Source organism: Lysinibacillus sp. G01H (assembly GCF_028872195.1).
Lineage (GTDB): Bacteria > Bacillota > Bacilli > Bacillales_A > Planococcaceae > Lysinibacillus > Lysinibacillus capsici.
This window is the reverse complement of sequence record NZ_CP118397.1, coordinates 749,730-1,672,475: the sequence shown is the minus strand read 5'-3', so window position 1 is coordinate 1,672,475 and position 922,746 is coordinate 749,730. Positions and strand designations below refer to the sequence as shown.

At 37.4% G+C, this 922,746-nt stretch carries 899 protein-coding genes, 1 other RNA gene, 5 pseudogenes, 6 riboswitches and 2 other annotated features (2 of these 913 running past the window's edge); of the genes and pseudogenes, 210 read left to right on the top strand and 695 right to left on the bottom strand.

The features are described 5' to 3' along the window. A protein-coding gene (locus PSR12_RS08100; RefSeq protein WP_048390089.1) for a LysR family transcriptional regulator crosses the window boundary here: on the bottom strand, nt 1–682 show its 5' portion. 200 nt of this gene lie to the left of the window's left edge; the window shows 682 of its 882 coding nt (coding positions 1–682); the start codon lies at nt 680–682; its stop codon lies off the left edge, out of view. A 133-nt stretch (nt 683–815) separates the two neighbouring features. On the opposite strand from PSR12_RS08100, the gene PSR12_RS08095 reads away from it, so the two are divergent. Together PSR12_RS08095 and PSR12_RS08090 are read left to right on the top strand one after the other, a co-directional pair. Further along, the gene (locus PSR12_RS08095; RefSeq protein ID WP_274772531.1) at nt 816–1,715 is read left to right on the top strand and encodes a DMT family transporter; all 900 of its coding nucleotides are present in this window, start codon (nt 816–818) and stop codon (nt 1,713–1,715) included. A 133-nt stretch (nt 1,716–1,848) separates the two neighbouring features. Further along, a complete protein-coding gene (locus PSR12_RS08090; RefSeq protein WP_257521789.1) occupies nt 1,849–2,205 on the top strand; it encodes a hypothetical protein in 357 nt (118 codons plus the stop codon). A gap of 115 nt (nt 2,206–2,320) precedes the next feature. On the opposite strand, the gene PSR12_RS08085 is transcribed toward PSR12_RS08090, so the two are convergent. From PSR12_RS08085 to PSR12_RS08075, 3 genes are all read right to left on the bottom strand, one after another. Continuing rightward, nucleotides 2,321–2,758 carry a general stress protein gene (locus tag PSR12_RS08085; RefSeq protein WP_048390084.1) on the bottom strand — a complete coding sequence of 146 codons (438 nt, stop codon included), beginning with the start codon at nt 2,756–2,758 and terminating at the stop codon, nt 2,321–2,323. A 195-nt stretch (nt 2,759–2,953) separates the two neighbouring features. Continuing rightward, nucleotides 2,954–4,095, bottom strand: a protein-coding gene (locus PSR12_RS08080) for an IS3 family transposase (protein ID WP_257521392.1) whose coding sequence is annotated in 2 segments (ribosomal slippage) — nt 2,954–3,822 and nt 3,822–4,095 — 1,143 coding nt in all. Because the reading frame shifts where the segments join, the coding sequence is not laid out codon by codon here. Nucleotides 4,096–4,223: 128 nt separating this feature from the next. After that, nucleotides 4,224–4,664 (bottom strand): Dps family protein, encoded by a 441-nt coding sequence (locus tag PSR12_RS08075; protein WP_004269386.1) that lies wholly within the window; start codon nt 4,662–4,664, stop codon nt 4,224–4,226. A gap of 217 nt (nt 4,665–4,881) precedes the next feature. Between PSR12_RS08075 and pepF (PSR12_RS08070) the strand changes: the two genes are divergently transcribed. Next, the gene (pepF, locus tag PSR12_RS08070) at nt 4,882–6,696 is read left to right on the top strand and encodes an oligoendopeptidase F (protein ID WP_274772526.1); all 1,815 of its coding nucleotides are present in this window, start codon (nt 4,882–4,884) and stop codon (nt 6,694–6,696) included. A gap of 227 nt (nt 6,697–6,923) precedes the next feature. Continuing rightward, nucleotides 6,924–7,907: an SEC-C domain-containing protein gene (locus PSR12_RS08065; protein WP_221680734.1), complete on the top strand. Its 984-nt coding sequence runs from the start codon at nt 6,924–6,926 to the stop codon at nt 7,905–7,907. Between the two features lie 59 nt (nt 7,908–7,966). On the opposite strand, the gene PSR12_RS08060 is transcribed toward PSR12_RS08065, so the two are convergent. Beyond that, entirely contained in the window at nt 7,967–8,158 is a 192-nt protein-coding gene (locus tag PSR12_RS08060; protein WP_004269383.1) for a zinc-finger domain-containing protein, read from the bottom strand. A gap of 186 nt (nt 8,159–8,344) precedes the next feature. Here PSR12_RS08060 and PSR12_RS08055 point away from each other — a divergent pair, with 186 nt between their 5' ends. The 4 genes from PSR12_RS08055 (at nt 8,345) to PSR12_RS08040 (ending at nt 11,249) form a co-directional block, all read left to right on the top strand. Then, the gene (locus PSR12_RS08055) at nt 8,345–8,737 is read left to right on the top strand and encodes a ribonuclease HI family protein (RefSeq protein WP_274772523.1); all 393 of its coding nucleotides are present in this window, start codon (nt 8,345–8,347) and stop codon (nt 8,735–8,737) included. A gap of 232 nt (nt 8,738–8,969) precedes the next feature. Beyond that, nucleotides 8,970–9,767: an amino acid ABC transporter substrate-binding protein gene (locus tag PSR12_RS08050; RefSeq protein WP_257521788.1), complete on the top strand. Its 798-nt coding sequence runs from the start codon at nt 8,970–8,972 to the stop codon at nt 9,765–9,767. 67 nt (nt 9,768–9,834) lie between these two features. Next, entirely contained in the window at nt 9,835–10,491 is a 657-nt protein-coding gene (locus PSR12_RS08045; RefSeq protein ID WP_004269380.1) for an amino acid ABC transporter permease, read from the top strand. A gap of 11 nt (nt 10,492–10,502) precedes the next feature. Then, entirely contained in the window at nt 10,503–11,249 is a 747-nt protein-coding gene (locus tag PSR12_RS08040; RefSeq protein ID WP_274772520.1) for an amino acid ABC transporter ATP-binding protein, read from the top strand. Nucleotides 11,250–11,895: 646 nt separating this feature from the next. On the opposite strand, the gene PSR12_RS08035 is transcribed toward PSR12_RS08040, so the two are convergent. From PSR12_RS08035 to PSR12_RS08015, 5 genes and pseudogenes are all read right to left on the bottom strand, one after another. Next, nucleotides 11,896–13,956: a sensor histidine kinase gene (locus tag PSR12_RS08035; protein WP_274772518.1), complete on the bottom strand. Its 2,061-nt coding sequence runs from the start codon at nt 13,954–13,956 to the stop codon at nt 11,896–11,898. After that, on the bottom strand, nt 13,934–14,629 hold the full coding sequence (locus tag PSR12_RS08030; RefSeq protein WP_004269376.1) for a response regulator transcription factor: 696 nt from the start codon (nt 14,627–14,629) through the stop codon (nt 13,934–13,936). Before PSR12_RS08030 ends, PSR12_RS08035 begins: the two co-directional genes overlap by 23 nt. A 244-nt stretch (nt 14,630–14,873) precedes the next feature. Next, nucleotides 14,874–15,486 (bottom strand): annotated as a pseudogene (locus tag PSR12_RS08025) (NUDIX hydrolase). Between the two features lie 499 nt (nt 15,487–15,985). Then, complete coding sequence (locus PSR12_RS08020; RefSeq protein ID WP_370635370.1) at nt 15,986–17,176, bottom strand: MFS transporter; 1,191 nt, start codon at nt 17,174–17,176, stop codon at nt 15,986–15,988. A 5-nt stretch (nt 17,177–17,181) separates the two neighbouring features. Next, a complete protein-coding gene (locus PSR12_RS08015) occupies nt 17,182–17,580 on the bottom strand; it encodes a MarR family winged helix-turn-helix transcriptional regulator (RefSeq protein WP_004269373.1) in 399 nt (132 codons plus the stop codon). 167 nt (nt 17,581–17,747) lie between these two features. Between PSR12_RS08015 and PSR12_RS08010 the strand changes: the two genes are divergently transcribed. Next, on the top strand, nt 17,748–18,302 hold the full coding sequence (locus PSR12_RS08010; RefSeq protein ID WP_221680728.1) for a DJ-1/PfpI family protein: 555 nt from the start codon (nt 17,748–17,750) through the stop codon (nt 18,300–18,302). Nucleotides 18,303–18,337: 35 nt separating this feature from the next. Here the strand turns inward: PSR12_RS08010 and PSR12_RS08005 are convergent, their stop codons facing one another. The 5 genes from PSR12_RS08005 to PSR12_RS07985 form a co-directional block, all read right to left on the bottom strand. Then, entirely contained in the window at nt 18,338–18,664 is a 327-nt protein-coding gene (locus PSR12_RS08005) for a DUF3889 domain-containing protein (RefSeq protein WP_274772514.1), read from the bottom strand. Nucleotides 18,665–18,720: 56 nt separating this feature from the next. After that, the gene (locus PSR12_RS08000; protein WP_004269370.1) at nt 18,721–18,852 is read right to left on the bottom strand and encodes a hypothetical protein; all 132 of its coding nucleotides are present in this window, start codon (nt 18,850–18,852) and stop codon (nt 18,721–18,723) included. Between the two features lie 14 nt (nt 18,853–18,866). Next, complete coding sequence (locus tag PSR12_RS07995; protein WP_004269369.1) at nt 18,867–19,091, bottom strand: hypothetical protein; 225 nt, start codon at nt 19,089–19,091, stop codon at nt 18,867–18,869. Between the two features lie 126 nt (nt 19,092–19,217). After that, nucleotides 19,218–20,054, bottom strand: coding sequence for a type II pantothenate kinase (gene coaW, locus PSR12_RS07990; RefSeq protein WP_131519759.1), 837 nt, complete (start codon nt 20,052–20,054; stop codon nt 19,218–19,220). 628 nt (nt 20,055–20,682) lie between these two features. After that, the gene (locus PSR12_RS07985) at nt 20,683–21,417 is read right to left on the bottom strand and encodes an SDR family NAD(P)-dependent oxidoreductase (protein WP_004269367.1); all 735 of its coding nucleotides are present in this window, start codon (nt 21,415–21,417) and stop codon (nt 20,683–20,685) included. Nucleotides 21,418–21,631: 214 nt separating this feature from the next. On the opposite strand from PSR12_RS07985, the gene PSR12_RS07980 reads away from it, so the two are divergent. Continuing rightward, nucleotides 21,632–22,453: a squalene/phytoene synthase family protein gene (locus PSR12_RS07980; protein ID WP_221680726.1), complete on the top strand. Its 822-nt coding sequence runs from the start codon at nt 21,632–21,634 to the stop codon at nt 22,451–22,453. 41 nt (nt 22,454–22,494) lie between these two features. On the opposite strand, the gene PSR12_RS07975 is transcribed toward PSR12_RS07980, so the two are convergent. Then, entirely contained in the window at nt 22,495–22,983 is a 489-nt protein-coding gene (locus PSR12_RS07975; protein WP_004269365.1) for a metal-dependent hydrolase, read from the bottom strand. A 156-nt stretch (nt 22,984–23,139) separates the two neighbouring features. Here PSR12_RS07975 and PSR12_RS07970 point away from each other — a divergent pair, with 156 nt between their 5' ends. Continuing rightward, nucleotides 23,140–24,372, top strand: coding sequence for a ferredoxin reductase family protein (locus tag PSR12_RS07970; RefSeq protein ID WP_274772509.1), 1,233 nt, complete (start codon nt 23,140–23,142; stop codon nt 24,370–24,372). A gap of 37 nt (nt 24,373–24,409) precedes the next feature. Here PSR12_RS07970 and PSR12_RS07965 read toward each other — a convergent pair whose 3' ends face one another. Further along, entirely contained in the window at nt 24,410–26,440 is a 2,031-nt protein-coding gene (locus PSR12_RS07965) for a methyl-accepting chemotaxis protein (protein WP_274772507.1), read from the bottom strand. Between the two features lie 194 nt (nt 26,441–26,634). Between PSR12_RS07965 and PSR12_RS07960 the strand changes: the two genes are divergently transcribed. Together PSR12_RS07960 and PSR12_RS07955 are read left to right on the top strand one after the other, a co-directional pair. Next, nucleotides 26,635–27,261 (top strand): nitroreductase family protein, encoded by a 627-nt coding sequence (locus tag PSR12_RS07960; RefSeq protein WP_221680723.1) that lies wholly within the window; start codon nt 26,635–26,637, stop codon nt 27,259–27,261. A 350-nt stretch (nt 27,262–27,611) separates the two neighbouring features. Beyond that, nucleotides 27,612–28,109, top strand: coding sequence for a hypothetical protein (locus PSR12_RS07955; protein WP_221680722.1), 498 nt, complete (start codon nt 27,612–27,614; stop codon nt 28,107–28,109). Between the two features lie 28 nt (nt 28,110–28,137). Here the strand turns inward: PSR12_RS07955 and PSR12_RS07950 are convergent, their stop codons facing one another. Further along, the gene (locus PSR12_RS07950; RefSeq protein ID WP_274772505.1) at nt 28,138–29,187 is read right to left on the bottom strand and encodes a DUF1835 domain-containing protein; all 1,050 of its coding nucleotides are present in this window, start codon (nt 29,185–29,187) and stop codon (nt 28,138–28,140) included. 141 nt (nt 29,188–29,328) lie between these two features. On the opposite strand from PSR12_RS07950, the gene PSR12_RS07945 reads away from it, so the two are divergent. Continuing rightward, complete coding sequence (locus PSR12_RS07945; protein ID WP_274772503.1) at nt 29,329–30,498, top strand: pyridoxal-phosphate-dependent aminotransferase family protein; 1,170 nt, start codon at nt 29,329–29,331, stop codon at nt 30,496–30,498. A gap of 454 nt (nt 30,499–30,952) precedes the next feature. Here the strand turns inward: PSR12_RS07945 and PSR12_RS07940 are convergent, their stop codons facing one another. Both PSR12_RS07940 and PSR12_RS07935 read right to left on the bottom strand, forming a co-directional pair. After that, entirely contained in the window at nt 30,953–32,281 is a 1,329-nt protein-coding gene (locus PSR12_RS07940; RefSeq protein ID WP_274772501.1) for a D-serine ammonia-lyase, read from the bottom strand. Continuing rightward, nucleotides 32,271–32,744, bottom strand: coding sequence for a YaiI/YqxD family protein (locus PSR12_RS07935; RefSeq protein WP_221680718.1), 474 nt, complete (start codon nt 32,742–32,744; stop codon nt 32,271–32,273). The genes PSR12_RS07940 and PSR12_RS07935 overlap by 11 nt, the downstream gene beginning before the upstream one ends. Nucleotides 32,745–32,919: 175 nt before the next feature. On the opposite strand from PSR12_RS07935, the gene gdhA reads away from it, so the two are divergent. The 3 genes from gdhA to PSR12_RS07920 all read left to right on the top strand — a co-directional run bounded on the left by gdhA (nt 32,920) and on the right by PSR12_RS07920 (nt 35,997). Further along, nucleotides 32,920–34,293: an NADP-specific glutamate dehydrogenase gene (gene gdhA, locus PSR12_RS07930; RefSeq protein WP_004269356.1), complete on the top strand. Its 1,374-nt coding sequence runs from the start codon at nt 32,920–32,922 to the stop codon at nt 34,291–34,293. 217 nt (nt 34,294–34,510) lie between these two features. Next, nucleotides 34,511–35,197 carry a phosphoribosylaminoimidazolesuccinocarboxamide synthase gene (locus tag PSR12_RS07925; RefSeq protein ID WP_257521777.1) on the top strand — a complete coding sequence of 229 codons (687 nt, stop codon included), beginning with the start codon at nt 34,511–34,513 and terminating at the stop codon, nt 35,195–35,197. Between the two features lie 146 nt (nt 35,198–35,343). Continuing rightward, nucleotides 35,344–35,997, top strand: coding sequence for a Yip1 family protein (locus PSR12_RS07920; protein ID WP_221680717.1), 654 nt, complete (start codon nt 35,344–35,346; stop codon nt 35,995–35,997). A gap of 99 nt (nt 35,998–36,096) precedes the next feature. Here PSR12_RS07920 and PSR12_RS07915 read toward each other — a convergent pair whose 3' ends face one another. From PSR12_RS07915 to PSR12_RS07890, 6 genes are all read right to left on the bottom strand, one after another. Continuing rightward, nucleotides 36,097–37,299 carry an NAD(P)-dependent malic enzyme gene (locus PSR12_RS07915; RefSeq protein ID WP_004269353.1) on the bottom strand — a complete coding sequence of 401 codons (1,203 nt, stop codon included), beginning with the start codon at nt 37,297–37,299 and terminating at the stop codon, nt 36,097–36,099. Between the two features lie 407 nt (nt 37,300–37,706). Beyond that, nucleotides 37,707–38,537 carry an MBL fold metallo-hydrolase gene (locus tag PSR12_RS07910; RefSeq protein ID WP_263082398.1) on the bottom strand — a complete coding sequence of 277 codons (831 nt, stop codon included), beginning with the start codon at nt 38,535–38,537 and terminating at the stop codon, nt 37,707–37,709. Nucleotides 38,538–38,591: 54 nt separating this feature from the next. Next, nucleotides 38,592–39,146: a hypothetical protein gene (locus PSR12_RS07905; RefSeq protein ID WP_274772495.1), complete on the bottom strand. Its 555-nt coding sequence runs from the start codon at nt 39,144–39,146 to the stop codon at nt 38,592–38,594. Further along, nucleotides 39,139–40,236 carry a hypothetical protein gene (locus PSR12_RS07900; protein WP_274772493.1) on the bottom strand — a complete coding sequence of 366 codons (1,098 nt, stop codon included), beginning with the start codon at nt 40,234–40,236 and terminating at the stop codon, nt 39,139–39,141. Before PSR12_RS07900 ends, PSR12_RS07905 begins: the two co-directional genes overlap by 8 nt. A 520-nt stretch (nt 40,237–40,756) precedes the next feature. Next, nucleotides 40,757–41,566, bottom strand: a complete 810-nt coding sequence (locus PSR12_RS07895) for a sulfurtransferase (protein ID WP_274772491.1) — start codon at nt 41,564–41,566, stop codon at nt 40,757–40,759. 10 nt (nt 41,567–41,576) lie between these two features. After that, a complete protein-coding gene (locus PSR12_RS07890) occupies nt 41,577–45,188 on the bottom strand; it encodes a dynamin family protein (protein ID WP_274772490.1) in 3,612 nt (1,203 codons plus the stop codon). A gap of 243 nt (nt 45,189–45,431) precedes the next feature. Between PSR12_RS07890 and PSR12_RS07885 the strand changes: the two genes are divergently transcribed. Then, entirely contained in the window at nt 45,432–45,854 is a 423-nt protein-coding gene (locus PSR12_RS07885; RefSeq protein WP_274772488.1) for a DUF4183 domain-containing protein, read from the top strand. 24 nt (nt 45,855–45,878) lie between these two features. Further along, on the top strand, nt 45,879–46,199 hold the full coding sequence (locus tag PSR12_RS07880) for a DUF4183 domain-containing protein (protein WP_221680711.1): 321 nt from the start codon (nt 45,879–45,881) through the stop codon (nt 46,197–46,199). A 40-nt stretch (nt 46,200–46,239) separates the two neighbouring features. Here PSR12_RS07880 and PSR12_RS07875 read toward each other — a convergent pair whose 3' ends face one another. Genes PSR12_RS07875 through pcp form a run of 4 tightly spaced genes read right to left on the bottom strand, consistent with a single transcriptional unit; the run spans nt 46,240 to nt 49,134 of the window. Then, nucleotides 46,240–46,977 (bottom strand): 5-oxoprolinase subunit PxpA, encoded by a 738-nt coding sequence (locus tag PSR12_RS07875; RefSeq protein WP_274772486.1) that lies wholly within the window; start codon nt 46,975–46,977, stop codon nt 46,240–46,242. After that, nucleotides 46,974–47,837, bottom strand: coding sequence for a 5-oxoprolinase subunit C family protein (locus PSR12_RS07870; RefSeq protein ID WP_274772484.1), 864 nt, complete (start codon nt 47,835–47,837; stop codon nt 46,974–46,976). Before PSR12_RS07870 ends, PSR12_RS07875 begins: the two co-directional genes overlap by 4 nt. Nucleotides 47,838–47,840: 3 nt before the next feature. After that, complete coding sequence (gene pxpB, locus PSR12_RS07865; RefSeq protein ID WP_221680709.1) at nt 47,841–48,536, bottom strand: 5-oxoprolinase subunit PxpB; 696 nt, start codon at nt 48,534–48,536, stop codon at nt 47,841–47,843. Next, a complete protein-coding gene (gene pcp / locus PSR12_RS07860; protein ID WP_257521772.1) occupies nt 48,520–49,134 on the bottom strand; it encodes a pyroglutamyl-peptidase I in 615 nt (204 codons plus the stop codon). The genes pxpB and pcp overlap by 17 nt, the downstream gene beginning before the upstream one ends. A 593-nt stretch (nt 49,135–49,727) precedes the next feature. Here pcp and PSR12_RS07855 point away from each other — a divergent pair. From PSR12_RS07855 to PSR12_RS07840, 4 genes are all read left to right on the top strand, one after another. Then, on the top strand, nt 49,728–50,189 hold the full coding sequence (locus PSR12_RS07855; protein WP_004269332.1) for a chemotaxis protein CheX: 462 nt from the start codon (nt 49,728–49,730) through the stop codon (nt 50,187–50,189). Between the two features lie 332 nt (nt 50,190–50,521). Further along, nucleotides 50,522–50,644, top strand: a complete 123-nt coding sequence (locus tag PSR12_RS07850) for a hypothetical protein (protein ID WP_009370491.1) — start codon at nt 50,522–50,524, stop codon at nt 50,642–50,644. 24 nt (nt 50,645–50,668) lie between these two features. Beyond that, on the top strand, nt 50,669–51,160 hold the full coding sequence (locus PSR12_RS07845) for a cupredoxin domain-containing protein (protein WP_004269330.1): 492 nt from the start codon (nt 50,669–50,671) through the stop codon (nt 51,158–51,160). Beyond that, entirely contained in the window at nt 51,147–52,808 is a 1,662-nt protein-coding gene (locus tag PSR12_RS07840; RefSeq protein ID WP_274772478.1) for a b(o/a)3-type cytochrome-c oxidase subunit 1, read from the top strand. Before PSR12_RS07845 ends, PSR12_RS07840 begins: the two co-directional genes overlap by 14 nt. Nucleotides 52,809–52,872: 64 nt before the next feature. Here the strand turns inward: PSR12_RS07840 and PSR12_RS07835 are convergent, their stop codons facing one another. From PSR12_RS07835 to PSR12_RS07695, 29 genes and pseudogenes are all read right to left on the bottom strand, one after another. After that, on the bottom strand, nt 52,873–53,211 hold the full coding sequence (locus PSR12_RS07835; RefSeq protein ID WP_446720656.1) for a hypothetical protein: 339 nt from the start codon (nt 53,209–53,211) through the stop codon (nt 52,873–52,875). A gap of 495 nt (nt 53,212–53,706) precedes the next feature. Continuing rightward, nucleotides 53,707–53,973 carry a hypothetical protein gene (locus tag PSR12_RS07830; RefSeq protein WP_054550783.1) on the bottom strand — a complete coding sequence of 89 codons (267 nt, stop codon included), beginning with the start codon at nt 53,971–53,973 and terminating at the stop codon, nt 53,707–53,709. Between the two features lie 354 nt (nt 53,974–54,327). After that, nucleotides 54,328–55,824: a carboxypeptidase M32 gene (locus PSR12_RS07825; RefSeq protein ID WP_274772475.1), complete on the bottom strand. Its 1,497-nt coding sequence runs from the start codon at nt 55,822–55,824 to the stop codon at nt 54,328–54,330. A gap of 76 nt (nt 55,825–55,900) precedes the next feature. Beyond that, nucleotides 55,901–56,988 (bottom strand): annotated as a pseudogene (locus tag PSR12_RS07820) (helix-turn-helix domain-containing protein). A 268-nt stretch (nt 56,989–57,256) separates the two neighbouring features. After that, entirely contained in the window at nt 57,257–58,204 is a 948-nt protein-coding gene (gene mdh / locus PSR12_RS07815) for a malate dehydrogenase (RefSeq protein ID WP_016991928.1), read from the bottom strand. Then, complete coding sequence (locus tag PSR12_RS07810; protein WP_274772473.1) at nt 58,204–58,572, bottom strand: BMC domain-containing protein; 369 nt, start codon at nt 58,570–58,572, stop codon at nt 58,204–58,206. The genes mdh and PSR12_RS07810 overlap by 1 nt, the downstream gene beginning before the upstream one ends. Next, nucleotides 58,565–58,849 (bottom strand): EutN/CcmL family microcompartment protein, encoded by a 285-nt coding sequence (locus PSR12_RS07805; RefSeq protein WP_004269324.1) that lies wholly within the window; start codon nt 58,847–58,849, stop codon nt 58,565–58,567. The genes PSR12_RS07810 and PSR12_RS07805 overlap by 8 nt, the downstream gene beginning before the upstream one ends. Nucleotides 58,850–58,885: 36 nt before the next feature. Beyond that, entirely contained in the window at nt 58,886–59,755 is an 870-nt protein-coding gene (locus PSR12_RS07800; protein ID WP_274772470.1) for a phosphate propanoyltransferase, read from the bottom strand. Nucleotides 59,756–59,767: 12 nt separating this feature from the next. Next, nucleotides 59,768–60,358: a phosphate propanoyltransferase gene (locus tag PSR12_RS07795; RefSeq protein WP_016991932.1), complete on the bottom strand. Its 591-nt coding sequence runs from the start codon at nt 60,356–60,358 to the stop codon at nt 59,768–59,770. A gap of 142 nt (nt 60,359–60,500) precedes the next feature. Beyond that, nucleotides 60,501–60,779 carry a BMC domain-containing protein gene (locus PSR12_RS07790; RefSeq protein WP_274772468.1) on the bottom strand — a complete coding sequence of 93 codons (279 nt, stop codon included), beginning with the start codon at nt 60,777–60,779 and terminating at the stop codon, nt 60,501–60,503. 20 nt (nt 60,780–60,799) lie between these two features. Further along, nucleotides 60,800–62,290 (bottom strand): aldehyde dehydrogenase family protein, encoded by a 1,491-nt coding sequence (locus tag PSR12_RS07785; RefSeq protein ID WP_274772465.1) that lies wholly within the window; start codon nt 62,288–62,290, stop codon nt 60,800–60,802. Between the two features lie 15 nt (nt 62,291–62,305). Continuing rightward, nucleotides 62,306–62,956 (bottom strand): ethanolamine utilization microcompartment protein EutL, encoded by a 651-nt coding sequence (gene eutL / locus PSR12_RS07780; protein ID WP_036077522.1) that lies wholly within the window; start codon nt 62,954–62,956, stop codon nt 62,306–62,308. Between the two features lie 11 nt (nt 62,957–62,967). Further along, nucleotides 62,968–63,978 carry an ethanolamine ammonia-lyase subunit EutC gene (eutC, locus tag PSR12_RS07775; protein ID WP_274772462.1) on the bottom strand — a complete coding sequence of 337 codons (1,011 nt, stop codon included), beginning with the start codon at nt 63,976–63,978 and terminating at the stop codon, nt 62,968–62,970. 9 nt (nt 63,979–63,987) lie between these two features. Beyond that, nucleotides 63,988–65,358 carry an ethanolamine ammonia-lyase subunit EutB gene (locus PSR12_RS07770; protein ID WP_128568210.1) on the bottom strand — a complete coding sequence of 457 codons (1,371 nt, stop codon included), beginning with the start codon at nt 65,356–65,358 and terminating at the stop codon, nt 63,988–63,990. A 5-nt stretch (nt 65,359–65,363) separates the two neighbouring features. Further along, nucleotides 65,364–66,785 (bottom strand): ethanolamine ammonia-lyase reactivating factor EutA, encoded by a 1,422-nt coding sequence (locus PSR12_RS07765; RefSeq protein WP_274772459.1) that lies wholly within the window; start codon nt 66,783–66,785, stop codon nt 65,364–65,366. 17 nt (nt 66,786–66,802) lie between these two features. Then, nucleotides 66,803–67,303 (bottom strand): EutP/PduV family microcompartment system protein, encoded by a 501-nt coding sequence (locus PSR12_RS07760; RefSeq protein WP_016991937.1) that lies wholly within the window; start codon nt 67,301–67,303, stop codon nt 66,803–66,805. A gap of 10 nt (nt 67,304–67,313) precedes the next feature. Continuing rightward, nucleotides 67,314–67,655 (bottom strand): ethanolamine utilization microcompartment protein EutS, encoded by a 342-nt coding sequence (eutS, locus tag PSR12_RS07755; protein ID WP_004269314.1) that lies wholly within the window; start codon nt 67,653–67,655, stop codon nt 67,314–67,316. 26 nt (nt 67,656–67,681) lie between these two features. Then, entirely contained in the window at nt 67,682–68,926 is a 1,245-nt protein-coding gene (gene eutH / locus PSR12_RS07750; protein ID WP_036077540.1) for an ethanolamine utilization protein EutH, read from the bottom strand. A gap of 83 nt (nt 68,927–69,009) precedes the next feature. Further along, entirely contained in the window at nt 69,010–69,588 is a 579-nt protein-coding gene (locus tag PSR12_RS07745; protein ID WP_036077542.1) for an ANTAR domain-containing response regulator, read from the bottom strand. Beyond that, nucleotides 69,581–71,041: a sensor histidine kinase gene (locus tag PSR12_RS07740; protein ID WP_274772453.1), complete on the bottom strand. Its 1,461-nt coding sequence runs from the start codon at nt 71,039–71,041 to the stop codon at nt 69,581–69,583. The genes PSR12_RS07745 and PSR12_RS07740 overlap by 8 nt, the downstream gene beginning before the upstream one ends. Before the next feature lie 226 nt (nt 71,042–71,267). Continuing rightward, nucleotides 71,268–73,175, bottom strand: a complete 1,908-nt coding sequence (locus PSR12_RS07735; RefSeq protein WP_221680697.1) for an ATP-dependent DNA helicase — start codon at nt 73,173–73,175, stop codon at nt 71,268–71,270. Between the two features lie 85 nt (nt 73,176–73,260). Next, nucleotides 73,261–74,397 (bottom strand): THUMP domain-containing class I SAM-dependent RNA methyltransferase, encoded by a 1,137-nt coding sequence (locus PSR12_RS07730; protein WP_274772451.1) that lies wholly within the window; start codon nt 74,395–74,397, stop codon nt 73,261–73,263. Between the two features lie 3 nt (nt 74,398–74,400). Continuing rightward, nucleotides 74,401–76,146, bottom strand: a complete 1,746-nt coding sequence (locus PSR12_RS07725) for a GGDEF domain-containing phosphodiesterase (protein WP_274772449.1) — start codon at nt 76,144–76,146, stop codon at nt 74,401–74,403. Between the two features lie 484 nt (nt 76,147–76,630). Next, nucleotides 76,631–77,011: RNase P RNA component class B (gene rnpB, locus PSR12_RS07720), an RNA gene on the bottom strand. 60 nt (nt 77,012–77,071) lie between these two features. Continuing rightward, nucleotides 77,072–77,368 (bottom strand): cell division regulator GpsB, encoded by a 297-nt coding sequence (gpsB, locus tag PSR12_RS07715; RefSeq protein ID WP_004269307.1) that lies wholly within the window; start codon nt 77,366–77,368, stop codon nt 77,072–77,074. 121 nt (nt 77,369–77,489) lie between these two features. Beyond that, nucleotides 77,490–78,740: a ribonuclease H-like domain-containing protein gene (locus PSR12_RS07710; protein WP_274772446.1), complete on the bottom strand. Its 1,251-nt coding sequence runs from the start codon at nt 78,738–78,740 to the stop codon at nt 77,490–77,492. Nucleotides 78,741–78,898: 158 nt separating this feature from the next. Beyond that, nucleotides 78,899–81,166, bottom strand: a complete 2,268-nt coding sequence (locus PSR12_RS07705; protein ID WP_274772444.1) for a DEAD/DEAH box helicase — start codon at nt 81,164–81,166, stop codon at nt 78,899–78,901. Next, complete coding sequence (locus PSR12_RS07700; protein ID WP_274772442.1) at nt 81,141–81,524, bottom strand: YppE family protein; 384 nt, start codon at nt 81,522–81,524, stop codon at nt 81,141–81,143. The genes PSR12_RS07705 and PSR12_RS07700 overlap by 26 nt, the downstream gene beginning before the upstream one ends. Before the next feature lie 207 nt (nt 81,525–81,731). Further along, nucleotides 81,732–81,929, bottom strand: a complete 198-nt coding sequence (locus PSR12_RS07695; protein ID WP_004225568.1) for a hypothetical protein — start codon at nt 81,927–81,929, stop codon at nt 81,732–81,734. A gap of 381 nt (nt 81,930–82,310) precedes the next feature. Here PSR12_RS07695 and recU point away from each other — a divergent pair, with 381 nt between their 5' ends. Further along, the gene (recU, locus tag PSR12_RS07690; protein WP_004225567.1) at nt 82,311–82,955 is read left to right on the top strand and encodes a Holliday junction resolvase RecU; all 645 of its coding nucleotides are present in this window, start codon (nt 82,311–82,313) and stop codon (nt 82,953–82,955) included. Nucleotides 82,956–82,957: 2 nt separating this feature from the next. Next, nucleotides 82,958–85,630, top strand: a complete 2,673-nt coding sequence (locus PSR12_RS07685) for a penicillin-binding protein 1A (RefSeq protein WP_274772439.1) — start codon at nt 82,958–82,960, stop codon at nt 85,628–85,630. 149 nt (nt 85,631–85,779) lie between these two features. Here the strand turns inward: PSR12_RS07685 and PSR12_RS07680 are convergent, their stop codons facing one another. From PSR12_RS07680 to PSR12_RS07650, 7 genes are all read right to left on the bottom strand, one after another. Further along, on the bottom strand, nt 85,780–86,091 hold the full coding sequence (locus PSR12_RS07680; protein WP_274772437.1) for a YpoC family protein: 312 nt from the start codon (nt 86,089–86,091) through the stop codon (nt 85,780–85,782). Then, nucleotides 86,088–86,750 carry an endonuclease III gene (gene nth / locus PSR12_RS07675; RefSeq protein ID WP_274772435.1) on the bottom strand — a complete coding sequence of 221 codons (663 nt, stop codon included), beginning with the start codon at nt 86,748–86,750 and terminating at the stop codon, nt 86,088–86,090. The genes PSR12_RS07680 and nth overlap by 4 nt, the downstream gene beginning before the upstream one ends. Before the next feature lie 13 nt (nt 86,751–86,763). Further along, a complete protein-coding gene (locus PSR12_RS07670) occupies nt 86,764–87,492 on the bottom strand; it encodes a DnaD domain-containing protein (protein WP_004232835.1) in 729 nt (242 codons plus the stop codon). Nucleotides 87,493–87,569: 77 nt separating this feature from the next. Continuing rightward, a complete protein-coding gene (gene asnS, locus PSR12_RS07665) occupies nt 87,570–88,865 on the bottom strand; it encodes an asparagine--tRNA ligase (RefSeq protein ID WP_004232833.1) in 1,296 nt (431 codons plus the stop codon). Between the two features lie 28 nt (nt 88,866–88,893). Next, complete coding sequence (locus PSR12_RS07660; protein WP_004232831.1) at nt 88,894–90,087, bottom strand: pyridoxal phosphate-dependent aminotransferase; 1,194 nt, start codon at nt 90,085–90,087, stop codon at nt 88,894–88,896. Nucleotides 90,088–90,103: 16 nt separating this feature from the next. Then, the gene (locus PSR12_RS07655; protein ID WP_016994292.1) at nt 90,104–90,586 is read right to left on the bottom strand and encodes a cell wall elongation regulator TseB-like domain-containing protein; all 483 of its coding nucleotides are present in this window, start codon (nt 90,584–90,586) and stop codon (nt 90,104–90,106) included. A gap of 318 nt (nt 90,587–90,904) precedes the next feature. Continuing rightward, complete coding sequence (locus PSR12_RS07650) at nt 90,905–92,329, bottom strand: tetratricopeptide repeat-containing diguanylate cyclase (RefSeq protein WP_221680671.1); 1,425 nt, start codon at nt 92,327–92,329, stop codon at nt 90,905–90,907. A 320-nt stretch (nt 92,330–92,649) separates the two neighbouring features. Between PSR12_RS07650 and PSR12_RS07645 the strand changes: the two genes are divergently transcribed. Continuing rightward, on the top strand, nt 92,650–94,488 hold the full coding sequence (locus PSR12_RS07645) for a multicopper oxidase family protein (RefSeq protein WP_274773444.1): 1,839 nt from the start codon (nt 92,650–92,652) through the stop codon (nt 94,486–94,488). Between the two features lie 61 nt (nt 94,489–94,549). On the opposite strand, the gene PSR12_RS07640 is transcribed toward PSR12_RS07645, so the two are convergent. Beyond that, nucleotides 94,550–95,800 carry an MFS transporter gene (locus tag PSR12_RS07640; protein WP_274772431.1) on the bottom strand — a complete coding sequence of 417 codons (1,251 nt, stop codon included), beginning with the start codon at nt 95,798–95,800 and terminating at the stop codon, nt 94,550–94,552. A 366-nt stretch (nt 95,801–96,166) separates the two neighbouring features. Next, nucleotides 96,167–96,775 (bottom strand): ankyrin repeat domain-containing protein, encoded by a 609-nt coding sequence (locus tag PSR12_RS07635; RefSeq protein WP_221680669.1) that lies wholly within the window; start codon nt 96,773–96,775, stop codon nt 96,167–96,169. A 214-nt stretch (nt 96,776–96,989) separates the two neighbouring features. On the opposite strand from PSR12_RS07635, the gene PSR12_RS07630 reads away from it, so the two are divergent. The 4 genes from PSR12_RS07630 (at nt 96,990) to PSR12_RS07615 (ending at nt 102,359) form a co-directional block, all read left to right on the top strand. Then, nucleotides 96,990–98,708, top strand: a complete 1,719-nt coding sequence (locus tag PSR12_RS07630; RefSeq protein ID WP_274772428.1) for a PucR family transcriptional regulator — start codon at nt 96,990–96,992, stop codon at nt 98,706–98,708. A 131-nt stretch (nt 98,709–98,839) separates the two neighbouring features. Beyond that, entirely contained in the window at nt 98,840–100,597 is a 1,758-nt protein-coding gene (locus PSR12_RS07625) for an ABC transporter ATP-binding protein (protein ID WP_257521750.1), read from the top strand. A 14-nt stretch (nt 100,598–100,611) separates the two neighbouring features. Beyond that, on the top strand, nt 100,612–101,289 hold the full coding sequence (locus tag PSR12_RS07620; protein WP_257521749.1) for a response regulator transcription factor: 678 nt from the start codon (nt 100,612–100,614) through the stop codon (nt 101,287–101,289). Continuing rightward, nucleotides 101,286–102,359, top strand: a complete 1,074-nt coding sequence (locus tag PSR12_RS07615; RefSeq protein WP_274772425.1) for a sensor histidine kinase — start codon at nt 101,286–101,288, stop codon at nt 102,357–102,359. Before PSR12_RS07620 ends, PSR12_RS07615 begins: the two co-directional genes overlap by 4 nt. A 24-nt stretch (nt 102,360–102,383) precedes the next feature. Here the strand turns inward: PSR12_RS07615 and PSR12_RS07610 are convergent, their stop codons facing one another. Further along, nucleotides 102,384–102,971, bottom strand: coding sequence for an NAD(P)H-dependent oxidoreductase (locus PSR12_RS07610; protein ID WP_004232802.1), 588 nt, complete (start codon nt 102,969–102,971; stop codon nt 102,384–102,386). A 121-nt stretch (nt 102,972–103,092) separates the two neighbouring features. Between PSR12_RS07610 and PSR12_RS07605 the strand changes: the two genes are divergently transcribed. Continuing rightward, nucleotides 103,093–103,530: a MarR family winged helix-turn-helix transcriptional regulator gene (locus tag PSR12_RS07605; protein ID WP_221680665.1), complete on the top strand. Its 438-nt coding sequence runs from the start codon at nt 103,093–103,095 to the stop codon at nt 103,528–103,530. Nucleotides 103,531–103,955: 425 nt separating this feature from the next. Then, nucleotides 103,956–104,762: a YqcI/YcgG family protein gene (locus PSR12_RS07600; protein ID WP_257521748.1), complete on the top strand. Its 807-nt coding sequence runs from the start codon at nt 103,956–103,958 to the stop codon at nt 104,760–104,762. Here the strand turns inward: PSR12_RS07600 and PSR12_RS07595 are convergent. The 4 genes from PSR12_RS07595 to PSR12_RS07580 all read right to left on the bottom strand — a co-directional run bounded on the left by PSR12_RS07595 (nt 104,709) and on the right by PSR12_RS07580 (nt 108,712). Beyond that, on the bottom strand, nt 104,709–106,022 hold the full coding sequence (locus PSR12_RS07595) for an amino acid permease (RefSeq protein ID WP_274772421.1): 1,314 nt from the start codon (nt 106,020–106,022) through the stop codon (nt 104,709–104,711). The two genes, PSR12_RS07600 and PSR12_RS07595, sit on opposite strands and share 54 nt — an antisense overlap. A gap of 16 nt (nt 106,023–106,038) precedes the next feature. Continuing rightward, nucleotides 106,039–106,974: an arginine deiminase family protein gene (locus tag PSR12_RS07590; RefSeq protein WP_274772419.1), complete on the bottom strand. Its 936-nt coding sequence runs from the start codon at nt 106,972–106,974 to the stop codon at nt 106,039–106,041. 472 nt (nt 106,975–107,446) lie between these two features. Then, a complete protein-coding gene (gene splB / locus PSR12_RS07585; RefSeq protein WP_274772417.1) occupies nt 107,447–108,475 on the bottom strand; it encodes a spore photoproduct lyase in 1,029 nt (342 codons plus the stop codon). Between the two features lie 12 nt (nt 108,476–108,487). Beyond that, entirely contained in the window at nt 108,488–108,712 is a 225-nt protein-coding gene (locus tag PSR12_RS07580; protein ID WP_274772415.1) for a transcriptional regulator SplA domain-containing protein, read from the bottom strand. Nucleotides 108,713–109,131: 419 nt separating this feature from the next. Between PSR12_RS07580 and PSR12_RS07575 the strand changes: the two genes are divergently transcribed. Further along, entirely contained in the window at nt 109,132–112,233 is a 3,102-nt protein-coding gene (locus PSR12_RS07575; protein ID WP_274772413.1) for a copper amine oxidase N-terminal domain-containing protein, read from the top strand. A 119-nt stretch (nt 112,234–112,352) separates the two neighbouring features. Here PSR12_RS07575 and PSR12_RS07570 read toward each other — a convergent pair whose 3' ends face one another. The 7 genes from PSR12_RS07570 to ribE all read right to left on the bottom strand — a co-directional run bounded on the left by PSR12_RS07570 (nt 112,353) and on the right by ribE (nt 118,844). Continuing rightward, a complete protein-coding gene (locus tag PSR12_RS07570; RefSeq protein WP_257521744.1) occupies nt 112,353–113,198 on the bottom strand; it encodes a GNAT family N-acetyltransferase in 846 nt (281 codons plus the stop codon). Between the two features lie 13 nt (nt 113,199–113,211). Beyond that, nucleotides 113,212–113,760: a histidine phosphatase family protein gene (locus PSR12_RS07565; protein ID WP_257521743.1), complete on the bottom strand. Its 549-nt coding sequence runs from the start codon at nt 113,758–113,760 to the stop codon at nt 113,212–113,214. 99 nt (nt 113,761–113,859) lie between these two features. Continuing rightward, on the bottom strand, nt 113,860–115,167 hold the full coding sequence (locus PSR12_RS07560; protein ID WP_274772410.1) for an ATP-binding protein: 1,308 nt from the start codon (nt 115,165–115,167) through the stop codon (nt 113,860–113,862). Between the two features lie 302 nt (nt 115,168–115,469). Then, nucleotides 115,470–116,915: a spore germination protein gene (locus PSR12_RS07555; RefSeq protein ID WP_274772409.1), complete on the bottom strand. Its 1,446-nt coding sequence runs from the start codon at nt 116,913–116,915 to the stop codon at nt 115,470–115,472. Nucleotides 116,916–117,053: 138 nt separating this feature from the next. Then, nucleotides 117,054–117,536 carry a 6,7-dimethyl-8-ribityllumazine synthase gene (gene ribH / locus PSR12_RS07550; protein ID WP_274772407.1) on the bottom strand — a complete coding sequence of 161 codons (483 nt, stop codon included), beginning with the start codon at nt 117,534–117,536 and terminating at the stop codon, nt 117,054–117,056. Nucleotides 117,537–117,551: 15 nt separating this feature from the next. After that, nucleotides 117,552–118,181, bottom strand: coding sequence for a 3,4-dihydroxy-2-butanone-4-phosphate synthase (gene ribB / locus PSR12_RS07545; protein ID WP_004232780.1), 630 nt, complete (start codon nt 118,179–118,181; stop codon nt 117,552–117,554). Between the two features lie 24 nt (nt 118,182–118,205). Further along, nucleotides 118,206–118,844: a riboflavin synthase gene (ribE, locus tag PSR12_RS07540; RefSeq protein ID WP_004232779.1), complete on the bottom strand. Its 639-nt coding sequence runs from the start codon at nt 118,842–118,844 to the stop codon at nt 118,206–118,208. A gap of 206 nt (nt 118,845–119,050) precedes the next feature. Further along, nucleotides 119,051–119,176, bottom strand: a riboswitch (FMN riboswitch). Nucleotides 119,177–119,292: 116 nt separating this feature from the next. Further along, nucleotides 119,293–119,418: riboswitch (FMN riboswitch) on the bottom strand. A 220-nt stretch (nt 119,419–119,638) separates the two neighbouring features. On the opposite strand from ribE, the gene PSR12_RS07535 reads away from it, so the two are divergent. From PSR12_RS07535 to PSR12_RS07525, 3 genes are all read left to right on the top strand, one after another. After that, a complete protein-coding gene (locus PSR12_RS07535; protein WP_257521739.1) occupies nt 119,639–120,763 on the top strand; it encodes a YibE/F family protein in 1,125 nt (374 codons plus the stop codon). After that, entirely contained in the window at nt 120,760–121,536 is a 777-nt protein-coding gene (locus tag PSR12_RS07530) for a YibE/F family protein (RefSeq protein ID WP_221680652.1), read from the top strand. The genes PSR12_RS07535 and PSR12_RS07530 overlap by 4 nt, the downstream gene beginning before the upstream one ends. 241 nt (nt 121,537–121,777) lie before the next feature. Then, nucleotides 121,778–122,395 carry an HAD-IA family hydrolase gene (locus PSR12_RS07525; protein ID WP_257521737.1) on the top strand — a complete coding sequence of 206 codons (618 nt, stop codon included), beginning with the start codon at nt 121,778–121,780 and terminating at the stop codon, nt 122,393–122,395. Between the two features lie 46 nt (nt 122,396–122,441). Here the strand turns inward: PSR12_RS07525 and PSR12_RS07520 are convergent, their stop codons facing one another. The 4 genes from PSR12_RS07520 to PSR12_RS07505 all read right to left on the bottom strand — a co-directional run bounded on the left by PSR12_RS07520 (nt 122,442) and on the right by PSR12_RS07505 (nt 126,149). Then, a complete protein-coding gene (locus PSR12_RS07520) occupies nt 122,442–123,266 on the bottom strand; it encodes a methyl-accepting chemotaxis protein (protein ID WP_274772403.1) in 825 nt (274 codons plus the stop codon). 98 nt (nt 123,267–123,364) lie between these two features. After that, nucleotides 123,365–124,339 (bottom strand): VanW family protein, encoded by a 975-nt coding sequence (locus PSR12_RS07515; RefSeq protein ID WP_274772401.1) that lies wholly within the window; start codon nt 124,337–124,339, stop codon nt 123,365–123,367. Between the two features lie 340 nt (nt 124,340–124,679). Beyond that, nucleotides 124,680–125,288 (bottom strand): CAP domain-containing protein, encoded by a 609-nt coding sequence (locus PSR12_RS07510; RefSeq protein ID WP_257521734.1) that lies wholly within the window; start codon nt 125,286–125,288, stop codon nt 124,680–124,682. Between the two features lie 231 nt (nt 125,289–125,519). Further along, a complete protein-coding gene (locus PSR12_RS07505; RefSeq protein ID WP_274772398.1) occupies nt 125,520–126,149 on the bottom strand; it encodes a transmembrane-type terpene cyclase in 630 nt (209 codons plus the stop codon). 158 nt (nt 126,150–126,307) lie between these two features. On the opposite strand from PSR12_RS07505, the gene pgeF reads away from it, so the two are divergent. Next, nucleotides 126,308–127,072 carry a peptidoglycan editing factor PgeF gene (pgeF, locus tag PSR12_RS07500; protein WP_274772396.1) on the top strand — a complete coding sequence of 255 codons (765 nt, stop codon included), beginning with the start codon at nt 126,308–126,310 and terminating at the stop codon, nt 127,070–127,072. Nucleotides 127,073–127,109: 37 nt separating this feature from the next. Here the strand turns inward: pgeF and PSR12_RS07495 are convergent, their stop codons facing one another. From PSR12_RS07495 to PSR12_RS07450, 10 genes are all read right to left on the bottom strand, one after another. Next, nucleotides 127,110–128,222 (bottom strand): Ger(x)C family spore germination protein, encoded by a 1,113-nt coding sequence (locus PSR12_RS07495; protein WP_257521732.1) that lies wholly within the window; start codon nt 128,220–128,222, stop codon nt 127,110–127,112. Next, the gene (locus PSR12_RS07490) at nt 128,219–129,301 is read right to left on the bottom strand and encodes a GerAB/ArcD/ProY family transporter (RefSeq protein WP_257521731.1); all 1,083 of its coding nucleotides are present in this window, start codon (nt 129,299–129,301) and stop codon (nt 128,219–128,221) included. Before PSR12_RS07490 ends, PSR12_RS07495 begins: the two co-directional genes overlap by 4 nt. Before the next feature lie 27 nt (nt 129,302–129,328). Then, nucleotides 129,329–130,723: a spore germination protein gene (locus PSR12_RS07485; protein WP_257521730.1), complete on the bottom strand. Its 1,395-nt coding sequence runs from the start codon at nt 130,721–130,723 to the stop codon at nt 129,329–129,331. Between the two features lie 153 nt (nt 130,724–130,876). Further along, complete coding sequence (locus tag PSR12_RS07480) at nt 130,877–132,250, bottom strand: amino acid permease (protein ID WP_221680643.1); 1,374 nt, start codon at nt 132,248–132,250, stop codon at nt 130,877–130,879. A gap of 256 nt (nt 132,251–132,506) precedes the next feature. After that, entirely contained in the window at nt 132,507–132,716 is a 210-nt protein-coding gene (locus PSR12_RS07475; protein ID WP_004232753.1) for a hypothetical protein, read from the bottom strand. 45 nt (nt 132,717–132,761) lie between these two features. Further along, nucleotides 132,762–134,276: an NCS1 family transporter gene (locus PSR12_RS07470; protein WP_274772390.1), complete on the bottom strand. Its 1,515-nt coding sequence runs from the start codon at nt 134,274–134,276 to the stop codon at nt 132,762–132,764. Nucleotides 134,277–134,400: 124 nt separating this feature from the next. Next, on the bottom strand, nt 134,401–135,663 hold the full coding sequence (preA, locus tag PSR12_RS07465) for an NAD-dependent dihydropyrimidine dehydrogenase subunit PreA (protein ID WP_274772388.1): 1,263 nt from the start codon (nt 135,661–135,663) through the stop codon (nt 134,401–134,403). A 491-nt stretch (nt 135,664–136,154) separates the two neighbouring features. Beyond that, nucleotides 136,155–137,522, bottom strand: coding sequence for an NAD(P)-dependent oxidoreductase (locus PSR12_RS07460; protein WP_221680640.1), 1,368 nt, complete (start codon nt 137,520–137,522; stop codon nt 136,155–136,157). Nucleotides 137,523–137,622: 100 nt separating this feature from the next. Continuing rightward, a complete protein-coding gene (gene hydA / locus PSR12_RS07455; RefSeq protein WP_274772386.1) occupies nt 137,623–139,026 on the bottom strand; it encodes a dihydropyrimidinase in 1,404 nt (467 codons plus the stop codon). Nucleotides 139,027–139,070: 44 nt separating this feature from the next. Further along, nucleotides 139,071–140,315, bottom strand: coding sequence for a Zn-dependent hydrolase (locus tag PSR12_RS07450; RefSeq protein ID WP_274772384.1), 1,245 nt, complete (start codon nt 140,313–140,315; stop codon nt 139,071–139,073). Nucleotides 140,316–140,455: 140 nt separating this feature from the next. On the opposite strand from PSR12_RS07450, the gene PSR12_RS07445 reads away from it, so the two are divergent. The 3 genes from PSR12_RS07445 to PSR12_RS07435 all read left to right on the top strand — a co-directional run bounded on the left by PSR12_RS07445 (nt 140,456) and on the right by PSR12_RS07435 (nt 144,693). Further along, nucleotides 140,456–141,625, top strand: a complete 1,170-nt coding sequence (locus PSR12_RS07445) for a PucR family transcriptional regulator (protein WP_221680637.1) — start codon at nt 140,456–140,458, stop codon at nt 141,623–141,625. A 172-nt stretch (nt 141,626–141,797) separates the two neighbouring features. Continuing rightward, nucleotides 141,798–143,159: an aspartate aminotransferase family protein gene (locus PSR12_RS07440; protein ID WP_274772381.1), complete on the top strand. Its 1,362-nt coding sequence runs from the start codon at nt 141,798–141,800 to the stop codon at nt 143,157–143,159. A gap of 13 nt (nt 143,160–143,172) precedes the next feature. Beyond that, the gene (locus PSR12_RS07435) at nt 143,173–144,693 is read left to right on the top strand and encodes a CoA-acylating methylmalonate-semialdehyde dehydrogenase (protein WP_274772379.1); all 1,521 of its coding nucleotides are present in this window, start codon (nt 143,173–143,175) and stop codon (nt 144,691–144,693) included. Nucleotides 144,694–144,785: 92 nt separating this feature from the next. Here PSR12_RS07435 and PSR12_RS07430 read toward each other — a convergent pair whose 3' ends face one another. The 5 genes from PSR12_RS07430 to PSR12_RS07410 all read right to left on the bottom strand — a co-directional run bounded on the left by PSR12_RS07430 (nt 144,786) and on the right by PSR12_RS07410 (nt 148,037). Further along, entirely contained in the window at nt 144,786–145,103 is a 318-nt protein-coding gene (locus PSR12_RS07430) for a DUF378 domain-containing protein (RefSeq protein ID WP_274772377.1), read from the bottom strand. Between the two features lie 182 nt (nt 145,104–145,285). Next, the gene (locus tag PSR12_RS07425; protein ID WP_274772375.1) at nt 145,286–145,771 is read right to left on the bottom strand and encodes a methylated-DNA--[protein]-cysteine S-methyltransferase; all 486 of its coding nucleotides are present in this window, start codon (nt 145,769–145,771) and stop codon (nt 145,286–145,288) included. Beyond that, nucleotides 145,758–146,672: a DNA-3-methyladenine glycosylase family protein gene (locus tag PSR12_RS07420; protein ID WP_274772373.1), complete on the bottom strand. Its 915-nt coding sequence runs from the start codon at nt 146,670–146,672 to the stop codon at nt 145,758–145,760. Before PSR12_RS07420 ends, PSR12_RS07425 begins: the two co-directional genes overlap by 14 nt. A gap of 14 nt (nt 146,673–146,686) precedes the next feature. After that, on the bottom strand, nt 146,687–147,244 hold the full coding sequence (locus PSR12_RS07415; RefSeq protein WP_274772371.1) for a bifunctional transcriptional activator/DNA repair enzyme AdaA: 558 nt from the start codon (nt 147,242–147,244) through the stop codon (nt 146,687–146,689). A gap of 25 nt (nt 147,245–147,269) precedes the next feature. Further along, nucleotides 147,270–148,037 carry an isocitrate lyase/PEP mutase family protein gene (locus tag PSR12_RS07410; RefSeq protein ID WP_274772369.1) on the bottom strand — a complete coding sequence of 256 codons (768 nt, stop codon included), beginning with the start codon at nt 148,035–148,037 and terminating at the stop codon, nt 147,270–147,272. 175 nt (nt 148,038–148,212) lie between these two features. On the opposite strand from PSR12_RS07410, the gene PSR12_RS07405 reads away from it, so the two are divergent. Beyond that, entirely contained in the window at nt 148,213–150,033 is a 1,821-nt protein-coding gene (locus tag PSR12_RS07405) for a sensor domain-containing diguanylate cyclase (RefSeq protein ID WP_274772367.1), read from the top strand. A 164-nt stretch (nt 150,034–150,197) separates the two neighbouring features. On the opposite strand, the gene dinG is transcribed toward PSR12_RS07405, so the two are convergent. The 5 genes from dinG to panB all read right to left on the bottom strand — a co-directional run bounded on the left by dinG (nt 150,198) and on the right by panB (nt 157,596). Then, a complete protein-coding gene (gene dinG / locus PSR12_RS07400) occupies nt 150,198–152,969 on the bottom strand; it encodes an ATP-dependent DNA helicase DinG (RefSeq protein ID WP_274772365.1) in 2,772 nt (923 codons plus the stop codon). Nucleotides 152,970–153,151: 182 nt separating this feature from the next. Then, on the bottom strand, nt 153,152–155,293 hold the full coding sequence (locus PSR12_RS07395) for a 5'-nucleotidase C-terminal domain-containing protein (protein WP_274772363.1): 2,142 nt from the start codon (nt 155,291–155,293) through the stop codon (nt 153,152–153,154). Between the two features lie 227 nt (nt 155,294–155,520). After that, a complete protein-coding gene (gene panD / locus PSR12_RS07390; RefSeq protein ID WP_009370842.1) occupies nt 155,521–155,904 on the bottom strand; it encodes an aspartate 1-decarboxylase in 384 nt (127 codons plus the stop codon). A gap of 1 nt (nt 155,905) precedes the next feature. Next, nucleotides 155,906–156,760 carry a pantoate--beta-alanine ligase gene (gene panC / locus PSR12_RS07385; RefSeq protein WP_221680878.1) on the bottom strand — a complete coding sequence of 285 codons (855 nt, stop codon included), beginning with the start codon at nt 156,758–156,760 and terminating at the stop codon, nt 155,906–155,908. After that, entirely contained in the window at nt 156,760–157,596 is an 837-nt protein-coding gene (gene panB, locus PSR12_RS07380) for a 3-methyl-2-oxobutanoate hydroxymethyltransferase (protein WP_274772361.1), read from the bottom strand. The genes panC and panB overlap by 1 nt, the downstream gene beginning before the upstream one ends. A 426-nt stretch (nt 157,597–158,022) precedes the next feature. On the opposite strand from panB, the gene PSR12_RS07375 reads away from it, so the two are divergent. From PSR12_RS07375 to PSR12_RS07365, 3 genes are read left to right on the top strand one after another with little or no spacing between them, the layout of a single operon-like run. Then, nucleotides 158,023–158,343 carry a PadR family transcriptional regulator gene (locus PSR12_RS07375; RefSeq protein ID WP_004232706.1) on the top strand — a complete coding sequence of 107 codons (321 nt, stop codon included), beginning with the start codon at nt 158,023–158,025 and terminating at the stop codon, nt 158,341–158,343. Continuing rightward, nucleotides 158,336–158,941 (top strand): DUF1700 domain-containing protein, encoded by a 606-nt coding sequence (locus PSR12_RS07370; RefSeq protein ID WP_066037628.1) that lies wholly within the window; start codon nt 158,336–158,338, stop codon nt 158,939–158,941. Before PSR12_RS07375 ends, PSR12_RS07370 begins: the two co-directional genes overlap by 8 nt. Next, entirely contained in the window at nt 158,942–159,778 is an 837-nt protein-coding gene (locus PSR12_RS07365) for a DUF4097 family beta strand repeat-containing protein (RefSeq protein WP_274772358.1), read from the top strand. A gap of 655 nt (nt 159,779–160,433) precedes the next feature. Here PSR12_RS07365 and PSR12_RS07360 read toward each other — a convergent pair. The 6 genes from PSR12_RS07360 to PSR12_RS07335 form a co-directional block, all read right to left on the bottom strand. Continuing rightward, the gene (locus PSR12_RS07360) at nt 160,434–161,417 is read right to left on the bottom strand and encodes a biotin--[acetyl-CoA-carboxylase] ligase (protein WP_263082381.1); all 984 of its coding nucleotides are present in this window, start codon (nt 161,415–161,417) and stop codon (nt 160,434–160,436) included. A gap of 155 nt (nt 161,418–161,572) precedes the next feature. Beyond that, complete coding sequence (locus PSR12_RS07355; protein WP_274772354.1) at nt 161,573–162,745, bottom strand: CCA tRNA nucleotidyltransferase; 1,173 nt, start codon at nt 162,743–162,745, stop codon at nt 161,573–161,575. Then, complete coding sequence (bshA, locus tag PSR12_RS07350) at nt 162,732–163,877, bottom strand: N-acetyl-alpha-D-glucosaminyl L-malate synthase BshA (RefSeq protein WP_221680623.1); 1,146 nt, start codon at nt 163,875–163,877, stop codon at nt 162,732–162,734. The genes PSR12_RS07355 and bshA overlap by 14 nt, the downstream gene beginning before the upstream one ends. 33 nt (nt 163,878–163,910) lie before the next feature. Continuing rightward, on the bottom strand, nt 163,911–164,315 hold the full coding sequence (mgsA, locus tag PSR12_RS07345) for a methylglyoxal synthase (protein WP_004232690.1): 405 nt from the start codon (nt 164,313–164,315) through the stop codon (nt 163,911–163,913). A 19-nt stretch (nt 164,316–164,334) separates the two neighbouring features. Further along, nucleotides 164,335–165,132: a 4-hydroxy-tetrahydrodipicolinate reductase gene (gene dapB, locus PSR12_RS07340; protein ID WP_274772351.1), complete on the bottom strand. Its 798-nt coding sequence runs from the start codon at nt 165,130–165,132 to the stop codon at nt 164,335–164,337. Then, nucleotides 165,132–165,467 carry a nucleotide pyrophosphohydrolase gene (locus PSR12_RS07335; RefSeq protein WP_274772349.1) on the bottom strand — a complete coding sequence of 112 codons (336 nt, stop codon included), beginning with the start codon at nt 165,465–165,467 and terminating at the stop codon, nt 165,132–165,134. Before PSR12_RS07335 ends, dapB begins: the two co-directional genes overlap by 1 nt. A 115-nt stretch (nt 165,468–165,582) precedes the next feature. Here PSR12_RS07335 and PSR12_RS07330 point away from each other — a divergent pair, with 115 nt between their 5' ends. Next, complete coding sequence (locus PSR12_RS07330; RefSeq protein WP_004232676.1) at nt 165,583–166,452, top strand: YitT family protein; 870 nt, start codon at nt 165,583–165,585, stop codon at nt 166,450–166,452. A gap of 56 nt (nt 166,453–166,508) precedes the next feature. Here the strand turns inward: PSR12_RS07330 and PSR12_RS07325 are convergent, their stop codons facing one another. The 54 genes and pseudogenes from PSR12_RS07325 to prsW all read right to left on the bottom strand — a co-directional run bounded on the left by PSR12_RS07325 (nt 166,509) and on the right by prsW (nt 216,190). Continuing rightward, nucleotides 166,509–167,189 carry a zinc metallopeptidase gene (locus tag PSR12_RS07325; protein ID WP_274773443.1) on the bottom strand — a complete coding sequence of 227 codons (681 nt, stop codon included), beginning with the start codon at nt 167,187–167,189 and terminating at the stop codon, nt 166,509–166,511. A 54-nt stretch (nt 167,190–167,243) separates the two neighbouring features. Continuing rightward, nucleotides 167,244–167,840 (bottom strand): lipoprotein heptaprenylglyceryl N-acetyltransferase LhaT, encoded by a 597-nt coding sequence (locus tag PSR12_RS07320; RefSeq protein ID WP_274772346.1) that lies wholly within the window; start codon nt 167,838–167,840, stop codon nt 167,244–167,246. A 263-nt stretch (nt 167,841–168,103) separates the two neighbouring features. Continuing rightward, nucleotides 168,104–168,871: a menaquinol-cytochrome c reductase cytochrome b/c subunit gene (locus PSR12_RS07315; protein ID WP_004232669.1), complete on the bottom strand. Its 768-nt coding sequence runs from the start codon at nt 168,869–168,871 to the stop codon at nt 168,104–168,106. Between the two features lie 41 nt (nt 168,872–168,912). Then, nucleotides 168,913–169,587 carry a menaquinol-cytochrome c reductase cytochrome b subunit gene (gene qcrB, locus PSR12_RS07310; RefSeq protein WP_004232663.1) on the bottom strand — a complete coding sequence of 225 codons (675 nt, stop codon included), beginning with the start codon at nt 169,585–169,587 and terminating at the stop codon, nt 168,913–168,915. Between the two features lie 19 nt (nt 169,588–169,606). Continuing rightward, a complete protein-coding gene (locus PSR12_RS07305) occupies nt 169,607–170,113 on the bottom strand; it encodes a QcrA and Rieske domain-containing protein (RefSeq protein ID WP_004232660.1) in 507 nt (168 codons plus the stop codon). Nucleotides 170,114–170,267: 154 nt separating this feature from the next. Beyond that, on the bottom strand, nt 170,268–170,717 hold the full coding sequence (locus tag PSR12_RS07300; RefSeq protein ID WP_048389840.1) for a DUF2487 family protein: 450 nt from the start codon (nt 170,715–170,717) through the stop codon (nt 170,268–170,270). A 141-nt stretch (nt 170,718–170,858) separates the two neighbouring features. Continuing rightward, nucleotides 170,859–171,416: a ReoY family proteolytic degradation factor gene (locus tag PSR12_RS07295; RefSeq protein WP_048389838.1), complete on the bottom strand. Its 558-nt coding sequence runs from the start codon at nt 171,414–171,416 to the stop codon at nt 170,859–170,861. Between the two features lie 14 nt (nt 171,417–171,430). Then, a complete protein-coding gene (locus PSR12_RS07290) occupies nt 171,431–172,699 on the bottom strand; it encodes a tetratricopeptide repeat protein (protein ID WP_274772341.1) in 1,269 nt (422 codons plus the stop codon). A gap of 95 nt (nt 172,700–172,794) precedes the next feature. Continuing rightward, nucleotides 172,795–174,081, bottom strand: a complete 1,287-nt coding sequence (gene aroA, locus PSR12_RS07285) for a 3-phosphoshikimate 1-carboxyvinyltransferase (RefSeq protein ID WP_112117664.1) — start codon at nt 174,079–174,081, stop codon at nt 172,795–172,797. A gap of 59 nt (nt 174,082–174,140) precedes the next feature. After that, nucleotides 174,141–175,238, bottom strand: a complete 1,098-nt coding sequence (locus tag PSR12_RS07280; RefSeq protein WP_274772340.1) for a prephenate dehydrogenase — start codon at nt 175,236–175,238, stop codon at nt 174,141–174,143. After that, a complete protein-coding gene (gene hisC, locus PSR12_RS07275; RefSeq protein WP_274772339.1) occupies nt 175,235–176,335 on the bottom strand; it encodes a histidinol-phosphate transaminase in 1,101 nt (366 codons plus the stop codon). Before hisC ends, PSR12_RS07280 begins: the two co-directional genes overlap by 4 nt. A gap of 18 nt (nt 176,336–176,353) precedes the next feature. Next, nucleotides 176,354–176,722: a chorismate mutase gene (aroH, locus tag PSR12_RS07270; protein ID WP_202341471.1), complete on the bottom strand. Its 369-nt coding sequence runs from the start codon at nt 176,720–176,722 to the stop codon at nt 176,354–176,356. Then, the gene (aroB, locus tag PSR12_RS07265) at nt 176,719–177,810 is read right to left on the bottom strand and encodes a 3-dehydroquinate synthase (RefSeq protein WP_274772337.1); all 1,092 of its coding nucleotides are present in this window, start codon (nt 177,808–177,810) and stop codon (nt 176,719–176,721) included. The genes aroH and aroB overlap by 4 nt, the downstream gene beginning before the upstream one ends. A 3-nt stretch (nt 177,811–177,813) precedes the next feature. After that, nucleotides 177,814–178,995: a chorismate synthase gene (aroC, locus tag PSR12_RS07260; protein ID WP_274772335.1), complete on the bottom strand. Its 1,182-nt coding sequence runs from the start codon at nt 178,993–178,995 to the stop codon at nt 177,814–177,816. A 281-nt stretch (nt 178,996–179,276) separates the two neighbouring features. Further along, on the bottom strand, nt 179,277–180,050 hold the full coding sequence (locus PSR12_RS07255) for a CheR family methyltransferase (protein WP_004232643.1): 774 nt from the start codon (nt 180,048–180,050) through the stop codon (nt 179,277–179,279). 84 nt (nt 180,051–180,134) lie between these two features. Then, nucleotides 180,135–180,365 carry a hypothetical protein gene (locus PSR12_RS07250; RefSeq protein ID WP_004232641.1) on the bottom strand — a complete coding sequence of 77 codons (231 nt, stop codon included), beginning with the start codon at nt 180,363–180,365 and terminating at the stop codon, nt 180,135–180,137. Nucleotides 180,366–180,490: 125 nt separating this feature from the next. Further along, nucleotides 180,491–182,116, bottom strand: a complete 1,626-nt coding sequence (locus PSR12_RS07245; RefSeq protein WP_274772332.1) for a long-chain fatty acid--CoA ligase — start codon at nt 182,114–182,116, stop codon at nt 180,491–180,493. Nucleotides 182,117–182,186: 70 nt separating this feature from the next. Further along, nucleotides 182,187–182,954, bottom strand: coding sequence for a 3-hydroxyacyl-CoA dehydrogenase (locus PSR12_RS07240; protein ID WP_274772330.1), 768 nt, complete (start codon nt 182,952–182,954; stop codon nt 182,187–182,189). A gap of 15 nt (nt 182,955–182,969) precedes the next feature. After that, a complete protein-coding gene (locus PSR12_RS07235; RefSeq protein WP_274772328.1) occupies nt 182,970–184,118 on the bottom strand; it encodes a thiolase family protein in 1,149 nt (382 codons plus the stop codon). A gap of 225 nt (nt 184,119–184,343) precedes the next feature. Continuing rightward, nucleotides 184,344–184,469: pseudogene (locus tag PSR12_RS07230) on the bottom strand (nucleoside-diphosphate kinase); the annotation flags it as partial. A gap of 206 nt (nt 184,470–184,675) precedes the next feature. Beyond that, nucleotides 184,676–185,431 (bottom strand): hypothetical protein, encoded by a 756-nt coding sequence (locus tag PSR12_RS07225; RefSeq protein WP_274772326.1) that lies wholly within the window; start codon nt 185,429–185,431, stop codon nt 184,676–184,678. Nucleotides 185,432–185,782: 351 nt separating this feature from the next. Further along, on the bottom strand, nt 185,783–187,705 hold the full coding sequence (locus tag PSR12_RS07220; RefSeq protein WP_274772325.1) for an AAA family ATPase: 1,923 nt from the start codon (nt 187,703–187,705) through the stop codon (nt 185,783–185,785). Further along, nucleotides 187,693–188,223: a hypothetical protein gene (locus PSR12_RS07215; RefSeq protein WP_274772323.1), complete on the bottom strand. Its 531-nt coding sequence runs from the start codon at nt 188,221–188,223 to the stop codon at nt 187,693–187,695. The genes PSR12_RS07220 and PSR12_RS07215 overlap by 13 nt, the downstream gene beginning before the upstream one ends. A gap of 2 nt (nt 188,224–188,225) precedes the next feature. Continuing rightward, nucleotides 188,226–189,467, bottom strand: a complete 1,242-nt coding sequence (locus tag PSR12_RS07210) for a hypothetical protein (RefSeq protein ID WP_274772321.1) — start codon at nt 189,465–189,467, stop codon at nt 188,226–188,228. A 508-nt stretch (nt 189,468–189,975) separates the two neighbouring features. Further along, entirely contained in the window at nt 189,976–190,548 is a 573-nt protein-coding gene (locus tag PSR12_RS07205) for a hypothetical protein (protein ID WP_274772319.1), read from the bottom strand. Nucleotides 190,549–190,613: 65 nt separating this feature from the next. After that, nucleotides 190,614–191,195, bottom strand: a complete 582-nt coding sequence (locus PSR12_RS07200; protein WP_274772317.1) for a tyrosine-type recombinase/integrase — start codon at nt 191,193–191,195, stop codon at nt 190,614–190,616. Between the two features lie 272 nt (nt 191,196–191,467). Beyond that, entirely contained in the window at nt 191,468–192,211 is a 744-nt protein-coding gene (locus PSR12_RS07195; protein WP_274772315.1) for a hypothetical protein, read from the bottom strand. A 194-nt stretch (nt 192,212–192,405) separates the two neighbouring features. Continuing rightward, nucleotides 192,406–193,671: a hypothetical protein gene (locus PSR12_RS07190; protein WP_274772314.1), complete on the bottom strand. Its 1,266-nt coding sequence runs from the start codon at nt 193,669–193,671 to the stop codon at nt 192,406–192,408. Between the two features lie 100 nt (nt 193,672–193,771). Further along, a complete protein-coding gene (locus PSR12_RS07185) occupies nt 193,772–194,587 on the bottom strand; it encodes a DUF5677 domain-containing protein (protein WP_274772312.1) in 816 nt (271 codons plus the stop codon). Between the two features lie 466 nt (nt 194,588–195,053). Further along, nucleotides 195,054–197,129: a hypothetical protein gene (locus PSR12_RS07180; protein ID WP_274772311.1), complete on the bottom strand. Its 2,076-nt coding sequence runs from the start codon at nt 197,127–197,129 to the stop codon at nt 195,054–195,056. Between the two features lie 84 nt (nt 197,130–197,213). Continuing rightward, complete coding sequence (locus PSR12_RS07175; protein ID WP_274772310.1) at nt 197,214–197,381, bottom strand: hypothetical protein; 168 nt, start codon at nt 197,379–197,381, stop codon at nt 197,214–197,216. Beyond that, nucleotides 197,371–197,775 (bottom strand): hypothetical protein, encoded by a 405-nt coding sequence (locus PSR12_RS07170; RefSeq protein WP_274772309.1) that lies wholly within the window; start codon nt 197,773–197,775, stop codon nt 197,371–197,373. The genes PSR12_RS07175 and PSR12_RS07170 overlap by 11 nt, the downstream gene beginning before the upstream one ends. A 317-nt stretch (nt 197,776–198,092) precedes the next feature. Further along, nucleotides 198,093–198,590: a hypothetical protein gene (locus PSR12_RS07165; protein WP_274772307.1), complete on the bottom strand. Its 498-nt coding sequence runs from the start codon at nt 198,588–198,590 to the stop codon at nt 198,093–198,095. Between the two features lie 93 nt (nt 198,591–198,683). Further along, the gene (locus PSR12_RS07160) at nt 198,684–198,833 is read right to left on the bottom strand and encodes a hypothetical protein (RefSeq protein ID WP_274772305.1); all 150 of its coding nucleotides are present in this window, start codon (nt 198,831–198,833) and stop codon (nt 198,684–198,686) included. A 10-nt stretch (nt 198,834–198,843) separates the two neighbouring features. After that, nucleotides 198,844–199,233 (bottom strand): tyrosine-type recombinase/integrase, encoded by a 390-nt coding sequence (locus PSR12_RS07155; protein WP_274772303.1) that lies wholly within the window; start codon nt 199,231–199,233, stop codon nt 198,844–198,846. A gap of 15 nt (nt 199,234–199,248) precedes the next feature. Further along, a complete protein-coding gene (locus PSR12_RS07150; RefSeq protein WP_274772301.1) occupies nt 199,249–199,881 on the bottom strand; it encodes a site-specific integrase in 633 nt (210 codons plus the stop codon). A gap of 115 nt (nt 199,882–199,996) precedes the next feature. After that, nucleotides 199,997–200,413, bottom strand: a complete 417-nt coding sequence (gene ndk, locus PSR12_RS07145) for a nucleoside-diphosphate kinase (protein ID WP_004232627.1) — start codon at nt 200,411–200,413, stop codon at nt 199,997–199,999. 86 nt (nt 200,414–200,499) lie between these two features. Beyond that, nucleotides 200,500–201,474 carry a heptaprenyl diphosphate synthase component II gene (gene hepT, locus PSR12_RS07140; RefSeq protein WP_221680600.1) on the bottom strand — a complete coding sequence of 325 codons (975 nt, stop codon included), beginning with the start codon at nt 201,472–201,474 and terminating at the stop codon, nt 200,500–200,502. Between the two features lie 19 nt (nt 201,475–201,493). Beyond that, nucleotides 201,494–202,198 carry a demethylmenaquinone methyltransferase gene (locus tag PSR12_RS07135; protein WP_004232623.1) on the bottom strand — a complete coding sequence of 235 codons (705 nt, stop codon included), beginning with the start codon at nt 202,196–202,198 and terminating at the stop codon, nt 201,494–201,496. A gap of 15 nt (nt 202,199–202,213) precedes the next feature. Continuing rightward, nucleotides 202,214–202,981, bottom strand: a complete 768-nt coding sequence (locus tag PSR12_RS07130) for a heptaprenyl diphosphate synthase component 1 (protein WP_221680599.1) — start codon at nt 202,979–202,981, stop codon at nt 202,214–202,216. 263 nt (nt 202,982–203,244) lie between these two features. Beyond that, on the bottom strand, nt 203,245–203,463 hold the full coding sequence (mtrB, locus tag PSR12_RS07125) for a trp RNA-binding attenuation protein MtrB (protein ID WP_004232621.1): 219 nt from the start codon (nt 203,461–203,463) through the stop codon (nt 203,245–203,247). Nucleotides 203,464–203,525: 62 nt separating this feature from the next. Continuing rightward, on the bottom strand, nt 203,526–204,095 hold the full coding sequence (folE, locus tag PSR12_RS07120) for a GTP cyclohydrolase I FolE (protein ID WP_274772298.1): 570 nt from the start codon (nt 204,093–204,095) through the stop codon (nt 203,526–203,528). A gap of 220 nt (nt 204,096–204,315) precedes the next feature. Next, nucleotides 204,316–204,588, bottom strand: coding sequence for an HU family DNA-binding protein (locus PSR12_RS07115; protein ID WP_004232618.1), 273 nt, complete (start codon nt 204,586–204,588; stop codon nt 204,316–204,318). 198 nt (nt 204,589–204,786) lie between these two features. Next, a complete protein-coding gene (gene spoIVA / locus PSR12_RS07110) occupies nt 204,787–206,265 on the bottom strand; it encodes a stage IV sporulation protein A (protein WP_004232609.1) in 1,479 nt (492 codons plus the stop codon). A 92-nt stretch (nt 206,266–206,357) separates the two neighbouring features. Beyond that, a complete protein-coding gene (locus tag PSR12_RS07105) occupies nt 206,358–207,140 on the bottom strand; it encodes a hypothetical protein (RefSeq protein WP_009370806.1) in 783 nt (260 codons plus the stop codon). A gap of 22 nt (nt 207,141–207,162) precedes the next feature. Then, on the bottom strand, nt 207,163–207,375 hold the full coding sequence (locus PSR12_RS07100) for a DUF2768 domain-containing protein (RefSeq protein WP_004232605.1): 213 nt from the start codon (nt 207,373–207,375) through the stop codon (nt 207,163–207,165). Between the two features lie 223 nt (nt 207,376–207,598). Next, complete coding sequence (locus tag PSR12_RS07095) at nt 207,599–208,615, bottom strand: NAD(P)H-dependent glycerol-3-phosphate dehydrogenase (RefSeq protein ID WP_009370805.1); 1,017 nt, start codon at nt 208,613–208,615, stop codon at nt 207,599–207,601. Between the two features lie 110 nt (nt 208,616–208,725). Beyond that, nucleotides 208,726–210,036 (bottom strand): ribosome biogenesis GTPase Der, encoded by a 1,311-nt coding sequence (der, locus tag PSR12_RS07090; RefSeq protein ID WP_004232601.1) that lies wholly within the window; start codon nt 210,034–210,036, stop codon nt 208,726–208,728. Nucleotides 210,037–210,519: 483 nt separating this feature from the next. Next, nucleotides 210,520–211,656, bottom strand: a complete 1,137-nt coding sequence (gene rpsA / locus PSR12_RS07085) for a 30S ribosomal protein S1 (RefSeq protein WP_048389803.1) — start codon at nt 211,654–211,656, stop codon at nt 210,520–210,522. A 102-nt stretch (nt 211,657–211,758) separates the two neighbouring features. After that, nucleotides 211,759–212,433, bottom strand: a complete 675-nt coding sequence (cmk, locus tag PSR12_RS07080) for a (d)CMP kinase (protein WP_004232599.1) — start codon at nt 212,431–212,433, stop codon at nt 211,759–211,761. 95 nt (nt 212,434–212,528) lie between these two features. Beyond that, a complete protein-coding gene (locus tag PSR12_RS07075; RefSeq protein ID WP_066037612.1) occupies nt 212,529–213,188 on the bottom strand; it encodes a flagellar brake protein in 660 nt (219 codons plus the stop codon). A 114-nt stretch (nt 213,189–213,302) separates the two neighbouring features. Beyond that, on the bottom strand, nt 213,303–214,586 hold the full coding sequence (locus PSR12_RS07070) for a PepSY1/2 domain-containing protein (protein WP_004232596.1): 1,284 nt from the start codon (nt 214,584–214,586) through the stop codon (nt 213,303–213,305). A gap of 15 nt (nt 214,587–214,601) precedes the next feature. Then, nucleotides 214,602–215,417, bottom strand: a complete 816-nt coding sequence (gene sleB, locus PSR12_RS07065) for a spore cortex-lytic enzyme (RefSeq protein WP_004232594.1) — start codon at nt 215,415–215,417, stop codon at nt 214,602–214,604. A gap of 98 nt (nt 215,418–215,515) precedes the next feature. Then, nucleotides 215,516–216,190: a glutamic-type intramembrane protease PrsW gene (gene prsW, locus PSR12_RS07060; RefSeq protein WP_004232588.1), complete on the bottom strand. Its 675-nt coding sequence runs from the start codon at nt 216,188–216,190 to the stop codon at nt 215,516–215,518. Between the two features lie 83 nt (nt 216,191–216,273). Between prsW and PSR12_RS07055 the strand changes: the two genes are divergently transcribed. Next, nucleotides 216,274–217,242, top strand: a complete 969-nt coding sequence (locus PSR12_RS07055) for an asparaginase (RefSeq protein ID WP_274772283.1) — start codon at nt 216,274–216,276, stop codon at nt 217,240–217,242. A gap of 9 nt (nt 217,243–217,251) precedes the next feature. Here PSR12_RS07055 and PSR12_RS07050 read toward each other — a convergent pair whose 3' ends face one another. From PSR12_RS07050 to PSR12_RS07020, 7 genes are all read right to left on the bottom strand, one after another. Next, nucleotides 217,252–218,793 carry an aminotransferase class V-fold PLP-dependent enzyme gene (locus PSR12_RS07050; protein WP_274772281.1) on the bottom strand — a complete coding sequence of 514 codons (1,542 nt, stop codon included), beginning with the start codon at nt 218,791–218,793 and terminating at the stop codon, nt 217,252–217,254. Between the two features lie 5 nt (nt 218,794–218,798). Beyond that, nucleotides 218,799–219,359, bottom strand: a complete 561-nt coding sequence (locus tag PSR12_RS07045) for a glycerol-3-phosphate acyltransferase (protein WP_274772279.1) — start codon at nt 219,357–219,359, stop codon at nt 218,799–218,801. Nucleotides 219,360–219,417: 58 nt separating this feature from the next. After that, nucleotides 219,418–220,383: a YpdA family putative bacillithiol disulfide reductase gene (locus PSR12_RS07040; RefSeq protein WP_257521448.1), complete on the bottom strand. Its 966-nt coding sequence runs from the start codon at nt 220,381–220,383 to the stop codon at nt 219,418–219,420. 113 nt (nt 220,384–220,496) lie between these two features. Then, entirely contained in the window at nt 220,497–221,255 is a 759-nt protein-coding gene (locus PSR12_RS07035) for a metallophosphoesterase (RefSeq protein WP_221680593.1), read from the bottom strand. A 144-nt stretch (nt 221,256–221,399) separates the two neighbouring features. Next, nucleotides 221,400–222,137, bottom strand: a complete 738-nt coding sequence (locus PSR12_RS07030; protein ID WP_221680592.1) for a LysM peptidoglycan-binding domain-containing protein — start codon at nt 222,135–222,137, stop codon at nt 221,400–221,402. Between the two features lie 86 nt (nt 222,138–222,223). Beyond that, nucleotides 222,224–223,666: a RecQ family ATP-dependent DNA helicase gene (locus PSR12_RS07025; protein ID WP_221680591.1), complete on the bottom strand. Its 1,443-nt coding sequence runs from the start codon at nt 223,664–223,666 to the stop codon at nt 222,224–222,226. Continuing rightward, nucleotides 223,667–224,698, bottom strand: a complete 1,032-nt coding sequence (locus PSR12_RS07020; RefSeq protein WP_257521444.1) for a YpbB family protein — start codon at nt 224,696–224,698, stop codon at nt 223,667–223,669. Nucleotides 224,699–224,804: 106 nt separating this feature from the next. Here PSR12_RS07020 and PSR12_RS07015 point away from each other — a divergent pair, with 106 nt between their 5' ends. The 3 genes from PSR12_RS07015 to PSR12_RS07005 all read left to right on the top strand — a co-directional run bounded on the left by PSR12_RS07015 (nt 224,805) and on the right by PSR12_RS07005 (nt 226,730). Next, nucleotides 224,805–225,053 carry a ferredoxin gene (locus PSR12_RS07015; RefSeq protein WP_004232564.1) on the top strand — a complete coding sequence of 83 codons (249 nt, stop codon included), beginning with the start codon at nt 224,805–224,807 and terminating at the stop codon, nt 225,051–225,053. 136 nt (nt 225,054–225,189) lie between these two features. Next, entirely contained in the window at nt 225,190–225,783 is a 594-nt protein-coding gene (locus PSR12_RS07010; RefSeq protein WP_221680589.1) for a hypothetical protein, read from the top strand. Between the two features lie 164 nt (nt 225,784–225,947). Then, nucleotides 225,948–226,730: an enoyl-ACP reductase FabI gene (locus PSR12_RS07005; protein ID WP_004232559.1), complete on the top strand. Its 783-nt coding sequence runs from the start codon at nt 225,948–225,950 to the stop codon at nt 226,728–226,730. A 52-nt stretch (nt 226,731–226,782) separates the two neighbouring features. Here the strand turns inward: PSR12_RS07005 and PSR12_RS07000 are convergent, their stop codons facing one another. Together PSR12_RS07000 and PSR12_RS06995 are read right to left on the bottom strand one after the other, a co-directional pair. Beyond that, nucleotides 226,783–227,511 carry a sulfite exporter TauE/SafE family protein gene (locus tag PSR12_RS07000; RefSeq protein ID WP_221680588.1) on the bottom strand — a complete coding sequence of 243 codons (729 nt, stop codon included), beginning with the start codon at nt 227,509–227,511 and terminating at the stop codon, nt 226,783–226,785. 14 nt (nt 227,512–227,525) lie between these two features. Next, nucleotides 227,526–228,725, bottom strand: a complete 1,200-nt coding sequence (locus PSR12_RS06995; RefSeq protein WP_221680587.1) for an MFS transporter — start codon at nt 228,723–228,725, stop codon at nt 227,526–227,528. A gap of 299 nt (nt 228,726–229,024) precedes the next feature. Between PSR12_RS06995 and PSR12_RS06990 the strand changes: the two genes are divergently transcribed. Next, entirely contained in the window at nt 229,025–229,849 is an 825-nt protein-coding gene (locus PSR12_RS06990; protein WP_004232551.1) for a methyl-accepting chemotaxis protein, read from the top strand. 17 nt (nt 229,850–229,866) lie between these two features. After that, a complete protein-coding gene (locus PSR12_RS06985; RefSeq protein ID WP_221680586.1) occupies nt 229,867–230,412 on the top strand; it encodes a GNAT family N-acetyltransferase in 546 nt (181 codons plus the stop codon). 163 nt (nt 230,413–230,575) lie between these two features. Here PSR12_RS06985 and PSR12_RS06980 read toward each other — a convergent pair whose 3' ends face one another. Beyond that, nucleotides 230,576–232,120 carry a flotillin lipid rafts scaffold protein FloT gene (locus PSR12_RS06980; RefSeq protein WP_004232547.1) on the bottom strand — a complete coding sequence of 515 codons (1,545 nt, stop codon included), beginning with the start codon at nt 232,118–232,120 and terminating at the stop codon, nt 230,576–230,578. 15 nt (nt 232,121–232,135) lie between these two features. Further along, on the bottom strand, nt 232,136–232,666 hold the full coding sequence (locus PSR12_RS06975) for an NfeD family membrane protein (protein WP_274772251.1): 531 nt from the start codon (nt 232,664–232,666) through the stop codon (nt 232,136–232,138). Nucleotides 232,667–232,820: 154 nt separating this feature from the next. Here PSR12_RS06975 and PSR12_RS06970 point away from each other — a divergent pair, with 154 nt between their 5' ends. Next, nucleotides 232,821–233,198, top strand: coding sequence for a hypothetical protein (locus PSR12_RS06970; RefSeq protein ID WP_221680585.1), 378 nt, complete (start codon nt 232,821–232,823; stop codon nt 233,196–233,198). Nucleotides 233,199–233,345: 147 nt separating this feature from the next. Here PSR12_RS06970 and PSR12_RS06965 read toward each other — a convergent pair whose 3' ends face one another. The 5 genes from PSR12_RS06965 to PSR12_RS06945 form a co-directional block, all read right to left on the bottom strand. After that, nucleotides 233,346–234,080, bottom strand: coding sequence for a hypothetical protein (locus PSR12_RS06965; protein WP_221680584.1), 735 nt, complete (start codon nt 234,078–234,080; stop codon nt 233,346–233,348). A gap of 317 nt (nt 234,081–234,397) precedes the next feature. After that, nucleotides 234,398–235,189, bottom strand: a complete 792-nt coding sequence (locus PSR12_RS06960; RefSeq protein WP_274772248.1) for a GNAT family N-acetyltransferase — start codon at nt 235,187–235,189, stop codon at nt 234,398–234,400. Beyond that, nucleotides 235,182–236,981, bottom strand: a complete 1,800-nt coding sequence (gene abc-f, locus PSR12_RS06955) for a ribosomal protection-like ABC-F family protein (RefSeq protein ID WP_274772246.1) — start codon at nt 236,979–236,981, stop codon at nt 235,182–235,184. Before abc-f ends, PSR12_RS06960 begins: the two co-directional genes overlap by 8 nt. A 104-nt stretch (nt 236,982–237,085) precedes the next feature. Then, nucleotides 237,086–237,226 (bottom strand): RAxF-45 family protein, encoded by a 141-nt coding sequence (locus PSR12_RS06950; protein ID WP_004232534.1) that lies wholly within the window; start codon nt 237,224–237,226, stop codon nt 237,086–237,088. Between the two features lie 156 nt (nt 237,227–237,382). Further along, on the bottom strand, nt 237,383–238,411 hold the full coding sequence (locus tag PSR12_RS06945) for an AbrB family transcriptional regulator (RefSeq protein WP_274772242.1): 1,029 nt from the start codon (nt 238,409–238,411) through the stop codon (nt 237,383–237,385). 204 nt (nt 238,412–238,615) lie between these two features. Here PSR12_RS06945 and PSR12_RS06940 point away from each other — a divergent pair, with 204 nt between their 5' ends. The 6 genes from PSR12_RS06940 to PSR12_RS06915 all read left to right on the top strand — a co-directional run bounded on the left by PSR12_RS06940 (nt 238,616) and on the right by PSR12_RS06915 (nt 242,521). Beyond that, the gene (locus PSR12_RS06940; protein WP_221680580.1) at nt 238,616–239,065 is read left to right on the top strand and encodes a LytTR family DNA-binding domain-containing protein; all 450 of its coding nucleotides are present in this window, start codon (nt 238,616–238,618) and stop codon (nt 239,063–239,065) included. Nucleotide 239,066: 1 nt separating this feature from the next. Next, a complete protein-coding gene (locus PSR12_RS06935; RefSeq protein WP_221680579.1) occupies nt 239,067–239,468 on the top strand; it encodes a DUF3021 domain-containing protein in 402 nt (133 codons plus the stop codon). A gap of 6 nt (nt 239,469–239,474) precedes the next feature. Continuing rightward, nucleotides 239,475–240,395 carry an ABC transporter ATP-binding protein gene (locus PSR12_RS06930; RefSeq protein ID WP_274772240.1) on the top strand — a complete coding sequence of 307 codons (921 nt, stop codon included), beginning with the start codon at nt 239,475–239,477 and terminating at the stop codon, nt 240,393–240,395. Then, on the top strand, nt 240,395–241,270 hold the full coding sequence (locus tag PSR12_RS06925) for an ABC transporter permease (RefSeq protein ID WP_274772237.1): 876 nt from the start codon (nt 240,395–240,397) through the stop codon (nt 241,268–241,270). The genes PSR12_RS06930 and PSR12_RS06925 overlap by 1 nt, the downstream gene beginning before the upstream one ends. Nucleotides 241,271–241,405: 135 nt before the next feature. Continuing rightward, nucleotides 241,406–242,161 carry a DUF2087 domain-containing protein gene (locus PSR12_RS06920; RefSeq protein ID WP_221680576.1) on the top strand — a complete coding sequence of 252 codons (756 nt, stop codon included), beginning with the start codon at nt 241,406–241,408 and terminating at the stop codon, nt 242,159–242,161. A gap of 18 nt (nt 242,162–242,179) precedes the next feature. Continuing rightward, entirely contained in the window at nt 242,180–242,521 is a 342-nt protein-coding gene (locus tag PSR12_RS06915; protein ID WP_221680575.1) for a GIY-YIG nuclease family protein, read from the top strand. A gap of 39 nt (nt 242,522–242,560) precedes the next feature. On the opposite strand, the gene PSR12_RS06910 is transcribed toward PSR12_RS06915, so the two are convergent. The 8 genes from PSR12_RS06910 to PSR12_RS06875 form a co-directional block, all read right to left on the bottom strand. After that, entirely contained in the window at nt 242,561–242,941 is a 381-nt protein-coding gene (locus tag PSR12_RS06910) for an MmcQ/YjbR family DNA-binding protein (RefSeq protein WP_221680574.1), read from the bottom strand. A 79-nt stretch (nt 242,942–243,020) separates the two neighbouring features. Then, a complete protein-coding gene (locus PSR12_RS06905) occupies nt 243,021–243,839 on the bottom strand; it encodes a YitT family protein (protein ID WP_257521437.1) in 819 nt (272 codons plus the stop codon). A gap of 87 nt (nt 243,840–243,926) precedes the next feature. Further along, the gene (locus PSR12_RS06900) at nt 243,927–245,225 is read right to left on the bottom strand and encodes a M48 family metallopeptidase (RefSeq protein ID WP_306832325.1); all 1,299 of its coding nucleotides are present in this window, start codon (nt 245,223–245,225) and stop codon (nt 243,927–243,929) included. Nucleotides 245,226–245,382: 157 nt separating this feature from the next. Then, nucleotides 245,383–246,189, bottom strand: coding sequence for a hypothetical protein (locus PSR12_RS06895; protein ID WP_257521435.1), 807 nt, complete (start codon nt 246,187–246,189; stop codon nt 245,383–245,385). Continuing rightward, the gene (locus PSR12_RS06890; RefSeq protein WP_257521434.1) at nt 246,182–247,252 is read right to left on the bottom strand and encodes an MBL fold metallo-hydrolase; all 1,071 of its coding nucleotides are present in this window, start codon (nt 247,250–247,252) and stop codon (nt 246,182–246,184) included. Before PSR12_RS06890 ends, PSR12_RS06895 begins: the two co-directional genes overlap by 8 nt. Then, nucleotides 247,245–248,906, bottom strand: coding sequence for an ABC transporter permease (locus PSR12_RS06885; RefSeq protein ID WP_221680569.1), 1,662 nt, complete (start codon nt 248,904–248,906; stop codon nt 247,245–247,247). Before PSR12_RS06885 ends, PSR12_RS06890 begins: the two co-directional genes overlap by 8 nt. Before the next feature lie 57 nt (nt 248,907–248,963). Then, nucleotides 248,964–249,992, bottom strand: a complete 1,029-nt coding sequence (locus PSR12_RS06880; RefSeq protein WP_221680568.1) for an ABC transporter substrate-binding protein — start codon at nt 249,990–249,992, stop codon at nt 248,964–248,966. Then, complete coding sequence (locus PSR12_RS06875; RefSeq protein WP_274772231.1) at nt 249,989–250,954, bottom strand: ABC transporter ATP-binding protein; 966 nt, start codon at nt 250,952–250,954, stop codon at nt 249,989–249,991. Before PSR12_RS06875 ends, PSR12_RS06880 begins: the two co-directional genes overlap by 4 nt. Before the next feature lie 138 nt (nt 250,955–251,092). Here PSR12_RS06875 and PSR12_RS06870 point away from each other — a divergent pair, with 138 nt between their 5' ends. The 9 genes from PSR12_RS06870 (at nt 251,093) to PSR12_RS06830 (ending at nt 259,439) form a co-directional block, all read left to right on the top strand. Beyond that, on the top strand, nt 251,093–252,004 hold the full coding sequence (locus tag PSR12_RS06870) for a LysR family transcriptional regulator (protein ID WP_221680566.1): 912 nt from the start codon (nt 251,093–251,095) through the stop codon (nt 252,002–252,004). A gap of 61 nt (nt 252,005–252,065) precedes the next feature. Next, nucleotides 252,066–252,524 (top strand): PTS sugar transporter subunit IIA, encoded by a 459-nt coding sequence (locus PSR12_RS06865; protein WP_274772229.1) that lies wholly within the window; start codon nt 252,066–252,068, stop codon nt 252,522–252,524. Then, complete coding sequence (locus PSR12_RS06860; RefSeq protein WP_257521431.1) at nt 252,521–252,784, top strand: PTS sugar transporter subunit IIB; 264 nt, start codon at nt 252,521–252,523, stop codon at nt 252,782–252,784. Before PSR12_RS06865 ends, PSR12_RS06860 begins: the two co-directional genes overlap by 4 nt. Nucleotides 252,785–252,816: 32 nt before the next feature. Further along, complete coding sequence (locus tag PSR12_RS06855; RefSeq protein WP_263082363.1) at nt 252,817–254,085, top strand: PTS ascorbate transporter subunit IIC; 1,269 nt, start codon at nt 252,817–252,819, stop codon at nt 254,083–254,085. A 242-nt stretch (nt 254,086–254,327) separates the two neighbouring features. Next, nucleotides 254,328–255,314 carry a BMP family lipoprotein gene (locus tag PSR12_RS06850; protein WP_257521430.1) on the top strand — a complete coding sequence of 329 codons (987 nt, stop codon included), beginning with the start codon at nt 254,328–254,330 and terminating at the stop codon, nt 255,312–255,314. Beyond that, a complete protein-coding gene (locus tag PSR12_RS06845; protein ID WP_274772225.1) occupies nt 255,311–255,625 on the top strand; it encodes a hypothetical protein in 315 nt (104 codons plus the stop codon). The genes PSR12_RS06850 and PSR12_RS06845 overlap by 4 nt, the downstream gene beginning before the upstream one ends. Before the next feature lie 107 nt (nt 255,626–255,732). After that, nucleotides 255,733–256,971, top strand: a complete 1,239-nt coding sequence (locus PSR12_RS06840; protein WP_274772223.1) for a methyl-accepting chemotaxis protein — start codon at nt 255,733–255,735, stop codon at nt 256,969–256,971. Nucleotides 256,972–257,502: 531 nt separating this feature from the next. After that, nucleotides 257,503–258,501 (top strand): permease, encoded by a 999-nt coding sequence (locus PSR12_RS06835; protein ID WP_257521428.1) that lies wholly within the window; start codon nt 257,503–257,505, stop codon nt 258,499–258,501. Between the two features lie 11 nt (nt 258,502–258,512). Then, nucleotides 258,513–259,439 (top strand): TIGR03943 family putative permease subunit, encoded by a 927-nt coding sequence (locus PSR12_RS06830; RefSeq protein ID WP_257521427.1) that lies wholly within the window; start codon nt 258,513–258,515, stop codon nt 259,437–259,439. 34 nt (nt 259,440–259,473) lie between these two features. On the opposite strand, the gene PSR12_RS06825 is transcribed toward PSR12_RS06830, so the two are convergent. Next, on the bottom strand, nt 259,474–260,736 hold the full coding sequence (locus PSR12_RS06825) for an NtaA/DmoA family FMN-dependent monooxygenase (protein ID WP_257522494.1): 1,263 nt from the start codon (nt 260,734–260,736) through the stop codon (nt 259,474–259,476). Between the two features lie 219 nt (nt 260,737–260,955). Between PSR12_RS06825 and PSR12_RS06820 the strand changes: the two genes are divergently transcribed. Continuing rightward, entirely contained in the window at nt 260,956–261,423 is a 468-nt protein-coding gene (locus PSR12_RS06820; protein WP_274772221.1) for a hypothetical protein, read from the top strand. 5 nt (nt 261,424–261,428) lie between these two features. Here the strand turns inward: PSR12_RS06820 and PSR12_RS06815 are convergent, their stop codons facing one another. From PSR12_RS06815 to PSR12_RS06770, 10 genes are all read right to left on the bottom strand, one after another. Then, nucleotides 261,429–262,559: a CamS family sex pheromone protein gene (locus PSR12_RS06815; RefSeq protein ID WP_274772219.1), complete on the bottom strand. Its 1,131-nt coding sequence runs from the start codon at nt 262,557–262,559 to the stop codon at nt 261,429–261,431. Nucleotides 262,560–262,936: 377 nt separating this feature from the next. Next, the gene (locus PSR12_RS06810; protein ID WP_004232464.1) at nt 262,937–263,332 is read right to left on the bottom strand and encodes a VOC family protein; all 396 of its coding nucleotides are present in this window, start codon (nt 263,330–263,332) and stop codon (nt 262,937–262,939) included. 288 nt (nt 263,333–263,620) lie between these two features. After that, nucleotides 263,621–264,538: a D-alanyl-D-alanine carboxypeptidase family protein gene (locus tag PSR12_RS06805; RefSeq protein WP_274772216.1), complete on the bottom strand. Its 918-nt coding sequence runs from the start codon at nt 264,536–264,538 to the stop codon at nt 263,621–263,623. Nucleotides 264,539–264,626: 88 nt separating this feature from the next. Next, entirely contained in the window at nt 264,627–265,808 is a 1,182-nt protein-coding gene (locus PSR12_RS06800; protein ID WP_257521424.1) for a sensor histidine kinase, read from the bottom strand. Beyond that, a complete protein-coding gene (gene vanR / locus PSR12_RS06795; protein ID WP_221680877.1) occupies nt 265,744–266,436 on the bottom strand; it encodes a VanR-ABDEGLN family response regulator transcription factor in 693 nt (230 codons plus the stop codon). The genes PSR12_RS06800 and vanR overlap by 65 nt, the downstream gene beginning before the upstream one ends. Before the next feature lie 221 nt (nt 266,437–266,657). Further along, nucleotides 266,658–267,245: a pyridoxamine 5'-phosphate oxidase family protein gene (locus PSR12_RS06790; RefSeq protein ID WP_257521423.1), complete on the bottom strand. Its 588-nt coding sequence runs from the start codon at nt 267,243–267,245 to the stop codon at nt 266,658–266,660. 188 nt (nt 267,246–267,433) lie between these two features. Further along, nucleotides 267,434–268,216, bottom strand: a complete 783-nt coding sequence (locus tag PSR12_RS06785) for a DUF817 domain-containing protein (protein WP_257521422.1) — start codon at nt 268,214–268,216, stop codon at nt 267,434–267,436. 204 nt (nt 268,217–268,420) lie between these two features. Then, nucleotides 268,421–269,848 (bottom strand): amino acid permease, encoded by a 1,428-nt coding sequence (locus tag PSR12_RS06780; RefSeq protein WP_257521421.1) that lies wholly within the window; start codon nt 269,846–269,848, stop codon nt 268,421–268,423. A gap of 268 nt (nt 269,849–270,116) precedes the next feature. After that, nucleotides 270,117–271,022, bottom strand: coding sequence for an arginase (gene rocF, locus PSR12_RS06775; RefSeq protein ID WP_221680551.1), 906 nt, complete (start codon nt 271,020–271,022; stop codon nt 270,117–270,119). Nucleotides 271,023–271,397: 375 nt separating this feature from the next. Further along, a complete protein-coding gene (locus tag PSR12_RS06770; protein ID WP_274772213.1) occupies nt 271,398–271,985 on the bottom strand; it encodes a TetR/AcrR family transcriptional regulator in 588 nt (195 codons plus the stop codon). A 129-nt stretch (nt 271,986–272,114) separates the two neighbouring features. Here PSR12_RS06770 and PSR12_RS06765 point away from each other — a divergent pair, with 129 nt between their 5' ends. Together PSR12_RS06765 and PSR12_RS06760 are read left to right on the top strand one after the other, a co-directional pair. Beyond that, complete coding sequence (locus PSR12_RS06765) at nt 272,115–273,104, top strand: NADPH:quinone oxidoreductase family protein (protein ID WP_274773441.1); 990 nt, start codon at nt 272,115–272,117, stop codon at nt 273,102–273,104. A 288-nt stretch (nt 273,105–273,392) separates the two neighbouring features. Beyond that, entirely contained in the window at nt 273,393–274,520 is a 1,128-nt protein-coding gene (locus PSR12_RS06760; protein WP_274772211.1) for an acyltransferase, read from the top strand. Nucleotides 274,521–275,269: 749 nt separating this feature from the next. Here PSR12_RS06760 and PSR12_RS06755 read toward each other — a convergent pair. Further along, nucleotides 275,270–277,741 (bottom strand): S-layer homology domain-containing protein, encoded by a 2,472-nt coding sequence (locus PSR12_RS06755; RefSeq protein ID WP_274772210.1) that lies wholly within the window; start codon nt 277,739–277,741, stop codon nt 275,270–275,272. A 666-nt stretch (nt 277,742–278,407) separates the two neighbouring features. After that, nucleotides 278,408–278,944, bottom strand: a complete 537-nt coding sequence (locus PSR12_RS06750; RefSeq protein WP_257521417.1) for a TetR/AcrR family transcriptional regulator — start codon at nt 278,942–278,944, stop codon at nt 278,408–278,410. Nucleotides 278,945–279,077: 133 nt separating this feature from the next. Here PSR12_RS06750 and PSR12_RS06745 point away from each other — a divergent pair, with 133 nt between their 5' ends. Continuing rightward, nucleotides 279,078–279,818 (top strand): SDR family oxidoreductase, encoded by a 741-nt coding sequence (locus tag PSR12_RS06745; RefSeq protein ID WP_257521416.1) that lies wholly within the window; start codon nt 279,078–279,080, stop codon nt 279,816–279,818. Between the two features lie 95 nt (nt 279,819–279,913). Here PSR12_RS06745 and PSR12_RS06740 read toward each other — a convergent pair whose 3' ends face one another. The 3 genes from PSR12_RS06740 to PSR12_RS06730 all read right to left on the bottom strand — a co-directional run bounded on the left by PSR12_RS06740 (nt 279,914) and on the right by PSR12_RS06730 (nt 282,163). After that, the gene (locus PSR12_RS06740) at nt 279,914–280,225 is read right to left on the bottom strand and encodes a cupin domain-containing protein (RefSeq protein WP_257521415.1); all 312 of its coding nucleotides are present in this window, start codon (nt 280,223–280,225) and stop codon (nt 279,914–279,916) included. A 41-nt stretch (nt 280,226–280,266) separates the two neighbouring features. Beyond that, nucleotides 280,267–281,253 (bottom strand): ABC transporter substrate-binding protein, encoded by a 987-nt coding sequence (locus PSR12_RS06735; RefSeq protein ID WP_274772209.1) that lies wholly within the window; start codon nt 281,251–281,253, stop codon nt 280,267–280,269. 82 nt (nt 281,254–281,335) lie between these two features. Beyond that, the gene (locus tag PSR12_RS06730; protein ID WP_221680545.1) at nt 281,336–282,163 is read right to left on the bottom strand and encodes a helix-turn-helix transcriptional regulator; all 828 of its coding nucleotides are present in this window, start codon (nt 282,161–282,163) and stop codon (nt 281,336–281,338) included. 596 nt (nt 282,164–282,759) lie between these two features. Between PSR12_RS06730 and PSR12_RS06725 the strand changes: the two genes are divergently transcribed. Next, nucleotides 282,760–283,380, top strand: a complete 621-nt coding sequence (locus PSR12_RS06725) for a flavin reductase family protein (protein ID WP_221680544.1) — start codon at nt 282,760–282,762, stop codon at nt 283,378–283,380. A 176-nt stretch (nt 283,381–283,556) separates the two neighbouring features. On the opposite strand, the gene PSR12_RS06720 is transcribed toward PSR12_RS06725, so the two are convergent. The 5 genes from PSR12_RS06720 to PSR12_RS06700 all read right to left on the bottom strand — a co-directional run bounded on the left by PSR12_RS06720 (nt 283,557) and on the right by PSR12_RS06700 (nt 288,144). Further along, entirely contained in the window at nt 283,557–284,498 is a 942-nt protein-coding gene (locus PSR12_RS06720) for an alpha/beta fold hydrolase (RefSeq protein ID WP_274772207.1), read from the bottom strand. 273 nt (nt 284,499–284,771) lie between these two features. Further along, nucleotides 284,772–285,704, bottom strand: a complete 933-nt coding sequence (locus PSR12_RS06715) for an EamA family transporter (RefSeq protein WP_221680543.1) — start codon at nt 285,702–285,704, stop codon at nt 284,772–284,774. A gap of 386 nt (nt 285,705–286,090) precedes the next feature. After that, a complete protein-coding gene (locus PSR12_RS06710) occupies nt 286,091–286,300 on the bottom strand; it encodes a hypothetical protein (protein WP_257521411.1) in 210 nt (69 codons plus the stop codon). Between the two features lie 237 nt (nt 286,301–286,537). Then, on the bottom strand, nt 286,538–287,191 hold the full coding sequence (locus PSR12_RS06705) for an MBL fold metallo-hydrolase (RefSeq protein WP_274772204.1): 654 nt from the start codon (nt 287,189–287,191) through the stop codon (nt 286,538–286,540). 29 nt (nt 287,192–287,220) lie between these two features. Beyond that, on the bottom strand, nt 287,221–288,144 hold the full coding sequence (locus PSR12_RS06700) for a DMT family transporter (protein WP_274772202.1): 924 nt from the start codon (nt 288,142–288,144) through the stop codon (nt 287,221–287,223). A gap of 113 nt (nt 288,145–288,257) precedes the next feature. On the opposite strand from PSR12_RS06700, the gene PSR12_RS06695 reads away from it, so the two are divergent. Then, a complete protein-coding gene (locus PSR12_RS06695; RefSeq protein ID WP_274772200.1) occupies nt 288,258–289,676 on the top strand; it encodes an aminotransferase-like domain-containing protein in 1,419 nt (472 codons plus the stop codon). Nucleotides 289,677–290,115: 439 nt separating this feature from the next. Next, nucleotides 290,116–290,586 carry an inner membrane protein YiaA gene (gene yiaA / locus PSR12_RS06690; protein WP_221680538.1) on the top strand — a complete coding sequence of 157 codons (471 nt, stop codon included), beginning with the start codon at nt 290,116–290,118 and terminating at the stop codon, nt 290,584–290,586. A gap of 121 nt (nt 290,587–290,707) precedes the next feature. Here the strand turns inward: yiaA and PSR12_RS06685 are convergent, their stop codons facing one another. Together PSR12_RS06685 and PSR12_RS06680 are read right to left on the bottom strand one after the other, a co-directional pair. Continuing rightward, nucleotides 290,708–291,757: a 2,3-butanediol dehydrogenase gene (locus PSR12_RS06685; RefSeq protein ID WP_221680537.1), complete on the bottom strand. Its 1,050-nt coding sequence runs from the start codon at nt 291,755–291,757 to the stop codon at nt 290,708–290,710. A gap of 19 nt (nt 291,758–291,776) precedes the next feature. Continuing rightward, nucleotides 291,777–292,415: a GntR family transcriptional regulator gene (locus tag PSR12_RS06680; protein WP_048391171.1), complete on the bottom strand. Its 639-nt coding sequence runs from the start codon at nt 292,413–292,415 to the stop codon at nt 291,777–291,779. Between the two features lie 279 nt (nt 292,416–292,694). Here PSR12_RS06680 and PSR12_RS06675 point away from each other — a divergent pair, with 279 nt between their 5' ends. Beyond that, nucleotides 292,695–294,092: a hypothetical protein gene (locus PSR12_RS06675; protein WP_221680536.1), complete on the top strand. Its 1,398-nt coding sequence runs from the start codon at nt 292,695–292,697 to the stop codon at nt 294,090–294,092. 36 nt (nt 294,093–294,128) lie between these two features. On the opposite strand, the gene PSR12_RS06670 is transcribed toward PSR12_RS06675, so the two are convergent. The 4 genes from PSR12_RS06670 to PSR12_RS06655 are packed head-to-tail and all read right to left on the bottom strand — an operon-like array spanning nt 294,129 to nt 296,472. Beyond that, nucleotides 294,129–294,527: a GntR family transcriptional regulator gene (locus PSR12_RS06670; RefSeq protein ID WP_257521408.1), complete on the bottom strand. Its 399-nt coding sequence runs from the start codon at nt 294,525–294,527 to the stop codon at nt 294,129–294,131. A 21-nt stretch (nt 294,528–294,548) separates the two neighbouring features. After that, nucleotides 294,549–295,328: an ABC transporter permease gene (locus PSR12_RS06665; protein ID WP_274772195.1), complete on the bottom strand. Its 780-nt coding sequence runs from the start codon at nt 295,326–295,328 to the stop codon at nt 294,549–294,551. 6 nt (nt 295,329–295,334) lie between these two features. Next, nucleotides 295,335–296,237, bottom strand: coding sequence for an ABC transporter ATP-binding protein (locus PSR12_RS06660; RefSeq protein ID WP_274772193.1), 903 nt, complete (start codon nt 296,235–296,237; stop codon nt 295,335–295,337). After that, on the bottom strand, nt 296,221–296,472 hold the full coding sequence (locus tag PSR12_RS06655) for a PLD nuclease N-terminal domain-containing protein (protein WP_004232404.1): 252 nt from the start codon (nt 296,470–296,472) through the stop codon (nt 296,221–296,223). Before PSR12_RS06655 ends, PSR12_RS06660 begins: the two co-directional genes overlap by 17 nt. A 183-nt stretch (nt 296,473–296,655) precedes the next feature. Between PSR12_RS06655 and PSR12_RS06650 the strand changes: the two genes are divergently transcribed. Further along, a complete protein-coding gene (locus tag PSR12_RS06650) occupies nt 296,656–297,195 on the top strand; it encodes a transcriptional regulator (protein ID WP_221680532.1) in 540 nt (179 codons plus the stop codon). Nucleotides 297,196–297,227: 32 nt separating this feature from the next. Continuing rightward, on the top strand, nt 297,228–298,088 hold the full coding sequence (locus tag PSR12_RS06645) for a YitT family protein (protein ID WP_004232402.1): 861 nt from the start codon (nt 297,228–297,230) through the stop codon (nt 298,086–298,088). A 41-nt stretch (nt 298,089–298,129) separates the two neighbouring features. On the opposite strand, the gene PSR12_RS06640 is transcribed toward PSR12_RS06645, so the two are convergent. Beyond that, on the bottom strand, nt 298,130–299,293 hold the full coding sequence (locus tag PSR12_RS06640; protein ID WP_274772190.1) for a YbfB/YjiJ family MFS transporter: 1,164 nt from the start codon (nt 299,291–299,293) through the stop codon (nt 298,130–298,132). 100 nt (nt 299,294–299,393) lie between these two features. Between PSR12_RS06640 and PSR12_RS06635 the strand changes: the two genes are divergently transcribed. Next, a complete protein-coding gene (locus PSR12_RS06635) occupies nt 299,394–300,272 on the top strand; it encodes a LysR family transcriptional regulator (protein ID WP_274772188.1) in 879 nt (292 codons plus the stop codon). A 106-nt stretch (nt 300,273–300,378) separates the two neighbouring features. On the opposite strand, the gene PSR12_RS06630 is transcribed toward PSR12_RS06635, so the two are convergent. Next, nucleotides 300,379–301,980 carry a Na/Pi cotransporter family protein gene (locus PSR12_RS06630; RefSeq protein ID WP_274773439.1) on the bottom strand — a complete coding sequence of 534 codons (1,602 nt, stop codon included), beginning with the start codon at nt 301,978–301,980 and terminating at the stop codon, nt 300,379–300,381. Nucleotides 301,981–302,823: 843 nt separating this feature from the next. Here PSR12_RS06630 and PSR12_RS06625 point away from each other — a divergent pair. After that, nucleotides 302,824–303,129 carry a hypothetical protein gene (locus PSR12_RS06625; protein WP_221680528.1) on the top strand — a complete coding sequence of 102 codons (306 nt, stop codon included), beginning with the start codon at nt 302,824–302,826 and terminating at the stop codon, nt 303,127–303,129. A 4-nt stretch (nt 303,130–303,133) separates the two neighbouring features. Here PSR12_RS06625 and PSR12_RS06620 read toward each other — a convergent pair whose 3' ends face one another. The 5 genes from PSR12_RS06620 to PSR12_RS06600 all read right to left on the bottom strand — a co-directional run bounded on the left by PSR12_RS06620 (nt 303,134) and on the right by PSR12_RS06600 (nt 307,431). Beyond that, nucleotides 303,134–304,645: a HAMP domain-containing sensor histidine kinase gene (locus PSR12_RS06620; protein ID WP_274772185.1), complete on the bottom strand. Its 1,512-nt coding sequence runs from the start codon at nt 304,643–304,645 to the stop codon at nt 303,134–303,136. Continuing rightward, nucleotides 304,629–305,330 (bottom strand): response regulator transcription factor, encoded by a 702-nt coding sequence (locus PSR12_RS06615; protein ID WP_274772183.1) that lies wholly within the window; start codon nt 305,328–305,330, stop codon nt 304,629–304,631. Before PSR12_RS06615 ends, PSR12_RS06620 begins: the two co-directional genes overlap by 17 nt. 53 nt (nt 305,331–305,383) lie before the next feature. After that, complete coding sequence (locus PSR12_RS06610) at nt 305,384–305,971, bottom strand: DedA family protein (protein WP_274772181.1); 588 nt, start codon at nt 305,969–305,971, stop codon at nt 305,384–305,386. Further along, entirely contained in the window at nt 305,971–306,543 is a 573-nt protein-coding gene (locus PSR12_RS06605) for a class I SAM-dependent methyltransferase (protein WP_221680524.1), read from the bottom strand. Before PSR12_RS06605 ends, PSR12_RS06610 begins: the two co-directional genes overlap by 1 nt. Nucleotides 306,544–307,053: 510 nt before the next feature. Next, entirely contained in the window at nt 307,054–307,431 is a 378-nt protein-coding gene (locus tag PSR12_RS06600; RefSeq protein ID WP_274772179.1) for a hypothetical protein, read from the bottom strand. 284 nt (nt 307,432–307,715) lie between these two features. Between PSR12_RS06600 and PSR12_RS06595 the strand changes: the two genes are divergently transcribed. The 4 genes from PSR12_RS06595 to PSR12_RS06580 all read left to right on the top strand — a co-directional run bounded on the left by PSR12_RS06595 (nt 307,716) and on the right by PSR12_RS06580 (nt 311,091). Continuing rightward, a complete protein-coding gene (locus PSR12_RS06595) occupies nt 307,716–308,615 on the top strand; it encodes a hypothetical protein (protein ID WP_257521399.1) in 900 nt (299 codons plus the stop codon). Nucleotides 308,616–308,752: 137 nt separating this feature from the next. Beyond that, the gene (locus PSR12_RS06590) at nt 308,753–309,388 is read left to right on the top strand and encodes a TetR/AcrR family transcriptional regulator (RefSeq protein WP_274772177.1); all 636 of its coding nucleotides are present in this window, start codon (nt 308,753–308,755) and stop codon (nt 309,386–309,388) included. Nucleotides 309,389–309,409: 21 nt separating this feature from the next. Next, entirely contained in the window at nt 309,410–310,297 is an 888-nt protein-coding gene (locus PSR12_RS06585) for an ABC transporter ATP-binding protein (RefSeq protein ID WP_274773437.1), read from the top strand. Then, complete coding sequence (locus PSR12_RS06580) at nt 310,294–311,091, top strand: ABC transporter permease subunit (RefSeq protein WP_274772176.1); 798 nt, start codon at nt 310,294–310,296, stop codon at nt 311,089–311,091. Before PSR12_RS06585 ends, PSR12_RS06580 begins: the two co-directional genes overlap by 4 nt. A gap of 40 nt (nt 311,092–311,131) precedes the next feature. Here PSR12_RS06580 and PSR12_RS06575 read toward each other — a convergent pair whose 3' ends face one another. Beyond that, nucleotides 311,132–311,728: a TetR/AcrR family transcriptional regulator gene (locus PSR12_RS06575; protein ID WP_221680519.1), complete on the bottom strand. Its 597-nt coding sequence runs from the start codon at nt 311,726–311,728 to the stop codon at nt 311,132–311,134. A gap of 116 nt (nt 311,729–311,844) precedes the next feature. Between PSR12_RS06575 and PSR12_RS06570 the strand changes: the two genes are divergently transcribed. From PSR12_RS06570 to PSR12_RS06545, 6 genes are all read left to right on the top strand, one after another. Further along, nucleotides 311,845–312,573, top strand: coding sequence for an ABC transporter ATP-binding protein (locus PSR12_RS06570; protein ID WP_221680518.1), 729 nt, complete (start codon nt 311,845–311,847; stop codon nt 312,571–312,573). Next, nucleotides 312,570–313,586 carry an ABC transporter permease gene (locus tag PSR12_RS06565; RefSeq protein ID WP_221680517.1) on the top strand — a complete coding sequence of 339 codons (1,017 nt, stop codon included), beginning with the start codon at nt 312,570–312,572 and terminating at the stop codon, nt 313,584–313,586. The genes PSR12_RS06570 and PSR12_RS06565 overlap by 4 nt, the downstream gene beginning before the upstream one ends. A 159-nt stretch (nt 313,587–313,745) precedes the next feature. Further along, nucleotides 313,746–314,618, top strand: coding sequence for an ABC transporter ATP-binding protein (locus tag PSR12_RS06560; RefSeq protein WP_257521397.1), 873 nt, complete (start codon nt 313,746–313,748; stop codon nt 314,616–314,618). 18 nt (nt 314,619–314,636) lie between these two features. Next, nucleotides 314,637–315,335, top strand: a complete 699-nt coding sequence (locus PSR12_RS06555) for an ABC transporter permease (protein ID WP_221680515.1) — start codon at nt 314,637–314,639, stop codon at nt 315,333–315,335. Between the two features lie 32 nt (nt 315,336–315,367). Further along, nucleotides 315,368–316,087 (top strand): response regulator transcription factor, encoded by a 720-nt coding sequence (locus tag PSR12_RS06550; protein ID WP_257521396.1) that lies wholly within the window; start codon nt 315,368–315,370, stop codon nt 316,085–316,087. 9 nt (nt 316,088–316,096) lie between these two features. Then, a complete protein-coding gene (locus tag PSR12_RS06545; protein ID WP_274772174.1) occupies nt 316,097–317,536 on the top strand; it encodes a sensor histidine kinase in 1,440 nt (479 codons plus the stop codon). 13 nt (nt 317,537–317,549) lie between these two features. On the opposite strand, the gene PSR12_RS06540 is transcribed toward PSR12_RS06545, so the two are convergent. Continuing rightward, nucleotides 317,550–318,308 carry a DUF4184 family protein gene (locus PSR12_RS06540; protein ID WP_274772172.1) on the bottom strand — a complete coding sequence of 253 codons (759 nt, stop codon included), beginning with the start codon at nt 318,306–318,308 and terminating at the stop codon, nt 317,550–317,552. 158 nt (nt 318,309–318,466) lie between these two features. On the opposite strand from PSR12_RS06540, the gene PSR12_RS06535 reads away from it, so the two are divergent. Continuing rightward, entirely contained in the window at nt 318,467–319,225 is a 759-nt protein-coding gene (locus tag PSR12_RS06535; protein ID WP_221680511.1) for an ABC transporter ATP-binding protein, read from the top strand. A gap of 3 nt (nt 319,226–319,228) precedes the next feature. Beyond that, on the top strand, nt 319,229–321,613 hold the full coding sequence (locus PSR12_RS06530) for an ABC transporter permease (protein WP_274772170.1): 2,385 nt from the start codon (nt 319,229–319,231) through the stop codon (nt 321,611–321,613). A 39-nt stretch (nt 321,614–321,652) separates the two neighbouring features. Here PSR12_RS06530 and PSR12_RS06525 read toward each other — a convergent pair whose 3' ends face one another. After that, the gene (locus PSR12_RS06525; protein WP_274772169.1) at nt 321,653–322,102 is read right to left on the bottom strand and encodes a 2-thiouracil desulfurase family protein; all 450 of its coding nucleotides are present in this window, start codon (nt 322,100–322,102) and stop codon (nt 321,653–321,655) included. Nucleotides 322,103–322,186: 84 nt separating this feature from the next. On the opposite strand from PSR12_RS06525, the gene PSR12_RS06520 reads away from it, so the two are divergent. Further along, nucleotides 322,187–322,732: a GrpB family protein gene (locus PSR12_RS06520; RefSeq protein ID WP_221680508.1), complete on the top strand. Its 546-nt coding sequence runs from the start codon at nt 322,187–322,189 to the stop codon at nt 322,730–322,732. Between the two features lie 16 nt (nt 322,733–322,748). Further along, nucleotides 322,749–323,234, top strand: coding sequence for an NUDIX hydrolase (locus PSR12_RS06515; protein ID WP_221680507.1), 486 nt, complete (start codon nt 322,749–322,751; stop codon nt 323,232–323,234). 48 nt (nt 323,235–323,282) lie between these two features. Here the strand turns inward: PSR12_RS06515 and PSR12_RS06510 are convergent, their stop codons facing one another. The 3 genes from PSR12_RS06510 to PSR12_RS06500 all read right to left on the bottom strand — a co-directional run bounded on the left by PSR12_RS06510 (nt 323,283) and on the right by PSR12_RS06500 (nt 325,922). Then, nucleotides 323,283–323,798: a DUF6886 family protein gene (locus PSR12_RS06510; RefSeq protein WP_221680506.1), complete on the bottom strand. Its 516-nt coding sequence runs from the start codon at nt 323,796–323,798 to the stop codon at nt 323,283–323,285. Nucleotides 323,799–323,811: 13 nt separating this feature from the next. Continuing rightward, nucleotides 323,812–324,552 (bottom strand): class I SAM-dependent methyltransferase, encoded by a 741-nt coding sequence (locus tag PSR12_RS06505; RefSeq protein WP_221680505.1) that lies wholly within the window; start codon nt 324,550–324,552, stop codon nt 323,812–323,814. Nucleotides 324,553–324,737: 185 nt separating this feature from the next. Beyond that, nucleotides 324,738–325,922 carry a YbfB/YjiJ family MFS transporter gene (locus PSR12_RS06500; RefSeq protein ID WP_274772164.1) on the bottom strand — a complete coding sequence of 395 codons (1,185 nt, stop codon included), beginning with the start codon at nt 325,920–325,922 and terminating at the stop codon, nt 324,738–324,740. A gap of 117 nt (nt 325,923–326,039) precedes the next feature. Here PSR12_RS06500 and PSR12_RS06495 point away from each other — a divergent pair, with 117 nt between their 5' ends. The 4 genes from PSR12_RS06495 (at nt 326,040) to solA (ending at nt 331,135) form a co-directional block, all read left to right on the top strand. After that, nucleotides 326,040–326,930 carry a LysR family transcriptional regulator gene (locus PSR12_RS06495; RefSeq protein ID WP_274772162.1) on the top strand — a complete coding sequence of 297 codons (891 nt, stop codon included), beginning with the start codon at nt 326,040–326,042 and terminating at the stop codon, nt 326,928–326,930. 193 nt (nt 326,931–327,123) lie between these two features. Continuing rightward, entirely contained in the window at nt 327,124–328,491 is a 1,368-nt protein-coding gene (gene guaD / locus PSR12_RS06490; RefSeq protein ID WP_274772160.1) for a guanine deaminase, read from the top strand. A gap of 51 nt (nt 328,492–328,542) precedes the next feature. Then, on the top strand, nt 328,543–329,892 hold the full coding sequence (locus PSR12_RS06485) for a uracil-xanthine permease family protein (RefSeq protein WP_221680501.1): 1,350 nt from the start codon (nt 328,543–328,545) through the stop codon (nt 329,890–329,892). Between the two features lie 127 nt (nt 329,893–330,019). Then, on the top strand, nt 330,020–331,135 hold the full coding sequence (gene solA / locus PSR12_RS06480) for an N-methyl-L-tryptophan oxidase (RefSeq protein ID WP_274772158.1): 1,116 nt from the start codon (nt 330,020–330,022) through the stop codon (nt 331,133–331,135). 42 nt (nt 331,136–331,177) lie between these two features. On the opposite strand, the gene PSR12_RS06475 is transcribed toward solA, so the two are convergent. The 4 genes from PSR12_RS06475 to PSR12_RS06460 are packed head-to-tail and all read right to left on the bottom strand — an operon-like array spanning nt 331,178 to nt 334,699. Beyond that, nucleotides 331,178–331,741 (bottom strand): 5' nucleotidase, NT5C type, encoded by a 564-nt coding sequence (locus PSR12_RS06475; RefSeq protein ID WP_221680499.1) that lies wholly within the window; start codon nt 331,739–331,741, stop codon nt 331,178–331,180. Nucleotides 331,742–331,757: 16 nt separating this feature from the next. Continuing rightward, on the bottom strand, nt 331,758–332,843 hold the full coding sequence (locus PSR12_RS06470) for an FAD-dependent monooxygenase (protein WP_221680498.1): 1,086 nt from the start codon (nt 332,841–332,843) through the stop codon (nt 331,758–331,760). Continuing rightward, nucleotides 332,840–333,952, bottom strand: coding sequence for a bifunctional diaminohydroxyphosphoribosylaminopyrimidine deaminase/5-amino-6-(5-phosphoribosylamino)uracil reductase RibD (gene ribD / locus PSR12_RS06465; protein WP_274773435.1), 1,113 nt, complete (start codon nt 333,950–333,952; stop codon nt 332,840–332,842). The genes PSR12_RS06470 and ribD overlap by 4 nt, the downstream gene beginning before the upstream one ends. A 15-nt stretch (nt 333,953–333,967) precedes the next feature. Further along, the gene (locus PSR12_RS06460) at nt 333,968–334,699 is read right to left on the bottom strand and encodes a GTP cyclohydrolase II (protein ID WP_004232304.1); all 732 of its coding nucleotides are present in this window, start codon (nt 334,697–334,699) and stop codon (nt 333,968–333,970) included. Nucleotides 334,700–334,968: 269 nt separating this feature from the next. On the opposite strand from PSR12_RS06460, the gene PSR12_RS06455 reads away from it, so the two are divergent. From PSR12_RS06455 to PSR12_RS06440, 4 genes are all read left to right on the top strand, one after another. Further along, nucleotides 334,969–335,604, top strand: coding sequence for a GntR family transcriptional regulator (locus PSR12_RS06455; protein WP_004232302.1), 636 nt, complete (start codon nt 334,969–334,971; stop codon nt 335,602–335,604). 158 nt (nt 335,605–335,762) lie between these two features. Further along, a complete protein-coding gene (locus PSR12_RS06450) occupies nt 335,763–336,962 on the top strand; it encodes a quaternary amine ABC transporter ATP-binding protein (protein ID WP_004232299.1) in 1,200 nt (399 codons plus the stop codon). Next, a complete protein-coding gene (locus PSR12_RS06445) occupies nt 336,955–337,809 on the top strand; it encodes an ABC transporter permease (protein ID WP_016991840.1) in 855 nt (284 codons plus the stop codon). Before PSR12_RS06450 ends, PSR12_RS06445 begins: the two co-directional genes overlap by 8 nt. 83 nt (nt 337,810–337,892) lie before the next feature. After that, nucleotides 337,893–338,777 (top strand): glycine betaine ABC transporter substrate-binding protein, encoded by an 885-nt coding sequence (locus tag PSR12_RS06440; protein ID WP_221680495.1) that lies wholly within the window; start codon nt 337,893–337,895, stop codon nt 338,775–338,777. Nucleotides 338,778–338,819: 42 nt separating this feature from the next. On the opposite strand, the gene PSR12_RS06435 is transcribed toward PSR12_RS06440, so the two are convergent. The 3 genes from PSR12_RS06435 to PSR12_RS06425 all read right to left on the bottom strand — a co-directional run bounded on the left by PSR12_RS06435 (nt 338,820) and on the right by PSR12_RS06425 (nt 340,871). Next, entirely contained in the window at nt 338,820–339,134 is a 315-nt protein-coding gene (locus PSR12_RS06435) for a DMT family transporter (RefSeq protein WP_221680494.1), read from the bottom strand. Continuing rightward, on the bottom strand, nt 339,134–339,475 hold the full coding sequence (locus PSR12_RS06430; protein WP_221680493.1) for a DMT family transporter: 342 nt from the start codon (nt 339,473–339,475) through the stop codon (nt 339,134–339,136). Before PSR12_RS06430 ends, PSR12_RS06435 begins: the two co-directional genes overlap by 1 nt. 126 nt (nt 339,476–339,601) lie before the next feature. Then, a riboswitch (guanidine-I (ykkC/yxkD leader) is annotated at nt 339,602–339,698 on the bottom strand. 30 nt (nt 339,699–339,728) lie between these two features. Continuing rightward, nucleotides 339,729–340,871 (bottom strand): PstS family phosphate ABC transporter substrate-binding protein, encoded by a 1,143-nt coding sequence (locus PSR12_RS06425; RefSeq protein ID WP_221680492.1) that lies wholly within the window; start codon nt 340,869–340,871, stop codon nt 339,729–339,731. Nucleotides 340,872–341,122: 251 nt separating this feature from the next. Here PSR12_RS06425 and PSR12_RS06420 point away from each other — a divergent pair, with 251 nt between their 5' ends. After that, nucleotides 341,123–341,596 (top strand): YbaK/EbsC family protein, encoded by a 474-nt coding sequence (locus PSR12_RS06420; RefSeq protein ID WP_221680491.1) that lies wholly within the window; start codon nt 341,123–341,125, stop codon nt 341,594–341,596. A 593-nt stretch (nt 341,597–342,189) separates the two neighbouring features. Here the strand turns inward: PSR12_RS06420 and PSR12_RS06415 are convergent. The 3 genes from PSR12_RS06415 to PSR12_RS06405 all read right to left on the bottom strand — a co-directional run bounded on the left by PSR12_RS06415 (nt 342,190) and on the right by PSR12_RS06405 (nt 345,294). Beyond that, nucleotides 342,190–343,443 carry a glutathionylspermidine synthase family protein gene (locus PSR12_RS06415; RefSeq protein ID WP_221680490.1) on the bottom strand — a complete coding sequence of 418 codons (1,254 nt, stop codon included), beginning with the start codon at nt 343,441–343,443 and terminating at the stop codon, nt 342,190–342,192. A 23-nt stretch (nt 343,444–343,466) separates the two neighbouring features. Continuing rightward, entirely contained in the window at nt 343,467–344,108 is a 642-nt protein-coding gene (locus PSR12_RS06410; protein WP_274772149.1) for a hypothetical protein, read from the bottom strand. 136 nt (nt 344,109–344,244) lie between these two features. Then, nucleotides 344,245–345,294, bottom strand: coding sequence for a DUF418 domain-containing protein (locus tag PSR12_RS06405; RefSeq protein WP_274772147.1), 1,050 nt, complete (start codon nt 345,292–345,294; stop codon nt 344,245–344,247). Nucleotides 345,295–345,476: 182 nt separating this feature from the next. On the opposite strand from PSR12_RS06405, the gene PSR12_RS06400 reads away from it, so the two are divergent. After that, entirely contained in the window at nt 345,477–345,740 is a 264-nt protein-coding gene (locus PSR12_RS06400) for a Parvovirus coat protein VP1-like protein (RefSeq protein ID WP_128568202.1), read from the top strand. A 40-nt stretch (nt 345,741–345,780) separates the two neighbouring features. Here PSR12_RS06400 and PSR12_RS06395 read toward each other — a convergent pair whose 3' ends face one another. Continuing rightward, nucleotides 345,781–346,551: a GNAT family N-acetyltransferase gene (locus PSR12_RS06395; protein ID WP_274772144.1), complete on the bottom strand. Its 771-nt coding sequence runs from the start codon at nt 346,549–346,551 to the stop codon at nt 345,781–345,783. A gap of 133 nt (nt 346,552–346,684) precedes the next feature. Here PSR12_RS06395 and PSR12_RS06390 point away from each other — a divergent pair, with 133 nt between their 5' ends. Next, nucleotides 346,685–347,191 (top strand): GNAT family N-acetyltransferase, encoded by a 507-nt coding sequence (locus tag PSR12_RS06390; protein ID WP_274772142.1) that lies wholly within the window; start codon nt 346,685–346,687, stop codon nt 347,189–347,191. 50 nt (nt 347,192–347,241) lie between these two features. Here the strand turns inward: PSR12_RS06390 and PSR12_RS06385 are convergent, their stop codons facing one another. Both PSR12_RS06385 and PSR12_RS06380 read right to left on the bottom strand, forming a co-directional pair. After that, on the bottom strand, nt 347,242–347,745 hold the full coding sequence (locus PSR12_RS06385; protein WP_244905009.1) for a pyridoxamine 5'-phosphate oxidase family protein: 504 nt from the start codon (nt 347,743–347,745) through the stop codon (nt 347,242–347,244). A 168-nt stretch (nt 347,746–347,913) separates the two neighbouring features. Further along, nucleotides 347,914–348,777: an AraC family transcriptional regulator gene (locus PSR12_RS06380; protein WP_036080121.1), complete on the bottom strand. Its 864-nt coding sequence runs from the start codon at nt 348,775–348,777 to the stop codon at nt 347,914–347,916. Between the two features lie 300 nt (nt 348,778–349,077). Between PSR12_RS06380 and PSR12_RS06375 the strand changes: the two genes are divergently transcribed. Then, nucleotides 349,078–349,368: a hypothetical protein gene (locus PSR12_RS06375; RefSeq protein WP_274772141.1), complete on the top strand. Its 291-nt coding sequence runs from the start codon at nt 349,078–349,080 to the stop codon at nt 349,366–349,368. Nucleotides 349,369–349,435: 67 nt separating this feature from the next. Here PSR12_RS06375 and PSR12_RS06370 read toward each other — a convergent pair whose 3' ends face one another. Continuing rightward, nucleotides 349,436–349,630, bottom strand: a complete 195-nt coding sequence (locus tag PSR12_RS06370; RefSeq protein ID WP_016991830.1) for a hypothetical protein — start codon at nt 349,628–349,630, stop codon at nt 349,436–349,438. 83 nt (nt 349,631–349,713) lie between these two features. Continuing rightward, complete coding sequence (glnA, locus tag PSR12_RS06365; RefSeq protein ID WP_036080124.1) at nt 349,714–351,048, bottom strand: type I glutamate--ammonia ligase; 1,335 nt, start codon at nt 351,046–351,048, stop codon at nt 349,714–349,716. A gap of 585 nt (nt 351,049–351,633) precedes the next feature. Here glnA (PSR12_RS06365) and PSR12_RS06360 point away from each other — a divergent pair. The 4 genes from PSR12_RS06360 to PSR12_RS06345 are packed head-to-tail and all read left to right on the top strand — an operon-like array spanning nt 351,634 to nt 355,343. Beyond that, nucleotides 351,634–352,767, top strand: a complete 1,134-nt coding sequence (locus PSR12_RS06360; protein WP_274772138.1) for a response regulator — start codon at nt 351,634–351,636, stop codon at nt 352,765–352,767. A gap of 6 nt (nt 352,768–352,773) precedes the next feature. Continuing rightward, nucleotides 352,774–353,193: an ATP-binding protein gene (locus PSR12_RS06355; RefSeq protein ID WP_048391279.1), complete on the top strand. Its 420-nt coding sequence runs from the start codon at nt 352,774–352,776 to the stop codon at nt 353,191–353,193. A 27-nt stretch (nt 353,194–353,220) separates the two neighbouring features. After that, nucleotides 353,221–354,918, top strand: a complete 1,698-nt coding sequence (locus PSR12_RS06350) for a methyl-accepting chemotaxis protein (protein WP_048391281.1) — start codon at nt 353,221–353,223, stop codon at nt 354,916–354,918. A gap of 38 nt (nt 354,919–354,956) precedes the next feature. Then, entirely contained in the window at nt 354,957–355,343 is a 387-nt protein-coding gene (locus PSR12_RS06345) for an STAS domain-containing protein (RefSeq protein ID WP_274772137.1), read from the top strand. 572 nt (nt 355,344–355,915) lie between these two features. On the opposite strand, the gene PSR12_RS06340 is transcribed toward PSR12_RS06345, so the two are convergent. From PSR12_RS06340 to PSR12_RS06275, 14 genes are all read right to left on the bottom strand, one after another. Next, nucleotides 355,916–357,262: a sodium-dependent transporter gene (locus tag PSR12_RS06340; RefSeq protein WP_274772136.1), complete on the bottom strand. Its 1,347-nt coding sequence runs from the start codon at nt 357,260–357,262 to the stop codon at nt 355,916–355,918. A gap of 219 nt (nt 357,263–357,481) precedes the next feature. Next, entirely contained in the window at nt 357,482–358,069 is a 588-nt protein-coding gene (locus tag PSR12_RS06335; RefSeq protein ID WP_103117644.1) for an ECF transporter S component, read from the bottom strand. 216 nt (nt 358,070–358,285) lie between these two features. After that, a riboswitch (FMN riboswitch) is annotated at nt 358,286–358,471 on the bottom strand. A 143-nt stretch (nt 358,472–358,614) separates the two neighbouring features. After that, nucleotides 358,615–359,901, bottom strand: coding sequence for an RNA polymerase subunit sigma (locus PSR12_RS06330; RefSeq protein WP_274772133.1), 1,287 nt, complete (start codon nt 359,899–359,901; stop codon nt 358,615–358,617). Then, complete coding sequence (gene sigX, locus PSR12_RS06325; protein WP_009370717.1) at nt 359,898–360,431, bottom strand: RNA polymerase sigma factor SigX; 534 nt, start codon at nt 360,429–360,431, stop codon at nt 359,898–359,900. The genes PSR12_RS06330 and sigX overlap by 4 nt, the downstream gene beginning before the upstream one ends. A gap of 78 nt (nt 360,432–360,509) precedes the next feature. Next, on the bottom strand, nt 360,510–362,285 hold the full coding sequence (locus PSR12_RS06320; protein ID WP_048391287.1) for an ATP-binding protein: 1,776 nt from the start codon (nt 362,283–362,285) through the stop codon (nt 360,510–360,512). Continuing rightward, a complete protein-coding gene (locus PSR12_RS06315) occupies nt 362,278–362,994 on the bottom strand; it encodes a response regulator transcription factor (protein ID WP_004232215.1) in 717 nt (238 codons plus the stop codon). The genes PSR12_RS06320 and PSR12_RS06315 overlap by 8 nt, the downstream gene beginning before the upstream one ends. Before the next feature lie 114 nt (nt 362,995–363,108). Beyond that, nucleotides 363,109–364,290, bottom strand: coding sequence for a c-type cytochrome biogenesis protein CcsB (ccsB, locus tag PSR12_RS06310; protein WP_274772130.1), 1,182 nt, complete (start codon nt 364,288–364,290; stop codon nt 363,109–363,111). Continuing rightward, nucleotides 364,287–365,963, bottom strand: a complete 1,677-nt coding sequence (resB, locus tag PSR12_RS06305; protein ID WP_016995171.1) for a cytochrome c biogenesis protein ResB — start codon at nt 365,961–365,963, stop codon at nt 364,287–364,289. The genes ccsB and resB overlap by 4 nt, the downstream gene beginning before the upstream one ends. A gap of 6 nt (nt 365,964–365,969) precedes the next feature. Next, a complete protein-coding gene (gene resA, locus PSR12_RS06300) occupies nt 365,970–366,509 on the bottom strand; it encodes a thiol-disulfide oxidoreductase ResA (RefSeq protein WP_004232210.1) in 540 nt (179 codons plus the stop codon). A gap of 317 nt (nt 366,510–366,826) precedes the next feature. Further along, a complete protein-coding gene (locus tag PSR12_RS06295) occupies nt 366,827–367,558 on the bottom strand; it encodes a pseudouridine synthase (protein WP_004232209.1) in 732 nt (243 codons plus the stop codon). A 300-nt stretch (nt 367,559–367,858) separates the two neighbouring features. Continuing rightward, nucleotides 367,859–368,446, bottom strand: a complete 588-nt coding sequence (locus PSR12_RS06290) for a hypothetical protein (RefSeq protein ID WP_274772126.1) — start codon at nt 368,444–368,446, stop codon at nt 367,859–367,861. Nucleotides 368,447–368,550: 104 nt separating this feature from the next. After that, nucleotides 368,551–369,621 carry a D-alanyl-D-alanine carboxypeptidase family protein gene (locus PSR12_RS06285; RefSeq protein WP_036080147.1) on the bottom strand — a complete coding sequence of 357 codons (1,071 nt, stop codon included), beginning with the start codon at nt 369,619–369,621 and terminating at the stop codon, nt 368,551–368,553. Nucleotides 369,622–369,698: 77 nt separating this feature from the next. Continuing rightward, nucleotides 369,699–370,292 carry an SMC-Scp complex subunit ScpB gene (gene scpB, locus PSR12_RS06280; protein ID WP_016992995.1) on the bottom strand — a complete coding sequence of 198 codons (594 nt, stop codon included), beginning with the start codon at nt 370,290–370,292 and terminating at the stop codon, nt 369,699–369,701. Continuing rightward, nucleotides 370,264–371,043, bottom strand: a complete 780-nt coding sequence (locus PSR12_RS06275; RefSeq protein WP_274772121.1) for a segregation/condensation protein A — start codon at nt 371,041–371,043, stop codon at nt 370,264–370,266. The genes scpB and PSR12_RS06275 overlap by 29 nt, the downstream gene beginning before the upstream one ends. A 55-nt stretch (nt 371,044–371,098) precedes the next feature. Between PSR12_RS06275 and PSR12_RS06270 the strand changes: the two genes are divergently transcribed. After that, nucleotides 371,099–371,605 carry a DUF309 domain-containing protein gene (locus tag PSR12_RS06270; protein ID WP_258860299.1) on the top strand — a complete coding sequence of 169 codons (507 nt, stop codon included), beginning with the start codon at nt 371,099–371,101 and terminating at the stop codon, nt 371,603–371,605. On the opposite strand, the gene PSR12_RS06265 is transcribed toward PSR12_RS06270, so the two are convergent. The 12 genes from PSR12_RS06265 to PSR12_RS06210 form a co-directional block, all read right to left on the bottom strand. Next, complete coding sequence (locus PSR12_RS06265) at nt 371,602–371,973, bottom strand: GNAT family N-acetyltransferase (protein ID WP_016992990.1); 372 nt, start codon at nt 371,971–371,973, stop codon at nt 371,602–371,604. The genes PSR12_RS06270 and PSR12_RS06265 overlap by 4 nt on opposite strands. 199 nt (nt 371,974–372,172) lie before the next feature. Beyond that, nucleotides 372,173–373,492, bottom strand: coding sequence for a diaminopimelate decarboxylase (lysA, locus tag PSR12_RS06260; protein WP_036080153.1), 1,320 nt, complete (start codon nt 373,490–373,492; stop codon nt 372,173–372,175). A gap of 223 nt (nt 373,493–373,715) precedes the next feature. Beyond that, the gene (locus tag PSR12_RS06255) at nt 373,716–375,164 is read right to left on the bottom strand and encodes a spore germination protein (protein WP_036080156.1); all 1,449 of its coding nucleotides are present in this window, start codon (nt 375,162–375,164) and stop codon (nt 373,716–373,718) included. Between the two features lie 15 nt (nt 375,165–375,179). After that, nucleotides 375,180–375,971 carry an RNA polymerase sporulation sigma factor SigF gene (sigF, locus tag PSR12_RS06250; protein WP_009370709.1) on the bottom strand — a complete coding sequence of 264 codons (792 nt, stop codon included), beginning with the start codon at nt 375,969–375,971 and terminating at the stop codon, nt 375,180–375,182. 10 nt (nt 375,972–375,981) lie between these two features. Beyond that, complete coding sequence (gene spoIIAB, locus PSR12_RS06245) at nt 375,982–376,422, bottom strand: anti-sigma F factor (protein ID WP_016992986.1); 441 nt, start codon at nt 376,420–376,422, stop codon at nt 375,982–375,984. Further along, on the bottom strand, nt 376,415–376,768 hold the full coding sequence (spoIIAA, locus tag PSR12_RS06240; protein ID WP_004232181.1) for an anti-sigma F factor antagonist: 354 nt from the start codon (nt 376,766–376,768) through the stop codon (nt 376,415–376,417). The genes spoIIAB and spoIIAA overlap by 8 nt, the downstream gene beginning before the upstream one ends. 238 nt (nt 376,769–377,006) lie before the next feature. Next, nucleotides 377,007–378,257, bottom strand: coding sequence for a thymidine phosphorylase (locus PSR12_RS06235; RefSeq protein WP_036080159.1), 1,251 nt, complete (start codon nt 378,255–378,257; stop codon nt 377,007–377,009). Between the two features lie 14 nt (nt 378,258–378,271). Further along, nucleotides 378,272–379,453 carry a phosphopentomutase gene (deoB, locus tag PSR12_RS06230; RefSeq protein ID WP_016992981.1) on the bottom strand — a complete coding sequence of 394 codons (1,182 nt, stop codon included), beginning with the start codon at nt 379,451–379,453 and terminating at the stop codon, nt 378,272–378,274. A 98-nt stretch (nt 379,454–379,551) separates the two neighbouring features. After that, a complete protein-coding gene (gene xerD, locus PSR12_RS06225; RefSeq protein ID WP_016992979.1) occupies nt 379,552–380,454 on the bottom strand; it encodes a site-specific tyrosine recombinase XerD in 903 nt (300 codons plus the stop codon). 175 nt (nt 380,455–380,629) lie between these two features. Then, on the bottom strand, nt 380,630–381,094 hold the full coding sequence (gene fur / locus PSR12_RS06220; protein ID WP_008174639.1) for a ferric iron uptake transcriptional regulator: 465 nt from the start codon (nt 381,092–381,094) through the stop codon (nt 380,630–380,632). Nucleotides 381,095–381,216: 122 nt separating this feature from the next. Next, complete coding sequence (locus tag PSR12_RS06215) at nt 381,217–381,729, bottom strand: hypothetical protein (protein ID WP_036080164.1); 513 nt, start codon at nt 381,727–381,729, stop codon at nt 381,217–381,219. Nucleotides 381,730–381,782: 53 nt separating this feature from the next. Further along, a complete protein-coding gene (locus PSR12_RS06210; RefSeq protein WP_036080167.1) occupies nt 381,783–382,340 on the bottom strand; it encodes an NUDIX domain-containing protein in 558 nt (185 codons plus the stop codon). Nucleotides 382,341–382,416: 76 nt separating this feature from the next. On the opposite strand from PSR12_RS06210, the gene PSR12_RS06205 reads away from it, so the two are divergent. Further along, entirely contained in the window at nt 382,417–383,316 is a 900-nt protein-coding gene (locus PSR12_RS06205) for an aldo/keto reductase (RefSeq protein ID WP_016992970.1), read from the top strand. Continuing rightward, nucleotides 383,313–383,792, top strand: a complete 480-nt coding sequence (locus PSR12_RS06200) for a VanZ family protein (RefSeq protein ID WP_016992968.1) — start codon at nt 383,313–383,315, stop codon at nt 383,790–383,792. The genes PSR12_RS06205 and PSR12_RS06200 overlap by 4 nt, the downstream gene beginning before the upstream one ends. A 16-nt stretch (nt 383,793–383,808) precedes the next feature. On the opposite strand, the gene PSR12_RS06195 is transcribed toward PSR12_RS06200, so the two are convergent. The 3 genes from PSR12_RS06195 to PSR12_RS06185 all read right to left on the bottom strand — a co-directional run bounded on the left by PSR12_RS06195 (nt 383,809) and on the right by PSR12_RS06185 (nt 385,968). Continuing rightward, a complete protein-coding gene (locus tag PSR12_RS06195; protein WP_036080170.1) occupies nt 383,809–384,315 on the bottom strand; it encodes a GNAT family N-acetyltransferase in 507 nt (168 codons plus the stop codon). A gap of 178 nt (nt 384,316–384,493) precedes the next feature. After that, nucleotides 384,494–384,760 (bottom strand): YqkE family protein, encoded by a 267-nt coding sequence (locus tag PSR12_RS06190; protein ID WP_036080173.1) that lies wholly within the window; start codon nt 384,758–384,760, stop codon nt 384,494–384,496. 23 nt (nt 384,761–384,783) lie between these two features. After that, nucleotides 384,784–385,968: an acetyl-CoA C-acetyltransferase gene (locus PSR12_RS06185; protein ID WP_274772106.1), complete on the bottom strand. Its 1,185-nt coding sequence runs from the start codon at nt 385,966–385,968 to the stop codon at nt 384,784–384,786. Nucleotides 385,969–386,175: 207 nt separating this feature from the next. On the opposite strand from PSR12_RS06185, the gene PSR12_RS06180 reads away from it, so the two are divergent. After that, complete coding sequence (locus PSR12_RS06180; RefSeq protein WP_036080551.1) at nt 386,176–387,147, top strand: alpha/beta hydrolase; 972 nt, start codon at nt 386,176–386,178, stop codon at nt 387,145–387,147. 48 nt (nt 387,148–387,195) lie between these two features. On the opposite strand, the gene PSR12_RS06175 is transcribed toward PSR12_RS06180, so the two are convergent. The 3 genes from PSR12_RS06175 to sirA form a co-directional block, all read right to left on the bottom strand. After that, a complete protein-coding gene (locus PSR12_RS06175) occupies nt 387,196–387,699 on the bottom strand; it encodes an S-ribosylhomocysteine lyase (RefSeq protein ID WP_052125412.1) in 504 nt (167 codons plus the stop codon). A 110-nt stretch (nt 387,700–387,809) separates the two neighbouring features. Next, a complete protein-coding gene (locus tag PSR12_RS06170) occupies nt 387,810–388,028 on the bottom strand; it encodes a YneF family protein (protein WP_004232154.1) in 219 nt (72 codons plus the stop codon). 99 nt (nt 388,029–388,127) lie between these two features. Further along, entirely contained in the window at nt 388,128–388,553 is a 426-nt protein-coding gene (gene sirA, locus PSR12_RS06165) for a sporulation inhibitor of replication protein SirA (protein ID WP_004232148.1), read from the bottom strand. 338 nt (nt 388,554–388,891) lie between these two features. Between sirA and PSR12_RS06160 the strand changes: the two genes are divergently transcribed. From PSR12_RS06160 to PSR12_RS06140, 5 genes are all read left to right on the top strand, one after another. Next, nucleotides 388,892–389,248, top strand: coding sequence for a lmo0954 family membrane protein (locus tag PSR12_RS06160; RefSeq protein ID WP_036080176.1), 357 nt, complete (start codon nt 388,892–388,894; stop codon nt 389,246–389,248). 15 nt (nt 389,249–389,263) lie between these two features. After that, nucleotides 389,264–389,902, top strand: a complete 639-nt coding sequence (locus tag PSR12_RS06155; protein WP_036080180.1) for a PspA/IM30 family protein — start codon at nt 389,264–389,266, stop codon at nt 389,900–389,902. Between the two features lie 112 nt (nt 389,903–390,014). Beyond that, nucleotides 390,015–390,698, top strand: a complete 684-nt coding sequence (gene liaF, locus PSR12_RS06150) for a cell wall-active antibiotics response protein LiaF (RefSeq protein ID WP_258859475.1) — start codon at nt 390,015–390,017, stop codon at nt 390,696–390,698. Further along, nucleotides 390,695–391,735 carry a sensor histidine kinase gene (locus tag PSR12_RS06145; RefSeq protein ID WP_016992954.1) on the top strand — a complete coding sequence of 347 codons (1,041 nt, stop codon included), beginning with the start codon at nt 390,695–390,697 and terminating at the stop codon, nt 391,733–391,735. Before liaF ends, PSR12_RS06145 begins: the two co-directional genes overlap by 4 nt. Continuing rightward, nucleotides 391,710–392,342, top strand: a complete 633-nt coding sequence (locus PSR12_RS06140; RefSeq protein ID WP_009370700.1) for a response regulator transcription factor — start codon at nt 391,710–391,712, stop codon at nt 392,340–392,342. Before PSR12_RS06145 ends, PSR12_RS06140 begins: the two co-directional genes overlap by 26 nt. 45 nt (nt 392,343–392,387) lie before the next feature. On the opposite strand, the gene PSR12_RS06135 is transcribed toward PSR12_RS06140, so the two are convergent. The 3 genes from PSR12_RS06135 to PSR12_RS06125 all read right to left on the bottom strand — a co-directional run bounded on the left by PSR12_RS06135 (nt 392,388) and on the right by PSR12_RS06125 (nt 395,500). Continuing rightward, entirely contained in the window at nt 392,388–393,035 is a 648-nt protein-coding gene (locus PSR12_RS06135; RefSeq protein ID WP_036080188.1) for an HAD family hydrolase, read from the bottom strand. 110 nt (nt 393,036–393,145) lie between these two features. Next, complete coding sequence (gene tkt, locus PSR12_RS06130) at nt 393,146–395,140, bottom strand: transketolase (RefSeq protein WP_274772096.1); 1,995 nt, start codon at nt 395,138–395,140, stop codon at nt 393,146–393,148. A gap of 126 nt (nt 395,141–395,266) precedes the next feature. Next, complete coding sequence (locus PSR12_RS06125) at nt 395,267–395,500, bottom strand: DUF896 domain-containing protein (RefSeq protein WP_004232132.1); 234 nt, start codon at nt 395,498–395,500, stop codon at nt 395,267–395,269. A gap of 187 nt (nt 395,501–395,687) precedes the next feature. Between PSR12_RS06125 and PSR12_RS06120 the strand changes: the two genes are divergently transcribed. The 4 genes from PSR12_RS06120 (at nt 395,688) to def (PSR12_RS06105) (ending at nt 397,794) form a co-directional block, all read left to right on the top strand. Then, nucleotides 395,688–396,221 carry a GNAT family N-acetyltransferase gene (locus PSR12_RS06120; protein ID WP_274772093.1) on the top strand — a complete coding sequence of 178 codons (534 nt, stop codon included), beginning with the start codon at nt 395,688–395,690 and terminating at the stop codon, nt 396,219–396,221. 1 nt (nt 396,222) lies between these two features. Then, the gene (locus PSR12_RS06115; protein ID WP_016992950.1) at nt 396,223–396,756 is read left to right on the top strand and encodes a DJ-1/PfpI family protein; all 534 of its coding nucleotides are present in this window, start codon (nt 396,223–396,225) and stop codon (nt 396,754–396,756) included. A gap of 278 nt (nt 396,757–397,034) precedes the next feature. Continuing rightward, nucleotides 397,035–397,226 (top strand): helix-turn-helix transcriptional regulator, encoded by a 192-nt coding sequence (locus PSR12_RS06110; protein ID WP_036080196.1) that lies wholly within the window; start codon nt 397,035–397,037, stop codon nt 397,224–397,226. Further along, entirely contained in the window at nt 397,219–397,794 is a 576-nt protein-coding gene (gene def, locus PSR12_RS06105) for a peptide deformylase (protein WP_274772088.1), read from the top strand. Before PSR12_RS06110 ends, def (PSR12_RS06105) begins: the two co-directional genes overlap by 8 nt. Nucleotides 397,795–397,822: 28 nt before the next feature. Here the strand turns inward: def (PSR12_RS06105) and PSR12_RS06100 are convergent, their stop codons facing one another. Then, entirely contained in the window at nt 397,823–398,488 is a 666-nt protein-coding gene (locus PSR12_RS06100; protein WP_016992002.1) for a YneB family resolvase-like protein, read from the bottom strand. Further along, complete coding sequence (gene yneA / locus PSR12_RS06095) at nt 398,485–398,799, bottom strand: cell division suppressor protein YneA (protein ID WP_016992001.1); 315 nt, start codon at nt 398,797–398,799, stop codon at nt 398,485–398,487. Before yneA ends, PSR12_RS06100 begins: the two co-directional genes overlap by 4 nt. 166 nt (nt 398,800–398,965) lie before the next feature. Here yneA and lexA point away from each other — a divergent pair, with 166 nt between their 5' ends. After that, nucleotides 398,966–399,583 (top strand): transcriptional repressor LexA, encoded by a 618-nt coding sequence (gene lexA, locus PSR12_RS06090; RefSeq protein WP_004232118.1) that lies wholly within the window; start codon nt 398,966–398,968, stop codon nt 399,581–399,583. A 105-nt stretch (nt 399,584–399,688) separates the two neighbouring features. Here the strand turns inward: lexA and PSR12_RS06085 are convergent, their stop codons facing one another. The 11 genes from PSR12_RS06085 to PSR12_RS06035 all read right to left on the bottom strand — a co-directional run bounded on the left by PSR12_RS06085 (nt 399,689) and on the right by PSR12_RS06035 (nt 410,016). Continuing rightward, a complete protein-coding gene (locus PSR12_RS06085) occupies nt 399,689–400,411 on the bottom strand; it encodes a gamma-glutamyl-gamma-aminobutyrate hydrolase family protein (RefSeq protein WP_274772082.1) in 723 nt (240 codons plus the stop codon). Nucleotides 400,412–400,444: 33 nt separating this feature from the next. Further along, the gene (locus PSR12_RS06080) at nt 400,445–401,197 is read right to left on the bottom strand and encodes a prepilin peptidase (RefSeq protein WP_274772080.1); all 753 of its coding nucleotides are present in this window, start codon (nt 401,195–401,197) and stop codon (nt 400,445–400,447) included. A 65-nt stretch (nt 401,198–401,262) separates the two neighbouring features. Then, nucleotides 401,263–401,955: a hypothetical protein gene (locus tag PSR12_RS06075; RefSeq protein ID WP_274772078.1), complete on the bottom strand. Its 693-nt coding sequence runs from the start codon at nt 401,953–401,955 to the stop codon at nt 401,263–401,265. Beyond that, the gene (locus tag PSR12_RS06070; protein WP_258859482.1) at nt 401,952–402,545 is read right to left on the bottom strand and encodes a PilN domain-containing protein; all 594 of its coding nucleotides are present in this window, start codon (nt 402,543–402,545) and stop codon (nt 401,952–401,954) included. The genes PSR12_RS06075 and PSR12_RS06070 overlap by 4 nt, the downstream gene beginning before the upstream one ends. Beyond that, nucleotides 402,545–403,519 carry a type IV pilus biogenesis protein PilM gene (gene pilM / locus PSR12_RS06065; RefSeq protein ID WP_274772074.1) on the bottom strand — a complete coding sequence of 325 codons (975 nt, stop codon included), beginning with the start codon at nt 403,517–403,519 and terminating at the stop codon, nt 402,545–402,547. The genes PSR12_RS06070 and pilM overlap by 1 nt, the downstream gene beginning before the upstream one ends. Nucleotides 403,520–403,631: 112 nt before the next feature. Continuing rightward, a complete protein-coding gene (locus PSR12_RS06060; RefSeq protein WP_274772072.1) occupies nt 403,632–404,078 on the bottom strand; it encodes a prepilin-type N-terminal cleavage/methylation domain-containing protein in 447 nt (148 codons plus the stop codon). 170 nt (nt 404,079–404,248) lie between these two features. Beyond that, entirely contained in the window at nt 404,249–404,611 is a 363-nt protein-coding gene (locus tag PSR12_RS06055) for a type II secretion system protein (RefSeq protein ID WP_274772070.1), read from the bottom strand. 125 nt (nt 404,612–404,736) lie between these two features. After that, nucleotides 404,737–405,942 carry a type II secretion system F family protein gene (locus PSR12_RS06050; RefSeq protein ID WP_274772068.1) on the bottom strand — a complete coding sequence of 402 codons (1,206 nt, stop codon included), beginning with the start codon at nt 405,940–405,942 and terminating at the stop codon, nt 404,737–404,739. Next, a complete protein-coding gene (locus tag PSR12_RS06045) occupies nt 405,939–406,985 on the bottom strand; it encodes a type IV pilus twitching motility protein PilT (RefSeq protein WP_257521355.1) in 1,047 nt (348 codons plus the stop codon). The genes PSR12_RS06050 and PSR12_RS06045 overlap by 4 nt, the downstream gene beginning before the upstream one ends. A gap of 11 nt (nt 406,986–406,996) precedes the next feature. Continuing rightward, on the bottom strand, nt 406,997–408,667 hold the full coding sequence (locus tag PSR12_RS06040; RefSeq protein WP_373880536.1) for a GspE/PulE family protein: 1,671 nt from the start codon (nt 408,665–408,667) through the stop codon (nt 406,997–406,999). Nucleotides 408,668–408,684: 17 nt separating this feature from the next. Beyond that, a complete protein-coding gene (locus tag PSR12_RS06035; protein ID WP_274772065.1) occupies nt 408,685–410,016 on the bottom strand; it encodes a G5 domain-containing protein in 1,332 nt (443 codons plus the stop codon). Between the two features lie 366 nt (nt 410,017–410,382). Between PSR12_RS06035 and PSR12_RS06030 the strand changes: the two genes are divergently transcribed. From PSR12_RS06030 to PSR12_RS06020, 3 genes are read left to right on the top strand one after another with little or no spacing between them, the layout of a single operon-like run. Further along, a complete protein-coding gene (locus tag PSR12_RS06030; protein ID WP_274772063.1) occupies nt 410,383–410,808 on the top strand; it encodes a type IV pilus modification PilV family protein in 426 nt (141 codons plus the stop codon). A 5-nt stretch (nt 410,809–410,813) separates the two neighbouring features. Then, nucleotides 410,814–411,254 carry a PulJ/GspJ family protein gene (locus PSR12_RS06025; RefSeq protein WP_274772061.1) on the top strand — a complete coding sequence of 147 codons (441 nt, stop codon included), beginning with the start codon at nt 410,814–410,816 and terminating at the stop codon, nt 411,252–411,254. 30 nt (nt 411,255–411,284) lie between these two features. Further along, nucleotides 411,285–412,931, top strand: a complete 1,647-nt coding sequence (locus PSR12_RS06020) for a polymer-forming cytoskeletal protein (protein WP_274772059.1) — start codon at nt 411,285–411,287, stop codon at nt 412,929–412,931. Between the two features lie 46 nt (nt 412,932–412,977). Here PSR12_RS06020 and PSR12_RS06015 read toward each other — a convergent pair whose 3' ends face one another. Together PSR12_RS06015 and PSR12_RS06010 are read right to left on the bottom strand one after the other, a co-directional pair. Beyond that, entirely contained in the window at nt 412,978–415,065 is a 2,088-nt protein-coding gene (locus PSR12_RS06015) for a DUF2339 domain-containing protein (RefSeq protein WP_274772057.1), read from the bottom strand. Between the two features lie 81 nt (nt 415,066–415,146). Further along, a complete protein-coding gene (locus PSR12_RS06010) occupies nt 415,147–415,398 on the bottom strand; it encodes a phage holin (protein ID WP_274772055.1) in 252 nt (83 codons plus the stop codon). A gap of 324 nt (nt 415,399–415,722) precedes the next feature. On the opposite strand from PSR12_RS06010, the gene PSR12_RS06005 reads away from it, so the two are divergent. The 4 genes from PSR12_RS06005 to PSR12_RS05990 are packed head-to-tail and all read left to right on the top strand — an operon-like array spanning nt 415,723 to nt 418,397. Then, a complete protein-coding gene (locus PSR12_RS06005) occupies nt 415,723–416,085 on the top strand; it encodes a GntR family transcriptional regulator (RefSeq protein ID WP_274772053.1) in 363 nt (120 codons plus the stop codon). Then, entirely contained in the window at nt 416,086–416,949 is an 864-nt protein-coding gene (locus PSR12_RS06000; RefSeq protein ID WP_274772051.1) for an ABC transporter ATP-binding protein, read from the top strand. After that, on the top strand, nt 416,946–417,641 hold the full coding sequence (locus PSR12_RS05995; protein WP_274772049.1) for a hypothetical protein: 696 nt from the start codon (nt 416,946–416,948) through the stop codon (nt 417,639–417,641). Before PSR12_RS06000 ends, PSR12_RS05995 begins: the two co-directional genes overlap by 4 nt. A 24-nt stretch (nt 417,642–417,665) precedes the next feature. Further along, complete coding sequence (locus tag PSR12_RS05990; protein ID WP_274772047.1) at nt 417,666–418,397, top strand: CPBP family intramembrane glutamic endopeptidase; 732 nt, start codon at nt 417,666–417,668, stop codon at nt 418,395–418,397. Nucleotides 418,398–418,412: 15 nt separating this feature from the next. Here PSR12_RS05990 and PSR12_RS05985 read toward each other — a convergent pair whose 3' ends face one another. The 3 genes from PSR12_RS05985 to PSR12_RS05975 all read right to left on the bottom strand — a co-directional run bounded on the left by PSR12_RS05985 (nt 418,413) and on the right by PSR12_RS05975 (nt 421,414). Then, complete coding sequence (locus PSR12_RS05985) at nt 418,413–419,768, bottom strand: YjiH family protein (RefSeq protein ID WP_274772045.1); 1,356 nt, start codon at nt 419,766–419,768, stop codon at nt 418,413–418,415. A gap of 381 nt (nt 419,769–420,149) precedes the next feature. Then, nucleotides 420,150–420,476, bottom strand: coding sequence for a monooxygenase (locus tag PSR12_RS05980; RefSeq protein WP_274772043.1), 327 nt, complete (start codon nt 420,474–420,476; stop codon nt 420,150–420,152). 14 nt (nt 420,477–420,490) lie between these two features. Beyond that, entirely contained in the window at nt 420,491–421,414 is a 924-nt protein-coding gene (locus PSR12_RS05975) for a DsbA family protein (protein ID WP_274772041.1), read from the bottom strand. Between the two features lie 166 nt (nt 421,415–421,580). Here PSR12_RS05975 and PSR12_RS05970 point away from each other — a divergent pair, with 166 nt between their 5' ends. Then, nucleotides 421,581–422,153 (top strand): TetR/AcrR family transcriptional regulator, encoded by a 573-nt coding sequence (locus tag PSR12_RS05970; RefSeq protein WP_257521348.1) that lies wholly within the window; start codon nt 421,581–421,583, stop codon nt 422,151–422,153. A gap of 61 nt (nt 422,154–422,214) precedes the next feature. Here the strand turns inward: PSR12_RS05970 and PSR12_RS05965 are convergent, their stop codons facing one another. The 5 genes from PSR12_RS05965 to PSR12_RS05945 all read right to left on the bottom strand — a co-directional run bounded on the left by PSR12_RS05965 (nt 422,215) and on the right by PSR12_RS05945 (nt 427,031). Beyond that, nucleotides 422,215–422,976: an IucA/IucC family C-terminal-domain containing protein gene (locus PSR12_RS05965; RefSeq protein ID WP_221680441.1), complete on the bottom strand. Its 762-nt coding sequence runs from the start codon at nt 422,974–422,976 to the stop codon at nt 422,215–422,217. Then, nucleotides 422,973–423,800: an ABC transporter ATP-binding protein gene (locus PSR12_RS05960; RefSeq protein WP_274772040.1), complete on the bottom strand. Its 828-nt coding sequence runs from the start codon at nt 423,798–423,800 to the stop codon at nt 422,973–422,975. Before PSR12_RS05960 ends, PSR12_RS05965 begins: the two co-directional genes overlap by 4 nt. A gap of 47 nt (nt 423,801–423,847) precedes the next feature. Then, entirely contained in the window at nt 423,848–424,888 is a 1,041-nt protein-coding gene (locus PSR12_RS05955; protein WP_274772039.1) for a FecCD family ABC transporter permease, read from the bottom strand. Further along, nucleotides 424,881–425,897, bottom strand: coding sequence for a FecCD family ABC transporter permease (locus PSR12_RS05950; protein WP_274772038.1), 1,017 nt, complete (start codon nt 425,895–425,897; stop codon nt 424,881–424,883). Before PSR12_RS05950 ends, PSR12_RS05955 begins: the two co-directional genes overlap by 8 nt. Nucleotides 425,898–426,020: 123 nt before the next feature. Continuing rightward, nucleotides 426,021–427,031 (bottom strand): ABC transporter substrate-binding protein, encoded by a 1,011-nt coding sequence (locus tag PSR12_RS05945; RefSeq protein WP_274772037.1) that lies wholly within the window; start codon nt 427,029–427,031, stop codon nt 426,021–426,023. 558 nt (nt 427,032–427,589) lie between these two features. Here PSR12_RS05945 and PSR12_RS05940 point away from each other — a divergent pair. Further along, nucleotides 427,590–427,901 carry a CotD family spore coat protein gene (locus PSR12_RS05940; protein WP_274772036.1) on the top strand — a complete coding sequence of 104 codons (312 nt, stop codon included), beginning with the start codon at nt 427,590–427,592 and terminating at the stop codon, nt 427,899–427,901. 100 nt (nt 427,902–428,001) lie between these two features. Here the strand turns inward: PSR12_RS05940 and glnA (PSR12_RS05935) are convergent, their stop codons facing one another. The 3 genes from glnA (PSR12_RS05935) to PSR12_RS05925 all read right to left on the bottom strand — a co-directional run bounded on the left by glnA (PSR12_RS05935) (nt 428,002) and on the right by PSR12_RS05925 (nt 431,177). Beyond that, nucleotides 428,002–429,336 (bottom strand): type I glutamate--ammonia ligase, encoded by a 1,335-nt coding sequence (gene glnA, locus PSR12_RS05935; RefSeq protein ID WP_004225810.1) that lies wholly within the window; start codon nt 429,334–429,336, stop codon nt 428,002–428,004. Nucleotides 429,337–429,391: 55 nt separating this feature from the next. After that, entirely contained in the window at nt 429,392–429,769 is a 378-nt protein-coding gene (locus tag PSR12_RS05930) for a MerR family transcriptional regulator (RefSeq protein ID WP_004225812.1), read from the bottom strand. A 154-nt stretch (nt 429,770–429,923) separates the two neighbouring features. After that, nucleotides 429,924–431,177, bottom strand: coding sequence for a methionine gamma-lyase family protein (locus PSR12_RS05925; RefSeq protein WP_257521345.1), 1,254 nt, complete (start codon nt 431,175–431,177; stop codon nt 429,924–429,926). 341 nt (nt 431,178–431,518) lie between these two features. Between PSR12_RS05925 and PSR12_RS05920 the strand changes: the two genes are divergently transcribed. Continuing rightward, nucleotides 431,519–432,124: a trimeric intracellular cation channel family protein gene (locus PSR12_RS05920; RefSeq protein WP_257521344.1), complete on the top strand. Its 606-nt coding sequence runs from the start codon at nt 431,519–431,521 to the stop codon at nt 432,122–432,124. A gap of 97 nt (nt 432,125–432,221) precedes the next feature. Here PSR12_RS05920 and cobT read toward each other — a convergent pair whose 3' ends face one another. The 6 genes from cobT to papA all read right to left on the bottom strand — a co-directional run bounded on the left by cobT (nt 432,222) and on the right by papA (nt 439,815). Beyond that, nucleotides 432,222–433,277: a nicotinate-nucleotide--dimethylbenzimidazole phosphoribosyltransferase gene (cobT, locus tag PSR12_RS05915; protein ID WP_274772035.1), complete on the bottom strand. Its 1,056-nt coding sequence runs from the start codon at nt 433,275–433,277 to the stop codon at nt 432,222–432,224. A gap of 92 nt (nt 433,278–433,369) precedes the next feature. Beyond that, a riboswitch (cobalamin riboswitch) is annotated at nt 433,370–433,545 on the bottom strand. Nucleotides 433,546–433,641: 96 nt separating this feature from the next. After that, on the bottom strand, nt 433,642–435,336 hold the full coding sequence (locus tag PSR12_RS05910; RefSeq protein ID WP_274772034.1) for an ABC transporter ATP-binding protein: 1,695 nt from the start codon (nt 435,334–435,336) through the stop codon (nt 433,642–433,644). Between the two features lie 39 nt (nt 435,337–435,375). Further along, entirely contained in the window at nt 435,376–436,638 is a 1,263-nt protein-coding gene (locus PSR12_RS05905) for an ABC transporter A family member (protein WP_274772033.1), read from the bottom strand. A 676-nt stretch (nt 436,639–437,314) separates the two neighbouring features. Next, a complete protein-coding gene (locus PSR12_RS05900) occupies nt 437,315–438,178 on the bottom strand; it encodes an ATP-binding cassette domain-containing protein (protein ID WP_221680431.1) in 864 nt (287 codons plus the stop codon). Then, nucleotides 438,162–439,574: a PapB family radical SAM/SPASM ranthipeptide maturase gene (papB, locus tag PSR12_RS05895; protein WP_257521340.1), complete on the bottom strand. Its 1,413-nt coding sequence runs from the start codon at nt 439,572–439,574 to the stop codon at nt 438,162–438,164. The genes PSR12_RS05900 and papB overlap by 17 nt, the downstream gene beginning before the upstream one ends. 82 nt (nt 439,575–439,656) lie before the next feature. After that, nucleotides 439,657–439,815: a freyrasin family ranthipeptide gene (gene papA / locus PSR12_RS05890; protein WP_156113266.1), complete on the bottom strand. Its 159-nt coding sequence runs from the start codon at nt 439,813–439,815 to the stop codon at nt 439,657–439,659. A 283-nt stretch (nt 439,816–440,098) separates the two neighbouring features. Here papA and PSR12_RS05885 point away from each other — a divergent pair. Next, a pseudogene (locus tag PSR12_RS05885) lies at nt 440,099–440,293 on the top strand (response regulator transcription factor); the annotation flags it as partial. A 158-nt stretch (nt 440,294–440,451) separates the two neighbouring features. Here PSR12_RS05885 and PSR12_RS05880 read toward each other — a convergent pair. The 74 genes and pseudogenes from PSR12_RS05880 to PSR12_RS05520 all read right to left on the bottom strand — a co-directional run bounded on the left by PSR12_RS05880 (nt 440,452) and on the right by PSR12_RS05520 (nt 521,219). After that, a pseudogene (locus tag PSR12_RS05880) lies at nt 440,452–442,026 on the bottom strand (IS3 family transposase). Between the two features lie 146 nt (nt 442,027–442,172). Then, complete coding sequence (locus PSR12_RS05875; RefSeq protein WP_009371183.1) at nt 442,173–442,475, bottom strand: rhodanese-like domain-containing protein; 303 nt, start codon at nt 442,473–442,475, stop codon at nt 442,173–442,175. A 95-nt stretch (nt 442,476–442,570) separates the two neighbouring features. Next, complete coding sequence (gene hfq / locus PSR12_RS05870) at nt 442,571–442,801, bottom strand: RNA chaperone Hfq (protein ID WP_004225825.1); 231 nt, start codon at nt 442,799–442,801, stop codon at nt 442,571–442,573. Between the two features lie 97 nt (nt 442,802–442,898). Beyond that, nucleotides 442,899–443,801 carry a tRNA (adenosine(37)-N6)-dimethylallyltransferase MiaA gene (gene miaA / locus PSR12_RS05865; RefSeq protein ID WP_255601689.1) on the bottom strand — a complete coding sequence of 301 codons (903 nt, stop codon included), beginning with the start codon at nt 443,799–443,801 and terminating at the stop codon, nt 442,899–442,901. After that, the gene (locus tag PSR12_RS05860; RefSeq protein ID WP_257521338.1) at nt 443,788–444,705 is read right to left on the bottom strand and encodes an alpha/beta fold hydrolase; all 918 of its coding nucleotides are present in this window, start codon (nt 444,703–444,705) and stop codon (nt 443,788–443,790) included. Before PSR12_RS05860 ends, miaA begins: the two co-directional genes overlap by 14 nt. A gap of 3 nt (nt 444,706–444,708) precedes the next feature. After that, entirely contained in the window at nt 444,709–446,355 is a 1,647-nt protein-coding gene (locus PSR12_RS05855; protein ID WP_274772032.1) for a glycerol-3-phosphate dehydrogenase/oxidase, read from the bottom strand. An 18-nt stretch (nt 446,356–446,373) separates the two neighbouring features. Continuing rightward, complete coding sequence (glpK, locus tag PSR12_RS05850; RefSeq protein ID WP_274772031.1) at nt 446,374–447,867, bottom strand: glycerol kinase GlpK; 1,494 nt, start codon at nt 447,865–447,867, stop codon at nt 446,374–446,376. A gap of 18 nt (nt 447,868–447,885) precedes the next feature. Beyond that, a complete protein-coding gene (mutL, locus tag PSR12_RS05845; protein ID WP_274772029.1) occupies nt 447,886–449,748 on the bottom strand; it encodes a DNA mismatch repair endonuclease MutL in 1,863 nt (620 codons plus the stop codon). 15 nt (nt 449,749–449,763) lie between these two features. Then, on the bottom strand, nt 449,764–452,334 hold the full coding sequence (gene mutS / locus PSR12_RS05840; RefSeq protein ID WP_221682703.1) for a DNA mismatch repair protein MutS: 2,571 nt from the start codon (nt 452,332–452,334) through the stop codon (nt 449,764–449,766). 128 nt (nt 452,335–452,462) lie between these two features. Continuing rightward, nucleotides 452,463–453,116, bottom strand: a complete 654-nt coding sequence (gene cotE, locus PSR12_RS05835; protein WP_221682704.1) for an outer spore coat protein CotE — start codon at nt 453,114–453,116, stop codon at nt 452,463–452,465. A gap of 134 nt (nt 453,117–453,250) precedes the next feature. Next, on the bottom strand, nt 453,251–453,688 hold the full coding sequence (locus tag PSR12_RS05830) for a YlbF/YmcA family competence regulator (protein WP_004225842.1): 438 nt from the start codon (nt 453,686–453,688) through the stop codon (nt 453,251–453,253). Beyond that, nucleotides 453,689–455,233, bottom strand: coding sequence for a tRNA (N6-isopentenyl adenosine(37)-C2)-methylthiotransferase MiaB (gene miaB / locus PSR12_RS05825; protein ID WP_221682705.1), 1,545 nt, complete (start codon nt 455,231–455,233; stop codon nt 453,689–453,691). It lies immediately after the preceding gene. A gap of 204 nt (nt 455,234–455,437) precedes the next feature. After that, the gene (locus PSR12_RS05820; protein WP_274772023.1) at nt 455,438–456,706 is read right to left on the bottom strand and encodes a carboxylate--amine ligase; all 1,269 of its coding nucleotides are present in this window, start codon (nt 456,704–456,706) and stop codon (nt 455,438–455,440) included. A gap of 115 nt (nt 456,707–456,821) precedes the next feature. Further along, nucleotides 456,822–457,832, bottom strand: coding sequence for a histidinol phosphate phosphatase domain-containing protein (locus tag PSR12_RS05815; protein ID WP_221682707.1), 1,011 nt, complete (start codon nt 457,830–457,832; stop codon nt 456,822–456,824). Beyond that, the gene (locus PSR12_RS05810; protein ID WP_221682708.1) at nt 457,832–458,614 is read right to left on the bottom strand and encodes a DeoR/GlpR family DNA-binding transcription regulator; all 783 of its coding nucleotides are present in this window, start codon (nt 458,612–458,614) and stop codon (nt 457,832–457,834) included. Before PSR12_RS05810 ends, PSR12_RS05815 begins: the two co-directional genes overlap by 1 nt. Continuing rightward, nucleotides 458,611–459,612 carry an ABC transporter ATP-binding protein gene (locus PSR12_RS05805; protein ID WP_274772021.1) on the bottom strand — a complete coding sequence of 334 codons (1,002 nt, stop codon included), beginning with the start codon at nt 459,610–459,612 and terminating at the stop codon, nt 458,611–458,613. Before PSR12_RS05805 ends, PSR12_RS05810 begins: the two co-directional genes overlap by 4 nt. After that, nucleotides 459,609–460,394 carry an ABC transporter permease gene (locus tag PSR12_RS05800; protein WP_048391486.1) on the bottom strand — a complete coding sequence of 262 codons (786 nt, stop codon included), beginning with the start codon at nt 460,392–460,394 and terminating at the stop codon, nt 459,609–459,611. The genes PSR12_RS05805 and PSR12_RS05800 overlap by 4 nt, the downstream gene beginning before the upstream one ends. Next, nucleotides 460,391–461,236: an ABC transporter permease gene (locus PSR12_RS05795; protein WP_221682711.1), complete on the bottom strand. Its 846-nt coding sequence runs from the start codon at nt 461,234–461,236 to the stop codon at nt 460,391–460,393. Before PSR12_RS05795 ends, PSR12_RS05800 begins: the two co-directional genes overlap by 4 nt. Nucleotides 461,237–461,308: 72 nt before the next feature. After that, the gene (locus PSR12_RS05790; RefSeq protein WP_274772017.1) at nt 461,309–462,145 is read right to left on the bottom strand and encodes an alkaline phosphatase family protein; all 837 of its coding nucleotides are present in this window, start codon (nt 462,143–462,145) and stop codon (nt 461,309–461,311) included. Then, complete coding sequence (locus tag PSR12_RS05785) at nt 462,135–463,223, bottom strand: ABC transporter substrate-binding protein (RefSeq protein ID WP_257521333.1); 1,089 nt, start codon at nt 463,221–463,223, stop codon at nt 462,135–462,137. Before PSR12_RS05785 ends, PSR12_RS05790 begins: the two co-directional genes overlap by 11 nt. Before the next feature lie 235 nt (nt 463,224–463,458). Further along, nucleotides 463,459–463,836, bottom strand: coding sequence for an ELKS/Rab6-interacting/CAST family protein (locus PSR12_RS05780; protein ID WP_255601691.1), 378 nt, complete (start codon nt 463,834–463,836; stop codon nt 463,459–463,461). 72 nt (nt 463,837–463,908) lie between these two features. Beyond that, entirely contained in the window at nt 463,909–464,427 is a 519-nt protein-coding gene (locus PSR12_RS05775; RefSeq protein WP_004225870.1) for a hypothetical protein, read from the bottom strand. 12 nt (nt 464,428–464,439) lie between these two features. After that, nucleotides 464,440–465,657, bottom strand: a complete 1,218-nt coding sequence (locus PSR12_RS05770; RefSeq protein WP_221682714.1) for an aminopeptidase — start codon at nt 465,655–465,657, stop codon at nt 464,440–464,442. A gap of 28 nt (nt 465,658–465,685) precedes the next feature. Continuing rightward, nucleotides 465,686–466,438 (bottom strand): ABC transporter permease, encoded by a 753-nt coding sequence (locus PSR12_RS05765; protein WP_004225875.1) that lies wholly within the window; start codon nt 466,436–466,438, stop codon nt 465,686–465,688. Between the two features lie 3 nt (nt 466,439–466,441). Further along, nucleotides 466,442–467,380 carry an ABC transporter ATP-binding protein gene (locus tag PSR12_RS05760; protein WP_221682715.1) on the bottom strand — a complete coding sequence of 313 codons (939 nt, stop codon included), beginning with the start codon at nt 467,378–467,380 and terminating at the stop codon, nt 466,442–466,444. Between the two features lie 507 nt (nt 467,381–467,887). Next, nucleotides 467,888–467,983, bottom strand: a complete 96-nt coding sequence (locus tag PSR12_RS23820) for a hypothetical protein (protein ID WP_342456129.1) — start codon at nt 467,981–467,983, stop codon at nt 467,888–467,890. A gap of 8 nt (nt 467,984–467,991) precedes the next feature. Continuing rightward, entirely contained in the window at nt 467,992–468,141 is a 150-nt protein-coding gene (locus tag PSR12_RS05755; protein ID WP_257521330.1) for an S-layer homology domain-containing protein, read from the bottom strand. A 96-nt stretch (nt 468,142–468,237) separates the two neighbouring features. Further along, a complete protein-coding gene (locus PSR12_RS05750) occupies nt 468,238–468,474 on the bottom strand; it encodes an S-layer homology domain-containing protein (RefSeq protein ID WP_274772013.1) in 237 nt (78 codons plus the stop codon). Then, nucleotides 468,383–468,688, bottom strand: coding sequence for an InlB B-repeat-containing protein (locus tag PSR12_RS05745; RefSeq protein WP_274772012.1), 306 nt, complete (start codon nt 468,686–468,688; stop codon nt 468,383–468,385). Before PSR12_RS05745 ends, PSR12_RS05750 begins: the two co-directional genes overlap by 92 nt. Continuing rightward, nucleotides 468,642–468,785, bottom strand: a complete 144-nt coding sequence (locus PSR12_RS05740) for a hypothetical protein (RefSeq protein ID WP_221682770.1) — start codon at nt 468,783–468,785, stop codon at nt 468,642–468,644. Before PSR12_RS05740 ends, PSR12_RS05745 begins: the two co-directional genes overlap by 47 nt. A gap of 75 nt (nt 468,786–468,860) precedes the next feature. After that, nucleotides 468,861–471,794: a cadherin-like beta sandwich domain-containing protein gene (locus PSR12_RS05735; protein WP_274772010.1), complete on the bottom strand. Its 2,934-nt coding sequence runs from the start codon at nt 471,792–471,794 to the stop codon at nt 468,861–468,863. Between the two features lie 160 nt (nt 471,795–471,954). Continuing rightward, nucleotides 471,955–475,677 (bottom strand): InlB B-repeat-containing protein, encoded by a 3,723-nt coding sequence (locus tag PSR12_RS05730; protein ID WP_274772008.1) that lies wholly within the window; start codon nt 475,675–475,677, stop codon nt 471,955–471,957. Nucleotides 475,678–476,276: 599 nt separating this feature from the next. Next, on the bottom strand, nt 476,277–476,414 hold the full coding sequence (locus PSR12_RS05725) for a hypothetical protein (protein WP_274772006.1): 138 nt from the start codon (nt 476,412–476,414) through the stop codon (nt 476,277–476,279). A gap of 287 nt (nt 476,415–476,701) precedes the next feature. After that, nucleotides 476,702–477,307, bottom strand: coding sequence for a TetR/AcrR family transcriptional regulator (locus PSR12_RS05720; protein ID WP_274772004.1), 606 nt, complete (start codon nt 477,305–477,307; stop codon nt 476,702–476,704). A gap of 188 nt (nt 477,308–477,495) precedes the next feature. Further along, the gene (locus PSR12_RS05715) at nt 477,496–478,878 is read right to left on the bottom strand and encodes a sensor histidine kinase (protein ID WP_274772002.1); all 1,383 of its coding nucleotides are present in this window, start codon (nt 478,876–478,878) and stop codon (nt 477,496–477,498) included. Next, nucleotides 478,866–479,528: a response regulator transcription factor gene (locus PSR12_RS05710; RefSeq protein WP_221682718.1), complete on the bottom strand. Its 663-nt coding sequence runs from the start codon at nt 479,526–479,528 to the stop codon at nt 478,866–478,868. Before PSR12_RS05710 ends, PSR12_RS05715 begins: the two co-directional genes overlap by 13 nt. A 26-nt stretch (nt 479,529–479,554) precedes the next feature. Then, nucleotides 479,555–480,307, bottom strand: a complete 753-nt coding sequence (locus PSR12_RS05705) for a lantibiotic immunity ABC transporter MutG family permease subunit (RefSeq protein WP_257521326.1) — start codon at nt 480,305–480,307, stop codon at nt 479,555–479,557. A 3-nt stretch (nt 480,308–480,310) separates the two neighbouring features. Next, nucleotides 480,311–481,039, bottom strand: coding sequence for a lantibiotic immunity ABC transporter MutE/EpiE family permease subunit (locus PSR12_RS05700; protein ID WP_274771999.1), 729 nt, complete (start codon nt 481,037–481,039; stop codon nt 480,311–480,313). A gap of 1 nt (nt 481,040) precedes the next feature. Beyond that, nucleotides 481,041–481,748 (bottom strand): lantibiotic protection ABC transporter ATP-binding protein, encoded by a 708-nt coding sequence (locus tag PSR12_RS05695; protein WP_221682721.1) that lies wholly within the window; start codon nt 481,746–481,748, stop codon nt 481,041–481,043. A 154-nt stretch (nt 481,749–481,902) separates the two neighbouring features. Continuing rightward, nucleotides 481,903–482,769, bottom strand: a complete 867-nt coding sequence (locus PSR12_RS05690; protein ID WP_004224896.1) for a 2-oxoacid:ferredoxin oxidoreductase subunit beta — start codon at nt 482,767–482,769, stop codon at nt 481,903–481,905. Next, nucleotides 482,769–484,508 (bottom strand): 2-oxoacid:acceptor oxidoreductase subunit alpha, encoded by a 1,740-nt coding sequence (locus PSR12_RS05685; protein ID WP_221682722.1) that lies wholly within the window; start codon nt 484,506–484,508, stop codon nt 482,769–482,771. The genes PSR12_RS05690 and PSR12_RS05685 overlap by 1 nt, the downstream gene beginning before the upstream one ends. Nucleotides 484,509–484,771: 263 nt before the next feature. After that, a complete protein-coding gene (locus tag PSR12_RS05680; protein WP_004224903.1) occupies nt 484,772–485,038 on the bottom strand; it encodes a stage V sporulation protein S in 267 nt (88 codons plus the stop codon). A gap of 177 nt (nt 485,039–485,215) precedes the next feature. Continuing rightward, on the bottom strand, nt 485,216–486,013 hold the full coding sequence (locus PSR12_RS05675; protein ID WP_257521325.1) for a TIGR00282 family metallophosphoesterase: 798 nt from the start codon (nt 486,011–486,013) through the stop codon (nt 485,216–485,218). 136 nt (nt 486,014–486,149) lie between these two features. After that, nucleotides 486,150–487,259 (bottom strand): acyltransferase family protein, encoded by a 1,110-nt coding sequence (locus tag PSR12_RS05670; RefSeq protein WP_274771994.1) that lies wholly within the window; start codon nt 487,257–487,259, stop codon nt 486,150–486,152. Nucleotides 487,260–487,336: 77 nt separating this feature from the next. After that, complete coding sequence (locus tag PSR12_RS05665; RefSeq protein WP_221682725.1) at nt 487,337–488,848, bottom strand: lipopolysaccharide biosynthesis protein; 1,512 nt, start codon at nt 488,846–488,848, stop codon at nt 487,337–487,339. Continuing rightward, nucleotides 488,838–489,929, bottom strand: coding sequence for a glycosyltransferase (locus PSR12_RS05660; RefSeq protein ID WP_274771991.1), 1,092 nt, complete (start codon nt 489,927–489,929; stop codon nt 488,838–488,840). The genes PSR12_RS05665 and PSR12_RS05660 overlap by 11 nt, the downstream gene beginning before the upstream one ends. A 5-nt stretch (nt 489,930–489,934) precedes the next feature. Beyond that, nucleotides 489,935–491,281, bottom strand: coding sequence for a hypothetical protein (locus tag PSR12_RS05655; RefSeq protein WP_274771990.1), 1,347 nt, complete (start codon nt 491,279–491,281; stop codon nt 489,935–489,937). After that, complete coding sequence (locus tag PSR12_RS05650) at nt 491,278–492,459, bottom strand: glycosyltransferase (RefSeq protein WP_274771988.1); 1,182 nt, start codon at nt 492,457–492,459, stop codon at nt 491,278–491,280. The genes PSR12_RS05655 and PSR12_RS05650 overlap by 4 nt, the downstream gene beginning before the upstream one ends. A 118-nt stretch (nt 492,460–492,577) precedes the next feature. Beyond that, the gene (locus PSR12_RS05645) at nt 492,578–493,696 is read right to left on the bottom strand and encodes a glycosyltransferase family 4 protein (RefSeq protein ID WP_274771986.1); all 1,119 of its coding nucleotides are present in this window, start codon (nt 493,694–493,696) and stop codon (nt 492,578–492,580) included. Nucleotides 493,697–493,790: 94 nt separating this feature from the next. Beyond that, a complete protein-coding gene (locus tag PSR12_RS05640) occupies nt 493,791–494,546 on the bottom strand; it encodes a tyrosine-protein phosphatase (RefSeq protein ID WP_306832313.1) in 756 nt (251 codons plus the stop codon). 40 nt (nt 494,547–494,586) lie between these two features. After that, a complete protein-coding gene (locus PSR12_RS05635; RefSeq protein WP_237497167.1) occupies nt 494,587–495,288 on the bottom strand; it encodes a CpsD/CapB family tyrosine-protein kinase in 702 nt (233 codons plus the stop codon). Further along, entirely contained in the window at nt 495,288–496,016 is a 729-nt protein-coding gene (locus tag PSR12_RS05630; RefSeq protein WP_221682731.1) for a YveK family protein, read from the bottom strand. The genes PSR12_RS05635 and PSR12_RS05630 overlap by 1 nt, the downstream gene beginning before the upstream one ends. 228 nt (nt 496,017–496,244) lie before the next feature. Further along, on the bottom strand, nt 496,245–497,804 hold the full coding sequence (gene rny, locus PSR12_RS05625; RefSeq protein ID WP_274771984.1) for a ribonuclease Y: 1,560 nt from the start codon (nt 497,802–497,804) through the stop codon (nt 496,245–496,247). Between the two features lie 515 nt (nt 497,805–498,319). After that, on the bottom strand, nt 498,320–499,381 hold the full coding sequence (gene recA, locus PSR12_RS05620; RefSeq protein ID WP_274771982.1) for a recombinase RecA: 1,062 nt from the start codon (nt 499,379–499,381) through the stop codon (nt 498,320–498,322). Nucleotides 499,382–499,542: 161 nt separating this feature from the next. Then, nucleotides 499,543–500,802 (bottom strand): competence/damage-inducible protein A, encoded by a 1,260-nt coding sequence (locus PSR12_RS05615; protein ID WP_054550950.1) that lies wholly within the window; start codon nt 500,800–500,802, stop codon nt 499,543–499,545. Between the two features lie 16 nt (nt 500,803–500,818). Then, nucleotides 500,819–501,397 (bottom strand): CDP-diacylglycerol--glycerol-3-phosphate 3-phosphatidyltransferase, encoded by a 579-nt coding sequence (pgsA, locus tag PSR12_RS05610; RefSeq protein ID WP_004224936.1) that lies wholly within the window; start codon nt 501,395–501,397, stop codon nt 500,819–500,821. Between the two features lie 47 nt (nt 501,398–501,444). Next, a complete protein-coding gene (locus PSR12_RS05605) occupies nt 501,445–502,374 on the bottom strand; it encodes a helix-turn-helix domain-containing protein (protein ID WP_274771977.1) in 930 nt (309 codons plus the stop codon). 16 nt (nt 502,375–502,390) lie between these two features. Then, nucleotides 502,391–503,176 (bottom strand): DUF3388 domain-containing protein, encoded by a 786-nt coding sequence (locus PSR12_RS05600; protein ID WP_026023397.1) that lies wholly within the window; start codon nt 503,174–503,176, stop codon nt 502,391–502,393. Between the two features lie 216 nt (nt 503,177–503,392). After that, nucleotides 503,393–503,650: a DUF3243 domain-containing protein gene (locus PSR12_RS05595; RefSeq protein WP_004224939.1), complete on the bottom strand. Its 258-nt coding sequence runs from the start codon at nt 503,648–503,650 to the stop codon at nt 503,393–503,395. A 45-nt stretch (nt 503,651–503,695) separates the two neighbouring features. After that, entirely contained in the window at nt 503,696–504,424 is a 729-nt protein-coding gene (ymfI, locus tag PSR12_RS05590) for an elongation factor P 5-aminopentanone reductase (RefSeq protein WP_274771975.1), read from the bottom strand. Further along, nucleotides 504,421–505,722, bottom strand: a complete 1,302-nt coding sequence (yfmH, locus tag PSR12_RS05585) for an EF-P 5-aminopentanol modification-associated protein YfmH (protein ID WP_257521315.1) — start codon at nt 505,720–505,722, stop codon at nt 504,421–504,423. The genes ymfI and yfmH overlap by 4 nt, the downstream gene beginning before the upstream one ends. Then, a complete protein-coding gene (yfmF, locus tag PSR12_RS05580) occupies nt 505,719–506,990 on the bottom strand; it encodes an EF-P 5-aminopentanol modification-associated protein YfmF (RefSeq protein ID WP_274771972.1) in 1,272 nt (423 codons plus the stop codon). The genes yfmH and yfmF overlap by 4 nt, the downstream gene beginning before the upstream one ends. 170 nt (nt 506,991–507,160) lie before the next feature. Next, nucleotides 507,161–508,120, bottom strand: a complete 960-nt coding sequence (locus tag PSR12_RS05575; protein WP_048391533.1) for an ABC transporter permease — start codon at nt 508,118–508,120, stop codon at nt 507,161–507,163. Nucleotide 508,121: 1 nt separating this feature from the next. After that, a complete protein-coding gene (locus tag PSR12_RS05570) occupies nt 508,122–509,168 on the bottom strand; it encodes an ABC transporter permease (protein ID WP_004224945.1) in 1,047 nt (348 codons plus the stop codon). After that, nucleotides 509,168–510,715, bottom strand: coding sequence for an ABC transporter ATP-binding protein (locus PSR12_RS05565; RefSeq protein ID WP_257521312.1), 1,548 nt, complete (start codon nt 510,713–510,715; stop codon nt 509,168–509,170). The genes PSR12_RS05570 and PSR12_RS05565 overlap by 1 nt, the downstream gene beginning before the upstream one ends. A gap of 376 nt (nt 510,716–511,091) precedes the next feature. Beyond that, a complete protein-coding gene (locus PSR12_RS05560) occupies nt 511,092–512,177 on the bottom strand; it encodes a BMP family lipoprotein (RefSeq protein ID WP_221682736.1) in 1,086 nt (361 codons plus the stop codon). A 53-nt stretch (nt 512,178–512,230) separates the two neighbouring features. After that, nucleotides 512,231–512,959 carry a GntR family transcriptional regulator gene (locus PSR12_RS05555; protein ID WP_036080379.1) on the bottom strand — a complete coding sequence of 243 codons (729 nt, stop codon included), beginning with the start codon at nt 512,957–512,959 and terminating at the stop codon, nt 512,231–512,233. Between the two features lie 199 nt (nt 512,960–513,158). Then, on the bottom strand, nt 513,159–515,450 hold the full coding sequence (locus PSR12_RS05550) for an FtsK/SpoIIIE family DNA translocase (RefSeq protein WP_221682737.1): 2,292 nt from the start codon (nt 515,448–515,450) through the stop codon (nt 513,159–513,161). A gap of 154 nt (nt 515,451–515,604) precedes the next feature. Next, nucleotides 515,605–517,272: a ribonuclease J gene (locus PSR12_RS05545; protein WP_004224952.1), complete on the bottom strand. Its 1,668-nt coding sequence runs from the start codon at nt 517,270–517,272 to the stop codon at nt 515,605–515,607. Between the two features lie 277 nt (nt 517,273–517,549). After that, nucleotides 517,550–518,449 carry a 4-hydroxy-tetrahydrodipicolinate synthase gene (gene dapA, locus PSR12_RS05540; protein WP_048391545.1) on the bottom strand — a complete coding sequence of 300 codons (900 nt, stop codon included), beginning with the start codon at nt 518,447–518,449 and terminating at the stop codon, nt 517,550–517,552. 13 nt (nt 518,450–518,462) lie between these two features. Continuing rightward, nucleotides 518,463–519,500, bottom strand: a complete 1,038-nt coding sequence (locus tag PSR12_RS05535) for an aspartate-semialdehyde dehydrogenase (protein WP_048391546.1) — start codon at nt 519,498–519,500, stop codon at nt 518,463–518,465. 82 nt (nt 519,501–519,582) lie between these two features. Beyond that, a complete protein-coding gene (locus PSR12_RS05530; RefSeq protein ID WP_004224962.1) occupies nt 519,583–520,173 on the bottom strand; it encodes a dipicolinate synthase subunit B in 591 nt (196 codons plus the stop codon). Continuing rightward, nucleotides 520,167–520,946 (bottom strand): NAD(P)-dependent oxidoreductase, encoded by a 780-nt coding sequence (locus PSR12_RS05525; RefSeq protein ID WP_004224963.1) that lies wholly within the window; start codon nt 520,944–520,946, stop codon nt 520,167–520,169. Before PSR12_RS05525 ends, PSR12_RS05530 begins: the two co-directional genes overlap by 7 nt. A gap of 9 nt (nt 520,947–520,955) precedes the next feature. Continuing rightward, on the bottom strand, nt 520,956–521,219 hold the full coding sequence (locus PSR12_RS05520; protein ID WP_004224966.1) for a YlmC/YmxH family sporulation protein: 264 nt from the start codon (nt 521,217–521,219) through the stop codon (nt 520,956–520,958). 142 nt (nt 521,220–521,361) lie between these two features. On the opposite strand from PSR12_RS05520, the gene PSR12_RS05515 reads away from it, so the two are divergent. From PSR12_RS05515 to PSR12_RS05500, 4 genes are read left to right on the top strand one after another with little or no spacing between them, the layout of a single operon-like run. Then, nucleotides 521,362–521,739, top strand: a complete 378-nt coding sequence (locus PSR12_RS05515; protein ID WP_004224968.1) for a GntR family transcriptional regulator — start codon at nt 521,362–521,364, stop codon at nt 521,737–521,739. A gap of 1 nt (nt 521,740) precedes the next feature. After that, nucleotides 521,741–522,583 (top strand): ABC transporter ATP-binding protein, encoded by an 843-nt coding sequence (locus PSR12_RS05510; protein ID WP_274771962.1) that lies wholly within the window; start codon nt 521,741–521,743, stop codon nt 522,581–522,583. 2 nt (nt 522,584–522,585) lie between these two features. After that, nucleotides 522,586–523,212, top strand: a complete 627-nt coding sequence (locus PSR12_RS05505) for an ABC-2 transporter permease (protein ID WP_274771960.1) — start codon at nt 522,586–522,588, stop codon at nt 523,210–523,212. A 10-nt stretch (nt 523,213–523,222) separates the two neighbouring features. Continuing rightward, nucleotides 523,223–523,486 (top strand): ABC-2 transporter permease, encoded by a 264-nt coding sequence (locus PSR12_RS05500; RefSeq protein ID WP_274771958.1) that lies wholly within the window; start codon nt 523,223–523,225, stop codon nt 523,484–523,486. 600 nt (nt 523,487–524,086) lie between these two features. Here PSR12_RS05500 and PSR12_RS05495 read toward each other — a convergent pair. From PSR12_RS05495 to flgB, 59 genes are all read right to left on the bottom strand, one after another. Then, on the bottom strand, nt 524,087–525,310 hold the full coding sequence (locus PSR12_RS05495) for a M16 family metallopeptidase (protein WP_221682741.1): 1,224 nt from the start codon (nt 525,308–525,310) through the stop codon (nt 524,087–524,089). A gap of 89 nt (nt 525,311–525,399) precedes the next feature. After that, nucleotides 525,400–527,514, bottom strand: a complete 2,115-nt coding sequence (pnp, locus tag PSR12_RS05490; RefSeq protein ID WP_004224987.1) for a polyribonucleotide nucleotidyltransferase — start codon at nt 527,512–527,514, stop codon at nt 525,400–525,402. Nucleotides 527,515–528,130: 616 nt separating this feature from the next. Then, nucleotides 528,131–528,652: a DoxX family protein gene (locus PSR12_RS05485; RefSeq protein ID WP_202341651.1), complete on the bottom strand. Its 522-nt coding sequence runs from the start codon at nt 528,650–528,652 to the stop codon at nt 528,131–528,133. 436 nt (nt 528,653–529,088) lie between these two features. Continuing rightward, on the bottom strand, nt 529,089–529,358 hold the full coding sequence (gene rpsO, locus PSR12_RS05480) for a 30S ribosomal protein S15 (RefSeq protein WP_008178982.1): 270 nt from the start codon (nt 529,356–529,358) through the stop codon (nt 529,089–529,091). Between the two features lie 174 nt (nt 529,359–529,532). After that, nucleotides 529,533–530,480 (bottom strand): riboflavin biosynthesis protein RibF, encoded by a 948-nt coding sequence (gene ribF / locus PSR12_RS05475; RefSeq protein ID WP_274771952.1) that lies wholly within the window; start codon nt 530,478–530,480, stop codon nt 529,533–529,535. A 12-nt stretch (nt 530,481–530,492) separates the two neighbouring features. After that, a complete protein-coding gene (truB, locus tag PSR12_RS05470; RefSeq protein ID WP_221682743.1) occupies nt 530,493–531,404 on the bottom strand; it encodes a tRNA pseudouridine(55) synthase TruB in 912 nt (303 codons plus the stop codon). Nucleotides 531,405–531,519: 115 nt separating this feature from the next. Then, the gene (gene rbfA / locus PSR12_RS05465) at nt 531,520–531,861 is read right to left on the bottom strand and encodes a 30S ribosome-binding factor RbfA (protein ID WP_004225003.1); all 342 of its coding nucleotides are present in this window, start codon (nt 531,859–531,861) and stop codon (nt 531,520–531,522) included. 77 nt (nt 531,862–531,938) lie between these two features. Continuing rightward, the gene (locus PSR12_RS05460; RefSeq protein WP_004225006.1) at nt 531,939–532,217 is read right to left on the bottom strand and encodes a DUF503 domain-containing protein; all 279 of its coding nucleotides are present in this window, start codon (nt 532,215–532,217) and stop codon (nt 531,939–531,941) included. After that, a complete protein-coding gene (infB, locus tag PSR12_RS05455) occupies nt 532,217–534,499 on the bottom strand; it encodes a translation initiation factor IF-2 (RefSeq protein ID WP_221682744.1) in 2,283 nt (760 codons plus the stop codon). Before infB ends, PSR12_RS05460 begins: the two co-directional genes overlap by 1 nt. A 14-nt stretch (nt 534,500–534,513) precedes the next feature. Beyond that, the gene (locus PSR12_RS05450) at nt 534,514–534,822 is read right to left on the bottom strand and encodes a YlxQ family RNA-binding protein (RefSeq protein ID WP_016994544.1); all 309 of its coding nucleotides are present in this window, start codon (nt 534,820–534,822) and stop codon (nt 534,514–534,516) included. Next, on the bottom strand, nt 534,819–535,097 hold the full coding sequence (gene rnpM / locus PSR12_RS05445) for an RNase P modulator RnpM (protein ID WP_004269250.1): 279 nt from the start codon (nt 535,095–535,097) through the stop codon (nt 534,819–534,821). The genes PSR12_RS05450 and rnpM overlap by 4 nt, the downstream gene beginning before the upstream one ends. Nucleotides 535,098–535,233: 136 nt before the next feature. After that, nucleotides 535,234–536,373 (bottom strand): transcription termination factor NusA, encoded by a 1,140-nt coding sequence (gene nusA / locus PSR12_RS05440; protein ID WP_257521305.1) that lies wholly within the window; start codon nt 536,371–536,373, stop codon nt 535,234–535,236. A 24-nt stretch (nt 536,374–536,397) separates the two neighbouring features. Continuing rightward, nucleotides 536,398–536,874, bottom strand: a complete 477-nt coding sequence (gene rimP / locus PSR12_RS05435; RefSeq protein ID WP_004269252.1) for a ribosome maturation factor RimP — start codon at nt 536,872–536,874, stop codon at nt 536,398–536,400. Between the two features lie 335 nt (nt 536,875–537,209). After that, nucleotides 537,210–541,541 carry a PolC-type DNA polymerase III gene (locus PSR12_RS05430; RefSeq protein WP_221682746.1) on the bottom strand — a complete coding sequence of 1,444 codons (4,332 nt, stop codon included), beginning with the start codon at nt 541,539–541,541 and terminating at the stop codon, nt 537,210–537,212. Between the two features lie 270 nt (nt 541,542–541,811). Continuing rightward, on the bottom strand, nt 541,812–543,518 hold the full coding sequence (locus tag PSR12_RS05425) for a proline--tRNA ligase (RefSeq protein WP_221682747.1): 1,707 nt from the start codon (nt 543,516–543,518) through the stop codon (nt 541,812–541,814). Nucleotides 543,519–543,649: 131 nt separating this feature from the next. Further along, nucleotides 543,650–544,912 carry an RIP metalloprotease RseP gene (gene rseP, locus PSR12_RS05420; RefSeq protein ID WP_221682748.1) on the bottom strand — a complete coding sequence of 421 codons (1,263 nt, stop codon included), beginning with the start codon at nt 544,910–544,912 and terminating at the stop codon, nt 543,650–543,652. Nucleotides 544,913–544,958: 46 nt separating this feature from the next. Beyond that, the gene (gene dxr, locus PSR12_RS05415; RefSeq protein ID WP_221682749.1) at nt 544,959–546,104 is read right to left on the bottom strand and encodes a 1-deoxy-D-xylulose-5-phosphate reductoisomerase; all 1,146 of its coding nucleotides are present in this window, start codon (nt 546,102–546,104) and stop codon (nt 544,959–544,961) included. Nucleotides 546,105–546,166: 62 nt separating this feature from the next. Further along, entirely contained in the window at nt 546,167–546,967 is an 801-nt protein-coding gene (locus PSR12_RS05410; protein WP_221682750.1) for a phosphatidate cytidylyltransferase, read from the bottom strand. Next, nucleotides 546,964–547,758, bottom strand: coding sequence for an undecaprenyl pyrophosphate synthase (locus PSR12_RS05405; protein WP_004269258.1), 795 nt, complete (start codon nt 547,756–547,758; stop codon nt 546,964–546,966). Before PSR12_RS05405 ends, PSR12_RS05410 begins: the two co-directional genes overlap by 4 nt. 310 nt (nt 547,759–548,068) lie before the next feature. After that, nucleotides 548,069–548,626, bottom strand: a complete 558-nt coding sequence (gene frr / locus PSR12_RS05400; RefSeq protein ID WP_004269259.1) for a ribosome recycling factor — start codon at nt 548,624–548,626, stop codon at nt 548,069–548,071. Further along, nucleotides 548,626–549,351: a UMP kinase gene (gene pyrH / locus PSR12_RS05395; RefSeq protein ID WP_004269260.1), complete on the bottom strand. Its 726-nt coding sequence runs from the start codon at nt 549,349–549,351 to the stop codon at nt 548,626–548,628. Before pyrH ends, frr begins: the two co-directional genes overlap by 1 nt. A gap of 216 nt (nt 549,352–549,567) precedes the next feature. Then, the gene (gene tsf, locus PSR12_RS05390; protein WP_274771945.1) at nt 549,568–550,455 is read right to left on the bottom strand and encodes a translation elongation factor Ts; all 888 of its coding nucleotides are present in this window, start codon (nt 550,453–550,455) and stop codon (nt 549,568–549,570) included. Between the two features lie 101 nt (nt 550,456–550,556). Then, nucleotides 550,557–551,276, bottom strand: coding sequence for a 30S ribosomal protein S2 (rpsB, locus tag PSR12_RS05385; protein WP_004269262.1), 720 nt, complete (start codon nt 551,274–551,276; stop codon nt 550,557–550,559). Between the two features lie 155 nt (nt 551,277–551,431). Beyond that, a complete protein-coding gene (locus tag PSR12_RS05380; RefSeq protein ID WP_221682751.1) occupies nt 551,432–552,010 on the bottom strand; it encodes a hypothetical protein in 579 nt (192 codons plus the stop codon). A gap of 9 nt (nt 552,011–552,019) precedes the next feature. Further along, nucleotides 552,020–552,322, bottom strand: coding sequence for a hypothetical protein (locus PSR12_RS05375; protein ID WP_004269264.1), 303 nt, complete (start codon nt 552,320–552,322; stop codon nt 552,020–552,022). A 23-nt stretch (nt 552,323–552,345) separates the two neighbouring features. Continuing rightward, on the bottom strand, nt 552,346–553,116 hold the full coding sequence (locus PSR12_RS05370) for a FliA/WhiG family RNA polymerase sigma factor (protein ID WP_036080567.1): 771 nt from the start codon (nt 553,114–553,116) through the stop codon (nt 552,346–552,348). Nucleotides 553,117–553,529: 413 nt separating this feature from the next. Continuing rightward, nucleotides 553,530–553,760, bottom strand: a complete 231-nt coding sequence (locus PSR12_RS23865) for a hypothetical protein (protein ID WP_446720648.1) — start codon at nt 553,758–553,760, stop codon at nt 553,530–553,532. A gap of 320 nt (nt 553,761–554,080) precedes the next feature. Further along, nucleotides 554,081–554,452 (bottom strand): hypothetical protein, encoded by a 372-nt coding sequence (locus tag PSR12_RS05360; protein ID WP_221682752.1) that lies wholly within the window; start codon nt 554,450–554,452, stop codon nt 554,081–554,083. Next, on the bottom strand, nt 554,452–554,955 hold the full coding sequence (locus PSR12_RS05355) for a chemotaxis protein CheD (RefSeq protein ID WP_004269269.1): 504 nt from the start codon (nt 554,953–554,955) through the stop codon (nt 554,452–554,454). Before PSR12_RS05355 ends, PSR12_RS05360 begins: the two co-directional genes overlap by 1 nt. A 1-nt stretch (nt 554,956) precedes the next feature. Next, nucleotides 554,957–555,589, bottom strand: a complete 633-nt coding sequence (locus tag PSR12_RS05350; RefSeq protein ID WP_004269270.1) for a chemotaxis protein CheC — start codon at nt 555,587–555,589, stop codon at nt 554,957–554,959. Nucleotides 555,590–555,598: 9 nt separating this feature from the next. Next, on the bottom strand, nt 555,599–556,045 hold the full coding sequence (locus tag PSR12_RS05345; RefSeq protein WP_004269272.1) for a chemotaxis protein CheW: 447 nt from the start codon (nt 556,043–556,045) through the stop codon (nt 555,599–555,601). 27 nt (nt 556,046–556,072) lie between these two features. Then, a complete protein-coding gene (locus tag PSR12_RS05340) occupies nt 556,073–558,145 on the bottom strand; it encodes a chemotaxis protein CheA (protein WP_274771936.1) in 2,073 nt (690 codons plus the stop codon). Between the two features lie 15 nt (nt 558,146–558,160). Beyond that, nucleotides 558,161–559,315 carry a protein-glutamate methylesterase/protein-glutamine glutaminase gene (locus PSR12_RS05335; RefSeq protein WP_221682754.1) on the bottom strand — a complete coding sequence of 385 codons (1,155 nt, stop codon included), beginning with the start codon at nt 559,313–559,315 and terminating at the stop codon, nt 558,161–558,163. Then, a complete protein-coding gene (locus tag PSR12_RS05330) occupies nt 559,316–560,191 on the bottom strand; it encodes a MinD/ParA family protein (RefSeq protein WP_221682755.1) in 876 nt (291 codons plus the stop codon). Further along, a complete protein-coding gene (flhF, locus tag PSR12_RS05325) occupies nt 560,188–561,384 on the bottom strand; it encodes a flagellar biosynthesis GTPase FlhF (RefSeq protein WP_221682756.1) in 1,197 nt (398 codons plus the stop codon). The genes PSR12_RS05330 and flhF overlap by 4 nt, the downstream gene beginning before the upstream one ends. Continuing rightward, complete coding sequence (flhA, locus tag PSR12_RS05320) at nt 561,381–563,414, bottom strand: flagellar biosynthesis protein FlhA (protein WP_221682757.1); 2,034 nt, start codon at nt 563,412–563,414, stop codon at nt 561,381–561,383. The genes flhF and flhA overlap by 4 nt, the downstream gene beginning before the upstream one ends. Before the next feature lie 23 nt (nt 563,415–563,437). Then, a complete protein-coding gene (flhB, locus tag PSR12_RS05315) occupies nt 563,438–564,526 on the bottom strand; it encodes a flagellar biosynthesis protein FlhB (RefSeq protein WP_048391594.1) in 1,089 nt (362 codons plus the stop codon). A 1-nt stretch (nt 564,527) separates the two neighbouring features. Beyond that, nucleotides 564,528–565,301 (bottom strand): flagellar biosynthetic protein FliR, encoded by a 774-nt coding sequence (gene fliR, locus PSR12_RS05310; RefSeq protein WP_221682758.1) that lies wholly within the window; start codon nt 565,299–565,301, stop codon nt 564,528–564,530. A gap of 4 nt (nt 565,302–565,305) precedes the next feature. After that, nucleotides 565,306–565,575, bottom strand: coding sequence for a flagellar biosynthesis protein FliQ (fliQ, locus tag PSR12_RS05305; protein ID WP_004269285.1), 270 nt, complete (start codon nt 565,573–565,575; stop codon nt 565,306–565,308). Nucleotides 565,576–565,588: 13 nt separating this feature from the next. Further along, nucleotides 565,589–566,254 (bottom strand): flagellar type III secretion system pore protein FliP, encoded by a 666-nt coding sequence (fliP, locus tag PSR12_RS05300; RefSeq protein ID WP_004269286.1) that lies wholly within the window; start codon nt 566,252–566,254, stop codon nt 565,589–565,591. Next, a complete protein-coding gene (locus tag PSR12_RS05295; RefSeq protein ID WP_009371154.1) occupies nt 566,251–566,934 on the bottom strand; it encodes a flagellar biosynthetic protein FliO in 684 nt (227 codons plus the stop codon). Before PSR12_RS05295 ends, fliP begins: the two co-directional genes overlap by 4 nt. A gap of 4 nt (nt 566,935–566,938) precedes the next feature. Next, the gene (locus PSR12_RS05290) at nt 566,939–567,301 is read right to left on the bottom strand and encodes a response regulator (RefSeq protein ID WP_004269288.1); all 363 of its coding nucleotides are present in this window, start codon (nt 567,299–567,301) and stop codon (nt 566,939–566,941) included. Between the two features lie 21 nt (nt 567,302–567,322). Further along, nucleotides 567,323–568,546 (bottom strand): flagellar motor switch phosphatase FliY, encoded by a 1,224-nt coding sequence (fliY, locus tag PSR12_RS05285; protein ID WP_257521299.1) that lies wholly within the window; start codon nt 568,544–568,546, stop codon nt 567,323–567,325. After that, entirely contained in the window at nt 568,539–569,534 is a 996-nt protein-coding gene (gene fliM / locus PSR12_RS05280; RefSeq protein ID WP_004269290.1) for a flagellar motor switch protein FliM, read from the bottom strand. The genes fliY and fliM overlap by 8 nt, the downstream gene beginning before the upstream one ends. Nucleotides 569,535–569,565: 31 nt before the next feature. Next, on the bottom strand, nt 569,566–569,994 hold the full coding sequence (gene fliL, locus PSR12_RS05275) for a flagellar basal body-associated protein FliL (RefSeq protein WP_004269291.1): 429 nt from the start codon (nt 569,992–569,994) through the stop codon (nt 569,566–569,568). Further along, entirely contained in the window at nt 569,984–570,205 is a 222-nt protein-coding gene (locus tag PSR12_RS05270) for a flagellar FlbD family protein (protein ID WP_048391601.1), read from the bottom strand. The genes fliL and PSR12_RS05270 overlap by 11 nt, the downstream gene beginning before the upstream one ends. A gap of 93 nt (nt 570,206–570,298) precedes the next feature. Further along, complete coding sequence (flgG, locus tag PSR12_RS05265) at nt 570,299–571,267, bottom strand: flagellar basal body rod protein FlgG (protein WP_274771924.1); 969 nt, start codon at nt 571,265–571,267, stop codon at nt 570,299–570,301. 86 nt (nt 571,268–571,353) lie between these two features. Then, nucleotides 571,354–571,722, bottom strand: a complete 369-nt coding sequence (locus PSR12_RS05260; RefSeq protein ID WP_221682761.1) for a TIGR02530 family flagellar biosynthesis protein — start codon at nt 571,720–571,722, stop codon at nt 571,354–571,356. 15 nt (nt 571,723–571,737) lie between these two features. After that, nucleotides 571,738–572,430 carry a flagellar hook assembly protein FlgD gene (gene flgD / locus PSR12_RS05255; RefSeq protein ID WP_221682762.1) on the bottom strand — a complete coding sequence of 231 codons (693 nt, stop codon included), beginning with the start codon at nt 572,428–572,430 and terminating at the stop codon, nt 571,738–571,740. A gap of 2 nt (nt 572,431–572,432) precedes the next feature. Then, complete coding sequence (locus PSR12_RS05250; RefSeq protein WP_274771921.1) at nt 572,433–573,707, bottom strand: flagellar hook-length control protein FliK; 1,275 nt, start codon at nt 573,705–573,707, stop codon at nt 572,433–572,435. 25 nt (nt 573,708–573,732) lie between these two features. Beyond that, the gene (locus tag PSR12_RS05245) at nt 573,733–574,341 is read right to left on the bottom strand and encodes a MotE family protein (protein ID WP_274771920.1); all 609 of its coding nucleotides are present in this window, start codon (nt 574,339–574,341) and stop codon (nt 573,733–573,735) included. 4 nt (nt 574,342–574,345) lie between these two features. Further along, on the bottom strand, nt 574,346–574,795 hold the full coding sequence (gene fliJ, locus PSR12_RS05240; RefSeq protein WP_004269298.1) for a flagellar export protein FliJ: 450 nt from the start codon (nt 574,793–574,795) through the stop codon (nt 574,346–574,348). Then, on the bottom strand, nt 574,796–576,121 hold the full coding sequence (fliI, locus tag PSR12_RS05235; RefSeq protein WP_066037836.1) for a flagellar protein export ATPase FliI: 1,326 nt from the start codon (nt 576,119–576,121) through the stop codon (nt 574,796–574,798). A gap of 5 nt (nt 576,122–576,126) precedes the next feature. Then, nucleotides 576,127–576,915 carry a flagellar assembly protein FliH gene (gene fliH / locus PSR12_RS05230; protein WP_221682764.1) on the bottom strand — a complete coding sequence of 263 codons (789 nt, stop codon included), beginning with the start codon at nt 576,913–576,915 and terminating at the stop codon, nt 576,127–576,129. Beyond that, on the bottom strand, nt 576,908–577,921 hold the full coding sequence (gene fliG / locus PSR12_RS05225; RefSeq protein WP_193831172.1) for a flagellar motor switch protein FliG: 1,014 nt from the start codon (nt 577,919–577,921) through the stop codon (nt 576,908–576,910). The genes fliH and fliG overlap by 8 nt, the downstream gene beginning before the upstream one ends. Before the next feature lie 15 nt (nt 577,922–577,936). Next, a complete protein-coding gene (fliF, locus tag PSR12_RS05220) occupies nt 577,937–579,532 on the bottom strand; it encodes a flagellar basal-body MS-ring/collar protein FliF (protein WP_048391617.1) in 1,596 nt (531 codons plus the stop codon). A 120-nt stretch (nt 579,533–579,652) separates the two neighbouring features. Next, nucleotides 579,653–579,958 carry a flagellar hook-basal body complex protein FliE gene (gene fliE, locus PSR12_RS05215; protein WP_221682765.1) on the bottom strand — a complete coding sequence of 102 codons (306 nt, stop codon included), beginning with the start codon at nt 579,956–579,958 and terminating at the stop codon, nt 579,653–579,655. Between the two features lie 26 nt (nt 579,959–579,984). Further along, nucleotides 579,985–580,446 (bottom strand): flagellar basal body rod protein FlgC, encoded by a 462-nt coding sequence (gene flgC, locus PSR12_RS05210; protein ID WP_054550512.1) that lies wholly within the window; start codon nt 580,444–580,446, stop codon nt 579,985–579,987. Nucleotides 580,447–580,449: 3 nt separating this feature from the next. After that, nucleotides 580,450–580,842: a flagellar basal body rod protein FlgB gene (flgB, locus tag PSR12_RS05205; RefSeq protein ID WP_004269305.1), complete on the bottom strand. Its 393-nt coding sequence runs from the start codon at nt 580,840–580,842 to the stop codon at nt 580,450–580,452. Between the two features lie 1,192 nt (nt 580,843–582,034). On the opposite strand from flgB, the gene PSR12_RS05200 reads away from it, so the two are divergent. Continuing rightward, nucleotides 582,035–583,384: an IS1182 family transposase gene (locus PSR12_RS05200; protein WP_274771915.1), complete on the top strand. Its 1,350-nt coding sequence runs from the start codon at nt 582,035–582,037 to the stop codon at nt 583,382–583,384. A 178-nt stretch (nt 583,385–583,562) separates the two neighbouring features. Here the strand turns inward: PSR12_RS05200 and codY are convergent, their stop codons facing one another. From codY to PSR12_RS04985, 43 genes are all read right to left on the bottom strand, one after another. Beyond that, on the bottom strand, nt 583,563–584,342 hold the full coding sequence (codY, locus tag PSR12_RS05195; RefSeq protein ID WP_004229266.1) for a GTP-sensing pleiotropic transcriptional regulator CodY: 780 nt from the start codon (nt 584,340–584,342) through the stop codon (nt 583,563–583,565). Nucleotides 584,343–584,429: 87 nt separating this feature from the next. Continuing rightward, entirely contained in the window at nt 584,430–585,830 is a 1,401-nt protein-coding gene (hslU, locus tag PSR12_RS05190) for an ATP-dependent protease ATPase subunit HslU (RefSeq protein WP_221683447.1), read from the bottom strand. After that, the gene (gene hslV, locus PSR12_RS05185) at nt 585,830–586,375 is read right to left on the bottom strand and encodes an ATP-dependent protease subunit HslV (protein WP_004229270.1); all 546 of its coding nucleotides are present in this window, start codon (nt 586,373–586,375) and stop codon (nt 585,830–585,832) included. The genes hslU and hslV overlap by 1 nt, the downstream gene beginning before the upstream one ends. A gap of 21 nt (nt 586,376–586,396) precedes the next feature. Further along, nucleotides 586,397–587,296, bottom strand: coding sequence for a tyrosine recombinase XerC (xerC, locus tag PSR12_RS05180; protein ID WP_004229272.1), 900 nt, complete (start codon nt 587,294–587,296; stop codon nt 586,397–586,399). 287 nt (nt 587,297–587,583) lie between these two features. Then, the gene (gene trmFO, locus PSR12_RS05175; protein ID WP_221683444.1) at nt 587,584–588,897 is read right to left on the bottom strand and encodes an FADH(2)-oxidizing methylenetetrahydrofolate--tRNA-(uracil(54)-C(5))-methyltransferase TrmFO; all 1,314 of its coding nucleotides are present in this window, start codon (nt 588,895–588,897) and stop codon (nt 587,584–587,586) included. Between the two features lie 19 nt (nt 588,898–588,916). Next, the gene (gene topA, locus PSR12_RS05170) at nt 588,917–590,995 is read right to left on the bottom strand and encodes a type I DNA topoisomerase (protein WP_221683442.1); all 2,079 of its coding nucleotides are present in this window, start codon (nt 590,993–590,995) and stop codon (nt 588,917–588,919) included. Nucleotides 590,996–591,086: 91 nt separating this feature from the next. Further along, on the bottom strand, nt 591,087–591,983 hold the full coding sequence (dprA, locus tag PSR12_RS05165; protein WP_221683441.1) for a DNA-processing protein DprA: 897 nt from the start codon (nt 591,981–591,983) through the stop codon (nt 591,087–591,089). A 198-nt stretch (nt 591,984–592,181) separates the two neighbouring features. Beyond that, the gene (sucD, locus tag PSR12_RS05160) at nt 592,182–593,084 is read right to left on the bottom strand and encodes a succinate--CoA ligase subunit alpha (protein ID WP_004229280.1); all 903 of its coding nucleotides are present in this window, start codon (nt 593,082–593,084) and stop codon (nt 592,182–592,184) included. 17 nt (nt 593,085–593,101) lie between these two features. Beyond that, a complete protein-coding gene (gene sucC / locus PSR12_RS05155; RefSeq protein ID WP_221683440.1) occupies nt 593,102–594,262 on the bottom strand; it encodes an ADP-forming succinate--CoA ligase subunit beta in 1,161 nt (386 codons plus the stop codon). 162 nt (nt 594,263–594,424) lie between these two features. Further along, nucleotides 594,425–594,727, bottom strand: a complete 303-nt coding sequence (locus PSR12_RS05150; RefSeq protein WP_048391628.1) for an EscU/YscU/HrcU family type III secretion system export apparatus switch protein — start codon at nt 594,725–594,727, stop codon at nt 594,425–594,427. Next, entirely contained in the window at nt 594,724–596,610 is a 1,887-nt protein-coding gene (locus PSR12_RS05145) for a hypothetical protein (RefSeq protein ID WP_221683439.1), read from the bottom strand. The genes PSR12_RS05150 and PSR12_RS05145 overlap by 4 nt, the downstream gene beginning before the upstream one ends. A 56-nt stretch (nt 596,611–596,666) precedes the next feature. Continuing rightward, nucleotides 596,667–597,428 (bottom strand): ribonuclease HII, encoded by a 762-nt coding sequence (locus tag PSR12_RS05140; protein WP_221683438.1) that lies wholly within the window; start codon nt 597,426–597,428, stop codon nt 596,667–596,669. 164 nt (nt 597,429–597,592) lie between these two features. Then, nucleotides 597,593–598,468, bottom strand: a complete 876-nt coding sequence (gene ylqF, locus PSR12_RS05135; protein ID WP_004269405.1) for a ribosome biogenesis GTPase YlqF — start codon at nt 598,466–598,468, stop codon at nt 597,593–597,595. Nucleotides 598,469–598,523: 55 nt separating this feature from the next. Then, a complete protein-coding gene (gene lepB, locus PSR12_RS05130; protein WP_221683437.1) occupies nt 598,524–599,093 on the bottom strand; it encodes a signal peptidase I in 570 nt (189 codons plus the stop codon). A gap of 105 nt (nt 599,094–599,198) precedes the next feature. Next, nucleotides 599,199–599,543, bottom strand: coding sequence for a 50S ribosomal protein L19 (rplS, locus tag PSR12_RS05125; RefSeq protein WP_004269407.1), 345 nt, complete (start codon nt 599,541–599,543; stop codon nt 599,199–599,201). A gap of 116 nt (nt 599,544–599,659) precedes the next feature. Further along, nucleotides 599,660–600,397: a tRNA (guanosine(37)-N1)-methyltransferase TrmD gene (gene trmD, locus PSR12_RS05120; RefSeq protein WP_221683449.1), complete on the bottom strand. Its 738-nt coding sequence runs from the start codon at nt 600,395–600,397 to the stop codon at nt 599,660–599,662. Next, entirely contained in the window at nt 600,397–600,912 is a 516-nt protein-coding gene (gene rimM / locus PSR12_RS05115) for a ribosome maturation factor RimM (RefSeq protein ID WP_221683436.1), read from the bottom strand. Before rimM ends, trmD begins: the two co-directional genes overlap by 1 nt. A gap of 371 nt (nt 600,913–601,283) precedes the next feature. After that, nucleotides 601,284–601,517, bottom strand: a complete 234-nt coding sequence (locus PSR12_RS05110) for a KH domain-containing protein (RefSeq protein ID WP_134018983.1) — start codon at nt 601,515–601,517, stop codon at nt 601,284–601,286. 15 nt (nt 601,518–601,532) lie between these two features. After that, nucleotides 601,533–601,805: a 30S ribosomal protein S16 gene (gene rpsP / locus PSR12_RS05105; protein WP_004269411.1), complete on the bottom strand. Its 273-nt coding sequence runs from the start codon at nt 601,803–601,805 to the stop codon at nt 601,533–601,535. A 94-nt stretch (nt 601,806–601,899) separates the two neighbouring features. Beyond that, nucleotides 601,900–603,258: a signal recognition particle protein gene (gene ffh, locus PSR12_RS05100; RefSeq protein WP_048391641.1), complete on the bottom strand. Its 1,359-nt coding sequence runs from the start codon at nt 603,256–603,258 to the stop codon at nt 601,900–601,902. A gap of 12 nt (nt 603,259–603,270) precedes the next feature. Continuing rightward, nucleotides 603,271–603,606 (bottom strand): putative DNA-binding protein, encoded by a 336-nt coding sequence (locus PSR12_RS05095; protein ID WP_054550507.1) that lies wholly within the window; start codon nt 603,604–603,606, stop codon nt 603,271–603,273. 295 nt (nt 603,607–603,901) lie between these two features. After that, complete coding sequence (ftsY, locus tag PSR12_RS05090) at nt 603,902–605,179, bottom strand: signal recognition particle-docking protein FtsY (protein ID WP_274771903.1); 1,278 nt, start codon at nt 605,177–605,179, stop codon at nt 603,902–603,904. Then, a complete protein-coding gene (smc, locus tag PSR12_RS05085) occupies nt 605,176–608,757 on the bottom strand; it encodes a chromosome segregation protein SMC (protein WP_274771901.1) in 3,582 nt (1,193 codons plus the stop codon). The genes ftsY and smc overlap by 4 nt, the downstream gene beginning before the upstream one ends. Nucleotides 608,758–608,760: 3 nt before the next feature. Continuing rightward, complete coding sequence (gene rnc, locus PSR12_RS05080) at nt 608,761–609,525, bottom strand: ribonuclease III (RefSeq protein WP_012293239.1); 765 nt, start codon at nt 609,523–609,525, stop codon at nt 608,761–608,763. A gap of 388 nt (nt 609,526–609,913) precedes the next feature. Continuing rightward, entirely contained in the window at nt 609,914–610,150 is a 237-nt protein-coding gene (gene acpP, locus PSR12_RS05075; protein ID WP_009371143.1) for an acyl carrier protein, read from the bottom strand. Between the two features lie 58 nt (nt 610,151–610,208). Beyond that, nucleotides 610,209–610,955: a 3-oxoacyl-[acyl-carrier-protein] reductase gene (gene fabG, locus PSR12_RS05070; RefSeq protein ID WP_274771898.1), complete on the bottom strand. Its 747-nt coding sequence runs from the start codon at nt 610,953–610,955 to the stop codon at nt 610,209–610,211. Further along, nucleotides 610,948–611,901 carry an ACP S-malonyltransferase gene (fabD, locus tag PSR12_RS05065; protein WP_274771897.1) on the bottom strand — a complete coding sequence of 318 codons (954 nt, stop codon included), beginning with the start codon at nt 611,899–611,901 and terminating at the stop codon, nt 610,948–610,950. Before fabD ends, fabG begins: the two co-directional genes overlap by 8 nt. Before the next feature lie 18 nt (nt 611,902–611,919). Continuing rightward, a complete protein-coding gene (gene plsX, locus PSR12_RS05060; RefSeq protein ID WP_274771896.1) occupies nt 611,920–612,912 on the bottom strand; it encodes a phosphate acyltransferase PlsX in 993 nt (330 codons plus the stop codon). Nucleotides 612,913–612,914: 2 nt separating this feature from the next. Further along, nucleotides 612,915–613,487, bottom strand: coding sequence for a transcription factor FapR (gene fapR / locus PSR12_RS05055; protein ID WP_202341667.1), 573 nt, complete (start codon nt 613,485–613,487; stop codon nt 612,915–612,917). A gap of 132 nt (nt 613,488–613,619) precedes the next feature. Beyond that, nucleotides 613,620–615,665, bottom strand: a complete 2,046-nt coding sequence (gene recG / locus PSR12_RS05050) for an ATP-dependent DNA helicase RecG (protein ID WP_274771895.1) — start codon at nt 615,663–615,665, stop codon at nt 613,620–613,622. 133 nt (nt 615,666–615,798) lie between these two features. Continuing rightward, nucleotides 615,799–616,902, bottom strand: a complete 1,104-nt coding sequence (locus tag PSR12_RS05045; protein WP_257521294.1) for a mandelate racemase/muconate lactonizing enzyme family protein — start codon at nt 616,900–616,902, stop codon at nt 615,799–615,801. A gap of 33 nt (nt 616,903–616,935) precedes the next feature. Further along, entirely contained in the window at nt 616,936–618,087 is a 1,152-nt protein-coding gene (locus PSR12_RS05040) for a M20 metallopeptidase family protein (protein ID WP_221683427.1), read from the bottom strand. A 12-nt stretch (nt 618,088–618,099) separates the two neighbouring features. Next, nucleotides 618,100–619,503 carry a YfcC family protein gene (locus tag PSR12_RS05035; RefSeq protein WP_274771894.1) on the bottom strand — a complete coding sequence of 468 codons (1,404 nt, stop codon included), beginning with the start codon at nt 619,501–619,503 and terminating at the stop codon, nt 618,100–618,102. Nucleotides 619,504–619,790: 287 nt separating this feature from the next. After that, complete coding sequence (locus PSR12_RS05030) at nt 619,791–620,651, bottom strand: LysR family transcriptional regulator (protein ID WP_221683425.1); 861 nt, start codon at nt 620,649–620,651, stop codon at nt 619,791–619,793. 162 nt (nt 620,652–620,813) lie between these two features. After that, on the bottom strand, nt 620,814–621,722 hold the full coding sequence (sdaAA, locus tag PSR12_RS05025; protein ID WP_202341671.1) for an L-serine ammonia-lyase, iron-sulfur-dependent, subunit alpha: 909 nt from the start codon (nt 621,720–621,722) through the stop codon (nt 620,814–620,816). A 14-nt stretch (nt 621,723–621,736) separates the two neighbouring features. After that, nucleotides 621,737–622,399: an L-serine ammonia-lyase, iron-sulfur-dependent subunit beta gene (gene sdaAB / locus PSR12_RS05020; protein WP_004269429.1), complete on the bottom strand. Its 663-nt coding sequence runs from the start codon at nt 622,397–622,399 to the stop codon at nt 621,737–621,739. Between the two features lie 351 nt (nt 622,400–622,750). Then, entirely contained in the window at nt 622,751–624,400 is a 1,650-nt protein-coding gene (locus PSR12_RS05015; RefSeq protein WP_221683424.1) for a DAK2 domain-containing protein, read from the bottom strand. A gap of 18 nt (nt 624,401–624,418) precedes the next feature. Next, nucleotides 624,419–624,778, bottom strand: coding sequence for an Asp23/Gls24 family envelope stress response protein (locus tag PSR12_RS05010; protein ID WP_004269431.1), 360 nt, complete (start codon nt 624,776–624,778; stop codon nt 624,419–624,421). 108 nt (nt 624,779–624,886) lie between these two features. Beyond that, on the bottom strand, nt 624,887–626,092 hold the full coding sequence (locus PSR12_RS05005; protein ID WP_221683423.1) for a GGDEF domain-containing protein: 1,206 nt from the start codon (nt 626,090–626,092) through the stop codon (nt 624,887–624,889). A gap of 171 nt (nt 626,093–626,263) precedes the next feature. Beyond that, on the bottom strand, nt 626,264–627,868 hold the full coding sequence (locus tag PSR12_RS05000; RefSeq protein ID WP_274771893.1) for a M20/M25/M40 family metallo-hydrolase: 1,605 nt from the start codon (nt 627,866–627,868) through the stop codon (nt 626,264–626,266). A 37-nt stretch (nt 627,869–627,905) separates the two neighbouring features. Further along, on the bottom strand, nt 627,906–629,333 hold the full coding sequence (locus tag PSR12_RS04995; protein WP_221679802.1) for an amino acid permease: 1,428 nt from the start codon (nt 629,331–629,333) through the stop codon (nt 627,906–627,908). 110 nt (nt 629,334–629,443) lie between these two features. Further along, complete coding sequence (locus PSR12_RS04990; protein ID WP_257521288.1) at nt 629,444–630,205, bottom strand: dimethylarginine dimethylaminohydrolase family protein; 762 nt, start codon at nt 630,203–630,205, stop codon at nt 629,444–629,446. A gap of 14 nt (nt 630,206–630,219) precedes the next feature. Further along, on the bottom strand, nt 630,220–631,092 hold the full coding sequence (locus PSR12_RS04985) for a dimethylarginine dimethylaminohydrolase family protein (RefSeq protein WP_274771892.1): 873 nt from the start codon (nt 631,090–631,092) through the stop codon (nt 630,220–630,222). Between the two features lie 308 nt (nt 631,093–631,400). Between PSR12_RS04985 and PSR12_RS04980 the strand changes: the two genes are divergently transcribed. After that, nucleotides 631,401–632,144 (top strand): IclR family transcriptional regulator, encoded by a 744-nt coding sequence (locus tag PSR12_RS04980; protein WP_221679796.1) that lies wholly within the window; start codon nt 631,401–631,403, stop codon nt 632,142–632,144. A gap of 186 nt (nt 632,145–632,330) precedes the next feature. After that, complete coding sequence (rpmB, locus tag PSR12_RS04975; protein WP_004227417.1) at nt 632,331–632,519, top strand: 50S ribosomal protein L28; 189 nt, start codon at nt 632,331–632,333, stop codon at nt 632,517–632,519. Between the two features lie 91 nt (nt 632,520–632,610). On the opposite strand, the gene spoVM is transcribed toward rpmB, so the two are convergent. From spoVM to PSR12_RS04900, 15 genes are all read right to left on the bottom strand, one after another. After that, complete coding sequence (gene spoVM, locus PSR12_RS04970; RefSeq protein ID WP_099805045.1) at nt 632,611–632,712, bottom strand: stage V sporulation protein SpoVM; 102 nt, start codon at nt 632,710–632,712, stop codon at nt 632,611–632,613. Between the two features lie 18 nt (nt 632,713–632,730). After that, a complete protein-coding gene (locus PSR12_RS04965) occupies nt 632,731–633,384 on the bottom strand; it encodes a thiamine diphosphokinase (protein ID WP_221679794.1) in 654 nt (217 codons plus the stop codon). After that, nucleotides 633,381–634,049, bottom strand: coding sequence for a ribulose-phosphate 3-epimerase (rpe, locus tag PSR12_RS04960; RefSeq protein WP_274773426.1), 669 nt, complete (start codon nt 634,047–634,049; stop codon nt 633,381–633,383). The genes PSR12_RS04965 and rpe overlap by 4 nt, the downstream gene beginning before the upstream one ends. 2 nt (nt 634,050–634,051) lie before the next feature. Further along, nucleotides 634,052–634,936 carry a ribosome small subunit-dependent GTPase A gene (gene rsgA / locus PSR12_RS04955; protein ID WP_016993571.1) on the bottom strand — a complete coding sequence of 295 codons (885 nt, stop codon included), beginning with the start codon at nt 634,934–634,936 and terminating at the stop codon, nt 634,052–634,054. An 11-nt stretch (nt 634,937–634,947) separates the two neighbouring features. Next, nucleotides 634,948–636,936 (bottom strand): Stk1 family PASTA domain-containing Ser/Thr kinase, encoded by a 1,989-nt coding sequence (gene pknB, locus PSR12_RS04950; RefSeq protein WP_258859576.1) that lies wholly within the window; start codon nt 636,934–636,936, stop codon nt 634,948–634,950. Nucleotides 636,937–636,938: 2 nt separating this feature from the next. Beyond that, entirely contained in the window at nt 636,939–637,688 is a 750-nt protein-coding gene (locus PSR12_RS04945) for a Stp1/IreP family PP2C-type Ser/Thr phosphatase (RefSeq protein WP_274771886.1), read from the bottom strand. A gap of 6 nt (nt 637,689–637,694) precedes the next feature. Beyond that, entirely contained in the window at nt 637,695–638,837 is a 1,143-nt protein-coding gene (gene rlmN / locus PSR12_RS04940) for a dual-specificity RNA methyltransferase RlmN (RefSeq protein WP_016993573.1), read from the bottom strand. Then, nucleotides 638,837–640,198 carry a 16S rRNA (cytosine(967)-C(5))-methyltransferase RsmB gene (gene rsmB, locus PSR12_RS04935; RefSeq protein ID WP_036077179.1) on the bottom strand — a complete coding sequence of 454 codons (1,362 nt, stop codon included), beginning with the start codon at nt 640,196–640,198 and terminating at the stop codon, nt 638,837–638,839. Before rsmB ends, rlmN begins: the two co-directional genes overlap by 1 nt. Beyond that, nucleotides 640,195–641,136 (bottom strand): methionyl-tRNA formyltransferase, encoded by a 942-nt coding sequence (fmt, locus tag PSR12_RS04930; protein ID WP_258859578.1) that lies wholly within the window; start codon nt 641,134–641,136, stop codon nt 640,195–640,197. Before fmt ends, rsmB begins: the two co-directional genes overlap by 4 nt. A 1-nt stretch (nt 641,137) precedes the next feature. Further along, nucleotides 641,138–641,632 carry a peptide deformylase gene (gene def, locus PSR12_RS04925; RefSeq protein WP_004227388.1) on the bottom strand — a complete coding sequence of 165 codons (495 nt, stop codon included), beginning with the start codon at nt 641,630–641,632 and terminating at the stop codon, nt 641,138–641,140. An 84-nt stretch (nt 641,633–641,716) separates the two neighbouring features. After that, nucleotides 641,717–644,128 (bottom strand): primosomal protein N', encoded by a 2,412-nt coding sequence (priA, locus tag PSR12_RS04920; protein WP_274771881.1) that lies wholly within the window; start codon nt 644,126–644,128, stop codon nt 641,717–641,719. After that, nucleotides 644,125–645,129, bottom strand: a complete 1,005-nt coding sequence (gene coaBC, locus PSR12_RS04915) for a bifunctional phosphopantothenoylcysteine decarboxylase/phosphopantothenate--cysteine ligase CoaBC (protein WP_221679788.1) — start codon at nt 645,127–645,129, stop codon at nt 644,125–644,127. Before coaBC ends, priA begins: the two co-directional genes overlap by 4 nt. A gap of 134 nt (nt 645,130–645,263) precedes the next feature. Next, the gene (gene rpoZ, locus PSR12_RS04910) at nt 645,264–645,491 is read right to left on the bottom strand and encodes a DNA-directed RNA polymerase subunit omega (RefSeq protein WP_004227380.1); all 228 of its coding nucleotides are present in this window, start codon (nt 645,489–645,491) and stop codon (nt 645,264–645,266) included. Nucleotides 645,492–645,495: 4 nt separating this feature from the next. Continuing rightward, on the bottom strand, nt 645,496–646,113 hold the full coding sequence (gene gmk / locus PSR12_RS04905; RefSeq protein WP_004227379.1) for a guanylate kinase: 618 nt from the start codon (nt 646,111–646,113) through the stop codon (nt 645,496–645,498). A 43-nt stretch (nt 646,114–646,156) separates the two neighbouring features. Beyond that, the gene (locus PSR12_RS04900) at nt 646,157–647,032 is read right to left on the bottom strand and encodes a YicC/YloC family endoribonuclease (RefSeq protein ID WP_004227378.1); all 876 of its coding nucleotides are present in this window, start codon (nt 647,030–647,032) and stop codon (nt 646,157–646,159) included. A gap of 261 nt (nt 647,033–647,293) precedes the next feature. On the opposite strand from PSR12_RS04900, the gene PSR12_RS04895 reads away from it, so the two are divergent. From PSR12_RS04895 to PSR12_RS04865, 7 genes are all read left to right on the top strand, one after another. Continuing rightward, entirely contained in the window at nt 647,294–648,991 is a 1,698-nt protein-coding gene (locus PSR12_RS04895) for an Rqc2 family fibronectin-binding protein (protein ID WP_257521283.1), read from the top strand. Between the two features lie 253 nt (nt 648,992–649,244). Continuing rightward, nucleotides 649,245–650,930 carry a methyl-accepting chemotaxis protein gene (locus tag PSR12_RS04890; protein ID WP_274771877.1) on the top strand — a complete coding sequence of 562 codons (1,686 nt, stop codon included), beginning with the start codon at nt 649,245–649,247 and terminating at the stop codon, nt 650,928–650,930. Between the two features lie 909 nt (nt 650,931–651,839). After that, nucleotides 651,840–653,504 carry a peptide ABC transporter substrate-binding protein gene (locus tag PSR12_RS04885; protein ID WP_004227373.1) on the top strand — a complete coding sequence of 555 codons (1,665 nt, stop codon included), beginning with the start codon at nt 651,840–651,842 and terminating at the stop codon, nt 653,502–653,504. Between the two features lie 132 nt (nt 653,505–653,636). Further along, nucleotides 653,637–654,566 carry an ABC transporter permease gene (locus tag PSR12_RS04880; protein WP_004227372.1) on the top strand — a complete coding sequence of 310 codons (930 nt, stop codon included), beginning with the start codon at nt 653,637–653,639 and terminating at the stop codon, nt 654,564–654,566. After that, nucleotides 654,566–655,486 (top strand): ABC transporter permease, encoded by a 921-nt coding sequence (locus PSR12_RS04875; RefSeq protein WP_004227369.1) that lies wholly within the window; start codon nt 654,566–654,568, stop codon nt 655,484–655,486. The genes PSR12_RS04880 and PSR12_RS04875 overlap by 1 nt, the downstream gene beginning before the upstream one ends. A 13-nt stretch (nt 655,487–655,499) precedes the next feature. Then, entirely contained in the window at nt 655,500–656,555 is a 1,056-nt protein-coding gene (locus PSR12_RS04870) for an ABC transporter ATP-binding protein (protein WP_221679782.1), read from the top strand. Next, entirely contained in the window at nt 656,548–657,474 is a 927-nt protein-coding gene (locus PSR12_RS04865; RefSeq protein ID WP_221679779.1) for an ABC transporter ATP-binding protein, read from the top strand. Before PSR12_RS04870 ends, PSR12_RS04865 begins: the two co-directional genes overlap by 8 nt. Before the next feature lie 253 nt (nt 657,475–657,727). Here PSR12_RS04865 and PSR12_RS04860 read toward each other — a convergent pair whose 3' ends face one another. From PSR12_RS04860 to PSR12_RS04840, 5 genes are read right to left on the bottom strand one after another with little or no spacing between them, the layout of a single operon-like run. After that, nucleotides 657,728–659,551, bottom strand: a complete 1,824-nt coding sequence (locus PSR12_RS04860) for an oligopeptide ABC transporter substrate-binding protein (RefSeq protein ID WP_103117559.1) — start codon at nt 659,549–659,551, stop codon at nt 657,728–657,730. Nucleotides 659,552–659,567: 16 nt separating this feature from the next. Beyond that, nucleotides 659,568–660,467, bottom strand: a complete 900-nt coding sequence (locus PSR12_RS04855) for an ABC transporter permease (RefSeq protein ID WP_274771871.1) — start codon at nt 660,465–660,467, stop codon at nt 659,568–659,570. Between the two features lie 35 nt (nt 660,468–660,502). After that, nucleotides 660,503–661,465 (bottom strand): oligopeptide ABC transporter permease, encoded by a 963-nt coding sequence (gene opp4B / locus PSR12_RS04850; RefSeq protein ID WP_004227362.1) that lies wholly within the window; start codon nt 661,463–661,465, stop codon nt 660,503–660,505. Between the two features lies 1 nt (nt 661,466). Further along, the gene (locus PSR12_RS04845; RefSeq protein WP_274771868.1) at nt 661,467–662,402 is read right to left on the bottom strand and encodes an ATP-binding cassette domain-containing protein; all 936 of its coding nucleotides are present in this window, start codon (nt 662,400–662,402) and stop codon (nt 661,467–661,469) included. Further along, complete coding sequence (locus tag PSR12_RS04840) at nt 662,399–663,412, bottom strand: ABC transporter ATP-binding protein (RefSeq protein ID WP_274771866.1); 1,014 nt, start codon at nt 663,410–663,412, stop codon at nt 662,399–662,401. Before PSR12_RS04840 ends, PSR12_RS04845 begins: the two co-directional genes overlap by 4 nt. A gap of 748 nt (nt 663,413–664,160) precedes the next feature. Here PSR12_RS04840 and PSR12_RS04835 point away from each other — a divergent pair. Beyond that, nucleotides 664,161–664,949, top strand: coding sequence for an MBL fold metallo-hydrolase (locus tag PSR12_RS04835; protein ID WP_009373531.1), 789 nt, complete (start codon nt 664,161–664,163; stop codon nt 664,947–664,949). A 77-nt stretch (nt 664,950–665,026) separates the two neighbouring features. Here PSR12_RS04835 and pyrE read toward each other — a convergent pair whose 3' ends face one another. From pyrE to PSR12_RS04765, 14 genes are all read right to left on the bottom strand, one after another. Then, complete coding sequence (pyrE, locus tag PSR12_RS04830) at nt 665,027–665,656, bottom strand: orotate phosphoribosyltransferase (protein ID WP_048394623.1); 630 nt, start codon at nt 665,654–665,656, stop codon at nt 665,027–665,029. A 3-nt stretch (nt 665,657–665,659) separates the two neighbouring features. Then, nucleotides 665,660–666,364: an orotidine-5'-phosphate decarboxylase gene (gene pyrF, locus PSR12_RS04825; protein WP_274771861.1), complete on the bottom strand. Its 705-nt coding sequence runs from the start codon at nt 666,362–666,364 to the stop codon at nt 665,660–665,662. Beyond that, entirely contained in the window at nt 666,364–667,275 is a 912-nt protein-coding gene (locus PSR12_RS04820; RefSeq protein ID WP_274771859.1) for a dihydroorotate dehydrogenase, read from the bottom strand. Before PSR12_RS04820 ends, pyrF begins: the two co-directional genes overlap by 1 nt. Next, nucleotides 667,272–668,045, bottom strand: coding sequence for a dihydroorotate dehydrogenase electron transfer subunit (locus PSR12_RS04815; RefSeq protein ID WP_004227355.1), 774 nt, complete (start codon nt 668,043–668,045; stop codon nt 667,272–667,274). The genes PSR12_RS04820 and PSR12_RS04815 overlap by 4 nt, the downstream gene beginning before the upstream one ends. Before the next feature lies 1 nt (nt 668,046). Continuing rightward, complete coding sequence (gene carB, locus PSR12_RS04810; protein WP_221679773.1) at nt 668,047–671,244, bottom strand: carbamoyl-phosphate synthase large subunit; 3,198 nt, start codon at nt 671,242–671,244, stop codon at nt 668,047–668,049. Beyond that, a complete protein-coding gene (carA, locus tag PSR12_RS04805) occupies nt 671,237–672,337 on the bottom strand; it encodes a glutamine-hydrolyzing carbamoyl-phosphate synthase small subunit (RefSeq protein ID WP_274771856.1) in 1,101 nt (366 codons plus the stop codon). The genes carB and carA overlap by 8 nt, the downstream gene beginning before the upstream one ends. Next, on the bottom strand, nt 672,337–673,614 hold the full coding sequence (locus PSR12_RS04800) for a dihydroorotase (RefSeq protein WP_131521613.1): 1,278 nt from the start codon (nt 673,612–673,614) through the stop codon (nt 672,337–672,339). Before PSR12_RS04800 ends, carA begins: the two co-directional genes overlap by 1 nt. 1 nt (nt 673,615) lies before the next feature. Beyond that, nucleotides 673,616–674,494, bottom strand: coding sequence for an aspartate carbamoyltransferase catalytic subunit (locus tag PSR12_RS04795; protein ID WP_274771853.1), 879 nt, complete (start codon nt 674,492–674,494; stop codon nt 673,616–673,618). A gap of 194 nt (nt 674,495–674,688) precedes the next feature. Then, on the bottom strand, nt 674,689–675,999 hold the full coding sequence (locus tag PSR12_RS04790; protein ID WP_221679768.1) for a uracil-xanthine permease family protein: 1,311 nt from the start codon (nt 675,997–675,999) through the stop codon (nt 674,689–674,691). 14 nt (nt 676,000–676,013) lie between these two features. Then, nucleotides 676,014–676,562 (bottom strand): bifunctional pyr operon transcriptional regulator/uracil phosphoribosyltransferase PyrR, encoded by a 549-nt coding sequence (gene pyrR / locus PSR12_RS04785; RefSeq protein ID WP_004227349.1) that lies wholly within the window; start codon nt 676,560–676,562, stop codon nt 676,014–676,016. 240 nt (nt 676,563–676,802) lie between these two features. Further along, entirely contained in the window at nt 676,803–677,714 is a 912-nt protein-coding gene (locus tag PSR12_RS04780; protein ID WP_004227348.1) for an RluA family pseudouridine synthase, read from the bottom strand. Further along, complete coding sequence (gene lspA / locus PSR12_RS04775) at nt 677,711–678,190, bottom strand: signal peptidase II (protein WP_004227346.1); 480 nt, start codon at nt 678,188–678,190, stop codon at nt 677,711–677,713. Before lspA ends, PSR12_RS04780 begins: the two co-directional genes overlap by 4 nt. Before the next feature lie 164 nt (nt 678,191–678,354). Further along, the gene (locus PSR12_RS04770; protein ID WP_004227344.1) at nt 678,355–679,923 is read right to left on the bottom strand and encodes a sodium/solute symporter; all 1,569 of its coding nucleotides are present in this window, start codon (nt 679,921–679,923) and stop codon (nt 678,355–678,357) included. 24 nt (nt 679,924–679,947) lie between these two features. After that, complete coding sequence (locus PSR12_RS04765) at nt 679,948–680,283, bottom strand: DUF485 domain-containing protein (protein ID WP_004227342.1); 336 nt, start codon at nt 680,281–680,283, stop codon at nt 679,948–679,950. Between the two features lie 202 nt (nt 680,284–680,485). On the opposite strand from PSR12_RS04765, the gene PSR12_RS04760 reads away from it, so the two are divergent. Then, nucleotides 680,486–681,691, top strand: a complete 1,206-nt coding sequence (locus PSR12_RS04760; RefSeq protein WP_274771849.1) for an AraC family transcriptional regulator — start codon at nt 680,486–680,488, stop codon at nt 681,689–681,691. A gap of 99 nt (nt 681,692–681,790) precedes the next feature. Here PSR12_RS04760 and ileS read toward each other — a convergent pair whose 3' ends face one another. The 32 genes from ileS to PSR12_RS04600 form a co-directional block, all read right to left on the bottom strand. Beyond that, nucleotides 681,791–684,559: an isoleucine--tRNA ligase gene (ileS, locus tag PSR12_RS04755; protein WP_274771847.1), complete on the bottom strand. Its 2,769-nt coding sequence runs from the start codon at nt 684,557–684,559 to the stop codon at nt 681,791–681,793. 112 nt (nt 684,560–684,671) lie between these two features. After that, nucleotides 684,672–684,895, bottom strand: a binding site (T-box leader). A gap of 96 nt (nt 684,896–684,991) precedes the next feature. Next, a complete protein-coding gene (locus PSR12_RS04750; RefSeq protein WP_221679760.1) occupies nt 684,992–685,516 on the bottom strand; it encodes a DivIVA domain-containing protein in 525 nt (174 codons plus the stop codon). A 95-nt stretch (nt 685,517–685,611) separates the two neighbouring features. Further along, nucleotides 685,612–686,400: a YlmH family RNA-binding protein gene (locus PSR12_RS04745; protein ID WP_221679758.1), complete on the bottom strand. Its 789-nt coding sequence runs from the start codon at nt 686,398–686,400 to the stop codon at nt 685,612–685,614. A 170-nt stretch (nt 686,401–686,570) separates the two neighbouring features. After that, complete coding sequence (locus PSR12_RS04740; RefSeq protein WP_221679756.1) at nt 686,571–686,852, bottom strand: YggT family protein; 282 nt, start codon at nt 686,850–686,852, stop codon at nt 686,571–686,573. 20 nt (nt 686,853–686,872) lie between these two features. Further along, nucleotides 686,873–687,370: a cell division protein SepF gene (locus PSR12_RS04735; protein WP_004227319.1), complete on the bottom strand. Its 498-nt coding sequence runs from the start codon at nt 687,368–687,370 to the stop codon at nt 686,873–686,875. After that, nucleotides 687,354–688,058, bottom strand: a complete 705-nt coding sequence (locus tag PSR12_RS04730; protein WP_306829647.1) for a YggS family pyridoxal phosphate-dependent enzyme — start codon at nt 688,056–688,058, stop codon at nt 687,354–687,356. The genes PSR12_RS04735 and PSR12_RS04730 overlap by 17 nt, the downstream gene beginning before the upstream one ends. 118 nt (nt 688,059–688,176) lie before the next feature. After that, a complete protein-coding gene (locus PSR12_RS04725) occupies nt 688,177–688,419 on the bottom strand; it encodes a PRC-barrel domain-containing protein (RefSeq protein ID WP_225340754.1) in 243 nt (80 codons plus the stop codon). 131 nt (nt 688,420–688,550) lie between these two features. After that, nucleotides 688,551–689,324 (bottom strand): RNA polymerase sporulation sigma factor SigG, encoded by a 774-nt coding sequence (sigG, locus tag PSR12_RS04720; protein WP_004227313.1) that lies wholly within the window; start codon nt 689,322–689,324, stop codon nt 688,551–688,553. A gap of 114 nt (nt 689,325–689,438) precedes the next feature. Continuing rightward, on the bottom strand, nt 689,439–690,146 hold the full coding sequence (gene sigE / locus PSR12_RS04715) for an RNA polymerase sporulation sigma factor SigE (RefSeq protein ID WP_009373518.1): 708 nt from the start codon (nt 690,144–690,146) through the stop codon (nt 689,439–689,441). 13 nt (nt 690,147–690,159) lie between these two features. Further along, a complete protein-coding gene (locus PSR12_RS04710; protein WP_221679751.1) occupies nt 690,160–690,993 on the bottom strand; it encodes a sigma-E processing peptidase SpoIIGA in 834 nt (277 codons plus the stop codon). 182 nt (nt 690,994–691,175) lie between these two features. Continuing rightward, a complete protein-coding gene (gene ftsZ, locus PSR12_RS04705; RefSeq protein WP_221679749.1) occupies nt 691,176–692,333 on the bottom strand; it encodes a cell division protein FtsZ in 1,158 nt (385 codons plus the stop codon). Between the two features lie 53 nt (nt 692,334–692,386). Continuing rightward, a complete protein-coding gene (ftsA, locus tag PSR12_RS04700) occupies nt 692,387–693,670 on the bottom strand; it encodes a cell division protein FtsA (protein WP_221679748.1) in 1,284 nt (427 codons plus the stop codon). A gap of 95 nt (nt 693,671–693,765) precedes the next feature. Then, the gene (locus PSR12_RS04695) at nt 693,766–694,137 is read right to left on the bottom strand and encodes a small basic family protein (protein WP_004224852.1); all 372 of its coding nucleotides are present in this window, start codon (nt 694,135–694,137) and stop codon (nt 693,766–693,768) included. A 3-nt stretch (nt 694,138–694,140) separates the two neighbouring features. Further along, the gene (locus tag PSR12_RS04690; protein ID WP_004224851.1) at nt 694,141–694,860 is read right to left on the bottom strand and encodes a DUF881 domain-containing protein; all 720 of its coding nucleotides are present in this window, start codon (nt 694,858–694,860) and stop codon (nt 694,141–694,143) included. Between the two features lie 123 nt (nt 694,861–694,983). Further along, nucleotides 694,984–695,712 (bottom strand): DUF881 domain-containing protein, encoded by a 729-nt coding sequence (locus tag PSR12_RS04685; RefSeq protein ID WP_221679746.1) that lies wholly within the window; start codon nt 695,710–695,712, stop codon nt 694,984–694,986. Further along, entirely contained in the window at nt 695,690–696,523 is an 834-nt protein-coding gene (locus PSR12_RS04680) for a cell division protein FtsQ/DivIB (RefSeq protein WP_274771836.1), read from the bottom strand. Before PSR12_RS04680 ends, PSR12_RS04685 begins: the two co-directional genes overlap by 23 nt. 21 nt (nt 696,524–696,544) lie before the next feature. Further along, on the bottom strand, nt 696,545–697,624 hold the full coding sequence (gene ftsW, locus PSR12_RS04675; RefSeq protein ID WP_221679742.1) for a putative lipid II flippase FtsW: 1,080 nt from the start codon (nt 697,622–697,624) through the stop codon (nt 696,545–696,547). 40 nt (nt 697,625–697,664) lie between these two features. Then, a complete protein-coding gene (murD, locus tag PSR12_RS04670; RefSeq protein ID WP_274771834.1) occupies nt 697,665–699,014 on the bottom strand; it encodes a UDP-N-acetylmuramoyl-L-alanine--D-glutamate ligase in 1,350 nt (449 codons plus the stop codon). Beyond that, nucleotides 699,014–699,985 carry a phospho-N-acetylmuramoyl-pentapeptide-transferase gene (gene mraY, locus PSR12_RS04665; RefSeq protein ID WP_221679737.1) on the bottom strand — a complete coding sequence of 324 codons (972 nt, stop codon included), beginning with the start codon at nt 699,983–699,985 and terminating at the stop codon, nt 699,014–699,016. Before mraY ends, murD begins: the two co-directional genes overlap by 1 nt. 125 nt (nt 699,986–700,110) lie before the next feature. Beyond that, a complete protein-coding gene (locus PSR12_RS04660) occupies nt 700,111–702,027 on the bottom strand; it encodes a stage V sporulation protein D (protein WP_221679735.1) in 1,917 nt (638 codons plus the stop codon). Nucleotides 702,028–702,084: 57 nt separating this feature from the next. Then, nucleotides 702,085–704,307 (bottom strand): penicillin-binding protein, encoded by a 2,223-nt coding sequence (locus PSR12_RS04655; RefSeq protein WP_274771831.1) that lies wholly within the window; start codon nt 704,305–704,307, stop codon nt 702,085–702,087. Then, nucleotides 704,304–704,675 (bottom strand): cell division protein FtsL, encoded by a 372-nt coding sequence (gene ftsL, locus PSR12_RS04650; RefSeq protein WP_004224836.1) that lies wholly within the window; start codon nt 704,673–704,675, stop codon nt 704,304–704,306. Before ftsL ends, PSR12_RS04655 begins: the two co-directional genes overlap by 4 nt. Further along, nucleotides 704,676–705,626, bottom strand: coding sequence for a 16S rRNA (cytosine(1402)-N(4))-methyltransferase RsmH (gene rsmH / locus PSR12_RS04645; RefSeq protein ID WP_274771828.1), 951 nt, complete (start codon nt 705,624–705,626; stop codon nt 704,676–704,678). A 62-nt stretch (nt 705,627–705,688) separates the two neighbouring features. Next, nucleotides 705,689–706,120, bottom strand: coding sequence for a division/cell wall cluster transcriptional repressor MraZ (mraZ, locus tag PSR12_RS04640; RefSeq protein WP_048394670.1), 432 nt, complete (start codon nt 706,118–706,120; stop codon nt 705,689–705,691). 254 nt (nt 706,121–706,374) lie between these two features. Then, on the bottom strand, nt 706,375–707,991 hold the full coding sequence (gene bshC, locus PSR12_RS04635; RefSeq protein ID WP_274771826.1) for a bacillithiol biosynthesis cysteine-adding enzyme BshC: 1,617 nt from the start codon (nt 707,989–707,991) through the stop codon (nt 706,375–706,377). A 395-nt stretch (nt 707,992–708,386) separates the two neighbouring features. Further along, the gene (locus PSR12_RS04630) at nt 708,387–708,782 is read right to left on the bottom strand and encodes a DUF3397 domain-containing protein (RefSeq protein ID WP_221679721.1); all 396 of its coding nucleotides are present in this window, start codon (nt 708,780–708,782) and stop codon (nt 708,387–708,389) included. Next, nucleotides 708,779–709,681, bottom strand: coding sequence for a ketopantoate reductase family protein (locus PSR12_RS04625; RefSeq protein WP_221679719.1), 903 nt, complete (start codon nt 709,679–709,681; stop codon nt 708,779–708,781). Before PSR12_RS04625 ends, PSR12_RS04630 begins: the two co-directional genes overlap by 4 nt. A 120-nt stretch (nt 709,682–709,801) precedes the next feature. Beyond that, nucleotides 709,802–709,927: a hypothetical protein gene (locus tag PSR12_RS04620; protein WP_255600467.1), complete on the bottom strand. Its 126-nt coding sequence runs from the start codon at nt 709,925–709,927 to the stop codon at nt 709,802–709,804. A 131-nt stretch (nt 709,928–710,058) separates the two neighbouring features. Then, nucleotides 710,059–710,436, bottom strand: coding sequence for a transcriptional regulator (locus PSR12_RS04615; RefSeq protein ID WP_004224822.1), 378 nt, complete (start codon nt 710,434–710,436; stop codon nt 710,059–710,061). A 111-nt stretch (nt 710,437–710,547) separates the two neighbouring features. Further along, nucleotides 710,548–711,315, bottom strand: coding sequence for an enoyl-CoA hydratase/isomerase family protein (locus PSR12_RS04610; RefSeq protein WP_221679716.1), 768 nt, complete (start codon nt 711,313–711,315; stop codon nt 710,548–710,550). A gap of 162 nt (nt 711,316–711,477) precedes the next feature. Beyond that, nucleotides 711,478–711,651, bottom strand: coding sequence for a 50S ribosomal protein L32 (rpmF, locus tag PSR12_RS04605; RefSeq protein WP_004224819.1), 174 nt, complete (start codon nt 711,649–711,651; stop codon nt 711,478–711,480). Between the two features lie 24 nt (nt 711,652–711,675). After that, nucleotides 711,676–712,209, bottom strand: coding sequence for a YceD family protein (locus tag PSR12_RS04600; RefSeq protein WP_274771821.1), 534 nt, complete (start codon nt 712,207–712,209; stop codon nt 711,676–711,678). Nucleotides 712,210–712,375: 166 nt separating this feature from the next. Between PSR12_RS04600 and PSR12_RS04595 the strand changes: the two genes are divergently transcribed. Beyond that, the gene (locus PSR12_RS04595; RefSeq protein WP_221679714.1) at nt 712,376–713,587 is read left to right on the top strand and encodes a nucleotidyltransferase; all 1,212 of its coding nucleotides are present in this window, start codon (nt 712,376–712,378) and stop codon (nt 713,585–713,587) included. A 44-nt stretch (nt 713,588–713,631) separates the two neighbouring features. Here PSR12_RS04595 and PSR12_RS04590 read toward each other — a convergent pair whose 3' ends face one another. Next, nucleotides 713,632–714,678, bottom strand: a complete 1,047-nt coding sequence (locus PSR12_RS04590) for a SepM family pheromone-processing serine protease (protein WP_274771819.1) — start codon at nt 714,676–714,678, stop codon at nt 713,632–713,634. A 118-nt stretch (nt 714,679–714,796) separates the two neighbouring features. Here PSR12_RS04590 and PSR12_RS04585 point away from each other — a divergent pair, with 118 nt between their 5' ends. Then, nucleotides 714,797–715,696 (top strand): hypothetical protein, encoded by a 900-nt coding sequence (locus PSR12_RS04585; protein ID WP_258859592.1) that lies wholly within the window; start codon nt 714,797–714,799, stop codon nt 715,694–715,696. 58 nt (nt 715,697–715,754) lie between these two features. Here PSR12_RS04585 and coaD read toward each other — a convergent pair whose 3' ends face one another. From coaD to PSR12_RS04570, 3 genes are all read right to left on the bottom strand, one after another. After that, complete coding sequence (gene coaD, locus PSR12_RS04580) at nt 715,755–716,246, bottom strand: pantetheine-phosphate adenylyltransferase (RefSeq protein WP_274771817.1); 492 nt, start codon at nt 716,244–716,246, stop codon at nt 715,755–715,757. A gap of 1 nt (nt 716,247) precedes the next feature. Further along, nucleotides 716,248–716,814 (bottom strand): 16S rRNA (guanine(966)-N(2))-methyltransferase RsmD, encoded by a 567-nt coding sequence (rsmD, locus tag PSR12_RS04575; protein ID WP_036077105.1) that lies wholly within the window; start codon nt 716,812–716,814, stop codon nt 716,248–716,250. A 71-nt stretch (nt 716,815–716,885) separates the two neighbouring features. Beyond that, nucleotides 716,886–718,307 (bottom strand): hypothetical protein, encoded by a 1,422-nt coding sequence (locus PSR12_RS04570; RefSeq protein WP_036077102.1) that lies wholly within the window; start codon nt 718,305–718,307, stop codon nt 716,886–716,888. A 56-nt stretch (nt 718,308–718,363) separates the two neighbouring features. On the opposite strand from PSR12_RS04570, the gene PSR12_RS04565 reads away from it, so the two are divergent. Continuing rightward, nucleotides 718,364–718,753 (top strand): DUF7147 family protein, encoded by a 390-nt coding sequence (locus tag PSR12_RS04565; RefSeq protein WP_036077099.1) that lies wholly within the window; start codon nt 718,364–718,366, stop codon nt 718,751–718,753. A 2-nt stretch (nt 718,754–718,755) separates the two neighbouring features. Here PSR12_RS04565 and PSR12_RS04560 read toward each other — a convergent pair whose 3' ends face one another. Continuing rightward, entirely contained in the window at nt 718,756–719,028 is a 273-nt protein-coding gene (locus tag PSR12_RS04560) for a YlbG family protein (RefSeq protein WP_004224806.1), read from the bottom strand. A 404-nt stretch (nt 719,029–719,432) separates the two neighbouring features. On the opposite strand from PSR12_RS04560, the gene PSR12_RS04555 reads away from it, so the two are divergent. Continuing rightward, nucleotides 719,433–720,344 (top strand): glycerophosphodiester phosphodiesterase family protein, encoded by a 912-nt coding sequence (locus PSR12_RS04555; protein WP_036077092.1) that lies wholly within the window; start codon nt 719,433–719,435, stop codon nt 720,342–720,344. A gap of 90 nt (nt 720,345–720,434) precedes the next feature. Here PSR12_RS04555 and PSR12_RS04550 read toward each other — a convergent pair whose 3' ends face one another. From PSR12_RS04550 to PSR12_RS04540, 3 genes are all read right to left on the bottom strand, one after another. Then, nucleotides 720,435–721,487, bottom strand: coding sequence for a tartrate dehydrogenase (locus PSR12_RS04550; RefSeq protein ID WP_274771814.1), 1,053 nt, complete (start codon nt 721,485–721,487; stop codon nt 720,435–720,437). 108 nt (nt 721,488–721,595) lie between these two features. After that, the gene (locus PSR12_RS04545) at nt 721,596–722,042 is read right to left on the bottom strand and encodes a YlbF/YmcA family competence regulator (RefSeq protein ID WP_016992780.1); all 447 of its coding nucleotides are present in this window, start codon (nt 722,040–722,042) and stop codon (nt 721,596–721,598) included. Between the two features lie 238 nt (nt 722,043–722,280). Next, on the bottom strand, nt 722,281–723,516 hold the full coding sequence (locus PSR12_RS04540) for an IS110 family RNA-guided transposase (RefSeq protein WP_274771811.1): 1,236 nt from the start codon (nt 723,514–723,516) through the stop codon (nt 722,281–722,283). A gap of 393 nt (nt 723,517–723,909) precedes the next feature. On the opposite strand from PSR12_RS04540, the gene PSR12_RS04535 reads away from it, so the two are divergent. Then, nucleotides 723,910–724,254 carry a PaaI family thioesterase gene (locus tag PSR12_RS04535; RefSeq protein ID WP_274771809.1) on the top strand — a complete coding sequence of 115 codons (345 nt, stop codon included), beginning with the start codon at nt 723,910–723,912 and terminating at the stop codon, nt 724,252–724,254. Here the strand turns inward: PSR12_RS04535 and PSR12_RS04530 are convergent. Both PSR12_RS04530 and PSR12_RS04525 read right to left on the bottom strand, forming a co-directional pair. Further along, the gene (locus PSR12_RS04530) at nt 724,235–725,707 is read right to left on the bottom strand and encodes a UDP-N-acetylmuramoyl-L-alanyl-D-glutamate--2,6-diaminopimelate ligase (protein ID WP_016992778.1); all 1,473 of its coding nucleotides are present in this window, start codon (nt 725,705–725,707) and stop codon (nt 724,235–724,237) included. The two genes, PSR12_RS04535 and PSR12_RS04530, sit on opposite strands and share 20 nt — an antisense overlap. A 150-nt stretch (nt 725,708–725,857) precedes the next feature. Beyond that, entirely contained in the window at nt 725,858–727,015 is a 1,158-nt protein-coding gene (locus tag PSR12_RS04525; protein ID WP_274771806.1) for a CAP domain-containing protein, read from the bottom strand. A 147-nt stretch (nt 727,016–727,162) separates the two neighbouring features. On the opposite strand from PSR12_RS04525, the gene PSR12_RS04520 reads away from it, so the two are divergent. Further along, a complete protein-coding gene (locus tag PSR12_RS04520) occupies nt 727,163–727,564 on the top strand; it encodes a YugN family protein (protein WP_004224795.1) in 402 nt (133 codons plus the stop codon). A gap of 145 nt (nt 727,565–727,709) precedes the next feature. Next, nucleotides 727,710–728,771, top strand: a complete 1,062-nt coding sequence (gene ytvI / locus PSR12_RS04515) for a sporulation integral membrane protein YtvI (RefSeq protein WP_274771805.1) — start codon at nt 727,710–727,712, stop codon at nt 728,769–728,771. Between the two features lie 15 nt (nt 728,772–728,786). Here ytvI and PSR12_RS04510 read toward each other — a convergent pair whose 3' ends face one another. From PSR12_RS04510 to cyoE, 7 genes are all read right to left on the bottom strand, one after another. After that, the gene (locus PSR12_RS04510; RefSeq protein WP_016992774.1) at nt 728,787–729,248 is read right to left on the bottom strand and encodes a DUF420 domain-containing protein; all 462 of its coding nucleotides are present in this window, start codon (nt 729,246–729,248) and stop codon (nt 728,787–728,789) included. A gap of 39 nt (nt 729,249–729,287) precedes the next feature. Then, nucleotides 729,288–730,211: a cytochrome c oxidase assembly factor CtaG gene (gene ctaG / locus PSR12_RS04505; RefSeq protein ID WP_016992773.1), complete on the bottom strand. Its 924-nt coding sequence runs from the start codon at nt 730,209–730,211 to the stop codon at nt 729,288–729,290. Between the two features lie 180 nt (nt 730,212–730,391). After that, nucleotides 730,392–730,736 (bottom strand): cytochrome C oxidase subunit IV family protein, encoded by a 345-nt coding sequence (locus tag PSR12_RS04500; RefSeq protein WP_004224789.1) that lies wholly within the window; start codon nt 730,734–730,736, stop codon nt 730,392–730,394. Then, a complete protein-coding gene (locus PSR12_RS04495; RefSeq protein WP_004224788.1) occupies nt 730,736–731,362 on the bottom strand; it encodes a cytochrome c oxidase subunit 3 in 627 nt (208 codons plus the stop codon). Before PSR12_RS04495 ends, PSR12_RS04500 begins: the two co-directional genes overlap by 1 nt. Further along, nucleotides 731,362–733,245 carry a cytochrome c oxidase subunit I gene (gene ctaD / locus PSR12_RS04490; RefSeq protein WP_004224787.1) on the bottom strand — a complete coding sequence of 628 codons (1,884 nt, stop codon included), beginning with the start codon at nt 733,243–733,245 and terminating at the stop codon, nt 731,362–731,364. The genes PSR12_RS04495 and ctaD overlap by 1 nt, the downstream gene beginning before the upstream one ends. Before the next feature lie 40 nt (nt 733,246–733,285). After that, on the bottom strand, nt 733,286–734,374 hold the full coding sequence (gene coxB / locus PSR12_RS04485) for a cytochrome c oxidase subunit II (protein WP_036077087.1): 1,089 nt from the start codon (nt 734,372–734,374) through the stop codon (nt 733,286–733,288). Nucleotides 734,375–734,473: 99 nt separating this feature from the next. Further along, nucleotides 734,474–735,391, bottom strand: a complete 918-nt coding sequence (gene cyoE / locus PSR12_RS04480; protein ID WP_274771802.1) for a heme o synthase — start codon at nt 735,389–735,391, stop codon at nt 734,474–734,476. A gap of 336 nt (nt 735,392–735,727) precedes the next feature. Between cyoE and PSR12_RS04475 the strand changes: the two genes are divergently transcribed. Next, nucleotides 735,728–736,651, top strand: a complete 924-nt coding sequence (locus tag PSR12_RS04475; RefSeq protein ID WP_016992770.1) for a COX15/CtaA family protein — start codon at nt 735,728–735,730, stop codon at nt 736,649–736,651. A gap of 51 nt (nt 736,652–736,702) precedes the next feature. On the opposite strand, the gene PSR12_RS04470 is transcribed toward PSR12_RS04475, so the two are convergent. The 7 genes from PSR12_RS04470 to PSR12_RS04440 form a co-directional block, all read right to left on the bottom strand. Next, nucleotides 736,703–736,891 (bottom strand): hypothetical protein, encoded by a 189-nt coding sequence (locus tag PSR12_RS04470; protein WP_258859599.1) that lies wholly within the window; start codon nt 736,889–736,891, stop codon nt 736,703–736,705. Beyond that, nucleotides 736,884–737,504 (bottom strand): TetR/AcrR family transcriptional regulator, encoded by a 621-nt coding sequence (locus PSR12_RS04465; RefSeq protein ID WP_258859600.1) that lies wholly within the window; start codon nt 737,502–737,504, stop codon nt 736,884–736,886. Before PSR12_RS04465 ends, PSR12_RS04470 begins: the two co-directional genes overlap by 8 nt. Before the next feature lie 132 nt (nt 737,505–737,636). After that, nucleotides 737,637–738,599 carry an IS3 family transposase gene (locus PSR12_RS04460; protein WP_231745103.1) on the bottom strand — a complete coding sequence of 321 codons (963 nt, stop codon included), beginning with the start codon at nt 738,597–738,599 and terminating at the stop codon, nt 737,637–737,639. Further along, nucleotides 738,542–738,967 carry an HTH domain-containing protein gene (locus tag PSR12_RS04455; RefSeq protein ID WP_058844812.1) on the bottom strand — a complete coding sequence of 142 codons (426 nt, stop codon included), beginning with the start codon at nt 738,965–738,967 and terminating at the stop codon, nt 738,542–738,544. The genes PSR12_RS04460 and PSR12_RS04455 overlap by 58 nt, the downstream gene beginning before the upstream one ends. Before the next feature lie 132 nt (nt 738,968–739,099). After that, on the bottom strand, nt 739,100–742,534 hold the full coding sequence (gene pyc, locus PSR12_RS04450; RefSeq protein WP_274771798.1) for a pyruvate carboxylase: 3,435 nt from the start codon (nt 742,532–742,534) through the stop codon (nt 739,100–739,102). Nucleotides 742,535–742,546: 12 nt separating this feature from the next. Next, nucleotides 742,547–743,728: an FtsW/RodA/SpoVE family cell cycle protein gene (locus tag PSR12_RS04445; RefSeq protein ID WP_016992768.1), complete on the bottom strand. Its 1,182-nt coding sequence runs from the start codon at nt 743,726–743,728 to the stop codon at nt 742,547–742,549. A gap of 60 nt (nt 743,729–743,788) precedes the next feature. After that, the gene (locus PSR12_RS04440; RefSeq protein ID WP_004224778.1) at nt 743,789–744,070 is read right to left on the bottom strand and encodes an Fpa/YlaN family protein; all 282 of its coding nucleotides are present in this window, start codon (nt 744,068–744,070) and stop codon (nt 743,789–743,791) included. A 182-nt stretch (nt 744,071–744,252) separates the two neighbouring features. Here PSR12_RS04440 and PSR12_RS04435 point away from each other — a divergent pair, with 182 nt between their 5' ends. Together PSR12_RS04435 and PSR12_RS04430 are read left to right on the top strand one after the other, a co-directional pair. After that, nucleotides 744,253–744,753, top strand: a complete 501-nt coding sequence (locus tag PSR12_RS04435; protein WP_016992767.1) for a molybdopterin-binding protein — start codon at nt 744,253–744,255, stop codon at nt 744,751–744,753. A gap of 11 nt (nt 744,754–744,764) precedes the next feature. Next, nucleotides 744,765–744,968 (top strand): YlaI family protein, encoded by a 204-nt coding sequence (locus PSR12_RS04430; protein WP_048394712.1) that lies wholly within the window; start codon nt 744,765–744,767, stop codon nt 744,966–744,968. A gap of 54 nt (nt 744,969–745,022) precedes the next feature. Here the strand turns inward: PSR12_RS04430 and PSR12_RS04425 are convergent, their stop codons facing one another. From PSR12_RS04425 to typA, 5 genes are all read right to left on the bottom strand, one after another. Then, nucleotides 745,023–745,817 carry an ABC transporter permease gene (locus PSR12_RS04425; RefSeq protein WP_274771792.1) on the bottom strand — a complete coding sequence of 265 codons (795 nt, stop codon included), beginning with the start codon at nt 745,815–745,817 and terminating at the stop codon, nt 745,023–745,025. Beyond that, nucleotides 745,810–746,577, bottom strand: a complete 768-nt coding sequence (locus PSR12_RS04420) for an ABC transporter ATP-binding protein (protein ID WP_274771791.1) — start codon at nt 746,575–746,577, stop codon at nt 745,810–745,812. The genes PSR12_RS04425 and PSR12_RS04420 overlap by 8 nt, the downstream gene beginning before the upstream one ends. A gap of 1 nt (nt 746,578) precedes the next feature. Continuing rightward, nucleotides 746,579–747,571: an ABC transporter substrate-binding protein gene (locus tag PSR12_RS04415; protein ID WP_004224773.1), complete on the bottom strand. Its 993-nt coding sequence runs from the start codon at nt 747,569–747,571 to the stop codon at nt 746,579–746,581. Nucleotides 747,572–747,787: 216 nt separating this feature from the next. Next, the gene (locus tag PSR12_RS04410; RefSeq protein ID WP_004224772.1) at nt 747,788–748,186 is read right to left on the bottom strand and encodes a YlaH-like family protein; all 399 of its coding nucleotides are present in this window, start codon (nt 748,184–748,186) and stop codon (nt 747,788–747,790) included. Between the two features lie 30 nt (nt 748,187–748,216). Beyond that, nucleotides 748,217–750,061 carry a translational GTPase TypA gene (gene typA / locus PSR12_RS04405; protein ID WP_221679680.1) on the bottom strand — a complete coding sequence of 615 codons (1,845 nt, stop codon included), beginning with the start codon at nt 750,059–750,061 and terminating at the stop codon, nt 748,217–748,219. 138 nt (nt 750,062–750,199) lie between these two features. Between typA and PSR12_RS04400 the strand changes: the two genes are divergently transcribed. After that, entirely contained in the window at nt 750,200–750,385 is a 186-nt protein-coding gene (locus tag PSR12_RS04400) for a DUF5325 family protein (RefSeq protein ID WP_004224770.1), read from the top strand. Nucleotides 750,386–750,427: 42 nt separating this feature from the next. On the opposite strand, the gene PSR12_RS04395 is transcribed toward PSR12_RS04400, so the two are convergent. Together PSR12_RS04395 and PSR12_RS04390 are read right to left on the bottom strand one after the other, a co-directional pair. Next, nucleotides 750,428–751,222 carry an inositol monophosphatase family protein gene (locus PSR12_RS04395; protein ID WP_221679679.1) on the bottom strand — a complete coding sequence of 265 codons (795 nt, stop codon included), beginning with the start codon at nt 751,220–751,222 and terminating at the stop codon, nt 750,428–750,430. 212 nt (nt 751,223–751,434) lie between these two features. Next, complete coding sequence (locus PSR12_RS04390) at nt 751,435–751,632, bottom strand: hypothetical protein (RefSeq protein WP_026023402.1); 198 nt, start codon at nt 751,630–751,632, stop codon at nt 751,435–751,437. 126 nt (nt 751,633–751,758) lie between these two features. Between PSR12_RS04390 and PSR12_RS04385 the strand changes: the two genes are divergently transcribed. Continuing rightward, on the top strand, nt 751,759–752,385 hold the full coding sequence (locus PSR12_RS04385; protein ID WP_221679677.1) for a YktB family protein: 627 nt from the start codon (nt 751,759–751,761) through the stop codon (nt 752,383–752,385). A gap of 102 nt (nt 752,386–752,487) precedes the next feature. Here the strand turns inward: PSR12_RS04385 and PSR12_RS04380 are convergent, their stop codons facing one another. Beyond that, nucleotides 752,488–752,775: a UPF0223 family protein gene (locus PSR12_RS04380; RefSeq protein ID WP_221679675.1), complete on the bottom strand. Its 288-nt coding sequence runs from the start codon at nt 752,773–752,775 to the stop codon at nt 752,488–752,490. 20 nt (nt 752,776–752,795) lie between these two features. Then, nucleotides 752,796–753,755, bottom strand: coding sequence for an NAD(P)H-dependent flavin oxidoreductase (locus PSR12_RS04375; protein WP_221679673.1), 960 nt, complete (start codon nt 753,753–753,755; stop codon nt 752,796–752,798). A gap of 145 nt (nt 753,756–753,900) precedes the next feature. Here PSR12_RS04375 and PSR12_RS04370 point away from each other — a divergent pair, with 145 nt between their 5' ends. Further along, a complete protein-coding gene (locus tag PSR12_RS04370) occupies nt 753,901–755,370 on the top strand; it encodes an aminotransferase class I/II-fold pyridoxal phosphate-dependent enzyme (RefSeq protein WP_004224764.1) in 1,470 nt (489 codons plus the stop codon). A 245-nt stretch (nt 755,371–755,615) separates the two neighbouring features. Here PSR12_RS04370 and PSR12_RS04365 read toward each other — a convergent pair whose 3' ends face one another. Next, a complete protein-coding gene (locus PSR12_RS04365; protein ID WP_004224753.1) occupies nt 755,616–756,293 on the bottom strand; it encodes an LrgB family protein in 678 nt (225 codons plus the stop codon). Next, on the bottom strand, nt 756,286–756,732 hold the full coding sequence (locus PSR12_RS04360) for a CidA/LrgA family protein (protein WP_255600439.1): 447 nt from the start codon (nt 756,730–756,732) through the stop codon (nt 756,286–756,288). The genes PSR12_RS04365 and PSR12_RS04360 overlap by 8 nt, the downstream gene beginning before the upstream one ends. Nucleotides 756,733–757,022: 290 nt before the next feature. Between PSR12_RS04360 and PSR12_RS04355 the strand changes: the two genes are divergently transcribed. The 5 genes from PSR12_RS04355 (at nt 757,023) to PSR12_RS04335 (ending at nt 762,612) form a co-directional block, all read left to right on the top strand. After that, nucleotides 757,023–758,681 (top strand): ATP-binding protein, encoded by a 1,659-nt coding sequence (locus PSR12_RS04355; RefSeq protein ID WP_274771786.1) that lies wholly within the window; start codon nt 757,023–757,025, stop codon nt 758,679–758,681. Further along, the gene (locus tag PSR12_RS04350) at nt 758,668–759,357 is read left to right on the top strand and encodes a response regulator (protein ID WP_221679669.1); all 690 of its coding nucleotides are present in this window, start codon (nt 758,668–758,670) and stop codon (nt 759,355–759,357) included. The genes PSR12_RS04355 and PSR12_RS04350 overlap by 14 nt, the downstream gene beginning before the upstream one ends. Before the next feature lie 125 nt (nt 759,358–759,482). Further along, the gene (locus PSR12_RS04345) at nt 759,483–760,502 is read left to right on the top strand and encodes a Bug family tripartite tricarboxylate transporter substrate binding protein (protein WP_257521257.1); all 1,020 of its coding nucleotides are present in this window, start codon (nt 759,483–759,485) and stop codon (nt 760,500–760,502) included. A gap of 91 nt (nt 760,503–760,593) precedes the next feature. Further along, complete coding sequence (locus tag PSR12_RS04340; RefSeq protein ID WP_257521256.1) at nt 760,594–761,070, top strand: tripartite tricarboxylate transporter TctB family protein; 477 nt, start codon at nt 760,594–760,596, stop codon at nt 761,068–761,070. A gap of 15 nt (nt 761,071–761,085) precedes the next feature. After that, nucleotides 761,086–762,612, top strand: a complete 1,527-nt coding sequence (locus PSR12_RS04335) for a tripartite tricarboxylate transporter permease (protein ID WP_221679665.1) — start codon at nt 761,086–761,088, stop codon at nt 762,610–762,612. A 52-nt stretch (nt 762,613–762,664) separates the two neighbouring features. Here the strand turns inward: PSR12_RS04335 and PSR12_RS04330 are convergent, their stop codons facing one another. From PSR12_RS04330 to pdhA, 5 genes are all read right to left on the bottom strand, one after another. After that, nucleotides 762,665–763,447, bottom strand: a complete 783-nt coding sequence (locus tag PSR12_RS04330; protein WP_274771783.1) for an SDR family NAD(P)-dependent oxidoreductase — start codon at nt 763,445–763,447, stop codon at nt 762,665–762,667. A gap of 272 nt (nt 763,448–763,719) precedes the next feature. Then, a complete protein-coding gene (gene lpdA / locus PSR12_RS04325) occupies nt 763,720–765,135 on the bottom strand; it encodes a dihydrolipoyl dehydrogenase (RefSeq protein ID WP_221679661.1) in 1,416 nt (471 codons plus the stop codon). Between the two features lie 5 nt (nt 765,136–765,140). Beyond that, the gene (locus PSR12_RS04320; RefSeq protein WP_274771780.1) at nt 765,141–766,490 is read right to left on the bottom strand and encodes a dihydrolipoamide acetyltransferase family protein; all 1,350 of its coding nucleotides are present in this window, start codon (nt 766,488–766,490) and stop codon (nt 765,141–765,143) included. A gap of 47 nt (nt 766,491–766,537) precedes the next feature. Continuing rightward, a complete protein-coding gene (locus PSR12_RS04315) occupies nt 766,538–767,515 on the bottom strand; it encodes an alpha-ketoacid dehydrogenase subunit beta (protein ID WP_004224734.1) in 978 nt (325 codons plus the stop codon). Nucleotides 767,516–767,518: 3 nt separating this feature from the next. Then, complete coding sequence (pdhA, locus tag PSR12_RS04310; RefSeq protein WP_004224731.1) at nt 767,519–768,634, bottom strand: pyruvate dehydrogenase (acetyl-transferring) E1 component subunit alpha; 1,116 nt, start codon at nt 768,632–768,634, stop codon at nt 767,519–767,521. 394 nt (nt 768,635–769,028) lie between these two features. Between pdhA and def (PSR12_RS04305) the strand changes: the two genes are divergently transcribed. Next, the gene (gene def, locus PSR12_RS04305) at nt 769,029–769,586 is read left to right on the top strand and encodes a peptide deformylase (RefSeq protein WP_221679657.1); all 558 of its coding nucleotides are present in this window, start codon (nt 769,029–769,031) and stop codon (nt 769,584–769,586) included. A gap of 41 nt (nt 769,587–769,627) precedes the next feature. Here def (PSR12_RS04305) and phnX read toward each other — a convergent pair whose 3' ends face one another. The 5 genes from phnX to PSR12_RS04280 are packed head-to-tail and all read right to left on the bottom strand — an operon-like array spanning nt 769,628 to nt 774,903. Further along, on the bottom strand, nt 769,628–770,440 hold the full coding sequence (phnX, locus tag PSR12_RS04300; protein ID WP_221679655.1) for a phosphonoacetaldehyde hydrolase: 813 nt from the start codon (nt 770,438–770,440) through the stop codon (nt 769,628–769,630). Then, a complete protein-coding gene (gene phnW, locus PSR12_RS04295) occupies nt 770,430–771,530 on the bottom strand; it encodes a 2-aminoethylphosphonate--pyruvate transaminase (protein WP_221679654.1) in 1,101 nt (366 codons plus the stop codon). The genes phnX and phnW overlap by 11 nt, the downstream gene beginning before the upstream one ends. Nucleotides 771,531–771,543: 13 nt before the next feature. After that, nucleotides 771,544–772,530: an extracellular solute-binding protein gene (locus PSR12_RS04290; RefSeq protein WP_274771775.1), complete on the bottom strand. Its 987-nt coding sequence runs from the start codon at nt 772,528–772,530 to the stop codon at nt 771,544–771,546. Then, nucleotides 772,527–774,158: an ABC transporter permease subunit gene (locus tag PSR12_RS04285; protein ID WP_274771773.1), complete on the bottom strand. Its 1,632-nt coding sequence runs from the start codon at nt 774,156–774,158 to the stop codon at nt 772,527–772,529. Before PSR12_RS04285 ends, PSR12_RS04290 begins: the two co-directional genes overlap by 4 nt. Beyond that, nucleotides 774,151–774,903: an ABC transporter ATP-binding protein gene (locus tag PSR12_RS04280; protein ID WP_221679646.1), complete on the bottom strand. Its 753-nt coding sequence runs from the start codon at nt 774,901–774,903 to the stop codon at nt 774,151–774,153. Before PSR12_RS04280 ends, PSR12_RS04285 begins: the two co-directional genes overlap by 8 nt. 145 nt (nt 774,904–775,048) lie before the next feature. Here PSR12_RS04280 and PSR12_RS04275 point away from each other — a divergent pair, with 145 nt between their 5' ends. After that, nucleotides 775,049–775,810, top strand: coding sequence for a DeoR/GlpR family DNA-binding transcription regulator (locus PSR12_RS04275; protein WP_257521252.1), 762 nt, complete (start codon nt 775,049–775,051; stop codon nt 775,808–775,810). A 54-nt stretch (nt 775,811–775,864) separates the two neighbouring features. Here the strand turns inward: PSR12_RS04275 and PSR12_RS04270 are convergent, their stop codons facing one another. Next, nucleotides 775,865–776,635: a Cof-type HAD-IIB family hydrolase gene (locus tag PSR12_RS04270; protein ID WP_274771770.1), complete on the bottom strand. Its 771-nt coding sequence runs from the start codon at nt 776,633–776,635 to the stop codon at nt 775,865–775,867. A gap of 436 nt (nt 776,636–777,071) precedes the next feature. On the opposite strand from PSR12_RS04270, the gene PSR12_RS04265 reads away from it, so the two are divergent. The 3 genes from PSR12_RS04265 (at nt 777,072) to PSR12_RS04255 (ending at nt 780,037) form a co-directional block, all read left to right on the top strand. Continuing rightward, nucleotides 777,072–777,281 carry a DNA-dependent RNA polymerase subunit epsilon gene (locus PSR12_RS04265; RefSeq protein WP_004224712.1) on the top strand — a complete coding sequence of 70 codons (210 nt, stop codon included), beginning with the start codon at nt 777,072–777,074 and terminating at the stop codon, nt 777,279–777,281. Between the two features lie 5 nt (nt 777,282–777,286). After that, nucleotides 777,287–778,954, top strand: a complete 1,668-nt coding sequence (rnjA, locus tag PSR12_RS04260) for a ribonuclease J1 (RefSeq protein WP_036077035.1) — start codon at nt 777,287–777,289, stop codon at nt 778,952–778,954. A 288-nt stretch (nt 778,955–779,242) separates the two neighbouring features. Beyond that, nucleotides 779,243–780,037: a protein kinase domain-containing protein gene (locus tag PSR12_RS04255; RefSeq protein ID WP_257521250.1), complete on the top strand. Its 795-nt coding sequence runs from the start codon at nt 779,243–779,245 to the stop codon at nt 780,035–780,037. A 40-nt stretch (nt 780,038–780,077) separates the two neighbouring features. Here PSR12_RS04255 and PSR12_RS04250 read toward each other — a convergent pair whose 3' ends face one another. Then, nucleotides 780,078–780,911, bottom strand: a complete 834-nt coding sequence (locus PSR12_RS04250; RefSeq protein WP_257521249.1) for a TetR/AcrR family transcriptional regulator — start codon at nt 780,909–780,911, stop codon at nt 780,078–780,080. A gap of 99 nt (nt 780,912–781,010) precedes the next feature. On the opposite strand from PSR12_RS04250, the gene PSR12_RS04245 reads away from it, so the two are divergent. Continuing rightward, complete coding sequence (locus PSR12_RS04245) at nt 781,011–784,100, top strand: efflux RND transporter permease subunit (RefSeq protein WP_221679636.1); 3,090 nt, start codon at nt 781,011–781,013, stop codon at nt 784,098–784,100. Nucleotides 784,101–784,159: 59 nt separating this feature from the next. Here the strand turns inward: PSR12_RS04245 and PSR12_RS04240 are convergent, their stop codons facing one another. Further along, nucleotides 784,160–785,728, bottom strand: a complete 1,569-nt coding sequence (locus PSR12_RS04240) for a glycoside hydrolase family 10-like protein (protein WP_257521248.1) — start codon at nt 785,726–785,728, stop codon at nt 784,160–784,162. A gap of 508 nt (nt 785,729–786,236) precedes the next feature. Here PSR12_RS04240 and PSR12_RS04235 point away from each other — a divergent pair. Then, nucleotides 786,237–787,490: an MFS transporter gene (locus tag PSR12_RS04235; RefSeq protein ID WP_221679633.1), complete on the top strand. Its 1,254-nt coding sequence runs from the start codon at nt 786,237–786,239 to the stop codon at nt 787,488–787,490. A 187-nt stretch (nt 787,491–787,677) separates the two neighbouring features. Here the strand turns inward: PSR12_RS04235 and mprF are convergent, their stop codons facing one another. The 3 genes from mprF to PSR12_RS04220 form a co-directional block, all read right to left on the bottom strand. Then, the gene (gene mprF / locus PSR12_RS04230) at nt 787,678–790,203 is read right to left on the bottom strand and encodes a bifunctional lysylphosphatidylglycerol flippase/synthetase MprF (RefSeq protein WP_221679632.1); all 2,526 of its coding nucleotides are present in this window, start codon (nt 790,201–790,203) and stop codon (nt 787,678–787,680) included. A 432-nt stretch (nt 790,204–790,635) separates the two neighbouring features. After that, the gene (locus PSR12_RS04225; RefSeq protein ID WP_048391959.1) at nt 790,636–791,343 is read right to left on the bottom strand and encodes a response regulator; all 708 of its coding nucleotides are present in this window, start codon (nt 791,341–791,343) and stop codon (nt 790,636–790,638) included. Then, nucleotides 791,344–792,945 (bottom strand): ATP-binding protein, encoded by a 1,602-nt coding sequence (locus PSR12_RS04220; protein ID WP_221679631.1) that lies wholly within the window; start codon nt 792,943–792,945, stop codon nt 791,344–791,346. Nucleotides 792,946–793,340: 395 nt separating this feature from the next. Here PSR12_RS04220 and PSR12_RS04215 point away from each other — a divergent pair, with 395 nt between their 5' ends. The 3 genes from PSR12_RS04215 (at nt 793,341) to PSR12_RS04205 (ending at nt 795,640) form a co-directional block, all read left to right on the top strand. Next, entirely contained in the window at nt 793,341–794,603 is a 1,263-nt protein-coding gene (locus tag PSR12_RS04215) for a dicarboxylate/amino acid:cation symporter (protein ID WP_009371221.1), read from the top strand. Nucleotides 794,604–794,779: 176 nt separating this feature from the next. Further along, a complete protein-coding gene (locus PSR12_RS04210; RefSeq protein WP_274771763.1) occupies nt 794,780–794,983 on the top strand; it encodes a hypothetical protein in 204 nt (67 codons plus the stop codon). Between the two features lie 114 nt (nt 794,984–795,097). Further along, nucleotides 795,098–795,640 carry a GNAT family N-acetyltransferase gene (locus PSR12_RS04205; RefSeq protein ID WP_274771761.1) on the top strand — a complete coding sequence of 181 codons (543 nt, stop codon included), beginning with the start codon at nt 795,098–795,100 and terminating at the stop codon, nt 795,638–795,640. 37 nt (nt 795,641–795,677) lie between these two features. On the opposite strand, the gene PSR12_RS04200 is transcribed toward PSR12_RS04205, so the two are convergent. The 8 genes from PSR12_RS04200 to PSR12_RS04165 all read right to left on the bottom strand — a co-directional run bounded on the left by PSR12_RS04200 (nt 795,678) and on the right by PSR12_RS04165 (nt 801,842). Next, complete coding sequence (locus PSR12_RS04200; protein ID WP_274771759.1) at nt 795,678–796,658, bottom strand: S66 family peptidase; 981 nt, start codon at nt 796,656–796,658, stop codon at nt 795,678–795,680. After that, complete coding sequence (locus tag PSR12_RS04195) at nt 796,655–797,170, bottom strand: GNAT family N-acetyltransferase (RefSeq protein WP_221679626.1); 516 nt, start codon at nt 797,168–797,170, stop codon at nt 796,655–796,657. Before PSR12_RS04195 ends, PSR12_RS04200 begins: the two co-directional genes overlap by 4 nt. Before the next feature lie 18 nt (nt 797,171–797,188). Continuing rightward, on the bottom strand, nt 797,189–798,154 hold the full coding sequence (locus tag PSR12_RS04190) for a S66 family peptidase (RefSeq protein ID WP_274771756.1): 966 nt from the start codon (nt 798,152–798,154) through the stop codon (nt 797,189–797,191). 16 nt (nt 798,155–798,170) lie between these two features. Beyond that, nucleotides 798,171–799,274: a GNAT family N-acetyltransferase gene (locus tag PSR12_RS04185; protein ID WP_274771754.1), complete on the bottom strand. Its 1,104-nt coding sequence runs from the start codon at nt 799,272–799,274 to the stop codon at nt 798,171–798,173. 132 nt (nt 799,275–799,406) lie between these two features. Further along, nucleotides 799,407–799,886, bottom strand: a complete 480-nt coding sequence (locus PSR12_RS04180; protein WP_257521240.1) for a hypothetical protein — start codon at nt 799,884–799,886, stop codon at nt 799,407–799,409. 6 nt (nt 799,887–799,892) lie between these two features. Beyond that, nucleotides 799,893–800,555: a potassium channel family protein gene (locus PSR12_RS04175; RefSeq protein ID WP_004224679.1), complete on the bottom strand. Its 663-nt coding sequence runs from the start codon at nt 800,553–800,555 to the stop codon at nt 799,893–799,895. Between the two features lie 141 nt (nt 800,556–800,696). Continuing rightward, nucleotides 800,697–801,152 carry a TlpA family protein disulfide reductase gene (locus tag PSR12_RS04170; RefSeq protein WP_004224678.1) on the bottom strand — a complete coding sequence of 152 codons (456 nt, stop codon included), beginning with the start codon at nt 801,150–801,152 and terminating at the stop codon, nt 800,697–800,699. Nucleotides 801,153–801,299: 147 nt separating this feature from the next. Beyond that, nucleotides 801,300–801,842 (bottom strand): peroxiredoxin, encoded by a 543-nt coding sequence (locus PSR12_RS04165; RefSeq protein ID WP_004224676.1) that lies wholly within the window; start codon nt 801,840–801,842, stop codon nt 801,300–801,302. A 406-nt stretch (nt 801,843–802,248) separates the two neighbouring features. Here PSR12_RS04165 and PSR12_RS04160 point away from each other — a divergent pair, with 406 nt between their 5' ends. From PSR12_RS04160 to thiW, 7 genes are all read left to right on the top strand, one after another. Beyond that, on the top strand, nt 802,249–802,791 hold the full coding sequence (locus tag PSR12_RS04160) for a helix-turn-helix domain-containing protein (RefSeq protein ID WP_004224674.1): 543 nt from the start codon (nt 802,249–802,251) through the stop codon (nt 802,789–802,791). Nucleotides 802,792–802,808: 17 nt separating this feature from the next. Next, nucleotides 802,809–803,915, top strand: coding sequence for an ABC transporter ATP-binding protein (locus tag PSR12_RS04155; RefSeq protein ID WP_004224673.1), 1,107 nt, complete (start codon nt 802,809–802,811; stop codon nt 803,913–803,915). Then, nucleotides 803,905–804,714, top strand: a complete 810-nt coding sequence (locus PSR12_RS04150; RefSeq protein WP_257521239.1) for an ABC transporter permease — start codon at nt 803,905–803,907, stop codon at nt 804,712–804,714. The genes PSR12_RS04155 and PSR12_RS04150 overlap by 11 nt, the downstream gene beginning before the upstream one ends. Further along, nucleotides 804,711–805,508, top strand: a complete 798-nt coding sequence (locus PSR12_RS04145; RefSeq protein ID WP_257521238.1) for an ABC transporter permease — start codon at nt 804,711–804,713, stop codon at nt 805,506–805,508. Before PSR12_RS04150 ends, PSR12_RS04145 begins: the two co-directional genes overlap by 4 nt. Then, a complete protein-coding gene (locus tag PSR12_RS04140) occupies nt 805,505–806,578 on the top strand; it encodes an ABC transporter substrate-binding protein (RefSeq protein WP_221679615.1) in 1,074 nt (357 codons plus the stop codon). The genes PSR12_RS04145 and PSR12_RS04140 overlap by 4 nt, the downstream gene beginning before the upstream one ends. 547 nt (nt 806,579–807,125) lie before the next feature. Continuing rightward, nucleotides 807,126–808,322 (top strand): MFS transporter, encoded by a 1,197-nt coding sequence (locus PSR12_RS04135; RefSeq protein WP_274771748.1) that lies wholly within the window; start codon nt 807,126–807,128, stop codon nt 808,320–808,322. Between the two features lie 66 nt (nt 808,323–808,388). Beyond that, nucleotides 808,389–808,496, top strand: a riboswitch (TPP riboswitch). Between the two features lie 94 nt (nt 808,497–808,590). Further along, the gene (gene thiW, locus PSR12_RS04130; protein ID WP_257521237.1) at nt 808,591–809,091 is read left to right on the top strand and encodes an energy coupling factor transporter S component ThiW; all 501 of its coding nucleotides are present in this window, start codon (nt 808,591–808,593) and stop codon (nt 809,089–809,091) included. 317 nt (nt 809,092–809,408) lie between these two features. On the opposite strand, the gene PSR12_RS04125 is transcribed toward thiW, so the two are convergent. The 17 genes from PSR12_RS04125 to PSR12_RS04045 all read right to left on the bottom strand — a co-directional run bounded on the left by PSR12_RS04125 (nt 809,409) and on the right by PSR12_RS04045 (nt 830,017). Continuing rightward, entirely contained in the window at nt 809,409–812,006 is a 2,598-nt protein-coding gene (locus PSR12_RS04125; protein ID WP_274771747.1) for a VWA domain-containing protein, read from the bottom strand. Further along, nucleotides 811,990–813,735 (bottom strand): vWA domain-containing protein, encoded by a 1,746-nt coding sequence (locus PSR12_RS04120; protein ID WP_257521235.1) that lies wholly within the window; start codon nt 813,733–813,735, stop codon nt 811,990–811,992. The genes PSR12_RS04125 and PSR12_RS04120 overlap by 17 nt, the downstream gene beginning before the upstream one ends. A gap of 11 nt (nt 813,736–813,746) precedes the next feature. Continuing rightward, the gene (locus tag PSR12_RS04115) at nt 813,747–814,622 is read right to left on the bottom strand and encodes a DUF58 domain-containing protein (RefSeq protein ID WP_221679601.1); all 876 of its coding nucleotides are present in this window, start codon (nt 814,620–814,622) and stop codon (nt 813,747–813,749) included. Continuing rightward, nucleotides 814,619–815,614, bottom strand: a complete 996-nt coding sequence (locus PSR12_RS04110; protein ID WP_048391973.1) for an AAA family ATPase — start codon at nt 815,612–815,614, stop codon at nt 814,619–814,621. The genes PSR12_RS04115 and PSR12_RS04110 overlap by 4 nt, the downstream gene beginning before the upstream one ends. A gap of 11 nt (nt 815,615–815,625) precedes the next feature. After that, nucleotides 815,626–817,071, bottom strand: coding sequence for a hypothetical protein (locus tag PSR12_RS04105; protein ID WP_257521234.1), 1,446 nt, complete (start codon nt 817,069–817,071; stop codon nt 815,626–815,628). Between the two features lie 12 nt (nt 817,072–817,083). After that, nucleotides 817,084–817,929 (bottom strand): ABC transporter permease, encoded by an 846-nt coding sequence (locus tag PSR12_RS04100; protein WP_221679598.1) that lies wholly within the window; start codon nt 817,927–817,929, stop codon nt 817,084–817,086. Further along, complete coding sequence (locus PSR12_RS04095; RefSeq protein WP_221679597.1) at nt 817,926–818,861, bottom strand: ABC transporter ATP-binding protein; 936 nt, start codon at nt 818,859–818,861, stop codon at nt 817,926–817,928. The genes PSR12_RS04100 and PSR12_RS04095 overlap by 4 nt, the downstream gene beginning before the upstream one ends. Next, nucleotides 818,861–821,254 (bottom strand): DUF7408 domain-containing protein, encoded by a 2,394-nt coding sequence (locus PSR12_RS04090; protein ID WP_257521233.1) that lies wholly within the window; start codon nt 821,252–821,254, stop codon nt 818,861–818,863. Before PSR12_RS04090 ends, PSR12_RS04095 begins: the two co-directional genes overlap by 1 nt. A gap of 161 nt (nt 821,255–821,415) precedes the next feature. After that, on the bottom strand, nt 821,416–822,303 hold the full coding sequence (locus PSR12_RS04085; RefSeq protein ID WP_221679822.1) for a transcriptional regulator CcpC: 888 nt from the start codon (nt 822,301–822,303) through the stop codon (nt 821,416–821,418). Between the two features lie 68 nt (nt 822,304–822,371). Continuing rightward, the gene (gene cbpB / locus PSR12_RS04080; RefSeq protein ID WP_004224640.1) at nt 822,372–822,812 is read right to left on the bottom strand and encodes a cyclic-di-AMP-binding protein CbpB; all 441 of its coding nucleotides are present in this window, start codon (nt 822,810–822,812) and stop codon (nt 822,372–822,374) included. A gap of 197 nt (nt 822,813–823,009) precedes the next feature. Next, nucleotides 823,010–823,249 carry a short-chain dehydrogenase gene (locus tag PSR12_RS04075; protein ID WP_257521232.1) on the bottom strand — a complete coding sequence of 80 codons (240 nt, stop codon included), beginning with the start codon at nt 823,247–823,249 and terminating at the stop codon, nt 823,010–823,012. Nucleotides 823,250–823,312: 63 nt separating this feature from the next. Beyond that, the gene (gene fadH, locus PSR12_RS04070) at nt 823,313–824,080 is read right to left on the bottom strand and encodes a 2,4-dienoyl-CoA reductase (protein ID WP_221679592.1); all 768 of its coding nucleotides are present in this window, start codon (nt 824,078–824,080) and stop codon (nt 823,313–823,315) included. A gap of 152 nt (nt 824,081–824,232) precedes the next feature. Then, on the bottom strand, nt 824,233–825,417 hold the full coding sequence (locus tag PSR12_RS04065; RefSeq protein ID WP_221679591.1) for an iron-containing alcohol dehydrogenase: 1,185 nt from the start codon (nt 825,415–825,417) through the stop codon (nt 824,233–824,235). Between the two features lie 15 nt (nt 825,418–825,432). Further along, entirely contained in the window at nt 825,433–826,194 is a 762-nt protein-coding gene (locus PSR12_RS04060) for a 3-hydroxybutyrate dehydrogenase (RefSeq protein ID WP_221679590.1), read from the bottom strand. A gap of 12 nt (nt 826,195–826,206) precedes the next feature. Next, nucleotides 826,207–827,523 carry a GntP family permease gene (locus tag PSR12_RS04055; RefSeq protein WP_221679589.1) on the bottom strand — a complete coding sequence of 439 codons (1,317 nt, stop codon included), beginning with the start codon at nt 827,521–827,523 and terminating at the stop codon, nt 826,207–826,209. A 64-nt stretch (nt 827,524–827,587) separates the two neighbouring features. Further along, entirely contained in the window at nt 827,588–829,108 is a 1,521-nt protein-coding gene (locus PSR12_RS04050; RefSeq protein WP_221679587.1) for a CoA-acylating methylmalonate-semialdehyde dehydrogenase, read from the bottom strand. Between the two features lie 15 nt (nt 829,109–829,123). Further along, complete coding sequence (locus tag PSR12_RS04045; protein ID WP_274771741.1) at nt 829,124–830,017, bottom strand: NAD(P)-dependent oxidoreductase; 894 nt, start codon at nt 830,015–830,017, stop codon at nt 829,124–829,126. Between the two features lie 235 nt (nt 830,018–830,252). Here PSR12_RS04045 and PSR12_RS04040 point away from each other — a divergent pair, with 235 nt between their 5' ends. Beyond that, complete coding sequence (locus PSR12_RS04040; protein WP_221679583.1) at nt 830,253–830,864, top strand: TetR/AcrR family transcriptional regulator; 612 nt, start codon at nt 830,253–830,255, stop codon at nt 830,862–830,864. Nucleotides 830,865–830,910: 46 nt separating this feature from the next. On the opposite strand, the gene PSR12_RS04035 is transcribed toward PSR12_RS04040, so the two are convergent. The 6 genes from PSR12_RS04035 to PSR12_RS04010 form a co-directional block, all read right to left on the bottom strand. Further along, the gene (locus PSR12_RS04035; RefSeq protein WP_257521225.1) at nt 830,911–832,917 is read right to left on the bottom strand and encodes a GGDEF and EAL domain-containing protein; all 2,007 of its coding nucleotides are present in this window, start codon (nt 832,915–832,917) and stop codon (nt 830,911–830,913) included. A 29-nt stretch (nt 832,918–832,946) separates the two neighbouring features. Then, nucleotides 832,947–835,103, bottom strand: a complete 2,157-nt coding sequence (locus PSR12_RS04030) for an RNA degradosome polyphosphate kinase (protein ID WP_221679578.1) — start codon at nt 835,101–835,103, stop codon at nt 832,947–832,949. Continuing rightward, a complete protein-coding gene (locus PSR12_RS04025) occupies nt 835,100–836,647 on the bottom strand; it encodes a Ppx/GppA phosphatase family protein (RefSeq protein ID WP_257521224.1) in 1,548 nt (515 codons plus the stop codon). Before PSR12_RS04025 ends, PSR12_RS04030 begins: the two co-directional genes overlap by 4 nt. A gap of 165 nt (nt 836,648–836,812) precedes the next feature. Further along, nucleotides 836,813–837,715 carry a chemotaxis protein gene (locus tag PSR12_RS04020; protein WP_004224606.1) on the bottom strand — a complete coding sequence of 301 codons (903 nt, stop codon included), beginning with the start codon at nt 837,713–837,715 and terminating at the stop codon, nt 836,813–836,815. 65 nt (nt 837,716–837,780) lie between these two features. Continuing rightward, on the bottom strand, nt 837,781–839,103 hold the full coding sequence (locus PSR12_RS04015) for an MFS transporter (protein WP_274771738.1): 1,323 nt from the start codon (nt 839,101–839,103) through the stop codon (nt 837,781–837,783). A gap of 204 nt (nt 839,104–839,307) precedes the next feature. Beyond that, nucleotides 839,308–839,628, bottom strand: coding sequence for a winged helix-turn-helix transcriptional regulator (locus PSR12_RS04010; RefSeq protein WP_221679573.1), 321 nt, complete (start codon nt 839,626–839,628; stop codon nt 839,308–839,310). Between the two features lie 156 nt (nt 839,629–839,784). On the opposite strand from PSR12_RS04010, the gene PSR12_RS04005 reads away from it, so the two are divergent. After that, nucleotides 839,785–840,177, top strand: coding sequence for a DoxX family protein (locus tag PSR12_RS04005; protein ID WP_221679571.1), 393 nt, complete (start codon nt 839,785–839,787; stop codon nt 840,175–840,177). Between the two features lie 67 nt (nt 840,178–840,244). Here the strand turns inward: PSR12_RS04005 and PSR12_RS04000 are convergent, their stop codons facing one another. From PSR12_RS04000 to PSR12_RS03990, 3 genes are all read right to left on the bottom strand, one after another. Then, nucleotides 840,245–841,111 carry an NAD(P)-dependent oxidoreductase gene (locus PSR12_RS04000; RefSeq protein WP_221679569.1) on the bottom strand — a complete coding sequence of 289 codons (867 nt, stop codon included), beginning with the start codon at nt 841,109–841,111 and terminating at the stop codon, nt 840,245–840,247. A 304-nt stretch (nt 841,112–841,415) separates the two neighbouring features. Beyond that, nucleotides 841,416–841,592 (bottom strand): aspartyl-phosphate phosphatase Spo0E family protein, encoded by a 177-nt coding sequence (locus PSR12_RS03995; RefSeq protein WP_004224595.1) that lies wholly within the window; start codon nt 841,590–841,592, stop codon nt 841,416–841,418. A 92-nt stretch (nt 841,593–841,684) separates the two neighbouring features. Beyond that, entirely contained in the window at nt 841,685–841,873 is a 189-nt protein-coding gene (locus PSR12_RS03990; RefSeq protein ID WP_016992451.1) for a hypothetical protein, read from the bottom strand. 123 nt (nt 841,874–841,996) lie between these two features. Between PSR12_RS03990 and PSR12_RS03985 the strand changes: the two genes are divergently transcribed. The 3 genes from PSR12_RS03985 (at nt 841,997) to PSR12_RS03975 (ending at nt 843,636) form a co-directional block, all read left to right on the top strand. After that, nucleotides 841,997–842,185 (top strand): YkvS family protein, encoded by a 189-nt coding sequence (locus PSR12_RS03985; protein ID WP_004224583.1) that lies wholly within the window; start codon nt 841,997–841,999, stop codon nt 842,183–842,185. 79 nt (nt 842,186–842,264) lie between these two features. Further along, the gene (locus PSR12_RS03980) at nt 842,265–842,882 is read left to right on the top strand and encodes a CPBP family intramembrane glutamic endopeptidase (RefSeq protein ID WP_221679565.1); all 618 of its coding nucleotides are present in this window, start codon (nt 842,265–842,267) and stop codon (nt 842,880–842,882) included. A 61-nt stretch (nt 842,883–842,943) separates the two neighbouring features. Continuing rightward, on the top strand, nt 842,944–843,636 hold the full coding sequence (locus tag PSR12_RS03975; RefSeq protein WP_048391996.1) for a hypothetical protein: 693 nt from the start codon (nt 842,944–842,946) through the stop codon (nt 843,634–843,636). 84 nt (nt 843,637–843,720) lie between these two features. On the opposite strand, the gene PSR12_RS03970 is transcribed toward PSR12_RS03975, so the two are convergent. Both PSR12_RS03970 and PSR12_RS03965 read right to left on the bottom strand, forming a co-directional pair. After that, complete coding sequence (locus PSR12_RS03970) at nt 843,721–844,167, bottom strand: MarR family winged helix-turn-helix transcriptional regulator (protein WP_004224579.1); 447 nt, start codon at nt 844,165–844,167, stop codon at nt 843,721–843,723. A gap of 122 nt (nt 844,168–844,289) precedes the next feature. Beyond that, on the bottom strand, nt 844,290–845,657 hold the full coding sequence (locus PSR12_RS03965; RefSeq protein ID WP_255600428.1) for an ATP-binding protein: 1,368 nt from the start codon (nt 845,655–845,657) through the stop codon (nt 844,290–844,292). Between the two features lie 311 nt (nt 845,658–845,968). Between PSR12_RS03965 and PSR12_RS03960 the strand changes: the two genes are divergently transcribed. Then, complete coding sequence (locus PSR12_RS03960) at nt 845,969–847,708, top strand: B12-binding domain-containing radical SAM protein (RefSeq protein ID WP_274771727.1); 1,740 nt, start codon at nt 845,969–845,971, stop codon at nt 847,706–847,708. 341 nt (nt 847,709–848,049) lie between these two features. Here the strand turns inward: PSR12_RS03960 and PSR12_RS03955 are convergent, their stop codons facing one another. From PSR12_RS03955 to PSR12_RS03925, 7 genes are all read right to left on the bottom strand, one after another. Further along, the gene (locus PSR12_RS03955) at nt 848,050–849,405 is read right to left on the bottom strand and encodes a TrkH family potassium uptake protein (protein WP_054549806.1); all 1,356 of its coding nucleotides are present in this window, start codon (nt 849,403–849,405) and stop codon (nt 848,050–848,052) included. 111 nt (nt 849,406–849,516) lie between these two features. Then, nucleotides 849,517–850,269, bottom strand: a complete 753-nt coding sequence (locus tag PSR12_RS03950; RefSeq protein WP_004224572.1) for a TerC family protein — start codon at nt 850,267–850,269, stop codon at nt 849,517–849,519. 324 nt (nt 850,270–850,593) lie between these two features. Then, nucleotides 850,594–851,679: an SDR family oxidoreductase gene (locus PSR12_RS03945; protein WP_221679558.1), complete on the bottom strand. Its 1,086-nt coding sequence runs from the start codon at nt 851,677–851,679 to the stop codon at nt 850,594–850,596. A gap of 19 nt (nt 851,680–851,698) precedes the next feature. Continuing rightward, a complete protein-coding gene (locus PSR12_RS03940; RefSeq protein ID WP_274771726.1) occupies nt 851,699–854,752 on the bottom strand; it encodes an efflux RND transporter permease subunit in 3,054 nt (1,017 codons plus the stop codon). Between the two features lie 195 nt (nt 854,753–854,947). Continuing rightward, nucleotides 854,948–856,525, bottom strand: a complete 1,578-nt coding sequence (locus PSR12_RS03935; RefSeq protein ID WP_004224564.1) for a peptide chain release factor 3 — start codon at nt 856,523–856,525, stop codon at nt 854,948–854,950. A gap of 135 nt (nt 856,526–856,660) precedes the next feature. Further along, complete coding sequence (locus PSR12_RS03930) at nt 856,661–858,127, bottom strand: UDP-N-acetylmuramoyl-L-alanyl-D-glutamate--2,6-diaminopimelate ligase (protein WP_274771725.1); 1,467 nt, start codon at nt 858,125–858,127, stop codon at nt 856,661–856,663. Between the two features lie 317 nt (nt 858,128–858,444). After that, a complete protein-coding gene (locus tag PSR12_RS03925) occupies nt 858,445–859,833 on the bottom strand; it encodes an aldehyde dehydrogenase (RefSeq protein WP_221679555.1) in 1,389 nt (462 codons plus the stop codon). A gap of 210 nt (nt 859,834–860,043) precedes the next feature. On the opposite strand from PSR12_RS03925, the gene PSR12_RS03920 reads away from it, so the two are divergent. Then, the gene (locus tag PSR12_RS03920) at nt 860,044–860,199 is read left to right on the top strand and encodes a hypothetical protein (protein ID WP_004224556.1); all 156 of its coding nucleotides are present in this window, start codon (nt 860,044–860,046) and stop codon (nt 860,197–860,199) included. Nucleotides 860,200–860,245: 46 nt separating this feature from the next. On the opposite strand, the gene ssuE is transcribed toward PSR12_RS03920, so the two are convergent. The 9 genes from ssuE to PSR12_RS03875 form a co-directional block, all read right to left on the bottom strand. Then, the gene (gene ssuE, locus PSR12_RS03915; protein WP_274771723.1) at nt 860,246–860,779 is read right to left on the bottom strand and encodes an NADPH-dependent FMN reductase; all 534 of its coding nucleotides are present in this window, start codon (nt 860,777–860,779) and stop codon (nt 860,246–860,248) included. 162 nt (nt 860,780–860,941) lie between these two features. Continuing rightward, the gene (gene lpdA / locus PSR12_RS03910; RefSeq protein ID WP_274771721.1) at nt 860,942–862,279 is read right to left on the bottom strand and encodes a dihydrolipoyl dehydrogenase; all 1,338 of its coding nucleotides are present in this window, start codon (nt 862,277–862,279) and stop codon (nt 860,942–860,944) included. 157 nt (nt 862,280–862,436) lie between these two features. Further along, nucleotides 862,437–864,518: a catalase gene (locus PSR12_RS03905; RefSeq protein ID WP_051145739.1), complete on the bottom strand. Its 2,082-nt coding sequence runs from the start codon at nt 864,516–864,518 to the stop codon at nt 862,437–862,439. Nucleotides 864,519–864,642: 124 nt separating this feature from the next. Next, nucleotides 864,643–865,218 (bottom strand): RloB family protein, encoded by a 576-nt coding sequence (locus PSR12_RS03900; protein ID WP_016993453.1) that lies wholly within the window; start codon nt 865,216–865,218, stop codon nt 864,643–864,645. Further along, the gene (locus PSR12_RS03895; RefSeq protein WP_255600426.1) at nt 865,215–866,492 is read right to left on the bottom strand and encodes an AAA family ATPase; all 1,278 of its coding nucleotides are present in this window, start codon (nt 866,490–866,492) and stop codon (nt 865,215–865,217) included. The genes PSR12_RS03900 and PSR12_RS03895 overlap by 4 nt, the downstream gene beginning before the upstream one ends. A gap of 367 nt (nt 866,493–866,859) precedes the next feature. Then, nucleotides 866,860–867,270, bottom strand: coding sequence for a type II toxin-antitoxin system death-on-curing family toxin (locus PSR12_RS03890; RefSeq protein ID WP_274771718.1), 411 nt, complete (start codon nt 867,268–867,270; stop codon nt 866,860–866,862). After that, on the bottom strand, nt 867,267–867,506 hold the full coding sequence (locus PSR12_RS03885; protein ID WP_274771717.1) for a hypothetical protein: 240 nt from the start codon (nt 867,504–867,506) through the stop codon (nt 867,267–867,269). Before PSR12_RS03885 ends, PSR12_RS03890 begins: the two co-directional genes overlap by 4 nt. A gap of 259 nt (nt 867,507–867,765) precedes the next feature. After that, nucleotides 867,766–867,915: a hypothetical protein gene (locus PSR12_RS03880; protein ID WP_274771716.1), complete on the bottom strand. Its 150-nt coding sequence runs from the start codon at nt 867,913–867,915 to the stop codon at nt 867,766–867,768. A gap of 284 nt (nt 867,916–868,199) precedes the next feature. Further along, nucleotides 868,200–868,754, bottom strand: coding sequence for a hypothetical protein (locus tag PSR12_RS03875; RefSeq protein ID WP_274771714.1), 555 nt, complete (start codon nt 868,752–868,754; stop codon nt 868,200–868,202). Between the two features lie 299 nt (nt 868,755–869,053). Here PSR12_RS03875 and PSR12_RS03870 point away from each other — a divergent pair, with 299 nt between their 5' ends. Then, nucleotides 869,054–869,275, top strand: a complete 222-nt coding sequence (locus PSR12_RS03870) for a helix-turn-helix domain-containing protein (RefSeq protein ID WP_274771713.1) — start codon at nt 869,054–869,056, stop codon at nt 869,273–869,275. A 21-nt stretch (nt 869,276–869,296) separates the two neighbouring features. Here the strand turns inward: PSR12_RS03870 and PSR12_RS23815 are convergent, their stop codons facing one another. From PSR12_RS23815 to PSR12_RS03800, 14 genes are all read right to left on the bottom strand, one after another. Next, nucleotides 869,297–869,569, bottom strand: coding sequence for a helix-turn-helix domain-containing protein (locus PSR12_RS23815; protein ID WP_341275678.1), 273 nt, complete (start codon nt 869,567–869,569; stop codon nt 869,297–869,299). A 399-nt stretch (nt 869,570–869,968) separates the two neighbouring features. Further along, the gene (locus tag PSR12_RS03860) at nt 869,969–870,538 is read right to left on the bottom strand and encodes an Ntn hydrolase family protein (RefSeq protein WP_274771711.1); all 570 of its coding nucleotides are present in this window, start codon (nt 870,536–870,538) and stop codon (nt 869,969–869,971) included. A 180-nt stretch (nt 870,539–870,718) separates the two neighbouring features. Next, complete coding sequence (locus tag PSR12_RS03855; protein WP_274771710.1) at nt 870,719–871,165, bottom strand: hypothetical protein; 447 nt, start codon at nt 871,163–871,165, stop codon at nt 870,719–870,721. 314 nt (nt 871,166–871,479) lie between these two features. Then, nucleotides 871,480–872,139: a hypothetical protein gene (locus tag PSR12_RS03850; protein WP_274771708.1), complete on the bottom strand. Its 660-nt coding sequence runs from the start codon at nt 872,137–872,139 to the stop codon at nt 871,480–871,482. Beyond that, nucleotides 872,136–875,027, bottom strand: a complete 2,892-nt coding sequence (locus PSR12_RS03845) for a DUF2207 domain-containing protein (protein WP_274771706.1) — start codon at nt 875,025–875,027, stop codon at nt 872,136–872,138. The genes PSR12_RS03850 and PSR12_RS03845 overlap by 4 nt, the downstream gene beginning before the upstream one ends. Continuing rightward, a complete protein-coding gene (locus tag PSR12_RS03840) occupies nt 875,017–875,325 on the bottom strand; it encodes a hypothetical protein (RefSeq protein ID WP_274771704.1) in 309 nt (102 codons plus the stop codon). Before PSR12_RS03840 ends, PSR12_RS03845 begins: the two co-directional genes overlap by 11 nt. Before the next feature lie 119 nt (nt 875,326–875,444). Next, nucleotides 875,445–875,915, bottom strand: coding sequence for a hypothetical protein (locus PSR12_RS03835; protein ID WP_274771703.1), 471 nt, complete (start codon nt 875,913–875,915; stop codon nt 875,445–875,447). After that, nucleotides 875,915–876,544 (bottom strand): hypothetical protein, encoded by a 630-nt coding sequence (locus PSR12_RS03830; protein ID WP_274771701.1) that lies wholly within the window; start codon nt 876,542–876,544, stop codon nt 875,915–875,917. Before PSR12_RS03830 ends, PSR12_RS03835 begins: the two co-directional genes overlap by 1 nt. 388 nt (nt 876,545–876,932) lie before the next feature. Further along, on the bottom strand, nt 876,933–877,472 hold the full coding sequence (locus PSR12_RS03825) for a hypothetical protein (protein ID WP_274771699.1): 540 nt from the start codon (nt 877,470–877,472) through the stop codon (nt 876,933–876,935). A gap of 4 nt (nt 877,473–877,476) precedes the next feature. Beyond that, complete coding sequence (locus PSR12_RS03820) at nt 877,477–878,118, bottom strand: hypothetical protein (protein ID WP_274771697.1); 642 nt, start codon at nt 878,116–878,118, stop codon at nt 877,477–877,479. Between the two features lie 20 nt (nt 878,119–878,138). After that, a complete protein-coding gene (locus PSR12_RS03815; RefSeq protein ID WP_274771695.1) occupies nt 878,139–878,489 on the bottom strand; it encodes a hypothetical protein in 351 nt (116 codons plus the stop codon). An 18-nt stretch (nt 878,490–878,507) separates the two neighbouring features. Next, a complete protein-coding gene (locus PSR12_RS03810) occupies nt 878,508–878,747 on the bottom strand; it encodes a hypothetical protein (RefSeq protein ID WP_221682357.1) in 240 nt (79 codons plus the stop codon). A 358-nt stretch (nt 878,748–879,105) separates the two neighbouring features. After that, nucleotides 879,106–881,670, bottom strand: a complete 2,565-nt coding sequence (locus PSR12_RS03805; protein ID WP_274771694.1) for a phage NrS-1 polymerase family protein — start codon at nt 881,668–881,670, stop codon at nt 879,106–879,108. A gap of 69 nt (nt 881,671–881,739) precedes the next feature. Beyond that, nucleotides 881,740–882,009 carry a hypothetical protein gene (locus tag PSR12_RS03800; RefSeq protein ID WP_274771692.1) on the bottom strand — a complete coding sequence of 90 codons (270 nt, stop codon included), beginning with the start codon at nt 882,007–882,009 and terminating at the stop codon, nt 881,740–881,742. A 157-nt stretch (nt 882,010–882,166) separates the two neighbouring features. Between PSR12_RS03800 and PSR12_RS03795 the strand changes: the two genes are divergently transcribed. Then, nucleotides 882,167–882,784, top strand: coding sequence for a helix-turn-helix domain-containing protein (locus PSR12_RS03795; RefSeq protein ID WP_274771690.1), 618 nt, complete (start codon nt 882,167–882,169; stop codon nt 882,782–882,784). A gap of 66 nt (nt 882,785–882,850) precedes the next feature. Further along, on the top strand, nt 882,851–884,038 hold the full coding sequence (locus PSR12_RS03790; protein WP_274771688.1) for a tyrosine-type recombinase/integrase: 1,188 nt from the start codon (nt 882,851–882,853) through the stop codon (nt 884,036–884,038). A gap of 91 nt (nt 884,039–884,129) precedes the next feature. Here PSR12_RS03790 and PSR12_RS03785 read toward each other — a convergent pair whose 3' ends face one another. The 3 genes from PSR12_RS03785 to PSR12_RS03775 all read right to left on the bottom strand — a co-directional run bounded on the left by PSR12_RS03785 (nt 884,130) and on the right by PSR12_RS03775 (nt 886,673). Beyond that, the gene (locus tag PSR12_RS03785; protein WP_048392010.1) at nt 884,130–885,071 is read right to left on the bottom strand and encodes an NAD-dependent epimerase/dehydratase family protein; all 942 of its coding nucleotides are present in this window, start codon (nt 885,069–885,071) and stop codon (nt 884,130–884,132) included. Nucleotides 885,072–885,257: 186 nt separating this feature from the next. After that, on the bottom strand, nt 885,258–885,785 hold the full coding sequence (locus tag PSR12_RS03780) for a YceI family protein (RefSeq protein WP_221679550.1): 528 nt from the start codon (nt 885,783–885,785) through the stop codon (nt 885,258–885,260). Between the two features lie 315 nt (nt 885,786–886,100). Beyond that, nucleotides 886,101–886,673, bottom strand: a complete 573-nt coding sequence (locus tag PSR12_RS03775) for a manganese efflux pump (protein ID WP_221679548.1) — start codon at nt 886,671–886,673, stop codon at nt 886,101–886,103. Nucleotides 886,674–886,892: 219 nt separating this feature from the next. On the opposite strand from PSR12_RS03775, the gene PSR12_RS03770 reads away from it, so the two are divergent. Further along, entirely contained in the window at nt 886,893–887,768 is an 876-nt protein-coding gene (locus PSR12_RS03770; RefSeq protein ID WP_274771686.1) for a glycine betaine ABC transporter substrate-binding protein, read from the top strand. 555 nt (nt 887,769–888,323) lie between these two features. On the opposite strand, the gene PSR12_RS03765 is transcribed toward PSR12_RS03770, so the two are convergent. Then, nucleotides 888,324–888,944, bottom strand: a complete 621-nt coding sequence (locus tag PSR12_RS03765) for a thermonuclease family protein (protein ID WP_221679543.1) — start codon at nt 888,942–888,944, stop codon at nt 888,324–888,326. 133 nt (nt 888,945–889,077) lie between these two features. After that, nucleotides 889,078–890,817 carry an ABC transporter ATP-binding protein gene (locus tag PSR12_RS03760; protein WP_221679542.1) on the bottom strand — a complete coding sequence of 580 codons (1,740 nt, stop codon included), beginning with the start codon at nt 890,815–890,817 and terminating at the stop codon, nt 889,078–889,080. 121 nt (nt 890,818–890,938) lie between these two features. Here PSR12_RS03760 and PSR12_RS03755 point away from each other — a divergent pair, with 121 nt between their 5' ends. From PSR12_RS03755 to PSR12_RS03745, 3 genes are read left to right on the top strand one after another with little or no spacing between them, the layout of a single operon-like run. Continuing rightward, complete coding sequence (locus PSR12_RS03755) at nt 890,939–892,369, top strand: ABC transporter permease (RefSeq protein ID WP_274771684.1); 1,431 nt, start codon at nt 890,939–890,941, stop codon at nt 892,367–892,369. A 13-nt stretch (nt 892,370–892,382) separates the two neighbouring features. Beyond that, nucleotides 892,383–893,879: an ABC transporter permease gene (locus PSR12_RS03750; protein WP_221679539.1), complete on the top strand. Its 1,497-nt coding sequence runs from the start codon at nt 892,383–892,385 to the stop codon at nt 893,877–893,879. Nucleotides 893,880–893,891: 12 nt separating this feature from the next. After that, the gene (locus tag PSR12_RS03745) at nt 893,892–895,703 is read left to right on the top strand and encodes an ABC transporter substrate-binding protein (RefSeq protein WP_257521212.1); all 1,812 of its coding nucleotides are present in this window, start codon (nt 893,892–893,894) and stop codon (nt 895,701–895,703) included. Nucleotides 895,704–895,762: 59 nt separating this feature from the next. Here the strand turns inward: PSR12_RS03745 and PSR12_RS03740 are convergent, their stop codons facing one another. Further along, nucleotides 895,763–896,344 carry a phosphatidylglycerophosphatase A family protein gene (locus tag PSR12_RS03740; protein WP_131522061.1) on the bottom strand — a complete coding sequence of 194 codons (582 nt, stop codon included), beginning with the start codon at nt 896,342–896,344 and terminating at the stop codon, nt 895,763–895,765. A gap of 113 nt (nt 896,345–896,457) precedes the next feature. Here PSR12_RS03740 and PSR12_RS03735 point away from each other — a divergent pair, with 113 nt between their 5' ends. The 3 genes from PSR12_RS03735 (at nt 896,458) to PSR12_RS03725 (ending at nt 898,208) form a co-directional block, all read left to right on the top strand. Then, entirely contained in the window at nt 896,458–897,177 is a 720-nt protein-coding gene (locus PSR12_RS03735) for an alpha/beta hydrolase (RefSeq protein WP_131522062.1), read from the top strand. Nucleotides 897,178–897,260: 83 nt separating this feature from the next. Continuing rightward, nucleotides 897,261–897,776 carry a YjcG family protein gene (locus PSR12_RS03730; RefSeq protein ID WP_131522063.1) on the top strand — a complete coding sequence of 172 codons (516 nt, stop codon included), beginning with the start codon at nt 897,261–897,263 and terminating at the stop codon, nt 897,774–897,776. 3 nt (nt 897,777–897,779) lie between these two features. Next, nucleotides 897,780–898,208: a GNAT family N-acetyltransferase gene (locus tag PSR12_RS03725; protein ID WP_259420251.1), complete on the top strand. Its 429-nt coding sequence runs from the start codon at nt 897,780–897,782 to the stop codon at nt 898,206–898,208. A gap of 120 nt (nt 898,209–898,328) precedes the next feature. Here the strand turns inward: PSR12_RS03725 and PSR12_RS03720 are convergent, their stop codons facing one another. The 6 genes from PSR12_RS03720 to PSR12_RS03695 all read right to left on the bottom strand — a co-directional run bounded on the left by PSR12_RS03720 (nt 898,329) and on the right by PSR12_RS03695 (nt 901,172). Continuing rightward, nucleotides 898,329–898,577, bottom strand: coding sequence for a stage VI sporulation protein F (locus PSR12_RS03720; protein ID WP_004230969.1), 249 nt, complete (start codon nt 898,575–898,577; stop codon nt 898,329–898,331). Nucleotides 898,578–898,707: 130 nt separating this feature from the next. Further along, nucleotides 898,708–898,881: a YjcZ family sporulation protein gene (locus tag PSR12_RS03715; RefSeq protein WP_004230967.1), complete on the bottom strand. Its 174-nt coding sequence runs from the start codon at nt 898,879–898,881 to the stop codon at nt 898,708–898,710. Between the two features lie 65 nt (nt 898,882–898,946). Next, nucleotides 898,947–899,306 carry a stage V sporulation protein AE gene (gene spoVAE / locus PSR12_RS03710; protein ID WP_369700615.1) on the bottom strand — a complete coding sequence of 120 codons (360 nt, stop codon included), beginning with the start codon at nt 899,304–899,306 and terminating at the stop codon, nt 898,947–898,949. Nucleotides 899,307–899,322: 16 nt separating this feature from the next. After that, nucleotides 899,323–900,318 (bottom strand): stage V sporulation protein AD, encoded by a 996-nt coding sequence (locus tag PSR12_RS03705; RefSeq protein WP_274771681.1) that lies wholly within the window; start codon nt 900,316–900,318, stop codon nt 899,323–899,325. Then, nucleotides 900,312–900,767 carry a stage V sporulation protein AC gene (spoVAC, locus tag PSR12_RS03700; protein WP_004230957.1) on the bottom strand — a complete coding sequence of 152 codons (456 nt, stop codon included), beginning with the start codon at nt 900,765–900,767 and terminating at the stop codon, nt 900,312–900,314. Before spoVAC ends, PSR12_RS03705 begins: the two co-directional genes overlap by 7 nt. After that, nucleotides 900,768–901,172 carry a YhcN/YlaJ family sporulation lipoprotein gene (locus PSR12_RS03695; protein WP_227744986.1) on the bottom strand — a complete coding sequence of 135 codons (405 nt, stop codon included), beginning with the start codon at nt 901,170–901,172 and terminating at the stop codon, nt 900,768–900,770. Nucleotides 901,173–901,305: 133 nt separating this feature from the next. On the opposite strand from PSR12_RS03695, the gene PSR12_RS03690 reads away from it, so the two are divergent. Further along, nucleotides 901,306–901,830 carry a CotY/CotZ family spore coat protein gene (locus PSR12_RS03690; protein ID WP_004230953.1) on the top strand — a complete coding sequence of 175 codons (525 nt, stop codon included), beginning with the start codon at nt 901,306–901,308 and terminating at the stop codon, nt 901,828–901,830. A gap of 62 nt (nt 901,831–901,892) precedes the next feature. Here PSR12_RS03690 and PSR12_RS03685 read toward each other — a convergent pair whose 3' ends face one another. The 6 genes from PSR12_RS03685 to PSR12_RS03660 all read right to left on the bottom strand — a co-directional run bounded on the left by PSR12_RS03685 (nt 901,893) and on the right by PSR12_RS03660 (nt 906,854). Further along, on the bottom strand, nt 901,893–902,294 hold the full coding sequence (locus PSR12_RS03685) for a hypothetical protein (RefSeq protein ID WP_227744987.1): 402 nt from the start codon (nt 902,292–902,294) through the stop codon (nt 901,893–901,895). A 53-nt stretch (nt 902,295–902,347) separates the two neighbouring features. Continuing rightward, complete coding sequence (gene mgtE, locus PSR12_RS03680; RefSeq protein ID WP_048392024.1) at nt 902,348–903,724, bottom strand: magnesium transporter; 1,377 nt, start codon at nt 903,722–903,724, stop codon at nt 902,348–902,350. Nucleotides 903,725–904,041: 317 nt separating this feature from the next. Then, nucleotides 904,042–904,977 carry an RluA family pseudouridine synthase gene (locus tag PSR12_RS03675; RefSeq protein ID WP_257521208.1) on the bottom strand — a complete coding sequence of 312 codons (936 nt, stop codon included), beginning with the start codon at nt 904,975–904,977 and terminating at the stop codon, nt 904,042–904,044. Continuing rightward, complete coding sequence (locus tag PSR12_RS03670) at nt 904,952–905,746, bottom strand: NAD kinase (RefSeq protein ID WP_004227435.1); 795 nt, start codon at nt 905,744–905,746, stop codon at nt 904,952–904,954. The genes PSR12_RS03675 and PSR12_RS03670 overlap by 26 nt, the downstream gene beginning before the upstream one ends. Then, the gene (locus PSR12_RS03665; protein WP_004227437.1) at nt 905,743–906,414 is read right to left on the bottom strand and encodes a GTP diphosphokinase; all 672 of its coding nucleotides are present in this window, start codon (nt 906,412–906,414) and stop codon (nt 905,743–905,745) included. Before PSR12_RS03665 ends, PSR12_RS03670 begins: the two co-directional genes overlap by 4 nt. Nucleotides 906,415–906,470: 56 nt before the next feature. Next, nucleotides 906,471–906,854, bottom strand: coding sequence for a UPF0738 family protein (locus PSR12_RS03660; protein WP_004227440.1), 384 nt, complete (start codon nt 906,852–906,854; stop codon nt 906,471–906,473). 126 nt (nt 906,855–906,980) lie between these two features. Between PSR12_RS03660 and PSR12_RS03655 the strand changes: the two genes are divergently transcribed. The 4 genes from PSR12_RS03655 to PSR12_RS03640 all read left to right on the top strand — a co-directional run bounded on the left by PSR12_RS03655 (nt 906,981) and on the right by PSR12_RS03640 (nt 909,785). Continuing rightward, a complete protein-coding gene (locus PSR12_RS03655; protein WP_274771673.1) occupies nt 906,981–907,568 on the top strand; it encodes a CYTH domain-containing protein in 588 nt (195 codons plus the stop codon). A 28-nt stretch (nt 907,569–907,596) separates the two neighbouring features. Further along, nucleotides 907,597–908,355: a lytic transglycosylase domain-containing protein gene (locus tag PSR12_RS03650; RefSeq protein ID WP_274771672.1), complete on the top strand. Its 759-nt coding sequence runs from the start codon at nt 907,597–907,599 to the stop codon at nt 908,353–908,355. Nucleotides 908,356–908,575: 220 nt separating this feature from the next. Further along, a complete protein-coding gene (locus PSR12_RS03645; protein WP_004227447.1) occupies nt 908,576–908,983 on the top strand; it encodes a globin domain-containing protein in 408 nt (135 codons plus the stop codon). Next, entirely contained in the window at nt 908,976–909,785 is an 810-nt protein-coding gene (locus PSR12_RS03640; RefSeq protein WP_221679521.1) for a DsbA family protein, read from the top strand. Before PSR12_RS03645 ends, PSR12_RS03640 begins: the two co-directional genes overlap by 8 nt. A gap of 387 nt (nt 909,786–910,172) precedes the next feature. On the opposite strand, the gene pepF (PSR12_RS03635) is transcribed toward PSR12_RS03640, so the two are convergent. From pepF (PSR12_RS03635) to spxA, 4 genes are all read right to left on the bottom strand, one after another. After that, nucleotides 910,173–911,990, bottom strand: coding sequence for an oligoendopeptidase F (gene pepF, locus PSR12_RS03635; protein ID WP_221679518.1), 1,818 nt, complete (start codon nt 911,988–911,990; stop codon nt 910,173–910,175). A gap of 51 nt (nt 911,991–912,041) precedes the next feature. Then, the gene (locus tag PSR12_RS03630) at nt 912,042–913,160 is read right to left on the bottom strand and encodes a competence protein CoiA (RefSeq protein WP_274771671.1); all 1,119 of its coding nucleotides are present in this window, start codon (nt 913,158–913,160) and stop codon (nt 912,042–912,044) included. A 194-nt stretch (nt 913,161–913,354) separates the two neighbouring features. Beyond that, nucleotides 913,355–914,023 (bottom strand): adaptor protein MecA, encoded by a 669-nt coding sequence (gene mecA, locus PSR12_RS03625; protein ID WP_004227456.1) that lies wholly within the window; start codon nt 914,021–914,023, stop codon nt 913,355–913,357. Nucleotides 914,024–914,456: 433 nt separating this feature from the next. Then, nucleotides 914,457–914,852 carry a transcriptional regulator SpxA gene (gene spxA / locus PSR12_RS03620; RefSeq protein WP_025116803.1) on the bottom strand — a complete coding sequence of 132 codons (396 nt, stop codon included), beginning with the start codon at nt 914,850–914,852 and terminating at the stop codon, nt 914,457–914,459. 491 nt (nt 914,853–915,343) lie between these two features. Next, nucleotides 915,344–915,565: a binding site (T-box leader), on the top strand. Nucleotides 915,566–915,680: 115 nt separating this feature from the next. On the opposite strand from spxA, the gene trpS reads away from it, so the two are divergent. Beyond that, a complete protein-coding gene (gene trpS, locus PSR12_RS03615) occupies nt 915,681–916,670 on the top strand; it encodes a tryptophan--tRNA ligase (protein WP_274771669.1) in 990 nt (329 codons plus the stop codon). Nucleotides 916,671–916,672: 2 nt separating this feature from the next. Here the strand turns inward: trpS and PSR12_RS03610 are convergent, their stop codons facing one another. The 3 genes from PSR12_RS03610 to PSR12_RS03600 all read right to left on the bottom strand — a co-directional run bounded on the left by PSR12_RS03610 (nt 916,673) and on the right by PSR12_RS03600 (nt 919,211). After that, nucleotides 916,673–916,894 carry a YuzI family membrane protein gene (locus PSR12_RS03610; RefSeq protein ID WP_004227464.1) on the bottom strand — a complete coding sequence of 74 codons (222 nt, stop codon included), beginning with the start codon at nt 916,892–916,894 and terminating at the stop codon, nt 916,673–916,675. A 106-nt stretch (nt 916,895–917,000) separates the two neighbouring features. Then, complete coding sequence (gene fabF, locus PSR12_RS03605) at nt 917,001–918,242, bottom strand: beta-ketoacyl-ACP synthase II (RefSeq protein WP_274771668.1); 1,242 nt, start codon at nt 918,240–918,242, stop codon at nt 917,001–917,003. A 30-nt stretch (nt 918,243–918,272) separates the two neighbouring features. Beyond that, entirely contained in the window at nt 918,273–919,211 is a 939-nt protein-coding gene (locus tag PSR12_RS03600) for a beta-ketoacyl-ACP synthase III (RefSeq protein WP_221679511.1), read from the bottom strand. Between the two features lie 452 nt (nt 919,212–919,663). On the opposite strand from PSR12_RS03600, the gene PSR12_RS03595 reads away from it, so the two are divergent. Further along, a complete protein-coding gene (locus tag PSR12_RS03595) occupies nt 919,664–919,858 on the top strand; it encodes a YjzD family protein (protein ID WP_004227469.1) in 195 nt (64 codons plus the stop codon). A 49-nt stretch (nt 919,859–919,907) separates the two neighbouring features. On the opposite strand, the gene PSR12_RS03590 is transcribed toward PSR12_RS03595, so the two are convergent. Then, the gene (locus PSR12_RS03590; protein ID WP_274771667.1) at nt 919,908–922,034 is read right to left on the bottom strand and encodes an ATP-dependent Clp protease ATP-binding subunit; all 2,127 of its coding nucleotides are present in this window, start codon (nt 922,032–922,034) and stop codon (nt 919,908–919,910) included. A 269-nt stretch (nt 922,035–922,303) separates the two neighbouring features. On the opposite strand from PSR12_RS03590, the gene PSR12_RS03585 reads away from it, so the two are divergent. Continuing rightward, nucleotides 922,304–922,746 carry the 5' portion of a Crp/Fnr family transcriptional regulator gene (locus tag PSR12_RS03585; RefSeq protein WP_004227475.1) on the top strand. 244 nt of this gene lie beyond the right edge of the window, so the window shows 443 of its 687 coding nt (coding positions 1–443); its start codon is at nt 922,304–922,306; its stop codon lies off the right edge, out of view.

Sequence of the window (922,746 nt, the reverse complement as noted above, 5' to 3'; positions counted from 1 at the left end):
TCATGGAAAGAATCCCTACCTCCTCAGAAAGCTCAAAGCGGATATTCGGCTTGACATGATATTGCTCTAATAGCACCTTGACATCATTTGTCCCTTTATAGGAAGTCATGATAAATGGCATATCCTCTAAATCTACGATATCAATTTCTGTCTTATCAAACAATGGACTTTTATCCGAAACAATACATAATAATGGGTCTTGTTGGAGCTCAGTGAACTGATATTGCTCTGACTTTTGACCATTCAAAAACCCTGCTTCTACTTCACCACTTAAGAGCCATTGTTCAATTTCATAGTAATCTCCCTCTCGTAACTCCACCTGTATCCCTGGAAATTGATTATCCATAATCCGAACAATTTCTGGCATCCAATTGGAAGAAATACTCGATATCACACCAATTCGAACCTTACCTCTTGTCACGCCATGAATGTGAGCTGCTTCCTGTTGCAATAATTCCTGAGCATCCAAAACCTGACGCATTGCCCTTAGCATTGTTTGTCCCTCACTCGTTAATGTCACACCCACACGACTTCGATGAATGAGCGCAAAGCCAAACTCTTTTTCTAAACTCGACACGGCATGACTCACAGCAGATTGTGTTAACCCTAGCGCATCAGCTGCTTTTGTAAAGCTTGCCACCTCTGCCACCTTTGTTAAAATCTCATATTTAACTAAGCTCATCCGCAATCCCTCTATATACATGAATTTTTTTAATCCTATTCATTATAAACATTCGTTTTACTAATCACAACACAAGATATATAGTAATTTTTAGTATAAAACTGTTTTAGTACACAGATGGTAGGTGAACATAATGAGTATCCAAGGAAAAGCAAATGTATTGATGGTTATTGTCACAATGTTTTGGGGGCTCTCTTATACCTTTATGGTCATGGGGCTAGAAACGTTGGCAGTTTATAATGTGGTGGCATTACGTTGTATCATCGCATTTTTCGTAGCAGGACTTATTTTTTACAAACGGATGATCAAAGTAAATGGTAAAACATTAAAATATGCGGCTATTCAAGGATTTTTATTATTCATTGTGTTCGCGTTAAGTTTATTTGGTTTACAATCTACTTCTGTTTCAAATGCTGGCTTCATCTTGAGCCTAACGGTCGTGTTAGTGCCGATTTTCAGCAGCTTTATTGAAAAAAAATTACCTTCTCGAGCAGTTAGCTTTGCGATCATTTGTACCATGATTGGTATTACCGTCTTAACAGCACACGGCTCATTCACTTTCCATAAAGGTGATTTATTAGTAGCGATTGCTGCATTATGTTATTCAATTTATTTACTTTTAAATAGCTCATTTACACGAAATGTAGAGTCCATTTCATACGGAATTTATCAGCTTGGCTTTGCTGGTATTTATGCACTTGTGTTAACGTTTCTATTCGAAACACCAACATTGCCAAATTCAGCAATATCCTGGATTGCTATTTTAGGGCTTGGCATCATCTGTAGTGCGTTTTGCTTTGTTGGTCAAACTGTTGCACAACAGTATACTTCTGCTACACATACAGGTCTTATATTCTCCTTAGAACCAATTTTTGCCGCTATGTTTGCCATGATGTTTATCGGAGAAGGCATAACAATGAAATTAATAATTGGTGGCAGCTTCATTCTTATAGGGAATTTAGTAGCACAATTAGAGCATTTCCATGTACTACGTTTTATGAAAAAGGATGCACAGGAAAAAGTCATACAATAAGATAGTGTATTTGAATAAAAAAGGAAGCTTAGAGTTATTTCTCAAGCTTCCTTTTACTATGTATTGAATTTATAGCACGATTACTTGTAAAATAGTATAATTTTTACAGAACGAAAATAAAGGAGATTCATACATGCAAATTCAAACCTTACATACAACACATTATTTACCAACCAAGGACAATCAACCGATTCAAACACAAAACTTACTGGATTTAATGAGACATGTGGATGACCGTGAAGTGGAAGACGAAAAAAAGAGCAAATCGAAAATTGAGGTCAGACACGAAAATGGCTATGTACGTCAATACCTTGTCAAACCAACAGGACAAAGGGTTCTCCTCATGGAAACTAAACAAAGTCCTGACATTGGGGAATCTACTAAATTACAAGACCTGTTTTCGCAACCTTTTAAAAAGAAAACAAGTGATCCTATTCTTTCAATACTAAATGCGAAGAATAACATTTCTAAATATAAAGATGGCATTTAAAAAACTGCCCTTCTTTTCAAGAAACGCTAGAAAAAATAATAGACAAAGTCGAAAGAATCGACTTTGTCTATATTCAAACGATTGAGAAATAGTCATATCTCGCTAGTTTGACTCATTATAAAAATCTTCTATATTGCTCTGCCTCTGCCATACGCTGTTGATTTCTTAAACGCTCCTCTTGCTCTTCAGCAGTCTCTGGATATGTTTGGAGTGTATCAACATCATCCTCATGTTCTGCGTATAAGACAATACTTCCTTGTTCTACAAGATGCGCATAGTAAGCGATTTGTCCCTCAGACAGATTAAATCGTTTTAAACCCTCTGTAACGGCTGAGTCGCCTGTAAACCAAGATTTAAATTGGTCTACCCAATTTCCAGCCTCATGCGTTTGCACATCGGCATCCCATTTTACATCCTCAAACTGTTGGGGATCTCTCGCAATAATATGAATATCGTCTTGGTGATAACCTTCCATTCGCATATTCTCTAAAATGTGAAGCATTTCATCCCTTGTATGGGCCACCTCAATTTTTGGATTTTGTTCATTCATCATGTTCAATTCCTCCTATGTTGTATGGCTTACTAGGTAATTACCCGCTCTACACACAAACAAACCCTTTTTACTAAACTGTAATAATTGTTAAATTGCCTTAAACTATGTTGCTGATTTGACATAACGCGTTGGGCAGAAAAAAAGCATGCTGGAGAGGCACTGACTGTCGTTTTTGAGACAGTAAGAAAACACCTTTTAAACAGCCAGTTGCCGGTATTTAACGGGCGACTGGTTGTTTAGTTTCGTTTGAATACGGATATTGTTATAATAAGTAATATAATCTTCGACGATTTGTTTTACACATGCATTCGTTGTGCTGTGTATGCCGTCAAGGTAGAACGTTTCTGACTTTAGCGAGGAGTGAAACGTTTCGATTGGGGAATTATCTGCGGGCGTGCCTTTACGAGACATGCTCATGGTAATTCCTTTTTCTTTTACTGCTTTTTGATAGTCATACGATGTATATACAGAGCCTTGATCACTATGCAAGGTAACCCTTTCTGGAAGATGGTGGAGTTGATGAAGCGTATCTAAGACAAAGTTCGTATCTTGAACAGGACCAATTGTATACGCAATAATTTCACCGTTAAACAAATCCATAATGCTTGAAAGATACAACACAGATTGTCCAAAAGGCAAGTAAGTAATATCTGTTACGAGCTTCTGTAAGGGCTGGTCTGCGTGAAAATCTCGAGCCAATTTATTATCAGCTATTTGTGCGGGCTGCCCTGTACGTTTTCGTTTCTTCACTTTTACACGACATGACCAATTATATTTTTGCATCACACGTTGGATTGTCTTTTCGCTAATACCTGAGAAAAACGTAGCGATTTTGCGATAACCATAACGAAATTGATGGGCTGCACAAACTTTTCCGATTGCTTGATCACGCAACTCTTTTTTAGAGATTTTCCCCAGTTCTTTTTTCCAACGATAATAGGTAGCGCGTGAAACCCCTAGGAATTCACAAATTGTCTGAATAGGCATCTGTCCCTTCAATTCTTCAACAGCCTCTACAAGTACTTGTCCAACCACTTCCTTTCCAATTCTTCGTACTTTTTTAGCACTTCAATTTGTTGTTTTAAATAACGATTTTCAGCTTGTAAACGAGCTTCTTCTGATGCATGTTCAGGCCCTTTTCCATAAGCGTACTGTTTCCCCACAGGTTGGTGTAATCGATGTATTTCTCCCTTGCGATACCACCACATCCATGTTTTCAATTGTGTTTTATTTTTAATCTTTAATTCTTCTAATACCTGTTTGACCGGGATTCCTGCTAATCTCATTTCAATTGCTTTCATTTTTATTTCTATTGGATAGCTTACTCTTGTTCCCATAGAAAAAACACCTCCGTTGATTGTTTGGTATGCTTATACCCGTTTTTCAACGAAAGGTGTTTTTATTTGTCTCACTTTTCTAGGTCAGTTCGAGAGAATGTCTTCTCCAGCATGCAAATTGTCAATGTTTACTTGTCAAGAAAGGCTTTTAACATCCATGTATGCTTTTCAAGAGACTGATACATGGCATTGAGTAAATCCTCTGTACGGTCGTCTCCTTCTTCTGCGGCTAGCTCCATTGTAGAATTTAATGCTTTCATCAGCTTTTGGAAATCTGAGATTGTCGTTGCAACCATGTCCTCTGTCGTTTCTTCACCTGTTGCTTCCTCTACATAGGATAGCTCTAGATGCTCTTTTAATGTTGCCACTGGCTTGCCATCCTTTGATAAAATACGCTCTGCTATTTCATCTAAATTCAATGTTGTTTCATTATATAGCTCTTCAAATTTTGCATGCAGTGTAAAGAAGGCTGGACCTGTGACATACCAATGATAATTGTGTAGCTTTGTATAAAGCACAGACCATGTCGCCACTAACTTATTTAATTGTTTGTTTAAGTTTTGTGCCATAATCAATTTCTCCTCCAATATGTCTTGTTCTAGCCATTAGTATGAGTCATAAAAGATGTTGGCTATACACTCATTGTTCCCGACCGACAATATTTCAAACATCCTTCATGAGAAACGATTTAGAGTAAGAATATTTAAACTATTCTATGAAATTATTTCACTTTCCGAAATAGTTTCGTTATAATGAAATCACTTATATGTAAAGGGGTGTCCATAAATGAAAGTTTTACCATTACGAAAAGATGTTGCAGTAGAGGAAACTTGGGATTTAACAGATTTATTGTGCAATGAGGCTGATTTTGAACCTACCTTAGCCCAATTAGTGGAAGATGCACTTAGCTTTGAGCAGCAATACAAAGGTACGATTACACATGCACAAAAAGTAATCGACGTGTTAACAGCCTTTGAAGAGCTACAAATAAAGTTTGTTCCGATTGGCACATATGCAAGCTTAAATCTTGAGACAGATCGCACAAATGATGTAGCACAAATGCGTGCTGCAAAGTTTGGTACAGCTATCGGAAAAGTCAGCAGTGCACTATCCTTCGTGCGCAGCGAGTTACTGGCATTGGATGAAGCTGTTTTACAAGAAGCAGCGACATTAAGCCCTCTTTACAAACGATATCTAGAGGAATTATTAAAACGAAAACCACACCAGCTCCATCCTGAAGTCGAAAAAGCGCTGGCAGCCTTCAGTGCCACATTTGACGCGCCATATAAAACGTACAATACGACGAAATTAGTGGACATGGATTTTGGCGAATTTGAAGCCAATGGTGAAAAGCATCCCCTTAGCTTCGTGCTTTACGAAAATGACTGGGAGTTTGAAGTAAATACAGATGTACGCCGTGCTGCCTTTCAAGCTTTTTCAAGCAAGCTACGCGATTACCAGCATACAACGGCACAAGTATATAACACACATATTCAACAAGAAAAAACAATGGCTGACCTAAGAGGCTTTAATTCTATCATTGACTATTTACTATTTGATCAGGATGTCGATCGTTCACTTTATAATCGTCAAATTGATTTAATTACAAAAGAGCTTGCCCCACATATGCGTCGCTATGCAACGTTAATCCAAAAAGCCAACGGAATCGACCAAATGACATTTGCAGATTTAAAAATTGCACTTGACCCGGATTATGATCCAAGATTATCGATGGCTGAGGCAAAAGAATATGTTGAAAAGGCATTAGCCGTTATGGGTAAAGACTATAATCAATTAATGGAGAGAGCCTTTAATGAACGTTGGATTGACTATGCTCCAAACAAGGGAAAATCTACAGGAGCATTTTGTTCAAGTCCGTATGGTAGCCATCCTTATATTTTAATGTCATGGAATGAACAAATGAATGAAGTCTTTACACTTATTCATGAGCTTGGTCATGCTGGGCATTTTGCAAATACTTATGAACATCAATCTTATCTTAATAGTCGACCATCTTTGTACTTTATTGAAGCGCCATCAACAATGAATGAAATGCTGTTAGCGAATTATTTACTAACACATAATGAAGATCTACGCTTTAAACGTTGGGTAATTTCCAATATTGTAGCGAAAACATATTATCATAACTTTGTGACACATTTACTAGAAGCTGCCTATCAACGCAAAGTATATGAATTAATTGATGCTGGAGAAGCAGTTAATGCAACCATCCTCAATCAATTAAAACGTTCCGTGCTGGAAGATTTCTGGGGAGATACAGTCGTTATTTCTGAAGGCGCTGAACTCACATGGATGCGTCAGCCGCACTATTATATGGGCCTTTATCCATACACATATAGTGCAGGGTTAACCATCTCCACACAAGTGTCTCAACGTATTTTAAAAGAGGGCGCTCCAGCTGTTGAAGATTGGCTAGCCGTTCTTCAGGCTGGCGGTACAAAATCACCAGTGGAGTTAGCGCAAATGGCTGGTGTTGATATTACGACCGACCAACCACTTCGTGATACAATTGCCTACATTGGCCATTTAATTGATGAGCTTGAACGCCTGACAGTTGAAATCGAAGCGGTTCAACAATAATTTAACTAGAAAACGGTCCTGCCTATTCAAGGTATAGATCGTTTTCTTTTTTTAGTTCTAAGTAGAAAAATACGTACATATACTAGAATCAGGGCGTCCCTCTATATTTTTTAGATATTTCAAAATAGACAATCATTTTTCTTCATACAAAAGTACCGTTATTATTAAGAGTACGCAAATTATTTAGCAATATACGATTAACAATGATTAAAGGAAGTGTTCTAATTATGGTAAAACGTAATGATCCATGCCCATGCGGTAGCGGCAAAAAATATAAAAAATGTTGTGAAGGCAAACAACAAGTAACAGTGGAAACAGTACAAATCGAAGAATTAGAGCGTGTGCTACAAACATTTTACTTAGAATATCCAGAACGTAAAGATGTTCGTGCCTATATTGAGCATGTGGGCACATGGCAGCCTAAATTAGAGAGCGTTTTACAGCGAGAGCTAATTGAAGCCATCGCTTTAGACGACTTTTTCTTCCACCAAGAGCCATCTATTTGGAAAAATTATTTGAAGAAAACGAAGAAAAAGGCGGTAAGACCTTCTACAGTCAAAGTACTTGAAGATTGGTCTCAGCCTACTTTATTTATTGGTACGGTGTCTGTTGTTGAGGAAAAATATTTCAAGGCTAATCATATACTTACAAATGATGAGCTTTATATTCGACGTGAAAATAACAAACCGATTCCTGAAGGTATGCATGTATTTGCCTTCATTTTACCAGATGGAACGAAGAAATCGGCTCATTATTTAGCTGTGTCTACACTGATTTTCTTCCCAGAGGATCATGCGAAGGTCTTTGAAGAATTCAAGAAGCGCTTTGAGGCTTCAGAGAAGAAGGCTGGCTCCTTCTTAAAAGAAGAGCACCTAGCATTTTGGGAGTTATTAGTATCAAATGGCTATAAAGGTGAGGAATTTTCAAACTTTGAGAGCAATGTCCTGACACAAGTAAAAGACTTCCTAGAGCAAAATGAGCGTGAAACAGCACCGATGCTTGAGCTTTTAGAGGACTATTTAATTGAAGGTCAACCGACTGCCCGTAAGGAAGCGGCCATTGCAGCTGGTGCAATTCGTTATGGCCAGGAAAAGGAGCTGTTTGAGTCCCTTTCTATGACCGTAAAAGAAATCGCTGCGACATTTGATATTTCGGCTTCCTCTCTTACAAAGTATTACCAAGATCTAAGCAGCTATGCTGAAACGAAATAATCATGACAATTAAAGAAGCTACATGTATTTGCTAATACATGTAGCTTTTTCTCATATGTTTATTTACTATAAACTTTTAAAAGTTCTTCCCCTAGGAACTGTAGCTTTTCTCCAACTGAACAGGCTTCAATGCAGAAACGATGAGCCCCTGGTTTACCACGTTCTTTACGTAATTGCTTAATCACTAAGCAATCCGAACAATACGTATCATGCAGTTCATCAATATCCTTCATAACCGTCACTTTATCCATGTAGAACTCTCGCTCCTTTCACGTCCAAAATTCACTTCCTACTATTATGAAGCGTTCAATTTCAACAAGCAACTATTTTGTTTACTTCCTACGTATTTTTTTCAACACGAATTGCTCACAAGGATGCTTTAAACCATAGCCTTGTTGTACAATTATAATGAAGTCAAAACGCAAAGTAGGGATAATATGTTAGAAGTTTATATAGATGCTGCCAGTGCAGGAAATCCTGGGCCAAGTGGGATAGGAGTATTTATTAAAGGTGAAGGTCACCATATCCAAATCAGCGAGTATATTGGTGAGACAAACAACCATATTGCTGAATTTTCGGCATTGGTTCGTGGTCTTGAAGAAGCACAAAAGCTAGGCTCCCCTCTTGTCTCGGTGCGTTCCGATTCCAAAATCGTTGTGGCTTCTATGGAAAAAGAATATGTGAAAAATGAGGAATTTAAACCTTATTTAGAAAAAGCTTTAGCGCTTGTCACTAGCTTTGATTTATTCTTTATCAAATGGGTGCCCGACTCACAAAACAAAGCGGCTGATGCCTTGGCACGAAAAGCAATCCAAAGCAAAAATGCCTAGCCTCATTTCCCAGGACTGTTCTATTGGAGCAGTCCCTTTTTCTTGTCCCTATTCTTCAGTTATTTACTATCCCCCAATTTCATTATTTTATGATATTCAAAAAAATGCTAGAAAACGCCACTCATTTTCTGATTAATCCAAAACGATATTGACATTGTTTGAGGACGATGTTATCCTTTAACACATTAGTAGTTTAGCAAGTGAAAGTGATAGATTATAGGGGGAAACAAAAATGAAACGTGTAGTGACTTTATTTATGATGCTGACAGCTGTCATCGTTTTAGCAGCGTGCGGCTCTTCAAAAGAAAAGACAGCAGAAAAAGACGAAACAGCAGCAGATCAAGAAAAAATTATTATTGGAATCGACGATAAATTTGCACCAATGGGCTTCCGCGATGATAAAAATGACATCGTTGGATTCGATATTGATTTAGCTCGAGCTGCAGCAGAGCATATGGGCGTTGAAGCAGAATTCCAGCCAATCGATTGGAAAACAAAAGAGGCTGAATTATTAAGTGGACGTATTGATTTAATATGGAACGGTTATACCATTACAGATGAACGTAAGGAAAAAGTTTTATTTACAAAGCCTTATCTTGAAAACTCTCAAGTTGTGATAACAAAGGCAGATTCAAAGATTACGAAGCTAAGTGATTTAGCTGGACAAGAAGTAGGTATTCAATCCCTTTCTTCTGCGGCCGATGCATTAAACGGTAACCCAATTCACAAAGAAGTGAAAAAAATTACAGAATTTGCGGATAATGTTTTAGCATTATCAGACTTAAAAACAGGCCGTGTTGATGCTGTGGTAATTGATGCTGTAGTTGCAGAATATTACATGACGCAAGAGCCTGACACATTCAAATTATTAGAGGAATCACTCGCACCTGAGCAATACGGTATTGGTGTGAAACCAGGAAATGAAGCCTTATTAGAAAAACTACAAGCCGCGTTAGACAAAATGAATGAAGACGGTACTGCGGCTGACATTTCAACAAAATGGTTTGGTGAAGATAAAGTATTAAAATAATGACAGGATACATCAACTGTAAGAGTTTCCTTAGCGGAACTCTTACTCTTTTTGGAGGGACATCGTTATGGCGGATTACTGGCAAACTATGATATTACCGATGCTAGAAGGGGCAAAAATGACAGTTTTACTGTTTTTCATCGCCATTCTGGTATCGATTCCATTCGGCTTTTTACTAACACTCGCCGTAAAAAGTCGGATAAAACCACTCGCTTGGCTTGCACATACGTATATTTATATCATGCGTGGTACACCACTATTACTACAATTATTATTGATTTGCTTCGGTTTACCTATGCTGCCAGTAATCGGTGAATATTTAGTACTCGATCGTTTTGTGGCCGCTTGTCTTGGCTTTATTTTAAATTATGCTGCCTACTTTGCAGAAATATTCCGTGGTGGTCTTCTTGCCATCGATAAAGGACAATATGAGGCAGCCCAGGTACTCGGCTTATCCAAATGGCAAACGACGACACGTGTTATTTTGCCACAAATGTTTCGCGTCGCCTTACCCGCATTATCAAATGAATCCGTTACACTAATTAAGGATACAGCCCTACTTTATGCAGTTGCTGTTCCAGAATTACTACATTTTGCGCAAACAGCTGTCAATCGTGACTTCACAATTACACCGTTCTTTATTGCTGGTGCAATTTACTTAGTCATGACCCTTGTATTGACCGTATTCTTTAAATGGCTAGAAAAACGCTTTAAATTCGAATAGAGGTGACACATATGGCATTAATGGAAGTAACAAATTTGAAGAAATCTTTCGATCAGGTGGAGGTTCTGAAACAAATTACATTTTCGGTAGAAAAGAATGATGTCATTGCAGTTATCGGTCCCTCTGGATCTGGGAAAAGTACAATGCTTCGAAGCTTAATACATTTAGAAGAAATCGATGGTGGCAGTATTGTAGTAGATGGCGATTATTTAGTGCAAGATGGACAATATACAAAGCCACAGGACATCAAAGCAATTACAGCTAAAATGGGAATGGTCTTTCAACACTTTAACCTGTTCCCCCACTTAACCGTTCAGCAAAACCTTGAAATGGCACCAAGCTTATTAAAAACAGAATCGACAGAGGCCATTACAAAACGCTGTCAAGATTTACTACAAAAAATTGGTCTTGCCGACAAGGCCAAGGCTTATCCAGCCAATCTTTCTGGTGGCCAAAAACAACGTGTAGCAATTGCACGTGCCCTAATGATGAATCCTCAAATTTTATTATTTGATGAACCTACCTCTGCCTTAGATCCTGAGCTGACAGGCGAAGTATTAAAGGTTATGAAAAGCCTAGCAGAGGATCAGATGACGATGATTGTGGTAACACACGAAATGGGCTTTGCACGAGAGGTAGCAAATAAGGTCGTCTTTATGGATGGTGGTCAAATTATCGAATCCGATCATCCAGACAACTTCTTTACAAACCCTCAAAACGACCGTACAAAAGCGTTTTTACAAAACAATTTTAACTAAGTTGGCTCTCTTTTTGTACAGGTCTTTACGTACAGAAAAGGAATAGGACATGCATGGATCCTATTCCTTTTATAGTGTTGAAAAACAAAACAATCAATAGAATTTTTGTGAAAGGTGAAAATGGATTTCCGTTGCAGGCTACTTGCTTTCCTATGGGCGAGCGCCGAGCCGCTTCCTCCGCTCCCTCTTCGTTTAGAGGCTATCCTACGGGAGTCAAGCCTTCCACGCAAACCTACAAAAGTGTTACCTTTTTAGAAAAGGTTTTCAAATAAAGTGAAGTTATTCACTACTCTTTATGAAGAGGTGTTGTCACGCATAACTTCTCCACATTGAAAATAAGAGCTTATCCTCTCTAAGAATACAAATAATGGGCTATTTGATCGCTATGATGGAAAAAGTAAAGACATTTTGCAGAATGGTTGATTGGAGTGGAGCCAGCGTCACTCCTAGGGGATTTAGCGTCACAGAGGAGAACCTGGAGCGAACGGAAGTGAGTGAAGCGGCTCATCGGATGCCCCCTGGCAAGGACGCTGGCGAAACGGAAATCAACCCCTCACCTTGCTAAAAGGTCTTTTTCTAGTAACATGATCTTTTTTCAACAACAGAAAAGGAATAGGATACGCGTGGATCCTATTCCTTTATTAAACTATTCATTTGGAAATTTCGGTAGATAAATCATGACCTTAAATAAATCACCATCTACTTGAACTAAGAATTTGCCATTCTGGATGTGAATAAGGCTTTCAGCAATCGACAACCCTAATCCGCTACCTTGACTTGACCTTGATTCGTCGCCTCGTTTAAAGCGTTCCATTAACTCATCAACTGAAATATTTAATTCATAAGCTGAAATATTTTTAAATGTCACAAGTATTTCATTCCCTAAATCTTCCACACCAATATATACCCTTGATGTAGGCAGTGCGTATTTAAAAATATTCGAGAATAAGTTTTCGATGGAACGCCATAGGAGCTTACCATCAGCCTTCACATACACTTTTTCTGTTGGATGGGCTAACTTAAAATCTAAGGATGAGGCTTCAATTTTTTCATCCATTTCTCCAATTCCTTGCGTTAGCAATGATACGATATCAATCCGTTCTAACTGAACAGGTATACTACCACTTGATGCTTTAGCCGCTTCAAATAAATCATCCGTTAAAAGCTTGAGTCTTTTCGATTTTTGATCTAACACATCTACATATTCTGCAATCATTTTAGGATCGTTTTCTAATTTCAATAAATCAACATACGTAATAATTGACGTTAAAGGCGTTCTAATATCATGCGAAACATTCGTAATAAGTTCTGTTTTTAAACGCTCACTCTTGATTTCACTATCCACTGCCTTTTTTAACCCATCTGTAATACGATTAATATTTTCTGCAAGTTGATGAAACTCCCCATTTCCATCAACTTCAATTCGATGATGAAGATCTCCATTTTTAATTTGCTCTACGCCCTCTTTAATGCGGTTAAACGACTTCACCTTTCTCATTGCCAACCAGGCAGCTATCCCCATCGTAATAGGAAACATGAAAAACGTAGCCGCTACTACTAATGGATAGCCAATTACTAGTAGCACAATTTTCACGCCTGTACTGCCACTGTCAAAAACATGTTTCACTAAAATAAATAGCTTTTTGAAAAGTTGATAGAGGAGTGTATGCTGAAAGAACGTTCTATTTTTAATATGCTTTACGAGTGATAAAATCAATAGTAAGCCAATGATAAAAATAGGCACGGTGAAGAACATGTACATATCACGGAAGACTTCAACAATCATGGCGATCCACATCGCTGTTAAGCAACCGATAAGCACAATATTAAGGTCATTATAAAGTTTATCTATGACATGGAAATGAATTTCTTCTTTATCAAATGGCGTTCTTCCAATAACTATAATTAAATATACAAAACAAAAAATAAATCCTGCTAGAAATACCATCCATTCATTCAGAAAACCTTGGGCAGCCGCTTTATCTTTTTCCCATTCCGATATTTTTTGCTGTAGGTAAGAGTCTTTAAAAGCCACATAAATAACATCTGTCTGTGGGTTCAACATGTTAACTTCGTGTGTAAAATAATCTAAGTATTGACTTTCTTTCACTTCATTTGGGTAAAGCTTTTGTTGATAATCTTCAAATAACATATATGCATCAAAGGATTCAAATTGCTCTTTCTTAGTGAGATCACTATTGGAGAACTCATGTTCACCGTCACTTGCATAAAACACAATTCCTTCATAGGCTTCGAGCGTACTGCGTAATTGATAAAAATTTCTTACCTGTTCTTTCATACTTTCATCTTTTGTTCTAGCAATGTCTTTTGCATAGTTTTCTTGATAGATGTGCTTATTTTCCTCTTCACTCACATTAGGATTATATCTGTAAGAATTACGGAAATCATAATATAATTCCTCTTCGATTCTTCTATTATCCTCTCCTGTTAGTGTCTTTCCACTTAAAATATATTCTTCACTTTTATATTTTCCGATTAATTGCGCTAAAGGAGCAATAATGCTGTAACTTTCATCTGCGAATGCTCGGCTTTCAAAATAGGTATCTTGATTTATACTACTAAGATGAATCTCATTAAATTCCATGTTAATCATTACTCTCGCTATACCAGTTAAACAAGCGACAGCAATTAGAAACACAACTACTTTCGTAATAAGTGCATGACTAATACTTCTCAACTTTCTCAACCTTATACCCAACTCCCCATACAACTTTTAAATACTTCGGCTCTTTTGGATTAATTTCAATTTTTTCTCGAATCTTTCGAATATGAACCGAAACCGTATTTTCAGGATTAATAGCCCTGACATTCCATACCTTTTCATAAATTTCTTCAATCGTGAATACTCTTCCAGCATTGGCTGTCAGAAGCTTTAAGATTTTATATTGCACTGGTGTCAAATGAACCTCTTGTTTATCAACAGTAATGACTTTTTGTTCATCATCAATCACAAGACCACCCGTTTGAAATACAGCACTACTTCTCTCGAGACTTCCAAAGGTCGTATACCTTCTGAGCTGCGATTTCACTCTAGCCACAAGTTCTAATGGATTAAACGGCTTAGCCATATAATCATCTGCTCCGATATTTAAACCCAGTATTTTGTCATAATCCTCCGATTTAGCAGAAAGCATAATTAACGGAATCATATTATCTTGCCGAATCTTCATCGTCGCCGTAATCCCATCCATTTTTGGCATCATAATATCCATAATAATGAGATGAATAACGTGATCCCGAATAAGATCGATTGCCTCTATCCCATTGTAAGCTTTGAATACTTGATAGCCCTCATTTTCTAAATAAATGCTAATCGCCCTAACAATTTCTTTATCATCATCACAAATCAAAATGTTCAACTACATTCACTCCTCCACCGCTTTAGGTTCATGTCAATCACCCCTATAGGATTCGTATAAGGATATAATACTAATTAAATCTTAACAAACTCAGACATCAATTCTTAAGATTTTCTTAGTGTTTTCCTTTATGCACACTTGATGTCAAATACAAATTCAAGGAAAACAATAAAAAAGGAAAGCAGGTTTGAGCGGCTCTCCTTTAATCGTCAAATATACAATTCATATTATTCAGCTTGAGATATCAATCAAAATAGGTAGGTAAATGTAGATTATTTAAATGACGAAAAGCTAACTTTAGTTGTGACTTTGTATTTCTAGCCATTGATAGAGAGGGCAGTTCATTTTCTGCAAAGAACGCAACAGCGTTAGTTTCCATACCTTCTTCTGCACGTCCTCCAATGATTTCACATTGGATAAACATTTTATAGGCATGGTAGAGAGATGGTGGATGAGGGGGGCACTTCTTATCAAATACACTTATGAGTTTGATTGCTTTTACATTAAATCCCGATTCTGCTTTTGTTTCTTTGATGGTTACTTCACTAGGCGTAAGGTCGATGTCGCCCCAGCCACCTGGTAATGACCAATCACCATCCATCTTTTCTTTAACCATTCATATTTTATTGTCACTAAAAACCACTACCCGAATATCTAATTTTGGGCATAACCCGTCTCATGAGCAAATAAATCGCGTATAACTGTCTTATCAATCTCTGTATGGTGTGCTATACTGTCAACGCTTATTTCTCTAATGATTCAAACCTTTCCAAGTCATAAATATCCTTCGAATAAGTTAGTCCTGCCTGTGCAATTGATTGTATTTGTTTTGCCCACTCAAGCCATTTAGGTTCCACGCTACCAACTGAATCCTCAAAAATCATTGTAGTCAATGACAATTAAATTTACATTATTTGAAAAAAACTGTTTATCCATGTTATAATTCTTAGTGAAGATGTATATAAGTAAATAAGACCATTGGTGCTGGAACACCAATGGTCCTAGTAACAAGACGAATCGCTTCAAAGGCGATTTGCAAAGTGATGAAAGTAAACCATCTCACATGCTGGCGAGGCAGGGGCGGTTTACTTTTTTTGTGTAAAAGTAAATGACAATGCAAGTACAGAAACAATAAGTGTAGAAAGACTTATTGCAACCATTATTGCTTCAAAAATAGTCAAAGGCATCAACTCCTTTCTCTTCAATAAGTTGAATGAGATAGGTTAAAATTGTGCCAACCGCCCATGAAACCTCTATCTAGTTACTCTCTTATTATACCATATTTTGGTCAAAAACGGAGACGCTACATGATTGCCTATAATCATAAAAACAGTTGGGACAGGCTCAACTGTTTTACTATATATTCACTACCTTTTTCGGTTTCATCTTTGCAAGTCGTAATAGATAAATAATAAAGACAACCCCTAGTAAGCCTGCACCTGACAAGTAGACTGAAGCATAGCCTGCCTGCACGGCTACCATTCCTAAAATATAGGAACCTAGTGCGATCCCAAGGTCAAACATCGTAAAATAGGTTGCTGTAGCATAGCCACTTCGCTGTATGGCTGTGGATTGAACGGCTAATGCTTGCAAGCTTGTCGTCACAGCACCATAGCCGAAGCCTACAAAAATAGCAGCACTCAAAAATAATACGGGCCCTTCTACAAAAGCGAGCATAACGAGCCCGATGGCGAAGGAGATAATGCCAGGAATAATAACAAATTGTGGCCCCTTCGTATCATAAAGTTTACCTGTGTACGGACGCGTAATTAACATGGATGCAGCAAACACGGCATAAAAAAGACTGGCCACAGCCATTAAACCCTTTTGCTGTGCATAGACCGATAAAAAGGATAAAACACTGGCATACGAAAAGGCTACTAAACTAGCAATTGCAGCAACAGGTAACGCCTTTCGCTCAAACAAATCATCAAATTTAAAGGTTAGTTTTCCTTCATGTGCAGGTTTCGGTAAATCATCGGTATTGACCGTTAACGCTAGAATTCCTCCTGCTAGAATACAGATACTCATAACGATGAACAATACGTTAAAGGTACTATATTGTATTAATAATAGTCCGATAAATGGACCAATAACGACAGCTAGATTTGTAGACATCGTGAAATAGCCAAGGCCTGCCCCTTTTCGTTTAGCTGGAACGATATCAGCCGCTAAAGATCCTGCAGCTGTTGTAATAATACTAAAGAAAATCCCTTGTATAAAACGTAGACCAAGTAAAAGTCCGAATGGATGAATAAATAAATATAAGACGGTACATATAAAATAGCCCACGATTGAGAGGACCAACAGTTTTTTCTTACCGAATACATCCAACAGTTTTCCTGAAAACGGGCGTACAATGATTGCTGACAATAAAAAACCAGACAATAGAAGCCCTGCCTCCTTATCTGTCTGATGTAGCTCCCCTATTGCGTAAAGCGGCAAAGTCGTTACAAGTCCATAAAATACAAAAAAAACTGAGATATTCGTTAAAAATAGACTAATGAAACGCTTCGTCCATATTTGTGTATTCTCTTCTTGCTGCATGTCCATCAACCTTTCATTTTTTCCAATAGCTTTAGAAATTGCTCTTGTTCCTCAGCAGTTAAAGATCCTACCATTTCCTCCTCAAACGCTCGAATAGTTGCTGTAATGGCTGGTAGGCGCTCCTCTGCTTGTGTGGATAAAGTCACTATCTTTTCTCGTTTATCCTCACCATCTAATCGTTGTACCCAGCCCAATGCCTCAAGCCTTGTAATCGCTCTTGTGATACTTGGCGCTTCCACATTTAAATATTTCCAAATTTGCGTCAATGTCATCGGTCCATTTTTATGTAAGCAATATAAAATGGTCCACTGAGAACTATATAAATGATGCTGCTTCAGCACTTCATTTAAGCAATTAGTTAAATAGCGATTTTTTTGGAATAAAGCATGGAAAATTGGATTCATCACTATCTACCTCCTAAAATTATTTACCTAGCTAAATAAATACTATACGCTTCATTTTTTTCTTTGTAAAGGAAGTAATTTGGAAAGATGGCTCGATCAGCAGCAGGAAATTTTTTGCATGTGTCGAATAAAAGTTAATAAACTTTCAATGTAAAGGAGATGGAATCATGGGGAAAAAGGTTTTAATACTTGCAGGAGATGCCGTAGAGGCTTTAGAGATTTTTTATCCTTATTATCGTTGTCTTGAGGCAGGCTATGATGTCACAATTGCAGCACCATCCGCTAAGAAATTACAAACTGTACTACACGATTTTGTAGATGGCGTCGATACATACATCGAGCGACCTGCCTATGGCTTAGAGGCACATGCTTCTTTTGCTGATGTTGATCCAACCCATTTTGATGGATTGATTATTCCTGGTGGTCGTGCGCCAGAATATATTCGTTTAAATGAGCATGTGCCACCACTCGTGTCCCATTTTTTCGAAATGAATAAACCGATTGCAGCCGTTTGCCACGCAGCACAAATTTTCGCAACGATTCCTGAAGTGCTAAAAGGACGTGAGCTGACAGCCTATATTGCTTGCAAGCCAGAGGTGCAAGTGGCTGGCGCTACTTATATTGATGCCAATCTTCATACAGATGGCAATTTAGTAAGTGGACATGCATGGCCTGATTTACCAGGCTTGATGCGTGCGTTTATTCAAAAGCTTGAAGGTTAAATGAATGAGGATGCCTTTTCTGGGCATCCTTTTTTTCATGATGTGCTTTCTTGTAATTCAATTTTTTCTACCTTTTGTGTTGCACTTTGATAACTAATTCTTACATAGACACCAAATTCCTTATCAGGTTGCTTGAGCCAAAGCTTAAACTTTTCAATTGTTGACGCCCCGTGTACTTCTTTACCCTCATGCAAATAATCGATAATTTTGGCTGATGGATATTTTGCCTTTACCTCTTTGATGGCCAGTTGTCCCCATTTGGCATAGGCTGGTGTTTCTTGTTGTGCATTTGCGACCATTGCTGTTTGTATGAACACAGTAAGACAAGCAAAAACAATCCCAAGTAAATATAACTTCCTCACTTGAATCACTCCTTTAAAAAAATAAGCGCTCCAAAAAATTTTGGAGCAGCTTGTCTTTATTGCTTTGGCTGTTGAGGGTTATTATGAATGACTTGGTTAAACTCGGCTGAGTACTCCTCACGATCATTCTTTTTATGAGTATCTTCCTTCTTTTTCTTTTTAAAGCTTGTTTTTCTCTTTTTTGCCATGATTTGTACCTCCGTTATTTCGTTTTATTGGACTGCTGGTTTTTATCATGATTCGTTTTATTGTTTTTATTTTTAGCTTTCGCATCAAATTCTGCTGCGAATTCTTCGTTTAGGTTGTCATTCGGATTGTTATTATTGCTATTACTTCGATCAAGATCTTTGCTTTTGTAGGTACCAAAAGGATTATGCGTTCGCATATTCATGGTTTTACTGTTATTTCGATTATTACGTTTGCCCACGTAACATCACCTCCTGCACATAATTTGTTCAAATAGAGGCGTTACTATGTAGATCAGTTTCTTCGCTAATTGTAAAAAAATGAACATGACTAATGTGCATTAGTCATGTTCATTCTTATTTCGTCCCTAGACAATTGTATATTCTGTAATGTTTAGCAATGCTCCAACAGCACCTGAAAAACCATGATCGTTAATAAAAACAGGTGTATGCTTCTTAGTGCGTGTATAATTTGCAATCACACGGGCAAGATGAGCATTATTGCTGAGAGTTGATCCAATATAGACAATATGTTGAGCCTTTTTTTCTTCCGCATATTGAATGCTAAGTGTTGTAATAACTTCGCCTACTAGACCCTGAACCGTCGCTATAATATCCTCTGCTGGATGTTTCATGGACCGTGTAATGCCTACTTTTCCAAAATTACTTGCAGTTAAATGACCATCAATAGGTGTATCCATTCCCTGATAAATGTCCTTAACTAATAAATCAATACTCTCACGATGGCCATTGTCAGCCATTTCTCGTATTTCATTGTAATCTGTAATCCCTGTTGTAAGCGCTGACAATCCAATTAATGTACCACCACCAACGCCTGTCCCGCCAACGCGAATATGGGTATTGCCCTCCATGTAATGAATGGAAGTACCTGTCCCAATATTGGTAATCATGCTGCGCTCAAAAAAGTAGCCTTCTTTATTTAATAAAAATCGGACACCCTTTAATGTTGCTTCAAATTCCACTATATAATGAATCGATTTCATTGTTTTAATGACATCAAGTAATTGCTCTGTACGTCCCCCCGTAACACCAATATCCTCAATATCTGGATGATCAATAATCCATTTTTTTACAGACTGTAAATCATTAGACGGAAAGGTTGTTAAAACAAGTTCATTGTGTTGATCTAAATAAGCAACCTTTGTCAATGTGCCGCCTGCATCAATACCTATAGCCTTTGGCATACAATTCTCCTTTGTTTTTATTACGCAACTTTGTCATGTAATGATTGCAGTTTACGCGATGATTAAGGCAACTATTAAAGTACATGCCCTCTTTGGTACGAAGGATTTTGCAAGGAGTTTTTTGTGTGCCAAAATCCTGACCAATTAATTTGTTCGTACAAAAGCAAACGCTTAGTACAATCCCCCAAATTGTGTAATGACATTTTCGCCCTTTCTAAACTTTAACGCTGTTGAAATGATTGTGCAATAACTTCGTAAACTTTCATGAAAAAATCATGGAAAATATCAAATTTTTTCTAATGGATAGCTGAATTTTATATTGCATTTCGAAAGCTTTATCATTATTCTACTAAAAAAATAAAGCTTTGTTAAAGCATAATGTTGTTTTTGAAATTTAACGAATATTTAAAAGCGGAACACGAACATTTATATAGACAGATTCCAGAAGAACGCTCATTAGTGCTTAAATGAGGAGTTTAACCATGCAAGGCGTTTAGGTAGAAAAACGTGGCTTTTAAAAAATGGAAGCATCCGAATCTCAGGTTCCACTATTTTAGCCTTGAAAAATGCAAAAAAAAGTGAAAATGCACTGCTTGAACAGGCACTTTCACTTTCCTAAAACGATTAATTAGCGTGCTGAATAGCCACCATCAATGACAAGCTCAGCACCTGTAATGTAAGAAGCTTCATCAGATGCTAAAAATAAAATAGCATTAGCTACTTCTTCTGGTTGACCAAGGCGTCCCATTGGTGTCGCTCTTACTAACATATCCATTGCTTCTTTTGCTTCTGATAATTTAGCAGTCATTGGTGTTTCAATGACACCAGGGAATACTGTATTAACACGAACATTGAAAGCACCAAGCTCTGATGCCGCTGCACGAGCAATCGCTCGTAATGATCCTTTAGAAGCTGTATAGGCATTAAAGCCCGCACCAATAATCGCTGTGTAAGAGGATGTATTAACGATAGAGCCTTTTCCAGCTTCTTTCATATAGTTAGAGGCATGTTTAATGCCCAAGAAAGGTCCAAAAGCATTGATATTATGCATGATTGACCAATCCGCTTGTGTAATTTGATCTGGTCCCTTTTCTGATGAAATACCAGCATTGTTAATTAAAATATCAATGCGACCATATTTCTCCACAATGGCTTTCGTCACTTCTGCCCAGTTTTCGTCAGATGAAACATCTAATTTCATCCCCTCTACATGGTCAAGCTCAGAAATTTTTGCTAGGTTATCTTCATTAATATCAGCTGCAATTACCGTAGCACCCTCTTGGGCAAACAATTTCGCCATTGCTGCACCCATACCAGATGCGCCACCAGTAATCATCGCAATTTTGTTATCTAAACGTCCCATTTTTCTAAACTTCCTCTCTTTTGTAATGTGGTTTAACTTATACTTTCGTCCACAACGAAAGTATAGGTTTAAATAGTTTACTATTAAACTATATCACTTTTAGGAAACGTTTTCAAAGAATATCTCTCTAAATATGAACAATCTGTTTTATCTTTCCCTATTTTTACGATACGATATACTATAGATGTGGAACCATTTGAACGGAGGAATACAAGTGAACGAGCAAAAAAGACTTTACAAAGAAGCGATGCAGGTTTTGAAAGATACAAGCCGCACGTTTTATATACCTATTACATTTTTAAAAAATGATTTAAAGATATCAGTGGCTGCAGCCTATTTAGCAATGCGTGCCATTGATGAAATTGAAGACCATGAAGAACTTTCTAATGATGTCAAATTTGATTTACTGTCAGCAATGAGTGAATTACTTAAGGACAATTTCAATAACGAAGCCTATCAGTCATTACTCGCACCTTATGCAGAGCAATTACCTGAAGTATCCCTTCGTTTAGCAGATTGGCTGACATTTTGTCCTGAGGAATCCAGAAAAATTGTACAGGCTTCCACAAGTGAAATGGCTTTTGGGATGGCAAAATGGGCAAAGGCGAATTGGCAGGTCCGCACACGTGAGGATTTAGACGATTATACATACTACGTGGCTGGGCTTGTAGGGACGATGCTGTCTGAGCTTTGGGCATGGGGTGCAGGCGTTCAAACAGATCGCGAGCTAGCAATAGGCTACGGCCGTGGATTGCAGGCTGTCAACATCTTACGTAATCAGCATGAGGATTTAGATGAACGTGGTGTAAGTTTCGTACCAGAGGGATGGACACGTGAGGATTTATTTGCGTATGCAGAGGAAAATTTAACCAAAGCAGATTTATATATGAAGGATATCAATAAACGTACTATTCTGCTGTTCTGTCGCCTACCACTTGCCTTAGCTCACAAAACACTAAAGGCAATGCAAGAAGGACGAGAAAAAATGACTCGTGCCGAGGTAGAGCAAACTGTTGAAGAGGTACAGGCAGACTAACATGAAAAGCCCCAGTAAACGATTACTGGGGCTTTTCTTATTTATATCGCATCAATAAATCTTACAATTAATTCATAGCTGAAATAGATAGATAGCATCGATAACAACATCAGTACGACACCTTCTACCTTGCTACCCGTTTTCGTTGTAAGGGGAAAACGAATTGAGACAGTCGCAGGGAAAAATAGTTTAACCCCTTTTTTTGTACACATATCAAGTATGATATGACTAGCCATTCCGATAATTATTCCAATAGATATCGCTCGATAAGGAATCAACATATGTAATAACACCATCATGCTTATTAAAAATAACAAACTATGTGTAAAGGAACGATGTCCAAATACTGTATTCACTAGCTTCGCGATGAGGGGAAATGTCCGACCTATTTTACTACCTCTATGACAAATATCTGGAAGTAACGCACCAATAACCCCCGCACCAACTAAGACAAGTGGGTTATCATTTGAAAACTGTGCAAAGGCAAGACTTGCTGTAATGCCCCCAACGATATGGGTATTCCCTTGCATAAATTACTTCCACTCCTTTTCTCTTATTTTTCCTTCTTAATGTAACATAATCCGACACAAAAGGGAACATACATTCCGAACGTACGCTCGAAATTTTTTCCTCTCTGATTGTATAGCTAGTTAAATTATGGATAAACATAGTGATGGAGGTTAAATATGAGAGCATATAAAGGGATACTTTTTATTTTCAGTATTTTGTGTGGTAGTGCTTTGCTTTGGTATTTTAGCAAACCTATGGCACCTATCCATCCGTTGAACACACTAAGTCATGTCATTGGAGGCTTAGCCATAACGTGTTTATTTCTTGTATTCTTATTAGCTACAAGAATAAAAATGTTGGAGCGTTGGTTTAGTGGTCTTGAGCATGTCTATTTTTATCATAAATTACTAGCAATCCTTTCACTTGTATTGATTCTTATTCACGGGCAATTACAAAAAATGATTCCTGATGAAGAGCTAACACAACAAACGCCACTCAACGAATTCGCAAAAGATCTTGGCGAGCTGGCTCAATACGGCTTTATCTTTCTAATCATTCTTGCCTTTATTGCAAAATTTCTGAAGTACGAGCATTGGCGCTGGCTTCATCGATTATTACTTGTGCCCTATACATTGGGTATTTACCATGCTTATTTTTCTAGCCACTATGATTTATTACAGCCCTCAGCTTTAGGGGTTTTTACAGCATTAACAACTACGATTGGATTTATGTCAGCTCTTTATATGCTGACAATGTATCAGGATATGTTCTTTCACTATAAAGGTCAGATTTCATCCATTCAAAGGCTGACCCCTGAGATATTGGAAATTAAGTTGAAGCTTACAAAACAGCTGGATTATCGACCAGGACAATTTCTTTTTCTGAAAGTCTTTCAAGAGGGTATTGAAAAAGCACCACATCCCTTCTCTATTTCTGGGGGGTGTGGACAACAAATCAATCTTACGATGAAAGCTATTGGAGACTATACTAAAGAGGTCTACAACCTTATTCAAGTCCATACAGAGGTTGCTGTAGATGGCCCCTATGGTCATTTTGACTTCGGCAACGGGAATGCACAGCAGCTATGGATTGCAGGTGGTATGGGCATCACCCCATTTCTTGCCTATTTACACACGAAGCCTGATAAGAAAATTGACTTATATTATTCTTTTCACGGGCAAGACAATGTCATCTACAAAGATTTTTTAGAGGATTATGCACAAGCAAACGACCATTTTACTGTCACGTTTATAGATACAACACAGCGAAATAGACTCTCTGTTGATGAGTTATCCATCTCTCCACAAACTAGTATTTATATATGTGGACCAGAAAAAATGATCAAGCATTTCAAATCGGCTGCACCTAAGAAAAATGTACAGTGGGAAGCTTTTTCATTTAGATCTTAAAAAGGTGTACACCTAAATCTAGATGTACACCTTACCATTAAATCGTGAATTTAGTTGCTTCTTCTTGCAAATTTTGAGCAAGTTGTGCTAACTGCTCAGAGGCTATGGACATCTCATTCATCGTTGATGCCTGCTCCTCCGTGATGGCTGATACATTTAATGTATGATCATTTGTTGCAAGTGCCTGTTTGCTAATTGCCTGTACTTTTTTGGTTACTGCCTGCAACTTTTCAAAAGCATCAGATGTCGTTTTGCTTGTCTTTTGCATGGTGTTTTGGAGACCTTCAATTGCACTGGCAATTGTATCGAAGGTCATGCCTGCTTGTTGAACAGAACCAATGCCTTGATGGGCTATTTTTCGACTTTGCTCCATCATCTCTACCGCGTCATTCATTTGTTCCTGAATCGTCTGCACAACCTTTGCAATATCTAACGAAGCACGGCTAGTTTGTTCGGCAAGTGCTTTGACCTCTCCTGCAACTACCGCAAAGCCTTTCCCTGCTTCCCCTGCTCGTGCTGCCTCAATGGCAGCATTAAGTGATAGTAAATTGGTTTGGTCGGTAATAGCTGAAATGAGCTGACTCATCTGCTCTATTTGAAGCGAATGCTCCTTCAAGCCATTCACCAGATTGGCACTACTGTCAACCTGTGCATGTAGGTGGACAATATCATTCACGAAACCATGTATTTTTTGTGATCCGCCAGTAGCGAGTTCAGAGGTTTTTTGTGATTGTTGGACAGCTTCATGTAAATCGTCCATGGCGGTCTTCATATCCCCACCTAGTTGTGTTGTTACACCCTCTAACTCCCCACTCACCTGTTGTTGTGAACTCGTATTTTCTGCCACCTCTTGCATAGAAATCGCAACTTCTGTAACAGTTTTATTGACCTCCTGCACACTTGCCGTTAATTCCTCTGCAGTAGAAGCAACTGTCTCGGTTTCAGCTACAATGCGCTGCATCATCGAACCTAATGCTTCCACAGAGTCATTATAATACTGCGCCATTTCACCAAATTCATCCTTTGTATGAACGGCCATTTGTTGCGTTAAATCACCCGTAGCAAGATAGCCTAAATGCGTATTCATCGTTTTCACTTCCCCACGGATGTAACGAGCAAGGAAATAAATACTAATTGCGATAAGTAAAATTAGAACGACACTGATCACGATTTGCTGTTGGAGCATGGCCTGTATTTCGCCGTAAAGCTCAGTTGTCGGAACCAGTAAAACTAATTTCCACGGCATATCTTGTATTTGCATAAATTGTAAGGTAAAATCACTACCCTCACTGCTTGTATGTATTAACTTTTTTTGATCAGAAATCTGCTCCACAGGCATGTTCAACAACTGCTGGATCGTTTCTTTATTCACTTTATTTACATCAGGGTGCGTTAAAATTTTTCCACTATCATCAATTAAAAATGCATAACCACTCTCACGAATTTTCACGTCAGAAACAATGGATTGAATTGAATCTAATACATAATCTCCTGTAATAACGCCAATGGGCGTAGAATCTTTGACAATTTGTGTACCAAATGAGATAAACATTTCCCCCAGAGCTTCATCAAAATAAGGTGCTGTATGAACTACCTTATTAGATTGGATACTATTGCGATACCATTCTTGCTCGTGAAAATGATAGGCAGGATCTTCATAAGCATCCGTGGAGACAATTTTTTCTTCTTCCTTATAGACATACGGCCCAAAAATTTGTCCATTTGCCATATCCTTCTCTAGCCATAATCCCATACCATACGTTTCCTTATTGAAAGGCAATAGCTGCTGTACGTAGCGAATAAATTGCTCTCTGGTCATCATACTGTCAGCCGATTCTATTGTTGTCTTTGCACTATTTATGAGCTGAATGTGTGCATGCAGTTTGCCCTCAACGGAACCTGCAACGTCATCCGCTAGTATAGACATTTCATTTTCAATAGAGCTTTCAAGTTCATTGGATACGTCCATATAGTTAAGGAAGGTCATACCACCTAAAAAAACAGTAATGACAGGAATAAGCATTGCGATTTTTGCCATAATATTTAAATTTCCTAATAGCTTTTTCATTCACCTTCACTCCATATCTATTATTATTGCTCTATTCAATCTCTAGTATAAATGGATTATACCAACAAAAATATGTTTTTTTTGTAACTTTTAAATCCTAGATTCAAGACTCTTTAATTCGAGCAATTTACTTGGAAAATGAATTCATTTATCGTATAGTAAAAAACGCATCATACCATGAAGGAGACAAAATAATGACAGTGACAAAAAGTTCTTTAACTAAAGTTATGCATGAGCGTAAATCCGTTCGTAAATACGATGAAAACTTTAAAATCCCGCAGCAACAATTAGAAGAATTACTTGTAGAAGCAACGTCTGCTCCATCGTCTAGTAACCTACAGCCTTGGCGCTTCTTAGTAATTCAGGATGAAGCGGTCAAAAAAGAGCTACGTGCTATTGCCAATAACCAAGAACAAGTAGAAACTTCCTCAGCAATTATTGCCGTTTTAGGTGATACAAAAATGTACGAAAATGCCGAGGCTGTCTATACAAAGAACTTCGATCTTGGCTATATCAATGAGGCAACAAAAGAGTTAATGATTAACAACTCGATCAATCTATATTCTCAACTTCCCCAAGAAGTGTTAAAAAATATCGTTACATTTGATGCTGGTCTAATTTCCATGCAAATCATGCTACTAGCTAAAGACATGGGCTATGATACAGTGCCAATGGGTGGATTTAATAAAGAAGCCTTTGCTCAACGCTTTGAATTAGCTGACCATATCGTCCCAGTTATTTTAATTGCGATTGGTAAGGCAGCCGCACCTGCTTACAATTCTTCCCGCATTGAACTTGAGCACATCGCCAAATTCATTTAATACACGTGAAAATAGTCATCTTACAATGTAGTTAAGATGGCTATTTTTATTTTTTGTGGCATTTCTTGTGCATCTACCATCATAGGATAGTAATGTTTTTCTATGTACTTTTTGAAATGAATAAAACGGAAAATGATTCTCAAAAACTAGCATAATAATGTTTCCAAGGATATTTTTTGCATTTTTATCATAAGGCACTCAAAAAATCATCATTAAAGTCTTAAATAACCAACTACATTCTAGTACATTTGTGCGATTTCTACTAAATATTACATCTAAATTGTTGTAGCTTAAACACTTGAGGATTGTTATGATTAGGAGGTATTTTCATATGAAGGGAGGTTTTTCTGATGAATTATGACTATAATGATTCTTATTATTACTCAGATTTAGATGCAGCCATGGGTGGTTTATTTTTTATCTTTATACTAGCCGGCCTTGCTATTGGTTTAATTGCCTACATTATTAGTGCACTTATTTATTTTATGACATCTAAAACAAATGGTTTTGGAGATGTAGCCTATATTGCTTGGATTCCCATTATTAATGTATATAGTCTCTTCCTGCTGACAGCTGGTGGGGATACTCGAGAAACAATACGTGCAACAGCTTTAAAAAATACGCTTATTTATGCGGGCTTGATCATTGTTTCGTTTATTCCATTTATCGGTATTCTGACTTCTTTAGGAGCGGCAGGCTTTACACTCTATTTCACGTATCGCCTATTCTACCGCTGGTGTGGTGAAACAGGTAAGGCTGTATTATACACAATCTTAATGGTAATAACAGGTGGATTGTTCTTTGCCATCTACGGCTTAATGCGCATGAACAGACCTTTCGTTGCTTAATTGTTTTAAAACCTCTTTATGCCACAGGCTAAAGAGGTTTTTTACGTAATTTCACAGAGTAATGGTGCATTGATTTAGGAATTCCCTTTAACTCAAAGACCCCACTATATACTAAATAGCGAATTCTATATTCTAAAAAGAAGATATTTGGGGGAGCATCCATGCTTGTTAATAGCTCAGAGATAAATACACCTGTTTGTATAAAATCAGTATCCCCCTGCTCCTTATGACGTTGTCCAATCGTTGACATAATCAAATTATCATAATAACTCTCTTGGACTGCTTGAATTTGTTGATGTAGCCATAGACGACAAACATCCTTTGTCTGTGCTAAACTTTCCCACTGCTGCTGAAAAAATAGACGCTCCTTCGCGGACAATCGCTTTACATCATACATTTCCATGTTCCATTGGTGGTTTATAGCCCGTTGTTCACCTGTGTTGATAAGAACAACTTCATTGGTTTTATCACGTAATAAATAAAGAAGAAATCTAAGGCCACACTGTTCTTCTCCATTGGACCCACACCAAATGTAAATCGGCAGGTTGCTTGGAATATCCTGTATCTCTCTGATTGTGTTCATCAATTTATTCTGATTTACAAAATCATCCATTCCATCATTAATATTTTCTCTTAGCCACTTATCACGGAATGCCTGTCCTCTTTTTTCATCGAGTTTCCACAATGGTCCAATCGACAAATCCTCTGGAAACCCGATCACATATTTCGGTGGAACAAGTGCCGCTCGTAATGAGCCTGCTGCAGATTCCGAGCAAACAATATGTACCACTTGTGCTGAAGTAGTAGTTATGACCTGTTGAATATAATCATTAATAATTTCTACCAAATGATAGAGCTCTTCCTGCCCCATAAAGAGAGACCACCCCTGCTGAGGTATGCTTTGTTCATGATGAAATGCTGTAACAGATTCAGATGGCTCAAGCTCATACCCCTGCCATTCCCCCTTCTTCATCACATCTGCTACTGTGATATACTCTAAAGCTTGAATTCTATATACTAGCACCTGGTTTGTGTCGTAGAAGAAATAGATAAATGGATAATGCATGGATGTTTCCATTCGCACTGCCTCCTTTTTAAAAATTGTACCACAATGACAATCTCTTCCATCATTTTTCAAAAAAGTAGTTAGCTAGCACCATAAATATGCTATTATTATAGTTAGAAAATTTTGAATTTCTAGCAAAGGGGATTGATGAATATGCATGAAAATATTTTAAGACATCCGGGGCCAACACCGATTCCAAAAAAGGTACAGCTTGCGATGAATCAGAATATTTTTAGTCATCGTAGTCAGGAATTTGTAGAATTATACCGAGAAACAATTGAATTAGTAAAGCCTGTTTTCGGTACGACACAGGACATCTTACTATTACCTTCAGGTGGGACAGCTGCGCTTGAGGCTGCGGCTGTTAATACGGTATCTGCTGGTGAAGAGGTTGTTGTCATCACAGTTGGAGCTTTTGGCGACTATTTCGTTTCGATCTGTGAGCAATATGGCTTCCATGTACATAAGCTTGAAAAAGAATGGGGACAAGCTTGCACAGCCGAAGAACTACGAGCATTTTTACAGCCATTACAAAGTATTAAAGCCGTTTTTGTTACGTACAATGAAACATCCACAGGTATTTTAAACCCAGTTGCCGAACTAGCACAAGTCATCCATGAAGAAACAAATGCCCTTGTGATCGTTGATGGTGTAAGCTGTATTGGTGGCGCTCCTGCTGAAATGGATGCTTGGGGCATTGATATTCTCGTGACAGGCTCTCAAAAAGCGATGATGCTCCCACCTGGACTCTCTCTTGTTAGCGTAAGCGAAAGAGCTTGGGGAGTCATTGAAGAAAATCAAACACCTGCTTATTATTTAAATCTTCAAAGCTATCGTAGCTGGGCGGAAAAGGGCATGACACCTAATACCCCTGCTATCACACTGATTTACGGACTGCATGAGGTGTGTAAGTTAATTGAACAGGAAGGTGGCTTTACGCAAACAGTTGCCCGCCATAACCTTATGAAAAACATGGTGCGAAATGCAATGCAAGCATTACACATTGAGCTATTAACTGAAGATCAATACGCTTCTCCAACTATTACAGCAATTAAAACACCTCTAGGAATTGATCTTGGTGAATTTTTGGCGCACCTTAAGCAACACTATCATTTAGATTTCGCAGGCGGACTAGGTCATCTGCAGGGTAAAATTTTTAGATTCGGCCATATGGGCTATTGTTTCCCAAGTGACATTTTACAAGCCGTTTCCCTACTTGAGGCTGCCTTACAAGACTTCTCCTATGATTTCGATCCAGGAGCAGGCGTACTTGCAGCACAAGAAGTATACTTAGCCGCACAACGTAAAGCACTACAACGTTAAACAGCAAAAACAGGTGGAGAAAAATGCCCCCACCTGTTTTTTAATTTGATTTTGTTTCTACTAAACTTGAAGTTGCGTTGTGCGTTTGTGGACGCTAATCTGAGCGGGATGCCTCACTTTTTGAGCGCTTCAGACTCCTATTGGAGCGGGTCCTTACATTTTGTGAGCGCTTTAGACTCCTCTTGGAGCGGGTCTACATATTTTGCGAGCGCTTTGGTCTCCTACTTGAGCGGGTCTACACATTTTGTGAGCACTTCGGACTCCTACTTGAGCAGGTCTACACATTTTGCGAGCGCTTTGGACCCCTACTTGAGCGGGTCCATACATGTTGTGAGCGTTTTGGTCCTACATGAGAGTGGCATCTCACTCACTATTCGAATGCTTTACTCCATGCTCAAGTGGGATATAACTAATAGAGGTCAAGCTTCCATCCAAACATAGCTTCACACCGTCTTTAATTAAATTCCTTGGCCTTTGCTAAATAAGCAGCTCGCATTGTAGGTGGGACCATGCTACCGCCAGTTGCCCATACGAGATGTGTGGCTTGTGGTAGATGGTTTACTAATGCGTGCTTTTCTAGATAGGATTGACCTTGTTGCAATAAACGAATGGCTCCATACATTCCTGCGTGTGCAGATGGCTCTAAAAATAAACCTTCACTTTCCATCGCTAATCCTAGAGATGTAAACAGCTCTTCATCTGATACTGTATAGCAACCACTTATATACGTCTCCATCACTTTTCCTACAAATTTGGAGGCGCGACCAACGGCTAACCCATCCGCTTCTGTTCGATTGTCAAGGCCAATATCTTCTACACTAATTGCGTCATGTAAGCCTGTCATCAGTCCGATCGTCATACAAGGAGAAGCGACAGGTTCTGCAAAGAAAATATGCACATGCTCTCCGTAAATTTCTTTTAATCCATAGGCAACACCACCTGGTCCTCCACCTACGCCACATGGTAAATAGACGAACAATGGATGTGCTTCATCTACTGTAATATTCGTCCTTTCGAGCTGTTCCTTTAAACGCTTGGCAGCTACGGCATAGCCAGCAAATAAATCCTTTGAATTTTCATCATCAATAAAATGACACTTTGGATCTTGCTCAGCTTCCTGTCGCCCCTGCTCAACAGCTACACTGTAATCAGCTTCATATTCAATGACTGTAGCACCCTTTTCCCGCAGTAAGGCTTTTTTCCATTCCTTGGCATCACTCGACATATGTACAACGACATTAAAGCCGAGCTTCTTGCCCATAATGCCGATACTTAATCCTAAATTCCCCGTAGAGCCTACTGCAATCGTATATTGTTGGAAGAACGACTGAAATTCCTCTGTTGCTAAAATCGCATAATCATCCACTTCTTTAAGTCTTCCACTTGCCAAAGCTAGCCTTTCCGCATGTTTTAATACCTCATAAATTCCTCCACGTGCTTTGATCGAGCCAGAGATCGGTAATGCATGATCACATTTTAAAAGCAATTGGCCGGGAATCGCCACACCATATGCTTGTTCAATAGCACTTTTCATTGAAGGAATTTCCTTGATCGTTGATTCAATTAAACCATCACTTTCTAGAAGCTCTGGAAATGCTACTTTTAAATAAGAAGAAAAACGTTGTAATGTTGCTTCCGCATCATCCACTTCAGCCATAGTAAAGAGCATTGTTCCAGGATTTGTCATCCAATTTGTATTTTCCCACAATACAGTAGCCTTTTTTGCTAGTTCGTTTAACTGCGGATATTGTTCGAATAGTTCGTGTTTATGTTCATTTTTCACCTGTAGATTCCTCCAGTTTATAGGCTAAAATTGCTCGTTCACAAATTTGTCGAAATTTCATTTCAAACGAAATATTGTTTTCTTGTGTTCTTTTTTTAGGTCCCTTTGTTCGTCCACCTGCCCTTCTAATTTTTTGACCAACATGACGCATATCGAGCAAACGTTCGATGTTTTCATTAGACATTTCTCGTCCATTTTGATCAATCGGATACCCCCCTCGTGCTAAAACCATGGCTGCTAATCCGTAATCCTGTGTAATAACAATATCGTGTTTTGAAAGCGCGTTCACTAGCGTAAAATCAACCGAATCTGGACCTTTGGGTACAATAATTGTTATTACATTATCACGTTCAACACGATGTGATGTATCGCAAAACAAGATAGTTTCTATCTCAAACTCAGATGATATAGATAGCGCCAAATCCACTACTGGACAGGCATCAGCGTCTATAAGAACCTTCACAATAAGGCATCATTCCTTTCTCATAATCAGATGAATCACTTAGAACTAAATTATTTAAATATAATTTTAAAACAACCTCTCTTGCTCAATTTTTCACAAACTTTAAAAGTATTTTATTGAATAGTTTGAAAAATAGATATACGATACACCTATCAACTAAATGGGGGTTTTATTTATGACAATTACAACTGTTAGCAATGAACAATTAGCAAAAGAATACGTAGATGGCGTATTTGAGCAACTTAAACAACAGAATAGTCATCAAGCGGAATTTTTACAAGCAGCTGAAGAAATTTTCATCTCATTAGTACCTGTATTCGCGCAACATCCTGAATATATTAAGGCCAATATTTTATCTCGTATTGTGGAGCCAGATCGTATTATTTCTTTCCGTGTAGCATGGCAAGATGATAACAATCAAGTACAAGTGAATCGTGGCTATCGTGTACAATACAGCAATGTCATGGGCCCATATAAAGGCGGTCTTCGCTTCCACCCTTCTGTCAACGAATCCATCATTAAGTTCCTAGGCTTTGAGCAAATCTTTAAAAATGCTTTAACAGGGCAACCTATTGGTGGTGGTAAAGGTGGTTCAAACTTTGATCCGAAAGGAAAATCAGATTCAGAAATTATGCGTTTCTGCCAAGCATTCATGACTGAATTATACCGTCATATTGGTCCAGATGTCGATGTTCCTGCTGGTGATATTGGCGTAGGTGCTCGTGAAGTAGGTTATTTATGGGGCCAATATAAGCGTTTAACAAAAGCAAATGAATCAGGTGTATTAACTGGTAAGACTCCTGGCTACGGTGGCTCTTTAGCACGTAAGGAAGCAACTGGTTACGGTACTGTTTACTTTGTGAACGAAATGCTAAAGGATGCAAATGACTCATTCGAAGGAAAAACAGTGGTTGTTTCTGGATCTGGTAATGTATCTACGTATGCCATTGAAAAAGCGCAACAGTATGGTGCCAAAGTGGTTGCTTGCTCAGACTCTTCAGGCTATATCTATGACCCAGAGGGCTTAGATTTAGATGCCATCAAAGAAATTAAAGAAGTAAAAGGTGACCGTATCTCAACTTACGTTAATTACCGACCAAATGCTACTTTTACAGAAGGTTGTACAGGAATTTGGACGATTCCTTGTGATATTGCCCTACCGTGTGCTACGCAAAATGAAATTAACGGTGAATCAGCTCGTACATTAATTTCGAATGGCGTGAAAGCAATCGGTGAAGGTGCTAATATGCCATCAGACCTTGAAGCAATCAATGAATTCCTAGAGGCAGGCGTATTATTTGGTCCAGCAAAAGCAGCGAATGCTGGGGGAGTTGCGGTATCTGCTCTTGAAATGGCACAAGATTCTAGCCGCGTATTTTGGTCATTTGAAGAAGTAGATGCGAAACTTCATCAAATTATGAAAAATATTTATACAGACAGCAAAGCAGCAGCAGAAAAATATGGCTTCCCAGGTAACCTAGTAGTTGGTGCAAACATTGCTGGCTTTATCAAAGTAGCAGATGGAATGCTTACTGAAGGTGTCTATTAATAACATTCTATTTTCAATGTTTCCTAGGATTTGATTTCGGAATATTCTTAATTTCAACCAAGGTGATAACGAACATTCGTTATCACCTTATTTTTTATTTATAATCCAGTTATAAAACATTAAAATAAACGTTTTAAACGAACATTTTTATCATTAAACATTTAAAACATTCGTGTTATAATTTTAGAGTACTATGAAAAATATTGGAGGGTTTTTTGTGGAATTATTGTATACAGGTAAAACAAAAAATGTGTTTAAATTAGAAGATGGTCATTATTTATTAAAATTTAAAGACGATGTTACAGGAGAAAACGGTGTGTTTGATCCAGGTGCAAATACTGTCGGTTTAACCATTGATGGGGCTGGCTTGGCTGGTTTACGTTTAACTTCTTATTTTTATTCAAAATTAAACGAACAAGGTGTTCCTACGCATTTCGTTGATGCAAACTTTGAAGATGCAACAATGACTGTAAAACCGGCGACTGTTTTCGGTAATGGCTTAGAAGTGATTTGCCGCTTCAAGGCAGTTGGTTCATTCCTACGCCGTTATGGTGCCTATGTAAAAGAAGGACAAGATTTAGACTCCTTTGTAGAAGTAACAATCAAAGATGATGATCGTTTAGATCCTCCAATTTCTGAAGATGCTTTAGCGATGTTAAACCTGTTAACTCATGAAGAATACGCCATTTTAAAACAACGTACAATTGAAATTTCCAAATTTGTAGCGGCAGAGCTTGCTAAAAAAGGCTTAACGCTTTATGACATTAAATTAGAATTCGGCCGCGATGCGAAAACGAATGAAATTTTATTAATCGATGAAATTTCAGGCGGTAATATGCGTGCTTACAAAGGTGAGCAATATATTGAGCCGTTAGAACTTGAGAAAATTATGTTAGCTGAATAATAGAAACAACCTTTAAAAGAGTCGACAATTACGACTCTTTTTTTATGTGTGGGCTAATTTTTATTTTCCATGAAACTTTTCTTTACTTCTCTCGTATATTAACTATATGTAACAAGCAATTATTCTATTATTTTGGAGGTAGTTTGATGGAAAACTTGAATGAGACATCGAAAGAAGAAAGGTCAAAACTAAATCCATTTTTATCAGTTTGGATGCATCCAAAGCAAACGACTCGTTATATGATTAATGAAAAATCTATCGGCTTTGCAATTTTGGTTTTGTCTATTGGTTATATTGGCTCTCTTATGTCTGGATTAATTGATTCAGAATTTCTCCCTGATTTTTCGCCATGGCTTTTAGTCCTATTATGTGTCATTTTTGCTCCAATCGCAGGTGTGATTGGCACAGCTATTTCTGCACTCATCTCTTGGCTATTCGGGAAATTATTTAAAGGTACTGGGACTTACTCGGACTTATTTAAGGGGTTAAGCTTAACAGCAATCCCATATATCGTACTGATTCCACTTTATATTATTTGGTTAATGACTTCACCCGATTCATTATTGGATCCTAATTTTATGGGTTCATTACCGTGGATTTTTTGGCCAACTATTTTAGTAAGCATCATTGTGACGATTTGGTCATTTGTTATTTCTGTAGGTGTAGTCGCTGAAGCACACCAAATTTCGAACTGGATGGCTTTCTTCACCATCTTTATTCCAGCCATTATTATCTTCATCGTATTATTTGTTCTTTTCTTTGTCATACTCATCGGAATTATTGGTGTTGGCATGGTCTAAAAACTTGAGATAAGGCCTTTGTTAACTTGATACAGCATAATAATAAAAGCAGATAGAGAAAAAGCCTGAAACTTTTCTCTATCTGCTTTTTTAATTTTATTAGACAGAAAGTGCTGTACTTTGCTGGAATAGCTCAGATACGCCAGATTCAACAGCTGCCCCACTTACTGCGCGTGAGACGATAGCCACTACGCGTTCGTCCAAAGACTTAGGAACAATATATTCTTCCTTTAGTTCCTTATCACTCACAAGGGAGGCAATCGCTTCTACAGCAGCTAGCTTCATTGACTCATTAATATCCGTAGCACGCACATCTAAAGCTCCACGGAAAATACCAGGGAATGCGAGAACATTATTAATCTGATTTGGATAATCAGAACGTCCCGTTCCCATCACACGTACCCCCCATGCTTTGGCATTTTCATACGTAATTTCAGGATTTGGATTAGCTAAGGCAAAGACAACTGGATTTTCATTCATGGACGCAATATGTGCCTCCGTTAATAGATTGGCTACAGAAACTCCAATAAAGACATCTGCACCTGTTAGTGCATCCTCTAGTGTACCATGTTGCTTCTCTGGATTCGTCAAATGAGCAACCGCTTCTTTAATCGGGTTCATCCCCTCTGTACGACCCTCATAAATAATACCTTTTGTATCGCACATATAAATATTCTTATAGCCCATTTGCACAAGTATACGTAAGATTGCAATGCCTGCAGCACCAGCACCATTAATCACAACCTTCATCGTTGCTACATCCTTTTTCACAATACGATTGGCATTAATCATCGCTGCTCCTACAACAATCGCTGTTCCATGCTGATCATCATGAAAAACTGGAATATCACATTCTTGACGTAGGCGATCCTCAATTTCAAAGCATCTTGGTGCTGAAATATCCTCTAAGTTTACCGCACCAAATGTCGGGGCAAGCGCCTTCACAATGCTGACGATTTCATCCGTATTTTTTGTATCTAAGCATATTGGAAAAGCATCAACATTGGCAAAACGCTTTAGTAAAATCGCCTTCCCTTCCATTACAGGTAAGGCAGCTTTCGGGCCGATATCTCCTAACCCTAAAACTGCTGTCCCATCAGATACAACAGCTACCATATTCCCCTTCATTGTATAGTCGTACACAAGCGAAGGATTTTTCTCAATTTCCACACATGGCGCTGCTACCCCTGGTGAATAAGCTAAGCTAAGATCATAGGAATCTTGTACAGGTACTTTTGAGCTCACCTCTAATTTCCCACTATAGTGTGCATGCATTTCTAATGCCTTTTTCATTACGTCCATTCTATCCCATCCTTTTCCCTTTGGTTTTTTATTATATTTCAGAATCATAATACTTTGTGAAAATATAGTCAACGAATTTTCTGTCAATTTATTTTTAACTTCAATAGTTCAATGTTTAATGACTTTCATTACATTTTTCTGTCAAATTAAACGTTTCACAATCAATTATTTTAAGATAATTAATGCAATTGTTAACACATTATAAAGTGTACACATAGAGCCGTTTAGCCTGTTCAACTTTTCACATAGTATTTTTCTTATGTAAATGAGAATTTTTTCACAAACTTTTGTAAGCGCATCCATTGCCCTGATTGACTTCGTCACAATTTATTCACATTTTTTCACAAAGTTTTTTATTATACAGATCAAAGTATTTGTGAAATTCTTAACAAGCCAAAAAAAGAGCCCTATATATAGGACTCTTCGGTAAAATGATTAATAAAGGCCGTAATGATATGCTTGGAAGACCATTGCTCTCCCGAAACTTTTGTAATCGGATAATCACGAGGAAAAATTGTTTTGGTGATTTCTTCAACAGAATAACCTTGCATAAATAATTGTTTCACTTTTCCTTGCATGTCTTCCAAATAAGTAATTTTTTCTTGTATTTTCGTTCGACCATCCTCTATAAAGCCTGCATGACAGCAATAGACGACATTGAAATCATAGTTTACTATTTTCCTCAAAGACGCCAGGGTATGGACAATATTTTCTTCATCAAGCACAACCTTCGTCTTTGGCTGGATAAACAAATCTCCTGTAAACATAGCGCCTGTTTCTCGATTGTAAAAAGAAAGATGATCCGCTGTATGTCCAGGTGTTTCAATGACATCCCATGTTGCTGCGTTCGTTTGTAATGTTTGACCAAATGGTTGGGCAACAAACGCTGGTCGTTCCCCCCACAATGCCTGACGATAGAGTGGATATTCTCCATCCTCAGCACAAAGATTGACTGAATCACGATGAATATAAATAGGTACATTCTTATGATGTTGAATCCACGCTGCATTTCCAGCATGATCCTCATGTGAATGTGTTAATGCCAATTGCTCTATCGGTATATCCTTAAAAAAGGTTTGAAATTCCTGCGACAGTGAGTAGGAACCTGTATCAATCAGTAACCCATCCACAAAAAAGCTGTACACACTCATACCAACCCCCTGAACCGCAACTTTCCCATGCGCACATTGTACACCGCGATGCTGCTGAATCTCGATACTTTTCTCCCGTTTAAACATCCTGCTCCCCCTTTGCCCCTTGTACAAAAAGTGTAGCATAAAATGAATGGTGAGTCATTTTTGTAAGTAGGTAACAACAAAGGATTTGCTTTTTACATGTTTACGAAGTGCTAACACATGAAGAAATAACCGTAAATTTACAGCCAATAAAAGCAATGCGCCCAGGAACAATAATCCCATCTGCCAATCACTTATAACATTCATCAATAGTGTCCAACTAATAATGACGGCAAAGGATATCGCTATATATTTTTTCATCACTCTTGTAGTTGTACCCTGTACATCGTGTTTTTGTTCAATGCATAATAAAATTTTTCCAAATTCCATTATAATCAGCAATTCAATTCCTTGAATTAAAACCGTACTCCAATAAAAGAGAAGATGGAAAGAAAAGATGGTACTCATCAAGGTTATCATCAGAGCGCAGGCCATATATGTTTTGATAGGTGCCTTTTCTTTATAGAACGAAAGACTTTTTAAATAGGCCCCATAAACAAGGATATCTTGTACAAGATTAGCGTATTTAAAAACATTTAAATAGATCAATTGAAAAAAGAGCGCCACTGCTAACCATTGTAAAAGTTTTACCTGTTGTGTAGATTCACTCATTGTTTTCACGCACCTTTTTCACCAAATTTGTCGTAAAATACGCTTGTGAATATAATCTTTTAGTTAAATAACCATCCGGGCCACTAAAACCTATGGATGTATTGATATCTAAGGGGGCTTCCTTCAATTGAATAGTCATCTCCAAGCGTTGACCTTTCGTCACTGAAAAAGGAAAATCACTTGCTGTGTAACGCTGATCATTTAATCTCCATTCTTTCAATAGTATCTTACCCTCTAATGCAGCGGGAACATAAAATGCATCAAAAATAGCATCCTGTTGAAGGATAAATGAAATGATTTGTTCCGAATCATGTTGTGACTGACTATAGCTATTATTCATGATCTGTTTTTCATCAATGAAGACTTCCCTCGTAAAATGAATTGGGGCAGGCAATTTCATCCCGTCATTTAGTAAAAGATAAACAGTCTCACTTGCCATCACTTTTTTCATCGTGTTTAAATCAAGCTGAAAAAAAGCTAATCGAACATTTTGATAGAGTAAATCTTGCGAAGTATCGAATGGATAATAAAAACCATTTACTAAATTCTCTTGCTCCATTTGATCGTATACTATTGGTAATTGCACATCTTCTGCCTGCAAATATTTAACATATCGATGGTCATACTTGTTTGTAATATAGCGTATCTCTAAAGCATTCTGTGAGCTATCCGTAACTTCAATTACAGTAGGCACCACAACTGGTTTTCTTAATTGATGTTGTAAAAAAATCGTACTGTTACCGATCAGTAGAATCGAAACTATGGCAACACCAATTGTCTTTTTCTGATTAAGCTTTTTTCTAGAGATGAATAGTATGATGAATAGGCATAAAATAGCCAAAATCCAATACATCGGCGGAGGTAAATTATCTAATTGTGACATTAACGCACTAGCCCGAGCATTATCTAAGTGCTGTTCCCCCTTCATTAATGCCACAAATCCACCCGCCGCAAGTGTTACAGCAATCTTGGGCACCCAGCTCTTAGTTTTGTACTGCTCTTTTTTTGCTTGTTCAATGCCTTGTTGACTACGCTGATGTAACGATTCTGGAATGTCTATTAGATCCATCTGCTTTTTTAGATCGTTCACCCTTCCCCCTCCTGTTCCAGTGCCTGCTTTAATTTATAAAATGGTTTTGGTCGTCCCTAATTTCCGCTGCAATACTTAAGCCACCTGAGGCAATGTATAATCATGATAGAATCTCAATAAAGCTTCATTATCATATCCTCCAACACCCACCTCTCAGGAAGTTCTTCATGCGATTCCTGCACTCCCTCATCCCCCTTTATCTATTAGACTCTTAAACTATGCATTTTAGCTTTGCAACCTTGCATGCTCTCTCCACTTTGATGGATTTTTTGATCAGGTATTAAATTCTATCCACTACTTTCAAAGGGCTATCCTTCATTTTTTCATTCTTTTCCACCACTTTGAGCAGGTTATCCGCTACATTAAATTCTATCCGTCACTTTGAACGTTCTATCCTCCATTTTTTCTTCCGTATCCGCCAATCTGAAGAGGTTATCCGCTACATTAAATTCTAACCTCTACTTTACGCTATATCCACCGCACTATATAAAAAAACGCCCACCGAAGTGAGCGTTTCTTTTTATTCGTTTGTGCCTTTTTCCACGTCATATTCTGTAATCCAATCACTGAAGCTACCTACATATAATTGGATGTTGTCATAGCCTTCATCTGCTAACACAGCATAAAGAGGAGAGGCGGTTACGCCGCTGCCACAGTAAACAACAACCTGCTCATCAGGTGAAACTTTTTGACGTAATGCATCATTTGCCTTTAGTTGACCATTTGACTTCAATTGCTCCCAGTCAAAGTTTTTCGCAGTTGGGATATGACCTGCTACTTTATCCAATGGCTCTACTTCTCCTCGGTACCTTGCAGCAGCACGCGCATCGAGTAAAGTGGCTTTCACCTCTCCATCCACAATGGCTTTTACGGCTTGGCGTGGTGCATAAAGCTCATCTTTCCAATCAAACTCAATGATGGTTGGGGGATATTTAATAATATCCTTGGTAAAAGGAATTTTCGCCTCTAGTGCTGGGGCACCTCCGTTGACAATCACTACATTTGGGAAACCAGCATAGGTTAGCATCCACCAGGCGCGTGGGGCAAATGGAGCTGCTCCTTGGTCATAAACTACAATCTGATCTTCATAGCGTAATCCTAGTTCTTGAAAAACGGATGCCAATTTTTCTTTGCTTGGCATCGGATGACGACCGTCTTTACTATCCATATCCGATAACTGCTGTTCTAAATCAATATAGATAGCACCAGTAGCATGACCGTCCTCGAATGCCTTTTTGCCGGCCTCTTTGTCCTGAAGATCGTAACGAGCATCGATAAAACGGACACCATCAAATTGAATTTCATCCACTGATTTGAATACTTTTCCCATTGGAATCACCTCATGCGTATTGTAATTGTGCGTAAATCGCTTTCCAAGAAGCTAAACGACTCTCTTCTTGTAAGGCTAATCTTTCTGTGTCAATTTGTTCAAGCGCTTGATGATAAATATAGTAACGTAATTTTTCGGCTTCCTCTGCAATAAACGTAATCGCCCATGTCATGAGGGAAACTTTCTGTGCATCTAAATAATCTTGTGCATCGGGTTTTGTTACAGCTTCTAGTGCCTCACTTAGCTTCACTTTTTCGTTCTTTTCAAAGAAAGCTTTTTGATTGCGGAAATGAGATTTTACGCTAGCATATTTGGAAATATCCGCAAACGGTCCTTCAAAATCCAATAAATTTGGCTCAGAAGATTCAAAGGCTAGGAATGAGAAGCTTCGATTTAACTCTTTCAATTCGCGTACTTCATCTTTAAAACGTTGTTGTATCTTTTTGCTAATGAACTGCGATAAACGGAAGTTTGTTACACGCATTTCTTGAGTAAAATCAAAACGCAAGCTTTGCATCACTTCTTTTAATGCATGCTCCAATGCTTGTTGTGCTGGCATTGCAGCAAAGGTAGAAGGATTGTAGCCTTCCTTAAAGAACTCAGGGTAACGATAATAAACACGTTGAAGAACATAATAAAGTAGCTCATCAAGCTCCTGTTTTGTTTCACTCTCTAACATGCTCGTATTCAGTACACTGTACTTCGATTGAATATGTTGTTCAAGTGTTGTTAATTCCTCTAGTCGCTCATCTTTACGTTTTAAGTTTTCCTCTGTTTGGGCAATTAAATCCGCCAAACGTTGCTCCGTTTTATCAACTTCCTCTGCAAGAGCTTGAACGGCTAATGCACTCAACTCATCATTTAAGAATGTATGGAAGTCTTTTTCAAATGGTGGCATACCTGATGTTAAATCGGCACCTTCTACCTTTTCTTCCAACGCTAAAAGACTAGATACCCCATATAGTCTCGGGAAGCGAATGCCAAAGCGTTGTAACTCTGAGCGTACATAGCCTTTTACATCTTCCTGTTCTTCATCTGTTGTTGCCAAATCAATTGCATTGACAATAAAGAACATTTTATCTAGCTCAAATGCATCCTTCACACGACCAAGTTGTATTAAAAACTCTCGGTCAGCTTTGGCAAAGGCATGATTATAGTACGTAATAAATAGGATGGCATCAGCATTACGAATATATTCAAATGCTACGCCTGTATGGCGGGCATTAATAGAGTCCGCTCCTGGCGTGTCAACAAGTGTCACGCCCATACGTGTTAATGGGCTATCATAATAGAAGTCAATATTGTCAACAAAGCAAGATTTATTTTCTTGTGCTACAAATTTTTCAAACTCTTCACGGTCTACGCGAAGGATAGAACCAAACTCAGACTTAAAGGTTGGATAGCCTTCTTTATAGGCACGAATAAATGATTTATGAACATTTAAACGTTCGTCCGTTAACTGAACTGCAAGCCCTTCATCAGCACGATTATAGGCTTCCTCCAATGTCGATACAGACAAACCAATCGCCGCATAGGAGCCTTGAATATCCTCTAGCATTTGTTCAGCAGTTTTAAGCTGTACATCCGCTGTTTCATGTGGATGTTCAGGTGTAACTGGACGAATTTTATTGATGGCCGCAGTTGTTGGGTTTGGTGATACAGGTAACACCTTGGCTCCCATTAAAGCGTTCGAGAAGGAAGATTTCCCAGCACTGAATGCGCCAAACAATGCAATGGTAAAATCTTTTTTCTGTAGTCGTTCTACTTTATTTTCAAGGTATTGGGCTACTTCGGCAAAGCCTTGCACCTCTTTGACTGCATTAGCAGTATGAAGTGCACGGTTAATCACACCATCGATTGGTAGAGTCGTTGCACTAGTAGCTTGCTGAGCTTCCTCTTGTTGGATGATTTGCTCTTTTGGCTGCAACATAGACTCGTCAAATAAACGAATTTCTGCTAAATCTTGTTTAAATGATTGTTCCCAATTAGTAAGCTGTTGATTGGCAACTGTACGAATTTCATTGCTCGCTTGATGCATAGTACTTGCACTATATTGCTGATAGCCTTCAATTTCAAGGACCGCATTAATGGCATCTACTTTGTCCTGCATACCCGCCATTTTTAATTTTGATGGTGCGGCAGTTTCTGTTGCAACAGCTTCAAGAGTTGTCGCTTGCGCATTTTTCCAGCTATCTGTCTCCTGAATGAAGTAGCGCTTTGTTGCTTCTGCGATACGGTTAGCGAAGTTTAACACAGCATCACCTGTTAAAATAGCGCCTGTTTGAACTTGCTGCTCAATCAATGAAAAAGGTAAGTCAAATACATAGGCATCAATGGCTGCGGCACGTTCCTCATTTAATGCACCAACGTCCTTCAATGCCTTTTTCATAAGACCTTTTAAATGCCCCGTGATTTGTGCATGGACCACATTTTGATAGGCACTATACGCTTCTTCTTTGCGTCGGTTTCGCTCTTCCTCTGTTTTTTTCTTTGCAGTAAAGAGCCCCCCAACTTTAAAACCTTCCTGCATGCTTTCTAAATAAAGGCGTAAGCGATCGCGTAAATCAGCTGGCATAATTGCAGCATTAGCGAGCAGCTCCTTACGTTGCTCCTCAAACGTTTCGTTCCAAGCTTCTACTGAGAATAATTCAACCTGACGATTTAATTTATTGTATTGCTCTAAAATATCCTGATGGTGTGCCCAGTCATCCGCACTTAAAATTTCTTCATCAATTGCCAAACGATCCTGTCTTTCTTCCATTAAATAATTGTCATGCTCGCTTTGCAATAAACGCAATGTATTCGTAGCTGTTTGTACAAGCTGCTCCTGCCAATCATTCATACTGTCCATCACAATTTTCTTAACTGCCTCAAAATCATTATGTGGATGCTCAGGCTCTCTTAATGAAGTAAAGAAAACACCTTTCGGTACAACACCCCATGCTGCAAAGGATTGATGAACAGTTGCTTTAAATTCTTCGAAGCTCAATTCATTATCTTTATGCTTATCAATCATGTTGACAATTAAATAAACATTTGGATTATATTTCATTAATTGCTTTGTGAATTGGAAATTTAATTCCGACTGCACATGGTTGTAGTCCATTGTATAAAATACGATATCGGCAATATGTAATGCTGATTCCGTTGACATGCGGTGCGCATCATCTGTGGAGTCTACCCCTGGCGTATCCATTACAGTGACACCTAGTGGTAGTGTAGAGGCACTGTGTCCAATCTCAATTTGTGACACTAAATCCCCATTTTTACTTAGCTCTTTTACTGTTTTAAAATCATAGCCAGCCTCAAATTTTACAGGCTTTTCATTGTGCATATAAACAATCGCATAGTCTTCCTCTGATTTATGAACTTTTACGATGTTTGCACTTGTTGGAATAGGACTAGATGCCAGCAGATTTTCACCAGACAGCGCATTAATCATACTGGACTTCCCTGCAGAGAAATGGCCTGCAAAGCCAATCACATACTCTTTTTGCTGAATTTTTCGAGCAAAAAGTGATGTTTTATCCATGCGCTCTGTATCACCATTATGCTGATAAATTATGTATTGCAAAGAGGCTTGCTTTAATAGCCCCTCCAATTGTTGTTCAAAATCTTTCATGAAACCAGTAACCCCTTTTTCATTAATTATTCATAATTAGTATTCTACCTTATTCAACTAGCAAAGTATAACACTAATTTAAAGCATATATGCCAACGTTTCCATCCTTAGAAAAACATGTTTATACAAAAAATCTATGCCAAATGATAGATGGTCAACTAGTTCTTTTTATTTTTTCTTCATATTTTATAGTAAGCATATTCGGGGCAAAGTTATTTTTTTATGAAGGGAGTGTGATGCCATATGATAAATCCTAAGTCTCATCAAATCATTGAAAAATATTGTTCATGTAACTGTGAGGAGCGATTTATCTGGCCCCGTATAAAAGCAACAAACGGAATACCCATTAATCCTCCTGAAATAGTCCCTGAAGGTATGATTATCCCAACAATCCACCGATATTTTTATATCGTTACAGCTGATCTTGATCTATCGAATGGGGCAACTCTTCCAGCCGATCTCTTTTGGAATGATGAAGCAAATTCCGTTACTGAGTTTACAATTTTTTCACCCAATGGTTACGTTAACCTTTATATTAATGCAGTGATGCAGGAAGGCGGCATTTATACGGTAACCCCAGCCTCCCTGACAATCGTACCCTATAATGCCACATTGTATAGAGGAACACCCATCATTATTGAATCGCTAGGCTTTACAACAAAATAAAGGAAATGAAAGGAGGTGAATCAGGTGGCACTTTCCATTATTAATATTCACGTCAATGTAACAGGTACTTCTACAAGATTTTTTAACGTCTTAGCTGCACCCCTTGCCATTGCAGATGGCACAACAGTCGCTGCAACAACGTTTTTAAATGATAGCGGTACAGCAGCAACAGCATTCCCGGAAGTCGCAAATGGTTACTATAACTTATATATCAATGGTGTTCTACAGGAGGGTGGTGCCTATACAGTTTCTACAACTGAAATAACGTTCAATACTGTCACAGGTACTCTTTCTGCTGGTACGCCAATTGTGCTAGAAGCAGTGGAGCTAGTGACAACAATCTAAATAAAATGGATGCCTTGTTTAGGGCATCCATTTTTACATTTTATTGTAATCGCTTTTTGAGACCTGCAATTTTTTTCGCATAGTCTAGTGCATGTGAACCATCTCCATGTATACATAAGGTTTGGACTGCAACTTTAATTTTTTTGAACTGGACTGACAACACTTCATTAGCAGTCAAAATACCTTTTACATGCACTAGCATTTCTTCTTCCGATTGTATTAAGGCATTTGGTTCCTGTCTGTTCACTAAAGTGCCGTCATTGTTATAGCGTCGATCCGAAAAAACCTCCTCATATACTTGAAGCCCTTTGTCTCTAGCAATCTCTACGATGAGGCTACCAGATAAGGCATATAAAATAAGCTGTGGATTAAGATCATACACTGCATTGACTACAGCCAACGCTTTTTCATGGTCATTCGCGCATTGATTATAAAGTGCGCCATGTGGTTTAACATGATGAAGCGTACCATTTTCAATCTCCACAAATGCTTGTAAGGCACCAATTTGATAAACCATCATATCGTAAATTTCACCTGAGCTACATTCCATGTTACGGCGACCAAACCCCTCTCGATCTGGATAGCCTGGATGCGCACCAATGTGAACGTTTTTACGAATGGCGCTACGTACGATTTGATGCATGATTGTATGATGTCCCGCATGATAGCCGCATGCAATGTTGATGGACGTTACATAGTCTAATAGTTCTTCATCCTTACCCGTTATAAAAGCATCGTGGCTTTCACCTAGATCACAATTGATATCAATTGACATCATGTTTCCTCCAGTACAAAGTGAATTGTGTTAAACATACGCATTTGCGCTACTTTATGTAAATCTTCTTCATGAACTGTTGCAATAATAGGATAGCCTCCTACTGTTTGAGCATCAGCCATTAGGATAATGGGATCACCACTTTGAGGCACTTGGATTGTTCCGAACTGTGTAGCTTCTGACAGAATATCCTTCATTTCCTGAAGTTCTAAGGCAGGTCCTTTGATGTAGTAGCCCATACGATTGCCGCCAATAAATTGAAAAGGATTTTGTAAAAATTGTTGCTGACTTTTTTCTGTAAATAAATGAAAATGAGGTCCTTTAAACAGTCGAGCCGTTATGGAACTGTCAAAACGCGGACGATAGGGTGCATATAGCCCTCTATTATTTTTTAGAGATGGTGATACTTGCCCATATAAAATACTTCCTTTTGTAATGCATGTTCCCAAATTCCCAAGCGGAAGATAGGATTGGCTACCAAGCTCATCGTTTGTACGAAAACCTCCTAATGGAGTTAAGTAAACAATAGAGCCTTGATGGACACTCTTGATAGATAATCTATCTCCCCTCGTTAAATGGAATGTTTTCCACATTTCGATTGGTACTTGATTAACCAAGCATGTACCATGTCCTCCTGTTAATACATAAACACAATCAGCCAGCGCCTCAAATTCAAAACCACCTATAAACATTTCAAAAGACGTTTCATCATGATGGTGATGTAAGATTCTTTGAGCCGCATTAAACGATCGGTGATCCATTGGTCCAGATAACGGAATACCAAATGCCCGATAGCCGAACCTTCCTTTATCTTGTAAGCTTCCAAAAACCCCTTGTTTTGTTACAAGCAGAAGTGGCTTCAATTGCTACACTCCTTTGCTTTTCATTTCCCAAAATTGCTGTTGGGTTATTTCATAAAACTGAACTTCATCACCAAGTTCAAATAAAAATGGCTCTTTGCCATGAACATCAAATAAATCAAACGGTGTTTTCCCTATAATATTCCAGCCTCCAGGTGAATCAACAGGATAGATTCCCGTTTGTCCACCCCCAATCCCAACTGAACTCGCTGATACAGATGCCCTTGGTTTCTGTAAGCGTGGCACAAATAATTTAGAATCAAGCTCACCTAAGTATGGAAACCCTGGTAAAAAGCCGATTAAATACACATAATAGCTTTTGGACATATGCAATGTTTTAATGTCCTCAAAAGGTAATCCTGTGAAATTCATTACGCGCTTGCGATCTAAGGCAAATTCCTCATCATAGCAGACGGGTATTTTTAAAAGTCGATTCGTTCCTTCGTCAATGGTTGTGGAGGCTTGCATCTCAAGCCACTGCATCCTTAAACGTTCAACATCTATTTTTTGTTTAATATAAGCTGTCACAGTGTGGTAGCTTGCAACACTTTCGACTAGGTTATGCTGTAGCTGCTGTTTCAGAAATCGATTGAACGCTTGGACCGCGTGAAAGTTTGAGTGGGAAATTACCTCTTTGAATGCAAAACGAATAGTATGTTGACTAATCCACATGGAATGCGGAAAATCAATGATTGGTTGCACGTGCCGTCTCCTCAATACAAAGCTGTACCGCAGCTATCAAATCTCCGATACTCCAGCCTGGAATTTTGCCATGTTGGATTGCCAGCTCAAATGATGCTGGAATATGAATAAAGCCAGCACGAACCCCTTCATGTTGCTGCGCATAAGCAAGCCCCTCATACATAATGTTATTACATAAGTATGTACCCGCTGTATTGGAGATTTCCGCTGGATATCCTTCTGCCTGCAAACGATTTACCATACTGCGAATCGGTAAGTTTGTTAGATAAGCATCTGCCCCCTCCTCATGGATGCGCTCATCAACTGGTGTATAGCCATTATTATCAGGCTCTCCGTCTTTCACATTAATAGCAATGCGCTCGGGTGTCACTTTAAAACGTCCTCCAGCTAATCCTAATGAAATAATGATTTGTGGTTTCACTTCTTCTATATGTTGTTTTAATTGCTCCGCTGATTGCTGAAAATCTACAGATAGAATTCGTCCGACGATATCATAGCTATCTATCTTCTTTCCATTTAATGCTTTCACAATTTGCATCGTTGGATTTATTTTATAATCAAGAAATGGCTCAAACCCTGTTACTAATATTTTTGTCATATTTGTCACCTAATTTCTTTAAATAACCTTAAAGGTTTGCTTCATTTTACAATAGATTTCTGAAAAAACAAATATTTCCCTTGAACAAAAACATGTAAAAAAAGAGCCGATTCTTTTCCCTCCTATATTACTATGGAGAAACTTTTGTAACTTGGTTGATTGCAGAGGAGACCGTGTCACTCATAGGCGATGAGTGTTACAGATAAGATCCTGGAGGGTAAGTGAAAATGGACACTTGCTAAAGCCCTTTTCTGCACATCTATTTTCTTTCTTAACATCATGAAAAAGAGTATGAAGCACAGCAGCTTCATACTCTTTTGTTTAGCTCTTATTTCAAATGTGCAGTTGCCTGGTTCATGACGTATTTTCCAACTCCAATATAGATCACGACAGCTGCTCCAATCAATACGAATGTCATTGCGAACCGCTCCTTCTTCGTTATTTTTCGTTAAGTTTTCAGACGTTTACATTGAATTTGAAAATCATTCTCATTAATATATTATAAATTTCACGTGAATTCGTCAAGACATACTTTCATCTTACCCTTTTTACATGGTAAGATGTAGAAAAGTCGGAAAAAGGATGCGGTAATGATGAGTAATTCGAAGTACTTTCAAACTATTTTAAACGGGACAATTCACGCTTTAAAAACCATTCTTCCTATGGATATAGAAGTAAAGTCGCCTAGTATTATTTCTGAACCCTTTCAACAACAACAAATGGGCGTATTAATTGGCTTAATCGGAGATTTAAAGGGACGCGTCATCATTGACTCCTCTCCCGAAGTGTTCAGCGGGATCGGTAGTACCATGTTCGGTATGCCGCTTGAAGGAGAAATGCTAGAATCCTTTACAGGGGAATTTGGTAACATGATTGCAGGAAATTTATGTACAGCTGTTGGACAAGAAAGCTTAGAAATTGATATCACTCCGCCAACGGTGATGGTGGGCAATACAAAATTATATGGCTTTGAAAAGGCCTTTGCACTCCCAGTTTCGGTCCCAAGCGTCGGTGCCCTAACAGTTCTATTAACAATTGAAGAAGAAGCGGAATAGAGCATAATAGGTTTTAAGTCTGTTCCAAATAAGACATTGTATGCAAGACATTCAGCATTTATTTGTAAGACTTGCCGTTTGCCCAAAAGAAATAAGAAGGACAGTTCTCCTTCCTTAAAATCTATTATTTTTATTAAAAAAAGTTAATTATAATCATTAAACAAGCCATCTCAATGACTTTTGAGATGGCTTGTTTTTTTTCTCTCTTAAATTCTTCACACTTTTTTCACATAATTCCCCTAGAAGTGTGATTTTTTTCACATCAAAATGTAGGGGATTTTTATATGATGACAGTAAGAAACACAACAATAAAAAGCGTAGGAGGAGCAAAAATGGCAAACAAAAAGAAGTCAGATGAAAATTTAAAAGGTTCACTCTATGCAGTTTTTGGAGTAGGTATTATCATCATTTTACTTTGGGTGTACTGCTTCGATTTGTTCATTGGACGGTTTTAATCTACGAAGAAGGGACAGAAACATATGCACATACATAAGTATGAGAAATACTGGCTTGTTTTTGGAGTTACCACTTTAGTGGCATTCCTGATCATTCTCGGTATCGGAGCATTTCATCAAGGCTCTCATCCAAACAATGGTAAAAAAACACTAGATTACGAGAAAGTGAAAGAGACAGCACCTTTTGATAATCCAGGTGTCCATAAGGTAGAAGGTAAGGATTGGGATTACGAAGTGGTGGTAGTTGCTTCTGCATTCAATTATAATCCTCCACAAATTGAGGTTCCACTTGGTGCAAAAGTGAAATTTATCGCAACAAGCGAGGATGTTATGCATGGTTTTGAGGTTGCAGGTACGAATATCAATATGATGCTTGAGCCTGGCTATATTTCGGAATATGTGACAGAAGTCAATAAGGTTGGCGAGTTTTTAATCGTATGTAATGAGTATTGTGGTACTGGACATACGATGATGCACTCTATGCTAAAGGTGGTGGATTCAAATGAGTCACACTAATTCAATGACAAAAGTGGATCGTCGAGATGCAAAGCTAGCAATGGCACATATTTACGTGGCATTTATCGCATTGTTATTAGGTGGTCTTGCAGGTTTATTACAGGTTTTTGTACGTTCTGGTCAATTTACTTTACCAGCAGGCATTGGTTATTATCAAGTATTAACAGTTCATGGTGTATTACTCGGTCTTATATTAACTACATTCTTTATTTACGGCTTCCAAATTGCAAGTGTAAGTCGAACATCTGGTACATTCACTGATACTCAGAGAAGACTTGGCTGGATTGGTTTCTGGTTAATGACTATCGGGACAGCTGCTGCCGCAACGATGGTGTTATTGAATAAAGCAACTGTTCTTTATACCTTCTATGCACCATTAAAGGCACATTGGATTTTCTATTTAGGTCTTACATTAGTCGTTGTTGGTTCTTGGGTTGGCGGCGCAGGTCAAATTTTACGTTATGTCCAGTGGCGCAAAGAAAATAAAGCGAGTGGACAACGTAGCCCGTTACTATCATTTATGGTAGTTGTTAATAATTTAATGTGGTTCGTGGCAACGCTTGGTGTGGCAGCCTCTGTTTTAATTCAATTATTACCATGGTCCTTAGGTTTAATTGAACGTGTCGATGTGGCATTATCACGTACACTTTTCTGGTATTTTGGCCATGCACTCGTATACTTCTGGTTATTACCTGCCTATATGGTTTGGTACGTGATTATTCCAAAAGTAATTGGCGGAAAAATTTTCTCCGATTCTTTAGCAAGACTTTCGTTTATGCTGTTCTTACTCTTCTCTATTCCTGTTGGGATTCACCATCAGTTAACAGAGCCTGGTATTGATGGTACATGGAAGTTCATTCAAGTTGTTTTAACATTTGCTGTAATCGTGCCTTCTCTAATGACAGCCTTCTCGATGTTTGCCATGTTCGAGTTACGTGGACGTGAATTAGGTGGCAAAGGACTATTTGGTTGGTTTAAAAAATTACCTTGGAAGGATGCTCGTTTCTTCGTACCATTTATCGGTATGGTGTCATTTATTCCAGGGGGTGCAGGCGGTATTGTCAATGCCTCTTATCAAATGAATCAATTAATTCATAATACCATTTGGGTTACAGGGCATTTCCATTTAACGATTGCAACAGCTGTTGTTTTAACTTACTTCGGTGCGGCATTCTGGTTAATTCCACATTTAACAGGTCGTACACTTTCGAAGTCTTTAAATAATCTTAGTAATTTCGCTGGTATCTTATGGGGTACTGGTATGACGATTATGTCTTCAGCAATGCATATTGCTGGTCTGTTTGGCGCACCTCGTCGCTCAGATTACTCAGAATATGGTGGCGCTCAGCAGGCTTACGATTGGATTCCTTATCAAATCGCGCAAGCTGTGGGTGGAACAATCCTCTTTATCGCCATCCTAGTGATCATTTATATCGTCGTGAAATTAGCTTGGTTCGCACCTAAAGGCGAAGAGGAATTCCCAGTAGGTGATGTACATGAGCTTAGCGGTCCGACACCAGCTATTTTAGAAAACTTTAAAATATGGCTTGTTATTTTAGTAGCCTTAATTTTATTCGCTTACACAGTACCAATTATCGATATTATTTCAAACTCACCAGCCGGCTCTAAAGGCTATCAATTGTGGTAAGCATCCAAACGCATCTTCCTATAAAAAAGCGATTTCTCTGTAACGAGAAATCGCTTTTTTCACTTTATAATTGATAGAGTTTCGTATATTTTTCTTGTAAATAATCTGCTAGGTACTTCGCATTTAAGCCTTCCCCTGTCGCTTCTTGTAATAGCTCGAATGGCTTTTTCAGCGCACCATATTGATGAACTTTATCAGTTAACCACTCACGAATAGGTAGTAGCTCTCCCTTTTCTAATAGCTCATCAAAATTAGGAATATCCTTGTCCATTGCATGCTTCCACTGTGCGGCATAAATCATCCCTAAAGCATAGGATGGGAAATAGCCAAACATGCCGCCTGACCAATGCATATCTTGTAGTATACCTGAATTTACCAATTTATAGATTAATTCTAATAAAATTCAAATAGAAAATTAATGTGATACTAGACTAAAGAACAATTAATAAGAGTTCCTTCAATTAAGAATTTTAAACATCATTCAACTAGATTTTCCCACTCACAACAGATATTCACCCATGTTTTCATTAAGTCTAAACCTAATAATCCTTCAGCAAATTTAATCATCCCTAGTCTCAATTTGCTGATATATTTCTTATAATATCATGAAATTTTTGTATTAAACTACCCTGCGAGTTTAAGTCCATTACTTCACAAACTTAATCGTATTCTAACGTAAATACCCAAATGCTTCTTGATGTAGATTTGATTTGTAATAAAGTTTGATTAAATTAACGATATCAACCTTGGTATGAGAACAAAACTAAAGAGCAAATTTTGAAAAAATGATTGTTCAAAGCTTGCTCTTATTTAATGGGATAGATTAAATTTTTTAAAGTTCGATAATTTTTGAAACTCTTGTTGTACAAAGCACTACGTTAACTCAATTAGTAATTCATTATTTAACCAACGTTTGAAGACTTATTAACACGGGGGCATACACAATTAGTGGAATAAGCAAAATTACTGCACCAATTTTTTTATTCCCCTTTTGTAATAATAAAAGAGTAGTCAAGAAAAATAATGGATAAATAATAAATGTAATTATTAATACACCATCAACTACTTGATACAATTTTCCTGTAAATGCACTTATAAATGGGATTGAAATCCATTCTAGTACGCAAAATGCAATAACCAATATCCACAACCATTTAAGTGTCACCACTAATCACCCCTAAATTTTTAATTGGTCAAAAAAGTAAAAACTATATACGGTTCATCATACATAAGTAAATATTTACTCAACAATCTGGCCAGATTGTTTAACACAATAGTTCAATTTAAAAATGACTCTTTATAATGTTGAACATTATATAAAAAATATTGATGTAACATGAAATGTAGCTTACTTTAAATCTTGACTTGTAATTTTAGTAGCCTTATTTATATTAGCTTACACCATTCCAATCTTCGAAATTATTTCAAATTCACCATCAGGCTCAAAGGCTTTAAGCTTTGGTAAGAATATTTTCAAAGCAACAAGCGATTTCTCATTTTAGAGAAATCGCTTGTTTTTCTATAGCTGATATAGCTTTGTATATTTTTCTTGTAAATAGTCTGCTAGGTACTTCGCATTTAAGCCTTCCCCTGTCGCTTCTTTCAGCAATTCAAATGGCTTTTTCAATGCTCCATATTGATGAACTTTATCAGTTAGCCACTCTCGAATAGGCAGTAGCTCTCCCTTTTCTAGTAGCTCATCAAAGTTTGGAATATCCTTGTCCATCGCATGCTTCCATTGCGCGGCATAAATCATTCCTAATGCATAGGATGGGAAGTAACCAAACATGCCACCTGACCAGTGCATGTCTTGTAATACTCCCTGTGCATCTGTCTCAGGACGAATACCTAAATATTCCTCATATTTATCATTCCATACCTGTGGGAGATCCTTCGCCTGTAAATCCCCATTGAACAAGTCACGTTCAATTTCATAGCGAATCATAATATGTAGTGGATACGTTAGCTCGTCCGCTTCGATACGAATGAAAGATGGTTCGACCATATTAATGGCACGTAAAAATTCGTCTAATGCAACATCGCCAAATTGAGCTGGTGAGAAGTGTTGAAGACGCTCGTAGTTATGCTCCCAGAACTTTTCATTTCTGCCGACAAAGTTTTCATAAAATAATGATTGTGATTCATGAATCCCCATCGATGTACCAGTAGCTAATGGCAAACCTGCAAGTTTTTCATCAATGTTTTGCTCATACATGGCGTGACCGCACTCATGAATCGTGCCAAAAATAGCTGAACGGAAATCATTTTCATCATATTTAGTGGTAATACGCGCGTCACCATAATTTAAGCCGATCATAAATGGATGGACACTTTCATCCAAGCGACCAGCATCAAAGTCATAGCCGAGCTGAGTAAGCAATTCTAACGATAATTCACGCTGTGCCTCTCGCGGGAAATGCTTAAATAGCATGCTAGTATCAGGCTTATTCGATGAATGAGCAATTTTTTGAACAAGCGTCACAATAGACTCTCGTAATTCACCAAACACTTGATCTACGACATCTGTTGTCATATCTGGCTCATATAAATCTAGTAATGTATTGTATGGAGATCCATTTTTAATGCCCCAATATTGAATGAATTTTTTCTGCCATTGAATGATTTCTTCTAGGTATGGTAGGAATAGAGCAAAATTATTCGTTGCCTTCGCTTCTTCCCAAGCCGTTTCTGCCTTCGATTGAAGAATGACAAATTCTTTGTATTCATTCGCAGGAATTTTTTTATTTTGATCGTAATTCTTTCTTACTTCTTCTACAAGACGCAGTGTTACATAGTCAAGATCTGCTTTTTGTGCCTCTAATGCTGCTAAAAGCTCTCCTAGTTCTTCACTCGTCTGCATATCAAATAAGGAGGCTGATAATGTACCAATTACCTCAGAACGTTGTGCTAACCCCTTTTTCGGTGCACCCGTCCGCATATCCCAATAAATCACATTGAGCGCTTCCTCATAATGCTGCATTTTCTTCACATAGTCTGTAAATTGTTGAACAGTCATGCATTCATCCTCCTTTTCACGTTATTATTTTATCATATTTTCGAAAATTTTGTATATTGCGGACTTTCCAGGGTAATTATTCAGAATATTCCTTTTTTATCTTCTCTATTATTTTAATATATTGTCTATCCCCCAATCCATAGTGTGGAAATAGAGAAAATAATTGCTTTAACAGGTCATTTTGAGATAGATGGAGGTGTTTTTTTATATACGTAGTGATCTCATTCTCTTCATTTAAATAGCTGAAAAATAATTGAATGCCCTGATACATAACAGGTATAAGCGTTGTCTTGGGTAGACGATGGTGCATCAATACCTCCTGATAGACCTCCCCATATGGTCCAAGTTCTATCTCAGTTTCTTCCACTTCATAGGTCATTTCCTTGACCATATAATAATAGACTTTGCCTTGATAGCTTTGTTGCTCTAGGAAAGCGAGGACTGTCAATAAATTCATCTGACAAAACATATCATCTCCAAACCATAAAACAATACATTCATAGTCATTTGTTAACAATGGCTTTAACGGATTCAATGTCACCTGCTCATATTGTTGTAAAGACACCTCATGCCCTATAGCGCGCAGTTTATTAAATTCTTCACTGAAAATCGGACTAATCGTTGGATTCGCACACATCGCTTCATTGAAAGGAACGTAATCACTGTTGCCCATTAATTGTTGTTTTGCGAACTCCTCATACATCATTTGACCATTTAATACATTCAATAGCTTCTGATCGTATTGCGCATTAATCTTCTCTTGTAATACTTCAATTTTTAATTTCTGAGAAATATCCATCGTCAACCATCCTCCTGTAATCTCAACTTTACAAAGGTTTGTAAAGGTTGAGGGGACTTTCTGTAATCATTCGGACTTATACCAAAGTACCTTTTAAAAGCTCTAGAAAAGGATTCCTGCGATGAAAAGCCGTAGTGAAAGGCGATGTCGATTATTTTCTTTTGGGGATCTTTTAATGCAGTAGTAGAAAGATAGATTTTACGTAGTGATCGATATTTTTTAATCGTCATCCCTGTCGCCTGATGGAATTTAAAAGAACAGTAATAAGGAGAATAACCCATATCCTTTCCTAATTGCTCCAATGAAAATCCTTCTGATAGGTGACGCTCAATCCAATCAATCATCTCCTGTACAATGTTGTTCATCCACATCCCTCCTAATTTCATTATAGTAGAAGCGATAATGATTTTTATGATATAAGTTGTGAATGAAAAAAACTGCAGCAAACTTTAAAGTCTGCTACAGTTTCTGCTCCCATAATTAGAGGAGAGCTTTCTATGATAATTGGGGATTTATACTAGCCTTCAAGTCATGTTCGGTTTCCAATCAAACATTTTTTGAGCTATCATGAAGCTTTATTGGAAAGAAAGTTGGGGATCCTTTCGATCCATTGAAAAATAGAGTCTGTTTACTCTATTCAATGTTTTGGCAAATAGCAATTACCTGTTTCACAGCCTCTGCAGAGTGCTGAAGGGCTGTTTGTTCTTCATTTGTTAGGTGCAATTCAATGACAGATTCGATGCCATTGCCACCTAAAATAGTTGGTACCCCTAAAAAGAGATCGTGGTACCCATATTCTCCTTCTAATAGGGCAATAGAAGGGATAATTTTTCGTTGATCTTTGATAATAATTTCAACCATTTGGGCACACGCTGCTGCTGGTGCATAGTAGGCACTACCATTACCTAGTAAGCCGACAATTTCACCGCCGCCTTTACGCGTACGCTCCACGATTTGCTGTAGTCGTTCCTGAGGAATTAGTTTCTCTAATGGAATGCCGCCTGCATAGGAATAACGGATTAATGGTACCATTTCATCGCCATGTCCTCCTAGGACGAAGCCTGATACATCCTCTGGGGCGATGTGAAGCTCCTGCGCCACAAACGTGTTGAAGCGAGCTGTATCTAATACACCAGATTGACCAATGATACGATTTTTGGCAAAGCCTGTTTCCTTATGACACACATACGTCATGGCATCAACAGGATTACTCAACACAACAACAATACTATTTGGAGCATAGTGTTTAATTTGTCTTGAAACCTGTTGAATGATTTTAGCATTTGTTGTGACTAAGTCATCACGACTCATCCCTGGTTTACGTGGAATACCTGCTGTAATGACAACAATATCCGCACCAGCGATATCTTCATATTGACTCGTGCCTTTAATGGACACATTGAATTTTTCGATGGGGCCTGTTTGTAGCAAATCCAAAGCTTTCCCTTTTGTCGGGTTCTCGGCCTCTGGAATATCAACAAGCACTACATCGCCTAATTCTTTCTGTGCTAAAAATAAACTCAGTGTGGAACCAGTGTGGCCTGCTCCAATAACAGCGATTTTATTTTTACGAAATGCCATTATGCCTCACCTCGATTATCTGTCGCTGCTGTTGTTTCTGTTGTTTTTTTAGCACGCGTTGCTGCTGGTGCAGAGACAGCCCTTTTCTTTGGTGCCTCTGGTCCTTTAATCATTTTAAAGACATCTTCATCAGGTCTCGGAATGACGTGAGCGCCTAATAATTCACCAACACGCATAGCTGCTGCTTTTCCAGCCTCTACTGCGGCTTGTACAGAACCTACGTCACCCTTCACGACAATCGTCACGATGCCACCATCCACAAACTCTTGTTTGACGATTGTGACGTCTGACGCTTTAATCATCGCATCAGCAGCTTCATAAGAGCCTACTAATCCTTTTGTTTCGATCATTCCAATTGCGCTACTCATTGTCCTCACCTCTCATTACTTCCGTAGAATCAATAATACCAATGACAACTGCATCAATCGGTAACGGATTATCTTTCATGATATAGCGAGATGACCCACCACTTGTAATCAGGACATCATCACCAATACCCGCTCCTATACGATCAGCTGCAACCATTTCTGTGCGAATCGGCTGTTGATTGGAATCAATAGGTTGAATGATTAGTAGCTTTAAACCATTCAGTCCCTCTTCCTTGCGTGTTGCCCATACACTGCCTATCACTCTTCCCATTTGCATGAACTTCACCCTCTTTATGCGACACACATTGTCTAATTACTCTGAACGAATCGTTAATGTTTTATTTAACTCTCGCAGCTTATCATAAGCCAATGCTGTCACAATGGTTTTCTTTGGAACGACAATTTCTTGTGCATCGATATCGAGCACTTCTATTTGTGAAAGTAGCTTTTTGTCATAATGATAGACGGACGGTTGCTCTACTTTCTGTACGACTGGCGACTGCTCTTTCACAGTGATCATAGGTTCACTTACTTGATGATGCACGATTTCTGCTAGCGTTCCTTGTTGAATTAACCCTGCATTTGCTTCATCTGTATCAATATGCATTTCTAAGCGATAGCGCTCTGAAACACGGATAACCACATTCGATAAAATAATTGGGCGAATACCTTCTACCTTAATTTGGACAGATTGCCCATCTGCGACTTGGAATCTCGCACTATCCGCTGGGGACATATGAATATGTGCCTGTGCAATAATGAGGCCTTCATTTAACACAACACTTCCCTTTGGACCAATTAATGTAACAGGACTGGAACCTTGAATATCACCAGAAATTCTTAATGGTGGCTTCAGACCTAATTTCATAGCATCTGTCCAGCTTACTTCCACTTGGGATAAGGAACGAGCGGGACCAAGAATACGCACTCGCTCAATTGACCCTTTTGGACCTGCAATTACTACAGTTTCCTCCGCAGCAAATTGCCCTGGCTGTGAAAGCTCGAATTTCGGTGTGAGCTGATAATTTTCACCAAAGAGCTGTTCCACTTCTGCTTGTGCAAGATGGACATGGCGGGCAGAAACACCAATCGGAATTTTACCGTCATGTGGAGGGGAAGATTGATTTTTTAAGACCTGTTGCAGAACTTCTTCCACAATTTTTTGCACTAAATTTTCTTGCATCTTGCCTCCTCCTTACGATGATACTTTTATTAATTTACCCTGTGCCTGCTGTTCGATAAAACCAGCATTTGCTTCATCTGTATCAATGTGCATTTCCAGACTAAAATCATTGGAAACACGTACAACGACACCTCGGAAAGTGACAGGTCGATCACTTACAACTTCCACTGAAACTATTTCATTATTGCGTACTTCCAATGCTTTGGCATCTTCCTCAGTCATATGAATATGCGCTTGCGCAATGATGACTCCCTGCTGGATCTCTATTTCTTTGTCTTGAGAAAGTATTTTAATGCCCGCAGAATTGTCTATATCACCTGATTGGCGTAAAGGTGGTGTCACTCCTAGCTTCATGGCATCAGTGCGGCTTACCTCTACTTGGGTTGCTGGTCTTACAGGTCCAAGGACACGGACATTATGAATAACGCCTTTAGGTCCCTCAATAGAGACGCGCTCTTTTGCAGCAAATTGCCCTGGCTGTGATAAGTCAAAATCTTTCGTTAGAGTCGCATTTGGGCCAAAAAGTGCTTGTAAATCCGCTTCACTTAGATGGATATGACGAGCCGAAATGGCCACTGGAAAAGTTTTTATTGCTGTTGTCATGTTAGCCACCTCTTTATTTTATGGATTGATATTATCAGAACAAGTTGAGAGCTGTTCTAAAGTTAGATCCAGCTCTCCTCTATAAATGGTAGTTATTTTTCCATCTATAGCGTTGGGAATTTTCTATCCAAAGAATATGAAATTATGCTTCTGCTTTTGGTAGAATCATTTCTAATTCGTGGTGTGGACGTGGAATTACATGGACAGATAATAGCTCTCCTATACGTTGTGCTGCTGCTGCCCCTGCATCTGTTGCTGCTTTTACTGCACCTACATCACCACGTACAAGAACTGTTACGATCCCGCCACCAACATGAACTTTTCCTACTAAATTAACGCTTGCTGCCTTTACCATTGCGTCTGCTGCTTCAATTGCTCCTACTAAACCTTTTGTTTCTACCATTCCTAATGCTGTACTCATTTGTCATTCCTCCAAATAATTTATTTATTTTGTAATGTGATTTGTTTTAATACTTGATCGACAATTTGCTGAACCATTGTTGTATCTAGAGCAGGCTCTTGTGAAACTACCGACTCAACAACGGACTGTACTTCGAATTCCGGTTTTGGCACTTCGACATCTTTAATGCCATACGCCATACGTTTGATATTTAATAAATGTCTTGCTGTAATGTTGTCTGACGTAATATTGCCGCCAAATGTCCCACAGCCTAATGTAAAGGATGGCGCTAAGCCCGTTGTGCCACCTACTGCACCAATTGAGGATAATGTATTAACCACAATCCGTGATACTGGTAATTCAACAGAAAATTGCTCTGCTAATGCTGCATTTTCAGTGTGAATTGAGCATGTATGTCCGCGTCCTCCAATATTTAGTAGGTCAATCATCACCTGCTTGGCTTCTGTACTGTTTTCCACAATATAAAGCGCAAAGATTGGTGATAGTTTTTCAAGAGAAAACGGAATATTTTTACCAATCATTGTTTCTAAGCCCACAAGAACTTTTGTATCGTCTGGTACTGTAATACCAACAGAATCTGCTAGGCAAGTAGCTGATTTACCAACAATCTGGGGATTAACTTTCCCAGGAACTGGCGAGATCAATTTTTCCATTTTAGCTTTTTCTTCGGCATTTAATAGATAGGCACCATTTTTCTTTAATTCTGTTTGCACTTGCTCTGCAATCACCTTATCCACAATAATGGCTTGCTCTGTTGCACAGATTGTGCCATTATCGAATGATTTACTTTGCACCAATTGACGTACAGATTTTTGAATATTAGCCGATTTTTCAATGTAAGCTGGTACATTTCCTGGCCCAACCCCATAGGCAGGTTTGCCAGAGCTATAGGCCGCCTTTACCAATGCACCACCACCCGTAGCTAAAATTAAATGAATGTTTGGGTGCTTCATTAGCTGCTGTGTTGCCTCCATGGAGGACATTGTTAAACATTGTAGTAATCCTTCTGGCGCACCTGCTTTTTCAGCAGCTACTCGACAAATATCCAAAGCCTCTTTTGTACATTTCACTGCATATGGGTGTGGACTAAGCACTAACCCATTTCTCGTTTTTAAAGAAATAAGTGTCTTAAAGATCGCTGTAGAGGTTGGATTTGTTGTTGGTACGATACCAGCAATGACACCGAAAGGACTTGCAATTTCAGCTACTTTTTTCATCCGATCATAGCCCACAATACCAACTGTTTTTAATTCTTTAATATCTTCATAGACATCTCGTGAAGCAACTTCATTTTTCATCTTTTTATGGTTAGGAATACCCATTCCTGTTTCTTGCACAGCCATTTTTGCTAAACGCTCTGCTTCCTTAAAGGCAGCATCCGCGACAGCCTTTACAATGTTGTCTACTTGTTGCTGAGAAAATTGCATATAGGCAGCCTGTGCTGTATTAGCATGTTTAACGGCATCTCTCATTTCCTGAATCGCTAATAAGTCTTTGTCTAATGTGGCCATAAAGCCGCCTCCCTTCTAGATCACTGGGTTTCTAGCTATATTTTCAATAGCTTCTCTGAATGCATGTGCCGCAGCCTCGCATGAAGATTGACTGCCAGTTAATAAGCCGCCCCCAAAATTGGTTTCAGATGGAGGACCAAAGAAAACCTTTAGCTCAACATCTGCAGCCTTTAATGCTGCATCTAATCCAACAACCGCTTCAAGCGGCGGAGCAATTAAATAAGCAAGTGGGGTGCCAACCTTTACATCTGCAAGCTCTGCAAGATACGTCCCACAGCTTGCCACGGTATGGGCAAACAAGGCATGATTGTCATTATTATTAATGGCTTCAAAATACGTATCAAATTCAATTTTTTGTTGAATGGCATCAAGACCACTACGAATTTCATCAGGTGAGCTTCCAGCAATAATGCCAATCACTTCACCTGACAATGGACCAGACGCATGTGCCGCTCCCGCATAAAAGCTTTTTGCATAGACAACATCGACATCTGCCTTTTTCGTCGCCTCGTCTAAGGCTACGTAGCCAACATCGTCGATTGTCAGTGTGACAAGTCCAATGCTATGATGATGTGGCTTTAAATCTAACTGCTCTGCTAGTTCACTGTTGACTCTTGGAATGGTTTGCATCGCCAAGATTTGCGCCATAATTTTTTGAGGATACATATTTCAGCCTCCTAACCTTCTTTTGCGACAAGCTCTACGCCACTTGCCTGATAATGCAGGATTTTTTCTACGACTGTGCCAAGATAAGCGCCCGCTTCTAATGGTGGGATACCACCCTTATGGATATTTGAAATTACCATACGTTCCGCTTCCACTGTCCCAATTCTTGGCTTGTAGCATAAATATGCACTCATTGATTCTGCCGATACGAGCCCTGGACGCTCACCAATTAGGTAAACAATAACCTCTGCCTGTAGCAGCTCACCAATCTCATCCATTAAAGCAACACGCCCTTTATCGATATAGAACGTAGTACCGATGTCAATATTTAAATTGCTAAGGCTTTGCTGAAGGGCTAAGTAAACATCTTGAACATTCTCTTCAATCGCACTTGCACTCAAGCCATTCGAGATAATAATCTGAACCTTTGGCTGTGGTTTACATTTTTCCTGAATCAATGCCTTTGATTCCTCTGATAAACGACGCCCTAAGTCAGGTCTTGTAATGTATTCCTCTTTATCTGTGACTTTCGTAGTGACCTGAAAGACATCAAGCTTTTGTAAAAGATCTTCTGACACTTCGCCATACACAGCATCTACCGCAGCAGCATGATCGAGTCGGAATTTTAACCAGGTTTTCGTTTTCGGTCTTGTCCCCGCTCTCCCTACACCAATACGAGCAGGTGTATGTTTCTTAGCAGCCTGTACACTTTCAGTTAACGATTCTTCCTCAAACTGAAAGGGCTTGATGGGCACAGCGTCATTTACTGGTTGGTTGAAAGTAGTAGAAGCAAACGTTGTTACTTCCTGGGGAGCTCCATGCTGATACAGCTGAATTAATGGCTCCTGTGATGTTGCTGTAGCTTCTGTTGTTCCTGAAGAACGATTTTCCACTGTATCATAAAATTTAATAAGTGGTTGTTCTGTTGAAGTAGCAGCTATTTCAGGTGCTTGACTACCAGTACTTTTCTCCATCTTCTCCATGACAAGCTGTGTAATCATTGAAACTAATTGATCATTCACTTGACTCACCTACCTTTCAAAAATGGATAAATCGCCAGCTCTTGCTGACAGTCGACCATTTTCATAAATGCCCATTTTCTCTAACCATGCTAAATACTCTGGTGCTGGTTTTTTACCAAATGTTTGGAGTAATGTAGCCACATCATGGAAGCTCATCGATTGATAGTTGAGCATCACATCATCGCCCATTGGCGCAGCAATAATAAAGTTAACGCCAGCTGCTGTCAGCAATACACTTAAATCTTCCACATCATTTTGGTCTGCCTTAATATGGTTGGTATAGCAAATATCTACCCCCATAGGAATACCATGCATTTTGCCCATGAAATGATCTTCAAGACCTGCTCGAATTACTTGTTTATTGTTGTATAAATACTCTGGGCCAATAAAACCAACTACTGTGTTCACAATATAAGGATTAAAATGTCTAGCAAATCCATAATTGCGCGATTCCAGTGTTACTTGGTCAATGCCCATATGTGCCTCTGCCGATAGTTCTGAGCCTTGACCTGTTTCAAAGTAGAATAAATTTGGGCCAGTACCTGTTCCTTGTTTTTTAATGAGCTCCTCTGCTTCTCTTATTAAATCAGCAGATATACCGAACGAACGGTTAGCAATTTCTGTCCCTGCGATACTTTGGAAAATCATATCTGCTGGGGCGCCTTGTTTAATTGCCTTCATCTGTGTTGTAATATGAGCCAATACACAGTTTTGCGTAGGAATAGACCAATCATTGATGAATTCCTTTGTAGCCGTAAGCACTTTTTTGACACTTTCAACTGAATCATCTACAGGATTAATGCCGATAACAGCATCCCCAATACCATAGGACAGTCCTTCTTTTAGAGAGGCGATGATGCCATCAATATTATCTGTCGGATGATTTGGCTGTAGACGAGATGACAGCGTCCCTTTTTGACCAATCGTAATATTACACGTTGAAAGTATTTCAACTTTATTGGCTGCGTGCACAAGATCTAAATTGGACATTAGTTTTGTAACAGCAGCAATAATCTCGGAATTCATCCCTTTACTTAAACGCTTTAATTCACGATCACCCGTGTCATTTGATAAAATGTATTCACGTAGCTGCTCGATGCTCCAGTTTTTGATTTCTCCATATATTTGCTCATTAATATCGCCCTCAATAATGCGTGAAACCTCATCATTTTCTTGTGGCACTAATGGATTTTCGCGGATATCTTTAACTAAAAGCTCACTTAATACTGCCTTTGCTGCGATTCGTTGTTGAACCGTCTCAGCGGCAATACCTGCTAGCTGATCGCCTGATTTTTCTTCATTGGCCTTAGCCATAACATCTTTTAATGATTTAAAATTATATTTTTCTCCACCAAATATCATCGATAAGTTCACATTCATCCTCCTTACTTTGAATGGAAGGCAAGGGTCTTTACCACAACAGGAACAACGCCAGATGGCAGAACCTCTCCAATGTCGATGTAATCGCCCGTTTCCACTTTAATTTGATCGATGCAAATAATTGGTACTGTCGCATTTATGGCTTGTATGGTCTGTCCAATAATCTTTGCATAATCTGATTGAATGACTATGATAATTGGTATGTCCTTAGAGCATCTTGTCGCCAAATGTAGCAAAATGGCCTGACACAATGCATGTACATCCTGAAAGCTTAAATACGGCAATTCACTAAAATAAAGTGCAAATGGCGAACGATTGTCCTGTATAGAAAATAAATCATTTGCTCTCTCTACTGCTGTCTTCACTGTCGGGTTAAAGTCTGTTAAAGGATCTATATGACAATTGAAGACAGGTACATTTTTTAGTGGTAACACTTGTGCATCCACCTGAATGGTTGCCCCACTGATTTCAGTGGTTTGTGTACCAGCACCCGTCACTGTTGCACGTGCTGTTTCCTCTGGTTGTAACCATAAAAATGATTGTAGCTGTTCATGCTGTTGTAGCATTTTCGCTAATTTTTCACCAATATCATCATATTGACGCTGTGTACATTCATTTTCATAAATACAAGAGGCCACACCACCCGTAAAAACGATGGCATCCACAGGTTTATGCCAGTTTGGTAAATGCCCTAGTAATAATGGATGCTTTTCATCTCTGCATTGCCCATGAAGAATCATGGCAAGTGTTTGCACCATTTCTTCAATACAATGTGTCACTCGAATATCTTCGGCCGCATCACCGACCGCTAACGGATTAGCCCATCGTTCCATCAATCGCATGAGTGGCGGAGAAATTGATTGAATCTTGCCATCCTTAAACTCAATCAATCTACCACCAACATGTAAGGTACATGTACCAATGATCTCTCCAAATTGCATAACAGCAATATTCGCTGTCCCTCCACCAATGTCGATATTGGCGATGACTTTGGATGTATTCTTTGATTGCTGTAAAGTACCTGCCCCTTTGGCAGCAATGATGCCCTCTAAATCAGGACCTGCGGTAGCAACTAAAAAATGACCTGCGCCATCAGCAATGGTATGGACAACCTCACTTGCATTTTCCTTCGTGGCTGATTCACCTGTAATGATGATGGCCCCTGTTGCAATATCAGATGGAGCAATTTGTGCCAATTGATACTGTTGAGAAATAAATTCCTCTATCTTTTTCATATCAATGATGTCTTTATTGATAAAAGGTGTTCTAATAATTGGACTTTGATGCAACACCGTTTTCTCAATAATTTCAATCCTTGGCACATGTGTTATGCCAGCCACATTCTTTAACAGAAAACTACTGACAACCATTTTTGTGGTACTTGTCCCAATATCAATGCCTGCACTAAATATTTTTTCTGTTTTCACCCTACACCTCCCTCTCGCTACTGTGAGCAATACATGAGATACGGACTATCGCTTTCCTTAACAAATTGTCGAATTTCTTCATTTGTCTTGAGTTGAATCAATGGTTCAATCAATTCAATGCCAAGCTTTTGCCAGGAAGAGGTTTGCACGATAGGGCCCTGCGTCATAACATTTTTTAATAAGGTGGTAGCCCTTTCTACATCTGCATCAAGGGCATCAATCTTGGTAATCACACCTATTTGTATTTTGGGAATCCCTAAGCTGAATTGCGGAGGGAATACACTCCTTGCTGATGTGGCATCCTGCAAGTAAATCACATGGGTTACTTCCAAAGATGTTGCCATAATATTTCTGTAATACATTGGATTTTCAACATATTCACCTGGTGTATCAACAATCCAGTCATCATAAACGAGTGCTTGTGTTTTGTTGGCACTGCTTTCTTTGCCCAACAATGTATTCATCAATGTTGACTTTCCTGCTTGCACACCGCCTATTATCATTACTCGATTTTTCATATGACACATCCTAAGATTTTGTTATTTTTGATGGTGTATAGCCTAATACCTCGGATAAAAAACGATTGATTTCCAACATCGCCATTTCTACCTCTGACACACTACCAACAATAACGAGACTACCTGTAAAACGATCTAAAAACCCAAGTTTGACATTGGCAGCCTTTGTTGCTAAGTCCCCTGCAATAATTACCGTTTCACTTGGTGTACAAGTCATAATGCCAAGTGCACCTGCTTCTTGGATACCTAGCTTTTGAAACATTTCTGGATCAGGATTGGCAATAAGGTGACTCAATGTTAGCTGTTTACCCGGCACAAACTCCTGAATAAATCGTTTTTTCTCTTCACTCACACGTCATCACCTCACTTTTTAATCAATTAAGATTTTTGATCTGTTAAATACTCGCCTTCTTTGATAATGCCAGCCTTGCGATCTTCAATTTCCAACCTTAATGCAGTTGGTACTGAAAGCTTATAGGCTAAAATAATCGCAATAACACCCGCTAAAAATTTCCCTGCAATAACAGGTAAAATAATAGTTGGCTGGAAGTTAGCCGTGAATGATAAGTGATCACCTAATAAGAAGGCCGAACATACACCAAATGCAATGTTAATCACTTTGTCTTTTGGTGGCATATGGCGAATGAGTGTAAACATCGCTAAAATATTTGCAATCGTTGCTAAAATCCCAGCACTTCCTACAGAGGATAAGCCTAATTTTTTACCAGCTGCTTCAAGTGGCTTGGAAGCATACTTTCGAATTAGATACACCATTGGGAAGGCACCCGCTAGCATAATCCCGATATAGCCGGCTGTTTCTAATGCTCGGAACTGGTCGATTTCATCAGCCATGATTGGATCGAAGCCCCACGCACCAAAAATCTTTGTAAAAATACCTGTAAAAATTTCAACAATAGAGAACACTAACACCAGTTTAATTCCCGCATCCATTACACGACCGAAGACCATGAAGCCAGTAATCATGCCGTTTGGAATCAGCTTTAAGCCTAGTGCGATTAAGATAACGAAAATGAATAAAGGTAGTAAGTTAATTAATATTTGTAAAACAGAAATGGCAAATACATATGTAGGCGCCTCTGTTGTACTAATGACTTCACGTACTTCTGTGTTGAATAGCACAATCATGATGGAAGAAATAAATGCACCAATCGGGATTGTTAATACGCCAGCCATAATTCCTAGCGCCATATATTTATGATCACGCTTATCCAACATCGCAAGACCCATTGGAATCGAGAATACGATAGTAGCACCTGACATAAAACCAACAACAAGAGCCATTACCCATCCCTCATAAGACTCCTTTAACGCATTGGCTAATTGGTAACCACCCATGTCCGAGGCTAAAATCGTCGTCGCTGCGATCGCAGGATCTGCACCAATTAACTCAAAAATCGGACTAATAAAATGACTAATAAACCATGTTAAGTAAGGTATAGCTGCCATGATCCCTGCTGCTGGAACAAAAATATGACCAACCGTATGAATCCCATTCATAAATTCTTTCCCAATTCCATACTCAGCATCTCGGATAGCTCCGATTGCCCCTAAAACAGCACAAATCATAATAATATAAACGATAATCGTTCCTATCATTGCCATCTTACTCATCACCCCTTTTTTATTTATAAATTTATATAAAAAAAGGCACTTTAAAGAAGAAATCTCTTTAAAGCGCCTTTGCTTCAACTATTGACTTGTAAGTTGTTAATAATTTGCTGTGCAATCTGCACCATTTCCTGTTGTGTTTGCATACTTTCATTGCGAATCTTACGGTAAGCCTCGTCCTCGCTTATATTTTCAGCCTGCATCAGCAAGCCCTTCGCTCGTTCAATGACTTTTCGCTTATCTAATTGTGTTTGCTTATGTAAGATCTCCCCATTGAGACGGTTGAATTTATCAATTTGATGAAAAGCAACCTCAAGCACAGGCAACACATTTTTTTCAGAAAACGGTTTCATTACATATCCTAATATATTATCCTGCTTCATGTATAGCAACAATTCTTTTTCACTATAGGCCGAGATGAAAAGAACGGGTATACCAAGCTGTTGTTCAATAATTTTACTTGCCTTTAAACCGTCAAGTTTAGGCATTTTAATGTCCATTAAGATTAACTGTGGTTTATGTAAAAAGGCTAATTCAATGGCTGTTTCCCCATTGTTCGCTTGAGCTACAACTTCGTAGCCGTTATCTTCTAACATAAACTTCAAATCAATCGCAATCAGTGATTCATCTTCGACAATCATAACTTTCCTAGTCATTTACGATAAATACCTCCTCACTTACAGGGAACTGAATTTGAGTATGTGTACCTTCATTACTAGGGATAATTGAAAATGAGCCAGCTAAATCATATTCTACAAGCCTTGTGATAATCTCCATACCAAAAGATGCCTTCACCTCTTGCATTCCAACGCCGTTGTCAGAAATATGAAGCGAAATTGTAGAATCTTCCTGAATGAATTGAATATCGATGATTCCTTCATCACGTCCGATAAACGCATACTTTAATGCATTTTGCAGTAGCTCACAAATAATGAGTGCTAAAGAGACTGCCTTTTTTGAATGGCAGAACAGCTGCAAATTTTCATGATGAAAGGCTAGTTGAATAGTTGCTGTATTAGACGTACCAATCATTTTATGACCAATTTTTTTAGCTAATGCGATAACGTCTACTCTTTCTTCAGCGTTATCTTCATTTTCTAAAATCAGCTCATACACCGATGAAATACTATAGATTCGATTTAATGCCTCTTGAAACGCACTTGCATTTGAAGCAGACAGATCATTTCGCATTTGTAAACGTAATAGACTTGTCACTGTCTGAAGATTGTTTTTCACGCGGTGGTGAATTTCTCTTATCGCAAATGTTTTCATCATTAGCTCATTTTCTTTCAGCTTAAGCTCTGTTAGATCATGAATAATGAGTAGTGTGACTTTCTCGTTATGACTGCGAATTGGAATTTTCTTTACAATAAAGGATTTACGATCAATCGTAATTTCAAGGAAAAAGACATCGTCGCCTTTATCATAGACCTCCTGTAAAAAAGGTAAGATTTTATCCAATGCTACATTGTCAAAATTTTCTAATCCAGATAGCTCTGAAATAAAATGATAGCCAGCAGGATTACTATAAATCACTTTATTTTCGTGATTTGTGAGAATAATCGACTCTACGAGTAAATCAGAAACAACTGGAATCGGTTGAGAATTTGGTTCAACAATATGCTCAATTAATGCAAAAGGCATATTCTGAAAATCATCCTTCGGTGTCGTTTGCATCTTCACCATTTTTTCCTGAATCAATACAGCAATTACTTGCTGCTGCTCATTAAAAATGGGAATGACATTTTGCTCCACCGTAATGCCTTCCTGCGTAATTGCTCTGGAAATGGATGATTTTTCTTTATGTTTAAACGCAGCAAATACGGCTGGTTCAAAACTTTCAAATACGAATTTTCCGATAACTGATTTTTCGTATAAACCAATCTCTTTCTTTGGGAATGCCTCTGCCACAACAATTGCATGCGGTAAATTCTCCAACAGGCAATCTATGAACATGTAACAATCAGTCAACTCAGCATAATACGTTAGCGTAGCCTCTATTTCTATTAACTTGTCAATATCCGTTGCCGATAGATTTGTATATTTTCTACACAATGATTGAATGTTCGACAGGTTTAAGCCCCCTATCAATGAATAGTCAGCAAGCAATTTGACTATTCTTAAAAATCTTTGTCATTATTATAAACCTTTTGTGAAATTATTTTCAATATAAAAAATATATTCTTTCACAAGATTTCGTTGCATTACAAAGAACTATATAGCTTAAAAGAGAAATATTCAACAGTTTTTTAAAGATCCATAATTTAACTACACACATAATGTTATTTCAATATAATAAAAAAAGAGCTTACCTTTTGGGTAAACTCGCTTCTTTCTATTTTATTTCTGGTACAACTGCTACTATATTTTCAAAGGCTGCACGCTGTTTTTGTTCATCTTCATTTAATAAAATGTGAATATCACCATGGTCATTCGATGTACGAATTAAGCGCCCCATCCCTTGCTGCAAGCGTAATTGCATGAAAGGTAATTCCACTTCCTCAAATGGGTTTTCTGCAAATGTACGTTTCGCATCAAATAATGGGTCCTGTGGAGGAAACGGTAAATCATAAATAATCACACGCGTTAATGCTTCCTCAGGCAAATCTAACCCTTCCCATAAATGATATGAACATAATGTTTTAACTGTTCCTTGCTGGAAGTCTCGAACAATGGCTGATAGCTCTCGATCTCCCTCAAATGCTACATACATACGTTCCATTATTGGTAATTCTGCCTTGAAGTTTAGCATGGCTTGCTTCGATTTAAATAAAATCAACGTTTGCTCGCCATCACGCAACAACTGCTGAACACGCGCTGTTTTGTCTCGTTGTGTAAGCTCATGTAAATAGATTTTCATAACCTCTTCATAGTCGAATGGGGATGGCACAGAAAATGATTGGTAATCTCGAATTCCTAAACTATAGGCAATATAAGAAAAGTCTTTATTGACCGATAGCGTGGCAGAAGAAAAGACGATTGGAAGCTTTTTAGAGAATAATTTTTCTGCTAAAACTTCTGTGATTAAACGAGGCATAATGACGAGCGTTTCTTCACCATCTGTTTCCTCTAACCAATCTACTGCATCTCCCTGTGCGATGAAAATACGCAACGAAGCCTCATATTGTTCTAAATATTCTTCTGCCATATTTAGCTCATATTCAGGAATCATGTACATTTCTGATTCAAAAACGAATTCTTCCATCAATGTTTCTACATCATCTATTAACTGCTTCCCGTAAGTAAGCAATGTTTTTGATTTGTTTATGCGTTTTCGATCTTCATTAGAAGCGACGATATCATCGCGAAGTTGATCAAAAAATAGTTCATGATCATCCTGTAATTTCTCCATTGCATACAGTGTGCGCTCGCGTACACCATCTACCATCAAGCGCTCCAGTAATTGCACAATAGTCGTCGCCTGTACTTTATAGGTCATCGCTTTTTGCGCAGCATACTCCAATAAATGTCCTTCATCCAGCACCATCATTGATACCTCAGGCAACAATGCTAGCTGACCTTCACGCTCACGAGATTCCTTTGTAGCCAAATGCTCCATTAGAAAATCTTGAGAACAAATAACAAGATCGGTTGATTTTCGATAATGAGAGCGATGCAACGTTTGCCCACAGCGATTCCGAAGATCACAAACCGAACATTGCATAATCGAATTGTAATTAACCTTTTGCCAATCCTCATCACTGACTGTTGGATAATCACTGCGTTCCCCATATGGATGAACAGCAATCATCGAACCTTGTGCATAAACACCATCAGGGATAGAAAAGGAAATATCATCAATCCATTCATCCGACTCCACTTTTTCTGCTTCCTCAAAGCGTTTTAAGCATAAATACTGATCTCTCGATTTTGCTAGACGAACATCAATATCAAGTCCTAACGTTTTTTGGAGTTTATAAATATCGCCCCCCTCTTTTACAAGTTGGTCGATTAATGTTTCATCTGCACAAGCAATCAAGGCCGGTTTCCCTGTGTAACGTGCATAGGAAATAGCTGGAAGCAAATAAGCGATCGTTTTGCCAGTTCCCACTCCCGCCTCCGCAAAGAGAACATTTTTTTCTTTTAGTGCTTGTTCTATTTGATAAGCCATAAAGATTTGCTCATCACGGCATTCAAAGCCCTTTTCTGGTAATTCATCATAAAGAACATCGCCCATCCAGTCACCTAATGAATCGAAAAATGAACGGTCCTTTGATAATGCAAATGGTAAAGATTTACGCAATTAATGTTCCCCCTCTTACTATCTGTTGCTATTATACGCGACGAAACGGAAGATAAGAAAAAATCTTATCTTCCGTTACTATTCGTTAATCTCTTTTAGACTTTTGACCCCAGAACTGATAATAATTTGTTTCAATAAAACCATTAAATAATTTACGTTTTTTCGTCGCTTGGCGTCCATATAATTCTTCAAAATTCTTCATGGAGGATAGCATATAAACAGACCAAGTTGGATAGTTTTTCATGACCTTCCCAACATCACGGATCACCTGTTCCACGACTTCCACATCACCAATACGCTCTCCGTACGGCGGGTTCCCAATCATGACACCATCCATTAACTGTGTTGTAAAATCACGTGCTTGCATTTGCTTAAACGTGATTAACTCTCCAAAGCCTGCTTCTATTGCGTTTTCTTGCGCAATGCTGACCATGCGGTGATCAATATCGGAACCAATAATTTCTAACGGCTGATCATAGTTCGCTAAACTATCTGCTTCATCACGAACCGTATCCCAGATTGCCGCTTTCATCCATGGCCATTCCTCAGAAATGAATTCACGGTTATAGCCTGGAGCTATATTTTGTCCAAACATCGCCGCTTCCAATGCAATAGTACCAGAGCCACAGAATGGGTCAACAAACGGACGATTTGGATTCCATTTTGAAATTTGTACAAGTGCAGCTGCTAATGTTTCTTTTAATGGTGCCTCACCTTGTGCCTGACGATAGCCACGCTTATGTAGGCCAGCACCAGATGTATCAATTGTTAGTGTCGCCACATCTTTTAAAATCGAAACCTCAACTTTGTAAGTCGCTCCAGATTCATCCAAAAAGCCAAGTCGCTTATAATGCTGTTTCATTCGCTCAACGATTGCCTTTTTGGTAATGGCTTGACAATCAGGTACACTAAATAATTTCGATTTTACGGACTTTCCTGAAACAGGAAAAGCAGCGTCCACTGGTAAATACTTCTCCCAAGGGAGTGCCTTCACACTTTCAAATAATTGTTCAAACGATTTTGCTGGGAATTGCCCAACGACAATCTTTACACGATCCGCTACACGTAGCCATAAATTGGTACGCGCAATCGCCGTTTCATCGCCTTCAAAATATACTTTGCCATTGTCAACGGTTGTTTCATAGCCAAGTGCTTTTACTTCTTGTGCCACAATAGCTTCTAAGCCCATTGCTGACGTAGCTACTAATTGATAGTTTGCCATAGATTATTTCCTTCCTTGATGCTCAATTTCCCAATACTCCATAAACTCCATCAATTCGTTTAATGGGAGTGGTTTGCTGTAATAATAGCCTTGGATTATATCACAGTTCATTTTACGTAGTATATCCACTTGTTGTGCTTGTTCTACACCTTCAGCAACAACTTTCATTTTTAAGCGATGGGACATTTGAATAATCGCATCTACAACTGCCTGTTTTTCATCGAGTGATCCAATATGCTGGATAAAGCTACGATCAATTTTTAAACAATCTAATGGGAAGCGAACTAAATAACTTAAGGATGAATAGCCAGTCCCAAAGTCATCGATTGAGATTTTAAAGCCTAATTGTTTTAAACGAACCAATTTACTAACTGTCTCATTGGCACTGTTCATCACCGTTCGCTCTGTCACTTCTATTTCAAAATTGTTAGCTGGCATATTATAGCGCTCTAATATTGTTTGGATCGACTCCAAAAAATTCTGCTGTTTAAAGTGAATGCTCGAGATATTAATGGCGACAGGTGTTTTCCAACCATATTGTCGCATTTGAATGACTGCCTCACATGCTTTTTCGATAATGAGCTCACTTAATGGAATGATTAGACCTGTATCCTCCGCATAAGTGATAAACTCAGCAGGTGAAACAAAGCCTAGCCTCTCGCTATTCCAGCGGACTAGTGCTTCTAAACCTTGAATTTGCTCATTTTCCATAGAAATCTTTGGCTGAAAATGTAGCTCAAATTCACGATTTTCTATTGCTCTTCTTAACTCAGAATCTAGCAATAGCACTCGTTGTGCGTCTGTTTGCAGCTCATCAAAATAGAAGGAATAGCCGTTTAATTCATTCTTTTTTGAATAAGTCATCGCTCTATCTGCACAATTGATCAGTTCTTCTGTGTTTTTACTATCAACTGGATAAACGCTAATACCAATACTCGTTGAAATAAAAACTTCCTGATCATTTATCATCATTGGCTGTTCAATACTACTAATAATTTGTTCAGCGAATTTTGCAGCCTCTTTAACATTTTTCACATTCGTTAATGTAATGACGAATTCATCTCCGCCATATCTTGCAATAATATCTTTATTTTTCAGTAATTTTTTTAGTCGATTTGCTACTTCTATTAAAATTGAATCTCCAACAGCATGGCCTAATGTATCATTAATTTGCTTAAATCGATCCAAATCTAAGAAATAGATCGCATGCTGCACTGAATGAGAAATAGCAGAAGTCGATTCCAAGAGATTATCCATTCTTTCGATATAGGCAAAACGATTGGATACATCTGTTAATGAATCCGTGAGCAAACGCTTTTCTAATTCATTTTCTACTATTTTTCTTTCAGACAAATCTGTGAAAATACCACAGTAATTTGTAACCTCACCCTCATCGTTGGTTACACAAACAATTGTTAACCATTCAGGATATACGTCTCCAGTTTTACGACGATTCCATATCTCACCTTGCCAAATGCCTTCTTGTCGTATCTGCTCCCACATCTCTAAATAGAACGGCAATTCATGTACACCAGATTGTAAAACGGCTGGCGTTTTTCCAACCACATCGTCACATGTATAGCCTGTCACAAATTCAAAGGCAGGATTAACCATTACTATTTTTTTGTATTCATCAGTAATCATGATACCTTCAGATACATTTTCGAAGATTTTAAGTATTAAGGTAGTCGGATATTTAGATATCAGTTTCAGTTTATCCGTACTTTCCCAATTGTTTACTCCGTTCATGTTTCCGCTCCATCCTATCTCTCTATACTCCCTCTCAGAAGGGCATTTACGTCAGGCCAACCACTATGTAATCTATTACGCTCGGTGTAATTGTCACTGACGCTTCTCTTTCGTGCAATGAATGCGTCCAGATTTTTCGAACTTGCTCGAAAAGCGCCTCAAGTAAATCTATGACAATCGCCAAGGCATTCTCTTGATAAACAGGTAACCATACACCTTCAACTGATAAACCATTTAAAGAGGTGGTTGTTATTCCTGGCGTTTGCTTACATTACAAAATATGTGAGCAGTCAAGATCAATACATCACATTGATGCGATAACCGTTTTCAGATGTTGTGACTTAGAAGCGGTAGCGATACTTCTCAAACGTATAGCGCATACCAAGACTTGATTAACAAGGTTACTTTTTCCTCATGAATTCAAAATAAAAGCTCTCCACCGAATTGGAGAGCGCTTGTTATTTCGTAGATAAGCATCAAAAAATTCCATAAGCCATGTTTTGTTCCTGAGTACTCAAACAGCTTGCGCCTCGTACGATCAGGTGGTAATCATCTATCTACAGAGCAAACTCTGTCCCTCTATCCGTTCAATTCCTTCTAGAGAGTGCCCCTACCATAATTTGGGTTTCTCACTCGTGGGGTTTACCTCGTTCCACCTTGCAAGTTTCCAAGCAAGCTTCGTCACTGTGGCACTTTCAGGAAGTGTCAACCATATCCAGAGGACTTAGGTCTTCCTTCCGCCGTCAGCCTTAATAGCTGCCTTACCTTATTTTTTCAGTAAGCACGAACACTACGGTCATCTCAGAACCGTGCGAGCATGGACTTTCCTCTACGACGTCTAGCGCCGCAGCGATTACCAGAATTTCGTGATGATACGAAAGATTATACTAGAGTTTTATGTTAAATACAATATAATTAACTAAATTTATTCGTACAGCTTGCTACCAAATACATGTTTTTCTAAATTAGAAAGACGTTTTAAAATATCAAAATTCGTTGTACCAGCTGCCGCTGAAGCAACCGGTTGTCTCTTAGGTGTGCTTTCAATTTCTTCTTTTAACTGTCTATTTTCTTCACGTAGTTGGGCCACCACTTTTTCAAACGTTTCATAGTCTTGAATAATTTCATCAAGAAAAGAATCTACTTCTTCTACATTGTAGCCTTTAAAGTTCTTTTTAAATTCCTTTTCAAGGATCATTTTTGACGTTAATTTAATGTCCATTCACATCGCCCTTCCTCACACTACATACACGAATACATTATAGCATACTTCATCACATTATATCGTCTGAAAATACTAATTGTAAGGCTAAACTTGTCGTTTCACGCGCTTACCCAAGAATTTATTTCTTATTTCCTAATCTGTGTAGTCTCTTTTCCCAAGAAATTTCCCATTTTTGTTTTTGTTCTACTCTCCATTGCCCATTATTTTGAATGAGACGTATGCCTTCTTGCGTATAATAAAGGGCATGCTCATAATCCTTCATTTGGTGCTCATAAAGTATGGCTAGCTGCTCTAGGGCATGTAACTTTGTTCTTGCTTCAACAAAATGAAGGGAGGCCACGAATGAGTCAATAGCTTCACTATAGCGTTTATTTTTCTTGTGCTGCAAAGCTAAATAATATTGAGCATGACCCGCTTCTAGTGCATCAAATGTCGATGTCACCTTTTCTAAAATCCTCACACTTTGTGTGCTTTCTCTTAAATCACCATACCATTTCCCAATGTTGGTGAAAGTTTTTGCCGATTCTTCATGGTCCTGCTCGAACAATAAATACGTAGAATGACTATACAGTGTGATAAGTGATAGTAAATCCCACTCATTATGGTGCAAAACCTTTATAAGAGCATCTGAAATGCCACTTTTCACTGCATCCAAATAAATAATAGGTGCGAGATGGCCTGGAATATCCCCTTTACGCGAAAAACCAAGCTTTTCTTCCTCAACAGATTTTAATTTTAAGCGCTCCATATCATTTTTCCATAAACGCTTCGAACTATGCAACAAATCGATCTGTCGCTGAGAGCGTAATTTTGGTAAGGTTTTTTGATGCAATGTCCATCGTGTTTCAAGCTGTGGCCAATCAAAGCTTTTCCCATTATAGGTAATCACAGTAGCTGACTTTTGCCAAAGCTTGGATTCAAATAAGAAGGCTGCTTCATGTGCAGGATCTGCCATAATATATTGTGTGAGGATAAAGGATTCTTCAGCTACCTCTAAAAATCCAAGCAAAAAAATATGGGTACCAACACCCTTTAAACCTGTTGTTTCCGTGTCAAAAAATAAGACGGACTCTTCCATATCGAGCGCATAAGGATGCTCAAACTCAGCATCTTGCCATTTTTTCAGGGCTTCAAAGAATGATTGCAGTTGATAATGTCCATGCTGATAGCTAAACGGATAGCTTACCTGACGCTTAAATACGATGCCGAAATCATTTTCAACAACCGTTAATCCCGCCTGTTTCCATTGCTCTGTATAGCTTGGCCTAGCAGGTTTTTGGAACGCTGGTTCTTCAACTTTTTGTTTAGCGGACATCGTTTTTTTTCCCAGCATTTTTTTCATTTGTAATATTTTATTTTCGTAAGACATGAATTTCACTCATTTTCTGCTTATTGTATAAGACATCTCTCTTGCAAGAGTATCATGATTGTTAACCTCATTCAAAATATTCTTCATTGAAAATCGATTTACCATGAATACAAACAAGAGGGTGAAAGAACATATTGGTGTTCCTCACCCTCAGTTTACTATGCCATTAATTGTTGCAGTAATTTAGCTACCTTTCCTTTTGTTTGAAGCAATGATTCTTGTGCCCCAATACAGGAAGGACAGCCTGATTCGCATGCACAATTTGTGACATGCTCATATGTTTTCATGATTAGCTCTTCCCATAGTTCATATACCTTTTCACTTAAGCCGATGCCACCTGGGTACTTATCATAGACAAAAAACGTTGGCCGCTCATTATGTGTGGCCTTCACCTGCGGTACAACGGCTACATCACTACTATCACACTGAATAAACAAAGGAATGAAGGCATTCATCGCGTAGGCTACCCCAGTCATAGCATCTGTTAGCTCTTCCTCTGTCCATTTATCTGGTGCAGTAAACGATAGCCACGAAGCACTTGTATGCATTTCATCTGGTGGCAAATGTATAGGTCCTGAGCCAATATTGTCATGTGTGCCAAAGCGTATTTTCTTGAAAATCGTTGCTTGTGCAACTAAGCCAACATCGCCAAAGCAAATTGTACCACCTGCATATGAACGGCTACGATCTTCCTCTAAAACTTTCATTTCAACTGCTAGATTGGCATCTGTATAATAATCAACATCTACTTCACGTACATAGGCTTTCTTTTCTTCCCAGTCAAGCTTCTCTACTTGGAACTGAATACCTTGGTGCAAGTAAATGGCTTCTTCATGCAAGAGTGTCATGGCACTATGTCGATCCATTTCACCAATAACCTTTGTCTGTGCAGGAATGGTAAGATCAATAATGACTACATTTTCTTGTGACGCTGAACGTAGGCTAATATCATGCGCCGGGAAACGATCACTCATCCAATGCCATTTATCACTCGTCTTAAAAACTACCCCTTCCTCTGCTAAATACTCCAACAATTCCTGTATGTCATATTCTCCATACATATCGCCTGTTGAAAAAGGTAGCTCGAAGGCAGCACATTTCAAATGATCCATTAAAATCAGCATATTTTCTGGATAAATACGTGCTTCCTCTGGTGTACTGCCTAGTAAAAATAGTGGATGATTGACCACATACTGGTCCAACGCGGAAGATTGCGCAACATAAATAATCAATGCCTCATCCTGACGTCTCCCTGCACGTCCTGCTTGCTGCCAAGCACTCGCAATATTTCCTGGGTAACCTGTCATAATACATGCTTGTAATTGACCGATATCGACACCTAATTCTAATGCATTGGTGCTAACTACTGTTTGGATTGTCCCATCACGCAAGCCTTTTTCGATGACACGTCGCTCAGATGGCAGATACCCACCTCGATAGCCACGTACAGATTCATCGAGCAGCTTATTACGTGTAAGTTCCTTTAAATAGGTTACAATCATTTCTACGCGTACCCGGCTTTTGGCAAAAATAATGGATTGAATGCCAGCCGTGTACAACCTCTTAGCTAAATCACTTACCTCTAATACAGCACTTCTACGCACGCCAAATGTTTTATGAATAATCGGCGGATTGTAAAAAAGAAAGGTTTTCTTACCAACTGGAGCACCCGAATCAGCAATGAGCATGTGTGATTCATTCGTTAGCAGCTCAGCAAGCTCTTTAGGATTTTTAATGGTAGCGGATGTACAAATAAACACAGGTTTACTCCCATAAAACTCACAAATTCTTTTTAATCTCCGAATAACATGCGCCACATGGGAACCAAACACACCTTTGTATGTATGCAATTCATCAATCACAATATATTGTAGATTTTCAAAAAGTGAAACCCATTTTGTATGATGCGGCAAAATCCCCGAATGAAGCATATCAGGATTCGTCATCACGATATGCCCTGCCTTACGAACCTTTTGGCGAATGCCTGGAGCCGTATCTCCATCATAGGTATAGCTTAAAATCTCCTCACCGCTTTGCTCAATAAGTTCATTCAAATCATTTTTCTGGTCCTGTGCCAGTGCCTTTGTTGGAAATAAATAAATGGCACGTGCATTTTTATCCTCCATTATTTTTTGTAGCACTGGCAGATGATAGCAATAGGATTTACCTGAAGCAGTTGGTGTAACCGCAGTAAAAGACGTACCACTCTGTGCCAAATCAAATGCCTCTCGCTGATGGGTATAAAGCTGCTCAATACCCCTTGCCTGTAGGGCTTTCACTAAAGAGGGATGTAAATCCCTAGGAAATGGTGCATAGTTAGCTGGACGCCCTTCTAATGTTTGCCAATGCAGGATACGCTCTTTAAGTTCTTCATCATATCTCCACTCATGTAAAAGCTCACTAATCGTTCGTTTCTTCGATAGCATCCGTCTCTCCCTCCTTAACTAATCGTTCAAATATTTTCAAAGTATAGGAAGTTGAATGAATGGCATCTAAAAAACGTTTTTTACTTGTTTCTTTATAAAAAGATTGCACAACAAATTGCTCCATCGATTCAACGACTGAAGCAATTTGTTGCGTATGCATGTATTTTGGTCGATTTTTTTGAATCCATTTATTGGCTTCTTGCTGCCATTCCTTCAAAAGTTGATGGATTTCATCTGCATGTGGCTTTACCTCTTGAAAAAAAACAGGTGTCCGATCTTCCTCACGCATTTGCCAAAAACGTGAAACACACTGATCACATTCATCTATTAATTTGGATGTTTGCTGGATAACTAACAATTTTGCACCTCATCTCTCAACAATTACACATAGCAAATATATTTCATAGTGACGGCATATACATGGTGAGTATGTTTTGTTTTGCACGTCAGCAATGGAAATATCACTGTTTATGACACCTATTTACCACACCCTTATGGAAAATAATGTATCAATCTTCATGCTATTGCGTTAGTTCAATTGCTTATGAGATAAGTGTACCAAAGTCTATGATTTTTCACTACTAATAGGCGAACAAGCATTCTTTACTTGCCAGTTCTTTTCTGCTAAGCTTACTTTCTGGCTAACCGCTTTAAGTTGCATAAAAAAATGCAAACTATGAGCATTGTTTTCCAGCGACACTCTCGTGAAAAGTAATTGATTGACCAGATCTAACTGCGCAACTAATTGTTCTAACTTGTTCAAAATAACGCCTCCTTTGCTTTAACTTTAGTATTCCTCGTATGTATAGAATTACCTTCATGCGTGACAAAATAAGCGTAAGTTAGCTGAAAGAAGAAGATTTTCGATAAAATTTTAATAGTGAACCTCTGACAAAAAAAATCGTCATGAATGAAAGGTCACTGTGTGAGTATATTTTCATCCCAATGACCTACTTAAATTTATCAGTTATTTTGGCGATTCTAGTAAGAATAAAGCTGGCGATTTTTCGACGCAAATTATTCCTACTTACCATTTGTTTTCTATTATTCTAGTAACAATTTCATGAATGATTGAGGTAGAGAACAGCTATTAAAACATGGTAAACTAGTGGATAGAAAAGCAGTAAGGTAAAGGGTGAGCTTAATGACAATTCGTTATCCAAACGGGAAATTGTATACCCCAAATGCTTCTGTACAGAAAACAGAAAAAAAGAGTAAAAACAAAGATTTATCTTTTAGTAATCGTGGGAAGACGCTAGAAGATGAAATTAATGAAGCAAACGACTATTATATAAAAAGGCGACTTGCTATCATTCATAAGAAACCTGTTCCTGTGCAAATCGTCAAAGTAGAGTACCCTTCACGAAGTGCTGCAGTCATTCGTGAAGCTTATTTTCGAACACCCTCTACAACCGACTACAATGGTGTTTGGAAAGGGCATTATATAGATTTTGATGCAAAGGAAACTGCTTCCAAAACAAGTTTCCCCTTAAAAAATATTCATGAGCATCAAATGACACATATGCAGCAAGTGACGGAACAAAATGGTGTGGCTTTTATTATCGTTCGTTTTTCTGCTTTTGAACGATATTTTATTGTGCCATACAAAGTTTTACAAAAGGCCTGGCAAGCAATGGAAAATGGCAATCGTAAATCGATACCCTTTTCGATTATCGAAGAAGAGGCATATGAAATTCCTACGAGCTATTATCCGCGTATCGATTATTTACCCATTATCCAACAATTGATTGATGCAAAATGCTACGGGTCTGAAAGTGAGGAGAAATAAGAATGACTGAACGTCGTCGAACACGTGGAGAGCATCAAAAAGCTCTCGCTGAAAAAAATAAAAATAAAAAAACGAAACCAGCCTCATCCGCAAAGTCTTGGTTTAAACGCATTTTTTTAACAGTCTTAGCAATCGGTGTAGCAGGCTTAATTGGAGGAGCTGCATTATTTGCCTTCTATGCAAGCACGGCTCCAGAGCTCGATGAAGAATTACTGAAAGATCCTGTTTCTTCAGAGTTCTACGATAAAAACGGTGAATTATTTGCAACAATCGGTGCTGAAAACCGTAAATATATAAAATATGAAGATATACCTGAAGATATGATCAATGCGATTCTGGCTACAGAAGATGTACGCTTTTTTGAGCATCATGGGATGGATTTTTATCGTCTAGGCGGTGCAATCCTTGCAAACTTCCGTGATGGCTTTGGTGCGCAAGGTGCATCAACTTTAACACAGCAAGTAGTTAAAAACTCATTTTTACAAAACGAGAAGAAATTAAAGCGTAAAGCACAGGAAGCATGGCTTGCCTTCCAATTAGAGCGTAAGTATACAAAAGAAGAAATTTTTGAAATGTACTTCAACAAAATGCTTATGTCAGGTCGTATCTATGGCTTCGGCACAGCCGCACAATACTTCTATGGTAAAGAATTAAAAGATTTAACATTAGATGAAGAAGCATTATTAGCAGGGTTAGTGCAACGACCAAATGCGTATAATCCATTAAAAAACCCTGAGCTTGCAAAAAAACGACGTAATACCGTTTTAGGATTAATGTATCAACACGGAAAAATTTCTAAAGCCGAAATGGAAGAAGCAAAAAAAGCAGAAGTTCAATCAGGTTTAGCGGATGATGCAACACGTCAATCATTTGCAGGTTCCAAATATGATGCCTTCCTGGATATTGTTATTAATGAATTAGAAAATAATGGTGACGGTTCGGCAATGGCAGAAGGAATCAAAGTCTATACGACACTTGATCCAAATGCTCAACAAGTTGTAGAAAATGTCATGAATGATGATAGTAATTTCCCAACTGAAGAAATTCAGTCAGGTGTGGCGGTCGTTGATACAAAAACTGGTGCCATTCAAGCCGTTGGTGGCGGTCGTAAATATGGTGCAGAACGTGGCTGGAATTATGCCGAGGACTTAACAAATAATCAACCAGGTTCCACAATGAAACCGTTAGTCGACTATGGGCCAGCAATTGAATATTTAAAATGGTCTACAGGTCAAACACTTGTCGACGAACCAATGAACTATACAGGCACAAAGCAAACAATCACAAACTGGGATGGCAGATATATGGGTGCTATGACTGCACGTAAAGCATTATATGCTTCACGAAACGTTCCAGCTGTTAAAGCATTACAGGAGGTTGGTACTGAAAAAGCCAAGGAATTTGTTGGACGTTTAGGGATAGAAACAGAAAACCTCTATGAGTCCGATGCAATTGGTGGTGGTGCTATTACTATCTCTCCTATTCAAATGGCAGCTTCCTATGCTGCTTTCGGTAATAACGGGGTCTATACAGATCCGCATTCGATTACAAAAATTGTTTATCGTGATGGTAAAACGTCTAAAAACTATACACCTGAGTCTAAAGTGGCTATGAATGATTATACGGCTTACATGGTAACAGACATGCTACGTGATGTAGTCGGCAATAAGCCTGATGCCTCAGGAACTGCAGCCAATGTGCCTGGCTTAGATATCGCAGGTAAAACAGGTACAACTAACTATTCAGCAGAAGACTTTAACAAATATAATTTACCGAATACAAGTGTGCCAGATTCATGGTTTGCTGGTTACACAACTAACTATTCCATCGCTATATGGAGTGGCTATGAAAAACACTTTGATCCAATTACAACCTGGGAAGAACGTCGATTACCACAAAACCTATTTAAGACAATTATGCAAGAGATTTCAGCAAATGTTGAGACAGCTAGCTTCAAAAAGCCAAGTACTGTTGTAGAAGCAACGGTGGAAGTAGGCTCTAATCCTTTAAGATTGGCAAGTGACTATACACCTAGCGAACTACGTCAAACAGAGTTATTCGTTCGCGGAACTGAACCAACAGAGGTTTCTGAGGTCTATGAGGCGCCAGAGCTATCTACACCTTATAATGTTTCAGCAAGCTTAGATTTAGGAGCAAAGTCGATCAATATTTCTTGGGAACATGATGCCATCCTAAATCCAGAAACCGATGAACCATTACCAACTTCATTTGAAGTTTCTGCCACACGTGAAGGTGGAGAAACGGTTATCCTTGGCACAGCAGACACGAAAGGCTTAACTGTTGCTAACACGCTTGAAGATGGTAACTATACAATCTCTGTCGTAGCCATTGTAGACGGCACACGCAGTGAGCCTGGGACAACTACCTTCCAGATCACAAGTACCCCTGAGGAAGATTTGGAAACGGAAGATCCAGATGAACCAGATATTGATTTACCGATTGATCCTGATCAAGAGGACAATGATCAAGGTAATAACAATAATGGCAATGGCGACAACGGCAATAACAACAATAATAATGGTAATAACGGGAATGGCAATGGGCATGGAAATAACGGCAACGGTGGAAACAATGGCAATAATGATGGAAATCAGCAGCCAACACCTCCTACCGAGCCTACCAACCCAAATGAAGAAGACCAAAGCTCAGAATAAAGAAAAAAACCGAGAAGCAGTGAATGAACTGCTTCTCGGTTTTTTTATTGATGAAGGCTCTGAGGCTATCCGTCAGTTTTGACGATCTATCCACCACTCTACACGGTCTATCCGCCACTTTTCGCGTCCTATCCTTCACTTTACCTGTTCTATCCATTAGCTTGAATTCGCAGTCGTGCTGTGCGCTTTTTCGTTTCTTTAAATAGCTCATCTAGTTGACGATAGCATGCATATTGTCCTGGCTTAGCTTTAATAAAGGCTAGTCGCTCAACACCATTAATCGGTAGCACTTCATCGCCTGCAGCTTGCACAAGTTGTTCAAATAGCTCGATGGCATCTTCCATTAGCCCTTTTGCCAGTCCATTTCTTGCATCATGTGCTTTATGGATAGCGGCTTGTAGAGAAGTCCATTGGGCAAACCATGCATCAACCTTTTCTTTTGCTATGGCTTCACTATTCACGCTTCCTTCACCAGGCCTTTCTTTAAACGCTTTTGCCCTTCACGACAATCGTCCAGTAAAGGGCAAGTACGGCATCCAGGATTTTGGGCCTTACAATGATAACGTCCAAAGAAAATTAATTGGTGATGCGTTTTTGACCATTTCTCCATTGGCGTTTTCTTCATAATCGTTTCTTCCACTTCAAGCACCGAATCTTTCCATCGACAGAGCCCTAGGCGTTTGGATACTCGCTCCACATGGGTATCCACTGCAAGTGCTGGAATATCGAAGGCTACTGAAAGCACAACATTGGCCGTTTTTCGTCCTACACCTGGTAATGTCACCAAGGCTTCACGTGTTGCAGGGATTTCACCATCGTACTCATCTAGTAAACGTTGACATAGAGCCTGAATGTTCTTCGCCTTATTGCGATAAAGGCCAATAGAGCGAATATCCTGTTGCAATTCCTCTATAGAAACAGCTAAATAATCTTCTGGTGTTTTATATTTTTGAAATAAGGTTTTCGTTACTTTATTGACAAGTACATCTGTACATTGCGCAGATAATAATGTGGCAATTGTTAGCTCAAAAGCATTATCATGAACGAGCTCACAATGTGCGTCGGGAAACATTCGATCCATTTCTTCTAGACAATGCTCCCACTGTTTTTTCGTTAACAAACTGGATGCCCCCCTATTCTCTTTCTTCCAACCAATTATAAAATGGAACTCTCCCCGTTGATTGCGTTTCTTGTTGAACTGTTCGAGCTGGTGCTCTGTTAAATGTCTGTTTCTCACGGAACTGTTCACTTTGCTTTTGTGCGGCTTGTGGTGTCGTAATATTTTTCTTTTTCCATTCTAATAAAATACGATCAATATAACGAATACTCAGTTTCCCAGCAAAGACAGCCTCCTTTAGCGCCTCTTTGATGAGTGCGGGACTATGCTTGTCCTCATCAAGCCAGCATCCAATTTTTTCAAGTTCTAAAGGAGATAAAAGACGCCCCATTTCCTCTTCAAAAAGACGGAATATCTCCCCTTCTTCTTGTTGAAGTGTCACTGCCGTTTGTTGCTGCTCTTTCATATCGATCATTTGTAAAATGCGCTCCCATAGCGGGTATACGGAATACTTTTCATATAGTTTGCCGCCCGCGTCGACATCTCGTGTAATTTCAAGAAAACCCTTTTGCATTAATCGCTGTAAACGTGATGTGATGTCATTATCAGACATTGTGAGACGATTCTTTAGATCGTTAGGTGTTGGGAAGTCATTCTCCTCCATCTGAAAGGCCAATAAGTGCATGACAATCAGTGCCTCTTCATCCTCCATATTTAACTCCTTATAAAACTGAAAAAAAAGCTGAGGAATGGGAATCATTCTCTGCTCAGTCCATGTACGGAGTCGATGATTATTTACATTCATTATTCTCCAGACTCCTTCTTTAAGTAAGTAGAAAAGCCGCGTAGATAGTTCACTACGCGACTTTTGAATTGATTAGCTTATGGATATAAGCGGTTTAGTAAACGTGGGAATGGAATTGTTTCACGGATATGCTCTGTGCCTGAAATCCATGCTACAGTTCTCTCTAACCCTAGACCAAAACCTGAATGTGGGACAGAGCCATGCTTGCGAAGCTCTAAATACCAAGCATAGGCATCTAAAGATAGGTTATGCTCTTCCAGACGTGATTTTAATAAATCGTAGTCATGGATTCGCTCAGAACCACCAATAATTTCTCCGTAACCCTCAGGTGCAATTAAATCAGCACATAATACAACATCATCACGATCTGGATGTGGTTGCATATAGAACGGTTTAATGCCTACTGGGTAACAAGTAATAAATACTGGTTTGTCAAATGAATTCGCAATCGCTGTTTCATGTGGCGCACCAAAATCATCGCCCCACTCAATATCGTCGAAGCCTTGTTCGTGTAAAAGCTTAATCGCATCATCATAAGAAATTCGAGGGAATGGCGCTTTGATGTTCTCAAGTGTTGATGTGTCACGGCCAAGTCGCTCTAAATCTAATTTGCAGTTTGCAAGTACAGATTGTACGATGTGCGCTACATATTGCTCTTGTACTTCTAAATTTTCTTCAAATTCTACGAATGCCATTTCAGGCTCAATCATCCAAAACTCGATTAAATGACGACGAGTCTTAGATTTTTCAGCACGGAAAGTTGGACCGAATGAGAATACTTTTCCTAAAGCCATTGCAGCAGCTTCCATGTAAAGCTGACCAGATTGAGATAGATACGCATCTTCATCAAAATATTTTGTATGGAACAGCTCTGAAGTACCTTCAGGCGCAGAACCTGTTAAAATTGGTGGGTCCATTTTTGTAAAACCGTTGTTATTGAAAAATTCGTATGTAGCGCGAATAATTTCATTACGAATTTTCATAATGGCATGTTGTTTACGAGAGCGCAGCCATAAATGACGGTTATCCATTAAAAATTCTGGACCATGTTCTTTTGGTGTGATTGGGAAATCTGTTGCTGCATGTAGTACCTCGATACCAGTTATAGCAAGTTCACAGCCAAAGCTTGAACGTTCGTCAGCTTTCACCTCACCAATCACATACATAGAAGTTTCTTGCGTCATCCCTTTTGCTGTAGCAAAGATTTCTTCGCCTACTTCTTCTTTCACTACAACGCCCTGTACAAAGCCAGAGCCATCACGTAGCTGTAGGAACGCAATTTTTCCGCTTGAACGCTTATTGGCTAACCAAGCGCCAATTTTGACTGTTTCACCGATATGCTGTGGCATATCTTTAATCATAATTTTTTTCATAGAAATCCTCCAAAGTTGACTAGAAGGATTAGTCTTGCCATTTTGATTTCACGAATGTATCAATACGACGGACTGCCTCTTCTAATAAGTCTAAAGATGTAGCATAAGATAATCGCATAGTAGTTGGTGTACCGAAGCCAGAGCCTGGAATCACTGCTACGTTTGCTTCTGTTAAAATATCCGCAGCAAATGCATCTACTGAATCATAGCCAGTGTGAGCCATAGCTTCTGCTACATCTGGTAATAGGTAGAATGCACCCTGTGGCTTTAATACATGGAAGCCAGGAATAGCACTTAACTGTGGGTAAATTTTTTCAAGACGAGATTCAAATGCCTGACGCATTTCCTCTACCGCATCCTGAGAGCCATTATACGCCTCCACAGTTGCATATTGTGCTGTTGTTGTCGCATTAGATGTTGAGTGTGATGCAAGGTCAGTCATTGCTTTAATAATGTCTGCATCACCTGCAGCATATCCAATACGCCAGCCTGTCATAGAGTGAGATTTTGCCACACCATTAACAACGATTGTACGTGCTTTCACTGCATCAGAAAGTTGTGCAATCGAAAAATGCTCAATACCATTGTATACAAGCTTCTCATAAATTTCATCTGACACGATTAAAATATCTTTTTCTTCTGCAACAGCAGCAAGTTCTGCAAGTTCTTCACGAGAATAAATCATGCCTGATGGGTTACTAGGAGAATTAATAATCACTGCTTTTGTCTTGTCTGTCACAGCTGCTCTCAGTTGATCCGCTGTAATTTTATAGCTTTGTTCACGTGTACCTTCAACATAAACTGGTACGCCGCCAGCTAATTTCACTTGTTCTGGATAAGACACCCAATAAGGAATTGGAATAATAACCTCGTCGCCTTCATTTAAAATCACTTGGAATAGCGTGTATAAAATATGCTTTGCCCCTACACCAACAATGATTTCATTTGGCTGATAAGTAAGGTTATTGTCGCGTTGAAGCTTATCAATAATAGCTTTTTTCAGAACTGGAAGTCCGCCAGCAGGTGTATATTTTGTATAACCTTTTTCCATTGAATCAATGGCAGCATTTAAAATATTTTGAGGTGTATTAAAGTCTGGTTCACCAGCTCCAAGACCAATAACATCAATACCTTGCTCTTTCAATGCTTTTGCTTTTGCAGTAATCGCTAATGTTGAAGATGGTGTTAAAGTTTTTACACGTGTTGCTAATAAATTTTTCATTCGGGATCTACTCCTCTTATAAATTCGTAATGCGCTTCCACCAGTCGCCATCCTTAAACAGAATATAGACATAGTTGAGCTGGTCGTGGTCGTTCAGATACGTAATTTCCCAAACTGCGCCAGGCTCCTCATAGCCTAATTTCATGTGGAGGACTTTTTGTACATTTCCTTCATTTTTAAAAACCGATAATGCTTGCTTTTCCGTAATACCATCTTCTAATAACACTTCCTGAATGGAATCCTCGTCTAGATTCGTCGGAACAAAGACAGCTTTTTTATCACCGTATTCGTCTACCCCGAACACAGTAACATACGAATGTTTGCCATTATATGTGTAGGACTCCGATACAATTGCGAGGGCTTTGGCATCTAGTGCCAACTGTTCAGCCTGCTCTTCAATTGAACGGAACGGAGCCTCGGCTTTCCAGAGTACTAAAATACTAATGACAAGTGACAACGAAACAATAAAGACAGAAATGAAAATTAACCAGTTTTTCATCTATTCACCTTATGTTTCACATCGAGCTGTTTTGGCATAACACATAGCTGATGCATGTGTGTGTCTATAACTGTGTAACCATTCATTTTGCTTTCCATTTTGTCAACCTGCTTTCTTTCCTCATACCACAACATTATACAACAATTTTGTGCTGTCGTGTTTCTTAATTTCATATATTGTACGTTGCTAGAACAACGTTTTCAAATGATGACTACAGTAAATTTCATTCCACCTCATAGAAGCCTCGTTTTGGGCATAAAAAACATGGTCCAATCACAAGAAAAATTCCTATTTAACTATGTAAATAGGAACCTGTCATTATGATAATTCGTATAGCACACAGCTAGCACGGCCATTCGCTTTTGCTTGGTATAAACAGCTATCTGCTTGCTCAAATAGCTCCTTGTATTGATAGTCTTTCTGATTATTCACACAAGCACCCATACTAACCCTTAAAGGATAACTTTGCTGTTCTTGTTCGAGCTTTAATGAGAGCAAATAGGCATGTGTGTTATGGACCAATGTTTTGATATAGTCCTTTTGCGAATGCCTGAAACAAAGGATAAATTCATCTCCGCCATAGCGAATAATTTTCACATCTTCATCCTGTAAAAAATCCTTCAAGCTGTTAGCTAAAAGCTGTAAAATCATATCTCCAAATAAATGACCATGCGTGTCGTTAAATAGTTTAAAATAATCGACATCCAAAACCGTAATACATACATAGGATTGCGCTATTTCGGCTGCATTGAGCCATTCCTGTAGCTCATAGTCTAAAAAATGACGATTTAAAACACCTGTTAATGGATCATAATGTGCTTTTATCTCAAGCTTTTCCTTTTGACGCTTAAATTCCAAGTTCATTACTTGTTGTAATAAATTTGCAACACTCATTTTTTCTGATAGATCAATATATTCACGCTGTACATCAAAAATTTCATCTCGCCAATCCAATTGATACAATACGTTTAACAGTAAGCGCATCACTTTTTTTGTTATCGGCTTATCTCCATAAGATTGGGCAAGATCTATGGCTTGTTTATAATAGAATACGGCTTCTTCAAGCTTTTCCTGTTTTTCAAATAAAAAACCGTAGCCAAACAATGCCGCTACTTTTTCTCGTTTATGATGATGAATAATTGCAGAGGATAAAGTACTGTCCAGCAATGCCTTCCCCTTTTTAAAATCCCCTTCTAAAATATACACATCTGCTAAATTATTATTAATACGAATATCATGTAATTTTGCTAGCTCAGGCATTGTTCTAGCAAGAGATTTGTTATATTCTCTAGCTAATAGCCCTGCTTGAAGTGCTTCCTTTGTACAGCCCTTCTCTACCTCTAAATAGCACAGATTATTATGACAGCGAACAAGCATGACAGGATCTTGTAGCTCCTGTGCATAGGCGATAGATTTCTTCGTCATTTCCACCGTTTTTTCACGGATGCCCACTAAATCATAGATTAATGACATCACTAAATGATAATGCATTAAATCTTTTGTCGTACCATAATTTTGACAAATGGCCTCATAATCATGAATAAGATTAACCATGCTTAATGTGTCACCTAAAGAATGATGAACTAATATTTTTTGATAGTACAAATCCATGACATATGCATAGTTATTGCTCTCTAATGCGACTAAAAGACCTTGATCAGCAAGCTTTAGTGCTTTCGTTAAATACCCCTTTGTGCGCATCTCCATTATCGTTTTATTTAATTCTTCTAATGTTAATTCCACCGTTTCATCACTTCTCCATGCCCCATATCATCCAGTTTACTTTGTGCTTTCTCAATTATAAGACATATTTATTCACTTCGTCCCCTTTTTCGTAAGATACCAACTATTACCTACAACGCAAAAATCTCTTGTGACGATTGTTTTAAAATCTTCCATCTGTTTGCTTTAAAATGAATCATTTTATTCCTATAATATGTAATTAATTTTTTTATGTTCTTTACACATTTTTCTCCATTTTTGTCCTCGTTACCTGTTGTTTTTACCCATATGATGAGTTTATTAGCTATTTTAGTATCGAAAAGGGATGTGATGTTGTGAGTATGCAAATTAACCCTTCTGATCCAGCAACGATTCCAAAATTTGTAGATGAACTTCCAAAACCAATGATCGCCAAACCAAAATACAGCAGAGGGCAACAGAAGAATGATTATTACGAATTGGTCATGATGGAAGGCCAGCATCGTTTTCATAAGCATTTTCCAAACTCATTAATTTGGGGCTATAATGGACTTTACCCAGGGCCAACCATAGAAGCTTCAAAAGATAAAACTATCTATGTGAAATACAAAAATCAGCTGCCCTTACAGCACTTTTTGCCAGTAGATTTTACGCTTCATGCTGCAAACGATTCACAAGAAGTAAGAACAGTTACTCACCTACATGGTGCCAATGTGGATTGGCAGAGTGATGGTCATCCTGAAGCATGGTACACAAAAGACTATCGGCATACTGGTCCAAAATTTAATAAGGAAATACATGAATATACGAATCATCAGCCTGGCACTACCATGTGGTATCATGACCATGCCATGGCTTTAACACGTTTAAATGTTTATGCAGGATTAGCAGGCTTTTATTTACTAAGGGATGCCCTTGAGGAACGCTCTAATTTACCATGTGGAGACTATGAATATCCGATTTTGATACAAGATAAATCGTTTAATGAGGATGGCTCATTGTTTTATCCTGACGAACCACCATTTCCCGTGCCTGTTCACCCCTCTATCACACCAGGCTTTGTTGGCAATACGATAGTGGTTAATGGAAAACTATGGCCTTATTTAGATGTAGAGCCACGTAAATATAGATTTCGTTTCCTAAATGGATCTAATCGACGAGGCTATGTCATTAGTCTTTCCAATGGTCAACCAATGTTTCAAATTGGTACAGATGGCGGTTTACTACCAGCCCCACAGCTTATCCAATCTGTCGAGTTGCTGCCAGCTGAACGCACGGATGTCATTATCGATTTTTCAAGCTGTGCTGGACAGGAGATTACCTTACTTAATACTGATACCGATTTCAGTGATGAACATACAAACGTGATTATGCAGTTTCGAGTAATTTTACCTTTGAAATGTGAAGATACAAGTGAAATTCCAGAAAGACTTGCCGTTTCTATGGATCTACATCCACACCATGCACATATAGAAAGACAACTGCCATTGACGGCGACTACCGATGAATTTGGGCGACCTATGTTGCTATTAAATGATCGTATGTACCATGATCCAGCAACGGAAAAACCTTCTTTAGATAGTGTTGAAATCTGGAACTTTATTAATGCTACACCCTTTATCCACCCTATTCACCTACATCTCATTCAATTTAAAATTTTGGAACGAAGGCCGTTTGATTTAGATATCTATCAAAATGAAGGCATCGTACAATTTACAGGGCCGCCTGAAGAACCAAGAGACTATGAGCGAGGTTGGAAGGACACGGTGAAGGCTGACGCTGGAAAGGTTACAAAAATTATTATGCATTGGAAAGATCATGTCGGGAATTATATGTGGCATTGTCATTTCCTTGAGCATGAGGATCATGATATGATGCGACCCATTCTCGTTATGAAAGACGTCCATGCTGTTCAGCAGCCTCATGCAGCAGTAGAACATCCCGTAACACATCAAGAATCAACAGCTCCGACAAGTACTACAAGTACTACTCATCATAGCGAATTTTCAGCACCACTATTAAATGAGGTAGAACACTCAGTACTTGAGGAAGAAAAGGTAGCCTTACCTAATGAAGAGGAATCCATTACTATTCATATAGGAGATAATACACGACATATGCCAACGCTACTGTTACCAACCCTTCCTACCAATACTCCTACCAACAGGCATAGTCCTCGTCGTAGAACCAGAAGATTTTAGCTAGGTATCGCTTTACAAAGAAAACTACCAATGAAAAGGTGGTTTTCTTTGTTCTAGCAATTTACTTGGCCTCCAATCGCCATATTCTTTTCGTTACGAAAGCTAATAATAATACACACACAGAGATCATAAGGACTGGTATATAGATATTGGCTTGAAAGTACTCAAATAGCAACCCATACCCCATCTGCCCAAGTGGTGCCATACACTGTGATACTGCCATCATAATCGCCATGACCTTCCCCAATTGTTCATTTGGTGTTTCTTTTTGGACAAGGGTCATTACGTAAATGGAGATGATCGTCATCATCATCGCAATGATAAGCGCACACCCAATAAATAAGCTATACGAGGGATAATAGCCAATTTGAAGGGCGTGAGGGAGTACAGACATAGCCATAGGAATCACCAAAAAGGCTGACACCAATACCCAAATATAGAGGGTGTGCATACGCAGCTTTTTTGCAAAGTAACCCATCGTTAACGCGCCTAAAATCGTCGCAAAATCAATAATCCCCATTCCTATTCCATACAATGTATCACTACTGTTCATCGTGACACGAAGAATAATAGGCACACCAACGATAAAAAGTGGGGTCAATAGTAAATTCAATAAAGCAGCAAGTAGCGTACATTTTAAAATAAATGTTTGCTTCACCACATAAGTAAAACCTTCTTTCATGTCTTTGATTAATGTCGGTACCAAATGACCATCATAGCTACGTTTCACAAATGGGATCGTCATAAACATTTCTACAATAGCCGTAAAGAAAAATAATAAACCACTTACTATGACGAGAAGTTTGAGGCCGAGCATTCCATATAAAATCCCACCTAGCACAGGTGCTGTCACCCCCGCTAATGCCTGGACCCCATTGACGATCCCATTAGCCTGCTCAAGCTTTTGCTCACTAACCAATAGCGGAATACTAGCCATTACAGCTGGCGTGTACATCGCACTAATGAATGAAAGAAGCACCATAACCGACCCAATCCATAGCACAGAATGATTGTCTGTTAGTAATACAATAAAAAAAATCAATACAATGCCACTACTGACAAAATCAAATAGGACCATTAAATTTCGCCGATTAAAACGATCTGCTATTGCGCCACCAAATGGTGTAAGTAAAACAGGTAGGCTTGAAATAGCAAAAAGCACAGCAAAAAGATCTGCCCGTCCTGTTATATCTAAAACAAAAAGTGAAAGAGCAAACCTTAAAAGTGCAGAGCCTAAAATAGAAATAATTTGCCCAACTACCATAATGATAAAATCTTTCGAAAAGCCTTTTTCTTTGACTAGCATTTCCATATGAAAAACACCCCTTATTATTTTTAGACCGACAGTCGGTCATTTAATATGTTAAAAAATTGTAGGCACAAGTTGAGGCTTTACAGCTTCTTGAACTTGCCCTACAAATTAGACTGACTGTCGGTTTATAAATAGTATATGTGAACTCTCCAAAAAAAGGAACATATTTTTATATCTTCCTTTTTGTTCATCCTATTTGCTTTTAAAGTAATGTTTAATTTGCTCAATCATAGCCGTTGTTGCCTGACTAACATAGCGATCTACACTGAAAATAATGGATAGGCTTCAGCTTTGAGCATCATTTGAAAATCATCACCCGATTTGGCATGTATCATATGTACACCCTCTTTATGTGTAGGAGTACTACTATTTCGCTCCTGCTTCTAGTAGAATTTTTTCAATTTCAGTAAATCCTTTTTCTTTAGCCATTGTTAATGGTGTCACACCATATTGATCCACTAATTGTGTATCTGCTCCATGTTCAACTAATAGACGAACTATTTCTTGTTGCTCTTCTCCACCATCATTGAGGAGAATGGCTTCAATCAATGGTGTCCAGCCACAAATATTTGTATGGTTGACATTGATGTCTGTAGTCGTTACAAGTTCACGAACTACCTCTACAAAGCCCTTCTCACTTGCTGGATGAATCCCTACACCGCCAAAGCGTGTTAAACGCTCTAAATCTGTGTTTGCTTGTAGCATTATTTTCACAAGCTCTAACTTTCCATTTATACATCCATACAAAAATGGGTTCAAACAAATTTGATCTTGAAGGTCAATATCTGCCCCTTCCTGAATCAAAAATTTTACTGTTTCTAATTGATCATTCATTGCAGCAAGTAAAATTGCTGTACGTTTGCGCTTATTTTGAGAATTAATATCCACACCTTGTTGTAAATAACCTTTCAGAGCGTTAATATCACCTGCTTCAGCTGCAGTTAAAAATTCTGAGACCACATTTATATCTACCAATTTCATTCCTCCATTTCTCTGACCTATTGTTCATTTCGACTAAAAAGAAATAAACCGCGAGAATGTTATTACTTTCACATTTCCGTCTTACAAGCTTTATTTTATTCTCTTATCCTGTAGATATCATTGTTTAGCAAAACCAAAAAGAATGTAGATCATTTAGGCAATATGTACAATGTTTTGTGATAAGATTATGGCGAAGGAGTGAAATCATTTGCTAACAATTAAAGATATATTAGAGATAAAGGCACTGGAAGGAATTAAAATTGTTGCTGGAGAGCAAGGAATTCACAATGAAATTGCACTTGTGAATATTATCGAAAATCCCGATGCATTTGATTGGCTGACGCCGAATGAATTATTGTTAACGACTGGTTACATCTTCCAAGATAATGAAGCCTTACAAAATAAAATCATCCAAGAAATCTCTAAAATCAATTGTGCAGGCCTTGTTATTAAAATGAGACGCTATTTACAAAAGACGCCTCAAAACATGATCGATATTGCCAATCAGCATGGATTGCCGTTATTAGAGTTACCTTATAATTACACCCTTTCCAAGGTCATCTCGATTATCAATGAAAAGGCATCTGGACGTTATGATCTATTAAATAGAAAATCTTTGGACATGCACAATACGCTATTTAAGGTGGCACTTGAAGGAGGAGGCATTGAATCCATTTCCTCTAAATTAGCTGAAACAATTAATAACCCGATAATCTTTTTAGATAATGACTGGAATTTACTGCATTATACAGATCTTGATACGAATCCTGTACCACTTGCCTATGGGATCAACCTACAGAAGAATCGTCCAACATTTTCAAAGGATTTTATTGATACCATTCCAAACGATCTCAACGAAATGCAAAAATCCATTACACGAATCTATCAATTAGAAGATCTAGCAGTAACCTGTAGAATTCTCCCTGTCGCAGTGGCCAACTATATTTATGGCTATATTGTCATTTGGCAAACTGTACGGGATCTGAATGAGTTTGATTTCATCGTTTTAGAGCAAGCCTCCACGATTGTGGCACTAGAAAGGATAAAACAGAAGGAAATTGAGGGTGTACGTTTAAAGATTAAACAAGAGTTTTTTGATGATTTATTGACTGGAAAAATCACTTCGCTTGAAACGCTACAAACACTATGTGATCTCCACGGCTTAAAGATCAACCATAAATATTATTGCATCGTCATCTCTATTAGCCATGAAAATTTGCAAAACCAGCATGATTTAATCTCTAGAAAATACGAAACCGATAATATTGCAAAAAAATGTATGAACTTAATTTATGAGCACTCTAGCACAATTAATGGGGAAATTACATGCCTTTATCGCAATAACCAAATCATTATATTAGTTGGACAGCAAGACGACAAACAAGATTTCACGATCAATGAAACAAAGCAATACGCAGAAAACATTCTCCAATTATTAGTACAACAACATACGCAAACCTCCTTCTTAATTGGCATTGGCAAAGAATATAAACATATACGTTTTGTCCATAAAAGCTTTGCAGAGGCACATGAAGCTCTCCGTCTTATGCACCGCTTCGAAGAGCGTGGAGCAGTGGCTCATTATGCAGATCACTCCATTTATCATTTTTTAGATTCAAATATTAATGAAGTGCAGCTAAAGGACTTTTTCTTAGAAAGCTTGGGTTCTGTCTTTGAGCACGATCTATTACACGGGACAAGCTATCTACTTACATTAGAAAATTACTTTATCAATCATATGAATATAAGTGAAACAGCCAAGGAAATGTTTATCCATCGCAACACGTTAATTTATCGAATTGAAAAGATTAAAGAAATTTTAAAAACCGATCTAAAAAGCTATGAGGAGCTGTTACAAATCCAGCTAGCTTTGAGAATCTATCGCTTGCTTGGTAAGTCTTTATACCACGATGAATTCGCAGACTAGTATCAAAAGGTGGTGATCGCATCACCTTTTTTGATGACCATTCATTTCATATTCAGTTCATAAACGCATGCTATAGTAAAGCCATAGAAACGAAATACATTGTTTTCAGACAATGAAGGAGGCTTATTTCTTTGCAAGAAACATCAAATGATATGTCTAAACAAAAAGATTGGCGCCGTTTTATACAATTAGTAAAACGTGCCGAACCACCGATTTGGCTACTTGTCATCGCTTTAGTGATGAGTTTAGCAACGACAGGTGTAGGGTTTATTGTTCCATTATTTACAAAACAATTAGTGGATGGCTTTTCGTTAGAATCGCTTAATTATTGGCAAATCATTATACTGGGTATTGCCTTTATTGCACAGGCTATTGCCAGTGGATTATCCATCTACTATTTAAATCGAGTTGGACATCATGTTGTGGCAAAATTACGCGACCAGCTATGGAGAAAGCTGTTGCATTTACCAATCCCCTATTATGATGAACATGATACCGGTGAAACATTGAGCCGTGTTACGAATGACACAGCGGTTGTGAAAGAGCTTATAACAGAGCATTTAGCCAACTGTTTATCTGGCGTTATCTCCATAATAGGTTCTATTATCATTCTTCTATTTTTAGATTGGAAAATGACTTTAGTCATGCTGATTGCCGTGCCATTGGCTATGGTGATCTTAATGCTGCTAGGGCGACGCATGTTTGTGATTTCAAAAGGGATGCAAGATGAAACAGCGAAATTTACGTCTGTATTAAATCAAGTATTACCTGAAACGCGCCTAGTCAAGGCTTCAAATGCTGAGCAAATTGAATATGAGCGTGGAAAAAAGGGCATTACTAATCTCTTTACATTCGGCTTAAAAGAAGCAAAAATCCACGCACTGATTTCCCCGCTGATTTCATTCGTTCTGATGTCCGTGCTTGTAGCTATTATTGGCTATGGTGGTGTTCGTGTTTCCTCTGGAGAGCTGACGGCTGGCGATATGGTGGCATTTATTTTATATTTAATCCAAATCATTATGCCAATGACGCAATTAACGATGTTCTTTACCCAGCTCCAAAAAGCCATGGGTGCTACAGAACGAATTAGTGCATTACTTGAATACGAGGAAGAACATATTGAAGAAGGCTTAACTGTAGAAAAAGTAGATCAACCCATTTATGTTAAAAATGTTGATTTTTCTTATGGTGAGGAACCCATTTTATCCGATATTAATTTCACAATTGAGCCAGGCAAAGTAACAGCCATTGTGGGTCCAAGTGGTGGCGGTAAAACAACTACATTTTCTCTGCTCGAACGATATTATCAGCCAACAAACGGTAGTATCATGCTAGGAGATACACCTATCGAAACATTCTCACTCCACTCTTGGCGCAGTCAAATCGGCTATGTAGCGCAGGAAAGTGCCCTGCTATCAGGAACGATTCGAGAAAATATTTGCTATGGTATTGACCGTGAAGTGCAAGATGATGAGCTAGAAAAAGTGGCTAAAATGGCCTATGCGGATCAATTTATTAACGAACTTCCAGACAAGTTTGACACTGAAGTTGGAGAACGAGGCATCAAGCTTTCAGGAGGACAACGTCAGCGTATCTCTATCGCAAGAGCGCTATTACGTAATCCGCAAATATTAATGCTGGATGAAGCAACATCAAGCTTAGATAGTAAATCAGAAATTTATGTACAAAAAGCATTAGACAACTTAATGCAAGGACGCACAACACTAGTCATTGCGCATCGTTTATCGACAGTGGTAGATGCCGATCAAATATTGTTTATTGAGAAAGGGCATATTACTGGCTGTGGTACACACGAAACACTCTTTGAAACACATGCTATGTATCGTGAGTTTGCCATGCAGCAATTACGCATTAAAGACGTTGAATAGAGGGGTTTGTTGAGATGACAAAACTATTAGTCGTGGATGATGATGCACATATTCGAGAATTGGTAAAAGTGTTTCTGCAAAATGAGGGCTTAGAAGTGATAGAGGCTATCGATGGTGTCGATGCACTGTCTAAATTAGACACTGAGAAAATCGATATGGTCGTGATGGATATTATGATGCCCAATATGGATGGCTGGGCATTATGCGAGGAAATACGTTCATTTAATACAGATCTACCAATCCTTATGCTAACAGCTAAAGGAGAAACCTCTCAAAAAATCAAGGGCTTTCATTTAGGGACAGATGATTACCTTGTAAAGCCATTCGAGCCTGCCGAGCTAATCGTACGTGTTAAGTCTATTTTAAAAAGATATCGTATCTCCCTTTCTCAAGTTTTAGAGGCTGGTAATGTCAAATTAAATCGCCATACATATGAAGTGGAAATGAACGGCGAGACGATTCTACTTCGTCTGAAGGAGTTCGAGCTATTATTTACACTTGCAAGCTATGTTGGCAAAACCTTTTCCCGTGAACAATTAATCGAAGAAATATGGGGCTACGACTATGAGGGAGATGAACGAACAGTTGATGTCCATATCAAAAGAATACGAGAACGCTTTCCACAGGAGACGAGCGGTATTACCATTCGCACCATTCGTGGTCTTGGTTACCGCCTGGAACTAGGCACATGAGAAAACGAAGATTCTTGTTAAGATTAGTGATGGTCTTTTGCCTGTTTCTTGTAGCAAACACCGTTTTCGCTTTTCTTTCCTATCATGTAACTACGTGGCTATATGGTCGGTTAGGGGTAGAGCCTCAGGGATTTTGGCTACAACTAGCAACAGTGATTGGTGTATTTGCACTCTTTGCCTGTTCAGCAGCCATTATCTTTTTCATCGGACTAAATCGACAACGCAACTATTGGGACACGATTGTAGATGCATTAAGCCGTATGGCAAAAGGTGATTTTGATGTTCAACTGGATTTAAGAGCAGATGAGGAGGATCAATTTGGGCAATTGATTCATGGTATTAATCATATGGCCGTTGAGTTAGGTGAACTGGAAAGAATGCGTCAGGAGTTCATTTCCAACGTCTCCCATGAGATTCAATCACCTTTAACGTCTATTAATGGCTTTGCAAAGGCGCTGAAAAATATTAACCTACCTGAAGAAAAACGTCAGCATTATTTAGCTATAATCGAATTAGAAAGTAATCGTTTATCAAAAATTAGCGACAATTTGCTCAAGCTAACTTCCTTAGAATCGCAGCATCATCCATTTGAACCTATAACTTATCGACTCGATAAACAATTACGTAATGTAGTGTTGGCACTGGAACCGAATTGGTTAGCCAAACAGATTGACTTTGATCTCGATCTTGATAACCTGAGCATCACTGCAGATGAGGATTTGATGAATCAAGTCTGGATGAATTTGCTGACAAACAGTATTAAGTTTACACCTACCAATGGAACCATCACATTATCTATGAAAAAGCAATTCCACACGATAATGGTGATGGTTCAAGACACTGGTATTGGCTTAACAGAAGAACAACAAAAGCATATTTTCGAAAGATTTTATAAGGCCGATCACTCGCGAACTGCTGGAAATGGCGGTAGCGGATTAGGGCTAGCCATTGTCAAAAAAATAATTGAGATGCATCATGGAACCATTGCTGTAGAAAGCAAAATAGCAGAATATACAAGATTTTTGATTACTGTCCCCATCAACAGTACGCCAACTCGTGCAAACGACTAACACCGTCTGCATGAGTTATTTTTTCTAATAAGCTACTTTGCTAAAGTATCGATATACTTTATTTAGTTTTTGCTGTTGCTTCCCCTTTTTACTTTCCATATTACCAAACTCAAAAAACTTCACTTTTTTCATTCCAACAAACTTAAACAACGCCCTTTTCATTAAAATTTTATGTGCATTGTTCAACCATAAAAATGGATAATTGGTTGGCCCCTTCATCGTGGACACACAAACTACAGACTTCCCTTTTAAAAGACCCTCTGGAAATAACCCCTTTGTATCTCGATAAGCAAAATTTGCTGCAAATAATTGGTCGATATACCCTAACAGCATGGCTGGCGGTCTCCCCCACCAGATCGGATAAACAAATACAATTTGATCTGCCCAAGAGAGCTGTTGGCGGTATTTCTCCATTTTCGGATCCCGATACATATCACGACGTCGTTTATGTTCATGGAAAATTAAGCGTGGATCAAACTCTTCTTCATATAAATCGAGTATCTGAATCTCCTCAATGGCAGGGTTCTCACGACACCCCTTTATCACTTCTTGTAAAAAAGCATAATTTAAACTTTTATGGTTGGGGTATGTATAAACAATTAACGTTTTCATTGTGTGCCTCCTCATTACTTATCATTTGATAACAAAATAATAGTTCATTTCATTTTAGTTGTCAAATGATAATTGTTTTAGGACAAGTTATTTGTTATCTTGACAGTAAGAGGTGATCCCATTGAATAAAAGCGCTTTATTTCATCAGTTTGTAGCATTTACAGCAACAGTCCATCAAGTGACACATGATCTCACACAAAATGTTACCGCTGCGAATATCACACCGCTACACTATAAAATTCTTGAATATATTAAAGTAAGCCAACCTGTCACACCAACCGAAATCAGTGAGTGTCAGCATATGTCCTTACCCAACACTAGCCGTGAACTTCGGAAATTGCAGGAACGGCAGCTAATCGAAAAATTTAGTGACACAGCCGATCGTAGAAAACAGTATGTCCGTTTGTCCAAAGAAGGTGAAAAATTGATGGAGGAGGCATTTGTCTGTATAGAAGAACGCTTTTTACAGCTTATTCACCACGCAACACAGGATGATCTAAAGGACATCCAGCATGCTCTAACCATTTTAGAGGAAAAGGTTTTTCATCAAAACGACTAAGACTATACTTCTTTGATCACTATTGGCGTAGCAAGGGACGAGATCTTTTTTTGACTGAATTGCTTTTTTCTTTGGTTTGAAGTGATCATTTTTATTCAAAACCGCTCTTTCTCTGGCTCGGAGTGCTCACTTTTGAACCGCTACCGCTCTTTCTTTGGTTTAAAGTGCTCACTTCTTATTCACAGCCGCTCTTTCCTTGGCTTGTAGCTCTCTCTTTTAAATTGCTCATCTCCTTGCTCGAAGTGATCACTTCTAAACCAAAAACTGCTCATTCTTCTTCATGGAATCATTTTTCTTTTCACGCAAAAAGGTTAGCCATAATTTGACTTGAATCATTAAAAATCTTTAGTGTCACGCACCACAGATTCGTAACCACTTTGTCTTTTCTTTAATAGTATAAAGGTGAGTAGAAGGAGGAGTCTCAAGTGGAAGTAGTAGTATTTGATCGGGAGTGGATTGAAGAACAGTTTGAAACACTTCCATTATGGCAACAGTCGGCCTATACAGATTTTGCTGCCACGATTGCGGATGAAGCGAATACGTTTCCATGTATACCAGCAAGAATGGGCTTTTTATCAAACCATTTGCGCTATAGTTTTATCGGGGATCCACGGGAAGAGCAATCGATTAAAATGTTAGCACAATGCTTAAAGGACTATACGAAAGCATCACGAACTTTCGGGAAGTATACAACTCTTACTGTGTTCTTTCATACCCCTCACGATATGCAAGATAGCTTTGAGGTGGCAGATTATCAGCAGTTATTTTGGTCCATATTAAATAATTTAACCAATTTGGATGAGATGAATTGGCCTGAGGGAATACCAATGGAGCCTACTCACCATGAATGGGAGTTTTGCTTTCATGGTGAACCCTATTTTATCTCTTGTGCAACACCAGCTCATAAATTACGAAAGAGTCGTCATTTTTCCACTTTATTAATGGCCATTCAACCACGTTGGATATTCGATGATATAAACGACACCACAGCCTTTGGGCGAAAAATCAAAAAGCTCATTCGTCAGCGGATTGCAGACTACGACACAGTCCCAGGACATCCAGATTTAAAATGGTATGGGCAAGAAGATAGTTATGAATGGAAACAATACTTCTTAAGTGATGATAACCATAGTCCATCCAAATGTCCTTTTTTAAGGATGTCTCAGGCAAATGGTTCATTACGTAATGTTTTTTTGCCTTTTCACAACAATCCAGGTCGCCACACTGATTAAGACTATAAAGAGCAGGCTCACGTAAAAACCGAGTCTGCTTGTTTTTTCACCTAAAGTTCCAGATACCGTCACAGCAATGAGCAACATCCCCATACCATTCTTTACATGCCCCCACTTTGTTAACTCCATGAGCTTCCAGTAGGTCACTAAAATAAAAAGCCAATTATAGATCAACATTAAACCCGCCGCTGTAATCAAATATTCAAAGATTTTTTCTGGCATCAAAAAACCAATCACAATTGTGATTACTAGTCCACTCGTTAAAAATAAAAGGGCTGGAAAAGGAACTTTCATTTTTCCTTTCTTTGCAAGTACTGCCGGTGCATCATGATCCTCTGCAAGTGTAGTGAGAATGGTGATCACCGCATAAAGCGAGGCCACCATTGTTGAAAAACCAGCAATGATTAGCACACCATTAAATATATCTGCCACATAAGGGATATGGTATCCTTGAAGCGCTGTAATAAAAGGACTTTCATCGATCGAAAAGTCTTTCCACGTAACGAGTGCTAATGCAAGGGCGATGGCCATGATGAAAATAACGGTAATCACGATCAGCATAATTCTCCCCGCTTTTGGCGCCTCTTTTGGATTTTTCAAATCGATGACCATTAAACCCATCACTTCAATTCCTCCGTAGGCATAAAAGGCATAAAGTAATCCGAGCCAAATACCTTTTAGTCCTTGTGAAAAAAATGCTTCATAATTAGCCTGAAGTGAAGCCATTGTAGTAGATGGTGTACCTCTCATGATGATGAACACTGCTACAATAATGAACATAATGATGGCAGCTGCCTTTAAGGCACCGAAGATATTTTGGAAATTTTCAAAGCCCTTCATGCCTGTGAGAATAACAACTAAACCAATAGCAGCATAAATCGAGGCAGCAACCCACAGGGGCAGCGCCGGAAACCAAAATTTCGTAAAAATGCCGAGCGCCATCAGCTGGCTTCCCATGATTAATAGCTCAGAAATTAAGTACACCCAGCCATTGCTAAATCCTGCCCAGCGTCCAAAGGCTTGCTTGGCATAGGTACGAAATGAGCCTTTATCTGGGTTTTCCACAGACATTTTAACAAGTGCATCATACACGATATACGTACAAATGGCTGCTAATAAAAAAGGAATTAATACGGCAGGCCCACTTTTATGAATGGCCATACTTGTCCCAAGAAAAAAGCCAGTGCCCAAAGTACAACCAATACCTAGAAGCGAAAGCTGCCACCAGGCCATACTTCCTTTAGCTGATTTTGAAGTCATTGTTCTCAACCCTTCGTTACGTTCTTACCAATGGCAATGTCATACATCGAATGCCACCACCGCCTTTTTCAAGCTCAGTGACATCAACTTCAAGCAAGTTTTTATTCTTCAGTAGTGGATGCGCCAATAATTGTTGTGGCTTTGCCTGCTTACTTATTATGATTGTTTCTGGATTCAGGTTAATAAAGTTGATGTCTGGAATGGTCTTATACGAGTCAAGCCAGTAAACATCCAAACCATGACGCTTTAAAAATGACTCTACCATATCAAAACGACTGCTTTGAACTGTTAATACCTGAACAGGATAATGGCATACAAAGCTTTTAGCAACAACCAGATTCGCGATTACAACATTACAATTCATATCTAAATGCAGCGTATCATTGCTTTTCGGTAAATCAATTACGGCAATTTCAGAAAACCCCTCCTGAAAAATGCTTTCCTTTAAGCTTTCGATAGCTTCTATCGATGTTCTCATTCCAAGATTAATAAGCACAGCATCTTTATTTAAAATTAACAAATCTCCGCATTCGAAGGAATGAAGCGGTTGCAAATTAGCTTTCCATTGTTGTGGAAACCATTTTTCTAATAGTGAATGTGCAAGAGGGTACTCTGGTTTTCTAAGTGAGCTTCCAGCATTTCCAAGTAAAAGTCGATTCCCAATGACACAGGCTAGGTCACGCACAAAATAACGATTAAGCAGCTGTTCACTTAATAGCTGCTGATCATGGGCTAGTTCCCTTGCATAATCAAGTACATGTACCCCTGCGTTTTCGAATGTTGTCTTGAATGCCATGAAATTATCCATTGCCTTCTGATGGTTGACTGCATCACTCCAACCAACCTGCTCTGCTATTGTTAAATCCGTTACATCTACGACGGAAGGTGCACAAAGCATCACCACTTTCAGTTCTCCATGTTCTGACCAACAATTTAGTTGAAATGAATCCATTCAAGTATTCTCTCCTTCTTCACAACAATCTCTGTTAGCGTTACCATTGACTTTAAGATTATACAAGGACCATAATCAAGAAAATTTCCCCAATTAAATGTAGGTATTAAACAATCGTTTTACCTGGTTTGGTGGTCTATTACTGTAAAAAAGATAGAAGGGAGGATGGGGACTTCCTGGTAGTTTGCTGAAATTAGGCAAGGGCTTAAAGAATACTGTTAAAAGGACTAGCCATTACGAATTTACAGTTACTAGGTGGTTTTTCACGTACTAATTGTTACCTTAAAGTCAATTGTACGCCGTTACCGCATTCTTCTATACAAGAGATGGACTCGGTCATTTAGTGATTGATTACAATGAATCAGAGATACAGCAATATTTATCTCTTCTCCATTTACCAAACGATTTAAAAGACCATCGATATATCGCATAATTAATTTAGAGAGAAAACAAGCCGTTCTCTCTCTAATTGTCATGTAAAATATTCTAATTTTGCTTGAGGGAAAAACTTCTGCATGTAACCATACAGATGCTCTTTTATATCTTCCTCTTCCTCTTTTTGATAGATATATTTACCAATGCCGTATTTACCCCATTTATATCGTCTTACCGTCTCGTCGAGCTCTAGCTTTGACATTGGATAATTTTTTTCAATCACTCGTTTTGCAGGTTTTGTAAAGCGATGTTGAATAAATTCAAAGGTGATGTCATCGCGCACATCCTTTGGCAATTCAGCATCCAATCGCTCAAACATATGATAATAGCCCTCCTGCCAGCCATCATGAAGATAGATTGGGGCAACAATAAATCCGAGTGGGTATCCAGCTCTTGCCACTTTCCCCGCTGCCTCAATGCGCTTTTCCAATGGTGATGTACCTGGCTCAAAGTGCTTAATCACATAATCAGCATTGACACTAAAACGAAACCTTGTACGACCATTATGCTTGGCATCTAATAAATGATCCACATGATGGAATTTCGTTACAAATCGTAACTGACCTAGCTCACTTTGTCCAAAATGCTCAATGGCTCGCTTTAAGGTATGTGTAAGATGATCAATTCCTACAATATCAGACGTACAGGATGCCTCAAAGCGAGTGATGTCAGGTGCTCGTTCAGCCATATAGTGATCGGCCTGTTCTAGGATTTCATCGACATTGACATACGTCCGAATATAAGGTTTGCTGCCCATAGTTGTTTGTAAATAGCAATAATGACAATGTCCCATACAGCCAGTCGCAAATGGGATGGCATATTCCGCTGAGGGCTTAGATGTATCAAACTTTAATGTTTTTCGAATACCCACTACTAAGGTCGATTTTGCTACCCGATACTTTTGAAAATCATTGTCTCCAGGAAGGTTTCTCACTTGATTATGCGAAGTGGTATAGCGTATTTCAATTCCCATCTGCTCAAACTTCTCTTTTAGCTCCTGACCTAATGGATACTGGAGGGCATCTGGCTCAAAATAAACAAGCTGAGGGGTAAATGGCTTCATCATGTGAGTCCTCCCTTAATGAAAATACTGGTGATAGGCCTGTTCAGCTGCCATCTCGCTTGCAAAAATTACCATATCATTTGTGATTGGATAATAGGTTTCAAATAAAAATAGAGCTAGCTCCTCTGTTTTTTCTGGATGATAAACGACTGCCGCTTCCTGTATATTCGTTACATCTTGAATATGTGGATTGCGGTAAAAAATATAAACAATATCACCTACATCAAATGGTTGTTGCATCTCTTCACCTTCCTCTGCCTTTCCATTAGTTTGGTGAAAGTGTACAAAAAATATGTCATAAAAAATTTAGTTGGTAAAATCCAATATATTTTGGGTTATTTTTTAATAAAACAGCAAGCTAGTGATGGTATAAACAATTATGAGCAAGAAAATTGCCACTGCCTAAGCATTGTAACGTCGTCCTTCAATTTAACCTGCTTTATTCAACTCTCCTGCGTTGAATAGTGGGACGATATCCACTCAAAATCCCCTAACTCTTTTCAGTCCAGTTATAAGGAAAATAAGCCAGAAAAAGTATCAATACTGTGTGATGGTTAAATTTTCTTCAAAAGGTAAAAGGGTGAAACTTTTATGCTGCTCATACGTTAAATTAGGTGTCATGCTAAGTCAATCAAATGGCATGCAGAAGGGTGGAATTTATGAAAAAAATATGGACTTTACTTTTTGCTGCGATACTTATTGTACCGTTATTATTGCAGCCGGCAACCGCACAAGCGGCAAAAGCCATCACAATTAATGTGGATGGGGTTCAATTAAAAACCGATCAGCCACCAGCGATGATTCAAGGACGTGTTATGTTGCCACTTAGAGCGATCTTTGAAGCATTGAATGCAAGCGTAAATTGGGACCAAAAGACTCAAACAGTCACAGGGATAAAAGGTGATACAACGGTAGTTCTCAAGATTAAATCAAAGACAGCTACTATTAATAACCAGACAGTAACGCTTGATGTACCAGCACAGGTATTAAAAGGTAGAACAATGGTGCCAGTACGCTTCGTCAGTGAAGCACTTGGTCAGGATGTTGATTGGAACTCGGAAAAGCAGCAAGTATCTATTAAAACTGACAAAGACATTCCAAGTAATAATAGTATTGCTCCAGTGAGCAATGTGTCAGTTCGAGATGTCAATGATCAGGGAGATGGGCGTGATCTTGAGGTTAACTTCACTAAATCGTCTACAGAATCATACGTAGATCATTATCGGGTTATGGTTGTGAAGGCTTCTAAAAGTTTTAATGTTTCATCAGCTCTGAAAGTCTCCTCTTCTAATTATTCGGTGGTATCGACTTCAAATTCGAATCGTGCCGTAACTTTATCGCAAAGCTCACGAGATGTGGACGGAGACTACATAAAAAATGATCAGTCTTATGTGGTTTATATACTTGCCATTGGCAAAGGTTCTTATTCTAGCGTATTATCAACTTCTTCACCGAAGATTACACTAACAAACATGTCTACTGTTACCGCGGTAACAAATGTGAAGATTAGCGATATTAATGATTTTGGCGATGGACGTGATGTCTCAGTTAGCTTTACTCGTCCACAAAATGATAGCAATACTTCCAATTACCGTGTGTTTATAGTAAAGACCAAGGATGCTAACAATTTTAGTCTTACCACTGCAAATAATTTATCCAGCAATTATTATACAACAGTGGACAAATCGGGAAGCAACGGCAGTACGTTGATAGCAACACTGTCCTCCTCAACACGAGATACTTCAGGTGACTTTATAAAGCATAACGAATCCTACACAGCGTTCGTTATGTCTGTAAGTAATACGAATTCGGGCATGAATAAACTCTCGCCTGCTTCATTATCAGTAACGCTTACTGTATCTACTCCGACTATTACACAAGTAGATGATGTTAATGATTTTGGTGATGGACGCGATTTGAGAGTTAGCTTCAACAAAGTGTCTGATGAATCTAATGTTAACTCTTACCGAATTTTTGTTGTAAGAGCTAACAACTATACGAACTTCACATTGACTAAAGCCAACAGTTTATCTAACACTTATTACACACAAGTGAACAAAACAGGCAACAATATTACTCAGGTACTCTCTGCAGGGGCAAAAGATACTGACGGTTATGCCATTCAAAATGGCGTTAGCTATCGTGTATTTATTATGGCAGTAACTAATAACTCTGCAAATAATGTGCTATCTTCATCCTCCAATATGATTTCGCTGCTTAGCAACAATGTGGGTGCAGTGTCGAATATTATTGCCAGCGATGTGAGCGATTATGGTAACGGTCGCGACCTCTTTGTGTCATTCAATAAAGCTGTTGATGAGACACCTATTAATCACTATCGAATTATGGTGGTACCAACAGCAAATTACAATAGTTTTAGTCTGACGGATGCTAATAGCATATCCAGCAGCAATTACACGACTATTAACAAAACTGGGAAATCCACATATGAGCAAGCGTTATCTGAAAATACTCGGGATGTACGCGGAAATTCTATTAAAGAAGGTACGAACTACCGTATCTATGTATTGACGGTTGCCAATGGAAATACCATAGGAAACAATGCGCTAACTGCCGCAACATCTACGATTACACTAACTAAAAACTTCACTGTGCAAGCTGTAACTAATCTAAATGTTGCAGATATAGATGATAAAGGGGATGGCCGTGATGTGCAAGTAACATTCACGAAGCCTACGGATGAATCGAATGTTAATCATTATCGGATTCTAATGGTACCAACTGCATATTACAGTAGCTTTAATCTTTCACAAGCCAATAGTAGCTCTTATTACATCACAGAAGGCAAAGGTGGAAATTTAGTAGCAAATAGAACCTTGGATGGGATTAGGGATGTACGAGGTAATTTTATTACAGAAGGAACTAGCTATCGCGTCTATGTACTGACTGTTGCAAATGGTAATTCTTCAAATGCCTATGCACTGTCCTCTCCTTCATCTGTGATTACAATTAGTAAAAGCAAAGCTGTTCAGGCAGTAAGCAATATTAATGTAAGCGATGTTGGTGATTATGGAGATGGTCGAGATCTACAGATATCGTTTACAAAACCTTCTGATGAATCAAATATAGATAGCTACCGTATTCTAGTTGTACCCGCATCAAAGGCAAATGACTTTGATCTGAACACAGCTATTAGAGCAACTAATTATACAGGTTGGGGTAAAGGCCAGTATAGTATGAAATTGGGAGCTACTAGTAAAGATACAGACGGTAGACTTATAACGAATGGCGAAGAATATCGCGTATATATATTGTCTGTAGGCAGTGGGAATTCTAAGGAAATGTATAGCTTATCCTACCCATCTTCCTACATTGCTTTGGAAGACCTTTCAGCCTCTGGATCAGTGGAGAAAGTGACACTTAGTATTTTGAATAAGGGATATAAATATAACGATATAAACATTAGCTTTGATGTCAAAAATAGTCAAAGCGTAACGGAGTATAGAGTGTTTATGTTACCTAAGGATAAAGCAGATAGTTTCAAATTGGAGGATGCTATTAAAAGTACACATAGTACTAGAATTTTTCCGAATAGCCTTCCCAACGTTAGCCAAGCGCTAAGCACACCTTTAGATGCATTTGGTAATCAACTTGATTCATCTACAGAATATGTTGCTAAGGTTCTGATTTTGGCGAAAGGAACTTATTCGCTATCAAACACATCCAATAATTCAGTGCAACTCCAGAAATCTCCTGATAATATCAATAATGAGGCGGCCCAAGACCCTCAAATTAATTAATTGGTCCATTATTTTTTATAGCAGGTACTCCCTATGGCGTATACATCACCATAGGGAGTACTTTCTTGTTTTGTAATAATGGATTACTTTTTATGGCTCGTATACTGAACGACAACTTCCTATAGTTCCTTTGTCATCTGTACCTGCTCTGTTGTCACCTTTAATCCTTGCTTCAATAAATAGCTCGTTGCTGGATTGCTCGCTAAGAAATTCACTGTCGTCAAATGGACTTTATCTGTTGTAATACTTGCTAAAAACTGCGGGAGTAAATCTACATTACTATCTTCTAGTATTACCAATTGGTAAAGTAGAATACGTTCCACCTCACCACATTCATTCCACAAGGTTTTGTATAGCATATAGCCCAGTGGTTCATTGCTATCATTATAAAACACCCTTGCTTCTCCCTGCTTTACGCTCTGCCAGCTACACTGCCATGGAACATTTTCCTGATAGAAAGATCGATGTGCTAGCTGCTCTGGGCGAATGGCCTCTATTTGAAGGGCTACTGTAGGTATCGCCTTCGCTTCATACTCGCCGCTTAAAAATAGTAATTGATTGGCAACCACATAGCCATATTTTTTATACAAAGCAATGGCTACTTGATTTTCCTTAATCGCTTCTAACGTGCCCAATTCAACATTTTCTCTCTTATAGATAGCTAGGGTTTCCTCCATTAGTAGGCGCGAGACTCCCTTACCACGATACGCTGGAGAAATACCAGTCCCCCCATTCCAAGCTGTTTTTTGGCCATCGATGGTACGAAAGCCATTCACCACAATGGCAATTGGTTCCTCTTGATCAAAAACGACGATAGAATGCTCAGGAGATAGCCCCTCCCCCACTAGTCGCTGTAAAAACATTTCTGCTGTCATATTAATTTCAATAAAATAACCTTCAAAGCCTTTGTTCCATGCTTTCAATACTTCATCTAATGTGCATTGTGCAACTGTTTTAATCTTCATACTCTCCCTCTTTTCAAATGGAATCTAATGCTGCTAAATTTTCTAAGGTTAGTTTTTTCACAATCTCATAACCTTGTCCTTGACCTTTAGGCTTTATGACAACCGTCCCCATATTCGAAATGATACCCAGCCCCACATCTCTTGGAAAGCTATGACCAATAATTATGTTGTTTATGCCCTCGGGTGGGATGATTTCCAGCATTGTTGTAGAAATCGTTAATATACTGCTTTGCACTACTGTAGGAAGACTGCCACCTAGCATAAAGATTTCAAACAAGAAGGGGTCAATTTGGATATTGCTGTTTGGAAATGCCAAACGTGCTGTTTCAATGGTCCGACAAAAAGGACTGGTAGTGATGGTGGAAAGGATGGGAATTTGCCAATAGCGTAGCATTTGACCATAATAAATTGCCTCCCTACGACCTTGATCTGATAAATTCCGTTGATTTTGACAACTTTGAAATGTACTATATGCTTGATCTACACCAATAGTTGCTGTCCCGTGTCTTGCATATAAAGTGAGCCCACCCCTTCTCAATAACGCTAGGAGACCCTTTTCCATTTTCTTCATCTCCTTCATCATATCACTTTCTACTTTGTAATGTATGTGCTATACATAGAAAAAACTCCCCACAACTTTTTGTAGGAAGCTTTTTTTCTGTTATTTTATTGGAATTCTGACAATAGCAGTCGTTTCTAAATGTTTTGATGAATCAATTGAAATATGACCATTATATTTAGTGATAATTTCTTTGACAATAAATAAGCCTTGTCCTCTTAGTCTACCATTCTCATGTTTTTTCGTTGAAAATCCTTGTTTAAATATTTGATCAGGATTCGCAATATTTGGCCCTGTATTGGTAATTTTAAATTCATACTGTGATTCATCTGCAGTACAGCAAATCTTAATTTTACGTTGTTCCTCAGGTAATTCAACAGCAGCATCAATCGCATTATCAATTAAATTGGATAGAATCTTGATTAAATCTGTCGTTTTAATCCTATTAAAGTCATTTTGAGAAATCGTAAAATCCATATCAATATGATGATTTTGAGCCGTTAATTTCTTCGTTTGCAATAAGATGGACAAACCTGGATGATCAATATTTAATTTTAATGACTTAATCGCTTGAACTTCTTTCGATAGTGAGGATAAATATTGTTTCGCCTGATCTGTTTTTTCTAATTGTAATAAACCATGTAACACTTGAATATGGTTTGTAAAATCATGACGTAGGGACGACACCGAAGTAATCAATGTTTTGATTTCTGCTAGATACGTGTCTTCTGTAGCGCCAACTTCCTTCGCCACCTCTTTTTGATACCATCTTTGTAAAAATAAAAAAGAACCGATGACAATTAAAATAAGTACACCATTAAAAATAAAATTAAATAGGTTGTCTTCAATGACTTTACCCTTAATACCATTTAGCGTATCTGCACTAATGTCAATGCCTAAATACCCGATAATTGTTCCATTATCATCTTTGATGGGTGCACCAACAGATAAATAAGACCCATGTTCAGAATCATGAATTACCTCTGTAACATAGGTTTCACCATTATAGGCCTTTTCTACATGCTTTGCAGGAACAGTACAAACTACTCCAATACCGAAGCCCTCTTTCATTTCTTTTGGCATGCCTGTAATCATGGCTATAGATACTTCAGGATTATCCACCTTTAAAGTGTAAACAAATAGTGCACCTAATTTTATCCTAGCATCGTTTAAATAATTTCTTACTTTCCAATAATAATCATTTTCCTGTGGATTATTTAAAAATCGCTGATAGGCATCCGTATCAATGGATGCAGCAATAGAATGGGCTGCCTCTAAACTTTGATTGGCAATCGACTCTTCAACGGTCTTTTTTATTTTTACATAGGATGTAAAGACGTTTAAACTTGTAAACAAACATAATAAAATCGTTGATAGAATTAATATTAGTTTTATTTTTCTATTTTTCATAAAAAACGGTACTTCCTCATCTATAAATATTCTAGAATATTATTATATTATAATTAACTCTATTTTTTTGTTTGTAAAGCAAACATTGCTTGTATATCCTACATAAATTAAAACACAAAATCAATTTTTATTTTATTCATACCCAAAATTACACACTGTAACAAATAGTTTAATAATCCCTGACAAGAAAGTAAACTAAAAAGGTAAGCAATAATGTTTTATGTCTCATTTCCTAATTTAAATGGAAAATTAAAAGACTAACAAAAAGATCAGGTATCCACTATACCTGATCTTTAATAAAATTACTTATTTTTTTTTTCTGAAGTACGTGTTCGACCCTGGGGCTTTAAAAAGGCAGGCCGTTTACTATAGCCCTTGGGAGAGAGTCGTAATAATGACTTACCAACATCCCCTTTTTCAAAATCTGCACTAAAGTTTACATACGGTACTCCTAAGACTTTCATATTTGTAGTATACAAAAGGATGAAAAACACGGCTATAAAAAAACCAAATAAACCAAAAAACGCCGAAGCCATAATAATGATTAATCGAAAAATACTCATAGCCGTTACAAACGATTGATTGACCAATGTAAATGCAGCGATACTGGAAATGGCAATTACAACAATCATTGAGGGGCTTGTAACACCTGCTTTAATAGCAGCATCTCCAATAATTAGCCCCCCTACCACACTAACTGAGCCACTGACTGCACTTGGAAGACGTAAGTTGGCTTCACGAAACAATTCAAACATAAATAGCATCATTAAAATTTCTAGAATAGTTGGAAAAGGCAATCCCGTTCTCGATTCGACAACTGTTGCAAGTAGTAGAAATGGAAGCTGTTCTTGATGATAAGTTGTCAATGCAAGCCAAAAACCTGGCAGCAGCATACTTATTAATATCCCGACAATTCTGAGTAATCGTTCCATCGAGCTAACAATGATTGGGTACTCATTATCCTCTGCCGATTTAAAGAGCAACATAATATTCGTAGGTGTAATTATAGCATAGGACACACCATCAATCATTAAGAGTATTCTTCCTCTAATTAACGCCTGCATTGCAAAATCAGGTCTACCTGTATAATCATGTCTTGGAAGAATTGTCGCTGTCTTTTCAACTGTTTCCATTAATAAGTCACCATTGATAACAATATCCGTATCAATTTTTTGTAATTGAAGTCGAATTTGTTCCAGCATATCTAAATTTACGATGTCTTCCATATATAAAATGGCTACGGTTGTTTTAGAACGCTTGCCAATTTCTAATGTCTCTACACTAAAAGAATTAGTGGGTAATCGTTTTCTTAATAAAGCAATATTAATAAAAACGTCTTCAATAAAGTCATCTCTAGGTCCCTTTACTACTAGTTCTAATGTTGTTTCCCCTGGCTCTCGATTGGGTCTTTTTGAAATATCACTAGAATAAAGTAATTGATTTTCTTCAAAATACAATAAGACATGTCCTTTATAGACCCTAGTTACCGCATCCTCTTTCGATAAAATCTTTTGTAAATAGGGAATGTGTAAATGCTGTTCGATTTCTTCCTCTAGCATGTCCTCAGTGACATTGCTTAACAAAGATTGAACACGTTGAACAACCACAGTTTGAAGAATTTGCTCATTGACCATTGCATCACAAGTTATCAAATGTACTGTATATTGCTGAAAATTATATTGTTGGAAAATCACATCAGCAGAGCGTTGAAATAGTGATTTCAACATTTTCAAATTAATTTGTTCCATTGATGAAATACTTCTCATCTCCTACTGAGCCAGCTCAAGATTAGTACATTTATGAAAACAATCACATTCAATAAATACACTTAAGCATATTTTTCCCATGGTTGTTCAAAATATTCAAAGAAACAAATGTTGTGACGACTATTTAAATTGTCCTGAACTAATCATTTTCTTTAGATTTGCCATCTCAATTGCAGACATTGCCGCATCATAGCCTTTATTACCAGATTTCGTTCCTGCACGTTCAATTGCCTGTTCAATATTTTCGGTAGTAACAATTCCAAAAATAACAGGTACATTCGTTGACAATGACACATTGGCAATGCCTTTTGCAGATTCATTACAAACATAGTCATAGTGTGTTGTAGAGCCACGAATAACAGTACCTAAACCAATAATGGCATCATATTTCTTTGTTTCTGCCAGTTGTTTTGCCATAAAAGGAACTTCAAAAGCCCCTGGTACCCATGCAACATCAATAAATGCAGGATCAACCCCATGACGAGTTAAACCATCCATTGCCCCATCCAATAATTTGCTAGTAATGAACTCATTAAAACGACCCACTACTACTGCAATTTTCAAATCCGTTCCAATTAATTGTGCTTCAAATGTTTGACCCATTGTTTTTTCTCCTTTTTACATAGAAATTTTAGATTTATTAGTGGATAATTGTTTACGATATGCAACCAATGCTTCTATCGATATCATTTTTAAGCCATGATGTGCAGCGAACTTTGTCAGTTCTTCAAACCGAAGCATGTGCCCATCATCCCCCATAATTTCGCAAATAACACCTGCTGGTACACTATCACAAAGCTTCGCTAGATCAATCGTCGCCTCTGTGTGCCCTCTCCGTTGCAGCACTCCTTGCTCTTTCGCAATCAACGGAAAAATATGGCCTGGTCGACGAAAATCAGTCGGCTTAGCTTGCTTTTCTATCATCCTTTGTATCGTTAGCGCACGCTCAAAGGCGCTAATCCCTGTCGTTGTTTCTACATGGTCGATGCTTATCGTAAATGCGGTTTGATGGTTATCCGTATTGTGCTGAACCATTGGATATAAATCTAGCTTTTGTGCAAGCTGCTGCGAAATCGGCGTACAAATTAAACCTCTACCATTGGTTGCCATAAAGTTGATTGTTGCTGGTGTGATGAATTCAGCGAGTGCCAGAAGATCTCCTTCATTTTCTCGATCCTCATCATCAACCACCACAATCATATTGCCGTGCCTTAAATCCTCTATGGCTTCTTCAATTGAATGTAGCACGATGATCAACTCCTATTCTATGATTTAAAAACCATGTTGTGCTAAATAATCTCTTGTAATAGCTGGCGTTGTTTGCCCTTTTTTTAATTGCCCTATAATGTATTTTCCGACTAAATCGGTTTCGATATTAACGATTGCTCCAACCCTCTTCAAACCTAAAACGGTTTCTTTGTAAGTATGAGGAATGAGCGAAATCGTGACACTATTGGCTTCAACATGAAAAAGGGTTAAGCTTGTGCCATCAATTGTTATGGAACCCTTTGGAATACAAAAGTTGGTTAGTTCCTCAGACATTTCGATATCAATATAAACGGCGTTTGCCACTGGACGTTTTCGCAAAATTTTGCCGACTCCATCAACATGACCAGCAACAAAATGACCTCCAAATCGTCCATTAGCAGGCATGGCCCGCTCCAAATTAACAGAATCACCTATTGCCAGCTGCTGTAAATTTGTTGCTTTGACTGTTTCAGGCATAACATCCATCGTAAGCTGCTGTTGTGTGAAATGTGTCACCGTTAAACAAACTCCATTGACCGCTATACTGTCACCAAGCTTGACATCCTCCGTTATCTTGGCTGATTGAATCGTAATTTTCATACTGTTCCGATCGCTTTGCACGGCTTTTATGATACCAATATCCTCTACAAGTCCAGTAAACATTCCATCACCTACTCTACTTTATTAGCACTTCTATTCTTTACTTTTAAAGTTGATCCACCTGTTTTTGTGCCTTATCCTTATCCTTCTCCCTTCTCTCGTTAACAATATAAAAATAAAAACCCCTTTACATCAAAGGGGTTTTGGGAGTATAAGACATCAACAAATAAGCCTATTTGAAAACAATTTTTTCATAGACTGTTATCTCATTCGTTCTTCTCCCATCCAGACTATCACTGTCGGTTTTGGATTTGCACCAAATCAGCTTGCGCTCACGGACTTTGAATTGCTTCATCACCGCCGATTGGGAATTTCACCCTACCCCGAAGAACATCTTCTATTCGATTGTAGCTAAATAAAAAAACTTCCCACAAGGTGATTGGGAAGTTTTGTAATAAATGCATAGTCAAATAAACCTTCTAAATTAGAATCAATTTAAAAAGTTCGCATTTTTACCCTTCTCCCATCCAGACTGTAACTGTCGGTTTTGGATTTGCACCAAATCAGCTTGCGCTCACGGACTTTGAATTGCTTCATCACCGCCGATCGGGAATTTCACCCTACCCCGAAGAATATTTTTATTTAGCTAGTCTTACGATAACACTATTTTATTATATTATCCATCCTTCTTTTTAAATTTTTTTGGAAGCATAAATTTTAAACAGCTCTGACGAGACTTAAAAAATGTAAAAGATGTTATTAAAATGATGACATTTAACCTGTTAATGGAACTTCTTAATCAAAAAAACGTTCCTTTACAAGTGACTATTCAGTCTAGCCGTTTGGAGGTCATTTACTTGACATTTTTAAAAAATATACCTTTTAAACAAGCTATTTGCTATGCCCTATTAGCATTCTGTTGTGGGGTTTCGATTGTTTTCGTACATCATAATGAACAATTTTATGATCGACCGATAGCGAAAATAACGCAAGTGGATGTAACAAAATCAGAACCAATGACAGACATGTATGAAAATAGGGATTTTTTATTTACACAGGAAATTATGGCCATTATCAAAAATGGTCAGCATAAGGGGCAATCCATTCATTTGACGAATGACTATTCTTCGTCTGGTGCTTTTGATCAAGAATACCATGTAGGCAATGAAATCTTTGTCACGCTAGATGATCGCACAGCACAATCAGTTTTAACAGGAACCATTGTCGATTTAAAACGTGATCAAACCATGGTAATGATTGCATGGATTTTTATTTTTGCCCTACTTATTATAGGTAAAAGACAAGGCTTATTTTCTATCATTAGCCTGGTGGTCAATGCTGTGATTTTATCATTCGCATTAGATCTTTATGTGAAGCATGGGGGCGTAAGCCTATTAGTAGTCAGCGGCATTTGTGCGGTGCTATTTACAATTATCTCGCTACTACTTATTAGTGGATTAAATACAAAAACATATGTAGCCATCGTGTCCACACTTTTAGGCACTATTCTAGCGCTTATCATAAGCTCTATTGTAATGTGGTTGACAGGTGAAAATGGTCTTCGTTATGAAGAAATGCAATTTTTAACGCGTCCCTATCGTACCGTCTTTATGGCAGGTTTATTTATTGGCTCACTCGGGGCAGTAATGGATGTTTCTATTACAATGGCTTCCTCGATTTTTGCTTTATACGAGCAAGATCCTACGATCCCTGTCAAAGCACTTAAATCTTCGGGACATGAAATCGGTAAAGATATCATGGGTACTATTACAAGTATTTTATTCTTTGCCTACCTTTGCGGCTCCATACCTATGATTATTCTCTATTTAAAAAATTCTTCCACATTAGGGCTTACATTGTCCTTAAATCTTTCTTTAGAATTAGCCCGTGCCTTAGCAGGGGGTATTGGTGTTGTCCTTACGATTCCTATTAGTCTGTATACCGCTATATTTTTCATTAATCGAAAGAGGGTTCGAGAATGAATGTTGTCGTCTTATTAGCAGTTATATTGTGCGTGTTAATGGTTCTAGTCGGCGGTAGACAGGGGATACGCTCATTTCTTTCTTTATTCCTAAACTTTGGTGTACTCTTTGTCACCATTTTTTTAATGACAAACCCTAAAAATAGCCCTATCATCTTGACGTTTATTGCCTGTACGATCATTAGCTGTATTAGCCTTTTCTATATCAATAAAACAAATAGTAAAACCATTACAGCCTTTATCTCGACGATGGTGACGATAGTTGTGTTACTACTCTTTATTACCTTTGTAACGGAAAAGTCGATGATCCAAGGGTTTGGCGAAGAATCAACTGAAGAAATCAGCATCTTTTCTCTCTACATTGGTGTTAATTTTGTGCAGATTGGTGCATCAGTCATCATTATGAGTACGATAGGTGCCATTATGGATGTAGCTATTTCTATCGCTACCTCCATGCATGAGATTTTTTATCGTAATCCTTCGATTAGTAGAAAAAAACTATTTGCAGCTGGCTTAAGTATAGGAAGAGATATATTAGGAACCGATACCAATACGTTATTTTTTGCTTTCTTTGGTGGCTATTTAAGCTTGTTAATCTGGTTCAAGGACCTCTCCTATTCGATTGGAGAAATTGTTAACTCCAAAGTTTTTAGTGCAGAAATGACAACCATTTTTTGTGCAGGTATCGGCATTGCACTGATTATTCCGATTGCCTCCTGCATCAATGCCTATTATTTAATTCGTACACGCGAAAAAGCAGAAAAACTTTTATAAAAATTACCAGCACCTATCATAAAACAAAATAATGCCGAGGTGTCTCAATGGACTTTTGAGACACCTCTTTTTGTTGTAGCATTTCCATTGCAATCGCCTCATTTTCTGATAATATTTACCATAAGATGTTTACGTACGCTCAAAATGGTTGTTATTTCAGGATTACTAGATCGCCCATTCCATGTAACATTTTTTAGCATAGAACGTCAATACAACGAGATGAAAAAGGAGAAAGTTTGCAATGAAGCATATTATCTTTGATTTTGATGGGACGCTGGCAGATTCTACTGCTGTGTTTGCATCAGCATGGAATACTTTAGCCCAAAAATATAAATTTAAAGGCATTGAATTGAAGGAAATTGATACATTAAAAAAATTATCAATTTCAGAACGCAGTAAATTATTCGACTTTCCAATGTATAAGTTGCCTATGATTTTACCGCAATTTTATAAATTGTATCGCCAATCATTAAATGATGTTCATCTGTTCGAGGGAATGAAGGAAGTATTAATAGAGATTGATAAAAGAGGCTATAAAATCCTGATTATTTCCTCAAACTCTAAAGAGAATATTTTAGAATTTCTTAAAATGAACGGTATTCATTGTGTAGCAGATGTACTTTGCTCCAACCGCATTTTTGGTAAGGACAAAGTAATGAAAAAGTTTTTAAAGGAAGCGAATGTTGACTCATCTGACGTCGTATATATTGGAGACGAGCAAAGGGATATTGTTGCGTGTAAGAAAGCCGGAGTACCAATTATTTGGGTGGAATGGGGCTATGATGCCAAAGAGGTTGTGCAAAATGAAGAACCTGAATACAGTGTCACAACACCACAGGAAATTTTAGAGATCATTTAATCATGAAAAAGGATAATAGCACTTGTCTATTATCCTTTTTATATGACTATCCTTTGATGTCACTAATTTGCATAAGCTTTTCTGCTGTACTATTAACCCCTTTGTAGGCATCTGTTAATTCATGCATACTCGCAGCAAACTGCTGTGTAAATGCAGCAATTTGATTCGATGATGCATTGACCTGATCGATGGATTGTTTAATGTTTTCTAGTTGCACAGTTATGCTATCAGCACTTTCTGTACTACTCTGAGACATTTTTTGAATTTCAGAAGCGACCACCGCAAAGCCACGCCCATGCTCACCTGAACGTGCCGCTTCTATGGATGCGTTTAGACCAAGAATTCTCGATTTCATAGCTAAATCTTTTACTAAATGGACAATCACATTAATTTGCTCTATATCGCCTGTCATCGATTCTGAGAAATTAGACAACTCTTCCAAACGATTGGATACATCCTTACTGGCAGTGGCTAATCCTTCATTTGTAGCTGTCATTTCTTCTACAGCACTTGAAAGCTCGGTTGCCAGTAGGCGCATACTATCCATTTTTTCATTGGAAATAATGGCACTTACTACGCCAATAACACGTACTCCTTCAAAAATAGGCTGGGCAGAAGCAATATAGGCCATACCAAAACCTTCTGCACCACGCTCCTCTTTTACAAATTTCCCTGAACTTAACGCTATTTCTGTTGCTGTACCTCGATATTTATGTACTGGATCACCAACCCCAACTTTTAAGTCAACCTTTTTTCCTGGTTTGTAGGCAAGCACTCTTTCCGTATCTGCTACGATGACACAAGCATCCTCTGGGTAAGTTGCTTGGTATAAATCAATCGAATCGATAGTTGCTTGTAGTTTAGGATGCATTGTCTTTTCCTCCCTAAAATTTTCTGAACTGTATCAATTTAACTATATCATGCGATCCGAAAAAAGACACCAACGTCCAGTGGTGTCTCATTACAAGATTATGATTTTTTCAATAATTCTACATATTTTTCTGCCGTTCGAATTTCAATTGTTAGAGAATTCGCTCCATAGCTTGCCTTAATTAAAAATGGTACATCATTTGAGTTTTGAAACCTAAAATCTAACGTATCATAAGATACCGTAGCATCTCTTCCTTTTGGGACATATCCTACATCTAACGAATGATGATGTCGCTCAACATATTTGATGGGAATTTGGTCTACTGCATTAAACAAGGTTGAAGAAGTTTGACAGATTCCACCGCCAATTCCCATGACTACCTTCTTATTAATAATTTCAGGTGCGGGTTGATAGCCATTTGCCTCATCTCTTGGACCTACAATTGTATTAAAAGAAAAATAATCGCCACTGCCTACAATCACATTATGAATGGCTCTGGCAGACAGCTCTATATTTTTATTTCTTCCTAAATCAGCACGATTGAAATAAGTAGTATAAGATGCAACAACCACTTCCTCTAATAAAGGAAGATCCTCAAAATAATAGCCACTTTCTGTTATATAGAGCGGCATTTCTACCTGACCACCAGTCGCAGAAGCTTCGATAATACGCTCCACTAGCTCACTTTCCTTTAAAATAATTTGCGGCTTCCCCTTAATCACTTGCCCGTTTTCATCCAATCGATCAAGCAGCATACGCTGATCATAGCCATTTGATGTGTCCGTTCCTCTCGCCCATTCTCTTGCTAATTGTTCTAGATGTTTTTGATAGGCTTGTGGGTCAGTATCGAAGCCAAATTCCTTTGGAGATATTGTTTTAAGTACCTTACTCGTAGTTGGATCAACAACCTCTACAATAGGATCAATCATTTGTTCATATGTAACAGGTTGCTGAACTTCCTCACGTTGTTGAATTTCTTGTTCTAGCTTGTTATGATGGACTGCTTCTTTTTCACAACCTACTAGACCTATCATACAGATAACGCAGCATGTAGCTAACCACTTCTTTTTCAACCATAACACCACCTCTATCTTCATACTACAGAGACATCTTATTCGTCTATTGCTAATAGTGTGTTGTTTTTTGGTTATTTTTATTTGTCAAGACAGCAAAAACACGCTACATTATCCTTATACCTGACATATCTCCAGTTTGATGTTTCAAAAGATGAGTATCAACCTGTAAAGTTGTTTTTACTGCTCAGTAAATCGCCATTTTTGCCTTGATTAACCTTTTAGTGATTTAGGAGAATTTAAAAAGTAATATACGCTTCCAATACGGTATACTTTAGAATTTAACGCGAAAAAGAGCATCTACTAGCTATCCCAAAAGCCAATAGATACTCTTTCTTTTTTATTTTTGAATAAACATTTGTGTCCAGTAGTTACCGTCCTGTACATAGCCTACACCAATATGTGTGTAGCTTTTATTAAGGATATTGGCACGGTGTCCTTCACTGTTCATCCAGGCCGTTACAACTTCCTGTGCGGAACGTTGGCCCTTCGCGATATTTTCGCCAGCAGATTTATACGCAATACCGAAGTTTTTCATCATTGTAAAAGGTGTACCATACGTTGGACTTGTGTGGTCAAAGTAATTTTTATCGTGCATATCTTGCGACTTATATTTAGCTACCCTTGATAGCTCCCAATCTTCTTGCAATGCTGATAGACCTGCTTTTGCCCGTTCTGCATTGACAAGTTTAACAACCTCTCGTTCAACTGTTGCCTGTTCTTTTACAGGGACGTTAATTTTTTGTCCTGGAGAAATTTGATTTGGGTTGGCAAGTTGTGGGTTGGCATCAATTAATTCCTGTACACCCGTTTCTGTTTTTAATGCTATTTTCCATAGAGTATCACCAGATGTCACTGTATAGGATTCGGCGGCCATTGCCGCAACTGGCACTAATAATAAAGTTGCTACTACTGAAGCTAGTGCTGCTTTTTTTAATTTTTTAAACATGTTAATCACCCTTCCTAATTGCTCTACCATTATCGTAAATAGTTTTTGAGCCATAATCATCACAAAATATTTGGAAGGATTTTTACAATTGTATGACAAGCTCGCCATATGTTTGGTTAAAGCCCTTTATCTCGCTATAATTTACCATTTGAATTGTCATCAAGTTGCAATATGTTTGTAATTGGCATACATTACTAATAGATTCAGTGATCAATAGCTGCACAATATATCCTACTTTGCTAATTGTTTACGCTGTAATCGATAAATTAAGAGAATATAAAGCCAATCATAAAAGAGCGTTGCTACAGAAATAATGGTAATTAATGGTGTGCGGAAGTATAGATAAAAGCCAACCGCTGCAAATAATGTACCTACCATCTTACAAACTGCTATCCCCATTGATTGACCAGCTAAATTCCCTCTTTGCAATAATAAAGCAATAAATAGTCCTGACATCATAAGATTTTGGAAGAATGCTACGTACTTACCTTCGAAATCTTGAAAGTCATAGACTAGACCTAAAATAATCAGCATGCTAAAAATTAATGTGATCAAAAAGGAGAAATACAATAGCTTTTTTGATAGCATCTTTCGATATTCATTTGGAGCATACCGTAAAAATTGCATCAAGATAAAGACATCCAATACAAACCAAATCAGCGTAATATAGCGTTGCAGGTCATTTTGTGGATAGAAAAAGGCAAAGATAAATTCCCATGAAATATTGGCACAAATAGCGACCATAGGCATGCCATAGGTTTTATCTTGCCATCCTTTGTAAATAACAAGTATATATGTAAAAATCCAAAAAAGTCCCATTCCTACTTGGCAAATTAATAATATGTCTTGTTCACTCAACATTCACGCTCTCCCCCTCTCTAGCATTCCTTCTACTATATGAGGGAATCGATTCTTTATGTCTAAAAGTTTGATAGACGGGTAAAGGAGTAGCTAAATAGTAAAAAACGGCAACCTATACATTCCATAAGCAATCCTATATAGTAAAATGAGGTGATTAAATGAAAATAAAAATGTATATAGATAATGAGCAATTTATCGCGGGAACGACCTTAAAAGATGAGATGGAAGTAGAACACAATAATATGGCTTTGCATAGTTGCCATGATATTCAAGCTATCATTAACAATCGTCAGCATTTAGCTGTGACATTGAACTGTGATTTACAAAATTTTATTTGTACAGAGCAAACACATAGTGCGAACTTTCATAAAGTCACATTAGCCGATCAAGGACGAGGAGCTGCGCAAATGGATACAGCGGTGAAGAATACAGACGCGCTTTATACCGTAGAGCCTAACTTACTATTATGTAGTTTTACGGCAGATTGCGTGCCCGTTATTTTTTATAATGCTGTGAATGGACTTGTCGGTGTGATTCATTCGGGATGGCAAGGAACAGTCAAAGAAATAACACCCAAACTGTTTCAGCATCTTATGAATGAAGAACAGTGTCGACCTGAGGACTTTCATGTTCAAATCGGTATGGCACTGAGTCAGCAGAAATTTGAGGTAGACGCAGATGTTTATGAAAAATTTCACAGTCTTGGTTATGCCGAAGAATTTATGTATTACAATGCAGAAACGAAAAAATACCATATTGATAATCAGCAAACAGTCAAAAAGCAATGTGAGCTTGCGGGTATTCCAGCGAATCAAATACAAATTGATGAAACCTGTACATTCCTTAGTCCTGATGGCTTTTCTTATCGTCAAGACAAACAAGCTGGAAGACATTTAAGCTTTATTATGCGAAAAACACACTAACAGCAAAGACCTATTCTTATCGAATGGGTCTTTGCTGTTATTTTAAAGTACCTGTACTAATAATGGATGTTTCTACATGGACATTCACGTCTAATTTTCTAATAAGCTCTCTTGTTTTTTTCGATGTCCATTTTCCATGATGATACATTCTAAATTCTTCACTTAAGCCAGCTGGATCTACCTCTGTTTTATTTAATCGCGCTAAAAATTCACTAATATCCTGTTCCAGCTGTTTATTCACATCTTTTTCAAGATCACTAATCCTTTCAACTGTAAATAAATGTGATTCTCTTTCTCCCTTATATTCGCTTAATGTACCCTTTATTTTTAAGAAAATCGTTAATTTGGGTGATTCCATATTTTTATTACTCTCTTTTTTCACACTGCTCTCGATTAAATCAATCATTACCTTTTCCTCTCCATGTCCTGCATTTAAATCAAGGTGCAAAGGAGCAAGGTTTTTCTGTCCACTTAAAGCTTGAATAACTAGTGCTTCCTCAGGTTTAATTAATTCGTGCATATGATTCCCTTTAAATATGGCAACACCTTTAATCTCTAATTTCTCCCCTCGTTTTTCTACATAGGGTAATACTGTATCCACTACAGGATTTGTAATCGAGTACATAAAATCATGAATATTGGTATTGGGGTTAAAAGCAGTATTAATACTCGGCTCTAATAGATTGTTCAAATAAAAATTAATACTTGGCTTATCAGGATAATCCCCTTTTAAAATCGCTTCCGCATTATCCTTCACAACAGCTATTAATACTTTATTACCTACTTCCGCATTGCGATACAAGTGCTGAACAATTTTTCGAACATTCCCTTTCCGCGCAAAATCTTCGTTTACTAAGACAACGCGCAATTGATTAAAGACTATTTTCTTATCGGATTGCTTTTCTATTTCCACGATGCCGCTTGATACTAAATCTGTTGTGATAGAAAAAGTTTGTGTGTCTTTTTCTGCTTCAGGAGAATATTGGGGGATCGCTACTGTGAGTCTCATCTGGTTTTCATCGATATAATCAAAGGCCATCGAATCTACCATCCCAACATCCTCGAGAGGAACTTTTAATTCTTTTTTAGAACAGCCTGCAAGTAAAATTAAAATCAAAAAAGAAATGATGCATAGACGTTTATTTTTCATACCTGCACCTGCTTTTTGCGAATAACATATATCAGGATTAAAAGCACTGGCCAAATCAGCAGTACATAGCCCACATAGTTACTTGCCATAAATAATTTTTCTTGGAATTCACGCGAAAAGGGCATTTTTACAATAAAGAAAATGATACAGGCGATGATATACAGCTGATAACTTTGTTTTTTCTTTTTAAGGAAGGTATCCATACCCCTTTTTGCACACCATACATAGGCTGTAATCGAGGATAAGATTAGAAAAACCCAAAGCGTAATGCCAATAATATCGATTCGCTCGATAAAGGTAAATTCTCCTGCCTTAAATAGGTTTAATACTGAAAACTCTACATTTTTTAATTGCCACTCTGAATAATACATGACGCTAATAGCTGTTGTGATAAAACATAAAAATATACTAATCCAAATACCGATTAAGGAATGACGAAATGCCTTTTTTTGATCGATGATATATGGAAAATAAAATAGAATTAATTCGTAACCTAGTATAGAAAAATAACCTTGCTTTAACGCTTCATAAAATTCCCGAGGCGTAAAATTAAATAGAGGTAAAAAATGACTTGGATCACCTTTTTCAATGGCCCAGCGCGTAAAATAGAATAATCCAATGGTAATAAAAAATGTCATTATACAAAACCGTGCAATAGATTTAATACCCCCACTTACAATGTAAATTAGTAACACTAAAAAGCAAAGGACAGGCATGGTAATGGTTTGTTCTTGCAAAGCTGTACTTTGAATTAAGTGCATATAATTACTAATAATCCCTGCACTAAAAACAATAAATTGAATAATGACGAGTAGATTTATAAACTTTCCGAACCATTTCCCCAATAATAGTTCATTCATTCGAAATAAATCATCATTGGGAAACTTCGAACAAAGCCATACCATTGCAAATAGCGTCAGACTGGCAATCACGCCGAAGAGAAGTGGCATAAATGATTGTGTATAGCCCATGGAGCTTAATTTTTGAGGTAGTGAAAGGATACCAGTACCAATCATAATACTTTGTGCTAAGAAGATGACATGATAACGATTTAACACCTTTCCTTTTGTTGTATTCAAAGTTGACCACCTCATTCTCTTTTGGCGCTATTTTTTCTGTGCTTTTGAAATACCCGTCTTACTTCTTATATATTTAGTTGGAAATCGGATGACACTATCTAATAAATCGGTTGGCTTTCTTGGAATGGCAGGTGTCATATAATGCGTTCCTAAAGATTTGAGACTTAATAGATGGTGAATCAACCACGCAAAGGCGAGCATCTGTCCAAATAAGCCAAACAGCCCTGCTGATAAGATAAAAATATACCTTACAAAACGACTTGTATTACTCATTAAGAAAATTGGCGGTAAGAAGGAAAGTAGCGCTGAGGTAGCGACTAATACAATGAGTATATTACTAAGTAATCCAGCTTCTACAGCCGCTGTACCAATTACAATACCTCCTACGATACCAATTGTTTGTCCGACTTTGGCAGGCATTCGGGAGCCCGCTTCTCGCAACACTTCAATAATAAGCTCGATAAATAATACTTCAATCAGTGGAGGAAAAGGTACCTTACTTCTTGATTCCTGAAGATTTAGTAATAATTCGTATGGCAAAATTTCTGGATGGAAGGTTAAGGCTGATATATACATTGGTGTAATCATGATCGTTAAGAAAAAACCAAAAAAGCGCAGCATCCTTAATAAAGATGCTGTTGTCCAACGGTTGTAGTAATCCTCAATCGACACGAACATTTCAAAAAAAGATGTGGGACAGACAATGGCTAGTTGACTATTATCCATAAAAATGACGATTCTCCCATCCAGAAGATAACGGCAAATACTATCTGGACGGACTGTCATGTAGTATTGTGGAAAGGGCGATAATGGATTATCCTCAATTAATTGCTTCAACACGGATATATCCGTAAATAACGGATAATCTACCTGGTCAATACGGTTTCTTAAATCATCTAAATTTTCATGGCTCACGATATTATCCATATACATAATCGATATTTTAATATTGGCTTCTGACCCAACAATTCGATTTTCATTTTTTAGCATGGAGCTTTGAATACGTCTTCTCACTAACGATATATTCGTTTCTAATGATTCTGTAAATGCATCCTGTGGACCAATTACAGTCGACTCTGTTTCCGTATCCGTAATGGCCCTTGTAGGTGCGCTATACGTATCGACGCTTAATAGGGCGTTGGTTTCGTGAAAAAAAAGAAGGGTTTGCCCAGCATTCAATTTTTTAACGACACCTTTCACATCCTTCGGGTCCACATATTGAGCCATTTGATGAATTTGTTTCAAATTATTAGCTAGTGGAATCGTCACCATGGTTTGTAAGGTCATTTTTTCGATGAGTGAGGAGAAATAAATGACCGTCACATCCCCTTCTTCTGTAGCAATCATTTTCAGTTTTACGTCATCGACTTCGTTAATCTCCTGCTTTAATTTAGCGACAATCTGCTCGGGTATCTCGTTCATTTTCGCTCCACCCCTTTTGTTCCGATAAATACCAGTCCATATCATTCAATTTTTAGTAGTTTGTCTTTTTTTCATTTAATTATGTAAAAATTGTGCTAGCAAAAATAGCCATACAAAAAGGATGCATCCCATTTAGAGATGCATCCTTTTACGCTATTCTATAGAATCTTTGCTGTATCGGTTTTTACCAATACCAAATACGTAGTAGCTAATGGTTACAAGAACTAAGAAAATAATACCCACTATTAATGACACGCGTGTATCATCATTGAACCACATGCCGACTAGTACCATGATTAAAAAGATGATTGTTACATAGTTTGTAATCGGTGCGAACGGCATTTTGAAAGGATGCTTAGCTAGCTGCGCTCCCTTTTCTTTTCTAAAACGAATTTGACTTATTAAAATGATAAACCATGGAATCATCCCTGGTAAAACACTTGCACTATACACATAAACAAATAAGTTTTTAGGGGCAATATAGCTTAGTATAACACCAATAACTAACCCCACTAATACACCCGCTGTTCCAAATAAAGGCACGCCATTACTAGAAAGCTTTGCGAAAAATTTTGGTGCTTGTCCATTCATAGCAAGTGTATATAACATACGTCCAGCACTATAGATTCCACTGTTACACCCTGACATTGCAGCAGTGATGACGACGAAATTAATAATGCCTGCAGCAGCTGTGATACCTACCTTAGCAAATGTCGCAACGAAAGGACTACCAATTGTGCCAAGCTCGTCCCAAGGATACACTGTAACAATGACAAAGATTGCACCGATATAGAAAATTAAAATACGCCAAATGATACTTTGAATCGCATTGGTAATTGTTTTCTGCGGATTTTTTGCTTCTCCCGCCGTAATTCCAATGAGCTCCACCCCTTGATAGGCCGCAACAACTAAAGATAAGGCAAAGAAAAATCCTGTCCAGCCACCTGTAAAGAAGCCACCGTGACTCCACAGATTGGATAAGCCGATTGCTATCCCATCATTGCCAAAGCCAAAGAAGATAAGTCCGACCCCTGCAATAATCATTAAAATAATCGTAACAATTTTAATCATCGCAAACCAGAATTCAAATTCTCCAAATGATTTGACAGAAATGAAGTTCGCCACACCTAAAATCACCATTGCAATTAGACCAGGTATCCAAGCCGGTAATTCTGGATACCAATATTGCATATACGTTCCTACTGCTATAATTTCAGACATCCCAACAATAACCCATTGGAACCAGTTACTCCAAGCTGTTAAATACCCTGCTAAAGGATGAATATATTTATAGCCAAATGTGGCAAAAGAGCCTGTACTTGGCTCCATATAAAGCATCTCACCCATTGCCCTCATAATGAAAAAAATAAAAATACCTGCAATACCATAGGCAAGGAGTACAGAAGGTCCCGTCCATTGAATAGCACTTGCTGAGCCCATAAATAGCCCAACACCAATCGTACCGCCAAGTGCAATCATTTGAATATGACGTGCTTCTAATCCTCTTTTCAATTCCTTATTGGCCACTCCATAACGCCTCTTTTCCTGTTGTTCTTTCTACGATGTTTTTACTTTAAAATAATAATCAATTTTTCTAAAAAAGACAAATGTATTTTTAGGAAAAACAAAAAATATTGCTATTTTAATAGAATAACGAAAAATAGGTAATAACGACGATTTAATTGATGTTTGTACGAAATATCATGTTATTTCAACATTATTTAAATCAGAAAATTCAAAAAACTCTATTCCGTTCAAGTCGAAAGGAATAGAGTTTGCTTCGTTATTGTAATAAAGTTTGTTCGTGTAATTTAGCAGAGAAGTATTTACGTGCATCTGCTGTTAGAATTTGTAGCAAAGTCACTTCTTCTTGACGTGCAAATTCTACAAACATCCCACTTAAATTTTCGTAGACATATTTGATTTTAAAGCCACTATCTAAATAATGATCTACTTTTTGAATTTCCTCTGTGCTTTGTTGGAATTCAGACATGCCATCACCTCACCTTCTTTTGAAAATGTCTTGATGTTGTCTCACTTACTCGGCACCCTTCATCTCTAACAGAGGATCTGGTTGCTCCACCAGTTCATCTTCATTTGGGACCGCCGTTGGAGCTGCTGGTTGGCCAAATATTTCATCTAAATTATATCCGACTGTAATACCTAAATATTTGGCATCACTTGGATCATCTAGCTCAGCTTGTGGATACTTTTTAAACCACCAACACTTCGCTAATACATAATATACAATCGCGCCTACAGCGAACCCTACTAAAGAAGAGTAAGTTGAAAATATATTGGCAACTGCACCACCGATTACCCAGGCGATTAACCCAGCCATATTAAAGCCCTTATAATATTTAAATTGCCCATCTAATTCATAAAGCTCTTTTACATGTACACGCCGTTTACGAATCAGGTAGTAATCAGCAAATAAAATACCTACAATCGCTGTTAAAATACCGCCAATGATTAATAGGACATTGACCATGACATCAAATAGACTCCAAGGCTGTGCAAGAATACCAATAATCCCTGCAATAACTACCCCTACCCAGAATGGCACTTTTGGCCCCCCGATATTAGAGAAAATAGTAGCTGCTGGTACAACGTTGGCAGAGGTATTTGTCGACCATTGTGCTAATACAATCATCAGCAATAGAATCCCAAGAATAAAGCCGCTTGCACTTTGCTGTAAGGCATTAATTGGGTCTGCCGAGGCAACTGCCATATAGCAAACTGCACCAATCGTAACAATGAATGTGTTTGTAATGGGCATAACAATTAAAGAGCCTACAAGCTGTGTTTTATTACGCTTAAACCAATTACGCTCATTTTTAGGTGCCTTAAAGAATCGGGACAAGGATGGCATATCAGCTGCTAATGTTGCCCAAAAGCCCATATTTGCCATCACTACTACCATAAAGGCGGTAAAAGCAGCGAAGCCTGTTGTTGGGGTTTCCACCCACGTCCAAATATTTTTCCCCTGAGATGTTGCATTATCTGCCAATGTGTAATACATCCAACAAGAAATTAAAATAATGACAGGGGCTGCTAAATCGGCAAATCGCTCAATGGATTTAATACCAAGTGATGTATTAAAGAGTTGAAGCGCTGCAAACACAAGGAAGCAGATAAACCAATTATCAAAGTCAAACAATAAATTTAAAATTCCGTTTATCGCTAAGGCACCAAAGTACGTATTCAAACCAAACCAACAGGCAGCTGTAATACCACGTACAAGGGAAGGTATATGAGTACCGAATGTGCCAAATGGTGCACGCATATAAACAGGGAAAGATAATCCATGCTCTATTCCTATATCACCAATTAACGTCATAAAGACGCCAATTAAACAAGAACCTACCAATGTTGCCACAATCACCATGGGTAAGGATAAACTCATAATAGCCGAACCACCAATGGCAAAAGCCGCTAATACAATTGCCATTCCTATCCAAATTACCGCAAAACCAAATGTTCCAATATTTCTTTGTTGATGTGTCACTGGAAGTAAATCTGGGGATTTTAAATAATTCCCTTCACGTTCCATAATGTTTCTCTCCTTTTTTCCTAATTTCCGTGACAACCTACTTGAAGTGCCTTCCTTCACCCAAAATGCTGAAGGAAGGTGGAATTTCGATTTTAATCTTTCTTCAAAATTGAACAACGGTCCTTTATTTTGATAGACTGCTAAGAAGTGATTGGCGTTCATTCCATGTCATTGGCGGAATTGTGGATGGACGTTCAACCATTGAAATGGCACCATCAACAGGACAAACAATTGAGCATAAATTACAGCCTACGCAGTCTTCCTGACGAACCTTTAGCATTGGGCGACCATCCTCCGTATAAAGGTCAATACATTGATGGGATGTATCTTCGCAAGCAATATGACACTTATTGCAATTAATACAAACATCATTATTAATTTCTGCGACAATTTTATAATTTAAATCTAAATCACCCCAGTTTGAATACCTTTGCACAGAGCGACCAACTAATTCCATGACGGAAGCTAGACCTTTATCATCTAAATAATTATTTAGACCATCAATCATATCCTCTACAATACTAAAGCCATGGTGCATCGCTGCTGTACATACCTGCACGCCTGTCGCACCCATTAAAATAAATTCTGCTGCATCCTGCCAATTCGAGATGCCACCAATACCTGATATCGGTACATTGACTAATGGATTACGAGCACATTCTGCAACCATGTTTAGTGCAATTGGTTTAACTGCTGGACCACAATAGCCCCCATGAGCTCCTTTTCCAGCCACATGTGGTACGGTATTCCAAGAATCTAAATCAACACCGGCTAAACTGTTAATCGTATTAATCATACTCACAGCATCTGCTCCACCTCGTGTTGCCGCTTCCGCCGTCACGGTAATATCCGTAATGTTGGGCGTTAGTTTAACAATGACAGGTGTACGCGCCGCTTCCTTTACCCAGTACGTTTGTTTTTCCACCAATTCAGGGACTTGACCAGAGGCAGAACCCATGCCTCGTTCTGCCATCCCATGTGGACAACCAAAGTTAAGCTCAAGACCATCAACCCCCACATCTTCTACTCGTTTCACAATTTCATGCCATTTTTCTTGCTTTGGTTCCACCATTAACGAGGCAATAATTGCGTGGTTAGGAAACTTCTTTTTCGTTTCATAGATTTCTTGTAAATTCACTTCTAATGGTCGATCCGTAATTAATTCAATATTGTTAAAGCCTGCTACACGTTGGCCATTATAGCTAACTGCTGCAAAACGGGAAGACACATTTAAAATAGGTTCTCCTAACGTTTTCCAAACTGCGCCACCCCAGCCCGCTTCAAATGCACGTTGTACTTGATAGCCTGAATTCGTTGGTGGAGCAGATGCTAGCCAAAATGGATTCGGCGATTTGATGCCCGCTAAATTAATGCGTAAGTCTGCCATATAAGTTCCCCCTCTAACCGTACTAACAATCTTTTGTCAACTGAAAGCATAGTGCCAGATACAGGCTGTATGACCACCATTTCAGAACATAGGATACTGTATAATCATTCTGAAGAGGGTTAACAGCCTGTAAAAACCCGATTGGTGAATCTAACAATCAGTGGAGCAAGAGCCTCCACTGATTGAAGGTTCACTTTATCCCGTATTAACAGGCTGTATGACCACCATTTCAGAACATAGGATACTGTATAATCATTCTGAAGAGGGTTAACAGCCTGTAAAAACCCGATTGGTGAATCTAACAATCAGTGGAGGAAGAACCTCCACTGATTGAAGGTTCACTTTATCCCGTATTAACAGGCTGTATGACCACCATTTCAGAACATAAGATACTGTATAATCATTCTGAAGAGGGTTAACAGCCTGTAAAAACCCGATTGGTGAATCTAACAATCAGTGGAGGAAGAACCTCCACTGATTGAAGGTTCACTTTATGCAATCTCACTTGGTTTTCTTAGACGTTCATGAATCTTATATGCTGCATCTTTTCCTTGCTGTACAGCGGTCACTACCATCGCTTCACCCTGTCCATTACCAAAGACAACATCTCCACATGCAAATACTTTGTCATTGGACGTTTGCATTGTTGTCTCATCAATGTCTACGACACCATTTGTATGAGCTAAACCAAAGGCTTCAATTAACGATACAAAACGAGTTTGCCCGATGGCTTTAATAACAGCATCCACTTCAATGATAAAATTGGAGCCCTTTACTTCTTCAGGGCGTTGTCGACCATCAGGACCTGCCTCACCGAGCTTCATTTTCACACATTCAATGCCTGTCACCTTTCCTGCTTCGTTGCCAATAATTTTTTTAGGTGCAGTTAGCCATTTAAATTCCACACCATCCTGCTTGGCAAATTCATATTCAAATTTGTATGCTGTCATTTCTTTTTCTGTTCTGCGATAGAGAATTTGTACATTGTCTGCACCTAAACGTACCGCACTTGTAGCACCATCTATCGCCGTGTTTCCAGCACCGATTACTGCTACTCGTTTCCCTACAATATCATTTGTAAGCGGTCCCATTTTTGTTTTTCGAATAAACTCAATTGCATCATGTACCCCTTCTAAATCTTCTCCATCAATGCCCAAGTTTGGGACAGCACCCATACCAACAGCTAAAATCACACTGTCATAGTGCGCCAAAATTTCATCTGCAGAAATATCCACACCTACAGCTGTATTCGTTTGAATGTCCACACCGAGCTGTTCAATCTGCTCTACTTCCCAATCTACGACATCATTTGGTAATCGGAATGCTACAATTCCATAGCTTCCTAAGCCCCCAGCCTTCGCTTCAGCTTCATAAATAGTTACTTGATAGCCTAAGCGACTGAGCTCACGAGCTGCAGACAAACCAGCAGGACCTGCCCCTACAATGGCTATTTTCTGTCCATTATGTGGACCTGCCTTAAATAGCTGAGCATTGGTTTCCATTGCCCAATCCGTTGCATAACGTTGTAACTCACCAATTTTAATTGGCTTTGTTGAAGAATTTAAGACACACGCCCCTTCACACAGTTCTTCCGTTGGACAAACTCTTGCACAGCTTGCACCAATTGGGTTTGCTTCTAATATAGTCGTAGCAGAACCCTTCATATTACCAGATGCAATTTTTTTTATAAAATTGGGTATTTGAATACTTGTTGGACATGCTTTAATACATGGTGCGTCATAGCAATACAGACAACGATTGGCTTCCTCAATAGCCTCATTCTTTGTCATCTTACCTTTTAATTCTACAAAATTACGTCTAAGCTGAACGGTCATTGCATTTTCTTGAATCGGAACCATTTCCACATCCCCCTCATGTGTTCATTTTTTCCGTACCCTAATTACGTAGACCGATTGCTTTGCTCTCCAGTCAAAACAATCGGTCCTATCCTGCAGGAAGCTAAATGTTTAGTGCTTCCGCAGCTACTGTTTTTAATGGACGTTTAATGTATCGTCCACTGCCAAGTACACCTACAAATTCTTTATTTTTAATGACATATTCCCCACGTACGAGTACACTAACAGGCTCACCTGTTACCTCCCAGCCTTCATATGGGTTATAGTCCACATTCATATGATGTGTTTTAGCTGAAATTTGGCGCTGTGCCTCTGGGTCAAAAATGACGATATCCGCATCTGAACCAATTGCAATCGTTCCTTTTTGCGGGAATAAGCCAAATATTTTTGCGGCACTAGTAGAGATCATATCTACAAATTCATTGATGGAAATTCTGCCTTTTGCCACGCCCTCTGAGTATAAAATACTGAAGCGGTCTTCAATGAATGGTCCGCCATTTGGAATTTTCGAGAAATCATTTAAGCCTAACTGCTTTTTACCTTTAAAGCTAAAGGAGCATTGGTCTGAGCCAATCGTCTGTAGCTGTTTTGCCTTTAAGGCATTCCATAAATGTTCTTGATGATATTTAGGACGAAGTGGCGGTGACCAAACATATTTGGCTCCTTCAAAGCCTAGTTGCGCTAATGCGGATTGATCAAGCGTTAAATACGGTGGACAAGTTTCACCATAAACATCATAGCCCTTTTCACGAGCAGCAATAATTTCATCTACAGCTTCTTTACATGTCACATGCACCACATAGAGCTTCGCACCAGCTATATGCGCTAATTCGATAGCACGTTTTGTTGCCTCTCCCTCCAATTCCGCTGGACGAGTTAGTGCATGATAGATCGGTTCCTTATGTCCAGCACGTCTTGCCTCCTCTACTAACTCATCTATAACAGAGCCATTTTCACAATGAACCATCACTATCGCACCAAGATCCTTAGCGATTTTAAAGGCTTTAAATAGTGTACGATCTGTTGCTTGGAATTCTTTTGCATAAGCCATGAAGACCTTGACAGAAGTAATGCCCTCTTGCTCCAATAATTGTGGTAATTCAGCTTCGGTTTCAGGTGTTAGATCACCAATCATCAAGTGGAAGCCATAGTCAATAGCAGACTTTCCTTTTGCCTTGTCGTGCCATTTCTCTACGGCTGTCGATAATTTTTCTTCTCCTGCTGTTAAACAGAAATCTAAAATCGTAGTTGTCCCACCAAAAGCCGCTGCAATGGTGCCTGATTTCCAATCATCATCCGTCACCGTGTTATTGAATGGCATGTCTAAATGCGTATGGGGATCAATGCCACCAGGCAATACGTACTTGCCTGTAGCATCAATAATTTCAGCGCCAGCATCCGTTAAATTTTGTCCAATCTGAACAATTTTACCGTTCTCAATTAAAATATCTGCCTCAAATACATCAGCAGCTGTTGCTACTCGTCCACCTTTAATGATTTTTTTCACTATGCCTCTCACCCTTCATCACAAAATTAGAGAATGCTTGATAGTTAATGCAGTGTATATGTTTCGCCCATACTAAACTTCGTTTGTAGCGTTAACACCGTTTCCAATAAAATATCTGCGCCCTTTGCACAATCTTCAAAGGCCGTTTCCTCTTCTTCACAATGACTCTTCCCTTGAATACTTGGAACAAAAATCATCGCGGAAGGAACCATACTTGCCATATACTGTGCATCATGTCCTGCGCCACTAAACATACGATGAGATGAATAGCCAAAGCTTTGACAAGCTCTTTCTACTTCATTGCAAATCGCACTATCAAAATATACGGTATCTCTTCCCCATAATTTTACAGGCTGAATATGGCATCCGCCTGCTGTCTCAGGAAGCGCGTTGAGAATATCCTCAACCTGTTGCATGACCATTGGTTTTTGATGACGTGAATCAATTGTAAATGTCACCTTATTTGGGATGACGGTATGAATATTTGGGGAAACATTCATACGACCAAAAGTAAAAACAAGTTGTTCGTCAACTTTTCCTAATTGTTCATATAGCTCTTTAATGATGGTTGATGCCACAATCATTGGGTCTTTACGCATTGACATTGGGGTTGTACCTGCATGGTTTGATTGCCCTCTAATTGTAATTTCATAGCAGACCATACCTAGCACACCCTCAACCACACCAATTTCCTGCTGTTTTGCTTCTAATACTGGCCCTTGTTCAATATGCAATTCGATATACGCAAGTGCTTCCTTCAGACGATTGGCTTGCTCTCCCTCATAGCCACTTGCTTGTAAAGCTTGTTGAAAACGAATGCCGTTTTTATCCGTAGATTGGAGCATTTTTTCTTTGTCAAATTTCGAGGTGATGACGCCTGAACTCATCATGGCTGGATCAAAACGTGCCCCTTCTTCATTCGTGAAATTGACAATCGTAAGAGGAATGTCCACTTCGATATCATTTTCCTTTATTGTTCGAATGGCCTCGATCGCTGTTAGTACACCTAACACACCATCAAATTTTCCACCTTTTTCTACTGAATCTAGATGGGAACCCATGACAATGGGTGGCACATTCTTTTTACCAGGAAGAGTGGCGTAAATGTTGCCCATATCGTCCACCTGAATATCCATTCCTAACGTTTTGCAACACTCACAAAAATAGTTTCTTGCTAATACATCCTCATTCGAAAGAGACAAACGTGTGACGCCACCATTTTCGGTGGCCCCAAATTGACTAAATTGTTCAATTAACTCTTGCAATCGTCTACTATTACATTTATACATATGCAAGTCCTCTCTTTCACAGTAGTTAATAAACATTCTAAAATAGATAAAATTTGTGAGATATGGATAGTAAACTAAAAAAATATGTGCAACTGCACATCATATATGGTAAGTTATGTTCATAATTAAGGGGGGAACGTATGGGGACGATTCGTAAAATTGTAGAGGGAGTTCATTTCCCAATGCTCACATTAGTCGCTGGACATAGTGGTACGTATCGCAGAGTTACTGGTATTAATGTTGTGGAAAGCAGTGATTTAATCATGTTTTGTAGACCCAATGAATTGGTTGTCACAACAGGCATTCATTTAGATGCGCAGCAAGACTCCTTGGAACATCTTGTCAAACAGGCATACACGAAAAAAGTAGCTGGCTTTATCATTAATACAGGACCATTCATTCCTAGCATTCCAGAAGCCGTCATCTCTTTTGCCAATCAACATGATTTCCCTATTTTTCAAATGCCATGGAATTATCGCATTGCTGATCTATTAAAAACTACCTTTCAATTTATTGCCAATCACCATCAAGAGCTTTCTATCGAAGAAAAGGTTCTTTTCAATCTACTATTTCATTACAAACAAAACACTAACACAATGAAAGATCAACTAGCACAGCTAGGATTTCCTCAAGGAAGAGAATTAGCGATCATAACTTGTACAACCATCGGCTCTCAAACAGCTATTGACCGTTATGAGGTCATGATCCAATTCGCTTTTCAAAATCGCTATCAACGCTTCTTAAAATTAAAGCATAAAAATCACCTCATCTTTTTAATTGATAAAGCACAAATCAATACACCTAATATCCCCTTCTCAAAAGTTGTGGAAGAAATCTATGAAAAAATCACACTAAAAAATGGTTACTTGGATATTATTATCGGCAAAGGTAACTTTCATAAAGAGCTAGAAAATGTTCGCCAAAGCTATGATGAGTCCTTAACCGTCATCCATTTAGCACAGCTTCATAACAACCGTTATTTGTATAAGTATAAAGAAATCGGTGCCTATAAAATATTGATGGCTGTGAAAAATCAGCCCCTAATGAAATCGTTCAGTCAGGATATTTTAGGACAGCTTTATCGCTACGATGAATTACATGGGACAGACTATGTACCTTTTTTACGGATTTTCGTTGAGGAAAATGGCAGTACAAGCAGGATTAGTGAACGTCAATTTATACATCGAAACACGGTCCTCTATAAAATTAAGAAAATTGAAATGCTATTAGATATGGACTTAGGCAATCCCTTTACGAAGACTAATTTGTATATTGCCTTTTTAATTGAGGATGTCTTAATGCATCAATAGCCTGTCACAATTTTAAATTAACTGAATTGTCTTTCTCGTTAAATACTCCTTCTAAAATTCTGGAAGCATACATATAAAGTACAAATGGGGGCGACTGTGCATTTTTGTTGTCCACATCTGAGGAAAACATATGCATGCTAATCAACTACCTGTTTAGAAGGAGTGAAGCTTCGTGACAAATGTAACAAGTCCCAATTGGCAAGTAAAAGATGAACAATTTGTATGGCATTCTATGAAGCCCTACAATCCAAATGCAACAATGATCGTCCAATCCTCTAAAGGAGCATGGATTACTGACATTGAAGGTAAGCGCTATTTAGATGCAATGGCAGGTTTATGGTGTGTGAACGTTGGCTATGGACGTGAGGAGATTGCCAAAGTTGCCTATGAGCAACTGCTAGAAAATACGTATACCCCATTATCTATTGGGCACATCCCTGCTATTCAATTAAGTGAAAAAATTAATGAGCTTTTAGGGGATGATTATGTCATCTTTTTCTCTAATAGTGGCTCTGAGGCAAATGAGGCAGCCTTCAAAATTGCTAGACAATATCATCAACAAAAAGGTCACGTCAATCGAACGAAAATTATTTCTCGTTACCGTGCCTATCATGGTAGCTCGATGGGTGCTCTTGCAGCAACTGGACAAGCTCAACGAAAATATAAATATGAGCCACTGGCACCAGGTTTTTTACATGTCACACCACCTGACACTTATCGTGCTAATGAGGACCATATTCAAAGTAAGGACCCTTGTGCATTACCATCCGTCCAAGCAATCGATCATGTTATGACTTGGGAAATGTCAGATTCCATAGCAGCAGTCATTATGGAGCCTATTATTACTGGCGGTGGGGTAATTATGCCCCACGACCGTTACTTACAAGGAGTTAAAGCTGTTTGTGAGAAGCATGGCGCACTACTCATTGTCGATGAAGTCATTTGTGGTTTTGGTCGTACAGGCAAAGCTTTTGGATTCCAAAACTACGGCATCCAGCCTGATATTGTGACTATGGCGAAAGGCTTAACAAGCGCTTATATGCCACTGTCTGCTACAGCTGTTCGTCGTGAAATTTATGAGGCGTTTGCTGGAACTGAGGAATATGACTTTTTCCGTCATGTCAACACATTCGGTGGATCACCAGCAGCATGTGCCGTCGCATTAAAAAATATTGAAATAATGGAAAAGGAAAATTTATTTGCCCACTCGGCTGCTCTAGGTGCTACATTACTCACTACATTACAGGAGCAATTAAAGGAGCACCCGAATGTTGGGGATGTTCGTGGGAAAGGCTTATTAATTGGCGTAGAGCTAGTACAAGATAAAGACAGCAAAACACCGCTCGACATTACGCTTGTGAACAAAGTAATCACACAATGCAAGGAACAAGGGTTAATCATTGGGAAAAACGGGGTAACCGTGGCAGGTTTCAATAATGTGTTAACCTTATCTCCTCCTCTGAATATTTCCTCAGATGAGAAGAATTTCATTGTTGAAAAATTTGTACAAGCTTTACATTCTATTAAACTGTAGGAGGAATAACTAGATGGTAACGAATACAGACATACAGGATTTAGGTCATTTTATCAATGGACAAACAGTTCTAGGGAAAAGCGGCCAGTTTTCAGATGTATTCAACCCAAGCACTGGTACCGTCATTGCTCGCGTACCTTTGGCAACAGAACAAGAGGTACAGGAGGCGATTGCTGCTGCCCAAGCGGCTTTTCCTGCTTGGCGTGCCTTATCAGTTGGTAAACGAGCTGAAATTATCCTTAAATTCCGCCAACTCATAACAGAAAATATCGATGAACTAATTGATATGATTTGTACAGAGAGTGGCAAAACGATTGAGGATGCCAAGGGCGAAATTACTCGCGGGTTAGAATCTGTTGATTTAGCTATCAATGCTCCACATTTACTTAAAGGAGAGTATTCGGTGAATGTTGGTGGTCATATCAATGCCTATTCTCTGAAAGAACCATTAGGCATTGTAGCGGCTATTTCACCATTTAATTTCCCTGTCATGGTACCGCTAGCAATTACAAGCATGGCGGTGGCTGTAGGAAACTGTGTGATTCTGAAGCCGTCAGAGCGGGTTCCTTGCTCCGCATTATTTTTATCAGAGCTGTGGAAAGAGGCAGGCTTACCAGATGGGGTTTGGACTGTTATTAATGGGGACAAAGATGCTGTGAATGAGCTGTTATGCCATCCAGCCATTGAAGCGATTTCCTTTGTAGGCTCTACGCCAGTTGCAGAAGCCATTTATGCTACAGCCTCTAAACATGGGAAGCGTGTCACAGCACTAGGGGGAGGTAAAAATAATATGGTGGTTATGCCAGATGCTGACTTAGAGCATGTAGCAAATGCCTTTTTAGGGGCTGCCTATGGAGCGGCCTCCCAGCGTTGTATGGCACTGTCTACCATTATTCCTGTTGGTGAGGATACAGCCAATAAATTAGTGGGTATTCTTGCCGATAAAATTGCCAAATTAAAAGTGGGTCCCTATACAGATGCCGAAGTTGATTTTGGACCAGTCATTACTCAGCAATCTAAGGATGCCATCATTGGCTATATCGATCGTAGCCTAGAAGAAGGCGCAACACTGGTCTGCGATGGGCGAAATCCGGAAATTGCCAAACAATCGAACGGTTTCTATCTTGGACCTACATTACTCGATCATGTAAAGCCTGGGATGGAAATTTATGAACAAGAGGTTTTTGGACCTGCACGGAATGTCGTCCGCGTGGCAACATTAGAGGAAGCTATAGCCCTTATTAATGCCCATGAATTAGGAAATGGTGTAACCATCTTTACAAACAATGGTGCAGCAGCTCGAAAGTTTACCACTGAAATTGAAGTAGGTATGGTAGGTGTCAATGTACCGATTCCTATTCCAGTAGGCTATCATAACTTTGGTGGCTGGAAACGTTCAAGATTTGGTGAGGGGCATATGTTTGGACCTGACCAAGTACGTTTCTTCACAAAAGCGAAAACCATCTCAGAAAAATGGATAGAACAAGGGAATGACGTTACCTCTTCCTTTGCATTTCCAAGTAATCAGGACTAATCCTAAAAAATAAATATTCGCGTAGTCAATAACTACGCGAATATTTCGAAAAAACTGACACACCAACATGGTCACCAGTTTTTACAGTTTAACTACTTGTTCTCTTTTTTCTCTTCCGTTTTTCTTACTTCTGAGAAATCTGTTTCTTCCCCAGCCTCCATGCCATAGCTAGGATTTCTATCCATACGAGTGAATGTATCCACATTATCCTCGTCTTCAAATCGCTTTACAAGAATTGGAATCGAAACTAGCCCAGCAAGACCAACGAGTGCATAAATCCAACGAGATAAGACCGCCGTTTGTCCACCAAATAAATAAGCCACTAAATCAAATCTAAAGAATCCAATGAGTCCCCAGTTGATTGCACCTATAATAACTAGTACTAAGGCGATTCTATAAAGCACGCTCATGTGTACACCTCCTTTATTTTCAATACTCCAAGCTATATTTCTTAGCAGGGAGGTGTCATAAGAAGCGATAAAATGACAAAGACTAGTCATTACAACCGCCGTTTTGACGGTCTTATTTTTTGCAATAACCTCTTTTTTATACTGTGTACAAATGGCGAAATAACGTACGCTGATGAATGGCGTTACTTGGATGGATTTTTATGTGTCTGCTCATGCTGAAGCAGCCATTCTTTGCGCCACATCCCGCCTCCATAACCTGTCAGCGTTCCATTGGAGCCGATAATTCGATGACATGGCACAACAATGCTGATATTATTTTTACCATTCGCACTACCAACAGCCCTTACAGCTTTTTCATTGTTAATAGCAATGGCGATATCCTTATATGAAGCCGTTTCACCAAATCCTACACTCGGTAAAACATGCCAAACAGCTTGTTGAAAATCTGTACCTTGAAAAACATAAGGAAATGAGAACTCCTGACGATCACCTAGAAAATATTCATGCAATTGCTTAACACATTCTAGTAAAACTTCAGGTGTGTCTTGCTGAGGAGCATTAACGACTTGCTCTCGCTCTGCAAAGTTAATGGCATCAATTGCTGTATCACTTCCCTCAACTTCTATAATCCCAATTGGTGATGGATAATCTAATTTATACCGTTTCATACAGTGACCTCCATAAATAAAAGGTGGCATAAGCTTGCCAGCCTTGCCAATGTTCCGCATAGTTCTTTAATTCTTCAATTGTTGGTTTTCGTTCTAAGCCTAGTTGTTTTTTTAAAGCATTATGCAGACCAACATCTGCTATAGGAAATGCTGTCGGTTGTTGCAGACACTTCATAAGCACATAATCTGCTGTCCATGCTCCAATTCCTCGAATGTCCATTAATCTTTTTTTCATGGCTTCGTAGTCCTCTTGTTGACACAGCAAATCTTTTGTCAATTGACCGCTTGCGATCATTTTGGCAATATCAATAATGTATTCTGATTTCCGCCGTGTAAATTGGAGGTTGATCAAATTATCTACCTCAATAACAGCTATTCTCTCTGGCGTTGGAAACAGCCAATAGCTTTGCCCTTCAAAGTAAATATATTCTCCAAATTGCTCGACAAATCTCTTTTTTAACGTATAGGCAAAAGATAAATTTATTTGTTGACCAATAATTGCCCAAACTAATGCCTCAAATAAATCAGGAATCCCGATTAACCGTAATCCGCTATATTTTTTCACAAGTGAACTTAAGATTTGATCGTTTTCAGCCATCTGGTAATACCCCTGCAAATCCTTTGTTAAATCAAACCACTCTGCGACATATTTTGCGATGATTGCCTGTTCATGGCTAGCTGGCTGTTTCATTGGAAATGTTACTATTATTTTATGGGCTTGATCAGTTATTTCACATAAAATAAACTGTTCATCAATCTTCAATAATTTGTAGAGCACATTATCCTTTATATGGTGAAGAATTTCGTGATGTGAGCGCTTTAAGAAATGCAAACACTCTCTATAATTAAATGCTTGTGGTAACTCGATCACTAAATAACCAACATCGTTTGTCCATTTCATATCATGTCCCCCTGTTACGATAAGTTACGGTATTCTGTAGGTGAACAATTTTTGATCCGTCGAAAAACTTTATAAAAATTAGATGGACTTTGAAAGCCAGCTTCATAACATATCTCTAAATTTGTAAAGTCGGTATGTTTTAATAGATGGGCAGCCTTATCAATTCTGATTTTCTCTAAATACGTTCGGGGTGTCTCAGCAGTCTCTTGTTTAAATAGTCGTTCAAGGTGAAAGGGACTGAGGCCAACATGCTCCGCCATATCCTGTAAAGTCACTCTTTGTTTATATTCGTTCATCATAAAAGTCGTGACATTTTTAATCAATTGCGTGTGTGGGGAATGTTCGATTTCAGGCTGACATCGTTTACATGCCCGATAGCCAGCCGCCTCTACCTTTTGGATATCTTCATAAAATTCAACATTCATCTTTTTCGGTTTTCTGGATTTACAGGAAGGACGACAATAAATCTTAGTAGTTTTAACCGCTGTATAAAAAAGCCCATCATAGGTTTGATCACACATTATGATCTTTTCCCATTTTTCCTCAAATGATAAATTGACTGCATCGTCCATGATTATTTCACCTCATTCCCATCGACTAAATATATAACACAGAAGTATCTTGGTCTTTTAATAATTTTGCAGCATGCTTTGTTAAATGCGCAATTATTTTATCTGAAAGTGCATTACCAAAGCTAAAACGTTTCACCCCTAATTCTTTTAACAGCTTGACATTCGTTAAATTAGGTAAAGAAAGAAGATTAATGGGCGCATTTATATTACAAGTCACCGTGCTTATTTCATTGGCATCTGTTAAGCCTGGGATAAATATACCACTTGCTCCGCTCTCAATATAAGCTTTTGCTCTTGTTATTGTTTCCTCAAATGGTTGCTCCAATTGAAAGTACGTATCCGTTCGAGCATTTATAAAGAAATCTTTATAGCCATGATTATCTAATTCTTTCCTCATGTTTGTTAATAAATAACAGTGTTCAATTATGCTTCTTAAGCCTGTTTGATGTTTAAGGGAATCTTCAATGTTAATCCCTGCTACTCCCACATCTGCCGTTCTCAAAACATTGTCGATAATACTTTGTTCATCATGGCCATACCCTGCTTCAATATCTGCTGATACGGGTATGTTGACTTGCTCTGTAATGGATTGAATAATTGTTAGATGTCGTTGAAAATCGATTTGTTCACCGTCCGCATAGCCAAGTGTGTTCGCTATGCCCCAGCTTGTTGTGCCGATTGCTTGAAAGCCTGCCTTTTCTAATGATAATGCTGATAAAACATCCCAAGCATTCCCAATAAATAATAGCTCTTGTGAAAAATGTAAATCATAGAATTGCTGAATTTTTGACATAATATAAGCCTCCATGCTGTTTGTTAGACCTTATATTATCAGGAACTATCCTTTTATTTCGTCCTCAATCTTGCTGTTATGGTCTATAATAATGTTGTGGCAAATATCTTGTAATAGGCTATTCAATTGTTTACATATAATCTAGTAACTGTAGAATAGGAGCTATGACCCTTACATGGAAAATAAAATAGTCAGAAGAATAAATTTATTCACACTTATTATCCTAGTTATGTTCGCTCTCATCCCCCCTGTTAGTGCAATCAGCCCAACAGATAAGCTGCTAGATCCTATTGTGTTAGGACAGCATTATGAAATTTTTCGAGACACTTCCAAAAAGGCCTCTATCGAAGATTTATTGAGTGGTGTTCATGACCATTCTTTTGTTGCTAGTAATCAATCGTATCCATTCTTCTGGCATACGAGAGATACTATTTGGTTACGTTTATCCTTGGATGATATTTTAATAGATAAAAATAAATCCTATTGGCTAGAGGTAACTGATAAACTAGATAGCATTGATATGTATGTCATTAAAGCAGATGGGACCTACGAGGTACAAAAAAGAGGAATCGCCAATCTAGGGGAGCAATCGATACCTTCACGATCTAATTTATTTCAAATCAATGATCCTGCTATTCGTGAAATTTATTTCAAGTTAGACGGAGCATTACCATTCAGTATAACATCCTATCTTTATAGTGAAATCAGTTTCATCAACAAGATCAGCGAATATAAATTTTTAACAGGTATCTTTTATGGTTTTTTATCCGCCCTCTTAATTTATAATTTATTTTTATATTTTTCATTAAAAGACAAAGCATATTTCTTCTATGTTTTATATATGCTGAGCTTTATTTTCTATCAAGCTACGTTAAATTCACTAGACATTGAATTATTAGGATCATGGTTGCCTAAAGCGTTCTTTATCAAATCTTTAACAGTCAGTGGAAATCTTTTGCTTGTATTTATGCTTTTATTTTGCATTCAATTTTTAGAGTTAAAAAAATTTCTACCGCTATTCCACAAAATAGGGAAATTGCTTTTATGGATTACGATCTGTTCTTTAATGGCCTCCTTTATCATTCCGGATGTGTCCATCACCAACAATTTTACAACTAGCTTTGCTGTTGTTGTCTTTATTTTTTTATGGTTGTCAGGCATTTTTGTATTAGTAAAGGGCCAAAAAATGGCTCGATTTTATCTAATTGGTTGGACGGTTTTACTTGGCTCCATTATCGTTCAAGCACTAGCCTTTTTAAGTGTGATCCCGTTCCATCCACGTATATTTGAGGAGGTTCCGGCTATTGGAGCTATTTTTGAATCAATCTTTTTATCTTTAGCATTAGGAGATAAAATCAATATTATCAAAAAAGAACATCAAATCATGCAAGAAACGTTAAATGAGCAACTTGAAGAGAAAGTACACGCTCGCACCCAAGAGCTTGAATTAGCGAAGCTGAAGCTTGAAGTATTAGCTAACACAGATCATCTAACACAGATTCCAAATCGTGTACGCCTAGATGATGTATTAGAAAAAGAATTAGAACAAGCTCAAAGAAATGGAACACCTCTTTCTACGATTCTGTTAGATATTGATCACTTCAAAGCCGTTAATGATGAACATGGTCATCAGGTAGGCGATATTGTATTACAAACTGTAGCAGAGCTATTGAAAAATAATGTACGAGCTGAGGACATCGTTGGTAGATGGGGTGGTGAAGAGTTTTTAGTCATTTGCCCATGTTCCCATTTAAAGGATGCTGTGCAGCTATCTGAAAATCTAAGACAGCAGCTTGAACAGCATTCATTTCCAGTTGTTGGTCACAAAACAGGAAGCTTTGGTGTGACATGCTTTGTGATGGGCGATACAATTCATTCCTTAATATCTAGATGTGACAAGGCTTTATATCAGGCCAAACACCATGGTAGAAATCGTGTGGAATTTTTACTAGATTATACAAAACCGGAGACGAAAACAGAGGCGTCATTACCTTGACGCCTCTTTGTCCTTGTTTACACATTGACTTTTGAATAATAAAACGCTAATCTTTTTGATGAGCAAAATAAAAACAAGCAACGAGAATCATAAACATCGCCACTCTTTTATGGCTTCAACAATATGTAAAAAACCCCTTCTAGCAATGCTAAAAGGGGTTTCTATTATTTTTGCCAATGATTTAGTTCCTTTAACAATTCGGGTAGCTGCAATTTCTTGACATCGATAGGTGGCAATGCCTTAATAAACTCTTTCCCATATGACTTACTAGTAATTCGTCGGTCTAGGACAATAAAAGCTCCTTTATCCTGCGAAGAACGTATTAATCGACCAAAGCCTTGCTTAAACCTCATGATCGCTTCTGGTAGGGAAAGCTCAGTAAAGGAATTGCGGCCTTGAGTAGTTAGGTGCTTTGCCCTCGCCTTAAAAACAGGCTCTTCTGGTGAAGAAAATGGTAATCGTACGACAATGACAGAGGCCAGTGCATCTCCTGGAACATCTACACCCTCCCAAAAACTGTTTGTACCAAATAGAACGGCATGACTAAATTTTTGGAATGATTTTAGAATGCGCATACGGCTACCACCTGTTACACCTTGTGCAAATAGCATGTAATCATCTAATAGTTCACTATCTTGGATAAGCTCGACTGTTTTTCGTAGCATATCCTGTGCTGTAAAGAGTACAAAGCAACGCCCTTCTGTCATTCGAACAGTCCTCGTAATTGCATGGGCAACAGCCTCAATGTATTCTTCTTGGCTGACATGCTGAATATCTGGCATATCGGTGACGATAAATGCCTTAGCTCCAGCATAATAGGCTGGCGGAGCTTGTAGTTTCAAGACTTCAACATCATCAGAAATGCCCAACTGGCGTGTAACAAAGCGCTCATTGCCTGGTACCGTTAATGTGCCTGATGTCCAAACAATACTTGCTTGCTGACGTAATGGTGCTAATACTTGTTCAATTATCGGCGTTACATTGACAGGCTTCTTAAAGACATGGAGACTGCCTGGGACACTTCGTACATCAAATTCTAACCAAATAGAATTGCCTTCCTGTGGTGACAGAAAAATATCGTCCCATTCTGCAATTTTTATCTTCACTTCGCGAATCCAATATTGCCATTCAGATAATACATATTGATCGTTTTTATCTAGCTGCTCAATCGCATTTTCGAAAGACTGTGTAATGGTAGTAGCGAGATCCAGCCATTGCTGGGTTAGTTTGCTTACTTGTGCAAACGATTCTTTCGCAAGTGAAACATCCTCTAAAAACAAGGTACATTTGCTACCTGCTTGTTTCCCTTTCATTTGCTGTTGCAATTTTTGAATTGTTCTCTGGATTGTATCATCAAATGTCCGCTGCAAACGTATAAATTGTGCATCAAGATGCTGTAAATTTCGCATGGCTACTCGCTGTTTTTTCTTCGCTGCCTGGCAAAACTGCTGAAATAAAGCCGTATCCTCCATCGTACCAATTTGTCCAAAAATATACTTCCATTGTGTGTAGGAGAAGACTACTTCATCCTGCTGCATAGCAGCCTGAATAAATTGATGCGCCTCGTCAATAATCCAGCCATCTATTTCTGTAAAGAGTGGTGTTTGACGCACTAAATCACTTAAAACCATGGCGTGATTCGTTACAATACAGTCAGCAACTGCACTGTTCTTTAAAGCTTGCTCATAGAAATCAAAGCCCTTTGAAGGCTTGTCATTCGGTATTTTTCGGATTTTTTCTAAAAACAGTTGTCCGCCACCAGAAACATTGAGCTCGCTCAACACACCTGTCTCTGTTTTGGTCAACCACACAAGTATTTGTAAAATAGTAAATGTATCATCATAGGATTCATCAGCATATGCCATACATTGCTCAAAGCGATCGAGATCAATATAATGCTGCATTCCCTTCAGCACACACAAATTCACTTTTGTCCCAAGGATTTTTTCGATCTTTGGTAGCTCTTCTTCTACAAGCTGTTCTTGTAAATAGGAAGTATACGTACTGATGGCAATCTTTTTATTGACAGCACGGGCAAATAAGATGGCTGGAAGTAAATAGCCAGCAGTTTTACCAATACCTGTAGAAGCTTCAATCACGCACTCCTGTTGTTCATGTAATGCCCGCCAAATCGTGTCCATCATGTCAAATTGTGCAGGACGTTCCTCAAAATTTGGCAGTGCCTTTGACATTAAAGTTATTTTCTCATCTACTGATTGAGGGTAGGCAATCGTTTCTGTCACATGCTCATGCTTATTTCGGCCATTGCCAATCGCAAAATTACGGTAATAATGTACATTTTCGCGGCCCGTCGTATGCTGGCGCTTAATTTGCAACGCCTCAAAAAAAAGCTGAGAAATATTTGATTTCAAGCGAAAGGAACGCTTATGCATCTGTTCAAGTGTAAGCTGCGGTAAACTTAGTAGCTCCTTCCAGCAATGCTTGAATAGCTCCGCTGTCGCGCGAGCATCGTCATCCGCTCGATGTGCATTTGCTAACTCAATATTTAAATCGGCCGCTAAATCTCCTAGCTTAAAACCAAGGGACATAGGGAACAAAATTTTAGCTAGCTCCACCGTATCCATTTTTTTACCTTGCCATTTCGGTAGTCCAGCACGTTTAAACTCTGCTTGTAAAAAGGATAAGTCAAAATCTGCATTATGTGCAACAAATACACAGTCAGCAAGTAGCTCATATATGTAATCCGCATGCGCTTCAAATGGGAAGGCATCCTTTACATCCTCATTCGTTATATGCGTTAAATCTTGAATGAAAGTTGGAATAGCTTTCCCTGGATTAATGAACTTCGTATAGGTACGCTCAATTTCCCAATCCTTCATAATAACAATGGCAATTTGAATCATCCGGTCCCCATTGGCTGGTGAATGACCAGTTGTCTCCAAATCTACAATTGCATATTTTTGACTTTCCATCATACATCTCAACTCACAGTTCACATTAGATAAGTTGAATTTTATCATATTATTGGCTCTGCGGCATCCTTTCTCCTCTTTGTTGAATCACCGCATCCATACAAAAAACGCAACCTTGGAGAAATCAATCCCCTAAGGTTGCGTTGTGGAATCGTTATGGAGTGCTTACTCAAACAACGTTACGCTTATTGTTTTTTTGCTACATCAACAATACGACCTTCTGTTGTTGTTTTCACTTCTTTAAGTGATAGTAATTGCTCTTGAAGGTTTTCCCAATCAGATAAGCCTAAATCTGTAACACGACCTTCTTCATATGCTTTAGCAAACATATCTAGGCCATCTCCACCTTTAGCAGTATAGGCATTTGTAGCAACTGTGTAAGTTTTACCATCTTCAATAGCAACATATTTACCTGTTGCTTTATCTAAATATTCGATAGATACAACACGTGAGCCTACTTCTTTTGACGAATCATATTGTAATTTCGCTCCAGCAATGTGTAAGAAGCCACCATTTTCTTTAGGTGCATTTTTCAAGGACACTTCAAATGCTGCTTTTAGCTCAGCACCTGTTGCATCCATTAATGCTAATGTATTACCGAATGGTAATACTGTAATTACTTGACCAACTGTAATATTCCCAGCTGGAATTGCTTCTCGAATACCACCGCCATTTTGTAATGCCATTACAACCGTTTTATCAGTATATTTTTGTGCCTTTGCTAGCATACCATCTGTAATGATATTACCTAGGGCTGTTTCATTACTACGCACACTTTCAAGACTTGTTTCACTTGCACGTGGGTTAGCTAAAGCTTCTTTTAGTGTTACACCGATTTCTTTGTTGTTCACTTCATCTACTTTTGCTTTATAAGGTGCTAGTAATTTTACTAATGATTCGTCTTCAGCTACCTTACCAAGGTCGATTAATTCGCCACCATATTCAGTAACTATGCCATCTCCATCAAATGTTACATCAAGCGTACCTAAGTATTTTACATACTCATTGGCCTGTACAATTAATGTAGCATCCTTCGCTTCACCTACTGTATTTGTATCAACAACGAATGGCTCGTCTAATTTTGTATGATCATGTGCGCCAACAATTACATCAATGCCTGGTACATTTTTAGCTAGTAAAATATCATTATCAACATTCGGATTATCATTGTAGCCAATATGTGTTAAAGCGATAATTTTGTTGACACCCATTCCTTCAAAGGCTGCCACAGCTTTTTTCGCTTCCTCTATATAATTTGTAAATGTTACTTTATCAGGAGAAGCAATATCAACCGTTTCCTCAGTCGTTAAGCCGAAAATACCAACTTTTTCTCCATCAATTTCTTTTACAATACCAGAATAAATTTTACCATTTTCAGGTTCACTTGAAATTAAGTCTGTAAATAAACCAGTGAATTTATCATCTGCTGAGAAATCAGCATTAGCATCTACAAATGGGAATTTAGCCCCTTTAACAAAATCCGCTAATGCTTGATGACCTTCTGGAGAGGCACCTAAATCAAATTCATGGTTACCAAATACCATTGCATCAAAGCCAATTTCATTTAATAGCGCTAGATCTGCTTGTCCATGGAATTCATTGAAATATAATGTACCATTAAATGCATCGCCAGCATGTAATGTTAAAACATTTTTCTTTGCTTCCCTTTGTTCTTTTACAGCTGTCGCCAATTTAGGTAATTCATTTGCACGAGCATGTGTATCATTCACATGTAAAATCGATAATGAGAATGCATCTGCTGGTGTTTCAGGAGTCTCTGGTGTTTCTGGTGTTTCTGGGTTTGACTTTGTTAGAGCCTCTGCAATGAATGTCGCCAGTTGTCCACGTGTAACTTTTTCACTAGCCTCATGATTTTTTGCACTTTCTAGCTCCGGTAATGTTGGAATAGATGCTAAGATTTTTGCTAAATCGCCATGTGTAATTGTTTGGTTTGGACGGAAAGTATTATCTCCATAGCCTGTAATGACATTTAATCCTACTAGAGCTGCAATCGAGCCATAATAAGGATTTGATGCACTAATATCCGTAAATTTTGGATCCTCTACTTCTTTTGTATCCAATTTTAATGCGCCTGCAATCATTTTTGCCGCTTGTCCACGTGTGACATTAGTATCTGGTTTGAATGTACCATCTGGGTAACCACTAATAATCCCTGCTGCATAAAGTGTAGAAATGCCTTCAAAATCTGCATGACTTTCCTTTACATCCGAAAAAGGGCTTGCTGCTGATGCTGGTACTACCGCTACCGCTGTTACAGCCAATGCTGCTGCAGTTGCTGTTAAAAATTTGTTACGTTTATTTTCCATGACAAATGATACCTCCACTAGTAAAATGATGTACTAACAACTAAATTCTACATAAATATGACGCAAAATACTAGAACATTTGTAAAATTATAATTTTATAAACTAGTTTAATAGTAATAAAAGCAAAATTTTACCAGTTACTTTTATAACAAATTCAATCATAAAAAAGGAGGATTGGCTATGCTTTGCCATCCTCCTCTCTAGTATTAAGTTATACTATTGCTGAATTACATCACAGTTGCTTCTGGCTCGTGTGCAATCATTTCCTTAATTGTATTGCCCTCTCCCATGATGGCTACAGTTGGTTGATGGTCTTTAGCCTCATGATTATCCACATACACATAGGAAATAATGATGACAATATCACCACGCTGCACAAGTCTTGCTGCTGCGCCATTAACACAAATGACACCTGATCCTCGTTCACCAGCTATAATATATGTTTCAAAACGAGCGCCATTATTGTTATTCACAACATGTACTTTTTCGTTTGCCAGCATACCTACTGCATCTAAAATATCTTCATCTATTGTTATAGAGCCTACATAGTTTAAATCTGCCTGTGTCACTGTTGCACGGTGAATTTTACTATTCATCATCATACGTAACATACTATATTCCCTCTTTCACGGTAAAAATACAATTATCTATTAAACGTGTCTTACCTATATAAACAGCTGCTGCCAACAGTACTTGCTGAGTTGTAGCTGTCACTGGTGTTAAATCTGGATATGCTAATAATTCAATATAATCAATGCGGCCATGTGTTCTTGCATGAATATGAGCTTTTGCTTTAGCAAGTGCGCTATCAGCATCACCATTCACTAAAAAGCTATCGCGAGCCAACTGTAATGCTTCATTGATCGCTGGAGCCTCTTGTCGCTCTGACTTGCTTAAATAGACATTACGAGAAGATTTCGCCAAACCGTCCTCCTCGCGTACAATTGGGACAACACGCATTTCTAAAGGGAAATTAAAATCACGTACCATTGTCGCAATAATCGCAACCTGCTGTGCATCTTTTTGACCGAAATAAGCTCTTGTTGGCAGTGTTAAATGAAATAATTTAGAGACGACCTGTAAAACACCATCAAAATGACCAGGACGACTCGCACCACAAAGAATGGTAGCCTGCTCGCCTGCATGTAGACGAATGCCTCCATCTTGAGGATACATTTCCTCCACACTTGGTGCGAACACAATATCAACGCCCACAGATTCAGCTAATGCAGTATCTCTAGGCAAATCACGAGGATAACTTTCAAAATCCTCATTTGGCCCAAATTGTGTTGGGTTGACAAATATACTCATCACAACGACATCATTTTCTACACGAGCTGTTTGTGCTAATGTTAAATGACCTTCATGTAAATAGCCCATTGTCGGAACAAGTCCAATCGTTTTTTGAGCATGCTTAGCTGCTTGAATTTCTGTGGCTAATGCCTGTATGGTCGTGATGACTTTCATCATTTAACGCCTCCATATAGCTGATCTAATGCTTCCTCTTTCATTGTGAAGAAATGCTTTGGAGCTGGGAAAGTACCCGCTTTCACTGCTTCTACGTAACCCATCATCCCCGCGCTTGCTTCTTTGCCCATATCAGCAAATTGTTGAACAAATTTCGGTACATGGTGCGAACCGTAGCTTAGCATGTCATGATACACCAGCACTTGTCCATCAGCCTCAATACCAGCGCCTATGCCAATCGTTGGAATAACAAGACTAGCTGAAACAAGCTCTGTCAGCTGATGAGGGATACATTCCAACACGACTGCACATGCTCCAGCCGCTTCACACTGTTTTGCTTCTTCAAGCAGTGTAGCAGCCTGTTCAGCTGTTTTTCCTTGTACCTTATAACCACCAAGCACTCCAGCTGATTGAGGCAACAAGCCTAAGTGAGCTACTACTGGAATACCAGCTGACGTTAATCTACGAATGACAGGTATAACTTCACCTGCCCCTTCAACTTTTAAAGCATCTGCTCCTGTTTGTTGCATCATCGCAATGGCTGTTTTGAGTGTCTCATTGACATCGCCATGATAAGAACCAAAGGGCATATCAACAACAATAAACGTATCCTTTGCCCCTCGTCTTACTGCTTTTGCATGATGAACCATATCCGTTACAGTTACAGGCATTGTAGAATCATAGCCAAGCACGACCATTCCAAGTGAATCCCCGACTAGTATCATCTCAACACCAGCTTCTTCCGCGAATTTAGCAGCTGGATAATCATAGGCCGTCACCATCACGATTTTTTCGCCTGCCGCTTTCATCTTTAAAAAATCTGTTGTCGTTTTCATTTTGTAGTCCTCCTTTTTTAAAGGAAGAAAACAGAAAAACCCTTCTGGCCGAAAATAGACAGAAGGGTAGTGTGTCGTTCAATGATAAAAAGACCCCTTAAAGAGGCAATAGCTTGCAAAATGAAAGCTATATTTGAACGTATCGTTTTCTTCCGTCCCTGTCTAAAAGATCAAGGCAGATATTTGGTAGTATAGTCTATTGCGTTTTGAAGGTGCCGTTCACAATGGATACTGCCCTTCGCACATACTATAACAGATTTCCCTATTAATCTTCAAATATTATTTTCTTACAATATCTTCGTCTAACAACATTGGAAAAAATTTTCTTTTAGAATTGACAATCAATGTTATACGTCATATACTATCCACATACTATATGCCATATAATATAAAATGAAGTATAGGTATTACATGTGAGGTGAAAAGATGACATTTCAGCTTGGTTCAGCTTTACTTGATGCTTGTGTACTGGCTATTGTCGAGAAAGAGGACGCCTACGGTTATTCTTTAACACAGCAGGTACAATCAGTCATGGAGATTTCAGAGTCTACACTGTATCCTGTATTACGCCGCTTACAAAAAGCGCATTACTTAACAACGTACGATCAGCCTTATCAAGGTAGAAATAGACGCTATTATCAAATTACAGAGCAAGGACGTATACGATTATTAGAGCTATTAAAAGAATGGCAAATGTATAAGGAAAAGGTTGATTGTGTACTTTTAGGAGGGAATTTAGATGGATAGAGCAAGCTATTTGAAACAGCTACGAGGAAAATTACGTCGGCTTCCTGCGCATGAGTTAGACGCTGCGCTTGCCTATTATGAAGAATACTTTGAGGAAGCTGGAGAGGAAAATGAACATCAGGTTATTTCACAACTTGGCTCTCCTTCACATGTCGCCTCACAAATATTAGCTGATTTCGCATTAAAGGATTTAGAAACCTCCTCGGCAAAATCAACAAAAAAGAATATGTCTGCTATTTGGCTCATTATTCTAGCTATACTGTCTGCGCCCCTTTCATTGCCATTACTTGCAACAGCCATTGCACTCATTTTTTCATTTGGCGCAGTCATTATCAGCTTAATCTTTGCTATTGTCGCAACTGTAATTAGTATTTTTGCCGGTGGCGTTGTGGCAATCATATCAGGTTTCTTAATTTTAACAGAGCATTGGCCGACTGCCCTGCTCTTTATGGGTGTCGGGTTAATCGTAACAGGCTTGGGAGTCCTACTGTTCCCAGTTGTTGCTCGTGTTATCAAGAAAACCGTTGTTGTCTCTGTTGAAACATTAGGCAGACTATTCCACAAAATGACAAAGAAGCAAAAAAAGGGGGACTTCTAAATGACGTCAAAAAATACCCTTATTGCCATGACAATGATTGCATTAGGCATTCTACTCGCATTGATTGGCTATTTTTCAGGGGGGCGCTGGCTGATTCTAAAAGATTCAGAGGGTCTTTATGTCCCAAGTAATACTAAATTAGTAAGTCAGTCTTATGCTTTAGATGCATTCACAAGTATTAATATCGTAAATGATTATGGAGATGTGGAGATTGTTGCAAGTGGTCGTGACTTTAAATTAGACACAAAGGTCCTTGAGCAAGCAGATGTAACATATCATATTGATAACGGAACTTTAACCATCGAAACAATGGCAAAGAAAAAGGATGGTTTTCAATTTGGCTTCGGGAACCTCTCTTCCCCTTCAATCAAACTCTATGTCCCAAATGATACAAAAATAGAGGCGATTGTGATAGACAGTAATTTTGGCGATACAGCCATTCATGGGCTACAGTATCAGCAGCTTAATCTCATCCAGGATTATGGAGATATTACTTTCAACAACACGACTGGTGACAGAACAGAGATTAGGCAGTCCTTTGGTGATTTAACGCTTCAGCATCTTACTAGTAACGGCTTCACTATTGAGAGCGAGCATGGAGATATCGATATAGATGGCACATTAAATGGCCAATCAACCATTACCTCTAGTTTTGGCGATACAACGCTCCACTTACAAAACAAACAAAGTGATGTAGGTTATGATCTCAAAACAGACTTCGGTGATGTAACCATTAATGATGAAGAACAAAGTGGCACCGTGACACAAGTAACTAAGGGTGAGCACCAACTGAATGTTTCCTTATCACATGGTGATATAGATGTGTCATTAAAATAAAGAATAGACAATAAAAGAAGCTGCAAGTACAGGACGTTACTTGCAGCTTCTCATATTGTTGAAAAACAAAACCATTAATAGAATTTTTGTGAAAGGTGAAAATGGTTTCCGTTGCAGACTACTTTCTTTCCTGTAGGCGAGCGCCGAATCGCTTCCTCTGCTACCGCTCCGTTTAGAGTTTTGGCTGTCTCGTGATCCCACGGGAGTCAAGTACCCTTCCACTTCAACCTACAAAAGTGTTACCTTTTAGCAAAGGTTTTCAAATAAAGTGAAGGTGTTCACGACTCTTTATGAAGAGGTGCTGTTACGCATGACTTCCCCACATTGAAAATAAGAGTCTATCGATTCTCTAATAATACTAATAATGGATTATTTTGTTCGCTACGGCCAGTATGAAAGATAAAGCAAAGACACTTTTGCAGAATGGTTGATTGGAGTGGAGCCAGCGTCACTCCTAGGGGATTTAGCGTCACAGATGAGACCCTGGAGCGAACGTAAGTGAGTGAAGCGGCTCATCGGACGCCCCCTGGAAAGGACGCTGGCGGAACGGAAATCAACCCCTCACCTTGCAAAGTTGCTTTTTCTGCCGTTGACATCATCTTTTTGCAACAACATGAGAAGCCGCAAGTATAGGACATTACTTGCAGCTTCTTGTTTATAATATTTTGATGTCTCCCGCATAGATCGTGCGAATCGTTCCATCATCCTGTGTCAGTTGCAGAACACCATCGTCTGTAATGCCACTGGCAACCCCTTCAAAACGTTCACGTATCGTCGTTACCTCTATACGTTGACCAATTGTACAGGACAATTGCTGCCATAGTGTCTTTAGACTCGCAAAACCCTCTTTGACGTATAGTTCTGTAAATTGTTCTAAATAGTGTAAGATAGAGGCAACAAGTGCTGCACGATTGATTTCTTCCCCTGCTTCTAATCGTAATGAAGTGGCAATATCCGCAATATCAGGTGAAAAGTCAGCTGTTGCTTGGTTCGCATTTATGCCAATTCCAACAAGTAAAGCTTGCACAAGATCCGCCTCTGCCTGCATTTCCGTTAAAATCCCTGTACATTTTTTGCCATTAATCAATAAATCATTGGGCCATTTAATGGCTGGCTCTACATGTTTATATAATGTTTTAATGGCCATTGTGACAGCTACTGCCACCACAAGTGTATAGGATGAGGCCTGCTGGGGCGTAACATCTGGCCGAACGATAACGGTCATCCAAATACCTGTCCCATGGGCAGACTCCCAAGGACGAGCCATACGACCTCGCCCCGCTGTTTGCTCCTCACCAATAATAATTGTACCGTGTGGAGCTCCTTCCTGTGCAAGCTTATGCGCAATCGTTTGTGTTGAATCAACTACATCGTAATAATGGATCTCACGTCCAAAATGCTCTGTCTTTAAAAAAAGCTCAATCTGTGTGGGGCTCAAGCTATTTGGTACACCTGTCAATACATACCCCTTTTTCTTAATAGTTTCGAATGTATATCCTTCCTCTTGTAATGTTTGCATATGCTTCCAAACAGCGGTTCTTGAGACACCAAGAGAATTTGCTAATTCCTGACCTGAAACCGCTTCTCCATCAGCAGCCAATATTCTTTTTAAAATTTCGTCCTTCATGGAAATTGTCATCTTCACATCCATCCTTTAGTTAACTGTACTCTTGTTATGTAACTTATTTTGTCTTAATCATACTGTAAATTAACGTAAATGACCACCAACGATAGGAATTTAATAAAACCGCCTCCCGAAATGGGAGACGGCTTTTGACTATCATGTATTGGGCTTTAAGTAAGATCCTGCTGCTCAACCCAGCTTTTAATCTGTTGTCGATCATTTTGAAGTTCATGATGAAGAATGGCTGTCAGCAGATCCTCCAATGCGGCTTTTACCCACGGCCCACCCTTTTTGCCAGACCATTTCAGTAAATCAGCCCCATTCACCACTAATTCTTGCTTATGTTGAATCGGTAATTTTGCCTGTAATTCTCGAATAGATTGTTGAGGTATCGAAGCGTCTAATTGGCGAAGTTGGGCAAAATATTGTGCAGCCACTAGTTCTTGCTCTGTGTAGTTAAAATAATGGCGATTTGTCCAACCATCTTTTAAATCGTCATAAGCTGTTAAAACGGATTTAATAAACGCCATTTCCTTATTAGATAATCGATAATCGCGCACTACCTCACGCCATGCTGTTCCTTGCAGTAAGGCAAAGTATGCCCAGCCAAGAAGGGCATCCTTTGTTTGAAAATTACGCCATTGTGAAGCTTGAAAATCACCCGTTAAATAGGCCGTTAACCCACAGTCCTCTAGTTTTTGTATACCCCCAAAAACTGTTTGTCCTATCCAAAGCTTATCAAGCTCTGCTTTAATGCGTTCTTTTGCAATAAATCTCAGATCAGCAGCCCTTTGCTGGATGGCTGTTATTGTATTCGCCTCGATTGTAAAATCAAGCTGTGCGGAGAAGCGAATTGCTCGCAGCATTCTTAGAGCATCTTCTGCAAACCGTTTTTCTGCCTCTCCTACCGCTCGTATAACGCGCTTTTCAATATCTTGTCGTCCACCATAATAATCTACAAAAGAGCCATCATGACGCATGGCAATGGCGTTCATCGTAAAATCTCGGCGTTGTAAATCCTCTTTTAGAGATCGAACAAAATGGACATTCTGTGGTCTTCGATGATCTGTATATTCCCCATCTGTCCGATAGGTAGTCACTTCCACAGGTCCAGCGGGTACGATAACAAGTACCGTCCCATGCTGAATCCCAATATCTACAGTCTTTTGAAACACAGTTTTTACTTCTTCAGGCAAGGCATTTGTAGCCACATCTACATCATGGGCAGGACGATTGAGTAAAGCATCTCTTACAGCTCCACCAACAATAACTGCTTCAAATCCCGCCTGTTCTAATTGTTCAATGACTGAATAGGCTGCTTGCCATTCTTTATTGTTTTGCATGATTTCTTTCCGCAACCTTCTCGTACAGATTTTCATATTGTTCCACAATTTTGGATGAGTGGAATTTTTCACTTACTGCACGGATGGCCGCTTCTCGGAAGCGCAGTAATTGTTCCTCATCTTGCAATAAATGGGTTGCATACGCCGCAACTGCCTCTGTATCACCTAATTCCACGATATAACCGTCTACACCGTGCTCAATGACTTCTGGAATACCACCTACATTTGTTCCAATACAAGGTACACCACAAGCCATTGCCTCTAGTAACACCAGTCCAAACGATTCTTGCTGTGATAATAATAGCTTTAGGTCACTAATCGCATACAGTTCAGCTAAGTTTTCTTGTTTCCCTAAAAATAAAACATCCTTCATATAAGGACTTCCTTTTACTTGATCCATGACACGATGCTTTTCTGGGCCATCACCTACTAATAAGAGCTTTGCTTTCATGTTGGCACGGATTTTCATAAAGGCGTCTACAATGTGTGGAAGGTTCTTTATTTTACGGAAGTTTGATACATGAATGAGGACTTTTTCATCTTCTTGAATACCAAATTGCTCTTTTAAGTTTCCTAAATTTCGTGGGAAGTATTCGCGTTCGTCCACAAAGTTATAAATCGTTTCAATTGGTTTTACTGTATCAATCAGTTCATAGGTTTGTTCTTTTAATGCCTGTGACACGGTTGTCACAATATCAGATTTATCAATCCCATACTTAATGGCCTGTGAGAGCGTAGAATCTTGCCCAAGCACCGATATATCTGTGCCATGAAGGGTCGTAACGATGCCAATGTCTCGGCCGCTCATTTCACGTGCTAGCACCGCACATACTGCATGTGGGATGGCATAATGCACATGTAGCACATCCAACTCTTCATCCTTGATGACGTCTGCCATTTTACTCGCTAATGCAATATCGTAGGGAGAATATTGAAATACTGAATAATTATTAACTTCGACTTCATGGAAAAAGACGGTTGGATAAATTTTATTCAATCGAAATGGTACGCTTGAGGTGATGAAGTGAATTTCATGTCCTCTTTCTGCAAGCATTTTGCCTAATTCTGTTGCAATGACACCAGAGCCACCAACTGTAGGATAACAGGTAATGCCTATTTTTAGCTTTTTCATTCGATGATCATCCTTTCTGAATCACGTCTTTTGTTAATTGCGTCTTTCTTGTATCAGTCTCCAATCCACAAAGCCTTCCTGGAGGCCTTTTAGTAATATTTCTGCAGTTCCCATATTGGTTGCCAGTGGCACTTGGTAAACATCACAAAGACGGATTAGTGCAGAAACATCTGGCTCATGTGGCTGTGCTGTTAAAGGATCACGGAAAAATATCACCATGTCCATATCATTATTGGCAATCATTGCGCCAATTTGTTGATCGCCACCAAGTGGCCCTGAACGAAAACGTGTAACTTCCAAACCAGTAGCTTCGATGACACGTTGTCCTGTTGTGCCGGTAGCATATAGTGTGTGTTCTTGTAAAATATTTTGGTAAGCAATAGCAAACTGTACTAAATTATCTTTTTTACGATCATGTGCAATCAATGCGATTTTCATATAGCTTCCATCCCAATCTTTAGATGATGTTTTCTAAACCATAAACAAGCTGATCCATTTTCATAACCTCTTCTATGCAAAATGCAACACCCGACATAAAAGAATTACGGTTTAATGAATCATGGCGAATCGTTAGTAGCTGCCCATCCCCTCCAAATAATACTTGCTGGTGTGCCACTAAACCAGGTAAACGTACGGAATGAATGCGCATACCGTCAAAGTCTCCACCTCTTGCACCTTTAATGGTTTCTTTCTCTTCTAGATGTCCTTGTGCCTTAGGCGTACGGACCTCTTGTATTAACTGAGCCGTTTTCACCGCTGTCCCAGATGGTGCATCAAGCTTCTGATCATGGTGCATTTCTATAATCTCTACATCTGGTAAGTATTTGGCTGCTTCTTTTGCAAACTTCATCATTAGGATAGCACCAATCGCAAAGTTTGGTGCAATAATGCAACCTAACTCTTTTTCTTTGGCCATGGCTGATAATTCCTCTAGTTGTGCATCTGTAAATCCTGTTGTACCAATTACAGGTCGTACATTTAAATTCAGTGCTTCCTTTGTATGTTTGTAGACTGCATGTGGATTAGATAAATCCACTAGTACATCTGGTGCAGTTGCTTCTACAAGATCATGCATTTCTGTAAATATAGGCACTGTATAGCTTGCTGGAAACATATCTAAATCAGCTAAAGTTTTTCCTACTTCCTTATAATCTAGTACAGCTACTAATTCCATTTTGTCATGTTTCATGACCGTATGTACAGCCTCAGCTCCCATTTTTCCTCTTGCTCCTGCAATAGCTACACGAATCGACATCATTCTTCATCCTTTCTAGTCCAACGATCCTTATCTCTAGTTTCAAATTTATGTATGACGCGTAAAAGTGCTTCATCTAGTTTAATACCTTGAGCATTTGCAAAACAGACTAGTACAAAGAAAAAGTCTCCTAGTTCCTCTTCAATACTATTTATATCCTCAGTACTCTTTTTCTTTTTCTGTCCATAGACATCCTGAACTTCGCGTGATAGTTCACCTAATTCTTCTGTTAGACGTGCAAGTAATTCAAATGGTGGAAAATAGCCTTCTTTAAATTGTCCTATATAGTCATCGACACGCTGTTGTAAAGCTTGCATTGTTAGTTGATCTGTCATAAAAATCACACTCCTATTTACCATCGTATAAAATTTACACCATTGTTGTCAAAACCAATAAAATGTCAGATAATAGATAACACTACTTCATTTGTTTGGAACTACAGGAGGTCAAATGCTAAAACAGATTAAAATTCGTAATATTATCGCAATTATGCTCGGAGCAGCAGTTTTCAGCTTCGGCTTTGTTCACTTCAACATCCAAAATCAACTGGGTGAAGGTGGACTAAGTGGGATTACCCTCATACTATATTTTACATTAGGATGGGACCCCGCCTTAATGAACCTGTTATTAAATATTCCCATGTTTATCATAGGTTATCGATTACTTGGAAAAAAATCATTTGTCTATACGCTTGTCGGCACTTTATCTGTATCTCTTTTTCTAAAAATTTTTCAAAAATATCAATTTACCATCCATTTAGAGGATGACATGTTGCTTGTGGCACTTTTTGCTGGTGTCTTTGTTGGATTGGGACTTGGGATTGTCTTTCGTTTCGGTGGCACTACAGGTGGTGTCGATATTTTGGCCCGACTCGGACATAAATATTTTGGCTGGAGTATGGGGAAAACCATGTTTGTCTTCGATGCCATCGTCATCATCCTTTCTTGGCTGACGTTCTTGGATGCTCGTTCGATGATGTATACATTAGTAGCCGTATTTGTTGGAGCCCGTGTTATTGACTTTGTACAAGAAGGTGCTTATGCGGCTCGTGGTGCGCTTATCATATCGGAAAAGTCGGGAGCCATTGCTGAAACAATTGCTCTTCGAATGGAGCGTGGTATCACCATTTTAGAAGGACATGGTCATTTTACGAAACAACCTAAAGAGGTGATTTATTGTGTGATTGGCCGCAATGAAGTTGTACGGTTAAAATCTATTGTGCATGAAGTTGATCCGCACGCATTTGTTTCCATCATTGAAGTACGAGATGTGGCAGGAGAAGGCTTCACACTAGACGATCAAAAGCAACCCCTTCATTAAAGCATACGAAGATAAAAAACTTGCTATAGTGGTGTACCACTATAACAAGTTTTTTCTTAGTCGTCGCTACGCATATTAGTAAAAATTAAAATTAAACGTAATAACTCAAGTACAGCTACCGCTGCCGCTGCTACATATGTTAAGGCTGCAGCACTTAATACTTTTCGTGCTGGTCGTTCTTCTTCATTTGTAATAATGCCAAGTGAATTCATTTGAACTAATGCTCGCTTTGAGGCATCAAACTCCACCGGAAGTGTCACTAATTGGAAAACAACACCTGCTGCTAATAATATGATACCTAACAGCAATAAATTCGACATACTTGTAAAAATACCAATCATTACAAAAAGCCAAGACATATTGGAAGAAATGTTTGCTACTGGAACGAGCTTACTACGTAATGTAAGCATAGAATAAGCTTCTTTATGTTGGATGGCGTGACCTACCTCATGGGCAGCTACTGCAGCACCTGCAACACTCGCTTCATAAAAGTTACTTTCTGACAAAGCCACTGTTTTGGTTGCCGGATTATAATGATCAGACAACACACCTTGCGTTGGCACAACTCGTACATCATATAAGCCGTTCGCGTCTAAAATCGCACGCGCTACCTCAGCACCAGTCTGCCCCTTCATTGTACGTTGCTTTGCAAATTTTTTATACGTACCCTTTACCTTCAGTTGAGCATAAAGTGGAAGCAGCATAATAATCGCAAAATAAACAATATACATGCTCATTGACAATTTTCTAACCCCTTTCTACCTCGATACTATAATTCTATAATTTATACCCTAATTCGGCAAATATTTGCGCCACCTAATTGAGAAAATGGCAAGTAAAATACATGCAATTGATAACCAGAATGTAAAGTAGCCAATATAGCTTGTGTAATTGGCTAAATCTCGATACATAGGCATTTGCCCAAATACATAGTCAATGACATCATTATGCAGTGTCCAAACAGCTGCTATCACTACATGCCAATAAGTGAAGACATATTTCTTCATATATAGTACAGCTTGTACAGCCATGGCAAAATGTGAACCAACTAACATCCACCCCTGCCAGCCAATAGAACCTGTTTCAATTAATGTCCAAATATTCATCACATCTGCCCATAAGCCATATTTCACCAACGTAACAAGGGCAAGTACTTCCATCAGTGGCCAGCTTTTCCCTATAATCCAAGCAATCAACACAAAACAAAAGAATAAACTAGCTGTCGGACTATCTGGAACAAAAATATAAAAAATAGGCTCTGTGATTGCAAGCTGCCACCCATACCAATAATAGCCATAAAATGTACCTAGTAGATTAACAATTAGCAGCGCAATCAAGAATGATTTATGTGTCAGAAGGTACCAAATATTTGCTCTTGTTAGTTGCATGATGTTAACTCCTTCCGATATAAACAATCCATTATTTATGTATAGTTCTGAAATTCTAGAGCTTCACTCTACCTTTCAATTGTATCTCACCATCAATATGTGTTATTTTATTGTTTTAATTCGCTAACTTGTTTCAGGAATAAATGTTTTTTCGACATCTTTCGCTAAAACCCTTTATACAAGGGAACCTTTTTGTATGGCTTCCAGTCCCAATAGTATAACAAGGTAGAAAAAAAAGAGCCAGTTTCCTGACTCTTTTACTATTACTCTGCTTTTAAGCTTTCGATGAATTCAGCAAGTTTTTGAAGATCTTCATCTGAACCTGTCCATAATCCTGGTGGCATGTTACCGCGACCATTATGAGCAATGTCCTTAATCTCATCAGCTGTTAATCCAGTGTTCATTAGAGATGGTGCACCAGCTCCACCTTCTAAGCCTTCACCGTGACATGTAATACAAGCTGAGCCAGCGTATAGTTTATAACCTTCTGATTCTTTATCGAATTCAACTGTTTCTACGATTGCACCCATAGCTTTTTGAGCTTCCCAGTCGTGGTTAACAACTGACTCCCAAGTTAGGTAGAACATAGCAGCTAAAGTTAATAACATAAACGCTGTTGGCAATGGACGTTTAGATGGACGACGTTCTGGACCCTTGTCTAAAAATGGCATTAATAATAGCGCTCCAAATGCAAGACCTGGAATTACAATAGCTCCGATTACATTGTATGGACCAGAAGCAAATGAGTATTTTAAAAGTTGATACATAAATAAGAAGTACCAGTCCGGTAGTGGTGTATATGCTCTAGTTGGATCTGCCGGCCCTTCAAGTGGTGACGGGTGAGCGACAGTTAATAATAAGTATCCAATTAAAAATACAGCACCTACCATCCATTCCTTCAGTAAGAAGTTCGGCCAGAAAGCTTCCGTCTTACCTGGATATTCGGAATAATCCTTTGGAACGTTCGGCATTCTGTGATTCGCTTTAATACGAGAATCGCCGACAAATTTCATTCCTTTTCCGCGATGCATAGTGTCCCCTCCTTTTAAAGATCATCGAACCGTCAAGACAATCACAACGGTCCTGAAATTCCTTGACGACGAATCATGATAAAGTGCGCTGCAAGTAACCCAAACAATACTGCAGGTAAGAAGAATACATGAATCGCAAAGAATCGAGTTAACGTTTGAGCACCGAGAATCGTTGTGTCACCCGCTAATAATACTTTAATCATCCCACCGATAAACGGTACAGATGCTGCAATTTCGATACCTACTTTAGTAGCGAATAATGCTTTCATATCCCATGGTAATAAGTATCCTGTAAATCCAAGACCCATCATTACACCAAAAATACCTACACCAACCATCCAGTTTAATTCACGAGGTTTTTTATAAGAACCTGTGAAGAATACACGAAGTGTATGTAAGAACATCATTACGATAACTAATGAAGCTCCCCAGTGGTGCATACCGCGTACGATTTCACCAAATGCTACTTCGTTTTGTAAATAATAAACTGATTTCCAGGCATTCACAACGTCTGGTACATAGTACATTGTTAGGAACATACCAGATAAAATTTGAATTACTGTGATGAAGAATGTTAATCCACCAAAGCAGTAAACGAATGCTGAAAAATGATGTGCAGGGTTAACGTGCTCTGGCACTTCGTGGTCGGCAATATCACGCCAAATCGGTGTAATATCTAGGCGTTCATCGACCCAATCATAAATTTTATTTAGCACTGTTGTCGTACCCCCTTACTTATTTAACTAGAGAATTTGCTTTAGCTGGACCAATCATTAAATAGCCATCTTGTTCTTGTACTTCAAATTCATCCAACGGACCTAGAGGCGGTGTACCTGCAATGTTTTTCCCGTTTTTCTCATAACGTCCTGCGTGGCATGGACAGAAGAATTGACCTGGGTGTGCAGAATCTCCATTCCAGTCAACCATACATCCTAAATGCTTACAAACAGGTGAAAGGGCAATGATTTGATCGCCACTTTTATAAACCCAAGCTACATCTGTAACCTGTGATTTATACCATGCATCCACTTGTTCATATGAAAAGTCCACTTTTACAGGCTCTTCAGTCAAGTCAGCGATTTTATGCTCTGTTTTTACAAAATCCCCACCCTCATGCTTTTGTAGCACAGGATCAATTGCAAAGCGAAGCATTGGCATTAGCATACCTGCCGCCATAAATCCACCTACACCAGTAAGAGTATAACTTAGAAATTGACGACGTGAAACTCGATTATTACTCATTATTTTCCCCCCTCTAACTTAAAGGTCAGTCCAACGGACATACTTTTACAAATAGTAATACTAGGACATATATATGATATATCAAGTCCATAGCTTGGTCAATATAGCATTCTGTGGAAAGCTGGAGAATGTGAACATTTATTGAAACTAATTGTTAAATCTGTGCCCATTTAGTCGAAAGCATTGGAATCACTTGTCGCAATTGATCTTCTAGAATGGATTTTTTCACACTGGCATCCATACTTTCTAAAGGAATCGCTGGTAACCAAATCATATTGACTATCTCTCCACTCTTTGTCCAATAATGGTCACAAGTAATGAAGAACACATGCTTAAATCCAGCATTATGTAATTGTGCTTCTAATTGCTGTGGTAAATCATCGTTTTTTAAAGTTGTCATATAAGAAAATGGTGGCATGACTAGTAGTCGACCTTTAAACTGCTGCTCTATAAAAGAAGTTAAAGACATGACAAAATCTACCTCGGCACCACTTTGTTTCATTTTTTCAGAAGAGAGATCAATGGATACAAGTGGAACAACCGCGGTATCAATAAAATCTTTTTGTGCCATAAACGATGTTACATCGTTTGCATTAAAATACATTCAACAAACCTCCTTTTATCGCAAAATAAAAATGTCCTTTTCCACTCTTCAATAGGATACCCAATTAAAAGTGAAAACAATCATTCACTAGTAATGTTACCATATTGAAATGGATAAAGGACATTCAATTTTTACCTATAATTAACGTAAATTAGCCGTTTCCTTCAATGCTTGTAACAAATTAGACAATTCATAAAATCGCACTTCATCTCCCTGGTCGAGGGCTTCATCAATTTGTGCAAGTAATTTCTCTTCTTGGAATACGAGTAAGCTATTGGAAAGCAGCTCTTCTGCCAGTACACGATCTTTTTCACTGACGAGCAGTGTTTCTGGCATATAAGGGTTTTCTTCAAGAACTGCTAAGTATTGTGCACTTGGTGGTATATTAGGAAAATTCAATTGTATATACATATCTTCTTGTTCATGTAAGCGTAAATCATGGAAAGACTTCTCAGCATCTGCTGTCATCACATTGCCTTTATAGAAACGAAAAGGCACACCTGTTGAGTCTACTGTCGACATCACCATTGCCCTAGGACAATAGTGAGCTTCTTCCACAAACCGGATTCTTTTTAACAAGTCATCATTACTTAATAGGTAATTTAAAATCCATACACACTCACGACGTTTCAATTGATAATTTTTTAAAAACCATCGAACAAATGCTTTTTTATCAACAACTGATACAGAAGCAGTCATACCCACTCCCTCCTTTACTCAAATTCTAAGGTTTCTAACTTCTCCTGCCACTCTGGTTCACCCGGTTGAATGTTGATTAATTGTCCAAGAACCTCTTTTGCCTCTGAACGCTTTCCTTCTTCTAATAAGAAGTAAACATATTTTTCTAAAAATGTTGCGTCTTCCTTAAAATCATTATATGCCAAACGGTAAAATTCGTATGCACGGTCGTACAATTCTAAATTTTCATATGCCTCTGCCGCAAAAGGATATAAAGTGCTCCATTCAAAATCATTTTGCTGTAATGTCTCAAATAACTCGATCACATCCTCATGGCGCTCCTGTTGTCCAAACACTGAAATAAGTGCCAGTACCGCTTCCATATATTCAGGATCGAGCGCTATAGCTTCTCTCAGATGTTGCTCAGCTTCTTCTGGCAAACCATTTTTCAATGCCATTTTACCAGCGAATAAATAAAGCGATTTATCATATTCATCACGCTTTAACCCCTCTTGAATGGCAGCATATGCTTTTTGATTATCCTCTGTCATTGCATAGCTTTCCGCAAGCAATAAATAGGCTGAGAAGTAATCAGGATCTAATTCTTTCAATTCCTCTAGTTGTTTAATAGCCATCTCGTATTTTTGTGACTGGAAGGCTGAATAAGCAGCTCCAAATAAAATATCGGGCTTTACTTCATCTTCAAGGGCTTTGACATAATAATCAAATGCCGTCTCATAGGCTGCACCTGCACGATAAACCTCCGCTAGTCGTTCGACAAGTTGAATACCAGCAAATTCATTTTGCTGCTCATATAAGTCCTCGTACAGTCTTGCTGCCTCTAAAAAACGACCTGTTTCAAATAAAAGTTCTGCTTTCGCAAAATGTAATAATGGCTCGTCTGGTAAAATTGCTAATGCTTCATTTATACGCTTTTCTGCAACCTCAAATAACCCTTGCATTTGATAATAATCAGCTAAAACCAATAACGCTTGTGGATATTCTGGGGAGGTTTCTTCAATTTCTAATAATAAATCTAATGCTTCATCTTCATTACCAAGCTCCATTAGGACATTGGCACGATCTATTTTTAACTGTGCTTCTTCTGGGAATAAAAATTGTAAATGCTCCAGCACACGGTCAGCTTCCTTCATGTACCCATAGTGCATAAAAATCTCAGCAAGTGCATAGATCTCCTCGGGTAGCTCCTTCATTAAAAATGATTCTAGTAGCTGATCTATTAATGCTAAATCCCCTTGTTCAAGTGCTTGCATCATTTCAGTCATCGCATTGTTCACAGTCATTCACCTATTCTTTCGTTGATACCTTTATGCTACAAAACATTTACCTCTGAAACAAGAAAAAACTCCCCAAAAGCTTGGAGAGCCTCTCTTAATTGTTACTTCACTGCCTCAATATGCTCAAAGAACGATGGGTAGGATACAGCAATACATTGTGCATCATCTAGTGTAACAGCTCCGTCTGTTATTAAAGCTGCAACTGCACCCATCATGCCGATTCGATGATCGCCATAGGTTTGAAGGTTTGCTCCTTTTAAAGACGTTGGTCCCTCAATAATCATACCATCTTCTGTTGCTTCGATTTGGGCACCAAGTTTCTTCAATTCAGTCACAACAGCCGTGATACGGTCAGTCTCCTTCACTTTTAGCTCCTCGGCATCTTTAATGATCGTTTGACCATGTGCTTGCGTAGCGAGTAATGCAAGAATTGGAATTTCGTCAATTAAACGAGGAATAATGTCTCCCTCAATTATTGTACCAGTTAAAGAAGATGTCGCGATTTGGATTGTTGCTGTCGGTTCAGCTTGATTATCATCATTCGGCGTTACCGTCATCGTGGCGCCCATTTTTTGCAGCACCTCTATAATGCCATCACGTGTTGGATTAATGCCCACATTATTTAGTGTTAGCTGACTATTTTTGCAAATGGCTCCTGCCACTAAGAAAAAGGCAGCCGATGATATATCTCCTGGCACAGAAACATGCGTACCATTGAGAGCTTGTCCTCCTTCAATCGATACTACGCCATTATCTACTTCTACATGTGCACCAAATTGACGCAGCATTCGCTCTGTATGATCTCTCGAAACATCCATTTCTCTAACAATAGTTGTTCCTTCAGCACGCAAGCCCGCTAGTAAAATAGCAGATTTCACCTGTGCACTTGCTACAGGCATCTTGTAATCAATGGCTTGTAATTTTGTACCTTGAATGGCTAGTGGTGTATATTGCCCGTCTGCACGCCCTGTAATTTGTGCACCCATCTGACGCAGTGGATCTATAACACGGCGCATTGGTCGTTTTCCAATGGATGCATCTCCTGTCATGACAGAGTGAACAGTAGAACCAGCTAAAATGCCTAGCATTAAGCGTGTTGTTGTACCAGAGTTACCCGTATATAACACTTCTGTCGGCTCCTGCCAGCCATCCATCCCTGGACTATGAATGGTTACATTTGTCCCTTCCACCTCAATCTGAACGCCAAGTTTCTGGAAGCAATCAATTGTACTTAAACAATCTTCACCTAGTAAAAAGCCCTCTACTGTCGTTGTTCCACTAGCAATGGCGCCAAACATCACAGAGCGATGAGATACAGACTTATCGCCTGGAACAGTTAAAGAGCCCTGTAAAGAAGGCTTGTTGTATTGCAATACTTTTTCACTCATGAACTTTATTCCCTCCAATATGAAGATAGAAAGCGCCGAAATGCCGACGCTTTCTTATGCTAAGAAATATACGTTTCGAAATTTGCTCGTTTTTGAATACAGGCTGCAGCACGTTCGCGATCATTTTCACTTTGGAAGCTAATGACTAGAATACCGAAAACATCTTCTCGTGATTCAACGATGCGAAGATTCGTAATACTAATTGCTTCATCTGCTAAAAAGCCCGTCACTTCAGAAATAACACCTGGATAGTCAGGAACATCAACATATAGATCGAATGGTGTATACATAGCCCCTGCACTAATCGGTAATTCATCTCTCAGTTCTTTGGCAACTGCAAAATAGTTTTCAATAGCCTGTGAAGAACCCTCCATCAGCAGTTCCTTAATGCGCGTCATTTCTTTTTCCCAACCATCTAATTGCGTGAGGAGCTCCTCGCGATTTTGCAGCGTAATATCTCGCCATAAGATGGGATTCGAAGAGGCGATTCGTGTCACATCACGAAACCCTCCTGCTGCAAGAGAACGTGTCATTGGGTATTCCCCATTTTCGCCACCTAATTGATGGACAAGTGAGGCCGCAATAACATGTGGAAAATGACTCACCACCGCTGTCATATGATCATGCTCACTGGCAGATACACTGACTACTTTTGCATGGGTAAATTTCAGCAAACTTTCAAGCTGTGCCATATGAACAATTTCTTCCCCAGCAAGTGGCGTAAGCATGTAATATGCGTTTTCAAAAAGATGGGCCTTAGCAGCCAGCACACCACTTTTATGAGACCCCGCCATTGGATGTCCACCAATAAACGTTATGCCAAGTTCCCGTAATTCGCTGGCTTTTTGCATAATTAATTTCTTTGTACTCCCTGTATCTGTTACGATAACTTTATTTTTCAATGGCCATGATTTTAATTGCTCCATCCAATCCAGTGTTGCATTAACGGGCGTACCGAAGATAATAACATCAACCTCAGCCGCAACAGCCTGTGGATCTGGAACAATATCATGCACAATATTTAATGTTTTCGCATGCTCACGTGTTTGTGCGTCCATGTCATAGCCAATAATTTTTGTTTCAGGTGCTTTTTGCAAAGCAAGGGCAATAGAACCACCGATCAATCCCAGCCCTATAACGAGTACTTTGCGTGTCATGCAAATACCCCTTGTTGTTTTAACACTTCATCAAGTTGGCTAAGCAAAGCTGCATTTTGAGCCTCTGTTCCAATTGTCACACGGATAAATCCTGGTAATCCTAATGCATTACCACTGCGCACAATAAAGCCTCTTTTCATCAGCTCTTGGAAAACAACATCACTATCAGCATGGGTATCAAAGAAAATAAAGTTTGTATCAGATGGGAAGTATTTTAAATTATGCTTTTCACAAAATTCTACATATTGTTTTTTGCCTTTTTCATTGGCTTCACGGCATGCTTCAATATAATCTTGGTCACTAAGCGCAATGACAGCAACAGCTTGACTTAAGATTGTATTATTGAATGGTGCACGCACAGGATCGAGCTTAGCAATAACATCAGGTTGGCCAATTGCATAGCCAACGCGGAACGAGGCTAAGCCATATGCTTTAGAGAATGTACGCAGTAAAAGAACATTCGGATATTCGTCAATGATTGGTAACGTATCCTTGTGGTCTGGATGTGTAACATATTCAATGTATGCCTCATCAAGTACGACAAGGACATCGCTTGGAACCTTTGCAAGAAAGGCACGCAATGCAGCATCAGGAATGACAACTCCTGTAGGATTATTTGGACTACATACCCAAACAATAGAAGTTTGGTCATCAATTGCAGCCAACATCGCCTCTAAATCATGTGCTCCCTCTTGACAAGGAACTTTACGTACTTCAGCACCTTCAATTTCTGCATTGTGCCAGTATTGAGAGAAGGAAGGGTCGGCCATAACCGTGTTTACCCCTGGATACAACAGAGCACGAGTAATAATCGCAATGATGTCATCAGAGCCGTTACCAAAAAGAAGCTGTGTCTCTTTCACACCTAGATGATTTGCCACAGCAGTACGTAGGTTTTGTGCATAGCCATCTGGATAAAGTGCATGATTCACTGCATTATTTTGTAAATAAGCTGTTACCTTAGGTGAGCACCCGAATGGATTTTCATTCGATGCCAATTTAATAACTTCCTTTAAGCCATATTCACGTTGTACTTCTTCAATTGGTTTACCTGGCTTATATGCTTGCATACCGTCCAATTGTTGTTTCCACTTCATCTAAAACATCTCCTCTACTTATTTAGCCTGAGCCAAATCTGGTCTTAATTTCACTGCATCATTGAGATACAAGTGCTTTACATCTTTTTGTGCTACCTCTATGTTTGCATGTATTAATACACGAATGCATAACGGTAGCGCTTCTGGCACATCCATTTCATGTGTACACATTACAGGGACATATTGCCAGCCATCCATCAAGCGTACTGCACGAGCAGGAAATGCTGAGGTAATATCTGGCGTTGTTGAAATGAGGATCGATGCGATATCATCAATGTCCACATTATTTGCTGCCACAACCTCACGCACTAATCTTGCTGTCTCATCCCATACAAGCTCTGGCTTGTCAGATTCAATTGTTATTGCTCCTCTAAGTCCACGAATCATACAAGCACCTCCGCTAATAACTGTCTATATTCAGCATCTATTTCTTGACATTCTTCTATATCAATAGCTTTGACAAAAGGATTTCCAATTTTCTCCAAAAGAACAAACTGTAAAATGCCATATTCCGCTTTTTTATCTTTCATTAGGTAGCTAGATAATTGTTCAAATGAATAATCACCCACAGCCTCAAAAGGATAGCCGTTTTTTATCGCAAACTGTAAAAAGGATTGGGTGAACGTTCGATCAAGTTCTCCATATCGTTCACTCAATAGAAGACAATAGACGAGTCCAATCATAACCGCCTCACCATGAGCCACTTTGCCATAACCCGCAGCTGCTTCAATGGCATGTCCGTATGTATGGCCTAGGTTTAAAAATTTTCGAACGGATTGCTCTGTTTCGTCCTCAGCAACAATTTGTGCTTTCACTTCAATTCCTTTTTTTAGTTGCTTTGCTAGTTCATTTTGATTAAAATGGATCACCGAATCTCCTGTCATTAATTCCTCCAGCCAGTTCGGGTCAGAAATCATGGCATGCTTAATTAACTCTGCTGTTCCTGAACGTACCTCACGCTCTGATAAACTTTCTAAAAGAGCTGTATCATATATCACGCCTTCTGGCTGATAAAATGCGCCAATCATATTTTTTCCTAGTGGATGATTAATGGCAGTTTTTCCACCAACTGCGGAATCATGCGCTAGAATAGTCGTTGGAATTTGAATAAACGGAATCCCTCGCATATAGGTTGCCGCAACAAAACCTGTTAAATCGCCAACTGCTCCTCCTCCAAAAGCAAAAATGAAGGATTTTCGGGAGCATTTTTGCTCTAATAAAAATGTTTGAGCAGCGTTGTATTGATCAAAGGTTTTGCATGCTTCTCCACCTGGCAAAATAAAGGCCTCAAAATGGTACGGGAAATTTGCTTTGAAATACTCTCCCTGTGCTGCCCAAACATTGACATCTGTAAACACAAAGAGCTTATCCGCTTTTTGAAGTTTATCAGCAAATGCCTCCACAGCTTCAGTTAGAAAATGATGCCCAAGAACAACTTCATATTGATGCGATTTTGTTGCTACTGGTACACGCATAACTTAGAACCCCTTTGTATATTGACGATGCTCGTCAATTTGAGCTTGTAATTGTGGTAGTTGATCACTATGGAATTGCTCTAAAATTGCATTCGCTATTTCCCAGGCAATAACATGTTCTGCAACTACAGACGCTGCTGGTACTGCACAGCTATCAGAGCGCTCAACACTCGCTTTAAACGGCTCTTTTGTTTCAATATCTACACTTTGTAATGGTTTATATAAAGTAGGAATTGGCTTCATCACACCACGTACAACAATTGGCATACCTGTTGACATACCGCCTTCTAAGCCGCCAAGTCGATTGGTTGCACGAGTATAACCTTCTTCTTCAGACCAGATGATTTCATCGTGTACTTCAGAACCTTTTCGACGTGCCATTTCAAAGCCAAGTCCAAATTCTACTCCTTTAAATGCATTAATGGATAGCATAGCAGCAGCAAGTTTCGCATCCAACTTGCGATCATAATGTACATAAGACCCTACACCTGCTGGCATGCCTTCTACAATGACTTCTACAACACCACCGATCGAATCGCCGGCTTTTTTCGCCTCATCAATTGCCTCAACCATTTTCGCAGAGGCGATTGGATCTACACAGTAGCAAGGATCCACTTCGACAATTGCACGAATTTCTTCCGTTGTTTTTCCTTCTATTAAAGATGTATCGGCTTTAATTCCCACTATCTCTGTAACATGCGCAACAATGGAAATGCCTAGTTCATTAAGTAACGCCTTTGCTACAGACCCAACTGCTACACGAACAGTTGTTTCACGCGCAGAGGAGCGCTCTAATACATTCCTTAAATCTCGGTGACCATATTTCATGCCTCCGACTAAATCTGCATGACCTGGTCGAGGACGTGAGATTTGACGCTTGATATCTTCAGGATTGATATCATCAGCTAGTGGCTCTGCTCCCATAATTTTAGTCCAGTGCTTCCAGTCATCATTTGTGACAACGAGTGCAACAGGAGATCCAAGTGTCTGACCATGACGAACACCAGCTACAATCTCCACTGTATCTGTTTCGATTTGCATGCGGCGCCCACGTCCATGACCTCCTTGGCGACGTTTTAAATCGTGATTAATTTTTTCTGCTGTAATGGGTAAGAGTGACGGTAAACCCTCAATAATTGTCGTTAATTGAGGTCCGTGTGACTCACCTGCTGTTAAGTAACGCATAAACACTTTCTCCCTTCAACTCGCTAAAGTATGTATTTTTCACTATAACATATATTCTTTAAAAAAACAGTCCTTTTACGAATGTCTTTTAAGTAGTTACCATTTTCATAGATCTAAATGTGAATATTCTGAATGAAAGTTATAAAAAACACCTAGCTAAATTTTATAAAAAATACGCCTTTGCTTATGATAAGCGAAAAGCGTATGAATTATCTATGTTTAATGCTTGGTCAACTTTATGTACAATTGTGTCATTTGTACAAGGCTTTTCATCCATATTATTAATTATTTTTACGATAGAAGAATGTGTCTTCTACATCAAATTCATAACGTGCTGGATTAAAAATTTGCTCTGTCGATCCAACAAATAAAACGCCATCCTTACGCAGTGCTTTACTAAAATTATTATAAATTTGATCTTTCGCTTCTTCTGTAAAATAAATCATGACATTGCGACAAACAATTAAATCATAATTGCTGTCATAAGAGTCATTCAATAAATTATGTTTCTTAAAGGTTACACAACGCTTAATCTCATCCTTCACGCGATAGAAGGAGCCTTCTTGTTCAAAATACTTTGCTTTAATATCACTTGGCACCTCTGCTAAAGAGCGTTCAGGGTAGACACCTAACTTCGCCTTTTGTATTACATTCTCATCTAAATCAGTGGCAATAATTTGAATTTGAGATAAAGGCACCAATTGAGATAATACCATTACTAATGAATATGGTTCTTCTCCTGTCGAACAAGCAGCACTCCAAATTTTTAAACGCTTATTAGTTTGTAAAAGTTTCGGAAATATTTTCTTTTGTAATACTTCCCAGCGCTTTCCGTTGCGATAAAATTCAGAAACATTGATCGTCATACGATCTAAGAATTCATTCATTAAATCTCGATCTTGTTCGAGTGCCTTTAGAAAGTCTACAAAATTACGATAGCCCTTTTTCTCATAAAGAGAGGTTAATCGTCTTTTCATTTGCGCTTCTTTATATAACGCTAAATCTATTCCTGTTTTGCGCTTAATACCTTCTATAAACTGTTCATAATCAGACATATGGTCATCTTCCCCTCTAGCGTCGTATTACCATTATAGCGGAAAAGTCCCAATCCTGAAATAGTCTTTCTCATGCATGCAAATCTACTTGCTTGCGTTTTGTTTTTCCTCTAAAAGTAATACTTTCGACTGTTCTAATTCAAGTCTCATTTTTTCTGTTTCAATCGTATAAGTTTCTAACCTAAGCTTTTCTAATTCTACTTCTTTTTCAACAGCTTTCAGTTTTATTTTTTGTTGTCTAGTATGAGCGTCTGTAAAAATTCCAGCTAGAGAAATAATAACGCCTCCAATTATCGCTACAATGGCAATTGACAATCCGTTCACTTCCTTTCGTTATTACGATTATACGGCAAAACGGAAAAAATAGTTTCATTTTTCAGGAATTTATTCCAATAAAAAATGAAGGTAGATTTTCACCACCCTCATTCTATCCATTATCGTTAGACTTGTATGCGATACTCTTTTAAATCTTCTCGTAATTTAGCCTTTAAGAATTTACCTACAGACGTTTTTGGTACTTCGTCAATGAAGATAATATCATCAGGAACCCATGTTTTATGGAATTGGTGCTGTAGACTCTCTAGTAACTCTTCTTTAGTAATCGAATCCTTAAACTCTGGCTTTGCTACGACACAAGCTAATGGTCGCTCCAACCACTTTTCATGTGGAATGGCAATAACAGCCGCCTCAAAGACCTTTGGATGGGACATTAATGCATTTTCAAGCTCTACTGAAGAAATCCATTCGCCACCACTCTTAATTAAATCCTTTGTACGGTCGGTGATTTTTATATAGCCATCTGTTGTCATCACAGCAATATCGCCTGTATAGAGCCAGCCGTCTTTAAAGGCCTCTTCCGTTCGTTCATCCTGATAATACTCGTTGGCAATCCATGGACCTCTAATCGTAAGCTCTCCCATCGTTTTGCCATCCCAAGGCACTTCACCATTTTCATTGACAATCCTTGTATCAATAAGAGGCATTGTCATACCTTGTGTAATCCGAACATTCATTTTTTCATCAGCCGTATAGTCCTGCATATGTGTTAAATACGTGGATAGGCTTACAAGAGGTGAGGTTTCCGTCATACCGTAACCTGTCATGTACGGGATATTAAGTTCTTGCTCAAAGCCTCGAACAAGACCAATTGGTGAAGCAGAACCTCCACAAACAATTAATCGCATAGACGATAGGTCACGAGGATTTTGACGCTGCTCCTGTAGAACGCCTAGCCATATAGTCGGTACCCCTGCTGTCAATGTAACTTTATATACATCAAATAATTCAAGCAATAGCTGTGGTGTAAACATAGGTCCCGGTAAGACCTGTGTAGAACCAAATGCGACACTGGCAAATGGTAATCCCCATGCATTCGCATGGAACATTGGTACAACAGGTAACACCACATCCGACTCACAAATCGCAATACTGTCAGCGAGACCAGCTGTTAAACTATGAAGTACAATACTGCGATGTGTATAGACTACTCCCTTTGGCATGCCCGTCGTTGCACTTGTATAGCACATGCCTGCGGGTGTATTTTCATCTAGATCTTCTGGGAATGTGAAATGTTCATCTGCCTCCGTAAGTAGCGATTCATAGGAAAGAGCATTTGGAATCGGTAAAGTTTCTACTGCAACAGCATCACCCATAATGATAAAATGCTTTACCGTTTTCAGCTGAGATACGATCGGTGCAATTAATGGCACCAGATTATCATCTATTAATAATATTTCATCCTCGGCATGATTGATGACATAGGCAATATGCTCGGGGGATAATCGAATATTAATCATATGCAATACTGCTCCTGCACATGGTACAGCAAAATAGGCTTCCAAATGGCGATGGTGGTTCCAAGCAAATGTGCCAACCTTCATTCCTCGCTCCATTCCTAGTTTCGTCAAAGCATCAGCTAATCGGCGAGTCCGTTTCACATATTCTTTATACGTAAATTCGTGAATAGTAGTGGCACTTGTTCGAGAATAGATTTTCTTTGAGTGAAAAAATCGTTCTGCGCGATTCAAAAAACTTGTTAATAATAAAGGTGTATCCATCATATGCATGATACCGCTTCCCTTCATCTACGATTTTAGAAACAATCAAAACAAAAACTATTTGAACTAGATTTTGACGCTACCTCGGTTGCATTCGAACGGCACCATCTAGTCGAATGACCTCTCCATTTAATAAGCCATTGTGGATAATACTTTCAACCAAAAGAGCATATTCCGAAGGTTTACCAAGTCGTTTAGGGAATGGTGTCATTTGAGCAAGAGCTGTTCGTGCAGGCTCAGGTAACGAAGCAAACATTGGTGTTTCAATTAATCCTGGCGCTATGGTCATCACTCGGACACCGATTGCCGCAAGCTCTCTTGCAATGGGCAACGTCATTGCTGCTACCCCACCTTTTGACGCGCTATAAGCAGCTTGTCCGATTTGCCCATCAAATGCAGCCACAGACGCGGTATTAATAATGACACCACGCTGTCCATCTTCATTTGGCTCATTATGTTGCATTTTTTCTGCCACTAGACGGATGACATTAAACGTGCCAACTAAATTAACAGCAATCACTTTTTCAAATAACCCAAGGGCATGTATACCACGCTTCGAAATAACTTTACTCGCATCTGCTATACCAGCACAGTTCACTGCGACATTGATCTTGCCAAAAGCTGAAATAGCCTGCTCAAGGCCCGTCGCCACGTCCTCTTCCTTTGTGACGTCCACTCGTGCATAAAGGACATTTTGACCTAATTCCTCCACTAGAGCTTGTCCACGCTCATCATTGACATCAAAAATAATTGCTTTGCCACCCTGTCCTACCAATTTCCGAACGGTTGCCTCTCCTAAACCAGAGGCACCCCCTGTTACGACTGCCACCACTTCATGTTCTTTCATCAGACATATCCCCTTTTACATTTTTTCAATGATCGTGGCATTGGCCATTCCCATTCCCTCACAAATCGCCAACAAGCCGTAACGATAATTCTCTCGCTCCATGCGATATAGCATAGTCGTTAACAATTTCGTACCTGTTGCCCCTAATGGATGTCCCAGCGCAATTGCTCCACCATCAGGATTGAGCTTCTGTGGGTCCCCTCCTATTTCATGCAGCCATACGAGCGGCACAGGTGCAAAGGCCTCATTTACCTCATATGTGTCGATATCCTCTATGTTGAGACCTGACCGTTCTAATGCTTTTCTAGTAGCTTCGATTGGCCCTGTCAGCATTAATGTCGGATCAGAACCCACGACCACTCTTGTCACAATTTTAGCGAGTGGTTGAATGCCTAGTTCTCTTGCTTTATCCAATGCCATCACGACTACAGCTGAGGCTCCATCGCTCATTTGGCTCGCATTGCCCGCAGTAATCGCTCCATTCTCTTGAAAGACGGTTTTTAATCCATTTAAAATATCAACAGTAGTTTCTGCACGAGGACCCTCATCAACCGCAAATGTTGTCACTGAGCCATCCTCTTGTGGAACTTGAATAGGTAGTATTTCAGCTTGGAAATGACCCGCTCTAATGGCGGAAATTGCTCGTTGATGGCTTTGATAAGCATAGCTATTTAGCTGTTCTTTCGATAAAGACCATTGGGAAGCGATTTTCTCTGCTGATAATCCTTGATGGATAATATCATAATTTTCCTGTAAGCGGTTACTAGCATGTGCATGTTGCATGTTTGAGCCCATTGGTACTCTTGACATGCTTTCTACCCCACCAGCAATGACAATGTCCATATCCCCCGCTAAAATTGCCTGTGCTGCGAAGTGCACGGCTTGTTGGCTTGAACCACACTGACGATCAATGGTTACTCCTGGCACACTCTCTGGGAAACCAGCCATTAATAATGAGGTCCTCGCAATATTTGCCCCTTGTTCAGCTGTTTGGGTCACACACCCCAAAATGACATCGTCTACTTGTTCCTTACCAACGCCTGCACGCTTTACAACCTCCTGTAATACATCAGCTGCTAAATCATCTGCTCGAACTTGACTTAATGCGCCCTTACTTCTACCTACAGCAGTTCTCACAGCTGCTACAATCACCACTTCTCTCATGTCCATAACCCCTTTTCCTCGTCATCCTCATAGTTTATTGACGAGTCTACTAAACTATTCCTAATTTAATTATCAGAATATTACATTATTTATTGTACATGAGTAAGAAGTTTTTAACAATTCTATATGTATCTAGTAAGAAATTATTCGTCAGAATGATCCCTCCCCTTTTTTGCGCAATAAAAAAGCAATCTCAAAAATTGAGATTGCTTGATCTATTCGACATTAAACTAAATCTTCACCGAAGAATAAGCCGATTTCGCGCTCTGCAGAAGCAAGAGAGTCAGAACCGTGGATGATGTTGTGAGAAACAGTTGTTGCGTAGTCACCACGGATTGTACCTGGGTTACTACCAAGAAAATAGACTTTAACTATTGTCTACAAAATCACTAATATCATGGGTTCTCTGAAATAAACGAAAAAAACTAAAATATAACCAAACTTTTACCTTCTATAAATAGTAAATATACATTACTTATAGCTAAGTTAGCAAGTTTTAAATTAGAAGATAGCCCTCAGCCCTACTTACATTCGTTCACTTAAAATAATGATTTTATTCAATACGAAAATACAAATTTATTTATAATCCCTATCTTATCAAAATCACTGAGTATTATTTCTCCATGAATCGAACTATGTGGAAGTTCAATTACTTTTCCTTCATATGCCATTGAAAGCCTTATATCCTTAATTCCTTCGATTTCGCCCAATACTACTTCAATAGTATCGGGTGTAAATTCATCATATATTAATTTTTCAGGTATATTACCATTAATTATAAATATATCCTGTTCATGCCTTACATATTCTAAGACAAAATAATACGGTTTATCATCATTCACCTCAAGCTCAAATGCTAAATCATTTACAGCAAATTGCACCATTAAATCAGTTGATTTTAAAAAGTACCATACAACATCTAATAACTCTATACATCGCTCATATGAAGGTGGTTTTTCGTCATTATGTTCTATACCATTTCTAATTGTTAACAAACGCTTCATTAAAAACGGTCTAACAACGACAAAAATTTCTAGTATCTCCATATAGCCCTTAGGTTTATTATTTATTTCTACAAACTTAAAACCATAAATTTCTTCAATTAACTTTAATCGATGATTCAAAGCTCTTTTCAAATTGGTTATCCCATCAGCTAAGTGAAATTCCGATTCATTGTTCACAATAAGGTTCTTTGCATGCCCCCAAATTTGAAATGCTCTTTCACCCTTCTCTTTTTCAAGGACTGTACTACTATCACTATAGCTTTCCCAATTAAGTATTTCTTTACTAATCCATTTACGCTGTTTGAACACTAATTCACCCACCTCAAAAATTTTTCTTATTATCTATGTACGCCTTCTTTGAGATACACACTACACTAATTTGCCCATAGCATGGTCACGCCTACATGAGCAACCTATGATAAAAATGACTTGAGCGTATTCTTACTAGACTATGTAAATGAATGATTTTACATTCTTAGTGCAACAAAAAAGAGAGCTAATATAGCCCTCCTTTCATGTAACATCATGCAGTTATTTTACGTTTTTCTCCGCTAGGGAGTATTACATATATACGAACTAAGTTCAAAGACCTTATGTATTCATAATAAACATGTCAATATACATATTCAACTATCAAATCTTCAAACTCTTTTAACTTCCTTAACTTTTTCTTTTTAGAAGTTTGTTTTCTGATGACAGGTACTCAATTAAATAACCTTTTTGTAACTCAGCCTCATATTCATCATATCCACTTGTAATTATTATTTGACAATCTTTATCTTTAAATTCTTCTATATAAGTGAAGAGTTTTTTCAAATGCGGAACTTCAATACCTTCAGCTTTTAAAGTGTCTATTATTAAAAATCTGGGAAATGCAATTTGATAATCTGGGTTTAAAGATAGTTTAAGCATAGATAAATAAAAGAATAGTCTTCTCGGTACATTAAAACTTTGCTCTTTATACTCCCCGATAATTGGATAATAATTTCTATCCAGTTTAACTATATATTCATTTTCATTTGCATCAAAGAAATCTCTAAGATATTCACTATAGATTTCTTCAAATTTTTCTATATTTTTTTGAAACAGATTATCTTTTTCCTCTTCTAACTGATTTAAACGCTCTCTAGTTTTTCGAACTCCATCTTCTAGCCCACTAATTATACTTTTAGAACTATTTATATCTTTTGCCTTCTCTTTTAATATTTCCAATTCAGAAGCAGTTTCTTTTAGTGGAATTATTTTATTAGTGATTTCTTCAATTGCAAAAGTATTTGAATTAACTTTCATATCACCTGTAATTAATTTAACTTCATTAACTAGGGTATTTATTTGCTTTTTTGTATTTACAATAATTTCATTTAAATGTTTATAATCTTTTTTATACCCTTCAATGACCTCATTTATAGTTTCTAAAGATTTCACTTTTGATTTTAATAATTTGATATATTCTTTATCGGAATAAATAAATCTTGAAAAATCCAAATGATTATTCGAACCACAAATACACTTATCATCTTCTAAATCAATTTTTTCTAAACAGAATGGACATTCTTCATCATTAATTAAATCTATATACTGTGAAGTAAATAAAACTTTATCAATATGCTCAATTTCATTATTTAAATCGTCTTTAACTCTTATGGATTTTGATAGTCCTTCAGAAACTAAACTTAGTCGATACTCATAATTTTTTAACTTATGAGTCTCAATAACAATATTCTTTTGAATTTCTTCAATTCTGGAAGTAACTTCTTCCCCAAAATGCTGCTCCTTCTTAATATCTTCTCTTATATTATGTAATCTTTTCAATTCTTTTTGCGTATCTATCAATTCATTATTTATATTTTCCATACTATGTTTTCTTAATTGTTTAAGTATTTCCTCTTGAATTATTTCAATAGATTTCAATTTTTGTTTTTCTACTTGTAATTTTTTAGTTAATGATTTTAATTCAGCATATTTTTTATAATATTCTTCATTATAACCAGACATTAATACTTCAAAAATACTTCTCTTCATAATGTTACTATTTTTAAAGTAATCATAGGATTGTAATCCAAATTCACTTATTATCTTTTTATTTTCAGTTAATTGGTCATGGTAAATGTATCTGAATAAATCATCAATGTTTAAACGATGCGTAGTATTATTTTGAGCTACTTCTATAAATTCAATACCTAATTTCTCCATTAACCAATCCGATATTGTCATTTCTTCTTTTTGATAAATGTATCCATTTCGATAAACACTGTATGTTGTATATTCTTTTTTTGTCACATCATAAACACTTACAACATTTTCTCCAATTTGTCTTCTTAAAGTAAAGTTTTCGTTATTAATGCTAATTTTCAATTCAATATGTTTATTAGTATCATTTAAAATAACCTTTATTGGTTCTTTACTAGTATCTTTGACAAATTCAACATTAATGCCTAAACAATATACAATTAAATAAGTAAAAGTGGACTTGCCGTTCCCATTATCTCCTACTATTAAATTTATTCCTTTTGTAAATTTTTCGTTTTTATAAAAGTATTTATCTGCACTATATTTCAAAGAATTGATTACTAATGTTCCCATATTGCCACCCCATTTTCTTTAAAAAATTTATCTACAAAGGTCATATAGTTCAATCTTCTTAACCCTTTAATTTTCCCCTTAATTTCAGTTATTCTTCTTTTTTCATTTTCAAATTTAGAGTTTTGAATAAATTTTTCAATAGTTTCATTTTCTACCAAATAGATATTGACTTTATTATCTTCAGTAATAATCTTAATAAGATTTCTTTTTTCTAAAATCAATAATAAATATCTTACAAGAGTTACAGTTTCAATTGCATCATAATATATCCTATTCAGTTCTTTGATAATATTTTCATTCGGCTTTATATCATTTTTGTAATAGTTCAATAAAAGCTGGACATTTTTTTCATTTGATATGATTGGAATTAAAAATATTAACTTTCTATAATCTTTAAAGCTACTTTTCTCGTTTTTACAATCTAATACCGATAAAATTAAAATCAAATTATATGTAATAAAATACAAATCTTCGCTATTATTATATAAAAGTCTTTTTTCCTTAAAATTTCCGCTCATTCTCACACCTCATCAAATGAATAAAAACATTCATTTATTAATAACATCGCTACTTTTTGAACCGTAATATCATTCTTCACTCCATAGTTATAATCTTTCTTCAATTGGTTAAGGTCTGTTACCACAGACTCTTTTAACGCTAAGATAACATCATTCAAATCTTTATGTGTGAAACTCTCATGGGATTTAAATTTTTCATCAAAAAACTTCCCCATACTTTCATAAACTCTATATTTTAAAGAATTAATCTGCCTCTTATCAAATTTCTTGATTTCATCTTTAACAGTTATAGCTTCTCTTTCATATCTTTTAATTGTCTTATCTTTAAAATCTGGACAAACTGAAAGAATTTTTTCTTTTAAATTTCTTAATACCTCCCCTTCTAACTCCCCTTCAACATCTTCCCAATATGAGTGAATTCCATCAATCACTGACTCACTATTCATACTTTCAGCTTCTTTATAAATAAGCTTTACTGAATCTATATTAATTATTTTTTGCGTCACATGTTTTTGAGTCATACGTTCATCTATAACATCTAATAAATTTCTTTTTATAAGATTTTCTTTACCAAAATGCTCGATAGAAAAGAACTCACACTCTTTAATTTCTCTATCTAACTCTAATGATAAAGTTTCTAAATCACTTTCATCAAAATGAAACGATATTTTCTTTAAAAATTCAACCCATTCATCAAATCTCATCTTTTTAATTGTTAAATAATTAATATGATAAGTCTCCGGCTCATCCTCTTTGATACTATATGTTTCCATATATGTATGAATTAAATATTTAGAAATAAAATTTACAACGTCATCATGAAAATCCTTTTCTAATAAGTACTCAAGTATTGGTTTAGTTAAAACACTTACCCCTATTTGTGTTAGCTTCTTCGTTTGCTTTTCACTAACATAACTAGTATTAGTAAAGAAAATAAAATTTATGTACGGGTCTCTTTTCAATTCAATATAATTGTCCAAAAAATTAATCATAGTTTTTTGAATTTCAGAAGAATTGAATGAAAAACCCTTCGCATATAATTTATCTTGTTCGAGATGTTCGTGACCCTCCTCATCAATAAAATGTCCATCTTCTCTAGACTCTGGTAGTGCAATTATATTGTTTTTGCTATTTAATTTTATTAATTGCAACATTTTTATAGCAACTCGAAATTTTTGATACCTAAATCCTTTATATTTATCACTTGCATCTCTATTTACGATTTCATTATTAAACTCTTGCATACATTTCACCTTTCAAAAAAAAACATATATACATATTTCACTACATGTTCCTTTTATTTATTAGCCCTTCCTATCTATTCGATATAATTGTTTTAAAGATGGCTATTACGATAGCTTTGGTCGATGTATTTTGCTGTAATCCGATTTAAACAGAAATTTATTAAATATGTTTTTCCTATGTTTCTAATAAAGTTATGCAAATTAAATTTCCATTTAACAAATACTTTAATACCACCACCAAGGAATATTTGTAAATTAACTATACCATTTTCCATAAAAAAAGTGATATAAACAAGTAGTTTATATCACTTAATTATCGAAGGTTACACTCAAAACAATGCAATCTAACTTGCAACTCTACCCATTTTACTTGATTTCATCATCAGTGATTTCAATATACTTCAACTTCATAAGATTGTTATCATATTGCTTCATTTTCCCTTTTGTGTGAGTGTAGTAGGTAACTTGTATTCTTCATTCATCATCATAAAAATATCGGAGAATACCCTTACTTTTTATTTTTTTTATAATTAACTAACGCTTTCCCTATAACGAAATAGAATATTACAGTTTGTATCAAAGAACAAAGCTTCGCTAAAAAAGACATTGGTTCCAATGTTCCTCCGCCAAAAGTTAGTCCTCTATTAAATGAGTAATAAATAAAATCAAAAGCGATTTCATACCATTCTTTATTTTTAACATACATAAATGCTTTTTCGTTATAATTGTATATAATGAAATAAATAAATGAAAATATTAATACTATGTAACTAAGCATCCAAATTAGATAAGTCACACGATTTTCTTCTATTAATTCCTTTCCAAATTTCCAAATCATAATAACTAGCATAAAAGCTAACAACACTAATAAAAAGAATGAAAGATAATTTACAAAATCGCTGTTTTTCAACATGTATTCGCTGGGTTCTTTAACTTCAAGAACTGCAAAAAAATATACATCAATAAGGAATATTGTAAATATAATATTACTAAAATTCTCTTTCAGCTTATATTTTTTATTTAAGACAAGATAGAGGCATACAGCTCCTATTCCAAGTAATATAATTTTTTCAATCCCCACTTAATCCCAACCTTATATTCATATATTGGTAAAATATAGTTAATCAATACTTTATATATTAACCATTAAAAGAACGAAATACTTTTTATACTATTTTCAATTGATTCCTCTGTAATTCCTATATAACGCAATGTAGTCTTTTGTGATGAGTGATTGAAGATTTCCATAAGCGTAGCTACATCCTTAGTTGCTTGATAGTACGTGTAACCGAATGTTTTACGCATTGTATGTGTTCCTATTGAGTGGTTGCCTATCATATCACCAGCTTTAGCAATAATGCGATATGCTTGTGTCGTTGTGATGTGGCTAACACCTTTGCGACTAGGGAACAAATAAATAGCATCGGCTGGCAGTGTTTCAATATAATCTGCAATATTAGCCATTAAGTTGTTTAAATAAACAGTTCTTTCCTTCTTCGTTTTACCTTCACGAATCTTGAATGAAGATTTGCCTTTCACTTGTTCCACTTTCAAAGCCACTAAGTCGCCACAGCGCAACCCTGTTGAAACACCTAATTTAAATAATAGCTGGTCACGTAATCCATTTTGTGACATTCCTAACGCTTCGATTAATTCATTAATTTCTCGTTTATTTTTTATGGGTTGTACATCAATTAACATGCCTTTCTTTTCATTCAAATTAGCCATTATTTTACCACCTCTATTATGTATGCTATTTTAAATATTTCGATATTACCATACATTCAATAGAGTATCAATATAAGAACGGCTTCATATCAACATTTCATATGTATGCTAATTACTAAAAGCATACATTAGATAACAATTCCTACTATTATAAATAAAATATTAAACAAACAAAAATCTCTATGACATTCACAGAGATTTGTAATATTTTTTAATTAGTTACTTCTTTTAGTAAAATAACACTCTGGATTTTCTATATCTCATTACAAATATTAAGCCCGTTTACTGTTAATGACTAAAAATAGGTAGTTCAAAATTATACCAATTACAAACAAGTTAATTATTTTATTTATAATAACCTGTAGTATTTGAAATAAATATATATATGTATGCTCACCAATAATCGAGATATATTCTGTATATTTTGGACCAATCGGTAAAGTATTTGAGATAATTATACTTAAATAAAAACTCTCTAAGATACTCAAATCATCAACATTTTCAATTGGAGCAAAAAACAAACTATATATAAATGAAAAGACTAAATCAGGTGCAATGGAAATAAAAATAATACCAAAACAAATAAATGCAACAGCCTTTAAATTTAAAGCATTCGCTTCTGTTGCAAGTTGTTTAATTTTTAAAACTAAAGACAATATATTCCTACATATACCGTAAAGCATTATTAAGGCTATTAACCAACAAATGAATATTATTAAAGCAACTGACTGATTATACTTTGTATCAGCAATCAAATATGTAATAATTAAAATCACAAGGAAGAAAAATACTATTTGTAACCAAGGGATAGTAAGCTTATATGCTCCCCAATCACTTATGTTATTAAATTCAACTTTAAAATTAACGATATCACAATATATCAAAGATACTAATATCACCAAACTACTTAATATGAAAAACGATGGTTCACTAATTGAGTACAATGGGTTTGAAATAGCTACTAATGCCAACATAACCGATATAAAAAAATTACTTTTAAGAAAAGATAGATTCATCACTTCCTCCTTATAATCGTTACTTCTTAGAGAATTTCACATCTATTATGTAAAATATCCCAATTCAAAACTAAAAGGAATTAAATAATTCCTTTCATTTCAGCCTAACGAAAATCTCCACTAAGAATATTAGATATTTCGTGAACATTTAAACAATGTTATGCGTCAATCACTCAAAATAAACAAAGAAGTCATTATGAATTAAGAATCTTTGCTAACTTGTCAAACTCTACATTTATTATCTCAAAATGGGTATTTATATTATACTCTCTTACTTCTTTTCTTCTTAGCTCAGTATCTTGATTTTGAATATCCTCAATTTCTTTTATTAATCCCTCTTCTTCAAAAAATCTAGTATTATTTATTTCGGGGATTGGATAAAATTCAAAAGTTTCTCTATGGAATATAAAACCCCTAATCTTAAACAAAGCTATGAGTTCTTTTAGCTTTTTATCATGTGATAAAAACAATGGTATAAAATAAGAATTCTTTTTATTAGCCGCAATAGAAAATTCCATGACCCTCGGAACCAAAAAATCCCATACTATATTTTCAATTTTTCGTATCAAATCCGTCTGTTTCCCACCTTTGTTAATTTTATTAAGCATCCCTACAGATTTGGGATTTTTGAAATATTTGTAAGCAAGAATCATCTCTCTTTCGTAGTAGATACCTACTTTCTCTACCATGTAATTAATAAGTTTTTTCATTTTGTTTTTAGGGCTTGCTTTACTTTCAAATTGAATTTGCCATATCCCAATTAAGAGCAGTTTAATATTTTTATGAGCTTCTATAAATATTTTCAAACCATTACTTTCTTTATAAACACTCTTAATTAGATGGTCTGTTTTTAATTGAGCCTCATTAGGAGTAATTTGAAACTCAATTTTTCTTTCATTTAAATATATTTGTGAGTCAATACTTTTAAAAAGTTCTAAATGGTATAAATTTTTATATAAAGCTAAATGACTTTTATTGGTAACCGAAAATTCTTGTTCACCAGCTAGAAATAGATTCTGGTAATTCTCAATTAAGTAAAATGTATAATCATAATTGAAATTATTTTTTAGCATGATATCTATAGTTCTATAAATACTTTCTTGCGGGAAATTAGGCTTGTTTTGTTGATTTAAAAAGTCTTCAATGTAGCTTGTATAATTTGTATCTAGCATTATTGAATAATCATATTTAATGTGCGTTTCCGGTAATTCCAACATATCATTCATAATATTATCATCTAAAAAAAATATTTTTTCTGAGTGAAAATAGGGAACAAAATCAGTATTTTCTTGATTCAAAATATTAGTAAGCCCTTCAGGATAAATATCTTTTTCATAATTCTCCATTGTCATGATTAATCTAAAGTCTTTTGTTAGGTCCCCATAAATCTTCCAAGCCGCCATAGCCTCTAAAGGATTTTCCGTATCAATCAACTCATATAATAATTCTCCCATTGCCATTAAGCTATTCCTCCCTAAGATAAGTAATGTTTAAATCGTCATCAAAATTAATTCGGGCTAAATAACCATTATTTCATTTCTCCATTCTCTCAATATTACGTTAATAATTCCCTTTAAGTTTAATCCCTCCTTTAAATTTGTATTTAAATTCTATTTTTTGATTGAATAATTTTCTCTCTCTATCCAAACCGTAGTATTTGTATAATTTTCTAGTCAATTCAATTAAGGTTAAAGAGCAATAAGTAATCACATGTTCAATATTTTTTTCTATTATATAAATAGATGAAATTCCTTCGTCCGCTTCTTCAAATACAAATTGTTTACCACCATCTTTAGCATGTGTTTCTGTGGAGAACAACTTAAACAGAAGATAATGCTCTTCACCTAATCCTAATGATTCACACAACTCTCTGAAGTTATTATTCCCCTTCTCACTTTGATACCAGTTTTTCTTTTTTATACCTATATGTTTGATGATTTTTTCATGCATTTCATTTGCTTTATCCTCAAATTCTTCTATAAATTTCTCTTTAGAAATATTTAAAAACCTTCTTAATTCTATGCCTTCTACATCTTCTGCAATTATTCCATTATATATATCTAATTCTTTTTTCTTAACAGAATAAAAATAAGCTTTAGACCTTTTAACAGTATCTTTTTCTAAAATATAGATTAAATACGCATGTGCCTCTAAAATTCCTCTTGCAATTGCCTCTATTCCAAAAAATTTATCCGCTTCTGCTAAATATAAAATAGAATCAAATCTTGATACAATGCCATCAAATAATCCTAAGATTACGTAATCTTCTATATCAAAATCTTTTGGATATTTTGGATTAGTAAATTTTTTATCAAGAACTTTCTTTACTACAACATCAACCTCTTTTAATAGTTCCTTACCAAACTTGATATCCATTTTTCCCTCCAAGAATAATCACCTCAATAATAGAATAAATATAAAAATATTGTTTATAGTATCTATTTAAAATAGGCTATTTTACACAAGTGAATCAATAAGACTATTATCTCATTGAAGAAAAGTATACGGTACTATTTGGAAGTATTTCAACTAATTTATCAAATCAATTACAATATTATTTTGATATACCTCCCTCTATTTTAATTTTTCCGCAATTTTCAAAGCTTTGAAATCTCAAAGTATATAGAAACAAAAAAATCCCTGCAACCTACAGAGATTTTTACAATTCGTATTTAGTTAATTTTCAGGAAATCAATTTCGTCAACATAGCAATAGCTCAAATTAGAACAACTAAGGATTAGAGTTTTTAACATCTCTCGAATAGAGTGAACCACATATTACAAACTATGTTCGAATACCTTGCTAGTTCTATAATATATCTATCAATTGGTATCATTTTATGTTAAGGTTTCAAATTCTTAATTAAAAAATACTCTGTATAACAATCTCCAGTTCCTGATGTTGTATATTTTCCTGCCAAGTAATCATTTTCAAATTCATCATTATTTGATACATTTTGTAATCTATACATGAGCATTTGTAAACTCATGAAAGAAGAATTAAAATACTTTTTCCTCAAATCTATATCATTTTCTAATAATTTATGTTCATCATACTGTTTCAACAGATGCTTTGCTTTTATTCTAATTTCATCTAATTCATCATCCCGAGAATTATCTAAAGCTTTCAACTCTGCTCCTGTTAAAAATCCTAGTATCTTTTGAATCATCATTTTATCACTTAATATTCCGAATTCATTTAAATTCACACTTATTCTTTCTATCGTTTTATTTTTATATTCAATAGATTTTATTGGTATAGTACCTTTCTTTATCTTCCCTCTTTTACTATATAAATCTATTTTTTTATCTTTAATCAAATTCAGTTCATGTTTTCCAAGTTGAGATTGGGAAACCAAAATACTTTTGGAAATATCAGAAAATAATTTAACACCATCACCTGTTAAAGACTTTTTTGTCAACGGCTTCTTTTTAATTTCTAAAAAGAATATAAACTTATTGGTTTCTATAACAATATCACATTCTTCATTTTCTTTATAATATCCACTAGAAAACTCAATATTACTTTTCTCTAATAGTTCTTTAATAAATTCTTCTAAAGAAACCCCTAAGTCATCATCAAAACGATTTCCATATTCTTTCCTTAAAATATCACAAAAACAATCAAAAAATGAAAATGCATTTAATGTTCTATCAATTAAAACGTACTCATGATTGATTTTTAAAAGAGGGAACTTATCGTAATCACTTAGATTATTATTTGGATAAACAAAATCCTTATTAGGAGTATCTTGGTGAGAAAATAAGTCTAAAAATTTCCTTATATCTTCCGTTTGTATTTTACTAAATACCTCATGTAAACCGTCTATTGTAAAACTTCTAAACGATTGCTGCTGTGATGGGTGATTTAAAATATAATTGATTAATGTTAAAATGTCATCAAATTTTAAATTCCCAAATACCTTTTTATAATTAATAGCTTTATAATAACTAGGTAGTATTCCCTTAACCATTCTGGATATAAATATAGGATTATATTGTTTATATAGAAAAATACTATCATACAATACATTGTTATATATATGTTCAAGAATATTCTCATTTGTTATAAAAAAGTCTCTCATGTTGCTATAAGTCTGTAATTGTAATAAAGCTATATAATGTCTCACCATTTCTATTAAATCATTTATTTTTTCTATCTTTACTTCTTTGTCCAGTTTCCTATGATAATGTTTTACTGAGAGATTTAATAAATAACCAAACGGAATACCTGAAGAAATTTTAAGTTCTAAATTATTCTTCTGTCTATATAAATTATATCTAAGGTTTTCTTTATCTAATGGATTTAGCTTTAATAATACCTCTATTAAATGTTTTCCGCCTATTTTTTCTATACATCTATCAATACATCTCCCCATTCTTGCGTAATCTTCATCCTCAATTTTGACCTTACCATTTTTAATTCTAATTCTGTATCCTCTATCAACCCAATATTTTATTGCTTCCCCTTCATTTCTTTCTTTCATATTCATTCCAGGATATTCAAGTATAAAGTTTCTGTTAGATACATTTAAGTAATCCATAATAATTAGAAGTAACTTTCTCCACCAAATATCATTTGTAATACATGGAAATTCAGTGCTTGTACGATATGTGGCTATGCATTCCAAGTATTGGATATAATGATTGAAATCTAAATTCAAACCATATTGTTTCAATAAAAGATGAGATTTTAATTCTCTCAACTTTTCAATCTCCAACTCCCCTTGTATAGCATCTAATATGTCCTTTATTTTTTCTTCTAATAAATATGCAATTTCATATTTATTTTCACTTTTATCATGATTAATCGAGTGTCTTTCACATATAAGCTTTAAATTATCCCTAGAATTCCTAATTATTTTTTCATTTGCAATAATATATTCACTAAACAAAATTTCAATATCATCTAAATTCATTTTTACCTCCTAATAATCAGAAATAAATCATTAATTTAAAATACAAAAAAAGTGAATGAAATTAATTCATTCCATCCACTCTCCTTATTCCTCTATATCTCCAAAAACGCTTCTTAAATATTTTTGCCGCTCTTCACTTAAACTATTAAAAATTGCTTTATTAAAATATTCCTTATTTTCTTCTACTGTACAAATACCTTCTACCTCATCAGTAAAAATCCCCTCATCAATTTCACATTCTTTAAATACCAAGACAATAAAGGCCTTCTATCTCTACGGCTCTTTCAAGTGCAATTTGTGCAAATAAAAAAGTATCATTGATTTTCTCTTTAATCGTATAAAAATCACTTACTTTTAGCAAGCCATTGGCATTATTAATATAATGCCAAACTACACCTGCTTCTCTTTCAATAATTTTTTCTAACGCTGCTTTTTCTTCCGCTACATTTTGATAATACGCTTCTAAAGATACTTGAAAATCACGCTCTATAAATGCCTCATAGTCACATGAAAAGCCTTCTAAATCAATCTCATTGCTGCTCATCCCAAGCCACTCATTCAATTCCTCAATAAAAATCCCCTCATCCTGTTCTTGACCTTTATTCGCAAAATCCACTTGAATCACTTTACTTTTATCGCTTTTCATAAAATAGCTCCTTCATATTTAATTATACTTATCCCATTAAATCCTTTAAATTAACCACATTGCCGTTCGTATGACCTTGCTCAACTTTATTGGTTAAGATATACATTTATTTTTTTTATGTAGAGAAGAAAAAAATCCTAATAAACCTTTTAGTCAAAAAAGCTGTAACTGGTGTAACCGATGTAACCGCAACAAATGGAATCCATAAACGCAAAAAAGCCATGCGTTTATACTCGCATGGCTACTTCTATGACCTATGATATTTTGGTTTATTTACTTATGTGTGGTTATTGCTAAAACAGCCTTAGAAAGCTAGATTATGCATTCTCCTTTGTAGGAAGAAAAACCTCAAATAAATGTGCTTCTTTATCTACGCCTAATTTCTCTTTATCGGCTTCGGAAACAGCTTCTATTTTCAAGCGTTCAAGTGGTAAGTCAATACCATCCACTTTTAAATCATCTACAATTCGATTAATACTAACAGTTGCTTTATGACCGCCCTCTGCATTTCTAAGACCATAAAAAGTATCTTCCTCGTTGCTGAATAAAATAAATAACTTCGTTTTATTGCCTTTTTTATCAACACCGAATTTAAAAAATCCTAATTGATGCTCATCTAAATATTCTTTTAGAATTTTTGATGTAGTCAACTTTGTAAACTCTCTACCTGTATCATTATATACTTGTTTTCCAATTTTTAAGAACATATATTTATTCCAAGTACCGTAATATCTGCTTTTATAGTTAATTATATTATAAATTAAACAATCAATAATTCCAACTATAAAACGAAAAGATGCTGGTTTTGCAACCAAAACCTTAACATGCATTTAATTTATAAATATTTAAAATCTATCTATACAATCATTCTATAAAGCGCATCTATCCTTTGCATCATAGAAATACTTTCACATAATGAATATCTCTTGTTTCGTTAATGTGACCTCGCCTATCTTAATCAACTTACCAACGGGTAAATCAATGAATGTTTCAAATGTAACTGTATTAGCTGTTTCATTATAGGCGGCTCTTATCTCTGTACTAATGATGGTTATCATATGTTAGCACTTATAAAAAATCACGTAAATTCTTTGCTACTGTATCAACATCTAACCCCAAATATCTCGTAGTTGTCGATAAGTCAGAATGAGCTAGTGCATGAGATACTAAATTTATATCGGCTCCACGTTTCACCAAATTCTGGGCATACAATCTTCTAATAGAGTGAGGATTAACGTTCTTCAAATTCCACTTTTTACTGTACACCCATAAATTCTTTGCAATTAAATTGGACGGTGAAACTGTATTTGAAATTGGTACGCCTATGTTTGAAAGAAAAATATAATCATTCTTTTCTCTTTGTTCTTTCCTAATATCATCATTTATTGAAATTAACTCTCTTAATAAAGTACACATTTCATCATCTAAAGGGAGAATCAATGGTCTATGCGATTTCATTATCTCTCCTTGTAACTACAAAAGCATATTTTCAAAATCAATATTCTGTTCTCTCAACGCACCTAATGTTTTAATTCGAATACCTGTTTTGTATAAAAGTAAAATCGCTATGCTATCACGTAATCCCGAATACGTTGATTTATCTAAAAGTGATAACAAAAGTGCCAGTTCTCTTTCTGTAGTAGCTTCCTTAACGCTTGTATTTACTTTTATTTTGATGTTTGTCCAAAACTTTGAGTTATACCAACCATTATCGTGACACTTGCTTAAAACGGCTTTAATTTGCTTTAAACGACCATGTAGAGATGTGTCCTTTGCATTTTTGAAACTTGATAAATATTGATAAATTTTTTCATTGTTGATTTCGTGGAGATATTCAACTTTAGTAACTTCAACAAATCGCTTAAAATTATAGTTGTAACTATCAATTGTCCTTGTTCTTAATCCATTTAGTCGCCATTGTTGATTTAAAATTTGTATCGCGTGTTTAACGGTTATATTTCTGTTGTCCAATTCATCAAACGTATCCATTTTAACTATTGAGTTATTGATTTTTGTCACCATTTCTCTCTTTGATTCTTTTTCAGTTTTGATAGTCAATAAGCTTAAATCAATGTTTGTGTTAACTTTATTAAATGATTTTGACAAATAAAAAACCCCCTAACATTTTTTGTTAGAAGGTAAAAGTTACATCGGAAAAATAGATGATTTTTTTATTGAGTTCTATTCGTAGTTATTTTCGCTACGCTTCTTAGATTCGAAATTAAACTAAATCTTCACCGAAGAATAAGCCGATTTCGCGCTCTGCAGAAGCAAGAGAGTCAGAACCGTGGATGATGTTGTGAGAAACAGTTGTTGCGTAGTCACCACGGATTGTACCTGGGTTAGATTCTTCAGGTTTTGTTGCACCCATCATTGTACGAGCAAGCTTGATTACGTTCTCGCCTTCCCATACCATAGCGAATACAGGACCAGAAGTGATGAAATCAACTAATTCACCGAAGAATGGACGCTCAGCATGCTCAGCATAGTGCTTTTCTGCTAATTCTTTAGGAATTACCATTAATTTAGCACCTTTCATTACAAAACCGCGACGTTCGAAACGATCAACGATGTCTCCAATTACTTGACGTTCAACGCCGTCAGGCTTAACCATTAAAAAAGTTTGTTCAATTGCCATGTTTAAAACACTCCTTAAATTCGTCTAACAGGTTTTACACCTACCGATAAATATTAACAAAAAATGAGCTTTTGTACAACAAAAAGCTAGAATTTGCGCTTACCCATGAACAATGCTACATCACGTAATTTTTTCTTAACAGGATGTTTTGGTAAAGCATCAATTTCCTGTAAGGCTTTTTTCAAATATTTATCACTCATACGATTAGCTTGCTCAATTGCATGAGATTTACGCACATATTGCAACATATTTTGACGTTCCGATTCTGTTAAAGTGCCTGCAAACACTTTAACTAAGTATGGTTGCATCTCGGGATCATCTTTCAATAATAAAATCGGTAAAGTAATATTCCCCTGTAGTAAGTCACTACCTGCTGGCTTCCCTAGTTCTTTATCGGTTGCCATAATATCTAAAACATCATCGATAATTTGGAAGCTCATGCCTACAAAGTAGCCGAAGCGCTTTAAATGCCGAACTGTTTTACTATCAACCCCCGCTGCCACAGCTCCTAGCTCACAGCTTGAGGAAATAAGTAATGCTGTTTTGCGTTTGATTCTTCTAAAATAATCTTTTAAACCTTGATCTAATCTAAATTTATCTTCAATTTGAATGACTTCACCGTTACAAATCTCCACCATCGTACGGGCTAAAATTTGATGTACAAGTGGGTCTTCTAACTTTGTTATATATTCCAGCGCACGTGCGAAAATAAAATCGCCTGTGTACATTGCTACCCTGTTATTCCACTGTGATTTGACAGTCGGGCGCCCTCTTCGCATATTGGAGTCGTCAATGACATCATCATGTACAAGCGATGCCATATGAATGAGTTCTAAAGGTACTGCTACATCCTTCATCTTCTCAATGTCATAATCACCAAATTTTGCGCCTAGTAACACAAAAATTGGTCTTATCCGTTTGCCACCAGCTTGTAATAAATGGAGAGAAGCATCGTTGATCAAATATGAAGACGAGTCCACCGCTTTTTCTAACTCTTGTTCAATGATTTCGATATCTGATTTCAAATCGGAATAGAGTAGTTTTAACTTCATCTTTTCCACGTGTGAAAACCTTCCCCCATTAACGTATCTTTTTAAAGCCCATATGCATTGCCGCAGCCCCGCCACTGTATGCTTTGTACGTTACTTTTTCTAATCCTGCCTGCTCAAACAATGCCGCTAACCTTTTCATACCTGGGAAATCATTCGCAGATTCCTGAAGCCAAGAATACTCCTTATAGCTTTTCGCAAATATTTTACCAAATATCGGCATTATATATTTAAAATAAAAACGGAACAACTGACGATAACCAGGAATTTCAGATTGAGATGTTTCTAAACAAACCACCATTCCACCTGGTTTAACAACACGATGCATTTCCTTCAAAACTTGTAAATAATCAGGTACATTGCGAAGACCAAAGCCGATTGTCACATAATCAAACGTATCATCTGGAAAAGGCAACTCCATCGCATTTCCATGAACTAGTTCAATTTGTGGGTATGGCTCTACCTTTTTTTCGCCAACTTTCAGCATGTTTTGACTAAAGTCTAGCCCTTTTACTTCTCCACTTTCACCAACAGCCTCTGCCAATGCGATTGTCCAGTCTGCGGTGCCACAGCATACATCAAGTGCTTTTGATCCAGGTTTTACAGCCATGTGCTTCATCGTATCGTTACGCCAGCCAACATGCATCTGGAAACTAATTACACCATTCATTTTATCGTAGTTTTCCGAAATACTTTCAAATACTTCGTGAACGTGTTCTTCTTTCGTTTTAGCCATTTTGAAAAACCTCTCTTATCCGTTAGTAGAAGCAATGGATGCCTCTACATGTGCATGTAAAGCTTGTTTGATATCACTTTGTAAAAAGGATGCCTGATTAATGATCTGTGATAGCTCTGTTTTTAAATGCACAATTTTCCCTTGGATGACGCTATTAAAGGTTGCGCCATTACGTCTGACACTTTCTTCTAGTGCCTTACCCATTAAAGACATTTGCCCACGTTGATAAGCTGTCCATTCTTTTTCTAAACGCAAGATTAATAAGCTTTTTTCTATAAGTGGTATATATTCACCGAAAGAATAAAGATCAAAAAATTGAGCAATTAACCCTGATTCTATCGTACTCATCGACGTATACCACTGTTCCATTGTTCGTTGTTTATTTTCATAAACTTTAATTTGGTTTTCACATCGTGCCACAATACCTTGTGACAAGTTTCGAATCAATGCGACATTCCCTGACATTGCTAATATTTCATAATAACGACCACTATAAAAATCCCCAGCTAAAACGGTAAGCTGCTGTTCTTTTGATGTTGCGTCTAATTCTTTTATATGATCGTGAGCCGCTAATGCTGCGTACACTATGCCAACAGTAATTGCAGCCTCTTGTTGCTCTTGTTGCCACTCTTCACCATTCAAAAACGGGATTAACAAATAAAACAGTTGATTTTCATCTAGCACAGGTACACCTGTGTATTTTTGCAAAGTTCTATGACGAACATCCATGAAAATCTCTGTTTTTAACTGTGCAATTGAATTTTGAATGTATGTTGCATTCATAGACCTTACTCCATTTCACTTTCAGATACGTTAGCCCTGTACAAGGCTAAACGCTTGCTTACTGAGTCATTATAGCATACGCAACGATGCGGAATAAAAAAAATTTGCTTTCTTCATAGCACAGGCAGTAAAGCTCTCCCAAAATTGAATGTTGGAATGCTAACTGCCCATAGACCTTATACTCAGTTTTTCACATCTAGTGTTTTTATATGTGCTGTAGAACGTTGAACAGCATTAAAACCTATCGTCAGAAACAAAGTCTCTTATTTTTTCGCTTCGCTATTGATCACGCCATGTGCTGTATGAATTTGCGCTTTACCGCGTATTTTCATGGCAGATGTGTGTTCTGTAAATTGAGCAATCATTACTTCGCCGGCATCTAATTTCTCTGAATGATGGAATTTCGTATCTGTTCCACGTGTTAATCCAATGACATGTACACCATCTTCTTCTGCTTGAATAACAATATAATCTTGTGACATCTTTGTACACTCCTTAAATCCGACAAATTCTTAGTTCATCATAACATAATTAGACACGCAATTTAAGACATTTGAATAAATGACAGCACTTCTCTACGTTTCACTTCATCTTCCTCATAAATACCACGTGCAACAGATGTCACCGTTTTGGAACCAGGTTTTTTCAATCCACGCATTGTCATACACATATGCTCTGCCTCGATCACAACATAAACACCTTTTGGCGAAAGCATCTCCATAATTGTGTCCGCTACTGAAGAGGTAATACGCTCTTGTAGTTGTGGTCTGCGGGCAATCGTCTCCACTGCACGTCCTAACTTACTCAGTCCTGCAACAACGCCGTCATTTGGTATGTATGCAACATGTGCTTTGCCATAGAAAGGTACTAGATGATGCTCACACATCGAATAAAAAGGTATATCTTTGACAAGCACTAGTTCTTCATGATCTTCATGAAACACCGTTTTAAAGTACTCTTTAGCATCCTCATGCAAGCCGCTGAACATTTCTGCATACATTTTTGCTACACGCTTCGGCGTATCCAATAAACCTTCACGATTAACATCTTCACCTACCGCTTCTAAAATCATTTTTACCGCTTCCTCTATTTTCAATAAATCAATATTCGACATCAAAAAAACCTCCTGCATATCAAAACATTACACATTTCCCTATGCATCGTAGCACATCCAAAAGGTAAGCGCAAAATGACTTACCTGATTCATCAGAAATTCGCTTCTAGATAAGCAAATCACTGTATATTATTATGTAAAATACAAATTTTGAAGCTAAAAAGAGCAGCCTTCATGTTCGTTAACATGAAGACTGCTCTATGTAACTACTAGACGTGTATTATTTTACCGCGTCTTTAAGCGCTTTACCTGGTTTGAAAGCAGGCACCTTGCTAGCAGCGATTTCGATTTCTTTACCAGTTTGTGGGTTACGACCTTTACGAGCCGCACGTTCACGTACTTCAAAGTTACCAAAACCAATTAATTGTACTTTGTCACCCTTTGCAAGAGCATCTTGAATTGTATCAAATACAGCTTCAACTGCTTTAGAAGCGTCTTTCTTAGAAAGACCTGCAGCTTCAGCAACAGAGTTTACTAATTCTGTTTTATTCACACCATTCACCTCCTCTCAAAGGGTCATGAACCAATTCTGTAAAAAGAGTAACACATAGAAAACCGCTACGCAACTGTATTCATACATGATTATAACCAAAAAATCAGTTTTTCACCCAAAAAACAAAAATAAAAGGACTTTTCGCATAAAAACGAAAAGCCCTGCGTATATTTTTTGCATTTTTTCTGAATTTTATCACTATAAAATAAATGTTACTAAACCACGATCCCCTTCATTAACCATACGTTCAATCGTCTGACGCATACGTTTTTTAGCAGTATGTGGAACTGCATCCATTTTATAGCGAATCCCCTCTTTTAATACTTCGTGCAATGGTGTGCCAAATAATTGTGTATTCCATAAGGCATCACGATCATGTAAATAAGCATGATTTAAATCTTTTAAAAGTTGCTGACTATGGAACTCTGAGCCAATTAACGGTGCAAATTCTGACTCCATATCAACCCGGATAATATGATAGGATGGTGCTTTTGCCTTCATTCGTACACCAAAGAAATTATTCTGTTTAATGAGCTCTGGGGCTGTTGGCTCAAATTCCTGCATCATTGGCAATGTCACCCCATATCCTGTCGTATCAGCATCGTGAATAGCACTTTTAAAGCGTTTTTGGGCCTCTTTTGCCTCTGCCGCCTCTTTGATAAAGAGTAACCAATCTTTTTTCGTTTCAATTGGTTCTTCTAGCCATTCATTACAAACTGATTTATACAATTCACCCTGTAGGGATACCCGAATTACAGCTGTTCCTACACCTGCATCTACATGAACAACTTCACTTTGGTCAATAAAGTCAATGGCTTTAAAGGCATCTGACGCCTGTTGCACATCTCGAATTTTCATCACAGAAGAAAGGACTTCCTCCATCGAATCAATTAATGCAACGTTTAATGGATGTGTAGCATCTAATACATCCAGCCAGTCTGGTTTTTCCACTTCAATGGTACGAATTGGGAATTCAAATAACGCCTCTTGTAAAATATATTGAATATCCGCTTCTCTCATTTGATCAATGGACATCGCAATAACAGGTACATTGTAACGTTCAAACAATTCATTGCGAAGCTGTACCGTTTCTTCTCTCGCAGGCATTTGGCAATTGAGTAAGATGACAAATGGTTTGCCGATTTCTTTTAATTGCTCTACAATTTCCTCTTCTGCCTTCTCTGCTGCTCTTCGACTGATTCCGTTCACTGTACCATCAGTCGTTACGACAATACCAATATTCGCATGATCGCGAATCACCTTATCTGTGCCAATTTTAGCGGCTTCCTGAAACGGAATTGGCTCCGTATGCCAAGGAGTATGAACAAATTTAGGTCCATTTTCATCTTCATAGCCTTTTGTCCCATCAATAATATAACCCACACAATCTGCTAATCGAATTTGAAATGGCATTTCATCGTCACCGACCACAATACGGGTTGCTTGGGCAGGCACAAACTTCGGCTCAGCAGTCATAATGACTGGCCCCGGAGAACTTTGTGGCAACTCATCTTGTGCTCGCATTCTTTCCGTTTCATCCACAATGTTTGGTAACACGACTGATTCCATTACCTTTTTTACAAATGTTGATTTACCTACACGTACTGGACCGACAACACCAATATAAACATCGCCATTTGTGCGCTCTGCAATTTCTCTAAATACTGCTTCACTCAAGGTTTCTGCCTCCTTTATCTACGCTTTTTCACTATATGCGAGCCTGTAGACAAATATGAAAAAGCCCCTCACAAATGTAAGGAGCTTGTTTGCTAGTTTTCTTTTTTCTCGGCGGCTTCTGCCTCTTGTTTTTGTTGTTCTTTCGCCTTTTTAACATCCGCATTATATGTTTTCATATCATAGATAGGCTCTCCATTCTCGTCCACTGTATAGGGAATAGAATAGGCAGGGACCACTGGAAATTTGTCGACAAGCAGTTGGCGAATATCATCGCCTGGCTTTACATTTGGCTTATCTTCTTTTAATAGTTGTCCTAAATCCACAGCATAGTCTACATGTAATTCACCATCACCAGTCATGAAAAGCGGTAACTCGACGCCAGAATAGGGACTTTTTACAGTTACCTCTGTTTTATAACCCAAATCTTTATAGTTGATCTGATAAACATTATCTGAAATTGACCCTTTTATTGGTAAATACTGTGTAGATAGTTTACGAATACCTATTTCACGTATACGCTCTGCCGCATTTAAATCTACTAATTTGACGGATGCCTCATTTTCAGGGTCCCAAATGATATATTGATATATACCACCTTTTTCATAGGCATTTCCAGGGATTGTCGCCAAATACTTCGGCATAAGTTTTTCAAAATCGATTAAATATTTGATATAGATATCCGTATCTAGCTCGCTATTTTTAATTGGTACTAGTCCACCTGTTGCTTCACGATATTCATCCACGGCACGTTGAACTGCAGCTAGTTGATCGACATCAGGCGTAACCTTAGCCCTTTTTTCGTCTTCTGGGTACGCACATCCTACTAACAGTATGGCGGTTGCAAATACCAACAGCAAAGCACTTAGTTTTTTCATGTTACTGACACCTCATTATTTTTTATGCTGGCCAAGTGGCAACTACAAGTACCATTAAAAATGTGCCAAGTCCAAACAGTATGTATGCACATAAATTTACGACTGTTCGTAAAAATACATTTGAAATCTTATTTCGCGCTAAATAAATTAAGCCGACTGATATAATCATAAATGCGATGCAATAAAACGACACCCACATTACATCAAGCGCAGGCATATGAGCTAACGGGCCCATTTCAAAAAACCACCTTTCTTTGAATGTCAAGACACAACCAAAGTATATTATACTATGTGCTTTTGCTAAAAAGAAATAGTTGTCCTATAACTATCAAGAAATGGACAACTCTTTTAGCATGTATTTCTATTCAACTAGTGGCACACAATAAGGCGTCTCAACAGATTCGTTGAGACACCTTATTTATGTCCATTTTATGACAAGTCTAATCAAAAAATTAATATTAATGCTTCATATCGTCTATTTCTCGTTTTTTCATACGCATCATTAAGGCATCTACTGCTACTTTCGGTTCAACATCATTAAATAGCACACTATAGAGCTCTGTGGAAATCGGCATGGCGACACCATATTTCTCTGCTAATTGATAGGCTGCCTTCGTGGTACGGACACCTTCAACGACCATGCCCATTTGATCCAGCACTTCTTGTAGCTTCATACCTTGCCCTAACATATTTCCTGCACGCCAGTTCCGCGAGTGAACACTTGTACAGGTTACAATTAAATCCCCCATACCTGTAAGCCCTGAGAACGTAAATGGATTACCGCCCATTTTTACACCTAACCGTGAAATTTCTGCAAGACCTCGCGTGATAAGTGCCGCTTTCGCATTGTCTCCATAATTTAAGCCATCAGTAATACCTGCTGCTAAAGCGATAACGTTTTTCAACGCTCCTCCTATTTCTACACCAATGATATCTTCATTTGTATAGACGCGGAAGAACTGATTCATAAATAAATCCTGTACCTTTTCAGCAGCATCAATATTGGCACAAGCTGCAGTAACCGTTGTAGGATGATGCAGCACCACTTCTTCTGCATGACTTGGCCCAGAAAGAACAACAATTTCTTCCACATACATAGCTGGTAAGCTCTCTGCTAAAATTTCAGATATTCGTTTTAATGAGTCAGGCTCAATTCCTTTCGAAACATGGACAAACAACACTTTTTTTGTTAATTCAGCCGTTAGTTTCTCGCATACTTCACGAATCGCTTTGGTTGGAACAGCCACAACAATGGTTTCTGCATGAGTAGCTACCTTCGCCATATCACTCGTCGCATGTAAATTTACAGGTAGAATGGTTTCTGGTAAATATTTTTTATTCGTATGCAGTTGATTGATTTCTTCTGCCTGCTCAGCTCTATGTGTCCATACAAGCGTATCATGTCCATTTTCCGCTAGTACCATTGCCAGTGCAGTACCCCATGAGCCTGCCCCTAACACACAAACTTTTTCCATAACAAAATCCTCCCTTTGCTGGGTTGTCTATTAAGTAAGTTCTTTCTTGTAAAAAGACGCCACCCAACAATAATGTCGGGTTGGCGTATTGTATGTGTATAGCTATTGCCTTAAGCACGCGCACGTGTAATTAAACGAATTGGCGTCCCTTCAAAGTCAAATGTTTCGCGAATACGATTTTCTAAGAAGCGTTCGTATGAGAAATGCATAAGCTCAGGTTCATTCACAAAAATAACGAATGTTGGTGGCTTAATCGCTACCTGAGTAGCATAGTAAATACGTAAACGACGACCTTTATCTGTCGGTGCAGGATTACGAGCCACTGAGTCCTCAATCACTTCATTTAAAATAGAGGACTGAATACGCATCGCATGATTCTCGCTGACACGTTGGATAATCGGTAAAATTTGATGCACACGCTGTTTTGTATTCGCCGATACAAAAATAATTGGGGCATAATCTAAAAATAGGAAATGCTCACGAATTTGCTGTGTAAAGACATTCATTGTTTTTTCATCTTTTTCAATGGCATCCCATTTATTCACAACAATGATCACAGCTTTTCCAGCCTCATGTGCATAGCCAGCGATTTTTTTATCTTGCTCCTGAATACCTTCTTCTGCATTCAGCACTACTAAAACAACGTCTGAGCGTTCAATAGCACGTAGCGCACGTAACACAGAATATTTCTCGGTTGTTTCATAGATCTTTCCTTTTTTACGCATACCCGCCGTATCAATAATGACATATTCCTGTCCATCATATGCATAAGGCGTATCAATCGCATCACGTGTTGTCCCTGCAATATTACTAACTATAACACGTTCTTGCCCTAGGAAAGCATTCACTAAAGAGGATTTTCCAACATTCGGACGACCAATTAAAGAGAATTTAATGACATCATCACCATATTGCTCTTCATCTTCTTTCGGGAAATGTTTTGCACATTCGTCCAATAAATCCCCTAAACCTAAACCGTGGGAACCTGAGATTGGCCAAGGTTCACCGAAGCCAAGTGCATAAAAATCATAAATCATTTCACGCATATCAGGATTATCAATTTTATTAACCGCTAATACGACTGGTTTTTTTGTTTTGTATAGAATTTTAGCAACTTGCTCATCTGCTGCCGTTACCCCTTCACGACCATTTGTCATGAAAATAATAACGTCAGCTTCATCAATGGCAATTTCAGCTTGTTGACGAATCTGTTCTAAAAACGGCTCGTCCCCTATTTCAATGCCACCTGTATCAATAATATTAAAATCGTGTGTTAACCACTCTGCCGAACTATAAATACGGTCCCGTGTTACGCCTGGGATATCCTCCACAATCGAAACGCGTTCTCCAACGATACGATTAAAAATCGTCGACTTACCTACGTTCGGACGACCTACGATGGCTACTACTGGTTTCGTCATCTGTACTTCATCCTTCCAACTTCTTGTCTTTCGCTATTATACACGAAAAATGCCATTATATCATATCATATCCATAATGTAGAATGCTATGTATGGTGATAAACGGTGTTACCTCATTTTTTAAGCGTGCTATCAGATGTCATAAAGGTTTTATCGCCTTTTTAATTAACTATCCTTTATTTTGAGAATCTTACCCGCTGCTGCTAAAACCTTATCCTTTAATTCAAAGATTTTACATTTCTTAGTCGCTATCCTTCACTTTAGGATTCTTATCCGCTACTTTTAGAGTTGTATCCTTCATTTCAAAGATTTTATCCATTTCTTAATTGCTATCCTTCACTTTAAGATTCTTATCCGCTACTTTTAAAGTTGTATCCTTTAATTCAAAGATTTTATCCTCTTCTTAAATGCTATCCTTCACTTTCATAATCCTATCAACCACAAAAATAGCGAGGATACATTTATGCATCCTCGCTGTATACATTATTTAAAGTTTTTTAGTTTATCGCCAATGACATCACCGAATGAGAAGCCTGTATTCTCTTCAGGTAATTCATAGTCGATTACTTCTTCTGCTTCTGGATTTTCTAGTAATTCTTTAATACTTAGGGCTAGACGGCCTTCGTCAGCATTGACATCAAGGACCTTCACCTGTACTTCTTGTCCCTCTTTCAATGCTTCATGAGGCGTGTTAATGTGCTTATGCGCAATTTGCGATATATGCACTAAACCCTCCACGCCTGGGAATACTTCCACAAATGCGCCAAATGAAGTAAGTCGCTTCACTCTACCGTCTAAAATAGTGCCTTTTGCGGCACGTTCTTCAATATTGGACCATGGTCCAGGAATAGTTTCCTTAATAGATAAAGAAATTCGTTCATTTTCTGGGTCCACTGATAGAACTTTTACTTTTACATCTTGTCCTTCAGCTAAAACCTCACTCACATCACTCACATGCTCATGTGATACTTGCGAGATGTGTACAAGACCGTCAATACCACCTAGGTCGATAAATGCACCAAATGACGCGAGACGCTGTACTTTACCATCCAATACATCGCCAGCTTTTATTTGATTAATCACATTTTTCTTTTGTGAAGCTTTCTCTGCTTCAACCACTGCTCGATGAGATAAAATAAGGCGATTCTTATCCTTATCAAGCTCAACAATTTTAAAGCTTAATGTTTGCCCTTTATAGCCTTCAAAATCATCAACGAAATAGTCCTCTACAAGCGATGCTGGTACAAAGCCACGTACACCTAAATCTACGACAAGACCACCTTTAACAATATCCTTTACTTCCGCTTCAAAAATTTCCTCAGCGGCAAATTGCTGCTCCAGTGTATCCCATGCTTTTAAAGCATCCACTTTACGTTTTGATAGGACAAAGTTTTCTTCTTCAACCTTTGTAATCATCAACTCTAATTCATCTCCAACTGAGATGACATCAGACGCTTTCTCAATGTGTAAGCTTGATAATTCACTAATCGGTACAATACCATCAAACGGTGCACCTGGAATTGATACAGATACTGCCTTTTCATCAACTTGCGCGGCAATGCCTTTGACGATATCACCCTCGTTAAACGTTTGTTCTGCATAGTTCATTTCTTCAGACATATGTAACCCTCCTTCGCATCTTCCCTTACTATTTTATTCGATATTGAAGACAAAGACAAAAATAAATCCTTTAAATTCAAAAAATGTCTGAAATTTTAGGATTTATAGCATTTTTTCTTCTGCTAATTTTAAAATAGCTTGTGCTGCATCATCAATGGACAATGCTGTTGTATCTAAAAAGATCGCATCTTCAGCTTGAATCAGTGGCGATGCTTCACGCTCGCTATCCTTTTTATCACGTAGTGCAATTTCTTCCTGAAGTTTTTCAAGAGAGGAGTCAATTCCTCTTTTTTGATTATCAATCAAGCGTCGTCTAGCACGCTCCTCTACTGTTGCAGACATGAAAATCTTTAGTTCTGCATCCTTTAAGACATGTGTAGCAATATCGCGGCCATCCATGACAACACCACCATTAGCTGCAAGTTTTTGCTGTTGGGCAACTAATAGTTCACGAACCTTCGCATGGGCAGCTACTTGTGAGACTGATGAAGTGACCTCGTTAGAGCGTATTTCCGCTGACACATTGTGACCATCTAAAAAAACAAGCTGTCCCTGAGGTGACGGTTTTAATTCAATTGTGCTTACTTCAAGCATCTCTGCTAATTTTGCTTCATCATCTAAATGTATGTTTTGTTGCATCGCTTTATACGTAACTGCTCGATACATTGCGCCTGTGTCAATGTATGTAAAGCCAAGTGCTTCAGCAACAATTTTCGCGATTGTACTTTTGCCAGCACCAGCAGGCCCATCTATCGCAATTTGAATGTTTTTCTTCATATTCTTCCCTACTTTCTGCACCTCTTATTGTATCATATAACCTCAAAAAAGCCCTCTACTAGGAGAGGGCTTCATCAAAATATTCATAAAGGAAATTAAACATTAAAAGGGTTCATTTCTTTACGACGATTGACTAATTGACGTTCAAAGCAAAAACGGACGATATGCTGTTGATCGACGTCATCTGTATCTGTTAGTTGGATTGTTGCAATGCGTTTATCCTCTTTTTCAAAAATACGTACGATCAGCGCTTCTGTAATGACATACTTGACATCTCCATTGGCAAATGGCAATACAATGGTTAGTTTTACTTCATCACCCTCAGTGAAAGCTACTTGACCTTTCAACATGACAGCTAGGCCTCCTGCACTAATATCCACAGTCACAAGTTGATATTTATAGTCTTTCAACTGAATAGCAACGTCTACTTGTGTCTCTACACGAACATATTCTCGTCGCTGAATTTTTATAAACTCCTCTGGTGTTGGACAATGCAACATAATCATTGGTATATTACCTGCTTTACGGCCAACTACCTCTGTATTAAAGGCAAAGGATTGCTTATCCTCAGTACGAAAAGTTGCTCTAAATTCTGAGCCATCTATTAAAAATGCCGTTTTCTTTGTTACCATATTAACCGGATAATCAATATAAAGAATATTATCTTTTTGCTCTACAACTTTACAGCGGAATTTCTCCAACCGTTCTGTATAAGTTGGTTCAAGTTGTAATTGTGTACCAATTTTTATTTCCATGAGCATCTCCCCGTGCGAAAAATATAGTTTAATTATCTCATGAGAAGCTTATTTTGGCTATAAAAATTGGTAGTATTTTCATGTCAAGTTCATACAGAGCGGAGGCATCATTGATTAAGTTAGATATTCCACTTTTAATACATTATGGTTTTCCGCATCAATTACAATTCTAAATGTTTCCTGCGTATTACCATCACGCAATGCAATGACCTCATAGCAAAGACGTTGCTCAAATTGTCCATTATCTGTGTAGATATTTTTCACCTCTTGTACTTGAATATCGTCTTGGAAGAACGTTTTCCAATCAATCGGCTTAGCTGTTTGCTTTTTAATATTTTCTTCTTGAATATATTCCATTGCATTTGCACCTAACAGCTCACCTGTATCTTTCGCTACTTTCAATTGAACACCATCAGCGTAGATTAACGCATTATCTCCAGGATGGACACGAGCAAATGTCACATGCCAAGCTTGATGATTTTCGCGTGATTCCACATAGGCTACATCTTTCATGCCTAATTTCTTCACATATTCCTGCGCTTTTTTCATAACTTCCTCTTGTGATAACTTGGCTTCATCCACAGGACGTTCTACTAAATAGGATAATAAATGTCCACCCTTTTCTGTTAGATCAACATACCCTAATCGAATCCCTTGGTGGAATTGGATATGATAAAAAGGATATGGTGCTGTATCACTACTTTTTGTAACTGTAAATGTAGCATCTTTAATGACTGGGAATAAGTATTTCACTTTTTCTAGTGCTTCTTTTTCGGTAATAACCGCATCCTGTAATGCCTTTAACTCAATTTTTTTCTGCCAATCAGATTCAGATAAAGTTAACGGGAAATCCTTTTCGCCGTAGCCCTTTAATGTATCTTTTACAGTATCAAATTGGCTATTTGGATTTTTATTGTCCACTTGCTGTAGCCAAACATCCATTTTTCCATCATGCTTATAGAAATCGACGGTTGCAGCTGTCCATTCATCGGAAAGAGATTGTAAATTTGTTGAAACCTGGGGCATTTTTTCACGCCAAGCTTCATAATCCCCTGTTTTCGCTGTCCTTTTTGCTTCATCGCCAAGTCGACCTAGATAGTTCATCCATTCGCTTGATAGCTCTTGTCCTATTGGAATATTCGCAATAGAAGAACGAACTTCTGAGCTTAAACGCCAAACCGAATCTAGTTCATTGTGAATCGCCTGCTCATCTTGAAACAACAGGGATTGTGATACCGAGCGTTGAAGATGGGAAAGTTTTTCAGATGCATCCGTTAACTTATCTGTATATTGTGCTAGCACGGTACGTTGTAAATCTTCTTTATCTCCATGCAAATCAATGCTGTAAGCCCCTAACCCAATAACGGCAATCGTTAAGACCACGAGCCAAGTTTTCATCTAGGTTCCTCCTTTCTATGAACAGAAAATATGCTCTCCAATTTGTTTGATTTGTGGACGTGACCAAATCCATTTGCTCGTTGCAGTTTTTGGATTGAAATAATACAATGCATTTTCTGAAGGGTCCCAGCCGTTCATGGCATCAATAACCGCTTCTTTTGCTCGCTCATTTGGCTCAAGCCAAATTTGTCCATCTGCAACGGCCGTAAATGCTAACGGTTGGAAAATGATCCCTGAAATAGTATTCGGGAAATCTGGGCTTTCCAAACGATTCAAAATAACTGCAGCAACTGCTACTTGTCCTTCATATGGTTCTCCCCTTGCCTCTCCATATACCGCATTCGCCATTAGTTGTAAATCACGCTCTGTATATTTGGGAGGAACTTGTGTCTGTGTTCCATTATTATTACTACTTCCACTACTATTGCTAGTGCCACCACTAGTATTCTTTTTCACTTGCTGATCAAGTGGCTTCCCACCATAATAAGTAAATTGATTCCCTGCATTTAATTGAGCTTTCACCCATTTTTCATCATAATCTGAATTGCCCGTTAATGCTTTCTTTGTCTTAGCGCCTGCAATTCCGTCTACTGGTAACCCATAATTTTCTTGGAAATTACGTAAAGCCCAGTATGTGTTGTAGCCAAATTTTCCATCAATTTTACTCTTATAAAAACCTAAGTATTGTAGCCTCGCTTGCAATTCAACGACATCATCTCCATAGGCACCCCGAGTAATTTGCTGATCGCTAAATGCATTGGCATCATTTTGAGGAATCGCAATTATACTAATTCCTAATATCAAAGCAAAAAGTATGCTTACTAAACGCACTTTTATCACTCCTTTTTTTTATAGCTTGAAACAAAAGGAGTAATTTATACATGATAAAAATGAAATAAAGCGTAGAAATCTTTGACGATTTCTACGCTTTATATTTTCTTTTGCATATGCAAATGCTGCACCAGATGATAATGTGCAAGCTTCACTTTGCGCAAGCCAAACCACCATAAAAACAACATAAAAGGAATCATTAAATAAACCCAGTGACCTTTGAATGATAATATTGTATTGTATAGAATGTGAAGTACGACTGGTGCACAAAGCGCCATAGCAATCATTTCTTTTGTCTTAACAAGTTTCGAAAACTTAGCTCGTCCATAATAATAGCCCATTACGACACCGAACAAAGCATGACTTGATACTGGTAATAAGGCTCGCATAAATGCCGTGTCTAAGCCAAATGAAAGTAGATAAAGAACATTTTCAATCGTAGCAAAGCCGAGCGAAATGCTTGCCCCATACAATATACCATCGTAAGGGTCATCAAATTCTATATGATTATAGATGGCAATTAATAGCACAAACCATTTAAAAAATTCTTCAATGACACTTGAAAATAGTACGTCTTGAAGATAAAGATATCGAAAAACCCCTTCCTCTGTTAATACATACTGTAAAAACATGATTGGGAACGTTAAAAATGCGCCGTATAAAAACGTTTGTAGTAAAGTTCTTCTTGGCTCCGTAGCCATCTGATTGCGCAAATAGAAATAACTAAAAAGCGCTAGACCGGGAGCAATGGCAGCAGATAATAAAATGATCATGATGCCGGCTCCTTTCAACAATAGACTGCTATTATTATACCATGTAATGACAAAAAAACTTTTTAAAAGGAGATTTATTTTTTATGAAAAAAACAATTTTATTAATTCATACTGGCGGCACAATCTCCATGGCAATGAGTGCTGAAGGAGCGGTCATGCCAAATAAGGAAAATCCTCTAATGATGGAAAGTAATAAACTCGCTTCACTAGCAAGCATTATAGAAATAGAAGCTTTTAACCTTCCTTCTCCACATATTACGCCGAAAGAGATGCTTTTATTGCGTAACTTGATTTTGGAACAAATTGACGCACAGCCAATTGACGGCGTGGTCATCACACATGGTACAGATACATTGGAAGAAACCGCCTATTTCTTAGAGCTAACAACGAATTTAGCCATTCCTATTGTGCTAACAGGAGCTATGCGTTCATCTAACGAACTTGGAGCAGATGGGATTTATAATTTAGTGGAGGCAGTCCGAGTAGCTGTTGATGAAGAAGCACGTGATAAAGGTGTTCTTGTTGTGATGAATGATGAGGTTCATCTTGCTGTAAATACAACAAAAACAAGCACAAGTTCAGTGAATACTTTCCAATCTCCACAATATGGACCGATTGGACTTATTACTAAATCCCGAATCTTATTCCATCACGCACCAATTCGTCGACAATATGTAGATGTTAACAATTTATCCAAGCGTGTCGCCATGCTAAAAGTGTATGCTGGTATGGAAGAAGATTTATTGGATGTCGTGCTTGCATGTAAATATGATGGTGTTGTGCTAGAAGGACTAGGTCAAGGGAATGTCCCACCATATGTTGTAAAGGGAATTGAAAGCCTTATACAGCGAGACATCCCAGTTGTACTTGTTTCCCGCTGCTTTAATGGAATTGCAGAAGGTGTTTATGGCTATGTGGGTGGTGGTAAAATGCTAGAAGACTTAGGCGCCATATTCGCCACAGGTATTAATGGCCAAAAGGCACGTTTAAAATTATTAATAGGCCTTAACACAACTGGCTCGCCTTTAAATTTAAAGGACTTTTTCCTGTAATAGTTTTCCTCACACCTCGATCACCTGTTCATAATAGCTCAGTATCTCGCTAAGTCGAGCAAAAGCTTCATCAAAATCTGGTTGTATCACAGAAAATTGAATGAAATTCTTTTGACGTAAATACTGGCTTTCACCATGAACGAATAGTCCATTTAATGCTAAATCCATAAGTAGGTTAGCATAAGTATTAGGCAATTGAACCGTTATCAGCATCGGATATTGAATTGTTGGATATTGAAATTGCATGATTGGTAGCTGCAGTAGCGATTGAAAGCGTTGCTGTAGCTGCTCATAACGTGCTGGATAGGCTTGCAATGCCGTCTCCACATTGCTCAGTAATACAGCAGGTAATGTAAATGGTATGGCATCTTGCTGATAATTTGCTAAATCAAGATAAGCGGGTAGATCGGCAGATGAGGGTACAAGTGATTGCGAAAATACAAATGCTAGCCCACTTAATGCACCAATGGCCTTACCACTCACAGCCGTAGCTAAATAGCAGTCCTGTAAAGAAAACGGCATGGCACCGAACGAACTAATACAATCTATACATAACTTTACATTGTATTGTTTAGCAAGCTTTTTAAGAATATCTAAGTTATTACAAGTTCCCGTGGAAGTCTCCCCATGCACTGCCAACATCCACTGATAAGACCCCGTCTCAAGCTTTGAAGCCAGTTCTTTGTCATCAAATACCGTTCCCCACTCTTTTTCTACCACCTCAAACTGTAATGACCAACGAGCGGCTTGCTTCCGTAAACGCTCACCGAATTCTCCATTTGTTAGAATAAGCCCTTTTCCTAATTGCTGTGCCTTTAGTTGTGCAAGCATCACTTCATTTGCTAGCGTTCCCGTCCCTACAATTACACCAACATGATTGGCCTTCGATAATTGCAGCAACTTCTTCTGCACGCGTTCATAAAGCGCATAAAAAGCTAATGAACGATGTGATAAATCTGAATAAGCAATTGTCTCTAATTGCTTCACTGGTCCAGGATAAAATGTAGAGGGTTCCGCCGTTAGTCTATGTTGTAATGATTGTTCAAATTCATGCCTAGTGAGCACCATCGGTAAAAACATCGCACCCTCTTCCCCGACAGCTGGCGCAAACTGCTTAAAACCCATCTGCTTATATAGTTTTTCCTCTCTCGTTGTACCTGAAATCACTGCCGCAGAATAGCCTTTTTCGTAGGCGAATGTAGTTAAGGCCTGAGTAAGCTTCAATAGAACTCGACCCGTTCGATAACCTTTCTTCACGGAAAGCAAACGAATTTCACAAAGCTTCTCACAATTTTCCTTCGATAAATACTGCTCGACCTTACCAATCTTTTCATCAATAGAAAATGGTCGTTGATCTCTAAACGCCACCATGCCAATTAATTCTGTTTGCTTATAAACAACGACATAGGTATTCTCCTGATGAAATCGGTCAACTTTTTTTCGCGAAGCATTTACCTCATGCTGAGGAATTTCTTCTACAAATGTTTCATAATTCAATCGAGCAATCGCCTCAAATTCCTCATTTGTCTTGGCAATTTTACACCAATACATTTCCTTCACTTCCCTCTTTTCAATGATTCCTGAATATTAGACATATGCTTAATAAGCATACACACGATGGCCATAATTAAAAGTACATATGGCTCTAATTTCCCTGCTTGTATAATTGCGGCTATATAAAAAACAAAGCCACCAACCATGCCAAGTGTCAGACTTCTAGTAAATGCAGATATAAGTGCTGTACCAATGACCATCCATAAAAAAAGACTTGGTGATAAGGCGAGACCCACACCAATAAAAGTAGCTACACCTTTCCCTCCATTCCATTTCAGCCAGATCGGAAATAGATGCCCTATGATCACCCATGCAGCTCCGCCAATAACGACCCATTCATCCAGTTGCCACATGCGTCCTAATCCGACAACAAGTACACCTTTTAATGAATCGCCAAGAAGCGTCAAAATAAACGCTGTTTTCCCAATCACACTTCCTGCATTACGTGCGCCTAAATTTTTGCTCCGCTCTTCCTGCAAATTGACACCGTATATCTTACCAACGAAATAAGCCGTCAAGATGTTTCCTATTAAATAACTCAAGAGCCAATACAAGCCCATCATTGAGTTGCCTCCTTGCTAAAAAGGCTGTATAAGCTACATGCCTATACAGCCTCGATCATTATTTTTTTCTCTGCTCAATAATTCGGGCGATACATTCGCCATGGAAACGACCATTTTCAATAAAAATTTCATTGGCATTATTTCCTGCAGCAATAACACCTGCAATGAATAGTCCTTCAACATTGGTTTCCATTGTTTCAGGCGTAACATAAGGGCGACCCGTTTCTTCCTCTATCTCCACTCCCATCGCTTTGATAAAGGAGTGGTCAGGATGATAGCCAGTCATAGCAAAAACGAAATCATTTTTTACTACTTTCTCTTGGCCCTCTACTTCTAAAACAACTTCATGCTCTCGTATTTCCAATACATTTGTATTAAAAAGCATGTCAACTTCTCCAGTTTTGACTACCCCTTCAAATTCGGGCAATACCCATGGCTTGATGCTTGAAGAGTATTCGCTACCACGATAGGCTACGGTTACACGAGCACCCGCTTTATTTAATTCTAACGCGGCATCAATCGCTGAATTTTTGCCACCTATAACTAGAACATCCGTATCAAAAAATTCATGGCCCTCTTTAAAGTAATGGAAAACTTTAGGCAACTGCTCACCATGGATATTTAAATAATTTGGATGATCATAATAACCTGTTGCAATGACAACATAGGGCGTTTCATACGTTTCCTTCTCGGAGGTAACAGTGAACAAATCATTATTTTTTACAACACTTTGTACTTTTTCGAAGCGATTAACTTGTATATTTTTTAAACGGACGACCTCTCGATAGTAGACAAGGGCTTGATTGCGTTTCGGCTTACGTCCTTCAATAATAAATGGTACATCACCAATGGCTAACCGTTCACTCGTACTAAAAAATGTTTGATGTGTAGGGTAATGATAGATGGCATTGACGATATTTCCTTTTTCAATCACAATAGGTTGTAAACCAATATTTTGCAAAGCTATTGCTGCTGCTAAGCCACATGGGCCTCCTCCAACAATAATTGCATCTGCTTGCTGCATTTCTTGACACTCCAATCGAATTTGAACAGCAACAATTGCTGCTCCATGCTTTCACATTATCATAGAATAGACGATACCTTTTTATTATACGCCTTCTCACACGTTTTGGTTGTTTATTTACTCGAAATATCAATATCAATTATATGACATTGGGGCTTTGCACCAAATCGAAAAGGTACTAATGTCGTCCCATAGCCATTGCTTACTAATGTCATGACACCATCACGCTGACGATAGGAACCATTTGGATGGACACCATATGGGCCGAATCGGATTTGCCCTCCGTGTAAATGTCCCCCCATCATTAGATCCGCACGGAACTTAGCCCGAACTTTCGCAAAAACCTCTGGATTATGAGCGATGAAAACAACGAAATCCTGATCTCCTATCTTTGCAAAAGCTTTTTCAAAACTATATTCTTTTACGGTTGTATCCTCAATGGCACTTAACCAAAAGCTATTTTTAAGCGGCAGTTGTACGGCATCATTGACAATAATTTGAACATGGTATGCCTGTAAAATGTCCTTCAGTCTTTCTTCCCCAATTTCTCTGTCATTATTGCCCCAAATAAAATAGGTTGGTCCAAGGGACGTTAATAATGTTAAATTTCCATGAATGCGATCAATCGGTGTACGGCTATCCGCAAAATCACCGCCAATAATTACTGCATCAAAATGATGTCCCTGTAACTGTGCAATCATTTTCTTACTTATTTTACGTAAATGAACATCTGAAATAAAAAATAATCGTACCTTCTCCTGTTCACCCTGTAATGAAAGCTGGTGAGACAATACATTATTTTCATGTGCCACCTTCCACATATAAAGTAGAAGGGCGATGACTACCAAAAGAAATAGCCCTAAATATAGCATTTTCTCACTTCTCCTTACGACAGCAAAAAGGCGATTCTTCTTAAAAAACGAATCGCCTTTTTGCTAAATCAGACTTACGTTTTGGTGTGAACGTTTGTCTGTAATTTTATACTAGAAAAACTATATAACGAAAGAAAAATTCTATTAAGGTAACTTAATGACTTGCCCCACCATTACAGTATTAGAGGACATCCCATTAGCAGCACGAATTTTAGCTAAAGTCGCTTCACTGCCATCGCCATAGTGATTTAATGCAATTCGGTATAAGTTCTCATTTGCTTTTACAGTATGTGTCGTTGCTTTAGCATTTTGTTTTGCTTCTTCCGCTTTTCTAGCCTCTTCTGCTTTTCTTGCTGCCTCTGCTTGTTGTTGAGCTATTCTTGCTTCTTCAGCTTTTCGAGCTTCTTCGGCTTTTTTTGCTTCCTCTGCCTTTTTCGCCTCTTGAGCCTTTTTCGCTTCTTCAGCAGCTTTTTGCTCCGCTGCTAATTTATCAGCATCTTTTTGAGATTGCTCTTGAGCCTTCTTATCCCCCTGAGCGTCTTGACCCTTATCATCTTTATCCTTATCTTTATCTGACGCAGATGCTTCTGAAGGATCTAATTCGACAACCTGTTCAGCTGTATCCTTTTCGGCTTGTTCAATTGTTTTTCCAGGTTCATAAAATTTCCAAAAATAAATAAGAATTGTTAATGGTATCAAGATAAAAATAACAAAAAGAATCGTCATTAACGGTGTCTTACGTTTCGAATTTTTGGGCTTTTTGTCTTTATTACCGTTTTTATTCATTCTGGAAACTCTTGATAAGGATTGCTGTTCTTTTTGCTCATCTTCAAATGATTGACGATGCTCTTCTATTTTATCGCGATAATCTTCTTTATTCATTCGCCTTTCCCCCAACCTTACTACGCTTTCTATCATCTCTATTATGACGAATTTTAAGAAAAAAGTAAATGACCGTCAGTTTTAGTCTAATTACCCATTAATAGTTGTTGCAATCGACTTTCCCACGTTGCCATTTCTACTTTTTTTTTCTCTTTTAAGCGTACTTTCTTGATTACATCATAATGGATTCCACAATTTTCACAACAGTTTTCCGGCTTTTTCTGCAATTTTTGCCCAAAATACCCGACTAAATGTTCACGAATACAGTCTTTTGTCTGTATGATTTGAAGCATTTCATTCACTGCATTGTATTTCTCTAGTGCTAAATGATTTAATCGGACCTTCACTTGTTCCGAAGACTCTCGCTGCAGCCAATAGTCTAACACACGGAAGGCTGTCTCACTTAACTCCCCATTTTTCAGCATTTGGATTGGCTGTATTTGCTGAGATAGCAGCTCCTGATAGCGGTCAACATGATGTAAAGTTGGTAAATCGCCTGTCACAACAAATTTAGCCAGCTCCTCATCACCTTCAGCATACAGTAAAATAGCAAGTGCAGAATGACCATCCCGTCCTGCACGTCCAATTTCCTGCATATAATTCGCTATATTGGCAGGCATTGATTCATGAATGACCTGCCGTATATCAAGCTTATTAATGCCCATGCCAAAAGCATTTGTTGCAACAATCCAATCAAGTTCACCAGCTATAAATTGCTGTTGAATAAATTGACGGTCCTCCACCCCATAGCCAGCATGATACGCAGCAACACGAACGCCCGCTTGTAATAAGGCTTCGCTATATTGTTGCGCCCGTTTACGTGAGGAAACATATAAAATACCAGGTCCTGCCGTTTCCGTAACATGGCGCATGAGCCATCTAGCTTTATCAGCCTTATCCTCCACTACTACACGACCAAGATGAATATTCGGGCGGTCAACATTATACATAAACTCGAATGGAGCTTTGAGAGATAGAGTTTCCCATATATCTCGAACAACCTTCTTTGTTGCTGTAGCAGATAATGCCAAAATTGGCGGACGATTTTCTCTCGATAGCCAGTCACCTATTCGTAAATAATCTGGTCGAAAATCAAAGCCCCATTGTGAGATACAATGTGCCTCATCTACTACGATTAAACCTAGCTTCATCTGCGTCAGTTTCTCTTGTACCTGTTGCTGGAGCAGCATCTCTGGGGAAGTAAAAATAAAACGATATTGCTCTAAATAATGTAATACATAACGTTTCTCTGTTAGCGATAAAAAGGAATTTAAAGCTACCACCCTTTTTTCCCCAAAACGCTTCAGCTCTTCTACTTGATCCTGCATTAATGAGAGTAATGGTGAAACAATTAGTACAGGCTTATCTAGTGTATAGGCTGGTAGCTGGTAGCAGAGTGATTTTCCCATTCCCGTTGGCAATAACGCAATAACATCTTGTTCTTGCAGTAAGGCCTCAATGACTTCTTTCTGTCCTGGTCGAAATGATGAATAACCAAAATGCTTATACAATAATTGTTCAAGTTCCATTTATACTTCTCCTTTCGCAAGGACAAGCCTTAATTGAAAATAGCTCATATCGTTTAAAGCTTCATGTAATATTTTCAATTTTTTTGTTTGATACTGCTTCGATGCCTGCCACACTTTTTGAGCTTCATCATAGGAGACGAATGGGCCAATAGAAAAGTTCGGTTCATACATAGCTAATTCCACAAAATGATCCTCAATTGTACTTTGCTTTAGTTTTCTCACATGAACAATTTGCTCCATCGAATAACCTTGTTCATATAATTGTGCGGTTTGTTGTGCAGAATCTGTTAGCAATATTTTAACTTTTAATCCTTCTGCCACATGCCCTAGTAATGGGTAATCATCGATTTTTGGATGCACTTCATTTAATAATATATGTAGGGTTTCAATAAAAGCTAATTGACTATCCATTACAGTTTCCTTCCGTTCATCTGCAAGTTGTTGCCATGTCCATCCTGGTAATTGATAACCACTTAAACGATACAGAACAAGCTGTTTGCTTGCATCTGACACAGGGAGAATAGTTAGCAAATGATTACATTCTGTCAATAATTGCTGCTGTAAATGACCTTCCTTATAGTGATGTGCCTGTAAAAAAGTTCGCACCCACGCTTGAATCATTGTATCTCTACTAATCGGTGAAAAGGTACGAACAGCTGCAGCTTGATGTGACAAACTTTGTACAATGAGAGAGAGCCTCGAAAAAAACACATGCTCATTTCCCCGATAGTGCCAACCATCAAAGAAAAAGGGTGGCGTTTGTTGTGCATGTTGTAATCCTAGCGTTTCCATGTAAAAATGACCAGATTCCTGCACATTTAACCAACTATTCTGCACAAATAAGTTTACAGCTTCATCAAATGTAGTACGAGATAGTTTTGGCAATAGGCCAAAATATTGATGCAGTTGAAAAAGGCCAATATCTTGAATCGTCTGGCCTGAACGCTTCCCTCTTAGGACATGATAGGCAGCCGAAATCGTCCGCTCTTTATTGAGTTTTTGAAAGATTTGCAATAAAATTTGATGAAACATTGACGCAAATTCCTCCAATTTAATAGTATTTAAGTTGAAATGTAAGATAAACATCTTTAAAATGAGTATGAAGCTTTATAGGAACATCGTTAAAGGAGAGAATAAAATGGCTAAATACACAATAGTTGATAAAGATACATGCATCGCTTGTGGCGCATGTGGAGCCGCAGCGCCAGACATTTATGATTATGATGATGAAGGCATTGCCTTCGTTATTTTAGATGATAACATGGGAACTGCTGAAGTTCCAGAGGATCTATTGGAAGATATGCAAGACGCTTTTGAAGGTTGTCCAACAGACTCTATCAAAGTAGCAGATGAAACATTCGATGGTGACTCATTAAAATTTGAATAGTCTTCAATTGATGTATATCTTAAAAGGCATCCTTTAGGGGATGCCTTCTTATTGATTAAAAAATTGCTATCTTTTGCATCAAGATAATAGGTATATGGTCCATTGCTATACATACCAATCTATTGGAGGAATGTGAATGTTTGAGCAGTTACAAGTTGAGCATAGTTTATTTTATATTGATCAAGACCATATGAATAGATTTAAAAATCTTGCTGCAAAGTGGCAATCAATATTTCCCGATGTTTGTGCGAAATGTTTGAATACTGTGGACGCATGGGCAAACGTGTTAAATAACTGGGTTTTCTTAAAATCGCAGCAGACCGATGAGCTCATTCTCAATCCCTCTAAAGCCATCTATTATTCCATCAATACATTCTTATTAGATGAGCTTCAAAAAATTCAGATAATTCAAAAAATAAAAGAGTGTGAGAATGATGATTTTCAGTATTTTGCGGCCTTCCACTTAGGAAATGCCATCGATTTATGGGTGTACAAAACACTTGAAAAAAGTGCAGAATCTGATTTGTTAAAACCACAAAACCGAATACCTTATTATCTTGCCTTTTTAGACGATGATTTTCAAACTGACAATGCTTTATTCCATAAAAATCAAACAAGAGCAATCAAAATATTGGCACAGGTCATTCGGTCACAAAATTGCTTTCGAATCACTGTCAGTAGTGCTGTTAATCGAGCAGTAGATTTGTATGATCATTGTGTAACAAAATAAAATAGCATACTTTTCAATTCGTCTCTACTGCAAAGAGATGAATTTTTTTTGCTCCCTAAACTACTTCTCTTTTCATCTTGTTATTGCAACGATATTTTATGTATGATAAGATTTTAGTAGTTGGTACTAATAACAGATATTATCTCACAAAGGAGTTCTTCATAATGATGGATAATTTATTACAATTAAAAGATAAGAACATTGTTGTCATGGGCGTAGCAAATGATCGCAGTATTGCTTGGGGCATTGCAAAACGTTTATTTGACGTTGGTGCAAATGTCATCTTTACGTATCGTCAAGAACGCTCATTAAAAAAATTACAAAAACAATTAGAAAATATCGGACAATCCGATTCTCTTGTTGTTCAATGTGATGTGAATAGTGACGACAGCACAAAAGCAGCCTTTGAAGAAATCGGCTCAAAGGTTGGCGTTATTCATGGGATTGTCCATTCAGTGGCTTTTGCGCATGCAGAAGATTTACACAACCGCTTCCTTGAAACAACTCGAGAAGGCTATGCATTCGCACAAGATACAAGCGCCTATTCACTTATTTCCACAGCAAAAGCAGCTCATCCATACATGACAGAGGGTGGCTCTATCGTTACGATGAGTTACTTAGGTGCAGAACGAGTACTTGATGGCTACAATGTGATGGGCGTTGCAAAAGCTGCATTAGAGGCTTCTATGCGCTACCTTGCTGCTGATATTGGCCAAGATAATATTCGCGTCAATGCTATCTCAGCTGGTGCTATTCGTACACTTGCTGCAAAAGGTGTTCCTTCCTTTAACACAATTTTACACAAAATTGAAGAAACAGCTCCTTTAAAACGTAATGTTCAACAAGATGAAGTAGCAGATATGACGATTGTTATGCTATCTCACCTATCACGTGGTGTGACTGGTGAGACGATCTACATCGACGCTGGCTACAATATTATGGGTTAACAATAAAGAAGTATGGGAGGATGTATCATCCTTCCATACTTCTTTTTGTTGTTTATAGCATTGACCATAAACTTTGGATCAACAAAATTAAGCCTGCTGCTACTAATAGAAAATAAATTAAGATTTTAAACAATTTTTGATTTAATCGAGTAAATAGCATTTGTCCAAAAATAAGTCCTAAGAAAACTATTGGCAAAGCATACATACTATATACCCAAACCATTTTACTTGTACCCTCAAAAATGACTTGAGAAAGTAAGCTAATAAGATAGATAAATATATAGTAGGCTAGTGAAACAGCTCTAATGGTTTCTTTATTTCTATGTGTGCTCGCAAAATAGAGCAACAGTGGTGGTCCAGCCATCCCAATACTTGTTGTGAACATTCCTGATATAAAACCAACGCCATAATCTCTACTCCTTGTTTGTTGAATAGAGAGATTTTTAATCAACAGAATCGTAAGCCCTATAAGAAGGATGGCGATGAGCAGCTTAAATGTCGTCACATCGACTAAGGCAAAGAGTATACTACCAAAAGGAGCACCTACAACACTACCGATCATCACCTTTTTAAGCAACGCTACATCAATATCATGTCTCACCTTCCATATGAGAGAAAACGAAATAACAAGGGACAGTATTATATTTATTTGCATCGCCTCTTGTGGTGTAAAAAGCAACAGTAAAAAAGGCGTAGCCATAACGGAAAAGCCAAAACCTGTACTGGTTTGTAAAATAGAAGCTGCTAGGATAATGAAAAAGTATAAAAATAATTCCTGCAAAATGACACCTCACATCATGTTGTGATACGTTGTCTAACAATGAATCTTTTTAATAAAAATGATAGGACACAAGCAATGAATAAAAACAGAGCAATCATCACGATAACACCCATCCACCCATATTTCATCCAAAAAACGCCTCCTACCGTTCCTCCAACACTTGAACCAAAATAATAGAAAAATAAATAGAGAGAAGATGCTTGAGCTTTATCGTGTGATGCTCGTTTGCTCACCCAGCCACTTGCGATTGAATGAGCTGCAAAAAAGCCAAAGGTAAAAACTGTTATCCCTATAACCTTTAAAGTAAGGAGCCCATTGAGCGTTACTATAGCTCCAGCTAACATAATGGCAATGGCCAGTAAAAGCATTCGTTGGCGACCAAAACGATCGGCTAAACTGCCAAACCATGCTGAGCTAAATGTCCCAACTAAATAAATGACAAATATCCAACCTACAATTGTGGCACTTAAATTATAGGGAGGCGCCATTAGTTTAAAGCCAATATAATTATAGAGTGTGACAAAGCTTCCCATTAAAAGAAACCCCATCCCATAAAGACACAGCATAGAAGGATCTCTTAAATGTTGCAGTAGGGTTTTGGTTAATGCTTTTAATTGTAAAGGTCGCGCGCTGAAATGTTTGGAGCTTGGTAACATCCAGACAAACAACAAACTAACTAGCAGGCTGATTCCTCCTAGTACTATCATGCCTGTATGCCAGTTATAATGGTCCGTTAAGGTACCAATAATAACGCGGCCACTAAGTCCCCCTACTGAATTACCGCTAATATATAAGCCCATAGCAACCCCTAAGCTTGCTGGTTCCATTTCTTCTCCCAAATAAGCCATAGCGATTGCAGGTAAACCAGCAAAAACGATGCCTTGTACAACACGCAAAACTAAAATTGTTTCAAAGTTAGGTGAAAATGCAAGAGCTAGGGTCAGGACAGAAGCGGCAAAAATAGAAATCGTCATCAATGATTTTCTTCCCCATGCTTCTGATAACGAACTGACAATGATTAAACTCACCGCTAATGCAAAGGTAGTTACCGAAAGAGATAAACTTGCTACAGCTGGTGAGACGTCAAATGCTTCTGAAAACGTTGGTAGTAATGGCTGCGTTACATATAGGTTAGCAAACGTAATAAAGCCTGCTAAAAATAAGGCCCAATTCGCTTTATGAAACGCCCTCGTACCCTTTTGTATATAGTCCATGAAACTCTCTCCTTAGCTTCTTCCACATGCTACTATTATTCTAATACAATATTTCGCAAAACACACGTCTCCTTGTCAAATTTCAGACAAAAAGACCCACATTTCCACCTATGAATCACAAAAAATAATTGACAAATAAAAGCATATCAAATTTGTATAAACGTCTTTTAATAAAAAAATAAATAGTTATTTTGACTTGGCAAATATTGTGCTACAGTAAAAGTAATCATCTAGAACCATTGTCACAATGAAGATAGATGACACAACCATTTTCATTGACGAGACTTGGAGGAATTTTTATGAAAATTATTGAAGCTTTAGCCCTCGCAACACCTTATATTCATCTAGCATTAAAGCAAGAAGCCATTGTAGCTGTTGTTGAAAAGGAAAGTGAAACAGTCGTTAAATATTTAGCAGGTAAACGTGTGGATTCCGGCTACCATGATGGACAAAAAGTTAACGCCAATGACCAAAATGTTTTCATCGCCTTTAATGGACAAAATGCAGATGTGGTGATACCAGAGGATGTTTATGGTGTAGCAATCAATGCTTTTTCATTCCCCATTCGTGAAAATGGTCAAGTAGTAGGCGCATTAGCTTTTGGCTTACCAATAGATAATGAGCTCAAACTTGAAGATTATATGGCTACGATGGATAAGATCGTCAACAGTCTACAGGATAAAGTACATACAATCGCTTCCCATTCTGAGGAATTAGCGGCCACTAGTGAGGAAATTAATAAGCAAGCACAGCATGCCCTAGAAGACTCTGAAAAAACAAATGCCGTGACAGATTTAATTAAAAGTATATCTCGCCAAACTAATTTACTAGGTTTAAATGCATCCATCGAGGCTGCACGTGCTGGACAGCATGGCGCTGGCTTTAATATTGTGGCACAAGAAGTTCGAAAACTGTCCTTTGAGACATCTAGTGCTACCGAAAATATAGAATCATCATTACGAAATATCAATAGAAATCTTGATAATCTCAAGCAAAATATGGGACAAATCAATGATGCAACAAATGAGCAAGCACAGCTCGTACAGGATTTCAGCGAAATTATAGAAGAATTAACTTTACTTAGCCGAGAAATGAAAGGCTTTATGCACAATGCATTAAAATAAAAATGAGGTGAACAATAATGCAGATTACCATGAACCAAGATTTAGTTTTACGGATGATCACACCTGAGGATGCAGAGAAGGTTTTTGCATTAACGGATGCCTCGAGGGAATATCTGAAAGAATGGCTACCATGGCTGGATTTCACGAAAGAACTGGCGGATACAAAAGCCTATATTGATGGCTGTATTAAGGGGCATGAAGCGAACAGTAGCCTCTCCCTGGTCATTCTCTTTAAAAATGAAATTGTTGGCATTGCAGGCTTTAACGCGATTAACCCGAGCAATAAAATAGGCACTATTGGCTATTGGTTGAGCGAAGGAGCACAAGGGCATGGCATCATGACGAAAACAGTAAAAGCTTTATTACAATATGCCTTTGAAACATTGAAGCTTCATAAGGTTGAAATTCGTGTTGCTGAAGCCAACCACAAAAGTCGCGCAATCCCAGAACGTCTTGGTTTCATGCAAGAAGGAACCATTCGAGCTGCAGAATGGCTCTACGATCATTATGTAAATCACGTTATTTATGGCATGCTTGTAAGTGAATGGCAGCAACAACAATAAAAAAAGAGGCTGGGACATAACTCGATTATATTGAAAAACAATAAAAATGAATATTAACTTTTCCACTTCAAGCAGTTAAATATGCCTTCCTAAATCAAAAAAATGTTAGACCAATTATATCTTGGTCTAACATTTTTTCTTTTTGTCCCAGCCTCGTTTTTTGTTAGGATTGTTCCACCGCTTCTTTCGTTTCTTCAGGTGCCTGCTTTTTTTCAAGGCCTAAAGCAATCTGCTCTAATTCTGGACGCAATGTGTGCTTCCCAGCATAGCTCTCGATCAGCTCTTTTACATCAAGACCAGAAGTTTCCTTTAATGTTTCTTGAAGTGTAGACATTAAATTGGTTGCATAAGACGTCACCTTATTTGCTCCGCTACCTTCTCCACCACCAGTATCGACCACTGTAATCTTATCGATATTGCCAAGTGGGCTTGCAAGCTCTTTTGCATACTCTGGCATCATGCGCACAACCATATCCAGCACAGCTGCTTGACCATAGTATTCAAAGGCTTCGGCAATCTTACGTTTAGCTTCAGCTTCCGCCAGACCGCGTAAACGAATGATATCAGCCTCCGTTTCCCCTTGTGCTCGCTCTGCATCTGCTTTGGCAAGACCATCCAAACGAATCTTCTCTGCCTCTGCTTTTGCTAATGATTCAATACGATATTTTTCCGCATCAGCCTGTGCAAGCTCACGCATTTTTTCGGCTGCGGCATTTTGCTCCACTGCATAGCGATCTGCATCTGCTTTCTTTTTAACCTCAGAGTCATATTGCTTTTCTCTACGTAAAATCTCTTTTTCTTCTAATTCAATTTGCTTTTGACGCTCGATAATGCGAATTTGCATTTCTTGCTCCGTTACTTCCTGCTTAGCACGAGCAGTTTCAAGCTCATATGCTTGGTCAGCACGCGCTTTAGCAATATCCTGCTCACGTCGGAACTCAGCTACTTTTAATTGATTTTCTTTTTCTGCTTCTGCAATTTCCGTCGCACGCTCTAGTTCTGCCTTTTGTGCTTCCTTAGACGCTTCTGCACGTTTAATACGTGTTTCTTTCTCTGCATCTGCTGTCGCAATATCAGCATCTCGCTTTACCTGTGCGATTCTCGGTTTCCCTAGTGAGTCTAAGTAGCCATTTTTATCTCGTACATCCTTGATCGTGAAGGATACAATGACAAGACCCATCTTTGCTAAATCTTGTGAAGCAACACGTTGAACTTCCTGTGAGAATTTATCGCGATTTTTGTAGATTTCTTCAACCGTCATAGACCCTAAAATGGAACGTAAATGACCTTCTAATACTTCACGTGCTTCCCCTTCGCGCTCCGCTTTTTGCTTTCCTAAAAACTGCTCTGCTGCTGTCGCAATTTCTGAAATGGAACCGCCAATTTTAATAATGGCTGTACCGTCTGCCATAACAGGAACACCTTGCTCTGTATATACCTCAGGCGTTGTCACTTCTAGTTTACTAGAAAGTAAGCTTAACGGCTGTGCTTGTTGGAAAATAGGGAATACAAATGTACCGCCCCCACGTATGATTTTAATGCGATTTCCCGACTCATCCTTATGTACATTTTTAGAGCCGAGATAGCTACCTGTCACAATCAGTGCTTCATCAGGACCCGCCGTACGATACTTTGTCACATATAAGCCGACTAGGGCAATTAATACAAATGCTACAATTCCTAAAACAATTAAGATATCGGTTGACATAGACATATCTCTCCTTTAAACAAATTTTTTCTCGTACGTTCTAACAAAAAGTGTTCCGTCCTTCACATCCACAACAAGAACCGTTTCATCATAGTCAATGGCTTCATTATCATAGCCCGTTGCCCGTTTTGAAATCATGCCACTTGTCGTTTCGATAACAACCTCGCCAAAACCATCTACTGGAATTGGCACAATAACTCTTCCTAATTGCCCGCCTAGCGATTCCTCTGTGTAAGCTAAAGAAACATCAGCGGAACGTAGTGGAACGAGAACAAATAAATAAAAGATAGAACTTAAAATAGCACCGATGATACATGCAGCAATAATGTTCCAAACGCTAGAGAACAAGGCTAGTTTTTCTAAAATAAAACCTGCTGCTGACATCAACGTAATGAAAGATAGAATGACACTCGGATTAAAAATGGGTAGTCCTTCCCCAATACCTTCGACTGCATCACCAAAAAACATAACCAATACTGTGGCAAGGCCAGCGAAAATCAAAACCACCAAAAAGATCTGCTCGAGTGAATAGCCAAATAGCGTCAAGTTGCTCACCCCTTTTCATCATATTACCTACTATACGGATGTACCTCAGGAAAAGTTTCAAAATTTTTCAAACTCTTCTTTAAAGTATTATTTTTTGCTTTCATTAGAACCATGTTACAATAGAAAAGTATTCTGACAACTAAGGAGAAACGGCATGAAGCTTTCGACAATCTTAAATTTTGTAATTCTAGTATTTTTCACGTTATTATTCGTTAATGATTTCTTCCCTGATACAGCTATTGCTGCGATGCTGACTAAAAAAATAATATTGCTTATATTAGTTGTGCTTGTCATCATTCAGCTAGCCTTCGACAAGGGTAGATATAAAAAATTATCAAAAAAGGCTTATATCGGATTAACATTGTATACAGTTGGATTATGGATTGTTTTAACATTACTTGGCGGTCAATCACAAATTGGCCTATCGTTCACAAGTCCTCTATTCTATATTATTGTTGTGCTGCTTGGATTGGATTTAATCCGCCTTTCACGCCAAACTAAGCGGGATCAAACAGAGGAGAAAGCGAAGTAAAGCATAGCTATCCGTCAATCTTACGAAGCTATCCACCACTTTCGCACTGCTAACCGCTACATTCACAGCACTAACCGTCACTTTTGTCCTTCTATCCGACAACAACATAAAAAGCATGTCTCTGATTTTGACAGAGACATGCTTTTCTTATGATTCTAATACATTTAAAATGGCATCCAGTTCATGGACAGCTAGATCTAAGCGTTCCTTCGCTTCGATATTTTGCTGTTTTAAGTGACTAAACTCTAGTAAATTTTTCTCATGCTTTAACTTAATAGAAGATAAACGTTCGATTCGTGCTTCTACTTTTTCTATTGCTTGCTCACAGACTGTTGTCCATAGCTTTTCTGATTGTTGCATTTCCGTAGTAGATGGGTTGTGCTGACGCATAATTCGTGCGTAAACCATTTCTATTTGTTCAATTAGCTCCGAATAAAAATGGCGCTCGACGCGTGTTGTTTGGAATGTTGGATGCTCTACCTCTTTGGCATATGGCGTTATTTGACGAAGTAGCTTGCCAGCATTTTCTCCAAAAGCATGGGATAAATTCAAGACATTCATTAATTGCAATAATAAGCGTATTTCTTCTAGATTAATAAGTTGAGAATCGATGCTTTCCTTTAACTTTAATGACTCCATGTAGCGTCGATCAAAATGTTCAATTTCACCGTTGCGCTGCTCTACTAAATGGACACTTGCATTGTCTTTCAAGCTTTTAATATAGCGAATGGCATGGTTTTTTAGCTCCTCTTTTGACAGCAAGTTATCATTGTCTTGTTGTGGTTTTCCTCGTTGAACATACGCAAATGCATCCATTTTTTTGGGCCATTGTGCTGCTGGGGTTTCATCTGAGACATTATAGCGTATATAAATTCCGTGCATTTCATATCCTCCAAGTCCATTAAACAAGTATCTCTAAAGACAATAAATCGAATACGGCATTTTTTCAAGTAAAAAACTTTTAATAATTGAAAATCCTTCTTTTTAACAATAAAACAAAAATCCCGAATAGTCGATACTATTCAGGATTTTACTAGTTTTCATTTATTCCTACTTATCCTTTAACACCTATCCACCTGCTCCAACTAAGCCATGTATAGTTGCATCTCGCAAATTCATATCAAAGCGATAGATGACAATGGATAAACAATGCTGTTAACTGAGACCTGAGGAATTTGGCGAGCTTTATGTGTAGCTATTTAAGCCTGTTGGCGGATGTCTTGAATGCTCTTCCCTTCTGTAAACGCATGAATCGATGCTATGGAGCCAACTGATTTAAAATTTGCCTTTTCATAGACTTTGGCAACCTGTTCACTAATCGGTAATATCCAAAGATCGTCCAATCCCAGCTTGACTGATTGCTGTTGGATATACTGCAGCATATAGCCAATTAAACCACGACCACGATAGCTTTCAGTGGTTGCTACACTTTCAATCCTTCCTTGATTTCCTGACACAAAAATAGTTGCTGAGCAGCACGCCACCCCATCTAGTCTTAGTAGATAATACGTAAAATGTGACGAATGATAGGTTTGCTCAAATGCCTTTTTTATTAATGAAGGCTCCCCAAATGCAGAAATACTCATTTCTACTGCTAATGCTTCCTCCATATTTGCATCCGTTACACGCTCAATTTGAATGGCAGGGTTAGGTGGAAGTATCGCATATTCACCGTCCCAATATTGAATTTCATTGACAAAATGCTCATATTGAAAGCCATGCATCTCTAATGCCTCTATACATAGCTGATTTTCTTCCAGATTATATAAATAAATCCGCGGAATCAGAGACTTTGATTGGTAGAAATCTTTGATGTCTTGTAAAAATAAATCAGGTTGTTCAATCTTTCTCCAAATCTGTGCATGATTTGCATCATAATAGGATGGGATAGCCTGATTATAAAATAAGATCCCCTCCCTACAAACCTCCACTTTACTGAAACTCTTCACATACTCTATATCAAGCTGCATAATGCGTTCTAAATTAAACATGCTCTGTGCCTCCTTCTAACCATCTTTCATATAAATTTTCTAATTGAAGTTCAAGCTTCTGCCGCTGTTCTTTAGCAAGCGATGGTTGTTGTAGTTTTGTCTCTAATTTTTCAATTTGCTGTTCAATCGGTAATTCTTTTTTAGGTGGCTGCGTTTTATGGGCTGGTTGTTTTTCAATCGTTTTCATTGCAAGTTCCTGTCGTTTTTCTCTAGCCCACTCATAATCTCCCTCAAAAACCTGAATAGCCTGGTTTTCAATCCACGCTGTTTTCGTAAAAATTTTCTGTAAGAAATAGCGGTCATGTGAAACTCCAATAATCGTGCCTTCAAAGGATTCTAGTGTCTCTTCCAATACTTCTCTTGCTTCAATATCTAAATGGTTCGTTGGCTCATCTAAGATTAAGACATTGATATCCTCATGCATTAATTGTGCTAAACGAAGACGCATTTTTTCTCCACCACTTAAGTCCTTCACTTTTTTAAAAACATCATAGCCATAGAACAAAAATCGTGCGAGTATATGGCGAGCTTCCGCCTCAGACACGGCGACACTTTCACGAAAGGCATCGATTAATCGAATAGCAGGATTTGGATGTTCAAATTGCTGGGAAAGGTAGCCAAATTTCACATTGCTTCCAATCTGACACATTCCCTGATTAGGAATGATTTCCCCTAACATCATTTTTAATAATGTAGATTTTCCACTACCATTGCCCCCAACAATTGCTAATCTTTCGCCAAAATAAATAGCTAGATTGCTGTCCTTCAATAAAGGCTTATCAAAGCCATGATCAATGGCTTGCAATAGCACAACCTCTTTACCACTGCGTTCAGCCATCGTTAACGCTAAATTCATTTTCTTTTTAGTGAGGGGCTTCTTTACTCGCTCGATACGTGCTAATGCTTTTTCCATACTCTTAGCACGTCGATGCATCGATGCGTTTGGTGGATTCGCCTCATTTGCCCACTGCTTTAATCGTTTAATTGTTTCTTGCATCTTTTTAATTTTCTTTTGCTGCTCTTCATAATTTGCAAACTGTTGCTCAATTTTTGCTTCTTTTTGTGCTATAAAAGCATCATAATGGCCGTTATACGTAAAAGCCTCCCCATCCTCAATTTCAATAATCTTATGGGCTACTTGATTCATGAATTGACGATCATGGGATACGACAATGACAATCCCCTCAAAGTTTCGCACATAATGTTCAAGCCACTCAATGGCTTGCATATCCAGATGGTTAGTTGGTTCATCCAATAACAAAATAGAGGGCTTTTTCAATAAAATTTGTCCAAGCATAACCTTTGTTTTTTCCCCACCACTTAAACTACTAAATGGCTGCGCTAGCATATCTGAAATACCCAGTCCATTTGCAATCATTGCCAGCTGCGCATCTACTTCATAGCCCCCTAATAGCATAAATTGCTCCTGCAATTGTCCATATTGCAGTAATATTTTATCCGTGACCGTCGACTGCATCTCTTGCTCAAGTGCCGTCATTTTTGCCTTTATTGCATAAATATCCGCAAATGCTTCCTCCAGCACTTCTTTCACAGCATGTAGTGGATAATGTGGAATCTGATGTAAATAGCCAATCGTCGCTTCTTTACTTTTAATTATTCGTCCCTTGTCAGGTATCTCTACCCCTGCAAGCAGTTGTAATAAAGTCGTTTTACCACTGCCATTTACACCAACAATCGCCACGTGTTCGCCACTATTTACCTCTAGCTGTAAGTTCTCGAATAATATATTTCCACCCATAATTTTTTGGATTTGTTCAGCTTTCATTTGCATCGTTTTTTCCTCCAATGAAACGTGCGAAAACATCTTTAGAACACAAAAAAGACTGCTCATTAACAAGCAGTCCTCTTCTCAATTAAATGTGTGAAAAAGAATGGTTAATTCGCTACGTTTGTTATTTGATTTTGCTTAAAAATGGACAGACCTATCCCGTTGTTCGCAAAATCGAAAGTAATCACACGTGCAAAATACATAGCCGTATCCACTTTTACACATGTTTTCGTAGCGTTTTTATTCATTCCTTCTCACCTCCGTTCATAGTAGTTATGGCTATCATAACATTATTCGGATTATTTGGAAAGGGAAATTTTAACGTTCGTTTATCATTATTCAAAAGTTCTATTTGATCGAAATTCGCACAAAGAAAAACATAAGAGATTGATTCGTAGCCCCCCTCATGTTTTCACTTTTTTCACAAACATTTTTACCACAGGCACCAGGAAAATCGAGACAACTAGTACACGAAAAAGCTGAAAGGCCGTGACAATCGTGACATTTGCATGGACCGAAGCGGCAATAATCCCCATTTGATCAAGACCACCAGGAACAATACTTAAAAAGCTTGTCCTAAAATCAAGGCTGTACAACGCTGCCATCACAAATGTTAAACCATAGGCTGCCCCTATAAAAATGCCCGCTGAAACAAACGCATAAAAGATATGCTTCTTCGATAAATGTAAATCCTCTTTTTTCAATAATAATCCGATATAAATTCCTAGCATGAGTTGAGCAATATGCAGAAGTGATAATGGTATTTTTGGTACTTCTATCCCTGCCATATTAACGCCCATTAGTAAAAACACTGGGCCTAGCATATAGCCTGTTGGAATTTTTAGCTTTTGTGCTAGCCACCCTGCGCAACCACATACCACAAGTATGCCAACAAGGTTCCATGTGTATGTTCCATCAATCATAGAACTGTTGCCACCTGCTCCTGCCACCATTAAAGGAACAAAGCCAACGATTAAAAGAACGCGGAGGATTTGAAAGAAAGTGATGACCACCATATCCATCTCTTGTTGCTCTTCCGCAAATGCCACAACCTGTGACATCCCCCCAGGAACACAGCACGTTAAGGCAGTCGCAAAATCCAAATCTGTACGCTTGGCAACAAGGAAACTTACCGCAAAAAATAATAAAATAAATATGATATTTAACACGACCATGCTTCCTAAGAAAAGCTTGATGTCCTGTACAGCTTCTGGTGTAAAGGCATAGCCGATAGAATAACCCGCTACGACTAAACCAAAATTGCGGAAAGAATGATGCCATTTTAATTGGACATTGGTGGATAGCTGCACGATGAGCACCGCTGTAATCGCTCCTAACAGCCAAGGCATCGGTATATGGAAAAATTGAAAAACTACAGCACCTATTAAACCAATGCATAATGTGATGAACATATGCTTATCAAAAATAAACATGGTAGCAACCCCTTCAACTCGATAAGCCTATTATGACCTTTATAAACCGCTTTTTCTACTGGACCGACTTTTGAGCTGTTTGCTATCGTTGAAAAAGAACCTGTTATCCAACAAATAAAACCTCTTATCGAACAATTTATCCTTGCTAAAATTTTCTATGCTACATTAGTAATACCTGATTCAGCGTTTTTAAGGAGGCCTCCTATGAAAATTCATTTAACCATCAATCATGAGCTCGAGGAAACTGAGGTTCATATTCATGTCAAGGAATATAATGAGCAAATTGAAAGATTGATGAGACAGCTTCAAACATCCCAAACTACGATGCTAGATGGGTATGACCAACAAGAAATTCATCTCTTAAAAATTTCCGATATTTATTCCATTTACGCAGAGGATGCCAAAGTATTTTTACAGACAGATGAGCAAGAGTTTGAGTCCAAGCGAAAATTATATGAGCTTGAGGCTCAGCTAGCCAAAGATTTTGTGCGCGTGAGTAAGTCTACACTCGTCAATATCCATAAAATATCCTCTATTCAAATGGGCAAAATCGGCACTACACAGCTATTACTTGAAAATGACGTAGCCATTCATGTCAGCCGAAAATATTTAAAAGAATTAAAGAGACACTTAGGTATTGGGAGGGATTCATAGCATGAAGTATTTACGTATGATGATTATCGGTCTACTCATTTCCCTTAGCTCTTCTTATGTCTTAGTGACGTTTAGCCTCCTATCAAATAATGCGGTGGCGTCAGGAACAGAATTATTGGAGCAAATTGTTATCGCGGCCATTCTTGGTATTGCCATTGGTTTGCTATCCGTCATTTTTGATATGGAGCAATTGCCTTTTACAGTTCAGATTCTTCTACACTTAGTAGCGGTGACAGCATGTGTATTAACAGCAGGCTATTTTGGTAGTTGGTTTGATTCAGGTGTATGGTATGTACTTATTGCGGAAGCCATTATTTACTTGATTGTTTGGTGTATTCTATATGTTTTTCAATTAAATGATATTGAAAAAATCAATAAAGAAATTCAAAAGAGAAGGGATTAAACACTTATGACGTTTGCGATAAAAGTTGAAAATTTATGTAAACAATATGGAAAACAGCAAGCTGTCAAAGGCATTTCTTTTACAGTCGAACAAGGCACCTTATTCGCTTTTTTAGGTGAAAACGGTGCAGGTAAATCTACAACGATTGAAATACTTTGTACTTTACTAAAAAAATCGAGTGGTCAAGTAACTATTAATGGTTTCACACTCGACGCAAGCAATGATAACGCGGATATCCGTAAATCTATTGGTGTCGTTTTCCAGCAAAGTCTATTAGATGAGCGCTTAACTGTACGTGAAAATATCCTCCATCGAGGGAAAACATATGGTTTATCGAAAACACAGCTTACCGATAACTATCAATTTGTTTCCACCTATTTGCATTTAGAGGATATTGAAAAGAAAAAATATGGAACATTATCAGGTGGACAAAAAAGGCGAGCAGATATTGCTCGGGCACTGATTCATCGTCCAAGTATTTTATTTCTGGATGAACCTACAACGGGTTTAGATCCACAAACACGTCAATTTGTTTGGCAGGCAATTAAGCAGCTTCAACTGGAAACCAATATGACTGTTTTTTTAACGACCCATTATATGGAGGAAGCGGCAGTCGCTCACCAAGTCACTGTCATAAAGAAAGGAAAAATTGTCGCACAGGGAACGCCCGATGCACTAAAAACAAAATATGCCTATGATTCAATGGCTCTCGTTTTTCAAAATGCACAGGAGGGTGTAAAGTTTCTTGAGGAAAATGCAATCTCCTACACAGAGAATCAAGGGATATACACCATCCGTTTATCTTCTACCTTACAAGCACTTCCCCTTTTAAAAAAAGCTGAGCCACTTATCGCCTCCTTTGAAGTCATTAAAGGATCAATGGACGATGTCTTTCTTCATATTATGGCAGAGGAGGAGGTTGCATAGTGGAAGCATTATTTAGTTTAGTTCTGCGTAATAACAAAATTTTTAGACGGGATAAAACACAGGTGTTCTTCTCCCTACTGTCAGTCATTATTGTCATTGTGCTGTACGCTGTTTTTCTCCAAAAAATGCAGGTAGATGCCATTGAACAACTAACAGAAGCTACACCTGGATTGATCACCATGGTCAATGAATGGCTAGTAGCAGGCTTACTCTCCATGATTGCTGTTTCGACTACTCTTGGTGCCTATGGTATCGCTGTTAAAGACCAAGAATCCAAGGTACAAGCCGACTTTTTAACAGCTCCCCTTTCTCGTGCAACCATTCAGTTGAGCTATGTGTTCAATGCATTTATTATCGGCTGTATTTTTTCCTTTATCGCGCTCATCGGCTGTGAAATCTTTATTGTCACAACGGGAGGTAAGCTACTAAGTTTCGGAGATTTTGTTCAGGTAATGAGCATATTGTTTTTATCTGTCTTGCTTGCGAGTGTTTTTAATTTATTTCTTTCGTTATTTGTGTCGACCCAAAATGCTTTCTCAACACTCGGCACAATTGTTGGTACATTACTTGGATTTTTATGTGGTGTTTATGTACCTCTTGGAGCTCTACCAAGCTTTGCACAACATGTAATCATGTACTTCCCAATTAGCCATACAACACTATTATTACGCAATGCATTTATGGAGAGCTCTATTGCAAATGTTTTTGATGGTGTGCCCGTTTCTTATGTGGAGGATTATAAAATGAATTATGGCATTGTTTATGAACTAAATGGACATATACTTAGCTCCACAACAAGTCTAATTGTGATTGCCTGCACAATTGTAGTTCTTTCTCTAGCATCTATGATCTTATTTAAGAGAAAATATAACTAAATATGAGCCAACAATTTTACACATCGTTTAGTATACGATGTGTTTTTTATTGCATTATAACAAACAATTTGTTATTTTAAATATTAAATAACAAACAAATTTAAAATTCGTTTGTTTTACCAAGGAGGGGTTGCAATGGATGTAAATGAATTATTTTGGCAAGCTCCTATCGATGATCTTAAAAAGGGATATATCGATCAAGCGACACACTTCACCTGCCTACTATGCGGTGAAAAAGTAGAAAAAGGCATTATTTATCCTCAAGAGGGCTTATTATATGAAGCAGAGAAAATGATGCAACACCATATTACATTGGCTCACCATTCTGTTTTTCATTATTTAAACGGTCTCAATAAAAAAATGACAGGCTTAACAGAACATCAAAGTCATATTTTACGCTTATTTTATGAGGGAAAATCAGATCAAGAGATAAAAGAAGAATTAGAGATTGGCAGCGCCACAACGATTCGCCATCACCGTTTTGCTTTAAAGGAAAAGGAACGCCAAGCTAAAACATTGATGGTGATGATGGAGTTACTAAAAGAACAAGATCAGAAGGAGGAACCATTTGTGCCTATTCATAAAACAGCTACTATGGTTGACGATCGCTATAACGTAACCCTCACGGAAGAACAGCAATTATTAGAGAAGCTATTTCCAAACGGTGTTGGCAAGGAACTGGTACGCTTTCCAAAGCGCGAAAAACAGAAAATTGTAGTACTGCGTGCAATTGCAAATCTTTTTGACGAGGAAAAGCATTATACTGAAAAAGAATTAAATGAAGTGATTAAACCGATGTATGAAGACTATGTTCATATACGTCGTTACTTAATTGAATACGGTTTTCTTGACCGGAAAGCAGATGGCAGTGCCTATTGGGTAAAAAAATAAGAAAGTAGGTTAATAATAATGGATCATAAAAAAGAGTTAAAAGAAATGTATAAAGAGATGAAAATTGAAGCTGGCGTCTTTACAATGACCAATACACAAACAGGCAAAGTTTTTGTGGGGAGCTTTAATAATTTAAAGCGTTTAAATGGCTTTCAATTTATGCTAAAAACCAATACACATACGAACAAGGAGCTTCAGGCAGATTACAATTTATATGGTCAAGAAGCTTTTGAGGTGGAAATCGTTGAATATTTAAAGAAAAAAGAAGAAGGCTATTTCGATGAAAAAAAAGAACTCGAAAAGCTGGAGCAAAAATGGCTTGAGACACTAAAGCCTTATGGTGAGCGTGGTTATAATTAGTCATTAGCGCATTTGCCAAAAAGGTAAATGCGCTATTCATTACTTGTTTGATGCATTGCCAATCAATTGAATTTCCTGCTGTGCTTTCTTCGTTAGTTTATTGAAAACAAGCTCATAGGAATGTTGGATAAGATTCTCTACCAAATCCATCGGGACATCCTCAGCATCCATATAAATGGAATTCCAATGGGTTTTATTCATATAGTAACCAGGTATAATGCTTGCATAGGCTTCTCGTAATTCCTCCGCTCGAGAAGGCTCACATTTCAATGTAAGAACAGGTTTACCTGTTCTATTTCCTCCAAGCATGGCATACATTTTTCCACCGATATGATAGCGATCTGCTTGCCACTCCTCTTGGTAGTCATACGTTGTTCCATGAAGCTGTATACAGTAAGCATGAATTATTTCTTTTTCCATCTTTACGTTCCCCTTCCCCAAATAAAAACACACGTTCGATTATGGTAAGTATAACCTAAAACGTGTGTAGAGAATAGCATTATTTAGTTGTACCACGATCAAACATCCCGATTACTTCCGTCGTCTGTAAAATATTCACAAACGACTTTGGATCAGTTTCCTTAATCGTGCTTTTCACATCAGCTAGTTGGTAACGCGTAATAACAGTAATTAATACTTTCCTACCCTCGCCTGAATACGCTCCCTTTGCATCGATAATCGTTACCCCTCGATGTAGCTTTTCTAATAGCTGCTGTTTGACCTCGTCTCCTTTACTCGTAATAATCATCAGGGTTAATTTAATATGGCTCGTATGAATTGTATCCACTACTTTTCCAGTTGCATAAATGGACACAAGGGTTAACAACGCCGCATCCCAGCTAAAGACAAAGCCAGAAGCAGCCACTACGATTCCATTCATAGCGGCAATTAACGTACCGAGCGGAAAATCACGTTTCCGGCTAAGTAGCATAGCAATAATATCAAAGCCCCCTGAGGAGCCAGCTGCTCGGAAAATCATGCCCATTGCAAACCCTACAATAACACCGCCAAATAAGGACGCTAGGATCGGCTCTTGTGTCGTTTTGTGTATTGGAATAATATATAAACTCACTGACAACACAGCCACAGAAAGAATGGTGTAGCTAATAAATCGCTTGCCGAGCTTCATCACACCTAAAATCAGTAAAGGCAGGTTAAGCAGTAAATTTAACACGCCTGTATTCAAAGGGGTAATAATCCCAAGCATGATGGCAATACCACTCAACCCACCACTCAAAATTTCATGGGGAATCAATAAATAATTATAGGCAAAGGCCACTAAAATGGAAGAAAGTGTAATTATAATCACATTTCGCATATTGCTATCCCCTATCAATCAACGACCAAATTTTGATACATCTTTGTCATAGACTACCCAATTTACTCTCCTGAAAAACCTATCCTCTTACTTTTTCTTCTGTTCTTCCTTTAAAGGCATATTTTGTTTAAGTTCCCCGGTATCCGCAACTTTATAGATTCGCTCAAGCATCGGTGGATGTGTATAACGGAACCACTTCACTAAAAGTGGTGGGTTCACTTCACTTAAGCCTGAAATCGTTAGCTTTTGAAATGCTGTTACAGCCGCTTCTCGATCATTCATAAGGTTAATCGCATATTGATCGGCTCTCGTTTCCTGATATCTCGATATAAAATTGGATACTGGATTGGAAGCAAATAGTAAAATAGAAGTAATGAGTAAAAATAATGGATAGGAACGAATGCTACTGATTTTATTAATTTTTAAAACCTGTCCATATCGTGAAATCAAGCGACGCATAATTTTCGCTGTTAGCCATAGCCCTATTAACATTAAGAATAAATAGCCTGCAATGCCAAAATAAATATGCTTCTCTACATAATGTCCCATTTCATGTGCCATGATAAATAAAATTTCATTGTCCGTTAGTCTATTTAATGTAGTATCCCATAGCACAATTCTCGAATTGCTCCCAATTCCTGTCACATAAGCATTTAAGGCATTGGTCTTTTCTGCCATGTTGACCTCATAAACATGCTCTGCCGGAATATTGGCCTGTGTAGCAAGTGTAAGTATCTTTGTTTCCAGCTCTTTATTTTTTAGTGGATAAAAATCATTGTACAAAGGATCAATGACAACAGGCTGAATGAACATCACAAAGATTGTAAAAGGGATAGTTAAAAGCCAAGCATAGAGCCACCATCTTTTTTCGCTCTTTTTAATGAGCCAATAAATCACTGTAACAATAATCAAGCTAGTGCCAAAATTCACCCAAAAATCAATGACACCATCTTTCATCCAAGATGCAAATGCTTGTGTACTAATGCCATAGCTTTTGCTAAGATGATAGCGATAATAATCAAGCGGGAATAGCACAATATAGAGCAATAAAGATAATAAGAATAAGTAACCTGCATTTTGCAACAGCTTCCACTTCGTTTGGGAGGTCGTCACTTTTTCAAAATAACGAGATACGCCCAATAGTAAAATCAAGAAGTAGATAAGCCATTCTAAAGGTGTGGCTACAAAGAATACAAAGTTCCGTATTTTTGAATATTCACCACTTAAAAAAAGCTCCTTGCCAGACATAAACATCACGGGATCTGCCGCCGTTCCTTGTAAGGCACTTGGTATTTTACCACCACCGCTGTGGAATATATACCAGTACATACAAAGCACGTAAACACCGAAAAGTAGTAGTGTAACAATGCCCATTTTTTTCGCTATGTTATTTCCCCCTCATATCACCCAAAGTTCGTCCTATAGTAAGTGTAAGCGAAATTATCAAAGTTAGAACAAACATGGACCTACTTTTTTAATCTCTCTGTTGCCAAAGAAAAATTTCGCCTCATTTCTATATGAGGCGAAATCATTATTGTCCTATTCATTTATCCATAACAAATGCCGTTTTACCTCGTTGATCCGCGCTTAAATAGCCAGTGGATAATAGTTGCTCATACCATTGCTTTTCTATAGTAGCTGCTTGAGCCACATCATCTACCTTCGTAGAAAGTTCAACCATAATGTCTCCTTTGTACTGCCACATCTCTATATCCGCTTCATGTCCTAAAAAGCTTCCTTTATAGGTCATAGCATTAGCAGGCCCATATACGACAACTTGAGACAACGTATTTTTATACCATGCTTCAGAATTCCAATTTACAATTTTCTTTGGCGCATTTTCAAGAATGAGTTTTTTCGCAACATTTGTAGGAACTGAATCATAAGAGACCTCAGCTGATGTCTTCAAGGATTCCTTCCGGCTAATCGTAAATGTACGATGGTCTCCCTTAATATCTAGCTCAAACTTATAATTTGATTCAGAACCAGTAAAACCATGATTCATTGTTTCTGCTATTGCTTCACTTAAGGGTGTGTTTAAAAAACGCTTTTTGTAGGTTATATCCATTTTATTACTGCCCTTATAGACACGTAAGCGATGTATATAATCATTAAGAAGAAACGATTGGTCAAGCGTATCATAAAAATAAACTTTTACATCATCCTTTTTAGTTGCTTGAAAAACCTGGACAATAGTTGATTCCTTAAAAATCTCAGGTTTAATATTGAATTTAATTTCATGGCCTGGCACAATGGCTGCTTGCGCTTGTGTTGTATTCACACTCATCATACTAATCAACATCAAGCCCAAGACACACAGATAAAATGCCCATTTTTTTAGTTTAGTCACGCTTTAATTCCTCCTTCGGAAATGTGGTTGTTAAATTTGTATGTGTACTGTGAAAATAGATCGTTTGTCGTGCACGAAGTCTCTGCGACAGTGCCACTATATCCCAATAGTCTGGATGTGTTTTATAAAAGAACTCCTCAGAGAAATGCTTTAAACTAGCTGAATTGTATGCATGACGAGAATAGCCTGTATGAACAAAAATTGCTGTAGGATACTCCTTTGCAAGCGCCTCCACTTGAGCCTCATCCTGCTCTGAGACAAAATACAGTACATGATCACTGTCCTGTTTTTGCTTGAGTCGTTCTAAAAGCATCACTTTATTCGGCCAAATATTTTCATGTTCTTCATCATAATACGCCAATAAAGGTTGTAGCTTGGCATCTACCCTAATTGCTCGAGTTGTATGTTCGGAAAGATACGTCATAATATCGACTGTTTTGCCCGAAAAAGAGGAGGGGAATATAAATGAATGATTGGGATGAGCCTTTACATACATAGCCATTTGCTGTAACACCTCAAGATTTCGAATGCATTTTTCCGCATGTCCACTATCAATAAGCGCTACATCATAAACCGTTCCATCCCCCTCTGGCAAGGTCGCCTTTAATAAATACGAATCGACTACATAATCACCAGAGAAAAAAATCATTTCCTCAAAGAAACGAATTTTGTACCACACGCTTCCAATTAAATGCCCACTATATCCCCATTGAAAGGCAAGATATTCATTGACCTCTATCCATTTTCCAATCGTATCTGGATAGAAAGTTCGGATTTGTGGAATAGGCAGTGGAAGCTGCTGAGCAGTTGTATGACTCATTAGTATCGGTCCGGTATAGCCCATGTTCTTTAGTAATGGCAATGCCCCCACATGATCAATATGTGAATGAGAAATAAAGACAGCAGCTAGCTTTTCAATATGATTAGATGTAATATTTGGTGGCGTTTTTTGTGTATTTTTCATAATGCCACAATCCAATAAAATGGCCTGTCTCTGATTTTCAATATAAAAACAATTGCGCCCATATTCGCCTACACCACCTAAAATTTCAACACTAAGCATTTGCCTGCCCTCCTCGTTTTTGCAGCCAACCCAATAGCAACATAAAAATGACAGTCATAAGGACGGTTATAACAGCTACTGCCATTCCAACTCCTACATTACCTTGCTCAAATTGGCTATAGATAAAGGTTGCCCCAGTCTCTACGGATGGTGGCAAAATTAAAAGGCCAGCTACAAGCTCTCGCATTGATATAATAAAAGTCATCATCATTCCTGTTAAAATACCCTGCATCAAAAGTGGTAGGATGATACGACGGTAAACCGCAATGTTACTACGCCCAAAAATAGCAGCTGATTGAAAAATAGAGGCATCTAATTGTGAAAAAGAAGATTTTATATACTGCACCGAATAAGGTAAAAACAGTACACAGTATGTGACTACTACCATTGCCTTTGTGTTATAAATTGTTGCGGGAAGCCAAGGAGCATTCCAAAACATAATTAAACCTACAACAAAGACAATCCCCGGAATAATATTAGGCATTAAACTAAAGAAGTCTAATATTTGCTGCTTTCTAGTTTCTCCTTTTTTAATATAAAGAGCGATGAATAAACCTATTATGGCGGTTATCAAGGCTGTCATGATAGAAAAAACGATGCTATTTAAAAATGCTGTCAATCCTGCACTTCCACTGGTGAAAACCTCTTGATAAGAAGCCAAACTGAAATTCCCTGCCTGTAAACCATCTCCCCGAACCTTTTGCAAAGAGGTCACGATAATAGAGAAATAAGGAATGCCGATCGATAATAATAGGACAAGCCCTACAAAAGTCCACGAAGCTGTTTTTATATACCATTTATCTTTGATCTCACGTCTAGCAGGCGTTTTTCCTGATAGCACACCATATGTATACTTGCGTCCAATGAGATTCTGGAAATACCAAATGACTAAGCAAACAGACAATAAGAATAAGGATAGCGAGGTTGCCATGCGAATATCGACTGGCCATCTTGATAAATAGGAATGAATTTCGGTTGTAAACACTTGAAACCCAATCCGACTGCCGAATGTAGCTGGCGTTCCAAATTCAGCAAGCGTCTTAATAAAAATAAGCAGACTTCCCAAAACATAGCTTGAAAGTAAAAGGGGTAACACAACCTTTAGCCAATTTTGCCAAGAGCTTCGCCCAAAAATCAGCGTTGCATCTAGAAATGAACCATTTATGCGAAGCAATGTATTTTTCAGCATTAAATACAAAAACGGAAACAGGTGTAGACTCATGATCACTACCATGCCAAATAAGGAAAAGAAGGAATCTGTCATCCAAGCAGCACTTGGAATAAGCTGCTGTAAAAAACCATTGTGCTGCATAAACAAAATCCAGCCCATTGAACCAATATAGGGAGGTGTCATAAATGGAATCGTTAACACAATATCAAGCCATTCATATTGATATAAACTTGTTTTCGTGCGAATGAAAGCCATAGGTAATGCGATAATTGTTGTCCCAATTATCACGAAAACCCCTAAAACCATCGAATTTCCAAGCGTTTTCCATAGTCTATCATGTGCAAACAATCGACTAAACTGTGATATATCAACATGTCCCTCTTTTATAAAGGTATAAAATAAAATGGCCATCAACGGAGCGATAGCAAATATGATGACAATTGTCAGTAAAAATCCAAAAGCTCGTCTTCCTTCCATTATCATGACGATTTCAACCCTTCTCTCTGAAAACTAGAAGGAGGTATATCAACCTCCCTTTATTTAACGAAATAAATCCGTAAACTTTGTTAGTACTTCCAGCTGTTTCGCTTCCGCACCCATCCAATCAACTGTTAACTGTGGAATCTCATCTAATGCTGCACGATTTTTCACAGCAATATCTTTATTCCCTGGTAATAAGTAAGCATCTGCTACTAGCTTTTGCCCTTCATCTGACAATAAAAAATCAACATAGGCTTGCGCAGATTCTACATGTTGCGCATCCTTTAAAATACCTACTGCTCTTGGACTAACCACTGTCCCACTCGTCGGATAGATAATTTCCACTGGCTCACCGTCTGCTTTTGCTTTATAAGCCATATAATCTACACCTGCAATCGTGGCATTTTTCTCGCCTGTAATAACCGCATCCAAGGCTTCTTTATTCGCACCATTGACTTGTAAGCCATTTTTCTTCCAACTATCAATCGTGCTCCAAGCTGTTTTTTCTGCTGCTGTGTAACCAAATAAGAAATCAACAGCAGAGCCTGACAGACTTGGATCGGGAATATTAATTTTATTATGCCAATCAGCTTTTGCTAAATCAGACCAATCCGTAGGCGCCTGTGTCGTATTTTTCGTATTATAGGCAATCCCTAAAGCAGAGGCACTGTAGCCATAAAAATATCCATCTTGATCCGACCAATCACTGTTGATTTTGTCCTTGTTTTTAGCCTCTTCGTAGCTTTGCAATTGATCTGTTGCTTTTAACCCATCCATTGAGGCAACAGAGGCAAGTACAACAATGTCAGCTACAGGATTATTTTTTTCCGCTTCTAAACGAGAGAGAATTTTACCCGTAGTTCCTTGAAACATTTCCACTTTAATCCCTGTTTTTTCTTCAAATGCTTGCTGAATATTTGCAGCTAAACCATCTGGCCCAGCAGAATACACTGTCAGTACTTTCTCCTCCTCCTGTGTCTTTGCACTTGCTTCATTCGTCTCTTTTGCCTCTTTATTACCACAGCCAGCTAATGCTAAGGTCAATAAAATGCCAGCAGTTGCCCATAATTTAAAATGTCGTTTCTTCAATGTAAACCCTCCAATTGATAGATTTGTTTTTCATCAATAAAAACTTGCAATCTTTTTCCATGCTCTAATGGCTGCTTCTCATAAAAGCTCCAAGACTGTCCTTCTACCTGTGCTTGTACTAAATAACGATCGCCAACAAATGTACTTTTCACAATCTGCGCTTGTTTGGCAATCGTCCCAGGACGCGATACTCTCGAAACACCTTCAGGTCGCACAATTGATTGTCGATTGTGAAGCCAATTCACTTTGCCAATAAAATCTGCCACATAGGGCGTTGCCGGAGCACGATAAATTTCCTCAGGCGAGCCAATTTGAGCAATTCTTCCTGCCTCCATAACGATAATTTGATCAGACATTGTCATAGCCTCTGTTTGATCATGTGTTACGAAAATGGCTTGGCAATTAAGCTCATGAATGAGGTGCATAATTTCATCTTGCATTTGCTCTCTTAGAACAGCATCAAGAGCAGATAAAGGCTCATCAAATAAAATCAATTGCGGTTTGGTTGCTAAAGCTCTTGCTAATGCCACTCGTTGCTGTTGTCCACCCGATAATTCACCTGGCTTTCGTTGCTCATAGCCTTGCATTTTTACCAATCGCATCACATGCTCGACTCGTTCAGGAATAGCTGATTTTGGAATAATGCCCTTTAAGCCAAAGGAAATATTTTGGAAGATGGTCATATGTGGCCATAGAGCAAAATCTTGAAAAACCATGGCAATATTACGCTTATTTGGTTTGACATTTTTACGAGACGCCGAAGAATAAATGACGGTGTCATCAAATCGAATTTCTCCTTTTGTTGGTTGTTCAAGACCAGCCATCAACTTTAATAAGGTTGTTTTTCCACAGCCTGATTGTCCAAGGATCGTAATAAATTGCTGATCTAACTCCACATCAATCGGCCATAATGCTTGAAACTGCCCATATTTTTTCTCGATATTTTTTAATGAGATTTTCATAAGTATCCTCCTCGTTACTTACAACTATAAATTCCAGATATTTAGAAAATATTAATCTACTATTAATAACACGTTAAAAAAAATCTAATAAACTAAAGCAAATACAAGATTTTTTCTAATTTCCTTTAGGAGGATAAAATGAACAATAGTAAATTACAGGCATTTTGCTTACTTGTAGAATTAAAAAAATTAGCCCCTGTCGCCAAAGCACTTGGCATTACAGCCCCCACCGTATCCTTTCATATTCGCTCTATAGAGGAGGAATACGGTATTCGTTTATTTCGAACAAATGCAGGAGGATATCGTTTAACAGAAGCGGGCGAAGGTGTGTATCATTACGCTCGTCAAATGGTTCAACTTCAAAAGGATATGGATCGTTTTATTGAAAATCTTTTAGCAGGCCATATCGGTTCATTACGACTTGGGGCGAGTGGCTTACCTGCCCATATTTTTATGCCAGATTTAATTCATCAAGTTTCAACGACCTATCCTGAGATTCGCATTTCACTAGAAGTAAAAACAGCACCCGAAATTGAAAGAAAGGTAGCACTACAAGAATTAGATTTCGGGCTCATCATGGAGACTAAGCAGGAAAATCCTTTACTTCAGTACGAAACTATCGGTGAAGATGCACTTGTATTGGCATTTAGCCCATCTCACGAGCTAGCAGCACAAAACGACATCACCAAAGAAGATATTCTTAAGTACAAGCTATTGTTGCATACATCCTCTAGCTCCACGAATCACTTCATTGAAAAGTGGATGGACCCATTTCAGCCTTCTATTTACACAATTGAGCTAGATTCTGTGAGCACGATTAAAAAGATGCTGACCTTTGGCAAAAACTTGGCGTTTCTATCTGTTTCCTTAATAGAAGAAGAATTAAAATCAGGTGTACTGATGAAGAAAGATCTACATGATGTAACACTGAATAGAAAAATTCAATTGATTTATCCGAAAACGCGCTTAGACCATAAAATGGATGAATTTGTCAAAGTGTCGGTTTATGAAATAGCAAAGCAATTAAAAATGTCTTCTACGATGACATAATTCCACATACAGTCGTAATAACATGGAATGGGAAGATATTTTTATGAAAGGAGGGTTGTCCTTGCTAACCAAGCTGTTGACAAAAGATTGTATACAGCTTGCAAACTTTGTCCGATCATGGCAAGAAGCAATTCATTTAGCGGCTAGCCCATTAGTACAACAACACAAAATTGAACAGCGCTATGTCGAAGCCATGATTCGATCTATTGAACATTATGGTCCTTACGTTGTCATCACACCCAAAGTAGCCATTCCTCATGCACGGCCATCTGATGGGGTTCTTGAACTAGCCATAAGCTTGCTACGATTACAAAAGCCTGTTTTTTTTAGCCCTAATCAGCCTGTCTACCTACTGATTGTGCTAGCTGCCATTGACAATGCTTCACATCTACAGGTGTTGGCTGATTTGGCATTAGTCTTACAAGAACCCGATCAGATTAATGACCTAATCGCCTGTCAACATGCGGACATGATATGGGAGAAAATCAAACAATATACGACGAAGGAGTCAACAGAATGAAAATTTTAGTCGTGTGTGGAAGCGGTTTAGGAAGTAGCTTTATTTTAGAATTGAATGTTAAAAAAGCATTAGAAGTATTGGGGAAAGATGCAGAGGTAACGCATACAGATTTAGCGTCTGCCAAGGCGGAGAAAGCAGATATTTATTTAGGGGCAGCAGATATCGTGAATGAATTAGCGAAAGACAAAGGAATCATTGTGAGCATCATTAATATGATGAGTATTTCAGAAATAAAAGAAAAGCTTGAACCGTTGCTTTAAGCATAAAAATTTGGATAGGATGAGGTGTTGGTATGTTAGATGTTATCATGCATGACATTTTAGGAACACCAGCTATATTAGTCGGCCTATTCGCTTTTATTGGTTTACTCATTCAAAAAAAATCAAGTTCCACTGTTCTGTCAGGTACATTAAAAACGATAATGGGCTTTGTCATCCTCGGAGCTGGTGCCACTGTCTTAATTGGCTCTTTAGATCATTTTAGTAAAATGTTCGATCATGCCTTTCAAGTACAGGGAGTCATTCCCAACAATGAAGCCATCGTGGCAGCTGCTCAGACTAATTTTGGTACAGCTACTGCATTAATCATGGTATTTGGTATGATTATGAATCTACTATTTGCGCGATTTACGCCATTAAAATATATCTTTTTAACTGGACATCATACATTATTTATGGCTTGTTTAATCGCTGCTTCATTGTCAGTTGGAGGGATGAGTGGTACACCTCTTATTCTTGTCGGGTCTATTATTCTTGGGCTTTGTATGGTCGTGTTCCCTGCCATTTTACAGCCGACAGTTCGGCAAATAACAGGTAGTGACGACTTTGCTGTTGGTCACTTTGGCAGTGTTGGCTATTATGTTTCAGCAAAGATTGGTAAGCTCTTTGGTAATAAAATGAAATCCACAGAGGATATACAGGTTCCGAAATCATTAGGCTTTTTACGAGATACCTCCGTTGCTATTTCTTTAACAATGAGTGTGTTCTTTGTGATTGTTGCCCTTTTCGCTGGCCCTTCCTATATTGAGACTCAATTATCTGCAGGCTCTAATTTTATTATTTTCGCTATTATGCAAGCGATTACATTTGCAGCAGGTGTTTATATTATTTTAGCAGGTGTACGGATGTTAATTGCTGAAATTATTCCAGCCTTCAAAGGCATTGCAGATAAACTTGTACCAAACACAAAACCAGCACTTGATTGTCCAACCATCTTCCCTTTTGCACCAAATGCCGTTATTATTGGTTTCATTTTTAGTTTTATAGCAGGACTGGTTTCCATGTTTATTCTCCCCTTCATCGGACTAAAAGTCATCGTGCCAGGTCTTGTTCCACATTTCTTCACAGGTGCTGCGGCGGGTGTCTTTGGAAATGCTACTGGTGGTAGAATTGGTGCGATGTCCGGAGCCTTTGCCAATGGTTTATTAATTAGCTTTATTCCAGCCATACTCCTTATCTTTATGGGAGACATTGGTTATGAGGGCACAACCTTCGGCGATTCAGACTTTGGGGTAATTGGCATTATTATTATAAATTTATTAAAATTATTCGGCGCTGTTTAGAACATGTAGTAAAGCCTAACGCTATTTTCGTTAGGCTTTTATAGTACTGTACATAGAAGAAGTGCTACGGAAACCTTTTATTAGTAATCTTGCTTTATATTATTAACTTATTATGTATATAGAAATGAATCATTATTCTTAGACATGCTAAAAAATTTATTTTTACGGATGTCTGACATCAGACTAAAAATATTAAGTTTTTGCCGATATATATTTTATACACAACAGGAGGTACACATAATTTGAAGAAATTAATCACTAGCTTTCTTTTGATCACACTGTTGATAGCAGGCTGTTCCTCAGCACCGACAGAAACATCAACGAAAGGATATAAGATAGGGATTTTACTATCAGATGCAGGACTAGGAGATGAATCATTTAATGATTCTGCTTTTAAAGGCTTAGAAAAGGCGCGCGATGAGCTAGGTATTTTGTTTGATTACAAAGAGGCTCCTGATGGTAAATACGAGGAAAAGCTGAATGAGCTTGTAGCAGAAAAATATGATATCATCATTGGTCTCGGGTTCTCTGTGCAAGAAGCACTAGAAAAGACAGCGAAACAAAATCCCTCTCAGCAATTTATACTGATTGACGGACAATCTGAAATTGACAACATCATATCAATTACTTTTAAAGAACAAGAAGGTAGTTTTTTAGTTGGGATGATTGCCGCTATGACAAGCAAAACAGGAAAAGTTGGCTTCATTGGTGGAGCAGATGCTCCTGTTATCCACCATTTTGAAAATGGTTTTATCGAAGGAGCTCGTTATGTAGAGCCATCGATTGAAATTATGAGTGATTATGCTGGTACCTTTGACGATACCCAGGCTGGTGCAGCAATAGCAGAAAGGTATATCAAAAATAACGTTGATTTTATCTACCATGCAGCAGGCTTTACTGGCTTTGGGGCGATAAAAAAGGCCGAGGAAATGGGGATCTATGCAGCGGGTGTTGATATCGATCAGTTTTTTGTTGCAGAAAAAACAGTTGTCACATCCATGCTTAAAAATGTTGACCTTGCCGTCTATCAACTTGCAAAGACATTAGTCGAAAATGGAAAAATTACGGAAAAGTCCTTTGCATTAGGTTTAGCGGATCAAGGTGTGGGACTAGCAGATATTCGTGTAATTCAACTGACAGCTGAGCAACAGACAGCCATCGAAAAAGCCAAAGAAGCCATTATTTCAGGTACGATAAAAGTTACTGCGGAAAAGGGGAATGACCAGTGACACTACGTAAGAAATTATTTATGAACACATTGATTCCAATCGTACTGGCTATGGCTATGATTGGCTTTATTATCCTACAAACATTTACGATCCAAACAACAGCACAGGATGATACGAAACTTTTACTTGCAGTAAAAGAACTAGAGCAAAGCTTAGTTGTTGCCAGTCAATCTTTAAATAATTTTACCTACTTAGATAGTGAGGCCAATAAAAATGAAGCGCTCGCTATTTTACAAGAAACAAAAAGTAATTTAGAGGCATTAGCCTCTCTAACGAATTACCTGAACATCAGAAAATCGTCGAAAAAATAGCTAGTAAATTTGAAAATCTAGAAAAGGCGACTGAAAGCGGGTTTCAAGAAAACAATCGCTCTGAAATTAAAAAGCAGTCCATCCGAATTAAAGGAATTTTAAACGATATGCATTTGCTCAAAAAAGAAACAAACGAATGGTATCAAGAAATGATCCAAGTAACGAAGCAAAAAATAGGTTTCATTACAACCACTACCATCATAGGTAGTGTGCTATTAATTATTGCTACGATACTTTATTCCTATGTGGCTGCGAAAAGAATTACCAAACCCATTAATCAGATTGTAGATTGCGCACAGGCCGCAGCAACAGGAAACTTAACTATTGATACCTCCACCCTTTCCTATCAAGCTAACAGTCGATATGAGATTGATCAATTAACAAAAAGCTTTGCAGACATGATGAATAATTTAAAAAGTACCGTACAATCCATCGATTATATTGGAAAGGATGTTAATTTGTTTACACAAGAAGTAACGAGCCATATGAACAATATTCATGAAAGTAGTAATCAAGTCGCTACCTCAACCGACGAATTAGCAAAAGGCAGCTATACGATGTCAGAAGACATTCAATCAGTGGCACTCCAAATGAATACTATGGCAGATCAATTTAAGGATGTAATGCGTACAAGTGAGCAATCGGCTGACACTGGCAAACAAGCTCTGGAGGCTGTTCAAAATGGTCAATATTCATTAGAAAAACAATCTTCCATTGCAAAGGATATTTCAACGACATCACTTGATATTAAGGAAGCTGTAACTCAATTCTCTCAATTTACTTCGGAAATTGAAGGCGCAGCCAATGCTGTCCATACGATTGCCAGCCAAACAAATTTATTAGCCCTAAATGCTGCCATCGAGGCTGCACGAGCTGGAGAAGCAGGCAAAGGGTTTGCCATTGTTGCCGAGGAGGTTAAAAAGCTCTCTACTGAAACGGAGAATGCTACGAATTTAATCACCTCAATGGTCTCGCATATTCAAGATGGCATTACGCACATCCTTACTACGGTTGAACGAGGTTATCTGCTATCAAATGAGCAATCTCAATCCATGGTAGAAACAGAACAATCATTCTCAGTTATTACCATGCACATAACAAATATCTATCGCGATTTACAAAATCTCACAAAAGAAATGGCACAAACGAATGAAATGAGCCAACAAGTAAATAGTACTATTGAAAATATTTCTGCTATTACAGAAGAAACGGCTGCTGGCACAGAAGAAATATCGGCATCAACGCAAGAGCAGCTACTATCCTTACAAAAAATTAGTACTAAAATAGACGAGCTTCAAGCTATGACGGATACATTGATGAATGAGCTCAAAAAGTTCACCCTATAGCATATTAATTCATTACCTAAAGAAATCCAGTGAAAATGTTTCACTGGACTTCTTCATGTTGTTAAAAAAGCTCATGTCTCTAACAGAAAAAACCTTTTAGCAAGGTGAGGGGTTGATTTCCGTTCCGCCAGCGTCCTTTCCAGGGGGCGTCCGTTGAGCCGCTTTACTCCAATCAACATTTCTGCAAAAGTATCTTTTCTTATCTTTCGCACTAGCTGTAGAAAACAAAATAGCCATGATTTGTATAATCAGAGTAAGAATAGGCTCTTATTTCAATTTGGAGAAGTGATGAATGACACCACCCTTCATAAAAAGAACAAGGAAAATCTTTGCTAAAAAGATACATTTTTCTAGGATTACCCCTAAACAATATAGAACTAAGTATTCTCATAAATAATTCGATATAGAGGGAAAGTAAAAAGATGGTAGGTATCAATTTTTACTTTCTCTTTCCTTTTTTGAAGTACTAACAATATCATCTATGTCATATCTTAAATTAAAACGTAACCATTACACTTTAAGGAGGTCTATGTGGAACGTCTCCATTTTTCCAAATATGTATTGAATTTTTGGTTGCTCTTCATTCTATTCATAGGCATGCTACCACTACTGTTATTCAATGTTTCAGCACTAAACGACCTTAGTTCCTCTCTACTCAATTTAAATACGATATTTTTAAGTATTTTAATTGAAGCATTACCATTTGTCTTAATTGGAATACTGATTGCTGGCTTTATTCAGATTTTTATAACAGAGGAACATATCCAAAGGTGGATTCCTCGAAACCCTGTGATGGCCGTTATCATGAGTTGTCTTGTAGGTGCATTATTTCCAGCCTGTGAATGTGGGATTGTTCCGATTGTTAGAAGATTGATTGTCAAAGGTGTACCTATACATGCAGCTATAGGCTTTATGTTAACTGGTCCACTTATTAATCCCGTTGTTATTCTTTCTACTTATATGGCATTTGGAAATGATTTAAGAATAGCGAGCCTTCGAATGCTTGTTGGCTTTGTCATCGCTATTGTAGTAGCATTACTTATCAGTTTATTTTTTAAAGGCTCCCAATTTAAGAGCTCTTTACAGCCCTACTCATTAACAACCTCTAGTCAACAGATATCCTTCTTCACCAAATTATTAAATATGGTCAAACATGCCATCGATGAATTTTTTGATATGGGTAAATACTTAATTATCGGGGCATTTTTAGCTGCCTTTGTACAAACCTATGTATCTACCAAAACACTTGTAGCCATTGGAGAAGGTGAACCCTCCTCCATTCTAGTTATGATGGGCTTAGCCTTCATTCTGTCACTTTGCTCTGAGGCAGATGCCTTTATTGGTGCATCCTTTAGTGCCATTTTCTCCACCCCATCCATTCTGGCCTTTCTTATTTTTGGCCCTATGATCGATTTGAAAAATACCATTATGTTGATGAGCGTATTTCGTTTAAAATTTGTTTTTTGGTTAATCGCCTTAGTGGCTATAGTTGTCTACATTAGTATATGGATTCTTTCAGCGTATCTCTAAGGGGGAAAACCATGAAATTTCACGTTCAACAAGCGCTAAGAGCCTTAATGTTACTCGCCTTTTCGGCTATGATTGCCAACCTGCATTGGACCGGAGAACTAGCAAAATTTATCAACCCTAAATATGAAGGGCTGAGTAAAACAGCCGCCATTTTATTTTTTATACTATTTCTTGTTCAAGTGACAAGAGTTATATCTTTTTCAAAGGTTCCCCATTCATGTGATCAAACGGGACAAGCATGCTGCTCCCATCACGATCATGGTCACACAGCCTTTACCCGAAAAAAAATAATAGCCTACCTCATTATTATGACACCAATAATGACAGGCTTCTTCGTGCCAGCAAAAATTTTAGATGCATCCATCGCTGATAAAAAGGGTGGTGCATTTATTCTCACTCAGCAAAACCGATCAACTAAAATTGAGGATTACCTCACTTCAAATGAAACGATTGATGAAAACATCTATGATGAGCATGATGCTGATCCCAGACTGATGGAAGAAAAACAGGAAATGACAAAAAAGCAATATGACAAATTAAAGCAACAGTTATCCCAACAATCTATGCTGAAAATGACTGATGAGGACTATACGATCTATTACGAGGAAATTAATCAACATTTGGCTAACTATTTAGGGAAGAAAATACAGTTGAAGGGCTTTGTTTTAAAAGAAGAAAGTTTTACAGAAAAGCAACTAGTGATTTCAAGGTTTCTTATTACGCATTGTGTCGCCGATGCCAGTATCGTTGGCTTTCTGACAGAGTTTTCGGACGCTCCTACACTCACAGAAGATACATGGATTGAAGCGGTCGGTACAATTAGTCAAACAACATATGAGGGTGCAAGCTTACCTGTTATCCATATTGATGATTGGGTAACAATCGAACAACCCGAATCACCTTATCTTTATCCTATTAATATTCGAATGAGTTTCTAGCAACAAAAGGGCAAAGCTTATGGCTTGCCCTTTCTCAGCTATTAATGGGAGAGCGCACATCTAAGCCTAAATGGGAACGTAATGTGCTACCTTTATATTCAGCTCTGAATAACCCCCGCTCTACTAACATGGGAATAACGTTGCTAAAGAACAAATCCAAAGATTTTGCAGGTCCACCTGGTATGGCAATAAAGCCATCCAATGCACCCTCTTCATAAAAAGTAACGATTTGATCGACAATATCCTGTGGTGTACCGATTGCTACAAGGTGGGCTGAGCCAATTACCTCTGGACGTGCTAACAATACTGCGACAGTTGGTTCATTGTTTATAATATAACGACGTACCAATTCTGCATGTGTTTTACTACGTACTTGTTGATCTTTTGATGGCAGCATATCAACCGTTACCTGATCTTCAAGTGCCAAATGACGAACATCCATACCAATCACAGATTCTAAAGCTCTGTAGCGTCGCTCAAGTGTTAAATGTGCATATGCTTGTCGGTGCATTTCGAGTGCTTCTTCATATGTATCCCCTATAAAGAAATAGAGTCCAGGTAATAAGCGAATATCGTCGGCTGAACGACCTACTTCTATAGCCTGCTGACGTAAATCATTACGCATCTCAATACCCACCTCCATGGCTGGTGTAGCCGCAAAAATCGCATTGGAAACCGTAGCCGCAAATCGCCGCCCAACATCCGACGCACCTGCTTGGAAGAGCGGAATCTCTCCTGCTGGATGCATAGGTAGATTTAGGGGACCCTTTATATGGAAAAATTCGCCCTCATGCTCAATTGGCTTAACAAGCTCTATTATTTTCTCTAATTTTCCATCCATTTCTAATGTTTCATAGGGATGACTATGCCATAGCTGCTTGACCACCGCTGTACATTCTGCAGCTTTAGCATAACGCTCCTCGGAAGAAGGCATGGGCTCATTGCTGAAATTATGGGCGCCATCTATAGAGGTGACGATATTCCATCCAACTCGTCCTTCGCTAATCCAATTTAAGGATTGCAATTGACGCGCAATCAGATAAGGTGGCGTAAAGGATGTGGAAATCGTTGTTACTAAGCCAATCTGTTTCGTTTCTCTTGCCACCATCGCCATTAAAAAGCTAGGATCTAAGCCAACTGTTCCTTTCATTTTAGCCATTAATTCTGGATGAGCTATTAAATAATCCGCTTTAAATACAAAATCTAATTTCGCTGCCTCAGCACGCTGCGCAAATGCAATATGTTCGTCTATCAAGGCGCCCTGTTTGCCATGATTCCCGTAAACAGCTAAATGCATTCCAATAATAAGGTGTCTTTTCACTGCTACTCTCCTCCTCTATAATTGAAAATGATTATCATTTTCATAATAATTATTCGTGGCAGAGATTGCAATGAAATACTATTAAGTTTTTGAAGGTCCTTTACAAATGAAAAATGCATATACAAAATAATATTTACTACAAAGTTAAATAAAGGTATTATTGAGATAATTTAATAATATTTAAGCGGAGGAATCATGAGAAAATTTGCCTCTTTATTTATAGTTACTCTTTTAATATTTCCAATTGGTGGAGCATCTTTTATAGAAGATCCTATACACAAATCATCTATTCCGCCAAACCTTGGTGCTTCTGCTGAGGAATCTCATTCTACCCTCACAGCTGAAAAAAGTGATTCTCTTCTTACAACGTCTTCTACCTTTCCAACTGGTCAGGGTTCGATGAGCTTTAATTTTAAAGCGCCTAGTAATGGCACTGCTACAATTCAAATTTATGTGAAAAATAACAGCTCACAATCTATTAGGTTTATATTAACTGCACCTAATGGAACGGTTTGGATAGACGGAGAGATCATTAAATCTGGACAATCATTGACTTCAACTTACGAGTTGGATGCAAGCCAATCTGGTCAATGGTTCATGAAATTTGATAATAATGATGGTTCTTCAATTACAGTCGATATAAATACAAGTTACGAAATTTAAAATATTCAAATAGGTGATGCAAAAATTTGTTTTTCCGTTGGGTCCCAGAGAACAATTCCAACATCCTGCTTCTGATCGATTACCCGAATGGTAATGGGGATATAGTCAAATAAAATTGTATTTATTTTTGTACTAGTGAGCTGTAACAAGCCAATTAATTCAATATCGTTAACCAGTGGTACATGTATTTCTAGATTAATATCTGTTAATTTACCATCTTCATAACGAAGTTTTCCCATGATTTTAGGATTTAAATGTTTAAATCCACCTTGAATATCCTCTTTAAAAATTAATAATTTATTATACATATTTTGGTCCAAACTATATAAAGCATCTGATGGGAATACATAATGCTTTTTATCTATATCAAGCCATTTTGTTATGGTATCTGCATCTTTAGGTATAAAGGTTTCAGCTAAAAATATGCCCGGAATAATATCGTTTATATTAGATTCTTGATATAAAGTTAAATAAATAGGAACTCTCGGATATTTTTCATTTTTTCTAATATCCTCAAGAATCCTTTTAGCTACTTCCTTACCGTAATTTTTAACGTCGTTGATATCATCATCATTTTGGTCTACTTTCACTTGGCCTGTGTAAATTAAACCATTGGCATCGGAAACTCGTATATCATAAAACTCATTTAATGAGATGGCGATTGACAGCCCCTCTACTTTGTTATTTTCCTTATTAATAAAATTTTGTTCTAACACATGTGAGAGAATCAAAGGATACTTTTTTTCATCCTCTAGTACATTGTCACTTCTAGTTTCAATGGCTGGATTTAACCCAATACCTTCCTCTGTCTTTCTACTTAACCATTGGTTGATCGTTTTCTCTTCTAAATATTGGCCTTGCTGCATATAAAACTTGTCTGTTGAGAAATGATTCACCGATAAATTCATGAGTCCTCTTTCAATTTCATTAATATTTAAAGCATTATTCATATTTTTGATAATTGAACCTCTAGCAATATTGACTTTTGCAGGCTGTTGAATCTCATAGACTTCCTTTTTCTGAATCGATGAAATATACTTTTTCTCATTAGCAGTAACACTTTCGTCCTCACTACTACAAGATGCTAAAATCAATATTGGTGCGAATAAAAATAACATACGCCTTCTTTTTTTCATTGCTATTTCTCCTTGCATATTATGTATCATTTGATAACTTACCTCATTTAACGATACCAAATTTACCAAAATAAAACATTACATATTTACAAATCTCCACATTTACCTATCGGATGATCAAAAAAGACCTATGCTCGTTTTCTCGGAACATAGGTCTTTCTGCTTTATAGTTTTTCAACTGCTTATGAGTGGGTTTTTCACTACTTTGGAGCGGCTCTCAACTCTTTTAGAGCGAGTTCCCGCTTCTTTGGAGCGACTCTCACACTTTTAGGAGCGGGTTCTCGCTTCTTTGGAGCGGCTCTCACACTTTTAGGAGCGGATTCCCACTTCTTTGGAGCGGCTCTCAACTCTTTTAGAGCGGATTTCCCCCCTCAATACTATTTGGCATTTTTATCGGGCTGGTGAATACCAAATACATTGCCTTCCGTATCAATATAATAGCCTTGCCATGCCATTCCTGGTAATGCGTACTTTGGCATGGCTACTTTGCCCCCATTTTCAAGAATTTTTGCTTCCGTTACATCATAACTTTCAACACCCATTGTACAAGCAAAGCCATTCAACGCTTGGTTTGTTTCTGGTGAAGGACCTTGACGTTGCATTAAAGCACCGTTAATCCCAAGTTCATCATCCTCACCTGTCACAGCACCGAAGTAAGGCATTCCTGCATATTCACTCCAGTCCTGAAATGACCATCCAAAAACTTCCCCATAAAAATCCTTTGCCCGCTCCATATCACTTACATGAATTTCAAAATGAACTAATCTCCCCATAGTATCCTCCTTAAAGATGAATGTATTTGATCATATTTACTATATATCATTTTTCTGAAAATTAAAATTTATAAATTATCTATCTATTAATGTACCTTCCGATTCGAATGATTCCACAATAAATCAGATACTACTCCTTTAAACGACTGTCAGAGGCATCTTTATTTCTGCAATACCAACAACAAGTTGGTTTATAGAGAATTATTATAACTACAAAAAAATGTGTGATTAGAAAATGAAATATTCTCCAATCACACTCTATTAGGGGCTAGCAATTTAGTAATGAAGTTATAATTGACTAAAAACCGAAATGGCATCGGAAATATTATATTGCTCCGTTCTAGGGCTACCGTCCGCTCCTACTGTCACTAGCACATATTCTTGTCCATTTATAAGTGCTAAGCTTGCTAAACATAAGCCTGCATCTTCTGTATAGCCAGTTTTTCCACCTAAAAATTCCCCTCCTGGCAATGCACTTGATGTCATATGTTGAAACATGCGACTGGTAAAAGTAATGCCTTCAGGATGAAGGTTTGTTGATTTTATAGAATATCTTTCTGCTGTATAAACATTTCGAAAATCATCGTTTGTTAAGGCGTATTGTAAAAGTAAAGACATATCCTTTACAGTTGTATAATGATCTGAATGGTGCAGTCCAGTTGTATTCACAAAGTGCGTATTTTTCATGCCTAGTTGCTGCGCCTTTTCGTTCATCAGTTTCACGAATCCACGTTCTGACCCGGCAACATATTCAGCTAAACCTAGTGATGCCTCTGCACCTGATGGCAACATAGAGCCATACAACAAATCTTCTACTGTCAGCTTTTCATTTGGGAGAAAGCCCGCCACTGACGCATTTTCCTCTAATAAATCCCGAAAGATATGTTTAGGTAAAATGATTTCTTCTTGTAAATTGGATATCTGCTCAATCGCGACTAGAACCGTCATCATTTTTGTCAAAGAAGCAGGATAAATCTTTTCCTCACTTTTTTTATCTAAGAGAATTTGATTTTCATCCAAATTCACTAAAATTGCATTCGAACTGTATAAATCAAAATCGAGCATATGCTGACTGGCTGTTTGAACTACTTTTGATGCTTGATCTGTTTCCTGACGTAAAGTCATTGGCGATTCTTTCAATTGAAAATAAATAAATATCATCATGAATAAGAACAATAAACTCAAAATACCTTTTCTCTTGAACATAAAAACAACTCCTTCTCTTTATGCTTTTATTCAACCATAAAAAAAGGAGCTTATTTTTAATTTACTATTAGTGAATTCTTAAGGTTTCTTAAGAATTGGTTGGAATCATCACGGTGAATACGGTTGTATCATTACTAGAAGTTGCGGTAATCGTTCCGCCATGGGCCTGTACAATTTCATTAGAAATGGCTAAACCAAGCCCAGCACCTCCTGTTTGGGTAGACCTTGCACTATCTAAGCGGTAAAACTTTTCAAATATCATTTTTAATTTTTCAGGAGGGATCGTCTTCCCTGTATTCGTAAACGAAATAAATGTCTGATTATTTTCGCTTTGCGCACTAATTTCAATTGTACTATTTGGATCACTGTAGGCAATTGCATTTTTTAAAATATTATTAAATACCCTTGCTAATTTATTACCGTCTGCATAGATAGTAATAGCTTCATCTAATTTGACGATGGCTTTTTGACCCTTTGGTGCGAGCAATGGATAAAACTCGTCGGCCACTTGCATTAACATATGATGTAAAGGAATAGAATCTTTCTCTAAAATGATGGATTGTAAATTAAATCTGGTTATTTCAAAAAATTCATTGATTAGTTGTTCCAGTCTATAAGCTTTTTCTAATGTAATCGTCACATATTTTTCCTTCTGCTCTACAGGCATATCCCTCGCTTCATCTAAAAGACTTAAGTAGCCAATAATGGATGTTAAGGGTGTTTTAATATCATGCGCTAAATAGACAACTAAATCATTTTTTCGTTGCTCAGCTTCTTGCGCATCCCTTGCACGCTTTTCTAATTTATATTTCACGTTATTTAATTTTTTCTCCAAAAAATCGAGTTCGGCTGGGAGCTCAATTTCCTTTCCTGACTCATCTGCAAGCATGGTAATACTTGAACTAATTTGATGAAAATATCGGGTAAATCGAGACAAGGCGATATAGAAAATAATCAATAATAATAAAATAAATCCTATCGCTAGCCAAAGCGATTTATTTTGTCGAAATAACACATGATAGGCATTGCTTGCAGCATAATAATCAAGTTGCAAGACATTTTCACAAAAAGCAATAAAAGCATCTGCAAAGGGAGCTTGTAAGACCCCATCAATAAATGCAAAATTGATAAAAAGGCCTATGATGCTAGCTATGACAAGTATCGAAATAATTTGTAAAACCATTTTCCTTTTCAGTTTGCCAAACTCATTTTTCAATGGTATACCCCACTCCCCAAACCGTTTTAATATACTTTGGGTTCTCCGCAGCATCCTTCATTTTTTCCCGTAAATGTCGAATGTGAACCATTACCGTGTTATTGCTGCTAAAGTACTTTTCCCCCCAAATTTCTTGGAATAATTGCTCTGAGCTAATAACTGTCCCTCGATTTGCGCATAAATACCAAAGAATAGCGAATTCCGTAGGTGTAAGGGATATGGGCCTTTCATTTAAAAAGACTTGTCGTGTGTTTTTATTAATCACCAAGCCAGCAAAATCAATGATATCTTCTTGCTGCTTCGAACCTTGGTTGTAGAAAGTAAATCTTCGTATTTGTGCCTTTACACGAGCAACCAACTCTAATGGACGAAATGGCTTTGTTATATAATCATCTGCTCCCAGAGAAAAGCCATTTATTTTATCGATTTCTTCTTCCTTTGCCGTAAGCATTATCACTGGAAAATTCAATGTTTCTCGGATTTTTCGTAAAATAGTAAAACCATCTATATCAGGCATCATAATATCCAGAACAGCTAAATCTACTTTCTCATGCTCAATACATGCCAAAGCCTCTTGAGCTGTATAAAACTTAAATACATGATAGTTTTCATTTTTTAAGTAAAGTTCTATTAAATCTGCAATTTCCTTTTCATCGTCAACAACTAAAATATTCAACCGTATTGCCCTCTCCTTCTTCCCACTTGTTTTCCAATGATTTTTCACTGGGATTATAGCACTTACGCATGACTATATCTATTATTAAGGTAGTTAGATGAAAACATCTTTCCAACTCTACTTTTGATAGGTTTATGTTAGCAAACTCATAGATAGTTTCATAATGAACTATAACTACATCAAAAATAGGCTTAGGTAAAATCCCAAGCCTTACATTTTTCCGATAATTAATTTGTTGGATTGTTTGCTGTAGCAGTAGATTTTTGACTCATATCCTGTGTCACCACTCTGCCTGCGTAATATAGCATTTGTTTATTTAATTTATTCTCCTTTGCAGTTATACTGCTCGGTTTCACTTTCAGAATAAGGGTCGCACTCCCTAAAGATGATTGATATTTTTCGATATGCTTTTTTGATAAAGGTGCTTGGTAATAATTTGGCACATATTTATCAAGCATTGCCTGCATAGCAGCAGTAGCTTCATTTAAATCTGTAACAATTTCCACTAAACCATTTGCAACTACACTCATATAAGCAGTATCAGTCTTAGCAGGAATAGGGTCTACCGTAGTTCCATAATTTTCACTTATTGTAATACATGCATTTTGATTGGTTGTTAAAATGTCTATTTTTCTTCCCTCGTTGGCACCATGGAAATAAAAGCTTCCATCTTTGTAGACATAATTTAGCGGAATAACATATGGCATATGTTGATCCACTAAACCAAGAAATGCAGTTTGTGCACCTTCTAAAAATTGCTTAATTTGCATTTCATCTGTACAAGCTCGTTTTTTCATTCGAATATCTGTTACCATCCTATTTCCCCCTATCCTCTTCTAAAAAGGAGTCTACAGCAGTGTTGCACGCTAAAAAAGGGACAGTTTGATGAAAGGACATGGGTACAAGGTAAAAAAATACTAGTTTATCAGAAGCCCATACTATCTTTCTTAGACGCTTTGCAATTCTCTAGTTCTACAAATGAATCTCATATATTGAATGATTTCTACTCCAAATTTCCCTCTACATCACGATAGAATAATTTAAGTTGTGCAACAATCATAATGCTAATGACTACAAGTAAAAACCATGAACTGATTTTACCAAAATGAACAATCGACCAAGACGCCTCTTGATTCGGATATGACCAAGCTCCAAAGAACGTCGCAATATTTTCAGCAATCCAAATGAAAAAGCCAATCAAAAAGAACGATGCAACGATGGGCATTTTAAAGATTTTGTTCCGTACTGTAAATTTTACAATAGTACGATAAAACACAATAAATAGTAGTGCCATTAACAGCCATCTAAAATCATAAATAAAATGGTGTGTGAAAAAATTCAAGTAGATTACGGCTCCAAGTGGAATAGCTACATAACTTTTTGGCCAACTTACAATTTTTAAATCAAACCTACGCCAGGCTTGGCAAATATAACTTGCCACACTCGCATACATAAATCCACTATATAAAGGCACACCCCCTATTTTTGTCCACGCCTCTTCAGGATATGACCATGAATTGAAATTCACTTTATATAATTCGAGCACGAGCCCAATAATGTGAAACAAGCAAATGACTTTTATTTCATCCTTTGTTTCTAAACCAAATTTATACATCAAGTACTGAGTCAATAGACAGATTGCCAGAATAAAGTCATATCTTCCTACCCCAGGTATTTGAATGGCTTTAGATAGTGCAAGTGTAGCAAATATCACAACAGGAAAAATACACGATAATGATTGATGATACGTAAAGACTCCTAAGTTTTTAATAAAATTCTTCAACATGAATCCACCTCAAATAAACTTGTTCAATTATTTAATTGCTTCTTGTATGAAGAATAAACGATAAATTATCTAATTTCAATATTTTTTTATCGAAAAACAATAAATTTTTTCTCTTAACACTGGAACAATTCCTTGTTAAATACGTCTTTGCTGTTGCTTATCTATAAAGAAAAGAGTAGCCATATAAGTGGCTACTCTTGGATATTAAAGATATATTTTTTGATTTAATTTTAATTGGACTTCTTGTTGGTTTATTTCTAGGTTTGTCACTTTTTTCACTTTTAAATAATAAACGATATAACAACCAATGAAGAATGCTCCACCACAGTAGAGTGCTAAACGTTGAGCTGGATCAAAAGCCAAGCTTGCCATAACAATACAGTTCGCTAATAAACCTAAAATAGGGATTACTGGATACAATGGCGCTTTGAATTTTAAATCCTCTACTTTTCCTCCTTGGCGTATATAGGAGCGTCTAAATGCAATTTGAGATGCTGTAATCGCAATCCAACCAATTTGTGCACCTAAGCCTGCTAGAGATAATAACCACACAAAGACTGTATTAGCAGCAAATACACTTGACAGTAATGACAGACCTGCTACAGCGAGTGTGATTAATAACGCATTCATTGGAATACCTCTTTTATTAACTTTCCCTAAAACGGGACTTGCCATCTTTTCGACAGATAGTGAGAACAGCATACGTGTTGCAGCATAAAGACCAGAGTTTGCGACAGATAATAAGGCTGTTAGGATAACAAAATTCATAATATCTGCTGCATATGGAATACCAATGCTATCTAATACGACTACAAATGGACTTTCCACCACCCCTGCTTTATCCATTGGTATCATTGCTGCAAGTACAAATACGGATAACACAAAGAAGAACAACGTACGCCAAACAGTTTGCTTAATAGATTTAGGGATAGTCTTTTCAGGATTTTCACTCTCCCCAGCAGCAATACCAATCAATTCTGTACCCTGAAATGAAAAATTCACGGTAATCATTGTAATAAGCAGTGCTGTTACACCATTAGGAAATAATCCTCCCTCATAAAAATGTGTAAGGAATGGGGCATTTGTTCCATCTTTCATATCGATTAGCCCAAACATAGCTGCTCCACCAACCGCTAGGAACATAATAATTGCCAATATCTTAATGCTGGAGAAAACAAATTCTGCTTCACCAAATGCTTTTGCTGATAAACCATTCAATACAAAGAGTAGTGCAGCAAATACTAGGCACCACATCCATACCGGTGAATCAGGAAACCATCTTTGCATAAGTTGTCCAGCCCCTAAAAACTCAAGAGCAACAGTTACTGCCCAACCTAGCCAGTATAGCCATCCAACGGCAAAACCAGTAGCAGGACCGATAAACTTTGTTGTATACGTTTGGAATGAGCCTGATACTGGCATAGCAACAGACAATTCACCCAAACATAGCATTGTTAAATACATAACTGCTCCGCCTACTAAGTAAGCTAGGATGGCACCAGTTGGCCCAGCTTGGTTAATCGTGTAGCCTGATCCAAGAAAGAAACCAGTTCCAATACATCCGCCAAGTGAAATCATAAATAAGTGTCTTGCTTTCATACTTCTTTTTAATTCATATTGTTCTGCTGCCATAAAAAACTCCTTACATTCATTATCTGTGTAAGCACTTTCTTTTTTTCGTGCAAAAAAGATAACAATCAAAATTTGAATGATTAATAGATAAACTGTTTTATATATTTTATGAACTGTCAATTTTCTGACAAAATAAAGGCTATTGATTAGCTAAATTATATTGTAAACTTAATATAGGGAGAGCTACTTTCTTATAGTTGGTTGTCGCGACCTAATTTTCTAAGAAAAGTTCTTCCTTTTGAGATACCAAATGACTTCTATTCATGGCTTAAAGTAATGTATCGCCAAATAGTGAGCTGATTAAAGCTACCGCAGCAATAGCCGTTTTATTGTATTGATCTAATACTGGGTTTGTCTCAACAAATTCTGCTGAAGTAATAATATTTGCTTCTGATAGCATTTCCATAGCCAAATGACTTTCACGATAGCTAATACCACCTGCTACTGGCGTGCCTACGCCTGGTGCATCATTTGGATCAAGTCCATCTAAATCTAATGATAGGTGAACACCGTCTGTGCGCTCCTTTAAATAGTCAATCGTTTCGGACATCACTTTCGTCATTCCTAAACGATCAATTTCATGCATCGTGTATACTTTAATACCAATTTCCTTAATAAGCTTTTTTTCTCCTGGATCTAAATCACGAGCACCAATAATAACAACGTTTTCAGGCTTTACTTTTGGAGCATAGCCTCCGATATTTGTAAGTGCTGGATGACCAAGACCCAAGCTTACAGCTAAAGACATGCCATGGATATTTCCTGAAGGAGATGTTTCACCAGTATTTAAATCGCCATGGGCATCATACCAAATGACACCTAGATTCTCATAATGCTTGGAAACTCCTGCTAATGTTCCAATAGCAATACTATGATCTCCACCTAATACTAAAGGAAAACGATTTAAAGAAATTTCATGGTCTACTTTTTGGCCTAGCTTCTCGTTACTTTCTGTGACAGTTTTTAAATTTTTTAAGTTTGTCTTTCCTTCTGCGTCTTTATCTTCGTGTACAAAGTCAATAGTTAAATCCCCTTCGTCATAAATCGAATAACCAAGGCTCTCAAGTCGTTCAGTTACCCCCGCATATCTGATAGCACTTGGTCCCATGTCTACGCCTCTTCTTGTTTGACCTAAATCCATGGGCACCCCAATAATTGTCACTTCTTTATTCATGATGTTTTCTCCTCTCCAATAATTACTTTCACAGTATAAAGAAATTGCAACATTGACTCAACTCGACATTATTTTAAATTTTTATACAGTTTTAATTATTAAAAACATAGATTTATTCTTGTATAAACGAATGCATAAACGCTATTTCAATGCATAACAAAACATTTTTTCCCTATTAAATACGTTTTTTTGTAAGAAATTACTAAACAAAATATTAAAACTGTTCTTTTTTTATAGTTTTTTCCGAAAATTTTGACGGTAATTTTATCTATAAATGCAATATGTTCATAATTATTTTCCAAAATCACTCAATTATTCTTCTTTTTAACGGCAAAAAAAAGCCTTACTACAATAGTAATAAGGCTTTTCAATTACCTATTTTAATAATCGCACAATACTATTCAAACAGGTTTCTTTATAAAATTTATGTTGTTCTTCTAAATCGCAGGTTAACCACTGAATTAATGAACCATCAATCATTGCCCGCATCATTTTTGCATAGGTTAAGGAATCAATGTCTGAACTAAAGACCCTTTCTTTTTTTCCTAATTCAATAATTTCTTCTCCAATTCCCCAGCAATTCTCATAAAATTTTAAGTTAATTCTTTTGTACTCTTCATTGCTATTTGCCTGAGCTAAAAAATCTAAATAAACTCTGTAAAATTTTTTATTTTCTATAGGGGATACAAATACAGCACTTAAGTAAGCATGAAGCTTGTCTATAGCTGTTTGATGCTTGCCTATTTCTTGTATTTCATAGCTGTAGATTTTGTTCGTAGTGGATTCAAGTAATTCTAATAAAATGTTTTGTTTGCTTGTAAAGTAGTAGTGAACTACTCCTTTTGAGACACTGGCATAATTGGCTATGTCTTGTAGTGTAACCTTATCATAACCTAATTGTGAAACAGCGTTAAAGGCTGCTTTCATAATCTGTTTTTTACGTTCTTCCTCTTTCTTTTTCATAGGAGCCTCCGATGACTTGATAGAAGTTATTATACATGAAGAGTAGCAACAATCCAATTTTATGTTGACCGGTCAGAATAACTTTGATACTGTTTAATGGAATAAAATTGTAGGGGGACGTTTACGATGATGGCAGAAAATTTTAGTGCACTAGTAGTCAATAAAGATGATGCATTTACAGTGAAAGTGAACAAATTAACTTTAGAAGATCTACCAAAGGGTGAGGTATTAATTAAAGTTAGTTATTCAGGTATTAATTATAAAGATAGTCTTGCCTCTATTCCTGATGGTAAAATCGTTGCGTCTTATCCTTTTGTCCCTGGCATTGATTTAGCTGGGACTGTTGTTTCTTCTGAGGATCCACGCTTTAAAATTGGTGACGAGGTCATTGCGACTAGCTATGAAATAGGTGTTTCCCATTTTGGTGGCTTTAGTGAATATGCCCGCATCCCAGCACAATGGATTGTACCGCTTCCAAAAGGACTTTCCCTTAAAGAGGCTATGGTAATTGGTACTGCAGGATTTACAGCTGCATTATCTGTTCAAAAGTTAGAGGAAAATGGTATTCATCCTGAAAAGGGGAAAATTCTTGTGACAGGGGCTACAGGTGGTGTAGGTAGCTTTGCCGTCTCTATTCTTTCAACACTGGGTTATCAAGTTGAAGCGAGCACAGCAAAAGAATCTGAACATGAATATTTACAATTACTCGGAGCTACTACAATCGTAAATCGTGAAGAGGTTTATGATGGAAAAATTAGAGCATTGGGAAAACAAAAATGGGCTGCTGCTGTTGATTCTGTTGGTGGAGAGCCACTTGCCTCATTATTAAGCCAAATTCAATATGGTGGGGCTGTTGCAAGTAGTGGTTTAACAGCAGGTACACAGCTTCCTACAAGTGTATTTCCCTTTATTTTAAGAGGCGTAAATTTACTTGGAGTTGATTCTGTTTATTGCCCAATGGACATTCGATTGAACATTTGGCATCGTTTAGCGACTGATTTCAAACCAGCCAACCTTAATGATTTCATTCAGCAAGAAGTAACACTACAACAGCTTCCTGATGTTTTACCTATTTTACTGAAGGGTCAAGCAAGAGGTAGAATCCTTGTTGCATTATAAGGAGTTTCATCAAGCTCCCTTCTCCATTCTATTTCCCAGAAAATAATTCTAGTTGTCAAATAACAACATAAAGCTTCTACGCATAGCGAGCGTGGTAGCTTTTTTTATTGTTGACATCTCCCTGACATATAAGCACTTTATAGTAACTCATGAACGCCCAGCCTGTTTCCTTTAGACAAATTTAGGCAACAAAACTTGTCTAAATTTGTACTAACAAGCATACCAATAGAGTATGTAGGCAGTATTATGGGAATTCAATACTATAATTAATAATTTGGAGATGATCGTATGAAGCGAGCACATATTAATGAATTAGCTATTACACGGGCTTTAGCCATTCTAGCTGTTCTTCTTATTCATTCTACTAGTACACCTGTAACGGCTTTATCTAGTGACTCAAAATTATATCCATTTTATGTATTTTTCAATATCGCCCCAAAATTCGCTGTCCCTGCTTTTATTTTTTTAAGTGGCTTTGTATTATTTTACAATTATATACAAAAGGATTTAACAAAGGAGCTTATCATTCATTTTTATAAAAAAAGAGTGACCCAAATACTCATTCCTTATCTCGTTTTTTCTATTTTTTATTATGCAGCTATGCAATTTTATGGAACACATGATTTAGCAGACACTTGGCGCTCCCTATTTAGTGTCGAATTTCTTGAAAAACTATTGCTAGGCAAAGCATATACCCATCTATACTATATATTTATAATCGTCCAATTCTATCTTATGTTTCCATTATTCCTATATATTTTAAAGAAAAAACCAGCCCTATCTCCTTATTTAATTTGGATTGGGTTTGTTCTTCAATGGGTCTTTATTCTATTAAACGCAGAGTTTTGGCAGTATCCCTATAGAGGGAGTATCGCTTTCTCTTATCTCTTATATTTCTTAGCAGGGGCATTTTTAGGAATTTATTTTGAAAAATACAAAGGATGGCTTCAAGTAAAAAAAGAAAATTTTCCAATCACGATACTTTTTCTTTGGTGTATATGGCTAATTTCTACTATGTATAATGTTTATTTATATTACTTTGTTTATTCATCCCAATCCTATTTAGTGAACAGCAACGTATTTGAATTAGTTTTTCAGCTACAATCTTTTACAGCCTGTATTGTCTTCTTACAGCTTTCTTTCTGGATCTATGATAAATGGAACCAAGCTGTTGTAAATGGCTTAATCAATCTGGGAACAGTATCATTTGGCATCTATCTACTACATCCATTTTTCCTTTTCCTTTATAGACAATTAAATACTGGTGGTAATAGTATTATGTATCATCTTTGGAGCATGTGGGGCTTTATTTTTGCCCTTTTCGTTCCATGGATGGTCGTGCTATTGATGGGCAGATTCTTTAAGTACCATTGGATTGCCTTTGGTCCTATCCCGAGCAAATTCCCTTACAAATAGCTGTTCAATATGCACAGCCAGTCGTCGATTAGTTTCCGTCAACTGGCTGTGTATTTAGTTGAGAACCTGTTATTTTGTGCTTACCGTTACTGAAATACTAGTGTTTCTTCTGTGGTACATTATTAAACTAAGAAGAAACTAATTAAAAAGGCCCTGTGGAAATCTCCCAAGGGGTTTCATAGTGTTAAAAAAACAATCAATAAAATTTTTGTATAAAGTGAAAATGAATTTCCGTTGCAGGCTACTTACTTTCCTGTGGGCGAGCGCCGAATTGCTTCCTCCGCTACCACTCCGTTTAGAGTTTTGCCTGTCTTGCTATCCCAAGAGAGTCAAGTAGCCCTCCCCTCACCCACAAAAGTGTTACCTTTTTAGCAAAGGTTTTCAAATAAAGTGAAGGTTTATGAAGAGGTGTTGTCACGCATCACTTCTCTACATTGAAAATAAAAACCTATCCTTTCTCTAATCATGCAAATCATGGGCTATTTTGATCGCTACCGCTAGTATGAAAAATAAGGAAAAAACACTTTTGCAGAATGGTTGATTGGAGTGGAGCCAGCGTCACTCTTAGGGGGTTTAGCGTCACAGTGAAGCGGGCTGCTCATCGGACGCCCCCTGGAAAGGACGCTGGCGGAACGGAAATCAACCTCTCGCCTTGCCTAAAGGTCTTTCTCTCCTATTAGCATGATCTTATTTAAACACTAAAAAAACCCTGTGGAAATCTCCACAGGGCTTTTCAATGAACGCTTTAATTATTTTGCAATTGAACCGTCTTTTACTTTGTTGTTATTAGCATCAACTAAGTTTGTTGCTTTGAATTCAACTACAATGCTGTCTGTTAATGCATAGTCAGCTTTAGTTGTTGCAGTAAGTTTACCACCAGCTACTGTAATAGAAGTAAGTTCTACAGTTGATCCTGCAATTTTAACAGTAACACCTGTTGGTGCAGCTTGATCAGCAATATTTTCAGAGAAATCTACTGTAAATGTTTTGCTATCTACTGCAGTTACTTTAGTAGCAACAGGAACAATATTTTCTTTAAGTGCTACTTGAGTTGTCACTTTTCCACCTTTAAGAGTGTTACCTTTTGTATCTACTACATTGCTAGCTTCAAGTACATAATTACCATTAGCTGTGATAGAACCTTCTGGTAAAGTGAATCTTACTTTCTTAGTACCATCTACAAACTGAAGTTGCGTACCTGCAGGAAGTTCTTTTCCTCCAAGTGTATAGTTAGCAGCATTTGTTGCTGTTGCAGTCACATCTTTAGCATACTCAACTGTGAATACGTTATTGTCAGTTACAACAACTGGAGTAGCTCCGAATACTAATGAATCTGTTGGTGTTTCAGGTGTAGCTTCAAATACGCCTGTTGTTACATTGAAAGTAACAGTATCAGCAGTTACATTGCCAGCTAAATCTGTTACTGCTTTAGCAGATAACTCGAAAGTGTATGTTGAATTGCTATCTAGATCAATGTCAACTTTTACAGTGTTTTTCTCTGTACCCTCGATTTTACCGTTACCATCTACATCGAAACCAGCATCTGCTTTTACTGCTGTTTCTTTTCCAGTAGTGTAAGCAATACCATTTTGTGTTTTAACTGTTAATTTTCCGTCTACTTTTACTGGCTCACTAAAAGTAAGGTATAGTGCATCAACGTCTGTAGTAGCATTCACATCATCAGCTACTAACATTTTAGTAGCAGTAGCTACAAGTGTAGCAGGCGTTAAATCTTTTGAAAGAATAGCATTGAACTCAAATGCATCGCCTGCATTACCAGCTAAATCTTTTTGTCCTTCAACTTTAATGTTTGTATTAATGAATGTAGCTGTACCTAAAGCAGATTTAGCATCAATCGTGAATACAGTTTTATCCTCAGTATCTTTAATATCAGCATCTGTTAAATAGAATACAGTTGATCCTACTGTTACTTTTGCATATTCTTTAGTCTCTGCATCTGCATTAAGATTTTGTTTCATTAATTCTTCAGAGAAATCAAACGTAATTTCTGTACCATTCACTGCTGTAGAAACAGTTGGTTTTGAATTATCAACGTCTGCTTTCAAAACTGTGAAGTTAACTGCGATAGGATTTGCGATATTATTAGCGAAGTCAGTTGCACCAACAATGTCTACTTTATAAGATTGTTCTGCTGTTAATCCAGTAATTGTTAATTTCTTACCAGATAAAGTATAGCGATCTTTTGATAGTTCTGTACCATTTAAGCTGATTGTTCCTTCACTTTGTACAGGCTCGTCGAAAGTGATAACAGCTGTAGTGCCTTTCGCTTCTACAGAATTAACGCTTACAGGAGTCGTATCTGCAAATGTGATTAATTTGTTAAACTCTTCAGTTAGAACTTTAGCATCCGCTTTTGTTTTAATTGGTTTTACAGTTACTTTACCATTTGTTAATTTTACTTCTTTATCTGTTGTTAAAATAACAGTCATACCGTCTTCAGATACTACTGCGTTAGTGATTGCTACACCTTCAACAGCATATTTCGTTGTGATTGCTGCATCTTTTGCATCAACAGCTGTGTTGAATTTCACTTCAAGTTCTTTTGCATTAAGCCCTTTTACAGCTTCTACAGCTGGTGTTACTTCTTGAACTGCATCAATCGTACGTTTTACCATTGTAGCGAATTCTTCGCGGCTAATTTTATCTTGTGGTGCTAATAAAGAGCCTTTCCCATTGATTACACCATTTTCTACAGCTGTTTCTAAGTAAGATACAGCCCATTTAGAAGCTTTAGAAGCATCTGCAAATTGGCTAAGATCTGCTTTACCTGTTAATTGGTAGCCTTGAACGATAACTTTAGCAGCTTGTTCTCTTGTTAATTGAGCTTTAGGCTCAAATTTACCATTGCCCATACCATCAAATAATTCTGGTGAAGTTGCAAGTACTGCATTATAGAACCAATCATTTTCACTAACATCAGAAAAATCTTCAGTGCCAGTAGCTTTTAAATCTAATGCTTTTGATAAAATTTCAGCTGCTTCTGCACGTGTAAGTGTACCAGCTGGGTTGAAGTTTCCTTTTTCATCGCCTTGGATGTAGCCTTTATCAGTTAAAAATTGTACAGCTTCTTTTGCCCAAGATGAAATGCTAGCTGCATCTTGAAATTCAGCAGCTGATGCTACTGGTACGATTGCTGATGCTACAAGTGCTGCTGTAGCTGTAGTTGCGAAAAATTTACGACCTTTGTTTTGTTTTGTCATAGTATATTCCTCCAGAATTTTAATAAATTATATTATTCTGTGAGAACAATATTATCGCGCTATTTAATTATAAGATTATAAAAATATGTATAAATCGTTCCCACAAATAATAATTCAACCAATTATATGTAAAGCAATCTTCTAAATTTTTCATGATTAAATATCCCAATCAAACTGTAATTTGCTTTACAAGACAATAATATAACTTCATTACCAATAAATAAACGCTAAAAATAAGGTAATTTTAATACTGCATTGGTTATATAGGGAATCTTTTCATAAAAAATTTCTATAATTTAGAAATGTTATATCCTTTAACGACAAAAGTATCTGTTTCAATCAAATTTACAAATAACTCCTTTTTCAGTCTAATCCGATTTCGTTATTATTTTGATATAACGATGTACCGTATCATAAATTACTATCCTCCTGAAGTTACATCTACGATTTTAAGCTTCTATTCAATTGAGTATCTGAAAATAAACTATTTGCTTTGATTGCAAATTCTTCATTTAACACATTATCCTATCTTCCATAAAGAATAGATTGCCTTAGCTGAATCTATTAATAAAAAGAAACGGATTGGGAAAATGCTATTTCCCAATCCGTTTTATAATTTTGAGCATAAAAGCGCAACAAGCAGTACTTACTTTGAAAGATCCAGTCTTAATGAGATCTACTAACAACAGACCAAACTTGTTCAAACAAATGTAGATGGTCCCCCTGATTCCACCGCTCAGCAAAATACGGATTATGGAAGTAAGTAAAAGCGATAATAACTGCCATCCCCTTATTTTCCCAACCACTAATTTCTTCAACTTTTTTGGCAAGATGCTGGAGGTGATCTTTAATTAAATCTTTATTTGTTTCTATATAATTTGTATACAGCAGAAACATTTTTTGATGATTTTCATACAGATTTCTTTTAGTTACGTGAAGAAGCCATAGCCAATCATGTAAAGCGATTTCCGCATCAACGCCTTTTTTAGGACTCCATTCAAACAAATCTTTAGAAGTATTATCCAACCACTTAAGGGCAAGCTTTTGGAGCAAATCTTCTTTATTCTTATAGTGTTTATAAAGCGCAGCATGTGTAACGCCTAGCATCTTTGCAATATCTGATAATGTTGTTTTATTTATACCTTTGCTTAAAATTATTGCTTCAGCCGTAGAAAAAATCTTCTCTTCTGAAAGAATAGCCATTAAATATACTCCTTTCACTTCTCGTAGTTACATTTTGTTGACAATGTAACTATAACATGTGTAATATACAATAACAAAGTTACAAAAAATAAGAATTGTAACTTTCAATACTGGATTGTGGAGGATGAATTTTATGGTGAAAGAAATGTATAAACGTGTTGCTTTGGTATTAGGCGGATCTGGAGGAATAGGACGTACTGTTGTAACAAAATTAGCAGAAGAAGGTTATGCAGTTGGCGTTCACTTTTCTTCAAGTGAATCAAAGGCTAATGAATTAGTGGAAGAAATATTAGCTGATAAAGGACATGCTATAAGTGTGGGAGGTGATGTGGCAAATGAAATAGAAATGAGTATGGCTTTTGACCAAGTGGAAAACGCTTTTGGTGGTATAGATGTCGTGATAAATACAGCGGGAATCATGTTACTTAGTCCAATAGCAGATTTGAATTTAAGTGATTTAGATAAAATGCATCGCACAAACATCCGAGGTACATTTGTTATCTCACAATTAGCAGCACAACGAGTAAGGAGAGGTGGCTCCATAATTAATTTCTCTACCTCTGTTACTCGTAGCCAATTTCCAAACTATGGTGCTTATGTAGCAAGTAAAGCAGCTGTTGAATCTATTTCAATGATTCTAGCTCGTGAATTAAGAGGAAAAGATATAACTGTTAATGCAATAGCTCCGGGACCAACGGCAACACCTTTGTTCTTCCATGGAAAAGATGAAAAACAAATTCATCATTTAGCAAATGCTGTACCATTAGAAAGACTAGGAGAACCTAGGGATATTTCAGAAGTTGTTTCTTTTTTAGCTGGTCCAGCACGTTGGGTAAATGGACAAGTAATCTTCGTAAATGGTGGTTTAGCTTAATAACGAACTAAATTCCCAAGGTAAATACCCCTTTAGATTAATCGAAAGGGGTATGATAAAAAATTATCTATCTCTTTTTGTTAGTCTGGTAATGCCTACTTGACCTTAGGCTCCACAAGCATAATATGGCATTCCTTTTCAGCAAAAGGCATTTGTTCCGCTCCTCCAGGAACAATAAACATCTCACCTTTGGATATTTTCACCTGACCATCCCGAAAAGCAATGAACATCTCCCCTTCGAGCACAATAAATACCTTATCAGCTCCTTGATGTTCATGCCATATAAAATCCCCAGCAATCTTCACCACTTTGAATTGAAAATCGTGTATTTCGCCAATAATTTTCGGTGACCAAAGCTCCTTTAATTCCGATAATTTCTCATTTATATTGATAACTTGATGTTGCATATTCATCTCTCCTTATTTACTTTTGGAAAAGGTTTTTCCTATTATTCGTCCTTTTGTAAGGCTTCTGTTATATTTTGCAAAGCATATTCGATAGCTAATGGACCTCCAGTAATAGCGGAAGTATCCATTAAATGAATATTCCCTTTTTTTACGGCATTCATATTATTCCAGACATTGCTTTGATTTAACTCATTCATTAATGCTTCCTTTTTTGTAATATCACCAATAAGGAAAATATGGTCTGCTTGAATAGTTGAGATTCCTTCAAATGCAGCGAATTGGTTATTCTTCCCCTTAAATGTCTGATCTGGTGTTAGACCCAAGCCCTTTTCTTTATCAAAAGCAAGTGTATAAACAGGGTTATCTTCACCAAGAACATTAAACGTTTTTCCATCCCAAGACAAAATAAGTGCTACTGACTCTCCTTGAATTGACTTTAATGCTTCACGTCCTGTTGAGATAGCTTTCATCATTTTATCAATTACTTTTTCCGCCTCATCGTCTTTTCCGATAATCTCGGCTACTGTACGAAGTCCATATTGCCAGTCTTCGTAGATGTCCTGAGATTGCAACGTAATGACTGGGGCAATTTTTTCTAGTGATTCATACAATTTTTCATGATGTTCTGTTGCTAATATATAATCAGGACCAATCGATAGCGTTTTTTCAATACTAGGAGACAATTTATCACCTAATTCCTCTGTTGAATCTAGCTTACCGTTTAAATAAGACAAAGTGGATAAATATTCTTTATCAGTAGAAGCTGTAGGTGGCTCACCTAATGCAACTAAAATTTCAGGGTAAAAATACCATAATGAAACAATTTTTTCTGGTTTTTTCTCGATGACAAATTCTTTACCTAGGGCATCTTTAATTGTTCTAGGCCAATCAGTTGCTTCTACATCCACTGCTGATGAAGATATGTCTTCTGTAGTTAACGCCTTATTTTCTGCAGGTGATTTATGGCAACCTCCCAATATACCTGCTAGTAATAGCAATAAAAATAACAGTCCTTTAATCTTTTGCATTGAAATTCCTCCAACATAAAATCTCTGATATACACTTAGTATAGTAAAGTCATGTTTGGCGGAGAATGGATGCTTGCTGAACTTAGCATGGATTATTGATGAACTTATCTCGATATTCAGTAGGAGAGATACCAAATTGCTTCTTGAATACTCTACTAAAATAAAAGGGGTCAGTAATTCCCACCGTTTCCGCAATTTGTTGTACAGGCACATCACTTGTAAATAGCATTTTTTGAGCCATGTTTATACGATAGTTTAATAAATATTCTGCTGGACCCATCCCTGCATGCTTTCTAAATATATAAGTTAGTCGATTTCGATTGACGTTATATTGTTCGGCAAGAGAGGTAATGGAAAGGCTTTGATAATAGTTTGCATGAATATATGTAGTTATTCGTTCGAATAGAGTGTATGATTCACAGCTATTTTGTCGATTAGCTACACATAATAATGCTTCATTCAGTACATCACGAAATAGCATTTCGGTCTGAAACATTGATATACCGCCTCGCTGATTATATACATGCCATAGACGCATAATTAACTCCATTAGTCGAGGAGATTGTCCTATCGGTAATTCAAAATGCTGATGTGAAAAGCTTGTCTCTGCCAATTTCTCCGTACATATCCTGTATAAAACCAGAATATATTCCCAATTTGTATCATCAAAATTTTTTTGATTGAGTTTCATCTTCGCTCCCCCGTGCACAACTTTTCCTGGCGAAAAGATATAAGGGGTGCCATTAAAGTGAAATTCGATTTTTCCAGAAAGAGGGAAAACAAATCCTGGAAAAGAATCTGTATAATCAGCGTAAGGTACACCTGTATTTCTAGAATATCGATAGATTCCTTTTACTTGGAAAGGTGTGTTTGCTAAATGCTCGGCAAGCTGATTTACGTCGATTTCCATACTTATATACCTCATTTCAATAATAGTTTGCTTGGAAAACCATGATTTGTCATACGGCAAACAGCAAATAACATAATAAGTTACTGCTTTTTCAAGGTGTAGTCCTCTGTAGTTGGGTTCAATTATAGTTTTCAACATATTCATTACTAAAAATATGAAAAGGTAAGAATGACGACTCTCACCTATCCCCACCTTATCGATAACGATTATCATTGTCAATTAAATTAGAGCCTCCCTTTTATACCTGAACGATCCATCAATCTCACTCATGTCATTTCTCTATCTTTTGTCCTCTTCCTAAAAGTAATTCCTTGCAAATCATCTCTATTTCTTGTGAAAAAGATTTTATGTGGAAGGCTTCTGTAAACCTTTGATTCCCAGATAAAGCTACTATTTATAACAATTTTACTTCATAAGTTTGTACAAAATGATCAAGCGTCGGACTCAGGACTTTTGCAATATGGAGACTTTAAATTTCTTTGCTCAATATTATTAGTTTGAAGTATCAATTTTGTAATCAACACTTCGATGAACGTCGAAATGTTTATATTTTACAATAAGTCTGACAGTGAAAACATTTATGGGAGGAACTAAAAATGAAAATAATGAAACAAATGCCAAATACAAAAATAATAAATCCTAAAATTTTATATTATGGATTTCCTGTAATTTTACTAAGTACGTTAAATGAGGATGGAACAGTAAATATTAGCCCTTTATCTTCTTCTTGGGTATTAGGAGACTGTATTATCTTAGGGATTGGTCTTGGAGGAAAGGCAATTGAAAACTTAGAACATCATCCTGAATGTGTCATAAATATCCCAGACCCCTCTCTATGGGAAAACGTGGAACAGTTAGCTCCTTACACAGGAAAAAATCCAGTTCCAGATTTTAAGAAACAGATCGGTTTTACATTTAGAAAAGAGAAATGTGATATTAGTTGCTTAACACCTATTGGGTCCACAACGGTTATTCCTACTCGAATTATGGAGTGTCCTATTCAAATCGAAGCAAAGATAAAACATATACGTATTCCAGATTATTCTCCTAATTTTGCTATCGTCGAGACCCAAATGACACAAGTACATGCCCACGAAGAAATAATTATGGATGAAAATCATATTGATCCAAATAAATGGAGTCCACTCATTTATAATTTTCGTCATTACTTTGGTTTGGGTAGCAACCTTGGTAATAACTTCCGTTCTGAGAGCTAAACATGGGGCTTAAAACATATGGTTCACAAACAGTAAAAAAGACCAGGTTCTCATTTGAGCGCCTGGTTATTTGTTAAAACTTCCTATAATTAGGTGCAGAATAATATGCTTGCTGCACATACAATAGTTAAATCTGTTTTTTTTCATTTATAAATGTAAAATCTTTCTTAGAACAGTCACTTTATCTCTTTCATAAATTCTCTAAAGTTTTCAACGATGTCTTTTGCTTTTGTACGATATAAGTAATGATCCCCTTCAAATGTCATCACTTTCCCATGGATAGAATTGACTATTTGTTTTTTATGCTCTGGTGTCCATCTGTCCGTTACTGGATGCTTCTCTTGTATAAAGAAAATAACTGGGAGATTTTTAGGGAATGTTAAACCTTGAGCCGCTTTAAAGTTAGCATACATCATTTCAGCTTCATTTAACTGGCTGAGATTATACATATTTTTGTGCTTAAGAATTTTCATTTGTTCTTTTGTTTTCCCATCATAGGGTAGTTCGGCATATGGGTTATCACTAAGCTTCACCTGCAATCTAGCTAAACCTGATTTTTTTAGTAGTTTTAAAGTAGTTATTACTGAAGGTTCAATCTTTCTTTCACTTATCGTTGGAACACTACTATCAAGCCCGACAAATGCACTTACTTCGTTTGGATATTTGTTCACATAATCCAATCCGTAAAGGCCTGAAATGGAATGACCCATTAGAATATAACGCTCAATATGTAGGCGCTGTAATGCTTCATGGATTTCACTAACAATATTCTCAGTGCTTCTTTCTTTTTCGGTAAGAGCACTTAATCCATAACCAAAAGGCTCAATGACCACAACTTTGTAAAATGGAGATAATTCATCTACTAGTAGTTGAAAATCAAGTGCTGGTGCTGCTGTTCCATAGCCAGGTAAGAGTACGACGGTTTCTTCTCCTTTTCCCTGAATGAAGACATTCATTTTTTTCCCATCTACGGTTACAGACTGACCATAAGTTTCTAATTTTCCTTGCTCCATTTTGCTACAAACAATATGAACAAGGAAAACAACCGCTAAAAGAAGTAATATGGCTATAATTAAACCTACTACTATTTTACTTATAAAGGTTATCGTTTTTTTCATTATATTGGCACGAGAGTGTAGAACGGCAAGCGATAACCGTGTTTTCCTTTCTTCTCGTACCGCACCTCCCTTTCATACTCTCTTCTCTCTATCAATCTATCTCGGCTACTTTCATAAACCGTTAAGGATAGCTTATACAATGAAGGTGTACTGCCTATGACAACAATATGAACAGGGTATGAACAAAAAAATAGTATGTCATTAAATAAATAAAGAAAGGACCCAATGATTCTTTTGCTATGACATTGCTTAATTGACATGAAAAAAGGATCTTCAAATCGAAGATCCTTTTGCTACTTTGTCGGATTTTTTATATTTAGTTTTAACGTTTCTTAACAATCCATCTTTATCAAGCAAAGTTGGTAAACTGATACCGATAACGATTGTGACAATACCTGCTATCTGCAAAGTTGTAACCGTTTCGCTTAAGAGGATAACTGATACCATCACCGCGATTGGCAATTCAACAGCACTCAATATGGATGACATACCTAATCCCACTTTAGGCACTGCAATTGTGAATAAGAAAACCGGTATAATCATGCCAAATAACCCTAATGCTAAACCATAAATCCACAGTCCTTCGTTAAACAAAGTGCCATTCCAAATAATTTCTGGAGACTGAAAAGCCGCAGTCGTCATGAAAGCAAAGAAAGAAACCAATACTAAGCGATTAGAGGTTGTCATACTTGCTGTTGTCTTTCCGTTTACATATAAAAATAAGGAGTAACAAAGAGCAGCTGCTAAACCCCATAACCACCCTTGAAAAGGTATTTGAGACAAATCAACATCAATTATGCCTGCAGCTGGTATCGTTCCAGCTACTAATATAATTAAAGAGATGAATTCAATTCTACTTGGAACTTGCCGTTTTATAATACAAGAAATCAGCATACCAATCCATGTAAATTGGAACAGTAATACTACTGCCAAGGAAGCAGACAAAAAGTTTAAAGAATGACCATATAAAATATTTGTTAACCCTGTTAACATACCTGCAAATAGAAGGATTTTAACACCTTTAAAGCTAAAATTTGATCGATTTGTAACTAAGGAAATACATACTGCTATACAAAAGCCGATAAAAAACTGACTTGTAACTGCCTCAGATACAGAAAAGCCACTACGCATAGCCAGTTTTATAATAGTTGAAACGATACCAAAACTACTAGCTGCAATCACTACTAATAGGGGATAAAGATACATCTTGATTATTCACTTCCCTCTCAAAACTTGTCTTGATGAAATTTTGTTTATGATTTTGAGATGTCGAAAAAAATCATAATCTCCAATATATATCACTGATTGTTATTTTACAATCTTTTTTTCGTTAATAATGAATCCTCCCGTAGAGGAAAGTCTAATTTTAAAAATGATAAAAAAGCCAAAACCCGCATGTATCAAGGGCTTGGCTTTTATCTTTATATTTCATTAATAAAGAATGTTAAATTGAATATTTTTTCTCAATTTTCTTCAGCATGATCAATCTTATTCTGATAATCCAATCAAAAAAACATCCCCCTCTATAAAGATTATAGAAGTGAGATATTTTTAATGTTCACTAATATTATTATTGAACGGCCGCAAAGCGTTTAGCGTGACTCTTTTGGCGGTTGGCATACATCACATTTTCGTTGGTTTTTATTTTTAAATTTCGTAAATGTTTTTTCAAAGTTATTACCACATGCACATTTAAATAGTAGCTTTTGAGAAAAACCATGGTATTCAGTCGTTAGCAACTTACTTTCTGAATTGTTCGCAACAAATTTCTGAATTTCACCAATCGTCCAACGTTTATTCATTTCCTTACACCTCCATATTTGATCGTTCTGCGGAGGCTTTTCTTGGCATCCGTTATAAAAAAGTGCTTAAGTATCTTAAGTGCCTAATTATAACATGACCTGACTCACATTAAAATAGATGTTTGACAAGCCTTTTACTAGTACTGGGGGTGATACTCTTGCATGGTACGATTCGAGCTAGCCTCCTAGCACTTGGCATTCTATGGAACCTTCATCTTTAATCAATATTTTTAAGATTCAAAGCTTTTGAATCTGCTCTTTAATATCCATCTTGCATATTCCTCCGTGATAACAAATCACAGATTCAATGTCTAGGTCTGCATATTTCTTTAAAGATTGTTGAGCAACCTCTATATCCAAAGTGGTTGGAACATGAATCCCTCCCAATACACCATTTACACTATACATCGAATCGCCTGCAACAAGCGTTTTACTTTGCTTCAAATATAAACTAATATGGCCAGGCGTATGTCCTGGCGTATGGATAACTTGTATTCCCCCACAATATGGTAGTTCTTGACCGTCTTTCAAGGTCTCATCCACTTTCCCCTTGGGTGGATTCTCTATGTGCCCGTCTTTCAAAAGTGGTAAATCCCCCTGAATATAAGGCTTATCTAGCTCGTGTGCATAAACTTTTATATGACTACCGCAATTTTGCAATATTTCAGGAAGACTGCCTATATGATCGATATCCTGATGTGTCAAAATCACAACTTTGAGTTGGTTGAACGACACGACTACCTTTTCCATTGCTATACGTAAATCTTCCATTTGACCTGAACATCCAGTATCAATTAAAACAGCCATCTCCTGATCCCATAAAAGCGTTGGATAAATGAAAGCTCCATTAAATTCAAGCTCCAGAATCTCTACTCCTCTAGAAATTTTCATCATTTCATCCCCTTTATCATTAGATTTTATTATTCTTTTACATTCTGAAGAACAGTCCTCTTCCGCCAAAGCAACTCTCTCAATGTTTCAAAATTGACTAGAATCGTTCCAACAATAATCGTCAGAGTACCTATTCCTGTTAGCCACGAAAGATATTCATGATAGAAGGTAACACCTAATATAACGGCAATTACTGGTGAAATATACAGCCATGTGGACGGAAAAACAGGATTTGTTCGTGACACAAGCCAATAATAAATGCTGTGACCGATCATTGAGCCAAAAATAATCAAATAAAAAAGAGAACCAATTGAAGCTGGACTTAAAAGATGCTGAAGCTGAATGTTCTCAGTTAAAAGTGACAAAATGATTAATAAAATCCCTCCATACATCATTTGTGCCGCATTTAAAGCAATTGGAGATGTTGTTCCAAATTTTTGGATGACATGCTTCGTATAAATTGTTCCAGATGCGTAAAAAACTTCACCTAAAATAATAGCGAAACAACCAACCATCCAGAAGGGACTAATCTCTATTGCAAAACTTGGTAAGATTAAGAACATAACACCAATGACTCCGACAACACATCCAATAAATGATTTTCGGTCTCCTTTTTGCTTCAATATAAATGTCTGAATAACAATTATCATCATTGGACCTGTAGCAGATAAGACAGCTGCGATTCCAGATGTTACATACTGTTCAGCCCAGTATAATGTGGCAAATGTTCCAAAGGTTAAGCCCATTCCTGTAAAAAACATTTCTTTCCGAAATAATAACCGAATTGTCGTTTTTTTGCGCCAAACCATAAAACTAAATAGTAGTAAACCGGCAATGAGAAAACGAAGACCAGCTGATAAAAACGGAGGAACTCCTGCATCAACACCAACTTTAATTGCTAAAAATGTTGTCCCAAAAATCAAACACATAAAGAAATAATTAATCATTACCATATCAAACTCCCCCTCTTTTTCTATCATAAAAGAAGTTGGATAGAACAGATTAAAAAGGATAGAACAGATCAGTTTGGTTCGTGGTACAATCGGTGTGAATAGGAGGAATCGATGTGGGCAAAGCAATTCAAAATGAAGATTATCCTTTTAAGAAAGTCTATGATGATGTACTGCACCGAATAGAGCGAAAAGAATGGAAAGAACATGAAAAGCTTCCCTCCGTCCGGCAATTAGCATCTGAAATGAATGTCCATCGGCTAACGGTATTAAAAGCTTATCAATTATTAAAACAGCATGACAAAGTTTATGTAAAAGATAAATCAGGCTATTTCGTCCAATCAACAGTAACAAAATATATTGAATATCTAGATCAGGACAATCCCATTGTTTCAGCATATGTAAAAAAAAATCATTTATCCGAAATCCATCAACCATCTGTTTCCTATCATTTTTCTCAGGCATTGATTGACCCCAATCTTTTGCCTAATCACTATTTTTCAAATTACGTGAAGGAAGTGTTTGACCTATATCCGAAAGTACTGGCAACCTACTCAACGGTGCAAGGTGATTTAGAGCTACGTAAGACACTGACCCAATATTTTATCAACCACTATAAAACACATTTGAATCCAGAAGAACTGTTAATAACAACTGGCTCACAGCAAGCCATTCACTTAATTGCTCAAGCTTTTATTAAGCCACGAGACGTCGTTTTATTTGAACGCCCAAGCTATAGTGCTGCGATTGATATCTTTAAAGCACAAGGCGCACAGATTGTTACGGTTGATATCCATCCTGAGGGCTACGATTTAGAACAGGTCGAATACTATATTAAAAAATACAAGCCCCGCCTATTTTATCTTAACCCCACTTTCCATAATCCAACTGGTTATACGGTTTCTGTCGAGCAGCGTAAAAGATTAGTGGAATTAGCTGAGCACTATCGCTTTCTATTAATAGAAGATGATGCCTATCACGACATTTATTTTGACCAAGCCCCACCACCTCCAATTTACACATTTGATAGTGCTGGGACGGTCATTTACATCCGAAGCTTTTGCAAATACATCTCTCCTGGTTTGAGAATTGCAACTGTTATTTGTCCATCATCATTAATGAAATCACTATTAACAGAAAAATCGCTAGCTGATAATGGCTCACCACTTCTCAATCAAAAAATTTTTCTCCATTACTTCTCCTCACTAAGATTGCAACAACATTTGGAGAAAATTCGGATTGCCCTACAGATTCGAAAGGAAATTATGGAAGAGGAGCTAGCTGTAACAGGCTGGCGATGGAACAGTCCAAAAGGCGGTCTAAATTTATGGGTACAGCTCCCAGATGATCTTCCAACTGAATTATTATTATCTAAATGTATCGAACAATCGATATCCTTTGTGCCTGGTCAAGTATGTGATCCATTAAAACAACTATCCTCCTGGATACGTTTAAGCTATTCCTATGCAAATGAAAAACAACTAAGAGAAGGAGTAAAAAAGTTGGTTACAGTGGCGCAATCGCTTTCTATGTGAGCGGACTAGCGATTTATTTTCATCTAAAAACGGTGGTATTCACAGCTTTATCAACCATTTCAATTATTTTGTTCATCAGTGGCACAAATCGTAATAAGCGGTGGACACAGCAACAACAGGCAGACATATACATCTAACATATTTAGCTGTCTATTTGAATAATATAAAAAAAGTTAGACACGTAGCTCTTATTTGTACAAAATAATTGCAGCAAAAAGGTTCTCCGTGTAGGACACAATTTTACCAAGGAATGATAAGAGAGCCTTCAGATTTGATGAAGCCATATTGACTCTTTATTCCAGCAAAATAAAAGCCAAATTAAAGCAGCCTCCTTTAAGGAGAATATTGAAGAACGAGAATTAGAGAAATTTCTATTCTCATAACCTCCCTGTAGAATGATAGAATGTTTTTATACAGTGATAGAAGGAGGAGAAAGATATTGTCTAATCAAAATGATTCTTCATTAGATAAGGAAAAACAGCCTGATCCGAAAATTAAAGTAGAAAGAAAAGAGGGAGAACCAACTGCTGCTTTCAAGGGGGCTTCCTGGGCAGCATTGTTAGTAGGTGTTACGGCATATTTTATAGGCTTGTTTAATGCAACGATGCAACTAAACGAAAAAGGATATTACATAGCTGTTTTAGTATTTGGACTCTATTCAGCAATATCCTTACAAAAAGCAGTAAGAGATAAAGAAGAGGGAATACCCGTTACTAATATTTATTATGGTATTAGTTGGGTTGCACTTATTGTATCTATATCATTAATGGGCATTGGATTATATAATGCTGGGAGTATTGTTTTAAGCGAAAAAGGGTTCTATGGTATGTCATTTGTTCTAAGTTTATTTGCATCCATCACGGTTCAAAAGAATATTAGAGACACACAGAGAGCAAGAGAAAGAGATTAAGTTACTGAAAGAGTCGAGAAGTTCATTCTCGATTCCTTTTGTTATTTTTTCTTAAGCTCCATGCTCCTCCAAACTATAAAAAAGAGCATGGCTGTCATCAGCCATACTCCTCTCAATTTTATTAATTTTCTCCGCTAATTTCGACTAAAATTTTAGATTGTGTTTTGTCATTCGTTAACGTTTTGAATCCTTTTTCAACAATCTCATCTAGTTCAATTTGACTTGTGATGATCCCTTGTGGATTAAGTTGACCAGCGCTCATTGCATCAATTGTTCTTTGGAAAATTGATGGTGTATAAACAATGGAAGATAATACATTAACACCTGTGTTTGTAAGTTGCATTGGATTCCATTCGATTGGTCTTGCAAAAATCGACACAATCATCATGTTACCTCGGGGTTTTGTTACATCAATTGCTTGTTTAAAGGTAGGAGCAACTCCTGCCACCTCAAAGGATACATCCACCCCATCTGCAACAATCGCACGAACTGCTTGTACAGGATTTTCTTTACCTGAATTAATAGCATGTGTTGCACCCAATTCTTTTGCCTTTTCTAATCGATCATCGGATAAATCTAATACGATAACTTTGCTAGCACCTGATGCTTTTGCAGCGATTACTGTTAATAATCCAATTGGTCCAGCCCCAAATACAGCAACAGAATCACCTAATGTAACCCCAGCATCCTTGACAGCTTGTACTGCAACAGCCATTGGTTCTACCAATGCACCATCTTGTAATGTTAAGTTATCTGCTAAACGATGTATATTCGTTACAGGGACATTAACATATTCTGCAAATCCACCATTTCCATGTAAACCGATGAAGTTAAATCCATCATAACGATCGACTTCTTCATGTTTATTTCTATATGTTAATGTAGGATTGATGACAACTCGGTCCCCAGCCTTAAAGTCAGTAACCTTAGAGCCAACTTCTTCGATGATACCAGCAAATTCATGTCCCATTGTAAGTGGGGCAACTTCACCTGTTAATTCAGCTTTTTCATCAACTGGTACGAAAACCGGACCTTCTTCGTATTCATGTAAATCACTTCCACAAATACCAGCCCACGCTACTTTTACTTTCACTTCTTCTTCTCTTAAAGCGCGTAATTCAACCTCTTCAACTCTAATATCTTTCACACCATGCCAAACTGCAGCTTTCATTTATGTTACCCCCATAAAATTATTTAAATTGGTACCATAAAATAACATCCTTAATAGCTACTCGTGCATGATCAAAATCCGACACTTCTATACACTTGATAAAAGTATTGATGGACATATGATAGGATTCAACTAGATTCATCTTCCATTTTGTTTGTGCAGCTACATTTGTAACAAATATTGTTTCTTTAAAGAATCGTAGCATAGCAATATTTCCTGTAACATCAAAAAACAATTGTAACAAGTGGGCAAACGAAACAACATATTCATAAATATTTTCAGCGGACTTTCTTTGTTTCATAGCTTCAAATCGAAATAATAGTTCATTTTGCAAATCAGCAGTCCATTTAGATTCACATTTGGTTAGTGCTATATCCAATAGATGATAAAGCGCTTCCAAATAATCCTTTAATTCCTGATCCGTTATAATCTTCACTCTTACACCTTTATGTTGTACTTTTTCAACTACACCATCTTTTTGTAAAAGATAAAGGGCCTCACGGACAGGTGCATGACTTACTTGTAACTCCTTTGCAATTTCTGCCTCTATTAAGCGCTGACCTTGTTCATAGTAACCAGAAAATATGCGGAATAATAATCGTTCAGCTATTTGCTCAGAAATTGTTTTTTTTGAAATTGAATTTTCATCAAACCCCATTAAACCACTCCAATAAATTTATATCTTTTTATTTTAACATAGTTCAGTGTATAGGGTGATTAGCTAAAAGCGTTATATATTATGGATTATAGATTATCGATAATCTATAAAAGTATTTTAATCTATAACTTCATTTCTTTCAAATATCTTGTTTTGGGTGTAACTTAAAATACCTTTTTGGTTGTTGTTTCGCTTTCGCCCAAGTTAAATTTTTTAAAATCATCACCATCTTTTTTTATCTTCATATTCTATAGAATCAGAATATTGAGGGGGAAACGTATGGGGATTGAATTCACAGCTCTCCATTGGATTTACGTGGTCTTTATTGTGCTCATCATCGGATTTATGGTTAAACGTCGTGATACCACCCTCATTTGTGTAGTAGGCATCTTTATGCTAGCGATTGTTGCGACTGGTGATTTTACCTCGTCCATAAGTGGTGTGTTTAACAGCTTTATTTATGCCATAACTGAGCTGCTATCAACGATTCTTATTATTTCGATTATTGTGGCGATGAGCCGGGTCATGATGTCTTCAGGTATTAATGAGGTTATGGTGGCCCCTTTCACAAAGATCATTAAAACACCCGCACTTGCTTATTGGACGATTGGACTATTAATGATGTTTATTTCTTGGTTTTTCTGGCCATCACCTGCCGTAGCGCTATTAGGAGCAGTGCTCTTGCCTGTTGCCATTCGGGCGGGTCTCCCAGCACTGGGGGTTGCCATGGCGATGAACTTATTTGGTCATGGTATTGCGTTATCGAGTGATTTTGTCATTCAAGGGGCTCCAAAATTAACGGCTGATGCTGCTGGTATCCCTGTTGGAGATGTTGTTTCAGCCAGTATTCCGCTTGTGATCACAATGGGCGTTGTAACGACAATTGTTGCTTATATTTTTTTACGACGTGATATGAAACGAGGAACGCTACTTTTAAATACTGGCAACAATGAAGAGGAGAATGGTGAACAAGAGACTGCGGAAAACTTACTGTCAATTGGGCAAAAGCGATTCTTCGCCGTCCTTATTCCTATTGCTTTTATCTTAGACGTTATCGCTATGTCAGTATTCAATTTAACGGGCGGAGATGCAACGGCTTTAATCGGGGGAACCTCTGTTTTTATTTTATTGTTGCTTAGTATGGTTGCTCATAAATCAGCGGGATTAGAAAAGACAACAAGTTATTTGATTCAAGGATTTCAATTCGGCTTTAAAGTCTTCGGACCCGTAATACCAATTGCTGCTTTCTTCTATCTTGGAGATGCTGGCTTTACACAAATTCTCGGCGACCACCTCCCCGCAACTTCACACGGTATTGTCAATGATCTTGGTGTCGGTCTTGCAGCAATAGTTCCGTTAACAAAGGAAATTGCTGTTGTCACGCTAGCAGTTGTTGGCGCTATTACTGGATTAGATGGTTCTGGCTTTTCAGGAATTTCTTTAGCAGGTTCGGTTGGTAGTCTATTCGGGAATGCCATTGGTGGGGGAACAGCCACTTTAACTGCTTTAGGACAAATCACAGCTATATGGGTAGGCGGCGGTGCATTGATTCCTTGGGCATTAATCCCAGCAGCTGCTATTTGTAATGTCAGCCCATTTGAGCTAGCAAGACGAAATTTAATTCCTGTAGTCATTGGTCTGATTGTGACAACGATAGTTGCTGTGTTTTTGATTTAATTTGATAAAATTGTAAAAGAGATGGTCACTAGATTATCAGTAGCCATCTCTTTCACTCTCCGTATAATACTTTTGTAAAATGTCATAAAACATTTCTTTTAGTTGAGATTTTTTCATGCCTAAAATATAAGCCTCTAACAATAATTGCTCCACATTCGTAGCTATTTGGTGAAATGAAACAGTCGTTGCTTTATTAGGATCTACGATAACAAATGCTCTAGAATGAGCTTTAATGGTGATGATTCCCTTTTTTTGAAGCTCTTTGTAGCTTTTATGAACTGTATGCAGATTGAGGTTTGTTTGTGCCGCTAGCTGGCGTATAGAAGGCAAATGGTCCCCCTTTTTTAAATTTCCAGTCGCTATGGATAAAAGCAGCTGCTGTGCGAGTTGTTGATAATATGGAATTTTGCTTCTTCGATTTACTTTTACATTCATTTGTCGAGGATTTCCTCCATATTAAAATTTCTTTTTGGCAATAAAATGATGCATGATAGCCATCATGAATAGTACAAGTAACAGTGTGACAACAATATGAAAGCTATACCATGTTTCTATGTCACCTGTCATTATTATCGTTGTAGCATACAAACTATTACTAGCTGGATTTATGACATCTAAGAATGGATGTAAGCCAGCACAAAAACGACAAATAAATAAGACACCAATACTGATTAAAGCGATAAATGGTGTACTATTAAAAAATGTACTCATCATGGCAACAAATGTAATGACAAACAACAGCCAAATACAATAAAATGCTAAAGCTATCAATGCGCGCGTTATCGGTACAGAGGTAAATAAATAAGATGTATAGCCAAGGGACATTGCATAGCCAAGCGTAATACATAGAACAGCTAAAACATAATGAGTAAGCAGTTTACTGTTTAAGTAGGATGTGATAGATACTGGCCTTGTTAAAATGAATGCCATCATCCCATTGGCTTTTTCTCCTTGAATAATTCCCATCGTTGCAATAACAAGTATGATTATACCTAATTGATCAAATTGCGAATTAAGGGTTGAAGCAAGCACTTCTTCTCCCCCTGGCTTTGCCATTGATGGATCAATTATAATCCCTTCTATACCACCCATTGATTGTAAAATAGCAGGCAAGAAATACATCATGATCGGCTGAGTTAAACCTAGGAGAATATAAACGATTGGTAGCCAAACGACTTTATATTCCTTTGTCATTTGATTCATTTCTTTTTTACTTAGTGCGATAAACGTATTCACTTTAAATTACACCACCAATTCTAAAAATATTTCTTCTAAGCTTTCTTGAAGATCAAGATCAAACTTTGTAAATAGTACATTTGAATCCAATCCGTACTGTAGCAATCGATGGGCGTCTGCTTCCAAGTGATTGACATATACTTTAAAACCATCCCCACAATTTTCGAGTTTCTTTACATAAGGTAAATTTTCAATCGTTGTTAGCCATTTTACATCTTTATTTTGAACCGCTAAAAAGATAGCTAAATCTTGATAGCGATTAAGTAACTCCAATTTTGTTGCATCTTCTATTTTGTAACCATTTTTAATGACCACAAAGCGCTCACAAACTTCTTCCGCATCGCCTAAAATATGTGTAGAAAGTAGTATGGTCGTTTCTTTTTTTATATCTTTTAATAGATTCAGCACTTCACGTCTACCGATTGGATCTAGGGCTGATACGGGTTCATCCATAATGATGAAAGCTGGCTTGTGTAATAAAGCTTGTGCGATACCAAGACGCTGTTTCATACCTCCTGAAAATGTTCCAACATGAGCATGTGCTTCTTTCCCTAAGCCTACCTTTTCCAGAAGAATTGGGATATCTTTTTGTAATTGATTTTTCGAAATACCCGAAAGTGTCCCCATAAAGGCTAAAGTTTCTGATGCTGTCATCCACGAGAAGAAATTAGGATACTGTGGTAAATAACCAATATGATTTTTCATCTTTGAAATTTTTTGTCCATCAAGTACAATGTCCCCTTCATCTGCATAAAGAATATCAGCAATGATCTGAATTAATGTGGATTTCCCTGCCCCGTTTGGTCCAATAAGCCCTACACATTCATTCGAATCAATAACCATTGAAAAACTACTTACTGCCGTTTTCTGTTTAAATTTTTTCGTTATATTATTAATTTCTAAGCGCACGTTTATTGACATCCTTTCTACCTATCACGAAATATAGAACAGAACCAATTGTATTAAAGAACAAAATAATAATTGCCCACATAAGTATGTTTTCTCTGCTATCTCTATGTTTATATAAATCTATGAGTGCAACAGTGATAAGTAAAAAACCTACGAGTACAAATGGTAAAAGGATTGGTAGTATGCTTGCCCAATCAATTTGATTTAAGTCTTCAAAACCATAGTGTAATTTCATTTTTATAACCCCTTTCATTATCATTATCAATAATGATAACAAAAGAATGAAAAAATTTCATTACCTTTTTACTGTACATCTTTAAAAAAACGCTATAGTATATTTTTTGATAATGTTCTCAAATTGATAACATTTGAATGCTTCCCTTGATACTATCTCATTTTCTGGTAGGAGGATCGGTTTATGCGAAATAAAGCAGAGGTATTAATGCACCCTGTGAGAATGAAAATTTTACAAACTCTGATGCACAATAAAGAAGAGGGTTTAAGCACATTGGAGATGATTTCTGTCATTAAAGATGTACCACAAGCCACTCTATATCGTCACATCCAAATTTTAGTCGATGAAAATATTATAAAAATTGTGAAAGAGCGAAAAGTTCGTTCTGTTACAGAGAAGTTTTATGCATTAAATGAAGGAGCAGCAAAACTTAGTAAGGAGGATTGGACGCAACTCACAACCAAGCAAAAATTAAATTATATTTCCTACTATCAATTGGCTTTACTATCTCAATATCAAAATTATTTACATTCACTTGATGAAAAAGAAAGCACAACAGATTTAGCAACTTTTTCTTTAATCGACCTAACGTTAACGGACGATCAATTCAAAAACTTTGAAATTGAATTAAACGATTTATTAACTAAATACTATAATATGACCGACTCAAATAAAGGTTTTGAAACTAAAACAATTGCTTTAAATATTATTCCAAAACCTTAGGTACTATTGACGTAAAGAAATGGAGAAGATTTATGAAAAAAGGAAAGTCACTAGAAAATATACGAAAATTAATTATGATCATTATTGGGGCAGTTATAGCCGCTTACGGACTAGAGGCCGTGTTAATTCCGAATGCTGTCATTGATGGCGGTGTAACAGGTCTTAGTATTATGGGCGCGCACCTCTTTGGTATCCCATTAGGCGTACTGCTCTTTGTCTTAAATATTCCGTTCATTTATATTGGCTACAAGCAAGTCGGAAAAACCTTTGCCTTAATGAGTAGTGCTGGTATTGCAGCTTTATCGATTTCTACAGTGCTTTTACATGACGTCAAAACCATTTTAGGCCCAAATGATCCCCTCCTAATTGTTTTATCTGGTGGTATGCTTCTTGGTGTGGGGATTGGGATTGTCCTACGAAATGGTGGCGCTTTAGATGGCTCAGAGGTTTTAGCTGTACTATTGTCACGTAAGATTCCATTTTCAGTCGGCGATATTATATTATTTATCAATGCCTTTATTTTCATAGGGGCAAGCTTTATCTTTGGCTTAGAGAGTGCTCTTTACTCAGCGTTAACTTACTATATTGCCAAAAATGTTATCGATATAATCCAAGTTGGTTTAGAAAAATCAAAAGAAGTTCGTGTGGTTAGTGGAAAATCCGAGGAGATTGGAGACGCTATTCAAGCCCGCTTAGGCCGTGGTGTTACCTATACACATGGACGTGGTGGTTTCTCCAATGAACCAACAGAAATCTTAAACTGTGTCATTAACCGTATGGAAGAAAATAAATTAGTTTCGATTATTAAAGACATCGACGAAGGCGCTTTTGTTGTCATTTCTGATGTATCAGAAGTTCGTGGTGGTAACTTTAAGAAACGAGATATCCATTAATTTCAAAGTAAGTAAGGCGCAACATACCTTACTTACTTTTTTTAGGTGCTTCTATCATATTTTATGCCACCTATTAAACATAATCCTCCCAGCATTACAACTAAGGAAGCCCCAACTAAGGCGTACTGATAGCTATTTGTGTAGCTTGCAAGTGTTCCTGCAATGGATGGACCAATCATTTGTCCGAGCGCATAGCCAGCGGTTAAATAGCCTATCATTTGATGACTATTAACTGGTGCAAGTTTCCTCGCTAATGTTGTACAAACAGTTGTAATTCCCATAAAGGTTGCCCCGAAAATAAAGGCACTAGCATAAAGGGTCATCGAATTTGTAGCTAACGCAGGTAAAATAATACCTATCGCTTGCAGTAGCATAGAGATGAGCAAAATTTTCACATAGCCATAACGCTGTGCTAGCTTAGACCAGACGATACATGAGGGAATTGCTGCAACACCCACAACAAACCATACAAAGGCTGCATCTCCATGAAAGCTTGTCGACTCCTGTGCAATTGATACAATAAATGTACCTGTGACAATATAGCCAAGTCCCTCTAAGCTATAAGCGATGATTAACCATTTCATCCAAGACTGAGGAGGCGTTTTCTGTGAAATTATCTGGCTTTCCACTAGTTGTTTACTTGGTGTAATAGGCTTGATGAATAGCACAATCAAGACAAACAATACAATACTAAATAAAGCTAATACGATCCAAGTTCCATTCCAATGGAAAACTGCTTGGATTGGTGAAACAATCACCGCACTTAATGCAATCCCTACTCCCACCCCACTATAGAACAGCCCCGATAGATGCATATGACTACTGCTAGCTAACTGGTCTAGTATTAGGCTTGTTATAACAACAAAAATAAAAGCACTCACAACCCCCGAGATAAATCGTAATAAATACCAAATGATGATTGCATTTGTAAAGCCCATGAAGGCTGTTGTTAAAACGCTGATAACAAGGGTAATTTGCAAAAAGAGGATTCGTTTATTCCCTATTGGTAAACGGCCTGCCACCCAGGCTCCAACCAAATAGCCTAAGTAATTACTCGTTGCTAAGTAACCTGCTGTTGCTCGGCTAAATTCAAAAGCTTCTTGCATATAAGGTAAAATAACCGTATACGAAAAACGGCCGATCCCCATAGCGATTACTAAAGCAAAAATGCCCCCGATTAAATATCGTACTGTTTGCTTGTGCATATCATCACTCCTTCTATTTCACTATATCGAATATCTAGGTATCAAAAATAGATCCAATTCTTTATAATAAGTATCAATAAAATTGATAGCTGGAGGGCATATGAATATTAATGATTTAACGATTTTTCGAACAGTCGTCCAAACAGGTAGCTTTTCTAAAGCTGCCACGGCACTTAATTACACGCAATCCAACATCTCTATGAAAATACAAAGTCTTGAGGCACTCTACGAAACAACCTTTTTTTATCGTGGACATCGAGGGATACGGCTAACACCAAAAGGAGAACAATTCTACGAGTTAGTCCTAAAAATGCTTCATCTCTATGAAAAAACCTTTGAGATCATACATGATACGGAGGAACAACGAGGCGTTTTACGAATTGGTTCGATGGAAACAACTGCTGCATTACATTTACCAACTCTGTTAAGCACATTTCATCAAGCACATGAACAAGTGGATATCACCATATTAACAAGCCCTTCTCAGCACAATATTGAACGGGTTGAAAACTATGAACTAGATGGCGCATTTGTTACCGGGCCTGTTTATAAAGAAAATATAATGATGAAAGAGTTTGTCTGTGAAGAGCTTGTTATTCTCACTTCTAACAAGCATAAGCTTATTAAACATCTACAGGATTTAGAGGGAAGCTCCGTGATTACATTCCGCCATGGCTGTTCCTATCGAGCCATCTTGGAACATTGGTTACATGAAGAAGGAGTTCGACCACAAAATCGAATGGAGCTTGGTACGCTTGACGGTATTATTGGCTGTGTTACTGCTGGGTTAGGTATTACCTTACTACCACGTGCCATTGCAGAAAAACACATGGCAACACAAGCATTAACTTTGCACAAGATAAAGAACAAGCAAGCACATATTCCTACATGGTTTATTTATCGTAAAGACGAAGTACAATCCCCCATCCTAATGTATTTTTTAGAAGCCATAGAAGCTTATAACTATCCGACAGTTTGAGGGTTCTATCCGTTAGTTTTGAAATTCTATCCGTCAGTTTAATAATTCTATCCTTCCCCGAAAAAAAAAGCTGTTCAGCAGATTATCTCCTCTGAACAGCTTTATATTAAGCAATAACGGTTTCCGCTATGTTAGAAGCATGATCACCGATTCTTTCTAAATTACTCACAATATCCGCAAATACAATACCTGCTGAACCTGAGCAAACTCCTTCATTTAATCGCTTAATATGCAATTTACGTAAACGTCTCTCCATATTATCAATTTCATTTTCTTTTTCTATCACTTGCTGTGCTAAGGAAAGATCACGCTTATCAAGTGATTCGATAGACATTTTCACAGTTTCTAATGTAAAAACAAACATATCCTCTAACTCCTGCATCGCTTGTTCACTTAAACGAACGCGATTACTATCCTTGTATTGTAGAAGCTCAATTATATTTTCTACATGATCACCAATTCGTTCGATATCACGAATATTTTCAAATAATGCATGGTGCACTTGGGAATCATGGGTTGATAAAGATTGTTTTGATAACTCCACTAAATATTCCGTTGATTTGCGATCTAAATTATTAATGGCTTCCTCCAATTGGTTGACCTTACCTATTAACTTAGCATCATCCGTTTTCAAAATCTTTAATGTTTCTTCTAAACCTTGAATACTATACTCGCCCATGCGTACTACTTCCATTTTTGCTTGACCTAATGCCACTGACGGTGATTTGATAATTAAATTTTTATCCAAAAATTTTGGTTTGTATTCAATGATTGAATCTTCGCCCGGAATTAGTTTCGTTACGACATAAGCCCAAACACCTATGAATGGTAATTGAATGATTGTATTGAGGACATTAAACGTTCCATGTGCAAAGGCTATTTGCATTTTCGGCTCTAAATTGAGCACCCCTGCAATCCATTCCACATAGTTCGTAAATAATCCTAATATGAGCATAAAGATAACTGTACCCACTACATTAAATAATAAATGTGTGGCAGCTGCTCGTTTTGCTGCAATGGAAGCACCTAAAGCTGCTAGGATGGCTGTGATCGTTGTGCCAATATTATCTCCAAACAAGACAGGTAATGCCCCATGTAATGTTATCAAATCTTCAGCATAAAGCCCTTGTAAAATCCCTACTGTAGCCGAGGAAGATTGAACAACCAGAGTGAATATCGTTCCTACTAATACGCCTAAAATCGGCACATCAGACATTTGTACAGTTAAATCTAAAAATGGTTGCCAATCTCTAAGCGGCTTCATTCCACCACTCATCAGCTCTAAACCAATAAATAAACCTGCAAAGCCAAATAATACTTGCCCCATATTTTGAATGAAACTTTTCTTAAAGAAAAATAAACATATTGCGCCCACTGCCATAATTGGATATGCGTAAGCACCTACATCTATTCCTATAATAAATGCAGTAATGGTTGTCCCAATATTAGCACCCATAATCACGCCAATTGCTTGGCGCAGTTTCATAAGTCCTGCGCTCACTAGTCCAACGGTAATAACAGTCGTACCTGAACTTGATTGTATGAGAACTGTAACTACAATACCAACTAGTACACCCATTAATGGGTTTGTTGTAAATTTATCTAAAATATCTCTTAGTCGATCACCTGCAGCCTTCTGCAAGCCATCTCCCATAAATTTAATAGCGAAAAGAAATAAGCCTAACCCTCCAAGAAATTGGAAAATCATCTCCTGTACATTGATAGCCAATCTATTCAACCCTTTCCTTGTTGTCAGACTTTATTATTAATAGTTTTAAGCTAGCTGTACATATCATTTACAATGGATTAAATTAATATTTACACGCCCTTTACAATTAGTCCAAAAAACGGACATATTCAAATCAAATACAACAAAAAAACAAACAAAAAAACATGAGAATAAGATTTTCACATGTCATGTTGTTGAAAAAAGATGATGTCAACAGCAGAAAAAGCAACTTTGCAAGGTGAGAGGTTGATTTCCGTTCCGCCACCGTCCTTTCCAGGGGGCGTCCGATGAGCCGCTTCACTCACTTCCGTTCGCTCCAGGGTCTCCTCAGTGACGCTAAATCCCCTAGGAGTGACGCTGGCTCCACTCCAATCAACCATTCTGCAAAATGTCTTTACTTTTTTTCATAGTAGTGGAGCGATCAAATCGCCCATTATCTATATTCTTAGAGGGTTATTTTCAATGTGGAGATGTGATGCTTGACAACACCACTTCATAAAGAGTAGTGAACACCTTCAATTTATTAAAAAAATTTCGCTAAAAAGGTAACACTTTTGTAGGTTGGAGTGGAAGGCTACTTGACTCCCGTGGGATAGAGAGACAGCGAGCCACTAAACGGAGCGGTAGCGGAGGAAGCGGCTTGGCGGTCGCCCACAGGAAAGCAAGTAGCCTGCAACGGAAATCCATTTCTACCTTTCAATTGACTGTTTTATTTTTCAACACTAAGACATGAGAAAATCTTCCATAAGATTTTCTCATGTTTTTTTTGACGGCTGAATACATTTCCTTTAGGCTGTAATTAGACATTGAAAGGAGTTTTCTATGGATATTTTTATCGCTAGTAACCGCCAATTACCTATCCGCTACTATGTGCAGGAAGCAATTTGGATTCGACGTGGCGGTAGTATTAAGCTACCAGATTTAACACTGCCATTTTTCGTCGAGGTAGAGATTAAAAATCAATATAATTTACATATTATTGCAGATTATATTCTGGACTTTCAACGACAATACAAGCAGACAGAAATCCAATTATTAATCAGAAACACAGCTACCCTAGCAACCCTACAAGATATGCTTTCACAACATAAACAAATACAACATGCCATTACTATTCTTCCATTGTAGTCAGTTATGAAGCTGCTAATGGCAATGTGATAATAAAGTACAGTGTCTCGTTTTTGTATTTTGCGTGAATCGTTCCTCCGTGAAGCTCCACTATGCTCTTCGCAATCGCTAGTCCAAGCCCTGAGCCCTCGGTTACATTTGTTCTCGATTGATCTTTTTTATAAAATCTCTCAAATAAACTAGCAAGCTCCACAGATGTAAAGGCATCACTTTGGTTCGCTACACAAATACGCACATGGTTTGCTTGTCCATCAAGGGAAACCATAATTTTTCCTTCAGCTGTACTATAATTGATGGCATTGATGAGTAGATTATCAAATACTCGTACAATTTTTTCCGAATCCAGGGCAGCAAAAATTCGTTTCTCTGGAAAATGTTTTATAAAAATACGTTGTTTCTCCTCTGCTAATGGTACTAATTCCTCCATTAGTTGTTCGAGTAGCTCATTTATACAAACCTGTTGTCGCATTAAAGTATTTTTATCATTCGTGAGCTTAGTATACTCAAATAAATCGTCTATTAAATTTTTTAATTGCTCGGATTTAGAAAAGGCTATTTTCAAATATTCGTCATATTGCTCTTTCGTCTCATACTTCTCCTCTCTTAATAAACGCAAATAACCCATGATTGAGGTAAGAGGTGTTCTAAGGTCATGTGAAACATTTGTAATGAGCTCGTTTTTTTGTTGTTCAATTTTCCTCTCCATCTCGATACTTGTCATAATTTCTTCTGCCATTTGATTAACATTATCCGTGAGTAAAGCAATTTCATCCTGGCCTTTTTTCTCAATACGAAAGGCTAAATTTCCTTTTGCGATTTCCATAACCCCCTCCGCTAATGCCTCAATTTGATTCATTTTGCGTTTTGTTATAGAGAAAAATGATACGATAAACAACATAACACCAATGAAAAAAGGTATGGGGCCTTCATTCGTACTTGTGATGGCTTCGCCTTGTGGAAGCCCACTAACAAAGAAATAATAATTTTTATCTTGTAAAGTTAGTGGCACTAATGTTGTAAACTCCTCACGAGACGTTTCGATCACATGATAGGCATTTTCAAAAGGTTGATTCATTGTAAAGTCCATGACATGCCTTATCTCTTCGTGCAAATCGATTTGTTGCTCCTTCACCTGCTTTGTTTTATATAAGATCTTCCCTGTCTCATCTGTGACGACTATTTTTAATGCATTATCCTCATTTTCTATTTTTCCATTTTCTTGATCGATCAATTCTCTTAATGCTTTAACACTATTTTCTTGAGTTGCCATCGCTGCTGTATCCTGCGCATGATAATACATCAACTTCATACTACCACTATAATCCACAATCACTGTCTCATTGATATTCTCAAAAAATGGCACTATTGCACGTGCCACTAAAAAACTGCCGAGTGCACATAATAAAAACGTTGTAAATAGTTGAATACGAATGCTACGTTGAATATTATTTTTTATTTTCGCACCAATATGCTTCAGAAACCTTGGGATCTTTAAAAGCCTAAAGAACTTTTTCAACTTTATACCCTACTCCCCATACGGTTTTAATATATTGTGGATTCCTTGGATTTGTCTCAATTCGCTCTCGAATTTTTCGAATATGTACCATTACAGTATTTTCCGATTGAAATGCTTCCTCTTTCCAAACTTTTTCATAGATTTGCTCTGCACTCATGACAATGCCAGGATTACTAACAAGCAATTCCAAAATAGCAAATTCCCTAGGTGTCAGCTTTACTCTTTCATTGTTAACAAAAACTTCATGTGTCGCCGTATTGATACGTAAATCACCAACTTCCAGCTCCTCTTTATTGCTGCTATGTAAGCCACTCATTTTCAGATAGCGACGAAGCTGTGATTTAATGCGGGCAATCAGCTCTAACGGATTAAAGGGCTTCGTCACATAATCATCAGCACCTATTGTTAAACCACCAATCTTATCCATATCTTGAGATTTGGCAGTTAGCATAATAATAGGCATTTCTGCTACTTCTCTTACCTTCATACACATTTTAATGCCATCTACTTTAGGCATCATTAAATCCAATACAATTAAATGTACTTTATGCTTCTTTACTAACTGTAAACCCTCTTCTCCATCACATGCCTCTAACACCTGAAACCCCTCATTTTTCAAATAAATTGAAATCAGATTTCTTATCTCTTTTTCATCATCTACAATTAAAATTGTTTCATTACTCATCTAATCCCACCATTAATCAAATATTTTCCATTCATAATGTTCCTCCATTTTAGCTATTTTTTAAATTTCCGTATATAAAAATAATAAATACAGCTAACAGTCACGATGAATAACCCAAAGTAAATACCATATTTCGTAGCAATAACAGAAATATATTCAATTTGACTGCCGAACAATAAACCTAGTGTAAAATAAATCAATGTCCAAATAAAGCCTGTTGTATAGGAAAATAAGGCATATGTTTTAAAAGGCATATTATTCATTCCCACCAAGTAAGGGAGAATATGTCGAACAATTGGAATAAAGTAACTCAGGACTAATGCAAAACGTCCATATTGATCTAACAATTCTTTTGATTTAGATAAGTACTTTGCCTTTTTCTTTTTCACAAGTTTATCGAGTACACGATGACCAAACAGTTTTCCAAGTATAAATCCTAGAGAAAGCCCTGAAACAACGCCTAAATAAGTAAGTAAAAAAGATTTCCATATGACCAATTTTCCTAGCGAAGATAGAAAACCACCACTCATGACAATCATTTCATCTGGTAGCGGCATGCCTATGATCCCTAGCCATAAACTAAAAAACAAAGCAAAATAGCCATATTGTTCTATAAATAATAAAAGATCCTGTAGCTCCATTAGCTGACCCTCGTATTTCCTAACCTACAGCTCAATACATACGCTGGTGGCATATTGATCCATACTTTCTCATGTGAAATATCCTGAAAATAGGTTTGAAAAAATGATTTTTTCACAAGTGAATATTGGAAAGTAATGAATTTTCCATTATACAAACAATCCCTCACATTTCTTAAAATGCAACACGATACTTCCGCCTTTAACGATGTAAATGGCAGTCCAGAAATAACATAATCTATATTTTCGATATTTAAGTCCGTCAAATATTGCTTCAAATTTTCTGCTGAACCATGGATCACTACAACATTAGCTACATGAGCAAATTGCCTACGCAGTTTCTCACAAAAAATCGCATTATGTTCAATGAGAACAAGCCATGTAGCTGGCTTTTTTCTTTTCACAAGCTCCTTTGTAAAGGCCCCCATCCCTGGGCCAAGCTCTATAATGCATTGAGCCGTTTCAAAGCAAATAGGTTGCACCATTTTATGCGCTAATTTCTTAGAACTAGGTGATATGGCGCCTATTGTTTTTGGATGCTTTATAAATTCAGTAAGGAAGGTGATAAGCTGCATTTCGTTGTCTCCTCGCTTTGCGTTCTTTATTGATGGTTTTAACTATAAAGAGACTTTCTTAAAGATTTGCAAGGAGAATTCTTAACTTTTTCTTAATAATTGACATTATTTAGTTAGTAGATTAACACGATACCCTATGGTGAAAACAAAAAAAGTCGCTCACTTTTATTCATGAGTGACTTAATTGCTTAATTTCTATATTCATCTTCATTTTTCGCTCATAAAATTCCATTTCATTAGTATTGAACTCACATCAAAATCATGAATATACGCATATTGACGCTCTATTAAAGAATGGAATGAAGGTGCACATTCAATACCAACGACAGCAAAGCCTATAATGAAACCTCTGGATCACAGATTCAACATTTTTAAAAACTGTTGGCCCTTTCATAGCTTGTTCTTCGTGCTCTTCTGCTCACAAGATGATTAAACACAATATAATCTTCATTTTTAGGTGTATCCTCTTTTCTTAACAGCAGTATAAAGACATGATCCTTTCTTATATAACTAATTGTTATTTTCATCATTTACTTTATTTCCCATGATTCCGTTATTAATCCCTCTTATAATTAATTGCCCTAAAACATAAAAGAATGAAACAAAGATAATGGCTACATCTCTTCCAAAAGGCTTAAACCAACTTCCATCATCATCTATAAAAAAATGGCCTAACATTAAAGACAAAGCAGTCATTAAAAAATTTAGGACAATGAACAAAGGTAGATGATCATTTCTAGATACTATGCCAACTCCAATGATGAAAAAAAGAAATAATGGAAATAAGAAGCTAGCCTCTTGATTAGAGAGGTGGCTATTATACTCACAAAAATGAAATAAAAACGGAAATGGAAATAGCGACAAAATACGTTGAATAAATCTTTTCATTTCAGCTACACCTCGATAAAAATATAATATGATTATTAAAGTGTAATTTTACACTAAAAATAATCTTTTATCTATAAAAAATAAAATGTATAGGACGGTAATTCTTCTGTATTAACTTCCTCCTGAACATCAGTACAATTTCCCTTAAGGTTCATAAAAGATTAAAAGGTACTTCGTTCTAATGACAATTTCCTACATAAAATAGGCATACAATTGCTGACAATCGAATAGAAACCTATATAGAGACCATTAGTCATGGGAAAAATAAAGTGGGGTGTGTAAGGATGCTTAAGGTAAATGATGCAAAAGAAATGGTACTTGAAATTGTGCAAGATGACCCATTGTATGTTGCACTGCAACATACACCTTTAGAGGAAAACCTCTATAATGATGGGTATTTAGCAGAGATCGATGAATCGAAACACTATACAATTGCAGAAGTCGCGGGCTGGTTTGATATTACAGACGCCATGCTTCGCTACTATTTAAAGCCGTTTGAACAGTATATTTTTGACAATGCTTCGCCCAATACAAATAGCAATATTCGTTTAAACCTACCTGCTATATTGAGATTGCGCATGATTTTATTATTGAAGGATGAGTATCGTGTCAGGGGGATTAAATTATTGCTAGGTATTGATGATAACGGACAGCTGCTGAAACACCAAATTACCGCAACGACCATGGATTCTGAGGATTTATCACATAAAATTGATTTGCTTGGAAACGTGCTACAGCAGATGATTCAAACAGGTCTTTTTCAGATTTTGCCGAATGAAGAGCAAGGGACGTTACAAGTTAACATTAATCAGGACTTTCTTGACAAAAACATTCAACGTTTTTCGACCGATTCTGCCCTTCAAGTGGAAGAAATTCAAAAAGAAACGTTGGAACTAAAGCAGGAAAATGAACATCTTCAAAAGCAAATTACCGAGCTGCAAGAAAATAGCGTGAAAGACATTGTACAAAAGATTAGAGAGCGTCATATAGAAAATGAAATCGTTTCTACATTACGAACAGAAGCATTACAGCAATATTCCCAAAATAATAAAGTCGGTTTTTTCACCAAATTTTTTAAGTCCGCACAAATTGAAATGGACAAAGAGCAATTCGTTCTAAGCTATATTTCAAAGCATTTAGAAGAACGTTTAGAAATTGCATTGAACGATTATTATGATAAGTAAACTAGAGCAATGGAGAGCATGAGTGAGACTATTGGAAATGGTCACAATCATGTTCTTTTTTATTTTTCCAAATCACGTTGACCACAGTAGTCAATTTCTATATAATGGCATAAAATAGCATGGAAAGGAGTAAAAAATTGTATCAAGCTTTTATGAATTTAACCGAAGAAAAGCGCAAAGCAATTATTAATGCTGCCTTAAGGGAATTTTCACTCAATAACTATGCTACCGCTTCAACAAACAAAATTGTGAGCAATGCTAATATTTCAAAGGGCATTTTATATCACTATTTTGGTAGTAAAAAAAATTTATATCTTTTCTTATATGACTATACAACTACTATATTCTCCGAGGCACTTAATCGCCAAATTGATTTAGCAGAGCCTGATATTTTTAAGCGTTATGAACAGATCATGAAAATTAAAATTGATCTTATGAAGCAATATCATGCGCTGTTTGATTTTTTGAAAAAGGCCTATGCTGAAACAAGCTCTGAGGTACGAGATGAACTAAATCATTACAATGCCGCTTTTCAAAAAAATGCTTATGCAACTGCATTTGAAGGAATTGATACGAGTTTATTCCGAGAAAATTTGGAAATAAAAAAGGCAATTGATACCATTCAATGGGTAACAGATGGCATCAGTCATCGTTATGAGGAAAGATTAAAAGCGCATGCAGATAATCAAGAGCTCTTTAACGAATTAATTGAGCAATGCATGGAGGAGGCTAGTGAATATTTTCTATTTTTGAAAACATTATTGTATCAATAAAATGGGGTGTGTGTCGTGTCCATGATTGAAGTAAACCATTTAACTAAAAAGTTTGGCGATTTTTATAGTATACAAAATGTTCATCTACAAATCCCAAAGGGTGAAGTATTCGGTTTTTTAGGACCAAATGGGGCAGGAAAATCCACAACCATTCGCCATTTAATGGGTTTTTTACAGCCAACTGAGGGCTCTTGTTTCATTAACGGTTTAAATTGTCGGGAAGCATCTGCAACCATTAAACAATTTGTTGGCTATTTACCTGGAGAAATTGCGTTTATTGATAAAATGACGGGTAAGCAATTTATTCACTTTATTGCTAAGTTAAGAGGTATGAATGATTACACGCATGCCGAGGAATTAATGCATTTCTTTGAATTAGATGCTTCTGGGCTCATAAAAAAAATGTCGAAAGGTATGAAGCAGAAGGTTGGCTTAGTTTGTGCCTTCATGCATCATCCCGAAATTGTCATTCTAGATGAACCTACTAGTGGTTTAGACCCGCTCATGCAAACAAAATTTATTGAATTCATTTTAGCTGAAAAGAACAAAGGAACAACCATTTTTATGTCCTCCCATATGATTGAAGAAGTAGAGAAAACTTGTGATCGTGTAGCGATTATTAATGCAGGTAAAATCGTAGCGACTGAAACCATTACAGATTTAAAGAAACGTAAATCTAAAAAATACATGCTTGAGTTTCAAGATGAGCAAGAGCTGACTCGCTTCCTTGATGAGGAATATGTACTTGAACGAATCTCTTCTACAAAAGTGATGATTACTATAATGGGAGACCTTCAAGCATTTCTCCATACGCTATCTAATTATAAAATTATAGACTTAGACGTTATTTCCCAATCACTTGAAGATATTTTTATGCATTATTACGAAAGTGGAGGTGCTCAATCATGAATTTTACCTTATTCAAGCATGAGTTATTAGCCTCTCTTAAACTATTCACCATTATTATAGGTGTACTAATGCTATATATTGTCAGTGTGATTTATATGTATAACCCAGAAATGACGGATACGCTAAAAAAATTAACAGAAACAATGCCTGAGATGATGGCAGCCTTTGGTATGACCAGCATTGGCGATACCTTGATAGAATTTCTCTCCACCTATTTATATGGATTTTTATTAATGATTCTTCCTATGGTATTTTCTATCATGTTAGCCAATAAGCTCATCATGGGCTATATTGATAATGGTTCGATGGCATATTTAATCGCTACACCGAATACACGTTTTAAAATTGTCTTTACACAAGCACTATTTTTGATCATTAGTCTTTTTACACTTCTTGCTGTTACTACGTTGGTCATGATTGTCTTTACGGAAATGTTATTCCCTAATGAGCTGGACATAACGGCTCTACTGCTGTTAAATTTCGGGCTATTTTTATTGCACTTTGCCATTAGTGGATTCTGCTTTCTTATGTCTTGCAGCAGCAAAGATTTAAGAACATCTTATGCCTATAGTGCTGGCATTCCCATTGTCTTTTATCTGATTGAGGCACTGAGCAATATGGGTGGTTCACTAGACAAATTACAATACATTACAATCTATTCATTGTTCGATTCCGTTCAATTAATCCAACAAAATAGCTCTTGCTGGTGGATGCTAGGTACACTTTTACTTATTGGTTTGCTTTGCTATAGTCTAGCCATTCGTTTTTTTGTAAAGCGAGATTTACATCTCTAATTTCTAATCGCTACAGTTCCAGTACTGTAGCGGTTTTCTATTAAATAGTACCTACTACATTTCCTAAAAAACGTATTAATCGAAAATGTAGAGCGACCATTTCTTCTACCGTTAAGTTCTCGTTCCCCTTGTCCAACCACTGCTGAATGACCCCTAAAATGGCGGATGCTATAAAGGCTTGTATATATTGCTGAAACTCGGGATCTTGTGCTTCCTTGCGTATAAGCGATAATCTGTCCAAAATATGACTCCCAAAGATCATTTTCACCTTTTGTGTAAAGCTAGGACTCCCCTGCTCTCCTAATAACATACGAAAAGCTGGTGCATGCTCTTTTATACACGTTATCACCTTGATAAATGGCTGATAGAGTTGCCCCATTTTTAGCGTTTGAAAAGCATCTAACGGCTGAACATGTTTGACATAGCGCTCCAACTCCATTAATAGCTCTTGCTGCAAGTCCTCCATCACATCATATTTATCTGAATAATGTAAGTAAAACGTGCCACGATTAATTTCAGCTACTAACGCTAAATTCTTTACAGTCACACGCTCAAAGCCTACCTCCTCTACTTGTTGTATAAAAGCATTTTTAATGGCTTGCTTCGTTTCAAAATTCATTTTTTCATGTACAGACACATAATTCCCTCCATTTACTTAACACTTGCTGGCAAACTGTTGATTGTATTTGCTCACATGCTACCGTAAAATTTTTATCAAATCAACATTGTGTTCAGTGAAGGAGTGAGGACCATATGGGCAACCAGGCAATCTCTATTCAATCTCTCGAAAAACGATTTCAACATAAGCAAGTTATTGCTCCCCTATCTTTGGATGTTCCTAGAGGACAGTTAATGGGCTTACTCGGTCCGTCAGGCTGTGGGAAAACAACACTAATCAAAATGATTATGGGAATGCTGAAACCTGATGGTGGTACTATTCAAGTGTTAGATTTGAATGTTCCTCATAGACAATTATTAAATGACATTGGCTATATGGCACAATCAGATGCACTTTATACAGATTTAACTGGGGAAGAAAATCTACATTTTTTTGCAAAGCTTTATTCCTTAGCAAAGGCGGAACGAATAGAAAGAGTAGCCTATGCGGCAAGCCTCGTTCGTTTAACAGATGACTTACGACTAAAAGTGGAAAATTATTCGGGAGGAATGAAACGTCGATTATCTCTTGCTATTGCCCTTATTCAAAATCCTAAATTACTCATTTTGGATGAACCAACGGTGGGGATAGATCCTGTCTTAAAAAAGGAAATTTGGCAAGAACTTATTCGTTTAAAAGATCAAGAACAAAAAACCATTTTAGTGACGACACATGCGATGGATGAAGCGGAAAGATGTGATCAATTGGCCATGCTGAGAAGTGGGCATATTATTGCACAGGGTACCCCACAAGAGTTAAAAGATCATTATCAAGCAAAAGACTTTGATGAGGTGTTTGTAAAAGCTGGAGGTGACGTTCAATGAGAATAGGTGCTATCATCACAAGAATCATCCAACAAATGAAAAGAGATAGACGGACACTTGCTCTATTATTTTTAGCTCCACTTCTTGTCTTGTCCTTAATGTATTTTATTTTTAATAGTAACGAGGTTTCCGTCACACTTGTTGTCTCTAATGCGCCCGCCCCATTAATCGACAAATTAAAAGAGGCTGATCTTACCATTATCGTGGACAATGGTTTTTCAAAAAAACAGCTACAAGATAAAGAGTATAGTGGTTGGCTAGCTGTAGAGCAAAATACTAGTAAGTTAACTTTATTAAATGATGATCCTTCTCGTGCAAAGGCTTTAACGATGCAACTTGCTCAAATCTTACAGCCTACACAAGCCTCTATAGGTAGTATGAAAACGGACTATGTTTATGGAGATCAGGATACGGCTATTTTTGATATATTTAGTCCTATGCTCATTGGCTTCTTTGTTTTTTTCTTTGTTTTTTTAATTACTGGCATTGCCTTATTAAAGGAGCGTACTTCTGGAACATTGGAGCGTTTACTAGCGACACCGATTAAACGCTCAGAAATTGTAGCAGGCTATATGGTTGGCTATGGTTTATTTGCGTTCCTGCAAACAATTATTATCGTCCTGTTTGGTATTTATGTGCTCGATATTGTTCATGTAGGCTCCATCTGGCTTGTCCTACTCATCAATATGATGGTCGCTCTTGTATCGTTATCCTTAGGTGCGTTGCTATCTAGCTTTGCCGCTTCAGAATTTCAAATGATGCAATTTATTCCGCTTGTTATTGTTCCTCAAGTGTTCTTTTCGGGTATTTTCCCGCTGGATAGTATGGCGGAATGGCTTCAAAATATTGGGCGTATCATGCCTCTATACTATGCTGCGGACGCATTGAATGGTGTAATGTATAAAGGTTATTCACTTCCTGATATTATAGTGAATCTCAGCATTCTTACTTGTTTTGCCATTGTTTTCATTACATTAAATATTATCAGTTTAAAAAAATATCGTTCGTTGTAATCAATCCTTAAAAGTTCTGCTATTTGAAAGGCAGAGCTTTTTTATGTAATTGAAATAACTAAAAACAGGAAATATAACCAATTTAATTGAAGTGAATGGTCGATTTTCATTATAATTATTTTATGGAGAAGAATTATCCAAAAATAAAGGTGTGTGAAGATGACTACTATTTTGGAAGTACAAAACATCTGTAAACAATACAATGGGAAAAAAATTTTAGAGAATGTATCGTTTTCAATTGCGTCCAATCAAATCATTGCTCTAGTAGGGAAAAATGGTTCTGGAAAAAGCACTTTACTCAAAATTATTGCAGCATTCATTAAACCAGACAGTGGTTCTATTGTGAAGCTTAAAACATCATTAAAAGTTGGCTATGTACCAGAAATAACTCCTACTCATATTTTATTTACGCCTCAAGAATATCTTTATCACATGGGCTGTATACGAGGTATGGCTAAAAAGCAGCTTTTGCAGAAGATAGAAGAATTACTTGAGATGTTTCAACTAAAAGAGGAAAAAGATACAAGGATTGTCCATTTCTCTAAAGGGATGAAGCAAAAGGTGATGATTATGCAGGCGATGCTAGAAGAAACTGATCTACTGATAATGGATGAACCATTGTCAGGACTTGATGCCAAGGCACAAAATGATTTCGAACAAATCTTAGCTAGAGTAAGAAGCAAAGGACTCAGTATCCTCTTAACCTGTCATGAAACCAAATTACTCGAAAACCTTGTAGACTCCGTTTTACTTATTCAAGAGAATACGATCTTTCAGATAGAGGATTTCGATCGCAATCCAACGCATCGATTAATTTTTGAGATTGCTAGCCTATCATTACTCGATGAAATCATACCTTCGATAGAGATTCAACAACAACAACTTTTAGTGAATGGACATTATGAAATAGTGACGATTGTTCCAGCAAAGGATTCAGATCAAATTTTACTGAAATTATTACAACAAAATGCTTCAATTAAATATTTAGCTACTGTCCACTACAAAAAAGAACAATTCTCTTCTCATTTTTGAAAGGAGGAATCGAAAAAGATGAGCAGTTTAGTACGTTATCAATTGATAAATTATTTAAGAACCTATCAATACGTTCCACCTTTTACAATCTTCATTCTATGTCTTATCGTTAATTATACTTTTGTCCCTAATCCAATATTAGATAGTTATTCATTTACATCTCTTGTGCTCTTTTTTTTAATGGGCTGGTTTACTGTTACATTATTTCATGCTGAAGATGAAGGACAAAAAATGATTACTACCCTTCATACGAAAAAAACATTAGACTACAATTTAGGGATATTCATAATTTGTGGGCTGCTTGCCTTTAGCCTAAGCTGTGTTTCTGTCATCTATCCAATCCTAATAGAGGCATTTTTTGAGAAGCCTAAACTATTACATATTTTACTTGGTTTCTTGTCTCATTTTAGTTTATCGTTACTTGCCATTGCACTCACTGCTTTATTTACTAGGGAACTCGTGAAAAATAGAAGAAATACATGGTGGGGTGTAATAGGCATCCTTATTATTTCTGTCGTTATCGCTACTTTAAAAGATTCTATTCTAACTGGACTTCTTTGGTTACTGCCTCCTCTTCATTTTTCATTAGAAATGATGAGTGTGGGCGATCAAATTGAAGTGATACCCAATGTTTTTTATTGGCAATACACATGGATTATAATTTATGCATTCCTTATCATTGTTTTGTTTTTTTTCCTAGTCAACCGAAGAAAATGATTTAGACATCTTACTAAGGAGAGATAGTATGTATGAGCAACAGGAACATCACAGTACTAATTGTTGAAGACGAAAATGATATAGCTAATATTATAAGGGACTACTTAAGTGTTCATCAGTTCGATTCTCATATTGTTCGAACAGGTCATGAAGCAATCCATTATTTGCAAGAATCTAAACCTGATTTCATTATCCTTGATCTTTCTCTACCAGATTGTGATGGCATTGAAATATGTCGTAAAATCCGTGAAAATAGCAATGTTGCCATTCTTATTTTAAGTGCTAGAGGAAGTGAGACAGATAAAGTACTGGGTTTAGGTTTTGGAGCAGATGATTATATGACAAAACCATTCTCTTTAAGTGAACTTGTCGCGAGAATAAACGCTCATTTACGAAGACAGGATAGATGGCTTCAGCATAATGGTGGTCAAATGGGAGTAGATGTCATTCACATAGATAATATGGTCATAAATAAACAGGAATATATTTTTTTACGTGATAGCAAGCCAATACCACTGTCAGCAAAAGAGTTTGAACTGCTATTTTTCCTAGCTAAAAATAGAAATCAAGTTTTCTCTAAAGGTCAGTTACTTGATGCCGTTTGGGGTTATGAGACCTATGGAGATGAAAATACAATTACGGTTTATATTAGAAGGCTTAGAGAAAAAATTGAAGTCAGCCCTTCTCATCCTGTTTATCTTCAAACAGTTTGGGGAGTCGGATATAAATTCAGTACAGCCAATCACTCATAGGAGAATCAAATGTACCTAAAAAATTGGATGAGTAAGTGGATATGGGCCCTATTAATCTGTGTTGTACTATTGTTTATCGTTGTCCTTTCACTATTCTTTGCAACAGAGCCTTCTCAAAAAGAATCACAAGATAGATATGTTATTAATCAAATTCGTTTATCAGTAAATCCATTATTATTGTACATAGAAGATCATTTTCCAAATTTAGCATTAGATTCGGCTATACGTAGCACGCTACAACAAATGAGTGATGACAAGAATATTGATATTACAGTAGTTCAACTAGATGGAACAGTAAGTTACACTTCAATTAAAAATGATGTTTCAACTATTCATATTAAACATGATATACATTATGATTTATTTACCTCACAACAAGAGCTTGGAAAGATTAATATAGCCTTTCCGATTATGAATGGAGAAAACAATGAACAAATAGGTAATGCTATTTTTTCCCTGAACAAAGACATTCTCTTTCCTTTAAAACAGACGAATTCCAGCTCAATTCTTTTATTAGTCTTTATTAGCTTCTTGAGTCTTTTGATTATTTGCCTTGCCCTATTCATAGTAAGGAAAGTTCATCAAGATATTTTAAAGCCTTTACATGAGCTGAAGGACAACACAGAGGAAATTGTAAAAGGAAATTACGAACAAATTACCATCCACTCGAAAATTGATGAGATTGGTGAATTGTATGCAGTATTTGATCAAATGCGATTAGAGATTAAACAGTTAGCCATCCAGCACAATGAACAAGAGCAAACTCAAAAGAAACTCATATCTAATATATCTCATGAAGTGAGAACTCCCTTAACCACCATCAAAGCATATTTAGACGCTATTTCAGAGGGGATTTGTCGAGATGAAGATTCGCTTATGGCCTATATTCAAATCATGCAGTCTAATACGGATAAGATGTCGAGGCTAGTTGATGATTTATTTATTCATACCTTAAAGGAGCTTGGTCATATCCCGATCCATTTAAAAGAACAATATAGCCAAGACGTTCTTACAAACATTTTGAAACCAATTCAATATTATGTCCAAACAACCAATATTCATTTTATAAGACCTACTAGGATTCCTAATGTCCTTATTCTAGTAGATGCGGATCGACTAGAGCAGGTGATCTCCAATCTTATTACCAATGCGTTAAAGCATTCTTCTCATGAAGATACCATCACCATTACTACCTATATCAAAAATCAATCACTCTATATCCAAGTAATAGATACTGGAAATGGGATGCTTCCCGAAGATATGCCTTTTATTTTTGAACGTTACTTTAGAGGTCGGCAACCTGGAAGTGAATCAGTCATTAAAAATGAAGGAGCAGGACTTGGCCTATCCATTTGTCAGCATATTATGGAAGCGCACCATGGGTCCATTTCATTTCATAGTAAACCTGATGAAGGCACTACCTTTACACTTATACTTCCAATCTCGTAAAAAGACTCCCGTTTTAGGAAGTCTTTTTTTCTTTCAACGTTCTTTTCTTATATGCTAAAAAGAAAGAAAGGGTAAGTATACTACCAAAGAATGAATCGATAATACGGACAACCCATACTCCATAATTTCTTAAAGAAATGCCGTTAATAAGCTGCCATAGACATACATATCCGAGCGTTAAAACAGCTAGTAAACTCCAAAAGATGATTTTTTTCCGTGAAGATATAGCTGGTGTTTTTTTATCTTTGCTTAAAGTTGCTCTGTAATATACATATCCAAAGATTAGCACAATTCCTAGCAATGTACTCCCGTGTTGTAGAAATTTATAAATCGGTATTTGATAGCCAAAGAAAGTATATGTTTGAGTAAGAACTCGGAGTTTTGTCACCATAAGCCCATTTTGATGTGTAAATGAATCCCATATGACATGTGTTAACATGCCCAGCAATGCAGAATAGCCAAAAACAAAGATTTTCCATATGTTATTTCCTGCAATTTGATGGCTTTCTGTATCTTGTAAAAACTGTGGTAAATGGCTCATGATTGGCTGTTGGATAAACCTTTGATAAATCAAGTAGATTAAAAGAACGAGCGGAAGATTGAATAAAAAGAACCCTGCAAAGGTATGACCAATCTCCCCTATCGGCCGACCTCTTAAAAAATATTCAAAATCTGGAGCCATACTTCCTAAAACCAATGCAGAAAAACGGATATATTTACTTTTTCGAGAAAAAGGTAAGACTGCCGCTGGATGAGCAAATGTTAAGGGCATATCTCTAACCTCCTTATTTATTACATCTATTAAATCGCATATTATAACGTTTACTATTAAGAAAGGTTACTCTTCTGTAAGAATTTATTAATAATTTCATAAGGGCTTACTAATAATTACATATTACACTAAAGAAAATGAGTCAAGGAGGCCTTATCTTGGAAAAAGAGATACTGATTCGAGCCCAAAATTTATGTAAAACCTATTCAACAGGCAGCGAACAATTCCATGCTATTAAGAATATGAATGTGGACATTTATAAAGGGGATTTCACCGTTATTATGGGGAATTCTGGTTCTGGTAAATCAACGCTTCTTTATCTTTTAAGTGGGCTTGATGCCCTTACAGCAGGTGAAGTTTATTTTCAAGGAGAAAAACTTGATACCTTTTCTGAACGAAAGTTAGCTACCTTTCGTTCACAGAAGGTTGGCTATATCTATCAAAGTAGCAATCTCATTCCAGATATGACGCTACTAGAAAATATTGCTCTTCCTGGATACATCGCGAAAAAAAATAAAAAGGAAGTCATACAAAAAGCGGAGCAACTACTAAGTTTAATGGGACTTGAAAAGCAAAGAAATCGATTACCCTCTCAAACATCAGGTGGACAGCAACAAAGAGCTGCCATTGCTAGAGCATTGGTCAACAATCCTGAAGTGTTATTTGCAGATGAACCTACTGGCAGTTTAAATTTTGATCAAGGTGTAGCAGTATTAGATACCTTAACGAATTTAAATAGAAATGGGCAATCCATTGTCATGATTACACATGATATGAAGGCAGCTTGTCGTGCGAATCGCCTAATCATCATTCAGGATGGAAAGATAGATGGGATCTTAAACTTTGAAAAATATGATCATACCAACATACAAGAACGGGAACACATTATCTTTTCTTATGTTGCCGGGAAGGAGTAAAAAATGTACGCGATTATTACCCTTTGCTCTTCCTATATAAGAAAACGGAAAATACAAAATGGACTAATGGTTGTCCTTATTTTTCTATCAACACTTTTACTGGCGACTTCTGTCACTATACTGACCAATACAAACAATATTTTTGAAAAGGCTCATCATGATTCAAATGGTGCCCATCAAATTTTAACAATGGGTAACAATATTCATAACCCGATCGCTGTAAACGATTGGTGGCAGGGGCAACCAGGCGTGACTACCTCCAGTCTCATACCCTATAGAAATTTATCTAGATTTACCCTCAATGGGAAAGAAATATCCAATATCTATTTATTTATGATGAATACGCCAAATACACCGTTTATAATTGATCAATTACTATTTTCTGAGGGTGAAAAGCAACTCTCTCCTCCTGAGGGTACGATTTGGATTCCCACATCATTGGCATCAAGCGCTACCATTTCGCTCGGTGATGCAATTGAATTTCATACAGGTGAGAGCACGTTTAATTTAACAGTGTCAGGTATTGTGGTTGATATGCCATATGGAGGCCCTTTTACAACAAATGCCCGTATCTGGATGAACAATACTGACTATCAACAGCATTTAGCAACCATAACAGGTTCTGATCAGTACATGATGGCATTACGCTTTAATGACTATCAGCAAAACACCAATTATTGGGCTGATTTTGAAAAATATCTGCAGGGACCTTATCTTGAATCTAAAATGGAATATGAAGAAATGGCTTCTTTTTATTTGATTATTAATAAATTCATTGGCTTTATTATGATCGCCTTTGGTATAGCTATGCTTTTGGTTTCCTTGTTTGTTATTGGCTTTAGCATTTCCGATGCCATTTTAACGAATTACAGAACAATAGGTATTATAAAATCTTTGGGTCTTTCTTCTCGAGAGATAAGTATCACTTATGTATTGCAATTCGGATTGTTATCTGCTGTCGCGATTATTCCTGGCATCATCATTAGTAAATTCCTTTCCAGAATAATTATAGAAAGCTCCTTATCCTATATGAAGGCAGGAAATCATTTAACCATACATCAAGATACTCTACTCAATATGGTGATTGCTCTCATCTTATTTGGCATTGTGCTACTCACTGCCTATTTCTACTCACACAAGGCTCGAAATGTAGAGCCTGTTCAAGCCATCAAATATGGGATGTCAGAAAGTGCAAATAGTAAAATGAATCGGCGCAGAAACAGCTCGAATAGATTATTTCGATTAAGTAGTCTACCGATTCAACTTCAAATTGGTCTTAAAAGTATCACAAAAAACATAAAAAGTTCTATCCTTGTCATTGCACTTACTTCCATTACATCTGCCATACTAGTCTTTAGTGTAGTCATATTAAATAGTTTTATTTCCATCAAGGAAACATCTCCTTCATGGGGATATGATGACTCACATGTAGTAGTAACAGTATCTAATAAAGAAACCTTCTCAAAACGACATTTTGAAGATTTTTTAAAGGCTGATGAACTGGTTAAGGATCATGCATGGCTTGATCAATTCACAGGCGTACTTCCTAATGACAGCCATCCTCCATTAAATATTAATGTCAATGTAATCGAGGGTAGTTTTGATGCTGCTGGCTATAAAACAATGTCTGGCCGTAATCCAATCAGTAAGAACGAAATCGCGATTGGACTCAATGTCGCTCGCGCTTTAAATAAAAATATAGGCGATATTGTAGAAGTTTATCTTGAGGGGAAACCGCATTTTCTTATTGTGACCGGAATCTATCAATCTATAGCGAACATGTCGAATTCAGCAAGAATTACAGCAGAGGTTATTAAAGTTTATAACACTACCTATACTACTTCAGAGGTAAGTATGATTAATCTTTTAGATGAAACAGTCGCTACGCCATTCGTTGAGGATTTAAATACGCACTTTAAAAGTTCTGTATCAGCTGTCACACAACAGCTATTATTAGATGCCGTCTTTAAAGAAGTCGTGGCCGTTTTAGTCATTCCCCTTTCAATCGTTGGTATTTTATTTATCATCGTAACCTGCATTATTATTTTTAGTGTATCGCGAATTAATGTTAGAAAAGAAAGTAGCACGTATGGCATTTATAAATCCATTGGAATGAGCTCTACAAATATTAGATGGTCGATTACAATAGGTATTTTAATTCTATCCATAATAGGTGCATTAGTAGGAATCTTTATCGGGATAAAATTAATTCCTCTTGCACTTCAGTCGATTATTTTAGATTATGGCTTACTCGAACTACCGCTTGTTATCAACTGGCCAACAAGTATCGGTATAAGCTTTGTAAGTGTGATAGCTGCCATTTTGGGCGGCTGGATTTCGACCAAAGTAATTGCTAAAACGTCGCCTCGCATATTAATTGTTGAATAAATATTTTGGCCCCTACTAGTTTAGGGGCCTCATCTTTAATCATTCCAAAAAATTCTCTTCAGATAGCACGATAATATTGTTTCTTCGCAGCAAAGCCGTAGTTACTCCTTCACCAGCTCGTTTTGTTCCATTAAACTTACCATTATAAATCTTTGCACTGCCACAGGATGGGCTATATTCCTTTAAAATGACATGAGTTGCTCCCACCTCAAGCGCTTTTTGTAAGGTTGCATAGGCTCCCTTCAGATATAAATCTGTGACATCTTGTCCAGAACTTTCAACCACTGTTGCGTTGCCATCAAGTACATCTTGTCCATTGCCTCCCACAATTTCAGCGGGCTCACGTGGCGTTGAAAAACCTCCCATCAGCTCTGGACAAACCGTGACAGCTTTATTTTCTAACACAAGCTTTTGTATTTTTTCATCTAGACTGTTTGTGCCATTATAACGAACATTTAAACCTGCTAAGCAAGCACTTATTAAAATCATCGTTTTCTCACTCCCTCTACTATCTTTATTCCACTATAACACGCGTGCTACAATAATTTTATGAGGACTAAGGGAGGAGATAAAATGCCTGATCCTATTTTGATTTTACCTTATACAGATGAATGGGCTAAGGAATTTCAGAGCATAGGCTGTCAATTGCGGGAGGCCTTAGGAAACATAGCGCTGAGAATTGATCATATTGGCTCAACCGCTGTAACCGGCTTAGCAGCAAAACCTGTAATTGATATACAAATATCCGTCGCATCGTTTACACCATTGGCAGCATTTAAAGCTCCATTAGAATCTCTAGGTTTTAGCTATCGAGTAGAAAATCCAGACAAGTCTAAACGCTATTTTCGAGAGGCTTCAGGAGATAAACGAGTACATATTCATGTTCGACAAGCTGGGAGTTGGGCAGAGCAGCTAGCCTTATTATTTCGAGATTTTTTGCGCTGTCATCCAGATTACTGTCATCGCTATGAGCAGGTAAAATATGAATTGGCTAAGAAATACAAACTTAATCGTCAACACTATACAAAATCTAAAGAATCGATTATATGGGAAATTTTAAAACAAGCAAATCATTGGAGTCAGCAGACTGGCTGGTCTCCTGCCAATTCAGATAACTAAAAAAGGAGGAACAAACTTGGCTGAATTTACAATTTGTTTTCTGAAAAAGGGTGATGATATCCTTTTACTAAATAGAGACAAGCCACAATGGATGGGAGCATGGAATGGTGTAGGTGGCAAAATTGAACAGAATGAAACACCATTAGCTGGTGCCTTACGAGAAATTAAAGAAGAAACAGGCATTACGGTTGAGGATATTACCTATAAGGGTAAAATAACCTGGACAGATGGCGTTGTTAATTATGGCTGTATGTATGCATTTATAGCGGAACTACCTGAATCTTTTACATATGTAACACCGATAAAGGTTGCTGAGGGCATTCTTGATTGGAAGGAGCTTACTTGGATTTTCCACCCTGAAAATGTAGGGATTGCGGACTTAAAATATTATTTACCTACGATGCTCAATGAAACAACTAACTATGACTATATTTTTACCTATCAAGACAAGAAATTAGTCAATATCTCTTCAGCACCAATTGAACAAACATCTACTGTCTAATAAAAAATAAGCCTCGTCCATGCAATAGGTGCATAACGAGGCTTGATTTTAGAATCTCGGTTGTGCAAAGCGCATTCTGCACATCGACCAATTTAAGCTTGTATTTTGGATTTCATCATGTATTTCCCATAAGCTATCTACGATTCGCAATTCAACATTCCGTTCTCTTAATGCTTTCGTTATATCGTTGATCTCAGAGACATTGAAGGGCATTTGTGTTATTTCACTCGTATAATAGCCTGCAATATCATCCTGTAAAGTGAATCCATTACTATCAAACTCATATAGGTAAAGACTTGTAGTCTTCAATACTTCCAACCACTTGTTTTCTATAACTACTACATGTGAAGCTTGAGGTAGATAGTGCTGCCTGTCCTGCTCTGTTGTTTGGTCTCCTGCATGAAAGCAGACACGCGGACAATCTCTTGGCGTTAAATAGTTTGGCAAGCATCTTTCGTTGATTGCCCATACTAGCCATTTTGTGGCATCTAAATCTGGTCGTTCAGGCAGTCGAGGATGAAAAATCATAATAGTAGGGTCTTCACTGACATGAAATAAACGCATGGCTATTTCTCCTTTATTTCCTTAATTTAAAAACAATAAAATCTGCACAATGCAAATCTTCCACAAATTGAGGATACTTCTCTAGCATGTCTTGTGATGGCTTGGGCTCTACAATAGCCTCAATAGTAAATCCAGCTTGCCTAATTGCTTGCACATAGCTTGTTAATGTTCGATGGTATAGAACGATCGGTGGGTCAGCATCTAGCTGGTGATACTCCCCTTCATAAAAATAACGTTGGACTTTCCAATACTGTTGATCTAGCTGCTCATGTCTTATCCATCCACTATTTGGTGTCACAAAGCATGGGTGTAAAATTGAAAAAATAAAAGTGCAATTAGGTTTTAATAATCGATACATCTCACATAGAGCACCCTGATAATCCTCTAAATCTTGGAGAACCATATTTGAAACAATACCATCAAATTGTTCATCTGCTAAAAATGATAGATTTTCACAATTCCCGTGTAAAAATTGAATAGCTTCCTGCTGTGGTGTTCTTTGCATAGCAATATCTAGCATTTTTTGTGAAAAATCAACAGCTGTTACTCTTGCACCCTTCTTTCCCAGCAATCTGCTTAAATAGCCTTCTCCACATCCTGCATCTAATAGATGCTTTCCATCTACCTCTCCTAGCAAAGAAAAGATAGTGGGATTTAACAGTACGACACGATGTATGTCACCCTGCTCATCGTAGTTAGCTGTATACCTTTCCGCATATCGATTCCAGCGTTGAATGGCTTGTTCTGTGTTCATATAAAGTCCCCATTTCAAAGTAAAATCGTAACGTTACGTTCTTTGTGCACTTGTCTATTTTTCCATATAAAGAAAAAAATATATAGACTTTTATTTTATTTTTTAATATCATGTAGATAGAGGCACGGCTTCTTTAAGTAAATGATAAAGCCAGAAATCCAAATAGGATTTCTGGCTTTTATGCGTTATATAGAAATTGTATGTTCAGCAACAGCTTCTTTTTTTACAGTTAGCCATCTACCAATTACCATAACGAGCAATGCAAGAAACACAATGACACCAGCAAATACAAGTGCTGCTTTATAGCTACTATAAACTTCAACCAGTTTTCCTGCGATGATCGGTCCAATAATTTGTCCAAAAGCATAAAAGGTTGTTAATAAGGAAACAACCAATCCGCTCTTTGTCGGGAAAAGCTGTCTTGCATAGGAAGTAGTTAGCGTGACAATTCCTACAAAGGTTAGACCGAATAAAAACGATGCTAGTAAAACGCTCCATACCGTTTGCGCAAAAACAGGTAGCAGGATACCAACCACCTGCAGTATGTACGCCACAAACAAAATTTTTATAGCTGAAAACTTCTCTAATAAGACCGTCCAAACAGGAGCAGATGGAATAGCCGCTAGCCCCACAATGACCCAGCTATAGGAAGAGTAAGCTTGAAGAGAAGGAATATTATGAATAATATCGACTAAAAAAGTACCTGTAATAATATAGCCTAACCCCTCTAAGCCATAGGATAAAATCAGCCATGGCATAAAACCCTTTGTCATTTTTGTATCAAGAGATTTCGTAACTTTTGTGCTGTCCTGCACCACTAAACTTCTCCATAAATAAGAGGTGATAAATAAAAAAATCGCTGATAAAATTCCTAAGCCCAACCATGCACCCTGCCAAGCAAATTTTGCTTCTATAGCAGGTACACATAAACCTGAAATAGCAATCCCTAAGCCTATGCCACTAAATACATAGCCAGACCATCGTGATAATGAATGCTTCGCCAAGTAATCCATAATAATACTCGATGTTAACACAAAAATAAGGCCCCCTGTAATGCCAGCAATTAAACGCAGAACTAGCCAGACACTATACACTTCTATTAAGCCCATTAATATAACAGATAGGACATTGGTAACAACACTTGCCATTAAAACATTTTTACGTTGACGATAAATGAACCCTGCCCATAATGCGCCAATGAAATAACCAATATAATTGCTTGAAGCTAAAAACCCAGCCACTTCCAATGAAAATCCTACATCATGACGCATAAAGGGTAGAATCGGTGTGAAGGCAAATCGACTAATCCCCATTGCAACAACCAATAATAAAATTCCTCCAAAGACAATCCCTATATGTTGTCGATTCATGATGAACCCCCTCCCATATTATTCTACTGTAATTAAAAGGATACAGAGCGCAAATTAATAAATCTAATATATAATGTATATAAAAGCATAAAAAAAATTTATGAAAGGTGTAACGACATGAATTTACATGCTCTACGTTTATTTACAAAGGTGGCTGAACACAATAGTGTTTCCAAAGCGGCACAGACACTTATGATTAGTCAGCCTGCTGTAACCATTCAAATTCGAAATTTAGAGAAAGAACTAGGTTTGACATTGTTAGAAGCCAAAGGTAGGGGCATTTCGCTAACACAAAATGGTACTTTTTTATACAAACAAGCACAGCGCTTATTTGATCTAGAAACTGATATTGAAAATAAAGTTGAACAGCTTAAAAATACAGGCAATGAAGAATTGCAAATTGCCTCGACACATGTTCCCTCCCATTTTTTACTACCTAAGTGGTTAGCTCAATTTAAACAAGTTTATCCAGCCACACATATTCATTTAAAGACCGCCAATTCCCAGCAAGTGATTGAGGATTTACTTCATTATAAAGCTGATTTAGCTTTTATCGTCAAAGAAGATGGACATCATGCTGATATTAATTATCAATTTCTAATGAATTTGGATTATTGGTTTATTGTGCCGTACAATCATCATCTGGCAGGTCAAACAGTATCCCTTGCAGAACTTATGCAGCAGCCCTTCGTCACAAGGGAGGATGGTAGTTCCACAAAAGAATACTTAAATGCCCTATGTAAAGTGCATAAAATTCCTCCACCGAAAGTAGGTTTACAGCTAGACGGGATTAATGAATCCATACATGCCATTGCAGCAGGTTTTGGTACGATGCTAGCACCATCCATAGCAGCTTCTAGCTTTATTCTACAGCAGCAAGTTGCCCGCGTTTTTATTAATGACATTGATATCCAACGACCGATCTACCTTTGTACAAGAAAAAATGAATTGCATCACTCCACATCCTTTAATAACTTTCTTCACATCATCAATGAATCCATCATGTAGTAAGAAGGCACTCTCAAAAAGGTGCCTTCTTTTGTTATCTATCAACGCTTGTCAAAGCTGTAAAAATGTAGTTAAAAAGGTGCATGTATTTCTTTAGTCACCATACTAATATTCGTTTTTTGTAGACTTAATAGTTTTTATAGCCTATAATAATCCGTGTTATTATCAATAAACGAACATTAAGGTGGTTTTTATGTCTGAATATACGCATATTTTCAAAGGAACAGCTTTTACTAGTAAATCTGCTACTGACGTTCACATTTTAAAGGATTATTTATTTTTCATTAATGCTGACGGCATGATTGTTAAAACTGTCGCTCCTGAACAAGCTGATTACCAACAACTATTAATTACATATCAAGATCAAAATAACTTCCACGCATTAGCTGAAGGGCAATATTTCCTACCAGGATTTGTCGATTTGCATGTACATGCACCTCAATGGGCACAATCTGGGACAGCTTTAGACATTCCCCTTTACGATTGGTTAAACACATATACTTTCCCTATCGAATCAAAATTCTCCGATTTAGCATTTGCTCAAGAAGTTTATGAGGATTTAGTAAGCACACTACTTGCCAATGGTACAACTACATCATTATATTTCGCGACAGTTCATAAGGAGGCCAGTGTACTTTTAGCGAAAATCTGTGCTGAAAAGGGTCAGCGAGGATTAGTCGGAAAAGTAGTCATGGACGATCCTGAACAGAATCCAGATTTTTATCGAGATGAAAACACAAAAACCGCATTAGAGGATACGGAGGAATTTATTTTAGCTGTAAAAAATTTAGCCAAAACGACTAAACAGGGTGTTTATCCTGTTGTCACTCCTCGCTTTATTCCAAGCTGTACAGACGGTGCCTTAAAGGGTTTGGGTGAATTAGCTGCGAAATACGATACACATATTCAATCACACTGTAGTGAAAGTGACTGGGAGCACAGCTACGTCAAAGAACGATTCAACAAAAATGATGCCGTTGCCTTACATGACTTTGGTTTGTTAGGTGATAAATCTGTCATGGCTCATTGTAATTTCTTAAGCGATGAGGATGCCAGATTATTTGCTGAAACTGGCACTGCCATAGGCCATTGTCCAATCTCTAATGCCTATTTTGCTAACAGCGTGATTCCAATCGCCCGCTTTCATGCAATGGGCGTTGATATTGGACTAGGTTCAGATGTTTCAGGCGGATTTTCACCAAGTCTTTTTGATAATGCAAGACAAGCTGTTATGTCATCGAGAATGCTAGAGGATGGTGTAGATACATCCATTTCCGCCGAAAAGCGTGGTGTCCCAAATTCACGCATTACAATAAATGAGGCCTTCTATCTTGCGACAGCTGGTGGTGGAGAAAGCTTAAGTCTTCCAATTGGCCGTTTACAGGAAAACTATACATGGGATGTACAAATTATCGATACAAAAATTCCTACTGCTAGGCTTCCGATTTTTGATCAAAATGAAGATTTACACGATATATTCCAAAAAATCATGTATCTTGTACGCCCAGAAAATATCCGCGAGGTATGGGTGCAAGGAAATAAAGTTCATACGAGAGGCTAATCATTCTCTTAATCTATAATAAAAATCTATCATTTTGAGGTGTACAACATCGTGGAAACACAACATAGAAAACTAACTAATCAAACAAAACAAACACAATTAACCGTATTACCAGATGAAAAAATTTCGCTCGGTCAGTCTGCTCTTCTCGGTTTACAGCATGTTATGGCGATGGATGTTTATGTGGTGCCTTTTTTAATTGCCATGCTAATCGGTCTACAAACTGGTCAGGCAAGCGCATTGATTCAATCAACCTTTATTGCTGCTGGGATCGCGACAATTGTGCAAACACATTTTTGTATGAAATTACCGATGGCACAAGGTCCATCTTATGTTCCACTTGGAGCCATTGTTGGGATCTATGCAGCAAGTGGTAGTGGTGATTTAGGCTGGAGTACTGTGCTAGGTGCTAGTTTAATTGGAGCCATTTTGGTTATTATTTTAGGTTATACAGGAATCTTCAATAAAATTGTCCAAACATTTATTCCACCAATTGTTGGTGGAACGATTATCTTTGTAGTAGGACTGTCCTTAATGCCTGTTGGTTTAAGTGATAATATTTTTAATGGAGCAGGTGCATCCATAAATCAAAACATTTATTTAGCGCTGATCACAGCATTCGTGTTAATTATTTGTGTCATGTTAGGCACAGTCTTCCATCAAAAAGGACGTCTATTCCGAATTGCTTCTGTCATCATTGCCTTAATTGCTGGTAGTATTGCAGCAAATATCATGGGTGTTTTAGATTTATCTCCTGTATCGCAAGCCAAATGGTTTAGCATGCCACAAATTCCATTTGCAGATTTTAGTTTTAGCTTTAATTTTTCTGCTATTATCACAATGGTCATTATATATATTGTCTTAATGGCAGAAACAACAGGAACATGGTTTGCTATTAGCAATGTCATCGACCAACCTTTGACAAATAAACAAATTAATCGTGGTGTTATTGGTGAAGGAATTGGCTGCTTTATTGCTTCTTTATTTGGTTCCACTCCTGTTACTGGTTACTCAACAAATGCGGGTGTTATCTCTATTACTGGGATTGCAAGCCGTCGTGTCTTTATAGCTGCAGGTATTTGGTTTATCGTTTTCGGCTTCTCTGGTAAACTAGCAGCACTCATCTCAGCAATTCCTTCAGCTGTTATCGGTGGTGTATTTGTGATCGTCTGCGGCATCATTGCCATTAGTGGTTTACAGGTCATGAAAAATGAACATATTGGTGAAAAGGAAATGTATGTCATCGCGATTCCTGTTATTTTAACGTTAGCATTGACATTATTGCCTGATGATTTCCTGTATTCCTTACCTACAACTGTGCAGTATTTATTTGGTTCGCCTATTGCAACCGCTGCGCTCGTAGCGATTTTCCTTAATAAAATTTTACCAAGCTCAAAATAGTAGCTATCTACAACACACAGCGTCTTTAGTCCATTCGGATTGCAGGTGCTGTGTCTATTTATTTTCTAAAATTTCTGTTTCCTTTTCTAAAAATCTGTTATACTAGAGCAAAAAAGTAGGGATTAGAATGGACTATGATGTCATAATAGTTGGTGCTGGCTCCATGGGGATGGCGGCTGGTTACTATTTAGCAAAGGAAGGGAAAAATGTACTTATGCTAGATGCCTTTACTCCACCACATGAAGAAGGTAGTCATCATGGGGATACAAGAATCATTCGCTTTGCTTATGGTGAAGGAGCTAGCTATGTACCTTTTGTAAAAAGAGCTGGCGAGCTTTGGCAAGAGCTAGAGTCATTAGCAAATGAAAGCTTATTTTTACAAACTGGTGTAGTTAATATTGGAGCGCCAACATGTGCCTTTATTCAAAATGTGAAGGCTAGTGCTGCGCTCTATAATTTAGCACTTGAACACTATTCACCTGCTGAGGCGATGAACAAATGGCCAGGGTTATTCTTACCAAAAAATTTAGTTGCTTGCTTTGAACCAACTGCTGGTGTCCTTCGTGTTGAAGCATGTATCCTAGCCTATAAAAAATTAGCCTTAGAGGCGGGTGCAAGCCTCCGAACAAATGAAAAAGTATTGGCTATCCAAGCTAGTGATATTGTACAGGTACAAACAGTACATAATAGCTATAAAGCAAAGCAATTAATAGTAACGGCGGGTGCATGGGCAACAGAGCTACTACAAACAGTGGACGTGAGCATACCCGTTACACCAACGCGGAAAACCTTTGCATGGTTTGAGGCAGATGAGCAGCTGTATCGTGATGAAGTTTTTCCAGCCTATTGCTTTGAATTTGCCGATTCAACCTACTACGGTTTTCCAAGTATTGAAGGAGCGGGGTTAAAACTTGGACGACACGATGGTGGTGATGTGGTTAATCCAAACGACCCTCTATGTCCGTTTGATGCGTCTGATGCTGTTGACTTACAAAACTTCATTGATCAGTTTATGCCTCAGCATGGAACGCTTAAATACGGAAAAACATGTAAGTATTCGATGACACCAGATGAAGATTTCATTATCGACTTTTTACCTGAACATCAGAATATTGTGATTGCTGCAGGTTTTTCTGGTCATGGTTTTAAATTTAGTAGTGCCGTTGGGGAAGCTCTTGCAGATTTAATTGTAGAAGGCAAAAGTAAACAAGATTTATCTCCCTTTAAACTTAGTCGATTTTAGCAAAAAAGGATTGGTACAACGGTTAGACGTTGCACCAATCCTTTATTTTGTTAACATTGTTTGAAACTGTTGCCAATCATATAAACGTGGAAGATTTACATGCTGGTTGTAAGATTGATTCTTTAAGATTACCTTAGTTGTCACATCATGAAGTGTCTCAAGTACTGCTGGTTTATCATCTACATAAATATCTAAAGCAAGCTCTTTTATAATGGCTACTTTTTCTGCATCTTGCATGCCACAGAAAAAATGACCGTCTGTTATTGGAAAGCCCTGTGCTTCCATCCAAGCTTTTGTTTGCGCACAATATTGTTGTGGACGAGATGTAATATAGTAAATGTCATGTCCCTGCTCTGCTAAAGCTTGGAGGGTTTTTAATGCACCATCAAAAGATGGACAGTCCGTAAAATAGATTTCTTCCAATGCGCTATTCCACATGGCTGAACCTTCCTCATCCGTTAATCCAAATGGTTCATGAATTTCTACTCGTTGTATCGCTTGAAAGGTTTCAAAGGAAACATTTTTGCCAAGCTTTTTATTATAAAGCGAAAAGGCATGTGCTCGTAAATCAATTAATGTGTCATCTATATCAAAGCCAAACTTCATCTAGTTGTTCGTCCTTTCACGAAGCCTTGTTTATAAAGTTAGAAGCAAATGTCTGCTCTTTTTCAATTTGTTTTGCTAATACTTCCTCAATGGCTTGCTCACGCATTTGTTGAAAATATTGTACGTTAAATTGTGCTAGTGTGTCTTTATTTAGCAAAGATGCAAGACAATCTGCATCTTTTAGTGCACTATTCAGCCCAAAAGCGCCTGTTGGTGTCATTGTGTGAACGGCGTCCCCTAGCAAAACAAGGCCCTTTGTCCCCCAACTATTACAATGGCTACTAAAGACATCAAGCAAAACAAAATCCTGCCAGGAAGTTATCTGTTCCTGTACTGTCTTCGTTAATGCTGGAAATGCCTCCACAAGCTGCTGGATAAAGGGTGTAAATGCAAGTTTTCGAAGCTGAGGGAAACTACCTTGCTCAATATTCCAGCCTATTTGAAGATAACCACCAACTTGTGTAAACAATGACAGCTGCTTATCATCGATGAGTGCCATTTTTATAGATGGTTCCCAATCAGCTGGTGCAGGGATTTTAGCCCACAGTAAATCAAAGCCATGCTTCTGTTTCTGAACATCAATATGTGCTTGCTTACGAATAGTAGAATAACGACCATCCGCACCGATAATTAACTGACTATCGATTTTTATAGGGTCTCCGCTTTTTATCGCCATAACGCCTCTATAATGACCTGTAGCATCCGCAATCAGCTTTGTAACCTTTGTATGTAGCAGGCATGTAAAGTTAGGGAACAGCTGAGCTTTTTGTAAAATACCTTTTAATAAATTTGCCTGTGGTACATGAATGCCTAAATGTCCTATTGCTTCATCTGGAAGAATTGTTTTAAATGCTCTGCCACCAGCATAATACTCAAGCTTCTCCATTCGTAATATACCGAGTGCCTCGACTGCTTCGAAAAGATGGTGGCTTTTTAAAACAGCCTCCCCTTCCTCATTTAAATGCTCGCCACGGAATGCCTGACCAAGTGCTACATTTTGCTCTAATAAAATCACTGAAAGCCCTTTTTTAGCAAGTAGGTAGGATAACAATGCACCAGCAGGACCTGCCCCTACTATACAGACATCTGCTTGATAGTTCACTTTTCTTCACCCTGCTTTGGATAGGCAATAATACGCAAATCCTCGCCTATTTTATCAAATGAAGCAAAGTCAACATTCCATGCCTCATACATGAGAGAGGGATTATAGCCAGCAAACGGCGTTAACGATAGATTTCCACCCAAAACTTTAGGTGCTATATATACTACATATTTATCGATTGCACCTTGCTGTAAAAAGGAAGCATTCATTTTACTTCCACCTTCTAGCAAAATATCTGTTATGCCGTGTATATAAAGCTTTTCAAGCATCTCATCAATCTGTAATCCATATTCATTTTTTTGTACGGGTAAAACTGTAACACCTTTTTCTGTAAATAAATGAATTTTTTCTTGGCTTACGTCGTCACTACAAACAAGAATCGTTGGTGCATCCTCTGTATTCAAGACATTTGCATTGTCAGGTGTACGTAGAGAACTATCCATAATAATACGTGTTGGATTTTTTCCATATCCTTCTTTTAGTCTTGTTGTTAAAGAAGGATTATCAGCAATGACTGTACCCACGCCAACTAAAATTCCATCTACTTCATGACGAATATGGTGAACATCCTCACGTGCACCCTCTCCAGTTACCCATTTTGAATGTCCTGTATGCGTAGCAATTTTCCCATCTAAAGTCATAGCAAATTTTGAAATAACAAAAGGACGATGCGTAAGCATATTGTGAATAAAACGCTCATTTAAACGGCGCGCTTGTTGCTCTAAAACCCCTACTTCCACCATTATTCCAGCATCTTGTAGCAATTGGATGCCACGACCTGCTACTGCTGGATTTGGATCTTGCATAGCAATTACCACTCGACTGACACCAGATTCCTTCACTAAATTGGCACAAGGAGGTGTCTTACCATAATGTGAACAAGGCTCTAACGTTACATATAACGTAGCACCCAGTGCATGCTCTCCAGCCATTCGAAAAGCATGCACTTCAGCATGTGGTTCCCCTGCTTTTCTGTGTAAACCTGTACCTACAATCACACCGTTCTTCACGATTACAGCTCCAACAAGTGGATTAGGGTTCGTATTTCCTTTAGCACTAGCTGCTAAATCCAAAGCCAGTTGCATATACTTTTCATCTACATTCATCATCATCGCAACCTCCACCTATTGCTTTTCACGTATATGTCCAGATTTTTCAACTTTCGTTTCTAAATAAAAACGATTCGTCTCTGTCAAACCGCCCCATAAAGGAACATGCCCTTCCGCAGCCATGCCACGAGCCTGTAATGCAGCCAATTTCTTCGGATTATTTGTAATGAGTGTTACTGGTTTGGTACGCAGTGTAGCTAATACCGCAAGTGCTTCGTCATAGGATCGTGTATCATCTGGAAAGCCAAGTGCATGGTTTGCTTCAACTGTATCGAGCCCTTCCTCTTGCAATAAATAAGCAAGAGATTTAGAGAATAGTCCAATACCACGACCTTCATGATCAGCTAAATAAAATATAGCTCCACAGCCATGCTCAACTATCATTTTCATAGATTCATGCAACTGGTATCCACAATCACAACGCTGGCTGCCAAATATGTCGCCTGTGTGACAAATACTATGCATTCGGATTAAAGCACCTTCTGAATGGGTAAAATCACCATATACAAGCACAGAGGATTGTTGTAAAAATGCTAAATTGGCAGCGGCTAATCCATCAATGATTTCTTCTTTAGTTAAATCCGCATCAATTTTAAGCCAGTTATACCATTGAAAAGTTGCAGAAAAATCACCTTGTTTTACAGGTAATTTCACTGGCCCAACTAGGCAAATATTCTCTGTATTTGTATGCTTTACTAATGTCATTTTATCTTTCACTAAGTCCATCACTTTAGTCGTAATTGTCATATTAATCTCCAACCTTCTATAGAAACAGTTGGCTAAATTCACCAACTGAGCACATATATTTTCACATCACTTACATAACGTAACTTAGTTTATAATAATAACTAAAAAGTGTCAATCAACAGCTATTACTCTTTCATTATAATTATTAGAGATGAGAATTTTATTATTACTTTTTCATCATATACTACTAGCTTATGGAGATGCTATTTTTTCTGTGCAGGCTAGTCTATAATAAGCTGTGGTACTGTAATGACGAAAGGAAGTTTAACATGAACTTAGAAAAAAATGTTCAACTAAAGCAACCAAAATATCAACAAATAGCCATTGATCTCGCCTCCAAGATTGTTGAAAGAAAATACAGCATTGGCGATAAAATATATGCAAGATCCTCTCTTGCCAGTCAATATAATGTTTCCGCTGAGACTGCAAGAAGAGCTATTGCCGTTTTGCAAGACTTAGAAATTGTTGAAGCTTCAAAAGGTAGCGGTGTAATTATAAAATCGTATGAAAAAGCGGCTCATTTCGTCAGACAGTTTCATGATGTACAATCGATTCATGAAATACAAAATGAGCTTTTGACAAGTATTCAAAAGCAACATCATGAATTGATTAATTTACAAGACAAGGCAAAGCAACTAATTAGCCGCACAGAGCATTACCGATCAGTCAATCCGTTCATTCCTTATCAATTAGAAATGACAGCTGATAGTCCATGCATTCATCAAACTGTACAAGCTTTAAATTTTTGGCAAAATACTTCTAGTACGATTGTAGGTATTCGACGTGGCAATGAATTATTACTATCCCCCGGTCCTTATGTCTCATTTGAAGAAGGGGACATTATTTATTTTGTTGGAAATGATGAAAGTTTCGCTAGAGTTCAAAGCTTTTTATACCCAAATTAAAATCCGTTTAAGCGCTGATATAACAGCGTTTAAGCGGATTTTTTCTTATTTGTCGATTTGACAAAAGTAACAACTCTTTGCTACAGTAAGGTTGTTACTTGTTTATTTTTGGGTATCATTATCCTCACATAGTAATAATCTACGAAAGGAGTGCTTCTATGGAAAAAATTAAAATAGAACACGTATCAAAAGTGTTTGGCAAACATATTCCCCAAGCACTAGAACTCGTTAAGCAACAAAAAAGTAAGACTGATATCTTAAAAGAAACAGGTGCAACTGTTGGTGTATACGATGCAAGCTTTACTGTCAACGAAGGAGAAATCTTCGTTATTATGGGATTGTCAGGAAGTGGCAAATCCACGCTTATACGGCTTTTAAACCGCCTAATTGAACCAACGAGCGGAAATATATATATCGATGGAGAAAATATTTCTACCATGGGAAAAGAAAGTCTACGGTCTGTAAGAAGAAACAAAATGAGCATGGTTTTCCAAAACTTCGGTTTATTCCCCCATCGTACATTACTTCAAAATACCGAATATGGCCTTGAAATTCGAGGTATTTCAAAAGAAGAACGGCAAGCAAAAGCTGAACAAGCTTTAGAAAATGCCGGATTACTCGCTTATAAAGACCAGTATCCAAATCAGTTATCAGGTGGTATGCAACAGCGTGTTGGTTTAGCACGAGCCCTTGCTAATGATCCTGAAATATTACTAATGGATGAAGCATTTTCAGCCCTTGATCCATTGATTCGCAAGGAAATGCAAGATGAGCTACTCGATCTACAACAAACATTGAAAAAAACAATTTTATTTATCACACATGATTTAAATGAAGCATTACGCATCGGGGATCGCATTGCCATTATGAAGGATGGCTCTATCATTCAGATTGGGACGGGAGAAGAAATATTAACCAACCCAGCAAATGATTATGTTAAAACATTCGTGGAAGATGTGGATCGTTCTAAAGTATTGACAGCTGAAAATGTCATGGTACGGCCCGTTTATGTCAATACAGACCTAGATGGCCCTAAAGTGGCACTAAAGCGGATGCGTCAAGAGGCTGTTAGTTTATTAATGGCTGTTGATAAAAATAGACATTTAAAAGGCTATATTACTGCTGACGATGCACTGGCTGCAGCAAAGAAACAAGAGCAAACCGTCCATTCTATTGTGCAATCAGAAGTGTTAACCGTTCCACCAGATATGCTACTACAGGATATTTTAGGGATGATTTATAATTCTCCTACTCCTATTGCCGTTGTGAAAGATGGTCGCTTGCTTGGTGTACTAATTAGGGGCGTTGTCATCCAAGCACTGTCAACTAGCGATGAGGAGGCCGAAGCACATGAATAACTTTTTAGATAATATTCCAACATTACCACTAGCTCCGTGGGTAGAATCAGCTATGGACTGGTTGACGAGTAATTTTTCAGCGTTCTTTAACTCTATTCAGCAATTCGGAAAACTACTCATGAATCAGGTCACTGATTTATTAATTAGTATCCCAGCCATTATTCTTATACTTCTTGTCGTGATATTTGCCTTCTTCGTTTCAGGCAAAAAGTTAGGGCTTGCTGCATTCTCATTAATAGGCTTGTTGTTTATTTATAACCAAGGATTATGGACTCATCTTATGGAAACAACCACGCTTGTGATCTTTTCCAGTATTATATCCATCATCATCGGTATTCCACTAGGTATCTTAATGTCAAAATCAACGGTAGCTGAAAACATTATTAAACCAATACTAGATTTCATGCAAACAATGCCTGGCTTTGTCTATTTAATTCCGGCTGTCGCCTTTTTTGGCATTGGTATCGTACCTGGAGTCTTTGCATCCGTTATCTTTGCTTTACCCCCTACTGTACGTATGACAAACCTCGGTATTCGTCAAGTACCAAAAGAATTAGTGGAAGCTGCAGACTCCTATGGTAGTACAGCTAGCCAAAAATTATTTAAAGTAGAAATTCCCCTTGCTAAATCAACCATTATGGCAGGGATTAACCAAACCGTTATGCTGTCACTTTCTATGGTAGTTATTGCCTCTATGATCGGAGCTCCTGGTCTAGGACGTGAAGTATTAACAGCCCTACAACGTACCCAAGTTGGGAATGGCTTCGTTGCAGGTTTAGGTTTAGTTATTTTTGCGATCATTATTGACCGTTTAACACAAAGCTTCAATAAAAAGAAAGCATTATAGAAATGTCATCTTTCTTGCTACCATCCATCCTCCGATGGATGTCGGCAGTTTGATACAAAATGATGAAGAGAAAGGGAGATTCGATGAAACTGAAAACACTATCAAAGTTAGGAATGGCTCTAGGTCTAGGCTTCATGCTTGCTGCATGTAGTGGAGGCGACTCAGGCTCAAGTTCTGGAAAAAACAGTGATTCTAAGGAGGTAAACCTTGCCTATGTTGAGTGGGATACAGAAATTGCCTCAACGAATGTTGTTGGGCAGGTACTCGAAGATTTAGGTTATGATGTAACATTAACTCCTTTGGATAATGCGATCATGTGGGAGGCTGTCTCCAAAGGAGAGGCTGATGGAATGGTTGCTGCTTGGCTACCACATACACATGCTTCACAATATGAAAAATATAAAGCTGATTTAGATGAGCTAGGTGAAAACCTTGCTGGTGCAAAAATCGGTTTAGTTGTACCAAGCTATATGAATGTCAATTCAATTGAAGATTTATCTAATGAAGCAGATCATACAATCACTGGTATTGAGCCAGGTGCGGGCATTACTGCTGCTACCGAAAAAGCATTAGAAGAATATGATAATTTAGCAGACTGGAACTTTATTACTTCTTCTTCTGGTGCGATGACAACTGCATTATCCAAAGCGCTGAAAGATAAGGAAGAGATTATTGTCACAGGCTGGTCACCACACTGGAAATTTGCCAAATATGATCTTAAATACTTAGAAGATCCAAAAGGTGTTTATGGTGGAGAAGAAACGATAAATACATTCGTACGTAAAGGCTTAAAAGAAGATTTACCAGATGTATATTCGGTACTCGATAACTTCCACTGGACAGCAGAAGATTTAGAAAGTGTTATGTTAGAAGTAATGGGTGGTAAAGATCCAAAAGACGCTGCAAAAGAATGGGTTGATGCTAATCCAGATAAAGTGGCCGAATGGACAAAAGATGTAAAAAAATAATATAAAAACAGGCACTCCTTTTATGCAGGAGTGCCTGTTTAATTATGATAGCAATTTCAACATTATTGCTGCTCCTAATACAAGGACAATACAAACGATGCGTCGCCAATCCTTAGATTCATTAAAAAACAGCATACCTAGCAGTGCTCCTCCAGCTGCACCAATCCCTGTCCAGATCGCATAGGCAGTACCCATTGGTAATGTTCCCATCGCATAGGCAAGGCCTGCAAAACTTAAGGTGAATGCACCAATCAACAGTCCTAAATTTTTCATACTCTTCGTCTTATTATATTTACTAATCATATATACGCCCAACATCTCACATAACCCTGCAACAACTAATGCCATCCATGCCATTATTCACTCACCTCTTGTTCCTTAGGCTCTCCTGTTACTAGCTTTAAGCCTACAACTCCTGCAAGTAACACAACAATACATAGGATTTTTGCTAATTTCCACGGCTCTCCAAATAGCAAGCTATCCGCACATACAGTACCAGCTGTCCCTAATCCGACAAAGATTGCATAGACGGTCCCAACTGGTAGATGCTCACCTGCTTTAATGAGCAAATAAAAACTAATAAAAATGGCAATTGCTGTACCAATCCATTCTAGTACACTTGTTGCATGCTTTAACCCAATGACCCAGCCAACTTCAAAGCAAGCCGCTATAATGACGCTGATCCATTGTTTATTCATCATAAATCCCTCCATTTTATAAGACACGGCCGACTAATTGGATGGTCCAACTACTTTTTCAGCATTCGCCAAATGACTTGATTTTAGCCAAACAAAAAAAGCCTGAAGAAACTGTCTTTAAACAGTATCTCCCAGGCTTTTATCCTTCCGTGTCACAAAATCAATTTGTGGTTTTCTCTCGGACCAGACTAGCAAGCGCTACGGAACCCTAGAAAACTTTTATTCGATTATTACTCTTAGTATAGCAAACTATTCAATGATTTTCCACTGGTACATAGCCGACCTTTTCTACCATTGCCTGCCCTTCCTCAGAAAGTATCCAATCAATCAGTTTCTGTACATTTTGATTTTCTGTTCCTGCTGTGATGGCATAAAATTCAGACATTAAAGGATATGTACCATTTTGAATATTTTCTTTTGTTGGTGCTACTCCATCAATAGATAGTAATTTGATCTTTTTGTTACCAACCATCTCTGTAGAATAATATCGAAACGTAAAGCCCAAGGCATTTTTATAATTTCGATATTGCGACACTTCACGAATGATTCCGCCCATTCCTGATGCAACATCTTCAGTGGGTGCCTCCATGATAGGCGTATTGCCCATCAGTTTTTCTAGTGTCGTTTGGCTTCCACTATCCGCTGGGCGTTGGAAAGCACGAATGGACTCATCCTCCCCACCTACTTCACGCCAATTAGTTATTTCTCCAGCATATATTTTTTTGACCTGCTCAAGTGTTAAATTATCGATTTTATTTTTACGATGCACAAAAAAGACAAATGCCTCTCGACCAATTGGCGTCATATCAAATGTAAGTCCTTCCTTTTCTGCTTGCCATTCTTGTGAGGTGGACGGGGCTGCCACAAAGATCAAATCAACATCTCCAGCTATTAAATTTTGATAGGCCTCTGGTGTACGACTTACTTGAACTCTACTATTATATGGAGGATATTCACCTTTGGGATAAGTAGCCTCCACAAAAGCCGCATATAAAGGGTACATGGCTGTTGCACCATCTAGTCGTGGTAATGACTCTGTCAATTGTAAGGAAGCTTTATTTTTCACTATTTCATTGCCAGGGACAAATGGCTGATAGACTGTTACATCAATTTCCGCATCAACAGTGGGAATACTCATTTTATAATAATGTTGAATCGGTTTAATGGCTGCAATCAACAGGGCGATTCCCATGACACCAAATAGCAAGCCCCTTCGTTTTTTTGTGTTGGTCCATTTAAACATGCTACAAACAATCCAGACAAATAAACAAACGGGTATAGTAAAGACCAAATTAATTAAATGTAGCCCACCACTTAATGTGATAATGAATGCAACCATTAATGTCACAACGGATAAACCAAATAGTATCGATACTATTTGTATAAACTTAAGCATACAAAACCTCCCTAGTGTAATTTTACACTCCTTACACCAATGGTACCCGAAAGCTAAAGCATTCACAACTATATATTCTGAAAATTATGGTAAAATTAATTTTGTCTTGATTTTAATGAATGCTTTTTGTACGAATGTGGTATATCAAATATAGAAAACGCTCTTTATAGAAAAGGAAGCTTTTCGAATAATCTCAAAAAATCTCGACAACTATGCTAAGGCATAATTGATATAAGTAGGAGGATGTACATATGGCAATTGAAAAAGTACGTCGCCATTTAGCACAATGGCATGTAGAACACAAAATACAAGAATTAGAAGAAAGCTCCGCAACAGTTGAATTAGCAGCACAGGCGCTTGGCTGCGAGCCAGAGCGCATAGCAAAATCTTTATCTTTTCTTGTAAACGATGGAGCGATCTTAATTGTGGCTGCTGGTGATGCTAAGATCGATAATGCAAAATATAAAGCCGTATTTGGTACGAAGGCAAAGATGTTATCCAAAGATGATGTAGAGACGATGATTGGTCATGATGTCGGAGGTGTATGTCCTTTTGGTGTGAACGAGGGCGTAGCCATTTATTTAGATGAATCTTTAAAACGTTTTACTACAGTATTTCCAGCGTGCGGTAGTAGTAATTCAGCCATTGAGGTAACCATTTCAGAACTTGAAACATATGCTCCCTATAAAGAATGGATTAATGTCTGTAAAGGCTGGAATGAATAAGGACCAAACGATTGGCGAGACTTTTAAAAGTCTCGCCAATTCATGTTGTTGAAAAAAGATAATATCGCTAGGAGAAATAATACCTTTTGGCAAGGTAAGGGTTGATTTCCGTTCCGCCAGCGTCCTTTCCAGGGGGCGTTCCAATGAGCCGCTTCTCTCACTTACGTTTGCTCCAGGGACTCATCAGTGACGCTAAATCTCCTAGGAGTGACGCTGGCTCCTCTCCAATCAACCATTCTGCAAAGTGTCTTTACTTTTTTAATAGTAGCATAGTAATAAAATCGCCCATTATCTGTATTCATAGAGAGGGGATAAGCTCTTATTTTCAATGTGGAGAAGTGATGAGTGACAAGAAGTGAACACCTTCACTTTATTTGAAAACCTTTGCTAAAAAGATAACATTTTTGTAGGTTGGAGTGGAAGGCTACTTGACTCCCATGGGATAGCGAGTCAGGCGAAACCCTGCACGGAGCGGAGCGAAGGAAGCGGTTCGGCGCTCGCCCACAGGAAAGCAAGTAGCCTGCAACGGCAATCCATTTTCACCTTCTAAAAAAATTTTATGGGTGGTTTTGTTTTTCAGCACGATAGATTTGCTATTCCTTGTAACCAACGGCTAACCAATGTGAATCCCATTCTGTAATTTGATTGCCTACCCGACAACTTAAACCACATGCTCGATTATCAGCAACAAATGAGCCAATTAGCCACTTCTTAGCGTGATATCCTTCTTTTAACTGCACTGTTATGCTAGGCATCTCCACATATTGTTGATAAATAAACAAATTATCAACATAGTGCTTGGATGTGGAAGCATTTACTCTCCGCCCACTTCCTGCGTAAATTTCTACTGTATTTCCCTCACGTGAATAAACAGGCTTCTTGACATAAGGTACATCATCTCGAATAAATGGTTCTGCTGTAAGGTATGTAGGAAGCATATATTGCAAAATAGCTGCTCGTTCCTCGGAAGTAAAGAGCAATGGATCATTTCTCCGCTCCCATATTAACCATAATAAGATTTTCGATTGTAATACATAGGCAGCAGGTGGATTAATAATTGCCAGCTGTCGTTTTTTGACAAGCTCTAAAAGATGCAATCCAATGCGATCACCATCCGCTGCCACATCATCTATTAAAAACTCTACAGGGTGTGCGGGTCTAAATAAAATATCAATTTTCTCCATTGTAGGTGTATAAAGACCTTGTGCTACCTCAGACGTGTCACTAGAAAAGATGATAAGTTCTTGAATGGGCACATACTCAATGGCAAAAGGAATACAGGACTTGATAAACTGTACCTGGCAATACTCTTCGTAGTCCTCTTTCGCTGTTTTTCCTGTGATGACAATCTTTGGCTTTTTGACATTATGTAAGTATTGGATGGCAGCAAAAAGGGCGCCCGACAATGCTTTTTGTAAGGCTGTTACATCATTAGGATTTTTATAGCCAAAATGCTGACATAATGCGTCATTCATCTTGAAGGTTTCTTGTACAAGAAAAGGTGTTTCTCCATTTAGCTCTAAACATTTAATGTAGCCCTCCTCTGTACAAATAAAATCAAAGCGTGCCAGAATTGATTGCTGCTGTAAATAATCTAACTGAATATATGGGATCATTTCCGGTCGAATACCTAAGGCTAAGAGCTGATCGACCGATAAATGTTTAAATTGTTTCCCGACTTTTAAAAAGATGCGCCAAAGTATTTGTGTTGCATAATGAAGTTGATCAATTTGTTGCTTTGGCAATTCTAAAACATCATATAATGCATACTCTAAATCCTCAAAGTCAGGAAAGAAGTCAGGGAATTTTGAGTAAAATGCTTGTCGTTGCTGTGTGTGATTCATCATGTTCTTCACTCCCTATCCAAACCTTACGAGGAGGACGAGCCGCCACGAGATGCCCCACCAGAACCAAAGCCCGATTTCCCTGTGCTTGAGGAAGAGCTATTGGAGTAGGAATTGGAACTCTTTGATGAACTATCCGTCGAATAGGAGCGTTGTCCACTCGAATAAGAATTTGATCCACTTGAAGTTGAGCTAGCCTTATTTTGCGTACTGTTTGTTATACCATTTGTTGGTTTACTTTCATCCTTAGCGCTTGATGACGATCGTGGCACTGCTGAGCCGCCACCATTGCTTTGCTCATCTAGATCTGTACCATTTTTTAAATTGCGACTTTTATAAATCGCACTTCCTATCATGGCTCCAGCCGTTGCATACATCAAACCATTAAAGAAATGCTGTGCATAGTAAGGTGAATTTTCATCGATACATTCAAAGGAACCATCATCACCCTCTTGCCATTCATCACAGGCATCAGCCATTTCACTCTTGTAAACACTTTCTATTTCATCACCTGTAATTGCTTGGTTTTGATCTTCAGTTACCTGATTAGAAGTAGTTAAAGGGTATTCTTCTGCTGTCTGAGTTTCACTATTTCCACATGCTGCTAGCTGTACAGCCATCAAAGATGCCGTTGTCACAGCCATATATTTTTTTATTTGCTTTGCCATATTATAAACGCTCCTTTATTTCTTGTACCTAGTTTACGAATATCTACCATTTTAGGTTTCATTTTTTACAAAAACATACAATTTATTTTAGCAGAAAAAATCCCAAACAGTAGGATTGTTTGGGATTTACAGTGTTTTATGATTGTTTTGACACGACTTTTTTTCCATAAGTCATATATCGCCATAATTTTTCAAATGGCCCTATTGTAAAGAACTTAAACCAAATCACGCTAAAAATTATTTGAATGATAAACGTAATACTCGCTATCACTACAATTTCTGATGGTGAAACTACTTCTAGCCCCATTAATGAAATGATGGCTGTTCCAATAAAGCTTTGCGCCAAATAATTTGTAAAGGCCATTTGCCCCACACGTCCAATTGGCTGAAGTAGCTTCGCTATTGTTTTATGTTCTAATAGAATAAACAAACCACTTAAGTAAAAATAGGTTGTTGGAACAACCCCTAAGCCAATGATAGATTGGAGCTGTTGGTCATCTGCTTGTGAGGCAAACCAAATCCATAATGAGAATCCAATAAAGAATGGGAAAGTACTATAAAGCAACCATTTTATTTTTTGACTATGCGCTCCAATATGCCCAATCCAATCAGCTTTTGCTACTAAAAATCCACTTAAAAACATAATAAAGATAGCTACTGCATCATTGCCTAAAAAGCCAAAAATAGCTGACGAAACGGCATTAGACGGCATATACATTTGTCCTAATAGTGCCAGAATATGCAGTGTGATAATGGTAAATAACCATTTAGAAATGGTTGAAACCTTCGCAGAGTAAAATGGTAGCAATAAAAAACCAATTACTGCGTAAATGGATAGGATAGAGCCCCAAAAAATAAAAATATGAATAATACCAATAACGAATAAAGCAAATAAGCGTCTTGCAAAGCGCCATCTCGGTCTATCCCCACGCGCTTCTGCACGTGAAGCAAAAATATAAAAACCAACTCCAAATAGGAATGAAAAGATAGAGAAAAATTTCTTTTCTATAAAAATATCAATAAGTGAATCAATCACCCCATTGATTCCACTCATATCAGGCATTGGTGCACCCTCCATTAAGAGCTGATAGGCACCTACATTAATAAATAAAATACCAAATAACGCTAATCCTCGTATAATATCTAAGGAAATGATTCGTTCTTTTTGTGTAACGGATGGATTCATGTTGAAAAACTCCTTATCTTTTATGCTATAGCTAGCATAACGCACCATCCTTACAACTAATTATTTTTAAGCTTACAGGAACCTTACAAATCAAAAAGAATAGTCTTATAGTTTTTTATCCTCTTCTATGATGAAATATTACATATTTTATAGAAAAGACATCGAAAAGAGAGGTTAAGGAGATGAATAGAAATCGCAAGCTCGGTTTTTGTTATCCTGGCTACCGATACTGTGGCCCTGGCTGCTCAGGACCAGGTATGCCTACAAATGCAGTGGACGCTTGCTGTAAACTGCATGATGAATGCTATGAACGACACGGTAGCACAAAATACTGTGATGAATTGTTTCAACAATGCCTCCGTCCCCATATGAACGCACCAAATAAAATGGCTAGAGACGCTAGACTATTCTATCGAGTTTTTGAATTACGCAATCGTTTCTTTTAACAGCGCATAAAGCTCACGATGTTTATAATAACCTCGTGGGCTACTTTTTTGTATAGATAGCATATTTTTGCGGAGTCGTAAAACCAAGCTTTGTGCCTAGGTGAATGGAGCCTGTATTTGAAATATCACAATCCCAACAAGGCTTTAGCTGGTTGACTAGACAATGATCTATAAAGGCTTCTGCAATGCTACTTGCTAATCCTTGTCCTCTATAGTTTGGATCTGTCATAATATCAATTTCTGCATAGTCATTTGACTTAAATATAGAGACGGCTTCACTAATGATTTGTTCATTATGTACGAAACAAAAGCCAAAGCCATTTTTGAGAAAATTAGAGGTAGAATCCCAATATTCCTCATAATAAGTCTGATCAAATTCCAGTGAATTTTTAATCAGGGGTTCAGTAATAAATTTGACTTCGTAATCACCTTCCCCATGCTTCTCTCTATGATTATAAATATTTTCATCAAATGTAAATGTATAGCGTTCTAGCTTTCTTAGCTGATTATTTAACAATTGTTCGATTTTAGTATTCCACTGTTCAGAATAAGAAAATAAGGTAAACCGTTTCTGTTGTTCTATAGCCTGTTGAAAACAATAAGCAAGCTGATAATCAATCGAAGTCTTATTTTCATCGCCATATACATAGTATATCCCTGATTTCGTGTGAAATAATAATGTTTGAAAAGCAGCTGTATCGGAATAGACAGCTCCTTCTATCATTCGATCTAGTATACTATAAACAAATGTCGGGGCTCTTGAAATAAATTGTTTAATGATAGGATATTGCTCTTCCGAGACTTTTATCATGCGATTTCCTCCAGTATTTTGCAGTATGTATCCTTTCTATTATAATAAACTTATATCCATATGAAGGGACTGAATTATGCGCAGATAGCAATATTTTTCATCCAACATCATTATAATTTTGGAGGCAAAAGTATTGATTGAAAATATCGACACGGAAAGATTACGGTTACGAAAAATGGGGAAAGCTGATGCTAAAAGTTTATTAGCTATTTGGTCTGATCCTGATGTAACCAAGTATATGAATATTACTCAGTTTACACAAGAAGAGCAGGCCCTGGAAATGATTGAACTTCTAGAACAATTAGCTAAGCAACACAAGGCAATCCGCTTCTCTATTTTTGAAAAGGCATCTAATCATATCATTGGCTCATGCGGCTTTAATATGCTTGATTATGACAATGCTCTAACAGAGATTGGCTATGATTTGGGCAAGGAATATTGGGGAAAAGGCTACGCAACAGAAGCTATAACTGCTTTAATTGATTATGCCTTTAAGCACTTAAAAATGGAAACAATTGTGGCAGAAGTTGACGCTGCCAATATCAATTCAATCAAGCTTTTAAAAAAATTGAATTTCATTTACCAAGAGAAGCACAACACTGAAGATACTCTACAACTTTACACTTTAACAAAATCATAAGAAGAAAAGGCTAAGCATGGTAGAATTCAACCAATACTTAGCCTTTTTGATTAATGATACATGCCGTGATTTATTTTCCCTGTCAGCTTTTCTATTTTCACTTCAAATAGTTCGATTTTCGGCATAATCGGATAACCCTCTCTTTCAAATGTCCATTCAGGATTTCCATACTTATCCAGTAGCGCATCAAAGAACCATACTTTTTTTGATTCCTCTTCAATTCTTTCGATATGTCCAAACAGAACCACACTTTGATAAACTAGTGCGGATTGACAGGCATATTTTTTGCCTGGATGTAAATCACCCATATCGCAAACTTCTATACAAATTTTAGGATTTTGTTTGATATTTGACCAAAAGTGACTTTCTCGAAGATTACCAATATGCAAGTATAGTTTGTCCTCCCCTTCATATACATAGACAAACGGAATAACATAAGGAAAACCTTCCTCATCAACTGTTGCGACATGTGCCACTTTTCCCAACTTTAAGTATTGCTGTGCGTCCTCTTGTGAAATTTCCACACGTTTGTTTTGAATCGTACCTCTCATCATTTATTAGCCCCCTTATGAAATTATGTAACGATTAATAAACGCCGTTAAATCGTTTATTTTAAACATACATATATTTTACATCTTTAACAAAGCTAAAAAAAGGGTGAATTTTTTCAGTAGAATAATAAAAGCCAAGGATGCACTAGTATTGCACCCTTGGCTTTCTTGTTACTTAATTGGAATCCAAATTTCTGAATACGAATCAGGGCTATAAGCATCCTCTTCAGGATAAACCTCCAACTCCGCTGTTCCTGCTGGTTCATATGGGTTGGATGGGAACCACTCTGAATAAATTTGTTTCCATGTATTTTGCATTGCATCAGGCATAGGTCCATGTACTTCAAAGATAACCCATTTAGATGCAGGTACTTCCATTGTTAAGAGATCTTCACCTACTTCTCCTACATGATCAGTAGCAATCCAATAATCAATGAAGCCCTTTTGTCCCTGTTCTGTATTTGGTACACAAACACCTAGTACGCCATTGACCGTGCCATTATTTAATTGGTATAGCTGATGATCAAAGCCACTTTGGTTGACCTCTTGCCAAAATAGAGGTATTTCCGTTGTGTTCTCCCCATTTTGACAGTTGTATGTTCTTTTTACACCGACAATTTGAAACTTGTCTTTTTCAATAATTTTATACTTCATTGGTTCTGCTCCCTTCAAGCTTACCTGTATGACCAGGCGATTATATGATTGTAATGGTCCTTGCTTCTTTCTTGCTTCACTAGGCGTTACATGGTGTTGTTTACGAAACGCTTTAGTAAAGGCTTCAGGAGTTTCATAGCCGTATTTGTAGGCGAGATCGATTATTTTTTGTTCAGTACCCAGCAATTCTTGTGCAGCTAATGTTAATCTTCTTCGCCGTAGATAATCTGCAATAGACATATCTGTCAAAATGGCAAATGTTCGCTGAAAATGAAAGACAGATGAATTAACCTCCTGTGCAATCTGTTCAATCGTAATATCCTCTAATAAATGATCCTCCATATAATTAATGGCCTTTTGAATCGACTCAATCCAACTCATTGCTCTCACTCCTTGATTCCATCATAAAATAGATATGGCTGCTTAACCTGTCTTTTTATGCTAACTTTGGACAGGCTAAATAGAAAGAATTTTCTTTAAATTTTCTATTGAAATACATTAAACTCTGACCAATTTTTCAGGACAGATTTAACAAAATCAATTAAATTAAGAATTAGGAAGACCTAACCGTATTTTATTATCCCTCCTTTGCTTAACCAACATTAAAAAAAGATAAGTTTATTATATACAGAAATGAAATGGAGGTTTTTTCTTGGTCAAACGGCAAGATGTTGCTGCTTTTTGATTAAACGAAAGATAATCTTATTAATGGTTTTGCAAGGAAATATAGATGAAGCAAAAATACGGGCTGATCCATCAGGTGGTAAAGAGGCAGCAGAAGACTTTGAGGCACGCTACCTTCGGAGGGTTTATGAAGAAACAGGCTATCTCATTAAGATTATTAAAGAAATTATTATAGACATAATGAAGTTGTGGAGGTTCATTACTTTGAAACGGCCCTGGTTAAGCCAGATGAATTCATTTATGACATTGCATGAAAATCAAAGGAGGAAGTTACCCGAATACCATTAACCTTCCCCAACACTCGAGTTTATCTTTTATTAAAAAAAGTCACGTCTCATCGACATGACCCCTCTTGTTAAATGGTGTAATCGCTTTGCTGATAAATAATTAAAGCAGAATGGATGACCGTCTGCTCTCCAATAAAGAGCGTATTGTATTTGATATCAAGTATGAAAAAGCCTTTTAAATCTACTAAAGCTCGGTTAATATCAAGTTCAAATTGCACAATATCATTGTTTTGAATTGTCACAACTTGAGTTATCTGTGTCATTGTCCACACTCCTTTAATCTTATGATAGAGCAAAAAGAAGTACATGTCACATAAAAAAGTTGGAGCTAAAACAGCCCCAACCTTTAGTACATCGTTAAATACTCCTCACGCTCCCAGTTATGGACACGTGTGCGATATTTATTCCATTCAATCTCTTTCGCAGCTGTGAATTTATCGTAAATATGGTCACCCAGTGCATCACGAACAATGGCATCCATCTCTAATTCGATTAACGCAAATTCTAATGAGGATGGTAAACTATCAATCCCATTCAACTCCCGATCCGCTGCTGTCATTTTATAAATGTTACGGTCTACTGCAGCTGGTGGCGTTAAATCTTTTCGTATACCATCCAGCCCAGATGCTAGAATAACAGTCATTGCTAAATAAGGGTTTGCTGCTGGATCCACTGAACGCAATTCAATTCGTGTAGATAGTCCACGAGCTGCTGGAATACGAATTAATGGTGAGCGGTTTTGAGCAGACCAAGCTACATAGCAAGGGGCTTCATAGCCAGGTACTAAACGTTTATAGGAATTGACAAGTGGATTTGTGATAGCCGTAAAGCCATGCACATGCTTCATGATTCCTGCCATAAAGCTACGTGCGGTTGCACTTAATTGCAAGTCTGCATGTTCATCGTAGAAGGCATTTTTATCACCTTCAAATAACGAGAGATTAAAATGCATTCCTGACCCATTGACCCCAAATAGTGGCTTTGGCATAAATGTTGCGTGGAGGCCATGCTGTGCAGCAATGGTTTTTACAACTAGTTTAAATGTTTGGATATTGTCACATGCCTCAATAGCACTCGCATACTTAAAGTCGATTTCATGCTGGCCTGGTGCTACTTCATGATGAGACGCTTCAATTTCGAAGCCCATTCCCTCTAGCTCTAAAACAATATCACGACGACAGTTCTCTCCCAAATCAGTTGGCGCTAAATCAAAATAGCCCCCACTATCATTTAATTCCAGTGTCGGACGCCCCTTTTCATCCAACTTGAATAGGAAAAATTCAGGCTCTGGCCCTAAATTAAACGAAGTAAAGCCTAGCTCCTCCATTTCCTTCAATACTCGTTTTAAATTGGAGCGTGGATCTCCTTCAAACGGTGTACCATCTGGTCTTGCAATATCACAGATAAAGCGAGCCACTTTCCCCTTTTCAGCAGTCCAAGGAAAAATCACGAAGGTATTGAAATCAGGCTTTAAATACATATCCGATTCTTCAATACGCACAAAACCTTCGATTGAAGAGCCGTCAAACATAACTTTATTATCTAGCGCTTTTTCTAATTGACTGACAGGCACTTCCACATTTTTGATTGTCCCTAATATATCTGTAAACTGTAGGCGAATAAATTTCACATTTTCTTCCTTCACTCGACGTATAATATCTTCTTTGGTATAATGTTTCATTCTTCACCACTCCAATGTAAATTTAATTAACATATTTTTTTATGACTGATCTAAAAATACATTAAAATTAAATAACAAGCAATATGTATGTAATGTTTTATAACATGCATTTTATCGAATATATTAATCCCTTTTTTAGATTAATTTTTCTTACCACATTTCCATCTCCAATAGCGATCTTTCACCTTAAAAGAAGGGCAAAATTAATACTTTCTACAAAAGGCCTTTAGTCTTACAAAATCCTTCGTCACTCTAAAAATGTATAGTCAAGTATCATGACTAGAGACGAAGCATTCTCTACTTCCTCATGCATCAAATGCAGATATATCAAGAGCATCGTTAAAAAGTTAACCCGTGAACCCTATCCAAGAACCTAGATGTCAAAAATCCTATTGATTAAGTTTTACTTTATATCACAAAAGCCTTGTATAATGCCATATTTATTGGTAAATTTATAGCAAATTAGAATTTTCATTTATTCATATTATAAGTAAATACGGAGTATATAATTATGGTTAGAAATCATTATGTTGGCTTCCAGGAAATATTTAGTTATAGATACATAAGGCGGTGAATTTAGTAGGCATGTCAGTATTAATTATTGGCAGCGTAAGTAATGATGTGCTACGTCTGCAGAAATATTTTCATCGTATCAGCATCCCAAATATTCATTGCTTTTCAACAACGGAAGCAGCAATGAATTATTTAGTAGATTCATCTTTGAAAGATGAGCTGGAATTAATCGTACTCGACACTAAAATGACACTCAGCAATTGCGAGGAAATTTGTCAGCACATTCATGTACTTAAAAATTGGATAGATGTCCCTATCCTTCTATCCACTACCTACGAAAAAAACATAACAATCGATAGGGTGTTTGAAGCAGGTATTTTCGACTTTATTTTAAAGCCGTTTGATTTTACTCATTTTAAAACTCGAATTCAAGTAGCCTTAAAATATCAGAAGGAAGCCACGCTTCGAAAGCAGCAAGAAAGTATGATTCAAAAAGATTTATTTGTTGCAAAAAAATTCCAAAAGAACGCACTATCTCCTCCATTAAATCTTGAGCAAATACAGGTTGATGGTCTTTACGTAACATCCAATACACTAGGAGGTGACATGTACTGCTGGTTTAAGATTAATGACCATTTAACCGCCATTCTTCTGTACGATGCAATGGGGCATGGCATAGCTGCATCACTCGTTACTATGTCCATCAGATCATTATTAAAAGGAATGATTACTAAGTTAATTGATCCAGTAGCCGTAATCCAAGAACTTAACCGCCAAATTTACGAGCTATTTTCTGATGAGGATATGGACCGTTTTTTAATGACAGCAATCTACATACTTCTAGATACAAAAAACGGAACTTTGCACTATGTGAATGCGGCTCACCCTTCTGGTTTTTTATTTGGAAAATTTGGAGAAACAGTCTTCCTCCCAGCGAATACGCCTATCCTCGGACTATTCCCTACTATTCAAATAAATAAAAAAACAATACCTTTATCAGGCTGGCATCGTATTATTCTTTATACGGATGGATTATTAACATTGAACGAGCAAAATTCAATTGATATGGACTTTTTCTACGCCTATGCTTCACAGGATAACAGCTATGCACTACAAAAGTTTTCTCAAAAGTACAATTTATTTGATAATGATTACAGCGATGACATCACAGTCGTTTCAATAACAATTACATTAAAGGGTAGGTGATTGAAGATGGAATTCACACTCAATGTAAATCCTGATACACAAGCTATAGCCTTTATTGATCAAGTAATGGAGAATTATACAGAGTTATATAATCTACCTTATAAACGAGAGTTAAGATTTGTTGTTCATGAACTAGTCATCAATGCCGTAGAGGCTATGGGAAAAATTAATACACCCGCTCAAAAGAAGATTCAAATACAAGTAACTCAATCAAACGAAGAGATAAAAATAACAGTCACTGACGAAGCAAAAGGCATTGACGAAAAGGACTGGGGCAAAGTTCTTCAATTCGATTTAGACAAATTTGATTATGCTGATCGTGGACGCGGTTTATTTTTTGTCAAAAATATGGTCGACCATATTTGGTTCGAAAATATTTCTGAAACAAAATTTTTAGTTGGTATTTCCAAAAAGATTCATCTATAAAGTAAACGTAAAATTGGGGGCGTTTTAATGAAGTTATCTATACGAAAGAAAATGAATCTGCTTATATTTGGTTGTATTATTTTACTTACTTCCCTTTTAGCAGGAGTCAATTTTTTTGTTGCCAAGAACAATCTATTAGAAAGTGCTGATACAAAGCTTTTATCAGATATACAGTTGAGCTATGAATATTTAGACGCTAAATATCCTGGTGAATGGTCCATTAAAAACAACCAACTCTATAAGGGCGATATCAATATGGTAGAAAACTTTGAGGTAGCTGATAAAGTTGGAGAACTCACAAACGGGAATGCTGTATCCATCTTTCAAAACGATACGCGTATAAGTACCAATATAGTGGATAATGGTGAACGCGCTTTAAATACAAAGGTTTCTGACGAGGTTGCTACTGTTGTACTAGGAGAAAAAAAGCGCTTTATCGGTTCTGCCAATGTCTTAGGAAGTTTGCATCAAGCAGCCTATGATCCGATTGTAAATAGTCAAGGCGAGGTTATCGGTGTATGGGCAACCGCTGTCCCTACCGCTCCTTATATAAGCATTGCCACAAAATCAGCACTGGAGAATGTAGCGATTTCCTTAGTGATCGCCATTGTAATGATTGGAGGAATTAGTTGGTTCTTACAAAAGCAAATTGTTAATCCTATTAACATTCTAAGTACCAATGCCAAGGAACTAGCAGAACTAAATTTAAATGTTAAACTGTTAAACCCTAAAGGCAAAGATGAAATCGCTGAATTAGCACGCGCATTTAGTAGTATGAAAAATCATTTAACAGAGACGATAAAAATTGTGGCTGGTAGTGCACATCAAATTGCAAAGTCATCACACACTTTGGCAGAATCATCACATCAAACAAGTGAAGCATCTAATCAGATCGCACTAACAATGAATGAAATCGCCGTTGGTACTACCACTCAATCTGATCAGGCTGAACGAATAGTTTCAATGATGCAAAAAACGCTTGAGGAAGTATCAAAGAGCTTACAAAAGGCTGAAATCACTTTAAATAGCGCTATCGAATCCACTCATATCGCACGTAAAGGAGAAGAAGCCATCAATGAAGCGATTATGCATCTAAGTGATGTTACGAAAACAGTGTCTTATGCAACAGATTCTATCCAAAAATTAGGCAAGCGCTCTGAAGAAATTGGTGGTATTATTACCGTTATCACTGGCATCGCAGAACAAACGAATCTGTTAGCACTCAATGCGGCCATCGAGGCAGCACGAGCAGGTGATCAAGGGAAAGGTTTTGCTGTCGTTGCATCAGAGGTTCGTCAATTAGCTGAACAGTCAAGTTTAGCAGCTGGACAAATTACTAATCTTATTAATGATATCCAAGCGGAAACATCTGTGACCGTACGAACAATGGAAAGTAATTTACTAGCTGTCGAGGAGCAAGTAACGATCATCAATAAAGGCGGAAGTGCCTTAAAAGAAATCGTGGAGAAAGTTGTCGAAACTGAAGAAGGTGTCGAACAAATGAAAGTGGCATTTACACATGTTAACGACAACTCCCTAGATGTGCAACAAGCCATTCAAGATATTTCTCGCATCATCGAGGACGCTGCAGCAGCTACAGAAGAGATTGCCGCAACCTCAGAAGAGCAATATGCGACTGTTGCCGAAATTACACAAAGCTCAGATGAGTTATCATCAATTGCTGATAAATTACAAAATGAAGTGAATAAATTTAAGTTTGAATAAATCCCCAAACAAGAAAAGAAAAATGGAGGCGCTATAGGATGAATCAGAAGAAAATTGCAATGAATATTGACACAAAGGCTGATTATATTGTGATTGCGTTTACAGGCGATTTAGAATACGGGATGATTGAAGAAATAAAGTCAGAGCTGCAAACACTTAGCTTAGACACAAAACACGGATACATTATCGATATGCAAAGGGTAACAAATATTGATAGTACTGGATTCGGTATGATCGTTAATTTTGCTAAGAAGGTGTCTGTAAAAGATAAGAAAATCGCCATTATTGTCGTCGATAATTTCATTCGCAACTTATTCGCTATTTCACAGGTTGATAAAGTATTCCCTATTGCCGAAAGTGAAGAACAAGCAAGGAAGATTATTAAAGAAGATTGGCTAGGTGAGCTATCACTTAACGATTATTAATCTCTATAATCATAATAAAAGGTGTATTCCTATTAGACGGAATACACCTTTTTATGTTGTTAAAAAAAGAAGATATCAACGGTAGAAATAGTAACTTTGCAAGGCGAGAGGTTGATTTTCGTTCCGCCAGCGTCCTTTCCAGGGGGGGCGTCCGATGAGCCGCTAAATCCCATAGGAGTGACGCTATCAACCATTCTACAAAGTGTCTTTACCTCATAGTAGCATAGCGATCAAATCTACCCATTATTTGTATTCTTAGAGGGGATAGGCTCTTATTTTCAATGTGGAGAAGTGATGAGTGACAACACCTCTTCATAAAGGGTAATGAACTCCTTTACTTTATTTGAAAACCTTTGCTAAAAAGATTGAGATTTTTTGGGTTGATGCGGAAGGCTTCTTGACTCCCGTGGATTAACGAGACAGGTGAGCCCCTACACGGAGGAAGCTGCTGGCACTCGCCCACAGGAAAGCAAGTAGCCTTGCAATAGAAATCCACTTCTACCTTTCTATTGACTGTTATGTTTTTAACACTAAGAGAAGGTATTTTTCCTATGGCGGAATATACCTTTTCTTTAATACTGCAGTAGCATATTAACAAACACAACTAGAATGATAATCGGTACAACAACTAGCATTAACATACGATATGTCGAATAATACCCTTGTCCCATTTGACTTCCCGTTAGCAATTCTCTCTTCACAAATTCTTTATCCACTACATAGGCAATAAAAATAGCAATGAATAAATTCCCTAGCGGAAGCATGATATTCGACACTAAAAAATCGGTTGCATCAAAGATACTTTTCTCAAAAATCATTATATCCGATAAAACACTCGAAGAAAGCGCTGCTGGAATGGCTGCAATAAACACGACTATACCAAGTAAAAGTGTCCACATTGGACGCGATTTCTGACTATGCTCCATAAATGCCGCGACGATAATCTCATATAAACTAAATGATGACGTTAATGTAGCAAATAAAAATAGCAATAAAAACATGGCTAAAAACACTTCACCAAATGGCATTTGACTAAATGCTGTTGGTAGCACCATAAATAGCAAACCTGGACCCACTGCTGGCTCTAAATCAAAGGCGAACACAACAGGGAAAATCGCTAAACCTGCTAAAAATGAAACAAGCACGGTTAACAGCACTACAGAACCCGCTGAATTCGGAAGACTGACATCTTTTTTTAGATAAGAGCTATATGTAACTAGACAAGAAAAACCTACTGCTAACCCAAAGAACGATTGCCCTAAGGCTTCTAATAATGCCTTACCCGTAATATTCGAGAAATCAGGCCATAAGAAGAATTTTACCCCTTCCATTGCCCCATCTAATGTAACTGCACGCACAACAAGGACAATAAACATTATGAAAAGTAACGGCATCATCCATTTATTGGCCTTTTCAATCCCATTTTGTACACCTAATGAAATCACAAGTACGTTGGCTAATGTAAAAAACACTAGACCAACTAGCGTAATCCAAGGCGTGCCTATAATTTTTCCAAATAATTCAGCAGGATCTACTGCTGGATCAATTACCGCGCCAGCTACACCTAGCCCGCTATAAATAAAGATCCAACCTCCAACAACGCTATAAAAAGTTAATAATAAAAAACAGCCTAGCACGCCCATTCGACCAATCCAGGCCCATCCTGGCTTAGTTGGAGCAATTTTTTTATACGCTGTTACAGCCTCGGATTGTGTACCACGTCCTAAAACATACTCGGACAATAACATCGGTAGTCCTATTAACAAGGTAAATAACACAAAGATAAGGAAAAATGCTCCTCCACCACTTTGTCCTGTTACATAGGGAAGTTTCCAAATTGCCCCTAGTCCGATCGCCGCACCAGCTGACGCTAAAATAAAACCTAATTTACTAGACCATTGTCCTTTTTTTCCACTCATCTCTTCAAACTCCTCAAACATTCTAAACTCTTCTCTATTTTACATGAAAATATAGCTTTCGACTAGGTTGTAATTATAAAGTACTAGTTAGCTATTTTACTCCATTACTTTTTTCTATATTTATCCGTTAGTTTTGCCTTTCTTTTCTTCACACCTTTCCCTATCCATCATTCCTTCCAAAAAAAAACCTCAGGTATGTTCACCCGAGGTTAGTAAAAATTATTTTGTTATATAGATAGAACGCTGGCGGTCGATCCACTTGCGCATAGTTGTAAATAAAAACGCCATAATAGCCGTTAATAAAACACCTTTCACAATGTTAAATGGTAAAATCCCAGCGATAATCATTTTATAAAGTGAGTCACCTACAACCGGTTCCATTCCTAAGAAGTATGTGTACATCGGTAAAAATACTGCGTAGTTTAAAATACTCATCCCTACTGCCATTACGACTGTTCCTGTCGCTAAACCTCCAACAAGACCAGCAATTGTTTTAAAGCGATTAAAAATAAGGCTTACAGGCAAAATAAATAAAATACCTGTTGCAAAGTTGGCAATATGACCTACTGGCACACCTGTTGGCGTTCCAGAGAAAATCCAATCCAATACATTTTTAAATAATTCTACTAAAATACCAGCTACAGGCCCCATTGTGATGGCTGCTATTAATGCAGGCATATCACTAAAGTCGACTTCCAAGAATGCTGGGAATGGTGGAATTGGGAAATTAAAAAGCATTAATAAAAACGAAATACTGCTCAGCATGCCAATCGTAATAAACGATTGAAGTTTAACATTTTTCTTCATAGAAAACTCTCTCCTCTTTGCTGATTCAATCTCGCAAGAAGAAAGGTGACGATCTTTCAATTGTTAGCACGAAAAAACCCTTATGCATAAAGAGCACAAGGGAGAAAGGCATGACGAATAAGCGTCAATTTAAACTATTTTTGAGCACTGTTTAAAAAGCCATACAAAAAAGCGCTCGGTCATAGTTTATTTCATAACAATGAATGACGATCGTACCTCCATCTTCTCCCATCCAGACTTTAACTGTCGGCCTCGGAATCACACCAAGTCAGCCATGCAAATAAATTTGCACAGGTCGCGGGCTGAAGAGCGAAGCATAAACCATTCGAGTTAATGGAAACATTAACGGTTCACCACTCTATTACCGCCGGTCGGGATTTTCACCCTGCCCCGAAGATGAATCATATTATTTTATACTACAACCTTACTATAATTAATTATTAAGAAAAAGTAAATAGTTCTGCTTAAAAAATTCCGATTAGATTTGTAAGTATTGTAAAAATGGAGCATTCCATGTTACAGGAATGCTCCATTTTTGATTTTGACTAAGGCATATATTGTTTATTTGGCCCCACAGGCTTGGGTAAATACGTTTTTAAATCGAATCCTTCCCAGCTTTCTTGGACCACATTATCCAAGCGTAATTGTTGGTCAAAGCTAGCAGCAGTTAACATCATAGCTTCAATCAATTGGGTAGCGCGAATTGGCTCCATCGATGCTAAATCTAAGGGAATATCGAATGTTACGACTACACCTTCTGCTTCCTCTTTCACGGTATATGTTACATTTTCAGGAACCACTGTTACATAAACATCATCATTTTTGTTTTTCATTAGTGTAAGTGCCTCTGTAACATTAGCAAATGTTTGACGGAAATCTGGTGATAGATATTCTGCCCCATTACCATCTTGGTATAAATAATAATTAAAATGCTTGGCGTTTGTTAATGACATGGCTTGACTTGGCTCACCCTCCTGAGAAAACTCATAAGGTGTGCCATCTTCATTTTGAATCTCAACTTCCGTATATTCAGAATCCGAGAAGGTATCCTCTAAAGTCCCTTTGTACTCATTAACGGTAGCTGATGCAACATCATAGTCATTGTCCTTTGGTAATACGTGGACAAGCTTGTCTTCCTTCTCCTTCAGTTCACCTTTAAAAGGATGATAATCCGTAAACCCTTTGGCTTCTTCATCTATTTGAGGAGCATATTTTTCATACATCTGTAGGGTAGAAGGCTTTTCAGTTCCAAAATCAGTTGCTACACGCTCATTTGGTATCACATATGTCATTGGAACACTTTCTGCATCGCGTCCTGCCAAACCAATACGGAAAACGACAGCATCTTTCACATCTTCCTCATAGACAGACGACCGTAAAGATAACATACGCTCATGCTCCGATACAATACTGGATTGAAGTGCCTCATCCTGGGTAGCTGCCTCTTTAGCAGAACGATCTTCCTGTAACGTAGAGTAATTAGCCGTTTCTGGCGTACTAGCTAGATCTTTTTGGCTAGCGTCATTATTCATGAACATGAAGCCAACGAGTACCGTTATCGCGAAAACTGCTGCTACACTCGTAAAAATCGGCATTTTTCGGAACTTAAATCGTGATGGTCGTTCATCTTGTATTAAAGATTTACTTTCTTGTTGTGCTTCTTCATTCTCTATAGGTTGTTGTATCGCTTCTTGTAGGTGACTATTATCCTGCAAGCGAGCATCTGCCATTAACCGATTTAATATTTCTTCTTTTGAACGGCGGTCAGAAAGCTTAGGGGCATTGTTCAAGACATGTTCAAGCTGTTCATCATCAAATGGCTTATGCGTCATTGCCGTTTCGCCTCCTGTTCTCTAATCGGCTGTAGCTGTTGCCTTAAAAATTTAATGGCTCGATGCTGGGTCGTTTTTACCTTAGCTTCTGTCCAATCTAGTATTTGCGCTGTTTCTGCAATCGATAAATCTTGAAAATAGCGCATAATAATGACCATTTTTTGGTCTCCTGTACAGTTTTCAAGTGCTGATTCTACCTGCATAAATTCATCACTGGCCTGTAGCATATCTTCCGGTGATGGCGTGGTTGAATGGAGCTGTTCCGTTTCCCAGTCAAAGAAATCATGTGAATGCTTTTGACGTACAGCTTGCTTTCTAAAATGATCAATTGCTACATTTTTAGCAATAGCAAATAGCCAAGTTTTCTCACTACTATTGCCTGCAAATTGATCGTATGAGCGCAACACTCGTACATAAACTTCATGTGCTAAATCTTCGGCAAGTGTACGATTTTTTACTAAATATATTAAAAACTGAAACACGTCTTGGTGATATGCATCGTATAGTCGATGGAACACGGAGTCATTCAAAGCACTCCACCCCCGTTCTATAATATTTGTCGTCTTACATTCATAGAAGTTACAGCCAATTAATAGCAATACTTGTTATTAATCGAACGGTAAATAAAACGTGAAGGTCGTACCCTCTTTCAACACACTGTCTACCATAATATTACCTGAGTGTGCCTTCACAATATTTCTAGCAATGGCTAAGCCGAGACCAGTTCCACCCTTGGAACGAGTACGTGCCTTATCTGCTTTATAAAAACGTTCAAAGACATAGGGTAAGTCCTCTTGAGGAATGCCATGTCCTGTATCTTGAACAGATATTTTAGCAAATGTCGGCTCCTGCTCTACTTTTACAGTCACAGACCCTTCATCTGTATGTCTCAGGGCATTGTCAACTAAATTTGTAAGCACTTGTTCAATGCGATCCTCATCTATATTAATCATGGCCTCGTCATTAAATTCACTCTCAAACAGCAGACGAACGTGCTTTTCTTTTGCTACCTGTGCAAATTTTTGTGTAATACGTTCAAAAGTAGAATTAATTGGTAATTCATCTTTATAAAGCGTCATATGCCCTGATTCCATACGTGCCAAATCTAATAAATCTGTCACAAGGCGACCCATTCGCTTCGATTCATCATAAATAATTTTGGTAATCTCATTTCGCTCTTCCTGATCCTGAATAAAATCGTCATCCATTAATGCTTCTGAGTAACCTTGAAGCATGGCAATCGGTGTCCGAAGCTCATGAGAGACATTCGCAATAAAATCCGATCTTAGTTTTTCTAAGCGATGCTGTTCAGTCATATCACGAATAACAGCGACAGCACCACGTATCATTTCCCCACTATAAAGAGGACTAATGGTAAATGTATAATAGCTGCCATCCATTTCAATTTCCTCTTCTAGTTTATCCTCAAACATCAGCACATGATCAAGCATATGATACAGCTCTGGCGGAATAGGTTTTGCACTTTGTGAGCCTTTGTTGACAAACCACTTTTGCATCAGACGTTCGGCTGGTGGATTACTTAATAATATTGTACGATCCCGATTAAACGTAATCACTGCATCTGTCATAGATGTCAAAATATTAGAAAGCTGTTCGTTTTCTTGGTTGATAACCTCTAAATTATGCTTTAATTGACGGCCCATTTGGTTGAAGGCAACGGCAAGCTGACCAATTTCGTCATTTTGGGTAGTAGGCATTTTCGCTTCAAAATTCCCTTTTGCAATTTCAAAAGCTAATTCACGCATTTTTCTTAATGGCGAAGTTATACGTGAAGAAAGGAAGAATGCGAAGAATGTCGTCAGCACAAATGCTATGAAGGCTGCTAAAAAGACAATTTTCGTAGTTTCCTTAGACGTTTTATGTAGCGCATCTGGGCTTTGGTAGATGAAGACAGCTCCATGTACTGCATTTTCAACATTTAGGGGAAAACCAAGTACGACATAAGATTCCATCTTTTCTTGATCAGTTGAAGAAGGCATCATCATTTCTTTAATAATCGGCTCATCTGATTGAAACACTTCATGAAAAGATTTATTGGCTAATATAGTATCTTGTATTTCTTTTTTGTTGACACCCTCTTGCATCGCAAAGGACACTTCAACATGACTGATAGCGATCAATGCATTGGTCCCTGTAGGTAAAATATCTTTTAATAATTCCGAGGTAGATTCGGCTGTTTCATTGTCATCCACTATACTAGCTACCGTTGCTGCTGTTTGTCGCAATGAAATTTCTGCTTGCTGCATATGGTAATTTTGAAGAAATTCAAGCATTAATACCGTGAAAACAAATAATACAAATGAAACGAGAAGCAATATGGTTACCCATAGCTTCCCGACAACACTATTCCATATTCTATTCATTGACAACCTCAAATTTGTATCCAACGCCCCAAACCGTCACAATCATTTTAGCAGCGTTTTCAGAAACTCGGTTGAGCTTTTCACGTAAACGTTTTACATGTGTGTCTACTGTGCGTAAATCACCAAAGAAGTCATAATGCCATACCTCTTTTAGTAGTTGTTCACGGTCAAATACTTTGTCTGGCGATTTCGCTAAAAAGTACAGCAATTCATACTCTTTCGGTGTTAAATTAACCTCAATGCCTTCTGCAGTCACACGATGTGCATCATGGTCAATCATTAAGTGTTGGAACACCACTAAATCTTTTGAAGAAGATGCATTAGTCGTTGGTGAGAAAGCCTGTGAACGACGTAAAATAGCCTTCACACGTAACACAACCTCACGAGGACTAAATGGTTTTACGATATAGTCATCTGCACCAAGCTCAAAGCCTTGTACACGGTTCGCTTCTTCGCCTTTGGCAGTTAATAAAATAATTGGTGTTGCTGCGCGCTCTCGAATTTCTGCACACACTTCTAGCCCATCTTTTTCAGGCATCATAATATCAAGTAAAATACAGTGATACTCTTTTTCTAAAGATTTCTCGATCGCTTGTTCTCCATTTTCGGCCTCGTCAACAAGGTATCCTTCTCGCTCAAGATACATTTTTAATAAGCGGCGAATACGATCCTCGTCATCTACTACTAATACTGAAATATTTTCTGACACTTTCACGATCCCTCTCTTCCATCTTTCTCTAACTTCTATTGTACATGGTGTGACACATATTGAAAAGAAAAGAAAGCCTCTTCGCTACAGCGAAAAGGCTTGTTGCTTCACAGGTTACGCGTAGGAGTGTAAACCTGCAAGAATTAAGTTAACAGCAATTAGGTTGAATAAAATAATCCCAAAACCAATTAGTGCTAACCAAGCAGATTTTCGACCTTCCCAGCCTTTTGATAGACGTAAATGCAGAAATGCTGCATAGAATAACCATGTAATAAGAGCCCATACTTCTTTTGGATCCCAACCCCAGAAACGACTCCAAGCAATTTGTGCCCAAATCATCGCAAAGATTAAAGCACCAAGGGAGAATACAGGGAAACCAATCAGCACTGAACGATAACCAATTTCATCAAGTAATTGTAAATTGACACGTTTAACAAGTGGTTGGAAAATGGCACTAATTCGACGACGAGCTATTAAACGAATTAATAAATACAACACAGATCCTACCAATAATGACCAAACAACGGTTGTTAATTTTTTAGCATTAATTAACGCTGGCATTTCTACTAATGGCGACATGCCATGTTCTTCTATCACTTCATATTCATTCATACCGAATACTGGAGGTAAATTGTAAATAATTTTACGAGTAGTTCCTTCTTTATCCACATAATTATAGCTAGACTCATAATCCATAGCACTAAATGTAGATGTTACCGCGACAAATCCAACAACTACTACAAGACAGTACATGACAGCTTCTAACCAAAAACGTTGTTTAGAGGGCTTTGTTAAATCTACTACTTTTAATAAGTAAATAAGTCCTGCCACAGCACTAATGGCTAAAATAGATTGCCCTAATGCTGCTGTAATAACGTGAATTGTTAACCAATGACTTTGTAATGAAGGCACTAATGGACTTACTTCTTTCGGGAACATTGCTGCATAAGCAATAATCAAAAGCGCAACAGGCAGTGCCACTAATCCAAGTGCAGTCAAACGATAAATAAAATAAATTAGGATAAACGCGCCGACAATGAACATACCAAAGGCAGTTGTAAATTCGAACATATTACTTACTGGCGCATGTCCTGTATAAATCCAACGCGTAATAAAATAGCCAAGCTGTGATAGGAAACCAATAATAGTAACCACAATGGCAAGCTTGCCCCATTTGCCAGTATTTTTACCCGTAGCATTACCTTGCTTAATTGAACCACCAAATAATAATGTCGCAACTAGATAAGCAATAAACGCTACAAATAGTAAGTTTCCACTTATGTCAATCAAACTCATAAGGTGTTGTCACCTTCCTTTTCTTTAATGCCACCATTTGTGGACTCTTCGCTAGCCTCATCTTTCTCTAACTGATCTATATATGGAGGCAATGCAGCAAATGTTGTAACAGCATCTAAATCCTTTTTCATGCTGAACATATTTTTGTTGACATGGGCAGCCATTAACACACGGCCGTCTGGTTCCACTTGAAGCCATAAACGACGATGATTCCAGTAAGAGCCAATGGCAACACCGATCATAAAGATGACCCCACCAACAAACAGAATAGGGATGGTACTATCTTTTCGCACCGTAATACCTGACATATCACGCATCTCTGCACTAGCAAATTTCATTCTGTATTTATTTTCACCCAGTGGTTCTAAAGGAGGCTGCATAATTTCAACAAAGCTTACTTCTCCTTCAGGAGTTTCTGGTGTAGTCATTTTAAATAAAAATGCAGGATTATTTGGAATAGACGTTTTAGTCTGAGGTTCTCCATTTTCAAATCCATCAAAATCAGGTGTATAGACAAGAATTTGAACGGATGAACCATTCCCTAAATCATATTCTTTTTTAGGATTTGTTAAATCAATCTCTACCTTACCTAAAGATTTCTCTGTCGTCTTATTAATTAATTCAAAGTTCATCTGTTTTAATTCATTTAGACGATAATCCATCTGGTAAAGAGCAAAGCCATCTTCTTTTAAAGGATGGTTTACACGAATTGAATAGTCTTTTACTTTTTCTAGATTTTCCGTATCCCCAGGCAATGCGTCTTCAGGTTGCTTGTAGAGTGTAATATCGGTCTGGAAGTTTTTAGCCACTACATTCACACCCTGTTTAACTTGCTCACCTTGAGGTGTATTATCATGTGTTTCTAAAATAAAGTCACGGTTTTCAATGAAATAGCCTTCCATTCCAGTGATAGCTCGTGTTTCACCTTCACGCACCCATATCGATTCATCAACATAGAAGCCTGGAACTAGACGTAGCATGACCCCACCTAAAAAAATGATGAGACCTACATGGTTTATGTACGGACCGTAACGAGAAAAGCGTCCTTTTTCAGCTAAGAGAGCGCTACCATCTCGACGAACAGAATACTTCATCTCAGTCATTTTTTGAGCCACTTTATCAAGCGTTTCCTCCGCACTCGCTGACACTTGTCCTTCTGCAACAATGCGCTGACGCTTCATAAAGCTTTCATGTCTTTTAACACGTTGATTCTTTAATGATTTATAAAGTGGAATGCCTCGGTCAAGACTTGCCACTATAATTGAAACTGCTAGCATACCAACTAAAATCTGGAACCACCATGAGCTATATAAATCCGAAAGCCCCAACGTATAATAAATTTTACCGAATGTACCATATACGTCTGCGTAATAAGCCCCCTTCTCCATATCAGAAGCTTTTACGTAAAACTCTTGCGGTAGTAATGTTCCGACTGAAGCAGCAATTAATGTGATAATAATTAAGGATATACCAACTTTAACACTTGAGAAGAAATTCCATATTTTATCAACAAATGATTTGTTATATGTTTTGGAGCGAATGGCCATACCATCATAGCGCATATCAACAACTTTATTTTGTTTTTCTTCTTCGGTTAAAGGACGACCACATTTCTCACAAAGCTTCGTGCCGTATGGATTACTATGACCACAAGCACAAATGATTTTTTCCATCGTCATTTACTCCTTATTTGGCTTCACTAATTCCATGTACGAAGCAATATCTTTCTCCGTCATTTCACCTGTAATAATTTTGGCCACTTTGCCTTCTGGATCAATTAACACTGTTGCAGGTAATTGTCCTACATTATAAGCAGTCATAACACTTTTTGTTTTGTCGATAACTACTGGAAATGACAACCCATATCGATCGACAAAATTCTGTACTTCAAAATCTGTTTGAGCAATATTGACAGCTAATGTTTGTACACCGTGATCTTTAAATTCTTGATACTGATTGTCCATTGCAGGCATTTCCTTCTCACAAGGCTTACACCAAGTTCCCCAGAAATTTAAAAATACCCCTTGCCCTTTATAATCCGACAATTTATGTTTTTCACCGTTTAAATCTACTAACGTGAAGTCAGGTGCCTCAGAGCCTACTGCTACTAACTCTACTTTTTCCTTTGTTGCTGTTCCATATACTGTGTACCCGATTGCCAACGCTAACACAGCTAAAATGACAGTTCGCAGTACAAGACGTTTTTTCTTTTTCTCCAAGTTAATAAACCCCCTATCAATTACGGCTTGCGTTGCTTTTACATATTGAAGAAACAAATAGAACTTTTTCATGCTCTATACGTCTATAAATATGTAAAAGCTTCTTTCACATTGACGTCAACAATACCGGATTAAATGTGTTACAGCTTTTTTGAACAAACTGCTACTAGGTGTACTATTCTCACCTATTATAGCAAAATGATACAAAAACACTTAGCTATTAATTATGAATGATTTATGAACGATTTCACCACAAAGAAAGTGTAAACATCCAAATACCTCTATTGGTATCCACACTTTCTTCTGGCAAAATTGCATTAATCAAGCTTTCCTGTTTCTGCTAACACACGTAGTTGCTTTACTTCATGCTTTGATAATTCACGGTATTCTCCTGGAGCAAGACCAAATAAATCTAAAAAAGCAAAGCGTTCGCGTTTTAATTTAACAACGGGTGTTCCAATCGCTTCAAACATACGACGAACTTGGCGATTGCGCCCTTCATGAATCGTGATTTCACAAATAGCTTTGCCCGCTTTTTCATCGAAAGATGTCATACTTACCTTAGCAGGTGCTGTCTTTCCATCCTCTAATTTGATCCCTCGTTGAAGCTTTTTAAGCCCTTCAATTGTTGGCACACCTTTGACACGAGCGATATATGTTTTGTCAATTTTAAATTTCGGATGTGTCAACATATAGGAAAATTCTCCATCATTTGTCAATAGCAATAATCCAGATGTATCATAATCAAGACGACCAACTGGGAAAATACGTTGCGGAATATGATGAAATAAATCTGTGACAGTTTTGCGTCCTTTATCATCTGTTACTGCAGAAATTGTTCCACGTGGTTTGTAAAGTAAGAAATATACCTTATCTTCTTTTTCTAGTTTTACACCTTCTACTTCAATTGTATCGGAATTAGATACCTTTGTTCCTAACTCACGAACCACTACACCATTTACTTTAACTTTACCTTCTAAAATCAATTGCTCTGCCTTGCGCCTTGACGCAACGCCTGCATAGGCAATGACCTTTTGTAATCTTTCCATTTTTTCACCTCTAGTTTTCTTTCACATTGACACGTTCGTCATCATTCGATTTCGATCCAATGAATAGGGTTATTTTTCCCGCTAATCTGTGAAAATTATGTCATACTTTTAGACATTATTAAAGAAAAACAAATTTCACAATTTTTATTTGAGTATTCCAAATAATTTCTCATTCGCTAATTTCTTAACATTTGGACCGAGATTTTGTTTTGTTTACTAGCAGTATACTCATTTGGTAATCATGCGAATCGATTGTATAATGTTTATTTTGACAGAAAAAAAGCTACCATTCGGCAGCTTTTATTTGTATACATTTTCAATTGTTAGGCCACGTTGCTTTAACTCATTGGCTATATAGTTTTTAGCCAGCATCATGTTGCCTGCCAAAGGTTCCTCAATTGTTGAACCGTCTTGAAATGTAAAAACCAGATGATCAGGCTTTGTCACTCCACTTTTTTCTAGATTTACCTGCTCAACTTTCACTATTTCTTCCCACTCGACAAAATTTACTTTTAAACTAAAAAATGGATTCATATGAATACCTCTCGAATCTATCCATTTATAAGTATTAAAGCTTAATGCGATGAAACCTAAGGCAATTAATAAGGAAGCAGACACTAGACCACGTTGAATATTCTTTCTTTTTTTCGTTTTAGGTATGATCAAATAATTGATTAGTAGTACGAGGGCCATAACAAATAAAGAGACCATAAAGATAATATAAGCATTAAAATAAGGTGCAAAATAATAAAATTCTTTTGGTCGATATAGCATCTCTTGAATTGGATATAGTAGAATGACAGGGACAATTAAACTTGATAAGAATAAGACAATTATTAGCCCAAATTGAATTTGTCTACCTTTACTTTCCATAGAAGCATTCCTCAATTTCCTCACCCCTTTTTTCGAAAATTAAGAATTCTATCTTCATTATCATTCTACCAAATTTAACACTAATTAATCAAATAATGTAAAAAATCAGCAAATCGTTTTTAACGATCCGCTGATTCAACTTTTACTGGCGTTGCATAAATACGTTCTTCCCCTAAAAAGATCGACAGGACTGCTTCTTGACGTTTCCTTGAAACATGTAATACTTGCCTCACTTGTTCTTTTTCCTCTTTATTTAATTGTAGTCGAATAGGCTCTTGTAAACGAATAGCCAACTTTTTATTGACATTGTATTTACCCTTCTTCACTACTGTTTCAAGACTATAATCTTGCCATACTTTATTGGATAAGCCTCGATGTACATTCCAATCATCTGATTCATTTAATGTGACGACAATGCAGGTTTGCCCATCCTTTTGAAAGGCCGTTGCAAGTGTTCGTCCAGCAACTTTAGTAAAGCCTGTTTTTCCAGCAAATGCAGTACCAGTGGCGGACTTTAAGGAACTAACAGGCTGCTCTGTCTCATCATCTATATCTGCTGCTATTCCTGAACCTTCTCTTAATAGACGGTGTTTATTTTCCCATAGCATTCCGTTTACTGTATTTGCCCGATAAAGTACCGTTGAAGCAATTTTCTCAAATGTTTTATTTTGCAAAGCAAGTCTTAACATCTCAGCAGTATCTCTTGCAGACGATAAATGCTCATCATGATGAAGACCAGAAGGATTCATAAAGACGGTATTAGTAAGACCTGCAATAACGGCTCTTTCATTCATTAATTTGACAAAGCCCTCGACAGATCCCCCTACATGTTCGGCTAAAGCTGTTGCAGCATCATTGCCTGAACGTAGCATTAAGCCATACAATAACGTTTCAACTGTCACCGTTTCACCAGCCTGTAAGTAAATAGAACTCCCCTCAGCCATAGCAGCCTTCGGAGATATGACGACTTCTTCCTGCAAGTCACTATTTTCAATTGCCACAAGTGCTGTCCAAATTTTCGTTAGACTAGCAATAGGTAATCGTTCATCGCTATTGGACCCTATTAAAATCCGTCCTGTATCGCCATCTAAGACAGCATAGCCGCTTCCTCCTCTTGCTAAACTAGTTTGAGGAAGCATGGCCATTAACACAATAATCATGATCAGTGTTAAACGAAATAACCGAAGCAACGAGCCACTCCTTATTCAATGTGATAGGAATTTATAGATTTATATTTATGTTGAAGGCAACGCATTATACCTAACCATTATTTTGCCCCGCTAAATGTCTCTTGGAATTTTGTCATAAATAAATCTGTTTCTTGTTCTGTTTCAGCAAGGTCCTCTTCAGGTAGAGGAGGCATTTCTTCTATACTATTTAAGCCAAAATAATGTAAAAATTCTTTTGTTGTTCCATATAAGATGGCACGTCCAGTCCCTTCTGACCGACCTACCTCTTTAATTAATCCACGTGAAACTAACGTCTGGATTGGGCGTTCACACTTGACACCGCGCAAATCTTCTATCGCTACACGTGTAATGGGCTGTTTGTATGCCACTATTGCCAACACTTCGAGGGAGGCTTGAGATAAGGATTGTGCCGTTGGATTTTCTACTAATCTTTGAATCGTATCGGCAAACTCAGATTTTGTAATGAGCTGATAGACGCCTGCAATTTCTTTCACCGTAATTCCTCTTGCTAAATCTTCTTCATAGGCTTCTCTCAATGTATTCATTGTTTGAAGGATCAGCTCTTCCTGTTCTCCTAAAAGTTGTGAGAGTTGTTTAATCGTTAAGCCATCATCTCCCACAACAAACAATAAGGCTTCAATTTTACTCTGTAACATCAATGTTTTCGTCATCTTCCCATTCCTCCTTCTGTAAGGTAACCATTAATTCTTCAAAGTTACCATCTTGCTCTACGATGACGACCTGACGCTTCATCAGTTCAAGAAGGGATACAAACGTTAGAATAAGTGTTGGCTTATCTTCATAGGGAAAAAGCTCGAAAAACGATGCACGTCCACCTGTTAATCGTAAAGAATCCACAACAGAACGCATTTGATCTTTTACTGATCGTTCCTGCCTTGCTACAGTTGTTTTTAATGGTTTCTTTAATTTTTTGCGACGCATCAATTTTTGAAATGCTCCAAGCATATCATAGATATTCACATTCAAATCAAATAAAGCCATCTGTTCTTCTGAGGCTAATCCTGTTAAATCAGCAGGTGGCCTCGTAAATACCTGAGCTCGGTCTGTTTCAAGCTCTTGCAAGTTACCTGCTGCTTCCTTGTACTTTTTATATTCGATTAAGCGTTGCACCAATTCTTCACGAGGGTCAGGGCCGTCCACTTCTAATTCTGCGTCCTCCATCTCTCCTTCGTGAATTGGCAATAACATGCGGCTTTTAATTGCCAGCAACGTTGCTGCCATTACTAAATATTCACTTGCTTCATTTAACTCCAGTACTTGCATTGCATGTATATGGTCGATATATTGTTGTGTAATTTCAGCCATTGGGATATCATAGATATCAATTTCCAATCTGTGAATTAAATGCAATAATAAATCAAGAGGCCCTGAAAAGGCTTCTAATTTTACTTCATAAGACATTATTTTACCACCCTGAGATTCTATGTTCTTTTAGTATAGTGGAAAGGAGTCCAAAATGCATCCACAGCATCATACTTTATTTATAGATTACTGTGCTTATTTTAATGGCAATCAAGATTTTTTTGAATGCCATGAAGTGCTAGAGGAATATTGGAAGGAAATTGCTCCTGGTGATAAAACGCATCCGCTTGTCGGCTATGTACAGCTGGCAACAGGCTTCTATCATTGGCGACGTGGTAACAATACTGGTGCTAAACGAATTTTAGAAAAAGCACTTCATAATTTTCAAGTAAATGAAGGGCATGTTTTTTTCCAAGAAATTGATTATCCTGAACTCCTAACACAAATAGCAAAAGCTATCACTTTGATTAAAACGGGCAAGTCCTTTCAAACTTTCCAGCTCCCTCTCTCACCTCACTTGCTGGATTTAGCGCTAGCACGTATAAAGCTTTTGCCATCAAATAGCTCAAATTATCTTCTTCATAAACATATGCTTCGAGATCGCTCACATATTCTTGCAGAGCGACAAGAAAGCAAACAAAGAAAAAGCAGACGTTGTTAATCGTCTGCTTTTTCATCGATACAATGAATACATTTTTGAACAAAACTGCGTGTTTCATCTGTAGCACGCACACTTTCATATTGGCCAATTTCTGCCACTTCTTGAAGCATCTCAGTTGCTACTCCCTCTCCCCTATAGGAAGGGATCACCGACACGTGCTGGATTGTGGCTATATTATGCTCATCAACAACAAGCCCTACAATGCCAACATATTCATCATTCTTTTTCCATAAGTATAAAACCCAATTATCGTCATTTTCATAGGAGTGGATGGTTTCTGTAAGCTTTTTTACGTCTTTTTCGTTAGGCATAAATGAAAGTAGCCCCATTGCTATTTTCTCTAAAGCTTTTTTATATCGAATTAACATATTTGTCTATTCCCTCTTTTTCTAGCTGTACATAATCTTTGACTATCCTACACGATTTGTACTTTTACCGCAAGCCAATTTCTGTCTTACGAACCAGGTCCGAGAATACCTTTCGACGCCAACACCCAATAGACTACGCCCCATAATAAAATAAATGTTGTAATGGACGCTAGTAATACCCACTTATTTTTCCTCAAATTTACTCACCCTTTTTTAAAGTTAGCGGGAGATCGTTTTGCACAATATCTTCATAACTTTCGCGGCGAATAGCTAGTTGATGCTGTCCATCCTCTACAAAAACAACTGCAGGTCTTGGCACACGATTATAGTTACTAGCCATCGAATACCCATACGCACCTGTACAGAAGATGGCTAACACATCACCTGAAGCAGCATCTTGTAGTTTCGCATCAATAATTAATTTATCGCCAGATTCACATAATTTACCAGCAACTGTATAGAGTTCATCTTTCGGCTCGTTCGCCTTACTTGCGATGATTGCCTCATATTTAGCGTCGTATAATGCGGGACGGATATTATCACTCATACCGCCATCAACAGCAATATATTTTCGCACATCTGGCACTGTTTTTTGTGAACCGATTGTATAAAGAGATGTTCCTGCATCACCTACAAGTGATCGACCTGGTTCAATCCAAATTTCCGGCATCTTCAGTCCAAGAACAGTTGCTTTATTTTTGACAACTGTAATCATATCCTCTACATATACTTGTGGTTCAAGCGGTGCATCTTCTTCAGTATAACGAATACCAAAGCCCCCACCTAAGTTTAACACAGTACATGTAAATCCGTGAGTCTTGTTCCAATCAGAAATTTTGTCAATCAATTTTTCTCCAGCCAAGCCAAAACCAGCAGTATCAAAAATTTGTGAGCCAATATGGCAATGTAAGCCAAGTAGCTCTAGGAATTCATGGTTAAATGTCTGTTGGAATGCTTCATCTGCTTGACCATTGTTTAAGTCAAAGCCGAATTTTGAATCTGCTTGACCTGTCGTGATGAAATCATGCGTATGTGCTTCAACACCTGGTGTAACACGTAATAATATACGCATTTTTTGCTGACGGCGCTCCGAAATATCTTTCAAAAGCTGTATTTCATAGAAATTATCTACAACAATACATCCAATCTTGGAGTCAAAAGCTAGCTCTATTTCTGCATTGCTTTTATTGTTACCATGAAAATGAATGCGCTCTGCAGGGAAACCTGCCTTTAATGCAGTAAATAATTCTCCACCAGATACAACATCCAATGATAAATTTTCTTCTGCTGCTAATTGATACACCGCTACACATGCAAATGCTTTTGAAGCATAAGCTACTTCTGCTTTTACGCCTAGTTTTTTAAACGTATCGATAAAGCTACGCGCACGCTTACGAATAAGTGCAGTATCATACACGAAAAGTGGTGTACCATACTCTTTTGCTAGCTCTAGTGTGTCTACCTGTCCAATTGTTAAATGACCATTTTCAGAAATCGCTTGTGTTCCATATAAATGCATGTGCATCTCTCCCTTTTCACATCGTTCCATCTTGTTATTTTTACGGCTTGATAGGGGATTGTTCTTTACTGTTTAGAGCCATCCCATCTAGAAATTATTTCCATCAAATATAAAAAAACAAATGTATAGTACTTGCTTTTTCTTGAATGAAAATAATTTTTGCAAAAATCACAAAATACTATATGTGAACTTTATCACATGAAAAAAACGAGTGCAACGGCTCCTATGATCTTTTTCGCTGTTTGGAAGCGACTACATAAGGTCTTAGTGCGTCCGAAGTCATTGGGAAACGAATGATGACACGAAGCATCGCTGTTGGAAAGAATGGAACAAGCGGCCATAAATAAGGTGCCTGCATTGGTCGCAATGAACATAAATACGTAAACAATAAAAATAAACCAATAAATAACCCATTCACACCCCAGAGACCCGTCATTAGAAGTAACAGTAACCTAAAAATTTTAATGGAGATACTGAGCTCATAGGATGGAATAATGAAAATAAGAATGGCTGCAACTGCTGTATAGAGGACCACCTCTGATGAGAATAATCCAACATCAATTGCAATTTGACCAATGATTACCCCCGCAACCAATCCCATCGCTGTGGATAATGGTGACGGAGTATGAATGGCGGCCATCCTCAAAAATTCAATGCCAATATCTGCAATCAAAATTTGTAGTAATAAAGGTACATGCGATTTCTCCTCCGTACCTAAAAAGGAGAGGGCATCTGGAAGTAGGGATTCATTCGTTGCAAATACATACCACAACGGCAATAAAAGTAAACCCATAACTGAGCCAAAATATCGCATAAAACGTACAAACGTCCCTACGGTCGGTGCCTGACGATATTCCTCTGCATGCTGTAATAAATGAAACACCGTAACAGGCACTAAAATAACGGATGGAGAAGTGTCGACTAATATAGCTATATGCCCTTCAAGTAGATGAGCTGCAGCAATATCGGGCCTCTCCGTATAACGTACAAATGGCACTGGGTGGAACTTTTGTTTAAAAAGCCATTCTTCTAATGATTTATCAGCCATCGTCAAGCCATCATGATTGATTTGTCCAAGACGCTGTCGTAAACTTTCGAGCATATCTTCATTGGCAACATCCTTCATAAACGCGATCGCCACGTCGGTTTGACCGATTTTGGATATTTTATGTAGCTCGAAACGTAAATTACTATTGCGAATTCGTCTACGTATTAAAGCCGTATTTTGAGAAATTCCTTCTGTAAAGCCATCCCTTGAGCCACGAATAACTTTTTCATTATCTGGCTCTTCAGGAGAACGTCCTGGATAGTTTCTAAGCTCTGCAACATAGCAATAGCCACTTTTAGTAATAAAGGTGACTTGTCCACTCAAAATGGATAGTAAATAGGCCTTACGCTCTGTTTCCTCTGAACGTCCATGGAAATTAAAATAGGACTCAAAATATTCCTTCTCATCCTCTACATCAATCTCAATGTCCTCATCTGGAAGCATGCTAGACAGTAATTGTGTTAAAGCTTCTCCATCTACAAGCCCACTAATATATGCACAAAGGACCGGCAAATCCTTGACAAATAAGTGTTTAATACCAACGTCAAACGATTCGCCGTCACCAAATTGTTCTATAAGAAAATCTTCGGCTTCTTCTAAGCTGTTAAATAATTTATTTGTCATGCTGTCACCATTTTCTTAGATGTCTTTTTTTATTACTTCCTGCTCCACTGTTGCGCTTGTTGCCATCCAACTTTTCAGCTGGGCAAGGATTTTTTTCTCTAATCGGGATACTTGTACCTGCGATATACCTAACCTATTTGCAATTTCAGTTTGCGTGCAATCTGAAAAATAGCGAAGATATATGATAGACTGTTCTCTTGGCTCAAGTCTCGTTAGTACTTCTTTCAACGGGATATAGTCAAAGGGTTGCTCCGATTTTTCATCCTTCATTTGATCCATTAGTGTAATGGAATCCCCCTCACTCTCATACAATTGCTCATGAAGAGAGGCTGGGTCTCTCAATGCATCGGATGCGGTAACAATTTCCTCTGTTGTCACACCAAGCACCTGAGCAAGCTCTTGAATGGTTGGTGGATGTTCGTTCTTTTTAATAAATTCATCTGTAGCATGGCGGATTTTAAAATTGAGCTCACGAATAGAGCGGCTCACCTTCACCATGCCATCATCCCTTAAAAAGCGTTGAATTTCTCCAATGATCATCGGTACGGCATAGGTTGAAAATTTCACATCATAGGTTAAATCGAATTTATCCACAGATTTCATGAGCCCAATGCAGCCAATCTGGAATAAATCCTCAAGCTCAACACCTCTCGTTGTAAAACGTTGAACAATGGACCACACAAGTCTCGTATTGCCTTCTACCATTCGTTTACGAGCCTCATGATCGCCCTGCTGTGCACGTGCAATTAAATCACGCATTTCCTCCTGAGACAATAGCTTATCGGACGACTGTTCTAACGGCTTCACGGGCTTAACCTCACATTACCGCTGTGCGAACTGTGTAGAATTTCTTCGTGAATGTTACAGTTGTTCCTTCTTGCCATTTTGATATAACTGTTAGCTGATCTGAAAAGCTATCCATAATCGTGAAGCCCATACCTGAACGCTCCATCATACCTTTTGTTGTAAATAATGGCTCCATTGCTCGACTAACATCTTCAATTCCAATCCCTTTATCCATGACAGATACTGTCACAATATCATCCTCACGTTTAGCATGAACTGTCACAATACCCTTACCATCTTCTTCATAGCCATGAATAATAGCATTGGAAACCGCTTCTGAGACAACTGTTTTAAATTCTGATAGCTCATCAATAGTTGGGTCTAATTGTGCAATAAAGCCTGTAACAGCAACACGCGCTAAAGCTTCATTTTCACTAAGTGCCAAAAAAGTTAATGTCATTTCGTTATCCATTTACAATCCCCCTAACGCGATCAATCGCTTGTTCCTCTGTTGCATCCATCATCCACGGTCCTAACCCTGAAAATTGAAATACTTTTCGCATTGTTGGCGATGGATTCAATAATATAGTTCGCCCAGCAACTGCCTCTAGCTCACGCATACGACCAAGCACTAAACCAACTCCTGAACTATCCATAAAAGATAGTCCTTCCAAGTTCCAAATGATGGTCGTCACAGTTCCTTGAAAAATTGCTGCAGAAATTTTCGCTCGAATTTGTTCCACTGCATGATGATCGAGCTCCCCAAACAAACGTATAACGACTGTCTCTCTTGTGACCATTTCTAATTGATAATGCATGAACATCGCCTCCTCCTCGTGCAATTCCACATTCATTAGGGTGAATCCTTGCGGCTGACAGAACTAGTGCAAAGTCTTCCGAAATAGTGTCTAATCGACATACTTATAGCTTTTTAGGTTAAGTGCAGTATGGGATAAATCAACAATTTCTAAACGCCATATTTCTCTAAATTTTGGTGATTGATGGAACACAAAAAAGCGAGAGCCCTCTTGAAGTGAGGGCTCTCGCTAATAATCTTTAGGCAATTGTATAAGCTTGCTGAATTTTATTAATTGTCTCTTCGTCAATCGGCTGATTTGAATACAAATAAGCAATCGTATCGCCATTAGTGACATGATCACCTTTTTTGGCGATTAGCTGAATACCTGCATCATAATCTAGCTTTGATTCTTTCGTTAAACGTCCAGCGCCTAGACTAACACTTGCTTCACCAACCAATAAAGCATTTATAGTTTCCACAGTGCCTTCTGAAACCGCTGTCACTGCTACTTTATGAGCTGTGTCATTTTGAACAATATCAGAGACTACTCCGCCTTGCGCCACAATAAACTCCTCGAATTTTGCAGCGGCAGAGCCATCTGCTAGCACTCCCTTAACAGCAGCTGTCGCTTCCGCTTCATTCACACCAGCCGCAATTTGGTACATCAAGGAAGCGATGACAACACATTCATCAACCAAATCTTCATGCGTTTCTTCCAAGCGTCCACTTAATAGGGCATAAGCCTCTACTACCTCAAGCTTATTACCAATCATTTTCCCTAATGGATTATCCATATCACTAATATGTGCGATGACTTTACGGCCAAGTTTTTCACCAATGGCCGTCATTGTATCTGCTAAACGCTGTGCTTCTTCCTGCGTCTTCATAAACGCACCAGAGCCACATTTTACATCCAGTACAATACCATCGGCACCACTAGCAATTTTTTTACTCATAATCGATGCGGCGATTAGTGGAATAGAATCGACAGTACCTGTCACATCACGCAATGCATATAATTTTTTGTCGGCGGGTACAAGATTACCTGTTTGTCCAGCAACTGCAATTTTATGCTGATTGACATTATCAATGAATTCCTGGGATGAAAGCTCTGTTTTAAAGCCCTGAATGGATTCAAGTTTATCAATTGTTCCCCCAGTAATCCCTAAGCCTTTACCACTAAATTTCGCAACAGGAATTCCGAGAGCAGCAATAATTGGCGTAACAACAAGTGTGACCTTGTCACCAACTCCCCCTGTTGAGTGTTTATCAATTTTAAAGCCTTCAATAGATGTTAAATCAATAACATCGCCTGATTCGATCATTGCCTTTGTTAAATAAAATGTCTCATCATCTGACATACCTAGTAAACGTATCGCCATTAATAAAGAGCTTGCTTGATAATCTGGGATTGAGCCTGTCGTATAGCCTTCAACAAAATACTGAATTTCAGCTTGAGAAAGCTCTAATCCTTGTTTTTTCTTTTCAAACAATTGAACCATATTCATACAAAAAAACCCCCTTATTTCAAATCATGTAAGAAACTTTTACCGAATGGTGGTGCTTCTACATGAAAGTTTTCTGCAACCGTTGCTGCAATATCAGCAAAAGTTTCACGTAGCGGAAGTTCCGCCCCACCTTTGAAACGTGGTGAATAGACAATTAGTGGTACATATTCACGTGTATGATCTGTCCCTGGGAAGGTTGGATCATTGCCATGATCTGCTGTAATAATTAATAAATCGTCCTCTGACATTGCCTCTAGAATTTCTGGTAGACGTGCATCAAATTCCTGTAATGCCTGTCCATAGCCTAGTGGATCACGACGATGGCCGAAATTGGCGTCAAAGTCCACTAAATTTAAGAAGCTCAGACCGTGGAAGTCACGACGTACAACTTCTGCAAATTGATCCATACCATCTCTATTATTTTTTGTACGTACAGAATCTGTCACACCTTCACCATTGAAAATATCCGAGATTTTTCCAATAGCAATGACATCTAATCCCGCATCCTTCAAAACATTCATCGTTGTTCGACCAAATGGCTTTAACGCATAATCATGACGATTGGATGTACGAGTAAAGTTTCCAGGTGTCCCCACAAATGGTCGAGCGATGACGCGACCTACTAAATATTCAGGCTGTAATGTTAATTCACGAGCAATTTCGCAAATTTTATATAGCTCTTCTAGTGGGATGATTTCCTCATGAGCAGCAATTTGTAAAACAGGATCGGCTGATGTATAGACAATAATCGCACCTGTTTCCATATGCTCCTTCCCGAAGTCTTCAATTACTTGGGTACCACTTGCTGGTTGATTGCATAGCACTTTACGACCTGTACGTTTCTCTAGCTCATCAATTAGCTCCGCTGGAAACCCATCTGGATACACTTTAAATGGTTTATCAATATTTAGTCCCATGATTTCCCAATGGCCTGTCATCGTATCTTTACCAACTGATGCTTCTTGCATTTTACCGTAGTATGCTTTTGGGTCAGTAGTTGCATGCATCCCATGCAATGGTTCAATATTCGCTAAACCAAATGACTCCATTACTGGCATTGTAAGCCCATTCATTTTTTCAGCGATATGTCCTAGTGTATGTGCGCCAACATCCCCAAAATTTGCAGCGTCTGGCGCTTCACCAATACCTACGGAATCCATGACAACAACATGGATTTTGTTAAATGGTTTATTCATAATGGTTGCCTCCTAATCTCATGACTCTATTTTACCAAAAAAATGCGAAAAATAAAGGTCAGACATCCGACTGAAATATAATTTTTTCCTATTAACTTTTAAGCACGTGGATGGAATTGCTTATAAACCTCAGATAATCTTGTTTTGCTAATATGTGTATAAATCTGCGTAGTAGATATATCTGCATGACCAAGCATCTCCTGTACCGCTCGTAAATCAGCTCCATTTTCAACCAAATGAGTGGCAAAGGAATGACGCAATGTATGTGGTGTTAATTCATGTTGGATGCCTGCCTTTAAGGCATGCTCCTTCATTAATTTCCAACAACCCTGCCTTGTTAAACGTTTCCCTCTTTGATTAATAAAAAACGCATCTGTTTTGGGGTACTTTCCCTGTAATTGACCCCGAGCACCATTTAAATAGGCATTTATTGCCGAAAGTGCGCTTTTGCCGAGTGGTATGATTCGCTCCTTGCCACCCTTCCCAAATACACGTACAAAGCCCATAGTTAAATGAATATCAGCTAAATCCAGTGCAATAAGTTCACTGATGCGCATACCAGATCCATATAATAACTCTAGCATAGCAAGATCACGTATACCTTGTGGCTTACTTCGATTCGGAGCTGTTAGTAAAGCTTCAATCTCTTCGATCGATAAGATATTAGGCAACTTTTGCTCAATTGTCGGCATTTCCAAATGGACTGTCGGATCGGTTTCTGCCCGCTTTTCTCGTAATAAAAATTGGTGGAAACTCCGAATAGATGAAATATGACGGGCAACGGTACGACTTGTCTTCCCCTGTGCCCGCAATTGCTCTAAATGGCGTAATATAGTTGTCCGTTCCACCACACTAAAATCAGACATACCTTCTACTTCCTTTAAAAAATGCACATAGCTTTCTAAATCTCGGCGATAGGATGCTAATGTATTAACAGATAACTGCCTTTCCACTTGAATAAAATGGATATAGTCCTCTACTGCATATTGAAATTCATTCATCACAACGCCCCCTCACTGTCAATTATTCTCTATTTTAGCATGGCCTTAAGAAATGTGCTAAAAGCCCCTCCATTCGACATAAACCACCAACTATTATGGCGTTCTATACTCCAATAAAAAAACAAAAAACTGTCCGATTCAATCTATACCAAAGATTAAAACAGACAGCTTTTTGTTAATTTTCTTCATTCGATTCGTCGTTTTTATCATGACAGCGCCAGCATATGCCGTGGAAAGTTAGTCGGTGATCTTTTATGATAAAGTTCCAACGTTTTTCAACAACGGCTTCCACATCTTCAAGCAAATCTTCTTGAATTTCATCAACAGCACCACATTCGATACAAACAAGATGATGGTGGAAATGGGCAGCTCCCTCTTGGCGTAAATCATAGCGCGATACGCCATCGCCAAAGTTGATTTTGTCGACAATTTTGAGCTCAGTTAATAATTCTAACGTTCTATAAACAGTCGCTAGACCAATCTCAGGTGCTTTTTCTTTTACTAAAAGATAAACATCTTCAGCACTTAAGTGATCCTCTTCGTGCTCAAGCAAAACAGCAACTGTTGCTTCTCGCTGCGGCGTCAGCTTGTAACTAGCACTATGCAACTGTTTTTTTATACGATCAATTCGGCTCTCCATGTGACGCCCCCCTAAACTCTTTCCATTATACCAAAGGAGTAAATCCTATTACAAGATAGTGAATAGATTTCTAACATGCTTCTACTTTTTTATCTGATCACAATTTTGGTCCATTCAATCCATCATTTTAACACATAAGAAATAACAATAAACTCAGCAACTATTATGATGAAAAATGAGATAAAATTCAACAAAATTGTCCGACCAGATACTTGTTTCCCGATTTTTCGCTTTGACCAAGCAGGTACAAGTAAATTGCATAGGACTAGCAACAATATACAATAGATAAGCTGAAATGGAAACCACCAAATCGTATAAAGCCAAAAAGCTTCAAGTTTTTGTAATAAAAAAACCGAACTAAAGCCAAAAAAAGTGGCACGCATGGCTACAGTCACACGCACTAACACCTTTAAGACGCTATGAGTTGCTAGTAATAATATAAGACCTATGGAAATAGCAACAGGCAGTACTAAACGAAAAATGGATTGCCTGTCCCCATCTGCTAAACGAGGCTCTATAAATAATATAAAGGGTTCCGCTTTCGGTCCACCAATAATATGAAAGAAAATAACGCCACAAACAAAACTTACTGCAATGATGGAAGCGTGATAAAAAATAGACACCGTACGAGACATAAACATGCTCCTTTTCTATCAAGGTTTGTACAGCTTATGCTCGTCCGTCTCTATTATGCTAAAAGATTATTTTCTAAATTTGCAGCTAGCCATAGTACTGCAAATGCTGTTTTAGCATCATATATACGTTGGTCAGCCACCATTACTTGTGCTTCTTCCAACGAAACTTCTAATAGTTCGACAAATTCATCCTCATCTAAATCTGCTTTATTATCTATTGTATATAATCCCTTCGCCACAAACAAATGAATAACTTCATCCGCAAAGCCTGGTGATGTTGCAAATGTTTGTAAAAAAGTAAGTTGATGCGCGCCATAGCCTGTCTCTTCTTCTAATTCTCGGCGTGCTGTCACTACTGGCTCCTCACCTGGCTCAAGCTTTCCAGCCGGTATTTCAATAATAGAACGCTCCAGCGCTTTGCGATATTGTTCTACTAACACTAGTTTACCCTCGTCCGTAACAGCAATCACTGCTACGGCACCTGGATGCTTAATTATTTCACGTTTTGCAACCTGTCCATTTGGTAAAGTGACATCATCAATTTGTAATTTTATTATTCTTCCGTCATAGATCGGTGTCGTTTTCGTTGTTTTTTCCTCGAACTTTTTCATTGACGATAACCTCGCTTGTTCTTCAGATATGTTCATTGTACCATTACAAGTAGAGAAATCGAAGGAGGTCATTCGTATGAAAAAAAGACAGCTTGGTACAAGTGAATTGTTTATTTCAGAGATTAGTTTAGGAGGCATGTCTCTTTCGACAGATAAAACACAAGCAGCTACCATTGTCGATATGGCATTAGATGCTGGCATTAACTATATAGATACAGCTGATTTATATGATTATGGTGCAAATGAAGAGATTATTGGCGCAACGTTAGGTAAGCGTCGTCATGATATCATCCTAGCAACAAAGGTAGGTAATCGGTGGGCAAAAGGGGTAGATGGCTGGCATTGGGATGCATCACCATCCTATATAAAAGAAGCTGTCCATGCTAGCTTACGACGTTTAGGAACGGACTATATTGATGTATACCAATTACACGGTGGCACAATCGAAGATAATTGGGATGGGATAATTGACACATTTGAAGGGCTTAAAAAAGAAGGGCTCATTCGTGAATACGGTATATCCTCAATTCGCCCTAATGTATTGCAGCAATTTTTACCTGCAAGCTCAGCTAAAAGCGTTATGATGCAATACAGTGCTCTCGATCGCCGCCCTGAAGAATGGTTTGATTTTATTGCGAATCAAGGTGCATCTGTTGTAACACGTGGCACAGTGGCAAAGGGCTTATTAACGAATAGCTGGCAACAACGTCTACAACATGTTAATGGTTTTAACACCTATACTGCTGAGGAGTTAACAACAACGTTAACAGACCTAGCCTCACACTATGATGATTTGCATGCTTTGGCTATCGCTTTTAATCTGAAAGAGCCGACAATCGCTTCTACGGTCATTGGCGCAAGCTCACAACAACAACTAGCACAAACGCTTGCTTCCTACGAGAAAATTAATTCAATAACAGATTTCAAGGTAGCTAATGAGCTAACAAAAAATGAGAACTATCAAGAACATCGATGAAAAAATGGCTAATTTTTATCATTTGTCTAGTTGTACTAGTAATTTCCTCTAGTATGACCTATGAACAACAGAGTATTCTACCAGAATTAGAAGATTTGCTTGCCAATAAACCTTTGGAAAAACAACTTTCTATTTTAAAAATTCCCTATTGGGGAACCATCGTTTCAGTGGAAGAACGAGGTTATTTTCCATTTGTAGAGTTTTTAATTCGTAAATTGACACACTTCATGGGATTTGGATGCATCGCACTTGGCCTTTACTTCGCCTGGGGAAAAAGACGTTTTGCAGCAGGTATTGCTATCGGTGGAACGGCTACAATCGCGGTGCTTGATGAATTTCGTCAAAGCTTTACGCCAGGTCGTACAATGAGTGCCCAAGATGTGCTTGTCGACACAGCTGGAGCCATTGTTTTTGTTAGTCTCGTTGTTGCAGTAAGAAAAATACTCAAAAATAAAAGACAAAAGGCACAATTATAGCCTTTTGTCTTTTATTTTAAAGTTGAAACCGCCAAAAATAGAGGGACTTCGTTACTTTATACAAGTCAGCCCCTGCTTTTTCTAAAACTCGATGGGAAGCCATATTATCTGTTTCGGTATCTGCAATAACGTATTTTACATTTGGCTGATGAAGTAACCAGTTTTTAAGAGCTATGATTGATTCTGTCATATAGCCCTGCCCCATATAAGGAGGCAAAGTATAATACCCGATCACAACTTCCTCTTGCTCACTTGGTATTCCTTTTAGCATTATGCCACCAATAGCACAATTTTTTTCTTTTAATACAAGTAACCAATTTGTATGCCATAAATAGTTTTGCTCATCTTCCAATACTTTGGAAAGTCTAAAATACAATGCTTGTTTAAGCTCGTTATCTAAACTCCCTTCACCTTTTCTTAAGAGCAACTCCTCCGCCATTTGTTCCTCATGCTCTATTAGTAAATTTAGATACTTAGCGTTTAAAGGAATTAATCTTATTCTTTCTGTCTGTAATTCTACCATGTTGTTCTCCTAACATAATTTAATCGATACTAAACTACAATTAGGTATATGTTATTGGCAGCGTCTCCTGTTCGTTTAAATTCAAAAACCTCTCCCTCTATATCGACCACAGCCATATAAATTTTATGCTGTAAAATACAAAACAGTGAACCCACTTATGTGAATTCACTGTTCTCTCTTAATATTTAGTACCTTTATCGCCGTATTCGTTTAAAAGTTCTTCAAACGATTTGTTTTTTTCTCGTTGTTTACGTTCAAAAGCTAGTTTAGCCTGACGCTCTTCTTCTGCCGCCTGCTCTTTAGCAGTTAAATCTTGCTTCGCTGCTTTTAATTTTGCTAGCACATCGCCACCTAGCTGATCTGCTAATGTGACGGCCTCTTGCTTAGGTAGACTAGCTGTTACGCTATTGTCAGTATGCTGTTGCTGTTTTCGTTTCTTTCCCATTTCTATTCACCTTCTTATTGACATCAAGGGCGCTTCACAACTGTTGCTACGCCTTGTCCACCACCGATACATAATGTGGCTAAGCCCGTTTTCACATCACGCTTTTCCATCTCATGTAATAGCGTTACCAAAATCCGAGCACCACTTGCACCGATTGGATGACCAAGAGCAATAGCACCCCCGTTAACATTTAGTTTATCATGATTAAAGCTTAATTCACGATCTACAGCAATTGATTGTGCTGCAAATGCTTCATTTGCTTCAATTAAATCGATATCGTTTAAAGTAATATCAGCCTTTGTCAGCGCTTTTTGTACTGCTTTTACAGGACCTGTCCCCATAATTGCAGGATCTACACCAGCACTAGCATTCGCTGTAATGATCGCCATTGGTTGAATGCCTAGCTCTTGTGCTTTTTCCTTAGACATCACCACTACCGCTGCCGCACCATCATTTATACCAGACGCGTTCGCTGCTGTGACAGAGCCATCCTTTTTAAATGCTGGTCGTAGCTTACCTAAGGATTCCGCTGTCACACCTGCTCGTGGAAATTCATCTTTATTGAAAAGAAGTGGCTCTCCCTTACGCTGTGGAATCTCGACAGCAACGATTTCATTTTCAAACTTGCCAGCTGCAATCGCTTCCTCTGCGCGTTGCTGAGAACGAGCTGCAAAAGCATCCTGCTCTTCTCGAGAAATTTGATACATATCACATAAATTTTCAGCTGTAATGCCCATATGATAATCGTTAAAAGCACACCATAGGCCATCATGAATCATTGTATCTACTACCTTTTGGTCGCCCATTCGGAAGCCTTCACGAGCATTTTTTAATACGTATGGAGCCTGGCTCATATTTTCAAATCCACCTGCAACAACAATCTCTGCATCTCCCGCTAAAATCGCCTGTGTTGCTAAATGAACAGCCTTTAAACCTGATCCACATACTTTATTAATTGTTAAAGCTGATACCTCTTGAGGTAACCCCGCTTTAATTGCCGCTTGACGCGCTGGATTTTGTCCAAGCCCAGCCGATAAAACATTCCCCATAATGACCTCATCGACCTGTTCTCCTGCTACGCCAGCACGCACTAATGCCTCTTTAATGACAATGCTACCTAACGTTGTCGCTGGTACGTCTTTTAATGTCCCCTGAAATGAGCCGATTGCTGTACGCACCGCACTCACGATTACTACCTCGTTTGTCATAATCATTCTCCCCTTTTCCCCGTTCAAGAATCAACACTGCATGCATATGCTACTAGCAGATATGTATATTTTAACAAATATTTTGACGATTTTCGATAATAGAAATAATCGCAGTTTTGCCAAAGATATTGTAAAATGTTGACGTGTTTTAAACAATCTTAGTTGGGAACATTACAAATAAGAAACAGCATGTGGAGGTGTTTTATGATGAAAAAGAAGATGCTTTTATTCTCTGGTATTACAACAACGCTAGCCGCCGCTGCAACAGGTCTGTTCGGCTTCGCGCTTTCCAATAAATTAATGTATATCCAACAAAAAGACCCTGAATTTATACGGGAACGAGAAACGACCGCAAAGCGCTTTGATGAGGCTTGGTACAATAAAAACTTGAAATGTGAACTAAATATTGATTCTCCAAATGGCTATACAATTCGAGGCATTATGTTTCAGCCATTGCAAACAAATAACACGATCATCATTTGCCACGGTGTTACCGAAAATAAAATAAATTCCGTGAAATATGCTCGCCTTTTTGAAAGACTTGGCTATAATTCCGTTATATTTGACCACCGCCGCCATGGTGAATCTGGAGGCAAGACAACAAGCTATGGCTACTATGAGAAAAACGATCTTGATGCTGTGGTGAAAACAGTAAAAGCCATGATTGGAGAGGATGCTATACTTGGCATTCACGGTGAATCGATGGGTGCAGCAACCATGCTCCTCTATGCAGGAACAGTCGAGGATGGCGCTGATTTTTATATCTCAGATTGTGCGTTCTCTGACTTTTCTATGTTGCTCAAACAAATTGCAAAAACTGAATTTAAATATGGCTCCATTATTCCTATTCGTTTTGCTGACTTTTTTGTTCGCCTCAGAGATGGTTACTCATTTAAAAGTGTAACACCTGCCGAAGCCGTCACACATATTGAAAAACCTGTGCTCTTTATCCATAGTATTCCTGATACGTTTATTCCAGCTTCCATGTCACTCGATCTCTACAATAAAAAAACCGGTCCAAAAAAATTAAAACTCTTTGATACGGGGGCACATGCACAATCCTTTAATGAAAATATGGATGAATATGAGGATTTAATTCATGATTTTCTAGACAATTTTATTTATCAAAAAATCAATCGGGATTCTTCTTCTTCGAATGTCATTCCATTCCATTTTTAGGGCAATGAAAAACCTTGCGTCATTTGACTCGCAAGGTTTTTATTTTATTTAATCTTCAAAAATAATATGCCATTCATCACGTTTCGCTAAAAACTCTTTCGCTAATGCTTGAGCCCCTTCTAAACTATGGCTAGCAGCCCAGCCACATTGCACTTCATTGCAGGCAGGCACTGCGGTTGCCTTTGTCACATCTGTAAATGTGTTCTCTAAAATAGTTAATAAATCCTCATAATCATTATGATTGATCAATGATACATAGAAGCCTGTTTGACAACCCATTGGACTGAAATCAACAATATGATCAGAGTAATTACGGATAATGTCAGCAGATAAATGCTCTAAAGAATGTAATGCAGGCATTTCCATATGCTCCTTATTTGGCTGTTTAAAGCGAATATCGTATTTATATACTTCATCGCCATTTTTGCCCGTTTTCACACCTGCTAAACGAACATAAGGTGCCTTCACTTTTGTATGATCTAGATCAAAACTTTCTACATTTGTTTTTTCTTTTTGCAAAATACACAACTCCCTTCCGTATAGTAACTCCATTATACATAGTTTCCCGATAGAGTTGTATGATTTTTAAGAATTATTTAAATACTATCAAAAATAAAAAAACAACTAGTTAAGCTTGAACTAGTTGCTCTGAACATTCCAAATTACTTCTGGAATTTATTCATTTGCGCCATCATTTGACGTACTTGCTTTTCAGACGGCGTACGACCCATTTGCGCCATCATCATACGAATCATTTGCTCATTAATAGGTGGGTTTTCTTTCAAATATTTCATCATAGCTTGACGAGCGAAATAGAAACCAAGTGCTGCGCCCGCTGCTAATGCGATAATTACGATAATAATCCAGCCCCATGTAGGCATACAACCAACCTCCTCCACTACAATATACCGAGAAAAAACTCTCCACGCTCCATTATACACCAAATAATAGCGTGTTACTATATATTGTAGTGAATTTTCCTAGTGCATTGTATACTTCATCGGCTTTAACCACCCACACTCATTATCCTGTTTATTAAAAGCAATAAAACGTTCACTCATTTTAGCAAGCATTTGAAATAAATCTAAATCTAGCATTCGCGAACCTTCACAATAAACACAAATTTTACGATCTACTAAATAAATAGCCATTTTACCTTTTATCGGATGTTCTAAAAACAAAGCATTACGAGCTCTTTCTAGGTGTGCATATTTGGAATCAAGTTGATGCTCTAACATGGCTGCAATCTCCTCAAAACGAACGGATTCACATATATATGCAAGCTCTTTTAAGGATTTCTCATTGGCATCTTCACAACCTTGCATCATCTCTAACAACTTACGCTCTCTGCCAAAAATAAACGTTAAATGCTCTTCTTTTATCTTATATATAGAATAGGTTCTCACCAGAAATCCTCCTTCGCTCAGTTTCTTTTTCATAAGTATAGCTCATTCAATCTTGTTTATTTGTCAAACGAGGGAGGGATCTCTCTTCTATTTTTGTCGAAAAAATTCTAGTTTCGGGTCTATAAATGACTTTATGACAAATGGTATTTCCAACCAAAAATAATTAACATTTTTCCAAAAACAAGAAAATGTCTTATTAAACACGGCCAAAAACCTTCTATTTTGGCTGCTTAGATGGATCTCAGCCTCAAGACCTAGTTCAAAATCAATTTCGAGTCCGTTTTAGACAATCTTGTAAATAGGTAACATAAAGGTACAAACGAAAGGAGCTAAAACAAATGAAAAAATTTCTTTTATTAACTGGAGGCGTCATTGCTGCATGTGTTGCACTAGCGTTAATTGGACCACTGGCAGGGTTATTATTCTCTGGACTATTTGTAGCACTGGGCATGCACTTCTACATTGCTAGTAAGTCAACATTCGGTAAAATCTTCTGGTTTACAGTTGGTCTAATCGGTGTCCTATCAGCAATATCTAACATTCCAGCAATGGTTGGTCTTGCAGCAATCGCCATTATCTATGTTATCTATAAAAAATGGAATGGCGAAGATGTAAAAATCCCAACAATCGAAGGGAAAAAAGAAGAAGATCCGTTTACAAACTTTGAAAAAGAATGGTCAAACTTAACAAAATAAAAGGAGCGAATTTAAATGAACTTATTTCAACGTTTTAGATATACAGTAGAGGCAGACTTACACCACTTATTTGATAAGAAGGAACAAAAAAATCCGATTGCGATGTTAAATCAATACATTCGTGAAGCAGAAAAGCAAACGGAACAAACAGGCAAATTATTAGAGCGACAAGGGCAATTAAAAGAAAAGCTAGAGCAAGAATATAAAGAGAACGCAGATTTACTAGCGAAACGTGAATCTCAATTGGCATTAGCAAAATCTAGCGGAGAGCAGGACTTAATTGATTTCGCTACGGATGAAGTAACAGCTTATTCAGCTCGTAACCTTACATTACAAGCGAGCATTGAAGCAAGTACTCGTGAATACTTCGAGCTTGAGCGTAAATTTGAAACAATGAAGCATAAAATTAAAGATATGAAAGTGCGTCAATTACAGCTGATGGGAAAAGAAAATGTAACTCGTGCCCATCATCAAATGGATGGAATGATTGCCAAAAATAATAAAACAAACTTTGAAGATTTAGAAGCATATATCGATAAATTAGCTTATCAAATCGATAAAGACCATGAGCTTACAACTTTTGAGGCAAGACTGGCAGAATTAGAAAAAAAAGCAGTAGAAGAAAGCTCACCACTGCTAATTGAAAATAAATAACATGGTATAATGAAAGCAATGCGCCAACATTAAAGGGCGCATTCTTTCACGTTTAAGAATAGAGGGTCCCATTCCCTCTCTTATACTATTAGTAGAAGGAAGGGTGACCCTCTTGCAAAATTTCACAACAAATAAGCTCACATTTTGGGTACTTTGCTTCTTTTTACTCGTCTTTGTGGAGCTAACTATTTTTAATAATGGTGGCGCCTTCTGTTTATTGATTGGGGCTGTACTTCTTTATTTAAGTTTTTCTAAAAAAGTTCGATTTTTTAAATGGACAGGAATTTTCTTTATTGCCATTGCTTTGTTCACGATGTGGAGCTTACGTTTATTTATCGTCATCATGCTCTTATATATGCTCTATCAATACTTGCAAAGAGAAAACGAGCCAAAAGTAGTTGGGGCAGAGCTTTTTGAAAAGCTTCCTGCAATTAAAAATGACCTAATTGGCACAATGCCAGCGCCTACAGAAGCATATAAATGGCAAGATGTACAAATTCAGCGCCTTGCAGGAGATATTACCATCGATACAACGCAAACGATTTTACCAGCTGGTACTAGTCTTATTACAATTCGACAAGGTATCGGTAAAGTTCAAATTTATATTCCTTATGAAATTCCATTCCGTTTACAGTATACGACGTTATTTGGTGAGCTCTCCTGCTTACACGTAGGGCCACAACGTATATTAAATGAAAGTATTACTTTCTCCGACGGCAACCCTGAGGATGCTAAACGTGTACTGATTATTCATGTCGCAACCTGGCTTGGAGATTTGGAGGTGCTACGAAAATGATTGCCTTTATCTCAAGATTATTTACATTATTTTTTATTTTAATGAGTGCTGTTTTCGGTCTTCTTGTTGCACTATGGGGCAATCCTGATGAAAAAACATGGGAGCCCTTATGGCAGCAGAATTACGATAATATCCCTCTAGGTGGCATCATCATAGTTAGCCTGTTTATACTTAGCTTCCTGTTTGCTAGCTGGATCAGTATGACTGCAAGGGCACGAGAAGCGCAGGCAACACGAATAGTGAAACAACTGATCGAGCCTGATTTTGTTTTTCCTAAAAAACAAGCTCTTCCGAAATCGTTAAAAAAGGCACTTGTCCAAACGAGTGAATTAATTGATACGCAACGTAAAAGTTTACAGCGTTTGTCCAATGAACGGGCTGAGGCCAATGATAAAATTATTCAGGAGCGTATTATTGCTGAACGCCAACGACTAGCTAGAGAACTCCATGATTCTGTGTCACAGCAACTATTTGCTGCCTCTATGTTACTCTCCGCATTAACTGAAAATGACGAACATGCTACTAGCTTAAAACAGGTAGAGAAAATCGTTCAACAGGCACAGCTAGAAATGCGTGCATTACTGCTACACTTACGACCTGTAGCTTTACACAATAAAACATTGGCACAAGGCTTAGAGGAATTGATTATTGAGCTTCAGCAAAAAGTTTATTTCCATATAGAATATGAATTAGAAGAAATGGCCTTAACTAAAGCAGAGGAAGATCATTTATTTCGTATTGCACAGGAGGCACTCTCCAATACACTGCGTCATGCCAAAGCAAGTGAGGTGGAATTACTTCTTGTGGCACGAGACGACTTAGCTATTTTACGAATTCAAGATAATGGTTTAGGCTTTGATGTAGAGGAAGATAAATCCACATCGTATGGTTTACAAAATATAGCTGAACGAGCAGTTGAAATTGGCTGCACCTATAAAATTGTATCAGTGCCTGGTGAAGGAACAATTGTAGAGGTTAAAATTCCTTTACAAAAGGAGGAGGTCAATGTCGATGATACAAGTGCTCATAGTGGATGATCATGAAATGGTACGGATTGGTGTGTCAGCCTATCTTTCAGCACAGCCAGATATTACGGTTGTAGGTGAGGCTGAGAACGGTAAAGAGGCTGTGGAACGTGCCCTAGCGCTAAGGCCAGATATTATTTTAATGGATAATGTGATGCCTGTTATGACAGGGGCAGAGGCAACAGTGGAAATATTAGCAGCATGGCCTGAGGCAAAAATCATGATGGTGACTAGTTTTTTAGATGATGATAAAGTCTACCCTGCCTTAGAGGCTGGCGCGGTAAGCTATATTTTGAAAACATCTAATGCGAAACAGATTGCAGATGCTATTCGTAAAACGATGGGTGGCGAAACGGTATTAGAGCCAGAGGTCACTTCCAAAATGATGCACCGCATGCGCCACGGCAATAGTACACCACTATACGAACAATTGACTGAACGTGAAATGGAAGTATTATTGCTAATGGCCCAGGGTAAAGCCAATCAGGAAATTGCTGATGAGCTATATATTGCCCTAAAAACTGTGAAAACACATGTTAGTAATATTTTAGCAAAGCTAGAAGTTCAAGATCGTACACAAGCCGTCGTCTACGCATTCCAAAACGGACTTGCTAAATAATCCTACATAAAAAAACTGCATGCTGACATGCAGTTTTTCGTGTTTTTAAAGGTGTTTTAGGAGATCATTTACATGGTCCACAATATATGTAGGCTCTTCATTTTTTAATTCTTCTAGTGACCCAAAACCATATGTCACACCGATAGCATCGATTTGATTTTCACGAGCGCCAATCAAATCATATTTTCGATCCCCAATCATAATAAATTGCTCTTTTGGATAGCAATCAAACTGTTGAAGTACCTCTGCAATAATCTCACCTTTGGCAGAACGCGAACCATCTAAGTGACTTCCTACGACAAGATCGAAATAGGACTCTAGCTGAAAATACTTTACGATTTGTTCCGCAAAGACAGTTGGTTTTGAAGTTGCAATAGTCAGTATGTACCCTTGTTGCTTTAAATGAGCTAACAAAGCTGGAATATCTTCATATAGTTTATTTTCAAACATTCCCCTTTCCGTAAATCGTTCTCGGTAATCACTAATTGCTTGCGTTATTTGTGCATCATTGAATCCATAGATTTCTTGAAAAGATACTTGTAATGGTGGTCCGATGAATGGTTCCAGTTCATCCAAATCATTCACCATGACGCCTGCCTTCTGTAAAGCATGTTGTACTGATTTAGTGATTCCTATTTTGGGATCAGATAACGTTCCATCTAAGTCAAATAACACAACGCTATAGTTTTTCATTCGCTCACCCTTTTTATTGAGTTTTTACATGACTATGTTTGCCGCTAAAAAAAGTACCACAACACATAGCTGATGTTTATTCCGCTGAGTGTTGTGGTATTTGTTGTAAATTATAGTGCTTTCACTTTTGCTACTACGTTTTCAACAGTGAAGCCGTATTTTTCCATTACTAATTCACCTGGAGCAGATGCACCGAACTTATCAATTGCTAGAACATCGCCTTCAAAGCCAGTATATTTATGCCAGCCGAATGATGCACCCATTTCAATTGCAAGACGTTTTGTAACAGCTTTTGGTAGAACAGATTCTTTATAAGCTGCGTCTTGTTTTTCGAAGCGATCCATAGATGGCATAGAAACAACTGCTACATCTATACCGTCTGCTTTTAATGCTTTTTGTGCTTCGACAGCAAGCGAAACCTCAGAGCCTGTTGCAATTAAAATAGCATCTGCCACTTCTTTTGTAGCTGGAGACACTGTGTAAGCACCCTTTGCTACGCCCTCACGTACTGTTTCAATAGAAGCGTCAAGAACAGGTAAGTTTTGACGAGATAATACAAGAACAGTTGGTGTTTTTTCTGCTGCTACTGCAAGCTCCCATGCAACTGCTGATTCATTTGCATCCGCAGGACGAATAACAGATAGGTTTGGCATTGCACGTAATGATGCAAGGTGTTCGATTGGTTCATGTGTTGGACCATCTTCCCCTACTGCAATCGAATCATGTGTGAATACATATGTTACAGGAAGACCCATTAATGCAGATAGACGAATTGCTGGACGAACGTAATCAGAGAATACGAAGAATGTACCACCGAATACATTTAAACCACCGTGAAGAGCCATTCCGTTCATAGCAGCACCCATTGCAAATTCACGAACACCGAACCAGATGTTACGTCCAGCATAGTCGTCTGCTGAGAAATCTCCTGCACCCTTCATCGTTGTTTTATTGGAGCCAGCAAGGTCAGCTGAACCCCCAAAGAATGAAGGTGTTTTCTTCGCAATAGCATTAATTGCATCGCCTGAAGAAGAACGAGTTGCTACAGATTTACCTGCTTCATATACTGGTAACTCAGAAGCAAAGTCTTCTGGTAATTCACCATTCATCGCTTTCTCGAATTGAGCTGCTAACACTGGGAATTCTTCTTTGTATGCAGCAAATTTTGCATTCCAAGCTTCCTCTGGTTGTGCGCCTTGCACTTCAGCAGCCGCATTAAATGTATCGTAAACTTCTGCAGGAATTTGGAATGGTTCATGTGCCCACTCATAGGCAGCTTTCGTTAAGACAACTTCATCTGTACCAAGTGGTGCACCGTGAGAATCTGCTTTACCAGATTTATTTGGAGAACCAAAACCAATCACTGTTTTCACTTCAATTAATGTTGGCTTGCCAGTAGATTTTTTGGCTTCTTCAATGGCTGCATTAATAGCATCTACATCTGTACCATCTGCCACTTTTAAATAATTCCAACCATAAGATTCAAAGCGTTTTTGAACGTTTTCTGAAAATGACTTTTCTAAGTCACCATCTAAAGAAATATCATTAGAATCGTAAAGCACGATTAATTTTTCAAGTTTTAAGTGACCAGCTAATGAAATCGCCTCTGCTGCTACGCCTTCCATTAAGTCACCATCGCCACATAACGCAAATGTGTAGTGGTCAACGATATCATGACCTGGTTTATTGTAAGTAGCAGCTAAATGACGCTCAGCCATTGCCATACCAACAGTCATAGCGATTCCTTGTCCAAGAGGACCAGTTGTTGCCTCTACCCCTACTGTATGACCATATTCAGGATGTCCTGGTGTTAATGAATCCCATTGGCGGAAGTTTTGAATTTCTTCCATTGGTAAACCATAGCCTCCAAGGTGAAGTAAGCTGTATAAAAGCATTGAACCATGACCTGCTGATAGTACAAAACGATCACGGTTAAACCATTTTGGATTTGCTGGATTATGGCGTAATTGTTTTGTCCATAGCGTATAAGCCATTGGCGCTGCTCCCATTGGTAAACCTGGGTGACCAGAATTTGCTTTTTCAATAGCATCGATTGACAAAGTTCGGATAGCATTAATTGCTAAAAGATCCGCGTGTTGAGTCATTATATTGTGACATCCTTTCTCGTCCTATATATTGTTCTTTTACAGTTTAGTCAACATTGCTTTAGAAAACAATGCTTTTGTTATACTATTTGCGTTTTCATACATACTTTATTGAATTGTGTCACATTAATTTAGAAATTTATTTTTTTGTGCTTGTTTTACCTTCTCAGGAGTTACATCATTTCCTTCTGCATCGACCACTTTAACGTTTTCAATCGTATCTCGCATAGTTGCTCTAAACGTATCTAAATACTCCTTGCGAAGCGCTGTTCGCTCCTTTGCTTCTTCCTCTGTTAATTGTCCGCTTTTTGCTTTAGCAGATAATTCATTAATTCGGTTAATTTTTTCCTTTGATAACATGGTTACACACCTTTCAGTACCTAGCTTAATGACCTCAGTATGCAAAGTATAGCATGGTTTCCCTTAAAATGCAGTTATACCAACCCTTAAAAACACTTCTTAGCCATTATTTACATGACTTCCAGAAGTTAGAGGTGTATAACTAATAATAAAAGGAAAAATTTGATAGATAATAGGAGGAGCTATCATGAACATCACAACACCTAGACTACTTATTCGAACATTTGAAGCCCAAGATTGGCAGGCTGTTTATAGCTATATGTCCGACAAAACGGTCATGCACTATATGCCAGAGGGTGTGTTGAATGAAGATCAGGTTCAAAATTTCGTAACAGAGAATAGCAACGAGCAAGCAAAACATTTCGCCATTGTTTTACGTGAACAACAGCGAGTCATTGGTCATCTTGTTTTCCACAAATACTTTGGCGACCATACGTATGAAATTGGATGGGTTATGAATCCTGCCTATCATAAACATGGCTATGCTTCTGAAGCTGCTCAGGCCCTATTAGACTATGGCTTTAATAAAATGAAACTTCATCGAATTATTGCCACATGCCAGCCAGAAAATATCGCTTCTTACCGAGTCATGGAAAAAATCGGTATGCGCCAAGAAGGATTTTTCAAAAAATGCATTCCTCATGGAGAGACTTGGTGGGATGAATACTATTACGCTATTTTAGAGGAAGAATGGAACAATCTAAAGGTAAGAGGTGTATGAAATGAAGAAAACTGCGGTGTTATTATACCCACAATTTAGTGAATATGAATTGAGTGTTGCTTTGTCCATATTAATGCAAGGAGGGAAACCCATCGTCACACTAGGATCGAATACCGAACCTATCAGAGGAGAATCTGGTTTAAATTGCATAGCTGATTTACCCGTGAATGAAGTAGAGCTTGACGATATTGATAGTCTACTATTACCAGGCTGTATGGATATTTCAACATTACAACTTGAAGAGAGCTTACTAGATTTCATTCGTCATCTATCTGCAAAAGGAGGATTGCTTGCAAGTATTTCTAGCTCCCCTTACCTATTGGCAAAAGCAGGTGTCTTACAAAACAAAAAATATACAGTAGGGCTACCTTTAGATGGCATGAAGCAGCTAGGGTGCTTTGAGCTTCATAACTATTCAGATGAACTAGTGGTACAAGATGGCAATATCATTACAGCAAAAGGAAGAGGCTTTATTCCTTTCGGTATTTGTTTTGGTCATGCGTTAAAGCTAAAATTTGATGAAAATTGGTATTAAGTGATGATTTAAAACCCAAATGTCCAATTAATCGGGCATTTCATGTTGTTGAAAAAGATGATGTCATTAGTAGAATGAGAACTTTTAACAAGGCTGTAGGGTGATTTCCGTTCCGTCAGTGTGCTACAAGAAAGCAAGCAGCCTGCAACGGAAATCCATCTCTACCCTTCAATTGACTGTTTTGTTTTTCAACACTCATAAATGTCTAATTAGTTGGACATTTCTTGATTCTTATTTTACGATATATCTAATACTTTAGACAAAATGGAGGGATAATTCTGAAGAACATTATCAAAATTTTGAGAAAAAAATTAGGTATAACACAAGCTGCACTTGCAAAAGAATGTGGGGTTGTGAGGCAGACCATTAATAGTATTGAAAATGATAAATATGATCCGACCCTTGAATTAGCTTTTAAGATTGCTAAGGTTCTCAATAGCCGTGTTGATGAGGTGTTTATCTATGACTAAATTTCACCCAGATTATATGATTACAATGAAGGATTTCGTGAAAGAACACTCGGCAATTTTAAGAAAACAAACTCAAGAAGTGGCGATACCAGTGACCAATGAGGACCGAAATACCCTCCTAGCCATGCTACAATATCTGAAAAATAGCCAAAATCCAACTCTAGTAAAAAAATATAAGCTTCGCCCTGGAAGTGGACTCTCTGCTAATCAAATTGGTGTAGATAAACGAATGTTTGCTGTACTCTTTGATGACCAAGAAATGATGCTGATAAACCCTAAAATAATGAGTCATTCCATCAATATGATTTATCTACCCGAGGGAGAAGGCTGTCTCTCTGTAAATCGACCTGTTCCTGGTTTTGTGCCGAGATATGAGAGGATTAAAGTCAAAGCTTACGACATTGATGGACATGAAATCATTGTACAGTTACAGGGCTATGGGGCCATCGTTGTACAACATGAAATCGATCATTTAAATGGCATCATGTTTTATGACCGAATAAATAAAGAGCACCCTTTCCAACTGCCTAAAAATGTTATTATCGAGAGCTTTTCTTCCTCTCAGTAGTTTTTTACAAAAAAAATTAGCAGGAATATTATTTTCCTGCTAATCTTTCTTGGTGCTCTTGGAAACGACGATGGACAGTCGCCTTACTTACCTCAAAGCCTAACCCTCTAAGCGTTATAGAAATTTCTTCAAAGGTAAATCCACGTTTGCGTAGCTTTACAATTTCATCTACAGGTAGATCTTTACGCTCCTGCCCCTGCGGATTACCTCTGTTCGATAAATTATTTTCAGGACGATAGCCGTTTTCTACAGCACGTCGCATACCTCGTCGTATTTTAGCATTATGAATTCTACGCTGATATTCCTCTACAATCGCTAAAATTTCTAGCAGCATCGTGTCCATTTCATTTAATTGAACTGGGCCAGCATCACGCATAGAAAAAACATCCGTTGCTGATTTTTGTAATAAATGCAATACAGCCATTCTTGCATTGCCTCGTCCTAAACGAGTTTCATCTTGTACAAAAAGGGCATTAATGTTTTTATCTTTTATGAAATCAAGCATTTCTAGTAAGCCTGCACGTTCTACATCATAACCACTATGCTGATCTTTAAACACGCCCTTCACCGCATAGCCTTGCTCCTTAGCATAGCGCAGCAACTCTTCCTGTTGACGCTCTAATGAGGAGCTTTGTGTTTCTTTTTCAGTACTTACGCGACAATAGACAACAGCCGACAGTTGATTATTTATCATTGTTCATTTCTCGCAATTTCGATAGTATTGATGGGACTGGCTTGATCACTCACTACAGGAATAACTAGAGATTTTCCCGCTACAATTTTAATATCTGCTAGTTCATTTTCCGTTTTTACAAGCTTTATCCAATCATCAGTACTCATTTTACCACGATATTGCTCCGCTAACGACCACAAGCTATCCCCATGTTCGATTTGGATTTCTGCGTAACTAACTTTTCCTGGATCAGTAATGTAAAGGTATGCTGCAAATAGTAGGCAAGCTCCTAATAAAATTGAGATATGTGTGTTTTTCTTAAACCATGTCATAATCATTACCCCTTTTTGAGAATGTTTGTTCGGAATGTATGTTCTCATAATAAAGCGAACAAACGTTTTTGTCAAACACTTTTCGAACCTATGTTTGCATACATGTTCGCATTCTGTTATACTATCAAATAAGAAGATTGATTTTAGAAAAAAGAGGTGAGCACTCATGAAAAAAGTTTCGAAAAGACAAGAGGACATTTTAGCTTTCATTAAGGAAGAGGTACGAGCTAAGGGATATCCGCCATCAGTACGTGAAATTGGCGAAGCAGTTGGACTTGCTTCCAGTTCAACTGTTCATGGACATTTAGCTCGATTAGAACAAAAAGGCTTTATTCGTCGAGATCCAACAAAGCCACGCGCAATTGAAATTTTAGAGCCTGAAGAATCCATCCAAAAGCAACAGGTGATCCATGTCCCACTTGTCGGGAAGGTTACAGCTGGTTCTCCAATTACAGCAATTGAAAACATTGAAGAATACTTCCCATTACCCGATACGTACGGCACAAGTGAAGATCAATTGTTCATGCTAGAAATTATGGGGGAATCAATGATTGAAGCCGGAATTTTAGATGGAGATTTAGTCATTGTAAAACAAAAGGCAACAGCTAATAACGGGGATATTGTTGTAGCTATGACAGCTGAAGATGAAGCAACTGTAAAACGCTTCTTTAAAGAGAAAAATCATTTCCGTTTACAGCCTGAAAATTCTTCTATGGAACCTATTATTGTCGATCAAGTTTCTATTTTAGGACAAGTTGTAGGTCTTTACAGACGGGTACATTAACTATTAAAACAGGTTTTGAGGATTATGTTCCTTCTAAGAGCATGTATCCTCTTTTTTACGCAAAAAAAGAATCCACAGACGATTGGATTCTTTGTACAATGCCCTCTAAGCTTCCTTCTTAAATTTTAAGCTAACTTCAACAAAGGCTGAAAATAGCTTTTGAGCACTCTCATCTCCTGCTATGGCTAGTTCCTCAGGATGCCACTGAACAGCCAAGCAAAATGGCATTTCCTCATGAACTACAGCTTCGATAATACCGTCATTTGATTTTGCCGCTACTTTTAATTTTTCTGCTAATACATTCACCGCTTGATGATGAAATGAATTCACTGCTATCTTCTCTTGTTCAACGATAGTCGCTAATAAATTGTCAGCAATAATCTGTACAGTGTGGGTAGCTACAGCTCTACCTGATTGCTGCATATGCTGGAGTAATTTAGTGCTAAAATGATCACTATCAATATCCTGATATAAGGTACCACCTAATGCAACATTTAGTATTTGAATCCCTCGACAAATCCCGAAAATAGGCATCTTTCGTTGGAATGCGGCTTCAATTATTGCTAACTCCACTGTATCACGCGCGGGATGAATTTTTCCAAGTTTTAATGAAGGCTCAGCCCCGAACAGAAATGGGTGCACGTCATGACCCCCGGATAATAATAAACCATCTGTAAGGGCTAAAATCTGGGCTGCCTCTTCTTCTACTCCAATTGGAATAATCAGTGGAATTCCACCAGCATCAATAATACTTTTGCTGTAAGCAGCATTTAATCGAGAGGATAAATCATCCTCCACAAAGGCTGTAATACCAATAATCGGTTTCACTTGCTTCCCTCCACATTCTTGAAGATTGAACAATTACCAAAAGCCTAAATACCAATTGATTAATAGATCGCCATAGAAATAAACAATGACTGCGGCCAATGCAATAGATGGCCCAAATGGAATGGGTGTTTTTCTCCCTTGTTTGTTCTTCGATAAAACGGTAATCCCGACAATCATACCAATCACTGCAGCTAAAAAAAGCGTTAATAGTGTATCAATCGTACCCAGAACGAGACCAATTAAAAAGAATAATTTAATATCGCCTCCACCCATGCCACCGTTTGATAGCACAGCAATGATATATAATATGCCAAAACCGACGACAGCACCCACAAGAGAGTCCCACCAAGGTGTTAATGGTGACAGAACTCGTCCAATAGCTAGCAAAGGTAAAAAGAATATTAATACCTTATCAGGAATTAGCATATAGGCCAAATCTGACACAACGATAATAACTAATAAGGAGATAAAAAAGAACGCTACTATCAATTCTATGCCCCAGCCTAGCTGCCAATAAGCAAAGGCAAATAATACACCTGTCATTAATTCTATGAATGGGTAAACCCAAGAAATTTTATTGCCACAACTCCGACATTTTCCTCCTAAAAATACATAGGATAAAACGGGTACTAAATCAAGCACCGTTAGTCGTCTCTGGCATTTCGGACAATGTGAAGGAGGATGTACAATCGATTCCTTCTGTGGTATACGTAAGCCAACTACATTATAAAAAGAGCCAAAGACAAGTCCAAATAAAAAAATAAAGATCGTATAAGCCATTTCCAATTTCATGTCCTCCTAAACCAATAGGCGCCCATACAAATGAAGTATGGGGCGCCTATCAAAAAAGTTTATTGTTGTTCTTCGTAATAGAACGTCGTCACTTGCACTGTTGCCTTTAACGTAAGATCTGCATCTTTCTCAAGCTGTGCCTGCTCTCCTGGCAATTTAAATTCAATCTTATCGGTTTTCATGACACGCTCTAATTGTTCAACCTCCTGTAAAAAGCTTTCAAGAGAATTAAAATCAAGCGCACCCACCTCTAATATAAAAGTAATAAGCTTTAGATTAGTTGGTAAAGAGTCCTCCGAAAGAGATGCAATCGGTGTAGTACTCTCCTTGTTCTGCTGATCACCATTGACCTCTGCTTCAGCCTGCTCCAACATATTGAGATCATTCGATACATCAGAAGGTGTCACAGTGCCGTCCTCACCTTGAACAGTTAAAGACTGTATACGAGTTCCTGTCACCTCTTCAATCTCAGCTAAATCAAGAATAATCTTTTCAACGGCTCTTGTTGCAGGTAGCTTTTGTCTTAAGGCTAATATATTGATTGTAGGCTGTCCCTGCTCCTTGTCTAATTGAGCTAGTTGTTCTTTGACACTAGCTAATTCTTGCTGCACCTGCAACACATTACTCTCTTTTTCATTCACTTCATTCAATTTTGGTGAAAGCAAATAATAATACAGCGCAAATAAAATAGCAGCTATTAGCGCAAGTAACAAGATCATAGATGAATTTTTACTACTCGTTAATTTATTCATGAGCGTCGTCCTCCAGCTAAATACATAAAATCGATTGTCGCTGTAATGGACACTGAATAGCGCGGTACTTCTTTAAATTTTTGTTGGGGTGTTAACTCCCTTTGTTCACCTAGCTCTATATCAAAGTTTGAGACCGTGTTAATTTGAGCGTCTGTAAAATAGCTACTCATTAAAAGCCGCTCCACATATTTCGATATATCTGTCATCGTTTCAAAATCCACTTCAATATTCACCGTATTCTCTCCGAAAACGTAGCTACGTAAATAGGAATGGGTTGGTAATAAAGTTTTCGTTTCATCAATCAACGGTGTTACAGGATATGAAACACCTTGAATAAATGTCACAGACTCTTCCAATGAACCCTGATCGACACTTTGTCGTGCATCTAACTCTTGCTGCAATTGATCAAGCTGTGTAGTTAATGCCTGTTCCTCTGCAGTCAATCGTGACAATTCACTTTTGGATGTAAAAAATAAAAAAAGTAAATAAGCTACAATAAGTCCCACAATGACAATCACCAAGCTGTAAAAAAGCTTGGGGGAGGTTGTTCTTTTTTCAAGTTGTGGTAAGAGGTTTATATCTGGAACCATTAACGAACCTCCTTCAAAGCTAAGCCAAGCAACGTTGAAAATTCTCGCTTAAAGCGAGGAAATGATTTCTCAATCTTTTTCCCATCGACGACTCTTAGCGGTGGTTCTAAATTAGAAGCAAGTAAGTTTCCAATTGATTTCAATAATGGGTTATCGCCAAGCATAATAATTTCATCCACTGCTTTTTCACCTTTATGTAAAGAAAACTTAAAGAAATTCATCATCCGATCAATCTCTAGAACCTGATCCATTACAACCATTTGATAATTCTCTGCTTCGCCATTATAGATAAATTGATAGTTAAACTCATTCTCTTTCTTCCCCTGCCATTGCGTCATATCTACTTCAATAGATTGATAGCGCAAAAACTCCACTTGGCCATTGGAAAAAATACTGATTGAGAGTTCATTAATCGACCATTCTGCAATTAAATATGTTTTATTAGGCACTAATAATGACATATGCTCTAATAAGCGTATATTACAAAGCGCACGAATATCAGCAGCTTCGGGTTCTAATGAAACATCTAACAGCATCCCTACAAGTTTCGTAATCTCTTCAGAAGGTGCAGCAAATAAGATAGCCTTGCCATCCTCGGCATCTGCATCATACACATCAATTAAAGGGTCTTGAAATGGTAAATGAATGGAATGTCCCAATTCCATTTCAGCATATCCTCGTAATTCCTGAGGCTTTACATCTTTAGGGTGCTCAAAGTTTTTTAATAGAACCGTCGTATCAGGGACAAACATGCGAACAGCCTGTTTTTTCCCTGTCCATTTCATTACTTGCTCTTTAATCACCTCAAAAAGAGCTACCTCATCGATAATAGTTCCATTTTCAACGATTCCAGCTGCTAAAGGGTATTCATAGCCCTGCCACTGATTAGGCTCTGGTCCTTTCGCCACAATCGCACGCAGCACATAATCCTTCAGTTCAATCGAAACATGCGACTTTCTTTTTCTCTTAAACATGTGAAAAGACCTCCTTATCCTATTCAGTATAAATGATTTTTTCAATTAGTCATCCATTTCCCAGCCAGAAACGCAAATTTTCTTGCGCTTCTGAGTGGGTTGGGAGGACTGATTATGGCGTTGTAGTAACGCCCGCCTTTGTCAAGTTAGTATTTAAATTAGTTTCAGTTATAGCATTTCCATTAAGATTTGTTTTATATTCAGATAATTTTATACTTCCTAATCTTGAGTAGGTGATTGTCCATACTTTACTTGTTTCATTATATTCTACTTGATCACCAGACTTTAGCTCTATGCCATCCACAAAAGGTTTTAACTCAGTATTACTACATGTATTATCCACACAAGCACCATCTATATAAGCGATTTTTGCACCTGCTAGAATATTAGAAGCTTCTGCTAAAATTGCACGGTCCTTTGATTTATTAACTATATTACCAATTGCAGGTACAGCGATTGCTGCGATAATTGCTAGGATAACAATTACAGCTAATAGTTCAACTAATGTTAAACCTTTCTCATTTTTCAATAGTTTTTTATTTTTCCATTTTTTTAACATAATGAAATCCTCCTTAATGGTTTTATATGAAGTGTGTGTACACGCGCTTCTGAACATTATGGCGAAGCTGCACAATCTCGCCCAATACATTTGCCACCGGTTCCCTTGCTGCCCTTGCGAATATCGTCAGCAATATGCTGTAAGGTGGCATTATCAAAATTAATATATTTTCAACTGCTATAATAAATTGCATGAGCACTAAAGTAATAGACCCCATTCATAAATTGGACATTAGCATATTGATTTTCTTTATCTGCCTCTAATATTTTACCTGCACTATCTAAATAACCCTCGGATACTAATTTTCTCACTTTGACCTCTTGCCATGGATCGGCACTTGGATGCTCCATAAAATAAAACTGTGCGGCATGAATGACATTGATAGCATCTGCCTTTAATGCCTTATAACGTGAATTATCAATGACATTACCTATAGCAGGAACTGCAATGGCCGCAACGATAGCTAGAATAACAATGACTGCCAAAAGCTCGACTAAGGTCAAGCCCCTTTCATTCTTTAGCCTATTTCCCATGTCCAGTCTCTCCTTTAATACTTAAACGTGAAGATACCTACTTTCCGCTTTCTTTTGTTAGCAAATCTAAGTAGATATTTTCCATTAAGCGGAACAAACGGGCATCCATATAAACATTGTAAATATTACATATTTTCATATAGTTGGAACATTGGTAAGAATATAGCCGCTACAATTACTCCTACAACTAGGGCCAATACCACAATCATTAAAGGCTCGATAAGTGACTTCATTGTATCGACGGCACGGTTTACTTCTTCTTCATAAAAATCAGCAATCTTTTCAAGCATGTAATCCAAGGACCCTGTTTTCTCACCAATTGATGTCATTTGTGTAACAAGCGGTGGAAATAGCCAGCTTTTTTCAAGTGGCTCTGATAATGTGCCACCCTTTTCTAAATTATCGCGGGCTTCCAGTACTACTTTACCCATTACTGGATTACCACCAACCTTTTCTACAATTGTTAAGGCTTGTAGAATTGGCACGGAGCTGCTAAAGAGTGTTGACAAGGTTCTTGTCATTCTCGCGATAATATCCTTTTGCAACAGCTGTCCAAAGATTGGCATACGCAGTAAAAATACATTGACGGCATAATGAAACTCTTTATTATTTTTATAGAAATAGTGTAAACCCACTACTAACACCAATAGTCCCAAAATCAAAAGGTACCAAAATTGAATGAGCCAATCACTAATACCTACTACAATGACCGTTATTAACGGCATTTCCAAATTCATTTCTTTAAATGCATCCATAAAGGTTGGCACAATGAACACCATTAAAAACATACCAACCACCAGTGTTAAAAGTGATAAAATCGCTGGATAGGTCATGGCAGATTGAATTTTTTTCTTGATGTTATATTGCTTCTCTAGTGTGCTTGCAAGACGATCTAATGTATCATCGACGTTTCCTGTAGCCTCACCAGCACGCATCATATTGACAAATAGCAATGGAAACACTTTTGGATGTTTACCTGCTGCATCTGAAAATGCCATCCCATTTCGAATATCCTCTTCAACCTGCATCAATGCTCGTTTCAGTGGTTTACTCCGCGTTTGCTCACCCAAAATATGGGTTGCTTCAACGACAGGAACGCCAGCACGAATTAATGTCGCATATTGCCGACAATAAATAACAAATTCCTGGTGCTTTACTTTTGTCCCAAAAGCAATATCTTTATGTAAAATGCTATTTGATTCTTGAAGTTCTCGTGCATTAATTCCTTGTGCTCGAAGCTTTTCCATGGCTACCTTTTTATTTGGTGCCTCGATAATGCCCTTTTTAGGTGCTCCTGTTTTGGTACGACCACTATAACGAAATATCGTCAACTATAATCACCAGCGTTCATATATGGTCGTGCATCCTCAAGTGAAATCTTACCTGTCGTAATTAAGTGTTGCATCGAATATTCCAATGTGTGCATACCTAATGCTTTACTTGTCTGCATCACACTTGGAATTTGATGGATTTTTTCATTACGAATTAAATTCGAGATGGCAGGTGCCTGTACTAAAATTTCTGTCGCCGCAATACGCCCTTTTACATCCTTACGTACAAATAAACGCTGAGAAACAATACCTTGCAGTACATTCGCAAGCTGCACACGAATTTGACTTTGCTGATGTGGTGGAAATACGTCTATAATACGGTCGATCGTTGTTGGTGCACTACTTGTATGAAGTGTAGCCATGACTAAATGTCCTGTTTCAGCAGCTGTAATAGCCGTTGAAATGGTTTCGTAATCTCGCATCTCCCCGACTAAAATAATATCTGGGTCCTGACGTAGTGATGCACGTAAACCATTTGCAAAGCTCATCGTATCGACACCAATCTCACGCTGATTGATGACAGATTTCTTATGTGAATGCAAGTATTCGATTGGATCCTCTAATGTAATAATATGTTTTGATCTCGTTTCATTAATATGATCAATCATTGCTGCCAAGGTAGTTGATTTTCCTGAGCCTGTTGGGCCAGTCACTAAAATTAAGCCTTGTGGTTTTTCCGCAAGCTTATATAACACTTGTGGCATATTGAGCGCTTCAATAGAAGGAATTTTAGCCTCAATTAAACGAGCCGCAATCGTTACTTCATTTCGCTGATGGTAAGCATTGACACGGAATCGACATTTCCCAGGCAATGAAAAGTTAAAGTCCGTTTCTCCTTTGTCCTCAAATTCCTGTTGTTTATGTACAGGGAGAATGACCTTTACCATTTCCTTCAAATCCTCTGTTTCAAGTGGGACTGTGCCATAATGCTCCAGCTGCCCATGAATACGATACACTGGTGGAATATCTTTTGTTAGATGTAGATCCGATGCTTTCTCTTCAAATGCACGTGTTAATAATTCAACGATTGAATATGCTGTCATTTCTTTCACCCCTAGTCTGCACTTGCAACACGTAATATTTCTGATGTTGTTGTTTTGCCAGCTACAACCTTTAGTAATCCATCTACTAATAAGGTATGGAAACCTTTCTCATTCATATAATCACGTAGAACGCTATCACCAACACGATTTAAAATCATATCCTTCATTTGACGATCAACAGGGAGGATTTCATGAATCGCCATACGTCCTCGGTAGCCTGTATGATTGCAGGCAGGACATCCACGACCTTTTTTACCGTGCGTTACGCCCTCCACTCCATTTTCCTCAAGTATTTCAAGTTCACGTGAAGTGAATACATATGGCTCAGCACAATCACGACAAACTTTACGTACAAGACGTTGTGCCATGATTCCTACAAGGGAAGAGGATAGTAGAAATGGCTCAATCCCCATATCATGTAGTCTTGAAATAGATTCTATGGCACTATTAGTGTGCAGCGTACTTAACACTAGATGGCCTGTTAGTGAAGCACGAATAGCAATTTGAGCTGTTTCAAGGTCACGAATTTCCCCCACCATCACAATGTCAGGATCCTGTCGTAAAATCGATCGTAAACCTACCGCAAATGTTAAGCCGACTTCCTCTTTTACTTGTATCTGGTTGATACCATCTAATTGATATTCCACTGGGTCCTCAACTGTAATAATATTGACGCCTTCTTCATTTAAATGAGAAAGTGCTGCATATAACGTAGAGGACTTCCCTGAGCCTGTTGGACCAGTAATCAACATCATACCGTTTGGATGGGCTATCATTTTCCTAAAAAGTGCCTCATTACTTGCACTAAAGCCTAATTTATCAATATCATTGGCTGAATTAGTTAAATCTAAAATACGCATCACTACCTTTTCACCATAAACTGTTGGTAGTGTCGCTAAACGGATATCGACAGGTCTAAAATTAACATTGGTTTTAATACGTCCATCCTGCGGAATACGATTTTCTGTAATATTTAAATTCCCCATAATTTTAATACGAGCCAATACGACATTTTGCATGTGCTTTGGCAAGGATCGCTCAGTACGTAGCACACCATCTACCCGATAGCGGACACGAAGCTCTGTTTCTTGTGGATCAAAATGGATATCACTAGCGCGCTGTGCGACACCATTCGCAATAATTTGATTCACTAAACGAACAATAGGAGAATCCTCATTCTCTATTTCCTCTTGTGTTTCTGTACTAGTGGCAGCCAAATCCAACATGGCCGCATCCATTGATTCCTGTAAATCATAGTATTTTGTTATCGTCCGATATAAATCATCTTTAGCCGCAATACTTGTCTCGATTTGACAGCCTGTTGTCATACGAACTTCCTCAATGGCAAAATAATCCATCGGGTCTTCCATTGCAATAAATAATTTATTTTTTTCTTTGCGAATCGGCATAATATTTGTCCGCTTTGCAAGCTCCGCAGGAATGAGCTGTAATAATTCGGGACTAATTGAAAACTGATTCAGGCTGATATGAGGGATACCCAGCTGGAATTCTAAGACTTCAATAAGCTGCTGCTCTGTTAGGAAATTTTCTTTAATAAGGAAATCTCCAAGCTTCTCATTTTTCATCTTAGTAGTTAATGCATACTCTAGCTGGTCAGCAGTGATAACACCTGATTCCACCAGTAAATCCCCTAAACGTTTACGCCCTGGCTTCATTGCCATAAACATACCTCCCATCGTTATGGACTTGTTTGTACAAAATTACCACCCTTATCATAATAGCCATAGACAATTTCTGGTCCATCTTCTTGCTTTGTTACCTCTGGCTTTGAAGGTTTCACATCAGGCAAGCCATTGCCATCTAAATCCACTTCTAAATCCGGATCTGATGCACCCGCCCCTACGTTCTGAGTAGGCGTTGTGATGATAACAGGCTCCTGCGAAGAACGCGTAACAATTCGATTTTGAGGTGCATAATAATCTCTACTAATGAATTGTTCTTCTGTTGCTCCATTCTCTACAATGGAACGATAAACTTCGACTCTTGAACCCTCTTTACCCTCTTGTTCTACTCTTTCCTGTCCAGCCTTTAAATCCTCCGAATAGCGGTAAATAATGCGTGGCTTTACAATTTTATCCTTGCTAACACGTACTGTTATGTCCTTGTCTTTCGCGGCTGCAAAAACTTCTATCTTTAATTGATTACCCTCTATAGATGCTTTCAGTTTACCGAGCTGTTCAGACCGATTAATAAATTGTAAGTCCTTTGCTAATGCTGCATTGATATCTGCTTCAATTCCCTGCTGCAAATAGCTTGGATTTATTTCCTGAGAATGTCTTTCTAAAATTTCGTAGTCCGTTTGAAGAATTACACTATATAGCATTGATGCCACAAAATCTAAACCTGCATCATTGACAACCCCAGCCTGTTCACCTAAAAGTGTAAGCAATGAGATGGATTGATTTGGAACTAGATTTACATCATTTAATAACGGAATGATTTTCGCTACTCCTTGACTATTTACTGGTAGCTCGGCAATCTGAAAGGCAATCCTTTCCCCGGTTTGCATGGAATCTTGATTGATAACAGCTTCAACCTTATGCTCCTTCAAATAGCTGGCTTGTAAGATTAGTTTTTGTAGTGTTTTATCTGTATCCCAAACACCTGCTTCATCTATTTGCTGCGTAATTGCTTCATTGACGGTAACAGGAATGGGAATATGAACTACTTTTTCTTTATGCCAAAAAGCATACCAAGGCTTTTTTGTTAGCATTTCAAACTGAGAAATCGCTGTGGCTATATCAAAATTAAATTGTTTCGGGTCAATGGTTTTTGAAATTCCATCACTAACAATTTCTACTTCCGAGCCTTGCCATTCTGAGATTGCATTTTGTAGCGTAGTTGCTAAATCTGCTGTTTTCACATCAGTGATCTCCATCCCTCCAATGGTTGAAGATTTGGGATCTTCTTTAGCAAAAACTGTGTCTTTTAGCACAAATGATGGAACAAAAAATCCCACAATTAGAACAATTACCAAAAACAAGCTAATTATTTTTATGTATGTTTTCATCCACATCATCCTTTATTTAACTTAGTGGTTTTTCTATTTATATACAAATGATACTACAACTATGGTATTCTGACACTACTAAAAATGCAACTTTCTTCCGGTTTTTCTTTTGACATTTACACAAAAATTCAAAAATTCTTCAATACTTAGTTAAAAAGAACTATCAATGAATCTAAATATTAATTAGATGTAAGTTTAGAATTTGTTATAATATCTTTGATAGTTATTTTTATCTAGTTTTAAATAATACGTTTACCTTAAAACACCCATAGAATAAGAAGAAGCATAAAAATTAAAAAATTCGATGTAGTCTGCTGAAAAAAACTAAGTTAAACAATCAAAATTACAGCTAATTAGGAGGGAATCATGAAAAAAACTAGTCTTATAAACCGAGAGCATGGTCTAACCTTAATCGAAGTTATTGCCTCAATCGTTTTAATCTCTATTATCCTTTTAAGTTTTATGGGGATTTTTTTACAAACTAGCAAAACCACAGCAACCTCTGATGATATTGTAAATGCTACATATATTGCACAAAAGGAAATGGAAAGTATTTATGAATATCGGAATGACCCTATAGAAACAGTGTTAGAAACGCAGCTAGATTATAATAAAGAATCTACTAGTGAGAATAGCATTACTTGGGTAAAAACAGTCGATGCTGTACATATTTATGTAACATTAAAACAACAAGACAATTTAGGACTAACCCCTATTATTATAGAAGTCAAAGAAGATATGAACATCAAGTGCAAAATAGAAAATAGATATAAATTGAATTTAGGAGGCTGATATAAATGCAAAGAAAACATCAGCAAGGATTTACCTTAGTTGAAACATTAGCCGTAGTGGTAATAATCAGTATTATCTCTGTTCTTCTATTTAGCATATTAAGTTCCAGCACATCAACACACCAAAAACAAGCTAAAAATAACAAAAATTTACAGGATACTTCTTACGCCCTAAAATTAATTACCAAGGATTTTCGGAAAGCAACGCAATTTGATGATGCTACTGATACATTTACAACCAGAGACGGACAAAAAACATATATCCTTTCTAACAATACAATTACCCGCAATGGTGAGATTATTGCAACAAATATTAAAGAATTTGAACTAAAAAATAAAAATCATGATAATCAAAATAAGCCTATCATTCTAACTATACGTATAAAAAATACATCAGATAAAGAAATAAGTTCAGAATTAACTTCACGGGGCATGAAAACACCATAAGAGTAAAATCTTTAAACGAGGAGGAGTTCTATGAAAAAAAATAAAATATTATTGAAGAATGAGCATGGTTATGCTTTTTTACTTGTTTTTTTCACTATTATTTTAATAACAGTGTTGGGATTAAGTATTTTAAAGGTTTCGAATAATACTTTAAAAACCGCTGATCATGAACGAGACGATCAATCAGTTTACTATATTGCAGAGGCCGGATTAAACTATGGGCGTGAGTATTCTCGAAAAATATTTGAATCTGCCAAAAGTTCAGCAACTAAGGAATATCAACATCAAAAAATTGCTTATGAGCAAAATCCATTACTTGATCCTCCAGATTTTGAAAAAATTTTAAAAAGAAAATTAGAACAATTAGGTTATCCTACTAAAACCGATGAAGAAGGAAAACCAATAAAATTAGAGGAAAGGTTTAGAGATTTTAATACACCTACATTCGAAGACCAATTTAAGCATACCCCTAAAGCAAATGTACTTCTTACACTAAAAAGTGCAGCTAGCCTTCAATATATAATTGAGGCAAAAGGTGAGTTTGAGGGAACATCTATAAACCGGACATTACAACAAAGTATAGCAGTGGAATTAAACTATTCAGATGGTAATGACGACATAGAAGACGGTAGTTCTCCTAATGGAGGATCAAATAACGGGTCAAATAGCGGTGGACATTTTGTTCCAAAAGAATATACTGTCCAAACAAAAGGTGACATTATTCTAAATGGTGGGGGTAAAATTATTGGTAATGTAGCAAGTGCTGGAGGAAAAGTTAAATTAACCGGAGGCACAGAAATTACAGGTAACATAGGTGTTTCTCCCGAAAATCTTGATGTCCCTGAATATCTTAATAAATTCAAAGATCAAACCACTCAGGCTCAAGATTTTCCTGCTGGGAATGCACTTGCACCGTTTCCAGAAGATCGAATGAATGATTTAGCTCAACTAAATTATCCTCCAAATGAGGAACTTATAAAAAGTTCATCAAATAAAACCAATATTATTTATAATGGGAATTTCCAAGCAGATAACTGGATGGCATCGGATTACACACTTAATTTAAGTGGCAATACGCATTTTAAAGAATTTAAAGTCGGTCAAAATAATACCATTACCATCAATATTGGTGATTCGGATAAAGATCTTTATATTGAAGATCTAAATATTTTACAGGGACATATTAAAATCATTGGTACAGGAAAGCTAAATATTTATGTAAAAGACTCGCTCCACATTAAAGGCTCCTTTAACAACGGCGGTGATGTTAGTCAAATTAACTTTTTATATAGTGGCTCTAAACCGTTGACACTTTCAAATGAAACTCAGCTCAACGGCTCTCTTTATGCAAAGGAAGCAGATTTAACATTTTCAGGAGGCGTAGGTGTAAAGGGGAATATTTATTCAGGAGGAAATAATATTACATTTAATGGGGGCTTTAATTCAGAAGGACAACATATTATCGCACCAAATGCTGATGTGAAAGTAGTAGCAGGTGCACGTATTAAAGGAGCAATTGTTGCCGATACAATTCTTGTAGATGGTGGCGCTTCCATCACCTTTAGTGAAAGTAATGCTTCAAATGAAAATGGCGGTAACGACAACAACAATAAACCAAACACTCCTCCATCCCCTCCTAAGGTAGATATCACAGAAGATATTATACTAGAAATATAAATTAGCACATGGATAATAAAATTTTATTGTCCATGTGCTTTTCCATTTACTCCTTTTTCCTCAACAACCTACCCGACAACAGCATCCCAATACCACCAATGGTAATAAATAGAACAGCTCTAATTAATAAATCAAGGGCAGATAAGTCAAAGAAAATTAGCTTAATAAATGCGATAACTAAAATAATAAAGCCTGTTGTGCGCAATGTTTTTAAATGTTGTGTGGAACTAATCCATAGTGAAACACTAGCTGTTAAGAATAATGTAATAGTTGTAAGGGCGATACTTAGCTTCCAATCAAGGGCGTTGTTAAACGTGAACTGATGGATCAGCCCCCATATCGAAATCATCGTGAGCACGATACCCGTACTTACAATGGCGTCCACATATTTCCCCAGACGGTCCTCGTACAATCGATAAATAATTCCTTTTACAAGCACATCAGCGACAACCGCTACAATCACTGCTATATAAATTAATCTAGTGATACTGTTTAAGCTTTCCAACATTGTCACTCTAGTGCTAATCATCAAGGAGACTAGTAGGAAAAATGCGCCAAGTACTGGCGTTAAAGCACGTCCTTTGTAAGTTTCCTCTACAAATAAAGAACCAGTAAATAAGGCAGCTAATACGATACACACCATATATGGAATGCCATTTGTGGCTGTAAAGTATACGGCATCTAGCTTGCTAATATAGGCTAAGAAATAGCCAGCTGTGACCACTGCTAAAATATCGATTACGTACAAATCCTTCATGACCTTTTCAAAAGGTGAGAGTGTCTCTTTTGGACGTCTTGCATATAAATAAATAATGATGAAATAGATGATTGGCATAAATAAGCTTAAATGATCGATGCTGAAAAATGGACTTGGTTCATGGAAAACATAGTTTAGTGTAAATGTCATCACAAGGGAAAGTGAAGTAACAACCTTCATCATACTTGCACGTATTCGTAAGCTCATCATCACGCCTGCAAATGCAATCAAAGGATACAATAAATCATCCACTTTATTCGGAATATTCAATAGAAGTATCATATTACAGAAGGCGATAAACATGAGTGTCACAGCACTATCCAATACCTCCTGCCATTTTTGACGATAGCTATAAAAGGCTACAGCGCCAAATAAAGCCATTAAAATGAGGAGTAGCATTTCTCCATTTTCAAGAGAACGAATGATCAGGTTCAGCAGTAATAAACTAAATGAGCCTAAAGAAAATTGGAGTCCGATGTGAAGTGGCTTCCATTTGGATTGTGCGTTATACAGTAAACACCATATTGCGTAAAAGATTGCTAGAATCACAAGTAAGCCAAGTGCAAAAACTACTTGCTGATCACTATTCATAAATGCTACAACACTCACTGCTAGCACTGAAAAGAATGTGGCGATATAAAGGGCTATTTTTTGCTTGTGCTGGTAAATAACTAATTGCAATGCAGCAAACAATACGACCACAAATAATAAGATAATGACAGCACTAAAATCCATATATTCTAGTAAGTAAGGTAGTAATAATGATGTAAAGGCAACAAAAACAGTTAGTGCTTCATTTTTCTTCAAATAGCTAATGGCAATGCCATAACCAATATAAAGCAGCGTAATGCCTAGTGCTGGGATAAGACCAATGATTTCATATAATATGGCACTCGCTGCGGTTGTTAAAATACCGACAATAAATGCCCCACCATATAAAGAAATCGTTATAGCCGATGAGCCTACTTTCCTACGCTCTAGTACATAGGCAATAACCGCCAATCCCACCGATAGTACATAGGCAAGGATGATTTTCACGCCATCCGATAAATAGCCATAGTCACTGACAAGTTTTAGACCCCAAAGTACACCCATTACTAAAATAACCATGAATACTTTTGGAAGTGCCCACATAACACGTTCCTCCATCGATGGCTGTGGTTGCACTTCTTTTTCCGCTACTTTAGTCGGGATAGGCTTCGACTCCAGTACTGGTTTTGGTTTAATTGGTTCTGATTGCTTGATCATCGACTGTCTGGCATCAAGAGTATTAATTTTTTCAGTGCTTTGCGAACCTTTTAATACTGACAACTCCTGACGTAAATCTGCCATTTCCTCCTCGAGCTTCACAATTCTGCGCTCCAATTCAAGGGACATTCAATCATCCTCCCCACTTTATCAATTTTCTAACATTATAACATATTTATTCTTGTTGTAAAATTACACTTTTTGTTCATTTTATCTCGGTCTCCGATACATTAAGGCACGTTCACTATCACTAGTGCCCCGTGTGGTTGGATCGACAATGACCCCCATTAACACAAAAATGGATAAGATTGTATTTAAAATAGATGCTATTTGTTCACTCATCACACCTGTAAAATCATAGCCAAAAATTGCAGCCACTTGTTGTGCAAGTAAGAGCAACAATGAAAATAGCCCTAGTAGAAATGGAATATGTTGAAGACGAACCTTCCAGTTAATTCTCATAAAAGCTCACCTCCCCCCCTCTTGCCACAGTATATGCATAGTGGTTATGTGACACATATGCAAAAATGGAACTCTAGCCAAGTTACTAGTATTTTTTGATAATATTTTGTGATGCAAGCTATTTTCAAACATAGAAAGTGAAGGAAGTTTTTTCATGAATAACATGTTCATCTATTTAGTTTACTTAGAGCCCTCTCAAGAATAAGAAGGTTTTCTACATGTAAAAATTTTTGTACATTTTTTTACCAAATCATTGACAATGAATACCACAAGTTATATGGTTAGTTACATAAGTGATTAACCAACTAACAAGTGAGGTGGATTGTGATTCATTCTTTAAATAACGAAAAGCCCATTTTCCAACAAATACGTGAAAGAATAGAAGATGCCATTCTAGATGGACAGCTACAGCCTGAAGATCGCATTCCATCTACAAATGAGTTTGCAAAAGAATACCAGATTAATCCTGCAACTGCTGGGAAAGGCATGAATGAATTAGTGGATAAGGGCGTCATTTATAAAAAGAGAGGTGTCGGTATGTTTGTACATGAAGACGCCAAAAATATTTTAATTACTGAGCGTAAAGAAAACTTTTTCCAGCAACATATTGAACCATTGAAAAAGGAAGCAAGACGTCTAGGCATTTCAGATGAAGAGTTACAAAAATTGATGCAAGGGGGATCATGAATGAAAATTAATGTGAGCAATGTCACGAAATCCTATAAACATAAAACAGCTTTGAAAAATATCTCTTTCACCATGGAGGGGCCAAAGAATATTGGCTTTTTAGGACACAATGGAGCTGGCAAAACGACTTTTTTAAATTTATTATCAGGTCTCATCTCTACGACAAGCGGAGAAATTTTAGTTAACGGAGAAGATGTCTTCAACTCCCCTTCCACATTACGTGATATTTGCTTTATCGCTGAAAGTGGCAACTTTCAAGAAGAAATGACCATTGCCCAAACATTAAAGGCCAATCGCTTCTTTTATCCAAAATGGGATGAGGAGCTAGCTCAAGAACTGCTACAAGTATTTGCCCTGAATCCAAAAGATAAAGTGCGAAATCTTTCAAAAGGGATGGTATCTGCACTTGGAATTATTACAGGCTTTGCGAGTTGTGCTTCCATTACTATCTTTGATGAACCGTATATCGGTTTAGATGTAGCCGCACGTAATATGTTTTATGATTTGTTAATTGAGCAGCAAACAGAAAATCCGCGATTATTTATTCTATCTACACATTTAATCGATGAGGCGAGCGAGCTATTTGAGGAAATTTTCATTCTACATGAGGGCGAACTTTTGCTCCAAAAGACCACTGTTGAATGGCGAGAGCATATTGTGGCTGTAAAAGGCAATGCCTCAGATGTTGAGAGAGCAATTGGGGATTTACAAGTAATCTATCAACATACATTTATGCAAGAGATGACAGCTATTGTCTTCGCAAATGGTCAATCCATTGAAGATCAGAACATTAAGCTTGAATCTGTTTCTCTTCAAGATATGCTCGTCTATTTAAGTAAACAGAAAGTGAGGCCGGGGCGATGAACACGATGAAAGGCAGTTTTTATATCTTATTTCAAAGCTATAAGAAGCAAAATATTATTTTTTGGAGCATTTTATTTTCTATCGTGCTTTTGTCATTTTTCTTAGATGCATTTTTCGGTCAATATGTATCATTTGCTATGACTATTTCAATTCCTGTTTATATTTTTTACAGTACGATGGCAACAAAGCTTCTCAATAAAACCTTACCCTATTTTTTAAAGCTAGGATTAAGTCGTCAGCAATATATGTTGTATGTCGGGCTATTTTTTATCAGCTGGAGTCTGGTCGGTGCCTTGATGATTGCATGTGCTCATCAAATCATTTCTTATGTTTCTACTCTATTCAAGATCAAAGATATTATTATCATCCACCCTATCTTATTTTTTGATATTACCCATTCATTTTTACAAACAGTAGTATTGGATACAATCTTGCTTTTATTTTGTCTAAGTTCTGGCCTTCTCCTTAACGTTGTTTTTTATCGTTTAGGCATACTAGGAGGCTATAGCTTAATTGGTTTCCTTGCATTAATACCTATATTAATGGTGATCTTTGAATGGTATTCTCCGTTGTATAAACTATTAGCCAATTCATCTATATTAGCGATTTTAGGGAGCATGTTTGTTGTTAGTATTTTCCTCTATCTAGTTATTTCAGCTAGTATGCGAAAGGTTTCTGTAAATCCTGTATAAATAGAATAGGAGGAAGATAATAACATGACCCCAAAAATGTTGATGAAAATAATTGGTTTAGAGTCACTACTCATATTTTTCTATGTTTTAAATGGTGCCTTTGTTTCTATTAAACAACCTTCAAGCCCTTTTCTACAGTTTGCGCTGTTAATCCCATTTGCATTAGGACTCTTCATGTATATAGCGACGAAAAAGAAATGGAGAGAATATTTCTTTTATCCTATTAAAAAGAATCATTTCTTCATCACCTTACCACTTCTTCTTATTTTAGGCATCATCTTAGTAAGCACAAAAGGATTGAATATGACATCTATTAGTGATTTAATTGTCATGTTTATCATGCAAATTTTCATAGTAGCGTTTATTGAGGAGTCTGTATTTAGAGGCATTATGCTACGCATGCTAGTAGCAAAAGGGGCTTTTTCTGCTGTCTGGATTTCTAGTATATTGTTTGGCGTCACACATGCGTTACAATTACTAGGTGGCCAATCTCTAGAAGATACGATTCTTCAAATCATCTATGCTCTTTTAGTTGGCCTTGTTCTAGCTTTACTTGTATTGGAAGGTCAATCAATTATCGTAACAATTATTTTCCATGGACTGAATAATTTCTTCAACATTATGGGAAATACGGAAGGCTCCATGTTAAGTGTCTATCTTATCATTTTAGTACTCTTTATCTACACGCTTACGTTATGGAGACGTCTAAAGAAAATCGATCACAATCTGTTTATAAAAAATGCCAAGTCCATTTAAGACTTGGCATTTTAGTTAGAAGAGTAGATGACCAACCAATGCTGCAATTGGAAGAGAAATAAGCGTACGTAGTATAAATAAGACGACTAAATCCAAAAATTTCAATGGAATTTTTGTACCTAAAATAAGTCCACCTACCTCAGACATGTAGATCAGCTGTGACACAGAAACAACTGCAATAACAAATCTAGTAACATCCGATTCAATCCCTGCACCTAAAATAGAAGGTAGAAACATATCGGCAAAGCCTACGACCATAGTTTGCGCTGCTTCAGCCGCTTCAGGCAAGCCAAGGACAGTTAAAATTGGCTCGAACGGTTTTCCTAAAATCACAAAAATACTTGTAAATTCAGCAAGCATTAAGGCAATTGTCCCAAAAGCCATAACGATAGGGGCAACACCCACCCATAAATCAATTACATTTCTAGAGCCATCTTTGAAAAATTGTCGAGGATCACGATTTGCATGCGCAATAGCAAGTGCATTCTCTAAGCCATGTGAGACAGAATTATAGCCCTCTGGTAATTTCTCACGTGAATAATCTACTGGTGTCCCATCTATATACGTATCTTCTTTTTTCGCAAGTGGATAGATTCGAGGCATAATAATGGCTAATACAATTCCACAAAGGACTACTGTCAAATAATAAGGAATAAAATAGCGTGCCAAATGTACAGTATCCAATACAACGATACAGAATGTGATGGACACTACTGAGAAACTTGTGGCAATAATCGCAGCTTCTTTTTTTGTGTAGTTCCCCATCTCATATTGTTTACTGGTCATTAACACACCTATTGTGCCATCTCCAACCCATGACGTAAGAGCATCAATTGAAGAACGTCCTGGACTTTTAAACAGTGGCCGCATAATTTTCACCATCATTGTCCCGAAAAATTCAAGTAAACCGAAGTTTGTTAAAAATGGTAAAAGGAAACCTGCAAACAAAAAAATGGTAAATAAAAACGTCACAAGCCCCTCATTTGGATCCATTAGGAGTCCACCCGTATTTTCATTATTGATGGCAGAAGGTCCAAAATTGAAGACCACCATTGAAGCAAAGGCTAAACCGATAATACGAGTAATTGTCCAAAACCAATTAACATAAAACAATGTATCTAAAATACTAGGTTCTTTAGCATTTTTACGTGGTATAAATTTCGCTATGAGTGCACCAATTGCAGAAATGGCAAACATTCCAATTGTAAAATAGCTAATGATTGGAGCCACTATCCCCGCTAAAACATTAGCTAATATGGCAATGGGTACTTTCCATCCCTCTTCCGTTAAAATGGGGGTCATAAATAGAAAGATACCAATTAAAGAAGGAATAATGAAGGAAAAATATGTAGCAACAGAATACTTTTTCATTTTTTTCTAAAACCTCATCTCTTTTAATCTCAATAATTTATGTATTTTGCATTACAACAATTAAAATAGTGTTTATAAGAAACATTTATTTATCAATTGTTGTACTACTATACAAGCAAAAAAATGTTGTTTTCATTCAACATCTCATCCCTCCTTCTGTTATAGGACTATTATAAAAGCTTTGAAGTATTGAGCATTAAATAGAATAACACTCACATTATTCATGTTTTTATACCATAAACGTGTTATAAAACTATTGTAAACGCTACAACATATTTGGTTCAACCTCACAATATTCTGAATATTTATTCATCCTTAAATATAGAAAAGTCTAACTTCTTAATTAGAAATTAGACTCCTTTGATTTAGCTAGCAATTCTACTATGCATCAGCTTTTTTTAATTGTTTTACTGGACCCTTCGTGACTTCAGTCAGTTTTGAATTGATAGCAAAGATTTTTGCGTTGATAGTAGTGATTCCAAATTCAACTAGCCTTTTGGAATGCATTTCTATATATTGTTCAGCTGTGCGTTTAGATTCGAATAGGTAGATGCCGCCTGCTTCGTTTGTTTCAGGGCTCTCTGTCCAAATTTTCCACAAAAGTCCTTCCTCTTCATAAATACTTTTTGCTAAATCAGAAAACGCTTCTGCCATCTCATCACCAAATGGTCCATCCAATTTAAAATCTACCTGTAATACGTATGTCATTGCCATTCTCCTCATTATTTAGTAGTAATATAACATTCACCGAGCATTTCCTTCATTTCATATTGATCTGATGAAAGCTCTTTTTTCACATAAGCTATAGCCTCTGACTTTTCCAAATCATACATGACTTCAATTTCTTTGGAAAATAGAAGTTTTTCTTTTTCAAGTAAGCTTAAAAGAGATGGCTGTTGTTTTGGTTGCAGCTCTTCAAAATTGAGAACTTGTTTTAGTCCTTCCACATAGTTTACAAATGGACGTCCACCAACAATTTTTAAGCCTTTATTATCCTCATTCATCATAATAATAGTTGGAAATCCTCTTACGCCTAGATTTCTTACAAGATCAAAATCTTCATTTAATAACTGTTGCCCGCTTGTTTGTTCTGATTCATGTACAATAGCCCCTCCGTCAAGCCCCAGCTTATTTACAATGTCAATCATAACGGATTCCTCTGCAATATTTTGATTAAATATGAATAACGCTTCTCTTGCTCTGCGCAAATATTCAAATGCTGTAGCATCATGCTGATTTTTTTGAATCACTTTAAAAACACGAGATGGCGGATAGGATGATTGCACTGGATTATTCATCATCACTGTTCCATCTATTGGCATGCGATAATATTCTCCAACTTCTCTCCAGTGTCCTACCACATCCGCAGGTCCTGATATTCCATTTGCAGGGTCTACTGGACCATCACCCCATTTTTCTAGTAATCCTCCCATAATCGTATGAAAGTTAAAATAGTGTCCGTACTGCTCTATAAAGCGTCGAAGAACGGGTTCGAGTGCCCAACAATGAGAACATATTGGATCAGTTACATAGTATACTTCAACGGATTTCTTTGGTTGATTAAAATCAATCATCCCCAATTCATCCTCGCTAGCTACTCCACATACACCTGTCTCTAAATCACAAACCATTGGATGATTCTTCAATTGACTATCCCCTTTTCTTACTTTCGTTAAGAATAAATATATAACTCTCTTATTTGCCTTACAGTTGTATTTTATTCATAATAAAACCATCATTAAACCAATAATTTATTTGAATTGTTGTTTATACAACACTTTTTAGAAATTGTTTAAAAAGGAGTGCTAAGTAATGACCTCATCTAAGACAGATCTTCGTGTTATACGGACTCGTAAATTAATCATGGATTCTTTCATTGCACTTTCTAGTAAAAAAGAGTTCAAGGATATAACGGTTAAGGATATTACGACAGAGGCCATGATTAATCGTGCGACTTTTTATTATCACTTTGAAGATATATATGATTTGTTAGAGAAGGTACTGTCAGAAGTATTATTAATTAATTTGAATGATGACTTTCTACAGTATAACGAACTTAATGAAGGCGCTTTCATTATTCTCTTTAAAGCGATAACTAATTTTCAAAAGTCATTGTCTAATCGTTGTCATAGAGGCTATGAAGAGACAATTGCTCGAATTATTAGAGAGCAGCTTGAAATTATCTTTTACAAAATGTTATTGAAACAAAATGCAGCGACAGAGAACGAAGCGCTAAAAATGACTGCTGTAATATTAAGCTGGGGAATCTATGGGGCTTCTATAGAATGGAGAACTAGCAATCAGGAGATACAACCCGAAGAATTTATCAAACCTGTAATTCCTTATTTATTGGCAGGTATTGATGATCAACATAAAAGTGAATAAACACTTATGAAATGATATAAGTGTTTACTCACTTTTGGTGGTTAGAGATTTTGTGTTATGATCATCTTTTTATTTTTGGACAGGAGATACAAAAATCATTTGCTTCATCAGAGGTATGATAATAGAAACAACATGTTTTTCTCAAGCGTACAGGTTGCTCCGATTCCATAATTTTCACTTTAGGACCACAGTAGTTCGTCAAAGGATTTTTCCTTTCTCCAAAAATGGAGCCTGGTGCTAGGTTTACAATATAGTGATAATCCTCTTGTATACGAGCCTTTTCTTGCTCGCTGGCCCCTTCCCCTATTTTTGTTTCATAGAGCCAATTCACATAAATAGCTGTGTTTTCCCATAAGATTGTTTTTGGGATTTTACTTATTTTCGCTAATGACCGCCAAACCTTCGCTAAATTATTCGCAAAGATTTCTCTAAGAACCTCATCACGCCATTTTTCACGGTCTTCAGTAGGTATTGACACTGTGCGATCAATTAGCCGAATAGTAGGAAGCCAAGGTTTTGCATATTCCGCTTCTACCCACATATTTTCAATTCTGCAATGTAGTCCTTTATCGTATCTGGACATAGCATAGAATGCTGAAGCTATCGTTAAGACACTATAGCGCTTCGCAAATAACGATGCCGTAACTAGGATAGAGGGCGATTGAAAGAAATGGGCAATTTTTTGTAAATAATCTAGAGCTTGTTCATTGTCCAATAAATTTTTGGCATATAAAGAGTATGTAGCATCTACTGCAGGCTCTATCGCCAATCGATAGTCTCTTAGTAACACTGATGTTTCTTCAGCTGACAGTGTGAGGCTCAACAGATCCCTACCTCCTCTAATTCCACTGATTGAACTGTTCGCCCCTTGCCATGTGGCACACATAAAGGTGTACCAAAGAGCGGGTCTTTAATAATGGTACAATCCATACGAAAAACAGTCTGGACCATCTCTGTTGTTACCACTTCCTCTGGCTTCCCTTGGGCATAAACCTGTTTATTACGCACCGCCACAATATGATGGGCATAGCGACAGGCTAAGTTTAAATCATGTAATACCATAACGATGGTACGCCCTTCATTTTCATTTAAATCAAATAGTAAATCTAAAATTTCTACTTGATGAGCCATATCTAAATAAGTTGTAGGTTCATCTAGTAAAATAAGATCTGTTTTTTGAGCCAATGTCATAGCAATCCATACACGCTGCCGCTGACCACCTGATAATGCATCTACTGGACGATCGGCAAATTCAGTCATCTGCGTTACTGCAAGCGCATTTTTTACAATATTTTCATCCTCTGTAGACCATTGCTTTAACCAGCTCTGGTGTGGATAACGACCTTGCTTAATCAATTGCTGAACAGTTAATCCTTCTGGTGCAACAGGGCCCTGCGGCAGAATAGCTAAACGTTTCGCCACCTCTTTCGTTGAAATGGCCTCTAGTTTATTCTCATCTAAAAAAATTTCACCCGACTTCGCTTTTTGTAGTCGTGCAAATGTCCGAAGTAGTGTAGATTTTCCACAACCGTTGGCCCCAACTAGTACTGTAATTTTTCCTTTTGGTATTTGAAGATTCAAATCCTCTAAAATAAGATTTTCTCCATAGCTTACATGTAAATTTTGTGCTTCTAAGACATTTTTCAAAATCCTGTCACCTTCTTCTCCCGCTTTTAACTTTTTAACATGGAGCTTTATTGATTGCGCGTTCTAAATAATAAATAAATAAAGAATGGTGCGCCAATTGCAGCAGTAAAGACTCCTGTAGGTAAATCCTTTGGTAAAAAGGCTGTGCGTGCCACAATATCAGCTACAATGACAATGATTCCACCTATAATAGCTGCCACAGGAATTAATCCTGCAAAGGAACGCCCTACAAGCATTCTGCTCATATGAGGAGCCACTAATCCAACAAAGGCAATGCCACCAGCAAAAGCTACTGCAGAACCAGCTAGCATTACACTAATGAGTAGAAAAAGTACACGATACACTTGTACTTTTACGCCTAGCCCTATCGCTATTTCATCGCCTAATTCCTTCACATTCACCGTTCTTGCTAAAATAAATGTTAGTGGCACTAAAATGACTAGCCATGGTAATAGCAAATAGACATCCTGCATATTAGCCCCATACAAACTACCTGTCAGCCATAAATAAGCCTTCGTTGTAGCGGCTACATTACTGATCACAAGCAGCATCGTCACAACTGCCTTTGCTAAGGCTGAGATACCAATTCCAATTAATACCATACGAATGGGTGTGACTCCTTTTCTCCATGACAGTAGATAAATGATGAAGGAGACAATACCAGCACCTAATATAGCAGCTAACGGTAAAAATTGAATGCTGACTGATCCCATAAAGTACACGATAAAAATAATTGCACCCATCGATGCTCCGCTCGTTACACCAATAATATCTGGGGCAGCAAGAGGATTACGAATAATTCCTTGTAAAATTAAACCGGCAACTCCCAGCGCAGCACCAACTAATAAGGCCATTAAGACACGCGGGAGCCTTAATGTATGTAAGACAAAATCATAATCTCCATTCCCATAGCCCAACAATTCTTTCACCACTGTCACTGGATGAATAAACTCACTACCAGCAGATAAACCCAGAACCGTTATGATGACTAATAACAAGCTTAATAGTAATAGTATCCAAGCCGTTCTTTTAACAATTTGAAAGGATATACGATTAGATTTCGTTCGTACTGTCACATAATTAGGCATTTTTTGCTAACCCCTTTCGTGCAATATAAATGAAGAAAGGAGCTCCGATTAAGGCAGTCATGACACCAATCGGCATTTCCAATGGCATAATCACATATCTTGCCGCAATATCAGCCAACAGTAGCAATATTGCTCCCAACACGGCACTGTAGGGAATAATCCAGCGATAATCCGTGCCAACAAGATGGATCGCCATATGAGGGACAATCAAGCCGATAAAGCCTATTGAACCTGCAACAGCTACTGAACTACCTGCAAGTATGATAATAATTATGCCTAGCGTGATTTTCGTGATCATTGTTCGTTGTCCTAATCCTTTGGCAATATCATCTCCTGATTGTAAAATATTGATTGAACGCCCCATAAATATTGCCACAACTGTCACTCCTAAAACAAACGGTAGGACAGGCACAAGCATTTCAATACTACGCCCCGATACAGAACCTGCTAACCAAAACAGGACACTTTGTAAACCTTGTTCATCGATGACTAAAAGCCCCTGCGTAAACGAGACAAATAGAGCTGTAATCGCTGCACCAGCTAATACTATTTTTATCGGTGTTAACCCATCTCTTCCTAATGAGCCTAGGAAAAAAACCATTGCTCCCGCTGCACCTGCCCCTAAAAAGGCAATCCACATATAGCTCATTAAAGACTGAACGGAAAAAAGAGTAATAGCACTGACAATAAAAAATATGGCCCCTGCATTAATACCTAAAATATCAGGAGCTGCTAAAGGATTTCTTGTTAATGCTCGCATTAATGCACCCGCAATGGCAAGGCTTGCGCCAACTACTGTAGCGATCACAGCTCTTGTAAATCTAGATGTTCGAATAATGACATGCTCCTTATTAGCAGCATCAAAATGAAAAATAGCATCATAGATTGACGAAAAAGGTATGGACGTTTGACCAATAGCTATGCTGATTATAAATGCCAGCAAAAGAATCAAACAGCTGATGAGTAAACCTATTTGTTTCATCGGTCTACTGGAAAGAATAATTCTCATGTTATGCCAACTTTCTTGATCCACAATTTATCTTATGTAGGTTTCAATTATGCTCAAACACTACAATGAGAGGGCTGTTATTCAAGTATTCTCTAACACTTTTAACAGCCCATCCTTCATTCACTATTTTTCTAATTCAAACTTGTCATAAATATCATCTAACATTAAATTAGCACTAGTAATACCACCTGCTAGATTCCAATTGATTTCATCTACCTGATAAACTTGATTCGCTTTCACTGCGTCAAGCTCTTTCCAAAGTGGATGGTTTGTCCAATCTTCATAAGTTTTTTTCACTGTCTCATCATTTTCCATAAACATATAAATAACATCAGCATTCATTTGGGTAATACTTTCCTTGTCCGTTAGCTTCACAATTTCTAAAGAATCATCTGTTAAATTTTTAGGACCTTGGAATCCAAGCTCAGATAAAATAGAACCCGCATAACCTGTCACATAAATACGAGCATGGTCTGCTCTGAAGTTGACAACAGAAACATGGAATGGCCATTTATCGCCAAGCTTCTCTTTGATTTTTGTTTGGAAATCAGCTACTCGCGTATCCCAATCGCTAAGTAATTCTTTCACCTTATCTTCTTGATTCATTGCTTGACCCATCATTTCAGCTGTTCCTTTGAAATCGAAAACTGTTTCATGAGCAACTGTTGGAGCAATCTGCGATAACTGATCATAAATTTCTTCATGACGTACTTTAGAAGCAATAATTAAATCTGGTTTAAGCTTTGCAATTTCTTCAAGGTTTGGTTGTGTTTCTTGTCCTACAATTGCAACGCCATCAAGCTCATTCTTCATATAATTATAAACAGGCGCTTCAGCCCAAGATTCTACTACCCCAACTGGCTTAATGCCCATAGCTACTGCAACATCTGTTGCGCCTTGATATAGTGTAACGATTTTTGTAGGTGTGCCTTCAATCGTTGTAGTACCCATTGCATGTGTAATCTCACGACTAGAAGATTTTGATTCTGTGTTACTTTCTTCTGCTTTGTCGTTCTCTTGTGAACTACTGGAGTTCGATGTTTTCTCCCCACACCCAACTAATAATAACGCGAAGGTTAATAGTAGTGTGAACAGTACAAAAAAGTTCTTTTTCTGCAGTGATAATTTTGGCATACATTTCCTCCTAAGAAATAATCGACAACGATAATCATTATCAATTAAAGAGTATACTGTACGATTGTTTTATTGACAATATCTATTTTTTCAAAAAACATACTTTTTCAATAAAAATTTATTTTACATTATCCCGCTAGGAAGAACGTTATTTAAAAAACCTATTCATCGCGTTGAAAAAAAAGCAAGTGGATGGTTGTTAGAGGCTTTTACTTTTCACTTCGAAAATATGTGCTATTTTGTTCACTACTGTTAGTATGAAAGAAGTTTTGCAGCATGATTGAGGGGAGGATCATCGCCCTTTGGAAAGGACAATGATGGAACGGAAAACGCCTCGCCTGCAAAATTGCTTTTCCTGCCGTTGACATCATCTTTTTTCAACAATATGTCATGCTTTCATTTCACTCAAAGACGTAGGCAAATTGATTATAGATTTTCTACTATTTTAGTTACTTGTTAGATTTACCTATGCATTAATAGGCAAATAAATAGACCCTATCGACGTATATCTCATATCTTAATAATGAACTACAACTTATCAAAACAGGAGGTAATAACATGTTTCAACGAAGACGCCATCCGGCAAAAGGTCCACACTGCTGTCCGCCACAAATGATGCCAATGCAATATGATCCACCACAATTTTTACCACCAGAGCAATATGTACGCACAAATTATATCCATACGGTTGTTCCACACGTACAACCTGCACATGTTACAACAGTCAACAAACATATGATTGATCATCAGTACTATTTCCCATGCACAGAATCTGTCGTGAATGAATGCTGTGAAACACATACAATGTGCGGTATGCCACCTAACCCTTGCCATATGCATATGCCACACCATCATAAACATATGCGCTAATACTAAAATAACGATGGGGCTGTCATATGACCCCATCGTTCCTAATATATGTTCAGAAAAAAACCGAGTCACCTTTATCAGGGACTCGGTATCTTTATGATTAATACATTTTTAAATATTGATCGCGTTCCCACTGATGAACAGTTGTACGGTACATATCGAACTCGATTTCTTTTGCTTCTTTAAAGTTTGCATAAATATGCTCACCTAGTGCTTCCTGTGCTACTTGATCTTTAGCAAGTAATGTTAGTGCATCATCAAGTGCTGCAGGTAGGTTTTCAATACCATTTGCTTGACGCTCTTCTTCCGACATCACATAGATGTTGCGGTTAATAGCAGCAGGTGGAGTTAGGCTTTGACGAATACCTTCAAGACCTGCTTCTAAAATAACAGCCATCGCTAAATATGGGTTTGCAGAAGGGTCTACAGAACGTACTTCAACACGAGTTGAAAGGCCACGCGCAGATGGAATACGAATTAATGGTGAACGGTTTTGTGCAGACCATGCTACATAACATGGTGCTTCATAACCTGGTACTAGACGTTTATAAGAGTTAACTGTTGGGTTTGTTACAGCTGTGAAACCTTGTACGTGTGCAAGAACACCCGCCATGAATTGCATAGCTGTTTCAGAAAGACCTAATTCTGTAGATTCATCATAAAATGCATTTTCTTTACCTTTAAATAGCGACACGTTAAAGTGCATACCAGAGCCTGCTTCACCAAATAGTGGTTTTGGCATAAATGTAGCGTGTAAGCCATGTTTACGAGCGATTGTTTTAACCACTAATTTGAATGTTTGGATGTTATCACACGCAGTAACAGCATCCGCATATTTAAAGTCGATTTCGTGTTGTCCTGGAGCTACCTCATGGTGTGATGCTTCAATTTCAAAGCCCATTTCTTCTAGCTCTAACACGATATCACGACGGCAATTTTCACCAAGATCTGTTGGCGCTAAATCGAAATAACCACCATGGTCATTTACTTCTAAGGTTGGTTCGCCTTTTGCATCTAATTTGAATAAGAAGAATTCTGGCTCAGGCCCTAAATTGAAGCTTGAGAAGCCCATTTCTTCCATTTTTTTAAGAATTCGTTTTAGGTTGTTACGTGGGTCACCAGCAAACGGTTCGCCTTTCGCAGTGTATACATCACAGATAAAACGTGCTACTTTCCCTTTTTCAGAAGTCCAAGGGAATACTACGAAAGTATCAAGATCAGGATATAAATACATATCAGATTCTTCGATTCGAACGAAACCTTCAATAGATGAGCCATCAAACATCATTTTATTTTCAAGTGCTTTGTCTAATTGACTTACAGGAATCTCAACATTTTTGATAGTGCCAAGAATATCTGTAAATTGTAAACGAATAAAGCTTACGTTTTTTTCTTCGATGAGACGTTTAATGTCCTCTTTTGTGTATTTACCCACAGTTTTCCACACTCCTATAATTTGTCTAGCTTTTATGTTTACCCTACCCTATTTATTAATAGAATCGAGATAAATCCCCTCTTCGGATGGACGATTTTTGCATGCGCTGTGCTTGACGCATTTCTTCGCGCATAATTTGTCGTAATTCTGAATCACTTAAGTCTTGCTCATCAGTTGTTGCAACAGGATTTTTCTTTTTAGCAAATATTTTTTTAATCTTCGCCATATTCATACCCTGTTCTAAGTAGTCTTTAACCTCAAGCAATGTATCGACGTCATTTAGTGAAAACATACGTCGATTGCCTTCTGTTCGGTGCGGCTCAATTAAATGGTGTTCTTCATAATAACGAATTTGTCTTGCCGAAAGCTCTGTTAATTGCATCACGATACTCATCGATAATAACGGCATAGTTCGTCTAATTTCACGACTCATTTAAGTCCTCCTCCAATACCCGCTTATCATATAACGAAATTTTTTTACTGTCAACCAACCATGTAAGGTTATCTAACATGGTTGGCACTATTTTTTTCAATCAGATTAAAAATTGTAAAAAACTATTCATATTTAGGCTTTATCTATTGTCTTGTTATGCTTTTTGAATGGCTTGAACCGCACTGCAAATTGCAAATTTAACGTGTTCATATGTTAGTCCGCCCTGGATAAATGCTGTATATGGCGGTCGTATTGGGCCATCCGCTGTTAGCTCAATGCTAGACCCTTGAATAAATGTCCCCGCCGCCATAATGACATCATCTTCATAGCCTGGCATATAGGCTGGTTCAGGAGCATAATGGGCATTTATCGGTGAGTTCGCTTGTATTTCCCGACAAAAGTCAATCATTTGCTGTGCTGTTTGGAATGATACTGATTGAATTAAATCTGTACGCTTCGCATCATAGCTCGGAGAAGTGCTCATGCCGATTTCCTCGAGCATTGCAGCTGTAAATATCGCCCCTTTTAGTGCTTGCGATACAACATGTGGTGCCAGGAAAAATCCTTGATAAAAATCACCTAGTGTATTTAATGTGGCCCCCGCTTCTGCGCCAATACCTGGAGATGTCATACGATAGGCACATTTCTCCACTAAATCTGCGCGGCCAGCAATATAGCCACCAATTTTAGCCAAGCCTCCACCTGGATTTTTAATGAGCGAGCCTGCCATTAAGTCAGCACCGACCTCTGTAGGTTCCTGCGCCTCTACAAACTCGCCATAGCAGTTATCTACAAAAATAACAGCTTTCGGGGCTATTTTACGTACCTTTACACACATATCTGCAATTTCTTCAATTGTAAAGGATGGACGTGTTGCATAGCCTTTTGAACGTTGAATCGCGATCATTTTGGTTTGTGCTGTAATGGCCGCTTCTACACCTACCCAATCAATGGCCTGGTTATCTAGTAAATCCACATGTCGATAACCGATTTTATAATCTTTTAGTGAACCTGTATCTTTATCACCACCATCGACAATGGATTGCAATGTATCATATGGCTGACCAGAAATATAAAGCAGCTCATCACCAGGACGTAAAACACCAAATAGACTAAGCGTGATTGCATGTGTGCCTGAAATAATTTGTGGTCGGACTATGGCTGCCTCTGCACCAAATACTTCCGCATAAACACGCTCTAGATTATCCCGTCCCTCATCATCATAGCCATAGCCGTTTGATGGATGTAAATGATAATCACTTACTTGATGCTTTCTGAAAGCTGCTAGCACCTTCTGCTGATTGTAGAATGCCATTTCTTCTACCTTGGCATGATAAGGCCGAACTTGCTCCTCTACTTTTGCCGCTAACGATAGCGTTTCTATTGATAAATTTGATGTAAACGTCATTCTTTCTTCTCCATTTCACAATGTCTCGCATTTCAATCAGTAAGATTTATTAACTATCTAAATTGACTTCAATCACTCTAGAATTTCCTAACCAACTACTGGTATATGAACGCTTTTGACGAATGTTTTTCTTTATTTTAATCACATTTTATCAATTTGTATGTGCACCTGTAAAACTTGCCTATTGTTTCTAAGAGGATTTTACGCTAAGCTAATGTGCGGACTCATTTCAAGAAGCGTATTTAATGACCGATTTTGGCTATTAAATTCATAAATTCTGTTACGTAAAACGTCTTTTAACTTTTAAAAAAGTTTATTTATTGATAGAAGGGGTGAAAGGGATGGCTTGGGAGGTTTTTAGTATCATAGGAACAATTGCCTTTGCTATTTCTGGGGCAATTATTGCCATGGAAGAAGAATACGATTTATTCGGTGTATATATACTTGGTATTGTGACTGCTTTTGGTGGAGGAGCTATTCGAAATTTACTCATTGGACTACCTGTCACAACACTTTGGGGACAGGATATGATGTTTCAAATAGCGCTTGCTGCGATTACGATATTCTTTATTTTTCCGCATCATCTGATTCAACATTGGCATCGTTGGGGTAACTTCACAGATGCGATTGGCTTATCAGCATTCGCTATTCAAGGCGCACTCTATGCTGTCAAGCTTGATATGCCAGTGAGCGCAGTCATTGTAGCTGCTGTTTTGACAGGTTCAGGTGGTGGTATTGTACGAGATTTATTAGCTAGAAGAAAACCATTAGTTCTCCGTGATGAAGTTTATGGAGTTTGGGCAGCTCTTGCTGGACTGTTAATCGGCTTCGAGGTTTTTACAGGGGACATTTTCCTTTATATTTTATTCGCAGTGATTACAGCTTTACGTATTCTTTCCTATATGATGAAGTGGCGCTTGCCATTACGTAAATTAAATCAAGCATAAACACCATTCAGCCAATGACCAAAAATTAAGTCATTGGCTGTTTTATTGTTTTAGCTAATGTTTCATTCCTTATATGATTAAAAAAGAGACATTTAACTTACCTTTTTAACAACTGCATTGATTCTTCTAAAGTCACCATGTTTTTCATCATCGAGCAAGCTGCATCTAAAATAGGAAAGGCTAAGGCTGCTCCAGAACCTTCACCTAAACGCATATTCATGTACAACATTGGTTCAATGCCAAGTAATGCAGCGGCAATTTTAGCCCCTGGTTCCTCTGAGGCATGGGAAGGAATAATATAATCTTTTACTTTTGGTTCTAGCTTATAAGCAATGAGCGCGGCAATAGTTGAAATAAATCCATCAATGACAACAGGTTTACGATGGACAGCAGCGCCAAGTATAATGCCTGTCATCGCCCCTATCTCTAATCCTCCAACCTTAGCCAGAACATCAATAACATCATTTGGATTAGGCTTATTTAAGGTAATTGCTTTTTCAATAACTGCTGCTTTATAGGCAATGCCTCCTTGGCCTACTCCTGCACCAAACCCCGTTACTTCGATAGGCTTGCATCCCGTCAAAACAGCTAATATCGCAGCACTTGGTGTTGTATTGCCGATGCCCATTTCTCCAGTCCCAAGTACATCAGCACCTTTTATGATTTCCTCAGTGGCCACCTGGATTCCTACTTCTATCGATTGAATGGCTTCTTGTTTGGCCATAGCTGGACCTTGTGCCATGTTATCGGTACCGTATTTAATTTTATGAATAAGGACTCCTGCATCAAGTGGAATATCTTCTTTTACCCCAACATCTACTGTGACAACCTTTGCATTGGTAATGCCCGCAATCGCACAAACGCCTGTACCTCCCTTAGGAAAATTTAATGTTTGAAAGACCGTCACATCTTGTGGATTCGTGGTTACACCTTCCTCGCAAACACCATGATCTGCAGCACAAACAATCATCACCTTTTTGTCGACCATTGGATATAAGTGTCCTGTTATCCCAGAGAGCTGTACAGCAAGTGATTCTAGTTTACCCAAGCTACCTGGGGGCTTACAAAGCCCATCAATCCGTTTTCTAGCCTGCTCCATACTTTTCATATCAACCCCTTGAATATTTTGAATCGTATCTTGTAATAATTGCATGATTATTTCTCCTCTCGTTCTCATTGAGACAAAATAAAAAATCTGTAGTTTATTGTCATGACAAATAAACTACAGACTTTTCCATCATCTATCTCTTCTAAAGCATGTAGGCAGGTCTCCTGGCTCAAGTTCAACATCTCATAGCACCTTCCCAGCAATTCGCTAGTGGCATACACTATGAAACTCCCTTATACAGTGGCGGGTCCGCTAAAGCTTTTCACTTTATTCCCTATTCTCCCAAGTGGGCACCTATTGCTTTTATGTAATTATGTTAAATCTACTTTACAACTTTTTTAGTGTCAAGAGGAAAAATTTTTTTGAGTGTTAACTTAGTACAACCAGCTATTCAAACAATTTAGGCTTATTAAGAGCTTGTAACAACAAATGAATCCCTCTCGTTCACCTGATTGTTATTAACTTCAAATATTTTATCTGCTTCACTTATTAAAACAGGGTGATGAGTAACCAATATAACAGTCTTTTGTTTTTCTTTATTTAAATATAAAAGTAATGTTTCTATATTTATTTGGTTGTCTTTATCAAGCGCAGAAGTAATCTCGTCAAACAAATAGATATCCGCATCTCTTAGAAGCGATCTTGCTATTGAAAGTCTTTGCTGTTGCCCAGTAGATAATTCAAGCCCATTATGCCCAATAAGAGTTTCAAATTTATAGTCCAACGTTTCTATATATGAATAAATGTTAACCATTTTACAAATTTGAATTAATTCTTCATCCGTTGCATTCGGCTTTGCTAATAACAAATTTTCCCTTATTGTCCCTGTCATTATAAAATGCTCTTGCGTTACCAAACATACCCTTTTTCTATAAACATCATTAGGAATATATCTAATATTTTGATTGGATAGAAATATTTCACCCTGATAATTAATGTATAAACCTGATAATATATTCAATAATGTCGATTTACCTGATCCGCTTTCTCCCTTAATCAATACAATTTTCTTCAAAGGTATTTGGAAATTTATATTTTCTAAAACTGGAGATAATGCATTAGTATAGGTAAAGCTTACATTCCGCAACACTATTTTGTCTTTTCTAAAATGATGCGATGAATTTACATAGCCTGATACTATCAATTTCCTTATATTGTATTTATTGTCTCCCATTAAGTTTTTTACTCTATTTACAGACACAATTGCTTCTTGTAAAAAGGAATTTAGTTGAGAAAATCTTAAAAATGACTGACTAAAGTTATTGGCATAGGTTGTGAATGCTATTAATACTCCTAAGGTGAGGCTGCCTTTATAAATAAAGTAGGCACCTATAATAAGGATAATTAAATAACTTGTAAAGTTTAATAATTCTATTATTGATCCTGATTTTATACTTAAACGCATTTTATCAAGAGTATTTTTGTATAATAAGGTAATTCTCTTTTGATAGTTATCTATGGCGTTTATCTCATTATTAAATATCTTAAATAATTTAAATGATGACAGTATTTCTCCCAGATAGGTTAAATAAGAATCTAAATCTTTTTTGATGGCAGTATCCGTCATCCTTATTTTTTTTCCATAATATTTAAAAATGATAAGTGCTAAAGGACAAGCAATGAATAAAATACTAGCTAAAATAAAATTAAGATTTATCAATATTACGAACACAATTATTATACTGATAAAATCTACAACAATATTTAAAAACTCTGATACTACTTCAGAAAATGCCTTTGTATCATTTTCTATTTTATTCATCAGTTCACCTTTTGCTTTTAATTGATACTCATCCATGTCCATAGCCATGATTCTTTTTATTATCTTTAACTTAATATCCATTTGTAGATAGCAGGCAAATTTCGTTAAATAATATTTTTGGATTACTTTAAAAAATAAATTAAAAAGAAACAAAAAAGCCATAAACACTATAATTATGAATGCGGAATTGAGGTCTTTTACTGTTATAGAATCAATAAATTTACCAAATAAAAGGGGGTGTACTATACTTAAAATCATTGAAATGCCCATCAAAATATTTACTTGAAATAATTTTGCTTTGTATGGCTTTGTATATTTAAATACCTCACCTAATATTTTCATGAAATAATACTCTGTCTCCCTGATTTAGTTAAGGTTTTCTTATAACCTTTTGATATACAGATAAGCATTTTTCGGTTCTTCTTGTAATATTTGTAGAAACTTTTCCATATACGGATCTTTTTCATTACTTATGAACAAGTTTTCTACTGACTTCTTTTTCGCCTCACTAAAGAGCATGCTTTTGTTGGTGTATATAACCTTTTGCTCAATTGTTCTTTTTAAAACCTCATAGCAATTAGTTTGTTCCTTGGTTTCCCACTGTTCATCCATTAATGTATTTATCATGTCTTCTGTAATATTATAGCCATAATTAAATTCAAAAAATTTATTAGAATACGGGCGTATTTCAATGATGTTGCCAGAACTAATAATAATATTTTCTAAACTATTGTTATCTGGAAGGCTAAAAACCCTCGTTATTTTCAGCGTGTGATACGGAATGTTGTTGACACCGAAGCTCTCCATTATTTGAATAATGTCTTTATAAACATTCGCATAATTCTTCACTTTTTCTATACTCACACCTTTGTATTGGACAGTAAGCCCGTTATATTGATAATTTTGATAAGGTTTATTTAACAGTTCCTCTTCTTTATATCCATTATAAAAATGTAAGCTTAATAGAACGAAAAGCATCATACTGGTGATAATTCCAGCAATCCACTTTTCCGTTTTATTTGTGGCCCTCCTGCTGAATAAAATCGCGAACAATATAGAGCACAAACAAACGGATAAAACACCTATAACATTTAAGTAATGAATGAAATCTGGATACATAAAGTTAAGAGTAGGAGCTATATATTGAATCGTTTCTAGTCTATAACCATGCATTAACATTAATAAAAAATAAATGATGACAATTAAAATTATAGACACTGCTTGATTTTTAAAAATTGTTGCCATCAAAAATGGAATGGATATAGTAAATAGCTGAAAAACAAAAACAATAAGGAGAATTTTATATATCGGTGTCTCTACATATACAAACTTTACAAAACCAACTAATAACATAATTGCAGGGGTGGTCAAAATAAAGCTGAAAACCCATTGCCATAATAAAAGCTTTCCATTCGATATTGGGGAAATCATTAAAATTTTCTCTACATGATACCTTTGATGCAAAGTTATAATTTGAATCGTTAAAACACTTGAGAAAATCCCATATAAAGGAATCAATGCTTGAGCATCACTGACTGTAAAGAAATACTGAGAGATACATAATAGAATGACGATAGCATAATAAGTCAACAAATAATCACTTCGTAAGACCACTTTCGACCAAAATAAAAAGATATCTCTCATTTGTCATTCACCCTTCTTTTAAATAGCAACACATTTCCAAACATAAATAGTATGCCAATACTTAGAAAAATACCTCTCTTTACATTAAATAGCAGGTCAGTCATTTGATGTTGTATAAAATCAGGATTAAACCATATAGAAAAATAAGGAGAATTTAAATAAATGCTGAATACCAAATATATTATTAGTAAAATGTGTAGATATACAGTACGTTTCAAATAAAAGGAAATGAAAAAGCTAAAGGTAATGCTGTAGAAAATAGAAAGGAAGACTTGAAACAATGTAATTAATAGAATGCTAATAGGAACTTTATTTACATAAAAGATAAAAAAAACTACGTAGAAGAAAAATAGATACACTGAAACAAAAAGAATAACTGCTACGATTTTTCCAACTATATACATCGATCTATTTGTCAATTTTAGTAGGATGACTGCTCTTTCAAAAGATTGAAGATACCCCTTCCAAACATAAGAAACCATACTCGGTATTAAAATAAGTAAAAATACCATTTGTAACTGAAGTGTTCCATACCATTTTTCAATCAAAGTTTCCTGAGTGTCTAAGTTATTCATTATAATTGGAAGAACCAACATTATTAGTATAAGAATGACGGAAATAGCTCTACTTTTTATGAGTCTTTTTAATTCAAAGTTTATTAAAAAAGGTAATTCTCTCATATGGATAACTCTTTTCTATTTATATAAATATATGCATCCTCTAGAGTAGGCTCTGTCGATATACTTCCTTGTAACGGACTATCTGCAATGTAACGAATCTCAATACTGCTGCCTTTATCTTGTAAAGATACAAATAAATCCACATGAGGTATTTCATCATCTAAAACATTATAAAGCCATACCTTCCCTTGAACTTTATTAATAAGGTCTATTGTACTACCTAAGTAATTCACTTTTCCTTTTTGTAGCACCATCAAATTTTTACATGTAGAAGCAATATCTTGTACAATATGGGTTGAAAGCAGAATAATTTTATCTCGACTAATCCGAGTAATTAAATTTCTAAAGGAAATGCGCTCATGAGGATCTAAACCTACTGTTGGTTCATCAATAAGTATTATTTTGGGATTACCAATTAAAGCTTGAGCAATGCCAAATCTTTGTTTCATACCACCCGAAAGTTCTTGAATATATTTTTTTTGTTCGCTTAATAGCCCCACCTCTTGAAGTCTTAAGTTTATTTCCTGTTTTCGGCTTGCGCTATTATTCATTCCTTTTAATTTACATAAATAATCAAATGACTCTTCTAAAGTAACCTTAGGGAAAAAATCGAACTTCTGTGGAAGATAACCTAATATTTCACAAACCTTAAGTGGTTCTTTTTTTACGTTTAGCCCTGCAACTTCAATTTCTCCGTCATCAAATGGAAGTAATGTAGAGATTATTTCCATCAATGTTGTTTTTCCTGCTCCATTTTCCCCTAATAAACCAAATACACCATTATGAATTTCTAAGGAGACATTATCTAGTACCTTTTTATTTTTATAAATTTTTGTTAAATTCTTAATTTTGATTTCCATTTTTAACAAACTCTCTTGTATTTTTCTTTTCTAATAATAGTTCTCTTTGTTCATCTGATAAACGTAAATATAAATGCAAGGTAGCTTCTAATTGCTTTTGAGTTAAAATGCAATAATGTAAAGGTGGTGTCGTTACTTTACCTGTTGATTCTAAATTTTCATGGTGACACCCACCCCCACATAAATTTTTTGCCCAGCATTTATTACAATTTAATCTATTTGAAACATGTGCTTCTTCTAAAAATTTTGACTTAGCAATGGAATATGTTCCTTCAAAAATATTTCCTTGTTTATACTCTTTATTATTGACAAAACGATGACAAGGATATAAATCACCATTAATATCAACTGCTAAAAAATTAACCTCTGCACCACAAAAATATGTTGATTCGTGTCCAATATGAATACGTTCTAAATTCTTCATTATATTATTGAGTTTGACTGCTTTATAATATTCTTTTTTATTTACCAAATATTCGAAATAACAAATTAATTCATCATAACTTTTAGACAATTCAATGAATTGATCTTCTGTAAACATCTGCATAGCTGGGGCAGTATAGATACTCCTAAAATTCAAGTCGAATAGATGCTCATATATATTTACCAAATCAACATTATTCGGAGTAATGGTTGCCCTAACTCCTAGTTGTTTTTGCTCCCTTAATTCTTTTGTTCTGTTTAAAATAACATCATAACTTCCCTTTTTATTTCCGTAAAAACGATTTATGTCATGCTCGCTTTTAGTCCCATCAACACTTACTTGAACAGCGATGTTATTGTCTAAAATAAATTTTGTGATTTCTTTATTTATTAGCGTTCCATTACATGTCATACTAAAGCCAATTTTTTTATTATGTAATTTTACTTTGTGATTTGCATATTCTACTACTTGCTTAATTACTGGAAAATTTAATAAAGGTTCACCCCCAAAAAATACAATGGATAGATCATCACGATCACCTGACTGTTCTAGCAAATAGTCTATTGCTGATTTTGCTGTAATTATAGACATTCTGCCTTTTTCGTTATATTCTCCGTCACCAGCGTAACAATATTTACATCGTAAATTACATTCTTGGACCATCATTAATGTGAGTGCACTTATGTTTTTAACATTTTCTTCGTTAACAGCATTTCTATCAGTAGTATCATTGATAATCCTATTTTCTATTAGTGATTCAATAATATTATTAAATTCATTTTCAGCTATTTTATCTTTTAATTGATTAAAAACTTCCACTATGCTTTTATTGTCACTTGATAAAATAGAATAAATAATATCATCTATTTCAAATAAACCATTAGTATTCGGTACATAAATATATTTTTTATGATTAACTTCTAACTCTTTAAAATTTGATACTTTAATTTTTTTCTCCATAGATTCAATCATAAATACCCCCCATTTCTTGATACAATGTAGAGTAAATAATGATTTTACTCTACATTGCCAAATAAAAAATTAAGCACTTGTTTTAACCGTCTGTATCTTTTCTAAAACAAGTTTCCCAGCCTCCAGCACATCCCCAATCCATAGCATCACACTTATTGCAATAATCTTTTGCATCACAAAAAACACACCATTTAGATCTAGAGCTAGCACTATTAAAACCATGATTAATTCTCTTGAGCATTTTTTCACCTCCTCAAATCCCTTATAACTCCAACAAAACAATTAATTATTAGGTATTAATATGTAAATATTAATTTGTTTTGTAGTTCAAATTTAACAAAATTTCTCAAATAAGGTATCCGTAATTTCCGCAACCTTAGTGAAATTTAATTATTTTTTTGAAAAATTGTCACTATTTACATTTGATTAAACGATATTTTTTATCCATAATATAGAATAAAATGGAATTTATTGATACGATATCTTCTGAAAATAAATGGGGGGGATTATTACATATGATAAAGTTAACACCTAAAGAATATGAGATTTTAGAACGTATTGCTGAGGACAAAACCAATAATGAGATTAGTTTAGAATTAGGTATGAGTAGGAGAACAGTGGAATATCATATATCTTCTATTATTCGCAAATTAAATGCAGAAACTCGTTTAGGTGCTGTTGTAACAGCTATTAAACTAGGCTTACTAAGTATTAAATAAATTTTTCCTCTCATAAAAGATTTAATTTTGGAGAAATCCCTGTATATGACACTCCATTAAACTGCTCTGTTAGTTAGAACGAACAAAACAAAAAAATAGACCAAACATATTTTGAACTGCACCCCGTCAAGTAGACAGTGGAAATAATAAAAAATGTATTAAGCGGCTTGAGTCCTGAATTCTAACGGACTCAAGCCGCTTAACTTTTTCTGATAACGATCGTAATTATAAAAATGAATATAATCATCAATCGCTAGTTTTAACTCTTCATATGAATCGTACTTATGTAAATAATATTTCTCACACTTCAATGTGCCCCAAAATGATTCAATTGGTCCGTTATCAATACATCGACCAATACGGGACATACTCTGTGTCATATTGGCAGTTTCCACAATTCGCTTAAATTCCTTTGATGTATATTGAAAACCTCGATCACTATGTATTAAGGGCTGTTCGCCTGATTGTAATGATTGAATAGCTAATTTTATTGTTTTGAAAACAAGGGAATTATTATTCGAATGACCTAACACATAACTCACAATTGAACCATCATATAAATCGATAATTGCACTTAAATAAGCTTTTTTCCCATTTCCATACTTAAACTCTGTGACATCTGTACACCATTTTTCATTTGGCTTTTTCGATGTAAATGCTCTATTTAATAAATTCTCCGCCACATGATGTGCTGGGGATTTACGATAAGGCTTGCGCTTTCTACGAATAACAGACTTCAATCCACTAATCTGCATTAAACGATAAATACGCTTTTCGTTAACCATCGTTTGATTATTTTCTTTTTCGCTGACGATTGATTGTCAACGTTGTACGACGATAGCCGTAAATACCATCTACTTGTTGGTAAAGGAGATGAATGTCCTTTAAAATGGCTTCATTTTCAACTTCTCTGTTAGAAGGCTTGCGACTTAACCACTTATAGTAAGCTGCACGCGAAACATCAGCTATTTCACATAGTAAAAGAATCGAAAGTTCTTCCTCTCGATGTAAATCTTGAATCGCTAAATAGCGTTGCTGTAGACGTATTTGGCTTAACGATGCCTCCTTTCGATTTCCTCTAACTTTTTTAAAAATAAATTTTCTGCACGTAAACGTTCATTTTCACGTTCAATACGTTGAATCTCTAATTTCAATTTCTCCTCAACGGTTAATTCGACTTCATCTTTTGTGCGACCACGACGATCACGTAATCCCTCTTCACCATTCGTTTCAAATTTCTTCGTCCATTGATATACCTGTTGATACGAAACACCATAGGTATGCGCTGCCAACTGATAATTTTTCTGGTGCTTCAAACAGTACTCGACAATCTCAATACGTTCTTCAAAAGTTGTCTTTCTTCCTTCGGTCATAGCTTGACTCATTCCTTTACCTGAATCTTTTATTTCACTATGACTAGTATACTTTTTTACCCAGCTTTTTAAAACGGAGGTACTGCTAATCTCGTATTTCGCCAACACTTCCATCTGTGAATAATTTCGTTGAATGTAGTCCTCCACAGCCGCTAATTTTAACTCTTTTGAATAGAACTTACATGAAGTAGCTTCTTGTAATCCTTCACGTCCACCTGCCTCAAATTTCATTTTCCATCTATGAAAAGTTTGATGATCTATTGAAAACCTTTCACACAATTCATTGATAGAATAGTGACCTTCTTCGAACAATTGAAAGATATATAGTTTCAACTCGAGTGGATGTTTGCTTCGCCCCATAAAAAATACTCCCCTTAGATAAACAGATTTTATTTTTTCATCTGTCTACCTAATAGGGAGCATATCATAATATGTCTGGTCTATTAATTTTAATAGGGGGTTGAAAGTTGTCATTCCAAGATAAGGAACTCTTTTTTACTCACACTTTATTTAAATTCTAATTCTCCATCATAAGCCAGCATGCCGCCTTCAAGGTTTGTTACATCAAATCCTTGTGCCTCTAAGTAAGCACATGCATTGGCAGAACGAGCCCCAGCCTTACATACAATAATATATGGCTTTTCTACATCTAATTCCTCTAAACGTTCAGGGATAGTTCCGAGTGCAATATGTTGAGCACCTGGGATCATGCCATGTGCTACTTCATCCTCTTCACGAACATCGATAATATATAGGTCCTCATTTGCATCTAACAGATCTAATAATTGTGTTGTTTCCATTGTTTTCATAAACTTTGTCCTCCAAAATATAAAATTCCACTATCATTATAGCTTGTAGCAAAAAAAACAGCCAGTGTGAGTACACTAACTGTTTAACAAACTTATTATACTTCTGTCTCTAAAAACTCAATTTGTTTTGCTGGTACGAATGTAGAAATGGCGTGCTTGTAGATTAGGTGCTGCTTATTTTCAGCATCAAGTAGTAATACTGTAAAATTATCATATGATTTCACAGTCCCTTTTAACTGAAATCCGTTTAACAGAAATACAGTTACAAAAACACTGTTTTTACGTAGTTGGTTCAAGAACGTATCTTGCAAATTGATTGATTTCATCAAATAGCCTCCCTACTAACTTTCTACCTCTTCATTCCTATAGTAGCATGTTCTACCAATTTATCAATTAGTAATTTTTAGAAATTTTTCTTATTTCTTATAATCGATCATCAGGCGTAATAAAATGGACATCCATTTTATTACGGAAATAAGTAAGCTGTCTTTTTGCATAGCGACGGGAATTTTGTTTTAAGCTATCAATGGCTTCCTCTAGGGTACATTTACCATCTAAATAATCATATAATTCTTTATACCCGATGGCTTGTATAGACTGCACACCACGGATATTTTGCTGCCATAATCCCTTCACCTCTTGCAGAAGACCATTTTCCATCATTAAATCAACACGACGATTAATACGGTCATATAGCACGTCACGAGACATGTTTTGACCTAGCCCTAAAATAACATGTTGGTAAAGGGGTACTTCCCCTCGATTTTGCGCTTCAGCTGCTTTTGATACCCCGCTTAATTCCAGCATTTCTAATGCACGAATAACACGACGTGTATTGTTTGGATGGATTGTCTCCGCTGTTTGAGGGTCTAGTTGCTTTAATTTGTCATGCATTGCCTCAGGGCCAAGCTTTGCTAATTCCTCATAGTAGGCTTTTCGTGCTTCTTCATCTACTTTTTCATCAGTAAATTGGAAATCATAGAGGACAGCTTGTACATATAAGCCAGAGCCCCCTACTATTATAGGTAATTTTTGACGAGATTGAATTTCCGCGATCTTCGCACGTACTAATTTTTGATAATCTGCTACCGAAAAAGATTCTGTAGGCTCTAAAAAGCTTAGTAAATGATGAGGAACGCCCTCCATCTCTTCTTCGGTAATTTTAGCTGTCCCAATATCGAGCCCTTTATAAACTTGCATGGAATCACCATTAATGACTTCACCGTTATATTTTTTTGCTAGTTCAATGCTTAATGCCGTTTTACCAGAGGCAGTCGGCCCCACTATTGCTACGACCTCTGCCTGCTGCAGTTTAGTTTCTATCATATTTTTCTAACCACCGTAATAAAACTTGAAAGACCGCTTCTTGATTGTCTTCATTTAAAATTTCATGTCGTTTATCCTCGAATAAATAAACCGTTACATCCTCTACACCCACTGCTGCTAACTGTTCAGCAACTTTGTAAACGCCTAGCCCCTGTTCACCAACTGGATCTTTACTGCCACTAATCAAGAGAATAGGGAGGCCTTTTCTTACTTTTGCTAATTCTTTTTTACGATTTAGTGTGGCAAAGCCAGTTGTCAAATCCACGAAAAATTGATTCGTTGGAATAAAGCCACAATAGGGATCATCGATATACCTTTGCACCTCTTGTTGTACTGAACATAACCAATCATAGGCAGTCTTCGGATTGGGAAATTGCTTATTAAAGCTACCAAAGCTCAATTGATTTAACAGCTTACTTTCAGTTTCTTTTCCTAGTCCCTTAGCTAAAGCCTTAGCTACTAGATTTCCTACAGCATGCAAGGCTGTCACATTTCCAGTGCCACAGAGAATAACATTGTCTACTTGCTCTCCATATAATTGAATATAGCGTCTAGTAATGAAGGAACCCATACTATGGCCAAAGAGAATAAATGGTACATTAGCGTATGGTACGTGAAGTTGTGTAATCACTTCATGAGCATCTTTTACAACACGCTCAAAGCCGTTTTCTTCAGCAAAAAAGCCCAATGTCCCATTATATGCTGCCGTTTCACCATGCCCACGGTGATCGTGCATCGTCACAACATAGCCTGCTGCGTTAAGTGTTTTTGCAAAGGTTAAATAGCGACCGCTGTGCTCTGCCATGCCATGCAAAATGTGAATATGTCCAATACATGGCGTTGAAGGCTCCAATGTTCGAGTGAAGACAAATTGTTCATCCGACATTTGAATATAACGCTCCATCCCTTACTCCCCTTCTTTCACAAAATTTGTTGCATCGTTAATGGCTTGCTCTAATTCAGCAATATACCTATTTTTTTGTTCCTCCGTATAATTTAAACGTTGTTGCATCACTTGAATCACTTGCTGTTTATAAAGCTTTACTGCTTCAATATCGAAGTATAATAAACCAGTCCGACGAATAAAGAAGTCGCTTGGTGTATAGACCATTTCGGCTTCAATGCCATACAGTAGCATCGCATGTAAGGCAAGAGGCATTGTACTGCCATGTTCATGTAAAAATTTCACGCGATCGAATAAGGCATCTACATTCGTGCCATACTTTTGTACGAGATGCTTGGCTTCGTCATAATTTAAGCCATACTGTACGCCTTCTCGTGCTTTATAGGCAATATAGTCAGGGAAATTAATAGCGTTGATTCCCTTTGCACCAGAAAGTGCTAGCTCACGTGTTAAACAGGCACTTGCATGCTTGTAGCGACGGGCCTTCACAATTTTATCCACAATCGTTTCAGCCATTTGGCGATAGCCCGTTAGCTTTCCACCCGCAATCGTCATTAAACCACTTGGCGCTGTCCAAATTTCATCTTTCCTTGAAATTTCTGATGGATCCTTGCCTTTTTCATAAATCAGAGGTCGGACCCCTGCCCAAGAGGATTCAATTGTGTCTCTTGTGATAGTAGCAGTTGGAAAGATCTTTTTTGCAGCCTCCATTAGATAATCCACATCTTGCTGTGTTGCCACTGGATGTACAGGATTACCTTCATAGACAGTATCCGTAGTCCCTACATAGGTTTTGCCATCTCGTGGAATGGCAAAGGCCATACGACCATCAGCAATATCAAAATAAACAGCTTGCTTTAGCGGAAAATCCTTTTGTTTGAGGACAATATGAACGCCCTTTGTTAGACGTAATTGCTTGTTATCTGCTACTTTATCTTTTTGTCGTACGTCATCAACCCAAGGACCTGTTGCATTCACAATTTGGGCGGCATGGACATTGAGCATTTTCCCTGTCACATGATCCCTCACTTTAATGCCAACAAGCTTTTTCTTTTCGTAGATAAATTCCGTCATTTCAGCATAATTGAGGCAAAGTGCTCCATATTCTACAGCCTTTTTTAATACTTCAATTGTTAGGCGGGCATCATCTGTACGGTATTCTACATAATAGCCACCGCCGACTAAGCCCTCTTGATTGAGTAAAGGCTCTAATGCCAAGGTTTCCTGAGCATTTAACATCGTTCTACGTTCATGTTTTTTGACACCTGCCAAGCGGTCATAGACCTTTAATGCCATAGATGTTGTGAAGGGACCGAGTGAACCCTTTTTATATAATGGTAATAGCATTTTTTCAGGCGTTGTGACATGTACAGCATTATCATAAACAATTTCACGCTCTCGCCCTACTTCGGCTACAACTCCTACATCAAATTGCTTTAAATAACGTAAACCACCGTGAATCAATTTGGTTGAACGGCTCGACGTACCAGCTGAAAAATCCTGCATATCAATTAATGCAACAGAAAGGCCTCTTGATGCGGCATCTAATGCAATTCCTGCACCTGTAATACCGCCACCAATGACTAATACGTCAAAGCTATAGTGCTCTAGATAATATAAAATTTTTGGTCGCTGCTCAAATGAAAACATACCTTTCTCCCCCAATAGCTATGATTTAAAAATTCGTGTTGCCTCTACAGCCTTCTGCCATCCTGTGTACAGAGCTGTGGCTTGTTCTTCATCCATGTGAGGTTGATAGGTTTCCCCACTCACCCATAATGCCGATAAAGCCTCTTGGTTTGGCCAGAAGCTTGTCGCCAGCCCCGCTAAATAGGCTGCACCGAGTGCTGTTGACTCATTCAATTTTGCTAGCTCTACTTGTAGCTGTAAAACATCACTTTGGAACTGCATTAAAAATTGATTTTTGACAGCTCCACCATCTACACGCAGTACTTCAATCGGAGTACCTGCTGCTTCTTCCATTGCATCTAGTACATCTTTCGTTTGATAAGCTAATGATTCTAGTGTTGCTCGAATAAAATGTTCTTTTGATGTTCCACGTGTTAACCCAAAAATTGCGCCACGTGCATCTGTATCCCAGTAAGGCGTACCTAGCCCAACAAAGGCAGGGACAACATAAACCCCATCGGTATGATCTACTTTTCTAGCATAGGTTTCAGAATCCTCTGCTGTACGGATCATCCTTAGTCCATCGCGTAGCCATTGAATAGCTGATCCTGCTACGAAAACGCTACCTTCCAATGCATAGGTCACTTTCCCATCTATTCCCCACGCAATGGTTGTCAATAAACCATTTTCTGATGTCACTGCCTGCTTTCCTGTATTTAATAGCATAAAGCAGCCAGTGCCATACGTGTTTTTAGCCATTCCTTTGCTAAAACAAGTTTGTCCAAAAAGTGCGGCTTGCTGATCACCCGCAATCCCAGCTATCGGAATTTTTTCTCCAAAAAATATACTTGGAGCCGTTTCTGTATATATTTCTGATGAATTTCTCACTTCTGGAAGCATGGACATTGGGATAGCTAAAAGCTCACAAAGTTCCTCATCCCACTTCAATTCATGAATATTGTAGAGCATTGTTCGAGCTGCATTTGAGTAATCGGTCACATGAGCCTTTCCCTTTGATAATCGCCAAACAATCCATGAATCAATCGTCCCAAATAATAAATCGCCATTGTCTGCCTTTTCACGAGCACCTTTAACATTATCTAAGATCCATTTAATTTTTGTCGCTGAAAAATAAGCATCTAAGCGAAGCCCTGTCTTTTGCTGAAAATGTTCTTCATGTCCTTGTTCTTTTAAGGCATTCACAATGTCCTGTGTTTGGCGTGATTGCCAGACAATCGCATTGTAAATCGGCTGACCTGTGTGTTTATCCCACACCACTGTTGTTTCGCGCTGATTGGTAATACCAATCGCATGAACCTCACTTGCTTCATGGCCACTTTCGGTTAATACTGCCGCAATAACGGACAAGATAGAACCCCATATTTCATTGGCATTATGCTCTACCCAGCCAGCCTTTGGAAAAATTTGTTGAAATTCTTTTTGTGCTACATGAACAATTTGACCTTTTTTATCAAATAAAATGGCTCTTGAACTTGTCGTTCCTTGATCAATCGCTAAAATAAATTCGCCCATCCATTTTCCCCCTCTTCCTTACATAACCCGTTTGAACATTTTTTCCACTTCATATGATGTAAAGTGAATAAGCACTGGACGTCCGTGTGGGCATGTAAATGGATTATCTGCATTGCGTAAATCACGCAGCAATGTTTCCATTTGCTCTTTTGTTAAATAATGATTGGCTTTGATTGACTTTTTACAGCTCATCATAATCGCGGCTGCCTCACGTAGTTTTTTGATATCAGCCTTTTTAGTTGTCAGCACCTGTTCAATTAAATCCTCAATGATTTCCTGTTCCTCCCCTTGTGGGAACCAACTCGGATGCTCACGTACAACAAAAGATGACTGTCCAAATTCCTCTAAAAATACGCCTACAGCTTCTAATTCATGCCTGTGTTCTCGTAAGATCAGTGCTTCATCGGCTGCATAATGGAATGTTAGTGGTAACAATAATGCCTGACGTTCATGAGGATTAACTTGACCGACTTTTTCACGGAAGAATTCGTATTTAATGCGTTCCTGAGCAGCATGCTGATCAATTAAATAAAAACCATCCTCCATTTGCGCGACAATGTATGTGCCATGTATTTGCCCCACTACTTCGAGTTCAGGAAAGGGTTCCTTTGTAGGCATTTCTTCCAATATTTCCGACTGTGCAGCTATTGTTACTTCATCAATTGTTTCAGCCTCTATTTGTGGTGTAAGCTGCCAACTTTCCTCTCGAACCGTAGAAATAGGCTTAGGCTCAACTATCTGTTCAAGATTGTTTTCTTGAATGGTTTGGACATCATATAATTTTTCTACGATGGCATTCATTTTCTCCACATCAATCTTTGGAGCAGGCTTCCATATGTTTAATTGTTCAGTAGCTGGTTTAACTATTTTTTCTTTCTTTTCCATTTGTGGAACTCGAATAATGTAGCGTATTGTTTCACGAATGGTTTCCTCTATTAACTTCAAAAGCTCAGCCTCTTTACTTAAACGAATTTGATGTTTTGCAGGATGCACATTCACGTCTGTTAAGTAAGGATCACCCTCTATATATAGAACAACTATTGGGAAGCGCTCGATAGGTAAATACGTATGGTAAGCATCTACAATAGCCTTTTGTACTAAATAATGCTTGACCCAACGACCATTGACAAATAGAGTCATATAATTTTTAGAAGCACGTGTTACCTCTGGTAAGGATACAAAGCCAGAAATTCGATAATCATGTGACTCGCCTTGGAATGGCACCATTTTCTTGGCATTATGTATTCCATAAATAGCTGCAAGCACTTGTTGTACATCTCCTCGGCCATTTGTTTGCAGTAATTGTTGACCATTATGCAATAATCTGAATGCTATTTGTGGGTTACCAAGTGCGAGGCGATTCATCAGGTCTATTGTATGCCCAAGTTCGGTTTGAATGGTTTTCATATATTTTAAACGGGCGGGTGTATTAAAGAATAGCTGGGAGACTGTTAAATCAGTCCCTTTACGCAACGGACCAGGTTTATGAGTGAGGATATGTCCACCTTCAAGGTCTAAATGTGTTCCGGATTCACCATTTGATGTAATCAATGTCATTTTAGAAACAGAGGCAATGGATGCTAGAGCCTCACCACGGAAGCCAAGTGTTCGAATACGAAATAAATCATGTTCCTGATGAATTTTACTAGTAGCATGACGAGAGAATGACATTAGTGCATCCTCTTCATCCATACCGCTACCATTATCTATTACTTGAATGGAAGTGAGACCTGCTTCTAGTAAAAAAACATCAATGGACGTACTCCCAGCATCAATAGCATTTTCCACTAGCTCTTTGACAACAGAGGCTGGCCTTTCTACTACCTCTCCTGCTGCGATTTTATTGGATAGCCATTCGTCCATAATTTGTATGTTTCCCACTAACGTATCACTCCTTTATTTTTTAGCGTTCACTAGTTCTTGCTGTAGCTCATATAAAATATTCATTGCCTGCATCGGTGAAGTACCTAGAATATTTACCTTTTCCAATTTCTTTAGCACCATTGTCTCGGCTGGGGAAATCGGTTCCTCCTCTGCAAATAAAGACATCTGTACTGGTTGTTCAGCTATCACCTGTGTTTCGGCAACTACTTCTTTCCCTGCCTCAAAGTTCTCAAGTAATACACGTGCTCTAGCTAAAATTTCCTCAGGTAATTGAGCAAGCTGTGCCACATGTATACCATAGGATTTATCAGCCGCTCCTTTTTTCACCTTATGCAGGAAAACGACCGTACCATTTTTTTCAGTGGCTGAAACATGCACATTTTGTAAGCGTGGCAAATCCTTTTCAAGTGCTGTCAATTCATGATAGTGCGTAGAAAATAACGTATTGGCCCCAATTTTATCATGAATATATTCCATCATCGATTGTGCCAAACTCATTCCATCATATGTCGATGTTCCACGTCCAATTTCATCAAATAGCATCAAGCTATTTTTTGTTGCATGCGTAATTGCATGTTGCGATTCAAGCATCTCCACCATAAATGTAGATTGCCCTGCCGCTAAATCATCAGCCGCTCCAATCCTAGTAAAAATTTGATCAGTAATCGGCAGCTTCGCTTTTTCAGCGGGTACATAGCAGCCCATTTGTGCCATAACAACAATTAATGCAACTTGGCGCATATAAGTACTTTTACCTGACATATTCGGCCCTGTAATAAGCATCATATTGTTCTGCTCTTCTAGCACACAATCGTTTGGTACATACATTTGCTTATTCAGCATTTTTTCAACGACAGGATGGCGTCCTTCTATAATTTCTAGGGCACGTCCACCATGAAATTGCGGTTTCGTAAAGCGATATTTTTCTGAGACACTTGCAAAGCTTAGTAAAACATCCAATTCACTAATGTTTGCTGCCAGTGCTTGGACACGCGGAATATAAGCTTTTAATACATCACGAATTTCTACAAACAGGTTGTACTCCAATGTTAAGCTTTCTTCTTCAGCATTTAAAATCAATGCTTCTTTTTCTTTTAGTTCCTGTGTAATATAGCGTTCCGCATTCGCCAGTGTTTGTTTGCGCTCATAGCGTGTTAAATCTGCTAAATGAATATTTGATTTTGTAATTTCTATATAGTAACCAAAAATGCGATTATAGCCAATTTTTAAATTTTTAATACCCGTTTTCACACGCTCTTCTTGTTCAAGTTGGGCAATCCAATCCTTACCATTACGAGCGGCATAGCGAAGTTCGTCTAAGCGTTCATTATAGCCGTCACGGATAACATCCCCTTCTTTAATGGTAATAGGGGGATTATCTGTAATCGCTTTTGCTAATAATGCCTCGACATCTGAGCATGTATCAAGCTCCGCACCTAATTGCTGTAATGTTTCTTTATTTGACCCCATCAACTGTTGCTGAATAGTCGGCACTTGGCGTAAAGAATCACGCAATTGGGCTAAATCTCGTCCACCCACATTGCCAAAAGCAACACGACCAGCCAAACGCTCTAAATCATATACTTGTTTTAAGGATGCTTGAAGCTCTGTTCGTACAAAATATTCTTCCAACAAATCCGTAACAATCGCTAGTCTAGCCTCTATTGCTGAACGTGTGGCAAGCGGTTGGTGTAGCCATTGCTTTAATTTTCGTCCACCCATCGCTGTCACGGTGTCATCTAATAGCCATAAGAGGGTACCTTTTTGATCGCCACCACGAATCGATTGAATCAGCTCTAAATTGCGCTTTGAGCTAGAATCAATGCGTAAATAATTTTTAATTTCATTAAATGTGAATGCCTGAATATGTGATAAAGATCTCATTTGCGTTTGGTCGATATAAGCTAACAATCGAAGACATGCAATTTGTAACGGTTTTGGTACAGCTTCTAGATAACTTGCTGCTTTGTCCATGGGCATTTCATTCACTTCAATTGAAAGTACGATACCAGCATTGACGGCATGCTCTGCTAATAATAGCTGCAAACTATCCGTTACAATCAGCTCTCGAATTCCGTAAGCCTGCATTTGCATTAATAAGGCTTTGCCATCGCCTTCAATAGAAGATGCTACTGCCTCACCTGTGGATAAATCTAAATAAGCATAGCCAAATGTTGTGTCATCTAATTGCTCTGCCGCTCCAATAAAATGATTAGATTTACCATCAAGAGCCTTTCCTTCCATAATTGTTCCTGGTGTGATAAGCTGAACCACTTCACGTTTGACCACACCTTTTGCTTGCTTTGGATCTTCTGTTTGTTCACAAATAGCCACTTTATAGCCTTTTTGCACAAGTGTTTCAATATAATTTTTAGCCGAATGATGCGGCACACCGCACATTGGTATTCGTTCTTTTGCGCCTGCATCTCGGCTTGTTAATGTAATTTCTAAAATTTGTGAGGCATTGATTGCGTCCTCAAAAAACATTTCATAAAAGTCACCTAATCTAAAAAATAAAAAGGCATCTTTGTAATCTTCCTTTACCTGTAGATACTGTTGCATCATTGGTGTATATGTTGTCATATCACTATTTACCTCGCTCTTGCCTTATAGATATATTTATTATAACAAAAGATACATGCGAAACGCTTCATTCACCTTTTTTAAGATGCTAGCATTTCGCATGTATCAAAAAATGATGTTTTTTAGACTTATCTTGGTCGTTCATCAGGAAACGATGAAGACTCTAACACATACCTGCCTTCTCCTTCAGAACTTGAAGAGGAGCTAGAACTAGAGCTTGATGAGGATGAAGATGAACTTTCATCATTAAGGCTCCAATCTTCTTCATAGTCTAGTGGATGGACACTAATACAAATTGTTGTTTCACCCATTACCTCAACAACTACTTCACGTTCCACTACAATTTCAAACTTTGTACCACATGGAGAGATAATCGCTTCAATACAATTTGGTTCTTGTATCACACGTACACGAACATCATCACCAACGCTAATTTCACCGTCTCGATAGTGAAGCTTCACTTTGTCTTTATAGTGAATCGTTTCAGAAAACACAGCTGTTTTCGAATGATTACTATAGGCATACCAAACATTGACATCAAATTTCCCTGTTACTTCTACAAATTTCCCGACTCTTTTTGCAGAGCAAGTGTGATTGATTACCCAGCACCCTAAAATACTTGTCGGTTTATTTGTTGGTGATAATGTTACACGTTCTTCCGTTCTCTTCTTCCCTTTGGCAACTACTGCTTTCGTCACGATTTGTCGTAAACGTTTCAGCGCAATTCCTCCTTCGACTCTTTTCACTCCATCATATGCAGGTAGCGCCCATTGGGTGAACATATATTTTTAGAGAATGAAATGGATCATTTAAAACTTTTCGATGAGAGGTCTATTATAGCAGCTGAATGCTTCAATAGAAGAAGACGTAAAAAAAGCTCGAATGACAGCATTCGAGCTTTGATTTCTATAATCTTTTAAGAGCAGCTACCTGGTTGAGTATTTTCTACGTATGAACCCGTTTCACCACGAAGCACATCGCCACCAGTTGAGCGAATAATTTCATTTGTAACATTATTTGCAATTGTATTTGAAACAAGTTGCAATAAATCATTTACATCGCCTTGTGATTCTTTAAATTGTTGCACAACAGGGATGGCATTAATTTCTTCCTCGATTTTAGCAATTTTATCTTCTATCATTTTTAGAGCTTTTTCTTTTCCTAAGTGTTGGAAATTAACCGCTTGTTTTTGTAAGCTTTTTAAGCTTGCAATACGTTCACGTACTTGTTGATTTTCGTTAATTTGCGCTTCTGCCTTTTTGAAAAATTCAACCTCTGGCGTATTTGCAATCATATGTGCAATTTCATGTGATTTTTTAATTAAATCTTCTTTTGTATATAAGACTTGTGTCATTTATGCTTCCACCTTTTCATTTTTTACGACTTCCAAAAATTCACCAGTAAGTGAATAGGATGTAGTCTCTGTTATTTTTACTTTCACTAATTGACCAATTACTTCTGCTGGTGCTTTGAAGTTAACTAAACGATTCTTCCTCGTATAGCCCGCTAACACATCGTCGCGTCGTTTACTTGTGCCTTCAACTAATACTTCGACAACCTGACCATTTAAACGCTCTAATGCTTTGCGAGAGTATTCACCCACCACTTCATTTAAACGTTGAAGACGCTCTTTTTTCACCTCTTCAGGTACATTGTCAATCATTTTTGCAGCTGGTGTACCTTCACGTGGCGAATAAATATACGTAAACGCTGCGTCAAAGCCCACTTCACGGTACAAGGACAATGTTTCCTCAAACTGCTCCTCTGTTTCATTTGGATAGCCAACGATAATATCTGTTGTTAAGGTTACTTCAGGTATTGCCGCTTTAATTCTATCCACTAAACCAAGGAAATGCTCGCGTGTATATTTACGCGCCATAATTTTTAGCACGTCATTCGAGCCAGATTGTACTGGTAAGTGAATATGCTCCACTAAGTTGCCACGCTTTGCAAGAACTTCGATTAAATGATCATCAAAGTCACGTGGATGACTCGTTGTAAATCGAATACGCGGAATATCGATCTTTCTTAATTCATCCATTAAATCGCCAAGACGATAATCAATATCCTCAAAATCTTTGCCGTAAGCGTTGACATTTTGTCCTAATAACATAATTTCTTTGTAGCCCGCTGCTGCTAGCTCACGAACTTCAGCAATGATTTCCTCTGGTCGGCGACTGCGCTCTTTACCACGTGTATAGGGAACGATACAATACGTACAGAATTTATCGCAGCCATACATAATATTAACCCAAGCTTTAATGGAGCCAAGACGTTTCTTCGGCAGATTTTCAATGACATCGCCTTCTTTAGACCAAACCTCTATGACCATTTCTTTAGACATGTAGGCTTCTTTTAAAATGTTTGGCAGACGATGAATATTGTGTGTACCAAACACCATATCGACGTGTGGATAGCTTCTTAAAATTTTATTAACCACAGATTCCTCTTGCGACATACAGCCACAAACCCCTATTAGCATCTCAGGGTTTTTTCGTTTATATTTCAGCAGGAAACCAAGTTCTCCAAATACTTTGTTTTCTGCATTTTCACGAATAGCACATGTATTTAGCAAGACAACGTCAGCCTCTTCAATCACCTCTGTTGGTGTGTAGCCTAGCTGCATAAAAATTCCGGCCATTACTTCTGTGTCATGCTCATTCATTTGGCAGCCATAAGTACGAATATAGAAGGTGCGACCTTTGCCCATTCCTGCGAACTCTTCTGCAATGCTAAAATCCTTATGATACTTCACATCTTCTTTCCCACGTTTTTTAGCATCTTTTAAGGATGGAGCTGTAAAGACCCTCTCAAAATATTTACTATAATCCTTTTCAGGCTTGTCTTCTTTTTTTGGTTGATTGACTTGTTGATTAGCTAAGCGTTGTTCCTCATTCATCGCAATCAGGTAACTCCTTTCAAACGAAATCCATGCACTTGAATTCCCATTTTATTATTATACTGAATAGTTGATACTTCCTACAAGGTTTGCGCCTCAAATGTCGAGGTTTCGACTTAATTATATGAAGCTAGGCGTAATTATCCATCAGCTCTGGCGTTCTATCCTGAAAGTTTTAATGACCTATCCATCAGTTCACATTTGCTATCTATTGCTCTTGTTAAAATACTTGCTGTATTTTACCTGTAAATATGAATGATACAATTTCAGCTTTATCCAGCGCTTTATATTCATATCTTCTTTATATAGTAATGCATCCGTGTATTGCCCTTCTTTCATTAATCGCTTTGCTTCTATTTTTAATTTTTCATTCTTCATGTATTTAAATAGCGTTTTTGAAGGAAGTAGTGACCATACATGCTTCGTCTGGACATATGTTCGTTCATGATTAATCTGGAATAAATAATCATCCACCACATATTGCATTAAATTATACCCGCTTGCGGTCACATAGTAGCTTGAAGCCCCTGCTCGCAAATTCATTTCAAATAGCTTATATTTCCCGTCCCTGGCATCGTATTTCATATCAAAATTAGCAAAGCCCGTATAGCCGATGTCCTCTAAAAAATGCCGAATGGATTCCATTAGCTGTTCATCATAATCGGTCATAACAGCTAAAGAAATACCTTTGTTTTGTGGAGATGGATCTTCGAGTAGTTTATTGCTTACACACATTAATTTTACTTTTCGATCCCTTCCTACATATACATCTAGAACACGGATATAGGAATCGTCGCCTGGAATAAATTCTTGAACGATTAAGGTGTCTTGATAGCTAGAACGATAAATACAGCGAATGATGTGCTGCATCTCATCTGCATCATATACTATATATATTTTTTTCTTTTCAGGAAAGGAACAGTTCGTATAGGTCACGGTATTGGAGGGTTTAATAATAATGGGATACTGGATTGGAATTTCTCTATTTAGATGATGTTCCTTTTTTATAATAATGGTTTTGGGGTATTCTAACTGATATTTATCACAAAGCTGGTAGAACTTCTCCTTTGTTTGGACAATTTTTAGTAAAGCCTGATCAATGTAAGGTAAAATAAAGTACTTTTCAAGCTGCTCTTTATTTTCAATGATAAGCTCTGCATAATAGCAGTCACAAACTAATAAAATCAATTTCTTTTGTTGGCACTGCATAGCTAATCCCACTAGAGCTTGTACAAAACGGGTAGGATCATCTAAATGTTCAACATATTGAAAATCCAGAATACTGCTATTCTGTGTGGCAATTCCTTGAGAGCCTCCCAAAAGGAGTGAGCGCATCGTTCTCCCTTTTTTTGCTGGCTCAATGACAAGACTTTTCATGCGGTAGGCTGCATAAAATGAGCGGGCTACCCCATATGCATGCTGACCCGATTGTATAATAATGGGTAAAAAGGGTTGTTCTTTAATGAATGTCAATTTGACTCGCCTCACATTATAAATATGAATTTAATCATTTGTATGCGAGTTAAATTGTACTTATGTAATACGAATAAAAGGCACTACATTGAAGCTTTAGTGCCCTTTTCTCAACCTATAACGTCATCATTTTTTTTACTCGCTGTTCAAAGGAGACAATGGCTTCAACGCCATAACCCTTTAGTAGCTCTAAATTAGCAAATGTATATTTACCTAAATCATCTGGGAAATGTGCATCCGAGGATACAGTAAATGCAACTCCATGCTCAAGTAAGGTTTGTAAAAAACGGGGACCCGGGCACATTTCCTGTACTGGGTAACGATAATACAGGCCGGCATTGATTTCAGTGGCGGTTTCAGTAGACGTTAGTGCCTTTGCAATACGTTTATACCAAACTTCAAGAAACGCACGATTCTCCACCTGATAATTAAATACTTTAAAATTATCTAAATGGGCAACAAAATCAAACATATTGGAAAGAATCATTTTCTCTACTACTTTAAAAAAACGCTCATAATTTTGTTGTAAAGAAGGTTGATCCATTTGCTCAAAAAGATATTGTGTTTGCGGATTATCAAAGCCCCATCCATCAACAAAATGAACAGAACCAATTACATAATCCCAAGGATAACCTGCTAGTAAAGCCGTTAATTCCTCCTCTCCACCAACAAAATAATCCGCCTCTATACCAAGTCTCAGTGTAATGCCATGTTGACGCCATTTTTCCTTTGCCTGCTGAATGGTTGTTACAAAAGCATCCATATTTTCTGTCATCACACGATCTAGCCAATAGCGCTGGATTTTTCCAATTTCACTATCATCCAGCCTCATAAAGCGCTCAAAATAAGCACGCGTTTCTTGAAAACGATATAAGTGATCGACAATCCCTACCTCACGTAAGCCAAGCTGCTTTGCCTGTTCGAGATATAAATCCAACCATTCCTCACTATAACAGCCATTTTTCACGCGCTGTGCCAGCCGCTGTAGATGACAAGTTATTTGTTGTTTGGAGCCTTTTTCCGTTTCATCTTCCGAATGAAAAAACTCCAGTGCTTGCGATGTACGCTCTAGCCAGCGAAATGAATAAGGTCCCTCTTCTAAATGTACATGATAATCAATTGTCATCAGCTCTTCCCTCCATTACATATCGTCCATTTTTCCTCATAAGCCTGCCATTCTAATGGACAAGTGCTTTCGCAAAGAATTTCTGTACATTCATCAAGATGACAGATTTGAAAAAATGATTTGCCATTGATTTTGGATGCATCGGCTAATAAATAACTCACTTTGCTATGCTTGAGCATTTTCTTTGAAATAAGAGATTCATCCAAATCGTAATCATAAACAATGCCCTCACTCATACCACCGCACGATAAAAAGGCCTTATCAAAATTCATATTATCTAGCATTTCTAACGTCATAGCACCTGCCACAGAAGATTGTTTTGGATTCGCCGTGCCCCCTAGTAATATGACCTTGCCTGTCATGCGTCGTTCCTCTATGGCTAAATTAAATTGAATAGCTGCTGCAATTGAATTCGTTACAACCGTTATATCTTCCACAGCTAGTAAAAAATCGGCTATATGTACTGTTGTAGTACCTGTATCTACTGCAATAGTATCGCCATCGCAAATGCGTTTTGCTGCAATACGAGCAATTTGTCTCTTTGCGTCCTTGTGCATTTGTAGCTTGCGTAAAAATACCGGTTCATTACGTACATTCGTATATTTAATAGCCCCACCATGAACTCTTGATAATAAATGCTGTTGCTCTAATTCATCAAAATCTCGGCGAATTGTTTCTGGTGCTACCTGAAGGGCATCAGCAATATTGGCAACAATAATTTTCCCTTCAGAATCTAATTGTTTTAAAATAAAATCAAATCTTTCCAGTTTAGCGTAAGTCATGATAGCGCAATCACATCTTCTTGTGCGACATAACATTTATAGGATTTTCCCATTTCAATCGAATACCCTTGTTGATGCAGTTGTTCCATTGCAAACGCCATTTCTCCTTCAAATGTAGTACGAATAATATTGCCGCTCATTAATGATTGTTTGGCAACCCCAGAGAGACATAAGTCTCCATCTCGTTGATCGAGATGTAATGCCTCAGGGCGTATTGCAAATTTCATGGATTGCTCTATTAAAGATGCTCCAAGCATTTTTTCTAAAGTTTGGCGTGGAAAAACATTATAATGACCGATAAAATTAGCAATAAATTCATTATTTGGTCTCATATAGATTTCCGTTGGCGTACCGTTTTGGGCAATGCTTCCATTATTCATGACAAATATTCTATCCGAAACAGCCATTGCCTCCTCCTGATCATGCGTAACTAGAATCATTGTCATATTTAATTTTCGTTGAATTGCTCGTAAATCTGCTTGAAGTTTTTTGCGAATTTGAGCATCAAGCGCACTAAGTGGTTCATCTAATAGCAGTACTTTAGGACGGACAATTAATGCACGAGCTAGAGCAACACGCTGCTGTTGACCTCCAGATAATTCTTTTGGGTAAGCATTGGCTTTCTCACTTAAATGAACTAGCGCTAACATTTCATGTACGCGCTGCTCTATATCTGCCTTATTAACTTTTTGCATACGCAAACCAAAAGCAACATTTTCGAGCACCGTCATATTAGGAAAAAGTGCATAGGATTGAAAGACCATACCCACTTGACGATCCTTCGGTTGTACGCCACTCATATTTTTTCCTTCAATCAAAATCTTACCTGCCGATGCATCTGTTAAGCCTGCAACAATACGCAAAATCGTACTCTTTCCACAGCCACTAGGACCTAATAGTGTGATAAATTCTCCTTTTTGAATTTCCATATGAATATTGGTTAAAACAGATACTTGTCCATATTTTTTATGAAGCCCTTCAATAACAAGATAACTCATAGATTTGTAGCACCTTTCGATCGTTTCGTTACGATAGCAATGACGAATGTTAAAAGACCCATTAGTACGAGATAGATGAAAACAACAGCACTAGCAATATGTCCACTTGTGCTAAGCTTTTTCATTAAATAAATTTGTACGGTTTCAAAACGAGAACCTACAACAAGATTAATTAGGACAAACTCACCAAATAAGACAGAGAAGGATAACAATGCCCCCGCAAATAAGCCTGGATAAACAGTAGGCAGTAAAATTTTTGTGAATGCCTGCCTTTTTGATGCGCCTAGCAATTGAGCCGCGTCAAGTAGCTGCCTCGCATCTATATTTCTTAAACTATTTCGTGTACCTTGATAGATATAAGGAAGAATCCCCACAACATAGGCACCTAACACAACAAATATCATCGGTATACCTATTTGGCTATAAACGCGTATAAGCCCTACAGCTAAAATGATGCCTGGAAAAGAATACACCATCACCACTGCCATCTGTATCCATTTTTCGTATCTTGGAAAGTATAGGACGATGACGAAAATGGCTGGCACAATGACAAGGAGTGCGATACTAACTGCCCCCCCTGCTAAAAATACTGAACGGCCAAATGCCTGAATAAAATCGGTATCCTGAAACAAAGTGGAAAGCCATTTTAGTGTGAGTCCTTCTGGCAATATCGTTTTATTCCATTTTGTTGCAAATGCATAGAGCATTGTTGCTAACACTGGTAATAGTAAATATCCCACGAGCAGAAGGAAAAAGAAATCAGCCAAACCACGCTTTTTCATTTTACTTTCCTCCTTGTTTTAGAGATGCTCCACTCACTGATCAGCATGGCCGTCACCATTGTCACTGCTAATATAACTGCAATGGCGCTGGCTAGCTCTGGCTGAGCAAAAATATCACCTTTTATTAAGGAGCCGATACGAATCGCCACTAAATTATAATTACTGCTTGTTAATGCATAAGCAGAGGCATACGCGCCCATTGCATTGGCAAACAATACACTAAAGGTTCCCACAATCCCCGGGAGCATAACAGGGAGACCAATTTTCATCCAAAACTGCCAGCCAGATGCCCCAAGAAGGGCTGCCGCCTCCTTCCACTGTTGCTGAATTCCATCATAAATGGGATATAGCAGCATTAGAGATAATGGCAGCTGAAAGTAAATGTAAATAAGTAACAAACCGCTCCAACTGTATAATGAAAAGGATGTCAACACATCAATATCCCATTTGTCAAATAACAGTGTAAATAAACCACTATTGCCAAGTAAAACAATAAAAGCAAATGCTAGCGGAATACCTGAAAAATTGGAGGTTAAGTTCGTAAGTATTAAAATCTTCTCTCGTACTGGCTCTGAAAAGTTCATCATGGCATAAACTGCAAACATGGTGATAAGTAACGCAATCATAGCTGAGATAACAGATAATGTAATACTATTTTTAAAACCTTGAAGAATGTAGTCGTTCGTAAAAATTGATTCATACTGCTTCAGTGTAAAGCCCTCACTATTTTGAAAGCTGGTAATGAGCATATATAGGAGCGGTACTAAGAAAAACAATAATAGTAATACAAGAAAAGGCGAAAGCCAAGCAATGGATTGCCGCTTCGATATCAACACACTCACTTCTTTCTATAAATGACTTGCGGCTTATGGGGATAATAGCCGCTCCTTAGAATAAGAGCGACTACTATTTATTTAAACCTCTTTTGCTGTAAACACACCTTCTAACAGGATTGGCACCATATCTTCAGCAGGCTTGATATTTAATAAATGACAGCACAGTGGTGCAACTTGTAATTGAGAAATAATGCCTTCTTTTATACCTGCCTTTACAGCATCTGAAATGACAAATAGTGGGACATGACGATCCTCATGCGTTGTGCCGCCATGATTACCATCTCTTGTCATGCCATGATCAGCCGTAACGATAACCTCATAGCCCAGCGCCATACACTTTGGAATAAACAATGACAGTAAAGCATCCATCGCTAAAACTCGATTGCGATATTGAGCAGAATCTGCCGTAAATTTGTGACCATCATCATCAACATTCATTGGATGAATATACAGGAAATCAGGCTGCTTTTGAGCCATTAACCATGCTGCATCAGCAAATACATGACTATCTGGATAATGATCCTCAAAATAGAACATACCGTTGTCAATTGGTAATTGTGTATCGAGTTGTAGCCTGTCCTCCATATGATTAAATGGCGCTCTATTATAAAGTTCACTCACCCAATAATAAGCGGAGGCTGCTGTAGTTAAACCATGCTCCTTTGCGATATGAAAGACACTTTGCCCTTTCGATAAACGCACTGTCATATTGCTGGTAACACCATGTACAATAGGGGGTGTACCTGTTAAAATCGTCTCATACAATGGTCTTGATAAAGACGGCACCTCTGAGCAAACCTTATAGCGAGCAGCTACCTGACGCTCGACTAAATGATGCAAGAACCCCATATGTGTGCAGGCTGTGTCAAAGCGCAATGCATCGATAACAATGAGAACCACTTTGTTATTTTGCATGGATTAACACCTGCTCTTGATAGAGTTGAGGGATTTGCTTTGTTGTATCTTCCCATGTCTTTTGATCTTTTACAGGTTGTGCATTCGTATACATATCAGCGGGTAATAGTAAATCTTTTACATCCTGTGGTAATTTTACTCCGTCTCGAATTGGACGCGCATAGCCTTTTGCTAAATTTTCTTGACCTGCATCAGATAAAATATATTCACGTGCGAGCATGGCAGCATGTGGGTTTTTGGCATATTTATTAATTACCGTTGCATAACCAGAAGTGACAGATCCCTCTTTAGGTATCACTACATCAAAGCGGTCCTCATCAATTTGATGACGATAACCTAATGCATTAAAGTCCCATAAGATCGCTACATCTATTTCACCTTTTTCTAGGTTCGCTACTGATGGATCTCCCTGTAGACGTCCTTGCTTCGCTAATTCTGCAAAGAAATCTATACCTGGTTGGATGTTTGACTCATCTCCACCAAATGCCATAGCCGCTGCTAAGATGGCAAACTGTGCTTGGTTAGCTGTTAATGCATCTCCAATACTGACTGTGTAATCTCCATTTTTTAGATCTTCCCATGATGTTGGAGCATTCTTCACATTATTTTTATCTGTCAAGAAAGAAATGGTTCCTGTATAGCCAACAATCCAGTGTCCTTCATCATCTTTAGCCCATTCAGGTATTTCATCCCAATAAGACGTTTTGTATGGTAATGTTAAGCCCTTGTCCTTAGCGATTGGTCCAAAAGCAATCCCGACATCTCCAATATCTGCGGTAGCATCATCCTTCTCTGCTTCAAACTTCGCTAACTCCTCGGCACTCGACATGTCCGTATCCTTGTGTTTGATACTATATTCGGTCCCAAGTTCCTCCCAGGTTTCCACCCAGTTCGCCCATGTATCTGGCATACCGACAGAATTAACAGTGCCCTCTTCCTTTGCTTTTTCTGTAATGTCCTCAAGCGATAAGTCCTTTTTTACCTCATTTGCACTAGATGAACTGTCAGAACAAGCTGCCAACATGGAAATAGCTAATGCACCAATTAGACCTTTTTTCCACAGTTTTTGAATTGCCATGTGTTGGACCCTCCATTTGTTTTGCTTTATTTTTATTTGCTTACAAACGTTATGTTACAAAACAAACATTAAGCAAGTATGGAGTTGTTAAGAATATTTAGTAAAAATTATTGAGGAATTATAAAAATCTATGAATTTAATGAATAAATATAGTAGGCTTGTAAAGCTAGCGAGGGTAGATACGGAAAAACCTAAGTATGTGTACATTTGCTTTACAGACGTACACATACTTAGGTTATTTGGAGAGACCTAAAAAATCAGCATAGGTATGCGGCTCATTTTCCTTGAGAATTGTTAAAAATGTAAATGCCAATTGCACAACTGACCACCATCTCATATTGTAGGACATTTCAAAACGAGGGGGCTCTAATGAAAAGACATCTTGAAAAATATCTAACGGTTCTATTTGCTCATCCTTTAAAATGGATAGAAAGCCAAGAAATAACGTATGATCTTTAACCTCAATCAATTTGTCCTCTACAAGAGCATCAATATTTTCAGGGTGTTGAAAATTACATTGTGTAGCTACATAACGTTCTAAATCCTGAGCACGCTTTCGGTCTTCACGTTCCTTTTTTTTTGCAATAAAATCAATGACGTTATTCACGTACATCGCCTCTTTTTTTCTTTTATTGTAGCATTTTTTATAGAAACATTGCCCGAAATAGCCCTTTATCCATTCCATTTAAATGGTTTGTTTTTTATTAAATTCCTCTAAAAAAGTAGTCAATTTGTGAAATTCCACAGAGAAGACATCTTGCATTCCAAAATATCCTTCTTTTTCATCTATAATAGTGGCAAACTTTTTATAAAGACGGTGAATATAGCCATGATGGCGATAAGCATAAAATTGGACTTCTTTCACTTCTGGGTGTTCTTCTAATATATGTTTTAGCATTTGTAGAAAACCCTTAACAAAGGATCGACTATTTTGATATTCTTTCTTTAGTAGTGCGCAATCAATAAAAACGATATGTTTATTTTTAAATTGATCTTCTCTTACACCCAATGTATAGCTTGCTGCAGCAAATACTTCCTGCTGTGTATTTTGAAAGAGGAGCAGATTTGTTTCCTCTATCATGACATATAAACTACCAAGTGTATCTAAAATCGGATACATATCGTCAAATATATTTCTATTTTGCAAAAAGAAAACAGCGAATTTTTCATAATCCTTATCAGTCTTACACTGCACTATTTCCATTCATCTTCCCCCTTATTTAATTACCCACTCACCATTCACTAAAATCGCTTCGGCAGTACCGTCCTCTCGTATTCCATTCACCTGTAAGTTTTGTGAGCCTATCATAAAATCAATATGGATCATACTATTATTTATGTTTTCTAGGTTTGCACCATCTTCTTTCAAGCCTGAAGTATAGGCTTGCCCAATGGCTAAATGACTGGATGCATTCTCATCAAATAAATTATGATAAAATAGTAGATTGCTCGCAGAGATTGCAGAATCATGAGGAACCAATGCAACCTCACCTATATATCTAGCACCCTCGTCTTTTTGAAGAATATTTTGTAATGCATCCATCCCTTTTTCTGCAAAGAAATCAATAATTTCACCATCTTTAAATGTAAGTGTAAATTGATCAATGATCTGCCCTTCATAAACTAATGGCTTTGTATTTTTGACTATTCCATTTACTCCTTTTTTGAGTGGTGTCGTATAAATTTCTTCAGTCGGCATATTACAAATAAATGAGCTTCCCTTGTCATTCATTTCTAAGCCATTAACCCAACGATGATTTTGTGGTAGCTCTATTTTTAAATTTGTCTCTTCGCTAATGAAATGTAAATAACGGAAATACTTTACATTCAATAATGCGGCCCTTTTATTTAATATATTAATATGCTCTTCCCAGGCTTGTAGTGGGCTCTCTTCATTTAATTTAAGTATTTCAAAAAACTTTTCCCATAATTCCTCAAGAGCATTTTTGGGCTCTAAGTCAGGGAAAATAGATGCTGCCCATTGCTCCGTCGGATAAACAATAACAGTCCAACTAACTTGCATTTTAATCAATTTTTCGGTAAAAGAACGAAAAGCAAGTGCAGAAGCATACTCTGCTTTTTCTACCTTAACAGGGTCTATTCCCTCCATATTTTGCAGGTGGGGTGAAATAATATAAAGAAAAGCGGCACCACTACTCGCCATTTCTTCATACCCCTTCACAAGCCAATCTGGTGTATAGGTTAAGCCTTGCTCTGTCATATATTCATATTCAATACGAGCAAGCTCTTCATCAATCCACTTTATATAAACATAATGTGCACCATTGAGATAGGCATGTCGGCAAACCCTTCGAACAAAATCGGCAGCAGCCATTGAGGCAGAAATCACTAAAGTCTGTCCTTGTTGAATATTAATCCCTACTTTTATGACCAATTCCGCGTACTGCTCTAACTTAGTTTCAAAAGTTTTCATTTTAAATTTAACTCCCTATTCAAATAATTTATTGAACACGCCAATGTATTTTTTTACTGATTAATAGATAAGAAAAACAGGAAAAAATGAGTAAGATTAGAACATCTATGAATGTAGAATTGGTCCATCCAACAGTTAGCATACCGTGTAATACATTCGCTACATATGTTGTTGGTAACACGTAGGAAATCCACTGCAGAACGATGGGAAGGTCTTTCAGTTCAATCATAACAGGTGTTAAGAAAGTAACAAACATCAACAAAAATTGCGCTACAATATTTGTAAATTGAGGATTTGGAGATAAAAACCCCATTAATACACCAATGCCTACTACACTAAAAATCGCCAATAAAGCGACTGGTAGTAGAAGCCACTCAAAATGAAGATTGACCCCATAAATTTGCTGACCAAACGTAAATACAATAATAAACGAAGGTAAGGAAGTTAAAATACCATAAAACAACAAAGATAAAATAAAATTAACCTTTCGAATGGGAAGGGATGAGTAATATGTAAAATAGCCCCCAAATTTTTGATACGAGATATCCTGCCCTAGAATATTCATCCCCATTAATAGAATACTAAAAATCATATTACCGATAATTAATCGTGCCAATTGTTCAGAGCTAGATTCACCCAGTAAAAATTCGAGAAACACTAAAGTAACTATTGGAAAAATGGAAGACATTGCAATAATCCATAATAATTGATGCCTTACGATGGCTATTTGTATACGAAATAAAATAAGTAATTCAACAAAGAATTGACTAAAGGCATTCATTAACTATTCACTCCTTTGCTGTTCTTGAAGTAGTGAATAGACATCTTCTAGACTTGGTGGAAACAGAGAGTATTGGTTAATGTTCAATGTCTCATCCTGTATTATTTCAACAATAGTACGAACCATATTTTTCTCGATTAACATCGTGAGTTTTGTATCCTCTACTAATTCTGCTTGTCCAAAATCTTTCAGTCTGTCTTTGATATTGTGAATAGAGGCCTCCTGTGCATAAATTTCTAAACGCATTCTTTGGTCTACTTTTCTCTTCAGCTTTTCGACATGGTCAATGGCTAAAAGCTTTCCGTTATCTATAACAGCTACACGATGAACAACTTTTTCAGCTTCCAGAATATTGTGAGTGACTAAAATAATCGTTGTACCCTTTTGGTTAAGCTCACGAATGATGTCCCATACTAATTTCCGTTTTAATGGATCCAGCTCATTTGTAGGCTCATCCAATATCATAACGGATGCCTGACCAATCAAAGTTGCTCCTAAACTAATGAGTCTTCTTTGACCACCTGAAAGCTTTGACAATAGCTTATCTCGATAAGCTTCCATGTCTAACCTCAGCAAAATATTATCTGTCTGTTGCTTCGACTCTTTTTTGGAAAGTCCCTTTAATCTACCCGTAAAATAAATGGCTTCCCATGTTTTTAAAAATGATAAAGCAAAAGTCTCCTGTGAATAATAAGCAGTCTGTTTCAATACATACTTCGGATTCTTAGATACTTCTTGTTGATGAAATTTCACGGATCCCTCTGTTGGTGCTAGCTGTCCTATCATTTGCTTTATCAATGTCGTTTTTCCTGCACCATTCGGGCCTAATAACCCAATTATTTCACCTTTATATATAGTCAATGAAATGCCATTATTTGCTTTAAATTTACCTTTTTTATAGTAGAAAGTTACATTTTCTAATTCATATATTGGTTCAAGCATGGTAAACAGCCTTCCCAGTTTAAATTTCAAAAGATGAGGTCTGACTAAAAAGTCAGACCTTGAGGTAATAATTATTTACCGAATGGCTTTGTATCGCCTTTTGGGAAACTCATTGGAGGAAACATCATTACTTTTCACCTCACTTTCTTTTCTCTATTGAGTGAACAACCATCAGATAAGCTAATGATAATCACTACTTATTTTTGATTCTATATTACTTTAAAGTAATATACAACTAGAAAAATAGAAAAATCAGTTTTTTCTTACTTCTAATAATAGACTAATTTAACTTATAATTTCTTCTATCTATTGGACTATTTACAAAAAGAAAATATTTTTACCCTTTGTTGCTATACGTAATATCCATTACTTTTCTTCTTTAAATTAATGAGCTTTCAAATATTATTATAAAAATATCTATTCACCGCTAATCTATATTACTTAAAGTAATATTCGACTTTACTGTGTTCATAACGATGTGAAGCTGTTAGATTACACAAAAGATAGTTAAAATTGGATTGCCCTGTATAATAAGGTCGCTTGCTCGGCACGTGTTACTGGCGTTTCGGGATAAAATTCACTATTACTCCCCAATGCAATCACAGCCTGTTCTAGTGCTGCAATATAACCCGGCTCCAATGATTACTAGAAACATCACTAAATGGACTTGTACCCTTAGAAGTTAGTTGTAATGTTTTTGCTAAAATTTTTGCTACTTGTGCACGTGTAATAGCTTCTAATGGTCGGAATGTGTCACCCATCCCATCAATAATTCCCCCTTGCTGTAGCGTGTTGATCTCTTCATGGTAGATATGATTTGGTGCTATATCAGAAAAGACTTTTGCTGAGCAATTGATTCAACTCGAAGCGCGTGCAAATAATACTGCTACATGCATTCGACTAATTAGTTCATTCGGACGGAAAGTGCCATCTTCATAACCTTGGATAATCTCTAGTGTCGCTAGTTCCTCAACTATCTCTTTTGCCCAATGGCTATCCATATCATCGAACCTTATCAGTGCTTGCGGTCGTACACTGGCAAACTCGAATAACTGTATCTTCATCCCACTTAATTTTACATGCTGCATCCTCATTACCAGCCTCCAAAGCGAATCCATCTTTGGTAGGTGAAGGTAAATCACTTATTCTTGTATTATAAGCAATCTCTAGTGGCGGAAGTATTGTACCACCATTTGTATGAAAAATGATTTTTACAGTTGATAATGAAGAGTAGTTATTATCGTTTGGGGATGTGGTATTGTCACCTGATGATGGATTCTGTTGTAATTGTAAAATGAAGTGTCTCACTTATATTTGCAAATACGGTCACATTACCAAACACAGGTTGTATAAGTAACAACAAGATGACAAATAACGAAACCACTTGTTGCCATGTTCTTCTCATAACATCCCCTTTATCCCAGAATCACACATGTTGATTAACAAAATTATACCAATATGAACCATGATGGAGATTTGATTATTGTTGTAAGGCTCTGTATAAAAATGCTACAAATTGGGCACGTGTTACTGAAGATTCTGGTTTAAAGTAACCGCTATCCCCTAACGCAATATCATTTGCCGCCAGAGCGATAATATAGTCATGTGCCCAATGTGTTGATGGAATATCTTTAAATGTATGTGTGCTCGTTGGTGATAAGTTTAATGCTATAGCTAATACTTTCGCTATTTGAGCACGTGTCATATTTTCATTTGGCTTAAAGTATCCGTTAATACCTTGATACAGACCAGCTTGTTGCACCAACTTGATGGTTTCATAATACCGATGATTTAGTGGAATATCCTTAAATGTTTGTGCTTCCTGTATTGGATTTAGTTTAAAAATACGGGAAAATATTAACGCAACATGCTGACGAGAAATCGGATCATTTGGTTTAAAAGTACCATCCGCATACCCTGTAATATATCCACGTTTAGCAAAATCACCAATCATTGTGTAAGCCCAATGATGCACGGGCACGTCTGAAAAGATAATATCTGTAATGGGCTCTTGCGGTTGCTTAGGATCAGTAGGTACCAGCTGAGGAAGCTCTATTGGTGCTGGTGCTGGTGCTGCTGGCTCTACAGGCGCTGAGTTTCCTGGAATTTGTAGTGAATCTACGGGTGCTGGTAGCTGCTCACGATATATTTCAACTTTGTATTTCTTTTTCGTAACCCCGTCTGGTGCTGTTATTTCTAGTATAATAGTATTTGCCCCGAAGTTTAGTGACACTGTCATTTTCTTTCCACTGCTGCTTGGTAATCCATTAATCATCAGCGTTGCATCATTGTCATCGAGTATTGGTGTTAAATCTATACTATTCACATTTACATCAACATTAACTGAATATTTTTCTCTTTGAGAATCAAATGATGGCTTCAAAATTCCATAATTCAACGTTAGACTTTTTAAATTTGCGTTACTCGATGGGAATCTCGTTACCGTTACTGTATAGGTCTGCGTTGTTTTATCTTCTGCTGTTACTTCTATTGTTACCGTATTCTGTCCTACATTCAGCGGAATCGGATTTGATGCTGTGCCACTGCTCACGGCATGCCCGTTCACCTTTATTTTAGCTGTAGCATCTGCTGCTGTTGGTGTTACTGTTAAACTAGTAATAGCATTCTCTACGCTTGCTGTATAGGTGAAATCTCCCCCATTAAATACAGGAAGGTATGACCCCGTGCTTAGAGTGAGATCACTCAGGTTAGCATTACTCGATGGGAATCTCGTTATCGTTATTGTATAGGTCCTCTGCGTTGTATCATCTTCTGCTGTTACTTCTATTGTTACTGTATTCACTCCTACATTCAGTGGTATCGAATTTGATGCTGTACCACTGTTAACGGCATGCCCGTTCACCTTTATTTTAGCTGTAGCATCTGCTGTTGTTGGTGTTATTGTTAAACTAGTAATGGCATTCTCTACGCTTGCTGTATAATTGCTATCTCCTGAGCTAATTTCAGGAGATAGTATTCCTGAGCTTAAAGTAAGACTAATTAGATTAGCATTACTTGATAGCGCCCTCGTTACTTTCACTTGGTATGTCTTTTTTGTGCTATTTAAAGCTGTTACTTCTATTAATATTGTATTACTTCCAACATTAAGGGGAATTGTAGCTGATGTTGCACCACTACTGACTAGATTCCCATTAACCTTAACTGTTGCAGTTGAATCTATAGCATTTGGTATGACTGTAATGGTTGAAACCGTGTTCATTACATTGACATCATAAGAAAGTATTTCTTTAGAAAATTGTGGTGAAAGCGTTCCTTCATTTAAATGTAAGCCCTCTAAATCCGCTGAATATAAATGCACGGTGGAGATTGACTTATTTCCTGCATGATCTTCCGCAAACAATGTATATGTCCCAAAATTATCCACAACAATTTTATTCTCAGTGAACGTATTTCCTCCAGTCAAAAAATAAGATTCATTCTGATTTCCAAATGCCCATTTCTTCGTTTTCACTCCACTTTTACTATCAGTAATGGTAATTGGAACTTCTAATTTCTGATTGGTAATTATGGTCATATTGCCACTTGTAATGATTGGTGCATCTTTATCGATATTATCAATAGTAATCGTTTGAACAGTTGAATTTAATAAAATATCCCTTGCATACCACGTAATCGTTCGATTTTGATCTACACTAACAGAAGAACCTACTAATGAGTTTCCAGCTGTATTAAAATATGATTCATTTTGAATGCCATAATCCCACTTTTGAATCTTCAAATCACTTTCACTACTAATATTTGCCGTAACTGTAACATCACCATTTGTCCATCCTGTAGGGGACTTTGTTAAATTGATCACTGGTGGAGTTGGATTTAATTTTAATGTGTAATTCACTTTTTCATACCTTAAACGTTTATGTGTTCCATTAGAAATGGTTTCATAGTAGCTTAAATTAGCCCATAAAGCATTAGCAGGAACGGTAGCACTTTCCACAACATTTACACCATCTACACTATAGCGGTATTTTTGATTCGTTATTGGGTTTTTACCACTCCCAATATCACCATCAAAATTACTTACTGTTATCCACTTAACATCAGAAGGAATATCAGTCCAATTGTGAACATACTGCTTTTCTACAGATTTTCCATCACGACTAAACATGTATTCTATACCATTATCTAATGGCAAAGTAATTGGAAAAAATGTTATCCATTTCGCATCTGTCGGTAAACTATCTCTATCGGTAAAATTTTTTGTTAAATAATCTCCACTATATATATGAAGAATCCCTGCAGAATCTCCTTCTAGGTACTGGATATAGGATATAACCTCTCCATTAACTGTAATTTCTGCTGCCTTTGCTGCATTTGTTAAAAATCCTAAACTACATAAAATAATAACAACACTAGTGACTAACAATAGCTTCCCCTTTTTTAATGGTTGTTGCATCTAATCCCTCCTTCTTCTTTATTTAGTGATTCATCAGAAATATCCTCACTATCTATTCACTACTTTATATTACCGAAAAGTAATATTTAACAAAAATATTACTCTATCATAGTATAATGGCGTGAAGTTGTTAGATAGCCTCACGCCTAAAAAATCATTTTTATTGCTGCATTGCACGGTATAAAAAGACCGCCAATTGGGCTCTTGTCACAGAAGCTTCAGGGTGGAACTTGCCATTATCCCCTAATGTAATCTCTGCTCGCTCTAATGCCGCAATATAGCCAACACTCCAATGATTGCTATCTACATCCTTAAAAGAACTCTTACCTTCTGATTTCAGCTGTAGTGTATTTGCTAAAATTTTAGCTAATTGTGCCCGTGTGATATTGTCTGTTGGACGAAATGCTCCATCCGCTCCATCAATAATGCCTGCCTGCTGTAAGGTCATAATCGCATCATAGTACATATGATTTGATGCTACATCCGAAAAGGCTGCTGTTGGACGAATCACCTCGAATTCAAAAGCACGTGTGAATAATGAGGCAACATGCTGGCGGCTAATTGATTCATTCGGTCGGAAAGTACCATCTTCATATCCTTTAATAATGCCCTGCGTTGCTAATGCCTCAATCATATCCTGTGCCCAATGGTTTTCGATATCTTGGAAAGTCATCACGGAAGGCTTTTGCTGTGGTTCTTTCTGTTCTTCCACTGTCAATGTTATCCATTTTGCATAGAGCGTTAAATTCTCCCTCATAAGCGTATCTTCAGCCCATTGTATCGTTAGCGCTTTATCTATATACCAACCGTCAAAACGAAAACCTTCCTTTGTTGGTACAGGTAAATCGCTGACTCTTGTATTATAGGTAATCTCCATGTCCTCTAAAGATAGGCCACCATTTGTCTCGAAGGATATTTGAATAGACGTTGATGGATGAGAAGCACTACCTCCATCCGGCATTGAAGGACCATTGGCACTACCTCCACCAGGTGTTGAAGAATTCGCTATCCATTGAGCATACAAAATTATATCTGCCTCACCTATTATTAAAGGCGTATTTGCTATATAGGCTATTCCCTTACCATCCTGTGCTGTATTCCAGCCCGCAAAAGTATAGCCTGTTCTTACTAGATTGCCACTATTTCCTTGTACCATTACTGTTTCATTTGCTTCATATAATGTACTATCCTTTGGCACTGTACCACTTGTTGCACCATTTGCATTATATATGACTGTATAAGTTGGGTTCGCTGTCCACTGGGCATACAAGATGACATCGGCTTTTCCCATTTGGAAGGTTGCATTTTCGGCATAGGATATTCCCTTACCATCTGCTTGTGTATTCCAGCCTTTGAATGTGTAGCCAGTTCTTACTAGATTGCCACTATTTCCTTGTACCATTACTTTTTCATTTTCCTCATATAATGGACTATCCTGTGGCACTATACCACTTGTTGCGCCATTTGCATCATATTTGACTGTATATGTTTGGTTAGCTACCCACTCCGCATACAATATAATATTTTCTGTACCCATTGGGAAGGTATCATCCACTGCATATGCTGTGCCTTTACCATCTGCCTGTGTATTCCAGCCTTTAAAGGTATAGCCTGTTTTCACAAGATTATCGCTATTAACCTTCACTGTCACAAGGGCATTTTCTTCATATTTCCCATCATCTTGTGGCACACTGCCTCCCGTTGCTCCATTTGCATCGTAGATAATGTTATAATAATTTGGCACTTCATACGCCCCTAAATCAATCGCCGATCCTTGCACACGTTTTTTCCCAGCAAGGTCTGTCGTTATATCTGCTAATTCAGGATAACTAGCATTCCCTTGATCTATTGCTGGAGAATCTGCTTTTAAGCGATAATCTTTCTTGCTTGAATCCATAAACACATCTGTTGGCAGATAAGTGGGCGTATCAACAGCCGTCCCAGTCGTATCAAATAGTTTCCCTCTTATGTTCTTTCCTACTTCCACATCGAGCAAACTATTTTCAACTTTACCTTTATAATTATAAAAGGCAATTTTCTTGTTATTTCCGATAATAATACTATTTTGAATTTTACTAGCTGAGCCACCTCCAGAAATAGCACCCACTCCATATTTCGGAACATCGCCACTGATGGTCACATTCGTTAAGATGATATTACTAGTTGGAGAGTCAGTACTTATAGTAGCACCATCAAAATCTGCCTTGTTGCCAGTAAATAACGTATTTCTTAAGTTGGGGCTGCTACTGCCATCATTGAACATACCGCCCCCAATATACGCTTCATTTCCAATGAATATCATATTCGTTAAAATTGGATTACTGACACCATCATTAGACATAGCCCCTCCACCATAACCTGCCTTATTTTCACGAAATGTAACAGTTGTCATCATCGGGCTACTATTGGTATTGTGCATGCCGCCCCCATTGATTGCATTGTTTTGATCAAACGTCACATCGGTTAAGCTTGGGATACTATAGTTCGTATTAAACATCCCTCCACCTAACTGACTTGCCTGATTTTTATTGAATAGCACATTTTTCAATAGTGGACTACTATTGCTACCAGTATTAAACATCCCTCCTCCATACTCCGCCTTATTCCCACTAAATGTTACCTCCATTAAGTTGGGACTGCTAGCATCATTGTATAGAGCACCTCCATAAAAAGTAGCTTCATTTTCATTAAAGGTTACGTTTGTTAAAGTTGGATTACTGGCGTAATTGTACATGCCACCACCATGCTGAGTTGCCTTATTTCTATTAAATTCAACTTCCGTTAAGATGGGATTACTCACGTTACCGTTATATATACCACCTCCGTATACTGCTTCATTGCTAGTAAATGTTATATTTGTTAAAGTCGGACTACTGCTACCACCATTATAGATAGCGCCTCCATAGCCAGTCGCTTTATTTCCATCAAATTTGACACCACTTAATCTTGGACTACTACTAGCATTGTAGATAGCGCCACCTAGGTACGCTTCATTTCCGGTAAATATGACATTTCTTAAGAGTGGGTTATTGCCATCGCTATTGTACATCCCACCACCATACATATGCGTCCCCTTATTAGCAAGACCTCCCGTAATGGTGACACCATCGAGAATGGCTGTTTCATTTAATACACTTACATCAGGGTCATATCGATGATAAAATACATGATAGGCATTTTCTCCACTAGGAAGTGCTCCACTTAGTATAGTTTTGTATGTGTTAAAATCTCGCTGCGCTAATGTCTCTTCATCACCTTTAAAACCGCCATAAATTTCCACACCATTTCTCATTAGGAATGCTACGCTGCGTGAATCATTTACATCCATTTTTCTAGTTGGTGTGTATGTTCCTTGGGCAATCCAGATTTGCTGTCCACTTTGTGCGCTATGTAAAGCGGATTGTAAATCTTGAAATGCATTGTCCCAACTTGTACCATCATTATTCCCAACAGTAGCAGTTGCGTCCACATAAATAATAGAGTTACCTGCTGACAATAACGATGGCTTTTGTTCTGCGATGCGAATTACATGCTTACTAATGGAGGATTGCCCAATGATTCTAAACCAAATATGATAGTCCCCTGCATCTGTTAAAACAAGTGGCGTTAAAGTATTGAATACTGTCCATGTATTTCCTTTGTCGTTAGAAGTCTCTACCTGTAGACTAGCACTATCGACTGTAGTTGTTGTCGCTTGAATAGTAACAGGACTTGAAGCAATGTCACCATCTATATAAGGCTCTCCATCTGTTGTGAGTGTGACAGTTAGTATGGGCTGTTCATGATCATTCGTTTCAGCATACACTGGGAAACTACCAACTACAATCTGTGCCATTAACAAATAGATGACAAATACCGATACTGCCTGCTGCCATTTTCTCATAGCATTCTCCTCTTTCTATACATTTTACTTCTACCATTTGATTGAAAAAGAATAGGAGCACTCTCTTACATCAATCATGTTCTAATGCATATGCGAATAACATACGATAATTATATTATTTAAAAATTTTAAATTGCTATAAAAGCAAAACGCGACTCTATTTTGGATTAATTTTACATATTAAACATTAAACATCAATCCCATGTACAATCTCCCTTCTTCTTAATGGTGTCACTCATTCACTAAGTCTATTTAAAGCCCCATCGATTTTTACAGTGGTTTAGAAGGTTTGATTTGATCCTAAAAAATCTGGATGAACGTTAACAGAGATGTTATTTTGGTACTCATAGATCCTTCTTTCTACATCTTGATATAAAATAACAACAAGCAATTTTATATTACTCAAAAGTAATATTCAACTATATAAAAGAAAAATCATTTTCTTTTATATAGTTATTTCCTCTATTTTCTCTAGTAAATATCCTTTCTATTACTAAAGTTACAATTATCTATCTCTTGGCTTTTTACTTTGGCAACAATTGAATGAATGCTAATCATTCAATCAATTCACTAAAACACTCTGAAACCCATATGTGTAACTAAATCTTTCCAAAAACACCCCTTGTCCCCTGAAATTTCACTAATCCATCTACAGTTGCTAATTGACCAATCAATTGCTTTATATCTTCTTTTCTGTAGTAGAAAGTTACATTTTCTAACTTACTCTGTTCAAGCATATTAAACAGTCTCTCCATTTAAAAGATAAAGGTCTGACTAAATAAGCCAGACCCTTAAGTAATAATTACTTAACAGTAATACGGCCACCTTTATCTCCTACATATGGCATTGGTGGATACATCATTACATTCACCTCCTCTTTTCTTCTTTAATGGAGTGAACCATTTGAAATACTAATGGTAATCACTACCTATTTCTAATATTATATTACTCAAAAGTAATATTCAACTTTAAAAAAAGAAAAAATCAGTATTTTCTTTTTTTAAAATTATGAAGTGGTTGATTATTAGTCATGACTTCCCCTATCCAGCATACCATCTATTAATAAATTCACAATATCAGTGGCTATCTCTTCTGGCTTTTTTTGCTTTGGCAGTAATTGAACAAATGTTAATCGCTCAATAATACCTATTAAGCTCTCTGCAACTATATGTGTATCTAAATCTTTCCGAAAATAGCCAGCATCTACTTCATAATCCAGATTCTCTTTAATTTGCTTGACGATTTGTGCCTTTATTTCATCAGCCTTTGTCGATAAATATAATCCAATTCTTGTTAAATTTGGGTTTTTAGCAAAAAACGCTAATAATTCCTTAACATTATGGATAATACGTGATTTTACTGTTGCTTGCTCTAATGCAGGCTGTAAGCGGCTTTTTTTGGCTAAATCCATCATTCGTAAACGAAAAAGATTCTCTAATTCTTCAAAAATGGACTCTTTATTTTTAAAATACAGGTAAAAAGTAGGCTGACTTAATGATGCACTTTTTACTATCGTACTCACCTTCGTTTGATGATATCCATGCTGCGCAAACTCTTTCGCTGCAATTTCAAGTAATAATGCGCGACTTTCTTCTCCACTTGCGCCTTTTGGTCTACCTCTTTCTGCCATAAAAAAAACTCCTCCATTTAAGTACCCTTAAAACTTTTTTCTATAAAAAAAGCCCTTTATAAGGATAGTTAGTTGTAAAACCTTACTTCCAATAAAAAGGACTAAATTTATTACTAGGGTAACATGAAGGACTTCATTAGAGCAATGACTTTGATTTCTACCCGAAGTAAATTGGAAAAAATAAACTGTTACTCCATCCTCATAACAGGAATAGTGACTGTCACTTTTCCTCCACCAGTTATCGAATCATTAGCGAGTGTTATTACCCCATCATGCTTTTTAATAACTGACTCTGCAATATAAAGACCCATACCATGATGATCTGTTGTATTTCTACTTGGGTCTCCACGATAAAATTGTTTGGTAGCCTCTTTTAAATCTTTTGCTGAAAAACCTGTACCACTATCTTTCACAGTAAAATGAATAACATTCACCTTTCCTTCAATAGATAAAGTGACTTTCCCGTTATTTGGTGTGTGCTCAACCGCATTGACAATCACATTTAATAGAGCCCGATAAAAAAGCTCTTCCTCTATCATAATGGAAGTAGGTAGGCTGACCATTTCTACAGTAACTTCAAGATTTTTTTCTAAAGCAAGAGCTTTCATTTGTTGTTCGACCTGTTGAATAAAAGAATGCATGGCGACATTTGATTTTGAGGTGACAATACCTTGCTCCACATTCGAAAGATCCATTAATTGCTTTGTGAATTTTTCAATTTCAACCGTATTTTTTAATATATAATGGTTAAATTCTTTTTGCATTTCATCTTGGGCGGTGTCCAATAAAAGTTCGGCATTTCCCCGAATAATCGTCAATGGTGTTTTCAGGTCATGTGCCAGTGCTGATATTTGTTCTCTGCGCAATCTTTCTGCCCGCCATTGCTGTGTCAAAGAAGTATTTAATGCTTCCTTCATTTGTTCGAAGGAAAGAGCAATATCATCAATTTCTTGGATTCCAGACGGTTGTAAATGAAATGCCAAATTTTGATGTTGTATTTTTTCAATAGCTTCTTGTAAGCCCATCATTTTTTGTTTTAGTCTTCTGCCAAAATGAACAGCAAGTACCGCTGCTTGTACAACAACTCCAATAATAAAAACTAATAAAACCGTTAATTGCGGATTAGGTAAATAATTTCTTATGATGGCAGAGCGATACTCAGGTACTAAACTATAGCGTAAAATACATATTTCTTGTTCGCGCTCAATAAATGCATAAAATTGAGAACTTCCTTGCTTCTCTCCCTTTTGTTTTAACTGCCATGCATAGGAAGCCTCTTCTTTTGTTAAATTGCCTGAAATAAACTCTCCCTGATTTGAAACCACTGCATATTCTACAAGATCAGGGATCATCTCATCCGTTACCGAGCTGCTTGTAGCAATTCGATCTTTTGCTAACGTGATTTGTGTCTCTGCATAATTTGCAGGTAAAATAATACTAGCTGAAAAGGCAAACATAAATAGACCTATTAATAGTGCCACTAAAAGAATGATGCCAATGCAAAGAAAAAATAAATATCTCAGAAAAAATGTATGCAGACGTGTTCCTTTCCTCGGTTTTACGGTTTCCACTTATAGCCAATCCCCCAAACCGTATCAATGACTTCTATATCAAATGCATGCAGCTTTGAACGAATATTTTTAATATGCTCTGTTATCGCTGTACTGTCACTTTTGCCATCAAACCCAAAAATCGTTTCGTATATTTGATCTTTAGAAAAAACTTGCCCGCGATGACGTGCTAAAAATTCACATATTTCATACTCACTTTTGGTTAACGGAATCCTCTCATTTTGAACAAATAGTTCTTTACCAGAAAGATTAAAATGAACTTTACCATGATAAAGAACATTCCGTTTCTCTCTATTTTCACGTCGAATATGAGCATTTACCCTTGCCCGTAGTTCCCCAATACTAAAAGGTTTGATTAAATAGTCATCTGCACCTAAGCCAAGACCAAACATAATATCTTCCTCTAAGGTTTTAGCGGTAAGAAAAAGAATCGGACAATCTACAGCATGGCGAATTTGCCTACATAGCGTATAGCCATCAATAGCAGGCATCATCACATCAAGTAAGATTAGATCAAAAAAGCCTAGATCCATCTTCTCTACCTCTGTCGAATTAAACACAATATTTACTAAATGATTATCTTTATGTAGTGCATTTTTAACCAGCATTAAAATATCAATTTCATCATCAACTACTAATATATTTGCCATAATTTATCCTCAACCATCCATTCCTACTATTCAGCTGCTCTACCTTCCCATCTCCAAAACCATAAGCAAGATAATGCAAAAGCTAGTATGCTTCCACCTAAGCACCATATTATACTAGTTTGGATACTTCCTTCGAGCCATATTAAATTTGTGCCCGCCGAAGTTAAAATCCATAAAGAAACAAAGTGACCGCTCCATCCATACGGTAAAAAGGGCCAAATAGCATCACCTAAACCAGTAAGCAACAAAGCGACCAGCAGGGCTTCCACAATGCCTAAACCAATCGAAGCACCTTTTCCAAATTGGAAGCTTACAAATAAATGTAAAATATAAAAAATAATATGACTGCTGAATAAAATACAGGCAGCAACACTATAAAATAAATAGTCAAAATCTACTTCATGTAATAATTCTCTAAAGCCCATACTAAAAATAGCTACAGACATAAAGATGGCTCCAAAGCTATACATCAATAATAATATAAGCTTACTCAAGTATGCCTTTATTTTTATTTTTGTTGAGACTAGCATGCTTTGATAATGACCTGCCTTCGCCTCCTGATCGGATGCCATTGCACATACTAATCCTATAATCATAGGTAGTCCACACGCTAGGCCTTGAAAATAGGCAGTTACTTTTCCGTGAAAATCCCATGGTGAATAGGAATAGTAAGCTAAAAACAATCCAGAAATAGCAATGGGGACAAGTAGATGTGTAAGTAGTAATGGAGTTCGTCTTGTTTTAAGACTTTCCGCTCTCAATAATCGTAACATGTCCATTTGCTATTTGGCCTCCCTTTTTTGAAACCACTTTGTCGTGAGTGAAGTGATTATGATAAACCAAGTGATCGTTATCAATAATCCAGGAAATATAACATCGTTATTGAGTAAAGAACTACCCTCAGGTACTGGTAGACCATTTGGTAATATACCGAGAGTTGAGCATAATAGACGTGCACCAATTGCAAAAGGATAGGAATACCATAGCTCTCCATCAGCAAATACTACAATCCCTACGATATTGGCAACTACATTGAGCAAAATAGCCAAATAGGTTCCTAATTTAGCTGCCAGAAAAAGACATAAGGGAATTTGCCACAAAAACGTTACGAAAATAACTAGAGAACTTAATAAGCTGCTTGTTATTGGTAAGCTATGACCAAATAGCCAGCCCCCTACTGTAATTCCTCCAAAGAACATACTAGTGATAATGAAAAGCCATACACCTGATGAAAGGATTTTTCCCAACCAAACCTTTTTGAGGCCAAGTGGTAGTGCAAGTATACTATGGTATTTCAACTTCTTATCTTTTTCGATCACTAAGGCACAGCAAATCGTCAGTGCACCTGGCAGAAGCATCGTATACCACCAGTTATAAGCTCCTGTTTGAAAATACTCCCCTCCCATAAGTACAGCGCCTATAAGTAAGGTTATAAGTGGCGTAAGCCAAAGTAGTTTGGGAATAAAAGTTCGCTTCCATTTTAATTGTTCTGCTTTCATGATGGCTAACATACTAATGACCTGCCTTTCTGTTGGCAGTGACAACCTGCATGAAGAGTGACTCTAATTCATGACCTTGTGGAGCTGGTCCCTGATAGCCAAGCTTGCCACCAGCAATAATGCCAATATCATCCACGACTTGTTCTACCTCAGGCAAAATATGACTAGACAATATAACAGTGATACCTTGTTCTGGAAAGGAGCGAATGAGCTTACGAAGCTCTTGTATACCGATTGGATCCAAACCATTTGTCGGCTCATCTAAAATTAACAGTTTCGGTTTGTTTAACAGCGCAATTGCTATACCTAATCGTTGCTTCATCCCTAAAGAAAACTGACCTGCTCGTTTTTTCCCCGTATTCGTTAAATCTACAATCTCCAATACTTCGTCAATCCGACTTTGTGGTATGCCTAACGCTATCGTTCGAACTTTTAGATTCTCTTTAGCTGTTAAATTATCGTACAAGGGTGGTGTTTCAATTAAGACCCCGATATCCTGCAAATCTTTTCGTGACCATAGATGTCCATTAAAAATGATATCTCCAGCATTAGGTCGTAGCATGCCCGTTATCATCTTTAAGGTTGTAGATTTTCCCGCTCCGTTAGGTCCAAGTAAGCCATAAACTGAATTACGTTTAATTTCTAACGATAAATTATCTACAATGTTTTGTCCTTTAAACGCTTTATTCAGATTGTTTGTTTTCAACATCAAATCTTTCATAATTAGTCATCATCCTTTCGATGACCTTAGTGTAAAAAATAAATATAAGGATTTTATAAGGATTCCATAACAATTACTTACTTGCGATCGATTACTAAAGCATAAAAAAAGCATTTGGAATGACTTCATTCCAAATGCTTCGACCCTATCAAATTTACATAAATTCTTTTACTAAATCATTAAAATCATTTTCGCTCATTTTGATATCGATATCTGTTAATGGTAACTCAGAGTAGCCAGGTACTTTTTCTTGATACGACGTTGTTTCAGTATCATGATAAATAATGCCTGTTACTAAGCCCTCGTGTTCCATCACTGTACGCATTGCCATACCACGATCTGAGTGATCATAACCTTCAACATCTGCTAATTTTGTTAAATTTTCTTTAAACCAATCATATGTGTTCACTTTGTTATACGTTACACAAGGTGAAAAGACATTGATAAATGAGAAACCTTTATGGTTAATACCAGCTTCAATTAGTGCTGTTAATTCTTTAATATCTGTAGAGAAGCCCTGTGCCACAAATGTTGCACCACTTGTTAACGCTACCTCTAATGGTTTCAATGATGGCTCAATCGCTCCACCTGGTGTAGATTTTGTAATAAATCCAGCAGCTGAACGTGGAGATGTTTGACCTTTTGTTAAACCATAAATTTGGTTATCCATTACAATATAAGTTATATCAATATTACGGCGGATGGCATGAATTGTATGCCCCATACCAATAGCAAATCCATCACCATCACCACCAGAAGCGATAACATGTAAATCACGATTAGCCATTTTCAATCCCTGTGCAATCGGAAGTGCACGGCCATGAATACCATGGAATCCATAAGAATTGATATATCCTGAAATTCGACCTGAACAACCAATTCCTGAAATGACAGCAAGTTCATTTGGTTCAATGCCGACATTTGCAGCAGCACGTTGGATAGCTGCTTGTACTGAGAAGTCTCCACAGCCTGGGCACCAGTTTGGTTTCACTGTATTACGAAAATCCTTAAATGTTGCCATTAGCGAGTCAACTCCTTCACACGATTTTCTAATTCACCTGGCAAGAATGGTGTACCGTTATATTTAGTGATTGTCACGATTTTATCGTGACCACCAACATTCATCTTCATAATATTAGCTAATTGACCTGTATAGTTATTTTCTACAACGATCACCTTTTTCGCTTGTGCAACAAGAGGTGCTATTTCTGCAGATGGGAATGGGTGAATTAATCGAATATGTGCATGATTCACTTTCATTCCTTGCGCATTCAGTCGCTCTTGCACTTCTTCAATAGCACCTCTTGTTGAGTTAAAGCCTACTAATAAAATATCGGCTTCCTCATGTGGTGCATTGACAAAGACTGGGTTATCAAATTTCAAACTCTCTAATTTACGGAAGCGTTTATCCATTTGAGTTTGGCGATTACCCGTTGCCTCAGATGGCTTCCCTGTTTCATCATGTTCAACACCTGTAACGTGGTGAATACCATGTAATGTACCCGGTAATACACGAGGTGAAATCCCATCTTCTGTATCTTCATAGCGCTTGAAGTAGGCTTTATCTGCCGCTTCCTCAAGATCATCCATCACAATTTTACCGCGACGAATTTCAATTTTATTATAATCAAATGGCTCTACAGATTGTTTTCCTAAAGATAATTGTAGATCTGTCATTAAGATTACTGGTAATTGTAATTCCTCTGCAATGTTAAATGCTTGGATCGTATCAAAGAAAGCTTCCTCCATTGTAGAAGGTGCAATGACTACCTTAGGAATTTCTCCATGGGTACCGTAAAGCATAGCCATCAAGTCAGATTGTTCTTGCTTAGTTGGTAACCCAGTTGAAGGGCCTCCACGTTGTGTATCCACTACTACTAAAGGTTGCTCTGTCATACCTGAAAGACCGATTGCTTCCATCATCAATGAAAGACCAGGACCAGCTGAAGCGGTAAAGGAACGTACGCCACCAAAGTTAGCGCCAATAGCCATTGTTGCTGCTGCAATCTCATCTTCCGTTTGGATTACCGTACCACCGAATTTCGGTAATTTTTTAATCAAGTATTCCATGATTTCAGAAGCAGGTGTAATTGGGTATGCTGCCATAAAGCGTGTCCCAGCAGCTATTGCGCCAAGTGCTATTGCGTCGTTCCCAATCATAAACATACGACGTTTTCCATCCGCAGGTGCAAGCTCCCATTCGCCTATACGATCAACTAAAAGCTCATTCATAATTTGACGACCACGTGTAATGGCTTCCATATTTTTTTGAACGACTTCTTCGCCCTTTTTACCAAAAATATCATCGACAACATTTTGGAATACTGCATCTTCTAGATTTAGCAATGACGCAGTTGCTCCGATAGCCACCATGTTTTTCATTAACGAAGTACCAAGCTCTGCTGCTACTTCTGTGAACGGTACTGCAAATAATGGTGCTTTTGAATCCTCTGGTTTAACAGGATCAAATTTTGCATCGGCTAAAATAATACCCTTTTCTGTAAGCTCTTTATAATTGACATCAATTGTTTCTTGATCGAATGCCACTAAAATATCTAAATCATCCGCAATTGAACGTACTTCTGTTGGACGAACTGTAATTTTATTATTCGTATGGCCACCTTTAATTCGAGAAGAGAAGTGACGATAACCGTATAGGAAATAACCTAGACGATTCATTGCCATTGAGAAAATCTCACCTGTACTCTCAATCCCTTCACCCTGTTGCCCACCGACTTTCCATGAAAGCTGATGTAACATGTCAACAACTCCTTAAATCCAATGTGTACTATTATTTTTCCTTCATAAGTTTAACACGAAGAAACCGTCTGGACTATTGTTTCTCCACGATTTAGGCGAAAATCAGACCTTTGACTGAAAATCCTGTTCATAAAGTTGTAATTTTCAAATCTAAGCAAAATCACGCCCCTATTTCAAGTGACATCTATCATATGTAAAACAGGAAAACGAAAAAATGCTCCGCCACAATAGTATGTGACAGAGCATTTTACTTCATTACTTTTTTATCGAATACGTTTTTCCACTAACAGCTTTAATGCTGTTCGTTCTTCTCCAGCAATCAAAATATCGGCAAACGCCGGCGCGCAAATTAAATCTGTGCCACTTGGCGCTACAAATCCGCGTGCGATGGCCACTGCTTTCACGGCTTGGTTAAGTGCACCTGCCCCAACTGCTTGCATTTCTGCTTGCCCTTTTTCTCTGATTACCGCGACTAATGCACCTGCAACTGAATTTGGATTAGAGCGTGATGATACTTTTAATGAATCCACAATTATTCCTCCCCGTTTCGCGAATAGTGTTTACGCTCAACAACTCATGTCCCCCTTTTTGGACCTCAAGTTATTGTCCGTAGCACATTTTATGCTCCGCAAAACGGAAATAGACTAGTTTGACAAAGAAACCTATATCCCCGTAAAAGAAACGTAAAAAAACATTCTTCGACTTATCTACCCTTGAAATGGATAGTCTTCATTTATATAAATGCGTTCACAGGCAATAGCCTTTCCTGTTCGATCGTCCATCTCTACAAAGAAACCACTTAAAACCTCTCGCCCTTTTTTCGGAACTTCAAAACGAGATGGCATGTTTGTTTGGAATTTATAGATGACACTTTCCTTCGTCATACCTAAAATTTCATCATACGGCCCTGTCATACCAACATCCGTGATATAAGCTGTACCTTGCGGGTAAATTCTTGCATCTGCTGTTTGCACATGTGTATGTGTCCCAACAACCGCTGAAGCCTTTCCATCTAAATGCCAACCAAGGGCGATTTTTTCACTAGTCGCTTCAGCATGAAAATCCACGAAGACAAGTGGAGATATTTGTCGAGCCTCTGCAATCAATTGATCTGCCATTGCAAATGGATCCTCATGTGGTGGTAAAAATACGCGACCATGTAAATTAATGACAGATAATGTCACGCCCTTTTTAGAAATCTGGACCATACCTTTACCAGGTGCTTCACTTGAAAAGTTTGCCGGACGGATTAAGTAATCAGCGTCATCAATAAAATCAAAAATATCTTTATTATCCCATGTATGATTACCCATTGTAATAACATCTACACCCATTTGTAGCAAGCTATTATAAATATTACGAGTAATCCCTCGTCCTGCCGCAGCATTTTCCCCATTTGCAATCACAACATCTGGATTATACTTCTTTTTTAAGCGAGGTAAATATTTTTCCACCGCATCTCGACCAATTGAACCAACAATATCACCAATAAATAGAACTTTCATTATGCAAGACCACACTTTCTCTAAATAACATCTTTTAGTTTACCATCTTTGCTTTGGCAATTTCAAAATAAAAACGCAAGCCTTACTCAATTTACACGTTTAAATACTATTATCTTATTGATTAGCACCAGTTTATCTAGGATTTCTGGATGGGAAATTGTGCATCTTTTTTATTAGAGGAGTCCCCATTGGTATTGAGTTGCCCTATAAAAAAAGCGCCTAATTTCCATTTACTCATTATATATGTTATACAAATGGAGCAACTGAGACTGACAATAAATGAAATGGCAATGACAGAAAATACACTTAATGTTTCGATAAAATTCGTTAAAAAATTTTTAAGTAGGCTATTAACTAGGGGATGTAATAAATATATACCGAAGGAATAACGACTAATAAAAATGATAAATTTCGGCATTTTTCTTCTGTTACTCGCGATGAAAAATAACAGAAAAGCTACACTGAATGTATAAAGGATAACGTCTATTCTCTTTGAATGAACTTCCGTAATAATACCTGATAATTGAGTGGTTAGCAAAAGACTTACTGTGATTAGTAATGCTGCTAGTAACAGAAAACGAAAACGCTGTAACCACGATAGAAAATTATCATAATTTTTTCCACAGTAATAAGCTACTGCAAAATAAGCAATCCACGCAGGAAATGGCATCTTATTAAAAAAATCCCATTGTAAACTAGTATACGCTAAATCAGGAAAATACTTAAATGGATCCAAAAAATTAAAAAAGGCTAAGTAACCAAAATTAATGATAAAAGCAGTCATTATTACTTTATAGGCAGGGTATCTTGAGGCAATAAATTTCACAAAAAATGGATGAATGATATAAAACTGAAAAATGATCACGATAAAATAACCATGAAAATCACCTTCCAAATAATTTAATAGTAGTTTTTTGGCAAATTCAATAGAAGGCGATTCGATTGATTTAAGAACGGCATCAAGTAGTCCAATAAAAAGAAATGGAGTTAACATATATTTATAACGTTTTACATAAAACTTTTTCGGCAAACGATCTGAATAGGAATAGGCAATGACAAACTCTGAGATAAATATAAAAAGAGGGGTCCCGAACATAAAGATCAGCTGAATAGATGTCAGGATTACAAATAGTGGACCTTCTTCTATGTCATTCATGTTCAATGCCAACGTAACACTATGCATTAACACAATCCCTAAGCAAGCAACGAATCGTAGTAAATATATTTCTTTGATTTCTCGCTTCATCACCCTCACCTGCCATTTCAAAGGAATCAATTTGCCTTTCAATTATGCTACTTACCTTACTAAATGCAGGGATAAAATTATTTACTATCGGTAATTGTTCGCTTTAATTGCACCAAAATATCTCGCATTGTTTGAGGCTCAATAATAAAATTACCTACTAATAAAATAAACATCGTCCACAAGGAAATACATATAGCGGCTAAAAGCCATGAACCTGCAGATGTAATATGGAGCTCGATAAAAAATATAAATGGTGTCGCTGCAGTAAGTGCAAAGATACTATTTTGCACAATTTTTTTGGCAGTATCTTTAGGTGAATTGTGTAAAATCTTTTTTGAAGAATAAATGATTAAATCATAAGTACGATACCCGTATGAACAAATTCCTCCCAGTAATATTCCTTCTGCGCCGAAATACTGTACAAAAACAAGAGAAACTACTAGGTTAATTAATGCTTCCATAATGGCACGCTTTTTCGTCTCTCTAAAATGTCCTGCAGCGTTCACTAACGTATTTGCAGGAATCCGAATTGTGTTCGCTACTCCTACAATGACAAACAATATTGCCAACCAGGGCCTTATGTAATTGGCATCTTCAATACCTGCTGTATAAATCCTTATAAATGGCAATATTAAAATAGCTGTACATGTGTAACTAAAAGCAATGATGCCATAAAAAATATATTCAAAATGATGAAAATATTTTCGAAGAACGTCCTTATCCTCTTTGACAAGAATGTCGCCAAAAGCTGCTAATATCGCCCCTGAAAAAGTAGATATAAACAATGTGACTGCATTAAACACCATACTATAAACTGTAAATACACTGACTTCTGTTAAGCCCAGAAAAATCGTTATTAAAATAAACGGTGTGTTAAATACCACTAACGAGGCAATTTGATGAATTAAAGCATCCCATTTATCTTTAATTGCTAACGTATTAGCTTGTTTTTTACAATCGAAATATGGATATTTCTTTTTAACATACAACCTTAAAAAAAGAACATCCAGTAATAATAAGGCACTTGAACTAGCAACAACAATGACGATGGAAAAACCAAATGCTATTAAAGTAACTGACAATAATGCACTCGCAAAAAGCAACATTGTTTGAATGCGAAAAATAACATAGCTTTTTTGATCTGCCGACAGTAGAACCAAATATTTCCCTATAAAAAAATACTCCCACACGCCACTAATTCCCAAAATAAGTACCATGTAAAGAGCCGTACGCGTATTCACTTCATCTCCTACTAATAACGGATAACAAATGGACAAAATGGCGACTAATCCAACAAAGACATAACCCGAGCGTCTATAAAAACGATTAGTCGCTGAAAGAATTCCATTTATTTGGTCTTTATCACCCTTGGCTAGTGGCTTATAAAGTGCCACTATAGATGCATTACCAACCCCAGCTTCTACTATTTTTAAGTAACTTAAAAATTGCTTAATCGACGAAACAAGCCCGTTTGTAGCAGAGCCGTATGTTGTCATAAATAGTCGAGGTAAAATGAAATTAATAACCGCTGCAACAACTTGTAGCAATACATTAGACATTAAATTTAAAACTACTCTCTTAGTTCTCATGCTGATAAGCACCTTTTCTTTTAGTAAAAGTAGGAATTAAACATTTGCAATCACTGATCTGCCGATTAAGCCTATTCAACATAAAAAGTAAAAGAATTTGTTTTTTCTTTAATAGCCAAGTATAGACCTTTAATTTGAGCGGCATATTTGTCACTCGAATCGCATGCAACGATCCATGAAACGCTTCATGAATCAACATTTTCTTAATAAAGGTACGCTTTTCATGTAAACGCTTATGGTTGAATCTATTCAATTCATTATTCACCGCTGCCATCACTAAATAAGTAAAATAATACTGAAGTTGTTCAGCAAAATTAGGAACCTGGTCTGCTTTCCTGTACTTTAAAACTTTCAAATGTTCATATAACACAAGTATTTTTTTAAAAAACAACTGATCATAACTAGTTGTCATGGAAGAAGAATGCTGACGGTAATGGTAGAGATACTGATTTTCTAATATATAAATACTTTCTGCATCAAGTAAGCTAGGATATGTACAAGCAGCATCGTCCCCCATGCAAATTTGATCATCCACATCAAATAGATTTTTCTCTAATAGGTCTCTTTTAAATATTTTATTAGATAAAGATGGATATAATCCAAAACGGTAATACTCGCCCGAATATAGCATAATCGGATATACTTCTTTTTCCATCCTATCCTTCCTGTACAAACCGGGCGCGACAAGCTGTGATCTCTTCACTTCTTGGAGTGGATAATTTTCTATAATGTCACAAATAACAATATCTACATCAAAAATACGTGCAGTATTACATAATGATTTATACATATCAACTTCTATCCAATCATCACTATCTACATAACCAACATACTGTCCTTTGGCGACCCTTAGCCCTGCTTTACGGGCACTGACAGCACCACTATTTGCTTTATGAATGACGGTAATTCTTGTATCAGATTCGGCATATTCATCGCAGATTACCGAGCAGTTATCAGTCGAGCCATCATTTACTAATATCAACTCAAAATCTACGAAATCCTGTCTCAAAATACTATCAAGACACATTTTTAAGTAAGGTTCTGTATTATAGACGGGGACAATAATGCTTAAAAATGGCACTCACCTCACCTCTCATTCATAGTAGTTCCCTTACTTTTACTCATAGTCATTGCAAACATAATTAATAAAATATGATATGGAAAATAATCCATGACAAATGAATCAAGTCCTATATTCGCTACTAATACGATATAGAGAGGAATAGCGTTAATTGAGAGGATTTGAAAGCCTGGTGTATTCATACTTCCAACATTCCCTCTAAGTACATTATAGAGGCTAGAAATGTATAATACTGACAAGGCCACTCCAATTAAACCTATATAATAAGGGGTTGATAAGTACATTGTATGTGCCATTTTCACCTTCGCAAAGCTTGTGCCAAATCCTGCTCCCAAAACAAATACTTTCGTGTTTTGAAAGATTTCATCTATAAATAGGCCCCAACTACTCACTCGACCAGTGGTAATGGCATCTGTCGATATTCCTGATCCAAAAAACCGAATCCAATAAATTTCAAATAACTTCTCGTAAAAAAAATAGAGAGCAACCCCACAAATAATCACGATAAAAGACGAAAATTTAATAGCTGTCTTCACATTATTTTTAATGAAGACAATAAATGTCATCATAATAAAAACGACTAATGTAATAATAAACATTTTGGAATATGTCAGTATGCCAAAAAAAGCTAATATCACGAGTAATACAATTGACTTTTTTTCCTTTTTTCCATCCAGATTAAAAAGCACTAATAAACAAGCCATAGCTATTAATATTTGCAAACTAAAGTAATTTGGATCTAAATCTAAACCCGTAAATCTTGTACTAATCGAGTTCATTGTCTTCACTGTATTCACAATGGTCATTGATTCTATAAAATGATCGATTTCTGGAACGGAATAACTGATCAAGCGCACGATTGAAGCAGCTAGTAAACCCGATGTATAGATATACGTATACCTTCTGAAATATGCCTTATCATTGAGGGTCAATATTGCACAAAAGAGCACACTATAATTCAACACAAAGCCTAAAACTGCAATAAGATTACCACCACTAACTAACGTTACGGCCACCGTATAAAATGCAAATAAAAAATAGGTCAATAACAGTCGTTTTGAAATACCTTGCTTTTGTAAAAAGAGCGTCAGAATACTTAACAAAATATAGTAAGAACTAAGTACAACAAGTAATGAATATCCTGATATATCGAATTTAATGACATAAACCCACGAAATAAAAAACAATAAATAGTCAATTCGATGCTGCTGCTTATCTAGCAGCATCGCTATACTGGTTAAAAGGAAGAAGAGCCAGAGAAATAGATTATGACCTGTATATATTTTGAATACGACAAAGATACTTGAAATTATACAAATGAGCACACTAAATTTCTTAGATTCCACTATCATGTAGCATCAAACTCCAATACTAGTTGCTCTTGAGCTTTTTCGTTTGTGTAGTGATTTTCTTCTATGTAATTTTTCATATTGTGTAGTAATTCTGTATTTTTCATAACACTAGAAATGACGTGAAAGAGGTCTTTCATGTTAAAGCCTGTTATCAATCCGTTATGACCATGAAAAATTTGTTCACCTGCTGCGGCAAAGTCTGTTGTAATAACAGGCGTTTGTACAATTAATGCCTCCCCTATGACCATTGGATAGCCTTCGTAGGCTGATGTTAAAATGAATACATCACTACATTTTATAAATGGATAGGGATTTTTCATTTCCCCTACAAATTCAACTACATCCTCTACACCTAGTTGCAAAGCTAATTGCTGATTCGAAAGTAGATCTGGTCCATCACCTAAAATGCGCCAGCGAAAATTATTTATAGAAGCTTCCTTTAACAACTTACACAGATGTGGAATCAGGTCGAACCTTTTTGTACTATTTTCAATTCGCCCAACAGATATTAAATCCAACTCGCATTTAAGAAACGGTGTATATTGACATGCCAGTTCTTTAATCTCTTCGATTGGGAAAAAATTATAAACCACTTGAATTTTATGTTGATATTCTGGAAGGAAATTTATTAAATTTTCCTTACATGCTTCTGAAACACATAACAATCGATCAAAATTTTTATAGGTTTTGACACAAGCTTCATAATTAAAATTCGCTTTAATGGGATCTGTATGAATCCATGCGAACTTACGATCTGCTATCACAAATTGATCTACAAATAAATTGGTCCCTTTATTGAAATATTGATTGGGTACATCATTAAAATAAGAAATGGCAATATCATAATGACAATTAGTGCGATGTTTTTTTAAAAGCATCGAATAGAAATTGTGGGAACCTATTAATCGAACAACTATCATACACACAATACGTAAAATAATATGCCATACGTTATTTCTTTTTTTCACTTCAGCAAAAGGTGTAGCAATTAGTTGTAACAGTAAGTTCCCTGTATTTACCTTCACATTGGAGGGAATATCGTTCATTAATTCCCCTCCACTAAATGTGAAAACATCTATCTCATATTTCTCGTAGAGGTATATTTCTTTTAACATATTTATTAGCGCCTTTTGGATACCACCCATGTGAAAATTTTGTGCAACAAATAATATTTTCATATTAGTCCCCCTAAAAATACTACTGTAAATTTTCATATTGCTCTTACGTTTGTGGATAAAAAACGGATCGATAGCCCCTACGACCCATTCCCTTTGCTGCTCACGCTCCGCATAGCTTTTATAAATTACTGTATAAATCTGTTATCCTTTTCTCCATTTCCGCCCAGCTATAACCTTCTTCGTACAGTGCCTTCATTTCACGAGAAATTTCTGGCCATTCTTTCCTACGCTTTACCAAATTCTCAATTCCGTTTTGTAAACTCTCTCTATTGTAATCAATAAGTTCTCCAAAATTATTTGTTGCAACTACTTCTGACATTCCCGTATTTTTCACCATAATCAAAGGCTTACCAAGCATTAATGCTTCATAGAATTTATTAGGTGCAGCATAATAATGGTTAGAAATAGTAGGGTCATAAATAGCCGTCATAATGTCACAACTATTTTCTAACTCTATTGTTTTTTCATAGGGTAACTTACCATAAAAGTGTATATTGTCATGCATTTTCGAAGTTTGCAGCAATGTATCAGCTAACTTACCAAATCCACCAATATGCAGCTCATAACTTGGCGTATTCTTTACTACTTCAACCAATTCACTAATCAATCGATTTTCAGTAAGTATACCTACATAAACTATTTTTACTTTTTTCGGATTCAAATCTAAGCAATTATATGAATCTATATAACGTGGAGTATTGTATATGACCTCTATTTTTTTAGGTGAAGCTTTAGCAATCTGTTCTTTGCGCTTTTCTGTACATATAATGACTGCATCTACACTATTCATAAGACGTATATCTATACTAGTAATGACCTTTCCAATACTCTCTGGTCCATAAAATGGTGATGTATACGAATCAAATACGTCGTAAATTACTTTTTTCCGAAGTAATTTCCCACATATTGTACCTATTAGCGCTGTATCAAAATCACAAGCGTGAATCATATCATACGTATTTTTATGGCGAAGTAACCATCGAAAAAGTTTAAGTTGAAATTTTATAAATGGAACTAAGTTCTTTTTCAAACCTCCTCCAAATGTTGCCGGAATACCAAACCTTGTAATACGAATTGCATGTTCACCTTCTAACAGTTGGTCCTTTATTTTATATTTCTTATCTCTATCCCATGCTAAAATGTGAACATTCCAATTATTTTTTGCAAGACAATGTGCCTCCTTTTCAACCCTTGGATCTGGAGAAACAGGGTTACTCCTCATAAAAACAACTCGCATCCCATATGCCCCCCTTAAACACTGAATGTCTCTAGCACTTCAGCTACTTTTTGCTACCTTTTATATCCTTACAACTTAAAGATGCTTTCCCATTTTAAAAAAACTTCCACCATTTTTTTGTGAAAGTATCATCTGGTTCATATACAATTAATGGCTGATTATTAATGATTCGTTCGTTATTTTCAAGCAAAAAATCTACCATATCCAAATCTTTTTGTTTTTCTAAAAATCTAAGTCCCTTTTCAAATAAGAAAGGACGTGTACTTAAGTTATGCACATCCGAACCATATGTATGGATAAGATTCGAGCGCACTAAATTTAGCGAAAGTTTTTGGATGGTTTTTCCAAACAATCCTGCTAAACTTCCTGATGTAATTTGTGCAAGTGCCCCCTCGCGTATAATTTGTTCCAAATGACTTGGATTTTCTAAAATGACTCTATTTCGCTCTGGGTGTGCAATAATTGGTGTTATGCCTGCTGTTAATAACGAGTAAATGATATCCTTTGTAAATTTGGGAATATGATTAGAGGGAAGTTCCAACAGCAAATAATTGGAATTTGCTAATGTATGTATTTGTTTTTTTTCATACAATTCTAGAATGTTACCTGCCAAGCGTACCTCTTGTCCCGTGTAAAGTTTTAACGGCATGTTACGTTGATCAATTGTCATTTGCAACTGTACAATTTGCTCATTCACGACATCAAAGGGGACATTATACAATGGATGTAAAGCATGCGAAGTGGAAACAATCGTTGAAATCCCCTCCAAAACGGCCTGCTCAAATAAACAAAGTGTCTCTTCAATCGTTTTCGGACCATCATCGACATCAAATAATATATGACTGTGCATATCAATCACTGTACTTCACTTCCCTGTCTAGATACTTGAATTAACGATAATATTGCTCATAATATTGATGGAGTGGCATTTTATAGTTATTTAATACTACGCCTAAAATATTTGCTTTTGAGGCTTCAAGGTATGACTTTGCTTTTAACACATTTTCATTTTCTGCAACTCCACTGTTCACAATTAATAATGTACCATCACATTTATTGGACAAAATTTGAGCATCTGTTACAGATAGCAGTGGTGGCGCATCAAAAATAATGATGTCAAACCCTTTCTTTAGTTCCTCCATTACACTCCCCATTAAGGTAGAAGCTAGTAACTCTGCTGGATTGGGGGGGATAGGCCCACTTGTCAAGACATATAGATTAGCAATATCTGTATTATTGACGACTTCGGAAATTGTAAAATGCCTTGTTAGTAAATTTGATAGTCCTCTAGCATTTTGCAATAGAAACGTATAATGCATTGTTGGTTTTCGCAAATCTGCATCTACGATGACGACTCGTTTTCCTTCTTGTGCGAAAACAACTCCTATATTGGCTGCATTGGTTGACTTTCCTTCACCTGGTGTTGCAGATGTCACTAATATTGTTTTAATCTCTCTATCAGGCATTGAAAAAGTAATATTTGTTCGGATTGTTCGAAATTGTTCTGAAATAAAAGAATGGCCATTGGCAATCGTCACAAGTTTTCTTGCCATTTTCACTAACTTCTTCTTTTTCTTTTTTTTCCAAAACATTATGATCCTCTCCTCGTTTTATGAGATTTTACCCTAGTGCTTTTATGGTGAGCATCACTAATTTGACTAATCAAGCCAATAATTGGTAGCCCTACTAGCTCTTCGATATCTTGCTCCGTCTTGATTGTAGTATCTAAGCTCTCTATTATGATTATGAGAGCAGCACTTATAACAAAACCAATAAACGAGGCTGCTACTATATAAAGGGTTTTATTTGGCGCAATCGGTACAGGTTCCTTATCTAATTGTGCAACTGACAAAATATTAACATTATCAACCGTCATTAAAACTTGAATCTCCTCTTGAAACACATCTGCTATTGTATTGGCAATATCCACAGCCAACTCTGCTTGCTTGTCTACAACATTAATATTAACAACTTGTGAGTTATTGGCACTGGATACAGTAATTTGATCCATTAAAACTTCAGGTGTGACATCCAAATCTAGCTTATTTATAACTTTAGATAAAATAGCAGAACTTGTTATGATAATGTTATACGTATTAATAAGTCGGAGATCTGTTTCAACCTGTTGTACACCTAAATGTGGTTGCTCTATATTTTTTTGATTAACTAAAATTTGCGTTTCTGCCTCATAGGTAGGTTTTAACACAAAAATGCTAATAAAGGCCGTAACCAACGCTGCAAAAAGTGTAAAACTTATGATAAAAAGAAAGTTTTCTCGGACTATTTTCAATATATCTTGTAATGTGATTGTTTCTTTCAAAGCTCTTCACTCCTTGTCAAAACATAAACCAGTTGTAAAAATGGAGTATAACTAGGCTGATTAATTTTTAAAAGGGTATTCATGTTGAGGCTAGTTCACTATGCTTTATTCCATACTATATTGTTGGAATCATCCATTTATTCTTACTCAGTAGATCACATCGAATTTTCTTCACATACAAAAAGGCATCCCCTGATCTTGGTCAAGGGATGCCTATTATTTTATTATTTATTTCGCGTATTCCACAGCACGTGTTTCGCGAATAACTGTTACTTTAATATGACCTGGGTAATCGAGTTCTTCCTCAATACGTTTGCGAATATCACGCGCAAGACGATGAGATGCTAAATCATCAATTTTTTCAGGTTGTACAATAATACGAATTTCACGTCCAGCTTGAATTGCATAAGACTTTTCTACGCCATCATAGCTTTCTGAAATTTCCTCTAACTTTTCAAGTCTGCGGATATAGTTTTCAAGTGTTTCACTACGTGCACCTGGACGAGCTGCTGATAATGCATCAGCTGCAGCGACTAATACCGCAATAACAGATGTTGCTTCAGTATCACCATGATGCGAAGCAATACTATTAATGACAACTGGGTGTTCCTTATACTTTGTTGCTAATTCCACACCAATTTCAACGTGGCTTCCTTCAACTTCATGATCGATTGCTTTTCCAATATCATGTAATAAGCCTGCACGACGAGCCAATGCCACATCTTCACCAAGTTCAGCAGCAAGTAATCCTGCTAAATGTGCGACTTCAATTGAATGTTTTAGAACATTTTGTCCATAGCTTGTACGATATTTCATGCGGCCTAAAATTTTCATTAAATCTGGATGTAAGTTATGAATACCAATTTCAAATGTAGTTTGCTCACCTGTTTCGCGGATTTGTTCATCCACTTCACGTCGAGCTTTTTCCACCATTTCCTCAATACGAGCTGGGTGAATACGTCCATCCTGTACAAGTTTTTCAAGTGCAAGTCGAGCTGTTTCACGGCGAATTGGATCAAAGCCTGATAATATAACCGCTTCTGGCGTATCATCAATAATTAAATCAATTCCTGTTAACGTTTCCAATGTACGGATATTACGGCCTTCACGACCAATAATACGTCCCTTCATTTCATCATTTGGCAAGTTCACAACAGATACAGTTGTTTCTGCTACGTGATCTGCAGCAAAGCGTTGTAGTGCTAATGATAAAATTTCACGTGCTTTTTTATCTGAGTCTTCTTTCGCACGTGTTTCAGCTTCTTTCGTCATCACAGCAATATCAGTTGATAACTCTTTTTCTACTTCATTGAGGATAATTGATTTAGCTTCATCCCTAGTCAAAGCAGAAATACGTTCTAGCTCTGTTTTTTGTGATGCCATGAGCTCGTCCACTTTGCTCTCCATCTGTTCAATATGCTGTTGTCTTTCAGCTAGAGCTTGTTCTTTGCGCTCTAAGCCAGCTTCTCTCTTATTTAGAGCATCATCTTTGCGATCAAGATTCTCTTCTCTTTGCAATAAACGGTTCTCTTGTTTTTGAAGTTCTAAACGACGTTCACGAATGTCATTTTCAGCTTCAATACGAAATTTGTGAGTTTCATCTTTGGCTTCAAGTAGTGCTTCTTTCTTCATTGCCTCCGCTTCTCGTTTTCCTTCTTCAACGATTGTTTCAGCGACATGTTTAGCACCAGTGATTTTTGAGTCATTCACTTTTTTCATGTAGATATAGCTAACAGCGGCACCAACGATGAGTCCAAGCAAAGCGGAGATGATAGTAATTCCATCCATATGAACACCTCCTCTTGCTATTTGGGTATTACAGTTTCAGTCGGCGCATACATCTATGTCGCCTTAGCTAAAATGCACCAGATTTTGTTAAAATTTATGCAAAACCCGTTTCATTGGCCAAAGGCATTATCTTCATCCAGTAGGCGTTTAGACATCCATTTTAAAGGATATTTCACTATAAAACATTTGCTAAATGAGGATAAAATGTACTGCCTATTTAAAGTCATAATTCAGAAATTATACATATTTAATTGTATAGCTAGCCTCATGCTCTGTCAAGGATAGTCAGGCGTATGTTCGCCACCTTAGCCAAAAAAAGTAAGTCCTATCCATTCAGTGAATTTTTTCCCTATTACTATTTCACTAGAAAATTTTTCATGTTAAATACAATTAATAAAAAAACAGTACATAAGAAATAAACACATAGCCTCTCTCTTATTATGTGTAAAAATTTAAGAATATAGACAAAAAAATGCATTGCCCCCTCAATAAAGTGGGAACAATGCAATCATTAATTATTCTTCTTCCAGAAGCAACATTAATTCTTCATCCATCTCTTCTTCATCATGGGCCGCAATTGTATAAGAAGAAGCCGCAATACCATAAGAAGCTCGGATTTTATTTGCTATGTCTTCTAGGACAGCAGTATTTTCTTTTAAATACTGTTTAGCATTTTCTCGTCCTTGACCTAAGCGCTCATCGCCATATGCATACCAAGAACCGCTTTTTTGCACAATGTCTAATTCCACGCCTAAATCGACTGTCTCGCCTTCTTTAGAAATCCCTTCTCCATACATAATATCTACTTCAGCTGTACGGAAAGGTGGTGCTACTTTATTTTTTACAATTTTAATTTTAGTACGGTTACCAACAATATCATTACCTTGCTTAATAGCTTCTGCACGACGCACTTCTAAACGGACAGAGCTGTAGAATTTAAGCGCACGTCCACCTGGTGTTGTTTCTGGATTACCGAACATGACACCAATTTTTTCACGAATTTGGTTAATGAAAATAGCAATCGTTTTTGATTTATTAATCGCACCTGAAAGTTTACGTAAAGCTTGAGACATTAGACGAGCTTGTAAGCCGACATGAGAGTCACCCATATCCCCTTCAATTTCAGCTTTTGGCACTAAGGCAGCAACCGAGTCAATAACAATAATATCAATAGCTCCACTACGCACTAATGCTTCTGCAATTTCAAGTGCTTGCTCACCTGTGTCGGGCTGTGATAATAATAGCTCATCAATATTCACACCTAATTTTTGTGCATAGATTGGATCTAATGCATGCTCCGCGTCGATAAATGCTGCTTGTCCACCTGATGCCTGTACTTCAGCAATGGCATGTAGAGCAACTGTTGTTTTACCAGACGATTCGGGACCGTATACTTCAATAATACGTCCACGTGGATATCCACCCACTCCTAATGCAGCATCAAGTGCTAGTGACCCACTTGAAGATGTTGCAATTTCTAAATCAGTTTTTTCACCAAGTTTCATGATGGAACCTTTACCAAAATTCTTCTCAATTTGTTTTAGAGCCTGTTCTAAGGCTGCTTTACGATCACTCATTCATTTTCCTCCTTCGAAAACTGTTCACTGTTTTTATCTATCTCTACTATACTTGTTTTTGAGAAAACGCGCAAGAAAAAAGCGAACATTTATTCGTTTTTTCTTCAAAATAAAAATTTGGATAGTTTTCCTCTACCCAAATTCCTATGTTTTACTCTATTTTAATAACGTTTTGTGTAGCCACGTTCTTCTAAAAGCTGCATTAAATAATGGCATGTAAATTTCACCGCACGGAGTCGATTCGTATTACGCATGCCTGATAAATGAAGTAAATATGTAAGCGGCTCCTCGTCATTTATGGCAATACCAATCCAAACCGTACCTACTGGCTGATGATCATGCGCAGTGGGGCCTGCTTCTCCTGTAAGGCCAATCCCAATATTTGTAGCAAATTTCTCACGAACAGCACTTGCCATTGCCGCTGCGCATTCAGCACTCACAACACCATGTGTATCAATTAATTCTTGTGAAATGCCTAGCTGTTTTACTTTCGCATCTGCTGCATAGGTAACAACGCCTCCTATAAGCGCATTGCCTACCCCAGGAATTTCCGCAAGCTCAGATTGAAATAAACCAGCAGTTAAACTTTCTGCAGCCGCAATTGTTAGCTCATTATCCAGTAGCATTTCTACCGTTTTTGAGGCAAGGGAATCATCATCTACACCATATTGATAATCACCAACAAGGGCTTGGATTTCTGCAACCTTTGCCTTAATAAGCTGCCCAGCTTGCTGCTCTGTTGCTGCTTTAGCTGTTACGCGTAACGTTACCTCACCATCAGAAGCAAGTGGAGCAACTGTTGGATTGGTTTGTGCATCTAAAATATTTTGAACTTGTACTTCAAGCTCAGCCTCACCAATTCCATAAAATCGCATAACATGTGATGCAATGATCCCTCCATCGTTAAGCATCGCAGCAAGTTTAGGTTTAGCCTCAAATTGAAACATTGGTTCTAACTCTTTTGGAGGTCCTGGTAATAAAATATAAGTGCGATCATTTTTTGTGAAGATCATACCTGGAGCCATTCCATGGTGATTAGCTAATACTTCACTCCCAGCTAAAATTAATGCCTGTTTACGATTATTTTCCGTCATTGGACGTCCTCGTTTAGCAAAAAATTGCTCAATATACGTCAATGCTACTTCATCAAACTCAAGAGAAACACCAAGATGACGTGCAATCGTTTCCTTCGTTAAATCATCTTTTGTTGGACCAAGTCCTCCCGAAAAAATAATGAGATCTGCACGAGACTCTGCCACTTCGATAGCTTGTTCTAAACGCTTTGCATTATCGCCTACTACGGTATGATAAAAAACGTTGATGCCAAGCTCGGATAGCTGGCTTGAGATAAATCTCGCATTTGTATTCGTAATTTGACCTAATAATAGTTCTGAGCCAACCGCAAGAATTTCAGCATTCATGATCCCAAGACCTTTCTTATTTAGACTCAAGTAATACACGTCGATTTAGATAGAAATAATCCCATCCTGACCAAAGTGTAAAGAACAATGCAACATAGAGCATGATTGTATCAAATGGAATACCAACCAATGTAAAGATTGTATTGTGTAAAAGAGCAGCAGCAATCGCTACAATTTGTGCCCAAGTTTTAATTTTACCAAGCTGATTGGCAGCTACGACTTCTCCTCCACCTGCCAAAATCAAACGTAAACCCGTTACAGCAAATTCACGACTGATAATAATGATAATTACCCAAGCAGGTGCCATCTTAAGCTCGACCATTAAAATAAAGGCTGCTGAGACAAGTAACTTGTCAGCTAAGGGATCTAAAAATTTCCCAAATGTCGTTACAAGATTATACTTACGTGCGTAATAACCATCCACCCAATCGGTTGTTGAAGCAAAGATAAAAATAAGTGCGCCTATAAAATGATGAATTGGCATCTCTGCACCAAAAAGTGATAATGTTCCCCAGCCAAAATCAAACATCATAACAATGACAAAGAATGGAATAAGTAAGATTCGAGAGATGGTAATTTTATTTGGAATGTTCATTTTTCTAACACCTTTCATGATGAAAGAAAGTAGTCATCATGTGATGACTACTGTTCTTTATTGAAATTGATGACGATATTTTGCGTTACAATTTGTTGTGCATACGTTAGAAGTTCGTCATTAATATAGATTTTAGCTTGCGTTGAATTACCGAGACGAATACGAACATAGTTTTGTGTTGAGGCGTCAAATTCAACTACTTCCCCGGCATTATAGACACGCGTATCTGTTAAGATTTCTTGTTGCTGTTGATTGCGAATACCAACAAATGTAGGGCCTGATATTTCAATTTTCAGTTTCATTGTATCTGTCCCTGTTAACGTATAAGAAGTTGTCGCTCCATCTGCTTCAACAGTACCCGCGGAAATTGTTTGCTTCATCTCTTCAGTTTGATCAGTGTCATCTTCATCAGTTGGTGTTTCTTCTGTAGCTTTTGTATCTTCTTTATCATTTTTCTGTGCATCTTTATTTTCTTGTTCTTTTTTATCCTTCTCACTATCAATTGGCTTGACATTTGTGTCATATTCAATCTCAGGAGTTGGATTTACTTCTTCGCTTGTCCCTGGACTGTTTTTTGATTGCCATAGCACCCATATAACCACAATAATGACTACAATAAATAAAGCAACAATGATTTTGGGCATAGCCTCCATCATTTTATTCGAAGGGCCTTTCGTTACTTTTCTTCTGCTAGGGCTATTCGTCATCGATTGACTTACTTGATCGTTTGGAGTGCTCGGTAGTTCATTTTTATATGTCTCTAAGATTTCTTCCGCGTCCAAACCAACAGCTTCTGCATATTGTTTAATAAAAGCTCGTACATAAAACGAACCAGGCATAATGGAATAATTGCCCTCTTCAATTCCTACTAAATAACGTTTTTGGATTTTCGTTATTTCTTGTAAATCGTCTAAGCTGTAGCCTTTAGACAGTCTCGCCTCTTTCAGTCGAGTCCCTAATTCTGCCACTAATAACACCTACTTTAACATCAAATTAAAAATTAAATCCTCCAAAAGAATCGGATTCGGACATATGATTTTTTTCCATTATTTCATAAGTAATTTCTTCATCAGTGTGATGACGTAGTTCAATAATATAATCAAAATCCTCTATTTTATATTCTGAATGCTGAACAAACATATCTGGATGCTCTACAACTTTGATACAAGGCATATTCATCATTTCACGCACCAATTGCAAATGTTTCTCATCAGATGAACGTCGAGTCACAATACCATCTAAAATAAAAATATTGTTACGACTAAATTCATCTCCCACAAGCTTATTACGAACTGTTTGCTTAATCATTGTAGATGATAAAAAGATCCATTTTTTATTGGCACAGACACTGGCGGCTACTATGGATTCAGTTTTTCCAACACGTGGCATGCCACGAATACCAATCAGCTTATGTCCCTCTTTTTTAAAGAGTTCTGCCATAAAGTCGACTAAAATACCTAATTCATCTCTTACGAAATGGAATGTGTTTTTTTCATCTGCATCTCGAGGAATATAACGACCATGCCTAATGGCTAAACGGTCGCGAAGTTTTGGTTGTCGAAATTTGGTTACGTTAATATGTTCCATTGTCGAAACAATTGTACGAAAACGCTCAATTGCCTCATCATTGTCTGTATGCACTAACATACCACGTCGATCCTCATCTACACCATTTATTGATATAATATTGACACGAAGCATCCCTAAAAGTGAAGCAATATCTCCTAATAATCCAGGGCGATTCACCTGAATTTCATATTCAAAGTACCAATCGCTCAACACACTCGTTCCCTTCCTATTAGTTAACGTAAAAAATCCTTTATAAGTTCCATCATAGCTGATTTTTTATGTAATGGAAAGTTAGAATACATGGAATTACAGCGTTATTTACTAATTTTTTTTGATGACTGTTAAATAGGCTTACATACGTTCCCGTTTTCACAGATAAAAAGTTTATAGTATAGCAAAAAGAGGAGATTGGCTCTCCTCTTTTATTTACTGCACATGCTTATTTTGTACGAGCTTAATGACACAATTCGCTAATGCATGTTTTTCATCTTCAGAGGCAACGCCCCATAAATCCGACAGCACTCGCTCTTGTTCGTTTTTAGGATCGACATTAGTCGCCAAATATTCTCCAATTTGGACAGCAGCCGTTTGAATCATTTTCTTCGGCATACCGCTTGATTCAGCTTGCATGACGTTTTGTCCTAAAAACGATGTCCATTTTTGCCAGTTTTCTAAAATGGTCATATTCTTCCTCCTCCTTTACACAAGTAGTATGTGCAAAAGAGATTATTATATGTACCAGCCTCCATTTAATCGTACGATTTGTCCTGTCACATAATCAGCTTTACCAGACAAATAAAAACGTACCATTTCAGCCACATCCTTTGTTTGTCCAATGGAGCCTAGTGGGATATCGTCCAAAATGTATTGAAGCTCTTCTTGATTTAGATGGCTGTTCATTGAGGTATTTATAAAGCCAGGAGCAATAGCATTTACTCTAATCCGAGATAATGCCGCTTCTTTTGCATAGGATTTGACAAAAGCATGTTGCGCACCCTTAACAGTTGCATAAAGTGCCTCCCCCGCTGAGCCAGCTTCTCCCCAAATGGAACCTATAAATAGTACATAGCTCACTTCATGCTTGCGAAGTTTTCCAGAAAGTAAAGCTGTTAGTCTCATAGGATTTTGAACATGAACACGCCATAAAGCATCCATATCCTCGACTGTCGTATCTTCGAGCAATGAATAGTGGGCTTGTCCATTGGCAAAAACAATAGCCTGCACATTGAAAATTTGCGCGGCTACTAATTCTGCTCCATTAACAATTGAAAAATCCCCCTGTACAAGCATAAATTCTTGTGCAGGGAAATTTTCGGAAAGCATTTCACATAATCTCTGTGCCGCATTTTGATTGTTTGAATAATGTACATAGATAGACCAGCCGTCCTCAGCTAAGCTTTGACAAATGGCATGACCGATATCACCTGATGCACCTAAAACAAGGGCAAATTTTTTCACTGTGCATCCTGCTTACTTGGCAGAATTTTAAAGACCGTTTGCTGTGTTTCACCTTGGATAGAAGCAAATGCTTTTTGTAAATCATCCACAGTTAATGTCTCAAGTACTGGTACTACATCAAATAAATTCATTTCATTAAAGGAATATCGTGTGAATTGGTTTGCGATAAACTCGATCGAATTTAGTGCACGTAGGAAGAACCCAATTTTTTTGCGTTTTATACGATCCAAACCAGCACGATCAAACTGGCTATTTCCTTCATATTTTGCTAATTCGTCCATAATCGTTTTTGCCAATTTATCAGGCTCTGCTGAATCTGATCCGATCATGGCAAACCCAAAACCATTTTCTAAGGTAAAATCAAAAGCATATGTCTCATCAATTAAACCTTCCTCGTAAACACGTTCATAAAAATCAGAGGTACGTCCAAAAATAAGCTCAAGTGCAATTTGAACCGACAACTCATGCTTTAACATGTCCTGACCTGATAAATTAGTGTCTTTCGCTTTTAAACCTACATAAATTTTTGGTTTTTGAACATCCATATTTAATGTACGTTCTTTAATAGCTACCTCTGTTGGTTCTATATCAAAGAAGCGTTGAATAGGCGTTGGTTCTGGGAACTCTTTTTTACCTTGATTCTCACGAATAAACGTCATCATTTCTTCTGGTTCAACAGCACCAATCACAAATAACAACATATTCGAAGGATGATAAAACGTATTGTAGCACGTATATAAGTGCTCCGCTGTAATGCCATCAATCGATTCAATTGTACCAGCGATATCAATCTTTACAGGATGATGATGATACATATTTTCGATTGTGCCAAAGTATAGACGCCAGTCTGGTTGATCATCATACATTGTAATTTCTTGCCCGATAATTCCTTTTTCTTTATTGACAGTAGCTTCTGTAAAGTATGGTTCTTGGACAAAATTCAATAATGTTTCTGTACTTTTGTAAATATTATCAGTTGAAGAGAATAGGTATGCCGTACGTGTAAATGATGTAAATGCGTTAGCAGAAGCTCCATATTCACTGAACTTTTGGAAGACATCGCCATCTTCTTTTTCGAACATTTTATGCTCTAAGAAGTGAGCGATTCCATCCGGCACCGTAATGCTTTCTGTTTGACCTATGGGTACAAAAGTGCGATCAATAGAACCGTACTTCGTTGTAAATGTAACAAATGTTTTAGAAAAACCTTTTTTCGGCAAGATATATACATCTAATCCATTTTCAAGCTTTTCATAATAAAGAGTTTCATCTAATTGCTTAAATTCTATTGTTTTCATTGTGCGGCTTGCTCCTTTCCACATAAGAAATAGACCGCTTCAAGCTGCACTTGCTTTGCCATTGCAACAACATCTTCTTTTGTCACAGCTTTCCACTTATTTGCCCAGGCTTGAACTGAAAATTCCTCAGGTAAATCTTTATATTGATCAAAAATTTCAATTTGTCCTCGAGCAGAATCTAAGGATTCTTTTAGCTGATTCGTCAGCATAGCCTTTGTTTGTTCCAGCTCTAAATTTGTAATGTCCCCAGCCTGCATGACGGCTAGTTGTTCTTTAATTAAAGATAGCGCTTTTTCTTCATTTTTAGCTTCAATACCAGATACAACAAATACAAGTCCGTAATGCGAAGCGTAGGAACTAGAAGCATAATACGCAAGACTCTCTTTTTCACGAACATTCATAAACAACTTGGCATGTGGATACCCACCAAAAATGCCATTAAAAATTTGCATCTTAGAGAAATCTGCATCACCAAATCTAACAGGTGTGCTAAAGCCAATATGAAGTTTACCTTGTTTCATTTCATGCTGCTCTCTTACATAATCATTGTCTGGATGTTGTTGAGGGAGTACTACTGGAACTTCCTCAGGAGTACGATCCTTAAATGGTAGCGCTTTTTTTAATTTCGCAACCATTTCCTCTTCATTAATGTCTCCAGCTACATAAATATCGATTTTGTCGTTAGCTAGCATCGATTGATAAGCCTCAAATAATGAGGAAGGGGTAATCTTTTGAATTTCTTCGACACTACCATTCGCTGAAATTGATGCTGGCTCATTTGGTCTCAGGATTTGTTGTAGACGGAATTGAGCAAAGCGAGATTTATCATCAAAAATAGATTCAATACGTTGAATAACTGTCTTTTTTTCACGCTCAACAACGGATTCCTTAAAAACACCATTTTCTAGATTAGGCTCAAAAATAGCCGTATGCAATAAACCAAGGACTTCGTTTAAGACACTCGTATTCGCTAGATAATGATCATTAACAGTCTCTACATTCATAAGAACTGTATGCTCATTGCCACGCTTCGATGTATCAAAATACAAAACTGTACCATACAAGTCATCTAAAAAGCTTCGAAAAGCAGCAGTTGTCTTATATTTAGCATTACTGTGCTGCAGTACATTTGTTAATACTGTACGCTCTGATGCACTTTTAGCCGTTAATGCTCTTCTCCATTTAATTGAAAAATTCACGGTTTTAAATTGGGTCGTTTGTCGGATATGCAAATTGACACCTTTTGCAAAAGGTATTGTTTTAAACATATGAAACCCTCCTATCCTTCTTAATATAACGATGTACTACACATACTATACATGTCTATTGTCTATAATTGCAAAAGGAATCCAAAGTATGTATGGGAAAAATTAAAAATTACGCCAATTATATAGAAAAAGGACTGAGCATAGCTTGCCCAGTCCTTAAAATGCTTTTCTTAGCGTTTACCTTTTATATAAGGCTGTCCACTCGCTTTTGGAGCGTTTGCTTTCCCAATAAAGCCTGCTAAAGCAAGAATTGTTAACACATACGGTAAAATTTGTAGATAAACTGCTGGAACATTCTCGATTAGCGGAATTTGATTCCCTGCAATACTTAATGTTTGTGCTAAACCGAAGAATAGGGCTGCACCTAGTGCTCCAATTGGATGCCACTTCCCGAAAATCATTGCGGCAATAGCCATGAAACCTTGACCAGCAATTGTTGCGTGTGAGAAGTCATGTGTAATTGTTTGTGCATACACTGCACCACCAAGACCACCTAATGCCCCAGAAATCATCACGGCAATATAGCGCATTTTATTTACATTTATACCCATTGTATCTGCTGCCATTGGATGTTCACCCACAGCACGCAAACGCAAGCCGAATGGCGTTTTATAAATGATAAACCATGCCCCGAATGCTACAGCAAACGCTAAAATAGATGTGCTGTAAACATCATGGAACAGTAAACGACCGAAGAACGGAATATCCTCTAAGTAAGGGACACCAAAACGACGAATCGGTTGGTCAATCATATCTGTTTGACCTTTATCATAAATCATTTTTACTAAGAATACAGTTGCAGCTAAACCTAGTAAGTTAATAGCTACCCCTGATACCGTTTGATCGGCACGGAAAGAAATAGAAGCTACAGCATGGAAAAGTGAGAACACAGCACCAATCACAACAGCTGCTAGCATTGCCACCCAAACTGTTGCTGCCCCTAATGATGAAGCGAATTCTAAATTGACAAAAATACCAACAAAAGCACCGACAATCATTAAGCCTTCTAGCCCGATGTTGACAACACCAGAGCGTTCAGAGAATACCCCACCGATGGCCGTAAAAATCAAAGGTGTCGCATAAAGAATCGCTGAAGGGATGATGAAATATAACATTTCTAAAAAGCTCATGTTATTGTCCCTCCTTTTTCTTGCTCAGCTTTTGTAAGCCTACTCGAATAATATAGCCTGATGCAACGAAGAAGATAATCAACGCAATAATAATGGATACGATTTCTTCTGGAATACCCGCAGCATTTGGCATATTTAATGCACCATATTTTAAAGAACCAAAAAGGGATGCTCCAAACACTACCCCAAGTGGTGTATTGGCACCAAGTAGGGCAACGGCGATACCGTCAAAACCAATTCCCGTAAAGCCAGGTTTAATGGATGCGTTTTGGAATGTCCCTAAAGCTTCCATCGCACCACCAAGACCTGCAAACATACCAGAAATCGTCATAGCTAAAATAATATTTTTATTGACACTCATACCTGCATAGTCAGCAGCATTTTTGTTAAAACCTACTGCTTTTAGCTCGTAGCCACGTGTTGTTTTTTCTAAAATGAACCACATCACAACTACCATTAAAAGTGCAACAATGATCCCATAGTGAAGACTTGAATTGTCTGTAAGCTCTCTTAAAAACGGAGAACGTAAAGAAGCTGACTCGTGGATACGTTCTGTTTTAAAGCTGCCATCGGACAATTTCTTAATTACTGCATTTGCAATATAAAGTGCAGTGTAGTTCAGCATAATTGTCGCAATAACTTCGTGAACTTTAAATTTCGCTTTTAAGAAACCTGCAATAAAGGCCCAAAATGCACCTGCAGCAGCTGCCGCAAGCAATGCTAATGGTAAGTGAATGATTTTAGGAAGTTCAAACGCATAACCTACCCAAGCAGCGGCCAACCAACCTAAAATTAGCTGACCTTCAACACCAATATTGAAGAGCCCTGTACGGAATGCAAATGCTACCGCAAGACCTGCTAAAATATATGGTGTAATTTGACGAATTGTGTTCCCGATTGAATATGAATCTCCAAAAATACCTGTCCAAAGAGCGATATAACCTTGCACTGGGTCATAGCCACTGACTACCATAACGATAGCCCCTACAATTAAACCGATAATGATAGAGATGATAGGAACGAGGATATTAATGACACGATTTGACATTAGTCGTTCCCCTCCTTCGCATCACGCTTTATATTTTTTTTACTTTGTCCTGCCATTAGTAAGCCTAGCTCTTGTTCAGTCGTTTCTTTCGGATTTAACTCATCGACAATTTGTCCATCATAGATAACAGCAATTCGATCCGAAACATTCATCACCTCATCTAATTCAAATGAGATTAACAAAACGGCTTTCCCTTTATCACGTTGCTCAATTAGACGAGAATGAATGAATTCAATAGCTCCTACGTCAAGTCCACGTGTTGGTAGAGCAGCAATTAATAGATCAGGGTTACGGTCAATTTCACGACCAATAATTGCTTTTTGTTGGTTACCACCAGATAATGCACGAGCTGGTGTCATCTCCCCATTACCAGTACGCACATCATACTCTTTAATGATTTGACGAGCTTTCTCTGACACCTTTTTATAGTCCATCACAAAGCCCTTCGCTATTGGAGATTGGTAATAAGTTTGTAATGCAATATTATGACCAATCGGGAAATCTAAAACTAATCCATGCTTATGACGGTCTTGTGGAATATGTCCTACGCCTTCCTCTGTAATTTTACGAGGCTTCATGTTAGTAATATCTTTACCATTCAGCTTGACTTTACCACTTTTAATTTTGCGTAGACCTGTAATGGCTTCTATTAACTCGGATTGACCATTACCATCAATACCAGCAATACCTACGATTTCACCTTTACGAACATTTAAATTAAGACCTTTAACTTTATCAATATTTCGATAGTCTGTAACAACCAAGTTCTCAATCGAAAGCACTTCTTCAGTCGGTGTCGCATCCGTTTTTTCCGTTTTAAATTCAACTTGACGTCCAACCATCATCTCAGCAAGCTGATCAGGATTTGTGGCAGCGGTTACAACAGTGCCAATCCCTTCTCCCTTACGGATAATCGTCACACGGTCTGAAACTTCCATAATTTCTTTTAGCTTATGCGTAATTAAAATAATGGATTTACCCTCTGCGATAAGACGACGCATTATTTGAATTAATTCGGTAATTTCTTGCGGTGTTAATGATGCAGTTGGTTCATCAAAAATTAAAATTTCGGCACCACGATACAATGTTTTTAATATTTCTACACGCTGTTGCATACCAACCGTGATATCCTCGATTTTGGCGGTCGGATCAACATCTAATCCATACTTTTCAGAAAGTGCTTGTACTTTCTTAGCCGCATCTTTTATATTCACAATTCCCATTTTAGTAGGCTCAGTGCCTAAAATGATATTTTCTGTTACCGTAAAGTTTTCTACCAACATAAAATGTTGATGCACCATGCCAATCCCTAAATCATTGGCAATATTCGGGTTTGTAATTTTTACAGCCTTCCCACGTACACGAATTTCGCCACCCTCTGGTTGATACAAACCAAAAAGGACGTTCATCAAAGTCGATTTACCTGCACCATTTTCACCTAGCAATGCATGAATCTCGCCTTGTTTCAGTTGGAGGGTGATATTATTATTCGCCACGAAATTACCGAATTCTTTACGGATTCCTAGCATTTCAATCACATAATCCAAATTTGTCACTCCCTTAATAGGCACTATTATTAAGTATTTTCATCTTAGCGTATAGTATCTGCTGCTACATGATGGATGGTACAGATAAGCCATACGTCCAGTAATAAATTTTCTACTAGAGGCTATATTTTATTACCGATTTAATATCACACCTATAGAGGTAGATGTTTTGCTAAATTAATACAGGAAAGGTCATCGTTAGAAACCTTTCTTCTATTAACTTGTTACCATCATTATTCAAATCATAATTACTACCTCTATAAGGTTCCTATAAATCTAGCTAAATAGAGTATTGCGAATAATCTAAATATAACGATAGATTGAAAAATCATCATAAGGTCCTTCTAAGAGTCCCTTATGATGATCAAAAGATGAATTATTTTTCCACTTTTTCTGGAACTTTGATTTCACCCTTAGCAATTTTTTCTTTATATTCGTCGATTACTTTTTGTACATCTTCTGGAATCGCACCGCGAGAATCTGCAAGTTTAACGCCATCTTCAGCTAAACCATAAACAAGTGTTTCTCCACCTGGGAAATCACCATTTTTCGCTCTATTTGAAATATCTACTACTGCTGTATTAACACCTTTTAACATAGAAGTTAATGTAACGTTTGTTTTATCGTCTACTTTACCTTCTTCGTATTGGTCAGCATCTACACCGATAACCCATACATCAGCATTTGGATCTTTCGCTTTACGCTCTTTTGCTTCAGAGAATACACCGTTACCAGTTGCACCAGCAGCGTGGAAGATCACATCTACACCTGAAGAATACATGCTGTTCGCTGTAATTTTACCAAGATCTGCTTTATCAAACGCACCAGTATATTTTACTTGAATATCGATATCTGGGTTTACTGCTTTAGCCCCTTCAACGAAACCAGCGTGGAAACGGTTAATAACTGGAATATCAACGCCGCCTACGAAGCCGATTTTACCTGTTTTAGATGTTTTCGCTGCAGCAACACCTGCTAAGAAAGCACCTTCTTGCTCTTTGAACAGTACGTTTACTACGTTGTCTGCTTCTACTTCAGCATCGATTAATGCAAAGTGGCTATCTGGATTTTCAGAAGCAACTGCATCAATTGCATCAGCCATCATGAATCCGATACCAAATACTAAGTTAAAGTCACGACGAATTAAGTTGTTTAAGTTTGTTTCATAGTCAGCATCTGAAGCTGATTGTAGGTAGTCAAAACCACCATCACCTTTTGATAAATCGTGCTCTTTACCGTAAGCTTGTACACCTTCCCATGCAGATTGGTTGAATGATTTGTCATCAACGCCACCTACGTCAGTAACCATCGCTACTGAGAAAGCTTCTTCTGTGCTTTCGCCACCTGAAGCATTGTCATTTTCTTTCGCTGGCTTTTCATCGTCTTTCGTACCACAAGCACCTAAAATAGCACTTGCCGCTAATACTGATGTTAATACTAAACCAAATTTACGTTTTTTCATTTAATTAACCCCCCAAAGGTATTGTAATTAGCAGGAAAAAATTTAGAAATGTTCTACACCCGTTTACGAACTACATGGAAGCTGAATTTATCAGCTCGGAAATAATTTTTTGAATAGAGCACTACTTGATCATGATCATCATAATGCAATTGCTTTAACACTAAAAGAGCTGTCTCACGTCCACAATTTAAAATCGGTGAGGCTTGTTCATGATACCCAACTGGATCAATATAGGTTACAGCATAAGCTACATGAATTTTGCCAGATTGCTCAAGTGCAGAGAACAGTGAAACTTCTTTTTTTTCGACAAAGTCAGTAGGCAGGAAGCTTGCAGGTAGCCTGTCTATGCAGTATACTACTGGCTCACCATCCGCTGTTCTGACACGTTCAATCGTGAGTATTTTATCGTCGCCATCACTTTGGAAGCGTTTTAAATCTTCCTCAGAAGGCACATGCTCAGTCGCTTTTAAAAAACGCGAACCTGGCTCCATACCTGCTGCCTCGATCATAGAAGAAATACTAGATAAATGCTCGATGCCTGATGTAAACAACGGCTTCGGGTTGACAAAAGTCCCAACCCCATGTCGGCGCACAATCACATTTTCCTCTTCCAACAGTCGAAGTGCTTCTCTAAGTGTTGCTCGACTGACTCCTAGTGATTTCGATAATTCAAATTCTGAAGGCAGCTTTTCATTTTCTTTAAAAATGCCAGCCTCGATATCAGATTTTAAACGATCGATTACTTGAAGATAGAGATGACGATGATCTGCTTTAATAGTCACATATATCACCACCAAAATCAGAGATCAGACATCTGATGTACAACATTCCTACTAATCGTTCATAAATATAACATTTTTGCAGAATGAAATAAACAGTTTTGAGTAAAATCTGTTATAGAATTCATTCTTTCTTTATTTTATCTGCAAATATTTGGACAAAAACACAATTTCTCTCACCATTTTCATCTTCATTTTTTGCTTAGTTATCGTATTGGTGAACAAGTACTTGACGAGGCTTACTGCCCTCTGGAGGCCCAACAATACCGCGTTGCTCCATCTGATCAACAATACGTGCAGCTCTTGAATAACCAATACGGAAGCGACGTTGAAGCATAGAGACAGATGCTGTTTGCATATTGACAACTAATTGGACTGCTTCATCATATAAATCATCTGTTTCCTCTAAAATGGTTTCTTCTTCAGTAGGAATCATTTCCTCCTGATACTGAGCTTTTTGCTGTTCTATAACAAAATTCACAACAGCTTCAACCTCTTGATCTGATAAAAAGGCACCCTGCACCCTTTTCGGTTTCGAAGCCCCGGCTGGTAAAAATAGCATATCACCACGACCCAGTAGGCGTTCAGCCCCACCCATGTCTAAAATTGTTCTTGAGTCAATCGCTGAAGAAACTGCAAAAGCAATTCTGGATGGAATATTTGCTTTAATGACACCTGTTAAAACATCTACACTTGGTCGTTGTGTGGCGATAATCAAATGAATGCCCGCCGCCCTTGCCATTTGTGCTAAACGTGTAATCGAATCCTCTACATCACTTGATGCGACCATCATCAAATCCGCTAACTCATCTACAATAACCACAATATAAGGTAGCTTTGGATGTTTTTCCTCTGTTTGATCATTAACCTTTTGGACATGTGCATTATAGCCCTCAATATTTCTTGTACCTGTATGAGAAAACAAATCATAGCGACGTTCCATTTCAGATACCACTTTTTTCAGTGCTTGAGAAGCTTTACGTGCATCCGTTACGACAGGCGCTAATAAATGTGGAATCCCATTATAAACGTTTAATTCAACCATTTTTGGGTCTATCATCATGAGCTTCACTTCATGCGGTTTTGTACGCATTAGTATGGAAACAACAATGCCATTTATACACACACTTTTCCCACTTCCTGTAGAACCAGCTACAAGTAAATGTGGCATTTTATTGAGCTCTGCTAATACAGCTTGTCCTGTAATATCACGACCAAATGCTACTTGTAATAATGCTTCAGGCTTAGCACCATCTTTCGATTCTAATACCTCACGAAGTGTTACAATGGCTACCTCACTATTAGGTACTTCTATACCAATCGCAGATTTCCCAGGAATTGGCGCTTCCATACGAATATCTTTAGCTGCCAATGCTAATGCAAGATCATCTTGCAAATTGACAATTTTGCTTACTTTCACTCCGATATCTGGTAAAATCTCGTATTTCGTAACAGCAGGACCTAAATGCACCTGTGTCACCTTTGCCTTTACGCCAAAGCTTTGTAATGTTTGTTCAAGCTTTTTGGCATTTGCTTGAATCACTGAATATTCACCACTTTGATCATGTTGTGGTGGTAATTGTAATAAATTATATGATGGGAGCTGATAATCTGCATTTTCTACTGCATCTGTACCCTGAATCTGGACATCATCCGTTGCTTCTTCTAGTTCATTTTCCACCAAGTGAGTTGTATCCAGTACTTCTCTTTCCTGTGAAACATTCTGTGTGAAAGCAGAAATAATCGGTTCATGTGGTGTTTCGTCTTCTTGTTCAGGCATATCTACAGATTGATTAACGGCTGCTACTTCATCTCCACTCTCTACTCTTGAACGACGATTATTTGGTTTCTTGGGTGTATTTTTTTTCTTATCTCGGTTCTTTTTTTTCCATTTACCAAATACATCTGGCGTTTTTTCTGCTAAATAAGGCACTAATGCTTTACCAGTGACAAGAATTAAACCAATAAAGAAAATAACCCAAGCAACAACTTTTGCCCCTGAGGCCTCAAACAGCACATGAAGCCCGCTAAAGAGTAGGGCACCAATCATGCCCCCTCCCAAAGCATTACTACGATGAATGATACCTTCTGTATTAATCAAAATTCGCCATGATTCACGTAGCACAGAATCAGATAGTAGACCACCTGATTTGGATAGTTGTTCAAATAATATGCCATGGCTAAAAATCGTTAAGCTCATAACAATGAGGAACATGCCAAGTATTAATCGATCCTTTATCCCAACTTTTTTACGACCAATCATCATTAACAATGCAACAAATATAAGCATAAATGGAACAGCAAAATGTAAATTACCAAAAAGGAACATGGCGATTGTTTGTAGAATCCGCCCGATCATACCGTATTCAAAAATCATAATGATTGCTAATGCAATTAAGAGCAACCCTAATATTTCGTACATAAGCGGATGCATGTCTTTTTTTTCTGTTGTCGCTTTACTTTTAGTAACTTTTTTTCTCTTACTAACTGCCATCTAATTCACCTTCTTCTGCAATCCATTCTATATATGTAGCGAATCATCACATGTAGAACTTGAATATTTCAAAAAAAGGATTTTCCACCGCAATTGGGAGAAAATCCTTTTTCATTTATTTTTTCCTCAAAGCATATACGATGAGCTTGTTCAATTAATATTCCATAATAATAGGAATAATCATTGGGCGACGTTTTGTTTTTTGGAATAAATACGTATTTAGCGTATCTCTAATTTCTTGTTTAATGTTCGTCCATTCAAAGGTTTCTTTCCCAACGTACTTTTCAATTACATTCTTCGCTATGTCAGAAGCCTCAATCATTAATTCCTCTGATTCTCGTACATAGACAAAGCCTCGTGATAAAATTTCTGGCCCAGAGGCAATTTTCTTTTGTGCTCGATTCAATGTTACCACCACAATGAAAATACCATCCTGCGATAATAACTTACGGTCACGAAGTACAATATTACCTACATCGCCTACACCAATACCGTCAATTAAGACATTACCAGCTTGTACACGGCCACTCATGCGCATTTTATTATTTTTATATTCTACGATATCCCCTTTATCAGCGATAAAAATTTGGGATTTTTGCATACCTAGCTGTTGTGCTAATTTAGAGTGCGCAATTAGCATACGGTATTCTCCTTGTACAGGAATAAAATACTTTGGTTGCATTAAGTTTAACATCAGCTTTAAATCTTCTTGGCTACCATGTCCTGAAACATGGACATTTTTGCTAGAAGTCAAAATTTCAGCGCCTGCTTTTGACATAGAGTTCATTGTATTCGCCATTTGAACTTCCATGCCAGGAGAAGGTGTAAAGGTGATTAGTACCGTATCACCTTGTTTAATTTTAATGTCTCGATGGTGCTTACGGACAATTTTTTCTAAAGCATCGAGAGGTTCTCCTCTGTTGCCTGTTGCAATAATGATAATTTCATCATCTTGATATTTTTGCATTTCCGAGATCGGAATAATTGTATCTTCTTCAACTGTTAGATAACCTAGCTGTACGCCTAAATCAACCGCTTTTTCCAATGGTTTGCCCACAATTACAACCTTACGGAATGATTTCTGGGCTTGAGCAAATACTTGTTGAATTCGAATAAAATTCGATGCGTAAACAGCTACTAAAATACGACCTGGTGCTGAGTGGAATGTTTTTGATAATTGTTCTTCAATGACAATCTCTGATGTCGTATATCCTGGTCGCTCAGCTTCGCAAGACTCAGATAATAGAATGAAAACGCCGTCTTCTCCTAGCTGTGCCATTTTTGCTAAATCAGGCTTAAATTTACCTGTCGCAGACTGATCGAATTTAAACTCTCCTGTATGAACAATCGCGCCTTCAGATGTATGGAACACTACCCCTAACGAATCGGGAATACTATGTGTTGTGTGGAAGAATGTTACATACGTTGAGTTAAAATTCATACGACTACGGTTTGTTACTTCAAAAAACTTTACTTGATGTGGTGCAGGTAATTCTTTTAAATGTTCCTTTGCTAATGCAATGGTTAATTTCGAACCGTACACAGGTGCCTTTATTTTTTGTAATACATAGGCAATAGAACCAATTGCATCTTCATGACCATGTGTTAAGAAAATACCTTTCACACGTTCTTTATTTTCTTCTAAGTAAGTAATGTCAGGAATCACGATATCTATACCTAGCATTTCATCTTCTGGGAACATTAAGCCGCTATCCACCACAAATAGCTCTTCATCAATTTCTACTACGTACATGGCTTTCCCAATTTCGCCTACACCACCAAGAGGGATGATGCGGATTAATTCATTTTTCTTTTTTGTCAATTTATTTCCTCCTAAAAAATATCCCGAACAGCAACCACTTAACATTTATTATACGGTTTGCAAAGCTTTTGCACAAATTAAAAATACATGTTTCACGTAGGAAATAGATTTTCCTGCTATTTGCTTATTACTAGCAGATGGAAAACAAATATTGGTTATCCTGTATAAATAGAGCTAAATAAGTATTTGTAAGGACGAGGAGTTACAAATTTTGTACATACTTTTTATTTATAAAATATAAAAAACGAGGCTGAAATGCTATCAGCCTCGCTCCTATTTATCTAAAACTTTTCGCTTTTTCTTGATACGTATCCCAAATTCGGTCAAAATTAGCTTTCTCTTCATCTGTCATTTCCATCATCGGCAAACGAACATTGAGTGTATCAAATCCTAATTTTGTCATCGCATATTTAATCGGTGAAGGGTTGGGCTGAGCGAACAGCGCACGTACTAAAGGTAATAAGGCTCGGTGAATTTGGGCTGCTAGCTTATGATTTCCTTCTTCAAACGCTTTAATCATTAATTGCATATCATTGCCTACCACATGGGCAGCTACAGAAATAACACCTGCTCCACCAATGGCCATTAGTGGGAGTGTTAAACCATCGTCCCCACTATACACTAAGAAATCATCAGCTGGATCAACATTCTCAATAACATCACCCATCTGATCTAAGTTACCGCTCGCTTCCTTAATCCAAGCAATATTAGGAATCTTGCTTAATGCAACAGAAGTTTCATAGGCAACATTGACCCCAGTACGCCCTGGAACATTATAAAGCATAACAGGGAGACTCGTTTGTTTAGCAATGGTTTCAAAGTGAGCATAAATCCCACGTTGATTTGGCTTATTATAGTAAGGAGCTACAAGCATAATGCCGTCTGCTCCATTTTCTTCTGCCTTATGTGTCATCGCGATAGAGTAAGCTGTTTCATTATCCCCAGTACCTGCAATAACTGGTACGCGACCTGCTACTTTCTCTACTGTAAAGCGTACAACTTCAATTTTTTCTTCTGTAGACATAGTTGGGTTTTCAGAAGTCGTACCACAAGCAACAATACAATCAGTACCATTGTCTATTAAATGATTAATAATACGTTCTAGTTCTGGATAATTAATCGTGCCATCATTTTTGAACGGCGTAATCATTGCCGTTCCAATTCGACCTAAATTCATCCTTACACCCCTCTTATAGTAAGTTATCCTCAAGCATTGCTTCTGCAATTTGGATAGAGTTTAATGCGGCGCCTTTTAATAAATTGTCAGAAACGATCCATAGATGGAACCCTTTGCTGTTGTCTAAATCTTGACGGATACGTCCTACAAAAGTAGCGTCTTCCCCTTCTGCATAAATAGGCATTGGGTAAGTTTGTGTTGCAATATCATCTTGTAATACCACACCTGGTGCGTTGCGTAATACTTCGAAAATCTCTTGGATTGACGCGTCTTTCTCTACCTCAATATAAACAGATTCAGAGTGACCTGAAACGACTGGCACACGAACACAAGTAGCAGCTACTTTTAGCTCTGGTGCATGCATGATTTTTTTCGTCTCATTAATCATTTTCATTTCTTCGTATGTAAATCCATTATCTGTGAATTTATCGATTTGTGGAATGACATTACGAGCAATTGGGTAATGACGTTTATCACTACCAGACGGTAAAATATTTGCTTCTACATCTTTACCTGCATCCCAGTTTTCGCTTTGTGCCTTTAATTCTTGGATCGCAGAAATCCCTGCACCTGATACTGCCTGATAAGTTGAAACAATTACTTTTGTTAAACCAAATGCATGACGAATTGGTTCAAGCGCAGCTACCATTTGAATTGTCGAGCAGTTTGGATTCGCAATAATTCCCTTATGCTTCGCTAAGTCGCCTCGATTCACTTCAGGCACGACAAGCGGTACCTCTGGATCCATACGAAAATGGCTCGTATTATCAATAACTACTGCTCCACGCTTAGCTGCTTCTGGTGCAAGCACAGCTGATACTGAACCACCAGCTGAGAATAAAGCGACATTGACGCCTTCGAAAGCCTCAGGTGTCGCTTCTTCAATTGTATATGTTTCCCCATTAAATTCGATTGATTTTCCTGCTGAACGAGCAGAAGCTAGAAATTTAATATGTCCAATCGGAAATTTACGTTTAATCAACTGCTCCATCATTTTCGATCCTACTGCACCTGTTGCCCCAACAACCGCAACTGTTAACTGCTTTGTCATCTGTCATCTCTCCTTGAATACATGTTCCATAATGTGTGCTATTGTATCACAAAAATACTGAAAATTGTGTGTAATCTCTTATTTATTTGAAATATTGTATCAACAGCGGTTGTAATTGCTTTTTCTGCGTAATTGCTGCATGAACAGTATCCACCATTTGCTCAAAATCAGCAATTAAAGAATTTGGTTTGGAGTGAGGGGCATCCTGACCAAAGGGAATAAAATATATATTTTTGGCATTTAACAGCTTCATAATATTTATGCCATTTAAGCCTAGTGCATCGTTTGTGGAAATACCTAAAACTACAGGCGAACCATTACGCAAAGTAGCCTTTGCTGCCATTAACACAGGACTATCTGTTGCCGCATTAGCAAATTTACTTATGCTATTGCCTGTCATGGGGGCTATGACCATTGCATCTAATGGATTGGATGGGCCAAATGGCTCCGCCTCTTTTATAGAAGAAATAACTTTTTCTCCTGTCAAAGCTTCTATTTTGGCAATCCACTCTTCACCTGTACCAAAGCGTGTAGCTGCATGTAAAACGGAATGGGTAATGATTGGAATAACTGTTGCTCCGACATCAATAAAATTTTGGATTTTAGGTACTACATCTTCATACGTACAATGAGAAGCAGTAATACCTAAGCCAATTCGTTTCCCCGTTAACAATTTTCTTCCTCCTCTATTGCCTTGCACAATATTGTAGCAGCATCATGTGCAAAGTATTTCCCAGGCAATGATGGCAATAGTACATATGTTTGTAATTGATCAGAATCTATATCTAAACATCCTGGCTCTGATGCCAAGTCATATAAAACAGTTGGAACATGCTCTATAAATGACTCTGTAATCCATTTAGCAGGAATTGTATTAATAAAAATGCCATCTGTAATAGACCATTGGCGATCATCTAAATTCGTGGCTTTATAACCATATGCTTTTGCTTCACTCACTTGTACAACTGAACGTGCAACAATATGAACATTCGCTCCCATTTTAACTAGTAAAGAGGCGAGCATTTTTGCAATGCGACCAAAACCTGCGATTGTGAAATTTTGTCCGTAAATACATTTTTGCTCGAGCCCGTAAAACGTGGCGATAAATCCCTCCGCTGTTAATCGAGCATTTTGCCAAATAAATGATTCTTGTTGTAAATAGCAAATAGATTCATTTTTCTCTAGTAATTGCTTCCAATGCATTGTTAATCGACCTGTATAAAATTTCACTTGTGATATACCATAGAGCTGCTCAACTTCTATTTTTAATGGGAGAATAGGTAATACGATTTTATTAGGCTGGAATTCTAAAACAAGTTTATTTAACTCTTCGTTCCATACGGTCGTTCTTTTATAAAATACTGTTCTCGATGGACTTCTTAGCATTGTAGCTAGTTCCTTTAATCGGGAGTCCTCACCGATAACAAGCCATTTTTCGTTTTCCAAAAGCTCACCTCACTGTAAATATTCTGACTGTACTGTAGATGTCTTATTAAATAAAATACGATCTTCACCAATTAAAATAATTTCGTGCCAAGGTATCATTTCACTAACTTTCATTTTCTTTTTTTGGAATGGTAGTTTATCTTTCACAATTTCAAAACCATGTATTTTCCCTGTTTGCACATCTAATAGGCATTCTGTATGTGCCAGGATGCCAAAATGTACGCCACCCTCAATTTGAATTAACTCCTTATCCACCATCTCAGATAGTAGCATGCCTCATCTCCCTCCTTGAGCCGTTACCTCAATATATGCGGACTTTTTGCAAATCGTGACCCCTACCTAAAGTACGAATATGTTGCATTTTCACCGCCTCCTGTATATAGTGTATATATACAGTTATAAGAGGTGATGATTTGTGCATATCCATTTAAGTAATGCGAGTGAAAAACCTATTTATGAGCAAATCACCATACAGCTCAAAGAGGCTATTTTAGCTAATAAATTACAGGCTGGTGATGCACTACCGTCTATCCGCGCTTTAGCAAAGGATTTAAAAATAAGTGTGATGACCACTAAACGTGCCTATGCTGATTTAGAGCGAGATGGTTTCATTGAAACAGTCGCTGGGAAAGGGAGCTTTGTCACAGAACGAAATCAAGACTTTCTACGCGAGGAGCTATTACGGCAGGTAGAGGGACACTTGCAAAAGGCAGCAAAAATAGCGAAAACCGCTGGACTTTCTAGTGAAGAATTACAAGAACTACTATCTTTAATGTTAGAGGAGGATAAGTAATATGAATGCCATTGAAATTCATGATTTACATAAGGGCTTTGAAGGCTTTTTTCTAAAAGATATAAGTTTTTCTGTCCCTCAAGGCACTGTAATGGGTTTTGTTGGAGAAAACGGGGCTGGCAAATCAACAACGATAAAATGCATGCTGAATTTAATAAAAAAAGAATATGGCGAAATTTTGCTATTTGGCAAAGATCATGTCGAACACGAACTATCGATAAAAACCGACATCGGCGTTGTATTTGACGATTTACATGTACCAGAAACGCTAAATGCGACGCAACTCGACAAAATCATGAGAAAAGTATTTCAAACATGGGATTCAGACTATTATTTTGAAAGATTAGCTCAATTTAAGGTGCCAAAGAGGAAGAAGATTAAGGAACTATCTCGAGGAATGAGGATGAAGCTATCAATTGCCTTAGCATTGGCACATCATCCAAAATTATTGATTTTAGATGAGCCCACAAGTGGATTAGACCCTATTATTCGGGATGAAATTCTGGATTTATTTTTAGCATTTATGCAGGATGAAACACATAGCATTTTATTTTCTTCGCATATTACAAGCGATTTAGAAAAAATTGCTGACTATATTACGTTAATTCATAATGGTGAGATTTTATTGAGCGAGAGTAAAGATGCTTTATTATATGAATATGGTATTTTCAAAGGTAACAGTGAGGAAGTAAATGACTTGCCAGAGCATGCTATTCTGAGAACCCGTCCTGGTGCGTTTGGAATAGAAGCATTAGTTCTGAAAAATGAAGTAAATGAGGCTTTCAGACTTGAAAGACCTTCTATAGAAGATATCATGCTATTTTTCGTGAAAGGTAGTGTTTGAATATGGTAGGACTTATCCTAAAAGATTTAATGACCATTCAACGACAAATGAAAGCACAAGCATTTGTTCTTTTATTTCTTCTTGTGATGGCGATTTTTATGCAACAAAGCGCAATGCTTCTAGCTGTTATTGTTTTTATTGTTACGATACAAGCGATAACTGTGCTTAGCTACGATGAACACAGTAAGTGGGATAAATACGCTAATACTTTACCAATTTCTAAAGCGGATATCGTTTTTAGTAAATATATACTTAGTGTGATGTTAATGATCATCGGACTTGTTATGGCATTACCTATCATATTTTTCATCAATTTTTTTACCAATAACGACATTACTTCAGAATTTTTCCTAACGTTTAATTTGATTGTAACATCGGCGCTCTGTTTATTAGCCATATTACTACCTATCTATATTAAATTTGGCTCTATTAAAGGAAGAATAGTCCTCATTGCATTTTGTTTTATCCCTGGCTTCTTAACGGGGATGTTTAAAGAATATATCCCTGATATGACTCAAATTTTTTTATATTTAAAGCAATATGCCTATTTAGCACCTTTAGTCGGACTTATATTGCTCTGCCTCTCCTCTCTAGTTTCTACTGCTATTTATAAAAGAAAAGAGTTTTAGGAGGGATCTCATGCGAGCACTGTTGTTACAAAGAATCGTCGTACAAAAATGGACTATTCTTTTTACAATGATGATATGTTTACTTCTTCATTTTGTACATTTACCTTTTGTAGATAGTCCTTCTATTGGATTATTTGTTGTCGTTATTTCAGCCAACATCGTAGATAATTTATATAGAGGCGATCGTCAAGTAAAGTGGACAATGTATGTCAATACGCTACCTCTATCAAAGAAAACACAATTGCAACCCGATTTTTATTTTGCTATGGCCTAATTGCATTGCTCTTTATTATCCTTGCGCCTACGTATTTCTCACAACCTGATGCATCTGAAAATTTTATAGAGCATCTTGCTATGTACTGTGCCTATATAAGTAGCGCCTCTTTCCTCATCTGTAGTCAATTTTATATTCAGCATCTTGATGAAACAAAGGGAATGCGGTCTGTTAGAATGCTTACAGCTATTGTGCTTATCATTCTGCTGAATTTTGTTATTCATTACTATTTATCACTAGTAGCTGCAAATTTAATTATCTTATTCATACCAACACTGGTTAGTATCCTCATCACTTTCCGTGTCTTTCAAAAATGTCTTTATTTATATATGGCAAAGGAAATTTGCTAAACATTCATCAAAAAATAGGCTACCTTATTTGGCAGCCTATTTTTAGTCGTGTTGAATAACAAAACAAAAGGAATGTCTTTCCGTTGCAGGCTACTTGCTTTCCTACGTGCATGCAGAGCCGCTTCCTTCGTTACCTCTCCGTTTAGAGGCTGACTTGTCTCGCTATCCCACGGGAGTCAGTTACCTTCCGCGCCCCCCGTAAAGTGTTACCTTTTATAGCTGTAACAAATGCTATCTTATTAAAATATCTTTATTCGCTAGGACCTATGATTGAGATAGCTGGTTCTGCTTTTAAAATTTTAGCGATCAGCCGATCTACTGACTCCATTGATACGGCATCGATTGATTTAAGAACCTCGTCTACTGTTCGATGCTTGCGATGGACAAGTTCACTTGTTCCATTACGATTCATACGAGCCCCAGTACCTTCTAACCCAAGGACAAAGCTGCCTTTAAGCTGCTCTTTCGCATTATCAAGCTCCTCCTCTGTCACACCACCCGCTACAATATCTAATAAAGTGGCATCGATCGTGTGCTGAAGCTGTGCTAATTGCTGTCGACTAGTACTACCATAAATCGTAAAAGCACCTACATCGGCATAACATGATTGATAGGAAAAAATAGAATAGGCTAGCCCACGTTCTTCTCGTACTTCCTGAAACAATCGAGAACTCATATTCCCGCCAATAATATTGTTAAGCGCTATAAAGCTATACATATCTGGATCTTTTACACCGATTGCTGGATAGGAAATCGCGACGTGTGCCTGCTCTGTATCGCGTATTTTTGTAATTTCTCCCGGATAAAATGAAGGGTTTGTCAGGACAGGTGCCATAGCATATGGTGAAGGTTGATAGTGACCAAATAAATCTTCAATCGTTTGCATAAGCTGAGATGAAATATTACCTGCAATAGAAATAACTACGGACTCTGGCCCATAATGTTTATCCATGTATTGTCGTATAGCATCTGCTGTAAATGTCTTTAATGTAGCAGCTGTGCCTAGTATTGGACGACCGAGTGCATCATTCGGATACATGACTCCCCACAGTTTCTCATGAACATCGTCATCAGGAGCATCTTCGCTCATTAAAATTTCTTCTAATACTACTTGTCGCTCTTTTTCTAATTCTTCTTCGGCAAATGTAGAATTGAAAAACATATCTGCTAGTATAGTGACCGCAAGCTCCGCATGATGATCTAAAACTTTAGCATAGTAACATGTATTTTCTTTCGATGTGAAGGCATTTAGCTCTCCTCCAATTCGATCAAATTCTTCAGCAATTTGACGAGCTGAACGAGTTGTTGTGCCTTTAAACAACATATGCTCAATAAAATGTGTGATACCATTCTCTTCAGGTAGCTCGTAGCGAGAGCCCGCATTCACAAAGATGCCTAATGCCACTGATCTTACATGATCAATTTGCTCTGATACAATACGAACACCATTCTGACATGTATGTACTTGAACCAAACTATCTCCCCCAATTATAAAAATCCTCTACTTTTCTTCTTGCTACTATCGAAAAAGGCTGCGCAATTTACGCAGCCTTTTAATCGATATTATTTTTCTTGTTCAGCGCGCTCTTTTTCCTCTTGAATTACTACTTTGCGAGATAAATTCACACGACCTTGCTTGTCGATTTCAATCACTTTAACAAGTAATTGATCGCCAAGTTTTAAGACGTCTTCCACTTGCTTTGTACGTTCCTCTTGAATTTCAGAAATGTGAAGCAAGCCATCTTTCCCTGGGAAGATTTCGCAAAAGGCGCCGAATTTTTCAATACGTTTCACTGTTGATAAGTAGTATTCCCCTACTTTTGCTTCACGTACGATATCTTCAATAATTTGTTTTGCACGTGCATTCATTGCTTCATCAGCAGAAGAAATATAGATTGTACCATCTTGCTCTGTATCAATCTTAACGCCCGTTTCTTCAATAATTTTATTAATTTGTTTACCACCTGGTCCAATTACATCGCGAATTTTATCAGGATTAATTTTTACAATAACAATTTTTGGTGCAAACGCAGATAATTGTTTACGAGGCTCTGGCAGTGTAGCAAGCATTGATTCTAGAATATGCATACGTCCAACTTTTGCTTGTGTCAGTGCTTCTTCTAAAATATTGCGAGATAAACCATCAATTTTTATGTCCATTTGTAGAGCTGTTACACCTTTAGCTGTACCAGCAACTTTAAAGTCCATATCGCCTAAATGGTCTTCCATTCCTTGAATATCCGTTAAAATAGAATAATGTTCACCTTTTTTAATAAGACCCATTGCAATACCTGCAACTGGTGCTTTTAATGGGACACCTGCATCCATCATGGCTAATGTAGACGCACAAATAGAAGCTTGAGAAGTTGAACCATTTGATTCAAGTACTTCTGATACACAACGAATTGTATAAGGGAAGATCGATTCATCAGGAATTACTGCTTCAAGTGCACGCTCACCTAACGCACCATGACCAATTTCACGACGACCTGGCCCACGGATTGGACCCGTTTCCCCTACAGAAAATTGAGGGAAGTTATAATGGTGCATAAAGCGTTTTGACTCTTCCACACCCAAACCGTCAATAATTTGTACATCACCAAGCGCACCTAATGTACAAATAGAAAGTGCTTGTGTTTGTCCACGTGTAAACAGACCTGAACCATGTGTACGTTGTAATAAGCCTGTTTCAGAAGAAAGTGGTCGGATTTCGTCTAGCTTACGACCATCTGGACGAATCTTATCTTCCGTGATTTGACGGCGTACTTCTTCTTTTACCATCTTGTCAAGAATTGTGTACACTTGTTTCATTGTTTCGTCATCTGCTTCTTGCTCTTCGTAGGAAGCGATAACTCGCTCTTTAACAGCTTGAATTGCCTCATCACGAGCATGTTTCTCTGCCGTTTGAATTGCGTCATGCATATCAGTCTCACAAGCTGCTTTTATATCGGCTTGAATTGCTTCGTCAATTTCAAATAGTGTCACTGGTAACTTTTCTTTACCAACCTCTGCCACAATTTGCTCTTGGAAAGCAATGATTTTTTTGATTTCTTCATGACCGAACATAATTGCTTCTAACATGATTTCCTCTGGTACTTCAAGTGCACCCGCTTCAACCATATTGATAGCATCTTTGTTCCCTGCTACAGATAAATGAATTGTTGAGCGATTCGATTGCTCTACTGTCGGGTTGACAATGAATTCTCCATCAATATAACCAACTTGTACACCTGCTATTGGCCCATCAAATGGAATATCAGAGATCGCTAATGCTAATGATGAACCAACCATTGCTGCCATTTCAGATGTACAGTCAGGATCATTTGACATAACCATAGAAATAACTTGTACTTCATTACGGAAACCATCCGGGAACATCGGACGAATCGGACGGTCGATTAAACGGCTTGCTAAAATCGCCTTTTCAGATGGACGTCCTTCACGCTTAATAAAGCCGCCAGGAATTTTACCTGCAGCATATAGACGCTCTTCATAGTTTACTGTTAATGGGAAGAAATCAAGTGGTTTAGGTGATTTTGACATTGTTGCTGTAGCAAGTACAGAAGTATCGCCATAGCGTACTAATGCGGCTCCGTTTGCTTGTTTTGCTAACTGTCCTACTTCAATTACAAGTGGACGGCCAGCCCATTCATAGGAATAGACTTTCTTTTCGTTCATTCAATGAACCCCTCTCTATTATAAAAACACTTACTTCGTCTGTATGTACTAATAGTAAGTGTACCAAAAATGCTTGTTCTATGCTAAATAATATTTCATGAAATAATCATACATTTAAATTCAGTTATTGCCAATTTATTTAAGATTTATTTCTTTATTTTATTGAAAAAGCATTTTTGGTATATGGATTTTTTTATATTGATTCCTTCTTGACGAAAAGTAATGTATGTAAATGGAAATAACTGCTTCGCTAACATTAGTTTTTCACGTACAAGTTTAAACAATAGACTTATTATAACATGGAGCTTATCATACAACATCCTATAAGGTAAAAGAAAGTCGGATCATCTTGGAAAGTTAGTAAGTCAGGCAAATAATAGTCGGATATACATAGTGTTGAAAAACAAAATCATCAATAAAATTTTTGTGAAAGTTGCGTAAGGGAGTATCGGACGCCCAGTGGAACGGAAATCACCCCCTCACCTTGCAAGAAGGGCTTTTCCGCTAGTGATATTTCTTTTCTCAACAACATGAATACCCCACCCATATAATGGGCGGGGTATATTCAGACTAATGAGTAGTCTCCTAATATAATATAAGATATGTAAAAAGTTTATTATGTAATTTTAGAAACAGGTTGAACAACTTCTTTTTTCTTATTTCTCGCCATCTTTTCACCTATGATAGGCATAATGAAGCGGTCAAGCCCGAATTTTCCAGCATTGTAACCAGCAACGGCTATAAAGATTGCAAGTAAAATATCCCAAGGGTTGCTAGATATAGTACCTGCCATTAAGAAGGCAAAATTCATGACCATACCGAAAAATGCAGCATATGTCGTTAAGCATCCCAAAATTAATCCTAGCCCTACTAAAAACTCTCCCCAAGGCACAAGAATATTAATTAGCTCAGCATTTGGCAAAGCAAATGATTCAATAAACTTTACATACAGTGGGTATGCGAGCTCTTCTCCACTTGTCACTGGATTTGCAATAGCATTGGCTAAAAAGCCAGATGCATCAAAGCCATTAAACAGTTTTCCCCAACCAGCTGTAAGCCAATGCCAGCCTAAATAAACACGAATAACTGTTAAAATACCTGCAACAATATTATTCTCTCTTAATAATTGGTTAAACATCCTACTCACCCTTCTAAATGATTTAGTTTACATTTCACCAACTATTATTTTCTAACCCATAGCCATCGTTTACGAGTATCCAATGATAGCATTTAGATTGTATGATTGACGCTTATGTACCAATTGTCTTGAGCCTCTATCCTATAATTTGCTTGATTGTATTTCGTGAAATATAATAGCAATCTAGCATTCAATTTATCTACTTCAATTACACTTGCAAATGATGATCGCAATGACTATAACATGGGCTGTGAAATGTGATTAGAATATATCACCCTTTTATCAAGTATCAAATCATTTTTATCTATCGTTCATCGGAGTGTAGAAAAGTTATGGCTTATTGTTGAACAAAATTAACAAGATTATCGCAAAAAAAAAGACTGTAGACAAACATCAGTTTGTCTACAGTCTAATATAGGATTACTTTTGCTATTAATTAGCGACGTAAGCCTAAACGGTTGATTAATTCACGGTAACGTTGTACGTCTGTTTCACGAAGATATTTTAATAAGTGACGACGACGACCTACCATTTTAAGAAGACCACGCTCAGAGTGGAAATCTTTTTTGTGAGTACGTAAGTGAGTATTTAGAGCGTTGATTTCCGCTGTTAATACTGCAACTTGTACTTCTGGTGAACCAGTGTCACTTTCGTGAGTACGGTACTCAGCGATAATTTCGTTTTTACGTTCTTTTGTAATAGCCATGTGTATGGACCTCCTAAATTATAATTAATCCCCATTAGCACAGTAAACGTTGGAGTCATCGATATACCGAGCTAAGGTTAAGCATTTATGCACTTATGAATATTATCATACATTACTTAATCAAGCAAGTAAAACGTCGACTTGGCTAATGTGACTACAATGATGAAGTACGTATTATAGCTCATTAAAGTAACGGATTGCTTCTTGTTTATCCTTTTCAATTTGCGATTTCAAGGCCTCAATACCATCGAATTTCCGTTCACTTCGAATACGTTTATACCACGCCACATGTACTTCTTCACCGTAGATATTTTTATCAAAGTTTAAAATATGGACTTCAATCGATAATTGCTTATCATTTAGGTCTTTGAAAGTTGGTTTATAGCCCACATTACAAACACCATCATACCAGCTATTTTGTACAAGCAGACGAACAGCATAGACACCACTTGCTGGAATAAACGTTCCCTCTAAAGCTTGGACATTTGCTGTAGGGAAGCCAATAGTACGACCACGCTTATCACCATGTACAACAATCCCATTGATTTCAAATGGTCTCCCTAATAACACTGTTGCTTCTTCCATATCGCCTTCTTGTAATAGCTTGCGGATACGGGTAGAGCTGATTTTCTCAACATCATCTGTTTTCTTCTCAACAATTGTAACGCCATAATCACCATTGCTTAATACACGCATATCTTCCATTGTTCCCTTACCATATGCTCCAAACGAATAATCGAAGCCAGCTGTCACATGCTGAACATTTAATCCACGGATAAATGTATCGATAAATGCCGCTGGGGAAAGTTTGGCAAAATCAGAAGTAAAGTGGACAACGAATACCGTATCCACACCCTGTTCTTCAAACAGCTGTAATTTTTGCTGTAAGAGTGTAATATAAAAAACCTTTTCGTTACGTCCACCAAGGACTAATGAAGGATGTGGATCGAATGTCATCACTGCAGTAGGAATTTGTCGCTTGTTTCCTTCTTCCTTAGCTGCCTTGATAACTGCTTGATGCCCTCTATGTACACCATCGAAAAAGCCAAGAGCTAATGAATACGGCTGCATGCTTTCTCGTTGCTGTAATTGATGTGGGTATTTTAAATGAATGACCTCCATTGAAAAATCCTCCTACTCTATCGTCGGAAACATCTTATGTGGCTTCATCAAACCATCCTTTGTTGGGTGAGCTTGATAAACCGCAACTGCCTTTCCATTGATTCCATACACAATTTTATCATGACTATTTAATAATGCATCTGCTGGAAGCACTTGTCCATTGAAAATTTCTTTTTCATTGGCATTCGTAATCTCAATAAATGGATAGTCTGCTAATGCATACTCGACAGGTAAAATACAGGTAGCTACTTGCTCAGCCTCCATTAGTTCAGCAACCTGTGCTAACGTAAAACAGTTTTCCCGTGTAAAAGTACCTGAAGCAGTTCGTACAAGCTCTTTCATATGCGCTGGATAGCCAAGAGCCTCACCAATTTGCACAGCTAATGTTCGAATATATGTCCCTTTACTACAAGCGATACGTACTGGAAATGTAATTTCTTGCCCCTCATAATGTGCTAGTTCATCAAGTAGCTCTAAATCATAAATTGTTACTTGGCGAGTTGGTCTTTCAACACTTTCGCCTTTTCGCGCATATTCATAGAGGCGCTTCCCATTTACTTTTACTGCTGAAAACATGGGTGGTGTTTGTTCAATAACGCCAGTTAATGAAGCTAAAACCTCTAACAACTGCTCCCGAGAAAAATTTTTTATCGTAAGATCTTCTTCAACGGTTTCACCTTCTGCATCCTCGGTTGTTGTGGTACGACCTATTGAAATAATTGCTTCATAGATTTTCCCTGCATCAGTTAGATATTCTGCTATTCGAGTTGCTTGGCCAATACAAATTGGTAGTACGCCCTCAACACCTGGATCAAGTGTCCCTGTATGTCCAACTTTTTTTGTCCGCAAAATTTTGCGTAATTTAAAGACACAGTCATGGCTTGTCATGCCTCTTTCTTTCCAAAGCGGTAAAATACCGTTCATATAGCTCCTCCCAAATTGCCTACTCTATAATTTATTTACTCATCGGCAATATAACCTTTTCCATAAAGATAAAAAGTCTGCCTGCATAAACATGCATGTGGCAGACTTTTTTAGCTTATTCTTTGTGTAAATCTCTAAGCAATGAATCAATACGGTTCCCATATTCAATCGATGAATCAAATTCAAAGATTAATTCTGGTGTACGTCGTAAACGAATGCGTGATCCGATTTCAGAGCGAATGAAGCCCGAAGCTTTTACTAAAGCTTTGAGCGTTTCCTCTCGTTCACGTTCATTGCCTAAAGATGTAATATAAATTGTCGCTTGCTGTAAATCACCCGTTACTTCAACACCTGTAACAGTCACAAAACCAACACGCGGATCTTTTATTTTACGGCCAAGTATATCACCAAGCTCCTTTTTCATTTGCTCGGCAACACGGTTTGAACGTAGAGACATAATTTGTCACCTCTATTTCGATGTACAGATAGTTGATATTTTATTGCTGTGCATGCTTCTCAACTATCTACTGTTACTTATAAATAATCTCGCCACACATTAAGCTGTTCCCATGACGGATTTGACTGTAAATAATGGAGCGCGTGATTAATTTCCCGTTCAGCTGCTTCTTTTGATGATGAAACAGCAACAAGTGCTAATTTCGTTCGCTGCCATACATTTTGATGGTCAATTTCCGCAATTGAAACGTTAAATTTCTGCTTTGTGCGGGTAATCATACGCTGTAAGACAGCACGTTTTTCCTTTAACGAATGGGCAGTTTGAATGATAAATTCAACCTCTGCATACACGATCATTAGGCGCGTTTAATCTCTTCCATAATATAGGCTTCAATAATATCGCCTTCTTTAATATCGTTGAAGTTTGTAATTGTAATACCACATTCGTATCCTTTTGCCACTTCTTTTACTTCATCTTTGAAGCGTTTAAGCGTATCTAACTCACCTTCGAAAATAACGACATTATCGCGGATCACACGTACACCTGAATCACGCGTTACTTTTCCTTCAGTTACATATGAACCAGCAATTGTACCAACTTTTGATACTTTAATTGTTTGACGAACTTCTGCTTGACCAATAATTTTTTCTTCAAATTCAGGATCAAGCATACCTTTCATTGCTTGTTCAATCTCTTCAATTACTTTATAGATAATGCGGTGTAAGCGAATATCTACGCCCTCTTCTTCTGCTGCACGTTTTGCGTTAACATCCGGACGGACGTTAAATCCAATAACAATCGCATTAGAAGCTGCTGCAAGAGAAATATCAGATTCGGTAATAGCTCCAGCACCTGTGTGAATAATTTTCACATTTACGCCTTCCACATCAATTTTCATTAGGGAGGCTGCCATTGCTTCAACAGTACCTTGAACGTCAGCTTTCACAATTAAGTTAAGCTCTTTCATTTCGCCTTGGCTCATTTGTTCAAATAAGTTATCAAGCGTTACACGTTGTTTTTCTGAACGTTGTGCTTGAATCGCTGACATTGCTCTTGTTTCCCCAACTTGGCGCGCTGTTTTTTCGTCTTCAAAGACAACGAAACGGTCACCTGCTTGAGGTACATCATTTAAACCTGTAATTTCAACTGGAGTTGATGGACCAGCTTCTTTTACACGACGACCTTTATCATTTACCATCGCACGTACACGACCATACGTATGACCTACAACGATTGGGTCACCTACTTTTAATGTTCCATCTTGTACTAAAAGCGTAGCAACCGAGCCACGACCTTTATCAAGCTGCGCTTCGATTACTGTTCCAAGTGCTAAACGTTCTGGGTTTGCTTTAAGCTCTCCAACTTCAGCTACAAGTAAAATCATTTCTAACAATGTATCAATGCCTTCACCTTTTAACGCTGAAATTGGAACGAAAATTGTATCTCCACCCCATGCTTCAGGAACTAAGCCATGTTCTGTTAATTCTTGCATCACACGATCTGGATTTGCCGATGGTTTATCCATTTTATTCACAGCCACAATAATTGGTACTTCAGCTGCCTTGGCGTGATTAATCGCTTCTACTGTTTGTGGCATAACACCATCATCAGCAGCTACAACTAAAATTGTTAAATCCGTTACTTTTGCACCACGTGCACGCATTGTTGTGAAAGCCGCATGTCCTGGTGTATCAAGGAATGTAATTTTCTTGTCGCCTTCTGTAACTTGGTATGCACCAATATGTTGTGTAATACCACCAGCTTCTCCTGCTGTTACTTTTGTATGACGAATAGAGTCTAATAAAGTTGTTTTACCATGGTCAACGTGACCCATAATTGTTACAACTGGCGGACGTTCTGATAAATCTGCCTCGTTTACTTCTTCTGTTTGCTCGAAGTGTGTTTCTAAATCCGTAATATCTACACGAATTTCCTCTTCCACTTCTACACCATAGTCTGCGCAAATTAATTCAATTGCATCCTTATCTAATTCTTGGTTAATTGTTGCCATTACGCCAAGCATGAATAATTTTTTAATGATTTCAGATGGCTCACGGTGTAATTTTTTTGCTAATTCTGCAACTGATAATGATTCAACAAAAGTAATTTTTTCTGGAAGTTCCTTTTGTTTCACTGGAATTGATGGTTGATGCGTTTTTGGATGGCGACGTTTGCCTCCATGAATCCCTGGTTTTGGACGTTGGTTGTAACCACCGCCACCTCTACGATTATTATTGTTATTATTATTATTTTGTGTCATATTTCTATTTTGATTACCTTTTGTATTCTTAGATTTTTCGTTAGACGAATTTGAGTTTTGCTGTGCATGTTGCTGATTGTTTGCTTTTGGCTTAGAAGTAGCAGATTGCTGCCTTGGTCCTTCTTGCTTTTTCACCGAATGCTGTGGTTTTTGCTGGCCATTTGATTGAGGTTTTTGTGCCATGTTTTGAGTTGATTGTTTTGCTACATTTTTCTCAGGTGTTGCTTTAAATGTTTGGTTTAACTTTGCCACAGCGTCTTTTTCCAACATAGACATATGGTTTGTTACACTCACATTTAATTTACTTAGTGCTTCAATAACCTCTTTACTCGTTTTATTCACTTGCTTCGCATATTCATGAACTCTGATTTTGGTCATCTGCTCACCCCCGATTAGTTTTCGTTGAGTAGACTAGACAATTTACTTGCAAAACCTTTATCGGTAATAGCTAAAGCCACTCGGGCCTCCTTACCTGTAGCATGTCCTAGATCATATCGATCTCCAATTACATGATACTCAACGTTGTAGTACGTGCACTTATCTTGAATTTTTTTACTAGAGTTTTTAGAAGCATCGTTTGCAAGCAGTACTAGTTTAGCATTGCCATTGCGGACTTCCTTTACTACTAACTCTTCTCCTGAAATCACCTTACGTGCTCTTGCTGCGATTCCAAGCAAATTAAATATTGCTTGATTCATCATAAAATTGACTCCCTACGAATCAGCAAAATAAGTTCCTCGTATATTTCTTCAGGAATTTTCACATCAAGTTGGTGCCCTAATACATTTTTCTTACGCGCAAGGTCAACTGCCTGCTCTGATTTAGAGACATAGGCACCACGCCCAGGCTTTTTCCCGGAGACATCTACACTTACTTCGCCCTCTTTCGAACGAACAACACGTATCATCTCTTTTTTTGGTAGCATTTCTCCAGTTGCTACACATTTACGAAGAGGTACTTTTTTGTTTACAGCCATAAGAATCACCATTCCTCTCTGAAGCTTGTCGTAAGAGGTGGACAAGTCATGCTCTACTTGACGCTCTGACAGTATTCAGTCGGCGTAGGGGGCCCACTGAATACTGTCAGCTAACTTGTCACACGGGCTTTCTTACTTATTCTTCGTCGTCTTGATATAAGTCAACTGCTACATCATTAAAATCACTTTCTTCATCATCAGCAGGGATGAAAGTGCTTGTAGCCGAAGGATAAATACCTAATTCACGAGCATCAGTCTCACTCTTAATATCAATTTTCCAGCCAGTAAGCTTCGCTGCTAGGCGAGCATTTTGCCCACGTTTACCAATAGCTAGAGATAATTGATAGTCTGGTACAACGACTGTTGTCGACTTTTCTTCTTCATTCACTTGTACATCTAATACTTTTGATGGGCTTAATGCATTAGCTACAAATACAACTGGATCTTCAGACCATTCTACGATATCAATTTTTTCGCCATTTAGTTCATTGACAATCGTTTGTACACGAGCACCTTTTGCCCCAACACATGAACCAACTGGATCCACTTCCTCATTATGTGCGAAAACAGAAATTTTAGAGCGATCTCCAGCTTCACGTGCAATTGATTTAATCTCTACAATACCCTCATAAATTTCAGGTACTTCCATCTCAAATAATCGACGTAATAAACCAGGATGTGTACGAGACACAATCACTTGAGGTCCACGTGTTGTACGTTCTACTTTTGTAATATACACTTTAATACGATCATGTGGGTGATAAGATTCACCTTGGATTTGTTCATTAACAGGCAATGCCGCTTCTACTTTCCCTAAACCTACATAGATATTACGAGCATCTAAACGTTCAACAACGCCAGTTACGATATCATCTTCACGATCTACGTATTGCTCATAGATTAAACCTCGTTCCGCTTCACGTACGCGTTGTGTAACTACCTGCTTTGCTGTTTGTGCAGCAATGCGTCCAAAGTTACGCGGTGTTACTTCCTGTTCCACGATGTCCTCTAGCTGATAGGCTGGATTAATGACTTTTGCATCTTCTAAAGAAATTTGCAAACGATCATCTTCTACCTCTTCCACAACATCTTTACGTGAAAATACACGAATTGAGCCCTTATCTAAATTTAAGTCTACTCGAACATTTTGTGCTTGGTTAAAGTTGCGTTTGTAAGCTGTAACTAATGCCGCTTCAATGGCTTCGATTAACACATCTCTTGAAATTCCTTTTTGTTCTTCTAGCGCATTCAGCGCATCTAACAAATCACTACTCATTTTGTTTTCACTCCTAAATATGCTTTATGCTGAAAAATCAATGGCAAGTCGTGCCAATGCGATTTTTTCTTGTTCAATTGTTACTGTTATTTTACGTGTTTTAATACGCACTTCCATCACTAATGTATGTTCATCGTATGACGTTAAGTAGCCTTGGAATTCCTTCATGTCCTTGATGGGCTCATAGGTTTTTACATAAATAAACTTGCCAACTGCTTTGACAAAATCTGTATCTTTTTTTAATGGACGTTCCGCTCCAGGCGAAGAAACTTCTAAATAATAGTTTTGTGTAATTGGATCTTTTTCATCCAATAACAAGCTTAGTCGTTCACTCACTTGAGCACATTGATCGATGTCAATTCCACCCTCAGGTGTATCAACATAGACACGTAAAAACCAGTTACGTCCTTCTTTTACGAACTCAATATCCACTAGCTCAAGATTTAACTCATCCACAATTGGTTTAGCGAGCTCTTCAATTAAAGATGGTACTTTGCTCATTATTTCCTCCTGTATTTATCAAATTCTAGCGTATGAATTGTTCATCACTATCAAGTTAACGCAGTGATGAACCATAATAAAACAGAAATTCCACCAGTTGCTTTGGTGAAATTTTACGGTCTTACCTGCTGTTAGTCAAAATTTGTTTTGCTACGGTTAAACAACAGAAAAGAGCGGGTAAGCCCCACTCTTTTGCTGGAAAAATATCAACAAATTATTACCATAAGAATAGCACAGTTCTCGACACAATGCAAATTTCCTTCATTATAGATAACCATATTGTGTCAGGAATTTGAATTTACATTGTGACCTTTCAATGCAAAACAATTGCAATACTAGAATAGCGATAACTGATTAGCATCAGGCATGCCTTCTAAACAACCAAGCTGGTCCATGTATTCAATAAGTGTTTTGGAAACACGACCACGTTGCTGTAAATCTTCCTTGGATAAAAACTCTCCCTCTTCACGAGCAGCTACGATCGTTTTCGCCACGTTGGTTCCAAGACCCGGAATTGCATCGAACGGAGGGATTAGTGAATTGCCATCAATGACAAACTCACTAGCTTGGGAACGATATAGGTCAACCTTTTGGAAACTCATACCTCGTTCACACATTTCCAGTGCAAGCTCCAGCACGGTTAATAAGTTTTTCTCTTTAGTGGATGCATCTAAGCCTTTTATATTGATTTCATCAATCCGTGCTCGAATCATTTGCGATCCTTGCACCATTGCAATTAAATCAAAATCATCTGCTCGAACTGTGAAATACGCTGCATAATAAAGGATTGGAAAATGTACCTTGAACCAGGCAATTCGTACTGCCATTAGCACGTATGCTGCAGCATGGGCTTTCGGGAACATGTACTTTATCTTTTTACAAGATTCAATATACCAACCTGGTACTTTATTGGCGAGCATCTCCGCTTCAAATTCTTCTGATAAACCTTTCCCTTTACGAACAGATTCCATAATTTTGAAGGCTAGTGACGGCTCTAGACCTTGATAAATTAAATACACCATAATGTCATCACGACAACCAATTACTTCTTTTAGCACACATGTACCGTTTTGAATTAATTCTTGTGCATTCCCTAGCCATACGTCTGTTCCATGGGAAAGTCCAGAAATTTGTACAAGCTCCGAGAATGTCGAAGGCTTCGTATCTTCTAGCATTTGACGTACAAAACGCGTACCGAATTCTGGTATACCTAATGTCCCTGTCTTACAGCCAATTTGCTTTTCCGTAACGCCTAAAGTTTCAGGAGAACTAAAAATTTTCATAACGACAGGATCATCGGTCGGGATTGTTTTAGGATCGATTCCCGATAAATCTTGTAACATCCTGATCACCGTTGGATCATCGTGTCCAAGTATATCTAGCTTTAAAATATTGTCATGAATAGAGTGGAAATCAAAATGGGTTGTACGCCATTCTGAATCCTGCGCATCTGCAGGGTATTGCACTGGAGAGAAATCATAAATGTCCATATAATCTGGAACAACAATAATTCCTCCAGGGTGTTGCCCAGTTGTACGTTTTACTCCTGTACAGCCTTGAACTAAACGATCAACTTCTGCTCCTCGAAAATGTAAATTATGATCACTTGCATAGCCTTTCACATAGCCATATGCTGTTTTCTCGGCCACGGTACCAATTGTTCCAGCACGGAATACATAATCCTCACCAAATAGCACCTTTGTATAATTGTGTGCTTGAGGCTGATATTCACCCGAAAAATTCAAGTCGATATCTGGTACCTTATCACCTTTGAAACCAAGGAAGGTTTCAAATGGTATGTCTTGTCCATCTTTTTTATAAGGTGTTCCACATTCCGTACAGTCTTTATTTGGTAAATCGAAGCCTGAGCTGACAGATCCATCATCGAAAAACTCAGAATGTTTACAACTAGGACAAATATAGTGAGGAGGTAATGGGTTAACCTCTGTGATTTCCATAAAAGTGGCTACTAATGAGGAACCGACCGAACCACGTGACCCTACTAAATAGCCATCAGCTAATGATTTTTTCACTAGCTTGGCAGAAATTAAATAAATTACACCAAAGCCGTGTCCCAAAATCGATTTTAACTCTTTTTCAATTCGAGCTTTCACAATTTCCGGTAACTCCTCACCATAAATACGATGGGCCATTTCATAGGTTAAATTGGTTACTTCATCATCAGAGCCCTCAATTTTTGGTGTATATAGGTCATCCTTTATTGGTTTAACGTCCCCAATACTTGCTGCTACTTTTTGAGCATTCGTCACAACCACTTCTTTTGCAAGATCCGGTCCTAAAAAATCAAATTCTTTCAGCATTTCATCAGTTGTTCTAAAATGGACCTCTGGTAGCTTAGAACGATTTAAAATATTTGCTCCACCTTGTGAACCAATAAGTATTTGCCTAAACATCCCATCTGTCGGATCTAAATAATGAACATTTCCAGTTGCAACAACAGGTTTATCTAGCTTCTTCCCGAGTTTCACAAGTTTACGGATAATATCTTCTAATGTCCATTCATCACGTACAACATTCCGTTCGATTAATGGTGCATATACAGCCTTCGGTTGCACCTCAATATAATCATAAAAGCGAGCAACTTTTTCTGCTTCCTCTGGAGACTTATTCATCATGGTTTCGAATACTTCACCATTACTACAACCTGATCCAACTAATAAACCCTCACGATATTGTTCAAGCACGGCACGTGTCACACGAGGAACACGATAGAATGTTTTTGTATGTGAATGTGAAACAATTTTAAATAAGTTTTTTAAGCCTGCATTATCTACTGCTAAAATTGTACAATGCATAGGTCTACCTTTTTTATAAGCATCCCCACCACCAATATGCTTATTGAAGTCATCATGGTATTTAATAGCTAGCTCATCAGCATCCTTTAATAGTTGCAGCAGTAGATATCCTGTCGCCTCTGTATCATAAATTGCTCGGTGATGCTGTGTTAATTCAATATTGAATTTTTTACACAGTGTATTCAAGCGATGGTTTTTCATTGTAGGATAAAGCAATCTTGCTAGCTCTAATGTATCAATGACAGGATGGACTGTCTCTTCAAGACCAAATTTTTTATAGCCTGTATATAGGAAGCCTATATCAAATGATGCGTTATGAGCGACAACGATTGCATCTCCGATAAAGGCATGAAATTCTTTAATGACCTGCTCTACCTCTGGAGCATTTCGAACCATATCATCTGTAATACCTGTTAATTCAATGGTAGTGGCCGAAAGTGGATGATGTGGATTTGCAAAACTTTCATATTTATCAATCACTTGTCCATCTTTAATTTTAACTGCAGCCAATTCAATAATCGTATCATATGCCGTTGACAGCCCTGTCGTTTCTACGTCAAAAACAACATACGTTGTTTCTGCCAATAAACGATGCTCTGGAGCATAGGCAATTGGTACACCATCATCAACTAAATTTGCTTCCAGACCATAAATAATCTTAATGCCATGTTTTTTGCCCGCTGCATATGCTTCAGGGAAAGATTGCACCACCGCATGATCTGTAATAGCTATTGCTGGATGCCCCCACTTTGCAGCTTGAGCAACAAGCCGATCAACAGGTGTAACAGCGTCCATTTGGCTCATTGGTGTATGCAAATGTAACTCAACACGCTTTTCACCCTCTGGTGCTAAATCCTGTCGTGTTTCTTTTTTGATTTCATTAATATCATTCGCCATGACGATTAAATCACGAATAAACGTATCGGTTTGCACAGAGCCTCGAACTTTAACCCACATGCCCTTTTTCAGATGTTGCATTAATTCAGCATCATCATTGTCACGAGAAAACATTTTAACAATGATGGAATCTGTATAGTCGGTAATTTTAATTTGTAATAATGAGCGTCCACTTTTTAATTCTTTTATTTCCGTATCAAAGACAAATCCCTCAATAATAACACGGCGTTCTTCTTCAACAATCCGTTTAATTTCCATGATTTCATTATCTTTAATTTGCATCCCAAGTTGGAATGGACGGTCACCAAGGTTGGCCAGTGCCGGATTGTCTTTCTTCTCTTGCTCACGCTTTTGGAAATCTTGCATCGCTTGCTGTGCCAGAGCCACTTCTTCCAGACGTTTCTGCTCCATAAATGCTTCCTGTGCCGCGATCATTTCTTCCGTTTCTTCTCGTAGCACAAAGTCGATTGCCATACGAGGGAAACCAAATTGACCATAGCTTTCTGCTAGTTTGTCCGCATACTTCGTTTTGAGCATCATAAATTCCATTTCCTGCATACAGGATAAAGTCATTTTTTGGCCGTTCCACGTTGGTATTTGAGTAATGAGACAATTTTTAAGCGTTGGAGCCATCTCATCAATTTGTTCCACAACATTTAGCCAGTACGCCTGCACCAATTCTTCTGTGACATTTTTTTCTAATGTTTCAAATGTCGTATTAACTTGTGCTATCGCTGAAAATTTCTCTGTCAAATGCGTACGGAAAAGCTGATATAACGGAAACGGTAATATATCTTTTAACTTAATTGTGAAATGCCAAAGTCTATCCTTTTTATGAACTGTCAGGCGTGATAGTTCACCTTCCTCAAAAAATGACATATATACATCATCTGTTAACTCTAGTTGTTGCAAGAGCATTCGAAGCCTCATTCTTGCCTCTTGTTGCTGTTCCAATCTAATGACACCTACTTTCAGAAAGAGGCAACTTCTTTAGCCTCATGTTCTAATTCGTCTCAAACGCATGATGAGAATTCAAGAAAAAAATTCGCTCCCACACTGCGGGCGCTCTTCAAGTTTAACAGAAATTTTACCATCTGTTGTTGCTTGCTTGGCTCACTGTCCCGCAGAAGTGTCGCGAATTATTTATATCTATCTTATCAAAATTATACGAAAGCCTCTATTAAAAGCATCAAATTCTAATTATCACCAATTTTTAGCTCGTCATTAATTTTTACGGAAAAATTCATTCAGACGATCAATTACTTCTTCTTTTTTCCATTCAAATGTTTCACCTGTTTGACGGAATTTCACTTCTACAATACCTTCTGTTGCTTTTTTACCAACCGTTACTCGAACAGGTAGACCAATTAAATCAGCATCAGCGAATTTTACACCCGCACGTTCAGGACGATCATCTAGTAACACATCATAACGGTATGATTTTAATAAGCCATAAAGCTCCTCCGCTAATGTCACTTGTGCCTCATCTTTTGTGTTAACTGGCACAACATGAATATCATATGGCGCTAATTGTGTTGGCCATGTAAAGCCATTGTCATCTTGGAAGTGCTCCGCTACAGCAGCTAGAATACGAGAAACACCAATACCATAGCACCCCATAATAAATGGTTGAGCCTTACCTTGCTCATCTAAGAAAGTACCATTCATTTTAGCAGAGTATGTAGTACCTAATTTGAAAATATGACCAACCTCGATACCTTCTGCAAATTTAATGTTTCCTTGTCCATCTGGAGAAGGGTCTCCCTCTTGAATAAAACGAATATCTAAATAGTCATTAACTGCAAAATCACGCTCTGGGTTAACATTGACTAAATGGAATCCATCTTCGTTGGCACCTGCAATACCATTACGGATAGATTTAATAGCATGGTCTGCTACTACTTTTACGTCTACTGGTAATTTCACTGGACCAATTGAGCCAATGCCACATCCTAATAATTCTTGAATCGCTGCTTCACTTGCAAGTTCCACAGATCCTGCATCAAGTGCATTTTTCAATTTGATATCATTAATTTCATGATCCCCACGTGCAAGGACTACTACAAGCTCTCCATCTACATCAAAAACTAGAGATTTGATGACATTAGCAGGTTCTACTTTTAAGAATGCTGAAACATCTTCAATTGTTTTTTGCTCTGGAGTTGCTACTTTTTCTACATCTTTTAAAGCTTCATCAGATGGTTGATAGTCAACAATTACTTCAGCCATTTCGATATTTGCTGCATAATCAGAAGTATCTGAGTACGCAATTGTATCTTCCCCGATTTCAGAAAGTACCATAAATTCATGTGTTCCTTTACCGCCAATCGAACCTGCATCTGCAATAACAGCACGGTAGTTTAAGCCGAGGCGGGAGAAAATATTAGAATAAGCACGATACATATCTTCATATGTTTCATCTAAACTTTCACGTGACGCATGGAAAGAATAAGCATCCTTCATGATAAATTCTCTTCCTCTTAGTAAGCCAAAGCGAGGACGTTTTTCATCACGGAATTTCGTTTGAATTTGATACAATGTTAGCGGTAATTTTTTATATGATTTAATTTCATCACGGACTAAAGTTGTTATGACTTCTTCATGTGTTGGCCCTAATGCAAAATCACGGTCATGTCGGTCTTTTAAGCGCATTAATTCAGGTCCATATTTTTCCCAGCGACCTGATTCCTGCCATAGCTCGGCAGATTGTAGAGATGGCATTAGTAGCTCAATGGAGTTGATAGCTTCCATTTCTTCTCGAATAATTGTTTCAATTTTTGTTAGTACACGTTTTGCAAGCGGTAAATACGAGTATACCCCACTTGTATTTTGACGAATAAACCCTGCACGTAGTAATTGCTTATGTGATTTTACCTCAGCATCAGCAGGTACTTCACGTAACGTTGGGATAAATGTTTTACTTTGCTTCATTCAGTGTTCCACCTTTTTCAATAGATAAGTTTATACTCTCAATAGCATAAACAAATTTAGCTTTGAGCGCAATGTTTCATCGAAATTGCGCTCAAAGCTAGGAAATCAAATTTCATTTAACTGTAAATGAATTAAAAGAAAAATCGTTGTATATCGTTCCATGTAACAACCACCATTAGAATCATGAGTAGGACGATTCCTACAAAATGTACAATACCTTCTTTTTGACGGTCAATTGGTTTACCACGTAAAGCTTCAAAGCCAAAGAATAATAAACGGCCACCGTCAAGTGCTGGTAATGGAAGTAGGTTCATAATTCCTAAGTTAATACTTAGCATTGCGGCCCAATTCATTAAGTTCATAATACCATATTGGGCAACTTGCTCTGTTGCTTTATAAATACCTACAGGACCTGAAAGTGCGTCTATTGTGAACTTACCGGTAATTAGCATACCTAATAGTTCAAATATTTTCACAGTCATATTATAGGTTTCCTGAGCTCCATATACAACTGCCTTTAATGGGTTAAATTCTCTTGGACTTTCATAGCGTACACCTATTTGACCATATTTCTCGCCATCCTGCTGGATTTCCTTAACAGTCATATTTAAGTTCACTGATTGTCCATTTCGTTCAACTGTCACGGCAATATCTTCGTTTGGATGATCTTGAACGATTGCAGCTAAATCTTGCCATTTTTCAACTACTTGTCCGTTAATAGCTGTTACTCTATCTCCTGCCAGCATCCCTGCCTGTGCAGCTGGATCATTCTCTACTACTTCCGTGATAATTGGCTCGTATGTTGGAACACCATGGATCAATCCAATCACTAAATAAATCACAAACGCGAGAATAAAGTTAAACAAAGGGCCTGCAAAGATAGTCATTGCTCGTTGGCCAACTGTCTTTGCATTAAATTGACGATCGTGTGGTGCAATGACAAGTTCACGACCATTTTCCACAAGCACACAGTCTCTAGCTACTTGATAACGAACTAGACGTTCTTCTTCATCATAACCCTCTACAAATAACTCCTTCTCTAAATCGGCGCGTTCAACTTCTAAAAATAATAAATCTGGTAACTGCTTATTATTTTGATTGAAAATAATTTTTTTAACAACATTATCCTCATTCACAATAAGCCCTATTCGGTAGCCTGGCTGTAATTCCGTGCCATCCATATCCTCGCCGGCCATCCGTACGTATCCCCCGATTGGTAATAATCGAATAGTATACATTGTTTCTCCATGCGTTTTTCCATAAATTTTGGGACCCATTCCGATCGCAAATTCACGTACTAAGATACCTGCACGTTTGGCGAATAAGAAATGTCCAAGTTCATGGAAGAAGACGAGCATACCAAATATTAATATAAATGCAATGGCTGTTTGCATAATACCCCACCTTTAATAGCGATTAGTTAACGATACAGTGCTTTCGTTATTTTACCATGTCTAACACTATTTTTCTTGTCTCACTATCCACATGTAATATGGTTTGTAAATCTGGTACTGCAATGTTTTGGTGTGCCTGCATCACACGTTCAATCGTCTCATCAATTTCAAGGAATGTGATTTTCCCTTGTAAAAAGGCTGCAACTGCCGCTTCGTTTGCTGCATTCATCGCTGTCAGAATCGTACCACCCATACGACCAGCCTCATACGCTAAACGCAAAGCAGGGTATCGCTCAAAGTCCATCTCTTGAAAATGTAGTTGACCAATTTGCGCTAAATTTAGTCGCTGACCATTTTGTAATGGTATACGGTCTGGGTAGCTTAAAGCATATTGGATTGGCACACGCATATCTGGTGTACCTAGCTGAGCAATAACACTAGTATCATGATACTCAACTAGAGAGTGAATAATACTTTCTCTATGCAAAAGTACATCTATTTTATCATACGGCATATCAAATAAAACATGTGCTTCAATGACTTCTAATCCCTTATTCATCATTGTAGCGGAATCTATCGTAATCTTTGCACCCATAGACCAGTTCGGATGATTCAGTGCATCTGCAACCGTCACGTGTTTTAATTGTTCTCGGGTTTTATCACGGAAGCTACCACCAGAAGCGGTAATAATCAAACGTTCAATATTTTTCGGATTCTCACCATTCATCGATTGGAAGATGGCAGAGTGCTCACTATCTACAGGCAAGATGGCTACATTGTATTTTTTGGCCTCTGCCATCACTAAATGACCAGCAGTTACAAGCGTTTCTTTATTAGCAATAGCAATCGTTTTGCCCATACGAATGGCTGCTAATGTTGATTCAAGGCCTACACTTCCGAGCACAGCATTGACAAGTACAGTTGAATCTGGATGTGTTGCGACCTCTACAAGTCCTTTTGCTCCAAACGTAAATTGGATATTTGGAAACTCTTTAGCTAGTGTTAGTGCGTCTTCTTCTAATTGCACAGAAACTAATTCGGGCTTTAATGTTTCAATCATTTCTCGCGTTTTCTCTAAGTTCTTTCCTGATGAAAAAGCTACTAATTGAAAAGCATCACGTTGTTCTTTTAAGATATCGTAGGTTTGCCAACCAATTGAACCAGTTGCACCTAATAAACTAATTTTTTTCACAACAAATTGTCCCCTTTTTCTATCTAAGCAAATGATTTAGCAAAATGTCTTTTCCTATACAATCAATTACCAAATAAATGTAAAAAATGAAGTAGAGGCACGACAAATAATAGACTATCAAAGCGATCTAAAATTCCCCCATGCCCTGGTAAAATATTGCCTGAATCTTTTACATCAAAGTGACGTTTAATAGCAGATTCTACCAAATCGCCCATTTGACCAACAATTGAGGCAAAAATCGTTACAAAAATAAGTGATATATAACCATTTGCGAATGGGTAAATGAGTTGCATACATACTGCAAAAATAACAGCGATGACTATTCCACCTATAAAGCCTTCGATCGTTTTTTTAGGTGAAATTTCTGGCCATAACTTATTTTTCCCGAATTTTCTACCTACAAAATATGCACCCGAATCCGTTGTCCAAACAACTAATAAGCAATAGACAACATACTCTAATCCAACATTTCTAGTTTCAATTAGATAATGGAATCCTAATCCCACATAAAATGCGCCTAATAAAATAAAGCCAACTTCGTCAAAAGTAATTTTATTTTTTACTAAAACCACGTAAATAAGAAGTAGCATCATTAGACCATAGACTACCATTAGATTAGACGAATAGCCTATTAATTCTACAACCCTTTCACTCCAGTCCTTCGGGATAACGAGTAAAATTAAAGTGATCAGTCCTAAGAAGCCAGGCACAGAAAAGATGGAAATACCTTTCATCTTAAGTATTTCATAAAAACCGACAATAGCCATTGCTAGCACAAGTATGGCAAATGGTACTTTTCCATAAATAACGAATGGAATGAAAAGTGCTGCTGCAATTATTGCGGTAATAATTCGTTGTTTCAAGTTGTTTCTTCTCCCTTCAACCCACCGTAACGGCGATTACGTTTCTGATAGTTTTCCACCGCTTCGAGTAAGTTTTCCTCACTAAAATCTGGCCACAATGTATCTGTAAACCAAAATTCTGTATAGGCGAGCTGCCATAGCATAAAGTTACTTAATCGCACTTCACCACTTGTACGAATTAAAAGATCTGGCTCAGGTAAATGAGCTGTCATTAAATGAGATGTTAAGCAATCTTCTGTTATGTCTTGCATCGTTAATTGACCGTCCTGCACTTTTTGAAGCATCATTTTCATGGCATTGACCATTTCAGAACGACTACCATAATTCAGCGCAAAGTTTAAAATAAGCCCTGTATTATGCTTCGTTTCTTCCATTGCCTCATACAACGCTTTTTGTGTATGGGCAGGTAATAAAGATGGGTCTCCAATCATTTCGACACGTACATTACGCTCCATCATTTCTGGTAAAAAGGAACCTAAAAATTCAACAGGTAGCCGCATAAGAAAATCTACCTCAGGTTTTGGTCTCTTCCAATTTTCAGTGGAAAATGCATAGACAGTTAAGACTTTAATACCCAGGTCTGACGCAAATCTCGTCACCTTACGCACCGTCTTCATTCCTTCATGATGACCAGCCACACGTGGCATAGCTCTTTTCTTCGCCCAACGTCCATTTCCGTCCATAATAATCGCTACATGGGCAGGAATCGGCTCGCTTTTAGCTAGGGCCACACGCTCCTCCAATGATAGTGTATCCATATTTATTTGTTTACCTAATAGCTTTTTAAACATGCTAACTCCCCCACTACAACTAATCGGACGTATACTAACCTATCATATCAAACAAAAGCGCCTTTTGTCTTTTTTTTCCCTCTAAATTGACTATGTATGTACTAGCTTATTTTAGAACTATACACATATTAAAGAATGAGTTTGTTAAATAATAATTGATTGTATCATTAATGACCTTTTCACATTCATGCATGCTCTCTATTTGAGTAAGCAATTTGGCTATGAATAATAAAGAGAAAAGACGTCCTGTTAAGTATAGGACGCCTTCATCTCATCAAAAAGTTCCATCATAGACGTGTAAAAGGTTTATTTACACCTCTAAAATTTCTTTTTCTTTATCTTTCGCTACTTGATCTACTTTCACAATGAATTCATCTGTTAACTTTTGAATATCTTCTCCATAGCCACGTAGATCGTCTTCTGTGATTTCGCCAGCTTTTTCAAGTTTTTTCAAATCATCATTTGCATCACGACGAACATTACGTACAGCAATTTTTGCATCTTCCGCTTCTTTTTTCACTTGTTTTACTAGATCTTTACGACGCTCTTCTGTTAAAGCAGGAATCATAAGACGAATGACAGAACCATCATTTGTTGGTGTGATACCAATATCTGATTTCATAATTGCTTTTTCAATATCACCTAAAATTGATTTATCGTAAGGTGTAATTACTAATAAACGAGCTTCAGGTATAGAAACACCCGCAAGTTGGTTAATTGGTGTTGCTGCTCCATAGTAATCAACCGAAATACGATCTAATAGAGATGCGTTCGCACGACCTGCACGAATAGATGCTAGTTCGCGTGAGAAAGCTGCGATTGTTTTGTTCATTTTTTCTTTAGCTTGTTCTAAAACTTGTTTAGCCATTATACATTCCTCCTAACAACTGTTCCGATTTTTTCGCCTTGTACAGCACGTTTAATGTTACCCGGCTCCGTAATTGAGAAAACAATTAGCGGGATATCGTTATCCATACATAAAGTTGAAGCCGTTGAATCCATTACTTGTAAGCCTTGTTGGATAACGTCTAAGTATGTGAGTGTATCATATTTAATGGCTGTTTCATCCACTTTAGGATCCGCTGAATAAACGCCATCGACATTGTTTTTAGCCATTAAAATTGCATCAGCATCAATTTCTGCTGCTCGTAATGCGGCAGTCGTATCAGTAGAGAAGAACGGATTACCTGTCCCTGCTGCAAAGATAACGACACGCTTTTTCTCAAGATGTCTAACTGCTTTACGACGAATGTATGGCTCCGCTACTTGAGTCATCACAATAGAAGATTGAACACGTGTTTCAATGCCTAATTTTTCAAGTGCATCTTGTAAAGCTAGGGAGTTCATTACGGTTGCCAGCATGCCCATGTAGTCCGCAGCAGCACGATCCATTCCCATTTCACTACCTATTTTCCCACGCCATATATTACCGCCACCTACAACAACAGCAACTTCTACATCAAGATCTACTACTTCTTTTACTTCTTCTGCAACAGACTTGATTATTTTTGGTGATAAACCGAAGCCCGCTTCTCCAGCTAACGCTTCACCACTTAGTTTAATAACTACTCGTTTATATTGCGGTACACTCATTGTAAACCTCCGTAAGACTTTATTTAAAACATCCCTATTCTCTTTTCCATTATAGTATATCTAACAATAATTGCTAGTTGTGAATAAGGCAGAATAGAAAATTATCTTTAATTTTTCATTCACTTCGGAAAAATAGGGAACACGCTATGTTGTGCTCCCCATTTTTTTGTCTAGATAATCTAGATATTATTTGATTAGAATCAAATGCAAGCTAAATTAGTTACCTTTAACTTGGCTCATTACTTCTTCTGCAAAGTTATCTTCACGTTTTTCGATACCTTCACCAACAGCGTAACGTACAAAGCCGTTTACAGAACCACCAGTTGAAGCTACAAAATCACGTACTTTTTGATCTGAGTTTTTAACGAAAGTTTGGTCAAGTAAGCAAACATCTTCGAAATATTTACCAAGACGGCCTTCAACCATTTTTGCAACGATGTTTTCTGGTTTACCTTCGTTAAGAGCTTGTTCAGTTAATACTTTACGCTCACGTTCAACTTCCTCAGCAGAAACTTCATCGCGAGAAACATAAGTTGGGTTAATTGCTGCAATGTGCATAGCAACATCTTTAGCAGCTGCTGCATCAGTAGAACCTTCTAAAGTTACTAACACACCGATACGACCGCCCATGTGTAAGTATGAACCGAATGCATCTGCATCAGATTTTGTTTTAATTTCGAAACGACGAAGTGTAATTTTTTCTCCAATTGTTGCAATAGCAGATGAGATTTGATCTACAATTTTTACGCCTTCAGCATTTGCAAGCTCTAAAGCAGCTTCAACTGATGCAGGTTTAGCAGCAAGTAATTGCTCAGCTAAAGATGCAACCAATACTTGGAATTTGTCGTTTTTCGCAACAAAGTCAGTTTCAGCATTTACTTCAAGGATGATTGCTTCGTTACCTTGTTCCAAAATGTAAGTAGTACCTTCTGCAGCGATACGGTCAGCTTTTTTAGCAGCTGAAGAAAGACCTTTTTCACGTAGGAAGTCGATAGCTGCTTCTAAGTTGCCATCAGTTTGTACTAACGCTTTTTTACAATCCATCATACCAGCGCCAGTTTTTTCACGTAATTCTTTTACTAATTGTGCAGTAATGTTTGCCATTTAGTGTTTCCTCCTCAAATTGGTTGAACATAATTTAATGATAGGTTCTAAAAAAGGTGATAAGGGTTTTGAGCCACTTATCACCTTTTTGTAAACGTGAATTACTCAGCAGCAGCTTCTACAGCTGGAGCTTCTTCTTCACCTTGTTTTGACTCGATTAAAGCGTCGGCCATTTTAGCAGTTAAAAGTTTAACAGCGCGAATAGCATCATCATTAGCAGGGATTACGTAGTCGATTTCATCTGGATCACAGTTAGTATCAACAATACCTACTAGAGGGATGTTTAATTTACGAGCTTCTGCAACCGCAATGCGTTCTTTACGTGGGTCAACCACGAACATTACGTCTGGAAGATCGTGCATATCACGGATACCGCCTAAGAATTTGATTAGACGTTCGTGTTCTTTTTTAAGTTGGATTACTTCTTTTTTAGGAAGAACTTCGAAAGTTCCTTCTTCTTCCATTTTTTCGATTTGTTTCATACGTGCAACACGTTTTTGAATTGTACCGAAGTTTGTAAGAGTACCACCTAACCAACGTTGGTTGATGTAGTAGTTGCCTGAACGTTCAGCTTCATCTTTGATCGCTTCTTGTGCTTGTTTTTTCGTACCAACGAAAAGAACTTTACCACCATCTTGACCAACTTGACGCATGAAGTCATAAGCTTCCTCTAATTTTTTAACAGTTTTTTGTAAGTCGATGATGTAGATCCCGTTACGTTCAACGAAGATATATTTCTTCATTTTTGGGTTCCAACGACGAGTTTGGTGACCAAAATGTACACCAGCTTCAAGTAATTGTTTCATAGAAATTACTGACATGTGAATTTCCTCCTAATATTTTGGTTTTTATCCTCCGCATTTATCATCTACAACAAGCTACCCTAAGCTTAGAGCACCACTTACTGCATCAAAATGCGTGTGTAGTAATAACACCATTTGCAACTATATCATAGCTTTGAACGATTCGCAACAATTTAGTGATGGAATTTCAGTAAAAGCTCGATTTCTGTTTTACCCTTTTGCAGTTGTTTCGCTATTTCCTCTGGTGATTTTCCCTGCTTTGCTAATTCTAGAACCTGTTGTTCCACTGTCAGCAATTTTTCAGCTTCTTTTTGCTCCTCCACTTTTAGAGGTGGAGCTGTTTTCACCATTTTCGAGCCTGTATGTTGCTGACGTGAATAAGCATTTGCGACTATATTTTTAGGTACATAGATACGAGCATCCTTCTCTAAAGATAGAGAACTATCACTTTTCACCTCGTGTACTACTGGCAAAGATGGCTGCTCCTGAGGTGTCATATATTGTTCCGTTTGCTGCAAGCTACTAGCAGCTATTTCTGACTGAGAGACATTTTGTAGCTCTTTAATAAGACGGTCATTTTCATCTTTCATTTCAGTTAAATACACACTAATGGTGTCGTCCATTTCCCTCATTAATCGTTCTTGCTTCTTTTCCAAATCTTTAAACTTTGCTAACTTTGTATTTAAAATGATAAGAAAGTAAAATGAAATGAGCTGTAAAAAGAATAGCACCGCTATTAGAATGGTTGTCATTGTAAACTCCTATCCACTAAAATCCACGAAATTCCCTTTAAACGGATGTTGTGCCTGTTTTTCTTGTTGATCCTTTTTTTTCTTTTTATGAATCCCTGTTAAATACTCACCACCCGCATCTTCATCCTCACTAATTTCATCCATACCTTCTGATGTGTTGACAATTTTTTGCTTGCGCTCTACTTCTTTTTTTAATGCTTCATTTGCATGTGCTTGCTGAGCCAATACTTGCTGCTGTGCCTGATCCGCCATTTTTCCTGCTTCAAATGTTTTTGGAATAGCAATCTGTAACTCGACACCTTTTAAACTCATTGGAATCTCTCCCTCAAGGATATTTACGCATTAATCATTTCACTAGATAATAGCTTTCGTAGCTTTAATAGCGCTTTTGAATGAATTTGTGAAATACGAGAGGTTGATAGTTCAAGCATTTCACCAATTTCTGTCAAAGTTAACTCCTCCGTGTAAAATAGACTAAGGACAAGCTGTTCTTTTTCATTGAGTTTCTGAATATTTTCCGCAAGATCATCTAACAACTCTGATTTAATGATAGCTTGCTCAGGTGTTTTTGTTGTATCGTCTCGTATGACAAAAGACTTGCCATCTGTTTCTTCTTGGTCTTGTTGTTCATTAATAGAAAGAACATTTGAAAAAAAATGCTCTTGCACAGTTTGATAGACATCTTCAACAGATACTTCCATATGCTCCGCAAGTTCCTCAGGTGTTACATGACGCATATATTTTTGTTCTAGTTGTTCAATTTGTGCATCTAATTTTTTTGCTTTTTCACGCGCTGACCGTGGTAACCAGTCTTCTTTTCGTAAACCATCAATGATAGCTCCTCTTACTCTAAACGAAGCATATGTATCAAATTTTAAATCTCTGTTAATGTCAAATTTATTTAATGCATCAAAAAGTCCTACCATCCCTAAGCTCGTTAAATCGTCTCGTGATACGCTTTTTGGCAGACCTGCACCAATACGTTGGACATGATAAGATACTAAAGAAATGTATTTTTTTATAAGTAAATCGCCAGCATCTGGATCACGCTCATGTATCCAGCGATTCCACAGTTTTTGCTCATCGTTCAGAATTGGTTGTGTCATGAAATCCACCTCTCTAAAAAACGCTCTTTCACGCCTGTTTACTAACGACTACTTGCGCTCTTAAAATTTATCATTCAACAGGATTTCTCAGTTTTTTTTATAAAAATCCACATTTAAACTAATCTAGACGTAAACCCTGAGTAGTTAAAGCCCGATAAGCAGTTGCCATCTTTCCTATATTATAACAAGAATCGACTATAATTTCATTTGTTTCTCTTAGTCTCTAATATATTCCTTTGTTTTTGAAAGACATAGAAAAACTGTATCCTGATTGTGTAATGATACTTGGATACAGTTGGATATGATTAAGCTTTTAGTTTAGGAAGCTACTGAATTCTTTTAACAAAGAACAAATTGAACAAAAGAGCAATAATACCCAATATATAGAAACCACTCTTTCAATAAATTATGCTTTAAATCGTACTAGAGACAAATTTCCCATTGAATATAGTTGCCTTACGTAGAGATCTTCGAGCAATTGCTTCAGCAGAGCAAGAAGCCTCCACAAACACCATATTTGCATTATCCCCCACTTTTGGCCATGTTTGCTCACCTGCTTGATTGAGTGGGGTTTTTCCCCCTGTAATAAATGGAAGGGTTTGGGCTAATGAGCGTTCATCTCCCCAACCTGAGCTTTTTGCCAAACGACCAGCTCGTTCTCATAAATCTCCGTTACCAAATGGGGACCAAACATCAAAGATTTTGTCACAGCCAATTGCAACGCGTACCCCTTTACTGTGTAATAAACCAACAGGTGGAAACTTTCTACAGAGGGGGGACACTCGTCACAATCGTAATACCTGCATCACGTAAGATGTCCGCCATTTCTTCTGCCTCAGGGCGTGAAACATCTCCTAGCCCAAAGGCATGGCTATATAAAAATAATTAATTTCACTTAAGTTTTTCGTATACTACAAACTCCACAGCCACAATAAAAAAGAGTCGTTATTCACGACTCTTACTTTTACGCATTTACTTGTTGATCTTCTTCTCGATTCATCATCGTTCTTACTACTTGTGCAATTTCCTCGGAATTTTCATCTTGAAATTCAACCGTAGAATTAGCTATTGGTACTTCTTGTATTACGCCTTCTATTGATTCAAGTTCCTTTTCTTCTATATCGCCTTCAACCGCTTCCTCATCTTCCTCTGGTGTAAACAAGATGTAAGCAATTAGAAAACGTACAATAAACATTACAAAAAATGCGATGATTGCTACAATAAACGAGCCAATCAGGATTCGCAGAGGCGTAAATGGTTTTTGAAATGTACTAAAAAAATAAATAGAAAAGGCAATTAATGCTCCCCATAGGTTGTAAAATATAGAACCAAACATTAGATTTCACTCACTCCCTGGTTAACTGTTCGGATGTGTAATATCGACGTTGCAGGATTAAATTCAATCGTTCTACCACTATTTCCACCAGTATCCTCGGCCACTAAAGGGATGCCCTGCCTCTTTAATTCATTTTTGACAGCTTCTACATTGCGGGGACCAATACGCATTGTATCTTTGTCAGAAGTAAATTGGAACATCTGCGCACCCCCTGCAATTTTTGCCTTGAGTTTAAATTTTTGAACGCCTTCTAACTTTAGTAAATCAATCATTGCAGCAATCCCTGAATCTGCAAATTTCGCGACATTGATTGACTCAGCTCTTCCTAAACTTGAATCTGGTAACATCACATGGATTAAACCAGCAATTTTTTTTGACTCATCATACAAAATAACACCAACACATGAACCAAGACCAGAAGTTCGAATCGTGTTAGGTAGCTTTACTACATCCATTTGTGCAATTCCCACTTTAATCACTTGTCCACTACTATTGGTTAACATATCACGAAACCCCTAATGCTTTAAAAATTGCATCAAACGAGTCAGGATCTGGTAGTAGGAAGAAATGACCCCTCACCGTTTCATGGTCTTCCACACCTTCTTCAAAAATGGATGTATTGATAACAATAACATTATCGCTGACATGAGATAATTCTATTAAACCAATGCTTATTATAGCTCCAAACATATCAACACTTAGACCTGGCACAGTTGGATAAATTTTTAAATTAGTAAAATCCGATAAGGCAGATAAATAGGAGCCCGATAAAATATTACCCATTTCTTGCATAGCTGATAAACCTAACTCTGAAACAGGTCGTTTTTTAAAGTCAAAAGAGTCATCGAAAATAAGTCGACGTATAAAGCGGTTTGCTTGTTCGATAGGTAAAATAAAGAACATACTTCCCTCTGCATCACCTTCAATACGAAGGTAAATGCCAACAACTACGTTTTCTGATCCCCCAGCCAACTCCATCATATCGTTAAAGGACACCATCTCTACCTTTGGAACACGCATATCAATTTTTTTCCCAAGTAAATTGGAAAGTGCTGTCGCGGCATGCGCAGCACCGATATTTCCAATCTCCTTTAATACATCTAAATGTAGTGATGTAATTTTTTGATTAAATGTCATTATCGATCCCTACTTTAGTGGATTTAATACTTTTTCTAAATGTAATAAGATTAATAATCGCTTCTCTACTTTAGCAACGCCTGAAATAAATTCTTCTTCAAGTGAGCCAACGACTTCTGGTTGCGGTTCAATAGCACTTGCAGGAATATCAATAACGTCGTTAGCGGAATCCACTACAAAGCCTACTTCCATATCTTCTAATGAGATAATAATAATGCGTGTTGTTTCCTCATGTTCAGAAATAGGTAATTCAAAACGTTCACGTAAATCCACAATTGGTGTGACAACACCTCGTAGATTGATTACACCTTTTACATATTTCGCTGTTTTCGGTACACGTGTGATATGCATTAATTTCTCAATTCCTTGAACATGGGACACAGGAATTGCATATTCTTTATCTGCTAACTGAAAAACTATTACTTTAATACTTTCTTGCTCCACTGCATTTGTCATACTTTACACCTCTCTTATTCATTCACCTTATTTAATTAGTGCGTTGCAATCTACAATTAAGGCTACTTTACCATTGCCTAAGATTGTTGCTCCTGAAATGGCAAAGATATTTGTTAAGTAATTACCTAAAGACTTCAAGACAATTTCTTGTTGGCCAATGAATGAATCCACCACTAAACCAGCAAGTTTTTCACCCTTACGGACGATCACTACTGAGTGGAATTCTTCATCTTGATGCTCTTGACGAGGTACCTCAAAGATTTCCTCTAAGAATACCAACGGTACAACTTTGCCTCGGAAGTCGATTACTTTTTGATTATGCGCATTCATAATCTCTGATGAACGGATAATAGATGTTTCAATAATAGAAGATAGTGGAATTGCATAAATTTCCTTTTCAATCTCCACAAGCATAACTGAAATAATTGATAATGTCAGTGGTAATTGAATTGAGAAGATGGATCCAACATCTTGTGTTGATTCAATTGAAATATTGCCACCTAGTGATTCAATCGTTGTTTTTACAACATCTAAACCTACTCCACGACCAGATACATCGGAAATAACATCTGCAGTTGAGAAGCCTGAAGCTAGAATAAGCTCATTAATTTGTTTATCAGACATTGAATAGGATTGTTCTTGTGTAACAATACCTTTTGAAATAGCTTTAGCTAACACTTTTTCTCGATTTATGCCCGAGCCATCGTCTTCAATTTCAATAAAGACGTAGTTTCCGCTATGATAGGCACGCAATACGACAGTTCCTTCTTCAGGCTTGCCTTTTGCACGACGAGCAGTTGGATTCTCAATGCCATGATCCACAGAATTACGAATCAAGTGAACAAGCGGATCTCCAATTTCATCAATTACTGTACGATCTAGTTCAGTTTCAGCACCAATAATTTCAAGGTTGATTTTCTTATTTAAATCACGTGATAGCTGACGAATCATTTTCGGGAAACGATTGAACACTGTTTCTACAGGTACCATTCGCATTGTTAAAATAATAGTTTGCAAATCACCCATCACACGACTCATACGCTCTACTGTTTCATTTAGTTCGCCATGATTTACTTCAGTAGAGATAGACTGCAATCGACCACGATCAATGACAAGCTCTTCAAACAAGTTCATTAAAATATCTAGACGTTCAATATTTACACGAATTGTTTTATTACCTACAGGTGCATGATTTTTGTCAGCCTTGGAAGGTGTAGCTTCTTTAGCAGGCTTTGCAACAGGCTCAGCTTTTGCAGCAGGCGTATTTGTTGGTATAGCAGCTACCTCAGCCACTGCAGTTGCAGTTGCTGCTACTTCTTGCTGCGCTTCAAATACTTTTTCACTAAATTTCCTTTGGTCAATTGTAGTCACAATAACCTCATCAACTTCAGAAACTTTCATTAGCTTTTTCTGCATATCCTCAGCTGTGGTTTTTGTGACAAAAGCTACATAAAATTGTTGATCAAACTGCTCATCTTCTAGCTTTTCAACAGATGGACTTGATTTAATGACATCCCCATCTTTTTCTAAAATCTCAAACACCATAAATACACGTGCTGCCTTAAGAAGGCAATCCTCACGTAATGTTACTGAAATTTCAAAAGCATTAAAGCCTTGTTCAGCCGATTGTGTAATGACTGTTTGTTCAAACGAATCATATTCTAATACACTTTCAACAACCGGTGCAGCAACCGTTGCTACCACCTCTGGTATTGCTTCCTCACCTAGTTCTATACGCTTTAGTTGTGCGACAGTTGAGGAAACATCACGCTTACCATCTCCACCGTTAGCAATATCCATCACCATTTCTTCTAAATGATCAACAGATTCAAATACAACATCTAAAATTTCAGGTGTAACATGAATCTTCTCATTACGGATGGCATCTAAAACATTCTCCATTTTATGGGTTAAATCTGCTAAATCTTCGAAGCCCATTGTGGCAGACATACCTTTTAATGTGTGTGCAGAGCGGAATATTTCCCCAACAATGGCCAAATCATCTGGATTTTTTTCTAATTCTAATAAATGTTCACTACACGCTTGTAAATGCTCTTTACTTTCTTCAATAAACATCTCTAAATATTGATTGACTTCCATAAGAGGACACCCCTTTTAAGGCAAATATTTCATTATTGTTTGTGCAATATCATCTACATCTGCAACTTCATCAACAAGTTGCGTTTCTACTGCTGCTTTTGGCATACCATATACAATGCAAGTTTCTGCTGATTCTGCAATAGCAATGACATTGCCAGTATTTTTTAATGCTTTTAGACCATTAGAGCCATCATGGCCCATACCTGTCATAATCACTGCTACTTTATCAAAATCTTTATATTGACTAACATCTTCAAACATTACATCTACAGAAGGTCGGTGGCCAGATCTTGGTGCTTCTTGATTATCAAGAACAATGCCAAAAGTTGTTCCTACTTTTCTAAGTTTTAAATGATATCCACCGGGTGCAATATAAGCTACTCCATTTTGCAAAATATCGCCCTGTTCAGCTTCTTTAACAGAAATTTCACTTAGCTGATCAAGTCGATTAGCAAGCGATTTAGTAAATCCAGCAGGCATATGCTGAACAATTAATATAGGAGCTTGAATAGACTTAGGAATTTTAGTAATAACCTCCTGAAGTGCACGTGGTCCTCCTGTTGATGTGCCAATTAACACAATCTTCTTTCCTATTTTACTCCATTCTACCATCGGTTTAGTTACGGCTACCTTAGTAGAAACAACATTAGTAGACGTATTTGTTCGTCCATGCTGTTGTGGTTCCTTTATTACTTTACTCACCCTTGTCACTTGTTCTTGTTGTCGTTTACTACCAGAAGGTTTTTTCAATTTGGAAATTGGCACCGTTGCAGCTTGTTCCACTTTGTGCACAAGTTCGTTTTGAATTTTATGTAAATCAAGGGAGATGGTCCCGCTCGGCTTGGCAACAAAATCGACTGCCCCGCCCTCAATTGCTGCAATTGCATTTTCTGTCCCACGTTGAGTGGTACTTGAGAGCATTACTACAGGAACTGGACATTGTAGCATAATTTCTTTTAAAGCATCGAGTCCATTCATTTCAGGCATCTCAATATCCATTGTCACAACGTTTGGCTTCAACGATTGTATCTTTTTGATCGCATCTTTTCCATTTCGAGCTGTTCCAACTACTTCCACCTTCGAGTTGCCAACAAAAAAGTCACTAATTAGCTTTCTCATAAAAGCAGAATCATCCACAACTAAAAGCTTGCTTTTATGCAAAAAGTCCAATTAATCACGCCCTTTCGAGAAAATACTTCTAAGTTTCGATAAAAATTTTTTCGCTGTTTGATCATGTGCATGTATTTCCCCCGCACGTTGCTCCATAAAACGAACGACTATAAGTTGCAATGTCTTTGATATTAATGCGTCTGGATAAGCAAGTGAGAATGGCACTTGCTCGCGCACTGCCTTACGCACAACAGGGTCTTCAGGTAATGAACCAAGAATGATCGTTTCTTTGTCTAAAAAACGTTTCATTGTTAACTGTAAACGTTCATTCGTTTCTATTCCTTCTTCTTTACTGAGAGCGCGGTTACAGAGAATATAAAACTGCTTATCTGGATCTCGAACATGAATATATTTCATCATGGAATACGCATCAGTAATAGAAGTAGGTTCCGCTGTTGAAATGACGATAATTTCATCAATGGATGTGAGTAAATCTAACGACCAATTAGTAGCACCAGCGCCCATATCAAATAAAATATAATCATAGTTTTTTTGAAGTTCTTCAAATGCTTGAATAAGTCTTTCAAACATACTATGAGACCAATCAAGCACACTCGTCATACCTGACCCACCTGAAATATACCTTAAATCGTAAGGCCCTTCAAATATTACCTCATCTAGTAGCTTATTTCCTTCTAAGTAATCTTTTAAACTATAAGAAGCATTTTTCCCAATTAAGATATGGATATTCCCCATCCCAATATCCATGTCTACAATGACAACTCTTTTTCCCTTTTGGGCCAAAGTCATGGCAAAGTTCATTGTGAAGTTACTTTTACCTACTCCACCTTTGCCACTTACAACTGCAATCGCTCTACCTAGTTCGCCTTGCTGTTTCATCATTTTTAAGCGTAATGCTTCAGCTTGGTCTCTCATTTTTCTTCACCTTGAAAAAACAAATTAAGTACTGCTTCTAAATCAGCTTCTTCAATATCTTCTGGTACTTCTTGACCATTCGTATAGTAAGCAAGTCCTTTATTATATTTAATCATTAAATTGATCATTGTGCCAATAGAATTTGTTTCATCCATTTTTGTAAAAATGAATTTTTCAATTGGTAATTGCTTAAATTGATCTACAATATTCTCCATATCCCTTTCTTTCGTTGTCATTGCAAGCACTAAATAAGATTCTGCATGTTCATCGAATTTTATGAGGCGTTGTAGATCATCAACATACTTGACTTCTTTATAATTTCGACCAGCTGTATCAATAAAAACCAAATCTAAATGTGATAATCTCTGGATCGCTTGTTCAAAATCTGTTGCATTGTAAGCAATTTCTACAGGAGCTTGTAAAAGACCAGCATATGTTTTAAGCTGCTCTATTGCCGCAATCCGATAAGTATCTGTCGTAATAAAGCCAATCTTTTTCTTTTTTTCTAACACAGCTCTAGCAGCCATTTTGGCAATGGTTGTAGTCTTACCAACCCCTGTTGGCCCTAAAATGTTTATATATTTTCTTTCGTAGGATAATCCTCCGACTGGAAGAACTTCTAGCTTCTTACGTAGTAAATTTTTTGCTATCAATTTACATTGTGAAAAATTTATTTCGGATGCTTCTTTAAAATGCATAAAAAGCTCATCACCTATCGTTGTGATGAGCTCTTCACTTAGCTCTTGCTGTCTTAAGTATTCAATGAAGGGTAAGAGTTCATCGGGATATTGAGCTTGGGTAGTCTTTTTATGCATCGATTGCATTAATGATTTTAAATCAGCAATTTCTTTTCTCAATTCTTCTGATATGCTAGCATCCTCATGTACTGCTGCTACATCAAGGGGTGGCTCCTGATGTATTTTTGCTTGAATAGCATTTGTAATCTCTTGCAACCTTGCATTTTCTTTTTTTACTACAGGCAGTACAGCTGGTGTTGGTACTGAAGCCACTTGCTGTGGCTCCATTGCATCAATACCCGCAACCACTTCAAAACTCTTCTTTTTTATCATGCCAAAAAATTTCTTTGTGATGACGACTTTTGAATTTAAAATGACTGCGTCCTCACCTAATTCTGCTCGCACTTGCTTCATCGCCTCTGGTATGGATGATGCATAATACTTTTTCATTTTCATTGAACATTCACCACCCCAACACTTTGAATTTCAACCGAAGCATCCAATTCATTATAGGATAGAACCGGAATTTGTGGGAAATAACGCTCCGTTAGTTGTCGTAAATACATTCGAACTGCTGGAGAGCATAATATAATAGCTGATTGCTCCATAAACGAAACACGCTCTACTTCCGCTGCAATAGTTTCTAATACTGTTTGAGAATCTTGTGGGTCCATAGCTAAATAATTTCCGTGATCCGTTTGTTGGATACTATCAGCAATCAATTTTTCTACTTTACCTGAAACCGTAATCACCTTTAATACTGAACTATCCCCAACATACTGCGCTGTAATTTGACGAGCTAATGCTTGACGCACATATTCAGCTAAGATATCCGTATCACTCGTTAATTTTGCATAGTCTGCAAGTGTCTCAAAAATAATTGGCAAGTTACGCACTGATACATTCTCTCGAAGAAGCTTACCCAGTACCTTTTGGATTTCTCCAGTAGATAAAGGTGCAGGTGTTAATTCTTCTACTAAAATTGGATGGGATTCGCGTAAGTGATCGATTAACTGCTTTGTCTCTTGACGGCCTAATAACTCATGAGCATTTGCTCGAATGATTTCAGTTAAATGTGTTGACACCACACTTGGTGGGTCCACAACTGTGTAACCATACATTTCCGCGTCCTCTTTTACTTGCTCTGTAATCCATTTAGCTGGTAATCCAAATGATGGTTCGACAGTATCAATACCTTCAATAGAATCATCGTCGCCAGGACTCATCGCTAAATAATGATCTAGTAAAAGTTCGCCTCGTGCCATTTCGTTCCCTTTTATTTTAATTCGATATTCATTTGGTTGAAGCTGAATATTGTCTCGAATGCGGACTACCGGGATCACGATACCTAACTCCAAGGCAAGCTGTCGACGAATCATGATAACACGGTCTAATAAATCCCCACCTTGAGCGGCATCTACTAAGGGAATTAATCCATAACCAAATTCGAATTCAATTGGGTCCACATTTAATAAATTCACAACATTCTCAGGGCTCTTCATGCCATCAGTAGCCACTTCTTCCTCAATCTCCTGTAATTCCTCTTCATCCTCTGGCTTCTTACGTTCCATCATATAAGCTCCCGCAATTAACGAAAGACCTATTGGCAGCGTTACCCAGTTTGGTATTGGCGTAAATAGCCCTAGTAATACAATGGTACCTCCTGCTACATAAAGCAGCTTAGCTTGAGCAAATAATTGGCCTGTAATGTCTTGACCAAGACTACCTTTAGAAGAGGCTCGTGTTACGACAATCCCTGTAGCAGTCGAAATAAGCAAGGCAGGAATTTGGGATACAATACCGTCCCCGACTGTTAGTTTCGAAAAATGAGTTGCCGCTTCTGCAAATGGAAGCCCCATTTGTACAACGCCAATGATGATTCCAAATAATAGATTGATAATAACCATTACCATTGAAGCGATGGCATCCCCTTTTACAAATTTCGTGGCACCATCCATTGCACCGTAAAAGTCCGCTTCCCCTGCAACTTTTTCACGTCGCTCGCGCGCTTCTTTTTCGGAAATAATCCCCGCATTTAAGTCAGCATCAATACTCATTTGTTTACCTGGCATCGCATCAAGTGTGAAACGTGCCGCTACTTCTGCTACTCGTTCTGCACCTTTTGTTATAACAATAAACTGAATTAACACTAGAATTAAAAAGACAACTAAACCAACAAGAATATTTCCTCCAACTACGAAATCACCAAAAGTTTCAACGACCGAACCTGCATCTCCATTTGCTAAGATGGCACGAGTTGTGGAAACACTTAGTCCTAATCGGAACAAAGTTAATAGTAAAATCACCGAAGGAAAAATGGAAAAATCCAATGCTTCTTTCATACTCATTGCTGTGAGCAGTACAATTAATCCTAATGTAATATTAATGACAATTAAAAAACTTAACATCCACGGAGGAAGAGGGATGATGAGCATCGCAACGATTAAAATAACCGCACCTAAAACCCCAATATCGCGAACTTTCATTTGTGTCCCTCCTACAAAAAGCCTTAAATTTTTCGCTTAATACGATAAACATAAGCGAGTATCTCTGCTACTGCTTTGAAAAATTCTTCTGGTACCTGATCGCCTATTTCTACCTGGTCATACATAGCTCGTGCTAAAGGTCGATTCTCAACCATTATTACATCATGTTCTTTGGCGATCAGTTTAATTTTTTGAGCAATAAAGTCTGTCCCCTTCGCAATAACACGAGGGGCATCCATACTGTCCTCATTATATTTGAGGGCAATTGCATAGTGAGTAGGGTTGGTAATTACTACATCCGCACTCGGAACCTCTGACATCATACGTCTCATCGCCATCTCACGTTGGCGTTGTTTGATTTTTGATTTGATTAGGGGGTCACCCTCACTATTTTTATATTCATCTTTAATATCTTGTTTAGACATTTTAAGATTTTTTTCATACTCATGTTTTTGATACATCCAGTCTAAAACGGATACACAAAGTAATACTAAAGAAGCCGCTATACCCATAATACCAACAAGCTTCCCTACCGTAATGAGAGTCATCCATGGACTTTTAAACGATAACGCCAAAACTTCTGGTAAGTTTGACCAAATAATAATTGTTGTAACACTTCCGATAAAACCAATCTTTAAAACAGACTTTATTAACTCCACAATGGCTTTGACAGAAAATATCTTTTTTAACCCTTTAATAGGGTCCATCTTTTTCAAATCAAACTTCATTGGCTCTAACGTAAAAAGAAAACCAAATTGCAAAAAGTTACCTGCAAGTGCTCCGACAAATGCAATTGCCATAATTGGTACAATGATAAAAGCCATTTGAATCAAAGTTTCTGTAAATAGGTGCATCACACTATCAATAGTTAGTGATTCGATGCGTATGTTATGAATAAAGGTTTGCCTGAAAAAAGCTAATAGCTCGTCACGCAAAGAGCCTGCAAAGAAAAACAAAAAGATAAATACCATTAACATTACAATGGCACTAGAAATATCTTGACTCTTGACAACTTGCCCTTTTTTTCGAGCATCCTGTCGTTTCTTAGGGGTTGCCTTTTCTGTTTTTTCACCCGCAAAAAATTGTAGCTCTAAATTCAGTAGTAGTCTCATATTATCCACCACCTAAAATGGCCATTAAATCACGCATCCCATAAATCATAATCGTAATAAGCTTTTGAATAACTTGAATCATAACGGCCATCATTGTAAATAACACTAAAAAACTAACACCAATTTTAATAGGAAAACCGACAACAAATATGTTTAATTGCGGTACTGTTTTTGCAGTGATCCCTAAAGCTAAATCGACCAAGAATAAGGTCGCTACAACAGGAGCAGCCATCTGGAATGCTATGGCAAAGACTGCTGTGAAAGTTGTGATAATAAATTGAGGAAAGTTTTCGTTCATAAAACTAGGGAATTGATCCATCGGGAAAAATTGATAGCTGTAGTAGATTCCATTAAGAATCATATGATGGCCATCAATCGCTAACAATAAAAGTAGTGCTAGTATATTAAAAAACTGACCGATTAATGGACTTTGAGCACCTGTTTGCGGGTCAATTATATTGGCAATGGCAAAACCCATTTGAAAATCGATAAAGCTTCCTGCAATTTGAATTGCGGACATGATGATATAGCCCATTAGACCAAGTAAAAGTCCAACTAGTGCTTCTTTCATCACTAATAATATGTAATCATCATTGAATGCAAATGGCTCAACATCAATTGTATAGTACATCATCCAAGCTAAAACCAGTGCGAGAGTAATTTTGACTTGAGGTGGAATGGTTCTATAGGAAAAAAAAGGAACCGTTACAAAAAAGGCTGAGACCCGTACAAGTACTAATAAGAAAACCGTTAAATGCGGAATTAATTCATTCATGTACTCACCCTATATAACGCGTTAAATTCTCAAATATGTCTCTCGCATAGCTTGTAACTTGAGATAGCATCCAAGGGCCAAAGAATACGATGGCCACTAAGACAGCAATAATTTTTGGTACAAATGCTAACGTTTGCTCTTGTATCGAAGTTGTGGCTTGAAAGATACTTACCGCTAAACCCGAGATTAAAGCAACTAATAGTAGCGGACCGCTTGTTAGAAGGATAATCATTATAGCACGCTCTGCAATGGAAATAACCAACTCACCTGTCATACTGTATCATCCCCTAAAAACTTTGTAGTAACGATTTCATAACGAGATACCAGCCATCAACCAATACAAATAATAATATTTTAAATGGCAATGAAATCATTACTGGCGGTAACATCATCATCCCCATCGACATTAATGTACTCGCGACAATCATATCGATCACAAGGAATGGAATAAAAATCATAAAACCAATTTGAAATGCTGTTTTAATTTCACTTAAAGCAAAGGCAGGTACAAGCATAGTCAGTGGGATTTCCTCCACTGATGCTGGTTTGTCTGCTTGATTATATGTTAAAAACAAATCAAGATCTTTTTGCCTAGTATGTTTACTCATAAACTCTTTAAATGGCACACTAGCACGGTCATAGGCTTCTTCTATACCTATTTCTTCAGCAAACAATGGTTGTAATGCCTCTTTATTGACCTCTTGAAAGGTTGGTGCCATGATAAAAAATGTTAAAAATAGTGCCAGCCCAATGATTACTTGATTTGGGGGCATTTGCTGTGTTGCCAATGCTGTACGCACAAAGGATAAGACTATGACTATACGAGCAAAGGATGTCATTAAAATTAAAATACTTGGTGCAAGTGATAATACTGTTAGTAAAAGTAAGAGCTTTACAGATGTAGAGACATTCGTTGGATCGCTGTTGGAAAAAATATTGATTAAATCATTCATTTACCATCCTTCTCCTTCTGCTTCCATCTCTCTATCTCATCACTACGCTCCTGTTTTATTTCGGATAGCTTTTTTTCGAATAGATTGCCAAATGAATCTTGCTTTTGCTGCTCATTTTGCACCTTCGCGCTATCTTTTCTCTTAAACTTAGAAAATACTTCTGCAATATACGGTGATGTTGCTGCAAATTCTTGCCTTTCGTTATATAGGGCTAATAGAGCTTCAACTTCTTCAGGGTCTGTAATTTCTCGTAAGAGCTGAACGTCTTCTCCGACCCCAACTAAATACAATGTTTTACCTACCTGTAAAAGCTGAACTGACTTTTGCGCACCTAACGATAAACCGCCTAAATTTTGTACCATTTGATTACGTTGGAAGTTTAAATTTCGTTTATTTAAAAACTTCATCAATCCATAAAATAAAGCTACAACAAAAATAAGCGCCAAAACCATTTTTATGTATTCCCATGCAGATATATCTCCAGCTGCTGTTACAGTTGTTTCTTGTTTAGCAGCTGGATCAGTCGTATCTCCATTACAAGCTTCTGGATCTTTAATGCAATCCGTGACACTATTTGTATCAGCGTCTGCATAGACAGAAGTCGGTGTCGGGTACAAAAACAGGAAGGATACAAGAAATGCGAAAATCATCGTTAAACGAAATGATTTTAACATTTTCATGCAATCATCCTAGCGCTTTTTGAATCGCTTCAATTACACGATCTGCTTGGAAAGGTTTTACGATAAAGTCTTTCGCACCAGCTTGAATCGCATCGATTACCATTGCTTGTTGCCCCATTGCTGAACACATGATTACAGTTGCACTTGGATCTGTTCCCTTAATTGCTTTAAGAGCTGCAATACCGTCCATCTCTGGCATTGTGATATCCATTGTTACTAAATCTGGTTTTAGTTCATTGTACTTTTCGACAGCTTGTAAACCATCCGCTGCCTCTCCAACAACTTCAAATCCATTTTTTGATAAAATATCCTTGATCATCATGCGCATAAATGCAGCGTCGTCTACAATCAAAATTCTTTTAGACATGGTTAACTCCTCCAATTGAAACTATCTTAAATTATTTAAACGCTCTGCTTGACTTAAAACATCTGTAATACGGACACCAAAGTTTTCGTCAATAACAACGACTTCCCCTTTAGCAATTAAACGACTATTGACTAAAATATCAACCGGTTCTCCTGCTAATTTATCCAGTTCAATAATTGAACCACTTGATAGTTCTAAAATCTCTTTAACAGAACGTTTCGTACGTCCTAACTCTACAGTAACTTGCAATGGAATATCAAGTAGCATATTTAAATTTCTAGCTTCAGATTGAGAGATTACATTTGAATCGAAGCTAGCAAACTGTGCTTGTTGCACATTTACAGGTTGCGCAGGTCTTGCCGGTTGTGCAAATTGTTGTGGCTCCTGATAAATCGGTTGCTGCATCTGTGCTGACTGCTGTTGATAAACTGGTTGTTCAGATGGTGGTGCTACAGGTATTTGCTGTTGAACAGGCGGTGGTGTAACTGGTGGAGCCTCAGGTGCAATAGTTGCTGCCACAGGTTCCTCAAACACTCCTGTTTCACCTAATAATGATTTTACAATATTTTGACTAAATTTAAGCGGTAATAATTGCATTAAATTCGAATCAATTAAATTACCAATTCTTAATCTAAATGAAACTTTCACCAGCAGATCGTCTTCTGGAATATTTTCTCGACCCTCATCTTGCGAGATGTTCATTAAATCAATTGTCGGTGGAGAAATATCTACTTTTTTGTTGAAGACTGTCGACATAGATGTAGCAGCTGAGCCCATCATTTGATTCATAGCCTCTTGAACAGCACTTAGCTGAATTTCACCTAAGTCTGGCTTCGGATTTAATCCATCGCCACCTAGCATTAAATCTGCGATAATTGCTGCATCAGATTGTTTAATTACAAGTAAATTCATACCTGTCAAACCAATTGTATATTCAACTTGTACAGCTACATATGGATGTGGAAATTCCTCTTCTAATTTATTACGATTAATCATTGAAATACTTGGAGTTGTAATATCTACTTTTTGACCCAATAACGCTGAAAGAGCTGTGGCAGAGCTACCAAAGGATATATTGCCTACCTCTCCTAATGCATCTTGTGCAAACGAATCAAGGTAATCCTCCACTCGTATCTCATTTATTTCTTCATTTGTTGAAGCATCAGTGTCGTTGTTTTTATCTCCCAACGTCTCGCCCCTTAATAGCGCTTCAATTTCTTCTTGGGAGAGCATTTCATCACTCATCTTCGTCTCCTCCTTTCAAAGGGTCGATAATCTGGATTGCTAATTTTTTGCCCTTTTTACCTGGTTGAACAGTGAACTTCGGCAATGTACCTACTTTTAGTAGTAATGGCGCTTCAATTTTTTGATCTAACTGTATGACATCTCCAACTTGCATTGTTAGGAAATCTTCAATGGTGATGTCCGTTAATCCTAATTCAACTGAGAGTGGTAATTGGGCTTGTTTCACACGTGTTTCAAGCATTTTTGTTTGCTCTGGTGACATCTCTTTCGTATTGGTTTGCATCCAATAGCGAACCGAAAGATTTGGAACAATTGGCTCCAATACAACATGCGGAATACAAATATTAATCATACCGCTTGTCTCACCAATTATCGTATTTAACGAAATAACGACAACCGTTTCATTAGGTGAAATCATTTGTAAAAATTGTGGATTTACTTCAAGTTCCACTAATATTGGATCAATTTCCGCAACATTTTCCCATGCTTCGCGTAAATTGTCGAATGAGCGTTCAAAAAGGTTTGTCATAATTTTTGTTTCAATTTCCGTTAGGTTATCTACATTACTATGACTTGCCCCACTACCGCCCATAAGGCGATCTAACATCGAATAGGCAATGTTCGGATTAATTTCCATCAATATATTACCATCTAATGGTGGCACTTCAAATACATTAATGAGTGTCATATTTGGAATAGAACGAACAAACTCTTCAAATGGTATTTGGTCTACTGATGCAACCGTAATTTGTACATAGCTTCTAAGCTGTGCAGAGAAAAAGGTTGTCAATAGTCGTGCGAAATTTTCATGTATTCGGGTCAAACTTCGGATTTGATCTTTTGAGAAGCGAAGTGCTCGTTTAAAATCATAAACTTTAACCTTACGTCCCTCGTCCTCTTTTTTTATGTCATCCGCTGACATTTCCCCTGTCGATATAGCGGAAAGCAGCGCATCTATCTCGGATTGAGATAACACATCTCCTGCCATTTGCCCACCTCCAATTCAAGCAGTTTCTGTTTTATTGAGTAATGAAGGAGGTAAAATATACTTCCTGAACTTCTCCCTCTTGCATCAACTCATTTAATCTTGTTTTTAATGATTTTTGGAAAATTTGTTTCCCTTGCTTACCTTCTAAGTCCTTTTGCTCCATTTCAGAAAGCTCTTGAATGGCGATGTTTTGCACTTGGAAAACGCGCTTTGTTAATTCTGCAGCAGCATCTTTGCTTGTCGTTTGAATTTTCAATGACAAGCGAACAACTCTTTTATCTGCTAGATTTGTCGTGATCTCTGGTATCTCCACTGTAGCCTCTACAATCTCATCAATGGACGGCTCAACAGCTCCTGTGGGTTTATTAAATTGCGTAAGCAATACAAACAAAATAACCCCAATCAGAATGACTGCTACTAGTAAAATAATAATCATTGTTAGCATTTTATTATTCTTCATCTTCTTCACCTCGTAGATGCGGGTTGGATAGTATTTGTATATTGTTATAAAAGGCAGTTACCTTTTGTCGCACCTCATCTTCACTCTCTAAAACAATTAATTTTGTTCCAGTTGTTAATGTAATAGTCGTATCGGGAAATGATTCGACTGTTTCTATGTATAAAGCATTTAATGTAAATGCTTTGCCATTTAGACGTGTTAGTTCAATCATGAATTAGGGCCGGGTCTAGCATGAGAGCCGGCCCGACCCTCCCTCATATGAAAATATGTTTGTTAAAACGTCCGTTTTGAAAGGACTATATTATTATCGTTTTAAGTTTACTAGCTCTTGTAATATTTCATCAGATGTTGTGATGATACGCGTATTTGCTTGGAAACCACGTTGTGCCACAATCATCTCAGTAAACTCTTCAGACAGGTCTACGTTCGACATTTCAAGTGAACCTGCTATCGGTTTACCTAAACCTGCTTGACCACCTGCTTGTAAATAAGGTTCTCCAGAGTTTGCTGAAACTGTATAGTAATTACCGCCAACTTTTTCAAGACCACCTGCGTTGGAGAATTTAGCCATTACCAATTGACCACCCCATTTCAAGTCTCCATTTGCATCAACAAAAGTAACTTGACCGTCTGGTGCAATACTCATCGATTTTGCATCAGTTGGAATACGGATACGTCCCCATTCTCCACTGTTTTCTGTTGCAGCTGTTGGTAAACCCCAAGTGCCATCAACATTTAAATTCTCACTTGTTACTTCATCCAACTCCGCTGGTGCCTCGAAGTCAGTAGACATTAAATCTAAATCTTCGGAGCTAGCAGCCGCAGAACCCATTAGATATTTACCATCAGCGTTAACTAGGAAACCTTGTTCATCCATATAAAAATTCCCTGCGCGTGTATAGAGAGTATTTGTAAATGGCGTTTCACCTGTTCCTTCACCAGTTCCTGATACTAAATCACCTACTATGAAGAAACCTTCCCCCTCTATAGCTAAATCTAGTCCGCGTCCAGTATATTGTCGCGATCCTGGATTGTGAATAGTATCGATAGATGCAAGTTCTGCCCCTAACCCAACTTGTTTAGGGTTAATACCTCCTATAGTACCTGAAGGAGCAGAAGCACCAGCTGATGTTTGCGACATTAAATCTTTGAATATTACTCGACCTTTTTTAAAGCCATAAGTGTTCACGTTGGCAATATTATTACCAATCACATCTAGCTTTGTTTGGAAGTTTTTAAGACCTGAAATACCTGAATACATAGAACGTAACATATGTTTTCGTTCTCCCTTCGTTTTATATAGGTGAGCTTCTATCAATCAGCATCACCAAGGCTTCCTTACTTAAGAAGGTCCAGCCTTTAAAGCACAATCGTGCCATCAATATTTGTAAATAACTGCTGTTTTGCTTCCGTGCGATCCATTGCTGTAATGACAGTAGCATTTTTAGCACTGACAATTAAAGCTGCTTGATCCATCAAGACTAATGGTTGTTTGACACCTTTTGAGTGTGCTTCAAATACCTTATCCGATACAACCTGCCATTCTTGTTCAGTGATATTAATTTTACGCTCAATAATACGTTCATTCGCATGCTTGCTCACCTTTAGCTCTTGTTTAGAAGCTTCCTGTAAATGAGCCTTAAACGATTGTTGTGTATTGATTGGCTTAGGCTGTGTTGAGCGAATAGATGGATGCAAGGGTACACGATGAATTGAAAATTTATCCATCACTTTTCTCCACCTTTATTCGCTAATCACTGTAAAATCTTTATCTGTTAGTCTTTTATCATTATCTAGTACATAATTAATGACCCCATCTTTATTGGAAACAGAGACGATTCGTCCTTTTAGTTCTTGGTCACCGTCTTTATACGTTACATTTTTACCAATCAATTGGCTAGCTTTCACTAATGGAGATTCAGGTACATTATTATTGCCATTTGAACTAGAGTCGCTAGCTCCACCTAAAATACCAGATATATTACCAGGAGCAATCTCTTTCCCATCAGTTAATTTGAAAACAACATTCCCATCTACAAATTTAAGGGATTCGATGACGCCTGTTCCTTCATTAACCACAGGATTACCTTTTTCATCTTTCTCCTCTGTAATCTCATGCCATTTGACTTCTTTGCCAATAAAAGTTGTATAACTCATCATCTGTGTTTGTTGCTGAGATGCTAGTAAAGATTCCATTGCCTTTGTCATATTTTGCATTTGCTCTAAAGAAGAGAACTGCGCCATTTGAGAAATAAATTCTCGATCATCCATTGGATTTGTTGGGTCCTGATGCTGTAATTGTGTAATTAACAATTGTAGAAAGGCATCCTTACCAAGCTCACTATTGCCTGTTTGTTTCACTGGCTTCTGATAATTTGAGTAATAAAAATCATCAGTTATAGCCGGATTTGTCACTTTCGTAGTAGTATCTGCCATTGTTACACCTCCTCACTTATTAAATAGTCACTAAAGGACATTCCTTCATCTTCATCATCACTTTTTTGATCCTGTTCTTCGTCCTGTTGTTGTTTAAAGAAATTATTGAAGAAGCTTTGATCACGTTGTTGACGATCGGCATCTTGTAATGATTGTGCAATATCAAGGCGATCTACTTGTATATTTTGCTGAGCAAATGCCTGTTTTAGCTGGTGTGCTTGACTATCAAGCAATTCACGTCCATGAGCTGTAGAAGCCAGTAAACGTGCTGTAAGGACACCATCATTTTGTACAAGTTCAATACGAACCGTCCCTAGATTTTCTGGATACAATTTTATGGTTAAACGTGTAATACCTTGAGCATTCGAAATCTGCGCTCGATTGATAATGGCTTGCATTTCTTTTAGTAAAGCTTCTGATTGAGCAGGCTTAGCCGTTGGTAATGTTACATGGAATGTGTCTGGTTTCGTTTGTACAGTTTGTGGCGTAACCATGTCATTTGTAGTTGTTTCACTTTGTTTCATCATCGTTTGGACTTGCTGAACAACTTGCTGGAAGCTTTGTAATGGCAATGTAACAGTTGTTTTAGTTGTTGTTACCTGCAAAGTTTCTACCTGCGTTTGTAATGACGTTAATAGGCTCTTCACAGTCGTTAATAGATTTTCTTGGGATGCTGTTAAGTCTGTCTTTTGCCCTACTAATTGCGCTAATTTTAACACTTGGAGAAGTTGTGTTGCCTCTTTTGGTGTCACTTGACCTTCGCCTTGTAAAGCCGTGCTTATATTCGCCTGTAGTACAGGTGCTTGAGCATCTACTAATGTTAAGAGCTCCCAAACATCACTTGCTTCTTTTTCTTCTCCTAGTAACTGGTGGACTATTTTTTGAAGCTGCTCTTCATCAATCCCTAAAGCATTTAAAATATTTTCTAAATGAAGCATTTCATCCAGTGCCACTGCCTTACCGTCTTCTCCAAGTTGAAGCATTAATAAGCCATCATCGTGAGAAATCCCTAGTAAATCTAGTACTTCCTCCATTGAGTCAGCATTTAATAACGATTGTAAATCCGCAAGTTCATTTGATGATGTTGTTTTTGATGATTGGGTTGTTTGAGTTGAAGAAGTTAATACTTGCCCAAAAACAGAACCAAAATTTGATAAATTTTCTTTCTTCGGTGTACTGTCTATTTTTCCTTCAGCGTTTCCAATTGTTGTTGACTTTGTTGCTGCAGTTTTAGTAGGTACTGTTTTATTAATCATTTGCATCATTGCTACATCCACTATTTTTCACCTCCTTTCAATTATCCTACTGTTTAGCCATAAGCTCCGTATATTTTGCTGCATCTTTTGCATCCATTTTCTCTAAAATAGCTGCTAATTTATCTGGCTTTAAATTCGTTAAAATCCGTAGTGCTTCTGTATCACTCATATTGATTAACACAGGTGCCGCAGCTTTCGGCGACATCTTATCAAATGTTGATAAAATATCGTTAAAGTCACGCTTCACATCATCTTGTTCACGATTTAATTTTTCAATTTCAAATTGAAGCTGTTCCTTTTCAGTCAGCAGCTTCTCTTTTTCAGTAATTGTTGAATCTAATTTTTTTTGAAGCTGAGTAATCTCGGCTTCTTTTTCTTGTACCTCTGCCTGTAAACTCACTATTTTAGAGTCGTTATTAACGACAGCATCCTTTGCTTGTTGTTCTTCTGAGGGGATAAAAGGTAAACTACCTATTGCCTTTTTTCCTAAATCAAAGACATTTGTATTCATTAAAGTTGCCACAACAAGCAAAACCGCTACTACAAACATTATCGGCAGTACAATCCAAGTAAAAAACTTAAGAAAGCCCCCAGATTTTTTCTTTGGTTGCCCTTCTACTAACTCTGTTGCTAATCGATTGTCTTTCTTTGCCATGAAATCACCTGATTTCTTTCTTGTTATACGTTTGTAATGAAATTTCATCTAAAAAAAGGCTTTCTATACGATCTTGCTCTTGTTGGAAATGCTTAAAATCCTTTTCTCTCATTTTTTCAAATTTACGTACTTCCAAGTTTTTTTCTAATAGTTTTTCTTCGTGCCAATTCATCTTAGCACGAGCTTGTATCACTTTCTGTTGTACATCTGCAATTGTTTTTTCGAGACTATCAATAAAACGACTATAATGATGAATTTCATCTATGGATGAACCAACCATTAAACGCTCCTGCTGAAATGTAATTAAATCTTCTTTCTTTTTTAGCAAGTCATATAATTTCGTTGCTATTTCTTCAAAAGAACGGACAGATTCCTTATAAGCCATTTCGGTTTCGTTTTTTTCTTGCTCGCGAATAGTTAACACTTTTTCAAAACGATACACATAACTGACCATCTATTTCGCACCACCGTTCGATAATGTTATTAACTCATTGACACTTTCTTCAAGTGTCACTTTATCTAAGTAACCCTGTTTAAGATAAGCAGTAATGAGCGGTTCATAATGAATTGCTTCATCAATCTCTTTAGAGGTTCCTCTTTTATAAGCACCAATATTGATCAAATCCTCTGATTTGTCGTAAGTATAATAGAGTTCTCTTAATCGTTCAGCAGCTTTCTTATGAGTTGGCTCTGCAACATGATTCATCAAACGACTCACACTTTTCAAGACGTTTATGGCTGGATATTGCCCTTTGTTGGCAAGATTTCGATCCAATACAATATGACCATCTAATATCCCTCGCACAGTATCCGCAATGGGTTCATTCATATCGTCACCATCTACTAAAACAGTATAGAATGCTGTTATAGAACCCTTTTCATTGGTGCCTGTACGTTCTAGTAATTTAGGCAATATCGCAAAAACCGAAGGCGTATAACCTTTTTGTGCTGGTGGTTCTCCTGTCGCAAGTCCAATTTCACGTTGTGCCATAGCCACACGTGTCACGGAATCCATCATCAGCATGACATTTAAGCCTCGATTTCTAAAATATTCGGCGATTGCTGTTGCTGTAAATGCCCCTTTAATCCGCATTAATGCTGGTTGATCGGATGTGGCTGCAACAACAATCGATCGACTTAAACCTTCAGCACCCAAATCACGTTCGATGAATTCCCGAACCTCACGACCACGCTCGCCTATTAGCGCAATGACATTCAAATCTGCTTGTGTATTTCTTGCGATCATACCCAGTAAAGTACTTTTACCTACCCCAGAACCGGCGAAAATACCAACACGTTGTCCATTTCCAACTGTTAGCATACCGTCAATAGCCTTAACTCCCACTTCAAGCCTTTCATTAATTGGTGGACGAGTTAGTGGGTTTGGTGGATCTTGCTCTGTAGGGACTGTCATGAGACCTTTAGGTAATAGAGTGCCATCAATTGGATTCCCCATAGAATCCAATACTTTGCCGATTAACTCAGGACCCACTTTTACTTCCAGTGGGGCTCCCGTCCCTTCGACAAGGCAGCCAATAGATATTTCACGTAAGGAGGTAAAAGGCATCAAGACGACTATTTCATCTTTAAAACCAACGACCTCTGCTAAAATAATCTGGTGACCGTGATTTACAGTTTCAACATGAATTTTACAGACATCACCTATAGAACTATCTGGACCTTGCGACTCAATCATTAAGCCAACAACTCTAGTAACCCTACCAAACTTTTTAAAAGTTGGGATATGCGGAATTTGTTCAATTAATTGAGCCGCTTTCATCAAGATCATTCCTTACTCTCTAATATTTCATGTAACTTTAATCTAAGTGCATTTAATTGCTCATCGATACTAACCATAATTCGCCCATGATTTGTTTCAATATAGCAATCTGTCTCATTATCTAAATCTTCATTTACAAAAATCATAAATGGTACGTCTATTGGGAACATTTCTGCTAATTCATCTCGGTTGGTCGTAATTAAAGCATAATAAGCTGGCGAAACATAAATTTTAATTTCCTTCATTTCTCTTGCTTCTTTCAGCCCTCTACGCACAATCGATACAAATAGTTCGTTATCCTGTTCTAACGAAGTACCAATAATTCTTTCTGCAGCAGTTAAACCTAACTCTAAAATTACCGCTTCTTGATCCTCAATATATTTTTGAGCATTTTCTTTCGCTAACATCATTATTTCGTTCGCTGTTTGAAGTGACTGAGCCATTGCTTCAGTGGCCTTATTCACGCCATCTTCATAGCCTTGTCCAAATCCCTCATCATAAGCTTCTTGAACACGATTGGGTCTCTCTTCCTCCCAACTTAGCTTTAAATGTTCAATCTCTTGAAAGTGTCTATGCTTTTCCTGTTCAAACATCTCTCGTTCAGCTTGCAAAGCAGTTCTTGCTTCAGTAAGTAAACGATCTCGCTCTGCCACGACTTCATCCAACGTTAATTGATGCTGAGGAGGTCCTTCTTCTTGATATTCTTCCACCACTTCAAACATATCACGAATCTGTATTTCTTTGACATTATCGCTATCAGACTTAGTGTAAATAGAACGGATGATTCTAGACAATGACGTCATCTCCTCCACCACGAGCAATAATAATCTCTCCAGCATCCTCTAGACGACGAATAACAGCAACAATACGAGATTGTGCCTCCTCTACGTCACGTAAACGTACAGGTCCCATAATTTCCATTTCTTCTTTAAATGTTTCAGCCATACGTTGTGACATATTACGGAATATAATATCTTTTACCTCTTCACTTGATACCTTCATTGAAAGCAGTAAGTCTTCGTTTTCACAATCACGAATAACACGCTGAATGGAACGATTGTCGAGTGTAACAATATCCTCGAACACAAACATACGTTTCTTGATTTCCTCTGCAAGTTCTGGGTCTTGTATTTCCAGTGCATCGAGTATCGTTTTTTCTGTTTGTCGATCTACTCCATTTAAAACTTCAACGACTGCATCAATACCACCAGTTTCTGTATAATCCTGCGTAACGGTTGATGATAATTTACGCTCTAACACAGATTCAATTTCGCTAATCACTTCTGGTGAAGTCGATTCCATGACCGCTATACGTTTAGCAATGTCAGCTTGTACTTCCTGTGGTAAAGAAGATAAAATAACCCCTGCTTGCCCTGCCTCTAAATAAGAGAGGATTAGGGCAATTGTTTGAGGATGTTCATTTTGGATAAAGTTAAAAATTTGAGATGGATCAGCTCTTCTAGCAAAATCAAACGGCCGTACTTGTAAAGAAGATGTTAGTCGATTGATGATTGTTTGTGCTTGTTCTACGCCAAGTGCTTTTTCTAATACTGTTTTTGCATAGCCAATACCACCTTGTGTGATATAGTCCTGCGCGAGAGCAATATTGTGAAATTCTTCAATAATTTCTTCTTTTACATTTGATTCTACTTTTTTAACACTTGAAATTTCTAATGTTAAACGTTCAATTTCTTCCTCTGTTAAATGCTTATAGACAGAAGCTGAAACTTCAGGCCCTAATGAAATTAATAAGAGAGCGGCCTTTTGTTTTCCGGTTAATTCTTTATCTTTCTTGGACACAGCCGAACCTCCTAGTTAGTCTTCAGCAATCCAACTACGCAGTAACTTTGCAAAATCGTCTGGCTTTTCTTTGGCCATTTTTTCTAGCTGCTTACGACGCATTGTAGCTTCCGTTTCAATTTCTTCATTAATATCATCAACCATTAATTCTTCTTGTTCTTCTAGGATACTTAACTCTTCTTCTTCCTTCGCACGTTTACGTGAACGGATAATGAAGAATGCTAGTAATAAGATAACAGCTAACAAGATACCCCCGATAACCCAAACCCACCATGGAATGATTGGTTTTTCATCAGCTACCTCTGTTGCCTTACCGTATAATGGTTGTACAGATACCGCCACTTTTTCATCGATCTGCTCTTGAGTAAGTTCTGCTGCTACGTCTTTGGAAATTGTTGTACGTACAATTGTACTTAAAATTTTCTCAATATCTTCTCGAACACCATCTGGTAATGATGCTGCGTCAGTTGCTGTCGGTGGTTCAACAATTACTTGAATCCCAATATCCTGAATTTTATAAGGAGCTTCTTGAATATCCTTACGTATACGGTTCACGTCATTATTAATCGTCTCTTCCGTACGTTCATAATCACCATTTCCTGCTGTACCTTCATTATAAGTTGTAAAGTTATCAGTAGTTGTTTCAGCTTCAGGTGTTCCAGCAGCGGCAGCTGCTCCTGTACCAGAATATTGCTCTGTAATTCGCTGAGCACTTATGGCAATACCTTCCATATTTTCTTCATCAACAGGTGTCACAAGATTTTCTTCACGATTTTCTTTCTTGAAATCAATATCCGTTGTGACAGAAACCATTACTTTATCTTGTCCCATCAACGTTCCAAGCATATTTTGCACTTGACGTTGTAGATCTCGTTCTACCAATTTCTTCATTTGTAATTGGCCTTCAGCTGTTGTTGTGGAAGTACCATCAGCTGTTGCTGCATTCAGATCAAAGTACTCTGAAAATTGGTTAGAGATCACGATATTTTCAGTCTTTAAATTCGGAATACTTTTTGACACTAAATTGTACATTGTAGTTATTTGCTGTTCTGTAAATTTATAGCCAGGATCAGTATTTAAAACGATAGATGCAGTTGCCTCTCCTTGAACATCCGTTACGAATACACCTTCCTCAGGAACAGTAATCATCACTTTTGCATCTTTTACGCCTTCCAAATTTTTGAAAAGTTTAGCAATTTCAGTTTCAGTAGCTGCTTTTTTTAATAGGTTAAATTCATTATCAGTCATACCAAATCCTGAACTATTAGCAAATGAGTAATCGATTGAACCTGTTTGCGGATATCCCTCTGAAGCTAATTGCACTAATAAGGAGTCAACTTGCTCTTCTGGCACTAAAATAGATGTTCCACCTGGAGCAATTTGATAGGTCACACCTTGGGAATCTAGCGCTTCCTTTACCTGTCCAATTTCCCGTGTTGATAAATCTTTATAAAGTGGAACATATGTAGTTTTGGAAGCAAAAAATGTCACAATTGCTGCTAATGCGATTACACCTACCACGGAGCCAATCATAACTATTTTTTGCTTTTTACTTCGACTTGTCCAAAATTGACTGGTGTCGTTTTTTATTTTTGTCAATCGTTCATTCATTATGAATCCTCCGGTTATAGTGAATAACCTAGCCATCAATAATTTGCGAACATAATGAGCCACACTAAGTGGTGGTTGTTAATCTATATTGAAAAGAGGTTACTTATCTTTTCAATAAAATTAAACACTCATGCGCATTATTTCTTGGTAAGCTTCAATCACCTTATTGCGAACTTCAATTGTTGCGTTTAGGGTAATGCTTGCCTTTTGCGAAGCAATCATCACTTCATGCAACTCCACATTTTCACCTTTAATTAGCTTCTGAGTAAACTTATCAGAAGTTATTTGTTGATCATTTACTTTTGCAATTGCTTCTTTTAACGAGTTCGCGAAGCTTTGTTGCGCTTCATAAGGTGTAGCATTCAGTTTATTCGTGTTATTTACAACCTGAGTAGGTGTCATTAGCGAAATGGACGAAATGGCCATGTATGTATCTTCCTTTCTACTTAAATTTATTTACCAATCTCTAAAGCCTTTGTAAGCATGGATTTATTCGCATTAAATACAGTTATATTCGCCTCATAAGAACGAGTAGCCGACATTAAATCAACCATTTCTTTCAATGGGTCGACGTTGGGCATGTTTACATAACCATCTGCATTTGCATCTGGATGAGTTGGGTCATATACAAGTTTGAAAGGTGTTTCTTGATCTTCTGAGATTCGAGTAATTTTCACACCATTACCAACACCACTTTTTGCATTTTTACCTAGTGCTATATTCAAAAAATTTGAAAATTGTCCTTCTTGTGCTGACAGCGTCACGGACTTACGTCGATATGGTTCCCATTCCCCATTTACTTGACGAGCGCGAGTTGTATCCATGTTAGCCATATTAGAAGAAATAACATCCATACGTAAACGCTGCGCTGTTAAAGCGGAGGCAGTGGTATTCATCCCATGAAAAATAGACATCTATTACTTACCTCCTTTAATAACAGTATTCAATGTGTTTAATTTCCCATTAACACGATCGATTAGAGCATTATAATAAATTTGATTCTCTGCTAATTTCGCTTGCTCAGCATCCATATCTACAGCATTCCCATTGTTTCTATATCGCAAGTTCTCAACAATATTGACACCTGGTGTAGCTTGTCGAAACGTGAAATCATAATGTCTATTATCAGTGCGGTATGCAGAAATAGCTATGCTCTTCTGCTCTTCCAACATATCCTTAAAACTAACATTTTTCGCCTTATAATTAGGTGTATCGACATTCGCGATATTATTTGCGATTGTTTTATGATTTAAAGTGGCATAGGAAAGTCCATTTTCCAGGCTACTAATAGTTCCTCCAAATAAATTCAAAACTGTTCACCTCATTTTATTTAAAATCTATGTACTTGTTAATTTATCCAATAATACAATTGTAATTAAGATGATACCTAGTGTCTATTGTCTTTTGTCACTTTTTAATAGTCTATACGCCCTATTTTTTCTCCCCCTTAACCATGACAAAACTTCCCCATCCTTTGTGTCTCTAGGCTTCAGTAAAGATTAATAATCATCTAGTTATTTTACACCATTTCGACAGTGTTTACGATTTTATTGTGAAAAATACCTTTTTATGAGGTTAATCGCCTTTTTTAATCCTTTTAAATAAAGGTCCCTTTTTACTAGTTCGATCACTGTAGGAGTATTTTTTATAGAGTGACCATAAGTTTATTCACCATTATTCCAAAGTAACATACCAACATTTTTTATATGCTAATCGTCGTGACAAATTATCGAACATTTTTAGGATAAAAGCAACGAAATCCATGTTTTTGTATTAATACTCTAAAAAATAAGTGCCCTAAAATTTCGAAAATACACAAAAAAACGTCTATATTTACCATAGACAGCATCATAGTTTTGAAAAACAATACATTTTACGAAAGATGAAAAAGGCTTTCATTCCACGCTACATACTTGCCACTACACTTCTCTCTCACTCAGTTTAAACTTCTTAAGCAGGTGTTGTTTAAAGTACAAAACTACCGCTCTGTTTAAAGTCTCCCCTTTCTCACAAGGGAATCAATTAGCCTTCTACTCCACCGTTCTACATTAAAAGCAAAAATTACGATCGCTAGTCTGAAAGGTCACTTTTCCTCATGGTCGACTAACGGATTCATTGTCCACGCCTCTGGAATGGTCGATGACGAACCCTAATGCACCCCCTCACCTTTCTAAAAGGTCTTTTTCAAATTATCTACTTCAACAACATAAAAAGGTCTATGTTTACCATAGACGCTTGAGACTGTAGACAAACTCAATGAATTTTGAGTTTGCCTACAGTCTTTTTTCTTTTACAATAAAATAAAGTAAAGCCGTTGATTTCCACTACGGGCGGACGCTTTCCGCGGGCGGGGTCGAGCTGCTTCCCTCGCTTCGCTCAGTCCAGGATCTCGACTTTCCCGCTTTTCCCGCAGGAGTCGCCACCCTTCGTTCCAATCAACTTCTACATAAAGAATTCCTTATTCATCTATTGATAAAAAGTACACTTTCGAGGTGATTAACCATGATGACGAAAAATCAAATCAATGAACGTGAACAATTAGAAATGTTAACGATTGATCAATTAGTTCCCCAAGATCATTTAGTACGAAAACTAGAGGCGGCTATTGATTTTTCATTTATCTATCCTTTAGTAGAAAACCTCTACTCTGCTAAAGGACGCCCTAGTATTGATCCTGTTGTTCTCTTTAAAATGACGTTTATTCAGTACGTTTTTGGTATCCGGTCCATGCGTCAAACCATCAAAGAAATTGAAACGAATATGGCGTATCGTTGGTTTTTAGGATTTGGCTTCCATACAGAAGTTCCGCATTTCTCTACCTTTGGTAAAAATTATGTCCGTCGCTTTCAAGACACCGATCTATTTGAGCAGATATTTTATCGTATATTAAAAGAGATTATGCATCAAGGACTCCTCCATGCAGACCATTTATTTATCGATTCTACGCATGTGAAAGCGAGTGCGAACAAACGAAAGTATGATAAAAAAGTTGTGCGAAAAGAAACACGGGCTTATGAAGAGAAACTTCAATTAGAGTTAAATATTGATCGTGAGGAACACGGAAAAAAGCCCTTTTCCCCGGAGAAATTTGAAAAAGAAGAATGGAAAGAAATAAAGGAAAGCACGACAGATCCTGAAAGTGGATATTACATGAAGGATGAACGTACAAAACAGTTTGCGTATTCTTTTCATGCAGCGACAGATGAAAAGGGCTTTGTCTTGGGTGCCATTGTGACTCCGGGAAATGTGCACGATAGTCATGTATTACAGCCACTTGTGGAAAGAGTCATTGAAAACGTTCAAAAACCATTAGCTGTTGCGGCAGATGCAGCCTATAAAACACCCGCAATTACAAACTTTTTATTAGAGAATCAAATGTTGCCTGTTCTTCCTTATACACGTCCTAAAATGAGAGATGGATTCTTCCGAAAGCATGAGTATATATATGATGAGCACTATAATTGTTATCTTTGTCCACAAGGACAGATATTGAAGTATACGACAACGACTAAAGAAGGGTATCGTCAATATAAATCGAATCCTTTGATTTGTGCGAAGTGTCCAAGCCTATCCCAATGTACAGAAAGTAAGCATCATCAAAAACTCATTCAACGTCATATTTGGGAATCGTATGTGGAGGAAGCAGAACATTTACGCCATTCCTATGACATCAAACAAATCTATGCAAAGCGCAAAGAAACGATTGAGCGTGTCTTTGCCGATGCAAAGGAAAAGCATGGTATGCGATGGACAACCTTAAGAGGTCTAAAAAAATTGTCCATGCAGGCGATGCTTACTTTTGCTGCCATGAATTTAAAGAAACTGGCTACTTGGACGTGGCAAGTAGCTTAAGAGAGCAACTATGCTCGAAGAGTATGTTGGATTTGGTAATATATTACCAAATATCAAGACGACATAGGAAGAAAAATGATAAAAGCCCTCGAGAGTGAACTTCTCGAGGGCTTTTGTCTACAGTCTGAAGCGTCTATGTTTACCATAGACGCTTTCATTAGCTTCTTAAAAAAAGTATTTATTTCATTTTAATTTCTGCTAAAGCATTTAAGAATTTATCGTTTAGCACTTTAATATAAGTACCTTTCATGCCTAAAGAGCGAGATTCAATGACACCAGCTGATTCAAGTTTACGTAATGCGTTTACGATCACTGAGCGTGTAATACCCACTCGATCAGCAATTTTAGAAGCAACTAGTAAACCTTCATTACCATCAAGTTCTTCGAAAATGTGTTCAATTGCCTCTAACTCACTGTACGAAAGTGAATTAATAGCCATTTGCACGACAGCTTTGCTACGAGCTTCTTCTTCAATTTCTTCAGACTTTTCACGTAAAATTTCCATCCCAACTACTGTTGCACCATACTCAGCTAAAATTAGATCATCATCTTCAAATTGTGAAGATAAACGAGCAAGAATTAGAGTGCCTAAACGCTCACCACCGCCAACGATTGGTACAATTGTTGTTAAAGCATTTTGGAATAAATCTTTATTTTCTACTGGGAAAGCAGTATGTTCATTATTAATATCTAAATTTGAAGATGTTTCAGAGATCGTAAATAAGCTATGTGTGTATTCCTCTGGGAATTGTCTCTCTTCAAACATTTTTTTCATACGTTCATTTTCAATTTGTTGGTGAATTGAAATACCTAATAATTTACCTTTACGGCTTAAAATATAGACATTACTATCAATAATATCTCCTAGTGTATCTGCCATTTCCTTAAAGTTTACAGGCTTACCAGCAGAAGCTTGAAGCATCGAGTTAATTTTACGTGTTTTTTCTAATAAATTCATTATATGTTCCTCCTATAAATAATCCGAAGAGTATTTACTAAATATTCTAAAGGTTTTTACTATTGAATGATACTAATCAGCTTTATCTTACAGTATAAACTGTGACAAATCTTTGTTTTTTACAATTCCCGCAAGTTTTTGATCCACATACGCCGCATTGATTGGAATACTCGCTGGCGCAATCTCAGATGCCTCAAACGATAGTTCTTCCAGTAAACGTTCTAATATTGTGTGTAAACGACGAGCTCCAATATTGTCTGTTTCCTGATTCACTTCAGTTGCTATCTCAGCAATTCGTTCAATAGCATCTGTCGTGAAATGAATTTCTACGCCTTCTGTCTCTAAAAGCGCTTTATATTGCAGAATTAATGATTGATCTGGTTCTTGTAAAATACGGACAAAATCCTGTTTTGTTAATTTTTCAAGCTCTACCCGAATTGGAAAACGGCCTTGTAACTCGGGAATTAGGTCTGATGGTTTTGACATATGAAATGCCCCAGCAGCAACAAACAGCATATAATCTGTTTTCACTGCACCATACTTCGTAGTGACAGTAGAACCTTCTACAATTGGTAAAATGTCACGTTGAACTCCTTCGCGGGAGACATTCGCCGAAGTATTTCCTTCTTTACTAGCAATTTTATCGATTTCGTCAATAAAAATGATGCCCGTTTGCTCAGCTCTATTAATGGCTTCCTGTGCTACTTCATCAGCATCTATCAGCTTATTTGCTTCTTCTATTGTTAAAATACGACGCGCGTCTTTTACTTGCACACGGCGTTTTTTCTGTTTTTTAGGCATTAAACTAGATAGCATATCCTGCATACCACTATTCGCAGACATATCCATTCCTGTTCCTTGTAACGCATCAAAAATGGATGGATTTTGTTCTGTTACCTCTACAGTAACCCACTCATTTTCTAACTTACCATTGCGTAGATCAATTGCAATTTGAGCACGCTTCGAGCGAACTTCTCCATCATCTGCTGATGAATCATCATTTGTTGGTTGTTCTTTCCCACCAAATAGCATTTCAAACGGATTTTGCATCGCCTGTTTTTTACGTAAAGAAGGCACCAAAAGTTTCACGATTGCTTCATTTGCTAATTGTTCTGCTTGTTCCTTGACAGACTCCATCATTTCTTCTTTAACTAGACGGTGAGAAGCTTCTACCAAGTCACGGACCATTGATTCAACATCTCTACCCACATAGCCTACTTCGGTAAACTTTGTCGCTTCAACTTTTACAAAAGGGGCATTGGTAAGCTTTGCAATCCTTCTGGCTATTTCTGTTTTACCGACACCAGTTGGCCCAATCATCAAAATATTTTTCGGAATAACTTCAGCCTTCATATCTTCATTTAACAACGAACGACGATAGCGGTTTCGTAACGCAATAGCTACTGCTCGCTTAGCTTCATTCTGCCCAACAATGTAACGATCTAAATGCTCAGTAATTTGTCTTGGCGTTAAATTTTTTTGTGTCATTAGTTCAGCGCCTCCACGATAATATTATGATTTGTAAATACACAGATTTCAGCAGCTGTTTCTAATGCCGCTTCAGCAATTTCACGAGCAGTCATTGTTTCACCTGCATATTTTTTTAATGCTCTACCTGCAGACAATGCATAATTGCCCCCAGAGCCAATGGCCAAAATGCCATCATCAGGTTCAATCACTTCTCCTGTACCCGAAACGAGTAATAAAGTCGTTTTATCCATTACTAGTAGCATCGCTTCTAGCTGACGCAGCATTTTATCACCACGCCATTGCTTCGCTACCTCAACGGCTGCGCGTTGTAAATTACCGTTATACTCATTTAATTTGCCTTCAAACATTTCAAAAAGTGTAAAGGCATCAGCAACTGAACCTGCAAAACCAGCGAGGACCTGCCCATTAAACAGACGTCTGACCTTCCTTGCTGTACCCTTCATCACAACTGCATTTCCCAATGTTACTTGACCATCACCAGCCATGGCACAGCCTCCGTTATGATGAACCGCAAATATCGTTGTTGCATGAATTTGTCCCATCTGCCTTCCTCCTTAGCTCTATTATGCCCTTGGATGAGCATTCATATATGTTTGACGAAGATGCTCTTTTGTTACATGTGTGTAAACTTGTGTAGAAGATAAATGTGAGTGACCTAATAACTCCTGCACCGTCCGCAAATCTGCGCCATTATTCAATAAATGAGTAGCAAAAGTATGGCGAAGCATGTGTGGGTAAATTTTTGTATGGAGTGAGGCCTTGTCAATCATTTCGTTTAAAATATGACGTACCCCTCTAGGAGTAAGTTCCCCACCACGCATATTAACAAACAACTGCAGATGATTCGTTTTTTTCATCAATCGTGGACGAGCTTGCTCTATGTAGTCCTGCATTGCTAAACTCGCAAATTGACCAAATGGAATGATTCGTTCTTTTCGACCTTTGCCCATTACTCGTATAATCGAATAATGAAAATCTACATCCTCTACTTGAATTGAAGTCAGTTCACTCACACGAATACCTGTTGCATATAACAGCTCTAATATAGCTATATTTCTTAATGATTTCAAATCATCACCAGTATTCGCATCAAATAACTGTTTCAATTCCTCTTCGTAGAAAAAATTAGGTAAACGTGATTCTTTTTTCGGATGATAAAGCGAACGAAATGCTCCGTCATCTAATCCGTACTGTCTATTTAGAAAGCGAAAAAAGGAGCGTATCGAAGAAATTTTCCTTGAAATAGAAGCCCTTGCCCTTTTCTCATCGTACAACTTTGTTACATAAAGACGTGCATGTATATATTCAACACTTGCTAAATCATCGATTCCCTCCGTTTGTAAAAAGGTTAAAAAATCTAGCAGGTCTGATTCATATTCTCGCACTGTATGAACAGAGAAGTTCTTTTCAACTTGGATGTAAAGCATGAACTGTTCGAGTGCATCTTGGGACGAAACTAACACAGAAAGATTCACCACCAATAATTTATTAATAATTTTCTTAAATGACTGACACTTGTAATATAACGGATATACAATTCTTTGTCATCTCTTACAAGTTTGTATCGTTTTTCTTATCATTAATAAACATACATATTGACACTAAACCTATCTTCATAATATAGCAAGTGTAAATAGTTATATTTTGAGAAAAACTCCATACAAAATAATAAAATACGTCTAATTAAGCATTTTGTCTACAAAAAGAAAAAGCCTCTAAGAGTATAACAACTTTTAGAGGCTTTTGGCAATTAAATTGTTTGTGAATTCACAAAATTTCGAATTGTGCTTATTGCGCGTGTTGCATGCATTTCCGCACGCTCTGGTTTAGAACGACGACCAGGCGGTAAGTCAGGGAAGATGCCGAAGTTTACATTCATAGGCTGGAAGTTTTTAGACTGTGCTTCTGTTATATAACGCGCCATGCTTCCTAATGCCGTTTCGAATGGGAAAATAATGGGCTCTTGTCCTAATGCTAAACGAGCTGCATTTATTCCTGCAATTAATCCACTACCTGCTGATTCAACATAGCCTTCTACACCAGTCATCTGACCTGCAAAGAAAATATTCTTTTGCTCACGAAGTTGATATGTTTTTTCTAAAACTTTCGGTGAATTAATGAAGGTGTTTCTGTGCATGACGCCATAGCGAACAATTTCTACATTCTCTAACCCAGGAATGAGCTGTAGCACTTCCTTTTGTGGCCCCCATTTTAAATGCGTTTGGAAGCCTACAATGTTGTAAAGCGTGCCTGCTGCATCGTCTTGACGAAGTTGAACAACTGCATATGGACGTTTTCCTGTTTTTGGATCCTCAAGACCTACTGGCTTCATCGGACCAAATAACATAGTTTTCTCTCCACGAGCTGCCATGACTTCAATTGGCATACAACCTTCAAAGTAAATTTCTTTTTCAAATTCCTTCAATGGTACAACTTCAGCTTCGATTAATGCTTGGCGGAAACGATCGAATTCTTCCTTTGTCATAGGACAGTTTAAATAAGCCGCTTCCCCTTTATCATAACGAGATTTTAAATAAACTTTATTCATATCAATACTATCTTTTTCGATAATAGGTGCTGCTGCATCGTAAAAGTATAAATAATCTAAACCAGTTAAACCTTGAATTTTTTCAGCTAAAGCTTTTGAAGTTAAAGGTCCTGTTGCAATAACTGTAATACCTTCTGGAATTTCTGTGACTTCTTCATGAATAACCTCCACAAGTGGATGGTTTTTCACAGTATCAGTTACATACCCTGCAAATTCGTGACGATCTACTGCTAAGGCCCCTCCAGCTGGTACTGAACATTGGTCTGCTGCCTTTAAGATAACAGAATCTAACATACGCATTTCTTCTTTGATAACGCCTACAGCATTTGTTAAACCGTTTGCCCGCAATGAGTTAGAACAAACAAGTTCTGCAAATTTATCAGTATGGTGCGCGGGAGTCTGCTTTACTGGACGCATTTCATAAAGTTTAACTTTTATACCCCGCTTAGCAATTTGCCAAGCTGCCTCACTACCTGCCAGTCCAGCTCCAATTACATTTACTACTTGTTCAGTCATGTTTCTTACCATCTTCCTATCATTGAGTAGGTGCTTCTTCATAGTCACACTTCGTACATTGAATTTGCACACCTTTTTTTATCTTTTTCTCTACTAATAATGCACTACATTTTGGACATGGTCTATTAATTGGCTTGTCCCATGAGACAAATTCACATTCAGGATACTGATTGCAACCATAGAATAGACGCTTTGTTTTACTTTTTCGCTCCACAATCTCGCCCGTTTCACAGGAAGGGCATTTCACACCAATAGGCTTCATAATCGCTTTTGTATTTCGACAATCCGGGAAATTAGAACAAGCCATAAATTTGCCATATCGTCCAAGCTTAAAGACCATTGGAGATCCACAAAGCTCACAGTCTTCCCCTGCAGGCTCATCTTTAATGACAACCTTTTCCATAGCTTCATCCGCATGTTTTACATGGACTTCAAAGTCCTTGTAAAATTCTTCCACAACTTTTTTCCATTGTCGATTGCCTTCTTCAATATCATCTAAATCTTGTTCCATTTGTGCGGTGAATTCGATGTTTATGATATCTGGGAAAAATTCTAGTACGAGTTGGTGTACGATCTCTCCTAGCTCTGTTGGCATAAAGCGTTTAGCATCTAATACAACATAGCCACGGCGCTGAATTGTATCGAGGGTCGGTGCATATGTGGACGGGCGCCCAATTCCTAGTTCTTCCATTGTTTTAACAAGTCGCGCCTCAGAATAACGTGGTGGTGGCTGTGTAAAATGTTGTTTAGGCTCGATTTCAAGCGATTTTACTTGATCACCAATTTCCATCTCAGGTAAAAGTTTTGTCGTCTCTTCAGTTTGATCATCAGTACCTTCAATATATAGTTTCATAAAGCCTGCGAATTTAACTTGTGAGCCATTTGCACGGAATAAAACATCACCATTTTGAAGATCTACAGCTACAGTATCAAGTACTGCTGGTGCCATTTGACTCGCAATAAAGCGCTCCCAAATTAAGCGATATAAGCGTAGCTGATCACGGCTAAGTACCGTCTTTAATTCATCCGGTGTCCGCATTGTACTTGTTGGACGTATTGCTTCGTGCGCATCCTGTGCATTTGAAGCTTTCTTTGTTTGTTTTATATCTGTTGCAATGTATTCTTTTCCATATTTGCCCTCAATGTACGTAACCGCTTCTGCTTTTGCCGTATCAGAAATACGTGTGGAATCAGTACGCATATAAGTAATTAGCCCGACTGTCCCCTCTTTTTTTCCAATATCTATACCTTCGTATAATTGCTGAGCTAGCATCATGGTCTTTTTAGCACGGAAATTTAATTTTCGTGCTGCTTCTTGCTGTAAAGATGATGTTGTAAAGGCTGGTGCAGCATTACGCTTACGTTCCTTTTTCGTTACATTGACAACATCAAAGTTTGTTCCTTTAACATCTTTTAAGATTGCCTTTACTTGTGCTTCATTTGTTAATTTTATTTTGTCTTTACCATTCCCATAGTAAAGGGCATCAAATGATTTTTTTCCTTTTTCAAACGTTCCTTCAATTGTCCAATATTCTTCAGGTTGGAAGTTTTTAATTTCATTTTCACGATCAATGATCATACGTAGTGCTACAGATTGTACCCGACCTGCTGATAAACCTTTTTTCACCTTTTTCCATAGAATTGGGCTAATGTTATAGCCAACAAGTCGATCCAATATACGTCTTGTTTGCTGCGCATCTACTAAGTCCATGTTAATTGGACGTGGATTTTTAAAAGACTCTATAATTGCATCTTTAGTAATTTCATTAAATACAACACGACAATCTGAGTGAATATCAATATTTAATGCAGTCGCAAGGTGCCAAGCAATTGCTTCTCCCTCGCGGTCTGGATCGGCCGCTAGATAAACTTTCTTTACTTTTTTAGCTGCAGACTTTAATTCCTGTAACACAGGTCCTTTACCACGTATCGTAATATATTTAGGCTCGAAATTATTTTCCGCGCTAACGCCCATCTGACTACGTGGAAGATCCCGTACGTGTCCAACCGACGCTTTCACCTTATATTTCTTTCCTAAATAACGTTCAATTGTTTTTGCTTTTGCTGGTGATTCTACAATCACTAAATAATCCGCCATCTATGTCTCCCCCTTAGCGAGGTCTATTACTAATTTTTTAAGTTACCTGTTGCAAAATGTATAACAGATTTTAAGATAATGCAACTTTTTTTCAATTTTTGTTAGAAAAGAGGTCTAATGTTTCAATGATTTGATGACCATTCACTATGGGAATTGCTCCTTCAAAAAGCAATTGATTTGTCCCTTTTGATTGAGTTGCGTCTATAGGTCCTGGTACCACAAATACATCTTTTCCTTGCTCTAATGCAAGCTCTGTTGTAATAAGCGTGCCACTTTTTAATGCCGCTTCTGTCACAACTAATGCTCGAGATAAACCACTAATGATCCGGTTACGCATTGGGAAATGCCATTTTTCAGGCTTCATATAAGGGGGATATTCTGTCATTAATAACTGGTGCTCTGCCATTTGTGTAGCAAGAATGCGGTTTTCTGATGGATAGAGATAATTAAAACCATGTCCAAGCACCGCTATTGTATGACCGCCCATATCGATAGTCGCCCTATGTGCCATTGTATCTGCACCTCTTGCAAGCCCACTAACAACCGTATAATCACGTTGAATAAGTGGCGGGACAATTAAGTCTATCGCTCTTTTTGAATACGCTGTCGCCTTCCTAGAGCCTATAATAGCTATCTGTTTTTTATTTGTTAACAGGGAATATTGACCTTTCACATACAATACAGTAGGTGGACTTGATATTTCAAATAATTGCGCCGGGAAATAGGGATGATAAAACGGGATGGGGAAAATATTAGCCCGTGCATAGGCCTCTTCAAGTGGCGTTGTCATAATTTGTCGAAAGCGCTGAGAAAGTTGATGTGCTTTATGTGCTGATATTTGTAAAACTTTTGCGATGTCGTCATAATGAATGTCTTCAAAAGAGCTTAAAATATTCACAGGGGACAACAATTGCTGAAGTTTCTGAAGTGGTAATGGGTATACATAATGTAAGGCTAGTAATCTCTGCGTATCTACTGCGAGAATCATTCAATAAACCTCCTTTTATAATAGAAGAAATTAAATGACCGCATGATAATTTTCAACACAACATTGCATTATTATTTATAAAATCTGCCACAAAATTGTTGATTTCTTCATAAGTAAGTAGGTAATTGTTGAATGAAGTATGATAAACAGTGTATAAATAATGAAAAAGATGTAGCCGTAATGGCTACATCTTCCATTTTAATGGGTTTTACACTTTTCGTATAGCCCTTTTTCTTTAATTACTTTAATCAATGTTTCACCAATTACAGAAGGTGTTTCTGCAACTTCAATACCAGCTTCGTTCATTGCTTTAATTTTCTCTGCTGCTGTTCCTTTACCACCAGAAATGATAGCTCCAGCGTGACCCATACGTTTGCCAGGAGGTGCAGTTTGTCCACCAATAAAGCCTACAACAGGTTTTGTCATATTTGCTTTAATCCATGCAGCTGCTTCTTCCTCAGCTGTACCACCGATTTCACCAATCATAACAACTGCGTAAGTTTCTGGATCGTTATTAAAGGCTTCAAGTACATCAATGAAGTTTGTACCATTGACAGGGTCTCCACCAATACCTACTGCAGTTGTTTGACCAATTCCAGCTTGTGTTAATTGATGTACTGCTTCATATGTTAATGTACCAGAACGAGAAACAACTCCTACATGGCCTTTTGTATGAATATAACCAGGCATGATACCAATTTTACATTCATCAGCTGTAATAACACCTGGACAGTTTGGACCTACTAGGCGAGTGTTTTTGCCTTCCATATAACGTTTAACCTTAACCATATCAAGGACAGGAATATGCTCTGTGATACAGATTGTTAATTCTAATTCAGCATCAACAGCTTCTAAAATTGCATCTGCCGCAAATGGTGCAGGTACATAGATAACTGAAGTTGTAGCACCTGTTGCAGCTACAGCTTCTGCTACTGTATTGAAAACAGGAACTCCCTCGATTTCAAGTCCACCTTTACCTGGTGTTACACCTGCTACGATTTTAGTACCATACTCAAGCATTTGCTTCGTATGGAATAGAGCTGTTTCGCCCGTAATCCCTTGTACAATTACCTTCGTATCTTTGTTAATAAATACAGCCATTGTTCTCCCTGCCTTCCTTAGCCTACTAGTCCCACAATTTTTTGTGCACCGTCAGCCATTGAATCCGCTGCAACGATGTTTAAACCAGATGCATTTAAAATTTCTTTTCCAAGTTCAACATTTGTACCTTCTAAACGTACAACTAATGGCACAGCTAAACCAATCTCTTTAGCAGCCGTTACAACACCCTCAGCAATAATGTTACACTTCATAATTCCACCAAAGATGTTGACGAAAATGCCTTTTACGTTTGAATCAGAAAGGATAATTTTGAAAGCCTCTGTTACTTTTTCAGCTGTTGCACCGCCCCCTACATCTAGGAAGTTAGCAGGGCTTCCGCCATAATAACTAATTGTATCCATCGTTGCCATGGCAAGACCAGCACCGTTAACCATACAGCCAATATTTCCATCTAATGAAATATAGCTTAGGTCATATTTTGAAGCTTCGATCTCTTTTGCATCTTCTTCGTCAAAATCGCGTAATTCGACAATATCCTTATGTCGATATAATGCATTGGCATCAAAATTGAATTTAGCATCTAATGCTACTACTTCACCTTGTCCAGTTACAACAAGTGGATTAATTTCTACAATCGATGCATCTTTGTCGATAAATGCTTGATATAAGCCTAACATTAATTTAACAGCTTTCCCTACAAGGTTTGCTGGAATGTTCATATTAAACGCCATACGACGTGCTTGGAAGCTTGTTAATCCAACTACAGGATCTACTACTTCTTTGAAGATTTTTTCCGGATTTGTTTCTGCTACTTCTTCAATATCCATACCGCCTTCTTCAGATCCCATCATTGTTACACGAGATGTAGCACGGTCTAATACTAGACTTAAATAGTATTCTTTTTGGATATCAGAACCCTCTTCAATATACAAACGTTTTACTTCTTTTCCTTCTGGACCTGTTTGATGAGTCACTAAAATTTTTCCTAATAACTCTTTTGCGTATGTGCGCACTTCGTCAAGGTTTTTAGCGATTTTGACACCGCCTGCTTTACCGCGTCCACCTGCATGGATTTGCGCCTTGACTACTGTTACGTTTGAGCCAAGTTCCTTCGCTACTTTTACTGCTTCATCAGGGGAAAAAGCAACTTTTCCGTTTGGTACAGCTACACCATATTTTCTCAGAATCTCTTTCCCTTGATATTCATGGATATTCATAATACATCCTCCCATCAAACATTTGCATAGAATTGTTTTACTAACATAGACTATTCTAACGAAAGATTCTGATAAAGTCTACACTTTGTCTTTAGTTCGAATTTTCTCTCTTATTATGACGCTTTTTTCTATTTTGTGTACTAAAACAGCTTGTAAAAATAATCAGAATAATTCATTTTTTCTATATTTTTGCGCATGTTGCTGATCCAAACGATAAATAAATGCGAAAACTTCTGCTACTGCCTGATATAATTCTTCAGGAATAGACTCGTTTAAATCTAATTGACCAAGCAACTGCACAAGGTTAGGATCCTCATAAATCGGCACATTATGCTCATTTGCTCTTGCCAAAATATTCTCGGCAATTTTCCCTTTTCCCTTTGCTACAACAGTGGGACTATCAAATTGACCAAGCTTATACGTAAGCGCAATTGCCTCTTTCCGAGTAAGTTTTTCTTCGCTCATACGCGGATATCCACCCCACTCTGCTCCTCTCGCTGTTCTACTACAGGACCTACTTTTTCCGTTTGCCCTTTGTCAAATTGTTTAATAAACACACCTGAAAGTTGATAATTTTTTTCAGCCAGCCCAATTTTTAAAGCAGCCTTCAACGGCTCAGCAAGTGATTGAATTTCCGAATTTTCATTAAAGACCGTTACTGTGACAACTCTATTTTGAACCTGCATATCAATCACTGTTTCTTGCATAGATGCCATTTGTAAATAAAATAATACGCGTGCATAGTTAGCATCAATTTTGCCATTATCTTTCATGCGACCATTCCATTGTAAGGTTGCATCCATCTTCTTTCCAAAAAATTCAAGCGGAACTTGCATGATAAGCTGATGTTGATGACCGTTTTCTCCTGAAGATAGCTGCATTCCATTCATACGCGTCATAAGCATCTCTGCCGCTTCCTTCATTTGAGGTGGTATATTAGTTTCCTGCAATAATGTATGGAGTTGTGGCTTTAGCTGATGCGCAATCATTTGTAAATCAGCCGACTTGTTTCCTAATGTTGCCTCATAGCTAATTCCTAAATTTTTCAACACCGTTTTAAGTGCATGCTCCATCGCCTTACTATCCATTGAATTTTGTACTTGTGCATCTGCTTGTGTCACAACTTGCTGTATAAATGGTTGCGAAGAATTAATACTATTTTTCACTAGATTGCGCATGAGTGCCTCATTCTGTGAAGTCGAATTGGCCTCTTGCTTAAATAGGGATAACAAATGATCTTTCACTGAAAGTGCATGGGCATCCTGTGTAAATAAACGATCAGCTGTATTTTGAGTAAATGCTTTTAATAACTGATCCTGCATTTGTTTAGCAAAAACCTCTAGCGTTTGTTTTGATACTGGTAACTGATTAAAACGATCCACCAGCTGATTGATATGCTGTTTTTGCTCATTCGTTAATAAATTTTGACTTTCGGTCCATGATTTAAGCTGTGCCACCAGTTGACTAGCATTTTCTGACTTTGTAGCAAGAATGGTTTGAATAACTTGACCAGCTTGCTGTATTGGCTGAAAGGCTTTTGCTTCAATTTTTGACCAGTTTTGCAATGTAGCCTGCTGAGGAAGAATCCCCGACTCTTTTAGCATTGATAAAGCTTGCATTTTTTCATTCACTGTCGCAGCACTATTCGTTAAACTTTGTAAAAGCCTTGCAAGCACTGCACTACCCGTTTCTACTTCAAAGGGCTTGGCAATCGCTTGTACTTGTTGCAATAAATTTTGCCTCAATGACTCAGATAGGGTTGTATCCTTCGCTAAAAGTTGAGCAAAGTTATCCATGATAGCAGTCATACCAGATGTCTTTTGACCACTCATCAATGCTTGAAACACATCGTTTATCATAGGCATTTTTAGCTCTATCATTTTTTGAATGGTTTGTAGAGCATCTACTTTTGATATACCCTCTGGTAATGCCTTTAACCACATTTCAGCTTGCAGCATTTGTTCTTTAGAAATGGGTAGCTGTGCTTTCATAAAATGCCCTAATAATTGCTGCATTTCTGGTGATTTAGGCAAATTCATGGATTCTAATAACTGATTAATTTGCTGATTTGGTGTGGATGCCTGCGCCATCGGTCCAGTCACTATTTTCAATTCCGTTTGTGGATTTGTCCCTGTTACCTGAAAGAAATGGGCATCCCCAGCTTTTAACGGCACTTCGAGTTTAGCTATAAATTTTTGATTACCTACTTGGATTTCTGCCATTTGATCTGGATATAATTGCTTAATTGTTCCGTGAAATACTTGTCCTTGTTTTAAAGCAAGTGGTTGATTTGTCGAAGTCATTGCATTTTGCTGCAGTTGAATTGGATTAAATGATGTGGCTGTCATATACATACTCCTTTCATCAATTACTCCTTCGTGTAATTGTCTACCGTTTTTTAGCTTTATGAAAACATAGATTTTATTGGTTCAAATGATTTACGATGGTGAATAGTCGGTCCAAATTCCTCTAACGCTTTTAAATGTTGCTTTGTCCCATACCCCGCATGTTGCCCAAATCCATACATTGGAAATTCCTCGTCTAATTGCTCCATATACTCATCCCGTGCTGTTTTAGCTAAAATGGATGCAGCTGCTATCGCTAAGCTCTTAGCATCTCCTTTTATAATCGAATCTTGAGGAATTGTAATAGGTAATGTCATAGCATCTACTAAAACAACATCAGGCTTTGTCGACAATGATTCAACACTTACCTTCATAGATTGTTTTGTTGCTTCATATATATTCAGTTCATCAATTTGTTGGGCAGATTGAAAATGAATAAAATAGCTTACGGCATGCTCTTTAACTAATGTTGCAAAGCCATTTCGTTTGTCCTTCGATAATTGCTTTGAGTCGTTCAGACCAACAAGTGCCTCACAATTTGTCGGTAAAATTACTGCTGCCGTTACGACTGGCCCTGCTAGCGGTCCCCGTCCTGCTTCATCTACACCTGCAATAAATGTATCTGTTTTCCCATAGCTTAAATCGAATGCAACTTTTTTTTGATGCTCTTGCAGTAATTGATGTTTTTTATCTTGTCTCTTTTGCCAAGTTAGCCATGCCTTTTGTACACCTGCTCTTTCATCCGCTGTAATTTCTTTCATCCAATCTTGCCATTCCTCAGCAGCTTTCAATGCAGTTGTAATTTCCTTAATGGTTTTCATTGTGTACTCCTTCTTGCTTCTATTCATTCAAACTATAGCATGTTCAGTTCTTATGTAGTCTCTTTAACTCGAAAACTATTTTCCTCTCTATAGTCATTATCGGTTAAAAAATGTATTCCTAAAAGAAAAACTGTCACAAAAGAACGTGTGACAGTTTTAAATACTTATAATTGTTCAGTTTCTTTTTCTAACTGCTCATCCACAAAATCAAAGGTAAGTTTACCTAATTGTAATCCTCGGATATCTCGAACAATTAGTTGAGCTACTTGGTCATAATCTATTTCTCCACCAGGACCAAATACACGACGTAGCTTACCAATATGGTCAAAAGTATCCACTAACTCCTCATGGATAAACTCGAGACCGTAACGCTCATCCATACGCTTTGGATAATGATTAGATAAGAATCGCAACCCATAGACAGCTAGGTCTTCCATATTTGTAATAGTATCCTTAATAGCTCCAGTTAAAGCTAATTTAAAGCCTACTTCTTGATCCTCAAACTTTGGCCATAAAATACCTGGTGTATCCAATAGTTCAAGCTCTTTACCAACTTTGATCCATTGCTGTGCCTTTGTCACACCTGGTGTATTGCCCGTTTTAGCGATATTTTTTTTCGCTAATCGATTAATCAATGTGGATTTTCCCACGTTTGGAATACCCACAATCATGGCACGAATAGCTCTAGGCTTCATTCCTCTTGCTTTCATGCGATCAAATTTTTCTTTTAAAATCTCTTGTGCCGCTTTTGTGACTTGCTGTAAGCCCTTGCCCTCAAGTGAGTTAATGGCTACTGCTTTATGGCCACGCTTTGCAAAATACTCTACCCATTTCCGTGTTTCTTGTTCATCTGCCATATCCGCTTTATTTAAGATCAAAAGACGAGGTTTTTGGTTAATGACTTCGTCAATCATCGGATTACGTGAGGATAGCGGTAAACGTGCATCTATTAATTCAAAGATAATATCGACAAGCTTTAATTTTTCAGTTACTTCACGTCGGGCTTTAGCCATATGCCCTGGAAACCATTGTATCGTCACAGCTATACCTCCTAAACTAAAAGAAAAGGGAGTAATTTGCTCTCCCTTTCATACATTACTTTACAATTTTTATGTCACTAAATGGCCAGAAAATCAGACTGGTATTACCAATAATTTCTTTTTGGTTCACAAGGCCAATATGTCGACTGTCTTTACTATATCGACGATTATCTCCCATAACAAAGATATACCCCTCAGGAATAGTATTGCTATCCAAGGAAAGATCAATATCATTTAAGGTGAAATCTTCTGTTAAAGTTCCCTCTGTGATTTGTGCTTTATAGGCATCTAAATAGGGTTCATCAATTGGCTCACCATTTATATACAATTGATCATCCTTATACTCTAGTGTATCTCCTGGCAATCCAATTACACGCTTTATGTAATTTTTTTGTTCAGGTGCATGAAATACAACGATATCAAAACGTTTAGGCTCACCTATTTTATAACCAATTTTATTCACAATCATTCGGTCGCCATCTTCAAGGGTTGGCATCATGGACTCTCCATCAACTGCAATGGGTGTAAATAAAAAATATCGAATAACTGCAGCAATCGCAAATGCAATTAATAGTGCTTTTGTCCATTCCCATAATTCATTTTTTTCTTTCACTTGTTTTTCCATTGAGAATTGCCCCCTTGTCTAACACCATTTTAGATGATAGTGAATAAAGATGACAAGCAAAAAGAAAAGAGGCTTGAACACAAGCCCCTCACTTTTAAGTCATAATTATCGAATTTCTTTAATACGAGCAGCTTTACCACGTAGGTTACGTAGGTAGTAAAGTTTAGCACGACGTACTTTACCACGACGTACAACTTCTAAGTTAGCGATTTTTGGTGTGTGTACAGGGAATGTACGCTCAACACCTACACCGTAAGAAATTTTACGAACTGTGAAAGTTTCGCTAATTCCGCCACCACGACGTTTAATTACTACACCTTCGAAAATTTGGATACGTTCACGAGTACCCTCTACTACTTTCACGTGTACCTTAACAGTATCACCAGGACGGAAAGTTGGTAGATCAGAGCGAAGCTGAGATTTTGTAATTTCTGCAATAATGTTTGACATTGTTTTCTCTCCTTAGACAGATGCTCTTGCACGCAATCTATGCCACAGCGGAACACCGTAATTCAGTACTCCACATAGAAGTACAGATTAGATGTTATCATAAATAGATTTAGCAATCAAGCATCTTGACGATTGTTTTTTAGTTTTTCTAGATACAATTTTTGCTTGTCTGTTAATGGGTATTGCTCAAGTAAGTCAGGACGGCGCTCAAAAGTTCTTTTCAGCGACTGTTCCTCTCGCCATTGCTCGATTTTAGCATGATTCCCCGATAATAAAACATCAGGTACCTTCATGCCACGGAACTCCGCAGGACGTGTATAATGTGGATGCTCAAGGAGACCCGTTGAAAAAGAATCCTGGATATGAGAATCCTCTTGTCCTAAGACTCCAGGTAACAATCTAACTACGCTATCAATAACAGTCATAGCGCCTAATTCCCCACCTGTTAAGACAAAATCGCCAATGGAAATCTCGTCTGTCACGAGATGCTGACGTATACGCTCATCATAGCCTTCATAATGACCACATAAGAACACTAACTCTGTTTCCTGCGCTAGCTCCTCTGCTTTTTTCTGCGTAAATCGTTCACCCTGGGGACACATTAATATGATACGTGGCTGTTTACCTGCAGTAATAGCCTCTACTGCACTAAACATTGGTTCAGGCTTTAATACCATACCTGCACCACCACCATATGGATAGTCGTCAACTTGATTATGCTTGTTCCCTGAAAATGTACGAATATCCGTTACCTCTAAATTTACAGCTCCCTTTTCTTGGGCCTTCTTTAAAATAGATGCACCAAAAACGCCTGAAAACATATCAGGGAACAGGCTCAATACATGAATATTCATCATAATAAGCCTTCCATAACATGAATGACTATTTTTTTGTCCATAACATCAATATCTTTCACGATATCTTCTATATAAGGGATATAGTGTTCTTTCTTAGTCCCTTTCACTACCCATACATCGTTTGCCCCTGTTTGCAGGATATCTGCTACAACACCGATTGTTTCGCCCTCTTCAGAAATAACTGTACAGCCTATTATTTCATGGAAAAAGAACTCATTTTCTTCAAGAAGATCATTAGTCATTTGATCTTTTGTCACTTTCAGCATGCCTTCTTTAAATGGCTCAACCAAGTTGATATTGTTCATGCCTTCAAAAGTTAATAAAATAAAGTTTTTATGACGACGCATAGAGTCAATCGTTACCCAGGTTGGCTTCTTATCGTCTTTTTTAAAGGCAGCAAGCTTATTTCCTACCGCAAAACGTTCTTCTTCAAAGTCTGTTGTCGATAATACACGTACCTCACCACGAATACCGTGCGTATTGACAATTCGACCTACATTAAACCATTCCATTCTATTTCACCTCGTAAAAACATGCTTATCTTCACAATGCATCTGGCTCATCCAAAAAAGGTTCCGTTCTTGCAGATGTGATTTGGAAGAATGTAGTTTTAGCTAAGACTCATTTGTCTTGTCAACAATAATATAAGCAATATCCTTTAGCTATACTCCTTATTTAAGCTTTAATTTCCACTTAAACAGAAATCATAGCGATATGCTGATGTTAAAAAAAGATAAAAAAAGGAAGGAACCTACAAGCTCCCTCCTTTTTCGTCCAGATTTTACGCTTTATACTAAAGGCCACTTCGAACTCCTAAGCGACATGTAAACACACCTATCAGGACTCACTAGTACTTGTTGCAAGAGCGTGAAAATCTTTTCTATTAATCCAATATATCGACGTAGGTCTTCTTTTGATGGTGACTACCTGCCGCTGAATAAACAATTGTACGAATCGCTTTTGCTACTCGCCCTTGCTTGCCTATGACTTTCCCTCTATCCTCTGGATGAACAAAAAGTTTATAAACAATTCGATTTGCATTTTCATCCGTCTCAATACGAACTTCTTTTGGATAATCGACTAACGGTAAAACGATTGCTTCAATCAGCTGCTTCAAAGACGTCGCCCCCGATTATTTACTGAATTTTTGGTTATGGAATTTTTCCATGATACCTTGTTCTGAGAACAGGTTACGTACTGTATCTGATGGTTTTGCACCGTCAGCTAACCATTTAAGAGCTTTCTCTTCATCAATGTTTACAGTAGCTGGTTGAGTTAGTGGGTTGTAAGTACCAACTGTTTCGATTTGACGACCGTCACGTGGTGAACGTGCGTCTGCAACTACGATACGATAGAAAGGAGATTTTTTAGCTCCCATACGTTTTAAGCGAATTTTAACTGCCATTTTAATAGCACCTCCGAATAAGTTTCACACAAGATAGTATATTATCAATGTTTAGGTTGTTTGTAAAGTGTTTTTTCTTAACACCTAAAAATTATTATTTAAACAATGAATCAAAGCCTGGTAATTTCATTTTTTTCTTCCCTTTACCACTTGCCATTCCAGTCATTTGCTTCATCATTTTTTTCATTTCATCGAATTGTTTAATGAGACGATTCACCTCTTGAATAGATGTCCCAGAGCCTTTCGCAATACGCTTTTTACGGCTACCATTAATGATTTCTGGGTTGGTCTTTTCAGCAGGCGTCATCGAGTAAATAATGGCCTCTACACGCCCCATTTGCTTATCATCAACTTTTACATTATCTAAGCCTTTGATTTTGTTAGCACCTGGTAGCATTTTTAAAATTTCATCAAGAGGGCCCATTTTCTTGACTTGCTGTAATTGCTCGACAAAATCATCAAAAGTGAATGTTTGAGATTTAAACTTTTCTTCTAATTCTTTTGCCTTGGCTTCATCTACATTTGCCTGAGCCTTCTCGATAAGTGACAGAACATCGCCCATACCTAATATACGAGATGCCATACGCTCTGGATGGAATGGTTCAAGCGCATCCATTTTTTCGCCCATCCCGACAAATTTAATTGGTTTTTGCGTCACAGAACGGATAGATAATGCAGCACCACCACGCGTATCACCGTCAAGTTTTGTTAAAACAACCCCAGTAATACCGATTGCTTCATTAAAGCTTTCTGCTACATTGACTGCATCTTGACCCGTCATGGCGTCAACAACTAGGAAAACCTCATCTGGCTCTTTTAATGCACGAATATCCTTTAACTCTTGCATTAGGTCTTCATCGATATGAAGTCGACCAGCTGTATCGATAATCACTACATCATGATGCTCTTCCTTTGCCAATTCAATTGCCTGACGTGCAATTTCTACAGGAGATACCTCAGTACCTAACGCAAAAACAGGTAGTGATAACTGTTTTCCTAATGTCTGTAATTGTTGGACAGCTGCTGGACGATAAACGTCAGCGGCAACTAATAATGGTTTACGATTATATTTTTTTCGTAGAACATTTGCCAATTTACCTGTAGTGGTCGTTTTACCTGCACCTTGTAGACCAACCATCATAATGACAGTGGGTGGCTTCGTATTAAACTTAATGGGACTTTGTTCGCCCCCCATTAATTCTGTTAGTTCATCCTGTACAATTTTAATAACTTGCTGACCTGGTGTTAAACTTTGCATAACATCAACACCAACAGCACGTTCACTTACCTTTTTCACGAATTCTTTGACTACTTTTAAGTTAACATCCGCCTCGATTAAAGCAAATCGGACTTCTCGCATCATTTCTTTAACGTCTTGCTCAGATACTTTTCCTTTGCCTTTAATCTTTTGGATCGTTCCTTGGAGTCGTTCCGCTAATCCTTCAAAAGCCATTGCTTTCGCCTCCTAATCCCATTCTTTCAGCTGCTCAATAAGTGCTAACTGCTCTTCAGCTGTCATACTTTTTTCTGTAATCCCCTGTGTTAGCTGTAACAGCATTTGGGTACGTTGTTGAAATTTTTCAAGTAAACATAATTTTTCTTCATATTCCTCAAGCATCGCTTCAGTTCGACGAATGTTATCATAAACAGCTTGGCGTGAAACACCATACGATTCAGCGATTTCTCCTAGAGAGTTATCATCCAAATAGTATAGCTCCATATAACTTCTTTGCTTATCTGTTAATAATGCTTGATAAAAGTCGAAGAGAAAGTTCATGCGTGTTGTTTTTTCAAGTAGCATCGAATGTTTCTCCTCCCGCTATTAGTCATTTGTATCATAACGAAAAGCGCCCGTCTGTGTCAAGGTAATCTCCTTGTCTAAAAGCCTAAATTGCAGCTTTCAGGCGTTTTTTGCCTTTGGCTAGTATTACTCTTTTAAACAAGTCAATTCACCTCTACACAATCGAGCGTCTTTATCTATTACGTGTCAGTGTCACTTTATCCAATTTTGTTCAAAAACTGAAGCAAACTAAGCATCCAGCTTTCTCAATAGAGAAGAGATAAATGGCAATCAATATAAAACTATTCAGCCACTGTTAGCTGTTCTCATCATTATTTTGTAGTTCCTTATCCAAACCATCAGCAAATAGTCCATAGACATATCGTTCGGCATCAAATGGCTGTAAATCATCCATTTTCTCACCAAGACCCACAAATTTCACAGGAATGTGCAGCTTGTTACGAATAGCAAGAACAATACCCCCTTTAGCAGTACCGTCTAGCTTTGTTAAAACAATTCCTGTCACATTCGTTGCCTCTTTAAATGTTTGTGCTTGAACAAGCGCATTTTGGCCAGTTGTAGCATCTAATGCTAATAATACTTCATGTGGAGCATTTGGAATTTCACGTGAAATAACACGATGAACTTTTTCTAGCTCATTCATTAGGTTCACTTTGTTCTGCAAGCGTCCAGCTGTATCACAAATCAACACATCCGCTTTTCTGTTTTTTGCTGCACGAATCGCATCATACATGACTGCCGCTGGGTCAGAGCCCTCTGATTGTTTAATAACCTCACAACCAACACGATCTCCCCATACTTGCAATTGATCTATAGCACCTGCACGGAACGTATCACCCGCAGCTAATACAACCGTTTTCCCTTGAGATTTTAAACGGTGCGCTAGCTTACCTATCGTTGTTGTTTTCCCAACACCATTTACGCCAACAAATAGAATAACAGTTAGTTCACCATCTGGCTGCATAGTTAGTTCAATTAAATCTTCTTCACCTTGCTCATAAATTTCTACAAGCTTCTCAGAAATCACTGCTTGGATGCCATTTGTATCTTTAATATTTTTACGTTGCACCTCATAACGCAGTTTATCCATGAGTTCCATGACAGTTTCAAATCCAACATCAGCCTGTAATAGTAAGTCCTCTAATTCTTCAAAGAAATCCTCATCCACTTTACGATAGCGTGCAACAAGGTCATTCACTTTTGATGTAAAGGAATTACGTGTTTTTTCAAGACCAGCCTTGAATTTTTGTGTTATTGACCAAGCAGAAGGCTTTTTCTCTTCCAGTGGTTCATCCTCTACTACTGCTAGCTCCTGAACATCTAGCTGTGCTTCTTCTATTTCAGGTGAGGGCTCGGCTTCCACTTCGACTTCTTTCACAATCGCCATTTCTGGTGATTCTTCATCTTGTTCAGACACTTTTAGATCAACGGTCTCAATGGCAGCAGGTTCGTTTGATTCTTTAAGCTCTGGCTCCGAATGGTCAGATTCCTGTTCTTTGTCTGTTGGGTCTAGCTTCTCTTCCTCTGCTGGATTACCCATTAATTTATCTTTTAAACGTTTAAAAAAACTCATGCTTGTTCGCTCCTTTGCTCCGCAAGTACGGGTTCATCTTCTAGTTTTACTGATACAAGTTTCGACACACCTGATTCTTGCATTGTTATACCATACAAGACATCAGCTCCCTCCATTGTTCCTTTACGATGAGTAATTACAATGAATTGTGTGTCGAGACTAAACTTTTTCAAATATTGGCTATAACGCACAACGTTCGCCTCATCTAAAGCCGCCTCTACCTCATCCAGAATACAAAATGGTACAGGTCGAATATTTAAGATGGAGAATAGTAAAGCAATGGCCGTAAGTGCACGCTCCCCACCAGAAAGTAAACTTAAATTCTGTAATTTTTTCCCTGGAGGCTGTGCTACAATTTCAATGCCTGTTTCCAATAAATTTTGTGGGTCAATTAAAACCAAATCAGCTTGCCCCCCGCCAAACAATTCACGGAAAACACGTTTAAATTGCTCTCTAATAGCGTAAAACGTTTCACTAAAGCGCAACGTCATTTCTTCATCCATTTCTTTGATTGCTTCATGTAATGTTTCCTGTGCAGCAAGCAAGTCCTCTCGTTGTTCAGTTAAGAAAGTATGACGTTCTAGTACTCTATCATATTCCTCAATCGCACTTAAATTAACAGGTCCTAGCTCTTCAATGGATCTTTTTAACAATTTAACACGTCTTCGCACAAACTCTTCATCTTCTATTGCCAGAGCTTCTTTCTCAGCCTCTTCGAATGTTAACTGATAATTTTCTTCGAGTTGTTCGATAAAATTATCCATTTCAAATTCTACACGATTACGTTTTAACTCATTGGCACGAATTGCTTCAAGGTATCCTTTATGAATACGCTGTAGTTCCTTGAGTTGTTCTCCTAATGTAGAGAGTTCTTGTTGTTGTCCTATTTTCTGTTCTTTCTTTTCAGAAATAGTCTCTTGTAAGGCATCTCTTCTTGCTTTCCATGTCACAACCTGTTCCTCAACCTCTTCATCACTTAAATGATTTGTCGATTCATCAGATTGAAGCCACATTATTTCCTGAGAAATATTTTTAACTTTTTGTTGTGCTTTGTTTAATTGCAGTGCCAGTTCAGCAGTCGTAATTTGAACTTGTGACATTTGTTCTTGCATAACCGCTAGCTGTGAACGTTTTTCGGCAAGCTGTTCTCGTAAGACATCTTTCTCTGTCTCCCCCTGTAACTTTACCTTACTTAATTGTTCGACAGTTTCATTGATTTCGACAAGTTCTACAGCAAGGGTATTTAAGCGCTCCTCCGCTGCTTGCTTTTGTGTTAACAATGCTTCCTCACGTGTTTTTACATCTTTTGTTTCAGTTGAAGCAAAGGTTACTCTAGCCGATAAGCTTTTTTCTACGACTTCTAGCTCACGAATACGACTTGACTGTTGCATCTCATCTTTTCGTAATTGCTCTCCTTCAAGCTTTAATTGCTCTACTTGATCTCGCAATACTGCAAGCTTCTCTTTTTCGGCTGCAACAGCCTGTTCAGCACTATAAATGGAAGCCTGTAACGATTCTAGCTTAATGATTAAATCATCTAACTCTGCTTTTCTTGTAAAGAGTGAGGATTGCTGTTTCAGTGCACCACCTGTTAAGGAACCCCCTGCATTAACAATATCTCCTTCAAGTGTGACAACTCGGTATCGGAAACCACATAATCGGGCAATTTGACTTGCACCTTCTAAATTTGATGCCACGATGACATTCCCTAATAGATTTTCAACAATTGTTCGATTGTCTTCATTAAAAGTGACAAGTGCATCTGCCATTTGAACAAAGGCAGGATGTTCAGTTGCTAGCTGAATAGTTCCTGGATTAATTTTGCGTGATTTCATGACTGTTTTCGGTAAAAAAGTAGCACGTCCAGCCCGTTTTTGTTTTAACCAGTGAATGGCCTGTTGCGCATGGCGCTCATTGGTTGTGACAATATGTTGAGAGGCAGCACCTAAAGCTGTTTCAATCGCTTGTGAATACTTTCCTTCAACTTGGATTAACTCTGCTACAGCACCCTCAATACCTTGTAAATCACCTTTATCTCGAGCAAGCAAGACTTCTTTAACACCTTGGAAAAACCCAGAAAAATCAGCTTCGAGTTCAGCTAATGTATCTTTTCTAGCCTTTAGTTGTTGTTGGTGTTGATACGCTTTGTACAACATATCCTGCTTTTCAGCAAAGGAAATATTGACATTTTTCAACTGTATTTGTAAGGTTTCATGTTGCTCTAATTTTTTCTGTAAATCATTGGTTGTCGAGGCATGTTCAACCACTAGCTTTTCTTTTTCAGCAATGATTTGCATAAGCTCTTGTCCAATTTCATCTGTTTGATCGGACATTTTTGCCGCCATTGCCTTTTGTTGAGCTAATTGCTGATCGATATTTTTCAATTCATTCTTGACTGTTGCTTCTTCATTTAATGAATCAATATATCGATTTTTATAGTTTTCTATTTCTTCCTCGATTTCTGTCACAGATCGATTTAATGATTGTTCTAACTGCTTGATGCTCTGCTTTAATACTGATACGGCTTGTTGCTTCTCGGAAAACACTTCTTTTTTCTCCTGTTCTTGAACCAGGAGTAATTCTACTTCCACCTTAGCCTCTTGTAATGTCGTATTAAGCTGTAGTAGTTGATTCGATGCATTTTGGCGTTTTTCAGCCATCAATGCCTTACGACCATCCCAACGCTCTACCTCCATAGTGGCATTGACAAGCTCAGCCTGCGACACATCCAAATAATCATCTAGATCTTTTAATAGCTTACGTATGTTGGTGGTCTTTTGATCAATCATTGAAATTCTTTGAGCTTGTTCTAACTCTGTTGCAGAAAGCTTCGAAAATTCCTCTTTAAGCGCATGCAAAGATTGTGCACAATTTTTAAAATCATGCACAAGAATTGCAATATCAAAATCCTTTAGCTCAGAAGACATTTGTACATAATCTCTTGCACTAGATGCCTGCATTTCAAGTGGCTCTAATCGGTTGTCTAATTCATGGAGAATGTCTAATACACGATACAAATTTTCATCTGTCTCAACAAGCTTATGCTCCGCTTTTTTCTTTCTTATTTTATACTTTAAAACGCCAGCAGCCTCTTCAAAAATAGAACGTCGGTCATCAGGTCGACTATTTAAAATCTCATCAACACGACCTTGAGAGATAATTGAAAATGCCTCTTTCCCAAGTCCTGAATCCATAAACAAGTCCGTAATATCCTTCAGGCGACACTGTTGGTTATTTAATAAATATTCACTATCACCTGAACGGTATACGCGTCTTGTTACACTGACTTCTGTATAAGAAAAAGCAAGTTGCTCGTCAGTATTATCTAAAATAAGTGTTACCTCTGCAAAGTTGAGTGGCTTACGAGAGTCACTCCCAGCGAAAATAACATCTTCCATCTTTGCTCCACGTAACGACTTTGCCGATTGCTCCCCAAGTACCCAACGAATCGCATCTGTGACATTACTTTTTCCACTGCCATTTGGTCCAACAACGGCTGTAACACCAGGTACAAAATCAATTCCAATGCGTTCCGCAAAAGATTTAAAGCCAATCACTTCTAGTCGTTTTAGGAACATCTATTAAGCCTCCTCTTTTGCAGCTTCTTCACGCATCATCCGCATTGCACATTGTGCAGCTTGCTGCTCGGCTTCTTTTTTTGATTTTCCACGACCAATACCAAGCTCTTGTCCATTTAATAATACGCTTGATACAAAGGTACGATTATGTGCTGGGCCTTTTTCATCGATAATCTCATAATGAAGAAGTCCATTATTCGTTTGCTGTACCATTTCTTGCAATTGACTTTTAAAATCCATCACATGCGAAAAAGCACCGACTTCTACTTTTGGGAACACGATTCGTTCTAAAAATGACACGACCGTTTGTAAATCTTGATCTAAATAGAGTGCACCTACAAATGACTCAAAGACATCTGCAAGCAGCGCTGGACGTTCCCGACCACCTGTTAATTCCTCACCTTTTCCAAGTAATACAAAGCGTCCAAAGCCTAGCTCGTTAGCAAAAATCACTAGTGATGGCTCACATACAATGGAAGCTCTTAGCTTTGTTAACTCACCCTCGCTCATATTTGGGTATTTCTCAAAAAGATATTTAGAAACAGACAGTTCAAGTACTGCGTCTCCTAAAAATTCAAGACGCTCATTATCCGTAAATAATTTACGGCGATGCTCATTCACATAAGATGAATGCGTGAATGCTTGGTACAATAAATTTTTATTAATAAATGTGATATTTAATTCATGCTGTAACAGCTCAAATTGGTTGCGTACTTTTTCAGGAAGTACGCCAGATTTCTGCATAGTTCCTTTTCTTTTCATAGCCATTGAACAAATCTGCCTTCCTAATAGTTTCTACCGTTTTAGTGTACCTTTTTCAGGGCGTTTATGCAAAAGTATTTCGGCTTAAACACAATGTTTTGGAAATTTTTCCGAAAATCCCTCTTAATTCAGCTTGCATCTCCCATTAGAGAGCATTTTGAAGCTGACTGGTCATTAGATTTTTAACATAAAAAAGGGACGTTAATAGATCGAAAACCGATCCATTTCGTCCCCTTTAAATACATCTTCATTCATTGAATCTGCTCCTTCAAACAAGGAATGCAGAAAAAGTAATTTCTACTTTATTCAAGCTACCATAAAACCATTGTATGATTACGATGACCATTACACCATTAGAGGTGATCTATTTTCACTAAATAAAGTTTAAACGAAATTAGTTTAATTTACTTTCGATGTATGAGATTGCAGTACCTACTGTTGAGATTTTTTCAGCATCTTCATCAGAAATTTCCATATCGAATTCGTCTTCAAGCTCCATTACAAGCTCAACTACGTCTAATGAGTCAGCACCTAAATCATCACGGAAAGAAGCTTCAAGCGTTACTTCGCTTTCTTCCACACCTAAACGGTCCACGATTACTTTTGTTACGCGTTCTAATACTGTAGACAAATGATTCACCTCCCCTCAAATGATTATACAAAAAATCAGCGTATATGCCTAATTGAAATTACATGACCATACCGCCATCAATATGAAGCGTTTGTCCAGTCATATAATTTGCGTCATCCGATGCTAAGAAAGCTACTGCTTTTGCAATATCCTCTGGCTGACCAAGTTTCGCAAGAGGAATCTGTGTTAGCATACCTTGTTTGATATCCTCTGGCAATTGTTCTGTCATTTCTGTTTCGATAAAACCTGGTGCAATAGCATTAACTAAAATATTACGAGAAGCTAATTCCTTTGCCGTCGTTTTCGTTAGTCCAATTACACCTGCTTTAGCCGCAACATAGTTCGCTTGACCAGCATTACCTGCTACACCAACGATGGAAGAAATATTAATAATGCGACCTGCACGTTGCTTCATCATTTGACGTGTGACCGCTTTCGTACAAAGGAAAACACCTTTAAGGTTTGTATTTAATACATCATCCCATTCGTCTTCTTTCATACGCATGATCAAGTTATCTCTTGTAATACCAGCATTATTCACTAAAATATCAAGGGAGCCGTATGTTTTCACAGCAGCATCCATTAATGCTGTCACTTCTTCTGTTTGAGAGATGCTAGCTTGTACAGCAATTGCTTCGCCACCATTTTCTTGAATCATCGCTACTACTTCTTCTGCTTTTGCCTGAGAGCCACTATAGTTCACAACAACCTTAGCACCTTCATCTGAAAGCTTTAAAGCAATAGCACGTCCAATCCCTCTTGAAGCTCCTGTTACAACGGCTACTTTTCCTTCTAATTTACGCATTGATTGACCACTCCTTCGACGCTTCTAAAACTGCTTCTAACGAAGCTTCATCATACACACAATAAGCTGCAACAGAGCGATCAATTTTTTTCAAGAGACCGCTTAATACTTTACCAGGTCCACATTCGATAAAAACGTCAACACCTTGCGCAAGCATTTCACGCATAGAAGCTTCCCATTGAACAGCACTGTATACCTGTTCAACTAGCTCTTGTTGTATTGCTGCTACATCTTTTAATTCCTTCGCCATCACATTGCCAATTACAGGAATTTTAGGTGCAGATAAAGAGATCTCTGCCAATGCTGCTTGCAGTTTCTCTGAAGATGGACGCATTAAATCAGAGTGGAAGGGACCACTTACAACTAAAGGTATTGCTCGTTTTGCTCCAGCTTCTTTAGCAGCAACGCTTGCTTTATCCACACCTTCTTTAGTGCCCGAAATAACAATTTGTCCTGGACAATTCACATTAGCCACCTGAACAGAGTCACCTGATGCTGATACCTGCTCTGTTACCTCGTTCAATGCCTCTAGTTCCATTCCTAAAATTGCCGCCATTGCGCCTTGTCCTGCTGGCACAGCTTCATTCATATAAAGACCTCGTTTATGCACAATTGACACGGCATCATCAAATGACATAACACCTGCTAACACCAATGCACCATATTCTCCAAGTGAATGGCCCGCTGCGTAGTGTGGTTTTATACCTGCTGCGCGTAACTTTTCAGCCACCATTACACCAGTAGTAAGTAGTGCTGGCTGTGCATGATATGTCAGTGTTAACTCTTCTGCTGGACCTTCTAACATTAATTTAGATAATTCAAATTGAAGAGCTTGATCTGCGCGATCATAAAATGCTTTACTTTCTGCAGCATTCTCAACAAACTCTTGACCCATTCCAACTACTTGTGAACCCTGTCCTGGAAAAATAAATGCTATTTTTGTCATTTGAATAATCTCCTTTGCTTAATCAATTTCTATGTGGCGTACTGTCTCGGTAATCGTCGAAATAACCGTATGCTCTACCATCGTATTGGCTTGTCGAATGGCACTGAAAATCGCTTTTGCATTTGATGATCCATGTGCCTTAATAACAGGTGCTTGTAAGCCAAACAATCCTGCGCCACCATATTCTGTATAGTCCATTTTATTTTTTAAGTCACGTAAATTATTTTTCATGAGCGCTGCTGAAATTTTCGTTTTCGTTGAAGACATAAAGGCCTCTTTTAACATAGAAAATAAAGCACCTGCTGTCCCTTCAATAGACTTCAACACCATATTTCCTGTAAAGCCATCTGTTACAACAACATCAGCTACTCCTTCAAGTAAATCACGTGCTTCTACATTTCCAATAAAATTCAAATCTGCTTCTTTCAATAATTCGAAGGTAGCTTTTGTTAATTCATTCCCTTTTTTATCCTCGGTACCGATATTTAATAAGCCAATTCGAGGTTTTTGTAAACCTCCAACCTTTTTAGCATAAATATCTCCCATAATGGCATATTGCACTAAATGCTCTGGGCGAGCATCTGCATTCGCCCCTAAATCAAGCATTAAAAACCCTTTACCGTCTAATGTTGGTAGCGTTGTAGCTAATGCTGGTCTGGCTATTCCCTCAATGCGACCTACTTTAAATAGGCCACCCGCCATCAGGGCCCCTGTATTGCCTGCAGAAAGGCAAGCATCTGCTTTACCCTCTTCAACAGCATCCATCATACGCGCCATTGAAGAATCTTTTTTTCTACGAACAGCACGGGCAGGATCATCAGTTCCTTCTACTACTTCCTCACAATGTATAACCTTTAATCGATCATGTTGTTTTAAAAATGGTTCCAGCTTATCTTGATGACCATATAGTTGAATTTCTAAGTTTGGAATTTGCTCTAATGCTAAAAGTGCACCTTCAACAACTGATTTTGGTGCATTGTCTCCACCCATTCCATCAAGCGCTAATTTCATTGTTACTCACCTTTACCTTTCGTGCGGTACATATCAAACTCACCAACAAAAACGGTTTCACCATTAACGGTAGATGTTACCTCAACTTTTGTTCGATGTGTTTGTTCATCTCGTCCGATAACAATCGCTTTTGTAATAACACGATTTCCAGCTCGTACAGGTTTCACAAACGTAATATTGGAATGTACGGTTAATGCTAGTTCGTCATCAATTACTGCAACCGCTAATGAATTTGCTTGCGCAAACAAATGATGCCCACGTGCGATGCCATTACGCTGAAAAACATGCTCTTCTTGTACATCAAAAATCGAGAGTGCTCGATGATCTAATTCAATATCTACTATCTCCCCAATGACCTCATCAATCGGGAGAGATTTCACTTCATTTTCATAGCTTTTTGAAGCAACGTCTTTAATTCGCTCGCGTAATTCTGGTATTGATAATTCCATACGGTCTAAACGAATTGTTTGGACACTTACCTGAAACTGTGTTGCTAGCTGTTCATCTGTGACGAATGGATTTTCAGCTATCGTTTCAGATAGTAGTCGCTGTCGCTCTTTTTTCGTTCGTCTCAACTTCATTCGCCACCTTTTGAGTTGTTATTAGCACTTGGTACTAATATCAGTATATAGAGTATAAAAAAAGAATGCAAGACTTGTTTTGAAATCAAGTACTTACACTCTTTCTTTGCTAACAAGCTTCCCACATTAATCGAAGCGCTCTCCTTGTAAAACACCAGTATCTTCTAGCATTTTACGCAAGTATTGATAGTCGTCATCCTGCCAAAACGCTTTTGTTTCAAGCATTTCTGAGGCATCTTTTCTAGCGGTCTCCAATATACGATAATCATGTACTAAATCAGCTATTTTAAAATCAGGTAAACCACTTTGCTTTCTACCAAAAAAGTCTCCTGGCCCCCTTAATTCAAGATCTTTTTCAGCTAAACGGAAACCATCATTTGTTTCTGTCATCGATTGCATACGTTCTTTCCCCTCTTCAGACTTAGGATCTGCAAGTAAAATACAGTATGATTGGTGCTCACCACGACCAACGCGACCTCGAAGCTGATGCAACTGTGCTAAGCCAAAGCGTTCAGCATCATAGACAATCATAAAGGTAGCGTTTGGTACATTTACTCCTACCTCTACAACGGTTGTAGAAACTAAAACTTGAATAGTCCCTTCACTAAAAGCACGCATAACCGCATCTTTTTCATCAGCTGATAAACGCCCATGCATTAAACCGACATGATAACGTTCTTTAAAATAAGTCGCTAGCTGCTCATAAATTTCCACAGCATTCTGAACATCAAGCTTATCGGATTCCTCAATAAGCGGACAAATCGCATAGGCTTGTCTTCCAGCCGCTAACTCTAATTCTAGCTTAGATAAAACGGAGCCGAATTGTTCTTTCTTCATCCAATGCGTTTCAATCTGCTTACGCCCTGCTGGCATTTCATCAATCATCGATACGTCCATTTCCCCAAATGCAGTAATAGCTAATGTTCGTGGTATCGGGGTAGCTGTCATAAAAAGCACATCGGGATTCTCCCCTTTATCACGCAAAATACGTCGTTGCTCCACACCAAAGCGATGCTGTTCATCCGTGATGACAAAGCCAAGTTTATGAAAAATAACATCTGGCTGGATTAGTGCATGTGTACCAATAACAATATCAAGATCTCCATTTGCCAAATCAGCTAATATCGCACGTCGCTCTTTTGTTTTAGTGGATCCGGATAAGAGTGCAACACGAACGCCAAATGGTTGGAACCATTCTTTCAAATTCTCTAAGTGCTGTTCCGCTAATATTTCAGTTGGTGCCATTAAGGCGCCTTGAAAACCTGCTGTTACGGCCGCATATAGCCCTATTGCTGCTACGACGGTTTTACCTGAACCTACATCCCCTTGTAGCAAGCGATTCATTCGATGTGGTTCCTTCAAATCCTTACAAATTTCATTCACCACGCGCTTTTGAGCATTCGTTAATTCATAGGGTAAGGAAGCGATAAAATCTCGTAACTTATGCACATTAAATTGAATAACTGTACCGTGTTCACTATCCTTCCTTATTTTCCGTAAAGCTTGAATACGCAATTGGAAATTTAATAGCTCCTCATAGGCAAAGCGTCTCCTTGCTTGTTTAGCATGTTCAGCATTCAGTGGAAAATGAATACCCTCCAAGCCCTCTCTTATTGAAACAAGCTTATACGACTCTTGTAAATAATATGGAATGGTCTCTGGCAGTACTTCCCCACAATCGTCTAACACTTGTCGCATATATTTTCGAAATCTTTTTTGGGGGATCAAACCTTTCAGACTATAGACAGGCTCAAAGTCAACTTGATCTGTTTTAGGACCAAATGTAACTGAAGTGCCATTGATTACTTGTCTACCACGATCCCATTTACCAGTCACCGTAATAATGGAACCAGGTACAAGCTTTTGCTTTAAATAGCCCTGATTGAAAAATACGACTTTCACTAAATGTCTTCCTGCTAAAACAGTTACTTGGAGTCTTGACTTATTGCGACCTAAAAATAAAATCGTAGGCTCCCGCTCCACCTTACACTCAACTGTAACCCGTTCGTTATGTGGTGTTTGTGCTAAATCTTTTAAACGAAAATCTTCATGTCGATGTGGGAACGTCCATAATAAATCAGCTATTGTATTGATTCCTAGTGATTCAAGATGGGCTGCTGTTTCTTTCCCGACGCCTTTTAATTCATTGACGGGTCCATATAATTCAGTCATCTTATCCCACAACTCCCTTCATTGATTGTTTATGTAGTGTTATACTCTCTCTATCTAATTTACCATAAATTATTTCACTAACCCTACACATAAGCAAAAACCCTACCAATGATTGATAGGGTTAAGCTTTTGATTATTTAATTTCACAGGAGAAACATGTAATTTCTTTCACATATTGCTCATCAACTTCTATTCCTAATCCAGCTTTATCGCTTAACTGCAGGATGTCTTTATAGTATGTAACATTTGCCACATCTTTTACAAACATTAATGGTCCGACCATCTCGTTTGTATGGATTATCGACTTACTGATGGCTAGGTGTGCCCCAGCCATTGTTCCGATTGCTGATTCAACCATAGAGCCTACTTGACAAGGCATCTCTGCAGCCTCCGCAAGACTTGCAAGAGCTAGAGCTGGATAGATTCCACCTGATTTCATCAATTTTATATTTAGCATATCCGCAGCACGCATTTCTATGACATCGACTAAATCATAAATAGTATGAACACCCTCGTCTACCATAATACTACAAGGTGAAAGGGCTCTAATTTCTTTTAACGCTCTTAAATCATGTGCTTTTACTGGTTGCTCGTACCAATCTACATGACAAGTTGTAGTTTCTCTAATTACTTTTAGTGTCTCCATCCTATTCCAACCTTGATTGGCATCTACCCGCAGTTGCACCTCATCACCTATTGCTTCTCTTACCGCACGAATACGAGCAATATCTAAATCAGCATTTGTACCAACCTTAATTTTAATATTACGGAAACCCGATTTTACAAATTCACTTGCATCTTGAGCCATTTCCTCTGGACTCTTAATACTAATTACTCTTGGCACCTGTAATTCCTCATGTGCTTTTCCACCAATTAATTGATAAACTGGTTGACCAGTCATTTTCCCCATTAAATCATAGAGCGCAATGTCCAATGCGGCTTTTGCTGAAGGGACTCCATCAATTTTTTCATTAAACTTTTTATGAATACGATCTACTGCAAATGGATCTTCATTAATCAATAATGGTGCTAATTCATGTTTAATAACGTGATACGTGCTCTCCCAAGTTTCACCCGTCACATTTTGATCAGGCACAGCTTCGCCCCAGCCAACTACACCCTCATCCGTCTCTATTCTGGTAAGAATAGTTGGCATATCATCTAAATGAACATAAGAAATAACGAATGGTTCCTTTAATTGTAAACGTGCTGCAAACACTTCAATCTTTTTTATCACGATGTAAAACTCCTTTTCGTATAAATAGTCTGATTATTTATGTTGCAAGATAATATTTATAAATAGTTGAATCGCATCAGGGAAAACATCTTCATCTAGATCAAATCGTGGATGATGGTGTGGATATTGGCTTTTGTCACCACCCATACCTACAAAAACAAATGCTCCAGGCTTATGTTGTAAATAATAAGAAAAATCTTCTCCACCCATGACTGGTTCGACTACCTTAAATGCGGTATCTCCAAATTGTTCCCGTACAATCGATTCAATAAATCGCGATTGTGTTGGATCATTGACGAGCGGAGGTGTTCCTAAAATAAAATCGATTTTTCCTTCTGCTCCAAATGCTCGGCAAATTCCTTCTGTTAAACTTACCATTTTCGTTTTAATGATTTTTACAGTGTTCGGTGTCAATGCTCTGATCGTTCCAGTTAATTTTGCTGTATCAGGAATAATATTATAAGTGGTTCCCGCTTGTATATTACCAACTGTAATGACACCCGCATCGATAGGATTGACATTTCTACTTATGATACTTTGAAAAGCTTGCATTAAATGGCTGGCTATATAAATAGGATCAATTGTTTCATGTGGCATTGATCCATGGCCACCATACCCTTGAATTATAATTTCAAAATCATCAATAGAAGCCATCATCGGCCCATGTGTTAAACCTATCTTTCCTTTCTCTAAACCTTGCCATAAGTGAATGCCAAAAATAGCATCTACATCTTCCAACACACCTTTTTGAATTAATAAATCAGCACCACTTGGGGTGATTTCCTCTGCCGATTGAAATATAAGCTTGATATTCGGCTCGATTTTCTCTCTATTTAAGCTTACCCATGTTGCAACTGCTAATAAAATCGCAGTATGACCATCATGGCCACACATATGAGCAACACCTTGCCTGTCTGAAATGTACGGTTTGTCTCCCTCTTCTTTTATAGGTAAGGCATCTATATCGGCACGTAATGCAATAGTTTTTGTTCCCTTTGTCCCTTTTATAAATGCCACTACACCTGGAGGCTCATAATCTAGAATTTCTATATCTAACTCCTCTAGTCTTTTGCGAATAAACGCACTTGTTTCGTATTCTTCCCCAGAAAGCTCTGGGTATTGGTGCAGATGACGGCGATCCTCTATTGCCTTTTCTGTTAATTTTTTTATATTCATTATTTCCATTGTTAAACTCCTTTAGAAAGGTCCGTATTGTATGACTTGTGCAATGATGAGCGATATTACCGCAACTGTTACTTGAATAAGCATAAACGGAAAAATCCACTTTATCCATTTACCCCAAGGGATACCCGCAATTGATAATCCCGCCATTAAAAAACCTACTGTTGGGAAAATAATATTCGACATACCATCTCCAAATTGATAGGCAAGTACGGCTGTTTGTCTTGTAACACCAATCATATCTGATAAAGGCGCCATAATTGGCATCGTTAAGGCAGCCTGTCCACTTCCTGATGGTACTAAAAAATTTAAAAATAACTGAAAAATAAACATCCCTACTGCATTTAGTACAGGTGGAACTGAATCAAGTAATGCAGATGTGTAAAAGAGAATTGTATCAATCAATCCTGAGTTATTGAAAATCACTAAAATAGACTGAGCTAACCCAATGATAAGAGCGCCACCAACTAAATCCCCTGCACCCTTCATAAATGAATTAGCAATATGCGAAGGTGATAATTTGCCAATAATCCCCATTAAAATACCAAACAATAAAAATAAACCAGCTATTTCAGTAATGTACCAACCTAGTTTTACAACCCCGTACATCAATACGATAAAATTCAAAAGAAATGTAGCCATAACAAGCTTATGTCTGATTTCCATTTTCGAATTCCCCTGTACGAAATCACCCTCATCATTGCGGAAATTTCCATAAAATCCAAGTTCAGGATTGTTTTTCACTTTTTTTGCATAGCGATAAACATATATTGTTGCTACTGTGTATAAGACAATAAAAATGACAATTCGAAAAGCAACTCCCGAAAATAAAGGCAAGCCCGCAATCTCTTGTGCTATTCCTACTGTAAACGGATTCATAACAGCTGCCGAAAATCCGACAGATGCACCAAGAATAACAATAGCAAAACCTGTAATTGCATCAAACCCTAGGGCAACAGCAAGCGGTGCAAGAATCCCTACATATACAATCGTTTCATCAGACATCCCCATTAATGACCCAGCACAGGCGAAAAACAACATTAATACTGGTATTATTAACATTTCGCGTTTAGCCATTTTTACAGATAGCATGGCGATAAAGGATTCTAATGCTCCTGTGGCTGATAGTATTCCAAAGGTACCTCCTACTATCAATACGAAGAAAATAATACTTGCTCCTTGCATCATGCCAGAATGTACACTGCTAAAAATATCTAAAAAGCCAATGGGGTTCATATCTGTAAAACTAAATGTCCCAGGTTGAATCACTTGACGTCCATTAACTTCTTCCCGTTGAAATGAACCAGCTGGAATAAAATACGTTAAAATGGATGATACAACAATAAGGCAAAAGATTAACACATAAACATTAATTCCTTTTTGTTGCTCTATTTCTTTATTAGCTATAAATTTACTCATTCGCCATCCTCCTTAGTTGAATCATTGATTAAAAACAAATTTTCATGACCACTATCAATGCGTAACATATCTCTCCAACATAAAAAGCCATCCCCTTTTTTTGAAATTTCCGTCTTATTCATTGTAATTGATAAAAAAATAAATAAAAAATTACTATTTTAAATAGTTACTATTGATAAATTTACATATAAATTCATCGGGATACATCCAAAAATGAAAAAGAACGTTACATCCCTGCGGTTTCACCAGGCTGCAACATTCTTTTCATTTTTCGATATACAAACTAATTAAATTGTTTTCCAAGTATCTTTAACTAAATCAATAAATGTGCTTACATTACTAAATGTTTTAGCATTTTGTGGAAAAATTAAATAGGTAGGTAACTTTTTAGGGAATCGGTACAGAACTTGAAGACTCCCTTTGGTTACCTCTTTTTGTATAATAATATCACTCAACAAGGCTAGACCCACTTGTTCCAATACTGCTCTCTTAATTGCTTCCTCGCTTCCAAATTCCACTACTGTTTGTGGCTTACACTTAATTTCTTGCAGGCAGCTGACAATACAGTCATCCATTCCATAGGTTATAAAGGGATAATCATCGAATATTTCCTGCACATTACGATCCTTTATAATAAGCGGATTTCCAACCAATACTAAATCCTCTTCCTCCAATAAAATCCCCTCTACACCAGCGTAACTAGGGTGTCCAGCTACAAAACCTATATCTGCTTGATTTGAACTCACAAGTTTGGCTGTTTCTTTACTATTGGCACAAAGAAGTTTTAGGTTTACCTGAGGGTACTGTTTTAAAAACGAGCCGATAATATGCGATAAATAATAGCCACAATAAAACTCTGGTGCAGCGATTGTCAAATGACCAAATGGCTTTTCGAAATTCTTCAAATCCTGTTCCATTTCTTCAATAATCCCAAATAATTGATCTGTATGTTCCTTTACTATTTTTCCTACTTGAGAAAGAAACATTTTCTTGCCCATTCGATTAATTAAGATATGCCCTAACTCTTCCTCTAACGCTTTAATCTGTTGGCTAATTGTAGGCTGGCTATAATTTAAAATTTCAGCCGCTTTTGTAAAGTTGAGGTAAGTTGAAACAACATGAAATGTTTTCAAATTACGCAAATCCATCTCTATTCACGTCCCTGCTATATAATTAAGATAAATACATTCCCTTATTAAAATTTAATTATACTTAAATCGACTATGTACGTAAGAGGGTTTTTCTTTCCAGTAAGCTATCCATCAACACAAAAAACATGCTACCTATTTAGATAGCATGTTTCTTATTTTTTATTGAAGGGCTTTAATGCTTTGTAAGCCACCATTTTCAAGAATGGCTTTACTGATCGCCTTACCTGTTGGTGTTGCTGCTAGACCGCCTCGTGCCGTCTCTTTAAGATTAGGACTCATAGATTGTCCAATGCGATACATAGCACCAATTACTTCATCACATGGAATACGACTTGTTACACCAGCAAGTGCCATATCGGCCGCTACTAGGGAGTTAGATGCTCCCATAGCATTACGTTTAACACAAGGGACTTCAACCAAGCCAGCCACTGGGTCACAGACAAGACCTAGCATGTTTTTTAGTGTAATGGCAAACGCTTCGGAACATTGCTGTGGTGTACCTCCAGCCATTTCGACAATAGCAGCGGCAGCCATACCTGCAGCTGAACCAACCTCTGCCTGACAACCGCCAGCAGCCCCAGAAATGGAAGCGTTATTGGCTACCACAAATCCAAATGCTCCTGACGTAAATAGATAACGAATCATTTGATCACGAGTTGGATTTAGTTTGTTTTTTACTGCAAACAGTGTTCCTGGTACTACACCTGCTGAACCTGCTGTTGGTGTTGCACAGATTGTTCCCATTGCAGCATTTACTTCATTAGTTGCAACCGCTTTACTTACTGCATCTAATAATAAATCACCTGAAAGTGACTTTCCTTGTGCAATATAATTTTGAAGTAATACGGCATCCCCACCAGTTAAACCTGTTACTGATTGCACACCTTGTAATCCACGTTCAATTGCTTCTTCCATCACTGTTAGATTTCGATCCATTTGCTGGATGATTTCTTCACGTGTTCTACCAGTTATCAATATTTCCTGTTCAATCATAATTTCTGATATTAATTTATCTTCTTTCTCTGCTCGTTCAACAAGTTCACGAACATTATGAAATAAAACGTCCATCACGGGACACCTCCTTAGTTATTAATTTTTGAGACCTTTGTAATATATGGAATTAAAGATATTTGCTGTAGCACCTTATCCTCAATGTTTTGATCAACTTCAATTACCATTAAAGCAGTTAAACCACGTTCGATACGTGATACCTCCATATGCCCAATGTTGACTTCATGCATCGCCAAACAATTGGCTACATTGGCAATACAGCCAGCACGATCATCATGAACAACAAGAATAGCTGGCATACCACCAGTTAAACGTAACTTAAAGCCATTGACTTCACTGACTTCAATTTTTCCGCCACCAATTGAAATACCGACTACTGACATTTCCCCTTCATCGTCTCCAATGACAAGTCGAGCCGTATTTGGATGCTCAGTATTAGCTGTTTCAGGAATGAATTCGTATTCTAATCCTGCTTTTTTGGCATCTTCAAATGCCGTTTTAATGCGATCATCAAATGTATCGTAATTTAATAAGCCTCCTACAATTGCAACATCTGTACCATGCCCTCTATACGTTTCTGCAAATGATCCATATAAATGAATTTTTGCCCATTTAGGTTGTCTACCAAATAAATCCCTTGCAACACGCCCAATGCGAGCTGCTCCTGCCGTATGAGAGGAGGAAGGCCCAATCATGACTGGTCCAATAATATCAAATACTGAAGTAAACTTCATACAAACACCCCTCTATTCTATCTGTATAATAATATTTATTTTTATTTATATCATGCTTGATAGGTACTATAAAAGTAAAGCATTTAATTTATCAACTTTCAGAAAATTACCACTACTATAATTTATAGTAAATATTTATGCTCATTTATTGTCCGCACCATATATACACAACTATGAAAGCGTTGATAATCCAATATTTCCAAATTTTATATCCTGTGGGTACGTACATTGAATGATTCATATTTAGTACGTTTTTAATAAATTTAATCCAACATTCTCTTTGTAGCATAAACAAAAGCAGTACACGTTTTGTGCACTGCTTTCTTTACGGAATAGCAAAGTAGCATGTAATTATTCTACTGAAATAATATATGGATATAACCCTTGTTTGCCATTAAATAATTCAACTTCTACATCTGGATAGTTCTCTTCTATGAAAGCTACCAACTCAGAGGCAGCTTGTTCAGTTGTATCTTCACCATAGATCACTGTAACAATCTCAGCATCTTCATCGACTAAATCCTTAATTACTTTTTCAGCTGCATCCTTTAGTGCTGGTGTAGAAAGGACAATTTTACCTTCTGCCAATGCCATAAAATCATCTTTGCGAATTTCAACACCATCAATAGATGTATCACGCACTGCATAGGTAACTTGACCTGTCTTCACATTTGCAAATGCTTCTGACATTGTTTTTTTATTTATATCAACAGCCGCCTCTGGGTTAAACGCTAAAATCGCTGCCATTCCTTGAGGAATCGTCTTAGTAGGAACAACTGCTGCATCAATTTCTAATAGTTCAACCGCTTGCTCTGCTGCCATCACTATATTTTTATTATTCGGTAAGATTAATACTTTTTCTGCCCCGATTTCTTGTACAGCTTTCACGATATCTTCAGTTGAAGGATTCATTGTTTGACCGCCTTCAATGACATAGGAAGCACCGATAGAGCGCAGTAAATCTGCTACACCCTCACCCATAGCAATCGTGACAATAGCATACGGATGCTTTTCTACTTTTTTGGTAGGCGTGGGCGCTTTATGTTCTTCACCCACGATTGCTGAATGCTGCTCACGCATATTATCAACTTTAATTTTTATAAGACTACCGTATTTTTGGCCAATCGATAGAACAGAACCTGGTTGCTCGGAATGGATATGAACCTTCGCAATTTCCTCATCTGAAATAACAAGTAAAGAATCACCTAAAGGATTTAATTCATTACGGAATTGTTCTTCATTAAAAGGTTCTTTTCCTTCTTCTAAGCGTACCATTATCTCTGTACAGTAACCAAATTCAATATCAGCAGTGTTCATGAAATCTTGGGCTCTATGATGTTCTGCATTGATTAAATCATCTAGCGTCGCATCATTTTTCTCCGGAAGAGCCTCCCCCTTCAAGGAAGCTAAAAATCCTTCATACACAAATAGTAAGCCTTGACCACCACTATCTACCACACCCACTTCTTTTAAAACAGGCAGTAGGTCAGGTGTACGATCCAACGATGCCTTTGCCTCTGCTGTAAAAGCTTCCATTACGGCAATGATATCGTTTTCAGTTTCTGCTACTTCTAGACCTTTTTTCGCAGCTTCACGTGCCACCGTTAATATCGTTCCTTCTACTGGCTTCATAACAGCTTTATATGCCGTATCAACACCCGCTTGGAATGCTCCAGCAAAGCCCTTTGCATCAATTGTTGACTCCTTCTCAATAAACTTCCCAAAACCACGGAATAACTGAGATAGAATAACGCCTGAATTCCCACGCGCTCCCATTAACAAGCCTTTTGATAATGCCTGTGCTGTTTTACCAATATGCTCTGAAGCAGCATGCTCTGTTTCCTTTGCACCAGATGTCATCGATAAGTTCATATTTGTACCTGTATCACCATCTGGAACAGGGAAAACATTTAATGAATCTACATAATTTGCATTTTGGTATAGGTGATGCGCCCCCATTTGTACCATTTCAGCAAACTTTATACCGTCTAAAGACTGCATTCGATTTAGTTCCTCCTCTTAATTCGCTACACGAACGCCCTGTACAAAGATATTGACAGATTTTACGCTCATACCTAATGTTTTATCTACTGTATATTTCACTTTCGATTGTACTTGATAAGCCACTTCCGAAATTTTTGTTCCGTAACTAACAATAATGTACATATCTATATGTAAATCGTCGTCCTGTTGTCGAATTACAACACCTTTTGCGAAGTTTTCTTTACGTAAAATATCAGTTAGACCATCACGAATTTGATGTTTAGATGCCATGCCAACAATACCGTAGCATTCTACAGCAGCTCCACCAGCAATTTGTGCAAGTACATCTGTTGAAATATCAATTTGGCCGAATTCATTGTTTAATTCAATTGACATAGAAATGCCTCCTTGGCTCTTTTTGACTAAACTATATTGTAACACTTTCGTTATAATTTAAGCAACCTAAGGGGGTATTGAAGGGCTTCGTAGCAACGTTTTATGACTTCAAATAGACGCATTTGCTTCTTCATCAAAAATTGCCATTTTGCAGAAATAGTTATTTCGTCCGTTTTGCTTTGCCAAATATAGCGCTTGGTCAGCTAATTCACAACATGTTTGTAAATGCTCATATTTTGCGATTTTAGCTTGACACATTCCAATACTAACAGTAACTTGTTGGGCAATAGTAGATTGTAAATGCGGGATATTAAGTTGTCGAATTTCTTCTAAAATTTCTTCACATACAGGTTCAGCAACCTTATGAGTATGCTGGCTTATCATAACAAATTCCTCGCCACCCCAACGGGCAACAAATGCATTATACTTCCCTGCAATTTCCTCCAATAGAGATGCGACTTTGACAATTGCAGCATCTCCCTGCAAATGTCCATAATAATCATTAAATTTTTTAAAGCAATCAATATCAATCATTATGACTGTTAAAGGTTGTGTTTGATAAAGTTGCTGTCCTATCTTATTCAATTTTTGATTAAATGCACGTCGATTAGGTAGATTCGTTAAAGAATCTTTTAATGCTTGCTCTGCCAATTCATTATTTTTAATAGCCAACAATTCTGATAGTCGCTTCGTTTTGGTCATTTCCTCATTCAATAAAATATGCTGGGTATGGATTTGTTTACGAACCTTATAGGTCTGATATTGAATCATTACACCAATAGGTATTAATAATGACATGGGTAATATAATTTTTATATTTTCACTCGATATTCCAGCACTCATATATGCACTCACAATAATGGCTGATGCAGAAAGCAAAATAATCCAGACAATTTTTCGTAAAGGTAATGCGAATACCGTACAAATAATGATTAAAATAACCTCATACAGTGCTGCATGACGGAAAAAGTAAACATCCAATACCGATATCGCAGTAATCAATAGCATTATTGTGTAAATATAAACAACAACCAACCGTTCATACTTCTGTATATTAACAGGAGTAATATGAATTCGCTTTTCTCGGATAAATAATAATACTGCAACATTTATATAAAACATGGCAATATGAATGGCAATATAGACGGGAACCATGGCTCTTTCCGCCTTCACAAAAAATACCTCTCCATAATGTATTAACGAAATAATGGCTGATACATACATGAGTGTCCAAGCAACTATTCTCATCCCTTTTAAATTCGACTGAACCATTTCTTCGCGAATAGAAAAAGCTAATTTTTCTTGATTTTCCATCATGCTCTCTCCTCATGCCCACTTTCAAATAATTATAATGTCCTATATGTATCGTCATGATAACGAAAAATACAAGTCATTCTAAATTTTTCTGATAAATAAAAAAGTTGATACCTTTATAGCATCAACTTTTTACATTGTATTCAATTAAATATCGAAAAATTTATATGGCTAAAATAAGCTTTTAATAAGCGTGTCAAGCATAACAGGCATCTCTTTAAACGCACTATCCACATGCAATCGCTCTGTTTTTTGATGGGCATCCTTTCCAAATGGACCGACATTTAATACAGGACCTTGTAATGCCGCCATCTCTTTGAATGGAATATGATACGTATCGCCCCATACGGGTGTGTTCCGCTCAAATGCTAGCCACTCATTGGATGCATCTGAATAGTTGACATAGCTTAAATCACAAATTCCGTTAAAGTAGTGGATCTGCTCCACCTCAATATCAAATGTTTGAGCTGTTTGCTTCATTAATTCAATCGACTGTTTCACTAATGGATGGTTGGATGAATTAATGGCTGGATAGTAAGGTGGCGCATATAACAGGACTGTGGCAGGTGCTAATTCCTGACAGCGAATCATGAGCTGATCCACAATACGAATCGATTTTTCACGATCATCCCATGCAGGATGCTGCTGAACCTGCTGCTTAATCGCTTGTACTTCCTCAGCTCCTAACTTATCAATCGCATGCTCCAATAATGCCTCGTAGCGTAAGACCTTTACCTTGCCCACACCCTGAACATTTTCTCGTGTACAAATGTCCTGATAGTGCGCATTGCAAGCAGCCATTGCCTGTAACGCAACTTCCTCAAAAATAGCCATTACCTCAGCCGCTGTCCGTTTTAACAAAAAGACATTGTAAAGTGCCGCCGCACGGTATGGTGTTTGTGTAGAATACTCCATTTTTAAATCTTTTAATTGTAGAGAAACGGGTAGTGGTGTGCTTTCACCTAAATCTGTTTCACGGAAAAGGGGATTCCACTCCATATGCTGTGTCATATAGGAAGCGATAAAGGTAGCTGTCATCCCTTTTAATGGCTCACCGACATGTGTCTCTTTTCCGTAGAACAAAGCAGCAGGCATGATTTTACCAATTGTACCTGAATAAATATATTCATTCGTATCCGAAGGCCCTTGTGAAAACGATGGCTCACTATTTAAAAATAATTTATAAGTTAAACCATGCTGTTCCCGCAGTCTCACCAGTTCCACAACAGCCGCTCTCATACCAGCAGAGTTGACTTCCTCATCAGGGACCGTTGTTAAAATCAAATTAATCGGCCATTGCTCTAAGCTTGCCTTTTCGATCAACTGCATGTGTAAGGCAAGACCCATTTTCATATCCATTGTGCCGCGACCAAATAAATAATTCCCAGATGCCAAATCAATGCGAGCTGCCTCTGGTAAATCTTTTAGGTATTTAGGTTCCATTAGCTTTTTCGTTAGTTCTTCTGGATAAAAGGCTAACGGCTCTAGTTCACCATATTCCTCCGTATGCACGGTATCGAAGTGACTGATTAACACAACAGTTTCTGTTGCCGTGGGATGCTTATAGAAGGCTGTCACTGCATTTCTGCCAAGCCCTGCATCATGTAATTCAATCAAGTCTGGATGCTTTTCAAAGTATGGAAGCGTTAACAATTTATCTTTTAAGCGAAAGGCAAATTTATTTTCGCCCGCCGTTAATGTTCGGCTTTCCCAGCTCACAAGTTCACATAATAGGGCACGTAGTTTTTCGGGTGTATCCCACATAAAAGTATTCATAAAATTCTCCTTTAACTCCCATTCATTAGAGGTACGATTAACGAACTTCTAGTGTTTCTTCACTTTTGCTATCTGTAGCAGCAGTCGCCGCTTTTTTTAATTTCAATTGATAAAAGATTATACAGGCAATAAAGAAGCCAATCCCGTATAGTAAACCAATCCTTTGCGTTGGATCAAACGCTAAAAATACTAAAATTAAAACACAAAAGATTATACAAAATACTGGAATCAACGGGAATAGTGGTGTTTTAAATTTTAGATCAGCCACATTTCCTCCCGACTTCACATAGCGATAACGGAACATTAACTGAGAAGCACATATCCCCATCCATGAAATTGTGACAGATATACCTGCTACCGACATTAGTAATACAAATACAGCATCGGCTTCCATTACACTAGTTAATAAAGATAAGAGTGAGAATACCATCGTAAAAATAAGCGCATTTAAAGGTACTTTATTTTTCGTTAATCGACCAAATAACTTAGGCGCCATCCCCTCTTGTGACATGGAAAATAATAAACGTGTTGATGCATATAAACATGAATTACCGACTGATAAAATAGCTGTCAAAATAACAAAGTTCATGATACCAGCGGCATATGGTACACCAGCTAAATTCATTAACGTGACAAATGGACTTTCCATAAGCCCAAGCTCTGATGCTGGGAATATTGCTGATAATACAATTATGGAAGCAATATAGAAAACGATGATTCTGAATAGAATTGTACGAATCGCTCGTGGAATATTTTTTTCAGGGTTCTCGGTCTCCCCTGCTGCAATACCCACCAGCTCTGATCCCTGATAAGAAAAAATTACATTCATCATTGTGACAAAAATAATCGTAATACCTGCTGGGAATAAACCAGAAGGTGCTAAATTTGTGAGATGTGGAGTAGGACGATCTGCTAATGGAATTAAACCAAAGATTGCCGCTCCACCAATAATGATAAATGCAATCACTGCAACAACTTTTATACTAGCAAACCAGAACTCTGCTTCAGCAAAGCCCTTCGTTGTTAAAGCATTTAAGACAAATAAAAGAACCATAAACACAGCACACCATATCCAAATTGGTACACTAGGAAACCAATGCTGCATTAAAATACCTGCAGCCGTAAATTCAACGCCTGCTGTGGCAGCAGACCCGACAAAATACATCCAACCTAATGAAAAACCAGCTGAAGGACTGATGAAACGTGTTGCATATGTTTGGAAAGAACCTGTAACAGGCATGTAAACAGCCAATTCCCCAAGACAATTCATGACCATAAACAAAATTAAACCACCAAACAAGTAACCAATCAGTGCGCCTCCTGGTCCTGCCTGATTAATGGTATAGCCTACATTTAAAAATAAGCCTGTTCCAATAACACCACCAAGTGAAAGCATTAACAAGTGACGACTTTTCATCGAACGTTTTAATTGATTATCGTGAAGCTGATCCCCTTTATTCAACATCCATCCCTACTTCCCATATAATGTAAAAATATTAAATATTCTGATTTTTTAAGAATGAAAGTACCCAATCAATTTTCTCTTTTAAATTGATTGGGTATTGGTAGATTTACTTAAAAACGTAATGATAAACAGCTTAAACCACCATCATGTTTTCTAAATTCAGACATATCAAGTTCAATTGTTTGATAGCCAAGGTCCAGTAATTTACGATTTGTTTCTGGATAGCCAGCTGGAATAATAATATAATCATTTACTTGAATACAATTAGCTGAATATTCATCCTCTGTAGGAATCACGATTTTTTCGTAAGATTCAAATGCAGGATGATCGACAAATTCACCAGCTAGCACCATACGATTTTCCCCAACATAGGCAATTCCAGTTTTTAAGTGGAAGAATTCTTTTAATGGAATAATAGTTGTTTCATAGCCTTCTTGTTCAACAATCTCTTTAAATTGCTGCGCGCCTTCTTCATTTGTGCGCTCTGAGATCCCTACGTAAAACTTTTTCTCTGCTTGTAATACATCTCCACCATCAAGTGTTCCAGAACCTTTAATATAGTAAATTTTTTCATAGAATTGCTTTACGGCTGGTTCGATTTCTTCAATTTCGCGGTTACGAGCTGCTGCTCCAGGATTCGATATAATAGCAAATTCAGGCGTTAATACAGCTGTATCCTCTACAAATGTTGAATCAGGGAATGCTTCATTGGCTGGTAATTGTGTTACTTCTACACCGCATTTTTTTAAAGCCTCTACATAGTGTTCATGTTGTTCAAATAATTTATCTAAAATGGGCTTTCCTAAATCACTAGTTGTTAAACCGTTTACAAAACTATTTCCTGGATTTTTAACAATAACATTTTTAAACATTTTCATCTTCTCCTTTATCCTCTTACTACTGGGCAAGTTAGGCACGTCGGCCCACCTGTTCCTTTAACAGTAATTTCATCGCCTTTATATTCGTACACAGTTGCTCCAGCATCAAGTAGCTGTTGCTTTGTTTTTTTGTTGCCTTGAGGAATCACACATACCCTTGGTGCAAGCGCTAACACATTACAGCCTAACGAATCATATTCATCTTTAGGTACTTCTACTAGCTGGATGCCACGCTCAATTAGCAGTTGTCTGAAAAATACTGGCATTAAACGCGAATGCACAACAGCTAAATCTCGATCTACCATACTTATGAAAGACATTAAATGTAAACATTCAGCTTCACCAAGATCATGTGGTAGTTGTACAACTATAAATTCATCTACCATATCGGCTGTCATTTCCTTTAACTGACGAATGGCTTCATCGTTTGTTCGATAACCTCTACCCACAACGAGCGTTCGATTATCTAGCCAAACAATATCTCCACCGTCTGAAACTGCCTCTCCAGTAAGTTCACCAATTACTGGAATACCTTTTTGCTGTAAAAAGTCCTTGTATACTGCTGCCTCTGGTTGTCTTAATTTTTTTCCTGATTTCAGTATAATGGCACCATTTGGTGTAAATTTAACTGGATCATGTGCGTAGACAGAATCTAATCCTACTTCATCTGCTATAGGCAGATATTCAATAGTCTCCACATATTTTTCAAGAATCCCAATAAATTCAGCGTATTCCCTTAGAGCTTCTTCATAATTAGGCTCAGATAAGTAGTTAAATGTTTTCCATTCCTCACTAAGATGTGCTTGGCTTTGGAAAGCATCTTTCGAATCTTTTACAATAACGTGTTTCAAAGGCGCATACATTGATGAACAATAATGCATTCCTTTCACCTCATTTCCGTGTAGTGGAAAACGTTTCCGTTAAGAGGAAAGTTTATATGAAGAATATATTCGTTTTATGCTATACTGTCAATATATTTAGAAAACTTTTATTTTTCTTTCAATCTGGATTGCATTCACCCTTGGAAAAAAAGCTGTATTAACATTTATTCAATAAGCCTTAAAGGATCTTTTTGTAGCTTTCGTGTATTAAATAAAGCATTTGTTTAGACTTCTGATTTGTACGGGAATATTGGAACTAGACGTAGGTGGAGAATAAAAATAAAATAGGATGAAGGGAGGTGGGACAAATGCAATTATTAGAGCGGGCAATGACAATTGCCAAGGTTTTAGCTGCTGATGCAAACGACAGTAGCTTGTCCATTTCAGAGCTTTCTACAAAATGCGATTTACCGCTAAGTACTTTACATAGAATTTTAAAAGCCATGATTAAACAAGGGATGATTGAACAAGATGAACAGACAAAATATTATCGGCTTGGAACCATATGGATGGAACTTGGCTTACAAGTGTATGATACGATGGATTATATTAGCAAAATTAGACCTGAGTTAGAACGATTAGCAAGGGAGGTTGAAGAAAGCGTTTATTTAAGTAAACCAGCTGGATTAGATACGATTATTATAGAACGGATAGACAGTGCAGCAAATCCGATTCGTATTTATGATCAATTGGGTATCCGCATACCTATGCATATCGGAGCGGCCAATAAGGCCATACTTGCCTCAATGTCAGCAATACAATCCAAAGAAATTCTAGAGCAACTAGTAACTAAAGATGAAATGGCCGAATTAGAGGAGCAGCTTCACCAAATTCGGCAACAAGGCTATGCAATAAGTCACGGAGAACGAACTGCAGGTACTTCTTCCATTGCTGTCTCTATTTTAGATGGTTTTGGTGAAGTGATAGGAGCAGTTAGTATTGGTTTTGTAAACTTTAATGTCTCTCAAGATCATATTAATACATTAATTGAGCGATTAGTTGATACTGGTAGACGTGTATCGCTAAAACTTGGTTATCGAGGAAAAGGATAGGAGAACTATTCTCCATTAAACTTCTCTACTTTTCATAAACGTTTTATGTCTGTAAAGGTTTTTTTCTTGAAAGGTTATGTGAAAACTGTTGCACTGAACGCCATCGTATGTTAAATTATTATGGTATGTGAAATACCGAACTGAAATAATAATCTTTCAGCATCAACAGTAAGGAGGGAATACAACATGCCAAAACAATGTGTAATCACTGGACGTAAAGCTCGTACTGGTAACAACCGTTCCCACGCTATGAACGCTAACAAACGTACTTGGGGTGCTAACCTTCAAAAAGTTCGTATCTTAGTTGACGGTAAACCAAAACGTGTATGGGTTTCTGCTCGTGCATTAAAATCAGGTAAAATCGAGCGCGTTTAATCGCTGCTTCTAAAAAATCGATTTCGCATTGAGCGCAATCGATTTTTTTCTTGATTAGTATTCTATAAGAAAGTAAAAAATCCGACTAACACTAGTCGGATTTTTTTACTTTCTTATCTTTTTTAAATAGGTTAATACACGTACGCGTGATACTACTCACGAATTTCGGCAATTGGAACGTATATACTTTCAGGACTCTCTCCCCCTTACGCTAATCTATGCTTCTTATCATTAAACATATGCCTTGCGAGAAAGATATAGACCCTGAAGTTCCTATTATTTCATTACTTGTAAATCGAGATGTTCCTAAGGAAATTTCCTCATTCGTTGTTTCATATTTTACTTGTCTTAATGTTACACCTTGAATAGGCTCCTCGTGAGCAAAAAAAGACAAGTAACGGTATCGATCATCTGCATAAATTGTATGTGTGCCTGGTAGTAAAAATTGCAACATATTAGTATGATTGATTATCTTTAACTCAATTTGAGGATGCTCTTTTTGTAACCGATAAATAGAACGGACAGCTGCCTCGTAATGATCTAAACGCCCACCCGTCACACCTGTCAAAATAATTTCTTGTGGTTCAAACGTATAGGCTTTCAGCAATGCTAAATCCGTGTCTGTTTCATTTTTCTCTTCTTGGAAACGTTGTTGATCATTGGTTTGTGCCATCACTTGTCGATATTCTTGATCTGTTAAAGAATCAAAATCACCTACAATGGCATGGGGCGTAATTCCCTGCTCAATTAAATATAAGGCGCCACGATCAGCCCCGATAAACACAACATCCTGTTGTTGCTGAAACGATGAAAATGAACAAAGCTCATTTTTTGGACCACCTGCACAAACAACGACTGTCGTCATCCTTTAATCGCTGCCTCGCCCGCTAATAAAATCTCTTGAAGAGCAGCTGTTCGATCTTCTTTACTATAGATGGCTGACCCAGCTACAAAAATTGTCGCTCCAGCCTGTGCACATGGCACAATTGTTTCAGCAGTAATACCACCATCAATTTCAATGGCAATATCTAAGCCCCGCTCCTTAATTATTGTTGATAATGCTTTAATTTTAGGTACAACAGAATGGATAAATTTTTGTCCACCGAATCCAGGATTAACAGTCATTAATAATACCATATCAATATCTTCTAAAATGTGTTGAATTGATTCTATCGGTGTATGTGGATTTAATACAACACCCGCTTTTACACCAAAAGAACGGATTAATTGAATTGTTCGATGTAAATGACGGCATGCTTCTACATGTACCGTAATATAATCTGCTCCAGCTTTTGCGAACTGCTCAATATACTGATCTGGATTTTCTATCATTAAATGCACATCTAATGGTAACTTCGTTAATGGACGGATAGCATCCAATACAATGGAACCAAATGAGATATTCGGTACAAAGTGACCATCCATTACATCAATATGAATAAGTTGTGCACCTGCTTGCTCTACTTCCTTTACTTCTTCACCTAACTTTGCAAAATTCGCTGCTAATATTGATGGTGCTATTTGTATCATCATTAATACCTCGGCTTTCGATCCATAATTTCTTGCATAAATTGTTCATAATGCTTGTAGCGGTAGTCTCGAATTTCTCCTGATTCGACTGCTGCCTTTACTGCACATTTAGGCTCTTTCAAGTGTAAGCAACCTCTGAATTTACAATCATCCGCCACTCTAGCCATTTCAGGAAAACATACACCTAATTCTTCTTTCTCAATTTCGTCAAAATCAAAGGAACTAAATCCAGGTGTATCTGCCAATAAACCATCACAGACCTCTATCAGTTCAACATGACGAGTGGTATGTTTACCCCGTCCTAAACTTTGGGAGATAATACCCGTTTTTAAGTTCAACTCTGGAATTAGTGTATTAAGCAAAGTTGACTTCCCAACACCCGATTGGCCAGCTAAAACAGTGGTTTTTCCCTTTAAAATAGGACGTAATCGTTCAACTAATTCTTCTTCATCTTTATATGTTTGCAAAACTGTATAGCCCATGCTTTCATAATCTGCTATATAATTTTGTAATTCCTCACGTTCATCTTTTTCTAGCAGATCCATTTTTGTTAAACAAATAATAGGATGTACATGGAAGGATTCTAACACAACTAAAAAACGATCCAGTAAAATGGTATTGAAATTTGGCTCCTTTACGGAAAATACCAAAATACCTTGATCAATATTAGCAATTGGCGGACGTACCAATTCATTTTGACGCTCTAAAATCTTTTGTATAGTCCCATCGGAGCCTTCTGTTTCCATTGTATACTCTACAATATCGCCAACAAGTGGGGATTCGCCACGGTTACGAAATACCCCACGTCCTCGACATTGAATCAGTTGATGTCCATCAAATACATAATAATAACCGCTTAATGCTTTTCTTATTTGGCCTTGCGCCATCCAATTCCTCCTTAATCGACATCATTATAATTAACTTTGCCTTCTAAAATTATTTCTGAGTCACGGATTATTCTATAACTCGCATCTTTGCCATCTTCAATTGTAAGCTGAATGTTGTATGGCGTATCACTTAAAATTTCAAATACTTCCACTGGTTCAGACAATGTATGATTTTTATCTTGAATTTCAACTCGAATGTTTTGGGCTATTCCCTCTTCTGTAGGTTTATACTCAATGACTACAGGTATGAGACGTAGTTTATCAGGCTGTTTCGCTGGTCCTTTACTTATGACAACAGATATCATAGAACCTTCCTCTACCATAGTACCCGCTTTTGTCAATTGCGAAATTACACTGCCAGCTGGGATGGTCTCATGATGTTCTTCACGAGAGATACGCCAATTGAGACCTACTCTTTTCACATAGTCATCCATATCCGCTTTCGTATAATTTACAACGTTTTCAACCCTTACCATCCTAACTCCTTGGCTAACTTTAAACGTGATTGTTTCTTCTTTCGCTACTACCTCAGAATTTGGCGGTATGCTTTGCTCAATGATTCTTCCTTCTGGTTCACGAGAAGGAACATCCTCTTTTATGACATCCTTATATTTACCTTTTATTAAAGCTTCAACTTGACTATAATTTTGTCCTACATAATTATCAACAGTCGTCATCTCTACACCTAAACTAACGATTAAGTCTACCTCTGAGCCTTTTTCACGTAATGCATTTTTTGCAGGGTCTGTTTCAATAACCTTCCCCTTTTCAATTTCCTCGTGATTTCGCTCCTGATGTTCTTCACCAACAACAAATCCATCTGCCTCTAATTTTTTTGTCGCTTCCTCTATTGTTAAATTTGCTACATCTGGTATAGCCACTTTTTTCGGGCTAAATAAATCTTTTGCAAAAATAAAGAATAGGAAAATGACAATCGCTGCAATAAATAGTCCCGCAACATACTTTGGCCAATTTTTCTTCTTTGCCTTAACGGGAACTGGCTTTTCTACAGGCTTTTTAGGCTGTGGTTGAGATGGAGCTTTAGCTTCCATAATCGGTTCAATAACTCTTGTTTTGGTTAAATCTTCGTCTTTTTTATGCATCTGCTCTTTAATGATAGGAATAGCCTTCGTCACATCATTATCCACAGGTATGACAAATTTGGGATCGTTGATTCGAGACGGTGATAGTACGGTTTCCAAATCCTCATACATTTCTTCCACTGTAGTATAACGATGGGATGAATCTTTGGCAGTAGCCTTTAAAACTACATTTTCCAAGCTTTGAGGAATCGTTGCATCAAAAGCGCGGACAGAAGGCGTTTCGGCTTGTAAATGCTTAAGAGCAATTGAAACAGCTGATTCACCAGAAAATGGAAGTTCACCTGTTAATAATTCATATAACACAATACCGAGTGCGTAAATATCTGATTTGTTTGTAGCTGTACCGCCGCGCGCTTGCTCTGGTGATAAATAATGCACTGTACCAAGCACAGAGTTTGTTTGAGTAAACGATGTAGCACTTAACGTCATGGCAATACCGAAATCCGTAATTTTCACATTACCTTCTGCATCCATTAAAATATTTTGCGGTTTAATATCACGGTGGATAATATGGTTTTCATGGGCATTAGCTATGGCAGACGTTAATTGCTTCATAATATGCACACTTCTAGCAGGAGAAATTGGTGCAAATTCTTGTATGTACTGCTTTAATGTTTTTCCTTGAACATATTCCATCACAATATAATGTAGATCCCCATCGTCACCTACATCATAAACACTAACAATATTCGGATGTGTAAGACTTGTAGCAGACAGTGCCTCACGTTGAAAACGTCGATGTAATTCATCCTCATTGGAAAAATCATAGCGTAATATTTTAATGGCTACATCACGATTTAAGATCATATCGTGTGCTAAATAAACATTGGACATACCTCCGCCACCAATGAGTTCTATAATTTTATAACGGTCACTAATTCTTTTACCTACAAGCATTCTTACACCTCCTCATCCTTTTTCGTTAATAGCACGAGGGAGATATTGTCTTCTCCCCCGCTGGCATTTGCTAATTCTACAAGTTTACGCCCCTTTTCCTTAATGGAGTCTGGATACGTAATTATCGATGCCATTTCATAAACAGTTAGTTTATTGCTTAATCCATCTGAACAAATGAGTAAATACGATTCTGATGCTAAATCTACTTCATAAAAGTCTGGTTCGATTGTGTCCTCTGTCCCAACCGCTTTTAAGATGAAATTTTTCTTTGGATGTGTCAAAGCCTCTTCTTCGCTTATCTCACCATTTTCGACCAAGACGTTCACATATGAATGATCTCTTGTTATTTGTTGTGCACCATCTTCAAAGAAATAATACACACGACTGTCCCCCACATGTGCAATGAAGCAATGTTGTTCTTCGATTAACACCGCAATAAATGTCGTGCCCATTCCTTTACAGTCTTCATGTGATAAAGAATAGTCATATATTGTTTTATTCAATTGTTGAACTGTTTGTAATAACCATTCTTTTTTTGATGTTGTGGATACAAAATGATGTGTGTCTGCCTGTAAAAAAAAGGATTCCATCTGTTGGATTGCCATATCACTTGCTACATCACCAGCATTATGACCACCCATGCCATCCGCAACAAGTGCTAGTGCAAGCCCATCTGGACGTTTAAAGAATGCAGCACGGTCCTCATTAATGGATCGTTTTAAACCAATATCACTTTCGACTGTGTATTCCAATACTGGTCACCTCGTTTCTTCAGATCTCTCTTGTGCACGTAATTGACCACACGCAGCAGCGATATCTGCACCTTGCTCTCGGCGGATCGTTACGTTAATACCATTTTTCTTTAATGTTTTTTCAAAAGCAAAAATTTGACTACGAGATGTACGAACATAATCACGTTCTGGTACATAGTTTACAGGAATTAGGTTGACATGACATTTAATTCCTTTAATTAATGCAGATAGCTCCTCTGCTATTTCTACTGAATCATTTTCGCCAGACATTAATCCATACTCAAAACTCACTCGTCGACCTGTTTTTTTAGTATAGTATCGTACAGCTTCCATTAATTCTTCTAATTTATAAGCACGAGCAATTGGCATTAGCTTTTGACGTGCTTCCTGGTTTGGCGCATGCAGAGAAACAGCAAAGTTAATTTGTAATTGTTCATCTGCAAATTGATAAATTTTCGGAACAATACCAGATGTTGATACTGTAATATGACGTGCACCGATATTTAAACCTTTTTCATGGTTGATCACTTTTAAGAAGTTCATCATTGCATCATAGTTATCAAAAGGTTCGCCAATACCCATAATGACAATATGTGATACTCGCTCACCTAATTCATCTAAAGTTTGCTGCACTTTGACAACTTGCTCAACGATTTCTCCTGCTAATAAATGTCGCTTCAAACCACCTAGAGTGGATGCGCAAAACGTACAGCCAATTCGGCAGCCTACTTGTGTTGTTACACAAACAGAATTTCCATACTCATGGCGCATTAATACCGTTTCTATTGAATACCCATCTTGTAATTGAAATAAAAATTTAATGGTACCATCTTTAGATTCCTGTTTAATAATGGTTGAGAGTGTGGATAATGCAAAATTTGCTGTTAGCTTTTCGCGTAATCCCTTTGAAAGGTTTGACATTTCTTCAAATGTCTTTACACGTTTATTATACAACCAGTCAAAAATTTGAGCAGCGCGGAAAGGCTTTTCACCATTTTCCTTTAGCCATTCTTCTAATTGATGAGGTTGTAAAGAATAAATGGATTCTTTTAAATTTGGCTTTTCTTTTTTTACACGTCGAACGGGCTTTTCTTCTGCTTCTTCGACTAAATCGTTAATACGTTCATTAAATTTCTCTTGATCCACCATTAGTTGGATTCTCCTTTTTTACGAAAGGCGGCGACAAAGAAACCGTCACTGCCAAAGTCTTGTGGAAAGACTTGAAGCATGCCATTAGCTTGCTTTTCCGCTAATTTTGTTGGTAAAGACTCTAGTTGTATAGCTTCCATTTCTGGATGTGCTGTTAAAAAGGCTTGCACTGTACCTTCGTTTTCTTGTATGTCTACTGTACACGTACTGTATACAAGCTTGCCATCAGTTTTCAATACTTTTGTGGCTGCATCGAGTAAAGCTAATTGGATTTTTTGAAGACTTTCTAAATCTTCCTCACGCTTTGTATATTTAATATCTGGCTTACGTCGCATAACCCCTAGTCCACTACATGGTGCATCCACTAAGATAGCATCAAAAGACGCTGCTTGTAAAAATTCAGGCGCTTTCCTTCCATCAATCGGGGCTGTTTCAACAATATCAAGCCCTAGACGCTCTGTATTATGGTCGATTAAATCTAATTTATGTGGATGAAGGTCTGTTGCTAAAATGGAACCTTCATTTTTCATTATTTCGGCTATATGCGTTGTTTTTCCACCAGGTGCCGCGCACATATCCAAGACACGCATACCTGGAGATGGATTTAGCACATTAGCAGGTATCATTGAACTTTCATCCTGAATAGTAATCATACCTTCTTTAAAGGCTTTCGTACGAGCTGGTTGGCCGTTTGTAATGTGTAAGCACTCTGGTATAACATCGCTTTGCTTAGCAGTTAAACCCTCTGAATTTAACTCGGCAATAGCCTGTTCAACGGTTGCTTTTGTTTTATTAACACGAACAGTCTGCACAGGCGGTCTATTATTTTCATGTAACATCTCAGTCGCTACTGCCAGACCATAGTTATCAACAAATCGTTGAACTAACCACACTGGATGACTTGTTTCTATAGAAAGACGCTCAATTGGATCTGCTATGTCATCTGTTGAAGGGACTCCACTGCGTAACACGGATCTTAATATGCCATTGACCATAGAGGCGATTCCACGATGTCCTCGACGCTTGGCAATTTCTACTGCTTCATTTACCGCAGCATGTGGAGGAATACGTGTTAAATAATGGATTTGATACAACGAGATTCTTAATAGCCAGCGAACCCAATGATCAATTGAACCGCGAATAAATGGCTCTAAGTAATAATCAAGTGTCATTTTATGCTGTAAAGTTCCATACGTTATTTCAGTCAATAAAGCACGATCTTTTGCTTCAATTTTATGTCGTTTAATTGTTTCATTTAGCAATAAGTTGCTATAGGCCTGATTTTTATCAACTGCTAATAGAATTGACAATGCGGCATCTCGTACATTGCCATCCCAAATCACTACACTTTTTTTACTCATTTAAATTGGTCCCCAATCTGTAATTTAGAACCTGTCCCACGTAAATATTCCTCTGCGGTCATGCGCTTTTTACCAGCTGGTTGCACATCATATAATGCTAAAGTTGTTCCGTTGCCAGCTGCTACCTCAAAATGATCTTTGTCAATGGCAACCACTGTACCTGGATTAGCCTCATGTTTACTTTTGCCAATCGTTGCCCACCATACTTTAAAATTCCCATCCTCAAAAGTCGTATAAGCAACAGGCCACGGATGAAGACCGCGCACTTGATTGTACAGAGTAGCAGCATCGTTTGTCCAATCGATGCGTTCCTGCTCCCTTGAAATATTACTTGCAAAGGTAACTTGTGCTTCATCTTGAACTGTACGGTTATTTGTACCATTTATAATAGAAGGAAGTGTTTCCTTAAGTAATTCACACCCAACCTTACTTAGCTTATCAAAAAGGCCACCAGTATGATCATCTTCCTCAATAGGGATTGCTTTTTGAGAGATAATATCTCCCGCATCAAGCTTTTCTGCCATATACATGATTGTTACCCCAGTTTCTTTTTCACCATCCATGACGGCTTGGTGAATTGGAGCACCTCCACGATATTTTGGTAATAGTGAGGCATGGACATTAATACAACCAAGAGATGGTGCATCCAATAGCTCTTTTGGTAATATTTGACCAAACGCAGCAGTTATTACTAAATCGGGCTGTAAAGCAAGAATTTGCTGTAATTCCTCAGAGCCACGCAATTTTTCGGGCTGTATAATCGGTATGCCAAGTTCCAATGCCGTTGCCTTTACAGGAGGCGGTGTTAGTACACGCTTACGCCCAACTGGACGATCTGGTTGTGTTACAACTGCCTTAATAGCATATCCTTCATCATGTAGCATACGCAAAATAGGTGCGGAGAAGTCAGGTGTCCCCATAAAAATGATAGATGTCATTTTATTCCTCCTCTTCTGCGTACATTTCTTCCAGCTCTTCTGCAGTAACAATACGCTTGATTTTTGAATCGAAAAGCACGCCATCTAAATGATCAATTTCATGTAAGATCGCACGAGCATCAAAGCCACCTGCCTCTAATTCATAAACACGTCCTTCACGATCACATGCTTCAATTTTGACATAACTAGGACGTTCCACTTCTCCATATAATCCTGGAAAGCTCAAGCATCCTTCAATATCTACTTCTGCTCCGTCCGTTTCAACGACAGTTGGATTAATCATTTCTAAAATATCACGTTCTTCACCTAGTTCAACAATTGCTACGCGTAACCCTACGTCTATTTGTGGTGCCGCAATTCCAACGCCATCATATTCCACCATTGTGTCATATAAATCATCAAGTAATGTAATAATTTCATCATTGATTTCTGTCACTTCAGCACACGGTGTTGATAGTACTTTTGCAGGGTTTTCAATTACTTTTTTTATTGCCATTATGATTTCCTCATTTCTGCTTTAAAGCTAGTGCACTAGCTAATTGATACTTTTATTAATAATCGTGCTATTATTACACGCTAACTATATAGTAGACGGATCTAAATCTACGGTCATTAATATTCCTTGTTTAACCCACTCTGCTCTATACATGGCAAGTAGACGTTGTAACACTGGAATTAGATTTGGTTCAATTTTATATTTTATCAAACATTGATAACGATATCTATTTTGGAGACGAGCAATACTCGCAGTTGTTGGTCCTATAATTGCTACTTGATTCGATAAGTTTCCTCGTAACCAATCAGCCACTCGACCAGCATATTCAGCAGCCATCATGACATCTTCATGGGATAATTGAATAAGAGCTACAAAATAATAAGGTGGATAGTTGGATCGGCGACGTAAAAACATTTCTCGTTCATAAAATGGCTCATAATCCTGAGTTTTAGCTAATTCAATTGCGTAATGCTCAGGTGTATACGTTTGAATGATGACTTCCCCTGGCTTGTCATGTCTCCCAGCCCTGCCACTTACCTGTGTTAATAGCTGAAAGGTCCGCTCTGCTGCACGGTAATCAGGTAAATGTAGGGATGTATCGGCACTAAGTACACCGACTAGTGTTATATTTGGAAAATCCAAGCCCTTTGCGATCATTTGAGTACCCAGCAAAATATCCGCTCGCCCTGCCCCAAAAGTCTCCAATATTTCTTCGTGGGCCCCTTTATGCTTCGTAGTATCTACATCCATACGTATTACTCTTGCCTCAGGAAACAATTTATACAGTTCCTCTTCCACCTTTTGTGTACCAGTACCAAAATAACGAATATGATCACTTTGACATTGCGGACATATTTGAGGAACATGTTCCTCGTAACCACAATAATGACATTTCAATTTTTCAGTTGTTCGATGATAGGTTAAGGAAATATCACAATTTGGACATTGAACGACTGTACCACAATCTCGACAGAGTACAAACGAAGAATAGCCACGACGATTTAAAAACAGCACCATTTGCTCATTTTTCTCAAGTCTTAAACGGATTGCTTCAATCAATGATTGGGAAAACATCGAACGATTACCTTGTCTCAGCTCTTCACGCATATCTGCAATAAAAACAGTCGGCAAAGCCTGATGTAAAGCACGGTGTTTTAATGAGAGTAGCTTATATACTCCCTTTTTAGCTCTTGCAAATGATTCTAATGCTGGTGTTGCACTCCCTAAAATAATAGGACATTTATAAAATTCGCTACGCCAGATGGCTACATCTCTTGCATGATAACGCGGTGAATCTTCTTGCTTATAAGTTGATTCATGTTCCTCATCCAATATAATAAGCCCTATATTCGTAAAGGGAGCAAAAATAGCTGAACGAGCTCCAACTACGACCTTCACTTTGCCTTGTTGGATTTTACGCCATTCATCATATTTCTCCCCTACAGATAATCCACTATGCATCACAGCAACCATCTCACCAAAGCGACTGCGGAATCGTTCAGTCATTTGTGGCGTTAAAGAGATTTCAGGTACCAACATAATGGCTTCTTTTCCTTCTTCTAATACCTTTTGAATAGCCTGCAAATAAACCTCTGTTTTACCACTCCCGGTTACACCATGTAATAAAAAGGTTTGCGCCATTTGCTGGTCCATAGCTGTAGTAATAGCTTGGAGAGCAACCTGCTGCTCATCCGTTAATTGTAAGGCTTGTGTACGTGAAACTTCCTTCGTAAATGGATCACGAAATACTTCCTCTTGAATAAATTGAGCAGCTCCTTTGTCAATTACTGCCTCTAATACTGATATAGAGACCCCTGCTTCGTCACAAATTCGTTGGGGAGTAAAAACCTCTCCTAAGTGTTGGCACATCCATTGCAATAATAGCCGTTGTTTAACTGCCCTGGATGACTGCTCTAAGGCACGTTCAATAAGTTGTTGGTCTGCTGTTATTTGAACCATTCGAATTTCTTTCACATTTCCCTGTTGCTTCACAACATATTCGATTGTAACAATGTTATCTGCAACCAATTGTTTCAATAGGGGTAGTAAACCTGCTCGCTCAAATTCTTTAAAATTTGCTCGTTGACGCTTCCCGAATATAGCCTGTACCTCTAGTGGCAATTGTTGATCTTGTTGTAGCTTAATCATTTTTTCATACTTGGCTCGAAGTGCAGATGGTAACATCACTTGCAAGGCATCTATTTCATAGCAAATCGTATCGTTCTTCAACCACTTCGCCATTCGCAACATTTCTTCTGTCAGGACTGGCTCCATATCTAAAATTTGATTGATTGCCTTTAGTTTATTTAACGGTACATCTGTTTCTTTCTTCAATCCAACAACAAAACCCAGGACATTTCTTGGACCAAATGGCACTTTAACACGACTTCCTAATTCGATAACACTAATCCATTCTACAGGTACTTGATAATCAAATGGACGATCTACATGGTAAGTAGAGACATCTACAATGACCTCTGCTATCAAAAAGCTCATTGTTCCTCACCCTTTATAATATAAGACCATAATGTCTGAGCAAAAAGTTGTGGGTTAATTGTAGCCAAAAACTGTCCGTTAAGCTGCGCTTTTTCACTAAAATCAATCCATCTCTCAGAAAGTATATTAAGCATTGGTGTTCCTTGCACTTTTTGTCCGAAAGTGATCGCTTTTATGCCTTCTACTGAAATGATGGGCGTTTCCTTTATAGTCGGCACATTTGCTGCATGGATCAATATTGCTTGAGGATATTGGATTTTATAAGCTTCCAATTGCTGAATAGCATCAAACAAATTTGCATTTTCTATTTCAATCACATGTGCGCCTAGCATTCTTGCTTCATGTGCTAAAGCTCGTCCTATGGCTCCATTTGCCTGTGAACTAATTACATGCTGTTCATCCAATGGTACATGCAGGGCACCTGCTGTCACTATGACTGTTTTACCTGTTAGTGGTTTTGTTTTTCCCGAAAAAAAATCTTGAACAAGTGCAGTGATTTTTTCTGGCTCCTCTAGACGGCCCTTCCCGACATAGCCACATGCTAAAAATCCTTCGGAAGGCTCAATAAATTTGTAGCCATCAGCTGATAGCCTATCCAAATTCCGTTTTACCGCAGGATGGTCGTACATGTGTACATTCATAGCTGGTGCAATCCATACGGGTGCTGTCGTAGCAAGCAGGGTTGTTGTGATCATATCATCTGCTATACCATTGGCCATTTTGCCTATTATATTTGCTGTAGCTGGCGCTACTAAAATTAAATCAGCCCAGTCTGCTAAGTCTATATGAGCAATCACACTTGAATCTTTTTCATCAAATGTGTCAAAATAAACATCATTTTTGGACATCACTTGAAAACTTAATGGATTTACAAACTGTCTAGCAGAGGCTGTCATGATGACTTTTACATTGGCTCCTGCTTGTGATAGCTTGCTTACGAGTGCCACAGCCTTATATACGGCAATCCCGCCTGAAACACAAAGTAAAATATTTTTATTCATGCTAGGTGTCGTCCTTTCAAATGATAAGCTCCCAAAGAAGGATTCCCTGGGAGCTTTCGGCATTCTGTATAATCAAAATCTACTGCTAACTAGACTAGCATGCATGTAAACATAGTAAAGCACTTTACATGATGTTAGATTTCGTCCTCATACACAGTTGACTCATCCTGTGATACTTTCGTAAGTACACCTGCCGCTACTTCTTCAAGTGCTTTCCCTACATATTTATGGGAAACATACTTGTGTAAGCGTTCTGTGTCTTGCTCTTCTTGCATTTGGCGAGCACGTTTAGAAGCAAGGCTCACTAATGAATATTTTGAATCGATTTCTTTTTTTAAAGCATCTACTGATGGGTATAGCATTGTTTTATTCTCCTCTCAACATTGACAAATATCTTTTTTCAACACGTTCTCTACGACAATGCTCGGCTTTAATAATCGCATTTATACGATCACAGGCATTCGTCACTTCATCATTTTCCACAACATAATCATACAAGCTCATCATTTCAAGCTCTTCACTTGCAGTAGCGATTCGTTTGGCAATGATATCCTCCGTTTCTGTCCCACGTCCAACTAAACGATCTTTTAATTCCGTTAAACTTGGAGGGGCTAAGAAAATAAATAAGGCATCTGGTGCTTTTTTACGAATTTGTGCTGCACCCTGCACTTCGATTTCTAAAAATACATCACGACCTGCATCAAGTGTTTCATTTACATAAGCTAATGGTGTTCCATAATAGTTACCGACAAATTCAGCGTGCTCTAATAAGCCACCTTGTTCAATTAACACTTCAAATTCATGACGCGTCTTGAAAAAATAGTCTACACCATCTACTTCACCTTCGCGAGGATTTCGTGTTGTCATCGAGATGGAATACTCATAATTCGTATTCGGCTGAGAAAATAATTCTTTTCGCACTGTCCCTTTACCTACACCAGAGGGGCCAGACAGAACAATTAATAATCCACGTTCTTTTATCATTTATTCTCTATATCTCCCTTAATTTATAACAGACACGTGCAAGTTATTCGATGTTTTGCACTTGCTCACGCATCTTTTCTAAAATTGTTTTCGCCTGAACAACAGCAACCGCTGCTTCTGTAGATTGATTTTTTGAACCAATCGTATTAATCTCGCGATGTATTTCCTGCATTAAAAAGTCCAATTTACGCCCAACCGAAATCTTTTCAAGTAATGTTTCCTTCAGTTGATTGAAGTGACTATCTAATCTGTCTAATTCTTCGGAGATGTCTACTCGTTCTGCAAAAATTGCTACTTCCGCTAGTAAACGATCTTCTAGCAATGTGCCATTTGCAACTTCATTAATTCGCTCTATTAATCGTGTACGATATTTTTCAACAGCAAGCGAAGAACACAAACGAATCTGATTGACTTGCTCCATTAACTGTTCTTTATATTGTACAACAACCTCTTGTAATTCTTGCCCTTCACGCTCACGCATTTGAACGAGCTGTTCAATCGCTTGTGAAATCGCTTGTTCAACAGCACTGAGCAAATCCTCTGGTGTAAGCTGGGGTTTTTGCTGTACAAGTGCCTGCTCTAACGATAAAAGTTCTTGCATCGTCCATTTTTCTTCAAGTGGTACTTTACTTGCTAATTGCTCTTTTGCCTTACGATACGCTTCAATTAATGACCAATTAATCTCAATAGATTGCTCTACGTTCTCTAAGTCCTTCACATATACCATCACATCAATTTTGCCGCGTGACAAAGCTTGAGAAATTAGTTTCTTTGCAAAAATTTCAGCTTCAAGCCATTCTTTCGGAAATTTTGCATTAATTTCTAAAAAACGATGGTTGACCGAGCGCATTTCCACGGTTAATTGAAAGTCTCTAGTTGTTGTGACACCTCTGCCAAAACCAGTCATACTACGCACCAAGGTTCGTCACACCTTTCTTTGCATACTGGGATTATTATAACATAAGCTTTGTCGATTATGACGACTCTCCAAAAAAATTTGGATAAAGTAAAAGCTAATTCTACCACAATTGAAGCTATATTTTAATATTCACCTAAAAAATGCTATGATAAACATACCAAAAGAGTATTTGCAGAAGCTTAAAAATAGTGAATGCAGATACATTAAGAAAAAAATACGAAAGTACCAAGATGCTTGATATCGTTGGAAAGAGGAATTCATATGGCATTTGATGGCTTATTTACTTATTCAATAACTGCCGACCTACAACAGCTAGTCACTGGTCGGATTACCAAAATACACCAACCTAATGCACAAGAGGTTATTTTACATGTGCGAGCGAACGGAAAGAATCATAAATTACTGTTTTCCATCCACTCTTCTTATGCACGTGTACACCTTACAGAACAAGTGATTGAAAATCCAGCAGAGCCGCCAATGTTTTGTATGCTTTTGCGTAAGCATATAGAGGGTGGTTTTATTGCTTCTATAAAACAGCGTGATTTTGATCGCATTATAATAGTAGAAATTGAAAGTAAAAATGAAATTGGAGATCCAATTGTAAGAGAAATACATGCTGAAATTATGGGTAGACATAGTAATCTACTGTTGATTGATCAAGAGCAGGGAAAAATTATTGACAGCCTAAAACATCTACCGCCTTCAGTCAATAGCTTCCGGACTGTACTACCAGGGCAACCGTATATTGCGCCACCCACACAAAACAAATGGAATCCTTTAACAGTGACAGATGAAGAGCTAACAGCATTTTTTGTTGAAGCAAAAACCTCTAAAGAGATAGTGCAACAATTAGCTGGTTTTTCACCTCTCCACGCAGAAGAATTATTGTATCGAATGAAGACGACTTCAAATACGCTAGCATGTTTCAAGGATTTTATGACCTCCTTTGCGAACGGTGGAATGAAGCCTATGTACGTACTCTTCAAACAGAAAGTATACTTTTCCCCTATCGAATTAACGCACTTGCATGACGGGGATATAACAATCTATCCTAATGTCCATGAGCTTCTTGATCGTGTATTCTTTGCACGTGCAGAGCGAGATCGTGTAAAACAACAAGCAGGCGATTTAGAGCGCTGGCTACAAAATGAGATTGACAAACTAGCTTTAAAAACAAAAAAGTTAACGAAGGATTATGAACGTGCCTCCAAGCTCGATCAATTCCAACTATATGGTGAGCTATTAATGGCTAATATCTATGCCTTTGAAAAAGGAGTCAAGGAAGTTACTGTCACAAATTACTATAGTGAAACTGGCGAAGAAATAACGATTCCAGTAAGCGAACGTAAAACACCGATTGAAAATGCCCAAAGCTATTATACAAAGTACACAAAGGCAAAAAATGCCTTGGTCATGGTTCAAGAGCAGCTAGAAAAAACGACTGATGAAATTTCTTACTTCGAAATGCTAGCACAGCAAGTTCAGCAGGCTTCTCCTGGAGATATTGAGGAAATTCGTGAAGAGCTAGCAGAGCAAGGTTACTTAAAACTACGTCATGCGAAGAAAAAGAAAAAACAAGCGAAACCTGAACCAGAACGCTATGTTTCTTCTACAGGTGTAATAATCTCTGTTGGAAAAAACAATAAACAAAATGACATGCTGACATTTAAACTAGCAAAGCGGACTGATATTTGGTTACACACAAAAGATATTCCTGGATCACATGTTGTCATTCATTCAAGTGAACCAGATGAAACGACGTTGCGAGAAGCTGCCACACTAGCCGCCTATTTTTCTAAGGCCAGAGAATCCTCTTCCGTGCCTGTAGATTATACCGAAATAAGACAGGTCAAAAAACCAAATGGTGCCAAACCTGGTTTTGTCATCTATTTTGAACAAAAGACACTGTATATTGACCCTGATGAGACAGTCATTTTACAGTTAAAGAAACAGTCATAAAGGAAGAAACCGATACAAATTGTATCGGTTTCTTCTTTTTTATAACGAGTACACGTAATCCGTACTATAAAACGATGAAAACAACCTTATCTTGATTGATTTTTACAGACAATCTTCCTTATTATAATAACAATTTAAAAACACATGAATAATCTGCACTGTTTCCTTCAACGAATATTGACTTCTACTACTGAGAAACGCTAAATTAAAGTATAAAAATTTTTATAGAGCATTTAGGAAAGGGCGTATCTATATGTCTGTAGGTAAAAAATTAAGCTTTGGTTTCTTTGCAATTATTCTCACATTAATCATTTCTTTGTTCATTATGTTTCTGTTATTTTCAAACATTGAAAAAAAGATTGAAAATGCATTAGAAGGACATGTTGCCCTTGTAGAATTAGCAGATGATATTCAATACGAAATGGCTATGCAAGGTCTTTTCATTCGTGCCATCATCATCGAAGACAAACCTGCTAACAAAGAGAGTTTCTCAAAATATGCAAGTATGCTCGACACACATGTAGAAGAAATCATAGAAAAATCAAATTCAGCTGAAATGGAAACATATGCACAGGAATTAAAAATTTATAATGATACTTTTAACAAGGCAGCAACCGAAGCAATAGCTCTATTTGAAGCTGGTAATCTAGAAGGTGCTTTGCAAAAGGTAAATGGTGAAGTACAACAAGCGAATAAAGGTATACAAGATGTATCCGATAAAATTGGAAACTATCAAAAGGAACAACTAGATATTGTGACAAAAGAATCTAAACAGGCCGTATTCAATTCCCAACTTATTTCCATTATCGCAATCATTATTGGTATCGCTCTAGGTATTTTCCTTATTTTCTATATACAACGGACAATCTCACGCCCTTTAAAATCTGTCGTTCTGGCAGCCAACCATGTAGCTAATGGTGAATTAATTCATCCAGATATTACCTATCAATCAAAAGATGAAATTGGTCAGCTTTCAACAGCTTTTAATGCCATGAAGGGTAATCTGAAAAATTTATTAACGCATATACAGGACAATGCAGAGCATTTAACAGCTTCAGTAGAGGAACTTTCTGCCTCCACTGAAGAAATAACTGCCACTGCTGATGAAATAACAATACGGATTAATGAAACAGCTGATGCTGCAGTGACAGCTACAGTAGCAGCTAACGAAAGCGCACACGCAATGGATGAAACGGCTGTAGGTGTTCAACGGATAGCTGAGGCAACTCAGCAACTACATCAGAATGCTATAACAACTTTTGAATTAGCAATAAATGGAAATGAGACTGTAGAAGAAGCTCAGCAACAAATGAATGTCATCCATGAATCAACACAAATGATTAATAATCTTGTTCAAAAATTGAGTAAGCAATCAGATGAGATAAGTCAGATCACAGCTGTCATTACAGCCATTACAGATCAAACAAATTTATTGGCACTCAATGCAGCAATTGAAGCGGCTAGAGCTGGAGAGCATGGTAAAGGATTTGCGGTTGTAGCAGATGAGGTTCGTAAGTTAGCTGAGGAATCCAAACAATCAGCCAACCAAATCGTTGCCTTAACGCTAGATATTCAACAGGATACACATAATGTAGAAAAAGCAGTCTTTGATGGACTTCATTCTGTCACAGAGGGCGTTAAAATCATCGGACATGCTGGACAAGCCTTTGAAGGAATTGTGAAAGCAATTAATACGATGACAGATCAGATTGAAGATATATCAGCTACCTCTGAAGAAATTTCAGCTAGTGCTGAACAGGTTGCAGCGTCCGTTGCAGAAATCGCCCACGGTGCTTCAACGAGCGCAGATAATACAAAAATTGTAGCTTCAGCAACAAGAGAACAATCTATAACAGTACAACAAGTAAACCAAGTTGCCGCAGATCTAAGCGAAAAGTCCTTAGATTTACAGAATCAAATCAATCAATTTAAACTTTAAATAGAAAACAGTGCATTTTATAGATGGGATGCACTGTTTTTTTATATTTTTTTCATAGTACACCACTTAAAAAGTGGAAGAATATCCTTCTGAATAGCTATTGATAACGTTTTCATTTGATGAATAAACAGATTTTTAGTAATTATTTGCATTATCAATCCTCTTCAGTAAGACAAATGACATCCTCAAAAAAACAATATGATTAAAAGGGTTCTCTTTGGAAGAATATAGGACGAATTGAAGCATTCTCTTTATTTTTTGACTGATGAATAAAACAGTAACCAACTGCATATATGCATGTATATTCAACTAGCTCTAAAATTATTTCAAAAAAACTTAATCTCATAAACTAGCTTGTCACTAAATCCAATTTTTTCTTAGTATGGGTACCTTTTTTCATACAAATGCTCATTTTTTTCTTTTTCTTCCCCACAAATGGATAATCCTAGAAAAATACAAAACAAGTTTCTTATATATCATTAATAGATAAAAATATTCATGTTTTGCGATAGTAAATTACAAGAAATTACCTGTAAAAGAAACTAATTCACTGAGTTTTACATAGATTTTCTACAAATCTATACAAATTCCTCAAGGTATTACATCTATGACTTTTGATTCATTTTTCAAATATCGATAATATTATCAAAAAAATAGGAATTTTCCGTATAGTAAATCATTTTTTTATTTTTACTTTATTTTTGATATTCAAAATAAGTAAATATCAAATTTTTAATATATATACACTTCTCCTCTTTAGTGTGATAAATCGGAAAAATTTATTATTCTCCTAAATGTCAGATAATACTATATAAATTCGAATCTTTTTTATTTTGTACACAATGATTTTTTTGGTATATTAAATAGGAGCTTCACAAAAGGCTTAAAAATTGTATAAGGGGGATTCACATGAATAAAAACAAAAAGTTTTTATTACTAACAGTCCTTGCAGTATTTTCTTTAGTACTTGCTGCATGTGGCTTCGGTGGAGATTCGTCTGACAAATCAAAAGACGAAGGAAAAGATTCTGGTTCTTCAGAAGAAACAACTTCATCAGGTGGCGAATTAAATGTTGTAGTAGCTTCTGAGCCGCCATCACTTCATCCTGCATTAGCAACAGATACAACTTCTGGTGTTATTCTTACAAATACTTTTGAAGGATTAACAACACTTGATGCAGACGCTCGTCCGGTTGCAGCTGCTGCTGAAAGCTGGGAAGTTAGTGAAGATTTAAAAACATACACGTTCAAATTACGTGATGCTAAATGGTCAAACGGAGATCCAGTAGTAGCTGGTGACTTCGAATACGCTTGGAAATGGGCATTAAACCCAGACAATCTTTCTGAATATGCTTCAATCCTTTATCCAATTAAAGGTGCTGCAGCATACAACAATGGTGAAGGTTCTGCTGATGATGTAGGCGTTAAAGCACAAGACGAAAAAACATTAGTAGTAACTTTAGAAAACCCAACACCTTACTTCTTAGAATTAACAGCATTCAAAACATATGCACCATTAAACCAAAAAGTAGTTGAAGGTAATGATGAGTGGTATGCAGATGCTGGTGAAAACTATGTAACAAACGGTCCTTTCACATTAGCTGAATGGAGACACAATGATACAATCGTATTAAAGAAAAATCCAGAGTACTGGGATGCTGATAAAGTTTCTTTAGAAACTGTTAATATCGGTATGGTTGAGTCTGAAGCAACTGCAGCAACAAGTTTCAAAGCTGGAGAAATTGACTACTTAGGTGCACCATTCCAATCTGTGGCACTTGATTCAATCGATGCATTTAAAGCTGATGGTTCATTAAATATCAATGACCAAGCTTCTGTTTACTGGTACAAGCTAAATACAAAAGATAAAATCACTGGAAACGCTAACATCCGTAAAGCGTTAGCTTTAGCAGTTGATCGTCAAGGTTTAATCGACAACATTACTAAAGGTGAGCAAAAACCTGCATTAGGTATGGTTCCTATCGCCGTTCATGGCTTTGAAGAAGACCGTGGTTACTTCAAAGATAACGATATCGAAGGTGCTAAAGCAGCACTTGAAGCTGGTATGAAAGAACTTGGAATTACAAACCCAGCAGATATCAAAATTAACCTTTCTTACAACACAAGTGAAGCACACGCTGCTATCGCTCAATACGTTCAAGAGGGCTGGACTAAAAACCTAGGTATCACTGTAGGTCTAGATAACTCTGAATGGCAAGTATATTTAGAAAAACTTAACCAATTAGATTACCAAGTTGGCCGTATGGGCTGGGTTGGTGACTACAACGATGCTTATACATTCTTAGAAATGTATGACACTGCTGCAAATGGTAACAACGATACTGGTTGGGAAAGTGCAGAATACAAAAAATTATTAGATCAATCTAACGTTGAAGCAGATCCTGCTAAACGTCTTGAGCTTTTAAAACAAGCTGAAAAAGTTGCTGTGAATGATTTCCCAGTTATTCCAATCTACTACTACACGAACCTATCTGTAGTACAAGATTATGTGAAAAACATGAAGGCAGACATCCTTGGTAACATCTCTCTTAAAGAGGTTAAAGTAGAGAAATAATCAACAATAATTCGCTTATTTAGCTCTACAGCGAAGAGCTGCCTCGTAGCCACTTCGGCGCGAGTCAGCTCTTTTTAAAATACGAAGGCATATATTTGTCTGAAAATTGACAAATAGAAGGAGGAGTTTTATGTGATTAAATATATTTTGAAAAGGCTGATGTATATACTTCTCGCGCTTTTCGTCATCGTAACGGTTACGTTTTTCTTAATGCGTCTCGCTCCTGGTAGTCCTTTCGCGAGTGAACGTAATTTCCCACCTCAAATTGAGGAGAAGTTAAACGAAACGTATGGATTAAATAACCCTTGGTATATTCAATATAAAGATTATTTAATCGATACGGCCACATTCAATTTCGGTGAGTCAATGAAATATAAAGCGCGTTCTACAAATGATATGATTTCTGAAAGTTTCCCTGTTTCATTAACATTAGGGATTGAAGCTATGCTATTAGCAGTTGGATTCGGTGTATTAATTGGCGTAGTTTCCGCGCTATATCATAATAGGTTCCCGGATTATTTGGCAACGTCCTTTGCGGTGCTCGGTATATCAGTACCTTCATTTATCTTAGCAGGTTTAATGCAGTATTTCTTAGCCTTTAAGCTAGGCTGGTTCCCTATTAGTGGGTGGAAGGGCTTTATTTATAGTATTTTACCAGCCCTTGCAATCGCTTTCTCACACATGGGCTTTATCGCAAAATTAACACGTTCAAGTATGCTTGAACAAAACAATAGTGATTATGTAAAAATGGCTCGTGCAAAAGGTATTGGTAAATGGACAATCGTATTCCGTCATACATTACGAAATGCCCTTCTGCCAGTCGTAACATACCTTGGTCCATTAACAGCTGGTGTTGTAACAGGTAGTTTCATTGTTGAGCAAATTTTCGCTATTCCTGGACTTGGTAAGCACTTTGTTCAAAGTATTACAAACCGTGACTATACAGTAATTATGGGTACGACGGTGTTCTATTCCATCATCCTTTTATTTGCGGTATTAATCGTTGATATTCTATATAGTGTGATTGATCCGCGTATTAAACTGAAAGGAGCGAAAAAATAATGACACAGCAACAAATTGAAAAAGATAAGTTTAAAATTGTTGGTGGAAATCATGAAGCAACGGAAAAATTAGCTGATAAATCAGTCTCCTTTTGGAAAGAAGTATTTCTCCGTTTCTCTCATAACAAATTAGCCATCATTGGGATAATCATTTTAATCATTGTTATTTTAATGGCTACATTCGTACCAATGCTTTCTCAATATAAAGCAAGTGATCAGCTAGGTGTTTACAATGCACCACCATCTGCACAATTTTGGTTTGGAACGGACGACCTTGGTCGTGATATTTTCGTTCGTATTTGGGAAGGCGCTCGTATTTCCCTATTTATCGGAATTGCTGCAGCGATTATTGACTTAATCATCGGTGTTTTATGGGGAAGTATTTCAGGCTTAGCAGGCGGTCGCGTTGATAACATCATGATGCGTATTGCTGACGTTTTAACAGCTGTACCTTACCTTCTAGTAGTAATCGTACTTTTAGTTGTTATGCAACCTGGTTTAATTCCTATGATTATTGCCCTGTCCATCACTGGATGGATTAACATGGCACGTATCGTTCGTGGTGAAGTACTATCTATTAAAAATCAAGAGTATGTTCTTGCTGCTCGTACATTAGGTGCTAGTACAGGCCATTTAATTATTAAACACTTAGTTCCGAATGCTCTTGGTGCAATCTTAGTAACGATGACGTTAACAATTCCATCTGCTATTTTCACCGAATCATTCCTAAGCTACCTTGGTCTTGGGGTGCCTGCTCCGACAGCTTCTTGGGGTACAATGGCCTCTGATGGTAATAAAGCTATTGCCAATGCTCCATGGCGCTTGATTTTCCCAGCAGTATTTATCTCACTGACAATCTTTGCGTTTAACGCAGTTGGTGACGGCTTACGTGACGCTCTAGATCCAAAACTACGTAAATAAGGAGGTGGCCGAAATGAGTAAAACAATTCTAGAAGTAAAAGATTTAAGAATTAATTTTAAAACTTACGCAGGGCTTGTCCGTGCTGTACGTGGTGTTAACTTTGATTTAAAGGAGGGTGAAACACTCGCTATAGTAGGTGAATCAGGCTCTGGTAAAAGTGTTACAAGTAATGCATTAATGAAACTAATTCCCCAGCCACCTGGTATTTATGAGTCAGGACAAATTTTATTCAATGGCCGTGATTTAGTTCCATTAACTGATAAAGAAATGTCTAAAGTACGCGGAAATGAAATTGCAATGATTTTCCAAGATCCTATGACAAGTTTGAATCCAACAATGAAGGTCGGACGTCAAATTACTGAAGTCATTTTGCAACACAAAAAAGTTTCTAAAGACGAAGCGAAAAAACGCGCGATTGAGCTTTTAACACAGGTAGGTATCCCCTTCCCTGAAAAACGCTATAACCAATACCCACATGAATTTTCTGGTGGTATGCGTCAACGTGTTGTTATTGCCATTGCACTTGCAGCTGATCCTAAGCTATTAATTGCAGATGAGCCGACAACAGCTCTAGACGTAACAATTCAAGCGCAAATTTTAGAATTAATGAAAGAAATTCAGAAAAACTCGAAAACATCTATCATTTTCATTACACACGATTTAGGTGTAGTGGCGAATATCGCTGACCGTGTAGCGGTAATGTACGCTGGGCAAATCGTTGAATATGGTACTGTGAATGATATTTTCTATAATCCAAAGCATCCTTACACATGGGGTCTACTTGGTTCAATGCCAGATTTAGATAATGATACTGATGAGCTATTACGTACGATTCCAGGCTCACCACCCGATCTTACGAATCCACCTAAGGGTGATGCATTTGCAGCTCGTAACGAGTATGCTATGGCGATTGATTATGAACAAGAGCCACCAATGTTCCAAGTAAGTGAAACACATTTTGCAAAGACTTGGTTGTTGCATCCTGATGCACCAAAGATTCCTCTTCCAGATGCGGTTGCTAAACGTATTGAAGGGTATTTAGCAAAGGAGGCACAAGAAAATGACTAAAACTGGTGCGAAAAAAATTCTTGAAATCAAAAATTTACAGCAGCATTTTGGTTCGCCAAGTAATCCTATCAAAGCTGTAGATGGTATCAGCTTCGATGTCTACGAAGGTGAAACACTTGGTCTTGTGGGTGAATCAGGTTGTGGTAAGTCAACAACTGGTCGTTCAATTATTCGATTATATGATATTACAGGTGGCGAGATTGTTTTCGATGGTGAAAATGTCCATGGAAAAAAATCCAAAACTGAGTTAAAGAAATTTAACCGTCAAATGCAAATGATTTTCCAAGATCCTTATGCTTCTTTAAACCCTCGTATGACGGCTGGTGAGATCATTGGTGAAGCCTTTGATATTCATGGCCTTTACAAGGATAAAAAAGAACGTCGTGCAAAAATCCAAGAGTTACTTGAAGCTGTTGGTTTAAACAAAGAGCACGCGAATCGTTACGCACACGAATTCTCTGGTGGTCAACGTCAACGTATTGGGATTGCCCGTGCACTAAGTTTAGATCCTAAGTTTATCATTGCGGATGAGCCAATCTCTGCGCTAGACGTATCTATTCAAGCGCAAGTTGTTAACTTACTAAAACAACTACAAAAAGAACGTGGCTTAACATATCTTTTCATTGCCCATGACTTATCTATGGTAAAATACATCAGTGACCGTATTGCTGTAATGTACCGCGGTAAAATCATGGAAATCGGTAAAGCAGACGATATCTACAATAACCCTGTTCATCCGTATACAAAATCTTTACTATCAGCTATCCCACTTCCTGATCCAATGTCAGAGAAGCGCCGTCAACGTATTCAGTACAAGCATACAGAGGTTGACGAAAGTGCAACCTACCATGAAGTAGGTGATCAGCATTATGTTTATGGTACTGCTGATCTAGTAAAAACTTGGGTTGCTAATCGCTAAAAGCTATAACTCCTATCGACAGTATAATTACTGTGATGGGAGTTTTTTTAATTTATACCCTCATTTAACTGTAGTCTAAACATGCATAATATGTAATTCTCTATAAAAGGCATCTATACCAGACTTTCATAATTGTTATTGAATGTTTACAGTAAATTTTATTAACTTTTCTTCTTTCATTCACAGCATCCTTAAATAGGTTTTGAAAAAACAGTCTTTCTTCTATCAAGAAAGACTGCTTCTTTGATACCTATTATTTTATTGGAGCATCTGCTGTTAATTCAATATCTTGTAACTCTGTAAGATTTGCATAATCAACATTGTAATTTTTCACGCGTTTATTAACTGGAATAACTTCAGTTCTGAAGAATGTTGGAACTACCATTGCTTTATCACTCATATATTCTTGCCATTCACGGAAAGCTTTAGAGCGTTTTTCTTGATCCATAGCATCTTCGGAGTCGATCGCTGCTAATAATTTTGTTAACTCAGGTGATACATAGCGGCTAAAGTTGAATTCAGCACCTACACTATATAAGCCCGCTGGAGATGGATTTGTTCCTGTATTCCAAGCTGCCATAAACATATCGATCTCCGGATCATCTGCTTGTACTTTATCATAAAATGCATTGAACTCGATAAGACGTCCAGTTGTTAACTGTACATCTAAACCAACTTCTTTCCAATTTTGACGGAAGTATTCAACAATTGCTTCATCCGTTTCTGACCCAGCCATAGAAGCTAAACGAATAGAGAATTTTTTACCATCCTTATCTTCACGAATTCCATCACCATCAACATCTTTAAAACCAGCTTTATCTAATAACTCTTTCGCTTTTTCTGGATCGTAATGGTAACCCTCTAATGTTTCATCATAGAATGAGAATACTGGTGGAATTAAAGAGTTGCCACGTACACGCAAGCCTTGATAGAATTTTTCAGCAACTCCCTCAACATCTGTTGCGAACGCAATTGCTTGGCGTAACTCTACATTGTTCATTTTTGATTTTTCATCAAACACGTTTACTTTTGCTGTTGTATCATACTTTCCTAACTTAAAGCCGATATAAGAATAAGACAATTCTGGTCGACCAAGTACAGAAATATTTTCTAAAGATTTAATACTATCAAATTGAGTAGTTGGATAAGATGTTGCTAGATCATATTTCCCTGTTCTTAACGCCTCACCAATTGAAGTTGGTGGAACAACTTCGATTACAACTTTATCAACTTTCGGCTTTCCTTTAAAGTAATGTTCGTTAGCTACAAGTTGTACAGATTCACCATTAACAACTTTATCAAGTTTAAATGCACCAAGAGTCACCGGATTTTTTCGTACTGCATCTGAAGCTAGTAAATCTTTTACTGGAATTGACTCTAATTGATGTTTTGGTTCTGCATAACCCCATAAGCCATCCCCACCATAATAAATTGCAGGTGATACTTTTTTAAATTGAATTTTAATTGATTTATCATCTACTTTTGTAATACCTGAGATTGTATCAGCCTTGCCATTATGATATTCTTCTGCCCCTACAATATTTCTGAAGTCATCATCGTAACGTACACCTGTATAATCAGGATGTCCAATAATTTCGTAAGGATATATTAAATCTTCTGCTGTTACTGGTGTACCATCAGACCATTTATAATCACCTTGCAATGTGACTGTTGCTGTTTTAGCATCAGTATCAACTTCTAATTTTGCAGCGCCCTTATCAGTAATAAGGAAGTCACCATCAACGTCAAATATTGAATTTGTCATATATGCTAAAATATCTGAGTCATAGGCATCTTCATAAAGCTCATAGTTGAAAATCCCTTGGAATGGAGAGCTTGCTACAAGTCCTACACGTAATGTACCACCTTGAATTGCTTCTCCTTCATTTGTTACCTCCATTGGAAGTAAAGAATCATTAGTTGCCTCAGATTCACCAGACTTTTCTGTTTCACCAGACTTTTCAGTGTTATCTGTTTCTGTTCCTTTTTCAGACCCACTACCTCCACCACCATTGCACGCTGCTAAAATTAGCATGAATGCAAAAAGTACGGATAAGAATAACCAATTTTTCTTCATGTGTAAATCCTCCCCTTTATCCTAATCGTTGTTTTGCGTCAGCCGCACGTCTTAGCGCTTGACCAACATAATTTATACCAAGCATCAAAATTAAAATTAATAATGATGCGGGCAACCAAATCCACCATTTTGTAGATAATACTATTGGGTTTGTTGCATAGCTTACTAATGTCCCTAAGCTAGGCGTAGAAGGTGGTAATCCAAAGCCTAAAAATGATAGACCTGTTTCGATACCCACATTTCCAGCAAAGTTTAAAGTTAGCTCTACTATTAACAAAGAACTTAAATTTGGTAGTATCCCTTTAAACATAATGGCAAAATCACTAGTCCCCATTGTTTTCGAGGCACTCACATAATCTCTACGCCCTTCGGATAAAGCTTTACTTCGAACGAGGCGCGCAGTGCTTATCCATTGAAAGGCACTTAAAATCAAAATCAACTCTAAAACACCATATTTAGGAATAATTGTAACCAAGACAATGATAATCATTAAGGTAGGTAATGTCATAAGAAAATCAATGATACGCATAAATAGGTTATCAATAAAGCCACCATAATAACCCATTATTATTCCTAGTGCAATTCCTAAAGCATTTGCAATAAGAGTGATCGCAATTGCAATTAAAATAGAGTTTTTGGCACCAATAATAAGCTGTCCATACATATCACGCCCAGCTTCATCAGCCCCTAAAATATATCCATTAACACCTGGTTCTGTAAATCTCTCTAATAATTTAATCCGTAATATCTCATCCTGATTCATAAAAGCAGACATAATTAATATCACAACTATAAGTAAAGTTATACCTATAAATGAAAATAATGCTAATTTATCCTTTCTGAATTCACGTATTACAACTTGAATTCCTGTTGGTGGATTACTTTCAACTTTCACTACATCATTTTTTTGCTCCATTTTATTCACCTCTCCTTATGCGTTCAATTTAGCTGCTAGTCTATGCGGATACGTGGATCAACAATGCTCATAATTATATCTGACAATAGACTACCTAATAACGCTAAGAAGCCATAAAGCATGACAAGAGCGGTAATAACACTATAATCGCGACTTGTTACAGAATGGATGAATAATTGCCCCATGCCTGGGAAGCCAAAAATTGTCTCTATGAATATTGAGCCACCCAATAATCCTGTTATTGTAAAGCCAAGGAAGGCTGCAATTGGTAATAAGGAGTTACGGAAAATATGTCTTCTATAAATTATTTTCATTGGTACACCTTTACTACGTGCTGTTTTAACATAATCCTGTGTCTTGGCATCAATAATTTCTGAACGTAAGTACTGAATAATTGTGGTTGTAGCTAGTATTGCATATGTCATCGCAGGTAATATTAAATGATACAAGCGATTCCAATAATACTCGAGCGTTCCTGGCTCTACACCTACATCAACAGTTCCACTTGTCGGAAACCACATTAAACGATATCCAAAAATATATAAGAAAATTAAACCCAACACAAAGGTCGGTATTGCATAACTTATGAAGCTATACAAAGTAATCGACTTATCGTACAAAGTATCCTGTTTACGTCCCGCTATCATTCCTAATGGAATAGCTATTAAATAAACAAGAATAGTGCTAAGCAAAGCGAGCCAGAATGTGTTTAATGCACGCTCACCTATCAATGTGGACACTGCAAGTTTATATGTATAACTTTGTCCAAAGTCCCCCTGAAAGGCATTGATTACCCAATGGTAATATTGAATATACCAAGGGTCATAGTAACCCGCTTGAATCCTTAGTTCTTCGATTCGTGCAGGGTCAGTTTCTGGTGTAATTAATCCTGTGAAAGGATCACCTGGCATTTGTTTTGCTAAAACAAAAATAATTAAACTTAGTACAAACATTTGAGGGATCATTAAAATTACTCTTCTAACAATTGTTTTCCACATTTCACATTCCCCCTGACATTGCAACCATATGTGTGTCTGAAATGGATTTCAGTGGGTAGACTTTTCCCTGCTCATCATAATATTTATGTTGCTCTTTTTGATAATTTTCTTCTACTTTTTGTCGAATTAATTTACGTTCATCCCTAGTCTCTGGCTCGATATTTGGAATGGCTGACAAAAGGCGGTTAGTGTAAATGTGCTGAGGATTCCTATAAATATCATGTCTTGTTCCAGTTTCCACAAAGCGTCCTTTATACATAATAGAAATATAATCACACATATGTTTAACAACACCTAAATCATGAGAAATGAATAAGTAAGTAAGACCGTATTCATTTTGGATATCTTTCATAAAATTTAAGACCTGTGCTTGTACAGATAAATCTAACGCAGAAACAGGTTCATCAGCGATAATCATTTTAGGGTTACATGCAACCGCTCGTGCAATGCCAAGTCGCTGCTTTTGTCCACCTGAAAATTCATGGGGATATTTGAGTAAAACGTCCTCTGACATCCCTACAATTGCAAGCAACTCTTTAATACGTTTGCGCTCCTCTTGATCACTAAGCTTCATAAAATTTCGAATTGGCTCTGCTAGTATATCAAGAACGCGTTTTCTAGGGTTCATACTCGAATGAGAATCTTGAAAAATCATTTGAATATCTCTGTTATAAGCAGAATCACGTTTTCTCTGTTGATTTGTCACATTTTCGCCCTCATAAACGATTTGCCCAGAGGTAATTTTTTCTAAACCTATAATTGCTTTGCCTGTAGTAGACTTTCCAGATCCTGATTCTCCTACTAGTCCATAGGTTTTCCCTTTTTCAAACTCCATTGTCACACCGTCTACTGCATAAACTCGATCAACAATGGTATTAAAAAATCCACCACGTATTGGATAATGAACATTTAAATCCTTAATTTGCATAAAGCTCATACAGTCCCGCCCCCTTCTTCACCTTCAAAATGAAAGTGTTTCCAGCAGGTACATCTCACAAAATGTCCTGGTGCAATTTCATGTAATTGTGGTTTTGTCTCGTGTGAAGATGCATCAATCCATGGGATTCGTCCTGAAAAACGACAACCTTCTCGAGGTAAATTTATTAAAGATGGTACCATGCCTTTAATGACTTCTAGTCTTTCATTTTCGCTATGTGTTTGTGGAATTGAATTTAATAGCGAACGAGTGTAAGGATGTCTTGGATTATTGAATAGTTCCTGAACTGGAGCTTCTTCAACTACTTCCCCTGCATACATAACTACAACTCGATCAGCCATCTCTGCTACAACACCCAAATCATGAGTAATGAGAATAATGCCTGTCTCCGTTTCAGTCTGCAATGTTTTCAATAGATCTAAAATTTGAGCCTGAATCGTAACATCTAAAGCTGTTGTCGGTTCATCTGCAATTAAAATAGTAGGCTTACATGATAAGGCAATAGCAATCATGACCCGCTGACGCATACCACCAGATAACTGATGTGGAAATTGTCTAGCCACACGTTTTGGGTTAGCGATACCAACTTGATTTAATAGTTCTAAAACTCTCTCTTCACGCTGTTGTTTTGTAAGCTTAGTATGATAGATTAATCCTTCTTCAATTTGTTCATTAATCCTCATTAATGGATTAAGTGCTGAAAGTGGGTCTTGAAAGATAAATCCTATGTCATTTCCACGTAAGTTATTAAATTGTTGTTCATTCAATTTAGCTAAATTTTGGTTATTATAAAAAATATCGCCAGATACCTTTGTATTTACTTCATTATGCAAGCCTACAATTGTAGTCGCTAAAGTACTTTTACCACAACCAGATTCTCCAACTATTGCTAATACCTCATTTTTTTTTAGCGAAAGTGAGACATCATCTACAGCAGCGTGGTATGTATCTTTAATTCGAAAACTTGTAGTCAAATTAGATATTGTTAATAAGTCTTTTGCTGTATTCAAACAATCTCTCCTCTATTATTCAATATTCTGAAAATAAAACTTGATACTTATATCAGAATCATATTTAACTTTTCTCTCCTATCCTCTCCTTTTCTATTAGATAAGCGTGAATTTAATATTTTTTTTGCTTTAAATCATTAAATCACTGATAGAATTATCTGAAAATTAAACCGTGATATTATTTTAGCTAGAAAACATGTATAAACGCAAGTACCTTTTTCAAATTATTACAAACCAAAATATAAATTTCCACCATACGTCTCTCTCAAAAAAATAGTAATTTTATTATTTCGATTTCAGAAACATTTTACTTTTTATTCTCAAAGTTACATTTCCTTCAAATAAATATTTTATAAATATAATAAATAGAATTTCTTACTATATTTTTTACAGAAATTAAATACCCAAAAATTCAATAAATTCAGTATTTTAAAGCAAAAATTAAAAATTACTTTTTATGAAAAAGTTATATTTTATTCATTTTTGTTTTCAATAAATAATTTTAGGCTTTAAAGTGCTAGTATTTCAAATTACTTTAAAAAAATAATTTAACAATTATAATTTATTGCTAACTTACATACTTCTTAATATCTCAAGTTGTTTACTTTTTTCTTTAATTTCAAATATAGAAATACTATTTAGAATATTATATGAGGCAATTACATGTTTTTATGTTAAAATTTTCAATAAAATAGTATTATCAAATATTGTATCAGTTTACGGATATAGAAAAGGGGGGGTGTCAGTTATGGTAAAAATTAATGATGTTTGGTTTACAGTAGAAGAAATAAACAATGAAACATTCGCTATAAGTGAGTATGGACATTGGGAAAAAGTGCATTCCTTTTTATTGTTAGGAGACAACCGTGCGATTCTGATTGATACAGGTTTGGGAATTGATAATATTAATAGAATTATCCTACAATTAACTTCTTTGCCTATTACAGTTATTACAACTCATGTTCATTGGGATCATATTGGTAGTCATGGGCAGTTTGATGATATTTATGTTCATAAAGATGAAGTAGATTGGCTAATTAATGGAATACCTAAACTATCTATCGACCAGATTAGAAGAGATGTTGGCCGTAACATCACGTTACCTACACCAATAACGTTCGATCCATCGACCTACCAACCTTTTCAAGGGCAGCCTTCTGGTGTTCTAGAAGATGGAGATGTTTTGGATATAGGAAACCGAAAGCTTACTGTACTACATACCCCAGGGCATTCTCCAGGACATATTGCGCTTTTGGATTATAAATATGGTTATTTATTCACGGGAGATTTACTATATGATCAAGCGCCTATCTATGCCTTTTTCCCAACAACTAGCCCAGAGGACTTAGTTCAGTCTTTAGAAAGAATCGCTAACTTATCTTCTCTAACAAAAATTTTCGGCTCACATCATACACTAGGAGTTGATCCTTCTATCTTATTAGAAGTAAAAACGGCAGTTAAAATGCTACGTAAAAATAACCTTGTACGATTTGGTACAGGAATTCACCACTTTAATGGCTTTAGTATCCAATTTTAACTTATTTGTTTCCTATTTAACAGGAAGAAAAAACTGTTCCATAGATCATCAACTATGACCTATGGAACAGTTTGCAATTACAGCTCTCCAGCCTTTAACTTTCCATGCCATTCTTTTAAGAATGGAATATCTTCTTCTTTAATAGCGCCTGATTCATTTGCTGCTTCAATCAGATAATCAAAATTTGTTAATGATACGTATTGGATGCCAGCCTCATCAAATGCTTGTTCAGCGCGTGGAAGATTATATGTGTAAACACAAACAACTCCAAGTACCTCACAGCCTGCTGCACGCAATGCTTCTACTGCTGTAATGGAAGAACCACCTGTAGAAACGATATCCTCCACAACCACTACTTTTTGTCCTGCTACGTATTTTCCTTCAATTTGATTACCACGGCCATGCTCCTTCGCTTTAGAGCGTACATAAACCATCGGTAATTCTAAAATATCACTTACCCATGCCGCATGTGGGATACCTGCTGTAGCTGTTCCTGCTACAATTTCTGTCGCTCCGAAATTTTCTTTGATGACAGAGGCTAAACCATTTGCTAATTGTTTACGAATAACTGGATCGGAAATTGTTAAACGTGTATCACAGTATATAGGTGATTTAATACCAGATGCCCATGTAAATAGCTCTGTAGGATTTAATTCTACTGCTCCAACCTTTAACATAGCGTGTGCAATTTCATTTTGTAATGTCATAATTTATGCCTCCCATAATTCACTTACGATTTTATATGCTGCTACTGGATCCTGAGCACCTGTTACAGCACGGCCAACAACGATGAGTGATGAACCATCACGCTTTGCCCCATCAGGTGTTGCTATACGTTTTTGATCGTGTGCAGCACCTCCAGCTAAACGAATTCCAGGTGTGACACGTAGAAACTCATCTCCACACACCTCAGCAATCGCCTTGGCCTCATGGACAGAACAAACAACACCTTGTAAGCCAGCTTCCTTTGTCAGCCCTGCGTAGTGTAGGACAGACTCTTGCAATGAAAGAGCAATTTTTTGTTCTGCTTGCATTTGTTCTTCTGTTGTGGATGTTAATTGCGTAACGGCTATTAGTGCAGGACGTTCTTTGCCTGTTGGTGTTCCTGCTTCAAGTCCTTCTAGAGCTGCTTCCATCATAGGACGTCCGCCCGCCGCATGGACATTAACTAAATCTACCCCTAATTTTGCTAACCCCTGCATCGCAGAGCCTACTGTATTTGGGATATCATGTAATTTTAAATCAAGGAAAATATCATGACCTAAATCCTTTACTTTGCGTACGATATCAGGTCCCTCTTGCATGTATAATTCCATTCCAATTTTCACGAAAAGAGGCTCGTCGAACTTTTTAAGAAAATCGAATACTTCTTTTTCTCCTGGAAAATCAAGAGCTAGTATAGGTTTCGTATTCATCAACGATGGCTCCTTCCAATAATCTCTGTTATATGTTCAACACCTAATGCATCCAGCTTTGCTGGTAATTCTTCAATAATGTTCGGACAAACGAAATGGTCAACAAAGTTAGCTGTTCCTACTGCAACAGCTGACGCACCTGCGGACATAAAATCAATGACATCCTGTGCTTCCGTTACACCGCCCATACCGATTATGGGAATATTGACAGCCTTGTACACGTCATAAACCATTCGTATTGCTACAGGTTTTACAGCAGGACCAGATAGTCCACCTGTGCCATTAGCTATGACTGGCTTACCTGTACGCTCATCTAAACGCATACCAACCAATGTATTAATCATGGTAATACCATCTGCTCCACCTGCTTCAACAGCTAGGGCAATATCAACGATGTTCGTCACGTTTGGTGATAACTTCACATAGACTGGCACTTCTGACACAGCCTTGACAGCCTTGACCAGCTCACGTGCAGTAGCAGGATCTGTTCCAAATTGAATACCACCACATTTCACATTAGGGCACGAAATATTCAGCTCCAACGCTTTAACATTTGAGGCTGTTGAAATACGGCGTGCTACTTCTACATAGTCTGATGTCTCTGTTCCAGCAACATTGGCGATGATGGGCACATTATAATCCTCTAAAAATTTTAATTCCTCATTCATCACTTTTTCAATGCCTGGATTTTGTAGACCAATGGCATTTAACATCCCCGCTGCTGTTTCGGCAACACGTGGCGTAGGGTTACCTGCACGCGTTTCGACCGTTGTTGCCTTAATCATGATAGCCCCCAGTTTAGATAAATCATAAAGCTGTGCATATTCACGACCAAAACCAAAGCAACCTGAGGCTGGCATAATAGGGTTTTTTAAATCTAAGCCTGGTATTTGAATTGTTAAACGACTCATAGTGCCACCGTTCCTTTCGGGAAAACTGGTCCATCAGAGCAAACTTTAACATAGTCTTTTTCAACCTGATCAGTTGTTTTGCATACACATGCAAAGCAAGCTCCAATACCACAGCCCATACGTTCTTCAAATGATAAATAGCCTTCTTTTTCAGGATAAAAGCCTTCTAATGCTCTTAACATTGGTAAGGGTCCACAGGAATAAAAAACATCAAATTCAGGAGCATGCGACTCTAAAACCGTTGTTACAAAGCCTTTTGTACCTTTCGAGCCATCCACCGTAACATAATGCGTTTCACCAAGTGCACTAAATTCATCCTCATAAAAGCAGACATCTTTTGTTTGGAAGCCTAAGACGTGGATTGTTTTCACACCACGAGCATTCAATTGCTTGGCTAGCTCATGTAATGGAGGGACACCAATGCCACCACCAACTAATAGTGCAGTACCTCCCTCTTGCACCGCTTCTACTGGGAAACCATTCCCAATTGGTCCAAGTACGTTGACCAGCTGACCTTCTCGATTTGTTGCCAGAACTTTCGTACCACGCCCCTCAGCACGATAGATCATTGTAAACTCATTGTTGTCTTTATCAATATTTGCAATACTAATTGGTCGACGTAAAAGCGGCTCCAGTGAATCCGACACCTTTACATGGACAAACTGGCCAGGAGTCATCTCCTGAACCAGTTCACCATGAAGTGTCAGTTCGAAAATGTTTGTCGCAATTTGCTTTTGAGAGACGACCGTCATTTTCTCTTGACGTATCATATTAGTGTACTACCTCCGCTTTTGGCATTTGTTCTGCTGTAAATGTCATAGATTCGATAACACGTACCATTGCTTCTGCTGTATCTAAAGATGTTAGACAAGGAACACCATTTTCTACAGACTCACGACGAATTCGGAAGCCGTCACGAGCTGGTTGCTTGCCTTTTGTTAAAGTGTTGACAACAAGCTGAGCTTCCCCATTTTGGATAAGGTCAATCAATGTTTGTCCTTTCGCCCCAATCTTGCCTACTACATCAGTTCGTACGCCTGCTGCTTCAAATGCTTTTGCTGTACCTTCAGTTGCTACAATGCGATAGCCTACTGTTGAGAAGCGTTTTGCTAATGCAATCGCTTCTTCCTTATCTTTATCAGACACAGTGAATAATACTGTACCTTCTGTTCGTATTTCCATACCTGCTGCAACTAAGCCTTTATAAAGAGCTTTTTCTAATGTTGCATCTTTCCCCATTACTTCACCAGTAGATTTCATTTCAGGTCCTAATGTAATGTCTACACGTCGTAATTTAGCGAATGAGAACACTGGTACTTTTACAAATACGCCTTTTTGCTCAGCTGCTAGGCCTGTTGGATAGCCTTGCTCTACAATGGATTTGCCAAGGATTGCTTTTGTTGCAATATTAGCCATTGGGATATTTGTAATCTTACTTAGGAACGGTACTGTACGTGATGAACGTGGGTTCACCTCGATAACAAATACTTCGTCTTGTGAAATGACATATTGGATGTTCATTAAGCCGATGATGCCTAGCCCCTTCGCAAGACGAGTTGTATAGTCAACTAATGTATCTTTTTGTGCCTGTGTTAATTTTTGCGGTGGATAAACAGAGATTGAGTCACCAGAGTGAACTCCTGCACGCTCGATATGCTCCATAATTCCTGGTATTAACACATTCTCACCGTCACAGATAGCATCTACTTCAATTTCCTGTCCTGTTAAGTAACGGTCTACTAATACTGGATGATCTGGAGATGCCTCTACCGCGTTTTCCATATAGTGCTGTAATTCTTCTTGGTTATAAACAATTTCCATTGCACGTCCACCAAGTACATAAGAAGGGCGGACAAGCACTGGGAAGCCTAGACGCTCACCAATGGCAAGAGCTTCCTCTGTAGAAACCGCTGTTTCTCCTTGAGGTTGTGGAATATCTAATTCACGTAGCGCCTGCTCAAATTTATCGCGGTTTTCTGCACGGTCAATATCCTCAAGAGACGTACCTAAGATTTTCACACCATTAGCAGCTAATTTATCAGCAAGGTTAATAGCCGTTTGACCACCGAATTGAACAACAACACCAATTGGTTGTTCTAAGTCGATAATATGCATAACATCCTCAATTGTTAATGGTTCAAAATATAATTTATCGGAAATTGAGAAATCTGTTGACACTGTTTCTGGATTTGAGTTAATGATGATCGCTTCATAACCTGCTTCTTGAATCGCCCATACTGAGTGTACTGTGGCGTAGTCAAATTCTACCCCTTGGCCAATGCGGATTGGACCTGAACCGAGTACCACCACAGAAGGTTTTTCTGACTTAATCGATTCATTTTCGTCTTCATATGTGCCATAGAAATATGGTGTTTCTGATTCAAATTCTGCTGCACATGTATCCACCATTTTATAGACTGGCATAATACCATGCTCTTTACGATAAGCATACAATTCTTCTGGTGTTGTTTCCCAAAGCTCAGCAATTTTCTTATCTGCAAAGCCTAAACGTTTAGCTGTTCGTAGTACGTCTTTATCATTCTTATTGTCAGCAAGCGTTTGTTCCATATCCACAATATTTTTAAATTTATTTAAGAAGAATAGATCGATTGCTGACCATTCATGAATTTGTTCAATTGTTACACCTCGACGTAAAGCTTCACCGATGAAGAATAGACGTTCATCCCCAGCCTTGCGAATACGTTTTTCAATCCAAGAATCTGAATTTTCTTCAGCATGTTTTAACTCTAAGTGTACTTGACCTGTCTCAAGAGAACGAACCGCTTTTAGCATAGCTTCCTCAAAAGTACGACCTAAAGCCATTACTTCACCAGTAGCTTTCATTTGCGTACCAAGATTACGTTTAGCAGATTCGAATTTATCGAATGGCCAACGAGGAATTTTTGCTACGATATAGTCCAGTGCAGGCTCAAAACAAGCATACGTTGAGCCAGTTACAGGGTTCTTAATTTCATCTAACGTTAAGCCTACTGCAATTTTAGCGGCTAGCTTAGCAATTGGATAACCTGTTGCTTTTGATGCTAATGCAGATGAACGAGAGACACGTGGATTTACTTCAATCACATAGTAATTAAAGCTGTATGGATCAAGTGCAAGCTGGACGTTACAGCCACCTTCAATTTTTAATGCGCGAATAATATCGAGTGAAATATTACGTAGCATTTGGTTTTCACGATCAGATAATGTTTGCGTTGGTGCAACAACGATTGAGTCACCTGTATGAATCCCTACTGGGTCAACGTTTTCCATGTTACATACAACGATGGCATTGTCAGCTGCATCACGCATTACTTCGTATTCAATTTCTTTATAGCCTGCGATTGATTTCTCTAATAGACATTGCGTTACAGGTGAATATTTTAAACCTGATGTCACAATTTCTTCTAAGTCTTGATCGTTGTAGCAAATACCGCCCCCTGTACCACCAAGTGTAAAGGCAGGTCGAACAATGACAGGATAGCCAATTTTCGCAACAAATCTTTTCGCTTCATCTAAGTTATGAATAATATCAGATTCAGGAACTGGTGCTCCTAACTCATACATTAAATTACGGAATAAATCACGGTCCTCTGCTTTATGGATGGCATCTAATTTAGTACCAAGGATTTCAATCCCAAGCTCATCTAGAATACCTGATTTGTCTAATTCGATCGCCATATTCAGGCCCGTTTGACCACCAAGTGTTGGTAAAATCGCGTCTGGGCGTTCTTTACGTAATATACGTGATACAAAATCAAGAGTAATTGGCTCAATATAGACTTTGTCTGCAATTTCTGTATCTGTCATGATTGTAGCAGGGTTTGAGTTGATTAAAATAACGCGGTAGCCCTCTTCTTTTAATGAAAGACATGCTTGTGTTCCTGCATAGTCAAATTCTGCTGCTTGTCCGATAACAATTGGGCCTGAGCCGATTACTAAAATAGTTTCAATATCTGTACGTTTAGGCATGTTGTTTCCCCTTCCCTGCTTCTACTTCCATCATTTCGATGAATTCATCAAATAAGTGGTTTGAATCTTCTGGACCTGGTGATGCTTCTGGGTGATATTGCACTGTGAAAATTGGATATTTTTTATGACGCACACCTTCACATGTTCCATCATTTAACGCGATATGTGTTAATTCTAAATCGGTATCTTTTAATGATTCAATATCGATGGCATAGCCATGGTTCTGAGATGTTAAATCTGTACGACCTGTGCGTAAATCTTTTACTGGATGGTTACCACCACGATGTCCAAATGGTAATTTAAAGGCTTTCGCACCACTTGCTAAAGAAAAGATTTGATGGCCTAAACAAATACCGAACATTGGCACTTTTCCAATTAAGTTACGTACTGTTTCAATGCCTTCTTGAACATCTTCAGGATTTCCTGGTCCATTCGACAGCATGATACCGTCTGGATGCCAAGCTAAAATTTCCTCAGCTGACGTATTATATGGTACTACTAGCACATCACAATCACGTTTGTTTAATTCTCGTAAAATCCCATGCTTCATTCCATAATCAATTAGGACAACTCGTTTACCACGTCCTGGAGATGGGTAGGCCGCTTTTGGTGATACTTCACGAACATGGTGTGTAATGGCTGGCGTTGCTTTTAATTGTGCCACTATTTCATCTACATTTACTTCTTCATCAGCAGCTGTCAAAATCGCTTTTACTGAACCTTTACTACGAATAATACGTGTTAATTTTCGTGTATCAATCCCTTCAATTCCTGGGATATCCTTTGATGTCAAATAGTCATCTAAAGTTAAATCACAGCGGAAATTTGAAGGATTTTTAGCTAATTCACGTACAACAAATCCACGAATTGCTGGCGTAATCGATTCAAAGTCATCACGGTTAATGCCGTAATTACCAACTAAAGGATAAGTTAAAGTGACAATTTGTCCATAGAATGAAGGATCTGAAATCGTTTCCTGATAACCCGTCATGCCTGTTGTGAATACAACCTCACCTTGTGAAGCGCGCTCGCTACCAAATGCTGTACCTGTAAATACTGTGCCATCTTCTAAAACTAGTAAACGTTTTTTCATTACTCTGCCTCCTGATATACGATATTGCCTTCAAAAATCGTTAGTACGGGCCAACCCTTTGCCACCCAGCCGTTGAATGGTGTATTACGACCTTTTGATACAAAGCCTTCTGCATCAATCGTTTGTTCTTTTTGAATATCAATTAAAATCATATCAGCTGAAGCACCCACTTCTAATGTGCCATATGGCAGATCAAAAATCTCAGCTGCTTTCACTGTCATCCAATCAATTAATTGTTTTAACGTCCACTTTCCTGTTTCTACAAACTGTGTATAAAGTAGTGGGAAAGCTGTTTCGAAACCTACAATACCAAATGGTGCGCCAACCATACCGCAGCATTTTTCTTCTACTGTGTGTGGCGCATGATCTGTTGCAATGCAGTCGATTGTACCATCAAGTAGTGCTGCATGTAGAGAATCTTTATCATCAGCTGCGCGTAATGGTGGGTTCATTTTCCAATTAGCATCATCAGATGGAATATCCATCTCTTCTAGCAATAAATGATGTGGACAAACTTCTGCTGTAACACGGATTCCCGCAGCCTTTGCATCTCTTACCGCACGCACTGATTCCTTCGTCGATACATGACAAACATGGTAACGAGCGCCTGCTGCTTCTGCAAGTAGTACATCTCGTGCAATTTGTACGGATTCACAGATGGAAGGTATTCCTGGGAGGCCTAGCTCTTTATTACGCTTTCCTTCATGCATCACACCATCATAGATTAATGAGTTGTCCTCACAATGCGCTACAACGACCATATCGTGCTGGGCCGCATCTTTCATTTGCTCATACATCGTTGAGGCTAGCTGGATACCAACACCATCATCTGAGAATGCCACTGCTCCATGTGCTTTTAATTCTTCAATATTTGTTCGAACCTCACCCGATATATCCTTTGTTAGGGAACCGTATGGGAGTACTCGAATAACCGCACTGTCCTGAATGAGCCCATTGATGAGTTGCATGTTTTCAACCGAATCAGGTACTGGCTTTGTATTAGGCATTGCGCAAATTGTCGTAAAGCCACCTTTTGCTGCTGAAGCCGAGCCTGTTGCAATGGTTTCCTTATGCTCAAATCCTGGCTCTCGTAAATGTGTATGAACATCGATAAAGCCTGGCGCTACGATTAAACCATGTCCTTCAATCAGTTCTGCACCCGCTACAGTCACATCTTGACCAATAGCCGTAATCTTTCCGTCTGCCATTGCAATATTGACTGTCTTCAATTCACCTTGTTCATCTAGCATTTGTACATTTTGAAGTACCTTTGTCATGTTATTCTCTCCCCTTTAAAATGGTTTCCATAATAGCCATCCGTGTGTAAACACCGTTCCGCACCTGTTCAAAAATTCGAGAGCGATCACACTCAACTAACTCAGAGGCAATTTCAACATCACGATTGACGGGTGCTGGATGCATAATAATGGCTGATTCTTTCATTTGCTTTTCTCGTTCAATTGTTAAACCAAACTCTTGATGGTAACCTTCCTTTGAAAAGCTTTTATTTACTTTATGACGTTCATGTTGCACACGTAGTAACATAATGACATCACTTATTTCGATCAGATTATCCCATGAATGATGCGCTTCAAAACCGCCAGACCATTCTTCTGGACAAAGGAATTGAACATTTGCCCCTAAATTTTGTAATGCTGTTGCATTTGATTTCGCTACTCGACTATGAGAGATATCTCCTGCAATAGTGACATTCAACCCTTCGAAATAGCCAAACTCCTTTTTGATGGTATAAAGATCCAATAAGGATTGTGAAGGGTGTTGCCCAGCACCATCCCCTGCATTAATAATCGCTACATTAATACCATCCAGCAGCTCATTGTAATACTCATCTTCTGACGCTCGAATGATGACAGCATCTAAACCAATCATTTCCAACGTTTTGACAGTATCGTACATCGTTTCCCCTTTCGTAACACTTGAAAACCCTGCATCAAAAGGGATAACATGACAGCCAATTTTGTATTCTGCCATTTCAAAGCTTGTTTTTGTGCGAGTACTTGGTTCAAAAAATAAATTGGCCACTTTGTATGTGCGAGATAACGATGATGTTTCACCATTTTCAAATGCTTGCGCAAGATCTAGGATTTGGTTAATCTCTTCTGTTGTTAAATGTTCCATCGATAATAAGTTCTTCATCATGTGACCTCCATTAGGTTGTGAATCGTGAACGTCTATATATGACGTTCTCTTTATATAAAGTAAAAGCCCCGTTGATGTCATCAACGAGGCATGAGGAGGCGTGACAAACTACAGCAAGACATATATCCTACTTCAGCCTGTCCACAACTTCCCTTTTTTTGCCTCTCTGGACAATTCATTAAAAGGTACTACTATGAATCTTTATTTTGATTGTATTGTACGGGTATATCAGCTTCTTTTTTACCTGGTAGAATCGCATTCAATAGCACACCAATAATCGCCGCTAGTGCCATTCCTTCAACACTCAATGATTCTGAGATAACAAACTTGGCACCGCCAATACCAATGACTAAAATCACTGAAGCAATTACTAGGTTACGACTGTTACCAAAATCAATATGATTATCTACTAGCATACGTAAGCCACTTGCTGCGATAATTCCGAAGAGTAATATGGAAACTCCACCAAGTACTGCGGTTGGAATCGTTGCAATTACTGCCATTGCTTTCCCGAAGAATGATAGTAAGATAGCAACCACTGCTGCACCTGCAATAACGTAAATACTGTATACTCTAGTAATGGCTAGTACACCAATATTTTCACCATACGTTGTTTTCGGAGGACCTCCGATTAAAGCACTAACAAATGTGCCAAGTCCGTCACCTAGTAGCGAACGGTGTAGTCCTGGCTCTTTAATATAATCCCGATCTACTACTTTTCCTAATACCAGTTGATGACCAATATGTTCCGAAATTGTTACAATTACGATTGGTACCATGATAAGTAGAATTTTTGTTGTTATTTCAAACTCATAATGCACACCTGGTATTAAGAAATCAGGCATTGCGAAGAATTTTGCTTTGGCAATCGGTGTATAGTCTACTATGTCGATCAGCATGGAGTAAATGTATCCTACAATTAGGCCCATCAAAATTGGCATAGTGCTTAAAATTCCTTTAAAGAAAATCGTAAAGATGATAGCTGTAAAGACCGTAACTAAAGCAGCTGAGAAGTGTAAAAAGCTATACTCTCCATTGACGTTCATCGCCATATTCACAGCCGTACCAGAAAGTCCAAGCCCAATTACCATAATTACTGGACCTACAACAATCGGTGGCAAGATTTTCATAATCCACTTATAACCACTTTTCCAAATGATTAAGGATACAATTCCGTACGTAATGCCGACAGCCATAGCACCGATCATGGCATTGCCTGGATTTACACTTGAACCGTCTTCATTTAAACCACCTGCAGCAAGTAAGATTGGTGCAATAAAGGCGAAGGATGATCCTAAATAAGCTGGTACCTGAAATTTCGTAATTAATAGGAAGAATAATGTAGCAATTCCGCTTGTTAAAAGGGCAATCGCTGGACTAAGACCAACTAACTGCGGTACTAAAATCGTTGAACCAAACATCGCAAACATATGCTGGAAACTTAATGTCACTAGCTGGAGCGGAGTCGGTTTATCCTTAATATCTAAAACTGCATTTGACATACTGTTTCCTCACTTTATTGTTCGTCTTCTTTGTAAATAATGACGCAATCTTCTCCGTCTACTTCTTGTAAATTGACAACAATGCGCTCAGAGCCAGAAGTTGGAACGTTTTTTCCCACATAGTCTGCTCTAATTGGTAGCTCTCGATGTCCTCTATCTACTAGAACAGCTAGTTGAATTTGTGCAGGTCTTCCTAAATCCATTACAGCATCTAGAGCTGCACGTACTGTTCGACCTGTATAAAGTACATCATCCACTAAGATGATTTTTTGATTTTTCACTTGATACTCGATATCAACTTGTTCTACATGTGCTTGTTCGTTTTCATGTTTCGTTGTTAAATCATCTCGGTAAAGTGTAATATCAAGTTCCCCTGTACGAATCGGTTTACCTTCAATTTTTTCAATTCGCTGCGCCAAACGTCTGGCTAGAAAGGCACCTCGTGTTTTAATGCCAACTAAAATACATTCATCGATTCCTTTATTACGTTCAATAATTTCATGGGCTATACGTGTTAATGCTCGTGTCATTGATGGGCCATCTAATAATTCATTTTGTGCCATATTCGTATCCTCCTCTCTTCAATCTATTATCGGCCATGTGTCCATAAAAAAACCTCTCGAGGCGAATAGCCTGAGAGGGTTGTATACGTGTCGAAAAAGCATGTTGGAAAAATTTGCAGCACAAATTTCCACAACACTATCACATGTCCCTTCTCAGCCTCTCTGGACTGCCATTAAAGGTGAATATTTAGTTAAGTTGTTCATTCACTGTCGTTAGTATAGACTTTCTTTTCGTATACGTCAATGCCTATTTCGTAAATCATTTAATAATTGTTCATAATCAGCTGGAAGTGGTGTTTCAAACTCCAAATATTCTCCAGATGAAGGATGATCGAATCCTAAAGTCGCTGCATGTAACACTTGTCCCCCAAAGTCGATTGTCTTTTTCGGGCCATATTTTGGATCTCCAACAAGTGGGAAACCAATATAATTCATATGCACACGTATTTGGTGTGTACGTCCTGTTTCTAAACGACATTCCACGAGCGTATAGTCACCAAAACGTTCAACAACTTGGAAGTGTGTGACAGCATGTTTACCATTATCGACAACTGCCTGTTTTTGGCGATCTTTTTGGTCACGTCCAATTGGTGCATCAATTGTCCCCTTATCATGTGCAATATGCCCGTGGACAAGAGCAATATATTTACGAGTAACTGTTTTATTAACTAATTGATTGACTAATGATTCATGAGCCGTATCATTTTTAGCAACCATCAATAAGCCCGATGTATCTTTGTCGATACGATGGACAATCCCAGGTCGTAGTACACCATTAATCCCAGATAAGTCTTTACAATGATACATTAACCCATTTACTAGTGTACCTCCCATATGGCCCGGTGCTGGATGTACCACCATACCCTTTGGTTTATTCACAACAAGAACATCTGCATCCTCATAAACAATATCTAAATCTAAATTTTCCGGGACAACATCCAATTCTTCCACTTCTGGTACATCAATAGCGATGATGTCACCAGCTTTAACCTTATATTTTGCCTTTACAGCATCACCGTTTACTTTAATGACTCCATCACTAATCCAGTTCCCAATTTGCGTACGTGACCACTCAGATTGTAAGCTGGAAAGTGCTTTATCAATGCGCTCTCCTTGCTGCTGTTCTTCAATTGTATATGTTACTTGCGTCATTGTTTCACCTGTTTCTTCTCTTTTTTATCTTCCATAATTAAGCCAATCATCAGCACGACAACTGCTATTGTTAATGCAGCATCTGCCACATTAAAAATAGGGAAATCATAATTAATAATTGGAATTAAAACATCTACAAAATCGACCACTTCTCCTCTAAATAGACGGTCAATAAAGTTACCTACTGCACCACCAAGCAAGAGCATTAAGCCAACTTGAAAAACAGGCTTTCCCTTTGCTTCTTTATGATAAAAATAGACAATCGCACAGATAACAGCAACTGTGACAATACTAAACAGCCACATTTGCCCCTCTAGCATCCCCCATGCTGCCCCTCTATTTCGATGAGACAAAATACCAAACCATGGGTCCCATACAGCAATGCGTTCAGCATATTCCATATTTTTCACAATCAGCCATTTTGTCCATTGATCCAGTAAAACGACAAAAGCAGCTAATCCATAATATTTATACACAGACATTCCTCCGTTCACTCAACATCTTACCTATTCTACCATAACAGTACCATTCACAATAACTAATATCATATCTAAATATGGCTGATTCTAAATCTCTCCAAGAAATATAAAAAGGCTATCCCTATTACGTTTAAGCAATAGAAATAGCCATAACTTATTGATTAGACAGTTTCAGATTCTTTTGAATGTACTCGCTTCATGAAGTCATTAACATCTGCAGGAACTTTGCGATCTATTAATGACACGATAATAACAGATAAGAAGCCCACAGGCACTGTCACAATACCTGGAATTTTAAACTGCAAGAAGCTTGGTAATGTTCCTGGTAAAAAGATCATCCACATAGACACGCCAAGTCCTATTAATAATCCTGCAATGGCTCCTTTTTCTGTCATGCCTCTCCACCAAATACCTAAAATGAATATTGGTGTAAATGTACTTGCAGCGACAGTAAAAGCGAGCGCCACTAAATGGCCAATGGATGCATCCTTTACAAGTAAACCCAATGCTCCATATAAAATACCTAATAATACAATAGCCACTTTCCCAGCAATCACTCGTTGTTTTTGTGTAATATCCTTTTTCATGATATTGGCATATAAATCATGAGCTAGTGCACCTGAGCTTGTAATAAACAACCCTGAAAGATTGGAGAAGATCGCTGCAAATGCTCCCGCTATAACTAATCCTAGTAGCCATTTGCCCCCTAGTGCAAGGGCTGTAGTAGGAATAACCATATTATTACCACCTAGCACTAAATCACGCATAACTTCCTCACTAGCTGTCCCGGAAATGAAAATAGATCGACCTACAACACCTAAATAAACAGCTAACAAGAAGAACGCGCTTGCAATCCCAATGGCCATGAGTGCAGATTTACGGGCTGCTTTAGCACTTGGATTTGTATAAAAGCGCAATAATATATGTGGAAGTCCAATTGTTCCTAGCGCTAACCCAATCGTCATACTAATTGTTTGCCAGAACGTGGGGAAATAGAAGCCCGTGCCTGTCCAAGCAGCACCATCAAAATTGATATCATTGCCATCTAAAGCATATGGTGAAGTGCCTGTGATTGGACCACTAAATGAATGGATAGCTGCTAAAATTTTATCATAATGTAAACCGCCATAAACTGCTGCAATTAACATCACGATAAACGCACCAAGACGAATCCACAACTCTAATGCTTGGTTGATGGTTGTTCCTTTCATACCACCAATACCTACATAAAAAATCATAACAACACAAGTAAATATAATGCCGAATTCATAAGAAGTACCGAAAAACATACTTAAAATTTGTGCAGCACCTAATAATTGGGGAGCTGCATAAAATCCAGAAATTGCTAAAACCACCGCTACCGCTACAAGTCGTGCTCGTCTACTATGAAAACGATAACCTAAAAAATCTGCAACGGTAAATGCACCAAAGCGTCTTAAAGGACCTGCCACAAAAATCGCTAATAATGTTAACCCAATGGAGAAGCAAAAAGCATAATAAGCACCATCATATCCAAGTTGAAATGTTAACCCTGCGATGCCCAGGAATGTTGCTGCACTTAAGTAATCCCCACCAATGGCAGAACCATTTGTAAACCATCCGAAACTTCGGCCACCTACAAAGAAATCCGATGCTGTTGCATTTCTTTTTGTTAAATACGTAATGTATACAATTGTTCCCATTAAAGCAATGGTCATTAACATCTTTGGTTCTAATAGAGCTTCCATCATTCAACATTTCCCCCTTTATTCCAACTATTTATTTGCTATATCGTATTTTTTTAGACGTTTCTCGTACATGGCCGTATGAACATATGCAATAATAAATGCCATAGCCATCATTACAATCGTTGTCACAAACCATGTGACTGTCATACCACCCCACATCTTCTTAAACGCAAATGCTGGCGCAAACCAATTCATAACAGGGATACTAAAAATCAAAATAAAGTAAAATATCGATAAACCTAAACCTGTTGTAAATTCATCTTTCATAATTTTGTTTGTTGTTGCATCTAAAGGTGGTAGATCTTTCACATCAATTGTTCCTGCTTCTACATAGTCATAATCATGACTGCCTACTTCTGCCATAAGCTAACTCCCCCTTTTCTGATAAATGAATAATTGTCTGAAATTTCAAATTATTATTCACTACAATTATTCTATTCTATTTCCACTTCAATATAGATATAAAATATTGCTGTATTAGTACAAAAAATTGCTATTTTAAGTTAAAATATTTTTATCTTTTTATTCGTAGGGGGCTGATAGCATTTTAAAGGTGGTATGGTATATGGAAAGCTCATTTGACAAGCAGCAAATGAGTGAATGGTTAAAAGGGGTTTTACCAAACGCTTTAGAGGAATGTAAAGTGCCAAAGCCAGAAGATGAGGTCATGATTGTCTATGAAGTCAATCGGTTATTTGATTGGGTAAAGATTAATCGATTAAAAAGAAATTATCCTAATAGTATTATTGTCCCGTTTGTTACAGAACACCTTACCTACTCGACTGGTATAGCAATTGAATTAGCTTTACCTGCACTTCTCATAAAACCATTACAAAAATCAAAATTTTTACGAATCGTAAAAAAGCTGTATACGTCCTATCAGGAAAAAAAGGCGAGTACACTTACAATGCTTGAGCTATCACAACAAGTATCCCAACAACATACCTCTCCATTTAGGGAAGCATTTTTAAAACGCCTGATCCGTGGAGAAATTGACAATGAACAAGAAATAATACAATCTGCTTCATTTTTATCTACAAGCTGTATACCTAATATTGTATTTTTAATTCAAGGCTATATTGATGGGGCTAATAAGAAAGCTGTCCCACAGGATGCAAGTAGTAGTATTACAACTGTTTTTCGTCAGCACTTTGCTGAGAAAGCCTCATTATCCTTTTTACATTTTGAACGCTATTTATTACTTCTTATGCGAATTCCTAGTGAGTACAACTCTTTCAAACATTGGACCGAGGGTGAAGCCTGTTTATTAGAGGTTATCGAGACCCTAAAAAGGGATTGTTCTATTCATCTTTTTATGGGGGTTGGGGGTGTATTTCAGGATGCTATGCAAGTGAAGGAATCCTATAGCCAGGCTAGAAAAGCCCGTAGAAAACCACCTATCCATAATATACACATCAGATATTACGAAGATTTAACAAAGCATGAGCAGCTTCAAAAAGCTATTCAGTATATTGAAGAACATTACGACGAACAACTGACCATTCGTGATGTTGCAAAATATATTAACTTTAGCCCAACTCATTTTAGTAGACTATTTAAAAAAGAAACAGGTCGCAATTTTGTTGACTATGTTGCTTATACACGCATTATCAAAACCTTACCTTTTTTACGTAAGTACGACTACACCATAGAAAAAATCTCCTCCATCTGTGGCTTCAATACACCAAATTACTATAGTTTAACATTTAAAAAATATGTAGGTATCTCTCCAACAGACTATCGCAATACGACAGAAATTTTATTTAAATAATAGAAAAGAATCTGCAAAACTTCCATGAAAAAAGCAAGCCTCCATCAAGGAGACTTGCACATCCTCTACATTAAAATGCAGATTCTTGTTATTTATAGATTAAACGTAATACTTTTCTACAACCTCTGCACAGCGAGCACATACTGTAGGTTGTGCTTCATTTGAACCAACTGTTTCAGAAATTGACCAGCAACGCTCACATTTCTCACCTGTAGCCTTCTCAACAACAATGGAAACATGCTCAAGTGTTAAAGCTTCAGCAGGTGCCTCTTCGATGGTAGCTACCTCAAAAGCTGAAACGATGGAAAGTTGTGCAAAATCAATGTTGGCATCTTTCAATAATACGACAACATCTTCTTTCGCATAGACAGTGACTTTTGCTTCAAGTGATTTACCAATTGTTTTCGCATTACGTGATTCCTCTAATGCTTTTAAAATATCATCGCGTACATCAATAATTTTTTCCCATTTTGTACGTAGGCTGTCAAAATTCGCTTGATCATCTACCTCTGGGAAATCTGTTAATTGAACAGAAACTTCTTCTACAATACCTTGAGCATGTAGATAAGACCACATTTCATCCGTTGTATGTGGGATAATTGGTGTCATGATTTTTACCAATGTCATCAATGTATCATAAATAACTGTTTGCATCGCACGACGATCCTTATTGTCATGACCCTCGATATAGACTACATCTTTGGCAATATCAAGATAGAATGAAGATAACTCTACAGCAACAAAATTATTGACTACATGATAGACAGCAGCAAAATCATAGCGATCATAGGCAGCACACACAGTTTTTAAGACATCCTGTAAGCGCATATACACATATTGATCCATTTCACGAAGCTCAGCATAACTTACACGATCTTTCTTAGGATCGAAATCAGCAATATTGCCGTGTAAGAAACGGAAAGTATTACGAATTTTACGATACACTTCAGATACTTGCTTTAACATATCCATAGAGATGCGCACATCTGCTGTATAGTCAACAGAAGCAACCCATAAACGAAGTATGTCTGCTCCATACTGATCCATTACTTTTTGTGGAATAATCACATTCCCTAAAGATTTACTCATTTTACGTCCTTCACCATCAAGAACAAAACCATGTGTTAAAAGTCCTTTATATGGTGCATAGCCGTTAATAGCTACAGATGTAATAAGAGATGAATTAAACCAACCACGATGTTGGTCAGAGCCCTCTAAATAGAGATCAGCTGGGTATTTCATACCACGCTCTACTAGTACACCTTGGTGTGATGAACCGGAATCAAACCATACATCCATAATATCATTTTCTTTTGTAAATTCGCCGTTCGGGCTACCTGGATGTGTAAAGCCTTCTGGTAATAACTCTTTTGCTGTTTTTTGGAACCAAATATTTGATCCATTCTCACGGAATAATGCTGAGACATGACTAATTGTTTCAGGCGTAATAATAGGTTCACCATTTTCAGCATAGAAAATCGGAATCGGCACACCCCACGCACGTTGACGTGAAATTACCCAGTCTCCACGATCACGAATCATATTATAAAGACGAGTTTCTCCCCAAGCTGGTGTAAATGCTGTTGCTTTTACAGCTTCTAATAACTCCCCACGGAATGCTTCAACAGATGCAAACCATTGTGGTGTCGCACGGTAAATAACAGGCTTTTTCGTACGCCAGTCATGTGGATAGGAGTGCGTAAAGAAATCAAGCTTTTCTAAAGCTCCTACTTCTTTTAGTTTTTCTGTAACAAGTTTATTTGCATCATTATAAAACACGCCTTCAAAGCCAGGTGCTTCATCTGTATAACAGCCACTATTATCAAGAGGGCTAAGAATACCTAAACCATACTGTTTACCAATATGATAATCGTCTTCACCGTGCCCTGGTGCTGTATGAACACAACCTGTACCCGCTTCAGCAGTTACGTGTTCACCTACCATGATAAGCGATTCACGATCATAGAATGGATGTTGTGCTACAATACGATCTAATGCCTCACCTTTTACTTCTTGTACAACCTCATAGTCTTCCCATCCAAGCGTAGTTGCTACTGACTCTAATAACTCTTTGGCAATGATGAATTTTTTAGTAGCCACAGCAACTACTACATAGATAAATTCAGGATTCAAAGAAATCCCTAAGTTTGCTGGTAATGTCCATGGTGTTGTTGTCCAAATGATAAATTTAGCATCTGCTGGAACAATGCCCTTCGCATCCTTGATAGCAAAGCTTACATAAATGGATGGGGATTTGATGTCCTTATATTCAATTTCAGCTTCCGCCAAAGCAGATTCAGAAGATGGAGACCAATAAACCGGTTTTAACCCTTTATAGATATATCCTTTTTCCGCCATTTTACCGAATACTTCAATTTGACGTGCTTCAAACTCAGGCTTTAACGTAATATATGGATTTTCCCAATCACCTCGAATGCCTAGACGGCGGAATTGGGCACGTTGATTGTCAATTTGCTCATAAGCATACTCTTCACAAAGCTGGCGGAATGCTGCTACTGACATTTCTTTACGTTTTACACCTTTGTTAGTCAATGCTTGCTCAATTGGTAAACCATGTGTATCCCAACCTGGAATATAATTGACATGGTAGCCAGTCATTGAACGATGACGTGTAATCATATCCTTCAATACTTTATTTAGAGCATGGCCGATATGGATATCACCATTTGCATAGGGAGGACCATCATGCAGAACATATTCTGGTCGACCTTCAGTACGTTCCATCTGTAATTTGTTAATATCCATGCCATTCCATTTTTCTTGCATTTTTGGCTCATTTGCCGGTAAATTTCCACGCATTGGGAAATCTGTTTTTGGCATTAATAAAGTATCTTTGTATTCAACCATTAAAATTCCTCCTTTATTTTACACAAACAGGTAGACATTATTCTCATAAGACAGTTATTGGCAAAATTATCTAAAACGATTCGGAAACAAACAAAAAAAGCCCTCAATCCCACTAAGGGACGAGAAGCTTCTACTCGCGGTACCACCCTAATTGTAGTACAAAAAATTGCACTACCTCTTAAAAGCACGTTTAACGTCGTGCATCACGAAATAACCTACTTTTTTCAGTTATTTAGCTCAGAAGTGATGTTCAATGCTAGTTGTATGTTTGGGCTCTCACTGTCCCCAAATCGCTTAACAACGCCTAACAAATACTGTCTTCGTCTCTGCTTTTATGCATATCTGTTCAAAATAATTACTATTACAAAGTATATGAAATTCAAACAATCGCGTCAAGTTTCATTTGACAATTGTAACAATTAAAAAGAAAAGTTAAATATCCTCAGAATCCTGTGCTTCATCAACAGATGCTTGAATTTCTGTTAAATCAATATCATATTGCAGCAAATGATCCCAGTCATCTGCATTAAGTAAATCCAACTGTGCTTCTACGAGCATCTTGAAACGATTACGAAATACCTTAGATTGCTTTTTAAGCTCATCAATTTCAATCGTCACCTTACGAGCCTTCGTCAACGCTTCATTGACAATTCGATCAGCATTTTTTTCAGCTTCTTTTACGATGAGCTTTGCTTCTTTTTGAGAATTTCTTCTCACTTCATCAGCCGCTTCTTGTGCAACGACAATAGATTTCTGCAAAGTTTCTTCTAAGGAGTTGAAATGTCTCGCTTGTTCTAAAGCCATCTCTAATTGCTTATCAACCTCTTTTTTTTCACGAAGCAGAATTTCATAGTCTTTAATAATCTGATCTAAAAATTCATTTACTTCATCTTCAGCATAGCCTCTGAAGGCTTTTGTAAACTCCTTATTATGTATATCAATAGGTGATAATGGCATACAATCCTTCTCTCCTTTACATGTACATTCGTAATTCCTATTATACAATTGTTCCGACAACTTAGCAGTAAAAATTAATGAAATTTACTTCACTTTCAGCTTTTTTGGGCCAATCGACCGACTTGAAGACGGATTTTATCTTTTTTAGTTCGGCCTTCAGTCATAATAATTTTCACCCGACCACTTCCACGTATCGATAAAATATCTCCTTCTTGTAATTCAAAAGCAACTGTATCTCTTTCTGTCCAATTTACACGAACCTTTTTCCCAGTAATTAAAGTTTGCGCTTTTTGGCGTGATACATTTAATACAGTTGCAATAATTACATCTAAGCGCATGGAAGATACTGTATGGGATTCCTCCAACCATTCTTCCTCATTTACAATAAGGGAATCCGCTTCTTTTAAAGACTCAATATGCACCTTAACTTTACCAATACCTGTTAAATGTAACCGAACATATTCTGCTACCTCTTGAGCTACAACGAATTGCACCTGCTGATCATTTACACGAATATCACCAAATTTGCCACGGTTTAAGCCTAATGAAAGCAACGCACCTAAAACATCAGGATGTCGTAATTGGACAAATTTCACTGGATATTGAATCGTAAATGCCACTAACTGAAAGTCTTCTTCTATCGCTTCATAATAAGAAGGAAAAATAAGCATACGCTGCCTCTCTGCCTCTTCAAATAAACCTGTGCATGCAGTTTGTAGGGTATCATCTTGCCCGATAATCGATGTCACAATAAAACGCTGTCTTGGATCAAGAAAATCTGTCAGCTTAGGCGCATAACGATCTTCAACCTCACGCTGCCAGCTTATTACCTGTTCAATAAAGGGCTGTTCATCTTTTCGAAAATGCTGGATTAAGTGTTCCATCTTGTTGTCTCCTCTTTCACTAGTTCCATTTTGCTTTGTTAGTTGGAAACTTAGTATTCCCAATTAATGACGTTGGGACGTCATTGTTTTAATATTTTTTATTAGTCGCTTTAGTAGCGGAGAAAATTAAAATAAATAAAAAATCCCCACCAAAACGTGAGGATTTATTTCTAAGCGAACATAAAATATAATTTCTGAATGACTATATAAAGCCCTCTTTCTATAAAATTCAGCATAAAGATGGCCACAATTGGGGAAATATCAATCATACCAAGAGGAGGAATGAATTTCCTAAAAATCCCTAAATATGGCTCACAAACTTTTTCAAGCATGCGACCAATGGCTGAATTTTGAGCGGCAGGCACCCAAGACATTAAGATATATGCAATTAGCATGAATGAATAAATCTTAAATGCTAATGATACATAACCAAGTATAATAAAAAAAGTCATATAAACTACAATCCTCGCTATTAATTATCGTCTAAAATAAAGTTTGTAATTTCACCAGTCACTTCTACATTATCTGGCGTACAAAGGAAGATATCTTTACCGATACGTTGAATATCTCCAGCAAGAGCATAGACTGTGCCACTTAAAAAATCAATAATGCGTTTACCTTGTTCTCTTTCGATACGTTGCAAATTGACAATTGTTGCACGTTTATTTTTTAAATGCTCTGCGATATCTTGTGCTTCTGCATAAACTCTCGGCTCTATTAAAACAACTTTTGCTCCCTTAGAACTCATAGCTGCCTGCAAACTGACTATGTTATTAGGAGTTGCTGTGCTTTGTGGCATGATTTCATGAATAGGTGCTTTGCGTTCTTTCATCATTTTTTTTGGCTTAACTGAATGAATCGGTTGCTGTTGTTGTATGGGTTGTTGTTGCTGAATAGGAGCTTGCGTGATTTCTTCTTCTAATTCTTCTTCAAGGTAAAAGAAGTTTTTAATCTTATTTTTCATGCTCATCCTGTTCCCCTCTTTCATTTCCAACAAGAGCCGTTCCGACTCGAACAAAAGTAGCCCCTTCCTCTACCGCAATTTCAAAGTCATTAGACATGCCCATTGATAACTCGGTACAAGGTGCATGTGCGAATCCTTGCTCGGCTATTTGCTGTTGACATTGTTTTAATTGCTTGAAAACAGAGCGAATAATTGCTTCGTTTTCGGTGTTTGGTGCCATAGTCATTAAACCTACAACTTGAATCTTCGTAAAACCTTTTAATGCTTCTACAAAAGGCAAGACTTCTTCGATGGTTAAACCATGTTTTGATTCTTCACCAGAAACATTTACTTGTACAAAACATTTAACAGGTTGTTCTGCTCTTTTTTCAATTTCTTCTGCTAAACTCAAACGATCTAAGGAGTGTAAATAATCAATGCTGTTAATCACTTGTTTTACTTTACGTGTTTGAAGCGACCCAATGTAATGCCAATGAACATCAGCATGAATCTCAGTAATTTTACGATGTAAGCCCTCAGGTCTGTTTTCTCCTAAATGAGTGAGCCCTGCTTCAATTGCTTCTTGTGTTCTTTCAACAGAAACTTCCTTCGTCACGGCAATTATTTGGACTTTTTCGCCCTCACGATTCCCTTTTTTTTCTGCTGCTGTTATTAAATCATTTAGTTTGTTTAAATTTGTTAAGATTTTTGTCACTGTTTTTCCCAACTTTACAACAATAGTTTCTTTTATTGTAACAAGCAATGCTTGATTTATCAATGAATAGCCTGACCTATGTCAGCATACAATTTCACAATTTGAATGAGCTGATGTCTTAAGAAAGGGCTTTGACTAAAATGACATCCTTACCAACAACAAGCACATCCTTCATATACACTTTTCTCACAGACTCTTCACCTTTAAAAAAACCAAGATATTTGCGAGGCTCTGCAATCAAAAATGCTGTCACATAGCCTGTTTCTTTTGATACTTCAGCATCTATTACAAAGCCTATAAATCGTCCATTTCCTGCTTCTATGACTTCTTTTTGTTGTAACATCGAAAAACGCAATGACATACCTCCTCTATTGTTTACTTTCGTATAATCATTTCTACTACCATCAAACTTTGCTGTTACTTTATATTTATGTATCATTTGTTCATTGAATGAAGATAAAATGCGCACCGAATTATACGATGCGCATTTTTTTATTTGTAATCTTTTTGCATTGTTTCAATTGCATTTTTTTCAAGACGTGAAATTTGTGCTTGAGAAATCCCAAGTTCTTTGGCAATTTCAGTTTGGGTCTCTCCATAATAAAATCGTTTGGCAACGATCATTTGCTGACGTTCATCTAGCTTTTGCAAGCTTTCCTTTACCGACACATAGGCAACCCATTGATCCTCTGATACATCATCATCACGTAATTGGTCCATCATATAAACAGCATCTCCGCCATCTGAATAAATGGGTTCCTGTAACGAAACTGGATCTTGAATGGCATCCAAAGCAAATAAAACGTCTTCCTTTTTCATGTCAATCATCTCAGCAATTTCTTCAATCGTTGGTTCTCGCAAATTATCGGTTATCCATTGTTCTTTTGCCTGCATTGCCTTATAAGCTATATCTCTTAGAGAGCGAGATACACGTAATGCATGATGATCACGCAGATGGCGACGAATTTCACCAATAATCATTGGTACAGCATATGTCGAAAATCGTACATTATGCTTTAAATCAAAATGATCAATGGCTTTCATGAGGCCAATACAGCCTACTTGAAATAAATCATCTGCCTGTTCACCTCTATAGGCAAATCTACCGACAATACTAAGCACTAACCTTAAATTGCACATCACAAGCTCTTCTCTAATCTCTGTTTCTCCAGCTTGTAATCGGATGAAGAGTTCCTTCATTTCCTCGTGCTTTAGAATTGGCAAAGTCGATGTATCTAAGCCGCAAAGATCTACTTTTGTTCGCATATTCGATTCCTCCGGATGTTATTCTCTGACTAAACCGTGACATCAGTTTGTCCGAGAGAAACAAGAATATGCACAAAAGCTGCGACCAATTTTAGGTAGGATAAATTTCCCTTTCTAAGAAATTGGTTGATTTAAATTTTCACGTAAATCTTGAATAATTTTCTTTTCTAAACGGGAAATATATGATTGCGATATGCCTAAATGATCTGCAACTTCTTTTTGTGTCATTTCAACTTTTCCATTGAGACCAAAGCGACATTCCATAATATAACGTTCACGCGCACCTAGTAAATTAATAGCGTGGAACATATGCTGACGTTCAATTTTTTTCTCCACATTATCTAAAATAATGTGCTCTTCTGTTCCTAAAATATCTGACAGTAATAATTCATTTCCATCTGCATCAGAATTTAGTGGCTCATCTAAGGATACTTCACCCTTCATACGACTTGTTTTTCGTAAATGCATTAAAATTTCATTTTCAATACAGCGTGATGCGTATGTTGCAAGCTTAATATTTTTATCCGTATTGAACGTCTCAATTGCCTTTATTAAACCAATGGAGCCAATACTGATTAAGTCTTCGATTGGCGTTCCCGTATTATCAAAACGTCTAGCAATATAAACAACAAGACGTAAATTACGTTCAATTAGTGTGTCTCTAGCTCGTAAATCACCATTCATAAAGGATGCAATGACTGTAACTTCTTCTTCTCGACTTAATGGCACTGGCAATGAATCATTTCCCCCTATATAGTACGTTTCACGACTCCGAAACTTACTCCATAATTTTTTCAAGCTAGCAAGTAGCCTAAGAAGCAATAGTTCTCCCCCTCTATGAGTTATTTGAAAGCGCTGAAAAATGTAAAATTGCTGCTGTGCTATGTGGAAAATTTTTAGCTTTTTTTGTTAATACGATATATTCATTCATTTTCACTTGCGAAGGCTCCCCCTTTATATGCCACTCATCAAAGCGAAAACCAAGGACAACGGTTTGCTGTTGTACTGTATTGACATGAATAAATCGTATATAACGCTGATAATCTTCTGAAAACATAGATACATTGTACGGATCTGTTTCTTGCCATTCCATTAATGCTTCCCGGAACGCTGAAGGTAAATGTGGTCTCAAAGCAGTATAGGAAACAAAATGAACCGGCTTTCCTGATAATGGCTCAATAGCTTGATTTCCAGTATCTACAAAGGCAGAAAGTGGTATCTTTGCCCCAAAGATTGTTAAAGTTGTATCAAATACAAATTGACCACTTAAGCGTTCTAACTTTACAAAACCCCATTGCTTATAAAATGCAATAAGATTTAAAACTGCAAGCAAAAAGCAAATCATAATGAAATGGGTGGCAGAAAGATTTTTTAAAAAAGGTTGTAGTGCTGTTAACAATCCGCCAATAACGATCGTTGCTGTTAACACAATCGGTCCTTGCTTCTGAAAGCTTCGAATCTTAAAGTGAAACGCTATACCAATTAACAATATAAAACTAAGAATTGTCGTCCACAGCATTTGACCGCCAATGACAGCTACAAAACTACTACAAATAGAACTCATTAATAATCTTGAATTTTTTACAAGGACTCCTGTTACTCTTGCCGTAAACGTGAGTATCGCTAGATTAAAAAGCGTATTAATGAGCACCAGCCATTCTCCATACATAACAGCCGCCTCCTACTTACAAAGTTAGCACGTTACTCCCACAAATATTGTCAAACAATCGCATCATTTCCTAAAAATGTTTTGACAAAAAACATGGTTTCCTTACACATTTGAACATTATGGCAGTCAATATAAAAAGCTCGTATTTTACATATGTAAAATACGAGCTTTTTAGAAGTTAATTAACCACGATTTTTGCGGTTACGTAAAAATGCCGGAACCTCAAGCATGTCATCCTGTGCATAATTTTGCTGATTTTGACGTGGCTGCTCATGTTGAACATGCATTTCTTGTCGTTGTTCACGAATAGGTGCTTGTTGCTGTGGAGCAGATTGTCTGTTCATATTCAGTGTCTGTTTTGCTGTAGGTCGTTGTTGCTGTAAAGCTTCCTCGGTGAAGCCTGTCGCAATAACTGTAACAATGATTTCATCTTTAAGATTTTCATTAATTACAGAACCGAAAATCATATTTACCTCTTCATCTGATGCAGAAGCTACGATATCTGCTGCTTCTTGTACTTCAAATAAGCTAAGATTTGAACCACCTGTAATGTTCATAAGGACACCTTTAGCACCATCAATGGATGATTCAAGCAATGGACTTGAAATAGCTTTCTTTGCAGCCTCAGAAGCTCTGTTTTCACCTGTTGCAATACCAATTCCCATTAAAGCTGAACCTTTGTTGGACATAATCGTTTTCACGTCTGCAAAGTCTAAGTTAATAAGACCAGGCGTAGCAATTAAATCTGAAATACCTTGTACACCTTGACGTAATACATTATCGGCTTCTCTAAAGGCTTCTAACATTGGTGTTGATTTATCAACTATTTGTAGTAGCTTGTCGTTTGGTATTACAATCAGTGTATCTACTGCTTCTTTCATACCGCCAATGCCACCGATTGCTTGGGTTTGACGTTTACGACCTTCAAAAGTAAATGGACGTGTGACAACACCTACTGTTAGGGCTCCCAATTCACGCGCAATTTGTGCAATCACTGGAGCTGCACCAGTACCCGTTCCGCCGCCCATACCAGCAGTCACGAATACCATATCGGCGCCTCGTAAAACCTCTTCTAGCTGTTCTCTGCTCTCTTCAGCAGCTTTTTTTCCTACTTCTGGATTTGCACCTGCACCTAATCCACGCGTTAATTTAGCCCCAATTTGTAGCCTTACTTCCGCTTTGGATAGATTTAATGCCTGTGCATCCGTGTTAACTGCGATAAAGTCAACACCCTGTACACCATGTTCTATCATTCGATTGACAGCGTTGTTACCGCCGCCACCAACACCTATGACCTTTATTACTGCAAGTTCATCAACACTTGTATCAAATTCTAACATCTCTTTTTCCTCCCACGGTAACTCGACTCTGTATCATTCATTACGCATTCTAGTTAATCAAAAAACTTATCAAATAATTTTTTTGCTCTCCCAATTACGCTTTCTTTTGGTTCTGAAGGTGCAGAATACTCTTGCTTTTTGCTTATAGCTGGTTGAGCCCCTACAACTGCATATTCAACAGGCTGCGTATTCGTACTTTTACCGTAAAAATCATCTTCTAAATGGGCGTAACGAATAAGTCCAACTGCCGTCGCAAATGAAGGCTCTCTAACACCGATATAATCAGGTGTATAGATTCTAACACGCGTTTGTAGAATTTGACGTGCTAATTGGGCAATCCCCTCAAGCTTTGCAACACCACCAGTTAAAACTACACCGCCTGGTAAATCTCTAACACCTAAACGTGCTAATTCATCTATAACTAACTCTAGTAATTCTTCTAATCTAGCACCAATAATCTCCGATATAAATCGTTGGCTGTACTGATCAGTAGAATCTGTACCCACGACAGGCACTTCAAAGAGTTCGTCATCTGATGCGTCATCATAAAAGGCATGTCCAAACTGGTGTTTAATTTGTTCTGCTTGTTCTGTTGGTGTTTTTAAAACGATTGAAATATCTTTCGTTATATGATCACCACCAACTGGTATGACACCCGTATGCGTTAATAATCCCTCTTCAAAAACTGCAATTGTTGTAGATCCGCCACCTAAGTCAATAAAGGCAGTTCCTTGGTTTTTTTCATCTTCTGTTAATGCAAAGTAGCCTGATGCTAATGGCTGCAAATATATTTCTCGTATACTTAAACCCGCTCGCTCAACACAGCGAAGAACATTGTGTAAAAGCGTTTTGGATGTCGTTATCATTGTTGCATCCATTTCAAGACGGATGCCAATCATACCACGAGGATCTTTAATTTCATCAAGGTTGTCCACAATAAACTGTCTTGGAATGATGTTAACTAATTCACGTTCAGGAGGTATTGACATGACTTGTGCAGATTCTACCACTCTGTCTAAATCATCATCTGTAATTTCTCTATTTTCACTATTTACAGCGACAACACCTTTAACTAGCTGTAACATCGTCTGGTTAGCTGGAACGCCTAAAACGACTTCATGGATTTGATAACCAGTCATTCGTTCGGCCTGTTCTATTGCTTTTCGAATAGATTGTACTGTTGCATCAATATCAACAATTGCACCTTTTCGAACTCCATTCGACTTTACATTTCCGACGCCAATTACATGTAATTGCCCGTCACTCATTTCACCTATTAATACCTTGACAGAGGAGGACCCAATATCAAGGGAAATGTATAAATCTTGCTGATTCAATTCGCTGCACCTCCTTGAAAAATGCTCTTGTTTTCATTCTATTGTAAATTTGGCATAATGTCTAAGCAAATCGAGTATTTTGGTCAATTTTTCTCTCATTCTATGGAAGTTTTTTTCCGCTTGTGACGTTTCTCATCTAACCGAGTTAGTAATATACGCCTAATAATTGCTATATTTTGGAATAAACGTACTCCAAAAGCGAAAATCGCTGCTAAATACAAATCTATCCCCAAATTCACTCCTATAAAAGCTAATCCTGCTGCTAGAACTATATTAAAAAAGAATCCTGATACAAAAACTTTATCATCGTAAACTTGCTGTAATTGAGCACGAATACCTCCAAATAATGTATCTAAAGCTGCTAAAACAGCTATTGACAGATAATTTTCATACATAGAGGGGATTTGTATATTTGTTAACAAGCCAAGGGCAAGTCCAAATATCAAACCTAAAAATGGTAGCCACATATATTAATCTCCTTTTTTTACCTCTGCTAAATAATCATTTGTCAACGGCTGATCAAATGCTGGAAGTTGTAACTGTTCAATTGGTTCTTCAATTACTAAATTAAAATTGTCTAAATAAAATGAGTCTATAAATGTTGAGGCCTGCAAGGAATTATACATTTTTTGCGCTGCTTTATAATCGCTTGTCCCAACAAATATCTCAAATGAAGGCGAAGACAGTGGTATACTGTTTACTGTCGTCTTACCATTGATATCCCGTATGGCTGTTGTTTGTACTACACGGTTACCATCAATTGAGACATTAGTAGCATTGTTCTTAAAAAGGGTATTCAATAATTGAGTTAACAAATCGGGTGAAATCTCTTTAATTTCATAGCCCATTTCTATCAGTTCAGGTGCAGGTTCAACTCGAAGTACAACACCTGGCCCTATAACTTCTGTTAATCCTGCTTGTAGCTTTAAACGATTTAATGTTTCATTTAAGGCTGCTTGCTGATTTACTTTTTCAGATTGCTCATAGCGATCCACTACTTCATGAAGTGAGCGAATTTCTGCCAGTAGTGCGGAATGTCTTTGTTTTTCTTGTGCCAATTCCTCTCTTATTGCCCAAATATCTCGTGTATCTCGCTCAGCTGGTTTTTGTATGGTATTGTATTGTACCGCTATCATCAAACCGATAATAAATAGCACGATCGTTATTCGGGTGTACATATTTCTTTTCAAAATAGCCCCTCCTAGACGTATCGTATGCCCCTCAGAATACGACTTTGAATTGTATAATTTTCTACAATCGACTATATAACTGGAGGCTAAATTAAACATGAAGTTTAAAGTATAGAACTTGTCCTAACTTTCTATTTTTACTTTTGGCATGGTAAGCTTCTGATTTTCTTCAAGGGACACCACAATATTGTCATTTAATAATTGATCTACAACGCCCCCGTTTAAGTTTAAAGAAGCTATTAATGTATCTGAATCACCAACCGCTTCGATCACAAACGGAGCTGGATGTTGTGTACCATCAATTGTTATTACTGGGCCATTACAGCGAATATAAGAACTCGCTAATACACGTTGTCCATTAATAGCAATAGCTTGCGCGCCTGAAATTTTTAGTTCATTTAACAATTTAAATACATGACTTTCATGAACAATATAGTCATTTGGATTTAAGGATTTTGGATCATAGTCTCCATCTTGAAGGGTTATGCGTATGCCCTTCCCCTCACTCTTTAGTTCACCGAGTAAAAGCCGTAAATCTTCTGCTTGCTCAACAAGCTTCTTATAGTCCTTTTCGTTTGATGCAAAGGATTTTTCATACTTTCGAATTTGTTCTTGTAAATTATTTACTTCTTCCGTGAGTTCTTTATTGCGCTCTTGTTGAGTGATTAACTCCTCACGATAAGAATCTTCTTGCTCAAAAAGCTCAGAATTAATAGTGCCTGCCTCTCGATTATCTTTCGCCTGGTTGTATGAATAGCCGATGATAAATCCTGTTGTTATACAAACAATTAGTAATTCGAATTGTTTTCTAGTAAAAAAACTACCTTTGCTATTCGTCTTCTTGTTGTTCATCTTCTGTCACTTCCTGGTTAACCATTTCACCATCTGCATTTGCTTCCATGTCAATACTAATCTTGTTGTATTCCTCGTTAAAAGGACGATAGTATGAACCAACCTCTAAATCAATCACACCTTTTTCTAAGTTAGCAATTTGTGCGACAATAGAGGGGTAGTAATTTAACTTTTCCGCTAGTGTCTGAATAACAGCACGTACTTCGTAGCCATCATTCATATAAAGCTTGACTGCATTTGGATTTGCTTCATTACTATTCGTGTTAACCTGAGAAATTAAAGCTAATACTTCGGGCTTTAATTGTGCTAGCTGTTCAACAAGCTTATTAATTGTCTTTTCACCGGTTATCCCGATAAAAACAGGTGCATCAATGGGTGTATCATTTCCCTTTTGTTCAAAGCGCTTACCGTTTTCTAGCAAAGGATAATAAGTCCCGTCCCCAGCTAAGTACGCAACTTTTTTCCATTCTTTAATATCAATTGTTACGCCTTGTAACCAGTTACGGTTAACATGTACTTCTTTTACCCATTTATCCTTTAATAAAATCTGCTCAATATCTTCCACTTTGAAACTCCACATTGATTTTCCTGGTGCAAGAGTACTTGCCTCCAAATAATATTGGTCATTCGCTAGCTTAGCACCATTGACTGTGATTTTATTGATGTTACTGTATGGAGATTGAAAATAAAGGAGTACTGCTAACACAATAAAGAAAAGTAATATTAGCACAATAAATTTCCGGTTTGTACGCTTTTTTCGTCGCTTTTTTAGCGTAGGTATGCGTTCTTCTATATCAATTACTTTCTCCACAAAAGTACTCCTCCTTTATATTTATTTCGCTAATTGATAAATAATACCTATTATTAACCACATTGTTACTAAAGATGTTCCACCATAGCTAATAAAAGGTAATGTAACACCCGTTACTGGCACTAAACCTATTACTACAGCTATATTTAGAAAAGCTTGCACCATAAGCATTGTGACTAGCCCGATAATCGCATAATAGGACGTTCGGTTTTTAGCCTGTACAGCAAATCGATAGCCTGCATAGATCGTTAGTATAAAAAGCGCTAAAATAACGAGGCCACCAATCAATCCGACTTCTTCTAAAATAATGGCGTAAATAAAATCATTTTGAGGCTCTGGTAAATACAGAAACTTTTGTCGGCTTTGTCCAAAGCCATGCCCAAAAATCCCTGCTGGACCGATAGCCATTAAAGATTGCACTGCTTGGAACCCACTAACCAAGGGATCAGCCCATGGATCAAGAAATGCTTCTATACGCTTTAGACGATATGGTGCTGTCGCTATGAGACCTACTAATCCCGCGACACCAGCTAGCATAATCATGGCGTATAGTTTTAGAGGATAGCCAGCGACAAAAAACAATAAAAACACAGATACAACGAGAATAAATACTGAGCCAAAATCCGGCTGCAACATGATAAGAACAACAGGAAGTAACAGGATAAAACCATGTCGCCAGTTAACAACAGGAGTGCCCGTTTTATGTTGGGCTAATATATGGCTCAAGTACACAATGACGGTAATTTTCGTTAGCTCTGCTGGCTGTATTGTTAATGGACCTACACCAATCCAGCTTTGTGAACCATTTCGCACCAATCCTATACCAGGAATCAGTACGAGAACGAGTAAAATTAACGAAAATATATAGGCCATTTTCCAAAAGGACTGCTCTCTCAGAATATTTAATCGAATCGTGATTAAAAATACGACAATGGCTACCACAAAGTATACGCTTTGCTTCATATAAAACGGCATTTTTCCACTATAATGAACGGCACTCCAGTAGGTACCTGCAGAATAGACGAAAATAATGCCGATTATTGATAGCATCAAAGTTGTGACGAGCAATAAGTAGCTTTCTTTACCTCTCAGTAATGCCATCCTTCCAAGTCAAGTATATTCTAAAATAGTTACAGGCTCATTACAGCTTCATTACAGCATCAATAAAAACATCTCCACGTATTTCAAAGCTGTCATATTGATCCCAACTTGCACATGCTGGAGATAGTAAAATAACATCTCCTTCTGCAGACATCGGTGCTGCATATTGAACAGCGTCTTCTACATTTTGAGCAATGACGGTTTGTTGGACACCACACGATTTTGCAAATTCTACAAATCGTAAGCCAGTTTCTCCAAACGCAACAACACCCTTTACATGACTCATACAAGGGCGAAGTTCTTCGAAAGAATGTCCACGATCTAAGCCACCTGCGAGTAAAATGACAGGAGCTTGGAAAGCATCTAAAGCACTCTTTGTCGCTAAACAATTGGTTGCCTTAGAGTCGTTGTAAATCTTTCGACCGTTCCATTCACGTACGAATTGTGTACGGTGTCTAACTCCACCAAATGACGCTAAAACCTCTTCCATCTTCTTTTTGTCACAACCAACTAAAATACAGGCTGCCACGGCTGCTAAGATGTTTTCTAAATTATGCTTACCAGGCAAGGCAATGTTCGCGCGATCCATGTATGGTTCCCCTTGCCAATAAATTGTTGTATCATCTGCACTAATCCCATTTGCAGTACGCCCCTTCGAACTAAATGGAATCTGCTGTGCATGAGATTGTGCTGCATATCCAACCACAATCGGTTGGTCGGCATTATAAATAAAATAATCACTGTCATCTTGATTACGAGTTACGCCAAACTTCGCTTCAGCATAGTTATTAAATGTTCCATGATAGTCTAAATGCGCATCATAAAGATTCGTCAAAATAGCAATTTTAGGCTTAAACGTTTTGATCCCCATCAATTGGAATGAAGACAGTTCTGTTACAATGATGTCATCTTGATTCGCTTCTTTTGCGACGCCACAAGCAACTGTTCCAATATTTCCAGCAATTAATGGATTTTTACTTCCTTTACTTAACATGTCGAATATTAAAGTTGTCGTCGTTGTTTTGCCATTTGAGCCTGTTATACCAATAAATGGTGCATCACTAATTAAAAAAGCTAGCTCAATCTCTGTCCAGACTGGAATCTCTCGACTAAGGGCATCAGCCACAATTCGATTGCTATAAGGTATACCTGGATTTTTCACCACTAACTCAAAGCCTTCATCAAGTAAATCTTCAGGATGGCGACCACAAATTACTGTAATCCCCTTCTGTAATAGCCCTTGTGCATCTGGACTTTCATCAAATGGTTTTGAATCATTTACTGTTACAAATGCACCAAGCTCATGTAAAATTTCAGCAGCGGCCACACCACTTTTTGCTAGACCTAACACAAGTACTTTTTTATGTTGTAAATCAGTATAGTTTTTCATTAGAACGCCTCCGATAAGACTGCAATTAATGCTACTGCTAAGGCAGTTGACCAGAAGACAAGCACTACTTTCCATTCTGACCAACCCGATAATTCAAAATGATGATGAATAGGGCTCATTTTAAAAATACGCTTTTTTCGAAGCTTAAAGCTACCTACCTGCAAAATAACGGAAAGTGTTTCGATAACAAACACTAAGCCAACTAGTAAAAGCAAGAATTCTTCTTTTACTAAGACAGATACCATAGCCAATGCTCCACCTAATGCTAATGACCCCGTATCCCCCATAAATACCTTTGCAGGATTTGCATTAAATAATAAAAAGCCTAATAAAGCACCTGTTACAGCAAACGAAAATAGTGCAATATCTGCCTGACTTTGGAATAGCGCAATAACACCAAATGCTGCAAAGGCAATGGAGGCAGTACCCGCCACTAGCCCGTCTAGTCCATCTGTCAAATTCACTGCATTGGAGAAGCCTACTAACCAAAAAATTAAAAAGGCTACATAGAATACGCCAAGATCAATTGTCCACTCCGTAAATGGAATAGCTAACGTTGTATCAAACGATCCTACATGTAGAAGAAAATACGCAAGAATAGCAATAACAATTTGACCAATCAATTTTTGAAGAGAGGTTAAACCTAAATTTCTTTTAAATACAACCTTTAAACCATCATCTAATAAACCTATTAAGCCGAATCCTGCTAATACTAATAAAAGTACTACGGTCTGTGTCGTTAATAAATCTAAAAAGCTACCTACACCAACAGTTGTTAGGACGATGGATATTAAGAAAATGATTCCTCCCATTGTTGGTGTACCAGCTTTTTTCATATGTGATTTTGGTCCCTCTTCTCGAATACTTTGCCCAAACTTTAGACGACGAAGAAGTGGAATACTAATTGGTGCCAGGATAACTGTTACTATAAAAGCAAGAGCTAAAATGGTAAGTGTTGTTGCGAGTTTCATTGAAAAATCTCCTTTAAATCTTGTTTCACTTTCTTCTTTAAGAAAAAAGCATTAACTTTCATTTTATTATTACTACCCTTCATAATAATAGTGGTTCTTTCCCATTTTTTAAAGGTAAAGTTATTTTAGTTCTCCAAATATAAATGAATGGTACCATCTTGTTTGATAACACTATCCACCTCAGGTAATTGATTACCAATTTTAGTCCCTTCTCCATGCCATTCAATACGGAATGGATAAAATTGCTTGGCAATATCATCCTTTGTTTGACCAATAAAATTCGGTACCTTCACAGTAATTGGGTCACCATAACGATAATCCTTTTCCAGTTGTTCCTTCGATTTTTCAATACCTACAAAAGGCGCAACATCCTCAATAATTTGCCCCACTATAGGTGCTGCTACAACACCACCAAACTGGGTTGTCTTTTTCGGATTGTCAACAGCTACATAGACAACAATTTGTGGATTGTCTGCTGGTGCAAAGCCAATAAAAGATACGATGTATTCTCCGCTTTTATAACGGCCATTTTCAACTTTTTGTGCTGTTCCAGTTTTACCACCAATTCGCAGTCCATCTCGAAAGGCTTGTCGACCTGAACCATTCGCTACTACTGATTCCAAAGCACCTCGAACCTTAGCAGAGGTTTCTTCACGAATTACCTGATTTTTAACAACTGGTTGCGTTTCCTGTATGACTTCTCCTGTATTTGGATTAAATACCTTTTTCACAACATATGGCGTATAAAGCTTGCCTCCATTTATGGCAGCAGCTACTGCTTGAACTTGTTGAATAGGTGTCACGGCTACCCCTTGCCCGAATGAAGTCGTGGCCTGCTCAACAGGACCAAAGGCATCCTTAGAAAATAAAATACCAGATGCTTCACCAGCAATATTAGACCCTGTCTTTTGTCCAAAACCAAAGTCTTTAATATATTGTAGTAGTCGCTCATTGCCTAGACGCTGTCCTAATTCTATAAAGCCTGGGTTACAGGAGTTCTCAACCACCTCTAAAAATGTTTCATGCCCATGTCCTTCACGTTTCCAACAGCGAAGCTTTGCTCCCGCCACCATTGTATAACCTGGATCATAAAAGGTTTCATGCTCCAAATCCACTAGGTTTTCTTCCAACGCAGCACTAAGGGTAATAATTTTAAAAGTAGAACCTGGCTCATACGTCATCCATACAGGTAAATTTCGATTGTAGATGGCTGGCTCTACTAATTGATATTCAGCTGGATGAAAAGTAGGATAAGAGGCTAATGCCAAAATTTCGCCAGTGTTTGGATTCATCGCAATCGCTAGTGCTTGGTCAGCTTCATAGCGCTTCATTGCTTGCGATATTTCACGCTCTACGACTTGCTGTACATCAACGTCAATTGTTAGCTCGATCGTAGCCCCATCCTCTCCTGCTTTCCAAGCACTTGAAACATTAGGCAAATTATTACCTTTTGCATCTGTAAAGAGACGGATCGCAGAAGAATTAGCCTGCAGAAATTTATCATATTCATATTCAATTCCAGCTAATCCTTGGGCATCATACCCCGTAAAACCTAAAAATCGAGATAATAGCGTGCCGTAAGGATAATCCCTAGAATAATCAACACCACTATACAACCCTTCAATTTGCATACCTTGTAATTCTACTGCTTTTTCATAAGATATATTTTTGCCTTCAGGTGCTAGTTTCACTAAGTAAGCTTTTTTTTGCATTTTCTCTAATAGCTTCGCCTTATCCACTTCGAGAACCTGGGCAATTTTTTCAGCAGCTCCTTCAATATCATTACTTTGTGAAGGCATGAAATATAATGTAGGCGCTAGCTTATTAGTTACAATACTCTCTCCATCTCGATCTGTTATATGCCCTCGTTCATTCGCAAAGGGAATTTCCCTGTCCCAGTTCTCCTCTGCCTTGGTAGTCAATTCTTTTTGATCTAACACTTGCAAAAAGAACAACCTAACAACAATTGCCACTGCAACGAACATAAACAACACATATAAAATACGTAAACGCTTTTTAGAATGGATAGAAATCCACTTCATTCGACATCACACCTTGTTTTTTACAACGTATGAAATAAAGTGGACTTCTATTCAGTATTATTCATCCTCTACTTCTTCAACTTCACCCTCAGAGGCAGCTTCAACGTCTTGTACAAAGCTTTCAGCAGGTGTTTTGAGCTTGACAACAATGGGGGAACTATCAGTGATGACGGTTCCAGCTGAAACGCTTTGACTTGCTACAAAACCTTCACCGAATATTTCCATCTCTAGTCCAGTCATAGATTTAAAGACTAGTAAATTACGTAATGACCAATTCGTAAAGTCTGGCAATGTTACCTCGCCATCTGTCTTTAAAAATACAAAACTACCTTTTACCAGTTTTTGAGTGTTCGTTGGATATTGTTCAATAACTTTACCACCACTACCAACAACAATTGGTTGTAAACCATCATTGGCTAATTCTACTTCAACCGCTTCAGCACTTTGACCTGTAAAGTCCTGAATGCTGACTTTGTTAACATGTTGAACATCGTCTGGGTTGATATTAAGGTGCTTTAAGCTATTTAACATAACTGGATTAAAGACTTTTGATACTGGTACCGATCCAAGCTCATTGTTCAGCTTAGGTTTTTTCACTGAGACATATACAATTAGCTGTGGATCATCTACAGGAGCCAAGCCTAAAAATGAATAAAGGTATTGGTTTGAAAGATATCCACCACTAGCTTTTGGAATTTGGGCAGTCCCCGTTTTCCCTGCAACCTCGTAATCCTCCAATATAAAATCCTTAGCAGTACCATATTCTGATGTTAACGTTGAAGCTAGGATTTCTCGTACTTGTTTCGCAGTATCAGCTTTAATCGGTTGACCTTTTTCAACGGGTTCGTGATTTTGAATAATTTTCCCTGTAGAAGAATCAACAATACGGTCGATAACATACGGCTGCATCATCTTGCCATCATTCGCAATAGCAGTCATTGCCTGGATTAACTGAATAGGTGTTACTGTTGAACCTTGGCCGTAGGTTGTTGTTACTCGTTGAATAGGGTACTTCGATAAAATAGTACCTGTTGCTTCATTCGGTAAATCAATTCCCGTTTTGTGCCCAAATCCAAAGCGGTCTAGGTAGTCAATAAATACATCATCGCCAATCTTAGTTAATAAATGAGCCATAGCAGTATTGGCAGAACGTTGGAACCCTTGTAAATAAGAGATATAACCCCAACCATATCTATTGTGATCTCGAATCGTACGGTCAAATACTGTATATGATCCTGATTTAAATGAATCATTCGGTGTCCATTTTCCCGTATCGATAGCTGAAGCAAGCGTGAATGTTTTCATCGTTGATCCAGGCTCAATTGTCTCCTCAATCACTTCATTCAGCCACTTCATATTTTGACTATCACGTGTTTCAGGGTTAAATGTAGGACGCTGTGACATTGCTAAAATCTTTCCAGTCTTCGGATCTGCTACAACCGCGGTCATGGACTCAGGATTATATTCCTGTTCAACCTTTGTCATTGCTTCCTCTAAGAAGCTTTGGATTGTTTTATCAAGTGTTAAATAAATGTCGTCCCCATTTTTTGCAGGTGTAATCATTTTCTCACTGTTTGGAAGCAAATAGCGGAAAGCATCTGTCTCATATTCTACTTTGCCATTAACGCCTGTTAATTCTTTATCATACGTATATTCTAGACCCATTTCCCCCTTGGTTGTAACCGTGCCATCTTCATTATCTTTTTTGAGAGCATAGCCAATTAAATGAGAGGCAAATACACCATTTGGATAATACCGTTTTAAGTCACTCACAAAGAGAATTCCTGGTAATTTTTCTTCCTTTATTTTACTCATGACCTCGTGACTAATGCCGCGGCCTGCACTACCAAACTCAACTTGATATAAAGGTTCACCATCACTTCTATATCGATTGTTCAATTTTTTAACAATCTCGTCTTCCTTTTCCATCATCGCTGGAATATATTTCGCTAGTACTTTTGCCGTTTTCTCCGAATCCACTACATGTCGGGGATTCTTAGGATCTGTTGTAGCCTTTTCACTTACAATGGCAATCATGCGATAACTTAATGTATCTTCTGCAATTACTTGTCCATTTTGATCATAAATCTTTCCACGATTAGCTGTAATTACACTTTCCTTACCATACTTAGCTGCTGCTCTCGCTGCAAGCTCTTGTCCTTCCACTTCACCTGTAGCCTGTAATGTCACCATTCTTGTGAATAATAGAAAAAAGAGCCCTCCATAAAAAATTAATAATAGAAAGGCTCCCCATTGGAATCGAAATCTCTTTTTTTTCATTCTCCCGGCACTACCTTTACATTTTTCTCATTTTGAGTTAAACCGAGTTCTTTGGCTTTTTTCCATATGTTTTCGTATGTAGAAAGTTCACTTACACGAACCGTTAAGTCAACATTCTGTTTCGCAATCTCTTCTGCTTCTGATTCGATTTTTTGAATGTCTATACTTGTTGTTTGAATCGCTGCTTGTTTATTTAATACAAGTATTCCTAGTACAGCAATAATGCCAATTAAAACAATTAGCATTGTCTTTTCAAACTTCTGGTTCGTTTTTTTACGACGTATGATAGTGGGTTGTGGACTAGGTGGTGTTATCGGTTGTTGCACTTGTTGATGTTGGTGCTGTTGCCTTACACGAACTGCTGCCATTTACTCACGCCCTTTGTCGTTAATTTTCTCCACCACTCTAAGCTTCGCTGAACGCGCACGATTATTAACTGCCAATTCTTCATCAGAAGGAATAATAGGCTTTCGTGTAATAAGCTTTAAAGTTGGCTTCATGTCATCAGGAATCACAGGTAGATTTGGTGGTAATTCCGGTAATGATGACGCTTCCTTAAAGATTGTCTTGCATAGGCGGTCCTCCAATGAATGGAACGTAATGACACTAATGCGCCCCCCTACGTTAATCATATCAATCGCATCGACTAATGAATCCTCTGCTGCGCCTAGCTCATCATTAACAGCAATTCTTATTGCTTGGAAAATGCGCTTTGCCGGATGCCCACCTTTTCGGCGTGCCGCTGCTGGAATACCCTCTTTAATTAATTCTACAAGTTGACCAGTTGTTTCAATCGGTGCTGTTTTTCGAGCCTCTTCAATTTTACGGGCCACTTGTTTAGAAAACTTCTCTTCTCCATAACGGAAAAATATACGTACAAGATCTTCGTATGCCCATTGATTAACAACATCTGATGCTGTCAGTGTTGCAGTTTGATCCATACGCATATCAAGTGGTGCATCGTGGTGATAACTAAAGCCTCTCTCAGGTGTATCTAATTGTGGAGAAGATACGCCTAAGTCATATAAAATACCATCAACCTGCTTAATGCCATGAGCTACTAGTTCTTTTTTTAAGTAACGGAAATTCGAATGGATAAATGTAACACGCTCTATATAAGGTGCTAATCGAATTTTCGCATTTTCAATAGCCGTCATATCTTGATCAAAACAAATTAAGCGGCCTTTATCTGATAATTGTTGTACTAGATATTCACTGTGTCCCGCACCACCTAGTGTACAGTCCACATATACACCATCAGGATCTATGTTCAACCCATCAACAGTTTCTTTTAATAACACGGTTGTATGATCGAACATACCACTCGCTCCTCTCAGGCCTTAACCTCATTCAACTATCACGTTGTAATGCCTATTACAAGTTAAAAATCAAAGCCAATCATATTTTCTGCAATTTCATTAAAAGATTGTTCAGACTCACTGAAGTAAGCTTCCCAAGCATCCTTAGCCCAAATCTCGATTCGATTTGAAACCCCCAACACCACACATTCTTTTACTAGATGCGCATGTTGCATAAGAGTAGTTGGGATATTGATACGCCCCTGCTTGTCTATCTCTACCTCTGTTGCTCCAGAAAAGAAAAACCTCGCAAATGCTCGTGTATCTTTTTTGGTCATTGGTAAACCTTTTAATTTCTCTTCGAGTTTTCGCCATTCATTCATAGGATAGCCAAATAGACAGTTATCGAGACCTCTTGTGACAACAAACGTTTCGCCTAAAGCTTCACGAAATTTTGCCGGTACGATTAATCGCCCTTTCGCATCAACGGAGTGTTGATATTCTCCCATGAACATACTACTCACCCCACTTTATTAAATAATGTACCACATCCCCCCACTTTCCTCCACTTTTTTTAAAAAAAACTTGACATTTTATCGCTTAATATGCAATTAGACCTTTAGGAATTTTTTTGACATATGCTAAATGATATAAAAAAAGAGCAACCCCTAGTAGGATAGCTCTTTAAATACTATTTATCTCGACATTATTCATCAAATTCACAGGATATCAAATTACTACTTAGGTAAAAAGTATCTATTTATTAATTTTATAAATAAAGTAAATAGTGGTGTTTACCGATGCTATAATTTTGCTTCAACATATCAGTAATTAACATAGGTCCAAACTCATTGAAATATTGATATGGATTAAAGGATCTCTCTTGGAAACCATCATTAGGATATAATTCATTTTGCAGTGTCATAAATTTACGAATCGTCGTTTCATGCTTACCTAATACAGTTTGTTCAATTTTTTGCTGTAAATAGTCAAATTGTTTCGCATGATTTTCTTGATTTTTCTCAAGAATCTTATCTAATTGCAGATGCTGTTTCTCTAAATAGGAGGCTAGCTCTTCATATTTTTCTACTAACAACTGCTGCATAGCTTGGATTTGACGTTTGGCTTCACTGTCCTGGACATCTGCAATAAAACGTTCTTTCAGGTGTAATGCTTTCCCTTCCCATACGTCAGTAACAGTTAGTTGATGCTCACGTAATAATTGCTCTACATGACGAGTGACAATAGTAATATGTAGGCGCGGAGCAAAAATCGGCATTTGTAAATCTAACACCGAAAATGCATTTTTCAGTGTCGCCCAATAAGCTAGCTCTCCTGGACCTCCAACAAACGCTAATACTGGTAATGTCATCTCCTGCATCAACGGGCGAGTTACTACGTTATTACTTAAACGTTCAGGATGATTATGCGCCACTTCTAATAGCTCTTCTTGTGTAAATTTAAGGTTTGCCGCTAAATTAACAAACAGATCATTTTTTCTTTCTAAAAGATGTCGCTCCCCATCTTCTACGTAAAATAAATTAGCGGCTTCATATGTTGCTAAAATAGGCTTACCATAGCCAGCACGTTCAAGCTCTTGCTCCTTTTCCGTTACTACTCTAGCAATTTCTTCATTGGATTGAATGATTTGAGCAAAATATTTATGTTCAAATTGACGGAATTGAAAGTTGGCGGCATCGATTAATAATAAACCTTCCTCTTTGAACAATTGATTCATTAGACAGGCAAAGAAATCTGTAAATGTTTCACTATTATTCAATGCGTCAACTAATTGCTTAATCAGCGTTTCTGTATACTCTGTTTCTCCAATATCACGAATAATTGTATTAATTAATTGCGTCATCGACTCTTTGTTTAGGGCTGTTGCAGAAGCCATCGTTTTACGTCTAGATCGCTCTCCATAAGCTCTTTTTTTCAGCAATTCCCCATGAACCGTATAGGTGTGATTAATTTCTTCTAAGTCATGATCTTCTCCAGCGATCCAGAAAACAGGAATAACAGGCTGTTGAAGCTTCGTACTTTGCTCTTTCGCTAATGCAATAACTGAAATAGCTTTATGAACGGAGTAAAGAGGGCCTGTTAAGATACCTGCTTGTTGTCCACCAACTATTACCATAGCTCCTTGCTCTAGTTGTTCTAAATGTTCATTCGCTTTTTTTGATAACCCCAGCGGCTCCATAAATTGACGGATGATTGTTGTTAATTCTTTTTGATCACGGGAATTTCGCGCTAAATGCTCCGCTCTTTTCTCAAAAGCTTGATCATTGTATTCATACTCAAAAAATTGATGAATGGCAGTATTTGGCGACCAGTAATCTGCTAGTACATGATTTTTTATAGGTACTTGGATTGACTCCAGTTTCATTTAACATAAACTCCTCTACTCACTAAATCATTTCCTTACTCATAACAAGAAATTGAATTTCATTCATACTATGCACATGAGGCTTTCAATGTCGCCTTGACATTCAAATTGCTCAAAAAAATCCGCGGCATTCATTAGCGGCTTTGAGGCAACAATGTTGCAGCAGACATTTCGATTTAAAAGCCATCGTTCTCCCTCAAGAAGGATTTTCTATACCTAACTTTGCTTTTGGTACAAAAAACACGTGCTGGTTCACTTCCTATGTCACTGAACTACGCTTCTAGTTACGAAGGTTTATGAATGCAATCAATATTCTCATCCCCATAGAATGATTTTTATAACTATTTTAATGCTATTATTTTAACGCTTAAAGCTTCAACATGAAAAGAAAATGCTTAGACAACCTGTAAATATTCCATAATGGATTGAATAACACCCACGATACATATCACTAGATAAGCTGTACTAAGTATTAAGAATAAAAAACGCCAAATTTTCTTTAATAACGGCTTTACTTCTATTTCCTTTTTAGTCCGCCAATCAATATATGTAAAAATCATGGCCATCATTATCGCGAGTATCACCAAAAGCGCCCCAACATTCACACGCCAAAGCACACCGATAGCTAACGGAACAGAAAAAAACAAGCACAATGTCGTAACATCAGAGGCTGCACCAAAAGCATGTGTGCCACGAATTTTAACTTTCCTGCCAACCAGATAAACAATTATGAAAAGAACAATTGGACAAAAAATAATGATACTAATAACTATATGTAAAAGGTCTTTCAACTTCTTTCACCGCTCTCCTCTATTGCAAGCACTTGATGATATAAAGTACGCAAAGTAGGTAAATTATGACCGTTTGCTAAAGCTTTATTTAGAATGACACCAACAATTGTTTCGATTTCACTTTTTCTCCCCTGCAGACGATCCGCTAGCATAGATGAAGTATTGTTGGCCGTTTTCCTACATAAGTCTATCACATCACTAAAAGATATGGTGAGTTCAATATCTTCAAAAGCTTCCGTAAGCTCTCGATAAATACTTTCTAGCAGTAAAAATGCTTGTTGATTAGCCACTAACTCTCCGTTCTTTACTTGCAAAACAGCTGTCAATGGATTAATTAAGCTATTAAGTACCGCTTTTGCAAAAAGCATTTGCTCTGCATTACTAGCCAATTCAATAGGAAATAAGGAATGTTGTAATTGTAGTAGCTGTTGAAAGGCCCGGTGTTCTCCTCGTTCTATCGCTATTTTACATAGCCCTACTCCTCTATGATGAACCGTTGATTGGTCCAACAATTGAGCTCCAAAGGTCACTGAACCAAAGGCGATATTTTTTTGCGGCAATAGTAGCGCCTCCTCAAAATGCGCTAAGCCGTTTTGCATAAAAAGCAACGGCATATCATTTGAGAATAAGGCTAATTGATTGTAGAGTTTTTGCAAATGTCCGTATTTAACAGCAATCACTAATAAATCTTGCTTTGGAAGATTAGTCAAATCTGTCGTAGCAACAATCCTTTGCACAGTTTTAGTTCCATCAACGTTGATACGTGTTAACTTTTTGGCATTTAGTTCATTTACTTGTTCCTGCCTTCTGGCAACCAACGTTACTGATACACCAGACTCCGCTAAAAAACTTGCTGTTAATTGACCTACCGCCCCTGCCCCAATTATCGCTACTTTCATTGTCTACACCCTTTCCATCTTTACTGATCAATGTTACCTCGACGTCATTACATCAAGATTGTTCCAAAAATCTAGAAACACTCTGTGATACCTCGGAGCTACACGATATTATTCACACCATCAAAGAGGGTGACGCACTTTTGGCACGCCTTCTAAATCAGCAGACTTTAAAACACCCATCTGATGCTTCACCTCTGAATAGCCTATATTCATAAAACTATAAGAATAAGGTGCCTTAGAATACATCTAAGGCACCTTCTACGCAGGTTCTTTTATTATACAGGATAGTCTGATTATTGACGATACACAGAAAGGGTTTTATGTCCATAAAAGAAAAGCAATGTAATTCATGTTCCAAAAGCCACGTAATCATAATTTTAATCTTTCATTAATGAATAACCTTGTTGAAGCCATTTCACTAGCTTCTCATGCTCATTTTGCAATTCACGATGCTTCATTTCAAGCGTTTGATAAGCCTCCGTTAATTCGTCAAAACTTGTCAACGCTAATTTCAAATGACTTCGCATAGATTGTTGGGGCTGATTTCGCACAGCTAATAGTGACTGACTATATTGACCACGCAATGTTTTATTCCAACGGAAACCACACGCTTGTTTTGTACGACCTAGTTCTATGGCCGCCATTTCAAAGGCCTCTAGCTGTGTTTTGCCATTTTGCACATTATGCAATACGATTTCTGCTAGTCTTTCATCATCTTCCTTTGTCCATTGATCTTTTCTTTTTTTCAATTCCATAATCTATCACCCTCGCATTTTTTACTACTATATGCAAAAGCAAGCAAAATAGAATCATTGCATGAAAAAAGACAGTGATGATGTTTTTACTCTCATCACTGTCTTTATACATTACTTATTATTCTTCTTTGTCAAGAAATTATTAACCGCTTGATGATGCGCTTCACTTTCCCACAACTTTGCACAGGTACGAACTTCTTCCATCACACGCTCATACATATTTCGTTCACGCCACTTTCGAAGCTCAATCTCCTTATAAGCTTTATGAACAGAAGGATGAATTTTTCGCATATGTTCAATAAAATCGTTCAAGGCATCTTCTTTTGAGCCTTCAAAAACACGCATAGCCCATCCTATCTCATATAATAATTGTGCAGGGTAAGGCTTCGCATCCACTAGCATCTTCATTGCACGATCATGACGCAAACCTCGTTCAAATAAATATGTACCACCACCCCAGCCACTTGTAATGGCTAGTGTTCCTTGAATAAATCCACATTTCGCATGGCTAGCTACTAAACGAAAATCACAAGCTGTTGCAATCTCACAGCCCCCTCCAACAGCAGTTCCATTTATAAGTGCTATAGTTGGTACAGGAAGCGTAGCAAGGTCATATAATATTTTCCCCATCTTACTTAACATACCAAATGCCTCATCCTCTGTTTCCAGTGAATGAAACTCAGATAAATCCCCTCCTGAGCAAAACGATTTATCGCCAGCACCAGTCACTACTAAGAAACGCACATCTTCATGCCCACGAATATACGTAATGACTTCTTGAAGACCGTTCATCACTTCATCATTGACAGCATTCCGTTTCTCTTCACGGTTAATGGTAAACGTCATAATGCCATCATGATTGCCAATCGTATAAGACATATTACTCCCCCTTTGTCGCAATGAATAAATTGTATCACACAATTATTTCACTATTGTAAAGAACTTCATAATCAACGCAATATTCCGTCTTTTTAAGCAAACAAAAAGGCTAGTAAAGAGCCATGGTCTCTCTACTAGCCTTTTAAGTGAGCAAACACTGTATTATTTGCTTACTACTTCTTTACCTTTGTATTGTCCGCAAGCTTTGCAAACACGGTGTGATAATTTAGCCTCACCACAGTTAGGGCAAGTTACCATACCAGGTACAGATAATTTGAAATGCGTACGACGCTTTCTTTTTGCAGTTTTAGAAGTTCTTCTAAATGGTACAGCCATTGATGGCACCTCCTTACAGATCGTCTATTCGTCTGTTTGATCAAAATACTTAGCTAAAGCAGCTAGTCTTGGATCCACTTTTTGTTCGTCAGCTTTTTTGTGTAGCTCTACGTCTTCATCTGTTGCATAAGACCAATTTTTACCACCATGCACTTGTCCTTCAGAATCTTCCTTGAACACTTGCATTGGTACCTCAAGCAAAACTAATTCCTCAAGAACCGGTTTCATGTCGATGACTTCACCGTCAATATAGTGAATGTCTCCGTCATCGTCTCCTCGTTTATCTTCGTCGATCCAGCTAAAAATTTCAACTGTCTCAACTTCAATTGGAAACTCAACATCCTCCCATGTGCGAGCACATGGTAGTGTTAACGTTGCTGTCACATTTAACTGACATGTCATTTGCGATGCACCAAAAGTACATAGCCCTTTTACATGAACGGGCGAAATTGCTCGAATATCCTGGTTTCGCTCCATCACTTCGTCCAGTTGGACAAAGGCATCGATTGGCATCCCGTTTTGGCGGTATTTAGATAATTGATGAATTGACCATTTCATTCGTTTAATCACCTCGAGACAACAATGTTGATTATATAATGTGTAAAAATAGATGTCAAGATAATTTCTTGTCACCACTTTAAAACCCACCTATAATTATATACTATGAGAAGTGTATTTACTCCTAACAGTTTAAATAAAGACACAAATTATAAGGGGGAGAAGCATGCAAGCAGTTGGAATTGTTGTTGAATATAATCCTTTTCACAACGGACATGCTTATCATTTAGAACAGGCTAAAAAAGCAGCACAGGCAGATCTCGTAATCGCTGTTATGAGCGGCACATTTTTACAACGTGGAGAACCTGCCATGGTAGATAAATGGACACGTACTAAAATGGCGCTTTCTGGCGGTGTAGATATTGTTATTGAACTGCCTTATGTCTATAGTACAGCACCTGCCACAGATTTCGCAAAAGGAGCCATTTCCTTATTAAGTGCTGTTGGTTGCAACTCTTTTGCCTTTGGAAGTGAAGACGGCTCTATACAGCCCTTTCTAAACACTTTCGAGCTGATTGACAGCCACCGTGCAGAATATGACCTGTTCATTAAAGACAGCCTTAAAACAGGTGCCAGCTACCCAAAAAGCCTACATTACGCCTATGAACAGCTTTCTCAGATGTACCCTGCTCCATACATCGATCTTGCACAACCAAATAATATACTGGGCTTTCATTATCTTGAAGCAACGAGGGCACTTAACAGCAACATTAAACCACTAACAATTCCTCGCGTTGCAGCAGGATATCATGATGCTTTAAAGGAAGATGCATCGATCGCCAGTGCCACTGGCATACGTAAAGCCCTTGCCTCTACAAATTCTTTACAAAGTGTACAAAATGTTGTTCCTACTGCTACTTTTGATTATTTAACTGACTGGCATACAAAGTATAACCAATTTGCAAGCTGGGAAACCTTTTGGCCGTTATTACAGTTCACCATTATAAGACATACCCCTTCAGAACTTACTCGTTATGCAGAAGTAACAGAGGGCATAGAAAACGCAATTGTAAAAGCAGCCAAAACCAGCTCTACATTTTATAGCTTTATGGAAAAAATAAAATCTAAGCGTTATACTTGGACCCGCCTTCAACGGATGATAACACATATCTATACAGGGTTTACCAAAAAGCAGCTTCAAAGTTTTAACGCGCCCTCCTTTATTCGGCTATTGGGTATGAGTTCGATGGGACAAGCTTATTTAGGTCAGCAAAAAAAGAATATAGAATTACCCTTAATCAGTCGCGTTGCAGCTACAGATGATGCGATGTTAGCTATCGATATACATGCGGCAGAGCTTTATAATTTAAGTATCGAGCAAGGAACAAAGGATCTTACGCTGCCGAAGGATTATCAAACACCACCTATTCGTTACTAAAGACATCAAAAGGGATGCTAAAGTCCTCTTAGCATCCCTTTATATTATTTTGGTTGAAGTTGCTTTAAATAATTGATAGCATCGTCAACGCTCTTTACTGGAACGATTTTCATTTTTGTTTTAATCTCTTTTGCCGTTTTGACAGCCGTTGCATAATTCGATTCTAGCTCTGGATACTTCGCTTTCATTTCTCGAGAGATTTCATCATCTGGTGCAAAAAAGATTTCCATGCCGTCACGATCAGCGGCAATAACCTTATAGTCTATTCCACCAATTCTTCCAACGGTTCCATCTATTAGCATTTCACCTGTACCAGCAATTGCATAGCCTTTTGTTAAATCTTCATCAAGTAATTGGTCTAATATTTCAAGTGTAAACATCAGTCCAGCAGAAGGCCCCCCGATATCCTCTGTTTTCATCGTCACTTTCGGATTCGTTTCAATCGATTTGCTTTCAGTATAGGAAATACCTAAACCTGCTCTATGTTCTTGGGCATTAGGAATTTCCTTTAGTGTAATAGTCTCCTGATGTTGTTCTTCATTACGTATAAATTGAATGGTTACCTTATCGCCAAGCTGCTTAGGTTTTAATAGATCCACAAGCATTTGCTGGCTAGTTATTCTTTGACCATCAACCTCGATAATTTCATCACCAGCTTTTAAAATACCGTCAGAAGCTCCTCCGTCTAATACATTTAATATGAATACACCATTAAAAAGAACCTTTGTCTCTAGTCCTGCTCTTTGGAAGGCTACATATTTGGCATTAAATTGTGAATCAGACATTAACTTTAACTGTCGAATATTATATTCCTCATCATCCTCTAAAGGATTTCGTACTTGCTCAATATCCATTAGCTTTTGATATTTTTGAACTTTCGCCCACAAATACGAAAATGGTGTGGCTTGCTGCATAGCAACTGTCATTAAACTTAAAGACCCCTCACTATCTGCCTCTTTACTATCCACAGTAACGAATTTACTGACATCATAGGCACTTCCAGGTTTCATAATATACGCGTCTAGTCGGTATAACATCATAAAACAAATCACGACTATTAACACTGCATAAATACTAATTTTTTTCTTCACTTGAAAACACCTCCTAGGACGCTTGCAAAACCATACGTTCATGTTTTTGCCTTTCTCACATATATTGATTTTAGCATTTGCCTATGTGAATGACAAAAAGTTGAAACGAGATGATAACATGTTTGCTACAATTCAAATAGTGCTCTGCGTAATTCTAATTCTCTTACTCTTGTTATTCCCACAAACCGCTCACAGTGGTACTGATTTAGGCTTAAATCTTTTCATGGAAGCACTTTTTCCGTACTTATTGCCGTATCTTGTGTTAACACAATGGCTTCTGCGTTTAACAGCCCCTATGCGTACCAAAACAAAAAGGGCTTCTTTATACGTACAAGCCTACATTATTAGTGCTCTTGGAGGCTATCCAACTGGCGCAACCACTATTGTTTATTTGAAAAATAGTGGTCAACTACACCCTAAAGAGGCAAATTTTTTGCTAGCTGTTTGTCATGCCCCCAGTCCACTTTTTGTATTAGGTTTTGTAAGTCTTGATTTACTACACAATAATACATTTGGATGGTTGTTTTTATGTCTACTACATACGTTTAATATTTGTTGCCTAGTAACTGGCTACTTTTTCTTTCGCAAAACTGATTCACCTAATATCTCCGTACACAACACACCACTCTATAGTGCTCCATTTTCGGAAAGTATTAAAGAAACAGCCCCAACAATTCTGCTAGTTGGTACAACCATCATCTTTTTCACAACGATTCAAACCATCGTACAACAAGGCTTAGATCAGCTGATACCAAAGCTTCCCTATACGCTTGAGCTTTCCATAGCGGCTGTTCTGGAGGTAACGAACGGTCTTAAAATGACAGTTACAGCATTTCCAGATCTTCCGTATATCCATTTACTTGTTGTGATTTTGTTAACGATGCAAAGTATAAGTATTCACTTACAAATTTTTGTTATCGCCAAATCTGCAAAACTTTCTGTACGACCTTATATTAAATTCCGCCTCCTTAGCATAATCATTGTACCCACTATTTATGCTCTATTTTTTCTAAAATAACAATCGCTCTAAATATTAAAAAGAGGATGTCGTTGTTCTTTTGACATCCTCTGCATCCTTATTGTGCAAAACCATATTTTTCTTTTAAAGCCTTTACGACACATGTAGGGACTAGCTCGTTAACATCACTACCGTATTTCGCAACCTCTTTTACTATACTAGAACTAAGGAATGAATATTGATTTTTCGTCATGATGAAAAAGGTTTCGATTGTTTCATCAAGGAAACGGTTCATAGATGTAATTTGCATCTCATATTCAAAATCTGAAACTGCCCGTAAGCCACGAACAATTGCCTTCGCCTTTTTTTCCTTAGCATAATCAATCAATAAGCCTGAAGAACTCTCTATACGAACATTAGGTAAGGTTTTTGTCACTTCAGCCATCAAAGCCATACGTTCCTCTACAGAAAACAAAGGATTCTTTGCTGAATTGTTTAATACTGCTACATATACGATATCAAACACATCAGCCGCACGTTTAATTATATCTAAATGGCCGAATGTTACAGGGTCAAAACTTCCAGGAACTACAGCAATTTTTTCAGACAACTTATTCTCCCTCTTCCTCTGTACAGCGATAAACAGAAATAATTGTTCCGCCATATGTTTCTTGTCTTGTTAAAACAAATTCCCCAAAATTTTGAGGTAATTGTACCTCTTTTGCATGTTCACATAAAATAATACCATCTTGTTGTATTTTACTGTTATCGACCAAAATCTGTACGAGGTCATAATATTCCTGCTGATGGTATGGTGGATCTAAAAAAACGAGTTTAAACGTAATGTCACGTTTTAATAGCGCTTTCACAGCGCGTTTTGCATCTATACGAAAAAGCTCTGTATATTCTTCATAACGGCATTTTTTTATATTTTCTTGTAGCACCTGGAATGCTTTAGGATCTTTCTCAATAAAAACGGCACGCTCCGCCCCTCTGCTTAATGATTCAATCCCCAAGCCACCGCTTCCAGCAAACAGATCTAGCGCGAAACCTCCATCAAAAAACGGCCCAATTATATTAAAAATGGATTCCTTTACTTTGTCAGTTGTAGGCCTTGTCGTATTTCCTGCTATTGCTTTAAGCGGCATTCCTTTGCGCTCTCCTGCTACAACTCTCATATCAATATCTCACCGTGCTTTCGTCTATATAAAGTATTTTGCAGCGAAAGGTTGGCCCTCCGCTGCAAAAGTTATTGTTGCTCTTGTGTTAATATTTGAATACGCTCATCCTTTTTTTGCAGTTCAACTTGGAATAATCGCTGTAACCAAGCTTCTTCTACATAATAATGATCAGCAATCTTAATAATTGGTTCAGAGATTGATGAATATCTACGTTGGTTGAATACATAAAATCCAGGCTCTTTCGGAAAGCGGAATGTCCGATGCTCACTATTTACATAATAGCCATTCTTTCCTTCCTCAGCCGAGTAGCCAAGGTAAGGCAATAATGTATCTGCCGTATATAACACCTGTCCATCATATAGAATAACATGAACATCTTCTTTCAACGTATCATCCACATAGATATCACGTGCATCCTCAAATAAAAGTGGATAGGTTCCATTTTGCTGAGCTGCATTTAAGGCAAAATAAGATGTTTTGGCATCTAATACCTGTGATAAGTACTTGTCCATTGTATCTGGTGAAATCGATTCATCTCCAAGCTTTTTCAATGTTTCCTGCCAAGCTTGTTGTTGACTATCCGTCATGTAATCATTTAATGTCTTGATGATTTTCTTTGTTTTTTCTCCACCAATTGGATCGTTTATTAAATAGGATGCCACAACCTCAGGCAACCATTCTGGAGAATCTACAAAATTATATTGTGATTTTATTTGTGATAAAATTACTTCCTGCTCTACAGCTTGTGCAGTAAGTGTTGGTAAAAATAACAATCTTTCGTCATGAACTGCTACTGGACTTTTTTCTTGAATAATTGCAATATGTTCATCACTTAGAAGCTGTATATTTTCTACTGATTTCAGAAAATCATTAGGGACTTCTTGCTGTGCATAAATTGATAATACAGGTGTTTGCTCTTGCGCTTTAAGCTCCCCAGCTTGCCAATATAAATCTTGAACAGTACCGTTTCCTCTAAACATTGTGTAATTGACAAGTACAAGTTGTTGTTGACCTACTAGGGGTAAACCTGTAACCCATTGTCCTTTCACTTTACTGTCTGTAGAAATCGAAACAATTGAATAGGAAGCTTCACCATTTATTAGTGTAGCAAAAACATTTTGAAGGAGCATCTTATTTTTTAAGCCACCTTCAATTGGAATTATGTATGACACAGATTGTGATTTTGTCTCCCCTTTTGCAAAATAAGAGACTTCATCTGATAAACGATCACAGCTTTTTTCATTTTCAATAAAGCAACTAGCGTTTGTTGCTTTTTCAGGCCATTTAATTTTCACCTTTTGATTTGGTAGGTTTTTAAAATGTTGACGAATATCTAAGCTATTTTCGCGATAGACAATTTCTATTTCCTGAGAATAATGAAAATCTCCTATGCCTGTTTCTAAATCAGATGAATAAGCATGGTATTGGAAAAATACCGTTCCTGTAATGATTAGTGCTAAAATAGAAAAAAAGCTTAATGCAAATTTCATGTGCTTGACCTCCCGCAGCATGATACTATGAATATTGGAAAGGATGTGCAATTATTATGCCACAACAATTTATAGAATTAGGTGAAGGCTATGGTGATGTTTACGAGCTACTCGAAATTATTAAAACCAACCAGGAACGTTTTCATCAAGCCTTTTTACTAACATCTACAAAAGAAGACAAGAAGGTGATTTCTTTAGCTGTCGCCCTTAAACCAGTCGGCGAAAGTAAGTTCATGCCTATTTATATTTGTCGAGAGGGCATCCCATACAATGAAGAACAGCCAACACAGCGACAAAAAATGTTTGAAGCACAAATAGAACAACTCGGTCGAAAAGCAGTAGTTGTAGAAATAAAGCACTCATCTATATTTTCGGAATCAAAACTATTTTATCAATACTTAATAGGTATATTAAGACTAAATAACTATATACCTGCATTGACATAAGTTTATAGACCTACTTTATAGTCATATTCCTTTGCTTTATCTGGTTTTGCATTTTCATATTCAGTTTTTACAAATGGACGATAAGACGCCACAACGTCTTTCACAAATGGAAGGCGTTGTAGTTTTGTTGTCATCATGTCAATATCCTCACGATCGCAGTAAAGCACTACGTATTTTTGCCTTCTAGAAATATAAAGAACATGACCATATTTCCGAAGTGACTTCGCATGTTTTAATTGATGGACGTAAACGATTAGCCCTTGTCGTTCGTTCATATTGGATTCCCTCATTTCTTACATAAAAGAATACCATAGACCAGAAAATGATAGCAACAGAGTTTAGCTGACAGAACGCTCAATTTTCCGTTATAATGGAAAAGCATACGACGTTGAACATCGTGAAGATGAATCAGTGGTTTTAATTAAATTCAATTGTAGCATCATTACAGGAACAGAAGAATGCTGAAAGATGATCATGCCACAAATGAACCCTTTACAAGACATTTGCATCTCCATAATGATTGTTTTTCAAATAGGATGGCAAAAATCGGCATAAAAAAAATCATCATTCACTTATACTAGTAACTCATTTAATAGTAGGACCTGTACTTACTACTATTGATTAAACAATGAATTCACTACTACTTTTTATATGAGGATAATTGTTAAGGAGGACGAATATGGGTAAGAAAACAAAAATTGCGCTTGCAATTGCAGCAGCAAGTGCAGCAGCTTGGGCAGGCAGTAAAGCTATTTCAAAACCACAGCAACGCGAAGGTAAACAAGCATTACAATTCGAACGCCCCATAATTCTTGCACATCGTGGCGGAGCTCTTTTAGCACCAGAACATACAATGGTTGCATTTGAAAAAGCTGCACAGCTAGGTGTTGATGGCTTTGAAATCGACATTCGCCTAACTAAAGATGAGGAAATTATTGTTTTCCATGACGAGACAGTTGAACGTACAACGGACGGCTATGGGCTTATTGCAGATATGACGTTGGCAGAAATCAATGCCTTAAACCACGGCTACCAATTTGAAGATTTAGAAGGAAATTTCCTATATCGAGAGGATAAATTAGATGTCGTCACTTTACGAGAGTTGCTTGAAACCTATCCCAACATGCTAATCAACATTGATATCAAAGATGCTCCTGATACTTACGAAGGGAGTCTAATGCCTTCTAAACTTTGGCGCTTAATTGAAGAGCTTCAAGCTGAACATCGTGTCGTTGTGACAAGCTTTTATGGTGAGCAAATAGATCGCTTTAATTTATATGCGCAAAATCAAGTAGCACTTGGTGCAGGTGAATCAGATGTAAGAAAAGCATTTGCTTCCTTCTCAAGTCAGTTTGGACATTTATATCACCCTAAAGTGGATGTTTTTCAAATCCCTCCAAAGTCAGGGGTTATTGCATTAGATTCTCCTAAATTTATTCAGTTTTTAAATAACCTCAATATTCCAGTCCACTATTGGACAATCAATGATATAGATACGATGAAAAAATTACTCCATAATGGGGCAAAGGGCATTATTACAGATCGTCCTGATATTGCTGTTGAGTTATTACAAGCTCAAGAATCTAAATAAGACAAGACATAAAAGGGAAGCACACTGAACGAATGTGCTTCCCTTTTATTTAAATGTTAGACCCATTATTACTTTCCATATCATTAAACGTTATGTTAAATAGTCTATGATTGCATCAGTTACTTCTTGTAGTGTGGCCGTTCCACCCAAATCAGGCGTTTTTATATCCTGCGCTAATGTTTGCTCTATAGCATCTAATATCCTTGTTCCCACATCTTGATAACCAAGGAAATCGAGCATCATCTTACCTGTCCAAATTTGTCCAATAGGATTGGCGATTCCTTGACCAGCTATATCTGGTGCAGAACCATGGACAGGCTCAAACATTGATGGATATTGCCCTTCAATGTTTAGATTTGCTGCAGGTGCAATACCGATGCTTCCCATAATGGCACCGCCTAGATCTGTCAAAATATCCCCAAATAAATTCGATGCTACGATAACATCAAAGTTTTCTGGTTTCATCACTAAAAATGCCGCTAGAGCGTCAATATGATTAGATGCTTGACCTACCTCTTCATATTCTTTTCCTACTTGAGCAAACACTTCATCCCAAAAAGGCATGCTATATGTAATCCCATTTGATTTTGTAGCACTAGTCACATGCCCATTACGTGTTTTGGCTAGTTCAAATGCATAGCGCATCGCCCGTTCTGTTCCCTTTCTTGTAAAAACAGCATTTTGGATTGCTACTTCATCTTGACCACTATGTATTCTTCCTCCGCTTTCCGCATATTCCCCTTCGGAATTTTCCCTTACAACAATAAAATCAAAGCCATTTGGTTGTCGTAAAGGCGATGGTAGCCCTTGTAGAAGCTTTGCTGGTCGCACATTAATAGATTGCTGTAGCTCACGTCGAATTTTAATGAGCAGACCCCATAATGATACATGATCCGGAACCAAGTTAGGCATTCCGACTGCACCTAAAAAAATTTGATCATACTGTTTTAACAGCTCAATGCCATTATCAGGCATCATTTTCCCTGTCTCTAAATAGTATTCACAGCCCCAGGGAAAAGTTGTCCATTCAAATTGAAAGCGACCATCTAATAACGCTGCCTGATCTAGAACTTTTATTGCAGCTGGCACAACCTCTTTTCCTATTCCATCCCCAGGTATCACAGCGATACGATATGTTTTCATTCATGCTTCCTCCTTCAATTTAATGATAAAAAAAGACTGTAAACTAACTCAGTTGTTGCCTTCGAGTTGTCTACAGTCTAGAAGAGATATGTTATATACACATCCGATTTACGCTGAGCAAGAGCATGAACCGCCCGAGCCGCATCCACCTCCGCAAGATGAACTAGATGCAAAGAATGGATTACTAACAGGAACTTTTACCGCTTCAGAGACTGTTTTTCCTATTAATAGGCTAATCTCATCAAGTAAATCCTGGAAATCGTTTTCAGCAATTTTCAAGGCCGAAACTTTCTCATTTAAGTCAAGGGCCCTTTTCTGTTGGCGAATCGACTTCATAATTGTATGGTAGTCCGGATGATATTTTCCGAAACGTTGTACATCTTCGTACTGCTCTTTCATGCGATTAAATGCATATATAGCTTCAACAATTTGTGCATCACTATATACTGCTTCATAAGCTTGTTGTAGCGCCATCGCAGGTTCTGAGGAAAGAATCATCTCACAAAGCGCTTCCGCCTCATCCAAAATGATTACCCAGTCAGAGGTCATCATCATTTTTAATTCCCCCAATCTCTTTCCCATCATAACAGATTTTATGGTAATTTTACATTATTGATAATTTTAATGAAAGAGGTTTTCCAAATGATGACAACATCTAAACCAGCTAATAGTTTGTCAATATTTTTCATTAAAAACTTAAAATCATCCATGCTATACTAAAAAAGGGTATACCAAATAGCCTTCCGTTTTCTAAGAATTGGAAGGTTTTGTGTTATTTAGTTAGATATAGGTTCTATGCTATATCTTGGAAGGTCGTTTTGTTTTTTAATAGGGCAAAAATCCAATGTAAGAGCTTATTTACACACGCAATGACAGCTACTTTGAAAGGCTTTCCTTCTTCGCGTTTTTTATCATAATATTCTCGCATTCTTTTGTTGCGAGGGATGATTTCATCTGTCATTTTCTGTTTACGACAATCACGAATGGCACAACGAACAGCCATATATAGGGCATGTCGAAGTCTGCTTGATCCTCGTTTAGTAATACGGTTTTGAGTAGCTCTAAATTTACCAGACTCAAATACACTAGGATCAACACCAGCGAAAGCTACAAGCTTTTTAGGATGGTTAAAACGATCTATCTCACCGATTTCAGAAATAATCGTGGCGGCGATTTTTTCTCCAATACCGGGGATGGATTTGATAATATTATATTCTTCAATTTCTTTTGCGAGGGCGTCTATCTCTGACTCTAATCTTGATAGATGCTCTTTGTATTGAAGAATAATGTTAATGTACATACCTAAGCTCAATATATGACTCTGGTAGACTGTCTTTTCAAAAGGGTTACGAGCTGCAGCCTTTTTAAGTTCTAGAGCTTTTTCGCTTGCCCATCTGTTTGAACGACTCTTACATAATTCCTTGATCCTATTCGAGATTGTTTCCTCACTAGCTTTTAATATGTCTTCAGATGACGGAAACTCTTGTAATAATAAGAGTGACACCACAGAATACAGATCACCAAAGACCCCTCGATATTCAGGAAATACCTGATCGAGCACAGCCTGAAATTGAAGCTTAGTTTGAATCATAACGCCCGTAATATTTTCGTGTTGTCTCGTAAGGTTCCGAAGATTTAATAACTGAATTCCTCGCTTTTTATATGGCTCAAATTCCTCTTTGTAATACAATTCGCAGAGTAGGTACGCATCAATCGCATCTGTCTTTACTTTTCTTAGGCTTGAACTCTTCGCCTTATACGAAATTAACGGATTAATAATAATTAATAAATATCCACGTTCATCTAGATATTGGACTACTGGTGTTTGATAGTGTCCAGTTGCTTCTAGAATCACAGGAGGTTTCTGACCTGTTTCTTTCTGAACTTGATTTAAAAACTCTACAAGTAAACCAAGCCCCTCTAGCGTATGAGATACTTTAAAGCTCTTACGAAAAGGTTTGCCTTTATCTACAAAAGCTTGAACCTGACTTTCCCCCTTTGAAATATCCAGACCAACGACTGGATTCATCCTCCATCATCTCCTAACCTCTTATTTGCCGGTACCCCTTTTCCTTCTTGCAGTGTCACAGCTTCGCTTGTTATACGAGATCTAGGTCCCAACCAGCCTCAATCATGTTTCTACAAGTAGGGGGCAAACTGTTTAGCTAACGGGATCTAGTCCCACGGGCAGATACGTTTTACCCCGGCTACCGTTATAATAAGACCATATAAAAAATGGTCAACCAGAAATATTTAGCATTCTGGCTAACCTTATAATACGAAAGGTCAGATTGAACAATTAGTTGCCGAGATTTTACAAGATAGTACCGAGGAAGATGAAGAAGTTTTATTACATCTTTTAAATGGACTGCGGGAGAAACAGCAAGGCATTCACCGTCGTTATCTTAATGCTACTTTACATATGGTAGGTAAATTTGAGCCTGAGGCCAGTGAGGTTCGTATCCCTATTACACCTGTCATCCACAATACGATAAAGGTGCCACATGGAGGTATTATTGCCACGATTGCTGATGCTGCTATGGGAGGGCTTGCTTCGCGGTCTGTGCCTGAGGGCTATAATGTAGTTACTACGAATATGAATGTATCGTATATTGCTACCACAACCAATAAAGAATTGATTGCACGTGGTCGTTTTGTCCATAAGGGACGCCAAACGCTTGTCATGGAATGTGATATCGAAGATGAAACTGGTCGTAGGCTTGCCATCGCTACAGGATCTTTCTTTGTTATTCAGCGTCGTCTGTAATTAAACTCGCAAAATAGTCTTTAATACATTGTTGATCGGAAAAAGGGAATTTTTGATTTTTAATTTGCTGTGTTTGTTCATGCCCTTTTCCGGCAACAAGGACAATGTCACCTTTTTCTGCCTTTGCTAACGCTTGATGGATAGCGAGTTTGCGATCTAAATAAATTTCATAATATTGTTGCTCTGAAAAACCAGCAATAATACTTTCATTAATCACAATAGGATCTTCATCACGTGGATTATCTGTTGTTAAATAAATAACATCAGCGTATTTACTTGCAACTGCTCCCATTGCAAAGCGTTTCGCCTTATCTCGATTTCCCCCACAACTGAAAACAAGGTAAATTGTTTTGGAGCGATCAAAGGTTTGTAACACCGCTTGTAAAGCTTCTGCTGTATGGGCATAATCTACATATACATCAATACCTAATGGATTTTCAATCTTTTCTAGCCTGCCCTCTGGTAGCCTTAATGACCACATATGTCCAACTATATCTTCCATAGGTACACCTAAGCGCCATACTGCCATTAAAGAAGCTACAGCATTTTGCACATGATATTTTCCGACAAAAGGAATTTCTACAATATGTTCACTCGCTGTAGTCTGTAAACAAAGAACTGTTTTCCCAACTGATTCACTGACGATTTGGATATGTAAATCATTGTGATTATCAAAACCAAATGAGCAAGATTTTTTCTTATCATAAATGCCAACAGAACGGCAAAAATTATCATCTCCATTTAATACTAGCTTTTTTGATAAATCCGCTAAACGCTTTTTAGCACGTTTATAAGCTTCTAACCCTCCATGATCTTCTAAATGATCTTCTGATAAATTTAAAAATACACCACAGTCAATGTCACAATGATCGAGCCTATGCTGCTGCAACCCCATTGAAGAAGCTTCTAATACAACATGAGTCACACCTTTTCGCACACACTGTTTAAGAATGGGATGTAATTCTTTAGCCTGCAATGTTGTTAATTGCTCATAAGCTGTTTGTTGTTTCTCACCATTGATGAAAAAGCCAACTGTTCCAATAACTGCTGCTTGTTTATGTAGTGCATTTAGTAGCTGACTGACAAAATGACTCACTGTAGTCTTCCCATTTGTACCCGTAATGGCGATAACAGTTAAAGCTTCTGCTGGAAAAGCAGCAAGCTTCGCACTTGCATACGATAAAAATAATGCTGTATTTGGAACCCATACAAAAGGAATTTCTTTATCTATAATTGGCAAAGAAATACTTTCTTCTGAAACGATGGCAGCTGCTCCGCGTGCCAATGCTTCTTTGACAAACCGACTTCCCGATGTTTTTTTACCTTTTCTCACAATAAATATGTCACCAGGCTGTACTGCCTGTGCATAGTCCTCTACACCAGTAATTTCTGTCCGTATAGATCCTCCCGTCACGCTACATGGCCAGTCTTTTAATAACTCTGCTAATTGCAAACCTCATTCCCCCTCTCAGTTCTCTATCATATGACGGCGTTTGTAACGGTGTGACGAAAAATGTAGAAGCCTCAAAGAAGGAGAAATGCACATAAAAAATGAAGACAAGCCCTTTTGCTGAAAGCTTGTCTTCATTTGAATATTATTCTGTTATGGTGAGGTTTGATCTGATTTCTCTGTAGAATCTTCGCTATCTTGTTTTTCATTTTTTGTCTCTTCATCATCATCTTGCTTTTCTCTTTCCAGTTCTTGCGTAGTAGGTTCAATATATATTTGCGTGTAATAATCTACAAAAACGCCAGAACCAACGCGGGTATATCGATCATTCAAAAGAACTTTTCTGTGTTCAGGAGAATTTGTCCAGCCATGCATGGCTTCAATCGCATCAAAATAGGCAGTTGCCAGGTTTTCATTCGCTTCACTATACTCGATATGTTGCGTCTGTAATCGCTTTTTTAGATCGCCATAGGTTGGAGATTCATGCGCTAAAAAATTTTGCACCTTCATGTCCTCACTATGCATCCTTGCCGCTTCCTCTAACGATTCATCCATTTCTAAAGGAAGTAAATCATGATGGACTCTTGTTACATTTAACAAATCATCTAATTGTTTAGCGCTAGCCACATCAATTTCTTGCTGTAAAAATGAGGAAGGAGGCGTACGTCTTACAAGCTCCCCTTGGTAGCTCATTTCATATGGCTGATGAAGGACAAGTGTTTCACTGTCTGTATATCGTATCCCTTGTAACTCACTCGTCTCTCTATCTATATAAAGCTGTGCATAAAGACCATCAAATTTGATCAGCAGCCTTGTTTGCATATCTTCTTCATTCATCGAGAAAATGAAAATATTTTCGCCTACAGTGGCCGCTACCTCATAATCAATGATTGTCATTCTGTATATTTCATCACGTTTTTGGCCCACTTTAAAGGGAAATGCATCAATTTCTTGTCCTGCTATGTAAATTTGTGTCACAATATTATTATCAATACCAATCATAAAAAAAGTTGACACATCTTTATTGTAGACCCACCATTGATAACCAAATGAAGATGGCTCTTTTCTTGCTGGCTCCCCATATTGTTCTAAAACAGTTTGCGTGCCTTTTCCTATCAATGTGGAGATACCCGTTTGTGGACGTGTCATTGCTCCTATTGCAGGTTCCTGCTTTAGTTGTGTTTGAGGTATGATATTCGAGTTGGTATTTGGGCCTTCTAGTGGCTCATTTTCCTTAGGGGTATTAAAGAACATAAAGCCAATTAATGCAACTGCACCACAAACCATTAAAATGCGGAATAAAGCTTTCATACAGGACTCCTTTTCATCACCATTATTGTAAGTTATTATATCAATTGTAATTGGGTTGACACAATGTTGTCATTGCAACAATGTCGAATATGCTCTATTATAAAAATGAGCGTATACTTTGTACGAGAACCTAAAGGAGGACTATACATGTATTTTGAAAATACTAACCTTGAAAATTTAACAGCTGATCAAGAACTACTTGTCAGCATTATGAAAAAACATGGTTTAGAATGTGATGGCGGCTGGGATTACGAGCGTATGACATTCGATAAACGATTCGATACTCGTGAAGGTCGTTATTACCTACGCGTATTCGCATATGCTATTTCTGGTGACGTAGGTGCACACGATGCCATCCTTACATTAATGAAACCAGTCCTTGGTAAATACTATTATCCACATGGTGTTGAATATGGCGATGACGAAGTTTATCCAGCACACCTTGTAAAAAAATGTGAAGAAATCTTAAAAAAGGTTAAATTAGAATTAGATCAATTCTCAATCGAACCTACAAATAAAAATAACTTTGAACCTGTTAACGCACGCTAATCTTTCGTACATTAAAGTGACTGCAAGTAAGTGTAAATAGCTTCATGGTTGTAAAAAGACTGGTGGTCCAGTCTTTTTTATTTTGAGTAAAAAAATTTTTTCTTCTCATACTACCTATATCTATTACAAGATGTAGGTGGGAAAAATGTTATCATTTTTTAATCGTCCTTTTTTTCGTCATCCCATTATTGTTATCGCAATGGGTATACTTATCCTTTGGTCAATCTCTATATCGTTACCAATTTTACTTGCCTACTTAACCGCGTTACTTTTAGAACCAATCATTGTTCGAATGTGCAAACGGTTTAGAAAAAAACGGAAAATCGTTGTTTTCTTCTTTTTTTTATTTTTTCTAAGTATATCTTTATTATTATGTACACTTATCCTCTATATAAGCTGGAAACAATTTTCTTCCTTTATTATTGATATACCAGATTATCTTAATCAATTGTCTGCCCTATGGATACAAATGCAATCTAAGCTCAGCAACTACACCTATCATTTACCTGTAGAGCTAGTTTCACAAATTCAATTCATGATTGCAAAAGCCTTAGCATCCATTGAAAAATTTTCCTTATCCTTAACTAACGTCAATGTTTGGTCCACATTACTAACATATATTCCCACACGACTATTTGATATTTTTGTTTATTGGATTGTGTTGTATATGTTGCTTTTAGAATTACCAACAATTAATCGCAAATTATTAACGCCTGTTCCTTTTCATTACCATCAAAAAATTATCTTTATTGGACAACGTGTTAAGCTAGCCTTATTTGGATTTCTGAAAGCTCAATTACTTGTAGGGATAGGGATCTTTGCCATATCATTCGCTGCATTTTATTTTTTAAAAACACCATTTCCTATACTATTAGCACTTTTACTTGTTGTTTTAGACTTTATCCCTTTTCTTGATTCATTTATTTTATTAGTCCCATGGGCAATCTATCAGGTATTTGCTGGCGATTATTTATATGCAGCTATCTTAATTTTATTAACCTTTGGGCAATTTCTAATCCGCCGAATGATCGAGCCCAAAATTATTGGCGATAAAATTGGACTTTCTTCCTTGAATACCTTTATTGCTATGTTTATTGGTTTTAAAATCTTTGGATTTCTTGGGATATTAATTGGTCCATTACTTGTTGTCGTAGTGCTTTCATTATTCCAACCAACTATAAAAAATCTCCCTCCTGCACAGAAATAAGGAGGGAGATTTTTTTTAAAATCCTAAAATGGCTTTAATTACTGATGTTGTTTCACCAGGTTCAAATAAAATATACAATAATAAATAAACTAATACACCTGTTATGGCAACAAAGAACCAAATAATACTTGTAATTGGCCCAATTCGTCTGTGTAATTTAATGTTCATTTTCAAACCTGAAATAATACTAACGATACCAAACACTGCTCCAGATGTCGCTAAAATAATATGGAAAATCAAGAAGAACGTATAATATGGTTTTAAATCTTCTCCACCGCCAAAAGCCGTATTTCCAATAAAGATTGTACGGGACGCATAGATGATAAAGAAAATAAGTGCTGCAACACCTGCAGCAAGCATCACTTTCTTATGTCCCTCTACATTTCTTTTTATAATTAAGCCCCACCCTATTGCTACTAGTACAGCACTAATAACGATAAACGATGTACTAATAGTAGGCAAAATTTGCAATTCCATTGTCAAAACTCCTTACACAAGTAAATTTCTTTTCTTGATTTAATGTTGCTGTTGACTTTCCCACTTCTTTTGGTGGGCAGCTAAAGCGTCAGCAGTGATTTTATCTGGATCTTTTTGCTCAGAACGATACCATCTTGTGAAGATTGTACCAATAAGTACACCAAAAATAAGTTCTTGTAGGATTTTCATTAACACGCCACCTAATTGCTGATCTGCAACGGGTTTCATGTCTGTAAATAGCTCTGGTCCAGATAAAGATAATCCTGACAATGTAGAGGCTGGTACACAAAGCTCCATTGCCTTTAACCATGCATCACCGTTTGTGTATGTCTCATACATTGCATTTGGAGCAAAGATGATTAATCCACAAGCAGGTGTAATTAAAACGGCATTGGCAATAATATACGCCAGTTTATGCAAAGGCTTCATTTGATCACTATTTGGCATATTTTGAATTAAAGGCCAGTACATAAACACTGCTGAAAGAAATAATACAAATGTATAGGTACCATGTAATGTTTCATTTAATTTAATGTAATCCAATACGGACGGTAAATGATAGATAGAAAATAGACCGATAAATACAAAGACTGCAACAACTGGTAATGTTAGCACTTTAAACAACGTTCTAACTACCGGCGCCTCAATAGCCACCTTCCAAACCCACCAAGGAATCCCTTTAATTAGGAAAATAGGAACAAGCAATAACAGAATAGCCATTTGCACCATGTGCATGGTAAACATAATATGAGCCATTAAATCGATAGGTGATCCTTTGATAATATAAATGGTAATCATAGCTAAAACAAAGTAAATAGCTTCACTTTTTTTCAAAGGTTCACTTACTTTAAAATCTTTACGCCACTTTGTTGTGACTAAAAAATAAATGATTGTTATAAAAACAAGAACCCCTATTAAATACGGGCTCCACAATGCTTGGAAACCAAATATACTAAGTGGCATATAGAACGCACTCCTTTAAACTTCAGTACTCCTATTATAAAACGCTTACAGCTATACTGCAATGAACGAAAGGTGAACAAATGTTAAGTTTAACAGCGTTTGCCTCTTTTGATACCTTAATAACTTCAAAACATAAGAAAAGCACGTTCGTACAAAATAACGAACGTGCTTTTTTGGTGATTACCACCAAATGATTGTTAAAAATGCTAAGAAGAATGTAAATGCGATTAAGATTCCCATCCACATGAAGAATCCAATAACGCCACCAAAGTGCGTTTTTTTGTCTTCTAAGTGCATGAAAGAATAAAGTTGAAGTACAACTTGAACGCCAGCCAATAATAATACGAATGGCATAATTAAGTATTTAGAAAAATCAGCTGCAACTACTGCGAATGCGATAAAAGTGAAGAAAATCATAATCGCAAAGTTGATTACTTGTTTACGCATATGAACGGCATTATGATGACGATCATACTCATACTGTGCTTGAGACTTAGCAACTATAGGTGTATCGTGTGAAGACATTATCCGATCACTCCCATCAAGTAAACTACTGTGAAGATAAATACCCAAACTACGTCGATAAAGTGCCAATATAAAGCAGCTACGAAGAATTTAGGTGCATTGTACAGGTTTAATCCACGTTTAGCATTACGGATCATTAAAGTACCAATCCATACAAGACCTAAAGTTACGTGGAAACCGTGTGTACCAACTAAAGAATAGAAAGCTGTTGCGAATGCAGATTGGTTAAATGTAAAACCAAGGTGCACATAGTGGTTGAACTCATAGATTTCAAGTGCTAAGAATCCAAGACCTAAAGCTAATGTAATCGCTAACCAAGTTTGCATACCTTTAAAGTTAAAGTTACGCATATGGTAAATTGCATAAACAGATGTTAATGATGATGTTAATAATAACATCGTCATAGCAAATGCTAATGGTAATTCAAATAAACCTTGAGTTGTGAACTCCATGCCAGCTGGCCCTTTGTTCTTAAGCGCTAAATAAGTAGCGAATAAACTTGCGAAAAGTACAACTTCACAGGCAAGGAAAATCCAGAAACCAACGACTTTATTTTTACCTTCCATCGTAGCTTGTTCAGGATGATCTGGCCAAGTATGAGGAGTAAATTTAGTATTGAAATCCATTATTTATTTCCTCCTTTGCCGTAAAGATGTTCTTCAATTTCAAGAATTTCTTCTTTGTGTAAATGGAAGCCATGATCGTCTTTAACAGAACGAGCAATCATCGCACCAAATGTAATTGCTAAACCAATGATTAATACATAGATAGACCATGGTTTATCTGCGTCTGGATTGTAAAGTGCACCAAATGCTGCAATAAACATACCTAATGAAATAACGAATGGAATCGCTGAGTTATTTGGCATATGGATATCACCTAGTGGCTCAGCAAATGTAACTTCTTTATTACCTTCTTGCTTTTCAATCCACCATGGATCTAAACCACGAACAAGTGGTGTTTGACGGAAGTTATAGAATGGAATTGGTTGTGGAATTGACCATTCTAAAGTACGTCCATCGCCCCATGGGTCGCGTCCTGCTGGTTTGCCCTTAATAGACATTAAGCAGTTGATTACCATTAAGATAACCCCTACACCCATCATTAATGCACCGATTGTAGAGATATAGTTGAATTGATCCCAACCTTGACCTTCCATGTAAGTGAATACACGACGTGGCATACCCATCAAACCTAAGAAATGTTGAAGGAAGAATGTTAAATGGAATCCGATAAAGAATACCCAGAAAGTAATCTTACCAAGCGTTTCGTTTAACATACGGTTGAAGAAAATTGGCCAGTAGAAGTGCGCTGAACCGAATAGTGCTGTAACAATACCACCAACGATTACGTAGTGGAAGTGAGCAACGATAAAGTAAGAATCGTGTAATTGATAGTCAAGAGGTGCAGATGCTTGCATTACCCCTGTAACACCACCCGCAACGAATGACGGGATGAATCCAAGTGCATAAAGCATTGGAGTTGTAACTTTAATTGACCCACCCCAAATAGTTAGGATCCAGTTGAATACTTTCATACCTGTTGGAACCGCAATTGCCATTGTTGCAACAGCGAAAATTGCGTTTGCTGTTGGCCCAAGACCAACTGTAAACATATGGTGAGCCCAAACCATGAACCCTAAGAAACCAATTAAAATTGTAGCGAATACCATTGAAGAGTATCCGAATAGACGTTTACGAGAGAACGCTGGAATGATCTCAGAGAATAAACCAAATGCTGGTAATACTAAGATATAAACCTCTGGGTGTCCGAAGATCCAGAATAAGTGTTCCCAAATTACTGTGTTACCACCCATTGTATGGTCAAAGAAGTTACCACCGAACATACGGTCAAATAACATCATTAATAAACCAATTGTTAATGGAGGGAATGCGAATAAAATTAAGGCACTTGATACAAGAGCAGTCCAAGTGAATAATGGCATACGCATAAATGTCATACCTGGAGCACGCATTGTAATAATCGTAACGATAAAGTTAAGACCTGAAATTAAAGTACCTGCCCCTGAAATTTGTAAACCAAGTACATAGAAATCAATACCATGTCCTGGAGAGTATAAAGATAATGATGCATAAGAAGTCCAGCCCGCATCAGGAGCGCCACCCATAAAGAATGACAGGTGAAGGAATACTGCACCTAGGAAGAATAACCAGAACCCTAATGAGTTAAGGAACGGGAATGCAACGTCACGCGCACCAATTTGTAATGGTACAAGCATGTTCATAAATGCGAATAGTAGTGGCGTAGCAGCTAGGAATAACATTGTTGTTCCGTGCATTGTTAATAATTCATTGAAAAAACCAGCTGATACGAAATCATTATTTGGTTTCATTAATTGAATACGCATTAATAATGCTTCAAAACCAGCGATAGCGAAGAACAATGTACCGGCTAATAAATACATCACTGCTAACTTTTTATGGTCGACAGTAGTGATGTAATCCCAGACAGCTGCTCCAAAGCCCTTTTTCTGTGTGTATGAGCTCACAACTTTTACCTCCCTCAAAATTTGTTACATAAAACGAAAATTATTTTTCTACTGATAAGCCCATGATGTAAGTTGCAAGAGCTTCAATTTCTTCATCAGATAAATTACCGTAAATAGGCGCAGTGCCATCAGAATTCATCATTAAGTTACCTGGTTTAAATTCCTCAGGGTTTTTAATCCAAGCTTTTAAGCTTTCTTCATTATGCTCTAAGAAACCAGCAACACGGTTACGGTCACCAAACGTAGTTAAGTTTGGACCTGGTGTACCGCCTGCTCCTGAACCAGAGATAGCATGACAGCCTAAGCAGCTATTAGCAAAAGTTGCTTCACCAAGATCAGTTGAAGCTTTGTCAGCAGTTTGTCCTTCAGTTGCTTTCATTGCATCAACCCATGCATCAAATGCATCTGGGCTTAATGTTTTTACTTTAAAGTCCATTAAAGCATGTGAAGGTCCACATAATTCAGCACATTTTCCATAAAATACGCCATCTTTAAGATCTTTTGATTCTTTATCGAATACTAAGTAGAATTTGTTTAAGTTTTCCACGTTTGTATCCATTTTACCGCCTACAGCAGGAATCCAGAATGAGTGCTTAACATCGGCAGCTTTTAAATTAAAGTAAACTTTTTCACCTGTTGGTACCACTAGCTCTTGAGCCGTTACGATACCTTGGTTAGGATATTCGAATTCCCACCAGTATAATTTTGCCGTTACATTGATTGTTAGGGCTGTTTTGTTCCCTTCTTCATCTACCTCATCCATTGCAGCAACATCTGCAAATTTATAAGTAGTTGTAACAACTGGTACAGCGATAATTAATAATAAAATAATCGGAATAACTGTCCAAATCACTTCTAAAGTATGACTACCCTCTACTTGCTTAGGGATAACATTTTCACCCACGCGTGCACGACGGTATTTTAGGAATGCAAGTAAATAGATAACGGATACTATTACTACTACTAGCGTCATAATTACAGTAGTTAACAGTAATAAATTCAATTGTTGTTTACCTACTTCTCCAGATGGTTTTAGTGTAGAAAGATAATCTTCACCACAACCTGAAAGGAAAACCATCATCACTGCTAGAAGTGAAAAAAGACGCCATTTTTTAAGCCCTTTCATCATAGCTTAATTAAACCCCTCTTTCTTTGTTGTATTTTCATGTGTACCTAGGACATCAGTTCTGTCTATATGAATTCTTATAAAAAGAAAGAATCCCTAACTTTAGCTAAACACCGCAAATATTATGATGGCTACAAATAGTATGGTCATATGATTCAACGAATAAATAAACATTTTATTTGCCCATTTCATATCATCTTTTGTTGTAAAGCCTTTCAGAGCTAGTATTAACCAACCCAAGTTCAATGCAGTAGCAAGAGTTAAAAAGCCAATTCCAAGCTCTGTTAAAAGGAAAGGTAACGGTAATAATAAAAGAATCCAGAATAACATTGAGTACTTTGTACGTTTAAATCCCTTTGTAACAGGTAGCATTGGTATTTTAGCTGCACGATATTCCTCAGTCCGTTTCATGGCAAGCGCATAGAAATGTGGTGGTTGCCATGCAAACATAATAAGGAATAAGGCTAGTGCTCCTGGACCTAAGGCGGGCTCAATCGCTGCGAATCCAATAACAGGAGGAATAGCCCCCGAAATACTACCTACAACCGTGTTACTAACATGCTTCCTCTTTGACCACATTGAATACAGAACGACATAAGCAAATATTCCTACTAGTCCCCACATGCCGGCTGCAAACGATGCCGCAAATAACAAAATTTCACCTACAATTAAAAATGAGAGGGCAATGGTCAACACAAAGTTTGGCTTAAATCTGCCTGTCACTGTCGGTCTTGCCTTTGTTCTTTTCATGATAGGATCTATATCCTGATCTATGAAATTATTCATTGCACCTGAGCCACCAATGATTAATGCCGCACCCAGCATGGTGTAAAATATGACATCAAGCTCTTGCAAGAAATGTCTACTAGTAAACTGAAAAGCCAGCCACATCCCTGTAAACGTTGTGACAAGATTCGAGTTAACGATTCCAATTTTTATTAGTGCTAAGAAATCTTTTACAACAGATGTTGTTTCTGGACCAGGATTTCTAGTAGCCGCCAGTGTACGACCGTTTGACATAATACCTCTCCTTTCATTTTTGTAAGCATATTCCGCTAACAATAACTATAGCGAAATTTGCGATTGATTTCTAGACATTAAGTGAAATTTAGATGAAGTTGTAAAAATTAGCTTTGTCTAGAAATATAATTAAAAACAACATATCTATAGTAAAACATTTTCTAAAATGAATTGTGAAGGTTAAAGCACGAAATTATGAACAATTTGTGAAATGGAATCGACATCTAGTAGTCCCTTCTCTTTACAAGTTGTTTTTTATACGTATTTTCGATATTATCTAGTAGCAGAAACATTACGTTCTTGTAATGTTGATAGATAAAGTAGGTGACTCATTTTATGCAACACAACAGGTATTTGAAGTGGTTTGCTGTTGCCGCTACAGTAGGGATGCTCCTTATATTACTAGGTGGGGCTCTCGTTACCAAAACAGATAGTGGCCTAGGCTGTGGTCGAAACTGGCCTGATTGCAATGGATCTCTTATTCCAAAGGAGATTACACCAGAAGTCCTTATTGAATTCTCACATCGTCTCGTAACAGGAGTTGTATCTATTTCAATTCTTGTGTTAACCGTTTGGACATGGCGTAAGCTCGGACATATTCGTGAAGTAAAGCTATTAGGTTTCTTAGCAATGTTTTTCTTAATCGCGCAAGCTCTTATTGGAGCAGCTCAAGTATTATGGGGGCAAGGTGATTTCATCTTAGCACTACATTTTGGGATATCTCTTATTTCCTTTGCCGCGGTTCTTCTTCTCTCTATGATTGTATTTGAAGTCGATCGGAAATTTGATGCTGATAACGTATTTATCGGTAAAAAGTTACGTTGGCATACAATTGCTGTCACAATTTATTCTTATTTAGTCGTTTATACTGGGGCGCTCGTTCGTCATACAGATTCGAGCTTAATTTGTCCTGATTGGCCATTTTGCTATAATGAAACACCTTTCGCACCGCCGAATAATATGTATGAATGGGTGCAAATGGGACATCGATTAGCAGTTCTTATTATTTTCATTTGGATTGCATACATAACTTGGCATGCTGTAAAGGAATATAAACATCAACGTGTTATATACTATGGATGGATAATTGCCTTTACAATAGTAGTTTTACAAGTTATTGCAGGTATGTTAGTAGTCCTTACTAAACTGAATTTAACGGTAGCTTTACTGCATTCATTATTTATTTCCCTTTTATTCGGTTTATTATGCTATATGATCATGCTAGTCGCTCGAAGTAATTATAATGAGAAAAAGAAATAGCCCATTAAAAAAGATTCGCCACCAACGATGTGTCGAATCTTTTTTCTATGACTATTTTTGTTTCTTCATAGCTTCAGTCCCTATAATCCCAACAATTAAAATAATCATGGATACAAAAGCATAATCTTTAAAAAATGTTGTAAAAGGAATGTCGAAATATCGACAAATTAGCGTTACGAGACGGCCTCCTAATAAAATTAAACCTATGACTAACATCCAGTTAAATAGTGCTTTAAGCATTTTTTGGCCCCTCTACTTTCATTGCTGTCCATATAATATTTGTTACTTCGAGACTGTAATCCTCTGCCGCAATAGCAAGCGGTCCCCCTATAAGCATGTATTCACCAATCGCTCCTTGAATTACTTTTGCCATTACATCGACAGAGCGAACACTAAATGTCCCCTGTTTTTTTCCATCTTCTAAAATATTACATAATGCCTTCAATAGTGGATCTTCCTCTTCATCTGGCAGTTTATAGTAAGGGATGTCTTGTTCAGTTCGAGCGTTGAAGACAATTTCTAATAATGCTGCATTTTCTTTTGGGTGTGTTGCTTGATAAGCAATGCTTGCCTCTATGAAGTTTGCTAATTGTGTGATAGGGTCACTGGCAGTATATGTTTTTGTCAAAATAAAAGTTGTGGATTGCTCAATCAGTGCTTGGAGACTTTGGTTGATTAAATCTTGTCGATCTACAAAATGATAAGAAATTAATGCTGTGCTAATAGAAGCACGTTTAGCGATTTGTGCTAAACTTGCCTTTACATAGCCTATATCATCAAGTGTCGTTATCGTAGCTTCAATAATTTGCTGCTTTCTTGCTTCCTGAATAAAGGTATTTTTACTGCTATCCATAGACCCCTCCTGATTGATTGAACATTTTTTTGATTAAGTAATCAATTTTTATATGATTTATCGCTTAAACACAATAAAAAAGGTTATGTAGATACTAAAATGTACCCTTTGTAAAGGACATTTTGAAAAAGGTTAGGCAACTTCTTGAAGCTGCTGTCTGTATTTTGCAGGCGGCAGCTTTTTTAAATTCCATTGCCCTCGATAATGATTGTAGTAAATCATATAACTCTTAATTTCTTTCTTTACTTCTTCTAACGTTTCACATGCTCTAATAGTTGTTTCATCTTTAAAATGCCCAAAGAACGATTCTTGTGGCGCATTATCCCAACAGTTTCCTCGACGTGACATGGACTGTCCTAAGCCAATTTTCTTCACTAAGGCTCGGAATTTTGGATTCGTATAGTGGAAACCTTGATCCGAATGGATAAAGGCATCCTCCCTTAAATGCCGATGTTTCTTTAATTTATGTAACGTATTGAGCGCAATTTCTATACCCAATGTAGAGGATACTTCATACGCTAAAATTTCATTTGTTTCGGCGTCTTTTATCGTTGATAAATAAGCACGTTTACCGCCTCCATATGTTAAATATGTGATGTCGGTTAGTAATACTTTTCCTGCCACACCTTGCTTGAAGTTGCGCTGTAAATTGTTAGGGCATATACGGTGTTCCTTCGTTGCTTTTGCCATACGACGCGCTGGATTGGCTTTTCGAATGGGACAGATAATATTAAACTTTTTCATAATGCGACGGATACGCTTAAGGTTGTACGTAATTTCATATTGGTTTTCTAGTGTCATTTTTATTTGACGTGCGCCTTTCTTTCGTCCTCGGAAATGAAAGGCCTTTAAAATGACTTCTTTCACCACTTCATCTTCTTCATTCTGTTTTTGACGAGTTAAGACAGCTTCTTCTCTAAAATAGCGATAGTAGCCTGAGCGTGAAACCTTTGCCATTTCACAAAGATATCGTACCATCCGTTTTAATTGATATTTTTCAATAATTTGATGGATTAACTCAAATTTTTGTGTAGTACTTATTTTGATTGCTTCCTTATCAGCTGCCTTTCGAGTTGATCTAGCTTTTTTAAAAATTCGTTTTCTGCTTCTAACAATTTCATCTTCGCCTCTAAGCGGGCGTATTTTTCTTCTATACTTAATTCGCGTTCTAAAGGGCGACCTGAAGCATGTTTTCTGGCATCTTCTAAGCCTGTAAGCCCATGCTCTTTATAAGCTGTACGCCAACGATTTGAAGCTCTCCGAATACGAGCTGGACCAAGGGCTTCAATGTCAAAACCCGCCTCAAAAAAGATTTCACTTGGATATTTTCCTTTATCGTATTCATCAATAAAAAATTCTTTAAATTCATCTGTATAAGTAATGGCTTTCGCGCTTACTGTTTTGACGTATGGATTTAATTTTAATTGTGCCTGTTGTTGTTCCGAAAAAAATTTTTTAGTCATACAATCTACCACCGCTCGTTTTTTCTTCATTATAAATAAAAATACCCTATAAGATGACCTTTTTGAAAGTGTCTATCTTATAGGGTACATTTTATACTAATAAAAGTATCTAATAACCTTTTTTAAGACTATCTATTCAATTTCAATTAATAGATCGCCTGTTGAAATGGCATCTCCTGCACTTGCATATACCTCTTTTACAATGCCGTCTTTAGGTGCTTGGACAGTTGTTTCCATTTTCATCGCTTCTGTAATTAACAGGTGATCTCCACGTTTAACAGGACTACCTTTAGAAACAACAACTTTCAACACAGTACCTGGCATTGTAGCACCGATTTGGTTTGGATTGCTTGGATCGGCTTTTAATGCTAAATTGCCATCAACCTCAACAGTCATATCTTGAATCACCAATTCACGCGACTGTCCATTGAGCTCAAAGTAAAGGACACGTGTTCCATTGTGTTGCGGTTCCCCGATTGAAACGAGTTTAATAATCAATGTTTTCCCTTTTTCTATTTCGACTTCAATAATTTCCCCAAGCTTTAAGCCATATAAGAATGTTGGTGTGTCAAGAACTGAAATATTACCGAAGGATTCTGCTGTTTTCGCATACTCCTCAAAGACTTTTGGATAAAGAGCATAAGCCAGAACATCCTTTTTCGTAACAGGACGATTTAACTTTTCCTCTAGCACAGCCTCTAATTGATCAAATTGAATAGGCTCTAATAATTCTCCTGGACGAACTGTAATTGCTTCTCGATCTTTTAACACTACTTGTTGTAATGCCTCTGGGAAACCGCCATGTGGCTGCCCAAGATAACCTTGGAAGAATTCAATCACAGAATCTGGGAAGTCAATTGTTTTCCCTCTTGTTAAGACTGTATTTTCGTCTAGATCATTTTGCACCATAAATAAAGCCATATCACCCACTACCTTGGAGGATGGTGTCACTTTGACAATATCACCAAATAGTAGATTTACACGGGAATACATGCGTTTCACTTCTTCCCATCGATCACCAAGCCCTACAGCTTTTGCTTGTTGCTGTAAGTTACTATACTGACCACCAGGCATCTCATGTACGTAAATCTCAGAATGCGGGCTGATCATGCCACTTTCAAAATCTTTATAGTATTTACGAACATCTTCCCAGTAGTACGATAATTTTTCTAATGCATCGATATCCGCTCGTACCTCACGTTTGCCGCCCTTCATTGCATAGTACAAGGAGTTTGCACTTGGTTGAGATGTTAGACCTGCCATAGATCCAAGCGCTGTATCAATAATATCAACACCTGCTTCTATCGCTTTAGCATATAAGTAAATTCCATTGCCACTAGTATCATGTGTATGCAAGTGGATTGGCAGACTTGTCGTTTCTTTTAACTCGGAAATTAAACGGTACGCCGCTTCCGGTTTCAATAAACCAGCCATATCTTTAATCGCTAAAATATGGGCACCAGATGCTTCAAGCTCTTTCGCCATATCCTTATAGTATTGCACTGAATATTTCGCACGACTGTCATCGAGGATATCCCCCGTATAACAGATGGCTGCTTCAGCAATTTTTCCTGATTGACGCACAGCATCTATCGCTACTTCCATGCCTTTAATCCAATTTAAGCTATCGAAAATACGGAATACATCAATTCCTGATGAAGCCGATTCAGCGATAAATTCTCGGATTAGATTGTCAGGATAGTTTGTATAACCAACAGCATTAGCTCCACGCAGTAACATCTGGAATAACACATTCGGCACTTGCTCACGCAGTTTCGCTAGCCGCTCCCATGGATCTTCTTTTAAGAAGCGATATGCTACATCGAATGTTGCACCGCCCCACATTTCCAGCGAGAATAACTGATGCATCATGCGAGCTGTTGCATCTGCAATTTGATACATATCCTGTGAACGAACACGTGTTGCAAGCAGGGATTGGTGAGCATCGCGGAATGTAGTATCTGTTAGTAGTACGTCTTCCTGTGCTAAAATCCACTGCACTAAGCCATCTGCTCCCTGTGTATCTAAAATCTGCTTTGTACCTGCTGGTGGTACAATTAAAGGATCAATTTTAGGTTGGTTTGGCTGGACAAAGATAGGTTTTGACTTCTTCTCTACACCAGGGAAGCCATTTAAGGTCACATTCCCAATATAGCTTAACAGCTTTGTTCCACGGTCTTTACGCACAGGGAACTCGAAAAGCTCTGGTGTTGTATCAATAAAGCTAGTATCAAAGGCCCCTGATAAAAACTTTTCATGAGTCACCACATTATTTAAAAACGGAATATTCGTTTTAACGCCACGAATACGGAATTCTTTTAAATTACGATCCATTTTCGCAGCAGCTTCTTTAAAGTTCATACCCGAAGTAGAAATTTTCACCAACAAAGAGTCATAGTATGGTGTAACGACAGCACCCTGGAAGCCATTCCCAGCATCTAATCGCACGCCAAAACCACCACTTGAACGGTAAACCATTAACTTTCCTGTATCTGGCATAAAGTCATTTGCAGGGTCTTCTGTTGTCACACGTGCTTGAATGGCATAGCCAATCATTGGCATATCTTCTTGCTTTGGCATATGAATTTCTTCACTTTGAAGTCCATAGCCTGCCGCTACCTTAATTTGGGCATGGACGATATCAACACCTGTAATCATTTCTGTAATTGTATGTTCTACTTGAATGCGAGGGTTTACCTCGATGAAATAAAAATCGTCTCCTGCGACTAAAAATTCCACTGTCCCTGCATTTATGTACGAGACATTCTTCATTAATTTCACAGCAGCATCGCAAATACGATTTCTTAACTCTTGTGAAATCGAATGAGATGGCGCAATTTCTACCACTTTTTGATGTCGACGCTGAATTGAGCAGTCACGCTCATATAAATGCACAATATTGCCATGTTTATCGCCAATAATTTGTACTTCAATGTGTTTTGGTTTTATGATTGCTTTTTCTACATATACTTCATCGGAACCAAAAGCAGCCTTTGCCTCAGATTTTGCTCTTTCATAGGAGGAAGCAAGATCCTCTGGCGTATGGACTAGACGCATCCCTCGACCACCACCGCCAAGTGCTGCCTTAATCATAACTGGATAGCCATAATTGCTAGCAAACGTCTCTACCTCTGCTAGATCGGCTACTGGGCCATCTGTACCAGGAATAACAGGAATCTCAGCTGCAATGGCTTGAGAACGTGCTTTGACCTTATCTCCAAACATATCTAAATGCTGAGAAGTTGGTCCGATAAAGACAATGCCCTCTTCCTCACAGCGACGTGCAAATTCCACGTTCTCTGATAAAAAACCATACCCTGGATGAATCGCATCAACATCTGCATCTTTTGCGATGGCAATAATACCTTCAATATCTAAATAAGCATCGATTGGTTTCTTGCCAGCTCCCACTAAATAAGCTTCATCTGCTTTAAAGCGATGAAAAGCACCACTATCTTCTCTTGAATAGATGGCAACAGTTTGGATATTCAGCTCCGTACAGGCACGGAAAATACGAATTGCAATTTCTCCTCGATTGGCTACGAGAATTTTGTTGATTGATTCCATAGGTATCCCCCTTTATGATTGTGTTTTTTTCCTCTCTACCTTTTCAAACATAGAAACATTGATTAATATTCCCATCGCTAAAGATAGAATGATTATAGATGTACCGCCATAGCTTATAAAAGGTAACGTTACACCGGTTAACGGGATTAACCCGGTTACACCCCCAAGATTAATAAACGATTGCCAGCCTATCCAGCTCGCAATGCCAGCCGCAATCATGCGTGCCAATGGATCTTTTGTTCGTAATGCAATAGAAAAACCTTTATATACAATAAATCCCAAACCACCTAAGACAATTAAAACGCCCCAAATCCCTAGCTCTTCCATTATGATTGCCATAATAAAATCTGTTTGTGGTTCAGGCAAGTATCCTAATTTTTGAATAGATTGACCAAGGCCACGCCCTTCTAAGCCGCCTCCGCCAATGGCATAATAACTATTCACCACTTGGTGACCACTACCATCCTCATACTCAAACGGATTTAAGTAAGACAATATCCGTCCTTTTCGATTTCCTGTTAGTAGCTCTCCCTTAAATATCCATAGAATACCAAGAATGGCTGTACCAAATGCACCTAATACACCAAAAAACTTCCAAAATGTTTTAAATGGAATACCACTTGAAGCTACAACTGAAACAGCAATACCACATAGAATAATCACTGCTCCTAAGTCTGTTTCAAAGGCTACCCCAGCAACCACTAAAATCCATAGAAAAATTGGGTAAAAAATTTCAGTAGGTTGTAGCTTTTCAAACGTATATTTTTGCGCTTTTCGATAAAAAGCAGCTGCAAAATATAAAATTATAAATAGTTTCGCATACTCTGAAGGTTGAAAATTCCCTAAACCTGAAATAGCAATCCAACTTTGAGAACCTACTTCCTCTGCCCCATTACCTGCTACTTTTACCCATGTAAATAACACAACTAACACAACAGTTAGCAATAACATAATATTCTTATTCGCATAATGCTTATATGGGAAAAATGCTGTAAGGATAAAGCCAAGAAGTGCCACCATTAAATTGGTCACTTGCTTTTGATAAAAATAATCAGGTGCTTGACCTTTTTGAACAATAGCAACCATCATACTTGAACTGTAAATCATAATTAATCCAAATAAACTTAATAATAGGACCGTAAAAAATAAGGGGTAATCAAAATTTTGTGCATAACGTTTTAAGTATTGTCTCATTGGAAAACCTCGTTCTAGTAAAAAAACTCAAAGCGCAAAAAAGCGTTTGAGTTTTTCTTTTTATTTGTCTGTATACGCGTCGTGTAGTACAGAAAGTTCCTTCTCGAGTGAATCGAGAATTTCTTTGCCTTTTTCACGTTCAATTAATCCAAGCTTCACAGCAAAGTCAATTTCACGTGACAGGCCGAACATTTGTGTATCTAATACTTCCTCATATAAAGGGCATTGTGGCATTGTTAAGTGATCCATTTGTACTCGAATAAGGCGAGCAATCTTATCTGCATCAGCAACTAATAGCTCCAAAGCCTTCTCTTGAAAAGAAGTTTGTGATTTCGTATCCATGAGGACGCCCCCATTATCTGATATTTCTTCGATTCTATCTTAATAAAGTTTATCTTTTAGTCGATAAAAATGCAAGTGTCTTCATTGGAAAATAGAGAATTCGAATTATATTTCTTTATTATCTCTAGGCATTAGCGTTATACTATGTCATGGATATACAAGATTTGAGGAGGATTTCTATTATGGAAACAATAATTCCTATCACAGGTGCAGTCACATACCAACTAACATTAGATCCTACTGTGTGGATTTTTGATGATCGTAAATTAGATTTAAACACTTACTTCACTACTCAAAATGTTGAGGAAGATGCTGAGGTCAAATATATGCGTGAAGTAGGAGCACACTGGTCACGTGAAATTATGGAAGGAGCAACATTCCCGCCTACATTAAAATCAGAAAGGAAATTTGACCGTAAAGGAATGGAGACAGGTACATTTGGTATCGAATTAAGTCATTTCTTGAAGAATGCTGAAATTAAACCAGAAGCGACAAAAATCGTCTTAACTTGCAAAGATGGTCAAGAATATCCTTTTACAATTGAAGAAGCTTATACACTTATTTTAAAATATAGCCAAGACGGTAAGCCTCTTTTAGAAGACGGTCCAATCCATGTATTACTAAGAGACGGTTCAAATATTGACAATCCTATTAAAAACGTATCAGCCATTCGCGCTGAATAGGAGGGAATGCAATGCGCGTTAAATGCGTTATTTGCGATACGATTCATAATTTAGATGATAATCTACCTTTAGCAAAAAAATTGCGTAATCGACCAATTCATACTTATATGTGCGATATTTGTCATGATCGCATTTCAGAAAATACTGTAGCACGAATGGAAACGGGCAATTTCCGTTTTTATCGTACTTCACCCCAGATGGATAAAGAATTTTAACTAAAGAACAGATTAAAAAGAGGTGCCTCTATTTTGAGACACCTCTTTTTTCTACTATCCATTATTTTTAATAATCGCTTTTTCAACTAATTCTACAACTTGATACATTATCGTAGCAAAAAAGGCAATGATCAGAAGTGACATAAGGACAAGGTTAAAATTAAATACTTGGAAGCCATAGATAATTAAATAACCAAGTCCTTTTGAAGCTACTAAAAATTCCCCTACAATAACCCCTACCCATGATAAACCAACATTCACTTTCAAGGTCGAAATGATCGTAGGAAATGAGGCTGGCAAAATGACCTCACGAAAGATTTGCCATCTTGTCGCTCCAAAGGTTTGTAAAACCTTACTATAATTTGGATCGACACCTTTAAATGCCGTATATACAACAATCGTTGTTATAATGATGGATATTAATGCACCCATAGCTATGATAGAAAAATAACCTGGGCCGAGTGCAACAATCAAAATCGGACCAAGCGCAACTTTTGGCATTGCGTTTAAAATTACTAGATAGGGATCGAGTACTTTTGATAGTAACGGAGACCACCACAAGACAACAGCTATCAATGTTCCTAATAAAGTCCCCGCTAAAAAGCCAATTACGGTCTCCATTAATGTAACACTCACATGCAATGTTAATGAACCATCAATGACTTTTTCAACAAATGTATGCCATACATGAGTTGGCGAGCTAAAAATTAACCGATCAATCCATTCTAATCTTGAAAGCAGTTCCCATCCTCCAAAGAATAGCAGTAAAATAATAAGCTGATACACTCGAACATAGCGTTTTTCTTTTTTTAACAATTGCTGATATTGCTTAAATAACGTATTATCCAAGGCTCTCCAGCTCCTTCCAAATAGTTTGGAAAATATCTGCATAGGCTGGATGCTGTCTTACATCAAAAGGTGATAGTTCATTAAGGGCTTTAGGTATTTCAAACACCTTGTGAACTGTCCCCGGATTTGCAGAAAATAGAACTACGCGCTCACTCATCGCGATTGCTTCACCAATATCATGTGTCACAAGAATAGCAGTCTTTTTATAAGTTTTTAATGTTTCCACCACTAAATCCTCAAGCTTTAATTTCGACTGATAATCTAATGCAGAAAATGGTTCATCTAATAATAAAATTTTAGGATTCACAGCTAAGGTACGAGCAAGGGCGACACGTTGCCTCATACCTCCTGATAACTCTCGAGGGTAATTGTTCCCCACTTGCGGTAATCCTACTTCCTGTAATAACGCATTGGCCGTTACTTTATGTGTTTTATGACTTTTCTCCATTATTTTCAAGCCAATTGTGACGTTTTCTTCAATGGTCTTCCAAGGAAATAAATAATCCTGCTGAAGCATATAGCCAATGCTTGATTGATTACTTACTGATAGCTTTTCACCATCTATATAAACATTGCCTTCAGTGGCAGGGAATAATCCTGCAATAATTGATAATAATGTGGTTTTACCGCAGCCACTCGGCCCAATAAACGAAACAAACTCTCCTTCATGAATGGCTAAACTGATATCACGTAATACTTCCTTTGCCTGCTTACTTGAAAAATAACTATGGTGAATATTCTCCAGCTGTAAAAATTCCATATTACTCAGCAGCCTTTTTGGCAAAAGTAGTGTTCACAAGTTTTTCATACTCCACACGTTGAGGAAGTTCACCTGCTTCCTCCATAATTGTTTGCAAGTTATCCCACTCTCCTTCATCAAGGATTGGGTCAGTAGCATAAGAGCCTTGTGCTTTATATCGCTCAATTACCGTTTCAATTATCTCTATATCTACATTTTCAAAATACGGTTGAATAATCTTTGCTACTTCAGCAGCACTCTCATTTTGCACAAAATCCTGTGCTCGTTTCAATGCATTTGTAAAAGCTTGAACAGTTGAAGCTTCATCCTTTAAATAACTACTTTTGGCCATAAAGGACGTGTAAGGAAGATTACCAGACTCCGTTCCAAACGAAGCTACAATATAACCTTTTCCTTCTTTCTCAAAGACACTCGCAGTAGGTTCAAATAATTGAACATAGTCACCAGTACCTGATGCAAAAGCAGTAGCAATGTTGGCAAAATCAATATTTTGAATGAGCGTTAAATCATTTACAGGGTCGATGCCATGTTTTTTCAGCACGAATTCACCTGCCATTTGTGGCATTCCACCTTTACGTTGCCCCAAAAACGTTGAGCCCTTCAATTGATCCCACGAAAAATTATCTATCTTATCTCTTGCCACTAAAAAGGTACCATCCGTTTGTGTTAACTGTGCAAAATTTTGAATAGGATCATTTGCACCTTGTAATGTGACATAAATAGACGTCTCCGACCCAACTAAAGCTATATCAATTCCATCTGACAGTAACGCCGTCATCGTTTTATCGCCACCTGCAATCGTTTGTAGCTCAACAGAAAGACCCTCCTCCTCGAAGAAACCTTTCTCAAGTGCTACATATTGAGGCGCATAGAAAATTGAACGAGTTACTTCTCCTACTTTGACTTTTTCTAGCTCTGCTTTATTACATGCCGTCAAAGAAAGGAGTAACAAAGCAATGACACCTAATAATAAACCTTTTGTAAGCCAACGCATTCCCTTTCCTCCTTGATGTGTTGAAAATAAGCCTATCGACATTAACTTATTCACATAAGAAGATTTCGGTGCCTATCATTTTTTAATTTGTGTAGAGTGTGGGTGTTTTCTTCAGCTTGACTACAGGGGAAACATACAAAAAAAACAGCCTTAGCTTTAAAACCGCTAAGACTGTTACTAACAGATAAAAAGTTCTTATTATAAAGTACGTAATTGTTATTGATTGGTAGCTTGTTGCTCTTCTCTTTTTTCACGCCATAGTCTTGTTTTATAGACAATTAGAATTAAGGCCGCTACAATCAGACCTTCAATCATTGGTAAGAATAGGGCGAAGAATGTAAGCATGATACAACCTAAAAATAGGAACGCATAAATAATAATATTTTGAGATAACTTTAATTTCTTGGCAAAGCCTAGCTTATAGACAATGGCAGAAAGTACAAATACAAGAAGAAATACAACATAACCTGCTATTTCATAGCTTGGTAAATTTTCATATAAAAATCTAGTGATACCAGCCATTCTCCCATAAACTCGTGTTGTTTCATCTGTACCTGTCTGTGCAGCAACTTGAATAACATTTAGTTCACCCAATAAAGCGGACTTCAGATCCAAGACTCCTCTTCCTTTCGTGGAAGCAAAAAATTATTGTTCAGCGTTTTTTAGTTTTTTCGCTATTCTTTCACGTTCATTTTTATCTAGAATTTGTTTACGAAGGCGAATAGATTCTGGTGTGATTTCTAAATACTCATCATCATTTAAGAACTCTAATGCTTCTTCTAGTGTTAATAGACGTGGCTTTTTAATAACGTTTGTTGCATCTTTTGTCGCAGAACGAACATTCGTTTTTTGCTTCATTTTTGTTATGTTTACAGTGATATCATTATCACGTGTATTTTCACCAACGATCATACCTTCATAAATTTCAGTACCTGGCTCAACAAATAGTGTACCACGGTCCTCTACTTGCATCATACCATAAGTTGTCGATTTACCAGTTTCCATTGATACAAGAACACCTTGGTGACGTCCACCAATACGGCCTGGAATATATGGTTGGTAACAATCGAATGTATGGTTAATGATACCAAAACCTTTCGTCATAGACATGAATTCTGTTGTATATCCAATTAAACCACGTGCAGGAACAAGGAATGTTAAACGTACTTGGCCATTGCCATTGTTCACCATATCCAACATTTCACCTTTACGCGTACCAATCGATTCAATAACCGAACCTACATTTTCTTCTGGAACATCAATTTGTACACGTTCAAATGGTTCACATTTTACACCATCAATTTCACGAATGATAACTTGAGGTTTTGATACTTGTAGTTCAAAGCCTTCACGGCGCATATTTTCAATAAGAATTGATAAATGTAGCTCACCACGACCAGAAACTGTCCATGCATCTGGTGAATCTGTATCTTCTACACGAAGAGATACGTCCGTTTGAAGTTGTGAACGTAAACGCTCTTCTACTTTACGAGCAGTTACCCATTTCCCTTCACGACCTGCAAACGGTGAATTATTCACTAAGAAAGTCATTTGTAATGTTGGTTCGTCAATACGTAATGGTGTTAAAGCTTCTTGATGTTCCACCGGACATACTGTTTCCCCAACATTGATGTCTTCCATCCCTGAAACAGCAATTAAGTCACCAGCTTTTGCTGATTGGATTTCTTCACGTTTTAAACCAAAGAAACCAAATAGTTTCGTAACACGGAATTGTTTCACAGTCCCATCTAACTTCATTAAAGCAACTTGTTGTCCTACTTCAATTGTTCCGCGGAATACGCGTCCAATCCCGATACGACCAACATAATCATTGTAGTCAAGTAATGCCACTTGGAATTGTAATGGATCTACTGAGTTGTCTACTGGTGCAGGAATTGCTTCAATTACCTTTTCAAATAGACATTGCATATTTTCTTCTTGTTTTGTTGGATCAGCATCAAGAGAAGCTGTACCGTTTACACCTGATGCATACACAACAGGGAAATCTAATTGATCATCATCAGCGCCTAGCTCGATGAATAATTCTAATACTTCATCTACTACTTCTAATGGACGAGCTGAGTCTTTATCAACTTTGTTTACAACTACAATCGGTGTTAACTTTTGTTCCAACGCTTTTTTCAGTACAAAGCGTGTTTGCGGCATACAACCCTCATACGCATCGACAACTAGTAAAACGCCATCTACCATTTTTAAAATACGTTCTACCTCACCACCGAAGTCGGCGTGTCCAGGCGTATCAAGGATGTTAATACGTGTTCCGTTATAGTTTACTGCAGTATTTTTTGCTAAAATTGTAATACCACGTTCGCGTTCAATATCATTAGAGTCCATTGCACGTTCTTCAACATGTTCGTTTGAACGGAATGTACCTGATTGTTTTAATAGTTGGTCGACTAAAGTAGTTTTACCATGGTCAACGTGGGCGATAATTGCGATATTGCGAAGATCTTGACGTAAGTTTGTCATTATTCCACTCCATATTCTTTTTTCGAATGTTTAACTGTGATATTATAGCACAAGAAGGATAGAAATGTCCTTATTAGAATTTCCATCATTCTAAAAAATATATTTGATCGACAAATTTTTTATATAGGAGGCTAGGCTATGAATCGTGCAAAAATCGTAATGGCCATCTATGCATTGGCAGCTGTATTAGCAATGTGCTCTATTGGCTACTCTGTTGCAGCTAGTAATGTATTTGGTGTAATAGCTGGTATTGTGGCTACTTGTGTCATTTTCATGACAGCCTTTAAAATGAAGCGTAAACTACGTGCGCAAGGATTACTTTAAAGAACATAAAAAGGAGCTGTCTAATAAATAGACGGCTCTTTTTTATTCATATGGCACTATATATTTTTTTAATAATTCTTTATGAATAGCGGGATTAGCAATAATAAATGTATCCTGATGAAGGAAATCAAAGCCTTCACCATGTAGATTTGTAGCAACTGCTCCAACTTCCTGAGCAATGATGGTCCCTCCTGCAATATCCCATGGTGCTAAACGCATAGAGACATAGGCATCTAATTTGCCACTTACAACAAATGCAATTTCCATTGCTGCGGAGCCATAGGAGCGTGTACCGCGAACTTTACGAACCATATCAATCACTTTTTCATGGTGAATATGTCGGTTAGGTGCGACCCAATGTGCATTTATGCCAATGACTGACTCCTCCATTGTAACAGACTGTAGTTTACGCAATGGTGAATCATTATACCATGCCCCTTGCCCCTCGATGGCACTAAATAAATCCTCCCGCATAACATCAAATATGTAACCTAGCTTTCCTACGCCATTGACAAAAATACCGATAGAAATCATAAAATGACGATGCTGTTTAACAAAATTCATCGTTCCATCAATTGGATCAATAATCCAAACTACACCGTCTAGTGATTTAACCTGTTCGCCCATTCCTTCTTCCCCTAGAATTTTGTGGGTTGGATCAAAAGCTTTAATTTGCTCAATAAAGAATAACTCCGTCTCTCGATCAATATTGGTAACGAGGTCATTTGCACCTGATTTTGTCTCAATTACTAGATTATACGAAAAAGCCTCCCGAATACGTCGCCCAGCTTCAAAAATAATATCTTTTGCAAATTTATCAATTTGTTGTAAATCCACTCATAACCCACCCTTCGAATATAAGAAAAGGCCTTCTATATTAATCGCTCCCGTATGTTTATGATACCTTTTCCCACTACTTCACAACTTTTGCTATATAAAACCTAGTACTACCTTATGATATAATTTCTATTTTACCCTTTGTCACAATAAAAATCACCTGCTGTCGGAATATTCAGCAAGTGATTTTTTAAATGGGTATTAGATTTTGATTACGCATAGGCGTGCAAACTTTCAAGTTCCATCTGAATTTCTGCCAGACGTTTTTTACTTTTTTCAATTTCGATATCATTTTTTTCATTCATTGCTGCAAAAAGTGAAGCTAATTCATAATCTAATTCTAATTGTAAAATATGCTCATATTGCTTTTCAATGTCAACTTTACGTATAATTTTTACGAACGGTTTCATAAAAAACACTTCCTTTTTTTAATTTTTTTACAAAAACTTTGCTCATTTGATAAAGTTCTTGTTATAAGATTTTTTCCCAAATTCAGCGTAAAATAAACCTTATAAAACGAAAGGAGTAAAATAAAATTGCCAAAAATAAAGTGGACAAACAAAGACTTTAAGGTTTTTACAATAGACGGTTTAGAACAGAGAATGGATGCTTTAAATTTACATGTACGTCCAAAATTCAATCAGCTAGGTGAAGATTTTTCTGCATATTTCTCTAGTCAATTAGGTGAAGAATTCTTCCCGCATGTGGCTAAACATGCTCGAAGAACTGTTAACCCTCCAAAAGATAGCTGGGTTGCCTTCGCACCTTATAAAAGAGGTTATAAATCATTGCCTCACTTTCAGATTGGTCTATGGCACACACATTTATTCATCGTCTTAGCTATTATTTATGAAGCGCCTCAAAAAAATGTTATGGCTGAGCGTTTACTAGCTCATAAATCTTTAATTGAACAGCTTCCAGATGATTTTATCGTGTCAGGAGATCATATGTCCCCTGAGGCAGTTTCTCTCGAAGTGGCAAAAGAAGACAAGCTTGAAGAACTTCTTATTCGCCTACGAGATGTCAAAAAGGGTGAATTCTTAATTGGCCGTCATATTGCAAAAGAACAAGCAACCAAATTAACAGCAAGCGAATTACATCAATTAACAGAGGACACATTTAACAGCTTACTTCCTCTTTACAACATTATTGTTGGAAAATAGGCTAACCTTATAAAGTTTTTTATTGATGTAGTTTATGCATTATGTCGTTTTTTAACACAAAAAATAAAGAGTGGATGTGAGTTGATCTCACATCCACTTTTTTTAACGGCCATTTCTTGGGGAAACTTTTATAATCATTCCATCTTCGGCTTCCTTTGTTTGTTTTACAACTGGATAGCTAATGTAGCCACTCGCCTCTTCAAATTCACGAAAAATTGATTTTTCCTCTGCTTGGGAAGGAACAATCTCTTTAAAGCGTCGATATTTAGCTAGCATAACTTCACGCTTGATGCCCTTTTCATAAGCTTTCTCAATTCCCTCAAAGAATTGAATAACATCCACAATCTCCTCTGTGGACCAATCAGTTGAAAACGGATAAGAGTATTCCATTCGACAAAACCACCTTTACGTTATTGCCCCCATTTTAACCGTATACTTTCAGCTTCTGCAACCATTCGCTTAATAAGGTCATCAACGGTTGGAATATCGTGAATCATTCCAGTCACTTGTCCAGCCCAGCCAAAGCCCTGATTCTTATCACCATCGTAAATAAAGCGTTTATTTGCTGAACCACTTATATATTCTTTCAACGCTTCATATGTTGGTGTTTTTTCCTCAATTTCCAAAATCTTCGCAGTAAAGTCATTGCGTAATGCACGAGCTGGTGCACCAATTGAGCGCTTAATAATGGTTGTATCTGCCTCAGTACTTGCAACTAGGGCCTCTTTATAAGCCTGTGAAGCATCAACACACTCTCGTGTTGCTATAAAACGAGTGCCCATTTCAATGCCTTCAGCTCCCAATGCTTGAGCAGCCATCCAGCCGCGCCCATCGCCAATTCCGCCAGAAGCAATGACAGGAATACTTACACTATCAACCACTTGGGGAACAAGAACCATTGTACCGACATCATCACGCCCCAGATGACCGCCACCCTCTTGACCCACAACCATTACAGCATCTGCTCCAAGCTGTTCAGCCTTTTGTGCTTGTCTACGAGCAGCTACAAGTACTAATTTTTTTATAGCTGTGCCTGCCAGCAAATTAAATATAGGCGCTGGATTTCCCCCCGTCATTGTAACAACTGGAACTTCTTCTTCGATTGCAACGCGCACCATATCCTCATAGCCTGTACCATGCATGCCAATCGCAAAATTTACGCCAAATGGTTTATCTGTTAATGTTCGTACCTTATGGATCTCTGCTCGTAATAATTCAGGATCTCGTAAACTCATAGCCGTTATTTGCCCTAAACCACCAGCATTCGACACAGCTGCGGCTAAATCAGCATATGCTAAATAGGCTAATCCCCCTTGAATAATTGGGTATTTAACCTGTAAAAGATCCGTCACACGTGTATTCCAATTCATAGTACCTCCCCTTTCGTTCAATACTATTTTCTCGGTACCCTGAAAAAAATCCTTTTATTTTTTAGGAAAAGCCTATTTTTTCGTGTCGTTAGGTGCTATAATTCATTTGTTTTCTTAGATATTATAAAGTGAGGTGGTACCTGCGTTGTCACAATTAGAGACTCCATTGTTCGACGTATTACTAAAACATCGGAACAGACATCCCATTCAGTTCCATATTCCAGGCCATAAGAAAGGGCAAGGGATGGATCCTGCGTTCCGTGAATTCGTCGGCGACAACGTTTTATCAATTGATTTAATTAATATTGCTCCACTAGACGATTTACATTCACCAAAGGGTGCTATAAAAGAAGCGCAAAACTTAGCAGCTGAAGCCTTTGGTGCTGATCATACATTCTTTTCCGTTCAAGGTACTAGTGGCGCCATCATGACGATGATTCTGACCGTCGTCGGTCCAGGTGATAAAATTCTAGTGCCACGGAATGTTCATAAATCTATTATGTCGGCGATTGTATTCGCTGGTGCCATTCCAATTTTTATTCATCCTGAAGTTGACAGCGAATATGGGATTTCTCATGGCATATCCCCTGAAGCTGTTGAAAAAGCATTAAATGCTTACCCAGATACAAAGGCAGTACTTGTTATTAATCCAACATATTTTGGCTTTACAGCTGATTTAAAGCGTATTGTGGAGATTGCTCATGACCGTAATATTCCTGTAGTAGTAGATGAAGCGCATGGTGTACACATAAAATTCCATGATGACCTTCCATATTCAGCTATGGAAGCAGGTGCTGATATGGCAGCAACAAGCGTTCATAAGCTTGGTGGCTCCATGACACAAACATCTATTTTAAATGTACGTGAGGGTCTTGTTTCTGCAAAACGTGTACAAGCTGTATTTTCTATGTTAACAACTACATCGACATCCTATCCATTACTTGCTTCACTTGACACAGCTCGACGTCAGCTAGCCATTCATGGATACGATTTAATTGACGATGCATTACGTTTAGCAAAGGACGCTCGTAAACGCATCAATCAAATACCACATTTAAAGTGTGCTGGCAAGGAAAAGTTACATTCTTCTGCAACTTATGATATGGATCCATTAAAACTTCTGATTAGTGTGAAAGATTTAGGTATTTCTGGTCATCGAGCTGAGGAATGGTTGCGTTATAATGCCAATATTGAAGTAGAATTGTCTGACCTTTATAATATCTTATGTTTAGTGACTTTAGGAGATACAAAAAAGGAAATCAATCTTTTAATAAATGCTTTAACTCGTATGTCAAAAGCATTTGATTCTGAAGCGGCTATAACAGAGGCTTTAGTAAATGTGCCGGAAATTCCAGCTCTTGCCATGTCTCCGCGTGATGCTTTTTATGCAGATACAGAAGTCGTTCCCCTTGCAGAAGCAGATAACTGTATTTGTGCAGAATTTATTATGGTGTATCCTCCTGGGATTCCTATTTTTATTCCCGGGGAAATAATTACTCAAGAAAATATTCATTATATTCAAATGAATATTGAAGCAGGTTTACCCGTTCAAGGACCAGAGGATACAACATTAAAAACAATTCGTGTTATCAAAGAACGTAAGCCAATTTTCTAAAAAATATAAGCTAGCTCTTCAATAAGAAGGGCTAGCTTTTATATTTAAAATGTGAGTATATTCTTTTTGTTGAACACAACCAGAAAACATTCTCTTCATTTACAAAATAGCTATAATAGAATACTATCTGAAGTGTTTTTAAATTCATTTCATAATGAATAATTGCTTCTAGAAATAACTATTTTTTTCACAACAAAGAATTTGTTTCCATTCGTTTTGAGACAGCTCCTTTTTCCACGATTCTATTATAAAAATAAATACACAAATAAAGGGCAGAAGAAGGCTCCGATAACAGCCGTTAAGCCCATTGATAATGAACCAACTGATAATTCCTGTTCCCCATATTCTCTTAATTTCACAAGACCTACCCCATGTGAGGCACTTCCTACTGCCACTCCCCTACTCACAGCAGAGTCGATTTTGCCATACTTAATGACTAACGGTCCGATAATGGCCCCTACAAACCCTGCAATCATAACGAAAACAGCAGTTAAAGGAGGAATGCCTCCAATCGTTTCGCTCACCTGCATCCCAACAGGCGTTGTTAACGATTTAGGTAAGGCTGTCAGCATCCAGCTAGGTTCTACACCGATCCATTTTAGTAACACAAAAATTGTCACTAAGCCTGTTATCATGCCGATTAGAAGCCCTGATAAAATTGAATACTTATATTTCATAATAATTGCTCGTTGATTATAGAGAGGATATGCAAGTGCCACAACAGCTGGCCCAAGCATTTTCTGAAGCCACTCCCCACCTTGCATATAAGTTGAATATGGAATATCAAACACAAGTAAAACCACTGCACTGACAATCGTAGTCGTGACCAAGGGAATCATGATAGGATGGGGAAATCGTTGATAGAGCTTTGTAAATAAAATAAACATAATGATGGTGCTAAGGACAACTGTTACTTCAATCAACAGTTAATTCCCCCTTTCCTTCTTCCACAGGAGTCTTCGAGCTTTCTTTTTTGGCCAATTCTCTTTTCTCGATGAGCTGTGTCAGCAGTCCTGTTACATAAATAGAGATTAATGTACTAGCAATAATTGCTAAAATAATGAGCAGACCAGTGATTGACATGAGCTCTGGATAATCAATAACACCTACCGTTGCTGGAATGAAAAACAACGTTAAGATGCCAATTAAAAAACCTGCTCCATCTTGTATATATTCGACCTTAATAATTTTAAAATTGAGTGAAAGTGCTAATAAAAGTAAGCCTATGACGCTTCCTGGAAGAGGTATGTGCAAATAAGAAACAATGCCAACCCCCATGTAATAGAAAATAGTAAGTATACCAATTTGCACAATAATCCGAACAACTCGTAACAATAACGCAGCTAAATTTTCGTTCAACATTTCGCCACTTTTCACCCCCTATATCGTTCATTCTACATCTGTAGGAATTTTCTGTCTATTGTAATTTTAGAAAAATAATAATCAAATACAGAAATATCCAAACAATTCTATGAAACAGTATTAAAAGTCCTATTCTACAAGAACTTCATGATTTTACTTTTTATGATTATGACTTTTCAACATTTTTATATTGTGTCTATCCACTTCAAATCACTTTTTTAATGATCATCTAGCAAATTTCGAAATTTTTTTATATAATCGAAAATTACAAAAGATTACTAGTATTATCAATGACCAAAATTTCCAAAATAAACACAAAGGTGGGATTCACTATTTTCTTTAAAACATTAACACTCCAAGCCCGCTTTGCCTATTACAGTAGTTTTTTAATTTTTATTATTGTTATTTTAGCAGGCATCCTCTTTTATATGACCATATCTGATGCATTGCAAACACAAATTGGGAACCGGGCACTATATTTGGCGGAAACAACGGCTAGCAGGGGGGATGTAATTGAAGCGTTTCATACAAATAATCCTTCCGAAAGTCTGCAAAAAATTAGCAAAGAGATTTTGCTTGCTGCAAAAGCTACTTATGTTGTAATAGGAGATAAAAATGGCATACGCTACACCCATCCTATCGCTGACCGTATTGGTAAATCAATGGTCGGAGATGATAATGACCGAGCATTAATCAACGGTGAGTCTTATATTTCCATTGCAAATGGTTCAATGGGACAATCCATTCGTGGGAAGGCACCTATCTTAGACTCAAATGGATCGATTATTGGTGTTGTTTCAATTGGTTACTTAACAAGTGAATTAGATCGCTTATATTTTTTATACCTTGATAATATTTTTTATACGATGGTTATTGCACTAGGCATTGGTATTATCGGCTCTATTTTTTTATCCCGAAACATTAAAAAGCAAATTTTTAATCTAGAGCCAAGTGAAATTGCCAGTCTATTAACAGAAAAAAATACTTTAATTGAATCAGTTCGTGAAGCTATTATTACGGTAAATCAGAAAGGTGAAATTACGACCCTAAACAATGCTGCCGCAAAAATCTTACATTTAACGGATTCAGCTTCTATTATTGGCGATAATATCGAGCAGCATATACCAAACACACATCTGCTTAACGTATTAATGAAGGGTGAAAAACAACTTGATAAATTGATGATTGTTAACGGTCATGAAATTATTGTTAACCGTGTACCTATGAAGGTGAATGGTCAAGTTGTCGGCGCAGTTGCAAGTTTCCGATTACAATCAGAAATAGAGCAAATGGCTATCGAATTATCACAAGTAAAACAATATACAGAGGCTTTACGTGCCCAAACACATGAGTTTAATAATGTCCTTTACACAATATCCGGCCTTATTCAATTAAATGCATCTGATGAAGCACTGTCTATTATTCATAAAGAGGCACAAGGACATTCTTCTCTAACCCAATTTATAACAAAGCGTGTAAAAGACCCTTTTTTGAATGGTTTAATTATCGGATTTTTTAATCGTGGACGTGAATTAAAGATCAAGTTGGTTTTTGATGAGGATAGTTATTTAGAAACATTTCCTGAAAGCATCGAAAAAAGCTTAATTATTTCTATAATGGGAAATTTATTAACCAATGCTTTTGAAGAGGTCGAAAAAAACAAAGAGCGACAACCAATTATTAGGCTTTTTATATTTGATAATGGAGAGGAAATTATCTTTGAGGTCGAGGACTCTGGACAAGGTTTAGCACAAGAAAAACTAGACGTGCTATTTTCAGAAAATATTTCTACGAAAGATAGTAAACATCGAGGCTATGGATTAAGGAAAGTCATTTCCAGTATCCATGATTTAAACGGTACTCTTGCTCTTGAAGAAGGAGATTTAGGAGGTGCCCTATTTATCGTATCTATTAGCAAAAGGGGGACTATGATCCATGAACAATATTGAAGTGCTGGTAATTGAAGATGATGTACGTGTAGCAGATGTACATTGTCGTTTTTTAGAAAAAATTGAAGGCTTTACAGTAATTGCACGGGCAAGCACGGGAGAAGAAGCTTTAGATTGGCTTCAATCATTTTCACCACACCTTATATTACTCGATGTCTTTTTGCCAGATATACTGGGAGTAGATTTAATTGATAAAATCCAAGAAGTGAGCCCAACAAGTAGTATTATTTTGATTACCGCAGCTACAGAGGCACATATAGTACAGAAAGCTTATCGGAAAAATGTTACTGATTACATTTTAAAGCCATTTACATTCGAACAGCTAAAAGAGAGTATAGAAAAATTCCGTTACAAGTATCTATTGCTGAAAAATAATGAAAAATTTACACAAGAAAAAATTCAATATCTTTGGCCAAAAGCAGGTTCATCCACCCCTCTAGAAACACCGTTATTATTACCAAAAGGGATAGATCCAACAACTATGAATCATGTTATCAACCATTTAAGTATAATGGAGAATGGTAGTACAGCTGAGCTATTGGGAAAGAATATCGGTGTCAGCCGTTCCACTGCTCGTCGTTATTTAGAATTTTTAGTTACACAAAAGCAGGTCTATACCGAACTGACTTATGGCACAGTTGGGCGTCCTGAGCGACGATACTTTATTTCCACATAAACTTTATGAACAAAATGCTGTTAATTCACATTATTATCACAATATTCCTAAAATTAAGAAGTAAGTTATAGTATGGGTAGCGCTAAATTGATAGCGCTACCATTTTATTTTTAAGGGGGATTTTTATGTGGAGGAACATTTCTAAAATAATGGCAGCAGGCTTATTATTTACTAGTTTAGTTGGCTGTTCAGCATCAACTGGAGAAAAAACAGAGGGAAAGAAGGCCAATGATTATCCGAAAAGTAATATTACCATTGTTGCTCCATCAGGTGCTGGTGGTGGCTGGGATTTAACAGCTCGTGCAGTGGCAAAAACAATGAGTGATACTGGGTTGATTGATAAGGCGATTCAAGTTGAGAATAAGCCAGGTGGTGGTGGTGCTGCCTTCATGGCAACATTTGCTACAAAGGAAGCCAATAATGATTATATGTTAATGGTTAAATCACCACCAATCCTTATAAATCATGAAAAGGCTGAAGGAAATAGTAAATTTGGCTATAAGGATACTACACCTTTAGCTCAATTAACACGGGACTATGGCGCAATCGTTGTTAAAAAGGATTCTCCTTTCCAAACGCTTGAAGATGTTTTAAATGCTATGAAAACTTCACCAAAAGATGTCACATTAGCAGGTGGTTCTGCACCGGGCTCGATGGATCACCTAGTAGGAATTATTCCGGCTTATAAAGTGGGGATTGACTTAAAAACAATTAAATATGTTTCTTATGATGGTGGTGGTGAGGCGGTTACAGCATTATTAGGTGGCAATGCTGATGTTATTGCAACAGATGCCTCCACAATTGCTACTTATGTTAAATCAGGAGATGTTCGTGTATTAGCTGTCAGTTCCTCTGAACGCTTAGAAGGTGAGCTAGCAGAAGTTCCTACATTTAAAGAGGCTGGTATTGATGAGGAATTTACAATTTGGCGTGGTATCTTTGGTCCAAAAAATATGAGTAAAGATGCGATTGCCTATTGGTCTGAAAAATTACATGCAATGTCTGAATCAAAAGAATGGCAAGCTGAGGTGACCCGTAATGGTTGGCAAGCAGAATATCGTAATGCACAAGATTTTACAGCTTATCTAGACAATCAAAATAAAATAATCATTGAACTACTAACAGCTCTTGGTATGCAAAAATAAAGAATCGTTTTAAAAAAAGACACAAGTATTTCCATTAAATATAGAACTACTTGTGTAACTTTATTCTATTTTCAATGGAGGTGTAAAACGGTTGAGCTATACATTTGATAAAACATTTAGCATTATCCTCTTAACACTTAGCATTCTGTTTATTTTTCAAGCAACTCAGATTTCTGATAGTGCATATGGATCTACAGTTGGGCCCAAAATTTTCCCATTAGGTTTAGGTATTATTTTAGGTTTATTAAGTCTTCAATTATTTTATGAATCATGGAAAAAAGCTGTGAGAGAGCGAGTCACAGGAGGACCAACTACTTCTTCTAAAATAGCTTCAACAGAGCTCAAAAAGTTCTTAATTATTTTAGGTAGCGCTCTTGCGTATGTATTTTTCCTTGAAAAAATTGGCTATATGATAACAACATTTTTATTTTTGTGTATTAGTTTCCAAACAATGGAACGTACTAAACTTATTTATTCAATTATTATTGCAGCTGGATTTTCACTAGGCGTCTATTATTTATTTACAAGTTTACTAGGAGGATCATTGCCTAGTTTCCCAATTTTTTAGTACAGGAGTGAACATATGTCGACATTGCAATTTTTAGCTGATGGATTTGCAGTTGCCCTTCAATGGCAAAACCTTTTATTCGCTCTTGTGGGCGTCATAATTGGTACAGCAGTTGGTGTACTTCCAGGTATAGGTCCAATGAGTGGAGTGGCTTTATTAATCCCCGTTACAGCAACTATTACAGCTGGACTACCTACTGAGGCTGCCGCTACCAGCTCAATTATTTTACTTGCAGGTGTATACTATGGGGCTATGTATGGTGGATCAACAACATCCATTCTATTAAACACGCCTGGTGAATCATCATCAGTTGTGACAACATTGGATGGCTATCAAATGGCTAAACAAGGTCGTGCTGGAAGTGCTCTTTCTATCGCGGCCATAGGCTCATTTTGTGCGGGCGTTGTAGCGCTATTAGGTCTGATATTATTAGCCAATCCATTGTCAAAAGTAGCACTTAAATTTGGACCCGCAGAATACTTTTCTTTGATGTTATTAGGACTTGCAGCAGTTAGTGGCCTAGCAGGACGTTCTATTACCAAAGCTTTAATTATGACTGTTTTAGGGCTTATGCTCGGGACAGTTGGTATTGATGCCGTATCAGGTATCGAACGTTTTACATTTGGTCAGCCAATGCTGTTCTCTGGCATTGAATTTTTAACCATCGCTGTTGGTTTATTTGCATTAGGCGAAGTATTTAAAACCATTCTTGAAAAAGAAGAAGAGGATGGTCAATTAGCAAAAATTAATCGCGTATTACCAACAAAGGAAGATTTAAAGGATAGTGCTGTTCCTATTGCTCGCGGCTCATTATTAGGCTTTTTTATTGGCGTATTACCCGGTGCTGGTGCAACACTTGCCTCATTCTTTTCTTATATTACTGAGAAAAAATTTAGTAAAACACCCGAGCAATTCGGAAAAGGTCATATTGCGGGTGTAGCTGGGCCAGAATCGGCTAACAATGCTGCATCAGGCGGTGCAATGATCCCATTACTAACTTTAGGAATTCCTGGCTCAGGTACTACTGCAATTTTAATGGGCGCACTTATTATGTATAATATTCAGCCAGGTCCATTATTATTTGATGAGCACCCTCAAGTTGCTTGGGGATTAATTGCCAGTATGTTTATTGGAAATTTAATGTTATTAGCATTAAATATGCCTTTGGTCCGTATTTTTGCCAAAATCATCGAAACGCCTAAAAAATATTTATTGCCTATTATTATTGCCATTTCAATTTTTGGCGTTTATGCTGTACAATTTGCCACGTTTGATTTATTTTTATTAGTAGCTTGTGGTGTACTTGGTTATCTATTTGCTAAATATGATTATCCAGTAGCTCCATTAGTACTTGCCTTAGTACTAGGGCCGATGATTGAAAATAATATGCGCCGTGCATTAACCATTTCGAATGGAGACTTTTCTATTTTTATAACAAAGCCTTTATCATTACTATTTTTAGTGATTGCCATTTCCTGGTTACTTATACCACTGATTATGAAGATACGTGGTAAAAATGTGGTTATTAATGAAGAAGGATAAATATTCTTAAAAATCCACTATACTTCTATTAGTATAGTGGTTTTTTACTATTCTATAATGCGTGACCAGAGCCACCATCAATATTAACAGCTGTTCCTGTAACATAGCTCGCCGCATCAGATACTAGGAAAGTGATAACGTTTGCTGCTTCTTGCGTATCACCTACACGACCAAGCGGAATTGCTTGCCCCACTTTACGAGAATATTCTTCCCACGATAAATTAGGTTCTTCCTTTTTCCATTTCTTTTCGATTTGATCACTACGAATAAGTCCTATACAGACAGAATTTACTCGAATATTATCCTTCCCTAAATCCTTGCTCATCGCTTTTGTCAAGGCAAGCCCCGCAGCACGGCTTACAGTAGTTGGAAGTGAGCTTGCAGGTGGCGTTTTAGCCATCACGGCAGTCACATTAACGATTGCACCGCCCCCAGCCTTTCGCATATATGGAGCAGCATATTTAGAACAATGAATAGCTCCAAATACCTTTAAATCTAAATCTGCCTGCCACAGCTCACTACTCACCGATTCAAAGGGATTCGCTGAAGCTGTACCTGCATTATTAATAAGAATATCAACACGTCCATAATGTTCGACAGTACGCTCGATTAGATACTTACAATCTTTTTCTTTTGTAATATCAGTTGGAACAATTAAAACATCTACGCCTGTTTCATTTTTTATGCATCCAGCAGCCACTTGCAGTTGTTTTTCACCACGAGCGCAAAGTACAACCTCTGCACCCTCTTTAACAAGCTGCATGGCTGTATAATAGCCAATTCCTTTACTTGACCCTGTTATAATTGCTACTTTCCCCGTTAAATTAAGCTCCATTAATAAATCCTCCCTTACTTTCTACAATGCTATCATTATAGCATTTATCGACTATTCAGAATAATCAAAGGAGCTTGTAAATGATAGAAATACGATTTGAAAGCTATAATGACGGAATATTTTCTATGAGAAGCTACTTATCATTGTCATTAAAGCCTGTTAGGGGAAAAGATTATATAAAAATTTAATTGTTCATATAAAATAAAACATTGGCTAAAAAAAGAGTGTAGATAAGCGAATGATCCCGCTTTATCTACACTCTTTTATTCAAATTATTTTTTCGCTACAATGTGGATTGGGTTGCCAAGTAATACTTCAGCAGTTTCCATTGTAATTTCACCTAACGTTGGGTGAGCGTGAATTGTTAATGCGATATCCTCAGCAGTCATGCCGCCTTCAATCGCTAAGCCCATTTCAGCGATCATATCAGATGCACCAGCACCTACGATTTGAGCACCAATTAATAAGCCATCCTCTTTACGAGCAACAAGTTTCACGAAACCTTCTGATTGGTTTAATGCAAGAGCACGACCATTTGCTGCGAATGGGAATTTCGCTGCAGTATATTCGATGCCTTCAGCTTTTGCTTGTTCTTCGTTGTAACCAACTGTCGCCATTTCTGGATCTGTGAAACATACAGCTGGAACAGCAAGATAATCAACTACTGATTTTTCACCCGCAATTGCTTCAGCAGCAACTTTACCTTCGTAAGATGCTTTATGTGCAAGTTGTGGACCTGCTACGATATCACCGATTGCATAGATGTTTGGAATATTTGTACGACATTGTTTGTCAACATTGATTAGACCACGTTCACCGAATTCAACTCCGATTTCAGCAAGTCCCATTTCATCTGTATTTGGACGACGTCCTACAGTAACTAACACGTAATCAGCTTCAACTTTTTTCTCTTCTCCGCCAACTTCATAAGTTACTACTACGCCGTTTTCAGTTTCTTCTACGCCTTTTGCAGATGCGTTAACTTCAATTTCAACGCCTTTCTTTTTAAGGCCTTTTTTCACGATTTGCGTCATTTGTTTTTCGAAGCCAGCTAAAATATCTTTTCCGCCTTCGATAATTGTTACTTGAGAGCCAAGGTTTGCATAAGCGGATCCTAGCTCAGTACCAATATAACCGCCACCGATAACAACTAATTTACTAGGTACTTCTTGTAAAGAAAGTGCACCAGTAGAATTTAATACGCGATCAGTGAATTTGAATGTTGGAATTTCAACTGGACGAGAACCTGTTGCAATAATGACATTGTTAAATGTGTAAGTTTGAGCAGATTCACCATTGATGATACGCACTGAATGAGCGTCAACGAAATAAGCTTCACCTTGTACAATTTCAACTTTGTTACCTTTAAGTAAGCCTTCAACACCGCCAGTTAATTTCTTAACAACGCTGTCTTTAAATGCTTGTGCTTTTGAGAAGTCTAATTTCACATCAGAAGCGATGATTCCCATGTCATCTGAATGTTTAGCTTGCTCAAAACGGTGACCTACTGAAATTAATGCTTTTGATGGGATACAACCTACGTTTAAGCACACTCCACCAAGTACATTTTTTTCAACGATTGTTACTTTTTGGCCAGTTTGAGCTGCACGAATTGCTGCTACATATCCTCCAGGACCTGAACCAATGACAAGAGTATCTGTTTCGATTGGGAAATCTCCTACTACCATTTTTGTTACGCCTCCATTAATAATAATTCTGGCTCACTTAACAAACGCTTTAAGTGATTTAAAGCATTTTGCGCAGTGGCTCCATCGATCATACGATGATCAAAGCTCAATGATAATGCTAACACAGGTGCGGCTACAATTTCACCATTTTTTATTACAGGTTTTTCTGAAATTCGACCAATACCTAGAATTGCTACTTCAGGATGGTTAATAACTGGTGTAAACCATTGTCCTCCTGCAGAACCAATATTCGTAATGGACATGGAAGCACCTTTCATTTCATGTGGTGCTAGCTTTCCTTCACGGGCTTTTGTCGCTAATTCATTAATTTCATTAGACACTGCAAATACAGATTTACGATCTGCATGCTTAATAACTGGTACTAGTAAGCCTCTTTCAGTATCTGCTGCAATACCAATGTTATAGTAATGCTTTTGGATAATTTCTTGTGTTGCATCATCTAAAGAGCGATTAAATTCTGGGAACTCGCGTAAAGTTGAAATAAGTGCTTTCACTACATATGGTAAGTATGTTAATTTAACACCTTTTTCGGCAGCGATATCTTTGAATTTTTTACGATGTGCTACAAGAGCTGTTACATCGACTTCATCCATTAGTGTAACATGAGGAGCCGTTTGTTTCGAGTGTACCATTGCTTTAGCAATCGCTTTTCGAATACCTGACATTTTTTCACGAGTCTCTGGGAAATCCCCCTCAAGAACTACTGGTGCTACTGGTGTAGACGTTTCTTGTTGAACTGTTTCTTCTGATGTTTCGATATTTGCAGTTTCAGCCTCTACAGTACCGCCACCTTTTAAGAAGTTTTCAATATCTTCTTTAAGGATTCGACCGTTTTTGCCTGTACCCTTCACTTTACGAATATTTACATCGTTATCACGAGCAAATTTACGTACAGAAGGCATCGCGATTACACGTTTTGTTTCATCAACTACTGTCTCCACTTTTTCTGGAGCTTTTTCAGGGGCTTTTTCTGGTGCCTTTTCCTCTTTAGCAGGAGCTTTTTCTACGTTCTGACCAGATTCAGCAGTTGCTTGAACTTGTGCCTCTGTTTTTGCTTCGGCATGATCGTCACCTTTTAGCTTTAAGTCTTCATAGCCAGGTGCGTCTAATCGGATTAAAACATCGCCAACTACGGCAACTGTCCCTTCTCCTACTAAAACTTCCTCTACTGTTCCTTCAACTGGTGAAGGGATTTCTACTACTGCTTTATCATTTTGTACTTCACAAAGAATATCGTCTTCTTTTACTGTATCTCCAGCTTTAACGAACCATTTCACAATCTCGCCTTCGTGAATACCCTCGCCAATATCCGGTAATCTGAATTCAAATGCCATGTGTACCCATCCTTTCTATTTACTGTTGTTCAAGTTTAGAAGCTTTATTAGAATGTTAAAACTTTTTTCGCTGTTTCCATTACATCTTTGTAATTTGGTAACCAAACACCTTCAGCTTGTGGGAATGGGTACACAGTATCTGGTGCAGCCACACGAAGAACAGGAGCCTCTAAGCTTAAAATTGCTCGCTCTGTAATTTCTGCTACTACGTTCGCAGCGATACCTGCTTGTTTTTGAGCTTCTTGGACAACGATTGCACGACCTGTTTTTTCAACTGATGCGATAATTGTTTCCACATCGATTGGTTGAATTGTACGTAAGTCAATTACTTCTACAGAATGTCCTTCTTTTTCAAGTTCTTCTGCAGCCTTTAAGCTTTCATGAACCATTAAACCGTAAGCAACAATTGTTAAATCAGTACCTTCACGTTTTACATCTGCTTTTCCTAGTGGGATTTCGTATGCTTCCTCAGGTACTTCTTCACGGAATGAACGGTATAGTTTTAAATGCTCTAAGAAAATAACTGGGTTGTCATTACGAATAGAAGAAATAAGTAAACCTTTTGCATCATATGGTGTTGATGGTACAACAACTGTTAATCCTGGTTGTGCTGTCATTAAGCTTTCTAAGCTATCTGAGTGCATTTCAGGTGTGTGCACACCACCACCAAATGGTGAACGGATTGTTACTGGAGCATTGTATACGCCACCACTACGGTAGCTCATACGTGCTAGCTGGCCACTGATTGAATCCATAACTTCATAAACGAAACCGAAGAATTGAATTTCAGGAACTGGACGGAATCCTTGAAGAGAAAGGCCAACTGCTAAGCCACCAATACCTGATTCTGCTAATGGTGTATCAAATACGCGGTCAACCCCAAATTCTTTTTGTAGGCCTTCTGTCGCGCGGAATACCCCACCGTTGACACCTACATCTTCCCCGAATACAAGAACGTTTTCATCATTCTTTAATTCTGTGCGAAGTGCATCTGTAATTGCTTGAATCATCGTCATTTGTGCCATAGGTTATTTCGACTCCTTCTCTTTATAGATTTCATACTGTTCTTTTAGATTAGAAGGCATTTCGCCTTTATACATATTTTCCATTAACTCTGTTACTTTTTGTTTTGGAGCAGCATCTGCTTTTTTGATTGCTTCTTTAATTTCTTCTTTTGCTCGCTCAATTACTGCTTCTTCTTTTTTCTCATCCCATATACCTTTTGCTTCTAGGTATTTACGGAAGCGAACTAGAGGATCTTTTTGAGCCCATTCATTATCTGTATCAGAAGTACGGTAACGAGTTGGGTCATCCCCAGCCATTGTATGAGGACCATAACGGTAACACATTGTTTCAATTAATGTTGGACCTTCACCATTAACCGCGCGCTCACGAGCATCACGAGTTGCTACATAAACTGCAAGCGCATCCATTCCATCTACTAAAATACTTGGTAAGCCTGCTGCTACACCTTTTTGTGCAATTGTTTTAGCAGCTGTTTGCAATTCACGAGGTGTTGAGATTGCATATTGGTTATTTTGTACAATGAAGATTGCTGGAGATTTAAATGCACCTGCAAAGTTAATGCCTTCATAGAAGTCTCCCTGAGAAGAACCACCGTCACCTGTATACGTTACTGCAACAGCTTTTTTCCCGCGTTTTTTAATACCAAGTGCTACCCCAGCAGCTTGAATATATTGTGCACCAATAATAATTTGTGGAGCTAAAACGTTTACACCTTCAGGAACCTGATTCCCCATGAAGTGCCCACGTGAGAATAAAAATGCTTTTTCAAGTGGTAAGCCATGCCATACAATTTGTGGCACATCACGGTAACCTGGTAAAATCCAATCTTCTTGTTCTAATGCAAAGTGAGAAGCAAGTTGTGAAGCTTCTTGACCCGCAGTTGGTGCATAGAAGCCTAAACGTCCTTGACGATTTAATGAGATTGATCGTTGATCTAAAATACGTGTGTAAACCATACGTGTCATTAACTCAACTAGTTCCTCATCTGATAATTTAGGATCTGCCTCTTTATTTATAATTTCGCCTTCTTCATTCAAAATTTGAAACATTTCAAACTTATCTTCGATTTCAGTTAGCGTTTGTTTAGCATCAAAAATATTATTGTTTTTCTTGCTCATTTGTCACATCTCCCTTTCAGCTGTATTAAAATAAATCACCTTTTTAACTAGTACAACTTATTCTTGACACTCAGTATACTGAATAAAATACTGTCGGTCAATCATCTATTACTGCTATATACAAAGATTTTTTCTAGAATAACAATCAAATACCGCTGTCCTATACTGTATTACTATTATTCAATTTCTGTATTACAACACCTTATTCACACCATACAACTCTTGCGTTTTCCAACAGGTTTTCCCCTAGTAGAATACCCCATTCTCGAAAATCTAATAGCATTAGAAAAATTTTTTAAGTATATTCAAATAAGGACTTTTTTCATGGGATTGTACGAAAACGTGATGTATACTTATTAGTAAGCACTACAAAGTTGAAAGGAAGATTACTATTATGATTTTAATGGATGATATTATCCGCGAAGGTCATCCGACTTTACGCACAAAAGCAGAGGAAGTTAAATTCCCTTTAACTGATGAAACAAGAAAGCTTGCTGAGGATATGCTTCAATATTTAATCAACAGCCAAGATCCTGAAATGGCAGAAAAATATAATTTGCGTAGTGGCATTGGTTTGGCTGCCAATCAGGTAAATAGCTTACAGCGCATGTTTGCCCTTCATTTAAAAGATGAGGCTGGTGAACAATTAAGCTTTGTAGCCATAAATCCAAAGATCGTTAGCCATTCTGTTGAAAACACATACCTATCATCAGGAGAAGGATGTCTTTCTGTTGACCGTAATATTCCTGGGTATGTACCTCGTCATGCACGAATCACAGTAAAATTTAAAACAATTGATGGTGAAGAGAAAAAAATGCGCCTTAAGGGCTTGCCAGCTATTGCCTTTCAACATGAATTAGATCATCTAAATGGCGTTATGTTTTATGACCGTATTAATGAAAAGAATCCATTTGCGGAAATACCAGATTCAATCCCATATGAGCGCGACTAAAAACAACCTCGGCAGTTTATTACTTCTGCCGAGGTTAATTTTTATTTATATTCTAATTGTCTATCCACATTTAACCGAGCATTGATCGTTTCAATTAATGCTGGCAACTCCGCCATTGTTTCAATTGTATAATGAGCACCAGATTCTTCAAAAACACATTTTGTTTTCGCTATGATTTGTTGCTGTTCTTCTAAAGATAGGGCATTGAATTCTTCTTCGGATAGTCCCATTTCTGAGCTTCCAATAATAACGCCAACAGCCCAAACACCTGCATTCAAGGCTTCCTTTATATCTGATGTTGTATCGCCAACCTTCACAACTTGCTTCGTCGCTTGCGAACCTAATGCCTCCATATTTTTAAAAATCATATATGGATATGGTCGCCCTTTATCACCTACCTGTGTAGGTGTTACAAGAAAATCAGGTTGATAGCCCTTGTCAGCTGCATGCTTTGTCACTACTTCCATCATTGCATCTGTATAGCCAGTTGTAGAGCCTATTCGAATACCTGCACCTCTTAATTGCTGTACTGTTGTTTTCACGTGCTGGATAGGATCTGTATAGGTCGCCAAAGACTCCATTAATTTTGTTTCAAAATGATTATATAATACATGTACATCCTTTTCAGTAAAGGATTGTCCATGTACACGATGCCATTCTGCTTTAATTCTTGGCATTTCTAGCATGGTGCGGATATGATCAATTTTCAGCATCCCCATTGGTTTACGAGCCTCTTCCAGTGTAACTATCACACCAGCATCTTCAAAAATTGTTAAAAAAGCATTAACAGGGGCAAAACAACCAAAGTCAACTGCTGTGCCTGCCCAGTCCAAAATAACCGTCTCAATTTTCATTGTTTTTCACCACCATATAATTTTCAATGATTTCACATAATGCAAGCATATCTTCCTCATGAATATCACCAATATTGCCAATACGGAATGTATCGACATCCGTCAGCTTACCTGGATAGATAACGAAACCTGCCTTTTTTATTTCTTGATAAAAATGCTCAAAAGAAAACTCTTTATACGGGAATAAAAATGTTGTGATAATTGGTGATTGAAGCTCCTCCGAAATATACGCTTTAAATCCCAGCACTGACAAGCGAGAGCGAAGTAGTTGATTATTATACGCATAGCGTTTGTAGCGGGCATGAATTCCGCCTTCTTCATTCAACTCTTCAAGCGCCTTCGCAAAAGCTGCAACTACATGAGTAGGCGATGTGAAACGCCATTTCCCATCTTGCTTCATTACTTCCCACTGACTATGCAAATCTAATGCTACACTTCGAGCTTGTCCCTTACATTTTTCCAATGCTCTTGTATTCGCGATAACAAAACCAAAGCCTGGGACACCCTGAATACATTTATTGGCACTACTAATACAAAAATCAATATGCAAGCTTGATAAATCCATTGGCACGCCTCCAAAGCTACTCATGGCATCCACAATAAACGTTTTGTTGAACGAATGAACAACTTCCCCGATTTCTTTAATAGGATTTAAAATACCAGTAGTCGTCTCACAATGTACGATAGCTACATGAGTAATACTTCTATCTCTTTCAAGGAAGGATTGTACTTCTAACAAGGATGGCTGTTCATCATAAGGAGCACTATAAACAACATGCTGTAACTTTAAGGCTTTGGCCATTTCAACAATTCTTTCACCATAAGCACCATTTGTTAGTATCAGCACCTTATCATTTTCACCAATTGCAGTTGTTAGTACAGACTCCACTACAAAGCTTCCACTTCCTTGCATTAGTACCGTAGTGTAATCAGCTTCATCAACTTTTGCTAATTTTAAGAGTTGCTTTCGAATCACTTGTGTCACATTTTTATAATCGTCATCCCATGTACAACGATCTTTTAACATTTCTCGTTTCACCGCTTCAGTTGTTGTCAATGGACCTGGCGTCAATAATTTATAGTTACTCATCTGCTATAACTCCTTATCTCTGTGCTTCTTTAAAGAAGGCTTGGTGTTTTTCTAATAAATCTACGGTTAAGGTTGTATCCCATTTTTTCAAATAGGCAGGAACGTGCTCGTCCTTTACTTGTTCTCCTTCATATAGGGCTACAGGGTATTGCTCTAGAAGACCATCATGAGCCTCTGTGGCAATTACCTTTGCAATTTCTTTCGCTAATGCTTCCTCACCTTCTTTATCTACAACAGCTACAGATTCTGTTAAAGTGAAGTTTCCTTCTGTCGGGTCAATATAATCAATCGGCAGCCCTTCGTTTTTGGCATCAATAGCTTGGATACGTAAACCAAAGCCAGCAGCAACTTCTCCTGTTTTCACCTTTTTAATAGGGCCAGAGCCTGAACTCTCAATATGTGGTCCTGCATTTTTAATTAGCTCTGCTAAAATTTTTTTCCCTTCTTTTTCACCATATTCCTTTATAATAGCTTGTACGAGAAGCCACCCTGTTGAGGAGTCCATAATGTTTGGGAATGACACTAAATCCTTATAAGCAGGGTCTGTCAAATCTTTAATTGATTTTGGGATAGGTAGCTCCTTTTGTTGTAATACCTCTGTATTAATAAAGATAGAGCCTACATTGCCTAAAATCGGTAATGCATACGTAACACCCCCATCAAGAGGCTTTAAGTCTGAAGAAATATCCACAAACATGGATTTTGAGGTTTGTGCACTTTCTATAAAATAAGAAGCCATTGTCACAACATCTGCTTCAATATCTGTCCCTTCCGCCATCATTTTGCCACCTAACTCAGAAGTACCATACGACTGGATTAAATACTTACCTTTATAGCCCTTGTCATCCAATGTAGTTTCCATCACTTCAATAGCTTCATCATCAGCATTTGAATAAATGATGACTTGCTCTTTGGAATCTGCTGCTACCCCTCCACATGCAGCTAAAACGACTGCTGCTGCACTTACTGTCCCTAACATCATGCCTGTTGACTTCTTCATTTTGTAATCTCCTCCGTTTTTTCTTTATGTGCTGCTATATAATCACAACCTAATTTCACAATGAGGTTTGTACATAAAATGAATATCGATAAAACAAAAATATCGGTGTACTTTGCGAAATGCTGTAGCTCTTTTATCCTTGTCGATACAAGCATTGTCTTTGTGCTGACAAGAAAAATAACACCGCTGACCGTAACCATCGCATTTAAAAAATAGTAGCTAAACATTTGATAAATCGTTGGCCTAATATTCGGTAAAATAATTCGTATCACGGTTTTTAACCACGAATCCTTTAACAGCTCACCTGTCACTTCCCACGTAGGATCCATTTTTTGCAACGAATTTTTCGCCATTAAATAAGGTGTCGTAAAAAAATGGACTATATTACATGCGATAATGATAAGAAAAGTACCCTTTAAAGAACTTCCATTAAAGAAAAATAAGTAGGATAATCCAAGCACCATTCCTGGAACTGTATTTGTCATCATAGAAGTTACATCTAAGCTTTTTCTTCCCTTTAATGGTGTCCTTGTATTAAGAAGCGCTGACATAAATGTTATGCCCACACCGAATATGGCTGTTAGAACCGCTACGATGAGAGAATTGATGTAAACCTTCGTTAAATCTTTCTCTGCAAGTACATTTTGAACGTGCTCTAATGTAAAGCTGAAATCGTACGGATAGCCTTTGGTAAAAGGCACAATAAACATGGTTGAAAAAATAATACATACAGCTGTTACACAGAGAATTGAATAAATTGTAAATAGCGCATCTCGTAAACGATGCTTTACAAGTTCACTTTGCCCAACCTGTTTATATTGAAAATTGAAGCGCTCTAAAACCGTTAGCATGACAACACCTAATACAGCAGGTACTAGCATTAACACCGAAATGACTGCTCCACGTTCAAAATGTACAATGGAACCTAACATAGCTTGGTAGAGCTCAGTAGCTATCACCCTGTAATTTCCACCAACCGATGCAGGGATTCCAAAGTCTGTGAAGCTTAAAACAAATGTTAAAATAAATGCCCCGCCAATTGTTCCAAGCATAGGACGGTATACGGTATGATAAAAACGACGCAGGGGCTGATCATGCATTAATATTGAAACAAGTAAAAACCGTTTATCGATATATTGCATGGAATTTTGCATTAATATAAAAGCAACTGGTAATGTGTATAAGACGTAACCGATCACCAAGCCGTTATACCCATAGATTGTAAAAAGAGGCTGCCCTACTAATTTTGTTAGAATTCCTTGATTACCAAATGTATATATCAATACAAAGCCATAGGTGATGGTTGGCAGTAGCATCGGCAACGTAATTCCAATTTGAACTAATTTTTTTGTATGGCGATGCATCGTAGTAAAATGAACAGCATAGGCCAACCAAAAGGCTAAAATGGTTGTAATCACTGATGCAACAAAAGAAACTTTAAAACTATTCGTAAAAGCTTCACGAATTTCGATATTCCGTAAAGCTTCTATATAATTTTGAGTGGTCACGACATTGCCTATTTTGAATGACTGCCAAAGCATATAAAGCAATGGCACAATTAAAAAGAATAGAAAAAATAGTAGAATCGGTAGAAAAATTAATTTCATTACTTTATTCGTTTTAAGCATAGGTTTCTCCAAACAATTGATAGATGTTATGTCGCTTAATATGAAGCTGCCTTAAGATAAAGTCCTCTACAAATTGATTTTTTGGCGCTGTTACAATTTCATGAGGTGTGCCAAATTGAGCAACTGTACCTTCATTAATAATGATGACTTTATCTGACAAGGTAAGGGCTTCTTCTGGATCATGTGTCACGATAATCGTCGTCAAATTAAATTCACTGGCGATGGATTTAATACGTTCCTTTATAGATTCCTTTATAACGCCATCTAGTGCACTTAGTGGTTCGTCTAATAATAGAATTTTAGGTTGCATCACGAGTGTTCTTGCTATGGAAACGCGTTGTTTTTGCCCACCAGACAATTCATGAATATTCTTATGCAAATGAGGAGCTAGCTCTAAAAAATCAATGTATTCTTGTATCTCCTCTTTGGACATTTTCACGTTTTTATTTTTTAATCCATAAATAATATTGTCGTATGCATTTAAATGAGGAAATAATGCAAAATCCTGAAACACTATATTAAATCCTCTTTCTTGCATTGATTGCTTGGAAATATCTTGTCCATTGTAGACAAGCTGACCAGCAGTTGGATCTACAAGTCCTAAAATGATATTAAGCAAAGTAGTTTTACCGCAGCCACTCGGCCCTAGCAACGAAATAATCTCACCTGATTCAATGGTTACGTTGATATCTACTAAAACTTTTTTATTTTTATAGCTTTTTGAGATATTTTTTAGCTCTAACAAATTGGTCACCTCACTCAGTTCTTAGCTTCAGTATAGAGACCATTTGTAAAGGATAATGCTTATTTGTGTAAATGTTGAGTAAATTCTGACCAACTGTTGACAAAGTTATGATTATTTTGAGTAAATATCTAGTAGAGGTGATGAAATGTACATGATAGAAAGGCAACAACTAATTTTGCAGTTTATACGTCAACATAAGGTAGTAAAATTAGTAACACTTACAAAAGAGTTTAACGTTTCGATGGAAACGATCCGTCGCGATGTACAACAGTTGATGCAAGACAAAAAAATTGAAAAATTTTATGGGGGCGTTAAATATATTGAGCCAGTAGAAGGACTAATTGATCAGCGACTTCACGAACAGTTAACAGAGAAAATTGCCATTGCCAAAGCATGTGCTTCGCTCGTTCAAGATGGGGAATGTATTTTCATTGATAGCGGAACAACTACCTATCAAATGACACCCTTTTTATTGGACAAGGAAAAACTAACAGTGGTGACAAATTCACTACCTGTAGCATTTGATCTAATCGGCTCTAACATTGAGGTTATACTGCTTGGGGGTAAAGTACGCCATTCTGAAAAATCAGTGACATCAAATGAATTTTTATTTCGCTTCGAGCATCTTAATATCAATAAAGCTTTTATTTGCGCTAGTGGGGTTTCAATTGAAAAAGGCATATCCGATTTTAGCTTGGATGAAGCGATTACTAGAAAGCAAATTATTTCCATCGCTCAAAAAGTCTACGTAGCTACAGATTCCTCAAAATTTAATAAAGATGTAGCGATTCAAGTTTGTCCAGTGAATGACGTAGATGTCATTATCACAGATGACGCACTATCCAAAAAGACGATTCAACATTTTTCAGAAAAAGGTGTTCAAATAAAAACCGTCAATATGGCATAGACCATTAATCAAAAAACAACTAGTTGGAAATTTCCAACTAGTTGTTTTTCATTTTTATATAATAGATAGCTTACGCATTATTTTTGAGAGACCATCCTCGTCTACATGGTCTGCAATATGATGAGCGACTGCCTTCACTCGCTCATGGCCATTCCCCATAGCAACACTTGTCCCAACTGCCTGTAGCATTTCGATATCATTTATGCCATCGCCAAAAGCAAAGGCATCTTGTAAAGTGATGCCCATTTTTTCAAGCACCTTTTCAATACCAGCAGCCTTCGAACCTCCCTTTGGCAAAATATCGCAAGAATAACGATGCCAACGTACAAATTGAACATTTGGGAAGGTTTCATTATATAAAGGCTCATCTTTTTCTTCCATAAAAATAAGTGTTTGATATACATTGTTCTGCATATAATAAGATGAGTCTAATTCTGGATACGGATATTTAAGAGTATCTAAGCTTTCAGCTACCATACGATGATCGCCAACTGAGGCAATCATCCGTTTATCATCTAAAAACACTACAGGTTCGTTACGCGCCTCACCAAAGGCAATAATTTTAGTAAGTTCATCTTTCGCAATCCCATTTGTATAGATAACCTCACCTTTATAGACGACATATTGACCATTGAAGGTAACATAGGTATCAATCTCTAATTCTTCTAGTAATGACTCAATCATAAATGGTGCTCGACCAGTAGCAATTGCCAATTCATAACCATTACGTCGTGCTGCCAAAAGTGCCTCTTTGGCAGATGAAGGTAACTTTTTTTCACTGTTATAGAGAGTACCATCAACATCAAAAAATAAAATTTTGTTCATTCTATTAACCCTTTCCATAAATATTATCCTTTCAAGCTAAATGACTTTACATAGACAATAATTTTAATTATAATGATCCTAAGGAGTGATGTGCCATGCTTAAGAAACTCAAACGGAAATTGTTGAAGCAACTTCGTGGCGTACTCGGAAAAAAATCAATTGCCTAACATTTGCCCTTCATTATTTGAAGGGCTTTTCTTTATTTTAGAGGAAGTGCGTGATAATATAAAGGAAATGCATTTATTTGGCTATACGCAACCACTGTCTCACTACTTCCTATACAATTTTATAACATAGTGCACATCTGAAGCATTGAGATACAAGTATTACAAACGTACATTTCTTCAATAAAAGAAATTCGTTGTTTTCTTGTAGCACGTGTGTGGTAGTAGTCAAAGGTGCAAGAAAATTGTACGCAATTAAAGGAGAGCAAACTATGATTTACAAAGTTTATTATCAAGAAAATGCAAATGAGATTCCAGTTCGCGAAAATACTAAAAGTCTATACCTAGAAGCTACTTCAGAACGTGAAGTACGTGAAAAGCTAAAAGACCGAAACTACAACATCGAGTTCATTCAACTGCTTGAGGGTAACTACTTAGAGTACGAACAAGCAAGCCCGAACTTCGTCTTGGAGGAAATTTAACAAACATGAAGTTTGTTAAAAATGACCAAGCAGCTGTTTTCGCGCTCGGCGGACTGGGCGAAATCGGCAAAAACACTTATGGCGTTCAATTTCAAGATGAAATTATCTTAATTGACGCCGGTATTAAATTTCCAGAAGACGACTTACTCGGCATTGACTATGTTATTCCTGATTACACGTACTTAGTACGTAATGTCGATAAAATCAAAGGACTGTTTATTACCCATGGACATGAGGATCATATCGGGGGTATTCCATACCTTTTACGTCAAGTAAATATCCCTGTCTATGGCGGTAAGCTCGCACTTGGCTTATTACGTAATAAATTAGAAGAACATGGCTTGCTACGTACAACAAAACTCATTGAAATTAAGGAAGAGGATGTTATTAAATTCAGAAAAACATCTGTTAGCTTCTTTAGAACAACACATAGTATTCCTGATGCTTATGGAATTGTTGTTAAAACACCACCTGGTAATATTGTTCACACAGGTGACTTTAAATTTGACTTTACACCAGTGGGTGAACCAGCCAACCTAACAAAGATGGCTGAAATTGGACGTGATGGCGTGCTTTGCTTACTATCTGATAGTACTAACGCTGAAAAGCCTAATTTCACAATGTCGGAGCGCACAGTTGGAAAAAGTATCGATGAGATTTTCCGTAAGGTGGATAGCCGTATTATTTTTGCTACCTTTGCATCAAATATTCACCGTTTACAGCAAGCCACAGACGCAGCCGTGAAATACGGAAGAAAGATTGCTGTCTTTGGTCGCTCAATGGACAATGCTATTACGATTGGTCGTGAGCTAGGTTACATTACGGCTCCAAAGGATACATTTATTGATGCTCAAAGCATCAATCGACTTCCTGCAAACGAAGTTATGATTTTATGTACAGGCTCTCAAGGTGAACCAATGGCTGCCTTATCACGTATTGCCAATGGGACACACCGTCAGATTCAAATTCAGCCTGGCGATACAGTTATCTTCTCTTCTTCACCAGTACCAGGTAATACTGTAAGTGTTAATAAAATCATTAACTTATTGTTCCGTGCAGGTGCAGAAGTCATTCATGGCGCATTAAACAATATTCATACATCTGGTCACGGATCTCAAGAAGAACAAAAACTGATGCTTCGTTTAATGAAACCCAAATTCTTTATGCCTATCCATGGTGAATTCCGTATGTTAAAAATGCATACACATCTAGCAGAAGATTGTGATGTTCCATTAGACAATACATTTGTTATGGAAAATGGTGATGTACTTGCATTAAGTGCTAATGAAGCACATGTAGCTGGCCGTATTCCTTCAGGAGATGTTTACATTGATGGCAATGGTATTGGCGATATCGGTAATATCGTGTTGCGTGATCGCCGCATCCTTTCTGAAGAAGGTTTAGTGATTGTAGTTGTCAGCGTGGATATGGAAAAACAAAAAATTGTTTCTGGTCCTGACATCATCTCGCGTGGATTTGTCTATATGCGTGAATCAGGCACAATGATAAACGAGGCACAAAAAATGCTAAACCGTCATCTGAATGAAACAATTCAAAGCAAAACTCCTCAATGGACAGAATTGAAAAATGAAATTACAGACGTTTTGGGACCTTATCTATTCGAAAAAACAAAACGTCGTCCAATGATCTTACCGATTATTATGGAGGTTTAACCTCGTAAAAAGAAACTATGTAAAATTTACATAGTTTCTTTTTTATTTTTGAAACCTCCTTTTTATTTTTGCGTATATAGTAATAACAACATCAAAAAGGAGCGTTTTTATGCTAGATAAAATTCTTCATTCCTTATTCAATAGTAAATCCAAACGCCATTATTCTTCCTCAAGTAGCCGTAGTAGATATTCAAAACGACATAATTATTATGGTCATAAGCATTATAAGCGTAGCTCTCGTAAAAGCTCACGCAGTTTTTTCAGCTCTATGAGTTTTTTTAGTAGCTAATGTGGTGGAAACGACTTTCAGAAAAAAGTTTTGACCAGGCTGTAGAACTTTACATAGCCGAACATCCCGATTTTTCTTTTAAAAAATTTCTTGGCTATGGCTCATATGGTCGTACGTATTTAATTGAAGATTGCTCTTCAGCAAGTCTATTTGTTTTAAAATGCTTGCGACCCAAACATCGTCATCACCAGAAAACTATTCACAAATTTCAACAAGAAATTCACATACTCCAGCAACTTTCACTACCCTATGTTCCTACCATCCATTCAGTAGGAACAATTTCAAACAGCCCATTTTTTATCATGGACTATGTCAATGGGCAAACTTTTGAGCAGCTTATTTTTCAGAATGGTGCCAAATTTACAATCGCTCAATCCCTTGCTATTACAAAGCAATTATTAGAACAAATAGTACAGTTACACAATCATGGTATTATACATCGCGATTTACGTATTCCGAATATATTGTTAGTGGGTCAACAATTGCATATTATTGACTTTGGTCTAGCTACCACTTATCAAAAGCAAATCGATATCTCTACGATCGAAAATCCAAAACGTGCTGAAAATCATATTAGTGATCTTTATTTTGTCGGACATTTTTTATTATTTTTACTATACTCAGACTACAAGCCAAGCAAGAAAAAAGAGAAAGCTTGGCAGCAGGAATTAAAATTACCAATCGAAGTCCATGATTTTCTTGAGCACTTATTATGGATTCAAGAACCCTTCGCAAGTGCTTTAGAGGCCTTGCAATCTATGCCCCCATTCATAGATAAAACTATTAAAAAATAGAATTGTTCACCGCCAAGTGTGAACAATTCTATCCTAGGGTTCAAATATTAAAGTATTTTGCAGTTACATATGCAATCCAATGATACGCTGGGTCTAAACGTAAATTTTCAATTAGCCCTTTAATAATTGCTTTACCATAAGTAGGATTTTCTATTTCTTGCTTTAACAACTCAATGGATTCTTTTTCTATAGAATCCTCAGTATGATTTATATTTTGCTCCAATAATTGTAGTAAAGCATCTTTTGGCACGTCTTGCTCACACGGCTTTGCAATAAACGGCACAAGATCTGCTGTAATAAATGGAATGGTTGTATGATGGGCAATAATATCTGTTTTTTCTGCTAAAGATTTAGCTAATTGCTCTAAATCAAGTGGCATATCTGAAAAAATAAAAAGCTCAGCATAGCTCTTCATAAATCCTTTTATGCAATACATTACATCATATTTCGTTTCTTGTAATTGATCCTGATAAAGCTGCTCCAGCATATAGAGAATTGATTTCGACATTTCTGCTTCATACGCTGTTATTTTATGAAAGAGCTCTTTTTTTGTTAAAAAGACCTTTTCATTAAAGAATACACGTGCGGATGCAGAATGGTCTTTGAATGCTTGAAAAATGCTTTTATAAAATTCAACCAAAACAGTTTCTTTGTTATACGCTCCTCTGACTACTCGGTCAACATCTGTGATAAACTGCTGTAAATAGTAATCAACCATAGATATAACAAGCTCATCTTTGGTTTTGAAGGATAAATAAAATGCACCTTTAGAAATCCCACAGCGTTCTGTAATTTGTTGTACTGACGTAGCTTCAAAACCCTGTTCAGAAAACAGTTCTAACGCTTTCTCCATAATTAATTTCTTTTTTAACATATTTTTAACTCTCTCCTAATGCATTTCGTTGACAAATGACCGATTAGTCATTATTATAAATAATTGAATTTAGATAGTCAATAAAGGGTAGGTGTGAAGGTGAAAGGTTTAGTTAATTTCGTATTAAAGAACAAATTGGCAGTGTGGTTATTAACAATTATCATCACTGTCTCTGGTATTTATTCGGGTACAAGGATGAAAATGGAATCGATACCAGATATTTCGATCCCGTATTTAATTGTCATGGGTGTATATCCTGGCGCAACGCCTGAACAAGTCATGAATGATCTGTCCATTCCGTTCGAAAAATCCATAGAAAGTTTAGAAGATGTGAAGGCTGTTTACTCAACATCCTCTTCCAACGTAGCACAAGTTCAAGTGGAATACGACTATGGAATTGATATGGATGAGAAAAAACGACAATTAGAAGCAGCTTTAGATAATCTTAAACTACCTGAAGGTGCTCAAGAGCCTACTATTATGGCAATCAGCATGAACATGATGCCTGTAGTCGCTTTATCTGTAAGTAGCTCTAAGGAAGATATTGTTGATTTAACTTCAACAGTTGAAGATGTTTTACTGCCTAAAATCGAAAAAATTGATGGTGTGGCATCCGCTACCATCACAGGTCAGCATATTGAACAAGTATCGTTTAAATATGATGAAGAAAAAATGGCAGCACTTGGTTTAACAGAGGATACTGTTAAACAAATGATTCAGGCAAGTGATATGTCACTGTCACTTGGTTTATATCAATTTACTGTCGGGGAACAAGCAGTTTCAGTAGACGGTAAGGTAAAATCAGTGGATGAACTAAAAGACTTATTAATTCCAGTTACACCTTCAGCTACAAATCCTTCACCTTTCGTTCGTCTAGGTGATATTGCAAAAATTGAAGTAGAAGGTAAAGTGCAATCTGTTTCACGTACAAATGGTCAAGATGCCATTGCTATTCAAATCGTAAAAGGCCAAGATGCTAATACGGTGACAGTTGTTAATGCCGTAAAAGACCTTATGAAGGATGAGGAAAAACGATTAGACGGCTTAAACGTAGAGATCTCTCTTGATCAAGGTGCCCCAATTGAAGATTCTGTATTTACAATGATCGAAAAAGCAGTCTTTGGTGGCGCAATTGCCGTATTAATCATTTTACTATTCTTACGTGATTTCAAATCAACGATTATCTCAATTATTTCTATCCCAGTTTCTATCTTCATGGCATTACTCCTACTAAACTGGATGGATATCACATTAAACATCATGACCCTCGGCGCGATTACCGTCGCAATCGGTCGTGTTATCGATGACTCAATCGTAGTTGTAGAAAATATTTACCGACGAATTCACTTAAAACAAGAAAAACTTACAGGTCGTGCCCTAATTCGTGAAGCAACAATTGAAATGTTCAAACCAATTCTTTCTTCAACATTGGTAACGGTCGCTGTATTCGCTCCTCTTATTTTCGTAGGTGGTATGGTAGGCGAATTATTCATGCCATTTGCCCTTACAATGACATTTGCATTAGGTGCATCATTATTAGTTGCGATCACAATCGTACCTGCTTTATCTCATTTCTTATTCCGTAAAAAGTTATACGGTGAGAAAACTGAAAGCCAACATAAAGAAGTTGGTAAACTTGCTATCTGGTACAAAGGTGTCTTAGAAAAAGTATTAAATCACAAAATTATTACATCTGTCCTTGCGATTCTTTTACTTGTTGGTTCTCTTGCATTAACACCACTTATTGGTTTTAGTTTTATGGGCTCACAAGAAGAAAAAGTTATGTACTTAACGTATACGCCTGCAACGGGAGAACTGGCTGACGAAACGGCAGCTAATGTTGAAAAAGTAGAAAAAGAATTAATGAAACGTAAAGATGTTGATATTTTACAAGTTTCCATTACAGATGCGAAGAATGTCGATCCATCAGCAATGATGATGGGTGGAGGTGCTGGCGGTGCCTTAATGTATCTTATCTTTGATCCGGATATGGAAGACTTCCCTAAAGCTCGTGAAGAGGTAGAAGACTATGTATTTAACATCGGGCAATCAGGAGAATGGAAGTCTCAAAACTTCACTTCTATGTCGATGTCATCAAACGAAGTCAGCTATACACTGTATAGTGATGATTTAGATAAACTTCGAGATGCTGTGAAACAAGTAGAGGGTGCTCTAAAAGAAGTGGATGGCTTAGAAGATATTAAATCTGATAATGAAGATCCATATGTAGAGAATGTGCTAAAAGTTGAACAAAAAAATGTCCTTCAATACGGGTTAACAACAGCTCAAATTGTGATGGCATTAAATTCAAATACATCACAAGAAGTATTAACTACCGTGAAAAACGATGGTAAAGATATCGATGTTATCGTTCAACGCGATGCTAAAGCAGCTGCGACTACACTTGATGATGTCTTAGCCACTGAAATTAAAACAGCATTGGGTACAACAATGACAATCGGAGAATTAGTAGATGTTGAGGAAGGTACAACACTTAACTCATTATCTCGTTCAAAAGGTGAATATTTCGCAACAGTATCTGGTACGATTATTGGTGACGATATTTCAAAAGCCACTACTGCTGCTGATAAAAAAATTGATAAATTAGATTTACAAAAAGGTGTAACACTTGGTGTTGCTGGTGTTGCTGCAGATATGCAAGAAACATTCACTAAGCTTGGTATTGCGATGTTAGCAGCCATTGCCATTGTTTACTTCATTCTAGTGGTAACATTCGGAGAAGGTTTAGCTCCATTCGCTATTCTTTTCTCACTACCATTCGCAGTAATTGGTGCATTCATTGGATTATTCGTTACAGGGCAAACTATTTCTGTATCTGTCATGATGGGTCTATTGATGTTGATTGGTATCGTCGTAACAAATGCCATCGTATTAGTTGACCGTATCATTCATATGGAACATGATGGTCTTGCCATGCGTGAGGCGATCCTTGAAGCAGGAGCAACACGTTTACGTCCTATCCTGATGACAGCCATCGCTACAATTGGTGCTATGATACCAATGGCGCTTGGTACTGGCGGTAGTGGATTAATTTCCAAAGACTTAGCTATTACTGTAATTGGCGGTTTATTATCTTCTACCCTATTAACACTCGTTGTTGTACCAATTGTTTATGAAATGCTATCTAAAATGTTAAAGAAAAACCGTAAAGATATTGAAGAAAATTAATAAAAAAACAACCACTCATGCAATCTTTGCATGAGTGGTTGTTTTGTTTTCTAGGCTTTTTATTGATTTTCTATTACTACAAAAACTTCCTTGCTTTCCACACCTGTATTTGATACGGCCTTAATGCCATATGTATAGCTATGCTTAGCAAGAGCTGACTTGTCCACAAATTTAGTGAGGCCATCCATATTATAAACAACATCCACTATATTTCGAGGGTCATCATAAGAGCCTTCTTTGTTTCCTGAAAAACGATAAATGACATACTTGCGTGGTTGTCTTTCATTTTCGTCTATAATCTCTATCTTGCGACCTGCCGCTTCCTTTGTCACTTGCACAAAAGTCGGCACGTTCGGCACTGTGTCATCATCCCAAGTTGTTTCTGGTGTCAGTGCTGTGTAATTATATAATTGTTGACTAACAATCGTTGCATAGCCTAGTTTATTGTTTTGAAAGCTTCTTAAGGAGAAATGCATTTGCCCCTCAGCCGCTACCTTTTCCGAACGATTCGCTAGTATTTGACTTGGTAGCTCCATTTTATTTTTCCATGCTGCATCACTATCATTGCCAACTTTGTAATCAGCAAGCCCAATGTAAAGATGCACAGGGTGTGTTGTTGCGTAGGTTTGCACTTCATGGCTCCACCAATCTAGCAGCGTTCCATATTTCGCAACAGTTAATGTTCTTGACCAATAAATTTGTGGTGTAATGTAATCAATTGTGCCATTTTGAATCCATGTTCTGACGTCTGCATATAAATCATCGTAATTATTAACACCAGCCCTTGTATCGCTGCCTGTTTTATCTAGCGATTTATTGCGCCATACACCAAATGGTGAAATACCAAATTGAACATATGGCTTTGTGTCTTTAATGGCCGTGTAAAGATTTTCTACAAGACGGTTGACATTATCTCGTCGCCAATCCTCCACCTTTTTAAAGGAAGCACCATAATTTTTAAAAGTTGCTTGATCTGGAAAAACTTCATTAGCAATTTTATATGGATAAAAATAATCATCCATATGCACTGCGTCAATATCATAATTGGCTACCAGCTCTCTTACTACTTCAACTAAATAGTCTTGTACTTCTGGTAAACCAGGATTTAAATAATATTGCTTACCGTATTTGATAACCCAGTTTGGATGTGTTCTAGCCACATTATCAGCAGCAAGGTCTGTCAGTTTTTGTCCAGACATTGTTACACGATACGGATTCATCCATGCATGCAGCTCCATACCCCGTTTATGACTTTCCTCTATCATGATCGCAAGAGGATCGTAGCCTGGATTTGTGCCTTGCTTTTTGCCTGTTATGTAAGATGACCATGGCACTAGATCAGAGACATACATTGCATCATTTGTTGGTCTTACTTGATAAATAACAGTATTGAATTTATTGGCTTTTAATTGATCCAAAGTTTGGCGTGTCCAAGCCGTGTACTGCTCCTTCGTCATACCTGCTTTCATATCAAGATTAAGAACGGTTGAAATCCAGACAGCCCTCATCTCCCTTTTTGGCTGTGTCGTGCTTGCCATGGCAGGCTTTGTTGGGATGGTCGATAGGCATAACACAAAAATCATCGCGACTAAAGTTAGGATCTTCCATTTACTATTTTTCTTTCTCATATTTCCTCCATTTGCTATTTTTCTATTTTAGTATATGACAAGTACTCGCTATATGCACGTCTCTGAAGCAACTTTATCGCGATCAATGCAATAGATAATAAGTTTCACGTCTAACAAACGTTCCCGTTAGTTTCAAAATATGAATACTAACCCTAAAAAACTACTGACAAGGCGATAAGATGAATAGTACTTTTCCTTTAGATTGATTTTACAATTTCCATATTTTTAAATTCAACCTAATTTTTGCTTAATTCATTCTTTACGCATAGATGAACTTTATGCTACAATCAACACAACTTATATAGAACGGAGGGTATTCCAAATGACAGCTTCAATTAGACTACGATTTCACCTTACTAATTAAATATGTATATACTTTGCCTGCTGTGCAAGGGAAATGGAATTAGGTCTAGTCTGTTTTAGGAATACTGGAAAAGAGGGGACTTCTACTCCCCTCTTTTTTTGTGTTGTCTTTTACTTTCCACACAGGCACTTCTGTTAGAAAGGGATGACGAAATTGGAACATTGGAAACGTAATACAATACTTTTTTTAAGTAGTCAAACGATTTCACTTTTTGGCTCTGCTCTTGTGCAATATGCCATTACATGGTACATCACACTTACAACACAATCAGGCAGCATGATGACCATCGCGATCATTTGCGGCTTTTTACCAACCTTCTTTTTAGCACCTATTGCTGGTGTGTGGGCAGATCGCTATAACCGTAAATGGCTTATTATTTTAGCAGATGGAATGATTGCCTTATCTACCCTAATTTTAGCTATTTTATTTTTAATCGGCTATGATGAGCTCTGGCTACTATTTGTTATATCAGCCGTACGTGCAGTTGGTGCAGGTATTCAAACACCAGCAGTAGGCGCAATTTTGCCACAATTTGTGCCTGAAGAGCATTTAATGAAGGTCAATGGTGTAAATAGCAGTATTCAAGCTTTCATCATGATTCTTGCACCTATGGCAAGTGGTGCATTATTAACGATGGCTTCTATTGAATCCATTTTCTTTATTGATGTGACAACAGCGGCTATTGCCATCGCTATCTTCTTATTATTTCTGCATATCCCTGCACATGCGAAAGCTAATCAGCCACAAACAACAGGCTATTTTAGTGATATGAAACAAGGCTTCATCTATATTAAAGAGCATGCTTTCTTGAAACAATTATTCTTGTTCTTTGCCTTTTTCATGCTGCTTGCTGCACCTGCTGCCTTTTTAACGCCTTTACAAGTTACACGAACTTTTGGCAATGATGTATGGCGTTTGACTGCCATCGAAATGGCCTTTGCCATTGGGATGTTAATCGGTGGTATCGCAATCGCAACATGGGGTGGCTTTAAAAATAAAGTGCATACGATGACATTATCTGCTTTATTATTTGGTCTTTGTACCATGGCTCTAGGAGTCATACCTGTTTTTTGGCTGTATCTCATGATCATGACAGTTACTGGAATAGCTATGCCAATCTTTAACACACCCGCAACGGTGTTATTACAAGAAAAAGTGGATAGTGATTATATGGGAAGAGTATTTGGCATTCTTAGTATGATATCTACCTCTATGATGCCTTTAGGAATGCTAATTTTTGGGCCAATAGCTGATATTATTGCTATTGAGTGGCTACTCATCGGTACAGGATTATTACTCTTCATCCAAGGATTTTTCCTTCTGGGCAGTAAAGTCTTATTAAAAGCTGGTAAACCTACTGCTGAGCCTATGGATGTTGAAACGCTAGAAAAAAAGTGAAGACTTCGTATAAGAGATGATTGCTGTTGATCAAAAATAATTAAAACTTAACTTAGCTTTTATATTTTAGACGCTAAAAAGCCCTGCTTTATGCAGGGCTTTTTCGTCTCTATCCATTTCTAGAGAATAATTCTTTTGTGCTTTACTTGCTTCAATACCGCGCTAAAAATTATAAAGTTTACATGACTTACTTTTTCCTCTTTTGCCCGATTAATAACGTGATTTGTGCCATCGTGAATGGTAATGAAGATTTTTTCCGATAGGCTACATATTTGGGTACCCAAAAATCTGCATATTTTAACTTGAAGTTTTTTAACCCTTTAAAATGATAAAAATGCTGTCCGTGTAGAAAGATTTGTGCAGCTATTTTTTCACTTAAAAAGGAATATCTAGACTGTCCGACATTGGATAAAGGCGACATCCCCATATTAAAGACACGATAGCCTTCTGATTTTGCCCATTCAAATAGTGATAAGAAAATGAAATCCATTGTTCCAGATGGTGATCCTGGCTTAAAACGCATCAGATCTACTGAAATCCTTTCTCCTTGATCATACATAGGCATAATACTAGCAAAGCCGAACGTTCCTTGCGTGCCACGTAAAACAGCAATATTGGAAGTGCTTAAATAGTGTTCATCAAAAAAACCAAGCGAAAAACCTTTCTCCGCCCTTCCCTGCAACCATTTTGTTGATACCTCTTTCAATTCCTTCATGACTTCCTGAGAATACGGAGGACTCAGTATTTCCACAATATAATTTTCTCTTTCAAACTTATTTTTTATTGATCGACTGCCCTTCATTTCTTTACCCGTGAATGTAAATTTCTCTAAATCTACAAAGGCTTCCTCGCCAAGCTTAAAGAAACTATATCCATACTCGTGTAATGCAGAGAAAATTTTATTGTTAATTTCATAAAAGACAGGAGTGTAGCCATGCCGATCAGCCAATTCCAAAAATTCCTGGATAGCAGATAAAAAATCAGATTCATTACCAACTGGATCTCCAAGAACGATAATCTTATCTGCATAAATTTGATAAGAGAATAAAACAGTTCCTTTTTCATTCCAATGTACAAATTTATCATGCAAAAAAATCAAATGGGAATACTCCGTTCCTTCATAGGACTTCAAATGATCTTTAATAGCTTCCTCCTGCTCTTTAGATAAAAGCTTTACCATTTTCTTAGGTGTACGTATAAAATAGCCTATATAAAAAATAACAATGGCGATCAGAATACCGATAATCGCACTATTAAAGAGGTCCTGATAATCAGTTATCATATAGTCTTGTAGGGCACTAGGAAAATGAATTTTAGCAGAGGGTAAATTGACATAGCCAATTACCACATACATAGCTGTAATAATTGTTACTACAGCAAGATCAATTATGACAATCCCCCACGTCAAAACATAACTTTCTCGATAAAACTGCTTTTTGGACACCATTAATAACACTGCGACAATGACTAAAAAAATGGCTTCCTCATAATCAAAACCCTTAAAAATTGAAAATAGCGCTGAACTACTTAACACAACAATCGCGAGCTGGTATGCCCTTTTTACTTTGTATTTGATTCCCCTACATAATCCTAACAATATAAAGCCCGCTGCCACGGTCAATTGATGGGATACATTCATAATGGGTGAGGATAAAAATTCCTGAGCAATTTTTAGACGACTTAGCACCCCTGGCAAAGCTGCAGATAGTAATAAAATAATGCCAGAAATAAACACCAAAATTGTTAATAGCATATGGCTTAGTTTCTGAAAAATAATATTTGGTAAGTCATCCCATGATTGATTCCATCGCATCCAATATTCTTTAATAAATAAGAGAGCGGAAACAAAAAATGGTAAAACAAAATACCCAACACGGTACAGAATTAATAGAAACAACACTTTTTCATCAGCAATTCCTATACTTTGTGTTCCCCACAAAAAAACGAGATCAAAGGAGCCAACTCCGCCAGGTATCATGCTGACTATTCCTGCACTAGAAGCAATTAAAAATATAGGAATTAATGTGGATAATTCTATTGGAATCTTTAAAATAAGCGTTAAAGCCCAGATTACGAAAAATACAGCAAGCCACTCAGCTATTGAAGTAACCATCAATTGAAGTGATATTTTTGGTTTTAAAGAGCTTTCCTTTTTATATCGAATCATATACATCGCCCAAAAAGCTGGTACATATAGGCTGACAAGAACAACTGCAATCGATAACCACCGTTCTTCTTTTAGCAACGAGAAATCCCAAAAGAATATATACATAATCCACGTTAACAAAGAAATCCCTGTTAAATAGAACAGGGTGACCGAAGCAATATTTCTTAACATACCTTCCTTATCGTCTTTATATTTGGAATAAAAATAATCACGTAAGAATATACCAACTAACCCTCCAAAGCCAATAAGGTTTGAAAAAGTATTTACGATAAATGAATGATTGAGCAAATTACGTTTATTGATGTTGATACCTAATATATTTGCTAAAATAACATCATAAAAAATCATTGGTGTAATTGCGAAAAAGGTGATTAGGAAAATCAATAAAAGCTCCCATAGCTGAAGCTCGTTCACTTCTTCTTTTAGTAAATGAACATCTATTCCACTCACTGACTGTTGGATTTCATAAATAGCTACCACCAAAAGTAATATTGGAAATAGAATCTTTAAAAATTTCAATAATGTCTCTTTTCGGACGTTAAACATATGCCTAACCTACTTCCCATGAGCTAACTTAATACTTCTATTACCTAAATCAATTTATTTTTTAGGTAACTGACTATTTCCATATTGTAATGTATCTTTGCTATATGTATTGTCAAAGTAAAGTACTACTATTCATACTAATCAACAAACAATCGAACAATTTTCCTCACCTGCCTATTCCTATCCCATCACCCCAAAAAGACATTTTCATTTCCCTTATATATTAGAGAAATAAAAATGTCCATATTCAATAAAAATAATCATTTTAAAGCATACCTCAATAAGGAAGCTCCTCTCTACTCCATGATATTCAAATTTACCTACTGCCTTTTATGTATCGGGATTTGGAGCTTCTTGCATTCTCGTAAATAAAGCTTTTAGAACGCCCCCTAAACTTTACTATTTCGGCTAAAAATTTTAGGTAACTAATCATTAAATATAATAACGATGAATAGGACGTCCTACGTTTCCATATTGTATATCTACTTTTAATAGTTTCTGCTTTTCTAAAAAGTCTAGATAGCGTCTAGCTGTAACACGTGCTGTACCTATATAAGCTGATACCTCCTCAGCTGATACTGCCTCGCCACTTTTTTTTATATATGCAAGTACCTTATCTAAGGTAGCTCGATTAAACCCTTTTGGGAGTTCTTCTATAAGAATGGCATCCATTCCTGTTGTTTCTACTACAATTTGTTCAGGAAGACGCTGTTGCATTAAATGATCGACATCATGCTGAGTTAAATCTTGCATGCCGCTTATTTTCCTTCTATAGCTTTGATAATTTTTTAAAGTCTGCTCAATCCGCTCAAACGTAAAGGGCTTCATAATATAATCATAGACACCTAAGTGTAATATTCGCTGCACAGTGGGCATATCATTCGCAGCTGTTACAGCAATAACATCAACATGAAGATGCTCTTCTCGGATTTTCCCTAACGTTATAATGCCATCCTGCTCTGGCATAAAAATGTCCATAAAGACAAGCTCTGGGGTTAATTGTTTAATTTTTTGAATTCCCTCAATTCCATTGCTAGCATAGCCAACTAATGAAAAGCCTTTGATTTGCTCAATAAATTGTCTGTTCACTTCTCGTACCATTGGATCATCTTCAATCAATAAGACATTTATTACATCCATCTATACTTCTCCTAACTCAAATAAAATTAAGAAACTTGTCCCTTTCATAAATTCACTTGTTACTTCAATATCTCCATTGCCTTTTCTTACAATTTCATAGACTAAATGCAAGCCAATGCCCCGATTTTCACTAGCCTTGGACGAAAATCCATTTTCAAACATACGATCCTGCACCTCTTTGGTCATGCCAATTCCATTATCGGTAACTGCAATCGCTAAGACGCCATCATGCTCGTCTACAGAGATGGCTACATATTTATCTTCCTTCGAAAGGACATTTAAAGCCTCAAAAGCATTTTCAATTAAATTGCCAAACAACACAACAAAATCATGATGATCTAATAGAGGTGGAAAGCGTTTAAAATGACTTTTCCGATCAATCTCAACCTCGATGCCCAGTTCTTTTCCATAGCTTACTTTACTTAATAACAAACCTGAAATATTTTCATTATGAAAGCGTTCATTTAAAAACTTCGTCAATGAGGCTTCATTTTCAGTAGTGACAGTAACATATTCAAGTGCCTGCTTTGTATGTCCTAATTGCAGTAGTCCTGCAATTGTATGAATCTTATTTTTATGCTCATGGGTTTGCACACGTAATGCTTGAACAAAGGCCTTTACACCTGTTACTTCCTCCGCAAGCTTTTTCACAGCTGTTAAATCTTTAAACATAGCAACTGCACCAACTAGCTCTCCATTCACAATAATAGGTACACGATTACTTAAGATACTATGATGATTAATGTAAAGCTCTTGATCATAAACAGGTGTTGCTGTTTCAACAATTTCAGGCAGACGGGTATCAGGCAAAACGTCATAAATCTTTTGTCCAATACAGTCCTCTATTTTCCTAGTAACACCTAAAATATCGGCCGCTTTTTCATTAAAAATGGTGATATTCATTTCCTTATCAACCGCTATTATTCCCTCATGCATAGCATTAAAGGTTTCTGTTCTTTCCACATACATTTTTGCAATTTCATGAGGTTCAAGCCCAAACATTTGTTTTTTTATATGTCGTCCAAGTGTATAGGCACCGAAAATACTGAAAATCAGCGATATAACAATAGTTATCATAATTTCTCGCTCATAACTTTGTAACATTTCCATAAAATCTGGTAATGAATAGCCAACTACTACAATGCCCACTTGTTCTCTTTTATCATTAATAATTGGCACGAAAGCTCTTATCATAACACCCGATTCTCCACGTGCCTTTGATACATAATAATGTTCACTAAATGCGGCGTTTAAATCCTGCGACTCACTGCGTTTTCCTATTTCCTTACTTACTGGGTGTGATAGTTTAATACGTTCCATATTCATTACAACAATATACTCGGCCTTATGAATCACTCTAATGCCATCTACAATTTTATTAATACTTTTTGCAGATTCTTTTATATTGTCATTTTTCAAATGCACACTAAGCTCTGGTACATTTGATACAGTTCTTGCCACAAGCATTGCCCGCTGTCCAAAATCTCTTTCCTGTTCAGATAATAGGTTACCGAGTAAAAAAATACCACCTAGTAAAAAGGAGAGTGCAATGATTAAAAATGTCACTAACAGTATTTTGCCGTTCACAGGCATTTTCATCATTAAAAAATTCCGTCCTTTCAAATTTGCATTCTCATAATCACTGGCACACATATTTAGTTTTAAGATTATCTGCAAAAAAATCTTTTGACAACACCTTTAGTCTATATAAGTAGCAGAAAATATTGAATTTAATGAACAATATTATAAATTGATAATTTAAAAAGAACTTAATTATCACTCTATGTTTTTGTATTATAACAATAATTAATGAACTATAGCGTACCATAACAGGGAGAGTTATTGATATTACTATATTTATATGTAATTGTAAGTAAATGTACTTAATGAACGATATGTTTCTTATTTTCTAAATCTCTTTTTTTAAGAAATATTCGCTATGATACTTTTAGTGAAAGCGATATCAAAGAGAAAATTTAGAAAAGAGGTAGCAAAAAATGAAGTTACTGAAAAATTTGACTGTTCAGGTTATAGTGGCGATCATTCTTGGGATTATTGTTGGAGCCATTTTTCCCGAGTTCGGTGCCAGCTTGAAAATCTTAGCAGACCTATTCATCAAATTAATTAAAATGTTAATTGCCCCTATAATTTTCCTAACAGTCGTTATTGGAATCGGCAGTATGGGAGATATGAAAAAGGTCGGGAAAATCGGAGGAAAGGCATTGCTTTACTTCGAAATAGTTTCCACAATTGCATTAGCAATCGGAATTGCTGTTGCTTTAATCGTAAGTCCTGGTACAGGCTTGGATACATCAGGTGCATCTGATGCTGATATTTCAAAATATACAACTGCTGCAGCTGAATCTGAGCAGGGCTTGGGTGCCTTCATTTCTAGTATTATTCCAGAAAATGTAGTTGGTGCATTGGCAACAGGTCAATTATTACCAGTCCTATTCTCTGCTGTTTTATTTGGCCTAGCAGCTGCCTCAATAGGCGCACCCGCAAAACCAGTCATCACATTCTTTGAGCAAGTAGCAGAGATATTCTTCAAGATTGTAAGTATGGTTATGAAAATATCACCAATCGGAGCTTTTGGTGCAATGGCCTATACAATTGGGAATTTTGGTTTAAAATCTTTAGGTAATCTAGGTTTATTAATGGCTGCTGTATATATAACAATGTTTTTATTTGTTGTCTTTATTTTAGGTGCCATTGCAAAGTTCTTTGGATTCAACATCTTTAAATTTATCGCTTATATCAAAGATGAGATTTTCTTAGTAATTGGGACTTCCTCTTCTGAATCAGCTCTGCCATCTATGATGCGAAAGCTTGAGAACTATGGTTGCTCGAAGCAGGTTGTAGGTTTAGTCATTCCTACTGGGTACTCCTTCAATCTAGATGGGACTTCCATCTACCTGTCCATGGCTGCATTGTTTATCGCACAAGCATATGGAATGGAGCTAACTTGGATTCAAATCATTACACTGCTCGGAATTTTAATGATTACTTCTAAAGGTGCAGCAGGTGTAACAGGCTCAGGTTTTATTACATTAGCAGCAACTTTGGCTGCCTTCCCAATGATACCAGTGGAAGGAATAGCGCTGTTAATCGGTGTAGATCGCTTTATGTCTGAGGCTCGTGCTGTAACTAATTTAATTGGTAATGGTGTAGCTTGTGTTGTCGTGTCAAAATCTGAAAAAGAGTTTGATATAGCTATGGAAGAACGTGCACTTCAGGGAAAGACCACTATTTCTTCCTAAGAAAAATGGTAGGAATGATAGCCATCTCTGTTTCACTACACTCTTTATCATTCAAGTAAAAGCTATGTACTTATGGTTTGGCGCTGACAACAAACAATTAGCTTACACTATCACTCAAAATAAAATGTTTACACTCTAGTAAAAAAGTGAAAGTTAATAGTAAGAGGTGATAGTGAATGAATGATAATAAACAGGCAAAAACACGTAATACGAATAACCCTGATGTATTGGATACAGATAAAGAAAGCATTTTTGATAAACACGAGGACATGAAAACAGTAGATCCAATACCTGTCGAAGAATTGAATGAAAAAGTAAAAGATGAAAAACATAAAACCAAAACTAAGGATTCCTCAGCAACAGATAAGCGCTATCCATAATGTGAAGGTGAAATTTTTAATAATAGTGCTACAAAAATGAATAAATAAAAAAGTCGACCTAATTCATTATTATGGGTCGATTTTTTATATACTATTTGTTAAAGTAGGTAAATCATGAGTAACATACCAATTATGAAAACGGAGAGGTTACTATTAAGACCTATTACACATAAGGATTTAGAAGCAATGTTTCACTACTCTTCCCGTGAAAATGTGGCGCGTTATGTGACATGGCAAGCACACACTAGCTTAGAGGACACAAAGGCTTTTATGGCATTAATATTTGATGGTTATCAGCAAGGCAATCTGATGTTATGGGGTATTGAATATGCAGGCACAATTATTGGAACGATTGATTTTGTGACGATTAATGACACCCATAAATACGCGGAAATTGGCTATGTGCTTTCTGAGGATTTTTGGAATAAGGGGTTCACAACAGAAGCAACAAAAAAACTCATTGACTTCGGATTTAATGAATTAGATTTAGTACGTATCCAAGCACGATGCTTTGAAGAAAACATTGGCTCACAAAAGGTTATGGAGAAGTCAGGTATGCAGTTTGAAGGGTTATTACGGAAAAGTATGCTTGTTAAGGGACAATACCAAAATGTAAAAATGTACGCTATCACTGATGATGATTATAGGAACCTCTAGAAAATAAAGCCTTGCTACGATTTGCAAGGCTTTATCATTACAACCATCTTTCCAAACAGTATATCTTTTTAGCTGTGGCATCTATCCTTACTCGTTTGCCTATCGCAATTGGATGCATAGGATGTGTATGACAAATATCCACCTCTGCTAATATAGGAATCTTTATTCCATCCAATTGTTCAAGTAGAATATCATATGGCTGTCGACCCGTTCCTAAATCATCGTAGCATTCATGTTTCCCCAAAATAATCCCACTAACTTTGTCAAAGACACCATGCAATTTTAGCATTGCAAAATTCTTTTCAACAACAGCAGCATTTTTTAAGCAGTCCTCCACTAATAAAATATCACCTTCCACAATTTTAGGGAAATACGGCGTACCAATAAATCCATACATGGCATTGGCATTCCCACCAATTAACCTTCCTTCAGCAACCCCACCCTGAATCGCTAACCATTCATTCTTTTTGAGTTTTTTATCCACTGTCTTCTCAAGCCAATTAACAGGTTCATCCGACCAATAAGAAGGCATTGGGATTTCGTAAGGTAATGCTTGGGGTTTAAAGAAATAATGCTCAAAAAATTTGAAGGTATCATTTACTAATGGTTCAAACTCACCAAAGGAAGGTACGAGGGCTGGACCATAAAAAGTTGAAATACCCGTCTTTGCATAAAGTGCCAGTAGAACGGCCGTTGCATCCGAATAACCTACGACCATTTTGGGATGTTGACGAAAAGCCTCATAATCAATATAAGGTAGCATGCTATTGGCATTGGTGCCTCCTATTGTAGACATAATCATATCCACATTTGGATTGCGTAATAACTCATTCAATTCTTCTGCTCTTTCTTTTGGCGAACCTGAACGATAATAATCGGATTTACCAGTTAGAGAACCTGTCACGATTCGAAAATTTTTATTCTCGAGAAATGCTTTAGCACGTTCATATCGTTCCAAAGCCGTCACCGTTGCTGGGGAGGACGGTGAATAAATGCCGATGTTTACTTTTGTAGTCATACGTTAGTTCCTTTCCCAATCAATAGTTTTGACATATAGTATTCATTAATATATTGTCCATCTACATACAGCGAAGCCCGCTTCGTTCCCTCAATATCAAAGCCCATTTTCTTATACAAAGCAACACCAGCCTCATTATTTTCCATGACGGTTAATTCTAGACGATGTACACCATTCTCCATTGCCCAATTTTCTACGTGTTGAAATAAAGCCGTTCCAATTTTTCTTCCTCTATAGTCACTATGTATGCCTATGACAAGATAAGCACGGTGAGCAATTCTTTTCGGCTCATTGCCTTGTACAATTAAGTACGCCACAACCTGCTCATCCATTTCAGCTACGAACAAAGCTGAGTGGTGACTATGATATAGCTTGTCTATATACTCCCCAAATGGCTTAGGTGCTAAATTGCGCTCACCTGGTCCAAATAACATAAAATTTGATGCCTCTGCATTTGTCATAACAGCTATAATTCGTTCACTGTCATGTCGGGTTGCTTCTCGTATGATCATGTTGAACACGCTCTCCTTCTAAAATATAGTCACCTGAATCCTCAATTCTTTTGTATTTATATGGACATTGCCACCGATAGGGAATGTAAAAATCGGCTGTGTATGACCAAAATCCACATCATATAATACAGGGATAGCTTTTAATAGTGGATGCTTGTCTAAAATAAAATGTAATTGTTCTTCTGTCATCGCAGAAGCTCGTTGAAATCGACCTATTGCCAATCCTTTAATTATAGTCGTTGCTTGCAATAATGACGTGAGATCACGTGCAAAAATGGCAGGATTCACAAGCTCATCATCCTCTAAAAATAAAATACAATTCGATAAATTAGGCATGTAAGCTGTTCCTTGCAATAAATTTAACGTACATAAATTACCACCATAAAGCTGCCCACTCACTGCGCCTTCCGAATAGACCTTCCAGCTGGCTGCCTCAAAATGACGATTTTCCTGATCAATATACCATGCATCATCACTCCAAATACTAGACGCAACTAGAGAAAATGGATTCTTCTCCATTAAACATTTTTGAAAATAGGAAAGCTGATATTTTTGTGCTTGCACCATACGAAAGCTAGAAAAATGTGGCCCTGAATAAGTGATAAAATCGCATTTTGTAGTAATAGCTGTAGCTAGGGCCGTGATATCACTAAACCCACAAAGTATCTTCGGATTTTCAGCAATCATTTGATAATCTAAATAAGGTAAAACTTCATTACAGTTGTATCCACCAATCACCGTTAGTATCGCCTTCACTTGTGGATCCCGAAAAGCTTCATGTATATCCGCAACACGGTGCATGATGGAGGAAGAGTGCTGCAAATCACATTCAAAAATGTGGGCACCAAATGATACGTGAAACCCTAATCTTTCCAATATGATCTTCGTTTGTTCAACCATCTCTACTTTTAAAACTTGGGCACTTCTACTTGGAGCAATAACACGAATCTCATCACCCAGTGTTAGTTTTGCTGGAATTCTCATACTTTCTTCATCCCTTCTAATAGCTTTGAATTTTAGCTACTAACCTTTCATTCCTAAAATGAAGTGTCTCAGTATCTATGAGTGTGTATTCTTGTAATGTGGGATGATTTTCTATCCAGCGATCAAATGCATACCTTCTCTCCTGATCATTATAATGAGGACAATAGATACCTGATAATAGCCCTAAGCCATTCCATTCCTCGAAATCATCATAAGTATTTTCACTAAAGCATTTTTCAAACCAGCACATTGCCCCAGCACTGATGCCAGCTAATATAATCCCTTTTTGATAAACTTCCTTTAACAATTCATCAAAACCATATTCTCGCCACTTTTCAAGAAGATAACCTGTATTCCCACCACCCACATAGATAATATGCTGCGCTAATAATTTTTCTCGAATGCTTCTATCACGCATATCTTTTTGCAAAATATGGGTTGCTTCACAATGATGGAATGCTGCATAAAACTTCTCGATATACCCTTGTGCATCATTACTTGCTGTGGGAATAAAACAAATTTTAACTCGTTCATTTTTCTGAGTTTGTCGTAAAATGTACTCATCGATAAATGAAGGGGTCTGCTGAGAAAACCCACCGCCTGATAGGGCAATGATTTGTCTTATCGGTTCGTTATTTTTACTTAATTCATAGACAGCTTGTTCCTGCCCAAATCTTTCTAACATCTGTACATTCTTCATTCCTAATTTTTCAAGCAAGCGACATGATGCCTTGTTAGCTGTTTGTGTTTCTGCCACAATAGATTCTATATTCAGATAATTCAAACCATCCTGAATTACCTGCGTTAGCACTTCAAAAGCTAACCCCCTCCCCCAAAACTGAGGTAAAAATTGATAGGAAAGCTCATACAACTCCTTATCATGGTATTCATCGATCGAGACAAGACCTATAAATTCACCTGTCTCCTTTAAAGTAATATATAAATATGTATTAGGAAATGGCGCTTCTAGCATGCCTTTAAAAGATGCTTCTATATAGCTGTTTGATGGAACACCCCCGAGATAAGTTCGAACTTGTTTATTAGAGTAGAGTTTTTGTATATCTGTAAAATGCTCTGGTTGTAATTGTTCGATTATACAATTAGTTGACATGATTTTCATTACATCTAGCCCCCTTCTTTATGTCAAAGTTTAATCTAACTCTCTCAATGAAATCAAATATTTTTCCAATTTTTTCTTAAAAATAGAATAAAAAAGTAGTGACCAGCATGAATTGCTGTATCACTACCTGCATTATTGGTCGTATTGTTCAAGTAATCGTTGCGTGTTGGTCGATTGTTCGAGTACCTTTTTCTCTTTTGCCCAATAAATCAAATATTGTGCATCACCCATACGAAAAACCATTTGCTGCAACTCTTCATCAAGTTCAGAACTAATAGCCACTTTTAATATTTCTACCTCATAAAGAGGCTTATCCTTCATTTTATAAATGATATGATATACAGGCTTTTCTTCAAAAATCGTTCTTTCCTTTTTGGAAAGCTTCCTTACATGACTTAATGGATATTTCTCAATAAAGTCTTGTGCTTCTTCGCCTGTAGCACGAAATAGTGATTGATCTCCTTTGAATAATTCAATGTGGTCAATTTCTGTGGCATGATCTAGAACAAGAGAAATTGCTTCATCTTCACTTTTTTCTCTGTTTTGCATAATAAAAGCACCAACTAATAAAATACCAGCGAATATAACAAGTCTCCATCTGCGTTTCGTCATTTGCTCTTACCCGTTCAAGGCCTTTTTAACAAAGCGATTTATATCAACATCAGCACCTATAACAAGCATAATATCTCCTAATAAAATCTTGTCACTGGCCTGTGGAGATACGATAATATCAGCCCCACGCTTTATTCCTACAATGTTGATGCCATATTTAGCGCGAATATCTAAATCCATAATGGAATAGCCAGCAATCGCATCATTAGCCTTTAATTCCATAATGGAGTGTTCATCTGATAGCTCTAAATAATCTAGAACAGTATTCGACAACATATTATTAGCAATACGAATACCCATATCTCGCTCAGGATGGACGACAAAATCTGCGCCAATTTTACGTAAAACCTTTTCATGGTAATCGTTTTGAGCCTTTACTGTAATTTGCTCAACACCAATTTCCTTCAAAATGATCGTTGTTAATATACTTGCTTGTATATCTTCCCCAATTGCTACAATCACGTGCTCAAAATTACGAATACCTAATGAATTCAACACCGATTCATCGGTTGAATCTGCAATAACAGCTTGTGTAGCAATGGAAGCAAACTCATCTACACGCTCTGAAGAATGATCAATTGCCATTACCTGTGCGCCCTGACTCATTAATTCACGAACAATACTGCCTCCAAAACGTCCAAGCCCTATGACTGCAAACTCTTTTTTCATCATAAAAATCCCTCCGAAAACTACTATACCACCATTGTAGCCTATTCTCTGCTATATGTATTGTCAAAACAAGAGCCAATTTGTCAATGGTGGACAACAAAAAAGACGAGGATCTCAATCCCCGTCTTCACCATATCATTATTATTCAGCGTTACGCATCTCATCTAAAACGCGGTTTACACGCTTTTCTAGCATTTTCATACCACTACCACCAGCTTGCATATGACGCAGCTGTCCATCTTTATCGAACACAAAATATGCTGGAACATATTGGTTTTCAAAAGCATCTGTTAGCTTCATTTCACTGTCTACAAAGATTGGTTGCACAATATCATGCTCTGCTGCTACTGCTTTAATTGTATCTAAATCAGTATCTGCCTCAGAACGTGGCATATGTACTGCTACAACGTTTAATTCATCTTTATATTGATCGCGGAAATTGTTCACATCTGGCATTGCTTCTTTACATAAATGACAGCTTACTGACCAGAAGTGGATTAATGTTGGTTTTTTGCCTACTAATTCTGCTTTAGTTACTTCACCATTTAACCAAGTCGTTGCGCCAACTAATTCAGGCATTTGTTCACGAAGTTTCATAAAAATCCTCCTCTAAAAGATCGTTTGTCTTCAAATATTTAGATAACGGGGTAAAAAAACTCTTTCCCAAAACAAAAATTCATTTAAAAGTCCCCACAAGCTTGTCGTGGGGACTTTTAATTTTTCGCATAATCGACTCTATTTAGATTATAGAGTTGCTTGGCCTGGACGCCAGTTAGCTGGGCAAAGACCACCAGTTTGTAGTGCTTGAAGTACACGTAGTGTTTCATCAACATCACGTCCGATGTTGTTATCAAATACTGTTTGGTATTTTAATTCGCCTTCTGGGTTGATGATGAATAAACCACGTAATGCGATACCTTCTTCTTCAATTAATACACCATATTCTTTAGATACTTGATGGTTTGTATCAGCAGCTAATGGGTATTTTAATTCACCAAGACCATTTTGCGTACGGTCTGTGTTAATCCATGCTAAGTGTGTATGGATTGTGTCAGTAGAAACACCGATTACTTCTGCATCTAAGTCTTCGAACTCGTCATAACGATCGCTCATTGCAGTGATTTCAGTTGGACATACAAATGTAAAGTCCATTGGATAGAAGAAAAGAACTGTCCATTTATCTTGTGCTTTAATATCTTCTAATGATACTTTACCAAATGATTTGTCTGAAAGTACTGCTTCCATTGTAAAGTCAGGTGCTTGTTTACCTACCATGCGTTCTGCCATAATAAATCCCTCCAAATAAATATGTAGTTTATATATTCCATTCGCACTAGCGAACTCGTCTTCTACGATAGCAGAGTAACCGCAGTTTTTCAAACAAGTAAACTCCGCCCGTTTGGATGATTGAAATGGATTGACAAAAATTCGTCAAATCCACAACTGGAATTATAGTTATTGTCTATCTACAAGCTATTTTTGACAATAATATTCTACACTATTCAAAATTTTTCTCACTTTCATTTATACCCCATTTTTTAACTTTTTATAGCTATTTTTTTCACGAAAAACGATTGCAAATTTTTTTTTATTATGTATAATTGTAATGGTTTTAGTAAACTAAAAGTTTCGTTAAAGTAAACTTCATATTTCAAAAGTTTATCATTGCTAAACTTCTCTTAGGAGGGAAAAGATGCAAATAGGAGCAAAAATTAAAGCGCTTCGTTTAAAAAAGGGTCTTACCCAAGAGGAACTTGGAGAACGTACAGATTTAAGCAAAGGTTATATTTCCCAATTAGAACGGGATCTAAACTCACCTTCAATTGAAACATTATTTTCAATATTAGAAGTATTAGGGTCAAGACCCAAAGACTTTTTTGATGATGAATCACCTGAACAGAAGGTTGTTTATACAGAGGAAGATCAATCTACCTATACAGATGAAGAAAAAAAATATGAAATTCAATGGCTGATTCCTACTTCGAATGAAAAAGAGATGGAACCCATTTTCTTAACCTTTGCGGCAGATGGCGAGTTCAAACAGTTTGAGCCTTCGCTTTCTGAAACATTTATTTATGTAGTTAAAGGGCGTATTCGTCTCGTTTTAGGGAATGAACAGTATATCGCAAGTGAAGGTAACGCACTTTATTATGACGCGACAGACCATCATCAGATTTTTAATGCACATGATGATGAAACAAAAATTTTACTTGTCGCAACAGATTCTTATTTATAGCTTAAGGAGGCGCATCCATGACAACCAATTCAATTATCCGCTTTGAAAATGTTTCAAAGTCATATAGCGACGGCACCGTCGTTTTAAAAAATATCAATTTGGAGCTTGAAAAAGGGAAATTTTATACACTCCTTGGTCCATCAGGTTGTGGTAAAACAACCATTTTACGAATTATTGCAGGATTTACGGAACCTACAACTGGAAATGTATTTTTCCATGATAAAAAGATTAATGCAGTTCCTGCCAATGAACGTCAAGTTAATACTGTTTTTCAGGATTATGCGCTGTTCCCTCATTTAAATGTGTTTGAAAATGTCGCATTTGGCCTACGTATTAAAAAGCTTCCTGAAAAGGACATAAAAGAGCGTGTAGCTGAAGCCTTAAAGTTTGTCAATTTGGCAGGGTATGGTAACCGCGAAATATCTGAAATGTCTGGTGGACAACGACAACGTGTCGCGATTGCACGTGCCATTGTCAATGACCCTGAAGTAATTTTACTGGATGAACCACTTTCAGCTTTAGACTTAAAGCTACGTACAGAAATGCAATATGAGCTACGTGAATTACAACAACGTCTTGGCAAAACATTTGTCTTTGTTACACATGATCAAGAAGAAGCACTTGCCATGAGTGATGAAATTTTTGTCTTAAGTGAAGGACAAATTCAGCAATCAGGTACACCAGTGGATATTTATGATGAACCGATTAACCGCTTTGTTGCTGATTTTATTGGTGAATCCAATATTGTACCTGGCGTGATGATTGAGGATTTCAAGGTTGAATTTGCTGGCAATGTTTTTGAATGTGTTGACCAAGGGATGAAGCCAAATGAAAAAATAGATATTGTCATTCGACCAGAAGATTTAGAAATGACAACAATTGATAAAGGCAAACTTGTGGTAAAAGTGGATACACAATTATTCCGAGGGGTACATTATGAATTATCCACATATGATAAAGATGGTAATGAGTGGCTAGTCCATTCATTGAAGAAAGCAGAAGTAGGGACTGAGATTGGCTTAGACTTTGATCCTGAGGCGATTCACGTAATGCGCTTAAACGAAACAGAGGAAGAGTTTGATAAACGATTAGAATCGTATGGAGACGATGAAGATGCAAACTAAAACATCGAAACCAGCGTTATTTCCATATGTGTTATGGATTGCCTTGTTCGTTATCGCGCCAATTGCACTCGTTGTTTATTATTCCCTGCTTGATTTACATGGCAACTTTACGCTCGATAACTACAAAGCGTTCTTTTCTTCGGTTTACTTAAAGATGACTTTGAGCTCGTTTTGGTATGCATTTTTAATTACATTCTTTACACTATTAATTTCATACCCAACTGCTTATTTTTTAACGAAGACAAAGCATAAACAACTTTGGCTTCTACTTATTATTATTCCTTCATGGATTAATCTTTTGTTAAAAACATATGCCTTTATCGGCATCTTTGGGTTATACGGGCCTATTAATGCATTTATCGAAGTATTTGGCTTTGATCCAAAGCAAATGCTCTTTACCGATATTAGCTTTGTCTTTGTGTCGGTCTATATCTTTATTCCATTTATGATTTTACCGATCTTCAATTCTTTAGATCGTTTAAACCCAACACTCATTTATGCAGCACGTGATTTAGGTGCTTCGGCTTTTACAACCTTCCGTCGTGTTGTTTTACCATTGACAATGGATGGCGTTAAATCTGGTATTCAAGTCGTCTTTATCCCTGCCCTATCCCTGTTCATGATTACTCGCTTAATTGCAGGGAACCGTGTCATTACTCTAGGCACAGCGATTGAACAGCAATTCCTTGTGACACAAAATTGGGGTATGGGTTCCACTATTGCTGTATTCTTAATTTTATTCATGGTGATTATCATGCTAATTACGGGACAAAAGGATAAAGGAGGTCGCGTACGATGAACAAACTATCTGCTTCAGCCAAAGTCTATTTAACAATTGTTTTTATCGTTCTCTATGCTCCAATTTTCTATTTAATCTTTTACTCGTTTAATAGTGGCGGCTCCATGAATAATTTTGAATCCTTTACTTTGGAGCATTATCAAGCTGTTTTTGAAGATTCGCGTCTTCTTGTTATATTAATAAATACGGTCATCGTGGCATTACTTTCTGCTCTCATTTCTACTATTATTGGTACGCTAGGAGCAATTGGAATTGTGACGGTAAAGGATTCTAAAATGCGTAATACTTTACTATCCTTAAACAATGTCTTAATCGTCAGCCCAGACGTTATTATCGGGGCTAGTTTCTTAATTTTATTTACAATGGTAGGCATTAAACTGGGCTTTGCATCTGTTTTATTAGCGCATGTCGCATTTAGTGTACCGATTGTTGTATTAATGGTTTTACCAAAGCTACTAGAAATGAATAACTCATTAATCGATGCAGCATTAGATTTAGGAGCAACGAAAAAGGACGTTATGATGCGTGTCATTCTTCCTTATATTCAGCCAGGTATTTTTGCAGGCTTCTTCCTTGCCCTTACGTATTCATTAGATGATTTTGCCGTGACATTCTTTGTAACAGGTAATGGCTTTAGTACTTTATCCGTAGAAATTTATTCAATGGCCCGTGCAGGAATTTCTCTAACGGTGAATGCAATTTCTGGTTTAGTATTCTTTATTACTGTTTTAGTTGTTGTTGGTTATTATTTCATTACTAGTCGTACGAGTAAAAGAATGGAGGGGCAACGATGAAGTCATTAATTCAAGCTACCATCGCCATCCTTGTCGTTTCAGCCCTTTTATTCTACGCGGCTGATGCCTTAAGTGCTGGTGGCGGTAAAAGTGGAAAAGACACGTTAACCATCTTTAACTGGGGAGAATATATTGATCCTGATTTGTTAAAAGAATTTGAAAAAGAAACAGGCATTCATGTTATCTATGAAACATTCGATTCCAATGAAGCTATGATGACAAAGATTCAACAAGGCGGAACAGCTTACGATATTGCTGTCCCTTCTGAATATATGATTGAGAAGATGAAGGAAGAAAAATTATTGATTCCTTTAGATAAGAAGAAAATCCCTAATTTAAAAAATATTGATCCTTACTTTTTAGATTTACCATTCGATGATAACAATAAATATTCTGTCCCTTATTTTTGGGGAACAGTAGGTATTGTCTACAATCCAAGCCTTGTTGGAGACTTAGACTTCTCCTCTTGGGACGATTTATGGGACCCTTCTTTAAAGCGAAAAGTCTTTTTAGTAGATGGTGCGCGTGAAGTCATTGGCATGGGCTTAAACAGTCTTGGCTATTCTCTGAATTCACTAGATGATCAGGAACTTCGTGAAGCTACTGATAAATTAATCACACTCGCACCAAATGTAAAAGCGATCATTGGAGATGAAATTACACCGTTAATGATCAATAATGAGGCAACCGTTGCCCTTACATGGTCTGGCCAAGCAGCTGACATGATGTATGAAAATGAAGAGTTAGACTTTGCTGTACCTGAGGAAGGCTCAAACTTATGGTTTGATAATATGGTCATCCCAAAAACATCGAAAAATATTGATGGTGCCCACGCCTTTATTAACTTCATGCTAAGTGCTGAATCAGGTGCTCAAAATGCCGATTTTGTAGGCTACTCTACTCCTAATATTGCAGCCATGGACTTGATGGACGCAGAAGTTGTTTCTGACGAACGCTACTATCCTTCTGAAGAACAACGCGATACATTAGAGGTCTACAAAAATTTGGGACCTGATTATTTAGGGAAATACAACGAATTATTTTTAGAATTTAAAATGAGTATCCGGTAATTAAACTAGCGAAATGGTTTTCACACCAATTCGCTAGTTTTTTCTCTGCCTATCTAACTTTCTATTAAATAAGAAAATTTTCAATCGACTATTTGTATTATTATATTTAGAAAATATTTTATCTAAATTTTAATAGATGCTCACATCATCTGTTATGGAAAAGCTTTACCTATAGATTTTTTCATCGAACCTGCATAAATTTATATTTTCTTTATCCATTGTATTAACAATAAATAAGCCATAATAATTTTGATGCCACTACTATAACAGTCGCTACAATTTATAGACCATTACAGACAGACTCACAAATTTTTTAATTCTCCTTTTATAAGAGAAATCCATCGATTGTTGCTCGATTCTATAGTTCTTCTCCCTCAATTTTTATGACTAACATGTATTATTTCATCATCCTTAGGTACGCAGATGAAAACTTTTGTGGAAAACCATTCTAAATATAGAACCAGTACGATAATCTTAACTATTAGCCAAGCAATAATTCTTTATGATAGACTGTACTATATTTGATTACAAAAAGGGGGTTCATTCGATGACCCAGCAAAAGTCCAATAAGGCGGCTTTGTATATTTTAATGTTTAATATGTTTATCGCAATGGGGAGTATTGGCATTATTATTCCTGTCATGCCAGAGTATTTAAAAATATTTGGTGCAGCAGGACAAGTTCTAGGTATGCTAATCGCAACGTTCGCCTTAGCTCAATTCGTATTTTCTCCTATTGCTGGGAATCTTTCAGATCAGTACGGTCGAAAAAATTTAATTATTTTCGGTCTTATCGTAACAGGTCTTGCACAAATCGGATTTGGCCTTGCTACAGATGTATGGATGCTCTTTTTAGCACGATTTTTAGGTGGTCTAGGTTCCGCATTTGTTGCACCTCCTATTATGGCTTTTGTCGCTGACGTCACAACCTATGAAGAACGCGGGAAAGGTATGGGGATGTTGGGTGCCGCCATGTCTCTTGGCTTTATGATCGGACCTGGTATTGGAGGCTTTTTAGCAAAGGTAAGCTTACATTTCCCATTTTTCACAGCTGGAGCTGCAGCCATTGTAGCATCTATTTTATCTTACTTTTTATTACCTTCTACCCAACCAAACACTGCGCAACAGAAACAAAAGCAAGACAATCTGGCGAAGCAAATGGCTCGTTCCATACATATGCCTTATTTTGTTATGCTCATAATTATGCTGGTGTTCTCGTTTGGAATTGCAAATTTCCAAACGACATTGTCATTATTTGTGACAGAAAAGTTTAATTACACACCTGTAGATATAGCGATTATATTAGTTGTTGGTGGTGCTTTTGGAGTAGTAGTACAAATGTTTATTATTACACCACTGTTCAATCGTTATGGTGAAATGAAAGTAGTACTAGTTAATTTGTTTATTGCATCCGTTGCTATTTTCTTAATATTATTTGTTTCTGGCTTTGCCCTTATATTAGTTGTAGCAACAATTTTCTCTACAGCAACGACATTAATTCGTCCAGCTGTTAATACACTCATCTCAAAACTTGCAGAAAAAGAGCAGGGATTTGCTGCGGGCTTGAATAATGCCTATATGAGCCTTGGGAATATGATTGGACCCGCTTTGGCAGGTTTATTATTTGATTGGAATATGAATAGCCCCTATATTTTTGGTTCTATCATATTATTAGCTTGTTTCTTCCTTGCGCTCATCTGGACAGTGAAAAAAGCACCTCATTTAATGCATCCCGATCCAAAATAGTCTGAAAAATCATTGACTATTTTTAACAGTATGTTACATTATTGTTGATTCACTAAATTGAATAATCTTAACCACTAGGGGAGTCTTTAAAAGGCTGAGACGTATATGGTAATATACGGACCCTTTGAACCTGATCTAGTTCACACTAGCGGAGGGAAGTGGCGCTACTTGCTGTTGTCACTATATACATGCAAGGCCGCTTCCTATTGTTTAAAGGGGGTGGCCTTTTTATTTTTCCTCACCAACTTTACCAAAAGGAGTGAACTTTATGTCAATTCGTAAATTAACAGTCATGGCTTTATTAGTAGCCATTGCTGTTGCAGGCTCTACTTTCGTATCCATCCCAACAGGAATCGCACGTGCTTACCCCGTTCAGCATGCTATTAATGTGATAGGAGCGATTATACTTGGACCCGTACCAACAGTTATAGTTGCCTTTGTCACTGCCATCATTCGTATTTTTACTGGAACAGGCTCTCTACTAGCTATCCCTGGTAGTATCATCGGTGCGTTCTGTGCTGCCCTTGCCTATAAATATAGCAATAAGATGTGGTTAGCTGGTATCGGAGAAGTTATCGGAACTGGCATTCTGGCTTCACTTATTGCCGTCCCTTACGCAAAATTATTCATGGGAACATCTGTAGCAGCATTCTTCTTCCTACCAGCCTTTTTAACATCAAGTACAATCGGCGCCATTTTAGGTGTAATGGTTGCGAGTAGCATGCGTAAAACAGAGCTAGTAAAGAGGTTTAATTCTTCTCTTTATTGAGAGGGATTGGAGGGTTTTATCTCTCTTTATGATCGGTGATGACTTTAGTTAGAGCGCTTTTCTTCCCTTTATGAGCGAGAATACCTCTACTTAGAGCGCCTTTTTCCACTTTATGAGCGGCAATGGCTCTACTTGGAGCGCTTTTCTACTCTTTATGAGCGGCAATGACTCAACTTAGAGCGCCTTTCTCTCCTTATGAGCAAAGAGCCCACTTTTTAGATCATCTTACCCGCTCTAACAAAGGGGACAACTCTCTATTCAAACAATATAAAAAAGCAGTGCAAAACTATTAAGTTTGCACTGCTGCTTCCTCTATTTTAAGATCGTTTTTTCATGCCTTTTAACAAATGTGCTACATTTGTGTCTTCTGCCTGTAGAGTTTTTTCCTCAACCAGCGGCTCTTTTTTCTTCGTATTCGTTAGGAAATTCCAACCAAAACGTCTTATGGTAATATCAATAAAGAAAAGAAGCATACTCGCTAAGAGTAGCCATGTGGCAATATTTTGCCGATCTGCTCCTTTTGTCGTAAAGTCACGGAAGACATCTTGTGGTTCCTTTAAAACAGTGCCTCCTGTTCGCTGAGTTAACTCTTCTATCAGTTGGTTATTTACAGGGAGTAGTTCGTATTCAGCACTATAAGGAACACTTAGCCCTGCCTGATAGATGGCCTGCTTTTCATCTGCTACACGGAAGAAAATTAATCCAGGTTCAGCTTGTACTACAGCTCGAACTTGGGATGCGGAAATGGTTTCAAGTTGTGTTTCTAGCTCCTCCCCTGCTTCATTTACTGCAACAATGTCTAAAAATGCAGCTTCATTTGTAGGGTCTGTAATCATAAAGGAACCATCTGCTTCCAATCTTACATCATAGGCTACATCATTGTAGCTTGGTAGCATTTGAGAAATAAGTGTTTGCCAAAATACTCCCCAATTTTTCCATCTTGCCCAATCTCCTGTCCATTTACCCGTTGAATCAGATGTAAAGGCAAATGTTTTACCAAGACCATATTGCCACTGCGCTAACACAGGATCTTCCTTTTCGCTTTCTGCTACGACAGTAGCCCCCTGTTTTGCCGTTGTCCCAATGTATGCATTCATTTGTGGGACACCATTAGCAAACAGTACGTTCCATCCTGCTGCATTATAAATTGCAGGGTAAAATGGATTGTCCTCAATATAGGTGCGGGAAATCATAGCAGTTTCACGAGATAAAATAGAAGGAATGGTTTGCTCATCTATGACATCATAGAAACGTCCACTGCCCATGTCACTAAGCGCTTCTAATAAGTTCGCATCGGCATCTTGTCCAATCGCTACTGTCGATAAGGTTATACCATCTTCTTTTCCTTCAGTAATTAAATCCTCATAGTTCCCTGCCTGTGACTGCCCATCTGTTAAGAGAATAATATGCTTACGTTGGAGCTTTAAATCAGCAAGGTTCTCGTAGGCTTTAGCTAATGAACTATAGATTTCTGTTCCCCCACCAGGTGTTACTGATAAAATAGTATCCACAGCCTCTTCTTTACTGCTAAGAGGCCCTGTCTCTATAATCTCCCATGGACGATCATCAAAGGCGATGAATCCTAATGTATCCTCGTCTCGCAACATCTCAACAGAACGTGCCGCTGCTTCCTTAGCAAGCTCAAGCTTCGAGCCTTGCATACTGCCAGATCGGTCAAGTACAATCACTAATCCTAAGGAAGGTAATTGCTCTTTGCCCTTAATTTCCATTTCCACTGGCAATAAGGTTTCGATCGGTGTTTTAAAGTAGCCGCCTAGACCAAAACTATTTTCTCCACCAACCATTGTAAAACCAACTCCAAAGTTTTTGACTGCTTGCTCAATAACACTCATTTTTGCTTCACCCACTAAATGACCTGGTACATTGTCGAAAATAATAGCATTATATTGCAAATAGCTGGATAGTTCATTTGGTAGACTGTTAGGCGCTACAACATCATAGGCAATGGATTGACTACCAAGTGCTGCTGCGATGGGTGAAGCTGTTTCATAACCATTAACGATTAATAAATGTGGTTCACTTTGAACCATTGTGACACTAGTTAACTTATTGTTTTCAAAAATAGCATCCTGACCAACTTGAACAACGGCTTCATATTTTACAAGTCCTTCAGCTGTTGCTGCATGTTTATAGGTAAACACATTCGTGCCTTCTGTCAGCTCAACTGCCTCTCGATGAATAAGCTCATCATTTTCATATAATAACAGCTCACCTTGGCCTGCTGAGGTTGCATGTATGTCTGTCACTAATTGTTGTTGCTCTCCAACATAAGCCACTTGAGGGGATACAAAGCTTTTTAGTGATACATCATTGACAACTGGTTGACTAAAAGGCTTAATATCAACACTAATATTGGAACCTTTCAACTTCGTAGCAAATTCTAAAGCATCTCCCTTTGTCTCATTACCATCTGTTAATAGCACAAGACGAGTTGCTTTTTTAGGATCTATAATCCCTGAAGCAAGCTGTAAACTTTGTTCTATATTCGTTTGATCGGTAGCTTTGATTTCAGTTAGTTTTGGTACTTCCTTTAATGTTTTAGACAAAATAGCTTCTGTTTGTAAAGTAGAGGAAAATGAATAAATGCCCGCAAGTTGTGGTTCTTTTTTTGATTGTAGGCTCTCCTGTATAAACTGAACCATCTCATCTTCCGTACCATTCATAGAAGCAGAACGATCTACTAAATAAACAATTTGTTCTTCTTTTATTGGTAATAATAGATAGGGACCTGCGAGTGCAAAAACTAAACAGCCTGCTGCCACTATGCGAATAGTAAGTACAACAATATGACTTCTTTTGAGTCGCTGCCGCTCATGAAAGTATGTCCATCCAAAATACAAAAATAAAGGAAGGAGTAACAACAATACTAACGGCATATCAATTCGTAAATCCACGACGTCGTTGCACCTCCCACTCTGAAACAAGCAATAGTAAAATAATCACAATTAGCCAAGGCACGAAAGAGGTCATCGAAACTTCTTCCTTTCCGTTGTCTGAGATATCACCTATTGTAAAGCTTGTTCCTTGTTCAATAACACGTTCTTGGGCTTGCAATTGCACAATCAATTGTTTTTCCTCATTATTTGAGCGTACCATATAAATGCCTGGCTGTTTGGGCGCAGTTAGCATACCCTTGGTAACAGACGAAAGAAATTCGTCTTCCTGCGAATAAACATTCCAGTCTCCTTGCGCTAAAGCAACTGCACGTTGTTCATTGGGTGAAAAAATCCCAAGTGACCCAACTGATTCTGTTAGCTGCTGTTCTGTACTCCATAAAAATAGTGGGAATGATGGATGTAAGGGCCAATCTGTATCAGCAATATCCGCTAAAACAACGATATCTCCTTTAGGGGAGCGTTGGATGAATGGCTCTTCTCCAACAGAAGCAATCGTTTCATAGTCCGCAAAGCCAGGATAAACAGCACTAACATAAACATCCTTTAGTTCACTAAATGCAAATAATGCATCACTTCTAGTGCTTACCGTCCCATTCGCATCTACTTTTTCTGCATCATCACGACCAAATAATACGAGGGGGTTGTCCATCTTTTCCAATAAGGCTGATTGGTTTGTGATTATTGTAGCATCTTGATTGTCAGCTACTTGCAAGGAAGGGACGATTTTTACGCCACTACTAACTGTTTGAAAACCTTTTTGTATCAGTTGATGCAAGCCTTGATCAACAATAATTTTTGACGTAGTCGTTTGTAGTAATACTGTTTGTTGATTGTCTATGTCATAATCATCTTTTGCATCAATAATAGCTGTCATGGATTTTGCTAAAGGCAAATCTTTAAATGTTTTCGTAATGGCTTCATTTGGAGGCACAACGACACTTTCTGCTACTAGCTCCTCACCCTCTGCATTATTCAATGCGAGTGTTACCTTTTGCTCGGTATTTGTATCATTATGGAGTTGTACAAGTGCCAGCGTAGCTTGTCCATCTGTCGTAGCAGCAAAGCGTGTAATAGCGATATTTGTTAAGTCTTTTGTAGCACCTCTTACTAGCCATTTCACAGAATCCTTGTCCATCGGTAATTGCTTTTTATCAAGTGTATCTGTAAAAACATAGATAGAAGTTGGTGTATCGCTCACAAATGCCTGTGCTACATCCAGCGCCTTATTCATTTCAGCAGTTTCATAGGTTACTTGTAAATCTTGAATAGCTTTTTTTATTTCACTCGTGTTGGTTTCTTGCTGTAAAACAGCTTTTGGTGTAGCGCCAGTTGTAATTAATGTGACAGGTCGACCATTCAATTCATCCATCAAGTTCAGCATTTCCTGTTTATGAGCGTCAAAGGTTGATTGCTCTTTGCCTGCCAGCATTGTGGCTGAAGTATCTACAATAAATATGGTTTGTGCACCTACAATGGTTGATTTTTTTATATAAGGATTCATTAATGCCAAAACAAGTAGCAGTAAAGCAAGCAGCTGTAAATATAGTAGGGCATTTTTTTGTAAATGCTTTAAATAAGGCGATACTCGAGTTTCCTGCATAATCTCCGACCAAAAAAGTGTCGAAGAAACAGTTTGTTCTGTATATTTTTTTCGAAAGAAATAATAAAGTAGGACAATGACCGGGATGATGGCCGTCCAGCTAAATATAATTTGACTAAAGCCCAATACGGCTCACCTCACCTAATCCAATGTGCTTTTAATAATTGCTGGAAAATCGCATGTTGCAATCCATCTTCGACTTTCAATTGTAATTTTTGAACACCAAAGCGACGGCAAATGGCTTCAAATTCTTCTTCATGTAGTATGCGTCTTGCATGGTAGGACTCCAGTACTTTAGAGGACATCGTCACATTCACATCATTACCTGTTTCACGATCAAGGAGACGTACATCACCCGAATAATTTGGTGACAGTTCTTCTTGCGTTACAATTTGCAAAATACGAACATCTCCAGCGTAGCGTGGTAGCCTTTTTAATAGCTGTTCCCATTCCTCAATTGGCTCTAATCCATCTGTAACAATGAATAATACGGTACTATCTTTAGGTAAAGCTTTAAGTGCATCCTTGGCAAAACGATTAGAGTAATTAGCTTCCTCTATATCTGTTACTAGCTGTAAAAAAGCTCGGCGATACATGGTACCCTTCCGTCGAAATGGTGGCTTCACTTCATCTTGGACAAAAGAAAAGGATAGACGATCATCTCGACCTAATACCATTAGACCGAGGGAGGCCACAATTTGACGAGCAAATAACCACTTAGCATGTTGCCCCATTGATTTGGTAGCATCAAGTAGAATATGTACACGCATCTCTTGCTCATCTAAAAACCTTTTAATAAAGTATTTATCTGTACGAGCAAAGACGTTCCAATCCACTTGGCGTACATCATCACCTAAATGGTATTCTCGAAAATCCGAGAAATCAAGGGATGCCCCGAAGCGTTGAGAACGGTGCGAGCCCTTATGTTGTCCGCGTAATTTGGAGGCCGTCGCTACTTGGAAGCGACTGATTTTCGCTAACCAGTCTTGGGGCAATAAGTATTTTGCTGTCACTTGCTAATACCTTGCTGAACTTTTTCTAAAATAACATCAATCACATCGTCTGCTGTTTTTCCTGAAGCCTCCCCTTCATAATTCAACAGCATGCGATGACGTAAAACAGGCTTAGCAACAGATTTAATATCCGCTACAGAAACATGAAAACGACCATTCATTAAAGCTCTTGCCTTTGCCAATTTGATTAAGCTCTGCAAACCACGTGGACCACTGCCATACATAGCATATTGTTTAACCTCATCAAGCGCATCGGTTCTTTCAGGATGCGTAGCCACCACTAGATCAGTTGCATACTCTAGCATTTCATCAGCAACCATCACTTCCTTTACCATTTGCTGAGCTTGAATGAGAGCATCCGTATCCATCTGCTTCTGTAAACCAATTTCCTGGGCACCTGTCGTTCGCTTCATAATTTCCATAAGTTCGCTTTTTTCAGGATAGGGTACAAGAATTTTACAAAGGAAACGGTCCATCTGTGCTTCTGGTAATGGGTATGTTCCTTCCATTTCAATAGGGTTTTGAGTTGCCAACACGAAAAATGGTCTCGCCATTTTTTTTGTATCCCCTAATATTGTTACCGTTTTTTCACCCATTGCTTCCAACAAGGCACTTTGGGTTTTAGGTGTTGCGCGATTTATCTCATCAGCCAATACCATTTGACTAAAGATTGGCCCAGGTTGAAAGGTAAATTGCTGCTTCCCATCGGGTGTACGTTCAATCATGCTCGTTCCTGTTATATCTGCTGGCATAAGATCTGGTGTAAATTGAATACGTGAAAACGACAGATCCAGTACCTCTGAAATGGTACGAATTAACATCGTTTTTCCTAAGCCAGGTAAACCTTCTAACAATGCATGACCATCCGCTAATACTGCATACAGGGTATAATCAATTGCTTCTTCCTGTCCAACAATGAAGCGATGAATTTCTTCTTTAACTTGTTGTAATTTCGTACTCATATCTACATACTGTTGCTCTGTAAAGGCCATTTCTTTTCCTCCTACTGCGACTCAATTGACGTGAAATAAGATTGCACGACATTTTGTAAATCCTTCGGTAATTGTAAACGCTCTGAACTCTCTAAATAGCTGTCTTTATATGAGCCAATTACTTCTTCATATGGTCGAATAGAACCTTTTGTTATCGGACCATTTCCTTGTTGCTCAGATACATGGGAACCATCTCCTAAATTGCCACCATCTACTGATGTCTCACTTGCCCCACCAATTCGATTCGGTGTCGTTAACAAATTCCGACCGCCTTGGCCACTTCCTGCTCCTTGACCACCTTGACCTTGTCCTTGTCCCTGTCCCTGTCCCTGTCCCTGTCCCTGTCCTTGACCTTGACCCTGTCCTTGGCCTTGGCCTTGGCCTTGACCCTGTCCTTGACCCTGTCCTTGACCCTGTCCTTGACCTTGGCCTTGACCATTGCTCTGGCTACTACCCTTTTGCTGTTGGGAACCACTTTGCGCATTATTTTGACTAGACTGGCCTTGTTGATTACTAGGTTGGGAATTACCAGATGACTGTTGACTGTTTTGATTGTGACTGCTTGCATTATTGGCACTCGCAATTGCATTTTGTAAGGAGTTACTTGCTGGTTTACCAAGTTTACTCATAGCAGTTTGTGTGGCATTTGCATTTTCTGTGAGCCCTTGCTGCATGTGGGCAAGCTCTTTTAGCTGCTCAACCTCTTCCTTCGTTAAACCTTTGCCTTCTGTTGTGCCATCTTGACTAGCCGTTTGTTTATCCTTTAATTGCTGCTCCTTTAATGCTAACTCCTTTTGCTTTTTGACAACTTCTCGTAAAGCTTCTTCTGCTGTTTCAGCCTCTTTTAAAGTATTTTGAAGTTCTTGCAATTGCTCCTTTACTTCTTTTGTTTCCGCCTTTTTCTCTAATTTAGCGATTTCCTTCTTCATATCTTCGATAACTGCCTGCTCCTTTTCAACCTCTATTGCTTCAATTTGCGTAGCTGCTGGGAACATATAAAGAATAGCTAGAACAACTGTTGTAATAAACAATCCGATAAACGCCTTTGGACGAAATAGATTTTTCTTTCGAGCCTTAAAGTCTGCGAAAGCTTTTTCAGCATTTTGCATCGCTTTCGATAATAATGATTGAACAAGAGGATCCTGATCATCTTTAAATGATAAAGCTGTCACTAATTCATTATGTGAGAAATAATGATCCAGTTTATGCAATGCCTCTTTCTCTTTGACCCGCTTCCACCAAATATAAGCTATAGTTGCAATAATAACGGTAATAAAGGCACCTAATGCTATTTGGCGATAATATGGCCAGATAAATAGTCGGGAAATAAGTACGAGAGAAGCACTCGAAAGCAATGCCAAAAACAAACCGTATTGTGCAATGGGAATGCTTCTTTCAAGAGTTAATCTCGATTTTGCACGCTGAATATATTTTCGTAATTGCTTACGACGCTCCATACCAATTCCTCCTCATCGGTTACTTTTCATGTTGGCACGTAATTTTTTAATCGCAATGGTTAAACAAAGTACAATGATGAATACATAGGCAATTAAATAAGTAATCCATACAGGTAGTTCTACACCCGAAAGCTCTGCTAACGTATCTCCCATCTCTGGAGAAATAAGGGTCAGCATCAAGGCACCTGGATTAATAGATGCCCAGAAATAGGTCATAAAGGAGGTACCTGTTCCAATGGCATTACCCATTTGATGAAAGGCCATTGTTAAAAAGAAGAAGAATGCTGTAATACCTCCTAAGAAAATGATTGAGCCATATGTGGCAATCATGGCAACAATAGTTCTCTTAGTAATCGTAGAAAACATCACACCTATACTACCTATTGCTACTACAGTGACTAAATAAAATAAAAATATAGAAATAAGCTGTGAAGGCGACACACCACCGAATAGAAACACTAGACTGTATAGTGGTAATCCCGCTACCAGCATCAATACTAGAAATGCTACGGAGGATAGTAATTTTCCAATAACAATTTGTGTAGAACTTTGTGTCGTTGTTAATAAAATATTTAATGTTTGCTTTTCACGCTCACTACTGATAGCACCTGCAGTCAAACTTGGTGTAATGAAAAGAACTAATGCCATTTGCAAGATGGTTAGCACAGCAAACATCATAAAGCTTGTCTCTGGTTTAAAGAAGCCTCTGCCAGTAAATTCAGTTGTAAGCAATAAAAACCCTGCAATGAAAATACACAGTACCGCTAAATAAAACATTAAACCTGAAAAGCTTTTAAAAGAACGGAAGCGTAACTTCAATTCTTTAACAAGTACTGGATTGTGAAATCTTTCCATCATTGATTGTCCGCTCCCTTCGTAATCGCCATAAAGACATCCTCTAAATCCTTCTCTTCTTCACTTAATGCATAGATTGGTAAATCAGTAAGCATAGCTTTTTTTAGCAATGCCACCTGCTCAGCATTTGTTCCTCGATAGTTAAAGGCTATTTCTAAACGATTTTCAATGACATCAATTGATGAAATATGCGGATCTTCCTCTAAAAACGCTCGTACTACATCCAATTGATCTGTCACTTTCAACACAATACGCTTTTCTCCTTGTAGCTGGGCCTGAATCGCGGCTACATTTCCATGTGCAATTAATTTACCATTATCAATAACACCGATTTCATCACACATCTCAGCAAGCTCAGGCAAAATATGCGACGAAATTAAAATTGTTTTTCCCATAGACTTTAAGTTCCGTAAAATATCTCGCATTTCCACACGAGCACGTGGATCTAGTCCTGATGCAGGTTCATCTAGAATCAGTACCTTTGGATCATGGATAAGTGCACGAGCTAAACATAAACGTTGCTTCATACCACGTGATAATAAATCAACATATTCATAGCGTTTACTTGTTAAATTCACTAGTTCTAATAGTTGTGGAATTAACACTTGACGCTCTGCTAATTGGAGACCGTAGCTCGCTCCATAAAAATCTAAATATTCGTCTACTTTTAACTGATCATATACACCAAAGAAATCGGGCATATAACCAATTTGCTTTCGAACTTCTTTTGGTTCCTTCACAACACTTTTGCCATTTATCAGAGCATCTCCTGAAGTCGGTGACAATAGTGTAGCTAAAATAGAGAATGTCGTTGATTTCCCTGCTCCATTTGCGCCAACAAATCCAAATACAACGCCTTCTTCTAAAGATAAGTTTAAATGATCTAATGCTGTAAAGGAGCCATATCGTTTCGTTAAATCACGAATTTCAATCATTATTTTGCCACTCCTTTCAGCTCTATGTCTGGTAACTTCGTTTGTTCTCCTGATGGGTCGGGACCATATTTGATTTCAATTCGAAGCTCTCCATCTTGATTAAAGTATGTTGAAACCTTGTCTGTAAACACTTGCTTTGTATCGACTAAAGGCTCATATATATTCGTTTCATTATTCCAAATGGATAGCTGCATACGTGAGACATCCTTATTAGAAATTGTCAGCTCATTGAGTGATTCAACGGCATCCATAAATTGATCTGGCATAGTCATCGTTACTTCGTACAATCCTTCAGATAGGTACCATTTATTCAATTCTTCCTCGATCTTTTCATAATATCCATTAGCTGATAGTGGCTCTACTGAATACGAGAAGTTATTACGCTTCATTGTAAATGGTCCTGTTAGTTCAACTTTTCCTTTAAATGGTTGAACAAGCATCGTAATTGGTGACATATTGGCACTTGTTTCTAATTCAACACCTACCACAGCTTGATCTGTCCAAGCTGTAAGTATTGGCTGGTTATCCTTTTCGATAAGCGGCAATGCTAAAGTTTTCATTCGCTCAATCCGCATTGGGTTTACCTCATCCTTTTTCGATGGGTAACTATAATTATAATTATTGAAAATAGATGGTTTTTGAAGAACTGTTGTTTTCAGTTCCTTATTTACCTGTAATGTTCCGTTTGCTTCAATATCACCTAGTTTTACTTCTTTCACACCAGAGATTAATGTGACATCTTTTAATGCGAACGGGAAATTATTTTTAACTGTTCCTGTTAGATGTTCATTTTTCAGTGTTATATCTATATCCATCTTTCCGATATTTTGTGCTGATGTTTTTCCACCAAAGGATTGCACAGACCAGTAGCTTAAATCACGTAATGTTAGTGTTGAACCGCTAGCATTTTCTTTTACATAAGAAGATTCATGTAATGGTCCCATCGTGCCTGTGAAGTTATTATAATTTCTTAATGCAACGGCAGTTGTATTTTGGTCAGCATTGACCACAAAATCCCCACTGCGATTCGTTAAAATGGATTCTACATAATAGCCATTTACACTATTGTCTTCATTTACTTTATAGAATGCAGATTGCTGAACTTGTGGCTGAACAATACGATCCTTCGCTCCGACAATAAAAAGAACAATGGAAAGAACAACAGAGATAGAAGGTATTATCCACCATGCATGCTCACGCTTGTCCGCTTTTTTCAAGACAAAATAAAGAATTGGCCCGATTATTAAAATATAAAGAATAATGACAATAAGCATATAGCTTACTGATACTTCGAAAGATGGAAATAGTTCATTAATGGTACGAAGTTCATAAGATATTTGATCGAGAGGAGATTGTCCCTGTCTCATCATTCCTTGCTGGGAAATACTTTGAATATTCATCACTTTGGCTAAAAGTGCTCCGTAGCCGTCCATAGAAGCAAGTGGTTGATCACCTAAAGAGAAAGTTGTTTGAATCACTTCCCCGCTACCCACTTTTTTCTTTGCTGCTAACACTGCATTATTTTCTGTTAGTACAGGTAAACTTCCTTCACTACTAGTAGCTGCGTAAACTGAAATCGGCTGTGTAAAAATGCCGCCTCCTGACAATTTAGTTAAAGCTTCTGCAGAAATCGCAGTCATTTCATGTGATAATGACAAAGGTAAATACTCTTTAAAAATCCCTGCTGTAGCATTGATTTGGTCAGCAGCCCCTAGAAGCAAGGTACCACCATCCTGTACCCATTTTAGTAATGCTTCTTGTTGTTTCTGTGTTAAATCAGCAATAGCCACTTCATCTACAACAATGACATTGGCCATCGCAAGTCCCTGCGAGTCTTCTGGAAGTGTATAATCTTTTAATTGATTGATATTAAATACTTCCACATTACTTTGAGCTACAAATGTTGATAAACGTAATAGTGCTGAAAGTCGATCACTTTTATCTGTTAATGTATAAATGAATGTTGATGAGGGGTCTAAAAAATTTGATTGCAGACGTTTAGTTCCCTTATAGGCAATCTTTTTTCCTTTTTCAATGTTTCCCTCATAAAAGGCAAATAAATCTGTGTCCGAATAACTATAGTCAGCTAAACCATCAAGATAGAAAGAAAATGTCTTTTCCTCTCCTGCTGCTATATCAATTGGAACGACAAGTGCTGAAGCTGCCTCATAAGAATTTGATGAATTAATCGCCATATCTCCTGAGAAGTCAGCTCCATTATTTTTCACTGTAACTTGGAGTGGTACTACTGATTGATATTTCGCTTTACCAGAAACACCAGCTGTTGCTTTCACCTCTAGCGTAGCAGCAGCACTCGCCTGAGTTGTAGGCAAGATAAAGCTCATTACAAGCATGACTAGTAAGGTCAGTGCCGTCCATTTTGTCTTTTTCAAAAGCTCAACCCCTTTTTATGTAAATAGATGGTTACATAATTATACGATTTATATTGCATTTTGTTCCATTTCTTATGTTATCTTCATTAATATTCATAAACTCTTAAGAATTCTACAATGCAAAAAGGCAACTCCAAAACACCCTAGAGCTGCCTGATATTCTATTTAGTATAATCAAACAAACACCGTGCATGATCCTGCACTACTTCAACAAACGCCTCTACTTGTCTTAATTCAAAAGAGGATTCATAACCAATTAGCCAAGTATCGCGTGTAAGACCAAACTCTTTTTCATCATTTGATAGAGGGATTTTATGAATGGCATCGTGGTCATTTAACGTAATAGAAGGTAAGATCGCATAACCGATACCATTTAAAGCCATTTGCTTACAAATTTCAATTTGATCCACTAAAATTTGTTTTCTTGGATTTGAAGCAAAATGCTGCTGCCACCATTGTTGAATTTCTTGATAATAGTTGGAATCACTCTTATATTGAATAAATGGACGGTCTGTCTTTAACACATCTTCAATTGTTTTAACCTCTTTGTCCACCAAATAAAGAGTATCTCTGAAAAGGTGGATCTTTTCTCCTTTCCAGTCAACTTGGCCTCGTACAATACCTACATGTGCCTCGCCCTCATAAAGAGCTTTCACAATTTCAGAACTCCAGCCCGTCATCAGTGATATTTTAGCCTCTGGATATTTTGACACAAAATCCTTCAAAATTTTTGGTAGCCAGTTCTGACCAACAATGGATGCACAGGCAATTTTCAATGTCCCATTTACCTTTGTCGTTAAGGATTGAATCGTTTCAAATATTTCTTCCTTTTTGGCTAGCATTTCCTTTGCATAAGCAATAACTTGTTCACCAGCAGGTGTTGCTGTTAAACCTTTTTGTGAACGAATAAATAATTGGGCACCCCAGTCTTTCTCAATTGTTTGTAATCGTTGTGAAAGAGCTGGTTGGGATAAAAATAGACGCTCTGCTGCTTTCCGCATATTGCGTTCTTCAGCTAAGATTTTTAAAATTTCTGCCTCTGTTGCCATCAATCTGTAAACCTCCAATACAAGCAAAGAGGGCCTCATGATTTTCATCTGAGTTCCCTCTTAAGCTACTACTCTTTTTGATAAATATATTTTTTCAATTGCTTTAAAATAACACGTCTTGTTAATATCCCTGCGAATGTACCATCTTCGTCCACTACACATAAAAAGGCGTGGTTAATAACTAAATCCAAAGCACGCTGGAAAGTATCCGTCAGCTTCAATACAGCGATCTCTTTTTCCATAATAGAGTCAACCTTAATATCAGGTAGCTTTTCATATTCAATATGCTCAAGTCCAAGAATCGATTCGGTAATCATTTTCATGCTAAGTAAACCTTGAAGTCGATATTTCAAATCTAATACAGGTATGGACGAGTACCCTGTACGTGTTAGTACAAGGAGTGCATGTTCCGCACTATTTCCACTTTGTACATGCGCAACTTTTTCAGAGGAAATGATAAAATCACTAATTGGCATTGCTAATAAGTCTTTGCTGTTAGTTGAAATCATGAACTTCTTCTCCTTTTCTGTCCTCACTGTGTAGAACAGTCCTTCCCTTTCATCATATCACAACTTTTCTATGTATGACCATGACCAGGCCGAGAAGAGTTTTTCATGAACAATGAATTATTTTAGCCTTTACAGCAAAAACTTAGAATATCTTCATCCAGTCAAGTTTTTCGTGACCGAATGAAGATGGTTCTTAACTAATAGCCAGCCTTACTCCAGTAGTAAAAAATCATGATCCCTAAAAAAAGCAAAAAAATTGCATAGACCCAAACAATTGGGTTCAAAATCGTTGCATACTCTTCAACCGTTTCTGAAATCGGAGTATCCTTTTCAGACTTCCGTTCAGAAGTCATCTTTGCAATTTTCAACGTGTATACAAAGGAAATTACACAAATAATTATCATAGCAATTAGAGCTGGTATTAACCACATACCCATCGGCAAAACTCCTTTCTTTACCCTTAGTATGCGTCAACCCAGCTATTCGTTATGCAAACTTTTTTAGAATGGATATTGATTGAGCCACTGCCCACCATCCAAAGTTACACATTCGCCATTCATATAACTTGCTTTGTTAGACATCATAAATGTAGCTAAATCAGCAATTTCTTCTGGTGTTCCTATTCGGCCTAGTGGAACAGAATCTAGTGTACGAGCTGCCGCTGCTTCTGATTCCCAAAGCTTATCGGCTCCACCAGTACGCTCGATTGGACCCGGTGCAATAGCATTAACCCGAATCCCATACTGTTTCCCCCACTCAACAGCTAGCGTTCTCGTCAATGATAGTACCCCTGCTTTTGCTGCAGCAGAATGGATCACACCTGCTCCTGCATTCCAAGCATACGTCGCTACCATATTTAATATAGACCCATTGATCTTATGTTCAATCCAATACTTGCCTACTACTGAAGAACAGTAGAATGTACCATTTAATACAATATCTACGACAGCCTTCCAGCCATTCGGTGATAAATCCTCTGCACGTACAATAAAATTACCTGCTGCATTATTCACAAGCCCATCCACTTGACCAAATTTTTCAATAGCAAATGCGAGCATAGCCTCAGCATGCTCAGGTACACGTACATCCATTTGGAATGTCTCAATAGAGGGACCAGCCTCAGCTATAAATTTCTTTGCCTCTGCTAATCGTTCTTCATTACGACCTGTTATGACAACATTAGCTCCCTCAGTCACGAACTGCTTTGCCATATACAGCCCCATGCCACTTGATCCACCCGTAATAATAATCGTCTTCCTTTGCAACATTCCATTTCCCCCTTCGTTAAAAATGAATGATGATTCACTAAAAGTTTACTATATATTCTCGAATATGTCATATTAATTCTATAGAATGCGAGTTTATTTTCTAAAAAAATATAAAAGAGCCATTCATCCGAATGAATAGCTCTCCAATATAATTAAAACTCATACGTATAGGCAATTTTATATAGCTCCATTAACTCTTCTAAAGTTGGTATCTTCGGATTGTTGTCAGGGCTTCCACTTGCAAGTGCATCCTCAGCCATTTTAGGAATGGCCTGATAATAAGCTTGCTCCTCTATTCCCCACTGTTTTAAATTTCCAATTTTCATATACTTACACATGTCTTTAATGGACGTAATAGCAAGCTGAGCAAGCTCCTCTTGTGATAGACATTCTTTTGTTTTATTAAAAAATTGTCCCAAATCTGCCAATCGATCTATACAAGCATCTTTTGAATAGTCTAGTACAGCTGGTAAAAGCATCGCATTGGAGATGCCATGTGGTACGTGAAAAAGTGCACCAATGGGACGCGACATTCCATGTACGAGGGCAACAGAAGCATTTGAAAATGACAGCCCTGCCTGCATCGAACCCAATGACATCGCTTCCCTAGCATCAACATCATCTCCATGTTCAAAAACCTTTATGATGTTATTCACAATTAATTCCATAGCAGATAAGGCGAGCACATTCGAATAAGGATGAGCTAAACGCGATAAATAGCTCTCAATGGCATGGCTCAATGCATCTATTCCTGTTGCTGCGGTAATTGCTGGAGGTGAAGTAATGGTTAAAATAGGATCAACAACCGCCATAGTTGGCATAAAAGCTGGTTGCTTAATCATCATTTTTACATCACTTTTTGTATTGGTAATAACAGTTGCATCTGTGGCTTCAGAGCCTGTACCTGCTGTTGTTGGTATTGCAATGTGTGGAATTGGTGCAACAGCTGCAACTTTTGCCATTTTCATATAATCTCCTATGTAGCCGCCATTTGTAGCCACTACTGCAATCGCCTTCGCCGTATCAATACAGCTACCCCCACCAACAGATATAATGACATCACAGTTTTCCTTCTGCAAAAGCTGTAATCCCTCTGCTACATACGTATCGTCCGGCTCAGTTATCACCCCTATATATGAAACGACTTCTATCCCTTGGGTCTTTAATAGTGTATGGCATTTATTCACAAATCCTAAACTCTCCATCATTGGATCACTAATAATTAATGCCTTAGAACCTAGTTTTTTCGCATACTCTCCTACTTCTTCAAATGAATCACGACCATATACAATCGTCCCTGGTGAATGAACAGTAAAAATGGTTTTTGTTTGAATCATATTTTCCCTCCTAAGCTACTGAGCTGTATAGCCACCATCTAATAGAATGGCCTGACCGGTTAACCCCTTTGCTATATCACTTGCTAAATATAATGCAAGTCCTGTAATTTCCGAGACATCAAGTAAACGTTTTTGCGGTACAAGTGGATATAACACTTGTTCAAGTACTTCCTCCACTTGAATACCCCGTGTCTGTGCTAAATCCATAAACTGATTACGTACTAATTCCGTGTCAACATACCCTGGACAAATAGCATTTACCGTAATTCCATCTGTCGCCACCTCTAGTGCCGTTACCTTAGTAAGCCCAATCACACCATGCTTTGCTGCATTATAGCCTGCCTTCCCAGCAAACCCAATGACGCCATTGATGGAGGCCATATTGATAATACGACCAAATTGATTTTTCTTCATATGTGGTAACGCATACTTCATTGCTACAAAGGGAGCAACGACCATCACTTTTTGCATTGACTCAAAAATTTCTGTCTTAAAATCCTCAATAAGCGACACATGTTGAAATCCTGCATTATTGATTAAAATATCTAATGTTGAGAATTTATTAATCGTAAAATCGATGGCTTCTCTTATGGCTTGTTCTTCTGTCACATCACATATATAGGAAGTTAAAGAGGGGTATTGTGCGACGGCTTCCTCTAGAAGCTGTTCATTTTTATCTGTTATCACAACATTAGCCCCTTGCTCAGCAAATGCTTGTGCTATGGCAAGACCAATACCACGAGCTGCCCCTGTAATAAAAACCGTTTTCCCTTGCATACTTCATCCCTCCTACATCCCTAATGAGAATAATATGATTGCAAGTATTGTACCTATGATAGGGATAATAACCGTCAAAGCTCCAAATGGCATATATGCATCCTTATGCTTTTCATTACATACTGAATTGATGGTTGTCACAACATATCCTCCGTGTGGCAATGAATCTAGGGAACCAGATGCTATAGCGATTGTCCGATGCAATGCCTCTGTATCTACACCCATCTCGATATAATGCGGTGCTAGTAAGGGCATTGCAATTGTTTGTCCCCCTGATGCTGAACCTGTTAAACCAGCAATAACCGCAATAGCTAAGGCTCCTCCAATCAGCGGACTGCCAGGGATATTGGTCATTACATCAACAGTTGCAACAAAGGATGGTGTTGCTTTTACTACCCCACCAAAGCCGACAACAGCCGCCGTATTTGCAATGGCAATAATAGCACCCATCGCACCTGCTGCTAATGTTGCGCCAACTGACTTTGCATATTTGTAACTCACTAAATAAGCCACGATACAGCCACTAGTTAAGGCTACAATTAAAGCAGAGGTTCCAAGTGAATTATGGAAAATATAAGAAATGACTAAAACAACTAATAATGGTACGAGACTCAAAAGGGGACTCGGTAGCTTACGTGTTTTATCAGCTACTGGATCAGTGGAGCGCTCAATGAAAATCTCCCCATTGTTTACAGCGCGTTTAATCATCCAATTCAGCCAAAGCGAGCCACCAACGGCCATAAAAATAGCCACGACAATACTAACTTGCCAACCAGCATATGGAGTTGTACCAAGATATGGAATCGGTATCCAATTTTGAATCTCAGGTGAGCCTGCTGATGTCATCGTAAATGTGACAGAACCTAGGCCCAGTGCAGCAGGAATAAAACGTCGTGGAAAGTTTGCTTGTTTAAATAAACTAATAGCCATTGGATAAACAGAAAAGGCTACGATAAAAACTGAAACACCACCATATGTGAGTACTGCTGCAGCTAAGACTACAGCATATGTGGCATATTTCACCCCTATTTTTTCTACAATCCATTTAGAGACACTATCTGCAGCGCCTGTGTCCTCCATGACTTTACCGAAAATGGCGCCCGCCATGAACATTAAGTACCAAGAACCAACAAATCCTGTGAACCCATCCATATAGCTCGTTAGAAAGTTGGGCTGATCTTTATCAGCTGTTTGAGGAAAAAATGCAAGACCGTTTGTTAAAGCTGCTAACAGCGCCGTTAACGGTGCTGAAATAAGTAGATTTACACCCTTCATTGTTAAATAAACTAATAATGCTAAACTACCAAAAAGACCAATATACTCTAACATTTACACCCCACCCCATCCCCTTTTTTAGAAAAAGAGCTGTATAGCTCTACAGCTCTAGGTTTTATTAGTCGTTATTGCTTGGGAATGCAAATGTGGATGCTGGGGAGGCATTACCAGCCATCCAACGCTCTGAAATTGTCTTAGTTTTTGTAAAGAATCGTGCTTGATCTGGGCCAAACATATGCCCCTCACCAAAACGAGAGCCTTTAAAGCCTGCGAAGTTATGGTAGCCAACAGGAATTGGAATTGGTACATTGACACCAACCATGCCAACATCAATTTCTGTTGTAAATTTTCGAGCTGCTAATCCATCATTCGTAAAGATTGTGACACCATTGCCTAGCTCATGCTTATTTATAAGTGTAATAGCTTCCTCTAAGGAATCTACACGAACAACATTGCGAGCTGGACCAAATATTTCTTGCTCGTAAACTTCCATTCCTGGTTTTACATGATCTAATAATGTAGGTCCTACATAAAACCCTTTAGACTCTTTGACAATGTCAAGCTCTCGTCCGTCACAAATTACTGAAGCTCCTTCGGCTTCCCCTCCATCAATTGCAGTAAGAATTGCTTCTTTCGATTGTTGAGAAATAACAGGGCCAAAATCTGAATCAGGATTTGTATAAGGGCCAACCTTCAGATTAGCGATTTTATCCTTCAGAATCTCCACTAGACGATCTGCAGTATCCTTTCCTACAGGCATAATGGTAGATATCGCCATACAGCGTTGTGAGGCTGCCCCATACGCTGCTCCAATAAAGGCATTAGCTACCTGTTCAAGATCCGCATCAGGCATTACAACCATATTATTTTTACCCCCACCAAGTGCAGTAACACGCTTTCCATATTTTGACCCAGTTTCATAAATATACTTCGCAACTGGTGTTGATCCAACGAATGAAATCGCTTGCACAGCAGGGTTTTCTAAAAGTTCATTGACAGCATCTTTATCACCATTGATTACTGTCCAAATACCATCAGGCAATCCCGCCTTCTTCCAAAGCTCACTAACATACAATGCAGTCATTGGCACACGCTCGGATGCTTTTAAAATAACCGCATTTCCTACAGCAATGGCCATACTCGTTTGTGCTAGAGGCACCATGATGGGGAAGTTAAATGGAGAAATTGCTGCCACAACCCCTAATGGATACTTTGCAGAATAAGCATTTATTTGACCTCCAACATTTACAGAGTATTCTCCTTTCATTAAGTGTGGCGCACCAATGGCTAAGTCAACAGATTCAAGTCCTCGTGTAATTTCACCTTTGGCATCTTCAATCGTTTTACCGCTTTCAGTACAAATGATTTGTAATAGCTCTTCCATATTTTCAGTGATAAGGTTACGGAACTTTAGTACAATTTCTGCACGCTTAGCCACTGACGTATCACGCCAAGCTGGAAATGCTGCTTGAGCTTGCTCGATTGCATCTTGTGTTTCCTCTACTGTTGCAAGGGGTACCTTAGCAATGACTTCACCTGTTGTTGGATTAAATACCGAACCGAATCGTCCACTTTTTCCTTCAACCAATTTGCCACCAATAAAATGTGTTAATGTTTTAACATCTTGTGCTGTTGTCATATCCATTTCCTCCTCTTAAAATTGTTCTAGTTTACATTTTTCTTTTAAGCTTAAATAAGCTGCAGACATATCTTTTTCTCCATAGCCCTGCTGAGCAATTTCACTATAAAGATCCACTAACTTTTCGCCGATTCGCAGCGATACGCCTGCTTCATCAGCCATTTCCTTAGCTAACTTCAAATCTTTTAATAGTAGATTTGTCGAAAAGCCCGGCTCATAATTATCATTTTTCATATATTCCAAATAATTACGTTCATAAATACGGCTTTGCCCATAACTATTACTTAATACTTCATAGAGCGTGTCTGCCTGAATACCCATTTTTTCACCAAGTACAATCGTTTCAGCGACTGCCTCTGTGTAAAAGCCAATCATTAAGTTATTGAGTAATTTAATTCGCGTCCCTATACTTGAAGATGTACCCAAATGATAAATATTTTTACCGATTATTCCGAATATTTCACTGGAACTTTTATAATCTTCTGTGTCACCACCAACCATAATAGTTAATGTCGCATTGATAGCCCCAATGACACCCCCACTGACAGGAGCTCCCAAATAACGTAATCCCAAAGCTATAGCTTCTGTATGTAACGTATCATTTAATTCGGGATTAACAGTACTAAAATCAATCAGTAGGCATCCTTTCTTTGCATGTTGTAAAATTCCTTGCTCTGACTGATAAACCAATTCTACAACCTGAGGGGTAGGTAAGCTTGTCATAATAACATCACATTGTTTCGCAATATCCATAGCTGTCTCAAGGCCGAAACCACCTGCTGCTGCGAATTGATCCATTGCTTTCACATTCGTATCGAAACCATACACCTGATAATCTGCTCTTAATAAGTTAATAGCCATCGGTAAACCCATATTCCCTAAGCCAATAAAACCTAATTTTACCTTCATTGTGACCTCCCCATTCCTTGAAAATACAACGGAAAACTTGATGATATACTAGCCAACTTTCATTTTTTAAAGTAACATTAATAACGAGATAACCTCATTGACCACAGTCATTGACTTCGGTCATTTAAATCATAATCAATCAAAATCCATCTCGTCAATTAAAAATTTAATATTTTCAGAATATTTTTCACAAAAGATATTTTACAATATTTTAAACAGGAGGTATTAGCTACCGATGGAAACACTCACAAGCAGACAGAAAAAGGCATTAGAAACACGTGAAAAATTATTAAAAGCTTCTTTAGATTTATTTAACAAGCATGGTTATGAACATGTTTCTGTTGAACAAATTACGAAGGCATGTAATGTTTCAAAGGGTACATTTTATACACATTTCCCATCTAAATATGATGTTATTTTAGAAAAATTTAAGGAGCTTGATAATTTTTATAGTACAGTTGAAAAAAATATTGATCCCTCATTACCAGCAAGTGAAAAAATTCTTTTAGTATATCAAGAGCAAATGAAATATTTAACAAATATTGTGGGGAAGGATTTATTACGTACAGTGTATACGGCTGCTATGACAAACCAAGTAAAACAGGATCATTATTTAATCAATCCACAACGTAAGATTTTTCAGATAATGAATACATATATCGAGGAAGGAATTCAACAAGGGGAATTTAGACAAGATGTTTCTGCTGCTACCATACAAACACTTATTCAGCGCTGTATGCGTGCCAATGTCTATGATTGGTTGATACATAGTGAAGACTTTGACCTAGCCTCTGAGATGGCGCAATTTACAGCAATTGTCTTAAACGGTCTTAAAAACGGCAAATAAAAAAGTAGCACTTCATCTATTTTATGATGAAAGTGCTACCCGTTTTCTAGCTTACAAAATATTGTTGTACAATCGTTTCTACTGGTAATGGTTTATTATACAAATAGCCTTGCCCTTTTTGACAACGATGGCGTTTGAGAAAATCGACTTGTATTGGTTCTTCAATTCCCTCAGCAATGACCTCTAATCCTAAATTATGAGACATCGAAATAATGGCTTTTATAATGGCTTCATTTTTGTCATCCTTTGCTATATCTGCAATAAATGACTGATCAATTTTAATAATATCAATCGGATAACGCTTGAGATAACTTAATGAGGAATAGCCTGTCCCAAAGTCATCCACAGACACATAAACACCTAATTGCTTCAGTTCTGTAAGAATCGAAAATGTTTCATGAACATTTGTCATAGAACTTTCGGTAATTTCTACTTCTAATAATTCAGGTGGTACACCATATTTCTTTAAAGCTGTTTTAATTTTTCGGGCAAAATTTTCTTTTCTAAACTGTTTTGGAGATATATTGACTGCAATCCGTACAGGACGATATCCCTTCGATTGCCATTCTTTTTGGTAACGACATACCTCATCAATAATCCAATCACCAATTTCAATAATCAACCCTGAGGCTTCTGCAATAGGAATAAATTGTGCTGGTGATACAAAACCAAATTTACGGTTATTCCATCGTAATAATGCTTCAAAGCTATTGATGCTATTATTTGCTAAATCCATTTGCGGTTGTAAATGGAGACTTAGCTCATTAAATTCAATTGCACGACGTAAATGTGCCTCCATCAATGCTTCGTTTGGAAAAATAGCCGTCATATCTTCACGGTAGTAGCGGTAATGTGAACGACCATGTTCTTTAACAGAAAATAAAGCTTTATCTGCTTTCCGTACAAGTGTCTCGATATCTTTACCATCTGCTGGGCTAAGTGAAATCCCAATCGATACACTTATAAAATATTCCTGTCCATCTATCATAAATGGCTGTTTTAATACGTCCATAATCAAGTTTGCAGTTCGTTCAATTTTTTGGATGGTTGCATCTTTGAGCACAAAAATAAACTCGTCACTATTATATCGATACAGCGAACACTTTGAGTAGCAAAGCTCCCGTAACCTATGACTAAACATACGCATCAAATCATCTCCCTTGCTCTCGCCAAGGGATTCATTAAACTTTTTAAAACGGTCAATATCAACTAAAATAAGAGCGGCTTGCTTATGCTCTTGCTTTTTATCATTTAAATGCTGTAGCCAATGCTCCTTAAAAGCTTTTCGATTCCAAATACCTGTTAATTCATCCATTAGTGCTAGGTAATAGAATGCTTCATGATCATTCATAAATGAATTCGCATCTTTAACAAATAGGTGAACACCCACAACTTCACCATTATAATAGGTTGGATGCGTTCTTAAATAAAAGGGCTCTTTACTTAGTAAATCACCTTTCAATAAGCATTTAGGCATGCCAAACGCTGAACCTTCGATTGTTTTGGTAAATAATAATTTAAATTCATTGAGGTATTTACTTTCTAGTAATGAAAAAATATCTAGTCCAATTAGACTGTGCTGCTCTCTCGATAGTGTAGCAGTAGCAGCAATATTTTGATGAATTATTCGACCTTGTAAATCTGTCGTTAACACTGGACTTATATGTTGTTCAATGAACTGTAAATAGGGATTTTCTTCAAATGTTATCGCTCGAAGAATAATGGCAACGATTGATTCAGAAAAGTGCTGAACATGAAGCACAAATGTTTTCTCTTGAAGACCGTTACCTAATTTTAGAGTATGCTGTTTATTGATTTCCTCAATTAGAAATCCCGACAATTGCAGCCAGCATTGCTTAGTAAAAAAGTTCTCAGCGTTTTTGGCTGTTATATCCTCCAGCTCAATCATTGAAGATAGCTTTTCATTAAATTCAACGACCTCAAACACTGTGTTATCAACTTGTCTCAAACAAATAATTGCATCAAATGGATTTAGTTGCATGAGCTGTTGATATTCTGCAAATGGCGCTACATTTTCTCTACATTTTTTCATTCTATCCCTCACTAAGTAGCGTGTTTGCTCTATTCTTCGTCTAGCGTAGGCTTTAATGCATCCTTCAAGAAAATTTCCTGGCTATTTAATGGATCTTCGCTACGATCAAACTCTTTATAATGATACTTACCATTAGAGTCTTGAATACGGGCTTTCGCAGTATCCATTAATTGTGCATTCATTATGTCAATAATACGAGTTTTTGCTTCACTTGCATATACAGGGAATAAAATTTCTACACGTTTAATCATATTACGTGTCATCATATCTGCAGAGGATAAATATACTTTATTTTCCCCATTATGATGGAACCAATAAATACGAGAGTGTTCAAGGAAACGACCAACAATACTTGTTACGGTAATGTTTTCACTAATACCTGGGATTCCTGGTCTAATACAGCATATACCACGAATAATAAGTTCGACCTTTACACCCGCAATGGATGCCTCATAAAGCTTCATCATTAAATCTTTGTCTGTCAATGAATTCATTTTTGCACGGATAAAACCATTTCCATATTTTTTATGACAGGCAATTTCCTCATCCATTAAACGAATAAACTCATCTCGTATATCAAATGGTGCAACGACTAAATGATTAAAGGTAGGTTTTTCTGTATAGCCACTTAAGTAGTTAAAGAAATTTGTCGCATCAATGCCAAACTCTTTATCTGTCGTTATTATGCCCATATCCGTATAAATTTTTGCAGTAGCATCATTATAATTTCCGGTACCCAAATGGACAAAACGTTCAATTTTGCCGTTTCGACGACTAACGACTAGCGTGATTTTTGAGTGTGTTTTTAAATTATTCATCCCATAAATCACAAGACAACCTGCTTGTTCTAATTGTTTTGCCCAGTGTACATTATTTTCTTCATCGAAACGTGCCTTTAGTTCCACTAATACCGTTACTTGTTTACCGTTTTCAGCGGCAAGTTTTAACGCTTGAATAATAGGGGAATTCCCGCTTACTCGATATAATGTCTGTTTTATAGCCAACACATTCGGGTTGACAGCGGCCTCAGAAATAAAATCAACAATAGGGGCAAAAGATTCATATGGATGATGGAAAAATATATCCTGTTGAAGTGCTTTTTCGAAAATATTTTCGTCAGACTGTAAATCTAAAGGTGGCTGTGGGATAAAGCTTTCATATTCTAAATGCTCACGACCTACTGAAATACCTTTCACAAAAGAGAACATAAACGTTAAATCCAAAGGACCATCAATATGGAATACATCGGATTCTTCTATTTCGAATTCATCTAGTAAGTATTGCAGCACTTCCTCGTTCATTTCTCCCACTCGAACTTCTAAACGGCTTCCTACTCCCCACTTTCGCTTTTTCAGCTCTTTTTCGATCTCCACGAGAAGATCTCGAGCCCCTTCTTCATGGATAGTTAAATCTGCATTTCTTGTTAAGCGGAAGGCTTGTGCTGATTTTACGCTATAGCCATAAAACAGCTTTTCAATATGTGCTACTATCACATCCTCCAATAAAACTACAACTGTCTTTCCTTCTTCGGACGGTACTTTTATATAGCGATCTAGCACAGATGGAACCTGGACAATCGCCACTCTTTCACGACTTTCAAGATCTGACTCATCCTGCTCTAACAGCACTAGTAAATTCAAAGTTTTACCAAGCAAAGTTGGGAAAGGACGATACGCATCCACTGCAACAGGTGTTAAAACAGGGAAGATAGTTTCTGCAAACATTTCATTGATAAATGATTTTTGCTTGCTATTTAAATCTTTCATGTCCGCAATATGTACATTATGTTGAGGCAGTAAATCATAGATTAAATGTCTATATACCTCAGTTTGTCGACGCACTAATGCTTGTGTGCGTTCTGCTATTTTGGCCAACTGTTCCTTCGGCGTTAAGCCAGATTTGTTTTCGGGCTTATGAAAACCAGCACGAACCTGGTCCTGTAAGCCTGCAACACGTACCATAAAAAATTCATCTAAATTGGAACTAAATATAGCTAAAAATTTTAAACGTTCAAGCAGAGGATTATTAATATCCTCTGCTTCCTCTAGCACTCGCTCATTAAAGGCAAGCCAGCTTAATTCGCGATTATTATAATATTGAGGCTTTGCAATTTCCTCTAACAATAGATTGTAGTTTTCGGAAAATTCTTCCCCATGTAGCTCGTTTTTCGTTACTTCAGTTGTCATCCATTGTTCCACCCTTCTTCAATAAAATTGATCTTCATTGGGATTTTTAATGCACGTTCTAAATGCTTTCTATGTCGATTGGCTTGATATTTTTCAGCCGCAGCATTCTTTTTTACATAAATATTAAGCTGAACATGATCTTCTTCTGTGTGCATTTCAATAGCATGTACTATATTGCGTTTTGAAACATTTAATGCATAGACAAATTTTAATAACGCTCCGAAATCTCTTATTTTACGATGTTCCTCCCGACTCATCCATGTAGCAAATGGAGCAGCAAAACGTTCGAAATAATCTTTATTTTTATAGGAGGCAAGAAGTGCTAGTTTTACTCGTTCTAAATGATTTAAACCATCAATGGACTGATTCGCAATTAAATAAAAAGTATGTTGGCTTGAAGAGCTTAATTCGATATACTCTCCTATATTAAAAACCTTCGCCGCTTTTGCTAATAAATGCAAATCTTCTGGATGATATTGCAAGTAGCCTAAATGACAACATTCACGATACAATTGGTCTGCTAAATGCATTAAATAATCTACTTCCATTTCACTCCGACCATACTGACGTGCTAATCTTCTAGCATTTCCTTCAAATACATTATCTTTATCAAACGCCTGTGGATCTGTTTGCAAAATCCGTTGAATAATGAGTCCCTCACGTAAACCTCGCTTGGTCAGTTGGAAGGTCTCACTACCAACTACCTCCATCAATATTCTAAATACCTCTAATGCAGGAACAATGATATCTGCGCGGTCAGATGAGAGCCCATCCAATTGTTTCAATTCCTGAAAGCTTAATTGCCCTAAAAATAAGCTTAAATCATCCAAATTTTCCTTCGTCATTTCATAACCATGAACGCTGGCAATAGGGTAATCATGCTTTTGTTGATGTATTTGAGCAATATTCCGCGCACTACCACCAATTGCGATAATGGGTAGAGCAACATTTTTTATCCAAGGGAGTGTTTGGAACTGCTCTTTGACAAAGGCAAGAAGCTCTTTTTTCTCACTACTATTAATAATTTCACCTTTTACAAAACGTTGCTTTAAAGAAACTGTCCCAAAAGGGAAACTATGTGATTGCTGAATTTCTTTATTTTCAAACAGCGTAATTTCGGTACTACCACCACCGATATCTATCGTTACGGCCGATTTCGTACCCATGGAATAAGCAACAGCAACGTATCCAAAATAGGCTTCTTCTTCTTCTGATAAAAGCTGTATTTGGATACCAGTCCGTTCTTTCATTTCCTCAATAATTTTGTCTCGATTAGTGGCTTGTCGAATAGCAGCAGTCGCAGCAGCTATTACATCTGTTACTTCAAAATCCTCAAGCATGGCTTTAAATGTCAATAAAGTTTCTGATAACACTTGAATACCTTCGTCAGACATCTCTCCTGAGGGCTGTAAATATGTACGCAATCGTGCTACCGTCTTAATATTTCCAAGCTCACGAAGTCCCTCTTCATTATTATATTGATATAATACTAATCGGATAGTATTGGAGCCGATATCAATAATAGCTGTTTTTAATTCATTCAAATAATCACATCCTTCAAGCATCTACCATTTATTTTGTTCATAATATTAGGACATATACAAAAAAATCGGACCCTCTTAATTAAGGCATCCGACTTTACTTTCATTTATTTATACTTGCAGGATACCCATTATTAAAATTGAGAAGTATCATGTAAGCCATGGTGATTACAGAATAAGTTGGTCAACACGTAAAATGAGCTCTGCAATCTCTGGCTTACTTATTTGATCCTCAGCCCCTACTTGATCACCTTTATGACGAAGGTCGTCTGTAATTAGACTTGAAAAAATGATAACAGGAAGCTTTTGAAGATCGGGATGCTCTTTGATTTTTCGTGTCAAATGATGGCCATCCATTTGTGGCATTTCAATATCCGTTACCACCAATTGAATATGCTCCGCTATGTCACTACCACTCTTCGCAATTCCCTCTAAGTATTCATAAGCATCGCGGCCATTTTCAAAGAATTCAACATTGTCATAACCAGCTTCATTCATTGTATCGAACAGTAATTTACGTAATAACGGTGAATCTTCTGCAATTAAAATTCTCTTTCCAGATCGCTCACGTTTACCGAGTTTTTTCACAGATTCCACACTAATTCCTGACGCAGGATTGATATCCACCATAATTCTTTCGAAATCTAGTAATAGAATCATTTGCTCATTCTGTTTAATCACACCGATTACTTGTGATGTACCTCCCTGATACATATCTGAAGGCTTTTCGATTTGATTCCAAGAAATTCGATGAATTTGTGTTACATTATCTACATGGAAAACGACACGTTGTTTATTAAATTCTGCTACAATATATTTTTGTTGTGGATTACGCTCAGCACCTTGAATCCCTAATACTCGTAGCATATCTACAACAGGTAATACCTCACCACGTAATTGAATGATTCCTTCTACATGCGGGTGCGCGTGTGGGATAAACGTTACTGGGATCGGTTGAATAATTTCTTTTACTTTAATAACATTGATGCCGAATTTATTGTTTGCTACTTCAAATTCAACAATCTCTAGCTCATTTGTTCCACTTTCTAATAATATTCCTTTATGTTCCAATGCAACCCCGCTCCTTTCTCTACATCTGTTTATAATTCAATTGTATCATAGGCAATACATTTCTCCTACTTGCTATTTCCATTTTTATCATTAACTTTTAGATGTACCAATAGACCAACGACCGTCATAACGATCAACGTTGATAATGCTACACGACTAGCAATAGTACCATAATCCTTCATCCACAATGTAACAGTTCCATATATGGCTGGACCAATAATGGAGGATACTTTACCTGAAAAAGCAAACAACCCAAAAAATTGTCCACGTTTTTCGTTCGGTGATAATTCAATAATATATGTCCGAGATGTCACCCACATTGAGCCAAGTGATATACCAAATAGACTACCAGCAAGCCAGAACATCCATTGTGCTGAAGCAAAAACAGCGAATATTAAAGCAACAATCATAATAAGTGCAACAATTGTAATGGCACGTTTAGCTCCTATTGATTTCGTAATATACCCAAAGGCAAGTGACCCAATGATTGTTGAGACAGTAGAGACCAAATAAAGAACGATAAATTGTCCAGAACTAAAGCCAACAATTGTTGTCGCATAAACAGCCATCATAGCAATCGTTGTAGCAATGGCATCATTTAGAAAGAAATAAGCAATCATAAAGGTAAAGATTGCTTTATATTGCTTCATATCTTTAAATGTTTGAATGATTTCTTTATAACCATCTAAAAACTTTAAGGACTTTCGTTGTGACTTTGGGATCGGCGTATCTTTATTAATTAAGAATAATGGCAATGAAAAGAGTAGATACAGAATGGCTGTTGGAATAAACGCTCGATGAAAATCGCTGTTACCAACATACAAGTAAACAAGTAATCCAAAAAGTGTACCAAGATATCCGATTGCAACACCATACCCTGAAATGAGGGGCATCTCTTCTTTTGTTCCTAGATCACCCATCATAGAATCGTAAAATACTAAACTTGAATTAAAGAAAAATTTTGCTATGACAAAACTTGCAACTACCAAAAATAAACTAAGAGGCACACCAGAGTAATTGACAGTGGTTTGTACATTCGCAAATATTCCCATCATAAACGTAAACAGAATAGATATGGATGCAAACCATACAATAAATCTCTTTTTATAACCTGTGTTATCAATCCACACACCGAAAAGGGGTGAAAAGATAACGAGCAACAAGCTTGCAATGGCATTTGCATAAGATATAAAGGTGCTCGCAACTTGTTGCATGATTTCATTTGTTCCTAAAACCTCATCCATGTAAAAGGGAAAAAATATTGTATTTATATTTGAAGAAAAAATTGTATTCGCAAAATCATAAAATGCCCATGAAAGTATCGGTAATGATAAATAAATGGCTAATTGACTTCGATGTTGTACGTCTATAGCTGTACTCTTCTTCATAATACCCTCCTCTCCATTCTCTATAATAAACAATTAATTTCTCTCTGAAATAAAAAATACCTTTTTTTAAAGAAAATTAATATTATTTACAATATAACAGTAAATTCACTGAAAAATAACTGCCAAATGGTCGATAATTGAACGCTTATTTTCTGTGTGAATCCCAAAAAAGGTATTCAAGCCCCTCGCTTGAATACCTTTTTATCATTCTATATCTATGGTTACCCATTCAGAGGACCAATGCTCGATCGCTTTAAGCACAGGTGCAATAGCATAACCCTTTTCCGTCAATTCATACTCAATGACAACTGGCGTTGAGGGAATTACTGTACGTAGCACTATTTGCTCAGTCTCTAACTCCTTTAAACGTTCTGTTAATACACGGCTACTAATATTCAGCTGATTTTTAATGGTCGAATACCTTTGCGGACCATCTAGTAGCTGATAAATAAGTAGCGTATTCCAGCGATGATTTAATATCATGAGTGCTTTTTCAAATCGTGGACAAATATTTTTTTGATCCAAATGACTTCCCCCCTTTGTAGATTATTTCCTATTTAACAGTATATCACTTTTTTAAAAAACCTGTTCTAAAAATACATTAAGTTACTTGACAAAAGTTGTTTTTAAAAATAAACTAAGTTACGAATTGTAAGCAAAAAGAAAAGGAGTTACTTTATTATGCAAAATATTGGTTCAACAATTTTACGTATCGTTCTAGGCGTTATTTTTGCAGTGCATGGTTTTCAAAAATTTCAAGGCGGTATTAGCTATACAGCTGACTTCTTTGATAGTCTAGGTATACCAGGATTTATGGCGTATATTGTGGCAATTATTGAGTTAGTTGGTGGAATTGCCATTATTTTAGGTTTAGCAACAAGAATATTTGGTGCTTTATTAACGATTACAATGATTGTGGCGATCTTTACAGCAAAGCTTAGCATCGGCTTTATCGGGGCAGATGGATTGGCTGGTTATGAATTAGATTTAGCATTAGGTGCAATAGCTCTTTACTTTGCTCTCGCAGGCGCATCCAGCTTCTCACTGGATTCTCAACTTTTCGGGAAAGAGTAAAACAAAAAAACCTGAAGGTCTCCCATTAAGGAGCCTTCAGGTTTCCTATTCATAATCGCATCGCAAATTATTTATAATACTTCAAGAGTGCTTGTGTACCATTATCACCATAGCCTGCTGCGATTAATTTCTCATACATTTCATAGGCTAATGCAAGTCCTGGTAATGTGATGTCCATTTTGTTTGACTCATCTAAAGCTATTTTCATATCCTTTACAAAATGTTTAATATAAAAGCCTGGTGCAAAATCTTCTTTTATCATACGTGGGGCTAAATTGCTTAAAGACCATGAACCTGCTGCGCCTGAAGAGATCGATTGTAATACGGTAGGTAAATCTAATCCTGCCTTTAGTCCATAAGCTAATGATTCACACACGCCAATCATACCAGAGGCAATGACAATCTGATTGCACATTTTTGCATGCTGTCCAGCTCCTGCTTCACCTTGATAAATTATATTACCTCCAAACTGCTTCATAATTGGCAATACCTTGTCGTATGTGATTTGATCACCACCAATCATGATCGACAAAGTGCCATTTTGTGCACCAATATCCCCTCCTGAAACAGGGGCGTCTAAAGCCTCTACTCCGATGGATTGAGCATGCATATAAATTTTCTTTGCTAAAGATGGCTCTGATGTCGTCATATCAATAACAATGTTGCCTTGTTCTGCTGTTTGGAAGAGGCCATTTTCCCCAAAATATACTTCCTCTACATCTGAAGGATAACCAACCATTGTAAAAGCAATTTCATGGTTTCTAAATGCCTCAGCAGGCGAGCTTGCCCATGATGCCCCTAAAGCAACAAGAGGTTCTGCTTTTTCTTGCGTGCGAGTATAGACAGTAACTTCATGACCATTTTTTAATAAATGCTTAATAATACTAGCACCCATTACTCCAGTTCCAATAAATGCAATACGTTTCTTTGTCATATGTACAATGCTCCTTTGTTCTAGAATGTCTGCACTCTCCATGAGAGTTCAACTCTATATCTTTTCAGTTTAGGTGAATGAATGGGATAATTCAAACTCTTCCCACAACTTGTACTAAAATTTATAGGTAGGGCATATATACCGAATAAGCAAAAAAAAAGAGAGCAAGTGATTGGGGGATCACTGCTCTAAAGGGGGAAATGAGAATGTTGCTGTGTTCATAGTAAGTTATTCCCCATTGAAATGCATTTTAAACATATATGTTAAAATGTTTTTTTACTCTGAATACTGGAACAATCTTTTGTTAGTCTTCTTGGTCTTTTTCTTCTTCAAATGCCATCTGTCTATAATAAGTATTCATTAACTGATCTAATCTGCGACTCAGTTGAATGGTTTTTGCATTTTGTAACCCGTTTTCTACACCTGAGCGAATCATCATCTCACGAGTTTGTTCCATTTGTTTCAAGAGTAGATTGACCATTCATACAACCCTCCACACACAAATAATCATACCATTATTATACATTTATATTTCATTTCTTACAGCATTAACTTACGACAATGTTCGACAAATTAACTTCTTGGTGTTTCAGTATAAGTATAGATAATTCGCCCATTTTGCTTGGCCTCACCTCTAAAATGTTTAAATAATGGGTGTTTTACAAGTATTTCTCTAAATTCGTAAAATTCTTCCTTTTGGATTTCAATACTTTCTCTTTCCCCATTTTGTAATTGTTTAAGCATATTTTCGTATTTTTCCATGAACTTTATTCCTCTCTTTTCCTCATTTGTGTAATAAATTATGAATTATTTAAAAAAAGCTTTACGTTTACCAATTTTTCATGCAAACTGTATATTATTAGTCGATGAAGGAGCTGACTGTCTGTGAAAATAGCTGAAGTTGGAAATATTATCGAGTTTAAAAATGGTCTCCAAGGTATTGTAGAAAAGGTAAATGAAAATTCGGTGATCGTTAATTTAACATATATGGAGAATTTTGATTCCCTTGAAATTGAAGAAAAAACGGTCGTCAATCATAAACGATATAAAATCTTATATACTAATGAAGCTTAATAGTCTGAATAGTCCCTATTTGTCTTAATAGATGATAAGGGACTATTTTTTTGATAAGATTAAGGTATGGAGGTCGAATATGCTAACAAATTCGAAACAAACAATACTATTTCTCCTTTCTTTATTATTCGTTTATGGCATGCTTGCTTTTACCTTTGCTAACCAAGCTGTATTTTGGTACATGTATGCATTCACTCTACTAGTATGTATTGCCATTGCCATCTTAGCTGGCTCCATTGAAGATCAATTACCTACATGGCAATTTTTACTCTTTGGTATTGGATACGGTACCATCACATATGGTATTATTCGCTTTGGTTACTGGCTCGCTCCATATATTAATAATAATCTAGTACAATCCGTTCAAAAATTTTTAGCAAGCTACGGACCACAAAATATCTGGCACTATGTTTTACTCGTATTTATCGTCGCTATAGGTGAAGAATTATTTTGGCGTGGTTATATCCAACAACAGTTAAAACGTTTTATGCGCCCACCGCTGGCTGTCTTAGTTACCGCAGTATTATGTGCTGTATCAATTGCCCTTAGCGGATTTATGCTTGGTGTCATTGCTGCATTGGTAACAAGCATTATTTGGGGCTTCTTATATGAATGGCGTAAAAGTATGCCACTTGTTATTGTAGCTCATGTCGTTTTTGTACTATTATTATTTTTAGTGTTACCTTTAACATCATAACATTAATATTTGGAAACATTTTATCTTTACTAACGTTTAATTTAGAAAAGGAGGGTTTTTTATGCAAAAAAAATTAGTTTCTATTCTTGCATTATTACTAACAGCCGTATTAGTTGTAGGTTGTAATACATCTGATAAAACAGGGGATTCAGATGCTCAGCAAAATGAGCCATCAAATACTGCTGCCGATCAAAAACCATCTGGAGATGATACAGCAGGTGAATCAAATGAGGAAGAAGAAGATACACCTGCATCAAATGATACAAATACAGAGGATGCTTCTAAACAGCCTCAACAAGATGTAAAATACGTCCAAAATGGTGTAGATAAAACAGAAAAGGCAACTGAATCTGCAAGTGTTGATCAAAGCTATAAACTACAACAACTTCCTGGGTTTACACTGACACAAGAAGAGCCTGGTAAAGACATGTTAGTGTCAAATGATGATGACGAAGTGTTTATGCGTATTGAAACAATTGAAGCTTCACAATCGAGCTTTGAAGAAGTAAAAACAACTATGCAAGATTATATGAACGCAGTGGGTGAAACAGTCGCTCTAACTGCTGAGGAATTAGCAGCATTCAAAGATGTTCAAAATATCGAGGGTTATGTTGTGGACTTCGACACTGAGAAAGTAATTGGGGTTGTCCTTGAGAAAGATGGTCTCATTACAAAATTAACTATTCATGATAATGATGAACAAGATTTAACAGATGCTATGCTTAATATGGCAGCAACTATATCTAAAAAATAATAAAATGCTAAGGACGATAGACATAGTCTATCGTCCTTCTATTTGATAACAAAAAAGTTGTCTCAAATCAATGAGACAACTTTTTTAATAAGATAGGTCCTTTATAGAAAGGCCAATTTTCTTCAATAACGTAATAGCTTGTTCTTTTTCTTCTGGGGATAGTACACTCATTAATTCATGCAAATGCTGTTCGTGTTTTGGGAACAGCTCTCCCATAAAAGCTTCACCTTCAGGGGTGATTTCTGCATACGTAACACGACGATCAGCAGGACAAGATACTCGTAATAAGTAACCTCTCTTCTCCAGCTTATCAATGACATACGTAATAGACCCACTGGCTAACAAAATTTTATTGCCAATTTGCTGTAATGGCTGTCTTCCTTTATGATAGAGAAGTTCTAGAACAGCAAATTCAGTTGGGTTTAAACCATTATCCTGAAATAATTGATGTGTTGTTTCATTAATTGCTTTTAGTGCACGTGATAATACAATATATAATTTTAAAGATTGTTTTAGATCTTCTGACGGCATATTCTTTTCCTCTCACTTCGCTCTTTATACATGACATTATAGCGACATTAGAAAAGCATTGTCAAAAGCAATATATAATTTAGAAGTTTTTGTTGATCATTATGCAACCATTTTTACTTTCTTTATGTTACTAAATAAGCAGAATCTTTTGTAGATACTTCCATTGTATCCATCTGATTAAACGTGTAAATTGGAAACTGCAGATGGAAGCATGTCCCCTTCTGTAGTTCGCTACTAACGCCAATTACTCCTTCATGTTCTTCAATCACCTTTTTCACGAAAGCAAGGCCCAGTCCTGTCCCTGTTGATTTTGTCGTGTAAAAAGGCTGGAATAGGTTTTGAAGTGTCGTGCTGTCCATGCCAACACCTTCATCTTTTATCATAAGTTCGACAATCGCACAGTCATTTGTTGCCATTTCGACGGTAATCGTACCACCATTGTTCATGGATTCCATTGCATTTTTAATTAAATTCATCAGCACTTGCTTTAGTCGATTCTCGTTGCCGCCAATATAGACTTGATTAGAGGTTGAAATATACTGAATCATAATATTTTTCATGAGTGCATCTGGTAGCATAAACTCAATGACTTGCTTTACAATATGATCCAGTTCTAATAATTCCACTTTCATCGTTGTTGGCTTAGACAACACTAATAATTCGGATAAAATTTGTTCCATCCGTTGAAGCTCACTGTCAATAACAGAGAGATACATGCGTGATTCATCATCAGCATTTAATTTTAGTAATTCTGTAAAACCCTTTAAAGAAGTTAATGGGTTACGAATTTCATGAGCAATGCTCGCTGCCATCTGTCCCACAACGTTTAATGCCTGCTGATGCTCAACTTTATGCTGAAGTTGCTTTTTCTCTGTTTCATCATTAATAACAGTGACAATAATATTATTGTATTCATCAAAAATACTTGAAATTTCATAATAGCAAGTTCTGCTAACTTGTGTTTCATCGACTACATGAATGCTTGCATGTTTTTCACCCATTAACTTAGAAAGGTAGGTTGTAATTTGCCCTTTTTTCAATGTAAATGAATCAAATATATGCTGATGCGCTTTATGAAGAAGTTGTGAATTTTCAACTTTCAGAAACATTTCGGCATATTTATTTAGCCCAAGAATAATACCACTAGCGTCACTAACAATAACAGCATAAGGTAAGTAATCGTAGGCATTAAATGATTGCGCTCTCTCATGTGCTTGGCTAACATATAACTTATGGGCAACATCATCATTTAATGTTGAAATTTGCGCAACAATTTCCTCTGTGTTGGGATCGTAAAAACATTTAAAAGATAACATTTCGTAGTCATTTCCAACTGTGCGAATATTGAAAATTTCCTCTGAACGTAAATCATTTTGTAACTGTTTGACGAACTTAGTCCATTTAAAATTAGATGGCTCGTCCATAGCTAAATAGCCAATATAGGTTAAATTAAGATTGAAAAGATTGATAGCAGCCTCATTGACGTTCAAAATTTTCCCTGCTTTATTGAGTATAAGTGTTGGTGACGAAGTACTTTTCATAAGATTTCCAAAACATTGATTAATATCATTTTGCTTCAACTTTCTCACCGAACCTTTCAAAAGAGTAAAAAACCTCTAAAATCGAATTTTGAGCCTTTACTATACTTTATGACAGCACGATTCTATTATTACAAAATTTAGTAAATTTAAGTATTTTAAATTATTTCACGAACCGTTCACAAAATAAATAGGTAAAAAGAATTATATTGTATGTCAGATACTTGACTGATACAATAGGATGTTGAAAGGAAGATTATTGCATGAATACTATTTTAACTACTTTGAATGCAAAGTATATTCACACAAATTTAGCATTGCGCTATTTAAAAGGCGCAGCTTTACCGGAGTTTAATCCAATTATAGCAGAGTATACTATTAAAGACCCTGCTTTTAATATTGTATCAGATTTATTCCAAAAAAAACCTGATATCGTTGGATTTAGTTGCTATATCTGGAATATCGAAGAAACCATTCACGTTATCAAAATGTTAAAAACTGTCTGTCAAAATGTTAAAATTCTGCTCGGAGGACCTGAGGTTTCTTATGATTGTCACCATTGGTTACGTCGAATACCTGAGGTAGACTTCATTGTGATGGGCGAAGGAGAAACTTCATTTAAGCAATTACTGCGCTACTTCCACGGTGAAATATTGTTAGAAGATGTTCCTGGTATTTGTTACTTAGAGGACGAAAAAGTCAAGATTCACGCTATGCCACCTAAAATTGATTTGCGCGAATTACCAAGTCCTTTTCGTTTTGAGGAGGATCTACCCTATCTAGGTAAGCGAATTCAATATATTGAAACAAGCCGAGGTTGCCCATTTAGCTGCCAATTTTGTTTATCTTCTATTGAAGTTGGCGTCCGATACTTTAACCGTGAAAAAATAAAAGAGGATATTCGTTTCTTAATGGATAACGGAGCTCGAACAATTAAATTTGTGGATCGCACCTTCAACATCAGTCGTAGCTATGCAATGGAAATGTTCCAATTTTTAATTGATGAACACAAACCAGGTGTTGTATTCCAATTTGAAATCACGGCTGATATAATGCGCCCTGAAGTTATTCAATTCTTAAATGATAATGCACCAAAAGGTTTGTTCCGATTCGAAATAGGTGTTCAATCTACGAACGATTTAACAAATACTCTTGTAAAACGTCGTCAAAACTTTGAAAAACTAAAGCGAACAGTAACTATGGTGAAAGATGGCGGAAAAATAGATCAACATTTAGATTTAATTGCTGGTTTACCAGAGGAAGATTACGCTAGTTTTCGTCAAACCTTTAATGACGTTTTTGCAATGCGGCCAGAGGAATTACAGCTTGGATTTTTGAAACTTTTACGCGGCACAGGACTTCGATTAGAAGCCGAAAAGTTTGGCTATACCTATGTGGATCAATCTCCTTACGAAATCTTTTCAAATAATGTTCTAACATTTGATGATATCGTTCGCATTAAACATGCAGAGGATGTTCTTGAAAAGTATTGGAATGATCACCGCATGGATCATACGATTGAATACTTGGTTACAGAGGTCTTTGATACACCATTTGATTTCTTCCAAAACTTCGGAACATATTGGGAAACAAAAGGTTGGTCTCGTATTGGCCATCAGCTAGAGGATTTATTCCGTCGTTTATTAATGTTTTTAGAAACGGTTGATGATGTGAATTTAAACATTGTCCAGAGTTTAATGCAGCTTGATTACTTAATGGCTCAGCAGTTCCAACCACGGAAGCTATGGTGGAATGAGCGTCCTACAGAAGAGCAACAAAAAGCTCTTTATCACGCTTTACGAGAAGATCCAGCTATCGCAGGCGAGGAATTTGCTAACTTTAAGTTAACTGAAAAAGAGTTGTTTAAGCATACCTTGATTATCCCTCATGCTCTTGACTACCAAGAGTTTGCAAATGGCAAAATTGTACAAAAAAATGGCTATCTGTTAACCTATTTCCGACATGGTCAAGCACCTTACTTTGCAACAATCTACTCTAACTAATAAGAAACGCTAGTCCTGTGATAACTATCAGGACTAGCTTTTTTTATTACTTAAACGATTCTTAAATCCTCATAGTAACAATAAATACTGCTAAATTTATTCTTTCTTCGCTACATTGTTCGGTTAGTTAAGTACTCATAGCCAGCCTTACTAATATAGGTCAAATTACTCAAACAAAGTTTGGTGGAACTTTGTAAAAAATACCCAAAAAACATTCTATCCAATCAGGAAATAAAAGTTTAAATTTTTTGAATATTTTATGACAAGATAATAATTTCTTACTTTTATATGAGGTATACGATGGAATTTTCCTTACTTAATGCCCCACATACTTTAAAAATTTAACCAATAATTACTCGCTCCTTCGGATAGTGGAAGCCTGATTTCTTTCCTCTTCCGCCACCCCCAAGAGTATAAAGGAATGAGATTAATCCAACTCGACCAATAAACATTAAAATAATGATAATGATTTTACCAACCACTGATAAATCAGAGGTTATGCCTAACGACATACCACATGTTCCGAACGCTGAGGTAATTTCAAAAATAATTTGAATAAGAGATGCATGTGGCTCTGTTATAAGCAAGATAAGGGTTGCAACTAATACCATGAAAAAGGCTAATAATATTACAACAAATGATCGGAAGACATCAATCAAATGAATTTCTCGTCCAAATACTTGAATATCCTCTCTTCCTCTAGCAAAGGTAATTAAGAATAAAATGGCCAAGGCAAAAGTTGTGGTACGAATACCTCCACCAACTGAGCTCGGGGAAGAGCCAATGAACATTAGGAAGCTCATGAAAATATCTGTAGCTTCACTAAAAGTCGTGACATCGTAAGTAGTCAGTCCAGCTGATCTCGTTGATACAGAATGGAACATTGCTGAAAATAATGCCTCATGCCAAGACATTTCCTTAAAAGAATGAAATGATTCAAGGAGTAAAATGACAAGCGCACCAACTATAAATAAAATGGCGTATGTTGAAGTAGTAATTTTAGTAAATAAACTAAAACGGAAATTCTCGCGTCGATTAAGCAAAAAAGTCTTCAATTCAATTAATACTGGAAATCCGATAGCACCTAATACAATCAGTACCATGGTAACCATCTGTACAAAATAATCATCATGGAATGGGAGTAAGCTCATTCCCGTTATATCGAATCCTCCATTTGTCGTAGCAGAAATAGAGGCAAAAATTCCATGTAAAAAGGCTTCTTCTAAGGTATCAAAATAATTGGTAAAATGTAGCGTTAAAATAATGGTACCCGTTAATTCAATGCCAAATAAAATTTTTAAAATTTCGCGGATTAACTTAACTACACCAGAGACACTGTACTGGTTATGATCAATCATGATTAACTGACGCTCACGCATGCCTATTTTTTTCCCAACAAGCAGCCACACAAAGGTACCAAGTGACATAATACCAATGGCACCTAACTGTAAAATAACAAGAATCATTACAAGCCCAAAGGTAGTATAGGTTTCCGAAATATTAATTGTTGTTAGCCCAGTAACACTTACTGCACTTACTGCTGTAAACAAGCTATCTAAAAAAGAGACTTTTACACCTTCTTGATGAACGCCTGGAAGCCGTAATAACAGGAAGGAAATCGCTATCGCTATAAAATAATAAGAAACAAGTACCTGAAATGGTGTGACTAGTTTATTTGATGATTTTTTCCAAGGCACTTTAACAACTCCTCCCACATATGATGTCCAACTAGATAGATTATAGTATAGAAAAAATATATAAAAAAAGAAAGAGGAATAGTGATAACTATTCCTCCAACGTTCATATACTTATTTTTTCTTTCTTACACCGACTAAATAGCCGACAAAAGCAATACCAACTAGGACAATCCAGAATGTTAACTCCCATGCCGTGGAATGTGGAAATTCTTTAGGCAATATCCCCACCTTCTCATGTGCCAATGTTAAGACAACTAGCTTCACACCTACCCAGCCAACGATTAGAAATGCCGCTGTTTCAAGTGAAGGGTAATCATTTAATATTTTTACAAACCATTGGGCAGCAAACCGCATCATAATGACACCAATAAATCCGCCAAGGAGCATTACAATGAACTGACCGCCATTGATACCACCAATATCAAATTCACCTAAGTGTGGCAAAGTTACAGCAATTGCAACGGCTGCTAGCATCGAATCAATAGCAAATGCTATATCGGCCGCCTCTACCTTTAGTACTGTTAACCAGAAACCAGAACCTTTTTTTCCAGCATTTTCAGTTGCTTCTTCTTCATCTTTATGTTTCCGTAAATCATATATATTTTTCGCAGACATAAACAATAGATAAGCTGCACCGACCGCTTGGATTTGCCAATAATTTACTAAAACTGTAATAACAAATAATGCGGAAAATCGGAATATCAATGCTCCAAATAGTCCATAAAATAACGCCTTTTTTTGCTGCTCTTGTGGTAAATGCTTCACCATAACAGCCATTACTACCGCGTTATCAGCTGCAAGTAATCCTTCTAATACAACAAGGACAATTAACACCCAGCCATATTGTAATAAAATCGCTTCCATTCTAGTGCCTCCTCTAAGCTCTCTATACCCTCAATGACCCTGTCATCCAAGTATAAAAGAAAAAAACCCCTGCCCTAATTCAGGCAAAGGTCTCGCTAAGTAAATTCGTACCCTTTCTATTTATGGTACTTCAATCTACACGTTATACGTATAGAGCCATTCACTATCACACCCGATGGTTGTACCATGTATTGACGAATGTGAAACCAGGTAAAGTTAATTGCCTGTTAGCTACTCCCCTTTGACAAATTGTCGAAGGTATCTTCTTTCAAATATTATAGCACTATCATTTACAGCTGACAAAAATATCTATATGTTTTTTCGTTACTTAATCTGAATTTGATAGCTCTTCTCTTCCTTATGTGCTAAATAAAACTCAATCATTTTTGGCATCGTCTGTATAAAATCAGGGCATGTAATACCCCCTTTTTGTAAGATATGATGTGCTTCAGTCGTATCAAATGAGGCATTCCATGTTAAATAATCTAATGTTTCTTGTTCAACACCTAATTTTTTTCGAATAAATGGAATTTGCAACGATAGCTTAGCCAATATAAATGGTAAACGTCCTTTTGGATAAGAATTTGTAACTAGTTTCACCATTGTACGGTATACCTCCTGTACAGGGTGAGGATTAGGATCAGTTAAATGAAGTGTCTTCCCTTCTGCACTCTGTTCATTAACCAGAAAAGTAGAAGCATTTATAATATAATCAACTGGCACTACATTAATCGTCGATGTAGTTTGACCAATATACGGAATAAAAGGTAAACCCTTTAAACGTTCAACTAAGTTTAAAAAGAAATAAGGACCATCAAATTTAATGGTTTCACCAGTTTGGGAATGACCTCGAACAATTCCAGGTCTAATTATTGTCAACGGTATTTCCGATTTTAAATCTTCTACTCGGTGCTCAGCCTCATATTTTGTTTCCTCATAGTGGTTTTTAAATGCCCTTGGTCGAATTAATTCATTTTCACGCAGTACGCCCTCACGTGTACCAGCCACATAGGCAGTGCTGAAATACATATAGCGCTGTAAATTAGGTAAGGTGCGAACAAAATCATTAACCATAGTTGTACCATGAACATTTACCTTCCAAGCAATGTCACGTGGTACAGCTAAATCATAGATAGCAGCTAGATGCCAAAGCATTTCAATTTGCGGTACGATTTCTTTGGTGGTTTGATTTTCTAATCCAAGGTTTGGTAGTGTAATATCGCCTTCCACAATTCGAATCGAACAGTCAGGAAAATCCTCTAATATTTTGTTTTTTTCTTTATGTGCCTTTATGGTTTCACCTGCCAATACGATTGCAATTACTTGTTGTGCTTGTTTCTTTTGAAATAATGCTCGGATTAGTTGACTTGAAATGAAACCAGGAAAACCTGTAAAAAAATGAACCTTCATCTCCCATTCCCCCTTGAACCTAATGCATCTTTCTTGTTTCTTTATCCATTAAACTGTAAATGATCGGTACAATATACAGCGTCAGTAAAGTTGAGGTCACAAGCCCTCCGATAACAGCAATCCCCATTGGCTGATTCATCTCGGTCCCTTCTCCAATGCCCAGTGCGAGTGGTAATAGCCCTAAAATAGTTGTTAAGGCTGTCATTAAAATTGGACGTAGCCGATCTTGGGTAGCAAGTAAAATTGCCTCATAAGCTGGCATGCCTATTGCTTTTTGCTGATTAATATAATCAACCAGCACAATACCGTTATTTACGACTATTCCTACTAGCACTAAGATACCGATAACTGAGGTTACACCAATTAAAGTATTTGTTAGGAACATAGCTATCGCAACACCAATAATCATTAATGGGACGGTAAACATGATCACAAATGGATATTTAAATGACTCAAATTGAGCTGCCATCACAATATATACAAGCACGATTGCTAGCATCACAGCTAGTAACATATCATCGATTGCACTATCATAGAGCTCTCTGTCCCCACTGAACACAACTTGAGTAGTAGATGGTAAATTAACTTGTTCTAAGGCTTTATCTACTTTTGCTGAGATTCCTCCGAGCGATTCCTTTGTTTCATAATCTACAAAAAAGGCAACTGCTGCTGCTTGATCAGAACGACGAATGGATACCGGCCCCTCTTGCATAGAAACAGTAGCCACTTCCTCTAATTTTACAAATAATCCTGCTGGCGAACGTAGCTGCATGGCTTTTAAAGCATCTATACTCGTATTAAATGACTGCCCAAAGCCTGTATAAACGGGTAATACTGCGCCGTCATCAGTAGTCAATTGGGACGTTAATTGACCTTTTGTCATTTGATTTACAGTTTGAGCGATTTGTGCTGGAGCAAGACCATAGTCTTTTGCTTTTTCACGATTAACCTCAATTTGAATCTCTTGAACAGTAATATCTAAATCCGTAGAGACATTTGTCACTTGCTGAATCGCTAGTAGTTCTTGCTTCACTTTCTTAACAGTTTGCTGTAGCCTCTTTTCATCAGAGTCTGTTAAACGGAATGTTAAGGTGTGTGGTGACGAACCTGTAGCTGTCGATACATTAAAAGTAATTTCAGCTTGCTCTCCAAGCTCTTCCTGTATATCTTGTTCTAGTTCTTCCACAAATTCGAAAATGGAGCGTTGCCTTTCTGCTAATGGGACAAGTTTTACATACATCTCAGCTTGATTGGCGTTAGTTTGTCCACGTGCTTGGGATTGTTGTGTACCGCCAATTAAACTAACATACACATCTACATCCTTTTCCTGTTTTAAACGTTCCTCAATTTGCTTAACAATCTTTTCCGTTTCTGATACAGCGACACCGTTTTCGAGATTGACACTTATAGAGGTGAACCCCTCATCTGTAGGCGGTAAAAATTCAGTACCTATTCTAGTCAGTCCAAACAAAGAAAGACTAAAGCATACAACTGTAAAAAGTAGTATAAGCATTCGATGCTTTAGTACCCATACAATAGACGCCTTGTAATGCCTATAAAATTGGGACTTACTGCGTTGTACATAAAAATTACTGTTTTTCATTTTTAAAAGTCGACTTGCTAGCATCGGAACGACTGTAAGCGCTACTACTAAAGAGGCAATTAAGCTGAACGAGATTGTTAAGGCAAACTCTTTAAAAATTTGACCAATCAATCCTTCGATGAACATAACAGGGATGAATACTGCTATTGTGGTTAAAGTGGAAGCTGTAATGGCAAGGGCTATTTCCTTTGTGCCTTCCTTTGCTGCAGTAATCGGGTCCTTTTCTAGTCCTAGATGTCTTTCTATATTCTCAATAACGACTATGGCATTATCCACAAGCATACCAATCCCAAGTGCCAGAGCACCTAATGTCATAATATTGAGGGAAAAATTCGCAAAAAACATCAAAACAAATGTGACAATAACGGAATAAGGAATCGCAATACCAATGATGATCGGACTCTTTACGCTACGTAAAAAAACAAATAGGATGAACATCGCAAATAATCCACCTAAGAGTAAGGAAGATCCAATATTACTAATCGCTAAATCCACATAATTTCCTTGATCAACTAAAATATCTGCTGTGATTCCTTTATACTGTTCTTTCTTTAGTAATGCCTCTAAGGATTTTTGGAAATTTTTAGAAACCTCCGCTGTATTTGCACCAGATTCCTGTAATACAGACATAAGAACTGCTGGATGCTCATTTGCACGTGTTGTGGTAATAGATTGTTGTTCTGTCCTCTCAACGGTTGCAAGATCACCAATGGTTAATGATTTGCCTGTTAAAGGGTCCACCGAAACAATTAAGTCGGCAATGCTTTCCGGAGAAGATAATGTGCTAACTATACGTGTTGTTAGCAATTTTCCATCATCTGTTGAAACAGGCTCACCAGGAAGAGACACATTATTCGCTTGAACTATTTGCATCACATCTGTCTGTGTCAAGCCTTTTTCAACTAGCTTTGCTTCATCCAATGTTATTTGGATTTCTTCAATCAATTTGCCAGAAACATTCACACTGGCTACACCCTCTGTCCGTAATAGCTCTTTCTCTAAGTGCTCTGCTAATACACGTACATCTACTTGATTATTTTCTGCACGCAAAGATAGCTGAATAATGGGAAATTGAGAAGGATCAAATTTTAGGAAACTCGGCTTGCCAGCATCATTAGGCAATGGGGTCATATCAATTCGCTGTAAAATATCAAGTTGTACAACATCCATATTTGCGGACCAGTTGAACTCAAGCACAATTAAATTGGAGCCTTCCTGTGAGGTTGACTGGATTTTTTTGATACCAGGTAAGGTAGCAAGTGTAGCCTCTAATGGCTTCGTTATCTTTTCATTTACCTCTGTCGGGCTTGCCCCAGGATAAGAGGTGACAACCACTCCAATAGGAGGATTTAACTCTGGAATTAACGTAATTGGTATTTTTAATAAAGATACACCGCCTAGTATGATGACTAAAAGCATAGTAACAATCGTAAAGACAGGTCTTTTAATGGAAAAATGACTAATATTCATCTAAACAAACTCCTTTTCTACCTCTTCCTTTCTATCATAGCCGAAAAGGAGATTATTTTATAATTAAGCTCCCGTTATTGAGATACTACCTCTAAGGAAATTTATATTTCCTAATAATGTATATATTCTACAAACAGTGTCATTTTTCCTTGCAAAAAAACACGAATCGCAAAATTGTCGATTCGTGTTTTATGATTATAGAAGGCTATAAAGTTGAATGTTTTCGTTTTTATCTGCAAACCAACGCATAGCGAACTCATTTTCAAATAGAAAAACAAGATTGTCAAAACGGTCTTTTACAAGCATTGATCGACCTGATGACATTGATTCTTTGACATCCTCTTCATTTTCAATCCAGCGCGCGATTTTCGAACCAATAGGCTCCATTTTTACTTCCACATTGTATTCATTTTTCATACGATGTTCAAATACTTCAAATTGTAGTTGACCAACTGCTCCAAGTATAACTTCCTCTGTATGCAGCGTTTTATAGTATTGAATAGCACCCTCTTGCACTAATTGTAAAATCCCTTTATGGAATTGCTTTGATTTCATAACGTTCTTCGCCGTTACGCGGACGAATAATTCTGGTGTAAACTGTGGTAATTTTTCAAATTGGAATGTTTTCTTGCCACCTACAACAGTGTCGCCAATTTGGTATGTTCCTGTATCGTACAAACCAATAATATCGCCAGCAACTGCTTCATCTACTGTCTCACGATCGTCTGCAAGGAACTGTGTAGATTGTGTGACTTTAAATGACTTTCCTGTACGAGATAACGTCATATTCATCCCACGTTCAAATTTACCAGAAACAATACGTACAAAGGCAATACGATCACGGTGTGCTGGATTCATATTGGCCTGAATTTTGAAAATAAAACCTGAAAACTCATCATGCTCCACAGGATCAATAAACTGTTCATCTTCAGTAATTCTTGGCTGCGGCGTCGGTGCGAATTGTAGATAAGTTTCAAGGAAAGTTTGAACACCAAAGTTCGTTAATGCTGAACCAAAGAATACAGGTGTTAATTCCCCACGACGTATTTTTTCCTCAGAATAGGCATTCCCCGCTTCATCTAAAAGTAAAATATCGTCCATTGCTTGTGAATAATAAGAAGTCACCTTCATTGGATGCTCTACAGCAAGCTCCCCATTGTCGTCTATTGGTAAGAAACGCTCCGCTTCATCTGTACGGAATTGCTCAATGCGTTTATTGTAACGATCATAAATACCAAGGAACTCTTTACCCATACCGATTGGCCAGTTCATAGGATATGCATTGATACCTAATACCTCTTCAAGCTCTTCAATCAATTCAAGCGGCTCTTTCCCTTGACGGTCTAACTTATTAATAAATGTAAAAATAGGAATACCACGCATCTTACAAACCTTAAATAGCTTTAAAGTCTGTGCCTCGATCCCTTTCGCAGCATCCACTACCATGACAGCACTATCTACAGCCATCAATGTACGATATGTGTCTTCTGAGAAATCTTGGTGACCAGGGGTATCCAAAATATTCACACGAGAACCATTATAATCGAATTGCATGACAGATGAAGTAACCGAAATCCCACGTTGTTTTTCGATCTCCATCCAGTCCGATGTTGCATATTTACCTGTTTTTTTCCCTTTTACTGTACCTGCATCACGAATGGCACCACCAAAAAGTAAAAGCTTTTCTGTAATCGTCGTTTTCCCAGCATCAGGGTGACTGATAATGGCAAAAGTACGACGCGATAGTATATCTTTTTCTAAATTTGAATTCATCTCGTCATTCTCCTTTTTTCATACTTAATAATAATAAAAGAAGACTTGCCTTTCGTACAACCTTTTTACATGAAATCTCAAAAAAGAAAACCCTTTAGTTACAACTAAAAGGGTTTCCTAAGAGTTTAGCTTTCATCACACGAATTTTAATCGGCCTGCTTCTATCGCAATTTCTGCATCACTATGTGGAAATTTGGTATTTTCGATAATTTGGTAATCCTCATGACCTTTACCAGCAAAAATAATCATGTCACCTGGCTCAGCAATTTCAATCGCATGGCGCACTGCCTCTGCACGATCTCCAATACAAGCATAATTATCATGAAGCATTCCTTTAGCAAGATCGCCTGTAATACTATCATAGTCTTCATAGCGAGGGTCATCTGTCGTTAAAATGACATATTCCGCAGCAGACGCTTTCTCAGCCATGGCAGGACGCTTCGATTTATCACGATTGCCACCTGTTCCAACTAAGAAAATCAGCTTGCCTTTTTTATAAGGTTGCGCTGCTTCAATCGCCTTTTCAATTGCATCTGGAGTATGGGCATAATCAATAAAAATTTGCACAGGTAGATCTGAACATACTTTCTCCATACGACCCTTGACTGGCGGTAGTTGCTCAATTTGTTCAATAATGGACTCCATTGAATAGCCCCTACCATAAAACGCAATCATGGCTGCCAATACATTATAAATATTAAATTCCCCAAGCAAATTCATTTTTACACGATAAATTCCTTCAGGCATTTCCACGTCAAATGATGTCATATAGTCGTGATACTCACAGTTAATGGCGCGGAAATCAGCATTTTCATTTTTTAAACCATATGTCCACACTGGAAATGGTGTCATTGCAGCATATCTCTCTGACCAAGCATCGTCAGCATTCAACACAACAAATTTACTTTTTTCTAAATCTTGTCCAAGTTGGGAAAATAATAAGCCTTTTGCATGGCCATATTCCTCCATCGTACCATGGAAATCAAGATGATCGTGCGTTAGATTCGTAAAAATAGCGATATCATAATCAACACCTGCTAAACGTCCAAGTGCTAACCCATGTGATGAAACCTCCATTGTCATTAATCGACAGCCTTCCATTTTTGCACGGAAAATCATTTGTTGTGTCGATAACGCATCACTCGTTGTATTAGCTGATTCATATAAAATTCCATTTAAATTAAAGCCAATTGTACCGGATAAAGCCGATTTCTCGCCCATACCATGCATTATATTTTGAATAATTCCTGTTACAGATGTTTTACCATTCGTTCCTGTTACACCAATCATCGTTATGTCCTTAGAAGGATAATCAAAGAACTTTGCAGCTAGTAAACCTACTGCACGATCTGTATCTTTCACAATCACTTGTGCAATCTTCTCTCCTAGCGGTAATTCTCGTTCCGTCACAACAATTGTTGCGCCACCATCTACAGCCTTTTGCGCATAATCATGCCCATCTACTGTATAACCTTTGATACAAACAAACATGCTATTTGGTTGCACACTTCTTGAATCTATTACGATATCGCTAACCTGATCTGGCAGCACGCCAATTATTTTTTTCAAAGGTAATGCGCTTAACAATTCCTCTGCATACATTTCATAGTCCTCCAATCAATCTCTACACTCATGTCATCATTCTTAATAATCGACAAAAAACGACAATGTGAAATCCCCCACGTTCTATTGAACTTATTTTACTACTTATTTCATGATAAATAAAATGCCTCTCTTGTGTTTTTTCAACGAAAACGCTTTCATTCGAAGAAAAAATCATGTTTTCTTCAAATTTTCATTTATAATCACCAATCGGCATTTTTCGACATAACGAGAAAGAGTTATTTAGAGAACAATTGTCTATGCACCTTAAGCTTATAGTGACAATGGAGGCATCAGAAGATACCTCCATTTTTAAGCTATTTCATAATTGAGCGCACAATTTTCACTTTCTGTTTATATGGCGGGAATAACACATTTGTCTCCAGCTTGGAAGATTTCTTCAAGATAGATTTCGGGTGAGTAAAGTTTTCAAAGCTCGCTTTGCCATGGTATGCTTTCACACCTGATGGACCTACACCACCAAATGGTAAATGTAAATTTCCAACATGTGTGATGGTGTCGTTAATACACCCCCCACCAAACGGTAATTCTTCCAAAAAGTATTGCATAGCTTTTTCATGTTCTGAGAAGAAGTATGCCGCTAAAGGCTTCGGTAATTGTCTGATTTGATGAATGGCAAGTGGCAAATCATTATACATCATAACAGGTAAGATAGGACCAAATAGTTCTTCCTGCATTGATGGACTTGTCCACTTTACATATTCAACGATTGTAGGTTCAATATATAAATCATCCCGATCTATTCGTCCACCATATGTAATGGCATCACGTTCTTCCACAATTATTTGCTGTAAACGATCAAATTGCTTTAAATTGACGATACGCCCATAATCAGGGCTTTTTAAAGGGTTTTTGCCATAAAACGAACGGATTGTTTCTTTTAATATTTTCATAAAACGATCATAAACGTCCTTGTGTACAAGCAGATAATCAGGGGCCACACATGTCTGTCCAGTATTAGTAAATTTACCCCATACAATCCGCTTTGCCGCTACCTCTAGATTTGCTGTTTGATCGACAATTGCTGGACTTTTGCCACCAAGCTCTAAAGCAACTGGTGTCAAACGTTCTGCAGCAGCTTTTGCTACTACTTTACCAACGGCCACACTACCTGTAAAAAAGATATAATCGAAGGAAGCATGAATAAGAGCCGTAACCTCTTCCTTTTCACCTTCCACAACACGTACATATGAAGACGGGAACGTTTCCTCAATGATCTTTTTCACAATGGCTGCTGTGTGTACAGAGGTTTCTGATGGTTTGACAATTGCAGTGTTTCCTCCAACTATGGCACCAATTAGTGGCTCCATTACAAGTTGGAATGGATAATTAAATGGCCCGATAATTAATGTTACGCCATAGGGCTCACGAACAATAAAGCTCTTTCCCATTTGATATTGTATCGGTGTTTTGACTGCTTCCGGTTCCATCCATTCCTCAACATGTTTTACCATATATGAAATACTATCTAATACAATGCCAATTTCTGTTGCATACGCCTCAAATTCACTTTTACGAAGGTCTAAGTAAAGTGCATTCAATATTTCCTTCTCATATTTCAAAATTGAAGTTTTTAAGTTCTTTAATTGCTCTTTTCTAAATTTCACACTTTTTGTAGCACGGGAAAAATAAAATTGACGTTGCTCTGTAATCATATTTTCCACATCTTGTGACGTAAAATTCATCAATAAAGCACCCCTTTTTTAAAATGGCATACATAGTTTTTTCATTTTGAAACAAACTATCTTTGTCTATACGATACAACATCGAGAGGCAAAAATCCTCTTTCTACATCGAGGGGGTGAAATAGCAATATGTGAAAATGAAATGTTTTAGTTTTTTCATCTCGGGAAATATACAACTACATATTAAAACCGAAACGGGGGCGTAGATGAATGACAACAACAACAGGAACATGGTGGGAGTCCATTTTTTCTGGACCATTATCGCATGGAATTTGTGAAGAAAAAATATTGCTATTGCAAGATGAGGCTTTCTTATATCTCTCTACAATACCTGTGGAGAATGAAGAAAATCCAGAAGGAAATTAAAACATAACGCATTATAGGATGCCCCTATAATGCGTTTTTATTTATTTTAATTAACAATGAATACTTGCTGTAACTGATCTAATTGTGCTTCAAGTCTACGGATGGCCTCTTCTTCTATCGCAAAGCCACCCTCTTCCAAACGAATAACTTGTTTATCCACAATGTAAACAGAATTGGTAATGGATGTGGCTCCTAGTACAGCTAACACTGGCTTTAATGCATATTCCAACGCTAACAAATGACTGATCGAACCGCCTACAGCAATGGGGAGTATAGCCTTTTTGAGCAAGGCTTTTTGCGGTAGTAGATCCAAGTAAGTCTTCAAAATACCTGTATAGGATGCTTTATAAATTGGTGTAAGGATGACAATAAAATCTGCTTCCTTAACATGCTCATTTTCAGACTGTATTTCCTTACTAGAAAAATTTGCTGTTAATAAATCTGTAGCTGGGAGCCCATGTATATAATTTGAGTGAACCTCTACTCCCTGTGCAATGAAATGATTCTCCACCTTTTCATGAATGGCGGTAACTCGAGAATTTTTCGAATTACTTCCGTTAATAATGACTGCTTTTGTCATCATGCCCACTCCTTTTATCAATGTTATAAAAAAGGCCCCTATTCTACAAATCGATGAACAATCGTTTTGTAAAATAGAAGCCTCTAGATGTCTAGTTAACTTAAATACCTAGTATTCTTATAAAATTAATTTAACATAAATTTCTAGAATGTCAACAGCTTTTTATTGGTGTATTGCTTTCCCAAACACAGCTTTAGCTACATCTCCAATATGCTCCGATACAGTAGGATGTGGAAAAATCATATGTGCAAGTGATCGAGCTGTACCACCAGCATTTTTTGTTGCTAATAGCGAATTAAGTATTTCTGTTGCGCCATCAGCTACTACACAAGCCCCTAAAATTTGCCCATTATCCTTAGATGAAATTAGCTTCACAAAGCCTTCGGTATTCCCCTCCATTAATGACTTTGGATTTGTTTGTAGAGGCATTTTCGTTACAATGTACGGCGCTTTGACTTGCTCTTCTAGTAAACCAAATGTAGCTATTTCAGGGCTTGTATAAACACAACGTGGAATGCTTGTTTGATCAATTGGTATTGGTTGATTTCCTACAATATAATCCACAACGTAAATACCCTCAGCACTGGCAGAATGTGCAAGTTGATAACCACCCACTAAGTCACCAATCGCATAAATATTCGGCAGGCTTGTTTCAAAATGCTCATTGACAGCGATTAATCGACCATCTAAAGTTAATCCTAATTGCTCAGCAATTTCTATATTGGGACGACGTCCAGTTGCAAATAATAGGTTTTCATATGTATAAGATCCTATAGATGTATGAATGATATTACCTTCAAATTTTTCAAATTGAAAATCTGTCACAAGTTCAATACCAAGTTTCTTCAACTTTTCTCGAATCAGCGGTCTTGCTTCCGCCTCTTCCGTTTGTAAAATATCCTCGCTATGATTAAGCACTGTTACCTTTGTACCGAGGGGTGCTAAACTAAACGCCATTTCAATGGCAATTACGCCCCCGCCAATGATCGTTAGCTGGGCTGGAAGCTTGTCTATATTAAAAAATGTGTCCGTCGTATAGTAGGTAGATGTCTCTAATCCTTCGAATCGTGGAACAAAGGGTTTACTACCTGTCGCTAAAATTATATCGGATGCCATTATCGTCTCATTCCCGATAGTTATCGTTAAGTCCTTTACGACTGAAGCTTCACCACGATATAAAGTTATATGATTGTTGATAATATAATGCTCAATGTTTGTTAGTAGTTCATGAATTATTGTATCTTTCCGTTGCATTAGTCGAGGAAAATTAATTTCCACTTTAGGTACTTCTATTCCCCAGCTATTCCCTCTTTTTATTGCCTGCACAAGTTTACTATGTTCCAATAAAATCTTTGATGGAATGCAGCCAACATTATAGCAGGCTCCTCCCAATTTATCTCGTTCGATTAGTGCTACTTTTTTACCATTCTTGGCCGCATGTATGGCAGCCACATAGCCACCAGGTCCCGCCCCAATAATAGCAATATCAAAATTTTCCATAATTTTCACCTCATGTATCACCATATCATTTGCAAATTTTGAATGCAATGACAGACATAGTAAAAGCCTTTCATTACAATGAAAGGCCTTTGACTTATTTGTTTAGTTTATGAGCATTCGTTTCTCTTTCGTGAGTATTCGACGCTCTTTGAACTATTTAATAAATATTTCGTTGCCAAAATCGTTGCTGGGCAATGGCAGCTACAAATTTTTTCGGAAAATCTTTATTACCTGTAGCTAAAATGATTCCTGGCCCTACATTGGCATTCGACATATTGAAAAAGGTTGTGCCAGTTGCAGCAAATCCTATAGGCTTAAAGTGACGATATGCTTCATTTATATAATTGACGATATAAGTATTGAACTTCGCCTGATTACTTGCCTTTACTCCAACAACATATAACGAGTCAAATAATACAGCATCGGTTGTGATAAATGTGTCAGTAGCCGTTAATTGCACACCATTATTCCCTATTACCACACCTAGTCGATCAGAGATTATGCTATAGCGCACACCTTGTCTTGTTAAATATTTCAATACTTCCCCGACCTCATTTGCATCAAAGCCATCACCAATTAAGACGCCTACTTTCAGCGTATAGGGCAATTTAACGGTATTTGCTTGGCTCAGTGCAGGTGAAGAGGCCGTTACCTTAGACTGCTCGCCATTAGGTCGATTAACACCAACGTTGTCTGCCACTGTGGTAGCCATTACTTTATCCACATGAACAAACATATCCACTACTTGCTGACGAACAGATTTACTTTTCACTTTTCCTACTTCGAAGCTAAAGGCATCAATAATGTGTTGTTTTTCAGGTGGAGACATGCTGTTCCAAAATAGCCTTGCTTGTGAAAAGTGATCGTCAAAGGATTTACTACGCGCTCTCGTGATTCTTCCCTCAACCTTTTCTTCATAATGAACATATCCGCCTTCTCTTGCAGTAGAGGTGGCTGGTGTATTATTTGCTAATGAATTTTTATGATAGCTTACCCTGCCTAAATTAATGGTCTGTCGACTAAAGCCATTACGTTGATTGTTATGCACTGGGCAAATCGGGCGATTAATAGGGATTTCTGCAAAATTTGGTCCACCTAATCGAATCAATTGTGTATCTAAATAGGAAAACAATCGACCTTGTAGCAAAGGATCATTGGTAAAATCTATGCCAGGCACAACATTACCTGGATGAAAGGCTACTTGCTCTGTTTCAGCAAAGACATTATCCACATTGCGATTTAAGGTCATCTTTCCAATTTTCTTCACAGGTACTAGTTCCTCTGGCCAAAGCTTTGTCGCATCTAAAATATCAAAATCAAATTTAAATTCATCCTCAGGTTCTAGTATCTGTATGCCTAACTCAAACTCTGGATAATCTCCAATTTCGATGGCTTCCCATAAATCTCTTCGTTGAAAATCTGGATCCTTCCCTGCAATTATCTGGGCTTCATCCCAAACAAGAGAATGCACTCCTAGCACAGGCTTCCAATGGAATTTCACAAATCTCGATCTTCCCTTGTCATTGACGAAACGGAATGTATGCACACCGAAACCTTCCATCATACGAAAGCTTCGCGGAATGGCACGGTCAGACATTACCCACATTACCATATGTGCAATTTCCTGATTACTGGCTACAAAATCCCAAAAAGTATCGTGTGCGGAGGCTGCTTGTGGCATTTCATTATGAGGCTCAGGCTTTACGGCATGAATTAAATCGGGAAACTTAATGGCATCCTGAATAAAAAAGACAGGGATATTATTACCAACTAAATCATAATTCCCCTCATCCGTATAAAATTTTGTTGCGAACCCACGTACATCACGAGCTGTGTCCATTGAACCTAAACTTCCTACCACTGTCGAAAATCTGACAAACACAGGTGTCTTCTTTTTCGGATCCTGCAAAAAATTTGCCTTCGTATATTCGGACATGGATTCATATAATTCAAACTCGCCATGTGCTGCAAAACCTCTGGCATGTACAACACGCTCTGGAATACGCTCATGATCAAAATGGGTAATTTTTTCTCTAAGATGAAAATCTTCCATAATTGTCGGACCACGAACACCTGCCTTTAACGAATCCTCATCATTGGACACCCTTAGTCCCTGATTCGTTGTCATTTTCGTACCCTCATTCTCGACACGAAACGGCTCTAATTGATGATCCTTTGGATTTCCTTCTACATTTTTGGATTGATTCGACTTTGAGTTATCCACGCAATCCCCTTTCATACATGTACTAATTTCGCTCCATATACACTATATGTTTTAAAAAAAGAAACATGCCTTCATTTCGACAAAGCTTATGTAAAGATAAAAACAGGTTTCTATTTGTTAATAGAAAACCTGCTCAATCTTAAAATATGTATCGTATCATTTCATGTATGTTACAGTATGGGTTGTCACGGCTCTCTGTCTCTCGGAGTGCCATCATATCTGTGCAATTTTTAATGGCTACCTCATGCCGTAATGCAATGGGGGCTATGATGGATTCATCAGCCTTATGCCGGAAATACCGACTGACACCAAGGTGCTGTTCCATTTTGTCATTGAGGACAGCACGAGGGTATTTTTCTGTACTATCAACTTCCTCAAAATGCAAGAGTAACCACAATTCAAATGCTTCATTTGTATAGGCAATATGAATATTTTTTTCCTCACAAAATTGATTTACTTCCTCTAGTTGCTTTTCGGTTAGATCATCCTTATCAAAAACAATCCAAACTTCATCAAAGTATTGGTAGCTGGAATCTCGATAAGCATGTTGGGCAAGCTTGATCGCTGAACGTTTAACGTTTTTTATTTTGACACTAACCATCTTAGAGCGCTTTAAAATACGCATTTGTTCAAAATAGATGCGTTCTGTTTCACCTTCACAATAAATTAAAATAGTTTTACGCAGTGTTCGGCTCCCTTGTTGACGTACTCTCACTGCTCAGATACCTCCGTTTCTTCTAAGTATTGTTCAGATAAATACTCATTAATGACAGGCGTTGCACCGAATTCCCCTTTCATATAGCGTTTCGCATAAGAAAGATCTCCACGTTTCTTTTGTAAATCTGCAAAATCAAATAAGGAGTATAGTTCTGATTCATTTTTAAAGCTTTTATTCACAAACCAAATTTGATCGGAGCGTAGTGGCTGATCAAGTAATTCAATTTCATGACTTGTCACGACAAATTGATTACTGCTATTGCGTTTGCTATTCATAATAGCCATTAAAAACTCACAAATTGATACATGGAAGGCTGTGTCGAATTCGTCAATAAAAATGGTTTTCCCTTTATTATAAGCATCCACCATCACACAGGCTAAATGTAGCATTCGCACTGTGCCCTTAGAATCCATTGTCCAATTAATTGTTTCTGTCCCTATTGGTGCACCTGCTTCATCAAATGATAAATAATGTAGATCAATATCTACTTCTTGAATCACCTCAGGCGAATCAAACTCATAGCCAATTGTATTTTTCTCTCTGCGTTCCACACGTCTAGCCGTGACATCTTGAATGGAGAGGTCTGCAATTTTTAGGAGTTTGATCACTTCCTTTTTAAACGGCTCCTCTTCAAGTTTACGAATAAGAGGATGACTTGATAACCGATTTGCTTCATCTAGGAAAAGAATTTTATGTAAAAACCAATCGAATATCTTTAAAGCATCTAGATCATTAAAAACATGTAATACTGATAGAAAGGCTGTATTATTACGTGTATATTTTGTCAATTCCTGTGAAGCTGTTTGAAATGTCTCATAAGAATATTCTGTACCATCCCATTGTCTGACAAATAGTTCTTCCTTCAGTGACTTGTTCGTTTTCACAAGACGTTCATAGAGAACTTGAGAAGCATTATACTGAATTTCATAATCATATAAAGCTCCGTCCAAAAAAAGCGATATCATAAACTCTGTTGGTTTGTCTTGCTGACTTCCTAACTTAAACGGTTGATAGGGTAGACGTAACTGCTTTACATTATTTAAGTTTTCAAAATTAAAAAGCAAGGAACGTAATACTTTAATAGCCGTAAAAAGATTAGATTTGCCGCTTCCATTTGGACCAAAAATAAATGCGCTTTTTACAAGACGAAGTGTATCCAACTGAATTGTATGGGTATCCTTCCATTTTCGTAGGCGACTTCCAGCTACCATTGAAAACAACGTATCATCTTTATAACTTAAACAATTCTTTACTCTAAAATCTACAAGCATATGTAAGCCTCCGTCCACAACCATTTCTTTAATGAATTATTATACTATAGACATAGAAAAAGACATATTACGCAATGTAATACTAATACAATGCATAATATCACGTTGAAAACTAAAGAATCAGTAATATCAAGGGTTTTCATCTTATATATGTTAAAACAATCATGCAGAATAAAGAATAATGAAGTATGTTTTTGGGGCTAAGTGGGGCTGGATTGGGGCTAATAAAATGCGGCGAGCGTGTGTACAGGAATGTGTGAGTGTGAGTGTGAGTGAGATTGTGGTAATTTACTTCAATGTTTTTTGTTTTTAGCATAATAAAAAAACGTCCCACATTAAATAGTGAGACGAAGAAAAAAAACATTAGCTATTCTATTTCTTTTTTTATTGTTTTTTCAAATAAATATTCAACAAGAGAGCGACTTACCTCGTTACTACCGAATCTATCTTCGGCAATATCAACAATTAAATCTTCGGCTTCTTTTTCAACAAAGTTTAGTTGGTAGCCATTTATTTCTAAAAAAACGTCAAGACAAATTAATGCCGTCCTTTTGTTTGCATTATGAAAGGCATGTGCCTTAGTAATCCCCCAAACTAACGCAGCTGCTTTCTCAATAACTGAAGGATACAATTCAAAATCACCAAAGCCTGCATCCATTTTATTCACAGCAGACTCTAAGGATCCTAAATTTTTTACACCTGTAGTTTCTTTGGGTGCAAATTGGGCTACTATTTCATGTAGACCAATAACTTCTTGCACACTTAATCGATTAATCATCTATGAACTAAATTTTCATATGCTGCTTTCCTATTAAGAATACTCTTAATTGCAGCTGCCTTTACATGATCATCTAAATTTGCATTTAGTGCAACTTCATATGGGGAACGTCTGATACGAGCTCTCGCTTCTGGTGTTGAAGGTCTCATTCTTTTTGTCGAATACTGCTGAATACTACCTGCTATTTTAAAGTATTTTTTCTTCATAACAGTAGCCTCCTCTAATAGTAATGACATACTGTGACCTCCTTTCTAATATAAAAGAAAAGGAGAATATTTGTTACACAAATACCCCTTCTATATAAATTTAACACTTATTAGGGTTTTTGGGTAGTAAAAGTTAATTGAAGTATCTCCATCTTTCAGAAAATAAATACAGAAGATGTATTACACTATATATGAATAAAGAGGCTTATTTAATGCCTGTTTGTTCACAGATATTAAACTAATCCATTTTTTAAAACAAAAACACCTGCCGTAGCAAGTGCTTATTTTATTACTTATCTTTATTTTCATTTTGTTGAGATTCAACTTCTTTACGTCTTTGCTCTTCTTCTAATTGCCTTTTATAGATACGTGGTGCAGATGTTTTCATGAAGAAAGCGTGCATACGTTGTTGAGTTTCAATAGATGGAATAGTTTTCATACATTCCCTCCTTTCTTTATTCATTGTCTCACACCTAAATAACACTAATCAAAGTTGTACAAAGGAATTTCATAGCTCTATTTTGAGCTGTGAGTAACTCGCGGCTGAAAATCCAGCCACCAATTACTTCTGCTCAATTTTGGGGAGACGTCAAATTTCACGTCTCCTCATTTTTGAGGAAGCCTGCCGAAAAATCGGCTACCTTATTAGGTAGTACCTATTTTGGATTGTCCTAAAAATAGGACTGCACAATTTTGTGCAATCCCCATTTATGTGTTAAAATATTAATTAGTTTGAATTTCTTTAGTCGATGTTAGCGCATCGGCTTTTTTATTTTCTTCTTCTTTTTCCACAACCTTTTTTACTGTATCAGCAATATATGTTAATACTTCCTCAAAGCTCTCTGGCTCTCTACCAACTTCATTGATGAATGTTTTTATATTACCTTCCATTGCAAAGGCGTTCCAACCTTCCACACTATTCTTATCCAGTTTATTAGTTTCCTTACCTGACTGTTCAGATTCGCTTTTTAATACAATTTTATTTAATTCATCAGCATGAATATTTAGAGTTTTAATCTCTTCTGACATCTCTTTGAACAACGGATTAAAGCCCATATCAATTAAACGAACAGTATCTTGTATTTCATCAATTGCAAGATAAGCCATCCCTCGATCTTTATTCCAACCATTATGAACGATCTCATCAATTCTATCCATCAATCTTGCAATGGCCCCTTGTAAAACCTCTAATTGAGTCATCTGTGCAGATAAGCTGTAAATATTATTGTTATTTCTTATTAATACTTTTTCTAATGTAAGTTGTGTTTGCTGTTGCATAATTATCAATTCCCTTCTGTGGTTTTTATTTCTTGGCTACTGCATTTAAAACTATTTGTTTATTGTGGTCTGACATAGTACACCATTCCTTAGCTGTAACTCTCACTTCCTCACCCCTTTCTAAATGTCGGCTATTTCTAGTCCATTCACCGACTGACTATTGATGGTCACAAAATAGATTTATACTAACTTCTTTGTACTTTTTACTAACTTCATTGTACATAGTAGTTAATAATTAGTCAATAGTAATTACGAAAAAATACCAACTTCATTGTATAATTAGTTCAGGAGGGATTGTTTTGATAAAAATTACTTTAGATAGAATTATGTTTGAGAAAAAAATTAAAGTACCCCAATTAGTAGAGAAAAGTGGATTAAACAAAAATACATTGTATGCTTTACAAAAGAATGAGGTAACTCGAATTGATTTAAATACTTTAGATGCATTATGTATAGCATTGGATTGTGATATCACTGATTTACTTGAATACTCACCAAATAATAAAGAGGACGCCCAATAATCCAGGTGTCCTTTAGTCATGTCACTCGATATTCATTAGCCATTCTTCAATAGTAGCTCTATGAAACAAAATACGGCCACGCACTTTTTTATGTGGGATTTCATTTCGACGAACCATAGTATAAATCGTTGTGTTGCTTATTTGTAATTCTTCAGCCAATTCATCTACAGACATTGTCATTTTTTTATCAGGATCCACAATAATATTTTTCGCTGCTTGTAATGGCTTTACTAATTCTATTTCTAAATCGTCTGGTATCTCTACTAATAACTCTAATTTTAAATATTGTTTCATGGGCACTCTCCAATTGTTTTCTATTATCATTGCCATTTTATGAGCTGAATAAAAAGAAAAACACTCTCGACTGATCTTGCAGCTGAAAGTGTTTGTATTCCTTTATTTCTTCTTTATACATCTAGTACACCACTTACCTTTTTCGTTCTTATAATCTACAAAATCGTACTGACTAGCAATTTTGTTGACTCTTTCTCTGTCAACATTATATGCCCATGTTGGCTCAAGTAATTCAGACAAACCAACAGGAGCAGGGACTTTCTCTCCACCAATTTCTAGGTGAGTGATTACAATTTTTATACCTAAATCTTTTAGTTATGTGGGTTTATCCATTTGTTTCCCCTTTAGAGTCTATATTTGAAAAAAAGTCACACCTATTAGATGTGACTATAACTTTTGTTAAATTTTGATATATTCATGATATGTTTTAGTATTTACCGTTTTATCAATCATACTTATTTGAGCATCAAATTTTTCCTGAATGATTTTTGCATCTTTAACTTTCAATAAACGGATATTTTGATTCATCAATTTATCAAACATATCATGATAAATAACACCCTCATTAATACCTGTTTCATTACAAGCGAAATAATTTGAACCTATAGGTGGGTTGAATTCGATTAATTCTGTAGAATTTTGGCTAAAGCCTGTGTAATATATTTTATTATTATCGTCTAATCCGCCTATGATAATATGCATTTCTTTATGGACTTTGCCATTACCTATAACACTAAATAATGAATGTGCAAACCTTTTTGCATTAGTAGTATCAAAGTTGTTAATTTCTTCTTCAAGTATTTTTGCTACACCATAATTTCCGCCAACAGCGTAAATAACTTTATTATTTACTTTAAATATTTTTTTAAAGGATTCATCTATTACTTTATCATTTTCGTGATCGTACACTCTTCCATCACTCATAAATGAAATAAATGTATTTGTTGCGATAACACTTAATAAACTCAATCCCTACACCTCCCATCTACCTATATCATAGAATAAATGGAACTCATTGTCATTATAAGAAATATAAAGAAGTAATAGAGCGTTCAATAAAGTCTATTCAAACGGACACATTTTGATTTCCGTTACGGAAAGTAAAGTTAGTATTATTATTTTGTTGTAATTTATTTTTTACATGTGGATTTAGTTAGCGATATTAAGTAGTTCATCTAAATCGCCTTTGACAAGTTCGTATTCTCTTGCGTTAATGTTAACCATACCATCTTTGGAAATTAATATATTAATTGGATTAGTAATATCGTCTTTATTAGTGAAAACTATTTTGTAATAAGAGTTAGAGACATCCATATTTTTGAATAACGTTCGTTTTGCTTCCCAATTATTCAAAATGCTACGTACTTCGTTATATAATTCATCGTCTTTATTTACGATAAATATATTTTTGTTATCTACACCACCGTTCATTTCCCAAACGGAAATGCTATCAACAACTTTTTCAAATTTATCAGGATTTGTAATGAGTTCATTTCCAAAGTTCTTTGTTCCATATTCTGAATAAAATAGAATTCCAGTTATACAAAGGACAAGAACGATTGCTATTATTACTAAATTAATTCGTTTATTTCGCATAATATAGCCCCTCCTAAGTTGTAAAAATATACACCCTCTATTCCATTTTACATATTTTACATATTAAAGCAAAATAAACTTATTTTTATATATCCATCTAAATACTTGGGTAATTCAATATCAGAAGCATTATTGCATATTCATGAAAAAATTAATCCAAGTAATCTAATATTTCCTTGTCGTTACTAAGACGAAGTAATAAGTCTGTATTCTCTACTATTCGTTGCATATGATTTTCTCCAACATATGTAATTTTCATTAAACAAAAAGAGACTACCAATTTAGTAGTCTCAAAAAGTTTAATTTATTTCTTTTTACAATTCTGTCCTCCCTTCAAAATGCATCACTTCTCCATTAACTAAGGCTAACACATGGTAACAATAAGTGTTTGAAACATCATCTGGATAATCTTTCATTAGCTCATATTGCAAGTGCATTGAGTAATTAATAAGATCCTCTATCAATGTGGAAATATCGTTTTTATTTCTAATCGCTCCGTTAACGTCTCCTAATCGTTCATATGCTTTTGAAACATCCTTCGGAGCAATTAAACTGCCTGCTATACCGAATGAAGGCACTATGGACATTTCAACCCCATCATCCACATTGTAAGTGATACTGTACATACTCCCTAATTCAAGATCAAATCCAATAATTTGAACAGTAAAGAATGCTTCTTTGTGGATTTTAAATAATGTCGCAAATTCTTTAGGGATTGTATGAGCAAGACTATTCAAGCGTATAAAAATTTCAGTTGCCTTGTTTGAATTTAAACCTACCAATTCCTCGATCACATATTCATAAACAGCATTTAAGCCACCGCCTGCAGCAATAAAATTATCAGAAATACGATGAATTTTAGTTTCCATATCAGGTAGTTTAATAGTCTTTCCAAATAGCTTAAAAACTTGCTTAGTATCACCACTTATTAAACAGACTGATTGGCCATCTCCAAAAGTAGAAATGAGTGTCATGCTTTCACTCCTATCGGTTCGAATTTAATTTTTGGTAAATTAGGATTCGGAACAAATTTCTTTGCTGCTTGTACAACTTTTTTAGCTTTAAATTCGATAAACACCTTTGCTGGCGAATGAATACCAAGCATTTTCTTCGCTGTATTAACTACGCCATCCACAACACCTGTAATTGCCTCAAGGACATTCGCTGTCATGGCCGAAATACCTTTTATAAGGCCGTTAATTATATCCTTACCGATTGAGATAAATTGGGCTGGTAATGATTTTACCTTTTCTATCATGCCATCTCTTACTTCCGTAATTTTATTAACGACATTCTTCTTCATTGTGGAGACTATATTAACGAAATTAGTAGCCAAATTCTTTACGAAATTGATCACAGATGTAACCATATTCGAAATAGTGCTACTTGCATTTGTCCCTAAATTTTTAAAGAAATTAAGCACTGATGTAGAGAAACTAGAAACTGTGGAAGATACTTTGGACCCCATTGAAGTAAAGAATCCTGCAATGTTATCCCACATGCCTTTTAATAAGCTAACTCCTGTTTTAGCAAGGTTGGTAACGATTGTTTTGATACCACCGAAAAATGATAGTGTCATCCATCCTACAACTAAATCAATGGCACCTTTAAAAATTTGTTTAACACCTTCCCACATCTTGCTGAAGTCACCTGTGAAAAGACCGCTGAATACTTTTATGGCACCCATAATGACATTTAAAGCACCATCTATGACTTGTTTAATGGCATTCCACACAGTTTCGATAACAAATTTAACTGCTGGCATTACAAAGTCAATAACGGCTTTAATGCCATTAAATACGTTCTCTACAGCTTGTAATATTTGAGTACCGTTTTGGTCCCAAAACTGTTTAATCTGCGCTATTTTCTCTCCGATAAAGGAAGCGACTGTCTCAAAGACTGTGACTGCAATATCCTTTATAGCTTGAAAGACCGTATTAACATTCTCTCTAAATGATTCAGAACTTTGATATGCGGCCACTAAAGCTATTCCTATCCCAGCAATGGCGGCGACAACCAAACCTATTGGTGATACGATAGCTCCTACTGCAGCAGCTAAGGCAGGCCATGCGGTGACAAGTCCTCCTATAGCAGGCATTAATGCAGCGAATGCACCTACTAAAACACCTATCACAGTAACAATCGAGGTGATTGCTGCAAATAAAGACGCATTGTTTGTCACCCATTCAGCCATTTTAGCGACTAGATCCGCTATAACTTTAAAAACAGGATCTAAGGCTTTTTTAATACTCCCCATTGCTACTGCTATTTTTTTGGCAGGATCATCATCCATTTTTGCAATATCATCATTAAATACCTTAACCATATCATCAACTGACACAACATGGTCACCCATATTTAGCAATGTATTAGTGATATTTTCTCCATTCTCTTCCCAGAGAGTACCAAAAAATTTCACCCCTAATTCATTTCGTTTTGTAGCATCTTCAACTTTCATCAATTCTTGAGCCATCGCTTGCATGGCTTTTTTACCTTCTTCTCCACCGCCTGCTACTGCTTGCCCCCATGCTTGAACTTGTTTAGCATTCATTGAAGTGCCTTGAAGCATTTCAGCAGTAACTTTATCAACTTCTGCACCGAATTCAGCCATTACGATACGACCTTCTTTTAAACCATCTAAAAGTATGTCGATATTCCAAGTACCAGTATCTACACCTGCGGCCATGATTCCACGAATTTCTTCTGCACTATAGCCTGCACGTATTAATTGGTTTCCGTATTCAGTAATAATATCTAACTGATCTGGAGGAAAACCTGCTTTAAGTAGTGAATTAGTTAATGCTAATGCTTCCTTACCACTGACACCAAGTATTTTAGATAATTCATTTGTTTCTTGAATTAATTCAGTCATATCTATATCACTGTAAGCCATAGCAATCATGCTAGCACCTTTGATAACGGCAGCATTAGTTTCATCTGATGCATCTTTATTTAATGCCCATTGGCGACGCACTGCTTCAAGTGCGGTTTCCTCATCACCAATTACTGCTACTGTTTCCATAACAGATTGACGCACTGCTTGACGACTTTCTTCTGGTACATCAAGGGTTATATCAATTTTAGTGTCTAAGTTTGATACATCTAAAGCTTGTTGTACAACGCCAGCTATACCTCCTCCAGCAGCTAGTCCAGCAACGACACCACTTAATTTGTTACCAAATCCGTTTACTTCGTCCCCTGCTTCATCAGCAGCTTCAGCTATTCTTGATAACTCTAAACTAACGTTTGTTAATCCCCTAGAATCAACTTGACGTAGTGCATTACGCATTTGCTCAATATCTGCACTTGCCCCTAGGGTATTACGGCCCATAATTTGCAAGGCACGGTTTATTTGATCTGCTGAAGCTGTACCATTTCGAATTGCATTGGTTAGTCGGTTACCAAGTGCATCAGAAAATTGGTTTACATCAGTACCTGTTGCTCTAAAAAATGTACCCAATTCTTGTTGACTTCTTGTAAGCCTTTCATGGTCCATCTGAACTGTGCTAAGTTGATTACTATAATTTCTAAATTGGGCTTCTGTTAATGCTAGCTCTCTTTGGAACGCTCTATATTGCTCGGCACCAATATCACCTCTTTGAAACTGTGCATCTACTTGCGATTGAGCAGCTCGTAATGCATTTAACTTTTCTTCAGTATTTTGTACTGTTTGTTGCAAAAGCTCCATCTTTTGTGCAACTAGTTGCGCGTTACCTGGATCCAATTTTAATAATCGTTCAACGTCTTTTAATTCGCTTTGTAAATTACCAGCTTGCTTATTAACATCTTTTAATGCTCCTTCTAAACCGGTTGTATCACCATCGATGGAAATCGTAATCCCTTTAATACGATTATTGGCCATAGAAATCATCTCCTTTCAATTTTTCTTGTATTTCTAAAAAGATGCCTTTTACTGGTATAGTGGTACAACTATCAACCCAATCATTATAATTTGGTAGATTAGGGTTCGCTGTTTTAGCAAAACTCCAAATTATTTGTGAAAGCTTTTCATTATGATATAAATCATTCTTATAATCAGTTGAATAGATTCCGATATTAGTTATTAAATCCCCATGAAAGTTTTTTCTATAAATTCTTTTTGTCATAGGGCTAGCACACATTGGAGTTTCTTTACCATCAATCTCTATTGTGAATCGCATTTTTCAACCTACTTTCTTTAAAAATAGCGCCAATCATTTGACTGACGCATAGTTACTTTTAAAATTGTCATGCAATCTGTATCTTTATCAAAAGAAACCAACATCATAACTATTTTGACCTATTTAACTAACTCATTTCGTAAATCTTTTAAATCAGAGAAGGTTAATTTTTCTTTTTCTTCATACTCTATAAAATCTCCAATTTCTATTGAATACTCATGACCACCAATCATCCAACCTCTTTTCTTAAAATCCTCTGATACTGAAATTTCTAACAAAGATTTATAATGTCTTTTGTTTTCTATTTCGTCTTCATATTCTTTAAAAAAGATTTCAAGCTTTCGTGTGAATGTTGGTGAATTATCTAGTTTTTCTTTAGTTAAAAAACCTTTGATTGCATTAGTCATTTCACTAAAGCTAAATAGTCTTCCTTCCCCACGTTTTTCTCCGTTTTCTACCGTCAATTCTTTCGTAAATTTCATTTTTGCAGCTTCTGAAATTGGACGAATTTTTACTGGATAGTAGCCGATATGTTCGTTTTGTTCTTTGTCCTCAATTAATTTGTGGTATTTTTCAATTAAAGTTGTCATTATTTATCTCCTCCGTAGAATAAATTTTGGCTATTACTAAATTTAAGATTAGATATTTTTCTACGAATATTATTCATTTCGCTTAATACCGTTGAAATGTCCTCTCCTTTCAATTCTTCCTTTGTAACAATAAGATGGTGAGGAATAAAACTATGTTCTTGGAGAACATAACTCGGCATTTTTCTTTCCAAAATTCCATCCCTATATTTAATAATTTGTGGGACAAGTTTACGCATTTCCTCTAATCTTTTTATATTTGAAATTAATGTAATAATTTGGCCCAATCCATCGACTGATTTATGAAGCAGATCATATTGTTCTTTTAGGACCGCATCTACCTCCTCTACTTCAATTTTTAAATTCGACAGGATTTTCTCGCGATGCTCTGTTGGCATCATCGGGAATTGTTCACCGTTTTCTAACAAGAAACGCTGTTCTTCAAGTTCCTTTTCTAGAACCTGTTTCTCTTCGTATGTTTTGGCCTGTTTGATTATTTTTTTTAAAAACATTATTTTTTCATCTGGTGCTAATCCTCGTCTTTTTTCCTCAACATATTCACTAAGTAATTTTTGTGCTTTCATTGATTCCTGTAAAAATTCATTTAAATTAATTGTTTGTGATTTTTTCATTCATTTCTCACCTTTCGTTTTTTATACCCCTCCCCCCTCACGCGCGTAAAAAGGAAAGGAAAATTTGGACAGTACACCCCATCACCGTTGCCCGATTTTCAGGAAAAATTGGACCCTGAAAGGCGGGGGGCTTATATCACTTTTTACATTTCAATCACCCCTTTCAATAAAACAAAAAGCCCACAACTAACACATTGCTGTGTAGTCATGGACTTCTAGAGTCTCTAAGGTTATTTAACTTTGTAATGATTAATAGCCCTGCAGCTTGATCGTGTGCATTGTACTTCTAAGTCACATTGAGAAACACTTGCTTCATATTCTTTGGCAGCTTTAAGTAATAGCTTCCCGCATTTTGTGCATCGTAGTTCTTTCATATTGTTCCCCCTTCCTATCTTCCATTTTTTACTCTTTCTCTTCTAGATTCATTAGCAAATATTTTTCTTGCTAGCTCATGTGGAATTGTTGTAGTGCTTCCACAATGAGAACAACATGTTTCATATTCAGGGTTTATTAACTCCCTTAACTGTTTCAAGTATTTATTGAATTCTTCGGAATTGGCAAAAGGTTTTACAATAGGTTCTTCCGTTGGTTGCTTCATATACTCGGTAAAAGAAGCATGTATTTTAGCTACGTAACTGTAGCTATGAGCTAACACTTGAGCCACTTCTTCCAATGAATAACCTTCAATGTATTTGTAATAAACCAATTTAGTAAAATCATGTTTACTATTTCTCATGTATGATTTTAAATCTTCTAGATCTTTCACTTGATACGACTTCTCTTTTGCAGCAGCTTGCCTCCTCTCTAGACTACTTCCCTCGTCATGCTCGATACTTTCTAAACGCTCAATATAATCCATAATTCTATAAGCGTCTTGTATCATTCTTAGATTGGTACCTGGATTATACAGTCCGAATAATCTTGTCATCCCCTTACCTCCCTTGTGTAAACAAACTACGCATCTTATTTTGACGTCTACTTCTTTTTGCCATATCAGGCTTCAACACAATTTGTCGAGCTGGACCTTCGATAGATTCACTAATCTGTTTTGTTTGTTCCTCTGCTAATTGCTCATCACGCCAATAACGTTCATTAATTAAGGTGATGTTTTTAATAACAGCATTCCTTAAACTCTCATAATCTACCTTTTGAGAATGTTCAAAATAACGTATAAACAGCTCTCTATCTTCCACACTTAATGATTCACATACCTCATTAAAGCGCTTGTATTGAAGCCTAATGCGGTTTAATCGTTTCTTATATGCAGCCTTTTCATCGATAATCATTAAAGCAAGTGTATCTGTCCTACTAGAAAATGGATCATCTTTATCATAAGAAGGAATGCCATAACTAAATTCGTACAGCTGGGCAAAGTGTGCTGCTTGTTTCTTCTCTAAATAGTTTGCTAGCTTGTTCGCATTGGCATCCATCCACAGTGAATACATAGACTTTCTAACTTTATGTTCTAGTTCGGAAATAAAAGTATCTGAATCACTTTCAATCGCATAAGGTGTGTCAGCTGTAATAATGGCCAATTGTTCACCGAATGCTTCTGAAATTGTAGTTTGATTCATGCAGCACACCCTCCTTTCAACTAAACCCAGTAAATACGTTCAGCAGTTTTTTCAATCAACCATTTACGTTTCTTTAACACCTGACTCTTAGACATATACAAACGATCTGCAATGATTAACCAGTCTTCAGAAATACCACTTGGATTCCAGTACCGCATATCAACAATAGTTTTTAAATCTTCGTCGAGTTCACTATAGAGTTGCTCAATTCCATTAATTATTGTTGTATGTCTTTCTATAAAAGCATTTTCAGCAGGATTTTCACCAGATTGCAAAACTTCATATTCACGATGTTTCACGCGCTTATTAATTTCTTCAATGTCTATCCAATAATTTTCTATTACTTCAATTTCATACTTTTCTAATCTCATGAGCTTGTACCTCCACAATTAGTTCAATGGAATGCCGTGTTTTTTGGCCAATCGTAGGTTTTCTTTATTATTCCGATCAATTACCAGCTCATATGTTGTTGGTCTAGGTAAATTAATACAATGAGCAACGACGTTACCTTCTTCTGCAGCATGAATATGTTTATCTTTACAGATTACACACTTCTCGATTACTCCATATATTCCAGTTGGCTTTTGATAAGTTGTTTCTTTTAAAATTACGATATTTGTTTTCACCATTATGTTTGCTCCCTGATTATTTATTTGGACTTCCGCGAGTTATCCTCTTTTTATACTTCCTACTTTCTTAAGTTTCCTCCCTTATTTCCTACCGACAAAAACCTTATGTATCAAGGCTTCAAATGGCATGGTAGGAAAAGTAAGAGAAGTAAGAAGAAAAATAGGTTATAAATAAAAGTTATCATTATATCGAAGCATAATAAGTTAAACGTTATTCTTATGCGATATATATAATTACTTCCTACTTTTCCTACCTTTCCTACCTATACAAACAATCTGTTGATATTACTAGGTTTGAGAAGGTAGGGAAGTTTTGAATATAATTAGATATCTACCTACCTTTTCCTACCTTTTTTAGTTAAGTGTGAATTTCCTCCGAAAAATCAAACCCTAATTCTTCTACAATTTTCTGCTGGATAGGTACACCACTGAAATTTCTACCTTTATGCTTGACTTGTTTATAATCAACTGTTTTTCCTTTGCTAATCTGGGGAACTGTTATTTCCCTACGCAACCATTCACTCCGAATCGTCTTTTCTTCTGATTTTAAAAACTCTTTTAAATATGCAGGCAACAAATGTAATGAATCGTTCTTATATATTGCTTTAATACCACTTCTAGGTTCGAAATAGTTATTAAAAATTGCGCCTCTATCAGAGTCTAAATCGGATAGTATTGCTTCTAAAAGTTGCATAGGTTTATCCACCGCTTTATTTTCAGCATTTAATTCATCAAACAAACGATAAAGCTCCAGTAAATCGATTTCTAAACCAAAAAACTCATTCAATAACCGCCCTGTAAAAACTATTGCAGCGTAATATCTAGCTATTCTCCCTATAACTTCGTTACCCTTTGATTTCTTTTGAAATATTTCGTTATACTCTGCAAAGTTTGGAAGCAAGAAATTTTTCTTTTCTCTCCAATGACTCAAAAACTCTAACCCAATCGAACCATAATATTTATCTATCGCATTGTATAAATCAGTGAAAAACTGATAATTTTCTCCCTGAAATGGTAATCCTGTAATAGGTAAAATCCTTGCTGCCACACCACCAGCACGTTCAGCGTATGCATTAAGTGAGTCTTCGCCAGTAGATAAAAGTAGATTTCCCCATGTATATTCACGTTGGGAACCACTCACAGAACCACGCCCTCTGGATCTACCTCCTGAGAAGGCATAAACAAAACTTTGTAACTGTTTTTCATCTGCTTTTCTTGTATCGTCTAAAATAATTGGAAAGCTATTCAAAAACGCGGCTTTTCTCTCTGCTGCAACTTTTGTCAAAGACCACTCTGAAACTAAATGTTCTGACCCCCATACACTTGCGCAAGCCCTTAATACGGTTGTCTTCCCCTGAGAAGTTACCCCTGATAAATCAACAATGAATGGTTTCATTTTTAAATCTTGAAGTAAGACAGATGTGAATGATGCCAATATCATTAACAAGGCTTTAGGGTGCTTTTTAATAGGTTTAAATACGTTTTCTAGCCATTCTTCACTTGTTCCTGACGTTTGGAATGCATCAAGTATTTGTCTTTCACCAATATCAGGTGGTAGGATTTTTACGCCATCACCTTCTAACGGATGTACAAAAGTGTCTTTGATATGACCTAACCTTTCGACTAAATATTCATGGTCCAAATTATTTACCATGCATAATCTATCAAAATATGTGATAAGATTCTTTGCATTGTTATCAGTTACTGCTAGTGATTTATACGAAAGTTTTAGTAGTTCTTTTTTTATTGCAAGATCCCCAGCTGGTAAAACCTCTTTATAAACTTTGCCCTTATCTGACCAAGCTAGCTCATAATACAACTGTGGATGCTCCACATTCATAAATGAGCGTGTAATTATTGGTGTTTGACGGCATATTAATACTTCTTGCTCTTCAATTTCACCGTTACGATTTTTCTTTTCGACGATATTATACAAACAGCCATTTTTAGAAATGTAACCTTTTGGAAAAACAAACGAATTATTTTCATTAAGAATGGTTTGAAAGTTATCTTCTTTTGGCTCCGGATTAAATGTTTTTGTACAATCTGCTATCGCTTTTTGTAATGTCTCATCCCCATATGTAGAGGAATTCTGTTCCCTATCCCATTTGTCACGCATTAAAGATGAACGACGGAAAATACTATCCATCATTGCGTAATCACAATTCGTCCAGAAGGCTAAATCGTTTGTAAAAGCCATATCTGCTTCAGAGTGCGAATTGTAGAATTGCTCCCATCCACCATCCATAAAAAATTGAAAACGGCCCCCGACTTTACTTTTTAAAGCAATGTTTATAAGCTCATCCTCGGTGAAACTCGTACCACAATTTATATTCATTTTATTTCGACTGTCTGTTACTTTCGGTTTATACAGATATTTATTGTGGAGATAATTAATCTTGTTAAACTCATCTTCCTCCACACGGGTGTATCTCCCGATTTGATTACCAGTCATACAAAAAAATCGACCACTATCGTACATTTCAATGTTTCCACGTCTACGAGCACCTTCTGGCAATTCTCCTTTTGCAATAATGTGGATACCATTACCACTAACAGAAACTTCACTATAACTGCACATCATATCGATGAATTCTGAAACAATGTTATTGTCATGATCGTCATTGTGAAATCTTTCAATATCTTCTTTCACACCATCAATATCAATTCCGAAATAAGGTGATTTGAAGAAAAAACCTAATCCATCTAAATTGAATTTTTCAATAGCCTCTATTGCTGTTTCGAAATCTGACCAAGTATTTTCATCGTTACTCTTTGCTGGTGAGCCATCATAAGCACTCACTGGAATTTTCGTCATTTTATTTTCACGTGGTTGCAGCTTAAAGCAACACCATTGCTTAAGTTCTTTTAATTCTTCAGGTATTTTTTCTTCAGTCATTATTATTTTTTCTTTTATTGCCACTTTCTCACCACCTTGTTGTTACGACATTTGTTGTTTATTCCTGTACACACGCTCGCCAAAGCATTTCCTTTACCATTCACTTGTAATTGTTTTCATAACATCTAATGCCTCTTTAGCAGGCCACCATCTTTTTCTGTTCTTTCGTCTTTCAATAACACGCATACGTGGATCAGAGAAAATTTCGTCTTCCAAGAAACGCTTGCTCATATTTGTTAGTACCGCTATTCTATCCACATCAACAAACCAAAGTTCTGATTGAATGTTTCCTACTATTGTTTTTTCTAATTGTTCTTGAATAAATTGGTTATCAATTTTAAATTCAACTTTTGCTGGTATCATATATAACTCTCCTTCCACCACCATTTATTGCAACAGCAATATTTTATTAAAACGAATATATCACACTAGCAATAATTTGCAAAGTATTTTTTATTTGAAATTGCAATAGTTTGCAATTATTATAAGAGTACATGCTTAAATAAAGGAGTGCATTAAATTGAATCAATCAAAACCAACTGCTGGGGAGTTAATAAAGAAAGCGCGTAAATTAAATGGATTAACAATTACAAAACTGGCTGAATTAACAGAAGTCTCCCAGCCTTACCTTTCTCAAATCGAAAATGACAAAAGAAAACCTTCTTATGAAATAATAAGAAAGATCATTCCCATATTAAATATAGACTTCCATTTATTAGCTTGGGCATCTGAACTTTATTCAGATCGTGAATATCATGAATACTTAGAACAAAAGGATTTTTTTGAATCCATGACCCCTGAAGAGGAAAAGAAGTATTTTGATGAACAAAGTAAAGAAGCATCGTACTATCAAAAATTAATGGTTTTCCAAAAAAGAAAATATGTTCAAATTGAAGACTTTCTGAAAAATAACAAAGAAGGAATTTATATCAATGGACATAAATTAACGGATAATGAAATTAAAATGTTAATTCATTTATTTGAAGGAAAAGAAAAAAATTATCCATCTGATGGTGAAATAAAGAAAGAATTTGATGAATTAAGAGAGGAACGAATCAAAAATAAAGAAAAGATAAAAAATGGAGAAGAATTACTTATTTTAAATGTGGACGATTATTTTGATTACGATTTAGATTAAATTTATTTCAAACAATCACACATTCCTGTATGCACGCTCGCCAAAGCACAGAAAGGAATGGTGTGAGTGAAATTATACAAATCATCAAAAGAACCTGAAATATATCACTATTTCAATTCTAATAAAGAAAAACTATGGATGTACCGTCATAAGTATTATGATGCTGCTAATAAACGGAGAGAAAAGAAAAAAAGTGGCTTTAAAACAGAAAAAGCAGCATTGAAAGCCCTTCTGGAGGTGAAGGCTGCAACGCTGCGCGGTGAAACAAAACATATAGAAAATGATAACCTAACTGTTGGACAATGGCTAGATATATGGTATGAAACGAACCATAAAAAATGGAAGGTTAATACTCGTCTTCAAAGAGAAGCTGCCATTCGCCTCCATCTAACACCTATTTTAGGCCATTATAAACTCCAAAAGCTCGATAAAGTAACTTATGAACGTGAATTTATTAATAAACTCTATGGACAGTTTAACCAAAGCTCCATTCGATTGTGGCATACAATTTTCAAAATAGCTATGAATGCAGCTGTAGAGAATGAATTAATTTCACGTAATCGCATTACAAAAGTACCTTTTTCTAACGTAGAAGAAGAGAAAAAGGAATTGAATTATCTTACTCCTGATCAACTAGTTACATTCCTAGATGACGCAAAACAAAATGAAAGCATCACTAGTTACAGTTTTTTGTTGACTATCGCCTATACTGGTATTCGTAAAGGTGAAGCTATGGGTTTGCAATGGAGAAATATCGACTTTGTTAATAATACAATTAAAATTGAACGTACCCGTGATGATCGCGGTGCTCGCTCTCCTAAAACAAAAAATAGTTATAGAACAATTTTGGTTGATGCTTTAGTTATGAAACAATTAAAGACATATCAAAATTGGTGTAAACAAAAATTGTTATCGTATGGAAAAAAGCTAAATGAAAATGACAATACGTATGTATTTATTTCTGAATATACAGCTGAACCTGTTCTAGCTGGACAATCAAAAAGAATTGTCGACAGAATTACTAAAAGAACATCGCTCCCTAAAATAACTGTACATGGTTTACGTCATACACATTGTACCATTTTGTTGAATCGCGGAGTAAATGTGAAAGTAATTGCTGAAAGATTGGGTAACACACCTGATATGGTTTATAAAGTATATGGACATGTTTTGAAAGAAATGGAGACTGAATCTGTATCTTTGTTTAGTCAAAGTTTACAAACAAGTGGGGCTAAAAGTGGGGCTAATCACTAGAAAAACAGGCTAGAAATATTGATACAACAAGGTTTCTAGCCCGCATAACATATTACGCAATGTAATATGTCTTTTTTACTTTATTGTCCCTTTATCCACTTTTTTGTTGAATTTCTGCTAATGATTCATTTTGTAGCGCGTGCAATGTACGTTCAATGCCTTCTGCAAAAGAAATTTTAGGCTTCCAACCAATTGCATTGGCTAATTTATCATTATTTAAAAATGAATGCTCAATATCTCCTTCTCGTGCTGGGGCATATTGAATTTCAAGTGGATGGTTTAAGTGTTGGAGCAGTAGGATGACCTGGTGAATTGACCAAGCCTCATTAGTGGACACATTATACGTGCCTTGTAAACGTGCAGATACACCTGCGTAAATAGCATCAGCAATATCGTCTACATAAATAAAATCACGTGTTTGTTCACCATCACCATAAATTGTAAATGGTTTACCTGCCATACTGCTTTTTAACATACTTGGAATCACAGCTGCTTCACCTTGCATTTGCTGTCTTGGCCCGAAAACATTGGCAAATCTATAGATAAGAACAGGCAAACGATAATCTTTTTGCCATTTCTCACAGTAGGTTTCGCCAATGCTCTTGTTTAATCCGTACATAGATATTGGTTCACAGACATCTGATTCCTCTAATGGAGGATAGTGACTATCTCCATAAACAGCTGCTGAGGAGGCAAAGACAAAGTGCTGTACCTTATACTTGGATGATAAAAAAAGCATTTGGCTAAGTCCAACTATATTTGTCAAAATATCCTTTACTGGCTCCTGGATAGATTGCTGAACGCTCGTTTGCGCTGCACAATGGACAACCACATCAAAGTTTATTTCCTTAAAGAGATGCTCGCAAACCTCATCCTCAACATTTAAAAGATAGGATTTATGCTCAAAGTCAACATTCCGTAAATGACCCGTACTTAAATTATCAATAATATAAACCGTTGCACCTTCTTCAAAAAAACGCCTACCTACTGCACTGCCAATAAAACCATAGCCACCTGTCACTAATACATTCATCCTATCGCCCCCAAAAACAATATGATGATTTATATGCAGTAATTACTAAAAATATGCAAGAAACTTATTTACTGGTAATTTTTCTCAAATTCTTTTTACTAGATTGCATCATTAACAAGTATCTATTTTGAGCTATATAAAAAGCATGTTTGAAGATTACTTCAAACATGCCCTAGCTATCTATTTTTAAGCTGGATTAATTTCTAATTCAACCGTTACTTTAATATCTTTCCCAACAAGGACTCCACCAGTTTCTAATGCCGCATTCCAAGTTAGACCAAAGTCTTCACGATTAATTGTTGTTTCAGCTTCAAAGCCGTATACTTCTTGACCCCATGGATTTGTGCCTTTTCCATTAAATTCTGTATCAAAAGTTACTGATTTTGTAACGTCTTTGATTGTTAAATCACCAGTTACTGCATATTCATCGCCAGCTTTTTTAGCAATATTTGTAGATTTAAATGTAATCGTTGGATATTTTTCGGCATCAAAGAAATCTGCTGCCTTTAAATGATTATCACGATCTTCGCTACGTGTATTAATGCTCGCTGGATCGATTGTAAAACTAATAGTAGCAGTTGTTAAATCTGCAAGGTCTGCTGCTTCGATATCTGCTGAGTAACTGTCAAATACACCCTTAACTTTTGATACCATCATGTGTTTTACTTGAAAGTTAATTGCTGAGTGTCCTGAATCAATGTTCCATTTTGCCATTTTAAATTCCTCCAATTGGTTGATTTTATCTCGATTTCGAGATATATTTTAAAATATGAAGCAACTACATCTTTTATGTTACCCAAAATTGGATAGGATAAACATTTGTAGTTACTTATTTGTTTACAGCTTGGCTTATGAAAAGTTTTTAATTACTTTCTGTAACCTACTATATATTAATAATTTAGTTACGTCAAGTAATTAAAAATAGATTTTTAAAATATAAAAAAAGATGTCCGAGTCATCGGTACACCCCTCTCTATGTAATAAAAAGAATATCACCAATATTTGGTGATATTTAGCCGCAGCAAAATATTATTTTGCAAAAACCTCAAAAATACCAATCATGATAAGTAGCCATCCTGATATGGCTGTAGAATGCTTGCCAATAAACGTTTTTGCTAGTAAAGAGCCACATCTACTTCCTACTCCAACTGTGATAAAGGAAAATACGCCGATGGAAATGACTGTCCAAAGAGCTGAGATGCCATTTGCGCCTATTGCAATACCCCCTGCTAAACAGTTCGCTGACAAGACAAAGCCAAGTGCCATTGCTTCTCTTGTTGAGATCACTAGATTTTTATCTTCATCAAATAATTCGGGATTTCCTGCTATCCGCTGATTAGAAAAATTATTAGACATCAAAGTCCATAGACCAATCACACACAGTAGTAAACTCCCTAGCAAATTGGCAGTATGCGGTGAAATATACTCAACAACTGTGCTACCAGCTGTTACTGCGACATATGTGACAATCATCGACATAACAGCAATCACAGCATTTGATAAAATTGGAATTTTAACTTGTTTGACACCATAGGCTAGACCAATCCCCAAGTTATCTAAATTCGCAGCGATTCCTATTAGAATAATTGTAATCCAATGCATACTAAGCCTCCTCAAATCTCCGTCTCCATTTTCACCTATCGTATGTCAACAATAAAAAAATTAATGGGCACAACGAAGTTTAATTGTTTATGTTCCATCTTTTAGCACGGTTTGACTAAACCATCAATTTGACAAAAGTAACAACTTGTTTATAAAATTAAGTTGTTACTTGTTAATATTTATACTTTAATGTAAGAAATAATAGAAAGGAGATGTAATATGAAACTCATCAAGTTATTGAAAATAGGCATAGCATTTATATGCCTTATAGTGTTAACTGCATGTGGTTCAGAAAAGGAGGACACAAAGAATAGTGAGAAAGGTGAAATCAATTTAGCATATGTTGAATGGGATACTGAGGTTGCATCTACACATGTAGTAGGACAAGTACTAGAAGATTTAGGATATAAGGTAACACTGACACCTTTAGACAATGGGATCATGTGGGAAGCACTTGCAAACGGAGAGGTCGATGGTATGGTATCTGCTTGGTTGCCACAAACACATGCCCCACAAGTAGAAAAATACAACAATAAGATAGAGAACTTAGGAGAAAACCTAACTGGTGCTAAGATTGGTTTGGTTGTACCAAGTTATATGGATGTCGATTCTATTGAAGATTTAACAAACCAAGCTAATCAAACCATTACAGGCATTGAACCAGGAGCTAATATGATGGCTACGACAGAAAATGCCTATAAGGAATATAAAAATCTGGAAGGTTGGAATGTTTTGACCTCATCTGCTGGTGCAATGACCGCAGCCCTCAGTCAGGCTATCTCTAATAATGAAGAAATCATCATCACAGGCTGGTCACCACACTGGATCTTTAATGCCTATGATTTAAAGTACTTAGATGACCCCAAAGGTTTATATGGAACAGAAGAATATATTGGCACTTTTGCGCGGAATGGTTTAAAAGAGGATGCTCCAGAAGCCTATAGTGTCCTTGACCGTTTCAACTGGAGTGCTAAAGATATAGAAAGTGTAATGTTTGATATAATGGAAGGCATGAGTGCCACAGATGCTGCGAAAAAATGGATTGCTAACAATCAAGAAAAAGTAGCCGAATGGACGAAAGATGTACAAGCATAAAAAGAGAACCCATTTACTACTCATTAGTAAATAGTTTCAGACTGTAGACGGCTCATTCTATAATAGAATGAGCCGTCTACAATTTTTAACGTTCCTAAAAATGAGGGGGGTTTCAGGAGCGTAATAATGAACTAGCAAACTTCTGGAGAAAAGTAGCTAAAGTTCATCCTCTCTACACTGTATTGTAGAACAAGGAATATTCTTTATATGATAGTGATAATCATTATCATATAAATTGTCAACATTAATAATAATGATTTTTCATTTATCAGTAGCTGTCTTCCACTGTTTGGAAAACAAAACGTTGCTGGTTGCTTGCTTTCCTTTGTGCGATCGCTTTCTCCACTACCCTGTACTGAACACATTAGATTTTTACGACCAATTTCATGAGTGCATTACATACATAGAGACGACCCTATAAAAGTGAATCGCCCTCTCACCATGCTAAAAACTTTGCAAATGAAATTTAAAATAAAAAGCTGCTACCTATAAGATAATGGCAGCAGCTTCCTAGCTAAAATTAAACTTAAAAGCGTATAGTAATGGATTTATAGATTATTGAACTACATCAGGGTGGAAACCATCTTTTTGGAAGTAATCCTCATGTGACCAAATATTTAATTTTGCATCCTGAGCTTTTTGTTGAATAGCTCTAAATGCTTCTTCAAATGTATTATTTGGCTTATGAATATAACGTACAACTGCAAGCCCTTCGTTTAATAAAGATTCCTGCAATAAGACATTATCTACAAACACGTAGGCTAGATGGCGATCATAATTGTCTGTTTCTGGTCCAACATCGTAGACCGCTTCAATTTTCTTAGCCTGTTCCAATAAATTGATCGTATACTCTTTTGCTTCTTCCGCATATGGCTGAGCGCCACCTTTGTTGTAATTCATTTCAGGAGTATCCACCATTAATAGACGAATTTTTTGTTTCTCACCATTAATTGTCGCCTGAATCGTATCCCCATCATATGCTTTAATATAGTCTATCTCAAAGCGTTTATTACCTGTTTTTCCTTCCACTTGTTCAATGGTAATAGTACCTTGCTGTTCTGTAACTGATTTAGTACTTTGATCTTCCGCAGGTGATCTGCCAAATATCATGTACAATGCTACAGCCAAAATAATCGTGCCACTTGTTATTAATGTTTTTATATCTTGCATTTTCATGTAGTAGGTCCCTCACAACTAATCATCATTGCTTATACTTATGATTCGTATAAGTTGTGCACCTCATCATCAGGAAGACAACAAGTTTCACGATGTCTCTATTGTAAAATATCAAGCTACTACATTCAAGCTATCATATTGTCACTGCTACCCAGTGATTTGGTAAAACCTCTACTAACTGACTATTTTCAACCTCATAACGCATTTTCACATCTTCTGCATGTTCAGCTTCATTATATTTCTGCTTCTCTATTGCAGGATCTGGAACAGGAATAGAACGTAATAATGCACGTGTATATGGATGTTGTGGGTTAGCATATAGCTCTTCACTTTCTGCCAGTTCTACAATCTTCCCACCATACATGACGGCAACACGGTCACTGATATGTTTCACCATGGATAAATCATGGGCAATAAATAAATACGTCAACCCAAGCTTTTGTTGTAATTCTTTTAATAAATCAACAATCTGCTTTTGAATGGAAACATCCAGTGCCGATAAGGGTTCATCACAAACAATAAAGTTTGGCTCAACCGCTAATGCTCTCGCAATACCAATTCGTTGACGCTGACCTCCCGAAAACTCATGAGGATAACGCATGGCATGTTCTTTTTTCAAACCGACAAGTTCAAGCAATTCCTCTACTCGTTGTCGTCTCTCCTCATGCGTCTTCACCAGACCATGAATATCAAGAGCCTCGCCAATAATGTCTAAGATTTTTCTACGAGGATTTAACGATGAATAGGGGTCTTGGAAAATAATTTGCATATGACGACGCATTGCCTTTAGCTGTTTTTTCGATAGCCTTGTTACAGGTATTCCTTGATATAGAACCTCGCCATTTGTAGGCTGATGAAGCTGGAGAATCGTCCGACCTGTAGTCGATTTACCCGAACCGGATTCACCAACCAAGCCCAATGTTTCACCAGGATATATATAGAATGATAAATCATTCACTGCTTTCAACGTTTGGCCACGGCCTAACGGAAATTCTTTAGACAGATGGGTCACTTCGATTAACGGCTTATGTCGATCGATACCTGGCTGAATAGTAGCAATCTCTTTTGGTTGCTTTTTCTCATGCAGTTTTGGTAAGGCATTCAATAATTTCTGGGTATACGGATGCTGGGCATTTGCAAAAATTTCTTCTGTTGTGCCCTGTTCAACAATTTCTCCTTCTTTCATCACTAGGATGCGATCACACATACCTGCAACAACGCCTAAATCGTGTGTAATTAAAATAATAGACGTTCCCATTTTCTTTTGCATATTGCGCATTAATTTTAGGATTTGAGCTTGAATAGTAACGTCCAGTGCTGTTGTTGGTTCATCTGCAATAAGCAGTGAGGGATTACAAGCAAGCGCCATAGCAATCATTACGCGTTGACGCATACCACCTGAAAATTCATGAGGGTATTGTCGATACCGTTCTTCTGCGTCTCTAATACCAACCAGTTTTAATAATTCTATTGTTTGTTGATAGGCCTCGTTTTTTGACATTGACTGATGCTTAATTAAACTTTCAGCCACTTGATCGCCTATTCGAATAGTAGGGTTTGTGGATGTCATAGGATCTTGGAAAATCATACTAATATCTTGTCCACGTATCCCTTCCATTTGTTTTTCACTGAATTCAGTGAGTTCTTGCCCTTTAAACACAATTGAGCCAGATTTCAAAAATGAAGGTGGTGATGGTAATAAACGCATAATGGAGCGAGCCGTAACACTTTTCCCGCTCCCAGACTCTCCCACAATTCCGAGTGTTTCACCTTTGTTTAGATGGAAGCTAACGTCCTTAACGGCTTCAAATTCTGTCTCCCCTGTGATAAAGGATACCCGAAGATTCTTGATTTCTAAAAGCTTTTCACTCATTCGACCCATCCTTTTTAAAATTTGTGATTGACTTACTTTCAAGTATAATCCATACTTTACAATACTGATAGGAATTATACAATATAATGCTGAATATTTTATTTACGTTTGGAGGAAATGCATGGTTACTTCAAAAATTCATTTAAAACCCGAGAAATTTATTTTCTTTTCTACGGTTTATCAAAAACTAATGCATCAAAAGCCTTATCAACTACTTCTTTTTCTTTTTAGTATTTTAGTGCATCCTTTTACATACTTTATCTATCGGAAAAGGAAACATTCAAACACATATGATCAGGCTTTTGCTTTGCGTAGTCAGTACTATATAGAGCATGGATTGGTTGCCCAGTGGCAAAAGGAATTTGAGCAACAAGAAATAGCAAAAGCTACATTTTTTAAAGAGGCTGTATTGGCGTCACAAATTCAGCTCACAGCCAAACACTTAGCTCAAAGGAAGCTTCAACAGCAAGTGGATCAGGATTTACAAAAAGAGGACATTCAACAACTATCCTATGCCCAATTTTTTAATCAGCAACTAACTAACAAACGTTTTGTGGCTCTTACCTTTCTACCAGCTGTTTTATTTTATGTAGTACTTATCTTATTTGCGAATCCATTTCTGCAATTTATCATTGAACGTATTTTACAAAGCTTCATTGTGATTGTTGGTGTGGCTACATTGGTGTTTACCATTTTATATTTATCACCTTTTGATCCAGCAAGAAACCTACTCGGAGTTGAAGCAACACCTGTGCAAATAGAAAACTTTAATCGCATTCATGGTTTGGATCAACCTTATTTATCACAGCTATGGAACGCATTATCCGGTCTATTTACATTTGATTTAGGTACATCCTTTGCAGGTAAAGAAGATATCACACATAGCATTGCTACAAAATTCCCTGTCACTCTTGAAATTGCCGTATTGTCGTTGCTAATGGCAATTGCTATTGCCATACCAGTTGGGATTATTTCAGCTGTTCGTCCAAACTCATATTTGGATTACACATTTATGTTCATTGCTTTAATTGGTTTATCCATCCCAAGCTTTTGGCAAGGTTTAATTTTTATTTTGACATTTGCTCTAAAGTTACAATGGTTTCCAGCTACCTATAACCCTCATAATTGGCTATCGCTTATCATGCCAATTGTCGTCTTAGGAACATCCATTACGGCTTCTATTGCTAGGATGACAAGGTCAAGTATGCTTGAGGTAATTCATGAGGATTACATTATTACAGCAAAGGCTAAGGGCTTAAATGAATTCAAAGTGATTTCAAAACATGCCATTCGCAATGCAATGATTCCGATTATTACGGTGATTGGACTTCTTTTTGGAGGTATGTTGGGAGGCGCATCTGTAACAGAAAAGGTATTCAACATTAGTGGGATAGGTAGCTATATCGTCGATAAACAATTTATCCCTGATATTCCGGCCATTCTTGGGGGCGTTGTATATATCGCCATCACCATTTCGATTGTCAATTTATTCATTGATATCATGTATGCCTTTTTTGATCCACGCATTCGCTCGATAATGAAGAAGTCTTAAAGGAGGATCACCTGTGAAAAACATCTTACATGTCAAACTACTCTTGAAGATTACACAGGAATATGTCAATTCTCATTTTACTTTTGTCTTTTCCTTACTGTTTTCTTTACTATTTCTAGCCTATAGCTATAATTTTTCCAGCAATAGCTGGCGACCGGTGGTTCTGCTTCTTTTTGTTATTTATGCCATTACTACGGCATATGTTGCCTTCGTCAATCTACGAATTAAAAAGGATTTAGCAACGTATGGTGACATTCAAAAAAATACTCGAATGTTTGGCTATCCCCTTTTAATAACGATACTGTCAGGTAATATTTTTTCGACATCCTTTGCATTTATGCTTGTGTCAAAAAGAAAGACTGCAGAATATACTTTTGCTGCCTATGCCTTTATAACACAGCTATTCATCTTAGGTATTGCAGCATTGAATTTATTTAAGCCATATGTAACAGATACCTTTTTACTAGCAATGGGCGTTTTCTTAGTACTCTCGCTTCTCTATATCGTGATGGCCATATTATGTACGAAATATGTCACAGCAACTGAGGCACCAAAATGGATGCTCATTCCAGGTATTGTCCTACTATTGGCGACTTTCACTGGTAATCTATTTGCGACTTTACTAGGATATAGCCTTATCCAAAAGGCTCGAAGGGCAAATCCATCCTCTATTGAGAAATGGCAAAAAATATGGGAAAAGATTTTACGCAATACAATGGCTGTATTCGGCTTATTCTTCATTATTTTCATGTTCTCGTTATCCGTTACAAGCTCTTGGACTTTCGACTATGATTTCGCTACTGAAAATAATTATGGAGCATTGCTACAAACGCCGACATTAGAATACCCACTAGGAACAGATAATTATGGTCGAGATTTATTTTCTCGTATTGTGTTTGGGGCACAAATATCATTAATCGTCGGATTTTTCTCCACAATTATTCCCGCAGTTATTGGTGGCGCATTAGGAGCATTTTCAGGCTATTATGGTAAATCCACTGATAATATCATCATGCGAAGTCTCGATATTTTATATGCCATTCCAGGGATATTGTTAGCCATTGCTATTATCGCCGCATTTGGTGCTAATACTGTGAATCTTATTATTGCACTTAGTGTTGGAGCAATTCCAACATATGCCCGTACAATGCGGGCAAATGTTATGCAGCTTGCTAATTATGAGTTTGTAGAATCGGCTAGAGCTTTAGGTGCATCTGATGCAGCTATTATTTTCAAGCACATTGTCCCCAATTCTTTAGCACCAATGATTGTGAAAGCAACATTAACGATTGGCGGAGCTGTTATTTCAACAAGTAGTTTAAGTTTTTTAGGGCTTGGTATTGAGCCACACATTCCCGAATGGGGCAATATTTTAAAGGTTGGTAGTACGTACCTGGAAACACATTCATATGTCGCGATTTTCCCAGGTCTTTGTATTATGCTTCTTGTCCTCTCCTTTAACTTTTTAGGAGATGGTTTACGAGATGCTTTAGATCCAAAAACAAATTAATCGGAGGTAGCTATGAAGAAATTACTTGTATTTTTATTCGTTGCAGTACTAGCTTTGGCTGGCTGTGTACAAACAAAAACTGACGTAGAAGGCAGTAAAGATTCAAAAGATAGTGACAAGAGCAATGGTAAGATTGCCATTGAGGTATTAGGAATGGCAGCTTCTGAAGAAGACATGAACATTGTACGTGACCAATTAGTGAAAAATGGTTTTGATGTAAAGCTAAATATTCAACCAGATTACGGTTCTTTCTCTGCTCAAAAAGAAGCAGGTAACTATGATCTTGCTCTTTCAAGCTGGACGACAGTTACAGGGAACCCCGACTATGCTGTTCGTGGTTTATTTAAAACTGGTGGTGACTACAGTGTGGTGGCAGATTCAAAACTGGATGCGTTGATTGATGAAGCGAGTACATTGACTGGTGAAGAAGCAGCAGCGAAATATAAAGATTTAGAACAATTATTAGTATTCGATCAAGCTTATATTGCGCCTTTATATATTTCCAATAAGTATCAAGGTATCTACTCTAAACTTGTAAACCCTAAAACAGTACTTTTACCAAAATCTCGTGCACAAGTTTGGGAAAAAATAGAATTTAATGATACATCTAAAAATGCAACAGAACCTTTAATTTTACACCAAACAATCAATTCTCTTACTTCACTAGACCCGATCAAAGGGAATGATGGTTCAATCAACACATTAAACACGAATATGTATGTTCGTCTTGTTAACTTAACAGACACAGATGACGTTGTGTCAGATGGTTCATTATCTTACAACCATGTAATGGCTGAAGGTAATCAAGAATATTACTTCATTTTACGCGATGATATCAATTTTGCAGCAGTGAAAGATGGTGCAGCTGTTGATACAGGTGAATTAGTGTCAGCTGAAGATGTAGTCTTCTCATTAAACCGTGCGAAAGACGCTAATTCAGTACCAGATCATCGTACTTACAGCATTCATGAAAACATTGAAACAGTCGAAATCGTTTCTGATTTAACTGAATTACAAAATAAAAAAGTAGCAGGCTCTGAGCAATCCGTTTTAGAAGCATTATCACAAAACCTACCTGCTTCTGTAGCGCAATTAGCAAAAGATAAAGGTGCTGTTAATAATGCAGCAGGTGCATACCAAGTTGTAAAAATTACAACACCTACCCCTTTCCCACAAGTATTAAACTATTTAGCACACCAATCTGGTGGTATCGTATCTGAAAAACAAGTTACAAGTATTAATACGTATGATGTGGCTAACTACAACCCTGACAAGGACATTGCCTATGGTGATCAAGCTACTGTAACGGAAGGTTCAGCTACATTCAATAACCAGCTATATGCAAGTGGTCCTTACATTTTAGTGAAGAAAAATGATTATGAAGCACAGTTTGTGAAAAATCCTGCTTATCGAGCTGGCAGCGAATATGAGCCAAAAATTGCTAAAATCAATGTCCGTTTTATCTCTGATGTTGATAGTGCCCTTTCTGCATTACGTAATGGTGAAATTCATGTTCTACAAACAGTACCAGAAACGAAACTGGATATTGTCAAATCAGATGCTAAATTAACATTAAATACGGCAGATAGTAATGCTGTGTCGTACCTACAAATGAATACATCTGGCCGTGCGGTTTCTGATTCAGCAGATTTACGTAAAGCAATTCTTTACTCTATTAACCAAGACGAATTCATTAGCTATTATCAAGGCAATAAAAAACCAGCTGTATCCACAGTCTCTCCATTAATTGATACTGGTTTAAAACTTGAAGCAGATAGCGAAAAAGTAAAAGAATTTGTAAAAGCATATAACGATAAAAAATAATACAAATTAGAGCCTTCTCAAAATTTGAGAAGGCTCATTTTTAATAGAAGAAACTCATTTTAAATTTCATTATGTGATTTTGGCTTTGGCCCTAGCTCTTCAGGTTCGATATCAGCAAATGTTTCGCCTTCCTCTTCTAAATCACGCATACGATGTGCAATACGTGAAGCCGCTGAAGCTGCTATACTAGCAACCAAATCATCTAAGAACGTGTTGACATGATGTCCAGGTTCTGTATCTAGTTTTTTGATAATCCCTATTTTTTGCTTGTCTAAGTGACCAAAAGTGGTAACGGCAATGCTGCCATATGTAAATACAGATCCTAGTGCAATTGTTTCGTCTACACCAAATAAACCTTCATCTGATTCGATAATTTGTTGTAGTGGTGAAGATAATAACTTCTTCTCTGCTAATTCATCTAATTCAATTCCTACTAATAAAGCATGTTGCACTTCTCGCTTACGTAATACACGTTCAACAGAATGAACACAATGCTCTAGTGTTAAACCTTCATTATAGGTTTTTTGCATTTCGTAAACAATTTCAGCGATATCCTCTATCGCTACACCTCTACGAATTAACGCGGCTTGAGCTGCCTTTGCTACTTCGTCAGAGTGCACACGAATACTTTTATTATGCATAATTAACCCTCATTTCGATTTTTATTGCTAGTATAATGCTAGCCCAACCTATTATACCTTTACTTACGTAATATGGTACAATTTTGTTACAAAGACAAGAAGGAGTGTCATCATTGGATAAGGGAACAGTACAGGATTTAACATTTTACAGTGAGTCATTACAGGAAGAATTACAGCTCTATATTTATGTTCCTGCAAATTATTCTCCACTATATAAATACAATATTTTAATCGCATCAGACGGTAAAGATTATTTCCAGCTTGGTGGTATTACCAAGCTAGCTGATGAACTGATTGATGACTATGAAATCGAAAATTTAATTATTGCATTTGTTCCTTACAAAGACATAAAAGATCGACGTCATAAATATATCCCGAGCGGTGAGCAACATGAAGCCTATCTTCGCTTTTTAGCACATGAGCTAGTGCCGTATTTAGATCAGGAGTATGCCACTTACCAAATGGGTATGAGTCGTGGAGTGATTGGTGACTCTATGGCTGCTACTGCTTCCTTAATGGCTGCTTTAAAATATCCAAGTATCTTTGGCAAAGTCATACTACAATCCCCTTATGTAGATGAGGATGTATTAAAGGCTGTGGAAAATTTTAAAGATCCAGGATCTATTTCTATCTACCATATCGTCGGCAAAGGCGAAGATCAGGTTGTGACAATGGATAAAACCATCAAAGATTTTTTAACACCTAATCGTCAATTGCATGATCTCATGATAAATAAAGGGTTTACTACATTTTATGACGAGTTTGATGGCAATCATACATGGAAATATTGGAAACCAGACCTTCGTCGTGCATTAATTGAAAATTTCAATTAATATTAGGCGATTCAAATTACGAAAACTGAAATTTCTGTTATACTTAATGAGAAAAATTGTTTATTTTCGGGAGGTAATGGACTATGAAGTACGGTATTGTGGCATTTCCATCAAAAAAATTGCAAGATTTAGCGAATACTTATCGCAAACGATACGATCCTCATTATGCAAAGATTACACCGCATATGACATTAAAAGACAGCTTCGATGCGTCTGAAGAAGAGATTCAAACCATCGTCAAGCAATTAGATGAATTTGCTGCTAAATATGCACCTTTAAACATTCATGCATCTCGCATTAGTTCGTTTTTCCCTACAACAAATGCGATTTACTTCCGCATTGAACCAACAGAACAATTAGCAGCATTTCAACATGAACTTCAAGAAAAAATCCCTTATGGGGAAATGAAGCATGTATTTGTTCCACACATTACAATCGCTCAAAAAATGTCAGATTCAGAGCATGATGACATTTTTGGTCAATTACGCATGACAGGCGTTGATGAAAAAGATACAATTGATCGCATTCATCTTTTATATCAATTAGAAGATGGTTCATGGACAACTTACGAAACATTCCGTTTGTCTGGAGCTGAGTGATTGTTGTATAACGTTAAAATTGTTGAAACAAAGCAAGAACACGATGATGCCTTTGCTATTCGCAAAAAAGTATTTGTTGAAGAGCAAGGTGTTCCGCTTCATCTAGAATGTGATGCTGAGGATGCAACTGCAACACATTTCATTATGTATGATAACGATGAGCCTGTAGGTGCAGCACGTTTACGCAGTATTGACAACAATACAGCTAAAATTGAGCGTGTTTGTATTTTACAATCTCAACGCGGCAAAAAATTAGGCGCGTTAATCATGAAGGAAATGGAGAATCATGCCATTTCCATCAATAAAAAAACTTTAAAACTTCATGCACAAAGCTATGCAATTCCCTTTTACGAAAAGCTAGGCTTTACAGTTACCTCACCTGAGTTTATGGATGCAGGTATTCCCCACCGTGCTATGGAGAAAAATATTTAATGAAAGGGTGTTACGATATTTATAATGTCGTAACACCCCTTTTTTATGAGACGAATTCGCTTGCCACCATTTATCTACTCTATCGTAACAAGCTGCATTGCCAAGTAGATATGCCATGCGCTACTTCATCATTCTAGTGATTTTATCGAAATCTAGTGATGCTCCATCTTGAATAATAGATTGTACTAATTTATCTTCTAACTCTTGCGTAATCGATCTGTTAGATATTTTAGCAACACGTCGTACAATTTTTCTTACTTGTTTTTCACTGGTAAAATCCGCATGTTGAATGGCATTGGCTAATGCGAAGATTTCATCCATCGATACACCTGTTTTTTGCTCAATCGAATTAAAAAACGAGCGATGCATGTTTTCCCTCCTATCATTAAAACTCAAAATGACCTTGCGTCTTGCACGAAACATTTCGCAAATGGTGGAGGCCTTAACTTTATTTAGAATTTCCTAAATAAAAGCTAAAGCCTTTATTATGTTCATCAAATTAGATGTAAGTAGCGCCAACAATAATTAATAGAATGAATAGTACAACAATTAGAACAAATGTAGAACCATAACCATAGTTGTTGTTGCCTCCAGAGTATCCTCCGCAGTAGCTATTGTTCCACCCACCAACGTTATTTCCGTACGGTTGTGAGCCCCAGCCTTGGTATCCCATAAAAGCACCCCTCCCTTCTACAACCTATAATATGTTTCGGTCGTAAAAATGGGAGGGGTATTCGTCTAGTCAATATTCCCTTTTGGTCTAAATATTAAGGCACCAATAAAGCCGAACACAATAGCAGCACTGATTCCTGAGCTTGTTACTTCGAACATGCCTGTTAATACGCCAACAAGTCCATGTTTTTCTGCCTCTGCCAAAGCACCATGTGTTAATGAATTCCCGAAGGATGTAATGGGCACTGTCGCCCCTGCTCCAGCAAAATTAATTAATGGCTCGTATAAGCCCATACCATCCAAAATCGCACCTACAACCACTAACGTACTTAGTGTATGGCCCGGTGTTAAATTACCAACATCCATTAATAATTGGCCTATGACACAAATAATGCCTCCAACAATAAATGCAAATACAAAAGTCATAACCATGTTTTTTGCCTCATTTCATCGTAATTTCTATCGCATGTGCTGTACATGGAATCGTCTCGCCTTGCTGATAGGATAGCGGAGATAATAACGCCCCCGTTGCTACTAGTAAAACTCGCTTATAGCTCCCTGCACGCATTTGTTGAATAACATAACTAAAAAAAACAGCTGCCGAACAGCCTGCTCCACTTGCACCAGATTGGAATGCTTGATCCTGTCCATAAAATTCAGCACCTGCATCACGTAATAATGAGAGCTCTTCATTTTTTACGCCATTTTCCACAAGCATACCTTTCAATAGCTTTAAGCCAAGCTGTCCCAAATCGCCTGTTAAAATTAAATCGTAATGATAAATTTTTTGATTTCTCTGTTGTAAATGAGATTGAATCGTCTGGAAAGCAGCAGGTGCCATTGCAGCACCCATATGGAAAGGATCATCCATACCATAGTCAACAGACTTGCCAATTGTTGCCGCTTCTATAGAAGGATATTCCTCGCGATGCTTCCCAATTAACGCATAACCAGCAGCAGTTACAGTCCACTGGGCTGTTTGCGGTTTTTGAGCGCCATAATTGATGGGGTAACGAAATTGGCGTTCAATTGCATTATGTTGACTAGAGGCACCTGCTAATGAAAAATTTGCAGCACCTAACTCAGTTAACAGACATGCAATAATGACTGAAGATACGGAAGTGGCACATGCAGAGAATAGTCCAATAAAAGGGATTTCTAAATCCCTAGCGGCAAAATTAGTTGGTGTCATTTGATTGACTAAATCTCCGCCCATTAAATAATTGATATCACCTTTTTGCACGCCCATTTTTTTCATAGCGTATTCACAAGCTTCTTCAATCATTTTGCGATGACCCTGTTCATTTGTTTTCATTTGCCAACGTTCATCATCATAAACGGAGTCAAAATACTGACTAAAAACACTCCGATTTTCTAAAGGACCCGCTACCACTCCACCAGCTAAAAGAGAGGGTTTCGATTGAAATACAATTACCATGAAACCACTCCTATCGTTACGAGGATATATTTAATGAGCGCTACAAAAAATGCTGACACTACGCCAAATAAAACAACTGATCCTGCTAATTTAAATAAATTTCCGCCAACTCCCAAGACTAGCCCTTCAGAACGATGCTCGATAGCTGCCGAAATAACAGCATTCCCAAAGCCTGTTACTGGAACTGCCGATCCAGCCCCAGCAAATTGACCAATTCTTTTATAAAGGCCAAGACCTGTTAATATCATGGCGAAAAATACCATCGTTGCAACAGTTGGATTTCCTGCTGTTGCCTCTGTAAAATTGAAGAAAATAATATAAAAAAGAGACACAGCTTGACCAATTGCACAAATAAAACCGCCAACGAAAAAGGCTTTTGCTACATTCTTTAAATAAGGGGGCTTTGGTGTAACATTTTGCTCTAACTGTTGATATTGCTCTTTTTCCATTTATGTCTCCTCCTTTGCAAGCTCTTTTAGTTCTGTAATTTTATCGCTTAATTTATTATCTTCCATCTGATCCTTTTTTATTTTATTGGCTTCATAAAAAATTTTGTAATCAGCGGAGACAAACACATCTTTGTTTGGATATTTCTCTTCAAATTTCTTTTGCAATTTTTTCTCTAACTTAGTTTTTTTCCACTTTTCCCATGGTTTAATTTGTACTGCAATAAGCATACTATCGTCATATTGGATAACCGTTGAGCGATCAACATAGTCTTCTTCTTTTATAAGGGTTTCGACTTCACTTTCATTTTGTGGAGACCCATAGACGATAAATTTTTCCTTTTCAGCACAACCATTTAACAGCGATAAAACAACTAAGAGAGGTAACGTCATTCCTAGTAGCCTCAAGTTTTACCCTCCTTTTCTTTACAGTTTCTCCACACATAAAAAAACTATTCATTCAAAGAAATACACAAAAGCCCGAGTCCAGTTTTCAAAAGTACATATTGTAGAAGTAGTAACAAGGAAAGGGGGTGACAATATGGGTTGTGGTAAGCCAACAAATCCTATTGGACCAATCCATTCAGCAGGCTGCGTTTGTGACGTAGTTCGCGCTATTTTAGATATTCAAAATCAAGCGGTGCGAGATGAGTGTTCTCCATGTACAGCAAACTGTTTCTTAGAGCCACTAGGCGGGATTGTTAGTCCTGCTCGCTCACAAGCAGATACACGTGTTTTCATGTTAATTACAAAAGATGGTACTCCTTTCAAAGCATTCTTTAACTCTCCAACAGCAGATCCTTGTATTTGTACATCCGTATTCTTCCGCGTAGAAGATATGTTTGATGAATGCTGTGCTACTTTACGTGTTTTAGAGCCTTTATGTACATTTGACTCTAGTGAAAGTACAGTAGACTTACTAAGCAAAGATGGTTGTTGTATCAACATGAAGAAAATCTGTAAAGTAGATGACTGGAGCTCAACAGATAGCTGTATTACTGTGGATTTATCTTGCTTCTGCGCTGTACAATGTATCGCTGATGTTGACTTAGGGATTTGTGACTAATTCTTTCACCTTTGACACACACACATAAAAAAGTGTACAGCATCCTCTGCTGTACACTTTTTTTATAAAGTTGGCAATTTTCTTCCGCGCCAAAGTATTTGCTGTATATCTTCAAAATGAATGATTTCCTGTATTTTTAATTCTAATGATGTGAGCATTAAAGAATCATTCTGTACATCTGAAGCTGTCCCAGTTAATTTTCTACCATCCTTTAAACAAACTAATAATGGCTGATAGGCTCTCTGACGAAATGGTTTTTCTAAAAACTGGAGCTGTTTCAGTAAATAAGGATCTATTTGTACTTCATCCACTGCCTCATTTTTTTCTTCAGCTATTTGCTCATCGAACATAGTGTCCTTTACATAGACAGATGTACTTTCATCCAAATCAAGTTCATGTAACACCTTAGAAATATTTAAAAAATATGATGGTGATTTTATAAACAAGCGTGGTTCTTGATCCACTTTACTCACTTCCCTTTTTTCCATACAATATGCGAAAGTAAGCAAATTGGTTCTTAGCCTATTTGGCTTAAGAAAACTGTCGCTAAGCCCAAGTAAATTAAAATACTTGTAATATCATTTAATGTAGTAATAAAGGGTCCTGATGCAACAGCAGGGTCAATTTTTAGTCGATGCATTAACAATGGAATAAATGAACCAGCTAATGTTGCCACTAAAATAGAACCACAAAGCGCTGCCCCTACTAACATACCTAGGACAAGTTCATGTTTCCAAAAATAAACGATCCCAATAACAATTAATCCACAAACAATGCCTGACATTAAGCCAGTACCTGCTTCACGTAATAGTAACTTCAATTTACTATGTTCTTCTACATCACCTGTTGCAATCCCTCTAATGGCCACGGCCAATGCCTGTGTTCCACTATTACCTGAAGTTCCTGAGATTAATGGAATAAAGACAGCTAGTAAGGCAACCTTATCTAAAGTATCCTCAAATTGCCCCATTAGGTTAGCTGTTAACATACCTAGAAACAGTAGAACTACTAGCCAAGGCAAACGTTTTTTAGCCGCTTGGAATGGTGTTACATCAAATTTATCCATATCCGAAATACCGGCTAATTTAGAGTAATCCTCAGAAGCCTCTTCATCAATAACATCAATAATATCATCAACTGTGATAATACCAAGTAATTCTCCTTTATCATCAATAACAGGTGTCGCTAAGAAATTATAATCCTTCATAATTTGCGCGACTTCTTCTTGGTCATCGCCTACATGTACCATCACGACACGTTCATTCATAATGGAACGAATAAGTGTATCCTCATCAGCAATGATTAAATCTCGTAACGATATCACACCCGTCAGACGATGTTCTTCATCCACTACAAAAATATAATAAACAGTTTCAGCATCTGGTGCCTCTTTACGCAAAATGGCCATAGCTGAACGAACTGTTGAATTTTCTGGTATAGCGACATATTCAGTGGTCATGATAGAGCCAGCAGTATATTCATCGTAGCTTAGTAGCTCATTAATATCTTCTGCCGCTTCTTCATCCATCATTTCTAAATAGCTTTCGCGCTGTGCTGTATCCAGTTCATTTAAGACATCTGCCGCATCATCCGCGTACATATGAGATAGCATTTCTGCACCGTATGATGGATCCATTTCAGCAAGATATGCTTTATACTCATCATCTTCAATATCGATTGCCTCAAAAATATCAGCCATTTCTGTTGGAGACAAGAACGAATAGATGATTTTCCTTATATCAGGTTCCACCTTTTCATAAAACGTTGCCTGATCATATGGATGAAGTTCTAAAAACTCATCACGGAATGCGTCAATATTATGTGCTTCTAGCATTTCTCGTAGATGTGCCTCATCAAATTGCACATCATCCTTTTCATTTCTTTCCTCTATCATGCTTGTCCCCTCCTTCCGAGCTTTCAATCATTTTACGGGCAATACCTGCCGTAAATCTACCTTCTATATAATAGAGTGTAATGTACCTTTTCTGCAAACTCTTTTTTAAGTTATATTTATGAGCAATTGGGCAGATTTTTATAAATTTCAATATTACGCCTAAAATCATGACGATTCTATTTTACTATACCTTACCTTTGTCACTTTGTTATGAATAAGGTGTAAAAATAATCTACTTCTCTAATACGCAGCTTAACCTAAATCAAAAAATGATAAGGAGATGCTCGTTTGCGCGAACACCTCCTTTTATCAAAAATTTATGCAGAAGATTCCTTCAGTAATCTTTGCATGTCTTCATTTAGCATACTTGTAAAGTGTAATGGCACACTTGTTAAAGGATGTTCCATACTTAAAGATACACAATGTAATGCTTGTCGATCAATTTGAAGACGACTACCACCATAAAGGTCATCCCCTACAAGTGGATGTCCAAGATGCGACATATGCACGCGAATTTGATGTGTACGACCTGTATGCAGTTGAAGTCGTACATGTGTCATTGGTTCAGCACCCAGTGAAAAACGCTTCAGAACCTTTACATCCGTATGTGCATATTGCCCATCTTCCCGTACATCTCTTTCAATAATACTACCTTCTTTACGACCAATCGGAGCTATAATCGATTGAAAGTTTTGTTCGATATGTCCATGTACAATGGCTTCATATTGTCTTGAAATCTCTCTCTTACGCTGAGCAAGCCCTGTTAAATGATGAATATGAGCATGCTTAGCTATGCAGAGTAAACCTGATGTATCTCGGTCTAGCCTTGTAACAATATGAGCCGTAGAGGCCAATCCTTGTTTCTGAAAATAGCCACAAACTAAATTTGCAATGCTTTTGGTTGGATGCTCTCGTGAGGGTATCGTACTTTGATGAGCTGGTTTGTTGAGCACTAAGATGGCATCGTCTTCATATACAATGGTCAAATCCCCATGCTCAATAGCAAGCCCTTCACTTTTTTCTTCGGGAGGAAACGTTACTTTCACACAATCTCCAACTTGCAGGATATGTCTCACATTACGTTCGACATCATTCACAGTCAACATGCCACCATCAAACTTAATAGCTGTTAGAGCTCGCTTAGAAATACGCCACTCTTGAAGTGCCTCTCGTAATAATTGGCCATTTTTCTTCGCCTCAAATTGTAATGTAAATCTTGTATCCACGTTATTCATTTGCAACAAATGATTCATGCACTCGCTCCCAAAATGGGAATGGTCGGAAACGGGCAAAACGTACTCTTTCATTTGCTACATTAAACGCTATGGCTTTCACATCACCTTGAGTAATTTGCAAGTGATCAACAGTCATATTAAAATTTTGTTCATTTACAGGACGCAATACACAATGATGGTGTGCTGGCAAGATTAATGGCGATCCTACCGTCCTGAAAACACGGTTATTGATTGAGGCAATTTCAGTGACTTGGAGTGCCGCTAGTGTAGGATGTATGATGGCTCCACCTAGTGCTTTATTATAAGCCGTACTACCCGAAGGAGTGGATACACAAAGACCATCGCCACGGAAACGCTCAAATTGATTGCCATTTAACTCAACATCCATCACAAGTGTAACATCTGGCGATTTGACGGTTGCTTCGTTTAAAGCAAGATACGTATTGGATTCGGCATTATGATGCTCTACCCTTACTTCCAGCAGTGGATATTCCACAACATTAAAATCCTTTTTAGCAATGGACAAAACTAATTTTTCTAATTCAGATGGTTTCCAATCCGCATAAAATCCTAAATGCCCTGTATGGATACCAACGAAGGCTACCTGGTCTAATAAATGAGAGTATCGATGAAAGGCATGCAATAGTGTGCCATCTCCTCCAATAGAAACAACAATTTCTGGCGTCTCTTCATCATAGGTCAAGCCAAAATCCTGTAAATAGGTTTTAGCAAGTTCCATCAGCTCGTTGGATTGTGCATCTCTACGTGATTGAATCGAAAATTTCATTGTGCGTCACGCTCCTTCTCCGTTAGTAAATTAGGATTCGATGCTTCTTTATATTCGCTAAAGTAGGCCTGTGCCTCTTGAATTTCACTACGAATGGATGACATTTCCTCATCCAACCGAAATGCTGCCTCCGCAGCACTTTGCAAGCGATTCTTAATTTCTTCTGGGAACATCCCCTTATATTTATAATTTAAAGAATGCTCTATTGAAGCCCAAAAATTCATAGCTAGTGTTCGGATTTGTATTTCCGCTAATACTACTTTTTTTCCTTGAATTGTTTCAACAGGATACTCCACTATCATATGGTAGGAGCGATAACCGCTAGGCTTATTATGTGTAATATAATCGCGTTCTTCCACTACACGCATATCTTTTCGCTGACGAATTAGCTCAGTTACCGTTGAAATATCATCAACAAATTGACACATAATCCGAAGGCCAGCAATATCGCCAAGTTCATCACCAAGTTGTTTAGAAGGCTCAAAAGCTAGTCCTTTTTCTAACGTTTTGTCATATATACTTGCTAAAGGCTTGACACGTCCTGTGACAAATTCAATTGGCGAATTGGCATTAACAATACCAAATTGCGAACGCATGCCCTTTAATTTTACTTTTAATTCGTCTACTGCTTGTTTATAAGGACTTAAAAAAATTTCCCATTGTCCCATTGTAAAAACCTCCCGACAATCGGTATCGAACACCACCGTCTGTTCGTTTTGTCTTTCTATTCAGCGAGAATAGCCTTGAAGTGTTGTTCCACTGCTTGGACAAATTCTGCCCCATAATTGTAATTTCCTTCAATATTATACACGAGCATTTCTAATTCCTCGTAGAAATTTGTCAGTTCGATCACTTCTTCACCTATTCGTAGCAATGGATTTTTCCCTTTTTGTAAAATATGTACAAGATTCTCCCAACTACTCGGTGGAAAACGCAAGTAATGATAGTCTTCACCTGCATCAAGTAAATAAATGAATGCAAAATCATCTGAATCTGCAATGAGTTGTCCAGCAGGTTTTAACTGTAAATTTACTTCATTGTCGTTTAAACTAAAATGAAGTTGATCCTGTTCAAAATTCGATGTATCTATTGTATAAATTTTACGCACATGCGGTTCCCCTTTTCGTTGTACTCTTCCTCTTATTTTAGCACACAGGGTAAATAGTTGCAGTGTGTAAATATTAATTCGAGCGAAACAACGGATGAAAAATAAAAAATAAATAGGTGACTATAAATGACACAAGAAATTGAGATTGAATTTAAAAATCTATTAACAAAACAGCAATACGAGGAATTATTACAAGAGTTCCACATTAGCCAAAATGCTATTCATCGTCAAACAAATCATTATTTTGACACACCTAATCAAGCTATTCGCAAACTACAAAGTGGGCTTCGTATTAGACAAATTGGTGATTATTACGAATGTACGCTCAAAGAAAAAAACACTGAGCATGCTCACCTTGAAACGACGGATGAAATAACAGCAATAGAGGCGCAACAAATGTTAGATGGCAAGGGATTTTATGCTCAAGAGGTAGGTAAAAGATTAGCTCTTCATAACATTCCTTTAGAACAATTGCATGTATTTGGTACTCTCACTACAGATCGTGTCGAAATTCCCTACAAAGAGGGACTTCTTGTTTTTGATCATTCTTTCTATTTGCAGTGCGACGATTATGAGGTAGAATATGAAGCAAAAGATGCAATAAAAGGAAATATAATTTTCGACGAATTTTTACAACAATATGGTATTGATAAGCAACCAACTGATAAAAAAATTGCTCGTTTTATGAAGGCACTAAAAGCACAAAATTTATAAAAGTAGAAAAAGGAAGGTGTCTGACTCCTTGGATATTCAATCATTCAAATCTTTACTAGAGATTCGAGCTTTGCAAACACTTGGATCTAGCGAAAGTTCACCCACAGACAATGAGTCTATTTTTTCTAATATGATTAACGAATTATTAGGAGAAACTTCGACAGCAAGTAATGCTAAATTATCAAGCTTGCTTGCTACAGGAACAGCAAATAATTCAAATTTCATCAATGAATTGGCTACTTTGGAGCAAAGTCCATTAGAATCATTACTTTACAAAGGCTCTAATGCTGTGTTTATACCTGAATCAGTCAAACAAGCTTTAGCAAACACATATGCTACTAACAAACTTGATTCCTATGTTTCAGACGATGTAATAGGCTCTACAGCATATGCCAATTCACTAGCAGGATCAAATGAGTATACTGCCATTATTGAAAAAGCGGCCGCTACTTATCAGATACCCGCGAAGCTTATCGCAGCAGTTATTAAACAAGAATCTAATTTTAATCCAACTGTAGTAAGCCATGCGGGGGCGCAAGGTTTAATGCAACTCATGCCCAAAACAGCACAATATTTGGGTGTGACTAACGCTTTTGATCCAGAGCAGAATATTATGGCTGGTGCAAAATATTTGCGTCAAATGCTCGATAAGTTTAATAATGACCCTACACTAGCATTAGCAGCTTATAATGCTGGCGCATCTCGTGTTACAAAATATGGAGGGATCCCTCCTTTCAAAGAAACACAGAATTATGTCAAAAAAGTGATGAATTACTTTACAGTGTAATCGCATCTTTCTTGTTATCTATGTCACTTCCAACAAATTTCACCCATAGTGGTGAAATTTGTGCTTTTGTAGCGAACAGCAATTAGAAAGAGCTCTTTGTTTGTGTTAACGAAAAGACGTTGATAGAATGAAGGTAGTCACAAGAATTTCACAATTTGATGAGGATGAAGTATACAATATGGTACTTTACGATATAAAGAATTAAAGGAGCATATAACTTATGAGTCGAAAATACACTGTTCCTTATGAGGAGCTGGGAGCTGAAAAACTGTCAGAACTCATTCATGCGTTCTATAAAAGAGTTGCTCAGCATCCTGATCTTATTCCAATCTTTCCAAAGGATTTAACAGAAACAGCCCGTAAACAAATTCAATTTCAAACACAGTATTTAGGGGGACCAAATCTTTTTACTGAGGAGCATGGTCATCCGATGATGCGTGCACGTCACATGAATTTTCCTATTACACCTGACCGCGCTCAAGCTTGGCTAGAGTGTATGTCAGAAGCAATGGATGAGGTAGGTTTGGAAGGGAAGTTCCGTGAAACTTATTATCAACGTTTAGTATTAACAGCTCATCACATGGTTAATACGCCAAATGACGATGAGGGGGAATTGTTACGTGAATAATATTCAAATGTTGCAAGAGCCAACGCCAACGATTTCTACTGCAAACAAGCCAATTGAATTGTATATTTTCGTAGATCCACTTTGCCCTGAAGCTTTCAGTATGCAAGCAACTCTTCGTAAATTACAGCTTGAATACAACCATTACTTCACATGGCGCTTTGTTTTAAGTACAGAACTTACTTCTTTAAATTGCTTAAGTAAACGTGTCAAAGGCTGTATTTCAGGAATCGAACTTGATATAAATCATCCTGTTTTACCTTCTATCGCTATTAAAGCAGCTGAATTACAGGGGAAACGTGCAGGTGCACGTTATTTATCGAAACTACAAGAATACGTATTATTAAGTCATCAAGATGTAAACTCCTATGCAACGCTTTTAAAAATAGCTGAGGATGTTCAACTCGATATGAATGAGTTTACTGTTGACTTTGGTTCAAAGGAGGCAGCACGTGCTTTCCAATGCGATTTATATATTAAACGCGAAATGGAAGTAGAAGAAGTACCAAGTATCGTATTTTTCAATGAATGTATTGAAGATGAGGGACTAAAAGTTAGTGGTAGCTATTCCTATGAAGTTTATGAACATATTTTACAAGAAATGCTGAGCGAACAGCTTGTCCGTCAGCCTTTACCATCAATAGAGGACTTATTTTCTAAATTCCATACTCTTTCTACAAATGAAATAGCTTTTATCTATTCATTAACAGAGCAAGCAGCAGAGCGTGAACTCAAGAAACGTATGCTGCAACAAAAGATCGAACGAATCCAGACTACTCACGCTACGTTATGGCGTCTTAAATAATAAAATAAAAGGGACTCCAATCATCATGATGGAGTCCCTTTTTCAAGATAACGCAAAATACAAAGAAGCGCCTCTATCCTCGACCGATAGAGACGCTTCTTTTTCACAAAGGGGATGGGAGAAATGTTCACGTTCAAACAAAGGGGTGTATGTTTGTTTTGTGATTTATTTCACAAGAATTACTCTATCATGGAATAATATATTTAGCAATGAAACCAATACTAGATTCACAAATTTGTCAAATAGAAAGCGATTACAAACAGTATTTTTCCAAGATACACACTTTTAAACTATTTAGAAATCAAAAAAAAACATTATTCTTCCCTTTCAATTTATGGTGTTTATAAAAAGAATTGGGCTATAGGAACATTCCTATAGCCCAATTAATTAGTTATTTAACAATAATTTTTCTAATTCATTCAAACGTTCTTCAAATACTTTACATGCATCTTCAATTGGCTTAGCTACGTTCATATCAACGCCTGCTGCCTTTAATACCTCAATAGGGAAATCAGAGCATCCCGCTTTTAAGAAGTTATTAATATAACGTTCTACAGCTGGTGCACCCTCCTCTAATATTTGTTTACTTAATGCTGTAGCGGCTGATTTACCAGTCGCATACTGATAAACATAGTAATTATAGTAGAAGTGTGGAATACGAGCCCATTCTAAGCCGATTTCCTCATCTACCACCATATCATCACCGAAGTACTTTTTGTTTAATTCATAGTAAACTTCTGTTAAACGATCTGCTGTCAAGGATTCACCGTTCTTATCCATCTGATGAATAAGATGTTCGAACTCCGCAAACATTGTTTGTCTAAATACAGTACTTCTGAAGCCATCTAGCCAATGGTTTAATAAGTATATTTTTTGTTGTGGATCATCAATTGTTTTCAGTAAATAGTCATTTAATAACTCTTCATTGCAAGTAGAAGCGACCTCTGCCACAAAAATAGAATAGTCTCCATAAACAAATGGCTGGTTGTTGCGTGAATAATAACTATGAACACTATGGCCAAATTCATGTGCTAATGTAAATAGATTGTTCACATTGTCCTGCCAATTCATTAAAATATACGGATTTGTACCATAGGCGCCTGAAGAATAGGCTCCACTACGCTTCCCTTTATTTTCTAAAACATCGACCCAACGGTTATCCAGTCCATTTTGAACTATGCTTTGATATTCCTCCCCTAATGGAGCTAAAGCTTTTACTAAAATATCTTTCGCTTCATCATAAGAGACCTTCATTTCCACCTCTTTAACTAGTGGCGCAAATAAGTCCCACATATGCAATTCATCTACACCCAATAATTTCTTACGCAACGAAATATAACGTTGCATAGCTGGTAAGTGCTTATGAATTGTTTCCACCAGCTGATCATAAACATTTTCAGGAATGAAGTTATTTGACATGGCAGCGTGGCGTGCAGAATCATAATGACGAATTCGAGCACTTACATTATGCTTCTTCACATTACCAGTTAGCGTAGCCGAGAACGTATTTTTAAACTTGCCATACGTTTCGTACATCGCTTTAAATGCGCCTTCACGTACAGAGCGATCCTTGCTCTCTAAAAACTTTATATAATTACCATGCGTAAGTTGTACCTCTTCTCCCTCTTCATTTTTCACATGAGGGAATACCATATCGGCATTGTTTAACATGCTGAATGTATTCGAAGCTGTACCTGTCACCTCAGACATTTGCGCTAGCAATGCCTCCTGTTCGGCTGGTAATACATGTGGACGTGCCATTGTAATTTCTTTTAAAGATTGTTTATATAGTTGTAGGTCTTGATTTTCTGTTAAGTAGCGTTCAATCGTTTCTTCACTTAATGTCAGAATTTCTGGCGTTAAATAGGAAAGGCCAGCTGAGATACTCGTTGCCAATGTTTGAATACGGCTGTTCATATCTTGATAAAAGCTATTTGTCGTATCTTGATCATAGCGCATATGAGCATATGTGTAGAGCTTCATTGCACGTTCATATATATGATCATGATACTGCAAAGCTGCTAATAATGCCTCTGCCCCATTATTTAAAGTACCTGCATAGCTAGGTGCTTGTTTAGCAAGCTCTGCAACCTCCTTCAATTCCTCTTCCCAAGCTGCATCTGTTGCAAAGATGTCTTCTAAGCGCCATGTTAATTCTTCTGGTACTTCTTTTCTAACCAAAACCTGATTACTGTTACTAGCCATATATGCCAGCCCCCTTTATATGTGCTTTTTTCCTTTTACTCTCATATTTTCTCAGTATATTGTGGCAATTGCAAATAAATGTACATAGACTTGCTCACAATTATCTAGTAAATCATCCTCATGTTGCATACGCTTAAGAAGATACCCATAATTTTGAATAGCTCTTAGTGCTTGTTCGGTTACTTCTAGCTGATACTTGCATAAAAAGTTTTCCATCTGCCCCTTTGTTAATTCAAATGGAAGACGTCCTAATTGTTTACTAAAATAAAACAGCAGTATTTGCCATTCGCTCGTAAACAAAGGGATAGCTGTTCCTTCTTTCACTGGAATTCCAATGTATGGTGGCAAAGCAGTAAGAGAAAGATTTAATTCATAGCAATTACGTAAAAATGGATCTTGTACTCCCTTCTTGCTATGTAAAAGACGATTAAACGCAAATTGCCTACAAGTCTGTTTATAGAGCTGCCAATAGCGTTGAAATTCTTCTTGAGTAATACGTTGAGGTCTATAAAAAGGAAAATGTTGTTGATCGATCGGAATTTTCTGTACTTTACCTATGAAAGTATGCCCGTGAACATGAAGAAGATTCGTCCAATAAATAAATTGGGCTGTCACCGCGTTGTACGTCAGTAAATATGGTAAATCCGTTGTTGTTATAAACGCTTTTTGCAGCAGTGGAGAGATTCTAATTTTTCTGATGCCATTGACGGCTTCTTTGCTTTGGGGAGTTTGAAAAAGCCAAATTGCTTGTATATCGTTTCTTTCATAGCCCATTGTTCGTTGGTGCCATTTTTCATGAGAGATTGTACTACATTGAAATTCAACTGCAAACTGCTCCTTATCGCGTGTAACAAGCAAATCTGGGCGCTGAGAAAGCTCCTTTAAATATGGTTCTAGTTCCACCTGATGTCCATGCTTTTGGAGCCACTCATATAATTGCACTTTACCTTGTAAATGTAATTTAGATTCACCTTCTGCGAATAGCTGTGAACATTGATTTTTTGTGAAGTGAGCAAAGTGGGGAATATTATAGTTACCTATTTTCAATTGAACTTGTTCTAAACATTGAGGACAATAAAATTTCATGTGCCGCCTATATTGCTGTAAAGCTTTCCTCGTATATTGATAGGGGAGAAATAATTGCTGTTGATTGTTATAGGCAATCAGCATAGTATCAGCTCCTTTTTAGTCAACTATAATAGAATGGATTTTCACAAACAAAAATAAAGCAGTTTTTTCTTGAAATTTTAAAAATGCGCTCTTATTTAAAACTCTGCGATGTTGAAAACATAAAAAAGGACTGTAGCGAAACTCGATTCATTTACGAGTTTCACTACAGTCTAAAATAATTAGTTTTTCATTGCCTATGCAAAGTATTTTCGAACTGTTTCAAAGCAATTGAATTCCATAATTTTTTCACCGTACTCCTCTAGACGATGAATTGTAAAATTGGATGGTGTTAAAAATTCCTTGATAACTGCATTTCTATCATGACGATTTAAATCCTCATCTGCGTTTCCAAAATCAACAACTAGATAGTACCAATTTTCATATTTGAATAATGAGGAATCCACTAATTCGTCTGTCATTCGTTTTGCGACAGGGATTAACTCATCAATATCTTTAAATTTATAAACATAAATGTCTGTATCCATAAATAATTCTGACTCATCCATGTCACCAAATTGAGTTAGTTGGCTAAGAAGATCCTCTCCAACTTCATCGAATGGTGCAAACATATCTTTGTGTTCATCAAAATTCGAATGACCATCTAATGTTTCACCGTCTTTTAAAATATGTGCACGTGTGACAATGATTTCTAAGCCTACTTCAGATGCATTGATATGAATCCAAATCGGACCCTCTACATCAAAATAATCCTCCGTGTTTACTTCATCAATCATATCCCAAAAAAGTTGTTCACCCTTTGCTCGATTGTACCAAATTTCTTCACGACTATAGCCGCGATCCTCTATATCATTGTACGTAATAAAGAGCTTGAGTGTATTTTCATTTACACGTTCGATGTCCACTAGACCTCATCTCCCTTCACTGTCATATGTCGAAAAACAGTTTGTTTCATTAGTATGCTTTTATTCTTTGTTTTTAACCTTCATACTGCATTTGTTTTTCAACCTTTGACCACACTACAGTAAAACCATCGAGTAACCGTAAACATGAATTTTTGTGTTCACAGTTGTCTCTAACTCTATTGTATGCTGTTCTGTCATAAAATGAAAAGGATATACACCGTTTCACAGAAGATATTTGAATTATTGAAATTGTAGTAAACTATTTAACTTAAATCAAGTTTAACATACTTTTACGGAAATATATGACTTTTCCCTATTAATTATTATACTTCATATAGAAGGTTTTACAGAAGTAAAACATAAAAAAAAGATGTCACAACATGTATTCCACATCTGTAACATCTATTACATATATTATTCAGAATAGAAAGGTTTAATTCACCATTCGTTGTGCTTCTTGTAACTGATATGCTCGAACTTTTCGAGGTAAGAAACGACGAATTTCATCTTCATTGTAGCCAACCTGTAGACGTTTTTCATCTAAAATGATTGGTCTACGTAGTAAGCCAGGATATTCCTGAATTAATTCATATAAACGTTGTAATGGTAAGCTTTCAACGTCAACATTTAATTTTTGGAATATTTTAGAACGAGTGGAAATAATTTCATCAGTTCCGTCTTCTGTCATACGTAAAATTTTTTTTATTTCACTTATGCTAAGTGGTTCAGAAAATATATTACGTTCTGTATATGGAATTTCGTGCTCCTCTAACCACGCTTTCGCTTTACGACAAGAGGTACAACTTGGTGATGTAAATAGGGTTACGATCATTCTGACACATCCTTTCATTTCAAAATCATTATCTATAAACCAGAACCAATGTGTTAAATTAGAATTAATGTAATGTAAAATACACAGTACCATTATACAGTACTCCGCTGTATTTGAATATAGTTCCAATAAAAAAAATCTGAACCTATCGCTAAATATTCTGTCTATTTATACAGCTTTCAAATATAGTGTATTTTCTTCAAACTTATGTGCTACTACTACCATTCCCATTTTTAAAGCATTTTAAACATCTAAACAGATATCTCGGTTGTTCTCATTTAAGAAAAACAATCGAGAAAATTGTCAATCTCCCGTGTACATCTAGCCAATTTTTTAATAAAAAATTATAAATTTATAACAAAATTACATAACAAAAAAAGCATATAATTTTTTCTAGGAAAAAAACACCGTCAAAAGTCTGACTTTACACAAAGGAATCTTTATAATATAATTCTTTGCAATCAAATCAATTTGAACAATTTAAATTGAGAAAAACGCTGACGAAGAGTAGTACATATGCTAATTCACGTATAGAGAGTCTGTGGTTGCTGTAAACAGATCGTGGATGCATGTGGAATGGACTTCCGAGTTAGCTTTGTGAACGCTACTTGAAGCTATTAGCAAAGCTCGTCCCTTCACGTTACGAAGCTGAGTGGCCTTTTTAGGCAAGCTGGGTGGTACCGCGGATTCAAACATCATTCGTCCCTTCATTAGAAAAAATCTAATGAGGACGCATGATGTTTTTTTGTCTTCATCACCAAGTTGAAAGGTGAAGACAACGCTGTGACAAATGTTACAGAAATTGAATTCGAGGAGGAATTTTTAATGACAACTATTTTTTCTGGCGTACAGCCTACAGGTATCGTAACATTAGGGAACTATTTAGGAGCATTCAAGCAGTTCCCGGCACTACAGGATGAAGGGAACGCCATTTATTGTATCGTTGATCAACATGCAATCACTGTTGCACAAGATCCTAAAGAATTACGAGAAAGTATTCGAAAGCTTGCTGCTACCTATATTGCTACTGGCATTGACCCTAAAAAATCGACCTTATTTATTCAATCAGAGGTGCCAGCGCATGCTCAGGCAGGATGGATGTTACAATGTGTTGCGTCTATCGGTGAACTAGAACGTATGACACAATTCAAAGATAAATCACATGGTAAGGAAAGCGTATCTGCTGCTCTTTTAACATATCCACCGCTAATGGCCGCGGACATTCTACTTTATAACACAAATATAGTCCCTGTCGGCGATGATCAGAAGCAGCATATTGAGCTAACTCGTGACCTTGCAGAACGCTTTAACAAACGCTTTGGCGATGTTTTAACAATTCCAGAAATTCAATTACCTAAAGCAGGTGCACGCATTAAATCCTTACAAGAGCCAACAAGGAAAATGAGTAAATCAGATCCAAATACGAAAGCGACAATCCGCTTATTAGATACTGCGAAAGACATTGAGAAAAAAATTAAATCAGCTGTAACTGACTCTGACGGCATCGTTGCATTTGATGTGGAAAATAAACCAGGTGTTTCAAATTTATTGACAATCGAATCAGCTATTTCAGGGGTAGCCGTTGAAGATTTAGTCAAAAAATATGAGGGAATTGGTTATGGTGGATTCAAGCAGGGTGTAGCAACAGCAGTAATTGAACACTTAACACCTATTCAAGAAAAATTCTATCATCTTGTAGAATCATCAGAGTTAGATGTCATTCTTGATGAAGGTGCTGAAAAGGCGAATGCGATTGCTAGTGCTACATTAAAACGTATGGAAGATGCTATGGGTCTTGGTCGCGCACGTCGCTAAACTTACGGCTTGTCTGAGGATCGATCAAAGCCCAAATCAAGCACAACTGCGCAGATGATGATACAGGCTCCTACCGCCATATAAAATTCTGTTGTTTGAAAAATAAATTTGAAAACAACCTTCCATGAATAACCTAGTGTGCGGTAATTTAAATACAATATGAGATTCCCTAAAGAGAGGATCATTAAGCCATAACTTACTAAAAATAAAAAGAGACGAAACATAGTAATGGCATCCTTTCTATTTCTTCTTACTTATCATTTATTCACAAAACTATAAAAAAAGACGTCAGCCATTTAAATTTGGCTGACGTTTTTTAATGTTTATCTATTATGCTTCATATTTTTTGAATAGAAGACTTGCATTATGACCACCAAAACCAAGAGAATTACTCATTGCATATTGAATATTTGCTTCTCTTGCTTCGTTTGGAACATAATCTAAATCACATTCAGGATCAGGATCTTTTAAATTGATTGTAGGTGGTAAAATCCCTTCTTTAAGGGCTAATGCTGTGAAAATAGCTTCCACACCACCAGCTGCTCCTAATAAGTGACCTGTCATAGATTTTGTTGAGCTCATCGCAAGTTTATACGCATGATCACCAAAAGCAGTCTTCACAGCTTGCGTTTCGAATAAATCGTTATATGGCGTACTTGTACCATGGGCATTAATATAATCAACTTGTGATGGCTCTACACCACCATCTGTTAACGCTTGCGTCATCGCACGGGCTGCACCTTCACCCTCTGGAGCTGGAGCCGTAATGTGATGCGCATCCCCTGTTGCACCATAACCTAAAACTTCAGCATAGATTTTGGCACCACGAGCTTTTGCATGTTCATATTCTTCTAAAATGACAATACCCGCTCCTTCTCCGATAATAAAGCCATCTCGGTTTTTATCGAATGGGCGACATGCTGCTTGTGGATCTTGATTTAATGATAGTGCTGTATTGGCACAAAAACCTGCAACTGCCATTGTTACGATTGGTGATTCAGCACCACCAGAAATCATTACATCAGCATCTCCACGCTCAATTACTTTAAAGGCATCACCAATAGAGTTTGTGCCTGAAGCACATGCCGTTACAGAACAAGAATTAATCCCCTTTGCACCAAAGTGAATAGAGACTTGGCCTGATGCCATATCAGGAATCATCATTGGAATAAAGAAAGGACTAACACGTCTTGCTCCACGCTCTTGGAATGTTAAAAATTGTTGTTCATATGTTTCCATTCCACCGATACCAGAACCAATCCATACACCTGCACGTGGAGCTAGCTCTTCATCAATTGTTAGCTGTGCATCTTCCATTGCCATAATAGAAGCCGCTAATGCGTATTGTGTGAAACGATCCATTTTACGTGCTTCTTTACGATCAATGTATTTTTCAATATCAAAGTCCTTTACTTCTGCGGCGATTTTTGCTGCAAAAAGATCTTTATTTAAGCGTGTCAACTCACCAATGCCAGATTTACCAGCTTTAATGTTTGCCCATGTTTCTTCGATGCTATTTCCTAGTGGTGTAACTGCGCCAATTCCTGTAATTACTACTCGTCTTTTACTCATTGTCTTACTCCCCTCAAGCATTTTTCCTACTTATTTTCCCCATCTCATGGCTACGGCACCCCATGTTAAGCCGCCACCAAAACCTACAAGGACTAATAAATCATCCTCTTTAATCTTACCTGCTTCAAGCTCATCTACCAAGGAAATACCAATAGATGCTGCTGAAGTATTTCCGTATTTATGAATCGTTTTTGACATTTTTTCTGGTGGTAGCTCTAAACGCTCACGTGCAGATTCCATAATACGTATATTTGCCTGATGAGGCACTAAGAAGTCAACGTCTTCTTTTGTTAATCCTGCTTTCTCTAATACATTAACAGCCGATTCACCCATTTGTCGAACAGCAAATTTAAACACTTCACGACCATTCATCGCAATTGTATCTTGCTTCGTTAAATAAAGATTCTTTCCGCCTGTACCGTCTGCACCAAGTTCAAAGGATAGAATACCTCTACCTTCAGAGACTTGCCCAATGATAGCTGCACTGGCACCATCGCCAAATAATACAGCTGTATTGCGATCTTCCCAATCAACGACTTTCGACAGTTTTTCAACACCTACTACTAAGACATATTTATAAGCATTTGCCTCAACAAAGTGCTTTGCTGTCACTAAGCTATATATAAATCCTGCACATGCTGCTGCTTGATCCATTGCTGCAGCATTCACTGCTCCGAGTTGTTCCTGAACCATACAAGCTACACTTGGAAAAGTTTGATCCTGTGTGACAGTTGCTACAAGAATTAAACCAATTTCCTCAGGCGTAATACCCGCATTTGCAATAGCTTCTTTTGCCGCAGCTACTGCCAAATCTGAAGTTTCCTGATCATCTGCCGCAAAATGACGTTCTTCAATGCCTGTTCGAGTACGAATCCATTCATCAGAAGTATCCATGATTTTTTCCAAATCAAAATTTGTAACGACCTTCTCAGGAACATATTTGCCTATTCCTATAATACCAGCGTTCATATAGCAACCCCTCAGCTTTCTTACTATCAATTATTAGTAACTGGTCATAATTATAACGCATATAAAAGGAATGACGCAAGATGATTTAAAATTTATGCAGCTAAGTGTATTGTTCTTTGATTATAGAAGTGAAGAAATTTATGAAATGAGGTTATTCTTATTTAGGAGCTTTATCATACTTTGTGGAGCATTTCAGAGCGCTTTGCATCATGTATGAGCGGTGTCCTTTCTTTTTGGAGCACTTTTCACTCGCTTAGGAGCGCATTCCCCTATTTCAGAGCTGTTCCTAAATACTTTACATTACCAAACATAAAATACTAAATCTCATATTTGTTGTGACAAAATCGCCATGTTTCACATAAATGGTTCATTTTTTTTTGATTTATGTTATGATATGATAATGAATATGAGTAAAACCTTATGATGAAAAAAGTTCGGTTGAGGTGAAATTAATGCAATATATCGTAACGTTCATATGGTCATTCCTACTAGTTTCTATGTTAAACTACGTAGTCAGCTCTGTACTTGGTGTACCATTTGATTTCAAAACTGGAGCAATCGTTTCTGTTGTATTCTCCATCCTTATCTTTATTATTGGAGCAATCATTCCAAACGACCCTACACCAGAAGCTGCAGACCATCATTAATTCAGCTAGAAAAAACCTGTTCAGCTTCATGCCGAACAGGTTTTTTCTGTTATTTTTCCACAACACATTGTCCCTCATGCATTTTCACATGCAACGTCTCCCCTGGTAAAACTTCTCCGCGTAAGAGTTCTCTAGCAACGGCTGTTTCGATATGTCGCTGTACAAAGCGTTTTAGTGGTCTTGCTCCAAATTGGGCATCTGCCCCTTGCTCTACTACCCAATCAATGACTTCTTGCTCGACAGATAAAGTAATTTCTTGCTCTGCGACACGTTTAATCAATTGCTCCACATACTTCCAGGCAATCGCAGTAAAATGTTTAGTAGATAATGCATGGAAGAAAATGATATCATCCATTCTGTTTAAAAGCTCAGGTTTAAAATGTTGTCGTAGGGCTGTCATAACTAAGTCCTCCACAGCAGCATCATTTTCCTTTGCCTCCATTAAATAACTAGAGCCGATATTCGAAGTTAAAATGACTACTGTATTTGTAAAATTCACCATTCGTCCCTGACTATCTGTAATGCGCCCATCATCTAAAATTTGCAATAAAATGTTCGCCACATCAGGATGAGCTTTTTCAATCTCATCTAGTAGCACCACAGAATAAGGATTTCGGCGAACTGCTTCCGTTAGTTGTCCACCTTCCTCATAGCCCACATAGCCTGGAGGAGCCCCAACAAGTCGAGACACACTATGTTTCTCCATGTATTCACTCATATCAATACGAATAAAGTGATCCTCTGAATCAAATAATTGTGCAGCAAGTGCCTTGGCAAGTTCTGTTTTACCTACACCAGTTGGACCTAAAAATAAAAAGCTACCAATAGGTCGGTGTGGATCTTTGATACCTGCTCGTGCACGCCATACCGCTTCTGTCACTAATTGAACTGCTTTATCTTGTCCAACCACACGTTCATGTAATGTATCCTTTAAACGTAATAGTTTTTCACGCTCACCCTCTACTAATTTTGTTACAGGGATTCCTGTCCAACGTGAAACAATTGCAGCAATTTCATCTGCTGTTACCTCTTCACGTAAAATACGAGATTCTGCACCGTTCTCTAATTCCTTTTCAAGGACCTGAATGTCTTTTTCAAGTGTCGGAATTTTACCATGACGTAATTCAGCAGCTTTATTTAAATCATATTTACTTTCTGCCTCATCTAGATCACGACGATATTTATCCAATGTTTCACGTTTTTTCTGAATATCGTGTAGCTTTTCTTTTTCGGCTTCCCATTGTTGACGCATGCCCTCAGAGGATTCTTTTAACTTTGTTAATTCTTCACGTAATTGCTCCAGACGTTTTTTACTTGCCTCGTCCTTTTCCTTACGCAATGCCTGTTCCTCAATTTCAAGCTGCATAATACGACGTGTCACTGCGTCTAACTCCTGTGGCATTGAATCAATTTCTGTACGAATCATTGCACAAGCCTCATCAATTAAATCAATGGCCTTATCAGGTAAAAATCGTTCTGTAATATAGCGGTTGGATAGTTCTGCTGCCGCAACAATTGCTCTGTCATGAATACGTACGGCGTGATGTAATTCAAAGCGTTCTTTTAAACCACGTAAAATGGATACTGTATCCTCTATAGATGGCTCACGCACTAGTACTTGCTGGAATCGACGTTCTAAGGCAGGATCCTTTTCAATGTACATACGATATTCGTCTAATGTAGTAGCACCAATACAGTGTAATTCACCACGTGCTAGCATAGGTTTTAGCATATTTCCTGCATCCATAGCGCCATCTGTTTTCCCTGCACCTACGATCGTATGAATTTCATCAATAAATAGAATGATTTGTCCTTCTGATTCTTTTACTTCTTTTAGCACACCTTTTAAGCGTTCTTCAAATTGTCCACGATAACTTGCACCAGCGATTAACGCACTCATATCTAATTCATATAATACGCATTCTTTCAAGCCTTCTGGTACATCACCTTTTACAATACGCTGCGCTAAACCTTCCACAATCGCCGTTTTACCAACTCCTGGTTCACCGATTAATACAGGATTATTTTTCGTTTTACGTGTTAAAATACGAATTACATTTCGAATTTCTTCATCACGCCCAATCACAGGGTCCATCTTGCCATTTTTTACTTCTTCAATTAAATTGCGGCCAAATTGTTCTAATGGTTTTTTATTGTCTGTTTGTTGAAATTGCATAGCTAGCACTCCTTTATTTTCATATTTCTCATTATTTATATACCCACTCTTGTTCATATGAAAAAAGTTTGACCTTTTTTGACTAACTTTATTTTACATCACTCGACAATGCTTAGCAAAGAAATCGCCCTAAAAATTTTTCACTTATTATGGAAGTTTACGTTATAATAATGATATGTTTCTGTGTTTTAGTATCGAAATCCACTATCCTTTTGTAATAATCGCCATTTATTACAAAAAGAAAGCGATGTGTTGGAGATATGGTTTTAATGGATAATATGTTTGAAAAAATTAAAGATCTTTTTCAAAACCACGGTGTTTTTATCAAAGTGAATAAAGGAAATAAAATTTTTCTAGAGGGTGAACGGGCAAAAGAAATTTATTACATCCAATCAGGTGTTATTTCGATTAGCCAAGAATCCGAGACGGGCAAGGAATTAACCATTCGCATTTGTGGCCCTGACAACATAATAGGAGAAGGTTCGTTATTTTGTAATCTTGTCTATAATTCGATGACTGCCAAAGTTTTAGAACCCTCTACGTTATATGTTTTGAGTCGTAAATCTTTGGAGCATTTACTAGAAGAGCAGCCGACTGTTATGGTGGAATACATGAAGTGGCTACAAACAGAAAATTTAAAGCATCAGAGTCGTTTGCGCGATTTAGTGTTAAACGGTAAAAAAGGTGCTCTATTTTCAACGCTCATTCGACT

What these genes read in the sequence shown, in the direction of transcription:
- PSR12_RS08095 (WP_274772531.1), top strand. Translation starts at nt 816, where the DNA reads ATGAGTATCCAAGGAAAAGCAAATGTATTGATGGTTATTGTCACAATG.
- PSR12_RS08090 (WP_257521789.1), top strand. Translation starts at nt 1,849, where the DNA reads ATGCAAATTCAAACCTTACATACAACACATTATTTACCAACCAAGGAC.
- PSR12_RS08085 (WP_048390084.1), bottom strand. Translation starts at nt 2,758, where the DNA reads ATGATGAATGAACAAAATCCAAAAATTGAGGTGGCCCATACAAGGGAT.
- PSR12_RS08075 (WP_004269386.1), bottom strand. Translation starts at nt 4,664, where the DNA reads ATGGCACAAAACTTAAACAAACAATTAAATAAGTTAGTGGCGACATGG.
- pepF (WP_274772526.1), top strand. Translation starts at nt 4,882, where the DNA reads ATGAAAGTTTTACCATTACGAAAAGATGTTGCAGTAGAGGAAACTTGG.
- PSR12_RS08065 (WP_221680734.1), top strand. Translation starts at nt 6,924, where the DNA reads ATGGTAAAACGTAATGATCCATGCCCATGCGGTAGCGGCAAAAAATAT.
- PSR12_RS08060 (WP_004269383.1), bottom strand. Translation starts at nt 8,158, where the DNA reads ATGGATAAAGTGACGGTTATGAAGGATATTGATGAACTGCATGATACG.
- PSR12_RS08055 (WP_274772523.1), top strand. Translation starts at nt 8,345, where the DNA reads ATGTTAGAAGTTTATATAGATGCTGCCAGTGCAGGAAATCCTGGGCCA.
- PSR12_RS08050 (WP_257521788.1), top strand. Translation starts at nt 8,970, where the DNA reads ATGAAACGTGTAGTGACTTTATTTATGATGCTGACAGCTGTCATCGTT.
- PSR12_RS08045 (WP_004269380.1), top strand. Translation starts at nt 9,835, where the DNA reads ATGGCGGATTACTGGCAAACTATGATATTACCGATGCTAGAAGGGGCA.
- PSR12_RS08040 (WP_274772520.1), top strand. Translation starts at nt 10,503, where the DNA reads ATGGCATTAATGGAAGTAACAAATTTGAAGAAATCTTTCGATCAGGTG.
- PSR12_RS08020 (WP_370635370.1), bottom strand. Translation starts at nt 17,176, where the DNA reads ATGCAGCAAGAAGAGAATACACAAATATGGACGAAGCGTTTCATTAGT.
- PSR12_RS08015 (WP_004269373.1), bottom strand. Translation starts at nt 17,580, where the DNA reads ATGAATCCAATTTTCCATGCTTTATTCCAAAAAAATCGCTATTTAACT.
- PSR12_RS08010 (WP_221680728.1), top strand. Translation starts at nt 17,748, where the DNA reads ATGGGGAAAAAGGTTTTAATACTTGCAGGAGATGCCGTAGAGGCTTTA.
- PSR12_RS08000 (WP_004269370.1), bottom strand. Translation starts at nt 18,852, where the DNA reads ATGGCAAAAAAGAGAAAAACAAGCTTTAAAAAGAAAAAGAAGGAAGAT.
- coaW (WP_131519759.1), bottom strand. Translation starts at nt 20,054, where the DNA reads ATGCCAAAGGCTATAGGTATTGATGCAGGCGGCACATTGACAAAGGTT.
- PSR12_RS07985 (WP_004269367.1), bottom strand. Translation starts at nt 21,417, where the DNA reads ATGGGACGTTTAGATAACAAAATTGCGATGATTACTGGTGGCGCATCT.
- PSR12_RS07975 (WP_004269365.1), bottom strand. Translation starts at nt 22,983, where the DNA reads ATGCAAGGGAATACCCATATCGTTGGGGGCATTACAGCAAGTCTTGCC.
- PSR12_RS07970 (WP_274772509.1), top strand. Translation starts at nt 23,140, where the DNA reads ATGAGAGCATATAAAGGGATACTTTTTATTTTCAGTATTTTGTGTGGT.
- PSR12_RS07965 (WP_274772507.1), bottom strand. Translation starts at nt 26,440, where the DNA reads ATGAAAAAGCTATTAGGAAATTTAAATATTATGGCAAAAATCGCAATG.
- PSR12_RS07960 (WP_221680723.1), top strand. Translation starts at nt 26,635, where the DNA reads ATGACAGTGACAAAAAGTTCTTTAACTAAAGTTATGCATGAGCGTAAA.
- PSR12_RS07955 (WP_221680722.1), top strand. Translation starts at nt 27,612, where the DNA reads ATGAATTATGACTATAATGATTCTTATTATTACTCAGATTTAGATGCA.
- PSR12_RS07950 (WP_274772505.1), bottom strand. Translation starts at nt 29,187, where the DNA reads ATGGAAACATCCATGCATTATCCATTTATCTATTTCTTCTACGACACA.
- PSR12_RS07945 (WP_274772503.1), top strand. Translation starts at nt 29,329, where the DNA reads ATGCATGAAAATATTTTAAGACATCCGGGGCCAACACCGATTCCAAAA.
- gdhA (WP_004269356.1), top strand. Translation starts at nt 32,920, where the DNA reads ATGACAATTACAACTGTTAGCAATGAACAATTAGCAAAAGAATACGTA.
- PSR12_RS07920 (WP_221680717.1), top strand. Translation starts at nt 35,344, where the DNA reads ATGGAAAACTTGAATGAGACATCGAAAGAAGAAAGGTCAAAACTAAAT.
- PSR12_RS07915 (WP_004269353.1), bottom strand. Translation starts at nt 37,299, where the DNA reads ATGGACGTAATGAAAAAGGCATTAGAAATGCATGCACACTATAGTGGG.
- PSR12_RS07910 (WP_263082398.1), bottom strand. Translation starts at nt 38,537, where the DNA reads ATGTTTAAACGGGAGAAAAGTATCGAGATTCAGCAGCATCGCGGTGTA.
- PSR12_RS07905 (WP_274772495.1), bottom strand. Translation starts at nt 39,146, where the DNA reads ATGAGTGAATCTACACAACAGGTAAAACTTTTACAATGGTTAGCAGTG.
- PSR12_RS07895 (WP_274772491.1), bottom strand. Translation starts at nt 41,566, where the DNA reads ATGGGAAAAGTATTCAAATCAGTGGATGAAATTCAATTTGATGGTGTC.
- PSR12_RS07890 (WP_274772490.1), bottom strand. Translation starts at nt 45,188, where the DNA reads ATGAAAGATTTTGAACAACAATTGGAGGGGCTATTAAAGCAAGCCTCT.
- PSR12_RS07885 (WP_274772488.1), top strand. Translation starts at nt 45,432, where the DNA reads ATGATAAATCCTAAGTCTCATCAAATCATTGAAAAATATTGTTCATGT.
- PSR12_RS07875 (WP_274772486.1), bottom strand. Translation starts at nt 46,977, where the DNA reads ATGATGTCAATTGATATCAATTGTGATCTAGGTGAAAGCCACGATGCT.
- pcp (WP_257521772.1), bottom strand. Translation starts at nt 49,134, where the DNA reads ATGACAAAAATATTAGTAACAGGGTTTGAGCCATTTCTTGATTATAAA.
- PSR12_RS07855 (WP_004269332.1), top strand. Translation starts at nt 49,728, where the DNA reads ATGAGTAATTCGAAGTACTTTCAAACTATTTTAAACGGGACAATTCAC.
- PSR12_RS07850 (WP_009370491.1), top strand. Translation starts at nt 50,522, where the DNA reads ATGGCAAACAAAAAGAAGTCAGATGAAAATTTAAAAGGTTCACTCTAT.
- PSR12_RS07845 (WP_004269330.1), top strand. Translation starts at nt 50,669, where the DNA reads ATGCACATACATAAGTATGAGAAATACTGGCTTGTTTTTGGAGTTACC.
- PSR12_RS07840 (WP_274772478.1), top strand. Translation starts at nt 51,147, where the DNA reads ATGAGTCACACTAATTCAATGACAAAAGTGGATCGTCGAGATGCAAAG.
- PSR12_RS07825 (WP_274772475.1), bottom strand. Translation starts at nt 55,824, where the DNA reads ATGACTGTTCAACAATTTACAGACTATGTGAAGAAAATGCAGCATTAT.
- mdh (WP_016991928.1), bottom strand. Translation starts at nt 58,204, where the DNA reads ATGGCATTTCGTAAAAATAAAATCGCTGTTATTGGAGCAGGCCACACT.
- PSR12_RS07810 (WP_274772473.1), bottom strand. Translation starts at nt 58,572, where the DNA reads ATGAGTAGCGCAATTGGAATGATCGAAACAAAAGGATTAGTAGGCTCT.
- PSR12_RS07805 (WP_004269324.1), bottom strand. Translation starts at nt 58,849, where the DNA reads ATGCAAATGGGAAGAGTGATAGGCAGTGTATGGGCAACACGCAAGGAA.
- PSR12_RS07800 (WP_274772470.1), bottom strand. Translation starts at nt 59,755, where the DNA reads ATGCAAGAAAATTTAGTGCAAAAAATTGTGGAAGAAGTTCTGCAACAG.
- PSR12_RS07795 (WP_016991932.1), bottom strand. Translation starts at nt 60,358, where the DNA reads ATGACAACAGCAATAAAAACTTTTCCAGTGGCCATTTCGGCTCGTCAT.
- PSR12_RS07790 (WP_274772468.1), bottom strand. Translation starts at nt 60,779, where the DNA reads ATGAGTACAGCATTAGGAATGGTAGAAACAAAAGGTTTAGTAGGAGCA.
- PSR12_RS07785 (WP_274772465.1), bottom strand. Translation starts at nt 62,290, where the DNA reads ATGGCCACATTAGACAAAGACTTATTAGCGATTCAGGAAATGAGAGAT.
- eutL (WP_036077522.1), bottom strand. Translation starts at nt 62,956, where the DNA reads ATGTATCCTCAAAAAATTATGGCGCAAATCTTGGCGATGCAAACCATT.
- PSR12_RS07770 (WP_128568210.1), bottom strand. Translation starts at nt 65,358, where the DNA reads ATGAATGTGAACTTATCGATGATATTTGGTGGAGAAAAATATAATTTT.
- PSR12_RS07760 (WP_016991937.1), bottom strand. Translation starts at nt 67,303, where the DNA reads ATGAAAAATCGAGTAATGATAATAGGCGGTGTGCAAGCAGGAAAGTCA.
- eutH (WP_036077540.1), bottom strand. Translation starts at nt 68,926, where the DNA reads ATGGCAATGATAGGAACGATTATCGTTTATATTATTATGATTTGTGCT.
- PSR12_RS07745 (WP_036077542.1), bottom strand. Translation starts at nt 69,588, where the DNA reads ATGACTAGGAAAGTTATGATTGTCGAAGATGAATCACTGATTGCGATT.
- PSR12_RS07730 (WP_274772451.1), bottom strand. Translation starts at nt 74,397, where the DNA reads ATGGCAAACTATCAATTAGTAGCTACGTCAGCAATGGGCTTAGAAGCT.
- PSR12_RS07725 (WP_274772449.1), bottom strand. Translation starts at nt 76,146, where the DNA reads ATGAACGGAGTAAACAATTGGGAAAGTACGGATAAACTGAAACTGATA.
- gpsB (WP_004269307.1), bottom strand. Translation starts at nt 77,368, where the DNA reads ATGGACATTAAATTAACGTCAAAAATGATCCTTGAAAAGGAATTTAAA.
- PSR12_RS07710 (WP_274772446.1), bottom strand. Translation starts at nt 78,740, where the DNA reads ATGTCTTACGAAAATAAAATATTACAAATGAAAAAAATGCTGGGAAAA.
- PSR12_RS07705 (WP_274772444.1), bottom strand. Translation starts at nt 81,166, where the DNA reads ATGCTATCGAAGAAACGAACGATTAGTGAGCTTTTACATGAGTGGAGA.
- recU (WP_004225567.1), top strand. Translation starts at nt 82,311, where the DNA reads ATGACAATTCGTTATCCAAACGGGAAATTGTATACCCCAAATGCTTCT.
- PSR12_RS07685 (WP_274772439.1), top strand. Translation starts at nt 82,958, where the DNA reads ATGACTGAACGTCGTCGAACACGTGGAGAGCATCAAAAAGCTCTCGCT.
- PSR12_RS07670 (WP_004232835.1), bottom strand. Translation starts at nt 87,492, where the DNA reads ATGAATGTAAATAATCATCGACTCCGTACATGGACTGAGCAGAGAATG.
- asnS (WP_004232833.1), bottom strand. Translation starts at nt 88,865, where the DNA reads ATGAAAAAAATTATGATTAAAGATATGCCACAGCATATCGGTGAAACA.
- PSR12_RS07660 (WP_004232831.1), bottom strand. Translation starts at nt 90,087, where the DNA reads ATGAAAAATTTATTAGCAACACGTGTAAAAACTTTAACACCATCTTCA.
- PSR12_RS07655 (WP_016994292.1), bottom strand. Translation starts at nt 90,586, where the DNA reads ATGAAAAACTGGTTAATTTTCATTTCTGTCTTTATTGTTTCGTTGTCA.
- PSR12_RS07645 (WP_274773444.1), top strand. Translation starts at nt 92,650, where the DNA reads ATGCAAATTAACCCTTCTGATCCAGCAACGATTCCAAAATTTGTAGAT.
- PSR12_RS07640 (WP_274772431.1), bottom strand. Translation starts at nt 95,800, where the DNA reads ATGGAAATGCTAGTCAAAGAAAAAGGCTTTTCGAAAGATTTTATCATT.
- PSR12_RS07620 (WP_257521749.1), top strand. Translation starts at nt 100,612, where the DNA reads ATGACAAAACTATTAGTCGTGGATGATGATGCACATATTCGAGAATTG.
- PSR12_RS07615 (WP_274772425.1), top strand. Translation starts at nt 101,286, where the DNA reads ATGAGAAAACGAAGATTCTTGTTAAGATTAGTGATGGTCTTTTGCCTG.
- PSR12_RS07610 (WP_004232802.1), bottom strand. Translation starts at nt 102,971, where the DNA reads ATGAAAACGTTAATTGTTTATACATACCCCAACCATAAAAGTTTAAAT.
- PSR12_RS07595 (WP_274772421.1), bottom strand. Translation starts at nt 106,022, where the DNA reads ATGACTTCAAAATCAGCTAAAGGAAGTATGGCCTGGTGGCAGCTTTCG.
- PSR12_RS07590 (WP_274772419.1), bottom strand. Translation starts at nt 106,974, where the DNA reads ATGGATTCATTTCAACTAAATTGTTGGTCAGAACATGGAGAACTGAAA.
- splB (WP_274772417.1), bottom strand. Translation starts at nt 108,475, where the DNA reads ATGATGAAGCCATTTACCCCTCAGCTTGTTTATTTTGAGCCAGATGCC.
- PSR12_RS07580 (WP_274772415.1), bottom strand. Translation starts at nt 108,712, where the DNA reads ATGCAACAACCATTTGATGTAGGTGATATTGTTTATATTTTTTACCGC.
- PSR12_RS07575 (WP_274772413.1), top strand. Translation starts at nt 109,132, where the DNA reads ATGAAAAAAATATGGACTTTACTTTTTGCTGCGATACTTATTGTACCG.
- PSR12_RS07570 (WP_257521744.1), bottom strand. Translation starts at nt 113,198, where the DNA reads ATGAAGATTAAAACAGTTGCACAATGCACATTAGATGAAGTATTGAAA.
- PSR12_RS07565 (WP_257521743.1), bottom strand. Translation starts at nt 113,760, where the DNA reads ATGGAAAAGGGTCTCCTAGCGTTATTGAGAAGGGGTGGGCTCACTTTA.
- PSR12_RS07560 (WP_274772410.1), bottom strand. Translation starts at nt 115,167, where the DNA reads ATGAAAAATAGAAAAATAAAACTAATATTAATTCTATCAACGATTTTA.
- PSR12_RS07555 (WP_274772409.1), bottom strand. Translation starts at nt 116,915, where the DNA reads ATGGAACAAATTAATTTGAAAATGTTGAAATCACTATTTCAACGCTCT.
- ribH (WP_274772407.1), bottom strand. Translation starts at nt 117,536, where the DNA reads ATGGGTCAAACATTTGAAGCACAATTAATTGGAACGGATTTGAAAATT.
- ribE (WP_004232779.1), bottom strand. Translation starts at nt 118,844, where the DNA reads ATGTTTACTGGACTTGTAGAGGATATTGGTATCATAAAAGCCGTGCAA.
- PSR12_RS07530 (WP_221680652.1), top strand. Translation starts at nt 120,760, where the DNA reads ATGAATGTTGTCGTCTTATTAGCAGTTATATTGTGCGTGTTAATGGTT.
- PSR12_RS07525 (WP_257521737.1), top strand. Translation starts at nt 121,778, where the DNA reads ATGAAGCATATTATCTTTGATTTTGATGGGACGCTGGCAGATTCTACT.
- PSR12_RS07520 (WP_274772403.1), bottom strand. Translation starts at nt 123,266, where the DNA reads ATGCATCCTAAACTACAAGCAACTATCGATTCGATTGATTTATACCAA.
- PSR12_RS07510 (WP_257521734.1), bottom strand. Translation starts at nt 125,288, where the DNA reads ATGTTTAAAAAATTAAAAAAAGCAGCACTAGCTTCAGTAGTAGCAACT.
- PSR12_RS07505 (WP_274772398.1), bottom strand. Translation starts at nt 126,149, where the DNA reads ATGTTGAGTGAACAAGACATATTATTAATTTGCCAAGTAGGAATGGGA.
- pgeF (WP_274772396.1), top strand. Translation starts at nt 126,308, where the DNA reads ATGAAAATAAAAATGTATATAGATAATGAGCAATTTATCGCGGGAACG.
- PSR12_RS07495 (WP_257521732.1), bottom strand. Translation starts at nt 128,222, where the DNA reads ATGAAAAATAAACGTCTATGCATCATTTCTTTTTTGATTTTAATTTTA.
- PSR12_RS07485 (WP_257521730.1), bottom strand. Translation starts at nt 130,723, where the DNA reads ATGAACGAGATACCCGAGCAGATTGTCGCTAAATTAAAGCAGGAGATT.
- PSR12_RS07475 (WP_004232753.1), bottom strand. Translation starts at nt 132,716, where the DNA reads ATGTCTGAATTCCAACAAAGCACAGAGGAAATTCAAAAAGTAGATCAT.
- PSR12_RS07470 (WP_274772390.1), bottom strand. Translation starts at nt 134,276, where the DNA reads ATGGAACGTGAAGGGAATTATTTAAAATCCCCAGATTTACTTCCAGTG.
- preA (WP_274772388.1), bottom strand. Translation starts at nt 135,663, where the DNA reads ATGGCAGACTTACGCATTAATTTAGCGGGCATCAAATCGCCGAATCCA.
- PSR12_RS07460 (WP_221680640.1), bottom strand. Translation starts at nt 137,522, where the DNA reads ATGGTTCCGATTCAAGAAAATGCAATGACCGTTCAGCTTAGACGTAAT.
- PSR12_RS07450 (WP_274772384.1), bottom strand. Translation starts at nt 140,315, where the DNA reads ATGTATAAATGTAATAGTAGACGATTGCAAGAGTTAATTGAACAATTT.
- PSR12_RS07445 (WP_221680637.1), top strand. Translation starts at nt 140,456, where the DNA reads ATGGGGACGATTCGTAAAATTGTAGAGGGAGTTCATTTCCCAATGCTC.
- PSR12_RS07435 (WP_274772379.1), top strand. Translation starts at nt 143,173, where the DNA reads ATGGTAACGAATACAGACATACAGGATTTAGGTCATTTTATCAATGGA.
- PSR12_RS07430 (WP_274772377.1), bottom strand. Translation starts at nt 145,103, where the DNA reads ATGAGCGTGCTTTATAGAATCGCCTTAGTACTAGTTATTATAGGTGCA.
- PSR12_RS07425 (WP_274772375.1), bottom strand. Translation starts at nt 145,771, where the DNA reads ATGAAACGGTATAAATTAGATTATCCATCACCAATTGGGATTATAGAA.
- PSR12_RS07420 (WP_274772373.1), bottom strand. Translation starts at nt 146,672, where the DNA reads ATGAAATGGACAAACGATGTTGGTTATTTAGTGATCGAGTTACCACAA.
- PSR12_RS07415 (WP_274772371.1), bottom strand. Translation starts at nt 147,244, where the DNA reads ATGGACGATGCAGTCAATTTATCATTTGAGGAAAAATGGGAAAAGATC.
- PSR12_RS07410 (WP_274772369.1), bottom strand. Translation starts at nt 148,037, where the DNA reads ATGTCAAAAATTCAGCAATTCTATGATTTACATTTTTCACAAGAGCTA.
- PSR12_RS07405 (WP_274772367.1), top strand. Translation starts at nt 148,213, where the DNA reads ATGGAAAATAAAATAGTCAGAAGAATAAATTTATTCACACTTATTATC.
- dinG (WP_274772365.1), bottom strand. Translation starts at nt 152,969, where the DNA reads ATGATGGAAAGTCAAAAATATGCAATTGTAGATTTGGAGACAACTGGT.
- PSR12_RS07395 (WP_274772363.1), bottom strand. Translation starts at nt 155,293, where the DNA reads ATGGAAAATAAACGTAACAAATTTTTAACAGCAACTGCAGCAGCATTG.
- panD (WP_009370842.1), bottom strand. Translation starts at nt 155,904, where the DNA reads ATGTTACGTATGATGATGAATAGTAAAATTCACCGTGCAACAGTGACA.
- panC (WP_221680878.1), bottom strand. Translation starts at nt 156,760, where the DNA reads ATGAAAGTCATCACGACCATACAGGCATTAGCCACAGAAATTCAAGCA.
- panB (WP_274772361.1), bottom strand. Translation starts at nt 157,596, where the DNA reads ATGAAAACGACAACAGATTTTTTAAAGATGAAAGCGGCAGGCGAAAAA.
- PSR12_RS07375 (WP_004232706.1), top strand. Translation starts at nt 158,023, where the DNA reads ATGACATTTCAGCTTGGTTCAGCTTTACTTGATGCTTGTGTACTGGCT.
- PSR12_RS07370 (WP_066037628.1), top strand. Translation starts at nt 158,336, where the DNA reads ATGGATAGAGCAAGCTATTTGAAACAGCTACGAGGAAAATTACGTCGG.
- PSR12_RS07365 (WP_274772358.1), top strand. Translation starts at nt 158,942, where the DNA reads ATGACGTCAAAAAATACCCTTATTGCCATGACAATGATTGCATTAGGC.
- PSR12_RS07360 (WP_263082381.1), bottom strand. Translation starts at nt 161,417, where the DNA reads ATGACAATTTCCATGAAGGACGAAATTTTAAAAAGAATATTGGCTGCT.
- PSR12_RS07355 (WP_274772354.1), bottom strand. Translation starts at nt 162,745, where the DNA reads ATGCAAAACAATAAAGAATGGCAAGCAGCCTATTCAGTCATTGAACAA.
- bshA (WP_221680623.1), bottom strand. Translation starts at nt 163,877, where the DNA reads ATGAAAAAGCTAAAAATAGGCATTACCTGTTATCCTACAGTTGGTGGC.
- mgsA (WP_004232690.1), bottom strand. Translation starts at nt 164,315, where the DNA reads ATGAAAATCGCATTGATTGCACATGATCGTAAAAAAGATAATTTAGTA.
- dapB (WP_274772351.1), bottom strand. Translation starts at nt 165,132, where the DNA reads ATGTCGATTCGTGTAGCTATTGCAGGAGCAAGAGGAAAAATGGGAGCT.
- PSR12_RS07335 (WP_274772349.1), bottom strand. Translation starts at nt 165,467, where the DNA reads ATGACAGATCAACTAACAATGCAAGCTTTACAACAGCGTGTCGATGAC.
- PSR12_RS07330 (WP_004232676.1), top strand. Translation starts at nt 165,583, where the DNA reads ATGCTAAAACAGATTAAAATTCGTAATATTATCGCAATTATGCTCGGA.
- PSR12_RS07325 (WP_274773443.1), bottom strand. Translation starts at nt 167,189, where the DNA reads ATGAGCATGTATATTGTTTATTTTGCGATTATTATGCTGCTTCCACTT.
- PSR12_RS07320 (WP_274772346.1), bottom strand. Translation starts at nt 167,840, where the DNA reads ATGCAACTAACAAGAGCAAATATTTGGTACCTTCTGACACATAAATCA.
- PSR12_RS07315 (WP_004232669.1), bottom strand. Translation starts at nt 168,871, where the DNA reads ATGCATCGCGGAAAAGGAATGAAATTTGTCGGCGATTCTCGTATTAAA.
- PSR12_RS07305 (WP_004232660.1), bottom strand. Translation starts at nt 170,113, where the DNA reads ATGAGTAATAATCGAGTTTCACGTCGTCAATTTCTAAGTTATACTCTT.
- PSR12_RS07300 (WP_048389840.1), bottom strand. Translation starts at nt 170,717, where the DNA reads ATGTATTTTAATGCAAACGATGTAACATCGTTTATGGCACAAAAAGAT.
- PSR12_RS07295 (WP_048389838.1), bottom strand. Translation starts at nt 171,416, where the DNA reads ATGACTGCTTCTGTATCAGTTGTTGATAAAAAAGCATTTGTTCGATGG.
- PSR12_RS07290 (WP_274772341.1), bottom strand. Translation starts at nt 172,699, where the DNA reads ATGACTGTGAACAATGCGATGACTGAAATGATGCAAGCACTTGAACAA.
- aroA (WP_112117664.1), bottom strand. Translation starts at nt 174,081, where the DNA reads ATGAGTGAAAAAGTATTGCAATACAACAAGCCTTCTTTACAGGGCTCT.
- PSR12_RS07280 (WP_274772340.1), bottom strand. Translation starts at nt 175,238, where the DNA reads ATGACACGCAAAGTACTCGTTATAGGGCTGGGATTGATCGGTGGTTCT.
- hisC (WP_274772339.1), bottom strand. Translation starts at nt 176,335, where the DNA reads ATGAAGTGGAAACAACAATTGGACGGTATGCAAGCATATAAGCCAGGT.
- aroH (WP_202341471.1), bottom strand. Translation starts at nt 176,722, where the DNA reads ATGATTCGTGGACTTAGAGGAGCAATAACAATTGAATCTGACAAGCCA.
- aroB (WP_274772337.1), bottom strand. Translation starts at nt 177,810, where the DNA reads ATGCGTGTACCAGTAGCAACAAAATCGCATCAATATGAAGTTGTTCTT.
- aroC (WP_274772335.1), bottom strand. Translation starts at nt 178,995, where the DNA reads ATGCGTTACTTAACAGCAGGTGAGTCACACGGACCTCAATTAACGACA.
- PSR12_RS07255 (WP_004232643.1), bottom strand. Translation starts at nt 180,050, where the DNA reads ATGTCTGATTATGAACAGTTTATAGAAGGTATTAAGCGCAAAACAGGA.
- PSR12_RS07245 (WP_274772332.1), bottom strand. Translation starts at nt 182,116, where the DNA reads ATGCATATGATGGATACACCTTTATTATTAACAAGTTTTTTGAATCGC.
- PSR12_RS07240 (WP_274772330.1), bottom strand. Translation starts at nt 182,954, where the DNA reads ATGAAAGAACATGAAGTGGTGGCAGTCGTAACAGGGGGTGCCTCTGGT.
- PSR12_RS07235 (WP_274772328.1), bottom strand. Translation starts at nt 184,118, where the DNA reads ATGAGAGAAGTGGTGATTGTAGCAGCTGTGAGAACTGCTGTAGGTAGA.
- PSR12_RS07220 (WP_274772325.1), bottom strand. Translation starts at nt 187,705, where the DNA reads ATGGGAACATTAGTAATCAATTCTTTGAAATATAGTGCAGATAAATAC.
- PSR12_RS07215 (WP_274772323.1), bottom strand. Translation starts at nt 188,223, where the DNA reads ATGAGCGGAAATTTTAAGGAAAAAAGACTTTTATATAATAATAGCGAA.
- PSR12_RS07210 (WP_274772321.1), bottom strand. Translation starts at nt 189,467, where the DNA reads ATGCAAGAGTTTAATAATGAAATCGTAAATAGAGATGCAAGTGATAAA.
- PSR12_RS07200 (WP_274772317.1), bottom strand. Translation starts at nt 191,195, where the DNA reads ATGGCTAATTTGAATGAAAAGAAAGGCATGTTAATTGATGTACAACCC.
- PSR12_RS07195 (WP_274772315.1), bottom strand. Translation starts at nt 192,211, where the DNA reads ATGAATCTATCTTTTCTTAAAAGTAATTTTTTTATATCGGTTATGTTG.
- PSR12_RS07190 (WP_274772314.1), bottom strand. Translation starts at nt 193,671, where the DNA reads ATGGCAATGGGAGAATTATTATATGAGTTGATTGATACGGAAAATCCT.
- PSR12_RS07185 (WP_274772312.1), bottom strand. Translation starts at nt 194,587, where the DNA reads ATGGATATCAAGTTTGGTAAGGAACTATTAAAAGAGGTTGATGTTGTA.
- PSR12_RS07180 (WP_274772311.1), bottom strand. Translation starts at nt 197,129, where the DNA reads ATGAATTTAGATGATATTGAAATTTTGTTTAGTGAATATATTATTGCA.
- PSR12_RS07170 (WP_274772309.1), bottom strand. Translation starts at nt 197,775, where the DNA reads ATGAAAAGCGATAAAAGTAAAGTGATTCAAGTGGATTTTGCGAATAAA.
- PSR12_RS07160 (WP_274772305.1), bottom strand. Translation starts at nt 198,833, where the DNA reads ATGATAACCATCATTAGTACAGAGATAAGAGCCGCCTATAATGAAACA.
- PSR12_RS07155 (WP_274772303.1), bottom strand. Translation starts at nt 199,233, where the DNA reads ATGAAATCGCATAGACCATTGATTCTCCCTTTAGATGATGAAATGTGT.
- ndk (WP_004232627.1), bottom strand. Translation starts at nt 200,413, where the DNA reads ATGGCAATTGAACAAACTTTTTTAATGGTTAAGCCTGACGGCGTTGAA.
- PSR12_RS07135 (WP_004232623.1), bottom strand. Translation starts at nt 202,198, where the DNA reads ATGGCTAAAACGAAAGAAGAACACGTTCACGAAGTATTTGAAAGTATT.
- PSR12_RS07130 (WP_221680599.1), bottom strand. Translation starts at nt 202,981, where the DNA reads ATGAATGCAACATACATTCAAAATTCAATTGCACAGTTAAAAACAGAG.
- mtrB (WP_004232621.1), bottom strand. Translation starts at nt 203,463, where the DNA reads ATGTCACAAGATTATATTGTTATTCAAGCAGAAGAAGATGGTGTACAT.
- folE (WP_274772298.1), bottom strand. Translation starts at nt 204,095, where the DNA reads ATGTCGAATATTGATTTATTGAAAATAGAGGAAGCGGTAAAAATGATT.
- PSR12_RS07105 (WP_009370806.1), bottom strand. Translation starts at nt 207,140, where the DNA reads ATGAAAAAACTAAGTGCTTTGCTGTTGGTATTTGCAACCGCCATACTG.
- PSR12_RS07100 (WP_004232605.1), bottom strand. Translation starts at nt 207,375, where the DNA reads ATGGGCCCGTTAGCTCATATGCCTGCGCTTGATGTAATGTGGGTGTCG.
- PSR12_RS07095 (WP_009370805.1), bottom strand. Translation starts at nt 208,615, where the DNA reads ATGGAAAAAGTTTGTGTGTTAGGGGCAGGCTCATGGGGTACTGCACTG.
- der (WP_004232601.1), bottom strand. Translation starts at nt 210,036, where the DNA reads ATGACGAAACCAGTAGTAGCCATCGTAGGTCGTCCGAACGTAGGTAAG.
- rpsA (WP_048389803.1), bottom strand. Translation starts at nt 211,656, where the DNA reads ATGTCTGAAGAAATGAACTATGCAGAACAAACGTTTAACGAGGGTGAT.
- cmk (WP_004232599.1), bottom strand. Translation starts at nt 212,433, where the DNA reads ATGAAGAAAAACATTCAAATTGCGATAGATGGGCCTGCTGGTGCTGGC.
- PSR12_RS07075 (WP_066037612.1), bottom strand. Translation starts at nt 213,188, where the DNA reads ATGGAAATAAAAATTGGTACACAATTACAACTTGAACCAACTTATACA.
- PSR12_RS07070 (WP_004232596.1), bottom strand. Translation starts at nt 214,586, where the DNA reads ATGAAAACTTGGCTCGTGGTCTTAACGATTGCCGTTATTGGGTTAGGG.
- prsW (WP_004232588.1), bottom strand. Translation starts at nt 216,190, where the DNA reads ATGATCATTTTATTATCTGCTGCCATTGCTCCCGGTCTAGCGCTTTTT.
- PSR12_RS07055 (WP_274772283.1), top strand. Translation starts at nt 216,274, where the DNA reads ATGAAAAAAACAATTTTATTAATTCATACTGGCGGCACAATCTCCATG.
- PSR12_RS07050 (WP_274772281.1), bottom strand. Translation starts at nt 218,793, where the DNA reads ATGTATTGGTGTAAAATTGCCAAGACAAATGAGGAATTTGAGGCGATT.
- PSR12_RS07045 (WP_274772279.1), bottom strand. Translation starts at nt 219,359, where the DNA reads ATGATGGGCTTGTATTGGCTCTTGAGTTATTTAATAGGAAACATCTTG.
- PSR12_RS07040 (WP_257521448.1), bottom strand. Translation starts at nt 220,383, where the DNA reads ATGCAGCAAGCAGATGCAATTATTGTTGGAGGAGGCCCATGTGGCTTA.
- PSR12_RS07035 (WP_221680593.1), bottom strand. Translation starts at nt 221,255, where the DNA reads ATGCTATATTTAGGGCTATTTCTTTTGGTAGTCATCGCCCTTCTACTT.
- PSR12_RS07030 (WP_221680592.1), bottom strand. Translation starts at nt 222,137, where the DNA reads ATGAATAAAGAAGATTATCGCGATAAAATAGAAGAGCATCGTCAATCA.
- PSR12_RS07025 (WP_221680591.1), bottom strand. Translation starts at nt 223,666, where the DNA reads ATGGAACTTGAACAATTATTGTATAAGCATTTTGGTTATTCATCATTT.
- PSR12_RS07020 (WP_257521444.1), bottom strand. Translation starts at nt 224,698, where the DNA reads ATGTTTCATCAAATTTTATTGCAAATCTTTCAAAAACTCAATAAAGAG.
- PSR12_RS07015 (WP_004232564.1), top strand. Translation starts at nt 224,805, where the DNA reads ATGGCTAAATACACAATAGTTGATAAAGATACATGCATCGCTTGTGGC.
- PSR12_RS07010 (WP_221680589.1), top strand. Translation starts at nt 225,190, where the DNA reads ATGTTTGAGCAGTTACAAGTTGAGCATAGTTTATTTTATATTGATCAA.
- PSR12_RS07005 (WP_004232559.1), top strand. Translation starts at nt 225,948, where the DNA reads ATGATGGATAATTTATTACAATTAAAAGATAAGAACATTGTTGTCATG.
- PSR12_RS06995 (WP_221680587.1), bottom strand. Translation starts at nt 228,725, where the DNA reads ATGGACTATATACAAAAGGGTACGAGGGCGTTTCATAAAGCGAATTGG.
- PSR12_RS06990 (WP_004232551.1), top strand. Translation starts at nt 229,025, where the DNA reads ATGAAAATTATTGAAGCTTTAGCCCTCGCAACACCTTATATTCATCTA.
- PSR12_RS06985 (WP_221680586.1), top strand. Translation starts at nt 229,867, where the DNA reads ATGCAGATTACCATGAACCAAGATTTAGTTTTACGGATGATCACACCT.
- PSR12_RS06980 (WP_004232547.1), bottom strand. Translation starts at nt 232,120, where the DNA reads ATGTCAACCGATATCTTAATTGTTTTAGGAATTGTAGCATTTGTATTA.
- PSR12_RS06970 (WP_221680585.1), top strand. Translation starts at nt 232,821, where the DNA reads ATGAAGCTTTCGACAATCTTAAATTTTGTAATTCTAGTATTTTTCACG.
- PSR12_RS06965 (WP_221680584.1), bottom strand. Translation starts at nt 234,080, where the DNA reads ATGCACGGAATTTATATACGCTATAATGTCTCAGATGAAACCCCAGCA.
- PSR12_RS06960 (WP_274772248.1), bottom strand. Translation starts at nt 235,189, where the DNA reads ATGTTTAATTTAGAACGCATTATGCAGCTTGATATAGAGTATGTGAAG.
- abc-f (WP_274772246.1), bottom strand. Translation starts at nt 236,981, where the DNA reads ATGCAAATGAAAGCTGAACAAATCCAAAAAATTATGGGTGGAAATATA.
- PSR12_RS06950 (WP_004232534.1), bottom strand. Translation starts at nt 237,226, where the DNA reads ATGAATAAAAACGCTACGAAAACATGTGTAAAAGTGGATACGGCTATG.
- PSR12_RS06945 (WP_274772242.1), bottom strand. Translation starts at nt 238,411, where the DNA reads ATGTTTATTTTTGATAAGCATATGTTCATCACATTATGCATTGGTTTA.
- PSR12_RS06940 (WP_221680580.1), top strand. Translation starts at nt 238,616, where the DNA reads ATGAAAATTCATTTAACCATCAATCATGAGCTCGAGGAAACTGAGGTT.
- PSR12_RS06935 (WP_221680579.1), top strand. Translation starts at nt 239,067, where the DNA reads ATGAAGTATTTACGTATGATGATTATCGGTCTACTCATTTCCCTTAGC.
- PSR12_RS06930 (WP_274772240.1), top strand. Translation starts at nt 239,475, where the DNA reads ATGACGTTTGCGATAAAAGTTGAAAATTTATGTAAACAATATGGAAAA.
- PSR12_RS06920 (WP_221680576.1), top strand. Translation starts at nt 241,406, where the DNA reads ATGGATGTAAATGAATTATTTTGGCAAGCTCCTATCGATGATCTTAAA.
- PSR12_RS06915 (WP_221680575.1), top strand. Translation starts at nt 242,180, where the DNA reads ATGGATCATAAAAAAGAGTTAAAAGAAATGTATAAAGAGATGAAAATT.
- PSR12_RS06910 (WP_221680574.1), bottom strand. Translation starts at nt 242,941, where the DNA reads ATGGAAAAAGAAATAATTCATGCTTACTGTATACAGCTTCATGGAACA.
- PSR12_RS06905 (WP_257521437.1), bottom strand. Translation starts at nt 243,839, where the DNA reads ATGCGAAATGTGATTATAATTACACTTTCTTCCATTTTAGTGGCCTTT.
- PSR12_RS06890 (WP_257521434.1), bottom strand. Translation starts at nt 247,252, where the DNA reads ATGCTTAGTGTTGAAATTTTAGGTGGTGTAGGCGAATATGGGCGCAAT.
- PSR12_RS06885 (WP_221680569.1), bottom strand. Translation starts at nt 248,906, where the DNA reads ATGATAATGGAAGGAAGACGAGCTTTTGGATTTTTACTGACAATTGTC.
- PSR12_RS06875 (WP_274772231.1), bottom strand. Translation starts at nt 250,954, where the DNA reads ATGAAAATCTCATTAAAAAATATCGAGAAAAAATATGGGCAGTTTCAA.
- PSR12_RS06870 (WP_221680566.1), top strand. Translation starts at nt 251,093, where the DNA reads ATGAACAATAGTAAATTACAGGCATTTTGCTTACTTGTAGAATTAAAA.
- PSR12_RS06860 (WP_257521431.1), top strand. Translation starts at nt 252,521, where the DNA reads ATGAAAATTTTAGTCGTGTGTGGAAGCGGTTTAGGAAGTAGCTTTATT.
- PSR12_RS06855 (WP_263082363.1), top strand. Translation starts at nt 252,817, where the DNA reads ATGTTAGATGTTATCATGCATGACATTTTAGGAACACCAGCTATATTA.
- PSR12_RS06840 (WP_274772223.1), top strand. Translation starts at nt 255,733, where the DNA reads ATGCATTTGCTCAAAAAAGAAACAAACGAATGGTATCAAGAAATGATC.
- PSR12_RS06830 (WP_257521427.1), top strand. Translation starts at nt 258,513, where the DNA reads ATGAAATTTCACGTTCAACAAGCGCTAAGAGCCTTAATGTTACTCGCC.
- PSR12_RS06825 (WP_257522494.1), bottom strand. Translation starts at nt 260,736, where the DNA reads ATGCATTTAGCTGTTTACGGGAATCATGGCAAACAGGGCGCCTTGATA.
- PSR12_RS06820 (WP_274772221.1), top strand. Translation starts at nt 260,956, where the DNA reads ATGAGAAAATTTGCCTCTTTATTTATAGTTACTCTTTTAATATTTCCA.
- PSR12_RS06815 (WP_274772219.1), bottom strand. Translation starts at nt 262,559, where the DNA reads ATGAAAAAAAGAAGGCGTATGTTATTTTTATTCGCACCAATATTGATT.
- PSR12_RS06810 (WP_004232464.1), bottom strand. Translation starts at nt 263,332, where the DNA reads ATGGGGAGATTAGTTCATTTTGAAATTCATGTAAGTGATATGGAGCGG.
- PSR12_RS06805 (WP_274772216.1), bottom strand. Translation starts at nt 264,538, where the DNA reads ATGTTCAAGAGAAAAGGTATTTTGAGTTTATTGTTCTTATTCATGATG.
- PSR12_RS06800 (WP_257521424.1), bottom strand. Translation starts at nt 265,808, where the DNA reads ATGCTGCGGAGAACCCAAAGTATATTAAAACGGTTTGGGGAGTGGGGT.
- PSR12_RS06790 (WP_257521423.1), bottom strand. Translation starts at nt 267,245, where the DNA reads ATGGTAACAGATATTCGAATGAAAAAACGAGCTTGTACAGATGAAATG.
- PSR12_RS06785 (WP_257521422.1), bottom strand. Translation starts at nt 268,216, where the DNA reads ATGTTGAAGAATTTTATTAAAAACTTAGGAGTCTTTACGTATCATCAA.
- PSR12_RS06780 (WP_257521421.1), bottom strand. Translation starts at nt 269,848, where the DNA reads ATGGCAGCAGAACAATATGAATTAAAAAGAAGTATGAAAGCAAGACAC.
- rocF (WP_221680551.1), bottom strand. Translation starts at nt 271,022, where the DNA reads ATGAATAAAGAAGTGACAATTATTGGGGTGCCCATGGATTTAGGTCAA.
- PSR12_RS06770 (WP_274772213.1), bottom strand. Translation starts at nt 271,985, where the DNA reads ATGAAAAAGAAAGAGGAAGAACGTAAAAAACAGATTATGAAAGCAGCC.
- PSR12_RS06765 (WP_274773441.1), top strand. Translation starts at nt 272,115, where the DNA reads ATGGCAGAAAATTTTAGTGCACTAGTAGTCAATAAAGATGATGCATTT.
- PSR12_RS06760 (WP_274772211.1), top strand. Translation starts at nt 273,393, where the DNA reads ATGAAGCGAGCACATATTAATGAATTAGCTATTACACGGGCTTTAGCC.
- PSR12_RS06755 (WP_274772210.1), bottom strand. Translation starts at nt 277,741, where the DNA reads ATGACAAAACAAAACAAAGGTCGTAAATTTTTCGCAACTACAGCTACA.
- PSR12_RS06750 (WP_257521417.1), bottom strand. Translation starts at nt 278,944, where the DNA reads ATGGCTATTCTTTCAGAAGAGAAGATTTTTTCTACGGCTGAAGCAATA.
- PSR12_RS06745 (WP_257521416.1), top strand. Translation starts at nt 279,078, where the DNA reads ATGGTGAAAGAAATGTATAAACGTGTTGCTTTGGTATTAGGCGGATCT.
- PSR12_RS06740 (WP_257521415.1), bottom strand. Translation starts at nt 280,225, where the DNA reads ATGCAACATCAAGTTATCAATATAAATGAGAAATTATCGGAATTAAAG.
- PSR12_RS06735 (WP_274772209.1), bottom strand. Translation starts at nt 281,253, where the DNA reads ATGCAAAAGATTAAAGGACTGTTATTTTTATTGCTATTACTAGCAGGT.
- PSR12_RS06730 (WP_221680545.1), bottom strand. Translation starts at nt 282,163, where the DNA reads ATGGAAATCGACGTAAATCAGCTTGCCGAGCATTTAGCAAACACACCT.
- PSR12_RS06725 (WP_221680544.1), top strand. Translation starts at nt 282,760, where the DNA reads ATGAAAATAATGAAACAAATGCCAAATACAAAAATAATAAATCCTAAA.
- PSR12_RS06720 (WP_274772207.1), bottom strand. Translation starts at nt 284,498, where the DNA reads ATGAAAAAAACGATAACCTTTATAAGTAAAATAGTAGTAGGTTTAATT.
- PSR12_RS06715 (WP_221680543.1), bottom strand. Translation starts at nt 285,704, where the DNA reads ATGTATCTTTATCCCCTATTAGTAGTGATTGCAGCTAGTAGTTTTGGT.
- PSR12_RS06710 (WP_257521411.1), bottom strand. Translation starts at nt 286,300, where the DNA reads ATGAATAAACGTTGGACGATTGGTGAAATTCAGAAATTTGTTGCGAAC.
- PSR12_RS06705 (WP_274772204.1), bottom strand. Translation starts at nt 287,191, where the DNA reads ATGAAAATTTCTAGAGGAGTAGAGATTCTGGAGCTTGAATTTAATGGA.
- PSR12_RS06700 (WP_274772202.1), bottom strand. Translation starts at nt 288,144, where the DNA reads ATGGTAATGATTAATTATTTCTTTATGTGTTTGATTTTTGGGACAACA.
- PSR12_RS06685 (WP_221680537.1), bottom strand. Translation starts at nt 291,757, where the DNA reads ATGAAAGCTGCAGTTTGGCATGGTGTGAAAGATATTAGAGTTGAAGAG.
- PSR12_RS06680 (WP_048391171.1), bottom strand. Translation starts at nt 292,415, where the DNA reads ATGGGGTTTGATGAAAATTCAATTTCAAAAAAAACAATTTCTGAGCAA.
- PSR12_RS06675 (WP_221680536.1), top strand. Translation starts at nt 292,695, where the DNA reads ATGGGGATTGAATTCACAGCTCTCCATTGGATTTACGTGGTCTTTATT.
- PSR12_RS06670 (WP_257521408.1), bottom strand. Translation starts at nt 294,527, where the DNA reads ATGAATGTAAAAGTAAATCGAAGAAGCAAAATTCCATATTATCAACAA.
- PSR12_RS06655 (WP_004232404.1), bottom strand. Translation starts at nt 296,472, where the DNA reads ATGAAATTACACTATGGTTTTGAAGACTTAAATCAAATTGATTGGGCA.
- PSR12_RS06650 (WP_221680532.1), top strand. Translation starts at nt 296,656, where the DNA reads ATGCGAAATAAAGCAGAGGTATTAATGCACCCTGTGAGAATGAAAATT.
- PSR12_RS06645 (WP_004232402.1), top strand. Translation starts at nt 297,228, where the DNA reads ATGAAAAAAGGAAAGTCACTAGAAAATATACGAAAATTAATTATGATC.
- PSR12_RS06640 (WP_274772190.1), bottom strand. Translation starts at nt 299,293, where the DNA reads ATGCACAAGCAAACAGTACGATATTTAATCGGGGGCATTTTTGCTTTA.
- PSR12_RS06635 (WP_274772188.1), top strand. Translation starts at nt 299,394, where the DNA reads ATGAATATTAATGATTTAACGATTTTTCGAACAGTCGTCCAAACAGGT.
- PSR12_RS06630 (WP_274773439.1), bottom strand. Translation starts at nt 301,980, where the DNA reads ATGATTTTCCAATTTCTTGGAGGGTTAGGCTTATTTCTTTTCGCTATT.
- PSR12_RS06625 (WP_221680528.1), top strand. Translation starts at nt 302,824, where the DNA reads ATGGATATTTTTATCGCTAGTAACCGCCAATTACCTATCCGCTACTAT.
- PSR12_RS06615 (WP_274772183.1), bottom strand. Translation starts at nt 305,330, where the DNA reads ATGAGTAATGAAACAATTTTAATTGTAGATGATGAAAAAGAGATAAGA.
- PSR12_RS06610 (WP_274772181.1), bottom strand. Translation starts at nt 305,971, where the DNA reads ATGGAGCTACAGGATCTTTTATTATTTATAGAACAATATGGCTATTTT.
- PSR12_RS06605 (WP_221680524.1), bottom strand. Translation starts at nt 306,543, where the DNA reads ATGCAGCTTATCACCTTCCTTACTGAATTTATAAAGCATCCAAAAACA.
- PSR12_RS06600 (WP_274772179.1), bottom strand. Translation starts at nt 307,431, where the DNA reads ATGAAAAGATTTATTCAACGTATTTTGTCGCTATTTCCATTTCCGTTT.
- PSR12_RS06595 (WP_257521399.1), top strand. Translation starts at nt 307,716, where the DNA reads ATGCTTAAGGTAAATGATGCAAAAGAAATGGTACTTGAAATTGTGCAA.
- PSR12_RS06585 (WP_274773437.1), top strand. Translation starts at nt 309,410, where the DNA reads ATGATTGAAGTAAACCATTTAACTAAAAAGTTTGGCGATTTTTATAGT.
- PSR12_RS06580 (WP_274772176.1), top strand. Translation starts at nt 310,294, where the DNA reads ATGAATTTTACCTTATTCAAGCATGAGTTATTAGCCTCTCTTAAACTA.
- PSR12_RS06570 (WP_221680518.1), top strand. Translation starts at nt 311,845, where the DNA reads ATGGGCAACCAGGCAATCTCTATTCAATCTCTCGAAAAACGATTTCAA.
- PSR12_RS06565 (WP_221680517.1), top strand. Translation starts at nt 312,570, where the DNA reads ATGAGAATAGGTGCTATCATCACAAGAATCATCCAACAAATGAAAAGA.
- PSR12_RS06560 (WP_257521397.1), top strand. Translation starts at nt 313,746, where the DNA reads ATGACTACTATTTTGGAAGTACAAAACATCTGTAAACAATACAATGGG.
- PSR12_RS06555 (WP_221680515.1), top strand. Translation starts at nt 314,637, where the DNA reads ATGAGCAGTTTAGTACGTTATCAATTGATAAATTATTTAAGAACCTAT.
- PSR12_RS06550 (WP_257521396.1), top strand. Translation starts at nt 315,368, where the DNA reads ATGAGCAACAGGAACATCACAGTACTAATTGTTGAAGACGAAAATGAT.
- PSR12_RS06545 (WP_274772174.1), top strand. Translation starts at nt 316,097, where the DNA reads ATGTACCTAAAAAATTGGATGAGTAAGTGGATATGGGCCCTATTAATC.
- PSR12_RS06540 (WP_274772172.1), bottom strand. Translation starts at nt 318,308, where the DNA reads ATGCCCTTAACATTTGCTCATCCAGCGGCAGTCTTACCTTTTTCTCGA.
- PSR12_RS06530 (WP_274772170.1), top strand. Translation starts at nt 319,229, where the DNA reads ATGTACGCGATTATTACCCTTTGCTCTTCCTATATAAGAAAACGGAAA.
- PSR12_RS06525 (WP_274772169.1), bottom strand. Translation starts at nt 322,102, where the DNA reads ATGATTTTAATAAGTGCTTGCTTAGCAGGTTTAAATGTTCGTTATAAT.
- PSR12_RS06520 (WP_221680508.1), top strand. Translation starts at nt 322,187, where the DNA reads ATGCCTGATCCTATTTTGATTTTACCTTATACAGATGAATGGGCTAAG.
- PSR12_RS06510 (WP_221680506.1), bottom strand. Translation starts at nt 323,798, where the DNA reads ATGCGTTTATTTCATGTCAGTGAAGACCCTACTATTATGATTTTTCAT.
- PSR12_RS06505 (WP_221680505.1), bottom strand. Translation starts at nt 324,552, where the DNA reads ATGAACACAGAACAAGCCATTCAACGCTGGAATCGATATGCGGAAAGG.
- PSR12_RS06500 (WP_274772164.1), bottom strand. Translation starts at nt 325,922, where the DNA reads ATGAATCGACAACATATAGGGATTGTCTTTGGAGGAATTTTATTATTG.
- PSR12_RS06495 (WP_274772162.1), top strand. Translation starts at nt 326,040, where the DNA reads ATGAATTTACATGCTCTACGTTTATTTACAAAGGTGGCTGAACACAAT.
- guaD (WP_274772160.1), top strand. Translation starts at nt 327,124, where the DNA reads ATGTCTGAATATACGCATATTTTCAAAGGAACAGCTTTTACTAGTAAA.
- solA (WP_274772158.1), top strand. Translation starts at nt 330,020, where the DNA reads ATGGACTATGATGTCATAATAGTTGGTGCTGGCTCCATGGGGATGGCG.
- PSR12_RS06475 (WP_221680499.1), bottom strand. Translation starts at nt 331,741, where the DNA reads ATGAAGTTTGGCTTTGATATAGATGACACATTAATTGATTTACGAGCA.
- ribD (WP_274773435.1), bottom strand. Translation starts at nt 333,952, where the DNA reads ATGATGAATGTAGATGAAAAGTATATGCAACTGGCTTTGGATTTAGCA.
- PSR12_RS06460 (WP_004232304.1), bottom strand. Translation starts at nt 334,699, where the DNA reads ATGACAATTACGACTAAAGTGATGGACTTAGTGAAAGATAAAATGACA.
- PSR12_RS06455 (WP_004232302.1), top strand. Translation starts at nt 334,969, where the DNA reads ATGAACTTAGAAAAAAATGTTCAACTAAAGCAACCAAAATATCAACAA.
- PSR12_RS06450 (WP_004232299.1), top strand. Translation starts at nt 335,763, where the DNA reads ATGGAAAAAATTAAAATAGAACACGTATCAAAAGTGTTTGGCAAACAT.
- PSR12_RS06445 (WP_016991840.1), top strand. Translation starts at nt 336,955, where the DNA reads ATGAATAACTTTTTAGATAATATTCCAACATTACCACTAGCTCCGTGG.
- PSR12_RS06440 (WP_221680495.1), top strand. Translation starts at nt 337,893, where the DNA reads ATGAAACTGAAAACACTATCAAAGTTAGGAATGGCTCTAGGTCTAGGC.
- PSR12_RS06435 (WP_221680494.1), bottom strand. Translation starts at nt 339,134, where the DNA reads ATGGCATGGATGGCATTAGTTGTTGCAGGGTTATGTGAGATGTTGGGC.
- PSR12_RS06430 (WP_221680493.1), bottom strand. Translation starts at nt 339,475, where the DNA reads ATGAATAAACAATGGATCAGCGTCATTATAGCGGCTTGCTTTGAAGTT.
- PSR12_RS06425 (WP_221680492.1), bottom strand. Translation starts at nt 340,871, where the DNA reads ATGCTTAAGTTTATACAAATAGTATCGATACTATTTGGTTTATCCGTT.
- PSR12_RS06420 (WP_221680491.1), top strand. Translation starts at nt 341,123, where the DNA reads ATGGCAATTGAAAAAGTACGTCGCCATTTAGCACAATGGCATGTAGAA.
- PSR12_RS06415 (WP_221680490.1), bottom strand. Translation starts at nt 343,443, where the DNA reads ATGATGAATCACACACAGCAACGACAAGCATTTTACTCAAAATTCCCT.
- PSR12_RS06410 (WP_274772149.1), bottom strand. Translation starts at nt 344,108, where the DNA reads ATGGCAAAGCAAATAAAAAAATATATGGCTGTGACAACGGCATCTTTG.
- PSR12_RS06405 (WP_274772147.1), bottom strand. Translation starts at nt 345,294, where the DNA reads ATGAATCCATCCGTTACACAAAAAGAACGAATCATTTCCTTAGATATT.
- PSR12_RS06400 (WP_128568202.1), top strand. Translation starts at nt 345,477, where the DNA reads ATGAATAGAAATCGCAAGCTCGGTTTTTGTTATCCTGGCTACCGATAC.
- PSR12_RS06395 (WP_274772144.1), bottom strand. Translation starts at nt 346,551, where the DNA reads ATGATAAAAGTCTCGGAAGAGCAATATCCTATCATTAAACAATTTATT.
- PSR12_RS06385 (WP_244905009.1), bottom strand. Translation starts at nt 347,745, where the DNA reads ATGATGAGAGGTACGATTCAAAACAAACGTGTGGAAATTTCACAAGAG.
- PSR12_RS06380 (WP_036080121.1), bottom strand. Translation starts at nt 348,777, where the DNA reads ATGAGTTGGATTGAGTCGATTCAAAAGGCCATTAATTATATGGAGGAT.
- PSR12_RS06370 (WP_016991830.1), bottom strand. Translation starts at nt 349,630, where the DNA reads ATGACACAGATAACTCAAGTTGTGACAATTCAAAACAATGATATTGTG.
- glnA (WP_036080124.1), bottom strand. Translation starts at nt 351,048, where the DNA reads ATGAAACATTATACCAAAGAAGATATTATACGTCGAGTGAAGGAAGAA.
- PSR12_RS06360 (WP_274772138.1), top strand. Translation starts at nt 351,634, where the DNA reads ATGTCAGTATTAATTATTGGCAGCGTAAGTAATGATGTGCTACGTCTG.
- PSR12_RS06355 (WP_048391279.1), top strand. Translation starts at nt 352,774, where the DNA reads ATGGAATTCACACTCAATGTAAATCCTGATACACAAGCTATAGCCTTT.
- PSR12_RS06350 (WP_048391281.1), top strand. Translation starts at nt 353,221, where the DNA reads ATGAAGTTATCTATACGAAAGAAAATGAATCTGCTTATATTTGGTTGT.
- PSR12_RS06345 (WP_274772137.1), top strand. Translation starts at nt 354,957, where the DNA reads ATGAATCAGAAGAAAATTGCAATGAATATTGACACAAAGGCTGATTAT.
- PSR12_RS06340 (WP_274772136.1), bottom strand. Translation starts at nt 357,262, where the DNA reads ATGAGTGGAAAAAAAGGACAATGGTCTAGTAAATTAGGTTTTATTTTA.
- PSR12_RS06335 (WP_103117644.1), bottom strand. Translation starts at nt 358,069, where the DNA reads ATGAAGAAAAATGTTAAACTTCAATCGTTTATTACGATTGGCATGCTG.
- PSR12_RS06330 (WP_274772133.1), bottom strand. Translation starts at nt 359,901, where the DNA reads ATGACGCATAAGCCATTTGATGATGAACAGCTTGAACATGTCTTGAAC.
- PSR12_RS06320 (WP_048391287.1), bottom strand. Translation starts at nt 362,285, where the DNA reads ATGAATAGAATATGGAATAGTGTTGTCGGGAAGCTATGGGTAACCATA.
- ccsB (WP_274772130.1), bottom strand. Translation starts at nt 364,290, where the DNA reads ATGAGTTTGATTGACATAAGTGGAAACTTACTATTTGTAGCGTTTATT.
- resB (WP_016995171.1), bottom strand. Translation starts at nt 365,963, where the DNA reads ATGGAAAAAATCATTTGTGCTTGTGGTCATAGTAATCCATACGGCACG.
- PSR12_RS06295 (WP_004232209.1), bottom strand. Translation starts at nt 367,558, where the DNA reads ATGGAAAGATTACAAAAGGTCATTGCCTATGCAGGCGTTGCGTCAAGG.
- scpB (WP_016992995.1), bottom strand. Translation starts at nt 370,292, where the DNA reads ATGACGAAAACATTGATGTTACAGAGTAAAATTGAAGCCTTATTGTTT.
- PSR12_RS06275 (WP_274772121.1), bottom strand. Translation starts at nt 371,043, where the DNA reads ATGTCTTATGAAGTAAAATTAGAAGCCTTTTCAGGGCCTCTTGATTTA.
- PSR12_RS06270 (WP_258860299.1), top strand. Translation starts at nt 371,099, where the DNA reads ATGCATCCACAGCATCATACTTTATTTATAGATTACTGTGCTTATTTT.
- PSR12_RS06265 (WP_016992990.1), bottom strand. Translation starts at nt 371,973, where the DNA reads ATGTTAATTCGATATAAAAAAGCTTTAGAGAAAATAGCAATGGGGCTA.
- lysA (WP_036080153.1), bottom strand. Translation starts at nt 373,492, where the DNA reads ATGCATTTATATGGAACACAAGCGATTTCTGAAAATGGTCATTTAACA.
- PSR12_RS06255 (WP_036080156.1), bottom strand. Translation starts at nt 375,164, where the DNA reads ATGACAAATAAATTATTTAACAGCTTAGAAGAAGCCGAAGATTTTCTT.
- spoIIAB (WP_016992986.1), bottom strand. Translation starts at nt 376,422, where the DNA reads ATGGATAACGAAATGACATTAACTTTTTTGGCACTTAGTGAAAATGAA.
- spoIIAA (WP_004232181.1), bottom strand. Translation starts at nt 376,768, where the DNA reads ATGCATTATCAATTAGAAATGGTCACAAGAGAGACAGTCGTTATACGT.
- PSR12_RS06235 (WP_036080159.1), bottom strand. Translation starts at nt 378,257, where the DNA reads ATGAATATGGTTCAATTGTTTGAAAAGAAAAAACAAGGATTAGAGCTT.
- deoB (WP_016992981.1), bottom strand. Translation starts at nt 379,453, where the DNA reads ATGAATAAACCATTTAACAAAATCCATGTTGTTGTCATGGATTCCGTA.
- xerD (WP_016992979.1), bottom strand. Translation starts at nt 380,454, where the DNA reads ATGAATGAATTTCAATATGCAGTAGAGGACTATATCCATTTTATTCAA.
- fur (WP_008174639.1), bottom strand. Translation starts at nt 381,094, where the DNA reads ATGGAGAGCCGAATTGATCGTATAAAAAAACAGTTGCATAGTGCTAGT.
- PSR12_RS06215 (WP_036080164.1), bottom strand. Translation starts at nt 381,729, where the DNA reads ATGTCTCGTACGGTGTCTATTTTTTATCACGCTTCCATCATTGCAGTA.
- PSR12_RS06210 (WP_036080167.1), bottom strand. Translation starts at nt 382,340, where the DNA reads ATGAAAAAGTTCGAGGAAAAAACAACGAAAACGACACCGATCTATGAC.
- PSR12_RS06205 (WP_016992970.1), top strand. Translation starts at nt 382,417, where the DNA reads ATGAAAAAAAGACAGCTTGGTACAAGTGAATTGTTTATTTCAGAGATT.
- PSR12_RS06200 (WP_016992968.1), top strand. Translation starts at nt 383,313, where the DNA reads ATGAAAAAATGGCTAATTTTTATCATTTGTCTAGTTGTACTAGTAATT.
- PSR12_RS06195 (WP_036080170.1), bottom strand. Translation starts at nt 384,315, where the DNA reads ATGGTAGAATTACAGACAGAAAGAATAAGATTAATTCCTTTAAACGCT.
- PSR12_RS06190 (WP_036080173.1), bottom strand. Translation starts at nt 384,760, where the DNA reads ATGGGAAAGAAACGAAAACAGCAACAGCATACTGACAATAGCGTAACA.
- PSR12_RS06185 (WP_274772106.1), bottom strand. Translation starts at nt 385,968, where the DNA reads ATGACAAACGAGGTAGTAATCGTGAGTGCGGTGCGTACAGCAATCGGC.
- PSR12_RS06180 (WP_036080551.1), top strand. Translation starts at nt 386,176, where the DNA reads ATGAAAAAGAAGATGCTTTTATTCTCTGGTATTACAACAACGCTAGCC.
- PSR12_RS06175 (WP_052125412.1), bottom strand. Translation starts at nt 387,699, where the DNA reads ATGGAGTTACTATACGGAAGGGAGTTGTGTATTTTGCAAAAAGAAAAA.
- PSR12_RS06170 (WP_004232154.1), bottom strand. Translation starts at nt 388,028, where the DNA reads ATGCCTACATGGGGCTGGATTATTATCGTAATTATCGCATTAGCAGCG.
- PSR12_RS06160 (WP_036080176.1), top strand. Translation starts at nt 388,892, where the DNA reads ATGAAAAAATTTCTTTTATTAACTGGAGGCGTCATTGCTGCATGTGTT.
- PSR12_RS06155 (WP_036080180.1), top strand. Translation starts at nt 389,264, where the DNA reads ATGAACTTATTTCAACGTTTTAGATATACAGTAGAGGCAGACTTACAC.
- PSR12_RS06145 (WP_016992954.1), top strand. Translation starts at nt 390,695, where the DNA reads ATGATTGCCTTTATCTCAAGATTATTTACATTATTTTTTATTTTAATG.
- PSR12_RS06140 (WP_009370700.1), top strand. Translation starts at nt 391,710, where the DNA reads ATGATACAAGTGCTCATAGTGGATGATCATGAAATGGTACGGATTGGT.
- PSR12_RS06135 (WP_036080188.1), bottom strand. Translation starts at nt 393,035, where the DNA reads ATGAAAAACTATAGCGTTGTGTTATTTGACTTAGATGGAACGTTATCT.
- tkt (WP_274772096.1), bottom strand. Translation starts at nt 395,140, where the DNA reads ATGACTCAACACGCGGATCTTTTAGCAATTAATGCTATCCGAACTTTG.
- PSR12_RS06125 (WP_004232132.1), bottom strand. Translation starts at nt 395,500, where the DNA reads ATGTTATCAAAGGAAAAAATTAACCGAATTAATGAATTATCTGCTAAA.
- PSR12_RS06120 (WP_274772093.1), top strand. Translation starts at nt 395,688, where the DNA reads ATGAACATCACAACACCTAGACTACTTATTCGAACATTTGAAGCCCAA.
- PSR12_RS06115 (WP_016992950.1), top strand. Translation starts at nt 396,223, where the DNA reads ATGAAGAAAACTGCGGTGTTATTATACCCACAATTTAGTGAATATGAA.
- def (WP_274772088.1), top strand. Translation starts at nt 397,219, where the DNA reads ATGACTAAATTTCACCCAGATTATATGATTACAATGAAGGATTTCGTG.
- PSR12_RS06100 (WP_016992002.1), bottom strand. Translation starts at nt 398,488, where the DNA reads ATGATAAATAATCAACTGTCGGCTGTTGTCTATTGTCGCGTAAGTACT.
- yneA (WP_016992001.1), bottom strand. Translation starts at nt 398,799, where the DNA reads ATGACATGGTTTAAGAAAAACACACATATCTCAATTTTATTAGGAGCT.
- lexA (WP_004232118.1), top strand. Translation starts at nt 398,966, where the DNA reads ATGAAAAAAGTTTCGAAAAGACAAGAGGACATTTTAGCTTTCATTAAG.
- PSR12_RS06075 (WP_274772078.1), bottom strand. Translation starts at nt 401,955, where the DNA reads ATGAATAAATTAACGAGTAGTAAAAATTCATCTATGATCTTGTTACTT.
- PSR12_RS06070 (WP_258859482.1), bottom strand. Translation starts at nt 402,545, where the DNA reads ATGGTTCCAGATATAAACCTCTTACCACAACTTGAAAAAAGAACAACC.
- pilM (WP_274772074.1), bottom strand. Translation starts at nt 403,519, where the DNA reads ATGTTTAAGAGAAAAAGAAAGTCGCATGTTTCGATTGAACTGAAGGAT.
- PSR12_RS06060 (WP_274772072.1), bottom strand. Translation starts at nt 404,078, where the DNA reads ATGTTAAAAAAATGGAAAAATAAAAAACTATTGAAAAATGAGAAAGGT.
- PSR12_RS06055 (WP_274772070.1), bottom strand. Translation starts at nt 404,611, where the DNA reads ATGGGAAATAGGCTAAAGAATGAAAGGGGCTTGACCTTAGTCGAGCTT.
- PSR12_RS06045 (WP_257521355.1), bottom strand. Translation starts at nt 406,985, where the DNA reads ATGACAGCATATTCAATCGTTGAATTATTAACACGTGCATTTGAAGAG.
- PSR12_RS06040 (WP_373880536.1), bottom strand. Translation starts at nt 408,667, where the DNA reads ATGGCAATGAAGCCAGGGCGTAAACGTTTAGGGGATTTACTGGTGGAA.
- PSR12_RS06035 (WP_274772065.1), bottom strand. Translation starts at nt 410,016, where the DNA reads ATGAAAACATACATAAAAATAATTAGCTTGTTTTTGGTAATTGTTCTA.
- PSR12_RS06030 (WP_274772063.1), top strand. Translation starts at nt 410,383, where the DNA reads ATGAAAAAAACTAGTCTTATAAACCGAGAGCATGGTCTAACCTTAATC.
- PSR12_RS06025 (WP_274772061.1), top strand. Translation starts at nt 410,814, where the DNA reads ATGCAAAGAAAACATCAGCAAGGATTTACCTTAGTTGAAACATTAGCC.
- PSR12_RS06020 (WP_274772059.1), top strand. Translation starts at nt 411,285, where the DNA reads ATGAAAAAAAATAAAATATTATTGAAGAATGAGCATGGTTATGCTTTT.
- PSR12_RS06015 (WP_274772057.1), bottom strand. Translation starts at nt 415,065, where the DNA reads ATGTCCCTTGAATTGGAGCGCAGAATTGTGAAGCTCGAGGAGGAAATG.
- PSR12_RS06010 (WP_274772055.1), bottom strand. Translation starts at nt 415,398, where the DNA reads ATGAGAATTAACTGGAAGGTTCGTCTTCAACATATTCCATTTCTACTA.
- PSR12_RS06000 (WP_274772051.1), top strand. Translation starts at nt 416,086, where the DNA reads ATGAAAATTAATGTGAGCAATGTCACGAAATCCTATAAACATAAAACA.
- PSR12_RS05995 (WP_274772049.1), top strand. Translation starts at nt 416,946, where the DNA reads ATGAACACGATGAAAGGCAGTTTTTATATCTTATTTCAAAGCTATAAG.
- PSR12_RS05990 (WP_274772047.1), top strand. Translation starts at nt 417,666, where the DNA reads ATGACCCCAAAAATGTTGATGAAAATAATTGGTTTAGAGTCACTACTC.
- PSR12_RS05985 (WP_274772045.1), bottom strand. Translation starts at nt 419,768, where the DNA reads ATGAAAAAGTATTCTGTTGCTACATATTTTTCCTTCATTATTCCTTCT.
- PSR12_RS05980 (WP_274772043.1), bottom strand. Translation starts at nt 420,476, where the DNA reads ATGACATACGTATTACAGGTAGATTTTAAATTGGATGGACCATTTGGT.
- PSR12_RS05970 (WP_257521348.1), top strand. Translation starts at nt 421,581, where the DNA reads ATGACCTCATCTAAGACAGATCTTCGTGTTATACGGACTCGTAAATTA.
- PSR12_RS05955 (WP_274772039.1), bottom strand. Translation starts at nt 424,888, where the DNA reads ATGCCTAATTATGTGACAGTACGAACGAAATCTAATCGTATATCCTTT.
- PSR12_RS05950 (WP_274772038.1), bottom strand. Translation starts at nt 425,897, where the DNA reads ATGAGAATTATTCTTTCCAGTAGACCGATGAAACAAATAGGTTTACTC.
- PSR12_RS05945 (WP_274772037.1), bottom strand. Translation starts at nt 427,031, where the DNA reads ATGCCAAAATTATCACTGCAGAAAAAGAACTTTTTTGTACTGTTCACA.
- PSR12_RS05940 (WP_274772036.1), top strand. Translation starts at nt 427,590, where the DNA reads ATGTTTCAACGAAGACGCCATCCGGCAAAAGGTCCACACTGCTGTCCG.
- PSR12_RS05930 (WP_004225812.1), bottom strand. Translation starts at nt 429,769, where the DNA reads ATGAGTCGTGAAATTAGACGAACTATGCCGTTATTATCGATGAGTATC.
- PSR12_RS05925 (WP_257521345.1), bottom strand. Translation starts at nt 431,177, where the DNA reads ATGACGTTTACATCAAATTTATCAATAGAAACGCTATCGTTAGCGGCA.
- PSR12_RS05920 (WP_257521344.1), top strand. Translation starts at nt 431,519, where the DNA reads ATGGCTTGGGAGGTTTTTAGTATCATAGGAACAATTGCCTTTGCTATT.
- cobT (WP_274772035.1), bottom strand. Translation starts at nt 433,277, where the DNA reads ATGCAATTATTACAAGATACGATTCAAAATATTCAAGGGGTTGATATG.
- PSR12_RS05910 (WP_274772034.1), bottom strand. Translation starts at nt 435,336, where the DNA reads ATGAAAATATTAGGTGAGGTATTTAAATATACAAAGCCATACAAAGCA.
- PSR12_RS05905 (WP_274772033.1), bottom strand. Translation starts at nt 436,638, where the DNA reads ATGAGAGATATCTTTTTATTTTGGTCGAAAGTGGTCTTACGAAGTGAT.
- PSR12_RS05900 (WP_221680431.1), bottom strand. Translation starts at nt 438,178, where the DNA reads ATGGAAATCAAAATTAAGAATTTAACAAAAATTTATAAAAATAAAAAG.
- papB (WP_257521340.1), bottom strand. Translation starts at nt 439,574, where the DNA reads ATGATTGAATCTATGGAGAAAAAAATTAAAGTATCAAATTTTAAAGAG.
- papA (WP_156113266.1), bottom strand. Translation starts at nt 439,815, where the DNA reads ATGCTCAAGAGAATTAATCATGGTTTTAATAGTGCTAGCTCTAGATCT.
- PSR12_RS05875 (WP_009371183.1), bottom strand. Translation starts at nt 442,475, where the DNA reads ATGAAAACAATGGAAACAACACAATTATTAGATCTGTTAGATGCAAAT.
- hfq (WP_004225825.1), bottom strand. Translation starts at nt 442,801, where the DNA reads ATGAAATCAATCAATTTGCAAGATACGTTCTTGAACCAACTACGTAAA.
- miaA (WP_255601689.1), bottom strand. Translation starts at nt 443,801, where the DNA reads ATGATAGAAACTAAACTGCAGCAGGCAGAGGTCGTAGCAATAGTGGGG.
- PSR12_RS05860 (WP_257521338.1), bottom strand. Translation starts at nt 444,705, where the DNA reads ATGGAGCGTTATATTCAAATGTCGGATGAACAATTTGTCTTCACTCGA.
- PSR12_RS05855 (WP_274772032.1), bottom strand. Translation starts at nt 446,355, where the DNA reads ATGTTTTCATTTGAGCAGCGACCAAAAATTTTATATTATCTAGAGCAC.
- glpK (WP_274772031.1), bottom strand. Translation starts at nt 447,867, where the DNA reads ATGGGCGAATTTATTTTAGCGATTGATCAAGGAACGACAAGTTCAAGA.
- mutS (WP_221682703.1), bottom strand. Translation starts at nt 452,334, where the DNA reads ATGACAACATATACACCAATGATGCAACAGTATCTACAGGTAAAGGAA.
- cotE (WP_221682704.1), bottom strand. Translation starts at nt 453,116, where the DNA reads ATGTTCACCCAATGGGCGCTACCTGCATATGATGGAGTGAAAAGAGTC.
- PSR12_RS05830 (WP_004225842.1), bottom strand. Translation starts at nt 453,688, where the DNA reads ATGACACAAGTCTTATATACAAAAGAAGATTTAATTAAAAAATCACAT.
- miaB (WP_221682705.1), bottom strand. Translation starts at nt 455,233, where the DNA reads ATGAATGAGGAACAACGCTTAGCTAATCAACAAGTCAATCAACCAAAA.
- PSR12_RS05815 (WP_221682707.1), bottom strand. Translation starts at nt 457,832, where the DNA reads ATGACAATTGATTATCATGTACATTTAGAAGAGGGACCTTATTCATTT.
- PSR12_RS05810 (WP_221682708.1), bottom strand. Translation starts at nt 458,614, where the DNA reads ATGACTTACGCTAAACTGGAAAGATTTGATTTTATTTTAAAACAATTA.
- PSR12_RS05805 (WP_274772021.1), bottom strand. Translation starts at nt 459,612, where the DNA reads ATGAGTTATCTTGTTATTGAAGGGCTTCATAAAAAATATGGACAAGTA.
- PSR12_RS05800 (WP_048391486.1), bottom strand. Translation starts at nt 460,394, where the DNA reads ATGAAAAAGCGTGGTTTGGCTGATTTCTTTTTCCTTCTGCTCGTGGGA.
- PSR12_RS05790 (WP_274772017.1), bottom strand. Translation starts at nt 462,145, where the DNA reads ATGCAAAATAACAAAGTGGTTCTCATTGTTATCGATGCATTGCGCTTT.
- PSR12_RS05785 (WP_257521333.1), bottom strand. Translation starts at nt 463,223, where the DNA reads ATGGCAATTCAAAAACTGTGGAAAAAAGGTCTAATTGGTGCATTAGCT.
- PSR12_RS05780 (WP_255601691.1), bottom strand. Translation starts at nt 463,836, where the DNA reads ATGTACGTGAATAACGTCATTGATTTTATTGCAAAAAAAAAGGAACGT.
- PSR12_RS05775 (WP_004225870.1), bottom strand. Translation starts at nt 464,427, where the DNA reads ATGGAAATAGTGCAGTGTAAGACTGATAAGGATTATGAAAAATTCGCT.
- PSR12_RS05770 (WP_221682714.1), bottom strand. Translation starts at nt 465,657, where the DNA reads ATGAAAACTTTTGAAACTAAGTTAGAGCAGTACGCGGAATTGGTCATA.
- PSR12_RS05765 (WP_004225875.1), bottom strand. Translation starts at nt 466,438, where the DNA reads ATGAATGCCTTTAGTCAATTCTTTGTTGAATTACTTATTTTATTTCGT.
- PSR12_RS05760 (WP_221682715.1), bottom strand. Translation starts at nt 467,380, where the DNA reads ATGCTTGAACCAATATATGAATTAGAAAATGTAACTTTCTACTATAAA.
- PSR12_RS05755 (WP_257521330.1), bottom strand. Translation starts at nt 468,141, where the DNA reads ATGGGTGACACATTCCGACCATTAGAAGCTATTACACGTGCACAAGTA.
- PSR12_RS05750 (WP_274772013.1), bottom strand. Translation starts at nt 468,474, where the DNA reads ATGAGGATGCAGCATGTAAAATTAAGTGGGATGAAGATACAGTTATTC.
- PSR12_RS05740 (WP_221682770.1), bottom strand. Translation starts at nt 468,785, where the DNA reads ATGAGAAGAACATGGCAACAAGTGGTTTCGTTATTTGTCATCTTGTTG.
- PSR12_RS05735 (WP_274772010.1), bottom strand. Translation starts at nt 471,794, where the DNA reads ATGCAACAACCATTAAAAAAGGGGAAGCTATTGTTAGTCACTAGTGTT.
- PSR12_RS05730 (WP_274772008.1), bottom strand. Translation starts at nt 475,677, where the DNA reads ATGAGAAAATGGCAGCAGGCAGTATCGGTATTTGTCATCTATTTGTTA.
- PSR12_RS05725 (WP_274772006.1), bottom strand. Translation starts at nt 476,414, where the DNA reads ATGCTTGAACAGAGTAAGTTAGAAAATGTAACTTTCTACTACAGAAAA.
- PSR12_RS05720 (WP_274772004.1), bottom strand. Translation starts at nt 477,307, where the DNA reads ATGGCAGAAAGAGGTAGACCAAAAGGCGCAAGTGGAGAAGAAAGTCGC.
- PSR12_RS05710 (WP_221682718.1), bottom strand. Translation starts at nt 479,528, where the DNA reads ATGGCAAATATATTAGTAGTTGATGATGAAATTGATATTTTAATGCTG.
- PSR12_RS05705 (WP_257521326.1), bottom strand. Translation starts at nt 480,307, where the DNA reads ATGGACATGTTACGATTATTGAGAGCGGAAAGTCTTAAAACAAGACGA.
- PSR12_RS05700 (WP_274771999.1), bottom strand. Translation starts at nt 481,039, where the DNA reads ATGTTAGCCATCATGAAAGCAGAACAATTAAAATGGAAGCGAACTTTT.
- PSR12_RS05695 (WP_221682721.1), bottom strand. Translation starts at nt 481,748, where the DNA reads ATGAAAGATTTGATGTTGAAAACAAACAATCTGAATAAAGCGTTTAAA.
- PSR12_RS05690 (WP_004224896.1), bottom strand. Translation starts at nt 482,769, where the DNA reads ATGGCAACATTTAAGGATTTTCGTAATACAGTGAAACCAAACTGGTGC.
- PSR12_RS05685 (WP_221682722.1), bottom strand. Translation starts at nt 484,508, where the DNA reads ATGTTACATCAGCTTTCATGGAAAGTCGGTGGGCAACAGGGTGAAGGG.
- PSR12_RS05675 (WP_257521325.1), bottom strand. Translation starts at nt 486,013, where the DNA reads ATGAAAGTTCTATTTATTGGTGATATTGTTGGTTCAATTGGTCGAGAT.
- PSR12_RS05670 (WP_274771994.1), bottom strand. Translation starts at nt 487,259, where the DNA reads ATGAAGCGAGAAATCAAAGAAATATATTTACTACGATTCGTTGCTTGC.
- PSR12_RS05665 (WP_221682725.1), bottom strand. Translation starts at nt 488,848, where the DNA reads ATGAGAACTAAGAGAGTAGTTTTAAATTTAATGTCTAATGTATTGCTA.
- PSR12_RS05655 (WP_274771990.1), bottom strand. Translation starts at nt 491,281, where the DNA reads ATGATAGTGGAATCTAAGAAATTTAGTGTGCTCATTTGTATAATTTCA.
- PSR12_RS05650 (WP_274771988.1), bottom strand. Translation starts at nt 492,459, where the DNA reads ATGAAAATATTATTTGTTGCACAAAATTTTCACATGGGTGGTATCCAA.
- PSR12_RS05645 (WP_274771986.1), bottom strand. Translation starts at nt 493,696, where the DNA reads ATGCGAGTTGTTTTTATGAGGAGTAACCCTGTTTCTCCAGATCCAAGG.
- PSR12_RS05640 (WP_306832313.1), bottom strand. Translation starts at nt 494,546, where the DNA reads ATGCACAGTCATATATTATTTGATGTCGATGATGGTCCGAAAACGATT.
- PSR12_RS05635 (WP_237497167.1), bottom strand. Translation starts at nt 495,288, where the DNA reads ATGTTTTGGAAAAAAAAGAAAAAGAAGAAGTTAGTGAAAATGGCAAGA.
- rny (WP_274771984.1), bottom strand. Translation starts at nt 497,804, where the DNA reads ATGGATGGAATTACTATCATCTCCGCTTTGCTTGGACTCATCGTTGGT.
- recA (WP_274771982.1), bottom strand. Translation starts at nt 499,381, where the DNA reads ATGAGTGATCGTAAAGCAGCCTTAGAACAGGCTCTAAAACAAATTGAG.
- PSR12_RS05615 (WP_054550950.1), bottom strand. Translation starts at nt 500,802, where the DNA reads ATGAATGCTGAAATTCTTGCGGTTGGCTCAGAACTATTATTAGGTCAA.
- pgsA (WP_004224936.1), bottom strand. Translation starts at nt 501,397, where the DNA reads ATGAACATTCCAAATAAAATTACCATCTCTCGAATCTTACTTATTCCA.
- PSR12_RS05595 (WP_004224939.1), bottom strand. Translation starts at nt 503,650, where the DNA reads ATGACCATTTTAGAAAACTGGCAAAAATGGACATCGTTTTTAGGACAA.
- yfmH (WP_257521315.1), bottom strand. Translation starts at nt 505,722, where the DNA reads ATGAAAACAATAGAATTTAAGCAATTAGATGAAACTCTTTATTATGAA.
- yfmF (WP_274771972.1), bottom strand. Translation starts at nt 506,990, where the DNA reads ATGTTTAAAACAATACCTTTTGCAAAAGGTGTCAATTTGCATATCCGA.
- PSR12_RS05575 (WP_048391533.1), bottom strand. Translation starts at nt 508,120, where the DNA reads ATGAGCTTTTTAGAAATGTTATATTTCATCATCCCTTCAGCGATTCTT.
- PSR12_RS05570 (WP_004224945.1), bottom strand. Translation starts at nt 509,168, where the DNA reads ATGTCAAATCGTGTCATTAATATCCTCGTTCCTATCATCTCTATCATT.
- PSR12_RS05560 (WP_221682736.1), bottom strand. Translation starts at nt 512,177, where the DNA reads ATGAAAAAACGTAAATTTGGTTTAGTATTAACATCAGTATTAGCGGCA.
- PSR12_RS05550 (WP_221682737.1), bottom strand. Translation starts at nt 515,450, where the DNA reads ATGGCAGTTAGTAAGAGAAAAAAAGTTACTAAAAGTAAAGCGACAACA.
- dapA (WP_048391545.1), bottom strand. Translation starts at nt 518,449, where the DNA reads ATGAATTTAGGTCGAATTGGAACGGCAATGATTACGCCGTTCAAAAAT.
- PSR12_RS05535 (WP_048391546.1), bottom strand. Translation starts at nt 519,500, where the DNA reads ATGACAAAGCAGTTAACAGTTGCGGTTGTTGGGGCAACAGGTGCAGTA.
- PSR12_RS05520 (WP_004224966.1), bottom strand. Translation starts at nt 521,219, where the DNA reads ATGCTACTATCTGAGATGGTGGATAAGGAGTTAATTCAAATTGAGGGT.
- PSR12_RS05510 (WP_274771962.1), top strand. Translation starts at nt 521,741, where the DNA reads ATGAATGCCATTGAAATTCATGATTTACATAAGGGCTTTGAAGGCTTT.
- PSR12_RS05505 (WP_274771960.1), top strand. Translation starts at nt 522,586, where the DNA reads ATGGTAGGACTTATCCTAAAAGATTTAATGACCATTCAACGACAAATG.
- PSR12_RS05500 (WP_274771958.1), top strand. Translation starts at nt 523,223, where the DNA reads ATGCGAGCACTGTTGTTACAAAGAATCGTCGTACAAAAATGGACTATT.
- pnp (WP_004224987.1), bottom strand. Translation starts at nt 527,514, where the DNA reads ATGAACGAAAAGAAAGTCTATTCCTATGAATGGGCTGGCCGTCCACTT.
- PSR12_RS05485 (WP_202341651.1), bottom strand. Translation starts at nt 528,652, where the DNA reads ATGTTTAACCAATTATTAAGAGAGAATAATATTGTTGCAGGTATTTTA.
- rpsO (WP_008178982.1), bottom strand. Translation starts at nt 529,358, where the DNA reads ATGGCTATTACAAAAGAACGTAAAAACGAAATTATCGCTGAGTACCGT.
- ribF (WP_274771952.1), bottom strand. Translation starts at nt 530,480, where the DNA reads ATGGAGGTCATTCATTTAAAATACCCACATCAATTACAGCAACGAGAA.
- truB (WP_221682743.1), bottom strand. Translation starts at nt 531,404, where the DNA reads ATGAACGGTATTTTACCGCTTTGGAAAGAAAGAGGCATGACAAGCCAT.
- rbfA (WP_004225003.1), bottom strand. Translation starts at nt 531,861, where the DNA reads ATGTCTCTACGTTCAAACCGTGTTGCCGAGCAAATGAAAAAGGAGCTT.
- PSR12_RS05460 (WP_004225006.1), bottom strand. Translation starts at nt 532,217, where the DNA reads ATGATCGTGTATGCAGAGGTTGAATTTATCATTCAAACTGCCCATTCG.
- infB (WP_221682744.1), bottom strand. Translation starts at nt 534,499, where the DNA reads ATGACCAAAATCAGAGTTCATGAATATGCGAAGCAAGTGAATAAAACG.
- PSR12_RS05450 (WP_016994544.1), bottom strand. Translation starts at nt 534,822, where the DNA reads ATGATGAATCAAGCAATATTTAATTTGCTTGGAATCGCAGCAAGAGCA.
- rnpM (WP_004269250.1), bottom strand. Translation starts at nt 535,097, where the DNA reads ATGGCTGTAAACAAAAAAGTACCTCTTCGTAAATGTGTAGCAACTGGA.
- nusA (WP_257521305.1), bottom strand. Translation starts at nt 536,373, where the DNA reads ATGAGTAGTGATTTGTTAGATGCGCTGAATGCGCTAGAAGAACAAAAA.
- rimP (WP_004269252.1), bottom strand. Translation starts at nt 536,874, where the DNA reads ATGAGCAAAGTACCATCTTTAATTGAAGAGCTCGCTAAACCAATTGTG.
- PSR12_RS05425 (WP_221682747.1), bottom strand. Translation starts at nt 543,518, where the DNA reads ATGAAGCAAAGTAAAACATTTATCCCAACGTTACGTGAAGTACCTGCT.
- rseP (WP_221682748.1), bottom strand. Translation starts at nt 544,912, where the DNA reads ATGCAAACAGCCATTGCATTTATATTAATATTTGGTATGCTCGTCTTC.
- PSR12_RS05405 (WP_004269258.1), bottom strand. Translation starts at nt 547,758, where the DNA reads ATGTTTAAAAAGCTATTAGGTAAACAAATAAATATGGATACACTATCA.
- frr (WP_004269259.1), bottom strand. Translation starts at nt 548,626, where the DNA reads ATGGCTAAACAAGTTTTAGAACAAGCTAAAGAAAAAATGAACAAAACA.
- pyrH (WP_004269260.1), bottom strand. Translation starts at nt 549,351, where the DNA reads ATGAGTGTACCGCAATATAAACGAGTAGTTATTAAACTAAGTGGTGAA.
- tsf (WP_274771945.1), bottom strand. Translation starts at nt 550,455, where the DNA reads ATGGCAAACATTACTGCACAATTAGTAAAAGAATTACGTGAAAAAACT.
- rpsB (WP_004269262.1), bottom strand. Translation starts at nt 551,276, where the DNA reads ATGTCAGTAATTTCTATGAAACAATTACTTGAAGCTGGTGTACATTTT.
- PSR12_RS05380 (WP_221682751.1), bottom strand. Translation starts at nt 552,010, where the DNA reads ATGACAACCATTCTAATAGCGGTGCTATTCTTTTTACAGCTCATTTCA.
- PSR12_RS05375 (WP_004269264.1), bottom strand. Translation starts at nt 552,322, where the DNA reads ATGAGTTTAAAAGGTGTCGAGTTACAGATTGCTATTCCAAAAACATTT.
- PSR12_RS05370 (WP_036080567.1), bottom strand. Translation starts at nt 553,116, where the DNA reads ATGACACAACCAATTCTGAACGATGAGCAAAAACTGTGGAATCGCTGG.
- PSR12_RS05360 (WP_221682752.1), bottom strand. Translation starts at nt 554,452, where the DNA reads ATGTTTGGTTCTATATTTTACAACCTATGGGGAGCATTAATTGCCTTT.
- PSR12_RS05355 (WP_004269269.1), bottom strand. Translation starts at nt 554,955, where the DNA reads ATGTTAACCAATAGTAGTGGACAAGTGATTAAAGTGGGAATTGCACAA.
- PSR12_RS05350 (WP_004269270.1), bottom strand. Translation starts at nt 555,589, where the DNA reads ATGACATTTAATCAAAAAATTACATCACTACATTTAGATGTATTAAAG.
- PSR12_RS05345 (WP_004269272.1), bottom strand. Translation starts at nt 556,045, where the DNA reads ATGACAAATGCAGTGGAGCAAGAAAGTATTAAAGTAATAGTTTTTCAG.
- PSR12_RS05340 (WP_274771936.1), bottom strand. Translation starts at nt 558,145, where the DNA reads ATGGAAGTCAATCAATATTTAGAGATGTTTATTGAAGAAAGTAAAGAG.
- PSR12_RS05330 (WP_221682755.1), bottom strand. Translation starts at nt 560,191, where the DNA reads ATGAGAGACCAAGCTGAAGCATTACGCTTAAAAATGATGAAACAGCAA.
- flhF (WP_221682756.1), bottom strand. Translation starts at nt 561,384, where the DNA reads ATGAAAATGAAAAAGTATTATGCATCATCCATACCAGAGGCGATGAAG.
- flhA (WP_221682757.1), bottom strand. Translation starts at nt 563,414, where the DNA reads ATGAAAGTTCGCGATATTGGGGTTTTAGGTGCGGTTATTTTAATCGTT.
- flhB (WP_048391594.1), bottom strand. Translation starts at nt 564,526, where the DNA reads ATGAGACTACTACTGAATTTAGAGCTACAATTTTTTGCGGGTGAAAAA.
- fliR (WP_221682758.1), bottom strand. Translation starts at nt 565,301, where the DNA reads ATGAATGAATTAATTCCGCATTTAACGGTTTTCTTATTAGTACTTGTA.
- fliQ (WP_004269285.1), bottom strand. Translation starts at nt 565,575, where the DNA reads ATGACAGGTGAGTTGGTTATTTCCATTGCAGAGCGTGCTATAATGATT.
- fliP (WP_004269286.1), bottom strand. Translation starts at nt 566,254, where the DNA reads ATGAATGATTTAATCAATATTTTTTCCAACAGCGATCCAACGAATGTC.
- PSR12_RS05295 (WP_009371154.1), bottom strand. Translation starts at nt 566,934, where the DNA reads ATGAAAATGTTAAAATCATTTCGTTTAACGATGATTTTCGCATTTCTT.
- PSR12_RS05290 (WP_004269288.1), bottom strand. Translation starts at nt 567,301, where the DNA reads ATGTCTAAAAGAATTTTGATTGTAGACGACGCTGCATTTATGCGCATG.
- fliY (WP_257521299.1), bottom strand. Translation starts at nt 568,546, where the DNA reads ATGAGTGATGAAATGCTCTCCCAAGAAGAAATTGAAGCGCTATTAAGG.
- fliM (WP_004269290.1), bottom strand. Translation starts at nt 569,534, where the DNA reads ATGGCAGGAGATGTGTTATCTCAATCCGAGATAGATGCGCTGCTTTCC.
- fliL (WP_004269291.1), bottom strand. Translation starts at nt 569,994, where the DNA reads ATGAAGAATAATAAAATGCTAACAATGATTATTATTTTACTAGTAGCA.
- PSR12_RS05270 (WP_048391601.1), bottom strand. Translation starts at nt 570,205, where the DNA reads ATGATTGAACTAACACGTCTAAATGGCAAAGCATTTACATTAAATGCT.
- flgG (WP_274771924.1), bottom strand. Translation starts at nt 571,267, where the DNA reads ATGTTACGTTCTATGTATTCAGGTATTTCAGGTCTTAAAAACTTCCAA.
- PSR12_RS05260 (WP_221682761.1), bottom strand. Translation starts at nt 571,722, where the DNA reads ATGGATAAATTTTCAATTCATCGTGTACCCTTGCATCCATCTATTCGC.
- flgD (WP_221682762.1), bottom strand. Translation starts at nt 572,430, where the DNA reads ATGGCAGATACTACTACGAAAGTGACAAATCCGGCTATAACTGATGAT.
- PSR12_RS05245 (WP_274771920.1), bottom strand. Translation starts at nt 574,341, where the DNA reads ATGGCAAAGAAAGACAATCGATTAGCAACAGAGTTAGTAGAAGGGCAA.
- fliJ (WP_004269298.1), bottom strand. Translation starts at nt 574,795, where the DNA reads ATGGTCAGTTATGTGTATCGTTTTGAAAAAGTGTTAACTATTCGCGAG.
- fliI (WP_066037836.1), bottom strand. Translation starts at nt 576,121, where the DNA reads ATGAAAGCGGCTCAATTAATTGAACAAATTCCGCATATCCCAACTTTT.
- fliF (WP_048391617.1), bottom strand. Translation starts at nt 579,532, where the DNA reads ATGAATGAACGATTGACAAAAATAAAAAACGACACCAGTCAATTTTGG.
- fliE (WP_221682765.1), bottom strand. Translation starts at nt 579,958, where the DNA reads ATGGCCATTTCGTCCATTTCGCTAATGACACCTACTCAGGTTGTAAAT.
- flgC (WP_054550512.1), bottom strand. Translation starts at nt 580,446, where the DNA reads ATGTCTATTTTTCATGGGATGAATACCACTGCCTCCGCTTTAACAGCG.
- PSR12_RS05200 (WP_274771915.1), top strand. Translation starts at nt 582,035, where the DNA reads ATGATGACGAAAAATCAAATCAATGAACGTGAACAATTAGAAATGTTA.
- codY (WP_004229266.1), bottom strand. Translation starts at nt 584,342, where the DNA reads ATGAATTTATTAGAAAAAACACGTAAAATTAACTCGATGCTTCAAGCT.
- hslU (WP_221683447.1), bottom strand. Translation starts at nt 585,830, where the DNA reads ATGACACAAAAAAATTTAACGCCAAGACAAATTACTGAGCATTTAGAT.
- hslV (WP_004229270.1), bottom strand. Translation starts at nt 586,375, where the DNA reads ATGGGACAAATTCATGCAACAACGATATTTGCGGTTCATCATAACGGA.
- trmFO (WP_221683444.1), bottom strand. Translation starts at nt 588,897, where the DNA reads ATGACTGAACAAGTAGTAAATGTAATTGGAGCTGGACTGGCAGGTAGT.
- topA (WP_221683442.1), bottom strand. Translation starts at nt 590,995, where the DNA reads ATGGCGGATTATTTAGTGATTGTAGAATCACCAGCAAAAGCAAAAACA.
- dprA (WP_221683441.1), bottom strand. Translation starts at nt 591,983, where the DNA reads ATGATTCTCGCAGTAGATACGCAGAGATTACTAGCCTTACATTATGTA.
- sucD (WP_004229280.1), bottom strand. Translation starts at nt 593,084, where the DNA reads ATGGCTGTATTTATTAACAAAGATACGAAGGTAATTGTACAAGGGATT.
- sucC (WP_221683440.1), bottom strand. Translation starts at nt 594,262, where the DNA reads ATGAATATCCATGAATATCAAGGGAAAGAGATTCTGAGAAAATATGGT.
- PSR12_RS05150 (WP_048391628.1), bottom strand. Translation starts at nt 594,727, where the DNA reads ATGAGCGAAGAAAAACTTACTCGGAAAGAGGCAATTGCGCTTACGTAT.
- PSR12_RS05145 (WP_221683439.1), bottom strand. Translation starts at nt 596,610, where the DNA reads ATGACAGCCACATCATTTAATCCAATTCAACTGCAGCAAAATGCAATG.
- PSR12_RS05140 (WP_221683438.1), bottom strand. Translation starts at nt 597,428, where the DNA reads ATGAAAACCATTAAGGAAATTACAACTGCATTGAAAGCTGCTGAGGAA.
- lepB (WP_221683437.1), bottom strand. Translation starts at nt 599,093, where the DNA reads ATGGAAAAACAAGTGAAAGAAAAAAATGAATTATGGGAATGGACAAAA.
- rplS (WP_004269407.1), bottom strand. Translation starts at nt 599,543, where the DNA reads ATGTCAAACATTATTGCAGAAATTACAAAATCTCAGCTTCGCTCTGAT.
- trmD (WP_221683449.1), bottom strand. Translation starts at nt 600,397, where the DNA reads ATGAATATTCATGTATTGAGCCTGTTCCCTGATATGTTTTCAGGCGTT.
- rimM (WP_221683436.1), bottom strand. Translation starts at nt 600,912, where the DNA reads ATGGAATGGTTTAATGTAGGTCGAATTGTCAATACGCACGGTATTCGT.
- rpsP (WP_004269411.1), bottom strand. Translation starts at nt 601,805, where the DNA reads ATGGCAGTTAAAATTCGCTTAAAACGTATGGGAGCTAAAAAATCTCCT.
- ffh (WP_048391641.1), bottom strand. Translation starts at nt 603,258, where the DNA reads ATGGCTTTTGAAGGATTAGCGGAACGACTCCAAGGAACGATCCAAAAG.
- PSR12_RS05095 (WP_054550507.1), bottom strand. Translation starts at nt 603,606, where the DNA reads ATGCTACTTGAAAAAACAACACGCATGAACTTTCTCTTCGACTTTTAT.
- ftsY (WP_274771903.1), bottom strand. Translation starts at nt 605,179, where the DNA reads ATGAGTTTTTTTAAACGTTTAAAAGATAAATTAATGGGTAATCCAGCA.
- smc (WP_274771901.1), bottom strand. Translation starts at nt 608,757, where the DNA reads ATGTTCCTAAAACGACTAGAAGTGATTGGCTTTAAATCTTTTGCGGAA.
- rnc (WP_012293239.1), bottom strand. Translation starts at nt 609,525, where the DNA reads ATGGCTATGAAAAGAAAAGGAACTATGCAGAAATCTGGCGTACTTCCT.
- fabG (WP_274771898.1), bottom strand. Translation starts at nt 610,955, where the DNA reads ATGCGTAAATTAGAAGGAAAAGTAGCCGTTGTAACAGGAGCTTCAAGA.
- fabD (WP_274771897.1), bottom strand. Translation starts at nt 611,901, where the DNA reads ATGACAAAAATAGCATTTATTTTTCCAGGACAGGGTTCACAAGTAGTT.
- plsX (WP_274771896.1), bottom strand. Translation starts at nt 612,912, where the DNA reads ATGAAATTAGCGCTTGATGGAATGGGTGGAGACAATGCACCAAAATCA.
- recG (WP_274771895.1), bottom strand. Translation starts at nt 615,665, where the DNA reads ATGACTGAATTATATGGACCCGTCAATGAATTAAAAGGCGTCGGGAAA.
- PSR12_RS05040 (WP_221683427.1), bottom strand. Translation starts at nt 618,087, where the DNA reads ATGGAAATAATGAATATAAAAAAATTAACAGAAAAGGCAATAGAGGAT.
- PSR12_RS05035 (WP_274771894.1), bottom strand. Translation starts at nt 619,503, where the DNA reads ATGAGTAAATTTATAGCTAATAAAGAAATAGAGCAACAAAAAGGAATT.
- PSR12_RS05030 (WP_221683425.1), bottom strand. Translation starts at nt 620,651, where the DNA reads ATGGATTTGCGTAATTTGAAAACATTTCATGTTGTTTCAACTTACCTC.
- sdaAA (WP_202341671.1), bottom strand. Translation starts at nt 621,722, where the DNA reads ATGGACGTTTTATTTCATAATGTTCGTGAACTTGTTGAACGAGCAGAG.
- sdaAB (WP_004269429.1), bottom strand. Translation starts at nt 622,399, where the DNA reads ATGAAGTTTACTTCAGTATTTGATATTATTGGACCAGTCATGATTGGG.
- PSR12_RS05015 (WP_221683424.1), bottom strand. Translation starts at nt 624,400, where the DNA reads ATGCAGTCTTTAGACGGTATAAAGTTTGCTGAAATGGTACAAATGGGG.
- PSR12_RS05010 (WP_004269431.1), bottom strand. Translation starts at nt 624,778, where the DNA reads ATGTCAATTGAATTAAACAATGAATTCGGCCAAATTGATATTTCAACA.
- PSR12_RS05005 (WP_221683423.1), bottom strand. Translation starts at nt 626,092, where the DNA reads ATGGAAAATCAAGAAAAATTAGCTTTTTCTATTCGCGAAGAAATGGTT.
- PSR12_RS05000 (WP_274771893.1), bottom strand. Translation starts at nt 627,868, where the DNA reads ATGAATACTTTTATGTGGGATACACCCGAAAAACTACGTGCCCTATTA.
- PSR12_RS04995 (WP_221679802.1), bottom strand. Translation starts at nt 629,333, where the DNA reads ATGTTGAATAAAGGGGATCAGCTTCACGATAATCAATTAAAACGTTCG.
- PSR12_RS04990 (WP_257521288.1), bottom strand. Translation starts at nt 630,205, where the DNA reads ATGTTTAAAAATGTTATTGTTAAAAATCCAGGAAATAGTTTTGTAAAC.
- PSR12_RS04985 (WP_274771892.1), bottom strand. Translation starts at nt 631,092, where the DNA reads ATGCATTATTGTTCATCAATGTATGCGCCTTTGAAACACGTTATTGTA.
- PSR12_RS04980 (WP_221679796.1), top strand. Translation starts at nt 631,401, where the DNA reads ATGCAATTATTAGAGCGGGCAATGACAATTGCCAAGGTTTTAGCTGCT.
- rpmB (WP_004227417.1), top strand. Translation starts at nt 632,331, where the DNA reads ATGCCAAAACAATGTGTAATCACTGGACGTAAAGCTCGTACTGGTAAC.
- PSR12_RS04965 (WP_221679794.1), bottom strand. Translation starts at nt 633,384, where the DNA reads ATGACGACAGTCGTTGTTTGTGCAGGTGGTCCAAAAAATGAGCTTTGT.
- rpe (WP_274773426.1), bottom strand. Translation starts at nt 634,049, where the DNA reads ATGATACAAATAGCACCATCAATATTAGCAGCGAATTTTGCAAAGTTA.
- rsgA (WP_016993571.1), bottom strand. Translation starts at nt 634,936, where the DNA reads ATGGCGCAAGGCCAAATAAGAAAAGCATTAAGCGGTTATTATTATGTA.
- pknB (WP_258859576.1), bottom strand. Translation starts at nt 636,936, where the DNA reads ATGCTTGTAGGTAAAAGAATTAGTGACCGTTATAAAATTATAGAACTC.
- rlmN (WP_016993573.1), bottom strand. Translation starts at nt 638,837, where the DNA reads ATGGTGGATCAAGAGAAATTTAATGAACGTATTAACGATTTAGTCGAA.
- rsmB (WP_036077179.1), bottom strand. Translation starts at nt 640,198, where the DNA reads ATGAGTAAAAAAAGTGTAGTGATTTGGGATGGCAATGTACGAGATGCC.
- fmt (WP_258859578.1), bottom strand. Translation starts at nt 641,136, where the DNA reads ATGACATCTATCATTTTTATGGGGACACCTGACTTCTCCGCACCTATT.
- def (WP_004227388.1), bottom strand. Translation starts at nt 641,632, where the DNA reads ATGGCAATAAAAAAAGTAATTGAAAACCCTGCAAAAGTACTATCAACA.
- priA (WP_274771881.1), bottom strand. Translation starts at nt 644,128, where the DNA reads ATGAGCTTTTTGATAGCAGAGGTCATTGTAGATGTCTCTACTTACCAT.
- coaBC (WP_221679788.1), bottom strand. Translation starts at nt 645,129, where the DNA reads ATGAATAAAAATATTTTACTTTGTGTTTCAGGCGGGATTGCCGTATAT.
- rpoZ (WP_004227380.1), bottom strand. Translation starts at nt 645,491, where the DNA reads ATGCTATACCCATCAGTAGATGCTTTAAAAAAAGAAATCGATTCAAAA.
- gmk (WP_004227379.1), bottom strand. Translation starts at nt 646,113, where the DNA reads ATGATAAAAGAACGTGGATTATTAATTGTTCTGTCTGGCCCCTCTGGT.
- PSR12_RS04895 (WP_257521283.1), top strand. Translation starts at nt 647,294, where the DNA reads ATGGCATTTGATGGCTTATTTACTTATTCAATAACTGCCGACCTACAA.
- PSR12_RS04890 (WP_274771877.1), top strand. Translation starts at nt 649,245, where the DNA reads ATGTCTGTAGGTAAAAAATTAAGCTTTGGTTTCTTTGCAATTATTCTC.
- PSR12_RS04885 (WP_004227373.1), top strand. Translation starts at nt 651,840, where the DNA reads ATGAATAAAAACAAAAAGTTTTTATTACTAACAGTCCTTGCAGTATTT.
- PSR12_RS04875 (WP_004227369.1), top strand. Translation starts at nt 654,566, where the DNA reads ATGACACAGCAACAAATTGAAAAAGATAAGTTTAAAATTGTTGGTGGA.
- PSR12_RS04870 (WP_221679782.1), top strand. Translation starts at nt 655,500, where the DNA reads ATGAGTAAAACAATTCTAGAAGTAAAAGATTTAAGAATTAATTTTAAA.
- PSR12_RS04865 (WP_221679779.1), top strand. Translation starts at nt 656,548, where the DNA reads ATGACTAAAACTGGTGCGAAAAAAATTCTTGAAATCAAAAATTTACAG.
- PSR12_RS04860 (WP_103117559.1), bottom strand. Translation starts at nt 659,551, where the DNA reads ATGAAGAAAAATTGGTTATTCTTATCCGTACTTTTTGCATTCATGCTA.
- PSR12_RS04855 (WP_274771871.1), bottom strand. Translation starts at nt 660,467, where the DNA reads ATGGAGCAAAAAAATGATGTAGTGAAAGTTGAAAGTAATCCACCAACA.
- opp4B (WP_004227362.1), bottom strand. Translation starts at nt 661,465, where the DNA reads ATGTGGAAAACAATTGTTAGAAGAGTAATTTTAATGATCCCTCAAATG.
- PSR12_RS04845 (WP_274771868.1), bottom strand. Translation starts at nt 662,402, where the DNA reads ATGAGCTTTATGCAAATTAAGGATTTAAATGTTCATTATCCAATACGT.
- PSR12_RS04835 (WP_009373531.1), top strand. Translation starts at nt 664,161, where the DNA reads ATGGTAAAAATTAATGATGTTTGGTTTACAGTAGAAGAAATAAACAAT.
- pyrE (WP_048394623.1), bottom strand. Translation starts at nt 665,656, where the DNA reads ATGACATTACAAAATGAAATTGCACACGCTATGTTAAAGGTTGGAGCA.
- pyrF (WP_274771861.1), bottom strand. Translation starts at nt 666,364, where the DNA reads ATGAATACGAAACCTATACTAGCTCTTGATTTTCCAGGAGAAAAAGAA.
- PSR12_RS04820 (WP_274771859.1), bottom strand. Translation starts at nt 667,275, where the DNA reads ATGAGTCGTTTAACAATTCAAATACCAGGCTTAGATTTAAAAAACCCT.
- PSR12_RS04815 (WP_004227355.1), bottom strand. Translation starts at nt 668,045, where the DNA reads ATGATACGTCAAGAGAAAATGACGGTCGTCTCTCAAAAGCAAATTGCG.
- carB (WP_221679773.1), bottom strand. Translation starts at nt 671,244, where the DNA reads ATGCCTAAACGTACAGATATTGAAACTATTTTAGTAATCGGCTCAGGC.
- carA (WP_274771856.1), bottom strand. Translation starts at nt 672,337, where the DNA reads ATGAAAAAACGTTTACTAGTTTTAGAAGATGGCACAGTATTTACAGGT.
- PSR12_RS04800 (WP_131521613.1), bottom strand. Translation starts at nt 673,614, where the DNA reads ATGACAAAGGTACTTCAAAATGTACAAATGCTAGATGAACAAGGTGAA.
- PSR12_RS04795 (WP_274771853.1), bottom strand. Translation starts at nt 674,494, where the DNA reads ATGAAGAACTTATTATCGATGGAACATTTAACAACAGAAGAGATTAAC.
- PSR12_RS04790 (WP_221679768.1), bottom strand. Translation starts at nt 675,999, where the DNA reads ATGTCAAATGCAGTTTTAGATATTAAGGATAAACCGACTCCGCTCCAG.
- pyrR (WP_004227349.1), bottom strand. Translation starts at nt 676,562, where the DNA reads ATGGCACAAAATGAATTATTAGATGGCCCATCAATGACACGAGCATTA.
- PSR12_RS04780 (WP_004227348.1), bottom strand. Translation starts at nt 677,714, where the DNA reads ATGACGCAAGTAACATATACAATTGAAGAACAGCAGCAAGGAGAGCGC.
- PSR12_RS04770 (WP_004227344.1), bottom strand. Translation starts at nt 679,923, where the DNA reads ATGATGGAAGCTCTATTAGAACCAAAGATGTTAATGACCATTGCTTTA.
- PSR12_RS04765 (WP_004227342.1), bottom strand. Translation starts at nt 680,283, where the DNA reads ATGGCAGAAGTAGGCAGTCATGATTATGACTATGTAGAAGCAGGAACA.
- PSR12_RS04760 (WP_274771849.1), top strand. Translation starts at nt 680,486, where the DNA reads ATGGAAAGCTCATTTGACAAGCAGCAAATGAGTGAATGGTTAAAAGGG.
- ileS (WP_274771847.1), bottom strand. Translation starts at nt 684,559, where the DNA reads ATGGTTGAATACAAAGATACTTTATTAATGCCAAAAACAGATTTCCCA.
- PSR12_RS04750 (WP_221679760.1), bottom strand. Translation starts at nt 685,516, where the DNA reads ATGCCATTATCACCTATTGATATACATAATAAGGAGTTTACAAAAGCC.
- PSR12_RS04745 (WP_221679758.1), bottom strand. Translation starts at nt 686,400, where the DNA reads ATGGAACACTTAATCCAGCATTTTCGAAAAGATGAACAGCCCTTTATT.
- PSR12_RS04740 (WP_221679756.1), bottom strand. Translation starts at nt 686,852, where the DNA reads ATGACTTTTTTTATTATACTTGGTTATGTATCATTAGCATTTAAGATT.
- PSR12_RS04735 (WP_004227319.1), bottom strand. Translation starts at nt 687,370, where the DNA reads ATGAGCATGAAAAATAAGATTAAAAACTTCTTTTACCTTGAAGAAGAA.
- PSR12_RS04725 (WP_225340754.1), bottom strand. Translation starts at nt 688,419, where the DNA reads ATGTCATTGCGTTTTTCGATGTTACAACAAAAAGAAGTCATAGAAGCA.
- sigG (WP_004227313.1), bottom strand. Translation starts at nt 689,324, where the DNA reads ATGCGAACAAAAGTAGATCTTTGCGGCTTAGATACATCGACTTTGCCA.
- PSR12_RS04710 (WP_221679751.1), bottom strand. Translation starts at nt 690,993, where the DNA reads ATGTATGGAGAATGGCTGGTGCTCATTAATACGCTTTTTAATCTAGCG.
- ftsZ (WP_221679749.1), bottom strand. Translation starts at nt 692,333, where the DNA reads ATGTTAGAATTTGATACAAGTGTTGATGAACTTGCAGTAATAAAGGTC.
- PSR12_RS04695 (WP_004224852.1), bottom strand. Translation starts at nt 694,137, where the DNA reads ATGTGGCTACCATTTTTAGGTTTGATATTTGGACTTGCCCTTGGCTTG.
- PSR12_RS04685 (WP_221679746.1), bottom strand. Translation starts at nt 695,712, where the DNA reads ATGAACAACAAGAAGACGAATAGCAAAGGTAGTTTTTTTACTAGAAAA.
- ftsW (WP_221679742.1), bottom strand. Translation starts at nt 697,624, where the DNA reads ATGGCATTACTGAGAGGTAAAGAAAGCTACTTATTGCTCGTCACAACT.
- murD (WP_274771834.1), bottom strand. Translation starts at nt 699,014, where the DNA reads ATGAAAAACTATACTGATTTACAACATAAAAAAGTACTTGTGTTAGGT.
- mraY (WP_221679737.1), bottom strand. Translation starts at nt 699,985, where the DNA reads ATGAAACTCGCAACAACACTTACCATTTTAGCTCTTGCTTTTATAGTA.
- PSR12_RS04660 (WP_221679735.1), bottom strand. Translation starts at nt 702,027, where the DNA reads ATGAAGTGGATTTCTATCCATTCTAAAAAGCGTTTACGTATTTTATAT.
- PSR12_RS04655 (WP_274771831.1), bottom strand. Translation starts at nt 704,307, where the DNA reads ATGAAAAAAAAGAGATTTCGATTCCAATGGGGAGCCTTTCTATTATTA.
- ftsL (WP_004224836.1), bottom strand. Translation starts at nt 704,675, where the DNA reads ATGGCAGCAGTTCGTGTAAGGCAACAGCACCAACATCAACAAGTGCAA.
- rsmH (WP_274771828.1), bottom strand. Translation starts at nt 705,626, where the DNA reads ATGTTCGATCATACAACCGTGTTATTAAAAGAAACTGTTGATGGGTTG.
- mraZ (WP_048394670.1), bottom strand. Translation starts at nt 706,120, where the DNA reads ATGTTCATGGGAGAATATCAACACTCCGTTGATGCGAAAGGGCGATTA.
- bshC (WP_274771826.1), bottom strand. Translation starts at nt 707,991, where the DNA reads ATGAAACTGGAGTCAATCCAAGTACCTATAAAAAATCATGTACTAGCA.
- PSR12_RS04625 (WP_221679719.1), bottom strand. Translation starts at nt 709,681, where the DNA reads ATGAAAGTAGCGATAATTGGGGCAGGGGCGGTAGGTCAATTAACAGCA.
- PSR12_RS04620 (WP_255600467.1), bottom strand. Translation starts at nt 709,927, where the DNA reads ATGTATTCTAAGGCACCTTATTCTTATAGTTTTATGAATATAGGCTAT.
- PSR12_RS04615 (WP_004224822.1), bottom strand. Translation starts at nt 710,436, where the DNA reads ATGGAATTGAAAAAAAGAAAAGATCAATGGACAAAGGAAGATGATGAA.
- PSR12_RS04610 (WP_221679716.1), bottom strand. Translation starts at nt 711,315, where the DNA reads ATGTCTTATACGATTGGCAATCATGATGGCATTATGACGTTTACCATT.
- rpmF (WP_004224819.1), bottom strand. Translation starts at nt 711,651, where the DNA reads ATGGCTGTACCATTTAGAAGAACTTCTAAAACTGCAAAAAGAAAGCGT.
- PSR12_RS04600 (WP_274771821.1), bottom strand. Translation starts at nt 712,209, where the DNA reads ATGAAATGGTCAATTCATCAATTATCTAAATACCGCCAAAACGGGATG.
- PSR12_RS04595 (WP_221679714.1), top strand. Translation starts at nt 712,376, where the DNA reads ATGCAAGCAGTTGGAATTGTTGTTGAATATAATCCTTTTCACAACGGA.
- PSR12_RS04585 (WP_258859592.1), top strand. Translation starts at nt 714,797, where the DNA reads ATGTTTGCTACAATTCAAATAGTGCTCTGCGTAATTCTAATTCTCTTA.
- rsmD (WP_036077105.1), bottom strand. Translation starts at nt 716,814, where the DNA reads ATGAGAGTTGTAGCAGGAGAGCGCAAAGGAATGCCGCTTAAAGCAATA.
- PSR12_RS04570 (WP_036077102.1), bottom strand. Translation starts at nt 718,307, where the DNA reads ATGAAATTTGCATTAAGCTTTTTTTCTATTTTAGCACTAATCATTACA.
- PSR12_RS04565 (WP_036077099.1), top strand. Translation starts at nt 718,364, where the DNA reads ATGCCACAACAATTTATAGAATTAGGTGAAGGCTATGGTGATGTTTAC.
- PSR12_RS04560 (WP_004224806.1), bottom strand. Translation starts at nt 719,028, where the DNA reads ATGAACGAACGACAAGGGCTAATCGTTTACGTCCATCAATTAAAACAT.
- PSR12_RS04555 (WP_036077092.1), top strand. Translation starts at nt 719,433, where the DNA reads ATGGGTAAGAAAACAAAAATTGCGCTTGCAATTGCAGCAGCAAGTGCA.
- PSR12_RS04550 (WP_274771814.1), bottom strand. Translation starts at nt 721,487, where the DNA reads ATGAAAACATATCGTATCGCTGTGATACCTGGGGATGGAATAGGAAAA.
- PSR12_RS04545 (WP_016992780.1), bottom strand. Translation starts at nt 722,042, where the DNA reads ATGATGATGACCTCTGACTGGGTAATCATTTTGGATGAGGCGGAAGCG.
- PSR12_RS04540 (WP_274771811.1), bottom strand. Translation starts at nt 723,516, where the DNA reads ATGAATCCAGTCGTTGGTCTGGATATTTCAAAGGGGGAAAGTCAGGTT.
- PSR12_RS04535 (WP_274771809.1), top strand. Translation starts at nt 723,910, where the DNA reads ATGGTAGGTAAATTTGAGCCTGAGGCCAGTGAGGTTCGTATCCCTATT.
- PSR12_RS04525 (WP_274771806.1), bottom strand. Translation starts at nt 727,015, where the DNA reads ATGAAAGCTTTATTCCGCATTTTAATGGTTTGTGGTGCAGTTGCATTA.
- PSR12_RS04520 (WP_004224795.1), top strand. Translation starts at nt 727,163, where the DNA reads ATGTATTTTGAAAATACTAACCTTGAAAATTTAACAGCTGATCAAGAA.
- ytvI (WP_274771805.1), top strand. Translation starts at nt 727,710, where the DNA reads ATGTTATCATTTTTTAATCGTCCTTTTTTTCGTCATCCCATTATTGTT.
- PSR12_RS04510 (WP_016992774.1), bottom strand. Translation starts at nt 729,248, where the DNA reads ATGGAATTGCAAATTTTGCCTACTATTAGTACATCGTTTATCGTTATT.
- ctaG (WP_016992773.1), bottom strand. Translation starts at nt 730,211, where the DNA reads ATGCCACTTAGTATATTTGGTTTCCAAGCATTGTGGAGCCCGTATTTA.
- PSR12_RS04500 (WP_004224789.1), bottom strand. Translation starts at nt 730,736, where the DNA reads ATGTCTTCACACGATACACCTATAGTTGCTAAGTCTCAAGCACAGTAT.
- PSR12_RS04495 (WP_004224788.1), bottom strand. Translation starts at nt 731,362, where the DNA reads ATGGATTTCAATACTAAATTTACTCCTCATACTTGGCCAGATCATCCT.
- coxB (WP_036077087.1), bottom strand. Translation starts at nt 734,374, where the DNA reads ATGATGAAAGGGCTTAAAAAATGGCGTCTTTTTTCACTTCTAGCAGTG.
- cyoE (WP_274771802.1), bottom strand. Translation starts at nt 735,391, where the DNA reads ATGTCAAACGGTCGTACACTGGCGGCTACTAGAAATCCTGGTCCAGAA.
- PSR12_RS04475 (WP_016992770.1), top strand. Translation starts at nt 735,728, where the DNA reads ATGCAACACAACAGGTATTTGAAGTGGTTTGCTGTTGCCGCTACAGTA.
- PSR12_RS04470 (WP_258859599.1), bottom strand. Translation starts at nt 736,891, where the DNA reads ATGCTTAAAGCACTATTTAACTGGATGTTAGTCATAGGTTTAATTTTA.
- PSR12_RS04465 (WP_258859600.1), bottom strand. Translation starts at nt 737,504, where the DNA reads ATGGATAGCAGTAAAAATACCTTTATTCAGGAAGCAAGAAAGCAGCAA.
- PSR12_RS04455 (WP_058844812.1), bottom strand. Translation starts at nt 738,967, where the DNA reads ATGACTAAAAAATTTTTTTCGGAACAACAACAGGCACAATTAAAATTA.
- pyc (WP_274771798.1), bottom strand. Translation starts at nt 742,534, where the DNA reads ATGGAATCAATCAACAAAATTCTCGTAGCCAATCGAGGAGAAATTGCA.
- PSR12_RS04445 (WP_016992768.1), bottom strand. Translation starts at nt 743,728, where the DNA reads ATGAGACAATACTTAAAACGTTATGCACAAAATTTTGATTACCCCTTA.
- PSR12_RS04440 (WP_004224778.1), bottom strand. Translation starts at nt 744,070, where the DNA reads ATGGATACGAAATCACAAACTTCTTTTCAAGAGAAGGCTTTGGAGCTA.
- PSR12_RS04435 (WP_016992767.1), top strand. Translation starts at nt 744,253, where the DNA reads ATGGAAACAATAATTCCTATCACAGGTGCAGTCACATACCAACTAACA.
- PSR12_RS04430 (WP_048394712.1), top strand. Translation starts at nt 744,765, where the DNA reads ATGCGCGTTAAATGCGTTATTTGCGATACGATTCATAATTTAGATGAT.
- PSR12_RS04420 (WP_274771791.1), bottom strand. Translation starts at nt 746,577, where the DNA reads ATGGAATTTTTACAGCTGGAGAATATTCACCATAGTTATTTTTCAAGT.
- PSR12_RS04415 (WP_004224773.1), bottom strand. Translation starts at nt 747,571, where the DNA reads ATGCGTTGGCTTACAAAAGGTTTATTATTAGGTGTCATTGCTTTGTTA.
- typA (WP_221679680.1), bottom strand. Translation starts at nt 750,061, where the DNA reads ATGACAAACTTACGTCAAGATCTTCGCAATATCGCAATTATCGCCCAC.
- PSR12_RS04400 (WP_004224770.1), top strand. Translation starts at nt 750,200, where the DNA reads ATGAATCGTGCAAAAATCGTAATGGCCATCTATGCATTGGCAGCTGTA.
- PSR12_RS04390 (WP_026023402.1), bottom strand. Translation starts at nt 751,632, where the DNA reads ATGAAACCGTTCGTAAAAATTATACGTAAAGTTGACATTGAAAAGCAA.
- PSR12_RS04380 (WP_221679675.1), bottom strand. Translation starts at nt 752,775, where the DNA reads ATGGAATACTCTTATCCGTTTTCAACTGATTGGTCCACAGAGGAGATT.
- PSR12_RS04375 (WP_221679673.1), bottom strand. Translation starts at nt 753,755, where the DNA reads ATGAATTGGAATACACGTGTGACGGATCTTTTACAGGTTAAATACCCA.
- PSR12_RS04360 (WP_255600439.1), bottom strand. Translation starts at nt 756,732, where the DNA reads ATGTTGAACGAAAATTTAGCTGCGTTATTGTTACGAGTTGTTCGGATT.
- PSR12_RS04355 (WP_274771786.1), top strand. Translation starts at nt 757,023, where the DNA reads ATGACCAAAATTTCCAAAATAAACACAAAGGTGGGATTCACTATTTTC.
- PSR12_RS04350 (WP_221679669.1), top strand. Translation starts at nt 758,668, where the DNA reads ATGAACAATATTGAAGTGCTGGTAATTGAAGATGATGTACGTGTAGCA.
- PSR12_RS04345 (WP_257521257.1), top strand. Translation starts at nt 759,483, where the DNA reads ATGTGGAGGAACATTTCTAAAATAATGGCAGCAGGCTTATTATTTACT.
- PSR12_RS04335 (WP_221679665.1), top strand. Translation starts at nt 761,086, where the DNA reads ATGTCGACATTGCAATTTTTAGCTGATGGATTTGCAGTTGCCCTTCAA.
- PSR12_RS04330 (WP_274771783.1), bottom strand. Translation starts at nt 763,447, where the DNA reads ATGGAGCTTAATTTAACGGGGAAAGTAGCAATTATAACAGGGTCAAGT.
- lpdA (WP_221679661.1), bottom strand. Translation starts at nt 765,135, where the DNA reads ATGGTAGTAGGAGATTTCCCAATCGAAACAGATACTCTTGTCATTGGT.
- PSR12_RS04320 (WP_274771780.1), bottom strand. Translation starts at nt 766,490, where the DNA reads ATGGCATTTGAATTCAGATTACCGGATATTGGCGAGGGTATTCACGAA.
- PSR12_RS04315 (WP_004224734.1), bottom strand. Translation starts at nt 767,515, where the DNA reads ATGGCACAAATGACGATGATTCAAGCAATTACAGATGCACTTCGCACA.
- pdhA (WP_004224731.1), bottom strand. Translation starts at nt 768,634, where the DNA reads ATGAGCAAGAAAAACAATAATATTTTTGATGCTAAACAAACGCTAACT.
- def (WP_221679657.1), top strand. Translation starts at nt 769,029, where the DNA reads ATGATTTTAATGGATGATATTATCCGCGAAGGTCATCCGACTTTACGC.
- phnX (WP_221679655.1), bottom strand. Translation starts at nt 770,440, where the DNA reads ATGAAAATTGAGACGGTTATTTTGGACTGGGCAGGCACAGCAGTTGAC.
- phnW (WP_221679654.1), bottom strand. Translation starts at nt 771,530, where the DNA reads ATGAGTAACTATAAATTATTGACGCCAGGTCCATTGACAACAACTGAA.
- PSR12_RS04290 (WP_274771775.1), bottom strand. Translation starts at nt 772,530, where the DNA reads ATGAAGAAGTCAACAGGCATGATGTTAGGGACAGTAAGTGCAGCAGCA.
- PSR12_RS04285 (WP_274771773.1), bottom strand. Translation starts at nt 774,158, where the DNA reads ATGCTTAAAACGAATAAAGTAATGAAATTAATTTTTCTACCGATTCTA.
- PSR12_RS04275 (WP_257521252.1), top strand. Translation starts at nt 775,049, where the DNA reads ATGTACATGATAGAAAGGCAACAACTAATTTTGCAGTTTATACGTCAA.
- PSR12_RS04270 (WP_274771770.1), bottom strand. Translation starts at nt 776,635, where the DNA reads ATGAACAAAATTTTATTTTTTGATGTTGATGGTACTCTCTATAACAGT.
- PSR12_RS04265 (WP_004224712.1), top strand. Translation starts at nt 777,072, where the DNA reads ATGATTTACAAAGTTTATTATCAAGAAAATGCAAATGAGATTCCAGTT.
- rnjA (WP_036077035.1), top strand. Translation starts at nt 777,287, where the DNA reads ATGAAGTTTGTTAAAAATGACCAAGCAGCTGTTTTCGCGCTCGGCGGA.
- PSR12_RS04255 (WP_257521250.1), top strand. Translation starts at nt 779,243, where the DNA reads ATGTGGTGGAAACGACTTTCAGAAAAAAGTTTTGACCAGGCTGTAGAA.
- PSR12_RS04250 (WP_257521249.1), bottom strand. Translation starts at nt 780,911, where the DNA reads ATGTTAAAAAAGAAATTAATTATGGAGAAAGCGTTAGAACTGTTTTCT.
- PSR12_RS04240 (WP_257521248.1), bottom strand. Translation starts at nt 785,728, where the DNA reads ATGAGAAAGAAAAATAGTAAATGGAAGATCCTAACTTTAGTCGCGATG.
- PSR12_RS04235 (WP_221679633.1), top strand. Translation starts at nt 786,237, where the DNA reads ATGACGAAATTGGAACATTGGAAACGTAATACAATACTTTTTTTAAGT.
- mprF (WP_221679632.1), bottom strand. Translation starts at nt 790,203, where the DNA reads ATGTTTAACGTCCGAAAAGAGACATTATTGAAATTTTTAAAGATTCTA.
- PSR12_RS04225 (WP_048391959.1), bottom strand. Translation starts at nt 791,343, where the DNA reads ATGGATGTAATAAATGTCTTATTGATTGAAGATGATCCAATGGTACGA.
- PSR12_RS04220 (WP_221679631.1), bottom strand. Translation starts at nt 792,945, where the DNA reads ATGATGAAAATGCCTGTGAACGGCAAAATACTGTTAGTGACATTTTTA.
- PSR12_RS04215 (WP_009371221.1), top strand. Translation starts at nt 793,341, where the DNA reads ATGAAGTTACTGAAAAATTTGACTGTTCAGGTTATAGTGGCGATCATT.
- PSR12_RS04210 (WP_274771763.1), top strand. Translation starts at nt 794,780, where the DNA reads ATGAATGATAATAAACAGGCAAAAACACGTAATACGAATAACCCTGAT.
- PSR12_RS04205 (WP_274771761.1), top strand. Translation starts at nt 795,098, where the DNA reads ATGAGTAACATACCAATTATGAAAACGGAGAGGTTACTATTAAGACCT.
- PSR12_RS04200 (WP_274771759.1), bottom strand. Translation starts at nt 796,658, where the DNA reads ATGACTACAAAAGTAAACATCGGCATTTATTCACCGTCCTCCCCAGCA.
- PSR12_RS04195 (WP_221679626.1), bottom strand. Translation starts at nt 797,170, where the DNA reads ATGATCATACGAGAAGCAACCCGACATGACAGTGAACGAATTATAGCT.
- PSR12_RS04190 (WP_274771756.1), bottom strand. Translation starts at nt 798,154, where the DNA reads ATGAGAATTCCAGCAAAACTAACACTGGGTGATGAGATTCGTGTTATT.
- PSR12_RS04185 (WP_274771754.1), bottom strand. Translation starts at nt 799,274, where the DNA reads ATGAAAATCATGTCAACTAATTGTATAATCGAACAATTACAACCAGAG.
- PSR12_RS04180 (WP_257521240.1), bottom strand. Translation starts at nt 799,886, where the DNA reads ATGACGAAACGCAGATGGAGACTTGTTATATTCGCTGGTATTTTATTA.
- PSR12_RS04175 (WP_004224679.1), bottom strand. Translation starts at nt 800,555, where the DNA reads ATGAAAAAAGAGTTTGCAGTCATAGGGCTTGGACGTTTTGGAGGCAGT.
- PSR12_RS04170 (WP_004224678.1), bottom strand. Translation starts at nt 801,152, where the DNA reads ATGAAACTTCGTGAACAAATGCCTGAATTAGTTGGCGCAACGACTTGG.
- PSR12_RS04165 (WP_004224676.1), bottom strand. Translation starts at nt 801,842, where the DNA reads ATGGCAGAACGCATGGTAGGTAAACAAGCACCTGACTTTACAATGGAA.
- PSR12_RS04160 (WP_004224674.1), top strand. Translation starts at nt 802,249, where the DNA reads ATGCAAATAGGAGCAAAAATTAAAGCGCTTCGTTTAAAAAAGGGTCTT.
- PSR12_RS04155 (WP_004224673.1), top strand. Translation starts at nt 802,809, where the DNA reads ATGACAACCAATTCAATTATCCGCTTTGAAAATGTTTCAAAGTCATAT.
- PSR12_RS04150 (WP_257521239.1), top strand. Translation starts at nt 803,905, where the DNA reads ATGCAAACTAAAACATCGAAACCAGCGTTATTTCCATATGTGTTATGG.
- PSR12_RS04145 (WP_257521238.1), top strand. Translation starts at nt 804,711, where the DNA reads ATGAACAAACTATCTGCTTCAGCCAAAGTCTATTTAACAATTGTTTTT.
- PSR12_RS04140 (WP_221679615.1), top strand. Translation starts at nt 805,505, where the DNA reads ATGAAGTCATTAATTCAAGCTACCATCGCCATCCTTGTCGTTTCAGCC.
- PSR12_RS04135 (WP_274771748.1), top strand. Translation starts at nt 807,126, where the DNA reads ATGACCCAGCAAAAGTCCAATAAGGCGGCTTTGTATATTTTAATGTTT.
- thiW (WP_257521237.1), top strand. Translation starts at nt 808,591, where the DNA reads ATGTCAATTCGTAAATTAACAGTCATGGCTTTATTAGTAGCCATTGCT.
- PSR12_RS04110 (WP_048391973.1), bottom strand. Translation starts at nt 815,614, where the DNA reads ATGGCCTTTACAGAGCAACAGTATGTAGATATGAGTACGAAATTACAA.
- PSR12_RS04105 (WP_257521234.1), bottom strand. Translation starts at nt 817,071, where the DNA reads ATGGAGCGTCGTAAGCAATTACGAAAATATATTCAGCGTGCAAAATCG.
- PSR12_RS04100 (WP_221679598.1), bottom strand. Translation starts at nt 817,929, where the DNA reads ATGATGGAAAGATTTCACAATCCAGTACTTGTTAAAGAATTGAAGTTA.
- PSR12_RS04095 (WP_221679597.1), bottom strand. Translation starts at nt 818,861, where the DNA reads ATGATTGAAATTCGTGATTTAACGAAACGATATGGCTCCTTTACAGCA.
- PSR12_RS04085 (WP_221679822.1), bottom strand. Translation starts at nt 822,303, where the DNA reads ATGGCAACAGAGGCAGAAATTTTAAAAATCTTAGCTGAAGAACGCAAT.
- cbpB (WP_004224640.1), bottom strand. Translation starts at nt 822,812, where the DNA reads ATGATTTCAACTAACAGCAAAGACTTATTAGCAATGCCAATTAGTGAT.
- PSR12_RS04075 (WP_257521232.1), bottom strand. Translation starts at nt 823,249, where the DNA reads ATGGGTATGTGGTTAATACCAGCTCTAATTGCTATGATAATTATTTGT.
- fadH (WP_221679592.1), bottom strand. Translation starts at nt 824,080, where the DNA reads ATGTTGCAAAGGAAGACGATTATTATTACGGGTGGATCAAGTGGCATG.
- PSR12_RS04065 (WP_221679591.1), bottom strand. Translation starts at nt 825,417, where the DNA reads ATGATTCAAACAAAAACCATTTTTACTGTTCATTCACCAGGGACGATT.
- PSR12_RS04060 (WP_221679590.1), bottom strand. Translation starts at nt 826,194, where the DNA reads ATGCAAGGGAAAACGGTTTTTATTACAGGGGCAGCTCGTGGTATTGGT.
- PSR12_RS04055 (WP_221679589.1), bottom strand. Translation starts at nt 827,523, where the DNA reads ATGTTAGAGTATATTGGTCTTTTTGGTAGTTTAGCATTATTAGTTTAT.
- PSR12_RS04050 (WP_221679587.1), bottom strand. Translation starts at nt 829,108, where the DNA reads ATGACAACAGCACAAGATGTTAAAACATTAACACATTTTATTGGTGGC.
- PSR12_RS04045 (WP_274771741.1), bottom strand. Translation starts at nt 830,017, where the DNA reads ATGAAGGTAAAATTAGGTTTTATTGGCTTAGGGAATATGGGTTTACCG.
- PSR12_RS04040 (WP_221679583.1), top strand. Translation starts at nt 830,253, where the DNA reads ATGGAAACACTCACAAGCAGACAGAAAAAGGCATTAGAAACACGTGAA.
- PSR12_RS04035 (WP_257521225.1), bottom strand. Translation starts at nt 832,917, where the DNA reads ATGAAAAAATGTAGAGAAAATGTAGCGCCATTTGCAGAATATCAACAG.
- PSR12_RS04030 (WP_221679578.1), bottom strand. Translation starts at nt 835,103, where the DNA reads ATGACAACTGAAGTAACGAAAAACGAGCTACATGGGGAAGAATTTTCC.
- PSR12_RS04015 (WP_274771738.1), bottom strand. Translation starts at nt 839,103, where the DNA reads ATGAAGAAGAGTACAGCTATAGACGTACAACATCGAAGTCAATTAGCC.
- PSR12_RS04005 (WP_221679571.1), top strand. Translation starts at nt 839,785, where the DNA reads ATGCAAAATATTGGTTCAACAATTTTACGTATCGTTCTAGGCGTTATT.
- PSR12_RS04000 (WP_221679569.1), bottom strand. Translation starts at nt 841,111, where the DNA reads ATGACAAAGAAACGTATTGCATTTATTGGAACTGGAGTAATGGGTGCT.
- PSR12_RS03995 (WP_004224595.1), bottom strand. Translation starts at nt 841,592, where the DNA reads ATGGTCAATCTACTCTTGAAACAAATGGAACAAACTCGTGAGATGATG.
- PSR12_RS03990 (WP_016992451.1), bottom strand. Translation starts at nt 841,873, where the DNA reads ATGGAAAAATACGAAAATATGCTTAAACAATTACAAAATGGGGAAAGA.
- PSR12_RS03980 (WP_221679565.1), top strand. Translation starts at nt 842,265, where the DNA reads ATGCTAACAAATTCGAAACAAACAATACTATTTCTCCTTTCTTTATTA.
- PSR12_RS03975 (WP_048391996.1), top strand. Translation starts at nt 842,944, where the DNA reads ATGCAAAAAAAATTAGTTTCTATTCTTGCATTATTACTAACAGCCGTA.
- PSR12_RS03970 (WP_004224579.1), bottom strand. Translation starts at nt 844,167, where the DNA reads ATGCCGTCAGAAGATCTAAAACAATCTTTAAAATTATATATTGTATTA.
- PSR12_RS03960 (WP_274771727.1), top strand. Translation starts at nt 845,969, where the DNA reads ATGAATACTATTTTAACTACTTTGAATGCAAAGTATATTCACACAAAT.
- PSR12_RS03950 (WP_004224572.1), bottom strand. Translation starts at nt 850,269, where the DNA reads ATGGAAGCGATTTTATTACAATATGGCTGGGTGTTAATTGTCCTTGTT.
- PSR12_RS03945 (WP_221679558.1), bottom strand. Translation starts at nt 851,679, where the DNA reads ATGAAGGTTCATTTTTTTACAGGTTTTCCTGGTTTCATTTCAAGTCAA.
- PSR12_RS03940 (WP_274771726.1), bottom strand. Translation starts at nt 854,752, where the DNA reads ATGAATATTAGTCATTTTTCCATTAAAAGACCTGTCTTTACGATTGTT.
- PSR12_RS03935 (WP_004224564.1), bottom strand. Translation starts at nt 856,525, where the DNA reads ATGAATTCAAATTTAGAAAAAGATATACTATCGCGTCGTACTTTTGCC.
- PSR12_RS03930 (WP_274771725.1), bottom strand. Translation starts at nt 858,127, where the DNA reads ATGTATGCAGAGGAATTGTTAAGCGCATTACCTTTGAAAAAAATAATT.
- PSR12_RS03925 (WP_221679555.1), bottom strand. Translation starts at nt 859,833, where the DNA reads ATGAATTTTACGTCACAAGATGTGGAAAATATGATTACAGAGCAACGT.
- PSR12_RS03920 (WP_004224556.1), top strand. Translation starts at nt 860,044, where the DNA reads ATGACAACAACAACAGGAACATGGTGGGAGTCCATTTTTTCTGGACCA.
- ssuE (WP_274771723.1), bottom strand. Translation starts at nt 860,779, where the DNA reads ATGACAAAAGCAGTCATTATTAACGGAAGTAATTCGAAAAATTCTCGA.
- lpdA (WP_274771721.1), bottom strand. Translation starts at nt 862,279, where the DNA reads ATGGAAAATTTTGATATTGCTATTATTGGGGCGGGACCTGGTGGCTAT.
- PSR12_RS03905 (WP_051145739.1), bottom strand. Translation starts at nt 864,518, where the DNA reads ATGAAAGGGGATTGCGTGGATAACTCAAAGTCGAATCAATCCAAAAAT.
- PSR12_RS03895 (WP_255600426.1), bottom strand. Translation starts at nt 866,492, where the DNA reads ATGCTTGTAGATTTTAGAGTAAAGAATTGTTTAAGTTATAAAGATGAT.
- PSR12_RS03890 (WP_274771718.1), bottom strand. Translation starts at nt 867,270, where the DNA reads ATGATTAATCGATTAAGTGTGCAAGAAGTTATTGGTCTACATGAAATA.
- PSR12_RS03885 (WP_274771717.1), bottom strand. Translation starts at nt 867,506, where the DNA reads ATGTCATTACTATTAGAGGAGGCTACTGTTATGAAGAAAAAATACTTT.
- PSR12_RS03880 (WP_274771716.1), bottom strand. Translation starts at nt 867,915, where the DNA reads ATGAAAACTATTCCATCTATTGAAACTCAACAACGTATGCACGCTTTC.
- PSR12_RS03875 (WP_274771714.1), bottom strand. Translation starts at nt 868,754, where the DNA reads ATGCAACAGCAAACACAACTTACATTAGAAAAAGTATTAATAAGAAAT.
- PSR12_RS23815 (WP_341275678.1), bottom strand. Translation starts at nt 869,569, where the DNA reads ATGAAACAATATTTAAAATTAGAGTTATTAGTAGAGATACCAGACGAT.
- PSR12_RS03855 (WP_274771710.1), bottom strand. Translation starts at nt 871,165, where the DNA reads ATGCGAAATAAACGAATTAATTTAGTAATAATAGCAATCGTTCTTGTC.
- PSR12_RS03850 (WP_274771708.1), bottom strand. Translation starts at nt 872,139, where the DNA reads ATGACACTCATTTCTACTTTTGGAGATGGCCAATCAGTCTGTTTAATA.
- PSR12_RS03845 (WP_274771706.1), bottom strand. Translation starts at nt 875,027, where the DNA reads ATGGCCAATAATCGTATTAAAGGGATTACGATTTCCATCGATGGTGAT.
- PSR12_RS03840 (WP_274771704.1), bottom strand. Translation starts at nt 875,325, where the DNA reads ATGCGATTCACAATAGAGATTGATGGTAAAGAAACTCCAATGTGTGCT.
- PSR12_RS03835 (WP_274771703.1), bottom strand. Translation starts at nt 875,915, where the DNA reads ATGACAACTTTAATTGAAAAATACCACAAATTAATTGAGGACAAAGAA.
- PSR12_RS03830 (WP_274771701.1), bottom strand. Translation starts at nt 876,544, where the DNA reads ATGAAAAAATCACAAACAATTAATTTAAATGAATTTTTACAGGAATCA.
- PSR12_RS03825 (WP_274771699.1), bottom strand. Translation starts at nt 877,472, where the DNA reads ATGACAAGATTATTCGGACTGTATAATCCAGGTACCAATCTAAGAATG.
- PSR12_RS03820 (WP_274771697.1), bottom strand. Translation starts at nt 878,118, where the DNA reads ATGAATCAAACTACAATTTCAGAAGCATTCGGTGAACAATTGGCCATT.
- PSR12_RS03815 (WP_274771695.1), bottom strand. Translation starts at nt 878,489, where the DNA reads ATGAGATTAGAAAAGTATGAAATTGAAGTAATAGAAAATTATTGGATA.
- PSR12_RS03810 (WP_221682357.1), bottom strand. Translation starts at nt 878,747, where the DNA reads ATGGTGAAAACAAATATCGTAATTTTAAAAGAAACAACTTATCAAAAG.
- PSR12_RS03800 (WP_274771692.1), bottom strand. Translation starts at nt 882,009, where the DNA reads ATGATACCAGCAAAAGTTGAATTTAAAATTGATAACCAATTTATTCAA.
- PSR12_RS03785 (WP_048392010.1), bottom strand. Translation starts at nt 885,071, where the DNA reads ATGAATGTATTAGTGACAGGTGGCTATGGTTTTATTGGCAGTGCAGTA.
- PSR12_RS03780 (WP_221679550.1), bottom strand. Translation starts at nt 885,785, where the DNA reads ATGGCAAAATGGAACATTGATTCAGGACACTCAGCAATTAACTTTCAA.
- PSR12_RS03775 (WP_221679548.1), bottom strand. Translation starts at nt 886,673, where the DNA reads ATGCATTGGATTACAATTATTCTAATAGGAATCGCTGCGAATTTAGAT.
- PSR12_RS03770 (WP_274771686.1), top strand. Translation starts at nt 886,893, where the DNA reads ATGAAACTCATCAAGTTATTGAAAATAGGCATAGCATTTATATGCCTT.
- PSR12_RS03765 (WP_221679543.1), bottom strand. Translation starts at nt 888,944, where the DNA reads ATGAAAATGCAAGATATAAAAACATTAATAACAAGTGGCACGATTATT.
- PSR12_RS03760 (WP_221679542.1), bottom strand. Translation starts at nt 890,817, where the DNA reads ATGAGTGAAAAGCTTTTAGAAATCAAGAATCTTCGGGTATCCTTTATC.
- PSR12_RS03755 (WP_274771684.1), top strand. Translation starts at nt 890,939, where the DNA reads ATGGTTACTTCAAAAATTCATTTAAAACCCGAGAAATTTATTTTCTTT.
- PSR12_RS03745 (WP_257521212.1), top strand. Translation starts at nt 893,892, where the DNA reads ATGAAGAAATTACTTGTATTTTTATTCGTTGCAGTACTAGCTTTGGCT.
- PSR12_RS03740 (WP_131522061.1), bottom strand. Translation starts at nt 896,344, where the DNA reads ATGCATAATAAAAGTATTCGTGTGCACTCTGACGAAGTAGCAAAGGCA.
- PSR12_RS03730 (WP_131522063.1), top strand. Translation starts at nt 897,261, where the DNA reads ATGAAGTACGGTATTGTGGCATTTCCATCAAAAAAATTGCAAGATTTA.
- PSR12_RS03720 (WP_004230969.1), bottom strand. Translation starts at nt 898,577, where the DNA reads ATGCATCGCTCGTTTTTTAATTCGATTGAGCAAAAAACAGGTGTATCG.
- PSR12_RS03715 (WP_004230967.1), bottom strand. Translation starts at nt 898,881, where the DNA reads ATGGGATACCAAGGCTGGGGCTCACAACCGTACGGAAATAACGTTGGT.
- spoVAE (WP_369700615.1), bottom strand. Translation starts at nt 899,306, where the DNA reads ATGACTTTTGTATTTGCATTTATTGTTGGAGGCATTATTTGTGTCATA.
- PSR12_RS03705 (WP_274771681.1), bottom strand. Translation starts at nt 900,318, where the DNA reads ATGGTAATTGTATTTCAATCGAAACCCTCTCTTTTAGCTGGTGGAGTG.
- spoVAC (WP_004230957.1), bottom strand. Translation starts at nt 900,767, where the DNA reads ATGGAAAAAGAGCAATATCAACAGTTAGAGCAAAATGTTACACCAAAG.
- PSR12_RS03690 (WP_004230953.1), top strand. Translation starts at nt 901,306, where the DNA reads ATGGGTTGTGGTAAGCCAACAAATCCTATTGGACCAATCCATTCAGCA.
- mgtE (WP_048392024.1), bottom strand. Translation starts at nt 903,724, where the DNA reads ATGATAGAGGAAAGAAATGAAAAGGATGATGTGCAATTTGATGAGGCA.
- PSR12_RS03675 (WP_257521208.1), bottom strand. Translation starts at nt 904,977, where the DNA reads ATGAATCATTTGTTGCAAATGAATAACGTGGATACAAGATTTACATTA.
- PSR12_RS03670 (WP_004227435.1), bottom strand. Translation starts at nt 905,746, where the DNA reads ATGAAATTTTCGATTCAATCACGTAGAGATGCACAATCCAACGAGCTG.
- PSR12_RS03665 (WP_004227437.1), bottom strand. Translation starts at nt 906,414, where the DNA reads ATGGGACAATGGGAAATTTTTTTAAGTCCTTATAAACAAGCAGTAGAC.
- PSR12_RS03655 (WP_274771673.1), top strand. Translation starts at nt 906,981, where the DNA reads ATGACACAAGAAATTGAGATTGAATTTAAAAATCTATTAACAAAACAG.
- PSR12_RS03645 (WP_004227447.1), top strand. Translation starts at nt 908,576, where the DNA reads ATGAGTCGAAAATACACTGTTCCTTATGAGGAGCTGGGAGCTGAAAAA.
- pepF (WP_221679518.1), bottom strand. Translation starts at nt 911,990, where the DNA reads ATGGCTAGTAACAGTAATCAGGTTTTGGTTAGAAAAGAAGTACCAGAA.
- PSR12_RS03630 (WP_274771671.1), bottom strand. Translation starts at nt 913,160, where the DNA reads ATGCTGATTGCCTATAACAATCAACAGCAATTATTTCTCCCCTATCAA.
- trpS (WP_274771669.1), top strand. Translation starts at nt 915,681, where the DNA reads ATGACAACTATTTTTTCTGGCGTACAGCCTACAGGTATCGTAACATTA.
- PSR12_RS03610 (WP_004227464.1), bottom strand. Translation starts at nt 916,894, where the DNA reads ATGTTTCGTCTCTTTTTATTTTTAGTAAGTTATGGCTTAATGATCCTC.
- fabF (WP_274771668.1), bottom strand. Translation starts at nt 918,242, where the DNA reads ATGAGTAAAAGACGAGTAGTAATTACAGGAATTGGCGCAGTTACACCA.
- PSR12_RS03600 (WP_221679511.1), bottom strand. Translation starts at nt 919,211, where the DNA reads ATGAACGCTGGTATTATAGGAATAGGCAAATATGTTCCTGAGAAGGTC.
- PSR12_RS03595 (WP_004227469.1), top strand. Translation starts at nt 919,664, where the DNA reads ATGCAATATATCGTAACGTTCATATGGTCATTCCTACTAGTTTCTATG.
- PSR12_RS03590 (WP_274771667.1), bottom strand. Translation starts at nt 922,034, where the DNA reads ATGCAATTTCAACAAACAGACAATAAAAAACCATTAGAACAATTTGGC.